Below are 922746 nucleotides of genomic sequence, written 5' to 3' on the forward strand. Positions count from 1 at the left end.
GCGGCTGGTGTTGGCCCGCACATCCGTGCCCCCCTGCTTTTCGGTCATCGCCATCCCTATGGTGACCCCCTGCTTCTGCTCTATGGGGGCATTGGCCGGGTCGTAACGGCCATGAAGCAGTTTTTGCAGCCACTGACCGGCTTGGGGGCTGAGTTTTTGCAATGGAGGGACCGCGGCAAAGGTCATGGTTAATGGACAGCCGGAGCCCGCCTCCACCTGACTGTAGAGGTAACTCAGAGCCATACGCACCACGTGGGCGCCGGGTTGAGGATGGGTCCAGGGCAGTGTGGGCAGGCCAGAGTCCACCGCCAGGTCCATCAACTCATGATAGGCGGGATGAAACTCCACCAGATCGATGCGATGCCCGAAGCGATCGTGGCTGTGAAACCTGGGCGTCTGTTCGTTGGCCTGAAACCCCCGGGCAATCCACTCCCTCTGTCCGAGGATGGCACCCAGGTGTCGAACCCGTTCCTCGCCCCAACTGCCCCCTTCCCTGGCCAGCAGTTCCCTAAGCGGGGTATCGGTGTCAAACAGGTTGTGATTCTCCAGCGCCGGCGGCTGGTTAAACACCTCATGGGTGGGGGCGCCCGGCCCAGTAGGATGGTTCATCAACGGCTCTCCCTGCTCAATTGTTGAACATTTAAACTAGCGTTTAGAGCCCGCCGGGTAAAGCAAATCAGATCAGTTGGCACTGCCCCGCCCGATACACCAGCTGGGCGATGTTCCTGGCCTCCAGGAGCTCTTTGAGCACGCTGACGTGGTAATCCACCCCCCGCAGTGTCAGCCTGAGCTGGGCGGAGACCTGCTCTCTGTCCTGCCCCTGCGCCAACAGGCCGAGGATGTAGGCGGACAATGGATTGACGATGTTGTAATCCACCAGAGGATTGATGGATTTCCCAAACTCCAGGGCAATTCGAACCTGCAGCTCCTGCAACTGCCGCTGCACCATCTCTGCGGTGGCGATGAGCTGAGCCACAGACTGGCTGTCCGGCAACAGCAGGGTGAATCGCCCGCGGAACTCAGGGGAAAGCGGGCAAGGGACAGTAAAGGTCACCAGCGCCTCGACCCCAGCCTTGGACAAACGGCGACTCATCACCAACGGCAACTCGCGCATGGGCCAGAAGTAACGCTGCTGATTCCAGATCCCTTCCAGGATATGACCCAACCCCTGGTAGTGACTCATCTGCTGCTGCCACAGCTCCGCCGCGGCGCCGCTGCTGGCAAACAGGCGGCGGCGACGAACGAAGCTGCGTATCATCTTATCGCTGCTTTTGACCCTCTTACGCCACTTACCCGGGTGGTCGATGTCGTAGCAGTACCATATCCCCGCCAGGCCCAGCTGCTCATTGAGGGCGGCGAGCATCTGTTGCAGCCTGCGATGATCGCAGCCCGCCTCCTGTAGCGGTTTAGCCACTGCGCTCATGGCCGGCCTCCCCATTGGCTCTGAAGCAGAACACCCTGGAATCCCGGTCCTTGAGCCTCTGCTCAACTTCAGTCACCAGGGCCGCTGGCAACTCTCCCTCCAGCCTGACCAGCAGCCCCAACGCCTGATTGAACATTCCCAGCTGCCTCGACACCTCGACCGCCGTCATCACCTCGGTGGTACAGGAGAGATCCAGCAAACTCAGAATCTTTTCCAGGTTATGGCGCTCACGGTCACTCCAGATCACCTGTGACTCACCGCGGCGATGACGGTGGTTGGCCAGTTGCCAGAGCCTCAGCCTCACATGAAGTTGATGCTCGGAAGGCGCCTCCCCAAAGGCCTCTGCCAGGGTCCACAGCTCCTCCTCGGTCAGGGCGCGATAATCCACCCCATCGCAGCATGGAGCATCAGCCAGCTCAGGCAGCCATACCGCTCCCTGACAGTGACCACAGGCCACCACCAGAGGCTGCTCGGGCACCGAGGGACTGTCCACATAGCCGTCGCTCCACAACTGGGCCAACCGGGCGTCCACCTGCAGAAGTGCACGAAACCTCAGGGCACCGCTACAGTGGTGACAGGCAAGCCAACGCTCCGGTCCGTATCTCATTGCGCTCGCTCCGCCGTCCAGCCAAGCTGCTGTGCAAAACGGCTCAGCACACCATCGTTAACAATGGAGTCGGCCGCCCCCACGAAGAACAGCACCACCAGCGCCAAAGTGACCGCGCTGAGCAGTTGGGTGATGGGGTGAGCGTCACCCCGGGATTTCGCTCTGGACATGATTACTCCTTGGTTTGAACGACGATGGCTTGGCCGGAGCGCCGACGCTGGCTCAACCGGTTGACCCACTTGCGCCGCAGTTTCACCGACTCATTGATGGTCAGGCCCACGGGGCAGAAGTAGCGACACCAGAAATCCGGTACGAAACAGGCACCGAACAGGGAAAGCGGCAGGATGTACCACTGCAAGCCAACCCCCTCCAGGGCAAACATCATCGAGAAAGGCTCATAAGCCCCCATGGAGGGATGACGGGACAGGAAGATCAGCATCAAAGAGGCCCAGATCATCCCCAGAACCAGACTGCGACCATGCTTGTTCAGCCACCTGGGTGCCTTCATATTGATGCCGGTGATCTTATGCAGCAGCGATTGCACCGCGGCATAGGGACACAGCTTGTTGCAGTAGAGGTTTCGACCCATCAACACCACACCCAGCACTATGGTGCCCATCAAGATCCACCAGATAGGGTGCTGCTTGATGCTGGGCAGGTAGCCAAGCAGTATGCTGCCCAGGCTGCCGATGCTGATGGAAGCGTTGGTGTAGAACCCCACAAACAGCAGGGAAACCAGGGGAAGCGCCGTTTTCAGCCAGCTCATCGGCTTGCTTCGCCCACCGGCGCTGACCGCCACGGCCCCCAGAGCCAGCAGCAGCATGCCCGCTTCCTCCCATCCGAACACCCAAGGGTCCGGAGTCCAGCTGGGTTCCAGCCCCAGATGTTTTACCGCGCCCAGATGCAGAGATCCTCGCAGCGCCTGACTGACGCCCCGGGCTGTGACTGTGGCGCCGGAAAAGGAATCGATGTCCGTGTCGAGCAGAAAGTCATCGGTGACACTGGCACCGGCGAACTGACGGAAGAACTGCTTCTTGACCAGCCGTTCGACATAGGGAGGGGTCTCCCTATGATCGATCAGGTGGACGCCGTGAACCCGCGCGCCCTCCTCGGTGCGGCTGGCGGTCACCGCCACCTGCAGTGGGCCGCCGTAGCCCTGCCCCTCTCCGAGGATCACCACCTGAGGTTGATCCTGTTGGCGATTGACCCACTCGAGGACCACCGGACCGCCTTTGTTATCCGCCTGCTCCACCAACTGGGCGCCGGGAAAGCTCTTGGCCAGCAGCGCCGGATAGTCGGGTTGATTACCCAGTTGGCCCACCACGAACGCCAGGGCCAGACTCAACCAGGCTGTCAGGCGTATCAGGGAGGTGGGGATCTGTTGTCTCTTACTCATAATTCGCTCTGAGAGAAAGGGCCGTGCCCGAGGATGATGGGCACGGCCAATAACTGAGGCTTACAGGCGTGCACCCTTGGGGGCGTATTTGCGCCAGATGAAGGCCATCAGCAGCAGCCCGGGCATGCAGAACGCCGCCAGACCCAGGGCACCGGATTGAGGGACATTCTCGATAAAGGAGCTGCCCGCCCAGCCGATGCCGAACAGAAACATCAGGCCTCCGGTGATCATCCCTACCCAGGCAACAACCGGCAGCTGCGCCTTAACCGACAGGTAGGCCATCCCCTGCACCCCCAGGGTGAACAGGATCCCCATGATGAAAAACTCGATTAATTCCATGTTGTCCTCCTTATGAGCGGCCGACGGCGCCAAATACGTTGCGGTTGGTGGGGTTCACTCGCATCCCTTCACCTGTGTTCCAGAACTTGGCCACCTTGGTGGGGTCCTGAGTGGCGCCATAGCCGAAGGCGGGGTGCATCTCCGACATCACCCCGTGGAGGGTGGAGGGCACGAAGGGGTTGGCGGCCACGATCATCCAGTGGTGCCAGAAGTCCGGCTCGTTGAAGGTACAAGCCGCATTGCAGGCCGCGCAGTCGCCGTCGCTCTCCATCCAGTAATCGAAACAGCGCTTGGAATCGACGTGGAACTTCTTGATCCCTTCATGGTTGTTCCAGTTGTAGCCCGGCTGCTCCGAGTGCTCTCCGACGAAGGTGAAGGTGGTGTCCTCGTCCATGGGCAGAGCCTTGGAGGGACAGGCCTCAGCGCACTTTTTGCAGGTTTTGCAGAAGTCTTCGATACCCCAGGTACGCGGCTGATCGTGCTCGACAAACTCAAAGTCGGTGTACACCTTGCAAAGGCGAATGCGAGGGCCATAGCCGGGGACAATCAGCTGGCCGTTACGGGCGCCCTCACCCATGCCTGCGGCGATGCCGTAAGCGACAGAGTTGCCCAGGTCATTGCCGGAGGCCACGGCGTGATAACCCAGACCCCGGATAAACTTGGCCATCTGCGACGCCAGGGTCGCCATCTTGGTGTAGCCGTCGCCAACCGTACCACCGGACGTAAAGGTCGGTGCCGTGGCCAGGTTGTCGTAATCCATGGGCACCGCCATGACGATCACCGTCTTGGGCTCAAACGGAAAGTCCTTCTCCCAGGAGAGCTGCTTCTCGACCGGCTTGAACTCTTCCAGGGCGGCCATCATCGCCTTACCCATCTCCTGAGGGTCGGTGATCTTGCTGACGCCGCGACGATCCATCTCGGCGAACATCTCCACCGTGGGGCCGGCATGGTAGATAGGATCGTAATCCCAGCGCTTGTCCCGCTTGGCGATGCCGCAACGGGCCGCACCGAACAGCCGTGCGGCACTGCGGATGGCGTTGGCGGCCTGTTGCTTGGAGGCGAACTCATACTGCTCGTGCTCGACATCAGACTGATCCCAGGAGAACCAGGTGGTGTCCGGCACGCCCATGGCCCCCAGACGCAGATCCCACTTGTGAGGTGGGCACCATGCCGCATGGGACAGGGAACGGTCGAGCTGGGTAAAGCCCGGCCGGGAGTTGTCGTGTCCCTTCTGCTCAAAGCGCGGCACCTGCAACTGGAAGTTGTAGTTTGGATTGTCCTTGACCAGCCGGCCGAACTGTTCGTTACGCTCCGGGTGGCGCATCATCAGGAAGGGGCTGCCGGCATAGGACCACATGTGGCTTTCGCCGGGAAAGGGTTTGAAATCATCGGCCAGAATGGGCCACTGATCGTTTATCTTACCTTCAATGGACGCCCGTCCGGCACCGTAGGCACCCAGGCCCGCGGCGAGTACGGCGCCTCCACCAATGGCGGCACGTTTAAATAACTTACGTCGCTCAGGGTTTTCCAACAAACCCTCATGATCCTTAGAGGACCGGGAATTTTCCTGGTTTCTGTTTTCAGTCATGGTTTTTCTCATATTCCAGGCCGAAATAAATCCGTTAAAAAAGATGCGTGAATTATTTCGGACGTGTCAGCTTCAAACCAATAATAGTGAAGACAACCCGACTCAAATAGACCATGCCGAACAACTCAGTATTTCACTATTGATAATTACATAAGAGTAAATCCCGTAAAAACCCTTTCGTAAAAAGGGGTTAGCCGCTCCAGCCCGACTCCCTTGCCAGGCCAATGAGTTGTCAATTCTGGGATACGGCTAACACTTTGCCGTAAAATCCAATATCAACAATAGTTTGCACACTAGAGCAAAGACAAAACTCATTCCATCACCGCCCTCATTATCAAAATGCTTTTGCTGGCGGAACGCCTCTACGCCCCAAGGGCTGTTATCAAAAGTGGAATAGAGTTTTTTGTTGATGAAAATAGTGAGATCAACAAATTGAAATTAATTTGTTCACTCTCACGAAATTGCCGAAAACTCATACCATTAATAAAACCGGCAGAGATATAGTCCGCTGCAAATAATTACACCAACAAAAAACAATCCTTAAATATATAAGGGGGATATATGAATTATCGGCTCAGCACTATTGCGGTAATGATAATGGCAACCACTTCACTGTCTGCGCAAGCCAGTGGCATCCTGCGTGACGACACCGCATCCGCCTATCTGGGCAGCGCAGGTGCCGGACGAGCCACCGACACCAGCGCCGGTGCCGCCTTCAACAACCCGGCAGGCCTGGCCTATCTGCAGCAGCGTGAGGTTCAGGGCACACTGCTGCTGATTGAGGACAGCTTCACCTTCCATGACCAGGGCTCAACCGGCACCAACCCGGACTATGAACACAGACGCAAGAGCACCGACTATGGCGTGGGACTCAGCGGCGGCGGCTCCCTGTTTTATGGTCAGCCTTTAGGTGAGGACTGGGGCTTCGGACTGGCCCTGGCTTCCCCGGCCGGGGGCGCCACCGACTTTGGTGACAACTGGGTGGGATCCAACTTCATCGAATCGGTGGAGGTAATGATCGGCGTCGCTCAGGCCTCTTTGGGCTACCGCATCAATGATCAATGGTCAGTGGGAGCCAGTCTGGGCGTCAGTTACATGAGTTGGGAGCTGACCCTGGATCCCTTCCCCGACGCCGAAGAAACCCTGAAGCTGGACGACACCGAGCTGGCCTGGGCCCTGGGCCTGCTTTACCGCCCCTGGCAACACACCAGCCTGGGGCTGCGTTACGTGGCCGGCGTCGAGCACCAGCTTCGGGGCGACACCGCCATGTCCACCCCTATGGGACCGGTGCACGATAAAGCCACCCAGCAATTTAATCTGGCGGACCTGGTGACCTTGAGCGTGGAGCACAAGCTCACACCGGCTCTCAGCCTGCTGGCAGACATCGAGTGGGCCCAGTGGTCTGATATGGACCGAAGCCTGATTGAACACGACAATGGTCCCACCATCCTGGTGCCCCGCAACTGGCAGGACGCCTGGAGCGGCGCCCTGGGTGTCCATTATCAGGTCTCCCCTACGCTGACGCTAAAAACCGGCATCGCCTACGACGAGTCCGCCATGTCCAAGGCCAACCATAAGCTGGACCCACCGGTGGACCGGCAAATCGCTTACGCCGCTGGCCTGAGCTGGGCCCTGACCCCCAGCACTCAGCTGGACCTCAGCTACCAGTACCTGGATCTGGGCGACATCGAAGTGAATCAGGCCATCGAAGGATTTGACCCAGTCGCCGGTCAACCCTTCAGCCAGACGGTATCCGGGCACTCAGAAGCCCATGTGCATATCCTGAGCCTGGGGCTGGCACACAGGTTCTAAAGGCAAGACACAGTTCCCCCCGGCACCGAACCGATGCTGGGGGAAACTGCAATAATGGCCCGAGAAATCTGCTCCAACCCTTGGGCAGCGTTTCATCCACTGATACCCTTTGTGTCATTAACCAACTACTTCTGAGTTGTCCCTCTATGCATCAAGTGACTCTCGATGACATTCGCCTGGTAAACCAGATTGCCCGCCTGGGCAGCTTTGCCCGAGCCGCCGACTCCCTCTCCCTGCCCAGACCCAGCGTTACCCGCAGGGTCAAACAGCTGGAAGCCCACCTGGGCGTCACCCTGTTTCAGCGCTCCACCCGTCAGTTGTCCCTGACCCAAGAGGGAGAAGCCTTCCTGGAACACAGCCTCAACATCGAGCAGCACTGGCAAACCGCCACCGAGCAGATGAAGAGCGCCAGCGGCGAGCCTGTAGGCCGACTCAGGGTCAGTGCCCTGGGCCTGTTCAACCGGGTCATTGCCGGCCCGGTACTGTCCCGCTTCGTCAAAACCTACCCGGGCATCGATCTGGAGCTCAAGTCCACCTGGTCACCGCCAGATGCCACCAAGTTCGATGTGGATCTGATGTTCAACACCAAGCCCCTGGAGGACAAGAGCTTCATCAATGAGCCCCTCTCCCTGACCCAGAGGGACTTCTACGCCAGTCGCGACTACCTGGAGCGAAAGGGGGTCCCTGACAGCATCACCGAGTTGGCCGACCACGATCTGGTGGTACTCAACTACACCGATTTCAAGGATGGAGACTGGCTTTGGCAAGATGGAGAGCAGCAGAAGACCCTGCAGGTCAAAAGCAACCTGATGCTGGATGAGGCGGAAGCCGCCCTGCAGATGACCCTGTTGGGTCACGGCATCTGCTGGTTACCGGATTTCTGCTGCGAGAAGTACCTGGAAAGCGGCGAGATGGTGCGCCTGTTTGAGGGCCGCCATGCCACTCCTGGCCCCCTGTGGGCCATCTACCCCAGAACCCCCTTTGAAAACCAGCGACTGAGGTTGTTTATCGAGATGGCCAGGGACAGTCAACTGCTGGGCAAGCCTGCCCCGGCCCAGATGTGATCACAGGAAGCTAGAGATCTCCTCAAGGGACTTCTTGTGGGTCGCATGAAGGGGGATGGTGGCCCCCTCAGCCGGGTAGCCCGCCACAATCAGCATATAGGGGCGCTCATTGTCACCACGACCACACACCTTGGAGAGGAAGCTCATCGGCTTAGGGGTGTGGGTCAGGGTCGCCAGGCCGCTGGTGTGCAGCGCATTGAGCAGAAATCCGGTGGCGATGCCCACCGACTCATGCACATAGTAGTTGGTGGTCTCCCCATCATCGTGCATCCCGCCCCGCTTCTTGCTGAATACCGCAATCAGCCAGGGAGCGATCTCCAGATAGGGTTTGTTGGCATCGGTGCCCAGAGGTTTTAAGGCTTTAAGCCACTCCTCCCCTGCTCGCTTCTCGTCATAGAACCCCCGCTCCTGAAGCTCTGCATGCTCTCGAATCTGCTTTTTCACCTCGTCAGAGCTGATGGCCACAAAGTGCCAGGGCTGGTGGTTGGCACCGCTGGGGGCGCTGCCAGCGGCCAGCAGGCAATTCTCAATCACCTCCTGGGGAACAGCACGATTCGAGAAACTGCGAATGGAGTGGCGCCTGCGCAGGTGTGCCAGATGCTCGGAGGAACGCTGAACCATCTCATCAGCGTCATATTCGACAAAGTCATCGAGGGGAATACGGTCGTGGGGCTGCATGCACTCACTCCTTGTGAAAGCTCAATAGACTAATGCTAACACCTGGATCGGAATGAACAAGTTTCGTGCACAAGGTTTATGTATCAGAAAAACAAAAGCCCCGGCACTGGGCCGGGGCTTTAGGAAAGAACTCAAGAATTACTTGGCGTTCTTAGCCTTGGTCTCTGCAATTACCTCTTCGGCAACGTTAGCAGGACAAGGTGCGTAGTGGCTGAACTCCATGGAGAACTGGCCACGACCGGAAGTCATGGTACGCAGGTGACCGATGTAACCGAACATCTCGGACAGAGGTACGTCTGCCTTGATGCGTACGCCGGTAGCACCAGCTTCCTGGTCCTTGATCATGCCGCGACGACGGTTCAGGTCACCGATAACATCACCAACGTGATCTTCAGGAGTGAACACGTCCACCTTCATGATGGGTTCCAGCAGCTGAGGACCGGACTTAGGCATGGACTGACGGAATGCGCCTTTAGCGGCGATTTCGAAGGCCACTGCAGAGGAGTCAACCGCGTGGAAGCCACCGTCGAACAGCTCAACTTCAACGTCCAGAACAGGGAAGCCAGCCAGAGGACCGGTATCCATCATGTCACGGAAGCCTTTCTCAATGGCAGGCCAGAATTCCTTAGGCACGTTACCGCCCACAACAGTGGAGGCAAAGGTGAAGCCGGAACCCTGCTCGCCAGGCTTGATGCGGTAGTCGATCTTACCGAACTGACCGGAACCACCAGACTGCTTCTTGTGAGTGTAGCTGTCTTCGATGGCGGAGGTGATGGTCTCACGGTAAGCAACCTGAGGCTGACCAACTTCCAGCTCAACGCCGTAGGTACGCTTCAGGATGTCTACTTTAATATCCAGGTGCAGTTCACCCATACCCTTCAGGATGGTCTGACCGGACTCTTCGTCGGTCTCAACCTGGAAGGAAGGATCTTCAGCAACCATCTTACCGATGGCGATACCCATCTTCTCAACGGAACCCTTGTCCTTCGGCTCAACAGCGATGGAGATTACAGGCTCAGGGAAGATCATGGGCTCCAGGGTGCACTCGTGCTTAGGATCACACAGGGTGTGACCGGTCTGCACGTTCTTCATGCCAACTACGGCGATGATGTCACCAGCTTGAGCGCGGGTCAGTTCAGTACGCTCGTCGGCGTGCATCTCTACCATACGACCGATACGCTCGGTCTTGCCGGTGGCGGAGTTCAGGATGGTCATACCCTTTTCCAGAACACCGGAGTAGATGCGGATGAAGGTCAGGGCGCCGAAACGGTCGTCCATGATCTTAAACGCCAGAGCACGCAGAGGCTCGTCAGCGGATACGGTGGCTACTTCACCGGTAGGCTCACCAGTCTCTGGGTCGGTCAGAGGCTGAGCGTCTACTTCGGTAGGAGCAGGCAGGTAGTCAACTACCGCGTCCAGTACCAGCTGGATACCTTTGTTCTTAAAGGCGGAACCACAGTAGGTGGGGAAGAACACCAGGTCACGGGTACCTTTACGGATGCAGGCTTTGATCTGCTCCATGGAAGGCTCGGTGCCTTCTTCCAGGTACTCCATCAGCAGGTCTTCGTCCATCTCCAGAGCGGTTTCCATCAGCTCTTCGCGGTACTCGGCAGCCTTCTCCTGCAGCTCGGCAGGGATTTCAACTACTTCGTAGTTCTCAGGCAGACCGGAGTCGTCCCAGATGTAAGCCTTCTGGCTCAGTACATCTACAACGCCCTTGAAGTCATCTTCGATACCGATAGGCAGAGTCATAACCAGGGGACGCGCACCCAGTACGTTCTTCACCTGGCCTACAACGCGGTAGAAGTCTGCACCCATACGGTCCAGCTTGTTCACGAAGATCAGACGGGCTACTTCGGATTCGTTAGCGTAACGCCAGTTGGTTTCAGACTGGGGCTCAACACCACCGGAACCACAGAATACACCAACACCACCATCGAGAACCTTCAGGGAACGGTAAACTTCAACGGTGAAGTCAACGTGTCCGGGGGTGTCGATGATGTTCAGGCGGTGATCGTTCCAGAAACAGGTAGTAGCAGCAGACTGAATGGTAATACCACGCTCAGCTTCCTGCTCCATGAAGTCAGTGGTGGCGGCGCCGTCATGCACTTCACCGGTCTTGTGGATCTTACCGGTCAGCTTCAGGATACGCTCGGTACTGGTGGTCTTACCGGCATCAACGTGCGCGAAGATACCGATATTTCTGTATTTTGATAAATCAGTCATTGCTTTACTCTGAAAAAACAATCGTTGTCACTTTTCGGCGGGGGAGTATACCACTTTTGCAACCAAAAGATACGCACTTAGCGAAATGATTTCGCCAGTTATCGCCTATCACAAGCTGTTGGTAGGAATACTCACGTCCGACGTCGTTTGGGAAGCCTGACTTAGCCGACCGAATTATAGCCCACTTCATCAATGCCAACGGGGATTCGGGACCGGAATCTTTAGCCTCTTCACCAGGGTGAGCAACGCCAAGTTGCCTCTCCCCGGCATCACAGGGAGCCGAGCTCCGCTTTTGCTGCCGTTGACTGAGTCTCGCACACCCTTGTGACAATCCTAAATCGTCAGTTCGCTGCTGCGACTTCAGACCTTGACTCTCTCGCAGAGTGCGAGTTGTACGAAAAAACCCGCCTCAGAGGCGGGTTGAACGAAATATGGCGGAGAGATAGGGATTTGAACCCTAGAAGGGCTATTAACCCTTGCCGGTTTTCAAGACCGGTGCTTTCAACCACTCAGCCATCTCTCCAGTGGCGGCAATAATAGTGAAAGGATCGGCCGGTGTAAACCCCTGAATCCAGCGGGATTGACAAAAGATCTGCCCTTCAGATGGTTTGACTTCCTAGAGGCGCTTTTCCATACGCCAATTCTGCAGTTTTTCACCCCGGCGAAGGGTTTGATTCTCCCGAACAACCACAAACCCTTTGGTCTCAAAAAAGGGGCGGGCAAAACGGGATGCATCCACGGTCAATCGACTCAATCCCAGTTGATGTGCTTGCTGTTCCAGGTGCCTGTACAACCTGGAGGCAATCCCCTGACGCTGATAGTTTCGGTGTGTATAGGTCCACTCAATATGGCCTGTGGGAGTGAGGGTAATAAAGCCCACCACCTGACCATCGAGCTCGGCAACCATAGGGGGCCACTGAGCCAACCTTTGCTGCCAGCGTTGGTACTCTTTTGGCAATGGCGCCCAGGCGTTTACCTGAGCCCGGGTATAGTGCTCAATCCCAACATGGTGAATGGTGTCGTAGAAGATGTCCGTAAGCGCCTGGGCATCCTCCGCGCGATATGGGCGAACAATCTGGTCACTCATAGGAGCAAATGCCTCAGAACGGCTGACAAGGCGTCCCCTGATGATGAATCATCTGCCAGCGATGATCCTCAAGGGTCCACAGAGAACTTCTCCGGGAGTGGCTGACCACGGTCCCCCGGGTCAGCTTGGCGTTGTAGAGCACCTGACACAGATTCGGAGCAAGTTGCCTGACCCTGAACTCCTGAGCTTCGACACCAAAGGAGTCCTCTTGCGGCAAGCGCACAAGCACTTCATCCAGGCCAAATTCGCGCCCGGACGCTCCCACCTCAATAAAATCCTTATGAATCAGAAAGGCGAGCAGTTCGCGACTGCGCCGCGTAGCGGGAACAAACAGCCTTTTTTCCAGGGCAATCAGGTGGGGCTCAAGCTCCAGGGCGATGCTTAGAGTATCCATAGTGAGTGAGTTAATCCTTAACCTGTAAAATACCCAGCCCAATGATGGTCAGCCCAATGGCAACTGACCAATCGACTCGGTATGAAACCGTACAAATCAGGTGAAATGGCACCCGGCGGTCTCTGACGGACCTGTTTGCCTAGCGGCCGCCTTCGACTCAGGAAGGCTAACCCGCCTAAGGTAGAAGTTTTGTCATAAATCGTCAACGAGCCCGAAAGGGTCGGGTAAGCCATAATTGTGTAACGGTTTTTCCGAAACCAACGTCTAACCACTGGCCACAGCAGTGGTTTTGTTACTAAATTGGTTGAAAAACCGTTGCCCCATTCCCATATCAGCTTGTAGAGTTAAACTTTTCAGGAATCGGTGGCTCTAACCTGTCAGAAACGGGCCACAAAGAAGGAGTCCACATGCAGACCCAACGTTTTGAAACCGTCGCCAGCTCCACCGGCGTCGAGGTCAACAAAGTTCTACGCAACACCTATATGCTGCTGGCCATGACCCTGGCTTTCTCAGCTGCGGTCGCCGGTGTCACTATGGCACTCGAGCTGCCACGACCAAACATCTTTATTGTTCTGGCGGGTTTCTACGGTCTGCTGTTCCTGGTTAGCCGCACCGCCAACAGTGCCATGGGCCTGGTATCCGTGTTCGCCCTGACCGGCTTTATGGGCTACACCATCGGCCCAATCCTAAACATGTACCTGGGTGCAGGCATGGGCGACGTCGTGCTGATGGCCTTGGGCGGTACCGCCCTCACCTTCTTCGGCCTCTCTGCCTACGTGCTGGTTACCGGTAAGGACATGTCCTTCCTGGGCGGCATGATGATGGCGGGCTTCTGGGTGATCATCGCCGCCTTTATTGCCAACATCTTCCTGGCGATCCCGGCCCTGAGCATGGCCCTGAGCTGCCTGTTCATCCTGTTCTCCTCCGGTGCCATCCTGATGCAGACCAGCGCCATCATCCACGGCGGCGAGCGCAACTACATCAACGCCACCGTGACCCTGTTCGTCTCGCTGTACAACATCTTTGTCAGCCTGCTGAGCCTGCTGGGCATGAGCGACGACTAAGCGCACTGTTTGAGATACACTAAGGCCCCAAGTCGGGGCCTTTTTCTTTGGTTACGAATCCGAAATGAGTTCTTTTCTAGTCGTCGTTAATGGCGAACCCTACGGCAGTCAGTCAGCCTGGTCTGCCCTGAAATTCTGTGAAACCCTGCTGGCACAGGGACACCGCCTTGAGCAGGTGTTCTTCTATCAGCACGGTGTGCTCAATGCCAGCCGCATGCTGATGCCCGCCAGCGACGAGCTGGACCTGTCACAGCGTTGGCTGGACCTTCATCGAGAGCATCAGGTGCCCCTGGTCAGTTGCGTCTCAGCCGGGCTGCGCCGGGGCATCATCGATGCAGAAGCCGCCGAGGATGGCGGCCTGGACAGTGCCAACCTGGCTTCCCCCTTTATCCTGGGTGGCCTGGGCGAGCTGGTCACTACCATGCAGCAGGTGGACAGAACGGTGCAATTCTGATGAAACAGTTAGGAATCCTATTTACCCGGGCCCCCCATGGCACCCCCCGAGGCCGTGAGGCGCTGGACCTGGCACTGCTCGGAGCCAGCTACGACATCCCAACCCGGCTGTTCTTCTGCGGCGACGGAGTCTATCAGCTGCTCAAGGACCAGCAGCCTGGCGCCATCGAGGGGCGCGATTACATCGCCACCTTCAAGGCCCTGCCCCTCTATGATGTGGAAGAGATCTGGGTCTGCGCCACCTCCCTGGCAGAGCGGGGGTTGAACGGCGAGGACCTGTTGATAGAGGTAGAAGTGGCCGACAAAGACGACTTTGCCCTGGCGTTGAACCAAACAGAACAGGTACTGACATTTTGAACGTACTCCATACCCAATCCCGCTCCCCGTCCGACTCCGACGGGCTGACCCTGATGCTACGCACCCTGACCCCGGGTGATGGCATCTTGTTGATGCAGGATGCCGTCATCGCTGCCACACTGCCACAGTGGCAACAGCAGCTATCTGATCACCCCTGCTATGCACTCAAGGAAGATCTTGAGGCCCGAGGCTTGAACTCCCGGGTGAATGCCCCCATTGAGGTGGTCGACTACGATAGATTTGTCCAGCTGACGCTGGAGTTTGAGAAAGTACAGGCGTGGTAATGATGTTGAATTTTAATGGCCAGGAGATCGCCACCGACAAACAGGGCTATCTGCTCGATTCCAGCCAGTGGCAGCCTGAGATGGCGCCAATTCTGGCCGAGCAGGAGGGGATTGAACTCTCCGACGCCCATTGGGAAGTGGTCAACTTTGTCCGCGACTTCTACGTGGAGTTTAACACCAGCCCCGCCATCCGGGTGCTGGTCAAGGCGATTGGGCAGAAGCTGGGAGAGGACAAAGGCAACTCCAAGTACCTCTACAAGCTGTTTCCCAAGGGCCCGGCCAAACAGGCCACCAAGATCGCCGGCTTACCCAAGCCTGCGCGTTGCATCTGACCCTGTTTACACCAGGCTTGTCAGGCACAAAAAAACCGGCGCATGCGCCGGTTTTTTTCATCTGATTATCCCTTAGGCAGGAATAACGTGCGTGGTCAGGTTCAGCATCTTCTTCATGACGCGAATCACCTGACGGCTGTAGCCGAACTCGTTGTCGTACCAAACGTACAGTACTGCGCGGTCACCGTCCACGATGGTGGCCTGAGAGTCCACCACACCAGCGTAGCGAGAGCCCACCAGGTCGGTAGACACAATCTCAGTGGACTCGGTGAAATCCACCTGGCTCTGCAGGTTGGAGTGCAGGGCCACTTCACGCAGGTACTCGTTCAAGGTATCGCGGTCGGTTTCCTTGGCCAGGTTCAGGTTCATGATGGCCATGGAAACGTTAGGAGTAGGAACGCGGATGGCGTTGCCGGTCAGCTTACCCTTCAGTTCAGGCAGAGCCTTGGCCACCGCCTTGGCAGCACCTGTGGTGGTCAGCACCATGTTCAGCGGTGCACTACGGCCACGACGGTCACCCTTGTGGTAGTTGTCGATCAGGTTCTGATCGTTGGTGTAGGAGTGAACGGTTTCAACGTGACCATTGCGAATGCCGTACTCGTCGTTGATGGCCTTCAGCACAGGGGTGATGGCGTTGGTGGTACAGGAAGCGGCGGACACAATCAGGTCCTCGTCCAGGATGTCTGCCTGGTTTACACCGTATACCACGTTCTTGATGTCGCCCTTGGCAGGGGCAGTCAGCAGCACCTTGGCAGTCCCCTTGGACTTCAGATGCAGGCCCAGGCCCTCTTCATCCTTCCAGATACCTGTGTTGTCCACCACCAGGGCGTTGTCGATGCCGTACTCGGTGTAATCCACCTGATCTGGGCTGTTGGCGTAGATCACCTGGATGTAGGTGCCGTTGGCGATGATGGCGTTGTTTTCGGCATCCACTTCGATGGAACCGTTGAAAGGACCATGAATGGAATCACGACGCAACAGGCTGGCGCGCTTCTCCAGGTCACCATCACGACCGCCACGCACCACGATGGCGCGCAGACGCATGTTGTTGGCCACACCGGTACGCTCGATCATCAGGCGGGCCAGCAGACGGCCGATACGGCCAAAGCCGTACAGAACCACGTCACGCTGCTCAACTTCCTGATTGGAGGCAGGCGCCATCTCTTTGGCAACATAGGCTTCAATCTCGCTGCCATCGCTGTGGTTGCGCCAGTAGTTGATGGCCAGTTTGCCCAGGTCGACACGAGCATACTTAACGTCCAGCTTGCTCAGGGCTTCCAGGAAGGGGAAGCTCTCACGCAGGCGCAGCTTGTCGCCCTCGTGCTTGCGAACCAGGCGGTGCATCTTGATGATGTCGATGGTGGAGGCGTTGAGCAGGCTCTTGCCATACACCAGCACTTCGATGCCCTGGTTGCGGTACAGCTTGCCAATAAGGGGCTGCATCGCTTCCGCCATTTCAAAACGTTCTTGCCAGCTTTTCAGATGCTTGTCAGCGGTCATTTGGGACAAATCCTTTCTAGGCATGATCTACAGCTTAGGACCTATAATGTCGACTAAGTCAAAAGACCATGAAATGGGTACAGATTACGTGGCTACGTTGGCCAGCTGGCGGTATTCTACAGAAGATCATCAGGTTGATTCCAGCCAGCTAAACCCGTAATTTAATTAGACAAAATGGCGGTTTACCGCTGTAATTGAGAAAATTTTTGGTAAGTTTACACAATGCGAGTAATTGCTTTAGCGGCACTGCTGCTACCCCTCACCGCCTGTGACACACGGCTCACCCTGCAGGAGGTGTGCGAGAGCAACCCCCAAATGTGCGCCGACGTCGCCCTGACCGGGTGGTGTGTCAAAGAGCGTTCACAGGTGATTTGGACCCGCTACGAGCATAAGGAATCAGACAGACACACCCTGTATAACGAGCTCATTGCACTGGAGAATTACGTTAAGTGCATGGAGAAGGCCACCATGATCGAGAATCGCATCGTGGCCAAAGAGAGGGAAACGGCTCGCATCGAAAGTTATATCTCTTCGCAAAAGTCGCTGAAGAAATTGCAAAACAGCACCAGCGGAGACAACTCGCCCTACATCACCTTCTATCGCTGGACCCGAATGAACGACACCCAGGCTCTGGGCCAGTTCCTGCAGTCCGAGCGCAATGGCGAGCTCGATACCGTGGAGCTCAAGCAGTTCGCTGCCTCCTACTACTCAAGGGCTAACCCTCAGAAAGCCGTAGATTATCTTCTGGATACACTGAATGACCTGCCCTACCCCTCCATCGATACCTACCTGGAGTTGTCCCAGGAGTACATGAATCTGGACCAGCCCGCCCAGGCCTACCTGTTTGCCAAGCTGATATCCCGTCACCAGCCTGAGTTGGTGAACGAGCAGAGGCTGAGGCTACTGGCCAACTCAGCAGGAGTAAAAAGAAGCAAACTGGACCAGAGAGCGGAGCAGATCGACGAACTGCTGGAAGAGGGGAAATTTAAGCCAGAGAGCCTAAATCTGTAATTAAATTTCTTTTGCCCTTTCAGGCCAAATGATGATTTCTTGCTCACAGAGCCATGAGGGTTAACGTGATCTTCACCACGGTTTAGCCCTTTGTGTACTAGGCTTTAAGCTGTCAAAACTTGATGTGTCGTAACATTTACCCAAATACAGCAAATTATTGCGTCGTCACCCTTGACCACCGGCTTCATTGTTGTAAATTAACCACAGTTATTAAAGTTATGAGACAGGTATCGCTATGATCAAAGTTGCCATCAATGGATATGGCCGTATCGGCCGCAATGTCGTCCGTGCACTGTATGAAAGCGAAAAAGACTACCCCATCCAAATCGTTGCCATTAACGACCTGGGTGACGCATCCATCAACGCTCACCTGACCAAGTACGACTCCGTACACGGTCGCTTCAACGCTAAAGTTGAGCACAGCGAAGATGCCATCACCATCAACGGTGACAAGATTCTGACTTTCTCCGAGCGCGATCCCTCCAAGCTGCCTTGGGCAGACCTGGGTGTGGATGTCGTGTTCGAGTGCACCGGTATTTTCACCACCAAAGCGACCGCCTCCAAGCACATCGAAGCTGGCGCCAAGAAGGTGATCATCTCCGCTCCAGGTAAAGAAGTAGACGCCACTGTTGTTTACGGTGTTAACCACGACGTTATCACCCCAGACATGACCGTTATCTCCAACGCTTCTTGTACCACCAACTGCCTGGCACCTTTTGCCAAGCCGCTGAACGACGAGCTGGGCATCGAATCTGGTCTGATGACCACTGTTCACGCCTACACCAACGATCAGCGTCTGTCTGATGTTTACCACTCCGACCTGCGTCGTGCCCGTGCTGCTGCGATCAACATGATCCCAACCAAGACTGGCGCTGCTGCTGCTGTGGGCCTGGTTGTGCCTGAGCTGGCTGGTAAGTTTGACGGCGGTGCGGTTCGTGTACCTACCGTGAACGTTTCTCTGGTTGACCTGTCCTTCGTGGCCAGCCGAGACACCACCATCGAAGAAGTGAACGCCATCATCGAGAAGGCGTGCGCCTCTGGTGCCATGAGCGAAGTTCTGGCTGTAAACCACGAGCCTCTGGTGTCCATCGACTTCAACCACAGCCCTTACTCCTCCACCTTCGACGCCACTCAAACCCGAGTGAACGGTCGCCTGGTGAAAGTAATGGCCTGGTACGACAACGAGTGGGGCTTCTCCAACCGTATGTTGGACAACGCCGTGGTTATGTGCACAGTTACCCCCTAATGGTACAATGGCGGTGATCGGAGGACAACAGGAGTTCTAAGTGAGCCGCCAAAAAGCCATCAGCTACCAGAGATTTAGTAAGCAAGAACAGATACACGGCGACAGTCTTCGTCGCCAATCTACAGCAGCACAGAGCTATGCCGCAGAGCATGACTTAGAGCTGATAGACGTTTACCTAGATAAAGGTAGAAGTGGCTACCATGGTCACCACGTTGAATACGGTGAGCTTGGTGCACTAGTTAAAATGGTCGAGGCAGGTGAGATTGAGCAAGGCACAGTCCTTCTCGTTGAGTCCCTCGACCGTTTATCCCGCCAGAAAGTCACAACCGCCCTCCAGCAGTTCCTCAGCCTCCTCAATGCAGGAATCGAGATTGCCACCCTCATGGACGGCAAGCGATACACCGCTGACTCAGTTAACGACCTTCCTGACCTCATGATGTCGCTGCTAGTAATGGCTCGTGCCCACGAAGAGTCAGCAGCCAAGTCTGTGCGTTCAAAAGCCAACTGGGAACGCCAGCGCCAAGAAGCAAAAGAGAGCGGCAAGCCAGTTAAGTGGACACCGCCAGCATGGCTTAAGCGAACCGAAGACAGCTATGAAGTTATTGAAGACCGGGCATCAGTAGTTAAAGAGATCTTCAAGCTCTGCATCGAAGGCCATGGGTACTATTCTATTGCCACTGACCTGAACCAACGGGGCATCAAACCCTTTGGGCGAGCACAGGGCTGGGCTGTTGCCTCTGTAAGGAAGATCATCACCAGCCGTGCCCCCATTGGTGAGCTACAGCCACGCCGAGTGATTGGTGGCAAGGGAGCTGCCAAGCCCGACGGTGACCCAATCCCTAATCTATTCCCTCGCATCGTTTCTGATGCTGACTGGCATGAGGCCCAAAAGGCCGTAGGGAAGCGCAAGCTTGGCGGCGGTGGTAAGTCAGGCAACAACTTCGCCAACCTATTTCAAGGCGTATTCCACTGCTCTTGTGGTGCCACCATGCAGGTGAACAAGAAGCCCTCAGGTAGACCCTACTGCGTCTGCTACAACGCTAAGACAGGCCAAGGCTGCAAGCATCTGACCCACCCCTATCACCTCATTGAGCAAGCAGTGGTCATTGCACTCACTAAGGCACAGCCTGTTCAAACCAAAGGTAACGATGACCGGGTGTCAGTTATCAAAGAAGCAGTGCGCCAGCTCGAAGCAGAACAGGTAGAGAACCAATCCAAGATTGAGAACGCCCTTAACTTCATCCTCTCTGGAAACAGCAGTCCCGCAGTACAGAAGAAGATGGAGGAACTGGAAGCCCGTAGCCTAGAGATAGAAGTAGAGCTGAAGCAATCCCGTAATGATCTCTCAGATGCCATGCGGGAGCCTGAGAGCCAAAAGGGTGTGCTGGAACAATTGGCTGATGCCACTCAGAGTGTACTGGCGGGAGACGATGTAAACATCAGGCGTAAGTACAACGCTTGGCTAAGAGCCTTAGACCTTAACATGGTCATAGATACTGAGGCAGGAGTGGTTGATGTTGCCCCCTTTGGTCTGCGCTTAGAGCTATCATCTACGGGGAAAGCGAAGGGCAAGAAGTACGCTGCTGATGTGTTCCTGGGAGAGGAGAAGCAGTTCACTTCTCGCTACCCCTTCAACACCAAGGCTTCACTTCAGCAAGCAGATGATGACCCAGATAGTAGCTGGGACAACCTACCCTCGCACACAGCGCCTTAAAACCCAGTATTCCTCTCAAGTACCCGTGCAGCTACGTGAAATCTAGGTAGTTGCATGGGCACTTACCACCGTCGGTGATCACACAGTCGCTTAAAAGTCCTCACTCGAATCTATTTTGAACCTCTCAAGGTAACGCGAAAACATCCAGCCTTCTTCCGACTCCCCATCCTCATACATAACCTTCACATTGGCCCAGTTCCTCCGTTTCTCAAGAAGCACAACTACAACTCCAGTCTTTAACTCGCGGACTTGTTCAGAGCGGCTAGACATTTCATCAAACAGCGGGACATCATCTGCAGTAACAAACCGTAGCTCTGAAGCTAGCAGCATCGAAACCTGAAGGTGTCGCCGCTTGATGCTCCTTACCTTCTCCCTACTGGATTTCGTAGAGTCTTCCCTAATGGCAAGGCAGAGTTCGAGAGCTGGAGAGACGTAATCCCACAGGTTCCCAAAACTGACCAAACTCATCACGTAAGCCCAAAGCAACGACAGTACAACTTTCACACTGGCCGGGATTCGATTATAGAAATCTGTGAGTCGCTCAACAGGCTGCACCTCCGCCAACCTGTCAATGAAACTATTTACCTCCTCCTCGTCAAGGTCAGTTATCCCCCCCAACTCCTCCTCTATAACTTCTGACTGAGGCCAGACCAAACCCCGCTGATGAAGGATACCTATGTTCGACAAAGCATGTGCCAAGGTAACATCAGGAATCGGTGCAATGACTGCAGCGACAGCTTCAGCGTGTTTGTAGAGTGCTTCGTTTTGCTTGAACCACTCCATAGACACCCCTCTACCAAACATGCTGGAGGCAAACTCTGTGCTCCGAGCAGCTCTATGGACTTCTGCTAGTAGAGTCGGTGAAATTAGCTGATTGATAGGCTGCATAGCCTTTGTAAGGGCAACACTTTCCGCTGTCATTGCTGCAAGAGCAAATGCCCTACTTTTCAATAAGCCATTTACAGGTGCAGTCATTGACTCCACATGCCTAATCATTCGCCCAATGTCACTATTGGTGCCCACGGTTTTATCAACGGTCTTCAACCACTGATCAATTCCTTGGAATCGCCCTGTCATAATGAACCTCTCCTAAACCAATTGAACAATTAGGCAGCACAAAACCATTAGTGTCAATCACTTAGCATGGCTTCAAGGCTAACGGCCCATAGTTGACCGGATGATTTTCCCAAAAATTTTGTCAGCCCACCCTCGAATGGCAACGAAAGGCTTTCACCCCCCGTGGGGGGCCTCTGGTCCACGCCCGGCCATTTCCTAGCAGCACGTTAACTCCTCACCTTAAGCAGACCCGAGGCGCTCATAGTTCGTCTGAAAATACACAGGGGATGCCCACCAAGAGAACCAAAGGCCCTGCTCTACTGGCAGACGGTCGAGAGCTGCTAGCTGTTCTGTCCTCTCCTCCACTTCAGAACCTTGCTGCTCACAAAACAATCTCCACTTGTCCGGACCTTAGCTCAGGTTCCCTTCCTTATACGTAGTCATAAACCACCCTTTTTGATGATCAGTATTTGATCGGTCAGTTCGGTATTCACAAATTAGGGGTTGACGACTTATGGCACCACATGAATTATGAATACACGTTTTTGAACACAACCATGAATACCTTAGGAACACACCATGCTGAACCAAACACAACAGACCGCAGCCAACGTGCAGACCATTGAGCAGACCATCGAAGACCAACAGCAGCAAGAGCGGGAGACAGTGTTTAACAGTGAGCATCAGTTCTACGCCTGTCCTTACTCTTGGAACCTTCAGGGCTTTTACTTCCACGGTCAGGAAGATTACGGCAGCAAGCTCAAGCGAGCACAGGCAGTTGACCCAAGCGGAGACTTTGAGCATGAGGTCGAGTTCATTGATGGGGATGCAGACCTTTGGTCACTCTCAGGTCAGAGCCTCTCTGTCTACTTCGAGCAACTTGAGGACTGGGAAGCCCTCAGCGACGAGGAGAAAGCCATTGTTAAACACCTAGCCCAGAACCAAGGGTTGTCCCTTCCAGAAGCACTAGAGCGCCTTGAGTACGTTCAGTGGCAGCACGGGAGTACCAAGGACGCAGCCTACGACTGGGCCAAGTTCTGTTTCTCTCTAGACGGTGTTGCCCTGCAGTACTTCGATTGCGAAGCCTTTGCCCGTGACTGTGTCCTCAATGGTGAATGGACAGAGCTGTACCTAGGCCAAGGCGAGTACCTAACCATCATCAACGAACACAATCACTAACAGGAGAACCAAACGATGAGACTCATCAGCAAACAGCAAAAGCCCAACGGCTACACAGAGGTACGCCTTCAAGACCTCTGGAATCCTGAGAAGGTCTGGGTGATTACCCGCAGCCCTGACCACAAGTACTACTGGAACCAGTTGATTGGAGGCCACCTGTTCTACTCCAAGAGCGCCAAGGGCACAGCCCAGCACATCAGGCTAGCCATGAGCTTACAGGCTTGGGAGTGGCGCAGGCTTTGGTCAGATGACAAGGCAGTGAGAGCCACTCAGGGCCGCTGTGAGGGCACGAACAGCAACCTAGAGGCCTTGGCCATGGTTGGAACTGAAAGGCCTCAGGAGCCTACTAGAGGATCTCTGAGAGCAGGTTGAAGAGTGGGCTGAGGTTAGCTGCAACTAGCCCCAGCCCTACCGTAACTCATTGGAGAATCGAGCATGATTATCAAACAAGTAAACGGCCTCGCAATTGTAACGGTACGGGGTGTCTCAGTACAATGTCAGACCTTTAAGCAAGCCTTGCGGGTCGGCTGGTATCTCGCCACAGGGGAACAACAAAGATGAACAACGTCAATGATGGACGCACCTACTCCTATCTCCGTGTGTCTACCATGGAGCAGACAGTAGAGAACCAACGCCTCGCCCTAGAGAGCAGAGGGTTCAAGCTGCCTGACCATAGGGTCATCAGTGAGACTGTGAGCGGCGGTGTCTGTGCCCTTGAGCGTCCCCAGTTTCGTCAACTGGTAGAGCATAAGCTGGAGCCAGGTGACACGCTCGTAGTCCTCAAGTTAGACCGACTGGGCAGAGATACTATAGATGTCCTGAACACAGTCACAATGCTGAAGGACAAAGGGGTGCGGGTGGTGTCTCTGGACTTGGGAGAGATAGACCTCACCTCTGCAGCAGGGAAGCTTCAGCTAACAGTAATGGCCGCAGTCGCTGAGATGGAGCGCCAACGCATCAAGGAGCGCACACAAGAGGGCTTGGCTAGGGCTAAGGCTGAAGGCAAAGCCCTCGGTCGCCCCAAGTCTGTGGCCTATGAGCAGGTGCAGGAGCTGAAGGCTAAGGGGTATACGCAGAAAGCCGTTTGGGAAGAGCTAGACATCAGCAAAAGCACAGTCCAGCGGAACTGGAAGTGAGCTGTTCGTTTAAAGCCTTCCCTTAGAGAGAACAGGGAGCCTTACCTTAGGTCACCCTCTCTTATGCCTTGGGTAGCTCTTGGGTTTTTATCGAAGAAAGAAACTAGGGAGTGATGACGGTTACTGATGGTGACCTGAGTTGCTCCCTATTTTTTGAACAATAGCTCAAGCATTGATCACTAGTAAACCCTGGGCTTCTCTGTCTGTCCCACCCTGTTTGTTCACCTCCAGCACTCCCACTGCCTCCCAAGGTTAAGCAGCCCACTTTACGAGTACGAAAGGCCCTTTCAGAAAGGCAACAGGGCACGGTCCAAGGTGATCAAAACGCCATCAAATAGTTCGCTAAATGAACCGTCAAGATAAACCCTTCCCATGGAATGAAATGGAATGAAAGGGAAACTAAAGGTAACACCTATAGGTAAACCTTCAGCCCACCATGGAGCCATTTACCATGACAATGATGAAGGGAATGGTATAGGCCTACCTTCAGCCCTCCTCTGACTTCCCCTATGCCGAGGGTCTCCATCAGTAACCTATGGTCAACTCACAGTCACCGAAGGCAAGGCTAGAGACTGAGTGTGTACCTTTGGTCTCACTTAAGGCGAGGGCCTCTAGGCTCAACTCAGAGTCCATCATCAGGGAACTGCTAGAAAGCAGTTGGGTGACCACCACGACCATCTGCCCCATCCAGACATACGATAGAGCTGCAGAGGTCTTCATAGACGAGGACAGGCAGCTCGACCAAGAGGGTTATGCCCTCAACAACATCTATCTCAAACATTAAAGGTGCGCTAACTCAGTTGGCAGAGTGACAGGCCGTTAACCTGTGAGTCCTTGGTTCGAACCCAAGGCGCACCGCCAAGTCCATTGTAAGAAAGGCGACATTGTCGCTAACCTTACACCACCTCCAGTCCACTAAGGGCCATGCTCTGGCAGTAGCGATAACTGCCACCTCTTTCTTTCTCTCTGTAGGACAGTCAGGTAGTCCACATGCTTTGGGAGCATGGAGTCGTAGGTTCGAATCCTACCAGAGAGACCAAACAATGCAGACGTAGTGCCCTAGAGGACTCAGGGGTCGGTGTAAGTCCGTCCGTCTGCTCCATCCAATAGACCTCCCACCTGATAGAGTAGGGTGGCTGTAGGGGAGACTATCAACCTCCAGTAACTTACAGTCCACCTGATGACCTCATACAGACCCACTGGTGGGAGGTCTCCCTCTTGGCGAGGGTCGCTAGCAGTAGCTTAGTTAACCCGTTCCTTTTCTACAGTCGACTCAATGATGCCCTTAGCCTTCTCGAAGAAAGCTTCGGCTTCCTCAGGTGTTTCTGATTGCTTGATTCTCTGTTGGTACTCAGACTCAATGTCGCATAAAAAGTAACTGGTGCTCATCTGCAAAGTTAACCCTTTAGTCGACTTCCAGCGAAACGCACTCAACCCTTTGCAGTGACGCACTTGAGCTGACCTTAACTTCCATAGGTCGGGAACTCTAGGCTTAAGAGACAACACCTCGAATTTAGAGTGCAGTCCATTAACTTGCTTCTCTTTCTTCGTCAGGACAGGAGTGAAGGTTCTACCGTTGCTCTTAGCTAACCTGTAGAACAATTGATCGACTAAATGAATCATCCCCATACGCAAAACAGCAGAGACAGTCGCCGTATCATGGCCTTCACGAGCATCCCACTCAGGCAACCCACATAATAATGACTGGATGACAGGCTCACGAATACGTTTGGTCTCGTAGGCAATAAAGTCCTTACCTTCATCAATGTATCCGCGAGAGTGCTGCTGGTACTTCCTGTCGGCATCTTCTTCTAGGACATACCTTAAAGTCGCATACGCATCAGCCACGGTTAACCCTTGGCCCTCATCGTAAGACTCAATGTCCTCAAGCTTTTCTCTCTTCTCTGCTGTGTTGAACGGAGCAAAAACCAGCGTGAGATTATCTTCGTCATCGCAATCATCATCACCATCATCGAAACTGTATAGGGGCACCGCAGCATTTACGCCATTGTGCCGCACCAGCTTAATAAAGCCCCTAGCCTCTTGCTTACGCAGTTCTCTGTTCAAGTTACTGGTAGTTTGACCTACCTCTTGCGCCAACTTGTTTACCGCAACCGGTTCTCCGAAATCGCTATACATGTAGTGCAACTGATACAGGTAGCTAGCCTGTTTAAAAGTCAGGCGGTGTTCTTCTAGTCCAATAAATTTGAGGTCGTTGTCCACTAAGGTCTCTCTTCTGAAATTGTCGTTAACCAAATAATGATTCCGTGACCACGCAGAGAATCATCGCATACTAAGGGCAGGTTTTATAGAAGAGAACAAAACGATCCCCTAAGGATCACTACGCATGGACGAAAAGTAACCAGAAGAACTAGAGCTGCCCGTCACACAATTAATTCCCCTTGCCTGTAAGCGAGCAAACGTCCCTCCCCTGCTCGTGATGCCCTGCTTTCAGCAGGACTATCAGCCTTCACCTGGAACAAACCCGATGCTTACCTTTTATGTTGATGACCGAGGCAAGGTCTACTTCACCTACGATGATCCTGCAGACGCTGAGAGCAACTCTCAGCCCAAGGAGAACAAGGCACCAGCCGAGTAACCACAGTCCTCTAATCGATACCCCTCCCCTAAGACAGAACCAAGTCTGTCACTCCCTCACCGAGCAACCCAGCTCACTCCCTCCAACACTGACTACTCATTCACAAGCTCATCCATTGCCGTCAACCGCTGGTCTTTTAAAGGTTAGTGGGCGGTTGATGGATGGGTCTTTGGGTGAGCTTCTGAATAGGAAAGACCTAATGATTAACGTAACTCTCACCTTCAATGAAATCACCGCAACCATCAGCTCCAACGAGCACGGCATGTTTGACCTCAACGAGGTGCATTCCCACTGGCTCTCTGGCATTGAGGCCAAGCGGCCTAACCGCTGGGTTCGTACAGCCGTAGCGCGTGACCTGATGTGCACAAAAAACGCCCAGACGCCAAAACTGGCGTCTGAACAAAAATTACTCTCTTTAGATAACGGCGGCAGTAGAAGCACCAAGACCTATGTTGCCGACCAAGATGCTCTTATCTCGTATGCCATGTGGGCAGACAAGCAGTTCCACCGCAAGGTACTAAAAGCCTTCCGGCAGTTAGCTAACAACGATGCCGCTGGAGCCATGAAGACAGCCCAATCAGCTATGACTGTAGAAGCGCGTGAGAAGCTCCGTGTAGACAGCAAGAGCTTTAGCGATGCCATCAGCAAGGCTCAAGATAATGAGCAACTGAGCGCCTCCCATGGCTTTGTGCATGTGCGCAACCTAGCGGCCAAAGCGGTTACCGGGTTTGGTACTGTTGCCGCCTTCAGGCAACGCCATGGAGGTCTCACTCCTCGCGAGTACTACGCAGCTAACGATGACTGGGCCAAGCTCATGGAGCTAGGTAATGCCGAGGCCAAGATTGAGGCACTGCTTCAAGCTGGCATGGACTATCAGGGAATCAAAGGTCTGCTGGCTGCATAAGTTGAGCAGCGTCCAGCTTGTGAACAAACTGCGTAAATGCAGGTTGCTGAATTTATAGGCGCACCTTTAATAACAAGACCGCCGCCATCGTTGCCAATGAGGGCGGCATGTTTGACCTGAACGATGTGCATCGGGCCTTCGGTCTCCCTAAGACCAAGCTCCCGCACCAGTGGCGACACCGTGTTCGCACCGATTTTGCCGAGAGCGCAGAATTGCGCGCTGGGACAACCACCAACGGGGCGCTACAGGTTCACCACACTTGGGCCTCCGAGGATGCCCTGTACGCCTACGCCATGTGGTGCGACACCAAGTTCTACCGAGCGGTGGTCAAGGCATTCCTTTAGCCCCCACCTTCAACTCAAACCAAACCTATTTCTTCATCCAATCGCCCAACTCAGGGCACAAGTAGCTATCCAAAAGGAAACCCCATGAAAACCGTAACTTTGACTTTCAACAACGTAACTTCCGAGATCTCCTCTAACGCACAAGGCATGTTTGACTTGACACAAATTTGGCTGACTTGGATGGGTGGAGACTCCGCCAAAAGCCCTAGTGAATTCAGTACTGATTGCCCTAAGGGAGTTTCGCTGATTCAGGAATCTCAAATCATGCCCAGCCCAGTAGAGCCAAGTCAATTAACTGGAACTCTTGGTGCCCTTTACGCCTACGCCATGTGGTGTGATGCGGAGTTCTACGCCATCGTTGCCCAAGCCTTCCGAGACCTTGCAGACCGTGAATTGGATAACGCAGACAGAGCAGCTTCCTCTGTCGTTCACAAGCACACTCAACGTGTTGTTGAGCTCTACCGCATGAACAACGGTAACGACATGGAGTATCTGAAAGTTTTGGTCAAAGCCATGGCTAAAGACAGCAAGGCAATTCGACATTTTCTTCTTAGCATCGACAAGCAACTTGCAGCGGAAGAGTCGCCCCCTCGTTGGAACTTTTGGTCTGATGCCAACGACCTTATGGAAGCAACGGAATTTGCCTATCGGAGGTCTTGCTCCAGCGAAACTTTCGATCTATCCAAGTATTACGGATACGAGCAAAACATTGTGATGTGCAAAGACATGCTGGGTAAGCTGGAAGAGTAGCCAGCCCTTAGAACTCCCCAATCCAACAGCCACAATGGAGGTCTATCACAGGCTGCCCCCTCAGGGCTGCTAGTCTCGCCCTCCGTCTTCCGCTGGTAACCCACCGCTTCACCTTGGGCACTGCGTCCCAATTGAGTAGCTCATGGCGCTCAATCTCAGGTAACACGAAGTCTTCTACTAGCACTGTTTGATCCACTGCAAATCCTCTCTGCCGATTGATTGGTCGCGCACCTTAGCGCAACGGCCAGAGGATTTGTGATGCTCCTAACTGTAGGAATTTTGATCTGTTGGCTAGGTCACCCTTTCGGGCCTGATAGCCCTCCAACCGTCTACCGAATGAACACCCATGAAGAACCGAATTTCTCAAACCTCTAGACGCCGCTGGTTCGCTAAGAGCAAGTGGCGCAAGAGGCTCTACTAACCCCACCAATCCAACCACTAACCACAGGAAACACACCATGAAAGACCAAATGAACCAAGAACTGAAAGACTGGCAAGCAGGCATTGAGGCTGCGCTTGTAGAGCTGATGGCCTCCCGCTTTGATAGTCCAAACCTCAGCCATGAACAGCGCAGAGACTTTGCCCGGCGCAACATAACTAAAATCTTCAAGACCAACACCGCCGAGTACCTAGAAGCTCAGGCAGAGAAGGAGCGACAGGCAGAGCTTAAGCGCCTCTGGAAGACCTTCTGCGATGAACTACAGCAGCGCATCAATGGCGAGGCAATCAAGTTGCTGAACCACTCAGACCGCCAATGGCAGAAGTGGTTGAAAGAGGCGTGGGAGCAGATTACTGGCGATGACCTGAAAGAGGTCGCGGCTTGTCCTAAGTACCCCCAGCCCCAGATGCCCCGCATCATGGTATTCAAAGAGTTGGCCCAACGTGAAGAACTGTTGGCCCGTATGGAGGCCCCAGACCTTTCTGAGATTGAACGCTTAGAGGAGCAGATGGCCGATGCCATCAAGCGTGTCTCTATGGACTCTGATAAGCGCATCGCTAAGACGCAGCAGGAGACCTTGAATCGTCACCGTGAGCAAGCAGTAGAGCAGCTCAAAGCTGACAAGCAGCAGCGCATCCGTGAGCAGCGTGAGAGCTATCAGAGCCGCATCTCAAACCTGAGGTCTGAGGCCATGCGCTACGAGGCCATCAAGGCAGAGCATGAGAGCCTCAAGCAGTACCTTCAGACCCTGCTGAAGGATAGCTAAACCACCTTTCTATACTCCCCCCTCCCATCCTGAGGAACCTCCTCGCTGGCCGCAGGTAAGCACCGCACACAGAACGCTTACCCGTGGCTCCACGATGACAGAGAGCAATTCCCTGTCCTTCCCCCTAAATCCCCAACAGACCTACTCAGAGCGTGGCTGAGTGCGTCTGTGTGTGCGCCTTCCATGGAGCATCCCACCTAATGACATTCCCCCTAGACCAGACGGTTACCCGGCTGGGCCAAAACCAAAACGTTGGCAGTCCTCGTGCCCTCTTCCTCAAGAAGTTTGCTGGCGAGGTGCTGACCCAATTCAGACCCAACTGCTTGGGCCTTCAGTTAACCCGTGTACGGAACATCACTGAAGGCAGAGCTGCCACCTTCCCTCTGATTGGCCGCACGGGAGCCAAGTACCACAAGCCAGGTCAATTGGTGCAGGGAGACAAGATCCCCCAAACCGAAATCACCGTGACCATCGATGATTTTGCCATCTCCCCTGTATTCATCTCTGAGATTGATGAGGCAATGAATCACTATGAGGTGCGCTCTCAGTACACCAAGGAGTGCTCTGATGCACTGGCAGAGCTGGTAGACCGCAACATCTTCCGCATGGTCGCGAAGGTTGGCCTAGTTGGTAACCGAGCTGAGGCTGATACCGCTGGTGCCGTAACGCTCCCTGATGACACCTTTGTTGCTCCCTTCACTCTGGGGGCTGGCAAGGAGCTGGATGGTAACTCTCTGGTTGATGCCCTTTACAAGGTGCGTACCCGCTTTCGCAGAGCCAACATGACCCATGAGATTGTGGCCGTATTCGCCCCTGAGCAATTTGAGGCTCTAGTGAATGTCTCTGGGAAAGCCGGAAACATGGCGTGGATAAACAGAGACTTTACTGACAGCACCCAAAGTACTGAAGCCGGTTCTATGAAGATCGCAGGTATCACCATCTATGAGTCCAACAACCTACCCAAGAGCAACGAGTCTGCTGGTATCAACGACCCTGAACCATTGGCCTCTGAGTCTGGCCGTACTGCTGCCTATCGGGGCGATTACAGCCGAATTGTGGGCCTTGTGTTCGCTAAGGACTGTGTAGCCACAGTGAAGCTGAAAGACATCGCTATCGTCCACGAGGATGAACCCTTGCGACTGGGCCACACCATCATGGCCAAGATGGCCGTAGGTCATAACATCCTGCGCCACCAGTGCGCCTGTGCCATCCTCCGGGCGGCATAAAACCACCAGTAAGCAGCAGGGCTACAGGGAGCAATCCCTTGGCCCTGTTGGCTTTTCCAATTAGACATAGAAACGAATAGGAGACCGAGCTAATGCTCAGATACGAAATGAATGCCTCAGGTGAGCTACTGGTGAGCCGAGGATCTCAGATACACGTAGACGGCCACTGTATCAACGCTGAGGAAGTCGAGGCGTACATGAAGGCCAGTGGCCTAGCCAACCCGACACAGGCCGTACAGGCGGTGCTGGGAGTGTCTGCTGTGGCCATCAGTTACAGCGGGGAGCCGCAGGTTTCACAGGAGCGGTATCACTCAGAGCAGGAGGTTGTTCTGGGTGGGCTTTAGGTGAGACTGAAAGGGAGCTAGGGGTAGCTCCCTGTTAGCTTCTTCAAACAGTTCAGTTGGTTATGTTGGCTTTGGTATCATGTGCCTCTCGATAGTGAACAGGCAGAGGAAGCATGAACGACCAAATAGCACTGAGGCTCACCCAGATTGGTGAGCAGATTCTCAAGCAGCAGCAGGTATTAGCTCAGGCTACCGAGTGGGGGCCAAGGGATGTTGTTCAAGCAATTACTGCGGCCGCTGCGCTCGTAGTACCGCTGGCGCTTCTATGGTTTCAAGAGAGGAAAGACAAACGCAGGGCTTTAGCTAATGCACAGAGAGCTGCGGTGCGCTCTATGCTGCAAGCGGATCAACTCCTCAATGAAGCATCATGGCACCTCGGGAGGGTTGGCGGGGCATACTACAACGGCAATACAGATGCGCTCCATCAACGAGTGGATGAACTCGATGGGATGGTTACTGAGAGGCTTCAGGCTATAGCCGACCTACTTACCGAAAATCACATTGCAGACGACAACGTCATGCAAGCCTACGTCGACTACAGGCGTTCGATGAAAGCGCTTATTCCATCTCTAGCGGAAGACTTCGGACAAAAGAAGGCTCTGGATGTTAAGGCTCAGGCGTTACAGTTAACGAAGACCACTAGGCAGTTTGTTGATGTCTTAAAGGCTAACGCCAAGAGACACCGCCCAGTGTCTTCGTTTTGAGTTTCCCCTAGCTCAGTAGGAGATTGCGACAGAACACTTGCGGGCAACAGCAGCAACTTAAACCTTAGGCATAGAGCACCTAGAGTCGAACAAGTGCCTGTGTTCGATGATAAACAGCTCGTTGTCATCAAAATCTGAGTTACTTGCCAACCCAACGGCAGTGTTGATTAACTCCGTCTTATGGGTTTCAAAATTTGTCAACCCTTGCTCTTCGCTGTCGCGAGTACGAAAGTAATCATTCAATGTATGTAGCTTGACTTGAAATCGAGCATAGCGTCCATCACTTGCTCGAAGCCTAAACCTAAGACTGTCAGTATCTTTATCCAACCACCGATCGATAAATCTCCAAAACATAACACATCACTCCTTGTAGTTATGTGATAAACCAATCTACTGCCCAAGTGGGCATCCCGAAGAGCAAAGACCAAGCACCTATCAAGGCCGCAAAGGGAGCTGTAATAGGAAAAAGGGCAACGAAAAACATGAAGAAGCCACCAGCCTTAATTGCGACCCAAAGCCAGAAAAGCCAACCTGCCGGGAACAGTACGTATAGAGCAACCAACATCGCACTGTATAAAAATGAAAATAGATTACCCAAAGCACTGTCCTTTTAATCAAACGCCATGTCTTATTCCCTATGAGCCTAACTATAGTTCATTTCTTGGGCTCTCAGCGATTGAGGCAATAGGTTCCCTTGAGCCTGTACTTGATGTACGGCTCAGGCAGGAGCGTAGCGACTTCATCTGTAGCTCACCTTGTCGAGACCTTATCAGTGACCTATGTACCCATGGGGAACGCTGGCAAAACGCATGTAGAGCTGGCGTGTGGTTCGCCAGTACCATCAAGTAACCACTGTTTATTCCCCATCGGGGAAGTCCGGCTCAGAGACCGCTCTCAACAAAGCATGCTCGATTGTTCGGTAGCCTTTGGTATTATAGAGGTTCAATGTTAGTCACTGCCTGTAACCTCTTGGAAATTGGGCTTTTGTCCACCAACCAATTGCATGGGTGGTAACTGTAGGATAACCATGTGTGACATGGTTGTCCTGATGAACGCCAAGTAAGACGTTTATCCGCTATAAGTTGTGTGTGCAGTAAAAGGTCCGCTTCGGCGGGCCTTTTCTTTTGCCTGAAGCTCGAAGCATCCATCGACGTCAACCACAGCCGCCAGACCCACAACCACCTCCACCTTCGACGCCACTCAAACCCGAGTGAACGGTCGCCTGGTGAAAGTAATGGCTTGGTACGACAACGAGTGGGGCTTCTCCAACCGTATGTTGGACAACGCTGTTGTCCCCGGGAGCCCGTCGCGATGCCCGCCTCCGCTTTAAGTTGTGTGTGCAGTAAAAGGTCCGCTCCGGCGGGCCTTTTCTTTTGCCATAAGCTCAGCAGGTCCATCGACGTCAACCACAGCCGCCAGACCCACAACCACCTCCACCTTCGACGCCACTCAAACCCGAGTGAACGGTCGCCTGGTGAAAGTAATGGCCTGGTACGACAACGAGTGGGCGCCAACCCTATGCGGACAACGCCGTTGTCCCCGGGAGCCCGTCGCGATGCCCGCCAAGTAAGACGTTTATCCGCTTTAAGTTGTGTGTGCAGTAAAAGGTCCGCTCCGGCGGGCCTTTTCTTTTGCCTGAAGTTCAAGGCATCCATCGACGTCAACCACAGCCATCACAACCCTTCAGGCCCGTTGCATTAGCCCACCTATGAGTCAGCTGATTGATCTTTATTCATTTGTTGATTAGGTTGAATCAGTCTTAGCCCGCTACGGGTCCAACTGAATTTTCATGGTGCAGGGATGAACGTTGAAAACGCTCAGAAAGGAATGAGAGACGCCTATTTGAATGGCTGGCCCGGGGTAACCGTCTCCGGGGTCGTGTGGCTGAGTGCCGCTGCGGCCTGCCTGCAACTGGGCACAGTGGCCGGCATCTTCACCCTCTTTTTTGGAGGCATGGCCATCTTCCCTCTGAGCCTGGTGGTCTGTAAGGCACTGGGCCGCTCCGGAGCTCACCATAAAGATAACCCCTTAGGCCCCTTGGCACTGGAGACCACCGTCCTACTCTTCGGCGGTCTGGTCATCGCCTTTGGTGTCAGCCAACTCAACCCGCACCTGTTCTTTCCTGTCATGCTTATCACCATCGGTTGTCGCTACCTGATGTTCCAGACTCTGTATGGACTGAAGCAATACTGGCTGCTAGGCGCTCTGCTGGCACTGTCCGGAGCCGCCCTGGTCTTCCTGCCCACCGAACCGGTCAGGGCAGCACTGACAGGTGGCATCATCGAGGTTGTCCTTGGCATCTGGTTCCTGCGTGCCTCTTGGCTACAGTCCGAGGCGGATCCGGCTTCGGATGTTTCCTGAAACTGACAGCCTGCCAAAAGGCTTATCGCTGAAGGGAACACCTGGGCAGTTTTCGTCCTCTTTTAAGCTACGGGCCTCTACCAATAGGCAGGGTAAGGGAGTTTTCGCACACCGGCATTAAACGCCAAACCGGCGAACACCACCATCAGCGCCCCAACCAGAGTTGGCGTAACAAGAAAGTCCCAGCCGGGCTGACTCAGAAAGATGATCACCGGATTGGAACCTGCCGGGGGATGAACCGACCGGGTCAGCATCATCAATGAGATGGCCACCCCGACCGCAATCGCGACCGACCACCAGACTGGCCCCCACAGCCATAAGGCAAGCAGCCCCACCGAGGTGGCCAGCATGTGCCCTATCACCACATTTCTGGGCTGAGAGAACGGCGCAGAGGGAAAGCCAAAGACCAGCACACAGGATGCACCGAAGGAACCCATAACCAACAGGAGGTCAATCTGCTCGGACAATCCCGCAATCAAAGCTATGGTCATGGCGCCCCCCAGGCCTGCCAATAACACCTCCTCTGCCTTGTAGGGTGTCGGAAGCTGTGCTCCTTGCCCCTTAAGAACCCTCCAACTGTTGATCTGACGAAATGCTGGGATCATCTTTACCTCCATCACAAGAGTAGACAGAATTGTCTACCAAACAAAAGTAGACCACTCTGTCTCCACTTGGTCAAGCCATTGAGGCTCCCGCACAGTGGAAATCACCACCATCACAAAATGTGATAACTAAAGCATTTAATAACTATTTTATTTGATGGCAACTTTCATCGGACAATCCCCTCTGGCCTGACTGGCCTCCGACAACACAAAGATGGGAAATTAAACGGAGATCCGATTCGATGCTCAAACGCAAAGAGCTCACCCCATTATGGTTAGGCATCTGTTCAACCTTTGCCGGCATAGGTCTGAGTCGCCTGGCGTTCTCATCCATTCAGCCAGAACTCATCGAGCAGCTCTGGTTTTCTGCGGACAGCGCCACTTTGTTGGGCGCAATCAATCTGGCGGGGTATCTGGCCGGGGCAGTGTTGTGCTCGTGGATTTTTAGAACCTTAGCGCCCCGTCACGCTCTGCCCGTCAGCTATCTGCTGATCACCTTAAGCTTCCTTCTGTGCGCCCTGCCGGGTCCCTTCTACTGGTTTGCTTTGTGGCGGTTCATCTCGGGCGCATCGGGGGCCGTTCTGATGATATTGGGCCCGGCGATGGCCCTAGCTGTTACGAGCAAGGCATCCCGCCCGAAGTTAGGCACTCTGATGTTCTCCGGAATTGGTTTAGGGGCCGCCCTGTCCGGCATCATCCTGCCGAGTTTCCTCTCCTTTGGGCTGACCAGCATCTGGCTGATGCTGGCAGTATTGACTCTGGTCACAGGCTCTCTGGCGTCATACTGCCTGTCGGCGCTCAGGGGTAAAGAGTCTCCACACAACTGTGCACATTCGCCCGTCGCCCATGACCCTAAACGCGTGAGCTTAATCATCCTCGCCTACAGTCTCGCCGCCGCAGGGTTTGTGCCCCACACCCTGTTCTGGGTGGACTACCTCAGCAGAGAGAAGGAACTGGGTATTTTTATCGCTTCGGGACAATGGTTTTTGTTCGGCGTCGGTGCCATGTTGGGCAGCTTACTGGCCTACCTGGGTTCCCAACGATTCGGCTGCGGCAACAGCCTGAGCCTCGCCTTTGTAGTTAAGTCGCTGGCGGTGCTCCTTGCCTTGTTGGCCGAAGCCCCTGTGGCCCGGGGCCTCTCCTCCACTCTGGTGGGTGCGATGATTCCCTGCATTACCGGATTGACCGCTGCTCGGCTCTCTGAGGTGGTAGACGCCTCTCAGTATCCAAAATTCTGGCGCAGGGCCACACTCAGTTTTGCCCTTACACAGGCGACCGCAGGTTACCTCTTGTCGCAACTCTACCAGGTTCAAGGCAGCTACACCTCTCTGTTTCTGATTGGTGCAGGTCTGCTCTGCGTAAGCGCCGCGGCGGCAATATCCAGCCAGCAAAATTCCCCCATCCGCATCCGCTATGTCTCCAAATAACAAAGGGATCCTGACTATGAAGTTGTTCCTCAATACCACCTCGCCCTACGCACGCCTGGTGCGCATCATCGCCATTGAAAAGGGGATAGAAAGCCACATTCAATTGGTATGGAGTGACCCCTGGGAAAACGAACCTAAGCTGCTCAGCTTCAATCCCATTGGCAAGGTGCCGACCCTGATCACCCAAGAGGGAACACCCATATTTGAAACCCTGCTGATCGTCCATTACCTGAATGACTGTGTACCAAACAATGAATTGATCCCCAGCAAGGCGCAGGCATACCACTTGATTGGGCATGGACTGGGCCTGATTGATACCGCGTTTGCCCTGGTGTCTTCCCGGCGGTTCGATCATCCAAACGCCAAAGACACCTTCCTGGATAAGAGGCGGATTACCGCCCTGCAAAGGACCCTGCACCAATTGGAGATCAATGCAGAACAACTGCTTCAGCCAGGAAGGGCAAAAATGGGAGAGCTCGCCATCGCCGTCGCCATCGACTACATCCGCTTTCGCCTGAACGAGATCGATCTTGATACCCTCTACCCCAGGCTGTGTCTCTGGCAGAAAACCCTGCTCTCACGCCCCAGCTTCCAGACAACCCGGGGCGGATACTGACTGAGACCCGAATCGACACAATGAGAGAGTACTGCCTGTTTGCATGCAATCACGGCCCTGCTCTCTCCCACTATGAGTAGGATCAACGGTGCTGTTTCTTCCATGGAGTGTTGGCAACTTAACTGCTCTGCCAGATAGGTTATCCGAACCGTTAGGTTTGGCTGCACACAGTTCCCAGGGGCAAAGATACGACTCAGCCTAACTGGCGACTGAAGGTAGACTGATTTGTCTCCACATGACAATATTGTCTGGTTGAATCTGCAGGAACGGACTCATGTCTGCCAAAAAAGAGCACTTGATCAAAACGGCCTTTGAGCTTTTCTACCAAAAAGGGGTTCATGCCGTGGGCATCAATGAAATCCTATCGGCCTCTGGAGTCGCCAAGAAGACGCTGTACAACCATTTCCCAAGCAAAGAAGCACTGATACTGGCCGCGGTTCAGTATCGGGACAAACACTTCAGAGACTGGCTTAAACACCGGCTGAATGGGGCGGAAGATGGGCGGGCAAAAGTGGAGGCCCTGTTTGCCGCCATCGATGACTGGTTTAACAACCGAACAGGAAAGCTCCTGCCCTTCCAGGGCTGTTTCTTCATCAATGTGGGGGGAGAGTATGGGCAACCGGACGACCCCATCCACCAGCAATGCGCCCTGCACAAACGCAAGATTGAGCAGATGATTGCCGACATCGTCCAACCCTTGCAACTGGACAGCGCGCAGGCACAGCAACTGACGAACGCCTTGTGTTTACTGAAAGAGGGAGCAATCAGCCAGGCTCATATTGCCGGAGACAAGCAGGCAGCCCTTAAGGCTGGCCAAACAGCCAGGCAATTGATGGTCGCTTACCGTTGCTAGACAACTCAAACCGGCACAGACGGCTGGCCTATGATGAGCTCTCTCAGTTCTGTCAGCGCCTTGCTGTAGCGCTCCTCTTTGCGGCGAACCAGCCAGGTGGTCATATTGGCAAACTCAGCAGGAAGACGAATGACCGAAAAACGCTCCTGATGACCCGCCTGCTCAATAAGGGATACAGGAAGGAAGGTGATGCCCATGCCCGCCCCCACACACCCCAAAATTCCTTCCAAGGAGCCAAATTCCAACACCCGATAAGGGTTTCTCCCGGTTTGCCGAAGCCAATTCTCAAGCTGAGCACGGTATGAACAGCCGTTCTTAAACACCAGGACGGTGATCTCATCCAGCTGGTCGATATCAGAGACGGATCTTGGAGCAACAATGGCCAGTTCCTCCTGATAGGCGCTGTCTACCGTCCAGCGCTTACCATCCACCACTCCGGAGACCAGAGCCATGTCCACCTCAAACTCCGCCAGACGCTCCATGGTCTTGTCAGAAGGACCAGTTTTCAGCACCAATTCAACGGCAGGGAATCTGGCATGGTACTCAGACAGTACTTGTGGAAGCCGCACCGCCGCAGTGGACTCCATGGAGCCCACCACGAGCCTGCCGGCAGGCTCATGCATCTCAGCCATGGCGATGCTGGCCTCGCGCTGCAAATTGACCAATTGCTCGGCGTATTTAAGAAACAGCTCTCCGGAAGAGGTCAACTCAACCTTTCCTGCGCCCCGATGAACCAACACACAATCGTGTGACTCCTCCAGACTTTTAATCCTGGCCGTCACATTGGGTTGGACACAGTTCATCTCTTCCGCCGCCTTGGAAAAGCTCTTGTGTTTGGCGACCGAAATAAAGATCTCCAGGTCTTTGAATCTCATCTCTCACCCCAGCCCATCTTCGCCAGGCCAATATCCTGTGATCATTCATATCACAACTGAAACCGTAAAGCCGTTTTCTGTGGGCGCGCCTGAGTCATTCACTTAAGGTCTCTCTGGCTTGACTCCATTCGGTGTCACTTTCACCACCTCTTCTGGCAACTAACGCCCTGCACTCCCCTTGCGGTTCTGCAGCAACAAAAAGGCCGCTCCCCGAAGGGAGCGGCCTTTGTTGATCGTTAACGCCTCTGGGGCCGTCAGTTAGCCGTTGATGTGGGCCAAAGCCTGACAGGAGAGGTCGCTGATGCGTTGCCAGTCACCGTCACGGACGGCGTCCATGGGGGCGACCCAGGAACCACCTACACAGGCTACGTTATCCAGAGACAGGTAGTCTTTGCAGTTGGCCAGGCCGATGCCACCGGTTGGGCAGAACACCAGTCCTGAGAGAGGGCTGCCCATGGACTTGATCGCCTTAGCGCCACCACTGGACTCCGCCGGGAAAAACTTCAGATAGGTATAGCCGAAGTCCATCGCCTTCATGGCATCAGACACAGACGCCACGCCGGGGATCAGCGGAATGGTGCTGTGAGCACCCGCTTCCAACAGCGCGGTGGTCACACCCGGGCTGATGGCGAACTGCGCCCCTGCGTCTGCAACGGCCTGAAGCTGTTCGGGGTTTAGGACGGTGCCCGCCCCAACCAGAGCCTCAGGCACCTCTTCACGGATCAGCTTGATCGCTTCCAGGGCACACTCGGTACGCAGGGTCACTTCAAGGATACGAATGCCACCGGCCACCAGGGCCCTGGCCAGTGGAACCGCCTGGTCCAGGTGTTCAATCACCATCACAGGCACCACTGGGCTGATCTCAAACACCTGTTCAGGCTGGATGCTCCAATTTTCCATCATTTCCTCGCTTAATCTAACAGCGCCGAAGCCCCAGTTTCCGGACTGGAGAGCAGCTTACGCATATTGCGGAACAGTTCACGGCCAAAGCCTTCATCGTTGTCCCGCAGGTCGACGGGAGTAACTTCACGGGCATCCAGCTCAGTTTCGTCAACCAACAATTCAACTACGCCACGCTTGGCATCCAATCGCACCAGATCGCCGTCCCGGACCTTGGCCAACAGGCCTCCGTCCAGGGCTTCCGGGCTGATGTGGATCGCCGCGGGCACCTTACCAGAAGCACCGGACATGCGACCGTCGGTCACCAGTGCCACCTTAAATCCTTTGTCCTGCAACACCCCCAGAGGAGGCAGCAGTTTGTGCAGCTCAGGCATACCATTGGCCTGAGGTCCCTGATAGCGGACCACCGCGATCAGGTCTTTGTTCATCTTGCCGCTCTTGAACGCCTCGGTGAGCGCCGCCTGAGACTCAAACACCATGGCAGGGGCTTCCACCACCTGGTGTTCGTCCGCAACCGCCGAGGTTTTGATCACCGCACGGCCCAGGTTGCCCTTCACCAGGTTCATGCCACCGTTGGGCAGGAAGGGGTTGTCGATGGGTCGCAGCACCTCATCATCGCCACTGGCTTCGGGGATGTCGTTCCACACCACCTTGCCATCCACCAGCTCAGGCTTCTGGGTGTAACGCTCCAGGCCCTGACCTGCGGCGGTGGTGACATCTTCATGAAGCAAGCCACCTCGGCGCAGTTCCCGAATCAAGAAGGCCATACCGCCCGCCTGATGGAAGTGGTTGATGTCTGCCTGACCGTTGGGGTATACCCGAGCCAGCAGAGGCGTTACTGCGGACAGCTCGGCAAAGTCCTGCCAGTCGACGATGATGCCGGCGGCCCGGGCTGCAGCAACGATGTGCATGGTCAGGTTGGTGGAGCCACCGGTAGCCAGCAGACCGACGATGCCGTTCACCACACTCTTCTCATCCACCATCTTATACAGAGGGGTAAAGCCGTCACCCTTCTGAGACATGCGGCACACCTGCTGGCTGGCCAGCTTGGTCAGCTCATGGCGCAGCGGGCTGGTGGGGTTGACGAAAGAGGAACCCGGCAGTTGCAGGCCCATGGCCTCAAGCACCAGCTGGTTGGAGTTGGCAGTACCGTAGAAGGTACAGGTGCCCGGGCTGTGGTAGGAGGCGGATTCCGCTTTCAGCAGATCCTCATCGCTCACCTTACCCTCGGCGTACTCCTGACGAACCTTGGCCTTCTCCTTATTGGGCAGACCGGAAGGCATAGGGCCAGCCGGCACGAACAGGGTCGGCAGATGGCCAAAGCTCATGGCGCCCATCAGCAGTCCGGGAACAATCTTATCGCAGATCCCCAGCATCAGCGCACCATCAAACATGGCGTGAGTCAGGCCGACTGAGGTGGCCATGGCAATCACGTCACGAGACATCAGGCTCAGCTCCATGCCGGGCTGCCCCTGAGTCACCCCGTCACACATGGCGGGCACACCGCCGGCCACCTGGGCCACGGAGCCCACTTCGCGGCAGGCCTCCTTGATGATGTCCGGGTAGACACCATAGGGCTGGTGCGCCGACAACATGTCGTTGTAGGCGGTGACGATGCCGATGTTGGCCTTGTTGAAGTGGCGCAGGTCATCTTTATCCTGCTTGCCACAACTGGCGAAACCGTGGGCCAGGTTAGAACAGGAAAGTGCCTCTCGGTTCACCCCCTGCTCCTCAAGTTTGGCCATCCGTGCCAGGTAAGCCTGACGACGGGCCCGGCTGCGCTGAATGATGCGTTCGGTTACCGCCACTAGGGTTTCATGTGTCATTAGGCTTGACTCCAATATACGTCCACCGGGGTCTGTCGCTGATTGAGCACCGCCCGGATCGGCATCTCATTCGCATCTATGGACTTGAGAACCTGCTGCAGCACCTCGCGCTTGGGCTCACCATGCAGATGCAGGTAGATCTGTCTGCTGTCCAGCAGCGCCTTCAGGGAGAGCGACAGGCGCCCATGGGGAGCAGTGGTCGGATGAACCGCCAGGCAGGTGCGCTCTGTGGTCAGTCCCTGTTCCAGCTGCTCGGAGCAAGGGAACAGTGAAGCGGTATGGCCGTCGTTGCCCATTCCCAGCACCACTACGTCAAAGGGACGCGGCAGGTTGGAGAGCACCTCTTCGGTCATCCCTACCCCCTCGTCCACCACGGAGTAGATGTTTTTCAGGCTGCGGAACTTGGCCTTGGCAGCCCGTCGCACCAGCAGGTGCTCGCGCACCAACCGCTCGTTGGAGTCCGCATGCTCCGGCGCCACCCAGCGCTCGTCGGCCAGGGTAATGAACACATCCTGCCAATCGATCAGCTGTCGGGACAGCTGGGCAAACAGCTTCAAAGGCGTGCTGCCTCCGGAAACCACCAGCGAGGCACTGCCTCTGGCGTCGATGGCATCCTGAAGCCGGGAAGCAATTTTCACCGCAAGGATCTCGGCCAGACCCTGTGCGGTATCAAACTCTTTGTATACGGGCAAAGTAATCATCTGATCTTTCCTACTCATCCCAGGAGCGGCCGTCGCGGGTAATCAGGGCCACCGAGGCCACAGGGCCCCAGGTGCCCGCAGGGTACGCCTTGGGTGGCTCGTGGGAGTCCGCCCAGGCAGCCAGGATGGAATCACACCACTTCCAGGCCTGCTCGACTTCATCACGACGCACAAACAGCGACTGGTTACCCAGCATGCACTCCAGCAACAGACGCTCGTAGGCGTCGGCCACCCGCTCATTCTTGAAGGTGTCAGAGAAAGAGAGGTCCAGCTTGGTGGTCTGCAGACGCTGGGTCTCATCCAGGCCCGGCACCTTGTTCATCATCTGGATCTCGACCCCTTCGTGGGGCTGCAGACGGATGGTCAGCTTGTTGGGTGGCAACTGGCGGTAGCTGTCCCGGTACAGGTTGTGTGGCGGATTCTTGAAGTTCACCACAATCTCGGAGCACTTGTAGGGCATCCGCTTGCCGGTACGCAGGTAAAACGGCACGCCGGACCAGCGCCAGTTGTCGATGTCGACACGCAGGGCGGCGAAGGTTTCTGTGTCGGAGTCCAGGTTGGCCCCCTCCTCCTCCAGATACCCTGGAACCGGGCTGCCTTTGAGGAAACCGGCGGAGTACTGACCCCGAACCGTCTTCTCGAATACGTTATTGCTGTCGATGGGACGCAGGGATTTGAGTACCTTGACCTTCTCGTCACGAATGGAGTCCGCATCCAGGTTCACCGGCGGATCCATGGCCACCAGCGACAGTACCTGCAGCAGGTGGTTCTGGATCATGTCGCGCATCTGGCCCGCTTTGTCGAAGTAGTCCCAGCGGCCTTCGATGCCCACCTCTTCGGCCACGGTGATCTGCACATGGTCGATGGTGCGGTTGTCCCACTTGGAGGCAAACAGGGAGTTGGCGAAGCGCAGGGCCACCAAGTTCTGTACCGTCTCCTTACCCAGGTAATGGTCGATACGGTAGATCTGGTTCTCCTGGAAGAACTCGGCCACCTGGTTGTTGATCACCATGGAAGATTCCAGATCGTGACCAATGGGCTTCTCCAGCACCACTCGGGTGGCCGGCTCAATCAGACCGGCGGAGTTCAGACAGCGACAGATGGCGCCGTAGATAGAAGGTGGGGTGGCGAAGTAGTTCACCATCACATTGTCCGGCTGAGTCTTCAGCAGGGCGTGAAACTGCTCATAGCCATCGGGCTGAGTGAAATCCATGGCGACGTAGGTACAGCGGGCCAGCAGCCGCTCCAGCGTATCGGTTTCCACCTCCTCTTTCAGGAACTCGCTGAGGGAGGTGCGAATCACCTGCTGATAATCGTCCTGGGTCATCTCGCGACGGGCCACACCAAAGATCCGGGTGCCGCTGTGCAGCAGGCCAGCCTTGTCCAGCTGGTACAGGGAAGGGATCAGTTTGCGGCGCGCCAAATCGCCAACGGTGCCGAAGAGCACGAAATCGCAGGGCTTGGCTACCGAGCCGGTAAAGTGAGTCACTATCCAACTCCTATATAGAAGGATGTTGCCACGTCCGTGGCGTCACATTTTCGTAAATTAACTACATTAAAGAGAATTTTTTTCGCTGACGCAACCTTAGCGGTCACTCAAAAGCTAGATAAATTACAACACTGTTTGTAAACTTATCCTAACTGCATCTCATAACCTGAGAGCAACGCCTCAGTATACAGTGCTTTATTGGCAATTATAGGCGTGTTCAGGCAAAGAGCCGCAGTTGTACTCTCGGTTAACTGGGCGATTATTCTTATGAATACACTAGAAAAAATACAGACGAATCTCAGTAACTTCAGTAAGTCCGAGCGAAAGGTAGCGGAAGTCATCTTAACCTCACCCCAAACCGCTATACACGCCAGCATAGCCACTTTGGCTAAGATGGCAGACGTAAGTGAACCTACGGTGAACCGTTTCTGCCGCCGACTCGACACCAAGGGATTCCCGGACTTCAAGTTACATTTGGCACAGAGCCTGGCCAACGGCACCCCATACGTTTCCCGTCATGTGGACGAGGATGACGGCCCAGACTCTTACACCAACAAGATCTTTGAATCTTCCATGGCGGCCCTGGATGTTGCCCGCCAATCCATTGATCCCATGGCGATCAACCGGGCGGTGGACATCCTTACTCAGGCTCAGCACATCTCCTTCTTCGGCCTGGGGGCCTCCTCCTCCGTGGCCCATGACGCCCAGAACAAGTTCTTCCGGTTCAATGTGCCGGTGAGCTGCTTCGACGACGTGCTGATGATGCGCATGAGCTGCATCAACGCCAGTGCCGGCTCCGTGCTGGTGCTGTTCTCCCATACCGGCCGCACCAAGGCCCTGGTGGAGGTGGCGCGCCTGGCCCGCGAGAGCAACGCCCAGGTGATCTCCATTACCGCCAAGGACAGCCCCCTGGCCCGTGAGAGCACCCTGGCCGTCAGCGTAGAGGTGCCTGAGGATACCGACATGTTTATCCCCATGGCCTCCCGCCTGGCTCACCTGACGGTGATTGATGTTTTAGCCACCGGTTTCACCCTACGCCGTGGCCCCCGCTTCCGCGAGAATTTGAAGCGCGTCAAAGAAGCGATACGCGAATCCCGTTTCGAAAAACCGTCGAATTTGTAATCCCCTCTCCCCCAAATGCCGCTGTGAATCCCACTCAGCGGCATTTTCTTTGTCACAACGACTACACTTGACCTCAACAATTTGCTTCCTTAGGCTTGTCGACCTTGCGCCAGGTCACATTTTTGTCATGCGGCAACATTTATAATTTACGTAATTTTCTTTCATGTTGAACTTTCAGCCATAAGGTCGGGAGTTTCATCTACTTAAACTTTAGAGCCAGTATTCTGATGGAGTTACCTATGCTCAGAAGAACTAAGATCGTAACCACGTTGGGTCCAGCGACTGATCGCGACGGCAACCTGGAGAAGATCATCCTAGCCGGCGCCAACGTCGTACGGATGAACTTTTCCCACGGCAGCCCCGAGGATCACATCGCCCGCGCTAACGAGGTACGCGAACTTGCTGCCAAGCACAACCGCCATGTGGCCATCCTGGGTGACCTGCAAGGTCCCAAGATCCGGGTATCCACCTTTAAAGACGGCAAGGTACACCTGCCCCTGGGCCACACCTTCGTGCTGGACAGCGATCTCGCCAAAGGCGAAGGTGACGAGCATCAGGTAGGCCTGGACTACAAGACCCTGCCTCAGGACGTAGACACCGGCGACATCCTGCTGCTGGACGACGGCCGTGTTCAGCTGCGTGTTGAGAAGGTAGAAGGCAACCGCGTGATCACCACCGTGACCGTAGCCGGCCCTCTGTCCAACAACAAAGGCATCAACAAGCAGGGTGGCGGCCTCTCCGCAGCGGCCCTGACCGACAAAGACAAGGCAGACATCAAGACCGCCGCCAAGATTGGCGTGGACTACCTGGCCGTGTCCTTCCCACGCACCGGTGAGGATCTGCACTACGCTCGCGAACTGGCTCGCGAAGCTGGCTGCAATGCCCACATCGTGTCCAAGGTCGAGCGCGCCGAAGCGGTTGCCACCGATGAGGCCATGGACGACGTTATCCTGGCTTCTGACGCCGTGATGGTTGCCCGTGGTGACCTGGGTGTTGAGATTGGTGATGCCGAGCTGATGGGTGTTCAGAAGAAGCTGATCGCCCGCTGCCGTCAGCTGAACCGTGTGGTGATCACCGCGACCCAGATGATGGAGTCCATGATCACCGCGCCAATGCCAACCCGTGCCGAAGTGATGGACGTGGCGAACGCCGTACTCGACGGTACCGACGCGGTAATGCTGTCTGCGGAAACCGCCGCCGGTGACTTCCCTGAAGAGACCGTGAAGGCGATGGCCAGCGTCTGTATCGGCGCCGAAAAGAACCCTCGTGTTCAGGTTTCCGGTCACCGTCTGGATGAGCGCTTCAAGACCGTTGAAGAGACCATCGCTCTGGCCACCATGTACGCCGCCAACCACCTGGAAGGCGTTAAGGCCATCGTTGCCCTGACCGAGTCAGGCAACACTCCGATGATCATGAGCCGCATCACCTCCGGCCTGCCCATCATCGCCCTGTCTCGTCACGATGCAACCCTGGCCCGCATGGCCCTGTACCGTGGCGTGTACCCTGTACGCTTCGATTCCACCGAGCACACTCCTGGTCTCATGGTGGCGGCAGCCATCGCCGAGATCAAAGACGCTGGTCTGCTGGACAGCGGCGACATGGTTCTGGTGACCAAGGGTGACATGATGGAGACCATCGGCGGCACCAACACCACCAAGGTTGTTGTGGTCGAGTAATCTCCACTCAACAAACAACTAAGGGTTGGCCTTTGGGCCAACCCTTTTTTGTTTCAGCAAGACAGCGACTTCAGTTACTGAAAAAGCGCCGGCCCACTTCCGTCGCCCTGTGCTGAAGCAGCTGTATCCAACTCTGTTCCTGAGACAGCAGCTGCTTTTGCGGGTCCTGCCCCTGCAGGCAATCCTCGAAAATCCCCCTGGCCGCCTCGTAACTCTGCGACTCCAGGTCGCCAGGGCATACCCACTCCAGCTCAATGTCATATTGATTGAGCACCGCCTCATCCAGCGTCAACTCATGGGCCTGATGGGTATCGATAAAGGCCTGGACCACGGACTGCACCACCTTGGCCCGCTCCTCCCGAGACTTAAGATCCCCCTCCCAGGTCGCCTTAAGGTATTGCCCCTGATAATGCAGGTAGATGGGTATAAAGTGCCGATAAAGCACACCAACTCTTGCTGGCTTGTGGGCCAGCGCCTTATCCAGATTCAACCAAGACCATCGTTGTAGCATCCTTCTCTCCCAAACGTCGGTTCGATTCGGGTAAAGATTGCACCGTTAGCGACAGGAATTTCGTGACCAGGATCAAGGGCAAGTCGTTATTTTGGCATTCTTTTCAAGTCCCCGGACTTTTTAACAGTATCCTGGAATCTCTGGGTCTCCAGCAATCGCAGCTGCTGGCTGTCAGCCCGGGCTTGGCATAAAAAAAGGCTGTGTCTGCGTTAATTGTTGAGGTTCTATAATTAGGGTAACTCTTTGATAGAGAGGGCCCGTTATGGATAGTTCAGCTTTTGCCCGTATCCTGCGTTCCCTGCCTGAGCTTACGCCCAGTCAACGAGAACAGCTCCTTACTCATGTGCGCTTCGATGCTCCTGCCGTCGTGGCGCTACTCATTGAAAACCATCCTAAAGACTGTCCACATTGCCACGAGGAAGCTCTACGCCCTTGGGGCTCAAGCCATGGTCTGCCTCGATTTCGGTGCCGTGCCTGTGGCAAAACCTCTAACCCATTGACTGGCACACCATTGGCACGATTGCGCATGCGCGAACGCTGGTTGGAGTACGCACTTTGCTTAAACGATGGCTTGACCGTTCGCCGAGCTGCAGCCCAATGCCAAGTTAATAAAAACACTGCGTTTTTGTGGCGACATCGATTTCTGAAATTGATAGCTGACATGCGCCCTGAAAAGGAGCACGGCATTGTTGAAGCCGATGAAACCTTCTTTTTGAAATCGTACAAAGGGCAACGCAACCTCCCCTGGCCAGCGCGTCAGCGTGGTGGTGTCAGCAAGACCAAAGGCGGTGGTAGTGAAGACCAGGTATCGGTCCTAATAGTGCGCGATAGGTCGGGTAAGACGGCGGACTACATGCTGAAAAAACTGGATGCAGCACATGTCACGACGGCTTTGGACTCGATTCTGGACAAGGATGCCTGTCTGTGTACTGACCGTGCTGGCGTTTATCTGTCTTACGCAAAATCAAAGAGAATCAGACACGAGCCTATCAAGGCATCAGGCCCGCGCAGGCGAGGTCCCTTCCACATCCAGAACGTAAACGCCTACGACAGCCGGTTGAAAGGGTGGATATCAAGGTTTAGAGGGGTGGCGACCAAGTATTTAGGAAACTACTTGGGCTGGCACAGAATGCTGGACCGGCATAAGTACCGACCCAGCTCTGAGCAGTGCCTGTTCGAAGCTGTTGGGTGGGGTTCAACAGTTACTTAGGACACAGCCTAAAAAAAGGCCGGCTCAATGCCGGCCCTTGTTCATCGCTGCCCCTAGAGGGTAGCGAACTCATCCACATGGATGGCCGCGGTGCGCAGCGTCCAGGCGGTCATCAGCTCGTTGGCTTCAGAGTCGGTGATCACCTCCTCCTCCTTGGCCTGCTCAATCACCTGCGGGGTAATAGCCTGCTTGGCCAGGGTACCCTGACGCATCGCCTGTTTGATCTTCTTCATCTGAGGCTGCTGTTTGTGCAGAGCCAGGAAGGCAGATTCCACCTCACTGATGCCATCATGCAAGCCCTCAGGGACAGGGCACAGGTGGGTCAGTCGCTCACGCAACACGCCCGGCTGGGCCACGGTGTCACACACCTGCTGAGCCAGCTCATCGGACGGCATGTGGAAATGGTTGCCGATGGGAAAGATCATCACCTTGGCCAGCCAGCGTGCCGGCAGGCTCGGGAAGTTGCGAATCACCTCCTCCATCGCCTTGGCGGCCAGGTGGGTGCAACGCGCCACCGAGTAGTGTACCAGAGGCAGGTCTCCCTGCTGACGCCCTTCCGCTTCGTAATGACGCAGCACCGAAGAGGCCAGGTACAACTGGCTGAGCACATCACCCAGACGAGCGGAGATCATCTCCTTCTGCTTCAGACTGCCGCCAAGGGTGGCCATGGCCAGATCCGACATCAGCGCCAGGTTGGCACTGAGGCGGCCCAGGTTGCGGTAGTGCTGAGCCGTATCACCGGCCACAGGAGCACTGTTGAAACGGGAGCCGGTCAGGGCGCTGCCCAGAGACACCAGGGCGTTGCGACCACCGTGAATCATGTGGGAGAGCAGCAGACCGTCAAACACCTTCAGCGCCTGGTCCTTGTCCTCCATCGCCACCGCCTCCATCTCAGACAGCACATAGGGGTGACAACGGGTGGCTCCCTGGCCGAAGATCATCAGGTTGCGGGTGAGGATGTTGGCTCCCTCGACGGTGATGGACACCGGCTGAGCCATGTACTGGTAACCCAGGTAGTTCTTGGGACCCAGCTGAATCCCCTTGCCACCGTGAATGTCCATGGCGTCGTTGATGATGGAGCGGCCAAGTTCGGTCATGTGGTACTTGGCAATGGCGGTCACCACCGAAGGCTTCTGCTTCATGTCGATGGCACCGACGGTCATCTTGCGAGCCGCCTCCAGCAGATAGGTGTTGCCGACGATGCGGGCCAGTGCCTCCTGAACCCCCTCGAACTGGCCGATGTTCACCCCAAACTGCTGACGCACGCCGCAATAGGCCGAGGTGGTGCGGGTGGCCATGTGGGCGGCCGAGGTGGCCAGGGCGGGCAGCGAAATACCGCGACCGGCGGAGAGGCACTCCACCAGCATGCGCCAGCCTCGACCGGCGTAATCCGGGCCACCGATGATCCACTCCATCGGGATAAACACATCCTTGCCCCGGGTGGTGCCGTTCATAAAGGCCATGTTCAGCGGGTTGTGACGATTGCCCAGTTCCACGCCGGGATGATCGGCTGGGATCAGCGCACAAGTGATGCCAATCTCCTTGTTGTCCCCCAGCAGGCCGTCCGGGTCACGCATCTTGAACGCCAGACCCAATACCGTGGCCACGGGCGCCAGGGTGATGTAGCGCTTGTCCCAGTTCAGCCTGAGGCCCAACACCTCCTTGCCTTCATACTCACCCATGCACACCACGCCACTGTCGGGAATGGCACCGGCATCGGAGCCGGCTTCCGGACCGGTCAGGGCAAAACAGGGGACCTCTGAGCCTTCGGCCAGGCCAGGCAGCCAACGCTGTTTCTGCTCCTCGGTGCCATAATGAGCCAGCAGCTCACCCGGCCCCAGGGAGTTGGGCACCATCACTGTGATGGCGGCGGTCAGGCTGCGGGAGGCGATTTGCGCCACTATGGTGGACGCCGCCAGCGCGGAGAAATCCAGACCACCGTAGGCCCGGGGAATGATCATCGAGAAGAAACGCTCCTGCTTCAGATAGTCCCACACCTCTTTTGGCAGGTCCTTATCGTCCTGAACCGTCTGGTGATCGTCCAGCATCTTCAGCAGGGTGTTCACCTGGTTGTCCAGGAAGGCGCGCTCCTCACCGGTCAGTTCGGAAGCGGGCATGCTGTGCAGCTGCTGCCAGTCCGGACGGCCGGAGAACAGCTCCCCGTCCCACCACACGGTGCCTGCTTCCATCGCTTCCCGCTCGGTCTGTGACAGCGGCGGTAAAACCTTTCTAAAGAAGGAAAACACCGGCTTGGTGATGAACTGTCGGCGAATGTCCGTCACGCCAAACAGCACCAGCAGGGCGATGATTACCAGAATAAACAGCGTCATGATACTTCCTTAATCTGTGTCCTTGACAGATGGGGAGCCGGAGCGACCACGCCTGCGGCCACGTAGGGGATCAATCTCTTGATCACCGACTCCACGTTGTTTTGCTGATCAAAATCGGCCTGGGCGATGTCATTCAGGGCATCCAGGGAGGCCATGGTGAACACCATGGTGCCCAGGGTAAAGTGCAGACGCCAGAACAGCTCTGCATCGTCGATATCCTTATCCACCTGGTGAATCAGTTTGACGATCAGTTCCAGGGGTTTGCCGTAATGGGTGGTGACGAACCAGCGCAGGTGGCCCTGGCTCTCGATGTAGCCACGCCCCAGCAGCTGAAGGAATATGGTGGAACCGCGGTGACGCAACTGATCCAGGGACAGCAGTGGCTGAACCAGGCTTTCGAAGATGGCGGACACGCTCAGCTCTGACTGGCCATCGAGCTCGGCCAGGGCCTCCTCACAGGCGGGCATAAACTGGTCCAGGTAACGAGCCAGTACGGCCTGAATCAGCTCCTTCTTGGAGCCAAAATGGTAATTGACCGAGGCGAGATTCACCTCCGCTTTGCTGGTGATCAGTCGCAGGGAGGTATCCGCAAACCCCCGCTCTGCAAACAATCGTTCCGCAGCGTCCAAGATACGAGATTTTGTACCTTGCTTATTAGACATGTGTGCGTCTTCCTGATTAAAACACTTGTTTTAACTTACTCTGCGGCCTGGGTAATGTCAAAGCGGCCAAAGGCAAAGTGTTTGAACTTAGGAATAATCCCGCCTTTTCCAGGCGTTAGCAGTCATTCCCTTGCGAACCGGGGTCACAGAGCATTGTCGCTTTTCACACCTGGGCTGGCATACTAGAATGCCGCACAGATCAACAACAACCACAAGCAAAGGAAAGCTCTATGGCTCTTATGCGATCTCCCACGGCCCTGTCCGCCGTGGCACTTGCGCTGCTCACCGCCTGCGCACCGGCCGAAAAACCCAACGACAAGGCCGACGCGACACAGGCAGCCCAACCCAGCACCAGCGAATTCATTGCCAGCGCCGAAACGGATCTCTCCAACCTGATTGAGGAGTCCGGCCGCGCTGCCTGGATCTACAGCAACTTCATCACCGAAGACACCGCCGCCCTGGCCTCCGACGCCGAGCGCCGCTTCAACGACAAGGCGGTGGAATACGCCAGCCAGGCCGCAAAAGCAGACACCCAGGGGCTGACCCAGGAGGAGCTGCGTAAACTGGAAGTACTCAAACGCACCATAGTGCTGCCCTCTCCCGACAGCCCGGCCAAAAGCGAAGAGCTGGCCAAGCTCAACGCCGAACTCGGCGGCCTCTATGGCAAGGGGCGCTACTGCATGGCCAACGGCGACTGTCTGGGTCAGCCACAGATCTCCTCGCTGATGGCCACATCCAGAGATCCGGAGCAGCTGCTGGAGGTGTGGCAGGGCTGGCGTGAGATCTCCAAGCCGATGCGCCCCCTGTTTACCCGCCAGGTAGAGCTGGCCAACGAGGGCGCCAAGCAGCTGGGTTATCAGGATGTCGGCGAGCTGTGGCGCTCCAAGTACGACATGCCCGCCGCCCAGTTCCCCAAGGAGCTGGATACCCTCTGGGGAGAGGTGAAACCTCTGTATGACGCCCTGCACTGCTACGTGCGTGGTGAACTGGGTGAAGAGTACGGCACCGACGTGGTGCCTCAGGACGGCATGATCCCGGCTCACCTGCTGGGCAACCTCTGGTCCCAGCAGTGGGGCAACATCTACGACCTGGTGGCCCCGGAAAAGGCGGATCCCGGCTTTGACCTGACCGCCCTGCTGGCCAAGCACGACTACGACGAGATCAAGATGGTGGAACAGGCGGAGCAGTTCTTCACCTCCCTGGGCTTCGAACCCCTGCCTCAGACTTTCTGGGAGCGCTCCCTGTTTGTGGAGCCTCAGGACCGCGACGTGGTGTGCCACGCCAGTGCCTGGGATCTGGATAACGAAGACGACATCCGCATCAAGATGTGCATCCAGAAGAACGCCGAAGACTTCGTGGTGATTCACCATGAGTTGGGGCACAACATCTACCAGCGCGCCTACAAGAACCAGCCCTTCCTGTTTAAGGACAGCGCCAACGACGGCTTCCACGAAGCCATTGGTGACACCATCGCCCTGTCCATCACTCCGAGTTACCTGAAACAGATTGGCCTGTTGGAAGAGGTGCCCAGCGCCGATGCCGACATCGGCCTGTTGCTGCGTCAGGCCCTGGACAAGGTGGCTTTCCTGCCCTTCGGCCTGATGATCGATCAGTGGCGCTGGAAAGTGTTCTCCGGTGAGATCACCCCTGAGAACTACAACCAGGCCTGGTGGGAGCTGCGCGCCAAGTACCAGGGCGTGGCCAGTCCGGTAGAACGCACCGAGGCGGACTTCGACCCGGGCGCCAAATATCACGTGCCCGGCAACGTGCCCTACACCCGTTACTTCCTGGCGCACATCCTCCAGTTCCAGTTCCACCAGTCCCTGTGTGACATCGCGGGCTATGAGGGCGACATCCACCGCTGCTCCATCTATGGCAACAAGGAGGCGGGGGCCAAGCTGAACACCATGCTCGAGTCCGGCCTGTCCCAGCCCTGGCCTCAGGCCCTGGCCATGGTCACCGGCTCAGAGAAGATGAGTGGCGATGCCATCCTCAACTACTTCAAGCCGCTGCACACCTGGCTGGATCAGCAGAACCAGGCCGCCGGCCGTCAGTGCGGTTGGTAAGCTAAGGCGCTAAAACCAGGAACCCGGCCAGTTGGCCGGGTTCTTTTTTACTTAAGCTTTGCCAGATAACGGTCCAGGGCGTTGGCGAAGGACTGGCGCTCCTGCTGGCTCAACGGTGGTGGCCCACCGGTCTGCACGCCGCTGGCGCGCATGGTGTCCATAAAATCGCGCATGTTGAGGCGACCGCGGATGTTGCCGGCGTTGAACTCCTCCCCTCTGGGACTGAGCGCTTCGGCGCCCTTCTCGATCACCTCCGCCGCCAGCGGGATATCACTGGTGATCACCATCTCACCCGGCTGCACCTGCTTGACGATCTCGTTGTCCGCCACGTCAAAGCCTGCCGGCACCACCTGGACCCGTATCCAGGCAGAGGGAGGGGTACGCATGCCGCGGTTGGCCACCAGCACCAGTGGCGTTTGGGTACGGTCCGCGGCGCGGAACAGAATCTCTTTGATAACGACAGGACAGGCGTCGGCATCGACCCAGATGGTCATATCAGTTTCTCACTTTACTCAGATGCCCGCAGAGTAGCCCCTGAACTGGCGGGATACAAGCACAAAAAAGGGGAGCCTGAGCTCCCCTGGAGTTAGAATCGGCGCTTACTGCTGGGTGCGGTACTTCTTCAGAATTTCACCCAGTTGCAGAGAACTCTCCGCCAGCTCATTCACGCTCACCGCCGACTGTTCGGCGCTGCTGCGGATGGCGTTGGACTGACCGCGGATGTCATACAGCTCGGAGGCAATGTCATTGGCCGCCGCCGTCTGCTGCTCCACCGCCGCCACGATCTGAGCGCTCATCTCCATCACGCTGCGGGCGGAATCGGCAATGGCATTCACATCTTGGCCAATCTCACTGATCAGCTCACGGCTGTGATGGGCCTGCTTCAGGGTGTGGGAGGTGATGTCGGCAATGCCGCGGGTTTCGGTCTGCAAGTTGTCGATCATCGCCTGAATCTCGACAGTTGCCTGCTGGGTGCGGCTGGCCAAGGTGCGAACCTCGTCGGCCACCACCGCAAAGCCGCGGCCCTGCTCACCGGCGCGAGCCGCTTCGATGGCCGCGTTCAGCGCCAGCAAGTTGGTCTGTTCACTGATGGCGTTGATGGTGGTGATCACCTCATTGATCTCGGTGGCCTTGGCGGTGAGGTTATTCACCGTGACCGAAGCCGCATCGGTCTTATCCGCCAGTTCGGTGGTTTCAACGATGGCGTTTTGCACCTTCTCGTTGCTCTGGGCCACCTTATGGCCATCCTGCTCCAGCTGAGAGGAGGTCTGCTGAGCCAGGTTGGAAATGTCCTTGGCGGTGGCACTCATCTCCTCCATGGCGGTAGCCACAGAGTCCAGAGAGCTGTACTGGGAAGCGATCTGCTCCTGACTGTTGCGGCTGTCATCACTGAACACAGAGGCGCTCTGATTGAGGGTGGCAGAGCTGTTTTGCACCGTGCTCACCAGCTCACTCAGGGTATCCATGGTGCGGTCCAGCTGGTGACCGATAATGCCGAACTCCTCCCGGCCCACATGAAAACCAAGACGAGAGGTCAGGTCCCCATCGGCGATGCGCTGAATCGCCTGGTGTTTCACCCACAGGGCGCCACCAAGGAAGGTGGCCAGCCAGTAGCTGAACAGGGCAATGGGAATCAGCAGCAGAGAAGAGAGCCCCACCCGGGTCAGTGCCTCGGACTTCAGTTGTGCCTCTTCGGCGGGCACTGCCACAGACAGCTCAGCGTGACCGCCACTGGCCAAAGGCGCACTGACAATGATGCGCTCACCCTGGCGCCGTGGTTCGGCACTGAGGCCGTTGAGCTTCAGGCCCAAGGCACTGGCGGCCTGCTCTCTGGCCTCGCCTTTAAGGGAATTCACCACCTTCACCGCAGAGGTCAGTTGCCCCTGGGCCTGTGCCAGGCTCTTCTGCTCAGCGAGACGGCTGACATCCAGGTAGCCCTTGGTCGCCACCCCCATCACCGCCAGGGTGGCCATCAGGAACAACACCCAAAATTTCTCGTTCAGTGTCAGTTTGATAAACAACCTGTCTATGGTTCTGAACTCTACTTCTCTCATGTGACCCCTCATTCCGCCTATACATTGGCGTTAACATTTGGCGCTCAATTGTGCTTTTTTGCGCTGCCATTGGGCAATATTAAAGTTTATGGGATTTACGTTTCAGTAATTTTGATCACATAAACCACGGTGCAATATGGGAGCGTTATCAATTTGAAGGGGAGTTTTGCGAAGTCATTTTGTAAAAATAGTACAGTTACCTACATGAAATTAGCCAAACTTCATGGGCACAACAGACACCCCCCTCCCACGATCCTGTTATCGACCTGTGACGGGCGGGACTTTAGTGGCGATTCGAGAAATATGATTCAATCGATGAAAGATTCACCACAGAGCCCGGAGTTCAACCAGACCAGCTCAGGCAGCGCCGTCAGATCCAGGCAGTCAAAGCGCTGAGCCACCACCAGATGGCGGCTGTACTGGCCCAGGTGCTCGGCAAAACTCTGCTGCGCCTCAGGTTCACCATGAACCAGGATCACTGGGGGGGCATCGGCAAAATGGCGGTACCACTCCGTCATCTCATCCCGATCCGCATGGGCCGACAGGCCGCCCACGGTATGCACCCTGGCCCGCACCTCAACCGGCTTACCGCCAATATTCAGGCTCTGTGCCCCATCCACCAGGGCACGACCCGGTGTCCCTCTGGCCTGATACCCGCAGATGATCACATCCGCCTCATCACGCCACAGATTGTGTTCCATATGACAACGAATGCGTCCGCCATTACACATGCCGCTGCCGGCAATGACGATCATCCCCCTGTCCACCTCATTCAGTTCCATTGACGCTTCGGTGGTCTGAACGAACTCGATGTTGGACAGCAGAGGATGGCGGCCGGGATGCTGACGGGTGAAGGCCTTGAACTCATCGTCACACAGGCGGAAGTGCCGGACATAGACCCGGGTGGCCTCGGTGGCCATGGGGCTGTCCAGGTACACCCGCCAGCGGCCGAGATCCCACTCCTTAGCGTGCAGGTGCAACAGATAGAGAAGCTCCTGGGCCCTGCCCACCGAGAATGCGGGAATGAGGATGTTGCCTCTGGCGGTTTCTATGGCGCGGGCGAAGATCCCCTTAAGCTCCTCCAGGGTGTCCGGCAGGCTCCGGTGCAACCTGTCCCCGTAGGTACTCTCCATCACCACCAGATCCGCCCTGTCGATATAAGCCGGGTCCTGAATCACCGGCATCCCCTTGCGCCCCAGGTCGCCACTGTACACCAGCTTGCGCTGACCTTCCGCCTCGCCCAGCCACAGCTGCACTATGGCGGAGCCCAGAATGTGGCCGGCATCCGCCAGCTCGAACCGGACGCCAGGCAGCGCCTCCCTGCCCTGGCCATATTCCAGGGGCACCATCAGGGCCATCAGCGCATCCACATCTGCCTCTGTGAACAGGGGATCTACCAGGGGTTCGCCACGCGCCTCCAACTTCTTGTTGAGGCGCTCGGCGTCCCGGCGCTGCAGCATGGCCGCATCCCTGAGCATGATGTCGCACAGCTCGGCGGTGGCATTGTGGGTAAACACCGGCCCCTGAAACCCCTGCTTCACCAGCAGGGGCAACCGGCCGGAATGATCGATGTGAGCGTGACTGAGGATCACCGCATCGATGGTCCCTGGGTCAAATGGAAAGGGTTCGCGGTTGCGGGCTTCCGCCTGACGGCTTCCCTGGATCAGGCCGCAATCGAGGAGGATTTGGTGTTCACCCACAGTCAGCAGATGGCAGGAACCGGTCACTTCACCGGCTGCCCCCAGAAAGGTCAGGGTCATTGTCATAAAGCGCCCTCCCGGCGTCCGTTATCTCCCTGAAAAGGTGGAGCAACGACAACTTTGCCCTACCCTCGCCTACCTCCAATAGTGCGCCCCGACGACCGATTAGGCAAATGCTGCTAACTGTCGTCTCGCCGGCTGAGAAACAATCGGCTCTGCGGTGACCTCAAGCAGGCTGGCAAAAAGCGCCTGTCGATGCAGGCGCTTTAACGGACAACCGGGTCAATTCTGGACCATGGTCAGGATCAATGCACTGTAGAGGGGGATCCCCACCAGCACATTGAATGGGAAGGTCACCCCCAGGGAGGCGGTAATGGCCGGCCCCAGATCTGCCTTGGGCATGGCCACCGAAAAAGCCGCGGGAACCGCAATGTAAGAGGCACTGGCGCCCAACACCGCCAGCAATATGGTGCCACCGGCGCTCAATCCAAGTGGCAGCGCAAAGGCGGTTCCCAACAGGGCCCCCACCAGAGGCATGGCAATACCGAAAGAAGCCAGGAAAGACGCGTCGCTTCCCAGCTCGCGCCAACGCTGAGCCGCTTTCTGTCCCATGGCCAGAAGAAACAGAGCCAGCACACCATGGAACAACCCGCCAAACAACGGCATTATTTTCTCGGTACGCTCTCCGGCCCACCAGCCGATGAACAGGCCCCCCATCAGCAACACCATGCCCTGGTTCAACAACACTTCACGCACCAATTTGGCTCTGTCGCTACTGCCGGCAGCGGTGCCTCGCTGTGCCAGCCACAACCCCACGGCGATGGCGGGGACCTCGAGCAAGGCCACAAACAACGGAAAGTAGGGCTCATAGGGAATGGAGCGGCTCTCCAGAAAAGCCACCCCCACGGCATAGGTGGCCACACTCACAGACCCATAGTGTGCGGCGATGGTGGCGGCGGTCACTTTGGTCAAGCCACCGAGCTTCGACAAGATGGGCACCGCCAACAGAGGCAACAACACCCCCATCACCATGATGGCCGCTCCCTGAATCAGCAAAGTCATGTTGAGGTGTTCAGAAAGGGCGATGCCGCCCTTAAGGCCAATGGCCAACAGCAACAGGATCACCAGACTCTGATAAAAACCATCTGGGATGGTCAGCTCGGCCCGAAGCAACTGAGCCATCGCACCCAGTATGAAAAAGGCAACAACGATATCCAGCCCCATGATTAGCGAGCCCTTACCCGCTGCGGTAACGCTTGGCCATGAACAATCAGTGACGCCGACAACAGCAGAGTACCGGTCAATGCCAATCCCCAGCCGGTCACCCCATTCAGAGCGGCGGTCACGCCGCCTATCAACACCGCCAGGGCAACAACAAACTCAAACACAACTTTTGGCAAATTCATGACTTACTCCTTAACTCGAACAACGGCGTTAGTCTGCCCTGAAGCCAAAATAGAGTTAAATCGAATTTTGATTTATATTGTATAGATAAAAGCCTATACATTAGAGCTGTCATGAGAATTCGTGCCACACTTCGCCAGTTGGAAATTTTCCTGGCCCTTCAGGAGGCTGGGTCTGTCAGTGCCGCCGCCGAGCAGCTGCACCTCACTCAGCCTACGGTCTCCATGCAATTAAAAAAGCTCGCCGATCTGGTGGGTCTCCCCCTGTATCACCAGATTGGCAGACGACTGCAGCTTACCGACGCCGGCCTGCGTACCCTGCAAACCGCCAGAGAGGTGGTGGGCAGCCTCGACAGCCTGCAGATGGATCTGGACGACCTGCAGGGACTGAAGCGGGGCACTCTGCGCCTTGGTGTGGTTACCACGGCCAAATACTTCATTCCTCACCTGTTGGGGGACTTTCTGGAACGATACCCGGACGTGGAGATCGATTTTAAGGTGGGCAACCGCCAGCAGATGATAGACCGGCTTTCCGAGGGCTATGAAGATCTCTATGTATTCAGTCACCCACCGGAAAACGCGCCGCTCACCCTGCACCCTTTCCTCACTAATCCCTTGGTGGCCATAGCCGCCAATACCCATCCTTGGGCCGACAGAGACCGCCTGAGCCTGGAGGAGTTTGCCCAAGCACCGTTTCTGATTCGAGAACAGGGCTCCGGTACGCGCTACGCGCTGGAGCAGTTTCTGAAACAGCGCGGGGTCAAGCTCAATGTCAAGATGACGGTTGAGAGCAACGAAGCCATTCGCCACTCGGTGATGTCCGGCCTGGGTGTCTCCATACTGTCCCAGCACACCCTGGCTTTCGGTGCGGATACTGGCCTGAGGATTCTTCCGGTAGAGGGTCTGCCTATCCCCTCTCAATGGTCCCTGGCCCATCACAAGAGCAACCCCCTCTCCCCCGTGGCACGAACCTTCCTGCAATGGGCGGAACAGCGCTCCCCTGCTCTAACAAACTGAATCTTCTGATGGCAGCAGCAAATGCTCGAGTCTGGGCCCCGACGGGCCACCGGCTTCCGGTGGCTGTTGCTCACTTTTTCGCCCTGCACATTTGCCTGGAGTCAGGTATAATCCGCGCTCTTAATTCCAGTAGCGAACAGATAAGGACTCTATGACCGTCGAAACCTTCGTTCCCGGCGACGATCAGCCCAAGGCTGAGCAGCCTAACACCACCCACGCCACCAAGGTGGCTCCGGCCATGGGTCAGGGCAGCGGCAGCCGTATCGGCTTCATCTCCCTGGGCTGCCCTAGCGTCGAATAGTACATACATTTTCGCACTGCCCTACCCCGCTATTTTTGTCCTCACCCTTTCTGCTTTGGCTTTGATACCGCGCTCAGTTGCACATCAAGCTCACCAGCTTCAACGGCGTTAACCACCACATCTATTACTTCAACCAACTTTGACTGTTCACCAACGGTCACGGCGTGCTTACCTTTGCTTAGCTCAAGTGGCTTGGTGCCATAGCGCACTTCCAGAAAGTAGTTGCCCTTTACTTCGTAGAACCAGGGGATAACTCGCTTAGGTACACGCACTTTACGCTTGTGTCCCTGTTCATCGGTTTCAAGCTTTTCCTTATATGCTTCAAACGGCTTACCTTCCATCAAGCATTCAGCCATGCGTTTTTGCTCGCTCAAACGGGTGACCAACTTAGCTCGACGCAGCTCGATGGGATTGGCAGGTACTTTTTGCTGACTAGCGGAAAGTGTCAGTTGGCTAAGGTGTGTATTAGGCATTTCGATGTCCTCTCAGATCATTTAAGCAACTTCAATGTTACTTTCTAAAAACCTATTGGACGACCGAAAGCTGATCTCAGAACTTTTGCGAAAAGTGCATACTTTTTTGCGCTGTAGTTGTAACTGAAGCGAACATCCCAACAATAATGAATCAACTGCCATCTTAGCTAGACACCAGTGCCAACTTGCTGATACAGACAAGAATCAAGCACAAAATACTTTTATATAGCATCTTTGATCTTCGTTCGTTGTGGCTATTTTTTCATCATGCTAAGCTGCTATTTACTTTTTTAATAAGTAAAGGACTACTGCGTTCACGGTAATAGCTGCCAGCAGTATGCAGATTAACTTCTGTTTGTAAGGACAATGTATGAAAAAAACAATCATTCTCAGCACAATATGTATTGTCGCATCATTGAGTTTAACCACAAACGCAAATAACTGGGGCCGATATTTCTTTGTCCCGGATAAAACTACTGTTAAGATGTTCACTAAGGAATGTACAGGAAAACCTAGCAATCAATGTTTCAAAGTCATTAAGCGCACTTTCCCACCTCAAGATGGAAAGCTGTCAGCATGGTTTACTACCGTTTATACACAACATATGACGGCCAAACTTTACCCGGAAGAACTTAAAAAGCTGTATAGCAATTATCCTGTTAACTTTCAGAAATCATGTGCCGAACGAGAAAACACTACCAAATTAGTTTGCCAAACCATTGGACTTGTGGGCTTGCCAACTAATTGAAGAAAAATAAGGATTAAAACTTCTTTAAGGAGATAGTAATGAGCCGGATGATGTTATTGCTTGCAGCCACTTTACTTTCAGGTTGTGTCTCAACCGATAAAAATGAACCTCCTAGCGATATTGAGCTTCCATACACGCTAGATAGATCTGCATTTTTATGGCAATTCAAAGAATGCGTGTTCGATATCAGGGACCCTAAGAACATCAAAACTTACATTGGAAAACATGGGTGCGAACGTACAGATTACATAAAAGATGACATTTATGTCGAAAAATTACTAATACTTTTATCTACGTCGAGCAATCATGACTATATAAAGTTCCTTGACGGGGTTGTCACTTCTTATGAACGCCCGAAGCCAAACTTACCGATGAAGTATAAAATATTTCCAAATGACAACAGCCCTTATGGAAATAAAAAGTGCCTTTTTAAGATAAGCGATGAAAAGATAACAAATTTGCAGTCTTCAACAACCGACTATTCTTGCGAAGGGATTAGCTCTTTCTATGATTATCTAGACCCATATAGGATCAAGAAACTTATCGATGAAGATGATGGATTATATAGTACATTGTGGTCCATTGCATATTCAAAAAAATATAATGCTGTAACGGTATCTGATGGTTTGATAAATTCATTTAATATACCGTCCATTGATGAACAAAACTACAAGCAAGAATTAACTCTTGATCTTATAAAAGACAAAGAAAACCTTAGTAAACTACACAACGGTAAATACAAAATTAAAATAGATGATAAAGGAAACTCTTTTACTCCTGGAGAAATAATTTCTAGAAAAATTTCACTCGATAAACACCTGATAAAAGTGGGTGATTCTTATACCGCAACAAACGCTTTTAACGTTTCCAGAATAGTGACCGTAAAACATTACCAACAAACCATTTTGAAAATTATTGAACCAAATCCAATAGAAGACCGTTCAGTAAAGCCGGTTGAGGCAGGTTCTGTTTGCATTGGTTATGATTATATAACAATGTCTGGAAAAGGTAAATCTCTTCATGATGCGAAGAAGCTGGGTAAGATAACACTATATGGCGAGATAGCCAAAGATAAAAGTAGTTACATTGAAAAAAACTTTCCGACATTAGACTTTCCTGTAGAAGAGCATATACACACGGAAACAATAAATTTTAAACTACACGGAATAAAACAAGGAAATCGATTTTTAGATATATATAAGTGTGGTCTATAAAATTTATTTAGTTGCCTAGCTAAATTATCAATAAACATTGTGTTTATCTGTAACAACTTAGACAGCCAAAAAGTGCACACTTTTTGGCTGTGTCTTTTTGCATTGTTCTGTAATCATCAGCTTCACATGCTCCTGCAAGCCCCGCAAAAGCTGCATCCGATTGTAAGATGCAAAGCCAGACTCCAAGCTAAGCCGTCTAGCCAGCACGCTAAGCGCATAATCCAGCCGGCATAGTGCAGTGGCACTAGGTTGCCGCTGCTTTACTTGTAAGACGCTGTAGTAGCCCTTACTCATGCCCAGAAAGCGTTCGCTAAACTGATACTTTGATTTACACAGGCCCATTCTTTTTAGCTGCAAGTAAATCTCATCCAATGTCATGATAACTCCATTCTAGTACTGGGTGACCATACCCTTTCTTGTTATTTATCCCATTATCACTACTTAGTTAACTGAATTGCTCATTTTCAGGACGTTCAAGCCACCTCTGTTTAGCCTCCTTCCCAAAGCCTATAAACCATATCGTTACCTAAACAACTCCGTATATTCGCTAACTAAAAAGCGATTTAGATAAATACAAACATGATTTAGGAGCAAATACTATGCACTACAAACAACTATCACGAGTCGCAACCCAGCAAGAAATAATATCTAAAGTCAACAATGCCAAGTTCAATCCAGACCTCGCATTAACACTGACTTTATGTGAAGTACCTTTATACGAACAAACCAACCTAGCAAACAGTTCAGTCACACAACAGCAATTCCATATACTAGAAAATAACTTCAAACGATTTATGTGTTACCTAAACGAAGTTTGTTATGGCCGGAACTGGTATAGGCTTAAAAAGAACAACCCAGAAAAGAGCATTCAAATCCTTGCTGCTATCGAAATCAAAAATCATCAGTATCACTTTCATTGCTCAGTACAAACACCGACCCACATGATACAAGATGACTTTAAGGAGTTCATATTGAAACTATGGCCTAAGACAAAATATGGCAGCAAACATGAAAATGACATAAGGCCAATTTACGACTTGAACGGATGGATTAGTTATATGACTAAAGACCTACACAAACATAACGGCTTAGGATACGTTTCTTACTCAAATTTTTGCTAAACTCGTTGCCGAAGCATACTTCCCTCGAACGCAGCAAATTTCACAACATGAAATATTTTTTACTAAACGGGGCAACTCGTTTAGTAGCGAAGCGTATCTGTCATTTCAACAGTAACAAGCACATCAAAACAAACAACGAACACTGACACCAAAGATAGGTCTGCGTAGTTTACGAAGCAGCAAGCCTATCTTGCAGTGGCACTTGACTAGCAGAGCTAGACAAGCAGACATTATTCCATACGTCTTAATAAAGACCTTAGTTTATTTGCACTTTGCTTCACTTGATCTTCATTTATTGCTTCTTCGTTGCTATCTACTACAGGGTTATTGATCTCATCAAACTTTCTTTGCAATGCACTAATTCGAATATCTTTTATTGTTCGCTTTTCTTCTCTGTTAGCATGCTCAGAACGAGAATCGCAATATCGAGGCACACCTTCTGCACTTGGATAAGGCTCATAACCAGGACTAAAATCAACCGTACGATCTAAGCATTCAGCTAAGTTACCATTATCACTCAATAGCTCTTCCAAACGCTCAACAGCTTTTTCATATAAGGATTGTGCTTTATTAAAAAGTACAGTTTTATCTTTAGTTAAAGCGCTAGGGTTAGCGGATAGCTTCAGATACCTGTTGTTTACCTTATCGGCTTTGTCCAACATGTCAGCATAATCACCCAACTGTCCCCACAAGTCTCGCTTGTGTTCACGCATGCTTTTCTCTTCTTCCCATTCATCATTCATTTGGCTGATTTCATCATCTGTGAGCACAGCTTTTAAGTCGCGCTGAGTAACTTTGTCACCACTAGACAACTTTCTTATATGGGATTCGATCTTTGATTTTTGTAACTCTAAAGACTTGTGAGTCATAGTAGCACTACCGGAAACTACAGATACAAAAAATGTACACTTTTTGTCACTGTAAAGCAATGTCATTTTGTCAAGCGAAAGATATGTGCAATGCAATAAGCAAGTCTATTTTTTATTAGCTTTGACTCTTGAATTCCCTTCTAAATGCTTCCTATAGCCATCCACCATCAAATCAACAATTTCGTCAATGTCAAATAGATTAAGATAAGGAATAACTAGATCACTCTTAGTTTCGGATAGTAAACCACATAAGGTTTGCTCTTCCTCATCCAATCCTTTCAAATACACCTCAATAAAAAAGCCTTCAAACATAAAGCATACAGAAATATTTTCCACTTTCTCGTTTTCATAAATCCGACAAAATGGTGAAACAATAAATTGCTTTATAGCTTGATCAGTAAATCCTTTGCTTTTACTAAGGTCAAGAACTCGACTTAATTTTATAGAGAATTTATTTGAGGGGATAGACAAATCATTTAATATAGCATTCCTTAAATATTCATTGTCTTTATCAAGGATCACTACATTGCGATAGGATGCATGTGATGAATTCGCAGCCCGCCAATAGATCGACAAGAAATACATAATTAACTTATGTTGATCTAAATTGGAAAAATGTAACCCATCAGTTTTCTTTTCAAATGTACAACCACTCCCTCTTAATACACCCAGTGAATATCTCTCATAATTGTGATTTAATAATTTCTCGCAATCAGCACATAACTGATTCTCCGCCCAGCTATCACTGCTATAACCTATGGGAGCATTTCCCGAAGTAATAGCTATTGCTTTTCCAGAGTTTGTTCTAAATATCTTTTTGAAAACAGAATCTCCGACAGCATGAGATATTTGCAAATCACTTTGGATATTACATAACTTACACTTTTTCACTTCACCTCCTTAAAAAGTCCATTGTACGACTTTAAAATTGCTTCTAGTAACTAGCAGTTGAGCATTTACAATGTGAGCTTTTTATATGAAATAATTAACCCAATAAACACCCCTAAAGTTGGCCAAAACCATTTCCAATTTTTCAAATAAAATCTAAGTGTCATGTGTGCAAACTCTGATGTCCAGTGTCGTTTGTAACGAACACCAGGATAAACACCTTCGATTGTATATTTTTTTCCTTGCCACCAACTTTTGATTTGTTCGACCATGGAGACTCCATTTAATAAATATTTAATGTTTTTTATACTCTAAACACTCTACTTAGAAACTGTCAATCACACCAGCTCTACAGCAGCTTTCAACATTGCATCATTCACATCAATGTAACGCTGAGTTGTGCTCATGTGCTGATGACCTGCCAAAGTCATTAGTACCTTTGCAGATACACCTTTGTGAGCAAGGTTCGTGATGAAGGTTCTGCGCCCGCTATGACTGCTAGCACCGTCAATAGCTGCTTGTGCATACAGCTTAGAAAAAACCTGGCATAACGAGTTACCAGAAAACGCCGCACCTTTTTGGGAGCGAAGCAAAGGACGGTACGCTTGGCCAAGTAGTTTGTTCTGCGCCTTGGAGTAATCAGCCAGCACAATAGCCAGTTTCTTGCTGACTATCACTACCCTGCCCTTACTGCCTTTGGTTTGGCTAGCTGACAGAGTAACGATCTCTTTTACGTTACCGCTGGTGTCATACACATCACCAACAGTCAGTGAAGCTATCTCCTTGACCCGCAGCCCTGCGTAGTAGGACAAGCACAACGCCAGTGCATTCCGTTCGGCATGTCTCCCCGCTTTAGCGACTGCCAGTACCCTTTTGAACTCTTTTACAGTCAGTGTCTTCGCTTGCTTCATGTGTTCCTCCTATAACATAACCTTCTGTTTTGTTTATTGTATTTCCTTATGTTTCGGTTGAGCGACCTGAAAAGTGAACACTTTTATACGCTGTAAATCAGCACGTTAGCGCAGAACATAATCATCTATGTGTTTGATTATGTTTTTGGGGAGATAAATACAAAGAAAGGAGACATCATGCGATACCACGAATTTGCCCCCAAACGGGAACTAGACGACGCTCCACAGCCCACATACGCAGATTACAACGATGCCCGCAGGCCAAGGCTGACGCTGCGACATTTACACAAAGCAAGACTGAAGATGGACAAAGACAGACAAGAGCAAGAGGAACAGCGGAGGATCGTTGCTACGGTCTACAGAGACAGACCCAATGACAAACAGACACAGCAGCAACAGGAAAAAGACAGCCAGTAAAAAAGCAGTGCTCCCAGGAGCACTGCTTTCTATTCGTATATTACTTTTTCACCCGTTTCATAGTGCCACCACACTTAGTACAGCGCTTGGTGGCTGCTGGTGCAAATTTTGTGAACTCCATGTGGCCACAGGTGGTTTTCATGCATTGGTAGTAGTACGTTGCCATTAGCTGCTCCTTGTGAAATTGGCTTCGGGCATTCGTACTGTACGAGGTAGCAGCTTTATGGACGACCTCAGTCCTTCAACTACAGCCTAATCGTTTACTTATATATCAGGTCGTGTTGCTGAGGTCGGATAGATGCATTAGCTAAACGATCGATTAACTCCTTTAGTCCAGCAGCACTGTTAGAATCCAAGTAGAAGCCGTATCCCGTGGACATTCCTAATGCAACAGGTTCAACATACAATAAATGCTGCTGTTTGTTGCCACTCCAAATTGTGAACCTAAAGCTCGAACCCATTTCATCGTCAATAGTAGCTATTTCTTTGTTCAGAAGGTCTTTTCTCTGAAGTGCAATCTGTTCCCACTCCAAGTACTTTCTTATAGCGACCAGGTACTCATCAGCATTGGACTTTGACACATACAGATAGCCGTTACCTCCGCCATAGCGCTCAACATATATGCTAAGCATGTTTACAGTGTCATTGTCGCCATACGCTGTAACTGTCGTAGGCATTTCAGTGAATTTTTGTAAAACGGAGTTATGTTGCAGACCATGTATGCCTGTATCAGACATTCTGGTAGTTTTGCTGATCCCTGTTGATACACATGCGGACAACAGTAGAAAACAGCATATAGCCAAGATCCTTTTCATCATACGACCCTTAATCAATTAGTATTTTTTTTCGATAAATTCGTACGCCGTCAACGTAGTACGCCGCTGGCTCTGGCTTTGTCACCACTCGGCTTTTATAGCGGTGCTTAAAGACCTGGTACTGGTCCTCGATGACGTTAGGCGTCCCCTTTACGGACATTGCCCACGTCAGCAAGTGCTCCAATCGCACCCTATCTGCAGCCAGCTCTTCAGAGTCACCAATAAACTCCGCGTTTAAGCTGCCAATGCCGGGGTACTCGTAGCTTTCGCTAACACCAACCAGTTCATCGGGAAGTTTAAAGTCGGCTGAGCTTAACCCACCAGGCAATTCAAATTCCTCTACGTCCTCCTCAACCTCAAGAGCATCAAGTTCAGCCAGTACCTTATGTTCAGAGTCTGTCAGAAGCACCCGTTTGCCATAGTGGTCGCCAAGCGCTCGCCATGCATCACTGTCAAACAGCAGTGTCTGAGCGGTCCTGTGAGCCACAACCTGCTTACCGTTTATGAACTCAAGCAGAAATGCCACATGCCCCTGCTTTATCTGATAGCAGCTAACTTGTTTTAACACCCGTGCCAGCTTGGTACGCACCTGCGCCCGCAAGTCATGTTCAGTGTTATCAAGCACCCGCTCATCAACCGCATCCCACTCAACCGTCTCCAGCAACTGAGCCTGCTTCTGCATCACAGCTTGTTCTATCTTCTTCTTTGTCTCTTCAACCTCCTGTTCAAGCTGCTTAATTTTTACCGTCAGTGCAGCCGGGCCAGTCCCATCAGCAATGGCCTCCACCAGACGGTCAATGCGCTCGTTTTTGGCCTTTAGCTCCCCCCTAAGCGCAAGCTCAATCAAGTGCATATCTTCTTCAACGCCAAAGGGGCGAAACACATGATTAGCAGCAAGCCTAAGTACCGTGTCCTCAACCCACATGCCGTTAAATGACCATGGACGACACCCCTGATTCTGCTGACCAGTACCACATATGTAACGGGGCTTATCGCGCTGCGTAAAGGCATACATGCTGCCTCCACACTCGCCGCATCTAAGCACCTTAATCCCAGACAACAACGGCTGATGTGTTGTCGCAGTGGTTTTTGAAGTCTTGGATTTTTTGATTGCTTGCAGCAGGTGAAATTCGTCTTCGCTTACTAGCGCCGGGTAGTACCCCTCTAGCACGTACTCAACGCCATTCAAGGTAATGCACTTCTCGCCCAGCAATGCTCGGCTGAGGTGAAACTTTGAAATGAGATTAGCTGACCAGCTGTTGTGTTTGTTTTTAGTTGGGGGGGGATACTTGGCATTGAGCAGTTCAATAATTCGATAGTTACCTAGTCCCTGCTTGATGTAGCCAACGATCTCCTTGGCCACCTCGTAGTACACCGCGTGTGGCCTTACAAATTCATCGCTGCAGTCACTCCACCAGATGTTGGTGCCCACAGACTTAATCGCATAAGCGTAGCCTTCGGGGGAGCGCTTACCGTTGTTGTGAGCGGTTACTATCGCCTGAGCATGACCATAGGTCCGCTTTGATTTGGTTTTCGACTCCTCGTGTGCTCGGCTAAACAACAAAATGGAGTGCATCAAGTCCATTGGATTTTCGATAACACTCTGGCCTGAGTACACCTTGCGGTCCATGCCGGTAACAATGGTGATCCCTAATTCAAGAAGCTGCATGAACATCGGTAGTGAACTCATGATGTCCTCGCGACTCAGGCGGTCCAGATTTTCCACAACCAACCAGGAATCAGCGGGAACATGCTTGTTCCTAACAGCTTCAATAAAGGCTCCCAAGGCACCATCCTTGCGATGCTTGCCCTTAAAGGCACTCAGTCCCTCATCAACTAGCTCTACCAGCTCCAAGCCATTCTCATCAGCAATCTCATTGGCAATCTTCTTCTGTCGCGCCAAGGTCGTTCCATGCGCTTGCTTCTCGCTGGACCAGCGAATGTAGGAGTAACATCGAGTCTTGCTATCAGGCATAAACCACTTGCTAAACAATCAGGTAATACCCTCCATGTTCACACAATCCAGCCAACAAGGACAAGAATTGAACTGGCCGCTCACAATTACACCTTTCACCCCCATTAACAGCGCCGAAAACTGCACACTTTTTCGCCCTGCATATTTGCCGGGACTCAGGTATAATTCGCGCAATTTTTACGGCAGAGCCGGGCAATCTGAGTTTTTGTATGACCGTTGAGCAGTTCAATCCCAAGCAAACCACCACCCTCGAAACACCTAAGAAGGTGCTCGATAAGATGACCGAAGGTGGATCCGTACAGTCACAGACGAAACCATCTAGCGCTGCACGTATAGGGTTCATTAGTCTTGGCTGCCCCAAGAATCTGGTGGACAGTGAGCGCATCCTGACTCAGCTGCGTACCGAAGGCTACGACGTGGTCAATACCTACGAGGGTGCCGATCTGGTGATCGTCAACACCTGTGGCTTTATCGACAGCGCCGTTCAGGAGTCCCTGGACACCATCGGCGAAGCCCTGAGTGAAAACGGCAAGGTGCTGGTCACCGGCTGCCTGGGCGCCAAGGAAAACGAGATCCGCGAGGTCCACCCCAAGGTACTGGGCATCACTGGCCCCCATGCCTATGAGATGGTGCTGGAACAGGTTCATCAGCACCTGCCCAAGCCCCAACATGACCCCCTGACCTCGCTGATCCCGGATCACGGCGTCAAGCTGACGCCCCGTCACTACGCCTATCTGAAGATCTCTGAGGGCTGCAACAACCGCTGCACCTTCTGCATCATCCCTGCCCTGCGCGGCGACCTGGTCAGCCGCCCCATTGGCGAAGTGCTGGATGAAGCTAAGCGACTGAAGGACGCTGGCGTCAAGGAGCTGCTGGTGATCAGTCAGGACACCAGTGCCTACGGCATAGACGTGAAGCACAAGACCGGCTTCTGGAATGGCATGCCGGTTAAGACCCGCATGACCGAGCTGTGTCAGAAGCTGGCAGAGATGGGAATTTGGGTGCGTCTGCACTACGTCTACCCCTACCCCCATGTGGATGAGGTGATCCCTCTGATGGCCGAGGGCAAGATCCTGCCCTACCTGGATATCCCCTTCCAGCACGCATCGCCCCGCGTCCTCAAAGCGATGAAGCGCCCGGGCAAGGCGGAACGTACCCTGGAACAGATCAAGAAGTGGCGTGAGATCTGCCCCGAACTGGTGATCCGCTCTACCTTCATTGTCGGCTTCCCTGGCGAAACCGAAGAGGATTTCCAGATCCTGCTGGATTGGCTGGAAGACGCTCAGTTGGACCGGGTCGGCTGTTTCAAATACAGCCCGGTGGACGGCGCCGTGGCCAACGACCTGGCGGAACTGGTGCCTGAAGAGGTGATGGAGGATCGTTTCCAGCGCTTTATGGCGGTGGCGGCACGCATCAGTGCCGAGCGTCTGCAGGCCCGAGTGGGCACCGAGATGCGGGTGATAGTCGATGAGCTCAACGACGAGGGCGCGGTAGCCCGAGCCTACACCGATGCCCCGGAGATCGATGGTAAGGTGATTCTGGGCGGCGAGTTCGACGTGGATGTGGGCCAGATGGTGTGGGCCTCCATCGAGTTTGCCAACGAGTATGACCTTTACGCCACCATCGTCCGCGACGAAGATGGCGAGATTGAAGATCTGGGCTAATTCCTGCCCCTCAGACTCGTTACCAGGCCGGCTTTATGCCGGCCTCTCTTTTTTTCACCTGCTCCGGGGTGAGGCCGAACCAACGCTGGCAGGCCCGGTAGAAGCTGGCGGGATCGTCAAACCCCAACAACAGGCTGATCTCCGTATGGCACAGATGGCACTGCTGCAGATAATGACATGCCAGCTCTTTTCTGGCCTGAGCCAACAGCTCCTTGAACGGCTGCCTGGCAGCCGTCAGACGGCGCTTCAGGGTACTTGGGCTGATCCCCAGCCTCTGCGCCACCCTCTCCTTGTCCGCCATCCCCGACGGCAGACACTCCAATAAAATCGCCTTAACCTCACTGGCAAAGCCCCCATCGGAATGCAGGCTGCGGATCTGAGCCAGCAGAGCAGGCTCGAAGTGTTGCCACATGGCATCGTTGAGGGTCATAAAGGGACGCTGACACTCCCCTTTGGGCAGAACCAGGGCATTGCCGTCGCCGACCTGCAGCTCCAGGCCCAGGCGCCTGGCCAATTGACGCCCTTCAGGGCAATCGTCGGGCAGGGTCAGGGAAGTGACTATGGGATCCACCTTGGTGGCCATCTGTGCCAGATTCAGTATCAGGTACCACTCAAGCACGATCAGAGAGTTGGGCAGTTGATGGCTGTCCGGCTCGCAGAACTGGACTATGACGATCTTATCGTCCCGCTCTTCCACCCGAAGACGCTGGGGGCCCAGCAGGGTCTTAAAGCGCACCACCCGTTGGATGGCATCGAGCAGCGTCGGGCAACATAGCGCGGCCATCATGGGTGCCGCAAAGGTGCTGGAACAAAACTGCGCCACACTTTGGCTCAACTGGCCTGGCTCAACGCTTTGCTCCAGAGAGTGCCAAAGATCCAGATACTGCTGGGTGTTGAGGCGACTGTCCGGGTTTTCCAGCACCTCCAGAGAGAGGCCGGCACGCTCCAGCACGGCGCACGAATCCAAGCCCAATCGCTCGAAGGCGTATCGCCACCTGGCATCCAGTGGATACCGTTTCTCCCCCATGTCACCTCTTCCTCATTTTCAGGACTGACAACATATGATCAAAGTTTGCACCGAAAAGCAACCACGACACCGGACCTGTGGCGAGCACTTCGCCAATTTTGACAAGGCAGCCCCCAATCAAACCCAGAATCGTGATCCGGCAAACAATGGCGATTCGTTATTTCCTTACAGATCATTCAGGCCTGGATGAGCTTAAGCAGAGCCCCCAGAAACAACGTTGCGACTCTCTCACCGACGCCCGCAATGATGTCGGTAAGGATACAGGCTAGATGCGGCAGGAACCTACCAAGGCTCCTGGGGCCAACCCACAACCGAAAAAACTGCAACCAAAAACATAAACGATTCGCGCGGCCCAAGCGACCCCAAAATGAGACAAAAAAAGGCACCCACTTGGGGTGCCAGCTGTGAATCCGGGCGGAATCAGCGTGAATACAGAAGAGCAATTAAGGTCAGAATAACGCTCTTGTGTGACAGCTTGATGTCAGGCTGCCTGCTCCTCCTCACGAAGGGCACGGCGGAGAATCTTGCCCACGTTGGTCTTGGGCAGGTCGTCCCTGAACTCGATGATCTTGGGGATCTTGTATCCGGTCAGGTGCTTCTTGCAGTGACGAATGATCGACTCTTCGCTGGTGCCGGGCTTGGCCACCACGAACACCTTGACCACCTCACCGGAGGCTGGGTTGGGTACCCCGATGGCGGCCGCTTCCACCACGGCGTCGTGCATCACCACCACGTCCTCAATCTCATTGGGGAAGACGTTGAAACCGGACACCAGGATCATGTCCTTCTTACGATCGACAATCTTGAAGTAGCCCCGCTCATCCATGGTGGCGATGTCACCGGTGGAGAGCCAGCCATCCTGGGAAATGGTTTCTGCCGTGGCCTCGGGCCGCTGCCAGTACCCCTTCATTACGTTGGGGCCCTGAATCTGCAGCTCACCTCGCTCGCCGACGTTCACCACCTGACCCTGCTCATCCACCAGTCGAATGGCGCAGGAGGGCAAAGGCAAGCCGATGGTGCCGTCGTAGCCCTTGGCATTGTATGGTGCCACCGAGGCCACTGGCGAGCTTTCGGTGAGCCCGAAGCCTTCCAGCAAACGGGAACCGGTGACCTGCTGCCACTTCTCCGCCACCGCAGCCTGAACCGCCATGCCGCCCCCGAGGGCGACCTTGAGCTTACTGAAATCCAGCTCGTCGAATCCAGGTGTGTTGAGCAGGCCATTGAACAGGGTGTTGACCCCGGTGATGGCGGTGAAGGGATACTGTTTGATGGTCTTGATAAACAGTGGCATATCCCTGGGGTTGGTGATCATCAGGTTGGTGCCGCCGAGCTTCATAAAGGTCAGGCAGTTACAGGTGAGGGCAAAGATGTGGTACAGCGGCAGTGCGGTAACCACCATCTCCTCACCCTCGTTGAGGGTCGGCCCGATCCAGGAGCTTACCTGCTCCAGGTTGGCCACCAGGTTTCTGTGGGTCAGCATGGCGCCTTTGGCCACCCCGGTGGTCCCCCCGGTGTACTGGAGAAACGCCAGGTCGTCATTGGAGACCTTGGGCTTGGTGAAGGGACGTTGGCTGCCTTTGTACAGGGCGCTGCGCATGGAGTGAGCATCAGGAAGATGGTATTTAGGCACCATCTTCTTGATGTATTTCACCGCGAAGTTGACCAGGGTGCGCTTGAAGGGGGAGAGCTGATCCCCCAGCTTGGTGAGAATCACATGCTCCACCGGGGTATCGTCCACCACCTGCTCCAGGGTGGAGGCGAAATTGGACACCACCACTATCGCCTTGGCGCCGGCATCATTGAGCTGATGCTTGAGCTCACGGGCGGTGTAGAGCGGATTCACATTGACCACCACCATACCGGCACGAAGCACACCGAACAGGGCCACCGGATACTGCAGCAGGTTGGGCATCATGATCGCCACCCTGTCCCCCTGCTCCAGCTTGAGATCCTGCTGCAGGTAGGCGGCAAAATCCCGGCTCAGTTTGTCCAGTTCGTTATAGGTGATGGTTTTTCCCATGTTGATAAAGGCAGGTTTATCCCCATAGCGGGCCACCGACTGCTCGAACAAGTCGACCAGCGAAGTGAACCGGTCGGGATCAATCTCCGTCGGAACACCTTCGGGGTAACTCGCTAACCAGACCTTTTCCATGTGTCACTCCTTGTCTATGCGGCTTCTCCACGCCACTTATCTTTTTAAGCGCCCGTATTAAACAGGCGTATAAACGTGAGCATCATCACACATATTTAGTCGATTGTCAGCCTTGATATACATGAATTTAACATCTTTATTCGTTTTTGATATCAAGCCTTAGTCGGCCTGAGTCAGACACAAAAAAGGGGACCCAATAGGGTCCCCCTGTTTCAAGCAATTACTCCTAAAGGCTCAATGCCTCCAGGCTGCTTCGGGTCAGTTCACCGCGCCAGCCGCGCAGCACCACGGGCTCTTTGCCCAGCTGGCCGCCCATGCGCCACTTCAGATACTGATGCACCAGTTTCTTGGAGGCCATCAACTCGGCAGCCACCTCATGCTGCTCACACACCTGGGTCAGGGTTTTACGCACCAGCTTGGCCGCGTCTCTGAACTCGGGCTCGGCAGAAAGGGGATCCACCGGCTCCGGCGGATTATCGATATCCGCCCCGGCTACCGCCTTCAAAATGGCCTTACCGTGACGCTGAACGTCGCGCTCAGTCAGGCAATCCAGTTGGTTCAGGTAGTTGATGCTCCTTGGTGCCCGCTTGGACAGGGTCAGCAGCGCCGCATCCTTGATGACGAAGTTCAGTGCCAGGTCGCGCTTTTGCGCCACGCTCAGACGCCAGGCCGCCAGGGACTTGAGGATCGCCAGTTGCTCAGGGCGAAGCTGGTAGGCATTTTTCACCTTGAGGTAGGCAGTGTCCGGATCCACCGGCTCCAACCGGCCCTCGGTCAGACGCTCCCCCTCCTCCATCAGCCAGTCGTGACGACCGGCGTCGGCGATCTCCTCCTTCATGGTGTGGTAGATCTTCAGCAGGTAAAGCACGTCAGCCGCGGCATACTCCAGTTGGGTATCACGCAGAGGCCGGGCCAGCCAGTTGGTGCGCGCCTCTCCCTTGTCCAAGGCCAGGCCCAGGTAGGCTTCCACCATCTTGCCGTAGCCCATGGGCGCACCCTTGTTAAGCAGCACGCCCGCCACCTGGGTGTCAAACAACGGCCTCGGCTGCACGCCGCCCTGCTGCGCAAAGATCTCCAGGTCTTCGCTGCAGGAGTGCAGCACCTTGACCACGGCTTCGTTTTCCAACAGGCGCCAGAACGGCCCCAGATCGTCGATGGTCAGCGGGTCCACCAGTGCCAGGGTGGTGCCGTCATAGATCTGAATCAGTCCCAATTGGGCGTAGAGGGTGCGGGTCCGGACAAACTCGGTGTCCAGGGCCACCGCTTGCGCCCGGCTGGCCTGCTCACACAGCTGCGCCAAACCTTCATCAGTGTCGATCCACTGCCAGTTCAGTTCACTCATGCGTTGCTGGCCTCTTTCATCTGCTCTTCCCGCAGTTCACGGCGCAGGATCTTGCCCACATTGGTCTTGGGCAGATCATCGCGGAACTCCACCAGCTTGGGCACCTTGTACCCGGTGAGGGACTTGCGGCAGTGAGCGATCAGTTCCTTATCGGTCAGGGAGGGATCCTTGGCCACCACGAAGATTTTCACCAACTCGCCGGACACCTCGTGAGGCACGCCCACCGCGGCCACTTCCAGCACCTTGGGATGACTGGCCACTACATCTTCCACCTCGTTGGGGAACACATTAAAGCCGGACACCAGGATCATGTCTTTCTTGCGATCGACAATGTAGAACTGGCCCTTGTCATCCATGTAGCCGATGTCGCCGGTAAACAACCAGCCATCGTCAGTCAGCACCTTGTCGGTCTCTTCCGGACGTTGCCAATACCCCTTCATCACCTGAGGGCCTCGTACCTGCAACTCGCCGGTCTCTCCGGGAGCAACAGGGTTGCCGTCATCATCGACGGCGCGCATCTCGGTGGAGGGAATGGGCAGACCAATGGCGCCGGTGTACTCTTTCTGATCATAGGTGCCGGCAGCGGCCACCGGGGAGCACTCGGTGAGACCGTAACCCTCAATCAGGGGTTGCCCGGTTACCTCCTGCCAGCGCTCGGCCACGGCGCGCTGCACCGCCATGCCACCGCCGATGGTGATCTTGAACTGGCTGAAATCCAGGCCACAGAACGCGTCCTGATTGAGCATGGCATTGAACAGGGTGTTGACCCCGGTCAGCACGGTGAAGGGGTACTTCTTCAGCTCGCCCAGGAAGGCGGGCATATCTCTGGGGTTGGTGATCAGCAGGTTCTGGCCACCCAGCTTGAAGAACAGCAGCAGGTTTACCGTGTTGGCGAACACATGGTAGAGCGGCAGCGGCGTCACCACCATCTCCGACCCCTCCTCCAGCACCGGGCCAAAGTAGGCCTCCGCCTGCAGCATGTTGGAGATAAGAGACTTGTGGGTCAGCATCGCCCCTTTGGCCACGCCTGTGGTGCCACCGGTGTACTGCAGTACCGCAATGTCATCCAGGTCCACCTTGGGCTTGATGTATTGCAGGCGACGGCCCACTGTCAGCGCCTTGCGCATGGACACCGCATAGGGCAGATGGTACTTGGGCACCATCTTCTTCACGTACTTCACCACGAAGTTGACCAGGGTGCGCTTGGGCGCAGACAGGTGGTCACCAATCTTGGTCAGAATGACGTGCTCCACCGGGGTGTCGTCGACAATTTGCTGCAGGCTCTGACCAAAGTTGGTCACCAGCACAATCGCCTTGGCCTCGGCATCACACAACTGATGCTTCAACTCTCTGGGGGTGTAGAGAGGGTTGACGTTCACCGCCACCATGCCGGCACGCAGCACACCCAGCAGGGCCACCGGGTACTGCAGCAGGTTGGGCATCATGATGGCGACACGATCCCCCTTCTGCAGCTTCAATTCATTCTGCAGGTAGGCGGCAAAGGCGCGGCTCTGCTCTTCGACGCGACGATAGGTAAGTACCGCGCCCATATTGATGAACGCCACCTGGTCGGCGTAGGTGTGACAGCTCTGCTCAAACAAGTCGAGCAGGTTACGGTACTGTTCGGGATGAATCTCCGCCGGAACACCGGCGGGATAGCTGTTAAGCCATGCCTTGTCCACACTGTTCTCCTTTACTGGAACAGGACTTCTAATGGCCCAATGATACCGCCATATGCGGCGAAACCTAACCTAAGTTGGTGTGTTCGCTGCTTTTTACGCCAATAAAACCGTCAATCAGCTCCGCCAGGGCCTCCGGGGACTCCATATGGCAATGATGGCCGCCAGCAATGGACTCGAGCTGAGGCTGATTCAGCCATTGATGACGCGCTGCCGAGATCTCCCTGAGCCCCTCAAACCCGTCTTCACCCAGCACCACCAGGGTGTCGGCCTGAAGATCCGACATCAGTTGCTCTCCCTGTGCGTCAGTCATCATCCAGGGGGAACGGGTGCGCAGCCTGGGGTCCGAGCGCCAGTGCCACAAGCCGTCGCGCTGCTGCAGGTTTCGCTCCAGCAGCAGCCGGGCCAGAGCGTCATCCAGCCCCCCCGCCGCGGCCCGGGCACTCACCAGGGGCGCCAGGTCCGGATACCCTCTGGGCTTAAACCCTTTATCCCGGCTGGCAAAGCCTGCACGCATCCGCTCCAGGCTCTCATCCGGCTTGGCGGTCAATGGCCCCATCGCCTCGAGGATCGCCAGTTTGGACACCCGCTCCGGGTAGAGCGAGGCAAACAGCCCCCCGAGAATGCCGCCCATGGAGTGGCCCAGCAGCAGCGCCGGCGGCTCCGGCAGCTGTGGCCACAACTGGTGCAGATCATAGAGGTAGTCGAGAAAATGGTAGTAGTTGCCCTGGGGCCTATGGTCCGAATGGCCGTGACCGGGAAGCTCCAGCGCCAGTAGCCGGTAGCCCCGCTCGGTCAAAACGGGGGCCAGGGGGGCGAAGCTGTGGGCATTGTCCATCCAGCCGTGCAGCGCCAGAATCAGCGGGCCCTGCGGTGGGCCCCACTCCAGTGCCGCCAGTGACAGGGTGTCGAGGTGGAAGCGTCGCTCCCGGCCAGGCTCTTGGGTCACATTAGATCTCCGGCTTGTAGAACTTCAGGGTCATGCGATCGGACTCGCCGATGGCCAGGTATTTCTCCTTGTCCTTCTCCTTAAGGCGCAACGAAGGCGGCAGGGTCCACACCCCACGCTCATAGTCCTTGGTGTCCTTGGGGTTGGCATTGACCTCACTCTTGGCCGCCAGCTTAAAGCCCACCTTTTCGGCCAGGGCAATCATTTGGGCCTCATCCATATAACCCGATTCCGCCGGCATGCCCGGGTTGGCCCGGTGCTCCACCACTCCAAACACCCCACCCGGGGTCAGTACCTCAAACGCGGCCTGAAACACCGGCTCCAGAGAGTCGGCCATGGCCCAGTTGTGCAGGTTTCTGAAGGTCAGCACCATATCCACGCTGGCCTCTACCCCCAAACTGGTCTTGGCCGGCGGGTCGAAGGTCACCACCTCCACCTTGCTGTAAAGCTCAGGCTCAGCGGCCAACTTGGTCTCATAGCGCTTACCGGCGTTGGCCCGATAACGGGTACGGGGGGTGTCTTCGGCAGGGTTGGTGTCGAAGCTGGCGGCGATAAACTTGCCCTTGTCTTTCAGGTAGGGCGCCGGGATTTCACTGTACCAGCCACCACCGGGCCACAGCTCAATCACCCGCATGTGAGGATGCAAACCGAAGAAATCCAGGGTCTCGGCGGGATGCCGGTACTGATTGCGCTCGATATTGGCCTGGCTACGGTGTTCGCCATTGGCCCATTGATTCAGGGTGCTCTGGTTGTCGCTGCTTCCCGCCAGGGCAGGCAGGCTCATCAGGGTCAGGGCAGACGCCAGCAACATGGTTCTCATGGTTCCCTCCTAAGACTCGGATTTTAGGTAAAGTCTATAACCTATCGCGGCAGTCGGAGATTGCAATGGTGTTGCGGCCAGGAAGATGTCACAAAAGATGGCAGCGGGGCTAAAGCTGTGGGGATTAAACGTAGAGATCGACGCCCATCATCGACTGCAACTCCTGGCGCAGCCCCTGATTGGCGGTTTCCATGTAGGCAGAGATGGCCCGGGAGTCAGGGTGATCCTGGGTCAGGCGGGTTCGGCCGGCAGCAAACGCCTGCCAGCCCTGGGGATCGCTGGGCACCACCAGCTCGGCGGTCTTGACCGCCGGCTCAGCCTCTTTGGCTTTCTCCGGGCTGCCCTTGCTCTGCGGTTTCGCCGGCAATGGGGCCTGGGTGGATAATCCAACTTGATGGATCATGGTGGTGTCGCTCTCCCTTGTACCAATAGTATTAGCTAGGTGGCCTATCTAATAATTTTGGTATCACTTACCCGGCATCTTTTTCCAGGCAACATTGTCTCTCAAATACACTGGCTCTACCTGCTCCAGAGGCTGGGCGCCGCCGTTGCGATAGAGTTCCAGTGCCAGAGGCACCATCATCTTAGCACTGGGCAGACGATGATCGCCACTGACACTCAGGCGGCCATTAACCAGCAGCTCTGGGTAGGTCTCAAATCCTGTCCCCACGGCCACCAGTCCCTCACCCTGCATCAGCTCCAGGGCCAGCAGTTCATCGGGGGCGATCACCAGCTCCTGCCCCACCAGGGTGGCCAGGCCATCGCGGCTCTCGTAGCGTCCCACATACACCTCGCCCATGCGGGCGTCGATGGCGGCTATTACTGTGCTGGCACCGGCATCGATGGCGCCTTGAGCCATGGCCGCCAGGTTGGAGATGGGCAGTACCGGCAGCTCCGCCCCCAGGGCCAGCCCCTGCATCATGGCGGTGCCGATGCGGATACCGGTGAAGCTACCTGGACCGCGGCCAAAGCCGATGGCGTCCAGCTGGGCCAGGGTCACGCCCCCCTCTGCCAGCAGTTGCTCCACAAAAGGCAGGATCTTCTGGCTGTGCTCCCGGGGAGCCTCTTCACACAGGTCAATCACCCGATCACCGAGTACCAGGGCCGCCGAGCAGTTCTCGGTGGCGGTATCGATGATTAAAATCTTTTCAGACATCAAACTTCTCTTAATCGTGCTAGAGCCTTGTCCAGCCCGCGGGTCCGCGTCATCGGAGGCAGGCTGCGTATAAACTGTTCGCCATAGGGGCGCTGAACCAGTCTGGGGTCGCAGATCACCAGCACCCCCTGGTCCTGTTCGCTGCGAATCAATCGGCCGACACCCTGCTTCAGGGCGAGGATCGCCTGAGGCAATTGCACCATGGCAAAGGGATCCTGACCACTGCGTTCACAGGCGGTCAGCCTGGCCTGGGTCAGGGGGTCGTCCGGAGAGACGAAAGGCAGCTTGTCGATCATAACACAACAGAGCGCACGGCCTCTAACGTCCACCCCCTCCCAGAACGCCGCGGTACCCAGCAGCACCGCGTTGCCGTAGGCATGATAGCGGCTCAGCAGCTGCCGCTTGGAGTCCATCCCCTGCACCAGCAATGGCCGGCTCTGGCGGTGACTGAGCAGCTCCCCGACCCGGTACATCATCTGGTAACTGGTGAACAGCAGGAAGGTGCGCCCGTCCGCCGCCTCAATCAGCTTGGAGGCGATCTCGGCCAGATGCTCCGCCACATTGGCCTCATGGGGCAGAGGAAGGTGCCTAGGGACACACATCAGCGCCTGGCTGGCGTAATCGAAGGGGCTGTCCAGTATCAGTGAGTCGGCCTTCTCCAGGGCCATCTGCCGGCTGAAGTAACCGAAGTCCCCTCCCACCTGCAAAGTGGCCGAAGTAAAGGCCCAGGCGCAGTGGTAACTGTTATAGAGCGCCTTGAGCTCATCCCGCACCGACATGGGACTGGAGACCAGGCCAAAGCCTCGCTCCCGCCGCTCCAGCCGGTAGATGCGCTTGGCATCCGGGCTGCCAAAGTGCTCCAGCAACCCCATCAGCCGGGCACTGCGCTCGAAGCATTGGTCACCCAGCTCATCCCGTCCCAGGTGGTAGCCCAGTTCGGTTTTCAGTAAGCCCAGGGAGCGGGTCAACCCCTGCCAAGCGCCAGACACCGCCTCAAACCCCAGCTGTGCCTGCCAGGCCGGTTCGCCGTTGGCCTGAATCGCCTCGGTCAGCTCATCGGCCCACTGGCTGAGCTCGTCGGCCCGGGTCTCCAGGGATTTGCAGTCCTTCAGGGTCTTATACACCCGGCGCACGTCCCTGCCCAAGTAGTGAAAGCTGGAGGCGGAGAGGCGCTCACCGTAGCGGGTCAGGGCGATGTCCGGCAGTTGATGGGCCTCATCAAAGATGATCCAGTTCAGCTCAGGCAGGAGCTCACCAAAGCCTTGCTCTCTCAGCGCCGAATCGGCGAAGAACAGGTGATGGTTGATCACCACCAGATCCGCCCCCATCGCCTTGGCCCTGGCCTTTTTCAGGAAGCAGCGGTCGAAATCCGGGCAGGCCTTACCCAGACAGTTGTCCTGGGTCGAGGTCACCTTGCGCAGTATGGGGGCGTCCTCCGCCAGGGAGTCCATCTCCGCCATATCCCCGGTGCCGGTGCCATTGGCCCAGCTGCGGATGCGAATCAGCTGATCCATCTCCACCGGGGTCTGGGCCTCCGGGTCCGCCAGCTGCTGAGTCAGGTGATAGAGGCACAGATAGTTGCCCCGCCCCTTAAGCAAAGCCACCTTGATGCCTGAGTCGATCAGCGGCAAAAGTCGGGGAAGATCTTTGAAAAAGAGCTGATCTTGCAGGTTCTTGGTGCCGGTACTGATGGCCACTTTCTTGCCGCTCAGCAGGGCTGGCAGCAGATAGGCAAAGGTCTTGCCGATGCCGGTGCCCGCCTCCGCCACCAGCACCTTGCCCGGAGTGCTGTGCTCCGCCAGCGCATGGGCCAGTTGCTGCTGTTGCGGACGGTAACGAAACTCCTCCAGAGTCTCTGCCAGCAGGCCATCGGCGGCGAACGCCTTTTTGATTTTGCTGGAGAAACGGGACATGGAGCGGCACACAAACATCTAAGGGGCGGCCATTATGACACAGCCTGCCGCCCCTGACAGCGGGGTTATGGATTCATCAGAAAAAAAGCGTAAATTGGTTGTTGCAATTATTTATTCACTGAATTAGCTTAAAAGCACGCCACGTTGAACGTGCACAGAATTTTGTACTGAATCATTAGGAATTCGCACCCATGCTGAAGTTTACCGCCCTACATCACCATCATCATTTCAAGCGGTAGCCTTTGGCATTGTCGCTGGAGGCTGCTGTTTAAACGGCGCCCTCCAGCGGATTCAGAACCTGAACACACAAGAACCCTGGAGCAAGCGCCCAGGGTTTTTTGTTTTATTATCAGGACTGAATCATGACTCAACAACGACTGAGAATCGCCATCCAAAAATCCGGCCGCCTGGCCGATGAATGCCAAACCCTGCTCAAGGGTGCCGGCCTCAAACTCAACCTGCGGGACCAGCGCCTGCTGTCCCACTGCCAGAACCTGCCCATCGACATCCTGCGTGTCCGCGACGATGACATCCCCGGTTTGGTGATGGACGGCGTGGTGGACCTGGGCATCGTCGGCGAGAACGTGCTGGAGGAGGAGCGCCTGGAGCGCGAGGCGATGAGTCGCCCCTGTGAATTCACCACCCTGCGCCGCCTGGACTTCGGCGGCTGCCGCCTCTCCCTGGCGGTGGACAAGGACTTGGCCTGGGACGGCCCCACCACCCTGGCGGGCAAACGCATCGCCACCTCCTACCCCTACCTGCTGGCCAGCTACATGAAGAAGACCGGCGTCCCCTTCAGCGATTGCATGCTCAAGGGCTCGGTAGAGGTGGCGCCCCGCGCCGGCCTGGCCGACGCCATCTGCGATCTGGTGAGCACCGGCGCCACCCTGGAAGCCAACGGCCTGAAGGAGACCGAGGTGATCTTCCGCTCCAAGGCCACCCTGATTCAGACCGCCTCCCCCTTGAGCGCCGCCAACCAGGAGCTGGTGGACAAACTGCTGACCCGCATCAACGGCGTCATCCAGGCCCGGGAGAGCAAATACATCATGCTGCACGCCCCCAAGGCAACCCTGGATGAAGTGGTGGCCCTGCTGCCCGGCGCCGAGAACCCCACCATCCTGCCCCTGGCCCAGGACAGCGAGCGGGTGGCCCTGCACGCGGTCAGCTCCGAAACCCTGTTCTGGGAAACCATGGAACAGCTTAAGGCCCTGGGTGCCAGCTCCATCCTGGTGCTGCCCATTGAGAAGATGCTGGGTTAAGAGGTTAGAGATGAAAGTACTCAACTGGAACCAGCTGTGCGACACCGAACAGACTCTGGCCCTGGCCCGGGCGGATCAGGTGCAAAGCGCCGACCTCACCCAGGCGGTGGCGGGCATTCTCGACCAGGTCCGCCGCGGTGGCGACAACGCCCTGCTTGAGCTGAGCGAGAAGTTCGACGGAGGCCGCCCCGACGCCCTGGCCTACGACAACGAGGAACTGGGCCGCCGTGGCCAACGCATCGATGCCAGCCTCAAGGTCGCCATCGACGCCGCCATCGACAACCTGACTGCCTTCCACGACGCTCAGCAGTTCCAGCCGGTACGAGTGGAAACCCAGCCCGGCGTCGTCTGCGAACTGCGCAGCGAAGCCATTGAGCGGGTGGGCCTCTATGTTCCCGGCGGCAGTGCCCCCCTGGTCTCCTCGGTGTTGATGCAGGCCCTGCCCGCCAAGCTGGCTGGCTGCGACGTGCGGGTGATGACCACTCCGCCTCCGGTGAGCGACGCCATCTGCTACGCCGCCTGGCGCTGCGGGGTGCAGCAGTTGATCCCCATCGGCGGCGCCCAGGCCATCGCCGCCCTCGCCTTTGGCACCGAGACCGTGCCCAAGGTGGACAAGATCTTCGGCCCGGGCAACCGCTTCGTCACCGAAGCCAAGACCCAGGCCAGCCAGAGTGGCACCGCCATCGACATGCCCGCCGGCCCCTCCGAGGTGCTGGTGATCGCCGATGACGACGCCAACCCCGAATTCGTGGCCGCCGACCTGCTCTCCCAGGCAGAGCACGGCGAGGACAGTCAGGCGATGCTGGTGTGTCTCAGCGACAGCTTTGCCGACAAGGTCAACGCCGCCCTGGTCAGTCAGCTCACCACATTGAGCCGTAAGGAGATCGCCGCCGCCGCCCTGTCACAGAGCCGCGCCCTGGTGGTACAGAGCCTGGCACAGGCCTGTGAGGTCTCCAACGCCTATGGCCCTGAGCACCTTATTGTGCAGACCAAAGCCCCCAGAGAATTGCTGGGCACACTGCGCGCCGCTGGCTCCATCTTCCTCGGGCCCTGGTCTCCGGAGTCTGTGGGCGACTACGCCAGTGGCACCAACCACGTGTTGCCCACCTATGGCGCCTCCCGCAGTGCGTCGAGTCTGTCTCTGGCGGACTTCTGCCGTCGCTATACGGTGCAGGAGCTAAGCCGCGACGGCCTCAAGGGACTGGCCCCCACGGTGATAGCCCTGGCCGACGCCGAAGGCCTGGATGCCCACGCCAAGGCAGTGTCCCTACGCATGGCGCAACTGGATTAAGAATAAGGAGAGCAATAATGAACCTGGCCGAACGCCTCTGTCGCCCCGAACTGAGGGAACTCGTTCCCTACGCCTCCGCCCGCCGCAGCATGAGTGGTGGCGATGTCTGGCTCAATGCCAACGAGAGCCCCTGGCGTAACGCCAATGTGGCGGACGTCAACCGCTATCCGGACTGTCAGCCACCTGAGCTGCGCGCCGCCTACGCTGGCTATGCCGGCGTGCGTCCAGAGCAGCTGTTGATCACCCGCGGCGCCGACGAAGGGATTGAACTGCTGATCCGCACCTTCTGTGTGCCCGGTCAGGACAAGGTGGTCAGCCTGGCCCCCAGCTACGGCATGTACGGCATCAGCGCCCTCACCTGCGGCGTCGAGTATCAGGCGGTGCCCTGGGAGGAGGGCTATCAGTTGCCATTGGCGCTGACCGAGGCGGGCCGGGGTGCCAAGCTGGTGTTCGTCTGCAACCCCAACAACCCCACCGGCAGCCTGGTGCCGCGCGAGGATCTGCTGGCCCTGGCGGACGCCCTGCCAGATACCCTGGTGGTGGTGGATGAAGCCTACATTGAGTTCTGCGCCGACCAGAGCCTGGCAGACGCCATTGGCGGTTGCCCCAACCTGGTGGTGCTGCGCACCCTCTCCAAGGCGTTTGCCCTGGCCGGCGCCCGCTGCGGCTTCCTGCTGGCAGGCAAAGAGATCATCACCATGCTGGAGAAGGTGATCGCCCCCTACCCGGTACCCAAGCCCGTGGCCGACCTGGCCCTGGAGACTCTGAGCGACTTTGGCATCCGCCGCATGCAGAGCCAGGTGGCTCAGCTCAATGCCCGCCGCAGCGCCCTGGTGACCGCCCTCAGCACACTGACGTATGTCGATCAGGTGCTGGAGTCCGCCGCTAACTTTGTTCTGTTTAAGGCCGATGGCGCCGACGACCTCTTTAAAACCCTACAAACTCAGGGGATACTGATTCGAGCCTACGGCGCCCTGCCCGGCTGGCTCAGAATCAGCATCGGCAGCGATTCCGAAATGGAGCTGCTCACCAACGCCCTGACCGCTTTTCAACAGGATGCATAACCATGAAACAACCCATCCTCTTTATCGACCGTGACGGCACCCTGGTAGAGGAGCCGCCCATCGACAAACAGCTCGACTCCCTGGAGAAGCTGGTGTTTGAGCCCGCGGTGGTGCCGGCCCTGCTGGCCCTGCAGCAGGCGGGCTACCGTCTGGTGATGGTCTCCAACCAGGACGGCCTGGGCACCGACAGCTTCCCCCAGGTGGACTTCGATGCCCCCCACGACGCCATGATGGCCCTGTTCACCAGCCAGGGAGTGCGCTTCGACGAGGTGCTGATCTGCCCCCACTTCGACAGCGACAACTGCAGCTGCCGCAAACCCAAGCTGGGGCTGGTACGCGACTACCTGACCCAGGGCAAGGTGGACTTCACCCGCTCCGCCGTCATTGGCGACCGGGAGACCGACATGGAACTGGCCTGCGCCATGGGCGTGGCCGGCATCCGCTACGACAGAGACAACTTCGGCTGGGAGCAGATTCTGGCTCAGCTCACCCAGGGTGAACGGCGTGCCACCGCCCGGCGCACCACCCGTGAGACCGACATCCAGATTGAGGTGGATCTCGACAGCCCGGGCCCGGTGAGCATCAACACCGGCGTGGGTTTCTTCGACCACATGCTGGAGCAGATCGCCACCCACGGCGGCATCGGCCTGACCCTCTCCATGAGCGGCGACCTGCACATCGACGAACACCACAGCGTCGAGGACGTGGCCCTGACCCTGGGCCAGGCACTGAAGCAGGCCCTCGGCGACAAGCGAGGCATTGGCCGCTTCGGCTTCGCCCTGCCCATGGACGAGACCGGTGCCCAGTGCCTGCTGGACCTGTCCGGTCGCCCCTACCTGCGCTTCGAAGCCGAATTCACTCGCGACAAGGTCGGCGATCTCAGCACCGAGATGGTCTCCCACTTCTTCCGCTCCCTGGCCGACAGCCTGGGCGCCACCCTGCATCTGTCTGTAGACGGCGACAACGAGCACCACAAGGTGGAGGCGCTGTTCAAGGTGTTTGGCCGAACCCTCCGCCAGGCGGTGCGCATCCAAGGCAGTGAGCTGCCCTCCTCCAAGGGGGTGCTCTGATGAGCCAGGACGCCCCAAAAGTCACCATCATCGACACCGGCTGCGCCAACCTGGCGTCGGTGCGCTTCGCCCTGGCCCGCCTGGGCGCCCAGGTCACCGTCAGCCGGGATCCGGAGGTGATCCTCGCCAGCCCGAGGCTGATCCTGCCCGGTGTCGGCAGTGCAAGCGCCGGTATGGCCGCCCTCAGAGAGAGCGGCGTGCTAGACACCCTCACCCAGGTGAGCCAGCCCCTGCTGGGGATCTGCCTGGGGATGCAGCTGCTGGGCCAGGCCAGCGAGGAGAGCGCCGCCGCCGGCGAACAGACGCCGATGACCGGTCTGCTGCCCTTCACAGTGGCCCAGCTGGAAACCGGTGGTCAGCCTTTGCCCCATATGGGTTGGAACACTTTGGCGCCCAGCGACCATCCGCTGTTCAAGGGCATCGATGAGGGCAGTTACGTCTACTTCGTCCACAGCTACGCGGCCCCGGTGGGCGAGCTCACCCTGGCCAGCAGCGACTACGGCCAGTCCTTCTCCGCCGCCGTAGGCCGGGATAACCTGATGGGGGTGCAGTTTCACCCCGAACGCAGTGGCGCCGTGGGCGCTAAGATACTCAGCAATTTCTTGGAGATGACAGCGTGATCATACCCGCCATCGATCTAATCAACGGCCAGGTGGTGCGCCTGAAAAAGGGCGACTTCAACCAGGTGACCCAGTTTGACACCGATCCCCTGGCCCAGCTCAGCCACTACCGCGACGCCGGCAGCGCCCTGCTGCACATCGTCGATCTCGACGGCGCCAAGGATCCCGCCAACCGCCAGCTGACCACCCTGACCCGGCTGGTGGAGAACCTTAACTGCCCCATCCAGGTGGGCGGTGGCATCCGCGACAAAGCCGAAGTGGAAGCCCTGCTGAAGCTAGGGGTGGACAAGGTGGTCATCGGCTCCCTGGCCGCCCGCGATCCACAGCTGGTCGCCAGCTGGATTCAGGAGTATGGCGCCGAGCGCATCACCGTCGCCCTGGACCTGCTGCTGGATGACCAGGGCAACGCCCAGGTAGCCACCCACGGCTGGCAAAAAGGCTCGGGCAAACTGGTGGAAGAGGTGATCGCCCCGCTGCGCCTGGCTGGTCTCAAGCACGTGCTGTGCACCGACATCGACCGCGACGGCATGCTCACCGGCCCCAACGTGACCCTCTACCAGACCCTGATAGGCCAATACCCGGAGATAAGCTGGCAGGCTTCCGGCGGCATCGCCGAGCTGGAGGATCTCAAGCAGCTGAAAGCCATCGGCATCGGCGGCATCATCATCGGCAAGGCCCTGCTCACCGGCCGTTTTACCATCGAGGAGGCTCTGGCATGCTGGCAAAACGGATAATCCCCTGCCTGGACGTCAAGGCGGGCCAGGTGGTTAAGGGCGTGCAGTTTCGTAACCATGAGGTGGTGGGCGACATCCTCAACCTGGCTCAGCGCTACGCCGACGAGGGTGCCGATGAACTGGTGTTCTACGACATCACCGCCAGCAGCGACGGCCGCACCGTGGACAAGAGTTGGGTCAGCGCCGTGGCCGAGCGCCTGGACATCCCCTTCTGCGTCGCCGGCGGCATTCGCACCATTGAAGACGCCCGCCAGATTCTGGCGGATGGCGCAGATAAGATCTCGGTGAACTCCCCCGCCCTGGCGGACCCCAGCCTGATCACCCGCCTCAACGACACCTTCGGCCGCCAGTGCGTGGTGGTGGGCATCGACTCCTGGTTCGATAAGGAGAGCGGCAGCTACAAGGTGTATCAGTTCACCGGCGACGAGTCTGCCACCCGTCAGACCCAGTGGTACACCCAGGACTGGGCCCAGGAGGTGGAGAAGCGCGGCGCCGGCGAGATTGTCCTCAACGTAATGAATCAGGACGGCGTGCGTAAGGGCTACGACATCGATCAGCTCAGTGCCATTCGTCAGGTCAGTGGACTGCCGCTGATCGCCTCCGGCGGCGCCGGCGCCATGGAGCACTTCGCCGACGTGTTCAAGCAGGCCCGGGTGGACGGCGCCCTGGCCGCATCGGTGTTCCACAAACAGATCATCGATATCATGGAGCTCAAGGGCTATCTGAAACAGCAAGGCATCGAGGTACGGCTATGACCACTCTCTCAATCGATTGGAACAAGATGAACAACCTGGTCCCCGCCGTGGTTCAGGATCACTACAGTGGTCAGGTGCTGATGCTGGGCTACATGAACCCGGAGGCCCTGGCGGTCACCCTGGAGAGCGGCAAGGTCACCTTCTACAGCCGCTCCAAGGACAGGCTGTGGACCAAGGGGGAGAGCTCCGGCAATGTGCTCTCCCTGGTGAGCATCGGCACCGACTGCGACAACGACGCCATCCTAGTGCAGGCCACCCCTGCCGGCCCCACCTGCCACCTGGGCAACACCAGCTGCTTTAACGACTTGGACAATCAGCCCTTCCTGGGCAAACTGGCCCAGGTGGTGGCCGCCCGCCGAGACGCCGACCCAGACAGCAGCTACACCGCCAAGCTGTTGGCGGGCAACCCCAGACGGGTGGCCCAGAAGGTGGGTGAAGAGGGTGTGGAAGTGGCCCTGGCCGCGGCCACCAACGACAGGGAAAACCTGCTGGATGAGACCGCCGACCTGCTCTACCACCTCACCGTACTGCTGGAACAGCAGCAGGTGCCCTTGCCCGAGGTAATCGCCAGACTGGCACAGCGGCATAAGTAGCGGCTGAAGAGAACTGCATAGAACAAAGGGCAGCCATTGGGCTGCCCTTTCAACTTACTCCATCTAAGCGGTAAAAGGAGGGCGTTGCTGAATCTGAATAGCAAACAACTTTCTCTCGGCCTCTTCGCTGGAAGCTTCATCTAAAAGCTTCTTCAAATTCTTCTGCAACATCAATTCCTGCTGTTCCACCGTCAAACCATACTCACTCATGGTTTGCTGTGGGCCTGCATGTGCTGCTCTGCCAGCATGAGATCGCTGTCCAGCGCATTAATGTACATCAACATCTCGATCATCGTTTACTCCTTTAAAAATGGGCCTTGCCCGTTACATCAAACAGTTTCAACTTCCGGCACCACCGGGCCATTCTGCTGAACCTGAGGGGCTCGAATCACTAAGTGTGCATCTTCTATTCCCATCGCCTTGGCGATCTCAGAGAGGTTACCCTCAAGCAGCACTTGGCGTTGATCCACGGTCAATCCGTACTCACTCATGGCATTCTGCGGATCTTGTTGATGCCTTTGCGCCAAGGTCGGATCCACATCCAGGGCATTCAGGTACAGCAGCAGCTCAATCATCATCTTCTCCGTTTGATCTATTTTTCTCATCCCACACTGATTCTGCCAGGGTCTGCAACTTATCCAGCATGGCATTATCCGCAGCCATCTCCCGACAAGGTGGCACCACCAAAGTGGTGATCTGATTCAGAGTGGCCTGGGGCAGTTCGGCCAGAGGCAGGCGCTCGATGCGGGTGGGCTCCAGCGGCGAGGTGGCCGCCTCATACAGGATTACCTCATGGTCCAGCGGGTAATCCTGGGACAGCTTCTCCACCAACAATTTGATGTAGGCCTGATGAGTCTCGAACCGCTTCATGGAGAGATCTCCGGCAACGCCAGGCTGCCACAGGATCAGCAGCGCACTGGGGTCAATGCGCCGCTCATAAATCATAAACTGGGTGCACTCCATCGCCTGTTCGCCGGCACTGGCCGGGTCGACCTCCAGATCCGCATACAAGCAGTCCGCCGCCGATATCCCAGGTTCAATATGCGCCGGAAACTCCTCAGCCCGGGCGAGATCTATCGCCTTCTTGGAGATGCAAGAGAACACCGAGGGGTGACCATAGAACACCGCGCACACTCTGCGCCCCTTGCGCACCTCCTCCATAATGCGCTCGGCCATCTCATCATAGGTCTGGCCCCGAGGCTTACCTTCGCCGCCGCCCTCGCCATAGAGATCCAGCAAACAGCGATACTCCTTGCTCATCTCCTTAATCCATTGGCGGCTCAGATGATTGGCCATGGCCGCCAACACCACATCAGCCTGCTCAATACAGCTTTTGGCCCTGGGAGTAAGCTGACCAGCCAGTCGCATCCCGGAGCCCACACAAACCAAACTGCCCTGTTTGCTCATCACTCAATCTCTTCCTACAACAAAAAAGCATACCCGGTAGCGGCGATAAGCCACCGCCGGGTATGCCCTTTCTACTTCAGTGGTACCTGACCATGCTCGGCCTGCAAAGTACATAGGCCCAACGACGGCTTGTAGGCATCGGTGCTTTCATCATCCAGTACCGTCGCCACCCGGTTGCGCCCCAGATGCTTGGCCTGGTACAGGCACTTATCAGCGGTCACCAGAAGCTTATCCAGACTGTCCACGGCCTCATCCAGCTTGGCCACCCCAAAACTGGCACTGATATCCAGTTTGTTGTTGGCCACCGGCGCAATGATCCGCTCCAAGCCCTCACGACAGCGTTCCGACAACTGCCTGGCCTGTTCGATATCCGTATTGGGCAAACAGATAACGAACTCCTCACCACCCAGGCGACCCAGAATATCCTTGTCACGGATGCTGTTGCGAACCACACGAGACACCGTCTTCAACACCCAGTCACCCACCGCATGACCAAAGGTATCGTTAATCTTCTTGAAGTGGTCCAAGTCAAACACCACCAGAGACAGCGGCTGCTCCCGCCGCTTCGCCTCAGCCACCGCCTTGGTACAAGACTCCATCAAACTCACCCTGGACAGCACCTTGGTTAACGCGTCCGTTTCCAATGAAACCTTAATTTTAGCCTTCTGCTTCTGAACAAACACGACAACCACAGCCAGCAATATACACGCCAAAGAGGACCAAATAAGCAATACACGAATCTGATTAAAACGTGTCTCGGCTAATTGATTTTCCAAATGAAGCTTGCGATTTCGCTCCTCAGCCAAGTTCAATTGATGAACATAATCTGATGCTTTTATCGAAGCTAGGCTGAAAACCATAGACTTTTTCAAAATCTCTTCTTCAAAACTCTTATGTAACTCTACGGCCTTTAAGAGATACGCGTTTGCGTCTTGAAATTCGCCTTTCTGGATAGAGGCTTCAGACATATACTCATAAACATCAATCAAGTGATCTGAATACTCTTGAATCTCAAGGGTTTCCTGAGCCTTTTTGAGATATGAATAAGCAATATCTGGACTGCCCAATCTTATATATGAAAACCCTATATACTTCTCAAGTATAGAAACAAACTCGAACCCTTTTGATTTATCTGAATTTTTGTATTCTTCTTCACCGACACGAATTGCTTCTGCATACCTTTCCGTTTCGGCAAGCTTACGAGTTTCAAAGGCAACTAGCAACGATACGACCATCATATCGTTCGAATTTATACAAGTCGATTTTGCATCGCTATAAACTTCATCAAAACTAGAATATTCTTCCGTATTTAAATACAGATCCAATTTGTTCGCCATACCATAGCACTGTATTCTAAGGTTGGAAGACTCTAATCCCAACTCCACCATCTTATCAGCAAAACTCAAAGACTCTTCGTACATAAATAAGTGTTTATATGTAGTAACAACAGAATGTAGAACCATTGACCGACTCAGGGGAGTACCTATCTCTGATAGCAAGTCTACAGATTTTGTCACATAACCGAGAGCATCATTATAACGACCAAGCACCACAAGAACTTCAGAATACTGTTGAAATGCCTTCGCACGACTATCAATTGAGGCCGACTTCCAATCGAATGAATCTAGTGCTGCTAATCTCTCCTCACTCTTATGCCTAATCCCAAGGTGATAAGCCAAATACAGATGATATCTTTCCTTTTGAATTTCATTAAGGTTTTCAATATTCTTTTCCAAGTACAAGAAATACGATTCAGCTTTATCAGGATCTTCAAAAGAAAGCTGAGTAACTTTGTTGATTATGTCTTCATAGCTTTCCTGTCCTTTTACCGGACAGACTAGAATAAAAAGCGAAAACACAAAAACAAAAAGAGTACGATGATAATTTTTATAGTCAGCGTACCCTTTCATAATAGAAAAGCTTTATTTCTGTTGAACTTGAACGACGTTAACCAAATCCTGATCAGAGTTGGCACCCGACAACGCACGTATTTTATCTGAATCACCAGACATCACTGCAGCAATCTCTTCATCACTTAATCCATAAGTTTTCATTGTGCTTTCAGGGTCTTTCTTATGAGCATCCAGCAGATCAGCGTTGCTATCCAGTTCATTAATGTAATCGAGCAGTTTAGACATCTTATATTCCCTAATTATGACAGTCCCTGAGTGGTTTCCGAACCACTACAACGACAGAAACCGATGAAAAATCATACCAATGCGCGCCACACCTCGTAAAGCACTTCTTTAACCTTTCCACAACACCCCACCCCCTCATACCCAGACACCCAACCTTTCACTCTCCCCCACACCTCCATTGCCAATTCCCCACTTCCACGCTCAGTTGCCACCGGCAGCGCCCCACTTCTGTCAGCTCAGCCCCATTAAAAGGCTGCTGCAACGGATCCAGTCAACTGCAACAGGCCTATTAGCCAAACAAGACGCCCTCCATATTAAGACACCCAACTTTTCACTCTCCCCCACACCTCCATTCCCAATTCCCCTCTTCCACACTCAGTTGCCACCGGCAGCGCCCCACTTTTGTCAGCTCAGCCCCTTAAAACACAGCTGCGCAGCCTCCAATCAACTGCAACAGGCCTATTAACCAAACTAGAGGCATACTTGTTCCTTCACTCCACTCAATGGGTGAATTCAAAGCCGTAAAGAAAATTGGAGGTTAGCCGAGCAATCGCTTCGCCGCTGTTGTGCCCCGAACTCGCTGCATCAGATTCGCATCGCCACAGCGCCTGAGGCTGTCTACCCGGCCAGCATAATGACTGAACTGATACTCAAACCCCTGAGTCAGCTCCAGCCAAGAATCCGCCTCCACGTTCAGACGTTGCAGCAAGGAAGGAGTACAGTCATCCATATACCCTTTTCCCTCCACCATCACCCTGGCGGTCATCTCCACCAGATCCAGGTAATCATTAAGGTGACAGGGCAAAGCGTCTTCTTTCCCACCGGGTGAGGTAAAGCTCTTTAGGAATGCAGGCTGCTTCCCCACCTTTGCAGATTGAATTCGCCGTCGAATGCTGGTGTGTTTCGAATCCTCAGGCTTCTTTGCCATGCCTGAACGTACCGGGTTGAGATCGACATATGCCATGCACGCTAGAAGCGCTTGCTCATCCAGTAAGGCCTGGGAACGAAACCGTCCTTCCCAAAACCTGCCAGTGCACTCGTCTTCTTTATTGGCTTTACGGGCGATGTATTCATTAAGAGTCCGCATAAACCAGCTGATGTCCATCAGGCGTGTTCGATAGAGGTCAGCCTGCATTTTGACGAGGTCCAGTTCCCAAGGCTCCAAGGAGTCTCTCTGCTCTTCATCAACAAAACGTTTAGTGAGAGCGTTTCCAGAGAAGAGCTGATGCCATCGAGAAACGACTTCGACATCATCCCAGTCCTTCGCGAGCTCCACATTCACATAGAGCACAAGGTGCGTGTGGTTGCTCATCACCGCATAGGCTGCGACCTCAATGGCAAACACCTTGGCAAGGGACAACAACCTGTCCTCTACCCACTGACGACGGTGTTCGTAGCTTTTACCACTGTACTGGTCCCTACCACACAGAAATGAGCGCCGGACACATCGGCTGATGCAATGGTAGTGGCGCGTGTCATCCAAGCTGACTTGTTGCTTCCTGGCCTTTGGCATGGTTCCCTCCTTTCCAAAAGCAAGAGCTAAGTGTAGTGCACCTCCGCAACAAGAAGGTCGCAGCAGACAGGCCTAACTATGGGAGTCCTCATAAGAAAGAGCCGAACTAAGGATGGGTGTCTTGACAGGAAGAGGTGTAACTGTGGGTGTCTTGGTATGGGAGGGGGAAGAAAAACGGCCCCGCGTGTGCGGGGCCGAGAGGACTGATCTGTTTCACCCTCTTATGGGGCATCATCTCAGTACGGCTTTATCAATTGATTGTATTGCCGTTATTTTTATTAAACGTCCTGTAAATACAGCAACGCCAACGAGTGGCGTGACATATCCCCCTAAGTCCCACTTGGAGTGGTTAGTTGAATAACTCAAACTCGCCGGATTCGATCTCGGCCTTAAGATCCAGGTAGTCGCTCAACCGCAGGCCGGTCAGTTCGAAACCCAGAAATTGCTTGTTCTGCTGTTCGTTCACGTCATCCAGACGCTGGCACATCTGTGCCTCGGCCTGCTCCAGCGCACCCTCGGCGCTGTCAGCCTGCACGGCAAATTGCTCAAAATGGAAACCAATGAAGTTCTCTTCGGCATCGGTCTCATTGGCTCGCCCAAAAACCACGTAGTCCATTTTTGTTATCCTTCAAGTTCGATTCGATGATTAAGTTATACTGGTCGGACATAAATTAAAAGACCTTGAAAATATATTTTTTATTAACTTTGTTTTACAGAGACTTATAAAAGTTGGTTTTCTACAGGAACGTTAACTGGATCACATTGGCGCAAAACTCAAAATCAAAAACATTTTCATCCTCGGCGACCTAAACGTGACGCAATAACACCAACACCCAACAACAAAGCATTGCGCATCAATAGCTTAAGAAGAAAAAAGACAGATAGCCAACATTGTCAAAGTGATGATTCATGTAATTTGGCTAGTGAAATTAGCGGGATAGATTATTCGTTTACAAATAGTTACATGCATTGCCCAAATGATTGAAAATATAAAACTGATTTATAAAGCTAAATAGCATCAAAGATTTAGAATTCGATTTTCACCTGATTATTCTATTCGCCGATTCAACTCACTGAATTACTGCACAAAATCAAAAAAATCAGACTTACAGGGCTCACTGTCGCGAAGAAGTTTCACAAAAATCAGTATCATCCTCCCTTGACACCCAAATGATAACGGTTATCATTTGCATAAACGATATGAGAGGAGACCTACCATGCTGTTTACCATTGATGCCCGTTTGGACCAGCGCCCCAGCAGCCTGACCGTGTACCATTCACTGAGCGGACGTCCGGTGATGCGCCTTCAGGAGGGGGAGCTGAATGAGATGCTGGAAGCCGGCGACATCTGCCTGCAGGAGCTGACCAGCAACGACAGCCAGACCCTTCACAACCTGGCCTGGGAGCTGCTGTTATTTCAAAGCGCTGAGCACACCAGACACAGCTCGCTGAGCAGCTTCGAGGCCTGAGATCATGACGCTAGCCATACCTCCGGATAAACCCTGCAGACAGCACAAAGACACAGAAAAGATAACGCCCGGCAAGTGCCGGGCGTTTTTGTCTTTATCGGTAGAGAAGCCTGGCCCCCTCGGGCCGGGTATGCAGCACCTTAAGAAACCACATGTACTGCTCAGGATGGGCACCTATCAGCCGCTCCAGCTGATGGTTGAGCAATGACGCCTCCGCCTCCTTGGACAGCTTGTTGTCCATCTCCAGGGCCTCAAACACCTCCATGGTCATGTTCCCCTTCTCCTTGTCGATGCCTATGGTCAGCGGCAGCACTGTGGCGCCACCGCAGTTGGCCAGGCGGCCAATCACCGGCAGGGTCGCCTTCTGGGTAGCAAAGAAGTCAGCAAAGATGCTTTTCTCGGGACCATGGTCCTGATCCGGCAGATAGAAGAAACTCTCTCCCCGGCGCAGCCCCTGTACCAAGGTACGCAGGCCCGCATCTCTGTGGTACACGGTACCGCCGAAACGGCAGCGCTGGCGCACACTCAGCCAGTTGAACACCGGGTTCTTATGATGTTTGACCATACCCATCATCGGCAGTCCCCAGGAGGAGAGCCTGGCACCGGCGTATTCGATGCCCCACAGGTGCGGCACCAGAAAGACGATGGGTTTACCCTGGGCACGGGCTTGCTCGATGTGCTCCAGCCCCTTGATGGCGATGTGCTTCTCCAGGTGCTTACGGGACTTAACCGCCAGCACCCCCATGCTCAGGCCCACCAGGGAAAAGTTGAACATCATGTTCTTCAGGATCGCTTCGGTTTCCGCCTCACTCATGTCGGGGAAGCAGGCGCCCAGGTTGGCCCTGGCGATGCGGAACGGTTTCTTGCAGAAGGGGCGGATGATGCGCGCCAGTCCTCTGGCCATCCAGAAGCGCACCCTGTGAGGCAGGAACGCCAACAGCAACATCATGCCCACGGCCAGCCAGGAGGGCCAGTACTTGGGCGATAGCATGCTAGAGCAGAATTCCACCCGGTAGGGCTGACTCGGAGAGATGGGCAGGGACATAATATTGTTCTAATGGTTGTGCTTCTGAATACGGATCACACCTTACCTGAACCCCGACTGACTCACAACGATCGCCCGTTAAACTCGCGGGTCAGATTGGTTTCGAAATGATAACTGAACAGGATTTCATCAACGGCTGTAGGGATCTGGCTGGCCCGGCGGCTGACTCTTAAAGAACTTCAAAATCCACATGTACTGGGCCGGCTCTGGCCCAATCAGGGCTTCAATTTCCTGGTTCAGGCGACGAGCATCCTGCTCAGCCCCCTCCAATACCTCGGTGACGGCCGGGCGAATGACACCTCGGAACACCCCTCGCTCACGGTCGTAGAGGGCAGCCATAGGGAAGATCACCCCATCTGTGGCCTGTAGCATCTTGCTCATACAGGGCAGTGTCGCCTTGTGGGTGGCAAACAGCGGCACATAGGCACTGCGTGACAGGCCATGGTCCTGGTCCGGCAGGTAATAGGCGCTATAGCCCTCCTTGATAGCCCCGAGCAAAGAGGAAATGCCGGCACCGCGACCGAAGATCTTGCCGCCAAATCGACTGCGAGCTTTCTGCATCAGATAGTCGGTCGCTTCATTTTTCTGAGGATTGACCATGGTGGTCATGGGATAGCCCCTGGAAGCCAGCAGCAATCCAGGGAAATCCACAAACCAGGTGTGAGGCACAATAAAAATAAGCGGCTTGTCGCTCCCCAGATAGGGGGCCAGATGCTCCTCCCCCTCCAGTTGGATATGACGCTCCAGCCAGCGGCGGCTGCGCACCAGCAAGGTGGTGCCGGACAGCAGTGAGATGGCCGCAAGTTCAAACATCTCATCCAACACCTGCTGGCGCCGTTCGGCGTTCCAGTCCGGGAAACACAGCTTCAGATTGATCTCCGCCCGACGACGGCTGCGCTGGGCCCGCCGGCCGACCTTACGGCCCAGCCAGGCACCCAACCCGTCCCGCCAGCGATAAGGCAGGAAGGCAATAAGAATAAACAGCGGCATCAGCAGCCACACCCCGAGATACTTGGGGTGCAACAGGCCGAGTCGGAAACCGGGGCGATGCTCCGGGACAGCAATCTCTTTGGCAGTCACGTTCACTTTCTTAACTACGTCATTGAACACGCAGGATCGACAAGGGGCCGACTCTCGCCCGCTCGCAGGCGAAAATGTCCGGCCCCCTGGGGACACTGAACAGTGCCGAGATTATAACAGCAGAGAGTAGATAAACTGTAGACCCCTAAAAAGCTCTGCTTAAATCACGTTCAGCCAATGTCGTGAGTGGCCACAGTGGCCCTGAGGATGTTGTCGTGAATTGGGCAGCGGTGACAGGTCTTGTCCAGAAACGCCTTCTTCTCTTCGTCAGTCAGATCCGCATCGATGTCGGCAACGATTTCGAAGGACTTGAAGCCAATAGGATCGTCGGTCTCCTTGCCCACCAGGCCGGCGGGATTCAGCACCGCTTTCACGTCCACCTCGATGCCGCGCAGATCAATCTTGTCTTCTCGGGCCACCATCTTACCTATGGTCGAGATGCAGGCCGCCAGAGAGAACAGGAAGGTTTCCAATGGGTTGGCACCCTCATCGCCGCCACTGGGCTGGTCAACAATCAGGGTGTGTTTGCGCACCTGAGCGGTAACTTTCCAGCCCTCTGTCATGGAGGAACGAACGTGATAGATCTTATCGGCCATAGTAAAAAGTCTCTTACATTAGAATTTGCTAAAGCATGCTAAAAAATTGAAGTCCAAGGTGCAAGCATCTCTTTGACATTAACACGGCTCTGGGTAATCCTTTGTGGCCCGGATCACCCGAATTCAGATTATGACTCACCCAAAGGTCGGAATTGGCATCATTATTCGCCGAGACGACGGCAAGATTCTCATCGGTAAACGCAAAGGCAGCCACGCCCCCTACTTCTCTATTCCCGGCGGTCATCTGGAACTGGGGGAGAGCTTCGAGCAAACCGCCATCCGTGAAGTCAGGGAGGAGACCGGCCTGGTCATCGACAACCCTCAGGTGCTGGCGATCACCAATAACCTGCGAACCTATCGCGAAGAGGGCAAGCACTACGTTTCAGTGGTGTTGCTGGCGGAGCATCAGGGGGAGGAGCCCATCAACTGCGAGCCGGACAAATGTGAAGGTTGGCTCTGGGTGGATCCCAGGGAACTGCCCCAGCCCCATTTCGACGCCAGTGAACAAAGCATCGCTTGCTACCTGGCGGGCACCCACTACCTGCAACCCACTGACGCCTGATACCACCAAACAGATTTCCTAGAGCGCCTTCATCATCCAGCAGTCGCAAGCACTGTGGCCGCTGTCGCCCCAGGGCGCATGCAGCCGCTCGAACCCTTTGGATTCGTAAAGCTTTCTGGCCTGAACCATGGGTTCAAAGGTTTCCAGATAACAGTGATGGTAGCCCTGTCCTTCGGCGTAGCTCAATGCCGTATCCAGCAGAGCCTGGCCTATGCCCTTGCCGCGGCACTGTGGGCTAAGATACATCTTCTGCAGTTCGCAGGTCGCCGGCCAATGGCATTGGAATGGCGCGATGCCGGCGCCCCCCACGATGCGCCCATCCAACTCCGCCACCCAGTAGCGATACCCCTCGTTCTGGTAAGCCAGGCTGAGCGCATCCAATTCAGGATCCTGCCAGGCAAAACCGGGACGGTCTGCCCCAAACTCTGCCAATACTTCCCTAATGATTTCAGCTAACTGCGAATTGTCTTTCGCACAGATCTCACGAATCTTCATCATCATGCCCCTGAGTCTCTCAACCTCACAAAACCGCGGCCCGACGGCCATTCTTTACTTACCATCCATTCTAATCTGATGGCAAATTTGTAAGAATGACCCTGAGATCTGCAGCAGGTGATTTACATTCACCCGTCATAGGATCACAGTTTTAACATTGGATTGGTCGGACTCACGGATGAAACAGCTCTCCTTCACGCTTGAAGACCACAACGATCTCTCTCAGTTCCTGAGCGATCCCGAACTGGCTCGCCTGGCCATAAGCGCCAGTGCCATGCTGGTTCAGCTCTACAGTGCCTACCAGGATCCACAGCGGCTGGAGCAGATCGCCTCAGAAACGCTCAAACGCTTTCCCCAGGCCCAGGTGGTCGGAGCCACCACAGTCGGTGAGATCCATCAGGGCCACACCCTGACCGGCAACACGGTGATTGGGGTAACTCTGTTTGAGTCGAGCGGAGTGGAATCTCTGTTCCTCCCCTGCATCCGTGGGGAAGAGAATCAAACCGGCCGGGAGCTGCGCCAGTTGCTGGAGCAGCGCCTGGAAGTGGCCGGACTGCTGCTGCTCACCACCTCCACCGCCTTCAATACCAATACCCTGATCGCCGAGCTGGGCAGCCAGCCCCTGCCCTTCCCTGTGTTCGGCGGCGGAGCGGCGGATTATGGCAAGGTAAAACGCTCCCTGGTGGTGCACCAGGGCAGATGCCATGAAAGTGGTGTGGTGGCGGTGATCTTCAAGGGCGCCGATCTTCAGATCGACTGCCACAGCTACCTGGGATGGCGCGCCCTGAGTAAACCCATGGTCGCCACCGAGGTGAAGGATCTCAGCCTGAAGCTGCTGGACAACCGTCCCGCCTTCGAGGTGCTCTCCCGCTACCTCAACATCACCAATGACGACAGCTTTCATCTGAGTGCCCTGGAGTTTCCCCTGATGGTTACCCGGGGAGAGCACACCCTGGCGCGCACCCCCATCTCTGTGGGACGGGGACGCAGCATCGAATTCTTTGCCGACATCAAACAGGGTGAGCAGGTGCGACTGGGCTATGGCGACCCACGGATGATCATCCGCGATGCCCGGCAGGTCCATGACAAGATGGCTGAATTTGCGCCACAAGCGGTGTTCCTCTACAGCTGTGGTTGTCGCCGATTCCTGATGCAGGAGCAGGTCGAACTGGAAACCCACCCCTTCCAGCAGCTGGCACCCACCATGGGCTTCTACACCTATGGCGAGTTTTACGGCAACGGCGAAGAGTTGTTACTGCTCAATTCCACCATGGTGGCCGTGGGGATGCGTGAAGGGGAAGCCGGCAGCGAGCCCAGGCTGGCTCAGCAGTCTCTGGATGACACCGCTCAGGATCGCCTCGACGACCCCTACGCCAATCAGCATATCCGCATCATGGAGCGGCTGATGCATTTCATCGACGCGGTCACCGACGAGCTGCAGCAAGCCAGCCACGAGCTTGAAGAGAAGGCCACGGTCGACAAGCTGACCCAGTTACCCAACCGGGTTCAACTGGAAGAGCTGCTGACCCAGGAGATTCTCCATGAGGAGCGATACGGCCGCCCCTTCTCATTGATCTTACTGGATATCGACAACCTGTCGGAGATCAACGACCGTCACGGCCGGCTGATTGGCGATGAGGTACTGTCCGAAACCGCCCAGTTGCTGAACGCCCACACCAGGCGCACCGACTTGGTGGGACGCTGGGAGGGGGGCACCTTTATGGTGATCCTGCCAGACACCCAATTGGCTGAAGCCAAGGTCGCCGCCATCAAGCTGTACGCCATGTTTGGACAGACCCACTTCACCCATGGCGAGCACTGCACCGCCAGCCTGGGCGTGGCCCAATACCCGCCTGGCTATGCGCTGGAGCAGATGGTCAGCCGGGTGCGCCAGTCCCTGAGCCGGGCCAAGCAGGCCGGGGGAGATCAGGTACACACCCTGAGCTGATCAGCGCACCAGACGCTTCAGCTCGCCCTGCTCCAGGGCAAAGCGCCACCGGTTGAGCCGGGTCGGCGGGGCCGCCATAGGCTCGCTCACATCCCGATCGCGGAAGGTCACCGACAACCGCAGACCGGTCACCTCCATGGCATCCAGGGCGATACGATCCCCGAGGAAAACAGCAGGCAGAGGTTTGAAGCCGCAGCTCTGCCCCTGATTCACCGACAGATAGTAGAAACTGCCGCTGCCGCCGGGCTGGTGAACCACCACGTCCACCACTTCGTCGATGCCGTCCCCATCCAGATCCCCTTTCGCAGCCAGCATCTGGGTCAGCCTCGGGTGACTGACCGACATCAGCACACCTTCAACCAGATGGCTCTCAGGGGCTTTCTGAGTGCATACTTCAGGCTCAGTGGGCGCAGGGGCCGATTGGCAGCCCGCCAGCAGCCACAGGGCCAGTACACCGAACGTCAGCCTCATACTTTGGGCTCCTTATCACTCCAGATGGCCAGTTCATTACCCCCGGGCTCGACGAAGTGAAAACGACGGCCTCCAGGGAAGGAGAATATCGGGCGACAGATCTGCGCCCCAAGGGCAGAGACCTTCTCCAGGCTGGCCTCCAGGTTGTCGCTGTAGAGCACCACCAGGGCGCCCCCCTGCTCTACCCGGCTGCCTCACTCACTGCGATACAGCCCACCCTGGAGTCCTGCCCCGTCAAAGGCGGTGTAGTCAGCGCCATAGTCGGTAAAACGCCAGCCAAACGCCGACTCGAAGAAACTGCGACTGGCCGCGAGATGATTGCTGCCAAACTCGATGTAGTTGATGGTTTCGCTCATGTCATGCTCCCTGATGTCGATTCTGCCCAGCGGCGCTCTATGCAGCCCGCCACCTCCTGGGCCCATAGCCGGTAGATCTCCGGCCCGGGATGAAAGCCGTCTGAGGCCATCAGCGCCGGATCATCCAGGGGGCCAAACTCCACCCGGTCACAGTCGGGTTGCTGCGCCATCCACTGACGCACCCGGCTGTCCAGGACAGATGCATGCCGCCCCAGAGTCCAGCGCAGAGGTTGTGGCAACACGGGAAACTGGCCGATTGGGGGAATGGCGGCGGCCACGATGTGGCGACAGCCGTACTTCTCCCGAAGCAGGGCCACCAGCTGTTGTTGCTGACCCAACCATTTCCTGGCCCCTACGCCCCGGGTCACGTCATTGACCCCCAGAGAGATTACCACCACATCAAAGGTCTCTGCCTTGCGTTTGCTCAGGTATCTCAGCATCTTGGCTGTGGTCAAACCGCTGCGGGCCACCAACCGCCAATGCAGATTGAAACTGGACTGCAGTGCAGTGGCCAGCTGGCCGGACAGCGCCTGATGCTGGTGGTCCACCCCGACCCCGGCGGCGGCGGAGTCCCCCAGCACCAGTACCCGCAGATTGGGGCCCTGCCCCACCTGGCCATGGCGCCGGCCCGACGCCTGAGGCAAGCGCACCGCGGTGCGGCGCACTCTGACTCCTTGATAGAGCAGCAGCGGCCACAGCACCGCACTGGTCATCAGATAATCCATTTATCCTCTCCATGGGGCTGCAGCGCCCCGGAACTTGCCGGTACCCATTGATGACTGACTACTCCATCCGCCAGCCGTGGTGACTTGCTCTTCAGTCAGGCTGGCATTAAACAGCTTACACAAAAAAACCCAGCCACTAAGGGCTGGGTTTTCGAAAGACTCAAAGCCGAATCAGGCTTCTTCCCTGTCCAGTTCCAGATCCTCTACTCTGGCTTTTAACTTTTGACCGGGACGGAATGTCACCACACGACGGGCGGAGATTGGAATATCTTCACCAGTCTTGGGGTTGCGCCCGGGGCGCTGATTCTTATCCCGAAGTTCAAAATTACCAAAACCCGACAGCTTCACTTGTTCGCCCAACTCCAGGGCCAGACGAATCTCTTCGAAATACGCCTCTACCAGATCCTTGGCATCTTTCTTGTGAATGCCGAGAGTTTCGGTCAGGTGCTCTGCCATATCGGCTTTGGTTAAGGCCATGATATCAGTCCCTCAACTGTGCGTTGAACTCTTGAGCAAGAGTGGCAACGATGGTATCGACAGCGTCGGCGATGTCTTGATCTTCTAACGTACGCTCGACATCCTGCAAGGTCAGGGCAATCGCCAGGCTCTTGTGGCCGGGTTCAATTCCCTTTCCTTGGTATACATCGAATAAGTTTACGCCAACCAGCTGTTTTAAGCCAATTTTCTTGATCAATCCGATAACATCACCTGCTCCGACCTCTTCCTTAACCACAACAGCAATGTCACGACGGCTGGCGGTGTACTTGGAAACAGGCTGTGCATCGGGTACCTGACGGTCTGCAACGGCAGCCATCTCAAGCTCGAATACCAGGGTGCGACCGTTCAGGCCCAGCTTCTTCTCATGCTGAGGGTGAACGGCGCCCATCAGGCCAACAACCTTTCCATCCTTGAGGATCTCGGCGCTCTGACCTGGGTGCAGGGCTGGGTGGCTGGCTGGACGGAAGCTGAAGGCATCGGCGTCATTGGTCAGGGCCAGCATCGCTTCCACATCGCCTTTCAGGTCGAAGAAGTCAACGGCGCGGCTGTCCATCTGCCAGTGCTCATCGGCCACAGGACCGGCGATGACACCGGCAATCATCGGCTCCTGACGAATGCCGTTTTCGGCGTTCTCGTCAGGAATAAACCGCAAACCTGTCTCGAACAGGCGCACGCGGGACTGCTGACGGGCCTGGTTGTAGGCCACGGAGCCCAGCAGGCCGGTCCACAGAGACAGGCGCATGGCGGACATCTCGGAGGAGATGGGGTTAGGCAGCACCAGAGGCTCAACGCCGGGGTGCAGCAGGGCCTGCAGCTTGGGATCCACGAAGCTGTAGGTGATCGCTTCCTGGAAGCCACGGTCTACGAACAGGGAGCGCAGGCGCTTGCCGTGCAGATCCGCTTCGCGGTGCTCCACCATCTCCAGCTTGGCCACAGGTGCCAGGTTGGGGATGTTGTTGTAACCGTAGATGCGAGCCACCTCTTCAATCAGGTCCTGCTCGATGGCCATGTCGAAGCGCCAGCTGGGGGCCTTGGCCTGCCAGCCGCCGTCGATGGTGGCGACGTCGCAACCCAGACGGGTGAGGATCTCTTCCACCTGCTCATCGGCAATGTGGTGGCCCAGCAGGCTGTCCAGCTTCTCGCGACGCAGGGTGATGGTGGCGGCCTTGGGCAGGTGCGCCTCGGAGGCGGCTTCCACAACCGGACCGGCGTCACCGCCGCAAATCTCAATCAGCAGCGCGGTGGCACGCTCCATGGCGCGGGCTTGCAGCTGGGGATCCACACCACGCTCGAAGCGGTGGGAGGCATCGGTGTGCAGACCGTAGGCACGGGCACGGCCCAGGATCGCCAGCGGGGCGAAGAAGGCACACTCCAGCAGCACGTCGGTGGTATCACCGTTGACGCCACTGTGTTCGCCGCCGAAGATGCCGGCCAAGGCCAGTGGGCCCTTGTCATCGGCAATCAACAGGGTGTCGGCGTTGGGCTTGCACTCGGTGCCATCCAACAGGGTCAGCTCATCGCCCTCTTTGGCCATGCGCACCTGGATGTCGCCATTGATGCGAGCCAGATCGAAGGCGTGCATGGGCTGGCCCAGCTCCAGCATCACAAAGGCGGTGATGTCGACGATGGCGTCGATGGAACGGATGCCGGAGCGGCGCAGCTTCTCCTGCATCCACAGGGGAGAGGCAGCCTTAACGTTAACATTCTTAACCACGCGGCCCAGGTAGCGGGGGCACTGCTCTGGGGCGTCCACCTTGATGCCAACCACATCGTCAATAACCGGGGCAACGGCGTCGATGGCGGGTTGGGTCACAGGCAGGCTGTTGAGTACGCCCACTTCACGGGCCAGTCCGGCCAGGCCGAGACAATCGGCACGGTTGGCGGTCAGGTCCACCTCGATGATGGAATCATCCAGGCCCAGGAACTCGCGGAAATCGGTGCCGATGGGGGCATCGGCAGGCAGCTCCATGAGGCCATCGCTCTCGACGTCGATACCCAGCTCGGAGAAGGAGCAGAGCATGCCGTGAGAAGGCTGGCCACGCAGCTTGGCTTTCTTAATCTTGAAGTTGCCGGGCAGCACCGCGCCTACGGTGGCCACGGCCACTTTCAGGCCCAGGCGGCAGTTTGGCGCACCACAGACGATGTCCAGCAGCTCTTCGCCGCCCACATTCACCTTGGTGACACGCAGTTTGTCGGCGTCAGGGTGCTGGCCACACTCGACCACTTCACCCACAACTACACCGGAGAATTCACCGGCAACAGGATCGACACCGTCCACTTCCAGGCCGGCCATGGAGATCTGTTCGGACAACTCGTCAGTGGAGATAGCAGGGCTCACCCACTCACGCAGCCAGGATTCGCTGAATTTCATTGACGGCCTCTTACTGGAACTGTTTCAGGAAACGCAGGTCGTTCTCGAAGAACGCACGCAGGTCGTTAACGCCGTAGCGCAGCATGGTCAGGCGCTCAACGCCCATACCGAAGGCAAACCCGGAGTACTTCTCAGGGTCGATGTTGACCGCCTTGAGTACGTTGGGGTGAACCATGCCGCAGCCCAGTACCTCGAGCCACTTGCCGTTTTTGCCCATCACATCCACCTCGGCGGAGGGTTCGGTGAAGGGGAAGTAGGAGGGACGGAAGCGCACCTGCAGATCTTCTTCGAAGAAGTTACGCAGGAACTGGTGCAGCACACCCTTGAGTTCGGTGAAGCTCACCTTCTCAGCCACAACCAGGCCTTCTACCTGGTGGAACATGGGGGTGTGAGTCATGTCGTAGTCGTTACGATACACACGGCCAGGGCAGATGATGCGGATTGGCGGCTGCTGCTTCTCCATGGTGCGGATCTGCACGCCACTGGTGTGGGTACGCAGCATCAGCTCAGGGTTGAAGAAGAAGGTATCGTGGTCGGCACGAGCCGGGTGATGCGCTGGAATGTTCAGGGCATCAAAGTTGTGGAAGTTGTCTTCCACCTCAGGACCGGTGCTCACGGAGAAACCGATCTCAGCAAAAAACTGTTCGATACGCTCGATGGTGCGGGTCACCGGGTGCAGGCCACCGGCGGCCAGCTTGCGGCCAGGGGCGGTCACGTCGATGGCCTCGGCGGCCAGCTTGGCGTTCAGGGCCTCGGTCTGCAGGGCCTGGATGCGCTCGTTCAGAGCACGCTGAACCTGTTGCTTGCCTTCGTTGATGGCCTGGCCCGCTTTAGGCTTCTCCTCAGGAGAGAGGGAACCCAGGGATTTCATCAGGGCGGTGATTTCACCCTTCTTACCCAGGTACTGAACCCGGATATCGTCAAGCGCCTTCAGATCGGCGGCGGCGTCTACCGCAGCCAGACCTTTAGCGACAATTTCTGCTAATTGCTGCATGATCGTTATTTTCTCTGTACCAACCGCAAATTATGGGGGAAGAGTTTCCGTGAAAACGACAAATTGTACTCCATTGTGGACCCAAGCAAAACCGCAATTTGGCCCGGTTCAGCTGGATTCAAGGGATAATATCAATTTTCCTTGGTTTTCATTGGCAGCCATACGCTTATGAGCCTGCGCCACCTGTTGCCAGGGGTAACTGCTGTCCACCACGGGTTTGAGTTGTCCAGATACAAAACTCTCAGAAAAGCGTCGTAAAAAGCCTTGAACCAATCGAGCTTTGTAGTGGCTGCTGCGATTTCTCAGAGTGGAGCCGGTCAAGGTCGCCCTTTTTGCCAGTAAGCGGGCGTAATCCAGCGTGCCGTGGCGCCCTCCCTGCATCGCCAATGTAATGATGCGACCATCGAGGGCCAGGCTGCGTAAGTTGGGTTCCAGGTAGTGGCCCCCCACCATGTCCAGAATCAGGTCCTGCTCCGAAACTCCCTCCCACCAGTCCCCCTGGCGGTAATTGATGGCCCGCCCCGCCCCAAAGGCGCGGCAAAACGCCACTTTGTCGTCACTGCCACAGGTCACCGTCACCTCGGCCCCAAGGGCGTTGCCCAGCTGGATGGCGGCACTGCCCACCCCGGAGGCCCCGGCGTGGATCAGCAGCCGCTCTCCCGGACCCAGGTCGCCAATCATCACCAGCGCCTGATAGGCGGTGAGAAAGGCCTCGGGAATGGCTGCTCCCTCAATGAAACTCAGGCTGTCCGGCAGAGGCAGCAACTGCCCTTTGGGCACCCACACCCGCTCTGCATAGCCACCACCATCGAGCAGAGCCATCACTCGCTGGCCCTGCTTCCACGGGCCCTGATCACGCACCACCACACCTGCGACCTCCAGGCCGAGCAGTTCGCTGGCCCCAGGTGGCGGCGGGTAGTGCCCCGCCATCTGCAGCAGATCGGCCCGATTGATGCCGGCGGCCTTAACCTCCAACTCAACCCAATCCGCGGGGGCGGCCATCTCACCTACCTGACCCAGAACCAGTTTTCCCTCTGCGTTCACTATCAATGCCTGCATGATGATTCCTTTTTCGCCACTCAAATGGGCAAACGAGCCCCGTTTGTGACGCCTGTCACCTTTGATGTCAAATCCGTTAAAGGCTATGCCTCATGGTTCGATATCTTGTCTAAATGGTCGTAGTTTTTCCAAAAAAGAGAACATATGTCTGACACCTACAAACCCAGCTGGCTGGAGCGCCTGCTTATCTCATTGTCACTTAGGGAAAAGTTTGCTCTGTTGGCCATCTTTCCACTGCTGGGATTTCTCATCGTGGCCGGTGCCGTATTCACCAAGGTACAAGATGAGCTGGTCCATGCCCACCAGATGGAGCAACAGACCCAGGTCAGCCAGTTAAAACAGATTCTGACGCCCCTGCCCGCCGAGCAGCGCCAGCAACTGGTCAAGGACCTTAATGACGTTTCCCTGATTGCCGTTTCCAGCGATCGTCAGCTGGCCCAGGCGGCGCGCCAGGGCGAGTCTCTGGTTCAGGGTGACGAAGTGCGCACCGCCACTCAGCTGGGTGACCAGTTGCTGGTGGTCAGTGAGCACTATGTGGTCAACGATGAGCTGATGCGCATCTTCCAGACCCCCATGTACCTCATCATCTTCGTGGCCCTGTTCTGCACCTTCTGGGCAGTTGCGGTTCGCCGCTTCGTCATGGGTTCCATGGACTATATGCGCGAGGTGATGGCCAAGGCCTGTGCCAACGATCTGACCGTGCGCCTGAACTTCGTGCCCGGCCGCGACGACTTCCGTCCCCTGGCCAACGCCATCGATGCCCTGATCGACACCCGGCGCAACGTGGTCCTGAGCCTGAGAGTGATCTCCGATTCCATCAACCAATCCGCCCATCAGGTGCTGAGCCAGATGGAAACCTCCAGCGAAATGGCCGTCGGCCAGCGCGAACATCTGGACACCCTGGCGTCCGCCATGGAGGAGATGAGCGCCACGGTGAAAGAGGTGGCCAGTCACGCCGAAAGCACCGCCGATGAAACCCGTCAGGCCAACGAACAGTCTCAGCATGGCCATCACAGCCTGCAGCAGACCATCACCGCCATCGAGTCTCTGGTGTCCGACGTTCACAACGCCTCGGCGGCGGTGAATCAGGTACACAGCAACGCTGCCAAGATTGACGAGGTGATCACCACCATCAACGCCATCAGCGAACAGACCAACCTGCTGGCACTGAACGCCGCCATCGAAGCAGCCCGGGCCGGAGAACAGGGCCGGGGCTTTGCAGTCGTGGCCGATGAGGTGCGCAACCTGGCTGGCCGAACCCAGGAAGCCACCGTCGAGATCCAGACCATGATTGAGGAGCTGCAGACCGGTACCCAGGCTCTGGAGCAGGTGATGACCAACACCGTAGAACGCGCCGAAGAGGGGCGCGAGCTGGTGAGTCAGGCGGGCGACGACCTGGGCAAGATCACCCAGCATTCAGAGCGCATCAACAGCATGAGTGCCCAGATTGCCACCGCTGCTGAGCAGCAGACCGCAGTAGCCAATGAGATTGCTGCCAGCCTGACCCAGGTGCGCAACCAGTCCCATGAAGTGGAGGTGGCCGCCAACGAATCCCGTCAGGGTTGTGACTCCCTCACCCAGACCGCCGATGACCTGAAGGGCAAGCTGGCGAACCTGCGCACCTGATCCCCAAACTCAGCGGCTGAATTCAGCCCGCGTCATATCACGCGCCTCGCACTTTTGCGAGGCGCGTTCATATTTCCTTACAGCACTCCCTTCTGTCTGAAATCTGCCCTATTCTTATCCGGAACAAAACTGGTAAACTGTTCGCAAATTCGACAAAGGTCTGACCCTTTGACGAGACCAGCCCCTCCTCCGCCAGCAGATGTAGGAATGCCAACCCTATGGTGACAGACGAGATACTGACTGCCGACGATGCCAGCCGCTACTACAAGCGGGTGCTCACCCACAAGGACGTCGAAGTTGCTATCCGTGCCATCCGTCCAGAGGACAAGTACGAGATTCTGGACATCTTCCCCACTCTGTCCCAACGCACCCTGTATATGCGGTTCTTCCGGGTGATAGAGGCCCCCAGCCTGGAATCCCTGACCCGCTACACCACGGTCGACTTTGCCACTACCCTGGCCTTTGTGGTCACCAAGGGGCCCAACCAGAACATCGTGGCGGCCGGCAGGCTGATACGGGCCACCGAGCACTCCAAGGTGGCAGAGCTCTCCTGCCTGGTGGTGGATCACTACCAGCACCAGGGCATAGGCAACACCCTGGTGGCCGACCTGTTCCAAGCCGGCAAAGCCTGGGGCGTGGAGCAGGTGATCGCCCTGGTCCACAGCGAAAACCACCCCATGCTGAGACTGCTGAAAAACCAGGGTTACCCCTGTGAGATGCTGTTTGATGAAGGGGAATTTACCGTCACCCTGGACATCAGCCACCCTCCCAGCGACGAAAACCGCGCCAGCTACCGCACCACCATGGCGGCCATGCACCAGGCGGTGTAAGCCCATTCATTCGAGCAGGTGGCGCGGCCTTTCAAGCCGTTTCACCGCCGGCTCTGCGATGCTGATTAATCACATTCTCTATGGTCATGATGCCGAACAGGATCTTTCTCAGGAAAGACTCTGAGTTGGGCACAAAGTGATAATTGGGGTGTTTGGACCAGACTGCCTGCAATCTTTTGTCCAGCTCGGCGGCCTGGGCCGTGGACTCATTGCGGGTGGGGTTGTTGCTGCTGATGTCCTGACCTGTGGTGGCCGCGGACTCGAAGAAGATCACCGCATCGTACTGACCAAACTCCTGCTCCAATGAGGAGTCCACGGCCTGGAAAAACTCGCTCTCCTGCTCTGGCCAGTAGGCCAACCCATCGAGGCTGCCCCGATCGCACACCAATAACCTGTCAGGATGGGCATGCTGCTGGATCGCCTCCAGGTTCTTCTGCAGGGCAAAGATGGTTTTCTGGATCTCTTTCAGCACCTGGGGTTCGTTGCTGCGGCTGACGCCACTGGAGAACAACAGGGTGGCCGCTTCCGGCACTATGGCGATTTGATGGCTGAGTTCGCGGCGAAACAGATCCAGCGCCGTGGTTTTACCTCCACCCGGCCCGCCGGTGACCACCACCTTAAGTTGCCTGGTCATACTGCCCCTCCTTGTCTGGCTCATCCCTAATTAGAGAATACGCCAGCGAATGGGATAAACCCATTGAGATAAGGCAATAAATACGACGTTAGCAGGAGAGAAGCAGAGAAGCCTGTTTGGGCAGGGCGCCCAAACAGGCTGGGCCATTACCCTTCAATACCCATCATGGTGCGGTATTCATGGGATTTGGCGTAGAAGGCCTGGCGATCTTTCTTTGGCACCGATGACGCCATGGGGATGTCGGCCTTCAGGGCATTCACCGGGCGGCCATTGATGTGGAACTCATAGTGCAGGTGCGCCCCGGTCACCCTTCCGGTGGCACCGGACAGACCGATACGCTGACCGCGGCTGACCCGCTGACCTTTACGCACCTTGATCTTCGACATATGCAGGTAGCGAGTGCGATAACGACCGCCATGGTCGATCACCACATAACGGCCTGCATAGGGGTGATTCTCCACCCGGGTCACCACCCCATCGCCGGCCGCCAGCAGCGGCGTACCGCTGGGCAGAGCCCAGTCGGTGCCATTGTGGGGCTTCACCCGGCCAGTGACCGGGTGTTTGCGTCTGGGATTAAAGTGATCGCTGATGCGGTACCTGCCGTTGAACGGCTTGGCCAGGAAGGCCCGCTGCAGGCTGTTGCCATCCTGATCGTAGAACTGGCCGTCACTGTGGCGGAAAGCGCTCACTTCACGGCCTCGCATCACGAAACTCACCGCCAGCACTTCGTGGGCGCCGGTGGCCTGACCATCGACAAATTGGGAGCTGCGCACCACACCGAAGCGGTCACCGGCACGGAGATCGCGACGGAAGTTAACCTTGTCCTCGAACAGGTTTTCGATATTGGCCACATCGTTGGCACTCAGGCCTGCCTGAGTGGCCACCCGGGCAAAGCTGCCGTGCACCTCGCCTTCGAAGGCCTTGGACTCCCACTGGCCATCGAGCAGGATGTCTTCCACCTCAAAACTGCCGGGGGCCGCCAGGGTAAAGCGCACCTTGTGGGCCGGACTCAACACCAACTCCAGCTTTTGCAGGCTGTTGTCCGCCTCATCCAGCCAGAAATTCAGCCGGTGGCCGGGACGCAGGGTATCCAGCGCCAGTACCGAGTAGTCCGCTTCCAGCACCTGCACCATCTGCTGCTGGCTGACGCCAATCAGGGAAAAGATGCCACTCAAGTTGTCACCACTGGCCACCACGTAGCTCAGGGTCTCCGGAATCTCGAACTCGGCAGGGCTGGTTAACTCTGGCGCCGGGCTCGACACCAGCTCAGGAAAATGCATCCGATAGGGCTGAGAACTGGGGAGCATGGCGTATACAGCGATGCTCAGGGCGCCTGCCATCAACCACTTGGGCTGCAGGGCCTTCAGGTCCAGTGCCTGTAGTCTCTCTTTCACCACCCACTCCGATGAGAACTGTTCACATTTAGCCGTACAAATTGCACTTTCAACGCCTTTTTGTCAAAAAAGATGAAAGAAGTTCCGATCCAGCCCTCACCCGGGTCGCCTCAAAATCAGGTGGGTATAGCGCCCCATATCCCGGTACACAGGCAGCGCAGCGTATTCCAGCTCCAGGGCCAGCAATTGCTCATACTTGCCCTCCTGCATCGATTTATCCCTCAGGTAGTCATGAATAACCCGAACCCCCACCTGACGTTCGAGCACCAGGCCCGCCTGCTCCAGCCAGCCAATCACCTGCTGGTTGTCGAAACCATGTTTGGGCGCCAGCTTCACCTTCTTCTTACCATGGACCATGGTGTGACCCAGGTTGTCGAAGTTTCCAGAGACCAGGTTGTGAATCTCCATGCCCCGGTAATTGAAGAACATCAGAGACAGACAACCACCTGGGGCCAGGTGCTCCACCAGTCCCAGTAAGGTCTCCTTGGGCTCGGCCAGCCACTCCATCACCGCATGACACAGAATAATGGGTACCGGCGAAGTCAGGTGCTCGCCCAGGTTCTGAATGGGCGCATGGATAACCTCAAGTTGCTCCGCCAGCCCCTGAGATTGCGCACTCTCCCGGGCCAGATCCAGCATCTCAGTAGACAGGTCACACAAGGTAACAGGGTGACCCAAAGCCGCCAGCTTCAGGGCAACCTGCCCTTGGCCACCGCCCGCATCCAGAACCGGAGTTCCTGGGGCAAAACGGGGCAGCATAAAATCGGTCAGCTCGCGCATCACCACCGCTTCTCGGATGCGTCCTTTGCTGCTGTTGTAGATGTTCCGGGCAAATTTGGATGCCCGGGTGTCAAAATTGATGTCGGTCACTCAGTTGTCGTTCCCTGCCTTCAGAGGCCCTTATTGTCCCCAAGCGGCGACCGCTGTAAAGCCATGAACATGCTTACTCACCCATTCCCACAAAATTTACAGGGTCAATAACATGATTGAGCGCATATTTTTTCCGTCAGATAACTTCTAAAATCTCGAAACCACAATAATACTGATTCTCACTACTATGCACAGTCACTCTCTGGAACGTTGGCAACACCAGCACAGCTTCGCCCTGGAGCAGAAAAAGAACGAACGCCGCACCCTGTACGCCGTACTCATTACTGCCGCCATGATGGTGGTAGAGATTGTCACCGGCTACGTTACCGGCTCCATGGCCCTGCTGGCCGACGGCTGGCACATGGCCACCCACGTCGCCGCCTTCGGTCTGACTCTGTTTGCCTACAGCTTTGCCCGCAAGGCCGCCAAAGATCCGCTCTACAGCTTCGGCTCCGGCAAGGTGAACATCCTGGCCGGCTTCACCAGTGCCGTGGCCCTGGTGCTGGTGGCGATGCTGATGGCCATCGAATCCATCTGGCGCCTGATTGAGCCTGTGGCCATCGACTACAACAACGCCCTGGTGGTCGCCGTCGTCGGCCTGGTGATCAACGTAGTGTGCGCTTACCTGCTGCACCAGGGAGACGACCACCACCACCACGGACACAGCCACGGACACAGCCACGGTCACGGTCACGGTCACGGTCACGGTCACCATCATGGCCATGACCATGGTCATCACGGGCACTCCCACGGCCACAGCCATGATCACAACCTCTATGCCGCTTACCTGCATGTGATTGCCGATGCCCTGACCTCGCTGACCGCCATCTTCGCCCTGCTGGCCGCCCGCTACTTCGACATGCCCGGCCTGGACCCCATCATGGGCGTGGTCGGCGCGGTGATCATCACCCGCTGGGGCTGGGGTCTGATTAAAGACACCTACCCCACCCTGCTGGACCGCTGCCCGGATGACCACCTGGCCAAAGAGGTGAAAAGCCGAATCGAAGCAGACAGCGACAACCGGGTTGCCGACCTGCACCTGTGGCGCCTCTCTGGCCACCACAGTGCCGCCATCGTCAGCCTGGTCACTCACCATCCCAAGGATCCCACCTACTACAAGGATCTTCTGACCGATGTGCCTCAACTGGCCCATGTGACCGTCGAGGTGCACCACTGCACCGATACCCCCTGCCTGGGCTAATATCGCCCCCGCACTCTCAGGTTACGCCTGAGAGAAACAGGACTTAGCCATCAAGGCCGAAGGTTTCCCAACCTTCGGCCTTGCCGTAACGGCCCCAAGCTCCTACAATCCGCGCCAATTGCGAATAGTTGGACAAAGTGATGCAAAACAGCGTTGTTCTGGTAAAAGGCCGGGAAAAATCCCTGCTACGCCGCCACCCCTGGGTGTTCTCCAAGGGGATTAAGAGAGTCGACGGACAGCCCGGCCTGGGTGACACCGTAGAGATCTTCGCCCACGACGGCCGCTGGCTGGGTCGCGGCGCCTACTCCCCCCAGTCTCAGATCCGGGTACGGGTATGGACCTTCAACCAGGATGAAGCCGTTGACGCCGATCTGCTGCGTCGCCGCATTCAGCGTGCCCAGGCTGGCCGCGATGCCCTGCCCAATGCCGGCTCCTACACAGGCTACCGTCTGGTGGCCGCCGAATCCGATGGCCTGCCCGGCATCACCATCGACCGATTCAACGACGTTCTGGTGTGTCAGCTGCTCTCCGCCGGCGCCGATGTCTGGCGTGACACCCTGGTCGAGGTACTGTCCGAGCTCTACCCCCAGTGCGCCATCTACGAACGCTCCGATGTGGACGTGCGTAAGAAGGAGGGCCTCAAGCCCACCTCAGGCCTGCTCAAGGGCGACCTGCCCGAGCAGCCCATGGCCATTGAAGAGAACGGCCTGAAGCTGCTGGTGAACGTGGTCACCGGCCACAAGACCGGTTACTACCTGGATCAGCGCGACAACCGCCTGGCCTCCAGCCGCTACGCCAAGGACCAGGAAGTACTGAACTGCTTCAGCTACACCGGTGGCTTTGGCACCTACGCCCTGAAAGCGGGTGCCGCCAAGGTGGTGAACGCCGACGTCTCCGCTCCGGCTCTGGCTCTGGCCAAGCAGAACGCCGAGATCAACGACCTGGATCTCAGCCGCGCCGAGTTCGTCGAAGCGGACGTGTTCAAACTGCTGCGGGAATACCGCGAGCAGGGGCGCAGCTTCGATGTGATCATCCTGGATCCGCCCAAGTTTGCCGACAACAAGGCACAGCTGCCTGGCGCCTGCCGCGGCTACAAAGACATCAACATGGTGGCGATGCAGATCCTCAAGCCCGGCGGCACCCTGCTGACCTACTCCTGCTCCGGCCTGATGGACGCCAGCCTATTCCAGAAGATCGTGGCCGATGCCGCCGTGGATGCCGGCCGTGACGCCCAGATCCTGGAGCGCCTCAGCCAGTCTCCCGATCACCCCATCGGCAGCGGCTTCCCCGAAGGCTTCTACCTCAAGGGCCTGGCCCTGCGAGTCTGGTAAGCAGACTTAGTCGTGAAATGACAAAGGGGCCAGATGGCCCCTTTTTGCTGCTCTGAACTTCTCTCTTGGATCTTGGTTCGATGAACCGATAAAGCTGGGTGTCTTGTTAAAGCTTCTACCAACCCATGTGGTAGTAAGCCCAGATACGCTCGATGTTCATAGGCAACCACTCATTGTAGGAGCGCCAGTGCTCATACTTCGGCAGCTTAACAACCGTCTTGAGCTCATCGGGGTTATGAATACCTGAATCCATCGCCTGTTTGACCGCTGCCATCAAATCCTCCAGATAGAGTCGCTGCTCAACCACCACAGTGGCAGGGTCTATGGCTGGCTGGTTAGCCGGACCATGAGCCGTGATGACGCAGTCCACGTCCAGCTTTTCTATCTCCTTGAGTGAGCGGACCCACTCATCGGGCCAAAAATCAGGCATGTTTCTAAAGGCCACCCGACGAGGGGTAACAATGTCGACCACGAACAGGATCTTCTCTTTGGGTAATCGCATCACCACCAGGCTATTGCCATGATTCGGGCCTAAATGTATCAGCTCTAAAGTCCTGCCACCCAATTGCACCAGGTAGTTGTCTTCGAAGGTAATGTCAGGCAGTGGAGTCTGGGCACTGGGATGATCCCCCAACTCTTTCGCCACATTCGCATGGCCGATAAAGGTCGCCCCCTCGTCCTTGAACAGACTGCCTCCGGAAATGTGGTCATGGTGGTTGTGGCTGTAGATGACAAACTTAATCGGCTTGTCGGTGATTTTACGGATCTCCTGACGCAGTAATGCAGCCGCCTTCGGGTTCATGGGGTCGGTTACTATTACGCCCTCTTCAGTCACAATAAATAGATTGCGATAGACCCACCATCTGAACACGTAGAGGCCATCTCCGACCTTTTTGACGCTGTGACCAAACGCCTCTCCCCCCATAGCTTCCTTTACCGGAAAGTTCGCCGACATGGCTGTGGCCGATAGAGCCATGCTGGCCAGAATTAACCACTGAAGCAATAACCGTTTCATATTCCTCTCCTTAGACCTGATTGGACTCCACACTGCCGCTTAGGCGCCAACGGTCATCTGTTTAAGGACATTGTCCTTCTTAATAAAGTGGTGGTGCAGAGCCGCACCTATGTGCCCGAGGCTCGCCAGGACCAGCAAAATCCAAACAGTGCCGTGCATGCCACGGAAAAGCTCCGTCACCTCTGGGCTCTGCGCCATAAAAACGGGGAATTCGAACAAACCGAAGAAACTCACTGGCACGCCGCTGGCCTGAGACATCAGGATTCCTGAAAGTGGCTGACCAAACATCAACAGATACAACAGAAGGTGCATGCCCTTGGCAAGCATTGCCTGCCTGGTGGTGGTGCCTTCCGGCAGCCGGGGCTGAGGATTAACCAGCCGCCACAGCAAACGCAGAAAGATCAGCACCAACAGCACGGCTCCAAACGACTTGTGCATGCCCGCCGCCTGCATCTTTTCAGCACCTTTGGGCATCTCGGCAAGCAGGTTCCCCATGACAACGGAAGAGAGCAGCATCAAGAAGAGCAACCAATGAAAGAGCTTGGCAACAATGCCGTAGGTATGGGGGGTATTTTTCAACATGGTGTTTCTCCCAACGGATGACCAGTACTGAGTTCACCTAATTCCCTGTTGCCAGGTTACAGGGCATAGGCTTTAGAACAGCGTATATGGTTGCCCGGGACGCATAAACATGCTAAACAGAAAATGATTGTTTCTTAAATTTGATTAATATGTCGATTCTTCCCTATCTGGAAACCTTCTCAGCAGTGATCGAACATGGCAGCTTTACCGCAGCCGCGCAGGCACTGGGCATTTCCAAACCCGTTGTCAGTAAACAGGTGTCGGCGTTAGAACAACACCTGGGAGTGCAGCTGCTTCAGCGGACTACGCGACGATTGCACCTGACTCAGGCGGGTGAGATGTTTGCCAGCTATTCAAAAAGAATCATGACTGAAGCTTACGAAGCGGAACAATCCGTACTGCCTTTGCAGAGCGAACCTCAAGGCAGGTTGCGAATATCGGCCCCAGAAAGCATGGCGATCTCTTTGCTGAGTGATGTGCTACCCATGTTCCAGCGCAAGTACCCGAAACTTGAGCTGGACATCAGCATTACCGGACGCTTCGTTGACTTGGTGGAAGAGGGGATCGATTTAGCGATTCGAGTGGGTACTCTGGAGGACTCAAGCCTCATTGCCCGTAAACTGATGCCTTGCCGATTTCACCTTTGCGCATCAACGGCCTATTTGGACGTGCATGGTCGCCCCATCCATCCTGGCGACCTCGTGAAGCACAACTGCCTCATCTATTCCCAGGGACAACACCCAAACAATTGGTTGTTTCTCGACTCAGAGGGCAAGGAGTTCCACGTCAAAGTGAGTGGCAACCTGTTCTCTGACACCGGGCACCTGCTGATGAATGCCGCCCTCAATAACCTCGGCGTGTTTATGGCACCGACTTACATGGTTAAACAGGCTCTGGCAGAGGGCCAGCTGGAGAGTATTCTCGATGAGTTTACCCCTTCCGGTGTCGGGTTGTATGCCGTCTATCCGCACACCAAGCTGGTATCAAAAAAAGTGAGGGCTTTCGTAGACTTCCTGGCTGATACCTTGCACCAATAAAATTAGCTTTCTGCACAAACACTATCGAGACACCCACCTTTGCACTATCGAGACACCCACCTTTTGAAAGGCGATAAGTGAAGGTCAGGAGTCTAGGCCAATTGGAACTCAAAGTCATAAAAGTGCTGCCCCTCCTCGATGCGGATGGCCATCTTTCCTGACAGTCCCGCCAGTTCGCCGGTGGCGGAGTTGGGCACCACCTCCAGAATCAAACGATCGGAGCCGTCGGCCATCACCCCAAAGTGCTGCAACACAAAGCTGCCATGCTTGCCGGAGAGCGAGCCCACCACCTGTTCAATCGCCACGTAGCCTGCTGAGCCCTTCACCGGAGTCATCACGCTGAGCATCTCTCCGCGGCTGACCGCCGACAGCTCGCCATGAAACACCTTGTCGATGGACATGCGTCCGAGTACAGCACCCGCCGTCCCTTCGGCATAGCTGTCCATGGGGTCGAGTGTCACATCAAACTGTCCAGAAACTTTCATAGGTTCTCCACGGTTACTAGCGGCACATTAGGCTCAGGCATTCCTGCCTACTCATCTCATTAGGTATACAGGCAAACATGGCCAACAAACAAGCAAGCCGAGCTAAGCGATTGTTTTAATACACCTTAAAAGGTGGGTGTCTTGTTTAGGAAGGGCTCGTTAAAGATGGGAGTCTTGTTTAGGAAGGTGTCGGTAATCCGGTGACAGCACCTAGAAGCCCACCCTTGATGGCGATAAAGAGTGGGCCTTCCAGTCAAGTTGAGTTACACCTCGAGCACCTCGCCATCTTCCGGGATAAGCACCTTGTGGCTGAGCCCCTGAGACTCCAGGGCGCGCCTAAGCATGGGGCGGTCGACGGGGCAGTGGTTCAGGGCCTCCATGTGGTTGGCCACCACCCGGCCTGGTGACAGCCTGATGAACTCCATCACCTCGTCGGTGGGCATCAGCAGCGGCTGGCCCATGTCCACCTGTGCCTGACCGGCGGCGACCACGGTAATCTCCGGCTTAAGCTCTTTAAGAGCACGTTTCACCTCATCGGTCAGCACGGTATCGCCACTGATGTAGATAGACGGCTCGCCGGGCAACTCCAGGACGAAACCACAGCCATTGGCCATCATGGTATGGATCCAGCCATGACCATGCTGAGCCGGGACTGCCGTCAGCTTACCCCCGGCAAAGTCTACGGTTTGCCAGTCGCCAACTCCCTGTTCAACATTGATGCCGTATTTTTCCAAATAGGCTTTGTCTTTGGCAGGTGTGGCCACCGGAATATTGCCCTGGGTGAGAAACGCCTCTCCAGGCGCATCCAGATGGTCGCTGTGCTGCAGGGGCTTAAACCCGAAGGTCTGGCTGTGGGTGATCAGCGCATGAGTCACTTTCGCCAGGATGGCCTGTGCATTGGATGGCAGATCCACAGTAGGGTTCTTTTGTGCCCTGAACCGCATCACCGAAAATGGCGGCAATGCCCCTTTGGCGCTGAGCATGGGGTCAATCAATATGAAACGCTCACCAGACTCAATCACAAAGGTGGCACTGCGCAGGTGGTGAATTCTCATGGGTTCCTCTCGGGCTGGGTTATCTCTGACAGGAACCAGTATGCAGTCAGGACCATTTGTGCAACACTTGCCTTAAGGACACCTATCGCTCAAATCGGGCCAACATGACTACCACCACCCCACTCAAGGTCGCCCTGGTGGCCTTTGACGGCATCAGCGCCTTTCATCTGTCCGTCCCCTGCCTGGTGTTTCAAGATGGCTTTCTGGGCCAACCCTGCCCGTTCGATCTGACCATCTGTAGCCCGGAAGGCCCGAACCTGGAGACCAGTTCGGGATTCGCTGTCAGGATAAACCGGTCAATAGACGCCATAGACTGCGCGGACATCATAGTGATCCCCAGCTGGCCCAATGCTCTTCCGCCCCCACCAACACCCCTGATTGACAAGCTCAAGAGCGCCCATCAGCGAGGCGCCCTGCTGGTGGGCCTCTGCCTGGGCGCTTTTGTGATCGCCGAGACCGGACTGTTGGATGGCCAAACCGCCACCACCCACTGGGCCTTTGTGGAGCAATTCAGTCAGCGCTTTCCCAAAGTCACGTTCGACAGCCAACCCCTGTTCATCGAGCACCCACAGCTGATCACCTCTGCCGGCACCGCCGCTTCCCTGGACTGTTGCCTGCATGTGGTGCGACGCTTCTGTGGCAGTGATGTCACCAGTCAACTGGCCCGGGTTCTGGTCACTGCGCCATTTCGCTCCGGCGGACAGCAGCAGTACATCCCCTCCCCCATCGCCCCCAGACCGGAGCAGGCCACCAGTGTCAGCAAGGTGGTTGAGCAGGTGGAACAGGAGCTGAACCAGTCCCACAGTATCGAGACCATGGCGAAACGCTGCGCCATGAGCCGGCGCACCTTCACCCGTCAGTTCAAGGCAAGTTACGGCTGCACCTTTGGAGAGTGGTTGCTGACCCAACGACTGAAGCTGAGCCAGCAGTATCTGGAGAAGGGTGAGCGCTCCATCGCTCAGGTGGCGGAGCTGGCCGGTTTCGGCTCCGAGAGTGTCTATCGAAAGCACTTCAAGGCCGCCTTTGACGTCTCCCCCTCACAGTGGCGCGCCACCTTTGGGGGAGACAAGGAGAGATAGGCAGCCAACAGCCGCCACTCAATGACCGGGGTTAAAGGTGACTGCCCAAGAGTCCCCACCAGATGGTGCCTCCCACCACTGCCAGGGACACCGCCAGTCGCATCAAAGTGGGACCAACCCCATGGGCCAGCTGGAAACGGTTCCACAGGTCCAACTTGCGCTGCAACACATGCTCGTCGCCTGGCAGCAGAATGGGGTAACTCTCAGGGCAGGCGCCTGACAAGGGAGCCTTGGGCAGCGGGGTACCATTAACGTAGTGCTGTTTCACCAGCGCTTCTGCCTCCAGCAAGCCATCGATGGAAGCGGAATAGATCAGCGCCATCGCCTGCTGACAGGCCTCAATCGCCTCCGAGGCCGCCTGGCACCAGTCCGGCCAGTTGTGCTTGTCCACGTCACTCAGGGTAAAGGCGGGGAACTCGGAGTCCCAGTCGGTAACGCCTAACCGTTCCGCGACGACCGCTGGCAGCTCTATCGCCAGGGCAGCCTGTGAGATGTCTCGCATCTTGTCCTGGATGATCTGACACACCTTCAGAATGCGCCGCTTCTCGAAGTAGCCAATCTGACCGTCGGCGGTGATCACCTGCCAGGTATTGGTCAGCAGCGCCAACTCGTTGTGGGCCGCCGCTCTCAGGTGATCGCTGCAATGCAGCAGGTGACAGAGGCTCTTCAGGTACTGGTGCCAGCCGGCGTCAAGCTGCTGCGCCGCCAACAGGTGGACCTGGCGGCAATTGGCGTCGTGACGTTTGAGGGAAGCCTGCACCTCACTATGTTCTTTGGCAATCTGTGCCATCGCCTTGGGAATAGCGTCTCTGCTGATCTCTTTGCCCCGATGACGAATGATCCCACCAGAGGGCTCCAGGTTGCCCGAAGCCAAGGCCTGCAGGGTCTGGCGCTCAACCTCCAGCTTTCGGGCACGCTCGAGCTGCTGGGCAACGGCGTCGGTGTAGAGCTGACCAAACACCTGGTTGTCCAACTGGGCCACAGAACTGCTCTGGAGCAGTGCATCCAGGTTGGAGAAGCTTCTAAAGGGGCTGCGCGCCAGGTAGGTACCGCGATATTCCGGTGAAAATGAGGGGCGGTCATAGCGCTGAGCCAACACCTGCTCGGCGACCACCTCCTCCATCTCACCAACCTTGTCCGCCACATAGAGGCCATCACTGATGCGCTCCCGCAAGGCGTCGGCGTCCGCAAACACGGTCCAGGCAGAGCGATCGTCGATCTGGGCCGCGATGTATTGAGACTTGGCGTTGTCTTCACGATCCCGGTTGCCCGGGTGGGTGGACCACATCTGCGGCGGCATCGCCACCTCTTGGGAAAACACCCGGTGCTGACTGGCATCCTGTTGCTGAGGCAATGGCACACTGCCGTATGAGTCGTTATTCAGCACCCGGCCAATGGCCTCAACCGCCTGGCTCTGCAGTTGGAACAGATCATCGATGCGTTTGCCACTGCGCGCCTGACTGGACACCAGATCCACCGTTTCCTGCCAGGCCTCGTCGGCCGCCTGCAGCTTGTACAGGGCGTTGACCAGGGCATCACTGCCGGTGACCGACACCGCCACCAGATCCGCATTGAACTCCATCTCCCGACTCAGGGCACGCTCGGCGATCACCACCACCCGAAACAGAGTGTCCATCAAAGAGCGAATGGACCAGATCACCAGAGAGAGAATCCAGCCTATCCAGGCCACACGAAGATCCACCCTGGAGATAAACCTCACCACCTTATCCAGCCAGTCCCGCACCGCCACCATGTGGGAGATCACCTGCTGGGCCACATAGACCCAGCGACCCACCGCCATTGAACCCTGAGCAAAGTGACCAAACTCGTGGGCCAATACTGCCTTTAACTCGCCCAGGTTCAGCACATTCACCAGGCCCAGGCCAATCACCAGGTTCTTCTTGGTGGGGAAAATCAGGTTTATCAAAGAGAGATCGTAGAATACCGCGGCATTCACCTCCGAGGTGATGAACACCCTGTGGGGCCGCGGGGCACCAATCTCATCCGCCAGGGTATGCAGAAACTCGAACAGCACCGGCTCATCTTCCGCGGTCACCTCCTCGCCCCCTACGCTGCCAGAACGCCGGACAGTGAACAAAGACTTGGCCATGAACAGGGTGATCAGTCCCGCCATAGCGGAGATCAAGGCAGCGAAGGGACCGCCTCCGGACAGGAACGAGACGGCATTACCATAGGCGATAAAGCCGAAACAGAATGCCATGGCGAAATAAACCAGGATGAAAGCCAGTAAGCCGGTCATCGCCAGCCAGGCCTGCATTCTGTATTTGGCACTGGCCTCGGTCAGCCCATCTGGGACATTGCCCGGGCTTTGCGGATAGTGAAAACTCTGCGGCATGAAGTGCGCTCCCTTAGATAAGAGCAGTTACTCTATGCAAAAATTGCCGGAAAGTAATCCGAGGCCATCAGGTTTTTATCGATGATAAATCAATTGATTACATAACGAACTGAGTGGGCGGCCACCGGATTATGTCCCCGTGGTTCTGGCCTCCACCCTTGGCTTCACCCAGGCTTCATTAAACCAAAGGGAGAACAGTATCACTGCGCCGCCAGCCAGCAATCTTGGCCAGTCCGGGTTCTGCTCCCAGATGAGCAGATTGACCAGCAAGCCTGCGGGCACCAGCAAATTGTTCATGGCCGCCAGGGCGCCGGCATCCACCCTGGTCGCCCCCTTGTTCCACAGGAAGTATCCGGCTCCGGAAGCCACCGCTCCCAGCCAGATGAGCACGCCCCACTGGACTTGGGTTTCAGGCAGTTTTTCGGCATTGCCGAAGAGCAGCAGTGCTGGGGTAGCCACCATAAAGGCCCCCAGATAGAACAGGGCAAACACCTGATGCTGTGGCAGGTCCTGAGGCTCTCTCTCCATCAGCCACTTGTAGCTGGCCTGGCCGATGGCGAAGCAGAGGTTGGCCCCCTGCACAATCAGAAAGCCCGTCAGGAAGTCGCCCTCGACACCGGTGTACTTGATCACCACGGCTCCGGCCACCGCCAGCACCGCCGTCAACAGATACCAAGGCGAGAAACGGCCACAAAGCCAGTCGTACCATAGGGTGACGTACACAGGAGTCAGCACGGTAAACAGCAGCACCTCAGCCACTGAGAGGAACTCGAAGGCGTGATAGTAAAACCCGTACATGGCCCCCAACTGACAGGCGCCGATGGCCAACAGCTTAGCGGTTAATGCTGGGTTAAGATGGCGCAGATTCAACCAGGGCAACATCACCAGCAGCGCCAGCAATACTCGAAACCACACGGAAAACCAGGGGTCCACCTGGCCCGCCAGAAACTGGCCGATAAGGCTAAAGGAAAACGCCCACAGCAGGGTGACAAAAATCAGGTAAGACAAGGGTTACTCCGGAGAGGTGGGCCGATCGACATCCACCAGGTAGTGACCACTGAGCCAGTTCCGGCCCAGCAACAAACGATAGCTCATATGGCCCCGATCCTTGAGGTTAACCTTGATGGTTCTCTGGCTGCCACGAAAGCTCACCGGTAACAACACCACATACCGCCTTTCGCTGCCCTGGGCGGAGCGTACCTTCATGGTGTCTACCACCTGCAGCGTCAGGGTCAACTGCTCGCCACGTCGGTTTTCCGTCACGAAGCGCACCTGTTGCCGGTCTCCACTCTGCAGCAGGTGAATGTTAGTGGCGTGAAGCGAGGAGATGGCGGCACCGGTATCCACCCTGGCCAGAAAGTCGGTGGCCCCAGGGCCCAGGTGCACCCGCTCAACGGCGGCCACCAGCTCTTTTGCCATGACGTGACTCCCCCACAGGCTCAGCAACAGCAGACAGACAGCGAAACGCATCGGCATCCTTCCATCTAAGAAAAATCCGTGACTTACACTATAACCTGTCAGGAGCGGGGGATCTGCTCCAGGGCTTCGGCCAGGGCATCGATATCGGTAAAACCGCTCTGCTCCTCGATGCTCAGGTTGTTAAGGCCGATGAGCAGCACCTGCCCCTCTTCAGGCAACAGCGCCCGGGTCATCACCCCCTGCTCATCCAGGCACAATGGCGTGTTGTGTCTGCGTAGCTTGGGGAGCATAAACCAGCTCATCACCCAGCCGGGAACATCCCTGGTGTCCACCACCAGTTGCATGGGGGCATCCCCGTCGGGCCAAAGGCGCGCTATGGCCTCCATGGCCAGGTGGGAGCCCGCCTTATCGTGGGAAAACAGCAACAGGCGGGTGTCACTGCTCAGTGCGCAGGGCTGACCGAACTGATCCTCGCCGGCCAACGGCGGCAGAGTGGCAGCCCTCAGTGCCAGCGGAAAAAAAAGGATAACAATCAAAAATCTGCGTAACATCAGCGCACCGCACAAGCCAGGGGATCACAGCGTAGCGCCGCCACTGAAATATGGCCAGTGGCGCGCCTTCAATGAGTGATCCAGGCATCAATGCAACTGGGAGCCGCCTCGACGTTGCCGACTGGCGCTGACCGCCAGCCTGGGGGCCAGCTCATCGCAGTCCAGAGACAATGCCAGCTTGTCGTTGTAGAACGCCAGGACCTCTCCCATTACAGAGGCCACCGGCTGACACTCGCGCTCGGCCACCCGAACCGCCAACTCCAGATCAAAGGCCAGGGCCATGTTGCACTCCCCCAGGGCGTTGACCTCATGCTGCTCCAAGTTGGTCAGCAGACAGAGCCACATATCGGCCACGGCACCACTGGTCACCTCCTGGTCCACCTGAGCACGCCCCTCCAGTGGTCCTGCATCCAACGGATGCTTCTCGGTACTGCTCATAGGCTCCCTCCTCGACCATCTATTTTTAGGGTTGTTCTTTGACGTTACCCTAGCTTATGGGGAATGAAAACGCAGAAAATCCGCAGTTTTGAGCGAAATTGTTCGAAGAGTTCACAGGCTGAAACCCTTAAGCGGCTCTTGGCTGGTCATGTGAACAGGGGGCAGTTACACTCGATGAACCCTACCAAGAATGAAGTCTCACTGATGCTGTTTATCTCTGACATTCACGGTTGCCTGCCGGCCCTGGAGAAGGCCCTAGAATGGGCGGACAAACTGAATTGCCAACACCTGGTGCTGCTGGGTGACATCCTTAACCATGGCCCAAGAAACCCGGTGCCGGAGGGGTACAATCCTCCCCAGGTCGCTGAGCTGCTGAATCAGCATGCAGAGCGGATCCTGGCCGTTCGGGGCAACTGCGACAGCGAAGTGGACCAGATGCTGTGCAGCTTCCCGCTGTTGGCGGACTACTCCAATATGCTGCTGGGCAACAAACGCGCCTTCATTACCCACGGCCACCTGTGGAACGACAGCAAACTGCCGCCTCTGGCACAGGGGGACATCATCTGCTTCGGTCACACCCATATCCCCATGGCCCGCTGGCAGGAGGGAAGGCTGATGTTCAATCCCGGCTCCGTCACCCTGCCCAAGGGGGGCTTTGCCCCAAGCCTGGGTCATTTTGATGGTACACTTCTCACAGTCATGGACTTGGACGGCAACACCATAGAGCAGGCGGCCATCGATGAATATTGAACAACTGCTAGCCAAACTCCCGGAGTTTGGCCACAACATCACCATGTTCGCCAACCGCCTCGGGCTGGTAAAGGCGGCTCTGACGGTGGACCATATCGCCCTGAGGGTGACCGAGAAGGCGGATGCCGATCATCTGCTGAACCATCTGCGCAAGCGCGGCAAGGTGATCTCCGATAAGGTGATCAACGGCCGCCCCATCTACCTGATTGAACTGAATGAACCACTTAAGGTGGGGGAATGGGACGTGGAAGTGATCGAACTACCCTTCCCCGATGGACGCAAGCGCCCCGATGGCTGGGAGCACATCGAGTTTGTGCTGCCCTGCGGCGCCAAAACCGCCGAACAGATGCTGACCGAAGTGCGTAAGCTGCCGGTGGTTACCGCAAAATGGCCGGTGATTGCCGACGGCACCCTGGACATCGAAGTGAAAACCAGCGGTTCCAAAGCCGATGACGAGCCTCTGGCCAACCCCACGGTGTCATTCAAGCAGGGGCCGCTGACCATCAAGCTGCACCCCTATGACATCCGTGAAGTGATAGGCCACCGCGCCCCTCAGGGGTGAGCCTGATACTCTGACAGGGCCCTGACCATACGGTCCAGGGCCTCATTCAGCGTCTTTTCCGGACAGGCAAAATTCAGCCTGACAAAGCCCGGCGCACCAAACTCACTGCCACAGGACAATCCTACCCCGTACTGGGTGAACACCTTGGAGGGCTCCTCCTCCCACCCGAGACCCCGGCAATCTATCCAGGCCAGGTAGGTGGCATCGGGCTGCATCAAAGTGACCCCCTCAATGCCACCGAGACGAGATTCGATGCGCGCCCAGTTCTCTCCCAGATAGGTGGTCAGTTCCTCCAACCAGGGGGCACAGCGGTCAAACGCCGCTTCCATGGCCACCGCCGCCAACACGTTGTGGGTGGCGCAGCGGCCCGCCAGGGTGCCCTTGAGACGACGACGCAGTTCTCCCTGTTTGACCAGGGCGAAGGCGATGGGCAGTCCCGCCAGGTTAAAGCTCTTGCCGGCGGAGACGAGGGTGATCACCGCGTCCTCCTCAGAGGCCAATTCCGACAGGGAGTGGTGGCGGTGGCCGGGCAGAATCAGGTCACCGTGGATCTCATCACTCACCAGCAGCAACCGATAACGTCGGGCCAGCTCCAGCAGCGCTTTAAGTTCAGACTGACGCCAGATGGTGCCTCCCGGATTATGAGGATTACACAGGAGCAGAGCCTGCATCCCCTCTTTGGCCGCTCGCTCTATCTGTTCCAGAGGCATCTGATAACGCCCCGATTCCACCACCATCTCGAAGGCCCGCCCCTTAATTCCCAGGTTCTGGGCAACCTGACGGATGGGAGGATAGATGGGAGAGAAGAAGCCGATGTCGGTGCATTCCATCGCTTCGATGGCAAAGTTGAGGCCAGGCACCACCGCAGGCAGGGTCACCAACTGTGACGGGGTCGCCTGCACCTGCCAGCGCTGCTCCAGCCAGCGGCACAGGGTCTGCTTGGTGCTTTGGGACAGCACCCCATAGCCGAAGATGTCGTGCTCCAGCCTCTGCTTCATTGCCTGGGTCACCTCGGCTGGAATGGCGAAGTCCATGTCCGCCACCCAAAGGGGCAACACGTCTGCGTCCTGATACTTTTGCCACTTGAGGCTGTCGCTTCGACGCCTGTCGATCAATCTTTCGAAACTCATGGGCCTGTTTGAACTCCCGATACACGACTTTTCCACATACTCGACCTATAATGCCGTCAAACTCAAACAGATACAGCGTAGTTAATGAGATTGGACTTCAAAACCTTCCTGAAAGGGATGGCCATGGGCGCCGCCGATGTGGTGCCTGGCGTCTCCGGCGGCACCATCGCCTTTATCACCGGCATCTATGATCTGCTGCTGGAGAGCATTCGCCGCATCAACCCCAGACTGATCGGCATGATCCGCCGTGACGGCTTCAAGGCGGCCTGGACCCACGTCAATGCCACCTTCCTGGTTACCCTGATTGCGGGTATTGGCCTCTCCATCGTCAGTCTGGCCAAGGTGATCTCCTATCTGCTCACCGACCACCCCATCGCCATCTGGAGTTTCTTCTTTGGACTGATTCTGGTGTCCATTCTTCATATCGGCAAGCAGATTGGCCGCTGGGGGCCCACACAGCTGATCTCCCTGGCGGTGGGCATAGGCCTGGCCTGGTTTATCTCTGTGGCCAGCCCCCTGGCCCTGGATCCCACGCCTCTGAACATCCTGCTGGGCGGCATGATTGCCATCTGCGCCATGATCCTGCCCGGCATCTCCGGCAGTTTCATCCTGCTGCTACTGGGGCTCTACGGCCCGGTACTGGGCGCGGTGAATGAGCGCGACCTGGTGATCATCGCCATCTTCCTGAGTGGCACCGTGCTGGGGATCCTGAGCTTCTCCCACGTGCTCTCCTTCCTGCTGCGCAGGTTCCATACCCAGACACTGGCATTCCTGACTGGCCTGCTGATCGGGACCCTGGGCAAAATCTGGCCCTGGAAGCAGACCCTCACCTGGCGCACCAACTCCAAGGGTGACCAGGTGCCCCTGCTGCAGGAGAATCTGCTGCCCAGCCAGTTTGAGCAGATCACCGGTGAATCCAACCAGCTGATGCTGGCCCTGGCCTGCGCTGCGGTAGGGTTTGTCCTGGTACTGGTGCTGGAGAAGGTGGGCGAGCACAAAGGCTGACACAACTGGAATCAGACAAAAAAGCCCGGGTCACTCCCGGGCTTTTTTCACTCTAAGCTGTTGCGAAGATCAGCCTTGCAACTGCTCGGCGTCGAGAAACTCCTCATCCACTTCGAGTCCTTTGCAGGGACGAAGCACGGCGGTGGTCCAGGGGTTCAGATGAGCTTCAGCCAGATCCTTAAGCTCTATCCACTCCTGACGGCCCTTGTGTAGGGCAGTGATGCCCGCCTCATACAGGCACACCGGATGATCCGACGGATACCAGCGCCTAAGCTTGTCCACCAGCCTCTGACGCTCCTCTTTCTGGCTGCGCTGAATGGTGGTGAAGGTGGTGTCACCGGCAATGGAGACCTGCCACAGCACCAGATGGCACTGCAACATAGGCTCGAGTTTGTAGAACAGAAACTGGCTGGCTTCCACATGGCAGATCCCCGGCTCGGCCGGGTCCAGATTCAGGTCGGCATAGATGCAGGCATCGGCGCCAATGCCCGGATGCATGGTGACCGGCAGGGCCAGCTCCTGCAGTTGCTCTATGCAGAACTTGGGGACCACGGCAAAGACCCTGGGGTGGCCATAGAGGGCCATCACCACCCTCTCACCGGCAGCCACGGCGCTGACCACCTCATCGGCCATGGCATGATACGCCCTTGGCCTGTCCTCCTGCTCGGTGTAATGGCGGTGCAGTGAGTGGTTGTTGGGGTTGAGCTGATCCATGTACTCCTGTGCCACCGGGTGAGTGACATGATGGAATACCCTGTCGGCATTACGGATCAGACTCTCTGTGAACATGGTGGTATGACGGGGAATGTTGATGCCCAACCCCACAATGTCTAAACGTCCCTGTTTCATCTTTTAGCTTCCCTCAAATACAAACACTTGGTTGCCGCCTCCTTGGCGACCCTCATCCAAGGCCTTGTCGGCCTTGAGAACCAGCTCGTTCAAATCGCGCTGGCGACTGTAGCCGCACACCCCCAAGGTGGCGGTAATGCCCCGTTTAAGATCCATCTCGTCGGTCGGCAATGATTCAATGAGTGAGCGAATCTGCTCTGCCAGCGCCGCCGCCGCAGGACGCGACAAATCGGGCAGCAGCAGGGCAATCTGATTGCCTCCGGTCCGCCCCAGTATGGCGGACTCAGGCTTTATCGCCTTGAGCTCGGCAGACACCCGCTGCAACACGCCATCCCCTACGCTGTAGCCATGCTCCAGGTTAAGGGCTCTGAGCTCATCGATTCTCAGCAGGATAACCGACGCCGGGGTGGCCGGGTCGAGGCTGGCACAACGACGCTCGGCGCTTTGCAGCCAGAACCAGCGGCTGAACAGACCGGTAAGGCCATCGAAATGGGCAAGGTCCTTGTATAACTTACGGCTGCGGCCCATACGGCGATTCACCAGGGCCATGCCGACGATGCCAAAGGCGACCGCGGCGCTGACCGCGATATAGCTCTTACTGCGAGCCTTCTCCTTGGCAAGCTCGGCTTCATGGGCCTTCTGCAGCGCCTGAGCCTCTTTCACCTGGGCCTGATGCTGCAATGAGTCCATCTGAATCTTCTGAACCGCCAGGGTAATGTTGTTGTTTTTCTCGGCCGCTTCCTGCTGTGCCTTCAACGCCTTACGATAATGCTTGGCCGCCTGCTCATAACGCCCCAGAGCCAGGTCCACCTCCGCCTGCAGAGACTCGAAATTCTCCTCCATTGCCGGAGTCTGAGTACCACTGAAACGTCCAAAGAACTCCTCAATCACCTGTTGCGCCTCCTGGTAGCGCTCCAGGGTGACCAGCACCTTGGCCTTGTTGTAAAACAGGGCGCCCAGGTTGAGCTCGATGTTGCCCTTGAGCTGCATCTCCCATGCACGGTTCAACAGTGTCAAGGCCCGTTCATTGTTGCCGATCTCCAGGTCCGCCTGCGCCTGTTGAATCAGCGCGGCAATCACCATGTAGATGTTATCGAGATTCAGGCAAACCTCGTCGGCCAAACCGTGGGCCCGCTCAATCTCTTCACGGTTGCCCTGAATTTGATGAATGTTGAGCACCACCATGGTGTTCAGGCAATCGAATGAGGGATCCCCCTGATAGGTGGCCTTGGCCCGCTCCGCGTAGAACAGGGCCTGCTCCGGATCGCCAATGCTGATGTAGACATTGGCCACGGACATAAGGATGTCGGCTTTGCGCTGGTCATTATCAACCTTATCAAGGTATTTCAGCGCTTTTAGGTAAAGCCCAAAGGCCTCGACCTCCTCCATCAGGTGATGGGAGGCGATGGCTTGCAACTTAAGGTTGTACACCAGCTCGCCATAGAGCCCCAGTTCCTCGGCACACTCCGCCGCACGCTTGGCCCGGCGCAGCCCGTTATGGTTCTCCCCTAGCCCAAGATGGCTTAAAGCAGCCAGCTGCAGGGTTTTACATAACTGCTGTGGTTTCAGATAGTTGAAGCGTTCGAGCAGCTTCTCCGCCTGTTTGAGCGCCAGGGTGGGCTGCTGGCGGGACATCTGTTCCAGCTCGACAATTTTCGCCTCGGTAGAGCCGGGGGCGGGGGTTGCTACTGTCTCTTCAGCAATGGCCAGGGTCGACAGGAGAAGGGTCAGAAGAAGAGAAATAAGCTGCAATGGCATGGTCCACTCACTGGAACAGAGTATTGGGGGAGCAGCTCCCCCAATAAAAACGCTCAGGTCAGCCCTGTTTACCGGCACCCATGGAGGGCAGAGTAATCCAGGTTACCCAGGTGGTGGAGAAAGGAATGGTCTTGTCGTCATCCCCGTCTTCACTCAGCTGAAGAATCTGATCGCGGCTCTCCTGGTCGAGCTTCAGCTCATCGCACACCAGCTCGGGAGAAACCGAAAAACGCTCTGCCAGATCAGCATCCAGGCCCAGCTTAATCAGTAGTTTCTGTGCTTCATTAGTCATCACACTCTCCTTGTGTAATCAGGATAAGGATAGGTTTATCGGAGCCACTTCATCGAATTTGTTGAAATAAATCAATCCGATTTACCATTGAACCCAGAGAGATTCACTGGCTACCCCGAATCTTGGATGCTAGCAGGAGAGGACAGATGCCACAACCGCTAAGTTGTAACATCTGTCGAAAAAATCAGTGTTTTTCAGCCATTTCTGGAACCAGTAACTGAGGGTCCAGCCGCTGACCAAACCAGTTGATGCGCCAGTCCAGATGGGGGCCTGTGACCCGGCCCGTGGCGCCCACCTCGGCGACCTCCTGCCCCTGGCGTACCTCATCGCCGGGTTTCACCAACAGGCGGGACAGGTGCAAAAAGGAGGAGGAGACCCCATAGCCATGGTCGATGATCAGGGTGCCACCAGAGTAGAACATGTCGGGCACCGCCAGGGTGATCACTCCGTCCGCCGGGGCCACCACCCGGGTGCCGGTGGGCGCCGCCACGTCCACGCCAAAGTGAGGACGTTTGGGCACTCCGTTATACACCCGCTGACTGCCGTAGACGCCGGTGATGGGGCCGGTCAGAGGCCAGATAAAGGCCTGTTGCCAGTCAATTCGGTCCGAGTCCACCGCCCTGGCCCTCTTCACCTGGGCACTGTCCTGGCGAGCCCGGGCGATGTCTTCCGGTTTGGGCTCCATGATGCGCTTGGCTATCCCCTCGATACGCTGCACCCGATAGGTGCGCTTGGTCAGGGTCAGGGGAAACTCGGTGGCCTCGCCATTGGCAGAAGTCACCACCACCTTATGCTCAAGCTCGGCATCCCGGCCAAAACCAAACACCAGGTTCCCCTCGGCATCGGCTCGAACCGGCTGGCCGTTCAAGGTGACCTGGCTGCCTGGCTCCACCTTGGCCCGCACCAGAGATCCCTGAGTCAGGGGGTCTTTCAGTTCCAGGGCCAACGCATTAGAAATAGTAAAAAGAGAAAAGAAAACAAGGCTCAGACTGCGGAACATGTCACATCCTTATAGGCGAAGGTAGATCCAATCCGCTATTATAGGCGGCGTCTGTACCCAAACAAGAGCATAAGAGCGGCCCATGAGTATCACACTGATTAAACGCGCCACCCTGCTGAACGAAGGGATCCGTCAACAGGGCGATCTGCTGATCGCCGACGGTCGCATCCAAAAGATTGCCCCGGAGATCGACGCCCCGGAAAACGCGCAGATCATCGACGCGGAAGGCAAACTGCTTATCCCAGGCATGATTGACGACCAGGTTCACTTCCGCGAGCCCGGCCTGACCCACAAGGGCAACATCCTCTCTGAGTCCCGGGCGGCGGTGGCCGGCGGCATCACCAGCTTCATGGAGATGCCCAACGTCAACCCCCAGACCACCAACGCCGACGCCCTGGAAGCCAAATACGCCCGCGCCGCCGAGGTGTCCGTGGCCAACTACGCCTTCTATCTGGGCGCCACCAACGACAACCTGGAAGACATTCGCAACCTGGATCCCCAGGCGGCATGCGGCATCAAGATCTTCATGGGAGCCTCCACCGGCAACATGCTGGTGGACAACCGCGATACCCTGGAGGCGATCTTCGCCAGTGCCAAGGTACCCGTGGTGACTCACTGCGAAGACACCCCGATGATCGATGCCAATGAGGAAGCCGCCAGGGCCAAGTATGGGGAAGCCGTGCCCATGAAGCTTCACGGTGAGATCCGCTCCCGGGAAGCCTGCATCAAATCCACCAAGATGGCCATAGAGCTGGCCAAGGCCCACGGCACTCGCCTGCACGTACTGCACATCACCACCGCAGACGAATTGGCCCTGTTCGAAGCCAACAAGAGCCTGGACAGCTTGGCCACGGCCAACATCACCGCCGAGGCCTGTGTCCATCACCTGTTCTTCAGCGACAAGGACTACGACACCCTGGGGGCCCAGATTAAGTGCAACCCCTCGGTGAAAACCGAGCGCGACCGTCAGGCGCTGCTGGACGCGGTCAAGCGCGACGTCATCGATGTCATCGCCACCGACCACGCCCCTCACACCTGGGAAGAGAAGCAGAACACCTACTTCAAGGCGCCATCCGGCGTGCCTCTGGTGCAACATGCCCTGCTCTCTCTGCTGGAGCATGTCCACGATGGTGTGCTGAGCCTGGAGTCTGTGGTTCAAAAGACCAGTCATGCGGTCGCCGAGCGCTTCAACCTGAAGGAGCGCGGCTATCTGCGCGAGGGCTACCACGCAGATCTGGTGCTGATTGATCTGGAGAAACCCTATCCGGTCAGTAAGGACAACCTGCTCTACAAGTGCCAGTGGAGCCCGTTCGAAGGCTACACCTTCCGCTCCACCATTGCCGCCACCTGGGTCGGCGGTGTGATGGCCTATGACGGCCAGGCGGTGATCTCCGAGCCGGTAGGTCAGAGGCTGAGTTTCAACAGATAAGGCCAATTGCGGTTGGTATAAGTACAAAAACGCCGGGCAATGCCCGGCGTTTCTTTTGGTTCGATGAGCTCAGAGCTTGAGGCCGGCTTCCATTCCCTTCTTCTCGGCCACGGCCTTTGGCGCATCTTCGTGATGCCACATACCGTTCTCCGGATAGGGCTTGAGCTCGGCACGACCTGCGGTGCGCCTCAGTTGCTGTTGCAACTCGGTCCACACCTGTTGGGAGTGCGGAGTCAGTCGGAAATGGTACTCATACTCCGGATGACGGAACATCAAAATGCCTTTCAGGGCGGGCAGGTAGCTCTTTGAAGCGTACTCCATAGACAGCACCACCTGTTGCTCCTCACCCAGCTCATCGGTATAGGTCACGGTAGAGACCACAGGGCCCGCCAGATGTTGGCCTACAGGCACCTTGAAGCAGAGCTCGAACTCATCGGCACTCACCCCTTCCACAACCCGGTGGGCATCCAGCGTCTGTGGAGTGTAAGGCGCCGACGCACAACCGGTCAGGGCCAGCACAAAGGCTAAAACAAAAATTCTCATGGCTCCCCTCCCTTAATCGACCAAATAGTATTCAACTGTGGACACCACTCTAACTTTTTTACGGTGTGGTGTTGTTGAATCCCGGTCACGAATTGAGAAAATGCCCTGCTGAGCGCGACGAATTTTACCCAATTTGCTTTGCGAGTCCTCTGCAAAACGCTGAGCAACCTCGCGGGCGTTGCGGGTGGCCTGCTCAATCATGACGGGTTTGAGCTCGTTAAGACCGGTGAACAGGAACTCGGTGCGGGCGTTGTAGTCCTCTGAGGACAGGTTCACCCCCTGTTTGGCCAGGGTAAACAGCTGCTGGCGAGCGCCCAGAACCAGGTCCACCTTGTCGGTGTAGATGGTCAGGGTCATGCTGCCACTGTATCTCAGTGGCGAGCTCTCAGGGCCATAGCTCTGTGCCAGTTTGTCGGTGACGCTTGGGGTACTCAGGGTGATCTCGCCATCGCTGAACCCCTGCAACAGCAGAAAGGCTCTGACCTGTTCGGCCTGACGCTCCAGTGCGTCGTAGACCTCAGTCAGGTCATTATCGGCAGATGAGAATTTCACTGGCCAGATGGCGATGTTGGCCGGCACCTCCTGCTCCGCCAGCCCCTTCACCACCACGGTGCGATCCAATAACTTAAACTGTTGTATCCCTTGACTTAAAATGACCGCTGCTAGGGCCATAGCTACCGCAAGAGAGATGCCTAGGATCAATGAGGACCGATTGGACATCCCTACCCTCCAAAGTAAGTAGTATTAATAATTGTAATAAGTTTTGGTTTAATACGCTGGCTTTCGCCTGACAGCGGACGAAAAAGGTCAGCTAAACCGGCACGCATTATTTTGTGGTTTGTGTCATTCAACCTGCGCGTCCGTTACACACCTTACCAAAGCGACCCTGAGGTGCAAAAACAAAAAAAGCCGGTGTTTCCACCGGCTTTTTCAAAATGACTCTGTCTTAAAACACCAGATGGGCCATGCCTGCAATCACCGGCAGAGAGACCAGGGTGCGCAGCAGGAAGACCACAAACAGCTCGAATACATTGATTGGAATGCGGCTGCCCAGCAGCAGAGCGCCGACCTCAGACATGTAGATAAGCTGAGTCACCGACATCGCTGCAATCACGAAGCGGGTCATCTCGTTGTCGATGCCGGCTGCGATGATGGAGGGGATAAACATATCCGCGAAGCCGACCACCATGGTCTCAGACGCCTCCTGAGCGAAGGGGATCTGCAGCATCTCCAGCAGAGGGACAAAGGGCGCTCCCATCCAGGCAAACAGGGGGGTGTACTCCGCGATCACCAGGCCCAGAGTGCCGACAGCCATCACCACCGGCAGGATACCAAACACCATATCCACGGCGTTCTTGATCCCCTCTTTCACCACGTCCAGAGGGTTTTCGATGCGATCGGCGGTCTTCAGGGCATTCAGGTAGCCATAGGAGAGAACGTTGTGACCCTGAGGAATCATCTCGGCGTCGGCGGCACGAACGCTGCCGTCAATCAGCAGATCTTTCTTGCGGCTCAGAGGCGGCAGACGAGGCACAATGATGGCCACGACGACACCCGCCAAACAGATGGTGGCGTAGAAAGGCACGAACAGGTGCTCCAGCTTCACCTGGGCAATCACCACCAGAGAGAAGCTGATGGACACCGCGGAGAAGGTGGTACCAATCACCGCCGCTTCACGCTGGGTGTAGAACTTGTCTTCATACTGCTTGCTGGACATCAGGATGCCTACTGAGCCGTCCCCGAGCCAGGAGGCCAGACAGTCGATGGCAGAGCGGCCAGGCAGGTTGAATACCGGGCGCATGATCTTGGTCAACAGGGTACCGATAAGTTCCAACAGACCAAAGTGAGTCAGCAGGGGCAGCAGCAGGCCGGCGAAAATGAATACTGCAAACAAGGTAGGCAGCAGGTCGCCAAAGACAAAGGTGCCGGTATCGCCGCTGATGATCATCTCAGGGCCGGTCTTGGTTACCACCATGGCCACGAAGATGGCACCGGCCAGGCGAGTGACAAACCAAAGAGGGCTGACGTTCAGCAGGCTGTTGAGGAAGCCACTGCCGGTAACGAATTTGGGTTTGAACAGCTTCACCACGGTGGTGGCGATGCCCATGAGGATCACCACGGCTGCGACCACATTGGGCAGAGCATCACCAATCACTGCTTTCAGGCCGTTGGCCAGAATGGCGATGGGAATGGTCAGCCCCTCTTCGTAGATCACCGGGGTCATAAAGAGCAGTACCCCCAACAGGGAGGGCAGCAAGAACAGCATCAGGTTTCTGCTGGTTTTCACCTGATTGTCGTCGGTTGCGTGCTTATGCATGTGTGTTGCCTTGTAATTTTTATCTGATGAACACCGGCTGTGCTTACCAACCGGCTCACCTGGAATTTAGGTTCGCCTATGCGATTGGTGCGCAGGTTAGCCGATGCCACCCACATTGTAAAATATAAATTCTGGCTTTATGCATAAATATGAGCACAAAAAGCCAATTAAGGGACGAATTGAATATAAATTCGCTTTTTGGGCAAACGGTTACCGATCTGGTTTTTTACATCCCAGAAACAAAAAGGGCCCCGTCTTAACGACGAGGCCCTTTTTATGCGATCAGGCTCACGCTTTCAAGCGTCTTTGCAACTGATCCAGCAAATTTGGCGGAACACCTTTGATGGTGATGGTGTCATTGACCTGGTCCCAGACCACCCTTTCACCCAGGTGATGGGCATCGAAGGAGACGGAGACACCGCCACCGGTTCCGGAGAACTTCTTCAACTGACGCAGGGTGCTCTGATCCCCAGGGAAGGTCTCCTCCAGATCATACTCACCGGCCGAGGTAAACTGATAGAACTCCTCGGCCCCGCGATCGGAAAACTCATCAGCGATGTCCTTGAGCTGCACTTCACCGCCGGAGCTTATCTGGGTCTTACAGTAATCGAACACCGCATCACGACACTGCTGGCGCTCATCGGCGTCCAGATCGGTGGTGGCCACGTAGTCTTCCAGTGCCTGCACCAGCTCCTTGTTCTGGTTCTTGGCATTCACCCCTTCAACGCATCCCATAAAGTCGAGGAAGAAGTCGGCAACCTTGCGCCCTGCCCGTCCCTTGATAAAGGAGATGTACTTCTTGGAGGAGGGGTCGGCCCGCCACTCGCTGAGATCGATGCGCGCCGCCAGTTGCAGGTTGGACAGGTCCAGGTGCTCACTGCCGTGAACCTCCATCTCCTGAGACACAGACACACTTGGCTTGGGGGACATCAGCGCCACGAACAGGTAGTCACAGGCGATGTGATTGTAGGATGCCAGCAGCAGGTAGCCGCCCTGAGCAAAATCGTATTTCCCCAGCTCCGCCTCCAGCAGCTTGCCTGCCTGGCCACTGAACTCCACAAAGCCCAGGTTGCCGGTATGCCACTGGGTCAGGGCGTCAGAAAACGCTTCATTGGCCTCGCCATCTCCCTCTGGCACACCAAAGTAGCCATATCCTTTGCCCGCCTTGGCGGTATAGAGACGGTGCAACTCGCCGAGCAGCTCGTCCAGGGCGTCGGACTGCTCCAGAGGCTGTGGACGCAACTTACAACGCAGCTGGCCTTCGCCGTCCCTCTGCACCGCATGCAGAATCGCCTGATCAATCTTAATCATCTTGTTCCTGGTGTTAGTGGTTCACGCACAGATCGGCTATTATACTGCGCCTTTGAATCAACATAACAGGAAAAGCCATGGCTATTCTGTCCAAATACAGCAACGACCAGGTGGAAAAGTTGCTGAACGAGCTGCTTGTCGTTCTGGAGAAAAACCAGACCCCTACCGATCTGGCCCTGATGGTGCTGGGCAACTGCGCCACCGACATCATCAACCGTGATGTGGCTCCCGGCGCCCGCAAGCGTCTGGCCGAACAGTTTGGTCAGGCCCTGCTCGCCTCCGTCGACAGCCGTCACGACGCCTGATGCCCGAGAGGTGACCCTATCCTGGGTCACCTCCCTCCCTTTAGGTGTCTATCCTCCAAAACAGGCAGGATTTACACCAGTTTACTGGTATAGCGTCTTGTTTCCGCTTAGGATATGAGCTCCTAATAAGGAATACTGCCACATCCATGCACGCAACCGATCTGCAAAGGGACAAAGTCTCCCGCCTGGTAACCTGGGGTCACTGGTTTGCCTTTATTAATGGCCTGCTGGCCGCCATCATCGCAGTTCGCTATGTGAAGCTGCTGGGCTGGCCGGATACCCTGCTTGCCCAATTCTATTCAGTGATCACCCTGGTGGGTCACTTCTCGTTTATCAGCTTTCTGCTCTATCTGCTGCTGCTGTTCCCCATCAGCCTGATTCTGCCCTACTCCAAGATATTGCGGGGCTACGCGGCGATCATGGCCACCCTGGCCCATATGGTGCTGGTGTATGACATTCTGGTGTTCGACCACTATCGGCTGCACCTCAACCCCTTTGTGTTCGATATCTCCTTCGCCGATCTGCCCAAGCTAATCAGCAACCCCTGGCTGCTGGTGGCGCCGGCAGCCATGCTGGCGCTGCAGCTGCTACTGGCCAACGGCTTATGGAAACGAATCGAGCGACTGGCACGGCGCTCCTGGGGCGGCAAGATTGCCACTGTGATGATCAGCCTGTTCCTGGGCAGCCACCTGCTGCACATCTGGGCCGATGCCAATGTCTATCAGCCAATTGTTCAGCAGGATGAGATGTTACCGCTTCACTACCCCGCCACCGCTCGCAGCTTTATGGCCAGCCGCGGCATTGTGGATGAGGAGACTCTGGCGGAGCGGGAAACCTCGGCCCAGCCCACCAAGCAGCTGACCTACCCCACTCAGCCGATGCAATGTGTCGCTGCTCCAACTCAGTCAGTGCTGCTGGTGACTGTCGACGCCCTTCGCCGGGATATGATCACGCCCGAGACCATGCCCTTCCTCAGCGAGTGGGCACAGGGCACCCACGACTTTAGGAACCACTATAGTGGCTCCAATGAAGCTGGCCAGGGGCTCAGGAGTCTGCTCTATGGGTTGCTGCCCGCCTATGAGGCCTCGCTGCTGGCCGACCAAAAGTCTCCTGTCCTGACCACGGAGCTGGCCGCCCAAGGCTACAACCTGGTGGCCGTGGGTGTGGCTGGTTCCCAGCTGGAACCCTCTACCCAATTGGCACTTCAGAACTTTACCCTGAAGCAGGAGCAACCGTTTGACTCGGCGGCACAGCGCGATATTCAGACGACGGATCAGGCCCTGGAGCTGCTGAAGTCCGGCAACAACAAGCTGGCGATGCTGGTTCAGTACCATGCACCATCGGTGTACAGCACCCCTGTGGGCTTCGTGGGCCTGCCCACGGTGAAGCCGGAACTGGATATCAACGAGGCTCAGGCGGTGCTGTTCAATCAATACCGCAGCTCGCTGAAATTCCTCGACAGCCAGTTGGCACGACTGCTGACCAAGGTGGACAGCAGCACCCTGGTGATGGTAACCGGCAATAATGGCCAGGAGTTTTCCAGCCTGCACAACACCCTGAGCCGCAACTTCTCCGACGCCACCACAAAGGTTCCACTGATGATCCGCGGGTCCGGGGATGTGGGTAAGCAGATCAACTACCCCACCAGCCACTATGCGCTGGCGCCGACTCTGCTGACCAATCTGCTGGGCTGCGGAAATAATCCTGCGGAGTACAGCCTGGGGGACTCTCTGTACGCCCCCTCCACTCTTGACTTCCTGGTGGCAGGCAACCGCCGCTATGTGGCTATCAAGACCAAGGATTCCACCACAGTGATTGACAAGCATGGCGACTACCGGGTGTATGACAATGGCCACCACCGCATCCGAGATGCCAAGTTGGATGCCCCCATACTGCTGAGGGTGATGGAGGAGAATCGCCGGCTGTTTGCCAACTGATTCCCTGTCGACAGAAAGCCCCGCAAAGCGGGGCTTTTTTATGTCCGGTCGCAGGAAACCCGCCGAGTCTAAACCAAAGAATAACCGAATGCTCACCAGTGAAATGCTCGGCTATTATAGCGGTGCGATTTGACGCAGATACTAAGGCTTGTGGAACAGGAATGAGCGCGCCATTGCGTGTTCCATGCCCCCTACTCCCCGATTGGGGTTTGTTGTTGTTCCGGGAGTCATTATGTCCAAGAGAGATAACCAGTCCTTTGTAGACTGGGCCGCCGTGGCCTTTGCCGCCATCGCCCCTGCCGCCGTGTTAAGCCTGCTGGCCGCGGTAAACTGAATATCCCCCGGCCATGGAAGGCCAACAGCGAAGCGGTCCACAGACCGCTTCGCTGTTTCTTTTACACCACCAGGGCGTCACTGCTCTCCAGCAGATTGAGAAAATCATCGGTGTCCTTCACCGACAGCTCAATGTTGAAGGCCTGTGCCAACGCCTCCACCGACGGGTTCACATCCTCATCGGCATCAATCTGCCCCCTCATCTGCTCACTGATGGCCATGAAGGCCAGCTTGTCCTGAGCCAGCTTGGTCACTGCGGTGGCCTCAAAGGCGTCGGTGTTGAGCTTGATTTGCGCCACCCTGTGCTCAAAGATCTCCGCCACCCGCTTGGAGCGCAGCTCAACCTTGGTGGAGAAGATGTCGGCCTGGTCCAGCAGATACACCACCACCACAGATGCCACTCCACTTAAGGTGCTCAGGGCAATGTCCTTAATAAAGCCCTTGGGCAGCGCCGACAGGATGCTGGCCTCAAAATAGTAAACGACAAAACCCGCCGCCGTGGCTGCAAACAGCTTGACGATGGCATCGGCCTTCTGGGCCCGGCTCATGGCCGAGTCGGGCTGCATCAGGATCTTGCCGGCTCCCACCAGAGCGGAGAAGCCCTCGGAGATCACCTTCATCACCGTCTTGAACATGCCGGTGACCAGGCCCAACACCCCTTCAATCAGGATCTTGAACAGGTTGCTGAGAAAATCTTTCGCCCCCTGCACCAGGGTGGGCAATACTTCCCGCTTCAGATAGCGCATCAGCCTGGCCATACGCGCCTTCAGCCCCTCCAGGGCGGTGGCAGCCCCTACCCCTTCGGCAAAGCCGTGTCGCACCGCATCCATAAGTTCATGGAGCAGCGGCTTGATCATGGCGATGATGCCGTGACCTATGACCTGGTAAGCGCTTTGCTCCCCCGCCTGCTTGGCGGCTTTTTGGGACACGGCCCACTTGTTGTCTTTCAGGTTCTCCATCGCCTTGTGCTGGGCCTTTTTATGGATCGCCTTCTCCGCCTGGCGCTGCTTTTTGACCGACGCGTCATAGGTCTCATCGCTGTTAAGGGACAGCTTTTCCAGTCGGTCTCTCTCGTCTGAGGTCAAACGCTTGCCCGACGCCTGTTTGGCTTCCAGGGCGCGCTTCTGAGATTGCAGCTCCGAAAAACTGCGCGCACCTTTGGCACGATTGAAGCGGTTGGAGATCTCCACCAGGTTAAAGTCACCATCAGTGATGGCCACCAGGTCCTTCTCGGTCAAAAAGGCGTTGTTGGCGTAGCGGTCATTGATCTGCTTCACCGGCACCACATGATCGGTATCCACCGCCCGCCAGTAGCTGCCCTTCTCCTTGGCAGTATCCTGTTTGCGATAGACCCGCACCTTGCTGCCATCGTCATTCACTTCCAGGTCGCTGTAACCCTGAGCAGCCCCACCAAAATGATTTTCCTTGTGCTGTTCCCGGTTTTTCTCCTTGGTCATGGAGGCGCGCACCTTCTCGTCATAGTGTCGCGCCTGACGCATGGCATCCAGCTGTTGACGGGACTGCTGGGCGTCGTTGCTCAGGGTCGCCCCCTCGCCATAATCAAACTGCTGCACCTCATTCCATACCCGGGTGGCGGAGAGGCCGGTACGATTGAGCTTGAGATCTTTGTGGCTGATGATGCCGTCGAGCACACTCAGCGCCATGGGTTTGATCAGCTCATCCATCACTGAGGATCTGGATTCAAACTCCTGATACACAGACTCAAGGACCTCAAGAGAATCCCGCTGCTCATAGAGCTCAAGATCGATGAGAACGCTGCTCGCCTGCAGGGGCGACACGCCGTTAAGCTGAGCCAACACCGCCTCACTGGTCAGTGTTGGCTGGGCATGCTGTTCCATTGTTGAGGCTCCCATCAGGCGACTTTGAGCACGGCGGCACGCTCAAACAGGGAAGCGGCTTCTGTGGCTTCCCCATCGATGACCGCCCCTTCCCGGCTCAGGTAACTCATCTGGGCCATGCGCTTGAGCACCACAGAGAGATTAAACAGGGCCTGAAACTCCTGGATGTGGGCCACAGGCAACAGGCGAAAATCCAGCTTGGCGGCAAACATCTCCGGGTTCATCCCGACCTGCAAAATACGCTGGGAGTTGATGCCATACTCGAACCTGTCCAGCAGGGCGCCATAGTTGGCGATCAACTGGTCGAAGTAAAGTTCCACCTGACCGATGGACTGCTCCACCACCTCTATCTTGGTGAGTTGAGCCTCCATCTTGGCGATCTCCTCCTCCACACGAACCGCCTCATCCTTGACCTGCTGCAGCGACTCCTTGGCCTTCTTGCGGGAGTAGATCCCCAGGGTCAGCACCGACAACGCCACCTCTCGAAAGCCCAGGTTGTCGAAATCGATCTCAAACAGCTCAGCCTTGGAGCGAACCCCGGAGGCGGAAGCGACTTCCATCAGCTTGTTGTCGAAGAACTCTTCGAAATGACTGCCGGCCACCCGCACGTTATGAAGCCGGTTGGCCAGGGAGATGAACCGGGGAAACTGGCTGTCGAATATCTGCTGTTTAAAGCCGTTGATCGCCTTCAGCCGCCCCTCAATGGCCTGGCTCCGAGCCTCAACCTGCTCCTGGTACAGCTTCTGCTGTCGCATATAGCGTTCCATCAATTCTTCGTGCAGCTTCTTCGCTTCCAGAAACTTGTCTTTGCCGGTCACCGCATTCCAGGCCTTAGAGCAGGCGCTCTTGACCTTACTGACCGCTCTGGACGCACAGCTGCGAACCGAGCTCCATACCCGCCCCAGCATGCTCAGGCCTCCACCATCTGATAGCCTTCGGCCACCAGATCGTTCATGGCCGCAACCCAGCGCTCAATGCGGCGCACCTCGAAGTCCTCCAACTCAAAAGCTTCGGACAGCCTGTGAATAAAGGCCCGCTCATGGTCACAGATGGCACTGTCAGCCAGCATGATGCCGCACAGTTCAATCATCACCGCCTTGCGGTGACCTGGGCTGCCGGAGGCAAGGGCCTCGATAGATTCAGCCACCTGCTTGTTGCCGGATTTTGCCTGATAGCCGTGCAGGTCACACTCATGCACAAAGGAGTTGTAGATCTCCAACTCTTCGGATTTGAATTCACCGTTAAGCCCCATGGCGTATCGAGCCAGATTGAGGAAGTGCTGACGCTCTTTTTTAGGAAGAAGGTTTAAAAACATCGGATAAGCCCTTTAAATTTTGTGGATGCTGATTACTGCACTGTGGCCGTATGGTCCTGACGACTGCTGACTTCGCCAGCGAGGTCGTAACGGTATTCAAAGGCCACCTCACCATCGGAGCTGTACTCCTCTCCCTTGACTGCCCTGCCCTGTTCATCGAACTGAATCTGGTATTTGAGCTGCCCATCCTCGAAGGTGCGACTGGCGACCTTGCGCCCCTCTTCGTAGAGAATCTCGGTCACCTGACCACTGAGTTTGTCCTCCATGGCGGTGACTTTGCATTCGCCCAGGTGCTTTACAAACTCTTCGGTCTCCACCTTCAGGTCGCGCCCCTCCATCAGGGCGTTGGTGAGATCCACCGCATTGCTGATCTTCAGGCTTTGCACCCGCTCGCTGAGTTGCTCCACCAAGGCCAATCTCTCCTGATGAGCCGCCAGTCGCTGCTGCCTGGCCACCTGCTCCAGCTTGCTGGTCAAGGCTTGTCCTTGGCTCAAAAGCTTGTCCAGGCCAGTGTCTACTTTGGCCCCCAGGTTCTGCAGGCTCTCCTGCTGCAGGTCGCTGACCTTGAGCAGGCCCGCTTCTATCGACTCCCGCTCAGCCTGCATCAGAGGCTGGAGATCAGATGGCAGCGCCGCCACTTGGTCACTCAGCTTCTCCATCTCCGTTTTGGTATTTATCCGCGCTTGCTGTACCGCGCTCAACAAATGCTCCAGCAAAGATTCGTTGTGTCCCCGGTGCTCACCTGCCACCGAAATCAATGTCTGCGTCAGCTTGCTATGGTTCTCCTCTGCCGCTTTGGCATGATTGTTCAAACTGGTCCGCAACTCCTCCCAGGCGGTAAAGTTACGCTCCTGAACCTGAGTGGCGCACTTGGTGATCAGAGACGCGACCTCCGTGGCAGACTCACCGATTCGAGTTTCCGTCTCCTGGGTAAGCTGTTGTTGCATCACCTTCATGGCGGACTGGCGAACCAGCAGATAGAGGATCAAGGCACTGTTGAAGGCCGTGAGGGCAAACAGGGCCAGGCCCAGATCATTGAGGGAGAGTTCCATAGCGTTCTCTTTTTAACCAACTAGAGTATTGCGAAGTTCAGTGGACTATAGTGATGGCAATATATTTCTAAAACAGTGATTTAAGTTAGAAACATAATCAACTGAACGAATATGCGGCAACCACCATATGGGGGCGCTGCTCGGAACCCATATTAATGTAGCTTGAAACTACATGTCATTACTGGCTACATTAACATGTCGCCTTTTCAAGCAGATGGAAACTCTATGCGTGTTGACCAGAGATTGAGGTATCGCCTCATCGAGATCATTGCCCTGTGGGAGGGGCGCCTGACCACCAATCATCTGTGTCAGGCCTTCGATATCGGTCGTCAGCAAGCCTCCAAGGACATCAACACCTACATAAGGGATTGCTCCGGTGCCAGCCTGGAGTATGACCGCAGCCTGAAAGGCTACAAGCCAGCAAACGGGTTCTTGCCCAGGTTCTGCAAAGGCCATGTTGATGAGTACCTGCAGCTGCTGGACCGCCATGATGACCTGGGGGACATGTTGTCACTGACCAGCCTGCAACCGGATGCCACCCATTATATGGACGCCCCCTCCAGGTATGTCTCCCCCCAGGTGGTGCGAACCCTGATCCAGGCTGCCCGTCAGGGGCTGACTGTTGAGGGACACTATGAGTCCCTGTCCGCCGCGCCTCCGCAAGATGACCCTGGCCGACTGCTGGCTCCGCATACCCTGGTATACAACGGCTTTCGCTGGCACGTGCGCGCCTGGTGTGAGAAGAATCGCCAGTTCCGGGACTTTGTGATCAGTCGTTTTCGGGGTGAACTGAGCCTCGAACAGAGACTGGCAGGATGTAGAAAGGAGGAGGATGCGGTCTGGAACCGACAGCTTGAAGTCAAACTGATCCCCAACCCAAGGCTGGAGGAGAGACAAAGGCGCATCATCGCCCGAGACTATGGCATGGATCCCGACACCCTCTGTCGCAGTGAGCGCGTCAGAGAGGCCCTGTTGCCCTACTACCTGAAGCGCTGGGATGTCTCCGAGCCCTACAACGACGCCATGCCCGCGGAACACCAACACCTGGTATTGAGCAGCCTCTCGGAATCCCCTTAACTCCTTGAAGAGACCCGCAGCAGCAATAATTTGAACCGCAGAAACGAAAAAAGCTCCATCCTTTCGGTAAGAGCTTTTTTCTTTAAAGTGGTCGGCCAGAAAGGATTTAATCCGGCCGGCGTCCCGGTCCGACCCAAAGCGCGCAGCGCTTTTCAGGGGCGGAGAAACGAAAAAAGCTCCAACCTTTCGGTTAGAGCTTTTTTCTTTAAAGTGGTCGGCCAGAGAGGATTTGACCCGGCCGGCGTCCCGGTCCGACCCAAAGTGCGAAGCACTTTCTGGGGAGGAGGCACAAAAAAACCGACTCACTTTCGTGAATCGGTTCATTTGAAAAGTGGTCGGCCAGAGAGGATTTGACTGCGCCCGGCTAGGGTCCGACCTAAAGTGCGCAGCACTTTCCGGGGAGGAAGCAAGAAAAAAGGCTCTAACTTGACGTTAGAGCCTTCTCTCAAATAGTGGTCGGCCAGAGAGGATTTGAACCTCCGACCCCCGACACCCCATGACGGTGCGCTACCAGGCTGCGCTACTGGCCGACAACGAGGAGGGATAATACCCTCTCCCCGGCGAATTGCAACCTTTGCCACGCCGAGTGCTCTTTCTTTATGCAATTCCCAACCTGTATGCCCGGTATTAAGACAATTTGAGTCTTTCCCGGCAGTTGCACAGCGATCAACACAATGTCCAACCCGTTTGTCAGTCCCTATGGACATACAGCACAAAGGCCCCCTGATGGGGACCCAAACTCCTTGCCAGCACAGACACTGGATACCGGCGTTCGCGATGTATGGACTCCTCCCTCCCCTAAGGGGCTAGAGTTAAGTCACCACAACCGCTCTAACAGCGAAAGGAGCCCATACATGCTTAACCTTAATATCATCGGCATCGACCTGGCAAAATCTTCTTTCCAAGTGGCAACGCTCAGTCCGGAACATCAAGTGTTGAATAACCGCAGTATGTCACGCGCACGACTTGAGCAATGGCTGGCCAAGCAGAAACCCTCCATTGTTGCCGTGGAGGCCTGTGGCTCCGCCCACTACTGGGGCCGCTTCGCTGAATCTTTTGGCCACTCCGTCATGATCATCGCCCCCAAAACAGTCACCCCATATCGGCAGGGCCATAAAACCGATAGCAACGATGCACTGGCCATCGCGATAGCAGCCCGTCAGCCAAGCACTCGCTCTGCAGCAGTCAAATCGGTTGAACAACAAGCTTTGCAAAGCATTGAGCGGATGCGTCAGCACTGGCTGGATCATAACCGCTCAACCAGCAACATGATGCGTAGCTTGCTCTATGAGTTTGGTATCACCATCGCCAAAGGGAATACAGCACTTATACGGATCATGCCAGAGCTTCTAGACGGCTCGTCTGAGCTTCTTCCTCAGGCCTTCAAAGCTCAGCTTTCAAAGGTGTACCAGCAATGGCAACGGGGGAGAGATGAGCTCAAACAAATAGAGAATCAGCTATCAGAATTGATAAAGCAGCAGTCGCCCTGCAAGAGGCTCATGAAGCTTGAAGGCGTTGGCGAGGTTAATGCCTTGGCCTTGTATCTCATCTTAGGTGAGCGTGGTGAAGGGTTTAAGAATGGCCGGGAAGCCGCGGCCTGCATTGGAGTGACGCCTAAACAATTCAGTACCGGGGGCGTCACTTCTTTAGGTGGTATTGGCAAGCGGATTGGCCATAAGCGGCTGCGCGCCAACCTGATTCAGGGGGCATTAGCTGTGGCCATGCAATTAGGCCGTAGGCCACCTAAGACACTCAAAGAAAAATGGCTGTTGGCAATTATCGAGCGACGCGGGCTTCGACGTGCGGCAGTGGCGCTAGTTAACAAAACCATTCGCACTGCCTGGGCCATGTTGCACCGAGATCAGGATTATCAACAACCTCAAGCTATCTAACCATCGATTCAAGAGTTAAGAGTGACAACCAAGAGCGCATAACAAACAGGTGAGACCGACCACCAAGAGCCTGATCTTGCCGGCGAGAATTCAATTCCGCGTTCGCGTAGAGGCATGGTGGTGCGAAAACATCAGTGGCCAGGGATCGCAACCCATCAAGAGCCCGAATATACGCCTGCATCTTACTTTGTCTGTCTGCGCTGGAGGTTGAAACTCGGGAGGAGTCCATATACCGGCATGACCGTGCCAGGGGAATACGCAGTGGATTGAATAGACTCGGTACGAACCAGCAGGCTTCCTAAGCCACTGCCATTAAGTGGCCGCAGAAACGAAAAAAGCTCCTACCTAACGGTAAGAGCTTTTCTCAGAATTGTGGTCAGCCAGAGGGATTTATCCTGGGCGGCATCCCGACGCCCGGCCAGGGTTCGACCCAAAGCGCGCAGTGCCTTCCAGGGGGGAGGCACAAAAAAACCGACTCACTTTCGTGAATCGGTTCATTTGAAAAGTGGTCGGCCAGAGAGGATTTGAACCTCCGACCCCCGACACCCCATGACGGTGCGCTACCAGGCTGCGCTACTGGCCGACAAAACAGATTTTAACCAAGGAGCTCGCAGTTGCTTCCAAGATTTTCACTACCGGAATCGCATTCCCATAGTTTAGAAAAAGTGGTCGCCAGAGGGATTTAACCCGGCCGGCGTCCCGGTCCGACCCGAAGTGCGAAGCACTTTCCTGGGTCGACAGTCACAGAAGGGATAATCCATTCTATAACTTTAAGAAAAAGTGGTCGACAGAGGGATTTAACCCGGCCGGCGCCCCGGTCCGACCCAAAGTGCGAAGCACTTTCCAGGGTCGACAGCTACAGAAAGAAAAATCCGTTCTATAACTTTAAGAAAAAGTGGTCGGCCAGAGAGGATTTGAACCTCCGACCCCCGACACCCCATGACGGTGCGCTACCAGGCTGCGCTACTGGCCGACAACGAGGACGCATGATACTCCCTCCCGGCAGATTTGCAAGGGCCTCAGAAGCAAATGGTCTATCTTTGCCCAGCCCTGTGCATCTCCGCTGCATTTCGCGCCAAATCCTGTTCACTATGTGACTAAATGTCTAAAAATTAACGATTTGAAAACTATCCCAGCGCAAACTTCTACAGTAAGAAGGTGTTGCTCAGCACCTTAAACAACTCAGTCCCCTGACGAACACTGGCCGACGCAAAGTGAAGCACAGGTATCACGGTTTCAGGCAGCGTCAGATCTCTGCTCTCCCGCTTTCCCGTCATCAATGCATCGAAGTGCCAAATACGGGCCAACGGCTGCCCCGGATCAACCGGTTGCCCCAGGCTGGCCAGATATTCAATCTGACCACCACAGGGACTGTACACCGCCCGATAATCCGCCAATTGGCAGGCATGCTGAGTTATCTTGGGCAGAGACAGTTCGAACTTAGGCAATACCCGCCGATGCTGCAGATAACGGGCTATCCCCAGGGCATCCCAGTATGCATCTTCGACATTAAGGTACTCCTGAGACCCCAGTTCCAGGGTAAAAGCATCCACCAGGACCGGCAGCTCCCTGCCCCTTTGAGCCATCGCCTCGGACAACTGCCACCAGGGACTGAAGCTGGCCTCATCCATGGCCCCGGCGAAGTCACTGGGAATCAGAATATTGAGTGGAATATTAAACAGATGCGCCCGCTCCCGAGCGTACTCGGGCACATATAGGTGGCGTGCTGAGATAGGACCAGTATGCAGATCCAGAACGATATCTGCCTCCAGAGCCATTTTTTGCAGCCTCAATGCCAGGTGCTGGCCACTTTTCACCCCGAAAGGCGACGCCAGCTTGGTGTCAAGCTGAGCCTGAATCCCCTCTCGCATCGCCTGAGCAAGCTCCAGCTCACTGGCCTGGGTCATGGTCTGCGCCAGATGCTGCACCAGGCTGGGGTCAAAGTGATACTGACGGTTCCAGTTCTCTCCGCTTACCGGGTCAAAGCGGCCAAGGGTAAACTCGCCACTCTTCTGATTGATTCCCAGAGGATTGGCCATGGGCACCAGCACCACATCCCCCAGGGGGGGATGCTTTTTGAAGACCTGAACGAGGTGGTGAATGACTGCATTTCCCTGAACCTCTGCTCCATGGACATTGGCCTGTATATAGGTACTGGGACCTGTCCCCTGCCCTGAAAACCGAATCACTGGCACCGTGATGTCTGTACCTGTCGCCTGTTGGCCAACAACCAGTGAGTGGGTGGTGACTGTCATCGCCTGCTACCGTCTATGGGAAAAACCACCACACTAGGGCAGAGGCTGGTGAAAATCCAGAGCCAAAGGGGCCATTTGGGTTTGGCTGCCAAGCTGATACACTTGGTCACTGCGGTATTTATTGATTAAGGACGGAGCGACCATGTCGTTAGCGGACCAACTTTTAAAAGCAGGCCTGGCCGATAAGAAGTCGGTGCAGAAGGCCAAAAAAGAGAAGCATAAACAGCGTAAAGCCAAGCAAGTTGTGACCGACGAGTCCAAGCAACTGGCAGAGCAACGCAAGCGTGAGCAGCAGGAACGCGACCGCGAGCTGAACCGTCAGAAACAGGAAGAGGCGCAGGCCAAAGCGATTCTGGCGCAGATCAAACAGCTGATCGACACCAGTAAGCAGGATCGCAGCAAGGGCGACATCGCTTACAACTTCAGCCACGATGGCAAGATCACCAAGGTTTACGTGACCAAGGCTCAGCAGCAACAGTTGATTGCCGGCCAACTGGGCATTGTCATCCAGGAGGAGAGCTATGAGCTGGTGCCCTCCAAGGTGGTCGAGAAGATTGAGCAGCGTGACCCCGCCATGGTGATTCCTCTGGCCAAGAGCGAAGAGAGCGCTCCTGCCGAGGACGATCCTTACGCCGATTACCAGATCCCGGACGATCTGATGTGGTAATCAGCACCACAGTGCATCACCGAAAGGCCGACCCAGACGTCGGCCTTTTCTTTGCCTGAATCAAGGGCACCTTTCATTTCCCTAAAAGACTTTCTAACTCATATTCAATGTGTTAGGTAAGAGCAACTCGCGACCAAACCCCGCATTTTCTTTGACATAGATCACACAACATATCTTTGACGGTGCAACGGAAAATTGACGGTGATAGATTGCGCCAAATAATATTCGCCAATGGATTTGGGTGGGTGAACAGGAAGCGGGGCCAGAGTCTTGTAGCTCTTATCGTCCTTATACTCCTGCCGTTTTTGGTTCAGGCCAGATCGGTGGAGATGCAAGTCTTCTATTTCGAGGACAGCGGCAGCGACCTCGCGGTTTACGACATCGCCCGAATGAACCCCGCTCAATGGCAGCTCCTGCCGGATGACACCGCTCGCTTCGGCATCTCCAACTCCACCTACTGGTTGAAGGTGGTGGTCACCAATCAATCGGAACACACCCGTGGCAGGCTGCTTGAGTTCAGTTCCACCACTCAGGACTACATCGAAGTCTACTCCGAGCTCGCAGGCCACCACAGGATGGGGGATCGAATCCCTTTCGATGAGCGCCCGCTGCAGAGCATCACGCCGACTATTGAGCTGACCCTGCCGCCACTGTCACGCACCGATGTCTGGGTCAAGCTGAGCACAGAAGGCGGCTTCTTCGAACTGCTTCCGGTCAAGCTGCACACCAAAGAGGAATGGGCCCAACACCAGCTGGAACGTAACTTCCTGTTTGGGATGTTCTTCGGCTCACTGGCAATCATGCTGGTGTATGGACTGACCCTGTCCCTGGTGCTGAAAAACACCAACTTCATCGCCTATAGCGCCTATCTGTTTACGGCGTTGCTGTGCACCTTCTTCTATTACGGCTTCGGTTTCCGCTGGTTGTGGCCGGAGTGGCCCACACTCAACTTCTGGGCCCTGCAGATAAGCTATGCAGCGCTGATTCTGGCTTCGTCGCTGTTTGCCGAGCGCTTCCTCAATATTCGCCAGCATTTCCCGGTACTGAGACGGGTTTTGCAGCTGCTGATCGGCCTGATGCTGGTCTCTCTGGCTCTGACGCTGGCTGGCGTGCACCTGGCCACCATGGCGATGCTGATTCCGCTGTCGATGATGATTCTGGCCCTACTGAGCGGCTGCGCCGTGGTCACCGCCTGGCGACTGCCGGGTTGGACCAACCTGCTGTTCCTGTTGGCCTGGCCCTGCCTGCTGATCTGCATCGGCCTGAGCTTTGCTAACGCTCTTGGCTGGGTACCCATCTCCCTGGACACCAAATACCTGCTCAGCGGCCTGTTTACCGTAGAGATGCAACTTTTGGGGATTCTGATCTCAAAACAGTTCTACCAGCTCAGAAATGATCTGGTCAGCGCCCGCAGCGACTCCTCCAGACAGATGAATCTGGAGGTGATGGCCAGAAACAAAGAGCTGGAAGTGCTGAATCAGAAGCTCAAGGAGCAGGCCTACTGCGACGCCATGACCGGGCTGAAGAACCGCCGCAGCTTCCGCTATGCCCTGGATAAACTTGAGATTGAGGTCAGCGGCCAGACGCGCGCCCTGGTGCTGATCGATCTGGACCACTTTAAATCGATCAACGACAGATTTGGTCATCAGGTGGGTGACCGTGCCCTGAAACACGCCGCCAAGATCATCGACCAATCGGTGTCCCTGGTCCACGGCCAGTGCTTCCGGGTGGGCGGAGAGGAGTTTGCTGCCATGCTGACGGCGCCGGACCAGCCAGGTCTGGTGGCCCAGTGCGAGATGATTCGCCACAAGCTGGCCCAGACGCCGATGCCGCTGGAATCAGGCAGCCTGCACATCACCGCCTCCATCGGCATCAAGACTGTCGACCCGGGACAATTTGAGTCCTCCAGGCAGATCTACCAACAGGCTGATGCCGCCCTTTACCAGGCCAAGAGACAGGGCAGAAACCGGGTCTGCGAAGCTGGCCTGAGCAACAACTTCGCCGAGTCCCCGGTTCCCGCCTAAACCCAGAACCAAACAGGGCCCCTTTCGGGACCCTGACAATTCTACTCCGGCACTATCCAGCGCAAACGGAAGTTGGCCATCTCATCCTGAGCCAGTTTATCCCTGAGCCAGGGCAGCGCCTTTTGCATCTGCTGTTCCAGGGTCCAGGGCGGGTTGATGACGATCATCCCGGAGCCGGTCATTCCATGCTCGCGGGTGTCTTCGGTGACATTCAGCTCAATCTGCAAGATCTTACGAATGCCGGTGGACTCCAGGGCACGCTCCAGGCGATTGATCTCCTGTCGGCTCACCACGGGGTACCAGATGGCATAGGTGCCGGTGGCCCAGCGCTGAACCCCCTCTTTGACTCCCTTAACCAGATCCTTGTACTCCCCTCTAAGCTCATATGGGGGATCGATCAACACCACACCACGGCGCTCTTTCGGGGGCAAAGAGGCTTTCAGGCGAGCGTAGCCATCCTCCTGGTACACCTTCACCTGACGGTCGCGGGCAAACTCCTGCTTCAGGCGAGGGAAGTCTGTCGGATGCAACTCGGTCAGAACCATACGGTCCTGTTCACGAATCAATGCCCGAGTCAGCAGCGGGCTGCCAGGATAGTAGCGCAGGTTGCCACTGGGGTTGAGTGCCTTTACTGCCTTCAGATAGGGGTGGAGCTCTTCCGGGCAGTCCTCTCCCCAGAGCCGGGCGACGCCATCCACGTACTCGCCGGTTTTCTCGGCGTGTTCAGAGGTCAGATCGTAACGCCCGGCACCGGAATGGGTATCGTGGGCAACAAAGGGCTTATCCTTGCGTTTCAGCGACTCAAGAATCAGCGCCTGAACCGCGTGTTTCAGCACGTCAGCATGATTGCCGGCGTGAAAGCTATGGCGATAGCTCAGCATGGTGTAAAAGGCTCATATAATTTGCAATCGGCGCAGTATATCAACTTGCCCGGCACTCAGGGACACAAATGTGCACCAACTTAGACCAGATTGTCGCAGGCTGATTATACTTTACTCCACGGCTTTTCATTGCCCGTCTGAAAAGACGCCTGCGCAACCGGGAGAGGATCATGACCAGACATCTGTACCTCGCCAACAGCCTGTGGGAACTGGGTCAGATAGAGACCCAACTTGAACGACAGGGCCTGAGCCCCGCCCAGATCCATGTGGTCAGCGACAAGGGCTCTCTGGCAACACGCTTTCATCTGCAAAATGGCAGTTCACTGCTGTTCCTGGAACTGGCCCACTCCACCCTGCAAGGCGCCAAAATCGGTGCCCAACTTGCCCTGATCTGCCTAGCACTGGCCAGCCTGTTCGACGTGGGCAACAGTGCCTATGGCTGGAGCCCCTTTCTGCTTTTTGCCGGGATCCTGCTGGGATTCTGTATCTGGGAGGGCGGCCTGATTGGCATCAGTACCCCCCATGAGATAAGGCAGCGATACCACAGCTCCATCGAACGAGGTCAACACCTGATGCTGGTGGACGTTGATACCACCCAGGAAGCCGATCTCTCTCAGGTCCTGTCCAAACACCCGATGGTGCTGGATGTGGGGCACGAGCAGGGAGTCGAGTCCGGTGCGGTGCGAATTCAGCATTGGTGGCTGAAACACCCACTCTGGTAAACGTAATCTGTTGACGCACGAGGATTCCGCCAGGCTCTCCTGGCACTTAGATAGGGGCAGGAGTAGACTCCCGGAACCCTGCCCCTGTTTTCGAGATCACCATGAACAACTATTTCGACTCGCCCTTTTCTGGCTCGCCCATTAGTGACCAGATCACCAATCCCAATATTATCGCCGGCAAGCACAGCTACTACTCCGGTTACTACCACAATCACAGCTTCGATGACTGCGCCCGCTACCTGGCGCCGGATCGCACCGATGTGGATAAACTGATCATCGGCAGCTACTGCTCCATCGGCTCAGGGGCGGTCTTTATGATGGCGGGCAATCAGGGACACCGCAGTGACTGGGCAGCGACCTTCCCTTTTTTCTACCAGGATAATCCCGCCTTTGGAGGCGCCGCCGACGGTTTCGCTACCTCCGGCGATACGGTGCTTGGCCACGATGTCTGGGTGGGGAGCGAGGCGATGATCATGCCCGGGGTCCAGATAGGCAACGGTGCTATCATTGCCAGCCGTGCCCTGGTGACCAAGGATGTGGCGCCCTATGCGGTCGTCGGCGGCAATCCGGCCAGGGTGCTGAAGATGCGCTTCGATGAGCAGCAGATCGCCTGGCTGCAGCAGATGTGCTGGTGGCAGTGGGATGAGGCCGTATTGGCCGAAGCGATGCCGCTGCTATGCAGCAGCAACATCGAAGGCCTCTATCGGTTCTGGCAGGCGAGGATTCGCTAACTCTTGAGTTTGGCTATTCCCCGGTGACAAAGTGGGTCAGGCGCAGAAGCTGGGTATAGTCTGACTCCATGACCATTAGCGCCACCAACACCAGCAGAGCCAGGGGCGGTAACAAAATGGCGTAGATCAGTGCCAACCGCTCCCAGATCATGTGCATGAACACCGCCACAATCAGCCCCGCCTTGAGCAACATGAACAGGATGATCAGCGTCCAGCGCACCATCCCTTCCAGCCCGGCGTAGTCCACCATGTAGCTCAGGGCACTCAGTACAAACAACAACCCCCAGATCTTGAAGTAGAGCCCTATGGGGTGCTGTTGTCCTCCGTCACTCGTGTGCATACTCCCTCCTACCACAGATAGAAGAAGGCGAAGATGAAGACCCAAACCAGGTCCACGAAGTGCCAATAGAGACCCGTGGTCTCCACAATGCCGTAATCACCGCTGGCCTCGTAATCGCCTCTGCGCACCTTGTTGGCCACCACCAACAGCAGGATGACGCCAATGGAGACGTGCAGACCATGAAAGCCGGTGATCATGAAAAACGCCGCCCCAAACTGAGAGGCCCCCATGGGGTTGCCCCAGGGACGGACACCGTCCTCAATCAACTTGCTCCACTCAAATGCCTGCATCCCCACGAAGCTGGCTCCCAGCACCGCCGTCGCCAGCATCAGGGCCGCCGCCACCTTGCGGTTTTTGCGATAACCAAAGTTCACCGCCATGGCCATGGTGCCGCTGGAGGTGATCAGGATGAAGGTCATGATGGCGATGAGCAGCAGGGGCACGGTCACGCCGCCTACGGTCAGGGCAAACACCTCGGAAGGGATGGGCCAGGGCACAGTGGTGGACATCCGCGCCACCATGTAGCCCACCAGGAATGACCCGAAGACGAAGGTGTCGCTGAGCAGGAAGATCCACATCATCGCCTTGCCCCAGGAGATCTGGAAGGTGCGCCGGTCTCCGGACCAGTCACTGACAAACTGTTGCAGAGCGTTCATCTTAGCCTCCAGTATCAATGCCGCATAATGCTGCCAACAACTTGTAGGTTGCCGGCGGCCGGCTGATGAGGGCAAACAGCACACACCAGAGCAGGAACAGATAGTGCCAGTAGCGGGTCAGCAGCCGCAGGCGCGCCAAGCCAGTGTCCCGCCACAGCTCAGGTAGGATAAAACTCACCACCAGCAGTGCAGCCACCAGGTGCACGGCGTGAAGGCCGGTCAACAGGAAATAGAACCCCGCCGCCGGACCGCTCTGCAGACCAAAGCCACGCTCGGCGAAGGCCTGCCATACCGACCACTGCCCCACCAGAAACACCAGGGCCAGGGAGAGGGCTGCGGCCATGGCCAGCATGCCGCCGCCTTCGCGCCGCTGCAGGCAGGCCAGTTGCATCACCAGGGAGGAACACAGCAGCACCAGGGTGTTTATCCATAAAGGCGTCAGGTCGAACAGGGGCTGCCAGGGCTGCTCGGTCAGAGGCTGCCAGTCTGGAGACTGGGAGCGCATGATGGCGGAGAGCATAAAGAGCACAAACAGCGAGGTGATCACCGCCAGGCCCACCCACAGGCCGACGGAACCGGCATCCCTGCCCGTGCCAGCTTCAGGCAGGTAACCGGAGTCCTGCCAGGGCTTTTGCATTAGGGTATCGAGCAGTTTCATCGGCTCACCTCCGGCTGGACTTCTCCATGCAGGGCGTCGCCACCCCGCCAGGGATCGGTCTGCACCACCATGTCATCAGGATGGCCGGGCACACTGTAGTCATAGGCCCAGCGATAGACCACGGGCAGTTCGGGCCCCCAGTTACCATGACCCGGCGGCAGAGTTGGGGTTTGCCACTCCAATGACGCCGATTGCCACGGATTGGCCTTGGCTTTGGGGCCTCTGACGTAACTCCAGGCCAGGTTGAACAGGAACAGCAGTTGGGCCACACCAACGATAAGGGCCGCCACGGTGATAAAGGCGTTGATGCTGTGGGCTTCCGGAGGAATAAAAGCATAGTCGTCATAGGCGTAGTAGCGCCTCGGCAGGCCCAAAACCCCGAGGTAGTGCATGGGGAAGTAGATGGCCCAGGTGCCGAGGAAGGTGATCCAGAAGTGCAGCTTGCCCAGGCCGTCATGGAGCATGCGGCCAGTAACACTGGGGTACCAGTGGTAGATGCCGCCGAAGATCACCAGAATTGGCGCCACCCCCATCACCATATGGAAGTGCGCCACCACGAAGTAGGTGTCGGACAGGGGCAGGTCCACCACCACATTGCCCAGGAACAGCCCGGTCATGCCGCCGAAAACGAAAGTCAGCACAAAGGCCACCGAGTAGAGCATGGGCACCGTCATCCGCACATTGCCCCGCCACATGGTCAGTACCCAGTTATACACCTTGATGGCGGTGGGTACGGCGATGATCAGGGTGGAAACTGCGAAGAAGAACCCAAAGTAGGGGTTCATGCCCGAGACATACATGTGGTGCGCCCAGACCACGAAACTGAGCACCCCGATAATGACGATGGCCCACACCATCATGCGGTAGCCGAAGATGGTCTTGCGGGCATTGACGCTGATGAGATCGGAGACGATGCCAAAAGCGGGCAGCGCCACGATGTACACCTCGGGATGACCGAAAAACCAGAACAGGTGCTGGAACAGTATGGGACTGCCGCCGCCATAGTCTGTGGCCTGTCCCAGGGAGATAAGCTCGGGCATAAAGAAGCTGGTGCCCAGCAGCTTGTCGAACAACATCATCACCGCACTGACAAACAGCGCCGGAAAGGCCAGCAACGCCATGATGGTGGCCATAAAGATCCCCCAGACCGTCAGGGGCATGCGCATCAGGGTCATTCCCCGGGTGCGCGCCTGCAGCACTGTGGTGACGTAGTTAAGGCCGCCCATGGTGGCCGCCACGATGAACACAGCCAGGGAGACCAACATCAACACGATGCCGCCGTCGACTCCGGGTGTTCCCTGAAGGATTGCCTGGGGCGGATACAGGGTCCAGCCCGCCCCGGTGGGGCCTCCGGTGACAAAAAAACTGGCCATCAAGATCAGCACTGCCACCAGATAGGCCCAGTAACTGAGCATATTCAGGAAGGGGAACACCATGTCCCGGGCACCGACCATCAAGGGGATCAGGTAGTTTCCAAACCCTCCCAGGAACAGGGCGGTTAACAGGTAGACCACCATGATCATCCCGTGCATGGTGATCATCTGGTAATAGGAAGCAGGATCGATGAAATCAAACTGGTCCGGGAATCCCAGTTGCAGGCGCATAAACAGAGACAGCACCAAAGCCACCAGCCCGACGGCCACGGCGGTCAGGGTGTACTGAATGGCAATCACCTTATGGTCCTGGCTGAATACGTATTTTTGCCAGAACCCAGTGGGCGCCGGATGATCAAACTCCTGGCTCATATTCGCCTCCTGTCAGGGGCTGTCCGCCAGCTCCTGGATATACAGAATCAGTGCCTGGGTCTCTTCCTCGGTCAACGGCATCGGGGGCATCAGGGGCTGATACCCTTCCACCAGCTCTGCCGCTGGTTCTATGATGGCCCGGCGCAGGTATGGTTCATCGGCCACCAGGGTACGTCCGTCAGTCAGTGTCCGCTCACTGCCCGCCAGCCCCAGCCAACTGGGCCCCACGCCCGGTTTGCCGTCAATACTGTGGCAGGCGATGCACCCCTTGCTGCGCGCCAGCTGTTCTCCGGATAGGGGCTCGGCGGCACCCTCTGCAGGCAGGGTCACCGGCACAGGCGGCTCGGCTGCGCCTGCCTCTTCAGGCGACACGTCACCAACCACCCCTCCCCGCTCACGGATATAAGCGATGATGGCCTCAAGCTGCAGATCCGTGAGCGCCGGATAGGGAGGCATCACGTTGGTGTACCCCTCGACCAGGCTAACTCCCGGTTCGCGGATCGCTTCAATCAGATAGGCGTCATCCACCAGAACGGTGCTGCCGTCAGACAAGGTTTCCTGTTTGCCATAGAGTCCCAACCAGCTGGGTGCCAGCGGGCTGGACTCAAAGCCATGGCAAGCCAGACACCCCTGGGACGTGGCCAAGGTCTCTCCCTCCCGGGCCTGAGGGCTCAAGCCGCTGGACACAGAAGCGGTCATGCTGGAGGCGAAGGTCGGCAACCCTGCCACCCAGGCCTGAAAAGAGTCTGGCGACTCCACCAGCAAACTGCCTCTCATGTTGAAGTGCCCCACCCCACACAGCTCGGCACAAAGGATCTCAAACTCCCCTTCACGGGTGGGAGTGAACCACATGGAGGAAACGATGCCAGGCACAGCATCTATCTTGTTACGCATCTGAGGGACATAAAAATCGTGGAGCACATCTTTGGAGCGCAGCAGTATTTGAACCGGCTTGTCCAAGGGCAGATGAAGCCGATTGGTGGTCACCAGACGGTCATCCTGGCCGGCGGAGTCGGCCGGGTCTATGCCAAAGGGGTTGTCCGGCGCAATGCGCTTGATGTCGGTGCGGCCCAATAGGCCATCCTCACCAGGCAGGCGGAACTTCCAGCTCCACTGTTCGGCCAGCACCTCAACCTGGTGAGCATCGTCAGGCACACTGACCACATCGGAGTAGACATAGAGACCGGGCACCAACATGGCGGTGATCCCCACCGCCGTCAGCCCGGTCAACCACCACTCCAACCGGGAATTTTCCGGCTGATACTCCGCCTGCTGGTCCTTACGATAACGGTAGCGGTACACCGCCCAAGCCATAAACACCACCACAGCGATGAACACCAAACCGGTGATCACCAAGGTGATGGCAATGGTCAGGTCAATGTCACCCCAGTTGGAGGCCAGTTCGGGCAATTGCCATCCTCCAGCAAAATGAAACCAGAGAGAGGCAAGCAACAGGGCGATCAGGACGATGGCTATGGTCATAGGCGACATCCCACTTACCGCATTGAGAACGGCGCCGGGCAGAAGCCTGAGCTATAAAAGGTTTCCACCTCAGCGATAACCACTAAGACTAGAAGCGAATCTGGCACAACGCCAAGGAATCCTGTGCAAGCAGGTCACAGGAGAAAACCATTGGTTCATTTTTCAGAACAAAGTGTTCGGTCTAAATTGGTGATTTTTCAAGCGTCCGCCGTGGAGCAGCCAATATTATCTGGTATGATTCCCGCCACTGAATGCGACGGCTAACGCCAAGCCAACAGAGATAAAAACAGCAGGCACGCATCAGAATTTGCCAGTTACATAAGTGACTTGGAGTGCAAGCCCCAGAAAAATGAACCCTATCTCTACCGCAGAAATAGGGGAAGGCTCAGCCTAAAACAGCAAAAACAACAGGCTGCTCGCCCTTATCATTGTGCGGAATGTAGAACACTGAGTTTTCACCCATTAACTACAACAGGAAAACTCATAAATTTTCCGGGTCCTTACCCCGGATTCGCACCCTGAACACGGCGCTCCCACTGCCTCTGGCACAACCCTACAACCTCATAGAAACAGGACAGTTGTCATGAGTCTCGCCGATAAAGTTTTGGCCGTTAACAACGATCTTCCTATCCGTACCGATCAGCCGGTTCACAGTGGCAAAGTACGCAGCGTCTACTGGCTCACTGCCGAAGACAGCGCTCGTCTGATCAAGGAAAAAGGCTATGACGTCGCCGCCGATGCCCCGCTGGCCATCATGGTGATCAGTGACCGCATCAGTGCCTTTGACTGCATCTGGCATGGCGAGAATGGCCTGTCCGGCGTGCCTGGAAAAGGCGCTGCCCTGAACGCCATCTCCAACCACTGGTTCAAGCTGTTCCGCGAACAGGGCCTGGCGGACAGCCACATCCTGGACATTCCCCACCCCTTCGTCTGGATCGTCCAAAAAGCACGCCCGGTCATGATTGAAGCCATCTGTCGCCAATACATCACCGGCTCCATGTGGCGCAGCTACACCAAGGGTGAGCGCGAGTTCTGCGGCATCCAGATCCCCGAAGGACTGGAGAAAGACCAGAAACTGCCAGAGCTGCTGATCACTCCGTCCACCAAGGGGATCCTCAAGGGTATCCCTGGGGTGCCTGAAGCGGACGATGTGAACATCACCCGCCAGAACATCGTCGATAACTACCCGGCCTTCAATTTCCGCACCCAGGATGACATCGGCTTGTATGAAAAGCTGCTTAAAGAGGGCTTCGACGTCATCAGCGACGCCCTGGGCAAACTGGACCAGGTGTTTGTCGACACCAAGTTCGAGTTTGGTTACGTCACCGACAGTCAGGGTCAGGAAAAACTGATCTACATGGACGAGGTGGGGACCCCCGACTCTTCCCGCATCTGGGACGGCCCCAGCTACCGGGACGGCATAGTGGTGGAAAACTCCAAAGAGGGCTTCCGTCAAATGCTGCTGAGCCACTTCCCCGACCCGGATATCCTGCTCAACAAGGACCGCATGGATGAGCGTCAGGCCCTGGCCCGAGACAACGATCTGCCTGAAGCGGTTCTGATGGAGGTCTCCCGCACCTATGTGGATATTGCCGAGAAGATCACCGGCCAGAAGCTGGTGCTGTCCGACAATCCCAAGGCGGAGATCATCCAGATCTTGAAGGAAGAGTACGGTCTGGTTGACTAAGGCCTGTGTTCGGCAAGCCGCAACGGCGGCTTGCCCTCTTGCCCTTCAGAAACCAACTTCGTGATCGATACATAAATTTATACTTATTTAGAAATATCTAATATACAAAATTGACCCCCGCCCCTATCCTTGCCTCACATCCACCCGGCGCAAGGAAACACCATGCCCTTCTTTAAAAAACTTCTTATCATCGGACTGTCCCTTTTGGCCTGCCTTAATCTGGCGCCGGCTCAAGCGATAGAGCGCCCCCTCGATGCCCAAGCACTACAAGGGGTAACCCAGGGCAAAGCGCTGTTTGATATAAATCTGTCCGAACTCGACAAGCTCCCTCTTTATCTTCAGGTCATTGAGATGACCCATGATGGACTGGCAGCGCAAGGGGTTGCGCCTGACTTCGTCATCGCGTTTCGGGGTGCATCGGTGCAATTTATTGCCGGTCCGATTAACCAGAATCCCGCCAGCCAGAAGATAGCCGAACAGGTTAAGAGACTTCACGCCAAAGGGGTTCGCATTGAGGCCTGCTCCATTGCGACTGAGCTTTTTGGGGTAGACAACAGCCAGCTTCTGCCTGGCATAGAACTGGTGGGTAACACCTTTATCTCCCTTGTCGGATACCAGGCTCAGGGCTACAGCAGCGTCGTTATCATGTAAAAAGGGGCCCGAACGGGCCCCTCGTGCTGTCTGTATCCGGATCACTATACCTTGAACTGAGTGACGATCTCGCGTTGCTCCACCGACAGCTGCTGCAGCTCTTCACTCAACCCTGCAGAGGCCTCCGCCTCGGTGGCGATGGAGCGACTGGCTTCACGAATGTTGCTGACGTTCAGGCTGATCTCATTGGAGACACTGCTCTGCTCCGAGGCCAAATTGGCTATCATGGCGCCGTTGTCGGTGATATGGCGAATGTGCTCCACGATCACCTTAAGAGCGTCATCCATCGCCTGCACCTGGCTGACTGCGGCCAGGGCCTTGTCGTTGCCGCTGCTAATAGCCTGAACCACGTTGCGCGTGCCGCCCTGCAACAGCTCTATCAACCGGCGGATCTCCCCCACCGATTGCTGGGTACGCTCCGCCAGGGCGCGAACCTCGGATGCCACCACCGCAAAGCCACGCCCCTGCTCCCCTGCCCTGGCCGCTTCGATGGCGGCATTGAGTGCCAGCAGGTTAGTCTGCTCGGCGATCTCCTGAATCACCTTGAGGATGGACTCGATGTTTTGACTCTCCTGCTCCAGCTGACGGGCCATGGGCATCGCCTCGGACACATCCTGCACCAGTGACTGCACCGCCACACTGGTGTCGCCGGCCACCTGCTGGCCTTCAGAGGCTGCCTCGCCAGCGTCCCCCGCCGCATCCGCCGCCTGAGCCGCGTTTTCAGAAACGCTGTTAGCGGTCGCAGTCATCTGCTCCAGGGCTGTGGCCACCTGCTCCATCTCCAGCAGTTGCTGCTGACTACTGTCACTGGTGCGCGCAGCAATCTCAGACGCTCGCTGTGAGGTGGCCTGCCCCTGATTAACCGACTCATCAATCAGTTGCACCGTGGTTTGCAGCTTTTCCAGAAACTGATTAAACCAATGCACCAAGGTGCCCACTTCGTCCCGATGCTCGATGGTCAGACGCTGAGTCAGGTCCCATTCGCCTGAGGCGATGGTTTGCAGCCTGTGGGTCATGTTCCAGATGGGACGCACCAGGTACAGGGAGCTTATCCAGATGACCCCCAGTGATGCCAAGGTAATCACCACGGCCACCAACAGGGCCTGCCAGGTGGCGGTGTCATTGTGGTCTGCAATGGCTTTATCCAGGGCAATCGCGCTGGCCAGCACCTGCTCGGCAGGGGCACTGAAGGCCAGGGTCCAGCTGTTGCCGGTACCACTGAACACGATACTTTCCACAGCATACAGGGTGGCCAGGTCGTCGCTCCATTCACAGCTTCCCGGCTGCTGTTCCAGTGCAGCCTGAATCGCAGCAGGCAGGGTGCTTTTCGACTCACCAAGCAGGGTGACGTCGGTGTCATTGGCCACCACAAAGCCATCCTGGCTGACCAGTGCCACCTGCCCCTCCCCGGACACTAATTGACTGTCCACCTGCTCAATCAGCGGCTGCATGGCCGCAACGGACAAATCGATGCCCACCACCCCGATAATCCGGCCTTGGGAAATAAGAGGCACAGTCACCGAGGTGATCAGCTCCTGATCGCTGCCCACCTCATCGACATAGGGGTTCAGCACACAGGCTCGGCCGCGCTCCAGTGGACAACTGAACCACTGGTTCTGAGGCATACCTTGCTTGGTTGGGTTGCTGTTGCTGACATCATGCTCGCTGACCACCTGCAACACCGGCTTACCACTGGCATCGCGATACCAATAGGGCGCAAACCGTCCTTGCTCATTGGAGGCCAGGGTGAAGTTGTCGTGGAACAGGTAATCCTGGTCGTCCAAAGCGTCAGGGCGCATCACCAGAAAGATGCCTTTGATGTCGCCGTGGGCTTCCACCAGGTGGTGAACATACTCTTTCAGATGCCGACGCAAATTGGCCATGTCGCCGTTTTGCTCGAGTGCATCGGCGCGCATGCTCAATACAGACTCGGCAATCACCTCGACACGGAACAGGTGGCGCTCGATGACACTGCGAACCTGTGATGCCTGATCGGAGGCCAGGGCACCCACATAGTCTCGTGCCGACTGGCGGAGATTGTCCGAGGTTTGCTGGCGAATCAGCACCTGGGACTGGCTGGAGTCGTACAGGAAAAAACTGACCATGGTCCCAAGGGCCAGGATCAGACAGATGGCAGCCAGAATGGCTATCTTGTTACGAATAGAGATGTTATGCATTTATCGGATCCGATTCATTCCCCCTCTGTTGCCCGACGCAATCATTGCTCTCTCACCTGCAATAAGGGGCCCACTCTACCCCAGAGATATCCATAGATAAATCGCTAATTATCAGATAGATGACCAAAACATCTGTGACCGCACAAAACCGAACACCGCCCCCAATATCTCTTAGGTTCTACAACGCTTTGGTCGCACAGCGCCGCCTGCGGCCACAACCAGGTTACCAAAAGTATACTGATTGACTATGGTTACCATCCGGTACCAGAATAGCCATAAATCATTGTCTACCCGGAGCCAGAAGGCATGAACCTACTCATCATCAACACTCATCAGCCCTACCCTTTTTCCGAGGGTAAGCTGAGCTCGGCCATGGTTGGTCTCGCGCAAGAGGTCGCCCAGGGAAAAGGGCACAACGTTCAGACCACCACCATGACCGAGCCCTATGACGTACAAGAAGAGATCGACAAACACCTATGGGCCGATCTGGTCATCGTCCAGATCCCGGTCAATTGGATGGGGGTCCCCTGGAGCTTTAAGAAATACATGGATGAGGTCTACACCACCGGAATGATGGGGGCCCTGTGTGATGGCGATGGCCGAAGCCGGGACGACAGCAGTCGCCAATATGGCAGCGGTGGCAAACTCAGCAGCCGTTACCTGCTGTCCCTGACATTCAACGCGCCAGCCGACGCGTTTGACGACCCCAATCAACAGTTGTTTCAGGGCAAGAGTGTGGACGACCTGATGTTCCCCATGCACATGAACTTCAAGTTTTTCGGTATGGTTCCGCTGCCCACGTTCGCCGCATTTGATGTGATGAAAAACCCCCAAACCGAGCAGGATCTCGTACGCTTTCAGCAGCACCTAAATCAAGTCCTTTAAGGAGAGAGAACATGAGCACCGCCCACAGCCCCAAATTGGCCGCAGGCCAGCCCTTCCCTGAGCTCTCGGTAACCACCTCCGACGGCCAACAGGTGCGCCTGGGACAGCCGCGCCCAGAGACAGGCGCCAACTGGCAGATGGTGCTGGTCTACCGGGGGCGCCACTGCCCGCTTTGCACCAAGTATCTGAACCAGTTGGAAGGGTTTCGCGAAGAGCTTAAGGAGGTTGGCGTGGACATTCTGGCGGTATCCGCTGATTCCGAAGCCCAGCTCAGAGAGCATCGCTCCCGGCTGAATGTGGAGTTCCCAATCGCCTATGGCCTGACCCAGGCGCAGATGGATCAGCTCGGCGTCTACGTCTCCCTGCCGCGATCGGAGCAGGAAACCGACCATAATTTTGCCGAGCCCGGCCTGTTTGTGGTGAACGAAGAGGGCAACCTGCATGTGGTGGACATCTCCAACAACCCCTTCGTCCGCCCGGAACTGCAAGCACTGGTCAACGGATTGCGCTGGATTCGGGACCCGGACAACCACTATCCGATCCGCGGTACTCGCCAGGGCCCTGAGTCAGAGCTGATCTACAGATAAAAAAACGTACTAGCGACAAGTGAGAGGATGGCCTGTGCCATCCTCTGTTATTTCAAGCCATAGCGATGGCGAAACTTAGCCAGCCCCCGGTCGCTAAACCGAAGGATGCGTGAGTCCAGATCCCGAGAGGCCCAGCCTCGCTCCAGCAAGTCATCAAGGACCCATTGTCCCAGGCGGCCAGCCAGGTGGTTACGACGCTCGCTCCAGTCAAGACAGGAACGACACAGGGGACGGCGACTTGGTCCCGGCTCCAGACTGACGCCCAGCCCATCAAAAAACTCGGCACCCGATGCGGTCAACACCGTCTCCTCGCCCCTGTCTTCGATATACCCCTTATTGACCAGGGCATCATAGAAGGCAACCCCCAACTCCCCCGCCAGATGGTCATAACAGACTCGGGCACGGCACAGATCCGGATTGGTTGGGCCCGTATTTACCGGCAACGAGCGCCCGGCAGACAGATGCATCATCCGCTCCATCAACTGAGCCACCTCCTGGCCTCTCAGCTGAAAATACTTATGCCGCCCCTGTTTACGCACCCTTATCAACTGGCCTTGTTCCAGCTTTGTCAGGTGACTGCTGGCTGTTGGCGGCGTCACATCCGCCAGGGCAGCCAGTTCAGTGGCGGTCAACGCCTTACCCGCCATCAGGGCGGTCAGCATCTTGGCTCGGGTTGGGTCGCCAAACAGCCCGGCCAATTGAGCCACCCCCAAGTGAAGATCATCGGATTCCATAGTTAGACCAGCAACGAAGTGTGCGCCTTTGAATTGAACTAGCCTGAATTACATCACAGACACCTAAGGCCATACAGCCAAAGCGACTAAGGAAGAAACATGTACGCCGTAATTTTTGAAGTGACGCCGCTGGCGGCGGGTCGAGGCCAATATTTGGATATCGCCGCTGGACTTAAGGAAAAGCTCAGTGGGCTTGAGGGTTTCATCTCCATCGAACGATTTCAGAGCCTGACCCAGGACAACAAATTGCTCAGCCTCTCCTTCTGGGAGAGCGAAGAGGCCATCACCCAATGGCGCAATCAGATGGACCATATGCTGGCGCAACAACTCGGGAGGAACGAGCTGTTCGACTCCTACCGCATCCGCGTAGCCAATGTGGTCAGAGACTACTCTCAGGCGGAACGGGCACAAGCCCCCGCCTAGGAGTCACTGATAACCGGATAATAAGGATCCCCCCAATGGGACTGCGCCGCGTCCATCATTATGCTGATGATGCTGGGCACCAGCTCCTGCATCAGGTGTGTGCAGTCCCTGACCTGATTGCGATTGACGGCGCTGTTCCAGGTCGCGCCCCCATGAACCAACTGATTTCGTAGCGTATAGACCCGTGCCAATACGATGGAGAGCAGCTTGGGCGTGTCATTGTTGCTCAGCGCCTTCGAGGCCGCCCCTTTAGCACGGACAAAGCTGGCCTTCCACGCCTCTTCGCTGAGCTTACCATTCAAATGGTCCCAGTAGGGCTGAAACACAAACTGATTATCCAGCAAAACTCGGATGGGCCCGGTAAAGCTCTGCCACACCAACTGTGACAGACGCTCCTGTTTATCGTGAGCGTTAAGGCGGCTGATGAAGTCGCCGAAGACGTGCTGCTCACCGGGCCGGTACTCTATGGGGATGTCGCACGCATAGGCCGCGTTAAAGGCGATCCACAAAAAAATCAGCCTGCTGTCGTCGTCCTCACAGCTCTCCGCACGCTTTAGCCAACTGAGCGCCCGATGGACTCTCAGATTCAACCCTTCCGGGTAGTTCTCACGCTCACTGCGGTGCCTTCGTTTTAACTCGTCGAAAGATAGGGAAGTCATTAAGTCCTGCGATCTCCTGAGCCGCCGGATTTTGCCAGTTCCCCTAAGGTGCCACAGCCCCCAAATGGCTTTATTGATCTAAATTACCCATTTACTTCAGGTATTTATTTTTTGGTGTATCCGAACCTGCAAGAGCACACCGATGATAAATTCAGGCAGTAGCCATAACCGGCCCCCCTGCAATCTCTTCCTAGCTGAGGTGCAAACCAAGCCACCGGAACTGTGGCCTCGATAAGCGCACCGCTAGCACATTGTTTCATTAGAAAGTCATTCAAAAGAAAAGTGCAGACAGAAACTGCCTGTCCCCTCTCTATTTCTGTCAGTGACTATGCAGTAAGCCCTACGATGCTGTTTTTCTGTTCTAAAATACTAAGTCTCACAAATCAGAACTGCATGACAACGCAGACAAAGCTAATCCATTAGTTACTAGCAGGTGCAGCCATGACTAACAGCTTTACCTACAGATTGCGGGACGCGGTAGCCTATCGAAAACAGACGAACCTTCCCAACGTCAATCTTCTTATTGCCTTTGTCACTGTCTCGACACTCGCCTATATCGTCCTGGCAATATTTGCCATCCCTTCGGGGGAGCTTGCTGACTATCACTTTGTGAATGAAGATGGCGCCATTACCGCACTGTCGGCCATCTATCTGGCCATGGCTAGCGCCTTCTCCATGGGCTCGCTTGCAGTCACCGTTCGCGCGAAGGATCCCAATGTCTGGCCCTGGGTGATCATGACTCTGGGATTTGGCATTCTCGCGCTAGATGAGTTACTTCAGTTTCATGAACGCTTCGGGACAGTGCTGGCTCAATACGTAGACTCGGGCATATTCAGAAACTGGAACGATGTCATTGTCATTCTCTATGGCGTTGTGGCCCTACTTATCATGGCCTCAATTCTTCCGAGCATAGTCCGGTGTAAAATGCTGCTTGAGCTTTTTATTATAGGTTTCGCCTTCTATGTGGCTCATACCTTTATTGACGCAACCCATGAACCCAGGACCGTTGTTTCTGCCATTTTTGAAGAGTCCGCCAAACTCTTTTGTGTGCTGTTTTTAGCCTTGGGTTCCTTTATCGGGTTTCTCGGCGCTTTATGGAATTTCAAGCCGTCCAACAATTGATCAGCAGATATTCCATAGCGCGGTACCTCTTTTAACTCATAAAAAAGCCGGTGCAGGTGCACCGGCAAACCACTACAGTCAAAGGTTACTAGGGAAACTATGAAGGCGAGGGTCGGCGATCCTCGATGACAATGCCGTCTCTGGGCAGGCTGCCAGGCTCCACCCAGTTCACCTCGGCGCCCAGCTTGAGCAGGGCCCGGGCCAGGGTGGCCACTTCTGACTCTGGCAAGGGCGGCTCCGCCTGGGGCTCACACAGCAGAGTGAGCTGATCATTGTGGGCCTGACGCTCCACCAGGGCGCGGATGCGGCTCATACCCGCCACCCGGCTGCGCAGGCGCTCCAGCTGCACCGGATGGACAAACATCCCCTTTACTTTGGTGGTCTGATCCGCCCGGCCCATCCAACCCTTGATGCGACCATTGCTGCGCCCACAGGCACTGGGGCCATCCATCATGGCGGAAAGGTCTCCGGTGGCAAACCGAATCAACGGATAGTCACGGTTGAAGCTGGTCACCACCACCTCACCCACCTCGCCGTCGGCGACGGGTTCGCCGCTGCCGGGGCGGACGATTTCCACCACTATGTCTTCCGCCAGCACCAGCCCTTGGTCCGGCTCACTCTCGTAGGCAATCAGACCGATGTCTGCGGTGGCATAGGCCTGGCGCACTTCGATGCCGGCGTCCTGGAACACTTGGCGCAACGCTCCGGGCAGGGCCTCGCCGGTTACCAGAGCATGGGTAAAGGAGAGGGTCTGGCCCTTCTCCGCCGCCCTGTCCAATAGAATCTTCAAAAACGACGGCGTACCGCAGTAGCCCTGAGGCTTCAGACTGGCGTTGATCTCCAGCTGCAACTCGGTCTGACCCGGGCCGGCGGGAATCACGGTACAGCCGCAGGCACGGGCGCCGGAATCCAGGATGAAGCCGCCGGGGCTCAGGTGGTAGGAGAGGCAGTTTTGCACCAGCTGACCGGGACGAAAACCGGCGGCATAGAATGCCCGGCCCATGCGCCACCAGTCGTTGCCGGTGTTTTCCGGTTCGTTGATGGGGCCGGGAGACTGGAACAACCGTTCCACCCTGCCCCCTTCCGGGTTGAGGCCACCGAAAGGCCCACGCTCCTCCTGCAGCTCAATCAGCTGGGATTTACGGGTCACCGGCAGGCTGGCCAGCGCCTCCCGGCTGGCCACCGGGCCACTCAGCTCAGCCAGCAGCGCCCCGAAATAGGGGCTGCTGCCCCGGGCAAAGTCGATAAAACCATCCAGTTGCGCCAACAGGCCCGCTTCCCGCTCCTGCGGGTCCAGGCACTCCTTGTCGTCGAAAAACTCGCACATACCAGCCTCCTTAGAGCCAGCGTTTCCGCCGCTTGTAGGACTTGAGGTTCTTAAAGCTCTTACGCTCTTCGTTGCCCCCGCCCAGGTAGAACTCCTTCACATCCTCGTTGTTCAGCAGTTGCTCCCTGGTACCGTCGAGCACGATCTTGCCCGACTCCATGATGTAGCCGTAATGGGCCGCCTTGAGGGCGTAGTTGGCATTCTGTTCCACCAGCAGCATGGTGATCCCCTGCTCCCGGTTGATCTTCTCGATGATGCCGAACACCTCTTTCACCAGCAGGGGTGACAGCCCCATGGAGGGCTCATCCAGCAAAATCATTTTGGGGCGGGCCATCAGGGCCCGGCCGATGGCCAGCATCTGCTGTTCGCCACCGGAGAGGTAACCGGCCAGACCGGTGCGCTCCTTGAGGCGGGGGAAGTACTCGAACACCATCTCGATGTCGGCGGCCACCTCGTTGTCGCTGCGGGTATAGGCCCCCAGCTTGAGATTCTCAATCACCGTCATGTCTTCGACGATGCGGCGCCCCTCCATCACCTGGAAGATGCCGGCGCGGACAATCTCCTCCGCATGGGCAGTATCGATACGCTTGCCCATAAAGTGGATGTCCCCCCGGGTCACCTCGCCATCCTCGGTCTTCAGCAGGCCGGAGATCGCCTTAAGGGTGGTGGACTTACCGGCCCCGTTGGGGCCCAGCAGGGTGACAATCTTGCCCTTGGGCACCTCGATGCTGACGCCGCGAAGCACCTGAATCACTTCGTCGTACACCACCTCGATGTTGTTCACCGCCAGCACCGGCTCCTCGGTTTGAATCTGAACTGCAGCTTCTGTCATGGGGACTCCTTTATTCCTTGACCGGGGGCACCGGGGTGCCCCCCTTTCCTCTATTGCTTGACTCGGATCAGAAACCCAGCCAGTCGTCACGGCGCTCCAGGGTCATCTGGCTGACACGCTCAATCTGAACGTTGCCGTCGTTGTAGTTGCCCTTGTAGATGTTCACCTGGTTGATGCCGCGGTGATCCTCAGCGCTCCAGTTGGCGGCCAGGCACACCCCTTCCAGGCCAGCCGGTACCCAATTTTCACGGGCGTACATCCCCTTCTTGATGTTCTCGCCGGTGATGCCGCCGTTGTCCTTGGCCCACTCCATCGCTTCCTTCATGTAGTAGGCGGAGCACACCCCACGGATGTAGTGGTGCAGGCGCTCCTCCTTGCCTGAAGGGTCAGACACCTTGGAGATCTCACGCACCAGTTTCATTCCGGGTACATCGTCGGTCCAGAAGGGGGTCATGGTGGGGAAGATGTAATCCCGAATACCCTCACCGGCGGCCTCAAACACCTTCTTGTCGCCGCCCCAGATGTTGGACATAAACTGGATGTCGGTGCCAACGGTGTTGCAGGATTTCACCAAAGACAGAACCGACCCGCCCAGGTTGCCGATGTAACCATAGTTGGTGCCGGAGCTCTTCAGGCTCAGGCACTGGGCCTTGAAGTCACCAGGCTTCATGGAGATCACCACGGGAGGCATCACCTCAAAACCCAACTCCTTGGCGTAGATGGCGCAGGCTTCTTTAGGTGCGTTGGGGTAAGGGTGGTTGGCGCCGATGTGGGTGAACTTAGGCTTGCCGCTGTTACCCTTGGCCTTCCAATCCTCGGCGGCCCACTGCACCAGACCACGGCAGGCGTCTGAGTAGGACGCGCCGTAGAAGAAGTTATAGGGGGCCGGCTTGGAGGTCTTGGGGTTTTTGCCCATGGGGTCGGTCAGATGACCGGAATAGGACGCGGAGTACACCGGAATCTCGTCCTTGGCCACGAAGGAGATCAGCGCTTCGGTGTCGGCGGTGCCCCACCCCTGCATTGCTACCATGCCTTTGCGGGACTTCCACTTCTTGTAGGAAGCGATCGCCTGGGGCACCTTGTAGGCGTAGTCGATGGTCTCAAACTCCAGCTTAGTGCCGCTGATGCCGCCGTTGGCATTGATGTAGGTCATGGCATCACGCACACCGTCGGCGTACACCTTGCCCACGAAGGCAGTGGGTCCGGACATGTCCGCCAGGTGGCCAACGAATACCGAATCCTCAGCCTGAGCAGGCGCGCCCATCATCATGGCCGCAGTGGCGGCGAAGATCGCAGATTTCTTGTACATAGTTTTCATCCCTTGTTTGCGGGCGCCACAGGCCCGTTTTCCGTTGTTGGGGAGGCCCGACCGCCCGGCATCCCCGCGCTCCCCCCGGCATACCGGGGGGAAGGATTGCACTCCCCTTAATAGGCGAAGGGGTAGAATTTCCAGTAGTTCTTCACCTGCTGCCAGCGGTGGGCCAGTCCCTGAGGTTCAAAAATCAGGAACAGGATGATCACCAGGCCGATGGCCATCTCCTTGATGTAGGCCAAGCCGTCCACCACCATGGGGATGTTGCCCCAGTCGGTCATCTTCAGCAGGCCAACGCCCCCTTCCAGGGCTTCGGGCAACAGCACCATGAAGATGCAGCCCAGCAGAGTGCCCTTTACCGAACCCAGGCCGCCGATGATCACCATGGCCAGGAACTGCACCGACATGAAAATGGTGAAACCCTCTGCGGACACATAGCCCAGGTAGTGGGCGTACAGGGCACCGCCAATGCCGGCGTAAAAGGAGGAGATGCCGAAGGAGAGCAGGCGGTACTTGTTCAGCTTGACCCCCATGATCTCCGCAGACAGGTAGTGATCCCGCACCGCCACGAAGGCGCGACCATCACGGCTACGCATCAGGTTGCAGCCCCACAGGTACATGAACACCAGGGCGAACAAGGCGATGTAGAAGAAGGTCTCATCGGTGTCGAACACGAAACCAAACAGGTTCACCGGCTCTGCCATGGATCCGGCGCTGCCGCCGGAGAACCACTCGGCGCGGCCGAAGAAATCCTCGATGATGAACTGGGCCGCCAGGGTGGCGATGGCCAGATACAGTCCCTTGATTCGCGCCGCCGGCATGCCGAACAACATGCCCACGCCCATGGTCAGGTAACCCGCCAGGGGAATGCAGAGGAACACCGGAATGCCAAAGCTGGTGTTGAGCCAGGCGGAGGCGAAGGCGCCGAAGCCGAAGAAGGCACCGTGGCCCAGGGAGATCTGCCCGGTGTAGCCCACCAGGATGTTCAGCCCCAGAGCCGCGATCCCCAGATAGGAGATCTGAATGAACAGGGTCAGGTAGTAGGCGTCCAGCACAAAGGGCGCCAGACAAGCCAGGGCGATCCCCGCCACCATCAACCAGTGGATGGTGCGGGTCTCGAAGATGGTGTTGTCCTGCTTATAGCTGGTGCGAAAATCGCCGCATGGACGCATGGCCGGGCTAGACATGGCGCACTCCTTTCACAATAAAACTCATGGTTACTTCCTTTTAAATCCGCTCAATGTCTTTGGTGCCGAACAGGCCGTAGGGCTTGAACCACAGAATCACCAAGAGCACATAGAAGGGCGCAATGTCGTACATGTTGCCGATGTGCAGGTACTGGCTGTCGACAAACTCCGCCAAGTTCTCCAGCACACCGATGGTGATGCCGCCGACGATGGCACCGACGATGGAATCCAGGCCGCCGAGGATCACCGCCGGGAACACCTTGATCCCCATCACCGACAGGGAGTCGGAGACGCCGTTCACCATACCGATCACCACACCGGCGGTAGCCGATACCGTGGCAGCGATGCCCCAGCTCATGGCGAACACCTGCTTGACCGAGATCCCCAGTGACTGGGCCACCTGCTGGTCGAAGGCGGTGGCGCGCATCGCCAGGCCATGCTTGGAATGGGTAAAGAACAGGTAGAAACCCACCATGATGAGGATGGCGATGCCGGTGCTCATCAGGTACGCCAGCTCGATGTTCAGGCCAAACAGGTTGATGCTCTGGGTGTCGAACACCTTGGGATAGCTCTCAGGGGCCACACCGAAGATCCACTTGGTCAGGGACTGGAAGAAGATGGACAGGCCGATGGTCACCATGATCACCGAGATGATGGGTTCGCCAATCATGGGCCTCAACACAATCATCTGCAGCGCCACCCCGAACACCGCCATAAAGGCCAGGCTCAGCAGGAAACCGACGAAAAACGGCAGCTGCAGATAGACCAGCAGGGCCCAGCAGGTCCAGGCGCCCACCAGCAGGAATTCACCCTGGGCGAAGTTCACAATCTGGGTCGACTTGTACACCAGTACGAAGCACATCCCCACCACCCCGTACAACAGGCCAACGATCAGTCCGTTGACCACCAGTTGCAGTAACAGCTCGAAATTCATGATGCTCTCCTTTGCTCATCGCCCGGTTCATGACCCTTGGGTTGCTCAATGAGGGTGGCCACTTCCAGCTGGGTCTGAACCCGGGTCTTGGAGCCGTCCTGGAAGGTGATCACCGTGTCGATGTCCACCTGAGGCTCGTCGTTGTAAATCGCTTCGATGATGTCGCCATACTTCTCGGCAACCACGCCCCGGCGCACCTTACGGGTTCGGGTCAGTTCACCGTCATCGGCGTCCAGCTCCTTGTAGAGCAGCACAAACTTGGCGATCTTCTGCGCCGGAGGCAGGGTGGCGTTGACCTTCTCCACCTCTTGAGCCAGCTTGGCGTAAACCTCAGGCAGGCTGGCCAGGTTGATGTAGTTGGTGAATGCCAGGCCCTGCTGCTCAGCCCACTTGGCCACGATGGAGAAGCGGATACAGAGGATGGAGGACAGGTAGGGGCGGTTCTTACCCAGGATCACCGCCTCACCGATGAAGCTGGAGAACTTCAGCTTGTTCTCGATGTACTGGGGGGAGTACTGGATGCCGGTGCTGGTGTGGGCCAGGTCCTTGATGCGGTCGATCACCACCAGATGACCGGACTTCTTGAAGTAGCCGGCGTCACCTGTGTGCATCCAGCCATCGCGGACGTCCTCATCATAGGCCGCTTGGTTGCCCAGGTAACCGCAGAACATCCCCTCGGTCTTGGCCACCACTTCGCCCAACCCTTCGGCGTCGGCGTTGATCACCTTCACCTCGGCGTTGTCGAAGGCCACTCCCACACTGTCGTAGTCCACGTCATCGGCGTGGTGGATGGTGTAGGCACCGCACATCTCGGTCTGACCGTAGAGCTGACGCAGAGGCACACCGATGGACTGGAAGAAACGGAAGGTGTCCGGCCCCATGGCGGCGCCACCGGTGGCGGCGGACTTGAGGAAGGAGAAACCCAGACGGTCACGCAGCGCCTTCATCAGCAACCAGTCCGCCAGGGTGGATTTCTTGCCCTGCTCCAGGGCCTTCTCTGCCCGGGTCATGGCAAAGTCATACAGCTTCTGTTTGAGCGGTGTCGAGTCCATCATCCGCGCCTGAACGTCCGCCAGGATCTGCTCCCACACCCGTGGGGCCAGCAGTACAAAGCTGGGGCCAATCTCCCGCAGGTCGGCCATCATGGTCTCCTGCTCTTCGACGAAGTTGACAATCTGGCGGGCGATGAGCGCCTGGCCCACGGCGTACACCTGCTCCATGATCCAGGGCAAAGGCAGTACCGACACATAGTTATCACCGGCGCTGCGCGGGTCGGCGCGCAGATAGGCGCTGCAGTGCTTGATGAAGTTGCCCCCTTTCAGCAGGGCAATCTTGGGCTTGGAGGTGGTGCCCGAGGTGGTGCAGTAGATGGCCACCTCATCCGGGTCGGTGGCGTCCACCATCTGGTCAAAGCGCTTGGAGTCAGTATTCTCCTGCTCACGGCCGATGCGGTAGAGATCCTCCACATCCACCAGGCGCTCGTCGTCATATTTGCGCATCCCCCTGGGATCGCAGTAGACGATGTATTTCACGCCGGGGATCTGGTCCTCCAGCTCCAGCAGCTTGTCGCACTGCTCCTCATCCTCGGCGATCACCACTGAGGTGCCGGAGAGGTTGATGAGATAGGCCACCTCTTCGTGCAGGGAGTCCTGGTAGATCCCCACCGAGTAACAGCCCAGGGTGTGCGCCGCCAACTCGCCCCACACCCACTCGGGGCGGTTGTCCCCCAGCAGAGCAATAGTGTCCTTGGATTGGATTCCCAGCTTGTCCAAAGCCAGCGCCATCCACTTTACCCGGTCCAGATAGTCGGCCCAGGTGAATTCGTTCCAGATGCCGAACTCCTTCTCCCGCATGGCCACATCATTGGGCCAGTACTGGCCGTTGTGGCGCAAAATCTTGGGGAAGGTATTGAGTTCGCCCATCTCAAAGCCGTGATCGGCCGCGTTAAATGCCTGACTCATCAGCCTGCCTCCTGCATCTCGTCACCGTCTTCCAGGCCCAGGTAGGCGCGTTTGACGTGCTCATCCGCCATCACCTGCTCAGGAAGGCCGCTGATCAGCTTCTTACCGAAGTCCAGCACCATCACTTCGTGGGAGATGTCCATCACCACACCCATGTCGTGCTCGATCATCACCACGGTGATGCCAAACTCCTCGTTAAGGTCGAGGATGTAGCGGGCCATATCCTCCTTTTCTTCCAGGTTCATCCCCGCCATGGGTTCATCCAGAAGAATCAGTTTGGGTTTGAGGGCCATGGCCCGGGCCAGCTCCACCCGCTTGCGCAAACCGTAGGAGAGGGTGCCCGCCACCGATTTACGCACATGGGTGATGTCGAGAAAGTCGATGATCTGTTCCACTTCGCGGCGGTGGGCCAGCTCCTCCTTCTCTGCCGGAGAGAACCAGTAGAGAGGGCCGGTCACCCAGTTGTTCTTCATCAGGTGGTGACGACCCACCATGATGTTCTCCAGCACCGTCATATGACCAAACAGGGCCAGATTCTGGAAGGTACGGCCTATGCCCAGATCGGCACGATCGTTGGGTCGCAAGTTGGTTACCTCACGACCGTCAAAATGGATGGCGCCCTTCTGGGGACGGTAACGACCGGAGATGCAGTTCAGCATGGAGGTCTTGCCCGCACCGTTGGGGCCGATGATGGAAAACACCGATCCCCGGGGCACTTCAAAACTGACGTCGGTCAGCGCCTTGACTCCGCCGAAGGCGAGAGAGACGTGCTCGACTTTGAGGATGGAATCTGTCATTCCCAAACTCCTGATTCTTGGGTAGGGGCATCCACTGCCCGATTGGGGTAATGCAGTAGTGCGGCGGCGGGAGACCCCGCCGCCGGAGGGCGTTACAGGGCGTAACGCATGGAGAACTGGCCATAGAAGGAGTCTTTGTCGACCTCCTCCATCTTGAACTGGCCCACCTCGAAACCGATGGCCAGCTCCTTGGTGAGGTTCTGGAACAGGTTGACGCCCCACTGGCTGCGCTCAACCTCGGTAATGTCTGTCTCTACCCAACCATAAAGCGCGGTAGAGCGCAGGGTGTCGGTCCAGTAGTGGCGATAGGCCGCCAGCCAGGCGGTGGTGTCTTCCACCTCTTCACCCACCACGTCCATGGCGGCGCCGCCGGAGATGTAGCGGCCCAGCTCACCCTGGTGATACTGGAAGCGGAAGTCGTCTTTACCGAAGGTGTTGATCTTACCGGCGATAGACGCACCAAAAGCGGTTTCGCTGCTGCCACCTATGGTATTCAGTTCGCGGCCCAATACGGAGACATTGACGTTACCCCAGTCACCCTTGAAGGTGTACTTACCGATCACGTCCGGCATGGAGTCGTTGGAGGTGTCGCCACCGAAGGTCTCGGGGTTTTCCACCGCCACCTGCAAGCCGCCCATGGAGTAACGAATCATCCCCTGACGCACAAAGGAGAGACCCACCAGGGCACCGGCGAAGTCTGCAGACTCAGGAATGGCGCTGGTGTTCATGAAGGTGGTCCAGGTCTGACCGGCCAGGATACCTTTGTAGCTCACGAAAGCGTGACGGATACGGGGGCTGGTGGAGTTGGAGATAACCTGGTTGCCGCCGGTACCGAAGAAATCCATCTCGATGAAACCGGTGACGTCCCCGTGGATGTACTTGGTGTTGAAGCGGGTTTCATTGGCGAAGATACGGAACTGAGACGCGCTCTCCTCCAGAGGAGTACCACTGCCGGTCCAGAAATCCTTATAGGCCACATCCCCGTCGACATAACGGGCATCCACCTTGATATAACCGCCGAAAATCAGCTTGTCGTTCTCTGACAATTCAATCTCGTAGCCGGACAGAGCACTGCCGGAAAAGGCCAGCAGAGAGCTTGCTACCGCGAGTTTGACTGAGTGTTTCATCATCTTCATCCCTTGTTGTAGTGGTGCCTTAAACATCGTGAAAGGCAGCCATTCTCACAATTGGGAATAGGTATTAGGCCAGAGGTCTTAATACGAAAGTATTAGACTTTGAGCCATTGGGTAGCGTTACACTGATGGTAATCACAGCCCAAGGGAGTAGCGGGCTGACACAAAAATAATAGGGATAGTACATGTTTCCAAACTGGCTCCTGGTGCTGGTCAGCCTGGGTTATATTGGCCTGCTGTTTGCCATCGCCTTCCTCGGCGACCGCTACCGCCACAAACTGGCCGCCCATCAGCACAGCCTGATCTACGCCCTGTCACTCGGGGTCTACTGCACCTCCTGGGGATTTCTGGGCACCGCCGGTCAGGCCTCTCGGGGCGACTTTTCCTATCTGCCGGTGTACATCGCCCCTATCCTGCTGTTCGTCATCGGCTGGCCCTTCATCCAGCGCATCATCCGGGTCTGCCTGAGACTGAACATCACCTCCATCGCCGACCTGCTGGCGGCCCGCTTCGGCAAGTCTCAGAAACTGGCGGTGCTGGTGACCCTGGTTGCCCTGTTCGGCACCCTGCCCTACATCGCCCTGCAGCTCAAAGCGATCGTCAACTCCTACGAAATCCTGCGGGAGACCATGACACTGACCTCCTGGCAGTTGGGGCTGTTGGTCACCCTGGTACTGGCAGGCTTTACCATCATCTTCGGCGTCCGGGCCATCGACGTCACAGAGCGCCATCCCGGGGTGATGGTGGCCATCGCTTTCGAATCGCTGATCAAACTCATCGCCTTTTTGGTGGTGGGCCTGTTTGTCTCCTTTGTGGCCTTCGACTCCCCGGCGGAGATCTGGCAGCGGGCCACCGAGGCGGCGGCCGAGCCCGCGTTTACCGGCAACAGCCTGGTGTCCATGCTGGGACTGACGGTGATCGTAGTGTGTGCCTTCCTCTGCCTGCCCCGGCAGTTTCAGGTCACCATGGTGGAACTGAAAGACCCTGAACAGGCCAAACTCAGCCGCTGGCTGTTTCCCCTCTACGTACTGGTGTTCGCCTTTTTCGCTGCCCCCCTGGGTCAGGCCGGCGCCCTGCTCTACGGCGATTCCATGGCACCGGACGCCTACGTGCTGTTCCTGCCCGCCTACCATGGCCACTACTGGCTGAGCCTGCTCAGTTTCCTCGGCGCCATCTCCGCCGCCAGCGCCATGGTGATCATCTCCACCATGGCCCTGAGCATCATGCTCAGCAACGAAGTGGTGTTCCCCGCCCTGTTCCGCCGCAGTGCCCTGGAAGAGACCGATTTCCTCAGATTCAGGGCCAGGCTGCTGATGGTGCGCAAAGGCCTGGTGCTGGTGGTGATCTCCCTGGCATTCGCCATGTTCCTGGTGGCCCCGCCCCACACCCTCTCCTCTTTGGGAGAGGTCGCCTTTGGTGCCATCGCCCAGATTGGCCCGGCGCTGTTCGCCGCCTTCTGGTGGCGCAAGGTAAGCCTGGCCGGCGTGGTCTCCGGCATTGGCGCCGGGTTTGGCATCTGGCTGCTGTTCAACCTGGCTCCTCAGTTGGGGCTCTATGCTCACCCCATGGAGGGTTCGCCTTTTGGGGCCACCACCATGGCCACCCTGTTGGGGCTGCTGGTGAATATGGGGATGATCTGGCTGATCTCCGCCCTGAGCCGGCAGACGGTCAAGGAGCAGATGCAGATGGAGCTGTTCTTCGCCCGCCCCGACATCCATGAACGTCTGCCCATCAAGGCGGGGCGCATCGACCCCAAGGAGCTGGAGCTGCTGGCGGCCCGCTTCGTCGGCCACGACAAGGCCACTCAAGGCTTCGATCTCTACTATCGCAACCACCCCAGGTTCAGGGAGGGGCGTCAGAATGCGGATCAGGAGCTGGTGCTCTACACGGAGAACCTGCTGGCGACGGTGATGGGCTCGGCTTCGGCCAGGCTGGTGATCTCCTGTGCCCTGCAGGGGCGGGACATCGCCCTGGATGAGGTGGCCCAGCTGATGGACGAAGCCACCAGCCAGCGCACCGCCCTGAGCCGGGAGCTGCTGCAAAGCGCCATCGAAAACGCCTCCGAGGGGATTTCCGTCACCGACAACAATCACAAGCTGGTGGCCTGGAACCGCCGCTACCTCAACCTGTTCAACTACCCGGAAGGCCTGGTCTATCCCGGCTGTCCGGTGGAAGATCTCATCCACTACAACCTAAGCCAGCTGATCGATGACGATGAGGAGGTGGAGCGTCAGGTGGCCCGGCGTCTTCGCTACCTGCGCCAGGGCAGTCGCCACAGTTCGGAGCGTCAGCTGCCCGATGGCACGGTGATTCGTATCGAGGGCAACCCCATGCCCGGCGGCGGCTTTGTGATGCTGTTCTCCGACATCACCGTCTACCGGGAAGCGGAAGCGCTGCTGACTGAGAAAAACCTGGATCTGGAGTCCCTGGTGTCCGAACGCACCAACAAGCTGGCCATGGCCAATGAGCAGTTGGCCCGCTCCAACGCCAAGCTGGACGCTGCCCGAGAGCAGGCGGAATCCGCTCACCGCCAGAAGAGTCAGTATCTCAAAGCCTGCAGCCACGACCTGCTGCAGCCGCTGTCGGCCGCCAGATTGTTCTCCTCAACCCTGATGGAGGAGGGAGACCTCTCCCCCAATCAGAGGGCAGGCCTGGAGCAGATCGACCGCTCCTTGCAGGTGGCCAATGAGCTGCTGCTGGATCTCAACGCCATCACCAAGATCGAAAGTGGCACCATAGTGCCCAAGCTGGAATCCTTCCCCTTACAATCCCTGCTGGACTCTCTGGTGGGAGAGTTCGGCGCCCTGGCCCCCCGTTACCAGGTCACCCTGAGGGCAGTGCCCTGCAGCGCCTGGGTGCACAGCGACAAGCAACTTCTACGGAGAATCCTGCAAAACCTGCTCTCCAATGCGCTCCGGTACGCCAGTGGCGGCAAGGTGGTGCTGGGCTGCCGCCGCGGCGAACAGCTGGAGATCCAGGTATTGGACAACGGCCCCGGCATCCCCGCAGAGAAGCAGCAACTGGTGTTCGAGCAATTTACCCGACTGCAGAGCGGCGGCCCCAATGGCCTGGGGCTGGGCCTGAATATCGCCCAGGGATTGAGCCAGTTGCTGGGCCACACTCTGTCCCTGGACTCCGAGGCCGGCAGAGGCTGCTGCTTCTCCCTGGCCCTGCCTCCCGCCCGGCCTCAGGTTCAGGCCATGCCCACCCAGACCAGCGCCTTTACCCTGCAAGGGGTGCGGGTCCTGTGCATCGACAACGATCCCGCCGTACTCGCCGGCATGGAGCAGTTGCTCGGTAGCTGGCAATGCAGCGTCTTTGTCGCCGACAGCCTGGCCAGCGCCGAGGCGCTGCTTAACAGTCGCCATGGTGAGATGGACATCATGCTGGTGGATTACCAGCTGAACAACGATGAGGACGGCATCTCGGTAATGCAGCGGATGCAGCAGCTCAGTGCCCGGCCCCTGCCGGGCATCCTCATCAGCGCCACCACAGACGAAGGGGTGGTCAACCAGGCCAAAGAGGCGGGCTTCGGGTTCCTGCGCAAGCTGGTGAAGCCCGTTGCCCTGAGGGCACTGATGAGTGCCACCCTGGTGCGTGAACTGCAACAGAACTATGGTCAGGAGCTGGATACTCAAAATGGTTAAGCCCGCGACAAGACGGGGTTCAGCTCGGTTATGTTAGGGTGCTTGGCCATACCGCAGCCTCAGGAGAGAGAATGCCCCTTGAATTGACTCTGGTTATCGTATCCAGCCTGATCCTGTTGGGGATCCTGCTGCACAAACCCTCTGCAACCTTGGGTATCCCCTCGCTGCTGATCTTCATCGGAGTTGGCCTGGCCTTTGGCAACGGTGAGTTCAATTTTGTCTATGACAACCTGACCCTGACCTCGGTCATCGGCACCATGGCATTAAACGTCATCGTGTTTGTGGGGGGGCTGAATACTCCCCTGGGCAACATCCGCATCGCCTGGAGAGAGGGGGGAATGCTCTCCACCCTGGGTGTGGTGTTGACCACGCTGATTCTGGCGGCTCTGCTGCACCTGACCACCGAGTTTTCCCCTCTGATCTGCGTGCTGTTCGCCGCCGTGGTCTCCTCCACCGACGCCGCGGCGGTGTTTTCCATACTGGAGTCCAAAAAACTCAAGCTGAAACAGCACGCCGACACGGTTCTGGAGTTTGAGTCTGCCACCAATGATCCGGTGGCTCTGCTGCTGGTGGTGACCCTCACCAGCCTGGTGATGGCCGGCGGCCCGGCACCAGCGCCTACGGAGATCGCCCTCTCTCTGGGATTGCAGCTCGGCATAGGCCTGTTGATGGGCTTGGGTGCGGCCTGGCTGGCGGTGACTCTGCTCAATGCCATCCACCTGGAGGAGTATGGCCTGATCCCGGTCTACATCCTCGCCTGCTTCCTGATGATCACCTACGGAAGCGACCTGCTTGGAGGGAACATTCTGGTGGCCTCCTACGCTGCAGGCGTGCTGTTTGGCAACTTGGTAAAGCGGGGCAGGCACACCATCAAGCACTTCTTCAACAGCCTCTCCTGGCTGGCTCAGTCACTGATGTTCGTTATCCTTGGGCTGCAGTTTTTCCCCAACTCCCTGATACAAGACGCCAGCAGCGCCATAGTGCCGGCGCTGACACTGATTCTGGTTGCCCGGCCACTGGCGGTGTTTCTCAGTTATCTGCCCTTCAGGGGCGTCTCGGTAAACAAGAAATTATTTATCTCGGCCATCGGTCTGAAAGGTGCCACTCCCATCGTCTTTGCGCTGATCCCCGCCGCCGCCGGGGTCGAGGGTGCCCAGCAGATGGTACACATGGTGTTCTTTATTGTGGTGATCTCTGTGGTGGTGCAGAGCCTGGCCTTGGAACCTCTGGCCAAAGTGCTCAAGCTTAAACAGTAGGGATCAGCCGACGGCGCCCGGTTGCAACTGCTTCATGGCGATCACCGCCTGGGTGCGGGTGCGTACCCCCAGTTTGAGAAAGATGGCACTGGCGTGAGCCTTGATGGTGGCTTCGGAGAGACCCAACTCCTGGGCAATCTGCTTGTTCAGCAAGCCATCGGCAAACATCATCAGAATCTTGTGCTGACGGGGGGATAGGCTGGCGATCTTCTCCTCGACACCATCGCTGGCGCCATCGCTCAAGTCCGTTCCCTCAGGCAACCACTGCTGGCCGGACATGACCGCCTTCACCGCCTCTATCATTCTGGGCACCGGCTGTGATTTTGGGACAAAGGCGGCGGCGCCACAACGCACGCTCTGGGCGATGGTACGATTGTCCTCCTGACCCGAGATGATGATCACGCCAAGTTCAGGGTGTTCGGAACGGATCTGCACCAGGGTATTAAAACCATGGGCATCAGGGATATTGAGGTCCAGCAACAACAGATCCGCATCGCTGTGGGTCTCAAGCAGGGCATTGAGTTGGCAGACCGACTCCCCTTCAAGCACGCTGGCATCGGGAAACTGCTTCTCCAGCACTGACGTCAGTGCCTGTCGAAACAGGGGGTGATCGTCGGCGATGATGATCTTTTCGGGCTGAAACATTTTGGCGTCCTTGTGGGTGCACTGATGCGCCTGCCGACAGGCAGGGGTCGTGCAATGGATACACCAGGCGCCGATGCACCTATCCATGGCTGTCATCAATTATTCAAAGTGTATCGGTTTCACCGACTTAAGCCATTAGACCTTTAGTCAATCTGAGCTTTCGACACAACGGTCACTAACCTACCCGGTTCACAAATTGGGTTCAACCAGAGAACAGAAACAGGCCTTCTCTCCCCCTTCTCAAGTCGATGAGGTCGGTGCCGATATAAACAGTGACGATGTCCTGAGGGCACACTCCTGACATGGCGATTTTTCCATCGATTTGAAAACTTGCTTATGTATATAATAACAATGGCTTATACGTATAACTGGAGGCATTCCAGATGAAACGTCCCATTTTGGCTGTTCTTCTGTCAGCCCTGATCAGCCCGCTTGCCCTGGCACACCCGGTGTTTGCCGACGCCATGAAAAACCAGTTGAGGCTGTATAAAGTGGAGTGCACCGCATGCCACGGAAAAGATGAGCAATACCACCTGAGAAACGGATTGGGCCTGAGGTTTGAAGCCGAGTTGCCTAAAAGCCTGACCTGGCAGTACCACTCGGTGCTGGCCATGGGCGATCCTGACGCCATTCGCTCCCAGGAAAAAGCCATGGCCAAGAGTTTCTCCCTGATTCTGCTCAAGGTGGGCCAGCAACCCCTGGGTGACACCACCTTGATGGACCAGATTAAGGCCGGGGATCTGGAGGGGATCCACCCCAGCAGATGATCAGCTGCGGCTGCCCTGCACCCGCACTTTCTGGCCCTCACGCAGACGCTCGGCGCCGCGCACGGCCACCTGGTCTCCCGGGGCCAGCTCCCCCTCAACCGCGACCCAGTCGCCGTCGCCATGCCCCACCTCCACCAGACGGCGATGGGCGACATTGTCCTGGTCAATCATCATCACGTAGGACCCCTGACGACGCAAAATCAGGGCATCGCGATGCACCGCCAGGGTCTGGCGAGCCTGCTGCACCGGAATCGCCACCTTCACCAGTTCACCGGCCGTCAGGAAGTGGGCGCTGTCCGCCGGCAGGGTCATTCTCAGCTCAATGGTCTGGGAGCGCGGATCCGCCGCCGGGATGATGGCGCGGATGGTCCCCTGAGTCAGCCTGTTGTCACTCAGCACCTGCAGCGGGCGCCCCTTGTCGATGTTGCTCATGTACTTCACCGGCACATGAAGGTGCACCTCCAGATTGCTGGTGTCCATCATCCGCAGCAGCAGATCGGCCCGGTTCACATCGGTGCCCTCCCGCTGAAGCCGCTCGGTGATCACTCCGTCAAAGGGGGCCCGAACATTGGCCCTGGCCAGTTGATCATTAAGCTGTTTCAGCTTGAGCTGAGCGATCTCCAGGTCCGCGTTGGCCAGCTCATAGCGACTGCGATTCTCATCCAGCTGATACTCGGCGGCGTTGTTCTGCGCCTGCAGGGTCACCAGCCGCTCAAGCTCCCGCTTCAGATAGCGCAGGTTGATCTGGGCGCGGCGGATATGAGCCTCCTGCTCCAGCTTGGCCAGCTCCAGAGGCAGGGTGTCCATCTTCACCAACAGCTCACCCTGACTGACCAGGGTGCCGGGCTCCACCACCCAGGTCAGCTGACCGCTGACCCCGGCGGTAATGGCGATGTTGTAACGGCTGTGGACGGTTCCCAGCAATTTGGCGGTGGGAGACAAATCGGTGTGGCGCACCTCGGCCACCTCCACCGGCGTTGCCGGCACCTCATTGGCCACAGCCCCAAAGCTGAGCAAAGCCAGCAACAATAGTTTCAGGTGTTTCATCCTCTCGCCTCCAGAGGCACCGCCACAGGCTGGCCCTCGTCACTTTCTTGTTTAGAGTGTCCCTCCCCCATTCTCAACAGGGCGGGCAACAAAATCAGGGTAAACAGGGCACTGATGGCCATGCCGCCGACGATCACCGTGGCCAGTCCGCGGTAGATCTCCGACCCCACCCCAGGCATCAACATCAGCGGCAGCATGCCAAACAGGCTGGTCAGAGTACTCATGTAGACAGGCCGGGCCCGGATGCGCACCGCCTGGGCCACCGCTTCACGCCGGGCAAGTCCTTCCGCCTCCCCCCGGCGGGTCTGGTCCACCAGCAAAATGGCGTTGTTGACCACCAGCCCCAGCAGGATGATAAAGCCGATCATGGTCAGCAGATCCAGGGACTGGAAGGTCACCAGATTAAGCAGGGCCAGGGCGATCACCCCACCGCCGGTGGCCAGAGGCATCACCAGCAGCACCAACAGACTGTCCTTGGCAGATTTGAACAGTGCGGTCATCAGCAAGAACAGAATCACCAGCGCCAGAGCGAAATTCATCAGCATCTCATTGATCGCTTCCGCCATCTTGTTGGCGTTGCCACTGAGCTTGATGGTGGCGTTGTCCGGCAGCACCTGGCGCATTTCGGGCAGTACGCTGTCGTTGAGCTTGGCCAGGGCCTCCTCCATGGACATATCCTCCGGGGGGGAGATCTCCAGGCTGATGGTCCGCTTGCCATCCACCCTTCTGAGCTGGGTGGGTCCCACGGTACGCCGCACGTCAGCCAGTTCGCCCAGAGTCTGCAAGCCAGCTAAGGGGGTGTGCACCGGCATCGCCGCCAGCTCCTCCGGAGTGCGCCATTCGCTGCCCCGCAGGATGACGTTCATCCTGTCATTGCCGTCGAAATACTCACTGATAAACAGGCCATCGGTGTAGGCGCGTACCGTATTAGCCACATCGGCCCGGCTCAGGCCCGCCTGGGTGATGCGCCTGTCGTTGGGGATAAGCTGCAGCTCTGGCTCAGCGATGGCCAGTCCGGGCACCGGCCGGGCGCTGACCCCGGGCATATGGGCCTGAATCGCTGCCAGACCTGCCTGGGCCGTATCAATCAGCTGCTCCAGCTCAGGTCCCTGAATGTTGACGCTGATGGAGCGGCCGTTACCGCCACCACTGACGTTGATCATCGAGCCGCGGAACAGGAACACCTGGGTATCGGGCAGGCCAGCCAGGATCTCCTCCTGCACCACCGCCATCAGTTCCTCCACATGGGTGGGGTCCGCCGCATAGATGAAGCCGCCGCTGAATCCGGCCCCGAATGAGTAGAAGTTGTAACTCTTGATGGCAGGCTGGCGCTCACCGCTGAGGTGGGGCTGAATCCGCTCCCGCACCAGCTGGGCCATCTCCCGGTCTACATACTCCAGGTTGCCTCCCGGTGGCAGACTGATGTTGAAGAAGAAACCGTCGATGGGTGCTCTGGGCATAAAATCGGTCCTGGGCATCAGCAACAGGGTCACTGCCGCCGAGCCGCCCAGCAGACCGGCAATCCACAGGGTGCGGCGCAGCGGCGTGCGGGTCAGAGTCATCACCAGAGCGGTCAGCCTGTGCCAATAACCCTGGAAAGGGTCGTTGTCACGGATGCCTGCCAGCCAGTACTTGCTGGCGATGGGCAAAACGGTGATGGCGGTGATCAGCGAGGCCAACACCGCTATGGAAAGGGTCAAAGCCAGGTCAGAGAACAGCTGGCCCTCAATCCCCTCCATAAAGAGGATGGGCAGGAAGATGGCCACACTGGTGGCGGTGGAGGCAAACAGGGCACCGGTCACCTGCACCGCCCCTTTGAGCACCGCCTTATGGCTGGCCATCCCCTCGTTGCGCAGGCGGACGATGTTCTCCTGGACGATGATCGCCGCATCCAACACCAATCCCACGGAAAATGCCAGGCCGGCCAGGGAGATCACATTGAGGCTGCGGTCAAACAGCCTCAGGCCCAGGAAGGCCACCATGATGGAGATGGGGATGGTGGTGGCGATGATCAGTGTGGTCCTGATGCCCCTTAAGAACAGCCACAGGATCCCCAGGGCCAGCAACACCCCCAGACCCAGGTTGCTCTTGACCAGGGTCAGGGCGTTACGAATGTGCACCGAGGAGTCGAAACTAAGATCGATGGCCAGTCCTGCCTCGGCCAGGGGGCCGGCATTGAGTTCATCGATGGCCCGGTTCACCTCATCGAGCAGGGTAACGGTATTGGCGTCGTTGGCACGGCTCAGGGTGATGTAGTAGGCGGGCGAGCCGTTTCTCAGGGTAAAGCCAAAGCGGTCCACCAAAGTATCTTCGACGGTGGCGATGTCCTGCAGGTAGATGGGCCTGTCGTTCTGATAGCCGACAATCATCTCGCTGAGGTTCTGAACGTCATACTGGCCGGCAAAACGCACCGTGTACTGGCGGCGTCCCACATCGGCAAAGCCGCCGGATACGTCGGATGCCCGGGCGATGGTCTGGCTGATCTGACCCACCTGAATCCCCATGGCGGCGGCCGCAAAGGGGTCGAAACTGATCCTCAGCTCCCTGGGGCGCTGGGAGTTGAGGTTGACCTGGCTGATCCCCTGGATGCGGGCCAGCCTGGGCTCAACTACGTCTTCTATCAGCTTCTGATAATGGTCAATCTCCTGGACCGGACTATCCGGCAGGATCTTCACCAGCAGGGACGCGGCATTGGGGCCATCGCGACCACCGCCCACCGCTACCCTGGGCTCGAAGGCATCCAGCGGCAGGGGCGGTGCCTGGTTAAGGTTGTTGATCACATCCAGCATCGCCTGCTGCATGTCGGTGCCCACGTCGAAGGTGAGGGTGATGTTGCCGAACCCACTGTTGATGGTGGTGGTCACATCCACCACCCCGCGGGTGTTCTTAACCACATTCTCCTGAGGCTCGATGATCACCGATTCCAACTCCTCCGGGGCGGCACTGCGCCAGCCAGTGGAGATGGTGATCTGCGGCTGCTCAATATCCGGAGTCAGCTGAATCGGCAGTTTCAACATCGCCAGGATGCCAAACAGGAAGATCAGCGCCACGATAACCAGCACGGCAGCAGGATTTTTCAGTGAGGAGCGGGAGAGGTTCATCGCCATGGTCCGAAAATTTTTCGCTCAAGTATACTGGCACTGCCCCAGAGAGTTGTTATAAAAGTGTTTCAGAATTTAAGGTGGCGTGTCTCACCCGGCCTCGGGTCGTTCATCGAACCCATGCAAAAGACGGAATTAATAGCATCTATATTTTTCTTGAAGAAAAATTTTATTGAATCCAGTCACGTTATTTATATCCAAATTTAGTTTTTCCTATTATGAATAATATCAACCAAGCTATATATTGAATTTCAGAGGTTAAATTTTCTTCCCCATGAAAGTTAACCCACCTTAAATCGCACCCTCAAACTGGTGAACTTTCCGCCATCGCAATCTCTAAGCCGTATAAACCCCGGGCTGGCGAGGCAACCTTTCTTTAACACCAGACAGAAACAGATTACATTGCACTATCCGCAAGACACGATTTTCACTATTGGAAAGATGGGAGCGCCTCTGCAATACAATGCTTAAAATATAGCTAATGCTCCCCTCTTAATTCCGTTTCAACTATTTTATTCCCTGCCCAGTTTCTCTTTATTCCGCCTTGCCAAGTTGGCCGGGCATATTAAAGGACCTCTTATGTTAGACAGACGTTCATTACTCAAGATGGCGGCAGGGAGCGCGGCTCTGACCCTGATCCCCAGCACCAGTCTGCTGGCCCAGACCCAGGGTAAGCGCATGGCCATGGTGTTCGACGTTCGCCGTTGTACCGGTTGCCTCTCCTGCAGCGTATCCTGCTCCATCGAAAACCAGGTGCCCGAAGGCCGTGCCCGTACCCGGGTGACCCAATCCTCCGTGGAGACTGCCGATGGCGTAGCCACCCTGGCGGTGCCCAACCAGTGTAACCACTGTGAGAACCCCTCCTGTGTCGAGGTGTGCCCTAAGAACGCCACCTACAAGCGCCCGGAAGATGGCATCGTGGTCATCGACTACGACAAGTGCATCCACTGTCAGCGCTGTGTCAAAGCCTGTCCCTACGGCGCCCGTCGCAAAGATCCCAAGTACAAGACCGCGCCTGAGAAATGTAACTTCTGTGTGCACCGTCTGGAGCAGGGCCTGCTGCCCGCCTGTGTGGAGACCTGTATCGGCGAAGCCCGGGTATTTGGCGATCTGAACGATCCCAACAGCGAAGTGGCCAAGCTGGTTCGCGACAACAAGGTTTACGGCATGCTGCCCGAGTCCGGCAACCTGCCCAGCATCCTCTACATCGGCCTGCCACAGCCCAGCGATGACAAGAAGATTCTGAAACTCAACCACCTGGAATGGCAACGATAGGAGATGACGATGGACAGAAGAAGCTTTATCACCCGCGCCGGCATCGTCACCGCTGCGGCCGCCACCGGCACCGCCTGCAGCTCCACCCCCAAGGGGGGCGAGCCCGCGCCATTGAACGTGGCCAAGAGCAACACCCGTTTTGGTAACCCCCTGCCGACGGAAGCCCAGCTGGGCGCCGACGGCAAGCTGCACAAAACCCCAGGCATCCGCACCATGTACACCCGTTGCTTCACCTGCAACAACATGTGTGGCCTGCGGGTGCGCATCGACGAAGCCAGCGACAAGGTGCTCAAGGTAGGCGGTAACCCCTACTGCGAGATGAACTCCGGCTCTCCCCTGCCCCTGAGCATGCCGGTCCGTGACAGCTATGCCGCCCTGGCCGGCAACACCGGCCTGGAAAACCGCGCCACCACCTGTGGTAAAGGCGCCAGTGGCGTTGGCTGTGTGGACGATCCACGCCGTGTCACCCAGGTGCTCAAGCGTGTGGGCAAGCGTGGCGAAGGCAAGTGGAAGAGCATCAGCTATGAGCAGGCCCTGACCGAGATCCTCGAAGGGGGCGACCTGTTCGGTGAAGGCCACGTGGATGGCATCAAGGCGATTCGTCAGCTGGATAAGCCCGCAGTGCCCGGCTATCCCGAGTTCGGCTCCGCCGCCAACCGCCTGCTGGCCACCTTCGGTGAAGAGGATACCCTGCGCGGCAGCCTCTACGCCCGCTTCATGCGTCAGGCCTACGGCACCGTGAACCTGGTGACCAAGCACGCCTACTGTGGTGCGCCCACCGGCATCGGCTATGGCATTGGCCTGGCTCCCGGCCTGGAGCCCGGACTGGGTGACATCGACTGGGATAACGTCGAATACGCCATGTTCCTGGGTACCGCCCCAAGCGCCTCCGGCGCCAGCCTCAACCTGTTGGGTCGCAACCTGGCAGACGCCCGTGTCGAGCGTAACCTCAAGTACACCAGCGTCGACCCCCTGCTGCGCACCGAGGTGGCCAACGACACCCGTGCCCAGTGGCTGCCCATCCGCCCCGGCCGCGACGCCGCCTTTATGATGGCGCTGATGCAGGTGATGTTCGCCGAGAACTGGTTTAACGCCGAGTTCCTGGCGATTCCCAACGCCGACGCCGCCAAGGCTGCCGGTGAAGTGAACCACAGCAACGCCAGCCACCTGGTGGTCACCGACGCCAAACACAAGGATCATACCCTGTTCGCCAAGGCCTCCGACTTCGGTGTGGGCGGCGACGAAGCCATGGTGGTTGAAAACGGCAAGCTGGTTTCCGCCAACCAGGCGAAGAAGGCCGATCTGTTCGTCGACGACCTGTTCACCGACGTCAACGGCAATCAGGTTCAGCTGACCTCCTCCCTGACCCTGCTCAAGGCCCAGGCCAACCAGGCGCCCCTGGCCTCACTGTCTTCCGACTGCGGTATCCAGCAGTCCCAGATCAAGCAGGCCGCCAAGGACCTGACTCATCATGGTCGCAAGGCCACCGTGGTCACCAACTCCGGTGCCAACAGTGGCGATGCCATCATGGTCGGCTGGCTGGTGTCCACCATGAACACCCTGATCGGCTCCCACGACGCCAAGGGTGGTACCCTGTATGCCAACGGCGCCTACTGGGGCTTCGAAGGCAACTACAACCTGGGTGGTTTCGACGGTGAACTGGACGTCAGCGCAGACATCAACATCTGCCGCTCCGGTGCCTATGAGGACTCCACCGAGTACAAGCAGAAGGTGGCCAAGGGCGAGAACCCCTACCCCGCCAGCGACATGTGGCACAACCTGGTGGCCGGCTACGCCTCCTTCAACGCCGCCGAGGCACTGACCGCCCACACCAACGCCAACCCCTACACCGCCAAGGCCCTGTTCAACTGGCGCAGCAATGCCCTGTACAGCGCCGCCTCCATCAGCAACGATGTGGAGAAGGCGCTGGTGGACACCGACAAACTGCCGCTGTTTGTCGCCATCGACTGCTACATGAACGAAACCAACCGCTACGCCGACTACTTCATTCCGGATCGCGTGATGTACGAAGAGTACGCCGCCGACCGCATGTGGGGCGCGTTCAAACTGGGTGTGGTCGCCGGTGCACCTCTGGTGACCCCGCGTACTCCCAAGAACGCCAAGGGCCAGCATATCTGCATGGAGCAGTTCATGATCGATATGGCCATGGCCATGGACTTGCCCGGCTTCGGTAAGGGTGCCATCCCCGCCGCCGACGGCCGCAAGGTGGACCTGCTGACCTTCGAGGACTGGCACTCCCGCTACCTGGCCAACATCGCCGGCCAGTGCAGCAAGCTGCCTGAGGTATCCGATGAGGACCGCGAGTGGGCGGCCCTGGAGTACTCCATGGCGCCTCTGCGTCCCCGCCTGACCGGCGAGGAAGCGGCCAAGGTGGAAGCCCTGCTCTCCCGCGGTGGCTACTATGAGGAAGCCGAGCGATACGACGGCGACTTCATCAACGGCGGAGGCGGCAAGTTCCTGCAGATCTACAACGCCGACATGGCTCAGCTGCGCCACTGCCACTCCGGCGAGCGTTACCCTGGCGTGCCCTCCTACGAAGCCAAACGCTTCTGGAACGGCGACACCTGGGAGCAGCACTGGCCTGAGAAGGAGTTCCCGCTGCTGTTCTCCAACTACAAGCCGACCCTGCGCTCCAACTACTCCGCCGCCTTTGATCGTTGCGCCGAGGTAACACCGCAGAACTTCGTCTACATGAACATCGATACCGCCGCCGAGATGGGGCTGACCGATGGTGACAAGGTTCGGGTGGTCTCCGGTAACGGCACCCCAGCCGAAGGCGTGTTGCAAGCGGACTCCGGCGTGGCCAAAGGCTCCGTGTGTGTGTCCCACTGCTTCGGCCACAAGAAGGCCTATGGTGCAGACACCCGGGTCATCGACGGCAAGGTCATCGAAGGCATCGCCCGCCGTGGCGGCGGCACTGCGGTGAACCAGATGATCCCCGCCGATCCGACCCGTCCCGGCAAGGTCTCCATGCTCAATGATTACTACGCCGGCACCAACTGCCGTCAAGGCATTCCGGTAAGAGTGGAAAAGGCGTAAGCCTGCCCCGTTTTTGCTAGCGCACGAGCCCTGCTTTTCAGCAGGGCTCTTTTTTTGCCGGCAAAAAAAGCCCCGCACAATGCGGGGCCTGTTTCTCTTGGGAGTTACACCAGAAGTTCGGTCATCTCAAACAACCCCTGACGCCGATAGGGCTCTGCCAGGGCAATGCGGCTGTGGCTGACCAGGCCGGTGTGCAGATAGAGCGCCTTGTCCATGGCCCGCTGTACCTCCCGCCCCTTGGCCTGGTCCGACGCCAGCTGATCAAAGCCGGGATAGAGTGCCTGTCGCTCGGCGGGACTCAGACGCTCGCCAAAGTGACGGCCGGAGAAGGTCATCTGGGCCGCCAGACAATCCATGGCCTTCTCCTTCTGTGGCCACACCTCGGCCAGAGACAGGCTGCAGTTGGGCCTGGAGGGAGACATGTAATAGAGCGTCGCCACCGGATGCGGCGCCAGTTCCGGCATCGCCTCCAGGCCAAAGTCGCGCCCGGCCAGGGCGATCGCCTCCAGGATCAGCAGCATCGCCGGTCGCCGGTCCGGGTCCAGGTCCTCGAAGCTGTGCTCCGGATCTTGAGTAATGATGATGTCCGGCCTGGTTTCCCGGATCACCCGGCACAGGGCCAGCTTGTAGTCGCGACGCAGATCCACCCCACCGCGCTCGAAGCCGTTGAAATAGACCTGCTCCACCCCCAACTCCGCGGCGGCCTGACGCACCTCGCTCTGCATGGTGTCGCTGGCCAGCATGATGGAGGCAAAGGAGAAGCCGCCCTGACGGGCGTTGATGGCCAGGGCACCACCGCACTCCACCATCTCCATGCCGTAGACGCCCAACAACAGAATTCGTTTGCTCATAGTCTCATCCTCAGAAGCGATATTGGTAGCTCAGTTGCAGGTTACGCGGCACCCCAAGGGTCTGCTTGGGGCCGCGCTCAGACTCCGGCACCGACGAACCGGGATTAAACACGCTGGCGGCGTATTCTTCGTCCAGGGCGTTCTCCAGCCGAAGCTGCAGCTTATGGTGCTCACCCCACTGGTAGCTGCCCCCCAGATCCAGCAGCCAGTAATCCCCCGCCTCGGCGCCATAGTCGGTGAACTCGCCGGTGTAGGAGAGGTGCAGGTAGAGGCCGATGTGATCCCAGGGGGTGTGCTCGATGCGAGTGCTGCCCAGCCAGCGTGGCACCTCCTCAATCTGCTCGGAGCTGCCCTTCTCACTGCTGTCGGCGTAGGTGACGTTGGCCTGCCACTGCCACAGGGCACTGGGGGTCCAGCGCATCAGCAATTCGGCCCCCTGGGTCTCCACCTCCTGATCCAGGTTCTGATAGCGATTGCCCTTGACCCCAATCAGATCCTCCACCCGACGCCAGAACAGGGTGGGCTCCACCAGCCATTGGGGGTCACTCCAGGTCAGGCCCAGGTTGAGGTTGAGGCTCTGCTCAGGATCCAGTTCCGGATTGCCAATCAGTCCGCCCTCCCGCTCGACCGAATAGAGCTCGTCCGCATTGGGCAGGCGAAAACCGGTGCCGGCGGACGCACGTACCCGCCACTGGTCGGCCAGCTGATGCTCGCCTCCGGCGCTCCAGTTGAGGCTGTCACCGGCGGAGTCGATGTCGCTGTACCTGATTCCCAGAGCCAGGGAGGTGTCCGGCAGAGCCGCCAGCCTGGGGCGGTACTGGGCAAACAGGGACTGGACGGTTTCGGTGTCACTGACAAAATCCATCACCTCGTCTTCGCCCCGGTAGGATTGCAGCTCGCCGCCCACCAGCCAGCTGCTGCCGCCCTCCATCAGCAGCTTGGCGGAGAGTTTCAGGCCAAAGTCCTCGAACCCCCAATAGCTGTCGTCATCGAGCACGATGCGCTCCCCCGCCTCGTTCTGATCGATGCGGGTGTAGTAGCTGTCCCAGCCGTGGTAGTAACCCTTGGCCAGAAGCTGCAGTCTGTCCGACGGGGTGTATTGATACTCCAGGGTGTAGATCTGCTCCTTGCGCACATTGGCGCTGTCCACGGTGGCGTAGGTGCGCAGCCGCTCCAGATCCCCGTAGTTGTACTGGGCCAGCAGAGTCAGCTGACTGGCGTCCCCCATCAACCAGCGCAGTTTGGTGCCCGCGTTGGCCACCTGGTAGCCGCGTTTCTTGTCGCCGGCGGCGGTCCAGTGATAGTCCTCATCCTTCCACAGCTGAAACCCCTCACTGGCGGTCACCGAGCCGAACAGGGACAGCTCGAGATCCTCGATGGCGGTGGTGTAGAACACCGAGCCGCTGCCGCTGCCGCTGGGCAGGGTATCCCCGCCGACGGTCACCGAGCCTTCGGTCTCCCCCTGGTAGTTTCGGGTGACGATGTTGACCACCCCGGCCACCGCTTCGGTACCGAAGATCACCCCCTGGCCGCCCTTGAGCACCTCGATGCGCTCGATAACATTGGGGTTGAGGCTGTCCAGGTAGATGCCGCCATAAAGACGGTTGTTGATGCGGTTGCCATCGATGAGCCACAAAATGTCCTGCTTACGCGACCCCTGCAGCGAGTGGTAACCGCCGTCGTAGCGGCCCCGGGCCGAGGTGGCGAACAGACCAGGCACAAACTGGCTGAGCAGGGTGTTGATGTCCCCCTCAACAATGCTCTCGAACTGGGCACGTTCCACCACCACCAGCTCGGCTCCCAACCCCGCCTGATCCCAGGCCAGGTTCTCCTCGAGGGAGCGGTGCTCCACAGTGAGTATTTCATCCACCTCAATGGCGGCGCCCATGGGGGCCGCCAACAACAGTGCGGTCAGCATCTTCTCTCCTAGTTTTGTTATCGGGCCGGGCCCAAAATCTGCACCCGGCGCTGGCCGTCGGTGCCAATGTGAATGTCGGTGTTCACCCGAAACGCCTGACGCAGCTTGTCCGGGGTCAGAACCTGCTCGGCACTGCCGTAGCCCAGTACCCGGCCCTCCCCCAGCAGCAGCAGGGCGTCGCACCACTGGGCCGCCAGGTTCATGTCGTGGAAGCTGGCCACCACTGTGGTGCCCCGGGCACGGATGCGTTCCAGGATGTTGTACAGGTGATAGATATCCAGATGGTTGGCGGGCTCATCGAGCAGCAGCAGCGGCGCTTGCTGCAACAGAGACTGGGCGATCATGGTGCGCTGCAACTGGCCTCCGGAGAGCTGCTCAAGGGGGCGGCGACGCAAGTCGTCAAGCTCGCACTCCAGCAATACCTGCTCAAGAGCATCGGGACAGGCCCCCCTCAACGGGCTGGCACCCAGGGCCACGGCCTGCTCCACGGTCAAACCGCCGGTGGGGCCATTGTGCTGGACCAGGATGGCCACCCGCTCGGCGCGGGCCAGGGGACGCATGCTGGTCAGGCAGGCGCCGGCGTAGCTCACCTGCCCCTCTGTCAGAGGCCAGAGCCCGGCGATGGATTTCAGCAGGGTGGTCTTGCCGCAGCCATTGGCCCCGAGCAGCCCCAGCCACTGGCCGGGCTCCAGGGTGGCCGACAGCGCCTTGACCAGGGTGTCGCCATCACGGGCGACCTTCAGTTGGTTAAGCTCAAGCATGGGCCTGCCTGCGGATCAGCAACAGAATCAAAGGCACCGTCATCACCGCCATGGGCACGGACAAAGGCAGTTCTTCCGGTGCCAGCAGCACCCGGCACAGGCCATCCACCAACAGGGTAATCAGGGCACCCAGCAGCGCCGCAATGGGCAACAGAATGCGGTGGGGAGCCCCAACCCACATCCGCGCCAGATGAGGCACCAACAGCCCCACAAAGCTCACTGCGCCAGCCGCTGCCACCGCCAGTGCGGTCAGCAGCAGAATGGCCAACGCCATCCCACGGCGCTCAGTTTGCAGGTTCACCCCGAGGGAGCGGGCCTTGTCCTGCCCCAGCAGCATCAAGTCCAGCACCCCGGCGCGGCGACACAGCCACCACAGCAAAGGCGGCAACACCAGCGCTAGGGGCAGCAGCCTTTGCCAATCCGCCCCGGCCAGGGAACCCATCAACCAACGCAGGATCTGGCCCAGGGCGCGCTCGTCCCCAAGCAGCATCATCAGGGTGGTCAGCGATGAACCCAGGGCACTGATGGCCACGCCGCAGAGAATCAGGGGATAGGGCGACAGCGACAGCCTGGGGTGGCTGGCCACCACCATCACCAAGGCAAAGGCCAGGGCGCCGCCAATGACCGCCAGCAAGGGCACCGGCAGCCACCAGCCCAGGGTCAGTCCGGTCACCGCCGCCAGGGCGGCGCCATTGGCCACCCCCAGCAGGTAGGGATCCGCCAGGGGATTACGAACCAGGGTCTGGGTCAGTACTCCGGCCACCGACAGGGCCGCCCCCACCAGAGCCGCCAGCAGGGCCCTGGGCAGGCGCATCTCCAGCAGTACGATGCGGACCAAAGCCGAGTCGGGGTCGCCGGAAAGGGCCTGCCAGATCTGCTCCAGACTCAGAGGCACCGCCCCGCGGCTCAGGCACCACATCAGCGCCAGGGGCAGCGCCAGCATCAACAGCGGGCCTGGTGCAGCCTTGAATCGAATCACTGTCGCCCTCATCCCTGCCACTCCACTATGGTGTGGTGCAGCCGCTCGATGCCATCGAGCAGGCGAACGCCGCCGACCACCTCCGAAAATGCCAAGGTGGCCAGTTGCTGCTGACGCACCGCCGTCAATCGGGATAACAGGGGGTGAGTGGCCAGGACCTGCCACTTTTTCTCATAGGGAGACCAGTTGGAGTCCACCATCAGAATCAGGTCCGGCTGGGCCGCCGCCACCGCTTCCCAGGAGAGGTGCCCCCAGGGGCGACCTATCTCTGCGGCCACATTGATGCCACCGGCCGCTTCGATGATCAGATTGCCCACACCGCAGCAACCGGCCACATAAGGCAGTTGGTATTCGCGCAGCCACAGCAGCACCCGGGGGCGGCGCCCCTGGCTCTCGGCCAGTGCCGCCAGCCTGGCCTGCTGGCCTTCTATCCAGGCTTTGGCCTCGCTCTCCCGGCCGGTGAGACGCCCAAGATTGAGCATATCCAGGTAGAGCGCCTCGATGCTGACCCCCTCGGGGCGACAGGCGGACTCAAACAGGTAGGTAGGGATCCCCCGCCCATGCCAAATCTCCCGCGAGCCTATGCCCATGGCACGAAAGGCGCTGGCGAAGCCGCCAACCACCAGATCGGTACCGGAGAGCAGCACCTGCTCCGGGCTGGGATACTCACGACTCAGCCGAGGGAGGGCGTCATAGTCGGCTTTGAGGTCGGGGCGTATCTCATCATCCTGATAGGCAGTGCCTATCATCTGGGGCGCCAGCCCCAGGGTCAGCAGGGCCTCGCTGGCGTGCTGATTCATGGCGATGATCCGCTGAGCCGGCATAGCCAGTTCCAAAGTTTCACCGCAGTTTCGCAACCGAACCTCTGCCTGCGCCGTCATAAAGAAGACAGCAAAACCCACTGATATCGCGTGGCAAAACCTCATACAATCCAACCCACCCCAGAAAAGTGTGAAGTATTTTATGATCGTAATACTGGCTCCCCATGATCGAAATCAAAAGTTATGACGATATTTAAAATCGTGTGATTATTTGCTCGCAATCCCAAAAGGCCTGGAATCATTCTGGTGAGATCACTGAAAACACTGGTTACTTTATCGACTGGCGCCGGTGAGGGAGGTTTGCGTAGGATAGAGGGATATTGCCGATATGGAGTTCATGCCTTGCTCAGACTGCTGTTGCCCATTGCCGTCGCCCTGTTGCTGCTGGCCTGCATTCAGACGCCTCGGGGTCAGAGTTACCAAGCCTCTTCCTCCCTGCCCGGTTTCGAGCAAGCCAGCTTCGAGGCCTATCGGGAGGAGACCCGGCAGTGGCTGATGGACAACCGCGCCTTTGTCTCCAGGGACACCCTGGCTGAGATAGAGGCCAACACGCCGTTCGAAATGCTCCCTCAGGGGGACACCAGACGAGGAATATTGCTGGTGCACGGCCTGAGCGACTCGCCCGCTTACTTCGAGGACATCGCTCAGAGTCTGGCGAACCGGGGCTTTTTGGTGCGCACCCTGTTGCTGCCGGGCCACGGAAGTCGTCCGGCGGATCTGCAGCTGGCCAGCCTGGAGAGCTGGAACAAAGCCGTAGCACACCACACCAAACTGCTGAGCGACCAAGTGGATGAGTTGTGGTTGGGGGGCTTCTCCACCGGCGCCAACCTGGTGACCACTGAAGCCATAGACAATCCCAGGGTCGAGGGCCTGCTGCTGTTCTCCCCGGGGTTTGAACCCAGGTTTAAAACCACCGCCCTCTCCCCCTATCTGGACTGGCTGGTGACCTGGGCCAACCTGGATCCGGAAACCAACTACTACCGCTACGAGTCACTGACCATGCACGGCGCCGCCCTCTACTACCAAAGTTCGGTGCAGGTGCGTGACGCCCTGGCCGGTAAGGGGTTCGACCGTCCTGCACTGGTCACCATCAGCGCCGCCGACAGCGTGATTGACGCCCAGGGGGTGCTGTCACTGTTTCAGAACCACTTCGACCACCCCGGCAGCCAGTTGGTGTGGTATGGCGAGCTGGAGGCACCGATGCCCAGAATCACCGCCTTGCCTGGGCGCCTGCCCAAGCAGCGGATCGCCAGCATCGCCCACATGAGTGTTCTGTTTCGGCCCGACAACCACTACTATGGCCGGCAGGGGCAATATCGCATCTGTGACAATGGTCAAAGCGAACAGCTGGAAGCGGCCTGCCCCCAAAACCCGCAGCCTTGGTACGGCGCCTGGGGCACCAAGGAGCCGGGACAGATGGTGGCCAGGCTCAGCTGGAACCCCTACTACCCGGAGCTGGAGACGCAACTGGACTCGGTGATCGCCACAACCAACAGCCAAAACAGAACCGCCAGGCTGAAATAACAAAGGGGAGCCCAATGGCTCCCCTTCTAATTCAGTTCCCTGCTTAGAGACGGTAAGTCAGACTCAGGCTGAAGTTGCGCTCTTCGCCGGGCATACCGCCGAGGAACATCGCCTTCTCGTAGTAGGTTTCGTCAAACAGGTTGTCCAGGTTCGCCTGCAGCTTCCAGTCGCCGGCATCATAGGCGATGGCCGCATCCACCTTGGTGTAGGCGGGCACATGGCCGTCGGGGATACCGAATGCGCTGGAGTGGGTGCTGCGCTCATCCACATAGGCGGCACCCAGGCTCATGCTCAGAGGCTGATTCAGGTTGAACCACAAAGCGTCGTAGGTCACCCAGGCACTGGCGGTCACCTTTGGCACCCCTTTCTGAGCCACATCATAGTTACGAGCAGGATCCTTCTTATCGCGGGCATCCTGATACATGGCGTTGATGTTCAGTTTCCACTGCTCATTCAGGTGGGCGTTCATGTCCAGTTCCACCCCCTTGGTCTCCTCCTCGCCATCATACAGGTACTCGGGAACATCGGCAGTGGGATCCTCACGAAGGATGGGGTTGCCGTATCTCAAATTGGTTCGAGAGCTTTCGAACACCACCAGGGACGCCAGCAGTTGATCGTCGAACCCTTTATAGCGGATGCCGAAGTCGTTGCTGATGGACTCTGAATCCTTATGATCTTTACCATCACCAGCAATGCTGCCCAGGATACTGTAAGCGGTGCGTCCCTTGGAGTGGTTGATGAACAGCGACAGGTTGTCGCTCGGCATATAGGTCACACCCAGGTTGTAGGTGACACCGTTGTCCTTGGTGTCCTGCGCAGGAGTAGCTGCCGCACGGCTGGCACTGTAACGCGGGTCCACACCGAAATGCTCATAGCTCTGCTCAATCTCGTTGAAGGCCACGCCGATGCGGGTAGTCAGGCCCCAGTCCAGGTAAGCCACATGCTGAATGCCCACGCCCCAGGCACTGACGGTCTTGTTGTAGTTATTGGTCATCAGGGGGTCGTAGTCTTCGAAACTGCCATCGCCCCAGTTGGGGTTACGCAAATCGTAGATGTAGGGCAGCTTGCCCTGATAGGTGACCTCCCCATCGGAGTTTTTGATCACCTTGTCGGCGTCGTAGATGGAGTACTGCTTGAAGCGAATATCCCGGTCTTCGTAGTTGGCGTTGACCAGCAGCTCGTTGTCGATGCCGCCCAGGCTGAAGTCATAACGCAGATCGGCGAAATACTGCCAGGAGGACTCATCCGCCTCCACCTTGCGATACTCCTGACGGCGGGCCGCATAGGGGTAGAGCACACCGTCTTCCACCAGAGGCGCGCGGGGCTCGGCATTTATCTTGCCACTTCGATTCCAGTAGACGTAGTTGTAGGCACCGGTCTGGCGGGCAAAGCCACTGTCGTAGTTGCGATACTGCAGCTGCTGGTTAAGGAACAACTCAGGGGTGAAGTGGATGTTGTGGGTCAGCTTAAATCTGAGCTCCTCACCCTCATTGTCCCTGGCCATGGGGGAGATGAGATTGGAATCCCCCAGATCGACAGGTTCCAGGCCATCACCTGAAGCCAGGGAATCCGCCAGTTGCTGACGCTGTTCGTCGGTCAGTTGCAACCCTGCGCCGTTGGGATCGTTGATGAGATCTTCCCAGGTCACCTCGTCCGCCAGCTTGCCGCCGGTGGACTCGGCGTTGTAGATGCGGATCGGGTGGCCGATGGAATCCACCGCGATGGCATCCTTGATGTAGGCCACGGAGAACAGCAGGTCCTGATCGTCGCTCAGCAAGCCTTTGAGTGAGGCATACACTTCATCGCGATCGGTGCCCACACCACGGTAGCCGTCGCTGCGTGCGCTCTTAGCCACCAGGCGATAGGCGGTGTTGTCGCTCAAGGCGGCAGTGCTGTCCAGGGCCAGGGAATAGGTGTCCCACTGGCCGACTTCGCCGGTGAATTCGTGGCTGGATTCGAACTGAGGCTTTTTCTCAATCAGGTTGATCACACCGCCGGCGCTGCCCATACCATAGAGGCCAGTGGCAGGCCCCTTGAGCACCTCGATGGATTCCACGTTGGTCATGGAACGGGTGGGATTGAAGGTATTGCCCAGACCGGCACCGCCGTACATACCATCGTAGGTGTAGTTGGCCCCCAGACCACGGATCACCAGATTGTCACCGATGCCGTAGTTATTGCCCGCCTGGGTCAGGCCGCTGATGTTGCGCACCAGGTCCTGCAGGTTGTCGGCTCCCTGTGCCTGAATCAGATCCTTATCGATCACCACCACCGCCGCCGGGGTTTCCATCAGGGACATATCGGACTTGGTGGCCAGGCCGGAGTTCATCACCACCTGGTTCTGTCGACCGTAGACGGTAATTCGCTCTGGCAGGGCATCCGCATTCTCTTCGGCGGACAAGGCCACCTGGGGCATCATGGCCGCGGTGCACGCCAGGGCCAACAGGGAGTAACGAAACTGCATCTTTGTAAACCTCTGCAAATAATTCGAGGCGAATGATAATCAGTTTCATTTTCACTTCAAGGAAATATTCTGAAAAATGAGGTCATTAAAACAACATTCAATGGTGACAGTGAGATATCCGGCACTTTTTCACCAATTTCTGTTGCTGAGCCCCAACCGTTGTTAATCAGGCGTTAACCGAACGCGGCCCCTGGCCACCGCCTCCACCACCAACTTAAGCCTGGCTACCAACGCACTTAAGATTCACTTTTGTCGGACAGTAGATTCAACTTACTTTTTTTGTGGGTGGCTGTCGGAGTCCGCCATTTCCCTGAGTACATCTAGCCCCGCGAGCAGTGCCTTTCGCTGACGATGCCGCTAACCCCATCCGACCTGACCCATGACACCGCCTTGGCAATCTACCTCAGCAGAATGTGCGAGATCGCCCAGAATAGCAGTGAAAGTCACTAATGAAATGACATTCTCAGTTGATCACACTCATCCCACCTGTTAAAAAATGAACAAGGTTTAACTCTCAAGGACTGAGAAAATGAAATATGGACAATGGATTGTTCTTATCCTGACCCTCTGTTTTGGCCTGCCCAGCACAGCCCAGGAGGACACAGGCACCCGCTACCCCATCATGATGGTTCACGGCATTTTCGGCTTCGATTCCCTGTTGGGTGTCGATTACTTCTACGGCGTGCCTGAAGCCCTCTCCCGGGAGGGCAGCACGGTATTCCTGACGGCGGTGTCCGCCGCCAATGCCACAGAGATACGAGGCGAACAGCTGCTGATGGAGGTCGAGCAGATCCTGGCACTGACCGGCGCCAAGAAGGTCAACCTGATAGGCCACAGCCACGGCGGCCCGACGGTGCGTTATGTGGCCTCGGTTGCCCCCCACCTGGTGGCCTCGGTCACCACAGTAGGCGGGGTCAATTGGGGGTCTCCTGTGGCTGACGCCGTTCTGGGCACCTTGCCCGACGGCAGTGTCTCGCGGGAGGTCGCCATCACCGCCGCCAATGCCCTGGCCAACCTGATTGAGCTGCTGTCCGGCAGCAGTAATAGGCCAACCGACTCACTGGCGGCGGCGGAATCTCTCAGTACCCAAGGCACCCTTGAGTTCAACGCTCTCTACCCCGAAGGGGTTCCAGACCAGTATTGTGGTGAAGGCAAAATGCTTGAGGACAACGGCGTCTACTACTTCTCATGGAGCGGCAGTCGTGCCTATACCAACCCTTTTGACATCACAGATCCCTTCCTGGCCATCACCTCATTAATCATTCCGGAAGCCAATGATGGCCTGGTTTCCTCTTGCAGCTCTCGTCTGGGCCGGGTAATCAATGACAGCTACCGCATGAATCATCTGGATGAGATCAATCACAGCTTTGGCCTGAGCCACTTCTGGGAAACCGATCCCAAACAGATCTATCTGGAGCACGCACGGCGGCTGAAGCAACTGGGCCTGTAGTGATGAGATGGTTCCTGTTGCCGGCGGCAGCCCTCATGGTGCTGCTGCTGATTCCAACCACTGGAGAGGCCCCCCTTTCTCCCGTCGCTTCAGCCTCACTGAGCCAACTTGAAAACCAACTGCATCAGGAGCAGCAGGGTGCGTCACAGAGCACCTCAGCGCTGATGGACAAGTTTCGTCAATACAAACGGGCACTGGCTGAAATAAAGAATTCAACGGATCCCCTCACCTTCGATCCTGAAACCCTGGCCAGCAGGCTTGATGAACAGGAGCGGCTGCAACACAGCATTTTCAGCGAAGAGGAAGTTTTCTCACTGTTCAGTCAACGCAACGAAGCTGACAAAGCCGCGATGGAGCGACTGCGAATCCGTCTGGACACCCAACTCAGTCCACAAGATCGCGCCCGGCTGATTCAGGAGAATCTGACCTCTCTGCCCCCTGACATTGCCCTGGCCTATCAGCCCACCCTGGCTCTGCGAGCAGCCCGGCAGTTAATGGGGTCAAGCAGCGACCAGCAAAGGGCGGAACTGGTTGGCCAATTTGGTGAGGAGGCGGGCTCACGACTTCACACCACCCTACAGCGACAACAACAATGGCAGCAGCAGGCGAGTTCACTGGCCAGCCAATGGCAACAATTGCAAAATGACCCCAGCCTGGGCCCACAGGAGCGTAGGCGACAACAGCAGCAACTTCTGGTTAACCTTTCACCAACCGAGCGAAAACGAATTAGGACCTATCTGTTAAACTCGTCGGCTCCAGCCCCATCTTGGCACCCAAAAGGGAAACATTGAAAAACACATAATTAACATTGGCAACAAGCACTTACCTTCTGCTTCGATGTCTCATTTTTTCATTAGTAATTACGGCTAAGATCCCCTTTTCAGCGAATTGAATCTAAAGATCACACAACCGCACACGGGAGCACCTGAATCGTTGTTTCACGCCTGTAGCAGGCATAGGATGGAACTATATCCTCACAGGCAGTAACGAGGCGCTTATGGACAGGCTTACTACAACTATTAACGGGAGACGCCCATGATCGAGCGATTCTCCCCCTCAAGAGACGGATTCTTACGCGGCCATGGTCTGGTCGTTACCCTGGTCTTCATTTTCGCCACCCTGGTCTCACTCAGCCTCACTGGCCATATGGCAGGCGGTCTCTTTGTCGCAGGTGTCATCAGTATCTTCTTTCAGGTCCGCGACAAGGGCAATCATGTGGTCGAAGTAAACCCGCAGAACCTGTCAGGCATGATGGGTGAGCTGGGTGACAGCCCGGAGCGTGGACGCATCAGTCTCTCTGTGGAGGAGATCGACCTCACCCGCTCCAGGCACCGCACCCTGCTGGATAAGATCTGCTTCAGTTATCGGGTCCACACCCACACAGGACGCAGTGTCGTGGTCAGTGGCACTCTGTTTGGCCTGCTGGAAGCCCCAAAAGTTCATGACAGGGTCCTCTCTTTGGTGGACAAGATGCAATCCTCCGGCGGCAACCGGCCCTCTTTTATGGCTTGATTCCACCTGGAAGATCACACAATTTAGATTGGCTTCTCTTATTCGCGTGCCTTTGATCTGAAAACTGGATTTTCCTCTCAATTCATTGAATTAAGTTCTCATATAGATTTGAAGGCCCAATCACAAAAGAGTAATATCCCGACCAGTTATTTTCGCTGGTCGGAGTAATGGGGAGTTCGGGCACAAAAGGAGTTTGGCCTGCAAATCACCGCTTCGCGAAGCGCTGCTCAATCAAAGGCTCTGCCCTGATATCATAGAAGGATGCTATGACAGCTCTATATCCGCACCACGTCATCTTCAAAGGCCGACATTCTCGGCTCATCTGCTTTTCTGTGTTACCCGGCTCAAACCCTCCCTTTGAGCAGATAACCCTTTATACCACCTGTTGTAAGCCCTAACCTGAAGTACGACTCCAGAAAGAAGAGTCGTAGGAGATAAGAACATGAGACGGATTTTGACATCTGCGTTTCTACTCACCACCCTACCCGTGTTGGCCCAACCCCTTTCCAGCTCCCCTGTGGGGACCTGGTGCCAGTCCACCGATGAAGGTCAGAGCTGTTTTCAGTACATGACCTTCCAGGCCGATGGCACCTTGCTCACCCAAGGACAGTACACCAAGATGGGGATGGGATTCGAAGGTGATGCCACCTGGGTTCAAAAGGGTGATCAGACCTGCATCAGTGAAACCCGCATCGATACCTACAAGCTCGACAGTGGGGTCTGGTTGGGAGAAGCGTACATTCCAGCCCGCTGTGACACCGTGCTGGCCATTGACGCCAATCATTACAACTACCGAAAGCCTAATGGGGAAACGGAGACGCTGATCCGAGTCGACGACTCTCTGGCTCGACATCAGGAGTTTACCGCAGGTCGAAATTAGTGACGTACCTCCAAGGGACGACTTTCAGGATCGCCCCTCCCCGATTCATCTCTGATCGAAATCAAGTTATTATGAACAATAAAAAATTAGTATGTTCCTGTTAAGTGGGGAGATGAGCTATGGGAACTGAACGTATTACCGTATCACTGGACAGCGAGTTGCTGGGCGAGCTGGATCAGCTGGCCGAGGACGGAGGCTATCGCAATCGCAGTGAGCTGTTCCGGGATATGATCAGAGAGAAGCGTAAAGACAAACTGCTGGACACCGATCCCTTCACTCCCTGCATCGCCACCCTGAGCTATGTGTTTGACACCCGCAAACGTACACTGGCCACCCGCCTGATGGAAAACCTGCATCAATACAGTCATATCGTCCGCTCCACCATGTTGGTCTGCCTGGATGAACACTTCCGCATGGAGTCCATCGCCCTGGAGGGCAACGCTCAAAGCCTGCAGGAGTTTGCCAATATTCAGCTCAGTGAAAGCGGCGTGCTCAATGGCTGTTTACATCTGGTTCCCCTGGTCGCCGACGAAACCATCTGATCTCTCAAAAAGGGGGATTACCCCACCCCCTTCACAAACTGCTACCACACTATTGACTGCGAATTGTTATCATTTAAACTCTGTGACTCACCATTGAGGAGTTTCAGATGGACAAGCACACCAAAAAGCAGCTCAAGCGCCAAACCAAGGCCCTCAAGAAATCCCTTAAACGCTCTCTGAAAGAGGCAAAAAAAGCCGCGAAGAAGCAGCGGGGAGAACTGGTGACACTCGACAAGAAACAGCTGAAGGCGATGACGGATCAGTGGGTGGCCGATGCCCTGAAGCTGACTCCGCCCCAGGCTCAGGTGATCAGCCTGAGGCCCATCAAGCAGGAACCCATGGCCTTTGCCCGTCGTCCCTACAAGAAGTCCCCCTGCAAGCGTTGCCCCGCCTTAAGTGGTGGTCTCTGTGCCTGTGCCATCAAGAAGCAGAAGCGAGCCGCCTGACCACCTGCACCGTCCAGTAGGATGTTCAGACCAACTGATACTCGCCTCCCTTTGGGGTCCAAAGTCTAATGGGCCCGACAATGGCACCATCACTACCCAGCCTGACCCTGGCCATGGCTGCGGTCGGAAACTTATGGATACAGCCCCCCAGCCAATCCCGGACCATCAGTTCCAAGGTCGGATTGTGGCCCACCCACACCTGAACTTCTCCCTCACACCAATAGCGCTCTAGCAAGACCTTAAACGCGCCACTGTCCGCCCCATAGAGTTCCGGCAGAGTCTCGAGTCGGGCCTGAGGAAAGGCCTGGGCCACCGCCTCTGCGGTCAGTTGCGCCCGGCAGGCATCACTGGTCAGGATCCGGTCCACCCCAGGCAACCAAGCCTGCAATTGAGCCACAACCTTTGGCAGGGTTTTCACCCCCCTTGGGTTCAAGCCCCGATGCCAGTCACTCTGATAGGGCTCCTCCCAGCTGGATTTGGCATGACGCAGCAGTATCAGTTCCATTTGCAGTCCGGGCCTCCGACAAACAAGGGTGATCCAATCCTGTTTGGTCACCTATCTGTCATCATGGGTGATTTTCACGACAATTTATTAAAACTTATTGCGATTTCAGGAAATTTTTTTATTGTAACCGGATGCAATCGCACAAATTTGTGCCAAACTAGTCTCGGCACATTCGATTCGGTGCCGTGTTGATGAAGGAAAGGAGAGGATATGAAGTCCAAATTTTTGATGGCGGCCGCAGCCGCTTCTGCACTGATGCTGACTGGTTGTGCCAACAACGCCGAACTGGAAGCTCAAGTTAGCGCTCTGTCTAACAAGGTAGAAAGCATGACCAGCGATCAGGCTCGTCAGGATCGTGAAATCAATGCTACCAAGCAGGCCGCAGCCAATGCTCAGCGTGCAGCCGACGACGCCGCCGCCGAAGCGATGCGCGCCAACCAGCGCATTGACAACATCGCCGAGTCATACCGTAAGTAAGACTGGCGGTGGGCTGGCTAAGGCCAGCCCACCACTTTCGGCACCCCACTCTGCTCAGCCAATGCCTGAGTCACCCACTCCGCACTGACGTGATTTTGCTCCACTGCCCTCAACTGCTCCAGCGAGAATTTTAACGGCTGCTTCTGGCCATCTTTCGAGGTCAGGGGCGAATGAACTTCCAGCATCACCTCTCCCTGAGGCCCAGTGGCCACCTTGATGGGCTGATTGATCACCCTCACCTGCTCTCCCCACTTTACCTGGGCAAACAGCTCCTCGATATCCGACGGCCATAAGCGGATGCAGCCGGCGCTCACGCGCAGGCCGATACCAAAATCCTTGTTGGTACCGTGTATCAGATACTGGCCCTTATCGAAGCCGAGGCGCAGGGCAAACTTGCCAAGAGGGTTGTTGGGGCCCGCCGGCACCACCTGAGGCAGTTCGATCCCCCGAGCCAGATACTCTGCACGGGTAGAAGCCGTGGGTGTCCAGGTAGGATCGGGCGTCTTCTGTGTCACCTTGGTGGCCCCCAGAGGAGTATCGTGACCGATGCGACCTATGCCGATGGGGTAGACGTGAACCTGTTCACCCTGAAAGTGATACAGTCTCAGCTCAGCCAGGTTGATCACCACCCCCTTGCGGGGGACATCAGGCAACAGCATGTAGGTGGGCAATTTGAGCTTGGTCCCCGGGGTCGGAAGGAAGGGGTCTACACCAGGGTTGAGCTCCATCAGAGCGATAAGCCCAACCCCATACTTCTCCGCTATGGGGGCCAGGTGCTCGCCTGGGGCGACCGTATGCCCCTGTGGAAAGCCCACCAGGCGCTCCCCTTCTGCGGGCAACGGGTAGCTCACAGTATGGGCCTGAAAAGCCACCAAAGACGCCGACATGATAAAACTCTGAATCCAGCCCTTCACCCCATCTCCTTACTCTGTACCAGATGCAATACTGCCCTTAATCTTACAAAAAAGCCCGCACTCTGCGGGCTTTTATACATCAACCAGGTCGCTTAGGCGACCACTTCTGCCGCTTCCCGCTTCTCCAGGCGTACTGCACACACCTTGAACTCAGGGATCTTAGCATGGGGATCCAGGGCTGGGTTGGTCAGCCTGTTGGCCGGCGCCTCCTCGAAGTGGAAGGCGGTAAATACCACCCCTGGCTGAATCCGCTTGGTGACAAAGGCATTGAGCTCAATCTCACCACGGCGGGTGGTCAGTCGGATGGGATCACCATTGCCGATGCCCAGGCGCTCAGCATCCGGCACCGAGATCATCGCCGTAGGACCGGCCAGATCATTCAAACCCTGGGTCTTACGGGTCATGGTCCCGGTATGGAACTGCTCCAGCAATCGGCCTGTGGTCAGCACCAGAGGGTATTCCTCATCCGGCAGCTCGGCGGCGTACTTGAAGGGGATGGGTTCCATAAAGGCGCGCTCACCGATGGCAAAGGTGTCCACGTGCATCACCGGCATGCCGTCACACCTGTCATCCACACAAGGCCACTGCATGCCAGCTATGCCGACCCGATCCCAGCGGATGCCGGCGTACTGAGGCACCGCCAGATTGATCTCATTGCAGATGGCACGCTCATCCTTGTAGCGCCAGTTGGCGCCCAGGGCCTGAGCCAGCAGCTGCAGGATCTGCCAGTCATTACGCGCCTCTCCCGGTGCCTTCACCGCTGGGTTCAGGCGCTGGACGCGACGCTCGGTGTTGGTGAAGTGGCCGGTCTTCTCCGCAAAGGCGAAGGCGGGCAGGACCACGTCGGCCATGCGGGCGGTCTCGGTCATAAAGATGTCCTGCACCACCAGCAGATCCAGCGCCTCGAGGGCCTTGATCACATGCTTCTGGTCCGGATCAGACAGGACCGGGTTTTCCCCCATCACGTAGAGGCCGTCCACACGATCATCCAGGATGGCGTCCATCACCTCGGTGACGGTCAGGCCACTGGTGCCGGACAGGTCGGTGTGCCACAGCGCTTCGAACTTCTCGCGAATCAGCGGATCTTCCGGGTTCTGGTAACCCGGCAGATAGTTGGGCAGAGCCCCCATGTCACAGGCGCCCTGTACATTGGACTGGCCACGCAGCGGGTTGATGCCCGCCCCTTCCACACCGATGTTGCCGCACAGCAGCTGCAGGTTGGCGATGGCACGAACGTTGTCATGGCCTGTGGTGTGCTGGGTAATGCCCATGGCGTAGTAGACCGCGGTCTTCTCGGCGGTGCCGATAAGGCGAGCCATCTCCCGAACCTGATCGGCAGGCACCCCGGTGACCGCGGCGACGCGCTCCGGTTCGTAGTCCGGCTTCATCACTTCGGCCTTAAAGGCCTCAAAGCCTTCGGTACGACGGGCAACATAGCCGTCATCCTGCCAGCCGTTGACCAGAATCTCTCGGGCGATGCCGTTGAGCAGCATCACGTCGGTGCCTGGGCGATGACAGGCATACAGTTGAGCACTGTCCGCCAGCCCGATGCGTTTGGGATCCGCCACCATGAGTCTGGCACCGTGGTGACGCACCGCCTGCTTGATGTGGGAGGCGATCACCGGGTGGGCCGCAGTGGTGTCGGAACCGATGACAAAGATCAGATCAGACTTCTTGATCGAGGGGATGTCATTGGTCATGGCACCACTGCCCACCGCCGCTCGCAAGCCACTCACCGTGGTGGAGTGACACAGGCGGGCACAGTGGTCGATGTTGTTGGTACCAATAACACTGCGGAACAGCTTCTGGAACAGGAAGTTATCTTCATTGGTGGCCTTGGCAGACGCAAAACCGGCCATGGCATCACCACCCTTGGCCTTGATGATGTTCTCAATCTTGGCCGCAATAAAGCCGATGGCGTTGCTCCAGGTGGTAGGCACCAGCTCACCGTCTTTGCGGATCAGTGGCTGAGTCAGTCGCTCCTGAGAGCCGATGAAGTCGAAGCCGAAGCGGCCCTTCACACAGAGCATCCCCTCGTTCACCGGAGAGCCTTCCACGCCGGTGACCTTAACGATCTTATTCTCCTGCTCGTCCACGTGCAGACGCACGCCACAACCCACACCACAGTAGGTGCAGATGGTGTCGACGGCCTTCAGCTCTTTGGTACGGCCCTGGCTGCGATCTCTGGCGTCAGTCAGCGCGCCTACGGGACAGGCCTGAACACAGGCACCACATTGACTGCAGTTGGAGTTGGCCATCAACTCACCGTTGTCGAAGCAGACACGCTGATGAGGTGCTTCCCTGTCGAAGCCCAGCACACCGTGGACACCGCGCTCGTTACAGGCCACCACACACTGACCACAACTGATGCAGCGGTTGGGGTCGAAATTGATGAAGGGCGCACTGGAGTCGATGCGCTTCTGCTGAGCCTTGGAATAATCCAGATCATCGTCACTGATGCGATATTCGGTGGCGTAATCGCGCAGACCACAGTTGGTGTTGACCTGACAACCACACTCCAGGCAACGGGCGGCCTCGGCAATCGCCTTGTCCACGTCGAAGCCGAGCTCCACCTCGTCGAAGCTGTCACGACGCTCCATGGGCGGAATTTCTGGCATGGCCAGACGGCCCTCTTTCGGCCAGTGGTCCAGGAAGCGGGCTTCCACCTCTTTCAGGCTCTTGGCCTTGCGGGCGTTGAACTGGGCCTTAGGCGGAACCACAAGCCCCTGCTGCAGGAAGGCATCGATGGCCACCGCGGCCTTCTTACCGTCGCCAATCGCTTCGACCGCGGTCGCCGGACCGAGACGGAAATCGCCGATGGCAAACAGGTTGGCCATGCCGGTGTGCATAGTGGTGGGATCCGCATCGGCGGTGGTCCAGCGGGTCAGCGGCAGCGCCTCCCCTTTAAGCTGACTGGCTTCGGACGCCAGCAACTCGGCATCCGGCTTCTGGGACACCGCCGCAATCACGGTGTCAAACTCCATCCAGCGGAACTCACCGGTGGACTCGGGGCGACGACGACCAGAGGCATCCGGCTCACCCAGTTTCAGGGTTTCCACCTTCACCTTGCAGACGCGGCCATTTTCATCGGCCAGGTTCTCTACCGGCAGGGAGAGGAACTCAAAGTTGATCCCTTCCACCTCGGCTTCGTGAATTTCGTAATCTTCCGCAGGCATGTCCGCCTTGGTGCGACGGTAGATGATGCTGACCTCGGCCCCTTGACGCAGGGCGGTACGGGCACAGTCGATGGCAGTGTTACCGCCGCCGATCACCGCGACCTTCTTGCCCACAGACACCTCTTTGCCCAGGGTGAACTCCTTCAGGTAGTCCACACCCAGCATGCAGCCCTTCTGATCGGAGCCGGTGTAATCCATGGCAACCGCTTTCTGGGCGCCGATGGCCAGACAGACCGCATCATACTCCTGGCTCAGCTGATCCAGGGTAAAGTCGCGGCCCATGGCCTGGTTGAGGCGAATCTCCATGCCTGCACGGCACATCAATTCAATCTCTTTATCCAGGGTCGCCTTGGGCAGGCGATATTCAGGAATGCCGTAGCGCAGCCAGCCGCCCGCTTTGGGCATGGCTTCGAAGACCACGGCGTCATAGCCGTTGTGACTGAGGAAGTAACCTGCGGACAGACCTGCCGGGCCACCACCGATGATGGCCACCTTCTTGCCCTTCTTGGGGGCGATGGGCGCCAGATGCTGCTGGTCATTCAGGTCCAGATCGGCGGCATGACGCTTGAGCTGACGGATCGCCAGAGGCTCATCCACCAAGGTGCGACGACAGGCAGTTTCACAAAATGCAGGACAGACCCGGCCGATGGAGAGCGGCATCGGCAGGGTGTCTTTAATGGTGTTGACCGCCTTGGTGTGATCACCCTGGGCGATGTCGTAGAGATAGCCCTGGATGTCCACATCGGCGGGACAGGCCACCTTACAGGGTGCCTCACAGTCGGCGGTATGGTCAGACAGAATCCTTTTGAGGGCAGCCCGGCGGGTCTCGGTAAGCGCCTCGCTCTGGGTCTGAACCTGGATCTCCTTGGTGACCGGATAGCGGCAGCTCAGGGTCACTTCGCCGTCGATTTCGACTGCGCAGAGACCACACGCCTCCTGGCCCTCACCGTTGGGGCCACCGCACAGGGAGGGCACCTCAAAGCCAGCGGCCCGACAGGCCTCCAGCAAATTGGCGGACTCCTCAACTTCAACTTCTTGATTGTTTATGGAGATCTTTATCATTTTTTGCTCTTCTCTGGCCGGCGTCAGCCGCACCGGCCTACTACTTCAGAGGTAATTGTCCGGAAAGGGTCAGCTGAACCCCATTCCTGATCGATCAGGCTATCAACCCCCCAGCCCGGTTTGAAGAAAACCTGAGTACATCCGTGATCTCAGTCATAAAGACTGCAAGAGGTAAGACCAATCTGACCTTCATGACTTGGATTCAGGAATCCCGGGGGCTCAGAGAACAAAGATTTTCGCTAAACCCCCAAAGATTTTAGGGTAATCACCTCTTTGACCGACGAAAAGATGACCATCACAGCTAAGCAGGCAACACAAGGGGTAAAAGTGTTGCCCATCACCAATCCAGACCCGTGAGTAGACAAAGGCTATCCGTCAAACTCACTTTGAAACAGTGGCTTTTGCCTAACTCAGTTTTTGTCAAAAACAGACAATCAGCCGACTCCTCCTAAGTTTAGTCAAGCCAGTCAAGCGAAACAGAAGAGCAACTATTCCGCCCTTAAGCGAGTCAGAGAGGCAGGGTGTGGTAACAGAGCAGCAACGACAGAGTCAGGGTGACCATGGCAGGAACCCCCTCTTTCCAGGTATCAAACCTCAAATGGCAGGCGATAGCTCCCAGGGAGATTGAGGCCAGCAGCAGTGCGCCCAGCCCCGGGGTCAGCCACAAAAGTGCTGCCCCCAGCATCTCCGCCAGGCCCACCAGCGCCATAAACCGACGGCCAAGCCCATAGCTTCGAAAATAATCCAGTTGCACCGAAAACACCGGCCTGAGCCAACCGGTCAGTTTTATGGAACCGGCCAACAGAAAAAACAGAGTAAGAAGACTCTTTACCCACACCATATACGGACTCCCGCAGAAAAGTAGAAGCGGACAGAGTAGTAGGCCATAATCATGAACAAAATAGGACGACAACAATAGTCATCATGCAGGATATTAATAGTATCGATCTCAACCTGCTCAAAGCCCTGAAGGTCCTGCTGCAGGAACGCAGCGTCAGTCGCGCAGCCCAGAGAATGCAACTGAGTCAGTCGGCAATGAGTCACACTCTAGCCAGACTGCGCCAAAGCCTCGACGACCCACTCTTTGTCCGCTCCGGTGCCGGCCTGGAACCCACCCCAAGGGCCCTGGCACTGCAACAGCCGTTGGAGTTGTTGCTGGAGCAGCTCAACACCCTGCTCTCTCCGCCGGAGGGCGACCCGCGAAAACTGATACACCGATATCGTATCGCCACCCACGATTTTATGGTGGAGGGCCCCCTTGCGCAGGGCATCAGAGCGCTCAGGGCTCAACACCCGGCCATCACGTTGGAGCTCTCTCTGCTGGACAGCCACAGCAATCAAGCCCTGGACAACGGAGAGCTGGACCTGATCATTGGTGCCGGCCTTGGCGCCAAGCCCAGGTTCGTGCAGAAGCGACTGCAGAGCGACGCCGTGGTCTGTGTGCTGGACTCAGCACACCCCGCCCTGACCCGCTGGCCCCCTGACGTACTGCTTCAGCATCCCCTGGTGCTCCACCAACAACTGAATCTCAGCCAGCCGGCCGTAACCGAACTACTGCAAGAGTGCCGGGTGGCGGCGACCACAGGCTCGTTGCAGATGCAGCTTCCCCTGCTCCCGGGCAGCGACCTCATTGCCCTGTTACCAGAATCCCTGGCACAAAGAGCATCGGAGGCCCTGGGTCTGGCCACCCGCCCTTGCCCCCTGAAGATGGATGCCATCACCATCACCGCCCACTGGCACCAGCGGGCAAAAGTGGATGCCGGCCACCGCTGGGTTCGGGAGATCCTGTTTGCCCCTTTCCTGCAAGGGCCCAATCGCCAAAGATAAAGAGATTTTGCCCTTCTCTGGTTGCATTTTCCGATTCCACCCCCATCTTCAGTGGATAGAGTATTTCTGGCTGGAAAGGGTTTATGCAGCACGAAGAGATTGATCTCATTAACGAAGAAGAACACAGCACCACAGAGCTGATCGTCCCGGACGAGCAGCGTCCCAAGCAGCTGTTGATTATGCCCATCCAGAATCGCCCCTTCTTTCCGGCCCAGGTAATGCCGGTACTGATCAAGCAGGGCGACTGGAGCGAGACCCTCAAGCAGGTGAGCCAGACCGACCACCAGATGCTGGCGCTGTTCTACAGCGAAGAGTTTGACCGTGACCAGGCCTTCAACCCGGAAGTGTTGCCCAAGACTGGCTGCATGGTGCGCGTGCATCAGGTCAAAGAGAGCGACGACGGCGACATCCAGTTTATTGCCGAAGGGATAGAGCGGGTGCAGATAGAAAGCTGGGTCCGCAAGGAGCACCCCTACCTGGCCAACGTCAGTTACCCGGGTGAGCCCGTGGGTGAAACCAAGGAGATCAAGGCCTATGCCATGGCGCTGATCAGCGCCATCAAAGAGATGCTCCCCATCAACCCCCTGCTCTCCGAGGAGCTCAAAGACTATCTCAACCGTTTCGGCCCCAATGAGCCTTCGCCCCTCACCGACTTCGGTGCCGCCATCACCACTGCGCCGGCCCCCCTGTTGCAGGAGGTGCTCGACAACGTTGAGCTTCTGCCGCGAATGCAGAAGACCCTGGCGCTGCTGAAAAAGGAACTGGACGCCTCCCGCCTGCATTCGGAGATCGCCGAAGAGGTCAACCGCAAGATAAGCAAACATGAGCGCGAATTCTTCCTGAGAGAGCAGCTCAAGATCATTCAGCGTGAACTCGGGGTCGCCAAGGACGACAAGACCGCGGATCTGGAGGAGTTCCAGTCACGCCTCAAGGGCAAAACCCTGCCAGAGGCGGTAGAGAAAAAGCTCAAGGAGGAGATGCAGAAGTTCTCCGTGCTGGAGGCTGGCTCCCCTGAATATGGTGTCACCCGCAACTACCTGGACTGGATCACCCAGATGCCCTGGGGCATCACAGGAACAGACAAACTGGATCTGGCCCAGGCCAGAAAGGTGCTCAACAAGCACCATGACGGACTGGATGACGTCAAGGATCGCATTCTGGAGTTCCTGGCCCTGGGCGCCTTCAAAGGAGAGATCAGCGGCTCCATCATCCTGCTGGTGGGCCCACCAGGCGTAGGCAAAACCTCCATCGGTCGCTCCATTGCCGAATGCCTGAGCCGTCCTTTCTACCGCTTCAGTGTTGGCGGCATGCGCGACGAAGCGGAGATTAAGGGGCACAGACGCACCTACATCGGTGCCATGCCCGGCAAGCTGGTTCAAGCACTGAAGGAAGCGGAGGTGATGAACCCGGTGATCATGCTGGATGAAATTGACAAGATGGGCGCCAGCTACCAGGGCGACCCCGCCTCGGCCCTGCTGGAAACCCTGGATCCGGAGCAGAACGTCAACTTCCTGGATCACTACCTGGATCTGCGCCTGGATCTGTCCAAGGTGCTGTTTATCTGCACCGCCAACACCCTGGACTCCATTCCCTCCCCATTGCTGGACCGGATGGACGTGATTCACCTCTCCGGTTATCTGGCGGAAGAAAAGCTGGCCATCGCCAAGCACCACCTGTGGCCTCGTCAGTTGGAGCGAGCGGGGATCAAGCGCAGCCAATTGAAGATCACCGAACCCGCCCTGAAGAAGGTGATCAACGATTACTGCCGGGAAGCGGGAGTGCGCAGCCTGGATAAATCTCTGGCCAAGCTGGTGCGAAAATCTGTGGTGGAGCTGCTGGACGATCCCACCAAGAACATCTCTCTGGGGCTGAAAGCAATTCCCACCCTGCTGGGCCCGGCCAGATTCCGTGAGGAGCAAACCCTGACAGGGGTGGGCATAGTCACCGGTCTGGCCTGGACCTCCATGGGCGGCGCCACCCTGCCAGTGGAAGCCAACAGCATCCATGAACAGAGTCGCGGCCTTAAGGTAACCGGTCATCTGGGGGATGTGATGAAGGAATCCGCCGAGATCGCCTTCAGCTTCATCAGCAGCCATCTGGGCAACTATGGTGGCGAGGAGAGCTATTTCGACAAGCGCTTCGTGCATCTGCATGTGCCGGAGGGGGCCACCCCCAAAGATGGTCCCAGTGCCGGCATCACCATCTCCACCGCCCTGCTTTCATTGGCCCTGGGTAAAGCACCTAAACCCAAACTGGCCATGACCGGAGAGATCACCTTGAACGGCTACGTGCTGCCGGTTGGCGGCATCCGCGAGAAGCTGATCGCCGCCAAGCGCCAAGGGATCACCGAGGCAATTCTGCCTGAAGAGTGCCGGGGCGACTTCGATGAGTTGCCTGAGCATGTGCGCGACGGACTCACCGTCCACTTCGTCCGCCACTTCGATGAAGTGGCCAAGCTGGCCTTCGACTGACGCCAGGGATCGTAAAGAAAGGGAGCCAATTGGCTCCCTTTTTTACAACACCCCTTGCTGATACGCCTTACTCACCAGGTTGGTGCGGTTGCGCGCCGCCAGAATCTGCCTGGCCCTGTCCAGATGGTAGTTGACGCCCCGCTCGGTCATAAACAGTTGCTGGCCGATCTCCTCGCTGGAAAAACCTTCCGCAACCTGGGCCAGGATCTGGATGCAGGTGGGGGACAATACCCCAAAGTTGGCCAGAGGATTGATGCTGCGAAACGTCAGGGCATTGAAGGTCTCAGAGTAGGCCTGAATCAGCTCCGCCAGCTCCTGTCGACTCGAGGCCAACATCGTCTCCAACTCGTCGGCAGGCTTATCAGAGAACAGCATACACAGTCCGACGATGTCCTCTCGCCCCGGCATCACATGGTAGAACACCAACCGGGTTTCAAAGCCGTGGCGCTGCTTGAGCTTACGAAAACCAGCCAGGCGTCTTGATGGAATGCCATCGTCATGCCAGACACAGGGCAACAGCTCCCATTGAGGCTTAAAACCGCCTTGGCGAAAATTGCCGTCGGTATGGGCGAAGCGTTGCAGATACTCCTCCCGATAGCGGAGGATGTCCTCATCGGAAGCAACGGCGTACCTCATCCGCTTCAAATTAAAAAACCGCTTCCAGTCCAGGGAGCGGTCACAGTCCATCAGAGTTTTCTCTTTCTGAAACAGGTTGGGTAGCAGGGTGTAGTAGAATCTGCCCAGTCCAAACTCCGCCAGGCGACTGGAAAAATCATCTATTAGCTGCTGGTTTACCAATCCGGTTAAGGGTGCGGCCATCATCTTCTCCCCATGCTGGGGGAGCCTGAACTCCCCCATCTGTTGTCATGCCTGATTAGATCACTTCTGCGCATCCACGTGGCAGGTCAGACAGCTCTCCGGCTCCTTAAACTTAGAGTCCTTGCTGTAGTAGTCGGTCTTGTTGGCATACACGTTACCGTGTTTGGCGAGAGTTTGGGAGTGGCAGAAGCCACAGGTATAACGCTCGCCGTGGTTATTGGGCGCCCCATTGTTACCGTGACACTCGGCACACTCATAAGGGGCCATCGCCTCAACCACATGACTGTTGGAGGGATTGTGGCAGGTGGTGCAATCCGGCAGTTTCCAGCCAAAGTGACTCTCATCCAGCGGCGCCCGGGCCTGGGCGATGTCCTTGAGGTTGGCGATGTCGATCTCGGGAGAATCCACGTCACAGCCAGAGGGCACACCATTGTTGGTGTTCAGGGCTCCGAAGGCCACCCCCAGGTAGTTGATGTACTCCGGACCATAGATGATCATGTTGTCACCAGTCAGGTGAGGGTCGTTAGCGCCAAAGGGCAGACCAAAGCTCATGTAGCCGGTGGGACCATCATTCTCATACAGCTCCCCTGCTCCATAGTTGCGGGGACGGAACCCCTTGATGCCCGGCACCGAACTGACGCACGCATCCCGGTTCCAGTCTGATGGCATATCCATACGGCCTTTGCACATCACGAACTCATACAGACCATGTTGACGGCCACCATCAGCGTAGTTTTCCCACTCACCTGTATGGTGCACAAAACCACACTCGCCGTTGTTCTTATAGGTCTGGTTGATGATGTTGCCGAGATCATCCTTACCGTTGAAGCTGATGGAGGTGGCCACATAGCCCTGTACATTGGCGTTGGTGCTCAAGCGCGGCCAGTAACTCCAGTTGATCTTAAGGTCCGGGCGCTGCTCCACCAGGGAGAGCCAGGCATCCAGCTCGGTGATGGTTCCGGGCTGATAGAGATCCAGGCGCAGGTTATGGGGCTTCACTTCAATGTCCTTGAACACTGCCCGCTGACCCGGCTGCACCAATTCGCCGTTCATGTCGTAGTATGGGGGTTTAAAGTCGATGACAATCTCAGGCACGATCACCTTGCCACCGTTGGCCGCCAGCCGGTCCAACTCCTTCTGGTACTTGCGCTTGCGCACCTCCATCTCACCCGGCTGAGCCGGCATCAGTACGATGCTCATCTGGTTCTTCAGGGCCATGTGATCGATGCGGAAGTACATCTCCTCCTCTTTGTAATAGAGGTGATCCCCATTAAAGTCGCCATCGCCCACCTTGGCTTCCCAGGTGCTGGGCCCTACCAAGTACTTCCAGCCCTGGCCTTCGGTGGCACCGAGACGGGATTGATCAACACGCTCTGGCGCACCTTCAATGCCGCCAATGGAGGTGACGAAGTAGGTCTTGAGTGCCTCATCTTTCTCTATCTGAACGTCGATGCCGTACTTGTCACTGACCCACATCAGCAGGTCGAGCACCGAGCCACGCCCCTCAGGGAACAGATCAGGACGCAGGGTATCAATCTTGATTCCGGACATGTTGATGGCGGTCGGCGGTAACAGATACTCAATCTTCATCCCCATGTCCGCCGCTTGTTGAGCCATCTTAGTCTCAACCAAACCATCGACAGGGATCACCTTGGTTGCTTGTGGGCCGGAATCCGCCGCTTTAGCATGAGCAGTCTCCCCCTTAGCATCGCCCTCTACAGGCACCAGAGACTTCACGATGGCAATCTGGATGGTGCCATCAAGCTGCTCGGTCGGACCACCAAAGACATAGTCGGGCTTAATCACCTCGGGCGCGGTGGGCGGCGTTGGGGGTTCGGGCTGGGTTACATCATCGCTGTCGCTGCCGCAGCCAGCCAAAACCAGGCTGAGCGCTATCGCAGACATCATTAAAATTTGTTTTTTCATCATCATCTTATCCTTGCATCGAATATGCAGGGCAAGGATAAAAATCCGAAGTGGGGTCGTTCACTGGGAAAAATCACAGGAGGAAAACAAGCTGTGATTCACGCCCGCAGGCAGGTCAAAAAAGTGGGAAAGTAACAGCCCCCGCACCACGGCGGGGGCCGGAGAGTTTACTCGAAGCGGCGGGGCCGCTTGGTCTTGATGGTGCGGATGTAGCCATGCCAGGTGGCATAACCCAGGACCGGCATGATCACCAGCATGCCGATGCCGGCAGTGGCAAAGCCGACGACAACACAGGCTGAGATGATCAATGCCCACACCGTCATGACGCCGGCGTTGTGATACACGGCACTGATGCTGGTGCTGATCGCCGTCATGATGTCCACTCGGCGCTCCATCATCACAGGTATGGAGAAGGCAGAAATGGCGAACACACTCACGGTAAACAACATGCCGAACAGGGTTCCCAGGCTCAAAAAGGGCAGAAACTGCTCGAAGTGGGCATTCTGGTTGATGGGATAGAGCGCATGGATCATCGCGGCCACCCTCATCCAGAAGATCATCATCACCGCCAGCAAGATGGCAAAGCCCCACTCTGATACGCCGTTGCGCCGTATGGCCCGGGCCGAGTGAAACAGATTGGGCTTTTTCCCCCGCTCCAGCTGCCAACTGACGTCATAGAGGCCGGTCGCCAGGAAGGGACCAATCAGCATAAAGACCACCAGAGCTGGCAGAATCACCAGATGGGTGCCGTGAATGAAGACCGCAGCCCAAATAGCCATGGAGGCGATGGTAAAACAGAAGCCATAAAACAGGCTGACCATAGGGGCGGCAATGAAATCCCTCACTCCCAAATGCATCCAGTGGAAGGGGTCGCGATAGTTGAGGGTGGCATGGGGAATCACCCGAGCAAAGGCTGGGGTGCGGGTGGGGGATTTCTGTCCCTGCTTAGGGACGGGTACTGTCTGAGGCATAACGTCTCCTGTGGGCCTTGAGGCCCGGTCGACCTAACGTAAGTACACCGGTTTCGGTTGTGCTCCAATACAGAGCAGGGCCGTGCGTGGTGTACTCCCTACTGTCAGCATAGTCGCTACAGAAAAGGTTATACGCAGATCTCAGGATTGAGAGAGGTCAGATACTACCGGGTGGCAACGCCCACCCTCAGACATAAAGGGCTGCTGCTAGCCCTCCCGGTGCAGATCGGGACGATCAGAGCGGTACTCCGGCAACTCAGTTTTCAGGGTGAGAAAAACCAGAAACACTATGGCCAGAGGCGGGATAAAAGCGCTGAAAAACCCCAGGACGGAGCATGCCGCCGGTGATGACACCTTCTTTCGTGCCAGCAAGTAGGTCAGCACCAGCATCACCAGTGCAAAACCGAACAGGTCGTTGGCAGTGAGAGTGGAGACCAGACTCATCTTCTTTTTCCTATCAAAAACATGGATGCCCCACGCCCTTTACAACGAGATAACATCATGATTATAAAGAAAAGTTTATAACTTCAATCATGTTGGCATTGTACCAGATGAGGGAATTCATTGGGTCTGGCCACGGCAAAAAAGCAGCAACCTCTGTTTGTGAAGCCGCTCACAGCTCATCCTGTTGGCTTGAGCCCCATCACCCGAGCGCTATGAGCCCGGGCGATACTGCGCAGCGCTGATAAATTGGTCGAAAGACTCGCACCAGACAATGGCGGTGGTGTACTGGTCGAGTTCGACTCCCTCGGGCAGGGTTAACATGAAGTTGCGAAACACGGAGATCCCCCCCACGTCCACCATGGTGTGACGGTTCTTAAGAAAGGCCTCTTCGGTCTCGATAAAGCTGGGGGAGAGATAGAGTCGGTAGGCCGGTCCGGGCGCCAGTTCCCCCTCCAGGGTAATACCCTTGTCGGACAGATACAGGGTACCCTCTCCCCAATGAAGCAGATCGCTGTCCTCCAGGTCCCGGCGAAACTCTCCCTGATACTCCGCCTGAGTACGAAGCCCGGCCAGGGCACTCTCGGGTGCCGGCGCGGGCTGACTCAAAATCGGCAGCAGATAGATGCCCAAGGCAATACCTATCAACAGGGCCATCAGGTGGCTGAAGGTCAGGGTAATGGCGCGTACTGGCATGGTGGCGTCCTTGTCATAACTGAAGGTGTGCTAAGAAAGACCGGAAGAATCAACCCCCACTTTCATCCTGCTCTTTCCTGATTTCCCGTGCAGGAATGCCAGTTGTCCATTGGCCTTCCTTCTGGACCATGATAGCGTGTTCCTATCAAGAAGTTTGCGATAGTTCCCAATAGCTTATGCACTATCCTCAGTTTCACTGGTGGGACATGAGACGCGCCTCGGCCATTCAGCGTCTGTTGGTGTTCCGCACCTTTGCCCTCGCGGCCCTGGCCATACTCCTGCCTGCCGCAGAGTTCTTCATCGATCCCGAGATAGGCTACCCCGCCCTGATCCCCATCATCACCCTGATGATCGTGTTTCACATCTTCAGCCTGATTCGCTATCGCGATAAAACGATGATCAGTACACCGGCCATGTTGGGCCAGGTGATAAGCGACCTGCTGTTTTTGACCCTGATACTCAATAGCACGGGAGGCGCCACCAATGCCTTTGTCTCACTGCTGCTGTTGCCCATCGTCTTTGCCGGGGTCAGCCTGAGCATTCAGCTGCTTGGGGTGGTCACCCTGCTGGCCATGGTGGCATACAGCTACCTGCTGCTCACCATGCCCGAGCACGCCATGCACATGATGGACATGAAGCAGCACTTCATCTTTATGGGCGCCAACTTCTTTATCTCCGCCCTGGTGATCGCCCTGGTGGTGGGCGCCATGGCCAAGATGATCGCCGACAGGGAAAGATTGATGGCTCAGCAGCGCGAAGAGCAGCTGAGGCAGGAACAACTTCTGGCCCTGGGCAGCGCCTCCGCCCAGGTGACCCATCAGTTGGCCACCCCTTTGAGTCACCTGCAACTGCTGTTCGATGAACTCAGGGAGAGCTACCCCAATGAGCCCGTCATCGAGGAGATGGCTCAGCCTCTTGCGCAATCGTCCAAACACCTGGAGTACTTTCGAAGCCTGGCCCAGGCGATTCGGGAGGGACGTTCAGAGAGGATGACGGTCAATGAGCTGCTGTCGGAGCTGACCGATGCGGTACTGCTTCATTTCCCAGAGCAGACCCTGGATTACCGTCATACCGAACACCCAGGCGCCATCGTCTGTGATGCCATGCTGCTTCCGGCGCTGCTCAATCTGGTCCAGAACGCGGTGCAGGCAAACGAACTTCAAGGGGCAAACCGCCTCGAACTGAGCTGCCTGGTGATGGGCAATACCCTGAGCCTGACACTCAGGGACTTCGGCCCCGGAATCGAGGAACACAACCTGGCGCACCTGGGGGATGGGCTGCAAAAGAGCGAGTCCGGCCTGGGCATGGCTCTGATGCTCTCCAATGCCACCTTCGAACGGCTCGGTGGCCACCTGACCCTGTCCAATCACCCTGAAGGTGGTGCCCTGGCCAGGGTGACTCTGAATCTGGAACAAGAGAATGAAACGATTACTGATAGTGGAAGATGATCAGGCTTTTGCGGCCATACTCTCCAGACGAATGACCAAGCAGGGGTTTGACACTCAGGTCTGCCACAACGCCACCGATGCCCTACTCTGCGCCAGGCAATGGCACCCCAGCCATCTGCTGCTGGACATGAAGCTGGCCTCAGAGAGCGGCCTGGAACTTCTCAAACCCCTTAGGCAGACATTGCCTGATGCCAGAATCGTGCTGCTCACCGGCTTTGCCAGTATCGCAACTGCGGTCGAAGCCATGAAGCTGGGGGCCGATCACTACCTGGCTAAGCCCGCCGATACCCACACCCTGCTCAAAGCCCTCAGCGAAGAGTGCCCTTTGGACACCGAACTGGAGGAAGAAGAGGTGATGTCACCGGAGCGGCTGGAGTGGGAGCATATCCAACAGGCACTCAATGCGCACGATGGCAACGTCTCAGCCACCGCACGAGCCCTTGGGATGCACCGCCGAACCCTGCAACGTAAGCTACAAAAAAAGCCGGCCCATCGCTGATGGCCGGCCAACACAGAGAATATCCTTGTTGCAGGAGGGTGATGCTTTACCTGACGTATCACCACCTTGGGTCATTGTTATCCCCTGCCCCCCGCCCCTTCAAGCCAAGAATCACCAAGTGCGACAATCTGCCGCACCTGCTGCGACCGGCAAGAGGGCTAAAGCACATTATTTAAATAAAACAGTTCATTACATTAACAGACCCAAAGGGGTTTGACTTAGCCAACCCGGCTCATTATTTTAACTTTTCCCCAACATCCACCCGTGACTGGACTGCAGACTCTCAAGGAACCTTCAATGATCTTCTCCCTAGCCCGATGCCGAGCACTGTTGCTGGCAGCGGTCCCGCTCGTTGCCGGATTGGGGCAAGCCCAAGCCGACAGCCTGGCCCCCTGCTACCTGGACGGGCTAAATGAACAGGTAGAGTGTGGCAGCCTGACCCTGCCGGAGGATTACAGCCAGCCGAAAGGCCGCACGATTGAGGTGCATTTTGCCCGTATCCCCGCCATCAAGCAGATCCCCGGCATGGCCCCGCTGCTGGCGATCACCGGAGGCCCGGGGCAGTCAGCCCTCAATGACGCCGCACTGTTTGAGAAGGTGTTCAGCCGAATCCGTCAGAAACGCGACCTGATTTTGATAGATCAACGGGGAACCGGACGCTCCAACCTGCTCAACTGCGACGCCCACCTGTTCGGCAGTCCCCTGTCCGCCAATGACGAAACCCTGGACTATGAGCGGCTGCTCAGCCAGTGCCTGAGCACCATGGACGCCGACGTACGCCATTATGACAGCCTCACCGCCCTCGAAGACTTTGAACAGGTACGAGCGCACCTGGGAATAAGTCAGTGGCACCTTTATGGCATCTCCTACGGCACCCGTATGGCTCAGCTCTATATGCGTCATCACCCCCAAGCGGTTGAGACCGTCACCCTGGATGGCGTGGTGCCTATGGACCAGCCTGTGGTCACCATCAGCGATGCGGTGGCCAGAGCCAGCGCTCAGCTGTTCGAAGAGTGCCGCCAGGACCCACACTGCCATCGACAGTTTGGTGACCTCGGGCAAAAACTGGAGACCACCCTGGGCAGACTGGCGGACACTCCGGCTGAACTGCAGGTGATCGATCCCCTCAGCGCTGCGCCCACCACCTTTCTGGTGACCCCGGCCAAGCTGCAGAGTGCCGTTCGCATGGCTCTGTACTCCCCCTCCAGCCGGGCCCTGATTCCCTTTACCATCGATCAGGCGTGGAGAGGCAACTTCCAACCCCTGCTGGGAATGCAGATGACCTCGGAAGAGGATGGGTTTGGCATCGCCCTGGGCATGCATCTGTCGGTGATTTGCGCCGAAGATCACCCCAGGCTCACGCCGGATGAGGCCCAGCGCCTGTCCGACGCCTCCCTGACCGGGAAGAATATGGTCAAGCTGTTCGCCACCGCCTGCTCGCTGTGGCAGATGCCTGCGGCAGCCACAGAGTTCGGTGAGCCCCTGACCAGTGAGATCCCCACCCTGCTGCTCTCAGGTGAAAAAGACCCCGCCACTCCCCCCTCCTGGGGCATCAAGGCACAAGCGGGTCTGAGCAACAGCCTCCACCTCATTGCGCCTTACGCCACCCATGGCGTGGCCTTCCAGAGCTGCGCACCCAGGATCATCCAGGCCTTCATCGACTCTGGCTCGATAGAAAACCTGGAAACAGACTGCCTGAAGATGGACACCCGCAGAGCCTTTTATCTCAATGCCAACGGCGTCGAGCCGGTGACGAGGTTGAAATGATTGAAGTACAAGAATTGAAAAAGCGCATCGGCGATGTTCAGGCGCTGAATGGACTCAGTTTCAAAGCTGAAGATGGCCAGATCACCGGCCTGCTGGGCCCCAATGGCGCAGGTAAAACCACGGCACTGCGCACCCTGTTTGGCCTGCTTAAGGCGGACGAAGGCCGGGCACTGGTCAATGGAATGGATGTGCAAAGTCAGATGCTGGAGACCAAGCGTCAATTGGGGCTGTTTCCCGATCCTTTCGGCCTCTATGAGCGTCTGACTCCCCGGGAATACATCCACTACTTCGCCACCATGAACGGCATGTCCAAACAGGAAGCCATCCAGGCCACCGACGAGGTGCTGGTCAAGATGCACATGCAGGAGATCGCCGACCGTCGCTGCAAAGGCTTCTCCCAGGGACAAAGGATGAAAACCGCCCTGGCCCAGGCCATAGTCCATAGGCCTAACAACATCATCCTGGACGAGCCCTCCCGCGGCCTGGACGTAATGAGTACCCGCATCCTGCGCCAGACTCTCAGCGATCTGCGCGACCAGGGCCACTGCGTGCTCTTCTCCAGCCATGTGATGCAGGAGGTCGCCGCCCTGTGCGACCAGGTGATTGTCATCGCCAAGGGCAAACTGGTGGCTCAGGGCAGTCCAGAGGAGTTGTGTCGGCTTACAGGCCAAAGCTCACTGGAGGAGGCCTTTATCCAGCTGATAGGCACAGATGAGGGGATAGCGGCATGATCTCTCGTATTCTCACCATCCTTATCAAGGAGCTCAAAGACGGCATTCGCGACCGCCGCTCAGTAATGGCGGCCATGTCCTATGCCCTGACCACTCCGCTGGTGTTTGCCGGGATCTTCATGATCACCATCAGTGACATCTCAGAAAAAGAGGAGATCGCCATCAGCATAGAGGGCACCGAGTCCGCCCCTGACCTGGTGAGGTTTCTTGGCGCTGTCGGAATTGTCGGCGACAGTCAGGACCCCCTGGCCATCACCCTGACTATTTCCCCTGACTATGGGTTACAGATGAGTCGGGGCGAGCCGGCCGAAGTGATCCTGACTGCCGATGCCTCTCGGAAGGAGCTGAGCCAGCCCCTGAGTCAAATCAAGCGGGTCATCCACGCCTACTCCGATGAGATGGCGGCCCTCAGATTGGTGGCAAGAGGCATCAATCCCAGGGTGATCGAACCTGTAGATCTGGTGTTTCACGATAGGGCCACCAATGAGTCCAAAGCCAGCCTGATCATGGGGGCGGTGCTGCTCTCTATTATGCTGTCGCTGTTTATCTCCGGCATGAACCTGGCCATCGACACCAGCGCCGGGGAACGAGAGCGTAACTCTCTGGCATTGCTGTTGTGTCAGCCTGTCTCCACTCTGGAGATTGTGCTGGCTAAAGGGCTGGCCGTTACCGGCTTTGCCTTGTTCGGATTGCTGCTGACCATGGTGGTGTCGGTGCTGGTGTTTGCCCAGGTTCCCTGGCACGAGCTGGGCTTCAGCCTGAAATTCACCCCGGCCATCGCTGGCTTGATCATCATCATCTGCCTGCCCATCGCCCTGTTTGCCGCGACAACCCAGCTGTTCTTCTCCTTTTTTGCCAAGTCCTTTAAGGAGGCTCAGTCCTACCTGACGCTGATGCTGTTCATACCCATGGCATTGATCATGTTGCCTACCTTCGAGATCTTTGGGGATGTGCTGAAGTGGCTGCCCATCTCCGGGCAACAGCTGGCGATCACCGAGATGCTCAAGGGTCAAACCCTGCCAGCGACCGAGCTTGCCGTCAGCACCTTGACCACCCTGGCCTTAACCCTGTTGCTGATCTGGGCAAATGCCAGAGCACTGAAGAGTGAGAAAGTGGTGTTCGCGCTCTAAGGAAAGGACAAACTAAAAGAGGGACGCCGTGGCGTCCCTCTTGGGTTTTTACCGGTTTGTTTACCCCTGTTGCGCCATCAACGCCAGAGTCTCCTCTCTGGAGGGAATGGAGCTTTGAGCGCCCAAGCGGGTGACCGACAGGGCCGCTGCCGCCTGACCAAACTGAAGCGCCTCATCCACAGACTGCCCCTCAAGCAGCGCAGTCACAAAGCCGCCGTTGAAGGTATCCCCCGCCGCCGTGGTATCCACAGCATCCACCTTGTATCCGGGCACCAGCTGTTGGCGCCCCTGATGGCTGAGCCACACCCCCCGTTTACCCAGGGTGATGATCACCATCTCGATGCCAAACTTGTCGTGGAGGCAATGGGCCGCCTCGGCCGCAGACTCGTCGCTGACCACCGCAATACCGGTGAGCTGCTCCGCCTCGGTCTCATTGGGTGTGATGATGTCTACATTGGTCAGCAGCGCGTCCGGCAGCGGTTTGGCTGGGGCCGGGTTGAGCACCACCTTGGTCCCTGCGGCCTTGGCAAGACGAGCCGCTTCGACCAGGCTGTCTATAGGAGTCTCCAGTTGAATCAGCAGCAGGTCGGCGCCCTCCACGGCCTTTTGATGAGACCGAACCCGTTCCACGGACAGGGCTCCATTGGCCCCCGGCCAGATGCCGATGTTGTTCTCGCCCTGAGCATTCACATAGATCATCGCCATGCCGGTGGCTTCACCAGACACCCTGTCTATCGATGAGGTGTCCATACCATCTTGAGCAAACCCCAGCTTCATCTGTTCACCGATGGCGTCCTCTCCGATGCACCCCACCATACTCACCTGGGCACCCAGTCGAGCAGCGGCAACCGCCTGGTTGGCCCCCTTACCCCCTGGCACAGTCTGATAGTTGTCTGCCTCTAAGGTCTGACCAGGCCGGGGGAACTCGGTCACCTGCAACAGGTGATCCACATTGATGCTACCCAGAACGGTGAGCTTCGCCATCTAATGCTCCTGAATTAAGGTTGTCCGACAATACGCATGCCGGTTATTGATGCGACCAATAGTAGATCAGCTTAGAGCAACCATAAAGCGGCAAAATATTCTTCTTCATAACCACCAAGTCTCCACCCGACCCGACAGTACAAAAGTCGCACCAATTAAAAAAAACGAAACATTCATCTGTGAATGGGCACCTTTTTGCCACCTTTGTCAGCTCAAAAATCATACAAACACAATATTAGATACGAGAGATATTCGTATCTGAAATTCCGGTACTGTAATTCACTTTTTAAATCTGGGCTAACATCGTTAGCCCCTAATAAATATGGGCATTTTATATCCGTAATTCGACAGATTTTCGGTCAAAATGAAGCTAATTTTTTTCGCTAAAGCATGATTATTTGTGCATAATTCCGCATTATTTGAGATGGAATGTGAATAGATATTTCACCAATGTGATCAAGATCACTTTTGGCGTAATTTAGCAACAAAAACCACACAGGAATACGTTAAAGTTGAGGCGCAATTTAAAATAAAAAATGGGTCTAACTGATGAATTACATTCCAAAGATGAAAGCGATTTCGCTGTCTAATTCTCCCCCCCCTACTTGAACATCATGTAACTCAAGCTCTACTGAAAAACATATTTAACCCTGAGTTCAGCCCTTAAAAAGGGTTGATGAATTACTGATCGGAAGTAAACGCAATGTTAAAGAAATCAACCGTTGCAATCGCCTTGGCCACCCTTCTCGGTGCAGGTTCAGTTCACGCTGTAACCTTGGATCAAAATGGCGATGGGGACTACCTGCGCTTCTACGGCGAGGTAGGCGTTGGGGGTCACATTGACACCAATCCAGACTACAACCACGACGAATTTTACGACACCAAAGGCTACGTCGATGACAGCTTCGCCACCATGGGCGTAACAGGTCAGCGTAAGCAATTCACCTACCGCCTCGAGCTCGACTACCAGCGCCGCAACTGGCTGGGTGGCGACGGTGAATTCGAACTGGCCATCGACAAGATGTACATCGGCTACGCCTTCACCGACCAGCAATGGATCGAAGTGGGTCTGACCGATACCGCGTTCGACGACTACGACCACTTCGGTGACTTCACCTTCAACAAGTCCGTTGAAACCGGTGAAGCGGGCGACCAGGAAAACACCGTTAAGTACCAGGCTGAGTTTGATCACCTGATCTTCGGCGCTTCCTACACCTACGAAGGCGAGCACAAGAGCGGCGCCCTTCAGGGTGACATCGTTAACGGCTACTTCGGCTGGATGTCCGACTTCCTCTCCGTAGTAGTAGGCCTGGAAGCCCGCGGTGGCTCCGATGGCATCTCCAAGTACGGTGAGCAGCAGCAGGTTGGCCTGGGCGTACGCCTGCAGGTCATGCCCAAGCTGGCTCTGGGCTTCAACGGCTTCCTGGAAGACGAAGACCTGGCGACCCGCAAGAGCGGCGACGTATACCTGGGTTATGAGACCTTCCGCAACTACGGCCTGACCCTGACCTCCAAGTACGACCTCGCCGACAGATGGGAAATCATCGCCTCTGCCAACCACGAGGAGTACGAAGGCTGGGATCTGATTGGCCCGAACTTCGACTACAGCGAGCAACCACCCGAGTACGGCAAAGACCGTCGCTGGGGCAGCATCGGCTTCAACTACCGCCCAGCCAAAGACATCGTTCTGTCTCTGGAAGGTCGTTTCGGTGAAGCGCCTGAAGCTGGCTACGCCTACGCGCGCATGTACTTCTAGTCCTAGTTCGAATCCAATATTTTTATAGAGTTTGCTATGAAGAAAAGTATCCTCTCGCTGGCCATTGCCAGCACCATCAGCATGGGCGCACACGCCGCCGTTGAAGATCTGCTGATCACCGAAATGACCCAAAGTGCCGATGGCAGTGTGGGCGCTGTTGAGATCACCAACACCCACGCCACCGACTCTTTTACCTTTACCGATGATGTCGCTGCCTACCAGCGCTCCAGCGGCAAGTATGACAACGAACTGCTGAACGCTGAGGCCAAGCCTCTGCTGACTGGCCAGACTCTGGCCGCTGGTGCCTCTCTGGTAATCGTCAACAGCCGTTCCACCGACGAGTTCCAGAACGCTATTGCTGCCAAAGGCGCCACCGTGGTGGTTTCCACCTACGACAGCAGCAACAAGTACAACAACTTGTACCTGAACAGCGATGATGGCTTCTTCCTGAAAAACGGTGATGACGTTATCGATCGTGTTGGCCTGAAGGACGACAACAGCAAGTGGGCACCTAACACCACTCTGCGCCGTAAGCTGGCCGCCGATGGCAGCGCTCCTGCCCAAGCAGCCACCTATGATGCCTCCCTGTGGCAGAACATCATGCCCATGCGGCTCGACACTCTGGGCCAGCCAAACCTGCCTGCCGCTGATGCCGAAGACATCATGGACATCTTCACCTGTCCGTCTGACAAGAGTGAGCTGACCTCCATCGGCGCCATTCAGGGCACAGGTTTCGTTTCTCCCTATGCTGGCGAAAAGGTTGCTGTAGAGGGTGTTATCACCGCTAAGGTCTCTGTACCTGAAACCGGCTTCTACCTGCGCGACCTCTCCTCCAACAACGATAACGATCCCATGACCTCGGACGGTATCTTCGTTAAGAGCGGCGCAGCGAAAGATCTGCAAGTTGGCCAGACCATCTGTATGGGCAGTGAAGTCACCGAGTTTGATGGCCAGACTCAACTGACTGCCGATACCGCGTTCAGCTGGAACGTAACTGATACCAACATCACCCCAACCAGCGTTACAGACATTGTGGTTCTGCCAGAGGACAACGGTTCCTTCGATAAGACCCTGGAACGCTACGAAGGTATGCTGGTTAAGCTGACCGAAGACCTGGATCCCAACACCGATGGGTACCAGGACATGCGTATTTCGCGCAGCTTCAGCTACAACTACCTGCCCTCTCCTCACGGGCGTAACAACATGGTTGCGGCCTACACCCGTCCTAACGTACAGCCCAATCACCTGTATGTTGCCGGCAGCCCAGAGTCCAAAGCTGCAGCAGCGGAAAACGATGACTTCCGTCTGGTTATCGAAAGTGCCGAGGTGGCCCGCAACAACGAGCTGTCCTACTACGCTGGCTTCAACAGTGACCCTCACGCCAACTACATCCGCATCGATGACAGTGTCATCGGCATGGAGGGTGTGATCAGCCAGTACAAGACCGCTCTGGACAACGCCACCGGCGAGTATGAGCAGGACTACAGCCTGACCGTAACCAACCAGCTGACCAGCGACAACTTCATCCACAATCTGCCCCGTACCAAGAGCCCTGCTCTGGGTCAAGAGGTAGAGAAGGATCACTTCGCTATCCGCGTAGCCAGTCAGAACCTGTTTAACTTCTTCAACTCCCCATTCGGCGGCGACAACAACAACTTCGGTCAGAGCCGCGGTGCCGAGACCTACGATGAGTTTATCCATCAACGTACCAAGCTGGTTGAAGCTATCCGCTCTCTGGATGCCGATGTACTGGCCCTGATGGAGATGGAAAACAACGGCTTTGGCGAAAACAGCGCCATTGCCGAGATGGTCAATCAGGTGAACATCAAGTATGTGGATGAGCGTGCCCGCGACTACAACGGTCCGACCTCCACTGAAAACCGCTACGTGTTCGTAGGCTTTGACCACAACGGCAACCAGATTCTGGACGAACTGGACGCCATCGGTGCCGACGCCATCGCCACCGGTATCATGTACCGCCCCAGCAAGATGAGCATTGAGCGTACCCGCGTACTGCCCATGCCTCAGCAGAAAGCGCCCACCATCGTTAACGACAACGGCGAAGTGATTAAGGACCAGTACGATGAGATTCTGGAAAATGGCCAGAACTACCACCGTGATGCCCTGATCGTCACCTTTGTGGTTAACCAGACCGGTAAGCGCCTGACCCTGGCGGTTAACCACCTCAAGTCCAAGGGCTCTACCTGCTTTGAAGACTGGCAAGGTGTTGAGTTCGGTGACGCCACCGAGTGGAACAACCGTGAAGCACCCGACCTGGATCGTCAGGGCTCCTGCTCCGAATTCCGTGTAGCCGGTGCGGTACACCTGGGTGAAGAGATGGAAGAGGTTCCCGGTGACAAGATCATCCTGGGTGACCTGAACGCCTACGGTAAGGAAGATCCACTGCTGGTTCTGACTGAAAACCCACGCAACAAGACTCTGGTAACTGCCAGCCACACCTTCGTCGGCACCAAGCCTCAGTTCAATGAGAGCGGCGCCCCTGCGACCATCACCAAAACCTATGGTTATGTTGATATTGTTGGCAAGTACTTCGAGAAGAAGGACAAGACTCCCTGGAGCTTCTCCTTTAACGATGAAGTGGGTTCCCTCGACCACATCCTGATCTCCCCCTCTCTGGAAGATCGCGTGATCGATGCGACCGACTGGCACATCAATGCCGCCGAATCCAACCTGTACGACTACAAAAACCAGTACAAGGGAACCATCGACGGTAACGGTGCGCACAAGTTCTACAAAGACGACATCTATCGCTCTTCTGACCACGATCCTGCGCTGATCACTCTGAGCTACATGCCCGGTGAAGCCGACCCAGGTCACGCCCTGGTTCTGCCCAAGCTGAGAAAGCTGGCCAAGGTGCCTTACCAGGTTCCTGTTGCCGCTGACGCTCTGAAAGGCGACGTAGCCACCATCAAGCTGAGCCCTGCCGACGACGAAGCCAACCTGGACCTGCGCCAGCTGGTAGAGCCGAACGTGGTGCTGACTGAAGATGGTCAAGCTCTGGTGACCTTCGAAGTCTTCGGTGCCCCATCCGCTCGCTACAACGCCACCGTAGCTCTGGAGCGCGACGGCAAGGTAGTAGCCGGTTCCAGCAAGACTCTGAAGATCGACATCACCAGCCGTGACTCCCTGGTTGCGGACATCGTTGAAGAGGAAGGCGACGGTTCCGGCGGCAGCACTGGCTTCATCAGCATGCTGTCCCTGTTCGGTCTGGCCGCTCTGCGCCGCCGTCTTCGCAAATAAGAGTTGATCTCCACTTCGAAGCGCCTGTCCCAAGGCAGGCGCTTCAGGTCATGGAATTTAGAGAGATAAGACTATGACGATTAAATTGAACGCAGTTGCTGCGGCCACTGCTTTGGTTCTGGGCACCCTGTCCACAGCCGCAAACGCGAATCTGCTGATCACCGAGTACATCGAAGGCAGCAGCAACAACAAAGCACTGGAAATCTCCAACGTAGGCAGCAGCGCCATCAATCTGAATGACGCGGACTACAAGGTACGTCGCTATAACAATGGCGGTACCGACGCTGGCGCCACTGAAACTCTGACCGGAGTTCTGGCTGCGGGTGAGAGCATTGTTTTCCATAACGGCAGCGCCACTGATGACTTTAAGAAGGGCACCGAGTCCACCATTACCTACTTTAACGGTGATGACACTCTGGTACTGACCAAAGATGACGTGGTAATTGACCGCTTTGGCAAACTGGGGGAAGATCCTGGCTCTGCCTGGACCGACCCTAACAATGCCGAGTTTTCCTCTGCCAACAAGACCCTGCGCCGTAAGGCCAGTGTGACTGTCGGCGACACTGACGCTACTGCCACCTTCCCTAGCCCAGGTGACCAGTGGGCAGTATTTGACACCGACACCTCTGATGGCCTTGGCTGTCCAGGTGAAGGTGCATGTAGCTCTGAAGCCACCCCTGGTGTATTGCTGATCACCGAGTACGTTGAAGGCAGCAGCAGCAACAAAGCCGTTGAGATCTCTAACGTGGGTGGCACCGCCCTCGACCTGGATGCCAACGTCTACAAGCTGACTCTGTTTGGCAACGGCAGCACCGATCCCGGCAACACCGAAACTCTGACCGGCATCCTGGAGCCAGGCAAGAGCATTGTATTCCACAATGCCAGCGCAGCCGATGAGTTCAAAGTAGGTACTGAATCAACTGTAACCTACTTCAACGGTGACGACGCCCTGGTCCTGACCAAAGACGACGTGGTAATCGATCGCTTCGGGAAACGTGGTGAAGACCCAGGTTCCGCCTGGACTGATGCAAATGACTCCAACTTCTCCACCGCTAACAAAACTCTGCGCCGTAAGGCCAGCGTAACTGCGGGCGATACTGTCGCCGAAGCTGATTTCCCCGGCACCGACAACCAGTGGCTGGTCTTCGATCAGGATACTTCCGATGGCCTGGGCTGTGCCGGCGAAACCGCTTGTGGCTCCGAGCCCGTAGATCCAGAGCCAACAGATCCATGCACTGGCTGTGAAACTCTGACTCCGGTTGCCGATCCTAAGACTTTCAACGCCGACGAGTACTACTCCAACGCGCTGAATGGCGAGTTTAAGACTCCTGAAGAGCTTAAAAACGCCCTGTCCACCATCATTGCAACCGGCCATAAGCAGCTGAGCTACAAGCAGGTTTGGACTGCACTGACCTACGCGGATCAGGATCCCAGCAACGACAAGAACGTTATTGAGATCTATACCGGCGCCTCCATCTCCAAGCACGACAACCAGACCAGTGGCAGTGGCACTGGCAAGTGGAATCGCGAACACGTTTGGGCCAAGAGCCACGGCTTCCCCAGCGAGTCTCAGTGGGGTTACACCGATGCTCACCACCTGCGCCCTGCGGATCCTGGCATCAACACCAAGCGCAGCAACAACGACTTCGGTGAGTGCAGCGATTCCGGCACAGAAGTCGACTTCAATGGTCAAGGTACAGGCAACTACCTGGATACCACCATCGACTGCTGGGAACCTCGCGACGAGGTGAAAGGTGATGTGGCCCGAATGATCATGTATATGGATACCCGTTACCAAGGGACCGATACTGCCACTACCGGCATGCCTGACCTTGTGGCTGTAGATCGTCTGACCACATCAGACGAGGACGATCAGCCGCTGATCGGTACACTTTGCACTCTGTACGCATGGAACACTGCCGATCCAGTTGATGCCTACGAGCAGAACCGCAACGACGAGGTCTACAAGTATCAAGGCAACCGTAACCCCTTCATCGACCGTCCTGAGTTGGTGAAAGAGGTATACGGCGCGGCCTGTGGCGACGGCACTCCTGCTCTGGTGGTAGAGGGTGAAATCACCTCTCCTGAGAGCGTGACTGAAGGTTCTGCCTACACCCTGGATGCCTCTGCCATCACTGCAGGTGAAGGCAAGACCCTGACCTTCAAGTGGGAGCAGGTTACCGGCGAAGAGAAGACCGTGGTTGGTAACGAGGCGGTACTGTCTCTGACCGCACCTGAGGTTAAGGCTGACACCACTCTGAAGTTCGTTCTGACCATCAGCGACGGGACTCTGGAAACGTCCGAAGAAGTTAACCTGCCAGTGACCAACGTACCTCTGACTCTGGACATCACCTTCGACGGCAACACCAAGCTGACCGAAGGTGACAGCACCAGCATCACTGCCACTGTAGCCGACGCTCCTGAGGGCCTGACCTACAGCTGGAAGCAGGTGTCCGGTGCCACTGCCGAGTTCACTGCCAACGGCCTGAAGCTTGACGTTACCTCTCCTCAGGTAGACATCAACCAGGCTCTGGTGTTCGAGCTGACTGCCAGCAACGACGATGAAAGCTACAAGACCACTGTTAGCATCGACGTTCAGAACACCGAAGAATCTGGCTGGAGAGAGCCCGATGGCGCCGGTAGCTTCGGCGGTCTGATGACCCTGCTGCTGCCCCTGATGTGGCTGCGTCGTCGCAAGTCCTAATCAGTTGAGCTGATGAAAAGCAGCACCGAGAGCACTCTGGGTGCTGCTTTTTTTAATTGAACAAGCGTTGCTTTCCCTCTCAATCCGGACACCCGACTCCCCTCCTGATGGGAGCTCTGGCCCCAGAGTCAAAGCGACGCTGTACATCAAAGCGAAGGATTATCATGAATCGTTCACTCCGTCCTTCTACCCTGCTTCTCACCGGCTCAGCCATCGCTCTTGCGTTAGCGCTTAGCGGCTGTGGTAAGAAGAAGGTGGAAGAGGCTCCTAAGGTGACCGCATCAGCCGCCTGCATAGCCGCCGGTGATGACTGTAAGCGCTTCACCCTGCTCCATACCAATGACCACCACGGCCGTTTCTGGCACAGCAAACGAGGTGAATACGGTATGGCGGCTCGGAAAACCGTCATCGACGAGATCCGTAAAGAGGTCGCCGATTACGGCGGGCAGGTACTGCTGCTCTCCGGTGGCGACATCAACACTGGTGTACCTGAGTCCGATCTCCAGGATGCTGAGCCCGACTTTATCGGCATGAACCATCTCGGTTATGACGCCATGGCCGTGGGTAACCATGAGTTCGACAACCCGACGACCGTTGTAGACAAACAGCGAGACTGGTCCAAGTTCCCCTGGTTGTCGGCCAACATCTATCGCCAGGTTGACGGTGAGTGGCAGCTCTACTTCGAGCCCTACAAGCTGTTTGAGGTCCAGGGCCTGAAACTGGCAGTTGTGGGCCTGACCACAGAGCAGACCGCCGAAATTGGCAACCCTGAGTATGTACAGGACCTGAAATTCACCTCTCCCCAGGCAGAGATGAAGAAAGTCCTGGCACAGCTCGAAGAGCAGCACCATCCAGATCTGGTGTTCGGCCTCACTCACATGGGTCACTATGAAAATGGCGACCACGGCAGTAACGCGCCGGGTGATGTTGCTCTGGCTCAAAGCCTTGAACCCGGCCAGGTTCAAGCGATCATTGGTGGTCACTCCCAACTGCCTGTGTGCATGGAGGGGGAGACCGGTGAGTACGTTGAAGACTATGGTCGCGATGAAGCGTGCAAACCCGATCGCAAAAATGGCACCTGGATCATGCAGGCCTATGAGTGGGGTAAATACGTAGGCCGAGCCGATTTCGAATACTATGGTGGTGAACTTCACCTGGCAAACTACCAGTTGGTTCCGGTCAACACCGAAACCAAGTTCGGCTCCATGTATCCGTTTCAGATGCTGACCCCCAGAGACCCCGAAACTCTCGAGCTGCTGCGCCCTTATCAAAATAAAGGCCAGTTGAAGCTGAAGGAGAAGATCGGTGTCGCCGAGGAGGACTTCATTGGCAAGCGCAGAGTCGTGCGTTATCAGGCAACCCCTCTGGGGATCATGATAGCCCACGCCCAGACTCAGCTTCCGGTGCCGGCCGACTTTGGCATCATGAACTCTGGCGGCATTCGTACCACCATCGAAAAAGGCCCCATCCGCTATCGCGATGTGCTGAAGGTACAGCCGTTTGCCAACAGCGTGACTGTGACCGAGATGAACGGTACTGAGCTAAAGAAGTATCTGTCCAAGGTAGCTACCAAGACACGAGGCTCCGGCGGCTTCCCCCACTTCAGCGGCATTAAGATGACCGTTGACTGTGTCGCCAAAGAGGTGGATATCAAGTCTATTGGTGGCCGGCCTTTCAACCTGGCTGACACCTACAGGTTTACCCTCCCCAGCTACAACGCGTCGGGCGGTAACAAGTATCCCAAGCTCAAACAAGCCCGCAACACCGGCTTTGTCGATGCTGACATGCTTTATCAGTTCATCAAGGAGCAGGGCAACCTGAACCCGATGGACTACAACAGGGCGAAAGATGTTAAGTACACCAACTCCAGAAGCCCATACGGCTGCGGTGGTTAATCCTTATCATCAGTTAGGATTAGTCCGCAAACGCAGCTGACATGTTAGACCCAAAAAGCAAAGCCCAACCTAGGTTGGGCTTTTTTATTCCTGAAGGAGAGTATTACTCTTTCTCTCCTCTCTCCTGCTGCAGCTCTTTCACCACAATCTGGATGGCCTCGGCCATAGACAGCCCTTCGGCCGTCAGTGCCTGAATTCGCTCCACTGCCTGCTGCTGCTCTTCATGGGTCAACCCCAACAGTTCGGACATACTCACCTCCCGTAAAATAAGAAGCGCATTCTACCCTGCTACAGCACCTTCACAAAGCCCTGAAGCCCTTAAGGCGACTCATCATGGTCATCTGCGTCTAGATGCTCTCTCAATGGCCCTGACAGCCTTATACCCTGGCTAGCTGAACTCTTCTGGGGCTCAACATCATCTCGAGCTTATGCGCCCTCCCCTAACACCGTCATGCCAGCAAAGCCGTTATTCGGTGACTTTGGTTTTGAAGAGACGCAAGAAAGCCACTGGACCCTGGCGTGCACCAGGGAGACGATTGTGCGTATGGTGAGGGGAGTGCTTCGTATCTTCCCTTAAATGCAGCTGCAGATTCGCAGGGAGTCTGATTCCAACCTAATGCGGTTCCCCCTAACACTGTCATGCCGGCGAACGCCGGTATCCAGAGTCTTTGGTTTTAATGGACGAAAGAAAGCCACTGGACCCTGGCATGCGCCAGGGAGACGATTGTGCGTAGGGGGCGGGGAGTGCTTCGTAGCTGCCTTTATTAGCAGCCGCAGGTTCACAGGGAGTCTAACTCCAACCTAATGCGGCTCCCCCCAGCACAGTCATGCCGGCACATGCAGGTATACAGAGTCTTTGGTTTTTAAGGGGCTAAGGAAAGCCACTGGCCCCTGGCGTGCGCCAGGGAGACGATTGTGCGTGTGGCACGGGGAGTGCTTCGTTGCTGTGGCCGGAAAGGTTGGCTAGTAATGTGCTGCCTTGCCTTGGCACCTAGGCCCCTTAGCCATCCCGCTTGAACCGTCAGTACGCTCGGTGCCCTTTCATTACGACACCGCCTCCCCCAGCACGGTCGTGCCGGCGCACGCCGGTATCCAGAGTCTTTGATTTAAGGGACGAAAGAAAGCCGCTGGACCCTGGCGTGCGCCAGGGAGACGATTGTGCGTATGAGGCGGGGAGCGCTCCGTTGCCCTGATCGAGCAGCCTGGAAGTTCTAAACAGCACAAACGAAAAAAGCCTGAGCGTTAGCTCAGGCTTCTTCGAAAATGTTGGCGGGCGAGTGAGGACCGATGCACAGCATCGCAGCCGAGGGAGGTGGAGCCATGGATGGCGACAGGGCAAGGCTTCAGGGATGAATTTTCCGCACTGATTATCAATTTAGGCGCGACAGGGACGCCGAGCCGGGGGATTCACCAGGGACGGGTTCCACCATCAAAGGAACGATTAACTCCCAGCGCCCTAAAAAGCGACTCGGGTAGTCCACTCCGGTCTCGTCACTTTTTCAAACCTCAGAAACGACAAAACCCAGCGCAAGGCTGGGTTTTATCCAAATAGTTGGCGGAGTGATGGGACTCAACGCGTATGGCCAGTGGGGGGCGCCTAGCTCCGCGACCAATCTGCGCAGCAGATTCTGGGAGCGGATAAACGAAAAAAGCCTGAGCGTTAGCTCAGGCTTCTTCGAAAATGTTGGCGGAGTGGACGGGACTCGAACCCGCGACCCCCGGCGTGACAGGCCGGTATTCTAACCAACTGAACTACCACTCCGCCGAATTTTATGCCTGACGCAAGAGACTGATTAGCGCTCTCACATCAAGGAATTGGTGCCTGACGATGACCTACTCTCACATGGGAACTCCCACACTACCATCGGCGCTACTGTGTTTCACTGCTGAGTTCGGCATGGGATCAGGTGGGACCACAGCGCTATGGTCGTCAGACAAAATTTTGTAGGAACAAAGTTTACGCACTTCAGTGCGCCCGAAGGGTCAAGTACATGGACGTACTTGATACAATTCGTTCCTTAATCTGGGCAAGCTGTTTCTCGTTTGCATTCTCGCAAGCGCTTTTCTATCTGGGATTTCAAAACCCATTGGGTGTTGTATGGTTAAGCCTCACGGGTCATTAGTACAGGTTAGCTCAACGCCTCACAACGCTTACACACCCTGCCTATCAACGTCCTAGTCTTGGACGGCCCTTTAGAGACCTTAAAGGTCTAGTGAGAACTCATCTTGAGGCTCGCTTCCCGCTTAGATGCTTTCAGCGGTTATCGATTCCGAACTTAGCTACCCGGCAATGCCACTGGCGTGACAACCGGAACACCAGAGGTTCGTCCACTCCGGTCCTCTCGTACTAGGAGCAGCCCCTCTCAATTCTCAAACGCCCACGGCAGATAGGGACCGAACTGTCTCACGACGTTCTGAACCCAGCTCGCGTACCACTTTAAATGGCGAACAGCCATACCCTTGGGACCGACTTCAGCCCCAGGATGTGATGAGCCGACATCGAGGTGCCAAACACCGCCGTCGATATGAACTCTTGGGCGGTATCAGCCTGTTATCCCCGGAGTACCTTTTATCCGTTGAGCGATGGCCCTTCCATGCAGAACCACCGGATCACTATGACCTACTTTCGTACCTGCTCGACGTGTCTGTCTCGCAGTTAAGCTGGCTTATGCCATTGCACTAACCGTATGATGTCCGACCATACTTAGCCAACCTTCGTGCTCCTCCGTTACTCTTTGGGAGGAGACCGCCCCAGTCAAACTACCCACCAGGCACTGTCCCTAACCCCGATTCAGGGGCCCAGGTTAGAACATCAACACTACAAGGGTGGTATTTCAAGGACGGCTCCACATCATCTAGCGACAATGCTTCAAAGCCTCCCACCTATCCTACACATGTAGGGTCAATGTTCAGTGCCAAGCTGTAGTAAAGGTTCACGGGGTCTTTCCGTCTAGCCGCGGGTATACGGCATCTTCACCGCAAATTCAATTTCACTGAGTCTCGGGTGGAGACAGCGTGGCCATCATTACGCCATTCGTGCAGGTCGGAACTTACCCGACAAGGAATTTCGCTACCTTAGGACCGTTATAGTTACGGCCGCCGTTTACCGGGGCTTCGATCAAGAGCTTCTTCCGAAGAATAACCCCATCAATTAACCTTCCGGCACCGGGCAGGCGTCACACCGTATACGTCCACTTACGTGTTTGCACAGTGCTGTGTTTTTGATAAACAGTTGCAGCCACCTGGTATCTGCGACTGCCGACAGCTTAAGGAGCAAGTCCCATCACCGTCAGCAGCGTACCTTCTCCCGAAGTTACGGTACCATTTTGCCTAGTTCCTTCACCCGAGTTCTCTCAAGCGCCTTGGTATTCTCTACCTGACCACCAGTGTTGGTTTGGGGTACGATTCCTTCTTACCTGAAGCTTAGAAGTTTTTCCTGGAAGCATGGCATCAACCACTTCAGTGCCGTAGCACCTCGTCATCAGCTCTCAGCGTAATGTGTACCCGGATTTGCCTAAGTACACCGCCTACAACCTTAAACGCACATCCGATAGTGCGCTGGCCTAGCCTTCTCCGTCACTCCATCGCAGTAAGAAGAAGTACGGGAATATTAACCCGTTTCCCATCGACTACGCCTTTCGGCCTCGCCTTAGGGGTCGACTCACCCTGCCCCGATTAACGTTGGACAGGAACCCTTGGTCTTCCGGCGAGCGGGTTTTTCACCCGCTTTAACGTTACTCATGTCAGCATTCGCACTTCTGATACGTCCAGCATGCCTCTCGACACACCTTCAACCGCTTACAGAACGCTCCTCTACCATGCACAACAAGTGTGCATCCGCAGCTTCGGTGTCTAGTTTAGCCCCGTTACATCTTCCGCGCAGACCGACTCGACCAGTGAGCTATTACGCTTTCTTTAAATGATGGCTGCTTCTAAGCCAACATCCTGGCTGTCTGAGCCTTTCCACATCGTTTCCCACTTAACTAGAACTTTGGGACCTTAGCTGGCGGTCTGGGTTGTTTCCCTCTCCACGACGGACGTTAGCACCCGCCGTGTGTCTCCCGTAATTGCACTCATTGGTATTCGGAGTTTGCAAAGGGTTGGTAAGTCGGGATGACCCCCTAGCCTTAACAGTGCTCTACCCCCAATGGTGAGATACGAGGCGCTACCTAAATAGCTTTCGAGGAGAACCAGCTATCTCCCGGTTTGATTGGCCTTTCACCCCTACCCACAAGTCATCCGCTAATTTTGCAACATTAGTCGGTTCGGTCCTCCAGTTGGTGTTACCCAACCTTCAACCTGCCCATGGGTAGATCACCGGGTTTCGGGTCTACACCTTGCAACTCATTCGCCCAGTTAAGACTCGGTTTCCCTACGGCTCCCCTATTCGGTTAACCTTGCTACAAAATGTAAGTCGCTGACCCATTATACAAAAGGTACGCAGTCACCCCGAAGGGCTCCCACTGCTTGTACGTACACGGTTTCAGGTTCTATTTCACTCCCCTCACAGGGGTTCTTTTCGCCTTTCCCTCACGGTACTGGTTCACTATCGGTCAGTCAGGAGTATTTAGCCTTGGAGGATGGTCCCCCCATGTTCAGACAAGATATCACGTGTCCCGTCCTACTCGATTTCACACAAAGTTAGTTTTCGTGTACGGGGCTATCACCCTGTATCGCGCTACTTTCCAGAAGCTTCCACTAACACCCTCTGTGCTTAAGGGCTAATCCCCGTTCGCTCGCCGCTACTTAGGGAATCTCAATTGATTTCTTTTCCTCAGGGTACTTAGATGTTTCAGTTCCCCTGGTTCGCTCTGTACACCTATGTATTCAGTGCACAGTGACCGCTTATGCGGCCGGGTTTCCCCATTCGGAAATCGGTGACTCAAATGGCTCTTACTGCCTCATCACCGCTTATCGCAAGTTAGTACGTCCTTCATCGCCTCTGACTGCCTAGGCATCCACCGTGTACGCTTAGTTACTTAACCATACAACCCCAATAGGTCTTTTCTGCTGGGTCTTTGTCGCTTATGCGTCGTTGAAATCCTCACTCACTCGGTTATGTGGATGAACCACACGCCCTCGCTCGTTCGGCTTTCGCCTCACCTAAGCACCAAATTCCTGCGCAGAAACTACTGAAGCTGCTTAATACGATTAAACAACCAATACGTTAATCTATCGCCAGATATTCAAGGCACTTGCAAAAATTGCAAATATCTCGAGAAATTATCAGCTTGTCCAAATTGTTAAAGAGCATGCTTATTCAGGCCGAGGCCCAAAAAAGCCAAAGGTAAATACTGGTATTTAGCTTTGGCTTCTTGCCAGATATTGAGTTTCAAAGGAGAAGTGGTGGAGCTAAGCAGGATCGAACTGCTGACCTCCTGCGTGCAAAGCAGGCGCTCTCCCAGCTGAGCTATAGCCCCATCATGGTTCTCGATGCCCAATCTAAAGGGAAAGATTGGTGGGTCTGAGTAGACTTGAACTACCGACCTCACGCTTATCAGGCGTGCGCTCTAACCAGCTGAGCTACAGACCCATCGAAACTCTTAATCTTTCGTCAGACAATCTGTGTGAACACTCAACGCAAAACCGTATCTATTTCGTAAGGAGGTGATCCAGCCCCAGGTTCCCCTAGGGCTACCTTGTTACGACTTCACCCCAGTCATGAACCACACCGTGGTCATCGCCCTCCCGAAGGTTAAGCTAATGACTTCTGGTGCAGCCCACTCCCATGGTGTGACGGGCGGTGTGTACAAGGCCCGGGAACGTATTCACCGTGACATTCTGATTCACGATTACTAGCGATTCCGACTTCATGGAGTCGAGTTGCAGACTCCAATCCGGACTACGACCGGCTTTATGGGATTGGCTGACTCTCGCGAGCTCGCAACCCTTTGTACCGACCATTGTAGCACGTGTGTAGCCCATCCCGTAAGGGCCATGATGACTTGACGTCGTCCCCACCTTCCTCCGGTTTATCACCGGCAGTCTCCCTAGAGTTCCCACCATTACGTGCTGGCAACTAAGGACAAGGGTTGCGCTCGTTGCGGGACTTAACCCAACATTTCACAACACGAGCTGACGACAGCCATGCAGCACCTGTCTCACGGTTCCCGAAGGCACACTTCGATCTCTCAAAGCTTCCGTGGATGTCAAGGGATGGTAAGGTTCTTCGCGTTGCATCGAATTAAACCACATGCTCCACCGCTTGTGCGGGCCCCCGTCAATTCATTTGAGTTTTAACCTTGCGGCCGTACTCCCCAGGCGGTCTATTTAATGCGTTAGCTTTGGAACCCACGCCTCAAGGGCACAGACTCCTAATAGACATCGTTTACAGCGTGGACTACCAGGGTATCTAATCCTGTTTGCTCCCCACGCTTTCGCATCTGAGCGTCAGTCTTTGTCCAGGAGGCCGCCTTCGCCACTGGTATTCCTTCAGATCTCTACGCATTTCACCGCTACACCTGAAATTCTACCTCCCTCTACAAGACTCTAGTCTGCCAGTTCGAAATGCAGTTCCCAGGTTAAGCCCGGGGCTTTCACATCTCGCTTAACAGACCGCCTGCATGCGCTTTACGCCCAGTAATTCCGATTAACGCTCGCACCCTCCGTATTACCGCGGCTGCTGGCACGGAGTTAGCCGGTGCTTCTTCTGCGAGTAACGTCACAGCTAACGGGTATTAACCGTTAACCTTTCCTCCTCGCTGAAAGTACTTTACAACCCGAAGGCCTTCTTCATACACGCGGCATGGCTGCATCAGGCTTGCGCCCATTGTGCAATATTCCCCACTGCTGCCTCCCGTAGGAGTCTGGACCGTGTCTCAGTTCCAGTGTGGCTGATCATCCTCTCAAACCAGCTAGAGATCGTCGCCATGGTGAGCCATTACCTCACCATCTAGCTAATCTCACTTAGGCTTATCCAATCGCGAAAGGTGCCGAAGCATCCCCCTCTTTCCCCCGTAGGGCGTATGCGGTATTAGCAGTCGTTTCCAACTGTTGTCCCCCTCGACTGGGCAAATTCCTAAGCATTACTCACCCGTCCGCCGCTCGACGCCCAACAAATCATCCGAAGAATCTTTGTTGTCGTTTCCGCTCGACTTGCATGTGTTAGGCCTGCCGCCAGCGTTCAATCTGAGCCATGATCAAACTCTTCAATTAAAAAGTTTTTTTGGAATCCGAAAATTCCGACTCAATGAATTACTGAATTAACTTGTTATAGTCACTCAGTGCAACATTGATATATGAGATATCAATCCTGCGCGAGTGCCCACACAGATTGTCTGACTAATTGTTAAAGAGCGTGTCTCTCATCGAGACAGGAGGCGCATTCTACGCGACTCTCCGTGGCGGTCAAGGGCTAATTCGCTGCCTTGGCGCCGAGTGTCGAAGTTTTGCTCAGCGTCCGTTTTCCTTCCGCTTTGCCCCGTCGACAGGAAGCGCATTATAGGGAGGGAATTTCTGTTGGCAACAGGAAAATCCCCCCCTTGAATCGTTTGGTTATTTTTTGCCCAACAGCCACTGTGCAGCACCGGCCAGGTCATCGGCAATCCAGTCGGCACCACTGGCGCCATCCACCGGTTTGCCACTGCGCACCTGGATACAGGTGGCCACGCCGGCATTTCGGCCCGCTTCGACATCTCCTGGCTTATCACCCACCATCACAGAAGAAGCGACATCCAGGTCATGCTCCTGCGCCGCCTGCAGCAGCATGCCGGGGTTGGGCTTGCGGCACTGGCACTCTCCTATGTATTGAGGCAGCCCCTTCTCGGGATGATGAGGACAGAAGTACACGCCCAGCAGGGGCGCCCCCGCCTCGGCAAAACGCTCGCTCATCCACTGACTCAGAGTATGGAACTGCTCCTCTGTGTAATAGCCTCGGGCGATGCCCGATTGATTGGTTACCACCACCAGCTGATAACCTGCCTTATACAGGCGGGCGCAGGCCTCCAGTGAGCCAGGAACAAACTCAAACTCATCGATCTTATGGACATAGCCGTGATCCAGGTTGATCACGCCGTCCCTATCCAAAAACACTGCTTTACGCACAGGCATACCTGTCTGCTCAAAACTCAATGGGGGTATTATCGATAAAGCCCTTGTGAACTCAAGGGATAGGGGCAGGAATTGAGGTTAAAAAAAAGCCCGCTTAGCGCGGGCTCAATCACAATTGGGGAGAGTTCTTTCCAAGATACCATCGCTGCCGTAAGGCTCCGCTCCCATCAGACCACCAGACACAAAGCAGTCATTTTGTTGATGGGGGAGCCACTACGTAGGGAAAGGGGCCTCTGTGTGCAAATCCCAACGTGCTCTCATACAGGCATCAACTGTACGGAGCCTTGGCAAATGAGTAAAATGAATTGACACCATGAAGTAGATTCCATTTTGGCATGAACACAACCATACGCTCCCTCAACTGTTTCCTGGCTTTGGTGAAATGTGGCAACTACACCAAAGCAGCCGACCAGTTGTTCATGACACAGCCGACGCTAAGCAAGATGATTCAAAGACTTGAAGAGAGTCTTGGGACACCCTTGCTGGTTCGAAGCAATCAAGGTATCCGACTGACCCCGGCCGGAGAGCATCTGAAGCAGACTTCAGAGAGCATCGTCGGTCAGTGGCATAGGCTGCAACAAGAGTTAGGAAGTTTGACCGACCTCACGTCAGGCACCTTGCGCCTGGGCATCTGCCCCATGCTCAGCAGCCTGATGATCGAACTGTTGTCCCAGTTTCGCCAACGCTACCCTGGGGTGGTATTGAAGATGTCGGAGTATGGCGGCTATGGCTGTGAGCAGGCGCTGATCGCCGACAAGTTGGATATCGCCTTTACCGCCCTGCCGGTCACCCACTCAGAGCAGCTGGACTACAAACAACTGGCCCAGTATCCCCTATGGGTGTGTCTGCCTCACTCTCACCCCCTGACCGAGAAAACCTCGATTCAGTGGCAGGACTTCCACAACGAGTCCTTCGTTCTGTACAACGAAGATTTCTCTCTGGCCCAATTGATCAGCCGGCTCAGCCAGCAAAATGGGGTCAAACTTAAGGTGGCATTCCGCAGCGGTCAGTGGGACTTCCTGGCAACCATGGTTGAAAACGGCATGGGTCTGGCTCTTCTGCCCGCCCCCATCTGCCAGAAACTCAACAGCGCCAAGCTCACCTTCCGTCCCATGGAGCCTGCTCTGCACTGGGATCTGGCCCTTATCTGGCGCAAGTCTCTGCCCCTGACGCCAGCCGCCGACGCCCTGCTGACCCTCAGCCGAAACTTCGCTCCCGGGGACCTGGCACTCGAGGAGTACAATATATAGAGGCCTCTTCCACCAGTTAATCAGAGTCAATACGCCCGGTTTGGCTCCATGGATGCCAGCAGCATGGTGGACACCAACTGAACCTGACTGCTGGTGCCTGTTTTCTTCAGGCAGCTCTTGATCTGTTGCCTGACGGTTTTCACCGACACGCCACGGGCCACGGCAATCTGCTCACTGGTCATGCCGCTGCACAGCGAGCGGCAGATCCCCGCCTCCGCCTGAGTCAGAGAAAACAGCTCGGCAATCCACTCAATTTGAGGCACCCGTCCGCCACTGCAGGGTTCGAAGGTCACTAAGAGTGCACAGCCACTCTGCTCCCCCCAGATGCCATCGGTGCTCCAGTTCCAGGGGCGTACATGCAACCATACCCTGCCTCCCGGCCAGGTCAGCAGCTCACGACCTGGGCTTTCACTCCCCTGACCGTCAATAAACTGCATCGACTCATGACGCAACCGGTTGAACGTTAGCTGGTGATCTGTCTCCGCGAAGCGAAACTCGCTCTCTCGCCCCGCCAGCACGCCCGCTCCCTGGGCAAATTGCTCGGCCTGATGGTTACGGTAGAGAAGCTTCCCTCCCTGAGTACAGATAAAAGTGGGAATGCTGCTGCTGTCAAACAAACCAATAAGCTGCGCCCGCTGGGTTTCCAGAAACTCCCTGCGGCGCGCCATGGTAATGGCCTGCTCAATATGGGGAACAAACAGGTTCGAGGTCTTGACCTGTTCATCGGTGTAGTGGCTTTGATCCTGACTGCGCATAAAGCCCAGCTCGGTGATCAGCCCATCACTGTGGGTAATAAGGCAACCTATGGAGTGGCGAATCTTGGACGGACGGGCAAAGTCGTTATAGATCTCGGAGTTTAGAAACAGGTTGTCTTCATAGACCCAATGACTGGCATGGAACTGGCCTGGTGCGTGGGGCAGCAACGCCTGGCTCCACACATCCACCTGGTAGAAGTACTGGTTATACCGCTCGAAATAGTGCTCATCGAATCCGTAATCGTAAAACCCCAAGGGTTGGGAATGCAGTCCCTCCCTGGCCAACAGGAAACAGTGGTTGGACTCACTGAAACCGGCGACCCCTTTGAGTACCTCAGTCCACAGATGGGGTTCTTCAACAGCCTGATAGATCATCCTGATCAGTTCCGATTTCATCCTTGCCCACCTTGGCTCAGTCCATTGTCTATTTTTTATACCAGATGGTAGATGACAGCAACATCAATCGAAACTAGATTCAATATCAATCTGATGGATTTGTTAGCGCCAAATCTTGTACGGCCCTTTTGGGAGCCTTTCGGCTCCCATTTTCTTTTCCCCTTGCGACACCTCAGATCTTTCTTAGTGACAACGGCAATTGATTACTCTACCCTCAACAAAAAGGATATTGTATACAATTGACATGGACATCATTGACGCCGAAACCGTTCGCCGGGCCCTGCCCTACCCCAAATTGATAGACGCCCTGTCTCAGGCTTTCTGCAGCGCTCTGACCGCGCCCATGCGCCACCACCATGACATGGCCAATCCCGGCCACAGGGAAACCACCCTGCTGCTGATGCCGGCCTGGGAAAGTGGCGGCAAGGCTGGGGTCAAGATAGTCACTGTAGCACCAGAGCATGCTCCCAGCATCAAGGGGATCTATTTGCTGATGGACTTGGCCACCGGCACCCCGGAGCTGATGATGGACGCACCGGCGTTAACCGCCAGGCGTACCGCCGCCGCATCGGCCCTGGCCGCCAGCCATCTGGCGCCCAAGGACAGCTCCACCCTGCTGATGGTCGGTACCGGCACCTTGTCTTTGGAGCTGATTCAGGCCCACTGCGCCGTTCGGCCTATCAGTGAAGTAATGGTGTGGGGACGCAATCTCGATAAGGCCAGGGCGGTGGCAGAGCAAGCCCGGCAACTGGGTTTGGAGGCCACGGCGGTGGCTCACCTGGATGATGCCTTCCAAAAGGCCCAGATCATCTCCGTCGCCACCTTGTCTCAGCATCCACTCATCAAGGGAGAGTGGTTGCAACATGGCCAACACCTGGATCTGGTGGGCGCCTACCGGCCCGACATGAGGGAAGCCGATGACGAGGTGATCCGCCGATGCCAGCTATTTGTGGACACTCGTCAAGGTGCGCTGAAAGAAACCGGGGATCTGGTGCTCCCCTTGAACCAGGGGCTGATAACACCAGACGATATCCACGCCGACCTGTTTGACCTCTGCCAGGGTCAGCATCCTGGCAGAACCAATTCCGCTCAGCTCACACTCTTTAAGTCTGTGGGCCACGCTTTAGAAGATCTGGCCGCCGCCAAGCTGGTCGCCAACACAGTACAATCGAGTAACCGCCATGAGTAACGAACAACATCATTATCGGCAGCGCCGGCAGCGGCTGATGGACGCACTGGGCAACGATGCCGCAGTGATCCTGGCCGCCTATCCCGAACGCACCCGCTCCAAGAACATCCATTACCGCTTTGTCCAGGACAAAGACTTCTACTACCTGACCGGCTTCGAAGAGCCAGACGCCATTGCCCTGCTTCGCCCCGGCCATGCCCAATCATTCATACTGTTCAGCCGCCCCAAGGATCCTGACCAGGAGACCAGCTTCGGCACACGAGCCGGCGTAGAGGGTGCCATCAACGACTTCGGTGCCGATGCGGCTTTCTCCCTTGATGAACTGGATGTCAGGTTACCGGAGCTGTTGGAAGATCGCACCGACATCCTCCTGGGTGATGAACAAGACAGGCTGGGGCAAAAGGTGTGGCAATGGTGTAACCACCAGAGGCGCAACACCAGGTTCGACCAACCCAAGGTATACCGGCGCCTGCGCCCCCTGGCGGAACTGCTGCACCCGATGCGAGTGATCAAAGATGAGATGGAGATTGGCCGCATTCGCCACGCAGTCTCCGCCAGTTGCCAGGCCCACCGCCGGGTGATTACCCACCTGAAGCCCGGAGTGAACGAGGCGGAGCTCTCTGGCCAGTTCAACCTGGAACTGGCCCGTCACGGTTGTATCAGCGATCCCTACCCCAACATCGTCGCCGGTGGCGAGCGCGCCATGTGCCTGCACTATGACCACAATAACCAGCCACTGGATGCCGGATCCTTGCTGCTCATCGACGCCGGCGGAGAGTATCGGCACTACGCCGCGGACATCACCCGCACCTACCCGGTCAGTGGCCAATTCAATAAAGAGCAAGCGATCATCTACGACCTGGTGCTCGATGCCCTCAATGCCGCCATCGAGCAGGCGAAGCCTGGCACTCCATGGAACCATTTGTACGATACCGCCATGGAGGTGCTCACCCACGGCCTTATCGAACTGGGCATACTCGAGGGCACCTTGGATCAGGTACTGGAGACGCAGTCTCACAAGCCCTTCAGCGTGCATAAAACCGGCCACTGGCTGGGACTGGATGTTCACGATGTGGGCCCCTATCAGGACACCCAAGGGCAGTGGCGCACACTGGAAGCCGGTATGGTGCTCACCATCGAGCCTGGACTCTACTTCGGTGCCGAGGATCTGCGGGTTCCTGCCCGCTGGCGCGGCATCGCCATCCGCATTGAGGACGACATCCTGATCACTGCCGATGGCAATGAAGTCCTCTCCAAAGACGCCCCCAAAACCCGGACAGAGATTGAATCTCTGATGAGCTGACCACCAAACGAACTCTGCCCCCTTGGCAGAGTTCGTCTTTTCCACTGTTCTCCCTCGACTTTTTCAGTAGTCATCACCTTTTCGCACTTTACAAATGTAAATGCGAATAAATATCAGTATCGTTTTTGAGATCTTGATCACAAGCGTGCATCCACTAGCGACCACAGAGTTTAAATAACAGTGATTCTCATTTAAATTTCGCAGCGTTCCGTATTCAACCTACTGTTCCGTTGTCAGGAGATCTCAATGTCTCACCCTGTTCGCCCCCTGGCGGTTGCCATCCTTGCCGCCCTGGGTTCCGCACCCACTTTCGCCCAATCCGAAGACACCGCTTCCATCGAGCGGGTCGATGAGCGCATGGTGGTCACCGCCATCTCCTTCGACAACTACAAGTCAGATTCCGCCAAAGGTGCCATGCGCTCCGACATTCCACTGCTGGACACACCACAGTCCATCACAGTGATTCCCGAACTGATCGCCGACGAACAGTTGGCCACCACCCTGAGTGAAGTGCTGATCAACGATGCCAGCGTCACCTCTGGTTCTCAGAAGTGGAACCGGGAGGTGTTCAGTCTGCGCGGCTTCGAACTCTCCTCCGGCAGCGGTTACCTAAGAAATGGTCAGCAGGCCTGGTCTCACTACGTGCACCCCATCGAAACGCTGGAGCGCATCGAGGTGCTCAAGGGCCCCTCCTCCATGCTCTATGGTCAGTCCGCTCCGGGTGGCCTGATCAACATGGTGACCAAAAAGCCCACTTACGACACCATGTTTGAGTTTGCCTTCGATGTGGATGAGCACGGCTCTACCCGCTTTCAGGCGGACGCAGGCGGCGCTCTGAATCAGGCCGAAACCCTGCGCTATCGCGCCACTCTGGTAAAACAGGACGCGGAATACTGGCGCGAGTACCAGGATGGCAGCAGTCAGGAGCGAGACCGCTTCCTGGGCGCCCTGGCCCTGGAGTACGACCTGGGCAACTGGGGCAAACTCTCCGCCCACTACGACATGACCCAGGACAAAACCGGCATCGATCGCGGTGCCTGGCTGGACAGCGACGGTAACATCATCGGTGACAAGGACACCATCTGGGACATGCCCTGGGCCTTCACCGACAACGAGGTGGAGAACTACGGCCTGGATATGGACCTCTACCTGAGCACCGACTGGACCCTGACCCTGGGCCTCAACCACCAGATGTTCTCCCGCCAGCGCCTGGACTCCAGCCCCAGTTACGACTCTTACGTGGCCTACCAGGAAGCGGGTTACACCGACGGTCGCTACGACTACACCGCCTTTGACCGCTATGACGACTGGCAATACAAGACCTACTACGCCGACTTCAATGGCTATCTGGACCTCGCCGGCATGGAACACCAAATCCTCATCGGCGCCAACATGCTCGACTACTACTATGGTCAGCTGCGCGACAAGGACCAGACCCAAACCTATGTGCCCGGTGAACCCCTGCCGCCTCGCCCGGACCTGGACTATAACCGCGACACCAGCCTGTATGAGTCCGAGTACAAGTACTACGGCTTCTATCTGCAGGATCTGATCACCCTGAACGAACAGTGGCAGTTGTTGCTCGGCGGCCGCTTCGACATCCAGCGCAAGGATGGCCCGGGCAACAACAATGAGTCCTTCGTGCCCAAGGTGGGCGCCATCTACCACCCCCAAGAGAACGGCAGCATCTACCTGAGCTACTCCGAGAGCTTCGAGCCTCAGGGGGTGGTGGCCAAAGAGGATGACGTCAATGACGGCATGGACCTGGATCCTGAAACCGGCAAATCCTGGGAACTGGGCACCAAGTGGGAACTGGCCGATGGTCGCCTGATGGTGGACGGCGCCCTGTTTGAGATCACCAAGACCGACATCGCGGTGACGGAAGATCTGGGTAACGGCCAGACCAAGACCACCCAGGGCGGCGAGCAACAGCATCGCGGCTTCGAATTTTCTGCCCAAGGCCAGGCCTCTGAGCGCTGGTTCGTCATGACCTCCCTGATGTATCTGGATGCGGAGTACACCCACCACGACACCTACCAGGGCAAACGTCCCATAGACGCGCCAGAGTGGTCCGCTTCCGCCTGGACCCGTTACAAAATGAGTGACCAGTGGGCATTCAACCTGGGCGCCTTCTACGAGGGCGATCGCTACGCCGATCTGAACAACACCATCACCAAAGACGGCTATGTCCGCTTCGATGCCGGCGCCTCCTTCAAGATGATGATCAAACAGGTGGAGATGAACTTAAGGCTCAATGTCGAGAACCTGTTCGATAAAGACTACATGGCCGGTGGCTCCTACTCCGATCTGAGCATCGGCGCCGAGCGCAGCTTCCGTCTGTCCGCCCAGTTCAATTACTGATTTTTACCCCGATAGAGGCAGGCCCAAGGTGGCCTGCCTGTTTGCGTTAAAGGAACCAACCCATGCTGGCCAAACTCCACCGCTACCTGGCTGCCCTGGTCGCCCTGCCCCTGCTGCTGGTGATCTTCTCGGGCCTGCTGCTGGCCCTCACTCCCCTGCTCACTCCAGATGCTGAGACCAAGCCAACGCCGGCCCAATTTCAACAGACCCTGGACACCCTGGAACAACAGCAGGGTCCCATCCGCTTCGCCTTCGCCCTGCCCGAACACCAACTGGTAATGGTGGCCTTCGAGAACAAGAAGGGGCGCCAGTTTCTGGACCTCTACAGCGGCGAGCCCGCCGAACTGCCCTGGCAATTCCAGCTCAGTCGCTTCGCCAAGGGCCTGCACGTCAACCTGCTGGTGGATGCCAACTGGCTGGTGGAGTTGAGCACCTGGGTGATGCTGTTCCTCAGCCTTTCCGGGCTGTTCCTGGCCCGGCCCAAATCCCCCAAGGGGGCCATGGGCTGGCACACAGCCCTGGGCTGGTACGGTGCCCCGCTGATGCTGGTGGTCACTGTCACCGGCCTGCTGATGCTCCACCCTATGGGCGGTGACAGGCCTAAACAGGAACCTCACCCCTCCCCAATGAGCCTGGACCAGGCCTTTGAAAGATTAGATGAGGTTGACGTGGCGGCCATGCGCATGGTGCGCCGCACACCTCAGGGGATCACCCTCTACTGGGAGAACGATCAGGGCACCCGCTGGCAGTGGCAACCGGATCAGCAGGAGCATGCGGTTACCCAGCCCACCCGCTGGACCCGCATACTTCATGACGGCAGCTTTGGCGGCCGCCCTGCGGCCTTTATCTATGCCCTGCTGTGCATCAGCGCCCTGGTGCTCTGGGGCACCGGCTTCTACAACTGGGTACGCCGTGCCCGGTTGAGCAGACCGACCAAGGCCCCGGAAGGCGCCTGTCACCTGGTGGCCTACGCCAGTCAGACCGGCGGCGCCGCCGAACTGGCCAAAGACACAGGCTCTTTGTTGGAATCCCGCGGTGACAAAGTGCATCTGTGCTCTCTGGCCCAGCTCAAGGCACAAGATCTCACCCAGTACCTGTCGGTGCGACTGCTGGTCTCCACCTGTGGTGACGGCGAGATGCCGGTTCAGGGACAGGGCTTCCTCGAGAGCCTGAAGCGAGTCAGTCTCAAAGGGGTGAGCTACCAACTGCTGGGTCTGGGTGACAGCCGCTATACCAAATTCTGCCAGGCTGCCCATGACCTGGACGGTGCCTTGAAACACAGTGGTGCCTCACTGGTGGGCGGACTGGCTCTGGCGGACGGCGACCCCACCCAGGTATGGCAAAGCTGGATCGGTGCCACCGACAGTGAACAACCTCAGTCCATGGCAAACACTGCCTCTCTACGGCTCGAAGACAAAACCCGACTGGATGACGGCAAAGGACAAACCCGAGAGACCTGGCGTCTGCGCTTCAGCAGCGCTGAGCCCCTCAACTATCGCTGCGGCGATCTGCTGAAGCTGCGCCCTATCCAAGGCGGAACCGAGCGCGCCTACTCCATCGCTTCGACGCCCGACAGCAACGGACTGGAGATCTGCGTGACTCTGCACCAGTGGCAGCACGAGGGTGAAACCCGCACCGGCCTGATGTCCGGGCAGCTGTGCCATGAATCGCAGGTGGGCGATACGCTCGAAGGCCGCATCGCCGCCCATCCCGGCTTCAGGCTCCCGCCGGATTCCGCCCCCATCATCATGGTGGCCGCCGGTTGCGGCATCGCCCCCTTCATGGGCTTTATTCGTCAGCGTCCACAGCTGCGCAACTGGTTGCTGTTCGGCAATCGCCATCAACAGGGTGACTTCCTCTATGGTGACGAACTGCTTCAGCACCAGCAAAGCAACGCCCTGGATCATCTGGACCTGGCCTTCTCTCGGGACCAGCAGCAGAAAGTCTACGCTCAGGACCGGCTGGAGCAGAATCCGCAGCGGGTCTGCGCCTGGCTGGAGCTGGGCGCTCACGTCTATGTGTGCGGCCACCCCGCCCTGGGGGAAGGGGTACGCCAGGCCTTGCTGTCTGCCTTTATCTCTCAGGGAGCCGGACCGGATCAGGCCCAACATCAACTCAACCAGCTGATGGAGCAGGGCCGCTACCATGAAGACCTGTTCTGACCCAAGCTAACCTGACCAAGCGCGCCTGTTACGGCGCGCTTTTTTGTGGCGGACAATTGACCAAGCAAACTGAGGTGGGATCACGTAAAATGGCGCCTTTGACCCATTAACAAGAGCATGACCCATGGCGATTAACTGGTTCCCGGGCCATATGCATAAGGCGAGAAAAGAGATCGCCGAGCTGATGCCGCAGATTGACCTCATCATCGAGGTTCTGGATGCACGCATCCCATTCAGCAGCGAAAACCCTCTGGTGCCCAAACTCAGAGGCGATACTCCCTGCATCAAGATTCTCAACAAGAGCGATCTGGCCGACCCGGAGATGACCGAGCGCTGGCAGGCCTATCTGGAACAGGAAAATGGCGTGAAAACCATCGCCCTGACCCAGAAGAACAAGGCTCAGGTGAAAAGCCTGCTGACCCTGGCCAAAGAGATGGTGCCCAAGACCCCGCTACGTGCCCTGATCCTGGGGATCCCCAACGTGGGCAAATCCACCCTGATCAACACCCTGGCCGGCCGCACCATTGCCAAGACCGGTAATGAGCCCGCGGTCACCAAGGCCCAGCAGCGCATCCGTCTCGAAGACCACATCGTGTTGCACGACACCCCTGGCTTCCTCTGGCCCAAGCTGAGCCCTGAGGAGTGTGGCTATCGTCTGGCCACCACGGGCGCCATTAAAGACACCGTCGTGGAGTATGAGGAGGTGGCCATGTTCGCCGCCGAATACCTGCGAACCACCTATCCCGACGCCCTGTGTCAGCGCTACAACCTGGAAGAGCTGCCGGACGACGACATCGGTGTCCTGGACGCCATCGCCGCCAAGCGCGGCTTCCTGCGCCGGGGCGGCATTGCCGACCTGCACAAGGTCTCCGAGATCCTGTTGCACGAACTGCGCGCCGGCTCCCTGGGCGCCCTGACCTTGGAAACACCGGAACTGGTGGAGAAAGAGAAGGCCGAAGAGGAGATTCGCGCCGCCAAGGCCGCCGAAGAGAAAAAGATCAAGGAAGAGCTTCGCACCGCCAAAAAGCGCAAGCGTCGTAAATAAGCAAAACCCGCCAACTGGCGGGTTTTCTTTTATAAATCGCAGGGCTGCTCCATTTCGTACACCACCTCGGTGGCCAACTCCATTCTGCCCAATATGGCCACCCTGGCATCCTCCAGCCCCTTGTTGTAACACAGGGTCCCCAGACGCTGCAGCATAAAATCCAGCAGGAAACCGGCCTCGAACTGCCCCAGTTCCTGTTCCATCTCCTGTTCGCTGTACTCCTGCAACGCCTCAATCAGCGCCTCGCGCTGCTCCTTGGTCAGTTCAACCGGGTTCACATTGGCTCCATCACTTAAGTGTACTGAGCGAGCCAGTGTATCTTCTAACCCTGGGAGCTGCCAGATGGCACTATCCCATCACATAACTGATGGCGGCAATCACCGCCCCCTGAGGGTCCTTGATCCAGCAGAAGCGCCCCACTTCAGGGATATCCTGGGGCCCATAGAGCAGCTCGCCGCCCAACTCCGTCGCCTTGGCGGCCACCTCATCCACATCGGTTACCGTGACATAGCCGGTCCAGGCCGTGGGCATGCCAGGTTCTGGCGACTGCATGATGCCACCTACCCCGGCGCCGCCGTTCTCAATCACATGATAGGTGCCCATCTCCATCTGCTGCTCCTTGAAGGTCCAGCCAAACAGGGCCCCATAGAACATCTTGGCCCCTTCAGGGTCAGAGGTCGACAACTCCTGCCAACTGTGGGCACCGTGGGTCTCGAAAGGTGAGCTCATGTTTCTCTCCTTATTAGGGGATGACCTGAGGCTAAAGTGTAGACAGCCACACAAGCTGGGTGGGCAGAAATAGAGCATTCACCTCATTCACAGCCGGGTTTTGTTCACAGCTTAGGCGGTTGAACCTCCTACCCCTTTACAGCACCCCGCCGGTTCACTAACATGCATCCCCGTTGGAGAGATGGCTGAGTGGTTGAAAGCACCGGTCTTGAAAACCGGCAAGGGTTAATAGCCCTTCTAGGGTTCAAATCCCTATCTCTCCGCCATATACAAAGAAGCCCGCCTAGTGCGGGCTTTTTGCATTTCTACGTTTAAAGAAAGTAAGAGATAGGGTGCAGAAGCCTAGTCAGGGTTCGCAACGAGCGCAGCGAGTAACGCCGCAGGCGGCCGAACGAAGTGAGGGTATCAATCCCTATCTCTCCGCCATATACAAAGAAGCCCGCCTAGTGCGGGCTTTTTGCATTTCTGACCTCACACAAAAATGGCGTACGCCTCGGCCACCTCAGCGAATTGTGACATGACACTCAGGCCCCTGTTGGCAATCATTGATCGCGTAAGGACTGCATATCGATGACGAATCGATATTTAACATCGGATCTCATCACTCGATCATAGGCAGCATTGATATCTTGCATATCAATCATTTCAACATCAGAGACAATATTGTGCTGAGCACAGAAATCGAGCATCTCCTGCGTCTCTTTGATTCCACCAATGAGAGAGCCTGCAACAATCCTGCGGCCAAAAGCCAGCGGCATAGTGTTGAGCTCAGTCAAAGAGGCACCCACCACCGCCATGGCCTTACCAAGCTTAAGCAGGGGGATATAGGGCGTAATATCGTGTTTCACAGGAATTGTGTTAAGCAAAAAATCGAAGCTGCCATGGTGCGCGAGCATTTGCTCCTCATCCGTTGAAACCAAAACATCGCTTGCCCCCAGACGCTTGGCATCTTCACCTTTTTCCTGAGATCGGGTAATCATGACAACTTCCGCCCCCATGGCAACCGCCAGTTTCACGCCCATGTGGCCCAAACCACCAAGGCCTATCACACCGACTTTGTCGCCAGCCTTCACATTCCATTGACGCAATGGGGAGTAGGTTGTAATACCTGCGCACAGAAGTGGAGCAACCGCTTTGGTATCCAGATCTTCAGACACTTTTAAGACAAATTCATGGTCAACCACAATCTGGGTAGAATACCCGCCTTGGGTAATCGTATCTTTGCCAAACGGATCTGGGCTGCCATAGGTCATAATCATGCCCTTTTCACAATGCTGCTCAAGATCTTGTTCGCAAGCTGAACATTCTCGACATGAATCAATCATGCAACCCACGCCAACCAGTTCACCTATAGAGAAATTCTGAACATCCTGGCCTACGTTTGTCACGCGGCCAATTATTTCATGCCCAGGCACAAGTGGATAAACAGACATCCCCCAATCATTATGCGCCATATGAATATCACTATGGCATACACCACAAAATAAAATATCTATCTGCACATCTTTTGGCCCTACCTTTCGACGATTAAAGTCGTAAGGCTTTAGCTTACTGGATGAATCATAAGCAGCATAAGACTTCGTGCTAGCCATCTTCATTCTCCATCTGGTTATTCGATGCCATTGCTCACCGCGAGCAATGGCATCTCTTTAATGAAGTCACACCCCTTAACTAGATATAAAAACTAATAGGAATGTTACGTCGTACCAAGGTGTATCAGAGTACTTAATCAACGAAGTTTGGCTGACCATTTGAGGCGGATATTCCACCATCCACTGGTAAATTGACCCCATTAATAAAGCTCGCTTCTTCGCTCAAAAGAAACACAATGGCTGACGCAATCTCCTCCGGCCTGGCCGCTCTACCCAACGGCATGCGATTTCGAAATTTCACCATCATCTCTTCATTCCCTGTCAGGAATGCGGCCATATCCGTATCAGTCAGACTTGGGGCCACAGCATTAACACGTACGCCTTGCCTGCCCAGATCAAGCGCCAAAGACCGTGTGAAGTTACTCACTGCACCCTTGGATGCACAGTACGGACTGAAACCCCAATCACCTCCAATGCCGGACACAGAGGAGACATTGACGATAGAACCGCCGACTTTTTTCAAGTATTCAACTGACATATTGATGGTATTAAAAACGCCTTCAACATTGATCGACATGACCTGTTTCCAATCATCGATAGTCACATCATCAATGGCACCACCAATGGCTACAGCAGCATTGTTCACAAGTCCATCAAGGCGGCCAAACTGGGCAATGTGGGCAAGAATCAACCTTTCTACATCTTCACGATTGCTAACGTCACCTTGCACTGCAAGTATTTGGCTATCCTGCGCAATTTCTGCCTTAACAGATTCCAGTTTGGATTGAGTACGACCAAAGATGGTGACTGACCAACCGTTTTGAACAAGTTTCTTCGCAGTGGCTGCGCCCATGCCTGAACCACCGCCAGTGATTATTGCTGACCTTGAAAAATCTGACATTATTTCTCTCCATATTTTCTAGAGTATTTAGCCGAGTTTCTTGAGCTAAATGCTATAACATTCCATCCTTTTATAATTTCAAGAAAATCTTCCCGCCAATCATCCTTGATTAGGCTATATAGATAATCTAGTGCCAGTAAAAATTGCACCACAACATTAAATATAGATCGTTATGGTGTTCGCCCTTAAGCCATTCTTAAGAGGCTCTACAGAGCAAAAACATGAATAATGATGTAAGAATTACAAAAATTGGGACAACAGACATAAAGAGGTTTCGGCTCAGTCAGCAACTTGAATAATCCACTAACACTGAGCCTTTCTTTCAGATCTCCGGACTAAATAACTGTTCCGAAATGTAGATCACTGGGATGTAGAGTAGGAAGGGAACTCGGTTGCGTTTTGGCGATCTGATCAATCGCCAAACCAAACAGCCACCAAAACGAACCGAGTCCCGCAATGCTAACACTTCCAGACCGCGCAGAGCGACGCCGTATCATCCAAAAAATGCATAAAACCAACGACAGAGATCACTGTCGCAGGCTCAATGCCATCCTGCTCCTGGCTAACGGCTACAACGTCACCGAAGTCTCGCGGATGATGGCGGCTGGTCGTTCCTCTATCAACCGTTGGATTCAGTGGTATACCCAGTGTGGTCTTGAGGGCCTTGAGTCGATGAACCGGGGCCGGGTTGCCACACAGCCATACCAGCAAATCAAGGTTGTTTTAGAGGCGTTGATTCAAATCTCTCCCCAAGATATCGGTTACCAGCGGTCACGTTGGAGCACAGAGCTGATGGCTATTGAGATTAACCGGATTATGGGCTTAAACGTGCATGCGTCTACCATTCGTCGTTGGTTGCCCAGGATGGGCATTGTCTGGCGCAGAGTAGCGCCAACACTGCATATCAGAGACCCCGATAGGGACGCCAAGTTGGCCCGTATAAAGCAGGCGCTGGAAAGATGCTGTACAGATCATCCGGTGTTCTACGAGGACGAAGTGGACATCCATTTGAACCCCAAGTTGGGGTCAGACTGGATGCCACGAGGTAAGCAGAAGAAGGTGGCAACGCCAGGGCAAAATGCTAAACACTATCTGGCTGGCGCACTGCATGCGAAAACAGGTCGAGTGTCCTATGTCGCCAGCACCAGCAAAGACTCAAACCTGTTCCTATCGATGCTGCAACGGCTAAAACGCCAATATCGAAGGGCCAAAACCATCACGCTTATCGTGGACAATTACATCATCCACAAGAGCAAGAAAACACTGCGCTGGTTGGCCAGAAACCCGAAGTTCATTTTGCTGTTTCAGCCGGTTTACTCACCATGGGTCAACAAGATCGAAAAGCTCTGGCATGCGCTCCATGAGACAGTCACCCGCAATCATCAGTGCAAAGCCATGTGGCAGTTGCTGAAACGAGTCCGGTACTTCATGGACAATGCATCACCTTATCCCGGTGGAGACCATGGACTGTTGAAAGTGGAGCACAATTAGGATCAGCTATTTAGAACCAATGCTTGTTCATAAGTCGTAGAAAGTCTTTCGTTATCGGGTAGCCTGATGCAGAACCAATCACTGAGTCTATCGAGCATTCAGGACAAATTGCTGTTTGCCCAACTCTGTCGGACTCCTTATCTGTGAGAGTAAAATCTGTCCATTCCACAATTTCGGATGGGTTAAAAATTTCTAGACAGTAAAAACAACCACATAGCTCCGAATCTAATATCTCCTGTCGATGAAGGATAGAGCTTTTATGCGCTGCGATATGCTTTTCTTCCACTTGTCCTCCTTGCACATTTAACGCCACGCCTAAGCGGCGCAAAACAAAGCTTGGCTACAGTCCGTGAGGTACGAGCACAAGCCAAGCGTTTTTTGTCCGTGTCTTAAGGCACTTGTTATATGTAGCTAACCAAACTGGTCCATCAACGTCATCACTTGAGAAGCTATCAACGCGAAGCCTATGACTATTGACGTTGTGGGTGAAGAAAAATTTCTACTTACCGGACTATCTTTCTTGAGGTTTAGCCCACGTACAATGAAACCTATTCCGACACCTATCATCACCATACTGATGATCAAACCGGCTAATGAACTGGAAGACAACTCTCTTTCCTCTTACATATAGACATCATGATTCCCTGTGCAAAGGTCGACCTCCTGCGTTTTATCGTGGGTTAGTAAAACCAGAGCCACACTGTTTGTTGTATCACGCAATCAAACACAACAGGAGGTCGACATGATTAAAGCTAACACACTTTTCGTCGGACTGGATGTGCACAAGGAAACCACGGATGTCGCTTTGATTTCCGATTCGATGGGCGACACCGTTCGCTACTACGGCACCGTTCCCACCAACATGAAAGCCTTCGACAAGCTGCTAAAGCAGCAGGCGACCAAGGCCAATAAACTCTGTGTTGTCTATGAAGCCGGCCCTTGCGGCTTCTGGCTCTACCGCCATCTCAATAAGCGCGATATCGACTGCTGGGTCATTGCACCTGCTCTCATCCCAAAAGCTCCTGGCGATAAAGTGAAGACCGACAAACGCGACGCTTGCACCTTGGCACGCCTAGCTCGCTCGGGGGACATTGCCCCCATATACATACCTGACGCCAGAGACGAGGCCATTCGCGATCTTATTCGCTGTCGCGAGGACGCCATGCTGGACCTGCGGCAAGCTCGTCAGCGGCTCAAGTCGTTTCTACTGCGCAATGGCCACCCCTGTAGCGGTCGACAAAACTGGACCGACGCCTATAAACGCCACCTGGCTGACATCCACTTCTCCGAGCCAGCACAGAAGATCACCTTTCAGGACTATATTCACACTGTCACCGAGCGTTACGAACGCCTGCAACGCCTCGAACTCGAAATGGAGACCCTGGCCGAATCCTGGCGCTGGTATCCCTTGGTACAGCAACTCACGGCGCTGCGAGGCATCCGCTTCCTGTCGGCCATCACCCTGATGGCGGAACTTGGCGACCTGCGGCGTTTCACCAACCCCAGGCAACTCATGAACTTCGTGGGGCTAACCCCCAGTGAACGTTCAAGTGGTACTAGGGAAAGGCGCGGGAACATCACCAAATGTGGCAATACCCACGCTCGGCGCATCCTCATTGAAGCCGCCTGGGCCTATCGCTTTAGCCCCAAAGTCTCCCGAGAAATGCAGATACGTCAGCAGCACCACTCACACAAGCTGCAACAACGCTCCTGGGAGGTACAACTGCGCCTGTGTGCCCGCTTCCGGCGGTTGCAAGCACGAGGCAAAGAGTACAACAAAGTGGTCACCGCCGTGGCCAGAGAGCTCACGGGCTACCTGTGGGACATCGCTCAGCGTTTTGAACCAGAGCGCCGTGTCCACATAGGCTGACAATCTGGAAAACCATCCTGGTGATGCAGATCGGCGGCAGCGGTGAGAGCAACCCTCGAGGGCGTTAGGCGTTTATATGCGCGCACATAGAATGAGGCAAGGCTCCAGCGGCGCAAACAAGTAATGCGGATAACCAAACCCGCGAATATCAGCAAGGTCAACCGCCGAACATTGACTTGCCAAAGGTCTCTCACCAGGGTGTCCAAGCCGGCCTTTTAGGGCCCGGCATGGACAAGTCTGTGCCTATTGACAGGGGGAATCATATCAACGCCCTAATCAGCCGCGCTGTTTTTTGGCGTCGGCTGGATTTTCTTGTTAGAGGGACATAAATGTGTAATTACTGGTAATTCATAAGCTAAGACAGACACGCACTCGTTTAAACCTACGATCAAAAACTCCACCGGTTCATACAGCTTACCTGAGACGAAATGGTCTCTCGATTTCTCGAGGTCGTTCCAACCTCCGCATAGAACTTTAAAGCACCAGCCCTTGAGCAGGTTGCACTCAGTCCAGAACTCGCAAAGATCGCCTTCGTCCAGTACACGAAATCCATAAATTGTGTCAAAATGGACTCTTGCTCTCCAACTGTTTGACTCAACAATAACCTCCAAACCGTCAGAAGATAGCTTCACCTCTTCAACGGTTGTTGTTCGATCAGAAACAAAGTCTGTTTCAACAACTGATACCTTCGGCTCGAAAATCATCCGTGTCCTTCTAACGCCTGCTTAACAGGCAAATGCTGGTTGGCTAAAATCCGAAGCGCAGCGTAGGAGCCAACCAGTATTTGTTGATCCTGACCCGATAAAGTGGACACGGGTTTGTTATGCCGCGAGTCTCTCGAACTGGTGTGGACTTTGGTAGCCCAAGCTCGAGTGTAATCGTCGACGGTTATAGAACTGGTCAATGTAGTTAGCCAGTTCGTCTCTCAGCTTCCAATGATCTCGGAACCGTGCTCCCTGGAACATTTCGCCTTTCAATGTATGGAAAAATGACTCCACCTCGGCGTTGTCAGTACAGCAACCAGCTCGGTTCAAGCTGTGTCTGATTCCATGGCGCTTGTAGTAACCTTGTAGGTTTTCATTCAGATACTCAATACCTCGGTCAGAATGGAACAGCAGGCCCCCTTTCGGGCGCCGCGTGCGTAGCGCTTTCACCAAGGCACCTTCAGTCAATTTTGACGTCCGGTTATCGCTGAATGACCAACCGACAACCTTTCTGGAGTACAGGTCGATAATCACCGCCAGGTAATACCATTTCCGCCCTAGCTTTAAGTAGGTAACGTCGCCGGACCATTGCTGATTGACAGCAGTTGGGGCATCACTAGTCAGCCTCAGGTTTTCTGTTGCCTTCAAAGTTTGCCGGCGCTTGTTCATTTGACGGTAAACCCTCACAGAACGCGCCCTAAGGCCAAGTTCACGCATTAGCCTGGACACTCGCTTTCGAGCCACGCTAATGCCTTTCTGCTTCAGCTGGGCATGAATTCGAGGGCTGCCGTAGCGCTCTTTGGACAAACGGAAAAGCCGCTGAATCTCTCTGCTCAGGACGCTATCAGTTTGAGCGCGTTGACTGGGCTGACGCTTCTTCCAGGCATAGAAACCTGACCGTGAAACGCCGACAAACTGGCATAATCTCGATAGTCGGATTTTACCCTGATATCGCGCTACGAATCGGAACGATTCCTCTGTTCCTCGGCTTGAAACCGTTGCCACTTTTTTAGCAGATCATTCTCCAGCTCTAACTCAGCAAGACGCCGCTTGAGTTGGCTGATTTCATCACTTTTGGAAAGCTGCTCTGGCTGCTTTTTAGTCTTTTTTGTCATGCCCCATTTGCCGTCTCGGTACTCTTTGCGCCAACGAGACAACATGAACGGATGAATGTCCAGAGCTTGGGCTACTTCCTTTACTGAACGATGAGGAAGGTGTGACCAAGTCACCGCTTTTACCTTGAACTCTACACTGTACTGCTGGGTTCGTTTTCCTGTCTTGTAGGCAGGCATTGTGACACCTTAATCTAACGATTTTGGTGTCCACTAAAACGGGTCAACTTCATGTCCTAGTTTAAGCGCTTGTTAGTTGCATTTTATATTATGTATATAGTAACCCGCGATACCCTCTATATAATATATGTCGCAATATTTTTTCTCGTTTGGGCAAATATGTCCAAAACCCGCAACTTTCCACTCTTCGCCGTTATTCAAATGAAATAACGACCAACTTCCTCTTGTTTTATCTCTTCCAGTTCTAAGGCATGTGGCATTGTTAACTTGGTATAACCCACTAAGCATTTTTGTTGGATATGCTGGCAGTGTAGCAATCAGCATATAAACATAAAACCCTGCAATCAAGCTAATTAGAGGTAATGCAAAAAGACTAAGAATGAATTGTCTGTACTTTCCTTCTTTGTAAGAAAGTGCTAAATAACGGAACCCTGCCGGTTTTTTATCTGTTCCTCTAAAAACGGAAAAAGAAATTATTAACGTAAACAATATGAAAATGGAAGTGTAGGGAATAACAATAGATTCTAATAATTCAAATGGAACATAAGGGGTTTTAGCTCCAAGAATTATCCCCAATACTGACAATCCAAAAACACTCAGTATTATTGTTACTTTCTTTTCCATCTTAATCCATACTCGAAAACTAGACCGTGGCCGAAATTACGCACTGGCAACTAACGCCCCGCCTAAGCGGCGCAAAACAGTGCTTGGCTACAATCTGCGAGGTACGAGCGCAAGCCAAGCGTTTTGCGTCCGTGAGTTCAGGCGCTTGTTATAGTTTCTAATCGCCTAATCCTGATAGCTGTTCGGAATCTCTTTCTTGAAAGCCATGATGCACTTCTCGACAACCTCTAAAGGGAGTGACTCCCGATAGATAGACATAGTTGTGTCACGTCGCCGGTCATCCCTGAAAATCTCAAGTACAAGCTCCTTGCCGCTATAGAGTTCAAGCCCTATACCGTCTCTTTCTTCACTCACATCAGATGCAATGATAAGCGAGTAACCCTGGATGGCCGTCACGACTCACGCCTCCGAAAAACTATAACGCTCCACTTAGCGGGAGCAATCTGGCTGGCTATAATCCGTGAGGTACGAACGCAGCCAGCCTGGTTGCTATCCGACTACAGTGTCTTGTTATATTTCTGCTTCAAAAATGCTTGGAAGTATGGCTCAATGGCTTTGTCTACCTTGCTTAGTTGTGCTCTAGGTAGGTGGTTCGCATAAACCCTCTGAGCTACTCCACCAATTAGGGCTAACTCTCGAAGCACCTCCCTCACCGCCCGCTCTCTGCTTAACCCTCTAGACAAAATCTTTAACCGAGCACTAATTGAGCTGTAAATGACTGGTCTATCAAACCTAGAGTTAGCAAACAGTTCTGCTCCAAGTACTACTTGGTCAATCTGCATCTTCCAGTCTTCCGGAACTAACGATAGAACACGCTTGATGTCCTTAGCTGTAAGAGAGTGAGATGGTTCTTTGCTCAATTTTGCTACCACTATCTTCACTGGACTCTCCCGGAAATATAACGCTCCACTTAGCGGGAGCAGACTGCCCGGCTATACTCCGCGAGGCACGAGCGCAGCCGGGCTGGCTGAAATCCGCCTACAGTGCCTTGTTATGTGTTTACTTCCAACTGAACATGTCCACCAACCACTTCGACATTCCCAAAGCTACCGGACAAAAGAAAGCCAGATGGGACCTTTAAGAACGTATCGATGTTGCAGTAATCAGTGGTTCCATCAGGGTCGACCGTGCCCTCGATAATGGCAATGTCGATTAGCCCTCTAACTTCAGTGAATCCGATAAAAACCACAGTGATACGGCGGTAGCATGTGTACTCATTACTTTTAGGTGCTAGGTAGAGCTCAGAATCAGGCCAGATGCTAGCCTCAAGCTCAATCAGCAGTTCACTGGCGCTTAAGTTCCACGACATAACGAAGGAATCATTCAGGTCGATGCCGCTAAACATTTTCATTTCCCGCCAGTCCATGCCACCTCACACATAGACATCATGGTTCCCTGTGCAAGGGTCGACCTCCTGCGTTTTATCGTGGGTTAGTAAAACCAGAGCCACACTGTTTGTTGTATCACGCAATCAAACACAACAGGAGGTCGACATGATTAAAGCTAACACACTTTTCGTCGGACTGGATGTGCACAAGGAAACCACTGATGTCGCTTTGATTTCCGATTCGATGGGTGACACCGTTCGCTACTACGGCACCGTTCCCACCAACATTAGGGCCTTCGACAAACTGCTGAAGCAGCAGGCGACCAAGGCCAATAAGCTCTGTGTTGTCTATGAAGCCGGCCCTTGCGGATTCTGGCTCTACCGCCATCTCAATAAGCGCGATATCGACTGCTGGGTCATTGCACCTGCTCTCATCCCAAGAGCTCCTGGCGATAAAGTGAAGACCGACAAACGCGACGCGTGCACCTTGGCACGTCTGGCTCGCTCGGGGGACATTGCCCCCATATACATACCTGACGCCAGAGACGAGGCCATTCGCGATCTTATTCGCTGTCGCGAGGACGCCATGCTGGACCTGCGCCAAGCTCGTCAGCGGCTCAAGTCGTTTCTACTGCGCAATGGCCACCCCTGTAGCGGTCGCCAAAATTGGACCGACGCCTATAAACGCCACCTGGCTGACATCCACTTCTCCGAGCCAGCACAGAAGATAACCTTTCAGGACTATATTCACACTGTCACCGAGCGTTACGAGCGCCTGCAACGCCTCGAACTCGAAATGGAGACCCTGGCCGAATCCTGGCGCTGGTATCCCTTGGTACAGCAACTCACGGCGCTGCGAGGAATCCGCTTCCTGTCGGCCATCACCCTGATGGCGGAACTTGGCGACCTGCGGCGTTTCACCAACCCCAGGCAACTCATGAACTTCGTGGGGCTAACCCCCAGTGAACGTTCAAGTGGTACTAGGGAAAGGCGCGGGAACATCACCAAATGTGGCAATACCCACGCTCGGCGCATCCTCATTGAAGCCGCCTGGGCCTATCGCTTTAGCCCCAAAGTCTCCCGAGAAATGCAGATACGTCAGCAGCACCACTCACACAAGCTGCAACAACGCTCCTGGGAGGTACAACTGCGCCTGTGTGCCCGCTTCCGGCGGTTGCAAGCACGAGGCAAGGAGTACAACAAAGTGGTCACAGCCGTGGCCAGAGAGCTCACGGGCTACCTGTGGGACATCGCCCAACGTTTTGAACCGGAGCGACGTGTCCACATAGGCTGACAATCTGGAAAACCATCCTGGTGATGCAGACCGGCGGCAGCGGTGAGAGCAACCCTCGACGGCGTTAGGCGTTTACATGCGCGCACATAGAATGAGGCAAGGCTCCAGCGGCGCAAACAAGTAATGCGGATAACCAAACCCGCGAATATCAGCAAGGTCAACCGCCGAACATTGACTTGCCAGAGGTCTCTCACCAGGGTGTCCAAGCCGGCCTTTTAGGGCCCGGCATGGACAAGTCTGTGCCTATTGACAGGGGGAATCATATCAACGCCTCACTTAGCGGGAGCACAGACTGCCCGGCTATACTCCGCGAGGCACGAGCGCAGCCGGGCTGGCTGAAATCCGCCTACAGTGCCTTGTTATGCGCGCCCTAATTTGGACTTCCATTCTTGTAACCACATCTCTTCGCCAAAAGACTCAATTGAGTCCTCCTTTGCAAGAGACTCAACAATTTCAATGCACTTATTTTCAATATTTTTAGGTAGCTGGTGACATTCTATAAGTTGGTGAGCAAGCCACCTCTTTGCTGAAGAGTGGTTAAGCAGCTCATAGAGAGTCTCCAACTCATCGTTTGTTGCAGCCCGCACAATAGCGTACATTTCATCTACCGCGGCATTTGTAGATTGAACTGACTTCCTCTCGCCATACTCTGTCTTCTCAGTGACTTTTACTAACTCTATATACCTGCTCAACGTCGACTCCACTTGGCGCATAACGCCCCGCCTAAGCGGCGCAAAACTGTGCTTGGCTACAATCTGCGAGGTACGAGCGCAAGCCAAGCGTTTTGCGTCCGTGAGTTCAGGCGCTTGTTATGGGTAATTCTATCACCCCCACTTATCGAGAATCTCTTGAAGTGCCTTAAGCACTTTAACCCTCCTGGCGTCCTTATTAATTCCCTTAGGCAACTTGCAATACCAAGGGTGCCAGTAGTGTTCGAAAAGTGGGTGATTTCCTCTAGTGGAGGGATGTATCTTCTTTTCAAAGTAAGCTTTACAGTCTTTGACCTGCTCAATGCTTTGAAACTGGAAGGTAAAGTTGCATACATTCGCAAAGTAGACCCACTTCTCCAAGAGGTTGTCTCTAGCAGCTGTAATCGGGACACCACCTTCAGTAAACGAGCTCATGAAGTCTGAGTGCTTCTTCGGATCTGCAACTTCTCTCCACACTTTGCTCATACACCTATACCCATAACGCCCCGCTCAGTGGCGGCAACAAGCCGGTTAAAATCTGCGAGGAACGAGCAACACCGGCGACTGTTGACGTCCAGACTGAAGCGGCTTGTTATATGCTGACTATGTCCAAATCTGCATCATCCGGTCTAAATAGCTCCAACCAAAGAGTAGAGCCATCATCACCCGAGCACTCGAGATCAATGGAATCATCATAAACATCTACCACCGTCGCAACATCTCCTGCTCGAGGCGCACGCGTTCCAACGCTCAAGTCACTGTGCTCAAATTGCTTCTTGAGCCTCATTATTCTAACAACTGAGTATTGCTTCATTGCGAATCCAATAGGCATAGTCGTGGTAGAGCGGCCAGTTACCCGTGCCGCCCCCACACAGATCCGGACGTGCGGAACTACCGCATCCGGCTCCTCAGTTATACATATGCTCGTGTAATACACGCGCCCAGATACCAGTCCACTTTAACGTTACTACGTCTACGAACTCGCATCCCCCTAATTCCAAAACACATTAGCATCTGCTTCAGGCCTGCCCAGTTGTAACTGCGCCGCTGACTTCGCCTATTTAGCCATTTGTACAAACTATCGATGACATGCTTGTACAGGCCTGTGAGGCTACGGCTGTTATCCGGCAGACCAAAATAATTGCCAAAGCCAGTCAGTTTGCGTTTGAGACTGGGCAGCCACTCTCTTAACCGTTTAAATCGACTGAATTTTATCCAGCGATAGAACTCTGTTAACGTGGCTTTCTGCTTCTTTGGCGCAGTGCGCCGTCTCAAGCAGGCTTTACCTTTCGCATTCAATTCCCAAAGAAACTCGAACCCAAGGAACTGAAATTTCTTATCTCGCCCTGGGCTGTAACGGTTGAATCGAATGATTTTGGTCTTTTCTCCGGCTACCTCAAGATCGAATTTCTTTAGCCGTTTTGGCAGCACCCGATAGAATGCTTCTGCATCCTGTTGGTGCTGAAAAGCACACACAAAATCATCCGCATAACGAATGAGCATCGCATCGCCTCTTAATCGAGGCTTCACCACCTTCTCGAACCAAATGTCCACAGCATAATGCAGGTAGATATTTGCCAGTATCGGGCTGATAACGCCACCTTGCGGGGTACCACTGCGCGATTTCGTGCAACAGCCCTCCGGTGACTTTATCTTCGCCTTCAACCACTGCTTGATAGTGCTCAGCAATGCCTTATCGTCCACTCGCTGCAGCAACATTTTGTGCAACCAATCGTGACTCATATTATCGAAGAAACCCTTAATGTCAGCTTCCACGATATAACCAAATCGACCCCGAAACAGATTCTGATTCAGACTCTCTACGGCTTGGTGAGCACTTTTGTTCGGCCGATATCCATAGCTGAAGGGCAGGAAATCGCTCTCCCAGATGCTTTGCAGTATCTGACTGACACTTTGCTGCACCAGTTTATCGTCTATGGTCGGCAGCCCTAGTGGCCGTTGTTTTCCATTACTCTTAGGGATGAATACTCGCTTTATCGGCTTCGCCCTGTAACGCTTGGTTTTAAGCTCAGCGGATAAACGAGTGATGTTCTGCACCAGATTTTGTTGATATTCTGGAAAACGAGCACCATCTACGCCTGGCGCGGCGTGTTTGTTTAGTTGACCCCAGCTGGTATACAACAATTCAGGCTCTAGCAGTCCATATAGATCCTGAAATCTGTGCTTAGGGTGGGTTCGTGCCTTAAATGCAATGGCTTGCAGGTCGGTTGTCATAGTGATTCCAGCTCTACTCTGTCCGGCCTATGTGTCTGCTGCATGCCGATATAACTGTCAGCCCCTTCGCCCTGTGACTGGCTTTCCCAATCTCTGACTACTATGAGCTGATCCGACTGCCAAAGGGTCTTCGTTCACCTGCGCTTAGGCTGAGTTTTCCTACCACCGTCCTTGTGGAACACCTTTGGCTCTCTCAAGTTCCTGATGCATCTCTTCTTACATGCCACGGCTTGATAACTCCGCTGACTCGCATCAACCTCACCAATGGCGGTTGAATTGCATGGACTTCGACTCTGTTACCAGCCTCGTCAGTCAGGAGTTTCATAATTAACGGAGCGATACCAGCGCTTCAGGATCACGATAATCCCTATGGCCTATAAGATTCTCTGTGTACGCTTCACCCAGATTGTTCGATTGGTTGTGGCAATACCACTGAAAAGCATCGGCTAATCCCAAACTCCGCCTTGGGCGCAACACTCGATACGGGTGACTGGTTAGGCCTTGCCCGACAGGGACTTTCACCCCGCAAGATGCATCAAGCTTCGCTTGACGCACTAACAGCTTATTATGCGGCGACTTGCCGCCTATCACACATTAAAATCTCGCCGCCTATCTGCAGAGAGCGACATTCTCGAATCACACTAAAATTACCGTGGCTTCATTGGCTTACCGGCCAAGTTGCCCCGAATCGTTAAAGGCAGTTTTGAGCGTAAGGCGGATCCCGCTTGCGGAAAGGCGGATTTGACCTATAACTGTATATTCATACAGTTATAGAGGGCCATCAATGACATCTCCATTCCTTCAGCATCTGGCCGAGAGGATGCGCGCCATGCGATACCGTGAAAACACGGTACGCACCTACTCACTCTGGATAAGGCGGTACATCAACTTCTGTGGTCAGAAACACCCCACTGAATTGGGCCACTGCGAAGCTGAGCGGTTCCTGTCCTACCTGGCTACTCAGTGCAATCTATCGCCCAGTACCCAGGCCATCGCTCTTAATGCGTTGGTGTTTCTCTATAAGGAGGTCGTGAATCAGCCACTGGCACTGACATTGGAGTTCCAGCGTTCCCAGCGCCAGCCCAAACTACCGGTGGTTCTCACCCAGACAGAGGTGTCCACCCTCCTTGCCTGCGCGGCGCCTCGCTACAGATTGGCCATGCAACTGATGTATGGCAGTGGACTTCGCAAGAGTGAAGCCTACCGCTTGAGAGTCAAAGACCTCGACTTTGATTATTCCGGTATCCAGGTCTGGGACAGCAAGGGCGGTAAGCATCGACGGGTAACGTTAGCCAGGGAGTTGTTCGACGCCCTAAGGGGCCAGATTTCCCACGTTCAACAGCTGCTGCAACATGATCGTCAGCATCCGGAGTATTGTGGCGTTAACATGCCTTTCGCTCTGGCCAGAAAGTTTCCAAGAGGCCCCTTTGAACTGGGGTGGCAGTTTCTCTTTCCTTCGGACACTCTGTCCCACGACCCTGACGGTGGAGCGTTAAGACGTCATCATATCCACCCATCCAGCCTTCGAAAGGCGGTGAAGATGGCAGCAATAAAGGCCAACATCACCAAGCAGGTGACCTGCCACACTCTGCGTCACTCCTTCGCGACTCATCTTCTCCAGAGGGGCACCGACATTCGTACCATACAGGCACAGCTGGGCCATCAGGATTTAAGGACCACGCAAATCTACACCCATGTATTGCAGATGGGGGCAGATGGTGTTCAGAGTCCGCTAAGTCACTTAGGTCTAAGCATTAACAATGTTAGTGAACACCAACCTATATACCATTGAAAACATTGAATTAACACTTGCGCAACCCTCGGGGTTCAAGCACAGCTCCGCCATTCCGGCAACCTGTTCGAAGGTGCTGAAAACTAAGGGATTAGTCGGGTTGTGAGAGGTTACTCTACCCCAGCCAAGGGAGTTAAACAATTTTCTGGATCAAACTCTTGAATCAAGGGAACCGGTGCTCATCAGCGCTGTGTATTGCCTAAACCCAGGGTTGCGGCAAAACTTAGCACTCCTGGGTCAATGGCTAGAGAATAAGAATGGTCTTGGTTTGTTTTGCTTGTTGGCTGTCAAAGGCTGTTGCCTGATTTATTGAGTAACTCTTACTGAGAGTAAATTCGCACTATGTTGCTGGCTCAGCAGCAAAATAAGAATGAACAACAAAAAAGGCACCCCTTCCGTCAGAAGACGAAAATACAGAAGGGATGCCATGGCCTTAAGAACGGCGAGCCTGTATTTCAAATCTAGCGAGAAATACAGTGACGGCAGCATTGGGATGAGATGAATTCCGGAGCCGAAACTCCGGCCTACTCTGCCGTCGCGCTTACCTTACTTCTTAAGCTCGTGTGGCCACTCTTTCTCTACACGCTCAGAGATAAACTTGGCCTTATCAGTTTTCATCTTCTCCAGGTCAAGACCCGCCCGAGGTTGTGCCTCTGCTTTGGTGTCAACAGTAGTGATGTCGAAGACATAATCCGGGTCGTACTTGGTCAGCAGGGCATCCGCCTCAACCAGGGCTGCATCGATAATGCCGTTGGATTTCTCCAGCAGACGAACCGCTTCAGCCTTGTTGTGGGCATGGATACCGTGAGACGCGGTAGCGCTGTCCCAGAACCACTGAGCATTACGAATCTTGGTCAGCAGGCTGTTCATCTCACCAGCCAGTTCATTACCGGCCTTCAGCGCGCCTTCATAGGCCGCTTTCGCCTCACCGATGGTCTTACCCTCCTTCAGTCCCTCTACACCATTGGCAGACCAGATGGCCTGGGCCTTGAAGTGCAGTTCGGTCAAACGAGCATCGGTACCGTTAGCGCCAAAGCGCAGGGCCTTAATCTCGTCCTTACGACCTTTCAGGATGGTCTCAAAGGCAGCGGGGCTGTGACAGCCCTGACAGCTGCTGGGCAGCCTGGAGGCATCGAAGCGAACGTTGTGGTTGGAGAACTCCACCCCTTCGTCGTTGGTGGACTTAGGCATGTGACAGGTGACACAGCTGAAGTCCAGGTGACCAGACATCACGTGGCTGGTGCGGTCGGCCAGGTTTTCATACTCGGGGTGCTGAGTCTTCAGGCTTGGCGCACCAGAGATGGCATTGGTCCAGTCCTTGAAGCCAATGGAATCGAAGTAAGCCAGCTGTGCTTCGGCGGCAAAACCGTCATACAGGCCGTCGGAGCCGGCGTAACCCGCTTCTGTGGCGTAGTCAGTCTTCACACCGGGTACCCAGAAGTCCCAGGGGTATTTCACCTTCTTGTGGTCGGTGCCGTCAAAATAGTATTCGACGTGGCACTGAGCGCAGACCTGGCTGCCCTGCTCTGCGCCGTCCTGAGCACCAAAGGTACGACCCACAGTGGTCATGGCTCTGTCGGTGTAGGGGCGGGACAGACGCAGTTGGTCTTCACCCAGTTCATGACAGTCGGCGCAACCAATGGTGTTGGCCATCTCGTGACCCCAGGTAGACCAGGAGTTGTCGGTGAAGTTGGCCTCGCCAATCTCATCGTACATTCGGGCAAGATCCGGAGACTTACAGGACCAGCAGCTGGCCGCCATGGCTTCGCCTTGAACGGCACCGTCGACGATCATCGGACTGCCGGTACGCAGAGAGGAGATCACATCCGTCAAAGCAAAGTGGTGGCCACGGGCGCGATTGTAGTCTTTGGCAAAGCCATAGCCGGCCCAGGTCACCACCAAATTGGGGTTCTCTTCCAGAAGATCGGTCACGCCCTCTTCCGGCGTATTTTCTTCGGTTTTCGCCCAGGAGGCATGCTGGTCGGGGAAGCTCTCGGCCCAGTTATCACTGTTGTAAAAATCAGCGGCACCCGTTGGGGGGATCATTTCACAGGTGTTGGTGTCGGTATTCAGTACGGTGCCTTCGCCGCACTCCACCGCCGGGGGCGGTTCCACAGGAACCACTTCGCACACATTGGTAGCGGTGTTGAGGACGGAGCCCTCGCCGCATTCAACGTTAATAACCGTAGTGTCATCATCATCACAACCGACGAGCGCAGCCGATACGGCAACTGCAACAAGCAACTTATTTATTTTCATCATTTCCCTCTGAAAACATTTTTTAGAGTGAGTTGCAACGGGCCCTTTGCAATAAAGATTTAATCACCGCGATTAATAAAACAGCAATCCCAGATCTTTGCGTTTATTTAAAAATGTGAACAAGATATTACCAAATACCCCTTTGTGGGTATCACTAAAGAGGTATATGGCCATTGATCAAATAAACAAACACCATTCGACAATATTTTGAACCATCAATGAATAAAATCGCGCAAGAATGAATGCATTCAAAAAACAAATTTACCTTAACCAAACCAATTCAATATGCGGATTACTATTAATTATTCAACGTTCTAAACATAGACAAAATAATAATAGATATCCCGACGAACATGATTTAAATCATTTCCATGATGTATGCAATTTGAAAGTAATAATGAGAAGACGAGCATTCTGAACAATGACCGTTTCTGATATTGGGTCAGCCCATCATGGACGAGCAGGAAAAAGAAAAGACAACAGCTGAAGACGAGCAGGCAGACGACCCCATGGCTCTACCGGCCCGGCGTCAGTCATATCGGTGTTTGCAGACGCTCAGGGGTTAAAGATGAACCTCCACAGCGGTGCGATCCCGCTTGGGCAGTGAACGCACCACCAGGGAATAGGAGTTATCGATCATCCGTTCTATCTCACCCTGGGGAATGGAGCCGTCCAGAATCACCGTGTTCCAGTGCTTCTTATTCATGTGGTAGCCGGGCACCACTGCCTCGAAAATGTCCCTCAGCGCCAAGGCTTCGTCCGGGTCACACTTTAAATTCATCCAGTAATGGCGCTTGTCCTGGCCGAGGGCCAGGGTGGCAAACATCTTGCCCTTCACCTTGAATACCGCCACCTCTGGCCCGAACGGGGTGTCCAGCAAGCAGCATGGGCGTGCCAGCAGGTAGGATTTGGCCTGTAATTGGTCCATGGTCACCTCCGCTGTGATTAGGAAAGGTTTTGCTGATGACGGCGTATCGCCTCCACCACTTCATCGGGGTTATCGGTGCCCAGGCGGATGATCTTGCCGCAATGCAGCCTGAGCTCGACCGCATAATGGCCTGACACCTGGTACACCCAGCCACTGCGCCCCAGATGAACCGGCCAGCGGCCATCTTCACTGCGCGCAATCACCGACACCTGGTCAATTTCTGTTAGAGAGAGTTGCCGGCGCCACACCCGGGGGCCAAAGTACCAGCGAACAAAAGCGGGATGCACTTCGATGGTCAGGGAACTGAGCATGGTCCCAACCAGAAGCACCAAGGTGGAAAGCAGCAGCACAGGCAGGCTGTCACAGCCTGCCCACCAGAGGGTGATCAACAGGGCGGTGAGCCCCGACACCATCATGCCGCTGAATTGAGTCCGTCTATAGAGTGCGCCCACACACTGCTCTCCCTGAGTCTGACGCCAACCTCCATGCTAGAGAAAGGGCCGAACCTCAATCTTGATCCTGAGCAGAATCTGGGGCGCTTTATCGAATATTTATCGATTTTAGCCCTGCTAAAGTGTGCGAAGAGCAAGCGTTACCGCTCCCGACACCAAAAGAACGGACACAAGCACACAAAGCCGAAGAGACTCGTCAGTCGCTGAGCCCCACCTCCATCGCCCTGACCACCTGACGAAGCTGCTGCGGCGCCATGATGTAGGGGGGCATGATGTACACCAGGCGGCCGAAGGGTCGAATCCAGACGCCCTGCTCCACAAACACGCTCTGAATTTCAGCCACATTCACCGGCTCGTGGGTCTCCACCACCCCGATGGCACCGAGCCAGCGCACCGATTTCACCTTCTCCAGCTGCGCCAGCGGCGGCAGTAGCTCCGCCAGCTGCGTTTCAATCTGCGCTACCTGTTTCTGCCAGTGTCCTTCGCCAATCAGCGCCAGGCTGGCGTTGGCTACCGCACAGGCCAAAGGGTTGCCCATGAAGGTGGGGCCATGCATGAAGCACCCCGCCGCACCGGAGCAGACGGTGTCGGCCACATGCTTGGTGGTCAGGGTGGCCGCCAGGGTCATGTAGCCTCCGGTCAGCGCCTTGCCCAGACAGAGGATGTCCGGGCTGATCCCCGCATGCTCGCAGGCAAACAGCTTGCCGGTGCGGCCAAAGCCGGTGGCAATCTCATCGCAAATCAACAGCACCCCATGCTGGTCGCACAGCTTACGCACCTGGCGCAGGAATTCGGGGTGATAGAAGCGCATGCCGCCGGCCCCCTGGACTATGGGCTCAAGAATGACCGCCGCCAGCTGTTGCTGATTGGCCATGAACTTGCTGTGGAAGTCGCTGAAGTCATCCGGGTTCCAGGGGTCGAAGAAGCCGCCCTCGGGAAAGTCGGCAAAGATGTGCTCCGGCAGAAACCCCTTATACAGGCTGTGCATGGAGTTGTCCGGATCGGTCACCGACATGGCGGCAAAGGTGTCGCCATGGTATCCGTGGCGCAGAGTCAGGAACTTGGCCCGGCGCTCCCCCTTGGCGGCCCAGTACTGCAGGGCCATCTTCAGTGCCACTTCCACCGACACCGAACCCGAATCGGCCAGGAACACCTTCTCCAGAGGCGCAGGCGTCATCGCCACCAACTTGCGACACAGCTCCACCGCCGGCTTGTGGGTGATGCCACCGAACATCACGTGGGACATCTGCTCCAGCTGGGCGGCGGCGGCCTGGTTCAGCTTAGGGTGGTTGTAGCCGTGGATGGCCGACCACCAGGAGGACATGCCATCGATCAGCCGTCGCCCATCCTCCAGAGTCAGCTCCACTCCGTCGGCGCGGGTCACCGGGTAACAGGGCAAGGGGTCCAGGGTGGAGGTGTAAGGGTGCCAGACATGGTCTTGGTCAAACTGAATGTCGATGGTCATTTTTTAATCAATAGTCAATGGTTAAACCTGTTGTTGGTTGACAGTCTATCGGCTTGGATTAGACTAGCCAAGCATTTACCTATAACCACACACAGATTGGGGAGCCGCCGTGGAGCTGCGACATAACTGGACCCGGGAAGAGGTCGACACCCTGTTTAACCTGCCTTTTATGGAACTGATGTTCCAGGCACAACAGGTGCACCGCCAATATCACGATCCCAACAAGGTGCAGGTCAGCACCCTGCTCTCCATCAAGACCGGCGCCTGCCCTGAGGACTGCAAATACTGTCCCCAGAGTGCCCACTACCGCACCGACATCGACAAGGAGCGGCTGATGGAGGTGGAGCAGGTGCTGGAGTCTGCCCGCAAAGCCAAGGCCGCCGGCTCGCAGCGCTTCTGCATGGGCGCCGCCTGGAAGAACCCCAAAGAGCGCGACATGCCCTATTTGGTGGAGATGATCCGTGGTGTCAAAGACATGGGCATGGAAACCTGTATGACCCTGGGAATGCTGGACGCCCATCAGGCCAAAGAGCTGGCCGACGCCGGTCTGGATTACTACAACCACAACCTGGACACCTCCAGGGAGTACTACGGCAACATCATCACCACCCGCACCTACCAGGACCGACTGGACACCCTGAGCCACGTCCGTGACGCCGGCATGAAAGTGTGTTCCGGCGGCATCATCGGCATGGGCGAAAGCGCCGACGACCGTTTTGGCCTGTTGGTGGAACTGGCCAACCTGCCTACCCACCCGGAGAGTGTGCCCATCAACATGCTGGTGAAGGTGAAGGGCACCCCCATGGAGGAAGCCGAAGACGTGGAAGCCTTCGACTTCGTTCGCCTGATCGCCATCGCCCGCATCATGATGCCCCAGTCCGCAGTGCGCCTCTCCGCCGGCCGGGAAAACATGAACGAGCAGATGCAGGCCCTGTGCTTTATGGCCGGTGCCAATTCGGTGTTCTACGGCTGCAAGCTGCTGACCACCCCCAACCCGTCCGAAGACAAGGATCTGCTGCTGTTCAACAAACTGGGCATTAACTCGGAGCAGAAGTCCCAGCGCCCGGATGTGGCCGAAGCAGACGCCCTGATGGCCAGGGTCAGCCACAACATCGCCTCCCGCCCCAGCGATGAGGATCTGTTCTACGATGCCAGCCGCTGATCCGCTCAAGGCGCGCATCAACCAGGCCCTGGCCGAACGGCACTCTCAGGGCCTGCTTCGCCACCGCCAGCCGATTCAGCGTCTGGAGGGGGCGACAATTCAGGTGGAGGGTCAGCTCTACCACCACTTCTGCGGCAACGACTACCTGGGTCTGGCCGAGTGCGACCGCATTCGCCAGGCCTGGCAGGACGGTCTGCAGCGCTTTGGTGCCGGCAGCGGCGCCTCTCCCCTGGTCACCGGCCATCACCAGGCCCATCACCAACTGGAACAGCAGCTGTGTGACTGGCTGGGGTTTGAGGCCGCCCTGCTGTTCTCCAGTGGCTTTGCCGCCAACCAGGCGGTGATCCACGCCCTGATGCAAAAGGGCGATACCCTACTGCAGGACAGACTCAATCACGCTTCCCTTCAGGAGGCGGGCCATCTCTGCCCGGCCACCATGAAGCGCTTCGCCCATAACGACAGTGGCGATCTGGCTCGCCGCCTCAAAGCCGCCCCCGGCGACCGCCCCAAACTGGTGATCACCGAAGGGGTGTTCAGCATGGACGGGGATCAGGCCCCCCTGGCCGAGATGCGCCAGCTGTGCGATGACCAGGGCGCCTGGCTGATGGTGGACGATGCCCATGGCTGCGGCGTGTTGGGGCCAGAGGGACGCGGCAGCTGCGCCGCCGCCCAGATTCAGCCGGATATCCTGGTGGTCACCTTCGGCAAGGCGTTCGGCTGTGCCGGTGCCGCGGTGCTGTGCCGCAGCGACGTGGCCCAGTACCTGACCCAGTTTGCCCGCCACCTGGTTTACTCCACCGCCCTGCCCCCGGCTCAGGCCTGTGCCCTGGCCGAAGCGGTGCGCCAGATTCAAAGCCAGCCTTGGCGACGTGAGCGCTTGCACACCCTGTCAGAGCTGCTGGCCGCCAACCTGGACGCCAGAGTGCCCCTGGTGAGTACCGCCACCCCCATCAAACCGCTGATGGTGGGCGAGAGCCAGCGCGCTCTGGAGCTGTCCGCTCAGCTGAAAGAGAAAGGTTTTTGGATCAGCGCCATCCGCCCACCCACGGTACCCGCCGGCCAAGCCAGATTGCGCCTGACCCTGAGCGCCGGGCACAGTGAACAGCAGATATTGGCACTGGCAGAGGCCCTGAATGAGGTGTGGCATGCAGCCGAAACAGAATAAGGCCCAGACTCGGCACGATAAGGTCGCCATCGGTCGCACCTTTGGCCGAGCCGCCACCAGCTACGACAGCCATGCCGAACTGCAGCGGCTTGTGGGCGAGCGCCTGCTCACCCTGGCAGGACCGGTGCCACTGGGCCGGGTGCTGGATCTCGGTTGTGGCAGCGGCCATTTCACCGAAAAACTGACCCATCAGGGACACCAACTGATCGCCCTGGATCTGGCCTCCCCGATGCTTAAGTTCACCCGCCTGCGTTGTCCCGAGGCCCTGTGCCTGCAGGGCGACGCCGATGCCTTGCCCCTGGGCGGCGACTGTGTGGATATGGTGTTTTCCAGCCTGGCCCTGCAGTGGAGTCAGGATCTGACTCATGCCCTGATCCAGCTCAAACGCTCGGTCCGCCCCGGTGGCCGCATCCTGATCAGCACCCTGGCGGAGGGCTCTCTCGGTGAGCTGGCCCAGGCCTGGCATCAGGTAGACAGTCAACCCAGGGTCAACCGTTTCCTGAGCGAAGAATCACTACGCATCGCCGTCGCCTCTGCCGGACTCAATCCGGCGCAGCTGAGCTTTGAGACGGTGACCCTGCATTACGATTCTTCCCTGGCGGTGATGCGCGCCCTCAAGGGCGTCGGCGCCACCCATCTGCATCAGGGTGATGGTCACAGGACCTTAAACCGCCACACCCTGGCGGCACTGGAGCGGGCCTACCAAACCCTGGCATCCAGCCCCAAACAACTGCCCCTGAGTTACCGTGTCTGCTACGGAGTGTTTACCCTTGACTGATACCTTCTTCGTTGCCGGCACAGATACCGACATCGGCAAAACCCTGGCGGCCAAAGCCCTGCTGCAGGCGCTCAATGCGCTGGACAAGCGTACCGCAGGCTACAAGCCGGTGGCTGCCGGCTGCCACAGCACGGCTGAGGGGCTCAGAAACGACGACGCCCTGACTCTGCAACAGGCATCCTCGCTCCGTCTCGAGTACCGGGACGTCAACCCTTATGCCCTCACCCAGCCTCTGTCGCCCCACCTGGCCGCGCCCATGGACCGGGTAGAGATAGATTCAGAGGTATTGACCCAGGGTTTAGCCCAGCTGCAGGCGCAGGCAGACGCAATAGTGGTGGAAGGGGCCGGCGGCTGGCTGGTGCCCCTGTCCGACACCGAGAACCTCAATCAGTGGGTGATGGCGCAGCAACTGCCGGTGATCCTGGTGGTGGGAATTCGCCTGGGCTGTCTGAATCATGCCCTGCTGAGCAAGCGGGTCATCGAAGCGGACGGGTTAAAACTGGTGGGCTGGATCGCCAATCACGTGGATCCCAGCGCCGCCTGCCAGCAAGAGAACCTGGACTATCTGAGTCGGCACCTTGGCGCGCCGCTGCTGGGCCGCATCCCCTATCTTGAGGACACAAGTGGCGATATCGGCCACTATCTGGACCTGTCACCTTTGACTCTGTAGCGCCGACTGCCCCGGCGCCATAGGGCTAACCCGCCGCCAGGCGACGGGACTGAGGATGCAGCTCACTCTGCAATACATCCCGCCACAGACGGAACTTCTGCCTGGGGTGGAAGAAGCCCCAGTGGCCGACGCGGCCGCCGCACTCCTTGCGGGTCAGGTGCACCAGAGTCACTGGGGCACGCCGATAATCCAGGTGCAGCCTCTCCACATTCTTGGGTGATATCAGCTCGTCATCCTCAAAACTGATGGCCGTGATGGGACAACGCACCGCGGCAAAACCCGCCCGAATGGGTTCCCCCTCCACACCCACCGCATAGTTGGGGTGCAGACACCACCGGCGCCACTGACGCATCACGCCGGCAGGCAGGTCCCCCACCATGTTGAGCCTCTTTCCGGGGAAGTACCCCACCACATTGGTGGCCAGGGGCGCCGCCAGGTACCAAAGCATCCACACCCGGCGCTTCAGCCTGGGAGGGGCTTCCCGCCAATAGCCACTGCCTGCGGCGACTGTGATGATTCTGTCCAGAAGATGAGAGTTGGGCGTCATCCCCGGCAGCTGACCGCCCAGGTTGTGTCCAAGCCAGATAAGAGGATGAGACTGATCGTGGCGATAAGCGGCGTTGATCACCGCTGCGCAGTCATAGCGGCCCCAATCGAGAATGTTGACGTGACACTGCTGCAATGGACCCTGTCTGGATGCGCCCAGGCCGTGGTAATCGAAGGTGATGACTCTGAGCCCCTGTTCGACCAGCCAATGCACCAGGGGCTTGTAGTACTCCTGAGCAACCCCCATGGCAGGGGCAAGGATCAGGGTTGCAACGGCATCGCCGTCGGGGCAGTACCAGCAGGTGGCTACCTCATAGCCGCCCCCTGTTGTCAGTGGCCGCAACTCCATCTGCATGCGCTGCTCCTTAGAATGTTTTCTTTTAAGTCTCCGGATGCCGTGGGGTCCGCCACTGGCTCCAGCGCGGGCCAATATACTCTTGGGATTAAAAAATTTATATGGCTAATCTCTGAAGAACAGCCCATCTAAATCTCAATCTTCGACTCCTGCAAGGCATCAGACACCAGCCCTGCTGACCCCTGCTAACCTTTGCTGTTGCGGCTCAGGCTGCGGTCTTCGGGGAGTGTCCCCGCCTAAGTGTTTTTGACGAGGAGTTCACCATGGCATATGTCAGTATCAACGGCGTGCAGTATGAAAAAACCCTGCTGGATATGGCCCAGTCCCATACCCAGGGAGTGGGCGAGCACCGCATCTCTAAAGATGAGGCGATGGCACTGATCAACAGCGCCCGAGATGGCCACTCAGTTACCCCTACAGAGATGAGGACACTCAACTACATCCGCGATCATTTTGACTTTACCGACGCCGCAGCCACCGTATGGGAGGATGAGATCGGTAAGCTTTAGCCCCCTGGGGCGGGTATTTATCCCGCCCTTATCACATCATGAAAAACAGATACGCAAATCTTTCTTCTGGGTAATATCAATTTTACTGATGCGAAACCACTTGCCACCTTTTGGAGTACCCAGCCACAGAGTCAGGCTAAGGATCATATGGCGTACAAGGGTCACAGAGCGATCACTCGACGCGGCGCCAACCAATCATCACTCAGATCACTGATAATCCGGATTTATATCAATGGATCCTATGATTATGATCCCTGCAGATCGGTTCGGGTGACCCAGCCTGTCTCATCCGCTTGCGTGAAAAGCAAAACCTCATTCGAGAAACATCCCAAACACAGCCTTTTGGTGACCCAGCTCACCCTCACCCCCCACAGAGGGTGACAGCAATCACGCAATTCCAGCTCGAGTCGCCACCAAGTTTCAAGATCTTAGGTCACCCCGCAAATCAGTTTTTCTTATAAACATCGAAAATAAGATCAATTTTTCTTTTAGTGGCCGCCGCCGTAACGTGAAGGTGAACCACTGCAACACCAACCAGATGTGAGCCAAGGAGCGCCATCATGTTTTTTGTGACGCCACACCCACTTAGCCTTCGGAGAGGTAAACCATGTTGACCCCAGTTTCCCCTCTTCCGAAATCCGATCCGCTGATCAGCGCCGCCGAGCGCTTTGGTCAGGGCAAGCTGGCCAATGGCCGGGGGAAAACCTTTGCCCTGGCAATCATGGCCGGCCTGTACATCGGCATCGCCTTCACCTTCTACATCACCGTGGTCACCGGTGCCGTGGACCAATCCTGGGGCCTGACCCGCCTGGCCGGTGGCCTGGTGTTCAGTCTGGGTTTGATCCTGGTGGTGCTGTGCGGTGCCGAGCTGTTCACCAGCACCGTGCTGACCGTGGTCCCCTGGGCCAATGGTCGGGTATCCACCGGCCAGATGCTTCGCCACTGGTCGCTGGTGTTTCTTGGCAATCTGACCGGCGCCCTGACCCTGGTAGGACTGCTGATGCTGGCCAACCAGGGCGATCTCTACGGCGGCCAGTGGGGTCTGTCGGTGATGAACCTGGCCCAGCACAAGCTGGAGCACAGCTTTATGCAGGCGGTTGCCCTGGGGATCCTGTGTAACCTGCTGGTGTGTCTTGGGGTCTGGATGAGCTTCAGCACCAAGGATCCCCTGGGCAAGGCCCTGCTGTTGATGCTGCCTGTGGCCATGTTCGTCAGCACCGGCTTTGAACACAGCATTGCCAACCTGTTCCTGGTGCCCCTGGGCATCGCCATCCGCCACAGCCAGGAGGCGGTCGACTGGCTGCGCCTGGGCCTGGACCCCAGCCACTTTGCCCATTTGACCCTGGCGAACTTTCTCAAGAACAACCTGCTGCCCGTCACCCTGGGCAACATCATCGGCGGCGCCGCCATGGTGGGCCTGGCCCACTGGTGGATTCACGGCCGCACCCAGACTCAATCCGATTCCGTCCCTGCTCAAGGAGAGAAGATCATGACCAACACCAAACTGACCGCCGGCACCCTGTGTCACACCCTGCCCCTGACCATCAGCCCCGACACCCCGGTCACCCAGGCGGCCCAACAGCTGCTGCGCCGAGGCTGCGGCGCGGCCCTGGTCGTCGAGAACGACAAGCCACTGGGCTTTGTGGACGACCAGGACCTGCTGCGCGCCTACTACCTGACCGAGTTTGAGGACACCGAACTGATGCCGGTGAGCAAGGTGATGCAACCCATCCGCTTCAGCTGCGATGTTGGCGAGCCCCTGACCCGACTGGCTTGCAGCCTGGCGGTGGATGAAAAGACGCTGTATCCGGTCAGCGACGCGGGCTATCTCACCAGCTTCAACCTGGACAACCTGGAGCAGCGGGCCATGAATGCCATTCCCCAGGGCAGCCAACTGGTTGTGGTCACCCGGGACGGGCGTCTGGCGGGTGTAATCGAGCGCCGAGGCGTACTGGCGGCACTCACCGATGAGCCCTGGCAGCAAGCGCCCCAGGAAACCGCCGAAGTCGCCTAAGCCTTCAGCCATGGGCCGGGAGCCCTTGCTCCTGGCCCTTGGGTCATTACCGATAGCGCCAACGGAAGCAAAGGCCCCAAATATTCACCGCCCTCACCTTGACCCCAAGCCCCTTCTCGGTTTGGCAGCCCTCAGCTGACACCACCCCTAACTTAGGGCTGGCCACCAATTTCCTCCCCCTCAGGCCGAAAATCTGAACTATCTTTTTAGCCTGACCTACGCCTATCCACGGCCGGGCAAGGATGCCTCTCAAAACCAGGATGGTCGTCCCCTACAGGAAACCAGAACCGATGCCCGACAGTTCGTTGAAAGTGATCCACGTAGTACGGCAGTTTCATCCCGGCGTCGGCGGACTGGAAAAGTTCGTCCAGGCCCTGGTGGAGGCGCAGCGGGAAGCGGGCATCGATGCGTCCGTGGTGACCCTCAACCGCCTGTTTCACCAACCCCGGGCCCAGATTCTGCCGGCCACAGACACCGTCGAAGGGATCCCCATCCGCCGCCTCAACTACGTGGGCAGCTACAAATACCCCGTAGCCCCAGGCGTACTGCGCGCCATCGCGCCTGCAGATCTGGTGCATGTTCATGGCATCGACTTCTTTTTTGATTTCCTGGCACTGAGCCGCTCTGTGCACCGCAAGCCCTTGGTGGCCAGCACCCATGGTGGCTTCTTCCACACCCAGTTTGCCGCACGACTGAAACGCGCCTATTTTCGCTCCATCACCCAACTCAGCTGCAAGGCGTACCGCCACATTCTGGCCATCAGTCAGGGAGACCATGACACCTTCTCCCAGATCTGCCAGCCGCCAAAACTGAAACTGGTGGAGAACGGCGCCGACATCGACAAATTTCGCGGCGGAGGCAGCCGCGTCCCCACCCGGGGGCTGATCTTCATCGGACGTTTCTCCGACAACAAACGCCTGGACAAGCTGCTGACCGCCTTTGCCTGCCTGGCCAAGCTGGACGAGGCTTACCATCTGGACATCGCCGGACGCGACTGGGACAACAACCTGGTGAGACTCAGGCGCCAGATAGACAGCCTGGGGCTGCAGCAGCGGGTCAAGCTGCACCTGGGGCTGTCCGATGATCAGCTCACCAGCCTGACCGGCCACAACTCCTTTGTGGTCAGTGCTTCCGAGTACGAAGGCTTTGGCCAGACCCTGCTGGAGGGCATGGCAGCCGGCCTGTTCCCCCTGGCCTCCCCCATCCCCAGCTTCCAGCGGGTGGTGGACGCCACCGGGGTGGGGCAGTGCCTGAGTTTTGATGACCCCGAGCTTTGGGCCCTGAAGACCCATGAGCAGGTCAATCAGGTTCTGCAGGAGTACGCCGCCCACCGGCGCCAGGCGGTGCGTGCCTGTGGGGCCTTCTCCTTCGAACAGTGCAGCCACACCATGATTCAGATCTACAAAGAGATGCTGGGCGGCAAGGAGCCGCCTCTGGATACACAAGCGATGGAGCGACCCAGATAACTCGCCCCAGGGGCACATCAAGAGGAAGTCGCCATGCCACAACAGGTGCTGGTCACCGGCGGAGCCGGTTACATTGGAGCCATACTGGTCCCCAAGCTGCTGGAGCGGGGAGACAACGTCACCATCATCGACAAGCTGCTGTGGGGCATTGGCCCTCTGCTCTCCATCATGGGCCACCCCAACCTGCGGGTGTTTCATGCCGATGCCAGGGATCCGGCGCAGCTGATGCCTCTGGTGGATGAAGCGGACGTCATCGTCAACCTGGCGGCCATCGTCGGCTACCCCGCCTGTCAGCACCACCCCACCACGGCGAAGGAGACCAATGTGGGGATCATTGAAGCCATCGCCGGCCGCATGCGCCCGTCGCAGAAACTGATTCAGGCCTCCACCGGTTCCACCTACGGTGCCGTGGCCGGGGTGTGCACCGAAGAGACCCCCATCAATCCCTTGACCTTGTACGGCGAAACCAAGGCGGAAGCGGAGCAGCACGCGCTGAAGGTGGGCGGGGTTCCCCTGAGGTTTGCCACCGTCTTCGGGGTCTCTCCCCGGATGCGCCTGGATCTTCTGGTCAATGACATCGTCCACCAGGTGGTGCACAACCGCACCTTCGTCATGTATGAAGGTCACGCCCGGCGCACCTTCATCCACGCGGTGGACGCCGCCGCCAGCATCCTGTTTGCCATGGACCACTATGACCAGATGGGCGGGCAACCCTTCAATGTGGGCGATGAGGCGCTGAACTACACCAAGCTGGAGGTGGCTCAACGCATCCAGGCCCAATACGACTACTACCTGCACTGCGCCGAGTTTGGCGAGGACCTGGACAAGCGCGACTACGCGGTCAGCTACCAGCGAATCAAGACCCTGGGGTTTGGCGCCAGCGTCACTCTGGATCAGGGCATTGCCGAGTTGCTCAAGGTCTGCCCTCTGATGAAACCCTTCTCCATCTACCGGAACTTTTAAACGATGATCAACCAACCTTCAGGAGAGTGCCGATGAACCCACCCATCCCCTGGTCCCGCCCGGAAGTGGGCGACGAGGACCTAAAGGCGATCATAGGGGCCTTCGATGATGACTGGCTGACCATGGGCCCGAGGGCGGGCCAGTTTGAGAAGGCGATGGCCAAGCGCCTGGCCCGCCGCCACGCCATCGCCGTCAGCAGCGGCTCTGTCGCCCTGGACATCGCCCTGCGCACCCTGGGGGTGACGCCTGGAGATGAAGTGATCGTCCCTGCCATCACCTACTTCGCCACCGCCGCAGCGGTTTCCCGGGTTGGGGCCACCCCGGTGTTTGTGGACGTCTGCCCGGACAATCTGAACCTGGATCCTCATGCCCTTGGCGCGGCGCTCTCCCCCAGGACCCGGGGGATTGTCTACATCGACTACGGTGGGCTGCCCGCCAACTTCCAGGCCCTCAACGAGTTGGCCCGGCAACACGAGCTGTTTCTGCTTCACGACGCCGCCCACTCCCTGGGTGGGCTTTATCGTGGCGAGCCCCTGGGCAGTCAGGCCAGCATCGCCACCATGAGTTTCCATATGGCCAAGGTGATGACCTGCGTCGAAGGCGGGATGATCTTTACCGACGACGACGAGCTGGCCCACACCTTGAGGCTGTACCGCAATCAGGGGGAGTCAGACAAGTACATCCACAGCAAGCTGGGTTACAACGCCCGCATGACCGACATCTCTGCGGCCATCGGCCTGAATCAGCTGACACAGCTGGACAGGTACCTGGCCGGACGCAGGCGGGTCTGTCAGTCCTACGATCACCATTTCCAGCAGCTGGGCATCGAGATCCTCAGCAATCCTGAGCCCGACACCCTGGCCGCCCCCTTCCTCTATGCCATCCAACTGGATGAACGGGATCAGGTGGCCGCCGGCCTCAAGGAGCAGGGAATCGATACCCGCATCTGTTACCCCATGCCCCTCTACCGGCAACCTGTGTATCTGGACGGGGAAGCGCCCAGCCGCCACCTGCCCTGTCCGGTATCTGAGCGGGTCAGCAAACGCATCCTCAACCTGCCGCTGTTTCCCAGCATGAGTGACGAGGAGATAGAGCGGGTGGTCCAGAACGTGGATATGCTCAACCAGGGGCCTCTTGTCAGCGGATTGTGACCCGCTATGCTGTTCCTCTAACGCAGAGGGAGAGTGACCATGGATAGGATAGACACCCTGGTGGTGGGCGCCGGGGTGATAGGATTAGCCTGCGCCCGGGCCCTGGCCTCTCGGGGCACCGAGGTGTTGCTGCTGGAGCAGGAGCCCGCCATCGGCACCGGCATCAGCAGCCGCAATAGCGAGGTAATTCATGCCGGCCTCTACTACCCCAGTCAGTGGCACAAGACCCGCCTCTGCGTACGGGGCCGCGCCCTGCTCTACCCCTTTCTGGAACAGGCTGGCGTGCCCTACCGCCGCTGCGGCAAGCTGGTGGTGGCCACCAGCGATGCCCAGCTGTCACAGCTGCAGCAACTGGCCAATCAGGCCGAGGCCAACGGCGTCGGCGGAATCAGCCTGCTCAGTGAAGCCGAGGCCCGGCTCCTGGAACCCCAGCTCAGCTGTCGCGGCGCCCTGCTGAGCCGCGAGTCCGGCATCCTGGACAGCCATCAACTGATGCTGGCCCTGCAGGGGGACGCCCAACACCAGGGCGCCCTGCTGGCACTCCATTGTCGGGTGCATGCCATCCATCCCGGACAGGCCGGGCTAACCGTTACCACCAGCCAGGGCGATATCCTGTGCCGGAAGCTGGTGTTGGCGGCCGGGCTGGCCACCCCGGCCCTGATTGGCTGCATCAAGGGTTTCAATCAGGCCCTGCCCCGCCAATATCTGGCCAAGGGCAACTACTACAAGCTCAGTGGCGACGCGCCATTCAGTCATCTCATCTACCCCCTGCCCGAACCCGGCGGCCTGGGCATTCACCTGACCCTGGATCTGGCCGGTAACGCCCGATTTGGCCCGGATGTGCAGTGGTGCGACGCTGTGAATTATGAGGTGACCCCGGGACTGGAAGAGACGTTCAAGCGGGCGGTTGGCCGTTATTGGCCACAGGTGGAAGGGCGCACCCTGACGGCGGATTACGCCGGTGTGCGACCCAAGCTGTCCGGCCCGGGAGAGCCGGGTGTCGATTTTGCCCTGCTCGGGCCTCGGGAGCTGGGGCTAAGAGGCGTCGTCGCCCTGGCAGGCATAGAGTCACCCGGGCTGACCGCCTCTTTGGCCCTGGCCGAATGGGTGGCCGATCAGTTGCAGGACTAGACCAGAGAGCAGAGCAGGCGGAACTGATAATACTGGTCGAAGCGGCCCAGGTAGGCGACCTTGGCCCGCTCCCCGTCAATCTCGAAGATGCGCTCATCCCCCACCTTAAAGTGGATGCGCCGGCCCGCCAGCCGGGTCTCGATGCGATCCTCGAGCTCACCCAGCACCGAGAAGGTGATGCCGTCGCCACAGAGGGAGGCGCCCTTGTTCAGGGGCAGCACAAAATCGGGAAGCGTATTGATGTGGGACAGGCGCTCGCGCTCGGCCAGCCACAGGAAATTGCTTTCGATGGCGTCGGAGTAGTAGCTGATCTGCCCCAGATCTGAGATCAGACTCTTGCTGATGACGTCGATGTGTTCCACCACAGGCGAGAGCTGCTGCTGATCGGCGGTCAGGGATTTTAGCCGGTCCAGTTCGTCCTGCAATGCGGTGGCACTGCTGATGACGTCGTCTGACACCTGCTGGACATCGGCGTTGATCAACGCCAGGGGATGGTCTTTCTGGGATTGGGCCAGCTGCATTACGCTGACACCCAGGATGGCGCCGATTAACGCCACCCCCAAGTTTCGGGCAATAAAGCTTGCACTGTCCATTATAACGCTCCCTGTTTCAATTACTTGTGACACTTCCGTGGTCACAGCCACCTGATTTTGACACAGGAGAGATTTTGGGCAAGCCGCCAAGAGCTCCTATGGGTGATGTATTACACAAATTTCGTCTTTGCCCCATCTCAGGAGGCGATGAGGGCGGTCAGAACGTGATCTCGCCACTGACCGTCTATCTTCAGATAGGCCTTGGCATAGCCCTCGCGAACAAACCCCAGTCCCTGCAGCAGCTGCTCACTGCGACGGTTATCCGGTTGATAGTTGGCCATCACCCGGTGCAGTCCCAGTTCACCGAAGGCGAAGGCCAGCACAGGCTCGAGCACCTCTCGCATCAGCCCCTTGCCCTGATGACGATGAGACACCGAATACCCCAGGTTGGCGGCCTGAAAGGGACCGAACACCAGGTTGGTCAGGTTGACCACCGCCAGTATCTCCTGTTCGTCGTGATCCAGAGCCACCAGCCTCAGGGAGCGGCGGTCCTCCCACTCCAGTTGAGCGACGCGAATCAGTTCCAGCTGGTGGTTGAGGTGGAAGAAGCTCTCGCTGCGGTGAGGCTCCCAGGCGCGCAGGTGATCGCGGTTGTCCTTGTAATAGTCCTGAATCAGAAACCCATCCTCCGCCGATAACATGCGGATTTTGGTGCGTGCTGTGGTGAGGGGGTGAAACACCGTCTAACTCCTAGTGAGTGCTTTGCCCAATGAGAGCGACGGCAGCCCGGCGCTACTTAAATACATCGGGGCAACCACCAAAGTCGTTGAAGGCCGGGTCCCAGCGCCGCACGTCGTTGGCCCGGCGCCAGCGGCTGTGGAAGAACTCCATCATACAGGGGCCACTGGGCAGCTCAATGATCAGGGTGTCGTACTCCTTCACCTTGTCATATTCGGGGTAATCGCTTCCCCTGCCCCAGCTCAGCCCGCCGTTCTTCGCCGCCTGAGCCAGCCAGAACGCCTCCAGCGAGGTCCAGCTGCCGAGATCATCATCCCACACCCGCCAGGGGGACCCGGATCTGTCCACCTCGCCGTGGCGGCGCTCCTCCTGAGCCGGCGAACCACTGCTCCAGACACACAGCGCCACCAACAACACGGCCAAAAATCTGTTCATCGTCTTCTCCTTTGTTTGGGCGATGAGGATCAAAATGCCATTCCGGCCTTGGGGTTGGCACCGTAGTCGTTGTTTCCCGGCTCGCCATCCAGAGCCATAAACACCAACAAGACGATCACCCCCAGCACGGGGATCAGGCTGATGAGCACCCACCAACCTGTTCGCCCGGTATCGTGCAGCCGCCTGACGGTCAGCGCCAGAGTCGGCAGGATAACGATAAAGGAGTAGAAGGTGCTGAAGGTGCCCGTCTTGGTCTGCTCATCCACCGTGCCCAACATCAGATCGACCAGGGCGATGGCGATGGCCACCAGAATGTTGAGCAATAGGAACATCCAGTACTCGGTGCGGCGCGACCGGCCACTGAATTGCAGGCAGCGTTGCCATGCCATCAGGTACCATTTCATCCAGTCCCCCTGGAGCTCTCCTCGAATATCTGAGACTTAGTTTAGCCAAAATCGATCGCCGGGCACCCAGCATATCACCCCCTGCTCCCTGAGCAGGCCTTGGCATCCCTTGAACAGCGGCAGGGCACGCCAGTCTCGCACGCCCTTGGGGGTGTCGGCATCAAACCAGAGTCCGGCGAAATAGATGAAGGCGTGGGGCATCAGCCGGCGTACATAGAAGATTTGGGCGCTGGGGCAGCGCTGAGCGGCCAGGGACGCCCACTCGTAGCAGTGGCCCTGATTGATGTGCTCTGTGGAGATTCGGTGCCTGCGGCACAGCCTGTTTGTTACCCACTCAAAGGCCATCCTGGCCTCCTCTATCAGGAGCCGGACCCGGCCGAGTCGAGCCGGGGCGGCCTCAACAACAGAATCTAGATTCAACAGCAGATTCCACTCTGATACAGAAAAGCCCAATGGTCAATCCTTGACCACTCAGAGGGTTAGGGCGAAGCCCTGTCAATCATGCCTTGTGGTGGACACAGGGGCGCTAAAGATCGCCTAAACTAAAAGGCCTCAAGGGACTGAGGCAGAGCAATATGGCCAGGCGATCACAGGGGGTGTCGCATTCAGGCCGCAAAATCACAATAGCGGACGTGCCCATGAGAAGGATAACCATTGCCGCCGACTGCATGAAACGGGCGGCGGATTGCCAGGCCCGAGGAGACCACTGCAACGCCGTGTGCTGGATGCAGCTCTCCATCGCTCTGCGCAAGGGGCGGGTGGAAAGCCTGCAGGAGCTGGAAAAACTGGGACATGCGGTGGAAGTTCTGGCCCCACAAGAGTCCCGGCCACAGGTGGAGAACGACGAGGTGATCGCGGCCCGCTTCGCCCGGAAATACCTGCAGCAGATGGCCCTGAACCTGGCCAAACAGCAGCCTTTTTAGACTCATACATAAAAAAGGGCGCAGACCTTGGTCTGCGCCCTGTTCGTTGGCGCTCTTTTTCCCTGATACGGACTAGCTGGCTTCCTGAATCGCCATCATGATCCGCTTATCGCTGATGGGGTACTTGGTGCCCAGGGTCTGGGCGAAACTGGAGATGCGATACTCCTCAATCATCCAGCGCACCTCCGCCAGCTCAGCAGACGGCGCCACCCCTTTGGGCAGTTTGTTCAGCGCTCCCTGATAGGCTTCCTGCACCTTCTGAATCTTGAGCAGATGCAGCCTGTCCCGGTTGGGGTCCACCGGCAGCTTCTCCAGTCGGCGCTCAATACCCTGCAGGTAGCGGGCCAGATCATCCAGCCGCTGCCAACCGGTGTCACGGACAAATCCCTTGTAGACCAGACCGTCCAGCTGACTCTGAATGTCCGACATGGCGAAGGCAGTCTGCAGATCCATCTTACCCTTGAGGCGCTTCTTCACCTGATGACTGAGGGTCATCACCCGCTCCACCTTGATGGCGATGGCCACGACGGTGTCACCCAGCTCACCGCGCACCTGCTCCTTGAGCTTCTCAAATGCATCCGGGTCTCTGACCGAGTCAGGGTGGCCGTCGATCAGCTGATCCAGGCCACAGTGGATACAGTCGTCAATCAGCAAATCCACCTTGCCAAACGGGTTGAAATACATCGCCAGCTTGGCCTTGTTAGGCAAGGACTTCTGCAGGTACTTCACCGGGTTGGGCACATTGATCAGCAGCAGCTTGCGCAGTCCGGCGCGGTTGGCCGTCGCTGCCCGGGACTCGTCATCGAACAGCTTGATGGCCACGCTGTCGCCGCTGTCCACCAGGGCCGGGTAGGCCTTAACCTTGTAGTTGCCCTGCTTGCGCTCATAGCTTTGGGGCAAGCTGCCGAAATCCCACTGAGTTAACCCCTCGGCCTCGATGCCCTTGTCCGCCACCTTGGCGATGGCGGTCTGCACCTGGCCCTTGAGCTGATGCTTAAGCTCATGAAGATCCCGGCCCTGGGCCAGCACCTTGCCGCGGTGGTCCTCCACCTTGAAGTTGACCACCAGGTGGGTATCCAGGGCGGACAGGTCGAAGGCGTCCGGCTCAACCCGGACACCGGTCATCCTCAGCAGGTGCCTGCACAGGGCATCGAGCAGCGGCATCTGGTGAGGCTCCATCACCTGCAGCACCGCATCGGCGTAGTTGGGCGCCGGCACGAAGTTGCGTCGCATCGCCTTGGGCAGGCTCTTGATCAGTCCCACCAGTTTCTCATGCAGCAGACCGGGCACCAGATAATCGAACCCCTGCTCCTGCACCTGGTTAAGCAGGGCCAGGGGGATGTGCACCGATACGCCGTCGTCCACTTCACCGGGCTCAAAGGCGTAGGTCACCGGCAGCACCAGCCCCTCCTGGTACCAGTGATCCGGGAAGTCCAGCTCGCCGACGTGGCCCGCATCCCGCTTCATCAGCAGCGCCTTGGAGAAATTCAGCAGCTCCTTGTCCTTGGCACCGGCCTTGCTCCACCAGCCTCTGAACAGCTGGCGAGTGTAGATCCCCTCGGGAATGCGCTCTTCGTAGAACTCCTGCAAGGTGGCATCGTCCGCCAGGATGTCCCTGCGGCGGGACTTGTGTTCCAGCTCCTCCACTTCGGTGATCAGGGCCAGATTCTCCTTAAGGAAGGCCTCATTGGCGCCCAACTGGCCGCCCACCAACGCCTGCTGAATGAAGATGTTGCGCGACTCCAGCGGGTCGATGGGGCCGTACTGCACCTTACGTTTGGGCACCACGATCACCCCGAACAGGGAGACCTGCTCGAAGGCCATCACCGAGCCAGGCTTCTGCTCCCAGTGAGGCTCGGCGTAGCTGCGCTTGACCAGATGTTCCGCCAGGGGCTCTACCCACAGGGGATCGATCTTGGCCACCATCCGGGCAAACAGGCGGCTGGTTTCCACCAGTTCGGCGGCCATCACCCACTTGGGAGACTTCTTCGCCAGGGCCGAACCGGGGAAGATATGGAACTGACTGTTACGCGCGCCCTTGAAGTGGCCTTCCGGCTCCTTGGAGCCGATGTGGGACAGCAGGCCCGCCAGCAAGGCACGGTGAATTTGCTCGTAACCGGCTTTCTCCCCGATGGTGATGCTCATATCCAGTTCAGACAGGGAGTGACGCAGTTGACTGTAGAGGTCCTGCCACTCACGTATCCTCAGGTAGTTGAGGAAATCGGTGCGGCACATGCGACGGAACTGGTTGGTGGACAGCTCATTGCGCTGCTCCTTGAGGTAGTCCCACAAGTTGAGCAGGGCGACGAAGTCCGACTCCTTGTCCGCGAAACGCCGGTGCTTCTCATCCGCCTGCTGCTGCTTGTCCATGGGCCGCTCACGGGGGTCCTGAATGGAGAGCGCACTGGCGATCACCATCACCTCATGCACACAGCCATAGGGCTTGGCCGCCAGGATCATCCTGGCCAGACGCGGGTCGATGGGCAGGCGGGCCAGCTGTCGGCCCAGCTTGGTCATCCGGGGCTGGTGTTTGTGCACCTCGATGGCGGACAGCTCCTCCAGCAGGCGCATGCCGTCGTTGATGTGGCGGTTGTCCGGCGGCTGTACGAAGGGGAAGGCGGCGATGTCGCCCAGCCCCAGGGCCAGCATCTGCAGGATCACCGAGCCCAGGTTGGTGCGCAGGATCTCCGGGTCGGTAAACTCGGGACGGCCGCTGAAGTCCTCCTCACTGTAGAGGCGAATACAGATGCCTTCGGAGACCCGGCCGCAACGACCGGCGCGCTGGTTGGCACTGGCCTGGGACACCGGCTCGATGGGCAGCCGCTGCACCTTGGTGCGGTAGCTGTAGCGGCTGATGCGTGCCGTTCCCGGATCGATGACGTACTTGATGCCGGGCACCGTCAGCGAGGTTTCCGCCACGTTGGTGGCCAGCACGATGCGCCGCCCGGTGTGGGAGGCAAAGATCTTCGCCTGCTCGGCGTGGGAGAGCCGGGCAAACAGGGGCAGAATCTCTGTGTCACGTAGATTACGGCGGCGCAGGGCATCGGCGGTGTCGCGAATCTCCCGCTCTCCGTTCATGAAGATCAGGATGTCCCCCAACCCTTCGGCGCACAGCTCATCCACCGCCAGGAAGATCCCCTCCATCTGGTCGAGATCCCGCTCTTCGTCGCGCACCAGGGGCCGGTAGCGCATCTCCACCGGATAGGTGCGGCCGGACACCTCGATCACCGGGGCATCGTTGAAGTGGCGCGAGAAACGGTCGACGTCGATGGTGGCCGAGGTGATGATCACCTTGAGATCCGGTCGCTGGGGCAGCAGCTGCTTGAGGTAGCCCAGGATGAAGTCGATATTGAGGCTGCGCTCGTGGGCTTCATCGATGATCAGGGTGTCGTACTGGTCCAGGCGGCGATCATGCTGAATCTCCGCCAGCAAGATGCCGTCGGTCATCAGCTTGACGTAGCTGTCGCCACTGGTCTGATCCGCAAAGCGCACCTTGAAGCCCACGTGGTTGCCCAGGGGACTCTTGAGCTCATCGGCGATGCGGCTGGCCACCGCCCGGGCCGCCAGGCGACGCGGCTGGGTATGGCCAATCAGGCCTCGGGTGCCCCTGCCCAGCTCCAGACAGATCTTGGGCAGCTGAGTAGTCTTACCGGACCCGGTTTCACCGGCCACAATCACCACCTGGTTGTCCCGTATCGCCTCGGCTATCTCGTCACGGCGGTCACTGACCGGCAGATCCGGATACTCGATGGCCGGCAGACCAGACTGACGGGCAATCACCCGCTGTTGACTGGTCTCAAGCAGGCCCTGCAGCTGCTCCTGGATGGCCTGGCGCTTGCCGGCATCTTTGAGCTTCTTCATGCCGCTCAAGCGGCGACGAATGGTGGCAGCGTCCTGCTGCATGCACAGGGCGAGTTGCTGGGGCGAAAAGGGGTTACTCAAGTTGGACATCCCAATGGCTGATGTGAATCGACGGATCTTAGCAGTTTCAGGGCCTGCGCCCAATGGTCTGATGAAACCGTCGGCAACCAAGGGTCTAAAAAGCCACCAGTTCTTGAGTTGCCTGGCCCCCGGAGTTAGGGTTGCCGGGTCCAGAGTTTCAAATTCATGGAGAAAAAGATGCCCCTGGGACTGACCCTGACCCTCGCCGCCCTGCCTCTGCTGATACTCTGGCCTGCCCTGCTCACCCATCACTGGCCCCTGCTCTGGTGGGCCGCCGCCAGCCTGGTGGCTTTGTGTCTCTATGGTGTGGACAAGCACAGGGCCCGTCACGGTCAGTGGCGGATTCCCGAGATGGTGCTGCATCTGGTGGCCCTGCTGGGTGGCTGGTCCGGGGCGCTTCTGGGGCAACAGCTCTGGCGTCATAAAACCCGCAAGCGGCCCTTCCAGGTCGCCTTCTGGACCATTGGCCTGGTGCAGGCCTGCTTACTGGTGGAGTGGCTTTGGCTGAGTGGCCGCAACCTGATGCCCCTATGGCGCGGTTTGTTTCCCCCCTGAGAGATCGCCACTGCCAGCACCCAAAATGCGGTCAAAACGTGATCAGACAACCCCTTTGCTTTTCACCGGTGTTGAAATAGACCACGCCTTTGCATAGGGTACGGACAGTTCATTTTAGAGTGAGAACCGGGTATGACTCCCATTGAAGAGCTGCTGCAGGATCCCGAGCAGCGCACCGCGGCCACCAAAACCTCCCGCCGTGTCATGTTTACCTTTATCGCCATCTTCCTGGTGCTGATCTACGGCTCTGGCGTGCCCTCCGGCATCCTCGGCGGGCTGCTGTTCCTGGCGCTGGGGCTGGTGATGCTGCCCCTGACCGTGGCCGTGCCCTCCTTTATCCTGCAAAAGAGGCACCCCGCCCTGAAGTGGGCCATCATAGTGCTGGACACCATGGCCAACATCGCCATCACCCGAGCTCTCTACCTGGGGCTGTTCGGATAGGGGGAAATTTGGGCGGATGATTGATCTCCGCCCTTGATTTCCGAGGCGAACTGTTCCAGCTTAAAGAGGTTAAGGATAACCTCGGAGGGCTTGATGAAAGCCTTGATACTACTCACTTCCGCTTGTTTCCTCGTGGGCTGCGCCGCCCCGGAACAGCGCCCGGTAAACATCATAAAACACTCACCTCCGCCTACGGTCATTGACGGCCACAATGCACACAACGCTCTGGACTGGAGCGGCACCTATCGAGGCACCCTGCCCTGCCCGGATTGCGACGGCATCGTCACCGAACTGACCCTGTTCGCCGATGGCCGTTACCACCTGAAACAGATCTATCTGGGACGCCGCAACAACGGCAGTGATCTGAAAGGGCAATTCCAATGGCACAACTCGGGCAACAGCATCATGATTCCCAGGGACAGAGCCGCCCCGGCCCACTACCGGGTCACGGAAAACCGGCTGCAACGTCTGGATAATCAGGCCCGGGTCATCGAAGGGCTCAATGCCAACCGTTACTGGCTGGAGAAAATTCGATAAAAAAAGCCCGGCCAATGCCGCAATGCTGATCAGATAAGGATCGGTTGACCGATCCTCTGAACATAGGACAATCCGGTTCCAGTGAATGGAACCGGATTTTTTTATGTCTATTGCAGCCGCCCTCAACGACGTCATGGACAGCCATGATGCTTCTCCTTCAGCCTTTGCCGAGCACCTACCTGTAGAGTGGATTGAAGCGGCAACAGGATTGTCGGCCCAAGCCACAATCCGGCGTCGCCGGTTGCCTTCAGACATGGTGCTCTGGTTAACCATTGGCATGGCTTTCTTTCGGGACGAACCCATCTCCGAAGTCGCTAGGAAACTCAACATCTGCGCCAACGGGCTGGCCAATGATGAACTGCTGGCGCCCAGTGCCTTATCGCAAGCCCGCCAACGCTTGGGAGATGAGCCATCAGAGTGGTTATTCAAAAAGTCTGCTGGCCATTGGGGGGCGGAGCGTTATCCCGATGATGATTGGCACGGCCTGCAGTTGTTTGCGGTGGATGGTGCTCTATTCAGAACACCGGAGACTCCAGAGCTTAGGGCGCATTTTGGTTCAGGAAATACATCATCAGAAAGGCAAACTCCGTTTCCCATGCTGCGGCTGGTGGCATTGATGAACGTGCGTTCGCACATCATCATGAACGCCGCCATCAGCCCCTATCGTCGGGGCGAAGTACCGCTGGCAGCGACGTTTACCGATGCGCTGCCCGATAATTCGGTCACTTTGCTGGATAAGGGGTTTTTCAGCGCCAACCTGCTGCTGAACATCAGCACGGAGGGCCATAACCGTCATTGGTTGCTGCCTGAGCGCAGCAGGCTCTCGTATACGGTTGTGGAAAGTTACGCTGAGGGTGATCGTCTGTTGGAAATGAAGGTCTCTGCGCAGGCCCGCAAGGCTAACCCAGAGTTGCCAGCTTACTGGCGAGCCAGGGCCGTGACTTACCAAGTCGGCGAACAGGAAAAGACAGTGCTAACTTCGCTGCCGGCCAAGCAGTACAGCGCCCACCAAGTGGCAACCCTGTATCACCAACGTTGGGAGATTGAGCTTGGATTTCGAGACATCAAAAGCTCGATGCAAGGCAATGCAATTACCTTAAGAAGTAAAAAAGTCGGCCTGATTTACCAGGAGCTATGGGGGCTACTGCTGGGTTATAACCTGATCCGGCGTGAGGCGAGCCAGGCTGCGGTCGAAAATGGACATTCCCCGCAAGAGATAAGCTTCAAGTTCGCTTATCAATTTATCGCGACTCAGCTGATCTCAATGGCAGGTGCAGTGTCGCCGGGGAATACGGGCAAGAGGCTTGCAGCACTTAGGGGTTCGGTCGCGACCCTGTTCATAGAAAAACGCCCCAGGCCATCACGGCCCAGGGCGGTAAAGATATCCAAAACCCGTTATCCGGTGAATCGCAATGCCGCTCCGCTTAAGTGAACGGCATTGCGGCCAATGCCGGGCTTCTTTTTGAATGGTGTTAGCGGACGATGGGGTCCAGGGTGAGCTCCACCCGGCGATTTTGCGCCCGACCCGCCTTGTTGATGTTGTCGGCAATGGGACGGCTCTCCCCGTAACCCACAGCCGCCACCCGCTGATAGGGGATCTGCTGATTGACCAGATAGCTGGCCACGCTGGCCGCACGGCGCTCGGACAGCTTCTGATTGTAATCCGCCTCACCCCGGCTGTCGGTGTGTCCGGCAACGGTGATCAGGGTGTTCTCAAACTCCTTCAGCACCAGGCCGACTGAGTTGAGGGTGGGATAAAACTGCGCCTTGAGCTGATCTTGGTTGGTGTCAAAGGTAACGTTGCCCGGCATGTTGAGGATGATCTGATCGCCCACCCGGGTCACGCTGACGCCTGTGCCCTCCAGTTGTTGGCGCAGCTTCATCTCCTGCTGGTCCATGTAGTAACCCACAGAGCCGCCGGCCAGACCACCGATGCCAGCGCCGATCAGGGCACCTTTGGCCCGGTCGCTCTTGCTGGACACCGCCGCGCCGATGATGGCGCCGGTGATGGCGCCAATGCCGGCACCTACGGTGGCGTTGGCGGTTTTCTCTTCCCGAGTATAGGGATCCAGGGTGGTACAACCGCTGATGGCCACCAGAGCGCTGAGGCCCAGGGCTGCGGTACGAATACGTAGAGTCATAGAACTTCCCCAAAAACTGCTTGGATTCTCTTTAATGCTCGGCAGTATATCCGCCAAAACATGAAAACCCAGTAAATTTTACTCTGTTTTAATAGCCCGCCGCCTGGCCATCCTTGCGACTCTCCGAGGCGCCGACGTAGGTTTGATTCGTCTCGTCCCAGAGGATCGCCTGGTAGCCGCCGAAGCTGCCCAGATTTTCCTGAAGCACATGGCCCTTCTCAATGAGACTGCGGCGGGTGGCGGCGGAGAACCCAGTTTCCAGGGAAACCACACCGCCATCGTTCATAGTCTCACCCGTAGGCTGACTGGAACCTGTATGGAGTATCCTCGGGGCATCCCCCGCCTCCTGAAGGTTCATCCCAAAGTCCAACAGGTTGATCAGAATCTGAGCATGCGCCTGGGGCTGAGTCGCCCCGCCCATCACCCCGAAGCTGAGCCAGGGTTTCCCCTCTTTGGTGACAAAGGCGGGAATGATGGTGTGGAAGGGACGCTTGCCCGGGGCATAACTGTTGGCCTCACCGGGTGTCAGGTTGAACAGCTGGCCCCTGTCCTGGAGTACAAAGCCCAGCCCGGTTGGGGTCATCCCCGATCCCATGCCGCGATAGTTGCTTTGGATCAGCGACACCATGTTGCCCTGGCTGTCAGCGGTGGTCAGGTAGATGGTGTCACCATGGCCCAGAGCCGGATTGCCCGGGTCGACACTGCGCGCCGCCCGCTTGGGGTCGATCTGCTTGCGCCTCTGAGCGGCGTACTCCTCCGACAGCAGTCCCTCGACCGGCACCTGGGCGAACGCCATATCCGCGTAGAACTTGGCCCTGTCCGCAAAGGCCAGCTTCTTGGCCTCCACAAAGGTGTGCACATACTCGGCGCTGTCCAGCCCCATCTTCTGGATGTCGTACCCTTCCAGGATTTTAAGGATCTGCTGAGCCGCAACCCCCTGACCATTGGGGGGCAGTTCCCACAACTCATGGCCCCGGTAACTGACCTTCACCGGCTCCACCCACTCACTGCGATGAGACGCCAGGTCCTGGTAACTGAGGAAACCGTCGTTCTCCTTCATGTAAGCATCGATGCGTCTGGCGATCTCCCCTTTGTAGAAGGCGTCCCGCCCTTCATCTGCCAACAGCCGGTAGCTGTAGGCCAGATCCGGGTTGCGGAAGATCTCCCCCTTCTGCGGCATCTTGCCATCGGGCATAAAGGTCTCTTTGAAGCCGGGATAGGGGCTCAGCCGAGGCGCACTGCGGTTCATGTAATAGGCAATAAGCTCAGAAACCGGAAAACCTTTCTCCGAATAATCGATGGCCGGAGCCAGAATCGATTTCATCGGCAGCTTGCCGAAGCGCCCGTGGAGCTCAAACCAGCCATCCACGGTACCGGGCACCGACACCGGCAAGGGGCCATAAGGGGGAATGCTGGTCATGCCCAGCTGTTGAAAGTGTTCCAGGGTCAGACTCTTGGGGCTACGGCCCGAGCCGTTGAGGCCATAGAGTTTCTGACTCTTGGCATCCCAGACGATGGCAAAGAGATCGCCACCGATGCCGCAACCTGTGGGCTCGACCAGCCCCAGCATGGCGTTGGCGGCAATGGCGGCATCCACGGCACTGCCGCCCTGTTTGAGAATGTCCAGTGCCACCTGGGTGGCCAAAGGCTGACTGGTGGCGGCCATGCCGTTTTGCGCCAGCACCTCGGAACGGGAGGCGAAATGATGGCCGGTCACCCGATCAAAGGCGTGGGCCGGCGCCAGGCAACTCAATGTCAGCGCCAGGGTACAGAGGGTCTTCTTCATTGTTTTTCGCTCTGTTAACAGTAGGAGTCTGCTCAGACTACCAGCTGTTGATCCCGCCGTCAGAGCGGGCGATAAAAAAACAAACGACTAACTGTTACAAAGCGTTATGCCCTATTCGGGGGTGAGTAAAAACAAGAAGGGGCGCCGCGGCGCCCCTTGGTATGTGGACACAGGGCCACTACACCGCGTTGCGGAAGCAGCTTTTCAGGTGAGTACTGATGGCACTGAGCACCCGGCTGCGATCGATGATGCCGACCACCTTGTCCTCATCCAGCACCGGGTAGATTTTGGGTTTTTGTCCCAACATCGATTCGGCCAGACTCAGCACCGAATCCTCGGGCGTCACCGTCAATACATCCTTGCGCATGCAGTCGGCGACGGTGGCGGTGATATCACAGTGATAACTGCTCGCCAGCAATACCGACAGGCAATCCTGCTCAGAGACGAAACCCACCAGATGATGGTCGGCGTCCACGACCGGCGCTCCGGGCTGTTTAGCTTCCAGCAGGGTATCGACGGCCACAGAGAGCGGCGTTTCCGGGGAGAGCCACACGGGATGACGCTCCATATAGTCTTGTACTTTTACCGATTCCATTGTTTCCCCTTGAACTATGGTGACTCACTGTAACCATAGTGCCTGACAACGGTTTTTGCCTCGGGGAGAAAAAAGATTCACGCAATCTGCTTGTACGATTAGCTTGCCGGTTTCTCAAAGAGTTTCTCTGCAACAGCTTCAGTCACCGCCCGCACCAGAGCTGGGGGCTGTTGGTAGCTGTGCACCGCGAACACGCCCACAGGCTCGGTGGTGTAGCCCGGCAGCAGGGGAGTCAGGCTGGCTTCCCGCTCCAGCAGGAAGGTGGGCACCCTGGCCACCCCCAAACCTGTCCTCACCAGAGCCAGGACACTGGGCAGATCGTTCGCCCGCACCTTGGGAACAAAGCTCAGCTGGCGCTGCTTCCCTTCTGGGCCAGTCAGGTGACTCACCACCTGGCTGGCCTCCCAGCTATTGGCCACATAATGCTCCTGACGCGAGCAGTTTTGGGCCATGACCAGGGTTTCGCGAAACTGACCGATGCGTCTCTGTTTCAGGCTGCTGCTGGGCACCTTGCCTACCCGAATAGCCAAATCGACCCCTTCCGCCACCAGATCCACCTGGGTGTCCTGGGTCACCAGTTCAGGCTCAATCTCTGGGTGGGCCGACACCAACGACGCCAAGGCCGCAGACACCGGCTCCATCAGCGCGTGTGGCAGACTGATGCGTATGGAGCCCCCCAGGGTACCGCTGCTCTCCCTGGCCCGATCCCAGGCCAGGGACACTCTGTCACCGATGTCGCAACATTGGCGGTAAAACTCCCGGCCTGTGGGGGTGAGTACCTGAGAGCGGGTGGTACGCTGAAGCAATTGGGTGCCCAGGGCCCCCTCCAGAGATTTCAGGTGCTGGCTGAGTACCGATTTGGACAGTCCCAATGCCTCCGAGGCCGAAGTAAAGGAGCCTTTGTCCACCAGGGTGCGGAACAGCATCATTTGTCGCAAGTGATCCATTGCAATCGCCATTGTTTAATTCAGTTAAACAATATGTTCTTTTTATCCCTGTTTTTCAAATGCAATCACCGGCCTATTCTGATCCCAGTTGAAACCAAAGAGGATGCCCCGATGAGCCATGACGTGATTGATGCCGTAAAACAAGCCAGTGAGCGATGGAAAGCCGCCTTTAACCGCGGAGACGCGGCCGGCTGTGCCGCCCAGTATGAGCAGGATGCGGTGATGCACGCCCGCCCTTTCGGCACCTTCGAAGGGCGTGAAGCCATCGAAGGGTTCTGGCGCCAGTTGATTGCCGATGGCTTTGCCGAGGTAGAGTACATCGAGCCTCAGTTAACCCAGGTGGATGAGCACAGCGCCCTGCTCACCTCAGGTTGGAAGATGAACAAGGCCCAGGGGGTGATTCACCGCGAGCTGTGGGTGATGGGTGCCGACGGCAAGGCACTGCTGCGCGAAGACGACTTCGAGGCCCAGGGCTAAGACTTATGAGGGCCGGCATCTTGCCGGCCCTCTTGGTTAATTCTCCCAGATCTTCACCGACACCTGGCCAGCCTTGTCGATGCTGGCCCGGTACATGCCGCCGGTATTGTACGGCATGACAATCTCCCCCTTCGGGCTCACCACAATCACCCCTCCTGTGCCGCCAACCGGCTTGAGCACCCGATGGATCACCTCGGATGCGGCCTTATTTATGCTGACCCCTTGGTACTTCACCCTGGCGCAGATGTCTGCTGCCACGTTATAGCGAATAAAGTACTCACCATGGCCGGTGGCGGAGACGGCGCAGCTGCCGTTATCCGCATAGGTGCCGGCACCGATGACCGGTGAATCCCCGATGCGGCCCCAGCGCTTGGCGGTCATGCCGCCGGTGGAGGTGGCCGCCGCCAGGTTGCCGTCACTGTCCAGGGCCACGGCCCCCACGGTGCCATATTTGTAGCCCGGATCCAGGCTGTCCACCGCGGCCTTGTAATCCTTGGTGTGCTGCTGGTTCTCCATGATCTTCTTCTTGGCACGTAACAGGCTCTGATAACGGCTGTCGGTATCGAAGTAGTGATTGGGCACCAGCTCCAACCCCTGATCCAGGGCGAATTCCACCGCCCCCTGGCCCGAAAGCATCACATGGGGAGAATCGGTCATCACCCGCCTGGCCAGCTCGATGGGACTTTTCACCTGACGCACCCCGGCCACCGCTCCGGCTTCCAGGGTACGGCCATCCATGATGGAGGCATCCAGCTCGTGGGCTCCCTCGTAGGTATAGACCGCCCCGACACCGGCATTGAACAGGGGGCTGGATTCCAGCACCTGTACCGCCTGCTGCACCGCGTCCAGACTGCTTCCCCCCTCCTGCAGCACCGCATAACCGGTGCGCACCGCTTCTTTCAGCTTGGCTCGTACCTGAGCCTCGGTCTCCGGGCTCATCTTATTGGGGTCTATGGTGCCGGCGCCGCCGTGAATGGCGATGGCCAAAGGCGCGGACAGGACGGGGGCGGCGCACAAACACAGGGCAGCCGCCAACAGGGAGATTCTCATGGGTATGCTCTTCCGTGATGATTCAGTTAGGTTTCACACCATACCATCATCGCAAGTTTCAGGCGCCATTGGATACGCAGGCGGCAACTGACTCGGATATCAGCCTTTTCTTCTGGCCTGATGCGCCTGGACACGGGTATCATGAGAGCTGTGTCACACAGAGTTAATTTTCTGATTTTTTTCCAATTGTTATCGGCCAAGGCTATCTTTTAACTACCGGTTACCATGAGCGTGTCCCCGTCCGGAATGTACCCTCGACGCCCACTCCCGTTGCTGCGGAGAGTTCCATGAGAGCTGCAACCCTGCTGTTGTGGCTGCTGCTGTGCGCCTCGTTGCCGGTGCAGGCCAGCAATCTGCTGAACTTTCCCCTGTTGGGCCAGGACAATGACTCCGCGTCCGCTGATCAGGAGGGAGACAGTGAGCGCAAACGCAAATTCCGCTTGCTCAAGGAGCGGGAGAAGAGCGATGAACCTCTGGTGAACCTGAGCGTTCGCGGGGCACCAGATCCGATAAAGCGCAATATCGAGCTCTATTTGACCCCACTGCCACTCTCCAGCGCCGAGCGAAACGCCTTCGTCTTCACCCTGGAGGAGCGCGCCCAGGAGGCACTGGCGGCCCTGGGTTACTACAACGGTCAGATCAAGGTAACCATCGACCGAGAACAGGCGATCTGGCCGGTTACCCTGACGGTGGATCCGGGGGAGCCGGTTCGCTATCGCTATGTCATGCTGTGGCTGGAGGGGGATGCCAAGGCCGACCCGGCGATGACCGCCCTGGTGGAAAATGCCAGACTCAGACCCGGGCAGATCCTGCACCACGGCCGCTACCAACAGCTGAAGAACCGCATCCTCTCCGAAGGCCTGATGCGCGGCTACTTCGACGGGAAGTTCTCGGTTTCCAAGCTCGAGGTCAACCGGAACACCAATGTCGCCGACCTCTACCTGGTGTATGACAGCGGCACCCGCTACCGGCTCGGTGAAGTGAACTTCTCCCCCTTCGAACTGGAGCCCGAACTGCTGGACGCCATGGTGCCCTTCGAAACCGGTGCCCCCTATGCCGCCACCACCCTGGCCCGATTCAACTCCAACCTGTTGTCCGCCGGTTATTTCGGCGATGTGCGGGTACTGCCCCAGACCGATAAGGCGGTGGACTACCAAGTGCCCCTTGAAGTGCAACTGACTCCAGCCGCCCGACATACGGTGGACCTGGGTCTGGGTTTCACCACGGACACCGGCGCCAGGGCCACCGCGACCTGGCGAACCCCCAGAATCAACGAGGCGGGCCACAGCCAGGAGCTGACCTTTGAGCTCTCCCAAAATCCGCAGATGAACTTCAACTACCGCATCCCTTTGGATCACCCCCTGAACGACGTCATGGTGATCAACGCCCTGGTGGAGCGGGACCAGTACGGCAACATCGACAGCGATCAGTACAGCCTGAGGGTGGGCCGACAGACCCGGCTGGATGATGGCTGGCTGCGCAACTACTACCTGCGCTGGCTCGAGGAACGCTGGGGTACCGGAGGGCGGGACTTCGAGTCCAGCCTGATTCTCCCGGGGATCAGCTGGTCCAAGACCAAGCGATGGGGTTCTCCCCTGGATCCCAGGCGTGGCTTTCGTCAGATCTACAGCCTGGAGGTGTCCTCCGACAGCGCTGGCTCCGACGTGACCCTGGCCCAGATAAAGGGGCAGTTCAAATGGGTGGACACCCCCTGGGACAATCACAGATTTGTGCTTCGTCTGGATGGCGGCCTGACCAAGGTGGACAACGCCGACCTGCCGCTGGTGCCTCCCTCCATGCGCTTCTTTGCCGGTGGCGATACCAGCATCCGCGGCTTCTCCTATCAGTCTCTGGGACCCAAGGTGGAGATCATCGATGACGAAGGCAACACCAGAGAGGCGGTGGTCGGCGGGCGCTACCTGGCGGTGGCCAGCCTGGAGTACCAGTATTACCTCAATGACTCCTGGCGTCTGGCGACCTTTGTTGACGGCGGTAACGCCTTTAATACCAATGACTTTACCCCGGTTTATTCCGTAGGACTTGGGGTCCATTGGATCTCTCCGGTCGGTCCCATCAAGCTGGATGTGGGCTATGGCATCAGTGAAGACGATCCGCCATGGCGCATCCACATCACCATAGGAGCGGATCTATGACCTGGCGGCGTCTGCTCAGCTTCCTCCTCGGGGTGCCCCTGGCCATCCTGGTGCTGGTGGCTCTGCTGGTGGGCACCAGAGGCGGCACCGCCTTGGTGGTGTCCGCCGCCGATACCCTGGTGCCCGGCCTCTCCATCGAGAAAGCCAGCGGTCGCCTGAACCGGGATCTGCACCTGAGCCAGGTCGCTTACCGGGGTCTCGACGGGCTGTCGGTGACCGTGGACAAGCTGACCCTGGACTGGCGCCCCAGTTGCCTGCTGCATAAAACCCTGTGCAGCAACCGCCTGATGGCCAACGGCGTGGCAGTGGACATCGACACCGAGCTCTTGGGAGGAGACGCCACACCAGACACCCAACCAGAGGCTGAGACCGAGGCCGATCCCCACTTCAGCCTGCCCTTTACCATTGAGGCCAAGCTGCTGGAGCTGAGCCGGGTGCGAGTCCGGGTCAACGACATGCACTTCGCCATGGGCCAGCTCTCCGGCTCTGCCCTGTTCGACCCCAGCAAACTCAAGGTCAACAGGCTCAATGCCACCCAGATTGCTGTCTACATCCCTCTGGCATCCCAGCCAGCAGAGTCAGCACCGCTGGAGGCCGAGGCCGACGCCGACTCCTGGGCCCTGGCCTCCCTGCCCAGGGTGGCCCTGCCCTTCCCCATCGACGCCAACAACGTCAAGCTGAGCCGAGGCCTGGTCACCATAGGCGACCTGGTCCAAAGGCTGCAACGGGGGCAATTCGACGCCAACTGGCATGGCACCCAGCTTCAGGTGAATGAGTTGGAGGCCGACCATGAGTGGGCCAGTGTCCGCCTCTACGGCAGCCTCGACTTCCAGGGGCCCTGGCCGCTGGACGCCAAGGCAGAGGGCACCATTGCCAAGCTGCCCTGGACGCCGGGCCTCGAAGGCCAGGCGCTGCAACTGACCGTCGATGGCAGCCTGGGAAAACTGGGTTTCGATGTCGCCGCCACCGGGCAACAACAGGCCCAGGCCTCTGGAGAGATCACCCTGGCCTCGCCGACTCTGGATTATCAGCTGCAACTCGGCGCAGAGCGGCTGAGCTGGCCTTTCGGCGACACACCAGACTACCGCGTCAGTGAGGTCAGACTCAGCAGTGCTGGGGATCTGAGCCATCAGCGCCTCACCATCGAGGGCGCCAGCAAGTTGTGGGACTACCCCGCCTTCAGACTCAATGGCGAGTTCGAGCATCAACCCGGGCTGCTGACGGTGCACCAGGCCAGCCTGGAAAGCGAACGGGGGGGCGGCGATCTCAAGGGGCAACTTCAATATGGCGAGCTGCTCTCCTGGCAGGCACAGCTGAATACCCGGGCCTTGGAGCTGGCGACCTTGAGCCCCAAGCTGCCCCTGGTGGTCAGCGGTCAAGGCCTGACCCGGGGCGCCTGGGACGGCAAGCTCTGGTCCGTCAGCCTCAGCCAGGCCAATCTCGAAGGACGTTTCGACGACGATCCCTTTACCCTCAAGGGCACCCTGGCCGCCAGCAGCGACGGCAAAGCCAGGGCCAAGGCGCTGGAAGTGCTCTACCGCGGCAGCCAATTGAGGGCCGACGGCGGCAGCGAGCCCGAGTGGCAGATGCAGGGTAACCTGGCCCTGGCGGACCTGGAGCGCTGGGACCCCAGACTCCGCGGGGAAGCGCAGGTGGCTTTCTCGGTCAGCGGTGCCACCGACCAGCCGAAGATTCAGTTGGAGCTTGAAGGCCAACAACTGGCGTTCGATGCCCAGCGCCTAAACCGGCTGATGGCCAAGGGGTGGTACCAGCCCAGGCAAAACCACGGATTTATGCTGAACCTCTCCGCCACAGATCTCGATCTGGCCGGAGAGAAGTTCAACCTGCTCACCCTGGACGGCGATGGCGATCTCACCGAGCAAAGCGCCATCCTCGGGCTGGAGGGCAGCGACACCACCCCCTGGGGCGGAGAGCTGGCCATGGCAGGCAAACTGGACCCCAGGTTTACCTGGTGGCAGGGGGTACTCTCTGGCGCCAAACTGACCACCCCTCTTGGCTTATGGCAGCAGCAGGAGGCGGCGCCGGTGACCTTCTCCTTCGCCAGTCAGGCCTTTGTGATCAGCGAACACTGCTGGCAAGGCCCGGCCGCCACCCTGTGTCTGCCCATTCCCGCCAACGTCGGCAGCGGTGGCGCGGTGAAGATGGCCCTGACCGCGGATCTGCCCAGGACGGCACAACCCCTGCTGCCGCCACAACTCTCCGTAGACACTCAGCTGACCGCCGAACTGGACACCACCTGGCTGCCGGGACAGCTGCCCCAGCTCAGGGCCCAGGTGCACAGTGATCAGGGGACGGTCCTGGTCAAAGCCGACCCGCGCCGGGCCCAGGTGCAACTGCCCTGGCAGAGACTGGACCTGGACGCCACCCTGTCCGATGCCGGCCTGGATCTGACCCTGGAGCTGGACGACGATGCCCCGCTGATCCGCAGCCGCCTGCATCTGGACCCACAGGCGCCCTATGCCATGAACGGCGAGTTGACCCTCAACAGCTTCGACCTGACGCCCCTGACCAAAGCCCTGCCCCGCATCGCCGCCCTGGAGGGGCTGGTGACCGCCAATCTCGACCTGGGTGGGGACTTGACCACCCCCCTGCTCAACGGCGATCTGGATCTGAAACAGGGCCGTCTGGCCTCTCTGGCCAACCCTACCGAGCTCAGTGAGATTGAGATAGAGCTGGATCTCACCGGCCAGAGAGCGGACATCGGCGCCGAGCTGATGGTGGGCGATGGGCCGGTTCAAGCCAGTGGCTGGCTGGACTGGAGCCAGGACGCGCTGCATGCGGACGTCGAACTGCTTGGGGACAGACTGGATATCCTGCAGCCCCCGCTGCTCATTGCCGAGGCGTCACCCACCCTGAGGTTCCGCAAGGACGATACCGCCATGGAGGTCACCGGCCGCATCGACATTCCCAAGGCCGCCCTGACCCTGTCACAACTGCCCGAAGGAGGGGTGGCCCTCTCCGATGACGTCCAGTTTGTCGACAACCGCCCCGATACCGAAGCGGAGCCCCCGGCCCCCTTCGCCATGGACATTCAGCTGAATGTGGGTGACGAGGTGACGGTGGAAGGCCTGGGGATCGGCGGCAGGCTCGGCGGCCAGCTCACCATGAGACAGAAGGCATATCAGACGCCGCAACTGTTTGGTGACATCAGCCTGCACCAGGGCAAGTTCCGCGCCTTTGGCCAGCAACTGACCATACGCCGGGGCAAGGTGCTGTTTAACGGGCCCCCCAGCCTGCCCACCCTGGATGTGGAGGCGATCAGGGAGATCAAGTCGGAAAACGTCATCGCCGGGGTGCGCCTCTCCGGGGTGGTCACCGAACCCACCATGACCCTGTTCTCCAACCCCAGCATGGAGCAGCAGGAGATCCTCTCCTACATCACCCAGGGGCGGGGATTGGGCGGCACAGACAACGGCAACGCCCTATGGGCTTCGGCCGCGGTGAATCTGGGCCTGGCCCAGACCGGAGGCATGCTCTCCACCCTGGGGGAAGAGCTGGGCTTCAGTGAGGTCCGGGTCGGAACCGAAGGGGATGGCGACGACACCCAGGTGGCCATCAGCGGCTACCTGGGGGAGAAGATCTTCCTCAAATACGGGGTCAACATCTTTGAGCCCATCACCGAGGTCACGGTGCGCTACTACCTGCAAAACCGCTTGTGGATCGAGGGGATCAACAACACCCTCAAAGACTCTCTGGATATCTACTACAGCTTCGACATCGAGTAACCGACTGAATATCAGCGGAAAGTAAATATTACTTTAGAGGTAGTTAATAAACCCGTTACTATGAGACAGGTCGCAGATTAACTGACTGAATACGTAGGACAATAGAGGCCGAATTCCATTTGTTGTACCGGAGGCCCCAATGTGGTGGCGAATTTTGCTGATCATCCTTGCCTACCTGGTGCTGGGCGCCCACTTCCTGCGCTACGGCAACGCCCTGGTCGCGGTGCCCGTGGCCCTGCTTCCGGCCCTGTTGCTCACCCGCCGTCCCTGGTCCGTACTGGTGGTCCAAGTGGGTCTGGTGCTCTCCACCCTGCTGGTGTGGCTGCCCACCACCCACAGGCTGATCTCCATGCGCATCGCCTTCGAGCAACCCTGGATGCGAATGGCGGTAATTCTGGGTGCGGTGATGCTGTGTAACCTGTTGATCGCCTGGGGCGCCAACGGCATCAGAGCAAAATTCCAGCGATAACTGGCGACAAAATACCCCCTAGGGGGTAATCAGGCCTTTAGACCAAAGTGGTAAAATAGCGACACTCGCCAGCAAATGGGCAGAGTATCATCATTATTTTCCTGCAAGGTTTTGCGAACCGGCTCCCTCGAGCCGGTTTTTTTATGCTCAGGCGGCTTTATCCGCAGCCTTGGGGGCGGGTTTCTTTGCGGCGGGCTTGGCGGGGGCTTTCTTCTTACCTTTAAGAATGGTGGCGACCTCCTCCTTATGCTCTGCCAGGTAGAGCGCCAGGGATTCGACCAACTCCTCCTGCTCAACCAGGCCGCTGCCCTGGATCATCGCTTCCAGATCGTCAGCAATGTCCAGCATCTTGTCATAAGCATCGGCTTCCGCTTTACTGGCAAAGGTCATTTTCTCCACTCCATCCCGCTCAACCACGTATTTAACGATGACTGCCATTTCGGCTCCCCCAATCGACTAGTTTTGCGCCAGTCTACCCCAACACTGTATATAAATACAGACCTCTGATCCTTTCCCTTGATGCTGGTCAATTATGGCCCGGTGACATGATGTCTAAGCATCAGATACTCTGTTAGTTTTTCTTTGCTATGTTATGGTTCAGGAAAGATTCAGAGCAAAGGCACTATCCTTAGTGGCACCGGGCAACTGCCCTCCCTTTTCCGCCAACTACCCGAGGTGACAATGAAGATACTGGTGATTGAAGACGATGCCCTGTTGCGCCACCACCTGAAGGTCCGCCTGACCGAGATGGGCAACCAGGTAATGGCCTCGGAGTCTGCCGGAGAGGGGCGTTATCTGGCGGAAAACTACCCGGTAGACATCGCCGTGGTGGACCTTGGCCTGCCGGATCAGGACGGCATCGATCTGATTCAGCACCTGAGAGACAACGGCTTTCGTCAGCCGATTCTGATCCTCACCGCCCGGGATCACTGGAAGGACAAGGTGGCCGGACTCAACGCCGGCGCCGATGACTATCTGGTGAAACCCTTCCAGGTCGAAGAGCTGATCGCCCGCCTCAACGCCCTGGTGCGCCGCAGTGCCGGTTTCGTCAAGCCGGTGATCCAGTGTGAACACCTGACCCTGGACATGGCCGCCAAACAGGCGACCCTGGGTGAAGCCGAGCTGGAGCTGACCGCCTTCGAATACCAGATTCTGGAGTACCTGATGCGCCATCATCAGCAGGTGATCTCCAAGCAGCGCCTGCTGGATATCCTCTATCAGGACAAGGAGGGGGACCCCAACACCATCGAGGTGATGATCTCCCGGGTACGTAAGAAGCTGAGCCAGGGCGGCCTGGAGAACCCCATAGTGACCATTCGTGGTCAGGGCTACAGGTTCAATCTGGTATGCGGCTGATCCCCACCCTGTTCAGTAAACGGCCGCGGCTGCAGCGGCGGCTGATGCTCACCTCTCTGGCGATCATCACCGTCGCCTCCCTGGCGTTGGCCGAGGTGATCAACCAGCAGAAGGTCCAGGACTTCTACGTCAACCAGACCAACGACATCATCGCCCGTCTGCCCTCCATCGCCACCGAGCTGCGCCTGGAAGGGATGCTGCCCAAGAGCAATGAAGCACTGGAGTCTGAGCCCTCAGACCACGCCCGTCGCGCCAGCGATTATCTGCTGATCACCTGCGTCAACGGCATGCGCGACCACTACACCTCTTCGGTGGAGGCACGCCGCCGTGGCCTGCAGGACAGCTGTGATCGGGTCCGTCAGGTGGCCCGGGATGCCTCCCCGCCCTATATGGTGACCCTGGCCGACAGCCAGCTCTATGCCGTGGTGCCCATGCCGGTGAGCATCAATAACAAAGAGTATGACCTGCTGGTGTTGCGCAACGCCGAACAGGTGCAGAAACGCCTCGACCGTGCCCGCCGGGCCACCTACTTCCGGGTGGGGCTGTTCATCCCCCTCTCCGGTCTGTTGCTGGTGAGCGCCGGTTACTGGGGCCTGCGCCCCTTGAGACGCCTCTCTGATGAGGTGAAGGGGATCCTCAGCGGCGAGCGGGAACAACTGAGCCAGGGCTACCCCACGGAGCTGGAGGAGGTCACCAAGGCGCTGAACGAGCTTATCTCCCAGGAGAAACACCAACGCCAGACCTATCAGCACGCCATGAAGGACCTGGCCCACAGCCTCAAGACCCGGCTGGCAGCCACCAATGCCATCATGGAGGACGCCAACCTCAATGAGAGTCAGCGTCAGCAGGAAATGCTCTCCCAGTTGGGCCAGATGGACCAGATTATCCAGTATCAGCTGCGCCGGGCCGTCTCCGGCCGTCAGGGCCTGACCCGTGAGCAGGTCAGCATAGCGCCCACCCTGGAGCAGTTGACTGCCATGCTGGACAAGGTCTACCGGGAGAAACAGGTTCAGGTGGTCCTGCAGCTGCAGGAGGAAGCTCGCTTCCCCGGCAATCAGGATGACCTGATGGAGATGATGGGCAACCTGCTGGAGAACGCCTACCGCTTTGCCATCAGCCAGGTGCGGGTTCGTGCTTCGGTAGAGGAAGGCACCCTCACCATCGCCGTTGAGGACGATGGCCCGGGCATCGAACCCAAGATGCGCGAAGCGGTGCTGGAACGTGGCGTACGTGCCGACCGCCGTAACCCCGGCCAGGGGATCGGTCTGGCGGTGGTTCATGACATCGTCCTGGGCTACGGCGGCACCATGACCATAGAGGAATCTCCCCTGCAGGGCGCGGCCATACTGCTGCGGTTTGAGGCACCGAAAAAGGTGTAGACCCACCTTTGCGCAATATTTATGCAACTTTTTTGAAACAGACCGGCCCTTGGGCCGGTCTTTTTTTGGGCAAGGAGAAAACAGTTACGAGGAGAGAAAGATGAGAGCCATTATTCTGCTTAGCGCCACAGCCCTGTCCCTGTCGGTATCCGCCGCCACCCTGAATCTGGGTGAAAACGTCAGGGTGGTATCCATCAACGGTAAGAGTGTTCCCGCTTACGCCAGCCAGATCGATCTGAACCAGGGGGTGAATAACGTCACCGTCCGCTACGACAGCCTGTTTGAACAGGACTCCGAGAGCCACTGGTTCATCCGCTCTGAGCTGCATCAGCTCACCTTCAATGCCATGGGTGACGAGGAATACTTCCTGGACGCCCCCGCCGCCTACTCAGATCAGCAGGGGCAAATGCTGGCTAATGATCCGATTTTCACCCTGATGGATGACGCTGATAATCGGGTAGAACATGGCCTGAGATCCCATACCGAACTGCTCAATCAGACCGGTCTGGCAGGCAATCAGTTCTAGACAGTGGAAACACAAAGCGAATAAAATGCCGGTAGCGTAAGAAGTTACCGGCATTTATGAGCAAAACCCTCCAAAAAGTCGCGGTGGACCAGCTGCAGGTGGGAAACTACATTCGTCTCCCCATCTCCTGGCGTGAACACCCCTTCATGTTCAACAGTTTTAAGATTCGCAGCAGGGATCAGATCCAGCTGCTGAAGAAACTGCGCCTGACCCACGTCGTCGTGGATCTCAAGCGCAGCGATACTGGCGTGCTCAGCGCCCCCGCCATCCCCAACCTGGCAGACAGTGCGCCGGATCTGGACAAGATGAAGGAGCAGATGCTGCAGCAGAAGCAGCAGGGGATCAGCGAACTCAAAGAGTTTCGTCGCGAGTACAAGAAACACGAACGGGAGTACGCCGACTCTCTGGCCCAGCTGCGAGCAATCAACAACCGCCTGCCCATGAAGCCCATGGAAGGCCTGATGCTCAGCTCCAAGCTGATCAAACAGATGGCCGCCAGCCTCAGTGCCGGCAGTCAGGTGACCCTGCACCTGATGAACGACGACATCCGCCCGGATGACCCCTGCTACCACGCCCTGAACGTCACCGTGCTGGCAATGATGCTGGCCAAACGGGTGGGCATGAGCGAAGAGGAGATCGCCGTGGTGGGCCAGGGCGGCCTGCTTCACGACTGTGGCAAGCTGCTGCTGTCCAAGTCCCTGCTGTCCAAGAAGCAACCCTCCAAGGCAGACCTGCGCGAGATGCAGCGTCACCCCGTTTTGGGTCAGGAGCTGCTCCGCAATCAGAGTCATCTGCCCCGCTCCATCACCGCCATGATCAGCCAGCATCATGAGTTCCTCGACGGCAGCGGTTACCCCAAGGGACTCAAGGGCAATGACATCGAGCCTCTGGCTCAGCTGATTGCCGTGGTCAACACCTATGACGATCTGTGCCACCCCAGGGACAAAACCCGTACCCGCCCGCCAGGCACGGTACTGGGGATGCTGTACAAGATCTTCAAGGACAAGCTCAACAACCACTATGTTCAGCAGTTCATCAAGATGATGGGGGTCTACCCTCCAGGCAGTGTGGTGCAGCTCTCCAGCGGTCAGTTCGGCCTGGTGACCTCGGTGGACTCCGAGAAGCTGCTCTACCCTACGGTACTGGTGTACGATCCCGCCGTCCCCCGTCAGGAGGCGGCCGCCATCGCCATCGACACCCAGGGGCTGACCATCGAACGCGCCATCGTTGCCTCGGCACTCACCCCGGAAGCCTTCCAGTACCTGAGTCCCAAGGAGCGCATCTCCTACTTCTACGACAGCAGAAACGGATAACCAGGCTCAGCCGTCGACAGAAGAGAAACGCGCCCCAGTGGCGCGTTTTCTTAGACTTTGTGCCCTAAGCTGCTCATCTTCCTTCCCTTCCCATTTGACCAAAGTGTGATCCAGGTCAATATTTACTCTGTCGGCCGGAGGCGCAAATCACCGCCCCGACCCAAGTCTTGCCATGGAGTGGTGGTACGCCAGACAGAGGATGTTTGCCTTTTTGACCGGAGGGAAACATGACTGAGCTGCCCACGTTCGACGAGATGATGCACCTGGCCAAAACCGACCCGGATAAGCTGGAACGGATTCGCCAGGCCGCCATCAGCCAGACCATCGACCAGGCCAAGGCGTCCAATCGTGGCGCACTCAAGGCCCTGCAACACCGCATCGATCTGACCCGGGAACGGGCCAGCAATCCCTATCAGAGCATGGTTGAGATTTCGCGCATGATGCATGATAAGCTCGATCTGCTGAACACCGCACTCAACCGCCCCGAAGAACTCAATCGAAGCCGGGTGGTGTCCCTGGGGCAAGCCCAGGCTCGGAAGGCGGTGAACACCTGACACTGACGCAGATTCCATGGAGGGAGAGATGAGAGCACTGACTGGACTGTTTCTGCTGCTGCTTGCCGGCTGTGCCGCCAAGAGCGATGTGGACTATGACCCCGGCTTCGACTTCACCACAGTCAGCCAGGTGCAGCTGCTGCCCAGTCGCCATCGGGATGAACCCCTGGCGGCCGAGCGCTCGGAGAAGGCGCTCAAAGAGGCCCTGACAGCCACCGGATGGCAACTGGTGGACCAATCCAGCCACAAGCTTCAAATCAGCCTGTGGCGCGAAACAGAGGCCAATGACTCCGGCTTCTCCATAGGGATCGGCGGTGGTCGCAGCAGTGGCAACACCGCCATAGGCGGCAGCGTCTCCATTCCGGTTACCCCCACAGAGGCGGACTACAGGAAGATTCGCCTGGATCTGTTCGACGGCGAGCGCCAGGTGTGGCGTGCCGCCGACGGCTTCAAGCTCAAGGGCAAGGCGGACGCCCAGTGGCGAGAAGAGCAGACCCGCAAGGTGATGGACAAGCTCCTGAGCCAGCTGCCCGGGGCTACTCCAGCTCAGTAAGCTGCACGGATCTGAACCAGGCGCTGCCCGTGGTCTGGCCTGAATACATGCCCAGCCTCAGGGCAATGGTGACCCAGGTGCGCTCACCAGTGTCGAACTCCACCTGACGATAACGCCAGCCCAGCGAGCCCAGCATGGGTTCACTGTAGGTAAAGGAACCCAGCTCCGGCAGAGACTCCAGCACAGACAAGTTGCCGCCCACATCCAGCGAATCTATGGTGGGGGTGGTCTTCTGCACCCGAATCCAGCCGGAGAGGCGATAACGGGTATTGGGTTTGACCACCACCACTTGCTGCCATCGGGCATCGTTGGGAATCTGCGGATCGATGTGGATGGAAACGGTCTTCTGAGCCTGGGACCAAGCGTACTCAACCCCCTCCTGCTTGAAGGAGCTTGTGGACCAACCCGTCGGCACTCCTATTTCAAACTTCGGATTTTCAACAAGATTTTCTTGCGCACTCGCGGCTGGCGCGATCAGTGACCCCGCCACTATCGCGATGGCTATTCCTCTGAAGATCATGGTGTCTACTCCCAGTCTGAAAAGTCGAAATCAAAGCCTGTCGACAGGACGAACGAGAAACCAGATTCAGTGTAGGACAGACACGACAAATCCACACAAAGAGTGCGGCAATCAGAGGCAAAGACAAGAGAAAAGGAGAGAGAAGAAAGTGGTGGGTCGTGAAGGATTCGAACCTTCGACCAATTGGTTAAAAGCCAACTGCTCTACCAGCTGAGCTAACGACCCACTTTTTGGTTTTCATCCCCAGACGGGGAAGAAAGTGGTGGGTCGTGAAGGATTCGAACCTTCGACCAATTGGTTAAAAGCCAACTGCTCTACCAGCTGAGCTAACGACCCACTTTTTGGTTTTCATCCCCAGGCGGAGAAGAAAGTGGTGGGTCGTGAAGGATTCGAACCTTCGACCAATTGGTTAAAAGCCAACTGCTCTACCAGCTGAGCTAACGACCCACTTTTTGGTTTTCATCCCCAGACGGGGAAGAAAGTGGTGGGTCGTGAAGGATTCGAACCTTCGACCAATTGGTTAAAAGCCAACTGCTCTACCAGCTGAGCTAACGACCCACTTTTTGGTTTTCATCCCCAGACGGGGAAGAAAGTGGTGGGTCGTGAAGGATTCGAACCTTCGACCAATTGGTTAAAAGCCAACTGCTCTACCAGCTGAGCTAACGACCCACTTTTTGGTTTTCATCCCCAGGCGGAGAAGAAAGTGGTGGGTCGTGAAGGATTCGAACCTTCGACCAATTGGTTAAAAGCCAACTGCTCTACCAGCTGAGCTAACGACCCACTTTTTGGTTTTCATCCCCAGACGGGGAAGAAAGTGGTGGGTCGTGAAGGATTCGAACCTTCGACCAATTGGTTAAAAGCCAACTGCTCTACCAGCTGAGCTAACGACCCACTTTTTGGTTTTCATCCCCAGACGGGGAAGAAAGTGGTGGGTCGTGAAGGATTCGAACCTTCGACCAATTGGTTAAAAGCCAACTGCTCTACCAGCTGAGCTAACGACCCACTTTTTGGTTTTCATCCCCAGACGGAGAAGAAAGTGGTGGGTCGTGAAGGATTCGAACCTTCGACCAATTGGTTAAAAGCCAACTGCTCTACCAGCTGAGCTAACGACCCACTTTTGTCTTCCGAGGACTCCCTCATCCGACGGGCGGCTATAATACCAATTTCGCCTTGGTGTGCAACTGGAAATCTGTCTTTTTTGGCCTTTTGCGCACAAAAGCAACTAAGCGGACAAAAAAGCGATTCCAGTGCCGGGCGAAACGGCTAACTTAGCCTTTTGACAACTCTTTTTTCGCCAACTGAGCGGCGTTAGAGTTGCCATATTCTTTCACTACCCGGTTGAAATAACCTTGGGCACCCGCCTTGTCTCCGGCGTCGGCGGCGATCATCCCCAGCTTCAGCAGGGAGTCGGCTCGCTTGGCGGAGTCGGGGTAGCTGTTCACCACGGTTTCAAACGCGGTTTTGGCCTGGGCCATCTCACCCTTGTTATACAGCAGTTGACCCAACCAGTAGTGGGAGTTGGCAGTATAGGTGGACTGAGGGTAGTTTTCGATGAACTGACGGAAGGCGGGAATCGCCTCATCGTACTTGCGCTGCTTCAGCACCAGGTCCACCGCCTGCTGATAGGCATCGGCCTCAGACAGGGAGAGGTTGGGCACAGTGGCAGGCACCGGGCTGCCAGCCTGGGGCGTGGTCGCCTGAGGCTGCGCTGGGGCACCACTCTTAAACTGCTCTTCGATGCGGCTCAGTTCCTGGTACATCTGACGCTGGCGTTCCACCATCTGCTGTACTTGGTACTGCTGGCTCTCCACCTGACCACGCAGCTGGGACACTTCCATCTGCAGTTGATCAAACATCTGCTGCATGTGCAGCTGAGCCTGGTTACGCGCCTTCATCAACCGCTCCAGGCGGGTGACGCGGGAGTTGATATCGTCCCCAGAGAGGGACTGAGGGGCATTTTCAGCTGCTTCTATAACGGGAGCGGGCGCAGCCTGAAGCTGCGCCCCCATGAATAGAAGAGCTGTTGCAATAACAGCTTTCTTCATAGATTAACCGTTTCGCTTAGTAAACCAGTACGGCACGACGGTTCTTGGCGTGAGCCGCGTCGGTGGCGGAACCGTCCAGAGGCTTCTCTTCACCGTAGGACACTACGGAGATTTGAGAGGACAGAACACCCAGACCCTGCAGGTAACGGGATACGGCCTTGGCACGACGCTCGCCCAGGGCGATGTTGTACTCAGGGGTACCGCGCTCATCGGCGTGACCTTCGATCAGCACCTTAACACCTGGGTTTTCAATCAGGTAGTTGGCGTGGGCTTCCAGCAGTTCGCCGTACTTGCCCTGGATGTCGCTGCGGTCAAATTCGAAGTACAGAATGTGCTCTTTGCGCAGTTCCTGGTACTTCAGACGCTGCTGCTCAGCAGGAGTCAGCACGGGCTCTACGGCACCGGTCTGAACGCCGCTTTGCGCTTGTTCGTTGGTGGTGTTGCCGGTCTGGGACTGGCTGTCGCTGTCGGAGGTACTGGAACAGGCTGTCAGCGCCAGAGCGGGTACAGCAATCAGCATACCTTTGAGGAGGCTATTGAGCTTCATCTATCTTTTCCTTTTAATTCGTTACTTTTCCAATCAAAGATAAGGCGACCAAGAAGGCGCTTTCACACTGCCCACCTGAGTCGGAATTCTGGCCTTAAAGCGGCCATCCACCGAAACGGCTGCCAACACCTGGCGGCCATTGTGGCTTGTCCCATAAATGATCATTGTGCCATTCGGGGCGACACTTGGTGATTCATCCAGGTAAGTTTCCGTCAATACGTCCATAAAGCCGGTCTCCAGCTCCATGCGCGCAATGTGGAACCTGTTGTTGGTCCTGTTGACCATCACCAAGTAACGACCATCCGGAGTCACGGAACCACCGAGGTTCCACTCCCCCTGGAAGGTCAGACGCTGGATCCTTCCGGTGTCCAAATATACTCGATAAATCTGCGGTCTACCACCCCGCTCCGAGGTGAATACCAGGGATTTGCCATCGGGATGCCAGCTGGGCTCGGTATCGATGGCGTAGTGATTGGTGATGCGCTTCATCTGCTTGGTGGCGATGTCCATCACGTAGATCTCAGGGTTGCCGTCCTTCGACAGGCTCATGGCCATCTTGGTGCCGTCGGGAGACCAGTTGGGTGAACCGTTGATCCCTTCGAAGCTGGTGAGCCTGTCCCGCTTCTGGGTATAGAGGTCCTGAATGTAGATCTCGGAGCGACCGTTCTCGAAGGACACGTAAGAGAGCTTACGGCCATCGGGAGACCAGGAGGGCGACATCAGCGGCTCTTTGGAGCGCAGCAACACCTTCTCGTTGTACCCATCATAGTCGGCCACGCGCAGCTGGAACTTGAACGGGTCGTTGTCTGCCACGGTCACATAGGCGATGCGGGTCAGGAAGGCGCCCTTGATGCCGGTCAGGGCCTCATACACCAGATCGGAGATGCGGTGGCCATATTGACGGAACTGGCTGCCGCGAATCACGGTGTCCCGACCGTCCAGGATGTGGTCCTGGGTCTGCACAAGCTCACCATTTTGCAGGCCGCGGCTCTCGCCCCCGGTCATCTGGGCACGCACCAAGTCCACCAGCTCGAAGCTGACCTGATACTGGTCCGGGCCAAACTCGCTGACCTTGCCCACCACCACGGCCTCGGCGCCGGTGGCAATCCAGGCCTTGAGATCCAGCTCGGAAGCCTTGGACACCTGACCGGGCATCATGCCCCGGGCGATGGGGTTGAAGGTGCCGGAACGGCGCAGATCGGAAGAGACCACGTCGGCGATCTGGGCGGGCATCTCGCCCTGCCCTTCCCAAACAAAGGGCACCACGGCGATGGGCCGGGCGGCGTCGATCCCCTCGGTAATGACGATCTCAAGAGTGGCTTTCGCCGGCATGCTCACCATGGCCATCAGGGCCAACCATGCCATTGTCAGTGTTTTTATCAGTCTCATCAGCCTGTCGCTATTGCTCTGGTTGTACTGTTAGGTTGATATCTTTCAATTTCGCGTAGACATCCGGTTCCTGGGACACGGGCAGCTTACCCGCGGCGTTGATGGCCGCCTGGGTTACCCGGCACAGGTTGGCGTCCCCACCCAGTGTCTTACTGGAGATGACAAAGCCGTCTGGCGCCAGTCGGATGTTCACCCGGCACTCCTTGCCGCGCATGCTGGTGTCGGTGCGCAAGTTACGTTGAATCGTCTGACGAATCAACACGGTGTACCGGTCCACCTCGGACAGCACCTTCTTGCTGCGCGCCGCCTCGATCTGAGCCTGCTCCGCCGCCAACTGCTCCGCCAGCTCCGCCTCACGGGCTTTGCGGGCGGCCTCCTCGGCAGCCTTGCGTTTGCGCTCCTCCTCCTTGCGCTTGCGCTCCGCTTCCGCCTTACGCTTACGCTCGTCCTCCTTGCGCTTACGCTCGGCGGCTTCCGCCTTGGCCTTATCCTCGGCGGCTTTGCGTTCCCGCTCCGCCTTGGCCTTGGCCTGCTCCTCTTTCTTGCGTTGCTCAGCCAGCTTGCGAGCCTGGTCCTGCTCCTTCTTCTGCTTGAGCTTGGCCTGCTTGGCCGCCTCTTCCGCCTTCTTGATCTCGGCCTCTTTGCGCTTGCGCTCCAGTTCCAGCTTCTTCAGCTTCTCCTGGGCAGCCCTGGCTTTCCTGTCCTCTTCGGCGCGGCGCTTTCGCTCCGCTTCCGCTTCGGCGGCTTTGGCCTGCTTGATCCGTTCCACCTGCTCCTGCACCTTGGCCTGATCCACCACCACCGCCTGCACCACAGGGGCGGAGGGCTGGGGGGCAACAGGTTTGGGCTTGCTGGAGAAGTCCACCCCAAGGGCCAGCACAGCGACCAGGCCAACGTGCGCCAGCAGAGAGACCACAAAGGGGAGTGTCATTTTCTGCTGCATCGGTTACTGCTCCGGCGTCTCGGTCATCAGGCCCACAGAGGGCACACCGGCCCGCTGCAGACTCACCATAAGTTGAATCACTTCGTCATAGGAGACGCTTCTGTCCCCTTTGACCACCACGGGACGCTGAGGATCCAGCTGCAGCTCGGCGGCCACCAGGGCGGCCAGCTCATCGAGCATCAGAGGACGGTCATCCTGAACGCTGCCGTTATCGAGGAAGTACTGGCCTTCGCTGGTTACCGACGCCACCAGGGGTGGCCGCGAGTCCTTCTTCAGCGGCTCCGCCTCGCCCTGGGGCAGGTCCACCTTCACCCCCTGGGAGATGATGGGAGCGGTGGCCATAAAGATGATCAGCAGCACCAGCATCACGTCGATGTAGGGCACCACGTTGATCTCCGCCACCTTACGGCGTCGTTTACGCTGGTACCCCTGCATCAGCGCGCTTCCTTATCGTGGAACGCCTGACGGTGCAGGATGCTGGAGAACTCCTCGATGAAGTTGATGTAGGTGTTCTCCAGTTTTTCCACCTTGGTGGAGTAGCGGTTGAAGAACAGCACCGCGGGGATGGCGGCAAACAGGCCCATGGCGGTGGCGATCAGGGCCTCGGCGATGCCCGGAGCCACCATGTTGAGGGTGGCATTCTGCACCTGACCCAGGGCGATAAAGGCGTTCATGATCCCCCACACTGTACCGAACAGGCCGATGTAGGGACTGGTGGAACCGATGGAGGCCAGCAGAGACAGGTTGGACTCCAGTTTGTCCACCTCCCGGGAGAGGGCGACGCGCATCGCCCTGTGGGTACCGTCCATGATGGCGCCGCCGCTGCTGGCGGTCTGGGACAGACGCATGTACTCCTTGAAACCGGCACTGAACAGCAGCTCCATGCCGGAGTTGCGGTCGCCGCGGCCGCTCAGCTCCTGATAGAGGCGGGTCAGATCCACCCCGGACCAGAACCTGTCTTCGAACTTACGCGCGTGGGTGGAGGCCTGCTTGATGACGTTGTGACGCTGCAGGATCACCGCCCAACCGGTCACGGAGAGCATCAGCAACAGCAGCATCACCAGCTTTACCAACAAACTGGCTTCAAGGAAAAGGTTGATAAAGGACATCTCAGCTGACACGCGCTAACTCCTGCTTAATGTGTGACGGGATCGGCCTGGGTTTGAAGGCCTCACTGTCGATGCAAACCACGGTGACCTGGGCCCGGCAATAGCAACAGCCATCGCTGTCTTCGAGGGACTGACTGAACACCATGGAGGCGCCGGCCAGCTTGGTTACCTCGGTCACCACGGTCAGAGCCTGGTTGAATCGGGCGGGACGGACAAAGTCGATATTCATGTTGCGCACCACGAACAGTACGCCGGACTGTGCCAGCTCATCCTGCTCGAAGCCTTTTTCCCGCAACATCTCAGACCGGGCATGTTCGAAGAAGTTCAGGTAATTGGCGTGGTAGACCACCCCGCCAGCGTCAGTATCGGAATAGTAAACCCGGACGGGCCAGTGAAACGCCATCTCCCTGCCTGTGCCTTGCATCTGGTAATTGGAATGACTGGCTACTATACCCCATGGCCCCTGGGGATGGGAGGGTGAAGGGGGGAAGATTGGGTTTCAAAATGCGTCTTGGCGCAAAAAAGGGGAGCCAGGCTCCCCTTTTAACTAGATATCAGCCAGAGTTACTGGATCTTCTCGGGCAGTTCCAGGCCGAAGTTATGCCACAGGAAGGCATAGATGTCGCGGAACTCGGCGATGCGCATGGCGGTCGGCTTACCGGCACCGTGGCCCGCCTTGGTTTCGATGCGGGCGATTACCGGAGCGTCACCGGTCTGCTGATGCTGCACCTCGGCGGCAAACTTGAAGCTGTGGGAGGGCACCACACGATCATCGTGATCGGCGGTCATCACCATGGTGGCCGGATAGTCGCGCTTGGCCACGTTGTGCAGCGGCGAGTAGGCCAGCAGGTAGGGGAAGTCCTCGGCGTTATCGGCACTGCCGTACTCTGAGGTCCAGGCCCAGCCGATGGTGAACTTCTGGAAGCGCAGCATGTCCAGCACGCCAACCGCAGGCAGGATGGCCGCGAACAGATCGGGGCGCTGGGTCAGGGCGGCGCCCATCAGCAGGCCACCGTTACTGCGGCCATAGGCCCCCATCTTGCTGGCATTGGTGTAGTTCTGGGCAATCAGATACTCACCGGCGGCGTAGTAGTCGTCAAACACATTCTGCTTGCGCTCCTTCATGCCACCCTGGTGCCAGGCTTCACCATACTCGGCGCCGCCGCGCAGGTTGGGTACGGCGTAGATGCCACCCATGTCCATCCAGGCGATGTTGGCGGGAGAGAAGCGCGGGGTCAGGGAGATGTTGAAGCCACCATAGGCGTACAGCAGGGTCGGGTTGTTGCCATCCTTTTTCAGCCCCTTCTTGTAGGAGATGATCATCGGCACCCGGGTGCCATCCTTGCTGGTGTAGAACACCTGCTCAGACACGTAGTCCTCTGGGTTGAACGCCACCTTGGGCACCTGATGGGCACTCACCTTGCTGCCATCGAAGTCATAGCGATAGACGCCGGTGGGGTGGATGTAGGAGTTGAACAGGAAGTAGAACTGTTTGTCCTTGCGGCCACCGCTGATGCCGGTGACTCGACCGGCACCGGGCAGATCCAGGGTCGCCTGCTCCTTGCCATCCAGGCCATAGACCTTCACCTCGGCCAGCACATCCTTGAGGTAGCTCACTACGAAGGTGTTGTTGACGATGGAGGCGCTGTAGATGGTGTTGTCGGTTTCCGCCACCAGCTCCTTCCAGTTGGCCTTGGCGGGTTTGTTCAGGTCAACCGCAATGATGCGGCCCTTGGGCGCCTGATAGTCGGTCTTGAAGTAGAAGGTGTCGCCGTCGTTACCCAGGAACAGGTACTCCGCCTCCAGATCTGGCATCAGCTCCACGGTCTTGCCGGTGGCCATCTCCTGATAGAAGAAGCGGTTGCGCGGGTCGGTACCCTGGGACACGGTGATCGCCAGGTAGTTGCCCTCATCGGACAGCTCGGCGGAGAAGCCCCAGTCCTTCTGATCAGGACGGTGGTACACCAGCTTGTCTTCGGACTGGTCGGTGCCCAGCTTATGGTAGTAGACCTTCTGGAAGTAGTTGGCCTGCTCCATCTTATCGGCGCCGGCCTGTGGGGCGTCATAACGGGAGTACCAGACCCCCTGCCCCTCTTTGTCCCAGGCGGCGGAGGAGAATTTGATCCACTCCAGCTTATCGGTCAACGCCTTGCCGGTGTCGATGTCCACGAACTGCCATTGCTGCCAGTCAGAACCGGACTGGGAGGTGCCGTAGGCCAGCATCTTGCCATCTTTGCTGATGCTGACGCCGGACAGGGCGACGGTGCCGTCACTGGAGAAGCCGTTGGGATCCAGCAGCACTTGAGGGTTTTTGCCCTGCTTGTCCGCCCGATAGAGCACGGACTGGCTCTGCAGACCGTCATTGCGATAGAAGAACTGGCTGTCGCCCTTGATGGAGGGGGCGGACAGCTTCTCATAGTTCCACAGTTCGGTGATGCGCGCTTCCACGGACTGACGGTTGGGGATGGCGGCCAGGTAGTCGTCGCCATAGGCCTTCTGGGTCATCACCCAGTCGTGGGTCTCCTGGCTGTCCAGGTCTTCCAGCCAGCGGTAGGGGTCGGCCACCTGGGTACCGTGGATCTCCTCAACCAGATCCATACGGCGGGTGTCCGGGGCCTCAGCCTGAGCCTGCTCCTTGCCATCAAAGGACTGGCAGCCGCCCACGAGTGACAAGGCAACCAGTGAAAATGCCAAATTACGCATTGTTATTCCTTTTTCATGTTTTTGTATCCGGACACACTATATCTGCCGAAGGATGGAAGACCAAGGGATGGGGCGGGTAAGATTAATTTTGCTTACAGTTTCGCAACGACGTGACCGAACGCACAATTTTGGTGCACACATCGGCTAAACCCGTTTCTGCGTAAGGATTTTCCCGAAGTGAGCGTATAAAAAGCGACGCATATACGGGGATTGTTAAATTAGATTTTTTTATGCGAAAAAGCAATTTTTCTTGGTTGTGGTAAGTTTTGGTGCACCATAGAATAGCAACCATTGAGGAGATAGAGACTCTCCGAGTCAAGATTTCCGGCCGTTGTGGCCCTAAGCAAGCCAGAACGGTTTAAAGGTTCTTTTGCTTAACTTCCTTCTTTTTTGTTGATTGCTATTCTGCCCGCTGAATCTCAGCGGGCTTTTTTTTTTGTCCCGCCGTGAAAAAACCCCGGGAGAGTGCCCCCGGGGTGTTCAGTTTGAGGGACTGAACTTAGAACCAATAGGCCACACCCACCATGTAGTGGTCCTTGTCATACTCCTGATAGCTGGCCTCGAGCAGCAGGCTGAGGCTCTCCAGCACCGGGTAGTCGTAACGCAGGGCCACGTCATAGAAGCTGTCGTCCGGGTTGTTCTCATCTCCGTAACCGTAGTTTTCGGCATCGAAGAACATGCCCACGTGCAGTTCCAGGGTGGAATCGTGGAACAGCCCCAGGCCATAGTTGAACTCGCCATACCAGGCTTTGACGTCTTCGTCGTAGTTCACCGTCATCCCCAGGCTCTGGTAATCCACCGACAGGGTGTACTCGACAGTGTCGCCGCCGTCGCCATAGGTGTACTTCATCGCCATCAACCCTATGCCCAGATCATCGGTGAGCATCTGGTAGTAGCCGCCGTAATAATCGATTTCGTAATCCTTCACCTCTTCACCGGCGTCCCCTTCGTAACGGTAGGTCTCATAGGACACTCCCCCATAGAAGCCGCTGTCGTGCTCCACCATCAGGTCCGACTGCAGAGAAGGGTTATCCAGGCTGATGGTCTGGCCACGCCATAGGTAGTTGCTCAGTCCCATGGTGTATCCGGAAAAGGAAACCGGGACCTCGTTGGCCAGGGTCTGGGCGCTGATCAGGGCCAGGGCAAGTGCTGTCATCTTTTTCATGTTGTTGTACTCCAGGGTTTTAATGCTTGGGCAGACGAGACTGAGGGACGATCCACTGCTTTTCAGATACAGGGTCGGTTACGCCAAGCTGCACGTCGCTCTCTTTGAGGAAGATGTCGTTGTCTGTGTTGTGGCAGTTCTCGCACATCCGTTTGCTGGTGCGCGCTTCCGGGGTCGCCAGGGGGTTCTTGGCAACGAAGTGGGCGGCAAAGGGCACCCAGTAGGATTTGGTATCAGGATTATTCAGGTCCACCACTGCCTTGCTGTCGGAACTGACGCCGCCGGAGTGACTCAGGGGAACCAGCTTGCTGTGGGGATCGCCGGCAACGCTCAGGCCCAGCTTGATGTTCTCATCGTCCCCAATCTGACCCAGGGCGCCTTTGGCCACCCGCTTCAGTTGCTCCCAGGTGCCCACCGATTCAGGGGCGTCCTCATGGCAGCCAAAACAGTTGGTGTAGGGCTGGGTGTGACAGGCGGTGCATTTGAGACTGTCGTTGTGGTTCACCAACGCCTTTTTGCCACTGAGAAGCTCGGTGTGGTCCGCCACCTTATCCTGATGGCAATCTTCACATTTCACCTGAACAACCTCTTGTTTCTGAGTTTGTTCAAATGGACCTATTTTGGATACCTTGGGTCCGTCGCCAAAATAACGCCCCTGAGGAATGTCATTAATATCCCTCCCATGGAACTCCACCATATCCGTATGACAATCCAGACAGCTCATGCCATATTTTGTTACGTGGACATCGACCTCTTTATGGGTTTCGGCGTTTTCGTAATGACAGGTCTCACAGGTTTTTTCAGGCTGTGGCTCTTTTTGGAACTGGTGATTATTCAACAGACCGCCACCGGCATAATTGGGCTGGCTCACATGACACTGCCCACAGGTGGCATGGCAGGCGGCACACCCCTCTCCGGTGTCGGTGTGCATCTCTTCAAACAGCGCCTGGGCGTTGGGGGTCTGAGCCAGGCGCTCGGTCAGTCCCTTGGCGATGCCGTTCACCGTATAGTGAAGGGAGTGGCGGAAGTTGGTGACCATCTCCTCACCGTGGCAGTCTGCGCAGGCGCTGCCGCCATCGGCGGTGGGGTCCAGCTGCACCGCAGGATGCCAGCCGGTGTGCCCGTCTGCCAGAGGCGCATGGCAATCACCGCACTCCAACTCCCCATGACTGCCCATGGTGTTCAGCTTGACCTGAAGCTGGCTGACCCGCTCAGAGACAGAGCGCTCACCCAGGTCCACCTGCTTGGTCACCAGCATGCGTTCCAGCACCCTGGGTTTGGTGTGGCAACCGACGCAGCCCCCCTGGGCCTGTACCAGGCCAGGCAGAAGCGCCCCTGCCATCAGGGCGATGCTCACCCCCCGGCATAGATTGGTTAGTTTCATCATCTTTTCCCTAATTATTCTGGTTTCAAGAGCTACTCATCATTTCTTAAAACCAAATATTCAGTCCTCGGAAGTGACTTTTGAGAAAAGCGAGGCGCAGTTCCTTCTGCCTATCCTTTATTCCCCGCAAATAAACACTCAGAAGATAAAGTAATAAAATGCACCATTACTTATCTGGGTTTATTTTTGCTTCAGGCACGCGGGGGCAACAGTGACAGTGGTCACAGGTGAGAAAGGGGAAACTTACAAACTGTTAGCTGAAGCTGAATATGAACAAAGCGCAAAAAGCGTTTTTCATCTTTCAAGAATGAGGAAGAAAGGCCGGATGAGCCAAAAAAAATGGCCCGGCACCCAAGGGGTATGGTGCCGGGCCAGTCTCAGTAAAGGAAGAAAAACCCAATAAGAAGCATCACGATCAGCAGGGTACTGATCACCACAGGATAGAGAAGATAGCCATCCCCGGCGCGCCGGGCCCGCATCAGGGAGAGTTTAAGCAGCAGAAACTGCAGCATCACCACCCCGCTGCCCGCCAGCACTCCCGCCAGAAAACTGAGTTCCTCCAGCTTCAGCAACAGCAAGCCCGCCACCAGCCAGTTCACCAGAATCAGGTAAAGAAACACCTTCTGCAGCCGATCGGGTCCATGGCGGACGAACCCCGCCGGTTGGGAGTCGAGAGGATCAGTCATTGTATCTCAGCCTGGGTTGATTCTGCTCGGCCCGGAACCTGGCCTGCTGCAGTTTGGCCTCGCTCAGACCGTGCTGTTGTTCCAGCTCCTCGGTGCCCTGGTCACTTAGGATAAACAGCTCGATACGGCGGTTGGAGGCGGACATGGGATCCTCAGGGATCAGGGGCATCTGATCGGCGTAACCGGCCACCTGCAACACCCTATCCGAAGCCACACCGCCTATGGTCAGGGCACGACGCGCCTCCAGGGCCCGCAGGGCCGACAGCTCCCAGTTGGTGGTGCGATTGCCGGCAAAGGGGGCCGCATCGGTATGACCACTGATGATAAACCGGTTCTTCACCGGTGCCAGCAGCTCAGCCATGGCCAGCATCAGGTCCTCGAAGTAGGGTTCCATCTGGGTGCGCCCACGCTTGAACATGAAACGATCCGAGGCATCCCGAATCAGGATGCGCAATCCGTCCGGGGTCATCTCCACGTCCACGTGACGGGAGAGGTCCCCCTGCTTGAGCAGCTGCTGAACCTGCAACGCCAGGGTCTCTAGGGGCACCTGGGCATTGGTCTCCCCTGGGATCATGGCGTTGAGCTCCTTGCCCTGGCCCGCCTCGGCGTCCTCCTGCCCTTCCGGGATGTTATTGAACATCGCCACCCCAGCCTGTTCCGGTCCGGTACCGGTGGCGGGAATGCCCGCCTGATCGATGCTGGGTCGTCCTTCGAAGTCGATGATGGAGCTGTTGATGCTGGTGGCCAGGGGGTTGGCCCCCTGCTCTATAGGGGGCCCATTGAGCTGCTGGACGATGGCCCGGCGCTCATTGACGTCCGCCACCTGCATCAGCCACATCACCATGAAGAAACACATCATCGCCAGGGTGAAGTCGGCAAAGGCCACCTTCCACGCCCCGCCGTGACTGCCTCCATGTTTGTGTTTCTTGCCCTTCTTTATGATCACCGGCGATTTCCCATGCTGACTCACAGCTGTTGGGCCTCCAGCCAACGCTCCACTTCGATGAAGCTGGGGCGGTTCTCCTGCTGAATCTTACGACGGCCTGCGTCGATGGCCAGCAGCGGCGGTTTGCCCTTGGCGTGCATCACCAGGATCGCCGCCATGCAGCGCAGCCTGGCGGTCTGCCGGTCCACCTGGTGCTCCAGGGCGGTGGCCAGGGGATCGAACATGCAGTAGCAGGCGAAGATGCCGATAAAGGTGCCCACCAGTGCCGCGGCCACCTTGACCCCAATCATGGTCAGCGGACCGTCGATGCTGCCCATGGTGATGATGATGCCCATCACCGCCGCCAGGATGCCGAAGCCTGGCATCGCCTCCGCCACCTTGGAGAGCGCCTCGGAAGGGCGAAGATGATCTTCATGAAGCCGCTCAATCTCCTCCTCCAGCAAGGCCTCCAGATCGTGGGGGGCCACCTTGGCCATGGACTGCATCCTCAGGTTGTCCACGGTAAACTGCAGCAGCTCTGGCTGCTTGAGCACCGCTGGGTACATCAGGAACATGGAACTTTCGTGGGGCGCCTCGATGTGCTCATCCAGCACCTTCATTCCCTGGGACTGCAGCTGGCTGAGCAGCACGTGCATCAGGCCGAACAACTGAGGGTAGAGCTCAGGGTCCTCCTTCTCCTGATTCCACATCTCCTTGAGCTGGTGAATCATGTCGCGAATCACGTCGGTGGGGTTGGCGATGAACAGGGCACCGAATCCGGCACCGAAAATAATCACCATCTCGGCGGGTTGCCACAGGTTGCCCAGATTACCGCCGTGGGAGGCGTAACCGCCAAACACAGCCAGGAGCAGGCCGACAAAACCGATCAACTTCTTCATGGGCGCTGTCTCTCCATCTGAGTCTGCCAGGTCTCTAAAACTTCCCGGAGCTGTTTGACCGCGGCCTTATGCAACTGGCACACCCGGGATTCGGTCAGGTTAAGGGTCAGGGCGATCTCCTTGAGATTGAGTTCATGCTGGTAATAGAGACCCAGCACCAGCTGTTCCCTCTTATTCAGTTTGCCCAGGGCTTTCACCAGGGTGCGTTTGTCGATGAAGCGTTTCTGCCCGTCCGGGCTGCCGTCCGGCTCCACCCCGTTCTGAAACAGCTCATCCAGACTCTGCATCGATTCAGCCTGACTGGCGTAGAGCCGCTCTCTGAGCTGGGCCGGGGTCAGTGCCATCGCTTCGGCCACTTCGCTGTCCTTGGGGGGACGCCCCAGTTCCCGGGAGAGCCGGCGAACCACATCGTTGAACTCATGGGCCTGCTGGCGTACCGGCCGTGGACGCCAGTCCAGGCGCCGCAGTTCATCCAAGATGGCGCCTCGAATCCGCTTAGACGCAAAATTGATGAAACCGCCATCCAGTTCTCCCGGATAGCGGCGCAGGGAGTCCAGCAGTGCCATCATCCCGATCTGCTCCATGTCCTGGGGCTCCAGCTGGCTGCCGCAATGGCTGCGCAGCTGGTTGACCGCCCGCTTGACCAGGGGCAGGAACTGGCTGAGCTGAGCCGATTCGCTGCCCTCCCGGGCGTCGGTCTGGTAACTGTACGCTTGTGCCAACATATCGCCTCCTACTGAACCACCAGACGGGTAAAGAGCACCGCATCCAGTTGTATGTCGAAGCCATGGTTGGTCAGCACCTCCTGCAGCGCCACCTTGGCCTCACCCTGCAGCTTCTCCATGTTGGAGGTGCTGTTGAGTTCATCCAGGCTCTTGTTGCCCATCAGCTTGATCATGGTGTTTTTCAGCAGCGGGTCGCTGGCAATCAGCTTGCTCTCAATCTCCTGGGTGGGGCTTTGCAGCGCCATCTCCAGTAGCAGGTATCTGGGGTAGCGCTCCCCAGGCAGGGAGATCACCAACTTATCCAGGGGATAGAATTTATCCGGCTCCGGCGCCGCCACACCCAGGCCAAAGGGCAGCTCAAGGTCGTCGGTTTTACCGATCCCCACTACCCCGACTATGACCATGGCTCCGGACCACACCAGCAGCACGCACACCTGAAGTAACCGTTTCACTCCGGTCGACATCGCCATTACGTTACCCCTACCTTTAAGCCAACATATCGATGAGATCCCGCTCGGTCGCGGGTTGATCCACCGCCGGGTCCTGGGCCGCCATCATGGGCGCACTCCTTCCCGGATACTCTGGTTGTTGTTGTTTCTCTTGCGGGGCGCCCTGCCCCACATCCACCTGGACCTCGCCACCCAGGCCCTGGGTCATCTCACTGCGCAGCCGCTCTGCACCCAGGGCCAGGGCTTCCCGCACGGCCGGGTTGGCGGCGGTCAGCTGAACCGTCACCCTGTCTCCCTCATGACGCACACTGAGATCGATACGGCCCAGCTCCGGCGGGTCCAGCCTGACCTCGGCCTTGGTGATGCCGTGATCCACACTGAAGCGCACCTGCTCCTTCAGAGGTGCCAGCATCTGTCTGGCCAGAGTCACAGTGCCCGAGGACGCATCCAGGGGCAGCGGCCCCCATTGGCTGCCTCTGCCGGCAGCCAGTTGGGCGGTGATGGCGGCCGGCGCGTCAGCGGTTGGCCTCTCCCTGTCGGTGACAGGCTGAGACAACTCTCCGGCCATCACCTGGGTAACGGCGCTGCCGGTCAGCGGCCGCCAGGCGCCCAGGCTGTCACCGGAGTGGGTGCCCAGGGACATGGTGGCCAGCTGGCCCGAAGCCTGGGAAACACTGGTCTGCTTAACCTGGGTGACGGCCATCTCCGACGAGACGGCTCCCCCCACAGGCGCAAGCTGTGCCTCAGGCTGAGTCGTCTGATTGAGCTGAGCGGACTGAGCTGCCGTGGACTCAGTGTTGGTCACCTGGGCGGAAACCGGCTGCGTACCATCGAGCGGCAGGGACCTGGCTGAAGTGGCTGGGGAAGGCCAGCTCTGATCAGCCCCTCTCCCCTGAGGCGCTGGCCCCTGCTGGCTGGCCTCTGCCATCACAGGCACCAGGTCGAGGGCCGTGGCCTCGCCACTGTCCGGGCTGTCCGGTTGACGCTGCTGTTGAGGGGAAGGCCGCGTCGCTTCCTGAACCTGGCCATAGGAGGCAACCGTCTCCCCCATCAGGGCAGCGGCGGACTCTCCAGGCTGAGTTTGCAGCTCCCCATAGGCGGGCAGCACGGTGGCAAAGCTCGGATAGTCGCCCACGCCACCGCCCTGGGGCTGAACCCCCGGGATTTGAGCGAAGCCAGGCAGGCTAGTGATTATCGGGTTCAACACTTAACTCCGTTCTGCGGTAGGCATTGATGCCCTCCCGCTGCTGTTGAAATCTGTCCATCTCCTCGGCCAGGTGGTCCCTGGCGGAGATCAGCTGACCCAGTACCTGATGATGAACCTGAGCCAGCGCCTTACGAGCCTGAAGCTCCTCCTCGCTGGAGGGCTTACCTTCGGCCCTGAGCCGTTGCTGCATCTTGCTGTCTATCTGCGCCACACGGGCCCAATCCTGCTCTGCGGCAAACTTCTGCAAAGCCAGGCCGATGCGGTGCCACTGCTCAATTGAGGTTTTCCCAGCCTTCACGTATCTCTCCAACCACCTTCACCACGGGCGCCAGCAACTCGGCATCGTTGCGGATGCTGGTGGTCAGCAATTGCCTGCTGCAAAAGTCATAAAGCTGATGCAGATTCATCGCCACCTCACCGCCACTCTCCAGATCCAGCATGGAATCCAGTCCCTGAACGATGTTGATGCATCGCTGCACCGAGTGGCCCTTCTTCTCTATCTGGCGGGCGTGGATGTGGCCTTCGGCCCGGGAGAGCTCCTCCAGCAGGCCATCGAGCAGCATCCGCACCATCTCGTGCTGGTTGGCGGCGGCCGCCCGGGCATCCAGGGAGGTCTGCTTATAGGCGTTGAATGGGTCCTGTTCCTGTAACATGTGATCTTCCGTCAGTAGAACAATCCGGCGCTGGCGTTCATGGAGTTGATGTACTGCTCCATGGCGGTGAACTGCGCCAGATAACGTTGATAGGCTTGCTGCATCTGGTAATCGTGCCGCGTCATGTCGTCTTCGAGTCGCTCCATCCGCGAGTCGAGGTTGTCCTGTTTGGTGTCGATGAAGCCGTTGCGCTCGGTGAAGGGGTCGATGATGCCGTCCAGGCGGTTGACGTACCCATTGGTGGAGGTGAACATCTCCTGCACCTTGGCGGAATCGCTCTTGAGCGCCTTTTCCAGCTTCTCTTCGTCCAGCTTCATCTTGCCGTTGCGATCCAGTTCGATGCCGATGTCGGAGAGGCGCATGCCATTGTCCGAGGCGGGGAACAGCGCATTGTTGAGGCGGTTTTTCAGCATGCGGATGCTGGAATCTCCCTTGAGCACCCCAAGCTGGTCCTCCTCAATCTTCTTGGCTTCCTCCTTGTCCTCGTCATCCTCCTTGCCGATGTCGGACTCCACCTCGACACTGCTGCCCAGGCTCTGGGTCAGGCCGGTGATCTCACTCATCAGCTTGTTGTAGGAGGAGACGAAATCCTTCACCGAATCCAGGGTCTTGTCGGTGTCATACCCGACACTGATGGTGCTGGACTCCCCGGCCTTGTGGGCCTCGGTCAGTTCCAGATCAACGCCATCAATCACCTTCTCCACGTAGTTGGTGGCACTGGTGATCGCCACGCCGTTGAGCTCAAACTGGGCGTCCTGAGCGGCAACCAGGTCGGTGAAGCCAAAACCACCATCGTCCTGGTTAATCTGAATCTGGTTGGCGGTACCCGCTTCCTTGGCGGTGAGCAGCAACTCGACACTGCCATCCCCTTTGCGCATCAGAGAGGCCTGCACCCCAAGATCTGCGGCATTGTCATTGATGTAATCTCTCAGGCCGGAGACTGTGCCGGTGCCTGAGGGGTTGATCACCGAGAAGTCGATGGTCAGCACCTCACCGTTCACCTCCAGCTCGAAGATCCCGCTGGTGGGGATCAGCGCATCTTCGGAGGCAAAGCTGGCTGATTTCTGATTGGCCTGAGCCAGCTGGTTTACCTTGAGGTTGTAGTTGCCCGCCGGAGCATCGGCCGCCACGGTCACCTTGGCGATGCTCTCATCGCTGATGGTGCCGCTCTTGGCGTTGAAGGCATCGTCGCCCAGGGCATCCAGATCCGCCGTCATCTGCTTCAGGGACGACTCCAGCAGCTTGTAAGCATCAAGCTCGGCCTGGTAATCGCTCTTCCTGGTGCTGTAGAGCTGATCCTTGCCACTGCGCTCTACAGCCACCAACTGCTCGGCCCACTGTGCCGCCGACATTCCGGAAATCATGCGCGTCTCCTCAAGATAGAACCCAACGGAATGCTAATTTCATGCCAGCTAAGATTCTCTTTACAATTCTTATGCTTACGTTAGTGGTGGCGGAAGTTCTCCCCCCACCTCTCATCGGGACGGCAGCGGAAGGGAAGCGACTCTTCCGCCCTGTCCCCCGCTGGGTCCACCTGATTCAAAGGGCGACCCCGACACGGGCAAACTTAAACAGCCAAAGGGGAAAAAAGTCGGGGCGATCCTGGATCCGCCCGGGGATCAGAAAGGATCCTCAAGATCAAGCTTAGGCAATGAATTTAAAGAGGTTTTTGATTGATTTGTGGCCGTGCGACGTGAGAGAATGTGCAAAGTTTCGACGCCGTAATACCGCCAAAGAGAGTGACACCCATGACCACCATAGTGATACTGCTGCTGGCTGCCCTAGGGGGCGGACTGCTCTACCGTCATCTCAAGCTGGGCAAAGGTCTGGCCCCGCTGACCGACGAGCACCTGAGCAGGCTGGAAAGCCATCTCGAGCAACTCAAGAGCAGTGGTATGGTCAACCAGCAGGAGTGCGACGAGTTCCGCCGTCAGTTTCAGTAAAGCAGCGCCTGGGTCTGGTTGCGGCTGGTGTTGGCCTGGGCCATCAGGTTCTGCATCCGGCGGCCAAACCCCTGAGGCTGCAGCAGTTGAGCCAGAGACTCCAGTTGCTGAGGCAGCTCCTGAAGCTGCAATCCCCCTTTTTCCCCCAATAGCCGCTCCGACGCCAATTCCAGAGCATGGCGCATCTGCTTGAGCATGCGGGCCAGCTTGGCCACCACTCCCTGAACCCTGGGCAGAGACTCTTTGATTCCCTGCAGTTCATTGAAAATCCAACCCCTGGGGTCCTGCCAGTGATGCAGCTCTATCAGCTTGATGCCCCGCAGCTCCCCAGCCGGCAGCCTCTGTCCCTGGCCTCGCATCCACCAGTGACCATCGAGACGCTGCCACAGCACCTCAGGCAGGGCAAACTGCAGCTGCCCCTCCACCAGACTGGCTTCGATGCCGCACTGGGACAGGGCCCGCTGCACCACCGCCAGTTGCCCCTGGGGCGTGCCCTGGGCGGGCAGAGGCAGTTGTAACCACAGATCGCCGATGCGCAGATCGATGGTCTCTGCCCTGGGCCTGGCGCTGAGCAGGTCCACAGACTTGAGCAGGCACAGCCTGGGAGAGGAGGCCCCGCGCTCGGCCACAGGCTCCAGCCTGTGGTCCAGCAATGGATGACCAGCGAAGCTGCCACGGCGAGCCAGCATCTGCCGCCTGAGGCGCTCCATCTCGTCCGTCTGTTCCAGGACGCCCTGAGACAGGGCCCGGGACATCAGCTGATGCAGCTTACGGGCTCGGCGCCACTGCTGCATCAAGGTCTCCTCCGCCGCCTGGGCGTAGAGCACCTGATGATGACCACGACTGATCCGTTCCCAGCGGTCATAGCACAGCAGCCTGTGCCTGGAGAGCGGCGTCGCCGGAACAGGACGCTGCTCCGTGGCGCCATTGACCGTCGGCGCACTGCCCAGGCCATTGAGCCTGGGCTGGTGAGACAGGGGGGAGATCTGAGTGTCGCGGATGGCTGAGAGCATGGGTTACATCTCGTTGAACAGGGAGAGCTGGCTGATCTTGACGAAGCTCTCCTGGGTCACCTGCAGGGCCACCAGGGAGCTCTGGTAACGGCTCTGTGCCTCGGCGTAATCCAGCCCCTCCACCTCACCCACCAGTTGCTTGTTGAACAGCATCATGTCCTGGTGAGAGGTTTCAATCAGGCTGAGGCTGTTCTGACGGCCGCCTATGGTGGTCACCGCGGCGCTGATGCTGGTCAAGGCATCATCCAGTGAGGCCATCATGCTCTTCTGCTCCACATCAAACCCGGGGTTGCCCGGGGAGAGTGTGGGGTCTCTGAGCACCTCGACGTAATCATCCAGGGCGTTGAAGATGTCCTTGCCGCCACCGGAGAAGAACAGGTCCTCCCCATGGCTGTTGGCGGTGATCCAGGTGGAGTCCGATACCTGCACCTCCCGGGTCTTGTTGTCGCCCTTGTAGACGTAGTTTCCGGCGCCATCGAGCTGAATCGGCGCCGTGGTGGTGCTGTTGCCGGCGAACAGGTAGTTGCCCTTGTCATCCTTGGCGTTGGCCAGATCCACCATGGCGTCTTTCAGGGTCTCCAGCTCATCGGCGTAGGCCTCCCTGTCCTCGGGAGACAGAGTGCCATTGCCGGCGGAGGTGACAATCTCCCGCATGCGGTTTTGCAGGTCGATCATCGACGTCAGATAGCTCTCGTTGCGATCCAGGCTGTCGGACAGGGCGCCGATGTTATCGACAAACTGACTGGTGGCGGCCTGGTCCCTCTGTACCGTCAGCACCTGCACGGCACCGATGGGATCGTCCGAGGGACGCTGAATGTTCTTGCCGTTGGACATCTTCTGCAGAAGGTTACCCAGCTCGGCGGCCCCGTTCTGCATGCTGTGCAGATTGTTGTTGTACAACAGTTGAGTGGAGATGCGCATCAGGGCTCCTTAGAAGGCTTGCAGCACAGTCTGAAACAGTTGATCGGCGGTGGAGATCACCTTGGCGTTGGCCTGGTAGGCCTGCTGGTAGAGGATCAGGTTCGCCCCCTCCTCATCCAGATTGACCCCGCTGACTCCGGCCCACTCCCCCTGAGCGCGGCGCTGGGCCTGCAGGGAGGAGTCGGCGTCCAGCTTGGCCTGCTGACTGCGGGAGCCCAGCTCCCCCAGCTTGGAGGCAAAGGCATCCCCCAGGGTGGCGTCCAGCCCCAGGGAGCCGAAGGTCAGCGTCTTGTCCGCCAGGGCCACCAGATCCTTGAGGTTGCTGTTGTCCCCCGGGGTGCCATCCTGGCCGAACGCCAGCTTGTCGGCGGTAAATCCGGCGGTCACCCTCAGGGTGCCGGCAGGATTCAGGGGATCATAGCTGAACAGATCCTGGGTCGGCGCGGCGCCGCCAAGGTCCGTGCCCGCGGACAGCACAGTGTTCATCTCATCGGCCACATGGGCAGCCAGCTCATCGATGAAGGCCTTGGAGTCCACCAGGCTGTTATCCCGGTAATCCAATAAGCCGCCAATGCTGCCGCCAACGGATTCGTCGATGGCAAACTCCGCCCCCTCCAGGGCCACACTCAGACGGCCAAACTCCGGCTTGGCCGGATCCGGCGCCATGGAGAGCTTGGCGGCATGGCTGCCCACCACCAGCGGTTGGCCCTGGGTCAGGGCCAGATTCAGGGTGCCGTCGTGATTCTCCGACACCGTCAGGTCCAGCTGTTTGGCCAGCTCGGCAATCACCGCGTCGCGCTCATCCAGCAGCTCCGGCGGCGCCTCGGCGATGCCGCCATGGCTTTTCACCTCGGCATTGAGCCGCGCCACCTCATGGAGCTGAACATTGGACTGCTCCACGGAGGCACGCAGTTGGCTCTCCACCTGATCGAACTGGCTCTGCAGGCCGTCATTGATGGCATTGAACCTGAGGGAGAGGCCTTTGGCTTCATTGACCACAGACTGGCGGGTCGCCAGATCGTTGGGCGACAGCAGGTTGGCATTCAATGCGGCAAACAGCTGATCCAGGCCGGTGGAGATGTTGGACCCCTCTGAGCCAAACACCTGCTCGACCTGACTGAAGTAGCTGGACTGGGTCTGCTGGAAGCTGGCGCTGGTGGTGGTGTTCCACACCTGGTCCACCAGGTACTGGTCGGCAATGCGACGCACCCCTTCCACCGCCACACCGCGGCCATAGACGCCGCCCTCGACGGTGCCCAGCATCACCTCCTGACGGGAGTAGCCGGCCACCGTGGCGTTGGCGATGTTGTTGGAGGTCACGGACAGGGCCGCCTGGCTGGCAATCAGCCCGGAAAGGCCGGTGTTTAGCATGGTTGTCATCGGGCTTCCTTAGCAACAAAAGGCAGGATCACCGCCTGCTGCATGGCGGCGGTGACCGGAGGTTGCCTATCCACAGCGACCGGGGTCGCCTCGGACTTAAACTCCCCGCCCAGTTGGCGGGTCAGGGCCTGGACCAGGCCGGTGCCGGCTTTGCCGCTCAGTGTCAGCGACAGCTCGGCATCGTGAAGGTCACGGTAGATCTCGTTGTTCTTGGAGGAGAGCGGGCTCTCCTCATCCGCCAGGGCGTCCGCCGCCGCCCGCATGTGCTTGAGCACCGTCTGCAGGAACTGGGCTTCAAACTGCTGGCTGACCGCCTGGATGGCGCCGTTGTGGCCGTGCTGAGAGACCAGTTGGCCCGCATCCAGCCGGTTCAGGTAGCCGCCATTGGAGCTTATCTGCATCAGATCACCACCAGTTCTGCGTCCAGGGCCCCGGCTTCATCCAGAGCCTGGAGGATGGCCATCAGGTCTGCCGGCGCGGCGCCCAGGGAGTTGACCGCCTTGACGATGGTCTCCAGGGAGGTGCCCTCGGGCCAGACAAACATGGAGGCGTCCCCCTGATCGATGTTGATGCTGCTGTTGTTGGTCACTGCGGTGTTGCCCCCGGAGAAGGCGCCGGGCTGGCTCACCGAGGTCTGTTCGGTGATCGCCACCGTCAGGTTGCCGTGACTCACCGCCGCCTTCTGCACCCGGACGTCTGCGCCCATCACCACGGTGCCGGTGCGGCTGTTGAACACCACCCGGGCGGGGCGGCGCCCGGGCTGCACCTGCAGCTCCTCCAGCATCGACATGAAGGTCACCCGCTGACGGGGATCGCTGGGGGCGTGCACCCGCACCTTGGCGTTGCTCTGGGCCCGGGCCACGTCCGGGCCAAAGGTGTCGTTGATGACCCGCTCGATGTTGCGGGCGGTCTTGAAGCTCTGGTGCTTGAGGTTGAGGACAATGTCGTCGCCACTCTGGAAACTGCTGGGGATGGAGGCTTCCAGCAGGGCGCCATTGGGGATGGTCCCCACTGTGGGCACATTGATGGTCACCGAGGTGCCATCGCGCCCCTCGGCGGTAACCCCGCCCACCACCAGGTTGCCCTGGGCCACGGCGTACACCTCGCCATCGACCCCGCGCAGCGGGGTCATCAGCAGGGAGCCGCCCCGCAGGCTCTTGGCATCACCGATGGAGGAGACGGTCACGTCCAGGGTCTGCCCCGGGCTGGCCAGGGGCGGCACCGAGGCGTGGATGGCCACGGCGGCCACATTCTTCAGCTTGGGGTCCGAGGTGCCGTCAATCTGCACCCCGAACTGCTTGAGCATGTTGACCACGGACTGGGCGGTGAACTTCACCTGGCTCTTGTCACCGGTGCCGGTCAGGCCCACCACCAGGCCATAGCCCACCAGCTGGTTGTCACGAATCCCCTGCACATCCACCAGATCCATCATCTGACGGGTCTGAGGCGCGGCCACCAGAGGCAGGGGCAGCGACAGGATCAGCAGCAGAACAAACAGAATTCTCATAGCGCTTCCTACATGGGGAACCAGGGGCTGTTGAAGTAGCGCGACGCCCACCCCATGCTGTTGCTGTCGGCGATGGCGCCCTTGCCGCCATAGATGATGCGGGCGTCGGCGATACGCTGAGAAGAGAGGGTGTTGCCATTGTCGATGTCGTCGGTACGCACCAGTCCCACCAGGCGCAGATACTCATCCCCCTGGTTCAGGCGAAGCCACTTCTCGCCACGGATCAGCAACACCCCGTTGGGCAATACCTTGGCCACGGTCACCGTGATGGAGCCGGTCAGCTGGTTCTGCTGGCTGCTGGAGCCATTGCCGCTGTATTGATGCCCGGTGCCCAGGGAGCCGCTGGTGGCGTAGCTCTTGCCGTTGGACAGCGCCAGATCCCCCTGGCCGCTGAGATTGGTGCTCTTGCGGGTGGAGGTGTCCGCCTTCTTGCTGGCCTGGGTGCGCTCATCCAGGTTCACCGTCAGGATGTCTCCCTCACGAAAGGCGCGCTTGTCCTTGAACAGGGTCAGCATGTAGCCGGGGCGGTAGAGGCTGCCATTCTCGGCGGCAGGCAGGCTGTAATCCACCGCGGGTGGCGCCCAGGTCGGGGTATCCGGCACCGGGGCGGTCTCGGGAAAGTGGGAGGCACAGCCCCCGAGAAACAGGAAAAACAGGGCGATCCAGGCTTTCATCTCTCTCTCCTTACACCGTCTGGTTGAGGAACTGCATCATTTCGTCGGACGCAGTCAGCACCTTGGCGTTCATCTCATAGGCGCGCTGCGTGGAGATCATCTCCACCATCTCCTCCACCACATTGACGTTGGCCGACTCCAGGGCGCCCTGACGCAGGGTCCCCATCCCCTGCTCGCCGGCGGTGCCCTCGACAGGTACGCCGGAGGCCGCGGTTTCCGCGTAGAGGTTGTCACCCCGGGATTCCAGGCCGGTGGGATTGATGAAGTTCACCAGGGTGATCTGACCCAGCTCCTCGGCGTCCGCCTGGCCCGCCATCTGGGCGGTCACCCGGCCGTCTGAGCCTATGGTGATGGTCAGCGCCTCCTCGGGGATGGTGATGCCGGGCACCAGGGGCAGGCCGCCGGCGGTGACCATTTCGCCATCGGCGTTGCGGTAAAACTGGCCGTCCCTGGTGTAACCCAGGTCGCCGTTGGGCTGCTGCACCTGGAAGAACCCCTGGCCTTCGATGCCCAGATCCAGCTGCTGGCTGGTGGTCACCAGATTGCCCGTGGTGAACACCTTCTGGGTGCCCGCCACCCGCACCCCGGTACCCAGCTGCAGGCCGGAAGGCAGGTCGTTGACCTCGTCCATCTGGCCGCCCGGCTGGCGCTGCACCTGATAGAAGAGGTCGTTGAAGGCCACCCGGTCCCGCTTGAAGCCGGTGGTGTTGACGTTGGCCAGGTTGTTGGCGATGGCCGTCATCTTGGTGTCTTGGGCCGTCAGGCCGGTCTTAGAGATCCACAGTGCTGAACTCATGGCTTATCCCCTGTTATACGTCGTTAAGCAGGCGGTTGCCGGACTTGGCCAGGCTCTCCGCACTCTTCATCAATTTGATCTGAACTTCGAACTGGCGGCTGAGATCCATGGAGGCCACCAATTCCTGAACCGCGTCTACGTTGCTCCCCTCAAGGAATCCGCTGACCACCTTCACCTGGTCATCGGCGGCCAGGGGCACACCATCGGCGGGACGCAGCAGCCCATCCAGGCTCTTGCGCATCTGGGCCATGTCCGGATTCACCAGTTTCAGGCGCCCCACCTCCTCAATCACCCCGCCCTCGGCCGGGGTGACGCTGATGGTGCCGTCGTCCCCGACGAAGATCTCCTTGTACTCGGGCAGCACGATGGGACCATCCAGCCCCGCCACCGGCAGGCCGCCCTGAGTCAGCTGTCCCAGAGCGTCGAGCTCCAGGTGACCGGCCCGGCTGTAAGCTTCGCCGTTGGGGGTCAGCAGGGTGAACATCCCCCTGTCTTCGATGGCCAGATCCAGGGTGCGGCCCGTGGGGGCCAGCTCCCCTGCCTTCTGGCTGACACCGGCGCTGCCCAGCTGGGACAGCACCCGGGTCTCGGAGACCGCCAGCGCCTGAACCCGTTCCAGATCGGCGCGAAAGCCATTGGTGTCGACGTTGGCCAGGTTATTGGCCTTGAGGGCCTGGGCCGCCATCACCCGGTTGGCGCCGCTGACGGCGGTGTAGAGCAACTTATCCATGGGTCACCTAGATGGCGTTAAGCAGGGACTGGTTCATGGTGTCCGCGGCGGTCAACACCTTGGCGTTGGACTGATAGTTGCGCTGGGCGGTCATCAGGTTGACCATCTCCGCGGTCAGGTCCACGTTGGATCCCTCGATGTAGCCGGCGGAAAGCCCGGCCAGGGTGCCGCTGCCCGGGGCGCCAACCGCCGGATCACCGGCTTCCTGGTTGGCAATCCAGGCAGTGTTGTTCACCGCTTCCAGGCCATTGGGGTTGGTGAAGTTGGCCAGCACCACCTGGCCCTGCAGTCGCTCCTCGCCGTTGGTGTAGGTGGAGTACACCTTGCCGTCTTCGGCGACCCGCACCCCTTTCATCTCACCGGAGGTGTTGCCGTTCTGGTCAATCTTGGAGGTGATGTAATCGGCGCCGTACTGGGTGGTGTTGTTCCACTCCAGATCCAGGGTCAGATCCGCGGAGCCGGTGCCCAGGGTGGCCGCACTGATGGTCAGAGCGTCGGTGCCGCCGGCAGTAAGGTTGCCGGAGGTGTCAAAGCTCATGGTGTTGGTGTCCGCCAGGGTGGTGCCGTCCACGGCGTAGTGCACCGTCCAGCTGTTGTCGGCGGTCTTGACGTAGTACTGGGTCAGGGCGTGCTTATTGCCCTGGGAGTCATAGACAGAGACGGTGTTGGAGCTGTGGTAGGTGCTCACGTCGGTGGCGTCGAAGGGGGCGGTGATGTTGCTGACTCTGGCGTCCAGGTTGGCAGTCATGTTCACCTCTGTGGTGGCCCGGGCCGGAATCGACCCCGCCTGCACCTGCAGGTCGCCCACAGAGCCGGTCAAAATGGTGCCGCCACTGCTCACCGGGTAGCCCTGGAGACGGTTGCCATAGGGGTCCACCACATAGCCGTCGGCGTTCTGGTTGAACATGCCGGCGCGGCTGTAGAGGGTGCTGCCGTCGTCGGCGCCCAGGACGAAAAAGCCGTTGCCCTGAATCCCCAGATCCAGGGAGCGGCCGGTGTAGTTCATGGTGCCGTTCAGGGAGAAGTTCTGGCTGGCACCGGTCATGGACACGCCCCCGGCCTGACCACCGTTGTAGATGGCGGCAAACTCGCTGCGGGCCCCGCGGAAGCCGGCGGTAGAGACGTTGGCGATGTTGTTGCTGATGGTGTTCAGCTCCTGGCTGGTGGAGCGCAGGCCACTCATGGCGATGTTGTAAGACATAGTATCCTCAGTATCCTTATTGCACTGCGCTGTCAGTGGCGCTGACTTCGCTGATGTTGAGCACCGAAATGGTGCCCAGACCATTGCCCATCTCCGCCATCATCATTCCTGAGGCGCTGGCAAAATGAATCTTCTCAATGGGGGCCCGAACAAAGGTGTTCACCGGCAGTTCGCTCTCTCCTGCGGTGGCGGTCACCTTGAGGCTGTACTCCCCATCCGCCAGGCCCAGTTTCTGCGGGTCCACGGCAAAGGGCACATCCCCTTTACCCTGACTGCCCAGATCCAGGGTGGCGGCCACCTCACCCTTGTCGTCAATGAGCTGCACCTGGACCGACTCGGCGCTGTTCTCCAGATAGAGCTTGCCGTTCACCGCCTCACCACTGAGGGTGAAACTGTCCGCCGGCACCATCGCCTGCTTGCCCAGCAGGGAAGCGGACTGAACGATGGCGGCGTTCTCCATCATGGTCATCTGGGCTGACTGGTTCTGGCGGATGTACTCCAGGCTCTCCACCTGGGAGAACTGGGCCAGCTGAGCCACATACTCGTTGGCGTCCAGGGGATCCGTGGGATCCTGATTCTCGATCTGGGCGATCATCAGGGTCATGAATTCGTTCTTCAGATCCGCCGCCGAGTTGGGCTGAATCTGGTTGCTGTCGCCGCCGCCCTGGGCGGCGTTGTTGATGGCATTGACCGTCATGGTTACTTGGTTCCCAGTTGCAGCAGGCCCTGTTGCATGGAGCGGGCCCGGTTCATGATGTTGACGCTGGCCTCGAAGCTCTGGGTGGCAGACATCATGTCCGCCATCTCCGCCACGGTGTCCACGTTGGAGTAGGCCACAAAGCCCTCTTCATTGGCGTAGGGGTGGTTGGGCTCGAAGCGCATCTCCACCGGCGCATCGGTCTGCACCACCGCCGCCACCTCCACCTTGGCGGAAGGCACGCCGTTGAACTGGTCGTAGATGGCACGAAACACAGGTTTCACCGCCCGGTAGGCCTGATCGGCGTCCGGAGCGGCGGCGTCGGCATTGGCCAGGTTACTGGCCACGGTATTCAACCGCTGGGTTTGCGCCGCCAGTGAGCTGCCTGCGATGTCGTAGATTCGGTTGAACGACATGGTTATTGACCCTCGATGGCGGTGCGAATGCCGCTTATCTTCATGTTGAGGAAGGTGAGGCTGGTCTGAAAATCCATGGAGTTGGCGGCAAAGCGCGCCTGCTCCTGCTCCAGCTCCACGGTGTTGCCGTCGGCGGCGATCTGATGAGGCACCCGGTAATCCAGCTGATAGTCGCGCTGCAACTGACCACTGGTCTGATACCCCTGCATCACCTTGGAGAAATCGATGTCTCTGGCCAGGTAGCCTGGGGTCTCCGCATTGGCCAGATTGGCGGCCAGAATCTTGGTGCGCTCCACCCTCAGATCCAGCCCCTGGGCATGCAGCCCCAGTGCCGATTCCAGGTTGATAGCCATGGCAACTCCTAGTAACGTGTTAATACAGTCCTGGCCACTGGAATCCAAAATCCGTGCCAGGTTTTTATTTTTATATATAACAAAGAGATACGCCTTGAGAGCCTGGTTTAACGGAAGCGGAAGTTCCCTGTTCCCCCTGCTATTGCTGCTGGGGTTTCCGCTGTCCGCGACCGCCGAGGACGCCCCGCAGCAGATCCGCGCCGCCCTTGATGACGCCCTCAGCCAGGAGGTGGTCCAATGGCAACAGCAGCACCCCGGCCACTGGCTTAAGAGCAAGATTCGCATCCAGCTTCCTTCGGGCGCCGCCACCCTGCCCCCCTGCACACAACCACTGCAGCTGGAGGGGGAGCGGGGTCGCTTTCCCGTGGGCCGCCAACACCGGCGGGTCAGTTGCCCCAGCCCCAAGTGGTCTCTGCGAGTTCGGAGCACCGTCTCTCTCGAGGCCAGGGTCCCGGTCACCCGGGCAAAGCTGATGGCCGGCCATCTGATTCAGCCCAGCCAACTGCATTGGCAGCAGCGCGCACTGACTCCGTCTGACGGCGACCTGCTGATGTCCATAGCGTCCATTGCCGGCCAACGTGCCCGGCGGGGCATTCGTGCCGGCTCCCCCATCAAGGCTCAGCAGTTGATGCCACCACTGATGGTAGAGCGGGGTCAGCAGGTGGTGATGGTGGCCCGGGGTGACAGCTTCGCCGCCACCACCTCGGGCATTGCCCTCAAAGGAGGCAGCGAAGGTGAGGTGATCAAGGTGAAGAACAGCCGATCCGGCAAAATTGTTTCCGCCCGGATCGTCGCCACAGGAAAAGTGGAAACAATTTTTTAAGTTCCTGCCGAAACCTGCCGCCCTCCATAGACAAAGGCAACATCGATTGAGAGAACACCATGGAAATTACTCCGGTATCCCAGCAGCTGGTCTCCCTGCAGAACCAGGAGGCCAACACCAGCAATGCCCCGGTGAGTAAGCACCAGAGCGAGAACCAGTCCCAGTCTGTCAGCCAGGAGTGGCAGCAGCTGAACCAGGCCAGCAAGGAGCTGGATGAGATGGACAGCGTCGACAGAAACAAGGTTGCCGCCCTGCAGGCGGAACTGTCCACAGAGGGTTACCCCATCGATCTGGAGCTGATCGCGGAAGCGATGCTGGAAGAGCACGGGTCCAAACTGTGACCCGAGCGGAACAGGTTCGTCAGCTGGTCAAGGGGATTCAGCTGGACGTTAAGCAGTATCAACAGCTCAAGAGCCTGATTCGTCACCAGCACGGCCTGCTGGAGCGTCGTGACACCGAGGCCCTGTCCAGGCACAACAACCGCCAGGACGAGCTGTGTCAGGTGCTGCAGCAGCGTGCCCAGCACCGCTGTGAGCAGCTGGCGGCCCTGGGCCTGCCCGGCGACGACAAGGGGATGAAACGACTGCTGTCCGCCATCCCCGGAGACAGCGGCAAGAAAATCGGCCTGTTGTGGCAACAGCTGCAACAGCTGGTGCATCAGTGTAAGACCCAGAACGACATCAATGGCCGCCTGCTCAATACCCAGCAGCGCTCACTCAATCGACTGGTGGATCCCCAGAAGGCCCAGGCCCTGGAAAACGACTATGGCCAGTTGCAGCCCTGAGCCCCTATGGCCAGAGACACAAAAAAAGGACCCCAGGGGTCCTTTTTTTATGCCGTGATAGCGGGCGGCTAACGCCTGAATCCCCGGGCCGATGCGGCCATCCGAGCACCCGCTTCATCCTGCTGACGCTGCTCGGTGCGGTTGTGGCGTTCAACCCCCTGCTGACGGCGCTGCTCCTCGAGCCAGGCCAATCCCTGACGGCGGGCCAGGGCGTGCTGCCAAAGGCGGCTGATGCGCCCCTGTTCCTGCTCCGCCAGTCCCTGTTCCATAGCCAGTTTCTGGGTTGCCGGGATCAGCTGCCCCCGGTAGTGGCTGCGATTTTGCCAACTGAGGGCACAGCCTGTGGCCGGGGCCTCACCGCTGGCCTCCAGGGCCTGCTCCAGCCCCAGGCGACGGCGCTCGAGCTGTGCCAGCCTGAGCTGGCTGCGCTGCTTCTGCTGCCCCAGCTGAGCCATCTGCTTCTCCTGCTTCTCCCGCAGCAGCTGTATCTTACGCACCATGTTGGGCTATCTCCTCCAGCATTGTCTCCAGGGTCTGAGCGCTCTGCGCCAAATCAACCCGTTCATCTTTGTCCTGCTGCAAAAAGCCCGCCAATGTGGGGTAACTGCGCACCGCCAGGTCCAGCTCTGCATCCTGACCGGGTTGATAGCCCCCCAGGGGCAGCAGCTCGCGCACCTCCTGGTAGCGCCCCAGCAGACGACGAACCCGGGCGGACGCCTGCAACTGCGCCTTGCTGTGCAGCTGATCCGCCACCCGGCTGGCCGAGGCGTTGATGTCGATGGCGGGGAAATGCCCCTGCTGTGCCAGGGCACGGCTGAGGACGATGTGACCATCGAGAATCGCCCGGGCGGCGTCGGCCACCGGGTCCTGCTGATCATCCCCTTCTGCCAACACGGTGTACAGAGCACTCAGGCTGCCGTTGGGGTGCTCGCCATTGCCCGCCATCTCCACCAGCGAAGGCAGGGTCGAAAACGCCGAAGGCGGGTAGCCCCGGGTCGCCGGCGGCTCCCCCAGGCTCAGACCGATCTCGCGCTGGGCCTGGGCATAGCGGGTCAACGAGTCCATCAGCAGCAACACATCCTGGCCCTGATCCCGGAATCCGGTGGCTACCTGGTGACACAGGCGGGCGGCGCGAAGGCGCATCAGCGGCGTGGTGTCGGCCGGGGCGGCGATCACCACCGCACGGCGACGCCCCTGTTCTCCCAGGGCATGGTCGAGAAATTCCCGGACCTCACGCCCCCGCTCACCGATGAGTCCCACCACCACCACATCCGCCTGGGTATAGCGGGTCATCATCCCCAGGAGCACCGACTTGCCTACGCCGGAGCCGGCGAACAGCCCCAGGCGCTGGCCCTTGCCAATAGGCAGCAGGGTATTGAGGGCGCGCACCCCCACGTCCAGTTGTCCGGCGATGGGACGTCTGAGCAGAGGGTTAGGGACCTTGAGATGAGTCGGCTGGGCGCTGCAGTGACGCAGCGGGCCCTTGCCGTCGATGGGGTTACCGCTGCCATCGAGTACCCGGCCCAGCAGGCCGGGTCCGATGGGCACGGTGGAGGGGCCAGAGAGTGGCCGCACCCTGGCACCGGGCATCAATCCAGAGGTGGGATGCAAGGGCATCAGCAGCAGGGTGGCGCCTTCGAAGCCCACCACCTCGGCTTCCACCTCACTGCCATCGCGGCAGCCCAGCATGCAGCGGTCACCGGTGCCCAGCTGGCAGCCTACCGCCTCCAGCATCAGTCCGTTGACCCGAATCAACCTACCGTAGATGGTGGCAACCGGTACCTTGGGGTGACAGGCTAGGTTAAGCACCCTGGCCATGGTCATCCACCAGATGCTTGGCCACCTGCTCCATGCAGGCATCCAGCCGGGTGGCGGTGGAGGCGTCCGCCTCACACTCTTCGGTCACCACCCGCACATCGCCAATGCCCAGAGTCGGGTCGGCCTTAAGCTCCCACTGGGCCACCTGATCTGCCGCCACCTCGCTGAGGGTGGTGAGCACACCGGGCTCCAGGTGGATCACCGGATTGGTGCGCCCGTCCGGCAGAGCCGCCAGAGTCTCCTCGATGAGGCTCATGATCTGCTGTGGGTGCAGAGTCAGTTCACAGCGCACCACCTGCTCGGCCACCCGCTTTACCAGCTCAAGGATCAGCTCCTGCTGCCCCTTGAGCTGCTGTTCGTGGCCCTCTCGCAGCAGCTGCTGCAGTGCGGTCAGCGGAGCGATCATCGGCGCCAGACGCTGTTCCATCTCCTGATGGGCCTGGGCCTGGCCCTGGGCGCGGCCTTCTGCCACCCCCTGAGAGACCCCCTCTTGGCGGCCCGTCTCCAGGCCCTCCTGGTAGCCGGCCTCGCGGCCCTGCTCCATCCCCTCCTGATAACCCTGTTCCACCGCACGCTGATAATCGGCGCCGGTAGACGCCGGCGCACTCTCCCCTCCCTGAGTTCCCAGGGGCGGGAAGTGGTAGAGACGCACCCGGCTCGCTTGGTTGTTCCAGTGTTGCTGACTCATTATTCCACCACCGGCTCTTCAAAGAGTTGCAGTTCCAGCTCCTTGGCTTCCATCATGCTCTTGGCCTTATCCATCACCTCGGCCCGGGCCAGGTCCGCCCTGGAAAGGGCCACGGCACCGATCGCCTCCATCCGGGTCTCAATGGAGGAGGACATCCGCTTGGGCAAGGCGCCCAGCACCGCCTTCTTGAGGTTGGAGTCCACCCCTTTGAGGGAGATGGCCAGGGTCTCCGGATCCACCTCTGCCAGCAGTTTCTGCAGGGTGTCGTCCTTCTGACGGCCCAGGATGATGAAGTCGAACATGTTGTCCTCCACCTGGGTGGCCAGGGTCTGATCGTGCAATCGGAGCACCGACATCAGCTGTTCCCTGTCCCCCTCATAGCGGTTGAGGATGTCCGCCACCTGTTTCACCCCGGCGACCTGGGTATGACTCTTCTCCATGGCGATGGCCACGCAGCGCTCCACCAGCTGGCGCAGCTCCTCCACCACATCCCGGTCCAACTCGCCCAGGGCGGCGATGCGCAGCAGCACCTCATCGTGGCAGTGGCCCGGCAGGTGTTGCAGTACCAGGGAGGCGTTTTCCGCGGGCAGCAGCCCCAGCAGCACCGCCTGAAGCTGGCTGTGCTCGTGGGTGATCTCATGGGCCAGCAGTTTGGGGTCCACCCACTCCAGGCGACGCACCAGGGTCTGAATCTCATCCCCATAGATGTTGTCGATGAGTCCCTTGGCCACCCGATCGCCCAGGGCGATGTCCAGAGTACGCTGCAGGTACCCCCGGGAGGCCCGGGCGATGCCGGACTGATCCCGATAGGCATCGAAGAAGCGGCTCAGCACTCCGCCGGCCTCTTCATGGGAGATGTGGCTCAACCGGGCCATCTTGTGGCTCAGACGCTGCACGTCGCTGCGATCCAGGTGGGCCAACACCTTGGCGGCCCCCTCCTCGCCCATGCTCAGCAGCAGCATGGCTGCCTGTTCCATGTTGTCCATCTGGGACGATTTCAGGGCATTAGTCACGTTTCTCTGCTCCAATCCACTGGGAGATCACCTCGGCCACCCGGGCCGGTTCCTCCTTGGCCAGCATGCCAAGGTGCTCCAACTGTACGGTCAGCGGCGAGCCGGGCTCCGGCAGTCCCAGGGCCACGATGGCACTGCTCAGCCCCTTCTGCTCAGGCTCGACTTCCGGCGGCGGTGCCAGCTCAGGCGGGTTGTCGGCGACAGGCAGCGGCGGCGCCTCTTTCGGCATCCGCTCCACCTTGATCAGGTGGCTGACCATGGGGCGCAGCACGAAGAAGATCAGGCACAGCCCCACCAGGCCACCCACCAGGTAGCGAAAGTACTGGGCGTATTCCGGCATCTGCCACCAGGGCATGGGCTCCACCGGGGTCTCGGTGACCACAGCAAAGGGGAACACCGACAGGGAGAACTGGTCACCCCGGCTGGCGTCGAAACCGATGGCATCACGCACCATCTGGGCCATCTGATCCTGCTGGGCCTGGGTCCAGGGTTGCTCCATGTCAGCACGCTGATTCACCAGCACCGAGACAGACAGCTGTTTCAGCTGGGCCTGCTGGTACTTGGTGTGGCGCACCGAGCGTCCCGCCTCGAAACTGCGGCTGGACTCCTCGCTCAGGGTGCTGGACTGGTTCGAGGGCTGCTCCCCCTCCTGGGCCGGTGGCTGGTTGGATAGGGCGCCCGGGATCCCCAGGGCCAGGGAGCCGTTGTTCTGATTGCTGCGCACCTTCTCCTGCAGCAGTACCACGCTGGGGTCGACGCTCTCCTGGGTCTCCTCCACCTGGTCGAAGTTGATGTCGGCGGACACCTGAACCCGGTATTGCTGAGGACCGAGAATCGGCAGCAGCATGCTTTCCGCCCGCTGGATCAGCTGTTGTTCCAGGGTTCTGCTGTACTCCACCTGCTGGGCGCTCAGGCCACTGGCGTTGTGCCCCATGGCCTCATCACCGGCCAGCAGTTCGCCGCGCTGATTCACCAGCTGCACCTGCTTAGGGCTGAGTCCGGGCACGCTGCCCGCCACCAGGTTGACCACGGCGGCCACCTGGCCCGGGCTCAGGGTTTTGCCCGGCTGCAGATCCACCATCACCGAAGCCGAGGTCTGGGCATCCTGCTTGCGCACAAACAGGGTGCGCTTGGGGATGGCCAGGTGCACCCGGGCGGCTTTCACCGGATCCAGAGCCATGATGGTGCGAGCCATCTCCCCCTCCAGGCCGTGGCGATATCTGGCCTGCTCCATAAACTGACTGGTGGTCACGTCACTGTCGAGGTTGTCCAGGCCGCTGGGCAACTGAGCCTTGATGCCGCGGGCCGCCAGCACCATGCGCACGGCGCCCACCTGGTCGTGATTCACCAGCAACTGACCTGTGCCCCGATCAATCTGATAGTCGATCCCTTCGGCTTCGAGCACCTCGATGATCTGGGCACTGTCGTACCCCTCCTGATTGCCATACAGGGGGCGCAGATTGCCCCCGGACTTCCACAGCACCAGGACGATGACGGTGGCGGCGATCACCGCCAGCACCGACACCAACAACACCTGGCCCTGGCCCCCTTCAGAGCGGACAAAGCGCTGCCAGACGCTGCGAACGCCTTCGAATGAACCGAAAGGTTGAGCGGATTGGGATAATACGGTCGACATAGAGCTCCCCTAGATCGGCATCTTCATGATCTCGTCCAGCGCGGCCACCAGACGGTTACGAATCTGCACCATGGCGCTGAATGAGAGGCTGGCTTTCTGAGACGCCACCATGGCGCCCACCAGATCGTCGCTTTCCCCGGTCTCCACCGCCGCGGTGCGGGCGGAGGCCAGGTTCTGGTCGGTGTTGACGGACACCACCTTCTGCTTCATCAGATCGGAGAAACTGCCCGCTTCGGCCTGATCTTCGGCGGGACGAATGATGCCCGCCGCCTGGTCCTTCTGCAGGGCCATGGTCGCCAGCATCGACTGCTCGGTAATAATGCTCATGATTGCTCAGCTTCCTCTAGGCGGCGCATTCGGCGCTTTTGATGATGGCATCCACGTCGATGCCCGCTTCCCGCATCTGCGCCATCTTGTAACGCAACGCCCTGGTGGTCATCCCCAGGGTTTCGGCGCTGCGGCTGCGATGGCCGCCGAACCGTTTGAGGGTGTCGATGATGTACTGGAACTCCGCCTGCTGCTTAGAGGCTTTCAGCCCCTGGCCGGTGGCGGCACTGGCCGGAATCACCTGCTGCTGGGGCAGCCCCAGCTCCAGGGCCTGAAGGGCGGTGCCCCGGCGCATCACCAGGGCCCGTTGTACGCAGTTGTCCAGCTCGCGGACATTGCCCGGCCAGTCATGGGCCAGCAGGGCGGCACGGGCGGCCTCACTGAAGTAGCAGCTGTCGTCACCCGCCAGATGGTTGTGACGCTCCAGCAGGTGATCCGCCAGGGGCAGAATGTCTTCACGGCGCTCGCGCAAGGGCGGCAGGTGCAGCGGCAACACATCCAGGCGGTAGAAGAGATCCTCGCGGAAGTTGCCCTCGCTCACCTCCTTGCGAAGGTCTTTGTTGCTGGCGGCGATGATGCGGATATCCAGGTTGATGGGCTTATGGCAGCCCAGGCGCTCCACCTCGCGCTCCTGCAACACCCGAAGCAGCTTGGCTTGCAGCATCAGCGGCATCTCACCAATCTCATCCAGCAGCAGGGTGCCGCCATTGGCCAGCTCAAACTTACCCGCCTTATCCGCGTGGGCGCCGGTGAAGGCGCCTTTGGCGTGACCGAAGAGCACCGACTCCAGCATCGACTCGGGGATGGCGGCGCAGTTGACCGCCACAAAGGGCTTGTCGGCCCGGGCGGAATGACGGTGAATGTAGCGGGCAAGCTGCTCCTTGCCGGTGCCACTCTCCCCAGAGAGCAGCACACTGGCTTCGGTGGAGGCGGCTCGATGGGCCAGCATCAGCAGCTGGCGGCTGGCCGGGGCTTCCGCCACCAGATCCGCCCGGCTGCTCTCGATGGTGATGAGCCGGCGAATCAGCCGGTGCAACTGCTCCAGATCCAGAGGCGCCAACAGGTAATCCTGGGCACCGCAACTCAGGGCGGCGCTGGCCACCTCGCCGGCGTCAGGGTCCACCAGCACCACCTTCATGCTGCCGGCGACTTCGGCCATCTTCTGGCTCACCTGTTCCGGGCAACACCCCTGCAGGCCAACCAGGGTCAGCCAGGCGGGTTTTCGGCTGTCGGTATCCAGCAGGTTAAACCCCTGAAGGTCCAACTGGGCCCGGTCACACCCGCTGAGTTCAAACCCGGCAATTCGAATGGAGTAGTCGCTCATTCTCCGCTCTCCTGAGCACTGAGTTTTTTTGGCAGGGTGCTGTTCATGTCCGGGGCTTCCTCCTGTGAGGCGACCTGGTCCTCTCCGGCCATCACCAGGCGAATGGTGACCCTGCGGTTCTTGGCGCGCCCGTTGGCGCTGCCATTGCTGACCAGAGGGAAACGCTCCCCATGGCCACGAATCTCAATCTTTGCGGCAGGCACGCCGGCCGCCACCAAGCGGGCGGCGATCTCATCGGCCCGGGTGCGGCTGAGCACCAGGTTGGCCAGGCTGTCGCCGTCGCTGTCGGTGTGGCCGTCCACCAGCACCTTGCGGATTCGGTGGTCTGCCTGTACATAGGCAGCAGCGGCATTGATGCTGGCCGTCGCCCGGTTGGCCGGCTCCACACCACCACTGGGGTAGGGGATCTCCAGTCGTCTCACCTGTTCATAGGACATGGGCAACAACTGCTTCAGACACTGGCGCATCTCCAGGGCAGCCGGCTGCCCCTGGACATTGGCACTGGAGACCTGCCACTGCTGCCCCAGTTGGTCATTAAGATCCACCTGCCAGTTCCAGCCCAGCTCCAGGGCCTGGAGGAAGGGCTCGCCCGCCCCTACCAATCTGGCTTTGCTCTGTTGCCACTGGGCAGGATAGTGATGGGCTGCGTCCGGAGAAGCAGGTTGCCATCCCGGTGTCTGTAAGCTGAAGTTCGCGTCGATGCCCTGCTCCGGCAACCAGTCCGTATCCAGGCTCAGGGTAAGAGGGTGACCGGCGTGGCGGCTTAATACGAATCGGCCGAAATTCTCGACTTCATGTATGAGGCGACACTGAAATTTGTCACCGTCAAATTTCCATCCAGCTCTTTCCAGCGGCGTGTCAAATTTAACCACCGCAGCATTTGCTAACGTCGGAAAAACGACAACCGTCAAAAATACCTTATTTATCAAACTAGACATTATAGTCACTGGGCGAATTTTTAAGAGTTGGCAGACTATTATTTTTCCACCCAATAAATCAAGTTTGATTTTATATTTTTCCACCCAACAATCAGTGAGATCTATTTTTCATTAAATACCATTGAACACCCCACAAACCCCTGATATGTTAGCCATCGCCGTGAATAAATGGCTTGATTTTGGCAACGTATTTTTGACTTTGTCAGATAATTGACTGAAGTTCTAAATACCAACCAAGAGTAAAGGATTAAATTTAAACAGTGCTGACACGATAGATTCATATATTAGTCAACAATAATGTCAGACAGTGCTTTACACCCAGGCCAGGTCTAGTGGCTGCAGGGTTTTACGAATTTAAGCTCAATTAAAGAACAGTTCATAATGAAGACAACAGCAAAAGCAAAACTATTAGCTGGTGGCACTGATGCAACGGTAAGACCCGTCGTTTTAGTCCAGGAAAAACTGGCTCGCAGCCGCCTGCTTCGCCAGCTTGAGCTGGGATACAGCCAGATGCTGGACGCCGTGTTGCAGATCTTCAAACCCCTGATGCGCCTCGGTCAGGCCACCCCGATTCGGGTACGGCTGGAGGAACAGCCCCTGCCAGCGGATCAGGGCAATGCCTGTTTTGTCCTCAGTCATGGTCGCACCGCCCTTGCCTGGCTTGCCATCGACCGCTGCACCCTGGATCAACTGGCCAGCAGCTATTACGGCGGTGCCAGCCAGCGGCTGGTCAGCCCATTGCGTCCCATCAGCCACTCAGAGCTGCGTCTGGCCCATCGCATCGTCGAAACCAGCCTGGAGACCCTGCCCAAGACCCGACTCTCCATGGAGGAGCTGGATCTGGAGGTGGTGCCGAGCTTAGACGGCATTCAGTCGCCCGCCTGCTGGCGCTTCGAATGGCCGCGAAGCCACCCTTTTGAACCCATCCGTTTCTATGTCAGCGAAGCCCTGCTCGGTTCCCTGTCCGAGCAGCGCACCGAACACAAAGCGGATCCCGAGTTGATGGCTAAGGTCAAGCAGCGGATGACCCAGATCCCGGTGCAGGCCAGGGTCGAACTGGCGCGCAAAGCGGTGCCGGTCCAAACACTCAACGAACTGAAACAGGGCGACATTCTGCCCATACATCTGCACGCCCGCTGCCCGGTCACCATAGGTGGCCGCACCCAGTTCTACGCCAGCGTGCATGCCCAAGACGGCAAACTGGTGGCCAAGCTCAACCAGGATGCCCATAAAGCTGAGGAGTACTAACGTGGTTGATGACAACCTGCTGGATGATGACCTGCTGCTGGATGATCTGCTGGAAGAGGATGTGCCGACGGCCACCGTTGCCGCGTCCCCTCAATCCCGCCCCAAGAAAGACATGGGCTTCTTTCAGCAGTTGCCCGTCCAGGTCTCCCTGGAGCTGGCCAGCGCCGAGATGACCCTGGGCGAACTGACTACCCTGGGAGAGGGCAATGTGATCACCCTGGACCGCATGGTGGGCGAGCCCCTGGACCTGCGCGTCAACGGCGCCCTGCTGGGACGCGGCGAAGTGGTTGAAGTGAACGGCCGCTACGGTGTGCGTCTGCTGGAGGTGGAAAACACCAAGGTATCCGGCGGCTACGATGGCTAAGCTGGCCCGCTTCTGGCCTTTGCTGCTGTTGGTCCTGCCCTTTGCCGCCGGTGCCGAGGGCCTGACCCTGCTGACTCTGGATGACGGAGATCAGTCTCAGGCGATCAACATCAAGCTGGAAATCCTGGCGCTGATGACCGCCATCAGCCTACTGCCGGCGCTGCTGCTGATGGCCACCAGTTTCACCCGAATCATCGTGGTGCTGGCGGTACTGCGCCAGGCCCTGGGCCTGCAACAGAGCCCCCCCAACAAGGTGCTGCTGGGGATCGCCCTGATCCTGACCCTGTTTATCATGCGCCCCGTGGGCGAACAGATCTACGCCGACGCGGTTCAGCCCTATGACGGCGGCGAGATCAACCTGGTGGAAGCCGCCCGCCGCGCCGAGGTGCCCCTGCGCGCCTTTATGCTCACGCAGACCCGGGAGTCGGACCTGGAACAGATGATGCGCATCGCCGGCGACTCCCTGGACCTGACCCCCGATGAGGTGCCCTTCCTGACCCTGATGCCCGCCTTCGTGCTCAGTGAGCTCAAGACCGCCTTCCAGATCGGTTTTCTGCTGTTTCTTCCCTTCCTGGTCATCGATCTGGTGGTCGCCAGTGTGCTGATGTCCATGGGGATGATGATGCTGTCACCGCTGATCATCTCCCTGCCCTTCAAACTCATGGTGTTTGTATTGGTGGATGGCTGGAGCATGACGGTAGGCACCCTGGCCGCCAGTTTCGGATAGCCCCATGGACACTCAAGTACTCAGTACCCTGTTTGCCGACGCCGTATTGCTGGTGGTCAATATGGTGGCGATACTGATTCTCCCCGGCCTGGCATTGGGGATCGTCATTGCGGTGTTTCAGGCCGCCACCCAGGTCAACGAGCAGACCCTGAGCTTCCTGCCCAAGCTGATCATGACCCTGCTGATGGTGCTCTTCGCCGGCCACTGGTTGCTGCAGCAGGTAATGGACCTGTTTCAGCGTCTGTTCAATGACATTCCCTACCTCATCGGGTAGCCCATGCTGACCCTGACCAGCGCCGAACTGGGCAGCCTGCTGGGTCACATCTGGTGGCCATTCTGCCGGCTGATGGGCGCCTTCAGCTTGATGCCCATGTTCTCCAGCGCCCACATCAGTATTCGCGTCAAGATATTGCTGGCCCTGGTGCTGTCTGTGGTGATGGCCCCCATGGTGCCCACGCCCCCTCAGGTGGATGCCGCCTCACTCACCGCCATACTGCTGGCCGCCGAACAGATCCTCACCGGCATGCTGCTGGCGTTTCCCCTGCTGCTGCTTATTCATGTACTCACCGTGCTGGGCTCTGTGGTCTCCATGCAGATGGGCCTGTCCATGGCGATCATGAACGACCCGGTCAACGGCATGAGCCAGGCCATCGTCAGCCAGTTGCTGATGCTCTACGGCATCCTGATGTTTCTCGCCCTGGAGGGCCACCTGGTGGCCCTGGGCATCCTGGTGGATAGCTTTACCCTGTGGCCTGTGGGCAGCGGCATCTTCAATCTGCCCCTGGAGATGCTGGCCCTGAGATTTGGCTGGATCTTTGCCTCGGCCCTGACCCTGGCGGTCCCGGCGGTCACCGCCATGTTGCTGGTCAACCTCACCTTCGGCGTCCTCAGCCGGGCCGCCCCCAGCCTCAACGTCTTCGCCCTGGGCTTTCCCATGTCGATGATGATGGGGTTGGTGTGCCTGCTGCTGGTGTTCACCGGCCTCCCCGACCTGTACACCGAACTGACCAGTGACGCCCTGCGAGCGATGCTGCAGGCTATCGGGGGGACGCCATGAGCAATGAGCAGTCCGGCGACAAGACCGAACAACCCACGGCCAACCGGCTGCGCAAAGCCCGCGAGCAGGGCCAGGTGGCCCGCTCCAAGGATTTTGCCAGCGCGGTGCTGCTGCTCGGGGCCGCCACCCTGCTGGACAGCGGCAGCGGTTATCTGGCCAGTTTCGTTCAAGGAGTGGGGGCCAACAACTTTTCCGTCAGCCGCGAAGCCCTGGCGGTGCCCGGCATGATGCAGCAGCATCTGGGGCTGGCCCTGCTGATGTTGCTGCAGACCCTGGTGCCCCTGTTGGCCGGCCTCTATCTGCTGACCGCCGCGGCCGCCGCCCTGCCCGAGGGCCCTCTGCTCAACCTGGGCAATGCGGGCTTCAAGCTCAGCCGCATCAGCCTGATCTCCGGCTTCGGCCGGCTGTTCTCATTAAACTCTTTGGCAGAGCTGGGCAAATCCATCCTCAAGGTGGTGCTGATTGCCGGCACCATGCTGCTCTACCTGCGCCAGGTGTGGATCACCCTGCCCAAGCTGGCCCAACAGCCCCTGCCACTGGCCCTGGAGCGGGCGTCAGACGTGCTCACCAGCGGCCTCTACTGGCTGGCCGGCGCCGTCGCCGTTGTAGGGGTTATAGATCTGCCGTATCAGGCCTGGAGCCATAAGCGCAAACTGAAGATGAGCAAGCAGGAGATCAAGGATGAGCACAAGCAGCAGGAGGGCAAGCCCGAGGTCAAATCCCGCATCCGCCAGCTGCAGCAAAAGATGGCCAGAAGCCGCGCCGAGGTGGCCCTGCCCCAGGCGGACGTGCTGCTGATCAACCCCAGCCACTACGCGGTGGCACTCAAGTATGAGCCAGAGAAGGCCGACGCCCCCTATGTGCTGGCCAAGGGGGTGGACGAGGTGGCCCTCTACATGCGTTCACTGGCACCCAAATACGATCTGGAGGTGGTCAGCGCGCCCCCTCTGACCCGGGCCATCTACCACTCCACCCAGGTGGAGCAGCAGATTCCGGCCCAGCTCTACCACGCCATCGCCCATGTGCTCAGCTATGTGCTGCAGCTCAAGGCCCACCGGCGCGGCAAGCAGGGGCGCCCCGAGCCCCTGCCCCAGTTCCACATTCCCCAACACCTGCGTCACGATTGAGGACACCCGATGACACGGCTGCTACAGTCCCTGACTAACAACAAAGGCTTTATGGGCATCCCGGTGATGCTGCTGGCGATCCTCGCCATGGTGATTCTGCCGCTGCCCCCCTGGCTGCTGGACATCCTGTTCACCTTCAACATCATCCTGGCGATTCTGGTGCTGCTGGTGTCGGTCTCCATCCGTCGCCCGCTGGAGTTCTCCGTCTTCCCGACCCTGCTGCTGCTGGCGACCCTGATGAGGCTGACCCTGAACGTCGCCTCCACCCGGGTGGTACTGATTGAGGGCCACCAGGGCGGCGACGCCGCCGGTAAGGTGATCCAGGCCTTCGGTGAGGTGGTGATTGGCGGCAACTACGTCGTCGGTGCCGTGGTGTTCCTGATCCTGATGATCATCAACTTCGTGGTGATCACCAAGGGCGGCGAGCGCATCTCCGAGGTGTCCGCCCGCTTCACCCTGGACGCCCTCCCCGGCAAACAGATGGCCATCGACGCCGACCTCAATGCCGGTACCCTGACTCAGGAGCAGGCCAGGACCCGACGCCAGGAGGTGGCCCGGGAAGCGGACTTCTACGGGGCTATGGACGGCGCCTCCAAGTTTGTCCGCGGGGATGCCATCGCCGGCATACTGATCCTGGCCATCAACATCATCGGCGGTATCTGTATCGGCATCTTCATGTACGATCTTGGCGCCGCCGACGCCTTCAAGACCTACGCCCTGCTCACCATAGGTGACGGCCTGGTGGCCCAGATCCCGTCACTGCTGCTGGCCACCGCCGCCGCCATCATTGTCACCCGGGTGTCCGACGCGGAGGAGATGCCCAAGCAGCTCTCCCGCCAGCTGCTGGCCAACCCCAAGGTGCTGGGCACCGCCGCCGGCGTCATGGCGATCCTGGGACTGGTCCCCGGCATGCCCGCCCTGGTGTTCCTCTCCTTTGCCGCCGTCCTGGGGTTCGTAGCTTTCCGTCAGTCTCAGCTGGCCCCGGAGGCGCCCCTGGAAGAGGTGCAGGAGAAAGCACAGGAGCTGGTCAGCGAACCCACCCAGCCGAGCTGGGATGCCCTGCCCCACACCGACATCATCGAGCTGGGAGTGGGGTACCGCCTGGTGCACCTGGTGGACCGCAGTCAGGGGGCGGAGCTGATCAAACGGCTCACCGGCATCCGCCGCACCCTGTCCGAGCAGGCGGGCTTCCTGCTGCCCGAGGTGCGGGTCAGAGACAACCTCTCCCTGCCCCCCAATGGCTACCAGATCTCCATCCTCGGCACCCCGCTGGCTAAGGCGGAGCTGCAGCCGGAGCGGCTGCTGGCTATTCAGAGTGGTCAGGTGTACGGCAACATCGAGGGGATCATCACCAAGGACCCGGCCTACCAGATGGACGCCATCTGGATCGACAGCAACGACAAGGCCAAGGCCCTGAACCTGGGCTACTCTGTGGTGGACCACGCCACCATCATCGCCACCCACGTCAGTAAACTGCTGCGGGAAGCCCTGCCGGAGATGCTGCAACACGATGACATCAACGCCATCGGCGAAAGGCTGGCCATGGTGGCCCCCAAGCTGTCGGAATCGCTCTCCACCGCCCTGACCCCGGTGCAGCAGTTGAAGACCTTCAGGCTGCTGCTGCGGGAGCAGGTCTCCCTCAAAGACATTCGCACCGTGGCCACCACCCTGCTGGAGTCCAGTGACGCCACCAAGGACCCTGTGCTGCTGGCCGCCGATGTGCGCTGTGCCCTGAAACACAATCTGGTGCATCAGATTGCCGGCGAGAGCGGCAAGCTCAGCGTCATCACCCTGGCACCGGAGCTGGAGCAGCAGTTGCTGACCTCTCTCAACCAGGCCCAGCAGGGCGGTCAGGTGGCCCTGGACTCCTTCCCGGTAGACCCCCAGTTGCTGGCCAGGCTGCAGCAGGCGATGCCGGAGCAGCTGGCCGCCGCCCGCCAACAGGGTCACCCCGCCATGCTGCTAGTGGCCCCTCAGCTCAGGCCGCTGCTGGGCCGCTATGCCCTGGCCTTCGCCAGGGGCCTGAACGTGCTCTCCTACAATGAGGTACCGGAAACCCGCGAGCTGGAGATCGCCGCCCAGCTCACCGCTTAACCCTCCCCAACCAAGCCGCCCGCAGCGTTTCCGCTGCGGGCACTTTCCTCCTCAGTTGCCTTTGCGTACAATGGCGCGCTTTGATTGCCGGAGAGCCAGATGCAGCCCCTGAACAGCACCACCCATCCAGACGCCATCCCCCAGGGCAGCGAAACCCTGCGCAAGGCGGTGCGGGCCGCCATCCTCGACGGCGATCAGATCCTGCTGCTCTACACCGAGCGTTACGAGGATTACAGCCTTCCCGGTGGCGGCGTCGATAAGGGGGAAAGCCTGGAGCAGGCGCTGCTGCGTGAAGTGGCCGAGGAGACCGGTGCCGCCAACCTGGCCATTATCGAAGAGCTGGGCCTCTATGAGGAGCTGCGCCCCTGGTACAAAGATGACGCCGACAACCAGAGGATGCTCTCCTACTGCTACCTGTGCAGCGCCCATCGTCAGCTGGGCGAAACCCAGCTGGAGCACTACGAGCAGCAGAACGGCATGCGTCCGCTGTGGGTTAACATCCACGACGCCATCGCCCACAACCATAAAACCATGGCCGCCAGCCCCAAGGCGGGCATGTCCATCCAGCGGGAAACCTGGCTGCTGGAGTACCTGGCGGCGCGCCTGGATGAACGCCAGGAGCGGGTGGCTTAACACACACAAAAAAGGCGCCGATGGCGCCTTTTTTCATGAGCTTGATTTAGGCCACTGCCCCACTGGCTTTCAATTCGGCAATCTCCGCCTCCCCATAGCCCAGCTCTTTGAGCACCGTTTCGCTGTGCTGCCCCAGAGCCGCACCGGGCCTGATAGGCCCCTGTCGATTCAAGGGGCAGGCCAGCTGAGTTATAGACTGGCCCTGATGGGTCAGCTGACGCACCATGCCCCGCGCCACGAACTGTGGGTGGGCCATCGCCTCATCCAAATTCAGCACCGGCTCGACGCAGCAATCCAGTGCAGCAAACTTCTGGCGCCAGACACCCAAGGACTGCTCGGCGATCACTGCGGCGATCTCCCCCTTGAGCTCAGACTGCTGCCCCGGGGGCGCCAGGGCATGCGCCGCCCAGTTGGGCCGGTCGATGGCCTGGAAAAACACCAGGGCAAACTGGGGCTCCAGGGCGCCTACCGCCAGGTAACGGCCATCGGCAGTGGCATAGTAGTCATAGAAACTGCCGCCGTTGAGCACCTCGGTGCCCGGCCGGGGCGCCGGGGCTCCACAACCCACCGCCGCCGAAGCCATGGCGTTCAGCGCCAGCGCCCCCTCGGCCATGGCGACATCCAGATGCTGACCCAGACCGCTGCTTTGGCGCTCAAACAGCGCCGCCAGAATGGCGATCACCGCCTGCTGGGAACCCCCGGCCAGATCCGCCACCTGGGTGCCACTGAGCACAGGCTCAGTGTGGCCGCTGTAGCTGGCCAGCCCGGACAGGGCCAGGTAGTTGATGTCGTGCCCCGCCCTGTGGGCCAGGGGACCGTTCTGGCCATAGCCGGTCAGGGAGCAGTAGATAAGCCCCGGGTTGGACTCCCTCAGGCTGGGGTAGTCCAGCCCCAGCCGGGCCATCACTCCGGGGCGAAACTGCTCTAACAGGATGTCGTGCTCCGCCACCAGGCGGCGAACCAGCTCGCTCGCCTGTGGCGCCTTGAGATCCAACGCCAGACTGCGCTTATTGCGGTTGATGGTCAGGTGCGCCGCCGACTCCCCGCCCACCCTGGTGCTCAGCTGCCTGAGCAGATCCGGCCTGGAGGGGGACTCGATGCGGGTCACCTGAGCCCCCATGTCCGCCAGCAGCTGACTGGCGAAGGGCCCCGGCAACAGGGTGGAGAAATCCAGCACCTTGAGGCCGGTCAGGGGGCCACTGGCTTCGGTGCTCATTGCTGCTCCAGCATCTTACGGGCGATGATCAGCTTCATCACCTCACTGGTGCCGGCGTAGATGCGTTGTACCCTGGCATCGGCCCAGGCCCGGGCCACCGGGTACTCCCACATGTAGCCATAGCCACCGTGCAGCTGCAGACACTCATCGAGCACCTCCCCCTGAAGCTCAGTGGTGAGCAGCTTCACCTCGGCAGCCATGGCCGCGTCCAGTTTGCCCTCCAGGTGCAGTTCGATGCAGCGATCGGTAAACACCCGGGCCGCATCCACCTTGGTGCGGCACTCCGCCAGCTTGAACTGGGTGTTCTGCAGGGCGGCGATGGGCTTGCCGAAGGCGCGGCGCTCCGCCACATAGGCCAGGGTCTGCTCCAGTATGGACTCCGCATTGGCCACCGCGTTGCTGGCCACAGACAACCGCTCCTGGGGCAACTCCCGCATCAGGTAGGCGAAACCGGCCCCCTCCTCCCCCAGCAGGGCATCGGCGGGCAGTCGCACATTGTCGAAGAACAGCTCTGAGGTGTCCTGGGCCTTCATGCCAATCTTCTCCAGATTGGTGCCGCGGCTGAATCCGGCCATCCCCTCCTCCACCAGGAACAGGCTGAAGCCACGGGAGCCCGCCTGCGGGTCGGTTCGGGCCACCACGATCACCAGATTGGCGTGCTGACCATTGGTGATGAAGGTCTTGGCGCCGCTGAGCAGCCAGCCGTCACCGTCGCGCTGGGCCTTGGTCTTGATCCCCTGCAGATCCGAGCCGGTGCCGGGTTCGGTCATGGCGATGGCGGTGACCAGCTCACCGCTGATGCAGCCCGGCAGCAACCGCTGCTTCTGGGCCTCGCTGCCGTAATGGAGGATGTAGGGCACGGCGATGTCCGAATGCAGGCCCCAGCCCAGGCCGGACGCCCCGACCTTGGCGATCTCCTCGTTGATGATGACGTTGTAGCGGAAGTCCACCTCCACTCCACCATAGGCCTCCGGCAGAGTCGGGCAGAGGAAGCCCTGCTCCCCCGCTTTTAACCAAAGGCCCCGGTCGACGCAGCCCTCCTTCTCCCACTGGGCGTGGAAGGGCACCACCTCCGCCTCCAGGAAACGACGGACGCTGTCGCGAAACAGTTGGTGATCGCTGTCAAACAGAGTTCTTGGAAACATGTTCTCCTCCTTGAAATCGATTGGAATCAATAGCCCTGACCTTTAGCAGCCCGCGCTCTGAGGCCGTCGGGCACCCGGAAACGCTCGCCGTAGTTCTCGGCCAGTTGGTCCGCCCGGGCCACAAAGGCCTTGGGGCCCAGGTGGTCGATAAACTGAATGGCGCCGCCACTCCAGGCGGGGAAGCCGATGCCGAAGATGGAGCCCACATCCGCATCCCGCCGATGGTTGAGCACCCCCTCCTCCATGCAGCGCGCCGTCTCCACCGCCATGATGAACAGCAGCCGCTCTTTAAGCTCCTGCACCTCCGGCTGAACCTCGGCCTGAGGGAAGTACCCGGCCAGGCCGCTCCACAACCGCTTCTTCTCCCCTTTTGGGTAGTCGTAGAAGCCCCGGCCGGCAGCCTTACCGGCCCGCTCCAGCTCCAACATACGGTCAATCACCGGATCCGCCTCCTTGGGAGGGGCAGTTACCCCCTCCTCGGCCAGGTCCGCCACCGTCTGGTTGCGGATCTTCTCCATCAGGGTCAGGCTGACCTCATCGGAGACCGCCAGGGGTCCCACGGGGAACCCCGCCAACCAGGCGGCATTCTCGATGGCGGCGGGCGCCACCCCCTGTGCCAGCATGGCGATCCCTTCGTTGGTAAAGGTGCCGAACACCCGGGAGGTGAAGAAACCACGGCTGTCGTTGACCACTATTGGGGTCTTGCCCAGTTGCAGCACGAAGTCATAGGCCCGGGCCAGGGACTCAGACGAGGTCTGTTGGCCGCTGATGATCTCCACCAGGGGCATCTTGTCCACCGGTGAGAAGAAGTGCAGGCCAATGAAGTGCTGCGGTTGCCTGGAGGCCTGGGCCAGGCCGGTAATGGGCAGGGTCGAGGTGTTGGACGCCATCAGGGCAGTGTCCGCCAGCACCGCTTCCGCCTCCCGGGTCACCTTAGCCTTGAGGTCGCGGTTCTCGAACACCGCCTCTATCACCAGCTCGCACCCGGCCAGATCCGCCGCCGATTCCGTCGGCACTATGCGTTCGAGCAGTTGCTGAGCCTGAACCTCGCTGCTGCGCCCCCGCTGGACCCGCTTCGCCATCAGGGCCTCGCTGTAGGCCTTGCCCTTCTGTGCCTGAGCCAGGTTGACATCCTTGAGCACCACCTCGATGCCCCTGGACGCGGCAGCGTAGGCGATGCCCGCCCCCATCATCCCGGCGCCCAGCACCCCGACCCGGGTCACTCTGGAGGAGGAGACATCCTCAGGACGCCCGGCACCGCCCTTAATGGCGTTGAGTTCAAACCAGAAGGTGTTGATCAGGTTCTTCGCCTGTTGGCTGCACACCAGCTCGACGAAGTAGCGCGACTCGATGCGACAGGCGGTATCAAAGTCCACCTGGGCCCCCTCCACCATGGCGCAGAGAATCGCCTCCGGCGCCGGCATCACCCCCTTGGTCTTCTTGCGCAGCATGGCCGGGGCCACCGCCAGCATCTGCGCCACCTTGGGAGAGCTGGGGCTGCCACCGGGCAGGCGATAGCCCTTCTCATCCCAGGGCTGAGCCACCTGGGGGTGAGCCTGGATATACTCTCTGGCCGCCTGCAACATGCCCTGCTCCGAGTCTGCCAATTGGTGCACCAGGCCCGCCTCCAACGCCTCGGCCGGGGAGAACTGCCGCCCCTCGGTCAACAGGGGCAACGCCTGCTGTAAGCCGAACATGCGCACGGTGCGGGCCACGCCTCCCCCGCCAGGCAACAGCCCCAAGGTGACCTCGGGCAGCCCGATTCCCACCCCCTTACTGTCCAGGGCGATGCGGTGATGACAGGCCAAGGCCAACTCCCAGCCACCGCCGAGGGCGGCACCGCCGATGCAGGCCACCACAGGTTTGCCACCGGTCTCCAGGGCCCGCAGACTGGCCTTGATTGACTCCACCATGGTGTAGAAAGGTTCGGCGCTCTCCCGGGTCACTTGGGCAATCTGACCCAGATCGCCTCCGGCAAAGAAGGTGCTCTTGGCAGAGCGCAAGATAATGCCTTTGTAGTCCATCTCCTGGATGGCTGACACGGTCTCAGCCAGGTCCTCGGCAAAGGCCCGGTCCATCAGGTTGGCGGAGGCGCCGGGTTTATCCAGCACCAGATGGAGGGTGCCATCGCTCTCCAGTTCGATTCGTATGCTGCTCATCATCTGCTCCCTCAGACTCGCTCAATGATGGTGGCGATGCCCATGCCACCGCCCACGCACAGGGTCGCCATGCCCCGCTTCAGATCCCTGGCCTCCAACTCATCGAGCAGGGTCCCCAAAATCATGGCGCCGGTGGCCCCCAGAGGGTGGCCCATGGCGATGGCGCCGCCATTGACGTTCACCTTATCCAGGGGCACATCCATCTCCTTGATAAAGCGCAGCACCACCGAGGCAAAGGCTTCATTGACCTCATAAAGATCGATGTCGTCTGCGCTCAGCCCGGCCAGGGCCAGCGCCTTGCGGGCGGCCGGAGCCGGCCCGGTGAGCATGATGGTGGCGTCGGTGCCCACCACGGCGGTGGCCATCACCCTGGCCCGGGGCGTCATATTGAACTGCTGACCGGCGGCTTCGCTGCCCACCAGCACCAGGGCGGCGCCATCGACGATGCCCGAGGCATTGCCCGGGGTGTGCAGGTGCTCGATGCGCTCCACTTGGGGATACTTGGCACGGGCCACCTCATCGAAGCCCATCTCCCCCAGCGCCTGGAAGGAGGGCTTGAGCTTGCCCAGGGTCTCCAGGGTGCAGTCCGGCCGCACCAGCTCATCCTGGTCCAACAGGGTCAATCCGTTTTGGTCGGTCACCGGCAGCACGCTGTTGGCAAAGGCCCCCCGCGACCAGGCGGCCGCCGCATTGTGGTGAGAACGCTGGGCGAAGCTGTCCAGCTCCTGCCTGGAGTAACCATCCAGGGTGGCAATCAGATCTGCACCGATGCCCTGGGGCATGAATCCGGTGGCCAGGTTGGTGGCAGGGTCATTGGCCCAGGCGCCGCCGTCGGAGCCCATGGGCACCCGGGACATGGACTCCACCCCGCCGGCCACCACCAATTGCTCCCAGCCGGAGCGCACCTTCATCGCCGCCATGTTCACCGCCTCCAGCCCGGAGGCACAGAAGCGGTTGAGGGTCACTCCGGCCACATCGTCGTCCCAGCCCGCAGCCAGGGTGGCGGTCTTGGCGATGTCCGCCCCCTGATCCCCCACGGCGGACACGCAGCCGAGGACCACGTCGTCCACCGCGCGGGTATCGAAGCCGTTACGCTGCTGCAGACTGGCAAGCAGTGAGGTGAGCAGAGAGATGGGTTTGGCCTCGTGGAGGGCCCCGGTTGCCTTGCCCCGCCCCCTGGGGGTGCGGATGGCATCAAAGAGGTAGGCGTGCTGAGTCATCAATCGTCCTTGCTGAAGTGAGCCTGTTATCACTCTAGGCAAGGTGGCGGGGTTTGATAATGACCTTTCTTGTCAAAGGCAGTGACCTTACTGCTCACTCTGAAGTATTCAGGCACAAAAAAACGCCCCGGGGAAAACCCTGGGGCGCCTTTCTCACTGAAGTATTGGCCTTAGTTGATGGCCAGCAGCTCCACTTCGAAGATCAGCAGGGAACCGGGAGGGATCTTGCCCACACCGCGGTTGCCATAAGCCAGGCGGGCGGGGATAAACAGGCGGGTCTTCTCACCCTCAACCATGCGCTGCACGCCCTCAGTCCAGCCTGGGATCACCTGGTTCAGTTTGAACTCGATGGGTTCACCGCGATCCACTGAGCTGTCAAACACGGTGCCATCGAGCAGAGAGCCGTGATAGTGAACCTTCACCTTGTCCTTGGCCGTTGGGTGCACGGCACCGGCGCCAGGTTGCAGCACCAGCATCTGCAGGCCACTGTCTGTGGTGATCACCCCATCGCGCTTGCCGTTCTCTTCAAGAAACTCGTCGCCGATAAGGGCATTCTCCTGAGCCACCTTGCCATTGGCGGAACTCTTATAGAAGAAGTAGCCGATCAGCAGCACGACCATGGCGATAATAATGTACTTGGACACTGTTTATCCTCTCGATATCTAAACAGATTTCATGGTAGCAGGGGCAGTGACCCGGGCTCAAGGAAAGGGTGGCTGACGAAGGGCAAGAATGGACTTGGGCAGACCCAGGATACGCTCATAGCGAAGCTCACCATCGGGAAACAGCTCCGCCATCATCGGGGTAGTCAGCAGCCGGGCACTGTCAACTGTGACGATGGCGTCATCCAGATTTCTCGCCTGCTTCCAGTTTCCCAGGGCAAAACGCCTCACCAGGGCCAGTTGCCAGGGGCGGGGCAACCAGTGAAAGCAGGGGGTCAGGCAGTGAGGCTCCATGGGAAACCAGTAGTGAGGGGTCTGCACAAAATAACCCTGGCCGACCCGGGCTATCTCGGCGGCGAAGCGCTTCATCCGCTGCCAGTCGCCCACATGCTCGATCACCGAGTTGGAGTGCACCAGATGAAAGCTTCGGTCCTCGCACAGGCTCAGGTCACAACCATCGGCTTTAAGCTGGCGAAAGTGACCACAACCCGTGTCTCGCTTGTGAGGCGCAAGGTTGGCAATGGTGATCTCCACCCTGTGCTTTGACAAAAAGGACTCAGGCACGATGCGCCAGTACTGCTCGGTGCCGCCAATGTCCAGCAGTGTCACCGTCTGACCCCGAACCGACAGGCGCCGAATCATCTCCAGTAAGGGCTCCAGCCTGGCCCGCCTCAACCTGGCCCCCAGGCAGCGATTGTCTTGGTAGTTGACCAGACGCCTGGCCAGGGTTCGGGTGAGGGCCACAGCGACTCCTTAGGGGCGCAACTTCAGGCAATAACCATCAAGGATAGTCGCAATTGGGGAGCAGCGGCGCTCATAGGCGGAGAACGGATTGGAAAAACAGCTCTTCGAACCACCACCGTGGGGCCGAACTAGGGAGAGATGATCGCCTCTAGCAATAAGGGTCAAAGCCCGACATAGAAGAAAGTTGGGAAAACAGCTCTTCGAACTGCCATTGCGGCGCCGAATTAGAGAGAGATGATCGCCGGAAGCGGCACGAATCAAAACCTTGAATAGAGGAAGGATTAGAGAAACAGTTCTTCGAACTACCACCGTGGGGCCGAACTAGGGAGAGATGATCGCCGGAAGCGGCACGAATCAACGACGCTGTCTTAGCGAAGAATCCACAGGCAGCTCTTCAAACCACCACCGTGGGGCCGAACTAGGGAGAGATGATCGCCTTCGGCGTTACTCCGCTCATGCTTCGCTCCGTTGCGAACTGGAGAACTCAAACCAAGTTCTCCCGTAACGCGCATAAAGAAAAAGCCCCTGCACCGAGCGTCGAAGGGACAAAGTGCGACAGAATTAGGGAGAGATGATCGCCTTCGGCGTTACTCCGCTCATGCTTCGCTCCGTTGCGAACTGGAGAGCTCAAACCAAGTTCTCCCGTAACGCGCATAAAGAAAAAGCCCCTGCACTTCGTGCAGGGGCTTTTTCTTTATATGGCGGTTAGGGAGAGATTCGAACTCTCGATACGTTGCCGTATACACACTTTCCAGGCGTGCTCCTTCAGCCACTCGGACACCTAACCAATTTGTTGCGAACAGCGATGCTTCATCGTTGCTGCGGATGCGTATATTAGGGAGGCGGGGCGGGGATTGCAAACCCTTTTTTCGGTTTTTCTGTTGAATGCTCTAATTTTGTTCAGAGTGCCAGTTCTGTTGGTTGAGCTCGGCCACTTGCCTGGCTTGTCGTTCGCGGGTTTCCCGAAGCAGGCTCTCCATCAGCGGCCTCGTGTCGGCACCCACTTCATCCAATCTGGACTCGAGAAACCCTATCTGGCTGCAGCTGTCATTAAACTCCCCCAGTGCATCCTGCAGCGCCTTCTCCCGCGTCCAGGGCTTGTGAGGCAAACACACCTCTTTGAGGTAACGCTGCGCCTTGATTCTCAGCCTCAGCCGGTGCCAATCTTCGGTGGCACCGCTCTCTCTGGCCTTGTGCAGGTCCTTCTGTGCCTTGCGGGTCAGCTTGTGCTCCACCTTATCGGTTATTGCATCAAAAGCCCCCTTGCCCTTGCCCCAGGGCAGGGAGAGACAAGTCTGACACAGCGCCCTCTCCCGCTTGAGCTGACCCAGAGCAAGGTAAAGCTCGGTGAAACTCTGCTGCCGCCATCGCTGCACCTGAGCAGCCAATGGGTGCTCGGGCCCAAGAGATTCGGCAAACACATCCAGATCCCGCATCCGGTTGCTGATGCGCGCCTGCTGACCTGTGCTAACCAGCAGCGACTGCACCGGCTGTTCCGGCAAATAGGGGCGGTAGAGCTTGAGCAGACAGCGCAACTTGCGCAGGGCCACTCGGTACTTGTGCAGCGGCTCACTATCCCCATGACAATCCATCGCCCTCCCCTGCTCAAGCGCATGTTGATACAGGGCTGCCAGTCGCGGCTGCAACTCGGGGATCAACCGGCGCGTCATAGGTTATCTCCTCAATTCAACAGTGTTCAGTCTAGACCGCGAACCTGAGTCAGGCTTTGCGAACATTGACCTTTACCCAGGGACATCAGTTTTCTATCCTCGAACACACCAACAAGAGTCGGGAGTCACTCCTTTGCCATCACGAGGATTTACCCTCATAGAGATCCTGGTTGTCATCATACTGCTGGCCCTGCTTGCGGCCGTTGCCCTGCCGCGCCTTGTTTCCCTGAATGACGATGCCCACCAGGCTCAGGCCAGAACCATCTTTGGCGCCTTCAGCTCTGCGGTGGGCCAGTTTCACGGCCTGTGCATGGCCAGGGGGGGCGATATCGTCGGTCAGGGCGCCCTGGGGATCGGCGGCGGCCTCGATTTTCCGGAGCTGGGGGTGCGCTCCAGCACCCTGGGCAGCTGCTACCCGGAGGCCGGACTGGGAGATGGCCGAATCAGTGACTTTGCCGACTGCCTGCAGACGGTGGAGGGACTGCTCGAACCGATTCCCGAGCACAACATCAGCGCCCTGGCCCAAACCGAGGCCAGCTACCAGGACGCGGCCAACTACCACACCCTGGTGATCCATTACGCCGGCATTCACCAGTGTGATCTCTACTATGTCGCCTCCGGGGAGGGCCTGGCCAGCCCCAGGCTCACCTATAACGGTCTCACCGGCGAGATCACCACCCGCTACTGATGGGTTGAAGGCATAAAAAAACGGGGCCATAAGCCCCGTTTCCTGTTATCGCCTTGGTGTCAGGCGTTGCCCTTCACCTGCATACGCAGCTCGGCGGCAAAATCCAGCATCCGGTTCAACGGAATCATCGCCTTTTCAGCCAGAGACTCGTCAACGAACACCTCATGATCCGTCAGGTCGTCGGTGTTCAGGCAACGCTCAATGGCCTGCAGGCCGTTCATCGCCATCCAGGGGCAGTGGGCACAGCTGCGACAGGTCGCGCCGTCACCGCCGGTGGGGGCCTCGAGGAAGGTCTTCTCAGGAGAAAGCTGCTGCATCTTGTAGAAGATGCCGCGATCGGTGGCCACGATGAAGGTCTTATTGGGCAGCTCCTGGCTGGCCTTGATCAGCTGGCTGGTGGAACCCACCGCGTCGGCAATCTCGACGATGAAATCCGGCGACTCAGGGTGCACCAGCACGGCGGCTTCCGGGTGTTGCTTCTTCAGATCCACCAAAGCGCGGTACTTGAACTCATCGTGCACCACACAGTGGCCCTGCCACATGATCATCTCGGCACCGGTCTGCTTGGCAATGTAGCCACCCAGGTGACGGTCAGGCCCCCAGATGATCTTCTTGTCTTCGCTGTCCAGGTGCTCGACGATCTCCAGGGCGATGGAGGAGGTCACTACCCAGTCGGCACGGGCCTTCACCGCCGCCGAGGTGTTGGCGTACACCACCACGGTATGGTCAGGGTGCTGGTCACAGAACTCGCCAAACTTATCCGCAGGGCAGCCGATGTCCAGGGAACAGGTGGCCTCAAGGGTCGGCATCAGCACCCGTTTCTCCGGAGTGAGAATCTTGGCGGTCTCCCCCATGAAGCGCACGCCCGCCACCACCAGGGTCTTAGCCGGGTGCTCGTTGCCGAAGCGGGCCATCTCCAGGGAGTCGGCCACACAGCCACCGGTCTCCTCGGCCAGTGCCTGGATTTCGGGATCGGTGTAGTAGTGGGCCACCAGAACGGCGTCTTTCTGCTTTAGCAGGGTCTTGATGCGCTCACGATACTGCTTCTTCTCCTCGTCGCTCAGCTTGGCTGGCTTGGGCGGGAACGGATAGTGCATATCGTCCAGTTGAGGGACTTCCATCATGATTCTTTACAACAGCCTCTAATTTGGGTCTGAGGCCATTATACCTAATTAGAACCGCCGTGCTAAGTCACAAAATCGATTAAGAAGGACAAAACTGTCTTAACTTTGGCGCATCAATAGGGTGGGAAATGAATGGGCAGGCGTAAAGCTGATGTTGGCGGGCCCGGACGGGCCCGCCATCGGGAGCATCAGCTGAGATGCAGCATCATCTCCGCCGGGTTCTCCAGCAGCGACTTCCACAGGTTGCAGAATCGGGCGATGGTGCCGCCGTCTATCACCCTGTGATCGCCGGACCAGCTCACCTGCATGATGGTGCGCGCTTCCACCTCGCCCTTGTCGTTGAATCTGGGCAGCGTCTGCAGCTTGCCCAGGGCGACAATGGCCACCTCAGGCTTGTTGATGATGGGGGTGGCCACGGTGCCGCCCAGGGCGCCGATGTTGGACACCGACAGGCTGCCGTCACGCAGGTCTTCCGGGGAAACCCGGCCATCACGGGCCGCGGTGGTGAGTCGGGTCACCTCATGGGCCACCTCGATAATAGACTTCTCCTGCACCTTCTTGACGTTGGGCACGATGAGTCCCATCTTGCCGTCCACCGCCATGCCGATGTTGTGGTCACCCTTGTAGGTGATCTCACTGCAGTCGTCTTTCACCTGGGCGTTCAGCACAGGGTACTCCTTGGCCGCCACAGACATCGCCTTGATGATAAAGGGCATCAGGGTCAGCTTAATGCCCTTGTCGGCATAACGCTGCTTGAGGGAGGCGCGCAGGGCCACCAGTTCGGTCAGATCCAGCTCCTCACAATAGGTGAAGTGGGGAATGGTCTGCACCGAGGCGGTCATCTGCTTGGCCATGGCCGCCTTGATGCCGCGGATGGCTTCCACCCGGTCTTCAGAGGCGGGAGTTACCGCCTGTACCACGGGCTGCGAAGCTGCCACTGGCTGGCTCGGACCATCCACAAAGGCCTGAATGTCCTCCTTATAGACCCGGCCGTTCTTGCCACTGCCGGGCACCTCGGCGATATCCACATTCAGGGTCCGGGCCATGCGCCGCACCGCCGGGCTGGCCAGGGCCTTGCCCTGGGCCACGGCGCCGCTGTCGGCAGCGGTCTGGCGGCTCACCGGTTCGGTCGCCTGTGATGGCGCCTCTGGCGCTGGGGCGGGCTGCGCTTTGGCAGGCTCGGCCACAGCCGCACCACTCACCATGAGGGAGAACAGCGGCTCATGCACCTTGGCAATCTCCCCCTTCTGATAGTGAAGCTTGTGGATGGTGCCACTCTTCACCGCCGGGATCTGCACCAGGGCCTTATCGGTCATCACGTCGCAGATGGGCTGGTCCTCGACCACCTCATCCCCTTCGCTCACCAGCCATTCGGCCACTTCACACTCGACGATCCCCTCGCCGATGTCCGGCAGGATAAACTCTTCCACCTGCTCGCCCTGTGGGGCCACTGCAGGCTGGGCCTTGGGAGCCTCTGGTTCTGGCGCCTTGGTGGGGGCAGCCGGTGCAGCCACCTCTGCGCTGGCACCGTTAAGCTCCACCGAGAACAGCGGCTCATGCACCTTGGCCACCTGGCCCTTCTTGTAGTGCAATTTGACCACCTTGCCATCATAGGGGGCCGGGATCTCCACCAGGGCCTTGTCGGTCATCACCTCGGCGACCACCTGATCCTCTTTGATCTCGTCACCTTCGGCCACCAGCCAGTCCATCACCTCACACTCGACGACACCTTCGCCGATGTCCGGCAGGATAAATTCCTTAATCATGCTGCGCTCCCTTAAAACTCTACGCTGGCCTTGATGGCTTCAAAGATCTTCAGATGATCCGCCATATGCGCCTGCTCCAGCGCCAGGGGGTATGGAGTGTCCATGCCACACACCCGGGCGATGGGGGACTCCAGATGCAGGAAGCACTCCTGCTGAATGGTGGCGGCGATCTCGCCAGCAAAACCACCTGTGATGGGCGCCTCATGGCTCACCAGCAAACGGCCGGTTTTGCATACCGACTTGGCCACGGTGTCCACGTCCCAGGGCAGCAGGGTACGCAGGTCGATGATCTCGCAGCTGATGCCGATGTCGGCAGCCATCTTGGCGGCCTTCTCGATCAGCTCCATCTGGGCACCCCAGCCCAGCAGGGTGATGTCGCTGCCGCTCTGCACCACCTCTGCCTTGGAGAGGCTGATGGTGTATTCGCCCTCGGGCACCTCGCCAACAGAGGCGCGGTAGAGGCGCTTGGGCTCGAAGAACACCACAGGGTTGTCGTCGCGGATGGAGGCCAGCAGCAAACCCTTGGCTTCATAGGGGTTGCGCGGCACCACAATTTTCAGCCCTGGGGTGTGGGTAAAGTAGGCCTCGGGGGACTGGGAGTGGTAATGACCACCGGCGATGCCACCGCCATAGGGGGTGCGCACGGTCAGGCGGCCGACGTCAAACTCGTTGCCGGAGCGGTAACGGAACTTGGCGGACTCGTTCACCAGCTGGTCAAAGGCCGGGAAGATGTAGTCGGCAAACTGGATCTCGGCGATGGCGGTGCTGCCCTGGGCAGCCAGACCGTTGGCAAAGCCGATGATTCCCTGCTCGGTGAGCGGGGTGTTGAAGCAGCGCTCCTTGCCGTACTTCTCCTGCAGCTTGGAGGTGGCGCGGAACACACCACCGAAGTGGCCGACGTCCTCACCAAACACCACGGCGGAGTCATCGGTGGCCATGGCGATGTCCATGGCGCTGTTGATCGCTTGTAACAGGTTCATCTGGGCCATGGGTTACGCCTCCTTGCCACTGTCTGCGGGGTAGTGGTCGGGGTAACGAGCCATGTGATCCCGGGTCTCTTGCAGTTGTTTCTCCAGGTGCTCGGGTACGGTGTCGTACACGTCGGTCACCAGGGTGTCATAGGCGGGTTTAGGCAGGGTTTCAGCCACCTTCACCGCCGCCAGCACCTCCTTGCGGTACTGGTCATACAGGGCCTCATCCTGCTCCTCACTCCACCAGCCCTGAGCCAGCAACCACAGCTTGAAGCGCAGCACCGGGTCGTGCTCGCGCCACTTGGCCTCCTCCTCGCGGGAGCGGTAGCCGGAAGGATCGTCGGAGCTGGAGTGCGCTCCCAGGCGGTAGCTCATCGCCTCAATCAGCACCGGCTTGTTCTCCGCCACGGCGATGGCACGGGCCTGCTGAGTGGCGGCCAGTACCGCCAGCATGTCGTTGCCGTCCACCCGGATGGTGTTGATGCCGTAGCCCACACCACGGGGGGCGATGCCGTCACCGGCAAACTGCTCTGAGGTGGGGGTGGAAATGGCGTAGCCGTTGTTGCGGCAGAAGAAGATGGCCGGACAGTTGAGCACCGCCGCCATGTTCAGGCCGGCGTGGAAGTCGCCCTCGGACGCGGCGCCTTCACCGAAGTAACACAGGGTCACCGCCTCTTTGCCCGCCCGCTTCTGGCCATAGGCGTAGCCGGCGGCCTGAGGGATCTGGGTGCCCAGGGGCGAGGAGACCGTCATGTAGTTGAGCTCGTTGCTGCCGTAGTGGATCGGCATCTGACGGCCCTTACCCAGATCCTTCACGTTGGAGAACATCTGGTTCATGAACTGCTCGGTGGTGAAACCGCGGTAACGCAGGGCGGCCTGCTCGCGGTACTGGGCCATGATCATGTCATCCTGACTCAGGGCCGCGGCGCTGCCCACCACGGCCGCTTCCTCGCCGATGCAGGTCATGTAGAAACTGATGCGACCCTGACGCTGGGCGGCCAACATCCGCTCATCCAGTACCCGGGTAAACACCGCTGTGTCATAGATTTTGAGCGCCAGTTCCTGATCGATGTCAGGCAGGGTGGCGCCGGGGTAAGGGGTTCCGTCGGACTGCAAGATCTTCAGTTCAGGGATCTTCAAAGCGTGACCCGAGGTCATGACCGCCTTGTGCACCTGATGTTGAGGTTCGAGGCTCATTATTTCGCTTCCGTCTTGTGTCTGAGGCCAGCATCCCTGGCCGTTTATTATCACCAAACCTGGGTTTGGCCTTGTTATGTTTGGGCTAAGGTTACTGCCTGCCCATAGGGTGCTCAAGGTGGGAGCCATCCATGATCGCGATCACACTTTGTCAGCTGTATCGCAATATTTACAGTGACTTCTCACCAGGCACTCTAAATCTACTCAAATCGTTCGTCTATTTCTGTGGGCACCACGGTCAGCAGCGCCCGCTGACCGATGGCCACGTTGGCGTTGGGGAAGATGATCGACTCCGCCACCTCCCCGACCCTCACCTCCAGCTCGCCATCGTTGGCCAGCAGATGCCCCGGGGCAAACTCGGTGAAGTTGGCCTGATCATCGGCGAAGGTGAACTGAAAATCCTCATGGTGCTTGTTCAGCACCTGGCAGACATCAAACACCACACTCTTCGACAGGGGCGGATAATCTAGTGCCTCGGCGGCAATCAACCTGGCCAGCTGCGCCTTGCAGGAGGCGAAGCGGCTCATGTCGTTCTTGCCGAAGGGGTACACCTTGCCCAGCTCCACGGTGAAGGCATCGGCGCCAAACTCGTTGGAGGAGAAGTAGCTGTAGGTGGTGGTGGGGTTGTGAGACAGCAGAATGGTCTGCACGCCGCACCCGGCCAGGAAGCGAATCTGCTCGATGCTCCAGGGGCGCCCCGGGCGGTAGGGATAAACCGCAAACTTCTCCCGCTGGGAATCGCGGATGGCGGTATGCAGATCGTAGTGGAACCGCTTGCGTCCCGGCTCTTTGAAGAACTCTCTGACTGTCTGCTCCAACAGGGCCGCCCGGCGCTTTTCGTCGTTGGGCTCCCCCTTGGCGTGGGCGCCGCTGAACAGCCGGTTCATGTTCTCTGCCACGCCCCGGGTGCCATTGACCATCGCCTGGGTATTGCCCAGTTGCACCAGCAGCCGCTGGCGACAGGTGAGGCTGCCATCGATGATGGCGTTCACCAGCTCATTCACCAGCTCGATGGGGGCGGTCTCATTGCCATGAACGCCACAGGAGAGCACGATGTCGCTGTCGCCGGGCTCAGCCGGTTCGATGGCCAGGATGCCGGTGTCGATGAGGGTCAGTAGAGTACCGTCGGCCAGGGTGCGGCTTTCCGGTTGCTTGCGGGGGTGGGGATGGGCCAAGGTCAGCGCCAAAAGATCCTGGTGTTCAAATAACACGTCGCACTCCAATTGCTTTTTTCTTGTGCCGGCCATTGTAGCCTCAGAAGCCGCAAAGCGGCACCCCGGACGATTAAGATTCGGGGTTGCAATCTGTCATGGAGCTGATACAGTTTACGGACATTCGGACGTTTAGCCGTCTAGAAATCCAGATTGAGGAGTCAGGTTATGGCCATTGCCACCTTCGGTGCAGGATGTTTTTGGGGTGTAGAGCAGTTCTTCAAGGAGCTTGATGGCGTGACCTCGGCGGTGTGTGGCTACATGGGCGGCGATCAGGACAACCCCAGCTATGAGCAGGTGAAGACCGGGGAAACCGGTCACGCCGAGGTGGTGCAGGTAGAGTTCGATGAAGCCCGCATCAGCTATCAACAACTGCTGGATACCTTCTGGCAGTTCCACAACCCCACCACGGTGAATCAGCAGGGAGAGGATCACGGCAGCCAGTACCGCAGTGTGGTGTTTTTCCACGATGATACTCAGCGTGACACCGCCGAAGCTTCCAAGGCGCACCAGCAGGCAGAGGGATACTGGAAGGATAAAACCATTGTCACCGCCATCGAGCCGGTGACCAACTTCTTCCGCGCCGAGGAGTACCATCAGGGCTACTTCGACAAGCACGACCTGCCCAGCTGCCACATCGCCCTGTACTGAGCCTCTGTTTCCGGCCTAAGGGCTGAGAACTAGACGCTCAGGGGCAGCGCCTCGATGGCGGGGCGCTCGAAGGTGAGATCCCACAGCTGTCGTTGCTCGTTGAAGTGACGCCGGGTGCACCTGAAGCCAAATTTCTCCAGAATCCGGGCGGACGCGGCGTTCTGCTCGAAGGCTTCCGCCACCAGAGGCGCATCGGGGTGATGGTCTGCCACCCAATTCATCAGCGCCGCCATCGTGGCACTACCCAATCCCTGTCCCCAGTAACGCCGGGCCAGCTTATAGCCCACCTCGTAATGGGCACTCTCCCCCCGGTAGAAGGCGGCGGTACCTATGCTGCCGAGAATGGGGTGTTCCACCACCCACAGCTTCAATCCCTCGGGATCGTCGTAACCGGCCAGCAAATCGGGCATCTGCACCTGAATTTGCGCCAGTGTCTGCGGGCCGCGGTCGGTAAAGCGCATCACCTCTGGGTCGCGCTCCAGCTCATAGAGCCACTGCTCATCCTCTGCCGTCAGCGGTCTGAGACTCAATTTGCTCAAGACTGTCTCCTTAATTCTGCTCCGGGGTTTCGATGCGATCGGTCACCACCCTGCCCTGCTCTACCTCCAGCACCCTGGCCCGTTCGTAGATCAGCTTAAAGTCCAGTTCCGGCTTGCAATCCAGCAGCTCGCCCTGTGGCAGGAGCAGCTCCCCGCTGAACCAATGGGCAAACACCGGGCCGTCAGTGAGCCGGTACTTACCCCTGAGCTCCTTCAGATACAGCCGCCCGTCGTCAACGGACCAGGTGCCCAGGTATTCGCGCCAGCAACAGGAGGACAGCAGGGCTCTGTCCACCGCCTCCCACTCGTCTTCGGTACGCGCAGCGACACCCTGGCCGAGTTTCGGCAGGGATGGCCAGTCATCGAGGGGATGGAACTCACCATCAAGATAGATAAAATCCGGAGTCTGTGCGGTCATCGGCCCTTCTCCTTTACATCATCAAAACTGCGTATTGGGACAGATGCACCCCCATCGCCACCTCAAGGGTACCCGCTTTTCGTTAACCGTCAGCCCTTGACTGTGGTCAGCATGCAGGTGGCCGTGGCCATCGCCAATAACCGTCCCTTCTCATCGATGAGCTTACCCTCGGAGACCCCCAGGGAGCGGGTCATGCTCACCACCTGCCCCTCGGCCCTGAGTCTGGCCGCCTTGGGCACCGGCCTGAGCATCTTCACATTCAGCTCTATGGTGCCATAGCCCTGCCCCGCTTCCAGCATGGTGTGCACCGCACACCCGGTCACCGAGTCCAGTACTGTGGCGGCAAAGCCGCCATGGACGCCGCCCAGGGGGTTGGTGTGCCGCTCATCGGCCTGGGCTTCAAACACCACCCCGCCCTTTTTCACCGACACCGCCTTCATGGTGATGGTCTCGGCCATATTGGGGTGGGGGATCTTGCCTGTGGCGATGGCACTCATCACCTCCAGGCCGCTCATGGAATCCACTGACATTACCGCTCCTTGTCTGTTCTGCCCATTCCTCAGGCTACAACTCACTCATTAACCATGCCTTTATCACCACACCTCTGGCAAGCCGTCTGGCCACCTGACGTGGCATCACGCCAAAAAAAAACGGCAGCCCAGGGCTGCCGTTTTCTGCGAAGCTGTGCCTTACTTGGCGGCGAACACACTGTCCACCAGAGCCTTGGCATCCTCAATCAATTCAGCCAGATGGGCTTCACTCTTCAGGCTCTCGGCGTAGATCTTATAGATCGCCTCGGTGCCGGAAGGACGGGCGGCAAACCAGCCGTTGTCCGTGGTCACCTTGAGGCCACCGATGGCCGCACCGTTGCCGGGGGCCTGAGTCAGCTTGGCGGTGATCGCCTCACCGGCCAGGGTGTCGGACTTGACCATTTCGGGGTCCATCGCCTTCAGCAGCGCCTTCTGTTCATCGTTGGCCGGGGCATCGATGCGGCTGTAGAACGCCTGACCAAACTTCTGCTCCAGACGACGGTAGTGCTCGGCAGGCGATGCTTCGGTCACCGCCAGGATCTCCGCCGCCAGCAGGCCCAGGATGAAGCCGTCCTTGTCGGTGGAAAAGGCGTGTCCGGCCCTGTCCAGGAAGCTGGCTCCGGCGCTCTCCTCGCCGCCAAAGGCCAGGTCGCCGCCATGGAGGCCGCTGACGAACCACTTAAAGCCCACAGGCACTTCGTTCAGCACCCGGCCATGATCCGCCACCACCTTATCGATGATGGCACTGGACACCAGAGTCTTACCCACGGGCAAGTCGCTGCGCCAGTTGGGACGATGCCCCAGCAGGTAATCGATGGCCACCGCCAGGTAGTGGTTGGGGTTCATCAGGCCGCCGTCGCGACAGACGATGCCGTGACGGTCGAAGTCGGGATCATTGCCAATGCTGATGTCGAACTGATCTTTAATCTTCAGCAGATTGGCCATGGCATAAGGGGAGGAGCAATCCATGCGGATCTTGCCGTCCTTATCCAGGGGCATGAAGGCAAACGCCGGGTCCACCACCGGGTTGGCCACCTCGATGTTCAGGCCATAGCGCTCGGCGATACGAGGCCAGGTGTGGATGCCGGAGCCGCCCATGGGGTCGACACCGATCTTCAGGCCCGCCTTGCGGATCGCCTCGAAATCGATCACCCCGGCCAGGTGCTCCACATAGGTGCCAATCATGTCCACCTGCTCCACCAGGCCGGTGGCCATGGCCACGTCCAGGGTCACCTGACGCACACCCTGCAGGCCGTCACTCAGGTAGGCATTGGCACGGTCGGCGATGTAGCCGGTGGCGTCGGTATCCGCCGGCCCGCCGTGGGGCGGGTTGTACTTGATGCCCCCGTCCTGTGGCGGGTTATGGGAAGGCGTCAGAATCAGGCCATCGGCCAGTTCGCCGCCCTGGCGGTTGTGATCCAGGATGGCGTGAGACACCACAGGAGTGGCCACAAAGCCACGCTCCTGCTGCACCCGAACCGTTACTCCGTTGGCGGCCAGCACCTGCAGCACAGAGGCAAAGGCGGACTGACTCAGGCCATGGGTGTCAAACCCCAGGTAGAGAGGGCCGGTAAACCCCTGCTCGCTTCGGTAATCCACCACCGCCTGGGCAATGGCCAGGATGTGCTGCTCGTTAAAGGAGCGGCTCAGGGCACAACCACGGTGGCCCGAGGTCCCAAAGCTGACCTGTTCGGCGCCCTGGCTGGGGTTGGGTTTTAGGGTGTAATAGCTGCTGATGAGATGGCTGACGTCGATAACATCAGCCGGGCCGGCAACGGTGCCGGCCCGGGAATGGATTGCCATAAATTGTCCTACTAAGTGGCTTCCGTGCGTCGGAGTAGTAAAGGTAGCGGCCTCAGATGCGGGCCGCAATGTCCTTGGCTACGTCCACGGGGCACCCCAGAGACTCGGCAGCAGAGCTCAGCAGGGAGCGCTTCTTGCCGGTGTTGTTGTTGGTGGTCACCCAGTACTGGCTGTCGCCAATCTGCTTGGGGTTGGCACTCTTACTGGCGGAGAGCAGCTCATCTTTGCTGGTGGCAAAGTAGAGGCGGTCACGACCGCGGATCTCCAGTACGGAGGCAAAGGCTTCAGGCTGCTGACGATAGAGGGCGTCCAGCAGGTAGAGGAAGCGACCAACGGCGCCCTTCTGCTTCTCCAGCAGGGCATCGTCCAACAGCTCATTGAACTGGCCGGCCTCGGCCACTCGGGAACGAACTTCCACCTGCGCCTTGGGCGCTTCAACGACGGCTTCACCGGACTCCAGTCCGGGCTGGCTTACATGCTTGGGCTTAGGGGCCTCTGCCGCGGTACCGGGCAGGTCCAAAAGACGGCGCAAGATGTCAGAAGCACTCTCGCCGATACGCTGAGTGTTGCTGGCAATATGACTGTAAAGTTCGTCGTCGATTTCGATGTATTTCATGGGCTTTCCAATCGCCGGGGTTCAAGTCGTCACGCATTATAAACACACCTGGGGAGATCAGACCAAGCCACCGATTGCTTTTTGCCGTTGCCATCCGCACAATTTGCGCCATCAAACTTTAGGGCATGTAGATCTTTACTGAATACTTTTGCGCCAGCACCTGGCCTCTGTGACATCAATAAGATCGAAGTTTGCCCTGAACTGGGTTGCCTCCAAGCGGATAGGAGCGCCCTTCGGGGCTGGCCTGACGACAACCACTCTGCGTTGTTCGATATTGACGTAGAGCAGTACCAACACAATTTGATATCTGCGAGCTCAGTTGAAATAAAACGGGCTTCAGGCAAGGCAGCCAATCAAAGCTCTAGTGGTTCTAAAGCGAGATTGGCAAACGCAGCATGAAGTCCGTTTTAATCAACCCGCAGGGAAGTTGCCCTGAGCGTTGACTCTGTGTTGTGACTCTTTAGAAGGGCAATACCATTCCTTCAGAGTCACGCCTTGATTCATCACTCATGGCAACTTCTGAGCGACACAGCTACCACATTGGGCTGGTACCTTGCCTGCAATCGAACGCCTTGATTGGTTGCCGTCATTCTCAGCCAAAAGTTCACCATCAAAGATCAACACACCCTAGGAATCAGGATGTCATGTTGAATTTTATTGACCAGGGCAGCGGGCCGGCGGTGGTATTGGTCCACGGTTTGTTTGGCAGCGCAGACAACCTGGGACGCCTGGGCCAGGCCCTGATTGAGCGCCATTGGCGGGTGATCCGGGTGGATCTGCCCAACCACGGCGACTCCCCCAAGGGCCAGTCCATGGTGCTGACCGATATGGCGGAGGAACTGGAGTCCCTTCGCCAGCAGCTGGGGCTGGAGCAGTGGGCCCTGGTGGGCCACTCCTTAGGCGGCAAAGTCGCCATGACTTATGCCCAGAGCCACCCACAGCGAGTATTGGCCCTGGCGGTGGCGGACATCGCCCCCAACGGCTACCGCACCAACCGCCACCAGAGCATTCTGGCCACCCTGACCCAGCTGGAGAATCAGCCCGGCCTGACCCGGAAGATGGCGCAGCAAGCCTTTATGGAGGCGGGCATCGAAACCGGCACCACCGCGTTTCTGATGAAAAGCCTCAAACCGGAAAAGCAGGGCAGCTACGACTGGCAGTTGGACATCAGTGCCATCGTCCACTACTACCCGGAGATCATCGGCCCTGTGCCTGAGCTGCCTGCGTTCTCCGGCCCGGTGCTGTTTTTGAAGGGTGAGTTGTCGGAATACCTGTTGCCGGAGCACCGCGAGGAGATCGTTCGCCGCTTCCCCGCCTCCAAGGCAAGGGTGATCACCGGCACCGGCCACTGGCTGCATGCGGAAAAGCCGGAGCAGTTTAACCGCCATGTGGCGGATTTTCTTGCTCCACACATGAACTAAAGGGCATCGGCTGCTGTGCTAATCCACACAGGAAAGGCGTTCTAACGCCCATGTGGTTGTGCTATAGTAGCCCGCCGGTTTCGCCAGGATGGTAAATAGATGTTAGTCAGTGATGTAGCACAGCTCGAAGCAGTAGGATTAAACCTCTTTTTTGCAGCGGTGTTTTTCCTGATAGGAATGTCGATCCGGGACGTATTAAATCGAGGCGATGTCCCTGCGTTTGGTCGCTACATCGTCTGGTTGGTTCTCTTTCTCGGCTGTGCCGGCTTCATCGCCAAGGGCATCATTCAGCTGGTATGGGAAGGGAGCGGAGTAGGTTGAGCAGCGACTTTGCATGGCAGTAGAAAAGACCGATAGAACCACCATGGATCTGTTCGCCACCGAAAGGCGGCGCGGCAGACCCAAGACCAACCCCTTGCCTCGTAAAGAGCAACTGCGCGTCAACAAGCGAAATCAGATTCAGCGAGACCGTTCTCAGGGGTTGAAACGTATTGAACTTAAAGTGTCGGATGCACTCTATAATGCGTTGAATGAGCAGGCGATGACCGACAACGTCAGCCGCAGTCAACTGATTGAGTCCATCCTACTCGAACAGTTTCAACAAGTTGGTAAGGCCCAGGATTGACTCCTGGCCTAAGTCAGTGAAAAAGATAGGTAGATAAATGGCAAGTGTAGGTCTGTTTTTTGGCAGTGACACCGGCAACACCGAAGCCGTGGCCAAGATGATCCAGAAGAAACTGGGCGGAATGTGCGACGTTAAAGACATCGCCAAGAGCACCAAGGAAGAGATTGACGAATTCAGCCTGCTGCTGTTCGGCATCCCCACCTGGTACTACGGTGAAGCCCAGTGCGATTGGGATGATTTCTTCCCCGAGCTGGAGCAGATCGACTTCAACGACAAGCTGGTAGCCATCTTCGGCTGCGGCGATCAGGAAGACTACGCCGAGTACTTCCTGGATGCCATGGGCATGGTGGGCGACATCGTTCGCGACCGTGGCGGCATCATCGTTGGTCACACCTCTACTGAAGGCTACGAGTTCGAAGCCTCCAAGGCCCTGGTGGACGACAACACCTTTATCGGCCTGGGCATCGACGAAGACCGTCAGCCCGAGCTGACCGAAGCCCGTGTTGACGCCTGGGTGAAGCAGATCTTCGAAGAGATGTGCCTGGCCGAGCTGGCTTAAGCCCTAAAAGCTTTGCAAAAAAACGGACCCAACTGGGTCCGTTTTTTTATTGCTCCAACAAGAGCCACAGGCCTAAAGCCGCTCTATGGTCAGGGTCAGTCCGTCCAGCTTGCTGAGCTGCGCATTGGGTACCCCTTCAATCAGCAGCTCATTGGCGCGCCTGTCGCCATACTGCTTGCCGCTCTGCTTATCGGAAAACAGGATACGATAACGATCCTTCCCGCCAACACGACAATTCACATGGCAGTCCAGGCCGGTGGTCAGGTAGAGCCGCCCCTCCTGCTTGCCAATTCTGGCGCGTACGCCAATGGGGTTGTCCAACAGAAACTGATAAGCCCGTTCAGACAGCGGGTGCTTCTGGTTGTTCAGCTTGTTGGCATACTGGACCACCTCGATGCCCGGCAACTTGGGACCGAACCTGCCGTTTATCTCAATGGCGCCGGAACTCAGCGGACGGCGCCGATAATCATGAAAGTGACGGTTCAGCTCTGCCACAATCCTGTTTTCAGGCAGTTGCCAATGCAGAGGGATATAGAGGTTGGAGTGGCCGGCGTCGGCAGGCTCAACCCGAAGCTCACCCACCTGGAGCCCGGCCTGCTGCAAGACGGCGTCAATGACGTTCTGCTGCAACTGCTGCTGCATCTGCTGCCACTGCTGTGTGGCGTCTCGGGCCATCCCGGCAAACTGGCTGTCAGGCAACAGAGTACTGAGATCGCGGCGCGCCACCTCCCTCTCGCCCTCCACAAGGACCAGGGCCAGTGACAGCGCCGCCCCCTTGTCAAAACTCCTGGCAGTGAGCCCGGTAATCCTCAGAGGATTCTGCTCACGGTACAACATCAGAGGCTCGCCCTTGCCCCGGTGAGCCGTCAGCAGCTGAAACTGATCATCACCCCGGCCTCGACAGCCCACATGGCAGTCTCGCCCTGACGCCAGTACCAAAGAGGCGCTCTGACCCGCAAAACGGGCTTCCAGCCTCAACTGGTGGGTCACCAGCCAGCGGAACAGCACCTCGCTGTGCGCTTGGTGTTGGTGCTCCCCCTGGTTCCAGAGCCTCTCAATCACTATGCCGTCACTGAGCTTATCGCGGCCTTTGTCCAACGCCACCCTGCCCCCGGTAATGGCGCGCCCTTTGTAATCGCGAAAGTGCTCATTGATCACCTTGAGCAACGGGGGCTGCTCCACCTGCCAACTCAGGGGCAACAGCAGGGACACCTTGCCCCCGTCATCGGCGGCGGCGCTGATCTCGCCGACGGTCACCGTCAGGTTGTTCATCATCCCCAGCAGCAACTGCTCGCTGAGCTGCGCCTTGCCCTGGCTCAGGCCATCCTGAGCCTGCTGAACCTTGCTGGCCAGTCCCGCCGTGGCCACCTTGATGGTGGTGCCGCCGGTGGACTCGGCGGCAGAAGTGGAGGCCGAGTCCAAGTTGCTCTTGGGCTTCACCGTCGCAACCGGCTTCGATGACGCCGGTAAGCTCTGCTCTTGAGGCTGTTTTGGCTCCGATGCCGCCTGAGTCACCTCGGCCGCAGGGCGCTGACGACGCTCCGCTCTCTCCCTTTGTGCTTCAGAGTGAAGCTTACCCTCATACAGGCTGACCCCCATTTTCAGCAGCAACAGGCACAGCCCCAGGCCGAGGACCCAATTCAACGCTTTGGGCAGAGACGCCTGTCCCGGCTCTTGCCAGGCGGCATTGGTGTCAGCCGCAGGGGCTTTATGGGCTTGGGGCTCGACAGCCTTGGCAGCGGCTTGCTCCTGCAGCGCCTTCAACTGGGCCATCACGTGATCCGCCCGGCGAACAAACTCATCGGGATCGTTCAGGCTGAAGTCCGGCTCGTGTACCGCCTTGTTTCTCAAGGTGGCTATCCAGCGAATCTGCCTGATAAGCAGCTTGGGCAACTGATGCTCGACGCTGCTGACCTTTTCATGCAGGCCCCGCCCCTCGGCGCCGAACTGCTCGGTGAGTGCCGCTTCAATCCGTTTGGATTGAGTGACGGCAATTTCAATGCTTCCCACGAATGGTCCTTGGTTGTTACTTGTATAAGGTGTTGTCTGACAAGGCCGGGTTACCAGTCATCAAAACTGGAACCGATGCCGCTATCAAAGCTGTCGCTGATGCCACTGTCGAAGCTGCAGCCGATGTCAGAGCCGAAACTGTCTCCGATACCGCCATCTACGCTGCCGATGGGGTCCATCCCAATGCTGCTGTCGCAACCAAAGGGGTTGCCGGCCACATCCAGACTGCCGCACATGGGCAGTCCGGTGGCGGGATTGATCGCAGAAGAGCCCAGGCTGTCATGCTCCATCATCGACACATCACAGGTGGTGTTGGCGAAGAGGTCATCATCACTGAACAGGGTCTCTTCCTGCGATGCCTGCCATTGAAACGGGTCACCGGCTTGCTCGCCGGAGGAGTAGAGCCTGTCCTGAAGAAACGGGTCATCAACAGTGGACGACTGGGTGGCCTCAGAGGACGAGCCGGGCGTTGGCGCCTTGGAGGCAAACCATCTGGTTAGAAAGGAAAACAGCTTAAAACCCAATAAGATGGAAGTGAGGACGCCTAGACTAACGCAAGGCTGTCTGAGTGATCAAATGAGGACATTCGGGAAGTGATCTGAAAGGCCCTCCGGCTGATACCGGAAGGCCCGAACGCCGCCAGCATCAGGCGGCGCGCTCCTGCTTGTTGGCGTACACCTTGCGCACATAGAGGGTGCGGTGCAGACGGCACACCACCTCACCCCGGGCGTCAATCACCTCCACCACAAACTCCGGGTGATGCTTGGAACCACACTCGGTGGCCTCACGAATCATCGCCAACTGCTCCTCACTGACACGAAACTCTGCGGTCAGCTTGCCCTTACCCGGCTTGATGAAATCGATGGACGCGGCCTTGTCCCACACCCGGTAGCCCCGACCCAGCTTCCCCATCAGCAACAGGGCATAGATGGGGTCGGTCATGGAAAACAGGCTGCCACCAAAGTGGCTGCGATTGATATTGCGGTTCCAGGGGCGCTCTTTCAGCACCACCCGGCAGTAGCTGTAGTCCGGCTCCAGATGCTCCAGCTTGATGCTGCTGAACAGGAAGGGGGGCCAGAGGTTGATCAGGCGGCGAAAAGCGGCCGCAGAAAAAGGGATAGCCATGAGTCTCCATACTGGTATGACCTGTTGTTAAGCAGGTGTTATAGCCCAGGACGAACAAAAAGTCATCTGTAGCATCAATAATTGAAATCAGCAGATAAATGAGGCTTGAAAGCCGCTCACCTCACTCTCCTGCCTCACCCCAACCTCAAAGCCAGTGTTTTTCTCTGCGCATTTCATTCACCAGACCGAATGACGCCGGCAAACCAATAAATCCAAGGCTTTTCACTACCAGCATATTTCGCTATGGTGAGCCTCCAGATACTGTTTTTACCCCCCACCAGAGGTTCCGTGGTATGCATCCCATCCTAAAATCCGACAAGCTCAGTACCGTCTGCTACGACATTCGAGGTCCGGTAGCACGGGAAGCGAAGCGCTTGGAGGAGGAGGGTCACCGGGTCCTCAAACTCAATATCGGCAACCCCGCTCCCTTTGGCTTCGAAGCCCCGGAGGAGATCGTTCGTGACGTCATCCACAACCTGCCGGAGAGCCAGGGCTACTGTGATGCAAAGGGGCTGTTTTCCGCCCGTAAGGCGGTGGTGCACTACTTCCAGCAGATGGGCATTCACGATGTGGATGTGGACGACGTCTACATCGGCAACGGTGTGTCCGAGCTCATCGTGATGGCGATGCAGGGCCTGTTGAATAACGGCGACGAAGTGCTGGTCCCCGCCCCCGACTATCCCCTGTGGACCGCGGCGGTGCACCTGGCCGGAGGCAATGCCCGCCACTACCGCTGCGACGAGGAAGCAGACTGGTTCCCGGATCTCGATGATGTGCGCGCCAAGATCACCCCCCGTACCCGGGCCATGGTGCTGATCAACCCCAACAACCCCACAGGGGCCGTCTACAGCAAGGAGATCCTGCTGGGGATGCTGGAGATCGCCCGTGAACACAACCTGGTGGTGTTCTCCGACGAGATCTACGACAAGATTCTTTACGACGGTGCCGAGCACATCCCCACCTGCACCCTGGCCGACGACCTGTTCATCATCACCATGAACGGTCTGTCCAAGGTGTACCGGGCTGCCGGCTTCCGCGCCGGCTGGATGGTCCTCTCCGGGGACAGGGGCCGCGCCAAGAGTTACATCGAGGGGCTGGAGATGCTGGCCTCCATGCGATTGTGTGCCAACGTTCCGGTGCAGCACGCCATCCAGACCGCCCTGGGGGGGTATCAGAGTGTCAATGAACTGATCATTCCCGGAGGCCGCCTCTATGAGCAGCGCCAGCTGACCGTGGACAGGCTCAACGCCATCGATGGCGTCACCTGCAAGATGCCCAAGGGGGCCATGTACGCCTTCCCCAGGCTGGATGTGAAGAAGTTCAATCTGATGGACGATGAGAAGCTGGTGCTGGATCTGCTGATGCAGGAGAAGATCCTGCTGGTGCAGGGCACCGCCTTCAACTGGCCTGAGCCGGACCACCTGAGGTTTGTGTTCCTGCCCCACATCGAAGACCTGGAAAAGGCCCTGGACAAGTTTGAGCAGTTCCTGAGCCGCTACCGCCAGTAACGCAACGAAATTGAACCTAAGCGCCTCACCATGGAGGCGCTTTTTGTTGCACTCCCCAAATTGAACGCGCGTTTGCAGCCCCTCTCCCCTTTGTTATGCTCAGTCGATGAATCTCCACAGGAAGTGCCCATGAGTTATAAGTTTTTGAACCTGGCCCTGCGCCAACGCCTGCTTAAGCGCTGGAGCCTGATGTACTCCATGCAACCGGAATCTGTACTGGAACACTCCGCCATCGTCGGCATCCTCAGTTTCCTGGTAGGCAAAATCGCCCAGCAAAATGGCCGCGACCTGGATCTGTCCAAGATGCTGTCCCACGCCCTGCTCCACGACATCTCTGAGACCATCACCGGCGACGTGGTCACCCCGGTAAAGCGCTCTTCAGACACCCTCTACAACGAGTTCAAAGCGCTGGAGCGCACCGCAGAGCAGAAGATCCTCAACACCACCCCCCCCGAACTCCACGAAGCCATCGAGGAAGCGTTTAGCCCGGGTGGCATAGAGCAGGAGCTGGTCAAAGCCTGTGACATCTACTCCGCCTACCTCAAGTGCCGGCTGGAGGTGGCCTTCGGCAACTCAGTGGAGTTTGGCGATGCCCTGGCGCGAATGGAGGAAGCGGTGGAAGAGGTGTGCGGGAAATACCCGGAATTAACCACCCTGCATCAGTGGTTTGGGGAGGACAGCGACTGCTCGGTGGATCACCTGATCACCTCCAGCAAACTCTAGGCAACACCCCGGATAGACGAAAACTTGGCGGCGTCACCTTTTTGACGCCTTTTCCTTTAATAATCAACCGTTAAGCATATAGCCAAACGTTCTAGAATCCCCCCGGCCAAACCGCATATCTCACTTATACTTTCTCTACCCATGCGGTCATTGTTCTGATTCGTTGGGGGGAGCACCCTCTCTGACTGCGCGAAATGGGTGCCTGTACGGGGAAGATTCCCCCTGAGCCGGCACCCAAAGCTTCACCCACGGGTCAGCACCGCCGCATTCATTGGCAATCAAGGAGGAGAGCCTATCGAAACCACACCCAAAACAACGGTCAGCTACCGGCCTCTGCCCCGGTCACGACCGGTTTCCGGCGGATCAGCGGAAACACCCACCTTATGCGCACCTGTGCCTGATCCAGTTTGACCCAGCCTTAATTTGACCCCGCTCCCGCGGGGTCTTTTTTCTCTGAGCGGCGCACCTGCTCTATGGCCTCACACAGCTGAGCCATCCCCTTGAGGATGCGTGGGCCGGTGCGGTGCAGCCAGTCGCTGTTGACCGAATAGAGCTGACCATTGGCCACCGCCGGGATCTCCGGCCAGCTCTGCCAACGCTCGGTGCTGTTGTCACCCAGCCCGTGATTGGTGGGTACGATGATCCCCTCTGGCGCGGCGGCCACCACCTGCTCGACACTGACCTGGGGGTACTCCGCCAGGCTGTCGGCAAACAGGTTCACCCCACCGCAATCGCTGATCAGACCATCCATCCAGCTGCTGGACGCGGTCATCAGGGGTTCGGACCACAGCTGATAGAACACAGGCACCGGATTACGCCCCTGGTAGGCGGACTTCAGCCTGGCGTATTCATCGGAGAAACGAGTGGCCGCCTCGGCCCCCTGCTGCTTATGGCCGGTAAGCTCCCCCAAGCGGGCCAGCAGTGGCGCAATTTCCGCCACTTGAGAGACACTGGTATCAACCACATTGAACCCCAGCTCCCTTAAGCGGGTCACAAAATGCATGGAGGTATCACCAACCCCGAGCACCACCAGGTCCGGCTGCAGGGCCATCAGGGCTTCGAAGTCCATCTGGTTGTGACGGCCCACCCGGCGGATGGAGCGGGCGGCCTCGGGATAATCGGCGTACTCCACCGTGGCCACGATCTGTTCACCGGCCCCCACCTCGAACAGCAGCTCCACCGAATGGGGCGTCAGAGCCGCGATGGTGGGCAGCTTTGCCAGGGCTGGCTGGGTCAAAAACACCAGTGAGAGGGCAAAAAAGCGACGCAGCATGGTTCCGTCCAACAATAAGCTTGATACACTGGCGGCTACTCTAGCAGAGGCCCTGAGCCTTGGCTAACGAGCCAAATGATAATAATTCTCATTGACATCATTTGTCCCGCCGCTAGACTTGTATCACAACTGAAACATATCGGGTTGAATCACAGGAGTTCTCAATGTGTGAGCAACACGCCACCCCAGTCGGGTCCACCGTCATCACCACCTTCAAGGGCAAGCGCAAGCTGTGGGAGCTCAACTCCAAGCTGCTGTGCCCGGTGATCGGCACCTGCCTGACCACCGTCGAGATCCGCAAGCTGGTGGAGAAAGTGGCCGACAAGCAAGCCGCTCGCAACAGCGACTACTGGCTGCACACCTGGGTAGTCTCCAACTGTGATGACAAGAATCGCCTCTCCATGGCGGTGCAAAAGCACCTGGACCGTAAGTTCTCCGCCGCCACCAAGCGCTTTGGCCAGATCAAAGAGCGGGAGGAGCTCAAGCAGGCCTGGAAGGAGCACATCGACCGCGGTGCCGCCGCCGAAGCCCTGTGGGCCCTGCTGACCCACCCCTTGTGCGACATCCCCACTCAGGACATGGCCTACGAGACCATCCATATGCTGTCCCACCAGGTGGGCGCCGGCGAACGGGCGGATCTCAAGCGGCTGCACGCCCTGGAGAAGGAGGTCGCCGATCTCAAGCGCAATCTGGAGCGCAGCCAGCAGAAGGCGGCCCAGAGCCTGGCCAACAAAGAGAAGCAGATGATCAACCAGCAACGGGAGATCACCCTGCTCAAGGCGGAAAACCAGAAACTTCAGCAGCAGCTGCAGCAGGCCACCACCAAGCCGGGCGACAACCTGGAGCAGGTGATTCAGCTCAAGAGTGAACTGACCAGTGCCCAGGCATCCGCCCAGGCCCTGGCCCGTCAGAAGGAGGCCTGGCAGCAGAAACTGGAGCAGACCGAAGCCCAGGTGATCACCCTCACCCAGCAGCTGACCCTCAAGCAGGAGGAGACCATCGCCCTCGAGGGAATGGTCAGCCAGAGCCTCTCACCCTGCGGAGGCTGTGGCCCCGAGAAGGGGGGCTGCACCGACTGCACCAAGGTGCCCGACCTCAAGGGCCAGAAGATCCTAGTGGTGGGCGGCCTGCACCGGATGGTGGACCAATACAAGGCCCTGGTGGAGCGCTGTCAGGGCGAATTCAGCCATCATGACGGCGGGGTCGAGGACAGCCGCAAACGTCTGGACGCCCTGCTGTGGAGCGCCGACGCGGTGATCTGTGCCACCGACTGCATCAGCCATGATGCCTATTACCGACTGAAAAAATTCTGTAAACAGCAGGGCAAACGTCACCTGTTTGTGCCCTCCTCCAGCCTGTCTACCATCGCTAAGGCCCTCTCCGACGTGGCCAACGACAGCGGCTGCATCGCCTTCGGTGCCCAGGACGCGTCATAACAAGCCATTGAATAGTTTACAGAGTTAGTCAAAACTAGGAGGAGACAACCCAGAGGGAGCCCGATATGCAGTATTCCGACTCGATGGCGCGCCGATTCGAAGAGTCCAAGCAGCGCCAGGACGATCAACGCTCCCCATTGCAGCGGGACAAAGCCCGCATCATGCACTCCGCCGCCTTTCGCCGGCTGCAGGCCAAGACCCAGGTGCTGGGTGTGGGGATGAACGACTTCTACCGCACCCGGCTGACCCACTCCCTGGAAGCGGCCCAAATCGGCACCGGCATCGCCGCCCAGTTGCGCCGCGCCCACCCGCAACACGCCGAGCTCATCGGCAGTGACCACCTGATTGAGTCCCTGTGCCTGGCCCACGACCTGGGTCACCCGCCCTATGGCCACGGCGGCGAGGTGGCGCTCAACTACATGATGCGTGACCACGGCGGCTTCGAGGGTAACGGCCAGACCTTCCGCATCCTGGCCCGGCTGGAGCCCTACACCGAATCCTTCGGCATGAACCTGACCCGGCGCACCCTGCTGGGCGTGCTGAAATACCCGGTGCTGCTCTCCAGCCTGGGAGGGCATCCTGAAGAGGCCCACAGCGGCAACTTCCGCCAGCTCAAGGCCGACGAGTGGGCCCCGGGCAAGGGGATCTTCGACGACGACGCCGAAATTCTCGACTGGGTGCTGGCGCCTCTGAGCGAGCGGGACAAAACCCTGCTCACCCAGACCAGGCCCGGCCCCAGAGGCCGGCCCCACTCCCTCTACCGCTCCCTGGACGCCTCCATCATGGAGATGGCCGACGACATCGCCTACTCGGTGCACGATCTGGAAGACGCCATCGTCATGGGGATCGTCTCCTATGGCAGCTGGCGTCAGAAGGTGGCCGAGCCCATCCGGGCCATCGGCGACAACTACCTGGCCCAGCGCATCGATGCCATCGGCGAGAAACTGTTCTCCGACGAGCACCACCAGCGCAAGGACGCCATCGGCACCCTGGTCAACGCCTTCGTCACCCACATCCGCATCGACAAACAGGGGGAGTTTGACTCACCACTGCTGGCCTACCATGCGGTGATGGAGCCGGGCTTCGACACCTGCCTCAACCAGCTCAAGCGCTTCGTCTTCGAGTGCGTCATCCGCAAGCCCGAAGTGCAGATCCTCGAATACAAGGGGCAGCAGGTGGTGATGGAGCTGTTCGAAGCCTTCGCCTCAGATCCGCTGCGGCTGCTGCCCAAATCCACCCAGAAGCGCTGGCAGGCAGCCCGGGAAGCGGGCCACAGTGGCCACCGGGTGATCGCCGACTACATCTCCGGCATGACCGACGAGTTTGCCGCCCGCCTGCACCAGAACCTGTTCACCCCCAAGATGGGTAACCTGGCGGAGCTGCACTCGCCGTTTTAGACAATTGGGGCCCGCTGGCTGCCAGCCTAAAAACTGGTATACTGCGGGCCTAGTCATCCATACAGAAACAGGAGAATTTGATGATTGTGCCAACCACCCACCCGGTAAAGGCCACCAAGTAGAGACCCAACAGACTCCGTCTCCGCTTCCCCCTCCTTTGCCCGGTGCTCTGTAACCGGGAACCGGTCGACCACGACCACACAGGTTTCCAACAATTCTCTGTTTTGTGCACACAGAGCCGACTCTGTATGCCTAGGGAAACCCAATGAATACAAAGCTTTCTCTTTCACAACTGGGGTGGCAACCCAGCTTCCAACAACAACTGAGCCTGGACGAGTTCGAATCGACTCTTCCCGCCCGCGTCGTCGCCCATCATCGCAGCGAGTACCAGCTGCTGAGTGAGCGCGGCAAGCACCCCCTGGCACTCACACCGTCACTGCCGCAGATGACCCCGGGGGACTGGCTGCTGCTCGATGACCAGGGCCAGTTTGTGCGCCTGTTGGAGCGCAAATCCCTGTTCAGCCGTAAGGCCCCCGGCAGCAAGCTGGGACAGCAACTGATCGCCGCCAACATCGACACCCTGTTTGTGGTCTGCTCCCTCAATCAGGACTTCAACCTGAGCCGGATTGAACGCTACCTGGCCCTGGCCCACGAAACCGGTGTCGATCCCGTGGTGGTGCTGACCAAGGCGGACCTGTGTGACGACGCCGAGGAAAAACGGCGTCAGGTGCAGCAACTGGACCCGCTGTTGATGGTGGAATCGGTCAACGCCCTGGAGAGCAACAGCTGCCAGTCTCTGCTGAGCTGGTGTCGACCCGGCCAGACCCTGTCGGTGCTGGGCTCCTCAGGCGTGGGCAAGTCCACCCTGATCAACACCCTGCTGGGCAGTGAGGCACAGCAGACCGGCAGCATCCGCGAAGACGACAGCAAGGGCAGACACACCACCACCGCCCGCTCCATGCACCTGCTCCCAAGCGGTGCGGTGATCATCGACACCCCGGGGATGCGTGAGCTGCAGTTGGCCGAGTGTGATCAGGGAGTGCGGCGCACCTTCGCCGACATCGACGCCCTGGCCCAACAGTGCCGCTTCGGCGACTGCCAGCACGGCAGTGAGCCGGGCTGCGCCGTGCAGCAGGCCATAGAGCAGGGTCAGCTGGAGCCCAGACGGCTGACCAACTACCTCAAGCTGCAGTCGGAACAGGCCAGGAATGCCGCCTCCCTGCAGCAGCTTCGCGCGAAGGACAGGGAGTTCGGCAAGATGGTGAAATCCGTCGGCACCGCCTCCAGGCGAATGAAGAAGGGGTACTGAGCCTTCGCTCCTAACAGCCAAATAAAAGCCAGGCATTGCGCCTGGCTTTTGTTTTCCAAGATCTGTGTTAGCCCTGACCCCCATCAGGCCTACGCCCCCTTTAAATAACTGGCCCTTCAATCCTTTGAAAAATATCTGTAAATTGCTCTAGCAACCCAATCGACCATCAGGACTCCCAAGGTGAGTGACAACAAAATCTACAAGTTTCACAAGACCCTCCATGCCCAGAGCAAGCTGATGGGCATCGACCGCCTCTACGCCAGGGTCGACGACGCCTTCCAGCAAAATCGCGGTCACAGCATCAAGAAGAGCACCTTCCACAACAAGATCAATCCGGACCGGGAGGCCCACAAGCTCAATGTGGATGAGTTCATCCTGGTGCTGATGGCGCTTAAAGAGGAGAACCAGCACGCACCGGTGCTCGATGACCTGCTCTCCCTCTATGGCATGCGCCTGGAATACCTGCAGAGTGATGGCGAGCAGGAGCACGACTACAAGTCGTTCATGGCGGACTGGATGGGGCTCAACAAGGAGCACGGCGATGTGCAGGTGGCCCTCACTTCGGCCCTCAGCGACTACAAGATCTCCGAAAACGAACTCAACGGCATCAAGGTGGAGCTGTCCGAGCACATTCAGGCGCTGACCCAGCTGCGCCAGGCCCTGGACAGCGTCTGCGGCAAGCGCCTCGACTAGCCCCACAACTCCCTGGAGGCCCCTTCTTCTGGGGTCACCGCCCTCCCCCATAGTGCCACCACATACAGGATCACCGAGAAAAGCGCCCGCTTTTCTCGTAGATGGTCTGCGGCCACTTCCTTAGATTCAACCCCAACGAAACAATAACTTAGGGCCCTGCCCCCGTTGAATCGACACAAGGAAGCCATATGCACTCTATTGCCCAATTCACGCCGCGACGCCACCTGCTCGCATTGAGCCTGGTGGGGCTGCTCTCCGCCTGTGGCGGCTCAGACTCCGACAGCACCCCCGCCCCCCAGCCAGAAGTCAACCTGGTGCCGGTGGCCCAACTGGACGGCCCCGCATCCGTGCCGGAGCGCACCAGCGTACTGCTGAGCGCCGAAGCCTCCAGCGACGCCGACGGCGGCATCGTCAGCTACCAGTGGCAACTGAATCTGAACGGTTACGACGGTGGCCAGATCTCCCTGCTCCCCAACGGTGAAACCGCCAGCCTCAAGGTGGGGGAACTGGCCGAGGACGCGGACATTGAAGTGGTGATTACCGTAGTGGATGACCAGGGCGCCGACGATACCCACGCCCTCACCCTCACCCTGGAGGAGCAAGACAAGGCGAAACTGCCACAGATGCCCGCCAATCCCGATGAGGAGATCGCCGGCGTCGACGCAGACAGCGACGGCGTTCGCGACGATGTGGAGATCAAGATCCTCGAGCTCTACCCCCTGTCCCAGCCAGAGCGGGAACTGGCCCGCATGGGCGCGGCCAAGTACGCCGAGGTGATCGCCTCAGGCACCGAAGAGGACGACGTCAAACAGACCCTGGCCGCCAACGAACTGGCCAAGATGAGCGCCTGTTTCGTGGGCGAATACGGCATGGACGCCAGCCAAAAGGCCGCCATCATCCGGGCGCTGATGCTCAACACCCGTGAGCGCCAGCAGGCCTACGACGCGTTCGACCGCTCCCGCAGCGGCACCGTGGGCAACAGCTATGACCCCACCGACCTCGACTGCCAGCTGCCTCAGGAGTAAGGAGACATGAAGATGAAGCACAGCACCATTGCACTGGGGATCGTCAGCGCCCTCACCCTGGCCCCTGCCGCCGAGGCCAGCCTCAGCGGCTGCACCTTCCAGGGCCAGGGCACCCTGCAGACCCAGGTCTACTTTGCCAACGGCATCAACACCAAGTACGCCGACGCCCTGATCGCCAGCGATACCCTGCGCAGTATCTACAAGGGGCCACTGGAAGGGGTGGAGGAGAACAGCACCTATCAGTTTTTCCCGGCCTACAACCTCAGCCAGGGGTTTACCACAGACGTGATTCAGGTGTTTCAGCAGAAAATGCAGGAGGACCCGGATGGCAGCATCGCCTACATGGTGTACGACATGCTGCAGGCGGGCCTGACCAATGATGCCATCCGCCAGACCGTGGCCATCGCCGTAACCGACGGCTACCTGCTGGCCGCCGCCCTCACCGATGAACTGCTCGATGATCTGGCCGACACCATGGCACAGCTCTCCGCCGATGCCATGAAGGATCTGAACCAGGTCAATGATCTGCACAGCGGCCTTTACGCCGATGCCCTGCTCAACGGCAAGCGGGTGCTGGTGGTAGCCCACAGCCAGGGCAACCTGTTCACCAACTCCTCGCTGGCCAGGGTGATTGAGATGCTGCCGGAGCACAAAGAGAGCATCGGCTACTTCGGGGTGGCCTCGCCAGCGGCAGAAACCGTCAACGGAGCCGACTATGTGACCGCCGAGGACGACAGGGTCATTCAGTTGCTGCGGGTCAGCGAAACCGTGTTGCCGGCCAACATCGACAATGACCCAGGCCTGCTCCATGACCCCAGGGACTTCCTCAATCATGGTTTCCTGGAAAGCTACCTGGACGGCCGGCTGAGCTCCCGTGAACGCATCGATTCAGGCATCATCCAACTGGCCAACACACTCAAGTATCCCGAACTCATCGCCGGAGAGGGCGCCATTCGTGCCACCCTCACCTGGGGAGACCAGCCCGACGTGGACCTGCATGTGTTCGAGCCCGGCGGCGCCCATGTGTACTATCGCAATCCCCAAGGCAGCGACGGCACCCTGGATGTGGATGACACCAACGGCTTTGGGCCGGAGAACTACTATGTGGCCTGCAACGACGTCAGCGCAGGCACCTATAAAGTCGGGGTGAACTACTTCAATGGCAACGGGCCGGAGACCGCCAGCGTCACCCTCTATCTGGGCAACGGCACCACCTTTGGTCCGCGCCAGATTACCCTGACCGAAGACAAAGGCAGCGCGGGCAACAACTCCCCCCGAAGCGCCTTCTCGCTGACGGTCAGCGACGACGGACAGGGCAACGCCCTCTACTCGGTGGAGTAGCCGCTGAGTCGCAACACCCTAAAGTCCCCCCACCATGCTCCCCACCCCGGGGAGCATTTTTCAGCATTATTCGCCGCCGCCATTGATTGCGCACCATTAAATTGCGCATAATACACATTACCGATTCGACGTATTCCTCCTGGAGATGAACAATGGACAAACTGAGGGCCTTTGCCCTGGCGCTGACCGCCCTGATGAGCGCAGGCTACGCTCAAGCAGAAACCGACCTGGCCATCGATGCCAGCAGCTTTAAATGCGTCACCGACATGAGCCCGGTGCGCGGCTTTTACGTGGACAACCTGATCCCAGGAAAACTGGAAGACACCCTGGCGGTGGCCAATGCAGAAAACGGCGACTACCCGCCGGGCTCGGTGGTCAGCCTGATCCCCACCGAGGTGATGATCAAACACCCCAAGGGCTACAACGCCGCCACCCGTGACTGGGAGTTCTTCGAACTGGATGTGTCTGAGCAGGGCACCAGCATCCGCAACCGCGGCTTTGTAGACGTGAACAACCGCTTTGGCGGCAACTGTTTTGCCTGCCATGCTCAGGCCAAGCCCCAGTACGACATGATCTGCGAGCAAAGCCACGGCTGCGCCCCCATCTCCATCACCTCGGAGATGACCCGGCTGCTGCAAAAGACCGACCCACGTTGTGGCACCGAGTTCACCCCTACCGAGCACGAAGCCAAGATCCTCGAAAAGCTGCAGGCCTTGTTCGATAAGCATCCCTGATGCTGACCCTGAATCATGTGAGAGGCTGCGGCCTCTCTTCTTTTTTCGTCGACACCGTCATCAACGAACCGATTCAAGCCCGGGTAAACGGCAATTCCCGGCAGTCAGCACTATAGTTATTACCAAATTGCTCCGGATAGCTTGACCACCACAGACAACCGCCCCAATCTGAAAACAATAACCAGCCGTGGCCAAACCTGAGAGATGATCAGAACAACGGACGCCGACCAACGTTATCAGGCCATATTTCACCAGGCAGCGGTGGGCATCGCTCGCATCGCTCCAGAAGGTAGGTGGCTGGAAGTCAATGAAAAGATGTGCCAGATCCTCGGCTACTCCGAGCAGGAGCTGCTGCATCTGAGTTTCAGTGATGTCACCCACCCCGGCGATCTCGACGTCAATCTCAGGCTGCTGAAACAGGCTCTCGACGGCCACACCCAGTCCTACACCATGGACAAGCGCTACATCCATAAGTCCGGCAGCATCGTCTGGGTGTCCCTGAACGCCTCCCTGGTCAGGGGGGCCGATGGCAAGCCCAAGTATTTTGCCGTTGTGATTCAGGACATCACCGAACTGCGTCGCATCCGCGAGGACCTGCAGCGAAAAGAAGCCCACTATCGCCAAACCCTGAAGGTCACCAAGACCGGCTCCTGGGAATGCAACCTGCTTACCGAGCAGGTGTTCTGGTCTGAGAACATGGAACAGATTTGGGGCATGCCCAAAGGCAGTTTCGACGGCAAGCTGGAAACCGTATCCGCGTCCATCCACCCGGAGGACCTGCCGGCCTGGGAGGAGGATGTCAGGGCCTGCATTGAGGACGGCAAGGAGCACAATCTGGAGTATCGGCTGAAATTGCCCGACGGCAGCATCCGCTGGGTACTGGCCATCGGCGATGCCGAAAGAGACAAACAAGGGGAGGCGGTGCTGCTGCGTGGTTTGGCCATGGACATCACCGAGCGCAAGAACACCCAACAAGCAGTCAAAGACAGCGAAGCCCGGTTGCAGATCGCCGGCCAGGTGGCCTATGACCTCATCTACGAGTGGGACGTGGCCACGGACGAGCTGCAGTGGTTTGGCAACATCGATAACTTCCTCGGTTTCGAGCACGGAGAGATCTCCGAGAACATCGAAGCCTGGCTCGACCTGATTCACCCGGATGACCGTCAGGCGCTGAGCACCGCCGTCGAGCTGCATCGCACCTCCACTCAGGAGCTCAACTACGAGTACCGCATCCAGCAAAAAGATGGCCAGTATCAGTATTGGAGTGACAGGGCCCTGCCCATCATCGATGAGACCGGCAAGCCCTGCCGCTGGATTGGAGTGTGTCGCAACATCACCAAGTTCAAGGAGCAACAGCTGGAGCTGGAGCGCATCGCCCACTACGACAACCTCACCAAGTTGCCCAACCGGGCACTGCTGCTCGACCGGCTGCAGCAGGCCCTGGCCTACGCTCAGCGTCACTCCACCCAGTTTGCCGTGGTGTTTATGGATCTGGACGGTTTTAAGCAGATCAACGATGAGCACGGCCACGACATTGGCGATCGGGTGTTGGTGCAGGTCGCCTCCAACCTGCTGACCGCCATCCGGGAGGAGGACACCATAGCGCGCCTGGGCGGCGACGAGTTCGTCGCCATCCTCAATGATTTCCCGCCCCAGGATGAAGGCAAGGCGCTGCTCGACCGTCTGCTGATCGCCGCGGCGACGCCGCTGAAGGTGAACTCTCACTCCCTGAGCGTTTCCACCAGCATTGGGGTCACCCTCTACCCTCAGGGCGCGGAAACCACGGTGGAGCAGCTGCTACGCCAGGCCGACCAGGCGATGTACCTGAGCAAACTGGCGGGGAAAAACCGCTACAGCTTCTACGACCACGAACACGCCGACAACCTGGGCAAACACCACAAGGCGGTGCAGCGCATCGCCCAGGCCCTGCAAAACGACGAGTTCATTCTCCATTACCAGCCCAAGGTCAACATGGCCCGGGGCACCCTGATTGGGGTCGAGGCCCTGTTGCGCTGGCAGCACCCGGAGCGGGGCCTGCTGGAACCCAACCACTTCCTGCCCCTGGTGCACGAGCACGCGGTCTATGCCCAGATTGGCGAGTGGGTGATCAACAAGGCGATGAAGCAACTGGAGATCTGGCAACTGCAGGGGTTTTCCACCCCCATCAGCATCAACATCGGCGCCAGGCAGCTGCAGTCTCCGGACTTCATCCAGCTGATCCAGTCCATCAAGGCCCGCCACCAGTCGGTAACCACAGACTCCATCGAATTTGAGATTCTCGAGACCAACGCCATCCGCAAGATTGATGAGGTCTCCAAGGTGATGCAATCCTGTCAGCAGATGGGGATCCGCTTCGCCCTGGATGACTTTGGCACCGGCTACTCCACCCTTTCCTACCTCAAACAGCTGCCCGCCACCCAGCTCAAGGTGGATCGCAGCTTCATCCGCGACATCATGCAGGACCCGGTAGACCTGGCCATTGTCCAGAGCATACTGGCCATGTCCCTGGCGTTTCGCCAACAGGTGATTGCCGAAGGGGTAACCTCAGAGGAGCATGGGAAAATGCTGCTATGGCTGGGCTGCGAGCACGCCCAGGGGTTCTTCATCGCTCAGCCCATGACCGGCGAGGATATCCCCCGGTGGCAGGCCAACTGGGCGCCACCCGCCAGCTGGCTCAGTACCCGCTCGCTGTCCCCCACCAAGCTGGCCATCGTCATCTCCATGGTGGAGATCCGCTCCTGGCACAACGAGCTGCAATGGTACCTGGAGGGTCGGCGGCCCCATCCTCCGGCCCTGGGTGGTCACGACTGCCGCTTCGGCCAATGGCTGCTCGGTGACGCCAAACAGCTCTATGCCGGACACGCCGACTACCAGACCCTGGAACACCTCTATGCCGAGCTGCAGCGCTATGCCGGCCAGGTGCACGACGCCCGCAAGAAAGGGCATCATGGCCGGCTCGACAGTGCCCTGCAGAACCTGGCCAACACCAAGGAGATCCTGCTGAGCCACCTGAGCAGCATGGTGAGATGAGCCCATAAAAAAATGCCAGTCAGGGGCGCTGACTGGCATTAGGAATTGGGCGGGTATCGCGGCGGTTAGGCGGCCTGAGTCTGCTCCGCTGGCACCGGGGTGCGAATCAGGTAATCGAACGCCCCCAGGCTGGCCTTGGCTCCCTCGCCCATGGCGATGATGATCTGCTTATAAGGCACAGTGGTCACATCACCGGCGGCAAACACCCCGGCCAGGCTGGTGGCGCCGTGGGCATCCACCTCAATCTCACCGCGCTCGGACAGGGCCACCTTGCTCTGCTTGAGCCACTCGCTGTTGGGCACCAGACCAATCTGAACGAAGATCCCCGCCAGCTCCAGCTGATGCAGCTCACCGCTGCTGCGGTCCTTATACTCCAGGCCAGTGACCCGGTTGCCGTCACCCAGTACCCGGGTGGTCTGAGCCAGAGTGATGATGTCGATGTTGGCGGTGGCATTGGCCTTGTCGATCAGCACCTGATCAGCCCTCAGGGTGTCGGCAAACTCCAGCACGGTGACGTGCTCGACGATGCCGGCCAGGTCGATGGCCGCTTCGATGCCGGAGTTACCACCACCGATCACCGCAGTGCGCTTGCCCTTGAACAGCGGGCCATCGCAGTGTGGGCAGTAGGCCACGCCCTTGTTGCGATACTCCTGCTCACCGGGCACCTTCATCTCGCGCCAGCGGGCCCCTGTGCTGGTGATGACGCTGCGGGCTCTGAGCACCGCGCCGCTCTCCAGCTCCACATGGATGTAGCCGTCACCGCTCTCCTGGGCACCGACGATGTTGGCCGCCCGCTGCTCGGTGATGATCTCTACCCCGTAGTCCTTGACGTGCTCCTCCAGGCTGGCCACCAGCTTGGGGCCGGTGGTGGCCTTGACCGAGATGAAGTTCTCGATGGCCATGGTGTCCTGCACCTGACCGCCGAAGCGCTCAGCCACCACCCCGGTGCGGATGCCTTTACGGGCGGCGTAGATGGCCGCGGAGGATCCCGCCGGACCGCCGCCCACCACCAGCACATCAAAAGGCGCCTGCTGATTGAGCTTAGCCGCCTGCTTCTCGGCGGCGCCGCTGTCCACCTTGCCGAGGATCTCCGCCAGGGACATACGCCCCTGACCGAAGAGCTCACCGTTCACAAACACACTGGGCACTGCCAGAATGTCCCGCGACTTCACCTCATCCTGGAAGGCGGCGCCGTCGGTCATGGTGACCGACACCAGCGGATTGATGGCCGCCATCATGTTGAACGCCTGTACCACCTCGGGGCAGTTCTGGCAGGAGAGGGAAATAAAGATCTCCACCTTGAGCGGTGTGTCCAGGGCAGAAATCTGCTCTATGGTCTCCGCTTCCAGCTTGATGGGGTGGCCGCCGCTGTGCAGCAGTGCCAGCACCAGGGAGGTAAACTCATGGCCCATGGGCAGGCCGGCAAAGCCGATGGCGGTGCCCTTCTCCAGGTTCTCCACCAGCATCAGCGGCTTGCGCTCGCTGTGGCTGTCATCCCGCACCACGCTGATGCGGCCGCTCAAAGAGGCGATGTCCGCCGCCAGGGCCGCCAGCTTGCTGCCGGTGTCGCTGTCATCCAGGCTCAGGCGCAGCTGCACATCGGACTTCAGGTTGGACAAGTAAGATTGTAATTGCTGCTTCATCGCTTGGTCTAACATGGTGAAACCTCAGAAATTTGGTGGTGGTAAGGTTAATGGCCAGTGACCACCCCGCCGCACCAGGGCGACGGGGGGCACTGGGAAGAGAACCCGTTAGAATTTAGATTTTGCCGACCAGGTCCAGGGAGGGAGCCAGAGTCTCTTCACCCTCTTTCCACTTGGCGGGGCACACTTCACCTGGGTTGTTGGCCACGTACTGCGCCGCTTTCACCTTACGCATCAGGTCTTCCGCGTCGCGGCCGATGCCTTCGGCGGTGATCTCCATCGCCTGGATGACGCCCTCAGGGTCAATCAGGAAGGTGGCGCGGTCTGCCAGGCCCTGGCCTTCACGCATCACATTGAAGTTGTTGGTGATGGTGCCGGTCTGGTCGCCCACCATGAAGTAGTTGATCTTGCCGATGGTGTCGGAGCTGTCGTGCCACGCCTTGTGAGTGAAGTGGGTGTCGGTGGACACGGAGTACACCTCGACACCGCGGCGCTGCAGCTCTTCGTAGTGGTCCGCCAGGTCGCCCAGCTCGGTGGGGCATACGAAGGTGAAGTCCGCTGGGTAGAAGAAGAACACGGCCCACTTGCCCTTCACGTCCTGCTCGGTGATCTCTACAAACTCGCCCTGTTTGAAGGCGGTGGCTTTAAAAGGCTTAATCTGAGTGTTGATCATGTCGTATCTCTCTTATTCGCAAGGTTTAAATGGTGACGCCCGCTGCGTCGATGGAGCTATAGTGCCCCAGACGACGAAATCACAAAAGCAATTACAAGCTATCGTCGCAACCGCATTTTTCGATTAAGGGGATAAAGGTGAGCAGAAAAAGGGAAACCAACGGGAATCAGCAGGATGGATTTAGGCTGGCCAGATGGGCGCCGCCGAGCACTTCCACACGCTTGGGAGCGGAAGCACTCAGCCGATGGACGGTCTAGGAGGAGTGCTCGGCAGAGGTGGAAACCGTCAGGTGCTTCTGGGTCAGCCACAGCACGGTTACCACAATGTACATCGCCAGGGGCAGCAACCTGACGGTGATGGAGGTCGCTTCGGGGCTGGCCGCCAAACCCAGCATGGGGGTCTCGCCCAGGTCCCAGGCCCCGGACGTGCCGTGCAGGTAGAAGGACTGCGCCGCCCAAAACAGACTCACCAGCACAAAGGGAAAGCGCCGACGCGACAGCATCTGATAACCGCCATAGGCGCCAGCCAGAGACAACAGACAGACGGCAACGAAGCCGGTTAACTCGGCGCCGTTGGTCCAGTCGGAGAACATCAGGGTGTTGAACAACCGATAGATGGCGTAGAACACGGTGATCGCCATGCAGGCCACCAGGGCCTTAGCTTCCTTACTGTGGGTCAATGTTCAGCTCCTTGTGGCAACGCGCCTCTGGCAAACACACGGCAGACTCGGTGTTTACTCAAAAAAATGGACTCAACCACCAGAGTATCAGAACACCCTGTCCAATCACCGGGGAAAAATACAGCCCTTTTGTAACAACTCTGGTCGAACCCTGCCGCCATCCCCTATCAATCTGGTTCAAAAAGTGTTGATCATTAGTAACATTCACGGCCATACTAAACTAGAGCAAATGCTCTAATTTATGGTTTACAATGAGGATGACACGACCGCAGCCCGACGAGTGCGCCCCGGCGACCTCAAGGCTGGCAGTTGTTGGGGAACAGCTGAAATCGGACTACACAGAGACGCCTCCCTACCGAGGATAGGTTTTTCCATTCACGAAAAAAATGGCAGGAAAGGAAGCAACATGAAGAAAGTCGTGGTGACCGCTGTTATCGCAGTACTGGTTTTACTCTCTCCCGTTCTATACATGCTCTACTCATTCTCCGCCAACGGCCCCATGCCCGATGAGGAGTTCCAGGCCAAGCTACCGGAGATTGTCAGCAATCTGGAATACCAGGTTGAAGGGAACGGCCCGCAGACCCTGGTGCTGATCCACGGCTACCCGGACAGCCTGGAGATGTGGGACCAGCAGGTGGACTACCTCAAGGATTACTACACCTGTGTGCGCTTCACCCTGCCGGGCTTCCAGCTCAATGACGATGGTCAGCGCCCCGAATACAACATCCAGCAGACCCGGGCGATCATCGACGGCTTTATCGAAACACTGGGCAAAGACAAGGTAACGGTACTGGCCCACGACTGGGGCGCGGTGTTCGCCTTCAAGTACCTGGAGAAGAATGACCTGGTGGACCGGGTGGTGCTGTACGACATCGGCAGCTTCGGCGACGAGGAGCGCCCCTTCATCAACGTCAAGTACACCTTCGCCCTGGCAGTGGCCTGGGCCCTGCCTGAGTCCTGGGGCGAGAGCCTCACCCGCTACACCGCCGAGGAGATTCTGCACATCGAGGATGTGGACCCACACAAGACCATCGATGACCTGCGCTCGGACCCACGCCTGACCTACCCCTACTGGCATCTGTGGAAATCCATCCTCGCCAAGCAGTTGCCGCCCTCTCTGGAGGTGGAAGACTACGGCACCCCCTTCCTGTTCCTCTACGGCAAGGACAAGAAGGTCTGGTTCCATGCGGACAGCTGGGCCGAAAAGGTCGAAACCCTGGGCAAGGGCCAGGTGGAATCGGTCCCCGGCGGCCACTGGTTTATGCACTCCTCCGCCGAGCTGGCCAATGAGAAGGTACATGACTGGCTGCAAAGCCACTGATCACCAGAACAGGCTCAGCCACCTGCGGCTGAGCCTTAACCCCGCAGTTGAACACCTCTCACTCGACACATGCGTATATCACAAACTACTGATTTAGCGAGACTAACTACGCACTTAAGCCATTGAATGCCATTCCTCTGCTGGTGTAGAATTCGGCAGTTTTCTACCAGGATGTGATGATGGGAAATCATCTTGTGTTTTAACGCTTTGGCGTAGGAGGGACGCTACCAGAAGTGATCAGGCGAGAGCCAATGCCGCGATGTTTGAACAGATGACCACCACCAGCTCGGCTGAGTCAAACATACTCTCCTACCTGAACAGCGGCACTGACCTGCAACAACGGGTCAGCATGATTCGCAGCGACCTGGTACGAAGCTGCCCCTCTATTCACCGCATCGCCATCGCCCTCTACGACCCCGAGCGGGACGTACTCAAGACTCATGCCTGTGACGAAGACAGGGCGTCCGGCCTGAAAAACTACGAAGCCAGCCTGTCAGAGTGCAGATCGCTGAGCGTCCTGGCCCGCAGAGCCAACAAGCGGGTGCTCAACGACATCACCCAGCTGCCGCCAAACCACCATCAGCATACGGATCTGGTGCGCAATGCCGGCTATCAGTCCAGCGTCACCATTCCGCTGCTGGCCGAGGACAAGCTGCTGGGGTTCTTCTTCGCCAACTCCAGAAACAAAAACGCCTTCCCGGAAGCGGTGACCCGAAACCTGCAGATGCTGGCGATGTTCCTCACCCTGCTGGTGGAGCAGGACCTCAACAAAATTGGCGTGCTCAAGTCCACCATAGAGTCGATGAAGCTGGTCAATGAGCACCGGGATCCGGAAACAGGGTCCCACCTCAACCGCATGGCCCGCTACTCCCTGCTCATCGCCCGCGAGGTGGCAGACAAATTTGCCCTCTCGGATTTGATGATCGGTTACATCTATCTGTACGCCCCACTCCATGATGTGGGCAAATTCATGGTGCCGGACAGCGTGATGTTCAAAGAGGGGCCACTGACCCTGGAAGAGTTCGTATGCATGCAGAAGCACTGCGAAGATGGCGAGCGGCTGATCAGGCAGGTGCTGGAGGTGTACAAGCTGTCCGATGTGCCCTTCCTCAGCACCCTGACCGCCATAGTGCGCTCCCACCACGAGAAGCTCGATGGCAGCGGCTACCCCGATGGCCTGGTGGGAGAAGAGATTCCGGTCGAGGCGCGCATCGTCGCCGTGGCTGACATCTTCGACGCCCTTACCAGCGAGCGTCCCTACAAGCGCGCCTGGTCACTGGAAGAAGCCTTCGATGAGATACAGAGGCTGTCCGGCACCAAGCTGGACCGCGACTGTGTGAATGCCCTGCTGAGCAACAAAGACAAGGTCATCGACATCATGACCTCGTTTGCTGATGGTGAGGGTTAAACAAGCCTGACAACAACCATGTTGAAGAGCTTTAATGACCTGTGAGCCGCCCCGCCCTACTAAAAGCCTCTCAATCCAAGCCGCTCAAAGAATCACCACAAACATCAAAGTCACTGTTTTAAAAACAAAAGCGTGACGACAGCCCACAATTGAATTCATCAAGGATTGTATATTCTGTCTCGGCTTGAGCGCTGTCTGTGCCTCAGGTCAAGCATAACGAGGAGAGCCATTTGAAGCTCTCCTGTCTAAATAATGAACTCGATTGACTCATGGAGTGATGATGGATTCTGTTGTTAATTCAGAAAACCTCAATGAAGAGGGGTCCCAACCTGAGGTTGGATTCTTCGAGATTTCAAAAAACAAACTGCTCATTATGAGCATTGGCACTTTTGGGCTCTACAGCCTCTACTGGTTTTATCAAAACTGGTGCCGATACAACCAGAGGGAGAATGCTGATACCTGGCCCATAGCCAGAACCATATTCAGCATCTTTTTCATGCATTCTCTTTGCGCGAGGATTGAAGCTTACTTCGAGCTGAAAAAGGGCCATGCTCCCTACGACCTTAATCAATACGCCACTCTGTACGTGCTGGTATGCCTAACTTCATTCCTTCCTGAACCCCAGAACCCTTCAGTCGCCATTCTAGTTGGATTGATAATCGCCATTGTTGGCGTAGCAGGATTCACATTTGTTTTGGTCAAAATACAAAACATCATCAATGTGGCTAATGGGGAAGGTTCGACGAGCATCAACGATAAACTGACAGGCATCAATTACGTTTGGTTGACTCTCGGCGGCCTGTTCTGGCTGAGTTGTTTGGCAAGTGCCGTATTCGCTTTGTCTATGCTTTAATTCGCCTGGAACATGGAGTTGCCGCGCTATGCGGCAACTCTGTTTGTCGACTCAGTTCTGCTAATCCTGCCTTACATTTCCTGAGTCAGTGTTAATGATTAGTTTGTATCCAGCACCAGTGCAGTAATGGGCTTAAAGCTCAAGTCGTCAAAGGTGTAGGTATAAGTGATTTTCATACCTTTGATCTCGGTGAAGACCTCAAACCGGTCTTTTGCATTATTTGCGATCTGACCCAAGACCTGTTCCAAGTTAGAAAACCCCTCATCCGTCTTCAGGAATGCCACATTCTCTTCTCTGGTCAGTTCGTTTTCCGCCACCATCTCCTTCAAAAGCTGATCAGTATCAATGATGTACATGTAATTCAACATGCAGCTTTTACTCACGTAAAGAGCTTGAACGCCAGACAGCGTGGTCATGTAATCGACCTTAAGCGGGATCTGCTCTTGTAACTCGGCAGCAACTCCCTTAAGCACCTTACACGCCTCTTTCGCAGTCTTTGCGTAAGAACCAAAAGACAATACCGTCAGCAACAAAATCAAAGAAAACTTTTTCATCTCACTTCCATGAATAGACTTGTCAAAGAAACCTCAATCAGGCCTAGCTTACACTAATCGGATTTCCGTCCTCCATCCAGAAGGGTGGCTAACCTCTATGAGAAAATGCGCTGCATCAAACAGATGGCTGAATCCGATACAGCAAAAGCCCATTTATGACCTTTGCGCATCAACTAAATGTATAAAATTCATCATGTTTTTGAGATCTGGGCTTCGGCAGTCCAACGGGTTTTCATGTAAGAATTCGGCCAATTTTTTTGCGTGTTGTTGAGGCGAGAATTGAAGAGCTTATTTGAGCAGTCCCATATCGGAAGCATGAGACTGAAGAACCGTTTTGTCAGAAGCGCGACCTGGGAAAATATGACCACCGAAGATGGTCATATGACCGATAAGCTTTATGCAATCTACGATGAACTGGCCAAGGGCGAAGTGGGGCTGATCATCACCGGCTACGCCAACATCGTCCAGGAAGAACAGCCAAACCCGGGCATGATGGGGATCTACGATGACTCATTTATCAACGAGTACATCAGGCTGACCGACCTGGTCCACGACAGTGACGCAAAGATTGTGATGCAGCTTGCCTATGGCGGCACCAAGACCACTCACAATGTGGGCGAGCGAGTTATCTTCGCCCCCAGTGATGTGCCAGAAAGAGGCACCAAGACACAGGGCAAGGCGATGACCAAGGAGGAGATCGACTACATCGTCGATGCCTTCGCCAAGGCCGCCTGGAGAGCCAAAGAGGCTGGCTTTGATGGTGTGGAGATCCATGGCGCGCACACCTATCTGATCAATCAGTTCTTAAGCCCCTACTACAACCGCCGCGAAGACGAATACGGTGGCAGCCTGAAAAACCGCATGAGATTCCTGCTGGAGATCTACGCCAAGATGCGCCAGATGGTCGGGGATGATTTCCCCATCATGGTGAAACTGACCGCGTCGGAGTTTTTCGAAGGTGGACTCACCTTCGACGAGACAAGAGTCATCTGCAAAAACCTTGAAGCCATAGGCGTCGATGCCATCGAGATCTCCGGCAACATTCACGGCAAGGCAGACACCCTGGTGGGAAAGGAGTTTGACGAGCATAAGATTCAGGAAGAGGGCTACTTCCTGGATTTTGGCAAGGTGGTCAGCGAAGAGATCAATGTGCCGGTCATCACCGTCGGCGGCCTGTCTGACATCGAGACTCTGGAACAGATCGCCAGCAGCACCAAGATCGAGTACTTCGCCATTGCGCGGCCTCTGCTGGCCGAACCTCACCTGGTTAAGCGTTGGAAAGAGGGCGACCGCAGCCCAGTCATCTGTGAAAGATGCTCCAAGTGCCGCACCCGCAGAGGCAACTTCTGCGTGGTGCACAATAAGCGTAGAGTGCAGTAAGGCTCCCAATCGGACAAGGGCACCAAGCTATCTTCCCCTCTTTATTCCAATTGTCGTTGGGATCGCGTAATTAAGAAACTTGGTGTCTGTGATTCGCAACTACAAAGTTAGCAAAAAGTCTACATCAGACCATCTAGAAATTCAGCCGCACTCAGATTCCCAATCTTCCGCGACATCTCCATCTTTTCGAACCCCAACTCTATATCACTTTGTGAACCTATCAAAAATAGAGCTTGATGATAAGGTACCACTCCCAGTGGATCTATTGGTGCAGTCATGATGCTCTCTTTCACAAACTCGAAATCTAAATTTGAAAGTTTTCCCTGCAAGAATAAAGTAGTGATAAGCAGCTTGCTATTAATGTCACCAACCTTCGCCAACTCTAATAACTTAACTTCACTCTCTTTAGAAAGAAGGCCACTTACAGATTGCTCATGATGGATCTTTTGATAGGTGGCGGCAATATGCCCCTTAGTATGTGCTTTATCCAAAAGAGAATTAAAAATTGAAACACTCATATCAACTTCTTCCTGCTTTCGGAGCTCTAAACCTAAGAGGTATTCGGCGTCCGCAATTCCTTTTGACACTAACACCTCAAGATGTTCTTTATAGTTTTCATCTCTATCTAGAAAGCCTACATAAGCGTATTCTAGTAAAATAGCATCTCCCAAATGAAGATTATCTTTCAATAATTTCTTTATCCATACTCTAGAGGTTGGTGCATACGCTACCAAAACATGGAGGTAAGCAAGGTTTCGTGATTGAATATCAGTTAGCCGAAAATCATAATTAGTCAGTTCACAGCACAACCTGACATCTATAACATTTAACACAAATTCTGACAAACCTTCTTCATCTAGTGGTTTAGACAAGAAGTCTATAAATGTAACTTTTCCTTCCTTAAGTCTGTTTAGCTCAAGAAGCCTTTCATCACCAATGAAATAATCACTAAATTCATAAGGCAACGCAATGGCTTTCACAAAAGCCAATTGAAACACAACTAAAAACAATCCAATTTTAAGTTTTAATTTCTTCATACTACATGACCAAAGAAAAGGATTCCGCACTCGCCATGAATCATCACATGACACAGCGCCCCATAGGTGGACACCCATCCTAACAACTGATGCCACACCAGCGTCTATCCTTAGTTTTCATTCTCATGGAGCGAGAACGATGCCTAAGGCCAGGAAACAACAAATCAGCTTGGACGATACCCGCTACTATCACTGCGTCAGCCGCTGTGTTCGGCGTGCCTTCCTCTGTGGCCATGACCCCTACACCGGAAAAAGCTATGAACACCGTAGAGACTGGGTGCAGGAAAGACTGCTGTCGCTGACAAAGGTTTATGCCATCGAAGTCATCGCCTTTGCCGTCATGAGCAATCACACTCACACGGTGTTTTACGTCAATATTGAAAAGGCCAACAGCTGGAGTGATTTAGAGGTCATCGAGCGCTGGCACCTGCTATTCACTGGCAACGCCATGACTCGTCGCTATTTGATAGAGGAAGAACGTGATGAGATGGAGAGTTGGGAGCAGCACCAGGTGGAGCAACTGGTGACGCTATACCGCCAGCGATTGACTGACATCAGCTGGTTTATGCGGACTCTGAACGAATTCATCGCCCGTAAAGCCAACAAGGAAGACAACTGCAGCGGTCGATTCTGGGAGGGCAGATTCAAGTCACAAGCGCTGTTGGATGAGCAGGCCCTGCTCTCCTGTATGACTTATGTCGACCTCAATCCCATCAGAGCCAATATGGCTGACACCCCAGAGCAGTCAGACCATACCTCTATCCAACTGCGCATACGGGCAGCATTAGCCGGCAAACAGCCATATAGACTCAAAGCGTTTGATGTTGAAGATATCGAGAACTGTACCCTGCCCTGCCACCTCAATGATTATCTTGAGTTGGTGGAGTTCACAGGCAGAGCCATTCGACAAGACAAAGCAGGACATATGGCCAAAGGCACTGCCGACTTGCTCACCAGGTTGAACATAGAACTCGACAACTGGATGGAGCTCACCCAAGGGTTCGAATACCAGTTCCACCACCTAGCAGGTCGAGAACACAGCATGCGCAACTGCCGCCAAGCTGATCAACTAAAGCGAATACGGGGCTCAACCAACGCCAAACGATTACTCGCCTAAACGTTAGCTATAAGCCCACATTCATGTCGACCACTGAGCGCTCGACGGCCTTACAATGCCTGTCGCACAGAAAACATAGCAAAGCCACATTTCCAGACGACTTCACTACCAGACACCTCGCAAACCAAACCTAAAAACCTCGAACTTCAATCGGTCAATTCAAAGTGATTTTCCACTTTGCTTAACATGGGTGTCTTTGTATCCCTGCCTCCCGGATTGTAGACGGACCGCCCGCGCCCCTACTCAAAAAAAGGCCATACACACTGAATCAAAAATGCTCCTTGCTCATTGAAGCAGGAGCATTTTGGGCTTCATATAGCAGGCCCCCTCTTAGCATGGGTGTCCATGTAAGCATCATTAGCATGGGTGTCCATGTAAGTACTTGTATCCCTGCCTCCCGGATTGTAGACGGACCGCCCGCGCCCCTACTCAAAAAAAGGCCATACACACTGAATCAAAAATGCTCCTTGCTCATTGAAGCAGGAGCATTTTGGGCTTCAGATAGCAGGCCCCCTCTTAGCATGGGTGTCCATGTAAGCATCATTAGCATGGGTGTCCATGTAAGTAAGTACTTACCGAAGCAAAATGAACGCCCCAATAGCATGGGTGTCTTTGTCTTTCCTCAGTATCTATTGCCAGGCCCTTTCGCTATCAGGAATGCAGCAAACCGCACCTGTTAACCACTAAATAGCTGATCCTAATTGTGCTCCACTTTCAACAGTCCATGGTCTCCACCGGGATAAGGTGATGCATTGTCCATGAAGTACCGGACTCGTTTCAGCAACTGCCACATGGCTTTGCACTGATGATTGCGGGTGACTGTCTCATGGAGCGCATGCCAGAGCTTTTCGATCTTGTTGACCCATGGTGAGTAAACCGGCTGAAACAGCAAAATGAACTTCGGGTTTCTGGCCAACCAGCGCAGTGTTTTCTTGCTCTTGTGGATGATGTAATTGTCCACGATAAGCGTGATGGTTTTGGCCCTTCGATATTGGCGTTTTAGCCGTTGCAGCATCGATAGGAACAGGTTTGAGTCTTTGCTGGTGCTGGCGACATAGGACACTCGACCTGTTTTCGCATGCAGTGCGCCAGCCAGATAGTGTTTAGCATTTTGCCCTGGCGTTGCCACCTTCTTCTGCTTACCTCGTGGCATCCAGTCTGACCCCAACTTGGGGTTCAAATGGATGTCCACTTCGTCCTCGTAGAACACCGGATGATCTGTACAGCATCTTTCCAGCGCCTGCTTTATACGGGCCAACTTGGCGTCCCTATCGGGGTCTCTGATATGCAGTGTTGGCGCTACTCTGCGCCAGACAATGCCCATCCTGGGCAACCAACGACGAATGGTAGACGCATGCACGTTTAAGCCCATAATCCGGTTAATCTCAATAGCCATCAGCTCTGTGCTCCAACGTGACCGCTGGTAACCGATATCTTGGGGAGAGATTTGAATCAACGCCTCTAAAACAACCTTGATTTGCTGGTATGGCTGTGTGGCAACCCGGCCCCGGTTCATCGACTCAAGGCCCTCAAGACCACACTGGGTATACCACTGAATCCAACGGTTGATAGAGGAACGACCAGCCGCCATCATCCGCGAGACTTCGGTGACGTTGTAGCCGTTAGCCAGGAGCAGGATGGCATTGAGCCTGCGACAGTGATCTCTGTCGTTGGTTTTATGCATTTTTTGGATGATACGGCGTCGCTCTGCGCGGTCTGGAAGTGTTAGCATTGCGGGACTCGGTTCGTTTTGGTGGCTGTTTGGTTTGGCGATTGATCAGATCGCCAAAACGCAACCGAGTTCCCTTCCTACTCTACATCCCAGTGATCTACATTTCGGAACAGTTATTTAGATTCAGCTAGGCCAACCGAAGCAAAATGAACGCCCCGGTAGCATGGGTGTCTTGTATCTATTGTTGTATCTACCTTTTGTATCTACCTGTCTATGTAACTTCCGACCTTTCGTTTATCTTTTTTTTCATATGTTTTATCTGATTGAATGCATCTCCAGTCATATAAATGGTGATATTATTCTCTTCTATCTCTGTTAGGGGACGCCAGAACCTTCTGTCATTGGATACCAACTCTAAAACGATTTCATTGTCTACAGTAAAAGCAACTCGTTCAACTATTTTCGCAGGTTCTTCTTCACATTCATTCTCTCCATACCAACGAATAGACGTCATAATGCTATGATAGACATTGTATATGAAAGACTTGCACATCATTAATATAAGTACAAAAAAGGCCTGCAATAAAGAAAGAGTAAGGCATAGATAAAGCTTGTAAGCAGATTCTCCGAAGATAACAATTGTTGATGTCTTTTCAGGTATCTCCGTTTTAAGAAACAATGAATACAAGTAAGTAATCATAACAATCGATATTATATCAACAACAACCTTGATGAAAACACAATGACTGCTCTTTAAATGGCTAATTTCATAATTTTCATCTTGAAACTTTGACATTGAATATTGAAATTCTTTATCTGACAAAGTGGAGTATATAGAATAACCTGCGAGAATGAAGCCCACAATGGAAACAGACCATCCAATTATATTGCCTGAAACTTCTTGGATTTCACTGGATATATACGAAACGCTGCCATTTGAATTTAGGTTAAACCATACCATCAACATGAAAGAACAAGCAAATGCGACTTTTGTATCCGTGCTCGTCTTTATCACCCTTAAAAGTTTATAAAGCTTCCAAAAGTTACTCTCAGATGTCAATTCATACAGTTCATCATTTTGACTGTTCATGACTATCCCTAATTTATCATTTCTCTTATATAATTAAGTTTATCTCTGACACTTTTTAAATTTGCAATCCTTGGCGCCCTAACAACGCCTCCTTTAATTAATTCCAAGAAAGACTCGTAAGTTTGCTTTACAAGCACTCTTGGAGAGTCATTTATTTCACTAATTGCTCTTGTCAGTTTAAATTCCTCATGCGTACCGGTCAGCTTGTCATTATTTATATCTCTCCCTGACATTCTGATCAATATATTACCATCATTAACGGCCTCTTTAGAAAGGTCTGCAACTTCATCATGAGGTAAAGTCTTCTTGCTTTTTGAAAACTCAACTTTAGATTTTGGGTGCCCAAATTTTTTATTTTCTTTTCTCCATGACTTAAAGAAATCATTACAGTCATATTCACTGTTTGGCATCACCAACTTCAAAGTTAATTTGTCTATAGATTTCATCCCCTTGATGAATTCATCAATATCAGCATCAGACGACAATGGAATAACCTCTATATCTGGCCTTGGATAAGACGCCTCTAAATCGCGTTTTTTAGTCACCTTATAATTACCACCCCTTTCTAGTCTCAGGCTCCTCTGGCGATGAAATTCATCATCTATATAACTCTTTATTTCATCATTTATGAACCTTTCAATAGTCGCTTTAAAGTTATCCATTGTGGGTGCATCTTTTTGTTCCTTTATGAAAAATATGCGATGCTCTTTCAAGGACAACATAAATATTGATGACGGCGAATTCTGGATGCTAAGACTATCATCAATCAACTCACTACCTTTAAGAACCTGCTCTCTTTCTAAGATTGTGTCTTTGACTATTCTGCCATATATAAATGGTAACTTTTCACCATTTATATCAACCTCAATCAGCTGAACTCCATTAAATAACCACCTAGAATCACCATGATTTCTAACATGATTATTCATGAACGCCGGGTGAACAAACTGTAAATATCTATCTAGCAACTTTAGCTCGCCAAAGTGACAAACAAAGTTCCAGAACTCAACGTTATAATTTTTTTTCATTTTACTATCTGCAACAAGTTAGTTATTTAGAAACAAATCCCATCAAGAGCTTCACCTTGTAAAGGATAAAAGCACTTCTTCATGGCAATACAAACACGATAAAAAACCTTAATTAAACTAATAGGGTGGGATATGGATAGTTCACCTTAACATTCTATACAATCAACTGGATTAACTATGTCATCTGACGCATCATCCAAATTGGCATATTTCAAATAAAAGTAAAATGTAGAATCAATTACTTTCAGCATTCTAGTGTTAGAGTCATATGCCAAAACAGGAGGGTTAATTCCCTTTGAACTCTGGAGCTCACCTAATTTTTTCAAAGCAGAAGTTAACTGAGCTCCCTTTAAATCGCCTGATCGATGATGTATCACCCGAATTTTTTGCATCAAAGTATCTTTGCTGACCCCGCCATTAATACCTTCAAAACCTAAACCAAGTAATGCAATGACAATATAATAAGGCATAAAAAATGGTAAAGGTGTTTCGCTTTGTATCTTTGAACCTGTTCCCGCGGCAATAGCCTCCAAGTTTCTTAGATGACGACCAGAATAATACTCCGTTTTATCAGATATAGCTAACTCAACACAATGTAAATCATCAATTACGGTTAATCCATGCTGCTTTTCAGTTACTCCTGAAAAACGAACAGTTCCTTTTAATAGCTCTTGGTAAACACCCACACTATTAAATGATGAATCAATACATTTTTGGACGACACGTTCGGAAATAGAAACGTTAAGCTCCGGCTCACCTTTTTTTGCAATTGCAACAAAATCATCTTTCGACCATGGCTCTACAGGAACTTCAACTATTCTGTCCTGTAAATCTCCATTAAATTGTGACATACGATTGGCTTCTTTCCAAACACCTAGTATGACAATTTTTACTTTTAGATCTTGAAACGCCCTCAAATCATAAGCGAATTGTCGTTGCATATTCTCATTCAAATAATGAAAATTTTCTAGAATAACTACCTTTTTACAGCCAGCCCTGTGAATTAAAGAGGCGACATCGTTAGGCAAAGCAAGATTGAACTCAATTTCTTCATATTCATCGGTCCTACTTCTCTGCGATTTTTCAGAAATATCCGATGAAACCCCGGCCTTACCAAACATCGCAATGGTTGCTTGAATCTGTGCTTTTATACCAGTCCTTGTTTCTCTTCCCGTCCCCTCTGTAAATGAAGTTCTTACAGATACTCCAGCCTCTCTAAGCATTGACTTATATATGTCTTCCATCGTAAACTTTGGAGATAAGCTCACAACTATATTTTCTTCATACTTTACATATTTAGAAACTAAAGCTGTCTTTCCTTGTTTAGATGCACCATAGACTACAACTTGCTTATCGGTTCTAAGTGCATCAAGCAACTTAGCATCTACATGCTCTCTTTCAATATAAGATTTTATGTGTTTACCACTAACACCAAAAACATCTTCCAAATGGGTCAACTCCAACTCCCTTTATTAATCTTTTACGCCTAAAAATTCAAATTTATAAGAGGGCTCCACTTGAGAAGAAAAATATATTGCCCTCTTTCAGTAACCTAACTCTCTAGAGTGATATAGCACCCACTAACCCACAACTCATTGATTCAAAACCGTAACCATATTCACCCTCTCAAAGCGCCGACACAGCTCCGCCCATGCCTTCCCGGGTAACCAGCCTCGAACCCACATTGAATCGATTTGTAGATGTCCCAAACTACCTCTCTAAGCATCAGAAAAGTATGGCCAATCTCTCACAATCACTAGAGAGTTTTGCCATAGATGACTGTTCTACTGTGAAAAATCCGAAATGAGGTCGCAATGGACCCAAGAAGGGCTGTGACTCTGAGGGGACAAGAGGCGCCGAAGCGCCCCTGTTATCGCGCTTTGTTGGTCAGCCACACCACCTGATAGGGCGCCAGCTCTATCTCGCCGTGCAGATCGGTGTATTCCTCATCGCTGAGCAGATCCCACCAGGTGTCGGTGCCGATGAGGTTGAGGCTGGAGAGGCGCAGAGGCTGGGGCTGGTTGGTGACATTGGCCACGGCGAACACACTCTGATCTCTGAGCTTGCTCTGACGCCAGAGGCCGAAGAGTTCGTCGCGCAGGTGCAGCACAAACTGGGTGGCACTGGGGTGGAAAGCCGCCTGCTGCTGGCGCATGCGCACCAATTGAGTCAGGCGAACAAACACCTGATGGTGGTGACTGTTCGCGTCCTCCAGCAGAGGCTCCAGTTCGTCCACGTCCCAGCAGTGGCGATTGATGCTGCGGTTGTTGCCGGTGTTGCGCACCTTGGCGTGGTCATTTTTGGTGGCCAGCAGGCTGTGGATGTAGATGGCGGGCAGCCCTTCCAGGGCCAGCATGATGGCGTGGATGCACAGGAATCGCTCCTGCTGATACTCATCGCTGCCCTCTAGGGTGCCCTTCATGGCATCGAACAGGGAGATGTTGATCTCATAGGGGCGCAGGCCCTGATTGCCGAGGCTGCGCCAGGAGATGCGCGCCCCGAACGACTCCATGGTGGTGGCGATGTCGGCAATCTGCTTGTCATCCAGCAGGCCCTCCACCGGCCTGAGGCCAATCCCGTCGTGGGAGGCGATGAAGTTGAGGTAGGTGGTGCCCAACTGGGCCGGCGGCATGCTCATCTGCCACAGCTTAAGGGCATTGCAGTCGCCGGTGAGCATGGTGTGCAGCAGCAGCGGCGGCAGGGAGAAGTTGTAGATGGCATGGGCTTCGTTGCCGTTGCCGAAGTAGGCCAGGTTCTCCCGGTTGGGGATGTTGGTCTCGGTGACCAGCAAGATCTTGGGGTCGTAGAAGTTCACCAGGGTGCGCAGCAGACGGATAATCTCATGGGTCTGAGGCAGGTTAAGGCAGTTGGTGCCCAGCTCCTTCCACAGGAAGGCCACCGCATCCAGGCGGAAGATGGTCACCCCCTGACTGAGGTAGAGGGCGATGATCTTCACCATCTCCACCAGCACTTGGGGGTTGGCGAAGTTGAGATCCACCTGATCGTGGCTGAAGGTGCACCACACATGGCGCTCGCCCTCGGCGGTGGTCACCGGCCTCAGCAGATCGCTGGTGCGGGGGCGCACCACCTGGTGGTAGTCGCCATTGGGGTCGGCGCTGATGAAGTAGTCCTTGCCCGGCGCCTCTCCCGCCTTGAACTGCTCGAACCAGCGGCTGCGACTGGAGCAGTGGTTGATCACCAGATCCGCCATCAACCGGCTGTCTGCGGCAATCTCCTGAATGTCCTGCCACTCACCCAGGTTGGGGTTGACCCTGGCGTAGTCGATGACGGAGAAGCCATCGTCGGAGCTGTAAGGGAAAAACGGCAGTATGTGCACCCCGGTGGCCAGCTTGGCCAAGTAGCGGTCCAGGAAGCGCTTGAGGGTGTGCAGCGGCACCTCCCCCTCGCGCTTAAGGCTGTCGCCATAGGTGATGACGATAAGGTCGGTCTCATCCCAGGGCTCTGCCCTGGCTTCCACCCCATCCACCCTGCCCTCGACGCCCAGGGCCTGCATCAGCTGCAACGCCAGGGCGCCGTGGTCGGTGTCCGGGTAGATGAGTTGCAGATGGTCCACCAACTGCTGATGCAAACTATCCAGGCTGCTGTGGGCCAGCAAATCGTCGCTCGACATATCAGGACCTCATAAACTCCCGGTGATCCTCCTCCACCGCTTCCACCAACTGCTCGAAGATGTCGGGGATGGCGCTGCGCACCCGGCTCCAGCTGGGAATAAAGGGTTTTTCCATGGGGTTGTCCAAGAAGTGTAGCCCGGCCTTGAGCACGTTCTCGGCAAACAGCTCCACCGACTCCTCCTCGCTGTGCACATCGAACTTGAGGCCGTTGATGGCGGCGTCGTTGCGGTAGGTCTCGATAAAATCCAGGGCGATGCGGTAATAGGTGGCCTTGATAGAGCGGAAAGTCTCGGTGGAAAATACCACCCCGTTGGTGGCCAGCTTGCGGAATATCGCCTTGCTGATGTCGATGGACATCTTGGACAGGCCGCCGCTGTCGTCGTGTTTGGATAGGTCCTGATGCTTGTGATCGTAGCAGTCGGCGATGTCCACCTGACACAGGCGGTTGGTGGCGTAGTTGCGCTTCATCTCCGACAACACGCCAATCTCCAGCCCCCAGTCGCTGGGGATGCGGATGTCGTTGATCACGTCGATGCGGAAGGAGAACTCCCCGGCCAGGGGGTATCGGAAAGAGTCGAGAAACTCCAGGTAATCCAGGTGCCCCAGAATCTTCTTGAGGGAGCGCAGCAGCGGAGTGACCAGCAAGCGGGTCACCCGACCGTTCATCTTGCCCTCAGCCACCCGGGCGTAGAACCCCTTGCAGAACTCGTAGTTGAAGGTGGGGTTGGCCACCGGATAGATCAGCCTGGCCAGCATGCTGCGGTCGTAGGTGAGGATGTCGCAGTCGTGCAGGGCCACGGATTCGGTTTTGCCCCGGGCCAGCACATAGCCCAGGCAGTACCAGACGTTGCGCCCCTTGCCCATCTCGGTAGGCGCCAGCCCTTCGGCCTTGAGCTTCTCATCGATGGCCCGCAATCTGGGGCCGTCGTTCCACAGCACCCTGTGGCTCTGGGGCAGGCGGTTAAAGAACTCCAGGGCGTGCTGATACTGGTCGCGGTCGGCCCGGTCCAGGCCAATGACGATCTCCTCCAGATAGGGCACCTGGGTCAGCTCCTGGACGATGTTATCCAGGGCCGGCCCCTGTAGCTCGCTGGGGCGGGATTTGCTGAACTGGGTCAGTTCGGTCTCCAGGTCATTGATGTCGCGGTCGGTCAGATTGTGCAGGGTGGTGATGATGCCGTTCTGATAAAAATCGCCCATGGTTCTCTCCCTTAGCCTTTCCCAATCAATGCTCTGGTCCGCTGGACACATTGCCTCTATCCCTCACTTAGCAAGTGTGATGCCAGCGCCTTTCGGGGCCGAGGCTCAGGGGAGCCGGTACTGGTCCAGCAGCAGGTTAATGGTGTCGTTCCACCCCTCTGGGCCACAGCGTTCGGTCACCTGGGTAACCGCCCGGGTGGCGTCGCTGAGGCTAGGGGGCGGATTGACCGGCGAGCGCACCAGCACCGGGAGATCCGCCAGCTCCAGCATGGCCACATCGTTGTCGCCATCCCCCAGGGCGATCACCTTGGGCAATTCGCCCCCTTCCATGGCCCAGTGGTGGGCGTAGGCTTGTCGCAGCGGTGCCAGACAACAGCCCTTGTCGCTGTGCCCAACTACGTGAAGGAAACGCCCACCCATCAGCAGTTTGAGCCCATAGCCCTCCACCGCCCGCCTGAGGGTCTTCAGATCGGCATTACTGCCCTGCCACAACAGGGGTTCGGAAAACTGCCTGTCCAGGGCCTGTGCGGCGCTGTCGCCATCCAGGCCGGTGAGGTCCATCAGGGTGGGGACATCCCAGTCGGCGAAGCCTTCCAGTTTGAGCCCGGTATCCCGGCGAATTTGCGCCAGGGCGGAGAGAATTTGCGCCCGATTTGCACCAAAAGCTTGCATGCGATAACCGGGCGCTGCACCAGAGTGGTGCTCGTCCATGGCCTGATGCAGGTCCACGTCCGGGGGCCAGAACAATGCGGCGCCGTTCTCCACCACATAAGGAGCGTGATTGTTCAATTGCGCCCGCAATGGCGCCAGCTCGGCGGCAGTCTTGCTGGTGTTGAGGATGACGGGAATGCCCAGGCTCTCCAGCCGCTCCAGGGCGGGCGCGGCAGCCTGAAAGCTGTAGTTGTGGTGATCCAGCAGGGTCCCGTCGAGATCGGTGATCACCAGCAGTTTGGGTGATTGGGCCATCCGTGTGCTCCTTAGCTCAGCAGAGGATGAGTATAGCTAAGCAAGGATTGGCCCAACGTGGGATTGTGGAAAAAGTGATCGTGGGGTTGGGAACGAGGAGCGGGCTTAAAGACTCTGGATAGCGGCGTGCGCCACAGTGACGCTCAGGTAAAACCAAAGTCACTGGATACCGGCGTGCGCCGGCATGACTGTGCTAAGGGAAGCCATAGGGGATTGAACCGGCTCCTTAGGAGTCGGCAAGGACAGGTAAAGACGAGGACGGTCAAGGTCAAAAGCGAAGACGCTGGATACCGGCGCCCTCCGGCATGACTGTACTAAGGGAGGCCATAGGGAATTGAGCCGGCTGCTTGCGAGCCTGCAGCTGCGAGTAAAGGCTAGGACGGTCAAGACCGAAGCCGAAGACAGTGGGTACCGGCGTTCGCCGGCATGGCTGTGCTAAGGGAAGCCATAGCGTATTGAGCCGGTTGCTTGCGAGTCTGCAGCGGCGTATAAGGCCGACAGCTAAAACGCTGGGTTGCTCCCTTCGCCCCAATGACAGAAAGGGCGGCTGGAGTTAGCTCAGGTCCACCAACTCCAGGGGGACTTGGTGACCCAACAGATGTTCCTGGGTGCGTGTCTGTTTGTGCCAGTCCATTACCATCAATGCGCTCAATAATGGCCCTGGCAGCCCAGATGTAAACAGGCGACGAGCTTGGGCCTCCTGAGCAAACCAGCGTAGCTCGGGTCCCTCAATGCCCTGCCAGTCAGGGGACAGAAGGGTCTGCCACTGCTCTGGGGCTGGCAGCAACAATTGCTCGGCACCACTGGACAGGCCGATGTCCAACCCGGCTGGATCGAAATCACCGAAATAGACTAAAGGCAACCTGCCCTTAAAGGCCCGAAAGCACTGATAGGCGGCGTTGGTCTGCTTGTCGGCGGACGCGTCTCCCCGATAGAGAAACAGCGCATTGTGCAAACATTCAGGCAGCTTCAGGCGAGTCAGCTCCGTCATCAGCGCCAGGTTCTCTACCAGCACCAGATGGGTGTGACCCAAACGGTCGCCCATCTGGAGAAGTGAGCGCCAATTGACCTGCTGACCGGCCTGTTCAAAGGGCGGCAGCGGCGTGGCCGCGCCATCGATATGCCAATGGGACAGAGGGCGACACAACACCAACTCCTCGCCCACGGCCCTGGCACCACTCTTCTCGTCATTGCGGCTCAATGCAAAATTATTGCGACTGTCCGCCTCGGTGATGAAGTCGCCCTGGCAGGGATCACCAAAGCCATCTCGCATCAGCTCGTCGCGCAAGGCACTCAAATGGTCCCGGCTGATATAGAGTTTCGCCCGGGCGCGGCCATCGCCCTGCAGCTCACCAAAACCGTAGTCTCGATGCAATCGACTCGCCAAGACGCCAAAGGCCACTCTTCTCTCCTGCCACGGACGCAGGAACCATTTAGATAGAGTGATTCTCTCCTTAACGCTGAAAGTCACGTCAAGCCACCTTGATGGTCACGTCGCTGTAGGTGAAGTTGTTGTTGGTGCCGGGCACCAGCTGCTCCTCCATCTCCAGGGCGATGATGCTCTGCTGCTGGGGCGCCAGCTTGCAGTAGTAGCCGAACACCAGCTCAATCCACAGCTGAGGATCAATTTCATGGCTGTCCTTGAGCCAGGCGGGCTGCTGGGTCTGCCAGTGCTCCAGGGCGGAGAGGCCGTGGTCGGCGAGCACCGCCTGCTCGAAGAAGTGCTCCACCTCGTCCAGTACCCAGTCGCTGAGGTAGGCGAGAATCTCCAGCTCTTCGCTCTCGACGCTGACGCCGTCCCTGTCGCCCACCATGGGGGTGGAGGGGGCCTGGCGGCGCAGGTGCTGGACAATCTCCACCAGGTCCTGCTCGATGGCGCTGCTGCGCACATCCACCAAGCCGCCGGTGATCATGGCCGGCGCCAGTTTCAGCTCCTGGGGCAGTTCGGGGGCGAAGGGCAAGTCGTCGCGCACCTCGTATTCCGGGTGCTTGCGCAGGAAGCGGGCCATGCCACGCAGCTGGTTGGCCTGTTTCACCTGCCGGCGCAGGCGGAACAGGCTCTGGCGCATCTTCTCGATGACGTGGGCCAGGCGGCCCAGCACATTGCGGAACCAGTGAACGAAGCCGGTGATCTTGCGGGCAAACTCGGTGGGGGCACCGTCGAAGATCCACTGATAGCAGGTCTCCGGGTCAATCTGCTGCAGCTCGTTCAGCAGCTTCTGGGCATAGTCCAGCGCCTTCTGGTTCTCCCGCACCTTGGCGGTGAGGGTGGCCACAAAACCAAACTGACTGGAGATGGCGTAGTGCATGTTGTCCAGGCTGGTGTTGAGGCTGTCCTTGGCGTCGAACAGCAGGTCATCCAGCTGGTCCAGGTAGTGGTCGGCGTCGTCCATCTGACCACTGATGAGGGAGTCGCGATAGTCGATGATCACATCGTCCATGGCGTCGATCACCTTGCCCATGTCGGTAAGCTGGCGATAGCCGCTCTGCTGGCGCATCAGCTTGTTGAGCAATCGCTTCACGTCGGCGGTGAGGCGGTAGCTGCCGGGCTCGTCGTCGGGGCGCAGCAGCTTGGCCTTCTGCAGGTTCTTCAGCTGGCCCTCGTTGTCGCCGTCGCCACTGACGGCGCCGTAGACATAGGCCTCCGCCAGCAGCTCGTCCGCCTGCCCCATCTGTCGCAGCAGCGCCGCGACCTGATTGCTGTCGTAGAGGCTCATTACAGCAGCAGCTCCTCTTGGGGATCCTGCTCCTGCACCTCAGGCAGCTCCAACTTCTCGCTGTCGTTGAGGAACTCAATCAGCAGGTAGATGAGGTCGAAGCGGGCGGTGGCGTACCAGGTGTTGCTGCCCGGGGCGTGACGCACCAGATAGCCCATCTCCTCCAGCTTGGACAGCACGGTGCCCAGCTGATCACGGATCTCCACCCTGTTGGTCTTAAACGGAGGCATGGTGGTGAGGCGGCGCAGCTGCTCAGCCAGGGTCTGATCGTGTTCGAACGCCTCCAGCAGGGAGGTGAACTTGAGGCTGTCCTTGGCGTGCAGCGGCGCGTCGTTGCCGGTGGCCCGCAGCAGCATGTCCAGCCACTCCACCATGGGGCGGAAGTAGCTGCGCATGGAGCTGAACAGCTGGGTGATGCCCTTGCGGTTGCTGTCGTCCACCTTGTCGTAGCTGCAGTAGAAGGCGGCGGCGGTCTCAAAATGGGTCAGGCTGCGGTCCAGCTGGCTCAGGAACTCGTGCACCCGCTCGGCGTTGGCCGGGGCCTGCAGGTATTCAAACTCATCCGGGTAGGCGGTCTGACAGATCACCGCACCGGCCAGCAGCTTCTCGACGGTCTGTTTGAAGATCATTGGGCGGCCTCCTCGGTAGCGGCTTGGGTGCGTCCGGCCCGGGTGGCCAGCAGTTGTTCCAGCTTGGACAGCGGCACGTGGGCGCTGTAGATCTTGCTGTCCTTGAGCTTGTAGTGGGTCTTGTACAGGGCCAATACCTGACGGTCGGTGGAGGGCGACGCCGACAGCATCTGGATGTGGTTGTCGTCGAACATCCCCAGCAGCAGCTCGATGTTCTCCGCCGCCAGTTCACCCAGCTCATCCACCGGCAGGATCACCCGGCTGGGCACCTCGCCGTCGCCCCGCAGCATCCCCAGCAAGCCGGCGAACAGAGAGAGCATCGCCAGGTAGGAGAGACCGGTGGAGCTGACCTTCTTCAGCTGACGGGCGTTGCGGGCCCGCTTTACCTGGCCCTTCTCGGTGATGACAAACTCCAGGTCGAACAGGTCGTTGTGCTCCAGCTCCAGCCCTTCGGCAGGCAGCACCCGGGCCAGCTCACGCATGGCGCGGATCAGCTCTTCGGGGATCTCGGAGGAGCCTTCACGCAGCTGATCGCGGGACTGCTCGAAGCAGTCGGAGAAGCTGCGCAGGGGCTGCCAGTACTCCAGCTGCTCCAGCTTGGTGACGGTGCCGACGCTGATGTCTGCCAGCGCCTCAAACTTGGCCAGGGCGGTGACCCGCTCGGACAGCTGACGGCCCACGGACTTGATGCGGCGGTCGAAGTTCTCCAGGTGGCGGTAGAACTCATTGATCATGTTGGCATTAACAATCACCAACTGACCGGTGGACTTGGCCAGCTGGGCGGCACTCTGCAGCAAGTCGCCGATGGGGGTGCGGTACTTAAGGACGGTCTCGCAACCCTCGAATCTGTCGTTGTCCGCCACCAGTTGGGTCCAGGTGTCGAACAGGCTGCTCTTGCCGTGCTTGGTGCGCAGTACGTTGGAGAAGTGACTGATCTCCTTGGTGAGCTTGCGCTCCAGATGGCTGAAGCCCTCGTGGTTCTGCTCGATGAAACCGGGCAGCATCTCCGCCTGGTAGTTCTGCAGCTGGTCGTTGCGCACCGGCTCCAGCCCCAGGGGCTCGCAGACGGCGTTGACCCGCACCAGCCGGGCCAGCAGATCGTCGCTGCGCTCCTGCTGCTCCTTGTTGCGCTTGAGCACCGCCTTGTGTTCACTCAGCTGCTGGTCATGCTGATTGCGAGCATGCTCCAGCCTGGCCTTGGACTCGGACAGACGCTGCTGCAGCTCCAGCAGCTCGGCGGCCAAAGGCTCGCGCTGATTGTACTGGCTGGCGAGGAAGTGCTGGTACTCGCGGGCCTTCTGCTCGAACTCGGCGCAGCGGTCCAGGGCGGCCAGCAGCTCTTTGCGCTCCGCCATCCGCTTGTCCACCTCGCCATCCGGGTCGATCTTGTCCAGGGCCTGTTTCTGCTGCTTCTTGTAGTCGCGGCGACGCTCGCGCACGCTCTCCTGCAGCGACTCCAGCTGCTCGGTGAGGGTCTCCAGTTGGCTGTCGCGGTCGGTCTCCAGGATCAGGCGGCGCTCCAGGGCGGCATTGTGCAGCTCGTGCAGCTCCTCTTCCCCCTGCTCCTCCAGATGCTCCAGCTTGTGGTCTAGCTGCTCCAGCTGTTTGGAGAGTTGCTTATGCTCCTCATCCAGTCGGGTGGTGAGCTGCTTCACCGCCTCCTGGGCGTGCTGCTGCTGACGCTCCTGCTGCTGCTTGAGCTGGTCAATTTCGGCGGCGGCGCGGCGCTCCTGCTGCTGCAGCTGACCCAGTTGGGCCTGATGCTGCTCCAGCTGACGACCCAGCTGCTTCAGCAGTTCGTTGATCTGGTCAATCTGGCCCTGCTGTTCACGGCACTGCTGCTCCAGGGTCTCCAGACGCTGTTGCTGCTCCGCTTCGCTGCGGGCCAGGGGGTTGTTGTGTTGCAGCGGCGCCAGATCCAGGCCAACACCGTAGAGGTTGTCACTGCCCTCCCCTTTCCACTGGGGCGCCAGATCGGTACGGGCCAGCAGCTCGGGCGCGAGCAGGCAGCCGATGTTCTGTTTCCAGTCGCTGGCTTCACCGCGCTCCTCCAGAAAGGCCTGAAGTGAGCCTTCGGCCGGGTGCAGCTGCTGCTCCAGGGCCTGATACTGGGCCTTGAGCTCATCCAGGCGGCGCTGCTCATTGGTGAGGCGGTGCAGGTGCTGATCCCGCTGACGCTCCAATTGGGCGCCGTGCTGACGCTCGTCGGAGATAAGGCGCAGCAGCTCGTTGTGGCGCCCCTGGGCTTCTCCCAGAGACTGGGCGGTGGCCTGCAGTCCCTGGCTGAGCTCGGCTGGCAGCTGAGGGTTGGCGCGGTTTTCGGTGTTGATGCGCAGGTTGTGGCGCAGCTGCAGCTGCTGGTCCTTGATCTCCAGGCCCTGCTGATTGAGACGCTGCTCCATCTGGCGGCGGTTGGCCTGGTACTGCTGCTCCACCTCCGCCAGTTTGTCGGCGGCCTGCTGACGGATGGTGGCCATCTGCTGCTGCTTGTCGCCCTCGCCGCGGGCCAGCTCCAGATCCAACTTTCCGAGCAGCTCTTCGAACTTACGGGCCACCTTGGCGGTGTCCCCTTCGAAGCTCTCGATGATGCCGTTGACCTCTTTCAGGCGCTGACTGAAGGTGGCCTTCTCGTCGGCGCGCAGCTGATAGGAGGCGGCGTCATCGTCGTCGTATCTCTGTTTGTCGTCGTCCAGGCGCTCTATGGTCACCTGACGGGCGTGCACCAGATCGCTGTCGGCGGTGATGCTCTGCTTGAGCTCACCCTCCAGGGCGTCGAACGCCTTCTCCAGCTCCTTGATGTCGGCGCGGTGGCTGGCCTTCTCCGAGGAGAGTGCCGCCAGTTTGTCTTCCAGCTCGGTGCGCTGCTCGTCGCACAGGGCCAGCAGGTGGCGCAGCTGACCGAGGAACTCCTCCAGCTCGTTGAACTGACCCTGCCAGCGCTGAATCTTCTCGGCCACACCGTGCACTTCGCGGCTGGCCTGGATGTCACTGAGCCAACGGCCAATCTCATCCTTGTTCAGCTGCATCTGCTCCCGGGTCTCGCCGACCCGGCTGCGGGCCAGATAGTCGGCGGCGATGGCCACCAGCATCTTCTTTACCGCCTCGAAGTCCAGGTTCTTCTCGATGGTGCCGTTGACCACCTTGTCGATGTGGGGCATGGGCACCAGGCCGAAGCTGAACCGGCTCTGCAGCTGACGCACTTCGCTGGAGGCGCGGCCGCCGCGCAGGTTCTGAATCACCTGGCGGTACTTGTCCACCCCCAGGTAGTTGGAGCAGAAGGTGCCGTGGGCACGCTTGTAGTTGCGCTCCACCTCACCCACCTTGAACGGCTTATGGTCACTTCCGATGAAGTATTCCTGGCGGTAGGGGGCGTCGATCAGCTTGTAGTGGACGCTACGACCGTCGGAGGAGGCGATCATGCAGCACAGCTGGGGCTCGGCCAGGCCTGGGCGCTGGTACTCGTACACCAGCTTGCTGGACTCCCGGGGCAGGTAGTAGTTGGCGAAGTTCTTCGCCTGATCCACCTTGGAGACGATGTCGCCGGGGCGCATGCCGTAGAACAGCGGCAGCAGCCTCATCAATGAGGTTTTGCCGGCGCCGTTGGTTCCCTCGAGCTGGGTGTGGCCGTCGAAATCGATCTCATTGACCTTTCCCTTCCAGAAACTGTCGATGATGATGATGCGACGCAGTCGAAACGCCTCTTGACTCATAGGGATACCTTATCTCCGGGAGCGTGAAATTATTCGAAAAGGAAACGGCTTAGAGTACCTCAGCCATGGGCCAGCGACAATACACAACCCCCGCCAGCACTGGGTTTGAAGGCGCAACTGACTCTGTTTTGATCAGTTTGCGCTGAAGTCGGGCTTTTAGCGGCTTTGGAATCCACTGAGCCAGAGCCAAAAGCTGTGCCAATCCACAGTGGTCCACCACTGGCCGTCGACCTGGCTCAAGGCCGAATGGGCGCTGTCAGCCGCCGGTTTCCGCCAAGCCCAGATCCCAAACGGGCGGCGAGCCATAGTAACCGTCGATGAAGTCGATGAAGCTGCGCACCTTGCTGGCCAGTAGCTGACGGTGGGCGTACACCGCGTAGAGCCCCATGGGGGCGGGAGTATGTTCCGGCATCAGGGTCACCAGTCTGCCGTCGGCGATGGCCGGCCCGGCGATGAACGTGGGCTGCAGGGCGATGCCCGCCCCCTGAATCGCCGCTTCCACCAGCACATCACCATTGTTGCAGCTGATGCCGTGCTGCTGCACCAGGGACCCGGCCCCTCTGCCCAACAGCTGGCTGTCATCGCTGTAGCTGTACTTGAGATACTGATGGTCCGCCAGCGCCTCGGGGCTGTCTGGGGTGCCGTGAGCCGCCAGATAGCCGGGAGAGGCCACCCAGGCCAGATTGATGGGCGCAATCTTCCTGGCGATCAGCGAGGAGTCCTGCAGCTGGCCGATGCGCAGGGCGATGTCGAACCCCTCCTCGACAATATCTACCCGGCGGTCATTGAGGTGCAGGTCGATCTGCACCTGGGGATAGGCTTTGCGAAAGTCACCCAGCAGCCCGGCCATATGGCGGCTGGCAAAGGAGACCGGGGCACTGATGCGCAGCTGGCCCCTGGGACTGTGCTGCAGATCGCCGAGCTGGCTCTCCATCTCATCAATCTCCGCCAGCACCTGCTGTGCCCGCTGGTAATAGACCCGGCCCGCCTCGGTCAGGCTGACCCGGCGGGTGGTGCGGTTGAGCAGCCGGCTGCCCAGCCGCTGCTCCAGCTGGGACACGTATTTGCTCACCAGTTGCGGCGAGTGCCCCAGCCGCTCCGCCGCCCGGGTAAAGGCCCCCTCGTTCACCACCGATACGAAGGTGCGCATCGCCTCCAGTCTGTCCATCTGCCACCCCTTGCTTGATTCGGCCCACCAATTATCACCGTCATATTGATAATAATGCAACAACAACGCCATATATCATCACAATGGCGAGAGTTAAAGTGTTCCCAACGGTCGGGGCACACAGTCAGCCCCGTCACCCAGACCCAAACTGAGGAACAGATTATGAACAGCCACTTTGTGAAATCCCTTTTCGACTCCACCGCCGGCAACGCCGCCCTGATCCTGCGTGTTCCCACTGGCCTCATCCTGGCCGCCCACGGCGCTCAGAAGCTGTTTGGCTGGTTTGGCGGCTATGGCCTGGAGGGCACCGGCCAGTGGATGGCCAGCATCGGCCTGGCTCCAGGATACCTGATGGCGCTGATGGCCGGCAGTGCCGAGTTCTTCGGCGGCCTGGCCCTGGCGCTGGGGCTGCTGACCCGTCCCGCTGCCCTGGTGTCCGCCTTCACCATGCTAGTGGCCATGTTCAGCGTCCACATCGGCAACGGCCTGTTTATGAGCAACAACGGTTACGAGTATGCCCTGACACTGGCGGTGGTCAGCCTGGCACTGACCCTTCAAGGCGGCGGCCGGTTCGCCCTGGACAACCTGATTGCCCAGAAACTCAATCGCTGAAACCGATGACGACGGCGGGCCCGGCCCGCCTCACCCCCTTAAGGAGAGCACCATGTTGATTGACGGACGTTGGACAGAAGATTGGCAGCCGGTACAGAGCAAGGACGATGAGGGGCGTTTTATTCGCCAGACCTCCTCCTTCCGCCACTGGATAACCCCGGATGGCGCCCCCGGCCCCACAGGCAACGGAGGCTTCAAGGCCGAAGCCGGCCGTTATCACCTGTATGTGGCCTACATCTGCCCCTGGGCTTCCCGGGTGCTGATGACCCTGAAGCTGAAGGGGCTGGATAAGCTGATCAGCGTCAGCGTGGTCGACCCCAGGCTGAGCAACCAAGGCTGGCAGTTTGGCGGCTACCCAGGTGCCACCGAGGACGCTCTCCATGGCGCCCGCTACCTGCATCAGCTCTACACCCGGGCCGATAGCCAATTCACCGGCCGGGCCACGGTGCCGGTGTTGTGGGACAAGCGCACAGACACCCTGGTAAACAACGAGTCGGCAGACATCATCCGCATGCTCGGCAGTGCCTTCGATCACCTGACCGGCAACACCTTGAATCTCTACCCCCAGGCCCTGGCCGACGAGATAGACAGCCTGAGCAACCAGCTCTACACCGAGCTCAACAACGGCGTCTACCAGGCGGGATTTGCCTCCAGCCAACCGGCCTATGAGGAGGCATACCACAAGGTGTTTGCCATGTTCGACCAACTGGAAGCACGACTGGAGGATGGCCGGCCCTACCTGTTTGGCGACCGGCTCACCGAGTCTGACCTGCGCCTGTTTGTCACCCTGGTGCGCTTCGATGCCGCCTATTACGGCCTGTTCAAGTGCAACCGCAACCCCCTGAGTGCCATGCCCAGACTGCGAGACTACATGCTGCGAATCCTGGCACTGGAGGGGGTGGCCGACACCGTCAATCTGGACCACATCAAATCCGGTTACTACTCGGTCAAAGCCCTGAACCCCAACGGCATCGTGCCCCTGGGCCCACACTCATTGTAACCATGGAGCATCTCATGACCCGGCACTACAGCAGTTTCTATCTCTCCCACGGCGGCGGACCCATGCCGCTGCTGGGAGACCCCGGCCACCAGCAGATGGTGGACAGGCTGAAGGCGGTGGCGCAGACCATGGCCACGCCCTCGGCCATAGTTCTGGTCAGTGCCCACTGGGAGGCGGACAGGCCCAGCATCACCTCGGCGGCCTCACCCAGCCTCATCTACGACTACTACGGCTTCGAGGAGCGGGCCTACCAGATTCAGTATCCGGCCCCCGGGGCGCCCGAACTGGCCCTGGAGATCCACCAAAAGCTGCACCAGGCCGGGCTGTCACCACAACTGGATGAGCAGCGGGGTTTCGACCATGGCATGTTTGTGCCGCTGAGCATCCTGTTTCCCGAGGCCCCCCTCCCGGTGGTGCAGCTGTCCCTCAACAGTAATCTGGATGTAGCCCAGCACATCGAGATGGGCCGCGCCCTGAAGGGGTTGGGGGATGGCAAGGTGCTGGTGATCGGCTCCGGCTTCTCCTTTCACAACATGCGCGCCTTCTTCGCCCCGGATCAGGGCCAGGCCAACCAGGCCAATGCCGCCTTCGAGCGCTGGCTGATTGAGACCTGCACCAGTCCAAGGCTCAGTGAAGCCCAGCGACGAGAGCGGCTGATCCGCTGGGAGCAAGCCCCCGGGGCTCGCTTTTGCCACCCCAGGGAGGAGCACCTGCTGCCGCTGATGTTGTGTTACGGCGTCAATGAGTCTGCGGCCAGCGAGCACCATGAGCTGAAGATCCTCGGCAAGCGCGCCAGTTTCTACCTGTGGTAAGCGTCACCGTTGAGGCCGGTCAGAGAGGCTCGGGCACCGGGAAGCCCATCCCTTCGCAGATCCGCTCCAGGTTGGCTCTGGAGGTGAGCACCTCCGCCAGACGCAGGGCAACGGCCACCGCACTGGCCGGGTTTTGTGAGGTGATCAGCCGACTGTCTTCCACCAGGGGCTGATCGCACAACTGCGCCCCCATCTGCTTAAGCTGAGTCCGGCGCTTGTCACTGAACTGGTAGGTGGTGGCCCGGCGCCCCTCAAGCACTCCGGCCTTGGCCATGGGCAGGGCACCGACACAGACCGACGCCACCCAACGGTCGCTGTGGTGGAAGCGCCGAATCAACTGCAGCAGCCGCTCATCATAGGCATCCTCGTAGAACCCCGAACGGCTCATGCCGCCGGGAATGGCCAGGGCATCGAAGCTGTCCGGGTCTATCTCATCCAGCAGATACTGAGGCTCTATGGTGAAGTTCCAGGCACAGCGCACCTTAGGTCTCAGCCCCACGGTCACCAGCTCAACCGGTTCCAGCCCATAGGTGGTAGTCCAGCCGAACACATCGGTAAAGGCCGCCGCCTCCAGTTCCTCCAGCCCCTGACAGAGGAACAGCATCACTCTTTTCATCTTTGTTTCTCAGATTCAGTTCATTGCGTCAGTCTACTCATAGGTAAAAAGAAAAAACGGGAGTGAATGCACAAAAGAGACGGCGAATAAAATAGATGCCCAGCCTTCACACTGCATCTGACACTTATTGAGCACACATATAAAAACACCAAAGTAAGATTGGGGCTTAAATAGTATTCCCGCAAATCAAAAATTGCTTTTCCCATATCACTGCAATCTCTCCCCCGCCACAGGCGGATCGGATTTAAGTGCAATATAATCAATCACTTAATAAAAGCAATGGTCTTTGCCGGGTTTTAGAAAAAGCATTTCCCGCCCGGGTAAATTCAGCCTGAAATTCACAATTATAAAAATTCAAAATCTTGACGTGATGAGGCTCACACCATATTTAATTTCACCGGACATATACTAAATTCAACGAATGAATTAGACCCATTCATTCTACGTCCCTTAGAGAATTTTCTAAGAAACCAAACTATTTGTGCCTCTATATTAAATCGGCGCAACTGATCTCACATGCGAGTATTTCTCCTTAAGAAATACCATCAGGAGCGAACCATGTTAGATAGAAGATCGATACTGAAACTGATGGCAGGGGGAGCCCTGAGCGTCGGCTCCCTCTCCTTTATCTCCGCCGCCGACGCGGTGGCCGCCATCCGCGCCAAAGGTGGCAAGCATCTGGCCATGGTCGTCGACCTGCGTCGCTGCAATGGCTGTAAGGCCTGTGTGGTCTCCTGCGGTAACGAAAACGGCAGCCTGCCCAAGGAAAACCGAACCTCGGTCTACCAGGCCAGCTCAGAGGTTCAGGGCAAACCCTACGCCTTCAACCTGCCGCTGCTGTGCAACAACTGCGACAAGCCCAGCTGCGTCGAGATCTGCCCCACCGGTGCCACCTTCAAACGAAAGGAGGACGGCATCGTGGTGGTGGATTCCACCGAATGCATCGGCTGCGAGATGTGCATCGAGGCCTGTCCCTACGAGGGGGTCCGCTTCGTCAACTCCAACACTGGCACGGTGGATAAGTGCAACTTCTGTGTGCAGCGCACCTCCCGGGGCCTGCTGCCCGCCTGTGTCACCACCTGCACCGGTGGCGCCCGCATCTTCGGTGACATCAACGACAAGAGCAGCGAGATCGCCAAGATGCTGGAGCAGGAGAAGCCGCTGGTGCTCCAGGCGGCCAACAACACCCACCCCAATGTGTTCTACATCGGCCTGACCGAAGCGGAGAGCAACGCCCAATTCAGCCTGAAATTCCCCCAAGAGTGGCAGAGGTAACCCATTATGGATCGTAGACAATTCCTCAAGGCCGGCTCAGTCGCGGCCCTCTCCGCCTCCGGCGCCGCCAAGGCAGCCCAGGCCGAGACTCCCACCAGCGACAAGGCGCTGGAAAAATTTGCCCCCACCTCCCTGAAACCTGAGTTCCAGGTGGACGGCAACAACATCAAGCCCGCTCCGGGCCAGCGCTTCGCCTTCTCCAAGTGCTATGGCTGTTTCAACGTCTGTGGCGCCCGGGTCAGCATCGACGAAGCCACGGATCAGGTGGTGCGCGCCTGGGGCAACCCCTACATGCTCACCAGCAACACCGAGCCCTTCAGCATGTCGGTGCCGCCTAAGGAGGCGATGTTCCGCCTGGCGGCCGCCAGCCAGTACAACCAGGACAACGCCGCCACCCTCTGTGGCCGGGGCAACGCGGTGCTGGACGCCTTCAGCAACAAACACAGAATCACCCAGTGCCTGAAGCGGGTGGGCAAGCGTGGCGAGAACAAGTGGCAGACCATCTCCTATGAGCAGATGATCAAAGAGGTCACCGAAGGGGGCAACCTGTTTGGCGAAGGCCATGTGGACGGCCTCAAGGCGATCCACGCCAACCCCAACTTCGCCAACCCCCTCTACCCGGACTTTGGCCCGGTGAAGAACCAACTGCTGGTCTCCACCTCCACCGAACAGGCGAACCGCTGGGACTTCATGCACCGCTTCTCCCACAGCGCCTGGGGCACCCCCAACGTGGGCAACAAGGACTCCTACTGCGGCCACCAGCAGGTAGCGGGCTGGGCCCTGGGCTGCTTCGACGCCGTGGATGAAATTGCCCTGCCCACCACGGACTTCGAACACTGCAAATTCGCCATCTTCATCGGCACCAACCCCGGCCTGTCCGGCAACAGCCTCAACTCCGGCTCCCGCCGACTGGCCAAGGCCCGCGCCGAACGGGGCAACTTCAAGTACGTGGTGGTCGACCCCCTGCTGCGCTCTTTGACCTCAGAGACCGACGCTGACAACAGTGAGTGGGTGCCAATCCGCTCCGGCGGCGACACCGCCCTGCTGTTCGGCATGCTGCAGTACATCATCAACCACAAGCGCTACCGCAAACACTACCTGGCGGCCCCCAGCCAGGCGGCGGCAGACAAACAGGGTGAGGTGAACTACACCAACGCCACCTATCTGGTGGTGAAGCAGCCGGGCCACCCGCTGCACAACCGCTTCCTCACCGCCGAGGCGATGGGCCTGGGCAGCGACGAGGTGAAGATGGTGCGCCGGGAGGGCGATGGCCAACTGGTGACCAGCGACAGCGACCAGCAGGCCAGCCTCTACTATCAGGGCGAGGCCAAGCTGGCCGACGGCAGCAAGGTCAACGTGGAAACCGCCTTTGCCCTGCTGAAGAAACGGGTCAATGAGCACAGCCTGGAGGAGTACGCCAAGCACAGTGGTGTGCCCGTGGCCAAAATTCAGGAGCTGGCCAAGGAGTTCACCTCCCACGGCCGCCAGGTGGCCATCGAGACCAACACCGGCTGTAACGCCACCGACGGCGGACAGTGCACCTTCGCCCAGGCGATGCTGGCCACCATGGTGGGTGCCCACAACGCCAAGGGCGGCCTGAACCACATGACCGGCGTCGGCTTCGGCATGATGTACGAGATCTTCGACGGCCCGCTGTACAAGCTCAACGACTTCCACCACGTGGAGCCCGAGGGCTTCAACGCCGAGCGCTCCGGTGACTACGAGCAGAGTGAAGAGTACAAGGCCAAGCTGGCCCGGGGGGAAAACCCCTACCCGGCCAACCAGCCCTGGAACAACACCTTCGTTCAGGACAACAGCGGCGAGATGCTGGTGGCCCACGCCAACGCCAACCCCTTCCAGTTCAAGGCATGGTTCATCTGGTCCACCAACCCCATCTACAACTGCTCCGGCCTGGAGGACCAGGTGGTGGACTCCATCAAAGACCCCAAGCAGTTGGGACTGATCGTTGGCATCGACCCCTACATCAACGAAACCAACGTCTACGCCGACTACCTGGTGCCGGACCTGCTGCAGTATGAGCAGTGGATGTACTCCCGCATGTGGGGCAGTGAGTACGTCGGTGACGTGGCCGCCGTGCCTGTGATTGAGCCCAAGACCGTCAAGGACGCCAAGGGCAATCCGGTGTGCATGGAGCAGTTCATCATCGACGTCAGCAAGACCCTGGAGCTGCCCGGGTTCGGCGACAACGCCTTCTCCGACGCCAAGGGTCGCCGCTACGGCCTGCATGTGCCCCAGGACATGTACGTACCCCTGTTTGCCAACGCCGCCCACTCCGGCGAGGTACTGCCCGCCCCCACCCAGGAGGATATCCAGTTCACCAGCGTCGACCGTATTCAGGGTGAGTTCGCCAAGCGCCTCAAGCCCGAAGAGCTGGGCCCTACCCTGTATATGCTGACCCGGGGCGGTCGTTACGAGCAGCTGGACCAGCGCTACGATGGCGAGTTCCTCAACCCGGCCATCCGCATGGATGTGCAGTTCCAGATCTACAACGAGGCCCTGGCCCAGATAAAGGACTCCTACTCCGGCGAATACCTGGATGGCCAGCCCACCTTCGATGTGGACCGCTTCTGGGACGGCTCCGCGGTACGGGATCACTGGAGCGAGGAGCAATACCCCTTCAGCTTCTCCACCTTCAAGCCGCAGCTGCGTAACGCCTACTCGGCTCAGCTGCCCAGGCTGACCGCCCTGGGTGAGGCCAACTTCATCCAGATGAACGCCAAGGATGCCGACAAGTACGGCCTGAAATCCGGTGATCGGGCACAGGTTCTCTCGCCCAAGGGCACCACCTTAGAGGGTGTGGTCCAGGCGGACGACACCGTGGCCAGGGGCACCATCTCCGTGGGCATCGGCTTCGGCCACAGCCAGTTCGGCGCCCAGAGCATCAGCATCGATGGCACGGAGATCGCCGGTGAGCCGGAGCGTGGCGGCGGCATCAACCCCAACCCCTTCAACGTGGTGGACCCCACTCGTAAGGGCGCCAGCCTCTACCGGGATCGCACCTTCGGCTCCACCTGCCGTCATGGTGTCCCTGTGGGCATTCGCAAAGTGTAAAGCAAGGTCTAAAGAGAACGGGCTTGAACAGGGAGGTTCAATTCTCTTAACGCAAAATCCGGAGCCTGGCTCCGGATTTTTTTGTCTGGGGTACGGCCTCTAGTGGGGCCGGCGAAACTGCCCCGGCGTCATGCCGGTCACCCGTTTGAACACCCGGGCGAAATACTGAGGGTACTCAAACCCCAGACGGTGGGAGATGGTGGCGATGTTGCTGTCGTCGCCGAGCAGCATCCCCTTGGCCCGCTCCACAATGCCCTGGTGGATAAGCTCCTGGGCACTGGCGCCGGTTTCCTTCCTGAGCTGGTCACTCAGGTAGCCCGGGGACATGGAGAGCCTGTCCGCCAAGGCCGCCACACTGGGCAGACCGCTTTGCTGCGCTTCGCCGGAGTCCAGATAATGGTCCAGCGCCTGCTGAAATCTGACTGCCGTTCCCTGGGTGTGAGGGCGGCGGGTCAGGTACTGACGATGAAAGAAGCGACTGGTGTACTTGAGCAGCAGATCCACACTGGCCACCAGAATCTCATGGCTGTGGTCATCCACATTGCGCCTGAGCTCGAGGTCAATCTCCCCCACCAGGGATGCCAGGGAAGCGCGCTCACGCTCATCCAGATGCAGCGCCTCGTGGGTCTCATAGCCGAAGTAGCCATACCTGCGTATCTGCTCCGCCAGGGGAGAACCGGACAGCAGTTGGGGATGGAAGAAAAGGGCCCACCCCTTCAGGTCACCACGCTGGTACTCCTGATCCCCCGCCAGCACCTGCCCAGGCTCATAGGCCACCAGCACACCATTGGAGAAATCATAGGTGCGACGGCCGTAGCGGATCCCTTCGCAGCTGTTCTCCTTCACCACCAGGGCATAGAGTCCCAGTTGCACCGACTGCATCATGTCGCTGGCCTCCACCCTGACCTGAGACAGGTCAATGACACTGATCAGAGGGTGACTGACCGGCGGCAGGGCAAACAGCTGATGCAGCTGCTCGACAGACTCCAGTGTGTACATCGCTTCTCCCTACCCGTGGTTTTTCCGTTAGCTCATCATCCGTGGTTCAGAAAGGCAATGCCGGTCTGCAACTCGGTGAGGGTCCACAGCTTGCTGCGCTGCTGCTGATCCGCCGCCGGCTTGGGCAGACGGTTGGGCTTGGGGTAGCCCCGGAAATTGGCAAAATTGGCCGGGCCAAAGTAATCGCCCCCTTTAACCCCCAGGTCGGTGGCCGATCGCAGTGTGGGCAGGATCCCCATGTCGATGCGCTGAGCAAACAAGGTGTTGGAGACGATCCCCAGCAGGCCCATGTGACGCTGCAGATCCGTGGCGGTGTAACCAGGGTGGGCACCGACGGAGATCACCTTGCTGCCGGCGGCACGCAGGCGCTCGTTCAGCTCGGAGAAGAAGATGGCGTTGGCCAGTTTGCTCTGGGCATAGGCGGCGACATAGTCGTACTTCTGCTCGAAATGAATGTCGTCGTAGTAGATGTCGGCCGGTCCCATCTTGGCGGCCAAACTGCTGACGGTGACGATTCGGCCTGCGGGTGCCGCTTCCAGCAGAGGCAACAACTCATGGGTCAGGGCAAAGTGCCCCAGATGATTGGTGGCCCAGTGCATCTCATGTCCCTGAGCCGACTCCTGCCGTTTGGGCAGGAACATCACTCCGGCGTTGTTGATCAGCAGATCCAAAGGTTGCTGTCGCTGGCGCAGCTCCTTGCCCAGGGCGGCCACCGACTCCAGATCCGCCAAGTCCAGGGGCAATATGCTGACCTTTGCCTGAGGCACCTGTTTGAGAATCAGCTGGCGGGCCTGCTCGCCCTTGGAAGTACTGCGCACCGCCATCAGAATTTCGGCCCCCTTTTTGGCCAACTCCGTCGCGGTACCCAGACCCAATCCGGCGTTGGCTCCGGTGATCAGCGCCACCTTGCCACTCTGGTCAGGGATCTGTCGTGTGGTCCATCTGGTCATCGTGCTTCTCCTTCCGATTACTCAACTGGATTCCAGCTTAGGGGCCGGCAAAGGGATACCGGTAATACAAACCCCGGTAACTTGTATACGAAACCCGTCGGCAAATGAGGTGGGCCACTGACTGTGGATCCGCCGGTGAAGATACCGCAATTGATGAGCGCCCTATCGAGGCTGACCGTCAGGGGCCCAACACCCTGTTGAGCTGCGCCTCTTTACCCAGAGCGCCCGCCAGCCCATGGAGCATCTTCAGCCCCAGCCACACCATGGCGCCAATGAGTACCCCCTGGACAATAAAGAGAATGGGGCTGAGCAAGACGATCATCAGGGCGATGGGCAGGCTGAAGCCCACGGTCACAAAGGGAAACAGGGGGATCAGCGCCAGGGAGATTAGGTAACAGGAGGCCAGCCAGCCCAGGGTTATCTGTTTGATGGTGATGTAGTTTGGCGTCATCGTGCTTCCCTCAGAATCAGACCTGACACCAGAGTAGCACCCTCACCAGGGGCAAAAAAGGGCACCTGTCGGTGCCCTCCACCCCCAGATCAGTCCCAGGGTTCCAGCCGGCCCAGGCTGTCGGTGAGGGGATAGCCCAGTTTAGGAGAGAGCTGCTGGGCCTTTTCCCGCAGCTGGGCCAGAGATTGAGTCAATGGCGTGCGTCCCGCCAGAATCACCAGGTTGCCGTCGGCGGTGGGGCAGCTGTGACAGACCGGGAAGTGGCGGGCCAGGGCGCGGTTGAGGCCCTCGTGGTGACGGTGCTCCTCCCAGCAGTTGAGCACCAGCATGCCATCCTCCTTCAGCAGGACGGCGGCATCATCGATAAAGCGCTCATTGAGCTGAACGTCGTCGACGGCGTCGGCGCCATAGAGATCGGTAAACAGCAGATCCACCCGCTTGTGGTTGCCCTCGGCCAGGAAGGCGGCGCCCTCCTGATGCACCAGCTCAATGCGCTTGCTGCGAGGCAGGCGGAAGTGGCTCAGGGCAATCTCGGTAACCAGGGGACGCAACTCCACCCCGGTGATCTTGATTCCCTTGACCGCAGTGGCCAGGGCAGAGATAAGGCAGCCACCGCCCACCCCGAGCACCAGGGCACGCTTGGGCTGACAGAACAGCAGGGAGAGCATCATTGCCCGGGTGTAGTCGTGCTGCAGCACCCAGGGCTGTTTGGTGAGGATACGGCTCTGCTCATCGGCCGGGCCGAAACTGAGGATGCGATGTGGCCCCTGTTCAATGACCCGAACCTGGCCCCACTCATCCCTACCATCAAACAGAACTGTTTCGCCGCTCATACCGCCCCCATAGATTGAAGGCAGGCATTATGGGGGAGGCGGGGCGGCGACTCAAGGAGGAGATTACAGCTCGCCGGTGACCGCCAGCTTGGCCTGGATAAATTCACTGTGACGCAGATAGAGCAGGTCACTGACCTTACGGATCATCGCCTCTTCATGGGGGTCGAGTTCGTCATCCTCGTAGGCCACCCGCCACAACCCCTCAATCAGCTTGATCTTCTGCTTGAGGTGCAGGTTCTTCTTCACCACGTTAGTGAAGTTGTGGATGGAGTTGGCCTGCTCGGTCTGGATCAGCGCCTCCTCGATAAGATCCCGGGCTTCCCGGTCGGACAGCTGATGCAGCCCCTTGACCAGGTGCCACACCGCCTCCTTCTCCTCGTGACTGATCTGGGAGTCGGCCCTGGCCACCTCCAGCAGCAAAGCGGTGCTGGCCAGCTCAACGTTCAGCTCCTCAGCCGCGGAGCCCTGGTCAGAAAACAGAGATTTAAGACGACTTATCATGGGCAGATACTCCTGTGTTAATGCAGTTTTGGACCCCGGCACATTGAAACTGGTTCCTCTGGCCGGCCTGAACGCTCACTCCGTCACCGGCCAGTGCACCGCCAGCCACAGCGTCGGCTGCTGGGGATCGGTCCAGCTGACCCGGTGTTTGCAGCCCGAAGGCAGCCAGGCATGATCCCCCGCCTCCAGGGATTGCTCACGGCCGTCGGCGTACATCAGTCGGGCCCGACCCTTGAGCAGCACCACCCACTCATTTTGGGCTTGATCGTACCACTCTCCCTCTGGGGTCACCTGTCCCAGGGAGGTAATTCTTTCAATTTTCACCCCTTTATTCTCGATGATGGTCTGAAACACCTCATCTGTTAATTTTTCTGGAATGTCAGCCAGCAGGTTATTCACAATTCACCATCCCTTTACCCTGAGTTTACATTTCGCTGTCTTACCCCTATCCCCCTTACAGATAAGGGGTTTTGGCCAAGAGATCGGACCAAAGCATAAGTTTGAAGCATTAAATCATAAGAATGAGTTGTTTAAGTTAATTCATATGAAAATAGTGTCGATTAAGATCAATCAAATATCGATTCCGGGTGGACATGTCGCAAGGAAAATTGCCAAAATTCCCCGTTCTGGCGGCCTGTCCGCCCAATATAAAAATAATGCGTTAGGCAAATCATGAGTAATCAGCAATCTCTAATTAAGAAAATCGCAAGCGGCAGCCTGGTCCTGCAGATCCTGGTGGGCATCCTCGCCGGTGTCGGTCTGGCCGTGGTCGCGCCAGACAGCGCCAAGTCCGTAAGCTTCCTCGGTGGCCTGTTTGTGTCCGCCCTGAAAGCCGTCGCTCCTATTCTGGTGTTCATCCTGGTCGCCTCCTCCATCGCCAATCAGAAGCGTGGAGAGCACACCAATATGAAACCCATCATCATGCTCTACCTGTTTGGCACCTTCGCCGCCTCTCTGACGGCGGTGGTGCTGAGCTTCATGTTCCCCACCACCCTGGCCCTGGTGACCAACAACGCCACCGTTGCCCCGCCGGAAGGGATCACTGAAGTTCTGAACACCCTGCTGTTCAAAGTGGTCGACAACCCGGTGAACGCCCTGATGACAGGCAACTTCATCGGCATCCTGGCCTGGGGTATCGCCCTGGGTCTGGCATTGCATAAAGCCACCGACGCCACCAAGCAGGTGTTCCACGATGTGTCCGAGGGGATCACCAGCATCGTAAAAGTGGTGATTCGCTTTGCCCCCATCGGCATCTTCGGCCTGGTGGCCAACACCATCGCCACCACAGGTTTCGACGCCCTGGCCGGCTACTCCCATCTGCTGGCGGTGCTGCTCGGTGCCATGGCCTTTATCGCCCTGGTGGTCAACCCCTCCATCGTCTACGTGAAGACCCGACAGAACCCCTTCCCGCTGGTGTTCCAGTGTCTGCGTGAAAGTGGCGTCACCGCCTTCTTTACCCGCAGCTCTGCCGCCAACGTGCCGGTGAACATGGACCTGTGTAAGCGCCTGGACTTGCATGAGGACACTTACTCTGTGTCCATCCCTCTGGGAGCCACCATCAACATGGCCGGTGCCGCCATCACCATCACGGTGCTGACCCTGGCCGCGGTGCACACCATGGGCGTGCAGGTGGACCTGCCCACCGCCCTGCTGCTCTCCATCGTCGCCGCGGTGTCCGCCTGTGGCGCCTCCGGCGTGGCCGGCGGCTCCCTGCTGCTGATCCCTCTGGCCTGCAGCCTGTTCGGCATCTCCAATGATGTGGCGATGCAGGTGGTGGCCGTTGGCTTCATCATCGGCGTGATTCAGGACTCCGCAGAGACCGCCCTGAACAGCTCCACCGACGTGATCTTCACCGCCGCCGCCTGCCGCGAAGCAGAGCGTAAGGCCGGTTAATCTGTCCGGTTGATGATAAGGGGACTCAGGTGAGTCCCCTTTTTAATGTCCCGAGCCTGGGCTGACAGCCCGGGTTAGGGAGTGCTAACTTTGGTGTACACCTGCCGTGTCACCACCTCCACCAGGGGGTATGACCCGCAACTGTCACCTGATGGAGTAGCTATGGCCAGGGACTGTGGCCCCTTCACCCTCAAATGGCTCGATGCCATCGACAAGATCGATGCCCACAGCTGGGATGCCCTGTTTCCCGACGACCAGCCCTTCCTGCGTCATGGCTTTCTGGCGGCGCTGGAGGTCAGCGGCTGTGTGGGCAAAAGCAGCGGCTGGAAACCCCTGCATCTGCTGGTCGAAGAGGAAGGCCACCTGGTGGCCGCCCTGCCCGGCTACATCAAACTGCACTCCTTCGGTGAGTATGTGTTTGACTGGAGCTGGGCCCGGGCCTATGAAGCCCATGGGCTGGATTACTACCCCAAGTGGATAAACGCCGTGCCCTTCACTCCGGTGACCGGCCCCAGGCTGGGCGTGGCGGATGATGTGGACCAGGAGTGGCTGCTGATGACGCTGTCAGACAGCCTCAAGGAGCAGGGGCAGGCGCTGGGGCTCTCCGGCATGCAGTGGCTGTTTCCCGAAAAGGCGCTGTCCGACAAGCTGGTACGCCAGGGCTGGCGGCAGCGCAAAGACATCCAGTTCCGCTGGCACAATCGGGACTATGGCAGCTTCGACGCGTTTGTTTCCGGGCTGACGGCGCGCAAACGCAAGAACATCCTCAAGGAGCGAAAGCGTTGCGAGGATCTGGTGATAGAGCGCTTCGAGGGGGACGAGATCACCGACGACCATTGGCGGCAGTTTCTCGAATGCTACCAACACACCTATGCCAAACGCTCAGGCCACTTCGGTTACCTCAACCTGACCTTCTTTCGGCAGTTGCACCGGCGCCTGCCGAACTGTTCGGTGCTGGTGATGGCCAGGGAGGCTGAGCAGAGTCGGTGGTTCGCCGCTGCGCTGTTTCTCAAGGGGGAGGATGCCCTCTATGGCCGCTACTGGGGCAGCCTCAAGGAGCACAGGGGGCTGCACTTCGAGCTGTGCTACTACCAGGGGATCGACTACTGCATCGATAACGGCCTGGCCCAGCTCGACGCCGGCGCCCAGGGTGAGCACAAACTGACCCGGGGCTTTGAGCCCAACTGGACCTACTCCAACCACCTGCTCTACCACCCGCTGTTCGATCAGGCGGTGGCCGATGCGGTGCTTCAGGAGCACCAGCAACTGCGAAGGTTGATGAAGCTGTATCGCAGCGCCCTGCCCTACAAGGCCTTATGAAACTCCAGCAGCAGGTTGTTGGCAGGCATGGTATGGATGGTCGCCAGTGACAGTCCCTGACTCTCTCCCTGAGCCTGCATCGCTTCCAGATCGCGGATACCACTCATGGGATCCCTCTGTATCAGCCATTGATCGAACTGGGCATTGCTGTCACTGGTGTAGCGGCCATTGCGATTAAAGGGACCATAGACACAGAAACGGCCTCCCGGCTGCAACACCTGCCCCACCCCATGCCACATCTGCACCACCTGATCCCAGGCCATGATGTGACAGGTATTGGCGGTAAACACCCCGTCGAAGCTCTGCGCCGGCCACTGACCGGTGACATCCAGCTCCAGAGGCTGCCCCAGATTCGGCCTGGGGTAGTGGGCCAGGCGCATCTTCAGCGCAGTGAGGTACTCTCCCTGGTCCGAGGGCTGCCACTGCAAATGGTCAAGGTGCTCGCTAAAAAACACCGCGTGCTGACCGGTGCCGCTGCCTATCTCCAGCACATGACTGGCCGGGGCCAGAGCCTGTTTCAGCACCGCCAGAATCGGGGCCTTGTTGTTTTCACAGGATTGGGAAAAGGGCAGCTCCATGAACACTCCATTTGCCGACATCGCAGTTCTGCTGAATTTGCGATCTTGGTCACACTCAATTAAGGTCTTCAGCATACCACCCTAAGGAAAAAAATGATGAAGTCCTCTCTCGTTATTGCCGGATTGATCCTGGCGGGCCTGATCGGCGCCGGTGCGGTCATGGTCAATCAAACCCAGGCCAACGCGCCCGCGCTGTCGGCCAATGAGCAGCAGCAGTGGGATGGCCTGGTGCAGTGCGCCGCCTACTACCAGATCGCCTCCAATGCCATTGCCGGCATGAACGCGCCACAGATGCAGGCGGTGGGGCAGAGACTGCAACAATCGGCCCTGACAGCCGAGCAGCGGGCCGCCGCCCTGGGAGGAGAACAGCCCGCCAAGGCCGCCATCGCCCAGGCCAAAGAGGCCCAACTGGCCAGCCTGCCGGACCCCAGCGCCCTCGGCCCCCTGATGGGCAAGTACAAGACCCGCTGCCAAAGCCTGATGCAGGGGTGAAATAATCGGTGAGCTTCCCCGGTCTAGTGGGGCGCGACGCTTAAAAGTCGAACGCCCCTGCCAAGACCACAGATAAGAAGGAACTCACCATGAAACTTTGGGGACTCTTAGCCGCCCTGTTGCTCAGCTTGCCACTGCACGCCGCCATCGCCCCGGCGCCCACTCAGGTCACACCTCTGCTCAATGGCATGACCATTCCTGACGCCTCCCTGGCTGGCCTGGATGGCCGCACCCAATCTCTGAACACCTGGCTGGAAGGCAAGCCTTCCCTGCTGGTGTTCTATCGAGGCGGTTGGTGCCCCTACTGCAACGCCCAACTCTCCGGCCTGAAGAAGGTGGAAGCCCAACTGTCGAAGATGGGGGTGCAGATTGTGGCGATCTCCCCGGATCCTGCCGAGCAGTTGCAGGACGGACCGGGTGACACCGGCTACCTGCTGCTGTCAGACCGCAACCTTGAGGCCAGTGAGTCCTTCGGACTGGCCTACACCCTGACCCCTGAGCTCTCCGCGGCCTACCAGGGCAAGATGGGCCGCCGTCTGGTCACCGAGCAGGGTTCGGACCTGGTGGTGCTGCCGATTCCGGCGGTCTATCTGGTGGACGGTGACGGACTGGTGCACTTCTCCTACCTCAACCCCAACTACAAAGTCAGGGTGGCTCCGGAGCTGATCCTGACCGCCGCCGAACTGATGCTCAACTGACGTCTGCAGGCCCCGGTTTGGTGCCGGGGCCGTTTCACCTGCGAGAGTTTCCCGTCTGCGGGGCTTCCCCAACCTGGTCGGATCTGATAGCTTGAATTCCCGAGAGTCTTACGGAGCATGAAGCCGTTGATCCCTTCTCTTTTTAAAGTGGTTACCCAGGCCCAGTGGCAACAAGCCCAGGAAAGCGGCCTGATTCCCCTCTGTGGCGCCGACCAGGCCCATGGTCATATCCACCTGAATTACTATCAGTCGCTGGAGCAGGTCACCAGCCACTACTTCGGTGCCAACGATGAGCCCCTGGCACTGCGACTGGACGGCGATCGCCTCGCCGAGTACGTCAAAGAGTTTGACGCCACCGACGACAAGCCCTGGCCCCAGCCCTGTGCCAAGCTGCCCCAACTGAGCCTGGAGATGGTCACCGAGCTGCTGCACTTCGACTATCAGCAGGAAACCGGTAACTTTACCCTGCAGGAGTAGCCAGACGCGTTCCTAAGCCGTGAGGGGCCGGTTTGCCCCTCTCATCCAGACAAACAAATACCATGGCGTCTATGGTGACGATTGCGGCTTTAGTGAGCTTATTGCGCACCTCACACCGAATGGTGATGGAGGTTCTGCCGTGACCTGCGAGCTCCAGGCCAAACTCAATCACGTCTCCCTGAAGCGCCGGACGGCGAAAATCGATGGCAGAGATGCACTTGGTCACCAATCTGGTGCTCTCCATCTGACAGGCGGCGAAGATCGCCGCTTCCTCATCAATCCAGCTGAGCAGGCGACCACCGAACAGCATCTCGGCCGGATTCAGATCTTCGGGTTTAACGACGCGTCGCGAATAGAACTTCATGGGGCACTCCTCCCTCTTCACCCAAACCTGATCTCGAAGCCAGTTCCGTGCCAGGGTCAGAGCTGCTAATAATCAGCATCTTAGCCAAGGTGTCCCTGAGAGGTTGCGCCCTGGTGGTGCACCCTGCCCTTGTAGGAAGCACTCCCCTGGGGTATAGATCCCCCCATGACCGACAACCACTCTCCAGGTGCCCTGCACCGCCAGCACTTCCGTCGCGGCCCGGATTACCGCTGTGGCGACGACGTTTCCTTCGCCGAGATCCGTGATCAGTTCGGTCTGGCCGGAGTCCGGGTGGGACGCTGGGTCAACCGGGGTGAACAGCAACTGGCGGCCAACCTGGTGTTCGACGCCATGGCCGACCTGGCCTACATCCTCAATGTGCCGCCCGAGGTAATAGGGCTCAGGGGCAAGCTGCACCTGGCCTTTGGCACCGGAGGCAGCCCCCACAGCCAGGCCCACTACGAACCGGCAGCCCGCACCCTGGCCCTGGCGAAAAACGCCGGAGCCGGCGCCCTGGCGCACGAGTACTGGCACGCCTTCGATCATCACATCGCCGCCAAGGCCTTTACCACACCCGCCAGGGCCACCGCCTTTGCCAGCAACCTGTGGCTGTTACAGCAGCCTATGCAGCCCCACCCACTGAACCAGAGGCTGTCAGAGCTGTTTAATGCGGTATTTGCCCCGGATAAGCAGGCCCATGGCGAGTTTGTGGAGAACGCCCTGGCCCTGGACGAGCAACTGGGACGGCGCTACTTCTCCCTCCCTACAGAACTGATGGCCAGGGCGTTTGAGGCCTGCATCCAGGATCACCAGATTAAGAATCACTATCTGGTCAGCGGCACCAAACAGGGCAAGCTGGCTCAGGCCGGCGCCTACCCCACAGCCGACCATTTACACTTGATTAACACCATGGTGCACCGCTACTTCCAGCCCCTGGGCCAGGCCCTCTCCAGCCAGTGATCCGGATCACGCCCCAACTTATTTCGATGTGCCACCGATCCCAGTTCGGGTCGGTTCTTGATCCTGCGAGCAATTGTGAAAAATTGTTAATCTATACTGCGAATGGGTCGATTGACCCCCACAAGCTTACCCAGTAGTGTGGAGTTTCGAACCTGATTTGGTGATAAAACAATGAACCATCTGCGTATCGACATCGTCTCGGACGTCACTTGCCCCTGGTGCATCATCGGCTACAAGGCGCTGGAAAAGGCGCTGACCGAACTCCATGGAGAACTGGACGCCGAGATCCATTGGCAGCCCTTCGAGATCAACCCCCATCTGGGCCCGGAAGGCCAGCCAAGGACCGAGAATCTCAAGAACAAGTATGGCTACACCGACGCCCAGGTCGGACAGAACCAACTGGTGCTGGACAAGCGAGCCAACCGCCTGGGTTTTGAGATGCGTCTGGACCGTCAACCCACCACCTACAACACCTTCGACGCCCACCGTCTGCTGCACTGGGCCGAGCTCAAGGGCAAGCAATCCGCCCTGCAGCAGCACCTGTTTCATCTCTACTTCACCAATGGGGGCAACCCCAGCGACCACCATGCCCTGGTTCAGTGCGCCGAGGCCGCAGGCCTGGATGCCGCTGGCGCCAAAGAAGTGCTGGAGAGCGACCAGTACGGTGACGAGGTGCGTAAGGACCAGATGAAGTATGTACGCCTGGGAATCACCTCGGTGCCCGCCTTTATCATCAATGATGAGTACATCATCAGTGGCGGCCAGCCGGTGGAGACCTTCGTCAACGACCTGCGGGAGATTGCCGGACACCTGAGCGCCGCCTGAAGGCGATAAAGTGCAGACAAAAACAAGGGGGAATCCAATGGATTCCCCCTTAGTCTATCTGGCCCGACTGACTGGGTTCCGGGCCAAATTCTCTGCCCTAGTGCGCGGCCAGGGTCTCTGAGATGGCGTCGTTGCCTTCGTAGTTTTCAGGCAACTTGTGGGCGATGCCCTTGTGGCAGTCGATGCAGGTCTTGCCCTGCTCGCTGGCGGAGGCGTGCATGCGACCCGCCACTCCCTTCTGCTCGGTAAAGTCCATAAACTCGAAGTTATGGCAGTTGCGGCACTCCTGAGAGTCGGTTTTGCGCATCCGCGCCCACTCCCGCTCCGCCATAACCAAACGGTGATCACTGAACTTCTTCGGCGTGTCTACGATGCCGATTGCCTTACCCCACAACTCCTTGGACGCCTGGATCTTGCGCACCATTTTGTGGGTCCAGTCCTTGGGCACGTGACAGTCGGGACAGGTGGCGCGTACGCCGCTGCGGTTGTTGTAATGGATGGTGGTGACGTACTCCTCGTAGACGTTCGCCTCCATCTCATGACAGCCGATGCAGAACTCTTCGCGGTTGGTCATCTCCATGCCGGTGTTGAACGCACCCCAGAACATGATGCCGCCCACAAAGCCCACCAGCAGCAGGCTGCCCAGCGCCTTACCACTGGGGCGGCAGAGCCAACCCCAGATGCGTCCGATAAAGCCAGGTAGTTTCATGGCTTACTCCTTATCTTTGGCAAACTGGCCCAGGCCTTCGAAGGTGTTGGCCACCGGAGGCTTGGCATCCGCCTGGGTCACATGGCACTGCAGACACAGGTAGCGACGAGGTGCCACGTGAGGCAGTACGATGCCGTCACGATCGGTAAAGTGGGTTGGGCTGACCCGGGGCGCGCCTGTGGTCAGGTAGTTGTCCACGTCGTGGCACTGCAGGCAGCGGTTGGTGGACTGGGTGATCTGATATCCCTGAACCTTGTGAGGCACCAGGGGGGGCTGGTTCACGTAGTTCAGCGCCTGGCGATCGATCTCCTTAAGGACCTTCTTCAGTCCAGGCGCCTTGTTGGTCTCCTCCAGAGGCACGTCTGAGCGCATGCCAAACTGGTGTTCTTCGGCGGCGAAGGCCGCCAGGGGAAGCAGAAGTGCGCCACACAGGGCAATTCGAAGTTTCATGGTGTTCTCCAATTCTTTTGGCAAGGGGCCCCGCAGGGCCCATCTCTCAATCAGGCCTTACGCACCTTGACGGCGCACTTCTTGTAGTCGGTCTCCTTCGACAGCGGGTCGGTGGCATCCAGGGTCAGCTTGTTGACCAGGGTGCTGGCGTCGAAGAAGGGCATGAAGACCAGACCACGAGGCGGCTTGTTGCGGCCACGGGTTTCCACCATGGTCTCCACTTCGCCGCGGCGAGAGCTCACCATCACCTTGTCACCACGGCGCAGGCCGCGCTCCTTGGCGTCCAGCGGGTGCATGAAGACCACGGCATCGGGGAACGCCTTGTACAGCTCTGGCACCCGCTGGGTCATGGTGCCGGTGTGCCAGTGCTCCAGTACCCGACCGGTGGAGAGCCACAGGTCGAATTCGCCGTCCGGAGACTCCGCCGCCGGCTCGAAGGGCAGTGCGAAGATCACCGCCTTGCCATCAGGCTTGCCATAGAATTGGAAGTCGCTGCCCGCCTTCACATAGGGATCGGCTCCCTCTTTGAAGCGCCACTTGGTCTCCTGACCGTTGACCACGGGCCAGCGCAGGCCGCGCACCTGGTGATAGGTATCGAAGTCCGCCAGGTCGTGGGCCTTGCCGCGACCGAAGGTGGCGTACTCCTCGAACAGCCCCTTCTGGATGTAGAAGCCGGCGGCGCGGGCATCGTCATTCAGACGCTCGGCGGGCACCTCATCCAGGCCGTACTGATTCACCTGGCCGTTGGCATAGAGAACATCGAACAGGGTCTTGCCACGGTATTCGGGTTTCTGGGCCAGCAGCTCTTCGGGCCACACCTCTTCCACCTTGAAGCGCTTGGAGAACTCCACCAGTTGCCACAGATCAGACTTGGCCTGGCCTGGCGCCTTCACCTGCTGGTACCAGAACTGGGTGCGGCGCTCGGCGTTGCCGTAGGCGCCCTCCTTCTCGACCCACATGGCGGTGGGCAGGATCAGGTCGGCGGCCATGGCGGTCACCGTTGGGTAGGGGTCGGACACCACCACGAAGTTGGCGGGGTCACGGTAGCCGGGCAGGCGTTCCTCGTTGATGTTGGGGCCGGCCTGCATGTTGTTGTTGCACATCACCCAGTAGGCGTTGAGCTTGCGGTCCTTGAGCATGCGATCCTGCAGCACGGCGTGATAACCGGGCTTGGGCGGGATGGTGCCCTCAGGCAGCTTCCAGATCTTCTCTGAGTAGGCGCGGTGTTTGGGGTTCTTCACCACCATGTCTGCGGGCAGACGGTGGGCGAAGGTGCCCACTTCCCGGGCGGTGCCACAGGCGGAGGGCTGACCGGTCAGGGAGAAGGGACCGTTGCCGGGCTGGGAGATCTTACCGGTGAGCAGGTGGATGTTGTACACCAGGTTGTTGGCCCACACGCCGCGGGTGTGCTGGTTGAAGCCCATGGTCCAGTAGGACACCACCTTGCGGTTGGGGTCGGCGTACAGCTCTGCCAGGGCGATCAGCTTGTCCGCTTCCACACCGGAGAGCTTGGCAACAGTCTCGACGTCGTAGTCGGCAACAAACTTCTTGAACTGCTCGAAATCGATGGCTTCGGAGCCGCCCTTGCCGGGGTTCTTCGCCGCCTGCTCCAGGGGATGCTCGGGACGCAGGCCGTAGCCGATGTCGGTGATCCCCTTACGGAAATTGGTGTGCTTGTTGACGAAGTCGTGGTTCACCTTGTCGTTCTGAATGATGTAGTTGGCGATGAAATTGAGGATCGCCAGGTCAGTCTGAGGGGTGAACACCATGGGGTTGTCCGCCAGCTCGAAGCTGCGGTGCTCATAAGTAGAAAGTACCGCCACCTTCACGTGCTCGGCGGAGAGCTTGCGGGCACTCAAGCGAGACCAGAGGATGGGGTGCATCTCGGCCATGTTGGAGCCCCAGAGGACGAAGGCATCAGCCTGCTCCAGGTCGTCGTAACAGCCCATGGGCTCATCGATGCCGAAGGTACGCATGAAGCCACCCACGGCGGAAGCCATACAGTGACGGGCATTAGGATCGATGTTGTTGGAACGGAAACCGGCTTTATACAGCTTGGCGGCGGCGTAGCCTTCCCATACGGTCCACTGACCGGAGCCGAACATGCCCACAGAGGTGGGCCCCTTCTCTTTCAGGGCCGCTTTGAACTTGTCGGCCATCACGTCGAAGGCCTCATCCCAGGAGACCGGAGTAAACTCACCATTTTTGTCGTACTTGCCGTTGCTCTTACGCAGCATGGGCTGAGTCAGACGGTCCTTTCCGTACATGATCTTGGGCAGGAAGTAGCCCTTGATGCAGGTCAGGCCACGGTTAACCGGCGCCTGAGGGTCACCCTGAACCGCCACCACCTTACCCTGGTTGGTGCCGACCAGAACGGAGCAGCCGGTGCCACAGAAACGGCAAGGCGCTTTATCCCAAACAATGGTGTCGTCGTTGCGGGTGGCGATGATCCCCTTGGCAGCAGCGGGGACGGCCAGGTTAGCCGCAGCAGCGCCGGCCGCGATGGCTTGCGCTTTTACAAAGTCTCGACGTGATAGTTTCATCATCTATTCCTTGAACCTTTTACGGTCAGTCGTTAGAAATTTTTTGGTGATAGATCAGGGAGGTTGCGCCTACACCCTGCAACCCTTTGATCTGGTCAATGCACTCCACCTGGGAGTTTTGATGTGTGTGTGTCAGCAGGACCACCATCTTGCCGGAGGGGTCGTTGACCTCGACGCTGACTCCGGGCAGCTCATTGAGGCTGGTTTCCACCGCGAACCGTTTCTCCGGTTGGGTGTTCACCACCAATGAACAGATGTGTTCAGTCATGGGCAGACTCCTTGGGTATCTGCAAAGAGAGGGATTGACTGGGACAACGAGGTAGACAGGCGCCACAACCATTACAAGCCGTTGAGAGAACCGGATGAGAGATACCAATTGTCGGCTTGAAGCTGATGGCGGCCATATCGCAGGCGTCGGCACAACTGCGACACTCTATGCCCTGCAAGGTTAGGCAGGTGTCGTCCAGTGCCACGCGGTAGGGCCAGGGGGAGTGCTCCGAATCCCGAAAAAGGGCTTCCCCACATGCCTTGGCGCACTGTCCACAAAAACTGCACTCCGCCTTGTTAAAGTCCAGCTCGGGGAAGCCCCCTGCACCGATGACGATAACGCCGGTTTCACAGGAGGAGAGGCATTGGTGACAGCGCGTGCAACCATCAACAAACTCTTCCTCTGAAACCAGGTGTGGCATCCGCAGTACCTGGGCCTTGCGGCCGGTGGCGCTGCGCCACAGCGGAGAACGTGCCATCTTGTTGTCCCAGTCAAATAAATCAGGCTTCTGCCTGAGAAATCTTCAAACTCGGACGCAATGTAACCGCCGGGTTCAAGTGGGGGATATACCCAATAGGAAATAGATGGAGTTTCGATTGATCCTCATCAATAAATTCGTTTGTTTTGGTTGCTTTTCAACCTCACAAAATGGTCACATTTGAAGACTTCCGCACACATCTCTTTGTGTCACGCCAACTTATTTCACATTTTTCCGCCATTTCCGCAGCCCAAACAACGAAGAGCGTTCCCGTTCCAGCCACCACCGAGGTGGTCGTTTGCCAGTGAAAATTCAATGACCAACACCTACAATGCCGGTAGTAGTCGACAGACAGAGAACAGGAGAGAAGGATGCCCCATATCAGAATCAGTGGAATGGAGCGTCAGCAGGTGATGCACATGAGTGAGACCCTGGTGGACCAGTTGGCCGAAGCGGTGGGTTGTCCACGGGATCATTTCACCATTGAGCTGTTGCCTGCTGAGTTCATCTTTGACGACAAGATGGATGCAAATCGCTACCCATTCGTCGACGTTCAGTGGTTTGAGCGGGGTCAGCAGATCCAGGACAAAGTGGCTGGAATCATCACCGCTGCGGTACGAAACCAGTTAAGAGAGGAGGAGAAGGAGCTGGATATCTGTATCCGCTTTTTCCCGCTCGATCCCTTCAAATACTACGAAAATGGCCGCCATTTCGGCTGATTTAGCCAAGCCTGAAATTTGGGCTTCACATTCCCAGACGACCGGTCATATAATATCCCCATGGCAAGACCAAGACGAAGCGATCACAATCGGCAACCCCTGCTGGAAGCGGGCATCAGCCTGCTCAGTGAACAGGGCTACCACGGCACCGGCCTGAAGCAGATCCTGGATCGGGTGAAGATCCCCAAGGGCTCCTTCTACCACTATTTCGACAGCAAAGAGCAGTTTGCCGCCGAGGTGATCAGCCACTACATCGACCAGTACCTGCAGCAACTCAAGCAGGCAACGGATCTGCCGGAGCGGGCTCCGATGGATCGCCTGTTGGCGGCCATAGACCTGAGTCTGGCCCGACTGGAGCAGGAGGGGCTGACCAAGGGCTGCATGCTCGGCAATCTGACCGCAGAGATAGGCGGCCAGAGCGAGCTGTGCACCCAGGTGATGCTCCAGGGCTGGACCCTGTGGCAGGGCTGGCTGACTCAGCAGTTCGAAGAAGCCCAGCAACGCAAAGAGGTTCGACAGGACTTGACCGCCGAACAGATGGCCAGGCTGTTCTGGGATCGATGGCAGGGGGGCCTGCTGCACGTCAAGCTCAAAGGCAGTACTGAAGAACTGCGCAATGATATGGAGTTGATGCTCAAGGTCATCTTGCGCTAACCCCAACAAATACCCGGCGCAGCACAGGCTGCGCTTTTTTAGAGATCATTTGTAGACGACCGGTCTAATAGGAGAAATGGATGACTGATATTTCCACCCCGCTGCAACTGACCCCACAGCTGCAGGTCAGCAACCGCCTGTTCAAATCCGCCATGAGCGAACAGTTGGGCGATCGCAACCACAACCCCACCTCCGCCCTGCCCCGGTTGTACCGCACCTGGGCCGACGGCGGCATCGGCCTCTCCATGACCGGTAATGTGATGGTGGACAGAACCGCCCTGGGTGAACCCGCCAACGTGGTGCTGGATGCGCAGAGTGATCTGGACGCCTTTCGCGCCTGGGCCGAGGCCGGCAGGAGCAACGGCAGTCAGATCTGGATGCAACTGAACCATCCCGGCAAACAGATCCCCGCCATGCTCAGCAAGGAACCTCTCGCCCCCTCCGCCATCCCCCTGGGCGGCGGCCTGGAGAAATCCTTCAATACCCCAAGGGCGATGACCGGCGACGAGATAGCCCGGACCATTGGTGCCTTCGCCACCGCCGCCCGCCTGGCCAAAGAGAGCGGATTCGACGGCGTGCAGATCCACGGCGCCCACGGCTACCTGGTGAGTCAGTTCCTGTCGCCTCGCCACAACCAGCGAGAGGATGAGTGGGGAGGGGATGCCCGGAAACGGATGCGTTTCGTGCTGGAGGTCTACCGGGCCATTCGCGCCGAGGTGGGCGATGAATACCCCGTGGGCATCAAGCTGAACTCGGCAGATTTCCAGAAGGACGGCTTCAGCGAAGAGGAGTCCATGGCGGTGGTGGCAGCCCTGGAAGCGGAGGGGATCAACCTGATTGAGATCTCCGGCGGCACCTACGAGGCGCCGGCGATGATGTCCGGCAACCGCAAAGCCTCCACCAAGGCAAGGGAGGCCTACTTCCTGGAGTACGCCGAACAGGTACGCAGCCGGGTGTCCGTGCCCCTGGTGGTCACCGGCGGTTTCCGCAGCAGCCGAGGCATGAACCAGGCCCTGGCCAGCGGCGCCGTCGATATGGTGGGCCTGGCACGGCCGCTGTCGGTGATGCCGGACATGCCCAACCGCGCCATGGCCGATAAGGAGTTTGAGATACGCTTCAAGGAGCCCACCACCGGCTTTAAAGGGGTGGACGCCATGGCAATGCTGGGGATCACCTGGTATGAGTTCCAGTTGGAGCGCATGGGCCGCGGCAAGGCCCCCAAACCCAACCTGTCGGCCTGGCTGGCGGTGGCCGGCACCTTCAAGCGTCTGGGCGCCCACGCCTTCCGCCAGCGCCGCGCCTAAAAGGGCGCAGCACAAACAGAAACGGGGTCCCACAGGACCCCGTTTTTTTCAGCCGGTCTGGCCTTACTTCACCACAATCTTGCCGGCGAAGATGATGGGAGAGAAGGTGCGCTTCAGGCTCTTGCTTTCGAAGCTTGGCAGGTTCATCTGCTCGTCAAACTCCACCTTGTCACCCTTTTGCACCTTGGTCTCTGGCGCGGCGGCCCACACCAGCTTGCCCTCTTCCTTGATCTGCACATAGGTGTAACCGCCGGCGTTCATGGTCTCCACCACTTCGCCAGTGTGCAGTTGGCCCGCGTGCGCTGCCGCAGCCATACCCAGAGCCAGAATCGCAGTGCTGGCTGCCTTAACCAAAGTCTTAAACATGTTCATCCCTTGTATGGATTTCAGTGAGCTATTGGTGCAATTAAAGCAGTGATGAGCGCTTGGGACCAGCTTTTGCGGCAACTCTGCTAGATAGCGCGCAAACCCCAAAAAAAGTTGCAGAGAAAAGGAACTTTTTACTCTGCCGGACCAAACCGTTCCAGCAGTGGATTCTCTTTACATTCGACTGAATTTATTTAATATTTTCCAGCTAATCCTAAAACAAGGACGTCACCATGAACCGTTCCCTACTCATCGGAGCCCTGGCACTGAGCCTGAGCCTGCCCCTGCAAGCCGCGTCCGAGACCTCGGCATTTGACCAGGCTTACCACGCTTACCAGCAGGCGATTGCCGCCAAGGACACACAGGCCGCCCTGGTCCATGCCCGGGAAGCCTATCGGCTGGGTGCCGACCTCTATGATGTCGACTCGGTCGACTACGCCAACCTGGGTATCAACCTGGCCAAGCAACTGCCCCCCGACGAGCAAGACGAAGCGGCCTCCCTGCTTAAACAGGCTTTAAAGAGCTACAAAAAAGCCTATGGCAGTCAGAGTGAAAAGCTGCTGGAGATCTATGCTCGGCTGGTCGAAAAGGATTTCGACCATCGTAAGAGCCACCTCAGCGCTCTGCTCGCCCTCGGTGAAGAGATCTATACGGAAGATTCCCTGGCCTACGCCAATCTGATGCTGGAAGCATCACGCATCTGCATGCGCGACAGCCAACTGGCCAGAAAGGGCCGCAACCTGGCCAGTGACGCCCTGGAGATCATCCAAGAGAAGGCCCCCAAGGAAACCCTGGAGCGGGTCGAGGCGGAGTACCTCAACGGCCTGTGGGCCGACGGGTTCCGCAAAAAAGAGGCGGCCATTGAGCATTTCAGCACCGTCATCGAACTGCTGGATGTGCTGGAGTACAGCCACCCCTATGCCCTGGCCGCCCACTCCCGCCTGGTCCCCCTGCTGGAGCAGAGCGGTCGCAGCGACGATGCCACCGCTCACTGTCTGGCCATCGCCCAGATGAAACCCTGGGACAACAACCAGGAGCAGAAACCACTTTTTCGTCAGGAGCCAAGATGGACACCGGCCGCCCTCAAGCGCGGTAAGAAGGGCTCTGTCGTGCTGGACATCACCATAGACAAACAGGGCTTTGTGACCGACATGGAGGTGCTCGACAGCCAGGGCCACAAGGACTTTATCAAAGAGACCAAGAAAGCGGTGAAGAAGTGGCGCTACGCCCCCAAGTTCCAGGATGGCCAGCCGGTAGCGGCCACCACCAAGGTGAGAATGGATTTCTTTGTGCGCTAAGGTTTCCCCTATTTCCCGTAACAAAGCTTGCCCAGGCAAGCTTTTTTTCTGCCATCTCCCTAAAGGGTCTGGCGACCGGTTTGCTCCTGCCCCTCCGCCAGCCCGCGCCATTGACAGCTTAGGCACAACAAAATAGGGTAAAGCCCGAACACGGCATTAGCCAATTGGCGCAACAAGGAGACGTTATGCCAGGAAAATGGATTTTGGGCCTCGCTCTGCTGTTCAGCAGCCATGTCCACTCGCAAAAGCTCAACGAAATGAGCGTGACTGAGGCGTTAGAGCACTGCACCAGTCAGTGGCAAAAGCGCCAGCGCCTCGAGGGGTGCGACTCTCACGGCTACAAAGATGTGTTTCGTGTCCATGACGTCGAGGGCAACGACCATGCCCGCTTCCAGTTCTACACCCGCACTCTTGAGCTCAATGGCAAGCCGGTGATTCGCCAGGGCATCAAGCTGGTGGTGAATTGCAATCAGTGCCAGCGCACATCCCCTGAGCAGATCGCCGCCCTCATAGGCACGCTGCCGGAAGCTGTGCTGACCGCCCACCTGAATACTCGGGTTCACACTCAACTCTGGTCTGTCGACGGGCGGGTCGCCGACCCACAAGCAACCCAGTCCAATCTGTCCGGTGTAGTAAAAGAGACCTATGGGCTGACCCGGCCCAAAGACGCGGCATTGGCACTGGTGTCCCAGCGGATCCAGGAGGAGTACAAAGTCTTGGAGATGCACGATGCCCAGGGAAGGCTGCAGGCCCTGTACCGGCTGAGCCCACTGGATGGCCACTCTTTGATTCTGGATCTCACCGATAAGCGCATCTCTGCGCCCACCGGCTTGCAGTTTGCTGCTGATGCAACCGAGATGGACAAACTGGCCGGCCTGTTTGTCTCCCCTTCCTACTACGCCACGCCGGTCAGCCAGGCCCAGGGACGGGAGTGTTCCATGAACTTTCGCCGCTGCCCCAAGACCGCGACCTGGCAGAGCCTGGTCGCCTGTGCCGATGAGGCATCACTGGAGCAAGCGCAGGCGCACCTAAAGGCGTTTAGCGCCGGTCCGGGCACCTGTCAGTAGCCCGGTCCCCAGGACGGCGTATCCGGCCCTGAGCCGGCCGCTACGCCGCCCTGCCCGCCTCTGTCGCCTCAGGCACCTCTAGTAGCTCACCGCTGGCACAGTCGTAGATGTAGCCATAGATAGGGATGGTGGCCGGCACCATGGGGCTTTGCCGGATTCGGCTGACATCCTCCACCACACTGGTGGCGTTGTCTTTGAAGGTCAGCCAGTTGATGTACTTACCCTCTACTGTACCGCCCCCGGCCTTGCTGTCCTGCCAGCCGCCTTTGGTGAATGAGGCGGTGTTCAGGCTGCCGGACAGCAGTTCTCCCATCACCTCGCTGGTGAAGGTCTCCATGCCGCAGTCGGTATGGTGGATGACAAACCACTCCCGAGTGCCCAGCAGCTTGTAGGAGATCACCAGAGAGCGGATGGCGTCGTCGCTGGCGCGGCCGCCGGCATTACGGATGACGTGGGCGTCCCCCTCCGCCAGTCCGGCAAACTTGGCCGGGTCCAGCCGGGCATCCATGCAGGTCAAGATGGCAAACTGTCTCGCTGGAGGCATAGCTAAGTCACTTTTTTCTCCAAATTCCGATACATAGTCGGCGTTGGCCGACAATACCTGTTCCACAGTCTTGCTCATGCTACCCCCTCGCCCCTAAGGCGCTGTAGAAGAGGTCTCACCCTTAAGTTTAGGCCCGACCTGGCTAGCCCTTTGAAATCCCTTGGAATGAGTTATAAGCGGATCTGCGGCTGCGGAGCGCGCACAAAAAAACGGGCCCCTTTCGGGGCCCGCCTCTGTACCGGTCAGTGAGTGAGCACCGACACGATTCAGATGATACCAATTTCACTAAATATCTGTTCACTACTGCTGGCTTAAATTGTCCCACTCTGCGTTGTAAGACTGGCTGTTAGGGCCACTAGCAGCGGCGTCTTACGCCTTGATTGGAACAATTTCTTCGTCGCATTAGATTGAACATCTACCTAATGAAACTGGCATTACCAACCGGTGATTTCGCGCAGGGCGGAACCGATCTCGGCCAGGGAGCGCACGGTCTTCACACCGGCGTCTTCCAGGGCGGCAAACTTCTCGTCGGCGGTACCCTTACCACCGGCAATGATGGCGCCGGCGTGGCCCATACGCTTGCCCGGAGGTGCGGTCACACCGGCGATGTAGGAGACCACTGGCTTGGTGACGTTGGCCTTGATGAAGGCGGCCGCCTCCTCTTCCGCGGTACCACCAATCTCACCGATCATCACGATGGCTTCGGTGGCCGGATCCTTCTCGAACATCTCCAGCACGTCGATGAAGTTGGAGCCTGGGATTGGGTCACCGCCGATGCCCACACAGGTGGACTGGCCGAAGCCTTCGTCGGTGGTCTGCTTAACCGCTTCATAGGTCAGGGTGCCGGAGCGGGAGACGATGCCCACCTTGCCAGGCTTGTGGATGTGACCGGGCATGATGCCGATCTTGCACTCGCCGGGGGTGATGACGCCGGGGCAGTTGGGGCCAATCATGCGCACGCCTGCCTGGTCCAGCTTCACCTTCACTTCCAGCATGTCCAGAGTCGGGATGCCTTCGGTGATGGTGACGATCAGCTCGATACCGGCATCGATGGCTTCCAGGATGGCATCCTTACAGAAGGGCGCTGGCACATAGATGACGGTGGCGGTGGCGCCTGTGGCCTCTACCGCTTCGCGTACGGTGTTGAACACGGGCAGACCCAGGTGGGTGGTGCCACCCTTGCCTGGAGACACGCCGCCCACCATCTGAGTACCGTAGGCAATGGCCTGCTCGGAGTGGAAGGTCCCCTGACCGCCGGTAAAGCCCTGGCAGATCACCTTGGTGTCTTTATTGATAAGAACGCTCATTACTGACCCTCCGCGGCTTTCACTACTTGCTGCGCGGCGTCGGTCAGACTGGTGGCAGCGATGATATTCAGACCAGACTCGGCCAGGCGCTGTTGGCCCAGCTCGGCGTTGTTGCCCTCCAGGCGAACAACCACAGGCACCTCTACGCCCACCTCTTCCACGGCACCGATGATGCCGTCGGCAATCAGGTCACAACGTACGATACCGCCGAAGATGTTCACCAGTACCGCCTTCACGTTGGCGTCGGACAGGATGATCTTGAACGCTTCGGTAACGCGCTCCTTGGTGGCGCCGCCACCCACGTCCAGGAAGTTGGCAGGCTGGCCGCCGTGCAGGTTGACGATGTCCATGGTGCCCATGGCCAGACCGGCGCCGTTCACCATGCAGCCGATGCTGCCGTCCAGGGCCACGTAGTTCAGCTCCCACTGAGCCGCGTGAGCTTCACGGGCGTCTTCCTGGGAAGGATCGTGCAGCTCGCGGATGGAGGATTGACGGTACAGAGCATTGGAGTCAATGTTGATCTTGCCATCCAGGCAGTGCAGGTCGCCCTGGTCGGTGATCACCAGAGGGTTGATCTCCAGCAGAGCGAAATCCAGGTCCAGGAACATTTGGCCCAGGCCCATGAAGATCTTGGTGAACTGCTTGATCTGGTCACCCTTCAGGCCCAGTTTGAACGCCAGCTCACGGCCCTGGTAAGGCTGAGGGCCCACCAGGGGATCGATGGCGGCCTTGTGGATCAGCTCGGGGGTCTCTTCCGCCACCTTCTCAATCTCTACGCCACCCTCGGTGGAGGCCATAAAGACGATGCGCTGGGTGCCACGGTCAACCACGGCGCCCAGGTACAGTTCATTGGCGATGTCGGTGCAGGATTCCACCAGGATCTTGGCCACGGGCTGGCCGTTGGCGTCGGTCTGGTAGGTCACCAGATTCTTGCCCAGCCAGTTCTGAGCGAACTCGCGGATCTCATCCTTGCTGGACGCCAGCTTCACACCACCGGCCTTACCACGGCCACCGGCGTGCACCTGGCACTTAACGACCCACTTGTCACCGCCAATCTTATCGGCGGCTTCGGCAGCTTCCTGAGGGGTGTCACAGGCGTAGCCCTCAGACACGGGCAGGCCATACTCAGCGAACAGCTGCTTAGCTTGATACTCATGCAGATTCATATGTTCTATCCATATAACGTCTTGTTATTCCAGTCGTATTCCGACCAGGCATGGGGTGACCGCACCAGTAATCCGGTGCGGTCGCATTTTGGTATTAGATGTCCAACAGCAGGCGCGTCGGATCTTCCAGCAGCTCCTTGATGGTCACCAGGAAGCCCACGGACTCTTTGCCGTCGATGACGCGGTGGTCATAGGAGAGCGCCAGGTACATCATCGGCAGGATCTCAACCTGACCATTGACCGCCATGGGGCGATCCTTGATGGCGTGCATCCCCAGGATGGCGCTCTGAGGCGGGTTGATGATGGGGGTGGACATCAGCGAGCCGAACACACCACCGTTGGTGATGGTGAAGTTGCCACCGGAGAGCTCCTCGACGGTCAGCTTGCCGTCACGGCCCTTGATGGCCAGCTCCTTGATGCCCTTCTCGATCTCGGCCACGGACAGCTTGTCGGCGTCACGCAGAACCGGGGTCACCAGGCCGCGTGGGGTGGACACGGCGATGCTGATATCGAAGTAGTTGTGGTAGACCATGTCGTCGCCGTCCAGGGAGGCGTTCACCTGGGGGTAGCGCTTCAGGGCTTCCACCACCGCCTTCACATAGAAGGACATGAAGCCCAGGCGGATGCCATGGCGCTTCTCGAAGATGTCCTGGTACTGCTTGCGCAACTCCATAATGGGCTTCATGTTGACCTCGTTGAAGGTGGTCAGCATGGCGGTGGAGTTCTTGGCATCCAGCAGACGCTCGGCGATGCGCTTACGCAGCCGGGTCATGGGCACGCGCTTGTCGGTGCGGCCATTGAGCTCAACCGCAGGCGCAGACTCGGCAGCAGCCGGCGCGGCGGCGGGCTTGGATTTGAGGAAGGCTTCCACATCCTCTTTGGAGATGCGGCCGCCAACGCCGGTGCCCTTGATCTGGGCGGCGTCCAGGTTGTGCTCGGCAATCAGGCGACGCACTGAGGGGCTGAGCGCATCATTGGCGTCGGCCTCTTCGGCTGCAGGGGCTTCCGCCTTGGCCTGGGCTTCCTCTTTGGTCACTTCGGCACCGGGGGCGGCGCCGGCCTTGAACATGGCGATCACCTGCTCCGCCAGGACGGTGTCACCCTCGGCGTGAATGATCTCGCTGATGGTGCCGTCTTCCGGCGCCACCACTTCCAGTACCACTTTGTCGGTTTCGATGTCCACCAGGTTCTGGTCGCGGCTGACGCTTTCACCGGGCTGGACGTGCCATGTGGCAATGGAGGCATCGGCGACTGACTCTGGCAGTACGGGGACTTTAATTTCGATGCTCATCTGAACCTTTCCTTGTGCAATTATTCTTCAATATTCAGGGCGGCATTCACCAGCGCCTGTTGTTGTTTGTTATGGACAGAGGGGTACCCCACCGCCGGTGCCGCGGAGGCCTGGCGGCCCGCGTAAGTCAGGTTTGCCCCGGAGGGGATCGCCTGCCAGAAATGGTGCTGACTGGAGTACCAGGCCCCCTGGTTCTGGGGTTCCTCCTGGCACCAGACGAAATCGGTCACGTGCTGATAAGCCTCGAGCACCCTGGCCATCTCTTCATGGGGGAAGGGATAGAGCTGCTCGACCCGAACCAGGGCCACGTCGGTAATCTCATTGCGACGGCGCTTCTCCAGCAGGTCGAAGTAGACCTTACCGGAGCAGAACACCACCCGGTTCACCGCCTTGGGATCCAGATCATCCAGTTCGCCGATGACGTTCTGGAAGGTGCCGTTGGCCAGCTCCTCCAGGTCGCTCACCGCCAGAGGATGGCGCAGCAGAGACTTGGGCGACATCACCACCAGGGGGCGGCGCATGGGGCGCACGCTCTGACGGCGCAGCATGTGGTACACCTGGGCCGGCGTCGAGGGCACGCACACCTGCATGTTGTGGTCGGCACACATCTGCAGGAAACGCTCCAGTCGGGCGGAGGAGTGCTCCGGTCCCTGGCCCTCATAGCCGTGTGGCAGCAGCATGGTCAGGCCACACAGGCGGCCCCACTTCTGCTCACCTGAGCTTAAGAACTGGTCAATCACCACCTGGGCACCGTTGGCGAAGTCGCCAAACTGGGCTTCCCACATGGTCAGGGTGGCCGGCTCGGCAGTGGCGTAGCCATATTCGAATGCCAGCACCGCCTCCTCGGAGAGCACCGAGTCGTAGATCTCAATGGTGCCCTGGTCATCGCGCAGGTGGCGCAGCGGCATGTAGGTGGTGGCATCCTCCTGGTTGTGCAGCACCGCATGGCGGTGGAAGAAGGTGCCCCGGCCTGAATCCTGACCGGTCAGGCGGATTCGGGTGCCTTTGTCCAACAGGGTGGCGTAGGCCAGGGTCTCGGCCATACCCCAATCCAGGGGCTTCTCACCGGCCGCCATCAGCTGGCGATCCTTGTAGGTTTTGGCCACCCGGGATTGCAGCTTGTGGGACTCGGGCACATCACAAATGGCCTTGGCCAGTTCGGTCAGTTCCGGCATGGGCACCTGGGACTGGTACTCAGAGTCCCAGTCGTGGCCCAGGAAGGGACTCCAGTCGACGGAGTGGGCTTCCATGGTGCGCCACTCGGGCACCACGCACTCACCCTGGTCCAGCAGTTCACGGTAGGCGTTGATCTGCTCGGTGACCTCTTCCGGGCTCATCACCTGGCTGTCGATGAGGCGATCGGCGTACACCTTGCGTGGCGTCGGGTGCTTCTTGATCTTCTGGTACATCAGAGGCTGGGTGGCATTGGGCTCATCCGCCTCGTTGTGACCGTGTCGACGGTAGCAGATGAGATCAATCACCACGTCGCGGCCAAACTCATAGCGGTAGTCCACCGCCAGTTGCGCCACGAAGGCCACCGCTTCAGGGTCGTCCGCATTCACGTGGAAGATGGGGGCCTGCACCATCTTGGCGATGTCGGTGCAGTACTCGGTGGAGCGGGTGTCTTCCGGGTTGGAGGTGGTAAAGCCCACCTGGTTGTTGACCACTACCCGCACACTGCCGCCTACGCTGAAGCCGCGGGTCTTGGACATGTTGAAGGTTTCCTGCACCACACCCTGACCGGCGATGGCGGAGTCGCCATGGATGGTCACCGGCATCACCTTCTGGCCGTTCTCACAGCCGAGGCGGTCCATACGGGCGCGCACCGAGCCCATCACCACCGGATTCACGATCTCCAGGTGAGAGGGGTTGAAGGCCAGAGCCAGGTGAACGTTGCCGTTGGGAGTGGCGAAGTCGGAGGAGAAGCCCTGGTGGTACTTCACGTCACCACTGCCCAGGGTCTCGTCGTGCTTGCCGGCGAACTCGTCGAACAGATCCTGGGGCTTCTTGCCCAGTACGTTCACCAGCACGTTGAGGCGGCCGCGGTGCGCCATGCCCACCACCACCTCTTTGGTGTCGTGGTGACCGGCGCGGTAGATGAGCTCGCGCATCATGGGGATCAGGGCATCACCGCCCTCCAGGGAGAAGCGTTTGGCGCCGGGGAACTTGGCCCCCAGGTATTTCTCCAGGCCTTCGGCGGCGTTGAGGCCAGCCAGGATCCGTTTCTTGTGTTCGCTGTCGAAGCTGGCTTTGCCGGAGGTGGGCTCCAGGCGCTGCTGAATCCATCGCTTCTCCTCGGTGGAGGTGATGTGCATGTACTCGGCACCGATGGACCCACAATAGGTGGCCTTCAGTGCGTCCAGCAACTTGGACAGCTTCATGGTGTCACCGCTGGCCGAGGCGTAGGAGCCGATGTTGAATTCGCGCTCCATGTCGGTGTCGGTGAGACCGTGGAATTCTGGGGTCAGTTCGGGGACAGGGTCACGCTTCCACAGACCCAGGGGATCCAGGTCGGCGGCCTGATGGCCACGGAAGCGGTATGCGTTGATGATCTGCAGGACCTTAACCTGCTTTGCGGTCAGTTCAGGGTCGACGGCGGTCTTCACCGAACTGGTCTGCTCCATGGCTACCTGACGGAAGTAGTCCTGGATGCGACGGTGATTCGCCTCCTGGCCCGCTCCGTTGGTGGGCAACCGGTCGAAGATGTCACGCCACTGTTGCGATACCTCTTCTGGTTCGTCCAGGTAGAGTTCGTACAGCTCTTCGATGTAACTTGCGTTGGCACCGGCTAGATGGGAGCTGTCCAGCCAGTCCTGCAGTGAGCCTTGTTGCATCTGTATTCCTTTATCAACCAAGCCTGGTTATACCTGTTGCCTTTCTAAGGCATTGTTATTGTTTTTACCACTGCCCTTTAGTCGTAATTTATCGATTCGGGGCGTTAGAGCACTATACAAAAAGGTCACGCTCTTCGCAGCCGAAGAGGTGACCTTGATATTAAATACAACGATAAACAACGCGTTGCATCATTACACCGCCCGTTGCAGCAACATTGACTTGATGTGACCGATCGCCTTGGTGGGGTTCAGACCCTTGGGGCAAACGTTCACGCAGTTCATGATGCCGTGGCAACGGAACACGCTGAAGGCGTCGTCCAGCTCTGCCAGGCGTTCGTCGGTGGCGGTGTCGCGGCTGTCCACCAGGAAGCGGTAGGCGTGCAACAGGCCACTGGGGCCGACAAACTTGTCCGGGTTCCACCAGAAGGAGGGGCAGGCGGTGGAGCAGCAGGCGCACAGGATGCACTCATACAGTCCATCGAGCTTTTCACGCTCTTCCGGGGATTGCAGGTGCTCGCGGCCCGGGTTCTTATCGTCATTGATAAGGTAGGGCTTCACCTTCTCGTACTGCTTGTAGAACAGGCTGAGATCCACCACCAGGTCGCGGATCACCGGCATGCCGGGCAGCGGACGAATCACCAGCTTCTTGCCGTTGAAGGCAGAGATGGGGGTGATACAGGCCAGGCCGTTCTTACCGTTCATGTTGAGGCCGTCGGAGCCACACACGCCTTCACGGCAGGAGCGGCGGAAGGTCAGGCCGGGATCCTGCTCCTTGAGCATCATCAGCACGTCCAGCACCATCATGTCCTTGCCTTCCGGCAGGTCCAGGGTGTAATCCTGCATGCTGGGCTTGGCGTCAGTCTCCGGGTTATAGCGGTAGACAGAAACTTGCAAACTCATTCCCTGTCCCTCCTTAGTAGGTACGCTTCTTGGGCGGGAAGGCTTCCCGCAGCTTGGGCGTCATGTTCACATCGCGCTTGGACATCTCACCTGTGATGGGGTCATACAGGGAGTGGCACAGCCAGTTGCCGTCATCCCGCTCGGTGAAATCTTCACGGGAGTGGGCGCCGCGGCTCTCGGTGCGGAAGTTGGCCGCCTCGGCAGTGGCCAGCGCGGTTTCCATCAGGTTGTCCAGTTCCAGGCACTCGATGCGGTTGGTGTTGAACGCCTTGGAGCGATCGTTGAGCTTGGCGTTCTCCAGACGGGCCTTGATGGTCTTGAGCTCCTTGAGGCCTTCCGCCATGGCGTCGCCCTGACGGAATACGGAGAAGTTGAGCTGCATGCAGTTCTGCAGGTCCTTGCGGATCTGGTTGGGATCCTCGCCGCTCTGGTTGCTCTCCCAACGGTTGAGGCGCGCCAGGGAGGCATCGATGTCGGACTCGGACGCATCGCGTGCTTCGGTCTGAGCCGCCAGGGTTTCACCCAGGTGCTTACCGGCCGCGCGACCAAAGACCACCAGATCCAGCAGGGAGTTGCCGCCCAGGCGGTTGGCACCATGTACCGATACGCAGGCGATCTCACCCACGGCAAACAGACCCTGAACCGGCTTGTCGCCCAGGCCGATCACCTGGCCGTTCACGTTGGTGGGTACCCCGCCCATCATGTAGTGACAGGTCGGAATCACCGGAATCGGCTCCTTCACAGGATCAACGTGAGCGAAGGTACGGGACAGTTCACAGATGCCCGGCAGACGGGACTCCAGTACCTCTTCACCCAGGTGGTCCAGCTTCAGCTTGGCGTGTGGACCCCAGGGGCCGTCACAGCCTCGGCCTTCACGGATCTCGGTCATGATGGAACGGGCCACCACGTCACGTCCGGCCAGGTCCTTGGCGTTGGGGGCGTAACGCTCCATGAAGCGCTCACCATCTTTATTCAGCAGATAGCCGCCTTCACCACGACACCCTTCGGTCACCAGTACCCCGGCGCCGGCGATGCCGGTGGGGTGGAACTGCCACATCTCCATGTCCTGAACCGGAACACCGGCACGCAGGGCCATGCCGACACCGTCACCGGTGTTGATGTGGGCGTTGGTGGTGGAAGCGTAGATGCGACCGGCGCCGCCGGTGGCCAGCACGGTGGCCTTGGCCTTGAAGAACACAATCTCACCGGTTTCGATGTCGATGGCGGTGGCACCGACCACGGCACCGTCTTGGTTCTTCACCAGATCCAGGGCGTACCACTCGGAGTAGACTTCGGTCTTGTTCTTGACGTTCTGCTGGTACAGACAGTGCAGCAGGGCGTGGCCGGTACGGTCCGCTGCGGCTGCGGTGCGGGCCGCCTGCTCACCACCGAAGTTCTTGGATTGGCCGCCGAAGGGGCGCTGGTACACCTTGCCATTGTCGAAACGGCTGAAAGGCAGGCCCATGTTCTCCATCTCGATGATGGCTTCAGGACCGGTCTTACACATGTACTCGATGGCGTCCTGGTCTCCGATGTAGTCGGAACCCTTGACGGTGTCGTACATGTGCCATTCCCAGTTGTCTTCGTGGGCATTGCCCAGCGCCACCGTGATGCCACCCTGGGCGGACACGGTGTGGGAACGGGTCGGAAATACTTTGGACAGCAGGGCACAGGATTTGCCCTCCTGAGAAATCTGCAGTGCTGCGCGCATGCCTGCGCCGCCGGCACCAATGACGATAGCGTCAAATTCGCGTACTGGAATACTCACTTACACACCCCACAGAATAACAACACCGGTGGCCAGGTAGGCCAGCAGGACAACGTTGATCGCAAACAGGATAAAAGCACGAAGCTTGGCGGGCTTGATGTAGTCGGTGGCCACCTGCCACATACCAATCCACCCGTGAATCAATACGCTGAACAGCGCCAAAAGGGTGAAAACTTTCATGCCCACAGAAGCGAACAGCCCCTGCCAGGTGTCAAACGTCAGTGAGGGGGAGGTCACCAGGTAACCCACCAGAAACAGAACGTAGGCCAACATCACCAGGGCGCTGGCTCGAATCAGAACGAAATCCTGGACGCCGCTGCGTCCAAATGTCGCGGCATTCTTTACCATAACCAGACTCCTGCCAGAACGGATACCACCAGAGTAATGGCAAAGCTGACCTTGGCGGACGCGTTACCGGACTCCATCTCTTCAAAGTGTCCCAGGTCCTGGAACAGGTGACGAATGCCGCCGATGGCATGATACGCCAGTGCGGTGAGGATTCCCCATACGATGAATTTGACGAAAAACGTCTGGAAGTAGGATTGAACCTGGGCAAATCCTTGAGCACTGCTCAGGGACGTGGCCAGTAGCCATAGCAGGATGGCGAGGGCGACGAAGGTGATGACACCACTGACGCGATGCAAAATCGACGCAATCGCCGTGGCGGGAAACTGGATCTGACTCAAATCCAGGTACACAGGTCTTTGCTTATTCACAGCTGCTCACTCAGCTCCATTGAGCACTTTTTGTTATTTCCACCGAAATTGGGACGTCCGTCCCTACTCCTAGGTAGGCGTTTTAAACAGAAAATAGGCAATATTTTAGCCGAGTGATTGCTGGAAAATTCCGCATGACCTCACCGCTCTACTGCCTCTTTTCAGCGGCCCGGGCCCAGTATACATAGCGCTGTTTTTGATTACAAACATCACATTTTGCCAATTTCTGAGATTTGCCACACAGATCCATCCGAACCGGCAGTGAGCTGTGAATAGCGTCCAAAAGTGCATGAAAGTGAAGCAATTTCGATTAAACATCCGACCAGGCAATTGATTTTTGTGATTGCTGTCTCTTAAAATGGGACGGACGTTACGGATAGATAACAAGAATGTAGTAAGGAGAACACGGTATGGCTGAATCTAAAGCCACACTCCAGGTTCCAGGCCAGGAAGCGGTGGAACTGCCTATCAAACAGGGCACCGCAGGCCATGATGTAATCGACATCAGCTCGCTGGGCAAGCATGGGTACTTCACTTTCGACCCGGGCTTTATGGCAACCGCTTCCTGTGAGTCTGCGATCACGTACATCGATGGCGCCAAGGGCGTGCTGCTGCACCGCGGCTACCCCATAGACCAACTGGCCACCCGCTCCAGTTATATAGAAGTCTGCTATCTATTGCTGTTCGGTGAGCTGCCCAGCAAGGCGCAGCTGGAGAAGTTCGAAAAAACAGTGACCTACCACACCATGGTCCACGAGCAGATCTCCACCTTCTTTAAAGGTTTCCGTCGCGATGCCCATCCCATGGCGATCCTCTGTGGTGTGGTTGGCGCTCTGTCCGCCTTCTACCACGACTCCCTGGATGTGAACGACCCCAAACACCGTGAGATCTGCGCCTACCGCCTGATCTCCAAGATGCCGACCCTGGCGGCCATGGCCTACAAGTTCAACCTTGGCCAGCCATTCGTGTATCCACGCAACGACCTCTCCTTCGCCGGTAACTTCCTGCACATGATGTTCTCTGTGCCCTGTGAAGATTACCAGGTGAACCCTGTGGTGGAACGCGCCATGGACCGCATCTTCATTCTGCATGCGGACCACGAGCAGAACGCCTCCACCTCCACGGTGCGACTGGCCGGCTCCTCCGGTGCCAACCCCTTCGCCTGTGTGTCGGCCGGTGTGGCCTCCCTGTGGGGACCCGCCCACGGCGGCGCCAACGAAGCCTGCCTGGAGATGCTGGCGGAGATCGGTACCGTTGACCGTATCCCTGAGTTCATCGCCCGTGCCAAGGACAAGGAGGACCCGTTCCGCCTGATGGGCTTCGGCCACCGGGTGTACAAGAACTTCGACCCCCGCGCTACCGTGATGCGCGAAACCTGTCACGAAGTGCTGAAAGAGCTGGACATCAATGATCCGCTGCTGGACGTGGCCATGGAGCTGGAGCGCATTGCGCTGGAAGACCCCTACTTCGTCGAGAAGAAGCTCTACCCCAACGTCGACTTCTACTCCGGCATCATCATGAAGGCCATCGGTATTCCGACCTCCATGTTCACCGTGATCTTCGCCCTGTCCCGTACCGTGGGCTGGATTGCCCACTGGCAGGAGATGCTGAGCCAGCCAGGCCACAAGATTGGTCGTCCTCGCCAGCTCTACACAGGTGCCGAAAAGCGCGATTACGCCGAGCTGTCTGACAGAGACTAACCGCTAAAAACAGAAAAACCCGGAACCTGGTTCCGGGTTTTTTTATGCCTGATGGGCAGTCAGCGACCTGTTTTTTGTCGGGTAACTCGATTGCCTCAATCGAAAAATACCCACAATATCTTTGCGCCAACTCCCCTTTTGGCAGCATCAGAGCAGTTCAAGCAGCTCCATGGGGTGATGGATGATCCCCTTAGGCGAGGCGGAACGAAGAACATCAACAGAGCCCGCACCGTAAGAAACCCCCACGCCGATGGCACCGGCGCGGTTGGCCATCTCCAGATCGAACAGGGCATCCCCAACCATCACCGCCCTGCCCGGCTGGCAATTGAGCTCGCCGCACAACTGCAGGATCATGTCAGGGTGAGGCTTGGAGGCCGCCTCGCTGGGGGTACGGCTGGCGTCGAACAGAGGTCGCAGTCCAGACACATCCAGCACCCGCTCCAGGCCCTGGCGCCCCTTACCTGTGGCCACCGCCAACTGATAGCCCTGCCCCTTGAGTTCATGCAGCAGCGCCTCGGCACCGTCAAACAGGGGCGTAGGCACATCGGAGCGCTCCAGGTACCAGCTGCGATAAGCCTGGATAAAGGGCTCCACCCGCTCAGGCGCCATATCCGGCACCAGGGTGTCGATGGCGGACTCGATGGAGAGGCCGATGATGGAGCGGACCGACTCGGCACAGTTCACCGCCATGGACAGCTCACTGCAGGCGCGCTGCCAGCTGTCGACGATGCGGTCCACCGAATCCATCAGGGTGCCGTCCCAATCGAAGATCACCAGATCGCACTGGCTCATGCGCCCCCCTCAGACTTCATCTGCTTGATCAGCTTCTGCAGCTTGGGCTCCAGAGGCGCTTCCAGCTCCATGGTGACCTCCTCCCCCGGATGGAGGAAGCGCAGCTTATGGGCATGGAGGAACAAACGGTTCAGCCCCTTGCCCTTCATGGTGCGGTCGAAGCCGTCGTCACCGTAGCGGTCGTCACAGGCGATGGGGTGGCCCTTGCACTGGGTGTGCACCCGAATCTGGTGGGTACGGCCGGTGATGGGGCTGGCCTCCACCAAGGTGGCGTCTGAGCCAAAGCGCTCCAGCACCCGGAAACGGGTCTCAGACGGCTTGCCTTCGCCGCTGACCCGCACCATGCGCTCACCGGAGTTGAGGGTGTTCTTCAGCAGCGGCTCATTGACCACCCGGTCTCTGTCCTGCCATTTGCCCTTCACCAGCGCCAGGTACTGCTTCTTCATGGTCTTGCTGCGCAGCTGGTCCTGCATATGCTTGAGGGCGCTGCGGCGCTTGGCCAGCATCAGCAGGCCTGAGGTGGCCCGGTCCAGCCGATGCACCAGCTCCAGGTTCTTCTCCTTGGGCCGCAATGCCCGCAGGGCTTCGATGACGCCGAAGTTCACACCGCTGCCACCGTGCACCGCAATGCCGGAGGGTTTGTTGATCACCAGGATCAACTTGTCCTCATAGACGATGCACTCCTCCAGCTGAGCCACCTTGGTGAGCTTGGCCGAGGGCAGATTGTCCTGCTGAGACTTTTCAGATACTCGAATGGGGGCGATCCGCAGCTGGTCACCGGCCTGCAACTTGTACTCGGGCTTGATCCGTTTCTTGTTGACCCGGACCTCACCTTTGCGAAGCAGTCGATAAATAAGACTTTTAGGAACCCCTTTGAGGAAAGTGCGCAAAAAGTTATCAATCCGCTGGCCCTCGTAGTCGGGCTCCACGGTCACCCATTGCACCTTGGGTGAATTACTCTGTGATGAATCAGTCATGGGCGCCATTGTACACCTATTCGCACTCAGGCGGACAATATGGAGAATGTTGATTGCCGCAAGAGGCGTAAGTTGCTATATTCTTGCCGTTGCAGCTTGACTAAAAGTTGAATTTTTAGCGCGTCTGCACAGATTTGGTCCTGCTATCGGTTTTTATAGATAAGACCTTCGATGCCAGGTCCGGGACAGTGAGGAACTCTCTCCTGCCATAGGACCGGCACGAACCTCCAACCGAGCAGTTGACCCCCCTAAACAGGAATGCAAAATCGGAAACCGTTTCAGGTCCTCCGTCCGGTGACGTACCGGGATAGAATTTCGGCCGCAACGCCCTATGGCGCTGCGGCAGCAGTTGTAAGCTGCACAGCAAAGTGAACCGGGGTTGAGACAGAGCATCTGCGGCGTGCCCGCAGCCAACCCCCCAAGTAACCTGATGTGTTGATGGGCAAAGCCCCGGTCAACCAGTCGTGAGACTGCCTAAAAATTGATTCTGGGGCGCCGGTGCAGCCGACGCTCGACCTGAAAGCGGTGACCAATGGAAAATTGGACCACCCAAAATGAAAAGAATGTTGATCAACGCAACTCAATCCGAAGAGTTGCGTGTTGCCCTGGTTGATGGGCAACGTTTGTACGACCTGGATATTGAAGCACCAGGCCATGAGCAGAAAAAAGCCAACATCTACAAGGGTAAAATCACCCGAGTAGAGCCCTCTCTGGAAGCCGCCTTCGTGGACTACGGCTCAGAGCGTCACGGCTTCCTTCCCCTGAAAGAGATCGCCCGCGAGTACTTCCCCGAAGGTTACTCCTTCCAAGGTCGCCCCAACATCAAAGAGGTGATCAAAGAGGGCCAGGAAGTGATCGTTCAGGTGGACAAAGAGGAGCGTGGCAGCAAGGGCGCGGCCCTGACCACCTTCATCAGCCTGGCTGGCAGCTACCTGGTTCTGATGCCCAACAACCCTCGTGCCGGTGGCATCTCCCGCCGCATCGAAGGTGATGAGCGCACCGAGCTCAAGGATGCCCTGAGCCAGCTGACCGTGCCTCAGGGCATGGGCCTGATTGTTCGCACCGCCGGCGTCGGCAAAGCCGCCGAAGAGCTGGAGTGGGATCTCAAGGTTCTGCTGAACCACTGGGATAAGATCCAGGAGGTCTCCCAGTCCCGTGCCGCTCCTTTCCTGATTCACCAGGAAAGCAACGTGATTGTGCGCGCCATCCGTGACTACCTGCGCCGTGACATCGGCGAAATCCTGGTGGATCACCCCCGCATCTACGACGAAGCGGTTCAGCACATCAACCTGGTGCGCCCCGACTACGTCAGCCGCGTTAAGCAGTACAAGGCCGAAGTGCCGCTGTTTACCCACTACCAGATCGAAAGTCAGATTGAGTCCGCTTTCCAGCGTGAAGTGCGTCTGCCCTCCGGTGGTTCCATCGTTATCGATCCCACCGAGGCCCTGACCGCCATCGACATCAACTCCGCCCGGGCAACCAAGGGTGGCGATATCGAAGAGACCGCGCTGCAGACCAACCTGGAAGCCGCCGATGAGATCGCCCGTCAGCTGCGCCTGCGCGACCTGGGTGGCCTGGTGGTCATCGACTTTATCGACATGGGCCCAGTGCGCCATCAGCGTGAGGTGGAAAACCGCCTGCGTGACGCCGTTCGCCAGGACCGCGCCCGTGTTCAGATTGGCCGCATCTCCCGTTTCGGCCTGATGGAGATGTCCCGTCAGCGCCTGCGCCCCTCCCTGGGTGAGTCCTCCGCACACATCTGCCCCCGCTGTAGCGGCCAGGGCGTAGTGCGTGGTACCGAGTCCCTGGCCCTGTCCATCCTCCGCCTGATGGAGGAGGAAGCGATCAAGGACAACACCGCCCAGATTGAAGCCCAGGTGCCCACCGACGTGGCCGCCTTCCTGCTGAACGAAAAGCGTAAGGCGATTCGCATCATCGAGGAGCGTCACAAGGTTGAGGTGTACGTAATTCCTCATCCGCACATGGAGACCCCACACTACACCGTGGTGCGTCACCGTAAGGATGACACCATCACCGAGGCCAGCTACAAGATTGCCGAAGCGCCAGAGCCGGTGCTGTACGAGCCGCGCAAGCTGGAGAAGCAGGTTGCCGACCGTCCCGCCATCCGTGCCATGGAAGCGCCCAAGCCTGAAGAGCTGAAGCTGCAGTCCAAGGCCAAGCAGGAAAAGGCCAAGCCTCAGCCGAAGAAGGATAAGCAGCCTAAGGCCGAGGAGGAGAAGCCCTCCCTGCTGACCAAGCTGGCCGGTGCCCTTAAGTCCCTGTTCGGCGGCGAAGAGGAGCAGCCGAAGCAGGAAGAGAAGAAAGAATCCCGTGACGGTAAACGTAGCGACCGTCGTCGTAACGACCGCCGTCGTGGCGAGCGCGGTGACCGCAAAGAGCGTGGCGACCGTAAAGAGCGCGGCGAGCGCAAAGAGCGCGGCGACCGCAAAGAGCGTGGCGAACGCAAAGAGCGTGGCGAGCGCCAGGAACGCGGCGAACGCCAGGAGCGCGGTGACCGTCAGGAGCGAGGCGAACGTAAAGACCGACGTCGCCGTGACGACCGTCGTGACGACCAGAAGTCTCAGGAAAGACAGGAGCGTCGTCAGTCCGAGCAGCAGGCCCGCACCGACGAGAAACAGGAGCAACCCAGCCGCCAGCGTCGTCGTCGCAAGGATCTGGAGCCCGCCGCCGCCGAAGCTGAAGTAGCCGCTGCTGCTCAGGAAGCGCCTAAGCAGGAGAAGCGTGAGCGCGAAGTGGTGAAAGAGCGCCGCCAGCGCCGCAAGATGGACAAGTCCGTACGTCTGAGCGCCGAAGGCCGCGACAGCGCCCCAGTTGCCAAGGTGGAAGAGACCGCCCCGGTTGCCGAGGAAGCGCCAAAGGCCGTTGAGACTCAGGTTGCTGAAGTGACTGCCACCCAAGCCCCAGTGGACACCCAAGCCGACGCCAAGCCTAAGGCTCAGGAGAGCATGGAGGCCAAGGCCGAGGAAGCTCAGGCTGCTGAGGGTGACAACGGCGAGAATGGCGAAGAGGGCGAGCGTGAAAACAACCGCCGCAGCCGCCGCAGCCCACGTCACCTGCGTGCCGCAGGCCAGCGTCGCCGTCGCAAGCGCGACGATGACAATGGTGATGCTGACGCAGATTCCGCCGAACTGGAAGCGGAAGCTCAGAAAGATCCTGTGACCGCCCGCTACCCTGAAGCCACCGAGATGGCGGAAGAGACTCAGCTGGAGATGTTCGACGGTCAGGCAGATGCTCCTCAGGATGCGTCTGAAGAGAAGGCCGAAGCACCTAAGCCTCGTCGCAGCCGTCAGCCTCGCAGCCGCAAGCCCAAGTCCGACAAGGGTGAAGCCAAGAGCAGTGACGCCGCCGAGCCTAAAGCGGCAGAAGCCAAGGCCGACGCCCCTGTGGAAGCCAAAGCCGACGCGCCTAAGGCCGCCGAGCCCAAAGCCGAAGCGCCTGCGGTAGAAGCCAAGGCCGCTGAGCCCAAAGCCGAAGCGCCTGCGGTAGAAGCCAAGGCCGCTGAGCCCAAGGCCGACGCGCCTGCGGTAGAGGCCAAGGCCGCTGAGCCCAAGACCGAAGCGCCTGCGGCAGAAGCCAAGGCCGTGGAAGCCAAGGCCGCCGAGCCAAAAGCCGTGGAAGCCAAGGCCGCCGAGCCAAAAGCCGTTGAAGCCAAAGCCGCCGAGCCCAAGGCCGTAGAAGCCAAGGCCGCCGAGCCCAAGGCTGCTGGCAGCCGCTTTGCCAAGGCCGCATTCTCCCAAGCCGCCACCCCAGAGGTAGAGGTACCGGAGTTTGAGCCTGTGGTTGTCCCTAAGAGCGAAGAGGCTAAGGTGGAAGCCAAGCCAAACGACTTCGCTCAGAGCCGCTACCGCTTCTCCTCCAACGCCGGCATGACCAAGCCGACCGACGCGGAGTAAGCGCAGCGACCCGAAAAAACCGGCAGCCCAGTCTGCCGGTTTTTTTATGCCCGTCCCCCATCTGTTCACCGGCTGCGAATCTGTGCGCCTTTGCAGTTTTTTATCGGGAATGAGGGCCAAAGTGTGCCGTGGATAACATCCTGATAAAAATCCTTTACGTGCACTGAACTTGGACCATTAGAGTGAATACTAAGATGGTAGTTAATCGGTTTTAGGAGTGATTCTTGATGAATCCCATCAGAGGCCTGTTGTTGGGTCTGCTACTTATTTTCCTCTCCCCTTTGAGTCAGGCTGCCGATGCGGACTGGTTCACCCATGACAGCGCCGGGGAACCCAGAGTCACCCTCTACTTCTTCTGGTCAGAAACCTGTCCTCACTGTGCCGAAGCCCACCCCTTCATCGAGGACAAGCTGCTGGCCCAGTACCCCTGGATCGATCTCAAGGACTACAAGGTGCAGGATGCCGGCACCCGAGCCCACTGGCAGAAGGTGGCCAAGCTGACCGGCACCGAGCCCACTTCCGTGCCCTTTATGGCGGTGTGCGGCACCCCTATCGTGGGCTACACCAGCGAACAGACCACGGGTCAGTTCCTGGAGAACCAGCTGCGCGCCTGTTATCAGCGCCTGGGGGGCAACCTCAGCGGCGTCGCCCCGGTGGCCAGCAACAGCATCGACATGGATGCACCCCTGGATCTCGGCGCCCAGTGTGGCGACGGGGACGACGGCACCTGTGGCATCACCAACATGAATGCCCCTGCGGTTCAGCCTGTGGAGCTGCCCTTTATCGGCGTGGTCAATCCGGAGAAACTTTCCCTGCCCGCCCTGACCGTGGTGCTGGCCGGCGTGGACGCGTTCAACCCCTGTGCCTTCTTTGTGTTGCTGTTCCTGCTGAGCGTGATGGTGAATGCCAAGAGCCGGGGCCGCATGCTGATTGTTGGCGGCATCTTCGTGTTCTTCTCAGGCCTGATCTACTTCCTGTTCATGACCGCCTGGCTCAACCTGTTCCAACTGCTGGGCGATGGCTCCGACGGAGGCTGGATCATCCTGGCGGCGGGGATGCTGGCCATTGTGGCCGGTGTCATCAACGTCAAGGAGTTCTTCCTGCAGCGGGGCGAGATCTCCCTCTCCATGTCGGCAGAGAACCGCACCGGGCTGATCAAGCGCATGGGCAAGCTCTCCAGCGCCTCCAGCCTGGCGGCGATGATCGTCGGCTCCACCGTACTGGCGATCCTGGCCAATGCCTACGAGCTGCTGTGCACTGCCGGTTTCCCGATGATCTACACCAGCGTGCTTTCCATGCATGACATGCCTGAAAGCACCCGCTACATGTACCTGGTGATGTACAACGTGGTGTATGTGATCCCTCTGGCGGCCATCGTTACCGTATTCGCCCTGACCATGGGCAAGCGCAAACTGACCGAGAAAGAGGGCCAGACCCTGAAGCTGATGTCCGGTGTGATGATGCTTGGCCTGGGCGGCACCCTGGCGGTCAACCCCAATGCGCTTCAGAGCCCCGTGGTGGCCATCGGCATGATTCTGGCTGCCATACTGGTCACCGCCATCATCGTGCCTATCAAGCGCCGCTGGGAGCGAAAACAAGCCTAGGCATGCTGCCCAGCGCCTAAACACAAAAAAGCCGGCTGAACAGCCGGCTTTTTCATTCTCTGTCTGATGCCTAACGTGCCAAACGCTCTATCCAGCGGTCCGCCGCCTGCTCCAGCAGGTCGAGCACCAACTCAAAGCCGTTACTGCTGCCATAATAGGGATCCGGCACCTCACCGGCCTCGATGATCATCGCCAGCTTATAGGCCAGATGATCCGGGCAACGTGCCTTGAGATCCCGCATGTTGCTGCCGTCGGCAGCCAGGATCAGGTCAAACTGCTCAAAGTCTTCATCGGTGACCCGCCGGGCTCGCATGCCGGAAAAGTCGTAACCCCGCTGACGCCCGGCGGCGGCGGAGCGCCTGTCCGGCTGCTCACCGGCGTGATAGGCATCGGTCCCGGCGGAGTCCAGGGTCAGGGCCAGGCCGGCGGACTCGAAGCGGTGACGAAACACCGCCTCCGCCGTTGGGGAGCGGCATATATTGCCGAGACAGACAAAAAGTACTGAGGAAACCGTCTTGTAGTTCATAGGGCTAATCAAAATTGAATCTGCAGAATCGTGCCCAGCCTAGCAGAAGCCGTATGGGACGGCGAGCCCCCAAACCCGGCCAGGTTACGCTCCCCTCAATGAAAATGCAGATCCGCGTCAATCTCCTCATCGGTGATCTGCTCAGGCACATCGAAGCGCCAGCGGACCAGCCACAGCCACCCCAGGGCCACAGCCAGAGTAAACAACAGCGTCAGGATGAAATGGATGATTGCGGTAACTAACGTTGAAGATACAGACATGACCACCTCTCCAGTAACGATGACCCTGCCATCAACAGGCCAGGCTCCACCCACCCCCTTGGGAGCTGTCGGTGGAAACCCGCTGAGCAGGTTCATTCCCTTGTACTTAGAGGCTAATCTGAAATTTTAGGCATTTCCGCCTAATTTTTGCTCAACGAGGATTTTCCCGCGCCTGAATGGCAACCAGGCGCCATCTGGGTCAGGGTTCCGGCCCGGTTCAGGTGCGGGTCGCGGTCCAGTAGACGAAGGCAACGATGGGGACAATCAGCAGCAGTTGCCCCAGGACATCCTGGGTGAACAAGACATGAGTGATGTAATACCAGTCCATGGATACCTCCTTGTTCAGAGAAGGGGGCAAGAGGTCGGGAGACGTTAAGACCTCATGGGTTATGGGCTTGCTTTATAAGTATAGTCCCTCTTGCCTGGACTTGTTGGTGCCTTGCCCCTAGTTGACTGATAAAGAAAGGGAAAAAGGGGGCATCCAACCGAGGTCAGACACCCCCAGGCTCCAGGGTCAGGGTTGCAGTTTGAATCTGTCCACCAGGCCACTCAGCTGCCGGTTGGCCGACGCCAGGTTACGGGCACTGCTGGCCACCATTTCGCCATTGTCGCTGAGCTCCATGGCCATGGACTGAAGGGCGTGCACGCTCTGGCTGATGTCGTCACTGACGGCACTCTGCTGACGCGCCGCCTGATCGATGCGACCACTGAGCTGGTCGATGTCGCCGATGGCCGTGCCCATCTGCTCCAGGCTGTCGGTCACCCGCTCGGTATTCTCCGCCACCAGGGTGCAACTGCTGCGGGTGTTGTGGACCATGGCAACCGCATCGCCGGCACTCTGGGTCAGTTGGCCGATGATCTGGTTGATCTCTGCGGTGCTCCCCTGGGTTCGGGAAGCCAGGTTACGCACCTCGTCGGCCACGACGGCAAAACCTCGTCCCTGCTCACCGGCTCTGGCCGCTTCGATGGCGGCGTTGAGGGCAAGCAGGTTGGTTTGCTCGGCGATCTCCCCTATCACCCCCAATACGGACGCAATCTTCTGGGTATCCCGGTTCATGGAGTCGATGCCGCCTGCGGCCTGCTCCATCTCTCCGATCAACGCCCTGACGCTGTCCGCAGCCTGCTTGACCGTGGCTCGGGACTCCTGGGCCTGGCCGGTGGCGGAGTGGGTCATGGCGGAGGTATCCGCGGCTCCCTCGGCGACGGTATCGGCGCTGGCACTGACCTGGGTGATGGCGGTGGCCGCCAGCGAGGTCTCCCTGGCATGACGCTCCAGGGCCTGACTGTTGCGCTGGGTCTGATTGTCCAGCTCTGCCAGGGACAGGGTGATGTGATCGCTGGTCTGTTTCACCTCCAGCATCATCCCCTGCAGGTTCCCCACGAACTGATTGAACGCCTTGCGAATCGCCCCGAGCTCATCTTCAGTCTTCACCTCCAACCGGGCGGTCAGATCCGCATCTCCGGTACACAGGTTCTCGATTCGGGCCTGCAGATCGCGCATCTCGGCGATGATCTTATTCAGCAGAAACACCGACAGGCCCATGGTCAGCACCAGCAACACCAGGGAGTAGCTGACGCTTTTCAGAACCTCGGCGCTGAACAGCTCGGCCATGGCCCCGCTCAGCCCCTGTTCGATGTCTGTCACCTCACGCTCGAAGGCACCGGTGACGATGATCCAGTCCCAGCGGGGAAACACCGCCCTGGCATAGGTGATGCGAGGCTCGGACTCACCGGTGTCGGCGTTGGGCTCCAGGGTCTTGAGCACCGCCTCGCCACTGCTGGCCAGCGCCTCGTTCACCGCCCGGGTCGCCGGGGTCACTGCCCCCACCATGGCCGGGTCCGGATGGGAGAGAATTTTCCCCTGGCGGTCCTGTATCCAGAAGTAGCCGGACGCCCCAAACCTGGACTCCGCCACGGCCATGAGTACCGAGCTCCTGGCGGAGGTTTTCAGGGTGCTCAGATACTCGCCGGTGCCGATCACCAGGTTCAGGGGCTGAAAATAGAAGGAGGCAGACAGCTTCTCCTCCACCAGGCCGGTGGCAGGGTTGGTGAAGAAGTAACTGGAGAAACCGATGTCGCTGCTGCGGGCAGAGGCCACGATGTCACGGGCATAGTAGTTGCCCTTCTCATCCTGGGCGTCTCTGGAACTGCCCACCGCCACCTCACCGTTTCCCGAGGCTTCATTGGCCAGGGTATCGGCGTCATAGGCGAAGAGATAGCGCCCCTCGCCCCAGCGATACTCATTGATGAAGGTGTAGAGCAGCATCGCCTCATCGTCGGTCAGGTTGTTTTCATACATCCGTTCCACCGAGTCCCGGACCGACTTCAGCTCGCGGGCCAGGGCCTGGCGAACCTGCGCCTCCTCGGTGGCCCGGTAAGCCCCCCCCACACCCTTCACCAGGGTTTCCACCTGCCCCGCCAGATTCTGCCGTATCAGCCCCTCGACCCGGGCGGAAAGCTGCTGTTGCTGCTGGTCCAGTACCTTGGATTCGATCCAGTACAGGTTGGCACCAAAGAAGCTGCTGACGGCCAGCAGCACTCCAGCGATGAGAATGGCCAATTTCCAGCGAATGGTGAGGGTCATCAGAGGCTCCAGCCAACCTTTATTTAAGCTATATCTAATAAAGCTGGAGGCAATATTTCAATATCTGAAAAGGAGATTTTCACCAGTTGTGGAGGCACTCCTGTTTTAGGGGAGTGCCGAATAAATTTTAGCCGCCGATAAGTCGGGTTCTGCTAGGAAGATCACACTGAAAACTATACGAGTTTAACTCGTCAAAGCAGGGCGCTCTGCAACTGCTGCATTAAGCCCTCTCCCCCTTGCTGATTGACGTAATCGAGGAGAATCTGGCTGAAACTGGCCACCATATCAGGGGAGAGCCCAAGAGACGCGAAGGCATCGTTCAGCCCCATCAGGGCGCCGCCACTCTGTCCCAGCACTGTACCCAGCAACCCAGAGGTTCCGTTGCCCTCCCCGGCCTTGGCAAGCAGGTCGCCGCCCAGTTTCGTCAGCCCCTCCATTCCCGGCAGCACCTGAGACAGTTGCCCCAGAGTGTCCGAAGAGAGATTAGGTTCGGCGGTGGCCAAGAGGGCGCCGATCCCGCCACTGGCCTGCTCCTGGGACACCCCCAGCTGGGAGGTCACCAGACCCAGAAGGTCGTCCACCGCTTGAGCCGGGGTGGAAAAACAGACAAGAGAGAGGAACAAGGGGGCAAAAAGCTTCAGCATGGGAGACTCCTGATGGCCAATACTCAACAAGCATAGACCAGAGATCCCCCATCCACTGCCTATTTAGAGGTAGTTGAACCCGGTGCCGCCCCAGGGCCGTTCACAGCCACTGGTTCAGGGCATTCACCAGGGCTTCCCTGTGGATGGGTTTGTGCAGAACCGCATCCATCCCCGCATCCAGGCACATGCGGTGTGCCTCGGCGGTGGTGGTGGCCGTCAGAGCCAGAATCGGCATCCGACAGCCTCTGCGGCGCAGGGCCTCGGTGGCGGAATAACCGTCCATCTCAGGCATGCTGCAATCCATCAGGATCAGGTCAAAGGGGTGGTTGCTGGCCTGCGCCAACGCCTCCTTACCGTTCTCCACTATGGTCACCCGACACCCCTGGCGCTCCAGCATCATCCGCACCACCAGTTGATTGGCCTTGGTGTCCTCGGCCACCAGGATATTGCCACTCTTATGGCTCGCCAGTTGCTCACGCTCGGCGCTCTGCTGCTGACAGGCTTCCAGCTCCAAGGTGAAGAAGAAGCGGCTTCCCTCCCCCGGGTGGCTCTCCACCTGCAACTCGCCACCGAGGCGCCTCACCAGCTTCTGGCTGATGGACAACCCCAGGCCGGTGCCGCCGCCCTCCCCTTTCTGCTGAGAGAAGGGCTCAAACAACCGCCCCATAAACTCGGCATTGATGCCGGGACCGCTGTCGATCACCGAGGTGGTCACCTCACTGCCCTTGTCGGTCAGGGCCCCCTTGAGACGGAGCACCACACCGCCGGATTCGGTGTGATTGATGGCGTTGCCCAACAGGTTCAGCAACACCTGGCGATAGCGGCTGGGATCCAGTTTCACCGACTCAGGCAGCTTACCCTCGAGGCGATAACTCAGGTCCAGTCCTTTGTCCGCCGCCATGGGCCGGACGATCTCCAGGGTATCCCGGCACAGCTGGTGCAAATCGGTGGCCTTGTCGTGCAGACAAAACTGGTCGGAGTCTATTTTGTTGTAATCCAGCACGTCGTTGATGAGGGCCAGCAGGCTCTGGCCGGATTGGGTCAGCACCCTGAGCAGTTCCCGCTGCTCGCTCTCCAGGTCGGTGGAGGCCAGCAGATCGGCACAACCCAGCACGCCGTTCATCGGCGTACGCAGCTCATGGGTCACCATGGCCAGGAAGCGGGACCTTAGGTTGGACATCCTGTGGGTCTCCTGCTCCGCCAGCTTCAGTTGGGTAAAGGCCAGCCAGTTATCGTGGAAGGCATTGAGCAATGAACACAGGTCCCTCAGCAGGGACTGTTGGATCTCCTGCCACACCATCTCCTGCTCAAACAGCACCACCAGACGCACGCCGGTGTCCACCGACTGATGACCACAGACGTAGGGCGAGTCACACAACATCGCCTCGCCCCTGACCAGGGGGCCGCTTTGCCGCTTCGGCCAGGGGCCGTTATACAGGCTGGGCCACCCAAGGGTCCGGCCGCGCCCCCACTCCAGCCCCACCCACTGGGCATCGAGGAGGAGTCCGAGGCGATTGAGGCACTCTCGGATGGCGTCGAAAGGGGCCACGACGTTACAGGCCAGCAACTCGCGGCTGACGCCAAGCAGATAGGTATCGTATCGTTGACGCAGGCGAATCTCCCCGGCCTGCTGCTGATTCACCGCCTCCAGCCGCTGATTGGCCTGATAGAGCTCCAGACTCTTGCTTTCCAGCAGCGCCTCCGCCTCCTCTCTGGCCTGGCGCTCTCGCTGATAGCGTTTTTGCCAGATGTCCGACATCAGCTCACCTGCTTGGTTAACCTGAAGGACACTCGTGTCTTGCGCTCACCGCTCAGGTCTTCCATGGCGATCTCCACCCGCTCCTTGAAGTGGTCGCAGCAGTGGGCGATCAGGCCATGGGCCACGTCGGCAAGGCCCCGCTCGGAGTTGTAGATCACCTCCATGTAGCCGTCTTCGGTGTGGGGAAATTCAAAGGTGGGCACCTGGGCGTTGGCGTGGATCTTCTTCACCTGGGTGTGGATCTCGTTCTCCACCACCTGAAGAAACTCAAAACTCTCATGACACTGAGCCAGCCGCTGCGGGTAGAGGGTCAACAACCGGGGGAAGAGGTGATAGCCATAGGTATAGAGCAGGTCCGGGACCGGCTTGGCCACCAGGTCACTGAGGGTGACCACCAGCTGCACCATCTCCTGATGATCGTAGTTACCGACCCGGGTATAGGCCCCCCCGCTGGCAGGGGAAACCCGCTCCAGCATCGCCTCGGTCACCTCCGGACCGAAGGCGTTGTCGACCAGATCCAAAAACTCCGTAAAAATAATTCCCTGCATCTTGCCTCCCTGGCATGGAGATGGACTCTGAGGATAAGCTTAGACCATTACTCTTCCTTAAGCCTATCTGCAAAGCGCTGATAAATAGAAGCAACTTTGGGGGAAATCACCACCTGGCAGTAGGGCTGGCCACCATGACGCTCGTAATACTCCTGGTGCCCCTCCTCGGCGACATAGAAAGGCGCATCATCGGCGATTTCGGTGACTATGGGTGAGGAGTAGTGGCCTGACGCCTCCAGCCGGCCGACGAAGGCCTCGACGTTCCGCCTCTGTTCCGGACTGTAGCACAGCACTATGGAGCGATACTGGGTGCCCACGTCCGCCCCCTGACGATTCAATGTGGTGGGATCATGGGCGGCGAAAAACAGCTCCAGCAGAGAGTCCAGATCCACCTGGCCCGGATCGAAGTCGATGCGCACCACCTCGGCGTGGCCGGTGCTGCCGCTGCACACCGCCTGATAACTGGGGTTGTCCACCTGGCCCCCGGCGTATCCGCTTTGGACCGCGGTGACACCTCTGACTCGCCGGAACACCGCCTCGATGCACCAGAAGCAGCCGCCCCCCAGAGTCAGGGTCTCGCTGCCTGACTGCTGCTCAGGCTCAAAGGCCAGACTCAGGGAATTGACACAATGACGCTCGTTGGCCGGAGTCAGCCGCTCTCCACGAAACACATGGCCCAGGTGACCACCACAGGCGCTGCAGAGGATCTCGGTGCGACGGCCATCCGCATCCACCTGCTCGGTGACCGCCCCGGCCACCGGAGTTTCAAACGCCGGCCAGCCGCAGCCGGCGTCAAACTTGCCATCACTGTGATACAGACGAGCGCCACAGTCCCGGCACAGGTAGTGGCCGTCACTGTCGTGATTGAGGAAGCGGCCGCTGTACGGGGCTTCGGTCCCCTTTTGGTGCAGCACCCGCTGTTCATCCTGGGTTAACGGACGTTTTGCCATAGGCTCTCCTTAGTGGGACTCCAGTCGCCAGCCTGCGGACTGCATGCACATGGCAAAGCGGTCATTGAAGTTGGCCTGACTGTCGTCGGTACGGCTGTTGCACCTGTCCCGATCAGCCATAAAGGCCTGGCTGTCCTTGGTGTCGTGCACCCAGGTGGCTTCGGGTTCACCGCAACCACTGAGCAACAACACACCGCATAATCCCAAAAATCCAAGTCGCATAGCTGTTTTCCTTTTCCATTGTTGGTCGTCACTGACCCTCACCCATAGTACGTCAAAGTTGACCATCTGGGCACCATCGCCAGGCCCATGCTGACTACGGTTGCATCACTGCCACCACCGTGCCAAACTTCCGCCCGCAATTTTAGGAGTCCAACATGTCAACAGAGATCTACAAAGAGTTCTACTTTGAAGCGGCCCATAGGCTGCCCCATGTGCCTGAGGGCCATAAATGCGGCAGGCTGCACGGCCATTCTTTCCTGGCCAGGATCTACATCCAGGGAGAAGTGGACGCCCACACCGGCTGGATCATGGACTTCGGCGATCTGAAGGCGGCCTTTAAGCCCATCTACGATCGCCTGGATCACCACTACCTCAACGATATCCCCGGACTTGAGAACCCCACCAGCGAAGTTTTGGCCCGCTGGATCTGGGAGGAGCTCAAGCCCACTCTTCCGGAGCTCTCCATGGTGGAGATCAAGGAGACCTGCACCGCAGGTTGCCGCTACCGGGGAGAATAACCCACAAAAAAAGCAGCCTGTTGGCTGCTTTTTCTTTGCTCTGCCGACAGATTTGACATCGACTTGCCCGAGCTGTTCTCCGGTAAATGCTCGGAATTACCTCATGGGTAGCTCGACATTGGCGAACATCTCATCCACCTGCTGCTGGTCCCTGAGCAACTGAGCCTTCTCCACCCGTTCGCGGGTCAGGTGGGGAGCAAAACGCTCCATAAACTCATACATATAGCTGCGCAGGAAGCTGCCCTTCCTGAAGCCTATCTTGGTGGTATTGGGCTCGAACAGGTCGCTGGCATCCACCACCACCAGATCGCTGTCCTCCATCTCATCCAGAGCCATGGTGGCCATGACCCCCACCCCCAGGCCCAGACGCACATAGGTCTTGAGCACATCGGCGCTGGTGGCAGAAAACACCACCCGGGGCTCCAGCCCCTGGGAATTGAAGGCCTTCTCCAGGGCACTGCTGCGGTTGAAGCCAAACACATAGGTCACCAGGGGATACTGAGCCACGTCCGCCAGAGTCACCCGGCTGGCGGAGGCCAGGGGGTGGTCACGGCGAAAGACGATGGAGCGGTTCCAGTGATAACAGGGCAGCATCAGCAGATCGTGGTACATGTGCATCCCTTCGGTGGCGATGGCGAAGTCCGCATCCCCCCGTACCGCCATCTCGCAGATCTGATCCGGCGTGCCCTGATGCATGTGCAGGTTGACCTGGGGATAGCGCTCAATAAAGCCCTTGATCACCTCAGGCAGAGCGTAACGAGCCTGGGTGTGGGTGGTGGCGATCACCAGATCGCCGCGATCCGGCTGAGTGTACTCCCGGGCCACCTTCTTGATGCTCTCCACCTTGCCCAGCACCTCGGAGGCGATGTCGATCACCTGCTGACCGGCTGGAGTCACGTGGGTCAGGTGCTTGCCGCTGCGCCCGAAAATCTGGATCCCCAGCTCATCCTCCAGCATCCGCACCTGTTTGCTGATCCCCGGTTGAGAGGTATACAGACTTTCCGCGGTGGCGGAGACATTGAGGTTGTTGTTGAGGACTTCTACGATATAGCGCAACTGTTGCAGCTTCATGGGCTTCCCGACTATCTGAGCCTGTTAATTCCTATTAGTTATAGCCAAAAGGCTTTTTGACATCAATCGGAATATGGTGTGACCTCCCACGACGGGATGCACATCAACCGACAATAGTGTAGGATTGACAAAAATTCTAACTCTCTGCTAAAGCATGTCATTTTTCGCCGTCGTCGTTATGGTTGTGGTCGCTCTGCTGGTGATCATCGCCATCAATCTGGTTTATCAACATCATGAAGCCAAAGAAGCCCAGCGACGCAAGGAGCTGGCGCGACAGCGCGCGGTCATCGAAGAGACCGAGGAGATCCTCTCCCAGGCCGCGCTCATCCCCATGAGCAACGCCCTGCTGCAGACCCTGAACACCCGCATCCTCGATGCCCTGAACCAGTCCAAACAACTGGCCGGTGGCAGCAGTGAGTTTGATGCCCGCATCAGCCACACCCTGAGCCAGCTCTCCGCTCTGGAAGCGGGCCAACTGGGGCAGGAGAGCATCGATCTGTTCCAGCTGCCCAGCAACGAGAAGCAGACCCTGGTACTGATCCAGACCCTGAAGAAGCTTAAGCCAGTATTGCGCAATGAACACAACAAGGGGCGCATGGGCGCCGAGGTGTTCACCGATGAAGAGCTCAAGGTCGATAAGCTGCAGCTGCGCATCCACATCGAAGTACTGATGAACCGGGCACGCAACCTGGTCAACGCCCGCCAGCACGGCTCCGCCAAGATGCTGCTCTCCAAGATCACCCTGGCCCTGAACAACCAGGTGCTGGCCGGCCCCGACTACCGGGCACGCATGCAAGCCAAGACCAATGAGCTGCTGCAGGCCATTGAAGGGTCCAAAGAGGATCTGAGCAAACAGAACAAGCCCAAGAATGACCTTGACGAGCTGTTCCAGCCAAAGAAGAAATGGTAATCAGGGCCCTGCGGGGCCCTTTTGTTTCCCCCTCCTCCGGTTCCAGATTGGGATCCCCATTCCAAATTCGCCCCCCCTCCTTGCCGCTGACCTGCCCCGGGGAGTAGCATGGCCCTGCCTTCGGGCAACTATTCTCAGGGCGGGGTGAAATTCCCCACCGGCGGTATGTCCCTTCCAGGGATGAGCCCGCGAGCGCCCGCCAGTATGGCGGGGTCAGCAGATCTGGTGAGACGCCAGAGCCGACGGTCACAGTCCGGATGAAAGAGGATAGGCGTAACAGCCTCTTTGAGAGGACCAGTACGTCCGCACGGTGGAGCATCACTCCGCCTGCCGGGGGACAGCCTTGCGCTGTGCCCTAATCCTGATGCCCTGATTCTGGTAACTAACGTATTTTTAAGGACCTACCATGAATCAGTCTCTACTTATCGGAACCCCCCACTCCCGTGTGGAAGCGGCCATCGACGCCCTGAAACAGGGCCAGGGCATCATCCTGGTGGATGATGAGGACCGAGAAAACGAAGGCGACGTCATCTTCGCCGCCGAATCGATCACCAAGGAGCAGATGGCCCTGCTTATCCGTCACGGCTCCGGCATCGTCTGTCTGTGCCTGACCCCTGAACGGGTTGAGCAACTGGCCCTGCCCGCCATGGTGGCGGACAACAACAGCCGCAACCAGACCGCCTTCACCGTCTCCATCGAAGCCAAGGTCGGCGTCAGCACCGGCGTGTCCGCCTCCGACCGGGCGGTCACCGTCCGCACCGCCGTGGCCGAGGGCGCCCGCCCTGAAGATCTGGCCCGTCCCGGCCATGTGTTCCCCCTGCGCGCCCAGCCCGGCGGGGTACTCTCCCGCCGCGGCCACACCGAGGGCTCGGTGGATCTGGCCCGTCTGGCCGGCCTTGCCCCGGCGGCGGTGATCTGCGAACTGAACCACGACGACGGTGAGATGATGCGGCTGCCGGCCCTGGCAGAGTTCGCCAAAGCTCGTCAGATGCCTCTGCTGACCATTGAGGACCTGGTGGCATACCGAGTTCAACAGGAGCGCCAAAGCGCCTGAGAATGCCGCTGAGGCGTTTTGAGACACAAAAAAGCCCGCTGACTGCAGCGGGCTTTTTGGTTTCTTAGCTGAGACAGGCCGATCAGGCCTTCTTCTTGGCCGGGGCACGCTTCTTGGTTTGCTCCTCGACCCACTTGCCGTCGATGTACTTGGCGGTCCAGCCTGTGGCCTTGCCATTGACCTCGGTGGCCACGTACTGCTCCTTGGTCTTACGGCTGAACTTCACCACCGCCAGGTTACCGTCACCGTCTTTGGCCGGGGCCTCGGTCAGGTAGTGGAACTTGGGTGAGATGCGATCCTTGAAGCGAACCAGCTCCTCCACCTTGGGCGCACGGGTCTCCCGGCTCTTGGGGAAGGTGCTGGCGGCCAGGAACAGGCCAGCGGCGCCGTCACGCAGCACGAAGTGGGCATCGGACTTCTCGCACGGCAGCTCCGGCAACTGAACCGGATCCTCTTTCGGTGGCGCCACCTCTCCGCTCTTAAGCAGCTTGCGGGTGTTCTTGCAGTTGTCGGTATTGGTGCAGGCGAAGTACTTGCCGAAGCGGCCGTTCTTCAGCTCCATGTCGGCACCGCAGCGATCACACTCGATGATGGGACCGTCATAGCCCTTGATCTTGAAGCTGCCCTTCTCCACCTCGTAGCCGCTGCAACTCGGGTTGTTACCGCACACGTGCAGCTTACGCTGCTCGTCGATCAGGTAGCTGTCCATGGCGGTGCCACATTTGGGGCAACGACGCTTGTGACGCAGAGCTTCGGTTTCCAGATCCTCGCCTTCGAGCACCGCCACCGCTTCCTCACCCGGGGTGAGGTTGATGGTGGTCTTGCAGCGCTCCTTGGGCGGCAGGCTGTAGCCACTGCACCCCAGGAATACACCCGTGGTGGCGGTACGAATGCCCATGGGGCGCTCACAGGTGGGACAGGGGATGTCGGTCAGTACCATCTCGTTGCCCACCATGCCGCCCTCCTCGGCGGGCAGGCCGGCTTGATCCAGACGCTGGGTGAAGCCGCCATAGAACTCGTTGAGCACCTGTTTCCAGTCGCGCTGGTCATCGGCGATCTTATCCAGGGTCTGCTCCATATCCGCGGTAAAGTCGTAGTTGAGCAGGTCGGTGAAGTTCTGCACCAGACGGTCGGTGACAATCTCACCCATCTTCTCGGCGAAGAAACGGCGGTTCTCCACCTTCACATAGCCCCGGTCCACGATGGTGGAGATGATGGAAGCGTAGGTGGAAGGACGGCCGATGCCGCGCTTTTCCAGCTCCTTCACCAGGGAGGCTTCGTTGAAGCGTGCCGGTGGCTTGGTAAAGTGCTGACGGGGATCCAGCTCCTTCAGGCTCAGGCTGTCCCCTACCTTGACCGGAGGCAGAATCAGGTCCTCTTCACCCTTGCGTCGCAGCGGCGGCTGAACCGCGGTCCAACCGTCGAAACGCATGATGCGGCCCTTGGCCTTGAGCTCGTAGTCACCGGCGGTCACGGTCAGGGTGGTGGCATCGTAACGGGCCTCGGTCATCTGACAGGCGACAAACTGGCGCCAGATCAGGTCGTACAGACGCTCGGCGTCTCGCTCCATACCGGAGAGGCCGTCGGCCTTGACGGTAACGTCGGAAGGACGAATCGCCTCGTGCGCTTCCTGGGCGCCCTCCTTGCTGCCGTACACCTTGGGAGCGTCCGGCAGGTAGGCATCGCCGTGCCACTGCTGAATGTAATCACGACAGTTGGCCACCGCCTCTTTGGAGAGGTTGGTGGAGTCGGTACGCATGTAGGTGATGTAACCGGCTTCATACAGGCGCTGAGCCAGGGTCATGGTCTTCTTCACCCCGAAGCCCAGACGGGTGCTGGCCGCCTGCTGCAGGGTGGAGGTGATAAAGGGGGCCTGAGGGCGGCTCTTGCTGGGCTTGTCCTCGCGGCCGGCCACGGTGTAACCCGCCGCCTTCAGGGCCGCAACGGCGGTCATCGCCTCGGCTTCGTTGCCCAGTTCCAGCTTGTTGCCCTGGAAGCGGGCCACCTGCATCCGCAGGGCATCGCCGGAGGCGGAGCTCAGATCGGCGTGCAGGTCCCAGAACTCTTCGGGCACGAAGGCACGGATCTCACGCTCGCGCTCCACCAGCAGGCGCACTGCCACGGACTGAACCCGGCCGGCGGACAGGCCGCGGCCAATCTTCTTCCACAGCAGGGGCGACACCATGAAGCCCACCACCCGGTCGAGGAATCGACGGGCCTGCTGGGCGTTCACCCTGGCCTGATTCAGCTCCAGAGGGTGAGCAAAGGCCTCCTTGATGGCGCCCTTGGTGATCTCGTTGAATACCACCCGGCGGTAGCGGCTGTCATCACCGCCAATCACCTGCTGCAGGTGCCAGGCGATCGCTTCCCCTTCGCGGTCCAAATCCGTTGCGAGGTAGACGTGGTCCGCCTTGGCTGCCAGGGTCTGAAGCTCCTTGACCACCTTCTCTTTGCCAGGCAGCACCTGGTAGTTGGCCTTCCAGTCGTGTTCCGGGTCGATGCCCATGCGGGCAATCAGTCCCTGATACTCGCGCTCGCGCTTGTACGCGGCTTTGGCCTCGGGGGCCATCTTGCGCACTTCCGCGGCACTCTTGGCCGGGGCCGCTGACTCAGATTGACTGGCAGAGGTAGGCAAGTCACGGATGTGCCCCACCGAGGATTTCACGATGAAGTCTTTGCCGAGATATTTGTTAATGGTCTTCGCCTTGGCGGGCGACTCCACGATTACCAGTGATTTAGCCATGGCGGGGGTCAGGACACCTGTCTGCAAGCGGTTTATATAAAGTGGCTCCATATATAGAGGGAAGACCTGTGAGTTTCAAGCCTTGAGCCCCAAGGAAGCCGTCAGTTAGTCGAAATTTGTCCAATACAGAATTTTTTTGGGACTAGATTCGCATATAAAAAAATTACTAATGCAATGAGAGAGGCAACGCAAGTAATAGTTATGCAGATGTTACATCCGAGCGGCAGTTCCCCCCTTGTCCATCACAGTTTGCGCCTTATACTGTTGACTTTCTTCACCTGCTCGGTCAGCCCCTCCCAGGCACCGGGCAGAGAGGTTTAACTATAAATAAGCAAAGGAATTTTCATGCGAGCTTTTGAAGCCAACTTCGATGGCCTGGTAGGCCCTACCCACAACTACGCCGGTCTCTCCTTTGGCAACGTTGCCTCCCAGTCCAACGCTCAGGCGGTTTCAAATCCCAGGGCCGCGGCCCTGCAGGGCCTGGACAAGATGCTCTCGGTCCAGCAGCTGGGCATGGTGCAGGGGGTGTTGGCCCCCCAGCAGCGCCCGGACATCCACACCCTGAAGCAACTGGGCTTCTCCGGCAGCGATGGTGACATCCTGCAGAAAGCCTTCGATACCGCTCCGCACCTGCTGATGGCCTGTTACTCCGCCTCCAGCATGTGGACCGCCAATGCCGCCACCGTATCGCCCAGTGCCGACAGTGCCGACGGTAAGGTCCATTTCACCCCGGCCAACCTGGTGAACAAATTCCACCGGGCCATCGAGCATGGGGTGACCGGTCGCATCCTCAAGGCCACCTTCGCCGATGAGCAACGCTTTGCCCATCACGACGCCCTGCCAGCCCATGAGATGTTCGGCGATGAGGGAGCCGCCAACCATACCCGCCTGTGCCGGGATTATGGCCAGCAGGGGGTTCAGCTGTTCGTCTACGGCCAGCACGGCTCGGATCCCACCGCGCCCAAACCCAGCCTCTATCCGGCTCGTCAGACCCTGGAAGCCAGCCAGGCTGTGGCCAGGCTGCACCAGCTGAATGACCACAACACCGTGTTCATCCAGCAGAACCCGGATGTCATCGACCAGGGGGTATTCCACAACGACGTGATCGCCGTGGGCAACCACAACGTGTTGTTCTACCATGAGCAAGCCTTCCTGGACACCCAATCCAAACTGGAGGAGGTTCGCCGCAAGTTCGGCGACGGGGAGCTGCACTTCATCAAGGTGCCCACCGAGGCAGTCAGCATCGACAACGCGGTGAGAAGCTACCTGTTCAATACTCAGATCCTCACCCTGCCCAGCGGTGAGATGGTGATCATCGCCCCCACCGAGTGTCAGGAGAATGCCCAGGTGGCCGCCTACCTGGAGACCCTGGTGGCCCAGGACAACCCCATCGCCAAGGTGCACTTCTTCAACGTCAAACAGAGCATGCAAAACGGTGGCGGCCCCGCCTGTCTGCGCCTGAGGGTGGCGATGAACGAACGGGAGCTGGCCGGGGTGAATCAGGCCACGCTGATCAACCAGGCCAGCCACGCCAGCCTGAGCGCCTGGGTGAGCAAGCATTATCGCGACCAGCTGACCCTGAATGACCTGCGTGACCCGTCCCTGCTCAACGAGTCCCTCACCGCCCTGGATGAGCTGACTCAGCTGCTGAAACTGGGCAGCGTCTACCCCTTCCAGCGGGGATGACCCTTGAGGGCCCCTGTGGGGGCCCTGTGCCCTTTGCCGGCCCCAAAGCCCTTACCCGGCCGCTCCCCAGGCGGGAGTCCGGGCCTCAGACAAAAAAAACGGCCCCGATGGGGCCGCTTTTTCTCTCTCTCAATTCCCTAAGGCATTACAGCAGGGCTGGAATACCGGGCAGCTGACCCACCAGGGCCAGGGCGCCAACACAGATGATGAAGGCGATCAGAGGGATAACCAGACGGTCTGCGGTGGACAGCTTAGCGGAACGCTCCTTGTCACCAATCAGGCCCAGGTTATCCAGCAGCATGGTCAGAGCCCAACCAAATACTGGGTTTACGAAAGCACAGGAGAACATGCACACACCGGCACTCTGAGCGCTCTGGTTGTCACGTACCATCTGCATGCCCGCTTCCAGCAGAGGCAGAAATACACCCACCAGCAGGGCCACACGCAGTACAGGCTCCCACATGGCCAGATCCATGGGGTAACCCAAGACCGCAGCCAGCACACACATCACACCGGTCAGCAGGGCGCCGCCTGGGATAGGACGCTTGGCGATGGCCGCCGGAATCATGTAGGTACCCCAGGAGGAGGCGAGGTTACCGCCGCCCAGCACAGAACCTACGATCTGACGGATGGAGCACACGGTCATGGTGTCGTCCACGTTCATCAGAACGCCTTTGGCCTTCTTGGGATAGTTCAGCTCCTGGAATACGCGGTGGCCCAGGAAGTCCGGGGACCACATGGCCACCGCCAGGATGGCAAAAGGAATGACCGCGACGAAGTGGCTCAGCTCAGGCCAGCCCATCTGCCAACCGGTGTTCTCACCCCACCAGAAGAAGGGGCTCAGAGGCGGCAGACCGGGTTCGGTTACGAACTCGAAAGGCGTGCCCATGGCCCAGGCCACGGCACCGGCCAGGAAGGAACACAGAGGAATCGCCAGCCAGCGCATCTTCACCCGCGCCAGATAGGCGTAGATCACCACGGTGGCAAAAATTACGCCGAAGGAGACATAGCCCATGCCAATGCCGGAGGACCAGGCTTCCAGCTTGGTGATCTGGCCAACCAGACCAATGGCGCCCAGGTAGATGAGCAGGCCGCCCTTCACCCCTTCGCCGGTCATGGTCACCAGACGGGAGCCGCCTTTACTCCAACTGAGCAACAGGCCGAAGACGCCCACCATGATCCCCAGTGCGAGAGGGTGACCACCCGCAGCGGCAATCAGAGGAATCAGCGGAATCATCGGGCCGTGAGTACCGGCCAGGTTGGTATTGGGGTTCAGGATTGCTGAGAAGATGACTGCGAACAGGACACCCGCAATCAGCAGCTCGTAGCGAACGTTTTCGGCAATGAACTCGGGAGACAGACCGAACTGGGCAGCGAAGGCCGCCGCCATGGCAGTCACCATTACCACCTTACCGATGGTAGCGGCGAGAGCCGGAATCAGATCTTCGAACTCAATGCCGAAATCGCGAAACGGCAGGTGCACACGCCAGCGCCGGAAGTTCATGATGGTCAGTTCGTTTTCGAGATAGCTCTGACGATTCTCGAAGGAACTGGCCGGCTTGTGGCGGTCCTTATAGGAAGCAGTTTGTGTTGACATCGATAACCTCTGGGGATTAATCCAACAGTTAGCTGGAGAAATGGCTGACCACTATTTCCGCAACAGTCGGCTTACATTTCATTTTCGTTGTCGTCGAATTCTAGTTAGACGCATTCTGCAAATCAAACAGTGGAATTCAGGCTCTAATCTCACCAAAACTTTATCGACGCTCATTCATCCAAAGGGCCAAATACCTAAATCTGACATTTTAATTTCATATATATCAGTCACATAAATTCATTTAACGACCAATATAACCAAAAGTTAGTTTGTGATAGATTGTGCCTATAATCGAATGTATATCAATGAATTAGCGCAAAACCATGTAGCCCAATTGTAACGAAGGCTCTTTTTTAACTTGAAATGGATCACGAAAATTAGCAGTGGATGATCTGGTTCGAAAAAGGGGGTGGGATTGAGGAAAACGCGCAGCTCAAAAGGGAGTCAACCAGAAGTTAAATGTGATCTTCAGCGGGCAAACTTGAATTATCTTGCCAAAGGTCACAATTATGACATCTCGCATAATCCTTTTATTACTCCTAAGGGATGTCTGCTTACCTTTCAGGCGATTCGGCGTTTACAGGCTGATTTTGTCTCCCCCGGGCAACAGGAATGAACCAGCTTTGTTACAAATCAAACCATTAGCCAACATGCGCTGAGAATGCCCTTTTGCCTCCACTCAAAACACTAAGGCAAAAAAAATGGCTGTGTCTGCGTTAATTGTTGAGGTTCTATAATTAGGGTAACTCTTTGATAGAGAGGGCCCGTTATGGATAGTTCAGCTTTTGCCCGTATCCTGCGTTCCCTGCCTGAGCTTACGCCCAGTCAACGAGAACAGCTCCTTACTCATGTGCGCTTCGATGCTCCTGCCGTCGTGGCGCTACTCATTGAAAACCATCCTAAAGACTGTCCACATTGCCACGAGGAAGCTCTACGCCCTTGGGGCTCAAGCCATGGTCTGCCTCGATTTCGGTGCCGTGCCTGTGGCAAAACCTCTAACCCATTGACTGGCACACCATTGGCACGATTGCGCATGCGCGAACGCTGGTTGGAGTACGCACTTTGCTTAAACGATGGCTTGACCGTTCGCCGAGCTGCAGCCCAATGCCAAGTTAATAAAAACACTGCGTTTTTGTGGCGACATCGATTTCTGAAATTGATAGCTGACATGCGCCCTGAAAAGGAGCACGGCATTGTTGAAGCCGATGAAACCTTCTTTTTGAAATCGTACAAAGGGCAACGCAACCTCCCCTGGCCAGCGCGTCAGCGTGGTGGTGTCAGCAAGACCAAAGGCGGTGGTAGTGAAGACCAGGTATCGGTCCTAATAGTGCGCGATAGGTCGGGTAAGACGGCGGACTACATGCTGAAAAAACTGGATGCAGCACATGTCACGACGGCTTTGGACTCGATTCTGGACAAGGATGCCTGTCTGTGTACTGACCGTGCTGGCGTTTATCTGTCTTACGCAAAATCAAAGAGAATCAGACACGAGCCTATCAAGGCATCAGGCCCGCGCAGGCGAGGTCCCTTCCACATCCAGAACGTAAACGCCTACGACAGCCGGTTGAAAGGGTGGATATCAAGGTTTAGAGGGGTGGCGACCAAGTATTTAGGAAACTACTTGGGCTGGCACAGAATGCTGGACCGGCATAAGTACCGACCCAGCTCTGAGCAGTGCCTGTTCGAAGCTGTTGGGTGGGGTTCAACAGTTACTTAGGACACAGCCAAAAAAATCCCCGCCGAAGCGGGGATTGCTATTAACTGCTGGTTTACAACGATCTTACGTTACGCTGCATATACTCGGAGAACTGCTCATACAGAGAGCTCACCAGTTCGCCCTCCAGGGCAACGCCATCGGCGTCCTGAAGCAGGATCTGAGTGCCCTGCTCCACCTCGGTCAGCTTGACCCGGTATGCCCCTGAGGTCAGCGCCAGGATGTCGTTATTGCCCCACAGGTTGGCCCAGAAGCCCTCATTGGGATCATAGTCCACGTAATAGGTGCCCTGGCTCTTGTCCAGATCCTTCACGGTAAACCCAAGCACCGGCAGAACCCGGTCCAGTCGGCTCCACACCCGCTCGAAGCCGGCTTCGGTCTCAAAGGCAGTGTTGCCGTCGGCATCGGTGACCAGACTCAGGGCCATCCCTTCCGCGCGCTCCAGGTCCCGCAGCTTGTTCTGCTGGGTCTGCTTGAAGTTCATGTAGGAGATGGCGTTGTTCAGCATGTCGATGGTGTAGCGGCGCTTATCGGAGTCGGTCAGGGCTATGTCCTGATCCTGCTGATCGACAAACTCCTCATGCTCGAGCAGTTCAATGGTCAGAGAGCCGGTATGGCCGTTGTCGCGCACCTGCACTTCAAATCCATAGCGCTGGCGCATCTTGTACTGCTCTTTGCTCCACCAGGAGCCGCCCAGTTCCTCGACCACCTCGATCCAGTCGGTGTCCACCTTACCCTGGAGGTCGTCCTGGCTGGCAATGCCGATCTTCTTGTGCTCAAGAAACTCGGTCAGGTTGGCCATGATCTGTTGTTTCAGATTGACGTCGTCCCGCTGATTTTCCACCAGCACGGTGACGCTGTCGGCGCTTTCCTGCAGCCGCACCCCTTCTCCCAGGGGCAACACCTGCAGAGGAGAACGCACATCAACCCTGGCGCCGAGAATCCGGTCGCCGGTCGCAGGAGCAGGAATCACGAATTCGCTGCTCACCTTGGGGGGATTCAGCCCTTCGGGCACCACCAGCGGCACCGGCTCAGGCTGCTCAAGGTAGTTGTAGTTGCCCTCGGCCTGACGCCGCTCAAGAGGGGTGGAACATCCGGCCAATGCCGATACCACCAGCACCCCCAATAAAACTCGCTTCATTCTTTTTTCCTTATTATCAGACACCGGCCTGAGCCAGTGCTTCACGCACCGTGTCGTGGTGCGCTTCGGACAATGTTGTCAGCGGCAGACGCAGATCTGCCAGGGGCATCTTGCCCATCTCAGCCAGGGCCCACTTCACAGGGATGGGGTTGGCTTCGGTAAACAGGGCGCTGTACAGGCCGGTCATCTTGTCGTTGTGCTCCGCGGCGGCGGTGCGGTCACCTTCGGCGGCGGCGGCGCACATCGCCTTGAACACACCAGGGACCACGTTGTTGGTCACGGAGATCACCCCATGGCCACCGAGGAGAATGAACTCCATCGCCGTGGCGTCATCGCCACTGAGCAGCAGGAAGTCGTCCCGGCACAGCTCCTTGAGCTTGGCCACCCGAGAGAGGTCTCCGGTAGCCTCTTTGATTCCAATAATCCCAGGAAGTTTCGACAACTCTGCCGCCGTTTCCGGCAACAGGTCGCAACAGGTTCGGCCAGGGACGTTGTAGAGGATGATCGGCTTGGCCGCCACCTCGGCGATGGCAGTGTAGTGGGCCACCAGACCCGCCTGAGTCGGCTTGTTGTAATAGGGGGTTACAGACAGGGTGCCGTCCACGCCCACCGCCTCACAGGCCAGGGTGAGGTCAATGGCTTCCTGGGTGGCGTTGGCACCGGCACCGCCGATCACCTTGACCCGGCCATCCACGGCTTTGACCACCGCTTCCACCACCTCTATATGCTCTTTCGGGTTCAGAGTCGCGGACTCACCTGTGGTTCCCACCGCCACGATGGCGTCGGTTCCCTGCTCGATATGAAACTCAACCAACGCGTTTAAGGCGTTGAAATCGACGGCGCCATCCTCATTAAATGGGGTGACCAAGGCAACAATACTTCCGCTAAACATCTTCCGAATTCCCTAGACCATTGAGCAAGCTATGGTACTTGTGGCCAGGGGCATTGACAAGGTCAGGGACCGCCTGGGCAGGCTCAGGGCCCGGGGGCTTGGGCCAGTACGGTTAACTCATAACCTTTATTGATAAGTTTTTCTCATGATTGGAGGGAAGCAACTGTGCTAGGATGATTGACCGATATAAAAGCAATAACAAGTTATTACCTGCCAAGTAAGGACCACCATGACCCAGTATCTTGCGGTAACGGCTATGGGGACCGACCGTCCTGGCATAGTGAATCAGTTGGCCAAGCTCACCGCCAGTTGTGACTGCGACATCATCGACAGCCGCATGGCGACCTACGGCAATGAGTTCAACCTGATTATGCTGGTAGCGGGCAGTCACACTGCCATTACTCTGATGGAAAACCAGTTACCCGCCAAGGCGGCGGAACTGGATCTGCTCACCATCACCAAACGGACCAGTGAACACGTTCCACAGAACCACATCGCCCGGCTGGCGGTGGAGTACTCCGGGGAAAACCGCCGCGGCACCATGAAGCAGATCACCCAGTGTCTGGAAGACCTGGGCCAGGATCTGGCCGGTATGCGGACACATGCGGACGCCGACGAAAATGGCGCGGCCCTGCAGCAACTGGAACTGTTCATCAATATCCCGGAAGGCACAGACACCGACCATCTGGAGGTGCAGCTGAGGGAACTGGGTGATCAGATCGGCCTGGACTGCCGTATACGGCGAATGGATCTCAACGAAAATACCAACTAGGGACGTTATGCAACCACTTCAACCCGGTGCCCAAGCACCCGATTTCACTCTGCACAACCAGAACGATGAAGCGATCACCCTGGCGGATCTGCGCGGCAAGCGGGTTCTGGTCTACTTCTACCCCAAGGCGATGACCCCCGGCTGTACCGTTCAGGCCTGCAGCCTGCGTGACACCAAGGCGGAGCTGGATGCCCTCAACACCGTGGTGTTGGGGATCAGCCCGGACCCGGTCAAGCGCCTGGCCAAGTTCATCGACCGAGACAACCTCAACTTCGATCTGCTCTCCGACGAAGACCATGCGGTGGCCGACCTGTTTGGCGTCTGGGGTCCCAAGAAGTTTATGGGGCGCGAATACGATGGCATCCACCGCCTCAGCTTCCTCATCGACGAGCAGGGCAAGGTGGCTCACAGGTTCGATAAGTTCAAAACCAAAGACCACCACGAAGTGGTGCTGAACTACCTCAAAGAACTCTGAATTCAGAGATAAAAAAACCCGCCAACAGGCGGGTTTTTTCTGACTGGCGCCACTGAATTAACCAGCGGTGCGGCCGTCATCATGACAGGCATCACAAGCGGGACGGCTGCCCACTTCGTCTTCGTGCATCATGTGACAGTCGGTGCACTCCAGCATGCCATCGTGGGCAGGGTGTGGAGCTTCCATATCCGCCAGGCCACCGTGACAGTCGGCACAGGCAGCAGCTTCGTGGGCACCATCTTCAGAAGGCGCACCGTCGGCATGACAGGTTTCGCAGCCGGACATCTCGGCATGCATATCGGCCAGTACGTCGGCAGCGGCGGCACTGAAGGCCAGCCCCATGCCAAACATGGCGCACAGCAGTTGCTTAAACATTATTCTCATCCTCACACGCATTAAAGGCGGTCAGACCGCCAGTTTTTTTTGTCTCCAAATAACCTAGTTGATCAACATCAACCCTGCAATCGGAGGCGGGCTAACTTTATCAGCTAAGCACCGCGGAAAATGCCGCTCAGATCAAAAAAAGAGGGGGAAATTTGTTGCAGGTGTCTAAATTTACAAACTAATTCTATTTAGCTCATAGAAACAAAACAGGCGGCCTTTTGGCCGCCTGTAGTGTCGGATTATCACCCGATTTTACGCAGAAGCCTGCAGTTGGGCGATGCGCTTCTCCAGCGGAGGGTGACTCATCAGCAGTTCGCTCATGCTCTTCTTACCGCTGATGCCAAAGGCCGCCATGGTGGCCGGCATCTGACTTTCCTGACCGCCACGCAGCCTCTCCAGGGCGGCGATCATCTTATGACGGCCGGCCAGGGCTGCGCCTCCGGCGTCGGCCCGATACTCACGCTGACGTGAGTAGTACATCACGATGAAGGAGGCCAGAATGCCAAACACCATCTCCAGCACCATGGAGACCAGGAAGTAGGTCATGTAACTGGCTTCCTCGCCACCGCCCTCTTCGTCGCCGCCAATCACATTGCTGACGGTACCGGCGATCATCCGGGCGATGAAGATTACGAAGGTGTTCACCACCCCCTGGATCAGCGCCATGGTCACCATGTCACCGTTGGCGACGTGACTGACTTCGTGAGCCAGGACCGCTTCCACCTCATCCCGGTTCATGCCGTACAGCAAGCCTGTGGACACCGCCACCAGAGAGTTGTTGCGGCTTGGGCCTGTAGCAAAGGCGTTCATGTCGGGGGAGGAGTAGACCGCCACCTCGGGCATCTTGATGCCGCTGCGACGGGCCTGGTCAGCCACGGTATCCAGCAACCAGGCTTCGGTCTCGTCCCTGGCCTGTTCAATCACCTGCAGGCCCATGGAGCGCTTGGCAATCCACTTGGACATCTGCAGAGACAGAAGGGAACCACCAAAGCCGAACACCAGAGCCAGCATCAGGATGCCGCCCATGCTGTGGAACTCAATCCCCAGTGCCGACGTCAGCACGGACAGAACAATACCCAACACCAGCACCACAGCCAGGTTAGTCGCCAGGAACAACAGTATGCGTTTCATTGATTCTCCTAAAAACACAAGGTTCAAAGGTGGCCACTCCGGCCACCTCTGTATAGACAGTATTTGGGGGTGAAGAGTCCCCTCTTCAAGGCCGGGTAGCTACGGAAAAGTCATATCAATAGCTCGACTAAATCGAGCAATTGGCAACTTATCCTTGAAAAGCACAGTGTATAAGGCCAAGGCTGAACCCTGGCTGTCGCGTCCATCCAGCCAGAGAAGAAAAAGCCACCGTTGGGGGCGGTGGCTTTTGACAGTGGTTTGGGAAACCAAATCGTATCGAAATACAGTATATGCCACAGAACTCATTGTTCAACCACAAGATGCGCCACAATCTAACTTTTGGTCTATATTTATATAACAATTAATTCTCATGTCGCTGGCAGCTTGGCATCCTGCCCTATCCTTTTGATCCCTAAACGTTTTTAATCTTTCTGGAATTGTTGCAGACATCTTGTGGTTTTGGCTTTATTATCAGGTGGATAGCGCCAATTAAGGAATCAGCTTCATGAGTCAGTCCATCCTGCTGCTGAGCAGCTCCCGAGCCGGGGATACCCCCTACCTGAGCCACGCCCTGCCCATGCTGGAAAAGATAATGAGCCCCGGCAGTCGCTGGTTGTTTATCCCCTATGCTGGCGTCAGCATCAGCTACGATGATTACCACCAGAAGGTGGTGGAAGCCTTAGGCGGCCTTGGCTGCCAACTGGTCAGTGCCCACGAAACCCCGGACCCGGTGGTCGCCCTGGAAGAGGTTGACGGTGTCATTGTGGGTGGCGGCAATACCTTCCACCTGCTCCATGAACTCTACCGCCATGGCCTGGTGGAGGCGATTCGGGACAAGGTGAACAATGGCATGCCCTACATTGGCTGGAGCGCAGGCTCCAATGTGGCAGGCAAGTCCATTCGCACCACCAACGACATGCCCATTATTGAGCCCCCCAGCTTCGAGGCGCTGAACCTGGTGCCCTTCCAGGTGAACCCCCATTACACCGACTACCAGCCTCCGGGTCACAACGGTGAGACCCGGGCCGATCGTCTGCGGGAGTTTACCTGTGTCGACCCCCTCTCCCCGGTGGTGGGCATCTGCGAAGGCAGTGCCATCCGCCGTCAGGGCGACGCCCTGGTGCTTCAGGGAGAGCTGGAGGCCTACCTGTTTGAAGGCACCACTCAGAAGCAGCCCATCGAACCAGGCAGTGACATCAGCTTCCTGCTGTAGGGATCGCCAGACTCCAACAACAAGAGGGCTCATCGCGAGCCCTCTTTGTTTATTGGTCCCTTGTTGAGTCGAGGCCGTCTCAGCGGCCCTGCAGCTGCTCGAGAGACTGGCCTGAGGCGATGGCCGACACCAGCCTGGGCACCATCTCACCGGCTCTGCCCTGAAGGTGATACTGAAACTGGCTGTGCACCTCAGAGGGCTCCAGATTCACCTCAATGGTGTGGGCATGAGCCTGGCTGGCCATCTCCACGAAGCCGGCAGCGGGATACACGGTGCCAGAGGTGCCGATGGAGATAAAGAGATCGCAGTCGGACAGGGACTGGTAGATGCGGTTCAGTTGCAGAGGCATCTCGCCAAACCACACCACATGAGGTCGCAGGGGCTCCCCGGGGATGCAGCAGGTACAACAGTTGTCTTCGGCAAAGGGCTGGGCCATGGGAAACACCTGCTGACTGCGGGGACAGCGGGCCTTGGCCAGTTCGCCATGCATGTGGATCACCCGCCGGCTGCCGGCGCGTTCATGGAGGTTGTCGATGTTCTGGGTGATCAGGGTCAGTTCCACTCCCTCGATGGCCTCCAGCTCGGACAACGCCAGGTGAGCCGGATTGGGCTCAACCTTGCCATTTCTCAGCTGGTCCCAGCGAGCGTTGTAGAAAGCACGCACCAGTTCCGGGTTGCGCTCATACCCCTCCGGGGTGGCCACATCCTCGATATTGTGCTGCTCCCACAGACCATCTTCGGCGCGGAAGGTCTTGAGGCCGGACTCGGCGGAGATGCCCGCACCGGTAAGTACCACTATCTTTTTATACATCCAGTCTTCCCTGAGGTGACACAGTGGAGCTGACATCAGGCAGTGAGTCAGCTCTCACTCCCCTTTTTACCTTGTCGGTGCGCCAGATTCCAGCCTGATTAAAATTTCACCCCTTTTCGGAGTGTTATTTGCCTTTTCCAGCAGCAGTTTTTGCCATAAGCTCCGGATATTCGCAAATACCTGCATTATCGAAGGTTTAATGTTGAAGGCAAGCTACCTATAATGGTCTAATTAGTAAATGTCAGCCCACTGACTTCAAGCAAGAGAATGCTATGACGGACGAAAACCAAGCACTAAAGAAAGCTGGACTGAAGGTCACCCTGCCCAGAGTGAAGATTCTGGAGTTGTTGCAGCACCCAGGCAATCAACACATCAGCGCAGAAGACCTTTACAAGCTTCTGCTGGACCAGGGAGAGGAGATCGGCTTGGCAACGGTCTACCGGGTTCTCAACCAGTTTGACGATGCCGGTATCGTGACCCGCCACCATTTCGAAAGCGGTAAAGCGGTGTTTGAACTGGCCACTCAACATCATCATGACCACCTGGTTTGCCTCGATTGCGGCAAAGTGGTGGAGTTCAGTGATGAGGTGATTGAGCAGCGCCAGCACGAGATCGCGCAAAAGCACAACATTAAGCTGACCAACCACAGTCTCTATCTGTACGGCGTCAGCACCGACGGTAAGTGTAACCACTGATACCGTCACAACAGGCATAAAAAAAGCGGAGCCGTGGCTCCGCTTTTTTTATGGATGGGCGGTTAGCCGCCCATCTTGGCCCAGGTGTCCCGCAGGCCGACGGTGCGGTTGAACACCAGCGCATCCGCCTTGCTGTCGACGCTGTCGGCACAGAAGTAACCGGTACGTTCAAACTGGAACGCCTTCTCCGCTTCGGCAGAGGTCAGGCTGGGCTCAGCGTAGCCGTGACGCACCACCAGGGACTCTGGGTTGATCACCGCTTCGAAATCCTCGGCCGCGCCGGGGTTCTCTACGGTGAACAGGCGGTCGTAGAGGCGGAACTCGGCAGGCACGCCGGCTTCGGCAGACACCCAGTGAATCACCCCTTTTGGCTTGACGCCGTCGGCAGGGTCCACACCCAGGGAGTCCAGATCCACAGAGCAGTAGATGGCGGTCACCTTGCCCTCGTCGTCCTTCTCAACCCGCTCGGCGGTCACCACATAGGCGCCACGCAGACGCACCTTCTTGCCCAGAACCAGACGCTTGAACTTCTTGTTGGCCTCTTCACGGAAATCTTCCGCTTCGATCCAGATCTCCCGGGAGAAGGGCACGTCGCGGCTGCCCATGGACTCATCGGAGGGATGGTTGGCTACCGTCAGGGTTTCCACCTGGCCTTCAGGGTAGTTTTCCAGTACCACCTTCACCGGATCCAGTACCGCCATGGCACGGGGCGCGTTCACGTTCAGGTCATCACGGATGCAGGACTCCAGGGACCCCATCTCGATGGTGTTCTCCTGCTTGGTCACGCCGATGCGCTTGCAGAACTCACGGATGGACGCCGGGGTATAGCCTCGACGACGCAGGCCTGAAATGGTGGGCATACGGGGATCGTTCCAGCCATCCACCAGGTTTTCGGTCACCAGGGCGTTCAGCTTGCGCTTGGACATCACGGTGTATTCCAGGTTCAGACGGCTGAACTCGTACTGACGTGGCTGACACTCGATGCTGATGTTTTCCAGAACCCAGTCATACAGGCGACGGTTGTCCTGGAACTCCAGGGTGCACAGGGAGTGGGTAATGTTCTCCAGGGCATCGGAGATGCAGTGAGTGAAGTCGTACATGGGGTAGATGCACCACTTATCACCGGTCTGGTGGTGGTGGGCAAACTTCACCCGGTAGAGGACGGGATCCCGCATCACCATGAAGGAGGAGGCCATGTCGATCTTGGCGCGCAGACACACCTTGCCCTCGGGGAACTCACCGTTGCGCATCTTCTCGAACAGCGCCAGGTTCTCCTCGACACCGCGGTCGCGGAAGGGGCTTGGCTTGCCGGGTTCGGTCAGGGTGCCGCGGTATTCGCGGATCTGCTCTGGGGTCAGCTCATCCACGTACGCCAGTCCCTTCTCGATCAGCTCGATGGCGTAGCCATACAGCAGATCAAAGTAGTCCGACGAATAGTGGATGTCACCGTCCCACTGGAACCCAAGCCAGCGAACGTCTTCCTTGATGGACTCTACGTACTCGACATCCTCCTTCTCAGGATTGGTGTCGTCGAAACGCAGGTTGCACTTGCCCTGGTAATCCTGGGCAATGCCGAAATTCAGGCAGATGGACTTGGCATGACCGATATGGAGATAACCGTTGGGCTCAGGGGGGAATCGGGTTTGCACTGCACTGTGCTTTCCTGAGGCCAAATCGGCATCGATGATGTTGCGAATAAAGTTGCTTGGACGAACCTCGTTGTCCGGCTGGGTCATGATTGCCCTCGACTCACTTCAACTAAAAACAGTAAACGGCTAATGATCCACTATCCCCGGGGCGGGAGCAAGACCCAATCACCGATAGCAACAGGAGTTTTCCGGATTTTTTGTCAGAATCTGCCCTCACCCGCTTCCCTGAGGTTTAGCCCAATAGCTCTCAAGGGTCAAAACAGAAAAAGGCAGCCCGGAGGCTGCCTTCAATCGCTTAGGGAGAATTAAAGCGAATCTTACTCTTTGATGGCCACCGGAATGTCGCCCACCCCCATCTGGCTGCGCTTGCCGACCCGTCTCAGGTAAGCGATGCCCGCCACCAGAATCACCACAATGATGCCAATGTGCATCAGGGCGTGAGCCGGTTCCACCGTCAGGCGGGAAGCCTGGTAGAACAGGGTGGCGGTGGCGTAGGCCACCACGAAGGTGTACACGGCACTGAAGGTGGTCCAGCGACCGCCAAACTCGCCGGCCATGGCACCCAGCACCGCCGCACACGGCGTGTACATCAAGATAAACAGCAGGTAGGCGAAGGCCGCGGCCCCGGTTTCAAACTGAGCCTTGAGGTTCTTCAGGGTGGCCGCTTCGAAGCCGTACTCTTCGCCCATTGTGTCCACGTCCTGAGCATCACCGATGTTCAGTCCCAGGGGGTCATCCCAGGCGATGCCAAACATGTTTTCGGGAATGGTGGCCAGACCCTCGTTGACGGCACCCAGCAGGCTGAACTCCGCCGCTTCCTCTTCACCGGACTGGCTGTAGAGGCTGTTCAGGGTACCGACCACGGCTTCCTTAGCGAAGATACCGGTGATCACCCCAACGGTGGCGGGCCAGTTCTCCTCTTTAACCCCCATGGGGTCAAACACCGGGGTCACAATCTGAGCCGCTGCGGAGAGCACGGAATTTTCGGAGTCCTGGTTGCCAAAGCTGCCGTCGGTACCCATGGAGTTGAAGAAACTCAGGATGGTCACCACGATCACGATGGTCTTACCGGCGCCCAGGACAAACTGCTTGGTGCGCTGCCAGGTGCGACGACCGATGGCACTCAGGGTGGGCATCTCGTAGTCAGGCAGCTCCATGAAGCCCTGACTGGCATCGCCGGGCAGCAGGGTGTGGCGCAACAGCAGGCCGGTGAGAATCGCCGCCGCAATGCCGATGATGTACAGGGCAAACACCAGGTTCTGACCGTTTTCCGGGAAGAACGCCGCCACAAACAGGGCGTATACCGGCAGTCGGGCACCACAGGACATGAAGGGCGCCATCATGGCAGTGACGATACGCTCACGCTTGGTGTCCAGGGTCCGGGTGGCGGTCACCGCAGGTACGTTACAGCCAAAGCCGACAATCAGGGGAACGAAGGCTTTACCGGGCAGACCAATCTTCTGCATCACCCCTTCGATGACGAAACCGGCGCGGGCCAGGTAACCGGACACCTCGAGGATACTCAGGGCGATATAAAGGAAGGCCACCACAGGGATGAAGGTCGCCACCGTCTGGATACCGGCACCCACGCCGTCGGAGAGGATGGCGCCAACCCAGTCAGGCATGCCCGCGGCGTTCAGCAGCAGGGCCGAGCCGTCAACAAAGAGCGCACCGGCCACAATATCGAAGAAATCGATGAAGGAGGCGCCCACATTGATGGCAAACATAAAGGTCAGATACATCATGCCCAGGAAGATGGGCACCCCGGTCATGGGGCTCAATGCGTAATGATCCAGCTTTTCGGTCATGGAATCGATGACGGAAGGTTTGGAGACGATGGCTTTGACCAGGTCGCCGATGAACTGGTAGCGACAGTCGGCGATGTGTTCGGCGGGAGAGATCTCCTGAGCCAGCAGTTTGTTGCCAGCCTGAATTGCCTCATCATCGCTTTGCGACAGCAGGCGGGTGATGGCGCTGGCGCGGCTGCCGCCCATCTCCTGCAGCGACTGCTCTACCTCTGCACCCAGATGGATATCCAGGGGCTGGCTCTGAGTGCCGGCCTTGGCCATCTCGGTAATGGCATCCTTCACCGCCTGAGGACCATTTTCCGTCTTGGCGCTGATCTGAATGACGCGACAGCCCAGGCGCTGGCTCAGGGCTTCGGTGTTGACCTGAACGCCGCGGCGCTCGGTGACATCGCCCTTGTTCAGCACCAGCAGCATGGGAACATTGAGTTCACGCAGTTGGGTGGTGAGATAGAGGTTGCGCTCCAGCTGGGATACGTCCACCACATTGATCAGCAGATCAATCTCCTGACCCAGCAGGTAATCGCGGCTGATCTTTTCATCGATGAAGCCTTCGCCGTCGGCGGCTTCCAGGTCGTACAGGCCAGGCAGATCGGTGATCTCCACGGCGCGGCCGTCGAGCTCGATCTTGCCGACCTTCTTATCGACGGTGACGCCGGCCCAGTTGCCGACAGAGACGTTGTTACCGGTGAGAGCGTTAAACAGGGTGGATTTGCCGGAGTTAGGATTACCTACGGCAACACAGCGCACTACTTGTTGAGACATCAATTAAACCTCTACGTGGATCTGTGCAGCCAGGCGATTGTTCAAACAGAGGCTGGCGCCTCGGACCTTAAGCTGGACAGCACCACCCAGAGGAGCAGAGCGAACCATTCTGACTTCACTGCCTTTGGTGAAGCCAAGCGCCATCAGACGACGCTTAAGAGAGAGTGACATGGATTGATCGCCAAGACGAACAACACTGCAACTTTGTCCCAGACCCAACTCTGATAAAACCATTGTGCTACCTGTTTCTAAATGGGAATTGCTATCATTTGCAGTTAAGTATACACAACCTTATGGAAAAATCCTTGACCTAGTTCGCCGTTTTTTACCTCAAATGGAAATAATTCCTGTTTTCCAGCCAACCATGAACCCAGGTCACCCAGACCACGGGCCAGAAGCCCATGGTGGCGGGATTTCCGGCAATTTTTTGCGGAGCTGGGTCACACCTAAGTAAATAACACTCAAATCGGGTTCAAAGTTTTTCTAATCCCCTGAATTTACTGGCCTGAATGTGATTCCGTTCACATTAGCGCCACAGCAACCCGATCAATAATCCTCGCGTTTTCAACCGTTTACTCTACATCTTATTAACAAAAATTAGGTGAATTTATGAACCGCGCTCACGCAAATCCCGCGCCACTGGGTCTGATGGGATTCGGCATGACCACCATACTGCTGAACATCCATAACGCCGGGTTCTTCCCCATCGATGGCATGATTCTGGGTATGGGTATCTTCTTTGGCGGCATCGCTCAGATCATCGCCGGCATTATGGAGTACCGCAACGGCAACACCTTCGGTACCACAGCTTTCACCGCTTATGGCTCCTTCTGGCTGACTCTGGTTGCCCTGATCATGCTGCCCAATATGGATGTGGGCGTCGCAGCCAGCCCTCACCACTTCATGGGTTGGTATCTGAGCCTGTGGGGCCTGTTCACCGGCTTCATGTTCATCGGCACCCTGGCCAACTACCCCAGGGTCAAGCAGTTTATCTTCGGTTCTCTGACCGTCCTGTTTTTCCTGTTGGCCGCCCGCGACTTCACCGGCAGCGCCCTGATTGGCACCATCGCCGGTTACGAGGGCATCGTCTGTGGTGGCGCCGCCTTCTACCTGGCCATGGCCACCATCATTAACGCCGAGTTTGGCCGCACCGTGCTGCCCATCGGTGATTGGAAAAGCCGTGCTTCCGTAGGGCGTGCCGCCCTGGCCTGATGCAGGTTCAGCCATTAAAAAAGCCGCCCAACGGGCGGCTTTTTCAGTTTATGGCTGCTGACTGAGCAGGGTCTCCATGGCGTCCGGGTCGGGAATCAGGAATTCGCGGCGACTGCGACGCTCCAGCATCCCCTCCTTGATGAGGTTGTTCAGCAGTGACGAAGCGGTCTGCCGGGTGGTGCCGATCAACAGGGAGATCTCCTCCATATTGAGATCGCACTCGAAGGCCACTCCCTCACCTTTGGCTTGTCCACGCTCCTTGGCCAGGGCCAGCAGGAACTCCACTAGGCGGTACTGCACATCGTGGAAGATGATCCCCTCTATCACATCCAGGGTCCCGGCCAGAACCTGCCCCAGGATGCCGGTCATCACCAGGGAGACTTCGGGAAAGCGCACCACCTCCTGACGAAAGCGGGAGACACTGATGGCCAGAATGGTGCTCTCCCGGGCCGCCTGGATCAGCATCCGGCTGTGGGTGCTGAAGATGTCGCCCGGCTCCAGGAAGGAGAGGGTAAACTCCCTGCCCTCATAGGAGAGGTAGAGCCGAAGCCGCCCGGACACCAGGACAAACACCTCGCTCTCCTCGTGACAGGCCTGGTCCAGCAAGCGCCCCCGCGCCAGTTGACGGCAGTGAAAACCGGAAAGAAACCCCTCGTACTTGGGCTTTTTCAGCAACTCGATCATGTTGAACCGGGACAGTTTCATCTTGGAGTACATCCGGTCCTCCCTCCCTTCAGGTTTCAGATCCCCACACTATCTTTCCGTGCAGGAGATGCAGGGGTCGATGCTGTTGACCATCAGCGGGACATCCCCCACCTTCTCACCAGTCATCATGGTCTTCAGGGCATCCCAGTTCGGGTAGCTGGGCACGCGCCACTTCAGGCGCTCCGGCCGGTCTGAACCATCGGTCTTCAGATAGTAGATCAGCTCCCCCCGGGGGGCTTCGCTCTTGGCAATCGCCTCCCCCGCCGGGATCACCGGCAAACCGCTGATGGCGGTGGGCCCGGCAGGCATCCGCTCCAGGCACTGGCGAATCAGATCCAGGGCCACCAGCACCTCGTCCAGACGCACCATGGCCCGGGACCAGACGTCGCCGCCGCTGCGGGTCTGAATCTGCATATCCAGCTGATCATAAACCGCATAGGGCGCCTGAACACGAACATCGTACGCCAGTCCAGAGCCCCTGGCCACAGGTCCCACCAGACCATGATGCTGCACATCCTCCAGGGACAGCACCCCGACGCCCTGAGTCCGGGACAACACGAAGTGATTGGAGCCGTAGAGGTCGCGGATCTCCTCCACCGCCGGCACTAACGTGTCGATCTGGGCCAGCAGCCATCGGGTCTGTTCGCCATCCACATCGTACTTGACGCCGCCGATGCAGTTGGCCCCCAGGTCCATGCGGTTGCCGTAGATGGTCTCCTTGACGTCCTGCATCACCTCCCGGGTCTCCAGCACATGCATAAACAGGGAATCAAACCCGATGATGTGGGCCATGATCCCCACATTGAACAGGTTGGACGCCACCCGCTTCACCTCGTCGGCGATCACCCTCAGGTACTGGCCCCGCAGCGGCACTTCGATGCCCGCCAGCGATTCCAGCGCCATGCAGTAGGTGGTGGGGTGGCTGTTGGAGCACAGGGAGCAGAGCCGCTCGGTCAGGGTGATGTTCTGGTAGAAGTTACGTTTCACCGCCAGGTACTCCAGGCCACGGTGAACGTGGCCGGCGGTGATCTCCAGATCGCGGATGGTCTCCCCCTCCACCTCCACCTTGAAGTACATGGGCTCCTCCAGGGCCACATGCAGCGGCCCTACCGGGACTTTGTATCCACTCATCAGTTCTCTCCTCGGCTGGTCATGATCTTCTCCCACAACGACTTAGTGCTGGCGGCATTCACCAGATCCGAGTAGGGGATGAAGCGCTGCAATACGGCGGGGTCGATGCTCTCATCGATAAACAGCCGCCGCGGATTGGGGTGCCCGGTCACCTCAATGTCGTACAGCTCCATAAACTCCCGCTCGTTCCAGTCGGCGTTGAGGAACACCGGCGTCATTGAGGGGATCACCGCCCCCTGCTCCGGCAGCACCACGGTGGCGGTCACCGTGGAGCCGTCCAGGTCGAAGTGGTAGGCGATCTCCAGGTTGGGCGACACCTGGTAGGCGGTGATGGTGCTCAGCCGGCCCCCCAGCACCTTGACCAGCCGGGCAAACGGCAGCAACTGCTCCGCCTGCTCCAGCCTGGCCCAGGCGACACTGACCCCCTTGGCGTCCGTGGTCTGGGTCCAGGACGCCGGCTGTGCCAGGGTATTGCCCAGGCTGGCGGCGAAGCGTTGAAACATGGGGTTCATAGCATCTCTCCTTTGGTGAGCTGTTGGGCGGAGCGGGCACGGCGGCAGTCCGGGCAGAGCGTGGCCAGGGTGCGGATATCCCCATTGCTGCCCGCGTAGGCCCGCCCCAGCAAACTGGTGGTGGTCTGGGTGATCTTCCTGCCGCATTCGCCACATGGCAGACGGGGGATCAGATCGTGCTCCACCATGGTGTATTTCTGCGACTGATGGTGCGCCAGGTGCCAGTCCTCGGTCAGCCGAATCGCCCCGGGAATGCAGTAGTGCTGGCACAGGCCGCAGAAGGTGCAGCTGTTGTGCCAGACGGTGAAGGTGGTGCCCTCTTGCGTTTCCTCGAATCGAATGGCTCCACCGGCACAGACGTGCTCGCACATGCGACAGGCACTGCAGCGGCTGGCGTCGAAGCGGATGCGTCCACGCAGTCCTTTCGGCGTAAAGGTGTCGCCGAAGGGGAAGGGATCGGTAGAGGGTCCCTTCTTGAGGTTCTGCCAAAGCAGTTTCAGTATCTTCATGACGCCTCCTGCAGCCGTTGCTTCCAGATCTCGATGGCCTGGGCCACCCCCTCGAGGATCGCCTGGGGCCGGGGTGGACAGCCGGGGATGTTCACGTCCACATCGAAGTAACGGTCGATGGGACCCTCGATGGCGTAGCTGTCACGAAACACCCCGCCACTGATGGGACAGATCCCCACCGCCACCGTCACCTTGGGATCGGGGATCTCCTGATACACCCTGAGCACCTTCTCTTTGACCCGGGCGGTGAGGGGACCGGTGATCAGCACGATGTCCGCGTGCTTGGGGCTGCCGCAGTACTGGCAGCCGAGGCGCTCCACATCGAATCTGGGGATGCAGGCGGTGGTGGCCAGCTCCACATCACAGCCGTTGCAGGAGCCGGCATTGATCCGGTACAGCCAGGGCGAGCGCGCCGCCACGTTGGAAAACAGAGCCATGATTACCCCCTTAGAGAGCCGAGCAGCACCAGCGCCAGGCTCAGCACACCGAGCAGCTCGGGCCACTTGAAATAGAACAGGAATGCCTGGTCGATGCGCATCCGACCCACCGACGCCCGAAGCAGGGTTTTGGCCAGCAGAAACAGCACCAAGCACTTGAGCAGATGGGCGGCCAGGGCGGCGATGCCGGTCAGGGCTCCTGGCCAGAACAGCACCACAGCCAGGCTGAACACCACCACGGTTTTGAGGGTGGACATCAGCTTGAACATCGCCAGGGCCGGCCCGGAGTACTCCAGCAGCGGCCCCTCGAGCAGTTCAGACTCCGCCTCAGGCACGTCGAAAGGCGGCACGCCGAGGTTGGCGGGAATGACACTGAGAAACGCCAGCAGCGCCGGCCACAGCCAGGGGTTGGTCACCAGGCTGCCGTTGGCCTGCTGCCAGGCGATGATCTCGGTCAGGCTGAGGCAGATGACCCCACCCTGGGCAACGCCAACGTGGATGGCCACACTGAGCAGCACCAGCAGCAGCGGCCCCTCATAGGCCAGCATCATGCTCATCTCCCGTGAGAAGCCGATGGCACCGAAGGTGGAGCCGGAGACCGAGCCGCTGAGCATGATCACCACCGCCGGCACCGCCAGCAGGTAGAGCAGCACCAGCATGTCCCCCAACTGGGCCGGCGGCTGATACCAGCCGGGCACAGGCACCAGGGCCAGGGCCACCGCCATGGCGCAGACGCCGGCGGCAGGCAGATAGAGAAACAGCGCCGCAAAACTGCCCTGGGGCACCATGGAGTGCTTTCGCATCAGCTTGGCCACGTCATAGAAGGGCTGCAGCAGCGGCGGTCCTACGCGCCGCTGCAGGCGGGCCAGCAGGATGCGATCCACCCCCTTGGCCAGCAGCCCGATAACCAGGCCGGCGGTCGCCACCACCATCACCCAGATGGGGAGCAGCAGGGACTCAAATTGATTCATGATTCTCTCCGTTTAAAGGGTCCGGCCAGAGCGCGCAGCAGCGCTTTGGGGGATTCGTAGAGGGCGGCGGCGCCCATGTGGCTGTCCGCATCGCTCAGGTCCTCGACGCCACAGGCGTGATGGTGAATCGCCACTCGCTGGGGGGCGCTGAGGCGATAAAATCCCCAGCAGGCCAGGGCCGGCAGCAGCAGAGACAGGGTCAGCAGCCAGGAGGACCAGCCTCCGGGCAGCGGCCCCCACAGGCTCACCTGAGGTGCGGTCATCCCCAGTGAGGTGACGATGGCGGCAATGGGCACCAGCGCCAGACCGGGGAAGAGTCCCAGACCCAGGCAGGCAGCGGCGGTCAGCACCATGGGCCAGGCCATGGAGGTCGGGGCCTCTTTCAGGTGTGCCAGCCCAGGTGAAGGCCGTCCCAGGAAGGCCACATGGGCAAACTTGAGCACCGCCGCCAGGGTGAACAGGCTGGACATCAGGGTGGCCAGGGCAAACAGGTAGTGGCCGGATTGCAGGCTGGCCTGATAGATAAGCCACTTGGAAGCAAAGCCATTGAGCGGCGGTATCCCCGCCAGCGACAGCCCGGCGAACAGGAACAGGCCGAAGGTCAGTGGCATCTGCCGTCCCAGTCCGCCCAGGTCATCCAGGCTGTGCAGGTGCGCCTGGGCCAGAATCACCCCGGCGCCCATAAACAGCAGGTTCTTCAGCAGCATGTGGTTCACAAAATGCAGCAAGCCGGCGCTGATGCCCAGGGGGGTCAGCAGGGCCAGGCCCAGCAACACATAGGCCAGCTGGCTGACGGTGCTGTAGATAAGCAGCCGCTTGATGCCGGTCTGGATCATCGCCATCGCCCCGGCCCCCAGCAGGGTCACCGCCGCCACCAGGGCCACCAGGAAGGCGGGCCAGGGCAGGCCTTGCACCTCGCCGAAGCGGGCCGCCAGGGTGGTGATGCCGATGGCTCCGAAGAACTTGAGCATGCCGAAGGGGCCACTCTTGAGCAGCACCGCCGAGATGTAACCACTGACCGGCGTCGGCGCCGTCGGCGGGTGCATCTGCACATCGATGCGCAGCGGCAGCTGGGCGGCCTTCATCAGCAGCCCCGCCAACACCAGCACCAGGGCGGAGGCGCTCCAGGCTAGTGGCATCGCCTCCAGCCTCTGCCCCAGCCCTTCGAACGCCAACTCACCTGAGGGGGCCGCCAGCATCACTGTCCCCAGGAACAGGCAGCTGGCCCCGGCCAGATTGAACATCAGGTATTTGAATCCCTCATCCAGGGCATCGTCGCTCTCCTCGTGGATGATGGCGAAATAGAGGGCCCAGCTGCTCATTACCTCCCAGAACAGGAAGAAGTTGAACAGATCGCGGCTGGCACAGATCCCCAGCAGGCCGCCAATCATCAACAGGAAGAACATCAGGAACCTGGGCAGGCTGTGACCGTGGGCCATGTAGCCCTTGGAGTAGGCCAGGCTCAGCAGTCCTACGGCGGCGATCAGCAGGGCGAACCACCAGGAAAGCGGGTCAAACTGCTGGGAGTGCTGCAGCACCATCACCAAAGACAGCGCCATCACCGCCAGGGCAACAGGCACCGCCAGGGCGGGCACCCGCTTACCCAGCAGATACACCGCCGGGGCGCCGATGCAGGCCACCAGCGCCGCCCAGGACCACTCCAGCGACAGGGAGAGAAGCTCGCCCCCCGCAGGGGAGAGCTGCGCCACCACCGGCTGAACCAGACCCAGCACCGCATCGGGGAACAGCCCCGCCGCCAGCACCAGAGCCGCCAGCAGCAGTTGCGGCAACAGCATCCCGACGGGGGCTTCGGTTGCCTCCGTCTGAGCCGGGGTGAAGAACAGCACCCGGAAGATGCGCAGGTAGTAGACGGCGCCAATCAGGCTGCCCAGCAGGATCACCACCGGCAGCACCAGGTTGCCCTGGTCAACGGCGGCGTAAATCATCAGATACTTGGAGAAGAAACCGCTGAATGGCGGAAGCCCCATGATCGCCAGCAAACCGACGGCCAGACAGGCCCCGGTGATGGGCATCCGCCGGCCGGCGCCGGCCAGATCGGCCAGGGTTTTGCTGCCATAGCGGTAGATGATGGAGCCGGCACAGAGAAACAGCAGACTCTTGAAGATGGCGTGATTGAGCAGATGAGCCAGGCCTGCGGTCAGGGCCAGGTAGCTGGCCAGCCCCAGCACCGCGGTGATCTCACCCACCTGGGCCAGGGTGGAGAACGCCAGCATCCGCTTGAGATCCGGTTCGCGCAGGGCCGCCAGTTCACCGTAGATCAGGGTCACCGCACCCAGCAGGGTGATCACCAGTGGAATGGAGAGGGCCCCCTCCCCCGCCAGCCGCGACAGGGCGGCGGACCCGAACACCAGAAACAGCAGCTTCAGGATGCCGTACAGGCCCACCTTGGTGAGGATGGCTGACATGGGTGCGGAGATGGAGGAGGGTGCCACAGGATGGGCATCAGGCAGCCAGCCATGGGCGGGCCACAGCCCCGCCTTGACCCCCAGGCCCACCAGGAAGCAGGCGAGGATCACCAGGGCCTCCCCAGGGGGCAGCTGCCCGGCCGCCGCAGCCAGCTGGGCAAATTCGAAACTGCCCAGGTTGGCGTGCAACAGCAGGATGCCGAAATGCATGATGTAGGCGCCGCCGGCGCACATCAGAAAGTACTTACGTCCCGCCTGCAGCGCCTTGGGAGTGCGGGGGTGGATCACCAGCAGATAGGAGGTCCAGGTCATCAGCTCCCAAAACAGGTAGAAGTTACCCAGATCCGTTGCGGTGACCACCCCCAGCAGGGAACCGAGCATCAGCAGCAGGAAGAAGTAATAGAGGTTGGCCCTGGGGTCTTTGCGCATATAGGGGCCGGAGTAGACGCAGACCACCAGCATCACCAGCATCACCAGGGCGATGATCACGGCGAACAGCCAGGAAAGGCCATCGGCCATGGGCAGCTGCCAGGCCATCACCAGGGTGACGGCGGCCACCGCCTGCACCATCAGATCCCGCAATCTGGGGCTGAAGTGCCCCAGCAGGAACACCCCGAAACCACTCAGGTAGGGCAGCAGCACCAGGGCCTGCCAGGGGGACTCGAACCTGGGCATGCCATGGCCCTCAGTCAGGCCGTTGAGGGCACCGACCCAGTGCAGCAGCGGCTCGGGATCCAGGCTCAGCAGCACAGTAGTCAGGGCCGCGATCAGCATCAGCAGCAGACTGGCCGCCCCCTGCCCCGCCTCGCTCAGCACCGGACGGCTGGCCGGGGCACCGAAACAGACTTTGTGGATCACCGTCACCGTGTAGATGGCCGCCACTATCCCCGCCAGGGTGGCGGTGACCGCCAAGGCCCAGTGGCCCTGGTCCACGGCGGCGTACAGGATGATGAACTTGCTGAAAGCCCCCTTGAAGGGGGAGAGCCCCATCACCGAGAACAGGCCAAAGCCGAACATCAGCCGGCTCAATGGCATCTGGGGCGCCACCTCGGCCACCCGGTCCAGGCGGTCGCTGCCGGCGGCCCGAATCAGCCGCCAGGCCGCCAGGATCACCAGCAGCCGCATCACCGCCTGCAGGGCCAGATGGAACCAGGCGCCAGTCTGAGCCAGGGGCTCGCCCAGCCCCAGGCCCATGATCAGGTAGCCCAGCTCGGCGGCGGTGGCGTAGAGCAGCAGCCTGCCAAGACTGGCTCGGTTGCGCAGGGCCCACAGCTCCCCGAGCAACAGCAGCCCGGCACCCAGCCAGGCCAGAATGGAAAACTCTCCCATGGTCATCCTCATCTTGTTGTCGTTGTCAGGCCCACTCTAGGCCTGAGCGGTCACCCCATCTGTCAGCGGGCTGACAGGGGGCAACCCGAATTCAGAAAACGTTGCGCCCATCACCCTTTGGGTGAAAAAAAGGGGCGCCTCTGCGCCCCGGTTCAGGGTGTCAGCCGCTGCTGCAGCCAGCTCAGCCAGGCGGCCATCCCCTCGCCGCTTTTGGCGGAGATGGGCAGGGTCTGCTCCTCCAACCCCAGGGTCTTGAGGTAGTGCTCGGCCCCCGGAAGGCTGAAATCATCGAAATGGGCCAGCAGATCCAGCTTGGTGATCAGCACCAGGTCTGCCGCGCGGAACATCACCGGATACTTGGCCGGTTTGTCCTCCCCTTCGGTGACCGACAGCAGCACCAGGTTGAGGTGCTGCCCCAGATCAAACCCGGCCGGGCACACCAGGTTGCCGACGTTTTCGATGAACAGCAGATCCAGCTCATCCAGGGGCAGGCTGTGCAGGGCGTCGTACACCATGTGGGCGTCAAGGTGACAGGCCATCCCTGTGGTGATCTGCACCACGGGCACCCCCTTGGCGGCGATGCGCTGGGCGTCGTTCTCCGTTTCCAGATCCCCCTCAATCACCCCGGCGCGAATCCCCAGCGCCTTGAGCTGCTCCAGGGTCTCCTCCAGCAACCGGGTCTTGCCGCTGCCCGGAGAGGACATCAGGTTGATGGCCAGAATGTTGTGACGCTCCAGGTGCTCCCGGTTGTGCGCCGCCTGGTGGTCGTTTTCGTCCAACAGGCCGGTAAGAAGCTGCACCGCATCGCCGGGCCGGTGCAGGTGGCCTCCGGGTTCCACCAGGTGTTGATTTCCCGGTGTCAGGTTACAGCCGCAGTTGTTGCACATGGCCGCCTCCTCACTCTTGTTCGGTCTGTTGAGGCACCCGCGACAGGGTGCGGTTCAGGGCTTCGCCGGTGCAGCGCATCTGCTCCACCACCTCCAGCAGGGAGTCCGCCAGTTCCGCCAGCTCAAAGCGAATCAGCTGCTCGCGCCAACGCTCCATCTCGCTGATGTGGGCCTGGTTGTGCTCCTCCCAATGGGGCAGCAGGGTGTGGATACGCTGGATCAGTTGCTGCTGCGGGTTCATGGGGCCTCCACCGGCTCTAAGTGGATCTGACCCTGCATCATGTCCAGCAGGGTGATGCGGTAGCCCGCCAGTGTCCTGGGGGCGTCAAACAGGGTCTCCAGGCTGAGGCCGGGGGGGATCACCTCCACCCGGCTGACCTGGGAGACCTCCTCCCAGCCATGGGCGTGTTTGATTCGGGCGGTGAAGTTACACATGGGTCAGCTCCTGTTGCAGTTGAGATTGGATGGCGGCGGCCTGAGCCACAAAGGGGCCCTGACAATCGAAGGGGGCCAATCCCTGGCGGTCGGCGGCGCGCAGGGCTTCGCTCCAGCTGAGGTGCCCCAGCAGCCTGCGCCCGGGCCCCAGCCGCTCACGAATGAAGGCCAGATCCTCCTCGCCCTGAACCTTGCCCGCCACGAAGGCTACCCGGGCGATGCCCAGCTCCCTGGCCAGGGCTTCCGCCTGTTCGGCGGTCTGCAGGCTGCGCTGGCCCGGCTCCACCACCACCAGCAGCATGTCCACCGCCTCGGCGGTGCCCCGCCCCAGGTGTTCGATGCCGGCCTCCATGTCCATCACCACCCACTCGTTCCCCTTAACCAGCAACTGGCGCATCAGGGCGCGCAACAGGGTGTGTTCTGGGCAGACGCAGCCGCCACCGGCTTGCTCGACACTGCCCATCTTCAGCAGCTTCACTCCCTGATGCTCCAGGGCGAAACGCTCCGGCAGATCCGCCACCGACGGATTGAGCTTGAACAAGCCGCTGCCGTTGGCGCCGGTGCGCTCCTTGGCCAGGGATTTCATCTGGGAAAAGGGGACCAGCCCGGCCGCCCGCTGTGCGTCGATGCCGACGGCTCCCGCCAGGTTGGCATCCGGGTCGGCGTCCACCGCCAGCACCTTGAAACCCTGCTTGGCCAGGCCTCTGGCCAGCAGGCCCGCCAGGGTGGTCTTCCCCACCCCGCCTTTGCCCGTTATGGCAATCTTCATCGCTTCTCTCCTTAGGGGGAGGCACGCCTCCCCCAGTCTCGGATTACAGGCCCAGTGCGGCGCGCTTACGGCGAATCACCTCCACCAGCTTGTCGCCGGCGGCATCCGGGTCGGTCTCCACCAGGAAGTAACCGCCAAACAGCTGCTCGGCCCCCTGGGTCATCAGATCGGTCACCACCTGGGAACCGGTCACCTGAGGCATGGTGCCCAAATGTGTCGGCAGCCCCAGGGCCACGGACCAGGAGGCGATGGCTACCGCCTTCTCCGACATCGCTTCCGGTGCCGAAGCCACCAGAGGCAGATCGCTCAAGTCCAGATCCAGACGTTTCGCCAGGGCGGTCGCCAGGGAGACGGCGCGGCTGTTGTCCACACAGGAGCCCATGTGCAGCACCAGGGGCAGAGGTCCGCCCAGGCCGGCGGCTTCACCGATGGCGGTCAGCACCGCCTTGAGCCCGTCACCGGCGTAAGCCTCGGTGGCCTCCTGATTCATCAGGCCATTTTTGGCAAAGGCCCCTGCGCCGCAGCCGGTGGCCAGCAGCAGTACGTTGTTGGCGGCCAGCTTCTCGGCAATTTTCTGGTAGCTGTTGTCCTGAACGCTCTGGGTGTTGTTGCAGCCGGCGAACAGGGCAATACCCTGGATGTTGCCGTTGGTGAGGTTATCCAGCAGTGGCTTGAGCGGATCCTCGGCGTCCACCTTGGACAGGGCCTCCACCACCGCTTCGGCGGAGAAGCCCACCACGGCGGTGCGCTTGATGTCGGGGATGTTGATCTTCTTGGGATCCCGGCGGCGGAAAGCGTCGATGGCCAGGCGAATCACCTGGGAGGCGTTCTCCCGGGCGTCCTCCTCGCGGAAGGGCACATGACGGGCCCCCTGCATCTTGTTGTCCCCCATGGTGGTGATCACCTCGGTGTGGAAGCAGTCCCCCACCTGGGGCAGTGACGGCATGATGCACTGCACGTCCACCACCATGGCGTCCAGGGCGCCGGTGAGGATCGCCATCTCCTGGCTGAGGTAGTTGGTGGCCAGGGGCACGCCATGGCGCATCATCACCTCGTTGCCGGTACAGCAGATGCCGACGATGTTGATCCCCTGGGGGGCACCGGCGGCGATCGCTTCCTGATTCAGCTCGTCGGCCATCTCACAGATCACTTCACTGAGCAGGGGGTTGTGGCCATTGACGGCGATGTTGACCGCGGCGGCGTTGATCACCCCGATGTTGGCCTCGGTCACCACAGGGGACGGGGTACCGAACATGGCATCGGAGAGTTCGGTGGCCAGGGTCATGCCATTGAAGTCCGCCAGGGCCCCCTTGACCCCACCCAGGAACAGGTTGGTGGGGTCGGCGTCGCAGCCGATGTGAGTGCGGGCCATGATCTGGGCCACGGTGGCGTCGATGTTATGGGGCAGAGCGTGCAGAGACTCCAGCTTCTCCAGCCGCTTGGGCGGCAGGCTGGCCTGGATCCAGCGACATGGCGTGTCATGGTCCTGGTTCTGATAATCCTCCAGGGTCAGGGTGGCCACCTCGTGAGCCAGGGAGAGGGTATCCCGGCCGGCGGTGTCGATGCCCAGTCGCTGGGCCAGAGCCTCCAGTTTCTTGGGATCGCGAATGGAGTACGCAGGCAGCTCGCCTTTGCCTACCCGCTGCATCGCCAGGGCGATGTGACGGCCGTGCTCGGAGTGGGCGGCGGCGCCGGCGGCCATCATCCGCACCACGTTGCGGGCGGCGATGGTGTCGCGGTTGGCGCCGCAGATCCCCTCACTGGGGCCATCGCCAAAGGGGTCGATGCGACAGGGCCCCTTCCAACACACCCGGCAACACAGACCCAGGGAGCCAAAGCCGCACTGGGGCTGCTGCGCCTGATGACGGTCGAATACGGTGGCAATCCCCTCACGCTCTGCCACGGGACAGAGGGCGGCAACTGCCTGATCTACAGATTTCACTTTAATTTCCATCAGGGTTTCCTCAGTGTCAGGGTCATGTGTTTCTGGGATTGGGCCAGCTCTTTGGCCCGGGCCTGGATCAGTGCCGTACGGTAGGCTTTCATCTCCACCAGACGGATCGCCTTGGTAGGACAGGCTTCGACACAGGCTGGGTCACTCTTACCGGTCTGTGCCCGCCAGTCACGGCAGAGATCGCACTTGAGCGCCACCCCCTGGTTGTTGCTGCCGTCAGCCTGGCGATGACCGTCGCGACGCACCGTGATGGCACCGAAAGGACACACCATGACGCACAGCTTGCAGCCGACACAGCTCTCCTCGGTGATCTGCACCTGGCCATCCTGCTGACGACAGGCGCCGGTGGGGCACACCATGGTGCAGGGGGCGTTTTCACATTGACGACACTGCATGGGCATCATCACCTGATCGCTGACCACCACCTTGGTGCGGGAGTGCAGGGGCTTGCGCTCGCGCACCGCCTCCACCAGACTCCCGCCACCGTGGGCCACCGCGCAGGCAAGCTCACAACTATGACAACCCAGGCAGCGCTCTGCGTCGGCATAGATGATGACGTTTTCCGTTTCTCTCATAGCTTTCGCCTTCTTCAGATCTCAAAGCTCTCAATGAACAGCTCCTCGCCCTGAGTCAGTTGCAGCGACGTACTGTCACAGCCGGGACAACGGAAACAGAACCGCCGCACCTGAAACGACTCAGAACACTCGAGGCAGGTGGCCCGGGCCTCCACGGTGTCGATCACCAGTTCCGCCCCCTCCAGTACCGTGTCCCTGACAAACATCTCGAAGCAGAAACGCAAAGAGTGGGGTTCCACCGCCTTTAATCGACCCACCTTGAGGGTGACCCGGCTGACCGAGTCCACCCCAAGCTCTGAAGTACGGCTCAGCAGTATCTTCACCAGCCCTTGGGTTAAAGCCGCTTCATGCATCACCGTGTCTCCTGAACAACGTTGGGTTCACAGGCATGAAACCCCAGGGGGAATGGGATTACTGTCGGCTGGATGACAGCTGGGCTGAGGGAGGAAAAAAGTGGGATCCTGCGCAGACGACAGGCAAAAAAAACGCCGGCGGATGCCGGCGTGGAGAGGGGGTCAGCCTGAAATCAAGGCTTCTTGTGAGCCACCTTGTACTTGTGGCAGTCGATGCAGGTCTTGCCCATCTTGTCCATCTTCTGGTGCATCTTGGCGGCCACCTTCTTCTGCTTGTCGAAGTTCATCCGCTCCACATCGTGACAGGTGCGGCACTCACGGGAATCGTTGGCCTTCATCTCGGCGATGATGCGGGCAGCGCCATCTTTCTTGTAGGCGAGGAACTCGTCCTTGGTGGTGATCTCGCCCTTGAGCTCCAGGTAGACCTCCTTCATGGCGGAGATCTTGCGGATCATCTTAGGCACGAACTCCTTGGAGACGTGGCAGTCGGCACAGTTGACCACCATGCCGGAGGCGCTGGTGCCGTGCTTGCTCAGGGCCACCTCTTCGGCGGCAAAGGAGGGCACATGGCAATTGACGCAGAAGGCGTCACTGCTGGTGGCGTGCAGCACGGTGTTGAAACCCACGGTACCCACGGCACCCACGGCCACCGCCAGGAAGGCGCCCAGGGGAATACCCAGTAACCACTTGGACTTAGGCTGCTTCCACAGTTTGGACCAACCGGATTCTTGTTGGTTGTTGTTCATCTCTCATCCTCAAAAAAACAGCGCCGCCTCAAAGGGAGGCGGCAAGATAAAATCGGTGTGAGCAAATTTTAATGAGGGTAAAAATGCAACATAATGATAGAGTTCACAGAACATCCAACTGCAAAGTCACAGGCATCACAAGCTGAGATCCTGATCATCTTTTGGGCCGGACGCCAACCCCTCGGTTTCACCGAAACCCGACCCAAGCTTTATCTTTTTCAAATCAGTACCTAATGTTGAATGAGCCGGGTTCAATGTCAGTATTTTTTAACATTGCTGACAGCAAACTGAACTCCACTCACTGTTTTTGCAATATCAAGTTTAAACTTTTGCAATTGTTGACGTTGATCACGACGGTTAACCAGAGGTCTGGGGTATCTTCGTGGTGTTCATTATGCATACCTAAATTTAGGTATATGCATGAACAACCTAAACATTGCAGGGAAAAAGTAATGATGATGATGATGAAACCCAACGCCCTATGGCGCGCCATGGCCTTTGCCGGCCTGGGTGCCCTAGCCCTCAGTGGTTGCGGCAGCGACGGCTCCGATGGATCCGACGGTGAAGATGGCCAGCCAGGTCCGGTCGGCAAGCCCGTGACCTCGGCCTCCGCTGTTGTAAGCACTATCACAGGTGCCAGCTTTGATGACGCTGGCATCCTGACTGTGAACTTCTCCTTGGCAGACGCCAATGGTGTTGCCCTCTATGGCTTGAAAGATATCGACATTGCCGGTGTCTCTCTGGGCCGTATCGGTGACGAAGATGAGATCGGCTCCACCGACATTCCGGGTGAGCCCCGCGACGTCTGGCTGAGCTACTACACCAAGACCAAGGGTGAGTTTGAAGGGGAAACCCTCTATGCCGGTTCCGGATACTTCTCCGGCATCTCCTATCGTGGTGATGTGAACTGTACCGACTGTCTGACCGACAACAACGACGGTACCTACACCCTGGTGACCAAGGGCACCAAGCCCGACGGCTCCGCCTACGAGGTGGCCATCGACACCAACGATCTCTACAGCGTTAAGAATGACGTCACCCATGGTGTCTACATGGCCATCAAGGTGCGCAACGACGACGCCAGCGAGATCCACCTGGCCAATGGCGACTACCTCAACACCGCTGGCTTCTACTACTGGCTGCCCAGCGCCAACACCGTTGCAGAACGTCCCAAGCACGTGATTGCCAATGAGACCTGTGAGAGCTGTCACCGTCCCGGTCACGACGGCAACCTGGGTAACATGCACCACCCCGGCAAGCACACTGTGATGGACTCCTGTACCTTCTGCCACGTGGAGTTCAACGAGTACCAGACCAAAGATGATGACGGCAACGTCATCGGCAAGCACGACGGCTCCATCAAGGGCATCGCCCACGAGTTCCACAGCCACTCCTTCTTCGCCGACGATGGCATCTATCCTCAGAACGCCGCCAACTGTCAGACCTGTCACCAGGCTGATGAAGCTGTGGCCAATGCGGATGCCTGGACCGCCGACAAGGACACCGCCACCTGTCTGAACTGTCACGACAGTCAGTACGGCGTGCCGAGCTGGCACTGGGATGCGGACAACAACCAGATCGCTGAGAACTATCAGAACTGTGTGTCCTGTCACGGCCAGGGTGCCCGTGGTGCCGAGGCGGCCCACTACACCGCCAACAACACCGCCCGCTCCACCGAGCTGAAGGTGATCTTCGACTCCATGACCGCTGCGGCTGACGGCTCCTCCATCACCACCATCTTCAAGATCATGGATGGTGAGGATATGGTGCCTCTGAGCCAGATCGATCCTCGCCCCTACAAGTACGGCGGCTTTAACAGCGCCATCGTGCTGAACGGCGTGCTGAGCGACGACTTCCTGGTGAACTACCAGAAAGTGGGCTGGGATACCTTCACTCAGCTGCCAGACGGTCGTCTGCAGTCTGTCATCAGCGACGCCGACTTCGCGGTGAAAGAGCTGATTGATGCCGGTGCCACCATCGCCCTGAGCAGCCAGATTCACGTCTGCTTCGGTGGCCGCGGCACTCGCGAAGACTGTGTGGTCGATGCAGAAGGCAACCTGGACGGACAGGAAGCGCCCTACCTAGTGAGCGACACCTTCTACTTCAACCAGGACGGCACTGCCGTGGCTGACACCCCGCGCATCCAGCATGCCGAGATGACCGCCTGTCAGGATTGCCACACCGCCGCCATCCAGCACCGTTACACCAACGACATGGACGGCTGTGCAACCTGCCACAACGGTACCCGTACCAACAGCTCGGCCACCAGCTCCAACCTGGCCCGCGTGGTTCACAGCAAGCACTACATCGGTGGCTTCTTCAAGAAGACCGACTGTGCCACCTGTCACGGTGATTCCGGCTTCTCCCTGAGCCTGATCCCGGCCAATGCTGCACCTGTAGCCTTCGGTACCACCGACGGTGGTCGCTTCGACCCAGCCACCAACGAGCAGTTGCTGGTGTCTCCGCAGACCGCGGCCTGCGTCAGCTGCCACCTGCCTCCATACGGCCTGAGCGACTCCACCGTGGCTCACATGAAGGCGATGGGCGGTGTGATTGAGCTGAACGACGGCGCCATCGGCGTACCTTCCAGCAGCTACCCAGCCCAGGTTGAAGAGACCTGTGCCACCTGTCACAGCGACAGCCAGGTGCTGGAAGCCCACTCCAACTGGAGCTCCAGCCACTAAGGCATAACGCCTGACCATGAAGCGGCCCACCGGGCCGCTTTTTTTGTGCCGACGCCGGCCCGATGAAATTGTTTCAAAATGTCTGTAAAGATCGCCAAATGTGGAAAGATTGACCAACACCCACACAAAAAGTCGGTCTTTTAACTCGGTTTTTCAGATTTAAAAGCAGCCCTGTCCGGGCTTTTCGCTGAACCCTGGCTGAACCGGCAAGAAACGCCGTTCACATTTCCCTTTTTTGCAACTAAGTTATTGCCTAAGTGAAATTTTTCACTTACTCCTTTCTGGGTAGAGCAATGTAAATCGCTGATGCAAGTCACAGTATTTATGAGAGGAAGTTGATATAAATTGCATTGAATAGGCGCACAACTGAATCTTAATCAAGGCAGTAAGCGTCACTTGGTAAGATGGTTAACAAAAAACCATCTCCAAAAGCAGGGAAATGATAATGATGATGATGAAAACCCCCAACTGGCGCCTGATGGCTACCGCAGCGGTAGTCAGTGCGGCGCTGTCCGCCTGTGGCGGCTCCGACGGCAATGATGGCAATGATGGCAACCCCGGTCGTCCCGGCGGTGAGCCAGCCACCGAAGTCAACCAACTGAACCTGTCCGTTACCGAAGTCAGCTTCGACAACGGCCTTCCTGTCTTCAAGGTGCTGGCCACCAACGAAGAGGATGAGTCTGTTGTTGGTCTGCAGGGCATGAAGATCAACGTAGCTCAGTTGCTGCCCGCCGGTCACAAGACCGTTGGCGACAGCACCCGCTGGTTGTTCTCCGGTGATGACAGCCGCAATGGCGAAGCCGAGATCGTGGATGAGAAGAATGGCTACTACGCCGTGACCTTCTCCAGCCTGGACTCCGCCGACCTGGCCGACGACTTTACCCGCCGCCTGAACGTGATCGTTCCTGCGGGCACCCTGGCCGACGGCACCACCACGGTACCGAATGCCGAAGTCGCCTTTGATTACAATGCAGCCGGCGCCTCCGCCGACTACACCCGCAACATCGTAGCCATCGACTCCTGTGCCGCCTGTCACGGCGAAGGGGAGAAGATCAAACACAGCTACACCAACCCACAGACCTGTGCCACCTGTCACGATGGACTTCGCACCAACCGCGACTTCACCCTGATCGTGCACGATGTCCACCAGGTTGCCGCAGAAGCCGGTGAGTACCCCACCGATCGCGCCGCCTGTAACGTCTGTCACCTGACCTCCGAGCCCGAAGCCGATCTGGCCCTGGCCGAGTGGGGCAACTGGTCCATGGTTCCCACCAAGGAAGCCTGCTCCAGCTGTCACACCAACAGCGCTCACATCACCGAGCAGCCTGACAGCTCCACCTGTGCCACCTGCCACACCGCAGAAGGCACCGGCGTAGTGGCTGGCACCATCGACGCTCACCTGGGTGAGTGGAACGACGCCGCCAAGGTGATTGCCCAGTGGGGCAGCACCACCGAGCTGAACTACGACGCCGACAACAACAGCACCAGCATCACCGTAACCATCACCGACGCTCAGGGCACCGCTCTGGACGCCACCGAGGTGCTGCCCAAGCTGAAGCGCATCGAAGTGCTGACTAACGTTGGTCCGAACTACCCCGTACTGAGCTACGGCACCGGCAGCCACCAGGATGCGGTAGTCAACGGTGAGCTGGCTTCCGGCACCACCATCGTCGATGGCAGCTTCGTCATGCCCATCACCGACCACGACGGCAACCCTCTGCCCTATGGTGCCGCCGGTGCTGATGACGATACCGCCTTCTCCTTCATCGGCGTTGCTGCCTGCAGCAAAGATGGTGCCATCGTTGACTGTGCCGACGTGGCCGACCCCGATGACGTGGCCAACTACACCGGTATGAAAGCCAACATGGCCTTCGTAACAAAGTCTGGTGACGCCCCCTCTATGCGCCACACCGACTCCCTGGACTTCGCCAAGTGTGAAGGCTGCCACAACGAAAACTGGCAGATTCACAAGGGCTACCACTCCGGTTTCGTGATGACCGAACAGGTTGCCCACGACGCCGAAGGTAAGGTTGTTGGCCTGGATGGCTGTGTGACCTGTCACACCCCAGAGGGTACCTACTCCTACGCCAACCAGGGCGCCTTCGAGCAGAAGCTGCACGTGACCCACAAGGACAAAGCCATCATCGGCGACTGTGCCCAGTGCCACACCAGCTTCAACCTGGACTCCTTCGCCAAGAAGGATGTGATCAACACCGGCATCGTTGATGGCGGCAGCGGCTTCAACCCCGCCGACGCCCGTTACGGCACCCCCATCACCGCTACCTGCGCCAGCTGCCACGACTATGAGTCTGCGGTCACTCACATGACCGGCGGCACCTTCGGCAACGGCGTATACAACGGTGAGAAGGCTGACGCCCAGCTGGCCGTGTCCGCAGAGAACTGTCTGGTCTGCCACGCTCCCGAAGTGGTGAACCACGGCAACGTCAAGTTCTAAGGCGTTGGGGAGGGCTCCGCCCTCCCCTTGTTCGGATCACAGTTAGGAATACCTTATGAAACAGATGAAATGGTTAACCCCCCTGGTGGCCGGCCTCGCCCTGCTTACCGGCCTGGGCGCAACCGCCGCGCCCTGGGACAAACTGCCCGACGCGGAAGTGGAGCAGATCCTGGACACCAAGTTTGCCGAGGGTAAATACTCCAGCAAGGGCGCCGACGGCTGTCTGATGTGCCACCGCAAGAGCGACCAGGTGATGGCGATCTTCAAGGGCGTGCACGGCAGCACCAACAGCAGCAAGAGCCCCATGGCTGGCCTGCAGTGCGAAGCCTGTCACGGCCCTCAGGGCAAACACAACCGTGGTGGTAAGGAGCCGATGATTCAGTTCGGTGCCGACGCTCCCATCCCTGCCGCCAAACAGAACAGCGTCTGCCTCTCCTGTCACCAGGATGGCGAGCGCATGGCCTGGCACTCCTCCACTCACAATCTGGAAGAAGTCGCCTGTGCCTCCTGTCACAAGGTCCACACCGACAAGGATCCTATCCTGGATCGTCATACCGAAGTGGATACCTGCACTGCCTGTCACAGCCGTCAGAAGGCGGACATGAACAAGCGCTCCTCTCACCCGCTGAAGTGGGCAGACATGAGCTGCACCGACTGTCACAACCCGCACGGCTCCATGTCGGAAGCGGCCCTGAACCAGGTCTCGGTCAACGACAACTGCTACCAGTGTCACGCCGAGAAACGCGGCCCTTTCCTGTGGGAGCACGCTCCTGTGACCGAGGATTGCTCCCTGTGTCACAACCCTCACGGCAGCGTTAATGAGGGCATGCTGACCAATCGTGCTCCTCAGCTCTGTCAGCAGTGTCACACCAACCCTCACAGTGGCAACAGCATCAATGGTAAGCCCAGCGTGTTTACCTCAGGTCAAAGCTGTTTGAACTGCCACAGCCAGATTCACGGGTCTAACCACCCTGCCGGCAAAGCGCTGCAGCGCTAAGGAGAGGGAAGCATGAGATTCAGATATAACCTGATCACCCTGGCCCTGGCCGGCGTTTCCGGCATGGCAATGGCGGGTGGTTACAGCATCCAGGAAGCCAACCTGGACAAGGTCAACACCGACAAGTGGTCCTGTAAGCGTTGCGTCGTCGAGTACGGTGCCCAGGGCAGCGTTGGTGTGGCCGCCGGTGCGGTGGACAGCGACAACGAACGCTCCGCCAACTACTTCGGCGCAGAAGACGGCGCCTTCGGTGCCTTCAACTCCGATCTGAAATACACCTCAGAGTCCGGCTACGGCGCCTCCCTGGAAGCCCGCAACCTGGGTATGGACAACGGCGAAGCCCGCCTGGCAGCCGGTCACGGCGACACCTGGAACGTGGCCGTGGAGTACGGCAAGCTGGTCACGGTGAAGAATGACCACGCCCAGTCCAACTACTCCGTAGTCGGCAACACCTGGGTCGCCGGCGACCTCAAAGAGCAAACCCTGGAGACCGAGCGCGAGCGCTACGGCGCCGAGCTGAGCTTCGGTGGCGAGATGTGGCAGACCTACGCCAACTTCCGCCGTGAAGATAAGAGCGGCCTGAAGAAAGCCTCCATCTGGGGCGGTACCCCCACCAATGTAGCCAAGCCGGTGGACAGCAGCACCGACACCTGGGAAGCCGGGGTCAAGCTGCAGGGTGAGCAGTGGTTTACCCAGCTGGCTTACCTGGCCTCCAGCTACGACAACAAGGTGGATGTGCTGAACTTTGGCGCGGTTCAGGGCGCCTATCAGGACGCCCCTGACAACGATGCCTACCAGGTGATGGCCAACGGCTTCTACAGCTTCGGTCGCACCCAGGTATCCGGTCGCGTCTCCTCCGGCGAAATGACTCAGGACCAGGATCTGCTGGTGGTCAACAACGGCATCGCCGGGTTCGACGGCAAGATCGAAACCCTGGATGCCAACCTCAAGCTGACCTCCATGGCCACCAACGCCCTGCGCCTGACCGCGTCTGTGGACTACAGCGAGCGTGACAACTCCTCTGACATCCTGGTCACCGAGCTGGCCCTGGACCCCAACTCCGGCGACGCCGCCGAGTACCAGGCCTACGACGTGGACCGCACCACCTACAAGCTGGGCGCAAGCTACCGCATCGCACGCGGCTACCGGGTGGATCTGGGTTATGACCGCAAGGAAGTGACCCGCAGCGCTCAGGACCGCGAAGACACCACAGACGACGCCGTCTGGGGTCGTGTGCGTGTGACTGCCTTCGACGCCTGGGACATCGCCCTCAAGGGTGGCTTCTCCAGCCGTGATGGCTCCACCTACAGGGTAACAGGCAACAACAACGACCTGATGCGCCGCTACAACGTGGCGGACCGGGATCGCAGCGAGGTGGAACTGCGCGTCAGCCACACCCCGTTGGATCGTCTGACCGTGGACTTCAGCGGCTACTACGCCCTGGATGACTACGACAAGTCCGAGGTGGGCCTGACCGAGGCCGAGGATTATGGCTTCGACGCCACCCTGGCGTTCCAGCACACCGAGCGCTTCAACACTCACCTGTTCTTCGGCAAGCAGTGGATCTTCTCCGAGCAGTCCGGCTCCGTGTCCGGTCCTGCCAGCTGGGATGCCGAGGTGGAAGATGAGTTTGAGCACTTCGGCCTGGGCTTCACCTACACAGGTCTGATGGCTGAGAAGCTGGTGCTGGGCGGCGATTATGTCTACGCCGACTCCAACAGTGACACCACCTCTGGCTTCAGCGAGTACGACGGCTACTTCGCCACCAGCTACAACCTCAACCTCTACGGCACCTACGCGGTGAACCCAGCCCTCTCCCTGAGACTGGACTACCGTTTCGAGCGCTACGAGGATGCGGACTACGCCGCGGTGGAGCAGGATGTGGTGCCTAACCTGATCACCCTGGGTGACCTGAACAGCGACTACAACGCCCACATGGTGATGCTGTCGGTGAACTACAAGCTGTAAAGCAGCGATGATGATGGATAAGGCCGGTCTTGTGACCGGCCTTTTTTTATCCCTCTGAACCCACTCTGAATCATCATTTGATAATTCTGCTTATTTCTTGAGCTGTCCCGCCCCGGTCGCTATTCTGCACTGGCTGGCGCACCCGCGCCCTATTTCAGGCCAAGGAGTGGACCTTCTCACCCCTTTAGAGGAGATACACCATGACCGAGTTAACTGTACTGGGCAACCCCGCCTCCATGGAGTTTGTGAAGCTGGCGTTTCTGGCGGGACTGCCGCTGCTGGCGTACCTGATCTACGACATCGTCAGCCTCGACCGCCAACCCAGGCTGTGGCAGACGCAGACGCAAAAAAACCGGCCCTGAGGCCGGTTTTTCCGTTTTCGTCACTGGCTCTGAAGCCGGCTGTCCGCCACATAGGGATTGAGGCGGCGCTCCCGGGCGATGGTGGAGTTGGGGCCATGACCGGGAACCAACTCCGTCTGTTCCCCCAAAGGCCAGAGCAGCTGGGTGATGGAGTGAATCAGATCCCCCTGGTTGCCCCCCTCGAAGTCGGTGCGTCCCACGGAGCCGGCGAAGATCAAATCGCCCACAAAGGCGATGTCCGCCTCAGGGTTATGGAACACCAGGTGGCCCGGGGTATGGCCCGGCGTATGCAGCACCTCCAGGGTCAGGCGGCCCACCTGAATGCGGTCCCCCTGCTCGAGGTAACGCTCGGGCATAAAGGCTTCCACCATGGGAAAACCATAGGTGCGCGCCTCCTCGGGCAGCATATCCAGCAAAAACTGGTCATCCCGATGGGGCCCCTCCACCGGCACCCCCAGCCGCTGTGCCAACACCCGCGCCACCCCGACATGATCGATATGACCATGGGTCAGCAATACCCGCTCCAGGGTGAGCCCCTTCTCTTCGATGGCGTCAAGCAGCAGCTCGGCATCGCCGCCGGGATCGATAAGGGCCGCCCTGTGGGTCTGGGTACACCACAGCAGGGAACAATTGGTTCGGTAGGAGCTTACCTGTAGCACCTGATACTTCATCGTTACACCTCAAGTCTTGCAGTGGCGCAAGCCTACCATGGCCCCATGGCTCAGGACGGACCGACCTTGGCGGGGATTGCAGATCTTTGACCCCGACCCCGAATCCGCTTTCTCCGGGCACAAAAAAGCCGACACCAAGGCCGGCTTTTCATGTCAGGCGTTCTCAGCCACCGAGGACCGCGTCAGCCACGAAGGGGTTGGAGCTGCGCTCCTGACCGAAGGTGGAGTTGGGACCATGGCCCGGCACGAACTCGGTGTCGGCACCCAGTGGCCACAGCTTGCCGGTAATGGAGGCGATGAGATCACCATGGTTGGACATGGGGAAGTCGGTGCGGCCGATGGAGCCGGCAAACAGTACGTCACCCACGAACGCCAGGCCGGAGTCGGCATTGTGGAACACCACGTGACCTGGGGTATGGCCCGGGGTGTGCAGCACGTCCAGGGTGACCTTGCCCACCGCCACCTGCTCGCCATCTTCCAGGTAACGATCCGGGGTGAACGCCTGAGACAGGGCCAGGCCGAACATCTGCGCCTGCTGGGGCAGTTGATCCAACCAGAACTGATCCGCCTTATGAGGGCCCACCAGGGGCACATTCAGCTTGTCCGCCAACATGCGGGAGGCGCCGGCATGGTCGATGTGGGCGTGGGTCAGCAGCACCTGCTCCACCTCGATTCCCAGCTTATCGATGGCCGCCTGAATCCGCTCCAGGTCACCACCTGGATCGATGACCGCCGCCTTATTGGTTTCACTGCACCACAACAGGGAGCAGTTCTGCTGGAAGGGGGTGACAGGCACAATCTGGTATTTCATAACTCACACACTCACCAAAAACTGAGGGCTTAGGGTACCACAGGGTTTCCCCAGGCCAAACGTCCCTAGTCTAAACAGGGTCTTTCCAATTCAAAAGGCAGAAAAAACGCCCCTCTCGAGGGGCGCCTTCACCGTTATATCTTAGCTGGGCTTACTCATCGATGCCGGTGATGTTGCCCTCGTCATCGATGTCGATGCTCAGATAGGCGGGGCGCTCCGGCAGGCCGGGCATGGTCATCACGTTGCCGGTCAGGGCATAGACGAAACCGGCACCGGCGCACAGCCGCAAGCCGCGCACCGGAATGGTAAAGCCGCTGGGCACCCCTTTGAGGGCGGGGTCATGGCTGATGGAGAGCGGCGTCTTGGCCATGCACAGGGGCAGGTTGCCATAGCCCAGCTCGGTCAGGCGGTCGATGTCACTGCGCGCCTGCTCGGAGAGCTCGATGCCATCGCCGCCATAGGCCACCTCAGCCAGGGTCAGCAACTTGGCCTCCAGGGGCTGTTCCAGCTCATACAGAGGACGGAAATCCGCGGGCTGTTGCAGGGCGTCCATCACCGCCTCAGCCAGGGCTCGGGCCCCCTCTCCGCCCTTGGCAAAGGCTTCAGACAGGGCAACGCTGGCACCAGCTTCCCTGACCCGGGCTTCCAGCCAGGCCAGCTCCATGTCGCTGTCATCGGGGAAACGGTTCAGCGCCACCACCACAGGCACGCCATAGCGGCGGGCGTTGTCGATGTGCCACTTCAGGTTGGCGAAGCCGTCGGCCAGGGCATCGAGATCTTCCTGGAACAGGGAGTCCGGCAGAGGCTGGCCGGGACGCAGGTCGTAGCGCCCGGAGTTGGCCTTCAGGCCGCGTAGGGTGGCCACCACCACGGCGGCGTCCGGGCCACGTCCGGCGGCGCGCGCCTTGATGTTGCAGGCTTTCTCAAAGCCCATGTCGGAGCCGAAGCCCCCTTCGGTCACCACCACGTCCGCCAGCCCCAGGGCGATGCGATCGGCGATCACCGAGGAGTTGCCATGGGCGATGTTGGCGAAAGGTCCCGCGTGCACCAGGGTGGGCACCCCTTCCAGACTCTGCATCAGGGTGGGCTGGGCGGCGTCTTTCAGGATGGCGGCCATGGCACCGGCGACACCGATTTGCTCGGCGGTCACCGGCTGGTTGTGTTCGTTGTAGGCCAGGACCACCTGCCCCAGTCGCTGACGCAGATCCTTGAGGTCCTTGGCCAAGGCCAGAATGGCCATCAATTCGGAGGCGGCGGAGATGTCGAAGCCGCTCTCGCGCTCCAGGCCGTTGACGGTTTTGCCAGGTTCATTGAGGCCGATGCGAATCTTACGCAGGGCGCGGTCGTTCATGTCGACCACGCGATTCCAGACGATCCCCTCGGCGGTGACGCCCAGGCGAGGCAGGCCGGAGCGGGCCTCGAACTGATCGCCCTGACGCTGCTCATGGTAGGCGCGGGCATCGATGGCGGCGGCGGCCAGGTTGTGGGCCGCGGTCACGGCGTGAATGTCGCCGGTCAGGTGGAGGTTCATCTCCTCCATGGGGGCCACCTGGGAGTAACCGCCACCGGCGGCGCCGCCCTTAACCCCAAACACCGGCCCCATGCTGGGCTGACGGATGCAGGCCATCACCTTCTGGCCGATGGCCTTGAGCCCCTGGGAGAGGCCGATGGTGGTCACGGTTTTGCCTTCACCCAGAGGCGTTGGGGTGATGGCGGTCACCAGCACCAGCTTACCCTGGGGCGCGGCACTGGCGCGCTTGAGCAGCTGGTGGCTGAGCTTGGCTTTGTACTGCCCCTGGGGGACCAGCTCTTGCGGCTGGATGCCTGCGGCGGCAGCGATGTCAGTGATGGGGGCCAAGTCAGCAGATTGAGAGATTGCGATGTCTGATTTCATTATTATTTTCCGGGTACGACCTTGAAGCCGCGCACATTGTACTGGAAAAGGGGCCTAATTCAGACACCTTTTTATCAAATTTGGACCAAGGCCGTAGCTGGCCCCAAAATCGTGCAAACTGGGAAATTTACTTATTAATTCATAACCTTAAGCAAAACCGCGACGTACACTCTGGTTTCCATCCTGTTGCTGGGGGTAAACAGCACAATGGAAGCTTTTGATTTGAGAAGGCAAAATGGGCTTTTCTCCATTCAAGGATGATGATGGATAACCGCCCCCTGCCCTGGCTGCTGGCCCTGGTCGCTGCCATTGCCTACACCGCCGTTGAGGCGTTTCGCCCCTTTCCCTTCAGTTGGCTGCTCAAGGCCCTGCCGGCACTGGCTCTGTTGCAGTGGAGCCTGGGACGCACGGTTCTTGGCCCCCGCCCCCTGCTCTACCTGGCCCTGGCGGCGGCCGCCTGCGGGGACATCGCCCTGGACTTTGGCCACAACTCCCATCTGGTGCCGGGCCTGGGTGCCTTCAGCCTCACCCAGCTGTGTCTGTGTCTGCTGCTGTGGCGACACCCTGCTGGCCGCCCAAGCTGGCAGTGGGTCACCCTGCCCGCAGGTACCCTGGTATTCCTGTGGCTGATCTGGCCCTATCTGGATGGGCGGGCACCGCTACTGGCCCTCTACAGTCTGCTGCTGACCGCCATGGTGATGGGCGCGATACGGGCTAACCTCAACTGGCAGAGCCAGCTCGGGGCGGCGCTGTTCCTGATCTCCGATTCGATGATCGCCATCGACACCTTCGTCTACCACTCGCAGCTGGGGATGACCACCATCTTTGTCACCTACTTCGCCGCACTGATGCTGCTGGTCACAGGCCTGACGGCACCCCGGAGTGAAAGCGGAACAGGGGATCCGGCTCCACCATCAGCCGCCACTCCGCCTCACCAATCTCCCTGACCCGCTCATCGATGGGCTCAGGGCTGGCCAGCTGCGCCAGTGCCAGGTAATCCTGGTAGTGGCGGGCCTCCGAGCGCAGCAGGGACACGTAGAATCGCTCCAGCTCCTCGTCCATATAAGGCGCCAGGGCGGCAAAGCGTTCGCAGGAGCGCGCCTCGATGTAGGCGCCAATGATGAGACGGTCCACCAGCACCCAGGGGTCGTCCTTTCTCACCAGCTGCATCAGCGAGGCGGCGTAGCGGGACGCACGAATGGGCTCGATGGCGACACCCCGGGCCAGCATCAGCTCCCGAACCTGCTCGAAATGGTGCAGCTCCTCCTTGATGAGGCGCACCATCTTCTCCACCAGGGGACCCGCCAGGGGCGCATCCGGGCGGCAACTGAGCCCGGCGGGGGTCACCTCACTGGCCCTGGCCTGCTGCCCCTGGGCCAGCTGAGGGCGATACACCCTGTCCTCGAAGGGGCGAACCCAGCCCTGCAGGCGTTCACTGGCTCCCTTGTCCAGGGCGTATCGCCTGAGCAACCACACCGCGGTCTGGGCCGCCTTAAGCTCGCACAGCAAATGGTCCTGCAGCACCACCGCCAGACGCTCGGGACGCCTGGCCTCCTCTATCCATGAGCCTGGGGTCTCTCCGTGCAAAAAGGCCTTGACCGGCGCCAGTAATCTCTCCACTGCCAACTCCTTATGGCTGATACCTTCATGGGGCGAATGGTATCGCTCGGACCAGGGCGAAACAAGGGGACGGTTTGCCCGGGGTTCAAGCTGAGGTGGTACACTGAACTGCATGTCCACTCAAGATCTAACGCCATGAAAACCGAGGATCTCTCCCTGTTTCTGCTGGTGGCCGATTGCGGTTCCATCACCCAGGCGGCCGATGCCGCCGATCTGCCGGTGGCCAACGTCAGCCGCCGCTTGCGCCAGCTGGAGGGGGAGTTGGGCTTCCCCCTGTTTGCCCGCACCACCCGGCAGCTGAGAATCACCGAAGAGGGGCAGGAGTTCTACCAGCAGGTACAACCCATGCTCACCGAACTCAGTGCCACCATAGAGCAGCTCAGGGACAAACGCAGCACCCTGTCAGGCAAGCTGCGATTGCAGCTGTTCGCCGACTCCAATCTGGTGCTGCCCTTCCTGCAGAAGTTCCAGCAGGCCCACCCGGAGGTCACCTTCGACGTCGAAATTCCCGGCAAGGAGCTGGATCTGCTGGAACATGGGTTTGACCTGGGGATGCGCATCGGCCCCCAGAAGGACTCATCGGAAGTGGCGCGCCTGGCCGGAAAGCTGAGGCGGATGGTGGTGGCGTCCCCGGACTACCTGTCCAGGCACGGTCGCCCGGACAGCCCCCAGGCGCTGAGCCAGCACAACTGCATTCTGTTTCGCATGCCCAATGGCCGGCTGGACAATCAGTGGCAGATCCAGGGAAGCGAACCTGTGGAGGTCGCCGGGGACTTCATCGTCAACCAGCAATCCTTGCTCGATGACCTGGTGTGCAGCGGCCATGGTATCGGCTTCCTGCCCAGCATTGTCGCCATTCCCCTTATTCAGCAGGGGAGGCTGGTGGAGCTGTTCGATGGGGACGATGATCAGGCGGAGGAGATCTGGCTGATCTACCCCTCCCGGCGCCACCCCAGTCAGCTGTCGCGGGCCTTCATCGACTTCGCCCTGGAGGAGGTACGACGCAATCCTGCCTTCCAGTTATTGAGATAAAATGAGGTTCCAAGGGTTTAACTGAGGCAAAAGCCCGTTCATTTTTTCATTTTTCGATAAAGTCATTCTGACTGATGCCGGTTCATCCCCGAAGGGGCTGCCCATAGACTTGCGGCACACTCCCCCAATTCGAGGCTTTGATGAATCGCTTTTCCTCCCCAGCCACCCTATTGGCCCTGAGCCTGTTGCTGCAGGGGTGCACCCCGCCAGCCCAGGTCACCGCCGATAAAACCCCACGCCCGGTCAGGGCGATGGTGCTGTCCCAGCCCCAGTCCATGGAGCTGGTCTCCTTGCCCGCCACCCTGGAGCCCGTTGAACACGCCGAACTGGCGTTTCGGGTCGCCGGGCCGGTACAGAGTGTCCTAGTACATCAGGGCCAGCGCGTTCGCAAAGGTGAGGTGCTGATGCAACTGGATCCCCACGATTTCGAGGTTCAAATTGCCGAGTATCAGGCCAGACTGGTGGAAGCCAGAGCCCAGGCCCACCAAGCGAAGCAGGAGCGCGCCAGGGTCGCCGCGGCGGACAGAGACGATGCCATAGCCCGGGTGGAGCTGGACAGGGCCAATACCGCGGTGGAGCGCACTGCCGCGGCGGTGACCGTCGTGGAGCAGCGGCTGCAGATGGCCCGGGACGCCCTTGGCTACTCGGTGTTGACCGCCCCCTTCGACGCCGTGGTGTCCAGGGTGGCCATCGAGGCCCATGAGCAGGCGGTCCCGGCAATGGGTGTGTTGACTCTGCATGGGGAAGCCGGTTTTCAAGTCAGGCTGGACCTGCCTGAGCAGCTGGCCCACCGCGTCCACATCGGCATGAAGGCGGCACTGCAGCTTAAGGACCATTCGGGGGAGTTCGAGTCGGAGATCGCCGAAATCAGCCATTCCGCCAGCATGATGAGCCGCACCTTCCAGGTGATCGCCACACTGGACCACCAGCCTCAAGGCGGCTGGCCGGAGCAGACCGGCCTGATGACCCTGGCCCTGCCCTCCAGCCAGCATCCCGGTTTCCTGCTGCCCAGCAGTGCGGTGCAATCTCGGGGAGAGGCGGCCTACGTCTGCGTCATCGACAATGGCCGGGTGGTGAAAACCCAGGTTGAGGTGGTCGGCTACCAGCGTGACCGAATTCGGGTACAGGGCCAGCTTCATCAGGGCGATGTGGTGATGATCTCCGGCGCCCCCTACTTCGACCATGGGGCGCAAGTGGGTGACGTCCTGCTGGGTGACCGTCAGGTTGAGCTGTGAGGGTACCGGAGATGAATTTCGCTTCTATCGCCATCAACCGGCGCTTTTTTACCAGCTTTATCACTACCCTGCTCTGCCTGATGGGCCTCTATGGCTACTTTGCCCTGGGCAAGCTGGAGGACCCCGCCTTCACCGTAAAGACCGCCGCCGTGGTGACCCTCTACCCCGGCGCCAGCGCCGAGGAGGTGGAGATCAGGGTCACCGATGTCATGGAGCGCAAGCTGCAGGAGATGGGACGTCTGTGGAAGCTGCGCTCCGTGAGCCGCCCCGGCCAATCCATGGTGTTTGTTGACCTCTATGACACCACCACGGGGAAACAGCTTCCTCAGGAGTGGGACCTGCTCAGACGCAAGGTGAATGACGTTAAGCTGGAGCTGCCCATGGAGGCGCAGATCTCCGTGGTCGTGGATGAGTTCTCCGAGGTGTTCGGCATGATGTTCGCCGTCACCGGAGACGGCATCGCCCCAAGGGAGCTCAACCACTATGCCCGGCTGTTCCAGCGTCAGCTAAAGGCGGTGGACGGGGTCAACAAGGTGGCGGTTCAGGGTTTGTATGAGCGGGCGATCTTCATCGAGATCGATGAAGCCCGTCTGGCCAGCTATCGCATGACACCCGCCCAGTTGCTGGACCAGCTCTACAGTCAGAGCCTCATCAGCCAGCCCGGGCAACTGACCCTGGGGTATGAACGGATTCGCCTCAGTCACAGCGACACCCTGGACTCGGTGGCTTCGGTGCAAGCCCTGATCCTCAGGAGCGGCGCCGGCCCTCTGGGAGACCAGAGATTCAAGCTGGGGGACGTGGCCGAGATCTTTGAAGCCGACAGCGACACTCCTCTGGTGATGAACCGGTTCAACGGTCAGCGAGCCATCACCCTGGCGGTTAACCCTCAGGATGGCCTCAATGTGGTCGCCATAGGTGACAGTCTCAAGGCGGCGATGGCCAGGTTTGAGTCCAGCATGCCTGCTGGGGTTGAAGTGCACACCATCGTCTTCCAGCCCGATGAGGTGCAGAAGTCGGTCAACAACTTCACCGGCAACCTGCTCAGTGCCGTTGCCATCGTGGTGGTGGTCCTGTGGATCTTCATGGGCTGGCGAAGCGCCACCATAGTGGGGGCCAGCCTGGGCATCACCCTGCTGCTGACCCTGGTCTACATGCTGATTGCCGGCATCGACCTGCACCGGGTTTCCGTTGGCGCCTTCATCCTGGCACTGGGGATGCTGGTGGATAACGCCATTGTGATTACCGATCTCTACATCGCCAAGGTGCGCACCGGCATCGAGCGGCGCGTTGCCGCGGCAGAATCGGTCAAGGAGACTCAGATTCCACTGCTGGCCGCCACCCTGATCGCCGTCGCGGCCACCTCGCCGGTGCTATTCAGCCAAACCGCCTCCGCCGAGTTTGCCATCGATCTCTTCTACGTCATGGCCTCCTCCCTGCTGCTGAGCTGGGTGGTGGCGGTCACGGTAACCCCCCTGATGTGCTGGGCTTTCTACAAGCCCGCCGAAGGGGCTGAAGCCGTGCCTGCCTGGCAGAACAGAGCCCGGACGGTGATCACCTGGATCCTCAACAACCGTAAAACGGCACTCAGCGTGATCGGTGGCGCCCTGGTGGTCACTGCGGTGCTGAGCACCAAGGTGGTACTGAACTTTATGCCCGGCTCGGACAGGGCGATCACCTTCGTGGATTACTGGCTGCCCCAGGGGGGCGACATCAAGCAGACGGCGGCGGACATGGCCAAGATTGAAGCCTGGCTCCTGGCGCAACCGGAGGTCAAAAGCACCGCCAGCTTCATTGGCGGCGGTGCCCCCAGGTTCACCGTGACCTATGAGCCCGAACCCAACGACCCCGCCTATGGTCAGATCCTGGTGAATCTGGGCAGCTATGAACAGATCCCTCAGCTGCGCCGGCGCGGTGACGCCTACCTTAAGGCCCATTTTCCCCATGCCGAGCCCAGGTTTCGCCCCCTTAAATTGGCCACCGTGGACAAGTTCAACATCGAAGCCCGCTTCAGCGGCCCGGATCCCAAGGTGCTGCGTGAACTGGCCAGTCAGGCCAAGGCCATCATGAATGCTCACCCCAATCTCAAATACGTCAGGGACGATTGGCGCCAGCCTTCCAAGGTACTGATTCCCCAATTCAATCAGGACAGGGCCAGGCTCAGCGGCGTCACCCGTAACGACGTCAACGTCGCCCTGGCCAGGGCCACCGATGGGTTCAGGGTGACCAGCCTCTATGATGGCCGCGACCGGCTGCCGGTGTTGCTGCGTAACCCGGAGGTCCAGCGCAATGACTTCAGCTCGCTGCTGACTCTGCCGGTCACCCCTTTGCTCGGCAACCACGTGGTGCCCCTGGGTCAGGTGGTCGATGGCTTTCAGCTGCAATTTGAAGAGGGGCAGATCTGGCGACGTAACCGGCTGAGAACCATGACGGTTCAGGCCGACGTAGAGGGAGTCTACGCCTCCCAGGCCAGGCGGGAGATCGCCCGGGAGATCCAGGCCATTGCCCTGCCCGACGGCTACAGCATGGAGTGGGGCGGCGAGTTCTATGACGAGGACAGGTCGGTTCGGGACATCTTCGCCCAGTTGCCCAAGGCCGGGGTGTTCATGCTTATCCTGATGGTGGCCATGTTCAACGGTTTGAGGCAGCCTGCGGTGATCCTGCTGACCATTCCCCTGGCCTCCATCGGCGTCGTGCCCATCATGATGCTGTCCGCCAAGCCCTTTGGTTTTATGTCCATCGTAGGCACCATCTCACTGACCGGGATGATCATCAAAAACGGCATAGTGCTGATGGATCAGATCAACCTGGAACTGGCCAGAGGCCGCGCCCCCTTCGATGCCCTGGTGGAGTCTGCGGTAAACCGGACTCTGGCCATCAGCATGGCCGCCCTGACCACGGTGCTGGGGATGATCCCTCTGTGGTGGGACGCCCTGTTTGGCCCCATGGCCGCCACCATCATCGGCGGCCTGACCCTGGCCACCTTCCTGACCCTGCTGATCATGCCGGTCATCTATGCGGTGCTCTACAAGGTGCCGGCTCAAGAGGAACAGAACCATGCGTAAGTACTTACTCCCCCTGCTGCCCCTCATCCTCAGCGGCTGCGCTGTGGGCCCGAAGTACCAGGCTCCGGATCAACCGAGCTGGCAACCTGCCCACTGGCAAGCCTCGGGCTCCACGTCCGCGGTGCAGGCGGATCTGAATTGGTGGACTCAGTTTGAGGACCCCACCCTGGAAAACCTGGTCACCCAGGCGCTCTCCGACAACCTGACGGTGCTGGCCGCCCAGGAGAGGGTAAAGCTGGCCCGCAGTTACCGGGAAGCGGTGTCTGCCACCCGCCTGCCGCAGGTGGGATTGGGGGCGGGCTATGTGGCCGGGCAACTCAGTGAACAGGGGCCCATAGGCGGCCCCCTGCGCAACCCCAGTGTGGGAGGCCAGCCCCTCGGCTTCCCTCTGGCCTCCCGTCATCTGGATGCCGCCTACCTGGGCCTGGGTGTGGCCTGGGAACCGGATCTCTTTGGCAAGACCGCCAGCCTGATTGAAGCCAGCGACGCCAGGGCGGAACAGGTGGAGATCATCGCCGATGGCACCCGGTTGATGGTGGTCAGCGCCGTGGTCAGCAACTACCTGCAGCTGCGCAGTGCCCAGGAGCAACAGTCGCTGCTCAGGGCTCAGCTGGCCGATCTGGAGCAGATCCAGCCCAGAGTCGACAGTCTGAGCCGTCACGGGCTCACCTCCAGCGCAGAAGCCGCCCAGGTGGCGGCCCAACGGGAGGCGGTGGCGGCGATGCTGCCTCAGCTTGAAACCGTTATAGAGGTTCATGGCCGCCGATTGGCGATCCTGTTGAGTCAGCCCTCGGGCAGCCTGCTGGCTGAGCTAAAACAACCGACACCTCTGCCTCAGATTCACAGGGTGATCCCCATAGGCCTGCCCTCGGAACTGCTGAAACGACGACCGGACATCCGCCTGGCCGAGCGGCAGATGAAGGTGGCCAACGCCGAGTTGGGGGTGGCCATGGCCAACCGCTATCCCAGTTTCTCGCTCACCGGCACCCCAGGCGTTGCCGCCAGTGACTTCAGCGATCTCTTTGCCAGCGGCAGCAGTGCCTGGAGCTTTGGCGCCGGCGTCAACTGGGCCCTGTTTGACGGCGGCTTACGGGAGGCGATGGAAGCGGTGGCCCAATCCCAGGTCAACATCGCTGCCCTGGATTACCAGCGCACTCTGCTCGGCGCCTTCTCCGAGGTGGAAACCCTGCTCAGCGCCTACGGCTACAGCGAACAGAACCTACAGGCCCTGACCCGCTCCCGGGACCAGGTGGCCAAGGCGGTGTCCCGCACCCAAAGCCTGACAGACTCCGGGCTGGCGAGTACCACAGATCTGCTTAAAGCCAGAGCCTCGCTGCACCAGGCCAACGCCTCACTGGTTCAGGCCAGGGCCCGCCACGCGCAATTGGTGGTGACCCTGTATCAGTCTCTGGGAGGCAGTTGGTCAGAAAGTTGAGGCCGAGGGCATACCGGCCCTGCCGGTATGCCTGATTTCGGGGTACACTTGAGACAGGAATGACTCTTCAGAGACCCTCAAATGGAAAAATGGCAAGCTTGGCTGCTGATCGCCCTGATCCTCGGCGTCATCGTCAGCAACATCATGGTGCTCAAGTACACCGCCAACTATAAGATGCCTCAGTTTGGCAAACCCAACCTGCCCAAAGCCCCCCGCAAGCAAGGCGACGAAGCCGACAGCGCCCCTAACGACGACGGCGACGCATCAGGCAAATCAGGGCAATAGCCAGTCCCCAACCAAATGCGAAGGCGCTGCCGCCCCCCCCACCGCCGCTGTTTGGCGGCACGGTAACCGGAGGCACCAGCGACACCGTTGCCTGGCTGGTCAGTCCGCCGGGCGCGGTCAGCTCCAGAGTCAGGCTGCGGGCGACACCCTGATCGAAGGTCACCAGGTTCACCGTGCGGTTCAGCTGACCGTCGGCAAAACTCACCGGCAGACTCAGCGCGGTGTAATCCCGTCCCGCCTGCGCCGTCCCATCCCGGGTCTCAAGTTGCACCGTCAGTGGACCGCTGCTGCCTCCCTCACGGTTCAGCACTATGGCCAGTACCTGGCCCGAGGTGACCTGATAGCCGGATTGACTGAACACCGCGGTGCCGGTGGCGCCGACACTGCTGTCGATGATCTGCACCGAATGCTGATCCCGCCCCAGGGCCGCCCCGCCAGGCCACAACAGCTGCGCAGTCAGGGTTCGGTTGCTCTGGGCACTGTCCTGGGCCACCTGAAGGCTCACCGTGGTACGTTCAACGCCGGCCGCAAACGTCAGTGGCAGTAAGCGTTCACTTCCGTCCACACTCACCAACAGGGTGGCGGCTGCCCGCCCCTGGGTGTCACTGCGGCTGATCCCAAGCTCAAACGCCTGCCCCTCCTCCACCGAGGCGGGCGAGCTGTCCAGATCCACAGTGCCCCTGATCGCCACTGGTGCGGCCTGGGTGCCGATAAACTCGGCGGACTCATTCAGGGTCCGGCCGTTGTCCGCTTCCTGGGCATCACCACACCCCAGGGGCGAACTCAGCAGAGGCGAGGAGTAGCTCGGCAGGGTACTGGGAGAGACGAAGGACCACATCACGGTACGGCCAAAACCGCAATCGAAGGCGTGGCTGTAGGGAAACAGGGCGCTGTCGTTGCCTTCATGGCCGGCACCAAAGTTGTGGCCAATCTCATGGGCCGCCACGGAGTTACGAATGCTGTCGGACAGGCCGTTGTAGGTCACCACCGAGTGCCTGCCGGGAAGGAAGGCGATGCCGGCGGCATCATCCATCTCAGGCACCAGCAACATGCCCAGATCAGCGCCATAGTAGAGGTTCAGGGCATCGTTAACCTCATCCAACTGACTGAAATCGGTCACCAGGGCATCCGCTGCGCCCTGCTGACTCAGGGTACTCAGGGGAATGATCCCTTTCAGCTTGAGATCGACGGCAACCTGAGAGTTCTCCATATAGGTGTTGGTGGCAGTCACCATGGCGTTCACCATGGTCTCAAGCTCCCCATAGCTTGGGTAGGGCTGGGCCCAGTCCGGCAGCCACACCAGCAGATCCACTTCCCGGGCACCGGGCAGTGCCAGGGGAGTCACCATCCGGTTGGCTTTGAAGCGCTCCAGCTCCGCCGCCATCTGCGGATTCCACAGGCCGTCACTGCCCATGGACACAGGCTCGGCGGTCACCGCCGACGTCGCCAACATCAGCCCGGCCAAACCGGCAAATCTCGTGATCATGCCCTTCCCCTTTTTGCTCCTGTTTCCAATAAGGCTAGTCTATGCCCCTGACCTTAGGGACATTTTTATCACTCTGGCCAGGAAGAACCTAAAGGGCTGACCGGAAAAGAAAACGCCACCTGACGGTGGCGTTTTACTGCTACTCTCCGCTGCGTCGCTTGAGCAGATAGAGGTCCTCCTGGGCCAGCTCCTCATCCAGCTGCCTAGCGACAAACTCGGGCGAGGTGGTGTAGCGGGCCAGCAGGTTGTAGATCACCGGAATCACCAGCAGGGTGAACAGGGTGGCCACCAGGATACCGGAAAGCACCACCACACCGATGACAAAGCGGGTCTCAGACCCGGCTCCGGTGGCCAGCACCAGGGGCACCGCCCCGGCCGCGGTGGTGATGCCGGTCATCATGATGGGACGCAGACGCTGCACCGCCGCCTCGATGATCGCCTCCTCAAACTTGATCCCCTGATCACGCAGCTGGTTGGCAAACTCCACAATCAGGATGCCGTTCTTCGCCGCCAGTCCCACCAGCATGATTACCCCAATCTCAGAGTAGATGTTGAGGCTCTGACCGGTGAAATAGAGACCCAGCAAGGCCCCCAGGGTGGCCAGAGGCACCGTCAGCATGATCACCAGGGGGTGAATGTAGCTCTCAAACTGGGCCGCCAGCACCAGGAACACCACCACCAGGGCCAGGGCAAAGACGAAGACCACCGCATCACCGGACTCCTGATAGTCCTGGGAGGCGCCTTTGTAGCTGACCACCGCATCCACCGGCAACAGCTCATCCACCAGGCCGTTGAGGTAGGTCAGCGCTTCACCCAGGGTGTGGCCATCGGCCACATTGGCTTCCAGGGTGATGGCGCGCATACGGTTGTAACGATTCAGCCTGGGCGCATCGGCGTACTCCTCCACCGACACCAGGTTGGCCAGGGGGATCAGCTCACCAGACGAGCTGGAGCGTACATAGAGGTTGGAGAGATCCGAGGCGGTATTCTGATTGTCCCTCTGGCCCTCGATGATGACGTCGTACTCCTTGCCCTGCTGCTCGAAGGTGGTCACCAGACGTGAACCCAGCATCGACTCCAGGGTGCGGCCGATGGCGCTGACCGACACGCCCAAATCACCGGCCCGGTCGCGGTCGATCACCACCCGAAGCTGTGGCTTGGTCTCCTTGTAGTCGTGGTCCAGTCCCACCAGCATGGGGCTGTCCTTGGCGGTCTCCATAATCTGATCCCGCCACTGGGCCAGCTGCTCATAGCTGCCGCCGCCAATGACGAACTGCACCGGCTTGCCCACACCCCGGCCAAAGGCCTGACGCATGATGGGGAAGGCGCGGACCCCGCTGAGATCCGACAGGCGTCCTCGAATGTCGGCCATGATCTCGAAGGCGCTGCGGCGCTGGCCCCAATCCTCCAGGTTGATGATGGCCATGCCGCCGGAGAAGTCGGCAACCCGGCCCCAGCCCCGAGGGGCACGAATCAGCAGCCGCTTGATCTCGCCGGACTCCACCATGGGCATCAGCCGGTGCTCAATCTCATCCATGTAGTCCTTCATGAAGGAGTAGCTGGCCCCCTGGGGACCGTTGATGATGATGAACATCGAGCCCCTGTCCTCTCTCGGGGCAAACTCCGAGGGCACCTTGGTGAACAGGAAAGCGCTGCCGGCCATGGCGGAGACGATGATGGCCACCACCAGCACAGGGTGCGCCACCCAGCGTTTGAGGGAGTCCCGGTACTGGGACTTGGTCCACTCCATCGCCTGGTCCACCTTGCGCACCAGCCAGGGATCTTCCGAGGCAGGCTTGAGCAGCTTGGAGCACATCATCGGGCTCAGAGACAGGGCGATCAGGGACGAGAAGGCCACCGCCGCACTCATGGCGATGGAGAACTCCCGGAACAGTTTACCCAGGTCCCCCTCGAGGAAACCGATGGGCATAAACACCGAGATCAGCACCAGGGTGGTGGCCACCACGGCAAAGGCCACCTGGCGTCCGCCGAGGAAGGCGGCCTTGAGCGGCGACTCCCCCTCCTCCACCCGGCGGTGGATGTTCTCCAGCATCACGATGGCGTCATCCACCACCATGCCGATGGCCAGGATCAGCGCCAGCAGCGTCAGCAGGTTAATAGTGAACCCCAGGGCATAGAGCACCACGAAGGTGGCCAGCAGGGACACGGGCACGGTAACCGCCGGGATCAGCATCGCCCGGACACTGCCCAGGAACAGGTAGATCACCACGATCACCAGCAACATGGCGATACCCAGGGTCTTGTACACCTCATCGATGGAGGCCTGAACAAACACCGAGGCGTCGTAGGAGCGCTTGATCTCCATGCCATCGGGCAGGGTGGGATTGAGTTCATCCACCAGGGCGTTGACCGCCCGGGCCACCTCAAGGGTGTTGGCGGTGGACTGACGGGTCACCCCCAGACCGATCATCGACTCGGTGTTGCCGCGGAAGGTGATGCGCTCCTCTTCGGACGCCAGCTCCACATGGGCCACGTCCGCCAGCCGGATCAGATAACCGTCCATGCCGCGGCCCACCACCAGCTGGGAGAAATCCTCCGGCGCTAGGAAGCTGCGCTGCACCCGCACCGAGAAGTGGCGGTTTTCAGACTCAATGCTGCCGGCGGGCAGCTCCACATTGTCGGCGCGCAGGGCAGATTCGATGTCGGTCACCGTCAGGTCCCGGGCCGCCAGGGCCTGGCGGTCCACCCAGATGCGGATGGCGTACACCTTGCCACCGCCGACCCGGATGTTGGCCACACCGTCAATGACACTGAGTCTGTCCACCAGGTAACGGCGGGCGTAATCGGTGAGCTGCAGGGTGTCCATCCGCGAGGACTGCAGGTTGAGCCACATGATCACTTCTGAGCTGCCGGAGGCCTTTTGCACCTCAGGCGGATCCGCTTCATCGGGCAGGTTGTTCAGCAGGCCGGAGACCCGGTCGCGCACATCGTTGGCGGCGGCGTCGATGTCCCGCTCGATGTTGAACTCCAGGGTCACCGAGGAGCGGCCATCCCGGGAGGAGGAGGAGATGTTCTTGATCCCTTCGATGCCGGCGATGCGGTCCTCGATGATCTGGGTGATGCGGGTCTCCACCACGGCGGCTGACGCCCCCCGGTAGTTGGTGGAGATCTCCACCACTGGCGGATCGATGTTGGGGTACTCCCTCAGCGGGAGCTTGTCGAAGGAGACCAGACCGAAGGCGATCAGCAGCAGACTGATCACCGACGCAAATACCGGTCGTTTGACGGAAAGGTCGGTCAGCAGCATTACTCGGCACCCCGCACAGTGAAGGGCTCACCGCTACGGGTGTTCACCTCCTGTCCCGGGCGCACCTTCATGATGCCGCGAGTCACCACGGTCTCTCCGGCGCTGACTCCGGAGAGGATCTCCGCCCGGCCCCGGGTGCGCAGGCCCACTTCCACCTCACGCTGCTCGATGCGATTGTCCGCGGTCACCACGAACAGGTAGTGACGCTGCTGCAGAGGGATGATGGATTCCTCCGGCACCACCAGAGTATCCCGCTGTTCGGTGATCAACTTCAGGGTCATCAGCATGCCGGGGCGCAGGGCCAGGTCCGGATTGTCGATGTTGGCCCGCACCACCACGGAGCGGGTCACCGGATCCACCCGGCTGTCGACGCTGACCACGGTACCGGTGAACACCCGCTCGGGGAAAGCGGCCGCCGTGGCTTCCACATTGCGACCGGGGTTGAGCTGAGCCAGGAAACGCTCAGGCACCGGGAAGTCCAGCTTCACCACCTGGATGTCATCCAGGGTGGTCACTTCGGTCCCCGGGGTCACCAGGGTGCCCGGGCTGACCTCGCGAAAACCCAGGACACCGGAGAAGGGGGCGCGCAGATAGCGGGCATCCAGCTCCGCCTGATACTGAGCCAAGGTGGCCTTGGCCACATCCACCGAGGTAGCCAGCCGGTCCAGTTCCGAACTGGCGATGGTCTTGGCCAGCACCAGGTCCTTGATGCGGTTGTACTCCCGCTGCTGTTCCAGCAGGTTGGCCCGGGCGGCGCGCAGCTTGGCCTGCTGCTCGCCGTCGCTCAGGGTCAGCAGCAGAGTGCCGGCCTCCACCCGTTGGCCGTCGTCGAAGTGGACCGCCTCCACCTTTTCGGTGACCTTGACCGACATCACCACAGACTCACGGGCCTTGACGGTACCCAGAGCCTCCACTTCGCGGCGCATCGACTCGGCCGCCACCTGGGTCACCACCACAGAGGGGGTGCCCCTGGGCTTGCCCCGGGCGCCGTCGCTCTTGCTGGTCTCTTTGTGATAGATCGCACCTGCCACACCGAGGGCGAAGACGATTCCGGCAACTATGGTTTTTTTCATTATCTCTTGCCTAGTTGATTGCTGATCCCACCTGCGGGACTTTGCCCTATAGGGTACCAAGCCGGGGATGGACCGCCATCCATTGCTGGCTTTAAGTTGTGATTCAATTGGTAACCAACTGTGACAATGGCTTCATAGAAAAGATACGCAAGAGATAGGAAGTCGGATGTGGCCCGGCGAGTGCCGGGCCCGATTGGGGCTGAACTGTCGGATTAAAGGCGGAAGCGGCTCACCAGTTGCTCCAGCTGCTGCGCCTGCTCAGACAGGGCCTGACTGGCCCCGGCCATCTCGGCTGCCGCCTGAGTGGCCCGCTCGGTGCCGTCGTTGATGTTGGTGACATGGTCGGTGATCTGAGTGACCACGCTGGATTGCTCCTCGGTGGCGGTCGCCACCTGAAGGTTGAGATCGGCGATGGCGCGGATCTGCTCGGCAATCTGCGTCAGTGACACGCCGGTACGGGCCGCCGCTTCGGTGCCGGCCCCCGCCTGGGCCCGGCCGCTGTTGACCGCCTCCACCGCCCGGCGTGCTTCGGTCTGCAGTGAGGTGATCATCTGCTGAATCTCCTCGGTGGATTCATTGGTGCGCTGAGCCAGGTTGCGCACCTCGTCGGCCACCACCGCAAACCCCCTGCCCTGTTCCCCTGCCCGAGCGGCCTCGATGGCGGCGTTCAGCGCCAGCAGGTTGGTCTGTTCGGAGACCGAGCGGATCACCTCCAGCACGGCGCCGATCGCCTCGCTCTGATTGGCCAGCTCCTCGATCACCTCACCGGCCCGCTCCATCTCCTCGGCCATGGTGGCGATGGTGCGGCTGGAGTCCTCCACCACCACAATGGCATCACCGGTTTCCCGGTTGGCACGTTCGGCAACGTCCGCCGCCTCCGCCGCGTTGCGAGCGATCTCGCCGATGGTCAGCCCCATCTCCTCGATGGCGGAGGCGGTCACCAGGGTCTCATCCCGCTGACGCTCACTCTCCACCCGGCCGGTTTCGGCACTGGCGGAAACCTCGGTGGCCGCCGTGCGCAGCAGGCTGGAGGTTTCGGCCACATCGGCGATGGCATGGCGAATCTTGCCGATGAAGCCATTAAAGCCGCTGCCCACCCGGGCCAGCTCATCCTGACCCTGATCACGCAAACGATGGCTGAGATCGCTCTCCCCCTGTCCCATCTCCTGGAACACCCCAGCCAGGGCGTTGATGGGACGAGACAGTGAATTGGCCAGCAGCACGCCCAGGCCGCCGAACACCAGCAGCACACCCAGGGCACAGAGGATGATGTAGTTTCGCGATTCATTGAGGCCGGCATAGAGCTCCGCCTTAGGCACCTCGGCCACCACGTACCAGCCCAGGCTGTCCACGTAACTGGCGGCGATGATCACCTTATCATCCTCGACAAAGTCGAAGGCCTGCCTTTTCAACAACTGCGACCAGTTCACATCGCCATGCAGCTCAGCCAGGGAGAGGTGTTGACCCGGCCTCTTCTGCGGGTGAACCATCGCCTGCCCCTGGCCATCCACCAGATAGACGAAACCGGACTGCTCGATGCGGAACTGGCGGAGATAGTCGAGCATGTCGTCGAAGGAGCGTGAGATGCCGGACGCTCCGCGGCCATCCAACAGCTGGTAGTTGACGAACAGATCGCTGTTGCCTTCGGGGTAGGTGTAGATGCTCACCTGAGACGCACTGCCACTGTCGCGAAAAGCGAAGAACCAGCCATCCAGGTTGTCGTTGTTGAGGCGTCTGAGGAAGCCCTCCTGATTCCAGTAATCAGCGGTCTGGCGGTCGGCGAAGCTGACGTTGCTCAGGTTATATTGCCTGGCCACACTGCCCAGGCTGGCCACCAGGTTTCGCTCCTCCTGCGGGCTGAGTCCCCCCTCGAGGGCCTCGAGCACCGACTGGTTGGCCGCGATGGTGTAGGAGATGGCACTCATCATGCTGATCTCCCGGTCGATGGCGTTGCGCACCCGCTGGACCAGGTTGGGCAGTTCGGACTGCTGCATCCGTTCCACCAGCAGTTTGCGCGCTTCCCACTGGCTGATAATGCCAATGACCAGGGTGGATGCCAGTACCGACAACAGCACCATCATCATCAGGCGGCTGCGAATGGTCAGCTGGTTCAATTTCATCGTTCTCCTCCGGGGGCACCTCAACGGATGCCGAACATGGGACGCGTGGCGTCATTGGAACTCAAATTCAGAGGGAGGAGATTATGTACTTTTATTACAAATTTGGAAGCCACAAATGCATGAATTTCGACCGAACTGACCCGAGATTGATCACTTTTCACCAAAAACTCAAACGAATGTAATTTACGCTCACTTTTACCATGGGCGCCAAGGAGACCACCCAGATTCCAGGCGAAAAAAAGGCCCCAACAGGGGCCTTCATCGCATTGCGGATTACAGGGAGTAATCAAAGGTCAGGTAGTAGAAGCGCCCGACGTTGTCGTACCCCGCCATGCCGGTCACGTTCCCCATGGAGTGGCCCGGCAGGTCACGGTCAAACAGGTTGTCCACCCCCAGCCCCAGCCTCATGCCGTTGTCCCAGGTGTAGTGCACCAGCAGATCGTTCACCACATAGGTGCCGTAGCTCATGATGGTTGAGTAGGGCTTGGTGTAATTGTCGTCAAACTGGGGGGTATAGACATCCACCCCGTCCATGTAGCGCAGCTTCCAGGCAAGATCCCAGTCCCTGAGGCTATAGGTGGTGATCAAATTCCCCTGCCACTTGGCGTAATCCGGCGTGCCGGCAAACTCCTCCTTAACCGAAGGGTCATCCTGGAAGGCGTACTCATTGCGCTCTATCAAATAGGTGCCAATGAGCCTGGTGCTCAAGTCCCCCTCACCCAGCGCCGTGTCATAGCCAATCTCGAAGTCCACACCTGACGCCTCCTGTTTGGCCACATTGGTGTAGGTGTCCACCAGGTTGGTCAGCTGGTGGGTCACGGGATCCCTGCTGAGCAGATCGCAATACTGGTTGTCTGTGCCGGTGGGGTTGTCCAGACAGCGATTGATGATGTTCTGCGCCCCTATCTTGGAGATGGCATCGGTGATCTCGATGTCCCAGTAGTCCAGGGTAATGGTCAACGAGTCGACAAAGCCAGGCTGATACACCACCCCGGCGGTGAAGCTGCGGGACTCTTCGGGATCCAGCTTGTCGTTGCCACTCTCCACCCCCTTGAGGTCCACTGTGTCATAGCCAGAGTCAAACTCCGCCGGCACTCCCAGGGCGGCGCAATTGCCGGCGCGAATGGCGCGCTGCGCCTCGGTCAGCTGGGCGAGCTGGCTCGCCTTGCAGCTGTCGGTGATGGAGAAGTAACCGTCTTTCTCGGCGCCGGCAAACTCGCCCAGGCTGGGCGCCCTGAAGGCACTGGAGAGGGTGGTGCGTACCCTGAGCTCCTCCACAGGCACCCAGCTCAGCCCCAGCTTCCAACTGGTGGTGTCGCCTGAGGTGGAGTAGTTGGAATAGCGCGCAGCGACGTCCATCTCCAGGCTTTCCACCCCGGGCAGGTCGGCAACCAGGGGCAGACTCAGCTCCGCATACACTTCGGACACGTCGTAGTGCGCGTCTTCGTTGGCGTAAGCGGGGAAGAAGGTGTCGCCCGAGGCAGCCAGCTCGTCCTCACGGGTCTTCATGCTCTCTTTGCGGTACTCAGCACCGGCGGCAAAACCCGCCTCCCCCGCCGGCAACTCGAACCAGGCGGGATTGGTCAGAGACGCCCCCAGTACGGTCTGCTGCAGCACGGCGTTCATCACCGAGGTGGTGCTGATGTAATCGCGCATCTCTGGGGTGATGGAGCCCTCGCCAAAGAGGTCCACCGCCACGCAGCCTTCCGCTTGGGCGGACTCCGAACGGCACACCGCTTCACCATCCACCAAGATGGAATCCGCCGCCTTGGCGAATCTGGATTTGACCAGGTTGTTGCCGTTTTTACGGCGCAGGTCGGACTGGCCAAAGATGCCGAAGGTGTCCAGCTCCCAGCCTTCAAACAGCTCACCCTTCACGCCCAGTACATAGCGTTGCACCGTACGCTCGTTCTCTTCGCTTCGAGGGCCCAGATCATTGAGGAAGCGACTGAATACTATGCTGCCCAGGCCATTCTCATCCATCAGTTGACCAAGGTCGTCGCCGATAAAGGCGTTGTCGCGCTGAATCTGCAGGTTGCCGAGGAAAAACGCCGGCGGCCCCTCATAGTGGGCTTCGGACCGGGACCACTTGGCCTCCAGATAAGCCTCCATCTCATCGCCGAGATCATAGTGGCCCTTGAAGTTGGCGGTCACACTGTCCAGCTTCGGCTGCAGGGTTTCCCACTGGCGCAGGTTCTCATAGTAGTTACAGGAAGCGCCGCATTTGAGGCCATCTACGTCACTGCCGGTGTCGATGGTCACCAGAGAGCCATCGTCGGCGAAGGTGTAGCTGTTACCCAGGCCATGCCAGGGGCCGAACACCACGCCGGCATTGTTGACGCCGTAATAGCCCCCCTGAACCCAGCGCTCGACGGTGTCGGTGCCGGTCATGGTGGTCCAGGAGTCCTCGGTTGCCTCCCTGTCCAGGGCCCCCAGCTTGGACTGGCCGGCATACTCCAGCGACAGGGCGGCGTTACCCCGGCCGTCGTCAAAGTCCTGACCGTAGGAGAGGGAAAACTTTCTGGTGTTGAAGTCGCTGTCGTCCGCCTTGCCGGCGCTGGCTCTCAGGCTCAATCCATGAAGATCCCGCTTCAGGCGGAAGTTGACCACACCGGTCACCGCATCGGCGCCGTAGATGGCCGAGGCACCGCCGGTGATGATCTCCACGCTCTCCACCCACTCCAAAGGAATGGTGTTGATGTCCACCCTGGAATCACCAACGCTGCTGCTGACATGGCGCTTGCCATCCACCAGCACCAGGGTACGTTCCGACCCCATCCCCCTCAGATCCAGCACACTGAGCCCGCCACCGCCCACATCCGCGGTGGAGCTGGCCAGAGCGCCGTTGCTGGCTAAAGCCGGCAACTCGTTCAGGGCCTCGGCAATGTTCACCGCCCCGGTATTGATCAGGCTCTCTCCGGTCACTACGGTCACCGGCGTCGGGGTCATGGCGCCCTCCCGGGCAATGCGGGTACCCAGGACGGTAATGCGCTCTATCTCCGCCTCATCGGCCGTGGCAACGCCGGTTGTCAGGGTGGCAGCAATAACAGTTGTGAATAACCCCGAGGCAACGGCTCGGGAAACCACTGAACGCTTCATCAGCAAATTATCTCCGTCCGCCAGGCAATGGCGGATAAAACATCAGTCTGCTCGCAACTCATCCGAAGAGACCGGAAAGAGAGCCTTTTCTGAAAAGATGCGATCTAAAAAATTGGGGACTATTTTCTCATGAAAGGAGTCACCGGCTAGGTGAAACCGTATGAGTGTGAGACCAAAATCAAAATAATATTCGAACAAAGTCAGATGGTTACATTTGGTTTGCATTTGGGTAACGTCGGTTGGGCCGCGCACGTCAGCCGAAAAGCCTCGATGCATCTTGATCTGAGTGCCGGAACTATCTGTCCAGCTCCATGGCAGGCTCGCCTCCACACCGGAAGTCCAATAGGACCCAAGATACAAGTATCTGGAAGGCAAGCGGGATGGTCTTGCCCGCTGAACTTCTGATGAGACAAAAAAGGCCCCAAGAAGGGGCCTTTATCAGATCGTTATAATCACATCGATCAGAACTTGTAGTCGATTGTGGTGTAAACGAAGCGACCAACGTTGTCGTAGGAAGCGGAACCAGAACCAGTACCAGTGCTGCCGTATGGCAGGTCACGATCGAACACGTTGTCCACACCCAGCTTCACGGCAAGGCCGTTTTCGAACTCATAACCAACCGCGATGTCGGTGATGAAATAGCTTGGATAGCTCATCACATTACTTGGGTTAGGGTTACGAGCCAGCTCCTTGTCGGTGTACAGACTCACGTCCTCGATGTAACGGGTGCGCCAGTAACCATTCCAGGCCTCAAGGCGATAGTTCATGGTCAGGTTAGCCTGCCACTCGGCATAGCCAACGGTGCCGGCGAAGTCTTCGTAACTATCGGGCTCATCCTGGAAGGAGTAGTCCTTACGCTCAAGCAGCTTGGTGGCCACAATGTTGGTGCTCAGGTCACCACCAAACAGCTCGAAGTTGTAGCCAATATCGAAGTCGATACCAGAAGCTTCCAGCTTGGCGATGTTCAGGCTGTAGTTCTTGATCAAGGTGATTTCATTGGTGCTGGCATCCCGAGTGATCAGCGCACAGTACTGGTTGTCAATACCACCAGCGCTGTCTACACAGCGGTTAACAATGTCCTGGCTATCCAAGCCGCTGATCGCATCGTCAATCTCGATGCTCCAGTAGTCAACGGTAACAACCAGGCCGTCAACAAAGCTGGGCTGGAATACGGCACCCAGGGTGTAACTGGTGGACTCCTCTGGATCCAGGTCCTTGTTACCACCATTTTGGCCTTTGACAGAGGCAGAGTCATATCCGGAATCAAAATCAGTCGGAATGCCCAGTGCTGCGCAGTTCGCTCGACGAATCGCCGTCTCTGGGGCACTCTGATCCAAATCATCCAATTCAGAGGACTTACACGCGTCATCGATGCTGTAGAAGGTCTCGCTAGGAGCGCCGTAAAGCTCAGAGATGTTTGGTGCTCGAATCGCTTTAGCGATAGTGCTGCGGAAGCGCAGATCATCGTATACGGACCAGCTCAGACCCGCTTTCCAGGTGGTTGCATCACCTGTACTGGAGTAGTTGGCATAACGAACTGCCGCGTCCACATCTAGCTGCTGAATTGCAGGCAGGTCAGCCAACAGAGGAATTGTGATCTCAGCAAAGATCTCCTTCACATTGAAGGATCCCTTGTCCTCACCCAGAGAGTTGAAGAAGGTGCCTTCGGCATTATCAGGCTCGTGGGTTTCACTCTCTTCCTTACGATACTCAACACCGGTAGACAGACCAACAGAGCCCGCTGGCAGGTCAAACAGGTAAGAGTTAGTAAAGGTTGCGCCAAACACGGTCTGCTGAATCTTGGCAGTGCCAGTAGAAACTGTGTTGATGTAATCACGAGCTTCCTGAGATACGTTACCCTCACCAAAAACATTGACCGGAACACAACCGTTGGCACGTGCCTCAGCATCACGACATACCGCGTTTCCGTTTTCGTCCTTGATGGAGTCAAGGGCATTCGCAAAATTTGCTCGGATCATGTTATTTTTGTTAACACGCTCCAAGTCGGTACGGCCATAGACGGCGTATACGTCGTAATCCCAATCTTCGGCAATAATGCCATTAAGGCCCAGAACATAACGATAAGTCTCACGAGTATCGTCTTCGATACGTTGACCCAGTCCATCAAGCATGGCGTTCATTCTCAGCGAACTAACACCTTTTTCATCCATCAGAGCTCCCAGGGAATCACTGACAAATGCATTATCGCGACTGATAGTAAGAGGAGTAGTCGCTGCAGAACTGTATAAGTTCTTAAAGAAGAACGCTGGTTGACCATAGTCGGTGGACTGGCTGTTAACGTACTTGGCATCAAAGTACAGCGTTGCATCTTCACTCAACTCAAAGTTCGTTTTGAAGTTGACGTTATACCGCTCGAACTCTGGTTGAAGATCCGTATATTTGCCTAGGTTATAGAAGTCACACCCTTCACCAGCACATCGGAAGCCATCATCGACCTCGCCGGTTCCCTTAGTGAATACGGAGCCGTCATTGTTGAATCCGTACCATTGGCCATCCAATAAGAATGTACCTGTATTATCAATGGCATAGTATCCGGCGTTAGGGTACAGAATCTCATCTGGATAAGCGGTACTGTCTTCCATTCCTTCCGGCGCCGTCTCTGGATTCTTAATACTGCTGTAAGAAACTGCAGTCTGATCCCGGTCCAGTGCACGCAGACGATTCTGAGCGCTGTACTCTACGGCAAATGCAGCGTTACCGCGGCCGCCAGCATAGTCGGTACCGTAGGAGAGAGAGAAGCGGTCCTTGTTGAAACCACTGTCATCGGCCCAACCTTTTGTGGCAGACGCCTCAAACCCTTCGATGTCCTTCTTCAGGATGAAGTTCACTACACCGGTAACAGCGTCGGCACCGTAAATAGCGGAAGCGCCACCAGTAATCACTTCAACCTTCTCAACCCACACGCTTGGAATGGTGTTCACGTCAACCGCGGCAGAGCCTGCAGAAGCGGCAACGTGACGCTTGCCATCCACCAGCACCAGAGTACGGCCAGTACCCATCTTGCGTAGATCAAGCAGGTTCAAACCCGCTGTGCCGATGAATCGGCCAGAGTTGGCCAGAGAGTAGGTGTTACCCAGAGCCGGGAGTTGGTTCAATGCTTCACCGATGTTGGTTACACCAGTGGACATCAGTTCTTCACCAGTGATCACGGTAACTGGCGTGGGAGCAATTGCGCCCTCACGGACAATACGAGAACCGGTAACTTCAATGCGCTCTACGTCGGCGCCTTCTTCTGCATAAGCCACGTTGCTGATCAGGGTCGCGGAAGCCAGAGTACCCAGCATTGCTCCCTTCACGGCACGTGACACCATTGATTGCATCATCACGTAATAATCTCCACTCGACTATTTATAGCCATTTAATATGGTTATTTATTATTCACTGAAAGAAATCAGTGCCGAATGATGCTGCATTTTGAGAAGTTTTGTGTCAATGAGAAAACATTCGAGGAATTGTTACGCCAGCGTTTCCATGTTTATGATGTGTTTACAAAATGAAAACGCGAAAATTAGTGATCTTTGCTCTAGCCCCAAAGGGTCAGTAATTGAAAGCGACTGTAAAGTTTACATTTAACTTGTTTTGCAATGAGGAGCAATTCTGACAGAGATCACACTTTCAAGTTAAATGCCGATATATTAACCAATTAATATTTTTGAAGTTTAATTGCCCAAGCCAACATTTGACCATCTTTTGTTCGCATCTCCCTCAATGTAAACTCGCTTTCGCATGTTAACAAACCATTAATCCCTGAATTTAGGGTTTTCTCATCCTTTGCCGATGCTATCTGATGCTTCAGGCGCTCTCCATAGCTCTTAAGCTCTCCGACGCCAGCCTGCCAGCGACTGAGCTTGAGCTTAACCTCGTCTCCCATCATCTCATTAAGCACCAACATTATTCCCTGAAGCTGAAAGTCAAAGAAGTCGGCACTGACTTGTCCTTTCAAGCATCTCAACAGGCTATCAAGCTGTTGCTTCAGCTTACGAGCATTTAGATTATTCTCGAGAGCAACAAACTTGGCGTCCGTATCAACTTTACCCATCGCCTTGAGCATATTTTCAACACAGTTGACGACTCCAGATGAAAGAAAACTATCGATATCAGCCAAGTCCCTTTTCGCTTCTTTAGTGATCACCGAGAGCTCATGATGAACAATAAGAATCAGGGAGCCATTCCGGCGAAGAACCCGCCAGGCTTCATTCAAACTTGAAGGCCAAGGCCCATATTCCAGGCCAAACATGGAACAAACCAATGAAAACTGCCCATCAGAAAATGGCTGGCTTTGCAGAGGAACTTGTCTGAGCGTCACTGCCCCTTCAATTGCATCTATGTCCGCAAGGTCTGTTGCAACCCATTGCTGATTCCTGTGTGACAGGTAACGAATAAGCTGCCCATTTCCCGATGCCAAATCCAGGGCCATTCCGCCCTGAGGAACCTCATCGGTCAGCTCAATCAAGCACTCCGCAAGCGCATCTCCCCACTGAGAATCGGTTACTGCACTCGCCTGAGTGGATTTCCAATAACTGCTCCAATGATCCATAGCCCCTCCAGCATCTAATAAAAAGGGGAGCGTTATGCTCCCCTTACAAACTGATCCGATGTTACAACCCGGCTTTAGAAACGCTGGGTGTAGGTCAGCAGGTAAGTACGGCCGTACAGGCTGTACAGGCTGGAGTCGTACTCCAGGTTGCTGTCCAGAGATGGATCTTCATCGGTGATGTTACGAACAGCTGCGGTGACGGTTCCGTTCCAGGAAGTCGCGTAGCTGTAGGTGAAATCGAACGTGGTCTGAGAGTCGATCTTACCGGACTGTTCGAAAGTAGTCGGGTCAGTATCTTCAGACTGGCTGTCGATGTACTGAGTCAGGAAAGACGCAGTGTGATCGCCATACTGCCAGTCGATAACCCAGGTGAAGCGGTACTCAGGCAGACCGTTACGACCTACTTTGTCATTGACTGGGCCATCGAAGTACTCTTCATCGTCGTAGCTCAGAACCCAGGTCAGGTCGAAGGTAGTGCCGAACTCACCAACGGCGGTCTCAAAACCGGTGTAGGTGATGTTGAAGTCAATACCGTCAGTATCGAAACCGTTACCGTTCACCAGAGGAGTGGTCGCCTCCAGAATCTTACCGTTTGGATCATCACCGGCACGAACGATCTGGCCACCGTTGGAGATGTTGCCGTAACCGTTGTTCTTCTCCTCAACCAGCATGGAATCCAGAGAGATGAAGGTAATAACATCGTCGATGCTCAGGTTGTAATACTCAACCTTGGTGCTCAGGTTATCAGTAATATCCCAGATAACACCGATGTTGTAGAAGTCAGAGGTCTCAGCCTCCAGGTCTTCATTGGCGGTACGGGTTACATCGTACTGCTTCGCCTTACACTCGTTAGTCGGAGTACCGGAGATTTCACAGTAGTGGTAATCAGTAGCGGTATCAGCACTGAAGGAGTCCGCTGCATACAGGTCAGACAGAGCAGGTGCACGGAAGCCTTGGCCCCAAGAAGCACGAACTACAACATCATCCAGAGCCTGGTAACGCAGAGCAACTTTAGGCGCTACGTTGTCACCGAAATCGGAGTAATCGTCGTAACGCAGAGCCAGGTTCAGCTCCAGATCGTCAGTAACAGGAACTACGGATTCAGCAAACAGAGCCCATACGTCACGGTCACCACCGGATCCATTACCGGAAGAACCGATTACTTCGCCAGCTGCAGATTCAGCATCGACCTTGGACTGGTACTTGTACTCCATCCACTCGGTACCAACGTACCAGCTGATCTCGCCAGCAGGCAGCTCACCGAAGGTGAAGTCAACACCAAAGTTAACACTTTGGAAGTCCATCAGATCTTGGGCCAGAGTATCGTGGCGGATAGCAGCAACTACGTCTGCACTGTTGCCTTCTGGACCAAAGTTGAATTCACCCTCTTCCACCAGGCGCTCTACGGTCGGGCGGTGTACATAGCCAGTACCATAGTTGGAGTTTTCTGCGCGGTTGAAGTGATAGGTGAAATCCCAGTTGAAGTCATCGTGCTCACCGACCAGACCGATCTGAATATCGGTGTTGTAGTCGATGGTGGTGGAATCACGAGTACCTACATCGGTGAAACGATAGTAAACGCGACCGGCGTTTTCGTTCTTGGTGGTACCAGTCTGCTGACCGTTTTCCCACTGCTGGATATCAACTTGGCCAGCACCTACGTTAAACCAGCCCGCAGCAGGAGCGTAACGACCAAAGGTCTCGTTGCGGGAGAACAGCGCCTGAGCGTTGAACATGATCTCGTCAGTCAGCTGAAGCTCACCGTTGATAGAGCCAGCAGTGTACTCACGAGAGGCGTGGTCAGCGGCTTCGGAGGTGTAGTCATAACCACAAACGTAATCACCGTCACCGGCGTCGTATACGTGACCGCCACCAACCATCTTTTCGTTGTTACAGGCTTCCATGGGGCTGAACTGGAAGGTAGTCATGTCCAGGAAGTTGCGTGCATAGATGGAGACACCAGTGGTGTCATCATACAGAGGCGCCAGAGTGTTGGTAGACTGGGAGAACCAACGATCACGCTGATAGATGATCTCGCGGTTCAGGTGCTCTAGGGTGAAGGTTACGCTGCCGTTATCGCCAGCAACACCGCCCACTACGTGAGCTTTCCATTCGTCACCACCAGGCTGAGATGGGTTACTGCCAGTTGCAGAGATCTCCAGGCCCTCGTAGCCCTTCTTCAGAATGATGTTTACTACACCAGCAACGGCGTCAGAACCGTAAACTGCAGAAGCACCATCGGTCAGAATCTCAATTCGCTCAACAGCGGCGGTAGGGATGGTGTTCAGGTTAACTGCGGTACCGCCCATGGTGGGGGAACCGGGCATACGCTTACCGTTCAGCAGTACCAGAGTACGGTCTGCACCGGCACCACGCAGGTTAATGTTGGACTGACTCTGCCAGGTGCTGCCTGAAGATTCAGAGAAGGAACCAAAAGTGTTCAGGTTGCTCTGGCGAAGAACGTCAGCAACAGACATTTCACCAGTCTTGCCAAACTCTTCCGCACCAATAATGGTTACTGGGGAAGAGCCTTCCATATCGGTCCGCTTAATACGGGAACCAGTCACTTCAATGCGTTCTACGTCGCCATTTTCTTCGGCGGCATAAGCGCCAAATCCGGTAAATGCAGTGGCACTGGCAGCCAAAAGCATCACGCGGCGAACAGACTTCGCTACGGTGGTATGGGTTGTCATTATAATTCTCCCTAAAATGACACAAGTGACAGCACTTAGCGCCAAATTATTCATTTTTGTTGATAACGAGTTTTTTACTCGACGCCAATGCTGCACTTGAATACAACATTGTGTCAACCTGACGCGAGTTGCGCCCACGTTAATCGTGTGAATAACTTGTTAGACCAAGTAGATTGAAAAACAATCAAAGCATATCGATGTATCAAAATTTAGCGAAAACACTGAAACCCTGAACGTTAATGAAGTTATTTACTGCAACATTTCGTACACAATCCTCGTTATAAAAATTTAATATCAACAACTAATGCATTTCGAATACTTATTCACTCGTGGCTAGAATGTCGCAAACAACACCCGAGAGCAATGTCACGAATTTGACCCATTTTGAGAGCAAGGCTTTTCCCGGGGCCGCTGACTTCTGTATGCCATCTCTCTCTTTGCGAAACTTGAAGTCTGCCCCTTTAGTTGGATTATTCCAAATACCGAACAACATAAGAAAAAGCGGCGGCTCTTGGCCGCCGCTTCAGTTTCTCTAACCTTTAGAACTTGACGTTCAGGTTAGCGAAGAAGTAACGACCCAGTACGTCATAGGTGTAGGGGTCAGTGTTGGAGTCGTTGTTACCGCTGTAGTATGGAGGCTGCTTGTCAAACAGGTTGTTTACACCTGCGCGCAGGGAGACGCTGTCGGTAAACATGTAGGAACCGGACAGGTCATGGTATACAACACTACCCACGGTAGGAGCGTAACAATCGCTTGGGTCAGACAGACAGGCTGAGCTGTCCATACCATCGATGTAACGCGCCTGATAACTCACGTCCCAATCTTCACTGGCAACAGTAACATCCAGGTTGGACTTCCACTTGGCGTAGCCGCCGATGCCACCGGTGATCAGACCAGCATAATCGGTGGTCTCACCCGCAACAGTCACTTTGTACTCTTCCAGGTAGGTGGTATCCAGACTGGTGCTCCAATCCAGACCCAGAGCCTCAAACCTGTACGCCAGGTTCAGGTCATAGCCAGAGGTCTCTTCAGCACCGATGTTCTGCAGGCCATTCTCGAAAACGATCCGCTTGGAGTTGTCCATGTAGATGCCGGAAGACTGACACACAGGATTGCTGGTGTTGATCGGAGTACCGCTGCCATCGGGGGCCAGGCACAGATCCACAATGTACTGCTCGTTTACTGAGGCAATGGCGTTGTCGATCTGGATGTTGTAGTAATCGAAGGTCAGGGAGAAACCTTCGAACCAGCTTGGCTCGTACACCAGGCCGGCGGTTACGGTGTCGGCTTCCTCAGGGGTCAGCAGGTCGTTACCGCCAACGGTCACTTCGGCCTGGTCCTGGGCACCTGGGTACACCACCTGCTCGAAGCTTGGAGACTTGCCACCATACAGCTCGTCAACGGTAGGAGCACGGAAAGCAGTAGAGGCCACACCACGCAGCATCAACTGATCGTTCATGCGCCAGGTCAAACCCAACTTCCAGGTGGAGTCATCGCCGAAAGTGCTGTAGTCGAAGTAACGTGCAGCCGCTGTCAGCTCAACGCTTTCAGCCAGGAAGGCGTCGGAAACCAGGGGAACGACGAATTCGGCGTACAGCTCGTCTACGGTGAAATCACCTCCGGTAGGCTCAACCGGTGGATCATTCGCCAGGCCCTGTGCGGTCAGAGAATCTGGGATGTACCAGGCCTCCTCGGTACGGTGCTCATAACCGGCAGCCATGGCCACATAGCCAGCTGGCAGTTCAAACAGATCACCGGCAACGGATGCAGAGAAGATGCCCATTTCGCTTCCACCGGAGTTCTGCTCGGTGTAGACATACTGGCTCAGATCACTCCAGGAATCCTGATTCAGAGGATTAAAGTTCTGGGCCTCGATATCATCCTGGATAGACCCCATGTTAACCAAGTTGGCCAAACGGTCCACGGAATCGTTGCGACCGAAGTTATAGGACACATCCCAACTCCAGCCATTATCCAACTCGCCCTGAACTCCAACAACCACACGTACAGTATCTACGTTCTGGGAGAAGTTACGGGTACCTACGTCGGTCAGACGACGACCGTAGGAGATATCCTCACCCACAACGAAGGGGTTATCTGTACCGGCATCTGCACCCATCCAGTCGGCATACTGGAAGTCAAACCATACGGGCTGTGGGGCCATCTGCTGCTGGGACCAACGCTTGGAGTAGGTCGCCTCGGTAAACAGCGTCATGGAGTCGTTCAACTCATAGCGGCCAAGACCGGTCAGGTTGAGGCGCTCCATTGGAGTGAACAGGTAGCTGGCCTGAGAATAGTTGTAAAAGTCGCCGTCATTAAACGCGCGCCAAGTGTTGTCCGGGTCACCCTTATACTTGGCATCTTCTGTCCAGATAGTGCCGCCTGGGGCGTAGCTGGAACCACCACAGTAAAGTTCCAGGTTACCGTCGTCACCGGTGCGCTCAGAGATGGGGCAGTCGGAAAAATCACGGTCCGCCTGACTGGCATCACCACGATCCATATACTGAATGCCCAGAACCACGTTGCCGCGATCAAAGCTGGCACCCAGGGTCAGGTCAACACTGGTTTCGTTGGCATCACCTTCACCGGAAATACCGGACTGAACATTCAGCTCCGCGCCTTCAAAGTCCTGCTTAAGAATGATGTTTACTACACCGGAGACAGCGTCACTGCCGTATACGGCGGAAGCACCGTCTTTCAGCACTTCGATACGCTCAACCATGGAAACGGGGATGGTGTTCAGGTCAACGGTAGACGCAGCGCCGGTGCCTGAGGCAATCATCCGGCGACCGTTCAGCAGCACCAAGGTACGCTGGGCGCCCAAGCCACGCAGGTCAATACGGGAGTTACCACCTGAGCCGTTGTTGATACCTGGGTTGGTCATGGCACCACCGGTGGCGGTCATCTTTTGCAGGACGCTATCGATGGTCGTCGCACCGGAAGCCTTAATGCTGTCAGCACTGATCACTGTTACCGGGCTGGCAGTTTCCATGTCCGCACGCTTAATGCGGGAGCCTGTCACTTCAATGCGTTCAACATCGCCACTTTCTTCGGCGGCATAAGCACCAAAACCAGCAAAAGCGGTCGCGCCAGCGGCCAGCAGCATTACGCGGCGAACTGACTTCGCAACGTTGGTATGGGTTGTCATTATAATTCTCCCTAAAATGACGCGAAGGGCACTTTTCTTAACGCCCTTGCGCCAATTTATTCATTTTTTGTTGATATTGAGATTGCTACTCGCCGTTAATGCTGCACTCAATTGCAACATTGTGTCAACCAATCAAAAGTAAGCACCGAGTTATCACTGTAATCATTTTGTTAACCAAAATAATTTCGAAATGAGGGTCAATCGACTTACCTCCCAAATATTAGCGCCATGACTGAATTAACACTCGTTAACAATGCCAATTTTTATAACAACTCAGACACAATATAATATCAATAAATTTCATTTATCAGCCCCTCACAAAACGCATAGTTATTCAACTCACTAATAACTTAAACATTCGTGGGGCCGCGCCAACCTCTCACTTTTTGGAATAAATCAGACAAAAACCCACCAGCAATAGGCGGAAGTTGATAGCCGTATCAAAAACTTTCATCCATGGCGGTTGGCACCCTAAGCCTCGACTCCAAGAACAACATTTCCCGCCAGTGCATCCGGTACGGACGAGATCAACCTCTTCTCAGTATTGGAATTGCTTAGCTGAAACAAAAAAAGGCAGCCCGAGGGCTGCCTTGCGATCACTTTAGGGAGAGTGATTAAAAGCGGATGGAGACACCACCAAAGTAGGTGCGGCCAATGGTCTCGTACACCTCCGGCACGGTTCCGGCGTCGTTGCCGTAGGGCACCATGGGCGGCTCTTCGTCAGTCAGGTTGCGAACACCCAGGGTGGCACTGACCATCTCATTGATGTAGTAAGTGCCGGACAGGTTGTGGTAGGTGATGGAGTCGATCTTCTCGCCGGTGTTGATCTCATCCATGGAACCGATGTAACGGGCAGAGTAGAGCAGCGCAAAGTCATCATGACGCGCGGTCACGGTGAAGTTGTTCTTCACCTCGGCATAACCACCGAACATGCCACCTATGGTGCCGGTGTAATCGATGCCATCCTGGTCGAACTCCAGCAAGTAGGTCAGATCGTTGTTGATCAGCCACTCCAGGCCTACGGCTTCGAAACGATAGTGGGCGTTGAAGTCGATGCCACTGGTGTCCTGATAGCCCACGTTGGTCAGGGGGCTGGTCAGGTTCTCCAGATTACCGTCCGGGGTGATGCTGAAGGTTTCACAGGCACTGGCGTCACCGCCGTAACAGGCGTCCAGTCCCGCCTGCACATCCATGCGGGCGATGGCGTTATCAATCTTGAAGGACCAGTAATCCACGGTAAAGGAGAGGCCGTCCGCGAAGGCGGGGGAGTAGACCAGACCGAAGGTGAAGGAGTCCGACTCCTCCGCCTGCAGATCCTCATCTGAGGTGTAGTTCACCAGTATCTGCGCGTCCTGGGCATTGCCCCAGGGATCGATCAGGTAGTCGTAGGAGCCGGTGTTGCCGCCATAAAGCTCCGTCACGTTGGGGGCACGGAAGCCGGTGGCCACCACCGAGCGGAACATCAGCTCATCAGTAGGCTCCCAGGTCAGGCCCACCTTCCAGGTGGTGGCACCACCAAAGGTGTTGTACTCGTCGTAACGCAGGGCAAATTCGGCGCTCAGGGTGTCGGTGAAGGGCACCGCAACCTCCTGATAGATGGAGAAGACGTTGTAGTCACCGTCGGTGGGGTCCTGCTGGGCTGCGGTGCCCTCCCCCGCCACAATCACAGGGTCCGGGTTGTAGAATCCGCTCTCATAACGGTACTCGGCGCCCAGGGCAAAGGAGACCATACCTGCGTCCACCTCGAACAGATCGCCGCTGATGACACCGGCCAGGATGTGCTGGTCGTTACCGCCATCATTGGTCTCCAAGTAGGAGATGTCATTGATGAAGGGGTCGATGTCCTCGGAGTTGCCGGAGAACCAGGCATCCTGATTAGCGTAGATGGACTCCTCCATCTTCACCGCATTGATGGAGTTGTGTACCCAGGTATCCGCCCGGTTGCGGCCATAGGTATAGGACAGGTCCCAGTCCATTCCCTGGTTGATGTCGGCGTAGCCGCTGAACCCGGCAGAGAGTCGCAGGGTATCGGTCTCCTGCTCATAGATGCGAGGCCCGGCTTCCACCATACGGCGACGGTAGTTGATGCGACCGGTCTCATCGGCGGAGATGCCCGCAGCCAGCATGTCATCGGTCAGGGTGATGCACCGGCTCGGGTCCACGCCAGGCTCGCCACAGACGTCCAGCATCACGTCGGCAGGCTGAGGCGCCATCTGCTGCTTGGACTCACGGCGGGTGTAGAGCACATCTGCGGTGAAATTCAGATCGTCGTTGAGCATCTGAGTGGTGTTGGCAAACAGGCTGTACTTGGTGCTGGGGGTTTGCAGATAGCTGTCGTCGGTATAGTCGTAGCCGAAGTCGCGCTCCTTCCAGCCGTCTTCGGTGGGCACATAGCCGCCCAGTGAGCCGCCAGGTACAAAGGAGGAAGCGCCGGCAGGCACCCAGTCGCGATCCGCCTGCATCACTTCACCCCGGTCGGTGTAGGAGAAGCCGACGGTGTAGTTGGCATCGTCGGTGGACACCCCATAGAGGGCAGAGATCTCGATGTTTTCACCGTCCCCCTCTTCGGTCATGTCACCGTTGATGTCCAGCTGGAACCCTTCGAAATCGGTCTTGGTGATGATGTTCACCACACCGGCGATGGCGTCGGAGCCATAGACTGCCGAGGCACCGTCTTTCAACACTTCAATGCGCTGAATCATCGCCACCGGGATGGTGTTGAGATCCACGGCGCTGTCGGCGCCCGAACCTGAGTTCACCATACGGCGACCGTTGAGCAGCACCAGGGTACGATTGGCGCCCATGCCTCTCAGGTCCACCTGAGCCACGCCGTCGGCACCATTGTTGGTGGTCGAGCCGACCGCAGCACCGGCCATGGAGGGCTGGGACTGCAGAACCTGGTCAACTGAGGTGTAACCTTCGGCCTTGATGGTGGCAGAGTCAATGACGGTGACCGGAGAGGCGGTCTCCATGTCCTGGCGCTGAATTCGGGAACCGGTGACCTGAATGCGCTCCACGTCCTCCAACTGCTCCTGGGCCACGGCGGTACCAGCAACCGGCACCATGGCACCGGCAATTACCCCAAAATGTACGGCTCTGGCCAAATAGGTTGGCTTATTCATCCCTTTCTCCCTTCTTATGATTGTCGTTGTTATGGGCCCCTCTTGTGGGGTTTCCCTGCCAGGATAGTGATGAATCACCAAATTAAGGTCAACGAAAGGAATGTCATGCTGCAGTAACCCCTTTGTTAAGGGGAAATCTCATATTGTGAGGGGAGTCACGAGCGACTGAATATTTAGCTGCATTTATCTTTTAAAATAAGTGAATATCACTTTGCTGAAGTGCCAAAGCCAGTGGCTAAAACATCAGTAAGGGGTTTACAGAGTTAACCGGCCAGATCACTCAAATGTGATCCAGATCACGCAGGCACAAAAAAAGGGGGACACACTGTCCCCCTTTAACACACTGAAATCGGATTAACTTCTCGCAGAGTCCACCCAGCGGTGAATCTTCTGCTCCAACACGGCCATGGGCAGCGAGCCGGAAGTAATCACCTGATTATGAAACGCCTTGAGATCAAACTTGTCACCCAGTTCTTTCTCGGCATAGGCGCGCAGTTCCAGAATCTTCAGCTGACCCACCTTATAGGAGAGAGCCTGGCCGGGAATCGCCATGTAGCGCTCTACCTCGGCAATGACGTCGGTCTTGGCCAGAGGGCTGTTATCCAGCATGTACTGAATCGCCTGCTCCCGACTCCAACCCTTGGCATGAAGACCGGTGTCCACCACCAGCCTCATGGCACGCAACATCTCATCGGAGAGCTTGCCGAAATACTGGTAGGGATCGCTGAACAGCCCCATCTCGATACCCAGGTACTCGGCGTACAGGGCCCAGCCCTCCTCGAAGGCGGTGTAGCCGCCAAAGCGCTGGAACTCCGGTACCCCTTCCAGCTCCTGCTTGATGGCTATCTGGAAGTGATGGCCTGGTGCCGCCTCATGAAGAGACAGGGTGGTCATACCCCACTTCGGCTGAGCCTTGAGGTTAAAGGTGTTGATGTAGAACACCCCGGGACGGCTACCATCCGGGGATGGTGCTTCGTAGGAAGCGCCGGCGGCAGAGCGCTCACGGAAGGGCTCGACCGGCTTGACGATGTAATCCGCTTTGGGTGACACATCGAAGTATCCGGGAAGCACTGCATCGATGCGACTCTTAAGCCCCATGTAGCCATCCACCAGATCCTGCTTGGTGGTAAAGAAGAACTTGGGATCGCTGCCAAGGTGTTCAAAGAACGCCGCCAGATCTCCCTCAAAGCCCACCTGCTGGCGAACCCTATCCATCTCACTGAGGATGCGTGCCACCTCCTGCAGGCCCAGCTCATGGATCTGATCCACAGGCATCTGGGTGGTGGTGTTCTCATTGGCGAGGAACTGGTACCAATCCTTACCATTAGGCAGACCCCACCAACCGTGCGAGCCACGGGACGCAGGCAGATAGGTCTGGGTCAGATAGCCATCGAGTTTGGTCAGCGCCGGCATCAGCACTGTCATGATGGCCTCTTGGTAGCGAGCCTTGAGTTTGGCCTTCTGCTCATCACTCAGGTCGGCAGGTAACTCGGCCAAGGGCTGGGCAAAGATGCTGTCGGCGGGGTTGTCCACCAACTGCGCCTGAATCTGGGGAATCATCCGCTCCACCAGGACCCGGGGCAGCACCACCTTGGACTCAATCCCCTGATCCATGCGTAGGATGGCGCTGTCCACCCACTGGGCAAAGCCCTGCATCCGACCAATGAAGTTGTCGAAATCCTGCTCGGTCTCAAACGGCTGAGCCGATTCTCCGCTACCCAGTTGCACCAGGGTAAACACCTTGGAGTAGAACTGGTTCAGCGGCAGCCAGCGAGAGGGATAGGTCTCGGCCTTCAGTGCGGTCTGAACGTTATAGCGAATCACTTCGAAGCCGATCTGGTTCTGCTCCGACAGCTGGGCAACATCAATCTTGTTGAGGTCGTCCAGCATCTTGCTGTTCATGTCATGGCGAGCCTTGAGGTACTCCTCAGTCAGCTCATTGCCAAACTGGTGGTTGTACTGGCTCCGGCCGGCAAAGGTGGCACTGATGGGATTGAGGGCCAGCTGGTCCTCGAAATACCGGTCAACCAGCTCCAGGTATTGCTGCTCCATGCTCTGCTGGGTCTGTACCTGGGCGGCGTCAGCATTCTGTTCCTTGGGGGACTGGGCCGGTCCACAGGCTGCGGTGCCCACGGCCAATGCCAGGGCCACAGCGAGTTTTGCCACTCTCATTCAGTGCTCCTTTCTATTCCGTTTTTTTGAGAGACAGTATGAAAAAAGCCCCGCGAGCGGGGCTTTTCGATTAGATGCGGACTTTCTTCCGCGCCGCGGTGTCCTTGATGTAAGAGAGCCAGCTCTTGGCAGCTTTGGCCGTCTTCTTATCTTTGGTTGCCGCTTCACAGGCCGCATAGGCCTGCTTGTATTTGCCGTCGTAGAAGTAGGCCTGAGCCAGAACCATCTGCAGCTGCCCCTTGTTCGTCAGGCCATCGGCCTTCAGAGCATTGTTGCCAGCAGCCTGGGCCGCCTTGTACTCCTGGGCTTCCAGCAGCAGCGCTGCCTGCTTGGAGTAGTGCTTAGCCTTGTTGCTCAGCTTGGCCGCTTCGCCGTAATACTGGGCCGCCTTCTTCACCTCTTTAGCCTGGTGATAGGTGTTGGCCAGCATGGACAGGGAAGTTTCGTCCTTCTCTACGATGCCTTTACTCAGGTACATCTCCTGAATCTTGGCAGACTGGTACGGTACCTCATTCTGAGCGTACAGCTGCGCCAGCATCTTGTAGTGAGAGGGCTTCTCCAGCAGGTCCTGACGGTAAGCTACGTCCATGGTGTAGAGGGCTTTCTTGTAGTCTTCGCTGAGCAGATACATCTGCGCCAGCTGGACCCACAACTTGCTCTCTTCAGGGAACAGCTCAACCATGGTCTCAACAACCTTGGCCGCCTTGGGGTACTGCTTGGACTCGTAGTAGGAACCCATCTTCAGTACGTAGGCGTTTTTGTTGGGCTTGCTCTCCAGGGCGATGGCCTTGTCAGCCAGAGGGATCACCTTGTTGTACTGCTTCAGCTCATACTGAGCCTGGCCCATACGCAGGTAGACGTTTTTGTCTTCCTTACAGGTGAACGCCATCCACTTCTCGTAATCTGCCAGTGCACCCTTGTACTGCTTCTCCTGCATGCGCAGGTCAGCCAGCAGTCGCATCGCCTGGGCATGGTCGGTGCCACCCAGTACGTCCGCGTCTACAGCCAGTTGCAGATACTTCAGGGCTTCAGAGGTTTTACCCTCGATGCCGGCGTAGATGTTACCAATGAAGCGGTTCACGTAAGCCTTGTCGAACGCCTGCTTGGGATTGATCTCAAGCATGACTCGCAAGGCTTCATCCATCTGATCGGTCGAGTAGAACTCAAACGCTCGCTGAACCTTCTTACCCACCCGCTCGGACATCACCTTGGTCTGGCGCTTGTCAATTGGGCACTTCTCTTCCGCGGCCTGGGCCTGGGGCAGGGCTGCTACGCCCAGCGCCGCCACAACCAGAGCAGGCAGCAATTTGCTTTTCATGCGCATGATACCTCCTCCTTAGCCTTGGTCTTTGTTGAGTTTGAAGTCCAGGCGAACGGTGATGCCAGGCTGTTTAACCGGCTTGCCGTCAACGATCTTGGGCTTGTACTTCCACTTACGCAGTGCGCGCTTCGCTTCTTTGTCGAACAGGCGCTTAGGCTCCGCTTCGATGACAATGATGTCTTCCGGCTGTCCCAGTTCGTTAATGGTGAACTTCATCACCACGTACCCTTCTTTGCCCTCACGGAGAGCCTTCATGGGCCACTTGGGTTCCATCCGAACGATGGGGGTCGCGTCACCGTCGCGCATCATTGCGCCACCGACATCACCCATACCGGAGTTCACACCACCGATATCCACACTGGGCACATTGATGGACACAGCATCGGAAACCTCGTTGGTTTCTGGCTGCAGATCAATGGGCTCTGGCGGCTTCTCTGGCGGCTTCGGCGGCTTGGGCTTAGGACGGTCACGATTTTGTGCCTTCGCGTCCTGGCGATCCATCACGATCTCAATCGGCGGAAGATCGACACTGTTGGCGGCGCGCTTGGCGCCACCGTCGATCAAAAACGCCATGAAAGAGAACAGAGCGAAGGTCACCGCTGCGCCAAGTACTAGGGCTAACAGTGATCTCAGCATAATTACTCTTCCTTCGCTGCTACGGAGATGGTGTTGATACCGGCAGCTTTCACCTGGTCCATCACCTTAACTACGATGCCATGCTTGGCTTCTTTGTCCGCCTGGATCATCACAGAGGCTTCAGGGGATTCAGCCAGCATACGTTCAACGTTAGCACGTACACGCTGGATATCCACTTCACGCTTCTCCATGTATACGATGCCGGCCTCGTTGATGGCGATAAAGATGTTAGCCGAAGGCTTCTTGCTCGCCTGTTGTGCCTTAGGACGGTTCACATCAATACCGGACTCCTTCACGAACGAGGTCGTTACGATGAAGAAGATCAGCATGATGAAAACGATGTCCAGCATCGGAGTCATATCGACTTCCGCACCCTCTGCTGGGGTTGCATGCTTTTTGCGTGCCATAATTCTCTCTCTAGTGGTGCGACAGACTATCCTGGAGCTTCTCAGCAGACACCTTCAAGGACGCATTCAGACGGGTGCTGAAAAATACGCCGGAGAGGGCTGCCACCATGCCGGACATGGTCGGGATAGTTGCCATTGAGATACCACCTGCCATCAGACGGGGGTTACCAGTACCCTGTACTGCCATCACTTCGAATACTGCAATCATACCGGTTACGGTACCCAGCAGGCCCAACATGGGGCAGATGGCGACCAGAGCGTTGATAACACCCATACGGGCAGTCAACTGTTCCTTGGCCTGGGAAAGCCATGCTTCACGGATGCGGTGGGCATGCCAGGAGGTTTTATCCTCGCGGGCCAGCCAGTTCTCTACTACCTTCTTGCGCACCTTGGGGAACACAAAGCTCAGGTAGAAGTAACGCTCCAGCATCATGGCCCACATCAGGAACAGGGCACCTGCTACAAGCCAGAGAACGTCACCGCCGGTTGCCATGAAGTCCCTGACAGACTCCCAGAGCTCTATCAGGTAAAGCATAATCACTTGCTCCTTGTTTCAGCGTGAGCAGCCACGATTCCAGCACTTTGCTCTTCGAGCACGTCCACTACGGCGCGGGCACGGCCAGCAACCAGAGCGTGAACCAGAATCAGGGGCAGAGCAGCGATCAGACCCAATACAGTTGTTACCAGAGCCATGGAGATACCACCGGCCATGATCTTCGGATCACCAGTACCGAACAGGGTGATGTTCTCGAAGGTCTTAATCATACCGGTTACGGTACCCAGCAGACCCAGCATAGGTGCGATAGCGGCCAGTACCTTAATCAGAGGTACGCCACGCTCGATGCTTGGGGTTTCTTTCAGAATCGCTTCGTCGATCTTCAGTTCCAGAGTCTCAACGTCAACGTCTTTGTTCTCCTGGTAAACCTTCAGGATGCGGCCCAGAGGGTTGTTGCCAGGGTTGTCGACATTCTTGATCTGGGAGCGGATCTTGGCAGACGCCGCGGTCAGAGTCATAACCTTCCACAGGGCAATCAACAGACCGAAGCCCAGCAGGCCGGCGATGATGTAGCCTACGGTGCCACCCTGATGGAACTTCTCTTCCAGAGAAGCTTTCTGGGTGTATACCTGCAGCAGCGCGCCCTTGGAGGGGTCAACGAAGGTAGCGGTGGTTTCACCGGCGCCGGCACCCAGGAACTTCTTAACGGAAGCCACTTTGTAACCCTCGGGCTGCTTGGGCAGCTCCAGGATGGTGCCAGTTTCGGAGTTGTAGCTCAGGTACTCGCCGTTGGCCAGCAGAGTAAAGGGACCAACACGGGTTACTTCTTGGTCGGCTACGTTACCGTTGGAGTCGGTTACGGGAGCGGTGAATTTCACGACCTTGCCAGACTCGGTCATTTCGGTCTGCAGGGAGATCCACAGCTCTTCCAGTTCCTTGATGGTCGGCAGCTCTTTGGCCTGAGCCAGCTTGAACATCAGGTCTTCACGGCCAGGGTACTGGGCGCTGATCAGAGACGCATCGATCAGGCCTGCGGTGTCGTTGGACACCTGACGTACCACACCGAACATCTCACCCAGGTCACCTTTGGCGGTTTCCAGGTCTTTGTTCAGCTGGTTGATGGTCTGGTCGTTGTCGGAGAAGCGACGAACCAGGTCTTCACCGCGCTGCTTTTCAGCAGCCAGGGTGGCCTTGGCCTTCTTCAGCAGGGCAGCCTTGTCGGAACGCTCTGCATTGAACTCGGCTTCACGCTTCTTGTTCAGCTTGGCTTCGGATTGACGCTCGGTCTTCACCTGGTTCAGCAGCTGATCCAGAGAAACGGCTTTAGGCGCCTCGGAGGCCAGGGCTGCACCGCTGAAAGACAGGGCAGCGGCTACCATGGCGGTAGAGATCAACTTTTTCATTACTCAGCTCCCTCCGCGGTCTGAACAGGCAGTTTCAACAGGTCTGGGGCGGCCTGCTTACGGGCCATCTTGATGGCGTTAGCCACGCTGCGCATGTTGTCGTCAGGCAGAGCCTTCCAGGTGCGAGCGTTGTTGTCCCATACCCAACCACTCTTCTGATCCAGAGACTGCGCCAGGAATACCACGCGGCCCAGGTGGAAGAAGTCTACGGTCAGTTCTTTGCCGTCGATGTTCAGCTTACCTTCGTAGGCAGCCATCTTGTTGCCGTACTCGTTCTCGATCTGGTAGGCATCCAGAACCAGACGGTACTTCTCTGCGGTGGATACGTTGGAGTCACCCATCACCTCTTTCAGACGGGCAACACGGTTGCGACGCTCGTCGATAGAGAAAGGCACGTCCAGTTCAATGAACTGCTCCATGGTATCGATCATCTTGAAGGTCAGAGGGATGATGCCCTGCTTGGTCTTCTCGATGCCACCGATCTGGGTCTGCAGGGAAGCGATGTTGGCTTCCTGATCTGCTACCAGGCCGGCGTAGTAGTCGTTGTAGGACTTCAGGGTCTCATACTCGTCAACCACCAGACGGTAGTCGTACAGCATGTCTTGAGCCTGGTCATACAGCTTATTGATCTTCTTTTGAGACTTAGCGGCGTCGTTCTGAATCTGTTCGTCGGCTTTCTGAATGCCGGCCAGATCAGCGGCGGACGCAACGCCGGTGCCTGCCAGTGCCACAGCAAAGGCAGTTGCTAGTGCGGTTCTTTTACTAATCACGGACATAGTTCCCAACCAGTCTTGTTGTGAGTTTGCGGCTCCGGCGACATTATTATGGTGTGTACACCTATGCATTTTGTCGGAGCCAGTCCTACATTATTGGTCTATTTGTTATATATCCCTTGCTCTCTTTTCCTTTGCGAAGGTGAGCGCCCCCGCATCTTTCCACAGTTTGCCAAGGTGTGTCAACCGTGTTACCAAATGCTTCAGAGAGCAAAGAATGGATAAATCCGGACAACGGGATAAATTTTATTCAAACAGTGCTTTTTCCTGCATTTTCTTCATCTTTATTCACAGTGCTGACCAGTATCTAACTCCACCACAACAACACCAACAGGGTTAAGATTGCCATATCTTATAACTCAATAGTCAAATTCACTAGAAACAACCCTGCAACACAGCATCAGTCACCCACAGATCGACTTACGAAAAAACCACAAGCTTTGCAGCCAGAATTGGAAACCTGAGCTTCCACTCTCTGTTCAACGAGATTCACCCCTTGGGGAATAACAAGGCGGGTAGAAGCGACTGATTATGCAAGTCGGATCGCGCTGACACAGATCCAGAATCCGAAGATCCTTCACTCAGATTTCGATTGCGTGTGATGCCGGTTGGCAAAGGGGTATGGCGGGAGGGATCGGCTTAACAATAGGCATAAAAAATGCCGGCAGCGACGCTGCCGGCATTGTTAAGGTGCAAACTGGCTTAGAAGCTCATGCTGGCACGGGCATAGTAGTAACGACCAATCACGTCATAGGTAGACACGTCGGTGTTGGCGCCAAAGGCAGAGAACACAAACGGAGGCTGCTTGTCGAACATGTTGTCCACACCCAGGGTGAAGGTCAGGTTCTCGGTAGCGGCCCAGTTGGTCTGCAGGTCCCACACGGTGTTGGACGGTACGTCGCGGTCAAAGGCGTCGGTCCACCAGCCAGACTCGGTCTCGGTTACACCGGAGATGTAGCGACCGGTCAACGCAGTGTCGAAGTCAGAGATGCTCCACAACATGGTCAGGTTGGTCTTCCACTCGGCGAACATGCCGTCGTGACCCTCTTCGAAGCGGCCAGTGTGATCAATGATCTCACCACCGGCAATCTCCTTCTCGTAGCTCAGCAGGTAGGTACCGTCCAGAGCAACGCGGAAGTCACCCCATTCGCCGGTCTCGAAACCGTAGCTGAACTCGAAGTCGATACCGTCAGTGTCGATACCACCAACGTTCACCTGATAGTCGTACACGAACAGGATGTTACCTGGTACGGCAGAATCCAGACCGAAGCGCTCGATGGTGCCACAGTACTCACCACGCTCGTAACAGCCATCCAGGCGAGCCTGGGTGCCTACGGTAGAGATGGCGTCGGTCAGTTCGATGTTCCAGTAGTCGATGGTGGCAGAGAAGCCATCCAGCCACTCGGGGTTGTACACCAGACCGATGGTCATGATCTCAGCCTCTTCAGGCTTCAGCTCAGTACCGTCTGTCCAGTTGTCAGCACCACCCACCTTGGTGGGGATCTGCTCAACACCGCCAGAATCGTAACCGCCTTCAGGTACACCGGTCGCGATACAGTTGGCGTTAACCGGGCCGGCCTCACAGGGGTCGGTCGCTTCAGGGAAGCTGGTGCTGGCACCGCCGAACAGTTCGGTGGTGTTAGGAGCACGGAAAGCCTCGGCGTAGCTGGCTCGCAGCAGCAGGTCGGAGGTTGGGCGCCACTCCAGGCCCGCACTTCCGGAGGTGTTGTCACCGAAGGTGGAGTAGTCGGAGTAACGTACCGCCAGGGTCAGGTCCAGGCTCTCAACCAGAGGCGCGTCCTTAACCAGAGGCAGATAGAATTCGGCGAAGAACTCATCCACGCTGTAGGAACCTTCGGTACCTACGGCAGAACCCGCGGTGGTGATGCCCTGCAGAATCAGAGAATCCGGGGTGTAGGAGCCGCTCTCTTTGCGGTATTCATAACCGGCAGCGAAGCCCACGTAACCGGCAGGCAGTTCGAACGCATCACCGGTGATGATGGCCTGAATGCCTTCCTGACGGTTCTGACCCAGCTCAGTGGTGTTGTAGTTACCACTGATGTACTGCAGCATCTCGGCAGTGATGGCGGAATCGGTGCCTGGCTGACCGAAGATGTTCAGAGGTACACAGCCATCAATGATGCCGCCCTCTTCGTTCAGACATACCAGAGACTGGCCGTTGGGAGCGTCGACAATGGGGTTGCCGCTGCCATCGACGATCAGTGCACCGTTCTCATCCAACCAACCGGTAGGACCTACGGCTTCGGCTACGCGATCCAGGTTGAAGTAACCCTCACCACGCTCAACGGAGTCGTTCTTACCGTAGTTGTAGGATACTTCCCAAGCCCAGCCGTTCTCCAGCTCGCCTTCGAAGCCCACAACGGTGCGGAAGGTCTTGTAGTCACGGGTGTTGGCACGACCACCGGTCTCAACCATACGGCGACGCCAGTCGTTGATCACGAAGGAGTTGCCATCGGGATCCTTAGGACCCTGGGTGCGGTTGTAGTAGTTGTTTGGAGAGTAAGGTGCCGGAGAGCCGAAGAACACCAGAGGAGCCAGAGGCTCGGGGGCCAGCAGACGCTCACCGTTGGTTTCTACGTAGGACACTTCACTGAAGGCACGTACATCACCCAGGAAGCCCACCTGACCCAGCTCATAGCTGCCGAATACGTTGGCGTAACGGCGGGTACTTGGAGTCTGCAGGTAGTTAACTGGGTTGTAGTTATAGGAGTCGGTGGCACCGTTGTAGGCACGCCAGTCACCAAACTCCGGGCCACGGGTAACGTTGTCACCGTCGTAGCCGTCCATGTTGCCCCATGGTGGCGCGGAGGAACCACCCGGCTGGGTAGTGCCGTCTGGGTAAGCACGCAGCTCGAACTCGGAGAAGCCACGATCGCCCATCAGAACCTGACCCTGATCGGCCCAGCCCAGAGCAACCACAACGTTACCCTTGTCGCTGGCCGCGCCGAAGGTTACGTCGATGGACTTCTTCTCACCGTCACCTTCACCGGACTCACCATACTCCAGCTTCACATCGAAGCCTTCAAAGTCGGTCTTGGTGATGATGTTTACTACGCCGGCGATGGCGTCGGAGCCGTAAACGGCGGACGCACCATCTTTCAGCACTTCAACGCGCTTGATGATGGCGGTGGGGATGGTATTCAGGTCAACGGAGCCGTTGGCGCCGCCACCACCGGCCACAACGCGGCGGCCGTTGATCAGGACCAGAGTACGCTCAGAACCGATACCCCGCAGGGAGAAACGAACGGAGGAATCACCGCCGTTGTTGGTCTGAGTGTTCACTGCTGCACCCGCTGAGGAACTCAGGTTTTGCAACAAGTCACCTACGTTGGTGACGCTCATTTTTTCAATGGAAGCTTGATCAATCACGGTGACCGGATTGGCGCCTTCCATGTCGGTACGCTTAATACGAGAACCGGTGACCTCGATACGTTCAACACCTTCCTCTTCCGCCCATACTGGGGCTGCGGTCATCGCGGCGGCAGAAGCACCGGCGATTAAGGACAGTCGAACAGCTTTTGAGACTGTGCTGCTTTGCATGTTTATCTCCCTAGACACATCAATGTGTTTATTGTTTTGTCCGTAGCGACTTGAATCCCAAATTAAGAACGCTTCGGTAGGGCAAGCCCTTTAGCAACACCGATATTAATCACAGGGGCAACAGCTATGCAACCTTTCTTTTACATGAGTTTTGTCAGCAAGAGATGGTGCGGCGCTCAAGGAATAACCAAAACAAAGTTCAACCCACTTCAAATAGTGAGCAGCATCCGCATAACCCACTCCAAAAAACGAATTTCAGTTTAATACTCCGTTGACAAAGGGTGTGACACAATTTTTACAACCAAAATTTCACCCTGATCGAAGATCTAATTTCATTAACAAACCGGATACACACAATCATTAACTGGGCAATATTGTCAATTTCCGACCTATTTGACCGACAAAAAAAAGGCCGCCCTCTAAAGGGCGGCCCATTCTACAAATTTATGTGTGCATTACAGATAAATACGCAGACCGATAGCGAAAGCGTTGTCATCCAGGTCATCGCCGGTACCGAAGCGGTACTCACCGTAGGTTTCAACGTTGCTGCTCAGCATTTTCGCCGCACCCACCAGGATGTCGGACTCGTTGTATTTGCGGCCCAGGGCGTCAACGGCATCTTTGGACTTGATGAAGCGGTGCATGGTGTACACCGTGGTGTCGTTGTCGAAACCGTAGCTCAGTACAGACTCCAGACCTTCGGACTCACCGGTGAAGCGGTAGTCTTCCTGGTTGTCACCCTGCATGTAGGCAACGGCGGCATACAGGCCTTTGCTCCAGGTACCGTAGCTGGCAGATACGATGGTGCCATCTACGCTCTCGCCATCTTCCAGAACCACACCGTTAGGGGTGGTGAAGGAACCGTCTACGTCGCCGCCGTAGTAACCGGCGCCCAGGCTGATCTGGCCAACCTTGTATACCAGGCTGCCGCCCATGCGGTCATCCAGACCGTTTTCGGCACCCTGCCACTGCAGGCCCAGGGTCAGCTCACCGGCACCGCCCAGAGAGAAGGTGTTGTGGTACTGCAGAGCCTGATCCGCACGGCCCATACCGGTTTCACCGCCATCGACGCCGTAGGAGTATACGCCCAGGTGATCGGCCCAGAAGGCGTATGCGTAATCGGTGACCACTGCCACGTCATAGTATACAGACCACTGTTTACCAACGGAGATGCGACCGTAATCGTCGTGAGAGATGCCGATGTAACCCAGACGGGTTTTGAAGGATTCGCCGCCGTTCACCATGTTGAACTGGCTTTCCATGCGGGAGTCGACCTTAAAGCCGTTACCCATGTCGCGATCAAAGCTGAAGTTGATGCGCGGCATGTTGTCATTGATCTTGGTGTCGCCGGATTTGTCATCCAGCTGAACGGTTAGGTGGCCACCCATAGTTACGGAATTAACACCGTCGTTATACAACTCAACTGCCTGTGCTTGGGCAGCCAACAACGCCGGAACGGCAACTGCAATAAGTGACTTTTTCATCTAACCTAACCTTGTGTGTATCTGATTCTTAGTGTGTCTCCCAATCCATCGCGAGCAACATTCATCCGCTGAAGGGGACCGAGACTAGCAAGAAATCTTCAAATCACACGACGATCAACTTCACACTTTTGTCAGGCTAAATGCATTAAATTGCATCAGAAACGCATAAATTACTTTTTAATAACCACCTTCGACTCCTTTTCGTTACAGTCACTTAACAAGGCCTCATTAAAATAAACCCATCTGACCTGTCATCAGTTTTTCCAGAGTCGTGGGTGACTCCTGATGAGCCAGCACCGGCTCCACCACCGGCTCGATCTGTTTCTCCAGATAATGCTCATAGTCCGGCGTCACCTCCCCCTCCTCCAGAGGAGTGGGGCCGCTGCGCCCCATGACATAGGCTATCTGACTGCCGCGGCGATAGCGCTGCCTGCCAAGCAACTGATTGGCCCGCTCCGCCGCCACCACATGAGGCCCCTTTGAGCGATACTCTCCCAGCTCCTGTCTGAGTCGCTTGCGGTACACCAGCAGATCATCACACTCGCCACGCATCAGCGCCTCGGTTCTCTCCAGCACCAGAGGAATCACCGGTTTTCCTTCAAACCAGTGCCGATACAACTGTTGCTGCAACTCGCGAGCCAAAGGGGTCCAGTCACTGCGTACCGTCTCCATCCCCTTAAACACCAGCTCCAGTTGGCCACCCTTACGGGTCGCCCCCACATAGCGCTTCTTGGATCCGGTTTCCGCGCCGCGAATGGTGGGCATAAAAAAGTGCTCGAAGTGGGTTTCAAACTCCAGCTCCAGCACACTGTCCAGCGCCAGCTCATCCTGCAACTTCTGCTGCCAGCGTCGATTAACCAGTTGAACCAGCTCCCGGCCAATCTCGCAGGCCCGCTCGGCGGTGAGGTGATCGCCGACATGGACGAAGGTGGAATCCGTGTCCCCGTATATCACCTCATAGCCCTCAGCCTCAATCCAGGATCTGGTGGTCTTCATGATCTCGTGACCGCGCAGGGTAATGGAGGAGGCCAGCCTGGGATCGTGGAACCGGCACCCGGCCGCTCCCAGCACCCCGTAAAAGGAGTTCATCAGAATCTTGATCGCCTGTGACAGCGGTGCGTCCTTACCGGCCTTGGCCAGTTCCCTCTGTTGCCACAACCCTTCGATGATCGCCGGAAGACGGTGTCGCCGCCGGTGGAAGCGGGCCCCCCGGAAACCGTCAACGGCGTCGGCCTCATCGGCCCGGTCGGCCGCCACCATTCCCATGGGGTCGATGAGGAAGGTGCGAATGATGGAGGGGTAGAGAGACTTGAAATCCAGCACCAACACATTGCGATAGCGCCCCGGCCTGGAGTCCATCACATAGCCACCGGGGCTGGGGGCGATGTCACTCTCGGTGAGATCCGGCGCCACAAAGCCGGCGCGATGGAGTTCGGGCAGGTAGAGGTTGGTAAAGGCCGCCACCGAGCCGCCCAGCCTGTCCATCTGCAGTCCGGTCAGCTGCGCCCGCCGGCAGGCGAAAGGCAGCAGGTGCAACTTGTCGAAGATGCGCCTCACCAACTCGCAATCCATCAGGTTGTAGTGTGCCAGAGCCTGTTTATCATGATGGAAGTTGTGTTCAATCTCCTCCATGCGGTTGCCGCTGTCCTGGCACGCCTTGCCCTCCCCCAACAGCTCCTTGGCGACGTTATCCAGGGCAAAGCTGTCAAACTGATAGAAGGCCGCCTTGAGCCAGTCGATGCCATCGAGGACAACCCGCCCCGCCAGGCCATAACCTCTGCCCGGCCCAGCCTGCTGTTGCCACAGTGGCAATGTCTCCCCCCGGCCCAGGGTAAAGGGGATGCCATGCAGCTCGGCGCGCTTTTGCAGCAGCTTCAGGTCGAAGCCCACCACGTTCCAGCCAATGATGACGTCCGGGTCAAAGCGCCCGAACCAGGCGAGCAGGGCCCTAATCAATTCGGCCTCATCCACACACCACCTTATATAAGGAGGGGCATCCGCTTCAGGCTCTCCCCTCATCAGCACGCAGGCGTCCATGTCGCTGTGCAACCCTATGGAGTAGAGTTCCCCCTGGCGGCTGCACTCGATGTCCAGGGAGACCAGTGTCAGCGCCGGAAGCCTATCCGAAGCACGTACCTGCAGCCCCTCGGGCCCTTGGCGCCAGGAGAGTGCCGAGGTGATGCGGCGCTCCATAAGAAAGCGGTCGCAGGCGCGCACATCGCTCTCCAGCAGGGGGATGTCACGACTCTGGCAGAAGGATTGCAGCTCATACCAGAGCTTATCGGAGCGGAGGTAGACCCCGAGTTGCGGCCGGTGACCAAAGTCTGTGGCCTGAATCGAGGCCAGTTGCCACTGGCTGCGCGGCCAGGGACTGAGCCACTGCCTCAGCGCCTGTTCCTGCTCTGCGGGGACAAACCCCTGGTGGGCCTGGCCGGGAATGGTCAGCCTGACCGGCCCCTGATCAGTGGCCAGCCAGTACTCCAGGGTGATGCCCTGCTCGTCGCCATACTGGTTACGGCTCAGCAACCAGCCGGTTTGATGTGTGGGTTCGGTCATTGAGGCATTCTCACCTAAATACTGGTATTCTGTACAGCTACTTTCCCCAACCCACGCACAGCATGCTCAGCGATAAAACCAAGAAACTGACCCGCCAGGCCTACAACGGCATCGCCGAAGCGATCCCCAACTTCGTTCGGCGCAAGGAGCAAAACTACCTGATTGCCGAAATCGCCAAGACCCTGGCCGGTGAGTACTGCAAGGAGCGGCGCATTATGGTAGTCCAGGCGGGCACCGGCACGGGTAAATCCCTGGCCTACTGCCTCGGCGCCATTCCTCAGGCCCTGGCCAGCGGCCGCAAGGTATGCATCGCCACCGCCACCGTCGCCCTGCAGGAGCAGCTGGTGAACAAGGACCTGCCCCTGGTACAGAAGCACAGTGGCATGAACTTCCGCTTTGGCCTGGCCAAGGGACGGCAACGCTATGCCTGCCTCTCCAAGCTGGAGCTGCTGGCCGGCGAAGCCGGTGAAGGGGAAACCGGTCAGCAGGCCCTGTGGGAGAGCAAACCCGCCAGTGCCGATGTCGCCCTGCTGAAACGCCTGCACCAGGCCTATCATGAGGGCAAGTGGAATGGCGAGGTGGACAGCGTCCCCGAGCCGGTACCCGATTACCTGTGGCAGCAGATTGGCTCTGACAAGCACAGCTGCAACAAGCAGCTGGCCGCGCACCGCGACTGCCCCTTCCACCGCAGCCGGGACGAGATGGACAGCTGGGACGTACTGATCGTCAACCACTCGCTGCTGTTGGCGGATCTGGAGCTGGGTGGCGGCAAGATCCTCCCCGATCCGGACTCCATGTATTACATCGTCGACGAAGCCCATCACCTGCCTCAGGTGACCCGGGATTTCTCCGCCGCCAGCGCCAACATGAAAAGCACGGTGGAATGGCTAGGTAAACTGGAAAAATCCGCCCACAAACTGGCCCGGGAACTGCGCTCCGACAAGGCCACCAACCTCGCCATGGAACTGACCGAAGATCTTGAGGCCCTGGGCGACGGCCTGGGTCAGGTGGTCAGCTTCTGCGAAGCCAACCAAAGTCTGTTCGACAACCCTGAGCTGCGCCACCGTTTCGAAAACGGCGCCCTGCCCGAGGTGCTGGTCACCCTGGCCACCAACCTCAAGACCGCCTGCGGCCAGGGACTGAAGAAGCTCACCAAGCTGCAGACCATGCTGATGGAATCGGTCAAGGAGGGGGAGATCAAAGGCTGGCAGGCCGAGCCCATGGTGGCCGAAGTGGGCATGCACCTGCAGCGGCTGGAGGGGCTGACCCAACTGTGGCAGATGATGTCCAGAGAGATCCCGGAAAACAGCGCACCGCTGGCCCGCTGGATAGAAAAGGTGGAGTTTCAGCAACGCCACGACTTTCATGTGAGCACCTCCCCCATAGAGATCGGCTTTATGCTGGAGGAGATGCTGTGGAGCAAGGCCGCCGGCGTCGCCCTGCTCTCCGCCACCCTGATGGCCCTGGGCAGCTTCGATCACTACCGTCATCAGGTGGGGCTGCGCAACGACGACGGCACCCGATACACCGCCCTGCCCTCACCGTTCGATTACCAGCAGAACGCCACCCTGTTCCTGCCCAAGGTCGCGGTGGAGCCCCAGGATGACCGCTTCGGCGACATGCTGGTGAAGACCATCCCGGATCTGCTGGAGGAGGAGACCGCCAGCCTGGTGCTCTTCACCTCCTACCGCCAGATGGAGGCGGTGGCGGACACCCTAAGGATGCACAAGAAGCTGCCGATTCTGGTGCAGGGCGAGGGCGCCCGCTCCGAGCTAATCGCCGAACACAAGGCCCGCATCGACCGGGGCGAGGTGTCCATCCTGTTTGGCACCAGCAGCTTCTCCGAAGGACTGGACCTGCCGGGAGACTACCTGACCAACCTGATCATCACCCGACTGCCCTTTGCCGTACCCACGTCACCGGTGGAACAGGCGCACGCCGAATACATCAAGTCCAAAGGGGGCAACCCCTTTTTGCAGTTGGCGGTTCCCGATGCAGCCAAAAAACTGGTACAGTCCTGCGGTCGCTTGCTTCGCAACGAAACCGACTATGGCAGAATCACAGTGCTGGACCGACGCCTGGTGACCAAGCGTTACGGCGGCGCCCTGTTGGACTCTCTGCCCCCCTACCGCCGCCATATTGAATATTGAGATGATGGAACTGGGTCTCGACCTAAACCTGATACTGCTGCTCTCCACCGTTGCCTTTGCCGCCGGCTTTATCGATGCCGTGGCCGGCGGCGGTGGACTGCTGACCATTCCCGCTTTGCTGACTGCCGGGCTGCCACCGCACCTGGCTCTGGGCACCAACAAACTGGCCGCCAGCTTTGGCTCCTTTACCGCCAGTTGGACCTTCTATCGCAAGCAGCTGTTCGACCCCCAGTTCTGGCGCGGCTCGGTGTTGGCCACCTTTATCGGCGCCGGGGCTGGCACCCTGGCGGTGGATCTGTTCTCCGCCGATCTGCTCAACCGCATCCTGCCCCTGGTGATCGTCGTCATCGCCCTCTACACCCTGCTGGCCCCTTCCCCCTGTGACGAACAACGGGGCCTGCCGGTAAAAGACAAGGTGCTGCGCACCAAGCAGTGGAGCCAGGGGTTGTCATTGGGGTTCTACGACGGTTTCGCCGGCCCGGGAACCGGCGCCTTCTGGACCGTGTCCTCCATGGTGCTCTATCGGATGAACATCCTGCTCTCCTCAGGGCTGGCCCGCAGCATGAATTTCGTCAGCAACGCCACCTCCCTGGGGTTCTTCATCGGCCTGGGCCATGTCCATTTCGGCATCGGCCTGGCGATGGGCGTGTGCCTGATGGCCGGCGCCTGGATCGGCGCCCACTCCGCCATCCGCTATGGCAGTCGCTTCATCCGGCCGGTGTTCATCTCAGTGGTACTGATCATTGCCGGCAAGCTGGCGGTGGAGGCCTGGTTATGAGTTATCGTGCCCGCACCGAACTGCTGCAACTGCTCAGCCAGCGGCTGGAGCAGCTTAAAACCCAGGTCCAGCAGCATGACCGCTCCCTGGCCAACAACACCACCCAGGCCCTGGATCATCAGCAGAGGTTTCACTCCGCCCTGTTCGACCATACCGGCGCCTCCCTGACTCAGTGCCTGCAGCGCCTGGAGCAGGATCTGCAGACCCTGAGCAGGCTGAGTCAATCTCCGGAATCAGGTGACACTTTCGAACTGGTGTGTCAGCAGTTTTCCGACCGCTACCAGGCGGTGATGCAGGCGATGAGCGCCACCGGCATACAGGCGGCAGGGGCACGCTTCTCCAGTCGTCGCAAAGGGCTGCCGAGGCAGGACAGTCAATATCAATGGATCGCCCGTTCGGTGATGCAAAACAGTCACAGCGCCTATGAGGAGCTGAGAAAACATCAAAATTGGGCCAATCGTCTTCAACAAAAGATTCATGAATTGGAACAAAAACTTGATTTGCATCAGGGGACGGAAAAAATCACACTACAGAATGAGATTCTGGCAACGCAAAAGCGGCTTGGCCGTTGTCGTCAGGCTATGACTTATATTGAAGAACGTATCGCCCGCCTGGAGAAGGGTGGGCAGAAACACTAAGGAGCACAGGATGAACAAAGCCTCACTGATGGCTGCACTAATCGCCGGAGGCATGAGCCTGAACAGTCTGGCAGCTGAACTGAACATTCCATTGTCCATGGAGTTCATCGCAGTTAATGGCCAGGAGGTGAAGTCCAATTTCTTCAGCCACAAAGATGAACTGGAGCTGGAGAAGGGCAAACACACTGTGGCCCTGGTCTACAAGGATCTCATCGAAGAGCCCTATGGTGACGGTCACCAGCGGGTCAACTCCGACCCCTTCCTGCTGCACATCACCATCGACGCCGATGGCGAATACAAGCTGCGTCCCGAAACCCCCATCCGCGATCTGAAGCAAGCCAAGGCCTTCGCCAAAGATCCCAAGGTGTCCGTGACCCACTCCGGTGGCCAGCAGGTCCAGTACAGCATCGAGATGACCAGCATCCGCGAGGAGAGCATCATCGATACCCTGACCAAGGAGCTGACTCCCGAGCAGAAGCATAAGCAGGAAGTGATTGCGGCCACCGCCCCAGCGGGCAGCGCCACCAACGCAGCCGTGGCCACTACTGCCACCGTGGCGACCAGCGCCGTTGCCGCTACCGCCCCCAGCCAGAGCAAGCCAGCCAACCAGGCTCAACTCCAGGGTGACGTTAAGCTGAACCCAGAAGCGATGCTGAAATACTGGTGGCAGCAGGCCGATGAAAAAACTCGCAAAGAGTTTATGACCTGGGCCATCTCCAACATGTAAGGCCCCGGAGGCTGCTTCCAGGTAAGGGCTCGGTGTCGGTCAGACACCGAGTCTGCTCCCAGGAGTCAGCAGCCCCCAACGCGGGAACCTCTCCCGCCGCCGTCGCCCATGCTGCACTGCGTCTATCACCCCATCTATTCCCAACTGGTGCTGCCGCCCACTCACGGCTTCCCCATCACCAAATATCGCCATCTGCGGGACCATCTGCTGGCCACCCTTCCCAGGCAACAACTTCAATGGCACCAGCCCAGCCCTCTGCCGCCAGAGGCGATCCAGCGCTGCCACAGCCGGGAATACAGCCAGGCCTTTATGGAGAATCGACTGGATCCCAAAGCGATTCGTCGCATGGGCTTTCCCTGGAGCCAGACCCTGGTGGAGCGCACCCTGACGTCGGTGTCCGGTACCTGCCTGACTGCCCATCTCGCACTGGAACATGGCCTGGCCCTGCACCTGTCCGGAGGCTACCACCATGCTCATTTCGACTTTGGCAGCGGCTACTGTGTCTTCAATGATCTGGTGTTGGCTGCCGAGCAAGCCCTGACCCAGCCTGGGGTCGAGCGGGTGCTTATCTTCGACCTGGATGTCCACCATGGTGATGGCACCGCAGCGCTCTGTGCCTCCAGACCAGAGATCATCACCTGCTCTGTGCACTGCGAGTCCAACTTCCCCAGCCGCAAGCCCCCCTCAGACCTGGACTTCCCACTGGAGAAAGGAGTAGGCGATCACGCCTATCTGCAGACGGTGGATCAGGCCCTGACTCTGGCCCTGAGGCTGCACAGCCCGGATCTGGTGATCTTCGATGCGGGGGTCGATGTGCACAAGGATGATCGCCTCGGCTACCTGGAGGTGAGCGATGAGGGATTACGCCAGAGGGAACAGCTGGTACTATCTAGATGTAAGGACAGCGCCATCCCCCTGGCCTGCGTTATCGGCGGCGGCTACGACCGCGATCCCGACAGCCTCACCAGGCGCCATGCGCAGCTGTTCCACGCCGCCTTCACTCTGGGATAGAGGACCCTGACACATGGACGCTGAAATCAGAAACTACTATGAGATCCTGCTGGATCAGACCGTCACTGAGCGCAAACTGAGAGAGAAGTTCGATGAGGATCAGCTGGCCGACCTCTTCTGCCTGACTCTCAACCAGCTTCCCTGTCGCTACTTCCGACACCGGGTGGATCTGAGCGCCTACGCCTCCATGGATGAGCTCATCGCCATGCAGAAAAACGTAGACCAGGCCCTGGAGCGGGCTCAGGAGTACATTGAAAATCACCCCCGTAAAGATTGAGCTCTGCCTGCTGCTGGTCGCCGGCCTGCCAGCAGTGGCCAAGCCCGTGCCCACCGCCCCTTTTACCGCTCACTACCAGGCCAGCAGCCAGGGGGTGTCCTGTGGTCAGGGCACCCAAAGCCTGAGACTGGACGGGCAGCAGGCCCTGCTCGAAGGCAGTGGTGACTTCTGCCTGTTCGGCGACGCCAGCAACCTCAGCAGAATGAGCTGGTTCGGCAAACGCTGGCACACCGACAGCTTCTCCTCGCAAGTGCACGGCTGGTTCCCTGTGGCCTACCAGGGCACTGTGGACGCTCAGGGCACCATGGCGGTAACGGAAGACGGTGAGCCCATTCAGTATCCGGACACCATGCTGCCTGCCGTCCAGGGCGCCGCCACCATGTTGCAGAACCTGCCGCTGCTGGCCGCACCCGGCCAGGATGTGGTCACCAGCTACACCTGGGGCGATGAAACTCGCCACTATCGCTTCGAAAACCTCGGCATGACCACGCTGTCGCTGATGGACAGAGAGGTCACCGCCCTGCACCTTCGTCAGACTCACCCAAGAAAGTCCAGGGTGGCCGATTTCTGGTTTGCACCGGAGTTGGGCAACCAGCTGGCGCGCCTGGAGGTCCGTCGTCTGGGGATTCTGGTGCTTGAGGTTGAGATGACCCAGTTCCACTCCCTGGCCATGCCAACTCCCCATAATCAACAGCAATAACCCAATCCTCTCAGGCTTTTTTGCGCTTTTCCCTACCCAGGTCTAGTTTTAGTGGCGTCAGTGCGTCGATTCATATTCAACCAAGTGAGACGGAACTGACACACCGCTGACACATAGTGCGGCGATGTTAGGACTCGGCGGGCATCACACAGTTTCAGGGACGACAAGGCGTGGATCTGGAGAAACTCCTCTACTTGCAAGGCGTGGGCGACGCTTACCGGGACATGAACGGTGAAGCGCAGCAAACCCCATTGGCGCAACGTCTGGCCCTGCTCGGCGCCCTCCACCCCCCATTGGCCACCCCAAACGAACAGCGGGTCAGCAGCCGCATCGAAGAGCTCGATGCCCTGCCCTGGCACCAAACCATCCCCCCGTTTCAACTGGTGCAGCTCAGCGATCCCCAACTGCTCCTGCAAGGAGAGCGACTCCCTCGCGAACTGATCCTTCATCGCAGTGATGCCGCCGACCTGGTCCTCACTGGCGACAGCGCCGTGGAGTGCGGCGAATACTGGCACAAGGGGCGGCGCCTGCGGCGCTTTCAGTTGCCCCTGCCCGCCTCCTGGCTGGGAGAGGCGCCCGGATACCTGGAGGCGAGCGTCACGGTCGACGGTCAGGCCCATCCAGTGACCCTGGCGCTGACGCCAAATCAAGCCTATCGGACAACCGGTCACCACTGGGGCGTCCTGCTGCAGCTCTATCGCCTGAGAAGCGAGAGCCAGTGGGGCATCGGGGATTTTGGCGACTTGACCAGGTTATTGCCTCTGCTGGCCAGCAAAGGGGCCGGCTTTATCCAGCTCAATCCACTGGCTGCCCCGGACTATGAGCTGGAGGGCAATGTCAGCCCCTACGCCCCGGGGGATCGCCACAGCCTCAATCCCCTCTACCTGGAGCTGGACGCCATTCCCGAAGCCAATGCCCTGGCCCATGAGCTGCAACGACCCTGCTGGCAGGGTCCCAGACAACGGCTGGCCCAGAGTCCCTGGCTGGATTACCAGGAGATCGCCCGCCTCAAATTCAGCCTGTACGACATGCTGCACCGGCGCTTCATGGCCCTGGTGCAAGACAGCGACAGCCCCAGGGCCCGTGCCTTTCGAGAGTTTCGCGAACAATGGGAAAGCAGACTGGCCCCCTATTGCCGCAGCGAGCATCACTGGCTGTGGCGCAAACTGAACCTTGAAGTCCACCCTGAACTGCCCCTCTACCTGCAGTTTGAAGCCCGCCGCCAGCTGCTGCGGCTGCAGCAGCAATCTCTGTCGCTGGGAATGGCCATTGGCCTGGTGGGTGATCTGCCCGTGGGTGTGCCCCACGGCAGTCCGGAGACCCGGGCCTGGCCAGATCTCTTTGTCCGCGATGCCGCCATTGGCGCCCCGCCGGACCCCTTTGCCCCCCAGGGGCAGGACTGGGGACTGGCCCCCACGAATCCCATCACCCAGAAGCAGAGCCAGTACCGCCATTGGCGCAGCTTGCTGGCGGCGCAGATGAGCGGCTTCGGTGGCTTGAGGCTGGATCACATCATGGGACTGCACAGGCTATGGTGGTGCCTGGCCGATGGCCAGGGTTATGTCTACTACCCGGATAACGCCCTGTTCAGTCTGCTGGCCATAGAGAGTCACCTGCATAGATGCGAACCCACAGGCGAAGATCTGGGCCTGGTGCCGGACCCCATCCGCACGCTGATGGGACAACACGGAATTCAGGGCAACCAGTTACTGCTTTTTGCCCGTCAGGGTGAAACCTTCACCCCGCCTCAGGCGCACCGCCAGGCCTGCCTGTTCATGAGCTCCAACCACGATGTCCCCAGCCTGGCGCAGTGGTGGAGCGCAGACGACCTGCGTCTGCGCGACGCCCTGAACCTCGACGAGGACACCGACCTTCACCGGCAGCTCGACGCAAGACAACAGGAAAAAAAAGCTCTGCTGGACTGGATAGATCAGCATGGGCCCGAGCCCCTGGCCAAAGCGCATACCGTGGACGCTCCCTGGACACCGGCACTGGCACGGCTGTGCCTGCTGACCTGCGCCCGCACCCACTCCCGCCGATTTGCCATTCAACTGGACGACCTGCTGCTGGAAGCGGAGCCGGTCAACATTCCTGGCACCTGGAAGGAGTACCCCAACTGGCAGCGTCGCCATGGGCCCAGGTTGGAGAGTCTGCTCAATGACCCGGCCCTGGCCTCACTGCTGGATGACCTGCACCGGATTCACACCAAGGAGAGAGCTGAATCATGACCCAAGTTGCCGCCCCCCTTGCCCCATTGGCCCCCCATCAACTGGGCATGCAGATGACCGGCGACACCCTGATGGTGGGATGCCGGTTTCCCGGGGCCATCGCCGTCACCCTGTTGAGTCTCTCCCCAAAACGCAAAGTGGCGTCCCTGCCCCAGTGGGGAAGTCAGGGCGACTTCTATGGGCCCATTCCAAGACGACGTCGCCCCTTCCGCTACCTGCTCAAGGTGGAGTATGAGCAGCACAGCGTCGAGGTGATCGACCCTTATCAGTTTCCCTCCCTGCTGGAACCGCGGCAAAGGTACCTGTTTGCCGAGGGCAGTGAAGAGCGCGCCTGGCACTTTCTCGGTGCCAACCCCAGGGAGATAGAGGGGATTGCCGGTGTCCACTTCTGCCTCTGGGCCCCCAATGCCCGCCAGGTCTGCCTGATGGGAGACTTCAACCATTGGGACCGGCACAGTCATCCCATGCGGCATCAGGGAGACAGTGGCCTCTGGGAGCTGTTTATCCCCGCCCTGGCAGCGGGAGAACACTACAAATTTCACATCCAGGGCAGCGACGGCCATTGGCGTAGCAAAGCCGATCCCTTCGCCCGGGAGATGGAGCTTCCTCCCCACAACGCCTCGCGGATTCCAAGCCACGACGAGTATCAGTGGCAGGACCAGGAGTGGATGGCCCAGCGCCGTCGCCGGAACAGCTACCAGGCCCCGCTCTCCATCTATGAGCTGCACGCCGGCTCCTGGCGTCGTGCGCCCGGCAACCGGCCCCTGACCTACAGAGAGCTGGCCCGAGACCTGGTGCCCTACGTCAAGGAGATGGGGTTTACCCACATTCAGCTGATGCCCCTGGCCAGCCACCCCTTCGAGGGCTCCTGGGGCTATCAGCCCATCGGCCTGTTTGCCCCTGACGCCCGCCTGGGTTCCCCCGAGGATCTCAAGGCCCTGGTGGACGCCTGTCACCAGGCGGGCATTGGGGTACTGCTGGACTGGGTGGCCGCCCACTTCCCCTCGGATCCCCATGGCCTCAACCGCCTCGACGGTACCGCCCTGTATGAGCACGAGGACCCCCGCCTTGGCCTGCATCCCGACTGGGACACCCAGTTGTTTAACTACGGGCGTCACGAGGTGGTGAGCTACCTGCTGAGCAACGCCTTCTACTGGCTGGAGCAGTTCCATTTCGACGGCCTGCGGCTGGATGCGGTCTCCTCCATGCTCTATTTGGATTACAGCCGCGAGGAGGGCCAGTGGCTGCCCAACGCCGAAGGGGGCCGGGAAAACCTGGAGGCGGCCGCCTTCCTGCGCACCCTGAATCAGCGCCTGCACTTCAACTTCCCCGGGGTGCAGGTGATAGCGGAGGAGTCCACCACCTGGCCGGGGATCACCCGTCCCGTGGATGCCGGGGGGCTGGGGTTTGGCTACAAGTGGAACATGGGCTGGATGAACGACACCCTGCGCTACCTGCAACAAGACCCCATCCATCGCCGCCATCACCATGGCCTGATGAACTTCGCCATGCTCTACGCCTACAGTGAACACTTCATCCTGTCTCTGAGTCACGACGAAGTGGTCCATGGCAAGGGCTCGCTGCTGAACAAGATCCCCGGTGATCTGTGGCAGAAGTTTGCCACCCTCAAGGCCTACCTGGGCTTTATGTGGACCCATCCGGGTAAGAAGCTGCTGTTCATGGGGGGGGAGTTCGGCCAGTGGAACGAGTGGAATCATCAGCAGAGCCTGGACTGGCATCTGCTGGAGTACCCCAGCCATCAGGGGGTACAGTCCTGGGTTCAGGCCCTGAACCGGCTCTACCGGGACAATCCCGCCCTGCATCAGCTGGACCACCAGCCACAAGGCTTCAGTTGGCTTGAGTGCAACGATGCGGACAACAGCGTCTTCAGTTATCTGCGCCAGGATGAGCAGGGCCGGCACCTGCTGGTGGTGGTCAACATGACCCCGGTTCCCCGCCAGCACTTTCAGCTGGGGGTCCCCTCTGAGGGGCGCTACCTTGAGCTGCTCAACAGCGATGCCGAAGAGTTTGACGGCAGTGGCGTGGTGAATGGCCAGCCCCTGGTCACCCGGCCAGAGCCTCTTCATGGGCAACCCTGCCGGGTCAGCCTCACCCTGGCGCCACTGGCCACCCTGGTTCTGGCACAGGAGGAGTGTCAGTGAGTCAGGGGCAGCCCCTGCCACTGGGCGCCACCCCACACAGGGGAGGCGTCAATTTCTCCCTTTTCACCGCCAATGCCACTTCGGTGGAACTGTGCCTGTTCAGCACCGATGGCCAACGAGAGCTCAAGCGGGTGCCCCTGTCACGAACCCCGGGAGGGATCTGGTGCGCATGGGTGGCTGGAGTGACCGCAGGCCAACTCTATGGCTATCGGGTTCATGGCCCATGGCAGCCCCATCAGGGACACAGGTTCAACCCCAATAAACTGGCTCTGGACCCCTATGCCAGAGCCATCACCCCACCGCCTGCCTTTGACCCGGCACTCAAAGGTCATTTTGAAAAGGACGATCGGGTGATGAATCACAGAGACAGTGCCCCCTACGCCCCCAAAGCCAAGGTGGTGGATCTTCCCCAGCGTGACCACCACCACCCCCGCATCCCCATGGCACAGACCATCCTCTACGAGGCCCACATTCGTGGACTGACCCTGGAGTTCCCCGATCTGCCACAGCGGCTGCGAGGCAAGCTGGCCGCTCTTGGGCACCCCCAGGTCATCCAGTACCTCAAGGGGCTGGGCGTCACCACGGTGTCGCTGCTGCCGATTCACCCCTTCGTCAGCGAGCCCTTCCTGCTGCAAAAGGGCCTGACCAACTACTGGGGGTACAACAACCTGCAGTACTTCGCCCTGCACCCGGATTACCTGTGTGACAACGACCCCACGGAGCTGGCCGACACCGTACGCCGACTCCATGATGCCGGCCTGGAGCTGCTGATGGACGTGGTATTCAATCACAGCGCCGAAGGCAACGAGCAGGGACCCAGTTACGGGTTCCGGTTGCTGGATAACGCCAGTTATTACCGCCTGGCCAGCGACCCCAGGTTCTATGAAAATCACAGCGGCTGTGGCAACAGCCTCAATCTGGCCCACCCCAGGGTGCTGGCCATGGTGACCGACGCCCTGCGTTACTGGGTGGAGCAGATGGGGGTGGACGGCTTTCGCTTCGACCTGGCCACCAGTCTGGGGCGGGAACAGCCCCACTTTGACGCCGGCGCCGGCCTGTTGGACGCCATAGGCCAGGACCCGGTTCTGAGCCGCTGCAAGCTGATTGCCGAGCCCTGGGACCTGGGCCCGGATGGCTACCGCCTGGGGCAGTTCCCACACCCCTGGAGCGAATGGAACGACCGCTTTCGAGACACCTTTCGCCGATTTTGGCACGGCGAACCCGGTCAGTTGCCTGCGGTGGCCGAAGTGATCCACGGCAGTGCCCGCCTGTTTGAGGCCACGGATCGTGCGCCTCAGGCGAGCATCAACCTGATCACCAGTCATGATGGTTACACCCTGGCGGATCTGGTGAGCTACAACCGCAGGCACAACCATGCCAACGGTGAACACAACAACGACGGCCACAGCCACAACTTCAGCTGCAATCACGGCCATGAGGGCCCCAGCGGGGATGGTCAGATACGACTCCTTCGCCGCCGGCAGCAACGCAACCTGCTGGCCAGCCTGATGCTGGCCCAGGGCGTGCCCATGCTGCTGGCAGGAGACGAAGCGGGCAACAGCCAGCAAGGCAACAACAACGCCTACTGCCAGGACAACCCCATTGGCTGGGTTAACTGGCGGGAGGCGGACAGCGAACTCCAGCGTTTTGTCGCCCACCTGATCGCCTTAAGGCACCGACACCCTCTGCTGAGGTTGCCCCACTACCAGCACAACTTTCCCGGCTCCACGGAGAGGGTGCAGTGGCTCACCCCAAGCGCAGAGCCCATGACCGAGCCCCAGTGGCAGGATCCCCACAACCGGTCCATGGGGCTGTTGCTCCACGATGAGGAGGAAGCCCTGCTGCTGCTGCTTAACGCCGCGCACTATCCCTGTGACTTCTCAGCGCCCGGCCTGAGCGGTGCCGACCATTGGCACTGCCTGCTGCACACCTGGGAGGGAGACGCCCCCACCGCCCTACCCTGCACGCTCACCGACCGAAGCCTGGCCCTGTTCCGGGCCCCGTTAAAGGAGTAACCCATGGCCAAGAAACCCACCCAAGAAACCGCCTCAGCTGAGACCAAGGAAGGTCTCAAAGGATGCTTCGATCATTTCGTCCGCTACAGCCTCAACAGGGACAAGCCCACCCAGGAGGATCTGTTCCGAGCCCTGGCCCTGAGCGTCCGTGACCAGCTGGTGGGGGACTGGCGCGCCACCCGGGAGCGCAACAACAACCTGCAGGTGCGCAAAGTCGCCTACCTCTCCCTGGAGTTCCTCATGGGGCGGGCCCTGGGCAACGCGGTACTCAACCTGGACCTGAATCAGAGCGTGACCGACAGCCTGCTGGCCTACGGCGCCTCTCTGGAGGAGTTGGCAGAGCAGGAGCATGACGCCGGCCTGGGCAACGGAGGCCTGGGGCGACTGGCCGCCTGCTTCCTGGACAGCTGCGCCACCCTGGATATGGCGGTCATCGGTTATGGCATCCGTTATGAATACGGCATGTTTACCCAGCAGTTCGTCGATGGCTATCAGGTGGAACAGCCGGACCGCTGGCTGCGGGACGGCAACCCCTGGGAGGTGAAGGTGCCCCACCACAATGTGCTGGTAAAGTTCGGTGGTCACACCGGCCACTACCGGGACAGCCAGGGGCGGATTCACCATCAGTGGCTGGACACCCAGGATGTGTTGGCGGTGGCCTATGACCTGCCCATTCCGGGTTATCGCAATGGCCGAATCAACACCCTGAGACTGTGGAAGGCGGAAGCCACCGACGAGTTCGACCTCAATGAATTCAACCAGGGGGACTACACCGAGGCGGTGGCGGCCAAGAACCAGGCCGAACAGATCACCATGGTGCTCTACCCCAATGACGCCAGCGAAAATGGCAAGGAGCTCAGACTCAGGCAACAGTATTTCCTCAGCTCCGCCAGCCTGCAGGACCTGCTCAACAGCCACCTGAGAAACGGCGGCACCATAGAGAACTTCCAACAATTCAATGTAATGCAGCTCAACGATACCCACCCCAGTGTTTCGGTGGCCGAGCTGATGCGGTTGTTGATGGATGACCATGGCCTGGGCTGGGACCAGGCCTGGGCGATCACCAGCCAGTCCATGGCCTACACCAATCACACCCTGTTGCCGGAAGCCCTGGAATCCTGGCCCGTCAGCCTGTTTGAGCGGCTGCTGCCCCGGGTGCTGGAGATCATCTACGAGATCAACGCCCGCTTCCTGGAGCAGGTGGCCAGCCGCTGGCCCGGAGATCTGACTAAGCTGCGCAGCCTGTCTCTCATCAGTGATGACCCCAGCCCCCAGGTGCGCATGGCCCACCTGGCGGTGGTGGGCAGCTTCTCCGTCAATGGCGTGGCCAGGTTGCATACCCAGTTGCTGACCCAGGGAATGTTCGCCGATTTTCACCAGCTGTGGCCGGAGAAGTTCAACAACAAGACCAACGGCGTCACCCCGAGGCGCTGGCTGGCCCATGCCAACCCCAGGCTCTGCGCCCTGTTGAATGAGCGCCTGGGAGCCAGATGGATAGAGGATCTGTCCAGCCTGCACAGCCTCAACGGCCTGACCGGGGATGCCGGTTTCCTGACCAGCTGGCGGGAGATCAAGCAGCAGAACAAGGCGGACCTCGCCCAGATGGTGCAGGCACGCTGCGGGGTGAACTTCGACCCCAGCATGCTGTTCGACATTCAGGTCAAGCGCATCCATGAGTACAAGCGGCAGCTGCTCAACCTGCTGCACCTGATTCATCTCTACCGGCGCATCGCCGACGGTGATACCCAGGGGATGGTACCGCGTTGTGTCCTGATTGGCGGCAAGGCCGCCCCGGGCTACGTCATGGCCAAACTGCTGCTGAAGCTGGCCAACAACATTGCCCATATGATCAACCAGGACCCCAGAATGGCCCCCTGGCTGAGAGTGGCGGTGTTGCCGGACTACAACGTCAGCGCCATGGAACGCATCTGTCCCGCCGCCGACCTGTCAGAACAGATCAGCACCGCGGGTAAGGAGGCCTCGGGCACAGGCAACATGAAATTCATGATGAACGGGGCCCTCACCATAGGCACCCTGGACGGCGCCAACATCGAAATCCTTGAAGCCGTGGGCCAGGAGAACTTCTTCCTGTTTGGCCTCAGTGCCGATGAGGTCACCCAGCTCAAACCCCATTATCAGCCCCAGGAGTACATCGACCGTTCGCCGGCCCTGGCCGCCGTACTGGCGCTCATACAGGGGGGCCACTTCAGCCTGCTCGAACCCCAACTGTTCCAGCCCATAGTCCAGGCGGTCACCGCCCCAGGGGACCCCTGGATGGTGGCCGCCGATTTCGACGCCTATATCCAGGCTCAGGAGAGGGTGGCGGACGCCTACGCCAATCCGGAGCACTGGGCCCGAATGAGCGTACGCAACACCGCCGCCAGTGGCCGCTTCTCCAGCGATGTCACCATAGCCAACTACCGGGACGAAATTTGGAAACCGGCACTGCCCAGCCAACTTCAGGTTCAAGGAGAGACCCAAGATGCCAAGTAACAACCCCAGATACATCAGTAACCTGACCCGGGATACCTACGCCATCATCCTGGCAGGGGGACGCGGGTCCCGCCTCCACGAGCTGACCGACTGGCGCGCCAAGCCGGCGGTCTATTTCGGCGGTCAATTCCGCATCATCGATTTCGCCCTGTCCAACTGCATCAACTCCGGCGTGCGCCGGGTCGGGGTGGTCACCCAGTACAAATCCCACAGCCTGATCCGTCACCTGAGCCGGGGCTGGGGCCACTTTAAGCGTGAGCTGGGGGAGTCGGTCGAGATTTTGCCCGCCTCCCAGCGCTACTCCGACAGCTGGTACCAGGGCACCGCCGACGCCGTGTTTCAGAACCTGGACATCATCCGCCACGAGATGCCCAAATATGTGATGATCCTCTCCGGGGACCACATCTATCGCATGGACTACGCCGGCCTGATCGCCGCCCACGTCGAACGGGGCGCCGAGATGACCGTCTCCTGCATCGAGGTGCCGGTGCCCGAAGCCGCGGGCAGCTTCGGCGTCATGGCGGTCGATGAGGAGCAGCGCGTCATCGGCTTCGAAGAGAAGCCGAACGCCCCCCAATGCCTGCCGGAGGACCCTGAGCACTGCTTGGCCTCCATGGGCAACTATGTGTTTGACGCCGAGTTTCTGTTTGACCAGCTCAAGCAGGATGCCGCCCGGGCCGACTCGGACCGGGATTTCGGCAAGAACATCATCCCCTCCATCATCCAGAACCATAAGGTGTACGCCTACCGCCACCGCAGTGCCCTGGACAATGAGCCTCCCTACTGGCGAGATGTGGGCTCCCTGGACTCCTTCTACCAGGCCAACATGGAGCTGCTGCAACCCACCCCTCCGCTCAACCTGTATGACCAGCGCTGGCCCATCTGGAGCTACCTGGAACAGCTGCCGCCGGCCAAGTTCGTCTTCGATGACGACGATCGCCGCGGCAGTGCCGTGGACTCCATCGTCTCCTCCGGCTGCATCATCTCCGGGGCAACGGTGCGTCGCTGCGTGCTGTTCAACCGGGTCCGGGTTCAGGACTACGCCCTGGTGGAGGACTCGGTGATCCTGCCCAATGTGGAGATCGGCCGCGGCGCCCAGATACGCAATGCCATCCTGGAGCGGGGCTGCGAGGTCCCCGCCAATATGGTGATCGGCTACGACAGACTCCAGGATAAAGCCCGGGGATTTCGGGTGACGGATCAAGGGCGGGTGCTGGTGACCCGGGAGATGCTTGGACTCAAGGTGGGCTATGAAGACTGAGATACGTGTATTGATGGCGGCGGCGGAGAACGGCGCCCTGACCGGTGGCAAAGTGGGCGGCATGGGGGATGTGATTCGCGATCTGCCCTCTGCCCTGGCTTCACAGGGAGTTCGGGCCGACCTGATCATGCCCGGCTACGGCCGCTTTGCCACTCAACAACAGGCCGAGGAGCTGGCCCGTATCCAGGTGGCCTACGGCACCCAAAAGGAGACCCTGGTGCTCTACCGCTGTGCCAATCCGGTCTCCGCCGAAAGCAGCCTCTACCTGTTGGAGCATCCCCTGTTTGCCGCCGCGGGCGCCGGGGCCATCTACGACAGCAGCCACCAGGGCGAACCCTACGCCCTGGACGCCGCCAAGTTTGCCCTGTTCTGCCTCGGGGTTGCCGAAGCCCTTCACCAGAATCTGCTGGAAACCTACCACTGCCTGCATCTGCACGACTGGCATACCGCCCTGCTGGCACTGCTGAGGACTCACCACCCCAGATACGCATCTCTTAAGCAGGTGCGCTGCGTCTACAGCATCCACAACCTGGCCCACCAGGGCATTCGTCCCCTGGGGGGCAGCAGTTCGAGCCTGGCCCACTGGTTCCCGGGCCTCTCTCTGGAGCTGGGCAGCCGGGTGCTGGGGCCGCTGGTGGACCCCCGCTACCCAGGCTGCATCAACCCCATGCGCTGCGCCATCAACCTGGCGGACAAGATCCACCTGGTCTCCCCCGGATACGCCAAAGAGGTGCTGCGCCCCAATCAGCCACAATTGGGGTTTCGTGGCGGAGAGGGGCTGGAAGCCGACCTTCGACGGCGCCACGAGCAGGGGGATCTGGTGGGGATCATCAACGGCATCGAATACCCGCAGCCAGCCTCAGCGCTCGGAGAGTTTCACCGCCTGATGCAGTTAGCCTCAGACAGCCTGATTCGCTGGCAGGCGAAAAAACAGTGGGTCGCCGCCCAGGATTACATCGCCAGTCAGAGGATGCGGATGTGGCCGGCTCAACAGGAGCCAGAGCTGCTGCTCACCTCGGTCTGTCGCCTCACCGACCAGAAGGTCGCCCTGCTGCTGCACACCAGTGACAACGGGTGCACTGTGCTGGAAACCCTGCTCGAGGAGCTGGCCACTCACTGCCCCACAGGGCTCTATCTGATGCTGGGCAACGGCAATGGCGACATCGAGGCGCAACTGCAACAGATCGCCGCCAGGCACCCCAACTTCTGGTTCCTCAACGGCTACCACGAGCCTCTCTCCAATGCCCTGTACCGTCGTGGCGATCTGTTCCTGATGCCCAGCTCCTTCGAGCCCTGTGGCCTGAGTCAGTTACTGGCGATGAGGGAGGGGCAGCCGGTGCTGGCTCACGCCGTCGGCGGCCTGTCGGACACCATAGAGGACAACCGCACCGGCTTGCTGTTCCGCGGTGACGGCCCCGATGCCCAGGGGGAAGCGCTGCTGAACCGCTTCCGGGAGTTTCTGGCATTGACCCGGGCCGAACGCCGGGCACTCTCCGACGCAGCCCGGGCTGCACGGTTCGACTGGCAAGCCCCAGCCGCACTCTACCGCCAGCACCTCTACTGCTGAGTCTGTGCATCGCCCCGCATTACCGCGGGGCGATACCAGGGCGTCAAGGCGCCAGAGTGGCCAACGCCTGAATCTCATCGGCGCTCAGGGCCCGGTTATACAGGCGCACCTCATCCAGGGTGCCCCTCATAAACTCAGCAACGCCACCCGCTCCACCAAACAGCAGATCTCCGGTTCCATCGGCGGACTGCGCGGCGCCGGTGCCCACCAGGGTGCCATTGAGGTAGAAGCTGCGACTGCCGGCGGCACCATCCTGGATCAGGGTCAGCTGCTGCCAACCCGTTTGAGCCACCGGCCCTTTGATGTTGGCGGGGCCGCCGAAGATCCAGCGGTCATAGGAGGCCACCCACAGACCATACCAGGGTGAATCATCCCTGGACTTGGTCACCATACCGGCCCAGCCGCCCTGATCCCCATCCAGGTTCACCCAGACAGACAGGGAGAAACTGGCGGCGGCACCAAAGGCCAGTTGAGAGTCATGGGCCACCCTCACCAGGTCATCCACCCCATCGAAGTAGAGGCCGTTGCCGGCCCAGCCGGGCACCCGGGTGGTGCCGCTGATGTCACCGACCCGTCCTGAGCCCGACGCATCCAGCAGCTGGCTGCCGCTGGTCTCATCCATGGGCCAGTACCCCACCAATCCGGCACTGGGCAGGCCGTCTCCCGGCAGGTCCAGGTTGAACTGGGCCGAGCTGACGCTGCTGCTTTCCCCGTTCACTATGGCCACCGCCTGAAGAGTCAGGCTCTGACCCACCAGAATCGGCACCTGATAGAGATCGGAGCCAGCATCCGGGGTCGACCCATCCAGGGTGTAATGGATAGCCGCACCGGAGTCCGCACTCAGGGTCACGGTCACCTCCGAGGTGAAGTCGCCGCCATTGGGGTCGATCACCGGCGGGGTCACCACCGAAGGTTCGCTCCAGGTCACGTTGACCTCGTCCGAGGCTTCCGGGTTGGTGAGCGCCTGATGATTGGCATCCACCAACCACACCCGCATCACATGACTGCCTGCCGTGCCCGGGCCGAAGTCGTAACTGGTCACCCCGGTGTCGTGCAGAGGCACATAGGGGTTGTCATCCAGCTGCACATGGATGTGGTCGAAACCGCTCTGATCGCCGGAGGTCTGCCACTGCACCACCAGGTTTCCGGTCAGCTGAGCCCCCTCTTGCGGTGAAGTGATGGTCACCGTCGGCGGCACGTAGGGCACTATGGTCAGCTGCACCTGGGCGGTGTTACTCAGATTACCCTGAAGATCCGCCACCCGGTAACTGAAGCTGTCGGAGGTGGTGGCACTGCCATCATGCTGATAGCTGGCCACGCCGGTAACCCCATCAATCTGCAGTTCGCCATAGGCGGGCGCGCTCATCAGCTCCACGGAACCGGCATCCAGCCCCAGTGTGGCGCTGTCGTTGGCCAGCAGATCGATACTGGTGCCCTCGCCCTGTCCCAGGGAGGCTGTGTCATCCAATGCCACCACACTGGCCGCGCCCGGCACCAGGTTATACAGGCTGGTCACCTCCCCCAGATCCAGGGCGCGACTGTAGAGGCGAACCTCATCCAGGACACCACTGAAGTGTTCACTGACCCCCAGGGTGCCGCCAAAGATAAGATCGCCGCCGCCATCGGCCTGCTGGGCACTGCCCTCGGCATTGAGCGCCCCATCCAGATAGAGGTAACGACTACCGCCGCTCTGAACCAGCACCAGATGGTGCCAGCCAGCACTGATCTTGCTGCCACTGATGTTCTGTGGCCCACCTGAGGTCCAGCGGCGGTTGCTCGCCACCCAGATGCCGTACCAAGGCTCCTGATCTCTGGACTTGGTCACCACCCCGGACCAGCCGGACTGGCTGCCAATGCCCTGGGCCCAAAACGCCAGAGTAAAATCATCGCCACTGCTGAAGGCAAAGGCGCTGCTGTGAGGCACCTGAACCAGGTCATCCACACCATCGAAACTCAGTCCCTGGCCAAAGCGGCCAGTAACCACCTGGGCGCCCAGGATCACCCCGTTGTTCTGGTTGCCGGAGCTGTCGATGGCAGTCTGGGCCGAGCCCGAGTCCATGGCCCAGTAGCCCACCAGGGTCGGATCGCCACCACTGTTATCCACCACGGTCACCGTTACCGAATCGCTGGCCTCGGGATTAGCCAGAGGCTGATGATCCGGGGTCACCAGCCAGACATCGATGCTGTGCTCGCCCGGGCCGACCTGGCCAAAGTCGTAGCTGGTGAGGCCGGTGTCGTGCAGGGTGACATGGGGATTGTCGTCCAGACGCACATGGATATGGTCGTAGAGGGTGTCGTCCCCGGTCAGCTGCCACTGCACCAGCAGATTGCCGCTCACCTGGGCACCATCCTGGGGCGAGGTGATGGTTACCGTCGGCGGCAGATAGGCCTCGACGGCGATGGACACCGCCGTGGCCGCCGACCAGGCGCCGGTGGTGTCCTGCACCCGATAACTGAAGCCGTCATCCAGGGAGCCGCCGTTGTGGCTGTAACTGATCACCCCGGTGCTGCTGTTGATGGCGGTAATGTTGCCCTGATCCGGAGAGGTCAGCACCTCGACCGTGGAGGGATCCAGCCCGGCGATGGCCGAATCGTTGGCCAGAACATCGATCTCCACGCTGGCGCCGCTGGAGATCTGCACCCAGTCTGGCGAGGTAACGGGTCCGGCTGCTGGCGGCGCGGTGGTCGCCAGTGCCTCAACCTCCTGAAGGGTGAGCGCCCGATCATAGATGCGAATCTCATCCAGCACCCCATCGAAGAACTCGGTCACGCCGGCAGCACCGCCAAACCAGAGTTCACCGCTGCCCTCCCCAAACTGGGCATCCAGAGTGCCGGCCAGTACGCCGTCCACATAGAGCCAGCGGCTGTCGACCAGGGCATCCTGCACCAGGGCCAGATGATGCCAGCCGCCGCTGATGGGGCCATCGAAGATGGCGTTGGGACCGCCGGCGGCCCAGGCATCCCAGGAGGTGATCCACAAGCCATACCAGGGGGCACTCTCTCTGGACTTGGTGACCAGACCCGCCCAGCCTCCCTGGCCGCCATCGGGCTGGACCCAGGCCGTCAGAGAGAAACTCTGGAACAGGGTGAACGCCAGCTGGCTGCTGTGGGGAACCACGACGCGGTCATCCACACCATCGAAGCGCAGGCCACCGCCGTCCCAGCCAGAGACCCAGGAGGCCCCGCTGAGCTGACCATCATGACCGTTGCCAGAGGCGTCTCCGATGAAGGTGCCCCCCGCCTCGTTCAGCGGCCAATACCCCACCAGGCCATTGATGGGGAAACCATTATCGGGCGGCGTCAACTGATAGGTTTCCGACGCCACCTGTGATGGCACATAACCATCCCGGTAGCCCCACACCTTGAGGGTGGCACTCTCCTCCAGGGTCAGGTTGCCACCACTGGTCGGTGAACTCAGATCCGGGTCACTGCCGTCTAAGGTGTAATAGAAGCTGACTCCGGAGGTCGAGGAGCTGAGGGTCACCGCCAGTGGCGCGGTATAGTCCCCCCCTGAGGGCGAGATCACCGGCGTCGCCACAACCGGGGTGCCCCCCGCCAGGGTAATGGTGATCGCCACGGTGGCGGGGTCGGACACGAAGCCGTCAACATCGGCCACCCGGTACTGGAAGCTGACGCTGCCCGAGGTGGTAATCGACGGCTGGTACTGCACCCGTCCGGTGCCCGGCAGCAGGGTCACCAAGCCAGTGGCCGGCTGACTGATCAGGGTCAGAGAGTTCACATTGATGCCGGTGTCATCGGTGTCATTGGCCAGAAGGTCTATCTCTACGGTGCCCCCCACCGCCACCGTGGCGCTGTCATCATTGGCATCGGGTGGCGATGCGCTGTCGCAATCCGGATAGAGGGTGGATACCGCCGTAGTCGACAGGCCGTGAGCGTCGGTAACCGTCAGGCTGATGCGGTAGAAATAGGTCTCGCCGTCACACCCCGCCGGGGCGATCTGCACCTGACTGGCACAGTTGTTGTCCACCGGGTCTTCATGGGTGTGGTTGTTGTGATGCAGCACCGTCTGCCAGGCGCAGCTCAGCTCACCGCTGCCATGTTCGTTGTCACTGATCTGGGCAGTGAGGTCATAGAGGGTGTCACTGCCCAGGGGATACAAGGTGCCATCGACGGGAGAGGTGATGCTCACCTGAGGCGGTGTGTTGTTCAGGCTGACCAGCACGGTATCGGAATCGCTCTGAGCCGGTGAGCCATCATCCGTGGCCGTCAGGGTGGCAATGAAACTGATGGGGTTGTCATTTGGGGCGCTGTACTGGTGGCTGGGAGAAGCGCCGCTGCCGTTGTCCCCATCGCCAAACTGCCAGGCAAAGCTCAGGTTGTCGTTATCAGGATCAGAGGAGCCTGCGGATGAGAACTGCACCGTTAGAGGACTGGGACCATAATTTGGGGTGGCTGAGGCTACCGCAGTGGGCACCCGGTTGCCTCCAGGGGCATAGCTGACCCGGTAGATGAAGGTGGCCCAGCTGATGTAATAGAGCCGACCATCGTCGGGGTGAGTGGCGATAAACACCACGCCACCGGCGTCCGAGGCAAAGGGGCGCACCTGGGTGACCCGGTTGTTGTCGTCCATCACGAAGTTACGCACCCACTGGCCACCGAAGTCTCCGTGAAAATAGGTGTTGTGGTAGGTCTCAGGGAACTCACCACTGAGATACCACGCCCCTCCGGTGGAGGCGTTGCCGGCAAAAGGCGTCCCCTGGGTCAGTACCTCCGTGGTTCCGGGCACAGGTTCACCGACACCGACGGCCACCGGTGCGCCGCTGCCGTCAAACGCGGGGTAACGGGTCTGGGGTTCGTCATGGAACCAGTCCAGACTGGGGCGTCGATGCTCGAACACCGGCACCGAGGTGATCTGCCCGCTACCACACGGGTTGGGGAAACTGGGTGTGCTCAGGGTCTCCTGAACAATCAGATCGGTGAATTTTACATCGCACCCCAGGGCCTCAGAGGCCTGGGCGCTGTTGGGGGAGGCAAAGTAGTAGCCGCTCTGGATGGTCATCCCTTCGTAGGCGGGCCAGCCGAAGTTGATGTTGGGCCCCTCCACCACCAGAAACTCCTCCCAGCGGCTCAATCCCACATCGCCCACATAGAGCACTCCCGGATTACCATCGTCTGGGTTGTGACTGCCGGTTCCGGGCTTCAATGACATGCGGTAGGGGTTGCGCAGCCCCAGGGCCCACATTCTGGAGGCGGGAGAGCGAGGCGCCGCACCATCGTAGTAGGGATTGCTGGCCACCCCGTCACCGCTGGCGGGATCGATGCGCAAGATCTTACCGTTGTGGGAGTTCACCATCTGGGCCCGGTAGGCCCCGACGTTCTCGTCAGGCCGCAATATCCCTTCGGCCAGAGCGTCCAGATAGGCACTCTCTTCGGCGCTGCCGACGTCGGTAGAGGAGAAGCTGGCCCCATCTCCGAAGGCCACCAGCAGGGTACCGTCGGTGCCAAACACCAGTTGGCCGATGCCATGGGTCTGGTGGGTCATCGGCATCCCCGTGGTGGGAGACTCACCAATCAGCACCTTGCGGCTGGCGTAATCCACACTGATGGCACCGGAAAAATCGCTGGCGCCCTGAGGTTTGATGGCGGTATAGCGCACCACCCGACCTATGGTGGCCTGGGTGACCTGGATGGTCAGGTTGGGGTCATAATCGGAATCACAGATGGGCTCCCCAACCCCGGAGGCGGGCTCAACACAATGCAACAGGTGGTGTCTGTCGACAATGTAGCCGATGTAGACGTAACCGTTTTCTTCATACTGAGGATCCAGTGCAAACCCCAGCAGGCCATGGTCCCGCCAGGCCAGCACCTCATCGGCGATGTCCAGAAACGGGCTGGAGACCGGGTTGGATTCATCGATGATCCACACCCTTCCATCACGCTCCCAGGCGTAGATGCGATCGCCGGCTTCCGAAAAAGTCAGCCCCACTACCCCTGACCACCCCTGGCCATCCGGCCTGGAGAGTGTCTCTTCGGTGAAATCTTGATCGTCCAACAGCGCCGGCCAGACCGTCACTGGCCAGCCCACAACCATCAGAAGCAACAGAACAGACACTAACCAGTTGCGCATAGCCTTCACCCGTTGTCATCCCGGGGTCAAAACCCCGGCTTATCCACAAGGAATTTATGGTCTTATCGAACTGAATTGAACTGAGTGTAGTCGAGGCCAACCGGGCAATAGCTGAAAAAGTGTCATGGCTTTGAGGGGGTTCCAACAAAGCCAAATGGTGAATTCTGGATAACTGTTTGAAGAATTGGGACAAGTGTGGACAACCCATTGTTGACGGGGCCAGGAAAAAATCTCACACGAAAAACAACGGCCCGGGCCTAAGCAGAAAACGCCCCAAGAACCGGCTTATGGAGATCGAATGCGAGGGCCGAACGACGACTTTCAGCCTGACTTGATGTTTCCCAGGGCCACTTCTAATCTGAGCAGTTGTCCTTACCTCGACCCGCTCTGTCAGGCCGAGTTATTCGAACCCTATACGCATGGAGGGGCTCATGTCTTCCACACTGTACGAACTTCTCGGCGGAGAAACCGGCATCACCCAGATTGTGGAGGATGCGGTCAACGCCCACTTGAACAACCCGGTTATTCAGTCCCGCTTCCAGCACGGTGCCAATATCGAACGTGCCAAAAAGATGTCAGTGGAGTTTTTCTGTGCCGGTTCAGGGGGGCCCCAATCCTACTCGGGTCGGGATATGGTCAGCGCGCACCAGGGGATGAACATCTCCGAACAGGAGTTCATGGCGGTCGTGGATGACGTACTGCACGCACTGGATAAGAACGCCATAGGAGCGGAGGCACGCCAGCAGGTGCTGAGCATTCTCTATGGCTTGAAGGGTCAGATAATCCGTATCTGATTGAATGGTCCGGCTCTCCCTGCCGGGCCATTGTGCCTCAGGGCGACCTGAGGTTTAAGCGCCGATCATCCCCACTGAGGCGATGGCAACAAACAGCACTACAAGTACAGACAACTCTTTAATTACTGATTTCATCCATCTCCTCCTTACGCCCGGTCAGGGCTCTCTTCGGCTCACTAAACTTAAACCCATTATGGACTAAAAAAAATTTTAATCAAATCATGGTGGTGTATACCATTATAATTGCATTTGCCTTACCCAGGCTGAACGCACACCAAAATAGGTCATAAACCAACATTTTTAAGGGCGACAGCCCGCAAAGAACTGATGCCGACACCAACTTTCGGCTTAGTTTGGTAATCATACAACAACCCACACCCCGCACCAGAACTGGGCACAAAGACCAGAGCGACCTCAAACCAGAGAAAAAACACCGACATTTCGTAGTTAGAAAACCTCCAAAACCACAAGCCCACAAAAGCACAAAAATACGCAAATTCCCCGACTCAAATTCAACGAGAAGCCGTCGCTTTTGTTCCAGGTCAAAAACCAAACAATTCATTTGATAATCAATGGATTACATAATGAACAAGGCGACGCATTTGCTCAGGAAATTGACCCTGTTTCAGGCGACCAGATTCAGTCGCACTGATGCCCACAAGCAGGAGGAATAAATCAGGGCATGGCCCCTTACTCACCAAGGTGCCCACAAAGGCCTCTCTGCCTCATCAGAGTGCAGACAACGCCAAACCCAGCCGTCTTCCAATGAAAGTGGCTAACTGCCGTTCTCACCCTCGTCTTGCCCATCACTGAGACCCGCCCAAAACAGCAAGCACCGACCTGGATTCTGGCCATTCAAGCAGAGCATTAAGAGATAGCTGCGAGCATTGCCCCAAAAAACGAAGAGAGAAGTTAAAGGAGGAGGCTGGGTTCACTATGGATGGTCAAAAGCTGGAACCCTATGAGGTATAGGGAACCATTACCACTTAGAGACAAACACCTAGCTGTTTACCTCGAAGCTAAATAAACGTGAAATACAGTGACACCTGAATCGGAGAAACTGACAAACAAAAGAAGGGCCTGAAAGCCCTTCTCAAAACTCAATAGCCATAGCGCTTATTCGTAGAAGTCCACCGTCTTCAGCAGGTCTTCACTAAAACTGAATATGTCATCGACCGAGCTTATGGGCTTACGCTCCTCAGATTTGTCCACCTTAATGATACTCAAGTACTTCTGCTTTGCGTTGAACCTGAGGCGACATAAAGGTTTTCGATTGTTGTCATCCAGGAGGACACCAAAATAGCTTTGAGTATCGCGATAGGCTATGCGGCCAACATCAACCCGCTGGCGGAGAATGGCTTTAACAACGTTGTAGCCCTCTAGCTCTTCCTCAGTCGTAACAATCTTGGGCTTTTCGGTATCCAGCTCTTCACTATCGGCCTGAACAGCCTCCTCTGGCTCGACCATCTCGGCGACCTTTGATGGCGCATCACTGCCCATAGCTGACTTGAGTCGCTCATTAATGCTGTCATTTAAAAACTGCTTCAGAGCCTTAGTGGTGATCTCAAGAAACTGCGCCTTTACCTTGGCTGTCAGTACTCCTGAGTAAACACGGCTTGCAAAGAAGCGAACGAAATCCTCTTCTGGATCCTTGAATTGCTCGGACAGCAGCTTTTTGATCTGATTCAGGTACTTCAGTTCCCCTGCGGCACCCACAACAGATTCCACATCAAAGGAGGACTTTGTCAGTTTCTTAACCTCTGGCACCGCGTGTTCATCAATGTCTTCAAGGTCTAGAGTCAGGAATGGCTTTTCGTCCATTTTGTTCGGAGCATCAAGATCAGTATAAAACTCATATTGAGCACCATTTGTCAGAATGGCTAATCGTGCCCTCGTTACAGAGAAATACCTGAATAGCTGACTCGCATGCTTTGAAGTTAGCTGTTCACCATATTTCTTACATTCGATCAGGATCTGAACCTCTCCATCCTTCATCAGGGCATAGTCAACCTTCTCCCCCTTCTTCGTTCCTGTATCCGCAGTAAACTCCGGGATAACCTCTGTGGGGTCGAAGACATCATACCCAAGCACCGAGTGAAGGAATGGCATCACCAAGGCGTTCTTGGTGGCTTCCTCAGTTGCCAACGTTTCTTTCACTTGCTCCAGCTTCTTCGCCAGGGCCTGCAAACGATCTATGAAATCCATAGCCATGCTTTACTCCATGTGATGTTCGTCAGTACTTCCGTGTACGTTAATACATGAGAAGTGAGCAAAACTTGCCCACCATCAAAGAATTACAACCTATCTAACATGGCAATCTCACCGATCACTGACAAGCTTTTGTTGGATTTTTACTCAGCCCCAGCATTGTCTGGGCCATAATCGATAACTCAAGTTCTCTGTAGGCAAACTCGTTGTGTGCTACCTCGTGAGGCTTCCAAGCATTGACTTTCAGCTTCTCAGCGGTGAATAGCTTGATGACCTCTGAGAGCTTGGGAGAGTCGTCTTTAGGTTGCTTGATAGGTTCAAACTGTGGAGGCGCAACAGGAGCTTGTGCCCTGCTCTGTGGCGCTATTAAGAGCTGCTGGTCAACCGTTGGCTCCTTACCTCTGGCCTTAGCTGCGAGGGTATCGAGGACTTGCCAAGAGCGTTGGATGGCCTCTCGTCTGCAACGAGTACGAAGGGATTGCTTGAGGTCTCTCTGGCCTACCTGAGAACGAAGGTATTTAGGAACAACCACACGGGCGTACCAGATGCCATGCCTGGACTGAAACAGATAGGGTGCTGAGTGCGATTTAGAAGTGTTTGAAAAGCCCAAAGTGTCTCACCGAGTGTCTCACTACGGTCATCGACAAAGAGATTTCTTTAAAATCAGGCAGATAGCCTTAGAAATGGTGACGCCCCCAGCCACATCCCGGCACATGCGTCACCCGCCTTGGCTGCTCCCTTCCGGGCCTGACCAGGTAAACGAATTAGCATTGCGAGAGGACCGGGGGCGTCATAGACATGAGCCCTTAAAGGCAGGCGCATTATTACTGATGCGCCGGAGTGTTGCAAGAAGAAAGGGGCGAACTTGAGCCGTCGCGCGTCTGTTTGCGCAAGCATTGCACAGTCCGCCCCCCGCGGGATTACCAGAGAATCAGTGACAGGCCGTAGATGACCGCGATGGCGATAACGTTGATCATCACACCGGCTCGAATCATCTCGGTCTGGCGAATGTAACCGGCTCCAAACACAATGGCGTTGGGCGGCGTTGCCACCGGCAGCATGAAGGCACAGGAGGCGGAGAAGGCAATCACCATCGACAACATCACCGACGAGATCCCCAGTGCCTCGGCGATAGAGGCAAACACCGGCACCAACAGGGCCGCACTGGCGGTATTACTGGCAAACTCGGTCAGCAGCACCACAAACACCGTGGTCGCCAGAATGAACAGGGCCAGGTGGGAGGAACCGAACAGGTTGGTGACCTGCTCCGCCATAAAGACACTGGTTCCCGTGGTTTTCAGCACACCACTCAGAGTCAGGCCGCCACCAAACAGCAACAGCACACCCCAGTCGGTGGTATTCTCAATCTGCTTCCATTTCACCAGTCGCAGAATGCCCAGGGCCCCTACCGCGCTGAGTGCCACAAAGGTATCGAACTTGGCAATGCCTCCCAGCGCCTGACTCAGGGGCTTAGAGAAGATCCAGGCCGCTACGGTCAGGGCAAACACCGCCAGGGTGCATTTGGCATGGCCAGTCAGTCGCCCTTCGCTGGCACGGAAGTTAAAGCTCTGGTTGAGGTTGGGCTTAACGAAGAAGTAAAGCGCACCGATGGCCAGGGGCCACAGCAGCAGAACCACAGGAATGCCATACTCCAGCCACTCGAAGAAGCTCAGCCCCACCTCGGCGGCAGCGATGGCGTTTGGCGGGCTGCCCACCAGGGTGCCAATGCCACCGATGTTGGCACTGTAGGCCACACCCAGCAGCACAAACACATAGGTTCTGTGGTTCTCCTCTCTGTCCAACTGAGACAGCATCCCCAGGGCCAGAGGCAGCATCATCGCCGCGGTGGCCGTGTTGCTGATCCACATGGACAGCAGCGCGGTTACGGAGAACAGCATCAGGGTCGCCACAGCCAGCTTACCCTTGGCCATGTTGATCACCTTGCTGGCGATCAGTTTATCGATACCCTGGGCATTCAAGGCAGCGGCCATAACAAAGCCGCCGAAGAACAGGAAGATGATCGGGTTGGAGAAGTTGGCCATCGCCTTAGGCATGGTGAATATCCCCAGTGCCACCGCCAGCACCGGCACCAGCAAAGCGGTAATGCTGATGTGAATCGCCTCTGTCAGCCACAGGATCGCAATGCACACCAGCATCGCCAATCCTTTGTTGATCTCAGGGTCAAATGGCAACCAGGCGATGAGGGCTGCGAACAGCGCCACATCGCACAACAGGATAATCATCTTCTTGTCCATCAGCGAGCTCAGGTACCCCTGCTCAGTCGCTCCCTGGGACTGTGTGATTTCGGACATAAATTTCCCTTTAACCAAGTGTGTTTTTTCTTAGGTTACGGGGGAAAAATGAGAAGGCACAAGCTCTCAATTTCAGTAATTTGATACCGAACGCCGCTCAACATGCCGCCCAAAACTACCAAACTGAAACTCACCCGCGGTCCAACTCTTTGCTAAAACAGCCGCCCCTACGGGCAGGCTTAGACCAAAGGCGAATGAAGCAAAGTTTCATCCCGAGCCTCATGGTCGATTTTTGTTTTTTACCCCAAAAACAACATTCGTGACCGCGACCTCACACCGCAAAAGACGCTTCGTGATCACGATCACAACCATTGATGCCTGTGATGGAAAAGATGACCTGCGACAATCACAAGAAATCACATTGACGCCAACCACCCTAAACTAACGTCATAGGTGTGCCCCAACCGGGGCAAAACTGGTGAAACCAAGGAGAGAACACCATGATAAAACACCTGATTCTATGCTCAGCACTGATGTCTGCCCCCTTGTTCGTCCACGCCGGGGAAGCCCCTCAGGCCGCCGCTGAGCAGATGCAGATCAACATCAACACCGCCAACGCCGAGCAGATAGCGGCTCAAATGAAGGGAGTGGGACTGAGCAAGGCTAAGGCGATCGTCGCCTACCGCGAACAACACGGCCCCTTTAAGGATCTGGCTCAATTGGCCGAGGTGAAGGGAATAGGAAAGAAAACACTGGAGCAAAACAGCGGACGGCTTCAGCTCTGAGTGCGACAGGGCTGACCCAATCCCATGGCCAGCCCTCTCCATCCAGAGTTCTGCCCTCAAATGGGGCTCGGTGCCAGTTTATTCAGGCCCGGGCATCTCAAGCCCTTATTGGCATATAACCGGGCACTGACGCGCAACTTGCCCTAATATGCGGCCCAAAGGACCGAAAAAACAGGGGCCAGTCTTATGCATAACCAGAGCGTCAAAAAAGCCGTCATCCCCGTTGCCGGGCTGGGCACAAGAATGTTGCCGGCCACCAAGGCCATTCCCAAAGAGATGTTACCCGTGGTGGATAAGCCCCTGATCCAATATGTGGTCAACGAAGCGATCGACGCCGGCATCACCGAGATCGTGCTGGTGACCCATGCCAGTAAAAACTCCATTGAGAATCATTTTGATACCAGCTTCGAACTCGAAGCGACGCTGGAGAAGCGGGTGAAACGCCAACTGCTGGATGAAGTCCAGGCGATCTGCCCCAAAGGGGTTACCATCATGCACGTTCGTCAGGGGGAGGCTAAGGGCCTGGGTCATGCCATTCTCTGTGCCCGCCCCCTGGTCGGCGACACCCCCTTCGCCGTCATCCTGCCCGACGTGTTGATCGACGACAGTGCCGCCGATCCGAAACGCGATAACCTGGCGCAGATGGTAAGCCACTTCGAACAGACCCACGCCAGCCAGATCATGGTGGAGTCGGTGCCAGATTCTGAGGTCTCCAGCTACGGCATTGTGGATCTTGGGGGCACCGAGCTGCTGCACGGCGATACTGCGCCCATTAAGAAGATGGTGGAGAAGCCTGAGCCGGAGGAGTCCCCCTCCAACCTGGCCGTCGTCGGCCGTTACGTCCTGTCCGCCAGCATTTGGCCTCTGCTGGGCAAAACACCGCCGGGCGCCGGCGATGAAATTCAGCTGACCGACGCCATCGACATGCTGCTGGACCAGGAGCCTGTCTGTGCTTATGCCATGAAGGGAAGAAGCCATGACTGCGGCAGCAAGCTCGGCTACCTCAAGGCCAACGTCGAATACGGCATGCGCCATCCGCAGCTTAAAGAGGAGTTCCTAGCTTACCTAAAACACCTCGGCAAGAGTCTCTGAATAGTTGAAAAAAACGGCGCAACACTGCGCTGTTTTTTTCTCCAACCCTGACTATTCTTACTGTGTCGTTGAATTCAACTCGTGCGGTCATCAAACCGAACTCACGAGGCGAACAAGGGGTTATGAATGGATGTACTCACATACTCACCCAGGAGCCGGCACTATGGCCAACCCCTTTTCCTGGGGGCCTTGATCAGTCTGCTGACTGCGCTGGGCTTCGTCATCAACTTCGGCAACCTCTACCCTCTCACCATCGGCTGGGTGCTGGTCTCGGCGGTGGCTCTGGCCGTGGCCATGGGACATATCCGCCAGGCGCGACACAGCCTGATTGCCGATGACCGAGGTGTTCTGCTCCTGATCGATCAAACCGTGGTGCCTGTTCGCTGGGATCAAATTCAGCGCATTGACTTCGTCAGCGAACGTCAGCTCCTGGGCATTCGGCTGAAATCCGATGCCAGAATCTGGCAACAGCTCAGCCCCCGCCAGTTGCGTCGCTGGTGTCGTCTCAGCCAGCATCAACTGAAACAGTTTGGCGTGCCTGCGGTCACCGATGGCTTGCTGGCTCAACCGGATCTGTTGCACCAGCAGCAGTTCTTAAGTGACCAGCTGGCGCAGAAAAGCGGCTTCCACATCCTGCTGCCGGAGAGCGAGTTTGCCTCTCCCGTGGACAGGATCAGTGCGGACCTGAGGCTGGCGCACCAGAAAGCCATGGTACGCCGCGCCAACCGGGAGGCTACAGTGACGCCAATCGACGCCAGGTCAGGCCAAGATACTCATGAAGTGCCCGCTCTGAGGTCCGGAGATTCGAGGCGCTGAACTGCCACCAGGCGGCATCCCGGCCGATAAAGTCCGTGGGCGCCGCCTGAGCCTTCACCCCCTGACTGAGAAACAGCGCCATCACCCTGGGCATATGGGTGGCGGAGCTGACCAAAATCACCTCCCTCTCGCCAAACCTTTCTCTGAATAGCCTCGCCTCCATGGCAGTGTCCAGGGCCGTAGGAAAAGTCACTATCTGCTCTTCAGGCACCCCCATGCCCAGGGCCGCGGCTTGGGCCACAAAGGCATGAGGCTGTGCGTCTGTCCCTGTCCACCCACTGAGCACCAGGGTGCTGTCCGGGTTCAGTCGCTGCAACCTGACCCCCTCGGTCAGGCGGGCCAACGCGGTATCCGACAGCTGCTGATGGGCCAGGGGGCTGATGGAGGAGTCGTGGCCTGAACCCAGCACCATGATCACCTCGGCCCCTTTACCCTGCCACACCGGGTACTGCTGCTCTAAGGGCCGAGCCAGCCACTGACTGCCAAAGCTGGAGCTGAGAAACAGCAGCAGCGCCGGTCCCGCCAGCACAAAGGCCCTTCCCAGGTGAGAGTGACGCCTGGACAGCCACAGCCCAAACAGAACCAACAGGACAGCCAATGGGATGGGAAGCAGCAGTGCCGAGACCCCTTTCTTTATCCAGAACCCCAGCATCAGCGCCCCCACAGCCAGGCGGCACCGCGCACCCCGGACGAGTCCCCGTGACGATTCGCCACCACCTGAGTGACACACTCCCGGCCCAGGACATCGGTGCCAAGACGGCGATTGAGCTGTGGATAGAGCTCATCGATGTTGGACATGCCTCCGCCCAGCACAATGACCTCAGGGTCGAGCAGATTAACCACATGGGCCAGGGCTCGGCTCAACTGGTCGCAGTATCGCTCAAACACCTGGCATGCCGCGGGCTCCCCCTGGCGCATGCGATGGATGATCTGGTCCCCGGGAAGGGTGTGTGAGGTCAGTTGGCGGTACTGACGGCTGAAGCCCGTACCGGACACGAAGGTCTCGATGCAGCCTTGGCGACCGCAGAAACAGGAGGGGCCGGGAAACTCCTGCGCCGTCATCCAGGGTAATGGGTTATGCCCCCACTCCCCGGATAAACCATTGGCCCCCACCAGAGGCCGTTCATTAAGGGCGATACCAGCGCCGCATCCGGTGCCCAGAATCACACCAAACACCAGGCTCCTGCCCTGCCCGGCACCGTCCACCGCTTCAGAGACGGCAAAACAGTTGGCGTCGTTGGCAAGACGCACTTCGCGATGAAGCAGTTGGGAGAGGTCCTGATCCAGGGCCTGGCCATTGAGGCATTGGGTGTTGGCGTTCTTTACCTTGCCGCTGTGGGGAGAGAGCACACCGGGGATACCGACGCCGACGCTGCCGGTCAGGGTCAGGTTGGCTTCGGCCCGTTGCACCAGGCCGGCAATTCCCTGGAGAATCCCCTGATAGTCTCCCTGGGGCGTGGCAATTCTCTCGCGCCACAACTCCTGCCCCTGTTCGTTAAGGGCGATCCCTTCGATTTTGGTTCCGCCAAGATCAATTCCGATTCGCATAACCTGTAATGGCCAGTCTTTTGTTCCAGTTTAGGTATCGGAATCATAACAGAGATTCAGTGGTGCCCCACCTCAGAACAGCTTGGTGAGTACCCCAAGAATTGCCAGCGCAAACAGCAGCACAACCACGATGGGAAAGAACAGCCTGTCCGGTGGCGCAAAACGGTTTCGGCGCCACAAGGCCAGATCAGACCATTTGCCTTTATGAACCTTATCGGAGTGGAGATTGGGCATGTCGGCCTCCTTAGAGGTGGGTTGCCGGATGGGGTCGAGCAGATGTCATTCCCTAGTCCAAGTATATCAGCACTCTGTTGACACTATGATGACACCTTGGGCCGAGTCTCCGTGAAACGGACAAAAAAAAGCCACCCCAGTTTGGCGTGGCTGTACTAAGAATTCTGTAGCAAAGGAGATGATGATGAAAACAGGTGTAGCTAAATGCGCTTACTGTTGATTAAGAGTCGCTGGATCGCAAAAAGTTCAGGAATTTTTGAAAAAAGTTGCAGAGTCTCCCTTGCCTCTGAGACCACCCCTCCTTTAGAGTCGGAGTGGGACCCCCAACCGCATTAGGTATCTTTCTAATTAAAAACATATTTCTGGAGTCGCATTATGTACTACCAAACCGATGATGTTCGCATCGACAAGATCAAAGAACTGCTGCCCCCCATTGCGATTCTGGAACGATTTCCCCTGGACGACCGCGCCGCCGAAACCGTGTATCAGGCCCGTCAGTCCATTCACAACATCCTGAACCGTCAGGATGACCGCATGCTGGTGATCATCGGCCCCTGCTCCATTCACGATCCTGAGGCAGCCCTGGAATATGGCCAGAAGCTGGCCAAGCTGCGCGAAGAGCTGAAGGAGGATCTGGAGATCGTTATGCGGGTCTACTTCGAAAAGCCCCGCACAACCGTGGGCTGGAAAGGTCTCATCAACGACCCCATGATGGACAACAGCTTCCGTCTCAACGACGGCCTGCGCACCGCACGCAAGCTGCTGCTGGACCTCAACCAGATGGGATTGCCGACCGCAGGTGAGTTCCTGGATATGATCACCCCCCAATACGTCGCAGACCTGATGTGCTGGGGAGCCATCGGCGCCCGCACTACTGAATCTCAGGTACACAGGGAGCTGGCGTCCGGTCTCTCCTGTCCGGTGGGCTTCAAGAACGGCACCGACGGCACCATCAAGATCGCCATCGACGCCATCAACTCCGCCAGTGCCCCGCACCACTTCCTGTCGGTCACCAAGTATGGCCACTCCGCCATCGTCGCCACCACAGGCAATCAGGATTGCCACATCATCCTGCGCGGCGGTAAAGCGCCGAACTACAGCGCCGACGATGTGGCCGCCATCACCGAGCAGCTGCACAAGGCCGCCCTGCCCGCCAACATCATGGTGGATTTCAGCCATGCCAACAGCCGCAAGGAGTTCAAGAGGCAGCTGGAGGTGTGTGACGATGTCTGTGCCCAGGTGGCGGGGGGCGACCTCAACCTGTTTGGTGCCATGGTAGAGAGCCATCTGGTGGAGGGCCGCCAGGATCTCAGCCTGACTGAGCCCCTGACCTATGGGCAAAGCATCACCGATGCCTGCATCGGTTGGGATGACAGTGCCAAGGTACTGAAAAACTTAGCCAAAGCGGTTAGAAAACGTCGCGGTTCAAACTAAGTCCGTTCCTGGGGCCTTCTTAGGCCCCAAAAAAAACGCCACCTCAAAGAGGTGGCGAAAAGAATTTAGGGAGATGATGAAACCAAATTCGTTACAGAGATATAGAGTCCCCGGATGCCAGTTTGTTCCCTCATCTCCAATTTTTTTTCAATCTTTCTTCCATCCCCTGGCAACACCACCCCAAAAAAAACGCCACCTCAAGGAGGCGGCGCAAAATAATTCAGGGAGATGATGATGAAACTCAATTCGTTACAGAGATATAGAGTCCCCGCCCTGCGGATAGTTCCCGCACTTGCCGACTTTTTCCGTTTGCCGCTGCCTTGGGTGTCGTGCCCCGTCAGGCTCACACCAAAAAAAACGCCATCTCAAAGAGATGGCGCAAAATAATCTAGGGAGATGAAGATGAAACTCAATTCGTTACAGAGATATAGAGTCCTCCATAACCACTAAGTTCCATCCTGCCTTCCATTTTTTCATCTCAGCGCACAGAGGCGCGCGCAAAAAAAAACGCCACCTCAAGGAGGCGGCGCACAAGAATTTAGGGAGATGATGAAACCAAATTCGTTACACCTTTATAGAGTCACCCCAAACCATAAAGTTCACCCTGTACCAAAAAAAGTTTTTCCCTGGTCATCGACTACTTCGGCGGCTGAATCACGACGAAGCCTCCCTGCGCCAAAGACGCAAACCAGATCCCTTGATGCATCCAGTACAGGTGACCATCAACCCGAACCTGACGGTTGGGCTCTGGCAGTCGCGACAGCGTCTGACCCGGTTTGTATCCAGGCTGGTGCTTTTCCCTGGCACCCAGCACCCGGTAGCTGCCCGCCCTCGGCGGAGACTCCAGTCGATAGGCCTCCCCCTGACGGCGGTAATACTGCCCGTCAATCAGCTCATAGGTGATGCCATCGACGATGATGATCCTGGCAGCCCTGGGCTTCTTTGGCCGGTCATCGTAGTAGTGTCGCCGGTAATGACGGCCATAGTAGTAGGAGCGAGGATAGAAAGGAGAATAACGATGGTGGTGGCGCCGGTAATCGTAGTAGTGACGGGGGTAACCCGTGCCATAGCCGACGACGATGGAGACGCCGCCAGCAACCTCGGCGCCATGCCCCTTGGCCTCGACCGTACCGGTCAAAGCAAACGCCAGAGTGAGAACAGCCCACAGAACAGCCCAAACCCTCACAATCAACCTCCTGCAGTGGCAGACGTGATTCCTTAAGTATACAAACGGCGCAAGCGGCCTGAGGTAAAGATAGGTAAACCCCGGAGTCCGGTGCCAACGGCCGCTGAGCGACAAACAACACCTGGGTGAAAACCTGTTTAAAACAGCAACTTCAAAAAAAGGAGCAAAAAAAATCAATTTTTCCGCCCCTTTTTTTGAACTTTCTCAGAAATGATGACTCTGACCCTATGTAACAAATTGAACTCAGATTTGTTTCATCATCATCTCCATATTTTCCTGCCACCTCTATTTGGGGTGGTTTTTTTTGCCCTCAATCCGCCCCTCTGGCCAGGAAGTGAGGATTGAGCAGCGACGACTTGGCGTTATAACGCAGCTCCCCGCCATCCATCAGAGACAAGGCTCCGCCGGCGCCAAGCAGCACCGCATGGGCTGCGGCGATGTCCCACTCGCTGGTGGGCCCCAGCCTGGGGTAAAGGTCGGCCTCCCCCAGAGCCAGCAGACACAACTTCAGGGAGCTGCCCACCGACACTGTCTCCACCTCACCCAAAGCATCGAGCCAGCTGGCCAGCTCGGCAGAGGGGTGAGAGCGGCTGCACACCACCCTGGGAACCCTCTTTCGAGGCACCACAGCGATGACCTCTTTCTCCCCATCCTGAGTCAACCAGGCGCCCAAGCCCGGGCCGCCACTGAAGCTTTGTGCCAATGCCGGAGCCACCACCACCCCCAATATCGGACGACCTTGGTCGATCAGGGCGATGTTGACCGTGAACTCGCCGTTTTCGGCAATAAACTCCTTGGTGCCGTCGATGGGGTCCACCAGCCAGTACCGGCGCCAGTGACGCCTTTGCTCCCAGTCGGGCACACCGGACTCCTCCGAAAGAATGGGCAGGCCGGGCGTCAGGGCAGAAAGCCCCTTGACCAATACCTGGTGGCTGGCCAGATCCGCTTCGGTCAACGGCGTGCTGTCCCCTTTGTAGCGGGTCTGTGGGTTGCCGTAATGAACCATGGCCGCCTCGCCAGCTTCCAGGGCGATGGCCTCCATCGCCTCAAGCAGGGAAAGACGCTGGGTGTGGGTTAAGGTTTCCGGGTTCAAGGGGTGAGCACTCCGTGACGTTTCAGGTAATCCACTATCTTGTCCACCGCCTGCTCGGTGTCAAGCTGGTCGGTCTGGATGTGGATCTCCGGACACTGGGGGGGCTGGTAATCTGAATCGATGCCGGTGAAGTTGCGGATCTCGCCCGCCCTGGCCCGGCGATACAAGCCTTTGGGATCCCGCTGCTCACACACGGCCAGGGGCGCATCCACAAACACCTCGATAAACTGCCCCGGCGCCAGGGCATCACGTACCCTTTGCCTGTCCTCCCTGAAGGGGGAGATAAAGGCGCTCAGGCACAGGGTCCCGGACGCCACAAACAGCTTGCCCACCTCACCGATGCGGCGAATGTTCTCCACCCGGTCGTGATCGCTGAAACCCAGGTCGCCATTGAGGCCCAGGCGCACATTGTCACCGTCGAGCAGATAACTGTGCACCCTCAAGGTCATCAGCCGCTGCTCCAGGGCATTGGCCAGGGTGGATTTGCCGGAGCCGCTGAGCCCGGTGAACCACAGCAGTGCACTGCCATGGCCCTTGAGCCGCCGACGCTGCTCCGGGCTGACCGTATGGCTGTGCCAGGTTAGATTCTCAGTCATTGTTACCTCAAAACGGAAAGAAACGGGGGATCAGGTAGAGCACCACCAGGCTGTAAAGCAGCGACAGGGGCAGCCCCAGCTTCAGGTAGTCCTTAAAACGGTACTGGCCCAGGCTCATCACCATCAGGTTGGTCTGATAGCTGAAGGGGCTGATGAAGCTGGCGCTGGCACCGTAGGCCACCGCCATCACGAAGGGCATGGCACTGGTACCAAAGGCGTCCGCCAGCCCCAGAGCCAGGGGCAGGCTCAGGGCCGCCGCGGCGTTGTTGGTCATCACCTCGGTCAGCAGCAGGGCCACCAGGTAGACACCGATAAAGGCCACCAGCACACCCTGGCCATTGAACAGCAGATGAAGCTGCTGCGAGGCCATCAGCGCCAGCCCGGACTGGGCGACACTGTCCGCCATCGCCAGGGCACCGGTGATGATCAGCCAGATCTCGAAGGGGAAGCGGGTGCGCACCTCCTGGGCAGACAGGATGCCACCGGAGAGCATCACCAACAGCAGCAGGGCCATTGCCGCCACCAGTTCCACCAGACCCAGGGCGCTCAGCGTCAGTGCGGTGACAAAGCCGCCAATGGCCAGCCACTCCTGAGCCAGGCTCAGGGGCGTCTGCAGCTGAGTATCCCCCACCACAAAGAAATGGCGGGGCGAGGGCACAAAGTCATCGCCGGTAGAGAGCACCAGCACATCCCCCGCTTCGATGGGAAGCTGCCCCAGCTTACCGGAGAGGCGGGCGCCCCGGCGGCGCATCGCCACCACGGCCGCATCGAAGCGGCCGCGAAACTCCACCGTCTTCAGCGTCTGACCTATGATGCTGGAGGTCGGGCTGACGATCACCTCGGTCAGTTGCCTGTCCAGGGGGGCCTGCCCCTCGGCAAACAGGGTCAGCCCGCGAAACTGGGAAAGCAGGGTCACCCGGCTTACATCCCCGCAGAACACCAGCTTATCCCCCTCCTCCAGCCTGGTGTCCGGCGACACCGGCGAGATCACCTGATGACGACGCACCACCTCGGCCAGATAGAGCCTTTCCAGGGCCCGCAGGCCATTCTCCTGAACGGAGCGCCCCGCCAGGGGGCTGCCCGGCTGCAGCTTGGCCTCAATGAAGTAGGGGTCCTCCTCCTGGGCATGATCGGCGTTGTGGGGCAGCAGCGGCGACAGCAGCAGAATCAGCCCCAATCCGGCGACCGCCGCCCCCAGCCCCACCGGCAGGAAGTCGAACATCGCCAGCCCGGGCCTGCCAGTTTCAAGCAGGAAACTGTTGACGATCAGGTTGGTGGAGGTGCCCACCAGGGTCAGGGTGCCCCCAAGGATGGCGGCATAGGAGAGGGGCAGCAGCAGCCTCGAGGGCAGATGATCGGCGTTGGCCTTCACCCGCCCCATCAGCGCCGCCACCACCGCGGTGTTGTTCAGAAACGCCGACGCGGCCATGGTGCCACTGCCCATCCTCAGCAGGGTGCTGCGGTAGGAGCCGCGAAACAGCCAGCCACTGAGCCAACTCAGCAGCCGGGTTTTCTCCACGCCGGCCGAGGCCAGGATCAGCAGCAGCAGGCTGATCACCCCCGGGTTGGCGGCCAGGTTCAGCAGCCTGTCCATCTGCAGCTGGCCCAGCATCACCAGGGCAATGGCGCCGCCGGAGAACAGCAGCACCGGTCTTAGGCGGGTGAACACCAGCCCGAGAAACAGGGAGGCTGCCAGGGCCAGGAGTTGACCGTGAACCGCGGTCATCAGTTGGACCCGCCTCCGGTAAGCTTGCTGAGATCCCTGGCATCCCAATGGGGAAAGTGCTTGCGGATCAGCGCATTGAGCTCGAGCTCAAACTGGGAGTAATCCTGCCTTGACGCAGCAGCGGTCTCGGCGGCTTCCCGGACCATGCCCGCCGCGACGGTGCCATTGGTCACCGGGTCGATCAGGATAAAGGCACCGGTGTCCCTCAGCTGAGCGTATCTGTCCACCGGCAATGGCCTGTCGGTCTGCAGAACCACCTGGCCAATGTCATTGAGCCCCAGGGTCTCGCTGTCCAGGGCTTCCCAGCTGCGAATGTCTGTACGGTGTTCCACCTGGCTGACCCGGGCCCGGGCCGAGCTGGTGGCCAGCTTGATGCGGTACTCCCTGCCCGGCTCAAGCGGCGCATCGGCCATCCACACCAGTTGGGCGCGCAATCCCTGACTCAGGGTGACCGTTTCCTCCTCTGCCACCAGCCAGTCGCCGCGGCTGACATCAATCTCTCTGTCCAGGGTCACGGTGACCGCTTGTCCGGCCACGGCAGAGCTCAGCTCTTTACCAAACTGATGGATGCCCGCCACCTTGGCCGGAGTGCCTGAGGGCAGCACTTTCACCCCCTGCCCCACACTCAGGGTGCCTGAAGCCAGGGTGCCGGCAAAGCCGCGAAAATCCAGGTTGGGCCGAACCACCAGCTGCACCGGCAGGCGCAAAGGCTGATCGGCAGCCCGATCGGCCCCCGGAGCCTGCTCCAGCAGTTCCAGCAGGCTGGGACCCTGATACCAGGGCATCTTCGGCGACAGCTGGGCGACGTTGTCCCCCTCCAGGGCGGAGATGGGCAGGTAGTGAATGGTCTCCAGGTTCAGCTCCTCGGCCATCTGAGCGTACTGAGCCTGAATCGATTCAAACACCGCCTGGTCATACTCCTTGAGATCCATCTTGTTGATGGCCACCACCACCTGGCGAATCCCCAGCAGGGACACCAGGAAGCTGTGGCGCCGGGTCTGCTCCAGCACCCCATAGCGGGCGTCGACCAGGATGATGGCCAGATCGGCAGTGGAGGCGCCGGTGGCCATATTGCGGGTGTACTGCTCGTGTCCCGGGGTGTCGGCAATGATGAACTTGCGCTTGTCGGTCGAGAAGTAGCGGTAGGCCACGTCGATGGTGATCCCCTGCTCCCGCTCCGCCTGCAGGCCGTCCACCAACAGGGCCAGGTCCGGTCGTTCACCCGTGGTGCCCTGGGTGCGGCTCTGCTCATTGACCGCTTCCAGCTGGTCGTCATACAGCGCCTTGGTATCGTGCAGCAGACGACCGATGAGGGTACTCTTGCCGTCGTCCACGCTGCCGCAGGTGATGAAACGCAGCAGCGCCTTGCTCTCGTGCTGCTTGAGGTACTGCTCCACTCGGAGCGCCACCGGGGTTGGGTTGTTGGTCATGGTGCTCTCCTTTGGACCTAGAAATAACCTTCGATCTTCTTCTTCTCCATCGACCCGGCGGAATCCCGGTCGATCACCCTGCCCTGGCGCTCCGAGGTGGTGGCCAGCAGCATCTCTTCAATGATCCCCGGCAGGGTATTGGCCTCGGATTCGATGGCCCCGGTCAGGGGGTAGCAACCCAGGGTGCGGAATCGGACACTGCGCATCTGCGGCGTTTCACCCGGCTCCAAGGGCATGCGTTCGTCGTCCACCATGATCAGGCTGCCGTCGCGCTCCACCACGGGGCGGGGCTGGGCCAGATAGAGGGGGACAATCTCTATCTGCTCCCGGTAGATGTACTGCCAGATATCCAGCTCGGTCCAGTTGGAAAGGGGGAACACCCGAATGCTCTCCCCGGGGTGCACCCGGGCGTTATAGAGGTTCCACAGCTCGGGGCGCTGATTCTTGGGATCCCAGCGGTGGTTGCTGTCGCGGAAGGAGTAGACCCGCTCCTTGGCCCTTGAGGCCTCCTCATCGCGGCGGGCGCCGCCAAAGGCCGCATCGAAGCCATAGTGGTCCAGGGCCTGACGCAGCCCCTGGGTCTTCATGATGTCGGTGTGCAGGGCACTGCCGTGAACGAAGGGGCTGATCCCCATGGCCAGCCCTTCTGGATTCTTATGCACCAGCAACTCAAAGTCGTGCTCCCTGGCCATGCGGTCGCGAAACTCGATCATCTCCCTGAACTTCCAGGTGGTGTCCACGTGCAGCAGGGGAAAGGGGATCTTGCCCGGATAGAACGCCTTTCGCGCCAGGTGCAGCAGTACCGAGGAATCCTTGCCGACGGAGTAGAGCATTACCGGCTTCTCAAACTCCGCCGCCACCTCGCGGAAGATGTGGATGCTCTCAGCCTCGAGGCGATCCAGATGGGTCAGGGTAGGGGACATCCTGTGATCCTAAGTCAGTCTAAGTCAGCGTCTAAGTGAACGTCAGATCGGCATTAACAACAATTCAACTTGGCACTTTCATATAACCCAAAGGAATCAATTTTTAATTTTGGATGCCATTTAGAAATATGCAAAGGCGGCAGGAAACCCCAGATCTGCTAAATTGATTGAGGTGTGACCCGCCAGGGATCGGCGGGCTCAGCCAGAGTTGAAAGCCACCGAAGAGAGGCAAGGATGCTGACTCAAAAGCGCTATCTGATCATCGACGACTCCACCACCTTCGTTGCCCTGGCCCGGTCCATATTGCTGGATGCCGGGGTGGGCAACGACAACATTCACAGTACCCTGGACAGCCTGAAGGCGTTTCGGCTGCTGGTGCAGCACCAGTTTGATGTGGTGCTGTGCGACTACAACATGGGCAGCAACATCGACGGAGGCCTGATACTGGATGAGATTCGTCAGAGACGGCTGCTCTCCCCTCAGGGGGTGTTCTTCTGCATCACCGGAGACAGCAGCAAAGAGGTGGTGACTCACTTCATCGAGATGGAGCCCGACGACTACCTCACCAAGCCCTTCCGCTATCAGGATCTCATCGAACGGCTCAAGGTCGCCATCAAGCGCAAGGAAGCCCTCTACCCTCTGCTGCAGGCCCTGGAAAACCGGGCCTGGCAAACCGTGGTGGACCTGACCGATCACTATCTGGACCGCCACCCGGAGTTTGCCCAGTACCTGCACCGGGTGCACGGCGACTGCCTGCTCAGGATGCGGCGCCATCAGGACGCGTTGGAGTTCTACCGGGAACAGGCACAGCTCACCGAGCAGTGCTGGCCCATCATCGGCATGGGACAGGCCCTGCAAGGGTTGGGGGAGCTGGAAGCGGCGGAGCAGATGTTCGCCCGGGCACTGGCCAACGATCCCGCCAACCCGGTGGCACAACGGACACTGGCCGCCTGCATCCTGGCAAAAGACGACTATCCCAGGGCGCTGAAACAGTTCCAGGAGCTGCATCAGCTGAGTCCGGCCAACCCGTTGCGGATGTTGGTGATCGCCAACCTGTTTGCCATTCTGGGGCAGCAGGACAACGCCGCCATCCACTACGAAAAATACATCGACAAGGTGAAGGATACCAACAGATACACCCTGGGGCTGCACATCCACACCTACCTGTGCCTGCTGTTTGCCACCTACCGCTGCGACAACCCCAAGCGACGACAACTGCTGCTCAATGAGGCCAGACACCGCCTGACCGGGCTGGCACAACGTTCCGAGGAGCAGGAGGAGGATCACTCCCCCCACCCAGGGTTTCAACTGGCTGCCGGGCTGTTTGCCATGCTCGAGGGCAAGGTGGAGCTGGGGTTCCACAGCGCCGCCAAGCTTACCGACCGGCTTGATGAGCTGGAGTTTCACCTGCTGCTGGATGCGGCTCGGCTGTTTGGCCTCTGCGGCCTGCCCCGGGAGTACCGCCGCTGCCTGGAGCAGGCCCGCCAATGCTGTGAGTCAGTGGATGACGACACCGTGATGCTGTCCCAGGTGAAGCTGTTGATGGCAGTGAAGACCGAGACCGAGGAGCGGCTGCAGGAGGGCAGTCGCCTGGCAGAGTCCGCACAACTGCTGCGCCAGCGCCCTCAGGCGGCCCTGGAGCAGGCGGTGTCCGCCTTCGCATCTGTCCCCTTCCTGCCGGCCCTCAGCCTGCTGCTGCTGGAGCTGTTGGGGAGCGAGTCCCCAAGCTGGATGGAGCCCGCCCAACGCCAGACCATGCTCGATGGCTGCCTCTGGCTCTACCAGCACGACAGCCGCACCACCGCGGAGCAAAAATCCCAGGCCACCCGGCTCTATCAAAAGGCGCTCGACCCCAAGAAACCGGGAGTAAACCAGACTGAAACTGAACAAACCGCCTGATCCCTGAGCGGTTATTCCGATTCCGCTGAAAACTGGGATTGAAGGCTATTAACCCTCTGTGGGGTCGATGGTAAGATGGTCGATTCACTCTGTGACCCGGCTTGATTATTGATGCTTTTATTTCGTCTTGCGGATGTAGAGAACAACTTCGACGAAGCCACCTTCGCCAGGGGCAAGCGCTATTTCGAAGAGGAGATGGTGCTCCAGGCGGAGCTGGGCCCCGGCGGAGGGACTGTGCATGGCACCACCCTGGGCCGACGCGACAACCAGTACGACACCAGCATCGAGGTGCGTAAGAACGGCAGTAAGGCCTCCCTGGAGAGCTTCTGCAACTGCCCGGTCGGGCAACAGTGCAAACACGCCGTCGCCCTGCTGCTGACCCTGCTTGACCAGCACCATGGTCACCAGGACAGGTATCAGGCCTGGCTGGAAAAATTCAGCCAGATTCACCCCCCGAAAGCGGCTGAGCCTCCCGCCGACTCCGCCCTGGAAGGCTTGTTTCGCATCGCCCCCACGGTCGCCCGGGACGCCAGCGCCGGTGAATCCCTCACCGTCGAGGTGGGCAACTGCCGCCGCCTGAAGCGGGGCGGCTTCAGCAAGTTCACCGTCAAGCAGCTGTTTAACGTGGCCACTCATCAGGGCGATGGCTGGGCCAGCGACGAGGTGGTCACCTACAGCCGGCTGCTGCTGGCCACCCGGGGCAACCTCTGGTACCGATACGCCCACCTGGAGAGCGAGCTGGATCGCTACGCCTTCGAAAAGCTGCTGGAGCAGGGGCTGGCGTTCTGGGAGGAGCCCGGCAACACCCTCACCCTGGGACCAAGCCGCCAGTTGCGGTTCCACTGGGAACAGGACAATCAGTTCCATCTGCACTCCAGCCTGGACAGCGGCGAACCCTGGATTCTGGTGCCCTTTACCTCGCCCTGGTACATCAACCTCAAAGATTTCAGCGCCGGTCCCCTGGAGAGCGAACTCTCCACCGAGGTGCTGCATCAGCTCAAGCGCCTGCCCGCCCTCCCCAGGGAGCAGGCGGTGCACTTTGGCGACCAGATAGCCCAGCAGTTTGATCAGGCCACCCTGCCCCACCCCATCCAGACCGACTACCGGACCATCGAGGCCCCCTTTACCCCGGTACTCAAGCTGCTCCCCAGCGATGAGGGGATCGTCAGTTTCTTCTGGTTCGAGTATGGCGATCTGATCCTCAGCCCCAGCGTGCTGGAGCGGCCTCAGCAGACCCGCTTCTCCGATGACCGCGGCCACTGGCAGGTGAGCCGTGAAGGTGACCGGGAACACCAAGCCCTGGAGCTGTATCGGCAAATGCAGCTGTCTGAGTTTGAACACCCTGGCCTGGATGCCCCCAAACACTCCCTGGCCGCCTACCTCAAACTGGCCACCGCCTCCACCGACCTGGCGTTCTGGCAACGACTGCTGAGTCAGCATCAGGCCGCCATCGACGGTCAGGGCTGGCGGCTGGAGATTGATCCCAGCCTGCCCCTGCTGCCTCACGAGATCCCCGCCTTCGATCTCAGCATCGAGGAGGGAGACAACTGGTTCAGCCTGGGGATGTCGGTGGAGATCGATCAGAAACAGGTGGAACTGCTGCCGCTGCTGCTCACCTGGCTGGAGCAGAACTCCGACTGGCGCGGCAACGAGGACCCCATTCTGCTGCACCGCGAAGGGGCCATGCCCCTGCGCATTGCCAACCGGGCCATCCGGCCGGTGCTGGCGGTCCTGGAGGAGCTCTCCACCGCCGATGGCGACAAGGTGCGCCTGCCCACCCACCAGGCCGCCGTGCTGGAACACCTGCCGGGCAAGGCCCGCTGGGTCGGCGGCGAACGGATTCGGGCCCTGGCCCACAAACTGAACCACTTTGCCGGCATCGAAGAGATTGAACCCCCTGCCGGGCTTCAGGCTCAGCTTCGCCCCTATCAGCAGCAGGGGCTCAACTGGCTGGCCTTCCTGCACCAATTCGGTTTCGGCGGCATCCTGGCGGACGACATGGGCCTGGGTAAAACCCTGCAGACCCTGGCGCACCTGCTGACTCTGAAGCAGCGCGGTCAACTGACCGCCCCGGCCCTGCTGGTGTGCCCCACCAGCCTGATCAGCAACTGGCGCAGTGAATCTGCCCGGTTCTGCCCCCAGCTCAAGGTGCAGGTGCTTCATGGCCAGGACAGACACTCGCTGTTCGACACCCTGGGCGACTACGATCTGGTGATCACCACCTACGGCCTGGTAGGACGGGACATCGAGCAGTTCCGCGCCCTGAGCTTCTCCCTGGCCATTCTCGATGAGGCCCAGGCGATCAAGAGCACCGGCGCCAAGATCACCCGGGCGGTGAAGCAACTGGCCGCCGGCCAGCGCCTGTGCCTGACCGGCACCCCCATGGAGAACCACCTGGGGGAGCTGTGGTCCCTGTTCGACTTCGTGATGCCCGGATTCCTCGGCCGAGAAAGCCAGTTTGCCCAGCAGTACCGCAAGCCCATCGAAAAGGAGGGCAACGGCGAGCTCAAGGGCGAACTGATGGCCCGGCTGGCCCCCTTCCTGCTGCGCCGTACCAAGAGCCAGGTGGCTCAGGAGCTGCCCGCTAAGACCGAGATGGTGCAGACCATCCCCCTCCCCGGTCCCCAGCGCATGCTCTATGAAGGGGTTCGCGCGGCCATGGAGTCCAGGGTACGGGAGCTGCTGCAGAGCAAGGGGATGGCCAAGAGTCAGATCGAGTTCCTCGATGCCCTGCTGAAACTGAGGCAGATCTGCTGCGATCCGCAGCTGGTCAAGCTGGAGCAGGCCCAGGGCGTGCAGGAGTCCGCCAAGCTGGACTTCCTGATGGAGATGCTCCCCTCCATGCTGGAGGATGGCCGCCGTATCCTGATCTTCTCCCAGTTCACCCAGATGCTGGCCCTGATTGAGCAGCGCATGGTGGAGGCCGGCATCCCCTACAGCAAACTCACCGGCCAGACCCGCAAGCGGGAAGAGGCGATCAACCGCTTCCAGGGCGGTGAGGTGCCGGTGTTCCTCATCTCCCTGAAAGCCGGTGGCGTGGGCCTGAACCTGACCCAGGCGGACACGGTGATCCACTACGACCCCTGGTGGAACCCGGCCGCAGAGAATCAGGCCACCGACCGGGCCTACCGCATCGGCCAGGACAAGCCGGTGTTCGTCTACAAGCTGATCTGCGAGCAGACCATCGAAGAGCGGGTGATGGAGCTGCAGCAGCAGAAGCAGGCCCTGGCGGACGCCATCTACGACAAGGAGAACCAGAGCCTGGCCACCGGCCTCACCGGCGACCAGCTGCTGAGCCTGTTCGACGCTCCCGACGAGGAGTAATCCAAACAGAAAAGGCGCCCCATGGGCGCCTTTTTTATTCTCAGGACCCGCTTAGAAGCGGCTCTTCTGATTCAGTTCACTCACCTTGGACAGGACACTCTCCAGGGCTTCTGACACGCCCCGGCCGAAACGGTTGGCCAGATTCTTCTTAATCACAAAGGCCAGCTTCAGCACCTCTTTGTCCTTGGCTTTCTGCATCAGCCAGTGATCCGAGGTCGCCAACTCATCAATCAGTCCCAGCTCCAGGGCCTGGGTGGCAAACCAGTGCTCACCGGTGGCCACCTTCTCCAGTTCCAGCTCTGGACGGTACTTGGCGATGAAGGACTTGAACAGACCGTGGGTCTCCTCCAGCTCCTCTTTGAACTTCTCCCGCGCCTCGTCGGTGTTCTCACCGAAGACGGTCAGGGTGCGCTTGAACTGGCCGGCGGTGTGCTGCTCATAGTCGATGTGACTGCGCTTGAGCAGACGATTGAAGTTAGGCAACTGGGCTATCACGCCAATGGAGCCAATGATGGAGAAGGGCGCCGCCACGATGCGGTCTGCCACACAGGCCATCATGTAACCGCCACTGGCGGCCACCTTATCCACGGCGATGGTCAGGGGAATGCCGGCATCACGGACCCGGGCCAGCTGGCTGGAGGCCAGGCCATAGCCATGGACCACGCCACCGCCACTCTCCAGGCGCACCAGCACCTCATCCTGCTTGTCTGCCACGGTCAGCAGGGCGGTGATCTCCTCCCTCAGGCTGGCCACTTCGTTGGCCTCGATGCCCCCCTTGAAGTCCAGGACAAACACCCGGCCCTCTCTGGGCTCATCCACCTTGGACTTGGCCTCCTTGGCCTTGGCCTTCTCCTCCTTCTTATGAGCCTTCTCTTTGGCCTTGAGCTGCTCCTTGCTCAGCAGCATCTCCTCCAGGTGATGCTCATAGTCCTCCAGCTGATGGCTGATGTTGGTCAGCTGCAGCTCCCCTTTTTGGGGTCGCTGCTGTCGCCCCATTACCGCGGCAACCACAATCAGCGCGGCGATGGCGCCCACCAGGGTCACCGCCTTGGCCAGGAACAGGCCGTACTCGTATAAAAACTCCAAAATCAAACTCCTAGAGAGGTTTGCGCCCATTCTATACCGAAAAGCAAAAAAAGACCCAGCCTGGGGCTGGGTCTTGGGGTGTCAGCAGCCGTGGCTTAGGAGCAGGGCTGAACCAGATCGGCGTTGGTCACCGGCAGGGCCATGCCGTTGGAGGCGGCAAAACCCGCCACCTGAGTCTGCATCTCTGCGGTGGCAGCGGCGGCGCTGCCGTCGGTCACACCGGGGATCTCATTGGGGGACAGCAGAGAGCTGTGATGCCCCTTGAGGAAGCGCACCGCGCCGGAAACGCTCTCACCCTGAGTGGTGGTGTCGATACAGCCCAGGCCCATGGCGGCGATCAGTGGCTCACCACCGGACAGGGGCGCGCCTTCGACAACAGGAGGCAGGGTCTGATCGGGCAGGTTGCCAGCACCGTCACCGATGATCTCAATCACGTGCACCTTGCTGCCGGTGGCCGCCAGGGCGGCGCCGTGGTTGATGGGGTCCATCGACTCAATCTGAGTCTGAATGGAGAACATCAGGGGTGGAATCAGCTCCTCTTCGGCCTGCTTGGCCAGGGCCTCATACTCTGGAGTGCCAGGTTCTGGCTTGGGAATGCCCGCGGCTTCCGCCAGGGTCCCCACCAGGGCGTCAATCAGGGCTGGCCTGAAGGCCGGGCTGCCGGCAAACACGCCCGCCAGACCGCCGGCGGGGGCCGTCAGCGAACTGGCTTGCAGGGTATAGGGGTTCATCTCCGCCGGAACACCGGCGATGGGGGTGTTGGCATAGGTGGTCACATCGGTGCCGGTAATGGCACCCAGGCTCAAGCCTTGAAGAGTGACCTTGGTCAGGTCAAACAGCGGCGGCTGACCTGCACCCACCTGCCCCATCACCAGACCGGTCACCGCGGCACGCAGGGCCAGGTTGTCGATCACTGCCTGACGGAAGTTATCTCTGGTGGTGAGGCCACTGGAGATGTTGACGAACACCAGGCCGCTGCCGTTAACAAAGGGCGCGCCCAGGCTGGGGTCGGTGGCGCTGATCTCATAGACGCCATCACCGTTGAAGTCGAAGCCTCGGGCACCGTGCAGCGGCATGTCGATGGCGATGGTGGCCAGGCCAGCAGCCGTCAACGGACCCACATTGGCCAGGGTGGTCTCCTTGGTCCCGGACAGGCCGTGCAGCGCCATGCTCAGGGGCCAGCCAGTGTCAGGCATGGACACATCGATGCCCAGGGCCGCCAGTTTGGCCGGGTTGGGCATGGTGATCTGCACTGCCACCGCCTGACGGCTCTTAGGCGCAGGCACCGGGTTGAAGCGGGTCAGGTGACGGGCAGGATCCGACGGCGAGCCGTCATCCAGGTTGATGGTACATCCGACGATCTCACTGGGGTCCTCAACCGCGGCCACGGGATCTCGGCCACAGGCCACCATCTGCTCGGAGAACTTCTCCAGAGTCAGGGTGCCGGCCTGCAGGGCTTGCAGCACCGCAATCGGGCTGTCACCCAGGGCGTTCCAGGTGCTGGAGATGGTGGGGTTGGCCGGGGTCGGCGCGGTCAGGTAGTAGGGCAGCTCAATCTCTGCCGCAAACACGTCGGTGGCGTCCGCCAGCAGATAGGGCAGGCCCAGGGCAGGATCCAACCCAAGAATCTGCGCCGCGGTCAGGCCGGTCGGCGTGGGCAGTTGGGTCCAGGTGGGCTCAAAGGGGTCGTGAGCCGGATCCGGAGAGACCACCAGTTGCTTGGTGGTCTCCAGCACGTTGAACACCGACTGAGTAGAGAAGACTCCGGTGTAGTTGACCGTATCCGGGTCGATACCATGGCCACTGGCCAGGGCACCCAGGTAGTTGTTGGTCAGCGCCTGAAGGTCGCGGCTGCTGCCTTCGGGTAGAGGCTTGGTGCTGATGTCCAGCTTCAGCTGTTTGTAGGTCTCGGACGCCTCAATGGCGCGGCCATCGGAGTCCAGCAGCTGATTGGAAACCATATAGAGGTATGCACTGGTGGCCGGCAGAGGCTTCAGTGGCTGGGCAATCACAGTGCTGCCACTGACGGTGGTGATGTAATCCACGCCCCAGGTCAGCTCATCGCCCATCTTACAGATGGACAGCGAAGGTGCTGCACTGCACTCCGCATCCGGGGAGAGCGCGCCACCCAGGGTCACGGCAAACAGGCGCACCGCGCCGGCCTGAGAGGCGCTGGCCGCGTCGATGGTGACGCCATCGAGCAGCTCGATATTCAGTTGAATGGGCTGAGTCGTACCCCAACCATCCAGGGCCCCGAGGGCCGCTTCAGGATCGGTATAAGGCGCACCCGCCACTTCGGCTGGGATCTGCAGGGTACCATCCGGAGTACCGAGAAAGAGCAGATCATTGGGCAGGGGGACCACACCATTGGCGGGATCAAAGCTAACCCGGGCATAACGTTTGACAGGGTCGGCCTTGTTGCTGTCCTCCTGGTAGCTGTCTCCGCTACAACCGGACAATGCCAGGGCCGACAGGACGGCGGTACTTAACAGCAGTCGTCTCATTTTCTCTCCCCAATCCTTGTTGTTTGCTCGCGACCGCCCCCAAGGGATTAAGGGCTTCAGACGGGAAAAAGGCCGCCAGCATTAGTTTTGTTTTCCGTAGTGAAATTCGTCACAATAGGCGCGTTTCTGGTGGAAATGCCGCTGTATATGCCCATTGCGACTTCACTCAAAGTAACGCAAAAACCATATGTTAGCTACATTTTTGCAACCAATACCCCATTTCGCGGTACCCAGAATGCAATCGCATGTTTAAAACAGCTGTTTCTGAGTACCGCAAACTCCCGAAAAAAGCGCACTGCAACATAAGGAAGGCGTGAAAGGATGTTGGAATACAGCCCCAAAAAAGATCTTCTCAAGGACAAGGTCATTCTGGTTACCGGCGCCGGGGCCGGCATAGGTCGACAGGCCGCGATAAGCTTTGCCAGCCACGGCGCAACCGTGATTCTGCTCGGCCGCAGTGTGAAAAAGCTTGAGGCCGTTTACGACGAGATTGAAGCCCTGGGCGCGCCTCAGCCCGCCATTATCCCCCTGGATATGCAAGGCGCCACCGAAGAGCACTACCGGGACATGACCGACACCATCGAGGGCCAGTTTGGCCGCCTGGATGGTGTGCTGCACAACGCCGGTCAACTGGGCAGCCTGACCCCCATGGATCAGGTGCCCCTGGATATGTTCGAAGAGGTGATGAAGGTCAATGTCACCGCCCAGTTCATGATGACCAAGGCGCTGCTGGCCCTGCTGAAGAAACAGCAGAAGGCCTCGGTGGTGTTCACCTCCTCCGGCGTCGGCCGCAAAGGCCGGGCGTTCTGGGGCCCCTACGCAATCTCCAAGTTTGCCACAGAAGGGATGATGCAGGTGCTGGCGGACGAGCTGGACGGCAGCGGCATCCGGGTAAACTGCATCAACCCCGGCGCCACCCGCACCCGCATGCGTGCCCTGGCCTACCCGGCTGAGAACCCTCAGAGCCTGAAGACCCCGGAAGAGATCATGCCCCTCTATCTCTACCTGATGGGCGATGACAGCCTCGAGGTTCACGGCCAGAGCCTGGACGCCCAACCGAAAAAGTAGAACTCTTCAAGGAAAAAGTGCGGTTTGCCCTTAGGGTGAACCGCACTTTTCTAGGAAGATCACAGAACCGCCCCCCTTAACCTGCCTCAGAAAAACTCTCGGGTGCATTTATTGTAATGCAATGATAATTTTGTACTTTCTTAACTAAAGTTGAGATAAAACCCAGACGCGTTTTGTACAAAAGCCCAAACAGAGATCAGTCAAACCCATGAAATGGACCTTGTCGGTTGACCGACCTGCCTCGCCGGAGAACACGGCTTCAGGGCGTACCATGAAGATCAGGCGCTACAGCATGCTGATGGCGGCCCTGGTGTTCCTCTTTACCCTCGGCCTGACCCTGAGTGCCACCCAGACCATAGACAACTACGAGGCGGAGAAGCGCCGTGCCAAGGTGTACGACTTTCTCAGCAGCGCCGAAGAGCGGATGGTTTCCGAAGTGGCCAAGATCCACTCCGCCATCTACCTGGCGGCCTCCTCCATCCAGCGCAATCACCATGACCAGCCCGAGGTACTCAAACAGCGGTTTCACCGCCTGGCCTACCTGATCCTGCAGAACAACCCCTCGGTGATAGGGGTGGATCTAGCCCCGGACAGCCGCATCTGGGCGGTCTACCCGGATCAGCCCCACCCCGGACTGGGAGAGGACATCAGTGGCCAGCACTCCACCCGGGAAGCCGCCCGGCTAAGAAGGGCGGTCATGGGCGGCCCCTACCCGCTCTACGCCGGCGGCACTGGCCTGGTCCTGAGCCAGCCCATCTTCGTCAACGACGAAAACCAGCAGAGCACCACGCCATCGGACGGCACCCGTTTCTGGGGGTTCATCAATGCGGTCATGCGCTTTGGCAACAGTAAGCTGCTCGACGGCCTCAACCTGCTGGCCGGCGACAGCATCAACTACAGCCTCTACTGCGGCAACCTGATCTCCGAGCATGTCTACAACAACACCGGCAAGCCGGTGGAGGTAGGCCAGAGCCGCAGTTTTCTGGTCAACGGCCTGCAGTGCCAGTTGAAGGCGGAAAGCCTGGAGGAGATCAGCCACCCCATCTCCTTCGTGTTCATCCTTATCTGTGGCCTGGTGACCTCTTCGCTGATCAGCCTGTGGATCCTGCAGCAGGGCAACAGCAAGTACCGGCTGGAGCAGCAGGTCGCCCAGAAGACCCAGGCCCTGCTGGAGTCTGAGCTGCAGTTCCGGGAGCTCTCCGAGCGCTCCCTCACCGGCATCTTCATCATCACCCATGGCCGCTTCACCTATGTGAATCCCAGGGCCGCGGACATGATTGGCTACACTCCCGGCGAACTGCTGGCCCTCAAAGATCTCTCTGAGCTTATCCACTATCAGGACTTCCTGCTGATCAAGGACTGGTTGGATGCTCCCAAGGAGACCTCCGAAGAGGCGGGGCTGGGCCCTCACCTGCATCGCCGCATCCGCTGCTTTGCCAAGACCGGCCAGACCAAGCACCTGGAGTTCTACTGCGTCACCACAGAGTACAAAGGCGAGACCGCCATCTTCGGCTCCATGCTGGATGTAACCACCCAGGTGGCCGCGGAAAAGAAGATCACCTATCAGGCCTACTATGACCAGCTCACCGGCCTGCCCAACCGCGCCTCCTTCCAGCAGCGGCTGCGCCAGAGCATCAGTGGCGGCCAGAACGGTCGCATGGCGCTGATGTTCATCGACCTCGACAAGTTCAAGACCATCAATGACAGCCTGGGTCATGACTCAGGTGACCAACTGCTGAAGCTGGCGGCCAGCCGGCTGCGCCGCACGTTGAGAAGCCGCGACTTCGTCGCCCGGGTGGGAGGCGATGAGTTTGCCATCCTGCTGGATCAGTATGAGGACAAGGACCAGATAGAGCACATTGCCCAGCGCGCCATCGAGTCCTTCAAAGAGCCCTTCACTCTCAAGGACAAGAAGTTCTACATCGGACTGAGCATCGGCATCTGCCTCTACCCCACTGACGGGGCCGACGCCGAAACCCTGCTGAAAAACGCCGACATCTCCATGTACCTGGCCAAGGGCAATGGCGGCAGCGCCTACAAGTTTTTCGATGAGAGCGAGTCCCACCTGTTCTACAGCAAACTGGACCTGGAGAATGAATTGCGCAAGGCGCTGAATCAGGGTGGGCTGCACCTGGAGTTCCAACCACAGAACTCCCTGGTCAACGGCGACATCGTCGGCACCGAAGCCCTGGTGCGCTGGTATCACCCCATCAAGGGACGCATCCCTCCGGTGGAGTTTATTCCCGTGGCCGAGGAGAGCAGCCTGATCCTGGAACTGGATCGCTATGTTCTGGAGCGCGGCTGCCGCCAGCTGGCCCGCTGGCACAAGGAGGGGCTGGACGTCAGGCTGGCCATCAACATCTCCTCTGCTCAGTTGGAAAAGGGCGATCTTCTGGGTCTGGTGCGCCGCTGTCTGGCGCAGCATGAGATCATCCCCAACCGCCTGGAGCTGGAGATCACCGAAAACTCGCTGATCCGCAATCCCGAAGAAGCCGCCGCCACCCTCAAGGGGCTGCAGGAGCTCGGAGTCAGCATCGCCATCGACGACTTCGGCACCGGCTACTCCTCCTTCGCCCTGCTCAAAGACCTGCCCATCAACAAGATCAAGCTGGACAAGACCTTTATCGACTCCATCGAGACCGACGACAAGGACAGGAAGATCATCAACACCATCGGCGAGCTGGCCCGCTCCCTGCAGTTGCAGTTGATCGCCGAAGGGGTGGAAACCGAAACCCAGGTGATGAGGCTGCTCGAATGCGGCTGTTACCAGGGCCAGGGCTTCCTGTTCAGCCGCCCCCTGAGTGCGGCAGATTACCAGCAGCTGCTCAGGGAAAGCCGGCTGATTGTCTAGGCCAGCCGGACACAAAAAAACCAGCCTGATGGCTGGTTTTTTTATTGCTGCTTCGCAACCTTAAACGGTGCTTGGCTTAGCGCTTGGGACCGCGACCGCGGCTGTGTTTGTTCACCGCCCGGCGGATCTTGCCAGTCTTGATCTTGGCCTTACGGCGGGCAGCTTGCTTGTCCTTGTCCATCAGGGAGCGGCTTTCCGGCTGCAGCTCCACCAGGGTACGCAGGTAGTTCACCTGCTCCAGGGGCAGCTCTGTCCAGCCGCCACGTGGCAGACCCTTGGGCAGGGTAATGTCACCGTAGCGGATGCGCATCAGACGGGAGACCTGCAGGCCCTGGCTCTCCCACAGGCGACGCACCTCGCGGTTACGCCCTTCGCTGAGCACCGCGTGATACCAGTGGTTCAATCCCTCACCGCCAGCGGCGATCAGGCGCTTGAAGCTGGCTGGACCATCATCCAGCTCAACGCCGCTGCGCAGGGCGCGCAGGTTGTCCTCGGACACCTCGCCAAACACCCGCACCGCATACTCACGCTCCACTTCCCGGGAGGGGTGCATCAGGCGGTTGGCCAGTTCACCGTCTGTGGTAAACAGCAGCAAGCCTGAGGTGTTGATGTCCAGTCGGCCCACCGCCACCCAGCGGCTGCCCTTCACCTGAGGCAGACGGTCAAACACCGTGGGACGACCCTGAGGGTCGGTGCGGGTGCACAGCTCCCCTTCCGGCTTGTAGTAGGCCAGAACCCGGCAGATGACGTCGTCTTCGGTCTGAACGGACACCAGGTGACCGTCGATGCGCACCTGCAGGTCAACGCCGGATTCAATCCGGTCACCCAGCTTGGCCACACTGCCGTTCACACTGACTCGTCCAGCCTCGATAACGGCTTCCATCTCACGACGGGAACCGTGGCCGGCACGAGCTAACACCTTCTGTAGCTTTTCGCTCATGAAATCTCTTCTTTAATGTACGGGGTCCTGGACCACGCCACCGCTGAGAAGGGCCTCGATGGCACCCTCGTCGCTCAATGGCGGCAGATCACTCAGACTCCCCAGGCAAAAATAATGCAGAAACGCATCCGTGGTGGCATAGAGGGCGGGCCGTCCCGGCACCTCCTTATGACCTACCACTTTTACCCAATCTCTCTCCATCAGGGTGCGGATGATATTGGAACTCACCGCGACCCCACGTATCTTCTCAATCTGTCCCCGGGTCACCGGCTGGCGATAGGCGATCAGCGCCAGGGTCTCCAGCAGTGCCCGGGAGTATCTGGGTGCCCTCTCCTGCCACAAGGCGGAGAGATGGTCACTCAGATCCGTGTTGCTCTGGAAACGGTAGCCACCGGCCACCTGAACCAGGTTGATGCCCCGTCCGGCGTAATCGGACTCCAACTCATCCAGCACCTCATTGATGCGTCCCAGGGTCACCTGAAACGCCGCCAGCACCCCCTGGCGCAGCCCCTTGGCACTAAGGGGACCATCGGCCACAAACAGGGCGGCTTCAATCAGCTGCTTAAGCTGGGCATCGTTAATTCTGCTCACGCCCTTGCCCTCACGTGGATCTGGCTCATGGGTTCCACCTGCTGAATCTCCACCAGGCTCTCCTTGGAGAGCTCCAGTATCGCCAGGAAGGTCACCACCACGCCGGCGCGGCCCTCCTGGGGTTCGAACAGGCTGATAAAGGGCGTAAACCTGTCGGCACTGAGCAGGCTCATCACCTGGCTCATTCGTTCTCGGGTGGAGAGGGCTTCCCGCTCCACCTGATGCTGTTCAAACAGTTCCGCCTTGGACAGGACTCCGCGCAGGGCATCCAGCAGCTCGTCCAGGCTCACCTCTGGCGGCACCACTCTAGGCACCAGGTTGGCGGCCCGGCCGGCGTGCGCCACCCAGGTGTCCCGCTCCACCCTGGGCAGGGTGTCCATCTGCTCCGCGGCGGTCTTGATCACCTCATAGGCCTGCAACTGGCGGATCAGCACCATGCGCGGATCCTCCTCTTCGCCCTCATCCGTCTCCGGTTTGGGCAGCAGCATCCGCGATTTGATCTCCGCCAGGGTCGCCGCCATCACCAGGTATTCCCCCGCCAGCTCCATTTGAAGATGGTCCATCAAGGCGATGTAATCCATATATTGGCGGGTGATGTCGAACACCGGCAGATCCACAATATCCAGCTTGTGGCGCCGGATAAGGTAGAGCAGCAGATCTAGGGGCCCCTCAAACGCCTCCAGGATCACCTCCAGGGCGTCCGGCGGGATATAGAGGTCCGCCGGCAGCTCCTCCAGGGGCTTGCCTCGAACTACCGCCAAAGGCAGGGGCGGCTGGACTGTCAGTGGAGCTTGGCTCATATCAGGCGGCGCTATTATAGGCGTTCAAGGGTAAAAAGCTAACCATACTATAAAAAGGGTGTGGGGTCGCCCGCGCCTTCCCGAACCACTTGCACATCATCGTCGCTGCAATCCACCACTGTGGTGGGGCTCTCGCTTAGATAGCCACCGTGGATGATGAGGTCCACCTGATGCTCCAGGCGATCGCGCACCTCCTCGGGATCCGACTCGGCAAACTCCTTGCCGGGCAGAATCAGGGTGCTGGACATCATCGGCTCCCCCAGGGCTTCCAGCAGCGCCAGGGCGATGGCGTTATCGGGGATGCGGATGCCGATGGTCTTACGCTTCTCATTCAGCAGGCGACGGGGTACCTCTTTGGTGCCCTTGAAGATAAAGGTGTAGGGACCCGGTGTGTTGTTACGCAGCAACCGGAACGCCAGGTTGTCGACCTTGGCGTACAGGGACAGCTCGGACAGGTCCCGGCACATCAGGGTGAAGTTGTGGTCACTGTCGATCTGACGAATACGGCAGATCTGGTCCAGCGCCTTCTTATTCCCCAGGGCACAGCCAATGGCGTAGCCGGAGTCGGTGGGGTAGATCACCACCCCGCCGCCACGGACGATGGCGACCGCCTGGTTGATCAGGCGCGTCTGCGGCGTCTCAGGGTGTACGTAGAAAAACTGGCTCATTGCTCCTCCAGATACTTATTGTTCTTGGTATAGCTTCTGCCAGACGCCGGGGAGATCCGGCAACTGCAGATGCCGGCCCAACTCGACCCAACGGCCCGGCTGATGAAAGTCACTGCCGACCGAAGCCAGCAATTGGTGCTCCTGACACAGCTGAGCCAGGAAACTGCGTTCATTACGAGGTTGCTGACACAGCACCACCTCCATGGCATCCCCACCCACCTCACTGAACAGGGCCAGCAACTTGCGCAGCCACTTGTTGGAGAGCTGGTAGCGACCCGGATGAGCCAGCACCGCCAGCCCACCGGCTCCGTGAATGGCCGACACCGCCGTGGCGATGTCACACCAGTCATTGGGCACATAGCCGGGCTTGCCCCGCCCCAGGTATTTGTCGAATGCCTGTTGCTGAGTGGTCACCAGGCCCCGCTCCAGCAATACCCGGGAGAAGTGACCCCGGCCCACGGTGGCCCCCTTGGCCTTACGCACCGCTTCCTCCCATACGCCGGCGATCCCCTTCTTGGCCAGACGGTTGCCCATCTCCTTGGCCCGCAGGTCCCGGCGGCGACGCTGTTCGGTCAGCAGTTGCTGCAGCTCGGCGTTCTCCTCATCGAACCCCAGCCCCACTATATGGATGTCAAAGCTGTGCCATTTTGTTGAGATCTCCACACCGCTTATCAGGGTCAGCGCGCTGCCCTGGGCGGCATCCCGAGCTTCCGCCAGTCCGGCGGTGGTGTCGTGGTCGGTGATGGCCAGCACATCCACCTGCTGGTTGAGGGCCCGCCCCACCAACTCAGACGGAGTCAGGGTGCCATCGGATGCGGTGGTGTGGGAGTGAAAATCAAACTTCATGGGCAGTTGGGTGTTCTCTTGGGTGACTACTGCAGGAATTGCATAAAACAGTCTGTGCAGACAATACGATAGCTATATTGTACTTCACTTTTACACTGAGTTGGGGGCCAATCTGGCTTCAGGCCTCCCAGCTCGCCCCCTCCAGGGGGAATCGGTGGGCAAATCCAGGGTTGACACCATAAGCCACCTCGGGTTACTGTCCGTGTAAACCTTTCGCGTAAACTTGAAATTACGGAATCTCTAACGTGACTCAGGCAACTCTGTTTAACATTCAGTGGTGGTGGCACATCCCAAGCAAGCGGGAAGTGCGCTGGACTGTGCCTGAGTAACAGAGAACACAAACCAGACAACGAAAACCCGCTTTGTAACCAAAGCGGGTTTTTTTATATCTATTTGACGGAACAACTAGCCATGATCATCATCCTCAAGCCACATGCCAGTAAAGAAGATGCCCAGCAGCTGCTGAGCCAGATTGAAGCCAAAGGGCTCAAGCCCCTTTACATGCCAGGTGTGGAGCGCACCGTTCTCGGCGCCCTGGGTGACGAGCGTGTACTGCAATCTTTACACCTGGAAAGCCACCCCCTGGTGGACGAGGTCAAACCCATCCTCTCCTCCTACAAGCTGGTGAGCCGCGAACTCTACCCCATCGATACCCGGGTCAAGATTGGCCGCCATGCCGTGGGCGGGGAAGGCTTCACCGTGATTGCCGGCCCCTGCGCCGTAGAGAGCCAGGAGCAGATGGATGGCATTGCCGATTACCTGACTCATCACCCTGTTGCCGCCATCCGCGGCGGCGCCTACAAGCCGCGCACCAGCCCCTACAGCTTCCAGGGCCTGGGCGAGGAGGGGCTGAAGATCCTCAAGGCCACCAGCGAGCGCAGCGGCCTGCCTACCGTCTCCGAGGTGGTGGACGCCGCAGACGCCGAACTGATGGCCCAGTACGTGGACTGCCTGCAGATTGGCGCCCGCAACATGCAGAACTTCCGCCTGCTGGAAGCGGTGGGCAAGCTGGACACCCCGGTGCTACTCAAGCGTGGCATGAGCGCCACCATCGAAGAGCTGCTGCTGGCCGCCGAATACATCGTCAACGCCGGCAACCCCAATGTGATCCTGTGTGAACGGGGCATCCGCACCTATGAGACCGCCACCCGCAACACCCTGGACCTGAACGCCGTTGCCTACCTCAAGCGCAAGACCCACCTGCCGGTGCTGGTGGACCCCAGCCACGGCACCGGCATCCGTGAACTGGTGATCCCCCTGGCCCGCGCCGCCGCGGCGGTGGGCGCCGACGGCATCATAGTCGAGACACACACCAACCCGGCCCAGGCCCTTTCCGATGGACATCAAAACCTGGATCCTCAACAATTTGATGACCTAATGTCCTCTTTGAAGCCCTTTGTGGAAGCCGCGGGAAGGAGCCTGAAGTGATCGCATCCCTAAAGCCGGGTCAGAGCCACACCCTGACCCTGAGTTGCAAATACCAACACCAGCCGGCGGACCTGTTCCAGGCCCTCGCCAGCGATCTGCCCAACACCATGCTGCTGGAGTCTGCGGAGGTGGACACCAAGGCGGACACCCAGAGCCTGCTGATGCTGGCCGCCGCCCTGCGCATCGAGTGCAACGGCCACAGCATCAGCTGCCGGGCCCTCTCCGCCAACGGCGAGAGTCTGCTGCCCCACCTTCAGGCCAGCCTGACGGAGTTCGCGCCCCGACTTGAGGGCAACACCCTGGCCTTGACCGTGCCCCAGCAGCCCCAGGCCCTGGATGAGGACAGCCGCCTCAAGGCGCCCTCCCCCCTGTCGGTACTGCGGGGCATCCTGGCCGCGGTGGATCATGACGATGCCTGTGCCCAGTCGCTGATGCTGGCCGGCTGCTTCGCCTTCGACCTGGTGGCCACGGTAGAGCCACTGCCGGAGGTTAAAGAGAGTCCCAACAACTGCCCGGATTACCTCTTCTACCTGGCGGAGCAGACCCTGGTGCTGGATCACCGCCGCCGCTCCGCCCGCCTCATCGGTACCCTGTTTGGCGGTGACCACGCCGAGATGAGCCAGCACCACCTGAGCCAGTCCCTGGCGGAACTGGCCCGGCGCATCGATGGCTTCAGCGGTGGCCAGGCGGTCTCGGTGGCACAGCCCACCACAGTCCAGCTGAGCCAGGACGACGCCCAGTTCCGCAAGAAGGTGGAGAATCTGAAAGAACACATCCGTGCCGGTGACATCTTCCAGGTGGTGCCGGGCCGGCGCTTCTCCCTGCCCTGCCCCAACCCCATCGAGGCCTATCGCCGGCTGCGCCGGGATAACCCCAGCCCCTACATGTTCGTGATGCAGGATGAAACCTTCACCCTGTTTGGTGCCTCGCCGGAAAGCGCCCTCAAATATGGCGCCGACACCAACCAGGTGGAGATCTACCCCATCGCCGGTACCCGCCGCCGGGGCCGCCGCGCCGACGGCAGCCTGGACTATGATCTGGATGCCCGTATCGAGCTGGGCCTGCGTCAGGATAAGAAGGAGACCGCCGAGCACATGATGCTGGTGGATCTGGCCCGTAACGACATCGCCCGCATCAGCCAGCCCGGCAGCCGCCGCATCCCTGAGCTGCTCAAGGTGGACAGATACAGCCATGTGATGCATCTGGTCAGCCGGGTCACCGGCCAGCTCCGCGAGGATCTGGACGCCCTGCACGCCTACCAGGCCTGCATGAACATGGGCACCCTCACCGGTGCCCCCAAGGTGCGCGCCGCCCAACTGCTCCGAGAAGCGGAAGGGGAGCGACGGGGCAGCTACGGCGGCGCCGTCGGCTACCTCAACGGCCGCGGTGACATGGACACCTGCATCGTCATCCGCTCCGCCCTGGTCAACGGTGGCACCGCCTATGTGCAGGCCGGCGCCGGCGTGGTGTATGACTCCGACCCACAGTCGGAAGCCGATGAAACCCGCAACAAGGCGATGGCGGTGATCCGCGCCATGGGAGGTGAGCTGTGAACCCCATCATCCTGCTGGACAACTTCGACTCCTTTACCTGGAACCTGGTGGACCAGTTCCGCAGCCTGGGCCACCCGGTGACCGTCTACCGTAACGACATCGACGCCGAGCAACTGGCCGATAAGCTGCTTAAGGAACATAAAGACGCGGTACTGGTGCTCAGCCCCGGCCCGGGCGCCCCCGCCGAGGCTGGCTGCATGATGCGGCTCATCGACCTGGTGGCCGGCAAGCTGCCGATCCTGGGGATCTGCCTGGGTCACCAGGCCCTGGTGGAGCACTACGGTGGCAAGGTCGGCTTCGCCGGCGAGGTGGTGCACGGTAAAGCCAGCCCCATGACCCACGATGATGGTCCGCTGTTCAGTGGCATGGCCAACCCCCTGCCGGTGGCACGCTACCACAGCCTGGTGGCCCATACTGTGCCTGACTGCCTGAAGGTGCCCGCCAAGGTGGAGAAGATGGCGATGGCCATCGTCCACCCAGAGCACAGGGCCGTAGGCTTTCAGTTCCACCCCGAATCCATTTTGACCCTGGAGGGCAGCGGTTTGCTGACCCGCACCCTGACCCTGCTGACCGAGGACACGCCCCTATGCTGACCCCAGTACAAAAGATGATGACCCAGCTGTTTGACGGCAACGCCCTCTCCAGGGAGCAGGCCAAGACCCTGTTCAGCTACGTGGTCCACGGCGAAGTGAGTGAGGTGGAACTGGCCTGTGTGCTCACCGCCCTCAAGCTGCGTGGCGAGAAGATTGACGAGATCACCGGCGCCGCCGAAGCCCTGCGCGAAGCAGCCCGTCCCTTCCCCCGGCCACAGGGCGATCTTATCGACATCGTCGGCACCGGCGGCGATGGTGCCAACACCATCAACATCTCCACCACCGCCACCTTTGTCGCCGCCGCCGCCGGCGCCCGGGTGGCCAAGCACGGCAGCCGCAGCGTCTCCTCCCGTTCCGGTGCCTCCGATCTGCTTAACCAGTTCGGCGTCAACCTGACCATGTGTCCGGACCACTCTGCCAAATGCCTGGACCAGCTGGGGGTCACCTTCCTGTTCGCCCCCCACTACCACGCCGGCATGCGCCACGCCGCACCGGTACGCCAGGTAATGAAGACCCGCACCCTGTTCAACGTGCTGGGACCGCTGATCAACCCGGCCCGCCCCAATCAGATGCTGCTGGGGGTCTACGCCCCAGAGCTGATTCGTCCCATCGCCGAAGTGATCCGCTCCCTGGGCGTGGAGCGTGCCATGGTAGTCCACGGCAGCGGCCTGGATGAACTGGCCATCCACGGCGACAGCCAGGCGCTGGAGATTGTCGGCGGTGAACTGATAGAGCGCCACTTCTCTCCCGCCGACCTGGGGGTCAAGCAGTACGACCTGGCCGCCATCCGCGGCGGCGAGCCGGAAGAGAACCGCGTCATCTCCGAGCAGCTGCTGGGCGGTGGCGGCACCGATGCCCAGCGGGCCGCGGTGGCGGTCAACGCCGGCGCCGCCCTGTATCTGTCCGGTCAGGCGGACAGCATGAAGGCGGGCACCGAACTGGCCCTGGCCACCATGGACGCCGCCAAGCCCCTGCAGCTGATCCGTGACTTCGCCCAGCTCAGCCAACAGGAGGCGGTGTAAGTGAGTACCATCCTAGGCAAGATTGTCGACACCAAGGCCGGACACATCGACCAGCTGGAGCAGCGCTACGGCGAGCTGCTGCACAGCCGCGCCGCCCCCAGCGACCGCTCCCTGTATGACGCCCTTAAGGGCGGCAACGCCGGTTTCATCCTCGAGTGCAAGAAAGCCAGCCCCTCCAAGGGGCTGATTCGCCCCGATTTCGACCCTGTGGCCATCGCCACCATCTATGGCAAATACGCCGCCGGCATCTCAGTGCTCACCGACGAGCAGTTCTTCCAGGGGGATTTCGAGTACCTGAAAGCGGTGCGGGCCGCGGTCAGCGTGCCCGTACTGTGCAAAGACTTTGTGGTGGATCCCCGCCAACTGCGCCTGGCCCGCCACATGGGCGCCGACGCCGCCCTGCTGATGCTGTCGGTACTGGATGATGAGCAGTACCAGGCACTGGCCGAAGAGGCCGATGCCCTGGGGCTGGACATCCTCACCGAGGTCAGCAACGACGAGGAGCTGGAGCGCGCCATCGCCCTGGGCGCCCGCATCATCGGCATCAACAACCGGGATCTGCGCGATCTCTCCGTCGACCTGGCCACCACAGAGCGCCTGGCCCCCAAGATTCCTGAGGATCGCGTGGTGATCAGCGAGTCCGGCATCGCCACCCATCGGGACGTGCGCCGCCTGGCGCCCCTGGCAGATGGTTTCTTGGTGGGCAGCCAACTGACCGCCCAGGCCAACATCGACCAGGCCTGCCGCCAGCTGATCTTCGGCGAGAACAAGGTGTGCGGCCTCACCCGCGAAGCCGACGTCAAGGCGGTGGCCGAGGCCGGCGCCCTCTATGGCGGGCTGATTTTCGCTGCCAAGTCGCCCCGCTGCGTCACTGCGGAGCAGGCTGCCAGCCTGCGCCAGGCCGCCGATCTGCGCTTTGTCGGCGTGTTCGTCAACGAATCCCCGGACACCGTGGCCAAACTGGCCAACGAGTTGTCCCTGCATGCGGTGCAGCTGCACGGCGGCGAGGATGAGGCCTACATCGATGCCCTGCGCCCCCAGCTGCAAAGCACCCAGATCTGGAAGGCGGTCAAGCCCGATGGCAGCAACAGAGTCGGCAACGCCGACCGCCTGCTGTTCGACAGCGCCAAGGCGGGTCAGTTTGGCGGCACAGGCACCACCTTCGACTGGTCCCTAGTGGGCGATGACCGCCCCAGCGCCATGCTAGCCGGTGGCCTGTCCCCCGACAATGTCCAGGAGGCCGCCACCGCCGGCTTCCTGGGACTGGATCTCAACTCAGGCCTGGAGTCCGCCCCCGGCCTGAAACAGCAAGATAAAATAGCCCAGGCCTTCGCCGGCCTGCGCCAATACTGAGGAAGCCCCATGACCATCCTAAACCCCTACTTCGGTGAATATGGCGGCATGTACGTGCCCCAGATCCTGATGCCGGCCCTCAAGCAGCTGGAAAAGGCGTTCGTCGACGCCCAGCAGGACCCCGAGTTTCAAAAGGAGTTTACCGAGCTGCTGAAAGAGTACGCCGGTCGCCCCACCGCCCTGACCCTGACCCGCAACTTCAGCCCCAACCCCAAGGTGAAGATCTACCTCAAGCGGGAAGATCTGCTCCACGGCGGCGCCCACAAGACCAACCAGGTCCTGGGTCAGGCGCTGCTGGCCAAGCGCATGGGCAAGAAAGAGATCATCGCCGAGACCGGCGCCGGCCAGCACGGCGTGGCCACCGCCCTGGCCTGTGCCCTGCTGGGTCTTAAGTGCCGGGTTTACATGGGGGCCAAGGACGTGGAACGTCAGAGCCCCAACGTGTTCCGCATGCGCCTGATGGGCGCCGAGGTGATTCCGGTGCACGCCGGTTCCGCCACCCTCAAAGACGCCTGTAACGAGGCGATGCGCGACTGGTCCGCCAACTACGACCAGGCCCACTACCTGCTGGGTACCGCCGCCGGGCCTCACCCCTTCCCCACCATAGTGCGTGAGTTCCAGCGGATGATCGGTGAGGAAGCCAAGGCGCAGATCCTGGCTAAAGAGGGGCGCCTGCCCGACGCGGTCATCGCCTGTGTCGGTGGTGGCTCCAACGCCATCGGCCTGTTCGCCGACTTCATCGAAGAGACCGACGTGGCACTCATCGGCGTGGAGCCTGCCGGTCACGGCATCGACTCCGGCGAGCACGGCGCCCCCCTGGCTCATGGCAGCACCGGCATCTTCTTCGGCATGAAATCCCCGATGATGCAGGATGATCACGGCCAGATTCAGGAGTCCTACTCGGTCTCCGCCGGCCTGGACTTCCCCTCAGTGGGTCCTCAGCATGCCCACCTGGCCGCCACCGGCCGGGCCCAGTACCCCTCCATCACCGACGACGAGGCCCTGACCGCCTTCCAGCGCCTGTGCGCCTGTGAGGGGATCATCCCCGCCCTGGAGTCCTCCCACGCCCTGGCTCACGCCTACAAGATGGCAGAGCAGGCGACAGAGGAGACCCTGCTGTTGGTCAACCTCTCCGGCCGTGGAGACAAAGACATCTTTACCGTACACAACATCCTGGAGCAGGAGGGCAAACTGTGAGCCGTTACCAGAACCTGTTTGACGCCCTGAGCGAAAAGGGCGAAGGCGCCTTTGTCCCCTTTGTCACCCTGGGTGACCCCCATCCGGAGCAGACCCTGGCGGTGATCGACGCCCTGGTGGCCGGCGGTGCCGACGCCCTGGAGTTGGGGATCCCCTTCTCCGATCCCCTGGCGGACGGCCCCACCATCCAGAACGCCACGGTGCGTGCCCTGAATGCGGGCACCACTCCAACCCGCTGCTTCGAACTGCTGGCCCAGGTGCGTGAGCGCTACCCCCAGCTGCCCATCGGTCTGCTGGTGTACGCCAACCTGGTGTTCTCCCCCGGGGTCGACGCCTTCTATCAGCGCTGCCGCGACACCGGCATCGACTCGGTACTGGTGGCCGATGTCCCCGTGGAGGAGAGCAAGGAGTTTGCCGAAGCCGCACGGCGTCACGGAGTGGCCCCCATCTTCATCGCCCCCCCCAATGGCGACGAGCAAACCCTGAAGGCGGTCTCCGAACAGGGAGAGGGCTACACCTACCTGCTTTCCCGGGCCGGTGTTACCGGCACCGAGACCAAGGCGGGGATGCCGGTTGGTCCGCTGCTGGAGAGCCTCAATGCCTTCAACGCACCACCGGCCATTCTCGGATTCGGCATCTCCGAACCCCAGCAGGTGCGTGATGCGGTCGAAGCGGGTGCCGCCGGCGCCATCTCCGGCAGTGCCACGGTGAAGATCATCGAGAAATATCATGGCGACATTGAGCGTATGACCGAGGAGTTAACCCGGTTTACCCGAGCCATGAAGGACGCCACCCGCAAAGTTGGTTAAAAGCCGCTCCAAAAGGCGGAGCCCTATGCGCTCCGCCTTTCCAGCACTTGTGCTATTGGTTAGACTGTCCGCCTGCCCCTGGATGACAGAGACACAATGAAACAGATCCTCGACTTCCTGCCCCTGCTGGTATTTTTCGCCGTCTACAAGTTTTACGACATCTTTCTCGCCAGCGGTGCCCTGGTGGCCGCCTCAGCGGTGCAGATCGCCCTTATCTATCTGCTCTACAAGAGAGTGGAGAAGCAGCACCTGATCACCTTCGCCCTGGTGGCGGTATTTGGCACCCTGACCATGGTGCTCAGGGACGACACCTTCATCAAATGGAAGGTCACCATAGTCCAGTTCCTGTTTGCCGGCGCCCTGCTGATCGCCGAGCTGATGAACAAGTCCCTGCTCAAGGCGATGCTGGGCAAAGAGATGCCTCTGCCCGACACCATCTGGCGCCGGGCAGCCCTGGCCTGGGTGGTGTTCTTCATCGCCAGCGGTGTACTCAACCTCTATATCGCCTTCAACCTGTCTCAGGAGGCCTGGGTAAACTTCAAGGTATTTGGCCTGATGGGGATGACCCTGGTGTACACCCTGCTGACCATCCTTTACCTCTACCGCCACCTGCCCAAGGACTTCAAACCGGAAGACAAGGCGGACTAGTTCTTTTTCAGCTCAGTTTGGCCCTGGCGGACTAGTTCCTGCCGCCAGGCTTCTGAACCGGCCCCCTGGCTCTGACAATACTTCCCCAAAGCCCGCTCTCATGCGGGCTTTGTCATTCCATTCCCTTGCGGCCTCGGGCATCTAACTCCCACTAATAGTGTGATTTCTTTGCGCTAACGTCAGAGATGTACTAGCTCTTATTACTGAGCCGTGCCGACAGAAACATGGCCACTGACAACGATGACAATGGGGTAAACTATGTTAACAATGGATGTGCCGAGGGTGGTGCTGACCCACTTCTCAGAACAACCCTTAGGGCGTGTGCGCCATCAACTGGCGGACGCACTTAAGGTGGAGATGCAGCCTTTCAGCGAACTCAAACGAGAAGGCTGCCCCTGTCTGGTGGAGTTCGACACCCAGAGTTCGGCGGAGCTCAGCCGAGCCAGGGAACTGAGGGAGCAGCAGCCTGACCGAAAAATTATCTGGCTGGTACCCAGGCTCAACATTCCCGTCTTGAAGCTGGCCCTGTCTCTGCAGATCACCCAGGTGTTTGCCCTGCCCCTCTCCCCCGCCGACGCGGTGGAGGTCAAACTGCTGCTCAACGATGGCTTTCAGGCCCCGGGCCACAGCCTGCGCCCCACCCACGAGAAACTGCGCAACGTTCTGGAGAACATCGAGCAGAGGTTCGAGCAACCGCTCTCCCTGCAAAAGCTCGCCCAGGAAGCGGGCATCAGCGACAGCCGGCTGTGTCACCTGTTTCGTCAGCACCTGGGGCTCAAATTCAGCCTATACTTGGTCTGCCGCCGACTTGAAGCCGCCCCCGAAGCCCTGCAGGATGAAGGTCTGAACATCGCCTCCGTGGCCTACAAGTTGGGGTTTTCCACTCCTTCCCACTTCTGCCGGGCTTTCAAGGCGCACTACGGCATCACCCCCACGGAGTTTAAACAGGGACGAAGCCAGGGCAGGCACAGCCACGCGTTTCATCGCTACCTTCAGTGCCGCAGTCCGGACTACCTGGCCTCGGAGAGCTGATGCGCAGCCTGATACTGCTCCTGCTCACCCTGTCTCTGCCCCTTCAGGGGCAACCTCTCTGGCCTGCACCTGGTCAGGCTCCCTGGGCGGACCACTGGTACCAGTTGCTGGTGGATCTTCAGTTCAGCGCAGAACGTCCTGCAGACGCGGCCCAGGCCAACCTGGCCAGTGAGCGCCTGGTGCGTTTCCAGGCTTCATTACAGGGAAGGTCGCCGGACCCGACTCTACAGAAGCTGACCCAGATTGGCTCCGCCGACGAACTCCAGGCCTGGGTCAACGGCATCGCCCCCAGTTATCAGGCTTTCGAACGACTCAGAGCCGCGCTTCACGAAGAGCTGAAACTGGCCAGTCTGCCTCGACCGGATTTTACCGAGATCAGCGCCTACTCCCTGGGCCAGGCTCATAAAGAGCTCGTTCCCCTGCGTCGGCTGCTGGCCGCCAGGCTCGGAGAAACCCTTCCGCCTCACCTGGTAAATAGGGATGTCTGGGACCCGCCCCTCATCGATGCTCTGCGCCGCTTTCAGCGGGAGAGCCAACTTCCCGAGTCGGGCCGGCTGACACCGGAGACCATCGCGGCACTCTCCATGGACAATCAGGCGAGGCTGGCCGCCATCAGGTTCAGTCTGCGTCAATGGCTGCAACTGCCACCAAAACTCAGCGGCGACGCCATCCTGGTCAACCTGCCCCACTATCAGTTGATGGCCCTGGAGGGCAAAAAAGTCCACATGGTGTTGCCGGTCATCATCGGGGCGCCGGAGACCCCAACCCCAAGATTCAACAGCCGCTTCAGTACCGTGACCCTAAACCCCAGCTGGACGCCGCCCTGGAGCATCATCAGGGGGGAACTGTTGCCTGCCTACCGGCGGGACAGCAACAGCCTCAAGCGCCAGGGGTTTGAGCTTATCGATCCCAAGACCCCGGGATCTCTCCCTCTGCCCTGGCAGAGTGTTGCCCCAGGCCAGTTACCCGACCTGCTATCTCAGTATCAGCTCAAGCAGAAACCGGGCAGCAACAACGCCCTGGGGACAGCGAGACTGAACCTGGTCAACAGCAACGCCATATTTCTTCATGACACCCCGAATAGAAAACTGTTTCGACGCTCTCAGAGAGCGCTCAGCCATGGTTGTATACGAATACAGGATATAGATCGCCTGCTCTCCTACTTGGAAAGGAATATTCCTTTACCTGAACGTCAAAAATTGCAATATGCAAAAAAGAGCAGGGACAGTTTTACCCAAAGACTGGGCACAACGGCCAAAGTGTATATTGTCTATATGCCCGCCTGGCCAAAAGGTGACAACGGAGCTTCCATCGCCGCCGACATATACAACCTAATTTAACTGACGGATATACTTGATTTTTTGATCAAGAAACAAATGAAGGCAGGAGTGAGAATATCTACTCAGCTTCATTTAAATGAAAGTTTTCGCAACTTCAGGCTAGGCAGAACTTAATTTTCTAGACTAACGTTAAAACAGTGTCGAGCACCTCTTACCCTATCGCTCGTACACATTCCTGGAACATTAAACAGGTAATACTAACTGCGCGGAGATAATTGCTATGTTCAAGAAAGCACTCGTTGAGTTTTGGAATGATGAGAGCGGTTTGTCCGCGGTAGAGTATGCCATTGCCGGTAGCCTGGTAGTAGGCGGTATGGTTATCGCGTTTGGTGAGCTAGGGACAGAGGCCACGCAGGAAATCTCTGCGCTGTGTTCTGCTGTAGACGCAGCCGGTGACTGTGACGGCCAGTAAACATGGACGTTGACATACTTTGTCGCGAAGAAGAGCACTGCCTTTTGGCAGTGCTCTGTTTTTTCAGGGGGGAAACATCATGACACTGCTCCAATGCCAATACGTACTGACCTCCATCGTGTTTCTGATAGCCGTGTTCACCGATCTTCGAACGGAGCGCATCCCCAACTGGCTGGTTCTCTCTGCCCTGTTTGGCGGCCTGGGACTGCATCTGGTGTTCGATGGCTGGAGTGGCCTGCTCACCTCCCTGGCAGGCGCCATAGCGGCGGCAGTGCTGCTGATCTTTTTCTACACCAAGAAGATGCTGGGCGCAGGTGACGTCAAACTGATGATTGGCATTGGAGCCATTCTGGGGCCCTACATGGTGTTCTGGAACCTCTGCTTCGGCATCATCGCCGGAGGCTTCACCACCATGGGCTTTGCCCTGTTCCGGGTTGGCTGGTACGGCGTCGTGGCCAGCCTCAAACGCTACTATCAGTGCCTGATCACCCGCACCTACTTCAAACCCAGCCCCTATGAGGCCGCAGGGCTGCGTGTGCCCTATGCTCCCGCCCTGGCCATAGGCTGGCTGATCATCATGTTGGTTCCCACCAATCTACCCGGGCTGTAAATATTCGATCGCAGTCTGGTGTCAGCCTACGCAACTGGGAGAAAGGCCAATTTCATTGCCGTTGTCTAGGCTTGAGATAGTGCGCAATTCGATGCAACCAATTTGACAGAGGCTAGGGGAATGCAACAGTCAAGTATAAAAGCTTTCTGGAAAGATGAAAGCGGACTTTCCACTGTGGAATATGCCATAGCGGGAAGTCTGGTCGCCGCAGGAATGGTCGTTGCCTTTAATGAACTCGGCACCGAGACAGCTGGCAGAATATCTGAAATGTGCAGCAATGTCGATGCCGCCGGAGATTGCGACGGCCAATAGCCTTAGAACTCTCCCGAATAAAAAAGATCTATTCAGCTTAATTGGCGGAGAAATCCTTGCGCTCAGATAAACAATATTACTACTTATCTCCCCCTCTATTTTTATTAGTTGATAACGAAAGCATCAATAATTTCTTCTAAGGCAATTCCGTGAAGTTACAGGGTTAATACAAAGGACAACTGAAATGAACCAGGCATTAGATTCATCCGCATTGCCCTCCTTCGAAGCCGGAGTCAGCAAGCCAGTGTCACTGGCGGATGTGGGCATTTCGCTTCCCATGCTTCAGAGTCTGGTCATCAAGCACCTGAGCGACGGCGACGTCCTGACCCTCAATGATCTGGCCGACCGGCTGGCCCTGCCCGGTAACCTGGTGCAGCAGTTGCTGGACAAGTGCAAGCAGGAGAGTCTGGTCGAGAACAAGCAGACCTCCAGCGATGGCCAGATGCGTTATGCCCTGAGCCACACCGGTCGAGCCCATGCAGAAACCGCTTACCTGAAAAGCGGTTATCTTGGACCGGTTCCGGTGCCTCTGGACCAGTACTGGCAGGTATGCCGGGCCCAGTCCAGCCGCAACATCGCCATCACCCGAAATCTCATCGAAGCAGCCATGGCCAACCTGGTGTTGCCTGACCGCCTGATGGAGGAGATTGGCCCGGCCCTGAACTCCAAGCGTCCTGTACTCATCTACGGCCCTCCAGGTACGGGTAAAAGTTACTTGTGCAGGCATTTTAATCTGGTGCTCGGCGACGACGTCTTTATTCCCCACGCCATCTGCATCGGCCAGGCCATTATTCAGGTGTTCGATCCTCAGATTCACGAATTGCATGAAACCGATGATCAGGATGAGTCCAGTCCTCTGTTGCTCAGTGAAGGCCATGATGCGCGCTGGCACAGGTGTCGACGCCCATTGCTGGTTGTGGGCGGGGAACTCACCCAGGATATGTTGAATGTCCATTACGACAGCAACAGCAAAACCTATCACTCGCCCATCGGCCTGAAAGCCAATAACGGCATTCTGCTTATCGATGATTTGGGACGGCAGCAAATTACTCCCAAAGAGATATTCAATCGCTGGATTGTGCCAATGGAGGAGCGTCGCGACTTCCTTTCTCTGCCCAGCGGAGAACACTTTGATGTGCCCTTCGAGCAGATACTGCTTTTCTCGACTAACCTTGATCCAAACGAGCTTGTGGATGACGCCTTCTTAAGACGTCTGGGTTACAAAATAGAATTTTCCGCCATCAATAAAGATCAATACATGGATATCTGGTGGCAAAATTGCGAAGAGCTGAATTTAAATTTCGATCCGGAAGTTTGTGAGTGGCTAATAAATACACTCTACGGCAGGTCAGGGAAACCTCTATTACCCTGCCACCCAAGAGATCTGCTCTCCATTGTGGCGGACCAGATCAGTTACAACCAGCTACCCGCAGCAGTGACTCAGCAGCTTATTGAGCGGGCATGGTCGATCTACTTTGTCAGCTCAGCGCGCTAGGCGCCTGAAAGCGGCTAAGGTCAGGAGGAGAGATGAATACCAGGTCAATGTTTTTCGTTCTGTTGTCTCTGCTGTTTGGTGTCGGAGCGGTTTTGCTAGCCCAGAGCTGGCTCAAACAAAGGCAACCGGCAGACGGCAACCCCAACCAGTCCATCGTGGTCACCATGGCGGTGAATGTGCCCGCCGGAACCGTGTTGGAAACCCGCCACTTGAGCATGCAGCCCATCCCCAATGAGCTGGTGCCAGATGACGCCGTCACCGCTACCGCCGATGTCGTGGACAAGGTGGCCAAGTTCCCCATGATCCGGGGCGACATTCTTCACCCGGACAAGCTGGCCGAGCGAGGTGAAGGCAGTGTGCTGGCCAGCCTCATCGAGCCCCACAAGCGGGCGGTGACCATTCGAGTCAATGACGTAGTCGGCGTAGCTGGCTTCCTGCTGCCGGGAAATCGGGTGGATGTTCTGGTCACCTACAAAATTGGCAACGTCCGCAGCGAAGCCGCCGAATCGGTAACCGATGTGGTGCTGAGCAACCTCAAGGTACTGGCGGTGGACCAGAAGGTGGATCAAGAGACCAACCAACCTTTGGTGGTGCGCGCCGTGACCCTGGAGGTGTCTCTTGAGGAAGCCGAGTCCCTGATGAGTGCCAAGGCCAGAGGCAAGATCCAGCTGGCCCTGCGTAACCCCACAGACGACAGCGAAGCAGAGCTTGCGAGCAACACTGCAGAGCCTGCTGAAGCGGAACCTGAGCCCAAACCGGTTCAGCCCGTACCTGTGGTCACCAAGCCGGTTCAGACCCACAAGCGCAAGATTGAAGTGATTCGCGGTACTTCACAGCAAACCGTCAGCGTCGAGAGTTGATGGGTTCACAGCGAAGAAGGAAGGAAACGCCATGGCAAGATCCCACACATCGCTTCTCCGTCACCTGTTCAGTCTGGTTGTACTGCTGGGCCTGATGACGGTAGCACCGGTACAGGCGGGGGGGCCCACCTCCCTGCAGCAGCAGAGCTTCCCTGTGCCCATCTACAAATCTCGGACCCTGCCCATCAAGCAGGAGGCAGCCCGGGTGTCCGTCGGTAACCCGGAGATCGCCGACATCCTGATCATGCAGCCCACAGAGCTCTACATCCTCGGCAAGCAGTTGGGCAGCACCAATATCCTGGTGTGGGATGAAGAGGATCGCCTGGTCGACATCATCGATATCGAGATCACCCATGACCTCAATGGCCTCAAGGAGAAGCTCTACCGCTTCCTGCCAGAGGAACTGATTGAGGTACACAGCTCTCAGGGTCAACTGGTGATCGGTGGTCAGGTGTCCAACACCGAGCGAATGACCATGGCCATGAACCTGGCCGAAGGTTATGCGGTGGCCGCAGACACCAAGGGCAACCCAAGCACAGTGCTGAACATCATGTCTGTGGGCGGCGGCCATCAGGTGATGCTGGAGGTCACTGTGACCGAGGTGCAACGCGAACTGGCGCGCCAACTGGACTCCGACTTCCAGATCATCTCTGAGGGCAGCGACTTCATCGGCGGCATCATCGGCGGTGACGGCATCATCAACGACAAGGGCTTTTTCGGCAGCTACGTCAGCGGCGACTTCCTGTTTAACTTCGCCCTGGACGCGGCGAAACAACAGGGCCTGGCCCGGGTATTGGCAGAGCCCAATCTGACCGCCCTCAGCGGCCAGATGGCCGAGTTCCTCTCCGGTGGTGAGTTCCCGGTTCCGGTGCCCAGCCGAGAAGGTACTACCATCGAGTACAAGAGCTTCGGTGTCGGCGTCAAGTTCGTACCAACCGTACTGGACTCCGGACGAATCAACCTAAACCTGAATGTGCTGGTCAGTGAGCTGAGTAACGCCAACTCCGTCGGCGTTATTCCTCAGGGCTCTACCACGGCTCTGGTCACTCCATCCATCATCAAGCGCAGCGCCGCCTCCACCGTAGAGCTTGGGGATGGCCAGACCATCGCCATTGCCGGCCTGCTGAGCAACACCGTGCGTGAAAGCATCGATGAGCTACCCGGCCTGGGTGAGATCCCCGTACTGGGACAGCTGTTCAGCAGCCAGGAGTACCGCAACGGTGAAACCGAGCTGGTGATTCTGGTCACCCCACGCCTGGTGCGCCCCATCATTCGTGATGATCTGGTACTGCCCACCGACGGGTTCGTCTCCCCTTCCGATGTCGGCTTCTACCTGCTGGGCGAACTGTCCCAGCGTGAGGAAACCGTCCAACCTGAGACCAATCCCAATCCGGCGGCCGAAGTGCAGGAGCCCATGCCCACCACGGACACAGGCGGCACCCAGAACAAATATGGCCACTCACTCTAAGGAGCGCGTTATGAAAACCATGGTTATCGCAGTTTCCTCAGCGCTGCTTCTGAGTGGCTGCGCAACAGACGTCATCTCCCAGTTCGAGATGGGAGAGGCAACCAGGACAATCAAACAGCAGGAGATCCTGGATCCCGATGCGGTGGCAAGGAATGCCGGCCGAGTGAGCAGCCTGGATGGCCAGTATGGTGTGGCGGTAATGGAAAACTACCGCACCTCCACCTACCGACCAGAGACCGCCCGCAGCGAATTTAAAGAGGCGAATCTGGGAGGTGAAAGCAACTAAGCCGTTTATCGGCGCCACCTAGGAGGCCACAATGTTGAGAGCATCTTTCCAGCCCGCGAGCCAATCGCAGCGTAAGCAGCGGGGCTCTATTCTGGTGCTGGTCACCGTTGCACTGCTGACCATATTGATCATGGCGGCCATGGCCCTTGAGAGCGGACACCTGCTATTGAGCAAGACCCGCTTGCAGAACGCCGTCGATTCCGCCGCTCTCAGCGCGGCCATCTCAGTGGTCAAGGAGGGCAACGACCACACCACAGCCAGACAGGATGGCATTGCCACCCTGCTCGCTGTGTTGGGTAATGCCGACTTCAGCCAGCTTCAGGAGGACATCGACACCGCCAGTCTGACCTACAGCCAGAACCAGGTGGCGCCTCAGGTGGCGGTGGAGTTCTCCCTCCAGCCGGACCCCTTCATCGTTACCACAGACACCAGTGCCGAGTATGTCCGGATAAGAGTGGAAAACGTCCAGCTGGCCACCTACCTGGGTCAGGCGATCAACATGGACAAGTTCACCAGTGCCTCGGCGGTGGCGGGCCCCAGTCTGCCCCTGGTGAACTGCTCCGAGAACGTACTGCCGATGATGGTGTGCGAGGGGGACACCCCGGGAGAGCCCTTTGGCTACCCTCGCGGCAACATCATGTCGATGAAGATCTCCAGTAAGCAGGACTCGGACATTGGCCCCGGCAACTTCCAGCTGATTCGACTGGGTGATAACTCCGGTGCCGCCGACATCCGAGATGCCATGGCGGGCGAAAACTCAGACACCAACTACTGTTTCGGTGCCACCGAAGGAGTCTCCACCGAGCCCGGCAACAACGTCGGCCCGGTGGCAACAGGCATGAACACCCGCCTGGGGATCTACCACGGCGGCACTGTGAACTCCACGGATCACCCCAGGGACAAGGACATCTGCGTCGGCGAAGAGCTGGACATCGACGACGATGACAACATTGTCTTCTCCTCTGACGGCACCATAGTGGATGGCACCGGTTCGACCCCGTCCCTGTACCGCTACTCCGACTACGCCGACAACTACGTCGACAACACCGTGGATGGTGGCTCCCGCTTCCAGGACAGCTGCGCCGCCACCGGTGACAGCTGGGACAACAGCGGCGGCGCCAAGCGCCGGGAGTTTGCCATCGTGGTGGGCGCCTGTGACGGCCTGGCCAATGGCCAGAACAACGACATCGAATTCAAGGGTTTTGCCTGCTTCTATTTCATGCAGGAGGTGATCCAGAAGGGCAACCTGGCCTACGTCATCGGCGAATTTGTGGATGACTGCACCGGCACGGGCAACCCCACCCAGGACACCTCGGCCAGCGATGGCCCCTTCACCATAGTCCTGTACCGGGACCCGGACAATAAGGATTCATGATGATGGCACTGACTCGAGTAACGCGCAGCAAGCAGCGGGGGGTGGCGGCCATAGAAGCTATGGTCACCCTCCCCTTGCTGTTTCTGCTTTTCTTCGGGGTTGGGGAGTTGGGCCGGCTGATGTATCAATACAACCAGCTTAACTCCGTGGTGCGCGACGCCTGCCGCTACCTGGCTTCCCAGGCCTACACCGACTCCAACGGCGCCAGCGACCTGACGCTGCAAGCCAGCACCCAGAATACCGCCAAGGCGCTGGCTCTCTATGGCAAGAGCAGTGGCACCACCCCGTTGCTCGCCGGACTGACAGCCGATGACATCAGCATCGCCATCACCGGCGGCGATCTCATCACCGTCACCGCCACCTACAACTGGACACCAATCTTCAGTGGCAACCTGGCGGGCAACTACGGTGAAACCGTGGATTACGACTTTCCCCTGACCGCCACCATCTCCATGAGGGCCATCCCATGAAGATGATGCAGCGTCGACTCAAGCAACAGAAAGGGGTGTATGCGGTGGAGTTTGCCATCGTCGCCACCATTGTATTCATAGCCATCTTCGCCTGTCTGGAGGTGTCCCGGCTGATGTTCTCCTACAACGTGCTGACCGAGGCCTCCAGGCGAGCCGCCAGGCTGGCGACCGTGTGCTCGCCGGACCTGGGCGCATCCCCTGCTGCTCCGGCGGCCCTGGAGACCCTGGCTCTGTTTGATGGCACCGACTTTGGCCCCAATATCTCCACCGCCAACCTGACCATTGAGTACCTGAAACTGGATGGCACTGCGGCCGCCAACTTCAATGACATCGATCTGGTCAGGGCCTCTATCACCAATTACCAACATACCTTCGTGGTTCCGGGTCTGACCTTCCAGATCAACTCACCGGACTTCGTCACCACCCTGCCCAGGGAAAGCCTCGGCAGGACTCGCTTCGGCGTCACGGTGTGCACATGACAGAAGGCAAGGAGTATACAAAGATGGATAAATCAAATACCCCCCTTCGCCAGGACCAATGGGACCAAGCGGAGGGCAAAGAGGCTCAGCAAGAGCCCAGGGCCAGAGGCCCCAAGGCACTGCCTGTCCCGGTGAGCGCACTGCTGGTAGCGGCCAACCTGACCGACCAGATGTCCCTGGTCGAGGTGCTGCGATCCACCCCCAACCTGAATCTGGACTCCTTCCCCATCAACCAGATCAATAGGGAGGTGCTGGACAGCACCCAACTGCTGATCCTGCTGGTGCCCAACAACGAACGTCAGGCGGTGACCCTGATCCAGAACTTCGCCAGTCGCTGCGATAACATGCTGATTCTGGGTAATGAGGCCTCCCCCGAAGTGCTGCGCACCGCCATGCAGTCCGGGGCCAACGACTTCATCCCCCTGGAGTCCGATCCGGCAGAGCTGACCAACGCCATCTACAAAGTTGCCGCCCGCATGGCGGAAAATATGGAGCTGGCCCCCACCATCGCCGTGGTCAACGCCAAAGGCGGGGCCGGTGCCAGCTTCCTCGCCTCCTCCATTGCCGATGAGCTTTCCCAGCGTGAGTCCAAGAAAAACGTTGCCCTGCTTGATGGTGACCATCTTCATGGCAGCCAGATGCTGTTGCTGGACAGCAAACCTCAGTACTACTTCCACGACGCCCTGTCCCAGGTGGAAGAGCTGGATGACACCGCCATTACCGGCCTGATGAGTCAGCTGGGCAATATCCACCTGCTGCCCTCCATGCCCTTCAGCCAGTTGGACAGCAACTGTTTCCAGTTCCAGAATCTGCCCACCCTGCTGTTCAAGATTCGCGCCCACTACAGCTCGGTGACCGTTGATCTGTCCCGGGGACCGGACACCTGGTCCCTGCCAATTCTCACCGATGCCCAGCACATCCTGCTGGTGATTCAGGACAGCATCGCCTGCCTGCGGGACGCCGCGTCGTCCATCCGCTTCTTTACCGTTCAGTTGGGGATTCCTAAGGAGCGCATTCACATCGTATTCAACCGCTACACCCCCTCAAAGAGCCAGCTCACCCTCTCCGACGTGAAAGAGACCGTGGGCATCAACTCCGTGTACACGGTACGCAACGATTTCAAACGCGTCAGTGTCTGCGTAGATGAGGGCAAACGCCTCTCTGAGTTTGCCGCGAAAGAGGCGATCACTAAGGACATCAAGGCGATTTGCGACGACCTTCTGCCCTCCATGGATGACGACACCAAGGGCAGCCTGTGGGATAAAATTTGGAGACGATAAGCTATGGATGCCACTCAAAACGATAATGACATCAGTAAGAAGCTGCTGACAGAGCAGGAAAACATCATTAAGAGGGAGTTGCACGATCGCCTGATGCAGCTGCTGGACGTCTCCCGGCTGGAGGCGGTGTCCGAGGTGGAAGCCAGGCAGCAGATCGCCAAGATCTGCAACGAGATCCTCTATGAGAACCCACGCCCGATCAATCTCAGCTCCAGAGAGAAGATCATCAAGCAGATCAATGATGAAGTCATGGGACTGGGACCACTGGAGACCCTGTTGGAAGACCCCACCATCTCCGACATCCTGATCAACAACTTCAACCACATCTTCGTGGAGCGCTTCGGTAAGCTGGAGCAGGTGCCCATGCAGTTCAACGATGACCAGCACCTGCTCAACACCATCGACAAGATCGTCTCCGGCGTCGGCCGCCGGGTGGATGAGTCCAGCCCCATGGTGGATGCCCGTCTCAAAGACGGCAGCCGGGTCAACGCCATCATCCCCCCCCTGGCCCTGGACGGTCCCAGCATGTCCATCCGCCGCTTCACCGTGGACAAACTGACCGCGGAGCAGCTGGTGCATTTTGGCTCCATGACCCAGGCGATGTCCGACGTGCTCAATGCCGTGGTCATGGGCAAGCTCAATGTTCTGGTCTCCGGGGGAACCGGCAGTGGTAAAACCACCCTGCTCAACATCCTCTCCGGCTACATCCCCTCCGATGAGCGGATCATCACCATCGAGGACTCCGCAGAACTGCAGTTGCAGCAGCCCCACATTGTCCGGCTGGAAACCCGCCCCTCCAACCTGGAAGGGCGAGGCGAAGTCACCCAGAGGGATCTGGTGAAAAACTCCCTGCGGATGCGGCCGGACCGCATCGTTGTGGGTGAGGTTCGTGGCGCCGAAGCCATGGACATGCTCACCGCCATGAACACCGGCCACGAAGGCTCATTGACCACACTTCACGCCAACTCGGCCAGGGACGCCCTCAGCCGTCTGGAAAACATGGTGTGCATGGCCGGCTTTGATGTACCGGTGAAGAACATCCGTACTCAGATCGCCTCCGCCATCGACATGGTGGTTCAGTTGGAGCGCCAGGAGGATGGCAAGCGGCGGGTGGTGTCCATCACCGAGATCAACGGCATGGAGGGTGAGGTGATCACCATGTCTGAGATCTTCGGCTTCCAGCGCCAGGGCAGAAACGAGGATGGGCAGATCCTGGGCCAGTACCGCGCCAGTGGCGTCATTCCCAACTTCCACGACCAACTGGCCAAGAAAGGGATTATCCTGCCCTTCGAACTCTTTGGCGTCGACAACAACATGGACATTCTCTAGGAGGCGGCCATGAGCATTGAACTGATCTTCCTCGGCTGCGTGTTCGCCGCCGTACTGCTGCTCTCCCAAGCCTTGTTCCTGCCTGTGTACCGCCCCCAGCGGGGCGACACCAAGGTGATCAAGGAGCGGCTAAAGCAGTTGGCCAAGGAGAAAGGAGACGACGAGGAGAATCTGTCTCTGCTCAGGCGCAACCGACTGCAGAAGACCTCAGCCCTGGGCCGGCAGCTGGAAAGCTACGCCTTCATCCAGAACCTGTCATTCAAACTGGAACAATCCGGGTCCGCCTATCTGGGCCACCAGTATCTGATGATGGCCCTGTTTTCCGCCCTGGTGCTCACCACCCTCTGCTGGATGTTCACCAATGACATGCTGTTTTGCATCATCACGGCAGTACTGACCATCACCCTGTTCCACATGAAGCTCAACCGGGATTTCGATAAACGTATGGAGGCGATTGAGACTCAGTTTCCCGAAGCCCTGGACATCCTGCGCCGGGGTCTGCAGGCCGGCTACGCCTTCTCCGACTCCATCAAACTGGTGTACGAGGAGATGGAGGGCCCCCTGGCCTTCGAGTTCAAGCTGATGTTTGCCGACATCAACTACGGCAAGGACACTAAGCGGGCGCTGCTGCGCTTCATCGAGCGAGTCCCCTCTGTCTCCGCCATGGCCTTCTCCTCTGCGGTGCAGGTGCAGAAGGAGACCGGCGGTAACCTGGCAGAGAACATGAAAAACCTCTCTCGCATCATCCGTCAGCGCTTCACCTTCAAGCGCAAGGTGAAATCCATGTCGGCTGAGGGACGCATGTCCGCCTGGGTACTGGTGCTGATGCCCCTGGGCCTGTTTGCCTTCCTGTTTCTGACCTCACCTAGCTACGCCAGAGAGCTGACCGACAGCCCCGATGGCCACCGACTGATGATATATGGCGCCCTGGGCATGCTCATCGGCACCTACTGGATTGGCCGACTGATTCGCATTGAGGTGTAACCATGGACTATCTGTTAAGCCTGATCACCGAACAACTCAACGATCCCACTCAGGCGCTGTATGTGGTCTACGCCATCGCCGCCGCCGCCGGGGTCACCCTGGCCTTAGGCATCGGCCAGATCCTCAGCGGCCTCTATTCTCCGACCCGCAAGCGCCTGGCTCAGTTGAAGATGCAAGAGGGCCCTCAGGTCACTATGGAGCAGGACTTTGACCAGTCCCTGGAGCATGGCCTCTCCGGCAAGAAGCACCAGGAGCTGATTGGCCGCTTCGCCTTCGGCAACGAAGACACACGTAAGCGACTGATCCATTCGGGCTTTCACTCCAATAGTGCCCTGGCCATCTACAACGGCTGTCGTATTCTGCTGTTTGTGGGCGCCGCCATCGGCTCCCTCTATCTGCTCAAGGCCTTCCCCGACACCTCCAGGACCATCCTCTTCTATGGCATCGCCGTGATGATGGGGGCGGCATTCATCCTGCCCTCCATGGTGCTGGACCATTTGGCCAATCGACGGATGCGCAAGCTCAAGGTGGGCTTCCCTGATGCCCTGGATCTGTTGGTGGTCTGCTGCGAAGCCGGGCTGGGATTGCTGGCGGCACTGAACCGGGTCGCCACCGAGATTCGCCTCAGCCACTTCCAGCTCTCCGAAGAGCTACACCTGGTCTGCCAGAAGTCGCGTGCCGGTTTGCCATTGAACGTCGCCCTGCAGGAGTTCGCCGAGCGCACCGGCCTGGAGGACATCCAGGGGCTGAACGGGTCCATTACCCAGAGCATGCGCCTGGGTACTGGTATTGCTGAAACATTAAGGGTTTACTCTGAAGAGTATCGTGAAAAACGGATTCAGGCGGCGGAAGAGATGGCCGGAAAGCTGGGAGTGAAGATGATGTTCCCCATGATCTTCTGTATCTGGCCCTCCTTCTTTATCGTGGCCATCGGCCCGGCGATGCTCAAACTGGCTGAAGTTTGGGATGTGGCTTTCTAGACAAGGACGCACTATGAAAAGAATAACTTTGATACCCGCAATCGCCCTGGCGCTCACCCTGGCCGGATGCGCCACGGCCCCTAATAAAGAGACGGCCCCCCAGGCCAATCCGGCGGAGTTGGTGGCCAAAGCTGAGAAAGCGGTCAAGCGGGGCCAACTGGACAATGCCCTGTCCCACTATCTTCAGGCACTGGAACAAAAACCCGGCGATCCGGCCATCCTGATGGAGATTGGCGCAATCCAGACCCAGCTGGGTCACACCGAATACGCCTTAAAAGCCTTCACCGATGTGCTGGAGCAGCAACCGGACAACGTCGAGGCCCTCACCTCGCTGGGGCTGCACAAACTCAATGTGGGGGAGAATGAGCAGGCGCTCATCTACCTCAACAAGGCCGCCGATCTGGACCAACTGAGGTTGCTGACCCAAAGCGCTCAGGTGGTCGTCGGTGAAGACGCTCCCCTGCAACCCCTGGATGAAAGCTCACCGCTTCGCTGCTACAACGCCCTGGGCATCCTGAAAGATCTCAGCGGCGAATACGGCCAGGCACGGGATTACTACCGCCTGGTGCTCGCCAGGGCTCCCTCTGCCGCCAACGTACTCACCAACATCGGTTACTCCTACTACCTGGATGGCAACCTGCGCCAGGCAGAGATCCACCTGAGGCAGGCGGTGCAGAAACAGCCTGACTTCAAACGGGCCTGGAACAACCTGGGACTGGTGTACGCCAGGATGAAGCACTACAAACGTGCGCTGGTGGCCCTGAAGCAGGTGATGCCTGAGGCCGATGCCCTTAACGATCTCGGCTACTTTGCCATGCTCGAAGGCCGCTATGGAGACGCTCAGGAGCTGTTCTGGAAGGCGATAGACGCCTCCCCCATCTACTTCGCCAAGGCTCAGGACAACCTGGAAAAACTCAGGGAGCTCCAGGGCAAAGCCACCGCCGGTGCCAACCATTACCGGCCGGTCAGCCTGTTGCTGGAAGCCAAATACAAGGCGGAGATCAGCGCCGAACCCATCGATTCCACCTCCAATAAATAGCCTGATGCCCCCGGTTCGCTGACCGGGGGCTGACCCACATTCACTTTTCTTCAACAGGGAGAGATCTACCCCTTTACTCAGCCATAAGTAGCACTGATAATCAGGATGATTTTCACAATAAGGAAGGATATGGCTATGTGGTACATGATCTACTCCGAGGACGTTGAGAACAGCCTCCCACTGCGCAAAGAAGCTCGCCCGGCGCACCTGGCCCGACTGCAGCAACTGAAAGAGGAAGGCCGCCTGTTCGCCGCCGGTCCCCTGCCCGCCGTTGATGCGGAAGATCCAGGCGAAGCGGGTTTCACCGGCTCCCTGGTTATCGCTGACTTTGACTCCCTGGAGGCCGCTCAGGCCTGGGCCGATGCCGATCCCTACATCGATGCCGGTGTCTACGCCAAGTCCACCATCAAGCCTTACAAACTGGTACTGCCCTAAACACTCAACAAACGGAATCACCAATGAAGTTCGTGTCATTTAATATCAATGGCATTCGGGCTCGGCTGCATCAACTGCAGGCGCTGATCGATACCCATCAACCGGATGTGATCGGTCTGCAGGAGATCAAGGTGGACGACCCTCAATTCCCCCTGGAACAGGTTCAGGAGATGGGGTACCACGTCGTCCACCACGGTCAGAAGGGTCACTATGGAGTGGCCCTTCTTACTCGTACTCCTCCTCGTGAGGTGCAGAAAGGCTGGACCACGGATGACGACGCCGCACAGAAACGGATGATCATGGCCACCGTTGATGGCCCCGACGGAGAACCGATACGGGTGCTCAACGGCTACTTCCCTCAGGGGGAGAACCGCAGCCATGAAACCAAATTCCCCGCCAAGCAAAAGTTCTACTCCGACCTGATGGAACACCTTGGCCAACATCACTCGCCAGATGATAACCTAGTGGTGATGGGAGACATCAACATCAGCCCCACCGACCGGGATATCGGCATCGGCGAAGCCAACGCCAAGCGTTGGTTAAAGACCGGAAAGTGTTCCTTTCTTCCAGAAGAAAGAGAATGGTTAAGCAAATTAGTGGGTTGGGGCTTAACGGACAGCTTCAGATATCTACATCCTGAAATTGACGACCGTTTCAGTTGGTTTGACTACCGTTCAAAGGGCTTCGATGATAACAGAGGGTTACGCATTGATGTGATCCTTACCAGCGAATCTTTGACGAAAAGGTTAATCCAGTCGGATGTGGATTATGATCTCAGGGGAATTGAAAAGCCCTCCGATCACGCTCCCATCTGGACCACCATTAAATGATAAACTGACCTTCGGGTGAGATTTTCGAGGAAATATGCGGAATTTAGATTACATAATAACCGCACCTTATGAGCTCATGAGGCCTCGAAGCTGACAATAAAGGCGCGTTTACGCGCCTTTACTTAGTTAGCGACATGTTAACAAAAGTATTGAATCAAGTTTTAATAATGCTTGAACTTCAGTGAACATGTATGTCAGATCAAATTTTCATTTTTTAAAACTGGCTATCGAACATATCTGCTGATATCAATACGCATGAAACACCCAATTAAACGCGTATTTATTATAAGAACAACGCCGGTTGTCAAAAGAGCATTGAGCAGAGGAAACACATAACAATGGCACAAGCTCAACTTACGAAACTGATGGACGCTGTAGAGATCTTTAGAGACGTGTACTCCGAGATTCCGCCCCAGACCTGTTTGATGTTCATGCAGGTTTGCCAGGAAGAAGGGTGCTCTATCAAGGATCTGCAAGAACGTTTCGAAATGTCCCAGGCCAGCGCCAGTCGCAATGCGCGACTGCTGTCTGAGCGGGTACATTCCGGACGCCAGGGATTGGGGCTCGTAGAACTCCGTATCGATGAGCAGGACTACCGCATCAAGCGGGCCTTCCTCACCGAAAAAGGAAGGGAGGTGAGAGATCGCTTGTCGGCGGTCGTCTAATTCCACCTCATTTATAGCAATCAACTTGCCGGGCAACCTAGGTCGCCTGGCTCTTCAATGCCACCCCCTGGGGTGGCATTTTAGTTTCTGCGGCCTGTACAGCCTCCTGAAGCAATCCTGAGCCGAATCCGCCCCAACCCTCAAGTAGCGCTTAACAGGCCAATACGCACGCTCTTAGCTGGAAACTGCTAAAGTAATAATCAGGTAGGGAAAACCCAACCTGCGCCGGGCCAGATCAAGGGCTCAGCTCCAAGGTGTGTCCTGGCGACTCATGCCCCAAGAGACAAGGAGCGACGGATGAAAACCAGAACCATAGCAACCGTAACCGGTGCCGACCGCAGCGGGCTGCTCAATCTGCTTGCCAAACTTACTCGCCAAATGGACGGCGTCTGGACCGCCAGCAAGGTGATCCACATGGGTGGCCAGGTGGCCATCATGCTGGACATCACCCTGCCCGACTCCAACATCAAAGAGCTGAAGGAGCGTTTTGAAGCGGTCCATCGGCTCCACTGCGTCTTCAACGATCCTCCGCAAGAGACCCCTCACGAGCATCTGCTGGCCCTGCACGTGGATGCCGACGACAGGGTCGGCCTGATTCGGGACATCACCGCCGCCGTCCACGAGATGGACATCGACATCACCAGCTTCAACAGCGTACGCCTTGCCGCCGGCGGCATGGGCAACACCGTCTTCACCGCCTCCCTGGAGCTGGCCGCTCCCAGCCAGATAGACGCCAAGGTGCTGGTCGACAAGATTGAAAGCCTGGAAGGCAACATCCGCGCCGAGGCCGAAGCCGCCTGACAACATCGAATAGGCAAAAGACAGGCATAAAAAAACGCAGCCAAAAGGCTGCGTTTTTTCGTGTGTCGTGCCGTTACAGCAGGGCAGGTACGCCAGGCAGCATACCAACAGCCAGCATGGCGGCAACACAGATGATGAAGGCGCCGGCAGGGATAACCAGGCGGTCCATGAAGGACAGCTTCTTGGCGCGCTCTTTGTCACCGATCAGACCGTTGTTGTCCAGCAGCATGGTCAGGGCCCAGGCGAATACAGGGTTAACCACGATGGAGGCAAAGATACAGATACCAGCGGACTGAGAGTCCTTGGTGTCTTTAACCATCTGCATGCCCGCTTCCAGCAGAGGCAGGAATACACCTACCAGCAGAGCGATGGACATAACAGGACGCCATACGGTGATGTCCATTGGGTAGCCGATGATGGCAACCACAATACACAGGGTACCCAGCAGAATCGCACCAGCGGGGATAGGACGCTTGGCGATGGCCGCAGGGATCATGTAGGTACCCCAGGAGGAGGTGATGTTACCGCCACCGAAGCCGGTGCCCACCATCTGACGGATGGAGCAGCAGGTCATGGTGTCATCAACGTCCATCAGTACCTTGTCGGTGCCCTTAGGATAGTTCAGCTCCTGGAAGATACGGTGACCCAGGAAGTCAGGAGACCACATGGCTACCGCCAGGATGGCGAAAGGCAGAGAGGCGATGAAGTGCTGCATGTTAGGCAGACCCAGTTGCCAACCGGTCTCGGTGGAGCCCCACCAGTACCATGGGTTCAGGTTAGGCAGACCAGGAGAGGTTACGAACTCCAGGTCCAGGCCAGCGCCAAACAGGAAGGCGATCAGAACCGCAGCGATGGAGCACAGAGGAATCGCCAGCCAGCGCTTGCCCATGCGGGCCAGCACGGAGTAAACAACGATGTTTACCGCCAGGATCATCAGGGCAACGTGGCTCAGGCTGTAGTCCAGGGCGTGCTTGGCCTGCAGACCTTCAGCCCAGGTGAACAGGGAACCGATCTGGCCCATGGAGCCCATGGCCCCCAGGTACACCAGCAGACCGCCGGCAACCCCTTCTCCGGTGAGGTTAACGAGTTTCGACCCCCCCTTGAAGTAACTAAGCAGCAGACCGAAAACACCCAGCAGGATAGCCAGGGCCAGAGGGTGAGCACCCGCCAGAGCGATGGCACCAATCAGAGGGATCATGGGGCCGTGGTTACCGGCCAGGTTCGCTCTGGGGTTCAGGAAACCGGAACCCAGAATACAGAACAGCAGTGCGGGGATCAGCATCTCCACGCGGACCACTTCAATGGCCCACTCGGCGCCCAGGTTCACGTGGTCCCACTTTTCAGTCAGGCCCGAACCCCAGGCGGCCATTACCGCAGAGTACATTACGGTAATACCGATGGTACCGGCGATGGCTGGTACCAGATCTTCCCACTCAAAACGGAAGTCACGACCCGGAAGGTTCAGACCCCAGCGACGTGGCTTCATGATTTGCAGCTCGTGGTCCAGATAGTCTGAACGGCTGTCAAATTCACTGCTAGGCTTGTGCAACTCGCTATAAGTCGAGTTTTCTACGTCCCGCATGCTTATCAACCTCGATTAAAAATCACCTTGGAGCTGTGGTGTAGGCCCGTCGGCCGCCCCCACATTGTTTTCGCCTTACCCCGATGCCAAGGAGCAAATTGGTAAGACCATTTTACTAAAAAGAAATCGGCTGAATTAAACTTCAGCCCCGAATCGATGTCAAACGACGAAACGTTAGCCCGATCACAAGAATAGTGACGCTGCTTCAGTTCGTTTTTTAACAAATCAGATAAGTGCTGGTTATAAAAGATAAAATTGGCTTATTGACACGTTTTAGCAGCCGTACCCAATTAATTGATCTTGAACAATATTGGGCGAGATTTCCCAATTCGGCGAAATTGGAATAATCCTTAACAATCTGTTGACCAGTAATAACCATAGACCAATGTTCGGTAACCACCTGAACCGGGTTACTGCAGATGTGAACTGAGCACAGAAAAGCCGGCACGATGCCGGCTTTCATTATTTGACGGAGAGTTGAGCGGCCTGGAGCCTAGCTTCTCGACGACAGCTTCAACCGCCCCGCCACTCCCTGAACCAGCACAAAGGCCAGCAGAGAGATCACCAGGGCCGGCACTATGGCGTGCAGGGTCAGCAGCTTGATCTTCAAAAAGGTCAGCGGCAGATAGGTCGCCAGTCCGGCCACCATGGCCGCCAGCGCCGCCTCGCCCCTGGCCTGCTTCCAGAACAGCCCAAGCACCAGAGGCCAGAGGAACACCACCTGCAGGGCACCGAAGGCCGCCATATTCAGCCAGATGATCATCTGTGGCGGGTCCAGGGCCATCAGGGTACAGGCCAGGGCCACCCCGAAGGTGGTCAGCCGGGTCAGCCACTTCATCTGCGTCTGAGTCAGGCTGCGCCCCTGCATCGCCAGGTCGCGGACCAGGGTGGAGGTGGTCTGCAGCAACATGGAGTCCACCGAGGACATCACCGCCGCCACCGGCGCCGCCAGCATCAGCCCCGCCATCCAGGCTGGGAACAGCTGCACCATCAGGGTGGGGATGATCTCATCCGGGCTGCTGATCTCAGGCACCAGAGGGCGGCCCAGGGCACCGGCCAGGTGCGGCATCAGGGTCACCAGGGCGGTCACCAGGGTTCCCAGCACCATGGCGCGGGCAATGGCTTGGCCGTCGCGGGCGGCCATCACCCGAATCACCGTATGCGGCAGGCCTATGGTGCCAAAGCACACCAGCACCCAGAAGGAGAACAGGAAGGGCCATGAGATAAAGCCATCTGGGCCATGGGGGGCAATCAGCCCCGGATCGATCTGGGCCATCTGTTCAGTCAGGTTGGTCATGCCGCCCCCCTGCCCCAGTACGCCGATGAGCAAAGCAAACATCCCCATCAACATCACCAGCCCCTGAATGGCGTCGGTGTAACTGACCGCCCTGAACCCGCCCCACAGGGTGTAGATCACCACGGTGGAGACGAACAACAGTAAAGAGGTGGTATAGGGGATCTCGGCCACCACACTGAGCAAGCGGGCACCGCTGGTGAACTGCACCACAATCATTCCCAGGAAGCCCGCCACCAGGCTGGCGCCGGACAACCAGAGTAACCAACGGTTCTGATACCGGTTTCTGAGTATGTCCAAAATGGTGACCGCACCGGTTTCACGGGCCAGATGCCATAATCTGGGACCCAGGACACCTAAGGTCAACAGGGCCACTGGGACCTGGATCACGGCCAGAAGCACCCAGCCGAGGCCAAACTTGTAGGCGGCACCTGGCCCTCCTATATAGGAGCTGGCACTGGTGTAGGTGGCCACCAGGGAGAGGGCCAGGATCCCTCCCCCCATAAATTGTCCCCCCAGGAAATGGTTGCGGGAGAACTCCTGGCCAGCACTGGCGCGGCGCGCAGCCAGGCGGGACACCAGCAGAGTCGCGGCCAGGTAGACCAGAATGGAGATCAGTATGGGATTCACGTCAGCGGCGCCTCAACAACATCATATAGGCCGCCAGCACCAGCCCGAAGGGGGCCATCAGGCAGGAAAACCAGAACCACAGGGGCAGGCCCCAGAACTGGCCCGCCCCATCCAACAGAAGGGGCCCGGCCAGCCAAAGCAGCACATAGGCCAGGGTCAAACCCAACGCCTTGGCGGTCAACCTGTCGGGTAATTGTTTATATTTCAATGATCTGTCCTTGGGAGGCCTATCCCTATACCCAGTTATACAGGGGATAATGCCTCATCAACAGGGGGGATTTCCATTTACAGTGAAACTCGGGAAAACCTCGAAAAAGAAGGGGGTCACTCTACCCCTTTATACCGCAACAGTGCAAAACCCCAAAGTGTTAACCAATGACAAACAGAAGCGCCAAAACTGCGATTATTTGTCGAACATCGAGAGATCTGGATCACAAAAATCCAGCGAATAATCCCGATCAGGTTCGCGCGATGTTTCCAGATTATGAGCGCCTTCACAAAGCTGTTCACGATTAAGCCGAAAAGTTGGCAAGGGAGCTAGGCTTTGGAACAATGGTAAAACCAATTGGCTGAATCGCTTTCAAACCTCTGGGAAACCGGTGGATTGAACTTCGTTACCAGGAGTGTGACGAACAGAGCAATCTGGCGATCGAGTGGCGGCAGCACTGGCTTCCACTACCTATAATTAGGGACGAGCTATATTGGGTGCCACCCATACCTTTGTACCCAAAGAGGGTGGTCAGTAAGCCAGAAGAGATTTGCATTTTTGCAACCGGTCCTGCCCCTGGATGATCAAGAGCAGAACCGTAAAATCGCTTCGTCATAGAAGGGACATCCCGACGTGCCGTCGATGACGAAACGTATCATCTTTACTATGTTAAAGGTTAAACACTATGACAGAGAAAACGACTCAGTTTGCAAAGGCTTGGGAAGGCTTTGCGGCAGGTGACTGGAAATCCGAAGTTAACGTACGTGACTTCATCCAGAAGAACTACACCCCCTATGAAGGCGACGAGTCCTTTCTAGCCGGTGCTACCAAGGCCACCGACGACCTGTGGGCCAAGGTAATGGAAGGCATCCGCATCGAGAACTCTACTCATGCGCCTGTTGACTTCGACACCTCCAAGATCTCCACCATCACCTCTCACGACGCCGGTTACATCAACAAGGATCTGGAAAAGATCGTTGGTCTGCAAACCGAAGCTCCTCTGAAGCGTGCCATTATCCCTAACGGCGGTATCCGCATGGTTGAGGGTTCCTGCAAGGCCTACGGCCGTGAGCTGGATCCTATGACCAAGGAGATCTACACCGACTACCGTAAGACCCACAACGCTGGCGTTTTCGATGTTTACACCCCAGACATCCTGCGTTGCCGTAAGTCCGGTGTGATCACCGGTCTGCCAGATGCCTACGGCCGTGGCCGTATCATCGGTGACTACCGTCGTGTTGCCCTGTACGGCATCGACTTCCTGATGCAGGACAAGCTGAACCAGTTCCACAGCCTGCAGGACGACCTGGAGAACGGCAACGGTCTGGAAGACGTACTGCGTCTGCGCGAAGAGATCGCCGAGCAGCACCGTGCCCTGGGCCAGATGAAAGAGATGGCTGCCAAGTACGGCTTCGACATCTCCAAGCCTGCTGAAACTGCTCAAGAAGCGATTCAGTGGACTTACTTCGCCTACCTGGCTGCCATTAAGTCTCAGAACGGCGCTGCCATGTCTCTGGGCCGTACCTCCACCTTCCTCGACATCTACGTTGAGCGTGACCTGAAGAACGGTGTTATCACCGAAGAGCAGGCCCAGGAGATGCTGGACCACTTCGTAATGAAGCTGCGTATGGTTCGCTTCCTGCGTACCCCTGAGTACGATCAGCTGTTCTCCGGCGACCCAATCTGGGCCACCGAGTCCATGGCGGGCATGAGCATGGACGGCCGCACTCTGGTTACCAAGAGCTGCTTCCGTTTCCTGAACACCCTGTACACCATGGGTCCAAGCCCAGAGCCGAACATCACCGTTCTGTGGTCTGACAGCCTGCCAGAAGGCTTCAAGAAGTACTGTGCGAAAGTATCCATCGATACTTCCTCCATCCAGTACGAGAACGATGACCTGATGCGTAAGGACTTCGAGTCTGACGACTACGCCATCGCCTGCTGTGTATCCCCACAGGTTCTGGGTAAGCACATGCAGTTCTTCGGCGCTCGTGCCAACCTGGCCAAGACCATGCTGTACGCCATCAACGGTGGTATGGATGAGCTGACCAAGACTCAGATGGGTCCAAAGATGGAGCCTATCACTGACGAAGTCCTGGACTACGACACTGTATACGCCAAGCTGGACACCTTCATGGACTGGCTGGCCAAGCAGTACGTCACCGCTCTGAACTGCATCCACTACATGCACGACAAGTACTCCTACGAGGCTTCTCTGCTGGCTCTGATGGATCGCGACGTTGAGCGCACCATGGCTTGTGGTATCGCTGGTCTGTCCATCACCGCTGACTCCCTGTCTGCTATTAAGTACGCCAAGGTGAAAGCAGTACGTGACGAAGACGGTATTGCTACCGACTTCGAGATCGAGGGTGACTATCCTAAGTTCGGTAACAACGACCCACGCGTAGACGAAATCGCCTGCGAGCTGGTTGAGAGCTTCATGCAGAAGATTCGCTCTCTGACCACTTACCGTAACTCCACTCCTACTCAGTCCATCCTGACCATTACCTCTAACGTGGTATACGGTAAGAAGACTGGTAACACCCCTGACGGTCGTCGTACTGGTCAGCCTTTCGCGCCTGGTGCCAACCCAATGCACGGCCGTGATGAGTCTGGTGCTGTTGCGTCCCTGACCTCCGTTGCCAAACTGCCCTTCGCCCACGCGAAAGATGGTATCTCCTATACCTTCTCCATCGTACCTGGCGCCCTGGGTAAGGACGAAGACGGTCGTCGTGCTAACCTGGCTGCCCTGATGGACGGCTACTTCAAGAACACTCAAGTTCGCGAAGGCGGTCAGCACCTGAACGTTAACGTGATGAACCGCGAGATGCTGCTGGATGCCGTTGAGAATCCAGAGAAGTACCCTCAGCTGACCATCCGTGTATCTGGTTACGCCGTACGCTTCAACGCTCTGACCAAAGAGCAGCAGCAGGACGTAATCACCCGTACCTTCACCGAAACCATGTAAGGTGAACTAACCACGGGTTAAGATAGAGGCTCTGTCACTGACAGGGCCTCTTTTACTTTTTTTCAGCCAAAACCTGGCTGCACTTCGGAGAGACAATGAGCGTAGAAGGTCGTATTCATTCCTGGGAATCCTGTGGCACCGTAGACGGTCCGGGGATTCGCTTTATCGTGTTTATGCAGGGATGCCTGATGCGCTGCAAGTATTGCCACAACCGGGACACATGGGATCTGGATGACGGTAAGGTTGTTACCGTTGACGAGGTCATGGACCAGGTTGACTCCTACCGCTACTTCTTTGAAGCCAGCGGAGGCGGCGTAACCGCCAGTGGCGGTGAAGCCATACTGCAGCCCGAGTTCGTCGCCGAACTCTTCCGTCGCTGCAAAGAGCACGAAATCGACACCTGTCTGGACACCAATGGCATGGTGCGTCACTACACGCCCGCCATCGATGCCCTGCTGGACAACACGGATCTGGTGATGCTGGATCTGAAACAGATTAAGGATGATGTGCACCGCAACCTGGTGGGCGTCTCCAACAAGCGCCCCCTGCAGTTTGCCGAGTACCTCGCCAAACGCAATCAGCGTACCTGGATCCGCTACGTGGTGGTTCCCGGCTACACCGACGACGACGAGTCCGCCCAGGAGCTGGCGGAATACGTGGCGGCCAAGCTGCCCAACGTCGAGCTGATCGAACTGCTGCCCTACCACGAACTGGGCAAGCACAAATGGACCGCCCTCGGCGAAGAGTATGAGCTGGACGGCGTCAAGCCCCCCAGCGGCGAGACCATGGAGCGCATGAAAGGGATCTTCGAATCCCAGGGCCTCAAAGTGAAATACTGAGTCCAACACGCAAACAGAAAGGGAGCCCATCGGCTCCCTTCTCTTTTTTCAGACTCCCAGATTACGACTGACATTTAGGTGCCTGCTTGGCCGCCCACACCTTGGTGCTGATCATCAGCACCGCACAGCAGGCGATGGAAGCGATCAGCCACTGGAAGCTATTGACGCTGGCCACCGAGGCCACCTGCCCCTTGAGCGCGCCGCTGAGCAGTGCCGAGGTGATCTGCCCATTGCCTCCAAGTCCCTGAGACAGGCTGTGGGAGTAGTGCTGGAAGGTGTCACTGGCCGGGTTGAAGTAACTGCCCAGCACCGAGGTGGCGTTGGCCGCCTCCAGGGTCTTTAGCCGGGAGAACTCGGCGATGGAGAGCATCGACCCCAGGGTACGAAACAGATAGAACCAGGCCACCCCCTGCAACAGATGCGCCTTGGGGAGGCTGCGCAGAATGTGGATCACCACGGTGACATTGAGAATGCCCACCGCCAGCCCCTTCAGCAGCATGGCGGGCCACAGGTCACTCAGACCGCTGTCGCCGCTGCTCGAGGTCATCAGCACACAGGCGATCACCATCATCAGCACCCCCAGGGGCACCACCTTGTCCGGCTGACCGCCAGGGAAGTAGGTCACCCTGACCGCCACCAGCGCCCCCAAAAGCATGCCGCCAAAGCTCACCAGTTCCAGTTGGCCCAATTGGGCATGACTGTAGCCCAAGGTGCCGGTGACAAAGCCAGAGGTGAGCATGGTGGCGCCCATCACCGCAAAGCCGGCCACCGCCGCATTGACCATCCCCACCCGGGCCGAGGGTAGCGCCAACACCTGAGGCCCCAACAAGGTGCCCTTGCCCCAGTCTCGCCGTATCGCCAGCACAGCCAGCACCCCGAGAGTCAGGGTCAGCGCCGCCAGGGCGGTAATCCTCGGCTCGTCAAACCAGTTGTACCTTTCGCCCTTGAGCAGCAGCAGGGTCACCGCAGTCAGAGCACCGGCTAACAACCCGGCCTGAACCCAGTTGAAGCTGTGGCGCTCGGTCTGCTCCGGCCAGGGCCAGGGGCCAAACCGCACCCAGTAGAGCAGCGCCAGATAGGGGATCAGCTGCAGGGCAAAGGCCCAGTGCCACAGACCCGCCTCGGCCAGTTGCCCCATCAGCAAGGGATAGAGCCCCAGAGGGATGAGCACCACCACCAGGGACATCACCGCCTGCACCACAGAGATGGCGCTGAAACTCAGGTTACCCAGCACCACTCTGTGGGCCAGCAGCAGCATGGCGCTGGCACAGACCCCATGGAGGAACCAGGCAGGCCAATGCCACTGGGTTGGCGCCAATAGGGTCGCCAGGGTGGCCAGTATGCCCACCAGGGCCGCAGCGCGCAGCAGCGTGCGACTGCCCCATTGGCGGGCCAGCCAGGCACTCAGAGGCAGCGACAAAATCTGTCCCAGCATATAAAGCAGATTCAACCAGCTGGCTTCGTCTGCCGACAGACCCAGGGCCGCGGCAATCTCGCCACTGCCGGCGGAGTAGATGCCTGCGCTTAGCCCCTGGGGCAACAGCAGCAGTACCGCCAGCAGCAGGGCAAGCAGCGGACGCATGGTCATCAGCCCTGCCCCCGGGTGTCCACCTCAACCACCGCCGACAGCCCAGGAACGATTCGACCTTTCAGTTCCTGAGGTAGGTCCAGCACGATCTTCACCGGCACCCGCTGCACCACCTTGACGAAGTTGCCTGTGGCATTGTCCGGCGGCAGCAGACTGAACTGGGCGCCGGTGGCCGGAGATACGCTCTCGACCCGGCCATTGAGGGGCTGCTCAGGAAAACTGTCCAGCACCACGGTCACCGGCTGGTCCGGCAGCATCTGAGTCAGCTGCCCCTCCTTGAAGTTGGCGTCGACCCAGAGGTTGTCCGTGGGCACGATGGAGAGCAGCGGCGCACCTGGGGCCACCAGCTGACCGACGCGCACCCCGCGGTTGCCCACCACACCGGAAACCGCGGCGCGAATATGGGTGTCTTCCAGCGCCAGCTCCGCCAGAGTCAGGGCCGCCTGAGCCTGCGCCGCCTTGGCCTCCAGCTGCTTCAGACCGCTGCGGGCCGAGGCCAGCCCCTGACGGGCCCCCTCCAGCTTGAGTTCGGCGCTCTGCTCACTGAGCCGGGCCAGCTCCATTCGGGTCTTCTGGGCATCATGCACCGAGGCCGAGGTCAGGTTGCGCCCCAGCAGTTCGGATTGGCGCTGCCACTCCAGCTTCTGCAACTGGGCATCGGTGTGGGCCGATTCGATGCCGGTGGCCGCCTGATCTACTGCGTTTTGCTGGATCTGCACCTGCTGTCGGGCACTCTCCACCGCCGCCAGGGCTTCGGTCAGGGCCCCTTTGGCCTGATCCCGACGGGCCAGGTAGTCGCGGTTGTCCAGCTCGGCCAGCAAGGCGCCCTGCTCCACCCACTGGTTGTCGTCCACATTCAGCCGGGTAACCACACCGCCCACCTCGGCGCTGATCTGGGTGATCTCCCCCTGCACATAGGCGTTGTTCGTCTTCTCCACGCCAGATTGAGGTGCCAGATAGAAATAGAACCCGGACAGTGCTGCCACCATGACTCCCGCCACAATCGCTGGTTTTAACTTGCCGCTCATAGAAACACCCTTGCTGTTTGCCGGTTCGGGAGGTCGATACTCTCCACCACCAAGGCCGTTTTCAGCCCGGTGACAGAGTGATCTTCCTCAACACAAAAGATACTGTACTGTACAGTATCATAATGAGTCAGTATGATGGTTGGCAAGCGATCACCGCATAAAACTGTACTAAGGAGTACACATGCGCCCCTCAAGTCTTAAGAAACGTCAGAAGTATCTGGAGGTTGCTACCGAGCTTTTTTTGGAGCACGGCTTCGAGGGAACCGGCCTGGATCAGCTGATTGCCCAATGTGGCGGCTCCAAGCTCACCCTGTACAACTACTTTGGTGATAAGCGCGGCCTGTTGAAAGAGGTGGTCACCGGCGTTACCGAGGCGCTGCATCAGCATCTGGTGTTCGACGCCGACGACACCGCCTCCACCGAGATGCAGCTGAGAGAATTTGCCAAGCGCTACGCCAACTTCATCTATCACCCGCGATTCATGAACCTGTTCCGCCTGGTGATGGAGCGCAGCGATCAGGACCCGGAACTGGCGGCCCACTTCCTGGAGCGGGGCCCCAAGTATGCTTTGCAGGTGCTGGAGCAGTTCCTGGCAGCCCGGGTCGACCGGGGCGACATGAAGCTGGACGATCCCCACATGGCCAGTGAACACCTGCTGGGTGCCCTGCGCAGCTCCCGCTACTTCGAAGCCCTGCTGACCCGCACGCCCCTGACCGAGGAGGAGCTCAATCAGTACGCCGATCGCGCCGTCACCACCTTCCTAAAAGGAGCGGGCTGAACCGGCCACGGAGGAAAGCGTTAGCTCAATGGGTTACCCTTAATTAAGGAACAAGGAGACGCGCCATTGATGACTGAACTGCCCACCCCCACCGAAGGACTGGCCTGGATAATCTGGATCTGGCTGATGATCCACTGCATCCGGCAGGGAGGATTGTGGCAGTCGATGCGTCAGCACAGCTACCTGCTGCACCTGACCCTGGGCACCATAGTGGGGCTGGCCGCCCTGTGGCGATTGCGCGCCGGCATCTACGAGGGGCTGGAGCTGCACTTTGTCGCCCTGACCGTCACCACCCTCATCTTTGGCTGGCGCAACGCCCTGCTGGTGGGCAGCGCCGCCATGCTGATACTGATGCTGTTCGGGGTCGAGCCCTGGCAACAGGCCGGTGTCATCGCCCTGCTCGGCATCGCCGCCCCGGTGCTGCTGAGCTTCGCCATCCTCACCCTGAGCCACAACACCCTGCCCCGCAACCTGTGGATCTACATCTTCATCGACGGCTTCCTCAATGGCATCCTCTGCTTCGTGGCCCGCACCCTGCTGCTGGCCCTGTGGTACAGCGGCGAGTATGACTGGGCCATCATCCGGGACAACTACCTGATCCTGATGCCGCTGTTCTTCTTCCCCGAGGCGATGCTCAATGGCTTCAGCACCACCCTGCTGGTGGTGCACAAACCCCACTGGCTGGCCACCTGGCGGGAAGAGCAGTACCTGAAATAACCTCCCCGGCCTCTGTTTCGGACACAAAAAAGCCGCCCATTACAGGCGGCTTCTTGATGCGGCAGACGAACTAGGCGGCGAGGAACTCGGCCACCTTCAGGGTTTCGCCGGTCATGCTGCCGTTGAGCGCCGCCAGATACACCTCGGCGGTCTGGTCGGCGGTAAAGGCGCCCTCATTGCTCATGCCCATCATCGCCAGGGTCTCCTCCACGAAACTGGGGCAGACCACATTCACCCGCAACTGGGGCAGCTCCAGGGCTACCGCCCGGGCGAAGCTCTCCAGGGCGCCATTGGCCATGGCCACGCAAGCGCTGCCGGGCACCGGGTCCTGGGAAACAAAGCCGGAGGTCAGCGTCACCGAGCCACCGGATTTCAGATAGCGGCGACCGAGACGCACCAGGTTCACCTGGCCCATCAGTTTATTGTCCAGGGTTTGCTGGTAATCCGCCTGGGTCAGGTGCTCGAAGGGGCCGAAGCTGGAGAGGCCGGCGGCGCAGATGATCGCATCCAGATCGCCGGTATGTTCAAACAGGCTGTGCAGCGAGTCGAGGTCACTGAGATCACACTGGAGGTCGCCATGACTGAAGCCGGCTGTGATCAGAGTGTGGTTGTCCTTCAGGCGTTCTGCCACGGCGCTGCCGATGGTGCCGCTCGCCCCCACAATGAGAATTTTCATCGGAAATCCTGCTGTTTTTGCTGTTATTTTTGGTCGCCACTCGTCCTAATGACGCCCTGTGGCCTAGCAAAAGCATCCGTGATGCGAAGCATTCTCTCTGATCTCTTTCCCTAACACAATAGGGCCACACTTGTCATACCTCTAAGGATATAGCTGTTACTTACTGATAACTAAATCAAAAAAGCGGCCATAAGGCCGCTTTTTTTACTGAACATGATTTACAGAAAATCAGGCACATCCAGGGTCTCACCGGACATATCGCCCTCTAGGGCTGCGATGTAGGCCTTGGCAGTATCCAGGGCAGAGACGCCCTGAGTGCTGTCCATGCCCATCATCTCCATGGTCTCCTTAACGAACACCGGGGCCACCACATTCAGGCGCAGCTGTGGCAGTTCCAGGGCCGCCGCCTTGGCGTAGCTCTCCAGGGCGCCATTCACCAGGGAGATGGAGGCGGTACCGGGGAAAGGCTGACGGGAGAGCACACCGGAGGTCAGGGTAATGGAGCCGCCCTCGTTGATGTAGTCGCGGCCAAAACGCACCAGATTCACCTGGCCCATCATTTTGTTCTCTACCGCCGTGGCGTAGTCGGCGTCAGTCTGCTCGGCCAGGGGACCAAACACCGCCACACCGGCGGCGCTGATGATGGCGTCCACCTTGCCCACCTCGGCCAGCATAGCTTTGATGGACTCAGGGTTGGCCAGATCTACCTTGACGTCACCGCTGTTGAAGTTGGCGGCAATCACCTCGTGCTTGCCTTCCAGATGGGCCGCAATGCCTTTGCCGATGATGCCGCTGGCGCCTACCAATAAAATTTTCATAGCTCTGATTCCTTCACTCTGTGTCTGTGTTGGATTCAGAATAGGCTCTCGCTTAAAATAGAAAAATAACCTCGAAATGAAATCAATTTTCTCATGGAAAGAAAAATAGACCTGATCAAAGCGATGCGCACCTTCCTGGTGGTGGTGGACCAAATGAGCTTCTCCGGCGCCGCCCGGCAGCTCAACATCGTGGTCTCCGCAGTCAGCCGCCAGGTCTCCGACCTTGAGAAACACTTCGACTGCACCCTGCTCTATCGCACCACCCGCGCCATGCAGCTGACCCCTGAGGGCCGCTTCTACCAGGAAAAGTTCAAAGGGGTACTGGACCGGCTCGATGCCCTGGAGTCCACCACCCAGACCCGCCGCCAGGTGATAGGCGGCCACCTGCGCATCACCAGCGCCTACAACATCGATCAGTTGGGGATTCAGAACCACATCGCCGACTTCCTCAAGCAGCACCCGGACGTGCGCCTCTCCTGGGTGATGGTCAACCGCTACGTCAACCTGATTGAGGAGGGGTTCGACCTGGCCCTGAGGGTGGGCCAGTTGTCGGACTCCAGCTTTATCGCCCGGGACTACCACACCATAGGGGTGCGCTTCGTCGCCAGCCCAGGCTATTTGGCGGAACACGGCACCCCCTGCCACCCCAAGGAGTTGACGAACCATAAGATGCTCATCGACGGCTCCAACCGCCAACCGGGACGGGTACGCTACTTCGAAAACGGCAAGGAGCACCACTTGAGCGTGCAGGGGCAGATCGAGGTCAATCAGGGACCGGTGCTGGGACAACTGGCCGCTGCCGGCCTGGGCATCGCCCAGTTGCCAGACTTCATGGTGGAGGACGCCCTAGAGCAGGGCGAGCTGGTGTCCATCATGGAGGACTATTGTCTGCCGAGAATTCAGGTCTCCCTGGTCTATCCGGCCAGCAAGCTCACCGACCCCACCCTGCGCGCCTTCATCGACCACCTGCTGGCCGCACAACGGCAGCAAAGCAGCGGCTGAACAGCCAACCAACAGGGGATGACCAAAAAATCCTCAAACAAATCAAAAGGGTTTTCAACCGCCGCTAAACCCGGCTAGAATGCAGAGCGTACTCCCTATAGCTCAACAGGATAGAGCAGCCGCCTCCTAAGCGGCCGATCGAGGTTCGAGTCCTCGTGGGGAGGCCACCCACATAAGCTTATGAAAATAAAGCCTTTTCACTCAAATTCCACTTGCTAAAAACACCTCCTAGAAATTGCCAAAAGTGACCTCGGGTCTCGCTTTGCGGGTTTGAATTCCCAAACCCTCATCAACTTCAGCTATCTACTTCAAGTTAAAGCGGCCGATCCATCTCAGTTTTACCGATTCAGTAAACGATTTCCTGAGCTGGGAAAGGTTTTACCGTTTTAGGAAAGCTGGCAAGATGGTTACTATTTCGCCAGGCAGACTTTTGCGGAACAAGCTATACGAAACCCCACATAACAAAATGCCGAAATTGTCAGTTGCGATCTGCAGTGTTCGGGGTTTTAGACTAAGGTCTTCAATTGCCAGTGGAAGGAGAGGCCCATGCGTAACCTAGCTATTGCGTTCTTGATTGCTGTAACAGCAATCACTACCTACTTGTATATCAATAACCGCCCTTCATCATGTCTTCGCGATCTAGAGCATCACTCTATAGAACTAGCCATATGTAATTCCCTAAAAGTGACCTCTCAAGACTGTAAGGCTGAAGAAAGCAGATCAGTTATTTCAGGCCTAGAATGCCGAAAAAATGGCATTAGTGAGGATCAGATTTTTGCGGCTATAGACCTAGGAAGTCGTAAAGCAGGTGACCTTCCTACCAGCCCATATGAGAAAATAAAGGAAAGCCTAGAATCCTCTCCTTATCACCTGAAGCCTACAGAAGCCAACTTCACAAGCTTTTCGAGCAGGTGCTTAGCGTATGGCGGCCAACTCCACCGTATTTTTGGGTACCATGTGAAGAATGGCCACGCAGAGTTCATCGCCATAGAGCTCGATAGCCCCTGCCTCGGACTTGAACTAATCGATAAGAAATTTCCAGTGATAACCAGTGACCAACTAGAAGAGCTAAGCTTGAAGTCTCAAAAACAAGGATGGTATCCAGCGAAATATAAGAAAGTTACTATCCACCAAGTCCGCACCTTAGATGAAGCAACATCGATATATAAAGAAATGGAGGCCAGGGCAACCAGTATGAAGTAGGGAGAGACTACGGGCTAGCCAGGAGCTGAGCAATTGATAATGAACATCATGCTCACCCCCAAAAAAGATCCTTATTTCTCACGCATAAAAATCTGACCAGGGGGGCGGTACTTAGTCTAAAGGCCCTAGAGATTTGACCCGCCCCAGGGTGCGAGATCTGTCGCCACCACGCATCAAACCACCACCTGACACGCGGCGGGCCTAGGCCAATCCCATGCCCCCTAATAACTTTGCTAAGCGCTGAGAGCCCGTTGAATGCTCCTGGCCAGAGCTGACCGCCCAGCAGTAAACTGTGTAATCCAGTACCCAAATAGCCAGTTTTTTGGCTTTTCTTTGGCGTGTTTTTTCCAAGTATGCGCTAGGTACCCCCCTCTAAACCCCTAAAGTCCCTTTTTCGACCTTTAGAGGGTTTAGACGGGATCTTACCCCTGCGTAATTGATTTATTACATCTGGTACAAATCACCAGGGCCAAATCAGTTAAGTGGTATGAACTCATACCTCAAAAATTGCGACCCCTTATACGTAGGTTGTTCAAACCCCTAGTCCCAGTAAACACCAAGATCATGATTACCAGTTGTGGATTACTAGCGACCCAATAATTTCCTAAGCTGCGCCCCCCACGATAAGGGAGAAGGATTGGAAGAGCCTGTAACATCCACAGGCAATGCTCTGCATCAGCGCCCGCCAACTATTCCTTAAGGCTAAGTAGAAAGTCAGTATCTTTTACACTAGTCAGTTCACCCTTAACAAAAGAGTGCAACTTTAAGAACTCAATAACATTACCATTCCATGCATATATGGACATCTGGAGTGCTTGGATCATCCTATCAAACAGGAGATCTCTTTCTCTAGATATCTTTTCGTTTTGCCCAGTTTTCTCCGAAGCAATATTCTCTAGATACTGAGAGAAGAAGGACTTTCTTTTGCCAAGTTCTTGATCCAATCCCTCAACAACGTCAATAATCTCTGACAAAGACAAGCTTTCACTTTTACAGACCTCAAGTAACATTTCAAACTCATCAATACTTAAGTAATAGACTCTGCTAATGGGCACCTCTACACTTCCAACTTCATCAATTACCTTTTGCTCTATTTCGCTATCAATTACCTCGTTGAGGGCTCTCGCTGAAGGAATCTGATAGTTCTTGTGCGTTACGATAATTGAAGACAATTTCTTATTGCCCTCAATATATCCTATTTCCTTTAATTTCTTTGCACACTCCTGAGATTGAACAAGTCCTTTTATAAAACTACCCTCCAGCCTTTTCTCAATCTTCCCTTTGTCGGTACTTGTTTTGACTACCATATCCGGCTCTATTGCCTTTGAGTCAACTAATATGTAACCATCATGCTCCTGAATTAGAAAGTCAATAACCTTACCACTAATCGAGTTGTTTCTATAGAGCTCCTTAACCTGGCTCTCTTGTATATATGTCAATTGAGCATCATTTAAAATGCTTTCAACATAATTCTCCATCACAGGACCAAAAATTGACTTGAACTCCTCTTTAAAATGGAGCTTTAATAAACATGGCACTAAATCAGTTGTTCCATTGGAAAATACACTTTTGCTTATAAATGCAAACTTTTCAGCTTCCACTAAGATAGGTTTAAGCATCAATGGTGAATCTTCAAAATATTCCCACTCCGGTGATGCTCCTTGCTCAAACCTGTTCATGAATTCTGGAAGAAGTCGAACGGGAATTCCCACCAATTTTATGTAACCAATTATCGTTTCAATAGAATGCCTAGGATGGAGTTTCGTAATTATATCACCCAAGTTTATTGCTTCAGCCTCTTGGACTTTCTTTGAAGACAGCCAGACTTGGAGCATCGCAGATATCTCATAGTAGTCTATTAAATCAATATCCGTGAGCTTGTTAAAAGCTAACTTTATAGGATCGTTCTCCGAGAACCACATTAGCTGCCTACATATACTCTCAAGCTGAGACTTTTCGGAGACTTGAAAAGTAGATTGTATTCTAAGAAGTGGCTTAAGTGACATCATTACTTCTTCAAAACTTTCATTCCCAGATATAACTTCGTTTTGCAGATTCCATATCATATTTAGAATCTTTAATAGTTCAGCCTCGCTTATATCTACAGCATAATCATACGCTCGATAATTCAGCTTCCACTTCAAAGCAAGCATACAACACCATGGAGCTTTTCTTAAGCTCACAGTCAAGTTGCCACTAGGTTTTGCTAAATAGTTAAATAGTTGATAAGCAAAGGAGCTATCGGTGAACCTCTTTAGTCTCTTTTTAATTTCTAATGTTCTCTTCTCATATTGACTCATAATAATTTTCGCTCCATATGAAAACAACCAACCCTAATAAGCAGCCCATCTTTACTTCTATTAATTCCAGCACTGGCAACCAACTCGTCTTGTTTCTGCGCCTTCATCAAAACCCCACCAAACAAGCCTGTCATTAACGAAAACCTTAAGCCTTAGCCCACCCCAATTCAACCAGCACAAACCACAAACAACTTAAGGCCAAGTTGGCATCATCATCAGTTAATGGTCGAGTTTGGTGCCTCTCCTGCTCATTCGGTTTTCCTCGATAATGTAAACGCCTAACAGTGTCAGCACATCGGCTTACCAGGTTTTCTCCATTCCCCTTCGGGTTGCGCGCTTTGTTTGACTCAACATACTTCCCAACACCTTTGCCCAAATCCAAGTGAAGATCTCCGGCCAACGCGCCAAACACAACTGAAAGAGCATCTCGACACCTATCGATGGTATCTACTGGCCCCAGCCGATTAGCACTAGCTTCTACCTTGTCCAGAGTTTGCTGTATTGACCGTAAAGCAGTAGTCGGTTGGATATGGTGGGCCAGTAGTTCAGGTATCACACCAAAACTATGCAATGCCTTAAGGGTGATCAAAGGTTGTCCATCGACTTGACTCTCAATTGACAAGACCTTCCAAAACGAATGATAGGGCTCATCACCCAACACTACTTTGGGAAGAGCACTACAAGATCGGAGAGACGTAAGTGAATCGATTTGATAACTAATGGCTTCAAGTAGCTGGGCAAGACCGCCTCCCCATGGACGAGTATTCAGATCTTTGCGTATGGGGTCTTGAACATGCCAAGTTGCTGGCTGAGAGGAGTACTGTCGATAAACGCGCCCTCGGCGAATCTTTGTAATGGGGTCGAAGCTGTCCTCACGGAAGATCAGGCCTGAGTAACCCCAAAGTTCTCTATCAGGAACTTGCATATCCACACCAACAAACTCGATGGGCAACATCGGAGTGGGATTTTCAACAGGAGTACCGAAGCTAGAACGACCCTGGTACAACCTCCCTGATAACTTACAAAAAGCTATCTCTCGCATACAGCGCCTCTCCTTCAACAACTGATCAATTAGGCTATTTCTAATATGGCTTCGCGCCCCAAAAAGTGGGCTTCTTAAATTTCATATTTCGCGGCAGTACAAATCTGACTGAGGAGGCGGTACTGGGGTTAAGCCCCCCTTAGAGATTTAACCTCCCTACTTACCAAAAAACAACGAACACTCTAGATGATGGCTAGAGCAGTGCTTTGAAGATTGGAAGGATCTCTCCAAAGAAGGGTTCACCAAATATCAGTGCGGCAGGGAGTGTCAAAACAGCTAGGGGCACTACCCCTACAACCACAGCAGCTATAGGGAATAGAATGATAACCAAAAACCAAAAAGCGCAGAGGCTCTTTCAACTCCAACTTTAAAGACCTGCCGTTTTGAGGTCCTACTACACCACTGTTTACACTTTGACTGTGCAGCCAGTGGCCCCGGCCTTATGCGCTTCAACTCCGATCTGAAGCCCAAGACCAAATGAACGCACCATTCCTTCATAGATGTTGTTGATCTGTTCCTCTGTCACGCTTGAAGAGCTAATGGCAAACACACATGTCCCGTCGAAGTCTATAGAGTACTGCCCGTTCTCAAAATTGAGAGTTAGTTGAAGATCAGTGCTGGCCATCAATTGCCTCCATGAGCATTCGGCTTGATTCAGAGTCCCTTTCTCAATAGCACCACACAAACATCCAGTGAATCAACAAATAAACCCCTCAGCTTGGGGTGAGGTGGCCTCAAGTTGAGGTGAAGTCATCACTCCTCAAACACAGTGGTGATCAGTGTTTTGCCATCGAGCCGGATCCCCCTTTTTTCTCACAGACTCTAATCCAGCGGTCAAAACTCTTGACGCTAAGCCCTTGTGGCTTCATATCGTCTCGGACAATGTCCCATTCAGTAGAGTACCTCTGAGCTTGACGATACCTAATGGCTTGGTAAGCCGTCTGATAATGTTTGGTGAGCAGCCTAGCGGTTTCAAGCATCTGCTCTTCTTCGGGTGGTTCGACTCCTCTTGGGGAGGCCACTTCAGTAGAGAAGGAATGGCACTGGATGACGGCCTTCGCAACAAAGGGCCTCCAGGGATAATAGGAGTGTTGCTTGAGCCCCACTACCGACCTGATGGTCAATGACGGAAGCTAATTCGGGAAGCTTTCAGACCGGAAAAGACTACAGCTCCGTCTCCCCCATCATTGCCTCCTCTTCCAGCTCATCATCCATGGAAGTGTCCATAGCAAAGTGGCGCGTCTGCCAGCGCTCGAGAATCCAGGCTTCCAGCGCTTGGCGGCGATGATTAAGGGTTTCCGCATTCCAGTCATCGTAAGTGGCCAGCTTGCGCTCCTGCTTGATGCAGGAGTCACTGTAACTGGGGCTGACGCCAGGGGCACCCTTCTTTCGCTGAAAATCGAAGTTGGAGTAGCTGGCGTTGTCCTTGGTCAGCACCAGGTTGCCCAGGTCGTGCAGGTGGGTGGCGCGCTCCTCGTCACTCCACACCTTAAGCCAATGGGAGTCTTCCGCCGGAGTTTGGGGCAGGATGTGTTCGATGGTGGAGTCCTTGGCCAGCTCCTGCCAGGTGATTTTCGGCTTGCTGCCCTTGCCCTCTTTGTCCATCAGGTGGTGCTCGTATTCAAACAGGGTGTATTTGAGCAGCCTGCGCCAGTGGTACCACTTACCCGGCTCCTTCAATTGAACCGCAAAGGCACTGTCACTGGCGTAATAACGAATCAAGTCATGAATCTTGGCGACTATGGCCTCCAAATTCAGCTGACTTTGATTAAACAGCTCGTGGCCCCAGCGATACAGAGTGGAGCTGCCTGAGTTACTGCGCTTGCCCTCGAACAGAAACACCCGATAGGCGTAGCACTCCAGCGCCTGCAGCAATTCGATGTACTGGGCTTCTGTTACCTCGCCGGCTTGCCAACGGCTTCGAGCGGCCACCAACAAAGGCAAGAAGTTGGCGATGTTGCCGGTGTTGTTGATCCGCTCCAGCCAGGCCAGTTCGGCGGCGGAATCGGTGTTATCCGCCGTAGGGCTGATGACGACCTGGTAGTGGCGGGCTACCTCAGGTAATCCCTTTACGAACTTCAGCATAAAGGCGCGGGTTTCCGCCTTGGTTTTAGTGGCCTTTCCAGGCTGTCCATCGACAGCAAAATCTCTCAGCGGGATGTACTGAGGTTGCTTGAAGCCGTCATAACCCTTCCAGTTTTTCGGCAGATGATGGCAATAAAGAGTCCACGCCAGGCGCAGACATTGAGACTCGCTGCCACCAGCGTCGCCCACAAAGCCATAGGTGTCACGCCAGGCCAGGTTCACCCGGCTGGTCAGTTCCTCACGCTCCTCGGGTGCACCATTGCGGGCAATCCAGTGCATCAGGTAGTTTTTCAGCAGCTCCAGCACCGACAGCTCTTTGCCCCGGGAATTCATCAGCTCGAAGGTCATGCCAATCTCACACTCCTCCTCGATGGTGTAGGAGGTAAACACTAACTTACCGGTGATCGCCTCAAACAGCTGGATCAGGTAATCCACGCCCTTGGCATCGTCAGTCAAAAGCTCAGCGACGTGGGCCTGAAAGTAGGCGGTGGCTTCGCACAGACGGCGCTGATGTGGGGTGGTGGGTAGCTTGAGCGGCCGTCCCTCTGACAGCAGCCGATGGAACAGCTCGGCGGTGTCATTATTCAGGGTGAGCTTGCAGCGCAAACCGTCGTAGAGAAAGTCGGCGATGTCCCGCTCATACTCGGTCCGCCCCTTGGCTATCAGGGCATTAATGATCACCGACAGATACAAGCAGGTCGTTGTCAGGCGCTGTTGGCCATCCACCACATCGACCACCTTAGCCGGTCGGCGCCCATAGGTGGCGGTAGGGTGACTGGCCTGATAGGTCACCACGGTGCCGGTGTAGTGGTAGTGAACATTGTCGTCGGTAACCAAGGCATCCAGATCCTCAACGAAATCCCGCCACTGCTTCTTCTCCCAGGCGTAACCCCGCTGATAGTCGGGAATGTGGAACAGGGTGCTGGAGAAAAGGTCGGTAAGCGATTGCTTGTTCATTGAGTGGTTCCTGACTCATCAAGGGTGTGCCAAAGACCGCCTCTGACATCACAACAAAGCCTTATACCATGGTGACTTATGCTTTGAGTAGTGGACGGGTCACGGCAGGGGAATGGAGCTGGACGACAGGGCTGACAGAAAAACCCCGCCACCAGCCCGAAGACCGATGACGGGGAGGTCGATTACTGGTTGGGCATCAGTGGGGCGATAACCCGAGGCAGGACGCCCTGAAGCTTGGAAATGGCTACGCCGTAGTTGGTGATGGGCACGCCGCGGCGCTGACACTCGCGCACCCGGCGCAGCATCTCGGTGCGGTTGAACATGCAGGCGCCGCAGTGGATCACCAGGGCGTACTCCTCCAGGTTGTCCGGGAAATCGTGGCCACTGACCACATCGAACTGCAGGCTCTTGCCGGTGTATTTACCAATCCAGTTGGGCAGTTTCACCCGGCCGATGTCATCCTCCTGCACATTGTGGCTGCAGGCCTCAGCGATCAGCACCTTGTCGCCCTCTTCCAGGCTGTCGAAGCGCTCGGCCCCCGCCACCATGGGCGGCAGGTCGCCCTTGAAGCGGGCAAACAAGCTGGAGAAGGTGGTCAGGGGAATGGAGTTGGGCACCACCTGGTCGACGAACTTGATCACCTGGGCGTCGGTGATCACCAGCTTGGGCGGTGTGGTGAAGCGCTTCAGTGCGTCGGCCAGTTCGGTCTCCTTGACCACCATGGCCATGGCGCTTCGGTCCAGGGCTTCGCGCAATACCTGCACCTGGGGCAGGATGAGACGCCCCTTGGGGGCGGCGGTGTCGATGGGCGCCACACACAGCACCACGTCACCACTGCGGTAGAGATCCCCGGCCAGCACTGGTTCTGCCTTGAGCTCCTCCGGTGCCAATTCAAACAGCCGCTGCTTCAGGGCCGAGATATTGCTGCCGGTGGTGGCGGAGACGCAGATGTGGGCCAGGCTGCGCTCCAGGCAGAAAGCCAGATCATCCCGGGAGGGCTGATGGCTGTCGCCCTTGTTGAACACCACCAGAAACGGCAGCTCGAGAGACTGCATCTGCTCAATCAGCGCCAGTTCGTAGTCACCCAGCCCCTGATCGTCGGCGATGAGCATCGCCATGTCGGCGCGGCACAACACCTTGTGGGTGGCGCCCACTCGCAGGGCGCCGAGGTCGCCCTCATCGTCGATGCCGGCGGTATCGAAGATGGTCACCGGCCCCAGTGGCAGCAGCTCATAGGGCTTGGCCACCGCGTCTGTGGTGGTGCCCTTGGTCTCTGAGACGATAGAGATCTGCTGGCCGGTCATGGCGTTGAGCAGGGAGGATTTTCCCACGTTGCGGCGGCCCACCAGGGCTATCTGGTAGCGCATGCCCCGGGGCGTGGCCTGGGCCGCAGCGTCGGCGGCGTTTTGCATTCCGGTACACATATCAATGACTCCTGGAATCACCACGGGCACTAGAGGGCTCCAGGCCGTGCTGTTTTATCTGGTTGCGTATGACCTCCAGCCGCTCGCGCAGGAACGCCTTGGCGGCGTTCTTGCCGGGGTAGATGTCATACTTGGAAAACACATGCTGTGGGGTGAACGACGGCATCACCACGTTGCAGCCCCGCAGCAGAGCCAGGGCGCGAGCGCCGGGCTCCAGAGCCTCCAGCGAGCTGGTGGCGGGGATGTTGGCCCCGGGGTTCATCAGCCGCAGGATGGCGCTGACCCTGTGGCTTTTGAGCACACAGCCGTTGCCGGAGAGGGCCATGGGGGTCTGAGGGTGGGCCACGAAGGGCCCGCAGGCGATCATATCCAGCTTAAGCCGGGTCAGTTCGATAATGTCCTGAGCCAGAATCTCGTCGGTCATCCCCGGCAGATCGGTGATGATGCCGCAGCCAGTCTGGTAGCCCAGGGCCTGAATCCCCTTAAGCCTGTCCAGACGCTCATCGAAGTTGGCCTTGGGGCGGGACTCGGCAAACAGCCTGCGGTTGAAGGTTTCCATCTTCAGCAGGTAGCGGTCGGCCCCCGCCTCTCGCCAGGCTTTAAGCTCCTCCAGGCTGCGATCCCCTAGGGACAGGGTGATCGCCAGCTTGTGTTTGGCATTGATTTGATGAATCAGCTGGGTGATGTCATCACAGCGGAACTTGGTGTCGTCACCGGATTGCAGCACCAGGGTGCCCATGCCGAAGCTGGCCACCTGATCGGCCGCCTCAAGAATCTGATTGTGGCTGAGGCGATAACGCACCACCTCCCGGTTGGCGCTGCGCAGGCCGCAGTAGTGACAGTCGTTACGGCAGTGGTTGGAGAACTCGACGATGCCGCGCATAAACACCTGATCGCCAAAGGCGAGCTCTGTGGCCAGCCGGGCGCGGCTGAACAGCCAGTCGTCGTCGCTGCCGCCGAGCAGTTCCAGCACCTGTTGCCGGCTGAGCGGCATCTGGTCAGCCAGGGGCGGACTCATGACCGGCACTCCCCGGCTCTAGGGCTCACCTTTGCGGCGGCGATGCACTCCTGCACATAGCGGCCCAGGGCGATGGCCCAGGGCTCACTCTGCGTGGGTACCTGCCCCAGGTTAAACCACTGAATCAACGCCCCCGGCGCCAGGCCCAGGACGCAGGCATCCAGTTGCAACCACAGGCCCAGGGCTGCGGGCTCCGGGCTGTGGGCATAGTGGCCGACAAACAGGGTGTCGCCCACCAACAGCTGAGGCTGCAGCGGCAGGGCGCTGGTGAGCACTAACTTCACCTGGTTGGGAAACGCCTCAGACAAATCGTTGCACCACTGGCGTGAAGCGGCGTACACCCGGGAAACTTGTCCCGGAGTCATCCCCTGGCGCAGCACCTGGGAGAACTCCTGACGCCAGCATTTGGGCGGCAACACCGACAGTATGGTCAGGCGCTTGAGGCTGCCGTCAGCCAGGCGGCGACGCAGCATTGCCTCCACCGGCGAGCCGGCGAAGTTGTCGTAGATGGCGGCGTGCAGCACCACCTCGCTGGCCTCCTCCAGGGCCGCCAGCAGGGCGCCTCTGTCCAGGCCGGGGCTGGGGCGCACGCCCCTTTGTGAAACGCTCATCACAGGTAGATGTCCCTTTCACCGCCGTCGGTCTTGGCCAGGCAGGTGCGCACGTTGCGCTCCCGGGCCGGGCTCATGCTGGCCAGCTCCGACTCAATCAGGGCGTTGCCCGCCTCGCGGGTGCGCTCGCTGGCGTAGTCGTTGAGGTACTCGCGGAAGGTGATCAGGGCATTGGGCTGGCAGAACTTGCCGATGAACTGCTGCTTGGCCAGACCGATAAAGTGGTCGCCGGTGCGCCCCTTGCGGTAGCAGCCGGTGCAGAAAGAGGGCACAGACTTAGAGTCGGTCACCAGCTCGTAGATGATCTCGTCCATGGGGCGATGGTCCCCCAGGGAGAACTGCTCGGCGTCATGCTGCTGCTCCAGGGCTTTCTGGTAGCCGCCGGGGGCGGTGCTGGAGCCGGCGCTGATCTGGGAAACCCCCAGCTCCAGCAGCTCCTTGCGCATTTCGGCGCTCTCCCGGGTGCTCATGATAAGACCGGTGTAGGGCACCGCCAGGCGGGTAATGGCGACAATGCGCTTGAAGCAGTCGTCATTCACTTCATAGGGCGGGCGCTCGCTGAGCTCGGAGCCGTGGGCAGGCTCGATGCGCGGGAAGGAGATGGTGTGGGGGCCGACGCCGCAGTTTTGCTCCAGCTCCTGCACATGAGCCAGCATCGCCAGTAGCTCGAACCTGTGGTCGTAGAGGCCAAACAGCACGCCGATGCCCACGTCATCGATGCCCGCTTCCATGGCGCGGTGCATGGCGTAGAGCCGGTAGTTGAACCCCTTCTTCTTGCCCTTGAGGTGAACCTTCTCGTAGGTGGCCTTGTGGTAGGTCTCCTGGAAGCACTGGTAGGTGCCGATGGCCGCACTCTTAAGCACCCGAAAATCTTCCACGCTCATGGGGGCGCAGTTGACGTTGATGCGGCGAATCTCGCCGCCGTCGCCATGTTTAACGTCGTACATGGTCTTGATGCTGTCGACAATGGCCTTGACGCTGTTGCGCGGGTGCTCGCCGTAAACCGCCAGAATTCGCTTGTGGCCCATATCCTGGAGGATCTCCACCTCCCGGCGCAGCTCGTCGGTGCTCAGGGTCTTGCGCTTAAGCTGATGGTTGTCGGCATTGAAGCCACAGTAGCTGCAGCTGTTGGCGCAGTGGTTGGATACGTACAGCGGGGCAAACAGCACGATGCGGTTGCCGTAGATGGTGTCCTTGATCTCCCTGGCCACCGCAAACAGTTCCTCATCCAGTTCCGGGTGGGTGTTCTGCAGCAGAACCGCGGTCTCCTCCAGGGTCAGCCCTTGGCATTGACGGGCCTTCTCCAGCACCGCCCTCACCTGCTCGATGCTGGGGTTGGCGCACTGGTCGATGATGGCCCACAGGCCGTCGTCGTAGATAAAACTGGTTTGAGGATCGTAGACAGGCTGCTTCAGTGGATGGTGATGTGTGCTCATGTCGGGTCCAAGTCGGGTGGTTTCAGACGTTAAAAGCAGCCCCCTTGCGAGGGCTGCTTGTGTTTGAGTTAAGGGGTAAGCAAGGGCTTACTTGCGGGCCAGTTCGTCACCGCTGGTGGCCACCGGGGCGATCTCCTGCTCCACCCACAATGGGGTGTACTCCGCCGCGTCGTGATAGGGCACGTTGCCGTGGATCATCATCGCCTTGAAGTCGTCGAAGCGGTACACCGCCAGGAACAGGTGAACCGGCAGGAAGGCGGTCAGCAGCAGGCCGCTGGCCAGGTGAGCCATGCCCAGCAGCCACACCAGGTCACGAGGGGCGGCGTGGGGGATCAGCCACAGCACCAGGCCGGAGAGGATCAGCGCGGTACCGCCAACCAGCACACAGGCACCGAACAGCTTCTGGCCGGAGTTGTACTTGTTCATCGGTGGCACAGGCACCTTCTTGCCAAACAGGAACTTCTGCGGGTAACCGCCCAGAACCATAAACCACTTCACGTCGCGCTCAGACAGGCTGAACACCCGGGCCACGAACAGCACCACCCGATCGAACGCCATCACGGTGAAGGCCACGGCATCCAGGGTCATCACCACACCGGCGATGATGTGGATGTTGTAGGTCAGCTCCATGCCCTGGTCGGTCAGCGGCTTGAAGAACAGCAGCAGGCCGGTGGCCGCCAGAGGCAGGAAGCTCATCAGCAGGATGTAGTGGAACACCCGCACGTTCAGAGGGTGCTTGAGGATGGGCCTCATGTCATGTTGGTCATGATGCATTGTCGTCTCTCCCTTAGCTCAGCTTGGTGCGGTCAACGAAGTGGGTGTGCAGCAGCTCGTGGGAGATGTGCCCCAGAGGCTCGCCGCCGAAGTCGCTGTAGTACTTCTCGATGGCCGGGTTGCGGTGGCTGACGCGCACCTTGGCGATGGCGTCGTCCTGGTACAGACCGGCGCTGCGGGCCTTGATGTAGTCGTTGCGACGAGCCAGCTTGTTGGCAAACCAGCCCACGGGGATGGCCATGGCGGCAACGAAGGCGGCGCCCACGGCCATGAACTTACGACGAGACAGGAAGAAGCTGTCTTCGGCGAACAGATGGGTCTTCTTGGTCATGAGAGTGTCCTTATCCGATGTTGCCAATCCAGGATGAACCTGTGCCCTGTACGGGCTGCCCGCCGCCGTTCACACAGCCGCCGGCGCAGTTCATCACCTCGATGAAGTGGTAGGGAGAGGTGCCCGCTGCCACGTCACGCAGAATGGGTTCGATGTTGTTGCCCATGTCATGCACCACCGCCACCTTCACGGTGACCTCCTGGCCCAACTGTTTGTCGAACAGGGTGACATCGGCTTCCTTAACGCCTTCGAGGCCTCGCACTGGCTCCAGGTCCAGCTTGGCCATCTCGGTGTCGGTCAGCACCTTGTGGGCGGTACGCAGGGCCGCTTCCATGACGCCACCTGTGGTGCCGAAGATGGTGCCGGCGCCTGTGTACTGGGCAAACAGGCTGTCGCCGTCGTAGGCCGGGGTGGTGGCCAGATCGATCTTCAGCAACTTGAGCAGCTGAGCCATCTCGCGGGTGGTCAGCACCGCGTCCACATCCGGGTACTCGGCGGCGTGAGCGCCATGCTCATGGTTGTAGTGCCAGGCGGAGTTGAACTCAGGGCGGGAGGCCTCCACCTTCTTGGCGGTGCAGGGCATCACGGCGATGGTGAAGATCTTCTCCGGCTCCATGTCGTACACCTTGGCGCCGTAGGTCTTGGCCACGGTACCGGCCATCTGCTGAGGCGACTTGGCGGTGGACAGGTGAGGCAGCAGCGATGGGAAGTTGCCTTCCAGGTAGCGCACCCAGGCGGGACAGCAGGAGGTGAACTGAGGCAGGGCGCCGGCGTGCTCCTCGCCCTTAACGGTGGCGTGCAGGCGGTGGATGAACTCACTGCCCTCCTCCATGATGGTGAGGTCGGCGGCGAAGTTACAGTCGAAGATCTTAAAGCCCGCCTTGTTCATGGCGCCGTACAGCTTGCCGGTCACCAGCTCGCCGGTGCCCAGACCAAACTCTTCGCCGATGGCAACGCGCACCGCAGGCGCGATAATGCCCACCACAGTGGTGTCTTTGTCCGCCAGCTTGCGGATCACCCTGTCCAGCGCGCTGTGGGTCTCTTTGATGGCACCGAAGGGGCAGTTGATCATGCACTGGCCGCAGCTCAGGCAACGATCCTTAACGATGGAGTGGGCAGCGCCGGAGGCACCAACAATGGCCTGAGTGGGACAGAACTTCTTGCAGGCGTCACAGCCTTTGCACTTGGAAGCGTCGATCTCAATCAGCCCCTGGATTTCACCGGCTTGATAGGTGGTAGCAGTCATAGGGAGTTGCGTTCCTTGTTAACGGCCATCGACAACAGAGTTAATCGCTCTGGTTTTGCTGTTGTCGATTGCCGTGAGACGTAGTTCTTTAAAAGCGGCGGGGAATATAGAGAAAAGAACGCACAGCAAATTTGCTTTAAATCAAGTTCAGAAATAAAGACGACACAGATCTCACAACTTTTATTGAAAGTTATGATCTAAAACGTCTATTGCAGAGAGTGAAATTTCAAATGTCACGATCAGCTAATTGCAACCAGTGCAATGAACTGGCATCGATTATGACTCGACCAATTTCATTTGATCAAAAATATTTAAATGAACGACAGCAAATTAACAAAAAGAACTCCGTACCGGTTTAAACGGCGGGAAATATAAGATGCCTTTATTCTGCAGCATTAATTTATTAACCACCACTATTACTGAACCGTTATCGGTCTATTCCAGTGCCTTATCACTCCATCGCGGCAACCCGGAGGCGGGCGCAAAGCCCTGTCACAGCTGCGCCCACCGAGATCGGCGCTCACCAGAATCAGGTTGCCCCCCCCTTATCGGCGCACTTTGATTCCCTTCGGAAACACAAGAAATAAGCTGAGCAATTCAACGCTGACAATGCCGCTTTTCCAGGCCATTCACAATCAGAGAGAATAATTTATGAACAGGCCGTTTTTTCATTGCTGACGCCAGCAACAGTTCAAGCGAAATTTAATTAATACACTCCAAAAATAACAAATCAATAGTTTATGTTTATTAACTGTGTAAAAAACAGGCCACGATCACTATTTGGTCTAACCAATTATCCAATTAGAGCAATGTCTTTCAATAAAAATAATAAGGGGCAAACCAGTTGCCCCTTATAGTCTATTTAATCACCTACAGAGTTTATTTAAACTCAAACTTACCCTGCATGATGGCCCAGTGACCGGGGAAGCTGCACAAGAAGGTGTAATCACCCCCTGCGGTCAGCTTTTCAGTGCTGAAGGTCAGAGTGACAGACTCACCGCCGCCAATCACCTTGGAGGCCGCATACACCCGCTCATCCCCAGGCTTCACGTAGTTGTTGTCGAAACCGGCGGCCATGCCGTCGGTGCCCACTGCCGCTACATTGGCGGTGTCGGTGATCACCAGGTTGTGGCCCATGGCCTGGGCAGGAAGGGTGCCGGTGTGGGTCAGGGTGATGCTCACCTCCTTACAACTGGCGGGCGCACTCAGCACCTTGGTGTTGAACTGCATCATGTCGTTGGCCTCCAGACTGAGTTCGCACTCAGAGGCGTTGGCGCCAAAGCTCAGGCCCAGCATCAATGCGGCAGCCGCCAGGATTCGATTTGTCATAGTGATTCTCCGTGTCATTAAAGGTGTTTTGTTGTTTTGCTATTAGAAAGAGATACGTATCCGGCGCTCTCTTGGATGAGTCCCGCCCGCAGGCGGGACTCGATTCACAGGCCGCCGCGAGTGAGCTTGGCGGGATCGAGCAGCTGGGTCAGCTCCTCGACGGACAGATCGGTGTGCTCGGCGGCCACCTCGATGATGGGACGCCCCTCCTTGTAGGCCAGCTTGGCAATCTCCGCGGCCTTGAGGTAACCGATGATGGGGTTCAGGGCAGTCACCAGGATGGGGTTTCTGGCCAGGGCCTCCTGAAGCTTGGCTTCATTGACCTTGAAGCTGGCGATGGCTTTGTCTGCCAGCAGCCCGCTGACACTGGCCAGCAAACCGATGCTCTCCAGCAGGTTGTGGGCGATCATCGGCAACATCACATTGAGCTCGAAGTTGCCAGACTGCCCGCCGACTGTGATGGCGGTGTCATTGCCCATCACCTGGGCCGCCGCCATGGCCGCCGCCTCCGGCACCACGGGGTTGACCTTACCCGGCATGATGGAGGAGCCGGGCTGAAGCGCCTCCAGCTCAATTTCCCCCAGCCCCGCCAAGGGGCCTGAGTTCATCCAGCGCAGATCGTTTGCAATCTTCATGATGGATACCGCGGTGGCCTTCAACTGACCGGAGAGCGCCACCGCCCCGTCCTGGGAGCCGATGTAACTGAAGAAGTTGTCCGCCGGACGAAACGCCATGCCGGTGTCATCATTGAGCGCCTGACAGAAACGGGCAGCAAACTCGGGATGGGCGTTGATGCCGGTGCCCACGGCGGTGCCCCCCTGAGCCAGGGTTTGCATGGCCGGCAAGGCCTGCTCCAGCCGCTCGATATTCTGCTCCAGTTGACTGGCCCAACTGAGCAGGCTTTGTCCCAGGCTCACCGGCATGGCGTCCATCAGATGGGTGCGCCCGGTCTTGATAAAGCCCTCGACCTTGACCGCCTTGGTGCGAATCTCTGCGACCAGGTGTCGCAAGGCCGGCAACAGGGTGTCGCTCACCTCGATGCTGGCACTGATGTGAATGGTGGAGGGGATGATGTCGTTGCTGCTCTGGGCACAGTTGATGTGGTCATTGGGGCTGACCGCCTCCCCTAGGATGCGACTGGCCAGGGTGGCCAGCACCTCGTTGGCGTTCATGTTGGAGCTGGTGCCAGAACCGGTCTGGAAGATGTCCACCGGAAAGTGGGCCATCAACTCCTTATCACCCTGAAGCTCGTTGCTGGCCTGAACGATGGCGTCGGCCACCGGCTCCGGAAGCTGCCCCAGCTGGCCATTGGCCCGCGCGGCCGCCGCTTTGGCCTTGAGCAGCGCCCGGATGAAGGACTCAGGCATAGTCCGGCCACTGACAGGGAAGTTGTTCACCGCTCGTTGGGTCTGAGCTCCATAGAGCGCCTCTTTCGGCACCTGGAGTTCTCCCATGCTGTCTTTTTCGATGCGCGTAGACCCCATGCTGCTCTCCTTATGTGGTGTCACACTAGTTCTGATAAACGTAGAAGGTTGGCTGGAAAAAGCGGGTGGTAATGGTCAATTCCCGCTGCAAAGCCTGAACGTGCAGCCGCTCCTTCTCGCTGCTGGCCAGCCGCTTTAGCTGAAACAGAGGCCGGTAGATTTGGTTGAGGCAGGCCTCCCGCCAGTGGCTGGGCAGCAGCTCATCCAGGGCGGTATCCAGAAGCAATCGAAACTGGCCTTCATAGTGGCGTCTCTGGCGCTGCATCGGGCAGCAGTCACAGCGCCCGCAAGCCTGTTTCAGGTGGCGGCAGGGCTCCTGCCCCAGCCAGCACTCAATGAGATCATGATTATCCGGCTCACTGGCCCGGCGTATCTGCCTAGCTAATGCATCCATAGACGCTTCCCTCAGTTTCGATACAGCAAACCGATTAATGAATTGAACCAATGCAAATGATAACGATTCTCAATATTGTATTGCAACTCTTGTGGTGAGTTCCTTGGCAAAGAGTTATCCACCCGACAGGTCACTCAATTGCAACCATACTTAGGACAAGAAACTCCACTTTTATAGAAGGAGGCCAGAATGTTGGAGCAATCGAGATGCGGATTACTGGTGGTGGATATTCAGGGATCACTGGCCCGCCAGGTGGTGGACAGCGATAAGATCATCGCCAACGCCAAACTGATGATTCAGGCGGCGGAGATTCTGGAGATGCCGGTTATCACCCTGGAGCAGTACCCCAGGGGGTTGGGCCCCACGGTGGACGAGTTGCAACAGCAGCTGTTTGAAGAGCCCAAGCGCAAGACCAGCTTCAATGGCGTTCAACATGAAGCCATTGAGAAAACCCTGCTGGATACCGATCGCCGCCAATGGCTGGTGTGCGGCATTGAGTCTCACATCTGTGTCTATCAGACCACCATGGGGCTGCTGGATGCGGGATTCGAAGCGGAAGTGATCATCGACGCCATCTCCTCCCGGCATCCTCTGGATACTCAGGTGGCCATCGACAAATGCCGGAACCTGGGTGCGGGCATCACCACAGTGGAGATGTGCCTCTATGAACTGATGGCCACCTCGCTGAATGAGCACTTCAAGGAGATCCTGCCGCTGATCAAGGCGCATACCGACTGACCTCTCCCTCGGGGTGCCGTCTGTCTGTTAAGGTAGAGGCAGTATGGAAACGGAGGCTGCGCAATGAAGCAATTGGTGCTCTATCTGGGGCTGGGATATCTGATGCTCTGTCTGGGGTTGTTCCTGCTGCAGCGAAAGATGCAGTATTTCCCGACTCCGCCTCTGCCAATCAAAGGGGCCCAGGCGGTCAGTTTTGACCACCAGGGGATCACCCTGCGCGGCTGGCAGGCCAATCCAGATCAGGAGAGCGCCCTACTCTACTTTGGCGGTAACGGTGAGCAGATTGAGCAGAATTTGGACCAGTTCCGCCAGTGGTTTCCGCACCACAGCATCTACCTGATCCCCTACCGTGGCTATGGCAACAGCGACGGCTCCCCAACTGAACAAGGCATTGTCGCTGATGCTCTTTATCTGTTTGACGAATTGAGCCAGGCCCACCCCAGAATCACTGTTGTCGGTCGCAGCCTGGGATCCGGCGTGGCCGTGCAGGTGGCGGCACACAGGCCGGTGGACAGAGTCGTCCTGGTCACCCCCTTTGACAGTGCCCTGGCGGTTGCCCGGGATCTCTACTGGATGTTTCCCCTGTCTGTGCTGATGAAAGACCCCTATCGCTCGGACCTGCTGGCCCCACGGATTGACGCCCCCAGCTACGTGGTGATCGCCGGGGATGATGAAGTGATTCCACTGAAACGAACCCAGGCTCTGGTGGATGCCCTGGGGCCCAACCTGCAGTGGAGCCGCAAGATCGAGGGTGCCGGTCACAACACCCTGTCACTCTATCCAGAGTATGGCCACGCCCTGAAACAAGCGGTCAACGGCGACGATTAGGCCCTAATCGTCGTCCCGCAGAGACAGCGCGGGCTGGCTTCGTCTGTCGACCTCCAGATGAAACAGGTCTGGACGATGGTAATGGCCGCTGACATCCAGTGCCTTGCGAGAGTCGGCGGCGGCCTGGATATCAATCTCGGCGTACAGCCCCCCCTTTTCCCGATGCAGTGGCCCGGCATGCACTCCGCCAAAAGGCTTGACGATGACCGCATCGCCACTGTTGATCCACTCGTCATCCTTGAACAGCCGGCTGCGCTCGGGAAACTCTTGCGGAACATCCCTGCCCTCAATGGCAGTGGCGGTGCTCATCACCCAGCACCCCCCTTCTCTGGCGATGTGATTCATCGAAGCGTGCCAGGTTTCGCCGCAATCCCAGGTGGGTGCCAGGTAGATATCCACGCCCTGGGCATAGAGGGCAAAGCGGGCCAGGGGCATGTAACTTTCCCAGCAGATAAGACAGCCGATGCGTCCAACCGCAGTCTGCACCACCTTAAGGCCACTGGCATCACCGCAGCCCCACACCATCCGCTCTGGATTGGTGGGCATCAGCTTTCTGTGGCGGTTCACCAGGGAGCCGTCGGCATCGATAATGACGACGGTGTTGAACAGGGTTGAGCCACTGAACTCGGCATCCAACTCGTTCATCCCCATGACCACCACCATGTTGTGCTTGGCAGCCGCCTTACAGATGGGTTCCAGGTCTCCTGCGGCGATGTTGACCGAGTTTTGCCGAAGTTGACTGTGGATGCGGTTACCCAAAGCCATATCTCCGCCGGGGCGCAGGCGCCATATCCAGGTGGGATAACCGGGCAGGTAAGCTTCGGGAAACAACAGCAGGCGAGTTCCGGATGTGGCCGCCTCCTCTATGGTTTCCAGGGCGCGGTCAATGGAGGTTTGCAGGTCCAGTAACGCAGGAGGCCTTTGTGAAATTCCGACGCGAATACTCATGGCAACCTCGGTCGAGAGACAAAGAAGCCTTAACCCTAGTTCAAAGTGGAAAGAGTACAACTCGGTTCAGACTCGGGTGTCATAGGTGGACGCCCCGCCCTGCATCAGGGATGCGTGGTGAAGGAAATAATCCATTGGTATCGAGCCATCAATGAAGTCACATAGCCAGCAATGAACGGTGTACAAACTCTGGACAGCGACAGTAGGATGGTGGGGATGTTAACTCACGGACAGTAATGATGATCTATCATCTGGCGGCGGACGCCGTACTGCTGATTCACCTGACCTTTATCCTGTTCGCCCTGTTTGGCGCCCTGCTGGGGCTGAGGCAACGTTGGATACTCTGGCTGCACCTGCCGGCCGCCATCTGGGCCATTGTCGTCGGGTTTATGGGGTGGATCTGCCCCTTGACGCCCCTGGAGAACTTCCTGCGCACCGCCGCCGGTGAACAGGGTTACAGTGGCGGCTTCATTGAGCACTATGTGCTACCAATTATCTACCCTCAAGGCCTGACTCTGGATTTGCAAATGCTGTTTGGCCTGACCGCACTGACCATCAACCTGGTGATCTATTACTTTGTAATAAGAAAGCTCTATTTTTCCGGCAAAACTGATTTGACTGAATAAAGTTAAATAACAAAAAAAGTTATAGATTCAATAAGCCCATGAAAGAAAAGATGCTTTAACGAATATAACCACTCAAATAAAATTCGTTATTTCAGTTTCAGCAAATCGCTCAAAATCAATGACATGCACAACAGGCAAACTCCCAAGCCAAGATAACAAATATTGAATGTAAGTATCCATTTTCAAATTATTGACCCTCGTCAACGACTCCGCCAATGGGTGTTATAGAGTTGTAACTCGGCCCTGTGATTTCATGCATATTTGGTGCAAAGGAGTTGCCATGGAAAAACCCGTAAAGTGCATCTGTTTTTATCGACCGGATAAATTGCAGTCGCCCCTGCCTGCTTTGTGCCAGGGGCTGGAATGTCAGGTAGTGGAGCTCACCAGGGAGCAAGAACTTGCCGTCTACGGCCAGTGCAGCGATCCCATTCTGTTTCTGGTGGCCGCCCAGTTACTGCCCAAAATCAATGGCAGCCTGCCAGGGTGGCTGGAGAACCTGCTGGACCATCACCTGGTCGCCATCTATGACGCCAGCGAGCTTCACTACAACCCCATCAACCTGATCCACCATGGCTTGCGCGGCGTGCTCTACCATGGCAGCAAGCTGGATCAATCCCTTACCGGTATCCAAACCATGCTGCAAGGCAACCTGTGGTTTAAACGGATTCATATGGAACAAGCGCTGAGTGAGCTGATAAAGGAGCACCAGCAGCACCAAACCCCATCCGACGGTCGCAACCTGGACAAGCTGACCGAAAGAGAGATTGGCATCGTTCGCCTGGTGGCACTGGGCTCCAGCAACAAGGAGATCGCCCGCCAGTTGTTCATCAGCGAATACACGGTAAAGGCACATCTCGCCTCCGTCTTCCGCAAGACCGAAACCCATACCCGCGCAGAGCTGGTTGGAAAACTGGCCTCGACTCAGCAATAAAAAGCCCCCGCCCGAGAGCGGGGGCAAACTTCAGGGAACAAGGCAATCAGAATTGACTGATGGAGATGACATTGCCTGTGCCCTGTTGCGCGAAGTCAGCGACGTTTCCGTAAGAGGTCTGACGGAAGGTGATGACGTTGCCTTCACCCTTCTGAGTGGAAGTCAGCTTGTTACCACCGGACTTCTGGTCACCAGACAGCTTATTGCCAGTGCCGCTCTGAGATATATCCAGCTCATTGCCGACCACACCGGAGTTGGTTTCGATGTCGATCCAGTTACTTTGACCTTTCTGGTCAAACTCAGCCAGCAGGTCAGCTGAAGTGGACAGCAAGTTAATGGCGTTCAGACTGCCTCGTTGGGCCAAGTCCACATCGGCTCCCTTATCTCTGCCATTGAGATTCAGCAAGGCGCTGTTCTGTTCACCCTTCTGGAAAGTCTTAATCTTGGCGTTGTCGACATCGGTAACTTTGGCGTCCAGTTGGTTCATATAGCCACGCTGCTCTGAATTAAATTTCAGGCTTTCACCCTGGCCATACACGTACAGATTGGTGTAGTTCTGCTCGCCCTTCTGCTTGGCATTGAGCTTACTGTCCTGAATGCCGTTAACAGTGGTAATAATTAGGTTGCTCTGCCCCTTCTGCTCAAACGCCATGCTAGAGCTAATGGCATTGGTTGCGGCAGCGCTCAGTATATTACTCTCGCCCTTCTGGTCGACTTCCACCTTGGCATCTTCAAAGTTGATGCCCACCAGCCCCAGGTAGGCCTGGTTATACTGGCCATGCTGCTCAGTCTTGATCTTGCTCTCTTTCACCCAAAAAACATTGGAGGCAGTGTAGTTGCCTTCACCATGTTGCTTGGCGACCACCTTGCTGGACTCAGCGACATTCACCCAAGCGTTGATGCCATTGCTCTTACCGTGCTGCTCGGTCTTGAGGGTGCTGTCATACACACCACCAACTTGGCCGTTCATCCAGTTACCATTACCTTCCTGCTTGGCATTAACCTTGGCTGTATCTGTACCCACGACATTAGCAGCTATGCGGTTTTCCTTTCCATGCTGCTCGGTGACCATTTCGCTCTCTGATACCAAGATCATGGTGCTATCCAGGCGGTTGCCATTACCCTCTTGAGTGGCCTTCATCTTGGCGGTATCGGACCAGGTTACACGAGACTCGATGAAGTTCTCCTTACCATGCTGCTCGGTATTAACATTGCTGTTGTCGACCCAGCGAACCTGGCTGTCCAGTTGGTTGGCATTGCCTTCTTGGGCTGCCCGAACGGTGGAGGTTTTGGCTCGCTCAACTTTGGACTTCATCAGGTTGTCCTTGCCGTGCTGGGCCAGGTTGACGTTGGCGTTCATCGCCTCGCCATTGCCCTTCATGGTCAGATCCATAACGTTGCGCTGGCCATCCTGGTCCATCTTCACCTTGCTGTCCCTAACGGAGTAGAGTGCGGCGTCCGCCTGGTTTTCACGACCATGCTGATCCACCATCAGGGTGTTTTCATTGGCCTGCATACCGTAATAGCCAATACGGTTTTCGGCGCCGTACTGCTTCATGTTGTAGGTGTTATGGCTGCTTTGGATGGTATCCAGCTCAATCTCATGGCCTACTGGATTGTCGCCATCCCCTGAGGTTTGGCTGATGTCGGCCCGCTCGTAGTCACCGTCCAATTCCATCTTCAACAGATGACCTGCACCGGGAGCACTGTCCTGACTCAGGCGCATGTTGTAGCCAGTGCCATCTACCTTACCCCGATCCAGGTTAAAGTCGATGGCGTTGTCATGGCCCTTCTGCTCCATCTTGAGATCATGTTCTCCGCCACCTTCAAAATTAGCTTGAGTGATGGTGTTATTCTGACCATTTTGCTTGTAATTCATCGTGTTCATGGCTGAGCGTACGTCTGCACCAAGGATGACGTTGCCTTCACCTTTTTGACGGAACAGGGCATCGTTGTCGCCCCAGCTACGATACTCGACGTTGTTTTCCACGCCATTTTGCTCGACTTTCACTTCATCTGCCGCGTTGGCGCAAAAGCCGACGCCCAACAGGGCCAGGGTAATGACTGATAAGTTGAATCCACGTTTCATCATCTACTCCTTCACCACTTCAATAGTGGTTGATTGTTACCGTGCGAAAATTGCCGGTTTGATTAATTTGCCGTGAGAGCGAGTCACCGCCTCGGGAGTAGTCATTCACTACCGCCCGGTTGTAGTGCCCCACCTGGTTAATGCCGATGGCACTGTTGTCTGTCGCCTGATGGGTGATCGCCAGGTTTCCCTGCCCCTGCTGGGCAATGCTGGCCTGGTTGTGGCTGCCTTCCTGAGCCATCAGGGCGGTATTGCCTGTGCCCTGTTGACTGACGCTGGCTTTCTGCATCCACCCCTGCTGGGTGAGCACCACCAGATTGGCTTGACCACCGCCCTGCATCAGCTGCGCTTCATTGGCGATCCCCTGTTGGCGGACAACGACGGCATTTCCTATGGTCTGCTCCATCAGTTGGGCCACGGTGGGCTGCTCAATCAGCCTCTGCAGCGGCAGAGACAATTCCAGCGCCTGGGCCGGTAGCCATACCATCAAGAGCAAGGTGAGTAAGTGCTTCATGCCGTTCCCCTGTTATCACAGGCAAGTTCATCTTATGGGGCAGAGCCTGGGTGGCGGAATCACCCATACAGGCATAAATAGAAAAGCCTTAACCATTGATTATTAAGGATTTAAATTGACTTAACTCAGGCTAGAACATTGGGGCTAATCAGGGCGATGGGACTAGTCCCCCCATCGATAAAGAGAGGCAATACGCGAGGCGAGGGCCAGGCATAAAAAAACGGCCACCGAAGTGGCCGTCGTGCGGTTTGGGGACACTATCCCGCACTCCAATAACCTTTTGTTATGCCCTTCTCTATGATGGCGATCACCGCCGCCTCCATTGCCTGGCGCACACACAACTGCACCGGCTCATTGGTGCTGTATCCGCCTTCCGCTTCCGCCAGTCGGTTCAGGCTGACATAACGGAAGAAACCCGCCCGCAGCTCCTGGGAGAAGATCTGCTTGGTGGAGGAGACGGAGATCAGCACCTTACCTGTCATCACGTCTACGGCGCGAAGATAAAGGGTAACCTGGTCTTTTCGGTAAAGCTCAGAGGCGCCAATGCCGTAGTACTCCATACCGATGCCGCCGGTCTCGATGTCGGTATCGTAGGCGGTGATGCCCCCTTCAAACAGCAGTCTGGCGTCGGCCAGGGTGCCCATGGCATCGGCCTGCTCTCCCAGGCGCTGACGAATGATCTTGCGCTCAGTCAGCAAGTTCTGCAGCCCCTCCCGCTCCACGGGGTCAAACCAGGCGCTGTCGAGCAGAGTCTGAACCAACATGGAGGTGGCACCCTGGGTGACCGCCGTGGAGAAGGAACTGACGTTGGCCTGAGGCTTGTACTGGCCGGTCTGGTCCCGGAACGCGTACACCGCCACCGGAATCGGGTACTCCGGCGCAGGATCCTGCTGAAGCTGGAGCATCGCTTCGCTCACCGGATCGATGCGGGCAGGTTCGACGAAAAGCTCAGGCTTACCGATGGCCGCACAGCCGCTGAGCATCAGCATGCCGGCCAGAATCAGGATACGTTTCATCAGTAGCTCAACTTAGGCAGCACGATCTCAGTGATCTCGCCGGTAGCCAGGTCGGTAATCAGCACATGGATGTTGTTGGGGTCATCATCCCGGACGTCGATGACATACTCGCCAGTGTTGTAGGTGCCAGCGGTAAAGTCACCTTGGGTAATGTCACTGGTGAGGCTATAGAGCAGGTTGCGCTCCAAGGCATCCTGAAACTGCTCAACGAAGCTCGCCTCTTCATAGGACTTGGTGTGGTCGTTTTGTGATTGAGCCTTGCCGAGCAGGAAGGAGCCGTTGAGCGGATTGCCGCCGAAGCTGGGGTTGATGGGTTGATAGGTCAACTGGGTCGCCGTGGCCGGCAGACTGACCGCCAGCAGCAAGATAACTTTTCTCATGGAGCCTCCCCAGAACAAGCCCTACCAGGGCTCATCCTTCTGTCCCAAAATGATGTTGGCCTTGACCCGCGCCACATGATCTATGGTGGTGCGCATGGCGTCGTCGGCCCGCTCTTTGATGTTGTTGTAGCGACGACCGAAGTAGGTGATGTACACCTGCTCCTGGTTGACGGTGATCCACAGCTTGGTGCCCGCCTGAGGGTAGACCGTTTCATGGACGGTCACGGTGAACCCCTGGGTGCCGGGCAGATCACGCCAATAACCAGCGTAGTAGTAGAGAAAGTCCCGGCCAAAGCGGGTGACGGTACGGTCTATCAACAGTCCGTCCAGCTCAATCTCAGCAGTCAACGCCGGTGCGGGCAGCAACCACAACAACAGGCCGAGAATCAGAGTTCTTCTGCGCATCTCTTCCTCCAACTCAGCCCAATCTGACCCGAGGATAACGTCCCCCTTGATAACAACGGCATCCCCCGTTTGGGCGTAATCCGGCCTGGTTTCGGCAAAAGGACTAGCCCATGACACCGACCGCGTCTTTGGGTACTCTTTGGAGCTATCTCTCGAAGAAATCAGGATGTTTTCATGAAGCCGGCGCTTATCGCGTCCCTGATGCTCAGTGCATCTGTGGCCGCCAACCCAGTCAGTCAGATCCCCGGCCTGGGCGGGGCCTATCACGCCACCAAGGTGCTGAAAGAGGAGATCCTGAGCGCCGGCACCCTGGCGGTGACCGCCTCCCGGGACGCCGCCCTGTTTACCATCGGCGGCACTACATTGGATGCCTACATCCTGACCCTGCCACTGGACGGGGCCACCAAAAGCCGGGTAATCAAGCGACTAGCCAATCCCATGTACGCCATCCAGTTGGGCCACTTCCTCTACATGTTTAAGGAGCGCTACGGCGACTACGACGGCGAGGACCAGTTCAAACAGCACCTGCTGAAGCACTATTCACACCACCAGCTGACTGGCTACCAGCACTCCCTGTTCACTCTGGAGGCCCCTGCTTCTGATGGCCATGAAGCCGACTCCAAATCTCTTATCGACGATCAGTTCATCGCCACCCTGGTGTCTCTGTACGATGCCCTGTTCAACAACGATGAGTGGGTACTGGGGCGTCACCTGCCGGACCACTACCGCTACCTGGGCGAAACAGAGAAAGACAAGGCCCTGATTGCCCGCATTCAGCCTCTGGTGATTGGCCTGTTGGAACCTGTGGAAGCGGGCATGGAGCCCGGGGAGTTCAAGAACGCCGTCAGGGAGATCATCGCCGATAATGCGCCGGAGCAGGCGGGTAAGGTGAATAACAAGGCGGAAGCGATCACCATCACCCTGATCGACTTCGTTCGCTACAACGTGCTGAAGAGCTATCGCCAGTTTGTCTGGGAGGAGAGCCGGGCCGAGGCGCAGGCCAACTGGATGATCCGCCAGCTGGATGAGGACCCCAAGGCCCTGGTGGATTACCTCAGTAGCCGGGACCAGCGCCGCTTTGCGGTACAGGTGACCGTGGATGGCTTACAGCAGGGACTGATGGCCGCCCTGGTCGCCCCGAAGGGCAGCCCCTTCCTAAGCCAGGCCCTGGCAATGCACAACAACAAGGACAATCTGAATCCCAAAGGGGAAAAAAGCGCCCAACCTGAGCATCAGCAGCAGATCACCTACCTGACCCAGCTGGTGGAAACGCCACAGCAGGATGAACACTACCTGCCCTTTTTCAAGACCCTCTACGCCCAGCCTCAGGGGATAGTCCAGCACGGGGTGTCCACCACGCCCACCATCAGTGTGCGCAACCTGCCCATTATCAAAACCGGCGCCGATGTCGCCGGCAGTGGCGGTACCGGCATCCCCAATTTTCACTTTGTGGACAGGGGCCAGGACCGCGCCTACTACTTTTACGGCAACGACGCCCTGCAGCTGGAGCGCCTGTTCGAACAGCGCGGCGCCAAGACCATGTTTGACCGTCTTGATCATCTGAAAACCATGAGCTGCAACGCTCAGTACGACTGGAACAGCCAGGTGGGTTATGACGCCCTGGTCAATCTGGGCCTGGGTGAAGTGGTGCGGGACTTTGGCGAGCGCCGCTGTGCCGGAGAGCTGGCCCGACGGGCCAAGGTGCATCCCAGGTTGCAGTCGGCCCGAACCGAGCTGCTGAGTCTGATTGCCGACTATCAGGCCACCAGTTGGCTGCTGCCCCTGAGCAAGGCCTCGCAGAAGCGTCACCTGGAGCAGAAGATTGAGCAGTTGGCGCAGCTATCCGAACAGGGGATGCCGGACTACCTGCTGATCTACAACCCCTGGCCGGATCATTTCGCCCACTTCAAGGGGCCCTTCAGTGACGAGATCATCGCCCCCACCGGCGAGCTGAACCGCCTGGACTACTGGCTGAGCGAGTACGACGGTTACTACCAACAGGCCGGCATCAATCAACGCACCCTGTGGGGCATGGCGGGGGATCACGGCCTGACGCCCATCTATTGGGCGGTCAATCCCCAGGAACAGGCCCTTGAACCGCTGCAGCAAGAGCTGGGCTACCCCCTGACCATCCGAAAAATCTCCTCGGATGAGGGGGAGGGCCCCAAGATCACCAATGCCCATCATTTCCCCAGCAATCATGGCCTGGATCTGGTGATCGCCTCCACCGCCGGCGGCAACTTTATGCTGGACCTGTTCAACTCCCACAGCGGCTGGCAGACCCAGCCCCTGTATCGGGAGCTGACTCAGTGGCAACCCAATCAGGCGCCGGATGGCAGCAAGGTGGACCTTATTGAGGAGCTGACCACCCGGCTGGCTTCCAGCCTGGACTACCTGGCGGTGAGGGAGACCCCCTGCACCACCGAGATGTGCACCCTGAGGCTGGTGGCCCACAGAGACGGACAGCGCCGGGACGAGCTGATTCAACGTCATGGCGACAGGCTGCATTATCGCAGTGCCGACGCCACAACCACGCCGGTACTGCTGCAATTGACGGAGTCCAATCCCTGGGAAGCCCCGCTGGATCGGGCGCACCAACAGGAGAAAGCGCGGCTGTTGACCGCCTGTCTGGATGCCCCAGTGGCCGACCCCAAACAGTGGTGTACCAGCGGTCAGTGGCGGCAGCTGACCCGGCTGACCCCAAGACCAGATTCGGTCAATCAGCTGGCCCACCTCTACGATGAGGACAGGGCCGGCACCATCAACCTGTTCCCCGCCGAAGGGGTGGGCTACAACACCCTGGTGCCCGGGCGCCATGCGGGCGAGCACTACCTGGAGAAGGACGCCTTCCTCGGGTTCTGGGGCACGCCGGTGAAGGCGAACACCCAGGTGCCCACTGCCATCAACGGTTCGCTGGCGCCGACCCTGTATGAGTACCTGACCGGAGAGGGAGTTACGCCGGGAGAGGATGGCTGGGGCTTCCCCTCACTGTGGCCTGAACTCAAGGAGCGCTGAGCTCAACCCAGCGCCTGAACTCAGGGGTGACATTCATATCCACCACCAGAGACAGGCGCCGTTCTGTGCCTTGATGGCTCACCTGATGGGGGGCATCGGCGTTGATGTACCAGATCTCCCCCTGTTGCATGGGCAGAGTCTCGCCGGCCACATCAAAACTCAGGCCCCGGGGAAGCGCCACGCACAGCTGAAGCCTGGCCTGCCCCTGCTCGATGCATACGCCGGCATCCCGGTGGGGCAGAATATGGGCACCGGGCTCCAGCGCCATCAACCTGGCCGAGCGCCGCTCTCCAGGCAGGGAGGCCAGAAGCGCCCGGGTGGCAGGCAACCGGTCTAACACCGCCAGCTCAACCCAGACGTCACTCTCCTCGATGGAGAACAGCTGCAGCAACGGGTGGCTGTGGCTGTGTTCCTGCGGGGCGGTCAGAGCCAGGGCCTGCCAGCTTCCCACATAGGCCGAACGGTTCACGTGAGCCCACCACAGGGAGGAGCCTGTCAGGCCCTCCAGCTCAGATTGGATCGGCCCGGCGTCAAACTCGCCCAGTTTCAGCGCGTTCACCACCTGAGTCATCAGAAACGATACTCCAGGCGCACAAAACCGTTGCCTATCCGGTCGCTGTCCAGTTCGAAATGTTGCCAGCCGCCGCTGAGTTGCCACTGCTGCTGAAGCCGATAGCTGACCCCGACCTCGCCGAACCAGTCTGTGCCGTCGGCATCGACACGGTACCGCTTACGCTGGCTCTGACTGACCGACTCACCCTCCCAATACCAGCCGCCGCCTCCCAGGGCCAGCCCCCAATGGGTTCCAAGGGGCCAGTGATAGTGAACCCCCAGGGCCACTCCCTGAGCGGATTTAGGGCCACTGCCCGCTGCCGCCTTTAGTGCCTCGTCAGGATCCAGGGCGGTGCCGACGTAGTTGAGTTCGTAGTCGCCCAGATCCTGATAATCCATGCGCACCTGCCAACGAGGCGTCAGATCATAGCCCAACCCGACACCCCAACTGACGGCGGTGTCATCCACCGACAACTGACTCAGGGTCACCCCCGCCTGCTCCAGGCTCTGACGTATGGCGCCACTGTCCGAGTCTCCCTGGCTGTAACCGCCTTGCAGGTGAACCCGCCACTGGGCCTGAGCGGCCAAGGGCAGCAGCATGGCGACCCAGATTCCGCGCCTGAACATCAGCGCAAGAAGCGCCATCAAGGCTCCCCACCCCAGAGCACCACCACTGCTTTCGGACACCTTGAGCTCCTCATTGGCGTTCAGGGTGAGCACCAGTTGGCTCTGGGCGGTCGCCCCCAGGGGATCTCTTACCTGATAGGTCACTCTGTCTTCTCCCTCATAGCCTGGCTTGGGCCGATAACGCAGGCGGTTGTCATCCGTAATGCTGGCCTGCCCCACCTGGGCCTCCACCCACTCGAGCAACAACAGATCTCCATCCGGGTCACTGTCATTGGCCAGCACATCCACCACGATTTCGGTGAGATCGTCACTCTCCAGGTAATCCGCCAAAGCCACCGGCGCACCGTTGGCCACCAGGGTCAGCTCGATGCTGCCTTGGGTCGACCCCCCGCGGCCGTCGCTGATGAGGAAGCGGATACGGTCATCCCCCAGATATCCAACTGGTGGCCGATACACCAGGGCTCCATCGGACTCGACACTCACCTGACCAAGGTCGGCCAGGGCCCACACCATCTCCAGGGCATCCCCATCCGGGTCTTGCGCCTTCGACAGGGGGTCAAACCGGGTCAGTGAGTCCCTCTGCAGGGTCGCCAGTTGAGTCACCACCGAGGGCGAGCTGTTGCCATTGACCGACACAGCCACTCCGCCAGGATCATGGATGTTGCCATCCACCCGGCCATCGGCGTCATTGGGACCACCGTCACTGATGGTCAGCTGCACACACCAGGCGCCTTCACGCAGGCCAGTTTGCCACTGGGGCGCCCCGGGAGGCGGACAGTAACCGGGCTCGCCGGGAGCACTGTGAATGGCGTCCCCCTGCTGTTCCACAAACTGATACCAGCCGAGCTGTGGCGAGTATTTGCGATAGATGGCACCCGCAGGGATGGGCGCTCGCTGAGGCAACACCAGGCGATAGCTCTGCCCGGCTTCGGGAAGGCCTTCGGCAATGAAGTCGAAGGTGCCCCCCTCGGCCAGATAGCCTTCATCCTCCGGCAGGGGATCCTGTTTATCCACCCAGACGCTGCGGCGCTGACCTTCGCTGGCCAGGATGCCTGTCCGCAGGCACACCCCCTCCTCTCCTTCAAACAGGTACTGCTGCTGAACCTGAAGCTCTTCGGGCTGCAGATGACACTGTTCCAGTGCGTCCAGGTAATCTGGGATGCCGTCGTTGTCGCTGTCGCCATACCCCTCGTGGCTGTCGGGCAGCAGGTCGCCGTCGCTGTCCTCCTCACCCAATGGAGCCAGTGAAGACACCAGTTGCAGGGTCAGCCCCTCCCGGGTGCTGAGTTCACCGTCAGAGACGGTCACCTCGAGGCGATAGTCACCCGGGGCCATCGACTGAGGGTCCAGGGTAAAGCTGGCAGGGTCACTGTCCTGATCCACCAACTCTCCGCTCTCCCAGGTCAGGGTCAGAGAGTCCTGAGGGTTGGGGTCCTCAGCCGATGCCTGTATCACCACAGGACCGGCATCCTGGGCAATCAGGGTACGGTTCTCTGAGGACTGAGTGGCGCTCAACGCCAGCTGTGGCGCTAGGTTGCCGTCGCTGATGGTCAAGATGAAGCGCCCCTTGTGCCCCAGGTTCAGTGCCGAATCCAGAGTCAGCTCGACCGTCTCATCCTGCTCCGACTGCTCATCGGCGAGGATGGTCAGAGTCACCTCGGCGTAACGCCCTGAGGTCACCACGAAGCGGTCGGTCTCCAGCTGATAATCCACTCCCTGCTCGGCGGTGCCGGACAGGGTAAAAGGCAGTTCCAGCGGATAGGTCACCGCATCGCCATTGAGACTCAGGGCAATGGTCACCTCACGGCCCTCCGCAGCACTCTGGTCCTTGTGCAGATTGACCATGGGGTGCACCTTCACCAGTTGACTGGCGGTGGCGCTGTTGCCCTGCCCATCCTGGGTCTGCCAATAGACCTGATGCCCCCCTGGGCGCAGCAAGGGTTCCCCCTGAACCAGACTGACCGGCAGGGGTTCGCCGGAGGCATCCACCGCCTTGGCCACCCCCAGGTCGACCCGGGTAAACAGGGCGTCGGCATTGACCTCCACCGGCTCCGGCGGCGTCAGTTCGGGCAGGCCCTCCAGTTCGCCGTCGCCGACGCTCAGAGCCACGGTGGCATTGGCAGTCTCGCCCTCCTCATCGGCCACCAGGTAGCTCAGCACCACTTCGCCACCGAATCCCGGCTCCAGATCCAGAGTCAGCAGCTGGGTTTCAATGGTCACTTGCCCCAAGCTGGACTGGGCACTGACCAGAGTCAGGGGATCCCCATCCACGTCGCTGTCGTTCTCCAGCACCAGCAGGGGATAGCGACCCTGCTCATTGGCAGCCACGGCGAAGGTGTCGTCCACCGCCACCGGTGTATCATTCACCGGAGTAACCTCAATGGTAACCGTGAAGGCGTCGGACTCCAGTTCGCCGTCGGAAGCGACCAACTGCAGGCTGTCCTGGCCATTGAAGTCCTGATTCGGGGTGTAGTGCCACGACCCACCGTTTTCACTCAGCCGCCCCTCACTGGGCTCTGCGTCCAGGCGGTAGCTCAGGCTGTCCCCCTCCTGGTCCACCTGGGGCAGGTTCAGGGTCAGTGCCGTGTCCTCTTCGGTAGTCAGGGTCAAACCCGCCACCATGGGGGCATCGTTGCTGTTGACCACGGTAATGGTGAAGGGACCGATGCTGGCGCTGGCACCGGCGGCATCGGCCACTGTGATGGTGATGCCGCCATGACTGCCCACGTGCTCATTGGTGGGCGTCCCCCACAGCCGACCGCTGGCCACATCGAAGCTGGCCCACGCTGGCAGGCCACTGATGCTGAAGCTGTGGCTGTCGAAGCTGTCGTCATCGCTGAGCCCAGGGCTGAAGCTGTAGGCGCTGTCCTCCTCCACGCTCACCGCCGGAGTGCCGGAGAGCTGAGGCGCCAGGTTGTACTGTTTCAGTACCTCGTCCGTGGCTCCCTCCCCCTGGTTGCCGGCCTCATCGGTCAGGATGAAGGTGAGGGTCAGCGTGCCTTGTGACAAGGCGGACACATCGATGTCGGCAAAGACCTGATCCGTTTGCGCCAGCGCGCCACTGGCGGAGACAGTGCCGCCCTGCCCGTCTTCAATGCTATAGGCGTACTGCTCGCCGGCGCTTCCGCCCTCCAGCAGGAAGCTCATCGCCCCCTGGTTGTACGCATGGATTCGCTGCTGCTCAATGGTGACCCCATACTGCTCAGGCGCCTGGGTGTCGACCACCAGTTGCGCATCCAGGCTCTCCACCTTGGTGTTGCCCGCTTTGTCCTCCAGGGTCAGCTCAACGTTGTAGCTGCCGTCCTCCAGGTTGTCGGCAGTGGCGGCCAGGCTCCAGGCGCTGTCACTCAGGGTATTTGGGGTAAAAGGACCATAAACACCGCCATCGGAATGCAGCAGGCGGATGCTCATGCTTTCCATGCCCCCCGCTTCCACCAGGGTGCCAGTCAGAGAGGGGGTGTTGTCATTGGTCAGCTGCGCCTCCATCTGCGCTACCGGGGCGATGGAGTCGTGCACCAGAGTCGGCAGCGCCACGGGAGCCGAGCGGTTACCGGCGTCATCCTCGGCCACCGCCACCAGATGGGTGGCACTGTTGTCCGCCAGTGTCAGGGCAAACTGCCAGCTGCCACCGCTGACCGTGGCCGTCTCCAGAGCCGTCTCGTTGTCGGCCACCCCATTGTTGTCGGCATCGGCCAACAACAGTACCCGGACGCCATCCTCACTGTGAGAGCCGCTCAGAGTCAGCGCCGTAGTGATCTGATAGGTGTCTTCAACGGGTGACACCAACACAGGCGACACGGGGACGGTGGAGTCCTCCAGGAAACTGCCGATGGCGGCGTCGCTGTAATTGCCCACCTCATCCTGGGCCCGCAACACGAAATGGTTTTCCCCATCCTGACTCAGGGTGGCCTCCAGGGACCAGTCACCGGCCACCACGGTGGCCGTGGCCAGCGCCGCATCGCTATCGGCAATGCCGTCACCGTTGGCATCGGTCAGCAGCAGAATCTGCACCCCATTCTCTGAATAGCCCTGCTGAGACAGGGTCAGGGTGTCGGCGTTCAGGGTCTGGGCGCTTTGCGCCGCAGAAGGCGCTGCCGGGGCCAGGGTGTCCACCATCAAACCGGTTTCGGTCACCGCTGAGAAACTCAGCTGCGCCGGGTTGCCGTTGCCGTCCTCGGCGGTATCCCCCTGGGTATCTATGGCGGTGACCGTCACCCCGTCGTCGTCATTGTCGCCACTTTGAACCTGATAGCTGAACACCAGTTCGTTGCTGTTGTGGCCGGACACCAGTTCGGCCGTTCGGCTAACGCTGCCCAGAGTCAGGCGGGCAACACTGTTGGTGCCGGAAAGCAAGATGACGTCATCCAGCGCAGCCCGCACCTCGATGCTGTCGCCCGCCTTCAAGGTGCCGCTACTCAGAGACACAGAGGTCACCTGAGGGCCCAACGCATCTTTGTTGGCGGTATCCGTGACGGGACCAACAAGATTACCGGCGGCATCGGTCAACTCTACAGACAGTGTCAAAGTACCATCCGCCAAACTGCTGACATCGATGCTGCCAAACTGAGCATTGGCCGCGGCCACATTCAAGCCCGAAGCCATCAACGGAGTGCCACCTCCACTGGAGCTGATCTGGTAACTCAGGGTTCCAGACTCGGCGCCAGATAGAGTAAAGGCAAAGCCTCCCTGATTACTGGCGTTGATGTCTGCATCAATGGAGACGGATGCAAGACTTGCCACTGTGTCTTTGTCTGCGGTATCGGATACTGCGGAAGCTGTGTTGCCTGCCTGATCCGACACCACGACAGCAAGAGTCAAGGTCCCATCTGGCAGGCCGCTGACATCAATGAGCTCCACACGGTCACTACTGGTGGAAAGAGAGCCGTTGCCAGTGATATCCGTGCCGCCGGCATCACTACTGATGCTGTAATTGAAATCGGCTCCCGATTCAGCGCCAGCGAACTGAAAACCTATCTGTAGCTGATTGCTCCCATTAACCGGATCCTGAAGAAAGGCCACGCTGTGCCCCGTCGGAGCGGTAGTGTCAACCGTGAACTCACTTAAGGTCAGCGCACTACTCGCATTACCCGCCGAATCCGTGAGAGTCACAGAGCAATCGGCGTAACTGCCGTCACTCAAAGGGGTCGCATTATCCGGCTGACTGAGAGTAATGGTGATGTTACCGCTGGTGACTGCCCCTTCCTCACCACTGCCGCAACTGCCGCCAACGGTCAGGGTACCTGCTTCAGAACCGCTGACTACGGCCGTAGGGGTTGAGTCAGGCGTAGGTGTGGTCACCGCTGTCACTTCATTGAGCGTTGGCACTACGCCATCCACCAACACTGCCGATAAACTGCCGACGCTATTCAGGGTTATGTTCAAATCATTCCCTGCCGCATCTTTGAGGCTGCCGCCATTGACATCCAAACTGGTGCCAAGGGCGATGCCGTCCCCATCAAGATCTCCGGCTTGAACCACATAGCGGAAGGTGATTATTGAGCTGGCATCGCCACTGAGGTAATCGGCGTATCGAGTTTCGGTACCAAGGGTAAGCACCAACCTCGGCGAGCCAATGACATTCAGCGTGCTATCGACATTGACCACAAAGTCCAGGTTTGTCCCTATTCCGTAGGTAGCATTGCCAGGTACTGATACCGAACTGACAACGGGAGCAATGTCGTCAACAAGCAGAGTCCCGCTGCCATTGGTAACCGGTGTGGTCGAGGCCATTTGAGAACCGCTTTCCCCCACCGTCAGGTCAGCATCCCCATCCACAGAGAGGATGACAGAGGCGTTGTGATTAATGCTGATGCTGGTAAGAAACCCATCGATCACATAGGTCTCGCTGGCCCCATCGGCCACACTGATGCTCAGTCCTGAAAAACTGATGGTATCTGTCGCCGGGTTGTAACTGCCGCTCTGCTCACTGACATCCGGACCACTCAAACGCCAGGTCACAGCGGCGCGCTCGGCGTCGGTACTGGTACCACTTACATTGATATTCAGTTGAGAAACCAGCAATGGCAAACCATCGGCGCTGCCACCATCACTGATAGTAAAATCAAATAAATCAATCGCTTCACCACTGGTGTCAACAGAGAAGTTCAGGGGTTGTGGCTCACTAACGCCAGCCGCCGCAGTGAGGGTGCCGTCCGTATCGGCCACCAAACCGGTAAGCTGACTGCTGGTCACCGTAGCTAAGCCACCGGAACTGGCTTGCAGATTGAATGTTTCGGTCGCGCCACTGGCACTGTAATTCAGGGTCATCCCTGTGAAGGTTGCGACTCCAGAAGCAGGGGCAATCGATACTGTGGCCGCATCGCCGTCGCTGTCACCGGTTGCCGACAGTTGAGCCGTTCCAGCCCCGTTGACCTCAGAAAGTGTAATCGCCGTGCTGTATCCGGTATCCACCAGGTTATTGGCATCTCTCGCCGACACCACAGGCACCGTGGTCAAGGACACAGCCTCACCGCTGTTTACCAATAATGGCGCGGGCTGCACATCAAACACCAACTGAGTCGCAACCACATCGGCAGTCACGCTGTTGGCATCGGCGCTGGGCAGATTACTGCCAACGTCATCCTGATCATTGGCGCTCAACACAACGGTTTGCTGATCGGCCGTTGCTGTGTAACTCAATGCAGTAAATGTCGCCGTGCCACTGACCGCGGCCACACTGTTGTTGCTCAGGCTCCCAGGGGCCGAGGTGCTCAGGCTGACAATTTCACTGAAGTCATTATCAAGGTTTCCTGCGTCATCTTGAGCACGTACAACAGGTTGAGTGGTCATGGCGCTACCTGAGGTGACCCCTGCAGGTTGAGTCACCCATACTAGCTGGGTTGCGGAGATCTCAACCTCGGTGCCTGCCCCATTGGCTACCGCAGAAGTGCTGCCCATCTGAGTGCCTCCGGAACCGACGCTCAGGTGGGTATCTCCATCAACACTCAGCACCAAAGTTTGACCTTCGGTCAGGCCGCTGCTGTCACTAAAGTAGCCGCTAAGTGTATAGACCTCGCTTCCTCCATCGGCCACCGAGATATTAAGACCACTGAAGGTCAGGGTATTGGCCCCTGCACTGTAAACCCCAGACGCGTTGCTGACATCGTTACCGTTTAAACGCCACACCACCTTGGAGAAGTCCGCCGAGCCGCTGGTTTGCAACACGATTTGAGTAATTTCCAAGGCCAAGCCATCACCGCCGCCGCCATCACTCAGAGTAAAGTCAAACAGGTCGACGGCTTCTCCTGCTGAGTCTGCACTGCTGCTCAGGGCCACCGGCTCACTGACTGACGCCGATGCGGTTAGGTTGCCATCGCTGTTAGCCGCTGGACTGTCGTCGCAATCAGCATCGGTTTCGCAATATTGACCCACCTTAGGGCCGCTGTCGCAAAAGTTAAAATCGCACACGGCCACGGTATGCAAGGCGTAATCTGTCGCATCTGATGAAGGCTGGAGGACAGCTGGCGAGGCTGGCATTGGCGGTAACTTGAATGGCGACCGCGCCTCAGCCTCGACAACTTGACTGCAAAACAGGGTAAAGAGCCCAATGCTGGTTAGGGCAGTACGTTGAAACATCATAGTTACTCATCCATGAGTCAAAAATCGTCAGTTTATTGCCTGGTGGCGTGCACCTGGCGTCCAGAAGAGCACTCTGGACTGCTGTCCAGCCAAGCCAGAATATTGACGGCATCAAGCAACACCTGCTGCCTGGCGCGACAACGTTCATAGCGATGCAGCCCGGCTTTCAATTGCCTAACCGTTAACTGTGGTCTGGCACGCCGAATAAGAGTGATCACTCCGGCGGCGATGGCAGTGGAAGCCGAGGTTTTAGAAAACGTCTTAAGGTCATTGCCCTGATAATTGATGATGGGCAGATAGCTGGGAGCCGACAGACTGACGGCCTTATCCCAACTGACGTTGGCAAGCTTCCCAGAATGATCGGTGGCGCTAATGACGATCACGTCCGGATGCGCCGCCAGACCGATATTGGCAATGGGATCGGGATGAGCCGCCGCCACAAGGGCAATGCCCTTGTCGTGATTGGCACGCTGGGCCAAATAGTGGAGGTAGTCACTCAGCACGGGGGACACCTCCGCCAGCAACCAGGAAAGATTTATCACATCCGCTCCCTGCTGCTCAGCCAGAAACAGGGCATGCAACAGATTGGAGGTCCAAGGCTGATGAACACTCAGCGCCACTAACTCGGCACGAGGTGCGACCCCTTGCATCGGCGGTTGATTGCCCGGCGCTTTGGCCCAGATGAGGCTGACCACGTCATCGCCGTGACGCCTGACCGGAGCCGGGCCTGGAGATTCGAAACCGATGTGCTGCCTAAATTTGATGGACACATCAGACAGGGCGGGATGACTGAGATCGAAGCGGTTGTCGATCACCGCTGTAACCGCACCCTCGCCTTGGCCACGAAACTCTGGATGGGCTAAACCCAGGCGCTGGGCAGATTGCCAGCGCCCCGGGGTAATCACCAAGGGCTCAACGTCGGCAGCATTGCGGTTCCTATTCGGATGAGCACCATCAACGGCCCAGGTTGCATGTCGACGGTCTCGGGCAGGTACCCTATCCCACTCCATAGCCAGCAACGAATCGGCGTGTCGCAATGTACGTTCAATGGCCTCTCGTTCACGGGCATCCTCAGGACTCAACAGAATCACACTGCGCTGATCGTAACGCGCCAAGACACGAGGTTTAAACGCCCTCCAGCGCTCAAGCCAGCTCTGTTCCGATTGCGACTCTACTGTGCACAGTAGCCGCTGCACCGATACCAATGCTGCCGCCTGGCCAGGTCTGAAGGTGTCGTGCTCGCTGGCAATCGCTGTAACAGTGAACAACAGGGTCAGAAGCACCACCAAAGCAGTAAAACCGCGCATAACGTCAATTTCGGCTGGGAAACGTGCCGTCTAGGCAGAGACAGAAATTCATTGCTAAGAAAGGCTGCCGATTCTCATGGGGAGCACTTCTGCCCGCCAAAGCCAGGCTATCTGAATCCAGAGGCTGAGTGGGTGTGTCCTCCTTACTGTAGGCAAAGATGGCCGTTGGGTCTGGCGTGGAGGTGATACTCAGCAGCGACTGCTCTTGTGCCACCTGAGTTGAGCTTTCTCCGGGAGAAAAGAAGCTATGCAGTTCATGCCTATGTTGTGGAATCTCCTCTTCCGTTAAGGCGATACTTGCAACCCCAGGCTGTTGCCCCAGCCGATAAGGTGACAATCCGGGGCCTGACACCCACCCAGTGCCCCCCACATGCATAGGGGAGCGCCCCCTTAGATCGGGTGCCCCGAAGGTGGTTCTGCCATCTCCACCAAAAGAGGTGCCTAAGATGGCAAAGGTCGATGAAAACTGGTTGATGGACATCAATTGCCCCAGACACTGTGTCCAGAGTCTGGGGGCATAATTGAATCCAAAAGCGCGAACTTCACCAAGAAATGGATCAGCCATGATCAGCTCCTTAATTACGAGAGGGATAGATGCCTTGCAGGCAGATAATGAAGTTCACCCCCAGAGAGGGCATGCGATTTTCATGGGCCTGACCACCTCCTTCACTGCTTACACTCTCTTCGTTCATGGTGGCGTACTGGCCACCTCCGGAGCTTGAAGGCGTTTGGAAAAAATGCCCGTTGGCCAGCATAGAACCGGGACCCGCGATGGTTTGGCTGGGGTTGGACTCCGAAACCACCAATGGATGATTGTGGCTCGGTATCTCGGCCGTCGTCAGGGTGACATCCTCCCACCCCCCTATCTGGCCGAGAAGGTAGTTGCCAAGACCAGGCCCTTGTCCTGCCCCGACCGGCAGTCGGCCCCGCATCTCGGGCAGGCCGAAACTGGTGCGGCCATCTCCCCCAAAATTAGTGCCAAGTAAGGAAAACAGCGCCTGATTGGTGGAAATTGACAGCAAGGTACCGCTGCAAAATGCGAAATGAACGGGCGCAAAGGTGCCGGCAAAAATACGAATCTGACCAGTAAATGAGTCCATAATTCATCCCTTATCAATTACGTGGCGGGTAGATGCCATCCAGTGCAATGGCAAATTGGATAGCCAGGTAAGGCTGAACATTGACGTGTGACAGCCCTCCCCCCACAGAACTGGAGCTCTGGGGTGCGAGCACCAGATGAGTTCCGCTGTAAGGTGCGAAGGCATCTGCGGCGATAAACCCCTGGGCCGGCAAAACCGGTGTTTGGGCGAGGGCAGAGTTGTCCCTCGGCACATGGGTATCGCCGTCAACCGCTGCGCATTTAAGGGCGTGAGTATGCTGACCAAGCTGACTTTGGCTTAAATTGACCTTCTCAACGCCGCCACGCTCTCCCCATCGATAGTCGTGAACGAAACCTTCGTAGCCCTGGTATGTCCCCATACCTACGGGCACCCTGCTCCGTAGATCCGGTAACGCAAAGTTCGTTCGACCATTGCCACCGAAGGTGTCACCGAGCAAAGAGAAGAGCGCTTGATTATCCGACACGGTCAAAAATTGACCCTGGCAGAACGCATAGTCCTTTGGGGCAAAGGTGTAAGGCATCTGGGTAATTTCACCCATGAATGGATCAGACATAGGTAGCACCTCTAAGCTGAGAGGAAGGAAGAGATTCACGAAGGGAGAGGGGTAACCAACGCATCAGGATGTGCGCTCCCCGTTGCTCCATGGAGGCAAAGCCCAACCGGCGATACCACTGAATCAGCTGACTGTCTTGAGAGAACACAGATAGGGTCAGTGGCACGTTCAATCTGGCCGCGATCTGCTGGATAGATTGCAAAACCACCTGGCCATGCCCTTTGCCGCAATAGGCCGGAATAAAGGCAATGTCGACCAGGTGAATGCGTTCCCCGCTGAAATCTATGGTGACTTTGCCGACGGAGGTGTGCAGATGCTCAACAATGAAGTACCAAGCATCTGGGCATTGATCGCCATAACCTTGGGTTTGGGCACGATACTGCAGGTCGAGAATCTGCCGATGCAACTCAGGAGTGTGTTTTAAGGCATCCAAATCGCTTCGTACAGCATCGTGCAGCGACTGCAAAAACGGTCCATCACTGGGGCGGCTGGGACGAAGCGTCAACCCGTTATCAAGGCTCTGTTTGATCACGTTTCGCTTGCCTCTCGAGTGCGACTGACCAGCCACTGCAGTTGCTGCTTGCCGATTTGCACCATAAAAAAAGGTGCAGAGCCTAGCTCATGGTGGCTGATATGAAGCTCACCTTGCCCGTCACTGAGTTGAAACGGTTGCGGGCAATCGAAAACGGCGGAAAATCCCTCGAAAAGCTCGGGAGCACAACGATTGGGAGACAACTCAGAAAGCGACACTTCCATCTTTGTGCCGGCAGGATCCGTCAGGCAAAAAATATCGCCTATGTGAGGCTTTAGGGCCTCGTAGGTAATGGCATGCAATGCAACTCTCCTTGTTTACATTGTCCATGAAATTGAGAGGGCACTAACGACCCGACTCTGCTAACTCAACATGATTCACCGAACTCCTATGGCAGTATTGGGTAAATCCACGGGAGTAAATTCAAACCTGGGCTCAGGCCCCCACGCATAGCGAAAGTCAAAAGCACTCGATGGCAAAGCTTCATTCAGAGGTATGCACTCAATTCTGTTGAGGCTGCACTGTCGCCCAGACAGTTCGATGTCATCGTAAATCTGAATCCTGGTGTGCAGCTCCAGCCGCTCAGCTACGCCATTCACCGGGAACCTCAATTGCCCCTGAATCTGTTGACACTCTCTCAGAAGCTCTGCTGTCTCCCTGTTGAGTACAAAAAAAGGCCCCAAGTCTGTAACGGCCAGGTGTCTGCCTTGGCGCTGATAAAAATAGGCTCTTAGCTCTATTGCCCGTGGAATCAGGCTGCCATCAGGGCTGAGAAACTGCTCAAGGTTGGCAAAGATCCGCACCTGAGGCTCCTGTTCCAACATGGCCTTCATGGTTTCGGACACAATCAGATCGAAGCGAGATTCAGTCTGCCAATGGATCGCATCTGCCAATATGAGGTCGTCAATAAAATCCCAAAGATTCAGCAGGTCTAGAATCTGTTTCAGGCTATCGAGTGACTCCTGATGAATATCCAGCAACGTGACCCTGACTTGGCCCGGTTTCAGCAGCAACAAAAGCGGTAGAACTAAGGAGCCAAGAGGCCCGGTACCTGCGTATAGAACTCGCACCGGCTGCGAACGCTCATTAATGGCCTTGAGGATCCCAAGCTGAAACTGATGTACCCGCATGTACTCCTTGGCACACATTGCCGCAACCAGAGGCGACACCGCCTTACCTGCATCTGTAAAGCTGTACCCGGAATCAACAAATTGGGTTGGATTAAGGTCCATACCAAGTTGCTCACACAGGGTATCCAGATATTTGTCTTGTAACACTTTGACCTGGCCAGGCTGATCTTGCGGAACCTGTTGCAGCAGCTTCATGACCTGGCGAAGAGTTTGTCGCAGTAGCTCGTTGTTGGCTGTTCTCATCAGAGTCCCTTGCTGATGGGAAAAGGAGTACAAGACCCCTTTGAGCACGTCATCTTCCAATAAAGTCTATGCAAAGAGGTGGCAGATCAATACGGTGCCAATCCACTGACATCTCTTTTTGGAAAAGCGCGCTGACATACACCGATTCACTAAACGGCAGGCAGAACCAAGGAGTCCTACCCCGGTATTTCACCTTCTGATCCTTGCCATTGTGCTTACCATGGGTGATCTCAGTCTTTTCAAATCAGAGACTCAGCGGCGGGATTGAGGGGGCAATCATCAAGACGAAACCAGATCCTTTTCATCCATTTCCTACGACAAAGTAGGCGATCTTCCCTAGCTCAACGGATGAATTCTCTTGCGAGTGCAAACCAAAAGGCAGATAACGAATCACACACCCGCTCATTATCAGTTGCGGCCGAACCGACCTCATGGGTTGGATCAAAGGGAATTTACACCTCACCAGCCCCAGGACACCAGTGAATCAAATCAGCTTATTGTCATATTAAGGTCATATTGACTGGGTTTGAGTTCCAACTCGCGTACCAGCTCCCAATTCTTGAGCTGCGGACCCGGATATTATTGTCTTTTGCCAGACCCGTTGGTACTCTGTCGGCCCCTCTCGGCAGGGCCGGACAGGGATTCACGGCGGCATTTGGCCGTGATTTTAGATTTGAGAGTTGGAGAGTCACAGATGATTAAGGTTAGGCAAACGGTTCCACTGAAAGTGGGCAGGTCACAGGTGGAAGCGGAGCTCAGCTCATTTCACGGCCTGGAATCAGGCAAGGAGCATGTGGCCATGCGCTTCGCCGGAACCGGTCCCGCCAGCGGCGCCCCCCTGGTACGGATGCACTCCGAGTGCCTGACTGGAGATGTTTTCCACTCCTCCCGCTGCGACTGTGGTGAACAGCTCAATGAGGCCATCGAGCGACTGCACGTTGCTGGCGGCGTGCTGCTGTACCTGCGCCAGGAGGGCCGCGGCATCGGCCTGTACAACAAACTGGATGCCTATGCCCTGCAGGACACCGGTCTGAACACCTACGAAGCCAACGTTAAGCTGGGTTTTGGCGAAGACCAGCGCGACTTTGCCGAGGCCGCCGGCATGCTCAAGGCGATGGGCATCGACCGCATCCGCCTGATCACCAACAACCCCCGCAAGGTGAAACAGCTGACCGACTATGGCATCGAAGTGGAATCCATGGTCAACACCTCGGTGCACATGAAGCCGGGTAACGAGTCCTACCTGAAAGCGAAGAAGTGCCACGGCAACCACCACCTGGCCATCGACTGACAGGGCTTTGCGCCGGCCTCAGATGAGGACCGGCGCACATCATCCCCACCGGCAACTGCGCGCCGAGGCCTATTCCTGGCCGTCATTTGACCCCTTTCTCAGCCCCTCTGTTGTTCTGCATCATCTTTTTTCCAAATGGGGCAAAATTTCCCTGTTCCCGTCACAAGGTTTTGGATAGAATCGCCGCCCAATAAATTTTCATAAGTGCTTTCAGCGACGCTCTTCGCTGTCTTATCGAGGTTATTGGATCATGAGTAACAAGTTCATCATTACCTGGGACAACATGCAGATGTACTCCCGCCAGCTGGCCGAACGCCTGCTGCCCGCTGACCAGTGGAAGGGGATCATCGCCGTCAGCCGAGGTGGACTTGTACCCTCCGCCATTCTCGCCCGTGAACTGGGCATCCGCCACGTCGATACCGTGTGCATCTCCAGCTACGATCACAACCACCAGCGCGATCTGACCATACTGAAGAAAGCCCCAGGCGACGGCGAAGGCTTCATCGTCATCGATGATCTGGTGGACACCGGCGGCACCGCCGAAGTGATTCGCGAGCTCTACCCCAAGGCCAAATTCGTTACCGTCTGTGCCAAGCCCGCGGGCAAGCACCTGGTGGACGACTATGTGGTGGACATTCCTCAGGACACCTGGATTGAACAGCCCTGGGATATGGCGGTCACCTTCGTCGAGCCTCTGTCCAAGTAACAAGGCCTGCGATGCTAAGGCGGGGGACAGACTCCCGCCTTAACCCTCTCATCTTCTTTCTCTTTTTCTCTCCGCCAACCTCATCACCAGTCAGATCATCCAGATCTACGATATATCCAATCTATTTATTCCATCATTCTTCGTTGGTGTAACGGTTTTCCCTTAACTACCTTTTCCTGATATGGCCGCGCCCTTTGCGCGCGTCCGGCGTCCCTATCTCAACCGTGAGGACATGCTGATGTCACTGAAAGGATCGAAAACCGAACAGAATCTGAAAGACGCCTTCGCCGGTGAATCCCAAGCTAACCGTCGCTACCTCTACTTCGCCGCCAAGGCCGACGTGGAAGGCTACAACGACGTGGCCGCCGTGTTCCGCTCTACTGCCGAGGGGGAAACCGGCCACGCCCATGGCCACCTGGAGTATCTGGAGGAGGTGGGTGATCCCGCTACCGGCCTGCCCATCGGCGGTACCTCAGACAACCTCAAGGCCGCCATCGCCGGCGAAACCCACGAATACACCGACATGTACCCAGGCATGGCGAAGACCGCCCGGGATGAAGGTTTTGACGAGGTCGCCGACTGGTTCGAAACTCTGGCAAAGGCGGAGCGCAGCCACGCCAACCGTTTCCAGAAAGCCCTGGATAACCTGGACGACTGACGGGGAGCGGCACCATGGCCCATAGGGAAGGCAGTCTGGAGGCGCCCACGCGTCATCCACTGGAATGGCGCAAGCCAGAGTTTTACGACAGAGACGCCCTCAACCAGGAATTGGAGAGGGTGTTCGATGTCTGTCATGGCTGCAGGCGCTGCGTCAGCCTGTGCCACTCCTTCCCTACCCTGTTTGATCTGGTGGACGAGTCGGACACCATGGAGGTGGATGGGGTCGACAAGGCCGATTACGCTCAGGTGGTGGATCACTGCTACCTGTGCGATCTCTGCTACCTGACCAAGTGCCCCTATGTGCCCCCCCATGAGTGGAACATCGACTTTCCCCACCTGATGCTCAGAGCCAAGGCGGTAAAGTTCCATGAGAGCGGCGCCCGCTTCAGGGACAAGCTGCTCACCAGTACCACCACCGTCGGCCGGCTCGCGTCTTTGCCTGGGGTGAATTCCGTCGTTAATGCCCTCAACGATACCGCAAGCTTTCGCAACCAGCTGGAATCCACCCTAGGCGTTCACCATCAGGCCCCGTTGCCCAAGTACCACAGCAAGACCATACGTCACCGCACCCGTCCGTTGCAGGAGGTGCTCGAACCTGTGCCCGCCGGGGAAACCACGGGCAAGGTCGCCCTGTTCTCCACCTGCTATGGCAACTTCAATGCCCCTCATCTCGGGGAGGACCTCTACAAGGTGTTTCAGCACAACGGCATCCACATCGAACTGGTGCCGGGCAATCTCTGCTGTGGTATGCCCAAGCTGGAGCTTGGAGATTTGGAATCGGTTCAGACCCTGATGGAGAAGAGCCTGCCAGTGCTGACTGAGATGGTGGATGAAGGGTTCGATATTATTGCCCCGGTGCCCTCCTGTGTGCTGATGTTCAAACAGGAACTTCCCTTGATGTTCCCGGAAGATCACGCCCTGGCAAGGGTACAACGCGCCTTTTTCGATCCCTTTGAGTATCTGGCCCTGCGTCATAAAGCCGGGTTGCTCAACACCGACTTCCCTGCACCTTTGGGGAAGGTCTCCTACCAGGTGGCCTGCCACCAACGAGTGCAGCGCATCGGCATGAAAACCAAAGAGATACTCAGCCTAATCCCCGGCAGCGACGTGACCGCCATCGAGCGCTGCTCCGGTCACGACGGCACCTATGCGGTCAAGGAGGAGACCCACGCCAACGCGGTAAAGATCGCCCGCCCTGTGGTACGAAAGCTGGACCAGTTACAGGGGGATCACCTGGTGAGCGACTGCCCCATGGCCGCCACCCACCTGGCCAATCTGGCCGAAGGCGAGGCGCTCCCTACCCACCCCATCACCCTGCTGAGGCAGGCCTACGGACTATAGGAGTTCCCATGAGCAAGCTGACCCGACACCAGCTCTGGTCCCTGGAGGAGTACGCCGAGCAGCGCCCGGCCTTTCGCCACCAGGTGATGGAACATAAAAGATTTCGGCAACTGATGCTGGGAGACCACCTTAGGCTGACCTTTGAAGACGAGATGACCGTCCGCTACCAGGTGCAGGAGATGCTGCGCATCGAACGCATCTTCGAGGGACCGGCCATTCAGGAGGAACTGGACGCCTACAACCCGCTGATCCCCGACGGCACCAACCTCAAAGCCACCATGATGCTGGAGTACCCCAATGCCACCGAGCGGCGACAGCGCCTGGCTCAGTTGGCCGGTATTGAGCACAAGATATGGCTGCAGGTTGGTGAGAACTGGTGCTGCTATGCCATCGCCGATGAAGACCTGGACCGCAGCGACGAACATAAGACCTCCAGTGTCCACTTCCTGCGCTTCGAACTGTCACCGGAGGCGATACTGGAGCTCAAACAGGGCGCCGCTCTGGTGATCGGGGTTGACCACCCTCAGATGGACACCGGCCCCATCCCGGTTCCAGACTCGGTTCGGGATGCCCTGGCAGAGGATCTGTCCATTACCTACGCCAGCTGATCCCGGCTGACCAGCCACTGCCTGACCATCAGCGTCGCCAGGTGGAGAGGCTCCAGCGCCAGGGCCCGGTGGGGATGACGCACCGAAGTGAGAGCCAGACGCAGTGACGGGGTAACCTCCTCCCAGGACAAATCCCGTTCTGTTGGCCAGATGGCCCACAGTTTCTGAGGCCGCTGAGTCAGCGTCAGCTCCCGCTCTTCACCGCGGCTGAGAGCCAACAGGGTCTGCCAAATAGCCTCCACGGGATAGGCGCTGGCCACCAGAGTCAGCCCCGGATTCAGCTGCCAGGGCACAGGACCACCATGCTCCAGCCAAAGGGCGCACTCCTCGGCGGTGACCGGCTTCTGCCGGTGAGCGTAGTAAGCCTTGTGAATCCCCCACTCCCAGCGCATCAAGGCGCTTAAGAAGGGAAAATCTCGCCACAAGCCGCTGGCTCTGGACTGAGCCTGCAACCAGGGAAGCAGAGAGGCTCCGGCCCAGTCCAGAGACTCTTCGGGCTGCCACTGGAGGGCGAACTCACGGATCATCGCCAGAAACAGCGACTCCCCCAGCAGCTGCTCCGTGGCCGGAAAACTCTTGCGCACGGCAGAGATGGCGGCGCCGTCACGGTTCTGCCGGTACACCGCCAGGGCGTCCTCCAGAGGTGACAGGGTCACCTTGAAGCCGCCGCTGCCGTGGTGTTGGTAGAAATTGAGCGGATCCCTTACCCCTTTCATCAGGCTACCCTCCCTTGCATCATGGTGGCCGCCTTGGCCGCCTCCTCCAGCAAAACCGGCAGCTCAGGAATGGCGTTGTCCCACTCGATCACCAGCGGTCTGGGTCCCATGCGCACCAACACCTGTTCCAGAAGCTGCCACACCTGAGGGGACACCCGGCTGCCATGGGTATCCACCAACAGGCGATTTCGCTGCTCGTAGCCGGCCAGGTGGCAGTAGTGCACCGCTTGCAGTGGGAAGGACTCCAGCAAAGCGAGAGGGTCCTGATCCAGATTCTGAGCGGTCACATAGAGGTTGTTGACGTCCAGCAGCACACCGGCGCCGGTGCGGCGGTGCATCTCACTGAGCATCTCGCCCTCATCCAGGCTGTCATCTCGATAGGCGAGATAGCGGGAGATGTTCTCCACCGCCATGGGCAGCCCTGTGACGTCCTGAACCCGCTCCACCTGCTGGCACAGTCGCTCCAGGGTGTCCGGGGAGTAGCTGACCGGAAGCAGGTCATGAATATGACCATCGGGCAGGCGACACACCGCCAGGTGGTCGGAGACAGCTATGGCCTCCAGCTCATCGGCCATGATCTTCAGCCGCTGCAGATACGCCTCGTCGGGGCCAGAGGAGGCCAGGGACAGGCCGACACAGTGGAGAATCACCGGATAGCGCTCGGCAACCTGACGAAGCAGATGGTAGTGGGGGCCACGCAGGGCCATGAAGTTGTCTGCCAGGATCTCAACGAAAGGCAGCGGCTCGCGCCGCTGCAGCAGTTGTGCCATATGCCCTTCGCGCAAGCTGATGCCGGCGTCGGTGGGGGCCAGGCCAGGGATCATGACTTCTTCATTCCCTTGGCAGGCTTCACCTTGGCGACCTTGCCGCCCAGTTTTTTACAGGTTCCCTGGGGCACATAGACCCACTCATTGGGGCTGTTGTCGGACTTTGCCTGACCGGCACAACCATGACTGCCGTCCAAGGCACCACAGTCATTCATCCCTTTCTTGGCGACCCCGGCACACTTTTCCCAGGCTTCGGGCTGATCAGGGACGGCGTTGGCCTGGCCAGACGCCAACAGGAATCCAGCAGACACCATGCCGGCCAGGGTTGCTTTCAGAGTGTTGTGCTTTTCCATTGCCTATCTCCAGTTGCTCACGAAGTGTTCAACTAGAAGATAGGTGTTTGAGCGAATGTATTTCCCCGCACTTCATATCATTAAAGTGCAGGGATATACCAAAAAGGAATATGGTTCAGGCTGCTTCACGCATCTGATGCAGCCACTGGCCCAGCTCATCCCGGCTGGGAATGCGCTTGTCGGAGTGGCCCATCAGTTGGGTCAGGGCATAGCAATACTGATGGTAGACGCCCAGGTCGCAACACTCAGCATCACCGTCATCGATGTTGATCAGGCTGCCGCGCACAAAGCTGCGCACCAGGGTGCCTCTGTCGTAGCCTTCGACAGGGCCGATGGCGTCCATCACCTTCTGATTCCAGTCGTTGTAGTCGGCAAAGGCCTTGTTGAAGGCGGCGCGGTAGAACTCTCCGGCCTGCTCCAGTACTTCCGTGTTGGGCATCACCCGGGAGATCACGAAACGGTCGTTGCACAGCACTTCGCGCATGCGCCAGCAATGGTGGTATAAAAAAAGCTGAAGAGGATTCGCGTGCACCTTCTGATCCTCCTGGGCCTGAGCCAGGAAGTCGCGGAATTCTGCGGTAGCCACGGCCACCACCAGGTCCGCCTCAGAGGGGAAATGGTTGTAGACGGTCCCCTTGGAGATCTGGCTGGCCTTGACCAGATGAGAGCGGCAGAGACCGAAGGTCTTATGACCTTTCAGACAGCGTTGTGCCACGGATACCAGGTAGTTTGCCCTTTGTTCCCAGCTGCTCATCTCAATCCCCCAAATCTCTGTTGTATGAATTCACACTCTCAAGGTATCAGCCTTTGGTTCAAGCGGATATTGAGTAATACTTGGGGCACCATTAGCGGAGTGAATACCCCATGCTCAAAGTCGAACTTTTGGAGAGTTTCATCGCCGTTGCCGAGTGCGGCAACATGTCCAAGGCGGCCGAAAAGGTATGCCGGACCCAATCGGCGCTGAGCTTGCAGATTAAGAAGCTCGAAGAGAGTGTCGGCCAGGTGCTGCTGGACAGAGACAACCGTGGCGTCACCCTCACCGAAGCCGGTGAGAAGCTGCTGAACTACGCCTATAAGATGGTGCAGCTCAATATGCAGGCACTGGATGATCTCAAAGAGGAAACCAAGCAGATCATCCGCCTCGGTGTGCCCACTGATTACGTAAAGTGGTATCTGGAGTCCGGCCTGATTGAGTTCATTCGGGAGTTCACCAACCTGCAGCTGGTGATCGACACCGACGTGTCAGGCAACCTGTTCAAGCGGCTGGGCAATGGCGAATTCGATGCCATCATCGCCACCCACTGGCACCCCCAGGCACACGGCGAACTGCTGTTTGAGCGCCGCTTCGTCTGGGCCGCCGCCAAAAACGGCAACTCTCACCAGCGCAGCACCATCCCCATGGCACTGTATCCGGAGAACTGCCCCATCCGCGCCCAGGTGTTTGCCAACCACAACATCTCCATGCGCCCCATCAACGTGCTGCTGTCGACCCCGTCGCCCCAGGCGCTGTGCATGGCGGTGGAGGATGATCTCTGCGTCGCGCCCATCGCCGAGTTCCGGGTCAGCGATAAGATGCAGGTGCTGGACGCCGAAGAGCACAAGTTGCCCAAGCTGCCGATGTTCAACGAGTCTTTCTACGTGAACCCATCCGCAGAGTCCAAGGCACTGGAACAGTTACGTGGCCTGCTGAAGGCCAACCTCAGCAAGATGGTGATTCAGCACTGACACTGAACAACAGAAAAGGGCCGGTGGAGACACCGGCCCTTTTTTATTGAATCCGAAAAGCTGTCGGCTACAGCCCCACAGCCAGAGTGCTCTCATAGGGATCGGCGGCGGAAAACTCACTGATGAGCCACTGGGCCAGTTCCTCCCTCGAAGGACGCGACTCGGATTCCAGCTCCAGCAGGCTGGACACAGACTCCACCAGGGAAACGTAGCCCTGGAGCGCATCCAGGCTTCGGTTTTTCTCCTGTAACGAGAAATCTCCGGCCATCCACTTATAGAGCTCCAGCACCCCGGCCAGTTTTGGCGACACCAGCATCTTCATCAGATTGGTCAGATAATCGTTGTAGTTGGCCAGGGAGCGCAGGTAACGCCTGGAGGTCTCCGCGGAGGCGGAGAAGATCAGCGCTTCACCGGGCACCAGTTTGTGCAGAGGAAAACGTCCCATCACCTGAGCTTCATAGGCTATCCAACAGGCATGATAGAGCAGCGCCTTAGCTGGCTGGCGATGCAGCCGGTAGCTGTACTCCAGGTGCTTAAAGTGGGAATAAAGCTCACTGTCGGCGATGGAGAGGCGCAGGTCGTGGTCACAGAGGAAGACCCGCTCCACCCGATGCTCGGAAACACCAGGCTGGGCAGACAGCGTCTTGCGACTGAGGTCATACTCCCCCTGCCCCTGAATCAGCTCACGGGCGACGGCGCACAGCGCCCTTCTCTCTCGCAGTCCAGATAACATACCCACCTCTTGGCAAAGGAAAATGGCGCTCCATGCAGAACCTGGGGCCGCTCCAGGGCCCTGATGACAATACCGCTCAGCTTATCCGAGGAATTGTTTCCAAAAAAAAGTCACAGCCACGTTTTGGCAGGTTAACTCCCTGGAAACACCAGATAAAAAAAGCCCCCACATCTGTGGGGGCCACCTAAGCAATTGGACACGATGCCTCATAGTCAATAAGCAGGGAGACGATGATGAAACCATGGCCTCGCGTCCGTTTCCGAAATGCGCAGGAGCACCCCAAAAACACTCAGAAAACTTTATTCAAACGACAATCATGCACACCATACCGAAGGAATGAGTTCCAAAAAAAAGTCGGGACCACGTTTTGACAAACTGGCTACCAATAAACAACAAACAAAAAAAAGGCCCCCACAATGTGAGGGCCACCTAAGCAATTAAACACGAAGCCTCAGAGTCGATAAGCAGAGAGACGATGATGAAACCATGGCATCGTGTCTGATTCCTGGGCGGCACAAGGCCGCCCAGGAAGTCCCTTAGAAGTAGTATCCAAAGTTGATGTTGATGCGGTTGTCCCAGCCGCTGTCGGTCTGAGCCAGACCCACGTGATCGTTCACCCCGGCGGCGTACATGTTTTCGCCGGCAATAAAGTCGATGTAGGTGTAGGTGGCACCGGCGGAGATCGCCATACCGGTAACGTTCATCAGGCTGTCGTCGTAGCTGGCATCATCGGTGTCCGGTGTCAGCATGCCGAAGTCGTTGTAGACGGTGATGCTGCCCCAGGAGGTGGGGAAGCTCTTTGCCAGGTTGACGGAGTAGATCTGAGCCTTTGAGGCCACTTCGTACTGCCAGGCGTAGGCAGATACGGCAATCTTGTTGGCATCGGCCGGGCTGTCGGCGTCGTACTCATACTGCATCGCCTGCAGCTGAAGCTTCCAGTCACCGAACTTGGCGTCCATGTGCACGGCAACGGCATAGCGATCGCCGTTGTCACCGGTCTTGCTGTTGTAGATCTGACCCCACTCCAGAGAGCCACCCAGGGTTGCGCTGCCGCCGTCATAATCCATGACGTACACCTGACGCAGGTTGATCTGATTGGTCTCTTCGTTGTTGTACTCGGTGCCGTTTACCGTGCCCTTGTACAGATCGGTGGAGTAACGCTCGTTTCGGGAAGCACTGTACTCGGCGTTCTTGAACAGGCCGATGTCGGTCTTCCACTGGCCGCCGTTGTAGTGGAAGGTGGCGCCCATGTCGTAGTCATCTTCAAAGCCCAGGTAGTAAGGCAGGCCGAACCAGAAGCTGTTGGAGATGTAGCCAGGGTTGCCGAAAGGCACGTTGGTCAGGCCGAAGCGGCCCTGCCACTGATCATTGAAATCGTAGTAGGCGTAGGCATAGCGCAGGCTCTCCCAGCCATCGAAGAAACGGTACTCAGACGCCAGGCCAATGCCGTTGATCTCACCATTGAATTTCAGGGCCAGCATGTCGAACTTGAAGTCGCCCATCTTGTCTTCAGAGGCGTCGCTGTAGCTCTTGTACTGGTAGTTGGCGCGAACGGTGCCGCCCACATCGATGCCGTCTTCCGCCAGTGCCGCAGCGGAGCTGCCCGCCATCATGGCCGCAATGGCCATAGTCAACGCAGTATTATATTTCATCGTTTCCTGTCCTATTTAATTTCAGCAGGACACAGGAACCCCTGCCCTCTGCGGAGCATGTAAGTCACCTGGTCCATTTAATTAGCCGCCAAGGCAGCCTTAGAATCTGGGCCGGTCTGGCGCCGGCCCATTTTTATCAGCTGGTTATCAGTACTTGGTCTTGGTCAAGTCGCAGCGGAACTTCTCACCACGCATGGCTGGCGTGTTGGGACGGTCGGCGGACTCACACAGACGGGTCGTACCGTAGTCATTACGCTTATCGTGGGCATTGGAACGCGCCCAGACGGTAACGATCGCCTTCTCTTCGGGTTTGGCGTGACAGTTGGCACCGTTATAGTTAAAGGCATGGATGGTGTTCTGGTGGAAGTAGGCCAGATCATCATGCTGGGGAGAGGTATTGGCCCAGAACCAGGGTTCGTTAGGCATGCCGGCATCAAACTCCACCTCACGAATGGTGTCGTTTTCGCTGACGGTCTTCACCAGGGGGCTGTCCTCGCGCACGGCGAAGTTCTGGAACTCGTCGGCACAGGCAGGTTCACGCATGGTGTAGTAGATCTCGGAGATCGCGTGGTTGTGGTAGGGGTAGAAGGAGTCGATGCGCTGGGCCACCATGCCCACTTCGGCACCCACCTTCTCATTGTTGATCTCATCGATGCGCAGCAGGCCCCAGTGGCCAAACACTTCGGCGTAAGCGTAGTTGCCCCGGGTCTTGGTGAAGTTACGCTTGTTACGCTCGCTGTCTTCGGCGTACATGGGGAACCAGCCCACAGAGGCCCACAGGTTTGGCAGGGCGTTGGCGCTGATGTCGAACGGGAAGGCATCCGGCAATTTGATGTCGTCACCGGTCACCATCTTGGAGAAGTTCTTGGTGAACTCACCACCGTACTCCTTCACCTCTTTGTTGGTGACCTTCTTGTCGAAAAACTCCTGGAAGGTGGTGCGCTTCAGCCATTTGGCCACAGGAGAGTTCTTCTCCAGCTCGCCGCCCGGGCTGTAGATCCAGTTGACGTCTTCTCGGGCACCGAAACAGGCCTTGGCTTTGTCCGGATTGTTGATTACCGCATAGATGTGCTTAACCATCAGCTTCATGTCGCGACGGTCCATAATGCACATGTACTGTGGACCCGCCAGATCATGGGTGTTGGTCTGGAACATGCTGCGGTCGGAGTTACGGCAGTTGCCGTCGCTGGTGCTCAGCGCCACGGCGTAACCTTCCAGATATTTCAGGGTCTCATTCCACAGAATGTCGACGTACTTCTGGTCTTTTTTGGAATAAGTGGCAGTTTCGCCGAGACATTTGAACTCAGCGTTCAGAATTTCATCTTTATCCAGGAAATCGGGAATGGTCGCGGCCATGGCTGAATTGGCAGCCAGCAGCCCCGCTATCAAAGCAGAGTATTTCATCATTAGTTGTCCAGAGATCTTAATTTTATAAAAAAAGCGGGTCTGGCCGTTAAGTGTTTTTTAACCTTATTTAGCCGGAACCCGCTTTATAGATATTATTATTTTTAATTAAGCCAGCAGTTTATTACTGCTTGTGCTTGGTGAACTTGAAGGTGTGGCAGTCATTACACAGAGGCTGCTTGGCTTCGTGCTCACCGTGACAAACGGTACAAGGTACCTCTTTGCCGTAGTGCAGGTTGTTGTGAGGGTTCTGCCACAGCTCGTCACCCTTGCGAGCGGTCTTCTTCGCCAGCTTGTCCGCTTTGTGACACTTCAGGCAGGCGTCGTCCGCAGGGCGGTGAGAAGGCGCGTTGGTGCCGTGACAAACCTTACAGTTGTCCTTTTTGTAGAACTTCTGGTGGTAGCTGCGACCGTCCATCATGCCTTGGTCGGTCAAAGAAGCATCCGCCTTGATCTCGGCAGCAACGTTAGTGCTTGCCAGTACTGCAGCAACAGCAGCCAGGGTCATTAACTTTTTCATCATCTAATCCTCATTAATTCCGTTACTGACTCAGGCGCCCATGATGCTGCGAGCAGCGGTCATGCCCATTACCATACAATCTGGAATGGAGCAGCTACCCAGACGGCTCACGCCGTGCATACCACCGGCCACTTCGCCCGCGGCGTACAGGCCTTCGATGCGCTTACCGGTAAAGGAATCCTTAACCTCGGCCTTGGTGTTGATCTGAACACCGCCCTGGCAGTAGTGAACCTTGGGCCACAGACGAACCACGGTGAAGGGGGCTTTCAGGTACTTACCTTTGGCTTTACCCATGTTCTTACCGAACTGCTCATCGTTACCGGTCTTCACGTAGCCGTTGTACTCTTCGATCTGCTCCTGCAGAGGCTTCAGAGGCACGTCGAAGTGCTTGGCCAGCTCTTCCAGAGAGTCGAACTTCCAGCCCACACCGTACTTCAGTACTTTCTTGCAGTTGGGGTGCTGCTTGGCATGCTCGTAGCTGGTGATCATGATGGGAGGCAGAGGCTTGCCCTGGGCATCACGACAAGCCAGTTCGGCGTCGGCACGGGTCTTACGGTCAGCGATTTCGTTCATGAAACGCTTACCGGTCATGCGGTTAACCGCAATGGAGTGAGGGAAGTTGAAGATGGAGTAGTTGGACACATAGCCGAAACCACCTTCATCTGGGGACGCCCAAGGACCGGACTGGATGTGCGCCATGTGCACAGGGATGGCACCCAGACGGAACATCTCGAACATACCTTCACCGGTCGCACCCTTGGCGTTGGTACAGCCTACTTCGGCGGTCAGGGTAGGATCCTGAGCCATACGCAGGTCAACGTTCTGAGCGAAACCACCGGTGGCCATGATCACGCCGCGGGTAGCGCGTACGTTGATCTCTTCTTCCAGCTCTGGGTTTTCGTCTTCGAAGTAGTAGCCTTTGTTCAGACGCACACCGACAACCTTGCCAGCGTCATCCAGGATGAAGCCGTTGAACTTGGTGCGAGGGACCATGTTCACGCCCATCTTGCGGCACTCACGCAGCAGAGGCTGGGTGATACCGGCGCCACAGCTAACGGTGGTCTGGTAGGTACGAGGTACGGAGTGACCACCCAGCTGTTGCAGGTAGGGGTGGAATTCGGCACCGGCGTCCATGGTCATCTGCAGAGCTTCCATGGCGTGAGAGGCCACGTGACGCAGCAGAGCTTCGTCGGCAATACCACGACCGGCTTTCAGCTGGTCGTTCACCATGCGCTCGACAGAGTCTTCAACACCCTTCTCTTTCTGCATGGGAGTCTGAGGCGCTGCAAACAGACCGCCGTTAATGGCGGAGTTACCACCGAAAACAGGCATCTTTTCGAAGATGGTGACTGACTTACAGCCTTTGCGGGCCGCTTCGATGCCAGCGGCCAGGCCGGCGAAGCCGGAGCCGATAATGGCGATTTCTACAGTCTCGTCCCACTTCACACCTTTGGCACTGACAGAGGTCGCCATAGCAGCAGGAGCCGCCATAACTGCACCGGCTGCACCCAGCCCTTTAATGAAGTTACGGCGTCCTAGCAGATTAACTTTACTCATCTGGTTCTCACCCTTGTTTGGTTATCTCAGGGCCAGTGTAAAAGTGGAACCAGTTCCAAAACGGGAGATTCTGTTATTTCTTACTAAAAGAGTTTGAACCTTTTGGAAAATAGAGAGACCAATCAAATTTATAGAGGGAATATATATATTCCACCCCCTTTTGGAATTCATTCCAAACTTAATTTCAGCTCATGTTTTTTCCCCCGGAAAGAATCATTACTTTCTGTCCCCTGTTATTGTGTCGTTAACACGAGTCAAGATAACGGAAGACAATGGAACTAGAAGAGTTGTATCGGCGCGACCTCAGTCTGCTTGTCGCCCTTCAGGTATTGATTGAGGAGGGCAGCGTTACCCGAGCGTCCAAACGGCTGCATCTGAGTCAGTCCGCCACCAGTCGGGTACTGTCCAGGTTAAGAGAGATGCTCGGAGACCCGCTGTTCACCCGAGTCGGCACCCGGCTTCAGCCCACACAATTCGCCCTGGATTGCCAACAGAAGCTGCAGGCCCCCATCGCCGAGCTGAGTCATCTGCTCTCCCCGAGGATATTTGATCCGGCCCAGTGCACTCAAACCTTTACCATTGCGGTGACCGACTTCGCCCTGCAGGCTTTGATGCCCGCCATCCTGGAACGACTCTACTCCCAGGCTCCCGGGGTCAACCTGGAGGTGCTGCCGGTTCAGCACAGGGATCTGAAAACCCAGTTGGGCAGCGAAGGGGTGGACCTGGCCATCTGCCGGGCACCGGGAAAAAGCGCCCCCCTGATGAGCCGCAACCTGGGGCTGGTCGGCTTACGGGCGGTGATGGCCAAGGAACACCCCCTGGCCGAGACCAACCTCGAACCGGACCACTTCAAAGAGTACCCCTCAGCCGTGGTCGCCGTCAGTGATGGTGTGAAAGCCTTGATGGACGACGCCATGGCAGGGCTGGGTGGACACCGAATGCTGCTGCGTACTCCCAGTCTGGGCAACGCCCTGGTGCTGCTGAAACATCAGCCACTGCTGCTGACCCTGCCCTCGGGCCTGGCCGAACAGGCAGGCGAGCAGCACAACCTGGTGGTCAAGCCCCTGCCCTTCCCCCTGCCGCCCATCGACTATCACCTGTTCTGGCACTCCCGTACCGGCGAGGACCCGGCCCAGCGCTGGCTCAGAGAGCTGATCACCGATGCCACCTCTCCCCTGCTCGATGGGCAGCTGAGCTAATCATCCATGCGCTCCTCCCGTTAGCGGGAGGGGCCTTGGCCCTGCTGGGTCATCATCATCAGAAAACCACAAAATGCGGCATTGTTGGATTGCAGCGATGGGGAGACCTTCTCTTTCATCGCCAGAATCTGATTCCGATAGTTGATGTAAAACTGATAACTCGGTGCTGGCTTATATTCCAGCCCTTCAAGGTCAAAATAACGGATGATCCCTTTGGCGGTGGTGGGTTTTACAAACACTTCATCGTGGGGAGCGTAATAACAGGGCAGTATGGTCATCAACGACCATTTGGCCAGTTTCGCCGGCCTGAGCAGATCCAGCATGATGTTAAAGCCATACTCCATGTCGCCATGGAGCATGTCCCGCAGCGCCAGAGCATAACTTTCCCGCTCCTGATGGGTCATCCCCTTCACCCAGTCACGCAGGCGAGGTTTTTCGAACACCGACACCATGGAAGAACGGCCGATGGTCTTGACCATATTCTCTGCCACCAGCTGAGGCTGAGCGAAACACTCCGGGGCGAAGAACTCCTGGGATTGTCTGACCCTGAGCTCCACCTGATGTTTTTTCCCCAGCTTCACCAACTCGGGATCCGCAAACCCATCCGGGTAGACGGAGAGAAACTCGCTCTCCACTGCCTTTAATCTCTGCCTGTTCACCGATACCGTCTCCCTCTTCATAGAGTTTTACTCTATACCATTCAGGAGATTAAACACCGGCGAAGGCCCGGGAGCCAGACATAAAAAATCCGCCCCGAGGGGCGGATCACGATCTCTGGACGGAGATCAAAATCAGAGGGTGATGATCACCCTACCGGTCACCTGGCCACGCACAATCTTATGGGCGTAATCGGCAACCTGTCCCAGGCCAATGCTGTGGCAGGCCTGCTCATAGAAAGACTCGGGCAGAATCTCCAGGGCCTTGTTCCAGGCGGTCAGGCGCTGCTCATAAGGGCAAGCCACGGAATCCACACCCTGAAGGCGAACATTGCGCAGGATGAAGGGCATCACTGTGGTTGGCAGCAGGTGGCCACCGGCCAGGCCACAGATGGCGGCGGTACCGCCGTAGTTCACCTGGGACAGGGCATGAGCCAGCACCTGGCTGCCCACGGTGTCCACCACACCGGCCCAGCGCTGACGCTCCAGGGGACGGGACTGAACTTCCAGCTCACTGCGCTCGATGATCTCTTCGGCACCCAGCTGACGCAGCAGCTTGGCGTTCTCTTCAACACGGCCGGTGGACGCGGCCACCTTGTAACCCAGCTGAGCCAGCAGGGTCACCGCCACAGAGCCTACGCCGCCGCTGGCACCGGTCACCAGTACTTCGCCATCTTCGGGCTTGACGCCGCCATCGAGCAGAGCCTGGACACAGAGCATGGCGGTGAGGCCTGCGGTCCCGATCATCATCGCCTTGTGAGCATCGCAATTGGCGGGCATGGGTACCAGCCAGTCGGCCTTGACCCGGGCACGCTCGGCCATACCACCCCAGTGGCGCTCACCCACACCCCAGCCGGTCAGAATCACCTGGTCACCGGCCTTGTAGCGCTCATCGCTGGACTCAATCACCCGGCCGGCAAAGTCGATACCCGGCACCATGGGGAAATCACGAATGATTTTGCCCGTACCCGTAACGGCCAGACCATCTTTGTAGTTAAGAGAAGAGGCTTCCACTTCAACCAGCACATCACCTTCAGGCAGATCACTCTCCTGCAGCTGCTGAATCTGGGCTTTGGTGGTTTTCTCCTCCTGAGTCAGGACAAGCGCATTAAACATAATGGGATTCCTTTGAGAAATAAGATCGCTTTCGACGATGTTTGGATAAGCTTAAGACAGATATAGGCTCAAAAAAACTGAATTCACTGCATATCTCCCATGCATCTAACGCCAATCTTTCAGGTCGTGATCCCGATGGCAATGGGACTTTAGCCGCAGAGACCTTGCTCACACCTTGAACCGGATTCCACCCTGCCGACCCGCTCACAAATCAAAATCATCGAGGTTGAATTTCATTCCGTTCAGACAACCTTTCTCTGTGCCGCCATCTCTTGGTTTCCTTCAACCCACCGCAGTGATGCCGGATGCAGCAAAGATGATCAGATATTAAGCAATACAAATGAATGACATAGTTGGAGACTTGCCAAACCAAGTGTAATATTAGGTTGAAACTTTTAGTGGTTGGTCACATTTTTCATCCACCTGAGCAGGTTAGACTTCACTCAAGCCGAACAAAGTCTGAACGACGGCTCGGCCAAGAACCCATCTCATATCAGGTTGTTTCGAACGCCGGGGCCGACTCCCTGCAGCTCCGGCGCTTTTTTTCAGGACCAATGCCATGCCCGCCATCATCTCTCCCCGCGCATTTTTCACCTTTTCCGTTCTCAGTCTGGGCGCCTGCCTGTCCGCCACCCTGTCGGCGGACAACCACAAGTATGGCGGCTATGCGGAATTTGCCGATGGCTTCGGTGAGCTGTCCACCCTGGCCGGACGCGGCCAGATCCGCGCCAAGTATCGAAATGGCTGGGAAACCCGCTTCGAAGGGATGCCTGCCAGCCAGGCGGAGCTCTCCCGCCCGCATCACGCCATGGACGACGGCAGGGGCAACATCCTGGTAATCGACAAAGACGCCCATGCCTTAAGGCGGATCAACACAGACGGCAGCATTCAGACCATCGCCGGCACCAACCGTTGTGGCGATGGCGAAGATAAGCTTGGTCAGGCAACGGAGATCAGCCTGTGTTACCCCAATGGCCTGTGGGTGTCTGGCAATGGCACCAGTTACATCCTGGATACCGGCAACGGTAAGGTGCGCCGCCTTACCCGGGACGGGCAGATCACCACCCTGTTTAAGGACCCTGACGGAATAGAGACTGGCCGCGGCCTTTGGGTGAGCGACGATGAGACCCTGGTGTACTACAGCAGTGGTCAGAGGCTGATGAAGTGGCAGCCCGATAAGGGCTCCGAGGTGATGGCCGACGGGTTCAGGGAGCTGGCCAACCTGGCGGTAAGCCCGACTGGCGAGCTCTTTGTCACCGACCGCAAAGCCAGTCGGGTCTACGCCATCAGCGCCAACGGAGAGAAGAGGACGGTCGCAGGCAATGGCAAGGCCACCGGTGGCGGTGATGGCTATCCTGCGACAGAGACCGGCCTGTATGAGGTGCGCGGCATCTGGTTTCACCCCAATGGCGGCTATTTTCTGGCCACCCACAAGGGAGGGCAGATCTGGTTTGTTTCCCCTTCAGGCATCATCCACCGCTTTGTGGATGGCGGGCGTGACCATCAGCACAGCGGAGACGGCCTGCCCTTCTACCTGCCCGGAGAGAAGATCAGTGAGCCCCGCTCCGTTGCCCTGGACTCCCAGGGCAACCTGATCATCACCGAAAGCGACTTCGGCTTCATACGCCGGGTGGCGCACAAAGGGGCTAATTAGCCGCCAGGGCTCGCTCCCGGGCAATGTAGTCATTCACCAGACGATCGAGAATGTCCAGCGGCAGGGCGCCATTTCGCAGCACCACGTCGTGGAACGCTGCCAGGTTGAACTGCTCGCCCAGGGCCTGCTGGGCACGCTCGCGCAGCTCCAGAATCTTCATCATCCCCACCTTGTAGGCGGTCGCCTGCCCGGGCATCACGATGTAACGCTCCACCTCGGCAATGACATCAGACTCAGCCATGCCGGTGTTGGCCAGCATGTAGTCGATGGCTTGCTCCCGGGTCCAGCGTTTGGCATGCAGCCCGGTGTCCACCACCAGACGTACGGCGCGAAACAGCTCTGCCTGCAGCCTGCCCAGGTTATCCAGGGGCTGCTGCTGGAACCCCATCTCCCAGGCCAGGTGCTCCGCATACAGGGCCCAGCCCTCCACATAGGCGGTAAAGGGAGAAACGCGGCGGAAGAAGGGCAAGCCTTCCAGCTCCATGGCGATGGCAATCTGGAAGTGATGGCCGGGAATGCCCTCATGGTAAGCCAGGGTGCGCATGGAGTAGGTGGGGGTGGCCTTGATGTCATAGAGATTGGCATAGAAACGGCCTGGACGGCTACCATCCAGCGCCGGTTGCTCATAATAGGCACCGGGAGAGGTCTTCTCCTTAAACGCCGGAATCCGCTTCACCTCCATACCCACGCCGGGACGCAGGTTGAACGCCTGGGCGATGCCCTCATCGATCTCATCCAGGATTCGCTGATAATCCTCCAGGATCTGCTGACGCCCTTGGTCGGTGTCAGGATAATAGAAGCGGGGATCGGAGGAGAGCGCCTCCATGGCCGGAGCAAAACCGGCAGTTGTCTCGATCCCCTCTGCCGCCAATATCTCCAGCATCTGCGACTGAATGCGATCCACTTCGGACAAACCCAGGTTGTGAATCTCCTCGGCGCTGTAGTCTGTGGTGGTAAACAGCCTCAGTGCCGCGTCATAAGCCTGCTCTCCTTGAGGCAGGCGCCACAGCCCGGCGTCCTCTCCCGCCTTGGCATGAAGCTGTTCGAAGTAGGCGATAAAGCCGTGGTAGGCGGGGTACACCCGACTTTCGATGCGCTGCTCGGCCCCCGCCAGCAGGTCCTGTTTCTCCTCTTCTGCCAGCCCCTCCACCTCACTGAGCTTCTGGGCCAGGGAGGTGTAGAGGATGTTCTGGGTCGTCGGGGTATCCACGAATCCCCGCATCTCCGTCAGCACCCGGTCGATGACAAAACGAGGAGGGACGATCCCTTTCTCTTCCCGCAGCTTCAGCCCCTCCAGATATTGGAGAAACTTACGCTCCACCTGGTCCAACCGGGCCAGATAATGCTCAGCGTCCTCGACGCTGGTCACCTGGTGCTTTGACTGCATGAAGCTTGGGAAAGCACTCTGCACCCCAAACATCTGGTTGACCGGGTAGTTGTGATGACGAAACGCCTTGGCTTCATCCATGAAGTTCAGCAGATAGAGGGCCACCTCCTTGGAGAGGCGATCCTCCTCGCTGAGATCCGCATCTTCGTAGGTCATCAACACCCGCCTGGCGTCCAGCAGGGTATTCAGTTGCTCATCGCTGCGGGCGGGACTGGCGTCATCCAGCCTGGCGTTGTGACCCTTGATTCCTGCGGACTCAAGGAAGCCCAGGGAGGTGAGAGTTTCGGGACTCTCAAAGGCCATCTTGACCAGGGTGCGGTCGACGAAGTTACGGAAGAAAAAGGGCTTCTCTGCATACCACTCGTGGGCGGCAAAGGCCCCGCCCAACACGGTGATCGACAGCAGGCCTATTCCGGCCCGCTTCAACATTTTTTTCATATTGTCATCCCTGAACTGAACCAAGTTTTTTCTCATCCAGCAAGCTATCAGGCCAGGAAGTCCGCTACAATTTGTTTACGTTTCAAAATGCTACAGCGTGCCATCAATCAAATCAGTCACAGAATCGGGCGCCGGTCAGTGAGAAAGACCCGAATCACCGACAAACGCGCGCCAGGGCCTTAGCCGAAACTTTAGGCGGAATCTAGGAATATCCGTTGAAATAATAAGTGCTTAAGCTCTAGTATGAGGGTTACATTCTCGCCAACGATTTTGGCTGGCGACACTCCAAAAAAAAGACATTTGCAGGATGCAATGATGGCTACTCGCTCCCCCCTTTCGCTGACGCTGCTCTCTCTCGCCGCTCTTGCCCTGTTCGGCTGCCAGAAACCCCAGATCACCATCGAGCCCAAACTGGTGGTGGTGGAGGCGGTGCAGACCGCCACTGTGCCTCTGTACGGCAACTATGTTGGGGTCACCCGGGCCTCGCTGGATGTGGAAGTACGAGCTCGAATCAACGGCTTCGTGGAGGAGCGCATCTTCGTCGAGGGCAGCGCGGTCAAGGCGGGCGACCCGCTGTACCAGATTGATGACAAGCCCTATCTGGCGGTGGTCAACCGCCTCAAGGCCAAATTGGCGTCCCAGCGCAGCATCCTGGAAAAGGCCCAGCGTGACGCCGACCGGCTGCGCCCCCTCTATGAGCAGGACGCCGCCAGCCAACTGGACTACGACAACGCCCTCTCCGCCCTGTCCCAGGCCAAATCCAACCTGGCCGCTTCCAAGGCGGAGCTGGAAGAGGCCGAACTGGAGCTGAGCTACACCAAAATTCAGGCCCCCATCGATGGTCTGGTGAGCCGCTCCGAGGTGGACATCGGTGCCCTGGTGGGCAGCCAGGGACAGTCACTGCTGACCCGGGTGCGTCAGGTGGACCCCATTTACGTCAACTTCAACATGTCGGCCCTGGACTACCTCAACGCCCGGCGGCGCATCGTCAGTGAGCGGGCCAAGCGGGAAGCGGAAACCGAAGGCAAGACCGTCGAAGGCTTCGTGCGCATCACCCTGCCGGACAACAGCGAATACCGCTACTGGGGAGACGTCAGCTTCACCGACCCCTCGGTGAATCCGGACACCGGCACCTTCGAGGTTCGGGCGGTACTGCCCAACCCGGACCGGGAACTGCTGCCCGGCCAGTACACCAACGCCCGCATCAAGCTCTCCGAGCTGGAGAACGCCATCGTCATTCCCCAGAAAGCCACCCGGGTGGACCAGGGGGGCGTCTACGTGATGGTGGTGCTGCCGGACAACAAGGTGGAACGCCGCTTTATCGTCATCGAACATCAGGGTGAGGAGGGCGTGGTGGTCAAGAGCGGCCTGCGCGCCGGTGAGTTGGTGATCATCGAGGGGATGCATAGGGTGCAGCACGGCCAGCTGGCCGAGCCTCTGACCGCCGAGGAGTACCAGTCCAGGGAGGATGCCAAGGAGAAGGCCCAGGCCCTGGAGCAGCAACAGATTGAGCAGCAACAGGCACAGGAGCAGGAGTGATGGCCCAGTTCTTCGTCAATCGGCCGGTCTTTGCCAGCGTCATCTCCATCGTCATCGTCCTGCTGGGACTGGTGGCCATGTTCCAGCTGCCCATCGACCAGTACCCCTACATCACCCCGCCCCAGGTGAAGATCTCCGCATCCTACCCAGGGGCCACCTCGGTGACCGCCGCCGAGTCGGTGGCCACCCCGCTGGAGCAGGAGGTCAACGGGGTGCCCAACATGATCTACATGAGCTCCAAGAGCACCAACTCAGGCAGCACCAACGTCACCATCACCTTCGATGTGGGCACCAGCCCGGACCTGGCGGCGGTGGATGTGCAGAACGCCACCCAGCAGGCGTTCGGCAGTCTGCCCATCGACGTGCAGACCGAAGGGGTGTCTGTGTCCAAGGAAGCCTCGGTGGAGCTGCTGAAGCTGGCGTTGACCTCAGACGATGAACGCTTCGATGAGATCTACCTGAGTAACTACGCCACCATCAACATCACCTCGGCCCTGAAACGGATCCCCGGAGTGGGCCGCACCCGTAACACCGGCTCGCGCAGCTACTCCATGCGCATCTGGCTCAAGCCGGACATGATGGCCGGCTACGGCCTGACCACCTCGGACGTGATAGGCGCCATCAAGGCGCAGAACAAGGAGAGCCCGGCGGGCACCATAGGCACTCAGCCCAACAGCGACCAGTTGTCACTGACCCTGCCCATTACCGCCGCCGGCCGCCTCTCCAGTGTGCAGCAGTTCAATGAGATCATCGTCCGCGCCGACGCCGATGGCTCGCTGATCCGCCTGAGGGACATCGCCCGCATCGAACTGGGCTCCTCCGCCTACACCCTGCAATCCCAGCTCAACGGCGCCAACGCCACCATCGTCCAGGTCTACCTGCTGCCCGGCGCCAACGCCCTGGAGGTCACCCGCAAGGTGAAGGAGACCATGGCGGATCTGGCCACCAAATTCCCCGCCGGCGTGGAGTGGCAGGTGTTCTATGACGCCTCGGAGTTTATCGAGGACTCCATCTCCGAGGTGGTCAAAACCCTGATCGAGGCGCTGATCCTGGTGGTGGCCGTGGTCTACCTGTTCCTGCAGAACTGGCGCGCCACCCTGATCCCCGCCGTCGCCGTGCCCGTCTCCCTGGTGGGCACCCTGGCGGCGATGCTGGCCTTCGGATTTACCATCAACACCGTCAGCCTGCTGGCCCTGGTGCTGGCCATCGGCATCGTGGTGGACGACGCCATTGTGGTGGTGGAGAACGTCGAGCGACTGATGAAGGAGAAGGGCCTAAGCGCGGCGGCAGCCACCCGGGCCGCCATGAAGGAGCTCTCCGGTGCCCTGGTGGCCACCAGCCTGGTACTGGCGGCGGTGTTTGTTCCCGTCTCCTTCCTGGCGGGGATCACCGGCATCATGTACCGGGAGTTCGCCGTGGCCATTACCGTGTCGGTGCTGATCTCCACTGTGGTGGCCCTGACCCTGAGCCCGGCCCTGTGCGCCATTTTGCTCACCGCCGAGGAGAGCAAGCCCAATGCCCTGTTCCGCTGGATCAACCGGGTCCTGGACTCCGCCACCAACCGCTATGTTTCCCTGGTGGGGCTGACCCAGTCTCACGCCAAACGCAGCTATCTGGCCTTCGCCATCATGGTGGGCGGGGTCTACCTGATCATGAACCAACTGCCCGCCAGCTTTATGCCGGACGAGGATCAGGGGCGCTTCTTCATCGACATGACTCTGCCCGACGGCTCCACGGTCAACCGCACCCAGGAGGTGCTGAAGAAAGCCGAGCAGTATGTGATGGCCCACCCGGCAGTGGCCTACTCCTTTACCCTGGCGGGGGAGAACCGCCGCTCCGGCTCCAACCAGGCCAACGGCCAGTTTGAGGTGATTCTCACCCCCTGGGAGCAGCGCAAAGGCGAGGGGCACACGGTCAAGAGGGTGATGCACCAGTTGCAGAAGGATCTGAACCAGGTGCTGGAGGCGGAGTTCAGCCTCTACCTGCCTTCTGCAGTACCTGGCCTGGGCAACGGCTCCGGGGTGGAGATGGAACTGCAGGACACCTCAGGCACCAACTTCGAGGGTCTGATTGAGAACGCCAAGGAGCTGGTGGAGCAGCTCAAGCGCCAGCCGGAAGTTGCCCGGGCCGGACTCTCCCTGCAGTCGGCCATTCCGCAGCTGAGGCTGTCGGTGGATGAAGCCAAGGCGATGGCCATCGGCGTCACCGTGTCCGACATCTACAGCACCATCAAGACCTTCACCGACTCCTCCACGGTCAACGACTTCAACCTGTTTGGCCGGGTGTACCGGGTGAAGATCCAGGCTGAGCAGGAGTACCGCCAGTTCCCGGATCAGATCAAGGACTTCTATGTGCGCTCCAGCAGTGGTGCCATGGTGCCCATCGGCGTGCTGGCCGAGTATGACTACAGCGTCGGGCCGGCGTCGGTCACCCACTACAACATGTTCTCCAGCGCCTCCATCAACGTCACCCCGGCACCGGGCTACGCCACCGGCGACGTGATCAAGGCGATCGAACGGGTGGCCAAGCCACTGCTGCCCAACACCTTCCGCTACGAGTGGAGCGGCCTGACCTATCAGGAGGTGCAATCCGCCAACCAGACCGCCGTCGCCGTTACCCTGGCCCTGGTGTTCGTGTTCCTGTTCCTGGCAGCCCTGTATGAGAGCTGGACCATCCCGGTGGCGGTGCTGTTGATCGCCCCGGTGGCCATGCTGGGGGCGGCATCCGCCACCATGGTCAGCGGCATGGAGAGCAACCTGTTCTTCCAGATTGCCTTTATTGCCCTCATCGGCATGGCCGCCAAAAACTCCATCCTGATTGTTGAGTTTGCCAACCAGCTGCATAAGCAGGGCCGCTCCCGGGTGGAGGCTGCTCTGGAGGCGGCGGCGTTGCGTTTCCGTCCCATCCTGATGACCTCCATGGCCTTCATTCTCGGGGTGCTGCCACTGGTGCTGTCCACCGGACCTGGCGCGGTCAGTCGTCAGTCCATCGCCATCCCTATTCTCGGCGGCATGATTCTGGCCACCAGCATCGGCATCGTGCTGGTGCCCCTGTTCTTTATCACCTGCGCTGGCTGGCTGAGATCCCGCAACAAACCGCCACTGCCAGAGCAGACCCAAACCGAGGAGGCACGCCCATGAGACTGCTGCCCCTGACCCTGGCCCTGATGCTCAGCGGCTGTGCCGTCGGCCCCGACTACCAGCGCCCGGAGCTGCCCCTGCCGGAACACTTTGACGCCACCCCTGGGGTCAGTGCCCATCTGGGCACCCTGCCCTGGCGCCAGTTCTTCCTCGACCCTCAGCTGCAGCTGTTGATTGACCGGGCCCTGGCGGACAACCTCAGCCTGGAGGTCACCCGTTCCCGGCTTCAGGCGGCAAGGGAGCAGACCACGGTCACCGACGCCGCCCTCTATCCGGAGCTCAGCCTGGGCCTGTCCGCCGAGCGGGAGAGCGACAGCGGCCTGACCAACAGCGACCCGGAGATCGCCGACACCTTCAACCTGGACGGCATGGTGAGCTGGGAGGTGGATCTCTGGGGCGCCAACCGCCGCCGCAGTGACGCCAGTTACGCCCAGTTGCTCAGCAGCAAACAGCAACTGAACCTGGCCACCCTAAGCCTGGTCAGCGACGTGGCCAGCCGCTACTACGAATGGCTGGACATCGAGCAGCGCTACCGCATCTCCAAAGACACCGCCCGCGTGAGACTGGAAGAGTTGAAGCTGGCGCGACTGCGCAAGGAAAATGGGGTGATCTCCGGACTGGAAGTGCGTCAGGCGGAGGTGGAGTACCAGTCCGCCCGCACCACTTTGCCAGCCTTGGACTTTGACCGTCATCAGAAGCAGAATCAGCTGAAGCTGCTGCTGGGCAGCTATGAACTGGAGACCCAGTATCAGGCCCCTCAGGGTCTTTCCGCCCTGGGGATCACCGACGTATTGGCCATCGGGGTGCCGTCTGACATGCTCAGTCAGCGGCCCGATGTTGCGGTGGCCGAACAACAACTGATCGCTGCTAATGCCTCTCTCGGAGTGGCGGAAGCCGCCCTGCTGCCCAGCTTCACCATCAGCGGCAGCTACGGCATAGAGAGCGAAAAATTGGGAGACATTCTCGACAGCGAAGGGGTGACCTGGAGCCTGCTGGGAGGTCTGACCCAGCCGCTGTTCAATTCGGGCAAGCTCAATGCCCAGAAACGCATCGCGACCGAAGAGCTGAAACAGGCGGAGCTGGCCTATCGGGAGGCGGTGCTGACCGCCTACACCGAGGTCAGTGATGCCCTGGCCAGTGTCCGCCGCGCCCAGAGCGCCATGGAAGCCCAGCAGGAGCTGGTCAACGCCTCACAGGAGTATGTGCGCCTGGCCAGACTCAGGTACCTGAACGGCGTAGCCACCTCCCTGGATCTGCTGGACGCCCAGCGGCAACTGTTCAGCGCCCAGCTGGCCCTGAGCCAGCTGCAAAGGGACCAGTTGCTGGCCCACATCAACCTCTACCGCGCCCTGGGTGGCGGCCTGACCGCCGATCCGCCAGACAGTCAGGCGGGCTGAGGCTGCAGCCTGACCACTGGCCGGGCGTCGATGGGCAGGTGCAGCAGCGCGGCGGCAAAGGCCAACACTATGGTGCTCCACCAGATGGGCTCATAGGTGCCGTAGTGGTCGTAGATGCGGCCACCGGCCCAGGCCCCCAGGAAGCTGCCCACCTGATGGGTAAAGAACACCAGCCCATAGAGGGTGGAAAGGTAGCGGGCGCCGAAGATCTGCCTCACCAGACCTGAGGTCAGAGGCACGGTGCCCAGCCAGCAGAAACCGATGGCGGCGCCAAACAGGGACGCGGTAGCGTCGGTCACCGGCAGGGTCACGAAGCCAGTAATCACCACGGTGCGCACCAGATAGAGGGTGGTCATCACATAGCGCTTATCGAAGTGGTCTCCCATCAGGCCCCAGAAGTAGGAGCCGAAGATATTGAAAATCCCCACATAGGCCAGCGCCAGGGCAGCCACCTGAGCCGTCAGCCCCTTGTCCGCCAGGTAACTGGGGAGATGGGTGGCGATAAACATCACGTGGAAGCCGCAGACGAAGAACCCCGCATGAATAAACCAGTAGCCGCGATGGCGAAACGCCTCGCTCAGGGCCTGCTTCAGGGTCTGGTTGTCCTGAACGTCCCTGGTCGCAGAACTCTTCGCTGACGCCGGCTTAATGAAGGAGGCAAAGGCCACCATCAGGGTACAGGCCACGGCAAACAGCTCCATGGTGACCCGCCAGTCGAAGTGAGTCAGCATCGCCTGGGCACCGGGGATCACCGCAAACATGCCGAAAGACCCCGCCGCCGTCGTCAGGCCAAAGGCCTTGGCCGCGTGCTCCGCAGGCACCGCTCTGGCCACCGCTCCCAGAATGATCACATAGCTGGTGGCACTGAGTCCCAGGCCCACCAGGCCACCCAAAGAGATGTAAAGCCAATCCGGCTGAGTGGTCAACGCGGTCAGCAACAGGCCGGAGCCATAAGCGATGGAGCCGGCAACGATGATGCGGCTGGGCCCGAACCGGTCTGCCGCCATGCCGACGAAAGGCTGAAACACCCCAAACAGCAAGTTCTGCAGGGCGATGGCGAAGGAGAAGAACTCTCGGCCGGTGCCAAAGTCCATCACCATGGGAGAGAGGAAGATGCCGAATGACTGGCGAATGCCCAGACTGATGATCAGCACACCGATGCCCAGCCACACCAAGGGGGGGAAACGGAAAATACTCATGTTGATTCTACTCCGGGATTGCTCAGTGACTGTGGTGGTGGGCGTGATGGTCGCTGCCACCTGTGGAGTGACACCCAGAGCCCATTGCCTGGCTGGCGAACGCCTCCAGCAGCGGATCGCAGCGGTTGACCGCAAACAGTACGATGACCAGCACCAGTACCATTCGCAGCAACTGCATCAACAGGGATTGAGAGCCCACAACACCACCTAGTCCAAAAAAAGTTGGCAAATTCTACGCCTCAGGTCCGAGGCGGGCCATAGGGGAAAGGAGTGAAAATTATGCAACTTAGGTATGCATCACGCGCATGGTTGCACAGGTGTTAATGCGCCACTGACAACTGTTTCACCTATCCATCTGATTTTGTTAAACCATTCCAGACAGGTTCACATTTACGCTGCTCAATTAAGGCACAGATCCAGCCACACCAGCCGATGATCTGAAGAGGCACCCCGGCCATTGACCAGATAAGCGAGTTCGCTGGCCGGCTCGGGCCAGAACACGCCGCTGTCGACCACCTCAATGCCCGCGGCAGACGGCAGCAGGTAATCCACCCTGGCCCGCCAGTCGGCGGTGTGGCTGTCGCCATGAGGGTTGCCAGGCGAATGCTGAGCGCCGCCCAAACTGGTGGCTGGCTGCCCAGATTCGATCAATGGATGAGCCAGCAGCTGTTCGATGGCCCCAGTCAGGGAGCGCCCCTCAACCGGCGAGGCGTTGTAGTCGCCGGCGATGACAAAAGCCTCACCCTCTGCCAGCCCGCCGGTAACGCCCCGATCATCCTGCAGATAACCACTGCGTTCAGAGTCCACATAATCCGCCCACAGCCGAATCTCATCGAAGTTACGGGCGGCATTGCGCCGTTCCGGCCCGTCAAACACTGGTGGTGTCGGGTGAGCCGCCAGCAGGTGCACTCGCTTACCCCGGATCCGAATGGGCAGGTCCCAATGGCTCTTGGAGGAAAGTCTCAGCCGGCGCCAGGTCTGTTCGTCATAGAAGGGAGACCCATCCGGATACATCGGCTCCAGGGCTCCGGGCATCCTGTGCCAGGGGAACAGCCGGAAACTGCGCACCGATTCGGTGTCGATGGGGAAACGGGACAGCACCAACATGCCGTACTGCCCCGGATAGTAACCAAAACCCCAGGCATCGCCGCCGGTGCCGGAGGCAGTGCCATCCCCGTCGATATCCAGGGGGCTGGGCTCGCCGCTGTTCACCGGCGCCGTATGGAAGTGACGGAAGTGGATGGGCCTCTGGCCATTTTGCGACACCGACAGGTAACGGCGCTGAAACGCCAGCGCCCCGCGGCGGGGATCCTTGATGTAATCGAACTCATTGAGCAGCAGGATGTCGGGCCGCACCCGCTGGATGATCTCGGCAATGTTGCGAATCTGGCGATTGCGACCCGTGCGCAGCCGCTTCTCCAACGCCTGGGGATCCAAGGCCTCTTCCCGGCGACGGTAGTTGTCCGCCTCCATGCTGACATTGAAGGTCGCCACCCTCAGGGTGGGGGTCTTAGCGCTCATAAGGTGTTGCTGGCCTGCCGGGAGAAAACCCAATGGTAACAAAGTGCTGGTAAAACGATACAGCCAGAGAGGTGCAGAAAACTTGCACAATCCCCATGGGACGGGTAACCTGCGGCGTTTTTTTAATTTTTCACTGGGAAAGCAGCGCCTTGATCATCGCCTCCAACATCACCATGCAGTTCGGGGACAAACCCCTTTTCGAAGACATCAGCGCCAAGTTTGGCGGCGGCAACCGCTTTGGCCTCATCGGCGCCAACGGTGCCGGAAAGTCCACCTTTATGAAGATCCTCTCCGGCGAGCTGGAGCCGTCCGCCGGCAACGTCAGCCTGGAAGCCAACACCCGCATGGCCAAGCTGGGCCAGGATCAGTGGGCCTTCGAAGAGTACACGGTGATCGACACGGTGATCATGGGCCACCAGGAGATGTGGAAGGTGAAAGCCGAGCGCGATCGCATCTACAGTCTGCCTGAGATGAGCGAAGAGGAGGGGATGCTGGTTGCCGACCTTGAGGTGCAATTTGCCGAGATGGACGGTTACAGCGCCGAAGCCCGTGCCGGTGAACTGCTGCTGGGCCTGGGCATTCCCGAGGACCAGCATTTCGGCCTGATGAGCGCCGTGGCCCCCGGTCTGAAGGTGCGGGTGCTGCTGGCCCAAGTGCTGTTCGCCGATCCCGACATCATGCTGCTGGACGAGCCCACCAACAACCTGGACATCCACACCATCCACTGGCTGGAAGAGGTGCTCAACGGGCGCAACTGCACCATGATCATCATCTCCCACGACCGTCACTTCCTGAACTCGGTGTGCACCCACATGGCGGACATCGACTACGGTGAGCTGCGCATGTACCACGGCAACTACGACGAGTACATGACCGCCGCCGAGCAGGCCCGTGAGCGGATGCTGGCAGACAACGCCAAGAAGAAGGCGCAGATCGCCGAACTGCAGAGCTTCGTCAGCCGCTTCTCTGCCAACGCCTCCAAGGCGCGCCAGGCCACCTCCCGAGCCAAGCAGATCGACAAGATTCAACTGCAAGAGGTGAAAGCCTCCAGCCGTCAATCTCCCTTCATCCGTTTCGAGCAGGAGAAGAAGCTGTTCCGTAACGCCCTAGAGGTGGAGAAGCTGTCCCAGGGCTTCGATGACGGCCTGCTGTTCGACAACCTGGAGCTGCGGGTAGAAGTGGGCGAGCGCATCGCCATCATCGGTGAAAACGGCATCGGCAAGTCCACCCTGCTCAACACCCTGGTGGGCCGCATGGCGCCCAAATCCGGCACCGTGAAGTGGTCTGAAAACCACAACATCGGCTACTACGCCCAGGAGCACGCCGCCGACTTCGACACCGACCTGAACCTGTTCGACTGGATGGGACAATGGGCCACCGAAGGCGCCGATGAGCAGACCATCCGCTCCTTCCTCGGCCGGATGCTGTTCTCTCAGAACGAGATCAAGAAATCCACCCGCGTCATCTCAGGGGGTGAACAGGGGCGGATGCTGTTCGGCAAGCTGATGATGCAAAAGCCCAACATCCTGGTGATGGATGAACCCACCAACCACATGGATATGGAATCCATCGAGGCGCTCAACCTGGCCCTGGAGAACTACGCAGGCACCCTGCTGTTCGTCTCCCATGACCGTCAGTTTGTGTCTTCCGTGGCCACCCGCATCATCGAGCTGAAGGCGGACGGCATCACCGACTTCCACGGCACCTACGATGAGTACCTGCGCAGCCAGGGCGTCGAAGGCTAAAATCCCTTGCCCGGGGCCAGCCCCGGGCATCCTCCTCCGCTCGGGTCGAGCACCGACCTCAGATCCGACGAATGGCGTACCCGCACTATTTTATGGTGTAACTCCGCCCCTCCATGCAAGCTTTGAATGCCCGCACATATTGGGCCATCTGCCCCTCTTTCTCTGCCTGTTTATCGGCCTGAGCCTGCTGATTGGCGGCTTCAGTCCTGCGTTTCTTGGCACCGCCTCGCATCACGCCCACCGCAGCGCCGATGGCCGCACCTTCTCCGGTATCACCCGCAATAGCACCAACAGCGGCTCCAGCAGCAGCCCCGCCCAAAGCCCCCCGGGCCCTTTCACCACCCGTTTCCGCCTTGGCCGGAGCCGGCTCACTCGCCAGTTTAACCGGGTTCACGCCGGTGTTGTCGGTCGCCCAAGCCTGGCACTCCATGGTGTCTTGCTTCTGTTGTTCACCACTCTGGCCAGCCGCCGGATAGATAATGTAATCCTCAGCAAGACCACTGACAGAGGGAAGGGTCAATATCAGAACCATGACGATGCGTTTCATGATCAGCTCCAAAAATAACCAACGCAATGAACAATGATAGCAAGCCACTAAATCTGTCCTGAACCTCTGTCACATGGGGGTACTAAGGCATATCGGCCCTCGGTCGACACCCTTTCCGCAAGAGGAAAACGCACCAAGTCACAAACTATAGAATTGATTTATTGTGATTTTACACCATGACACACGTCATCTTTCTTACCCCAAAAGCCGATATCCATATCTGTCAATTGGCAGCGACACTTCCTGGCTGGCGGGCAGGGCAATCCCTCCCCTAGTCGACCAATAGTCTTTTAAGGGCCTGCTTCAGCCAGTTCAGGGCTGGGCCGCTTTCCGCTCCCGGGCGAGTCACCAGGTCCACGGGCATCTGCCAGGTTTGAGTATCAAATTCAGGCTCAACCACCGACAGTCTGTGGCCTAGCACCGGATCCTGCGTCAGGTGCTGGGGAATGTAACCCCAACCAAAGCCTCGACTGGCCAACTCTGCCACCATATAGAAGCTGTTGGTGCCCCAGCTGTTGGACGTAATGGCCGGAAAGCCCCCCGCCTGTTCGCCCCCAGTCCCCCTGACCAGGATTTGGCGATGGGCACTTAGCCTGTCCAGAGTCAAAGGGCTCTCGCCAGTCAAAGGGTGAGAGGGGGCCACAACAGCGACAAAGGGCAGACTGCCAACATAGCTGGCATCCAGCTCCGTTGGGTAGGGTATTTGAGAGAACATCAGCCCCAAATGCGCCCTGCCGCTACCAACCATATCAGCCACGTCCGGGCTGGCCACCGTAAGAAATTCCAGTAAAGTTGAGGGGAAGTGCTCAGAGAAACTAGAGAGCACCGATTCCAAGCCTGGCACCATCAACACCTCGTCCAGGGCAATCACCAGTTGGCTCTCCTCGCCCAGACTCAAACTCTGGGCACTGCTTTGAAACCTCTGATGATGCAACATCATCACCTGTGCCTGCTCGAACAGTGTCAGTCCCTGGTCCGTCAGCACCGGCGAGCGGCCGCTGCGATCGAACAGGGTAAGGTTCAGGTCGATCTCCAGGTTGGCGATTCCCTGGCTGACCACAGATTGCGCCTTCCCCAACTTACGCGCGGCAGCAGAGAAAGAGCCCTGCTCCACCGCGGCCACAAACATGCGTAACTGCTCCAAGGTATACATATCTAAAAAACCGATAACTTCTAACTTTCAACTATCATAATAAAAAATAGAATGGGCGCCATCACCCAATTTCAGGAGCCCAATATGTCTACCAAAGAGCGCATCCTCCATACCCTGCTGTTCGAAGCCTTTGCCCTGGCGATCATTGTCGGTCTGGTGCCGCTGTTCATGCAGGTGGAAACCCACACCATTGCCGGCATCTCCATCGCCCTGTCGCTGATCGCCATGGGATGGAACTACGCCTACAACCTGATGTTCGACAAGATGTTCGGTGAGGACCGAAACAGCCGCTCCGCTCTGGTTCGCCTGGGTCATGGGTTCGGATTTGAGCTCGGCCTGCTGCCCCTGACCCTGCCGGTACTGATGTGGGCACTGTCCAAGAGCCTGTGGGAAGTGCTGCTGCTGGACATCGGCTTTATCCTGTTCTTCCTGGTCTACGCCATCGTCTTCAACTGGGGATACGATAAGGCACGAGCCGCCTTGATGACCGGAAACATCAGCTGTGAAACCGCTAAAGAGGCAAGTTAAGCGAAATTGACCCATCCAACCCCGCAATTCTGTCGCTCCGCGTGAGCGACATCACCCCAACCCCGCGAATGCAAGAACGCGCCTCACAAGAACAGAAACTGACCAATTTTGGCCATTTTGTTTTGTTACTATCCTGTTGTCGTTGTCTGTTTCCAACGATTATGGGCGTCTGTTTTGGACCAGGAATTTCATGCCTGAGCCCATCGAATGACTCTCCCAGGGGCGATGGAAGTCAGTGAGCCTGATGCCCCGGCACTTTGCCGACCACCATCCTATGTCGTAGGCCAACTTATCATCCACCGGCCGACTGCATACACCGGCAATCCCTTGTTGCTTAGCGGCACAGGGGATTTTCTTTTTCTAATCGCCGGGTTCTGTGCGCCAAAACTCAAAAAATACATCCAGGGCCTCTCAAGCTCTCTTAATGTTGTCGCATCTATGCAACAATTCCCTTTCAATCCGAAGCGACTCTGTTGGATGGCTATGAGGCTACTGACTACACTGTTTCTGCTGTTTCACCTGACTCAACCGGCTCAGGCCATTGACGCCAAAGATCAATTGGCTCAGTGGATGTCAGGCAGTTACAGCAGCGAGACCCAGTCAAAGGAGCTTCGCAACTACTTCAACCTCAATCTGCATATCGTCCCCATCTGGACGGAGCGCAGCGACGGCCCCTGGTTCTACTCGGAACACGCCTCCTCAAAACGACCTGAACGCCCCTTCCGTCAACGGGTGCTGCGCCTGGAGACCGCCCCCTCAGGCGTTCTGCTCCACCTGTACGAGTTACCCACGCCCCGGCACTTTGCCGGCGCCTGGCATTCGAGAGCCCCCCTGAAATCGCTATCCCCAGAGCAGCTACTACCCAAACCCGGCTGCAATGTTGAGCTGAGCTATGACCCCAAGACTCTGGGATACAAGGGGCGCACCAATTCCGGCACCTGCACCAACCGGATGTATGGCGCCAGCTATGCCCAAACCGACCTGGAGATCTACTCGGACCGCATCATCCGCTGGACCAAGGGGTACGATGACAAGGGACAACAGCTGTGGGGCGCCGCCCTGGGGGGCTACCGATTCGAAAAGAAGAGTTTCTAGGGCGGGTTTATCTTTTCTGTACAGGTCGGAACTAACGCTTAGACATTAAAAAACCTCATGCCAGATACGAAAACACCGCCCAATGGCGGTGTTTTCTTTCGTCAAAGTCAGGGTCAAGAAACTCAGTCTAAGGCAGGCTCCTTCCCGGATTTCCGGGTCATTATCATGTAGAACAGGGGCGTAAACAGCAGGCCGAACAGGGTCACCCCGATCATGCCGTAGAACACCGCCACCCCCATGGCCTGGCGCATCTCGGCGCCTGCACCTGTGGCCAGGGCCAGGGGGATCACCCCGGCGGTGAAGGCGATGGAGGTCATCAGGATGGGGCGGAACCTCAGTCGGCACGCTTCCAGAATCGCGTCCAGCCGCCCTACCCCGGCCATCTGCCTCTCACGGGCAAACTCCACCATCAGGATGGCGTTCTTCGATGCCAGGGCGACCAGAACGATCAGGGCGATGCGGGTGAAGATGTTGTTGTCCCCTCCCACCAGCCAGACGCCGCCCAGGGCGGAGAGCAGGGTCATGGGCACAATCAGGATGATCGCCATGGGCAAAGACCAGCTCTCATAGGTGGCCGCCAACACCAGGAACACCAGGATCACCACCAGAGGGAACACATAGAGCATGGTGTTGCCAGCCAGGATCTGCTGGTAGGTCACCTCGGTCCACTCGAAGGTCATCCCGGAAGGCAGGGTTTCTCCCAGTACCCGCTCGATGGCATCCCGGGCCTGATCCGAGCTGTAGCCCGGCGCAGGGCTGCCGTTAAGCTCGGCGGTGGGGTAGCCGTTGTAGTGCATCACCCGATCGGGACCCATGGTGGGCACCACCCGAATCATCGCCCCAAGAGGCACCATCTCGCCCAGGTTGTTGCGCACCTTGAGATTCAGGATCTGCTCAGGGTCCAGGCGGAACTCCGCCGCCGCCTGGGCATTCACCTGGTAGGTGCGGCCAAAAGCGTTGAAGTCGTTGATGTAGCGGGAGCCCAGATAGGTCTGCAGGGCACCGAACACCTGCTGCAGGGGCACGCCCTGAAGCAGCGCCTGCTCGCGGTCGATCTCGATGTTCATCTGCGGCACCTGGATACGGAAACTGGAGAACAGTCCCATCAGTTCAGGCTGCTGCTGTGCCTTGGCCAGGGTTGCCTGCAGTGTATTGAACAGGGCGTCGAAGCCCAGGCTGCGCCTGTCTTCAATCTGCAATTTAAAACCGCCGGTGGTGCCCAGCCCCATGATGGGCGGTGGCGGGAAGATCCCCACAAAGGCTTCGTCGATGCCGCTGTAGCGACGGTTGAGCTCGGCGGTGATCGCCGGTCCAGACAGACGCGGGTCATTACGGTCGGCAAAGTCATCCAAAGTGGCAAACACGATGCCGGCATTGGTGGCATTGGTAAAGCCGTTCACCGACAGGCCGGGGAAGGAGATGGTGTGCGCCACGCCAGGCGTCGCCAGGGCGATCTCCTCCATCTCGCGGATCACCTCTTCGGTGCGATCCAGACTGGCCGCATCGGGCAACTGGGCCACGGCCACCAGGTACTGCTTATCCTGGATGGGCACGAAACCGCCGGGCACCATGGTAAACACCTTGCCGGTCATCCCCACCAGTAGCAGGTAGAGGGCTCCGCTGATCAGCGACATGCGAATCACCCGTTTCACCACGCCCTGATAGCCGCTGGCCACCTTATCGAACATGCGATTGAAAGGGCCAAACACCGGCTTGGCCAGCAGGCGGTTCATCACCCGGGTCAGCATGTCTGGCTTGGCGTCGTGAGACTTGAGCAGCAGCGCAGACATGGCCGGTGACAGAGTCAAAGAGCAGAAGGCCGAGATCAGGGTGGAGATGGTGATGGTCAGGGCAAACTGCTTGTAGAACTGGCCGGACAGACCGGTAATGAAGGCAGTGGGAATAAACACCGCACACAGCACCAGGGTGATGGCGATGATGGGGCCGGTCACCTCGGACATCGCCTTGACGGTGGCGTCCACGGGCGACAGGCCGTTGCCGATGTTGCGCTCCACGTTCTCCACCACCACGATGGCGTCATCCACCACGATGCCGATGGCCAGCACCAGGCCGAACAGCGACAGGGTATTGATGGACAGTCCCAGTAGGTACATGGCGCCAAAGGTCCCCACCAGGGACACCGGCAGGGCCACCAGAGGAATGATGGAAGCCCGCCAGGTCTGCAGGAACAGGATCACTACGATCACCACCAGAGCCACCGCTTCCAGCAGGGTGTGGATCACCGCATCGATGGAGCTGCGCACAAACTGGGTCGGGTCGTAGAAGATGCCGTAGGTCATCCCCTGGGGAAAGTCCTGGGATAACTCCGCCATCAGGCTGCGCACCTGATCAGACAGTTCCAAGGCATTGGCACCGGGGCGCTGGTTGATTGGCATGGCCACGGCGGTCTTGCCATCGAGCATGGCGCGCAGGGCGTAGCTTTTCTCACCCAGTTCCACCTTGGCCACGTCCTTCAGATAGGTCACCGCACCCTGATCGCCCACTTTGACCACGATGTTCTCAAACTCCTCGACGCTGGAGAGGCGTCCCTTGACGTTGAGCAGCACCTGGAACTGGCTCTCCAGCAGGGTTGGCTGAGCACCCAGTGAGCCCGCAGCCACCTGCCGGTTCTGACTCTGTACTGCTGCCACCACCTCATCCGGAGTCAGGCCGCGGGCGGCCATCTCGTCCGGGTTGAGCCACAGACGCATGGAGTACTTATCGCCACCATAGAGTTGCACCTGACCCACACCGGGCAGGCGGGCGATCTGGTCCTTGATGTTCATGTCGGCGTAGTTGGCCAGGTAGCTGATCTCCCGGCTGTTGTCCGGCGAGTAGATGTGCACCACCATGGTCAGGTCCGGAGACGCCTTCTGGGCGACCACTCCGAGACGCTGCACCTCTTCCGGCAATCGCGGCAGGGCGGCATTCACCCTGTTTTGCACCTGAACCTGGGCCCGGTCTACGTCAGTGCCCAAGGCAAAGGTGACGGTGAGGGTCAGGCGACCGTCGGCGGTGGCCTGGGAGGACATGTAGAGCATGTTCTCCACCCCGTTGATCTCCTGCTCCAGCGGGGTCGCCACGGTTTCACCAATGGTCTCGGGGTTGGCGCCCGGGTAGCTGGCCCCCACCACCACAGTAGGAGGCACCACCTCTGGATACTCACTGATGGGCAGCTGGAACAGGGAGATGCTCCCCACCAGCAGAATGATCAATGACAGAACCGTGGCAAAGATGGGTCTGTGAATGAAAAACTTGCTGATGTTCATCAGGAGTCGCCCTCACCCTGACGGGCAGCCTCGGTTGCCGCAGTCTGTTCGCTGCCGGCGACAGGCCGTAGCACCACGGTGTTGGGGGTGACCGTCATGCCGGGGCCAACGCGCGCCGGGCCATTGACTGCGATGCGGTCGCCAGGCAGTAGTCCGTCGGTGATCACCCTCAGGGCACCCATGCGGTCGCCCAGAGAGACGGCGCGGTACTGAAGGACATTGCTGTCATCCACCACCAGGACGAATCGGCTCTTGAGATCCGTGCCCACGGCGCGATCCGGCACCATCAGTCGCTCCTGGGGCGCTGCCGCAGACAATCTCACCCGGGCAAAGGCACCGGGACGCAGCTCGGCGCTGTCGGCGTCAAACACCGCCCGCACCCGCAGAGTGCCGGTGGTGGGGTTCACCGTATTGTCGACAAAATCCAATAGACCTGCGTGGACAAAGCCATCCTCACCGGTCAGTTGGGCCTGGACGGCCACCCCTTTGCGATGCTCCAGGGCGGCAAACTGGCGATTCCAGCTGCGCTCATCCACGTCGAAGTAGGCGTACACCCTATCGGTGGACATCAGGCTGGTGACCACCGACTGACCTGCGGCTACCGTGTTGCCTGCAGTGATATAGGCTCGGGAGAGACGGCCATCAATGGGGGCACGTACTTCGGTAAAGGTCAGATTCAGGCGGGCCGCTTCCAGGGCGGCGTTGATGGCGCCAGCCTCGGCCTGGCGCTGCTGCGCCAGGAACTCCCGCGCTTCTGCCTGCTCCGTGGAGATCGCCTTGTTGGCCACCAGTTGTTTGGCGCGGCGCGCCTCGGAGCGCGCCTGTTTCAGCGCGGCGCGGGCGCGGCTGAGCTCCGCCTCGAGGCGATCGACTTCAGCCTGGAAAGGACGGGCATCCAGGCGAACCAGCAGATCGCCCGCCTTCACCTGACCGCCTTCGGCAAATTCAATACTCTCGATGACACCGCTGACTCTGGGACGCACCTCCACCTGCTCGGGGGCTTCCAGTCGGGTCGTGAATTGACGCCAGTCGGAAATCTGAGCGCGCACAACGGTAGCCACGTCCACCGGCTGAGGCGCCGGGGCAGTATTGGCCTGCTGTTCCGGCTCGCTCTGGCAACCGGCCAGGGCAGCCACCAGCACCATGGCGGCAAGAGGGGTATATCGCATCGACATTCTCCAGTTGATTATTTGAGTCCCCGAACGGAATCCGGGTTGGTGGAGCGATGATAGAGATGCGGCAGGAAAAGCAGTAGAAGCGACACGCCTAACTCATTAGTAAGAAATCCTTATCAATAGGCCAAATCCGTTCAGGAAAGAACCAAAGAAAAAACAACTAACAAGCCAAATTAGAAACGCTTAACACTGTAGGTAAAAAGGACCCTCCACCCGGGCGAGTAGAGGGACAAAGGTTAAATGACGTTGAATGACAAATCACTTCGGCGACGCTTCACCTCAAGTGTGGCACGAAGTTTACCTTTCGATACTTCACGAAGTGAATTCGCTCCTTTTAACCATATTGATAAGCAAAAGCTAACAATGCATCATAGGCACTCAATATACAGGAGTGCCACCATGAGCCGTTCCATCTTTGGTCAGCTGGAAGTTTTTTTTGCCATCGCCGATGAAGGCAGCCTGCGCGGTGCCGCCCGCCGCCTGCATGTCTCCCCCCCATCCGTCAGCCAGGCATTAAAAGGGTTGGAGGAACGGGTAGGCCTGCCCCTGTTCAACCGCACCACCCGCTCCATCGAGCTGACTGAAGCGGGGCGCAAGCTGTACTCAGAAGCCAATCCTGCCCTGTCGGCCCTGGGCCAGGCGGTGGAGGGGGTCAAGGATCTGGGTAAGGTGCCCGCAGGCCGGGTACGACTGACTCTGCCCAAGGCCGCCTACGATCTGTTCTTTCGAAAGGTCTACGGGCCCTTTCGCTGCGCCTATCCGGAGATCGATCTAGAGATCTCCATCAACGACGCCACCGTCAACATCATTACCGACGGCTTCGATGCCGGCATTCGCCTCGGGGACTCGGTGGACGAAGGGATGGTGGCACGCCGCCTGACTCCGCCGGTCAGGGTGGCCCTGTTCGCCACCCAGGCCTACATCGACCGCTGTGGCATACCCAAGACGCCGGCAGAGCTGGCCGCCCACCGGCTGATACAGTACCGATTCATCAGTTCAAATCAGGTGATGCCCATGGTGCTGCAGGAGCAGGGGCGGGAGTCTCAGGTCGAGGTCGGTCAGGCGGCGGTGGTGAACAACACCGATGTGATGCTGGACATTGCCCGCAAAGGGTGTGGCATGGGACGTCTGCTCGAACCCCACATCTTCCGGGAGCTGGACAGTGGCGAGTTCATCCCCATTCTGGAGGAGCACTGGGTAGAGCGCTCAGGACTGCACCTCTACTTTCCTCAGAACAGTCAGAAAGCCAGACGCATCCGGGCGCTCATCGACTTTCTGGATGAGCACCGCATCGACGACTGGGACGACGTCAGGCGCAGCGACTACGCCATCTGATCCAGAGAGTCCAGCAGGGAAGAGTACTTCAGCAGACCGGCCATATTGCTGGCCTGGAGCTTCTTCATCACGTTGGAGCGATGCACTTCGATGGTGCGCACCGACACAAACAGGGTGTCCGCCATCTGCTTGTTGGTGTAACCGTTGATCACCAGGCGGAACACCTGCTGTTCCCGCTCGGTAAGATCCTGGAGCAGGGCCAGTTGAGTCAGATCGTGGTGAAGCTTGTCGCTGTGGGTCAGCCCTCGCTGTACCGCCTCAAACAGCTCTTTGCCCTGGACCGGCTTCTGGAAGAAATCGAAGGCCCCGTTTTTCAGCGCTTCCACCGCCATGGGCACATCCCCATGGCCGGTGAGGAAGATCACCGCCAAGGGACTGTTGGCGTCATTGAGCTTCTGATGCAGCTCCTGGCCGGTCAGCTCAGGCATGCGGCTGTCGAGGATGACGCACCCGGGCTGACTGAGGTCCACCGCCTCAAGAAAGGCGCCACCACCACTGAAGGCATTGACCTTCAGGCCATAGCCCTCCATCAGGAAGGTCAACGAATCGAGGATCGCCTCGTCGTCGTCCACCAGGTAGACCATCTCTCCCTGACTCTGGGTCATACTCTTTCCTCGAATTAGCCTTTTCTCATAGAGTGATATCTCAGATCCGACCAATAAGCGATAGCAAAGTCCCTAACTTTGAATCGCTTCACATTGAATCCGGCGCCGACTGGCTTATGTTAAAACCAACATGAAATTGATTTTGGATCAAGCCGTGCGCATTGCCACCTTATGGATTGGGCTACTGAGTCTGCTACTGCTGTTGCCCGGCTCCCTTCGGGCGGCCGAGGAGACCGAACAACACCTGAAGGTCGGTGTCCTGGCCAACTGGGGCTACCTGCAGGCAGAAAAGCGCTGGCAGCCGATGATGGACTACCTCACCGACAAGGTGGACGGTGCACGCTTCAGCGTGCGCCCCGGCTCCTTCGAGGAGCTCAACGCCGCCCTCGAAGCCGGCGAGATTGAGTTTATCGTCACCAACCCCGGCCAATACCTCTACCTCTCCAACCAGTTTCCCCTCTCCTGGCTGGCGACCATGCGCTCACGCAAACACAATGGCGCCACCTACGCCATCGGCTCCACCATCATAGTCAGAGCCGACAGCGACTACCGGACCCTGTATGACCTCAAGGGCAAGGTGGTCGCCGCCAGTGGCCGTCACGCCCTGGGTGGCTACCAGGCCACCGTCGGCCTGATGCAGAAACTGGGCATGACGCCCGAGGAGTTCTTCAAAGAGGTCCATTTCCTTGGCTTCCCCCTGGGGCCACTGATCTTCCAGGTTCGGGACCGCAACATCGACGCCGCCATCACCCCCTTCTGCACTTTGGAGGAGATGGTGGAAAAAGGGGTGATCCGCGCCGAAGACTTTAGGGTGATCAACCCCAGCCGCCCCGCTGGCTACGACTGTCAGGTGAGCACCCAGCTCTACCCCAACTGGTCTTTCGCCGCCAGTGAAGAGGTGAGCTACAACCTCACCAAACAGATCACCCGCGCCCTGTTTGAACTGACCCCGGAGCACCCCGCGGCCATTGAGGCGGGAACTCAGGGCTGGACCGCCCCCATCAGCCAGCTCAAGGTGATTCAGCTGTTCTCCAACCTGCATTACCAGAAACAGGAGATGAGCAAATGGGATCTGCTGCTGGAGTGGATGGAAGCCAACCGCAAATGGGGCGTGGTCATCGCCATGCTGTTTGTCATCGCCACCCTGTACCACTTCTGGATTGAGTTTAAGTTCCGCCAGAAGAGCGACACCCTGGTGGAGACCGAGCGGGAGCTTAAGCGCAAAGCGGTGCAGCTGGAGCGGCTGCACAGTGCCGCGGTGATAGGGGAGATCGGCGCAGGCCTGGCCCATGAGATCAATCAGCCCATCGCCGCCATCAACAACTACAGCGAAGGCGGGCTGGTGCGTCTGCGCAGCCAGACCCAGCCGGATACCGAAATGCTGGCGCTGCTGGATAAAATCAATCAGCAATCCCAGCGAGCCGCGTCTGTAGTGCAGCGGATTCGTGGCCTGCTCAAGCGCCGCGAGACGGTGCTCGAGCGGGTCAATCTGCTGACCCTGGTGGATGAAGGGCTGTCACTGATGAAGCTGGAGTTGGAGCGCCACAGGGTACAGATTCGCACCCAGGTCAAAGGCGAGCCCTACTTCGCCATGGCGGACAGGGTCGGCATGCAGCAGGTGCTGATCAACCTGCTGAAAAACAGCGTCGATGCCATGTCCGAGCTCAGTGGCCACCAGGCAGAGATCCTTATCGAGCTGTGGTTCGATGAACAACGGGTTCATTTAAAGGTCATAGACAACGGGCCAGGCTTTGCCGACGACCCCCAGACCATGATGGCCACCTTCACCACCACCAAGAGCGAAGGCCTTGGCCTGGGTCTGGCCATCTGCAGTGACCTGGTTAAAGCCCAGGATGGAAGCTTCTCCATTCGCAACAATGAGGATGGTGGCGGTTGCACTGCCGAAATCACTCTGACCAGAGCCAATGAAGCCTGATCACAACTTTAATCCTGTCCCCGGCACACCGGGGACAAAGCTGCTAGCTTGGTAGCTTCAACACCACAGAGAAGAGAGTCCCATGTCCGATTCCAACAAGGCGTTTTTCGACCGCGCCAACGCCCATATCCACCTGGCGAATGACCACAACAAGGATCCCCAGGTACAGGCTGGCGAAGTAAGCGCCTCCTTCATGTGGGCCCTGGCCCGTTACAACGCCTGGTTCGGCGCTTCCGGCTTCAACAGCGCCGAGGAGATGATCGTTCGCAAAGAGGAGATGATGGAGTACTACATCGACGAGTATCGCAAGATGCTGGAAGCCAACATGAAGGACTACATCGAAAACTTCGACGGCTACATGAAGAACCAGGGCTAAGACCCCTCTCTCGAAAAGCGCCCAGTCGGGCGCTTTTTTGTATCAAGAATCATTCTCTTATCTGCCCCGCCAATATTTTGTGGTTTACCACAATAGACAAACCTCAAAACCCCAATCGCTCAAAAATCGAACTGCGAAAGGGATCACAAAGTGTTAACCCATCAGAGTGATATGTGGTTTACCACAATACCGACCCTTGCCTCCCCGTCCGACACTGACCCTGACAACTGAGTATCCCTCCCGCTGACCGCCGCACCCGGTGAGCGGGAAGACCCATCAAAATCCAAAAGGGGAATCATGATGAAACTCGATCGGCGAACCTTTATGAAAGGGGCCGGGGCAAGCACCGCAGGTTGTGCTCTGGCCAGTCTGCTGCCGGGCACCCTGGGCGCCCTTGAGCAGACCGAGCTCAAGGGATCAGCAATTGAGGTGAAGAGCATCTGTGAGATGTGCTCCACCCGCTGCCCTATCTCCGCCCGCATCGTCAATGGCAAGAACGTCTCCATCCTGGGCAACGCCAACGCCAAATCCTTTGGCGGCGCCGTCTGTGCCCGTGGTGGCGCCGGCCACAGCCTGCTGTATGACAAACAGCGCCTGGTGAAGCCTCTGAAGCGCGTCGGTGAACGCGGTGAAGGGAAATGGAAAGAGATCGAGTGGGATGAGGCCTACGCCCTGATTGGCGAGAAACTTGGCGCCCTCAAGGAGAAGTACGGTCCGGAATGTGTTTCCTTCTCCTCCAAGTCAGGCTCCAACCATAAGCACCTGTTCCACCTGGCCAAGGCGTTTGGCAGCCCCAACACCTTCAACCATGGCACCACCTGTCCCACCGCCTACAAGATTGCCGCCTTTGCCATCTTCGGCACCAAGCTGAAGCGGGATCTGGGCAACTCCAAGTACATCATCAACTTTGGCCACAACATCTACGAAGGGATCAACATGTCCGAGACCCGCGGCATGATGAAGGCCCAGGCGGACCGTGGCGCCAAGCTGGTGGTGTTCGAACCTCGCTTCTCCGTGGTTGCCGACAAGGGCGACGAGTGGCACGCCATCAAGCCTGGCACCGACGTCACCGTGGCTCTGGCCCTGTGTCATGTGCTGATCAAGGACAACCTCTACGACAAGGCCTTCATCGAGCGCCACGTGGTGGGCTTCGAAGAGTTTGCCAAAGAGATGGCTGCCTACACCCCTGAGTGGGCCGAGTCCATCAGTGATGTGCCCGCCGAAGATATCCGCCGCATCGCCCACGAATACGCCGCCGCCGCGCCTCATGCGGTTGTGGACTTCGGCCACCGCGCCACCTTCACCACCGAAGAGTTCGAGCTGCGCCGGGCCATCTTCGCCGCCAACGTGCTCATCGGCAACATCGAGCGTAAAGGCGGCATCTACGCCGGTAAGAAGGCCAAAACCTACAACAAATTCGCCGGCGCCGATGTCACTCCCGGCCTGGCCAAGCCCAAAGTGGACGTGCCCAAGCCTACCGCCAAGCGCATCGACATGGTGGACAAGCAGTTCGCCATGCTGTGGTCCAACGGCGGCATCTACCAGAGCATCCTCGACTCCGCCCTGGACGGTGTGCCCTACAAGACCCGTGGCTGGGTGATGAGCCGCACCAACCCCATGCAGACCATGACCGACCGTGCCCGGGTGGTCAAAGCGATGAACGCCATGGACTTCATCGTCTGCTGTGACGTCTACGTCAGCGAAACCGCGGCCTACGCCGACGTGATCCTGCCTGAGTCCACCTACCTGGAACGCTCCGAGGAGATCTTCGACAAGTCCGGTAAGAACCCGGCCTACTACGTGCGCCAGCCCGTGGTTGAGACCATTGGCGATACCCGCCCCTCCTGGCTGATCTGGAAACAGGTCGCCGACGCCCTGGGCCTGGGCCAGTACTTCCCTTGGGACAACATCGAAACCCTGCAACTGCTGCAGGTGAAGAAGGACGCCAAGCTGCTCAATCGCATCAAACAGGAGGGCTACGTCAGTTTCGGCAAGCCTCTGATGTTGCGCGAGCCGGAGATGGTGGCCAACTTCGCCGCCCAGTACGACACCGCCCGTCCCCTGGACGCCGATGGCACCTACGCCAGCGCCATGAAGTTCAAGACCCCCAGCGGCAAGATTGAGCTGACCTCCGCCAAGGTGGAAGAGATGGCCCCGGGTCGTGGTGTCATCAAGTACCGCGAAGTGAACCTGAAGAAGGCCGACGAGCTGTTCTTCATCCAGGGCAAGACCGCCATCCACACCAATGGTGCCACCCATAACGTGCCCTATCTGGCCAACCTGATGTCCGACAACGCCGTGTGGATTCACCCGCTGACCGCCGGCCTGCTGGGGATCAAGAGTGGCGACGCCATCCGCCTGCACAACGACATCGGCAGCGAAGAGGGCACCGCCCTGGTCACCCCGGGCATTCGCCCCGACACCGTGTTTGCCTACATGGGCTTTGGCTCCAAGAACAAAGAGCTGGCACGAGCCTATGGCAAGGGCGTCCACTGCGGCAACTTGCTGCCTCACGTAACCTCTCCGGTTGTGGGTATGAACCTGCACACCACCGGGGTCAAAGTGGAAAAGATCTAATCGGAGATGGTCATGAAAAAACGTTATGTAATGGTGCACGATGAAAACAAGTGCATCGGCTGCCAGGCCTGCAACGTGGCCTGCCGCAGTGAGAACAGCATCCCAGACTCGGTGACCCGGCTGCAGGTGCGCATCGAAGGCCCGGTGGGCAACTTCCCCAACCTGGCATTCAAATACCACCGCGTCTCCTGCCAGCAGTGTGAAGACGCCCCCTGCGTCAAGGTGTGCCCCACCGGCGCCGCCTACGTAGGCGACGATGGCATCATCACCATCAACGACAAGAAGTGCGTTGGCTGTCAGTACTGCATCGCCGCCTGCCCCTACAAGGTGCGCTTCATCAACCCGGAAACCCGGGTGCCGGACAAGTGCAACTTCTGTAAGGACACCCGCCTGTCACGGGGCGAGCAGCCTGCCTGTGTCACCGTCTGTCCCACCGATGCTCTGGTATTCGGCGACGCCGCCGATCCAAGCAGTGAAGTGAGCCGTCTGCTGGACACCCAGCCTAACTATCAAGACAAGGTCCACCTGGGTACCAAGCCCCGTGTGTACCGCATTCCCGGCAAGAAGGGAGGGATCAACGCATGAATGTACTCTGGGGATCCATGGAACAATACGATCCGGTAGTGTGGAACTGGATCATCGCGGTCTACCTGTTTATGGCCGGCCTCTCCGCTGGCTCCATGCTGGTAGCCATCGGCCTGCGCTGGTACAAGCAGAGCCGCGGCCTGCCGGTAGAGGGTTTGCCGGTGATCAAGGCCTCTGCGGTCATCGGTCCGCTGGCCATCGTGGCGGGTATGGGACTGCTGGTGCTTGATCTGACCAAGCCCTGGGAGTTCTACATCATCCTGCTGAACTACAACCTCACTTCGGTGATGGCCTGGGGTGTGCTGCTGCTGCTGGCTTACATCCCTCTGGTGTTCATCTACTCTGCCCTGGTGTTTGAGAAGTCCCTGGTGTCGGCCATGCCATCGCTGAAGGGGATCATGGGTGTATTTCGAGCCATCGAAGGTGGCCTGAACAAGCTGATCTTCGCTTTGGCCATCGGCGTCGGTGTCTACACCGGATTCCTGCTGTCGGCCCTGATCAGCTACCCCATCCTGAACACCGCGGTGCTGCCCGGTCTGTTCCTCGCCTCCTCTCTGAGCGTAGGCTCTGCGGGTAACATTCTGGTGGCCACCCTGTTCTTCAGCAAGAAGTCCTCCGACTGCATCGAGCAGGTACACCGCATCGAGTACCCGGTGGCCTTCAACGAGGCGATGCTGCTGGTGCTGCTGTTCGTCGGCCTGAACTTCTCCGGCCCCGCCGCTCAGGCTGCCCTGGCCGCCATCAGCGACGGCACCTGGGCCCAGGTGTTCTGGGTGGGAGTGGTCGGCGTCGGTCTGGGTGTTCCAGTGCTCTCCAGCGTGTTTGCGCCCAAGTCCTGGAAGCACAGCAAGCCCTTCCTGGTGACCGTCGCCAGCTGCACCATCATCGGTGTGCTCGCCCTGCGTCACTTCGTGGTGTACGCCGGCCAGATGTACACCAGTTAATCTTCATCCTTGCATAAGCAAAGGGGAGGCTCATGCCTCCCCTTTTTTGGGCTGTGTCTGCGTTAATTGTTGAGGTTCTATAATTAGGGTAACTCTTTGATAGAGAGGGCCCGTTATGGATAGTTCAGCTTTTGCCCGTATCCTGCGTTCCCTGCCTGAGCTTACGCCCAGTCAACGAGAACAGCTCCTTACTCATGTGCGCTTCGATGCTCCTGCCGTCGTGGCGCTACTCATTGAAAACCATCCTAAAGACTGTCCACATTGCCACGAGGAAGCTCTACGCCCTTGGGGCTCAAGCCATGGTCTGCCTCGATTTCGGTGCCGTGCCTGTGGCAAAACCTCTAACCCATTGACTGGCACACCATTGGCACGATTGCGCATGCGCGAACGCTGGTTGGAGTACGCACTTTGCTTAAACGATGGCTTGACCGTTCGCCGAGCTGCAGCCCAATGCCAAGTTAATAAAAACACTGCGTTTTTGTGGCGACATCGATTTCTGAAATTGATAGCTGACATGCGCCCTGAAAAGGAGCACGGCATTGTTGAAGCCGATGAAACCTTCTTTTTGAAATCGTACAAAGGGCAACGCAACCTCCCTGGCCAGCGCGTCAGCGTGGTGGTGTCAGCAAGACCAAAGGCGGTGGTAGTGAAGACCAGGTATCGGTCCTAATAGTGCGCGATAGGTCGGGTAAGACGGCGGACTACATGCTGAAAAAACTGGATGCAGCACATGTCACGACGGCTTTGGACTCGATTCTGGACAAGGATGCCTGTCTGTGTACTGACCGTGCTGGCGTTTATCTGTCTTACGCAAAATCAAAGAGAATCAGACACGAGCCTATCAAGGCATCAGGCCCGCGCAGGCGAGGTCCCTTCCACATCCAGAACGTAAACGCCTACGACAGCCGGTTGAAAGGGTGGATATCAAGGTTTAGAGGGGTGGCGACCAAGTATTTAGGAAACTACTTGGGCTGGCACAGAATGCTGGACCGGCATAAGTACCGACCCAGCTCTGAGCAGTGCCTGTTCGAAGCTGTTGGGTGGGGTTCAACAGTTACTTAGGACACAGCCCTTTTTTGTATCCGTGCCGCGAACCTCGCCTGAGGATAGAGAGGCCGTGGACAGGCCAAATCTCAACCACGGCCCCCAGGCTTCAGTAAAGGCCCCTCTGGTAATGCACAGAAAAAAATCAGGCTCCCGGACACCATAAAGGTCAAGGCACCCAGCATAAACAGCGCTCAGAAGCCCATCCTGGAGAGAACAGCGGCCGCCACTAGAACGAGCAGAGACGACCGTCAGTACAGAGCAATATTGGTAAACGACTAAGGCGTCAAAAACTCTCTGAGCCAGGCATCCACCACGGGCCGAACATCCTCGGACACCACCACCCCCATGTGACTGAGGCCAGGCAACACCTCAATGTCCGCGTCGACCAGGGGCTCAAGTGTGGGCTGAAACTGCTCGGCCACGAAGGCTTCATCTTCACTGCCTGCCAGCAGCAGCGTCGGCTGACTGATGGCGGCCAGATCCTTGCGATAATCTCTTGGGGCAAAGCCGGTCATCAGCCGGTAGGAGTAGGTCAGGGTTTCAGTGCCATCACGGTAGGGCTCTGGCAAATCAAACGCGATGGCCGGCAGATGAGAAAACCTGTCTAGTCCAATTTTCTCCAGCATGCTCAGGCCGACAATTCTCAGGGTATAGGGTTGGGCCCAGCCCCCGGAGTTGGGCCGAACCGTCGGTGCGTCGTACCTTAAAAAGGGCGCCAATAGCAGATAGCCGTCCACCTGATTGCCATACTGGCTTCCGGCGAAGCGAATCGCCAGGCCGCCGCCCGAGGAGTGTCCTCCGAGCACGATTCTGGCCTCTGGCTGACGTGTGCGGATCTCCGCCAGCAGATCCGCCAGATCATCCTCCAGCTGATCCACATAATCGATGTCTCCACGGCGCTTGGGGCGCTCTCCATGGCCGCGAAGGTCCGGCGTCACCACCTGGGCGGTGCCGCTGTCACTCAGATGACGGGCCATGGGATAGAGGTAGCGACTGTGCCAGCCTGAGCCGTGCAACAGCACCAGTACCAGGTCGGAGTCTGCTGGGTAGTGACGGTAGCTCAAACTGCTTCCGTCTCTGGCGTTATAGTGCTGCAGTTGAGGCAAGCCCCCATAATCCAGCCTGAGCTCATCGAAATGCAGGGTCTCTGCTTCGGAGTCAGTTACCGAGGAGGTGCCAAAGGCCACCAGCAACCCAGCGACTATCAGATAGCCACCGATGAAGGTCGCCACAATTCTCACCGTCATACCCGACATCTCGCTGCCCCCTAGGCGTATGCTTTACGCTAAAGTAACAAGATAACCCCAAGCGAGAAAGACAATGAAGAAACTGGAGTTTTACGTTCCCAAGCCCCACCTTGAATCGGTGCTGGAGGCACTGTTTCATGCTGGAGCCGGACGCATAGGCAACTACGACAGCTGCTGCTGGTACACCAGTGGCATGGGCCAGTTCCGGCCCCTGGAGGGGGCCGACCCTTATGTACACAGCGGCGAGCAGGTTCACCGGGAGGTGGAGTACAAGGTGGAACTGGTGTTTCAGGCGTCGCTGCAGACCGAGGTGATCTCGGCACTGAAGCGGGCCCATCCCTATGAAACCCCGGCGTATCAGGTACTCAGCATAGAGACCTGACCGTAGTTAATGAGCCACACTGCGATAGAGGTGGCGCAACGCTCCCACCAGATCCCGGCGGCTCACCATGCCCACCAGATGGCCGTTATCCACCACGGGAAAATGACGCGGATGCCAGGAACGGCCCTCCCGGGCCCGCTCCTTCATAGGCATATTGCTCAGGGTCACGGCGCTGCCGTTGCCATCGATGGGGTAGAGGGTGTTGGGATCCACGCAGATGCGTTCTGCCAGGGCCAGCAGATCATCTTTGGGGGTCAGCACGGTCACCTTGCGCTGCATCAGCTCGCACACCTGAGCACACTGCTCAGGCTGGTAATCGTGGAGCCAGAGGTCCAGCAAGAGATCATGCTCGCTGAGCACCCCCACCAGACGGCCATGGGCATCGATGACGGGCGCCGCGCCGAGGCGGGCCTCCATCAGTTTATCCAGGGCCTCGCCGGCATCGGTATCGGGGTGAAGCACGACTTCAGGTTCGTGCATGACGTTGGCGACAGTCAGAGATTGGGGCATAGGGCACCTCCTGTTGCAGGCGGCGCCGCAACTTTCAGCTAGGACGCCGCATCCTTTACGACAAATCTCTTTCTATTAACTCTTGTTTTCCCACATATTGGCTCTCATGTGGAGGAATTTATTGATGTGCCCTCCAGTTTTATTCAGTGAAATTTATAAAGCCAGTTAACTGTGGTTCAATGCTTGCAGAACTGGATTAACTTCGAACCGGAGCCATCAAGGTGCGTTTCTCTCTCAAGCAGCTGGCGGTATTCAATGCCGTTGCCGATTTCGGCAGTGTCAGTAAGGCCGCTCAGACCCTCTCTTTGACTCAGTCGGCCACCAGCATGTCCCTGTCTCAGCTTGAGAAGTCCTTGGGAAGGCCGCTGTTTGAGCGCCAGGGCAAACGCATGGTCCTCAGCCACTGGGGCAACTGGTTGCGCCCGCGGGCCAAGCAGCTGCTGCACGATGCCCGCCAGATTGAGCTGGGCCTCTATGACCAGCATCTGATCAGCGGCGAGATCCAGCTCGGCGCCAGTCAGACCGCCGCGGAACACCTGGTCCCAGAGCTCATCAGCCGCATCGACGGCGACTTCCCCGAGATCCGCATCGAACTGACGGTACACAACACCCAGAAGGTGATCGAAGGCGTCCTCAGTTACCAGTACGACATTGGCATCATCGAGGGGCGCTGCGACGACAGCCGCATCTGTCACGAGGTGTGGTGCGACGATCACCTGGTGATCATTGCCGCCAAGCACCACCCCTTCGCCCGCCAGAAGCAGATCAGCGCCGCCCAGCTGGAGCAGGCCAAGTGGGTCCTGCGGGAACAGGGGGCCGGCACCCGGCGCATCTTCGACAGCGCCATCCATGGCCTGGTCTCAGAGCTGGATGTGTGGCGAGAGTATGAGCATGTACCCGTTCTTCGCACCATGGTCACCAAGGGCTACTACCTCAGCTGCCTGCCCTATCTGGATGTGGCGGCCCAGCTGGAGAGCGGCGAACTGGTGGCGCTGGAGGTCCCCGGACTGGACATGACCCGAACGCTCTCCTTCGTCTGGCGTGCCGACTCCGCAGACAATCCGGTCCGTGAGTGCATCCGTCATGAGGCCAAACAGCTGCTCTCGCGCCTGCCCAGCGCCCGATAACCCAGTAAAACCCTTGATAAGGCGCATCAATTTTCCTGATGTGCCACCACCCACTTTTGTGACCAGCATCACATTGCACCACCTCAAAAATGCGCAACAACGCCCAAGAATCCGCCTTTGAACGGCGGGTAACAGAGCCGCGTTCAACTTCCTGGTTAAATCCCCCACTTACTGCAGCACCGACCTTTCACCCCCAGGGTGGCAATGTTAAATTATCTAGCTACTACCAGCCTGCCAACGGAGCACACAGTGAAAGGACAGATCCTACGAGAGATGAAAGTACTTGCGGCCATCGAACCTGAGTTTGAGGTTCAGCGCCGAGTCGCCTTTATCCAGGGGAAACTCAGGGAATCAGGATGTAAGAACATCGTTCTCGGGATCAGCGGCGGCGTGGACTCCAGCGTCACCGGTCGCCTGTGTCAGCTGGCTGTCGATGGCCTCAACGAGGGTAAGGAAACGCCAGAGTATCGCTTCATCGCCGTACGTCTGCCCTACGACGTGCAGAAAGATGAAGATGAGGCGCAGATGGCCTGCCGCTTTATCCAGCCCAGCAAACAGGTAGAGGTGAACATCAAGGCCGGTGCCGACGGCATTCACGCCGAGACCCTGGCCGCCGTGACCGCTGCCGGCATCGATCTGCCCAGTGAAGACAAGGTGGACTTCGCCAAGGGCAACGTCAAAGCCCGGATGCGCATGGTGGCCCAGTACGAAATTGCCGGCCTGGTAGGCGGCCTGGTGGCCGGCACCGATCACAGCGCCGAGAACGTCACCGGCTTCTACACCAAGCACGGCGATGGCGCCTGCGATCTGGTGCCGATCTTTGGCCTGAACAAACGCCAGGTGAGGCAGATGGCCACCTATCTGGGAGCCCCGGAACGTCTGGTGGTCAAGGCACCCACCGCGGATCTGGAGTGCGACCGCCCCGGCCTGGAAGATGAAGTGGCCCTGGGACTGACCTATGACCAGATTGACGACTTCCTCGAGGGCAAACAGGTGTCCCCAGAGGTGGAAGCCCGCATCATCGGCATCTACAAGTCCACCCAGCACAAGCGCCAGCCGATTCCCACCATCTACGACTGATACAGAAAAGCCCGCGGACAGCGGGCTTTTTTCTTCGGCTGTTCAGACCCAGATGGCTACGCGGCCCGGCATAGGGCCCTCTCCTCTCTGCTGTCCAGATAACCGCTAAATCGGGTCAGTGCCAAGGCAATCATGACAATGGCCGCACCCACCCAAGGGGTGTCCATCAGGCTGCCATTGTCCACAATCAGCCCCCCTGCCCAGGCACCGAAGGCGATGCCCAGGTTAAAGGCGGCGATATTCAGGCCAGATGCCACATCCACCGCATCAGGGCGGAATCGCTGAGCCAGTTGCACCACGTACACCTGCAGGCCAGGCACGTTACCGAAGGCGAAGGCACCCCACACCAAGATGGTGATGGCTATGGCCACCGGATGATAGGCGGTCTGACTGAAGATAAGCAGCACGGTGGCCAGGCCGATGAACATCACGGTCAGGGCAGGGATCGGGCCTTTCTTGTCCGCCAGCTTACCGCCCCAGATGTTACCGAAGGCCACAGACACGCCGTAGAGCAGCATCATCGGGGCCACCCAGGCGCTGGGCACCTGAGTCACCTCCTCCAGGATGGGGGTGAGGAAGGTGAACAGCACGAAGTTACCGCCGTAACCGATGGCAGTGATCAGATACACCAGAATCAGGCGCGGCTCGGTCAATACTTTAAGCTGAGCCGAAATAGGCGCCGCCTTACTCTGCTTCAGGCTATTGGGCACCAGAGCCGCACTGCCAATCAAAGCAACTACACCCAAAGCGGCCACCACCAGGAAAGTGGCGCGCCAGCCCCACTCCTGGCCGATGTAGGTACCCAGGGGCACACCAGTCACTAGAGCCACGGTCAGACCGGTGAACATGATGGCGATGGCACTGGCTTCCTTCTCCTTGGGCACCAGGCTGGTGGCAATGGTGGACCCTATGGAGAAGAACACCCCGTGGGCCAGGCCGGTGAGCGCTCGGGCCACAATCAGGGTTTCATAACCCGGAGACTGCCAGGCAACCAGGTTGCCCACAGTAAACAGAGCCATCAGGCTGAGCAGCAAGCTCTTACGGTTCCACTTCTGGGTCAGCGCGGTGAGCACCGGAGCCCCAACCGCCACCCCCAGGGCATAGAGGCTGACCAGCAGGCCAGCGGAAGGCAAGGACACGCCCAGATCCTGGGCAACGGTGGGCACCAGTCCGACAATCACAAACTCGGTAGTGCCGATGGCAAAGGCACTGAGGGTCAGTGCAAACAGCGCAATGGGCATAATCAACTCCACACAACATTCGATTCAGTGAGGACAGTATCCGCCCGAAGACTTTTGTGATAAATATGACAATCAACAAATCATATTTGTGGAATCAACAATGAAAACCCGTTCCGACGATCTGGCGATCTTCCTGGCGGTAGTGGATCAAGGCAGCTTCAGCGGCGCCGCCACCCTACTGAACGAACAGGTGGCCAAGGTGTCCCGCTCTGTCAGCAAACTGGAGAAGCAACTGGGGATCACCCTGCTCAACCGCACCACCCGGCGAGTGGAGCTGACCGACGAGGGCCGCACCTTTGAGACCCGGGTTCGTAAGGGGCTGTGCATCCTTGAGGAGGCGGAAGAGCAGCTGCTGGTGAGTAAGGACAACCCCAGTGGCACCCTGAGAGTGGACGCCGCCAGCCCGCTGCTGATCCATCAGATCGCCAAGCATATGGGAGAATTCCGCGAGCTCTACCCCAACATCAAGGTGGAACTGACCAGCAACGAAGGCTATGTGGATCTGCTGGAGAAGCGCACCGACCTAGCGTTTCGCATCGGCCCTTTGAGCGATTCCACCCTCCATGCCCGCCTGCTGGGCACCAGTGCATTGCACATGCTGGCCTCCCCCGGTTATCTGGATCGTTACGGCGTGCCCGCCACCCCGGAGGAGCTGAGCAAGCACAGGCTGATTGGCTTTACCGATATCCCCTCCCTCAATCGCTGGCCCATCAAGGGACTGAAAGAGGTGGAACTGCATCTCTCCAGCACCAATGGTGAGGTCATTAGGCAGATGGCCCTCAACGATGGCGGCATCACCTGCCTGTCCAACTTCATGGTGAAAGAGGACATCGCCCAGGGACGGCTGATCCCGATACTGACCGGCCTGATCGACCCCATGTCAGACCGCAGACTGGTAAACGCCGTCTACTATCGAAGCTCCTCCATCTCCAGCCGCATCAGCGTATTCCTCGACTTTATCCAGCAACGATTGAAGCTATAGCGAAAAATCAAAAAGCCCGCAGTTACGGGATTTTTACTTCGACGATTCCTCTTAAGCGGCAGGGTAGTCGGTATAGCATTCGGGGCCGTCGAGCAGAACCAAGGACATACTCAGTCGGAGTTAAAGAAAGCGCAGGTCGGTGTGGAAGGGCCGGATTGGCGCCAAAAGCGGTCATTCGTGGCCAATGTCTTACAGCTTTCTGTGACTATCTCCCTATAAAATATCCACTAAAAGATGTACTTTGATCTCTGTATAAGAATCAGTGATTTACACCATATGTCTGGCAGAGATGATGAGCGCTCTCGTTCGTCAATGGCGAAGCTTGCCTTAAACCTAAGTCGCCAAATTATAAATGCATTTAATATCAATAGCATAATGGTTGGCATTCACTAACTGAACATCACTCATTTAGCTCGATTTGTATACAGTCATGAGGCCGTGCCGCCTTTCCAAGAGCTAGATCCGCCTTGCATGCAAAAGAGCTTTGAAGAAAAGCGGTAAAGCGGCCACTAACACGTTGACAATTTAGTGATTCTGGTGAGCCCCGGAACTTCGCCTAATGTGAATAAACGGCAAGATTATAATGAGTGATGGGGGGCGAGTTGACGTAAAATAGGCTGTTATGTGTATAGAGAAAGTAACGGACGACACTGGTTCCGAAGTAAAGTGCAGTATACACGGTAAAACTCAGGCCACTTTTGTATGTAGTCACTTGGCGCGAAATGAGAGTAAGCAGTGGTATTCACTGGATCCGATTGAAGAAGAGCCATTCCCAGATGCTTGGTGCGACAAGTGCCCTGGTCACTTCGAGAAGGAGGGAGAGTGGAATGAGACTTCTGAGGAGGTTGCAGGAGGGTCAGGCTCGATCCTTATCATGTCTACTGGATGTTACTAAACTAAGAAATCTACGTGTACAGTGCACATTATCTAATAAACACATAAAAAGTGCCTTAAGACTCGGATGCAAAGACACTTAGCTTGTGCTCGTACTTCTCTGATTGTAGCCAAGCTACTACTTTGCGCCGATTAGCCGCGGCGTTAAGTGCAGGTGTTTATATCAAAGTTTCAAATAAAGTTAAATTATTTAAGGAAAAGTTAATTATGGATTGGAAGAGCACTTTGAAAGTTGCAGGACCATCAGCGATTGCTGCATGGGTTTTTGTCGAGCTGATTAAAAACTATTTGTCGACTTCTGAAGTTTTTAAAACAAACACGTATTTGAATTTAGTGCTCCTTATCATAATATTCTCTTTTTGTGTAATAATGGGGTGGTTATGGATACGTAGTAGTAATAAAAAAACAAAAGTAGAACCAAAAGAGAAAAAAGTTCAAAACAATGAAATATGTGACAATGAAGTAGCTAATGACTTGTCAGTTGGCAATAAACACACGAGTGTTGTCGACAATAAGATTTCCAAAAACAAAGTGAAGGGTTCTTTAAATATTGGTGGACAATAATGAGTGTGCCAGGTCAAAATGTAGAGTTAACGCCAATTCATTCGAGAGGGATATCTGTTTCTGGCAATGATATTAAACACAATGATATTTCAGGGGACTTAAATATTGGAAGCACGGTGGTTAAGTTACCATCATATGACATTTCAGTAGGAGCAGAATCTCTTAAGGTGTTAATAAAAGAGCATGAAAAGTTAAAGGAAGAAAGTCCCATATACCTTTATGTTCTTGAAGAGCTTCAAAGTAAAATCACAGATAATGAATCTAGAAAAGTGATTGGGTTGGAAAATAAATTAATAAAGGCAAATAAATTAACTTTTTTTGATGAAGCTCTTATATCCAGTCAGAAAGCGTCAAAAATGATATTAAGGTTTCAAAATGTAAAATCATATCAAATTATATTCAATCATGTTTTAAGCCTGATTATAACGAGATTTCGCTCGCATGTGGCTCCTTTAATTAAAGATGGCGTGGATGACTTGACGGTTAAAACAATGATTAACACAGTCATTGTTGAGCCTTTAAATCAAGAAGTGAGCTTAGCTGGAGGCTACATCACTAGTGAGCTAATTGAAGGAATGTTGTATTTCCTTACAGAGAAGTGCCATGTGGAGTGGATATAATGATAATTTATCATCCAGCTCATGATGTAAACCATTGTTCCTATAGGATATTAAATGTCTTATATGCGGTAAAAAGTAATGAATTACATTGTGATATGTTAAAAATTATTAACTTTTACTATGTGTACCCTCATTTATTAAAGGATATGGAAAGCTATCCAAGGCCATTAAACTACCAAGCAAAAAAGATTAGAAATATAAGAGATTCATTTGAGTTAACACCAAATCCTAGTAGTCTTTTTTTTGAAATGAATCCAACGCACGAAACAGCAATTTCTTCTTTACACCAAAGATCTTTAATTAGTATTGAACGAAATATAGTAAGCCTTGAAAGGCAAAAACTACCACATAGCCTAATTCAAGAATTTAAAAATGACAAACTAACAAAAAGTGACCTTTTCAAAATACTTGTTGAGTGTTTACCTAAAGTTAAGCTGGATGGAGATAATGGCCTTAAAGCAAAGAGCGGATTAATGGAATATAAATATGATTAGGTCAATTTTTTTCGTAGAACGTCTAGTAATCATAAAGTCAGGAAAAAGTGTTTATGATGAAGAATTTCACCAAGGAATTAATGTAATTAGAGGTGATCATTCAGTCGGGAAGACAACAATATTAGAGTTGTTGTTTTATGTTCTAGGTGGAGAGATAAAAGAAAACCAATGGTTGTACCCTGCGGATCGTTGTGATGAAATATATTGTCAAGTTAATGTAAACGGGACTTCATTTACAATAAAAAGAGAAATTGAAAAAGGTAAGATACCCCCAACACGCATCAAAGATGGCTCATATAGTGATACAAGTTCAGATAATTTAGGTTGGAAAAAATTTGGGCCAAGAAGAAGTGAATCTGGTGAGCGAGTTTCTTTTTCTCAACAGTTTTTCGATTTATTGGGCTGGGATAACCATAAGTCAGATGATTATGCCAATTTGACGATGCATCAAATCCTTAGGTTCTTATATGTAGATCAAGAAACGGGATCAACTAAAATCTTTCGCGCAGAAGATAACCCTCGAGGGGATAGTGAAGGTATACGAACTGCAATTGCTGAATTTCTATTAGGCTTAGATAATCTTGATACGCACAAATTGAGACAGCAACTTATTCTAGCAGAAAGAGAGTTTGATAAGGTATCAGCGGACTTAAATGCTATGTATAAGGTATTAGGAAATGATTCAGATCTAACTCTTGAAGTTTTAAATTCACAAGTTACTAGTATTTCTGATGAGATTGTGTCTCTACAAGATACAGATGTTGATTTAAAAATCACAACGGAAATTGAAGTTGATTCTGCATCTAATTACAAAGAATTAGAAAATAAAGTCGACCTATTTAGCCGACAACTTCAAGCTTTAAACGTTGAAATACAAGCAACAACTGGAGAAATAGTTGATTGTGAATTATTTAGCGACTCACTTAATTTTAGAAGAAAATCATTGCTAGAATCAAAATCTGCTTATGATTCTATAGGTGCAATCAAATATACACGCTGCCCTTGTTGCTTAGAAGAGATTAATTCTTCGAACGAAGATACCTGCCATTTATGTAATGCTCCAAATAAAGAGTCCCATCATTCGAACAATTATATGCAAATCTTGACGGAGCTTGATTTTCAAATTAAAAGCAACGCGAAAGTGTTAGATGATTACAAAACGCATTTAGAAGGCCTTAAATCTGCACATGTAATTGCAGAGTCTCAGCTAAAAAACGCACAAAGTGAGTTGCTGTCGAGTGCAAAAGTTGTAGACATAGAAACTCAGGGGTTAATTGAGAGATCTAAAAAAATAGGGTATTTAGAATCTGAAATTAAAAACATTGAAAAGCAAATCAAAATAATATCTGACTTAGATAAATATAAATCTAGAAAATCCGATCTAAATAAAAAAATCACAGACCTTCGAGAAAAAATCACATCCGCTGCTGCATCTAGCAAAAACAGAAGGGATAAAGTTAATCGAGGAATCTGTGAAAATATGTTACCAATTCTCCACTCCGATCTGCGAGATAACGGAAAGCCTTATGAGGAAGTTTTTGGGGAAGCGAAGAGTAATGATATTGAAATCGACTTTTCAAAAGATAGAACACTAATAGATGGAAGGGTGAAGTTTTCAGGTAGCTCTAACTACATAAAAAAGAATGCTTTCTATCTTGCAGCTTTACTTGAGTCTTTGTCAGATCCTCTATACCGACTACCAAGATTTTTAATGTTAGATGCTATTGAGAATGGTGGTATGAAAGCTTTTAGAAGCCACAATTTCCAACGTTCAATAGTAGAAATGTTTAAAGATAAAAAAGATTTTCAAATAATACTATGTACTTCAATGGCTTTAGATGAATTAAATAATGATGAATATGGTGTTGGCCCTTACTATGTTGGTAATGTAATTGATATTTAATACTGGCAGATAACAAAGTTGTTAAAGCAGACATAAAACAGTAGGCTATGTTCGCCTCGCTCTGATTTCAGCCTGCTATTTTGTGCCGTTTACAACGGCGTTGATATGATTCCCCCTGTCAATAGGCACAGACTTGTCCATGCCGGGCCCTAAAAGGCCGGCTTGGACACCCTGGTGAGAGACCTCTGGCAAGTCAATGTTCGGCGGTTGACCTTGCTGATATTCGCGGGTTTGGTTATCCGCATTACTTGTTTGCGCCGCTGGAGCCTTGCCTCATTCTATGTGCGCGCATGTAAACGCCTAACGCCGTCGAGGGTTGCTCTCACCGCTGCCGCCGGTCTGCATCACCAGGATGGTTTTCCAGATTGTCAGCCTATGTGGACACGTCGCTCCGGTTCAAAACGTTGGGCGATGTCCCACAGGTAGCCCGTGAGCTCTCTGGCCACGGCTGTGACCACTTTGTTGTACTCCTTGCCTCGTGCTTGCAACCGCCGGAAGCGGGCACACAGGCGCAGTTGTACCTCCCAGGAGCGTTGTTGCAGCTTGTGTGAGTGGTGCTGCTGACGTATCTGCATTTCTCGGGAGACTTTGGGGCTAAAGCGATAGGCCCAGGCGGCTTCAATGAGGATGCGCCGAGCGTGGGTATTGCCACATTTGGTGATGTTCCCGCGCCTTTCCCTAGTACCACTTGAACGTTCACTGGGGGTTAGCCCCACGAAGTTCATGAGTTGCCTGGGGTTGGTGAAACGCCGCAGGTCGCCAAGTTCCGCCATCAGGGTGATGGCCGACAGGAAGCGGATTCCTCGCAGCGCCGTGAGTTGCTGTACCAAGGGATACCAGCGCCAGGATTCGGCCAGGGTCTCCATTTCGAGTTCGAGGCGTTGCAGGCGCTCGTAACGCTCGGTGACAGTGTGAATATAGTCCTGAAAGGTTATCTTCTGTGCTGGCTCGGAGAAGTGGATGTCAGCCAGGTGGCGTTTATAGGCGTCGGTCCAATTTTGGCGACCGCTACAGGGGTGGCCATTGCGCAGTAGAAACGACTTGAGCCGCTGACGAGCTTGGCGCAGGTCCAGCATGGCGTCCTCGCGACAGCGAATAAGATCGCGAATGGCCTCGTCTCTGGCGTCAGGTATGTATATGGGGGCAATGTCCCCCGAGCGAGCCAGACGTGCCAAGGTGCACGCGTCGCGTTTGTCGGTCTTCACTTTATCGCCAGGAGCTCTTGGGATGAGAGCAGGTGCAATGACCCAGCAGTCGATATCGCGCTTATTGAGATGGCGGTAGAGCCAGAATCCGCAAGGGCCGGCTTCATAGACAACACAGAGCTTATTGGCCTTGGTCGCCTGCTGCTTCAGCAGTTTGTCGAAGGCCCTAATGTTGGTGGGAACGGTGCCGTAGTAGCGAACGGTGTCACCCATCGAATCGGAAATCAAAGCGACATCAGTGGTTTCCTTGTGCACATCCAGTCCGACGAAAAGTGTGTTAGCTTTAATCATGTCGACCTCCTGTTGTGTTTGATTGCGTGATACAACAAACAGTGTGGCTCTGGTTTTACTAACCCACGATAAAACGCAGGAGGTCGACCCTTGCACAGGGAACCATGATGTCTATCGTTGACCGCTTTGTGGCTCCTGTCTTTTTTAATACCACCACAAATAGCTCAGGATGAAGCGCTGTAACTCTGCCTCAGCATTCACTGAGGCAGATACACTCAGGCCGTGGGGTAGTCGGTATAGCCTTCGGCGCCGCCACCGTAGAAGGTGGCGTGGGCAGCGTAATCCACCGGCGTCAGAGGCAACTGCTCCCGGCAGCGGCGGACAAAGTCCGGGTTGGTGATAAAAGGCTGACCAAAGGCAATCAGATCCGCATACCCGCTGGCCAGCATCGCCTGGCCACTCTCCAGGGTGTACTTGCCCGCCACCATGATGGGGTGGGGGTAACACTTGCGCACCTGGGCACGGAAACTCTCCGGCACTTCGGCGCAGTTGGAGATGTTCTCCGAGAAGTGCAGATAGGCCAGTCCCAGAGGCGCCAGCTGCTCCACCACCTTCAGGGTCAGCGCCACCACTTCAGGGTCCACCCGGCTCTCACCCTCGGTGACAAAGGGCGACAGACGAATGGCGGTGCGATCGCCACCGATCGCCTCGGCCACCGCTTGGGTCACTTCCAACAGGAAGCGTGCCCGGTTCTCCTGGCTGCCGCCGTATTGGTCGTCACGCTGGTTGCTGGTTTGACGCAGGAACTGATCGATCAGGTAACCATGGGCACCATGGAGCTCCACTCCGTCAAAGCCCGCCTCCACGGCATTTTTGGCCGCCTGAACAAAATCGGCGATGGTGGCCTGAATGTCCTCCAGGGTCATCGCCCTGGGCACCGAGGTCTCAATCATGCCAAACCCACCCTCAGGCAGGGGGCCATAGACCTGATCCGGCACCTTGATGGCAGAGGCGGACACCGGCTGCTCTCCGGCAATGCTCTCGTGGGAGCGGCGGCCCACATGCCACAGCTGGATGAAGATCTTACCGCCCTGCCTGTGCACTTCATCGGTCACCAGCTTCCAGCCGTCGATCTGCTCCTGAGTGTAGATCCCCGGGGTCAGGGAGTATCCGCGGCCTACGGCAGAGATGGGGGCGCCTTCGGTGATGATCAGGCCCGCAGTCGCACGCTGACCATAGTACTCGGCCATCAAGGCGTTGGGACGATCGCCAGGCTGGTCGGTTCGGGAGCGGGTCATGGGCGCCATGGCAAAGCGGTTGGCCAGCTCTGCCGAGCCCAGGGTAAAGGGAGTGAAAATCATCTCTGTGTTCCTTACTGCTGCTCTGCAACGGGATAATCGGTGAGGCCGCGGGCACCACCACCAAACAGGGTGTCGGGGTCATGCTGGGCCAAGGGCAACTCCTCCGCCAGCCGCTTGGGCAGGTCCGGATTGGCCACAAAGGGACGACCGAAACCGATCATGTCTGCCCAGCCCTGGGCCAGGGCGGCGTCCGCCTTGGCCTTGTCGTACTTGCCGGCGTAGATCAATACGCCCTCGAAGTTGCGACGTATCGCCTGCTTAAAGGCCAGAGGCATGTCCGGGGCATCGTCCCAGTCCGCCTCGGCGATGTGCAGATAGGCGATGCCGATGCGGTTGAGCAGCTCGGCGGCGGCCACGTAGGTGGTCTGCGGATCCGCGTCCACGGTGCCATTGAGGGTGGTCAGCGGTGCCAGGCGCACGCCGACCCGCTCCGGACCAATGGCCTCGGCCATGGCGGTGACCACCTCACCCAGAAAGCGCAGGCGGTTCTCCAGCGTGCCGCCGTACTCATCGGTGCGGGCATTGGACTCAGAATCGATAAACTGGTTGATCAGATAGCCATTGGCCCCGTGAAGTTCGATGCCGTCGAAACCGGCCGCCACGGCATTGCGCGCCGCCTGGGCGAACTGCTCCACAATCTCTCCAATCTCTTTGACGGAGAGGGCTCTGGGCTCGACCACATCCACGAAGCCGGGCTGAGTGCTGCCGTTGTCCACAAACACCCTGACGTTCAGTGCTTTGATGGCGGAAGCGGACACCGGTTGTTCGCCGCCAATGTTGTCCGGATGGGTCACCCGGCCCACATGCCAGAGCTGGGCAAAGATGGTGCCGCCGGCCTGGTGTACCGCGTCGGTCACCAGACGCCAGCCATCGATCTGCGCCTGGGTATAGATTCCCGGGGTCCAGGCATAGCCCTTGGCCAAGGGGCCAATCTGGGTGCCTTCACTGATGATTAGGCCGGCGCTGGCGCGCTGGGCGTAGTACTGGGCCATCAGTTCGTTGGCCACATCCCCCGGCTGAGTCGCACGGGAGCGGGTCATGGGAGGCATAACGATGCGGTTGGTCAGGGTCTTGCCCGCCAACTCTATGGGTTGAAACAGTGCCATTATTAACTCCTACCAGGGAATGGTTGAACCGTCGAAAACTTGGAAGCTGCCCGAGGTCTCGGGGGTAAGCCGTTCTATCTGAGCCATCATGCCGGCAACGCTCTCAGACGGGGTGAACTTGGCCTGCTCGCCGCCCATGTCGGTCTGCACCCAGCCCGGATGCAGAGCCAGGGTTTTCACCCCCTGCTCTTTCAGGTTGTGAGCCGCCGACACCAGGATCTGATTCAGTGCCGCTTTGGAGGCGCGGTAGCTGTACATGCCGCCAGAACCGTTATCCTCCAGGCTGGCCACCCGGGTCGAGATGCCCACTATGCTTTTGTGTTCGCTGGCGGCCACGTGGTCTTTCAGGGCCTGAATCAACAGGGCCGGCGCCACGGTGTTAATGGTAAGCACCTTAATCCACTCGGATTGGGTCATCTGCCCCAGTTCGGCGCATTGCTCGCCCAGCACGCCGGCGTTCAGGATCAGGTGGTCGATGGTCCGGCCTTCAAGCTCCAGAGCCAGCTCCCAGATCGCCCCTTCATCGGTGACATCCAGGGAAAAAAGCTCAATCTCCGGATTGGCTTCCGTCAACCGGTTCAGGGCCTCGGCCCCTCTGGGATCCCGGCAACAGGCCAGCACCTGCCAGCCCTTGCGGGCATATTGGCGGACAAACTCCAGGCCCAGGCCGCGGTTGGCGCCGGTGATTAGGACAGTATTCATGCACAACTCCTCTCGTTCATGGAGTCGACACTAGCACCCGGGCTCTTTTGCAAATAGAGGAGAAGTGACAAAAGACCTTTGTAAAAACGGAAAAAATCATCTCCGGCGCTCCCTAAAAAAGCCCGCAATCGCGGGCTTTTGGCTTAGGCCTAGTCTGGCAGGGTATGCTCCCCCTGCCACAGCAGCTGCAGGGGTTCCCGCTCCCGAATCAGGTGCAGTTGATCGCTGTCCACCATCACCTCGGCCACCCTGGGGCGGCTGTTGTAGTTAGACGCCATGGTAAAGCCATAGGCTCCGGCGCCACGCACCGCCAGCAGATCCCCTTCAGCCAGGGCCAAACGGCGCCCCTTGCCCAGGAAGTCGCCGGTTTCGCACACCGGGCCGACGATGTCGTACAGTCGCTCCTCGTCCGGACGGGGAATCACAGGCACAATCTGCTGGCTGGCACCATAGAGGCTGGGCCTGAGCAGATCGTTCATGGCGGCATCGACGATGGCAAAATCGCGCTCTTCGCCCTGCTTCAGGTACTCCACCTTGGTCACCAGAATCCCTGCGTTGGCCATGATCGCCCGCCCCGGCTCCAGGATCAGCTTAAGCTGACGCTCGCCCAGGCTGGGCAGCAACGCTTTTACGTACTCGGCGGGACTGGGCGGGGTCTCGTCGGTGTAGGGCACCCCAAGGCCACCGCCGAGGTCCAGATGTTCCAGCTCAATGCCCTGCTCTGCCAACTGGTCCATCAGCCCCAGCAGCCGTTCCAGGGCTTCCACGAAGGGGCGGGCCTCGGTCAATTGGGAGCCGATGTGGCAATCCATGCCGGTCACCTTGAGGTTGGGTAGCTCATCGGCCCGGCGATAGACCGCCACCGCCCGCTCCCAGGGGATACCAAACTTGTTCTGCTTGAGCCCAGTGGAGATGTAGGGGTGACTGTTGGCATCGATGTCAGGGTTGATCCTCAGAGAGACCGGGGCCTGAAGCCCCATCTCGCCAGCCACCCTATCCAGGCGCTCCAGCTCAGCCTCAGACTCCACGTTGAAGCAGAGAATCCCCGCTTCCAGCGCCTGGCGCATCTCTGCCTCGGTTTTCCCCACTCCGGAGAACACCACCTTGGCCGGATCGCCTCCGGCCTGAAGCACCCGGGCCAGCTCACCGCCGGAAACGATGTCGAAGCCAGAGCCCATACGGGCCATCAGGTTGAGGATGGCCAGGTTGGAGTTGGCCTTCACCGCGTAACAGATGAGGTGGTCCCGCCCGCCCATGGCGTCGCTGAAGGCGTGCCAATGGCGCTCGATGGTAGCCCGGGAGTAGAGATAACATGGCGTGCCAAAACGGTCGGCGGCCTCGGCCACCGGCACCGACTCAGCCATCAGCTGTCCGTCACTGTAGTTGAAGTAGTCCATATCAAGCCCTTTCAGTTTGGTAGTGGTGCTCTCCACCCTCCCGGCGGCGCAACAGCCCCACCAGAACCATCAGGCCCAGACAGCTGATCAGCAATCCGGCGGCCACAGAGCCAGTAAAGCCCAGTACCAGATAACCTGCCAGGGCAAGACCTGCCGCCATCACCGCATAGGGCAGCTGAGTAGCCACGTGATCCATATGATGGCAGGCGGAACCGGTAGAGGAGAGGATGGTGGTATCGGAGATGGGTGAGCAGTGGTCGCCGAACACTCCGCCAGCCAGAACCGCAGACAGGGCGGGCACCAGCAGAGCAGGCTCCAGGGCCAGCGCCATGTTGGCGGCAATGGGCAGCATGATGGCAAAGGTGCCGTAGCTGGTGCCGGTGGAAAACGCGGCGGCGGCGGAGATCAGGAACACCAGGGCCGGCAGCAGGGACTGAGGCAGACTCTCTGACGCCAGACCCGCCAGATACTTACCGGTTTCCAGATCGGCAATCACCCCGGCGATGCTCCAGGCCATCAGCAGAATGTAGACCGCAGGCAGCATGGAGTGCATCCCCTTAATGATGGCGCGGCCAATCAGCGCTGGAGATACCCCTTGGGCGATCATTCCCAGGGCGGTGATCACTATGGTGATGCTGCCTGCGGTTACCATGGACCAGGCACCGTCGGCGTTCTCCAAGGCGGCAATCAGGGCGAAAGGTTCACCGGCGGCCTGCAGCGCCATGTCGCCGGAGAACAGCATCAGACCCACCACCAGGCTCACCAGCAGTACCAATGGACCTGCCAGGTTCAGCACTGTGCCACTGCGGGCCTGTTCCAGCCCCAGGTCTTCACCGGCAGGGGTGCCCTTTTGTGCATCCCAGAGTTGGCCAGCCTGGGCCCGGCGCTCCGCCGCCGCCATGGGGCCAATATCCAGGCGGAAGTAGACCACGCAGATCAGCAAGGCCAGGGCGGTCAGGGCATAGAAGTTGAAGGGGATCATCTGGGCAAACAGCGACAGGGCGGTCATCTCGGTCAGCCCATGGCTGGCCAGCAGCGCCGCCAGCAGAGACATGATGTAGGCCCCCCAGGTGGAGATGGGGGAGACCACACACACAGGGGCCGAGGTGGAGTCGATGCAGTAGGCCAGCTTTTCCCGGGAGATGCCGTATTGATCGGTCACCGGCCGGGCGACGTTGCCCACCAGCAGGGCATTGAAATAGTCATCGATGAAAATCACCGCCCCAAGGAACAGGGTCATCAGCTGGGCGTCGCGACGATCACGGATGCGGCGACGGGCCCAACGGGCAAAGGCGCGGGTGCCGCCGGACACGGAGATCAGCGCCATCAGGGTCCCCATGGTCATCAAAAAGCCCAGGGTATACAGATTCCAGCTGGCGAAGCCATCACCGTCCCACACCAGGCCAGTGGATCGGGAGGTCAGTTCAGACAGGATCACCGAGGGAGCGAAATCCGCCAGCATGATGATCCCCAACAGAATTCCCAGACCCAGGGAGAGCAACACTCTGCGCGTCACAATTGCCAGGCCAATGGCGGCCACGGGAGGCAGAATAGAAAGTGCCGAATCGGCGTAACTGATTAAAACCATCGTTTCTCTTTGTCTTATAAGTACGATGGAGGCTGCTGACAGTGGCGATATGCCACGGACGCCACCCACGGGAGAGAAATAGGGGTGACGACGTCCTTCAGTAGCGCTCCACAGTAAATTCAATCCCCAATGTCCGTTTGGGATTTACCATGGCAGTGCTGCACCTGTTAGATACAGCCCCAGCGACCGGGGATGACGCCCCTGCCACTTCGGCATCGACTCCTTTCTCTCGACCTCATCGGGTGTCACCCTGATTCGAGATACTGATAGGCGATGCGCCTCTACTGTTACCCAGTGCGGGTAACGATCTGTGTGTTACAGCCTATAACAGAATCTGTTTCGAACGCCAGTAAAAAGTTAAGAAACCGGCATTTAGACCAGTTTCCCGCCCAAACCCCACAAAACAGTAACTTTTGGCCAGAAGGGATTACATCCTGCTGTTCCAGGCAGGTTGAGCATCCATCAGGGCAAAAAGCGTGATCGGGATCTCGTCACCGTTTGACCATCCCCTTATACTGAGCGCCTTTCACTGACGAGAGCCCATTGATGTCACGCCCCAGCCCAACACTGTTCTCCCGGCCCCAGCATGCCTTGTTCTGGCTCACGGCCCTGGCCTGCCTGCTGCCGGTGATCAGCTCCCCCATGGCGCTGGTGCTGGGCATAGTGGCCGCCAGCCTGGGCGCCATCCCCAAGGGGGTGAACACCGGCGCCCTGGCCAAGAAGCTGCTGGCGTTCTCCATCGTCGGTCTGGGCTTCGGCATTCAGCTGGACCAGGCCATCGATGCCACCCGGGCGGGCCTGGGGATCATCGTCGTCACCATTTTCGGCACCCTGGCCCTGGGCACCCTGATGGCCCGGGCCCTGAAGCTGGACAGCAAGACCGGTCACCTGATCGCCTCGGGCACCGCCATCTGTGGCGGCAGCGCTATTGCGGCGGTGGCCCCGGCCATCGACGCCGACAGCAAACAGGTCTCCCTGGCCCTGGCGACCGTGTTCGTGCTCAACTCCGTCGCCCTGTTCCTGTTTCCCGTGATTGGTCATCTGGTGGGACTGAGCCAGGAGCAGTTCGGCATCTGGAGTGCCATCGCCATCCACGATACCTCCTCAGTGGTCGGCGCCGCCGGAGCCTACGGGGATCAGGCGCTGATCACCGCCACCACCCTGAAGCTGGCACGGGCCCTGTGGATCATTCCTGTGGCCTTTATCAGTGCCCTGGCCTTTCGCAGTCAAAGCCGCAAGCTCAGCGTGCCGATGTTCATTCTCTACTACTGTGTGGCCATAGGTGTGGCCCATCTGCTGCCGCAGATGGCGCCGGTATGGGAGGGGGTCTTCTGGGCCAGCAAGCGTTTGCTGGTGGTCTGTCTGTTCCTGATTGGTTGCGGCATCACTGCCCGCCGACTGAGAGAGGCGGGACCAAAACCGCTGATGTTGGGAGTGGGCCTGTGGCTGGCCATCAGTTCGGTGTCACTCCTTTACCTTCTCGCCTGAGGCGCTCAGCACCACAGCGAGCACGGCAACGAAGCCCAGCAGCTCCAGTGTCGCCCTGATCATTCCATCTGTGGTCAGGGCCACCACCGCCATCAGCGGCAACAGTAACCACAATGCCCCCTGTCTCATCACCCAATCCTCTGCGCATTTTCAGAGGTTCATCATGGTCCCCGGGCCAGCAGCCATCAAACGCCATTTCGACTGTGATATTCCCAAAAGCTATATAAAAGCCAATATTAATAACTTTGTTTTAAATTGACTCTACCCGTTAAGAGCAGCCATCCCGCCTACATGCATAGGCCTGTAAAAAGGGAAACCTACATAGCCAAGCTCATCACAATCTGGAACGGGGCCAGCCTTCACGCATCTTTACCGGGCCCAAATTCAGGGAGTCCTAGCTTAAATCCGCCGCCGGGCTTTACACACCTGGCGGGGATTTTTATAGTAGCCGCCTCTCTGTCCGGAACTGGCCCGCTGTGGGGCCGAAGTAGTTAAAAGGATCCCCAAATGATCAACGTATTTGGCCATAAGAGCCCTGACAGCGATTGCGTCAGCTCTGCCGTGATTGCCGCCCACTGGCTGACCGCCCGTGGCAAAGACGCCACCCCTTTCCGCCTGGGTGAAGTCAGCCGTGAGACTCAGTTCATCTTCGATTTCGCCGGTGCTGAACTGCCTCCGCTGCTGGAGAAGCCTCTGAAAGGCGAGCAGGTATACCTGGTGGACTTCAGCGAAGCCGAGCAGGCTCCCGACGACATCAACGACGCCGACCTGGTGGGCATAGTCGATCACCACCGCCTGGGCACCCTGACCAGCGCCGCACCTCTGGAAGCCTGGCTGATGCCTCTGGGCTCCTCCGCCTCCGTGCTGTTCGAGCTGTTCGCCATCCACCAGGTTGAGATCACCCAGCCCATCGCCCGTCTGATGCTGGGCGCCCTGCTGAGCGACACCGTAGGCCTGAAGTCCCCCACCACCACAGATCGCGATGCCGAGATCGTCGAGCAACTGGCGCCTCTGGCCGGTGTAGACGTGGAGTCCTTCCTGGCCGATCTGCTGGCTGCCAAGACCAACGTCGAAGGCCTGTCCACGGAAGCGCTGCTGGATAAAGACGTGAAGAACTACGAGATCGCCGGCAAGTCCACCACCCTGGGTCAGCTGGAGCTGGCCGACTATGGTCAGGTGGAGCACGCTCTCGAAGAGATGCAGGCGGTGATGAACCAGCGCGTGGCCGACAAGGGCCTGGACCTGGCGGCATTGATGCTGACCAACATCCGTTCTGAAGAGACCCGTCTGCTGGTTGCCGGTCCTCTGGCCGACACCCTCAAGACCGCCAATGGCGACAGCCTGACCTTCGCCGGCTTCCTGAGCCGCAAGAAGCAGATGCTGCCCTGGGTGACCCAGGTACTGGCCGGCTAAGCCGACCAAAAAACAGAAAACCGGCCATCTGGCCGGTTTTTTTGTGCCAAAGCCTCAGGCGATGGAGGGCTAACCTCCTTGGATGGTGAAGGTCTTATAGCTGTAGTTGCCGTTGGGCAGCTTGGTGGCCAGGCCATACTCGCCATTGGTCAGCAGGGTATAGACTGCCGGGTCGCCCAGCTTAACCTTCTCGGGCGTATTGAGCTTCCATTCGTGGGCTATCTCTTCCAGGCGTCCCTCATACGCCTGACCACCCAGCAAAGAGGTGAGCGCCCAGTAGGTGTACTCGGTCACCATGCAGCTGTAGTCACAGGTGCTGTCGTCATAAGTGTACCAGGCCCCTTCCGGGTATTTAGCCGGAATAGAGGTAAAGCGCCCGCCCCTGGCCTGGTCCATAGCATCGGCGATCTGGCTCTCCGGTTTTTCCCCGAAGATCTTGGGGTACACCTGGGCATAGCCCACGTGGGTGATCAGGTGCAGCACCTCCTCCAATGACGCATCGAAACCGGCGGCACTGGAACCGCCAGGGTAGACCTCGCTGCCATAGAGATCCTGAATATTGTCCTGTTTGCCGTCACCCAGCTTATCGCCCAGCGCCTCCATGTCGGATTCCTTGGGCAGCATCACCAGGGTGGCCTTGCTGGCCACCAGCTTCTCCACCACCGCTTCGTTATCCACCAGGCCATTTTCGTCGTTGTCCAGGTACTGAGCCATCACCTGGGCAGCATGCAACATCTTGGTGCGATCGATGTTGGCTGTGGCGCGAATGGTTACCCCGAACACATCGATGGAGAGGGGAAGGGCTTTCTCCAGTGCCGATTCACCCGTGGTCGGCGGCGTGGTGCCACCACTGCCGGTGTTGTTATTGCTGTTGCCACTGCTGCCGTTACAGCCTGCCAGGACCAGGGCGGTCGCCAGGGCCAGAAGGGTCGGTTGCTTCACTGGGGCTCCTTAGGGTCTTAGGTGGGGTCAGTGACTGAGACTAACTTGCCGCCAACTGCCCGGGGGTAAGGGGGTGCAACCAGGGGTAAGCAACTGTAAGAGTGGGAGATTGGCTCTGTTTCACCATAAGCAGATTAAATAGTTATTTAACCAAAGCGACTATTTATCTGCACCAAGTTGGTGATAAAGTAATCTGTTCATCCCGAAAAAATAGGAAGTAGAAGTATGAAGCTGGAGTCCCTTGCACTGCACCACGGCTACGAGTCGGAAGCCACCACTAAGGCGGCAGCGGTCCCCATCTACCAGACCACCTCCTACACCTTCGACGACACCCAGCATGGTGCCGACCTGTTTGATCTCAAGGTGGCGGGCAACATCTACACCCGAATCATGAACCCCACCACAGACGTGCTGGAAAAGCGGGTGGCCGCCATGGAGGGGGGCATCGGTGCCCTGGCCCTGGCCTCGGGCATGGCCGCCATCACCTACGCCATCCAAACCCTGTGTGAAGTGGGCTCCAACATCGTCAGCACCAGTCAACTCTACGGCGGCACCTACAACCTATTCGCCCACACCCTGCCCAAGCAGGGCATCGAAGTGCGCATGGTCGATGCCAATGACTTCGATGGCTTCGACGCCGCCATCGACGCCAACACCAAGGCGATCTTCTGTGAGTCCATCGGCAATCCGGCGGGCAACGTAGTGAATCTGCGCGCCCTGGCGGACATCGCCGACAAGCATGGGGTACCACTGATTGTGGACAACACCGTGGCCACCCCCTTCCTGTGCCGCCCCTTCGAGCATGGCGCCCACATCGTCATCCACTCCCTCACCAAGTACATCGGCGGCCACGGCACCGCGGTGGGGGGCATCGTGGTGGACTCAGGCAAATTTGACTGGGTGGCCAACAAGGAGCGATTCCCCATTCTCAATGAACCCGATCCCTCCTACCACGGGGTGGTCTACACACAAGCTCTGGGCGACGCCGCCTTTATCGGCCGCTGCCGGGTGGTACCCCTGCGCAACACCGGCGCCGCCATCTCCCCCCACAACGCCTTCCTGATTCTGCAGGGGCTGGAGACTCTGGGGCTGCGGATGGAGCGTCACTGCTACAACGCCAAGAAGCTGGCCGCTTACCTGTCCGATCACTTCAAGGTGAAGTGGGTCAACTACGCCGCCCTGCCCGCCAGCCCCCATTTCGACAACTGCCAACGCTTCTGCGGTGGTCAGGCGTCAGGCATCCTCAGCTTCGGCATCCGCGGTGGCCGCGAGGCGGGCGCCCAGTTTATCGATGCCCTGCAGATGGTGCTGAGGCTGGTGAACATCGGAGATGCCAAGTCTCTGGCCTGCCACCCAGCCACCACCACCCACAGGCAGCTCAACGAAGAGGAGCTGGCCAAGGCGGGTGTGAGTGAAGATCTGGTCAGGTTGTCGGTGGGGATCGAGAACATCGACGACATCATCGCCGATATCTCCCAGGCACTGGAGAAGGTGGAGTAACAACGCCTTTCGCAAACAACAAAGGGGCCGCAAGGCCCCTTTCAGCTTCTGCGCCTCACCCTGGGGTGACGCTCGGTAGCCAGTTCATGAAAGATGTCATCCAGATAACCGCACAACTCCGACTCATCCATGCCCGGTGGAAACACCACCTCGTGCACCCGGCTGAGCAGGCCAGTGTCAGATTCACGAAACAGCTGCCACTCCTCCCCGATGCGCGTCGCCACCATGGGGGTACCAAACAGATCAATCTTAACCATTCTTCCCTCCTAAGAAGTAGAATGGCCGAACGCCATTCAAAAGAAAAGGGGCCAGTCGGCCCCTTTCTGTTTATCGCGCCCTGTTATTACAGGTGATATTTCACGATAAAGGAGTAGGTGCTCTGATCGATGCCCTTCACGCCGTACTTGTTCTGCCAGTAATCATACTCGATACCGATGAACAGGCTGTTGGCCTTGGACTCGCCAAACAGTGAGCGACCCAGGTCATACTTGATCTGGGGATTGAAGTGCAGGTTCTCTTCGTAGGCGGCGTTGTCGGAGGAGAATACCCAGTCGATGTAGCCATCAACCACCAGGGCGGCGTTGCCCACGGGGATGTCGACACGGTAAACCGGAGTCAGCTGCCAACCTTCGCTCAGGTTGTTGCCACTCTGAGGGTCACGCTTGTAGGTGTTCAGCTGCAGGTAGGTGAAGCCAGGCACCTTCAGGTCCACACCCACACCATAGAGCAGGGCTTCTACGGGACCGCGACCAAACTCCTGGGTCAGTGCCAGGGAGAGATCGGTCACAGGGCCAGCCGCCAGCTCTTTGCTAAAGATCTTGCCGAAGCTGAAACGGGGAGAGATCTCGCCATAGGTGGCAGACTCGTCGGTACCGTTAAAGTCGATCATGTCGTAGAAGGCGAACCAGTCGCCGTAGCTGAAGCCACCGGCGGTTTCCAGGGTCACTGTGGTCTGACGGTGGGAAGGGGCCAGATCGTAGTCTTCGCCGTGAAGCAGAGTGGCACTGGCGTCCCACCATTGGATTGGGTTTTGGGCAAGGGCGGGCATGGACGCAAGCAGGGCCAGCGCCAGGGTAGTCTTTCTCATTGTAGGGTTACCTTAATACAGCAGGCAGGGTGGGCCCCGCCATTTTCTTTATAGTTAGGGGTTTCCCCATGGGAAGGGAGGCCTTTCCATGGAAAAACCCGGGCAATATAGAGAACAACACTCAACAATTCAAAAACTTTGGTAACCAGCGCTTAATATATAAACACCGGCTCAAGAAAGGGGCGATTTTGTGGCCTGGATCTCATCAGGCCAACGGAGGGATCAGGCGGTGGTATCCAGCAGGTTGCCGAGCATCTCATCACTGCGGCGCAGCACGCTGGCACCGGCGGCGCTGTAGAGCGGTGCCTGGGTGGCGGACAACAGAGCACTCTCCACCGAGGGCTTGGCAGAGACCGGCTTGAGGTTCTCTTGCTGGGCGCTACCGCTGTCCACCTGGGCAGTGGCGATGGTGTGCGCGTCCCGATCCAGTTGGGCCTGGCTCTGTTGAATCAGCTGGCTGCCGTTGTGAATGGCTGACATGGACATGGGAGACTCCTGCTGTTTGGATTCTCAGACTACCTTTATGGTCGCCAAAGAACAAGAATCAACTCAAAGCTTCCCAAGAGTGACAAATTAAATGAAATGGCATAGTCACATATTGACAACTTATTTTGGTTGTGAACAAAGGCCCGGTCTTAACCTAAGCTGAACCAAATTTGGATTTCTGCATAAGCGGAGATCTTTCTTGCGGATTTCATCCCGGAAAAATAGGCTTTGCCATAGAGATAAACAGCAACAAAAACCCCTGCCCCGCCCCTGGCACCCGCAGCCAAGGTCAAATAATATCAAAGAGTTGCACGATAATCTCATTCGACCCGCCATCATTCAGACCGTACATTTGACTGTCACTTCCCCCAGTACAACCAGCAACTTTACACTGGGCGTTTCTCTTACAATTTGTCGCACATTGTTGTCTTGTTATACAGGTGGAAAGTATGAGATAAATACCATCTTATTCTTTTCTCTTTGCTTATTTAGTCCGTCCCCGGGCTAGCACAGTCTATTCTAAAATTAGGAGTCCAGATGCGGCATTCGCTGAAGCTGGCCACGGCGGTGGCCGTAGCCCTGTCTCTGTCTGCCTGTGGCACAGAAGAGCCCGCAGCCAAAAACCCTGGCGGTCAACAAGCCGCTCAGGTCAATGTGGTGACCGTCACCCCCCACGCCCAAGCCATCAGTGTCGAACTGCCCGGCCGCAGCCGCGCCTATCTGAACGCCGAAGTGCGCCCTCAGGTCAGCGGCGTGATCACCGCACGCAGCTTTGTCGAAGGCGGCATGGTGGAAGCGGGCCAATCCCTGTATCAAATTGATGCGGCGCCCTATGAAGCGGCACTGATCAGCGCCAAAGCTGAGCTGGAGCGGGCCAAGGCCAGTGAACTGTCCACCCGCGCCACCTACAACCGCTACAAGGAACTGATCCACACCAGCTCCATCTCCAAGCAGGATCTGGATCTGGCTCAGGCTGCCTGGATGGAAGCCAAGGCCAGTGTAGAGATGGCCAAAGCCGCCATCAATCAGGCCGAGATCAACCTGGATTACACCAAGGTTGAAGCGCCCATCTCCGGACACATCAGCCGCTCTGCGGTGACCCCCGGCGCCCTGGTGACAGCTAACCAGGGGCAGGCACTGGCACAGATCTCCCAGCTGGATCCCATCAATGTGGACATCGTTCAGTCCAGCACCGAGATGCTCAAACTCAAGTCTCAGCTGGCCTCAGGCAAGCTGATGCAGTCCGACACCACCGAAGTGACCCTGATTCTGGAAGATGGCAGCGAGTACGCCCACCAGGGCACCCTGAAGTTCGCCGAAGTGACGGTGGATGAGGGCACCGGCTCCGTCAGCCTGCGCGCCGAGTTTCCCAACCCGGATGGCCTGCTGCTACCGGGCATGTTCGTCCGCACCCGCATGGTAGTGGGGACCGATCCTCAGGCACTGATGGTGCCCCAGAAGGCGGTGACTCGTAACCCCAAAGGGGAAGGCATGGCCATGGTGGTCAATGCGGACAACCAGGTGGAGGCTCGGATGATCACCACGGCCCAGGCCATTGATCATCAGTGGCGCGTTACCGCCGGCCTCAAGCCCGGCGATAAGGTGATCACCGAAGGGCTGCAGAAGATCCGTCCCGGCGCCACCGTCGTGGCCCAGGAGATCACCCAGATGGCATCCAAATAACCGGGAGAGTTCATGGCTCGTTTCTTTATCGATCGCCCCATCTTTGCCTGGGTGATCGCCATTATCGTGATGCTGGCCGGCACCCTGGCCATCACCACCTTGCCGGTGTCCCAGTACCCCAACATCGCGCCGCCCACCATCGAGATCAGCGCCAACTACCCCGGCGCCTCGGCCAAGACGGTGGAAGACACGGTCACCCAGGTGATCGAACAGCGGATGACCGGTCTGGATCACCTGCGTTACATCGCGTCTCAGAGCGACAGCTTTGGTAACGCCACCATTACCCTGACCTTCAACGCCGAGGCGGATGCGGATATCGCCCAGGTGCAGGTACAGAACAAGTTACAGCTGGCGATGCCACTGCTGCCTCAGGAGGTGCAAGCCCAGGGGATCAGTGTCAACAAGTCCTCCAGCGGCTTCTTGATGGTACTGGGCTTCGTGTCCCAGGATGGCTCCATGGACAAGGCGGACATCGCCGATTACGTGGCCGCCAACATCCAGGACCCCATGAGCCGGGTGCCCGGCGTGGGTGACATCACCCTGTTCGGCTCCCAGTACGCCATGCGCATCTGGCTGGATCCCCTGAAGCTGAACCAGTTCAACCTGACCACCAGCGACGTGGTGGCGGCCATCCGTGAGCAGAACGCCCAGGTGTCCGCCGGCCAGCTCGGCGGCGCCCCCTCGGTGGCCGCTCAGGAGCTGAACGCCACCATTTCGGCCCAGTCCAGGCTGCAGACTCCCGAGGAGTTCCGCAACATCGTGCTCAAGTCCGACATGGACGGTGCCAAGGTGTTCCTCGGTGACGTGGGCCGGGTAGAGATCGGCGCCGAGAGCTACTCGGTGACCTCCTTCTACAATGGTCAACCCGCCTCCGGTCTGGCGATTCAGCTGGCCACCGGCGCCAACGCCCTGGCCACCGCAGAGGCGGTGATGGCCAAGATGGATGAGATGCGTCCCTACTTCCCCGAAGGCTTGGATGTGGTGCTGCCGTTTGACACCACCCCCTTCGTCGGCAAGTCCATCGAAGGTGTGGTGCACACCCTGCTGGAAGCCATCGTACTGGTGTTCCTGATCATGTACCTGTTCCTGCAGAACTTCCGCGCCACCCTGATCCCCATGATTGCGGTGCCCGTGGTACTGCTGGGGACCTTCGGCATCCTGGCCGCCACCGGCTTCTCCATCAACACCCTGACCATGTTCGCCATGGTACTGGCCATCGGCCTGTTGGTGGATGACGCCATCGTGGTGGTGGAAAACGTGGAACGGGTGATGTCCGAAGAGGGCTGTTCGCCCCTGGAAGCCACCCGCAAGTCCATGGATCAGATCACCGGCGCCCTGGTGGGTATCGGCCTGACCCTGTCTGCGGTGTTCGTGCCCATGGCCTTTATGTCTGGCTCAACCGGGGTGATCTACCGTCAGTTCTCCATCACCATTGTGTCCGCCATGGCGCTGTCGGTGCTGGTGGCGGTGATCCTGACCCCGGCCCTGTGCGCCACCATGCTCAAGCCAGTGAAAAAGGGACACGCCTACACCGACAAAGGCTTCTTCGGCTGGTTCAACCGCAGCTTCAATCGCTGGACTGACCGTTATGAGGGCAGCGTTGGCGGCATCCTCAAACGCACCGGCCGGGTATTCGGCATCTACCTGATGCTGGTGGTGGCCACGGGCTGGATCTTCCTGCGCATGCCCACCGCCTTCCTCCCCGACGAGGATCAGGGGGTGATGTTTGTCCAGGCGATTCTGCCCGCCAACGCCACCCAGGAAAGCACCCAGAATGTGCTGGATCAGGTGAACGACTACCTGCTGGAGCAAGAGGGCGAGTCTGTGGAGTCGGTGTTTACCGTATCCGGCTTCAGCTTCGCCGGCATGGGCCAGAACATGGGCCTGGCCTTCGTCAACATGAAGCCCTGGGATGAGCGCACCGCGCCGGGGACCGATGTGCAGTCCGTCGCCGGCCGAGCCATGGGCGCCTTCTCCCAGATCAAGGAAGCCCTGGTGTTTGCTTTTGTGCCGCCTGCGGTATTGGAGCTGGGCACCGCCAACGGTTTCGATCTCTATCTGCAGGATAAGGGCGGCAAGGGTCACGACGCCCTGATTCAGGCCCGCAACCAACTGTTGGGAATGGCCGCTCAGGAGCCCAGCCTGGTGGGGGTTCGCCCCAATGGCCAGGAGGACGCCCCTCAATACCAGTTAGACATCGACCACGGCAAACTGCGCGCCCTGGGACTGAACATCACCGAGGTGAACAGTGCCCTGGCTACCGCCTGGGGTGGCGCCTACGTCAATGACTTCATCGACCGCGGCCGGGTGAAGAAGGTGTTCGTCCAGGGTGAGGCGGAATACCGCATGCAGCCTGGGGACCTGGATACCTGGTATGTGCGCAACAACCAGGGTGAGATGGTGCCCTTCTCCGCCTTTGCCACCGGCCACTGGGAGTATGGCTCCCCCCGCCTTGAGCGTTTCGGCGGTCTGCCGGCGGTGAACATCCAGGGGGCCACCGCGCCCGGTATCAGTACCGGTGACGCCATGGAGACCATGGAGCGTCTGGCCGGTCAGTTGCCTCCGGGCTTTGGCATCGAGTGGAACGGCCTCTCCTATGAGGAGCGCCTCTCCGGCAACCAGGCTCCGGCCCTGTACGCCCTCTCCATCCTGGTGGTGTTCCTGGTGCTGGCGGCGCTGTATGAAAGCTGGTCTGTGCCCTTCGCGGTGATTCTGGTGGTGCCCCTGGGGATCATTGGCGCCCTGCTGGCCACCTATGGCCGCGGGCTGTCCAACGACGTGTTCTTCCAGGTGGGTCTGCTCACCACAGTGGGTCTGGCCACCAAGAACGCCATCCTCATCGTGGAGTTCGCCAAGGAGTACTACGAGAAGGGCGCCGGTCTCATCGAGGCCACCCTGCACGCGGTGCGAGTGCGTCTGCGTCCGATTCTGATGACCTCCCTGGCCTTCGGCCTGGGCGTGGTGCCCCTGGCCATCAGTACCGGCGTGGGCTCCGGTGCCCAGAACGCCATCGGTACCGGCGTACTGGGGGGCATGATGAGCTCCACCTTCCTGGGGATCTTCTTCGTGCCGCTGTTCTTCGTGATAGTGGAGCGTATCTTCAGTCCCAAGGAGCGCAAACAGCCTGAGGCGACACCTCAGCCGGCAGAAGCCGAATCCTAGAACGACAAAAGCCCCGCAGAGCGGGGCTTTTTCTTTGGCGAATGCATCAGACCAGTTGCGCTTCCAGCTGGGCCACCAGTTCTGGCTGCAGCTGCAGCTGATTGGCCAGCTCCTTAAGATAGGCCTGCTCCATGAAGTTCTGTTCATCCACCATGATCACCGACGCCAGATAGACCTCGGCGGCCTCCTCCGGGCTGGACACCGCAGCGGCCACTTCGGTGGGATCCAGGGGCTTATCCAGCTCCTGTTGGACAAAGTGGCTCACCTCGGCAGAGGCGCCCATGGCGTGCACCGCCTTGAAGATGCGCCCCTTCTCCTCGTCATCCACATGACCGTCTGACTTGGCGGCGGCGATCATCGCCTTGAGTACCACCATGGAGTGCTGTTCTGTGGGGGCGGGCAGCGCCTGAGGCTGGGGCACCGCCTGGGGCTGAGCAGTTGGCTGAGCGCTCTGCGGGCTTTCCGCCTGGCCCCCCTGATTGGCCTGCCAGTCATTGAACACCTTATACGCCAGGGCCCCCAGGGCGGCGGCCCCCCCGAGTTTGGCGGCCTTCTTGCCCATCTTGCGCCCCTTCTTGGAGCCCACCAGCATGGTCAGCAAGCTGCCACCGACGGCGCCGCCAATGGCTCCCTTGGTCATGTCGGACATGCCTCCCTGACCACTGCCCTGACTCAGCCCGCTCTTAGCCTGCTTGGCCATGTCACCGCCACTGGCCATCACTTGATTAAGTAACCCTTTGAAATCCATCCATTCCCTCCAGATCTCTTTGCCTCCCCTCGCGGGGAGCGGCATTCGCTATGCCCATACCGTTGTTTTTCTGAACGTTTCCAGCATAGACGAGGCCAGAGTCTCTGTTAAGCCTGCCTTTGTAACCAGACATTGGCACTGCGCAGGGGTGACCCTGTAGCCATTCCTTTGCCGAGTTGAGAACAGAAAGTAGCAAACTTAATACCGCTTTTGTGAAGCCGCGCATCCTTTGCCCTTTTCCTTGGCCATGAAAATGATTCACCATTGGCAACCAATATGCGGCCCAGGGCCGTGCCGGAAGGACTGGAGTGGGGAGGTATCGTCTTTCATGCGGGTATTACTGCTGGTCACGGCCTTTAATGGCCTGTCTCAACGTATCTATGGTGAACTCAAAGCCCAGGGGCATACCCTGAGCGTGGTGCTCGGTGGCAATGAATCCGAAGTGCGTGACGCCGTGGAGCAGTTCGAGCCCGAGTTGATCCTCTGCCCCTTCCTGAAGCACCGCATCCCCGACGACATCTGGCAGCAGCGGCTGTGCATCATTATCCATCCTGGCATTCAGGGTGACCGCGGCCCCTCCTCCCTGGACTGGGCCATCATCGATCGGCAAACCGAATGGGGGGTAACCGCCCTGCAGGCGGATGCCGAGATGGACGCCGGTGATATCTGGTCCACGGGCAACTTCCCCATGCGGGAGGCCTCCAAGGCCAGCCTCTACCGCCGCGACGTCACCGCCATGGCCTCCAGACTGGTTCAGGAGCTGATGGCCAGGGTGGCGGACAAAGGGTTTTCTCCCGAGCCTCTGGATTACAGCGACCCAAAGGTCAAGGGCGAGCTCAAGCCGCTGATGAAGCAGCCGATGCGCAGCATCGACTGGCTGGCCGATGACAGCGACACCATCCTCCGCAAGATTCGCGCCGCCGACAGCTTCCCCGGCGTGCTCACCGAACTCTATGGAGAACTGGTCTACCTCTATGGTGCCCATCCCGAGTCGACACTGGGGGGCGCCCTGCCCAAGACGCCCCTGGCCACCCGTGACGGCGCCCTGTGCATCGCCACCACAGACGGCGCCATCTGGGTCAGCCATATGAAGCTCAAGAGCGATACCCCGCAGTTCAAGCTGCCGTCGGCCTGGGTATTGAAGGCCCACCTGGATGGGGTGCCCGAACTGGCACCACCGCTGCTACCGGAGATGACCGCTCCTGGGTTTCAGGAGATCCGCTACCGGGAAGCGGATGGGGTCGGCTATCTGCATTTTGACTTTCACAACGGCGCCATGGGCACCAGTCAGTGCCGCCGCCTACTGCATGCCTATCAGGCGGCCTGCCGGCGTGACACCCGGGTGCTGGTACTTATGGGGGGAGAGGATTTCTGGAGCAATGGCATCCACCTCAATCACATCGAAGCGGCCGACAACCCTGCCGACGAGTCCTGGCGCAACATCAACGCCATCAACGATCTGGTCAAAGCGATCCTGCTGACCGACGACAAGCTCACCGTGGCTGCTCTGGGCGCCAACGCCGGGGCCGGCGGCGCCATGATGGCGCTGGCCTGCGATCAGGTGGTGGCCAGAGAGGGGATTGTTCTCAACCCCCACTACCAGAGCATGGGGCTCTACGGCTCCGAGTACTGGACCTACTCCCTGCCCAAGCGGGTTGGCGAAGCCAGGGCTCGCCAGCTCACCCAGGCCTGTCTGCCGGTGGGGACCACCCAGGCCCTCAAAATGGGACTGGTGGACAAGGTCCTCGAAGAGGCGGCCTCTTGCTATGAACGCCAGCTCAGCGACTACTGCCTGACCCTGGCCAGCGATCAGGAGTTTCACAGCAGGTTGAAGGCCAAGGCGAGGACCCGAGCCCGCGATGAAGCCCGCCACCCCCTGGCGGAATACCGCCGTCATGAACTGACCAAGATGCACCACTGCTTCTACGAGCCGGACAGCCACTACCACAGACTGCGCAAGGAGTTTGTCTACAAGGTGTGCCCCTGCTCGACCCCACAGAGACTGATTTACACCGATCCTAGGGTGAAACGCACCGGCTAGCCCCGCCATCCGGCCCTCGCGGCACAGGGCCGGTACCACTCTGATAAATCCCGGGCGACTCAGGATAAATTATTGATATAAAATAGGGATAATTAAGGACCTGATGGACATTTTCGAGGATCCCATGACTCAAGGACGTACCCTCACTCCCGAGGATCTCAAGGCCCGGGCAATCCGCTTCTACGAACGTTATGGCAAGGATATGGAGCAGATCAGCGATCTGCTCAACATTCGGTTAAGCCAACTGGCCCAGGCCTACACCCTGGAGAACGCCCTGCCTCAGGAGGCCATCACCATCACCACCCGGGTTAAAAGCCTGGGCAGCTTCCTGAAAAAGCTGGAGAAACGTGGCTGGCCCCAGTTCTACTACCCCACCGAAGTGATTCAGGACTTGATTGGCGCCCGGGTGGTGTGCTGGTTTGTGGATGACTGTCGCGGCATGGAAAAATTCATCGCCGGCTCCAAGCACCTCACCATCCATGAAGAGATTGAAGACTACATCGACGAGCCCAAGCCATCGGGTTACCGCTCCATCCATCTGCTGGCAGACGTCGGCTATGACAGAGTGCACCGCAGCGGACGAGAGGTGGAGATTCAGGATGGGTCCATGGTGTGTGAGATTCAGATTCGCACCATGCTTCAGGATGCCTGGGGCCAGATTACCCACGAGTTCCACTACAAGGCTCAAAGCGCCGGGGTAAACAACCGTTTCTATGAGCGGATCCTGGCGGAGATCGCCAGTCGCCTGAGTAACGAGGACAACTCCCTGCTGACCCTGAGAGATGCCTACCAGGATCTGGCCAAGGAGCAGATCAAACCCTCCTCCCATGAAGGGATCAAGGGCGCAGATTAAGCCGGGCCGCTACCAGCGGATATCGATGGGCGTCCCCACGGGCACCAAAGCCATAAACTCGTCCATCTCGTCATTGGTCAGGGCGATGCAACCATCGGTCCAGTTGAACCATTGGGTCAGCGGCGCCAGCCACCCCAGGCCATTGCGCTGGCCATGCACCATGATCAGGCCTCCCGGGGAGACGCCGCGCTCTGCGGCACTCTGCCGGTCCTGCTCATTGGGATAGCTGATGTGCATCGCCCGATAGAAGCTGGAGTCCTCTTTGGCATAGTCGAGTATGTAGCGCCCCTCCGGGGTCTTCTCATCGCCCTCCTGCTGCTTATGCCCCTGAGGATTGGCGCCAAAGGCCACGGCGTAACTGCGCACCACCTCGCCCTGGCCCACCAGCTCCATACGCCCCTCTGACTTATCTACCCTGACCAGGTCCACCTGGGCCAGGGTGGGAGGGCTCACCAGCGCCATCAACAGCACAATGTTTTTAAAATTCACACCCTTTCCTTCCGTTCCAATGTCGAAGTCAGCATGCCGGGGCCGGAACTGAAACGCAATAAACAAAGGGCCACCCTCAGGTGGCCCTATCTGCGAAGAGACCTTTACCAGATCATCTCCACAAATTCAGGATGGTCGACGAAGGGGTTACGGTTGCCCTGATGCTCAAACGCCGCCTGGTTGCGATCCCGCTCCTTCTGACTCACAGGATCATCCAGATGCCACTGCTTCAGCAGGGCCAGCAGCCAGGGTTCGAACACCCGGTCCGCGCTGCCGTCCAGCACCAGATCGGAGTTGCTGCTGTTGCTTTCCCAGCCGGCAACCTTGTCCTGGTAACGGGTGGCCATATAGAAGTAGGCACGGGCCAGATCGCCCTTGAACTCATCGATGGGTTCAAACAGGGTGCGACCACTGGCATCGGTGCCCAATTTGGAGCCATTGCCTGAGGTATAGCTGGCGCTGACCACCTCGCCATAGGGGTAGTTGCTGCGCTTGGCATTCACATAACCATCGGTGGCAAAGATGTGGTGCACATCGGAGTTCATCGGCTCCACCTTGCCGCCAAACCAGCTCTTGGGGAAGGAGTGCTCGCGGTTGTAGCAGTCGCCCTCGCGGCTGTAGCTGCCACATTGGTCCTGACCGGCGCTGAAGTGGACGCTGTCACCGGACGTAGGCTTCTCCGAGTAGATGTCCAGGATGGAGCCATCGTTCTCGTAATAGTTGTCCAGCTCATTGGCCTGGTAGAATTGCCACAGGGCGCTGTACCCTTGGGAGGAGTGTCCCTTGATGATGTTGTGCAGTTCATTCTTGAGGGAGTAACCGGTCATGCCTTCGGCACTCAGGTAGTAGGCTTCCAGGTTGGTGGCACCGCCGTTGTCACCACCACCGTTGTCACCTCCGCCGGCGCCCACGGTAAAGCTGCTGCTCTGGCTGTAGGTGAACTGGCTCCCCTGCACCACCACCTGTCCACCGATCTCGATGCTGTAACCGGCACTGCCCAGGAGTCCGTCACCATAGCTGTCGTTGATGGTAAAGCGGTAATCCCCGTCGGCCAGGCAGAAAGTCTCTGTCACCTGTTCATTGTTGCCATAACCGTTGCCACTGTAGAGCTCAGTGCCCTGGGCATCGGCCAGATTCCAGGAGGTTTCGCTGCCATAACCATCTGTGGTCAGGGACAGAGTTGCCTCGGTATCCTCGCAGCCGGGCACGGGAGTCGAATCATTGCGTGGACGGAAATTATCCACATAAACGGTCTCGTTGCCGTCGAAGCCGCTTTCATCATAGAAGCGCAACCCGACCTCTATGTTGCCTGTGCTGCTGGGGGTATAGCTGTGGCTCAGCGTCTGCCACTGACCGGTCAGTGCAGGATTGGAGTAACCCTGGTAGGCGCCCACATAGAGTCGTGCCTTGACGTTACCTTCGGTGTGGTAGAGATCCACCGACACCTCAATGGGCACCCCGGCGGTCACGGGAATGGACTGCCTGAAATCGGTATTACTCTGAGTTCCGGTCAACACCTCCACCTGAGCGGAGCTGTTGCCGGTGGTGGCATAAGCAGTCGACTGACTGAGACGAATGCCACTGTCTATGGTGGTCCATCCCTGCGGCGTTCCACCGCTCCAAGTTTCAAAATCGCCATTGTCTATCTGTGCCTGAGCGGCACCGGACAGCAGTAGTAGAGCCCCGGAAAGGCCGATTAGCTGTTTCATCCTGTTTCCTCGCGTCATGACGCCACCTGAAGGTGGCTTGTTGTTGTTTCCCTGCCGGTGCAACACACCGGCTGACAGCTGCACTCGTAAACGTGTGCAGCTCGGATACTGACCAAATGATGTAATATTTCAATCATTAATCGAGAAAAGACTGTTCAAAATCAACTTTTTTGATTAACAAACGAAACATAAGCACAACAGATGCACACCTGGCACGCCCATCCTTCCAGTGGGAGCGCACCACAATGCAACACAGTAAAGTGACAGGATTTTTATCGACTGATTACGGGGCCTGAAAGGGGATCAGGCCAGGGAGGCAAGCACCCGGGAAACTTGGGCCTTGGGGGTCTTGGACAGCTTCTTCAACTGAGCAAAGCGAGGGGCACTCACTCCCCAGTCTCCTTGCAGATCCGCCAGCATCGCCATCCACAGATCCGCAGTCATCTGGGCATCGGCCAGGGCGCGGTGGAACACGCCATCATGGGGAATGGATTTGAAGGTCACCAGGGAGCCCAACTTGTGGTTGGGCGCTTCGGGATAGAGGCGGCGGGCCAGCAGCATGGAGCAGACAAAGTCTCCGGCATAGTCCCGGCCAACGGCCGCCAGCTCGGCGTCCAGGAAGCGTTGGTCGAACGACGCGTTGTGTGCCACCATGTTGCAACCGTCGATGAAGTCGGCAAAGCCATCCATCACCTCATCGCACCCCGGCGCACCCGCCAACATGGCGTTGGTGATGCCGGTATAGCCTTCGATGAAGCCACTGACCCGAAACCCTGGGTTCATCAGCTGCTGGAACCGGTCGACCACCTGCCCCTGGTGCAGCTTGACCGCCCCGATCTCTATGGCTCTGTCCCCCTGATTGGGAGAGAGGCCGGTGGTTTCAAAATCGAGCACCACCAGGGTATCGGCAGGCGTTTGGGTCAAGGCAGACATAGGTGTTCCAGTAGCAGTTTGGGGGCCAAGCTTACCCTAAGGCCTGCTGGGTTTACAGCTCAGAGGCGCACCAAGGGCAGCAATGTGACGCCCGCTTCAGACAGCTGGCCATACAAGGCCTCCACACGCTCTGAGGTGGTTTCGGCCAGACTCTGGCCCCGTTCGCCGACGCCGTGGTGCTGATAGCGATTGAGACGGAGCGCCGGGGGACTGGGCAGCGAGTGGTAGAGCTCGATGAGTGCCGTCAGTTCGTCGTCACCGTCGTTGACGCCCTCCACCACCAGCCAGCGAAGCTCCGCCAGCTTGTTCGCCTGGGCCAGCAATTTAGCGCTGGCCAGCACCTGCTGGTTATCCCGGCCGGTCAGGCGCTTGTGGATGGCCGAATCCATCCCCTTGATGTCCAGCATCATCCCATCCACCCGCTCCAGCAAGGCCGGCCAGTGGCCCGCCGCCAGCAGGCCGTTGGAGTCGATCAACCGCCCCAGGTGGGCAGTGCGGCGATCCTGGTCCAGGGCATCACACAGCCTGACCAGAAACTGACGCTGCAAGGTGGCTTCGCCGCCGGAGAAGGTGACGCCATCGAGCAGAGGAGCATGACGGGCAATGCGCTCCACCAGAGAGGCCACATCGAAGCTCACCGCATTGGGGTTGCCACTTCTGGGGCAGTGAGGCAGGCAGAGATCGCAGCTTTGACACTGGCTTTCGTCACACAATTTGCGCTTACGCTGGCCAGAGCCCCGCTCAAGGGACAGGGCACCGTTGGGGCAGTGTTCGATGCAGTCGCCGCAATGGTTGCACTGGCCTATGGTCTGGGGGTTGTGACAGCCGGGGCAGTCCATGTTGCACCCCTGGAAGAACACCACCAGGCGGCTGCCCGGACCATCCACACAGCTGAAGGGCAGGATGCGGCTCACCATCCCGGGCCGGGGAGCCACTGGGGTCAGGGCTCTTATTTCCACAGGGAAACCGGGTGCTGCTCCTGACTGACCACCCTGGCCTGACGCTCAAGAATTTTCACCACGTCCACCGCCTCTGCACCCAGACAGGTGGAGTTATGCCGCTCCGCCTGATGGCGGAACTTGTCGATGTCGGAGCGCTTCACCATGTAACCGGTGACCCGGACCAAGTCGTTGTCCGACAGGTTGGCGGTGAACATCTTCAGGCCCATGCCAAAGCCGCCGCTGACCAGCCGCTCCAGGGCGCCGGGGTTGTGACGTATGGTCGGGTCCAGGCCAAAGATGTCGCTGATGCCGCCATCGAAGTATTGATGCATCGGGGCACAGGCGAGGATATGACTCAGGGGATCCGGCTCACTGCCCACGGGGATGCGGGTGCCGGCGGTCTCCTCCTTGTCGCAGGAGATGCCGGACTGGGAGTGCAGCCTCATCAGGCCGCCTTCACAGTGGATCATCTCCAGATGGTCCACCTGGCGACGATAGGCGGCGACAATGCGCTCACCCAGTGCGGTGGCTTCCCGGTCCAGGCCAAAACGACCTGGCAAGCCCTTAGCATCCATCAACAGATTCACCAGTTCCGCCAGCCCATAGATGCCAAACATGGCGGTAAAGCGGTCCAAGGAAACCAACCCCTCCTTACACAGGAAGTGATGGTCAAAGAAACCGGACTCCACCACCAGGAAACGGATGCGATGGGTCATGGCACTGGCCATCAGCTCTGAGCAGCGGGGCACCACGTTGTCGATGTAATCCTGCTCACTGCCGTCACACAGCTCATAGGAGCGCAGCAGATTCAGCCGCAGCAGGGTGTGAGAACCGCCCCCAAGGGGCAGGGCGTTGTAACAACTGACCACCCCGTAGCCCTTATCAAACTCGGCGTCGATCGCCTCATGGTTGGCCACATGGGGCTTGTTGCAGGCGATGATGTTGTCGGTGACCCGGCGCAGCAGGTCATCCGGGGTCACCCCCTGCTGGTAACGGAAGGTCAGGTTGGGCACCGACTGGGCCAGCTTGGCATCCACCTTGAGAATCATCCGTCCGACCCGGCTGTCCTCGGGCCCCAGGTTGGCGTGCACAAAAGAGTCCGGCAGGGTGCGATCCAACCGTTGCCAGAACAGGGTCAGGGCTTTCTCCAGGTCGGCATCGTTCACCCCTTCCACATAGGGCTCCAGCAGCTGGTCCAGGTGACCGAGGAACACCGGATAACCGGTCACCGACGGCACATTGAGGTAGAGGATGGAGAGGAAGTTCAGCGCCTCATCCAGATCCTGCGGCGGTGCCATCTCGAGAAACTCACTGCCCTGGGTCATCGCCCTGGCGTAATCCGGCAAGACGTACCTGGGCTTGAATGGGCTCTGACTCTCAAACATGTCATGGAGAATGCCACGCTCGAACGCCTGTTCCACCTCTTCGCCATAGGGATTTCTGGGCAGCAGAGACTCCGCCAGCTGGGCCAGGGCCAGCTGTTTCTGCGGCAGGGTGAGATTGGGATTGGTGATGTGGCCGAGCACGGCCTGCTGTAACTCTTCTATCTGGGACATGGGCGATCAACCACCGGGCCGCGTCGGGCCAAAACTTCAACTGCCCCCATTCTCTCCCCTGAAAGCTGAAATTGGGCGGACCCAGATCACAAATCCGCGTCGGACCAGACCTGCCTGGGTAGCTTAGGCCGGGGATTTGCCCTTGGTTTTTCTGCCCTTAACGCTTCGGTTGCCTCTGCCTGAACTGCGGGCCCCCTTTCTGCCGCGCCGACTGGGGGCCGACACCCCTCGCAGGGACTCCGGCAGGTGCTGCCGGGCACCGGACACCAGCGCCTGAAGCTGTTCGGTCAAAGGACCCATAAACCCCTGATAACTGAGCTGACGCTCCCGTATCGACTCCAGTGCCGACTCCCAGCGGGCGGTCATATCCGGGGTGGTGGCACTCTCGGGCAAACTGGCGATCAGCGCCCTGCCCGCCTCCGTGGCCCGAATCTGCTTACCCTGGCGGGTAAGGAACCCACGTTTGAACAGCAACTCGATGATGCCGGCCCGGGTGGCCTCGGTGCCCAGTCCATCGGTCTCCTTGAGGATGCTCTTGAGCGCCTTGTCGGTCACATGGGCGGCGATGTTGGTCATGGCCGCCAGCAAAGTGGCGTCGGTAAAGTGCTTAGGAGGCTGAGTCTGCTTCTCCACCACCTCGCCACGCTGGCAATGAAGAGACTGACCCTCACTCAGTTGAGGCAGATTGGCACTCTCCTCGTCATCACTCTTCTCCTTCTGGGGGAACAACGCCTTCCAGCCCATCTCCACCGGCACCTTGGCGGCGGCCCGGAACAGGCCGGTGCCTATGGTGACTTCCACCTTGGTTTCATCGAAACGGTAATCGGGGTAGAACTGCAGCAGATACTGGCGGGCAATCAGCTCATAGAGCTTTCTCTCGTCCGCAGAGAGGCCTCCGGCGCCGCGCTTGTCTGTGGGGATCACCGCATGGTGGGCATCCACCTTGGCGTCGTTCCACGCCTTGCCCCGTCGGCTGGTGTCCGCCCCCTCAACTGCCTGGGACAGGGCGTCGCTGTTGGCGGCGATGGCGGCGGTGACCCGGGGAGCGTCCCCATGCTGCTGACTGGGCAGGTGACGGCTGTCGGACCTGGGGTAGGTGATAAGCTGGTGCCGCTCATACAAGGCCTGAGCCAGGTCCAGCACCCGTTGGGCACTGAAGCCAAAGCGTTTGGCCGCATCGATCTGCAGGGCGGACAGGTTGTAGGGCAACGGTGCCCCCTGACTCTTGCGCTTTTTCGACAACGAGGAAACGCTGCCGGGCTGGTCGGTGATGCGCCCGGCCACATTCTCCGCCAGTCCCCGTGCCAGCACCCTGCCCTCCTCATCCATGTAGGGTTTGCACGCCTCACTGGGTACCCATTTGGCGGTGAACGCCTCGCCCGCCTCGGTAGTGAGATGAGCCAGCACTTCATAAAAGGGCTTGGAAACGAAAGACTCGATGGCCAGATCCCGGCGCACCACCAGCCCCAGCAGGGGCGTCTGCACCCGCCCTACGGAGAGCACACCTGAGTAGTTCACCTTGCGCCCCTGCAGGGTGTAGGCCCGGGTCAGGTTGATGCCATAGAGCCAGTCGGCCCGGGAGCGGGCCAGGGCGGAGACCGACAGGGAAACAAAGTCGCGATTGCTGCGCAGTTGCCCCAGGGCCCGGGTGACCGCCGCCGGGGTCAGGTCGCTGACCAGCAGTCGTTTCATCCCCTGGCGCTTGGTTTGAGCCACTTTGCAGTGGTGCACCACCTCATCCACCAGCAGCTGCCCCTCCCGATCCGGATCGCCGGCGTGCACCAGCTCATCTGCTTGTTTCATCAGCTTGCGCAACACCGTCAGCTGCTTATGACACCCTTTTCGGGTCTTGAGCTGCCAGTCGGCGGGAACGATGGGCAGGTGTTGTTCCTGCCAGGAGCGCCAGCTTTCGTCATAATCACCGGGCTCTGCCTGCTCCAGCAGGTGACCGACACACCAACTGACACAATCGCCATTGCCCAGCTCAATGTAGCCCTCATGCTTCTTATGGGGCTTGGGCAGCACGGCGGCGATGGCCCGCCCCAGGCTGGGTTTTTCGGCGATGTAGAGTCTCATGGCGCTCACTCACTGTATAGATAAACAGTAGTGTAGCGAAAGCGGGCCCCGGTGTGAACCGGGGAGAGGGATCAGCTCAGGCGACGAATCTGCAGGTTGGCGTCCAGACACTTCTTGCAGGAGAGTTTGCTCTTGATGCCCCGGGCGATGTACTCGGAGACCATGCTGTCCAGAGTTTCGTACTGCTCCCGGGTAGCGGGCTGTGTCCAGTTGAAGGCGTTGACTATGGTCAGTATCCCCTCCATCTGAGCCTGACTCCGCTGGGCTTCGACCAGCTTCTCAATCAGCTTGCTCTCGTAGGCGGTGGACTGACCGTAGAGCTGGAAGTAGATCATCTGTGCCAGCAGGAGCAGGCGTTCATCGCTCTCCTCCAGTACCCCGGAATCCCTGGCCTCGACGGCGAGCATGTGGATCAGATCGAAGAACCGATTGCACCTGAGCTTGAACCTGTCCACCTTTTCGCAACTGGCCAGCGGCCACACCTTGGAGTTCACCGACACCGCCCGAAGAGACATAAAACTGCTGCTCTTCATCACCGTCTGGTAGGTGGTGACTATGGGCACCAGGAAACGCTCCTGAGGGGTAAGCTCAGGGTGAGTATCGAGAATATCCGGAATGTTGTTGGAGGTGGCACTGCGCAAAAACAGACACAGCAACACATCCTCCTTACTTTCGAAGAACTTGTAGACCGAACCCGTTGAGGTATTGGCCACCTTGGCAATATCGGAGAACTTGAAAGAAATAATTCCCTGTTCTTCAATTAGTTGCTCAGCTGCATCCAACAATATCTGGCATTTGTTTTCCGCCTGGGGGGTGTTGGGGCATTGCATATTTTATTTCTTCTACAGACCCATTTTCGCAAACGTTACCTTTTCAACAGAATTTTTGTTGTGACTGTCTTCAACAATCAAGCTAACCCAGGTCAGTTTTTGAATTTAGCTCATTAATATTTGCCTATCTCGGTCACAGAGAAAATTTGTTCAGGATCTGGATCATGAAACAAATTTTCAGCCCAAAACCGATGTGAGTCAGCTCTCAATTTCCCGCCTTCTCCCTCTTCATAGTGAACCTCAATCGCAAGCAGGCTCCAGTATCCTCGCTGACTTCCATTTTTAAGAGGCAAGGAAAATTCGGTGCCCCCTTGCTGGCGCGATTCAACCCGTTCGCCATTCCAACAGGTGAGAAAACTATGACAACCGACATCAATAAACGCAGCACGCTGAAAATGCTGGGTGCCATGACCCTGACCGGCGCCGCTGCCCCATTCGCTGCACAGGCCGGCTCCTGTGACCACTCCAAGGTCCAGTGGGACGACACCTATGAGGTGATCTGCGTAGGGTCCGGCTTTACCGGGCTGGCCGCCGCCATCGAAGCCAAACGCAAGGGCGCCCGCTCGGTACTGGTGATTGAGAAGATGCCCTATTGCGGCGGCAATGGCGTCATCAACGCAGGTCAGGCCTGCTTCGCCGACACTCCGCTGCAGAAAAAGCTGGGCATCAAGGACTCCGCAGAGCTGATGGTCAATGACCAGCTCAAGGCAGGGCGCGGCATCGCCAGCCGCGAGCTGCTGGAGCACAACGCCAAGCTGGGGCCTTACGCCTTCCAGATGACCAAGGAGTGCGGTGCCGTTTACCTAGATTTCTGCCAACAGCCCGGCGGTCACTCAGCCCCTCGCAGCCACCAGGTGGTGGAACGCTCAGGAGCTGGCATCATCCGTCCCATGCTGGCTGAATGTGAGCGTCAGGGCATCACGGTGCTGACCCGCACCAAGTTTGACGATCTGCTGTTCGATGACGCAGGCCATGTCATCGGTGTCCAGGTCACCAAGGGGCACTACCATGACCGCCCTGCCCTGGGTAAGCCTGCCAAGCTGCGTGCCGCTAAGGGCGTGGTGATGGCTACCGGCGGCTTTACTCAGAACATCCGTCTGCGCATGGCTCAGGACCCCACCCTGACCGAAGAGGTGGTCTCCACCAATGCCCCCGGCGCCACCGGCGATGGCCTGGTCGCCATGATGAAGGCGGGGGCCAACCCGGTTCACCTGGCCCACATTCAGTCCGGTCCCTGGGCCTCCCCGGATGAAGGCGGTTTTGGCTACGCGCCCAATTACGCCATCTTCAACTTCCCCCACTCCATCGCCATCGACCTGATGACCGGCCGCCGCTTTATGAGCGAACTGGCAGACCGAAAAACCCGGGCCGATGCCGAGCTGCAGCGCCGTGATGCCAAAGGCAACCCTCTGCCAGCGATTCTGCTGACCTCCAAGAAGCACTCCAGCCAAAACCAGCACAGCCTGGATAACGTGCTGGAAGCCAAGGTGGGGTGGGAATTTGACTCGCTGGAAGCCGTTGCCAAGCACTTCGACATCCCTCTGGAGCCTCTTAAGGCCCAGGTGAAGGAGTGGAACGGCTATGTGTCTGCAGGCAAGGACACCCAGTTCGGCAAGCCGATGAACCTGACCAAGGGTAAGGAGATGTCAGCCCCCTACACCGTTATTCGTCTCTGGCCCAAGGTGCATTACTGCATGGGCGGCGTTCAGATCAACACCAAAGCCGAGGTGATCGCCGCGGCCTCCGGCGAGCCCATTCCCGGTCTGTACGCCGGCGGCGAAGTTGCCGGTGGCGTGCACGGCGTCAGCCGCCTGGGTGGCTGCTCCATTCCCGACTGCCTGGCCATGGGTATCACCGCGGCCCGCTCCATCATGACTGCGTGAGGTACTCCATGAAACTGAAAACGACTCTGGCCATCGCCTTGGCCTTCTCCATGCTGGGCGGTGCCCAGGCGGCGACCCTGACCAAGATGGGCGCCAAACAGGGCCGCAGCTTCCATGAATTCAACTACGAGGACGGCTGCAAGAGCTGCCACGATCAGGGGATGCGCAAGCCTCCCTCAGATCAGAGCTGTCAGCAGTGCCATGACTTACCAGAACTGATTGAGGCCACTGCCAACAAGGAGAAGCAGTGGAAAAACCCTCACAACAACATGCACTACGGTGACAAGGTCCCTTGTATCGAGTGCCACGGCGAGCACAAATCCAAAAAGCCCTTGTGCAGTAACTGCCATAACTTTGATTTCAAAAACTTTAATGAAAACTAAGTTATAACTTCTAAAAAGGCTCCGCAACGGAGCCTTTTTTGTTTTCACCTTTCCTAATAAATGCGCTCACACCAGTTTGATTGACCAAAATTGAATCAGCATCAAGAAATAAACTAAGCATCATTAAACCCCCAGTTTCTGCTCAAAGCCCACCCCGCACAAAAGCGCAATAAAACACCACGAAGATCACGAACTTTCAGACTGCCCGGCGAACTTATTCACCCGCAAATCTCACTTTTGAGTCCTTTACGAGGCGGATCATGAAACTTTGTTTCTACCAAAAACCAACGTGATCCACTGCGCATTTTATTTACCCCTGCGGCTGAATAATGTCCCTGTCCAAAACAAACACCAAGGAAAAGATGATGAAAAAAACTATTGCAGTTGCCGTTTCCTCTATATTTTTGGCTACTCCATTTATTGCCAATGCCAAGGACCATTCTCCTATTCCAACTCCTCTGGTCAGCTCCACACACGCCCCTGTTTGGGAAATTCCAGAGGAGTGTCGCGATCCTCTGGCTGAGAAATACATCGCCGGTCTGGAGTCCGGTAAATACACCCTGGCCAACATCCCTGCCGATGACACCATCGCCAAAGACAAGCGCCACTGGCTGACCTTCGATGAGAGCGGCAAGAACGTGGTTGAGTGTAAAGATGGCGACATCAAGAACTCTCCCTCCAACTACTGCTGGAAAGAGCTGTCTGACGCCCCCTCCGTCATGGGTATTGTGTCCATGGGCAAAACCGACCACGCCCCTCACTACCACCCTCAGGGCGAGTGCTACTACATCGCCAGCGGTAAGACCGAGACCCTGGCTCAGAACCAGATGCAGTCCATCGAGAAGGGGCAGTACTTCTGGATCAACGACTACGCCATCCACAACATCCCCAACCTGAACAGCGAAAAGCTGACCATCTTCTACTGGTACCCAGGTGACGCCAACTGGGGCAGCTTCAAGTACCGCTGGATCGATGACGTGAAGAACCACCAGCCTGCGGAAGCCGCGTTCCACAAGGTGGATGAAATTCGTAAAGCGGCCTGGGGCTACGGCCCATACGGCACCAACGAAGAGAAGTAAAACAGGGGTTTCATGACAATGTTTAAACGTACTCAAACAGCACTGGTGATCACCGCTCTGTTGGCCGGTGCCTCCAGCATGGCCGTTCAGGCCGAAGATGGCATCGACTTCGGTGGCGCAGTGCGCGTTAACTACGGCCTGAAGATGTACAGCGACGCCTCCAAGGATAAGGGCGGCGACCTGAACTTCGACATTCTGGCGCTGAAGTTTAACGGCAAGAAGGGCGACTGGGGTCTGGCGGCAGAGTACCGCTTCAACTCCTCCACCAACTTCATCAAGTACGGCTATGCCTACTATGATATGGCGCCGGAGTGGCAGCTGCAGTTTGGTGTGACCAAGGTACCCTTCGGCAACCCAGGCTTTATCTCCAACAGCTGGTGGTTTGGCCTGCCTTACTACCTGGGCTTTGAAGATGACTACGACGTAGGCGCCAAGGCCGTCTACAACAGTGGCGCCTGGCAGACCGACATCGCCTTCTTCAAAAACGGCGAGTACAGCTCCAGCAACAACAAGGCTTACACCCCTGACCTGTTCAGCGGCATGGTCAACGGCACCCAGTACAACAACGAAGAGATCAACCAAATTAACCTTCGCCAGGTCTACACCTACAATGAGGGTGACCTGACGGTTAAGGCGGGTGGCTCCGCTGAGTTTGGCCAGATCTACAACAGCAAGACCACAGACACCGGTGACCGCTACGGTGTGGCTGTCCACCTGGACGCCACCTACCAGGGATGGAATCTGCAGCTGCAAGCGATGCAGTACGAGTTCGATGCAGAGAACCCTGCCGGCATGGATGGCAACAAGATCGGTGTCGCCGGTGCCGGATGGCAGTGGGAAGTGGCCTCCAAGGGGCAGATCTACTCCCTGAACATTGCCAAGACCATCCCCACCAGCTTCGGCAGCATCAAGGTCTACAACGACTTTGGCATGCTGACACCGGACGTGGATGACGCCAGCTTTGATGACAGCTTCCAGAACGTGACCGGTATGGCCATCGCCGCGGGTCCCATCTACATCATGGCGGACTTCATCCAGGGCAAGAACATGACCTTCTCCACCGAGTTGGACGATCATGTTGGCCTGCCCCAGGCTGGCGACAGCTGGGATCAACGCATCAACATCAACCTGGGTTACTACTTCTAACCCCTTGGGCACCGGGGTGACTGACACCACCCCGGTCCTATTTATCTATGTGTTTTCATTCCTGACCTTGCCGGCTGACATCAGCCGGCTTTTTTATGGGCACAAAAAACCCCGCCGAGGCGGGGATTTGGCCAACTCAGTTAACTTTGGAATTGGCGATCAGCACCTTCACCACCTCCTCATGCTGAGGAGAGATATCGTGACGAACATAGAAGTTGATGGGGCCTTCCACATCGCCCTTGGTGGGTCCCTGACAGACCTCCAGCTCAGGGTTGCTCTCAATCATCTTCTGCGGGAGCAAGCCAATGCCGATCCCTTTCTGGATCAATTCTTGTGAAAAGTCCGGCGTATCTATGGTCATCACCCGATAAAAGTCATCGGTCTGATTCAGTGCCAAAGTCAAATCATGCCAGTGATCCCAGACTCTGGAGTGCGTGATGGTGGGAACCGGTGACGAAAATGTCACCCGCTTAGATTTTGCCCAGTTAAAATAGAGCACATCCAAAATTTGCCGCTTTCGATACTTAGGCTGATTATCAAACAGTCCTTCGGTGATCACTATGTCCGCCTCGCCCTTCTCCATCAAGTGCTTCACCAAGGAAAGCTCCCCGGTCTTAATGTGCAGAAATGAGGAATTAAGCATCTCAGGGTCAATGATTGGCGCCACGTATTTCAAATAGAGTCTGGGCTGGGTGACAATGGTCAATGGAGACTTATCGACAAGCTGCTGAGATAAGTTTAGAAAGTTTTTATAGTTATCAATCACATCGATAGCGACCGGATACAAGATCCGACCATTCTCTGACAGGGTCACCTTGCCTTGTCGTCGCTGAAACAGCTCAACCCCAAGATCGGACTCCAGTTTTTTAACAAGATTACTGATATTTGGCTGAGATGTATCCAGTAACTCCGCAGCCTTAGAAAAGCTGTCAAATTCAGCCGAATAATAAAATGCCAATATTGTTTTTATATTCATCGCTCTCACTATCTCCCCGGCAATAGTTTTCTAAAGCAGTGTAAACCCTTCTCTCCTATGAATGATCTTGAATTTCCGATTCTGTGATAACGATTTAATCTGATGGCGATTAAGGAACTGCGGTTTCAGCCCTGTTATTGACGCGCCAACCCTCCCTAAGCGTTTCCTGATAAATTTGCCAGACGCTTTTATCACAAAACATCTGATAAAATACATTTTCTGTTTGGCCCAATTTTTGTGACCTGAGTCGGCGTGGGTATAGCAATTTATTATGTCGAGCTATCCCGGAGCTTGTTCACGTTCGGTTTCAGCATTTTTTTCTATGATTTTCTTACCCCCTATTTAACTCCAATACCTGCTACAGCTCAGGTATTTGGGTCCACCTAAGGAACTGTAATGAAACGTAGAGATCTACTGAAAGCCGCAGCATTAATACCGGCTGCCGCTGCAGTAACCGCTGCTCCGACACAGGCATCTCCTATGACCAGAAAGTTTGATGAAGAATACGACCTTGTGATCGTAGGCAGTGGTTTTGCGGGATTGGCTGCGGCTTACTCTGCAAATAAAAATGGATTAAACAAGATCCTTGTTATAGAAAAGATGGGTGCCTTCGGAGGCAACTCGGCAATCTGTGGTGGCATTGCCTGTATGCCTGATACCCCGCTGCAGAAAAAACACGGCATCGAAGACTCACCGGAGCTTCTGGTGAAAGATATGCTCAAGGTCGGCCGTGGATTCAACCACCCCGAACTCTGTGAAGCGATGGCGAAAGGCGCCAGCACCGCCTATGAGATGTTGATGGAGTGTGGTGTTGAGTTCAAAGACAAGCTGATTCGTCTGGGTGGACACAGCGCTCCCCGAGGCCACATCCCAACCAATGCCTCCGGAGGCGGCATTGTCGTCCCCATGCACAAATACCTGCTGAACAAAGGGGTTAAATTCCAGAATCGCACCAATGTCTCCGCCATCATTCGCGACGATGCAAACAACGTTTGCGGTGTAGAGGTTCAAACAGATTTCGACCCCAATACAGGGAGCGCCAAAGGAGAGATGACCTACGGATCCCGCCACGGCATTGTGATCGCGACAGGTGGCTGGGGCAACGACAAGAAATTCGTTAAGACCACCATGCCTGCCTACGCAAACTTGAAGGCGAGCGCCCAGCCAGGGGCCACGGCAGAGATGATTAAGTCACTGCTGTCATTAGGGTCACTGCCCATCATGCTGGACATGTACCAGTTGGGTCCTTGGGGTTCCCCGGATGAGCGTCCGGCAGGCCCCGGCTCCTTCTTCGCAGATTACGCCTTCAGTGAGGGGATTGCCGTGGATCCCATGACGGGTAAGCGCTTTGTCAACGAGCTGTCATCTCGTCGCACCCGCTCCGAAGCTGAGCTGGAGGTAATGAAGAAAGGCACCAAAGCAAAACCAAACTACCCCTTTACCTTCTGTGGTGAGGAGACCACAAAGCGCTCGGAAGGCTTCCGCGCTGCCTACCGAGACGGAGCAGTGCGAAAGTCAGACTCGGTCGCAGAGCTGGCTAAGCTGCATGGTGTCGATGAGACACAGTTGGCCCAAACCATCGCAGAGTGGAACGAGATCGTAGAGGGCAAGCCGGATCCCTTTAATAAACCCCTGGACGTAAGAACACAACTCAAGCCGCCCTTCTACTCATTCAGGTTGTCACCTGTACTGCACTACTGCATGGGCGGAGTCGCCATTACGGCAGACGCCCAGGTCGTGGATGTGACCACCTGTGAACCGATCAATGGGTTGTTTGCCGCGGGTGAGATTACCGGAGGCGTTCACGGAATGGATCGCTTGGGAGGTTGCTCCTCCGTAGACGGTCTGGTCTTTGGTCAAATTGCCGGCAGGGCCGCTGCAAAATATAAGGCGAATGTGTAATGAAAAGCTCCATAGTCGTTGCCGCTATCACTGTACTGCTGTCATGGGGAGCCTTAGCCGCGCCCAAGACGATGAAACCCCACCACGCCGACGCCATGGGCGGCAATATGACTTGTCGCACTTGTCACACCGCCAAAGGTAAATTCCAGCGTCCCAGCGCAGAAACCTGCATCGAGTGCCATGGCGGCATGAGCGAGATCCCTATTCAAGCCAACCGCTGGGATAAAGATCCACACGGCTCTCACCACTATGAGGATCTGCTGGAGTGCACCCTGTGCCACTCAGAGCATCAATCATCGAGAGCAATCTGCTCAGACTGCCATGTGGTCGAATTCTCTAATCTAAAATAGAGCTGTTTGTAATAAATCAGAATCGAAATTAATAGTGGCTGGAAAGTTGCCTTAGGGTTATTAAATTAACATGGCAACCACCAGCCATTTTCATTTCCAGCCATCTTTTCATTTAGCCACCCCATACCGAACCCTGCCTCAGCAAGCACTAATTAGACTGACTTAATCGACTGTCAAGCCCTTTCTAAACTGATCACTGCGACTCTCTAAAAAAATAAAACCTGACATCACAAAAAGGCCATTCAAAAAAACATATTTTTCACCAAGCCTTGTTTTGTGACGTAAATCCAGCTCGGCATAGCAAATTCTTATACCCAGCTATCCCGGAGCTTCTTCACGTTCATTCTTAATATTTTTCCCTATGATTTATCCACACCTAAACGATACAAAGAACCAATGGAGTTCCTGATGAAACACGTATTATCAACGAGCATTTGTGCTCTTTCTCTGGCGGTATCCTTCGGCATCCAAGCCGAAACCTTTCAACTGACTGGCCAGGATCTGACTGTCGACCAACTCTGGGAAGCCGCGGCCAAAGGCAATGACGTTACCCTGAGCCGTGCCGCCTGGAAACGAGTGGAAGACTCCTATCAAACCACCATCGACGCCGCGAAGAAGGGCATCGAAATCTACGGCCTGACCACCAACTTTGGCGACCTCAAAGATCAGGAAGTAGTCAAAGGCGACATCGAAGCCGAGCCTAACCGCACTAAGTCCATTGAGTTCAACAAGCGTCAGTTGCGTATTCAGGCCGCCGCAATGGAACCCTACTTCGAAGATCGCATCGTTAAGATGGGTATGATCATCCGTCTGAACCAGATGGCAGCCGGCCTGACCGGTATGACCACCGAAACCGCCAAGTACTATCAGACCTTCATCAACAACGATGTCATCCCCATGGTACCTGGTCGCGGTTCCCCTGGCGTGAACGACCTGAACTGGGCCACTCACATAGGCCTGGCGATGATCGGTGAGTGGGATGTTCACTACAAGGGCAAGAAAGTGCCTGCCACCAAGGCGATGGCCGACCTGGGCATCAAGCCTCTGGAACCCTTCGGCCTGGATGGCATCTCCATCCTGTCCAACAGCAACATCTCCATGGCCATCACCGTGGAAGCGATCCAGCAATCCCAGCACCTGCTGGATATCTCTCCCTACATCGTGGCTACCTCGCTGGAGTGTCTGAACGGTAACGTCTCTCCCTTCCTGTGGCACTCCATCGAAGGCAAAGGGATGCCCCAGGGGCACGTGGCTGCAGAGCCGATCCTTAAAGCTCTAGAGGGCTCCTTCCTGTGGCAGCCCAATGAAGAGCGCTACCTGCAGGATCCGCTGACCTTCCGCTCCTCCCACTGGACGCTGGCCGCCGCTCACGAAGAGCTGGACCAGCTGAGAGATCTGGTTGAGAAACAGCTTAACCACACCTCTGATAACCCCATGGTGACTATCGAAGGCCGCACCGACATGTGGTACTCCGACACCCCAGTGGTGAAGTCCCTGATGGTCGATCCCAAGAAGGGCAGCTACGTTAACTCCAACTCCGCCTTCGATAACACTCAAATCGCGATTCAGGTTGAGTCTCTGGCCACAGCCATGGCTCACGTGATTCACAACTCCGGTTGGCGCAGCCTGCAGGTGGGCATGGACCATCGTACTCACCTGCCCAAGTACCTGGTGGCCAAGTCCAACAAGGGGGGTGACGGTTTCGCCAACATCATCCAGGCGATCTCCGGCTACTACGCCGAAGCCGCAGGCTTGACCAACAACGTCACCCTGTACGGTCTGCCGACCTCCAACATCATTGAGGAGACCTACAACAACGTGAACGTCACCGCCGAGCGTCTGAAGCAGATGAACGACATCGCCTATGAGGTGTTCTCCTACGAGATTCTGCACATGACCCAAGGTGCCCAGATGCGTCGCGACGAGCAGGGTTACAAGCTGGGTAAAGGCACCAGTGCTCTGCTGAAGGAATACCGCAAAGTCGTGCCCTTTGTAGACAAGGATCGCCCATTCACCAAAGACGTAAACAACGGCGTCAAGTTCCTCAAGCAGCTTGATGTAACTACCCTGCTGTAACACCCATCAACGGCGAGCAGATGACCTCTCTCTCTGCTCGCCGTTTTCCTGTATTAATCGACACTAAGAAAAATGATCAGGAGTTTATTCGGGCCAGATAAATTCAAACCCTGAACGACTCCACGCGTCGGAAGCAGACGAAAATTTAAACCTGCGAAAATATCAGAACATGTACTAACCATTGATTCCTTATTCGGCCTCATTGTTTAAGGCATCTAAAAAACACAGTGGTTAATAGAGCATTATTAGTCACCCGCATTTAAGCAACGCCCCAATTGCCAGAAGCGTTTAATAACTCAGCACGCAATATCACCAAACATTGCCTCTGCGATTTTTTAAAGCTTCTCCATACAAACAAGAGTTAAATCATCTAGCATAATATAGGTGTTTTCATGACAACGTTGAATAAAATCACAGCTGCGCTCTTTGCACTTTCTACTCTGACTTGCGCTGGCTCTTATGCCAATGACGCCGAAGATGGCATTGCCATCGGCGGCACCGTCAGAGCCAACTACCAATACAAAGAGTACAGCGACCAATCCAAAGACAAAGCTGGCGACCTTAAATTCGATGTCTTAGCCATTAAATTCAATGGCTCCCTCAATGGTATCGGCCTGGCTTCCGAGTATCGCTTCTACGAAGGCTATCATATGCTGCTGAATGCCTATGCATATGGTGAAATCGGCGAACAGATACAGGCCACCATTGGACTCACCAAGGTCCCCTTTGGCAATCCCGGCTACATCTCCAATAGCTTCTGGTTTGGTCTGCCCTACTATCTGGGCTTTGAAGACGACCACGATATGGGGGCCACCCTTCAATTCAGCCATGGCAACTGGACCACCGATCTGGGCGCCTTTAAGAACGCCGAATACAGCCCTTCAAACAGCCAGCGTTACTCCACCGACATCTACGAGGGCACCATCAACGGCACTCAATACAATAACGAGGAGACCAACCAGCTCAACCTGCGTGAAACTTACCTGATAGAGCATGCCTCAGGTCAATCCATTGTGGGGGCATCGGTAGAGTGGGGACAGATCTACAACACAGAGACCGGTGACAATGGCGACCGCTATGCCCTGGCTCTGCACCTGGACAGTTCCATCAATGACTGGAATCTGCAGCTTCAGGCCATTCAGTATGAGTACGATGCCGCCGATGCCAGTAACCCCAACAAGATCGCCCTGTCAGCCTTTGACTGGCAGTATGAAGTGGCCTCCAAGGGCCAGATCTACTCCCTGAATATTGCCAAGACCATCCCAACCAGTTTTGGCAGCATCAAGGTCTACAACGACTTTGGCATGATGACCCCCGATGTGGATGACAGCAGTTACGACGACAGCCTGATGAATGTCCTTGGTATGGGCATCTCTGCGGGCCCGACCTACACCTATGTCGACCTGATTTCCGGCAAAAACATGTACGCCGCAGGCATCAATGACCATATTGGCCTGCCTCAGGCCGATGATGGCTGGGATCACCGCATCAACATCAACCTGGGGTACTACTTTTAATCAGCTTTAAGCTTAGGCAGTTGTAAAAGACGAGTTCATTTCATTATCGACCGCGACCTTGCCGGCTGACATCAGCCGGCTTTTTTTGTGTCCATTAAAAAACCCCGCCGAGGCGGGGTTTTGTTGTCAGCTCAGTCGGTATCGACCAATCAGGTCCTGCAGTTCGTCGGCCTGAGAGGCGATCTGCTGGCCGACCTGCTGAGCCTCGGAAGCGTTGCGCTCCACCGATTCGCCCACCTCCTTGACCCGCAGCACATTCTGGCTAATCTCTTCACTGACACGGCTCTGCTCTTCGGCGGCCGCAGCAATCTCCATATTCATCTGGCTCAGTTGTCCCACCTCTTCGGTCACCAGGCTGAGCATCTCGTCCACTTCGGTGGCCTGACTGGCACACACGTCGGCAAACTGCTGGCCGTGCTCAATGGAGGTAACCGCTTCCTGGCTCTCCTTCTGCAGACGCTCGATCATGGTCTGAATCTGCTGAGTCGACTCCTGGGTGCGGGATGCCAGAGAGCGCACCTCATCCGCCACCACGGCAAAGCCGCGTCCCTGCTCTCCTGCCCTGGCCGCCTCTATGGCCGCGTTCAGTGCCAGCAGGTTGGTCTGTTCGGCGATGGTACGAATTACATCCAGAATGGCTCCGATCTCCTGGCTCTCATGCTCGAGGCGCTGCATCACCTGCCCCGAGTGGCTGACCGCCCCCTGAAGCTCGATGATGTTCTGCTTGGTCTCGTTGAGATTGCGTTTGCTCTCTCCAAGGCGGCCGTTGGTCTCAGCCACATTGCTGGCGGCGACCTGGGCACTGGAACTGACCTGAGAGATGGACGCCACCATCTCGGTCATGGCACTGGCCATCTGGTCAGTTTGTGAATTCTGATCATGGATGTCGCTGGCGGTTTCCCCCATCTCCCGCTGCAGGGTGTGGGACTGGCTGGTCAGCAGAGCAGACACCTGGTGCAACTGATTGAGTATCGACACCTGTTGTTGCTGAAGCTCCTTGGCATCACCGGCCAGTTGGCCAAGCTCATCCCGCTGCTCCAGACTGAGCCGAGCGGCGAAGTTACCCGATGCCAGCTCACGCAGAAATCCACCGACGCTGCGCATGGGGCGAATGATGAAGCTGTTGCTCACCATGGCACCCACCACCAGAGCCAGGGCAAAGGCCAGGGCAAGGGCCACCATGGCCAGCATCAGTTGCTGATCCGCATGCAACTGGTGCTCCTCTACCGCCCGCTCCTGGGCCTGCTCCATCGCCTCCACCAGGGCCTCGAGACTCTGTGCCGGTGCTCTGTCTATGCCTCTGACCAGGGTGTCCGTGCCAGCGGCATCATAGTCGTTGGCCAGCTGATAGGCCCGACCTTCACGGTATTTTTCACCCAACACCCTGTGCGCCTGGATAAAGGCGTCCAGCTTGCTGGCCAACCCGGCATCCAGCTCCCTGAGCATTGTCAGAGTCGCCTCGGCATGATGTTGCACCTTGGCTTCCGCTTTAAGGTACTTACCCCAGTACTTCTCCCTGTCCTTCTCCTGATAGGTGCGAACCAGGACGTTCTTCCACTCCTGCACCTGAGCTTTGAATTCCACTTCCAGGGTGAGCACCTGCTCCCTGGCCACCACGTCCTGCTGCAATACCTGCTGGTAATAGCCCACCACAGTAACCTGGCTATAGAGGGCAAAACCTGCCCCAAGGAGCAAAAGCAGCATGCCTACCAGATTGGCAAACATCAGTTTCTTGCTAATGCTGAGATGACGGAGAAGCTTCATATATCGGCCCTTAAATGTTGCTGAGACTCTTGTAATCCGTACGCGGGAACCCCGCTTTACTGGGGTTAGCGGCAGGGTATCATCAAGCTGTAATGGTATTTTCGGGCCACCTATTCACAGCGTCACACATCCGCCAACATCGGGTTATGACCCTGTAAAAACAGAGCAAATACACTATTTCTTCATGTTCTTGTACCCATCTGATTTATCTGGCCAATTTCTTACAGGTTTCAGCGACCGGTTAAATTTGAACCAGATCACACTCCGCAACACTCGCCCACAGCTAAAGATCTCAAATTAATTGCAGTTAATGGCAAAAAAACCTCCCCTGATTAGATCCAGCGCATTGACCCGGGCCAGTCCCCTCCATACCTTAGGAGGACAGACCAGCGCCGATGGAGAGGCGTTGGCCGGTAGTAGCCGATGACCACATGGAGTACACCCGCATGGCCCGCTTGTCCCTGATTGACGCATCCTTTGTCCTATTTGAAACACGCGCTACCCCCATGCACGTCGGTGGGCTGATTGAGGTGGAGCCGGACAGCCCGGATTACGCCGACCGATTGTTTGACCACCTGATGGCCGCCGAGCAGGTCCATGCCCCCTTCAATCGGGTACTCCACTTTGGGCCTGGCCTGTGGCCAAGCTGGCGACGCCGCTCCCGGCTGAACCTGAGCCAGCACCTGTTCCGCCATCACCTCGATGACCATGGGGGCGAGCATCAGCTGCAACGCCTGCTGGAATCCATTCACAGTCAACAGATGGACAGGCGAAAGCCGCTGTGGGAATGTCATCTGATTGAGGGACTGCCCAAGGGAATGGTCGCCGTCTATGTGAAGATTCATCACGCCTGTGCCGACGGCATGAAGCTCAGTGCCCTGATGCAGCAGATGCTCAGCGCCGATCCCAAGTCCGCGGTCAGCCCCGCGTTCTGGCAGTTCTCCAAGCAGCGTCACCGCAGCCCAAACCCAACATTGAAGTTGGCTTATGACTTTGCCCACACCCTCTATCACCAGGTTCAGGAGCTGCCCAACCTGGCCAAGCTCACCGGCAAACTGTTCTCCAGAGCCTTCTACCCCAGCATCAGCCGGCTGCCTATCCCCTTTACCGCGGAACGGACCCTGTTTAATCAGGGGCCTGACAGTGAACGGGTCATCGCCTGGGGAGGACTGCCCCTGAGCTCAATCCGCCGCATCAGCCAGTTTACCGGCGCCTCCATCAACGAGGTGGTACTTGCGGTCTGTGACGCCGCCCTGCACCAGTACCTGATCGAACACCAGCACCCCAGTGACAAGCCCCTGGTCGCCATCATGCCGGTGAACATGAAAGGAGAGGGCGACACCCGCGACAACCACTTCTCCCCCGCCCTGATAGAGCTGGGCAGGAGGCAGAACCAGCCCACGGAGCGCCTCAAGGAGATCATGATCTCCAGCCGGCAGATCAAACACGAAGCCAAGAGCTTCTCCCCCACCGCCTTCATGAACCTGTCGGTGGTCACCAATGCCCTGATGCTGTTGATTGGCCGCCTGGGCCTGGACACCAAGCTGCCCGCCATCAGCAACCTGATCATCTCCAATGTGCCCGGGCCCAAAGAACAGCGTTATCTGTATGGGGCGGCCATACGCGCCATTACTCCTTTCTCACTGCTGCTGCCGGGGCAAAGCCTGAACATCACCATGTTCAGCTATGACGGCCAGCTCAATATCGGCATCGCCGCCTGTCACAGTGCCCTGGCGGATGCCGATAAGCTGATCCCCTACATCAACAAGGCCCTGACGGCCCTGGAACTGGATCTGCTGAACGTGACCCTGGAGCTGGCCAACAGGGAGAAAGACTTGAGACTTCAGTAATCTGGCTTTGCAAGCCGGAGGCCAAGCGAGATAGATTAGACAGAGTTGATCCGCAAGGGCATCCTTTCGAGCCCCTGCCCCTCTTATACACAGGAAGTGTCCCATGAGATCCGCTCTGTTTGCCGCCCTGCTGTGGCTGCTGCTCACCCAGCCAGGATTGGCCGCCCCCGAACGCCACTGGCAAACTCTGGAAACCGACTTATACCGCATCCACTTTACCCCGGAACATGAGCACTGGGCCCGCCAGCTCGCCGCCGATGCCGACAGATTGCAACAGGCGGTTGGGGAGTCCATCGGCCACCAACTGCCCGGCAAGGTCGACCTGGTCATCCGCGATCCCCTCAACCTGGCCAATGGCTTTGCCCTGCCGGTGATCGGCCAGAGTCGCACCGTGTTCTACACCACGCCACCGCTCTCCAACTCGGTGCTGTCCCACATGCCCCAATGGTCAACCCTGTTGCTGGTGCACGAGCAGGCGCACCTGAATCATCTGTCCAGGGAATCCCGCTCCCCCATGACCCAGCTGTGGCAGTCTCTCTATGTGGACTTTCTGCAGGTGCCCCGCTGGGTGTCGGAGGGGTACGCCACGGTGATCGAGCATCAGTACGACGGCAAGGGGCGCCCCGCCAACGCCCTGGTGCAGAGCATCCTGATGCAGTGGGCCCGCGAGGGCTATCTCCCCAGCTATCAGCAACTGTCCGGGGATGAGGAGAGCTACCTGGGCATGAGCATGGCCTACCTGATGGGCTCCAGCTACCTGTTGTGGTTGCAGCATGAGCACGGGGAGGAGAGCCTGAAGCAGGTATGGACCCGGATGGTGGCCAGGGAGCCACGCAGCTTCGAGCAGGCCTTCAAAGGCGTATTCGGTCAGGGACCGGAGCGGTTGTATCGCCGCTTCGTCGCCGAAACCTCCTACAAGGCGATGACCCAGGAGTTCGCAGCCCAGGAAGAAACCGCCAATCTTTGGCTGAAACACCACTGGCAGCTGTCTGCCCCCAGCCTGTCGCCCTCCGGTGACAAACTGGCCCTGGTTGAGGGGGACCGCAAGGGCTACAACCAGACGCTGGTGATCTACAGCAACCAGACCAACGACGCCGCCCGGGCCAAGTGGCTGGAACGGCGACAGGCGCGCCTCGACGCCGATCCTCAGGATATCCCCGACAGGGAACCCGAGCAGTTCAATCCCGAGGTGCTCCACTCCCTGCCCCGCAGCGACGGCATGATGACCGACCCTGTCTGGCTGGGTGACGAGGAGATACTCTTCAGCCAACTGACCCCGGGGGCGCAGGGGGAGTGGCACTTTGATCTCTATCGGTGGAACCTGGACACTCAGGAGGTCACCCGGCTGACCCAACAGCAGAACCTGGTGCGACCCTTCCCCCACCCGCAAGGAGGCAAACTGCTGGCCCTGCAGCTCAAGGGAGGGCGAAGCAGCGTGGTGGAACTGGATCTGGCTTCTGGCAACCTCACCACCCGGGTCGTCGCGGCGGACAACGAGATCCTCGACTTTCCCGGTTATCGCCCAGGGAGCGGACAGCTGAGCTACCTGAAACACAGCCGGGGTCAGTGGGACCTGTACCTGTCCGATGACCAACAGCAGGCCCCTTTAGGCCTGGCCCAGGCCAACGGCGGCAACTTCCTCAGCTACCCGAGCTGGCTGAGCCAGGACACCCTGCTGCTTAGCCTGGGCGATAACAAGGGCGTTGCCAACTACCGCTTTGCGGTCAGCAACCGCTCACTGACCCGGCTCACCAGCTATCGCCAGGTGGCGACCGCGCCCCGCAGCGACGGCGAGTCTCTCTACTTCATTGCCACCACCAGTCAGGGCCAGAGCCTCTATCGCCAGCCACTGAGCATCGACGCCCTGGCCCAAACCACCCTGGCGCCCGTCGAGGCTATGCCGGCGCAGCCAGCGCCCATCCAGGATCCGCGCCCGGCCACAGACTATGGCATTGGCCCACAGTATGCCTCTCTGGCACTGGGCACCCAGCTGACCCCCTGGCAACAGGCGCTGGAATTCGGCATTAAGGGGGGCGATCCGGTCAACAGGCTGCGTTGGCAGTTTCTGGCCCAGGGCGACCTCTCCGGCGTCCAGCAGGGCATCCTGGGTTCGCTGAGGTGGCAGGGCTGGCCCATCAGCCTCAATGCCGACCTGCTGGCTCTGGAGCAGGATTTCGATGAGTTGTCAGAGAGTCAGACCCCGCAACTGGATGAGCGGCGACTGGTGGCCCACCTGGGTGGACAGTGGCAAAGACGTTTCGACACGGCACTGAGTCTGCAGCTGGGGGGCGGGGCAACCCTGGGACAGGTGGAAGCACGCAGCAGTGGTGTGGACACCGACCTCAGCACCGCCTATCTGGGCGCCAGTCTGGCCGGTCATTGGCGCAGGGGGCCCCTGTCCCTCGGCAGTCAGCTTCAGGGCAGGCACACCTGGGGGCAAAGCCTGGATCACTGGCAGCGCAGCGACAGTCAGCTCACCCTGTCCCTTGGGTGGCAGGATTGGACCCTGTCCGGTCAGGGCGCGCTGTGGGATCTGGGCGGAACGCCCTCCCCCTTCGACCAGCTGAGACTGGGGGGCATACCCAGCAGCCTCACCCCTCACTGGCTCCCCTGGGGACAGGTGATGGAGCCGACCCTGCCCCTTTCCGCCCTGACCGGTGAGCGGCTGGAGCGCCTGGGTATCAGCCTGGGCAATGCCCCACTGCAACTCTTCTATCGAAGCTATCAGATGGACGCAGGAGAGCGACTGCCGGTGGCCGGGGTCAATCTGGAACTGGAGGGACTCTCTCCCTACATCTTCGACGCCCTGCCCGAGTTCGATGGCCTGCAACTGCAGATGGGCGCCGGCTGGGCAGGAGACAACGGCGTGGAAGACCCCATAGGCTGGAGCGCCTGGTTGAGCCTCTACTACCAGCTTTAACTGAGTTGGCAGCAGGCCCCCACTTGGGTATGGTGGGGGCCTGATTCCCCATCCACAGCTTCCCCATGAGCCCTGAACAACTGCTAGAGCAACTCTTCATCCTGCCCACCCGGGAACTGAACGCCCTTGGGGTGTCCACCGTGGTGCTCAGCCTGCTGCATCATGAAGGGGAGCAGGCGCAACTGATGGAAGGAACCCTGGATGGCAGCCCCCATCACTGGGTCATCTGGCAGGACCGCCTGGTGGACTTTCGTTACCCTGGCATCCAAACCCCGGAAGCCGGCATCCGTCCCGTCAGTGAGTGCTCACACTACCGCGGGAACCGGGCAGGTGTCGCCCCCATTCCCAAAGTGATGCTGCCCGCGTTCTGTGGTGGCGACCACGCCCACTTCGATCATCTGGCCGGTAAGAGTGAGGCATAAAAAAACCGCCGTGGAGGCGGTTTTTTCGTTCGGCATCTGAGCTTAGATGTCGATAACGTCAAACTCAACCAGAGGGTTGACGTCGGCATCGTAGTCAATGCCCTCGACACCAAAGCCGAACAGCTTGAGGAACTCTTCCTTGTACTCGACGTAGTCGGTCAGCTCTTTGAGGTTGTCGTCGGTCAGCTGGGCCCACAGATCGCGGCAGTGCTTCTGAATGTCGTCACGCAGCTCCCAGTCGTCCAGGCGCAGGCGGTTCTCTTCATCCACCTCGGCAGCAGAGCCGTCCGCCTTGTAGAGGCGCTCACTGAACATGCGGTAGATCTGCTCCATGCAGCCCTCATGCACACCCTCTTCCCGCATCTTCTTGAACACCATGGCGATGTACAGAGGCATAACCGGAATGGCGGAGGAGGCCTGGGTCACCACGGACTTGAGCACCGCCACATTGGCGCTGCCGCCATTGGCCTTGAGCTTGGCATCCAGGGCGTGGGCCGCACGGTCCAGATCCTTCTTGGCGTCGCCCAGGGCACCGTGCCAGTAGATGGGCCAGGTGATCTCGGTGCCGATGTAGCTGTAGGCCACGGTCTTACAACCATCGGCCAGCACACCGGCGTCGTTCAGGGCGTTGATCCACAGCTCCCAGTCCTCACCACCCATTACGGTCTTGGTGGCGGCGATCTCCTCCTCGGTGGCAGGCTCGATGGAGGCTTCGAACAGGGCGTCCTTGTTGGTGTCTACGGCGGTGGCGGTGTAGGTTTCGCCCTTGGGCTTGAGTACGGAGCGCACCACTTCACCGGTATCGGGCATCTTGCGAACCGGAGAGGCCAGAGAGTAGACCACCATATCCACCTGACCCAGGTCGGCTTTGATGAGGTCGATGGTTTTCTGCTTGGCCTCGTGGCTGAAGGCGTCACCGTTGAGGCTCTTGGCGTACAGGCCGGCTTCGTGGGCCAGCTTGTCGAAAGCCGCGGCGTTGTGCCAGCCGGCGGTACCAGGCTTCTTCTCGGTAGCGGGCTTCTCAAAGAACACACCGATGGTGGCCGCACCACAGCCAAAGGCGGAGGCGATGCGGGAGGAGAGGCCATAGCCACTGGAGGAACCGATCACCAGTACCCGCTTAGGGCCTTCGGCGATGGCGCCCTTGGCCTGGGTGTAGGCGATCTGCTCACGTACATTCTGCTCACAGCCAACCGGGTGAGTGGTGGTACAGATGAAACCGCGAATCTTTGGCTTGATGATCATCAATAATTCCCTTGTCTGGTGCCTGCATTTTGGCAGGAGTTCGGCCCCAAGTTTAGGCCCGTTCTAAAAATTTTCCGGAAAGCTTATCCAAAAGCGTCGACTACGGAAAGGAAAAAACCGCAGATCCGACCATCGGCACAGATAGCAAAAAGGCGCGGACAAGCCGCGCCTTTCACACAATCAGCCGAGGCTTATTGAGCAGCGTAATAGCTGATCTCCGCACTGGCGCGCAGGGCAGCAATCAGAGACTGATAGTTCTCCTGCCCCATGACACCGGCCAGACGCAGCTTCAGCGCATCGGCGGCGGCGCGCTCGGCGTCACCGTCGCTGACCTTGTCCAGGGCCACGATGGCGTAGTCACCACTGCTCAGCTTGATGCTGCCCAGGGTCGGCTTGCCGGCGGGGCGAGCCAGGGTAAACACCTGAGACACCAGCTGAGGGTCAACGCCAGGCTTGCCCATGCGGCCCAGGCCAGTCTCGGTCACCATCCCTTCCAGGGCGGCACCGGACTCCAGCTCCGCCAGCTTGGCGGCGGCGGCAGCCTCGGCCAGCTTGGAGGCCTCTTCTGCCTTCAGCTGAGCCAGGATCTGGTCGCGCACCTCATCCAGGGGCTGAGTGCCGGCGGCGTGATAATCCTTGGCACGCACCACGATGACGTGGCCACTGCCCAGCTCAATCACGTCGCTGTTCATCTGGTCCAGAACCACGGCGTCAGAGAAGGCCGCATTCAGGACTTTCGGGTTGCTGAAGGGCTCTTGGGCATTAAAGCGGTTAAACAGTTCGGTGCTCTGAACCGCCTTGCCCACTTCGGCAGAAGCATCGCTCAGGCTCTCAGGGAACTGGAAGGCCGCATCCACCAGACGCTGCTGCATGTCGTAGAAAGCTTCCTGCGCCTTCTCCAGCTTCACGGTCTCGGCAATCTCAGCCTTCACGTCCTCAAAAGGTGCGGCGACATCGGTCTCAATGTCTTTGGCCTGGATGATCTGGAAGCCGAAATCGGATTCCACAATCTCAGACACCGCGCCCTTTTCCAGGGCAAACAGGGCATCATCGAACGCCTGGTCCATCATGCCGCGCTGGAACCAGTCCAGCTCACCGCCGTTCTCGGCGGAGAAGTCTTCCGACACCTCTTTGGCCACATCGGCAAAGGCTTCGCCGGCCTGGATGCGGGCCAGAGCCTGTTCCGCCTTGGCACGGTCTTCCACCAGAATCATCGCCGCCAGACGACGCTCAGGCTTCTGGTACAGGTTCAGATGGCTGTCGTAGTAGGCCAGCAGCTCGTCGTCGCTGACGTCCACGTCTTTGGCCAGATCTGCAGCGCTCAGTTCGATGTACTCCAGGCTTACCTGCTCTGGGGTGGCAAAGCGATCCAGGTTGGTGTCATAGAAGATCTGCACCTGCTCGTCGCTCACGCTCACCTGCTCCAGGTAGCCGGACTTGGCGATGGTCAGGTAACGGATATCCCGCAGCTGTTGCTGCAGAGCCAGCAGATCCTGAGCCTGCTCAGAAGTGACAATCTCGCTGCCGAACAGGGTGCTCAGCAGTTGCTGACGCACCAGATCCTGGCCGATGGTGGCCGCCAGACGATCCGGGGTCATGTTGATCTGGCGAAGTACCGCCTGGTAACGGTCATTGTCGAAGGCACCGTCTACCTGAAACTCTGGGGTCTCTACAATGGCTTGCTTGATCTGCTCATCGGATACGCGCAGACCCAGCGCACGGGCCTTCTGGTCGATGAGGCGCTCGGAGACCATACGCTCCAGCACGGAGCGCTCTACATTGGCCATCCAGGCAGGGTCGGCAGCCAGGGTGTCAAACATCTCGCCCATCTGGTTACGCAAGCGGTTCTGCTCATTCTGCAGCGCAACGCTCAGGTCGTAGCGGGTGATGTCTTCACCATTGACGTTGGCGGCGTTGGCCTGGCCGTTGGAGCCCAGGTAGCTGTAGATTCCGGACAGTGCAAATGAAAGAATCACGGCACCCAGGATGATCTTGGCGGCGCCTCCCTGCGATCCTTCACGAATTTTTTCTAACATCAGACGTCTCTTTTCGAACGAGCTGGAAGGGGTTGTATCCCAGTATAAGGGTACAAAACAAAAAAAAGCGCATCGGGGATGCGCCTTTGTATAGCTGGCGGAGTGGACGGGACTCGAACCCGCGACCCCCGGCGTGACAGGCCGGTATTCTAACCAACTGAACTACCACTCCGAAACTAAAAAACGCTCAGAAAGTTCGGAGCGTCTTCAGGTAACTTAGTTTACCGCGTCTTTCAGCGCTTTACCGGCCTTGAATGCAGGGATCTTCGCAGCTGCGATCTTGATCTCTTGGCCAGTTTGAGGGTTGCGACCGGTGCGCTCGGCACGCTCGCGAACTTCGAAAGTACCGAAACCGACCAGGGAGATCTTGTCGCCCTCTTTCAGAGTGTCGGTGATTGCTTCAATGAAGGAATCCAGAGCGCGGCTAGCCGCTGCTTTGGAAATATCAGCACCAGAAGCGATTTGATCGATCAGTTGAGATTTGTTCATTTCATCCCCTTCAATTCTAATTTTGCGCCGCTGCCATTCCATACGCTAGCGCGGTCTGCGGAGAGTTTTATATCAAGCCTAATTTCAAAGTTCAAGCGTTCAAAGTGCCGCATGACATGGAAACCAGGATACCGCTCAAAGCCAGTCATGCCGCGCCCTATAGCGCACTGAGCCTTGGTTCAAACCATACACTACACAGCGAAAACGAGATTGCAAAGCCCTTTTTGCGGTTTTTGCCCCAAAATCAAAAATGCGCCTTAAAAAAGGCGCATTTTGGGGGGTGTTTAGCCACTTTTAGGCCACAGATTCAAACCCTTCCGGTGGATTTTCCAGGGCCAAGCTCAAAACTTCATCAATCCATTGGACCGGATGGATGGCCAAATCCTTCTTCACGTTATCCGGAATCTCCTCCAGATCCCGTGCATTCTCTTTTGGAATAAGCACAGTTTTGATGCCACCACGGTGTGCGGCCAGCAGTTTTTCCTTCAGGCCACCGATGGGCAGAACTTCACCCCTCAGGGTGATCTCACCTGTCATGGCCACGTCGGCGCGCACCGGATTGCCGGTCAAACTGGAGACCAGAGAGGTGCACATGGCGATACCCGCAGAGGGACCGTCTTTCGGGGTTGCCCCCTCAGGCACGTGCACATGGATGTCCCGCTTCTCATAGAAGTCCGGATTGATGCGCAGCTTCTCGGCACGGGAGCGCACCACGGTCATCGCCGCCTGGATAGACTCCTGCATCACATCCCCAAGGGAGCCGGTGTAGGTGAGCTTGCCCTTACCGGCCACTGAGGTGGCTTCGATGGTCAGCAGATCGCCGCCCACCTCGGTCCAGGCCAGGCCAACCACCTGTCCCACCTGATTGTTCTCTTCCGCCTTGCCATAATCAAAGCGCTGAACACCCAGGAAGTCTTTGAGGTTGTCGCCATTGACGGTTACCGACTTCTGCGACTTGTCCAACAGCAGCTGCTTCACCGCCTTGCGACAGATCTTGGAGATCTCCCGCTCCAGGCTACGCACGCCGGCCTCCCGGGTGTAGTAGCGGATGATGCCGATGATGGCGTCATCTTCTACGGTCACCTCACCAGGCTTGAGGCCATTGCGCTTGATCTGCTTGGAAAGCAGGTGCTGCTTGGCAATGTTGAGCTTCTCATCCTCGGTGTAACCGGACAGACGAATCACCTCCATCCTGTCCAGCAGAGGACCGGGGATGTTCATGGAGTTGGAGGTGGCCACAAACATCACGTCGGACAGGTCGTAATCCACTTCCAGGTAGTGATCGTTGAAGGCGTTGTTCTGCTCAGGATCCAGCACCTCCAGCAGCGCCGACGCCGGGTCACCGCGCATGTCGGAGCTCATCTTGTCGATCTCGTCCAGCAGGAACAGCGGGTTGCGCACTTCGACCTTGGCCATCTTCTGGATCAGCTTGCCGGGCAGCGAGCCGATGTAGGTACGACGGTGACCGCGGATCTCCGCTTCATCACGCACCCCACCCAGGGCCATACGCACGTACTTACGGCCGGTGGCCCGGGCGATGGATTGACCCAGAGAGGTCTTACCCACCCCTGGAGGCCCCACCAGGCAAAGGATAGGCCCTTTCAGCTGTCTGACCCTGGATTGCACCGCCAGGTACTCCAGGATCCGCTCTTTCACCTTCTCCAGACCATAGTGGTCCGCATCCAGCACGTCCTGGGCCCGGGCGATGTCCTTCTTCACCTTGCTGCGCTTGGTCCAGGGCACGCTCACCATCCAGTCGATGTAGCTGCGCACCACGGTGGCCTCGGCAGACATGGGGGACATCATCTTCAGCTTGTTCAGTTCGGCTTCCGCCTTCTCCTGAGCTTCCTGAGGCATACCCGCCTCGGCAATCTTCTTGGAGAGGGCTTCGAACTCATCGGGCACGTCATCCAGCTCACCGAGTTCTTTCTGAATCGCCTTCATCTGCTCATTCAGATAGTACTCGCGCTGGCTCTTCTCCATCTGTTTCTTGACGCGGGAGCGGATCTTCTTCTCCACCTGGAGAATGTCGATCTCCGACTCCATCATCGCCATCAGGTACTCGAGGCGCTCGGCGACGTTGTCCATCTCCAGGACCGCCTGCTTCTCCTCCAGCTTCAGCGGCATGTGGGCAGCCATGGTGTCTGCCAGACGCGCCGCTTCATCGATGCCGTTGAGGGAGGTGAGCACCTCGGGGGGAATCTTCTTGTTGAGTTTGATGTAGCCTTCAAACTGACCGATGGCGGTGCGCACCAGCACCTCCTCCTCGCGCTCCTCCATCCGCTCTGTTTCCACAAAGCGAGCGTCGGCCACCAGGAAGGGTTCCTCATCGGTAAACTGCTCGATTCGAGCACGTTGACTGCCCTCGACCAGCACCTTGACGGTACCGTCGGGCAGTTTCAGCAGCTGCAGAATCGACGCCACAGTACCAAGCTGGTAGACATCATCAACTGAGGGGTCGTCCTGCTCAGCCTCCTTCTGGGCGACCAGCAGGACCTGCTTGTCCTGCTCCATGGCCGCTTCGAGGCAGTTGATCGACTTCTGCCGGCCAACAAACAGGGGGATCACCATATGGGGGTAGACCACCACATCCCGTAATGGCAAAACCGGGATCTGGACGAGGTCGGAGCGCTCTATTGTCATGGCTCTATTCCATTTCAGCTACCGGCCTGCTCCAAACGCAGGCCATCCGTAATTCAGTATATGGGGGCATTTCTGACAGTTTCAATTGTTTATTTGAATTCGAACCAATAAAAAAGGAGCCAAATAGGCTCCTTTTTTCAACACACTAGCGAAATCACTCTGATGAAGCCGCCTGGGCATCCGAGCCATCGTAGATAAGGATGGGATCGGACTCCCCCTTAATCACAGACTCGTCGATCACCACCTTGCTGACGTTCTCCGCAGAGGGGAGATCGTACATGGTATCCAGCAGCACCCCTTCCACGATGGAGCGCAGACCGCGAGCACCGGTCTTGCGGGCCATCGCTTTCTTGGCAATGGCACGCAGGGCGTCGTCACGGAACTCCAGACCCACGTCTTCCAGGGCAAACAGGGCGCCATACTGCTTGGTCAGCGAGTTCTTCGGCTCCTGAAGAATCTCAATCAGAGCGGCCTCGTCCAGTTCACCGAGAGTCGCCACCACGGGCAGACGACCGATGAACTCAGGGATCAGGCCGTATTTCACCAGATCCTCAGGCTCCACCTGCTGGAAGGTTTCGGTCAGAGACTGGTTGTCGTTCTTTCCGCGAACCTCGGCACCAAAACCGATGCCGGTGCCGGTCAGAGCACGCTGCTCAATCACCTTGTCCAGGCCGGCGAAGGCGCCGCCACAGATAAACAGGATCTTGGAGGTGTCCACCTGCAGGAACTCCTGCTGGGGATGCTTGCGGCCACCCTGAGGCGGCACCGCGGCAACGGTGCCTTCAATCAGCTTCAGCAGCGCCTGCTGCACACCCTCACCGGACACATCTCGGGTGATGGAGGGGTTGTCAGACTTACGGGAGATCTTGTCAATCTCATCGATGTAGACAATGCCGCGCTGCGCCTTCTCTACATCATAATCGCACTTCTGCAGCAGCTTCTGGATGATGTTCTCCACATCCTCACCCACATAACCGGCTTCGGTCAGGGTGGTGGCGTCTGCCATGGTGAAGGGCACGTCCAGGAAGCGGGCCAGGGTTTCGGCCAGCAAGGTCTTACCTGAGCCGGTAGGACCGATCAGCAGGATGTTGCTCTTGCCCAGTTCCACTTCGGCGTTATCGCCGCCGTGGCGCAGGCGCTTGTAGTGGTTGTATACCGCCACCGCCAGCACCTTCTTCGCCTGGCCCTGACCAATCACATAGTCGTCCAGGTGAGAGCGGATCTCGTGAGGAGTGGGCAGGCGATCACTGTCCCGCTTGGGCACCAGCTCCTTGACCTCTTCACGAATGATGTCGTTACAGAGATCCACACACTCATCACAGATATAAACAGAAGGACCGGCAATCAGCTTGCGTACTTCGTGCTGGCTCTTTCCGCAGAAGGAGCAGTACAGCAGCTTGCTGTTTTCGCCATCGCCCTTGGAGATATCACTCATTCAGCTACCTCATCGCTGTGCCCGCCGAAGGGAAAGTCCACCTTAGTGTACGTCACCTCCGGCTGCTTTGCTTTACTCTGCGCCGCGCTTGGTCAGTACGGAATCGACCAGTCCGTACTCGACGGCTTCGTTGGCACTCATGAAGTTATCCCGGTCGGTATCACGCTCGATGACCTCAAGAGGCTGACCGGTGTGCTCAGCCAACAGGCTGTTCAGTTTTTGTTTGATGCCGATGATCTCCTGGGCATGGATGGCTATGTCGGACGCTTGGCCCTGGAAGCCGCCCAGAGGCTGGTGGATCATCACCCGGGAGTTGGGCAGTACATGTCGCTTGCCCTTGGCCCCGCCGGCCAGCAGGAAGGCACCCATGGACGCGGCCTGCCCCATGCACACTGTGCTGACGTCAGGCTTGATGAACTGCATGGTGTCATAGATGGACATACCTGCAGTCACCGACCCACCGGGAGAGTTGATGTACAGATAGATGTCCTTGTCCGGGTTTTCGGACTCCAGGAACAGCAGTTGCGCCACCACCAGGTTGGCCATGTGATCTTCTACCGGACCGGTAAGAAAGATCACACGCTCCTTCAGCAGGCGCGAATAGATGTCGTATGAACGTTCACCCTTGGCGGTCTGCTCAACCACCATAGGGACCAAAGCGTTGAGAGGAGATTCGAGCAAATGCTGCATATTCAATCCGTTTCCTAACAAAATGGCTCGCATGAGAACAACCCCATACGAGCCATAATATGATCGGCCACAGGGGCCAAGTCAAATCAACTTAGGCAGCAGGCTGCTGTTGATTCATGAACTCTTGGAAGTTCACTTCCTTCTCAGAAACTTTAGCATCAGCCATCAGAGCTTCTACAGCCTGCTCTTCCAGGGCAACGTTGCGCATGTTCTGCATCATTTCCTGGTTGTTGTTGTAGTACTCAACAACTTCCTTAGGATCTTCGTAAGCGGAGGCCATGGACTCGATCAGAGCGGTCACGCGCTCCTCTTCCACTTTCAGCTCTTTCTGCTTGATCACTTCACCCAGCAGCAGACCGATGCGAACGCGGCGCTCGGCTTGCTCGGTGAACAGCTCAGCAGGCAGCTCAGGCATGTTGTTGCCCTGCATGCCGCCGAAGCGCTGCATGGCTTGCTGACGCAGAACGTTGATCTCACCTTCAACCAGAGGCTTAGGCACGTCGATCTCGTTGGCCTTCAGCAGACCGTCCAGAGCTTGCTCCTTCACCTTGGCTTTCAGGGCCTGGCTCAGCTCGCGCTCCATGTTCTTGCGGATCTCTGCTTTCAGAGCGTCCATACCACCTTCGGTGATGCCGAACTTGGTTACGAACTCATCGTTCAGCTCAGGCAGAACCTGGGCTTCAACGGAGTGCAGCTTGATGGCGAACTGAGCGGCTTTGCCCTTCAGGTTCTCGGCGTGGTACTCCTCAGGGAAGGTCACGTCGATGGTGAACTCGTCACCGGCTTTCTTGCCCATCAGGCCGTCTTCGAAGCCAGGGATCATGCGGCCGGAGCCCAGAACCAGCTCGAAACCTTCGGACTTGCCGCCGTCGAAGGCTTCGCCGTCGATGGAACCTTCAAAGTCCAGCTTGACCTTGTCGTCGTTGGCCGCTTCGCGCTCAACGGCGTCGAAAGTAGCGTGCTGCTTACGCAGGGTCTCGATCATGTTGTCTACGTCGGCATCAGTCACGTCGCAAACAGGCTTCTCGATTTCGATGTCGTTCAGGCCAGCCAGCTCAACCTCTGGGTAGACTTCGAACAGGGCGTTGAACTGCAGGTCTTCACCTTCGTTGTCAGCAACAACCTCGAAACGAGGGGCGCCGGCAGGGTTCAGCTTCTGCTCAACGATGGCTTCGAAGAACTTCTGCTGCATCAGCTCACCCAGGGTCTCCTGACGGATGGCAGCGCCGTAGCGCTTCTTGAATACAGACACAGGCACTTTACCGGGACGGAAACCGTCCAGACGTACGCGCTTGGCTTCGGCCTTCATCTTCTCAGTTACTTTAGGCTCGAATTCGGCGCTCTCAACGGTAATGGTCAGGCGGCGCTCCAGGCCTTCCAGGGTTTCAAAAGAAACTTGCATTAGGTTACCTCAAGTACTCGTGTTCTTTGTGGCCGGTCGTTTATCCCGACCGGCGAAAAATCGTGGCGCGGCCCTATTTCCAAACCGCGCAATTCAGGTGTGAATCAACGACTTTAGACCTCGAAGCCCGATGCGTGTCATGGCTCCAAAATCGGCCGAGGTTTCCCGTCGGCGCCTGTCACATCCTGCCTAAGCCAATAGTAGGACGCGCCATTATAGCCATAGGTCTATGCGGAGTCGAGACAGCATTGTCAATGGCTGGAGAAGATTTTCGTCAGCTCACTGTTTAACGCGCTTTTCCGGGCAAATTCTGAGGCAGATCAATAGCAGGGCCGGGCTCGGTGGCACTCCCAGGCCCCAGCAACCACACTTAGGGTAAGACACTGTCCATGCCGGGGGAGGAGGTCCATGCGAGCCCAATACTGCCACATCGGCAATCAGATGATTGAAGTCGCGGTCATCGACGACGTAATGACCATAAAAGGCCACGGCAGTCTGTCCGACGTCACGGTGGACATTCCCTATGCCGAAGCGCTCGAGGCAGCCAAAGCCTATGTGGAGCAACATGGAGGTGACCTGCCCCAACTGTATCGGGCCGGCTGGATGGCGGAGGAAAACCGCTACGAAGAGAAAGGGATCTACTCCAGCAACCCTGACCTTCAGGTCTGGCAGGACCGCAAAGCCACAGAGCAAACGAAATAGCCCGCAGGAACAAGCACCGTTCTTAAACGAAAAAAGCCCCTGAAAATCAGGGGCTTTTTTCTGAATGATGGGGTGGCTGATGGGATTTGAACCCACGACAACCGGAATCACAATCCGGGACTCTACCAACTGAGCTACAGCCACCACTGTTATGGCGCACCCGGCAGGATTCGAACCTGCGACCAGCTGCTTAGAAGGCAGCTGCTCTATCCAACTGAGCTACGGGCGCAAGAAAATGACCTATCCGGTGCATTTTTTGAGAAATCGGCAAACCAGCCAACAACTCCAAAAAGTGGTCGGTGATAGAGGATTCGAACCTCTGACCCTCTGGTCCCAAACCAGATGCGCTACCAGGCTGCGCTAATCACCGACTGTTTGTTGTGTCGGGTTACCCCTCGACAACGGGGGCGAATATTAGCGGCGGTGGCTTCCAAGGTCAAACACTTTTTTATGCATCCATTTCCAATTGGACAATCCCTGTACTCCAACCACACTAATTTCATGACACAGCGCACTTTAGCTGGCAAAATGCGCAGCGGCGTCAACCTATTCAGCTACATAGGAAGTCTGTAGAGATGACAGCAACACTAATAGACGGCAAAGCCATTGCCGCGTCCGTTCGTCAGAACATCGCCTCACAAGTTCAATCCCGTACCCAACAGGGCCTGCGCGCCCCCGGACTGGCCGTTATCCTGGTCGGCAGCGACCCCGCTTCCCAGGTCTATGTCGGCAACAAGCGCAAAGCCTGCGAGCAGGTGGGCTTCGTCTCCCGAAGCTTCGACCTGCCCGCCGATACCACGCAAGCCGACCTGCTGGCTCAAATTGACCTCCTCAATAACGACCCCAGCATCGACGGCATTCTGGTGCAGCTTCCCCTGCCCGAACACATCGACAGTGCCACCGTCATCGAGCGCATTCGCCCCGATAAGGATGTGGACGGCTTTCACCCCTATAACGTTGGCCGCCTGGCCCAGCGCATCCCGGTGCTGCGCCCCTGTACCCCTCTGGGGATCACCCACCTCATCGAGTCCACCGGCGTGAAAACCCACGGCCTGCATGCGGTGATCGTTGGCGCCTCCAACATCGTCGGCCGCCCCATGACCCTGGAACTGCTGCTCGGTGGTTGCACCACCACCACCTGTCACAGATTCACCAAGGACCTGCGCCACCATGTGGAGCAGGCGGATCTGCTGGTGGTGGCCGTGGGCAAGCCCAACTTCATTCCCGGCGAGTGGATCAAGCCCGGTGCCATCGTCATCGATGTCGGCATCAACCGCCTGGAGGATGGTCGTCTGGTCGGAGACGTGGAGTTCGATGCGGCCAAAGAGCGCGCCGGACACATCACCCCGGTGCCTGGTGGCGTGGGCCCCATGACCATCGCCTGCCTGCTGCAAAACACCCTGTTTGCCTGCGAGCAGTACCACAGCTAGGCCGCTCTGGTTTAGACCACCCAACAAAAAAGCCCGCAAATGCGGGCTTTTCTTTTCCAGGCAGGCGTTACTTGCGGCGCCAGGTGGTGCCGCCGGCACCATCTTCCAGCACAATGCCCATGGCGGTCAGGGCATCCCGGGCTTCGTCGGCCTTACCCCAGTCCTTAGCGGCACGGGCATCGTTGCGCTGCTTGATCAGAGCTTCGATGGTCGCCACCTCATCCTCATCACCGCCCCCTTGCAGGAACTGCTCCGGTTGCTGCTGCAAAATGCCCAGCACCTCGCCAATCCCCTTCAGGGTCGCCGCCAGATCTGCGGCCAGCTCAGGGTTGTTCTCTTTGGCGATGTTGAGCTCACGGGCCAAGTCAAACAGCACGGATACCGCTTCAGGCGTATTGAGGTCGTCGTTCATCGCCTCGCGGAAGGTGGTCAGATAGCTCTCCAACACCTGCCCGTCCTCCGGGGCGCCACGCAGGGCTGTATAGAGTCGCTCCATGGCGGCGTGCGCCTGGTCCAGATTCTCTTCGGAATAGTTCAGCTGGCTGCGGTAGTGACTGGAGAGCAGGAAGTAGCGCACCGACTCACCCTGATACACCTTCAGCACATCCCGGATGGTGAAGAAGTTACCCAGAGATTTGGACATCTTCTCCTTGTTCACCTGAACCATGCCGGAGTGCATCCAGTAGTTCACATAGTTGTTGTCGTTGGCGCAGCAGCTCTGAGCCACCTCATTCTCATGGTGAGGGAACATCAGGTCCGAACCACCGCCATGGATGTCAAACACCTTGCCCAGGTGCTTCTCGTTCATGGCAGAACACTCAATGTGCCAGCCAGGGCGGCCTTTGCCCCATGGGGAATCCCAGGAGGGCTCACCGGGTTTGGCGCTCTTCCACAGGGCAAAGTCCATGGGGTTGCGCTTGGCCTCCTCCACGTCCACCCGGGCACCAGCCTGCAGCTGCTCCAGATCCTGCTTGGAGAGTTTGCCGTACTCGCCGAAGGTGTTCACCTCAAACCAGACATCACCATTGTCAGAGACATAGGCATGCTCCTTGTCCACCAGTCGCTGAATGATGTCGATGATCTCAGCCATGTGGCCGGTCACCGTTGGGGTGATGTCCGGACGCAGCAGGCCCAGGGCATCGAAGTCTTGGTACATCGCCTGGGTGAAACGCTCCACCAGGGCGTCGCAGCTCTCACCGTTTTCTGCGGCACGACGGATGATCTTGTCGTCGACGTCGGTGATGTTGCGGACGTAGTTTACCTCCATGCCCAGGGAGCGCAGGTAACGAACGGCGATATCGAACGCGACGTAGGTGCGACCGTGACCGATGTGACAGTAGTCATAGATGGTGACCCCACACACATACATGCCCACCTTGTTGGGGACGATAGGGGTAAAGGTCTCTTTCTGTCTGGTCAGCGTATTAAAAATCTTTAGCATTGCACCGCTCGTTATACTGTTTGACGTTAAGCGAAAATCAAAGGCGATAGTTTATCACGACTTCACCTGCTGAAAACGGGCTTTTTGAGCCTGGGGGAACTACCCCTTTTCTCACACCTTTTGCTTAAGGTAAAATTTGTAAACCATTCATAATGAGGTCCCTATTATGGTGACACTGACCACCAACTTCGGCGATATCAAGCTGGAACTTTTTACCGACAAGGCCCCTAAAACCGTTGAGAACTTCCTGAACTACGTGAAGCAGGGTTTCTACGACAACACCATCTTCCACCGCGTCATCGACGGCTTCATGGTTCAAGGTGGTGGTTTCACCGCAGACATGCAGCAAAAACCAACCGGTGCCGGCGTTGAGAATGAAGCCAACAACGGCATCTCCAACAAGGTGGGCACCATCGCCATGGCCCGCACCCCAGATCCACACTCCGCCACTGCCCAGTTCTTCATCAACGTGAACGACAACACCTTCCTGGACTTCAAAAACGAGTCCATGCAGGGTTGGGGCTACTGCGTATTCGGCCAGGTGGTTGAAGGCATGGATGTGGTTGAGAAGATCAAGGCGGTAAAAACCGGCAACCACGGCATGCACCAGGACGTTCCCCTGGAATCTGTGGTTATCGAGAGCGCCAAGCTTGAAGACTGATAACCTTCAGAGGGTCGCCGTCGGCGGCCCTCGCACCCTGTTTATCGGCGACCTGCACCTGAGTGCCGAGCGTCCCGACATCACCCGGGCCTTCGCCCGCTTCCTCGACACCGAACTGCCCGGCGCCGACGCCCTCTATATCCTGGGTGATCTGTTCGAGGCCTGGATCGGGGATGACGACCTGACCCCCTTCAATCGCGACATCGCCGCCCTACTCCACCAGGCCAGCGCCCACGCGCCCATCTTCTACCTCCACGGCAATCGCGACTTCCTGGTGGGACCGGACTTTGCCAAGCGCGCCGGCATCACCCTGCTGCCTGAGGTGGAAACCCTAACCCTCTACGGCACCCCCACGGTGATCCTCCATGGTGACAGCCTGTGTACCGCCGATCTGGAGTATCAGAAATTTCGCCGCCTCAGAAACCGCCCCTGGTTCCGGCTGCTGATGCTTTCCCTGCCCCTGCGCATGCGCCGTGCCCTGGCCCGTCGAGCCCGAGCACGCAGCAAGGCGGCCAATGCAGACAAGGACATGACCATCATGGACGTCACGCCTTCTGCCGTCGGCCACCTGCTCGATGCGACCCAGGCCCAGCGGATGATCCACGGTCACACCCACAGGCCCGCCATCCATCCCCTGTCCGGCAACCGCCAGCGAGTGGTGGTAGGAGACTGGTATCAGCAAGACAGCGTGCTGCTGGTGACTCCCGAGGAGTGCAAACTCTCCAGCCAGGCCCTGCCTAAATCTTAACCACCTGTAATCGCGAAGATTATTCTCAAGCTTTCCCCGTCCGGCTCGGCCTTGAGCCGGATAAAAGCGTGATCTTATTCAAACTTCTCCTTGACTCGCGCCCGGCAATCCCTAATAACTAGTCAGGAAGTAGTTGTATCGTCTGATGTTTCGACGACCATCATTGTTTGAGGTTCAAGCAGGGGATAATAACTATGATACTCAATCATTTATGGGGACTTTATGCCCATCCACGCCAGGAATGGCAGAGCATCGAGCAAACCCACGAGGGGATGGGCGCCAGCCTGACCCACATCTTTGTCATCGCACTGATCCCAGCCATTTGCGGCTTTTTTGCCAGCAGTTACATCGGCTGGAGCATCGGCGCCGGTGATCCCATCAAGCTGACCCAGGCCAGCGCCGCCAAGATGGCCGTCGCCATGTACGGTGCACTGATCGCCGGCGTGTTCCTGCTGGCCTACCTGGCTCACTGGATGGCCAAAACCTTCGGCGCCAAACCCAGCTTCACCCAGGCGGTCGAGCTCTCGGCCTACACCGCCACACCGCTGTTTATGGTCGGCTTTGCCACCCTCTATCCCGAGCTGTGGTTTGTGATGGTTGTGGGCCTGGCGGGCATCGCCTACTCGGTCTATCTGCTCTATTCCGGGGTCCCCATCATCATGAACATTCCCGAAGAGCGCGGATTCATCTACGCCAGCTCTCTGGTGACCTGCGGCCTGGTGCTGCTGGTGGCCATCCTCGCCTCCTCGGTGATCCTGTGGAATGTGGGGTTCGGCCCCTCCTACATCAGTTAACCGGTCAGTCGCAGAGAATAAAAAAACGCGCCATCAGGCGCGTTTTTTATCTCACAACTCTCCGCCCTAGGGGTGGCAGACGTTGTGGATCTCCAGGTTGCTGCTCTGCTCGGAGTCGCGCTTAGCCTTGGCGTCATCGCTGCGATCCTGATTGAGCTGATCCAGATAGGCCTGGTCCACATCCTGAGTCACGTACTGACCATTGAATACTGAAGTATCGAAGCGGCTCACCGTTGGATTCTCTTCACTCACGGCCGCCACCAGATCCGGCAGGTCCTGATAGATCAGGCCATCGGCACCAATGATCTTGCACACCTCCTCCACATCCCGGCCATGGGCGATCAGCTCCTGGGAGCTGGGCATGTCGATGCCGTACACGTTGGGGAAACGGATCTCAGGGGCCGCCGACGCAAAGTACACCTTGCGGGCGCCGGACTCGCGAGCCATCTCGATGATCTGCTCGGAGGTGGTTCCCCTGACTACGGAGTCATCCACCAGCAGGACATTCTTGCCTTTGAACTCCTGAGCGATGGCGTTGAGTTTGCGGCGCACCGACTTCTTGCGCTCCTCCTGGCCCGGCATGATAAAGGTCCGGCCCACGTAACGGTTCTTCACGAAACCCTGACGATAGGGAAGGTCCAGCTCGTTGGCAATCTGCAAGGCGATGTCGCAGGAGGTCTCCGGAATGGGGATCACCACGTCGATGTCATGATCTTCCCACTCCCGGGCGATCTTGGCCCCCAGCTTGCGGCCCATGTTCACCCGGCTGGCGTAGACAGAGATGCCGTCGATGGTGGAGTCGGGGCGAGCGAAGTAGACAAACTCGAAGATACAGGGGTTCAGCTGCGGGGCTTCGGCGCACTGCTTGGTAAACAGCTGACCTTGGCAATCCACATACACCGCCTCTCCGGGAGCCACATCACGGATGTACTCAAAGCCCACCGCATCCAGAGCCACACTCTCCGAAGCCACCATATACTCATGGCCCTTGCCGGAGCTGCGCTTACCCAGCACCAGGGGGCGAATACCATTGGGATCCCGGAACGCCACCAGCCCCTGGCCAACAATCAGGGCCACACAGGCGTAGGCGCCGCGAACCGTGGCGTGCAGCTTGGTCACCGCCTCAAACACCTGCTCAGGGGTCAGCTCATAACCAGGTTGTTGCTGAATCTCATGGGCCAGCACGTTCAGCAACAACTCGGAGTCTGAGTTGGTGTTGATGTGGCGGCGCATCTGAGCCATCTGTTCGCTGAGTTGGTGGGCGTTGGTGAGGTTGCCGTTGTGGGCGAGGGTGATTCCGAAGGGGGAGTTGACGTAGAAGGGTTGGGCTTCCGAGGAGCTGGAAGAGCCGGCGGTGGGATAGCGTACGTGGCCTATTCCCACATTCCCTTGTAACCGCAACATGTGCTTGCTCTGGAACACATCCTTCACCAAGCCATTTGCTTTGCGCAGGCGGAAGGCTTCGCCATCCACTGTCACGATACCGGCGGCGTCCTGCCCCCGGTGCTGCAACACAGTCAACGCATCATAAATGGTTTGGTTAACGGAGGAATGAGCAACGATTCCGACGATACCACACATTATGTTTGGTCCTTAGTTGGTAAGAAGTTCATAGTTTGTAGGGTCATTCTGTTTTTATATTTTTGGTAAAAAACTGGAGCTTTGCTCCAAATATTGGAAGAACCATTGGATGACGACCTTGAACTCGGGGATCAGCAGGGAGTCCCGCCACCAGTCCGAGGAGGCCGCCGGAGTAAAACTGTCAAGGAAAAACAGGGCCGCAGCCACCACCAGGGCACCACGGGCGGCACCGAATACCACCCCAAGCAGGCGATCGGTGCCTGTAAGGCCGGTGCGATCCACCATCTGGCCCACCAGGTAGTTCAACAGTCCGCCGAGAATCAGGGTGGCCACAAAGAGCACGGCAATGGAGGCGCCATTGCGCAGCATGGGATCATCTATCTGGGTCAGGTAGACCGCCAGATCTTCATAGAAGCGGCTTGAAATCAGGAAAGCAAGCAACCACACCACCAGTGACATCGCCTCTCTGGCGAAACCACGAACCAGACTAATCAGGACCGACAGGCCCACTACGCCCAAAATGGCGTAGTCTATCCATACCATCACAGCGAGCATCGCCTCCTAGTGTTTCTTGCGCGGCAATTCTAACAGAGGGGCCAGGGTTTCTCACCTAAAATCGCCCTTGTGGGGAATCCACTAAAAAGCCCGCATGATGCGGGCTTTTACTTCGATTATGACTATATATCTGTGGCCTTATAGGGCACCAGAGCCCCCTTGAGATCCGTGGCCTTGGCCAGACGAAGCTGCTCCTTCTCCAGCTTGGACTTGGAGACATCCGGACCCACAAACACCCGATTTATCTTGCCTTCAACCGGCCGCGACGGAACGCTGTAGGCCCGAAACCCCTTCTCCCGGAGTTCGTTCACCAACTTGGTGACATTCTTGGCATTTCGAAAACTGCCCACCTGCAAGGTCCAGCCGGTTTTCACCCCGCTGCTCTTGGCCGCAGGCTTGGGCTCGCTTTTCACCGAGGCAGTCTGAACCGGCTCAGCTTTCTTGGTGGTGTCGGCCGGGGAGGCGGACGCCACAGGCTCAGCAACCGACTCAGCCTGGCCACCTTCTGGCTCCAGGGTGATCTCTTCGAACGCCCGCTCGGGTACCCCTTGAGGCAACGCCACCGGTCCCAGAGGGATGGTGGCGAAGTTTTCCTCCAGGCGGCGCTTTTCACCATCCAGCAGATTAGGCAGGAAAATCACCGCCAGCGCGGTCAATACCAGGGTGCCTACAATGCGGTTTTTCAGCTGATCCGACAACAGTTACTCTCCCTCAAACAGACTCTGGGCCTGGGCCACAGTGTAAAAGGAGCCAAACACAATGACCAGATCCAAATCCGAGGCCTGTTCACAGGCGCGCTTCAGCGCCTGCTCGACCGAGGCGTCCACCCCGCCGATACCCACGACCTTGGCGATGCGACCACCATCGGCGCCCCTGGGCACCTCCAGAGGCGCGGCAAACCAGCGGTCGACCACAGGCAGCAGCGGCGCAAGAGACGCCTCAATCTCCTTGTCGTCCAACATGGCACACACCGCCAGCACCCTGCCCTCCCCCTTGAGCTGGAGCAAACGCTGGGCCAGGTGGCGGGCGGCATGGGGGTTGTGCGCCACATCGGCGTAGACTCTCGGAGCCTGACTGAGCAGCTGCAGTCGACCAGGCAGAGACGCCTTGGCCAGCCCATCCCGCAGATTGGCATCGGAAAGTTCGGGTTTAAGCTGCTCCAGAGCCGCCAATGCGGTCACCGCGTTGATGGCAGGGAGAGAGGGAATGGGCAGGTTGTCCACCTGACGCACCGCCCCTTTGAACTGCCAGCGGTCACCTTTGAAGTCACCGTAAAAATCGGTGTCGGTGCACAGCAGTGGGGTGCCCAGCTCATCGGCCACCTCGGTGACGGAGCGCGGCAGATCCGGCTCGCCGATGATGGCCGGGACTCCAGGGCGGAAGATGCCAGCTTTCTCCCGGCCCACCGATTCCCGGGTATCCCCCAGGTACTCCTGGTGGTCCAGGTCGATGGAGGTGATCACCGCCAGATCCGCATCGATGAGGTTGGTGGCATCCAGGCGCCCCCCCAGGCCGACTTCCAGCAGCACCACGTCCGGACGATACCGGTCAAACAGATAGAGGGCCCCCAGGGCAGAGAACTCGAAGAAGGTCAGCTGAACATCGCCCCGAGCCAGCTCTATGGCGGCAAAGGCGTCCAGATGAGCCTGATCGTCCAGCTCCTGGCCATTGATGCGGACACGCTCGTTGTATCTGTGCAGATGAGGCGAGCTGAACACCCCGGTGGTGGCCCCACCCTCAAGCAGGATCGATTCCATCATGGCGCAGGTGGAGCCCTTGCCATTGGTGCCGGCAACGGTGACGACGGTGGAGTGTGGCAGAGCGTCCAACCCCATCAGGGCGGCGACCTTAGCCAGGCGGCTGAGGCCCATGTCGATGTCGGCGGGATGCACCAACAAGATATGATTAAGCCAGTCCACAAGGGACTGGCTTTCAAATCGGGTAGCGCCGGGCATTACTCAGTCTCTTGGGGGGGAGCCTGGGTAAACTTCCCAATCACTCGGGCCAGGGTGTCACGCATCTCGCGACGATCGACGATCATGTCGATGGCCCCCTTCTCAAGCAAAAACTCACTGCGCTGGAACCCTTCAGGCAGCTGCTCGCGAACGGTCTGCTCGATCACCCGCGGACCGGCAAAACCGATCAGAGCCTTGGGTTCGCCGACATTGATGTCACCCAACATCGCCAGGGAAGCGGATACGCCTCCCATGGTGGGATCGGTCAGAACCGAGATGTAGGGCAGGCCGCGCTCACTCATCTTGGCCAGGGCCGCAGAGGTCTTGGCCATCTGCATCAGGGAGAACAGCGCCTCCTGCATACGGGCACCGCCACTGGCGGAGAAGCACACCAGGGGCAGGTTCTTGTCCAGGCACACCTCAACGGCACGCACGAAGCGAGCCCCGACCACGGAGGCCATGGAGCCGCCCATAAAGGAAAACTCGAAGGAGCAGGCAACAACATGCATCCCCTTCAGCTTGCCCTCAGCCGCCACCAGGGCATCTTTCTCGCCACTGGCGCGCTCGCCCTGGGCGATACGGTCTTTGTACTTCTTGGAGTCGCGGAACTTGAGGATGTCCTGCGGCTCAAGATCGGCACCGATCTCTCTCAGGGTGCCCTCGTCGAAAAACTTTTCCAGCCGAGCACGGGCTCCGATACGCATGTGGTGATCGCACTTGGGACACACCTCCAGGTTGCGCTCCAGTTCGGCGCGGTAGAGGATCTGGTCACACTGCTCACATTTGCTCCATACCCCTTCTGGTACGGAGTGGCGACGGGCCGCGACTGTTTTACTTTTAGGCAGGATTTTCTCTAACCAACTCATCGTCGCTAGTCCTGTTTTCTGAATGGCCTGATTAGGCTGTTATCTGCTTCAATCAGGCTATTAAGTCGATAATAATAGCCTGTTTTCGAATTCTGTTTCTGGCACTTGGGTGCAAACTGGCTAAATTAAACCACAAAGGTCACACTGGCGATACCGAAAACTGGTCTAACCCGATAATTCTCGGGGAAATTGCGGCAATCTTCAGGGTTTTTTAGCCGATCTCCCTACAACGGGTCGGGAAGGAACAGAGGGCCGGGTTCAGTCTTTGGCAGACCAAACTCTTGCGGGTAGTCCACCTCGACCAGATACAGGCCTTCCGCCTTGGCGGTGGCCGCGGCCAGATTACGATCCTTGCCCGCCAGCAGCTCGGCGATCCACTCCACCGGCTGCTCCCCTTTGCCCACTTCCATCAGCGAACCGATGATGTTGCGCACCATATGGTGAACAAAGGCATTGGCTTTGATATCCATGATGACGAATTGGTTCCGTCGGCTGACGCTCAGGTGGTGAACATTGCGCCAGGGCGACTTGGACTGACACTGTACCGCCCTGAAGGCACTGAAGTCGTTCTCCCCCAGCAGCAACTGACCCGCCTGGTGCATCAGCACCTCATCCAGGTCGTGATAATAGTGGCTCACTCCCCGCCCCAGGATCGCCGGACGATACCTGTGGTTATAGATGATGTAGCGGTAGCGGCGGGCGGTGGCGGAGAACCGCGCATGAAACTCGTCACTCACCGGTTTGGCCCAGCGCACGGCAATGTCGCCTGGCAGGTTGGCGTTCAGCCCCAGGGTCCAGGCCCGCTCGGGACGAACCGCATCGGTATCAAAGTGCACCACCTGACCGGTACCATGAACACCTGCGTCGGTACGACCGGCACAGCTGACCTCCACAGGGTGATTGGCAACAACGGAGATCGCTTCTTCCAGCCGCTGCTGAACGCCAACCACTTCTCGCTGGCGCTGCCAGCCATAGTAGTGACTGCCGTCATACTCAATACCCAGTGCCACTCTCATAAACGGTTCAACCTGCTTTACTCAAAAGGGGGCGCATTATACCAGACTCCGGCCCGTTTGGATCCCGCTGTTGGACCCGGCCAGGGCGGGACATTGTACGTGATTCACAGCGACGCAACAGCCGCAATTCTAAAATCTGACGATGCCACAACCGGCGACTCTGTAGAGCAAATGCTCACACCTCGCTCCAAGCGGTTTTTGTGACACAAAGCCATTGAGCAAGCACAAAAAACGGCGGCTCAAGGCCGCCGTTTTAACCGGGTGCAGGCTTACATCTTATCCAGCAGACTCTGGGCTTCCAGCTTCTGCGACTCTGCGCCCTTCTCCACCACCTCTTTCAGCAGGGCTTTGGCGCTGTCCTTGTCGTCGATCTCGATATAGGCCCTGGCCAGATCCAGCTTGGCGCTGAAACCGCCGTCCTCATCATCCACATCCACGCCACCGGCGTCGCCCACCAGATCGGACAGGTCGGAATCCCCGATGTCCAGATCCAGGCCATTATAGGGTTCAAAGTTAGGCTCACTGCTGCCGGACTCATCCAGCAGCTTGTCGATGTCAATGAACCCCTCCTCCTGGGCGGGTTCACTGGAGACAGGCTCAGGCTGGGAGTCGACCATGGAGAGAGACGGCTCATCCGCGGTCAGATCCAGGCCGCCGAGAGACGCCTCCGGTTCCGGCATCAGGGGCTCAGGCTCAGGCTCAGAGGGGGGAAGTTCGGGCTGAGCTTCAGGCTGAACCTTGGCAGCAGGCTCCTCCGATGCCCCTTTGAGCAGGGCGTCGATCTCATCCTCGCCCAGGCTGGCTTCCACCTCCGGGGCCTCGTGACTGAGTTCCACCATGTCATTGGTGTCATCCAGGGCAACCCCAAGCTCCTCCATCACGGTATCGATGTCCGGCTCCAGCTCACTCATCGCCATGTTGGCCAGCAGTTCATCATCACCCTGGGCCTCGGATGCCTTGGGTTCAGCTTCGGTCAGGCTGGCTGCCGGCTCTTCCAGGCTCTGGTGTTCCTGGAGCAGCTCCTCGAGGGACTGGACAGGCTCATCCTCATCCTGAACCTGAGGATCCAGCTGAATGGCACTCTCCAGGTCCATCCCTTCGTTACCGTCGGCCACGTGGGGCTCCGCCGCGGTAGCGACCGGTTCGGGAACAGGAGCCAGGTTTGGATCGGAGATCTGAGCAATGCTGGCGTCAGGTTCAGGGGAGCGTCGACGCAGGAACAGCCAGATCAGCGCCAGCACAAAGATGGTCGGGACCACACCGGCAATACCCACCAACCAGGGCTTGCTCCACAGCTGCTGCCAGATGCCGCTCTCCTCCATCTCCTCCACCGGCTCGAACACTTCGCCTGTGGGCTCGGGAATTATCGGGCTGCGCAGTTGCTGTTCCAACTCACGGTTCACCGCCTGCTGATCGTCCAGTGCGTCCTGCAGCACCTGAATCTGGCCATTGACCTCTTCCAGGCGAGCCTTGAGCAACTCATTCTGTTCCAGCATGGCGCCCATCTCATCGATGGACATACCCAGGTCTCGGCGCAGCTGCGCTATCTGTTCGGCGGATCGACGCCTCTGCTCATCCAGCTGGCCACTGAGTTCAGCCAGCTTGGCGCTGACCTCATCCTGCCCCTTACTGACCGCTGGAGCAGGCTGGCTGGTCGTCGGAGCGGCAGCTTGAGGCTCGGGCTGAGTGCGAGGCTTGGGTTCGGCCTTGGGGGCTGGCTTGGCGGGCTTGCCACTCCACTGACGGTCATCCTGGGTGGCTTTGCGCTTGGCCTCCACCGGGTCGATGGCCAGGATGGTCTGGCTGTCGGGCAGCGTCAGCATCATCCCCTTTTCGAGGGAGTTGAGGTTGTTGGCATTGAACGCCTGAGGGTTGGCCTCATAGAGCGCCACCATGGTCTGGTAGACCGTGGCACCCTCAGGCTTGTGGGCATTCGCCAAACGCCACAGGGTGTCCCTGGGGCTGGTTGGACCGATGGTGACCTGCTTCACCTCGCCCTTGGGGCCGGCGAGCGATATCCCTTCGGCAACAGCACCCAGTGAAAGGGAGCAGCTCAGAGCGCCCCCCAGAAGAGCAGCCAATACCCTTTGCTTTCCAGTCATTTTGCAGGCCCGCATATCTCGAATTTTATCTGAATCTAATTACAGCGATTTCAACACTATATCTTATCTGATTCCAGGACGACAGTTGTTGTGAAGCCGCGCCGGGCGCGGGCTTCACACTTTGCTCATCAGAGGTAGTCGCGGACCAGAACTTCGGCAATCTGCACCGCATTCAGGGCAGCCCCTTTGCGGATGTTGTCCGCCACCACCCACAGGTTCAGGCCACAGGGGTGGCTCAGATCCTGACGCACCCGGCCGACAAACACCTCATCCTGGCCGGTGGCATTGCCCACCTGGGTGGGGTAGTCGATATCCTCTTCCATCAGAGTCACACCCGGAGCCTGATTCAGCAGCGCTTTCACCTCCTCCACCGAGGTGGGCTGACGGGTCTCCAGGTGAATCGCTTCACCATGACCGTGGAAGACCGGGACCCGAACGGCGGTGGCATTAACCATCACCGAGGCATCGCCGAGGATCTTCTGGGTTTCCCACAGCATCTTCATCTCCTCCTTGGTGTAGCCATTGTCCATGAAGGCGTCGATCTTGGGCAGGCAGTTAAAGGCGATCTGGTTGTCAAACACCTCACTGTTCGCCGGCAGACCGTTAAGCAGTTGGGCACACTGCTTGGCCAGCTCCTCAATGGCACGGCGCCCGGCACCGGACACCGACTGGTAGGTGGTCACATTGATGCGCTCAATGCCGTACTGCTGATGGATGGGGTTCAGCGCCACCAGCATCTGGATGGTGGAACAGTTGGGGTTGGCAATGATATTGCGGTTACGGAACTCCTCCAGGGCATGAGGGTTGATCTCCGGCACCACCAGAGGCACGTCCGGGTCGTTGCGGAAGTGGGAGGTGTTATCGATCACCACACAGCCCTCATCGGCCGCCACGTCAGCCCAGCGCGCGGACACTTCGCCGCCGGCGGAGAAAAACGCCAGCTCAACCTGGCTCCAGTCAAACTTCTCCACGTCCTCGACGGTCAGCTCTTCGCCCTTGAAACTGACGCTCTTGCCGGCACTGTTGGTGCTGGCCAGAGGAAACAGCTGTCCTACAGGAAAGTTCCGCTCCTCCAGGATCTGAATCAGGGTTTCACCAACGGCGCCGGTGGCGCCCAGAATCGCAACATTAAAGGCCTGTGCCATGAGGGTTCTCTCTTGTGTTAAATCCGAGTTGTGACCAGAGGCCGGCCTGCTGTGCAGGTCCCTCTATGGTCAGTGACATAAATTCACGGCGCTCAAGGTGCGCCTTACGCTGGCGGTCAAAACCACCCGGCTGACTGAACCAGTCCCGAAACCGCCTGTCTTGGGCATCGATGTCGTACACCAGCCGAGCCAGCCTGGCCATGTCGCCCTGGCTGCCCAGTTCAGCCAAACCTACCGAGCTGATGCTGGATGGCGGCACATAAGTGCTTAGCGGCGGAACCTGGTGGATTCCCAGGGTCTGCGCCAGCGTGTTCAGCAGTATCCAGTTCCCCCGAAGTTTTGCCTCGACACTGTATCCGGCGATGTGGGGGGTGGCGATGTCCGCCAACGCCACCAGCTCTGCCATGGGGTTGGGCTCGCCCTCCCACACATCCAGAATCAGCCGGCAATCGGGACAGGCACGCTTGTGGTCGACCAATGCCTTATTGTCCACCACCTCGCCACGGCAGGCGTTCACCAGCCAGGCATCTGGCTTGAGCATCGCCAGCCGGCCCTCATCAATCAGATGATAGGTGCAATCGTCTCCGTCCCGGTTCAGCGGCACATGGCAGCAGACGACGTCCGACCGGGTCAGCAGGGTGTCCAGGTCAACGAAGCTTCGGGCATCCCCCTGGCGCTGCAGAGGGGGATCATTAAGCAGCACCGTCATCCCCAGTGCCTGGGCCCGCTCTGCGGTGGCGCTGCCGGTATTGCCGGCGCCAATGACCCCCAGGGTGCGACCGGCCAGGCTGACGCCCAACCGTTCGGCCAGGGTGAGCAGCGCAGTGAGTACATACTCACCGACCGCCTGAGCGTTACAGCCCGGCGCATTACTCCAGGGGATCCCCCGTGCCTCCAGGGCCTGGGTATCGATATGGTCATAGCCTATGGTGGCGGTACCAACAAATTGTAACCTCGGCGCGGCAGAGATAAGGCTCTCATCCACCTGGGTCACACTTCGCACCAGCAGGATATCGGCATCGCGCACCTGCTCAGTACCAATATCACGCCCGGGGTACACACGGATCTCGGCATGGCCGCCAAACATGGCATCCAGTGCCGGCATATTCTCATCTGCAACGATAATCATCGGTCAGGGAGGGGAGTGGGGAATACAGGAGGGGGAGTGTATCAAAAGCGAAGCCGGGATTCAGTATCCCGGCTTCGTTGAGGCTTTTGGCAGCTAACGGGGATTAACCCTTGTACTTGCGCACAATCAGGGTGGCGTTGGTACCACCGAAGCCGAAGCTGTTGCTCATGAAGGTGTTCACAGGTTGCTCGCGGGTCTCGGCCACGATGTCCAGACCCTCGGCTTCGGGATCCAGGTTATCGATGTTGATGGAAGGCGCAATGAAGTCATTGTCCATCATCAGCAGGCTGTAGATCGCCTCGTGAACCCCTGCGGCGCCCAGGGCGTGACCGGTCATCGCCTTGGTGGCACTGATGGCCGGGCTGTTACTGCCAAACACTTCCTGGATGGCGCCCAGCTCCTTGGTGTCACCCACTGGCGTGGAAGTACCATGGGTGTTGATGTAATCGATGGACACATCGTCACCGGCCTGCTCCAGCGCCATCTTCATGCAGCGCACGGCGCCTTCGCCACTGGGGGCAACCATGTCGTAGCCGTCAGAGTTGGCACCATAGCCGACGATTTCGCCGTAGATCTTGGCACCACGGGCCAGAGCGTGCTCCAGCTCCTCAACCACAACCATGCCGCCACCGCCGGAGATAACAAAACCATCACGGTCAGCGTCGTAGGTACGGGACGCCTTGGTGGGGTCTTCATTGTACTTGGTGGACAGGGCGCCCATGCCGTCGAAGCCCATGGCCAGGGTCCAGTGCAGCTCTTCGGAGCCACCGGCAAACACGATGTCCTGCTTGCCCAGCTGAATCTGCTCAACCGCGTTACCGATGCAGTGCGCACTGGTGGCACAGGCGGAGCTGATGGAGTAGTTCACACCCTTAATCTTGAAGGGAGTGGCCAGGCAGGCGGAAGCGGTGGAAGACATGATGCGCGGCACCAGATAAGGACCCACACGGCGAACGCCCTTGCTGCGCAGCGTATCGGCAGCCTGCACCTGGTTCAGGGAGGAGGCACCGCCACAGCCGGCGATGATGCCGGTGCGCAGGTTGCTCACCTGATCCTCTTCGAGGCCAGCGTCGTCGATGGCTTCCTTCATGGCGATGTAGGCGTAGGCAGCAGCGTCACCCATAAAGCGCAGGGTCTTGCGGTCAACGTGCTCGGAGGTGTCGATCTTCAGATCGCCCCAAACGCGGCTACGCAGGCCCAGTTCCTCAAATTGTTCTGAGTAGCTCAGGCCACTCTTACCAGCCTTAAGGGAAGCTTTCACTTCCTCGGCGTTGTTGCCAATACTGGAAACGATGCCCAGTCCGGTAATTACAACTCGCTTCATCGTTGTATCCTGTGTATGAAGATCTTTAAACCGCCGTCATCTTAGCCTGTTTTACAAGCTGAACTGGTCGGCTTTCCCCCCTGGGGGTTAGAATGGCGTCTCAAACTGCAACAGTGAGTACCCCAGTGAATTCCATCAGCCACGCCAAACTGGATTGGCGCGACTCCGACACCCCGGTCTCCATCGAATTTGATGATGTTTACTTCTCCACCGTCGACGGCATCGACGAGACCCGATATGTATTTATGCAACATAACGGGTTTCCGGAGCGATTTACAGAGCACCCCCATGACACCTTGGTCGTGGCTGAAACCGGTTTCGGCACCGGCCTGAATCTGATGGTGCTGTGGCACAGCTTTCGTCAGTTTCGCCAGAACCACCCGGACGCCCCCTGCAAGCGGCTGCACTTTGTCACCATGGAGAAGTACCCGGTCACCGGGGCGGATCTGGCCAAAGCGCACCGTTACTGGCCGGAGTTTGCCGAGCAGAGCCGCCAGCTGAAAGCCGCCTACCCCATGCCGCTGCCGGGTTGCCACCGCATGGAGTTTGACCAGGGCCAGGTGGTGGTGGATCTGTGGCTGGGCGACGTCAACGAGTGCCTGGAGCAGATGCACGCACCGGCCGAGGGCGTAATGGACGTCTGGTTCCTCGATGGTTTTACCCCCAGCCGCAACCCCAAAATGTGGCAGGAACAGCTCTACCAGCAGATGGCCAGGCTCAGCCGCAAGGGGGCGAGCTACGCCACCTTTACCGCCGCCGGCCACGTGCGCAGGGGCCTGGAGAAGCATGGCTTCAGCGTAGTCAAGGATCAGGGGTATGGCATCAAACGTGAGATGATCTTTGGCCACTTCAATATAGAGAAACCGGAGGCAAGCACGCCACAGGAGGTGGCGGTTATCGGCGCCGGTGTGGCCGCTGCCCAAACCGCACTCAGCCTGGTGCAGCGGGGCATCAAGGTGACCCTCTACAGCCAGGGAGCCCAACCCGCCGATGGCGCCTCAGGCAACCGCCAGGGCGCCCTCTATCCCCTGATGAACCTGGCCGAGGATGGCCTCAGCGCCATCTACCAACAAGGGTTCCTGCTCGCCCGCCAGCGCCTGAACCGACTGGTGGAGGCTGGCCACAGCATCGACCATGACTGGTGCGGCGTGCTGCAGCTGAGCCAGAATGACAAGGATGCCGACAAGCTCAACCGCATCGGCAAAGCCACCTTCCCCTCCGAGCTGGTGCACCTGGTGGACCAACAGCAGGCCAGCCACATCGCCGATCTGCCCCTGGACCGGGGTGGGCTGTACTTCCCCTATGGTGGGTGGCTGGCGCCGGAGCAGCTGATCCCCGCCCTGTTTGAGCAGGCCCGGGAAACCGGGCTGCTGACCTGCCACTGGGATCGCCAGTTGCTCAGCCTAAACCGTGAAGCCGGGGAGTGGCAGCTTGATTTTGGCGAACCCCTCGCCCGCCACCCGCACCTGGTGATCTGCATGGGCCACGCCAGTGCCGATCTGCCCCAAACGGCCCCTTTACCCCTGCAGCCGGTCCGCGGCCAGATCAGTGCCCCTGTGGCCACTGATACCCTGTCCAAGCTGAAGACGGTGCTCTGTGCCGATGGCTATCTGGTGCCCGCCCTGGACGGCCGACTGACCAGCGGGGCCAGCTTCGTCAAGAACAGCCGGGATACTCAGTGGCACCATGACGACGTCGAGGAGATTGCCGCTCGCATGAGCAACAGCTTCGGCGGCAGCGACTGGCTGTCTCAGCTGCAGCTGGATGACAGCGGTCGCGCCGCCATTCGTGGCTCAGTACGGGACCACTTCCCCCTGATGGGGCCCCTGCCCGACTGGGACCGAGTCGCGTCAGAACCCCAGGCTTGGCGTCACCGGCCTCTGCCTGAACAGCCCGGCGTGCACCTGGTGTCCGGACTGGGATCCCGGGGATTGTGCAGCGGTGCCCTGATGGCCGAATCCGTGGTGTCACTGATCTGCGGAGAACCCCTGCCTCTGTCCAAGCAGCAGTTGCAGCGTCTGCGGCCGGGCCGCTTCTGGCAAAGGCGCATCAATAAGGGGCACCCGCCAGTCGCACAATAGCCCACAGCCAATCGGCTTTCAGACAGAAACAGAAGAGGCTCCCTGGGGAGCCTCTTCTGTTTCGGCGCACGACAGTGCCTAGTTCTCGGCCAGTCGCTCCAGCAATTGCAGCCAGGCGTTGCGCACCAGAGCCAAGTCTTCCGGGGCCAGTTCGCTGCTGGCGTCATCAAGGCGACTGCCCATATCCTGAGCCAGAGCCTCAAGCAGCCCCTGCTGACTCTCTTCCAGAGTGCTCAGGCTCAGAGCCAGGTGTCCCTGAAGGTAGCCACTGGCAAACACCTGATCGTCACTGCCCTGCTCCACCATCTCGGTCATCCACTGGTTCGCCAGCAGTTCAATTTGGTCTAACATCCACCCTTCCTACGCTAATGGGTACAACACTTCATCGTGATAACCGGTGATAACGGGGTACCAACCGGCCAGCTGGGCATCCAGCTCCGGGTCGCCAGTATCGGCGATCATCGGCCTTCCCTCAAGCGCTTCGAGCTTGGCTTTGGTGGCCAGCACCAGGATATTCTCCCGGCCTACGGCGCGAATCAGCTGAGGGCTCAGCTGCTGGTTACCCCGGCCAAACAGATGACCCTGGCCGCCGATCAGGGTCACCACCAGCTTGGTCGGCCGCCCTTGAACCTGTCGAAGAAGCTGATCTGCAGTCATATCCTGCCCCAACACCTGATCTTCATTAATCAGGTCGACCCCAAGCAGGGTGTTCTTCAGCCCCAGCTGTTCCATCACCGCGGCCACGGTAGAGCCTGAGCCCATGATGTACTGCCACTGATCATCCAGCCGCTCCTGAAACTCGGCACTGATGTCATCCAGCACCAGGGCTTCCACCTCGACGCCCCCCATCTTAACCGCCTGCACATAGTGCAGCGCCTGGGGAATGCGCATCTCGCCATAGTGGCGGGCCCGGACCTTGCCCAGGCGGAACGCCGCCTCGTCGATGTCCCTCACCTCCGCAAGCACCGTGGAGAGCAGCTCGCCGCGGATCATCTTGGCCACCACCTCACCACTGGCCTTGGGGGTAATGCCATAGACTCCGGAGTGGATTTTCACTCCTGCCGGTACGCCCAGCACAGGCTGACGGTCGTGCACCTGAGCACAGATGTCCCTGGCGGTGCCATCGCCTCCGGCAAACAGGATCAGGTCGACCCCTCTGTCCATCAGCGCCTGAGCCGTGAGTTTGGTGTCGGCATCCTTCGATGTCTCGCTGCATCTGTGCACCACGTCAGGGTGATAGCCCAGGCTCTCCAGCAGCGCCTGCCCCATGGCTCCTGAGGCGGTCAGGATCTCCACCTTGTCCCTGAGTGACTCAATCTGCTCCAGGGCGGTGGCCATTCTCAGGTGCGCCTTGGGCTCGGCGCCCAGGGCCAGTGCCTGTTCCGCCATTCCGTCGCTGCCCTTGAGGGCAACACTGCCCCCCAGACCCGCCAGCGGGTTGATGATCACCCCCAGTCTGAATTTTCTGTTCATCCTTGCCTTTAGGTTTGTTGATCTTTTCCGATGTTTTTTGGCCAACACTGGTTCTGGGTTCTCAGTGCCTGATGTTGACGCAAGATAGCTATGAACTCTGATGACTCGCCGCGCCCTGTGTGGCCCTCCCGGCCAGCACGACTCTGCGATTGTTCGATTTTGACGCAGAACCATTGGACCTGCAATCCAACGCCTCGATTGCTGGCGTTCATGCTCAACCAATGTTGAACCGGCAGCCTTAGAGGCTGAACTGCTCCGCCGCCAGGGGGGCGGTGCCGTACTCTCTGCCAAGGTCATAAATCAGAGCCTGGGCCCGCGGGGGAAAGCTCTGCTGCAGGTAGACAAGGGCTTGCTCTCTCACTCTGGCCTGAAATCCACAACGGTCCACTTCCGCGCCCCCGAGATTGTCCACGCTGACATTGAAGCGGCGGCCCGCAGCCAGATGAAATGCCCATTCGATGGCCTGAGGTTTGATTTCCACCGTCTCAAACGCCAGCTGCTGCGCTTCGCTGCGTCCATCCGGGTGATACCAGTAGCCGTAATCCAGCAGCTGGCGGCGAGCCTCTCCGGCCAGAGTCCAGTGCGCCAATTCATGAAGGGCACTGGCATAAAAACCGTGGGCAAAATAGATGCGGTGACAAGGGCAGTGTTGATCCGCAGGCAGATAGAGAGGCTCATTGCCCTGATCGATAATCCGGGTGTTATACCTTTTGCCCAGTCCCTGATTAAACAACTGAATCAGACGGTTGTTCTCTTTCCCTGTCACCTCAATGCATCATCCTGTTGTTGTAGTGCAGCGCCTTGGAGATCAAGGCAGCCAGCAACGCGGTCAACGCCAGTCCCATGGCCAGCCACCAGATCTGCTCAGGGTGACTCTGCCACAGATGGCCACTGATGTAGATGCCCAATGCCCCGCCGCCGCTGAAGGACAAACTGCGGTACAGCGCCTGAACCCGGCCCTGAACGCCCGCGCTGAACTCATGATGGATAAACTGCATGGCGCAGACATGGGCCAGGGAGAAACTGGCAGCATGCAGCAGGTTGGCTGGCAGTTGTCCCCAGGGGGAGTCCATCTCTGCGGTAAGCAGCCAACGCAGCAGCGCCAGCATACCACAGGCGATCATCAGCCAGTCGAGCGGCACCCGACGCAGCAACCTGGGAGTCAGGGCAAACAACCCGACCTCAGCCACCACTCCAGAGGCCACCAATACCCCGGCCAGGGTTTCATTGATTCCCAAGGATTGCAGGTAGAGCACATAGAAGCCGTAGAAGGGACCGTGACTGGCATTAAGGCAGAAAGCAAACAGCATGAACAGGGCGACTCTGGGCCAGTGGACTGCACCCCAGCTTCCTGGCACAGAGGACTGATGGGGGTCGTCTGGGCTTTTCAGTGGCAAGGCGACAAGCAGCATCAGCATCAACACGCCACACCCCATCCAGGGCATCAGGGCGACACTCCAATGCTCAAACAACCAGCCTGCCAGGGCAACCATCACCAAAAAGCCAAGGCTGCCCCAGGTACGAATCCTACTGTATAGCTCGACTCTGGGGTTGAGCGCCGTCAGCGTCAGCACCTCAAGCTGAGACAAGATGCTGCTCCAGCTGAAGCCAAACAGCAGCAGGGCGGCCGCGGTCCACCAGAACCCTTGGGCCAGCAACAAACCGGCAAACCCCAGCATCGACAACACCACACCCAGCTTGGTCATCAATGCCCGCTGACCGGGGCGATCCGCCAGTGTCGCCCAAAGATAGGGGGAAACCATGGCCATGGCCATCTGCGCCGCCATCAGGGTACCAATCTCTGGGGCGGAGAATCCCCGCAGCTGCAGAAACACCGCCATAAAAGGCACGGTCAGTGCCTGCATGGCAAAATAGAACAGGTAGTTTGCCGCCAGCAACTGCCGTTGTGGCTGCCAGAAACGGCTTTGATTCATGCTGACCCTAACTGGCTGCAGATTCGGTATCGGCGCTCTCCAGGGGCGCGGACTCAGCAACCCTTAGGTTATACCTGTACACCCGAGACAGGCCGGCCGCCAACAAAGAGACCAGGGCCAGAGCCATGGCCAGTTGCCAGACTCGCTCCGGTTGCTGCGCCCAAAGGTGGCCACTGAGGTAGATGCCCAGGGCACCACCACCGCTGAAGGCCAGGCTGCCATAGAGCGCCTGAACCCGCCCCTGAATCCCCGGGTGAAACTCATGATGGATAAACTGCATGGCGCAGGCGTGAGCCAGGGCAAAACTGGCAGCATGAAGAAGCTGGGCCGGCAACTGCCCCAGAGGCGTTGTCATCTGAGAGGTCATGAACCACCTCAGCAGGGCCAGCAGGGCGCAGGCAATCATCAATCTGTCCAGGGAGACCCGTCTGAGCAACCGGGGCATCAGGGCAAACAGGGCTACTTCGGCCAGAACGCCAGAGGCAACCAACAGACCGGCCACAGACTCGCCGATTCCCAGGGTCTGCAGATACAGCACGTAAAAACCATAATAGGCGCCATGGCTGGCGTTGAGGCTGAACGCGAACAGCAAGTAAAGCAGGACCTTGGGCCAGTGAACCCCATGCCAGTTACCTTTGGATACCTCTGCGGTTTCAGGGGTGCCATTGTTCAGTGCCAAAGTGAACCAGAACATGGTGGCCAGAACGGCCAACCCAATCCAGGGCAACAGCCCGGCATCCCACTGGTCAAATGCCCAGCCGGCGGCGATCACCATTGCCAGGTAGCCCACACTGCCCCAGCTGCGCACCTTGCTGTACAGCTCGGTGCGGGGTTTCAAGGAGGAGAGGGTCAGTACCTCCAGCTGAGCCAGTATGCCGCTCCAGCTGAAGCTGAAGGCCACCAGGGCCGCAGCGGTGGACCAGAAATCCTGGGCCAGAAACAGCCCGGAAAACCCCATCAGGGCCAGCGCCAGGCCGCACTTGGCAACCAAAGCCCGGCGACCGGTGGCGTCCGCCAGGGAGGCCCACAGATAAGGAGAGATCATGGCGGTGGCCATCTGCACCGCCATCAGGGTGCCAATCTCAGGAGCGTGGAATCCGCGAAGGTCGAGGTAGATCCCCATAAAGGGGACAGTCAGTCCCTGAATGGCGAAATAAAACAGGTAGTTGGCAGCCAACAGCTGACGCTGTGGCTGCCAGAATCCAGTGGTCATTTGGTTGTCATGGTCAGGGTGGGGGTGGAAACGGACACATCGGCATTCTGGGCACGATGACGCAGCAGATGATCCATCAGGGTGATCGCCATCATCGCTTCGGCGATGGGCACGGCACGAATCCCCACGCAAGGGTCATGACGGCCACGGGTCACCATCTCAGTGGGGTTGCCGTCGAGATCGATGCTCTTGCCCGGCACCATGATGGATGAGGTGGGTTTCAGCGCAAGGTGAGCCACCACTGGCTGACCGCTGCTGATGCCGCCCAATACACCACCGGCGTGGTTAGAGGTAAAGCCTTGTGGAGTCAGCTCATCCCTGTGCTCGCTGCCCCGCTGCTCAACCACATCGAAGCCGTCACCCATGGCCACCGCCTTCACCGCATTGATGCTCATCAGGCTGTGGGCCAGATCCGCATCCAGGCGATCGAAGATGGGCTCACCCAGTCCAACGGGCACACCGTTGGCCACAACAGTCACCTTGGCGCCGATGGAATCACCGCTCTTCTTCAGATCCCGCATAAACTGATCCAGGGCATCCAGCTTGGACTCATCGGGGAAGAAGAAGGGGTTTTGCTCCACCTGGGACAGGTCCACCCGCTCCGCCTTGACCGGGCCCAGTTGGGACAGGTAACCACGAATCTCAATGCCGTGGACCTGAGCCAGATATTTCTTGGCAATGGCACCGGCCGCCACCCGCATGGCGGTCTCCCGGGCGGAGCTGCGGCCTCCGCCGCGGTAATCGCGAATGCCATACTTGTGGTGATAGGTGTAATCCGCATGGCCGGGGCGGAATGTCTTGGCTATATCCGAGTAGTCTTTGGAGCGCTGATCCGTGTTCTGAATCAGCAATCCGATGGGGGTGCCCGTGGTCTTGCCCTCAAACACTCCGGACTGGATGGAGACCTCATCGGCCTCCCGTCGCGCCGTGGTGTATCGGGAACTTCCGGGTCGACGGCGGTCCAGATCATGTTGCAGATCCGCCTCGCTCAACTCAATGCCGGGGGGACAGCCATCCACAATGGCGCCCAGAGAAAGACCGTGACTCTCACCCCAGGTGGTCACAGTGAAAAGTTTACCTATCGTATTACCAGCCATTCCCCAGCGGCACTCCCTTATCTATTGATGACTACTTGAAGCTGTCTTGATGCTCCACCAACTGCTCTCGAGTGAGCACAAACACCCCGTCGCCGCCGTTTTCAAACTCAAGCCAGGTAAAGGGCACCTCTGACAGCTGCTCTGCCAGGGCGACCCAGGAGTTACCCACTTCCACCACCAGGACACCGTTGTCGTTCAGGTGATCCGCGGCTTCCCGCAGGATACGGCGAGTCAGATCCAGTCCATCGTTGCCCGATGCCAGACCCAGCTCGGGTTCGTGATGAAACTCCTCAGGCAAGTCAGCCATATCATCGGCGTCGACATAAGGGGGATTGGACACAATAAGATCATACTTCTGACCTGGCAAGGCATCGAAGCAATCCGACTGGATTGGGAATACGCTGTGCAGCATCCCATGACGCTCAATGTTGATTTGAGCCACGTCCAATGCGTCGGTGCTGATGTCTACCGCATCCACCTCGGCCTCAGGGAAGGCGTAGGCACATGCAATGGCAATGCAGCCGGAACCGGTGCACATATCCAGGACACGGTGCACAGGCTTGTTGTACATCCAGGGAGTGAAACCCTTGTCAATCAGCTCGGCGATGGGCGAACGTGGTACCAGCACCCGTTCGTCACAGAAGAACTCCAGGCCGGCAAACCAGGCGCTGTTGGTCAGGTAGGGCACCGGGGTGCGGTCCCGGACGCGACGGATCACCATCTCGGCGATCTTGTGCTTTTCACTGCTTGTGAGCCGGGCACGGCGCACCTCATTGCCCAGCTCCAGGGGCAGATGCAGGCAGTGCAGCACCAGGGCCACCGCCTCATCCCAGGGGTTGTCGGTGCCATGGCCATAATAGATGCCAGCGTCGTTGAAGCGGCTGACGGACCAGCGCAGCATATCTTCAATGGTCTGCAGTTCAGTCACTGCTTCGTCGATAAAAATCTTATCCACCAGGAAAACCCTAAACTTGAGGAAACCGGCACATTGTAACCCGCCCCATGACGGATTACGATTGCATCCTTTGTTCCTAGGGCGTGTTGAGCGGAGACATTATGAGCCAGGAGAAAGACGACCAGCTGTTTTCCGAATTGATGCAGGGAATCAAACCCCTCAGCCAGGATAAGCATCACCACAGGAAAACCGCCAAGTCCAGGGTGGTGGTTGAGGAGAAACAGCAGCGTCAGATGGCAGACACCTTCTTCTCTGACGAGTACCAACCTGCCATGCCGGACAGCGGACCAACCCGGTTCGTCCGCCAGGGGGCCGATCCCTTCGAATTAAAAAAGCTGCGCCGAGGCGATTACCCGCCGGAATTGATGCTGGACCTCCACGGGTATCGCGCCCAGGAGGCCAGATTTGAGCTCATCGCCCTTATCGAGGAGTGTAAGAAGCAGCACATCGACTGCGCCTGCATCATGCATGGCATAGGTGGTGGGGTGCTCAAACAGCAGGTGCCCGCCTGGCTGGCGCAGCATCCGGACGTCATCGCCTATCACCAGGCCCCTCTGGAATGGGGCGGAGACGGTTCGCTTTTAGTGCTGGTGGATATCGGCCAGTCAGAGGAGCACTGGCATCGACGGTGATTTGAGCCACTCCAGTTCGGCATCGGGCGCGCTTCGCACCGACGCCACCGCGGCGGTGGCAAACAAGGGGGGTTCAATGCCCGGAACAAACTCCCGGACCAGGTAGGCCAGAAGCGGCATATGCGCCACCGCCAGCACCCTCTCAGCGCCATGGGCCTCGGCATAGGCCGCAATCACATCGTGACTGAGAGCGGGATCGGCATTGGGCACCAGTTCGTCTAGGGTTTGCACCTGCACACCATCGGGCAAGACCGACTGCAGACAAATCCAGCTCTGCTGGGCTCGTACATAAGGGCTCACCAGCACCAGATCGCACAGGGCCAGTTCTTGGGCCAGCTTGGCTCCCATATGCATGACCTCCCTCTGACCGAGGTCTGTCAGGGTTCTCTGACTGTCTACCGAGGCATCAAACCCCGCTTCGCCGTGACGCATCAGATATAGCTGCATACTCACCCCAAAAATCACTCATCTTCCATGCGGAATCGTGGCTCCTGCCTACTGTGACCGGCGTTCTCAGTCCCGATTCTCATGACAGGTCAAGAGGGGCATTCTATAGAAAGCCCGCACCATTGTTAACTCTAACTCTCACCCTGGGCAAAAAGCGCCCACTCATCCAAAAAACCTACCCATAACAAAGTGATTCATTTTGGTTTTCCCTCAATAAAGGGTATAAGCTAACAAAAATGCCACGTTCGCAGTCAGCTTTAACTAGGCTTATCACTAATAGAACCAGCATGCGCATTGCCCTTGTTGTCTCCGGCGCAATACTTAAAGCACTGCGGTAGGCCCATAGGACTCAACATCAATGCCAGAACTGATCGTCAGCCCTAACGATAACAAGAAATACGCTCAGCTTACCCTAGACAATGGCCTAAGAGTCCTCCTTATTCAGGACCCGGCTGCCAATAAGTCTGCCGCAGCCATGGCAGTCAACGTCGGCCACTTCGATGATCCGGACGATCGGGAGGGAATGGCGCATTTCCTCGAACATATGTTGTTCCTGGGCACAGAAAAGTACCCCACTCCGGGGGATTACCAACGCTTCATCAGCAGGCATGGCGGCAGCCACAACGCCTGGACTGGCCCGGAGTTCACCTGCTACTTCTTCGACATCAACCACGACAGCTATGAAGAGGGGCTGGACAGATTCAGCCAGTTTTTCACCGCACCCCTGTTTGACGCCCATCTGGCGGACAAAGAGCGTCAATCTGTGGACTCCGAATTCAAGATGAAGCTCAGGGATGATGTCAGGCGCCTCTATCAGGTTCACAAGCAGACCGTCAATCCTGCCCACCCTTTCGCCAAGTTCTCCGTAGGCAATCTGCAGACCCTGGAGGACAGAGATGGCCGACCGGTCCGGGAAGAGTTACTGGAGTTCTATCGGCACCATTATTCCGCCAATCTCATGACCCTGGTGATGGTCAGCCTGGCCCCGCTGGAACTGCAGGAAGCCTGGGCCCGTGAGCGTTTTTCCCTGGTGGAAAACCGCAACATCACCAAGCAATATCCGAACATTGAACTCTATACCGATGAACAGCTGAATATCGAGGTCAGGGCCACCCCCCTCAAGGCCCAAAGGCGCCTCACCGCCACCTTCCCTCTGCCCGGTGTAGACCAGTGGTATCACCTCAAGCCCCTCACCTTCCTGGCCCATATGCTGGGCTATGAGGGGCGCGGAAGCCTGCTCTCCCTGCTGAAGCGCCGAGGACTGGCCACCAACCTGTCCGCCGGGGGAGGCATAAATGGCTATAACTTCAAAGATTTCAATATCAGCTTCCAGTTAACCGAAAAGGGAAGCAACGAACAGGACACCATACTGGGACTGATGTTTCAGTACATCGAGATGGTCAAGGAGCAGTGCCTTGAATCTTGGCGTTACGACGAACGCAAGACCCTGCTGGATCTGGCCTTTCGCTATCAGGAAGCCAGCAAGCCCATAGATCTGGCCAGTCACCTCGCCATCAATATGCATCACTACCCAGAGCATGACATCATCTATGGCGATTACCGCATGGACAGGCTGGACACCCAGCTGGCCAGGGATCTTTTGGGAGTGATGCATCCTGGCAGGCTGAGACTGCAACTGGTGCTCCCTGAGCTTGAAACCGATCGACTTGCCAAGTGGTACAGCACCCCTTACTCAGTCCACCCCATCACCAGTGAGCGGCGCGCCAGCTGGGCCGCAGTGCCTAAGTCCGAAGAACTCAGCCTTCCCGGGCCAAACCCCTACATCGTCAAAGAGATTCAGGCTCGACATGAAGAGCCCGACTCCTCCGTTCCTCAAGTTGTGTTTGAGAAAAAGGGGTTCCGGCTATGGCACTTCAAGGACAGCGAGTTCAACGTCCCCAAGGGGCACCTGTTCATCGCTCTGGACAGTGAGGAGGCCCACCGAACCACACGGGCTGCGGCGTTGACGCGCCTCTACATCGCCATGCTGCTCGATGACCTCAGCGAACGTACCTATGCCGCAGAGATTGCCGGACTCAGTTACAACATCTATCCCCATCAAGGGGGGCTGACTCTGCACCTCACAGGGTTCACCGGCAAACAGCAGGAGCTGCTCGGCCTGCTGCTGACCCAGATCAGAAAACCCAATTTCCTGCCGAGGCGATTTAACGACACCAAGGCACGGTTGATGCGCAACTGGCACGCGGTGAGGAACGCCCGCCCCATCTCCAAGTTGTTTAACAGCCTGACCGCCACCCTTCAGCACCGCAGTTTCGAGCCCCTGCGCCTGGCGGCCGGGCTGGAAACTGCCACTCTGGAGGAGCTCCATGAGCACATCAGCAATATCTATAGCCAGATCAGCATTGAGGCCTTTGTCTATGGGGACTGGCTGCGCGCCGAAGCGGACTCTCTGGCTGAAGATCTGCACAATCAGCTGATTAAATTCAGTTCACCCGGTCCCGACGTGGTGCGCGAGTTGGTGAGCATCGAGTCGCGGGGCACCATCTTGCGGGAGTTACCCGCTGAGCATCAGGACAGTGCCATCCTGGTTTACTACCAGTCCCGACAGCACACCCCCGAAAAAGCGGCCATGTTCAGCCTGCTGAACCATGCCATGAGTTCCAACTTCTTTCACGAGCTCAGAACCAAGCAGCAGTTGGGTTATATGGTGGGTACCAGCTATGTGCCACTCAATCACTATCCAGGACTGATGTTCTACATCCAGAGTCCTGTGGCCAGCCCGTTGCAACTCATCGAAGCCATCGATCAGTTTATCGCCGACTTCAGCTACGCCCTGATGCAAATTACCCATGACCAATGGCAGGCAACCAAGCAAGGTTTGATACGTCAGATTTTGGAGCCAGACGCCAATATCAACGCCAGGGCACAGAGGCTGTGGACCAGCATCGGCAACCACGACAACGACTTTGGATTGCGTCAGAGGATAGCTGAAGAAATAGATACCCTGGAGCGAGCCGACATGATCCGCTTCATCGTCAACCGTATGAAGGCCAAAGTGCCCGACCGGCTGATCCTTTTCAGTTGCGGAAACCAGCATCAGGGCCAGTCGGTGATAGAGGGATCCAGCAATATTGAAGATCTGAATCGATTTAAATCGGAAACCGGTCGCTTTTCTATTTAACAACAGATGCGCACGGAGGTCATGGCCATGGAGAAGGCCTTAAAACCCTTGCTTACAGATGCCCCCTGTTCATTCAGATTGGGTCATGCTAGGTTCGATACACTGCTCTTAGATAAGATAAATACATAATAAATACAGACATGACTTTAAAATCAGTTATTGCTCTGGGCCTCTCTTTGTTACTTTTGTCGCTCCCAACGAGAGCCGACTCACTGCAGCCCGAAACTAATTTCCAGCACCTCTCTACTGCGCAGGGCTTGAGCCAGTCAATTATTACCTCTATGGCTCAGGATAAAGCCGGCATGCTGTGGGTGGGAACCTTAGAAGGCCTCAATCGATTCGATGGTCATGAGTTCAAGACGATCCGTCACCAACCTGAGAACAGCAACAGCCTGAGTTCGAACACCATCCTGGACCTGATCTATCTGGAAAGCTCGGATAGCCTGGTTATTTCAACTCAGTCAGCTCTGGACCTTTACCATATTCCGAGTCAAAAATTTCAAACTATGCAGACTCCTGAAGGCGTGAAAATAAATAGCCTTTATCAAGAGGGAGAGGCCGTTTGGATCGCGACCAACGTGGGAATATTCAAGTTAAATATTGCCAACATGACGTTGGATAAAATTGTAGATGGAATAAATGCCGTTAAATTTATCCCCTACCAGGAAGGTGGCATTGCCTTATTGTACAACGGCTCGCTAATCAATGCGGAAACATCATTAACCCTTCCTTCTCAAGGGTCATATTCAGACATTGACAAATCCAACGAGAACTTATTTCTTCTTGGTAAAGACAGTATACAGGTACTCAGCCAGAACAACTCAATAGAAGTTCCAGTACCGGAAAACCAACCGTTTCAAAAACTGAAATACAATAGGCATGACAATAGTGTATATGCAGCCTCTCAAAGTGGCATCTTCTCCTTCGACCTGAATAAAACAGACTCAAAAGGCAGGTACTACTCCAATAGTAGCAACACAAAACCAATCACTTCAATTTATTTTGACAGTGACAATAACTTGCTCTTTGGAACCAATGGCAATGGAATATTCAGAAAAAGCAGCAAAGAAAAAGTTGTTGAAAAACTCTCCAGTTTAGATCTAACCGATATTTGGGGCGCTCAACAATTTGGCAACTTCTTAGTGCTTGTGGAAGATGACCCCATTCTCAATCTATATGACCATTCTTTTTCTTTAGCAAAGAGTATAGATACAGGATTATCCGGTCCGAAAGGAATCAGCACATATGGCGATAAGTTACTGATCAGTGGTAAAAACAAAGTATTGGTCATCAGCGAAGATCTTAGCCAAACAGCTCTGCATCATCCAGCCACCTTCAGTGCTATTATCCCTGACCCATACTCAGGAACAGTATACTTGGGGACCGTAGAACACGGACTAATGGTTTTAAAAGATATCAATGGTGAACCTCAGATTAATAAGGCCCCTGTTGACAGAAGAATCAATATGCCCATACTAAATGGCCTGGCGACAAAGCAAGCGCTATTTATTGGCACCCAAAGCGGTGCAATACAACTGACAAAACTTGATGAGACTCTTATAAGAAATGGTGAGTTCCTTAAAGGAAAAATTGTATCTGGCGTAAAACACTCGGAAGGCAAGATTCTCGCACAAGCTCTAGATAGTGGCATTTTTCAGATATTTAGTAACGGAGACATCAAACAGATCAGCAATCTCAACAACCACATTGCTTATTCATTTGAAGTTACTGAAGACAGGATTATCAGTGCAACCTCTGGCGGCTTGGTTGTGCTAGAAAAGAACAGTGGCGAAATTCTAAAAGTTTTTGGGACCAAACAGGGATCCCTAAATGACTTCAATGGAATGGCGTCAGGAAAATATGAAGACAACATAATTTTTGGCGGAAGCGAAGGCATCAACCTTGTTTCTGACTTCAATAAATACCGAGAGTCAAGAATTTCTCCAGTATTGACATCTTTTAGGATTTTTAATAAAGACGTCCATATTGGACCTAATTTAGAGCAGGCAATTCCTTACGCAACTTCTGTAAATCTAAAATACAGTGACTACCCCTTCTCCTTTGCGTTCTCGTCTCCCAGAGAAGCGTTGGACCACGACCTCCAGTACTTCTATCGGCTTCAGGGGTTGGATGATCACTGGCTGGAAGCCAACGGCAACGCCAGGGTGGCCACCTACACCAATGTGCCCTATGGCAAGTATACCTTTGAGGTAAAGAGCTCAGATGAGCTGGGTCATGAGAGCCCGGTGCGCAGCCTGGAGGTAGTAATTCTGCCACCATGGTGGCTGTCCAACGTTGCCAAGGGTCTGTACGCCCTACTCATTCTGGCCATGATCTATCTGGCATTGCGCTCCATCCAGCAGCGACGCATGGTGCAGCTGCGCATTGCTCAGAGTGAAGAGCGCCTCAAGCTCTCTTTGTGGGGCAGCGGTGACGAGATGTGGGACTGGGACATCCGCTCTGGACGAATCTATCGCTCCAACATCTGGGGTACCCTGGATTTCCCGCAGGATGGCCAACGCAGCACCCCAACAGACAATGGCAACATCCACCCCAATGACAGAGACAGGGTCAAGAAGGCTCTGGATGCGCACTTTAACGGCAAGCTTGATCACTTCGAAGCCACCTACAGGGTCAGAGACAAGCAGCACAACTGGGTGTGGATCCTTGACCGGGCCAAAATCGTTGAGCGGGACGGAGAGGATAAACCCACCCGTATGACGGGAACCATTAAAGACATCAGCAAGCTCAAGGAAGCCGAGGAGAGGCTGACCATCTTTGCCCGGGCACTGACCAACATCTCAGAGGGGATGTTCATCCTCGATGCCAACTTCCGCTATCTGGAGCTAAACGACAGCGCCTGCAAGATTCTGGGTCACGAGCGCCGTGACCTGACAGGCAGTCCTCTGGAACTGGGAGAGCTGGATGCGAGCTACTTCCAGGAGATCTCCAACATCGTGAAAATTCAGGGCAACTGGGCCTCAGAGCTGGAACACCTTAGGCCCGACGGTCGCCACATCCACCTCGATGTGGTCATTGACCTGATCAAAGCAGAAGACAATCAGCCCAGTTACTTTGTTGGCATTCTGACGGACATCACTCACAGGAAGCAAAACGAAACAGAGCTCAGGCGCCTGACCAACAACGATGTTCTGACCGGCCTGCCCAATCGCACCTACTTGCAGATTAGCCTGGATGCCAGGATCAAGCGGGAAAATGCCCACTGCCTCTTTGTGTTTGATCTGGATAACTTTAAACGTATCAATGAGACTCTTGGGCACGATGTTGGTGACAGCCTTCTTTGCCACGTAGCCAATCGACTCAACTCTCAGCTGACCAACGAGTGCGAGCTCTATCGGTTGGGCGGGGATGAGTTCGCGGTCATCGCTGACAATGACTCCTCCATTAAAAATGCCACTAAGATTGCGACCCGCATCCTGGAAACCTTCGAACAACCCTTCCTGATTGAGGAGGAGGAGATCGTCGTCAAGGCCAGTATCGGCATTGTCAGCTACCCGGAAGATGACTCAGATCCCCACGCTTTGCTGAGAAAAGCCGACCTGGCCATGTACCATGCCAAAAGCCAGGGGGGACAGTGCTTCCAGTTCTTCAACGACTTTATGAATCAGGATGCAGTGCGGCGCTTTGAAGTTGAAGCAATGATTCGCCAGGCACTGAAGGAGAACTGGTTTGAGTTGCACTACCAACCCAAGATGGCCCTGGCCAATGAGTCCATCTTTGGTATGGAAGCGCTGGTTCGGCTTAACCACCCTACCCAGGGACTGCTCTATCCCGATAAGTTCATCTCCCTGGCGGAAGAGACCGGCCTGATTGCCGAAATTGACACCTGGGTTCTGAAAAAGGCCTGTGAAACCGCACAGCAATGGCGCCAACAGGGACTGCTTAAGGGCCGCATGGCGGTCAATATCTCCAGCCAGCAGTTCGCCTCCAAAGAACTGTGCCAGCGCCTGGAAAACATCCTGGAAGAGACGGGACTGCCACCAGAATGCCTGGAGCTGGAGATCACCGAGGGAACCGTCATTGAGAGACCGGACGAAGCGATCTCTATTATGCGCGAGCTGAACCAGATGCGTATTCACCTGGCCCTGGATGATTTCGGAACCGGATATTCTTCATTATCTTATCTGAAGAAGTTCCCCATCCACACGCTCAAGATAGATAAGTCCTTCATCGATGATATTGCCGTCTCAGATAAGGATATGAAGATGGTGGACTCCATTGTCACCATCGCTCACAACATGAATCTGCAAGTGGTCGCCGAAGGGATAGAAAATCTATCGCAACTTACTGTTTTGAAAGCTCTTAAATGCGAATTGATTCAAGGCTATCATTTCAGCAAGCCCCTCAAAAAAATGGATATAGAACAAAGACTTAAAAATGAGAAAGAAAAGTTAATGGCGTGATCTAGAAAAGTTACCACCATTTCAACTTTGGCACGCCCATTGCTGAGTCCTTGCCGACTAATTTTTATTTTCGGCAAGGACAAACGCCATGAAAACAGCAATGAAAACTCTGGTAATCGCCATCGCTTCCGCCACCGCTTTCTCTTCTTCTGCCTTCGTAAGCCATGCCGAAAATGGTGCCCAGGCCAGTCCTCAAATTGCTGGCTCTATTCCATGGATTAAGCTTGCTGAAAAACAAACCGCTGGCTCCATCCCATGGATCAAACTGTCCGAGCAGCAGACCGCCGGCTCCATCCCTTGGATCAAACTGTCCGAGCAGCAAACTGCCGGCTCTATCCCTTGGATCAAGCTCTCCGAGCAGCAGACCGCCGGCTCCATCCCTTGGATCAAACTGTCCGAGCAGCAAACTGCCGGCTCTATCCCATGGATTAAGCTCTCCGAGCAGCAGACCGCCGGCTCCATCCCTTGGATCAAACTCTCCGAACAGCAGACCGCCGGTTCTATCCCATGGATTAAGCTTTTCGAGCAGCAGACCGCCGGTTCTATCCCATGGATCAAGCGCTCCGAGCAGCAGACCGCCGGCTCCATCCCATGGATTAAGCTCTCCGAGCAGCAGACCGCCGGCTCCATCCCATGGATTAAGCTCTCCGAGCAGCAGACCGCCGGTTCTATTCCTTGGATCAAACTGTCCGAGCAGCAGGTAGCAGGCTCCATCCCATGGATCAAGCTGTCCGAACAGCAGACCGCCGGTTCCATCCCATGGATTAAGCTCTCCGAGCAGCAGGTGGCTGGCTCCATCCCATGGATCAAGCTCTCCGAACAGCAGACCGCCGGTTCTATTCCATGGATCAAGCTGTCCGAGCAGCAGGTAGCAGGCTCCATCCCATGGATCAAACTGTCCGAGCAGCAGACCGCCGGTTCTATTCCATGGATCAAACTGTCCGAGCAGCAGGTAGCAGGCTCCATCCCATGGATCAAACTGTCCGAGCAGCAAGTAGCAGGTTCCATCCCATGGATCAAACTGTCCGAGCAGCAGGTAGCCGGCTCCATCCCATGGATCAAGCTCTCCGAGCAGCAGACCGCCGGTTCTATCCCATGGATCAAACTGTCTGAGCAGCAGGTGGCAGGCTCCATCCCATGGATCAAACTGTCCGAGCAGCAGGTGGCCGGTTCTATCCCATGGATCAAGCTGTCCGAGCAGCAGGTGGCAGGCTCCATCCCATGGATCAAACTGTCCGAGCAGCAAACCGCCGGTTCTATCCCATGGATCAAACTGTCCGAGCAGCAGACCGCCTAACTCAACCAATCAGAATATTCACCCTGACAGAGGAGCAGTATGATGATCAAAATGGTAATCACACTTCTGAGGGACTCACTGGTTCGCAAACCTCGTAAGCGAATCAAAGCTGAATTGGATATCAGAGAAGTACCGGCAGGAAGCTGGTGGTCCTAAAGACCGACGCACAGAATAAGTAAAGGAGCCAATGGCTCCTTTACTTTATGTTCCACAGCACATCACCCTGCTGAAGCGAACGGCGAAATGCCAGGTTGGCGTGAACCCTAAACAGGGGCCACAACATGGGACCGACGAAGAAGCCGGCAATTCCCCACCTTTTAGGGGACAGGCCACTTTTCAAGGCTTCCGCATAGAAGAAGGCCGAGCTGGCACACATCAGCAGTAACCACAACATACTACGCACCACGAAATTACAGGGCTGGCCATTATATAGTCAGCCAGATGAGCAGCCAATAAAAAAGGCAGCCAGGGCTGCCTTTTTCAATCTATACCCTTTATCAGGAATAGAAGCGCTCATCAGCAGCGGCCATGGACAGCAGGCGCTCACAGGGCGCAAAGCGGTCACCGAAGCGCGCCTCATAGCCTTTAAGAAGGTCCACCAAGCGTGCAGGCCCAAGGCTGTCGATGTAACGGAACGGGCCTCCCAGGAAGGGGGGGAAGCCAATGCCAAAGATGGCACCAATGTCGCCGTCTCGGGCACTGGCGATGATCCCTTCATCCAGGCAGCGGACCGCTTCATTCAGCATCTGTACGACGCAACGTTCCGCCAGCTCTGAGTCCGACAATCTTCCGTCAGGGGTAACACCAAGAACCTTGTAAACGCTTTCATCGACTGGTTTTTTGCCCTTTTTCTTGGCATCAAACTTATAAAAACCCTTAGCGTTCTTCCGGCCTTTGCGGCCATCCGCCAAAAGTTTGGCGAAAGCTGGGGGGGAAGCGAACCGCGATCCCAGTTCCGCCTCCAGAATCGGCGAAATTTTGGCGCCCACATCAATGCCGACTTCATCCAAAAGTGTAACTGGACCCACAGGAAAACCGAATTTAACCAGTGCTTTATCAAGTTTATCTATGGGTTCACCTTCTAAAACAAGGTTTGCGGCCTCATTCATATAGGGGGCTAAAATGCGATTTACATAGAACCCAGCGCAATCTTGAACCACAATGGGTGTTTTCCCCTGTTTCTTCGCAAAGGCCACCGTAGTGGCAATGGTTTCAGAGGAGGTGCCTTTGTGAGCAATCACCTCCACCAGAGGCATCTTCTCAACCGGTGAGAAGTAGTGCAGACCGATCACCTTATCGGGTCGGCTGGCAGCTTCGGCGATCTGGCCGATGGGCAAGGAGGAGGTGTTTGACGCAAAGATGGTCTCGTCACCGCAGTGCTGTTCAACATCCTTAACCATCTGATGTTTAAGATTAAGGTCTTCAAACACCGCTTCGACAACCATGTCCACATCCTTCACGCCGGAGTAATCAACGGTCCCGGTCATCATGTTCATGGTCTTGTCACGATCTGCGGCAGTGAGATGACGTCGCTTCACCTTTTTGTCCAGCTGTTTCCAGGTGGAAGCCAGGGCAGCGCTGATCCCCTGGTGACCAATATCCTTGATGCGCACAGGAACCTTGGCCTTGACCGCGGTTACATTGGCGATACCACCGCCCATCAAGCCGCCACCAAGGACCATGGCTTTGTGAACCTTGGACGGTTTGACCTCACCTGCGCCGGTCTCCTTCTTCATCTCTGTGGTGGCAAAGAAGATGGAGCGCAGTGCGGCAGACTCCGGAGACATCACCAGATCGGCAAAGTGACTCGCCTCCATCTTGAGCCCCTCTTCCAGGTTGCCGGTGGAGGCTTTAACACACTCGATGATCTTGGCCGGGGCCGGGTAATTGCCCTGGGTCTTCTTCATTACCGTCTTCAGGGCCTGGTCGTAGATGACGTTACGCCCCATCGGGGTCATCTCCAGGACCTTCTCGATGCCTTTGAGTCTGGGCTTGGTGGACTTACGCTTGCCCTTACTCACCCACTTCTTGGCCGCTTCCAGCAGTACTGTATTGGGCACCATCTCATCTGCGACACCGAGTTTGACCGCCTGCTTAGGGCGCAGCTGCTTTCCGGTGAGCATCATATCCAGAGACTTGGCGATGCCCACCAGCTTGGGCAGGCGCTGAGTCCCGCCACCGCCTGGCAGGATGCCCAGCTGTACTTCCGGTAGACCCAATACCGTTTTTGGACTGTTGCTGATCACCCGATAATCGCAGGCCAGGGCCAGCTCCAGGCCTCCGCCCAGGCAGGGCCCATTGATGGCCGCCACCACAGGCACGCTCAGTGCCGCCAACTCATTAAGGAGCTTGTGACCATCACGCGAAAGCTTATAGACATCTTCCCTGGTTTCACAGGCGGCCAGCATATTGATGTCAGCACCGGCGATAAAGGAGTCGGGTTTGCCTGAAGTGAAGACCACACCGGACAAGTCGCTTTGACTGCCCAGGAAATCCAGAATATGACGAACCTCTTCACCAAACTCGCTGCGCAGCGTGTTCATGGTTTCACCAGGAACATCCATGGTGATCACGGCGATCTTGTCGTCGCCCACCACTACCTGAAAGCTGTTAGTCTTCATTATTCCACCTCCAGAATCATGGCAGCACCCAGGCCACCGGCGGCGCAGGCCGTAGTCAGTCCAATGCCGCCTCCGCGGCGCTTAAGCTCGTTACACATCTGAGTGATCAACCGGCCTCCGGTGGCGGCAAAGGGGTGGCCATAGGCCAGCGAGCCTCCCATCACATTGAACTTGGCCATATCGATTTCACCTATGGCATCGCTGCGACCCAGCTTCTCCGCGGCAAATTTCTTGGACTCGAACATCTTCATATTGGCCAGAGCCTGGGCAGCAAAGGCCTCATGCATCTCAATCAGGTCCAGATCCGCCAGGGTCATGCCCGCTCTGTCCAGGGCAAGGGGGGTGGCATAGGAGGGCCCCATCAGCATGTCATCCCAGACATCGATAGCCGCAAAGCCCCAGCTGCGGATGTATCCGATGGGGTTGTAGCCCAGGGCCTTGGCTTTGGACTCGGGCATCAGGATCAGCGCGGAGGCGCCGTCGGTCAGAGGCGTGGAATTCGCAGCTGTTACCGAACCATGCTTCTTGTCGAACACAGGCTTCAGTTTGGCCAGTTTTTCAGCCTGAATATCGGCGCGAATGTTGTTGTCCTCACTGATGAAGCTCTTGTAGGGCGGTACGTGACAGGTCATCACCTCATTGGCCAGGTTGCCCGCTTTCCAATTCTCAGACGCCAACTGGTGAGAGCGCACAGCCATGGCATCCTGATCGGCGCGGCTGATGCTGTGGGTCTTCGCCATCTGCTCTGCGGTCTGCCCCATGGAAATGCCTGTAGAATACTCAGCAACGGCAGGCGGCACAGGAGCCAGGTCTTTGATACTCAGACGCTTGAAAATCTTCAGGCGATCGCCCAGGCTGCGAGCCTTAGTCAGATCCACCAGGGCCCGAGCCAGTTTGGTGGACACGGTAATGGGCAGCACTGAGCTGGAGTCTGAACCTCCTGCAATGCCCACCTCCGCGGTGCCGGCCAGAATCGACTCAGCCACGTTCACTGTGGACTGGAATGATGTCGCGCAGGCCCGGGTGACACTGTAGGCATCGGTATGGACGTTCATGCCCGTGCCCAACACGATTTCGCGGGCAATATTGGGTGCCTTGGGCATCTGAATTACCTGCCCATACACCACCTGATCCACCAGCTTGGGATCCAGGTCATTGCGGGAAAGCAGTTCAGCCACCACCATCTTGCCCATATCCAGGGCTGAAACCCCGTGAAAAGCCGTGGCTTGACGAGCAAAGGGCGTCCTCAATCCCGCCACAATCGCAATCCGGTCACCGTTACGGGTTTTGACCTCTTGTCTTGTTGTCATCCTTTATCCTCTCGATCTACCCAAAGTGCTCCGCCCATCAGCCTCTCCGAGGCAAGGTCGGACCAGTAAAGTGTGATCTGATTCTAACTTTTCGTGGCGAAGTTTCAAACAAACATATTGAATAAAAGCTCTAACCAGATGAATGCACTGATAAAAAGGTACTTATGTCCACCATTGGAGAGGCTATGTGGACAAAGATCAATGAAATTGTGTTTGATTTTCAGTTGCTCAGAAAACACTGTCGTCTCTTTATCAACCGAAGGCCGCTGTCCTTCGTATAGATAGAACCCTTAATGTTGCGAAAATAGGCACACGGTTCAGAAAATTCGAAATAGTACTTGAGCTCTTCGCTCAGTTCGCTATAGTGCATGGCCTCGGACGCGGGGTGGAGCAGCCTGGTAGCTCGTCGGGCTCATAACCCGAAGGTCGTCGGTTCAAATCCGGCCCCCGCAACCAACTCCTCTTAGAGGAGTAACCTCAGAGGTGAGGCAAAACACCTAACAATGCGATTCCCCCTTAGTTCAGTCGGCTTGAAACCATGTGGACTGTTCCTAACAGGGATGACAACCTCAGCGGTGAGGCGAAACACCGAAAAACTCGATTCCCCCTTAGTTCAGTCGGTAGAACGGTGGACTGTTAATCCATATGTCGCTGGTTCAAGTCCAGCAGGGGGAGCCACTTTATAGCCTTAACGAAACGACGAGTCGTTAACGCTGACAATTCGGACGCGGGGTGGAGCAGCCTGGTAGCTCGTCGGGCTCATAACCCGAAGGTCGTCGGTTCAAATCCGGCCCCCGCAACCAATTTCTCTGGAGAGAGGGTAAACACTCAACAATACGATTCCCCCTTAGTTCAGTCGGCTTGTAACCATGTGGACTGTTCTAACAGGGATGACAACCTCAGCGGTGAGGCAAAACACCTAACAATGCGATTCCCCCTTAGTTCAGTCGGTAGAACGGTGGACTGTTAATCCATATGTCGCTGGTTCAAGTCCAGCAGGGGGAGCCACACACAGAAGCCCTGCTCATTTGAGCGGGGCTTTTTTGTTTTCGCAACCGCTGCAACTGGATATTCTTCCCCTTCCGATGTCAGGCACTTCGCCTATGGCCGGCCTAAAAGAAACTTTTTCCTTTCTGTACACTCATAATCCCCAACGATAATACGGAGATTAGTTCAGAGCGAGCCGACCAACCTCTCTCTCCTTCCTACCTTCTGCGCAATGCTCTCTGGAATGGACATACTGATTTTTATACGATAGTTAACCTACATTTTTGTCGATGGACCCTTCAATGCTGCTGGAAAGATTTGAACAGGCGAAGATCTACCTGAACCAGATGGTGATCGGACAACAGGAACTGGTGGATGGACTGCTTATCGCACTGATTGCAGATGGCCACCTGTTGGTGGAGGGGCCTCCGGGATTGGCGAAGACCCGGGCGGTCAAAGCCCTGGCGGACAGCATTGAGGGTGACTTCCACCGGGTGCAGTTCACCCCGGATTTGCTGCCGGCGGATCTCACCGGCACCGACATCTTCAGACAAGAGACAGGCCAGTTCGAGTTTCAGGCCGGCCCTCTGTTCCACAACCTGCTGCTGGCCGATGAGATCAACCGCGCTCCAGCCAAGGTGCAATCGGCTCTGCTGGAGGCCATGGCCGAAAATCAGATCACCGTAGGGAAAACCAGCTACCCCCTGCCAAAACTGTTTCTGGTACTGGCCACCCAGAACCCCATTGAGAACGAGGGCACCTACCCATTGCCTGAGGCCCAACTGGACCGATTCCTGCTGCACCTCTCCCTGGATTACCCCGGCCCCGAAGTGGAGCGTCAGATTCTGGCGCTGAGTCGCCAGGAGGCGCTCTCCGAGCCGCCTAAGCCGCCCCAGCCCCTGACCCAGCAGGAGATTTTCAATGCACGCACTCAGGCGTTGGAACTCTATCTGGCACCCCAGCTAGAGGGCTATATGGTTCAGCTCATCGACGCCACCCGTTCGCCACAGAAATACGACGATGAACTGGCCCGCTACCTAGAGTGGGGCGTCAGCCCCCGAGCCACCATCGCCCTGGAGCGCTGCTCACGGGCCCGAGCCTGGCTCTCCGGCAGGGATTACGTCTCACCGGAAGATATCCAGGCTGTACTGCCCAATGTGCTGCGCCACAGGCTGCTTCTCAGCTATCAGGCAGAAGCGGAAGGGATCACGCCGGACGCCATCATCTCCCGCATCATTAAACAGGTGGCACTGGCCTGATGCACGCTTTGCCAACCCACGCCAATGGCGTCGACCTGACCCTGGAAGAGCTGCTGGTGTACCGAGGTCCGGCCTCTCGCCACAACCCCTTCCTGGGTCTGCCCAGGACGGGGCAGCGTGCCGGACAGAACCTCAGTGCCATCAAGGGCCGGGGGATGGAGTTTGATGAGGTGCGCCGTTATCAGAGCGGCGATGATGTGCGAACCATCGACTGGCGGGTAACCGCCCGCACCGGTCACGCCCATACCAAGCTGTTTCGTGAGGAGCGAGAGCGTCCTGTCATGCTGTTTGTCGACCTGGGCCAGCGGCTGCATCTTGGCTCAGCCCTGTTGCTGCAATCTGTCCAGGCCGCACACCTCGCCGCCCTGGTTGGCTGGCAAAGCATCGCCGCCGGAGAGCGACTGGGAGGCATCATCTGTTGTGAGACCGCCCATCGCGAGCATAAACCCAGGGCAAGGCGCCAGGGGATAGCCCCTCTGCTCGACTCACTGGTCTCCATCCATAAGGAATCCGGCGCCGGCGACGACGGCTATCTGGATCAGGGAATACAGCGTCTGCGCCACCTGGCTCACCCCGGCGGCGTCATTCTGGTGATCTCCGACGGCCTCGGACTGACCTCGGCACACCTGGATATACTTGCGGACCTGGGTCGACACAGTGACATCAGGCTGTTTCAGGTCACGGACCCACTGGCCAATCGGCTTTGCGAACTGCCCAAGCAGCTCTCCGTCCCGGTTTGGCACCAGGGACGGCTGGCTCGCATGGACCATCAAGAGCGCCAGCGTTGGCAACAGCAGATGGAACAACAACAGACCCATTTTATCCAGGGATGTCGACGTCGTGGCCTGACGCTCTCTCGGGTCGACTCCGCAAAACCCCTGACAGAACAACTGGACAGCATATGGAAGCCAATCCATTAGCCAAACTCAATGACATCATCGCCACCCCTCTGTCGGGCCACTGGCCGCTGTCCGCAGCGGCGACCCTGATGATCGCAGCACTCATAGTGAGTCTCTGTGCGCTTCTGTTTATCTGCATCAGACGCTGGCAACGCCAGGCCCCGGTGCGTGCCGCCCAGGCGGAGCTGAAGGCTCTGCCGGGTCAGGTTGAGATCAGCCAGTTGAACACCCTGATCAAACGCTGTGCACTGGCCTACTACCCCAGAAGCGATGTCGCCTCCCTCTCGGGCAAAGAGTGGGATCTTTGGCTGGCCCCCTACCAAAACCGCGAGCAGCAACTGGCCTGGCAGGCGCTCTCTGCTCGTCAGTTCACTCCAAGCAGCACAGTAAACAAAGAGGAGCACCTCTCCCTGATTCACCACACCCTCTCCAGTCTCGGCAAGGGGAAGACACCATGCTGACCCTGGCCTGGCCGATGATGCTGATCGCACTGCTGTTGCCCCTGCTTATGCCAGCCATGGGCAAAAAGGCCCAGCCCACCACGGCTCTGCGCCTACCTGGTACCCTTGCCATCGGCGGTTCAACCTCAACACAATCCCCCCGCACCATCGGAAAGTGGCTGACTCTTCTGGCCTGGGTGCTGCTGGTGATTGCCTGTGCCCGCCCTCAGTGGTTAGGCGATCCTGTGCCGCTTCAGAAGGAGGGGCGGGATCTGATGATCGCCGCAGATCTGTCCGGCAGCATGCAGATTGAAGATATGGAGTACCAAGGCAAACTGGTGGACAGATTTACCATGATGCAGCACCTGCTGGGTGACTTCATTCGTCGCCGGGACGGAGACCGCCTGGGACTGATCCTCTTTGCCGACGGCGCCTACCTGCAGGCTCCATTGACCTTCGACCGGTACACGGTAAAACGCTACCTGGATGAGTCCGTCCTAGGTCTGGTGGGACAACAGACCGCCATTGGCGACGCCATCGCTCTGTCAGTCAAACGCTTTGCCGGACTGGAACAGAGTAACCGGGTTCTGCTGCTGCTCACCGATGGCAGCAACAACGCGGGGCAGTTCGATGTGGCTCAGGCCAGAGAACTCGCTCGCCAGGCCGGTGTGCGTATCTACACCATAGGCATAGGCGCCGAGTCCATGACCCGATCTGGCTGGCTGGGTGTGCAGAGCCGCCAGGTCAACCCCAGCCGGGATCTCAACGAAGAGGTGCTGCGCGATTTAGCCCAAGCCACCGGCGGCCGTTACTTCCGCGCCCGCAGTGGGGACGAGATGGCGCAAATCTACCAAAGCCTGGACCAGCTGGAACCGGTCAGCCGGGGAGAAGCCCTCTGGCGCCCAAGGACCGAGCTCTATCACTGGCCATTGGCCACGGCTCTGGGATTGCTGACACTGAGCCTGCTGATAAACAGGAGGCAGCGTCATGTCTGAACTGCACTTCCTTCGCCCCCTATGGCTACTGGCGCTGCTGGCCCTTCCCGGACTGTGGCTGCTTCTAAAACAACTTCGTCAGCAGAGGGAAAACTGGCATCAGCTGATGCCCGCCCATCTGCATAAGGCGATGCTGATCTCCCCACAGGCCCAAAGCTACACCGCCCCCAAGTGGCCATGGGTGGCTGCCGTGCTGGCGCTGATCACCCTGGCTGGTCCAAGCTGGCAGAAGCAGGAGGTGCCGGTGTTTCAGCTCAACCACGGCCGGGTGCTGGTGATGGACATGAGCTACTCCATGTACGCCACCGACCTGCCCCCCAACAGGCTGACTCAGTCCAGATACAAGGCCATCGACCTGATGCGCCGCTTTGATGAAGGCGAAACCGCTTTGATCGCTTACGCCGGGGACGCCTTTGCCCTGGCCCCCCTTACCGACGACAAGGAAACCCTGCTCAACCTGGTGCCCAACCTGTCACCGGAGATCATGCCCGTCCCCGGTTCGGACCTGCCAAGTGCCCTGGAGCTGGCCAACCAGCTGCTCAGAGATGCCGGCTACCACCAAGGGGAGATCATTCTGTTCATCGACGGCATCAACCCGGAGCATGCCGATGAATCACTGAAACTGGCCGCATCCTACCCCTGGACTCTCAAGGTCTATGCCCTTGGCAGCGAAGCTGGCGCCCCCATGCGGGCACCCAGTGGCGAGTTGGTTAAGAGCCGCAGCGGTGAAGTGGTGATCGCCCAAACAAATCTGCCATTGCTGGGTAAGTTGGCCGACACCGGCAGCGGCGAACTCATCTCCTACAGAGGCGACGACCAAGATGTCGAGCAACTGGCCAGAACCCGCAGCAATGACGAAAAGGGAAGTGAAGAGGCCCAGAGGCAAACCAGCCAATGGCAGGACATGGGCGTCTACCTGCTGCCCCTGCTTCTGCTGCCCGCAGCCATCTCATTGAGGCGCCAATGGGCCATGGCGCTGTTGCCGCTGCTACTGCTGTCCCCCACTCACAGTGATGCCGCCTGGTGGCAATCCAACAACGCGCAGGTGCAGCAACTGCTGAACGACCAGCAATATGCCGAAGCCGCCGAACGCCTGCCAGCAGGCGCGCCGAAAGCCGATGCCCTCTACCGGGCCGGCGACTACCAAGGGGCACTGGAGGCCTATCAGCAACTGCCCGAATCCGCAGAAACACTCTATAACCAGGGCAATGCACTGGCGCAGATGCAGCAGTTTGAACAGGCCAAAGAGGCCTACAGCCAAGCCCTGGAAAGAAAGCCAGAACTGACTCAAGCACAAGAGAACCTGGAGCTGATTGAGCAGTTACAGCAGCAGCAGCCGCAGCAGCCGCAGCAGCCGCAGCAGCCGCAGCAGGGCGAGAATGAGCAGAAGAACGACGATCAGCAACAGGGCAACCAGCCAGGTTCGAATCAGGATTCCGCATCGGAACAGGAGAATGCAGAGCAGGAGCAGCAGGGCGACGATAGCCAACAGTCAGGCTCCGACCAGCAGGACTCGCCACAGCAATCCGAAGCGCCATCGCCAGATCCACAACAGGCGCCCCAACCCTCCGACTCAAACCCGCAGCCCGAGAGCGAACAGGGTGAGCAGACCCATTCCGACACCCCGGCTGACGCCGCCCAAAGGGAAGAAACGAAAGACAACGACGAGGCTCAGCCACTGGCGGCAGCAGCCGAATCCTCCACCTCGACCCATGACGAGGCGCAGCAGGTGGATCCCCAGGTCCTGGAGCGAATACCTGATGACCCGAGTATCCTTTTAAGAAACAAGATGAAATTAGAATACGAACGGCGCCGTCGAGCCGGCAAGATTAACGAGGAGCGCACCCAGTGGTAATCCGATTCACCCTGTTGCTGGCCCTGCTGATGTCCCCCATGACCTGGGCTTACACCAGCCTGACGGCCAGCGTCGACAACAACACAGTACGCCTGGGACACTCCTTTGTTCTGAATGTGGTCGCCGATGACGAGCTGTCCTCTAACGCCCTGGACACCTCTCCCCTGCTTGAGGCGTTCAATGTGGTCCGTAATAACGTCAGCCGCTCCACCCAGATCATCAATTTCAACGCCCGTAAAGAGACCCGTTGGCAGTTGCTGCTGATCCCCAAGCATACCGGCACCCTGCTGATCCCATCATTGGAAGCCGAAGGTCTCGCGACCCAGGCCATCACCCTGACCGTGGTAGAGGAGAGCGCAGAGGTTGCCCCAAACTCACCGGTATTCCTTCGCGCCAGCCTCGCCGAGGAGGAGGTATGGCTGGGCCAGCCGGTCGACTATCGGGTCAAGCTCTACCTGGCGGCTGAGCTGCAGCGCGGCAGCCTCACCGAGCCGAAACTGGACGGAGCCTCCGTTGTCCAGTTAGGCCAGGACAGCAACACCACTGAGATGGTCGACGGGCGCCGATACCGGGTGATCGAACGCCACTACCTGATCACCCCTCAGCAGAGTGGCGAGTTTATGATTCGTGGCTCAGACTTCAGCGGCGACATTCTTCGTGCCGGGCGCAGCAACGACCTGTTCAGCCGGTCCCTGTCCACACCGGTTCAACTGGTCGGTCAGTCGCAACCCATCAAGGTTAAGGCGCCACCCGCCTCCTTCAACGGGCCCTGGCTGGTGGCCAATGCCGTCGCCCTCACCGAGCAGTGGAGCCCACAGCAATCTCAGGTGAGGGTGGGGGAACCCCTGACCCGCATCATCACCCTTACCGCCGTGGGCGCGACCGAAGCGGCCCTGCCGGCCCTCAAGCCTGACTACCCTCAGGGCCTGAAAAGCTACCCCGACAAGGATGACCGCAGCGATCAGGTGCGCAATAAGGAGGTGGTGGCAAAACTGGAACAGAGTACCGCCCTGGTGGCTTCTCGCCCCGGCACCTATACCCTGCCGGAGCTGAAAATTGCCTGGTGGAACGCCAAGTTAAACCGCCAGCAATGGGCCACACTCCCAGCCCGAACCCTTACCGTCCTGCCCGCAGAGAATCAGGCTCCCTTGCCTCCTGCCGCACAGGGTGACGCAGTTTCCTCCCAACCTGAGACGCAAAGCAATCCTTGGTTCTACAGCACCTGGGCGCTGCTGATGGCGCTTTTTGCCTCACTGTACTGGGGGTATCGCCGCACTGGCGTGACTACCGAGCCGCAACCGCTACAGAGCGAAGCCAAACGGCCCCGCCAACCCGCTTGCGCCTTTGAACTTGCCATCAAGGCCGGGGACCTCAACGCTGCCCTGCAGACCTTACCCGACAGGCTGAACGGCCTCAGAGGCCCCACCGCGGATTTGGCCCAGGTACGTCAGAGATTCCCCGAACTGGTCCCCGAACTGGACAAACTGATGTGCCAGGGTTTCGGACCTGAAGCCTCGGTTTCAGACTTGGGAGAACTCGCCAGGCAAGTGGCACTAATAAAACAAAAAAAGGAGAAAAACCAAGGAGAACTCCCAGATCTTAATCCCATGTGACTGAAAAACCGATACACTCAGTAGGTGCCTCAAGTATCACATGGCGATACCGCCCGGGACTGGCAACAAAAAAATGTTGAAACTATTACGAAAGAAAAAGCAGCCTTCACCGGTCTTAGATGACATGGTGAGTAAACAACGACGTTACGAAAGCCTGGTTAGGGCTTTGAACACAGAGATATACCGCTACGCCTACTGGCTTTGTGGCAACCCCACTGTGGCGGAAGATCTGGTTCAGGAGACCTTTCTCAGGGCCTGGAAAGCCTTAGATTCCCTAAAGGATGACAAGGCGGCGAAGGCGTGGCTGATTACCATCCTGAGGCGCGAAAATGCCCGTCGGTTTGAACGCAAGCAGTTTGACCTGACAGACATCGATGACCATCAGGTGGCGGATAACCACTCCCTCTCCAATGAGCAGGCGGTTGACAACGCGCTGCTGCGCAAGCACATCGCGTCTCTGGCCGAGGAGTATCGTGAACCGCTGGTGCTGCAGGTATTGCATGGATTCAATGGCGACGAGATTGCCGAAATCATGGGATTGAACAGAAACACAGTGATGACCCGTTTATTCAGAGCCCGTAATCAGCTTCGTGACAGACTCGAAGATAAGCCTCAATCTCGGGAGTTGAACAATGGATGAACTAGAGTTCCGCCGACGAGCCTATGCTGACCCTCAGGATCAGGACAAGGCCTTCCTTGATGCCCTGAATGAAGAGGAGGGGCGTCAGAGCTTCGTTGATGAGCTTCAGGGCCTCGACGAGCGGCTCAACAGTGCCATGAAGATCGCTCCTCCGGAGGACTTGGCCAATCGCATTCTGCTGCAACAGAATCTGAATCAGTTCCAGCAACAGCGCAAACGCCAAAGATTCCATCTGGCGGCTGCCGCTTCCGTTGCCTTTGTCATCGGCCTGTCTCTGACCCTGATCCGTCAGCCGGCGACTCTTGGGGATCATGCCCTGGCACACGTTGCCCATGAGGCGGGCTTTGCCGACCGTGTAGACGAAAAGGTCAGCCTGGCGGCCTTGAACACCAAGCTGGCCAGCTTTGGCGGCAAAATGGATGATCCCCAGGGGCACATCTACTACGCCAACTACTGTGATTTCGACGGGGTACGCAGCCTGCACATGGTCATGGACACTCCCCAGGGCAAGATGACCGTATTCTTCGTTCCCAAGGAGCAGAATAAGGAGATGTCTCCCGCCTTCAGCAACGACAAGTATGAAGGTGCCGCCTTTGACATGGGTCCCTTCCAGGTCGCGGTCGTTGGAGGAAAAAATCAGCAACTGGCTCCGGCGGTGAAACTGCTGAAGAATAAGGTACACAGTATCTGATTCAGGCATAAACAGGCCGCCATTTTGGCGGCCTGAGTCTTTCCCGGAGTGCATAAACAGTCACAACACCCCCTCAACAGCAGTAACATCCACCAGACAAACGCAACCGCCCGACAGCTTTCGCCAAATTTTTAACCCTATCGCCACACTTCATTCTGTATACAAAGCACCATTCGTGACACTGGTCACACTACCCACTCTTTGTTAGCATGAAAATAGCTCTGGATATTTCATTCAGATCAGCCGCTTAATTATTGATCCTCCCATGGCGCTCAGCAAAGCCTGGGAACTCCCCTCCCCGCAACGGCCGGACCACGCCTGGCGGGACCCGTTAGACCCTTAACCCGAATGAACTAAAACGATGATCTCGACCCCTGCATTAATTACATTCTTCGGTTACCTGATCCTGCTTCTGGTGATCGGAACCCTGGCCTATCGAGCCACCAGCACCTCCAGCGACTACATCCTTGGGGGGCGAAAAATGGGACCGGCAGTCACGGCTCTGAGTGTTGGCGCATCCGACATGTCCGGCTGGCTGCTGCTGGGGCTGCCTGGCTCGGTCTACCTGTCCGGCCTCGGAGAGATGTGGATAGGTATCGGCCTGGTGGTGGGCGCCTGGCTCAACTGGCTGATTGTCGCCAAGCGGCTGCGCATCTACACCTTCTTTACCGACGATGCCCTGACCATGCCGGACTTTCTGGAGAAACGCTTCCACGATACCGGAGTACTGAGGCTGGTGGCCGCCAGCATCACCCTGCTCTTCTTCGTCTTCTACACCTCTTCCGGCATGGTGGGCGGCGCCATCCTGTTCGAAAAGGTGTTTGGTCTGGATTACACCACCGCACTGATGATCGGCAGTGCCATCATCGTCTCCTACACCTTCGTCGGCGGCTTCTTCGCCGTCAGCTGGACCGATTTCCTCCAGGGACTGCTGATGCTGTTTGCCCTGCTGCTGGTGCCCGCCATGGTGTTCGGCGCCCACGAGGTTTCGCTGGACTCACTGCCCCCCGCCATGACCCAGGCCGTATCCGACAACACCACGGCCATAGGTATGATCTCCCTGCTTGCCTGGGGCCTGGGCTACTTTGGCCAACCCCATATCCTCAGCCGGTTCATGGCCATCGGTGACGTGAAACACCTGCCGCTCTCCCGCCGCATTGCCATGGGCTGGATGCTGCTTTCACTGGTGGGCGCCCTGGCAACAGGCCTGGCCGGTGCGGCCTTTTTCCATGACAAGCCCCTTCCCAACGCGGAAACGGTGTTTATTGAGCTGAGCCGGGTGCTGTTCAACCCCTGGATGGCCGGCATACTGATCGCTGCCATTCTCTCCGCCATCATGAGCACCATCGACTCCCAGTTGCTGGTGTGCTCCTCGGTGGTCACCGAAGATTTCTATAAGAAATGGCTCAGACCGGAGGCCAGCGAGCGGGAAAAGGTGATGGTGGGCCGCCTCACCGTACTCAGTGTCGCCGTCATCGCCACCCTGATCGCTCTCAACCCGGAGAGCACCGTACTCGAGCTGGTCAGCTATGCCTGGGCCGGCTTTGGCGCCTCCTTTGGCCCAGTCATCCTTCTGGCCTTGTACTGGAAGGGATACAGCCGCTTCGGTGCCATAGCCACCATTCTGGTTGGCGCGGCAACCGTGGTGCTGTGGAAGCAGGCAGAAGGCGGGATTTTCGAACTGTACGAAATACTCCCCGGGTTCCTGTTCGCCACCATCGCCGGTGTACTGGTCAGCCTGCTGTTACCTGCTGATAACAAAACCCTGGCTTTGCACCACACCTTTGAGCAAAAGCTCTAGCCTTTCCCGTTGCGGGGAGCAAGCTCCCCGCACATTTCTCCAATTCCCCGCCAAAAATTAGAGCTTTTACCCTGACCCACACCACTTTAGGGTCTTTGCTCTAAATAAAATTCCAGAGAAACAACCCCTTAACAGAATGTCATTTCGCTTCACATTCGCTGATTTTCATGGCAAATTTGCCTCAATTACCGTGGTGGTCGGAGCTCCAATGAGGAAGGTTACCCTCTACAATGGCCCCGGACGACACAACCGGCATTTGAGGCGAACATGCTTCTATCGTCGGGAATAATGATGAAAAAATGGCCAATAAGGCCGATAACAAGACCCCATATCCAGAGAGAGTTATGAAAACCTTCAATAAGACCCTTATCGCCACGGCTCTGATGGCCGTCAGTGCCGGCTCCTCCGCTGCCGGATTCCTGCTGAATGAAACCTCCGTTTCCGGACTCGGTCGTGCCTTTGCCGGTGAAGGCGCTGCAGCTGATGATGCGGCCGTGCTCGCCCGCAACCCTGCCGCCATGGCTCTGTTTGACCAGACCGCCCTCTCTCTGGCTGGCACCTACATCGATCCCGGCGTGGACATGCGCGGTGTATCCAGCCCACTGGGATCCGATCCCAGCGCCCTGAACATTGATGGCGCCGCCCCTCAAGCCTTTGTTCCAGCGGCCTACCTGATCATGCCCCTGAACGACAAAGTGGCCATCGGTTTTGCCGGTTACTCCAACTTTGGCCTGGGTACCGACTTCGGTGAGAACTACCCTGCAGGCACCATCGCCGGCAGCACCGACCTGCTCACCATGAACCTGAACACCAGCGTTTCCTACCGCGTCAACGACCACCTGAGCCTGGGCCTGGGTCTGAACGCGGTCTACGGCGATGCCGAACTGATTCGCCACTTCGGTGAAACCGCTCCCCTGATCAACGGCATGGTCGATGCCAACCTGGGTCCTGCCGCCGGCCTGGCTCCGGATCTGGAGCCCAGCAGCATCTCCGGCAAGATGGCCGGTGACGGTTGGGGCTTTGGCTTCAACGTGGGCGTCCTCTATGAGGTGAACGACGATCACCGCATCGCCCTGACCTACAAGTCCAAGACCACCATCGAACTGGAAGGCCACTACACCAATGACCTGGCCGCCGGTATTGCCACCGACTCCCTGGTGGGTGTGGGCGGCAGCCAGGTTGACGGCACCCTGGATCTGGATCTGCCAGACATCCTGGAGTTCTCCGGCTACCACAAGGTCTCCGACAAGGTGATCCTGCACACCACGGTGATGTGGACCGGCTGGAGCGTGTTTGAAGAGCTGCGTGGCGTCGCTGACGGTGACACCACCCTGGAAGGCCCCCTGTGCGCCAACGGCAATCCTGCCTGTCAGATCTCCGATGGCCAGACCCTGCTGCTGAAGGAAGAGAACTTTGAAGATGCCTGGCGCTTTGGCCTGGGTATGACCTACCTGATGAGCGACGCGGTTACCCTGCGTGCCGGTATCGCCTACGATGAGACTCCCATCCCAGAGACTCACCGTACCGTTTCCATCCCGGATTCTGACCGCATGTGGTACAGCTTCGGCGCCAACTACCAGCTGTCCGACAACTCCGACGTCGACCTGGCCTTTACCTTCATCGATGGCAAAGAGGTTCGCGTTGAAGAGGATGGCTATGTGCTGAACTCCGAAGGTAACGCCTTCCTGGTGGGTGCCCAGTACAACTACCGCTTCTGATAGTTGCCCCCGCCTGAAAAAGCCGCGACAAAGTGTCGCGGCTTTTTTGTTTCCACTTTCTTTCCACACCGTCGCCATTAATGTAAAGAGTGTGCTCGGAAGTTGAATATTAGAAAATTCTAATTTATAGTGTGCACACTGAATTAGGGAGTTCTAATATGAAAGAGAGGCTGATCCAGTTCGCCACCGGCTACCCCAGGCGGGTCTATGCCCTGGTACTGGCGCTGACCCTGGCCGCCGCGGCCATGATACCGATGATCCAGATCGATACCGATCCTGAGAATATGCTTCCCGAAGAGGATGTGGCCCGGGTGTTCCACAACGCCACCAAGGCTGAGTTTGCCCTCTACGACAGCATAGTGATTGGCGCGGTCACGGATCAGCCAAAGGGCATCTTTACTCCCTCGTCACTGGCTCAGATGAAGCGGATCACCGACAACATCCTGGCCATCGATGGGGTGGTCAAGGCCGACCTGATGGCACTCTCCACCGTGGACAACATCACCCAGGAGGGGCCGGGCACCATACGCTTTGAGTATATGATGCAGGCCGCGCCCGACCATCAGGCCGGTGCCGATGCCATTGCCGAAGCGGTCGCCCGGCTTCCATTGCTGAACAACACCCTGGTGTCCCAAGACAGGCAGGCTGTCGCCATCTACGTTCCCCTGAAGGACAAGCGACAAAGCTTCGACATCGCCGAGCAGATCCGGACCATCGTCCGGCAGGAGAAGCCCGACGCTCAGTACCACATCACCGGCCTGCCCGTGGCCGAGAACCAGTTCGGCCACGAAATGTTCGTGCAGATGGGGGTCTCCGCTCCCCTGGCCGGCGTGATGATCTTCCTGATGATGCTCTACTTCTTCCGCTCCCTGCCTCTGGTGGTCGCCCCTATGCTGGTGGCCATGGCCACGGTGATCATCATTGTCGGCAGCCTCATCGGCATGGGATTCACGGTGCACATCATGTCCTCGATGATCGCCATCTTCCTGATGCCCATTGCAGTAGTGGACTCCATCCACATCATGAGCGAGTTTGCCGACCACTATCAGCCGGGAAAGCAGGCGCGCAAAGTGATCGAACAGGTGGTGCGAGACCTGTTTACCCCCATGCTGTTCACCTCGGTGACGTCGGCCGTGGGCTTCTTCTCCCTGATGATCACCCCGATTCCACCGGTGCAGATCTTCGGCGCCTTCGTGGGCAGCGGCATCCTCTTGGCCTTCCTGCTGACCATCACCCTGTTGCCCGCCTACATAGTGCGCATGTCTCCACAGGCGCTGGAAAAGATGCAGCAGAAGCTGCACGCCCCCAAAGGCCCCAGTCTGCTCAGCCGTTTGCTGGCACGCACAGGTCAGCGTAGCGTCACCCTGGCCAAGCCCATCGTCGCACTCAGCCTGACGGTGCTGGCCCTGAGCCTGTGGGGCATCAGCAAAATTCAGATCAACGACAATCCGGTGCGCTGGTTCAAACAGGACCATGAGATCCGGGTGGCCGATCGGGCGTTGAACCACCATTTTGCCGGCACTTACGATGCCTATCTGGTGCTCAGCACTCAGTCCTCCGACGCCATCTCAGACACGCAGCTCCAGCAACTCCTCGACATCCTGGGAGCGCCCCAGCGGGCGTTGATAGCCAAGGCTCAGCAAGGCAGTGCCGAAGCCCTCTCTGAGCTGCTTCTTGTCCTGGAAGACGCCAGCTTCGAGACCGGCGATCCGCGCATTGACCCCCTGCTAACCAGCCTGGAACATCAAGCCGAAGCCCAGCGACGCTTCCTGGATCCTGCCCTGCTCGGCTGGATGGCTCAGCTGCAGGCCCATCTGGACGGCACCGGCCTGGTGGGCAAAAGCAATGGCCTGCCCGACATCGTCAAGACGGTCAACCGGGAGCTGCGCAGTGGTGAGGACAAAGATCTGGCCCTGCCGGACAGCGCCGCCGGCGTAGCTCAGACGCTGCTGCAGTATCAGTCCAGTCACCGCCCCAACGATCTGTGGCATTTCGTCACGCCGGATTACCGCAAAGGGCTGCTGTGGCTGCAATTGACCTCCGGCGACAATCAGCACATGAGTCAGGTCATTGATGCCGTCGACACCTACCTGGTTCAACATCCTGCGCCGCAAGGCATAGAGCTCAACTGGGCGGGCAAAGCCTACATCAACGTGGTATGGCAGGACGCCATGGTCAGCGGCATGCGAGACAGCCTGCTTTCCGCCTTTGTCATTGTGCTGGGGATGATGGTGCTGCTGTTCCGCTCTCCCCTTTACGGACTGCTGGCGATGTTGCCCCTGAGCCTCACCATCAGTTTCATCTATGGCCTTATCGGGTGGCTGGGTAAGGATTACGACATGCCCATCGCCGTGCTCTCTGCCTTGACCCTGGGGCTGTCGGTGGACTTTGCCATCCACTTCCTGGAGCGGTTCCGCGAGCAGCTCAAACTGGAGGGCGACGTGCGCCGGGCCCTGGCCGCCATGTTCCAGGAGCCAGCCAGGGCCATCAGCCGCAACGCCATCGTGATTGCCATCGGCTTCACCCCGCTGCTGCTGGCGCCCCTGGTTCCCTACATCACCGTCGGGGTGCTGCTGGCCAGCATCATGGCGATCTCCGCCCTGACCACACTGCTGTTGCTGCCCGCCAGCTTGTGGTTGCTGGCCCCTCTGCTTAAACGCACCCCGACCTTGGCCACCCAACAATGAGGAGACGCGCCATGAGAACCCTGTTCACCCTGATTGCCACATCCCTCTTCAACCTGCAGGCGATGGCCATCACCGCCGATGAAGTGGTGGAGAGGGCCAACCTGGCCTCCTTCTACGCCGGTGACGACGGCCGCAGTCAGGCCAGGATGATCATCGTGGATGCCCAGGGGCGCAAACAAACCCGGCAGTTTTCCCTGCTGCGCCGTACCCTGGAGAAAGGCGGCGATCAACAGATGTTGGTGTTCTTCTCCCGCCCCTCAGATGTCCGTGGCACCGTATTCAGGGTCGACAAGAAGGTCGACCGGGACGACGATCGCTGGCTCTATCTTCCGGGGCTGGACCTGCTCAAACGGATCAGCGCCGGGGACAAACGCACCTCCTTTGTGGGCAGCCACTTCTTCTACGAAGATGTCTCCGGGCGCAACCTCAAAGAGGACAGCTTCACCCTGATTGAGGAGAGTGACCGCCACTACCTGATTGAAGCCAAACCCAAGGCGCCCGATGCCGTGGAGTTCTCCAGCTACAAGGTGTGGGTGGACAAAGACAACTGGCTGCCCGCCAAGGTGGAATACCACGACAAGCAGGGAGCGCTCTATCGCCGGGTCGAAACGGTAAAAACCGACACCATTGGCGGCTACCCCACAGTGCTGCGCTCAAAGATCAGTGATCTTGCCTCAGGGGGCTACACCCTGATGGAGTTTCGCGGCGTTCAGTATGATCTGGGGCTGCCAGAGTCGATCTTCTCCGAGCGCAGCATGCGCCAGCCTCCGGCCAAATACCTGAGGTAGGCCGATGACTCGAATGCTGAGCCTGGCCTTAGGCCTGATCCTGTTCGCCCCTGTCACATTGGCCTCCGACGACGAGTGGGGTGAGGAGTGGGGGGACGATCCCTGGGCTGAGCAGGTCTCCTCTCCCTGGCAGCCAGTGTCCGGGTATCTGGAGCTGGGCTATGGCACCCGCCTGCAATCCGACGCGACCGGTTTGGATGGCCCCACCCTGTCTCAGGCCCTGGGGCGCCTGGAGACCGGCTATCGCAGTGACCGCCTTCAGGGCAGTCTGCGGCTGGACCTCGGCTATGATGAAGCCGTCGAACAGTGGATTGTCGATGTACGTGAACTGGCCCTGGGCACGGACATCGGGGCCGACGCCCACCTGAAAGCGGGTCGGCAGGTGTTGACCTGGGGCACCGGGGATTACCTGTTCCTCAATGACCTGTTCCCCAAGGACTGGCAGGCGTTCTTCTCCGGTCAGGACGATGAGTACCTCAAGGCGCCAGTCAACTCCATCAAGGGCAGTTGGTATGGCCAGAGCCTCAACCTAGATCTGGTGTACATGCCCAGGTTCGAAGCGGACAACTACCTTACCGGGGAGCGCTTCTCCTACTTTGATCCCATCAGTGGCCAGAAAGTCGCCCCAGACAAGCGTGCTGATGAGCCCAGTGACGATGCCGCCTCGGCCCGGCTTTACTGGACCCGGCAGGGGGCCGAATACGCCCTCTACGGTTATTGGGGCTACACCGGCCAGCCCCTGGGCGCAGACGCCCAGGGCAGCCCTCAACACGCCCGCCTCAACGCCTATGGCGCCAGTGTACGCCTGCCTGCCCTGGGTGGGCTGCTCAACGCCGAAGCCGCCTACCACCTGAGCCCGGACGCAGACAATGCCGACCTGTCCGCCCCTAAAGATAAGGTGCTGGCCCTGCTGGGCTATGAAACCGAACTGGTCACCAATCTCACCGGCTCGGTGCAGTACTACCTCGAGCATATCCGTGACTATCAGGATTACCTGGCGCCGCTGCCCAACCCGGAGTACGCCGCCGACCAGAATCGCCAGTTGCTCACCCTGAGGCTCACCTACCGGGCCATGCAGGAGAAGCTGACCCTGAGTCTGTTCAGCTTCTACTCACCCACGGACCGGGATTACTACCTGAAACCCCAGGTGAGCTACCGCCCCAACGATCAATGGCTGCTGAGCGGCGGCCTGAATCTGATGAATGGTCAGGACCAGCACACCTTCTTTGGCCAGCTGGATGACAACAGCAACGCCTGGTTCAGGCTGAGATACCACTACTAATTGAGATATCACCATTAAAAGGAGTTTCCCCATGAGTCGATTTTCTACCGAACGCGCCACCATGACTTTTGCCGGCACCATGGTGCTGCTGTCCGTCGCCCTGACCCACTGGGTTCACCCGCTCTTCTTCTGGTTCACGGTTTTCATCGGTGTTAACCTAATCCAATCCTCCTTCACCGGGCTGTGCCCGGCCACCATGGTGATGAAGAAGCTGGGGATGCCGACAGAAAGAGAGTTAGCCACCAGAGAATAGGACAGATGTTCAGAACCCTGATTGCCGTACTGTTGCTGCTGAGCAGCACCCTGACCGTCGCCAGCGAGCGCGCCCACCAAGCCTGGCAACAGATTCGCCAGAACGAAGCCGTCATCATCGATGTGCGCAGCCCGGGCGAATACGCCGAAGGACGCCTGAAGGGGGCCATCAACATCCCCTATGATGTGATTGGCGAGGAGATCGCCCAGTTGGGTCTGGCTAAAGATCAGCCCATAGTGGTGTACTGCCGCAGCGGCCGACGCTCGGGCATCGCCCAGGAGGTGTTACAGAATCAGGGGTTCAAGAAGGTGCACAATGGCGGCGGCCTTGAGGAGATGCTGGAGAGCGGACGCTGAGTCCAGCCAGAATGAAAAAAGAGGACCTTGCGGTCCTCTTTTTCGTTAGCTCTGCCGGGCAAAGCGATCCACTTCCGCCTCGATAAGGTGACGCACCCTCAGCACCGCCTCCTCGCCCGCGGCAATCGCCTCCCCGGCCCGCTGAAACTCCATGGTGTTGATGTCCCCGACCCTGGGCAGAATCAGCGCCTCCGGCGGATCCCCCATCAGCCGGGCGCGCTTATGCCGCTGCTCCAGGATCTCCATCGACTGATGCATCACCGCCAGCATATTGGGCTGCTGAATGGTGGTGGAGCTGAAACGATCCGCCAGATCATTCACCAGCTCCTTGCCACTGGCCAGCAGGTCCATAAAGCCGCTCTCCTTCTGCGGCTCCTCCTCCTCGGGCACATGGGCCACCTCGGTCATCCGCACCGGCTCCGTTGAGCCGTGGCGCCCATCACCGTGCAGGTCCACGGCGATCACCAGGTCCGCTCCCAGCGAGCGGCAGGCGGATACCGGCACCGGATTGACCACGGCCCCATCCACCAGCCAACGTTCGCCGACGCGTTTGGGCTCCATCAAGCCTGGAATCGAGCAGCTCGCACGAACAATGTCCGACAAGGACCCCTTGTCCAGCCACACCTCCTGACCCGAGTAGAGATCCGTGGCCACGGCAATAAAGGGCTTCTCCAGTTCGGTGATCTCACTGATCCCCATCGCCTCGCTGGCGGCCTGAAACACCTTCTCCCCGGACACCAATCCCCCGCGACGCCAGGTAATGTCGAGCAAGCCCATCACATCCCAGCTGGAGAATCCGCGAACCCACTGCTCCAGCTCATCCAGCTTGCCGGCCGCGTACGCGGCTCCGACGAAGGCGCCGATGGAGCACCCCGCCACATGGGTCGGCAGGATGCCGATGCGGGCCAGGCCGCGCAATACCCCAATGTGAGCCCACCCTTTGGCCGCGCCGCTGCCCAGGGCAACACCAATCTTCAAATCCGACATAAGCTGTTCCAGTTTGGATCTATGACTTTGAAATTAGAATAACGACTTACCCTGCAGAGCACCATACAGGTGCCTGCTGATTCAGCCGAATCCAGCGGGTCATTCAGGGAAGGGTCAGCAGGGGATCGTGCAATCGGGCTATCAATTGCTGCTGACTGCGCACGCCAAACTTCCGCAGCAGCGCCTGGATGTGGGTGCGTACCGTGGTCTCGGCCACAAAGCATTCATGGGCGATGGAGCGGGCGTCCAGGCCCCTGGCCACCAGTTGGGCGATCTCCACCTCTCGCCCGGACAGGCCCAGCTGGCGCTGCAGCAGGCTGAGATTCAGGTGTCGAAATCGATCAGGATTTCGCAACAGCACCAGGGCCTTAAGGCTGGCGTCTTCAAAGCTGTGGGATGCCGCACACCAGGGCCTGACCAGCAGTTCCACCCCCTGCTGCGCGTCACCGATGCGAATCGGGGCCACCTGGGGAATGCTGCGACTGTCCAGAATGCCACAGGCCTGCTTCAGCGCCGCCAGCAGCTGCTTCTGTCCCTGCTCACCCCTGAGCAGCAACTGTCCGGAGCAGACACGGGCCAACCCGCTCTCCAGCAGCAGGGTTTCCGCCTCACCATTGAGGTAGTGCACCCGCCCCTGACTGTCGCACACCAGAGCCCCTACGCCGATCTCATCCAGATGTCGAAACGGCGAGCGGGAGGGCAGCCTGTGGTAACGGCTCAGTTCGTCCATCTGCAGGCTTTGGGTCAGGTGAGGCATCAGCAGATCCAACCGCCTCACGTGTTCGGGGGTAAACAGCGCCTGATCCCTGTCCCGGAAGAAGGAGAGCCTGAATACCTTGTCACTGCCCGGCAAAGACGCGTAGCCCCCACAGATGTGGGCAATACCATAGTGGCGGTTAAAGTCGTTGTAGATCTCAGATCCCAGGTAGGCCCCATAGTCCACCGCCTCCTGAGAGCAGTAGAAATGGCCCTCCTTGAGCAACTCAGACTCCATCAGGGCCTCGGCCAGGATATCCTTCTCGTGGAAATAGGCGTTGTAATCCGGGATCCCCTCGAATCCCACATCGGCCAGACTGTCCGCCTGCAGCGTCTGGCGGTCGACCAGGGTCACCCACCCGGCGTTGGAGCCGCTGCCCTCCAGCAACTGCTCCAGCCAATAATCCCAATGGCCGCCATGAATCACCCCCTGATAGAGGGTGACGATCAGATCATTGAGGTTCTGATCACTGAGCCTGGGCATCCAACATCTCCCTTCGCCGGTGCAACCCGCTCCACTCCAGGCCATTGAGACCGACGTGCATCCTCACCATCAACTGATTCAGATTGCGGCTGCCGCTTTTCTGAAGAATCTTGCGAATGTGCGTTCTGACCGTGCTCTCTCCCAGGTACAGCCTCTGGGCAATCTGCTGGGGCAGGTGCCCCTGCGCCAGTTCAACCGCCACCAGCGCCTCCTTAGGTGACAGGTCATACAGCGACATAAAATACTCTGCTGAAAAGATTCGCCCCTGTTCCGGTTGACGCACCAGCACCAGCACCTCCTGCTCTTGAGGAGGGTGCACCAGAATCTGAAACTCGCCACCATTACCCGCTCTGGTCACCCAATGGCTCTGGCCCCCCGCCACCACCTCCTTGAGCTGCGGCATCCAGGATTCAGGCAGGCACTCCTCATCGCCGATAAGCCGTTCAGCATCGGGATTACAGAAGCGGATCAGTCCATCCGGTGAACAGACGATGGCGGCAGTGTGCGTGGGCATCAGCAGATATTGGCGCTCGCGTCCATGGCCATAGAGCACCTTGCTCCATTGACACAGGTGGGGCCAAAGCAGCTCCAACTCTGGGCTGCCCCAGAGTCCTTCATCCAGCCACAGCCACAGGCCGTAAGGGGTCGAGGTGTCATAGAACCATCCCCCCTGGCCATGACGGCGGGCACACCCTTCCCCCTCATCCACCCGCTGGATAAAGGCACTGAGATTGGCGCGTGCTTCCCCGGGCAAAGAGCCGTGACTGCACAGCAACAGCGGAAACTCCACGTCCTTTTCCACCACCGCCACCCCCATGGATGAGCAGGGCAGCAGTTCGGCGAAGCCCTTCAGCCAATGTTGCCACAAGACCTCACTGAGCCCGGTGAGGTAGAACTTCCGTATCAGGGGATTCAGCTTGGTGATCACCTAGTCATTCCTCCGTGAACTTCCCCTAAAATGTGCGCAATCAACTTAAAAATCAACCACCAACGTCAAATTACCGACCACCGCCAAAATCCGGTCACACCAAAACAAGTGGCAGACGCATCGCATTACCCCCTCTAATCCAAGGATTAACTCCGGGTTCTCCGACCCATATGCCGTAGAAGATTTATTTCCAGACACAAGGAATGCGCCGCCAGAGCGGGCCAAAAGGTTAAAAAAAGTGATATCCAGGCGTATTGACCGCGTTACTCGACAAAAGCAACAAAAATGCAATTTTCTTTGACTATCCTTCCCCGAGCTGTCAGACTTCGCGGCTTTTTACTGTGCAATAGATCACTTGGGGGTAGTACCAATCGATGTTTGAGCTTAGAAGCAACCCGGATGCCTCGGCCAAGGCAGACATTCTTTCTGGCCTGACCGTGGCCCTGGCCCTGGTTCCCGAAGCCGTCGCCTTCGCCTTTGTCGCCGGTGTTGAGCCCATGGTTGGCCTCTACGCCGCCTTTATGGTGGGCCTGATCACCTCCATCATCGGTGGCCGCCCTGGCATGATCTCCGGTGCTACCGGTGCACTGGCGGTGGTAATGGTCAGCCTGGTGGCCCAACATGGTGTGCAGTACCTGTTTGCCACCGTGGTGCTGATGGGACTGATTCAGATCGGTGCCGGCGCCCTGAAGCTGGGTAAGTTCATTCGTCTGGTTCCTCATCCGGTGATGTTGGGCTTCGTTAACGGCCTGGCCATCGTCATCTTCCTAGCCCAGCTGGGTCAGTTTAAGGTGGCCGACGCCGCCGGTAACATGGTGTGGATGCGCGGCGAACAGCTTTACACCATGCTCGGCCTGATTGTGCTGACCATGGCGATCATCCGCTTCCTGCCCAAACTGACCACCGCCGTGCCCTCCTCTTTGGTGGCCATTGTGACCGTCACCGGCCTGGTTCACCTGACCGGCATCGAAACCGGCACCGTGGTGGACTTCGTGCGCAACATGACTGGCGACCCCCAGGCCAGTCTGTCCGGCAGCCTGCCTGAGTTTGGCATTCCCATGGTGCCCTTCAACCTGGACACCCTGATCATCATCCTGCCCTACGCCCTGATTCTGGCGGCCATCGGCCTGATTGAATCCCTGCTGACCCTGACCCTGGTGGATGAACTGACCCAGACTCGCGGCCAGGGCAACCGGGAGTGTGTCGGCCAGGGTGTGGCCAACGTAGTCACCGGCTTCTTCGGTGGCATGGGCGGCTGTGCCATGATTGGCCAGAGCATGATTAACATCAACTCCGGCGGCCGTACCCGCCTCTCCGGCTTTACCGCCGCCGTGGCCCTGCTGGCCTTTATCCTGTTCGCCAGCGACCTGATTGAGATGATCCCCCTGGCCGCCCTGGTGGGTGTGATGTTCATTGTGGTCCTGGGTACCTTCGAGTGGTCCAGCTTCCGCATCATGCGCAAGGTGCCGCGCTCCGACGCCTTTGTGATCGTGCTGGTGTCAGCGGTCACCGTGGCCACGGACCTGGCCATCGCCGTTCTGGTGGGTGTGATTGTCGCCGCCCTGCGGTTTGCCTGGGATCACGCCACCCACATGGTCATCAACAGCAAAGAGGACAACTTCGGTCGCAAGATCTACCTGGTGAACGGCCCGCTGTTCTTCGCCTCCACCACCAGCTTCCTCGAGCAGTTTGATGCCAACAACGATCCCGATGAAGTGATCGTCGACTTCGGTGGCTCCCGGGTGTGTGACCACTCCGCACTGGAGGCGATCGACACCCTGGCCGAACGCTACATGAAGCTGGGCAAACATCTGCACCTGCGCCACCTCTCCAACGAGTGCCGCACTCTGCTGCAGAAAGCCGGTAATCTGGTTGAAGTGAACGTCATTGAAGATCCTACCTACAAGGTGGCAGTGGACGATTTGGGCGGTTAATCTCGCCCCTTCTCTCAAAACATACAGCAGACAGAAAGGCTCCCAAGGGAGCCTTTTTTATGGGTTCTCCCCGGCCTCTCACAGCACCCGACCGGTGACACCCAACAGCATTTTAAGTGTGGGCGCAGGAGACGCCCTTTTGCCAGTCAATAAAGACAGCCCAAAGCCCAGGCACTGTCGCCACCATTAAGTCCCCGCTCCTAAACCCGCGGCATAAAAAAGGCTCCTTGCGGAGCCTTTTCGGTTAGGGAAGCTTAATATCCACATCGACCAGCCACCAGGCCCGGGCCTGAAGGTCACCGGCCTCCACCACCTCTCCCGGGGTGTAGGGACGGGCGTAGTGCACCAGCATCAGCGGCTCGCGAGAGCGAAACTGCCCAGTGGGGATAGAGGGGATGATCTGGTCGCCCTCATCGAAGCTGAGGGACACCAGTGAGGCGCAATCCGGCGTCTGCAGCGAGCCCAGGGCGTTAGCCAGTTGACTGCCATCTTTGCAGCTGCCAGTCAGTTGCAGCCTCAGCATGATGGGAAAACACCCCTTCTCCCCGCAGACAGTGACCTTCTGCAGAGAAAAACTACCGTCCTTGTCCTCCTCCCCCACAGTCTGGGCATGCTCCGAGGTGGTGAACGCCTTGAAGAAGCTCACCTCACGGGTGGGAATCGTGACCGGAGAGTCGATCTGCAGCTCCGAGCCGTCGAAAGTCAGCCGCGCCTGCTCGCCAGCATCTTCGGCGAAACCGCTGAAGTACCGGGATGAGGAGTTCTGGCCCGCCTGGTAGTTATTGCCACCGTCATCGGTCACATGCAGGACGATGGGCGGCTTGCTGGGGAAGGCGTGCACGGTCAGGATGCCATCGTCGGACAGTCCGTACTGGTCGGCAGGGTAGGCCCCGTACAAACTGTAGCTGACCTTGCCCAGGGGGTTGATCACTTCAGGTGGGTCTATGGTCATCCCCGGGTAAAAGGCCACAGAGTTGACCACCTCAAGTGCGGGAACCCCCGGATAGGGCGAGGGCGTCACCCGCACCTCAAACTCCAACACCCGATCCTCGTAGTTGCGACTGCTCTCGGTCACCGTCATCAGCGCCGTGCCTGCGTTTTGAATCAGCATGCTGCCATTACTGTCGTCGAGGCTCACCACCTGCTGACCGTATACCTTTGCGGCGTACTTCAGGGTGCTGTCCTCAAGCTTGCCAGAGACCTTGGGCGCATACAGCGGCGCGTCTTTGACATACTTATCCTCGATCAGGCTCCGATCCAGGGCAAGATTGGGGTTTGCCTCCGCTTTACGCACGGTGACGCGCACCATCACGCTCTTGGCACCATGGCCTGCATCGCCGGAGTCGGTCACCGAATAGTAGGTGGAACCGGCGTTAAGCAAAGTCACCATGCCGGTGTCGGCGTCGAAACGGACCACATCCTCCGGCTGACCATTGTCGGGGCGGAAGCTCAGGGAGCCGAACTGGCCGCTAATGGCCAGGGCCACCTGCTTGCCCTCGGCAAACTGAACGTCGATATCGTCCACTTCCAGGGTGCCTTCGGCGTAACTGACATCCACGTAGAAGTAGGTCTCAGCAGGCAGGTAATAGTCGTTGCCCGCATCAGTCACCGTCACCCAGCCACGGCCGGCGCCCTTGTACTGGATGCCGCCGTCGCTGCCCTGAGCCAGGACCTTGACGCTCTCCTCCTGGTCACGCACCTGGAAGCTGAGCATACCCTTGGCACCGCGCACCTGAGGCACCAGGGTTCCCTGTTCGGAGAACACCGCCTTGAGGTTGTCCGCCACCAGATCCGGATTGGTCATCTTGCCGACGGTGACGCGGACAACACCGCTTTGAGGCTCATAGAAATCACCACCATCATCCTCGACGCGGATCTCCGTCTGCCCCGGCTTGAGCAGCTCGATATTGCCATCCTCGGCCAACTGAACCACCCCGGTGGCGGCGTCATCGGCCAATTTAAAGCTCAAGGTTCCCTGCTGCCCGACCACCGGCAACAGGGTCTGCAATCCCGCCGAATAGGTGAGTTCCAGATCTCGGGTGATCAGGGAGTTGGCGGCGATGCGCCTCACCTTGACGGTGGTAATGGTCTCGGTGGCCTTGTGGTCACGGTCACCGGCATCCGTTACCCGCACTCGGGCTTCGCCAATGCCGACAAATTCGAAACGGCCTGAGTCGCCATCTACGGGAACAACCACAGCTTCAGACTCTTCATCAGCCAAAGCGAACTCCAGCGCACCTATGCTGCCCTCGACAGGCAGGGAGAACTGGGTGTCAAAGCCATACTCCAGCTCCTGGGCTTCCGCTCGCAGCGCAGTGTTGGCCACCGGCTCCACGGTTACCTGGAAACGTTGAACCGACAACACCTCACCCAGCTCCGAAGACTGTGTCACCTGAACCCGGGTCTGGCCGGCATGCAGGATCTGCATCTCACCGCTGTCGGCATCGACCCACACTACCTGAGTATCCTCGTCCTGGGCGATGGTAAACTGGCGCTGTGGCGCCAGGGAGCCACTGTAGACCGGTTGCAGCCGGGCGCCCTCGACAAAGGGCTTGGGGGTCAAAGATTCAAATTCGGCCACCTGCACCCGGGCGGCAGTCACCACTACCCGGACGGAGGCAGTGCTGGCAAGATGATCACGGCCACCGTCATCCTCTACGCTCAGGGTGACCTCGCCAGTGCTCAAAGTGGATATCACACCCTGTTTGCTGACGCTGATCACCCCCGGCTCGCTCAGGCGATAGCTAAGCTGACCCAGAGCATTAGTGGGTGCCAATTGCCAATCCTCGCCCCCCAACTCCAGGCTGATGTCATCGAGCAACAGAGGTGCGCGGGGAGCCGGGGCGATGTGTACCGGCACCCGAACCGAAGTGCCCAGGTAATGGCTGTTACCACTGTCCTCAATCAACAACTCGGTATCACCGGCGTGCAACACCTGCAGGTCATTGGAGACTGTGGTGGTTAGCGCCACCACATCGATGGGGGCACCCGGGGCGAATGAGATGGACTGAGTGCCCACCACCCCATCCACCTGCAACGGCAGACGCAGGTTGTCACCATAGATGGCGGATACCGCCGATACCGTCAGGCCCGGGTGATCTACGGGTTTGGCTTCATTTGGGCTGGATTCCCCTCCGCCACCGCCGCCACAGGCGCACAGCAACAGAGAGCAAATCATCAGGAAGATGGCTCTCATATCAGTATCCGGAAAAGTAAATTGTCGAAGATGTCGGCAATGCTAAAGATTTATTTTTATTAGAGCAATAGTTTTATTTTATTAATTCCGCCCTAATTAAACATAAGAAACAACTGTCTCCCGCCCAGATTAAATCCAATAAAAACAATGCCAACCCAAGGGGGCACATCTGTAGTTCCAAATATTATTTATCAACATTTCCTTATATGAATTCAATTTCACATTATTAGTAAAATCATTCAGTTGTAAACTCCTGCCAAATTGAGAAAGTGGCATTTATTGCCCTCGACAGCATTATCAAAACATTAACACTATTAGCAGCAATGGAGTAACAGCTATGCCAAAAGGCGGTTGATTTACTGAAAGATGAATATGAAAGGGCTACCTGAGTCAAATCGCCGAAGCATTATTGGTGTTACCTTATATCAACCTGGAGAGCCCCGCTCTCAATCCTTGCTTCCACCACCTGACGGAGATCTTATGCGCCGCCCCTTTATTCTCGACTGCGATCCCGGTCATGACGACGCCATCGCCCTGATCCTGGCCCTGGCCTGCGCCGAATTGGAACCCCTGGCGGTGACCACCAGTGCGGGCAATCAAACCCCGGATAAAACCCTCAATAACGCCCTGCGCCTGCTGACTCTGCTGGACCGCAAAGAGATCCCCGTCGCCGGTGGTGCTCAGAAGCCCCTTTCACGGGAACTGATCATCGCCGACAACGTTCATGGGGAGTCCGGCCTGGACGGTCCCAAGCTGCCAGACCCTGGCTTCGAACCTCTGGCCATCAACGCCGTCGAGCTGATGGCGGAAAAGATTGCCGCCAGCGACACGCCGGTGACCCTGGTGCCCACCGGTCCCCTGACCAACATCGCCCTGCTATTGGCCGGTCACCCTGAGCTGCACGCCAAAATTGACCGCATCGTGCTGATGGGTGGCGCCGCCACCCTGGGCAACTGGACTCCGGCGGCGGAGTTCAACATCTATGTGGATCCGGAAGCCGCCGACATGGTGTTCAAGTCCGGCATCCCCATCACCATGTGTGGCCTCGAAGTCACTCACCAGGCCCAGATCATGGATGAGGACATCGAGCGCATCCGCGCCATCGACAACCCCATTGCCCAGGTGGTGGCCGAACTGCTGGACTTCTTTATGATCTACCACAGGGATCCCAAGTGGGGCTTTACCGGGGCGCCGCTGCATGACCCCTGCACCATTGCCTGGCTGGTGGCCCCAGAGCTGTTTGAAACCCGGGAGTGCTGGGTCGGCGTGGAAACCCGGGGGGAATACACCCAGGGCATGACCGTGGTGGACTACTATCAGCTCAGCGGCAAACCCGCCAACGCGACCGTGGTCACCGGGCTCAACCGCGAAGGCTTTGTGGATCTGCTGGCCGAGAAACTCAAGCACTACGGCTAGACCGCAGTGAGACAGAGGGCAAAGGGGCCGGTTGGCCCCTTTCTATTTGCTGCCTAAGCGGTAGTGAATTTGCCGGTCATCTCCGTCAGCCCATGGGCCAGGGCGGTCAGCTCCTCACAGGCTCCGGCGGTCTGACGGCTGCCGGCCAGCACCTCATCACCTGTGGTGTGAATCTCGGTGATGGTGCGGCTGAGCTCAGAGGTCACCGTAGACTGCTCCTCGGTGGCACTGGCGATGTGAGTGGCCATGTCGGCAATCTGTTCCATGCCTGCCAGGATACTGGCCATCGCCTCCCCAGACTTTTGCGCCTGAGTCACGGTGGCGCCCATCGCCTCTTGGCTGAGATCCATCACCTTCTGTGCCTGAGCCGCCCGCTTCTGTGTGCTGTCGATGATCTCATGGATCTGAGTGGTGGACTCCTGAGTCCGTTTTGCCAGGGTACGCACCTCATCCGCCACCACGGCGAAGCCCCGCCCCTGCTCACCGGCCCGGGCGGCTTCGATGGCGGCATTGAGCGCCAGCAAATTGGTCTGCTCGGCAATCTCGCCAATCACCGACAACACCAGGGCGATGCGGGAGCTGTCATCCACCAGCAGGCGGATCACCTCACCGGCGTCCTCCACCTGACTGGAAGCGCTGTTTAACGCCTGTTGCCCCTGCTGAGTGACCGCCTGGCCCTCCTGTGCCGATTCTCGAGCACCGGTGGCCGCCGTGGCCGACAGAGCCGCATTGCCCGACACCTCGTCGATGGCCGCCCGCATCTGTTCGATGGCGGTCACCACGGTATCAATATTGTTGCGCTGCTGGGCCATGCCATCGGCCGCCTCACGGGAGACGGCACTCACCTGCTCCACCGCGGTGGCCAGCTGCTGGGAGGCGCCGCTGAGCTCTTTGACCAGCAGATTCAGCTGATCCCGCATCTGCTGGCCGTCCCCGGAGAGCTCGGAGAACTCGCGAGCGTAAAACAGGCGAGCATCCACGGTCGCGGTGAGATCCCCTTTGCTGATGGCTCTGAGGAAGCCTCCCATGGCCGTCAGCGGGCGCAGTATGCTGCGCATCAGCAGCAGCGCCGAGAAGGCCAACAACATCAGGAAGGCTGCGGACACCACCAGGCTGTAACTGGACAGTTGGTCCTGGGCCTGGCGGGTCTGGGCGCCAGCCAGGCTCACTCTGTCGGCAGCCTGAGTGCTGAGGCTGTCCAGGGTTTCGCGCACGGCCATATACACCTCCCAGCTTTCCCGGGAGGAGAGATAAGAGGCCGCCTGGCGCACCTCACCCCGGGCATCGAGCTCGAGGAAGTGGCTGTGCACCTTGTCGTAGGCGATCAGTTTCTGCTTCAGTTCATTAAGCAGCGCCGCCTGAGCTCCGGCTTCGCCAAGAGCGGTGTCCACTACCTGAAACTGCTGCTGACGCAGGGTTTCCAGGTATTCCAGGGCACTGGGCGGCATCACCACACCGATCTCCCGGCGCAGTATGTAGCCCAGTTGCTCGCGACGCAGACCGTCAAAAGCGGTAGCCAGCTGACCCATCTGCGCCTGACTGACAAAGCCCTGATTCAGTTGTCCCACCGCCCGCTCGACCTTATCGGAACTCAGGCTGATGGTCACCATCACTATCAGGAACAATCCCAGCAGTCCGGAGATAACCCCGGCCAACAGGGCACGAATGGAGGGTGGTTGCAGTAATCGAGTTAGTAACATGGATGCTGATCTCTCAAGTTAGATTGGAAGATGCATCCTGACCCTTGGCTTCCGTGGAAGCCTAGTTGTAGTAATTTGTGGTTGTTATACACCTCAATGGCGGCAGAAGTAAGACAGAAATGAATGCTGCCTGCTGCCACAAGGCCGGATGTTGGAGATCAATCACAGATTCCTCCCCAAAATAACCGGGGCCAGCGATGCTGGCCCCGGTATCGAAAAAAGCGGACTACGCCTCTTTGTTCCTGCCCAGCAGCTTTTTGCCCAAGGCCCCGAGGCCGGCCAGGATGAAGATCCAGCCCTTTTTCAAAAACAGCATCAGCACCGCCAAAAAGCCGGTTTTCGCCAGCACCTTGCCGGTGATCAGGGCGCCGACGCCATAGGCCGCGACCTCATCGATGTCCGGATTGAACTCATCATAGGTGTTACCCGGGTTAAACTTGGTCATCGCCATTACCGTATCCAGGTTGGCATCGATCTCTGGCTTCTGGCCCATTTCGGCGATGTAGTTGAGCACCAGTACGCCCTGACGGCCCAGCACGCGGATGTTGTAGTTCAGGGTGTGCTGCTCCGCCTCGCCAAATCGAATCTCCTTGGCCCAGTGCAGCTTATGGGTCTGCTGGTCGTAATAGGGCTCGGAGGCCCAGCCCACCAGCTCAATGGGGTCATAGCCCTCCTTGACCCGGTACTCGCTCTCCTCCTTGGTGTCGCGCTTCATCTGGGTCAGCAGCTCACTGTAGTCAATCTTGGCGGCATCCTCATCGGACACATACCCATCCTCTTCATACTCGATGGTCACCGCCCAGGACTCGGCATCAAACGGGGTCACCCCGGCAGGGAGCAGCATACCCAAAGGCTTTTGCCCAGGGGGGTTGCCCCACACATCCACCAGCACCGTCTGCGCATCATCTGGGCCCAGGAAGTAAAATTCGTCGCCCACTTGCAGGGTCGCGGGTGCCCCATCGAGAGAGATCTCCCCGGTGCGTTTGTCCAGAGACTCCCAGGTCTCTTTGGCCCAGGCCCAGTACTGCTCCTCCTCAGACAGCACCTGCTGCTGAGGCTGCTCGTCGGCTTCGCTCTGCGGTTGTGGGTCTGCGGCCATGGCCGGCAGGGTCAGTGGCAACGCCAGGCCCAACAGGCCGGCGGCAAAAAGCTGTTTCATGATGCTTCCTTGTAAAGGGGGAAATTGTCCGATCTCTAAGCAAAGCCCTGAAACTTACGCAGCCGGAGCCTGCACAGGCAAAGTCGCATGTGCATCTATGTTTGAGATGGCAATATACACAAAATCAATACCCTGGGCTGGCGCCAGGGTCACAGATCTGGTCTCAAAAAAACAAGACAGGCTTAAGGTTGGGCCTGAACGCAAGTCAGTGGCTCGGCCCCATAGCCCCATACCAGACTTGCCTCACCATGGTGTTCCCAGTAGCTCTCGTTCTGCCCCTGATAACGACTGCCACTGGCAGCCGGTTGCTGGAACATCAGGCTGCTCTGCTGGCGAAAGCGCACCTGGGCCGTAGGAATCAGGCTGGGATAGAAAGACACGGACAGGGGCTCATTTCCCCCACCACAGAGAAAGTCTGCACGGGCTGAAGCTGGCAGCAATTGATACTGGGCTTGCAGCTCACTGATTCGGGTCCGGTAACTCTCCCTGACACAGCCTTGGGGATCGCCGCTTTTCCAGCAGTCATTGCGCCCCTTTATCCAGCCCCGTTGATACGCAGGCAAGATGTCAGCCTCCTTTGACTCAGCCACTGCAGCGGCATACACCCGGTCCAGCTGAGTATCCAGCTGTGCCAGCTCCGGGGTCTGACAAATCAGTGTCTCAATGCCGGAGAGCCCGGCGGCGTCACAGGGAAAACTGGGTGAGGAGGGAGCTGCACTGCAGGCGCACAAGGCCACACAAAAAGAGGAGGTCAGCAGGTGTCTCATAGAACCCGGGATGCAAAATGAAGGAGTGCTCTAAGCCTACCACACAGAGGCACTCCTCCCAGACGTCAGAAGCGGTAGCTAAGGTTATAACCGAAGCTGACCAGTTCGGTGTCACTGCCAAGCTTTCTGTAACTGGCGCTGACCCCGAGGCCCAGCCCCATGTCAAACTGGTAGCGCCAACCCAGGGTCATGCCCCCACCCAGGCCGCTGTCGTCCCACAGCCTGCGTCCTTCGGAGGTCTCTACATCGTAATCATACTGAATCGCCCTGAGGGTGGCGTAGAGGGAGTTGCGCTGACTCACCCAGGCGGTGCCCCGCGCCGTCAGTTCCCAGGCGGAATAGTTAAAGCTGCCATCGTCGATGCCCACCAGCAATTCGACGTCCATGCCATCTCCGGCAAGATAGTCGATGCCCAGGGCAAAGTTCTCATTCAACAGGTATTCGTAGCCAATGTACCCTTGAAAAGCCAGCTCCTCGTCTGGAGACTCTCCGCGAAGCTCCTGAATTCTGGCAAACTCCCCTTGCACTTCAAATTGATGACTCGGCTCAGCTGCCTGGGCCCAGAGTGGGCAACTCAACAACAATGCAGCGACAACGTGCTTCATTCCTACTTCCTTTTCTTGTTGATGTCAGTCTCTGCTGTCCGAAATTCCTGCTGCTCGAACAACAAACACTCATGAATACACTTGCAACCGACTCATCTCAATGAGTTTTTTAACAATCGAGCAAAAAGGACCAACAAGATCACGAATTTGACTCAACCGGATATCTGAACCAGATTGATAAACTGACGTTTTTTAGTCAGAGAGTTTGATTTAGAGTAGAAAATGCCCCTGATGGAACAGGAGAGTTACCGTGAACAGGCTATCCACTTTCATTCTGCTGATGCTGACATCGGCCAGCGCACATGCCGAGCACTTTGTCGCCCCTTTTGCCGGCTACAGCTTTGGCACCAGCGACATTGAACTCAGCCGCAGCGACAATGGCGACGAATTCAATCTGGGCATCGATGAAGCCGGCCATGGCGGCATCATGCTGGGCACTCAGGTTGATGACACCGGCACCCTGTTTCTGCTCTACAGCCATCAATCCACCCGCTTCAGCCAATTGGTTCCCGGCCAGGGAACCGACGACCAGCTTGACGTGGACTATCTGCACCTGGGGGGCAGTCGCTACTATCCCCAGAACGGCTTCAGCCCCTATGTCACCGGCAGCCTGGGCCTCACCCAGTTTCGCCCCAAGTCCGGCTCCAACGACACCCGCTTCTCACTGGGCGTCGGTGCCGGCCTGGATTATCGGCTGACGCCAACCCTGTCGCTCTTTGCCGAACTCCGAGGGATGGCGACCTTCACCGACTCCAGCGGCAGCCTCATCTGTCAGGATGAAGGCTGCGTCTGGCGGGTGAAAACCGATCTCTGGTGGCAGGGCCAGGCCAACATCGGCCTCAGCCTGTCATTCTGATGACCCCTGCAGGCCCGCCTGCATCTTCAGCCAGAACCGCTGCTGACAGACATTGGAGAAGCTCTTCTGGCTGGGGGTGATGGCGAAGCCGTTGTTGTTGAGCACTTGATAACTTATCCAGCACTCGGCACAGAGTTGGTCGTCAGATTGCTGCTGCTCCTGTTCGCGGCGATGCAGGAGCTCAACCCCATTACTGAACCGATACAGGCTCTGCGTGACCCTGACTTCGGCCAACTCATCACTGTGATCCCGCAAGTGGTGAACCCTGTCCACCAGGCTCACAGGGCTGGGAGCCCCTTCGATGGCACTAATGTAGGAGAAAAGACGCTCCATAAACCCCTCATCACAGCAGAGAAACAGGAGCAGTCTAGAAACCTCAGGCCGAATTACAACCCATAAACTCTGGGGTTATCTTCCTGATAGATAATAAAAAGCGCCAAAGCTCTCGCTTTGGCGCTTGGGTTTCAGGCAGCAATGATCAGAGACGAATACCGCCGTCCACCTCGATGCAGCGACCGGAGAAGTAATCGTTGGCCACGATAAACTCCACCGCCTGAGCCACCTCCTCTGCCAGACCCAGGCGACCCACAGGCACCATGTCCACCAGGCGCTGCAGCGCTTCCGGCTTCATGGCGTCGGTCA

Annotated in this window: 796 protein-coding genes, 29 tRNA genes, 3 rRNA genes, 1 other RNA gene, 1 pseudogene and 2 riboswitches (2 of these 832 only partly in view); of the genes and pseudogenes, 346 read left to right on the forward strand and 484 right to left on the reverse strand. The window is 58.0% G+C overall.

Annotation, left to right across the window (positions count from 1 at the left end; genetic code table 11):
- The 7 genes from QUE41_RS12525 to QUE41_RS12555 all read right to left on the reverse strand — a co-directional run.
- Window positions 1-609, reverse strand: partial view of an isovaleryl-CoA dehydrogenase gene (locus QUE41_RS12525; RefSeq protein ID WP_286339366.1) — the beginning only. Its footprint begins 1044 nt before the window's first position; the window shows 609 of its 1653 coding nt (coding positions 1-609); the start codon lies at window positions 607-609; its stop codon lies off the left edge, out of view.
- Window positions 610-676: 67 nt separating this feature from the next.
- Window positions 677-1423 carry a LuxR C-terminal-related transcriptional regulator gene (locus QUE41_RS12530; RefSeq protein WP_286339367.1) on the reverse strand — a complete coding sequence of 249 codons (747 nt, stop codon included), beginning with the start codon at window positions 1421-1423 and terminating at the stop codon, window positions 677-679.
- Window positions 1407-2030, reverse strand: coding sequence for a hypothetical protein (locus QUE41_RS12535; RefSeq protein WP_286339368.1), 624 nt, complete (start codon window positions 2028-2030; stop codon window positions 1407-1409). The genes QUE41_RS12530 and QUE41_RS12535 overlap by 17 nt, the downstream gene beginning before the upstream one ends.
- Complete coding sequence (locus tag QUE41_RS12540) at window positions 2027-2200, reverse strand: hypothetical protein (protein WP_286339369.1); 174 nt, start codon at window positions 2198-2200, stop codon at window positions 2027-2029. Before QUE41_RS12540 ends, QUE41_RS12535 begins: the two co-directional genes overlap by 4 nt.
- 2 nt (window positions 2201-2202) lie before the next feature.
- Window positions 2203-3426 carry an FMN-binding protein gene (locus tag QUE41_RS12545; protein WP_286339370.1) on the reverse strand — a complete coding sequence of 408 codons (1224 nt, stop codon included), beginning with the start codon at window positions 3424-3426 and terminating at the stop codon, window positions 2203-2205.
- A gap of 60 nt (window positions 3427-3486) precedes the next feature.
- The gene (locus tag QUE41_RS12550; RefSeq protein WP_286339371.1) at window positions 3487-3765 is read right to left on the reverse strand and encodes a VcrB family reductive dehalogenase putative membrane anchor; all 279 of its coding nucleotides are present in this window, start codon (window positions 3763-3765) and stop codon (window positions 3487-3489) included.
- Between the two features lie 10 nt (window positions 3766-3775).
- On the reverse strand, window positions 3776-5299 hold the full coding sequence (locus QUE41_RS12555; protein ID WP_286339372.1) for a reductive dehalogenase: 1524 nt from the start codon (window positions 5297-5299) through the stop codon (window positions 3776-3778).
- A gap of 651 nt (window positions 5300-5950) precedes the next feature.
- Here QUE41_RS12555 and QUE41_RS12560 point away from each other — a divergent pair.
- Together QUE41_RS12560 and QUE41_RS12565 are read left to right on the forward strand one after the other, a co-directional pair.
- On the forward strand, window positions 5951-7165 hold the full coding sequence (locus QUE41_RS12560) for an OmpP1/FadL family transporter (protein ID WP_286339373.1): 1215 nt from the start codon (window positions 5951-5953) through the stop codon (window positions 7163-7165).
- A gap of 146 nt (window positions 7166-7311) precedes the next feature.
- Complete coding sequence (locus tag QUE41_RS12565; protein WP_286339374.1) at window positions 7312-8229, forward strand: LysR family transcriptional regulator; 918 nt, start codon at window positions 7312-7314, stop codon at window positions 8227-8229.
- Here the strand turns inward: QUE41_RS12565 and QUE41_RS12570 are convergent, their stop codons facing one another.
- From QUE41_RS12570 to QUE41_RS12590, 5 genes are all read right to left on the reverse strand, one after another.
- On the reverse strand, window positions 8230-8907 hold the full coding sequence (locus QUE41_RS12570) for a nitroreductase family protein (RefSeq protein WP_286339375.1): 678 nt from the start codon (window positions 8905-8907) through the stop codon (window positions 8230-8232).
- 138 nt (window positions 8908-9045) lie between these two features.
- On the reverse strand, window positions 9046-11133 hold the full coding sequence (gene fusA / locus QUE41_RS12575; RefSeq protein WP_286339376.1) for an elongation factor G: 2088 nt from the start codon (window positions 11131-11133) through the stop codon (window positions 9046-9048).
- A 432-nt stretch (window positions 11134-11565) separates the two neighbouring features.
- Window positions 11566-11656 (reverse strand) — tRNA-Ser (locus tag QUE41_RS12580).
- A 93-nt stretch (window positions 11657-11749) separates the two neighbouring features.
- Window positions 11750-12220 (reverse strand): GNAT family N-acetyltransferase, encoded by a 471-nt coding sequence (locus QUE41_RS12585; RefSeq protein ID WP_286339377.1) that lies wholly within the window; start codon window positions 12218-12220, stop codon window positions 11750-11752.
- 13 nt (window positions 12221-12233) lie between these two features.
- Window positions 12234-12614 (reverse strand): nuclear transport factor 2 family protein, encoded by a 381-nt coding sequence (locus QUE41_RS12590; protein ID WP_286339378.1) that lies wholly within the window; start codon window positions 12612-12614, stop codon window positions 12234-12236.
- 407 nt (window positions 12615-13021) lie between these two features.
- Between QUE41_RS12590 and QUE41_RS12595 the strand changes: the two genes are divergently transcribed.
- The 5 genes from QUE41_RS12595 (at window position 13022) to QUE41_RS12615 (ending at window position 15104) form a co-directional block, all read left to right on the forward strand.
- The gene (locus tag QUE41_RS12595; protein ID WP_286339379.1) at window positions 13022-13678 is read left to right on the forward strand and encodes a Bax inhibitor-1/YccA family protein; all 657 of its coding nucleotides are present in this window, start codon (window positions 13022-13024) and stop codon (window positions 13676-13678) included.
- Between the two features lie 64 nt (window positions 13679-13742).
- Complete coding sequence (gene tusD, locus QUE41_RS12600; protein ID WP_286339380.1) at window positions 13743-14132, forward strand: sulfurtransferase complex subunit TusD; 390 nt, start codon at window positions 13743-13745, stop codon at window positions 14130-14132.
- Window positions 14132-14488 carry a sulfurtransferase complex subunit TusC gene (gene tusC, locus QUE41_RS12605; protein WP_286339381.1) on the forward strand — a complete coding sequence of 119 codons (357 nt, stop codon included), beginning with the start codon at window positions 14132-14134 and terminating at the stop codon, window positions 14486-14488. Before tusD ends, tusC begins: the two co-directional genes overlap by 1 nt.
- Window positions 14485-14772 carry a sulfurtransferase complex subunit TusB gene (gene tusB, locus QUE41_RS12610; protein ID WP_286339382.1) on the forward strand — a complete coding sequence of 96 codons (288 nt, stop codon included), beginning with the start codon at window positions 14485-14487 and terminating at the stop codon, window positions 14770-14772. The genes tusC and tusB overlap by 4 nt, the downstream gene beginning before the upstream one ends.
- Before the next feature lie 2 nt (window positions 14773-14774).
- On the forward strand, window positions 14775-15104 hold the full coding sequence (locus tag QUE41_RS12615; RefSeq protein ID WP_286342942.1) for a TusE/DsrC/DsvC family sulfur relay protein: 330 nt from the start codon (window positions 14775-14777) through the stop codon (window positions 15102-15104).
- A 72-nt stretch (window positions 15105-15176) separates the two neighbouring features.
- Here the strand turns inward: QUE41_RS12615 and QUE41_RS12620 are convergent, their stop codons facing one another.
- Entirely contained in the window at window positions 15177-16604 is a 1428-nt protein-coding gene (locus tag QUE41_RS12620; protein WP_286339383.1) for a glyceraldehyde-3-phosphate dehydrogenase, read from the reverse strand.
- Between the two features lie 222 nt (window positions 16605-16826).
- Here QUE41_RS12620 and QUE41_RS12625 point away from each other — a divergent pair, with 222 nt between their 5' ends.
- The 3 genes from QUE41_RS12625 (at window position 16827) to QUE41_RS12635 (ending at window position 20575) form a co-directional block, all read left to right on the forward strand.
- Window positions 16827-17615, forward strand: coding sequence for a DUF2989 domain-containing protein (locus tag QUE41_RS12625; RefSeq protein ID WP_286339384.1), 789 nt, complete (start codon window positions 16827-16829; stop codon window positions 17613-17615).
- Window positions 17616-17850: 235 nt separating this feature from the next.
- Window positions 17851-18861 carry a type I glyceraldehyde-3-phosphate dehydrogenase gene (gene gap / locus QUE41_RS12630; protein WP_286339385.1) on the forward strand — a complete coding sequence of 337 codons (1011 nt, stop codon included), beginning with the start codon at window positions 17851-17853 and terminating at the stop codon, window positions 18859-18861.
- 40 nt (window positions 18862-18901) lie between these two features.
- Window positions 18902-20575: a recombinase family protein gene (locus tag QUE41_RS12635; protein ID WP_286339386.1), complete on the forward strand. Its 1674-nt coding sequence runs from the start codon at window positions 18902-18904 to the stop codon at window positions 20573-20575.
- A gap of 90 nt (window positions 20576-20665) precedes the next feature.
- Here QUE41_RS12635 and QUE41_RS12640 read toward each other — a convergent pair whose 3' ends face one another.
- A complete protein-coding gene (locus QUE41_RS12640) occupies window positions 20666-21619 on the reverse strand; it encodes an SH3 domain-containing protein (protein ID WP_286339387.1) in 954 nt (317 codons plus the stop codon).
- Between the two features lie 591 nt (window positions 21620-22210).
- On the opposite strand from QUE41_RS12640, the gene QUE41_RS12645 reads away from it, so the two are divergent.
- The 5 genes from QUE41_RS12645 to QUE41_RS12665 all read left to right on the forward strand — a co-directional run bounded on the left by QUE41_RS12645 (window position 22211) and on the right by QUE41_RS12665 (window position 24985).
- Window positions 22211-22810: an antirestriction protein ArdA gene (locus QUE41_RS12645; protein WP_286339388.1), complete on the forward strand. Its 600-nt coding sequence runs from the start codon at window positions 22211-22213 to the stop codon at window positions 22808-22810.
- Window positions 22811-22825: 15 nt separating this feature from the next.
- A complete protein-coding gene (locus QUE41_RS12650; RefSeq protein WP_286339389.1) occupies window positions 22826-23182 on the forward strand; it encodes a hypothetical protein in 357 nt (118 codons plus the stop codon).
- Between the two features lie 185 nt (window positions 23183-23367).
- Window positions 23368-23946 carry a recombinase family protein gene (locus tag QUE41_RS12655; RefSeq protein WP_286339390.1) on the forward strand — a complete coding sequence of 193 codons (579 nt, stop codon included), beginning with the start codon at window positions 23368-23370 and terminating at the stop codon, window positions 23944-23946.
- Window positions 23947-24731: 785 nt separating this feature from the next.
- Window positions 24732-24807, forward strand: a tRNA-Asn gene (locus tag QUE41_RS12660).
- Window positions 24808-24908: 101 nt separating this feature from the next.
- Window positions 24909-24985, forward strand: a tRNA-Pro gene (locus tag QUE41_RS12665).
- Between the two features lie 203 nt (window positions 24986-25188).
- Here the strand turns inward: QUE41_RS12665 and QUE41_RS12670 are convergent.
- The gene (locus QUE41_RS12670) at window positions 25189-26169 is read right to left on the reverse strand and encodes a hypothetical protein (protein WP_286339391.1); all 981 of its coding nucleotides are present in this window, start codon (window positions 26167-26169) and stop codon (window positions 25189-25191) included.
- 575 nt (window positions 26170-26744) lie between these two features.
- Between QUE41_RS12670 and QUE41_RS12675 the strand changes: the two genes are divergently transcribed.
- The 7 genes from QUE41_RS12675 to QUE41_RS12705 all read left to right on the forward strand — a co-directional run bounded on the left by QUE41_RS12675 (window position 26745) and on the right by QUE41_RS12705 (window position 32022).
- Window positions 26745-27449, forward strand: a complete 705-nt coding sequence (locus QUE41_RS12675; protein WP_286339392.1) for a KilA-N domain-containing protein — start codon at window positions 26745-26747, stop codon at window positions 27447-27449.
- A 50-nt stretch (window positions 27450-27499) separates the two neighbouring features.
- Complete coding sequence (locus QUE41_RS12680; RefSeq protein ID WP_286342943.1) at window positions 27500-27793, forward strand: KilA-N domain-containing protein; 294 nt, start codon at window positions 27500-27502, stop codon at window positions 27791-27793.
- A gap of 84 nt (window positions 27794-27877) precedes the next feature.
- A complete protein-coding gene (locus QUE41_RS12685) occupies window positions 27878-28543 on the forward strand; it encodes a hypothetical protein (protein WP_286339393.1) in 666 nt (221 codons plus the stop codon).
- A 458-nt stretch (window positions 28544-29001) separates the two neighbouring features.
- Window positions 29002-29748, forward strand: coding sequence for a hypothetical protein (locus QUE41_RS12690; RefSeq protein ID WP_286339394.1), 747 nt, complete (start codon window positions 29002-29004; stop codon window positions 29746-29748).
- A gap of 200 nt (window positions 29749-29948) precedes the next feature.
- Entirely contained in the window at window positions 29949-30974 is a 1026-nt protein-coding gene (locus tag QUE41_RS12695; RefSeq protein ID WP_286339395.1) for a major capsid protein, read from the forward strand.
- Between the two features lie 92 nt (window positions 30975-31066).
- Window positions 31067-31318, forward strand: coding sequence for a hypothetical protein (locus QUE41_RS12700; protein WP_286339396.1), 252 nt, complete (start codon window positions 31067-31069; stop codon window positions 31316-31318).
- Between the two features lie 113 nt (window positions 31319-31431).
- Window positions 31432-32022 carry a hypothetical protein gene (locus QUE41_RS12705; protein WP_286339397.1) on the forward strand — a complete coding sequence of 197 codons (591 nt, stop codon included), beginning with the start codon at window positions 31432-31434 and terminating at the stop codon, window positions 32020-32022.
- Between the two features lie 373 nt (window positions 32023-32395).
- Here QUE41_RS12705 and QUE41_RS12710 read toward each other — a convergent pair whose 3' ends face one another.
- Window positions 32396-32620, reverse strand: a complete 225-nt coding sequence (locus QUE41_RS12710) for a hypothetical protein (protein ID WP_286339398.1) — start codon at window positions 32618-32620, stop codon at window positions 32396-32398.
- Window positions 32621-33822: 1202 nt separating this feature from the next.
- Between QUE41_RS12710 and QUE41_RS12715 the strand changes: the two genes are divergently transcribed.
- Window positions 33823-34383: a DUF7010 family protein gene (locus QUE41_RS12715; protein ID WP_286339399.1), complete on the forward strand. Its 561-nt coding sequence runs from the start codon at window positions 33823-33825 to the stop codon at window positions 34381-34383.
- Between the two features lie 77 nt (window positions 34384-34460).
- Here the strand turns inward: QUE41_RS12715 and QUE41_RS12720 are convergent, their stop codons facing one another.
- Window positions 34461-34988 carry an HPP family protein gene (locus QUE41_RS12720; protein ID WP_286339400.1) on the reverse strand — a complete coding sequence of 176 codons (528 nt, stop codon included), beginning with the start codon at window positions 34986-34988 and terminating at the stop codon, window positions 34461-34463.
- Between the two features lie 239 nt (window positions 34989-35227).
- On the opposite strand from QUE41_RS12720, the gene QUE41_RS12725 reads away from it, so the two are divergent.
- The 3 genes from QUE41_RS12725 to QUE41_RS12735 all read left to right on the forward strand — a co-directional run bounded on the left by QUE41_RS12725 (window position 35228) and on the right by QUE41_RS12735 (window position 37881).
- Window positions 35228-36412 carry a YbfB/YjiJ family MFS transporter gene (locus QUE41_RS12725; RefSeq protein WP_286339401.1) on the forward strand — a complete coding sequence of 395 codons (1185 nt, stop codon included), beginning with the start codon at window positions 35228-35230 and terminating at the stop codon, window positions 36410-36412.
- A gap of 16 nt (window positions 36413-36428) precedes the next feature.
- Window positions 36429-37028: a glutathione S-transferase gene (locus tag QUE41_RS12730; protein ID WP_286339402.1), complete on the forward strand. Its 600-nt coding sequence runs from the start codon at window positions 36429-36431 to the stop codon at window positions 37026-37028.
- A 274-nt stretch (window positions 37029-37302) separates the two neighbouring features.
- A complete protein-coding gene (locus tag QUE41_RS12735) occupies window positions 37303-37881 on the forward strand; it encodes a TetR/AcrR family transcriptional regulator (protein WP_286339403.1) in 579 nt (192 codons plus the stop codon).
- A gap of 5 nt (window positions 37882-37886) precedes the next feature.
- Here QUE41_RS12735 and QUE41_RS12740 read toward each other — a convergent pair whose 3' ends face one another.
- The 5 genes from QUE41_RS12740 to zwf form a co-directional block, all read right to left on the reverse strand.
- On the reverse strand, window positions 37887-38756 hold the full coding sequence (locus tag QUE41_RS12740; protein WP_286339404.1) for a LysR family transcriptional regulator: 870 nt from the start codon (window positions 38754-38756) through the stop codon (window positions 37887-37889).
- 258 nt (window positions 38757-39014) lie between these two features.
- Complete coding sequence (locus tag QUE41_RS12745) at window positions 39015-39659, reverse strand: bifunctional 4-hydroxy-2-oxoglutarate aldolase/2-dehydro-3-deoxy-phosphogluconate aldolase (protein WP_028110633.1); 645 nt, start codon at window positions 39657-39659, stop codon at window positions 39015-39017.
- Between the two features lie 8 nt (window positions 39660-39667).
- The gene (edd, locus tag QUE41_RS12750) at window positions 39668-41482 is read right to left on the reverse strand and encodes a phosphogluconate dehydratase (protein ID WP_286339405.1); all 1815 of its coding nucleotides are present in this window, start codon (window positions 41480-41482) and stop codon (window positions 39668-39670) included.
- Window positions 41482-42183: a 6-phosphogluconolactonase gene (gene pgl, locus QUE41_RS12755; protein WP_286339406.1), complete on the reverse strand. Its 702-nt coding sequence runs from the start codon at window positions 42181-42183 to the stop codon at window positions 41482-41484. The genes edd and pgl overlap by 1 nt, the downstream gene beginning before the upstream one ends.
- A 10-nt stretch (window positions 42184-42193) precedes the next feature.
- The gene (zwf, locus tag QUE41_RS12760) at window positions 42194-43672 is read right to left on the reverse strand and encodes a glucose-6-phosphate dehydrogenase (protein ID WP_286339407.1); all 1479 of its coding nucleotides are present in this window, start codon (window positions 43670-43672) and stop codon (window positions 42194-42196) included.
- A gap of 267 nt (window positions 43673-43939) precedes the next feature.
- On the opposite strand from zwf, the gene QUE41_RS12765 reads away from it, so the two are divergent.
- Both QUE41_RS12765 and pyk read left to right on the forward strand, forming a co-directional pair.
- Complete coding sequence (locus QUE41_RS12765) at window positions 43940-44794, forward strand: MurR/RpiR family transcriptional regulator (protein WP_028110629.1); 855 nt, start codon at window positions 43940-43942, stop codon at window positions 44792-44794.
- A gap of 239 nt (window positions 44795-45033) precedes the next feature.
- A complete protein-coding gene (pyk, locus tag QUE41_RS12770; RefSeq protein ID WP_286339408.1) occupies window positions 45034-46470 on the forward strand; it encodes a pyruvate kinase in 1437 nt (478 codons plus the stop codon).
- A gap of 70 nt (window positions 46471-46540) precedes the next feature.
- Here pyk and QUE41_RS12775 read toward each other — a convergent pair whose 3' ends face one another.
- A complete protein-coding gene (locus QUE41_RS12775) occupies window positions 46541-46981 on the reverse strand; it encodes a hypothetical protein (protein ID WP_286339409.1) in 441 nt (146 codons plus the stop codon).
- Between the two features lie 262 nt (window positions 46982-47243).
- Between QUE41_RS12775 and QUE41_RS12780 the strand changes: the two genes are divergently transcribed.
- Complete coding sequence (locus QUE41_RS12780) at window positions 47244-48191, forward strand: IS1595 family transposase (RefSeq protein ID WP_286339410.1); 948 nt, start codon at window positions 47244-47246, stop codon at window positions 48189-48191.
- Between the two features lie 53 nt (window positions 48192-48244).
- Here the strand turns inward: QUE41_RS12780 and QUE41_RS12785 are convergent, their stop codons facing one another.
- Window positions 48245-50524 carry an acyl-CoA dehydrogenase gene (locus tag QUE41_RS12785; RefSeq protein WP_286342944.1) on the reverse strand — a complete coding sequence of 760 codons (2280 nt, stop codon included), beginning with the start codon at window positions 50522-50524 and terminating at the stop codon, window positions 48245-48247.
- Window positions 50518-51183 carry a TetR family transcriptional repressor PsrA gene (gene psrA, locus QUE41_RS12790; RefSeq protein WP_286339411.1) on the reverse strand — a complete coding sequence of 222 codons (666 nt, stop codon included), beginning with the start codon at window positions 51181-51183 and terminating at the stop codon, window positions 50518-50520. The genes QUE41_RS12785 and psrA overlap by 7 nt, the downstream gene beginning before the upstream one ends.
- A 230-nt stretch (window positions 51184-51413) precedes the next feature.
- Between psrA and QUE41_RS12795 the strand changes: the two genes are divergently transcribed.
- Window positions 51414-53249, forward strand: coding sequence for a M2 family metallopeptidase (locus QUE41_RS12795; RefSeq protein ID WP_286339412.1), 1836 nt, complete (start codon window positions 51414-51416; stop codon window positions 53247-53249).
- Window positions 53250-53296: 47 nt separating this feature from the next.
- Here the strand turns inward: QUE41_RS12795 and QUE41_RS12800 are convergent, their stop codons facing one another.
- From QUE41_RS12800 to QUE41_RS12820, 5 genes are all read right to left on the reverse strand, one after another.
- Window positions 53297-53743, reverse strand: a complete 447-nt coding sequence (locus tag QUE41_RS12800) for a YaiI/YqxD family protein (protein WP_286339413.1) — start codon at window positions 53741-53743, stop codon at window positions 53297-53299.
- Between the two features lie 105 nt (window positions 53744-53848).
- The gene (locus QUE41_RS12805) at window positions 53849-55303 is read right to left on the reverse strand and encodes a methyl-accepting chemotaxis protein (RefSeq protein ID WP_286339414.1); all 1455 of its coding nucleotides are present in this window, start codon (window positions 55301-55303) and stop codon (window positions 53849-53851) included.
- 308 nt (window positions 55304-55611) lie between these two features.
- Complete coding sequence (locus tag QUE41_RS12810; RefSeq protein ID WP_286339415.1) at window positions 55612-57069, reverse strand: MBL fold metallo-hydrolase RNA specificity domain-containing protein; 1458 nt, start codon at window positions 57067-57069, stop codon at window positions 55612-55614.
- A 216-nt stretch (window positions 57070-57285) separates the two neighbouring features.
- Window positions 57286-58227 carry a sodium-dependent bicarbonate transport family permease gene (locus QUE41_RS12815; RefSeq protein WP_286339416.1) on the reverse strand — a complete coding sequence of 314 codons (942 nt, stop codon included), beginning with the start codon at window positions 58225-58227 and terminating at the stop codon, window positions 57286-57288.
- Between the two features lie 2 nt (window positions 58228-58229).
- Window positions 58230-58409 (reverse strand): hypothetical protein, encoded by a 180-nt coding sequence (locus QUE41_RS12820; protein WP_286339417.1) that lies wholly within the window; start codon window positions 58407-58409, stop codon window positions 58230-58232.
- A gap of 111 nt (window positions 58410-58520) precedes the next feature.
- Here QUE41_RS12820 and QUE41_RS12825 point away from each other — a divergent pair, with 111 nt between their 5' ends.
- Window positions 58521-59423, forward strand: coding sequence for a LysR family transcriptional regulator (locus QUE41_RS12825; RefSeq protein ID WP_286339418.1), 903 nt, complete (start codon window positions 58521-58523; stop codon window positions 59421-59423).
- Window positions 59424-59574: 151 nt separating this feature from the next.
- On the forward strand, window positions 59575-59724 hold the full coding sequence (locus QUE41_RS12830; protein WP_286339419.1) for a hypothetical protein: 150 nt from the start codon (window positions 59575-59577) through the stop codon (window positions 59722-59724).
- Window positions 59725-59765: 41 nt separating this feature from the next.
- Here the strand turns inward: QUE41_RS12830 and QUE41_RS12835 are convergent, their stop codons facing one another.
- A complete protein-coding gene (locus QUE41_RS12835) occupies window positions 59766-60197 on the reverse strand; it encodes a DUF6641 family protein (protein ID WP_286339420.1) in 432 nt (143 codons plus the stop codon).
- Window positions 60198-60567: 370 nt separating this feature from the next.
- On the opposite strand from QUE41_RS12835, the gene QUE41_RS12840 reads away from it, so the two are divergent.
- Together QUE41_RS12840 and QUE41_RS12845 are read left to right on the forward strand one after the other, a co-directional pair.
- On the forward strand, window positions 60568-60945 hold the full coding sequence (locus QUE41_RS12840) for a hypothetical protein (RefSeq protein ID WP_286339421.1): 378 nt from the start codon (window positions 60568-60570) through the stop codon (window positions 60943-60945).
- Between the two features lie 38 nt (window positions 60946-60983).
- Window positions 60984-62159 carry a hypothetical protein gene (locus QUE41_RS12845; protein ID WP_286339422.1) on the forward strand — a complete coding sequence of 392 codons (1176 nt, stop codon included), beginning with the start codon at window positions 60984-60986 and terminating at the stop codon, window positions 62157-62159.
- Window positions 62160-62216: 57 nt separating this feature from the next.
- On the opposite strand, the gene QUE41_RS12850 is transcribed toward QUE41_RS12845, so the two are convergent.
- Window positions 62217-62537, reverse strand: a complete 321-nt coding sequence (locus QUE41_RS12850) for a DUF6626 family protein (RefSeq protein WP_286339423.1) — start codon at window positions 62535-62537, stop codon at window positions 62217-62219.
- 221 nt (window positions 62538-62758) lie between these two features.
- Between QUE41_RS12850 and QUE41_RS12855 the strand changes: the two genes are divergently transcribed.
- A complete protein-coding gene (locus tag QUE41_RS12855; RefSeq protein WP_286339424.1) occupies window positions 62759-63280 on the forward strand; it encodes a hypothetical protein in 522 nt (173 codons plus the stop codon).
- Between the two features lie 230 nt (window positions 63281-63510).
- Here QUE41_RS12855 and QUE41_RS12860 read toward each other — a convergent pair whose 3' ends face one another.
- From QUE41_RS12860 to QUE41_RS12885, 6 genes are all read right to left on the reverse strand, one after another.
- Complete coding sequence (locus tag QUE41_RS12860) at window positions 63511-64149, reverse strand: hypothetical protein (protein ID WP_286339425.1); 639 nt, start codon at window positions 64147-64149, stop codon at window positions 63511-63513.
- 105 nt (window positions 64150-64254) lie between these two features.
- Window positions 64255-65040 (reverse strand): hypothetical protein, encoded by a 786-nt coding sequence (locus QUE41_RS12865; protein ID WP_286339426.1) that lies wholly within the window; start codon window positions 65038-65040, stop codon window positions 64255-64257.
- A 65-nt stretch (window positions 65041-65105) separates the two neighbouring features.
- Window positions 65106-65309 (reverse strand): hypothetical protein, encoded by a 204-nt coding sequence (locus QUE41_RS12870; protein WP_286339427.1) that lies wholly within the window; start codon window positions 65307-65309, stop codon window positions 65106-65108.
- Window positions 65310-65375: 66 nt separating this feature from the next.
- Entirely contained in the window at window positions 65376-65948 is a 573-nt protein-coding gene (locus QUE41_RS12875) for a tyrosine-type recombinase/integrase (protein ID WP_286339428.1), read from the reverse strand.
- Between the two features lie 677 nt (window positions 65949-66625).
- Window positions 66626-67180, reverse strand: a complete 555-nt coding sequence (locus tag QUE41_RS12880; protein WP_286339429.1) for a hypothetical protein — start codon at window positions 67178-67180, stop codon at window positions 66626-66628.
- Between the two features lie 10 nt (window positions 67181-67190).
- On the reverse strand, window positions 67191-69155 hold the full coding sequence (locus QUE41_RS12885; protein WP_286339430.1) for a recombinase family protein: 1965 nt from the start codon (window positions 69153-69155) through the stop codon (window positions 67191-67193).
- 209 nt (window positions 69156-69364) lie between these two features.
- On the opposite strand from QUE41_RS12885, the gene rimO reads away from it, so the two are divergent.
- Window positions 69365-70819, forward strand: coding sequence for a 30S ribosomal protein S12 methylthiotransferase RimO (gene rimO, locus QUE41_RS12890; RefSeq protein WP_286339431.1), 1455 nt, complete (start codon window positions 69365-69367; stop codon window positions 70817-70819).
- 19 nt (window positions 70820-70838) lie between these two features.
- Here rimO and QUE41_RS12895 read toward each other — a convergent pair whose 3' ends face one another.
- From QUE41_RS12895 to yoaA, 9 genes are all read right to left on the reverse strand, one after another.
- Entirely contained in the window at window positions 70839-71846 is a 1008-nt protein-coding gene (locus QUE41_RS12895; RefSeq protein WP_286339432.1) for an AraC family transcriptional regulator, read from the reverse strand.
- A gap of 481 nt (window positions 71847-72327) precedes the next feature.
- A complete protein-coding gene (gene fadD / locus QUE41_RS12900) occupies window positions 72328-73998 on the reverse strand; it encodes a long-chain-fatty-acid--CoA ligase FadD (protein WP_286339433.1) in 1671 nt (556 codons plus the stop codon).
- Window positions 73999-74224: 226 nt separating this feature from the next.
- The gene (rnd, locus tag QUE41_RS12905) at window positions 74225-75340 is read right to left on the reverse strand and encodes a ribonuclease D (RefSeq protein ID WP_286339434.1); all 1116 of its coding nucleotides are present in this window, start codon (window positions 75338-75340) and stop codon (window positions 74225-74227) included.
- On the reverse strand, window positions 75337-77022 hold the full coding sequence (gene fadD, locus QUE41_RS12910; RefSeq protein ID WP_286339435.1) for a long-chain-fatty-acid--CoA ligase FadD: 1686 nt from the start codon (window positions 77020-77022) through the stop codon (window positions 75337-75339). The genes rnd and fadD (QUE41_RS12910) overlap by 4 nt, the downstream gene beginning before the upstream one ends.
- Window positions 77023-77086: 64 nt before the next feature.
- Complete coding sequence (locus QUE41_RS12915) at window positions 77087-77968, reverse strand: alpha/beta fold hydrolase (RefSeq protein WP_286339436.1); 882 nt, start codon at window positions 77966-77968, stop codon at window positions 77087-77089.
- Window position 77969: 1 nt separating this feature from the next.
- The gene (locus tag QUE41_RS12920) at window positions 77970-78788 is read right to left on the reverse strand and encodes a class I SAM-dependent methyltransferase (RefSeq protein ID WP_286339437.1); all 819 of its coding nucleotides are present in this window, start codon (window positions 78786-78788) and stop codon (window positions 77970-77972) included.
- Window positions 78789-78912: 124 nt separating this feature from the next.
- Window positions 78913-79191, reverse strand: a complete 279-nt coding sequence (locus QUE41_RS12925) for a hypothetical protein (protein WP_286339438.1) — start codon at window positions 79189-79191, stop codon at window positions 78913-78915.
- A gap of 63 nt (window positions 79192-79254) precedes the next feature.
- The gene (gene tsaB, locus QUE41_RS12930) at window positions 79255-79944 is read right to left on the reverse strand and encodes a tRNA (adenosine(37)-N6)-threonylcarbamoyltransferase complex dimerization subunit type 1 TsaB (RefSeq protein ID WP_286339439.1); all 690 of its coding nucleotides are present in this window, start codon (window positions 79942-79944) and stop codon (window positions 79255-79257) included.
- Window positions 79944-81857, reverse strand: coding sequence for a DNA repair helicase YoaA (gene yoaA / locus QUE41_RS12935; protein WP_286339440.1), 1914 nt, complete (start codon window positions 81855-81857; stop codon window positions 79944-79946). Before yoaA ends, tsaB begins: the two co-directional genes overlap by 1 nt.
- Before the next feature lie 359 nt (window positions 81858-82216).
- Between yoaA and hisG the strand changes: the two genes are divergently transcribed.
- From hisG to hisIE, 8 genes are read left to right on the forward strand one after another with little or no spacing between them, the layout of a single operon-like run.
- Entirely contained in the window at window positions 82217-83116 is a 900-nt protein-coding gene (hisG, locus tag QUE41_RS12940; protein WP_502876025.1) for an ATP phosphoribosyltransferase, read from the forward strand.
- 10 nt (window positions 83117-83126) lie between these two features.
- Entirely contained in the window at window positions 83127-84407 is a 1281-nt protein-coding gene (hisD, locus tag QUE41_RS12945) for a histidinol dehydrogenase (RefSeq protein WP_286339442.1), read from the forward strand.
- Between the two features lie 17 nt (window positions 84408-84424).
- Entirely contained in the window at window positions 84425-85471 is a 1047-nt protein-coding gene (gene hisC / locus QUE41_RS12950; protein WP_286339443.1) for a histidinol-phosphate transaminase, read from the forward strand.
- 2 nt (window positions 85472-85473) lie between these two features.
- Window positions 85474-86541 (forward strand): bifunctional histidinol-phosphatase/imidazoleglycerol-phosphate dehydratase HisB, encoded by a 1068-nt coding sequence (gene hisB, locus QUE41_RS12955; RefSeq protein ID WP_286339444.1) that lies wholly within the window; start codon window positions 85474-85476, stop codon window positions 86539-86541.
- Window positions 86541-87161, forward strand: a complete 621-nt coding sequence (gene hisH / locus QUE41_RS12960; RefSeq protein WP_286339445.1) for an imidazole glycerol phosphate synthase subunit HisH — start codon at window positions 86541-86543, stop codon at window positions 87159-87161. Before hisB ends, hisH begins: the two co-directional genes overlap by 1 nt.
- Window positions 87158-87895, forward strand: a complete 738-nt coding sequence (gene hisA / locus QUE41_RS12965) for a 1-(5-phosphoribosyl)-5-[(5-phosphoribosylamino)methylideneamino]imidazole-4-carboxamide isomerase (RefSeq protein WP_286339446.1) — start codon at window positions 87158-87160, stop codon at window positions 87893-87895. Before hisH ends, hisA begins: the two co-directional genes overlap by 4 nt.
- On the forward strand, window positions 87877-88650 hold the full coding sequence (gene hisF, locus QUE41_RS12970) for an imidazole glycerol phosphate synthase subunit HisF (RefSeq protein ID WP_286339447.1): 774 nt from the start codon (window positions 87877-87879) through the stop codon (window positions 88648-88650). The genes hisA and hisF overlap by 19 nt, the downstream gene beginning before the upstream one ends.
- Complete coding sequence (gene hisIE / locus QUE41_RS12975; protein WP_286339448.1) at window positions 88647-89243, forward strand: bifunctional phosphoribosyl-AMP cyclohydrolase/phosphoribosyl-ATP diphosphatase HisIE; 597 nt, start codon at window positions 88647-88649, stop codon at window positions 89241-89243. Before hisF ends, hisIE begins: the two co-directional genes overlap by 4 nt.
- A gap of 63 nt (window positions 89244-89306) precedes the next feature.
- On the opposite strand, the gene QUE41_RS12980 is transcribed toward hisIE, so the two are convergent.
- The 7 genes from QUE41_RS12980 to QUE41_RS13010 all read right to left on the reverse strand — a co-directional run bounded on the left by QUE41_RS12980 (window position 89307) and on the right by QUE41_RS13010 (window position 94917).
- The gene (locus tag QUE41_RS12980) at window positions 89307-89453 is read right to left on the reverse strand and encodes a hypothetical protein (RefSeq protein WP_286339449.1); all 147 of its coding nucleotides are present in this window, start codon (window positions 89451-89453) and stop codon (window positions 89307-89309) included.
- A gap of 119 nt (window positions 89454-89572) precedes the next feature.
- Window positions 89573-89818 (reverse strand): hypothetical protein, encoded by a 246-nt coding sequence (locus QUE41_RS12985; protein ID WP_286339450.1) that lies wholly within the window; start codon window positions 89816-89818, stop codon window positions 89573-89575.
- Complete coding sequence (locus QUE41_RS12990) at window positions 89811-90650, reverse strand: SAM-dependent methyltransferase (RefSeq protein WP_286342945.1); 840 nt, start codon at window positions 90648-90650, stop codon at window positions 89811-89813. The genes QUE41_RS12985 and QUE41_RS12990 overlap by 8 nt, the downstream gene beginning before the upstream one ends.
- 71 nt (window positions 90651-90721) lie before the next feature.
- Window positions 90722-92560 carry a tetratricopeptide repeat-containing diguanylate cyclase gene (locus tag QUE41_RS12995; protein ID WP_286339451.1) on the reverse strand — a complete coding sequence of 613 codons (1839 nt, stop codon included), beginning with the start codon at window positions 92558-92560 and terminating at the stop codon, window positions 90722-90724.
- Window positions 92561-92572: 12 nt separating this feature from the next.
- The gene (locus tag QUE41_RS13000) at window positions 92573-92788 is read right to left on the reverse strand and encodes a hypothetical protein (protein ID WP_286339452.1); all 216 of its coding nucleotides are present in this window, start codon (window positions 92786-92788) and stop codon (window positions 92573-92575) included.
- A 538-nt stretch (window positions 92789-93326) separates the two neighbouring features.
- Complete coding sequence (locus tag QUE41_RS13005; protein ID WP_502875886.1) at window positions 93327-94301, reverse strand: transposase; 975 nt, start codon at window positions 94299-94301, stop codon at window positions 93327-93329.
- A 349-nt stretch (window positions 94302-94650) separates the two neighbouring features.
- Window positions 94651-94917 carry a hypothetical protein gene (locus QUE41_RS13010; protein WP_286339454.1) on the reverse strand — a complete coding sequence of 89 codons (267 nt, stop codon included), beginning with the start codon at window positions 94915-94917 and terminating at the stop codon, window positions 94651-94653.
- Window positions 94918-95518: 601 nt separating this feature from the next.
- On the opposite strand from QUE41_RS13010, the gene QUE41_RS13015 reads away from it, so the two are divergent.
- Complete coding sequence (locus QUE41_RS13015; RefSeq protein WP_286339455.1) at window positions 95519-95770, forward strand: hypothetical protein; 252 nt, start codon at window positions 95519-95521, stop codon at window positions 95768-95770.
- Between the two features lie 94 nt (window positions 95771-95864).
- Here the strand turns inward: QUE41_RS13015 and lpxM are convergent, their stop codons facing one another.
- The 3 genes from lpxM to QUE41_RS13030 all read right to left on the reverse strand — a co-directional run bounded on the left by lpxM (window position 95865) and on the right by QUE41_RS13030 (window position 98491).
- Complete coding sequence (lpxM, locus tag QUE41_RS13020; RefSeq protein WP_286339456.1) at window positions 95865-96815, reverse strand: lauroyl-Kdo(2)-lipid IV(A) myristoyltransferase; 951 nt, start codon at window positions 96813-96815, stop codon at window positions 95865-95867.
- A 129-nt stretch (window positions 96816-96944) separates the two neighbouring features.
- A complete protein-coding gene (locus tag QUE41_RS13025; protein WP_286339457.1) occupies window positions 96945-97895 on the reverse strand; it encodes a lipid A biosynthesis (KDO)2-(lauroyl)-lipid IVA acyltransferase in 951 nt (316 codons plus the stop codon).
- A 170-nt stretch (window positions 97896-98065) separates the two neighbouring features.
- Complete coding sequence (locus QUE41_RS13030; protein ID WP_286339458.1) at window positions 98066-98491, reverse strand: OsmC family protein; 426 nt, start codon at window positions 98489-98491, stop codon at window positions 98066-98068.
- A gap of 130 nt (window positions 98492-98621) precedes the next feature.
- Between QUE41_RS13030 and QUE41_RS13035 the strand changes: the two genes are divergently transcribed.
- Window positions 98622-99053 (forward strand): nucleotide triphosphate diphosphatase NUDT15, encoded by a 432-nt coding sequence (locus tag QUE41_RS13035; RefSeq protein ID WP_286339459.1) that lies wholly within the window; start codon window positions 98622-98624, stop codon window positions 99051-99053.
- Between the two features lie 18 nt (window positions 99054-99071).
- Here QUE41_RS13035 and QUE41_RS13040 read toward each other — a convergent pair whose 3' ends face one another.
- Window positions 99072-99485 (reverse strand): GNAT family N-acetyltransferase, encoded by a 414-nt coding sequence (locus tag QUE41_RS13040; protein ID WP_353506849.1) that lies wholly within the window; start codon window positions 99483-99485, stop codon window positions 99072-99074.
- A gap of 241 nt (window positions 99486-99726) precedes the next feature.
- On the opposite strand from QUE41_RS13040, the gene QUE41_RS13045 reads away from it, so the two are divergent.
- On the forward strand, window positions 99727-101496 hold the full coding sequence (locus QUE41_RS13045; RefSeq protein WP_286339461.1) for a sensor domain-containing diguanylate cyclase: 1770 nt from the start codon (window positions 99727-99729) through the stop codon (window positions 101494-101496).
- Here the strand turns inward: QUE41_RS13045 and QUE41_RS13050 are convergent, their stop codons facing one another.
- From QUE41_RS13050 to QUE41_RS13080, 8 genes are all read right to left on the reverse strand, one after another.
- Entirely contained in the window at window positions 101497-101967 is a 471-nt protein-coding gene (locus QUE41_RS13050; RefSeq protein ID WP_286339462.1) for a hypothetical protein, read from the reverse strand.
- Window positions 101964-102131 (reverse strand): VOC family protein, encoded by a 168-nt coding sequence (locus QUE41_RS21600; RefSeq protein ID WP_502875887.1) that lies wholly within the window; start codon window positions 102129-102131, stop codon window positions 101964-101966. The genes QUE41_RS13050 and QUE41_RS21600 overlap by 4 nt, the downstream gene beginning before the upstream one ends.
- A gap of 30 nt (window positions 102132-102161) precedes the next feature.
- Window positions 102162-102323 carry a VOC family protein gene (locus QUE41_RS21605; RefSeq protein WP_502875888.1) on the reverse strand — a complete coding sequence of 54 codons (162 nt, stop codon included), beginning with the start codon at window positions 102321-102323 and terminating at the stop codon, window positions 102162-102164.
- Entirely contained in the window at window positions 102320-103048 is a 729-nt protein-coding gene (locus QUE41_RS13060) for an SGNH/GDSL hydrolase family protein (RefSeq protein ID WP_286339463.1), read from the reverse strand. The genes QUE41_RS21605 and QUE41_RS13060 overlap by 4 nt, the downstream gene beginning before the upstream one ends.
- A gap of 171 nt (window positions 103049-103219) precedes the next feature.
- Window positions 103220-103525, reverse strand: a complete 306-nt coding sequence (ihfA, locus tag QUE41_RS13065) for an integration host factor subunit alpha (protein ID WP_028109550.1) — start codon at window positions 103523-103525, stop codon at window positions 103220-103222.
- Window positions 103526-103529: 4 nt separating this feature from the next.
- Window positions 103530-105917, reverse strand: coding sequence for a phenylalanine--tRNA ligase subunit beta (pheT, locus tag QUE41_RS13070; RefSeq protein WP_286339464.1), 2388 nt, complete (start codon window positions 105915-105917; stop codon window positions 103530-103532).
- A 10-nt stretch (window positions 105918-105927) separates the two neighbouring features.
- Window positions 105928-106911, reverse strand: coding sequence for a phenylalanine--tRNA ligase subunit alpha (pheS, locus tag QUE41_RS13075; protein WP_286339465.1), 984 nt, complete (start codon window positions 106909-106911; stop codon window positions 105928-105930).
- A 108-nt stretch (window positions 106912-107019) separates the two neighbouring features.
- Window positions 107020-107970, reverse strand: coding sequence for an NAD(P)H-quinone oxidoreductase (locus tag QUE41_RS13080; protein WP_286339466.1), 951 nt, complete (start codon window positions 107968-107970; stop codon window positions 107020-107022).
- Between the two features lie 144 nt (window positions 107971-108114).
- Here QUE41_RS13080 and QUE41_RS13085 point away from each other — a divergent pair, with 144 nt between their 5' ends.
- Both QUE41_RS13085 and QUE41_RS13090 read left to right on the forward strand, forming a co-directional pair.
- On the forward strand, window positions 108115-109596 hold the full coding sequence (locus QUE41_RS13085) for a methyl-accepting chemotaxis protein (protein WP_286339467.1): 1482 nt from the start codon (window positions 108115-108117) through the stop codon (window positions 109594-109596).
- A gap of 218 nt (window positions 109597-109814) precedes the next feature.
- Window positions 109815-110426 (forward strand): GNAT family N-acetyltransferase, encoded by a 612-nt coding sequence (locus QUE41_RS13090; RefSeq protein WP_286339468.1) that lies wholly within the window; start codon window positions 109815-109817, stop codon window positions 110424-110426.
- A 31-nt stretch (window positions 110427-110457) separates the two neighbouring features.
- On the opposite strand, the gene QUE41_RS13095 is transcribed toward QUE41_RS13090, so the two are convergent.
- The 3 genes from QUE41_RS13095 to QUE41_RS13105 all read right to left on the reverse strand — a co-directional run bounded on the left by QUE41_RS13095 (window position 110458) and on the right by QUE41_RS13105 (window position 113324).
- Window positions 110458-111060: an AAA family ATPase gene (locus QUE41_RS13095; protein WP_286339469.1), complete on the reverse strand. Its 603-nt coding sequence runs from the start codon at window positions 111058-111060 to the stop codon at window positions 110458-110460.
- 146 nt (window positions 111061-111206) lie between these two features.
- A complete protein-coding gene (locus QUE41_RS13100) occupies window positions 111207-112454 on the reverse strand; it encodes a peptidoglycan DD-metalloendopeptidase family protein (protein ID WP_286339470.1) in 1248 nt (415 codons plus the stop codon).
- A 96-nt stretch (window positions 112455-112550) separates the two neighbouring features.
- Complete coding sequence (locus tag QUE41_RS13105) at window positions 112551-113324, reverse strand: methyltransferase domain-containing protein (protein WP_286339471.1); 774 nt, start codon at window positions 113322-113324, stop codon at window positions 112551-112553.
- A gap of 187 nt (window positions 113325-113511) precedes the next feature.
- Between QUE41_RS13105 and dmeF the strand changes: the two genes are divergently transcribed.
- Both dmeF and QUE41_RS13115 read left to right on the forward strand, forming a co-directional pair.
- Window positions 113512-114525 (forward strand): CDF family Co(II)/Ni(II) efflux transporter DmeF, encoded by a 1014-nt coding sequence (dmeF, locus tag QUE41_RS13110; RefSeq protein WP_286339472.1) that lies wholly within the window; start codon window positions 113512-113514, stop codon window positions 114523-114525.
- Between the two features lie 140 nt (window positions 114526-114665).
- A complete protein-coding gene (locus QUE41_RS13115) occupies window positions 114666-115856 on the forward strand; it encodes a class I SAM-dependent methyltransferase (protein ID WP_286339473.1) in 1191 nt (396 codons plus the stop codon).
- 115 nt (window positions 115857-115971) lie between these two features.
- On the opposite strand, the gene QUE41_RS13120 is transcribed toward QUE41_RS13115, so the two are convergent.
- Together QUE41_RS13120 and QUE41_RS13125 are read right to left on the reverse strand one after the other, a co-directional pair.
- Entirely contained in the window at window positions 115972-116871 is a 900-nt protein-coding gene (locus QUE41_RS13120; protein WP_286339474.1) for an MBL fold metallo-hydrolase, read from the reverse strand.
- Window positions 116872-116910: 39 nt separating this feature from the next.
- Entirely contained in the window at window positions 116911-117453 is a 543-nt protein-coding gene (locus QUE41_RS13125) for a cytochrome b (protein ID WP_286339475.1), read from the reverse strand.
- A 149-nt stretch (window positions 117454-117602) separates the two neighbouring features.
- Here QUE41_RS13125 and QUE41_RS13130 point away from each other — a divergent pair, with 149 nt between their 5' ends.
- Window positions 117603-118490, forward strand: coding sequence for a LysR family transcriptional regulator (locus QUE41_RS13130; protein ID WP_286339476.1), 888 nt, complete (start codon window positions 117603-117605; stop codon window positions 118488-118490).
- 92 nt (window positions 118491-118582) lie between these two features.
- Here the strand turns inward: QUE41_RS13130 and QUE41_RS13135 are convergent, their stop codons facing one another.
- Together QUE41_RS13135 and QUE41_RS13140 are read right to left on the reverse strand one after the other, a co-directional pair.
- Complete coding sequence (locus QUE41_RS13135; protein WP_286339477.1) at window positions 118583-118975, reverse strand: DUF3224 domain-containing protein; 393 nt, start codon at window positions 118973-118975, stop codon at window positions 118583-118585.
- Between the two features lie 263 nt (window positions 118976-119238).
- On the reverse strand, window positions 119239-120030 hold the full coding sequence (locus QUE41_RS13140) for an MBL fold metallo-hydrolase (RefSeq protein ID WP_286339478.1): 792 nt from the start codon (window positions 120028-120030) through the stop codon (window positions 119239-119241).
- Window positions 120031-120134: 104 nt separating this feature from the next.
- Between QUE41_RS13140 and QUE41_RS13145 the strand changes: the two genes are divergently transcribed.
- Entirely contained in the window at window positions 120135-121109 is a 975-nt protein-coding gene (locus tag QUE41_RS13145; RefSeq protein ID WP_286339479.1) for a GlxA family transcriptional regulator, read from the forward strand.
- Window positions 121110-121140: 31 nt separating this feature from the next.
- Here the strand turns inward: QUE41_RS13145 and QUE41_RS13150 are convergent, their stop codons facing one another.
- The 5 genes from QUE41_RS13150 to QUE41_RS13170 form a co-directional block, all read right to left on the reverse strand.
- On the reverse strand, window positions 121141-123465 hold the full coding sequence (locus QUE41_RS13150; protein WP_286339480.1) for a M48 family metallopeptidase: 2325 nt from the start codon (window positions 123463-123465) through the stop codon (window positions 121141-121143).
- 129 nt (window positions 123466-123594) lie between these two features.
- Complete coding sequence (locus tag QUE41_RS13155; RefSeq protein ID WP_286339481.1) at window positions 123595-124473, reverse strand: carboxylate/amino acid/amine transporter; 879 nt, start codon at window positions 124471-124473, stop codon at window positions 123595-123597.
- Between the two features lie 3 nt (window positions 124474-124476).
- Entirely contained in the window at window positions 124477-124935 is a 459-nt protein-coding gene (locus tag QUE41_RS13160; protein WP_286339482.1) for an ATP-dependent zinc protease family protein, read from the reverse strand.
- Window positions 124936-124982: 47 nt separating this feature from the next.
- Window positions 124983-125435 carry a hypothetical protein gene (locus QUE41_RS13165; protein ID WP_286339483.1) on the reverse strand — a complete coding sequence of 151 codons (453 nt, stop codon included), beginning with the start codon at window positions 125433-125435 and terminating at the stop codon, window positions 124983-124985.
- Between the two features lie 87 nt (window positions 125436-125522).
- A complete protein-coding gene (locus tag QUE41_RS13170; RefSeq protein WP_286339484.1) occupies window positions 125523-125873 on the reverse strand; it encodes a hypothetical protein in 351 nt (116 codons plus the stop codon).
- A 174-nt stretch (window positions 125874-126047) separates the two neighbouring features.
- Here QUE41_RS13170 and yfcE point away from each other — a divergent pair, with 174 nt between their 5' ends.
- Window positions 126048-126623, forward strand: a complete 576-nt coding sequence (yfcE, locus tag QUE41_RS13175; protein WP_286339485.1) for a phosphodiesterase — start codon at window positions 126048-126050, stop codon at window positions 126621-126623.
- On the forward strand, window positions 126613-127185 hold the full coding sequence (locus tag QUE41_RS13180) for a VOC family protein (protein ID WP_286339486.1): 573 nt from the start codon (window positions 126613-126615) through the stop codon (window positions 127183-127185). The genes yfcE and QUE41_RS13180 overlap by 11 nt, the downstream gene beginning before the upstream one ends.
- On the opposite strand, the gene QUE41_RS13185 is transcribed toward QUE41_RS13180, so the two are convergent.
- On the reverse strand, window positions 127176-128315 hold the full coding sequence (locus QUE41_RS13185; protein WP_286339487.1) for a MalY/PatB family protein: 1140 nt from the start codon (window positions 128313-128315) through the stop codon (window positions 127176-127178). The genes QUE41_RS13180 and QUE41_RS13185 overlap by 10 nt on opposite strands.
- An 84-nt stretch (window positions 128316-128399) precedes the next feature.
- On the opposite strand from QUE41_RS13185, the gene QUE41_RS13190 reads away from it, so the two are divergent.
- Window positions 128400-129320 (forward strand): polyprenyl-phosphate transporter, encoded by a 921-nt coding sequence (locus QUE41_RS13190; RefSeq protein WP_286339488.1) that lies wholly within the window; start codon window positions 128400-128402, stop codon window positions 129318-129320.
- Window positions 129321-129389: 69 nt separating this feature from the next.
- Here the strand turns inward: QUE41_RS13190 and QUE41_RS13195 are convergent, their stop codons facing one another.
- The 4 genes from QUE41_RS13195 to QUE41_RS13210 form a co-directional block, all read right to left on the reverse strand.
- The gene (locus QUE41_RS13195; protein WP_286339489.1) at window positions 129390-130169 is read right to left on the reverse strand and encodes an SAM-dependent methyltransferase; all 780 of its coding nucleotides are present in this window, start codon (window positions 130167-130169) and stop codon (window positions 129390-129392) included.
- 3 nt (window positions 130170-130172) lie between these two features.
- A complete protein-coding gene (locus tag QUE41_RS13200) occupies window positions 130173-131927 on the reverse strand; it encodes a tetratricopeptide repeat-containing diguanylate cyclase (RefSeq protein WP_286339490.1) in 1755 nt (584 codons plus the stop codon).
- A 58-nt stretch (window positions 131928-131985) separates the two neighbouring features.
- Window positions 131986-132219, reverse strand: a complete 234-nt coding sequence (locus QUE41_RS13205; RefSeq protein WP_286339491.1) for a hypothetical protein — start codon at window positions 132217-132219, stop codon at window positions 131986-131988.
- 184 nt (window positions 132220-132403) lie between these two features.
- A complete protein-coding gene (locus QUE41_RS13210; protein ID WP_353506850.1) occupies window positions 132404-133165 on the reverse strand; it encodes a M23 family metallopeptidase in 762 nt (253 codons plus the stop codon).
- Between the two features lie 136 nt (window positions 133166-133301).
- Here QUE41_RS13210 and QUE41_RS13215 point away from each other — a divergent pair, with 136 nt between their 5' ends.
- A complete protein-coding gene (locus QUE41_RS13215; protein ID WP_286339493.1) occupies window positions 133302-134648 on the forward strand; it encodes a dihydroorotase in 1347 nt (448 codons plus the stop codon).
- 69 nt (window positions 134649-134717) lie between these two features.
- On the opposite strand, the gene QUE41_RS13220 is transcribed toward QUE41_RS13215, so the two are convergent.
- The 4 genes from QUE41_RS13220 to yejK form a co-directional block, all read right to left on the reverse strand.
- Window positions 134718-135191, reverse strand: a complete 474-nt coding sequence (locus QUE41_RS13220; RefSeq protein WP_286339494.1) for a hypothetical protein — start codon at window positions 135189-135191, stop codon at window positions 134718-134720.
- 12 nt (window positions 135192-135203) lie between these two features.
- The gene (locus QUE41_RS13225; protein ID WP_286339495.1) at window positions 135204-135911 is read right to left on the reverse strand and encodes an SIMPL domain-containing protein; all 708 of its coding nucleotides are present in this window, start codon (window positions 135909-135911) and stop codon (window positions 135204-135206) included.
- Window positions 135912-136137: 226 nt separating this feature from the next.
- On the reverse strand, window positions 136138-137508 hold the full coding sequence (locus QUE41_RS13230; RefSeq protein ID WP_286339496.1) for a YjiH family protein: 1371 nt from the start codon (window positions 137506-137508) through the stop codon (window positions 136138-136140).
- A 288-nt stretch (window positions 137509-137796) separates the two neighbouring features.
- Window positions 137797-138819, reverse strand: coding sequence for a nucleoid-associated protein YejK (gene yejK, locus QUE41_RS13235; RefSeq protein WP_286339497.1), 1023 nt, complete (start codon window positions 138817-138819; stop codon window positions 137797-137799).
- A gap of 77 nt (window positions 138820-138896) precedes the next feature.
- Here yejK and QUE41_RS13240 point away from each other — a divergent pair, with 77 nt between their 5' ends.
- Together QUE41_RS13240 and QUE41_RS13245 are read left to right on the forward strand one after the other, a co-directional pair.
- Window positions 138897-139124 (forward strand): DUF1414 domain-containing protein, encoded by a 228-nt coding sequence (locus QUE41_RS13240; RefSeq protein ID WP_286339498.1) that lies wholly within the window; start codon window positions 138897-138899, stop codon window positions 139122-139124.
- A 146-nt stretch (window positions 139125-139270) separates the two neighbouring features.
- Window positions 139271-141061 (forward strand): DUF3413 domain-containing protein, encoded by a 1791-nt coding sequence (locus tag QUE41_RS13245; RefSeq protein ID WP_286339499.1) that lies wholly within the window; start codon window positions 139271-139273, stop codon window positions 141059-141061.
- A 395-nt stretch (window positions 141062-141456) separates the two neighbouring features.
- Here QUE41_RS13245 and QUE41_RS13250 read toward each other — a convergent pair whose 3' ends face one another.
- From QUE41_RS13250 to QUE41_RS13265, 4 genes are read right to left on the reverse strand one after another with little or no spacing between them, the layout of a single operon-like run.
- Window positions 141457-143253: a hypothetical protein gene (locus QUE41_RS13250; RefSeq protein ID WP_286339500.1), complete on the reverse strand. Its 1797-nt coding sequence runs from the start codon at window positions 143251-143253 to the stop codon at window positions 141457-141459.
- Window positions 143254-143267: 14 nt separating this feature from the next.
- Window positions 143268-144161, reverse strand: coding sequence for a DNA repair protein (locus QUE41_RS13255; RefSeq protein WP_286339501.1), 894 nt, complete (start codon window positions 144159-144161; stop codon window positions 143268-143270).
- A gap of 2 nt (window positions 144162-144163) precedes the next feature.
- Window positions 144164-144568: a TerB family tellurite resistance protein gene (locus QUE41_RS13260; RefSeq protein ID WP_286339502.1), complete on the reverse strand. Its 405-nt coding sequence runs from the start codon at window positions 144566-144568 to the stop codon at window positions 144164-144166.
- A gap of 32 nt (window positions 144569-144600) precedes the next feature.
- Window positions 144601-145620 carry a hypothetical protein gene (locus tag QUE41_RS13265; protein ID WP_286339503.1) on the reverse strand — a complete coding sequence of 340 codons (1020 nt, stop codon included), beginning with the start codon at window positions 145618-145620 and terminating at the stop codon, window positions 144601-144603.
- A gap of 225 nt (window positions 145621-145845) precedes the next feature.
- On the opposite strand from QUE41_RS13265, the gene QUE41_RS13270 reads away from it, so the two are divergent.
- The gene (locus QUE41_RS13270) at window positions 145846-146697 is read left to right on the forward strand and encodes a BrxR family helix-turn-helix transcriptional regulator (RefSeq protein WP_286339504.1); all 852 of its coding nucleotides are present in this window, start codon (window positions 145846-145848) and stop codon (window positions 146695-146697) included.
- 453 nt (window positions 146698-147150) lie between these two features.
- Here QUE41_RS13270 and QUE41_RS13275 read toward each other — a convergent pair.
- Window positions 147151-147227 (reverse strand) — tRNA-Pro (locus QUE41_RS13275).
- 324 nt (window positions 147228-147551) lie between these two features.
- Between QUE41_RS13275 and QUE41_RS13280 the strand changes: the two genes are divergently transcribed.
- Entirely contained in the window at window positions 147552-148589 is a 1038-nt protein-coding gene (locus QUE41_RS13280) for an IS110 family RNA-guided transposase (RefSeq protein ID WP_286339505.1), read from the forward strand.
- A gap of 506 nt (window positions 148590-149095) precedes the next feature.
- On the opposite strand, the gene QUE41_RS13285 is transcribed toward QUE41_RS13280, so the two are convergent.
- The 3 genes from QUE41_RS13285 to QUE41_RS13295 form a co-directional block, all read right to left on the reverse strand.
- Window positions 149096-149172: transfer RNA gene (locus tag QUE41_RS13285), tRNA-Pro, on the reverse strand.
- 313 nt (window positions 149173-149485) lie between these two features.
- A tRNA-Pro gene (locus QUE41_RS13290) sits at window positions 149486-149562 on the reverse strand.
- Between the two features lie 172 nt (window positions 149563-149734).
- A complete protein-coding gene (locus QUE41_RS13295) occupies window positions 149735-150844 on the reverse strand; it encodes a M14 family metallopeptidase (protein WP_286339506.1) in 1110 nt (369 codons plus the stop codon).
- A gap of 142 nt (window positions 150845-150986) precedes the next feature.
- Here QUE41_RS13295 and QUE41_RS13300 point away from each other — a divergent pair, with 142 nt between their 5' ends.
- A complete protein-coding gene (locus tag QUE41_RS13300; RefSeq protein ID WP_286339507.1) occupies window positions 150987-151511 on the forward strand; it encodes a DUF2058 domain-containing protein in 525 nt (174 codons plus the stop codon).
- 329 nt (window positions 151512-151840) lie between these two features.
- Window positions 151841-153535: a sensor domain-containing diguanylate cyclase gene (locus QUE41_RS13305; RefSeq protein WP_286339508.1), complete on the forward strand. Its 1695-nt coding sequence runs from the start codon at window positions 151841-151843 to the stop codon at window positions 153533-153535.
- A gap of 41 nt (window positions 153536-153576) precedes the next feature.
- Here QUE41_RS13305 and QUE41_RS13310 read toward each other — a convergent pair whose 3' ends face one another.
- Window positions 153577-154416 (reverse strand): 23S rRNA (adenine(2030)-N(6))-methyltransferase RlmJ, encoded by an 840-nt coding sequence (locus QUE41_RS13310; RefSeq protein WP_286339509.1) that lies wholly within the window; start codon window positions 154414-154416, stop codon window positions 153577-153579.
- A gap of 170 nt (window positions 154417-154586) precedes the next feature.
- On the opposite strand from QUE41_RS13310, the gene QUE41_RS13315 reads away from it, so the two are divergent.
- Both QUE41_RS13315 and catB read left to right on the forward strand, forming a co-directional pair.
- A complete protein-coding gene (locus QUE41_RS13315) occupies window positions 154587-155138 on the forward strand; it encodes a hypothetical protein (protein WP_286339510.1) in 552 nt (183 codons plus the stop codon).
- Window positions 155139-155239: 101 nt separating this feature from the next.
- Window positions 155240-155869, forward strand: a complete 630-nt coding sequence (catB, locus tag QUE41_RS13320; protein WP_286339511.1) for a type B chloramphenicol O-acetyltransferase — start codon at window positions 155240-155242, stop codon at window positions 155867-155869.
- Window positions 155870-155882: 13 nt separating this feature from the next.
- Here the strand turns inward: catB and QUE41_RS13325 are convergent, their stop codons facing one another.
- The 5 genes from QUE41_RS13325 to QUE41_RS13345 are packed head-to-tail and all read right to left on the reverse strand — an operon-like array spanning window position 155883 to window position 160750.
- Complete coding sequence (locus QUE41_RS13325) at window positions 155883-156209, reverse strand: cytochrome C oxidase subunit IV family protein (RefSeq protein ID WP_286339512.1); 327 nt, start codon at window positions 156207-156209, stop codon at window positions 155883-155885.
- 8 nt (window positions 156210-156217) lie between these two features.
- Entirely contained in the window at window positions 156218-156865 is a 648-nt protein-coding gene (locus QUE41_RS13330) for a heme-copper oxidase subunit III family protein (RefSeq protein WP_286339513.1), read from the reverse strand.
- Between the two features lies 1 nt (window position 156866).
- Complete coding sequence (locus QUE41_RS13335; protein WP_286339514.1) at window positions 156867-157523, reverse strand: cytochrome c oxidase subunit 3; 657 nt, start codon at window positions 157521-157523, stop codon at window positions 156867-156869.
- On the reverse strand, window positions 157520-159268 hold the full coding sequence (locus QUE41_RS13340) for a cytochrome c oxidase subunit I (RefSeq protein WP_286339515.1): 1749 nt from the start codon (window positions 159266-159268) through the stop codon (window positions 157520-157522). Before QUE41_RS13340 ends, QUE41_RS13335 begins: the two co-directional genes overlap by 4 nt.
- A 12-nt stretch (window positions 159269-159280) precedes the next feature.
- Window positions 159281-160750: a c-type cytochrome gene (locus QUE41_RS13345; RefSeq protein WP_286339516.1), complete on the reverse strand. Its 1470-nt coding sequence runs from the start codon at window positions 160748-160750 to the stop codon at window positions 159281-159283.
- 583 nt (window positions 160751-161333) lie between these two features.
- Between QUE41_RS13345 and QUE41_RS13350 the strand changes: the two genes are divergently transcribed.
- A complete protein-coding gene (locus tag QUE41_RS13350; protein WP_286339517.1) occupies window positions 161334-162437 on the forward strand; it encodes a phosphoribosylaminoimidazolesuccinocarboxamide synthase in 1104 nt (367 codons plus the stop codon).
- Window positions 162438-162599: 162 nt separating this feature from the next.
- Window positions 162600-163088 carry a DsrE family protein gene (locus tag QUE41_RS13355; RefSeq protein ID WP_286339518.1) on the forward strand — a complete coding sequence of 163 codons (489 nt, stop codon included), beginning with the start codon at window positions 162600-162602 and terminating at the stop codon, window positions 163086-163088.
- 44 nt (window positions 163089-163132) lie between these two features.
- On the opposite strand, the gene QUE41_RS13360 is transcribed toward QUE41_RS13355, so the two are convergent.
- Window positions 163133-165265, reverse strand: coding sequence for a methyl-accepting chemotaxis protein (locus QUE41_RS13360; RefSeq protein WP_286339519.1), 2133 nt, complete (start codon window positions 165263-165265; stop codon window positions 163133-163135).
- A 306-nt stretch (window positions 165266-165571) separates the two neighbouring features.
- On the opposite strand from QUE41_RS13360, the gene QUE41_RS13365 reads away from it, so the two are divergent.
- Window positions 165572-166150, forward strand: coding sequence for an NAD(P)H-dependent oxidoreductase (locus tag QUE41_RS13365; RefSeq protein ID WP_286339520.1), 579 nt, complete (start codon window positions 165572-165574; stop codon window positions 166148-166150).
- Window positions 166151-166161: 11 nt separating this feature from the next.
- Window positions 166162-166737 carry a peroxiredoxin family protein gene (locus QUE41_RS13370; RefSeq protein WP_286339521.1) on the forward strand — a complete coding sequence of 192 codons (576 nt, stop codon included), beginning with the start codon at window positions 166162-166164 and terminating at the stop codon, window positions 166735-166737.
- A gap of 47 nt (window positions 166738-166784) precedes the next feature.
- Here QUE41_RS13370 and QUE41_RS13375 read toward each other — a convergent pair whose 3' ends face one another.
- A complete protein-coding gene (locus tag QUE41_RS13375) occupies window positions 166785-167471 on the reverse strand; it encodes an ArsR/SmtB family transcription factor (RefSeq protein ID WP_286339522.1) in 687 nt (228 codons plus the stop codon).
- A gap of 99 nt (window positions 167472-167570) precedes the next feature.
- Between QUE41_RS13375 and QUE41_RS13380 the strand changes: the two genes are divergently transcribed.
- Window positions 167571-167894, forward strand: coding sequence for an antibiotic biosynthesis monooxygenase family protein (locus tag QUE41_RS13380; protein WP_286339523.1), 324 nt, complete (start codon window positions 167571-167573; stop codon window positions 167892-167894).
- Here QUE41_RS13380 and QUE41_RS13385 read toward each other — a convergent pair.
- The gene (locus QUE41_RS13385) at window positions 167891-168553 is read right to left on the reverse strand and encodes a HEPN domain-containing protein (protein WP_286339524.1); all 663 of its coding nucleotides are present in this window, start codon (window positions 168551-168553) and stop codon (window positions 167891-167893) included. The genes QUE41_RS13380 and QUE41_RS13385 overlap by 4 nt on opposite strands.
- A 441-nt stretch (window positions 168554-168994) precedes the next feature.
- On the opposite strand from QUE41_RS13385, the gene QUE41_RS13390 reads away from it, so the two are divergent.
- Window positions 168995-169675: a DUF8692 domain-containing protein gene (locus tag QUE41_RS13390; protein ID WP_286339525.1), complete on the forward strand. Its 681-nt coding sequence runs from the start codon at window positions 168995-168997 to the stop codon at window positions 169673-169675.
- A gap of 97 nt (window positions 169676-169772) precedes the next feature.
- On the opposite strand, the gene QUE41_RS13395 is transcribed toward QUE41_RS13390, so the two are convergent.
- From QUE41_RS13395 to QUE41_RS13430, 8 genes are all read right to left on the reverse strand, one after another.
- Complete coding sequence (locus tag QUE41_RS13395) at window positions 169773-171002, reverse strand: phenylacetate--CoA ligase family protein (RefSeq protein ID WP_286339526.1); 1230 nt, start codon at window positions 171000-171002, stop codon at window positions 169773-169775.
- Window positions 171003-171012: 10 nt separating this feature from the next.
- The gene (locus QUE41_RS13400) at window positions 171013-171834 is read right to left on the reverse strand and encodes an ABC transporter ATP-binding protein (protein ID WP_286339527.1); all 822 of its coding nucleotides are present in this window, start codon (window positions 171832-171834) and stop codon (window positions 171013-171015) included.
- A 67-nt stretch (window positions 171835-171901) separates the two neighbouring features.
- Complete coding sequence (locus QUE41_RS13405) at window positions 171902-173143, reverse strand: ABC transporter substrate-binding protein (RefSeq protein ID WP_286339528.1); 1242 nt, start codon at window positions 173141-173143, stop codon at window positions 171902-171904.
- A 116-nt stretch (window positions 173144-173259) separates the two neighbouring features.
- Window positions 173260-174333, reverse strand: coding sequence for a branched-chain amino acid ABC transporter permease (locus tag QUE41_RS13410; RefSeq protein ID WP_286339529.1), 1074 nt, complete (start codon window positions 174331-174333; stop codon window positions 173260-173262).
- 40 nt (window positions 174334-174373) lie between these two features.
- Window positions 174374-175267, reverse strand: a complete 894-nt coding sequence (locus tag QUE41_RS13415) for a branched-chain amino acid ABC transporter permease (RefSeq protein WP_286339530.1) — start codon at window positions 175265-175267, stop codon at window positions 174374-174376.
- Window positions 175264-177228: a long-chain fatty acid--CoA ligase gene (locus QUE41_RS13420; RefSeq protein ID WP_286339531.1), complete on the reverse strand. Its 1965-nt coding sequence runs from the start codon at window positions 177226-177228 to the stop codon at window positions 175264-175266. The genes QUE41_RS13415 and QUE41_RS13420 overlap by 4 nt, the downstream gene beginning before the upstream one ends.
- The gene (locus QUE41_RS13425) at window positions 177228-178025 is read right to left on the reverse strand and encodes an ABC transporter ATP-binding protein (protein WP_286339532.1); all 798 of its coding nucleotides are present in this window, start codon (window positions 178023-178025) and stop codon (window positions 177228-177230) included. Before QUE41_RS13425 ends, QUE41_RS13420 begins: the two co-directional genes overlap by 1 nt.
- Before the next feature lie 92 nt (window positions 178026-178117).
- The gene (locus QUE41_RS13430; RefSeq protein ID WP_502876026.1) at window positions 178118-179152 is read right to left on the reverse strand and encodes a DcaP family trimeric outer membrane transporter; all 1035 of its coding nucleotides are present in this window, start codon (window positions 179150-179152) and stop codon (window positions 178118-178120) included.
- 191 nt (window positions 179153-179343) lie between these two features.
- Between QUE41_RS13430 and QUE41_RS13435 the strand changes: the two genes are divergently transcribed.
- Both QUE41_RS13435 and QUE41_RS13440 read left to right on the forward strand, forming a co-directional pair.
- Window positions 179344-182805, forward strand: a complete 3462-nt coding sequence (locus tag QUE41_RS13435) for a hybrid sensor histidine kinase/response regulator (RefSeq protein ID WP_286339534.1) — start codon at window positions 179344-179346, stop codon at window positions 182803-182805.
- 71 nt (window positions 182806-182876) lie between these two features.
- Window positions 182877-184061, forward strand: coding sequence for a potassium/proton antiporter (locus tag QUE41_RS13440; protein ID WP_286339535.1), 1185 nt, complete (start codon window positions 182877-182879; stop codon window positions 184059-184061).
- 3 nt (window positions 184062-184064) lie between these two features.
- Here QUE41_RS13440 and QUE41_RS13445 read toward each other — a convergent pair whose 3' ends face one another.
- Window positions 184065-184706 carry a response regulator transcription factor gene (locus QUE41_RS13445; protein ID WP_286339536.1) on the reverse strand — a complete coding sequence of 214 codons (642 nt, stop codon included), beginning with the start codon at window positions 184704-184706 and terminating at the stop codon, window positions 184065-184067.
- A 383-nt stretch (window positions 184707-185089) separates the two neighbouring features.
- Here QUE41_RS13445 and QUE41_RS13450 point away from each other — a divergent pair, with 383 nt between their 5' ends.
- The gene (locus QUE41_RS13450; protein ID WP_286339537.1) at window positions 185090-185473 is read left to right on the forward strand and encodes a hypothetical protein; all 384 of its coding nucleotides are present in this window, start codon (window positions 185090-185092) and stop codon (window positions 185471-185473) included.
- On the opposite strand, the gene QUE41_RS13455 is transcribed toward QUE41_RS13450, so the two are convergent.
- Window positions 185474-186520 carry an efflux RND transporter periplasmic adaptor subunit gene (locus tag QUE41_RS13455; RefSeq protein WP_286339538.1) on the reverse strand — a complete coding sequence of 349 codons (1047 nt, stop codon included), beginning with the start codon at window positions 186518-186520 and terminating at the stop codon, window positions 185474-185476.
- Entirely contained in the window at window positions 186517-189621 is a 3105-nt protein-coding gene (locus QUE41_RS13460) for an efflux RND transporter permease subunit (RefSeq protein ID WP_286339539.1), read from the reverse strand. The genes QUE41_RS13455 and QUE41_RS13460 overlap by 4 nt, the downstream gene beginning before the upstream one ends.
- Before the next feature lie 579 nt (window positions 189622-190200).
- On the opposite strand from QUE41_RS13460, the gene QUE41_RS13465 reads away from it, so the two are divergent.
- Together QUE41_RS13465 and QUE41_RS13470 are read left to right on the forward strand one after the other, a co-directional pair.
- Window positions 190201-190896 (forward strand): 4Fe-4S dicluster domain-containing protein, encoded by a 696-nt coding sequence (locus QUE41_RS13465; RefSeq protein ID WP_286339540.1) that lies wholly within the window; start codon window positions 190201-190203, stop codon window positions 190894-190896.
- Window positions 190897-190905: 9 nt separating this feature from the next.
- Window positions 190906-193956, forward strand: coding sequence for a molybdopterin-dependent oxidoreductase (locus QUE41_RS13470; protein ID WP_286339541.1), 3051 nt, complete (start codon window positions 190906-190908; stop codon window positions 193954-193956).
- A gap of 104 nt (window positions 193957-194060) precedes the next feature.
- Here the strand turns inward: QUE41_RS13470 and QUE41_RS13475 are convergent, their stop codons facing one another.
- From QUE41_RS13475 to QUE41_RS13495, 5 genes are read right to left on the reverse strand one after another with little or no spacing between them, the layout of a single operon-like run.
- Complete coding sequence (locus QUE41_RS13475; RefSeq protein WP_286339542.1) at window positions 194061-194807, reverse strand: PIG-L deacetylase family protein; 747 nt, start codon at window positions 194805-194807, stop codon at window positions 194061-194063.
- A gap of 10 nt (window positions 194808-194817) precedes the next feature.
- Window positions 194818-196725 (reverse strand): TonB-dependent receptor plug domain-containing protein, encoded by a 1908-nt coding sequence (locus tag QUE41_RS13480; RefSeq protein ID WP_286339543.1) that lies wholly within the window; start codon window positions 196723-196725, stop codon window positions 194818-194820.
- 17 nt (window positions 196726-196742) lie between these two features.
- Window positions 196743-197486, reverse strand: coding sequence for an ABC transporter ATP-binding protein (locus QUE41_RS13485; RefSeq protein WP_286339544.1), 744 nt, complete (start codon window positions 197484-197486; stop codon window positions 196743-196745).
- Window positions 197479-198477 carry a FecCD family ABC transporter permease gene (locus tag QUE41_RS13490; RefSeq protein ID WP_286339545.1) on the reverse strand — a complete coding sequence of 333 codons (999 nt, stop codon included), beginning with the start codon at window positions 198475-198477 and terminating at the stop codon, window positions 197479-197481. Before QUE41_RS13490 ends, QUE41_RS13485 begins: the two co-directional genes overlap by 8 nt.
- On the reverse strand, window positions 198474-199301 hold the full coding sequence (locus QUE41_RS13495) for an ABC transporter substrate-binding protein (RefSeq protein WP_286339546.1): 828 nt from the start codon (window positions 199299-199301) through the stop codon (window positions 198474-198476). The genes QUE41_RS13490 and QUE41_RS13495 overlap by 4 nt, the downstream gene beginning before the upstream one ends.
- 327 nt (window positions 199302-199628) lie before the next feature.
- On the opposite strand from QUE41_RS13495, the gene QUE41_RS13500 reads away from it, so the two are divergent.
- Window positions 199629-200810 carry an alpha/beta hydrolase gene (locus QUE41_RS13500; RefSeq protein ID WP_286339547.1) on the forward strand — a complete coding sequence of 394 codons (1182 nt, stop codon included), beginning with the start codon at window positions 199629-199631 and terminating at the stop codon, window positions 200808-200810.
- A 43-nt stretch (window positions 200811-200853) separates the two neighbouring features.
- Here the strand turns inward: QUE41_RS13500 and QUE41_RS13505 are convergent, their stop codons facing one another.
- Window positions 200854-203274 carry a TonB-dependent receptor gene (locus tag QUE41_RS13505; RefSeq protein ID WP_286339548.1) on the reverse strand — a complete coding sequence of 807 codons (2421 nt, stop codon included), beginning with the start codon at window positions 203272-203274 and terminating at the stop codon, window positions 200854-200856.
- A 529-nt stretch (window positions 203275-203803) separates the two neighbouring features.
- Here QUE41_RS13505 and QUE41_RS13510 point away from each other — a divergent pair.
- The 6 genes from QUE41_RS13510 to QUE41_RS13535 all read left to right on the forward strand — a co-directional run bounded on the left by QUE41_RS13510 (window position 203804) and on the right by QUE41_RS13535 (window position 208104).
- A complete protein-coding gene (locus QUE41_RS13510; RefSeq protein ID WP_286339549.1) occupies window positions 203804-204724 on the forward strand; it encodes a lipase family alpha/beta hydrolase in 921 nt (306 codons plus the stop codon).
- A 2-nt stretch (window positions 204725-204726) separates the two neighbouring features.
- Complete coding sequence (locus QUE41_RS13515; protein WP_286342946.1) at window positions 204727-205515, forward strand: lipase secretion chaperone; 789 nt, start codon at window positions 204727-204729, stop codon at window positions 205513-205515.
- A gap of 244 nt (window positions 205516-205759) precedes the next feature.
- Entirely contained in the window at window positions 205760-206236 is a 477-nt protein-coding gene (locus tag QUE41_RS13520; RefSeq protein ID WP_286339550.1) for a hypothetical protein, read from the forward strand.
- Window positions 206237-206678: 442 nt separating this feature from the next.
- Entirely contained in the window at window positions 206679-207116 is a 438-nt protein-coding gene (locus QUE41_RS13525; protein WP_286339551.1) for a hypothetical protein, read from the forward strand.
- A 119-nt stretch (window positions 207117-207235) separates the two neighbouring features.
- Entirely contained in the window at window positions 207236-207658 is a 423-nt protein-coding gene (gene nikR / locus QUE41_RS13530) for a nickel-responsive transcriptional regulator NikR (protein ID WP_286339552.1), read from the forward strand.
- A gap of 107 nt (window positions 207659-207765) precedes the next feature.
- Window positions 207766-208104, forward strand: a complete 339-nt coding sequence (locus QUE41_RS13535) for a hypothetical protein (protein ID WP_286339553.1) — start codon at window positions 207766-207768, stop codon at window positions 208102-208104.
- 25 nt (window positions 208105-208129) lie between these two features.
- Here QUE41_RS13535 and QUE41_RS13540 read toward each other — a convergent pair whose 3' ends face one another.
- Complete coding sequence (locus QUE41_RS13540; protein ID WP_286339554.1) at window positions 208130-208609, reverse strand: SixA phosphatase family protein; 480 nt, start codon at window positions 208607-208609, stop codon at window positions 208130-208132.
- A 210-nt stretch (window positions 208610-208819) separates the two neighbouring features.
- On the opposite strand from QUE41_RS13540, the gene QUE41_RS13545 reads away from it, so the two are divergent.
- Window positions 208820-209086: an Lpp/OprI family alanine-zipper lipoprotein gene (locus QUE41_RS13545; RefSeq protein ID WP_286339555.1), complete on the forward strand. Its 267-nt coding sequence runs from the start codon at window positions 208820-208822 to the stop codon at window positions 209084-209086.
- Between the two features lie 17 nt (window positions 209087-209103).
- Here QUE41_RS13545 and QUE41_RS13550 read toward each other — a convergent pair whose 3' ends face one another.
- The 3 genes from QUE41_RS13550 to QUE41_RS13560 form a co-directional block, all read right to left on the reverse strand.
- On the reverse strand, window positions 209104-210000 hold the full coding sequence (locus QUE41_RS13550) for a L,D-transpeptidase family protein (RefSeq protein WP_286339556.1): 897 nt from the start codon (window positions 209998-210000) through the stop codon (window positions 209104-209106).
- Window positions 210001-210092: 92 nt separating this feature from the next.
- Complete coding sequence (fdhF, locus tag QUE41_RS13555) at window positions 210093-214238, reverse strand: formate dehydrogenase subunit alpha (RefSeq protein ID WP_286339557.1); 4146 nt, start codon at window positions 214236-214238, stop codon at window positions 210093-210095.
- Window positions 214239-214746: 508 nt separating this feature from the next.
- Window positions 214747-215079 carry a DoxX family protein gene (locus tag QUE41_RS13560; RefSeq protein WP_286339558.1) on the reverse strand — a complete coding sequence of 111 codons (333 nt, stop codon included), beginning with the start codon at window positions 215077-215079 and terminating at the stop codon, window positions 214747-214749.
- An 83-nt stretch (window positions 215080-215162) separates the two neighbouring features.
- Here QUE41_RS13560 and QUE41_RS13565 point away from each other — a divergent pair, with 83 nt between their 5' ends.
- Both QUE41_RS13565 and lon (QUE41_RS13570) read left to right on the forward strand, forming a co-directional pair.
- Window positions 215163-216065 carry a LysR family transcriptional regulator gene (locus tag QUE41_RS13565; RefSeq protein WP_286339559.1) on the forward strand — a complete coding sequence of 301 codons (903 nt, stop codon included), beginning with the start codon at window positions 215163-215165 and terminating at the stop codon, window positions 216063-216065.
- A gap of 83 nt (window positions 216066-216148) precedes the next feature.
- A complete protein-coding gene (gene lon / locus QUE41_RS13570; RefSeq protein WP_286339560.1) occupies window positions 216149-218536 on the forward strand; it encodes an endopeptidase La in 2388 nt (795 codons plus the stop codon).
- 42 nt (window positions 218537-218578) lie between these two features.
- On the opposite strand, the gene QUE41_RS13575 is transcribed toward lon (QUE41_RS13570), so the two are convergent.
- From QUE41_RS13575 to QUE41_RS13595, 5 genes are all read right to left on the reverse strand, one after another.
- Window positions 218579-219355 (reverse strand): helix-turn-helix transcriptional regulator, encoded by a 777-nt coding sequence (locus tag QUE41_RS13575; RefSeq protein ID WP_286339561.1) that lies wholly within the window; start codon window positions 219353-219355, stop codon window positions 218579-218581.
- Between the two features lie 60 nt (window positions 219356-219415).
- Window positions 219416-221284, reverse strand: coding sequence for a hypothetical protein (locus QUE41_RS13580; RefSeq protein ID WP_286339562.1), 1869 nt, complete (start codon window positions 221282-221284; stop codon window positions 219416-219418).
- Window positions 221285-221448: 164 nt separating this feature from the next.
- The gene (locus tag QUE41_RS13585) at window positions 221449-222252 is read right to left on the reverse strand and encodes a DUF2189 domain-containing protein (RefSeq protein WP_286339563.1); all 804 of its coding nucleotides are present in this window, start codon (window positions 222250-222252) and stop codon (window positions 221449-221451) included.
- 207 nt (window positions 222253-222459) lie between these two features.
- The gene (locus QUE41_RS13590; protein WP_286339564.1) at window positions 222460-222696 is read right to left on the reverse strand and encodes a hypothetical protein; all 237 of its coding nucleotides are present in this window, start codon (window positions 222694-222696) and stop codon (window positions 222460-222462) included.
- A gap of 210 nt (window positions 222697-222906) precedes the next feature.
- Window positions 222907-223389, reverse strand: coding sequence for a DM13 domain-containing protein (locus QUE41_RS13595; protein ID WP_286339565.1), 483 nt, complete (start codon window positions 223387-223389; stop codon window positions 222907-222909).
- Window positions 223390-223595: 206 nt separating this feature from the next.
- Here QUE41_RS13595 and QUE41_RS13600 point away from each other — a divergent pair, with 206 nt between their 5' ends.
- From QUE41_RS13600 to QUE41_RS13620, 5 genes are all read left to right on the forward strand, one after another.
- Complete coding sequence (locus tag QUE41_RS13600) at window positions 223596-224837, forward strand: ATP-binding protein (protein WP_286339566.1); 1242 nt, start codon at window positions 223596-223598, stop codon at window positions 224835-224837.
- On the forward strand, window positions 224809-225336 hold the full coding sequence (locus tag QUE41_RS13605; RefSeq protein ID WP_286339567.1) for a response regulator transcription factor: 528 nt from the start codon (window positions 224809-224811) through the stop codon (window positions 225334-225336). The genes QUE41_RS13600 and QUE41_RS13605 overlap by 29 nt, the downstream gene beginning before the upstream one ends.
- A 297-nt stretch (window positions 225337-225633) precedes the next feature.
- A complete protein-coding gene (locus tag QUE41_RS13610) occupies window positions 225634-227103 on the forward strand; it encodes an alpha/beta hydrolase (RefSeq protein ID WP_286339568.1) in 1470 nt (489 codons plus the stop codon).
- The gene (locus tag QUE41_RS13615; protein ID WP_286339569.1) at window positions 227100-227834 is read left to right on the forward strand and encodes an ABC transporter ATP-binding protein; all 735 of its coding nucleotides are present in this window, start codon (window positions 227100-227102) and stop codon (window positions 227832-227834) included. The genes QUE41_RS13610 and QUE41_RS13615 overlap by 4 nt, the downstream gene beginning before the upstream one ends.
- The gene (locus tag QUE41_RS13620) at window positions 227831-228964 is read left to right on the forward strand and encodes an ABC transporter permease (protein ID WP_353506851.1); all 1134 of its coding nucleotides are present in this window, start codon (window positions 227831-227833) and stop codon (window positions 228962-228964) included. Before QUE41_RS13615 ends, QUE41_RS13620 begins: the two co-directional genes overlap by 4 nt.
- Window positions 228965-229024: 60 nt before the next feature.
- Here QUE41_RS13620 and rbsK read toward each other — a convergent pair whose 3' ends face one another.
- A complete protein-coding gene (gene rbsK, locus QUE41_RS13625; protein WP_286339570.1) occupies window positions 229025-229948 on the reverse strand; it encodes a ribokinase in 924 nt (307 codons plus the stop codon).
- 775 nt (window positions 229949-230723) lie between these two features.
- On the opposite strand from rbsK, the gene QUE41_RS13630 reads away from it, so the two are divergent.
- The 4 genes from QUE41_RS13630 (at window position 230724) to ushA (ending at window position 239564) form a co-directional block, all read left to right on the forward strand.
- A complete protein-coding gene (locus QUE41_RS13630; protein ID WP_286339571.1) occupies window positions 230724-231704 on the forward strand; it encodes a porin in 981 nt (326 codons plus the stop codon).
- Window positions 231705-231740: 36 nt separating this feature from the next.
- The gene (locus tag QUE41_RS13635) at window positions 231741-234965 is read left to right on the forward strand and encodes an ExeM/NucH family extracellular endonuclease (RefSeq protein ID WP_286339572.1); all 3225 of its coding nucleotides are present in this window, start codon (window positions 231741-231743) and stop codon (window positions 234963-234965) included.
- Between the two features lie 73 nt (window positions 234966-235038).
- Complete coding sequence (locus QUE41_RS13640) at window positions 235039-237669, forward strand: endonuclease (protein WP_286339573.1); 2631 nt, start codon at window positions 235039-235041, stop codon at window positions 237667-237669.
- A 164-nt stretch (window positions 237670-237833) separates the two neighbouring features.
- Window positions 237834-239564, forward strand: a complete 1731-nt coding sequence (ushA, locus tag QUE41_RS13645; RefSeq protein WP_286339574.1) for a bifunctional UDP-sugar hydrolase/5'-nucleotidase UshA — start codon at window positions 237834-237836, stop codon at window positions 239562-239564.
- Window positions 239565-239667: 103 nt separating this feature from the next.
- Here the strand turns inward: ushA and QUE41_RS13650 are convergent, their stop codons facing one another.
- From QUE41_RS13650 to gmhB, 8 genes are all read right to left on the reverse strand, one after another.
- Window positions 239668-239814, reverse strand: a complete 147-nt coding sequence (locus tag QUE41_RS13650; protein WP_286339575.1) for a YoaH family protein — start codon at window positions 239812-239814, stop codon at window positions 239668-239670.
- 1435 nt (window positions 239815-241249) lie between these two features.
- Window positions 241250-241326, reverse strand: a tRNA-Asp gene (locus tag QUE41_RS13655).
- Window positions 241327-241384: 58 nt separating this feature from the next.
- Window positions 241385-241499: ribosomal RNA gene (gene rrf, locus QUE41_RS13660) — 5S ribosomal RNA — on the reverse strand.
- A 163-nt stretch (window positions 241500-241662) separates the two neighbouring features.
- Window positions 241663-244549: ribosomal RNA gene (locus QUE41_RS13665) — 23S ribosomal RNA — on the reverse strand.
- A 359-nt stretch (window positions 244550-244908) separates the two neighbouring features.
- Window positions 244909-244984, reverse strand: a tRNA-Ala gene (locus QUE41_RS13670).
- A 36-nt stretch (window positions 244985-245020) separates the two neighbouring features.
- Window positions 245021-245097 (reverse strand) — tRNA-Ile (locus QUE41_RS13675).
- 67 nt (window positions 245098-245164) lie between these two features.
- Window positions 245165-246719: ribosomal RNA gene (locus QUE41_RS13680) — 16S ribosomal RNA — on the reverse strand.
- Together the 16S, 23S and 5S rRNA genes with 3 tRNA genes alongside form the textbook arrangement of a ribosomal RNA operon.
- A gap of 339 nt (window positions 246720-247058) precedes the next feature.
- Window positions 247059-247613 (reverse strand): D-glycero-beta-D-manno-heptose 1,7-bisphosphate 7-phosphatase, encoded by a 555-nt coding sequence (gene gmhB / locus QUE41_RS13685; RefSeq protein ID WP_286339576.1) that lies wholly within the window; start codon window positions 247611-247613, stop codon window positions 247059-247061.
- Window positions 247614-247948: 335 nt separating this feature from the next.
- Between gmhB and QUE41_RS13690 the strand changes: the two genes are divergently transcribed.
- Complete coding sequence (locus tag QUE41_RS13690) at window positions 247949-248863, forward strand: LysR family transcriptional regulator (protein WP_286339577.1); 915 nt, start codon at window positions 247949-247951, stop codon at window positions 248861-248863.
- A gap of 26 nt (window positions 248864-248889) precedes the next feature.
- Here QUE41_RS13690 and QUE41_RS13695 read toward each other — a convergent pair whose 3' ends face one another.
- On the reverse strand, window positions 248890-250014 hold the full coding sequence (locus QUE41_RS13695; RefSeq protein WP_286339578.1) for a helix-turn-helix transcriptional regulator: 1125 nt from the start codon (window positions 250012-250014) through the stop codon (window positions 248890-248892).
- A gap of 244 nt (window positions 250015-250258) precedes the next feature.
- Here QUE41_RS13695 and lhpI point away from each other — a divergent pair, with 244 nt between their 5' ends.
- From lhpI to ylqF, 5 genes are all read left to right on the forward strand, one after another.
- Window positions 250259-251203: a bifunctional Delta(1)-pyrroline-2-carboxylate/Delta(1)-piperideine-2-carboxylate reductase gene (gene lhpI, locus QUE41_RS13700; RefSeq protein ID WP_286339579.1), complete on the forward strand. Its 945-nt coding sequence runs from the start codon at window positions 250259-250261 to the stop codon at window positions 251201-251203.
- Window positions 251196-252506, forward strand: coding sequence for an aminopeptidase P N-terminal domain-containing protein (locus QUE41_RS13705; protein ID WP_286339580.1), 1311 nt, complete (start codon window positions 251196-251198; stop codon window positions 252504-252506). The genes lhpI and QUE41_RS13705 overlap by 8 nt, the downstream gene beginning before the upstream one ends.
- A gap of 246 nt (window positions 252507-252752) precedes the next feature.
- Complete coding sequence (locus tag QUE41_RS13710; protein ID WP_286339581.1) at window positions 252753-254867, forward strand: TonB-dependent receptor; 2115 nt, start codon at window positions 252753-252755, stop codon at window positions 254865-254867.
- Between the two features lie 62 nt (window positions 254868-254929).
- The gene (locus tag QUE41_RS13715; protein ID WP_286339582.1) at window positions 254930-257029 is read left to right on the forward strand and encodes a PepSY domain-containing protein; all 2100 of its coding nucleotides are present in this window, start codon (window positions 254930-254932) and stop codon (window positions 257027-257029) included.
- A 124-nt stretch (window positions 257030-257153) separates the two neighbouring features.
- Complete coding sequence (gene ylqF / locus QUE41_RS13720; protein ID WP_286339583.1) at window positions 257154-258074, forward strand: ribosome biogenesis GTPase YlqF; 921 nt, start codon at window positions 257154-257156, stop codon at window positions 258072-258074.
- A gap of 29 nt (window positions 258075-258103) precedes the next feature.
- Here ylqF and QUE41_RS13725 read toward each other — a convergent pair whose 3' ends face one another.
- Together QUE41_RS13725 and QUE41_RS13730 are read right to left on the reverse strand one after the other, a co-directional pair.
- Window positions 258104-258352, reverse strand: coding sequence for a DUF2164 domain-containing protein (locus QUE41_RS13725; protein ID WP_286339584.1), 249 nt, complete (start codon window positions 258350-258352; stop codon window positions 258104-258106).
- 70 nt (window positions 258353-258422) lie between these two features.
- On the reverse strand, window positions 258423-258803 hold the full coding sequence (locus tag QUE41_RS13730; RefSeq protein ID WP_286339585.1) for a VOC family protein: 381 nt from the start codon (window positions 258801-258803) through the stop codon (window positions 258423-258425).
- Window positions 258804-258978: 175 nt separating this feature from the next.
- Between QUE41_RS13730 and QUE41_RS13735 the strand changes: the two genes are divergently transcribed.
- Window positions 258979-259069, forward strand: a tRNA-Ser gene (locus QUE41_RS13735).
- Between the two features lie 276 nt (window positions 259070-259345).
- Here QUE41_RS13735 and QUE41_RS13740 read toward each other — a convergent pair.
- Complete coding sequence (locus QUE41_RS13740) at window positions 259346-260395, reverse strand: NAD(P)-dependent alcohol dehydrogenase (RefSeq protein ID WP_286339586.1); 1050 nt, start codon at window positions 260393-260395, stop codon at window positions 259346-259348.
- Window positions 260396-260528: 133 nt separating this feature from the next.
- Entirely contained in the window at window positions 260529-261296 is a 768-nt protein-coding gene (gene budC / locus QUE41_RS13745) for a meso-2,3-butanediol dehydrogenase (protein ID WP_286339587.1), read from the reverse strand.
- Between the two features lie 456 nt (window positions 261297-261752).
- Between budC and QUE41_RS13750 the strand changes: the two genes are divergently transcribed.
- Window positions 261753-262787 (forward strand): IS630 family transposase, encoded by a 1035-nt coding sequence (locus QUE41_RS13750; protein ID WP_286339588.1) that lies wholly within the window; start codon window positions 261753-261755, stop codon window positions 262785-262787.
- 742 nt (window positions 262788-263529) lie between these two features.
- The gene (locus QUE41_RS13755) at window positions 263530-264657 is read left to right on the forward strand and encodes an IS110 family RNA-guided transposase (protein WP_286339589.1); all 1128 of its coding nucleotides are present in this window, start codon (window positions 263530-263532) and stop codon (window positions 264655-264657) included.
- 272 nt (window positions 264658-264929) lie between these two features.
- Here the strand turns inward: QUE41_RS13755 and QUE41_RS13760 are convergent, their stop codons facing one another.
- The 4 genes from QUE41_RS13760 to QUE41_RS13775 all read right to left on the reverse strand — a co-directional run bounded on the left by QUE41_RS13760 (window position 264930) and on the right by QUE41_RS13775 (window position 268643).
- Entirely contained in the window at window positions 264930-265361 is a 432-nt protein-coding gene (locus tag QUE41_RS13760) for a hypothetical protein (protein WP_286339590.1), read from the reverse strand.
- Window positions 265362-265478: 117 nt separating this feature from the next.
- A protein-coding gene (locus QUE41_RS13765) for an IS3 family transposase (protein WP_286339591.1) occupies window positions 265479-266653 on the reverse strand; the annotation gives its coding sequence in 2 pieces (ribosomal slippage) (window positions 265479-266374 and window positions 266374-266653; 1176 coding nt in all).
- A gap of 72 nt (window positions 266654-266725) precedes the next feature.
- A complete protein-coding gene (locus QUE41_RS13770; RefSeq protein ID WP_286339592.1) occupies window positions 266726-267277 on the reverse strand; it encodes a hypothetical protein in 552 nt (183 codons plus the stop codon).
- 991 nt (window positions 267278-268268) lie between these two features.
- Window positions 268269-268643 (reverse strand): hypothetical protein, encoded by a 375-nt coding sequence (locus tag QUE41_RS13775; protein ID WP_286339593.1) that lies wholly within the window; start codon window positions 268641-268643, stop codon window positions 268269-268271.
- A gap of 127 nt (window positions 268644-268770) precedes the next feature.
- On the opposite strand from QUE41_RS13775, the gene QUE41_RS13780 reads away from it, so the two are divergent.
- Window positions 268771-269898, forward strand: a complete 1128-nt coding sequence (locus tag QUE41_RS13780) for an IS110 family RNA-guided transposase (RefSeq protein WP_286339594.1) — start codon at window positions 268771-268773, stop codon at window positions 269896-269898.
- Between the two features lie 359 nt (window positions 269899-270257).
- Here QUE41_RS13780 and QUE41_RS13785 read toward each other — a convergent pair whose 3' ends face one another.
- The 3 genes from QUE41_RS13785 to ltrA form a co-directional block, all read right to left on the reverse strand.
- Window positions 270258-270590 carry a hypothetical protein gene (locus QUE41_RS13785; RefSeq protein ID WP_286339595.1) on the reverse strand — a complete coding sequence of 111 codons (333 nt, stop codon included), beginning with the start codon at window positions 270588-270590 and terminating at the stop codon, window positions 270258-270260.
- A gap of 132 nt (window positions 270591-270722) precedes the next feature.
- Window positions 270723-271073 (reverse strand): hypothetical protein, encoded by a 351-nt coding sequence (locus tag QUE41_RS13790; protein WP_286339596.1) that lies wholly within the window; start codon window positions 271071-271073, stop codon window positions 270723-270725.
- 426 nt (window positions 271074-271499) lie between these two features.
- Entirely contained in the window at window positions 271500-272822 is a 1323-nt protein-coding gene (gene ltrA / locus QUE41_RS13795) for a group II intron reverse transcriptase/maturase (protein ID WP_286339597.1), read from the reverse strand.
- A gap of 784 nt (window positions 272823-273606) precedes the next feature.
- On the opposite strand from ltrA, the gene QUE41_RS13800 reads away from it, so the two are divergent.
- Window positions 273607-274614 carry an integron integrase gene (locus tag QUE41_RS13800; RefSeq protein ID WP_286339598.1) on the forward strand — a complete coding sequence of 336 codons (1008 nt, stop codon included), beginning with the start codon at window positions 273607-273609 and terminating at the stop codon, window positions 274612-274614.
- Window positions 274615-275160: 546 nt separating this feature from the next.
- Here the strand turns inward: QUE41_RS13800 and QUE41_RS13805 are convergent.
- The 4 genes from QUE41_RS13805 to bioA all read right to left on the reverse strand — a co-directional run bounded on the left by QUE41_RS13805 (window position 275161) and on the right by bioA (window position 279718).
- Window positions 275161-276729, reverse strand: a complete 1569-nt coding sequence (locus tag QUE41_RS13805; protein WP_286339599.1) for an ammonia-forming cytochrome c nitrite reductase subunit c552 — start codon at window positions 276727-276729, stop codon at window positions 275161-275163.
- Window positions 276730-277435: 706 nt separating this feature from the next.
- On the reverse strand, window positions 277436-277801 hold the full coding sequence (locus tag QUE41_RS13810; RefSeq protein WP_286339600.1) for an MmcQ/YjbR family DNA-binding protein: 366 nt from the start codon (window positions 277799-277801) through the stop codon (window positions 277436-277438).
- 17 nt (window positions 277802-277818) lie between these two features.
- Entirely contained in the window at window positions 277819-278253 is a 435-nt protein-coding gene (locus tag QUE41_RS13815; protein WP_286339601.1) for a hypothetical protein, read from the reverse strand.
- Window positions 278254-278449: 196 nt separating this feature from the next.
- Entirely contained in the window at window positions 278450-279718 is a 1269-nt protein-coding gene (bioA, locus tag QUE41_RS13820; RefSeq protein WP_286339602.1) for an adenosylmethionine--8-amino-7-oxononanoate transaminase, read from the reverse strand.
- Window positions 279719-279887: 169 nt separating this feature from the next.
- Between bioA and bioB the strand changes: the two genes are divergently transcribed.
- Genes bioB through bioD form a run of 4 tightly spaced genes read left to right on the forward strand, consistent with a single transcriptional unit; the run spans window position 279888 to window position 283493 of the window.
- Complete coding sequence (gene bioB, locus QUE41_RS13825) at window positions 279888-280880, forward strand: biotin synthase BioB (RefSeq protein ID WP_502876027.1); 993 nt, start codon at window positions 279888-279890, stop codon at window positions 280878-280880.
- Window positions 280867-282045 (forward strand): 8-amino-7-oxononanoate synthase, encoded by a 1179-nt coding sequence (bioF, locus tag QUE41_RS13830; RefSeq protein ID WP_286339604.1) that lies wholly within the window; start codon window positions 280867-280869, stop codon window positions 282043-282045. The genes bioB and bioF overlap by 14 nt, the downstream gene beginning before the upstream one ends.
- Window positions 282026-282823 (forward strand): malonyl-ACP O-methyltransferase BioC, encoded by a 798-nt coding sequence (gene bioC, locus QUE41_RS13835; RefSeq protein ID WP_286339605.1) that lies wholly within the window; start codon window positions 282026-282028, stop codon window positions 282821-282823. Before bioF ends, bioC begins: the two co-directional genes overlap by 20 nt.
- Window positions 282816-283493, forward strand: a complete 678-nt coding sequence (gene bioD, locus QUE41_RS13840) for a dethiobiotin synthase (RefSeq protein WP_286339606.1) — start codon at window positions 282816-282818, stop codon at window positions 283491-283493. The genes bioC and bioD overlap by 8 nt, the downstream gene beginning before the upstream one ends.
- Window positions 283494-283518: 25 nt before the next feature.
- Here the strand turns inward: bioD and QUE41_RS13845 are convergent, their stop codons facing one another.
- Window positions 283519-284394 (reverse strand): alpha/beta hydrolase family protein, encoded by an 876-nt coding sequence (locus tag QUE41_RS13845; RefSeq protein WP_286339607.1) that lies wholly within the window; start codon window positions 284392-284394, stop codon window positions 283519-283521.
- A gap of 263 nt (window positions 284395-284657) precedes the next feature.
- Between QUE41_RS13845 and QUE41_RS13850 the strand changes: the two genes are divergently transcribed.
- The 6 genes from QUE41_RS13850 (at window position 284658) to QUE41_RS13875 (ending at window position 291628) form a co-directional block, all read left to right on the forward strand.
- Complete coding sequence (locus tag QUE41_RS13850; RefSeq protein WP_286339608.1) at window positions 284658-284903, forward strand: hypothetical protein; 246 nt, start codon at window positions 284658-284660, stop codon at window positions 284901-284903.
- 607 nt (window positions 284904-285510) lie between these two features.
- Window positions 285511-286917 (forward strand): formate transporter FocA, encoded by a 1407-nt coding sequence (gene focA, locus QUE41_RS13855; RefSeq protein WP_286339609.1) that lies wholly within the window; start codon window positions 285511-285513, stop codon window positions 286915-286917.
- A gap of 290 nt (window positions 286918-287207) precedes the next feature.
- Complete coding sequence (locus tag QUE41_RS13860; RefSeq protein ID WP_286339610.1) at window positions 287208-288383, forward strand: glycosyltransferase family 4 protein; 1176 nt, start codon at window positions 287208-287210, stop codon at window positions 288381-288383.
- Window positions 288384-288416: 33 nt separating this feature from the next.
- Window positions 288417-289346 (forward strand): NAD-dependent epimerase/dehydratase family protein, encoded by a 930-nt coding sequence (locus QUE41_RS13865; protein ID WP_286339611.1) that lies wholly within the window; start codon window positions 288417-288419, stop codon window positions 289344-289346.
- A 32-nt stretch (window positions 289347-289378) separates the two neighbouring features.
- Window positions 289379-290497 carry a DegT/DnrJ/EryC1/StrS family aminotransferase gene (locus tag QUE41_RS13870; protein WP_286339612.1) on the forward strand — a complete coding sequence of 373 codons (1119 nt, stop codon included), beginning with the start codon at window positions 289379-289381 and terminating at the stop codon, window positions 290495-290497.
- A gap of 39 nt (window positions 290498-290536) precedes the next feature.
- Complete coding sequence (locus tag QUE41_RS13875; protein WP_286339613.1) at window positions 290537-291628, forward strand: NAD(P)/FAD-dependent oxidoreductase; 1092 nt, start codon at window positions 290537-290539, stop codon at window positions 291626-291628.
- Here the strand turns inward: QUE41_RS13875 and QUE41_RS13880 are convergent.
- The 5 genes from QUE41_RS13880 to QUE41_RS13900 all read right to left on the reverse strand — a co-directional run bounded on the left by QUE41_RS13880 (window position 291625) and on the right by QUE41_RS13900 (window position 294083).
- Window positions 291625-292221 (reverse strand): hypothetical protein, encoded by a 597-nt coding sequence (locus tag QUE41_RS13880; RefSeq protein WP_286339614.1) that lies wholly within the window; start codon window positions 292219-292221, stop codon window positions 291625-291627. The two genes, QUE41_RS13875 and QUE41_RS13880, sit on opposite strands and share 4 nt — an antisense overlap.
- Before the next feature lie 137 nt (window positions 292222-292358).
- Window positions 292359-292901 (reverse strand): GNAT family N-acetyltransferase, encoded by a 543-nt coding sequence (locus QUE41_RS13885; protein ID WP_286339615.1) that lies wholly within the window; start codon window positions 292899-292901, stop codon window positions 292359-292361.
- A gap of 52 nt (window positions 292902-292953) precedes the next feature.
- Entirely contained in the window at window positions 292954-293334 is a 381-nt protein-coding gene (locus tag QUE41_RS13890; protein WP_286339616.1) for a hypothetical protein, read from the reverse strand.
- Window positions 293335-293363: 29 nt separating this feature from the next.
- Window positions 293364-293738, reverse strand: coding sequence for a DUF805 domain-containing protein (locus QUE41_RS13895; protein ID WP_286339617.1), 375 nt, complete (start codon window positions 293736-293738; stop codon window positions 293364-293366).
- Between the two features lie 36 nt (window positions 293739-293774).
- Window positions 293775-294083, reverse strand: coding sequence for a hypothetical protein (locus tag QUE41_RS13900; RefSeq protein ID WP_286339618.1), 309 nt, complete (start codon window positions 294081-294083; stop codon window positions 293775-293777).
- 293 nt (window positions 294084-294376) lie between these two features.
- Here QUE41_RS13900 and QUE41_RS13905 point away from each other — a divergent pair, with 293 nt between their 5' ends.
- Window positions 294377-294661, forward strand: a complete 285-nt coding sequence (locus tag QUE41_RS13905; RefSeq protein ID WP_286339619.1) for a hypothetical protein — start codon at window positions 294377-294379, stop codon at window positions 294659-294661.
- Window positions 294662-294733: 72 nt separating this feature from the next.
- On the opposite strand, the gene hrpA is transcribed toward QUE41_RS13905, so the two are convergent.
- Window positions 294734-298612, reverse strand: a complete 3879-nt coding sequence (hrpA, locus tag QUE41_RS13910) for an ATP-dependent RNA helicase HrpA (protein ID WP_286339620.1) — start codon at window positions 298610-298612, stop codon at window positions 294734-294736.
- Between the two features lie 168 nt (window positions 298613-298780).
- Here hrpA and QUE41_RS13915 point away from each other — a divergent pair, with 168 nt between their 5' ends.
- The 4 genes from QUE41_RS13915 (at window position 298781) to QUE41_RS13930 (ending at window position 301568) form a co-directional block, all read left to right on the forward strand.
- Window positions 298781-299158, forward strand: a complete 378-nt coding sequence (locus tag QUE41_RS13915) for a DUF1294 domain-containing protein (RefSeq protein WP_286339621.1) — start codon at window positions 298781-298783, stop codon at window positions 299156-299158.
- Between the two features lie 132 nt (window positions 299159-299290).
- Window positions 299291-299599, forward strand: coding sequence for a hypothetical protein (locus QUE41_RS13920; RefSeq protein WP_286339622.1), 309 nt, complete (start codon window positions 299291-299293; stop codon window positions 299597-299599).
- 93 nt (window positions 299600-299692) lie between these two features.
- Window positions 299693-300136 (forward strand): copper resistance protein NlpE, encoded by a 444-nt coding sequence (locus QUE41_RS13925; protein ID WP_286339623.1) that lies wholly within the window; start codon window positions 299693-299695, stop codon window positions 300134-300136.
- Between the two features lie 103 nt (window positions 300137-300239).
- Window positions 300240-301568, forward strand: coding sequence for an IS4 family transposase (locus QUE41_RS13930; protein ID WP_286339624.1), 1329 nt, complete (start codon window positions 300240-300242; stop codon window positions 301566-301568).
- A gap of 40 nt (window positions 301569-301608) precedes the next feature.
- Here QUE41_RS13930 and QUE41_RS13935 read toward each other — a convergent pair whose 3' ends face one another.
- The 4 genes from QUE41_RS13935 to QUE41_RS13950 all read right to left on the reverse strand — a co-directional run bounded on the left by QUE41_RS13935 (window position 301609) and on the right by QUE41_RS13950 (window position 305605).
- Window positions 301609-302277, reverse strand: coding sequence for a YiaD family glycine zipper/OmpA-like lipoprotein (locus QUE41_RS13935; protein WP_286339625.1), 669 nt, complete (start codon window positions 302275-302277; stop codon window positions 301609-301611).
- A gap of 88 nt (window positions 302278-302365) precedes the next feature.
- Window positions 302366-304063, reverse strand: coding sequence for a gamma-glutamyltransferase (gene ggt, locus QUE41_RS13940; RefSeq protein WP_286339626.1), 1698 nt, complete (start codon window positions 304061-304063; stop codon window positions 302366-302368).
- Window positions 304064-304241: 178 nt separating this feature from the next.
- Window positions 304242-304658 (reverse strand): CBS domain-containing protein, encoded by a 417-nt coding sequence (locus tag QUE41_RS13945; RefSeq protein WP_286339627.1) that lies wholly within the window; start codon window positions 304656-304658, stop codon window positions 304242-304244.
- Between the two features lie 98 nt (window positions 304659-304756).
- Window positions 304757-305605, reverse strand: coding sequence for a LysR family transcriptional regulator (locus tag QUE41_RS13950; protein WP_286339628.1), 849 nt, complete (start codon window positions 305603-305605; stop codon window positions 304757-304759).
- 111 nt (window positions 305606-305716) lie between these two features.
- Here QUE41_RS13950 and QUE41_RS13955 point away from each other — a divergent pair, with 111 nt between their 5' ends.
- The gene (locus QUE41_RS13955) at window positions 305717-306082 is read left to right on the forward strand and encodes a YybH family protein (RefSeq protein ID WP_286339629.1); all 366 of its coding nucleotides are present in this window, start codon (window positions 305717-305719) and stop codon (window positions 306080-306082) included.
- Window positions 306083-306118: 36 nt separating this feature from the next.
- Here the strand turns inward: QUE41_RS13955 and QUE41_RS13960 are convergent, their stop codons facing one another.
- The gene (locus QUE41_RS13960; protein ID WP_286339630.1) at window positions 306119-307132 is read right to left on the reverse strand and encodes an isoaspartyl peptidase/L-asparaginase family protein; all 1014 of its coding nucleotides are present in this window, start codon (window positions 307130-307132) and stop codon (window positions 306119-306121) included.
- A 287-nt stretch (window positions 307133-307419) separates the two neighbouring features.
- Between QUE41_RS13960 and QUE41_RS13965 the strand changes: the two genes are divergently transcribed.
- The 3 genes from QUE41_RS13965 (at window position 307420) to QUE41_RS13975 (ending at window position 313500) form a co-directional block, all read left to right on the forward strand.
- Window positions 307420-309285: an autotransporter assembly complex protein TamA gene (locus QUE41_RS13965; protein WP_286339631.1), complete on the forward strand. Its 1866-nt coding sequence runs from the start codon at window positions 307420-307422 to the stop codon at window positions 309283-309285.
- The gene (gene tamB / locus QUE41_RS13970) at window positions 309282-313031 is read left to right on the forward strand and encodes an autotransporter assembly complex protein TamB (RefSeq protein ID WP_286339632.1); all 3750 of its coding nucleotides are present in this window, start codon (window positions 309282-309284) and stop codon (window positions 313029-313031) included. The genes QUE41_RS13965 and tamB overlap by 4 nt, the downstream gene beginning before the upstream one ends.
- Window positions 313032-313170: 139 nt before the next feature.
- Window positions 313171-313500: a hypothetical protein gene (locus QUE41_RS13975; protein WP_286339633.1), complete on the forward strand. Its 330-nt coding sequence runs from the start codon at window positions 313171-313173 to the stop codon at window positions 313498-313500.
- Window positions 313501-313647: 147 nt separating this feature from the next.
- Here QUE41_RS13975 and QUE41_RS13980 read toward each other — a convergent pair whose 3' ends face one another.
- Window positions 313648-313938 (reverse strand): YebG family protein, encoded by a 291-nt coding sequence (locus QUE41_RS13980; protein WP_286339634.1) that lies wholly within the window; start codon window positions 313936-313938, stop codon window positions 313648-313650.
- A 243-nt stretch (window positions 313939-314181) separates the two neighbouring features.
- Between QUE41_RS13980 and QUE41_RS13985 the strand changes: the two genes are divergently transcribed.
- From QUE41_RS13985 to QUE41_RS14010, 6 genes are all read left to right on the forward strand, one after another.
- Complete coding sequence (locus QUE41_RS13985) at window positions 314182-314856, forward strand: response regulator (protein WP_286339635.1); 675 nt, start codon at window positions 314182-314184, stop codon at window positions 314854-314856.
- Window positions 314847-316235: an ATP-binding protein gene (locus tag QUE41_RS13990; protein WP_286339636.1), complete on the forward strand. Its 1389-nt coding sequence runs from the start codon at window positions 314847-314849 to the stop codon at window positions 316233-316235. The genes QUE41_RS13985 and QUE41_RS13990 overlap by 10 nt, the downstream gene beginning before the upstream one ends.
- 100 nt (window positions 316236-316335) lie before the next feature.
- Window positions 316336-316761: a DUF2057 family protein gene (locus QUE41_RS13995; protein WP_286339637.1), complete on the forward strand. Its 426-nt coding sequence runs from the start codon at window positions 316336-316338 to the stop codon at window positions 316759-316761.
- Between the two features lie 56 nt (window positions 316762-316817).
- Entirely contained in the window at window positions 316818-318074 is a 1257-nt protein-coding gene (locus QUE41_RS14000) for an HD-GYP domain-containing protein (protein WP_286339638.1), read from the forward strand.
- Window positions 318075-318301: 227 nt separating this feature from the next.
- The gene (locus QUE41_RS14005) at window positions 318302-318628 is read left to right on the forward strand and encodes a DUF3135 domain-containing protein (RefSeq protein ID WP_286339639.1); all 327 of its coding nucleotides are present in this window, start codon (window positions 318302-318304) and stop codon (window positions 318626-318628) included.
- A gap of 28 nt (window positions 318629-318656) precedes the next feature.
- Window positions 318657-319181, forward strand: a complete 525-nt coding sequence (locus tag QUE41_RS14010; RefSeq protein WP_286339640.1) for a DUF4136 domain-containing protein — start codon at window positions 318657-318659, stop codon at window positions 319179-319181.
- On the opposite strand, the gene QUE41_RS14015 is transcribed toward QUE41_RS14010, so the two are convergent.
- From QUE41_RS14015 to fliD, 29 genes are all read right to left on the reverse strand, one after another.
- The gene (locus QUE41_RS14015) at window positions 319165-319596 is read right to left on the reverse strand and encodes a hypothetical protein (protein WP_286339641.1); all 432 of its coding nucleotides are present in this window, start codon (window positions 319594-319596) and stop codon (window positions 319165-319167) included. The two genes, QUE41_RS14010 and QUE41_RS14015, sit on opposite strands and share 17 nt — an antisense overlap.
- A 254-nt stretch (window positions 319597-319850) precedes the next feature.
- Window positions 319851-319926: transfer RNA gene (locus QUE41_RS14020), tRNA-Lys, on the reverse strand.
- A 35-nt stretch (window positions 319927-319961) separates the two neighbouring features.
- Window positions 319962-320037: transfer RNA gene (locus tag QUE41_RS14025), tRNA-Lys, on the reverse strand.
- Window positions 320038-320072: 35 nt separating this feature from the next.
- A tRNA-Lys gene (locus QUE41_RS14030) sits at window positions 320073-320148 on the reverse strand.
- Window positions 320149-320183: 35 nt separating this feature from the next.
- Window positions 320184-320259 (reverse strand) — tRNA-Lys (locus QUE41_RS14035).
- 35 nt (window positions 320260-320294) lie between these two features.
- Window positions 320295-320370: transfer RNA gene (locus QUE41_RS14040), tRNA-Lys, on the reverse strand.
- Between the two features lie 35 nt (window positions 320371-320405).
- Window positions 320406-320481 (reverse strand) — tRNA-Lys (locus QUE41_RS14045).
- 35 nt (window positions 320482-320516) lie between these two features.
- A tRNA-Lys gene (locus tag QUE41_RS14050) sits at window positions 320517-320592 on the reverse strand.
- A gap of 35 nt (window positions 320593-320627) precedes the next feature.
- Window positions 320628-320703, reverse strand: a tRNA-Lys gene (locus QUE41_RS14055).
- Window positions 320704-320738: 35 nt separating this feature from the next.
- A tRNA-Lys gene (locus tag QUE41_RS14060) sits at window positions 320739-320814 on the reverse strand.
- A 155-nt stretch (window positions 320815-320969) separates the two neighbouring features.
- Window positions 320970-321746, reverse strand: coding sequence for a tol-pal system protein YbgF (ybgF, locus tag QUE41_RS14065; protein WP_286339642.1), 777 nt, complete (start codon window positions 321744-321746; stop codon window positions 320970-320972).
- Between the two features lie 16 nt (window positions 321747-321762).
- Complete coding sequence (gene pal, locus QUE41_RS14070) at window positions 321763-322293, reverse strand: peptidoglycan-associated lipoprotein Pal (protein WP_028108977.1); 531 nt, start codon at window positions 322291-322293, stop codon at window positions 321763-321765.
- Between the two features lie 33 nt (window positions 322294-322326).
- The gene (tolB, locus tag QUE41_RS14075) at window positions 322327-323658 is read right to left on the reverse strand and encodes a Tol-Pal system beta propeller repeat protein TolB (RefSeq protein ID WP_502875893.1); all 1332 of its coding nucleotides are present in this window, start codon (window positions 323656-323658) and stop codon (window positions 322327-322329) included.
- A gap of 34 nt (window positions 323659-323692) precedes the next feature.
- Window positions 323693-324625, reverse strand: coding sequence for a cell envelope integrity protein TolA (gene tolA, locus QUE41_RS14080; RefSeq protein WP_286339644.1), 933 nt, complete (start codon window positions 324623-324625; stop codon window positions 323693-323695).
- 3 nt (window positions 324626-324628) lie between these two features.
- The gene (gene tolR, locus QUE41_RS14085) at window positions 324629-325063 is read right to left on the reverse strand and encodes a protein TolR (RefSeq protein ID WP_028108974.1); all 435 of its coding nucleotides are present in this window, start codon (window positions 325061-325063) and stop codon (window positions 324629-324631) included.
- Window positions 325060-325746 carry a protein TolQ gene (tolQ, locus tag QUE41_RS14090; protein WP_286339645.1) on the reverse strand — a complete coding sequence of 229 codons (687 nt, stop codon included), beginning with the start codon at window positions 325744-325746 and terminating at the stop codon, window positions 325060-325062. The genes tolR and tolQ overlap by 4 nt, the downstream gene beginning before the upstream one ends.
- Window positions 325736-326137 (reverse strand): tol-pal system-associated acyl-CoA thioesterase, encoded by a 402-nt coding sequence (gene ybgC, locus QUE41_RS14095; protein WP_286339646.1) that lies wholly within the window; start codon window positions 326135-326137, stop codon window positions 325736-325738. Before ybgC ends, tolQ begins: the two co-directional genes overlap by 11 nt.
- A 161-nt stretch (window positions 326138-326298) precedes the next feature.
- Complete coding sequence (locus tag QUE41_RS14100) at window positions 326299-328437, reverse strand: prolyl oligopeptidase family serine peptidase (protein WP_286339647.1); 2139 nt, start codon at window positions 328435-328437, stop codon at window positions 326299-326301.
- Window positions 328438-328936: 499 nt separating this feature from the next.
- Window positions 328937-329602 carry a TorF family putative porin gene (locus QUE41_RS14105; RefSeq protein WP_286339648.1) on the reverse strand — a complete coding sequence of 222 codons (666 nt, stop codon included), beginning with the start codon at window positions 329600-329602 and terminating at the stop codon, window positions 328937-328939.
- 19 nt (window positions 329603-329621) lie between these two features.
- On the reverse strand, window positions 329622-330986 hold the full coding sequence (locus QUE41_RS14110; RefSeq protein ID WP_286339649.1) for a hypothetical protein: 1365 nt from the start codon (window positions 330984-330986) through the stop codon (window positions 329622-329624).
- Between the two features lie 377 nt (window positions 330987-331363).
- Window positions 331364-331672 (reverse strand): hypothetical protein, encoded by a 309-nt coding sequence (locus QUE41_RS14115; protein ID WP_286339650.1) that lies wholly within the window; start codon window positions 331670-331672, stop codon window positions 331364-331366.
- Complete coding sequence (locus tag QUE41_RS14120; RefSeq protein WP_286339651.1) at window positions 331665-332618, reverse strand: flagellar motor protein MotB; 954 nt, start codon at window positions 332616-332618, stop codon at window positions 331665-331667. The genes QUE41_RS14115 and QUE41_RS14120 overlap by 8 nt, the downstream gene beginning before the upstream one ends.
- Window positions 332619-332638: 20 nt before the next feature.
- Window positions 332639-333496 (reverse strand): flagellar motor stator protein MotA, encoded by an 858-nt coding sequence (gene motA, locus QUE41_RS14125; protein ID WP_286339652.1) that lies wholly within the window; start codon window positions 333494-333496, stop codon window positions 332639-332641.
- Window positions 333493-334221, reverse strand: coding sequence for an RNA polymerase sigma factor FliA (locus QUE41_RS14130; protein ID WP_286339653.1), 729 nt, complete (start codon window positions 334219-334221; stop codon window positions 333493-333495). Before QUE41_RS14130 ends, motA begins: the two co-directional genes overlap by 4 nt.
- A gap of 8 nt (window positions 334222-334229) precedes the next feature.
- Window positions 334230-334691: a flagellar basal body-associated FliL family protein gene (locus QUE41_RS14135; protein WP_286339654.1), complete on the reverse strand. Its 462-nt coding sequence runs from the start codon at window positions 334689-334691 to the stop codon at window positions 334230-334232.
- Window positions 334692-334707: 16 nt separating this feature from the next.
- Window positions 334708-335874, reverse strand: a complete 1167-nt coding sequence (locus tag QUE41_RS14140) for a flagellar hook-length control protein FliK (RefSeq protein WP_286339655.1) — start codon at window positions 335872-335874, stop codon at window positions 334708-334710.
- Window positions 335855-336175 (reverse strand): hypothetical protein, encoded by a 321-nt coding sequence (locus QUE41_RS14145; RefSeq protein WP_286339656.1) that lies wholly within the window; start codon window positions 336173-336175, stop codon window positions 335855-335857. The genes QUE41_RS14140 and QUE41_RS14145 overlap by 20 nt, the downstream gene beginning before the upstream one ends.
- Entirely contained in the window at window positions 336150-336530 is a 381-nt protein-coding gene (gene fliS / locus QUE41_RS14150; protein WP_286339657.1) for a flagellar export chaperone FliS, read from the reverse strand. The genes QUE41_RS14145 and fliS overlap by 26 nt, the downstream gene beginning before the upstream one ends.
- A gap of 11 nt (window positions 336531-336541) precedes the next feature.
- Window positions 336542-337894, reverse strand: coding sequence for a flagellar filament capping protein FliD (gene fliD, locus QUE41_RS14155; protein ID WP_286339658.1), 1353 nt, complete (start codon window positions 337892-337894; stop codon window positions 336542-336544).
- 384 nt (window positions 337895-338278) lie between these two features.
- On the opposite strand from fliD, the gene QUE41_RS14160 reads away from it, so the two are divergent.
- Window positions 338279-338473, forward strand: coding sequence for a hypothetical protein (locus tag QUE41_RS14160; protein WP_286339659.1), 195 nt, complete (start codon window positions 338279-338281; stop codon window positions 338471-338473).
- Here QUE41_RS14160 and QUE41_RS14165 read toward each other — a convergent pair.
- From QUE41_RS14165 to QUE41_RS14220, 12 genes are read right to left on the reverse strand one after another with little or no spacing between them, the layout of a single operon-like run.
- On the reverse strand, window positions 338467-339486 hold the full coding sequence (locus tag QUE41_RS14165) for a hypothetical protein (protein ID WP_286339660.1): 1020 nt from the start codon (window positions 339484-339486) through the stop codon (window positions 338467-338469). The two genes, QUE41_RS14160 and QUE41_RS14165, sit on opposite strands and share 7 nt — an antisense overlap.
- Before the next feature lie 3 nt (window positions 339487-339489).
- Entirely contained in the window at window positions 339490-340407 is a 918-nt protein-coding gene (gene flgL, locus QUE41_RS14170) for a flagellar hook-associated protein FlgL (protein WP_286339661.1), read from the reverse strand.
- A 9-nt stretch (window positions 340408-340416) separates the two neighbouring features.
- A complete protein-coding gene (gene flgK / locus QUE41_RS14175; RefSeq protein ID WP_286339662.1) occupies window positions 340417-341787 on the reverse strand; it encodes a flagellar hook-associated protein FlgK in 1371 nt (456 codons plus the stop codon).
- Window positions 341784-342188, reverse strand: a complete 405-nt coding sequence (locus tag QUE41_RS14180) for a rod-binding protein (protein WP_286339663.1) — start codon at window positions 342186-342188, stop codon at window positions 341784-341786. The genes flgK and QUE41_RS14180 overlap by 4 nt, the downstream gene beginning before the upstream one ends.
- Window positions 342188-343294, reverse strand: coding sequence for a flagellar basal body P-ring protein FlgI (locus QUE41_RS14185; RefSeq protein WP_286339664.1), 1107 nt, complete (start codon window positions 343292-343294; stop codon window positions 342188-342190). The genes QUE41_RS14180 and QUE41_RS14185 overlap by 1 nt, the downstream gene beginning before the upstream one ends.
- Before the next feature lie 8 nt (window positions 343295-343302).
- Entirely contained in the window at window positions 343303-343968 is a 666-nt protein-coding gene (gene flgH / locus QUE41_RS14190; protein ID WP_286339665.1) for a flagellar basal body L-ring protein FlgH, read from the reverse strand.
- A gap of 10 nt (window positions 343969-343978) precedes the next feature.
- A complete protein-coding gene (flgG, locus tag QUE41_RS14195; protein WP_286339666.1) occupies window positions 343979-344764 on the reverse strand; it encodes a flagellar basal-body rod protein FlgG in 786 nt (261 codons plus the stop codon).
- 13 nt (window positions 344765-344777) lie between these two features.
- On the reverse strand, window positions 344778-345494 hold the full coding sequence (locus QUE41_RS14200; RefSeq protein ID WP_286339667.1) for a flagellar basal body rod protein FlgF: 717 nt from the start codon (window positions 345492-345494) through the stop codon (window positions 344778-344780).
- Between the two features lie 7 nt (window positions 345495-345501).
- Window positions 345502-346695, reverse strand: coding sequence for a flagellar hook protein FlgE (gene flgE, locus QUE41_RS14205; protein WP_286339668.1), 1194 nt, complete (start codon window positions 346693-346695; stop codon window positions 345502-345504).
- A 16-nt stretch (window positions 346696-346711) separates the two neighbouring features.
- Window positions 346712-347392 carry a flagellar hook assembly protein FlgD gene (locus QUE41_RS14210; RefSeq protein WP_286339669.1) on the reverse strand — a complete coding sequence of 227 codons (681 nt, stop codon included), beginning with the start codon at window positions 347390-347392 and terminating at the stop codon, window positions 346712-346714.
- Window positions 347393-347394: 2 nt separating this feature from the next.
- The gene (gene flgC / locus QUE41_RS14215; protein WP_286339670.1) at window positions 347395-347808 is read right to left on the reverse strand and encodes a flagellar basal body rod protein FlgC; all 414 of its coding nucleotides are present in this window, start codon (window positions 347806-347808) and stop codon (window positions 347395-347397) included.
- A 2-nt stretch (window positions 347809-347810) separates the two neighbouring features.
- Window positions 347811-348161, reverse strand: a complete 351-nt coding sequence (locus QUE41_RS14220; RefSeq protein ID WP_286339671.1) for a flagellar basal body protein — start codon at window positions 348159-348161, stop codon at window positions 347811-347813.
- Between the two features lie 94 nt (window positions 348162-348255).
- On the opposite strand from QUE41_RS14220, the gene flgA reads away from it, so the two are divergent.
- The 3 genes from flgA to QUE41_RS14235 are packed head-to-tail and all read left to right on the forward strand — an operon-like array spanning window position 348256 to window position 349768.
- The gene (gene flgA / locus QUE41_RS14225) at window positions 348256-348984 is read left to right on the forward strand and encodes a flagellar basal body P-ring formation chaperone FlgA (RefSeq protein ID WP_286339672.1); all 729 of its coding nucleotides are present in this window, start codon (window positions 348256-348258) and stop codon (window positions 348982-348984) included.
- A 59-nt stretch (window positions 348985-349043) separates the two neighbouring features.
- On the forward strand, window positions 349044-349325 hold the full coding sequence (flgM, locus tag QUE41_RS14230) for a flagellar biosynthesis anti-sigma factor FlgM (protein WP_286339673.1): 282 nt from the start codon (window positions 349044-349046) through the stop codon (window positions 349323-349325).
- Entirely contained in the window at window positions 349322-349768 is a 447-nt protein-coding gene (locus QUE41_RS14235; protein ID WP_286339674.1) for a flagellar protein FlgN, read from the forward strand. The genes flgM and QUE41_RS14235 overlap by 4 nt, the downstream gene beginning before the upstream one ends.
- Before the next feature lie 68 nt (window positions 349769-349836).
- Here QUE41_RS14235 and QUE41_RS14240 read toward each other — a convergent pair whose 3' ends face one another.
- Genes QUE41_RS14240 through QUE41_RS14275 form a run of 8 tightly spaced genes read right to left on the reverse strand, consistent with a single transcriptional unit; the run spans window position 349837 to window position 357446 of the window.
- Window positions 349837-350268, reverse strand: a complete 432-nt coding sequence (locus tag QUE41_RS14240; RefSeq protein ID WP_286339675.1) for a flagellar FliJ family protein — start codon at window positions 350266-350268, stop codon at window positions 349837-349839.
- Window positions 350258-351586, reverse strand: coding sequence for a FliI/YscN family ATPase (locus QUE41_RS14245; RefSeq protein WP_286342948.1), 1329 nt, complete (start codon window positions 351584-351586; stop codon window positions 350258-350260). The genes QUE41_RS14240 and QUE41_RS14245 overlap by 11 nt, the downstream gene beginning before the upstream one ends.
- Window positions 351570-352274, reverse strand: coding sequence for a flagellar assembly protein FliH (fliH, locus tag QUE41_RS14250; protein ID WP_286339676.1), 705 nt, complete (start codon window positions 352272-352274; stop codon window positions 351570-351572). Before fliH ends, QUE41_RS14245 begins: the two co-directional genes overlap by 17 nt.
- A complete protein-coding gene (locus QUE41_RS14255) occupies window positions 352274-353260 on the reverse strand; it encodes a flagellar motor switch protein FliG (protein WP_286342949.1) in 987 nt (328 codons plus the stop codon). The genes fliH and QUE41_RS14255 overlap by 1 nt, the downstream gene beginning before the upstream one ends.
- Before the next feature lie 19 nt (window positions 353261-353279).
- Entirely contained in the window at window positions 353280-354923 is a 1644-nt protein-coding gene (gene fliF, locus QUE41_RS14260) for a flagellar basal-body MS-ring/collar protein FliF (RefSeq protein WP_286339677.1), read from the reverse strand.
- A 9-nt stretch (window positions 354924-354932) separates the two neighbouring features.
- Window positions 354933-355250 carry a flagellar hook-basal body complex protein FliE gene (gene fliE / locus QUE41_RS14265; RefSeq protein WP_286339678.1) on the reverse strand — a complete coding sequence of 106 codons (318 nt, stop codon included), beginning with the start codon at window positions 355248-355250 and terminating at the stop codon, window positions 354933-354935.
- A gap of 16 nt (window positions 355251-355266) precedes the next feature.
- A complete protein-coding gene (locus QUE41_RS14270) occupies window positions 355267-356574 on the reverse strand; it encodes a sigma-54 interaction domain-containing protein (protein ID WP_286339679.1) in 1308 nt (435 codons plus the stop codon).
- The gene (locus QUE41_RS14275; RefSeq protein ID WP_286339680.1) at window positions 356571-357446 is read right to left on the reverse strand and encodes a MotY family protein; all 876 of its coding nucleotides are present in this window, start codon (window positions 357444-357446) and stop codon (window positions 356571-356573) included. The genes QUE41_RS14270 and QUE41_RS14275 overlap by 4 nt, the downstream gene beginning before the upstream one ends.
- A 447-nt stretch (window positions 357447-357893) precedes the next feature.
- Between QUE41_RS14275 and QUE41_RS14280 the strand changes: the two genes are divergently transcribed.
- The 8 genes from QUE41_RS14280 to QUE41_RS14315 all read left to right on the forward strand — a co-directional run bounded on the left by QUE41_RS14280 (window position 357894) and on the right by QUE41_RS14315 (window position 364762).
- On the forward strand, window positions 357894-358760 hold the full coding sequence (locus QUE41_RS14280; protein WP_286339681.1) for a FliM/FliN family flagellar motor switch protein: 867 nt from the start codon (window positions 357894-357896) through the stop codon (window positions 358758-358760).
- A gap of 1 nt (window position 358761) precedes the next feature.
- Window positions 358762-359124 (forward strand): FliM/FliN family flagellar motor switch protein, encoded by a 363-nt coding sequence (locus QUE41_RS14285; protein WP_286339682.1) that lies wholly within the window; start codon window positions 358762-358764, stop codon window positions 359122-359124.
- A complete protein-coding gene (gene fliP, locus QUE41_RS14290) occupies window positions 359117-359851 on the forward strand; it encodes a flagellar type III secretion system pore protein FliP (RefSeq protein WP_286339683.1) in 735 nt (244 codons plus the stop codon). Before QUE41_RS14285 ends, fliP begins: the two co-directional genes overlap by 8 nt.
- Before the next feature lie 4 nt (window positions 359852-359855).
- Window positions 359856-360125 (forward strand): flagellar biosynthetic protein FliQ, encoded by a 270-nt coding sequence (locus tag QUE41_RS14295; RefSeq protein ID WP_286339684.1) that lies wholly within the window; start codon window positions 359856-359858, stop codon window positions 360123-360125.
- Between the two features lie 3 nt (window positions 360126-360128).
- A complete protein-coding gene (gene fliR, locus QUE41_RS14300) occupies window positions 360129-360908 on the forward strand; it encodes a flagellar biosynthetic protein FliR (protein WP_286339685.1) in 780 nt (259 codons plus the stop codon).
- Window positions 360905-362035 carry a flagellar type III secretion system protein FlhB gene (flhB, locus tag QUE41_RS14305; protein WP_286339686.1) on the forward strand — a complete coding sequence of 377 codons (1131 nt, stop codon included), beginning with the start codon at window positions 360905-360907 and terminating at the stop codon, window positions 362033-362035. Before fliR ends, flhB begins: the two co-directional genes overlap by 4 nt.
- Before the next feature lie 9 nt (window positions 362036-362044).
- Window positions 362045-364129: a flagellar biosynthesis protein FlhA gene (gene flhA, locus QUE41_RS14310; protein WP_286339687.1), complete on the forward strand. Its 2085-nt coding sequence runs from the start codon at window positions 362045-362047 to the stop codon at window positions 364127-364129.
- 99 nt (window positions 364130-364228) lie between these two features.
- Entirely contained in the window at window positions 364229-364762 is a 534-nt protein-coding gene (locus tag QUE41_RS14315; RefSeq protein ID WP_286339688.1) for an NUDIX hydrolase, read from the forward strand.
- A 46-nt stretch (window positions 364763-364808) separates the two neighbouring features.
- On the opposite strand, the gene QUE41_RS14320 is transcribed toward QUE41_RS14315, so the two are convergent.
- From QUE41_RS14320 to QUE41_RS14355, 8 genes are all read right to left on the reverse strand, one after another.
- Window positions 364809-365978: a CaiB/BaiF CoA transferase family protein gene (locus QUE41_RS14320; RefSeq protein WP_286339689.1), complete on the reverse strand. Its 1170-nt coding sequence runs from the start codon at window positions 365976-365978 to the stop codon at window positions 364809-364811.
- The gene (locus tag QUE41_RS14325; protein ID WP_286339690.1) at window positions 365975-367123 is read right to left on the reverse strand and encodes an acyl-CoA dehydrogenase family protein; all 1149 of its coding nucleotides are present in this window, start codon (window positions 367121-367123) and stop codon (window positions 365975-365977) included. Before QUE41_RS14325 ends, QUE41_RS14320 begins: the two co-directional genes overlap by 4 nt.
- A 26-nt stretch (window positions 367124-367149) precedes the next feature.
- Entirely contained in the window at window positions 367150-369282 is a 2133-nt protein-coding gene (locus tag QUE41_RS14330) for a 3-hydroxyacyl-CoA dehydrogenase NAD-binding domain-containing protein (RefSeq protein WP_286339691.1), read from the reverse strand.
- An 11-nt stretch (window positions 369283-369293) separates the two neighbouring features.
- On the reverse strand, window positions 369294-370502 hold the full coding sequence (locus tag QUE41_RS14335) for an acetyl-CoA C-acetyltransferase (protein ID WP_286339692.1): 1209 nt from the start codon (window positions 370500-370502) through the stop codon (window positions 369294-369296).
- Between the two features lie 170 nt (window positions 370503-370672).
- Window positions 370673-371122 (reverse strand): BamJ family beta-barrel-assembly machinery protein, encoded by a 450-nt coding sequence (bamJ, locus tag QUE41_RS14340; RefSeq protein WP_502876028.1) that lies wholly within the window; start codon window positions 371120-371122, stop codon window positions 370673-370675.
- Between the two features lie 81 nt (window positions 371123-371203).
- Window positions 371204-371908, reverse strand: coding sequence for a methyltransferase domain-containing protein (locus QUE41_RS14345; RefSeq protein ID WP_286339694.1), 705 nt, complete (start codon window positions 371906-371908; stop codon window positions 371204-371206).
- A gap of 699 nt (window positions 371909-372607) precedes the next feature.
- A tRNA-Ser gene (locus tag QUE41_RS14350) sits at window positions 372608-372695 on the reverse strand.
- A gap of 103 nt (window positions 372696-372798) precedes the next feature.
- Window positions 372799-373578: a CHAD domain-containing protein gene (locus QUE41_RS14355; RefSeq protein WP_286339695.1), complete on the reverse strand. Its 780-nt coding sequence runs from the start codon at window positions 373576-373578 to the stop codon at window positions 372799-372801.
- A gap of 133 nt (window positions 373579-373711) precedes the next feature.
- Here QUE41_RS14355 and QUE41_RS14360 point away from each other — a divergent pair, with 133 nt between their 5' ends.
- Complete coding sequence (locus tag QUE41_RS14360; protein WP_286339696.1) at window positions 373712-374266, forward strand: prepilin-type N-terminal cleavage/methylation domain-containing protein; 555 nt, start codon at window positions 373712-373714, stop codon at window positions 374264-374266.
- Window positions 374267-374325: 59 nt separating this feature from the next.
- Here QUE41_RS14360 and nadA read toward each other — a convergent pair whose 3' ends face one another.
- The 5 genes from nadA to astE form a co-directional block, all read right to left on the reverse strand.
- Window positions 374326-375390 (reverse strand): quinolinate synthase NadA, encoded by a 1065-nt coding sequence (gene nadA / locus QUE41_RS14365; protein ID WP_286339697.1) that lies wholly within the window; start codon window positions 375388-375390, stop codon window positions 374326-374328.
- 188 nt (window positions 375391-375578) lie between these two features.
- Entirely contained in the window at window positions 375579-377156 is a 1578-nt protein-coding gene (locus tag QUE41_RS14370; RefSeq protein WP_286339698.1) for a dihydrolipoyllysine-residue acetyltransferase, read from the reverse strand.
- A gap of 11 nt (window positions 377157-377167) precedes the next feature.
- Complete coding sequence (locus QUE41_RS14375) at window positions 377168-378145, reverse strand: alpha-ketoacid dehydrogenase subunit beta (RefSeq protein ID WP_286339699.1); 978 nt, start codon at window positions 378143-378145, stop codon at window positions 377168-377170.
- Between the two features lie 3 nt (window positions 378146-378148).
- On the reverse strand, window positions 378149-379324 hold the full coding sequence (locus tag QUE41_RS14380; protein ID WP_286339700.1) for a thiamine pyrophosphate-dependent dehydrogenase E1 component subunit alpha: 1176 nt from the start codon (window positions 379322-379324) through the stop codon (window positions 378149-378151).
- A gap of 200 nt (window positions 379325-379524) precedes the next feature.
- On the reverse strand, window positions 379525-380571 hold the full coding sequence (gene astE / locus QUE41_RS14385) for a succinylglutamate desuccinylase (RefSeq protein WP_286339701.1): 1047 nt from the start codon (window positions 380569-380571) through the stop codon (window positions 379525-379527).
- 132 nt (window positions 380572-380703) lie between these two features.
- Here astE and msrA point away from each other — a divergent pair, with 132 nt between their 5' ends.
- Complete coding sequence (gene msrA, locus QUE41_RS14390) at window positions 380704-381186, forward strand: peptide-methionine (S)-S-oxide reductase MsrA (protein WP_286339702.1); 483 nt, start codon at window positions 380704-380706, stop codon at window positions 381184-381186.
- Between the two features lie 29 nt (window positions 381187-381215).
- On the opposite strand, the gene QUE41_RS14395 is transcribed toward msrA, so the two are convergent.
- The 5 genes from QUE41_RS14395 to seqA form a co-directional block, all read right to left on the reverse strand.
- A complete protein-coding gene (locus QUE41_RS14395) occupies window positions 381216-381725 on the reverse strand; it encodes a GNAT family N-acetyltransferase (protein WP_286339703.1) in 510 nt (169 codons plus the stop codon).
- Between the two features lie 10 nt (window positions 381726-381735).
- The gene (locus QUE41_RS14400) at window positions 381736-382143 is read right to left on the reverse strand and encodes a hypothetical protein (RefSeq protein ID WP_286339704.1); all 408 of its coding nucleotides are present in this window, start codon (window positions 382141-382143) and stop codon (window positions 381736-381738) included.
- An 89-nt stretch (window positions 382144-382232) separates the two neighbouring features.
- Window positions 382233-382673, reverse strand: a complete 441-nt coding sequence (locus tag QUE41_RS14405) for a PaaI family thioesterase (RefSeq protein WP_286339705.1) — start codon at window positions 382671-382673, stop codon at window positions 382233-382235.
- A gap of 159 nt (window positions 382674-382832) precedes the next feature.
- Complete coding sequence (gene pgm, locus QUE41_RS14410; RefSeq protein WP_286339706.1) at window positions 382833-384476, reverse strand: phosphoglucomutase (alpha-D-glucose-1,6-bisphosphate-dependent); 1644 nt, start codon at window positions 384474-384476, stop codon at window positions 382833-382835.
- Window positions 384477-384528: 52 nt separating this feature from the next.
- Window positions 384529-385092, reverse strand: coding sequence for a replication initiation negative regulator SeqA (gene seqA / locus QUE41_RS14415; protein WP_286339707.1), 564 nt, complete (start codon window positions 385090-385092; stop codon window positions 384529-384531).
- Between the two features lie 644 nt (window positions 385093-385736).
- Here seqA and QUE41_RS14420 point away from each other — a divergent pair.
- From QUE41_RS14420 to fldA, 4 genes are all read left to right on the forward strand, one after another.
- On the forward strand, window positions 385737-386513 hold the full coding sequence (locus QUE41_RS14420) for an alpha/beta fold hydrolase (RefSeq protein WP_286339708.1): 777 nt from the start codon (window positions 385737-385739) through the stop codon (window positions 386511-386513).
- A gap of 99 nt (window positions 386514-386612) precedes the next feature.
- The gene (locus QUE41_RS14425; RefSeq protein WP_028108905.1) at window positions 386613-386834 is read left to right on the forward strand and encodes a DUF2788 domain-containing protein; all 222 of its coding nucleotides are present in this window, start codon (window positions 386613-386615) and stop codon (window positions 386832-386834) included.
- Between the two features lie 13 nt (window positions 386835-386847).
- Window positions 386848-387138 (forward strand): LexA regulated protein, encoded by a 291-nt coding sequence (ybfE, locus tag QUE41_RS14430; RefSeq protein ID WP_028108904.1) that lies wholly within the window; start codon window positions 386848-386850, stop codon window positions 387136-387138.
- Between the two features lie 37 nt (window positions 387139-387175).
- Entirely contained in the window at window positions 387176-387697 is a 522-nt protein-coding gene (fldA, locus tag QUE41_RS14435) for a flavodoxin FldA (RefSeq protein WP_286339709.1), read from the forward strand.
- 72 nt (window positions 387698-387769) lie between these two features.
- Here fldA and QUE41_RS14440 read toward each other — a convergent pair whose 3' ends face one another.
- The 3 genes from QUE41_RS14440 to QUE41_RS14450 form a co-directional block, all read right to left on the reverse strand.
- Complete coding sequence (locus QUE41_RS14440; RefSeq protein WP_286339710.1) at window positions 387770-389707, reverse strand: hypothetical protein; 1938 nt, start codon at window positions 389705-389707, stop codon at window positions 387770-387772.
- A gap of 50 nt (window positions 389708-389757) precedes the next feature.
- The gene (locus tag QUE41_RS14445) at window positions 389758-390231 is read right to left on the reverse strand and encodes a hypothetical protein (RefSeq protein ID WP_286339711.1); all 474 of its coding nucleotides are present in this window, start codon (window positions 390229-390231) and stop codon (window positions 389758-389760) included.
- Window positions 390232-390352: 121 nt separating this feature from the next.
- Complete coding sequence (locus tag QUE41_RS14450; protein ID WP_286339712.1) at window positions 390353-390832, reverse strand: DUF4442 domain-containing protein; 480 nt, start codon at window positions 390830-390832, stop codon at window positions 390353-390355.
- A gap of 293 nt (window positions 390833-391125) precedes the next feature.
- On the opposite strand from QUE41_RS14450, the gene QUE41_RS14455 reads away from it, so the two are divergent.
- Both QUE41_RS14455 and yfbR read left to right on the forward strand, forming a co-directional pair.
- On the forward strand, window positions 391126-392340 hold the full coding sequence (locus QUE41_RS14455) for a pyridoxal phosphate-dependent aminotransferase (RefSeq protein ID WP_286339713.1): 1215 nt from the start codon (window positions 391126-391128) through the stop codon (window positions 392338-392340).
- 129 nt (window positions 392341-392469) lie between these two features.
- Window positions 392470-393063 carry a 5'-deoxynucleotidase gene (gene yfbR, locus QUE41_RS14460; RefSeq protein WP_286339714.1) on the forward strand — a complete coding sequence of 198 codons (594 nt, stop codon included), beginning with the start codon at window positions 392470-392472 and terminating at the stop codon, window positions 393061-393063.
- Between the two features lie 418 nt (window positions 393064-393481).
- On the opposite strand, the gene QUE41_RS14465 is transcribed toward yfbR, so the two are convergent.
- Entirely contained in the window at window positions 393482-394336 is an 855-nt protein-coding gene (locus QUE41_RS14465; protein ID WP_286339715.1) for a cobalamin-binding protein, read from the reverse strand.
- Between the two features lie 164 nt (window positions 394337-394500).
- Between QUE41_RS14465 and QUE41_RS14470 the strand changes: the two genes are divergently transcribed.
- The 8 genes from QUE41_RS14470 (at window position 394501) to QUE41_RS14505 (ending at window position 405301) form a co-directional block, all read left to right on the forward strand.
- Entirely contained in the window at window positions 394501-395772 is a 1272-nt protein-coding gene (locus QUE41_RS14470) for a DUF2325 domain-containing protein (RefSeq protein WP_286339716.1), read from the forward strand.
- A gap of 65 nt (window positions 395773-395837) precedes the next feature.
- Window positions 395838-397169, forward strand: a complete 1332-nt coding sequence (locus tag QUE41_RS14475) for an anti-phage deoxyguanosine triphosphatase (protein WP_286339717.1) — start codon at window positions 395838-395840, stop codon at window positions 397167-397169.
- Window positions 397170-397434: 265 nt separating this feature from the next.
- Entirely contained in the window at window positions 397435-398478 is a 1044-nt protein-coding gene (rsgA, locus tag QUE41_RS14480) for a ribosome small subunit-dependent GTPase A (RefSeq protein ID WP_286339718.1), read from the forward strand.
- Between the two features lie 180 nt (window positions 398479-398658).
- Window positions 398659-399171, forward strand: a complete 513-nt coding sequence (locus QUE41_RS14485) for a phage regulatory CII family protein (RefSeq protein ID WP_286339719.1) — start codon at window positions 398659-398661, stop codon at window positions 399169-399171.
- A gap of 188 nt (window positions 399172-399359) precedes the next feature.
- Window positions 399360-400196 (forward strand): PKD domain-containing protein, encoded by an 837-nt coding sequence (locus QUE41_RS14490; protein ID WP_286339720.1) that lies wholly within the window; start codon window positions 399360-399362, stop codon window positions 400194-400196.
- A gap of 12 nt (window positions 400197-400208) precedes the next feature.
- Window positions 400209-401537, forward strand: a complete 1329-nt coding sequence (locus QUE41_RS14495) for a YfaP family protein (protein ID WP_286339721.1) — start codon at window positions 400209-400211, stop codon at window positions 401535-401537.
- A 152-nt stretch (window positions 401538-401689) separates the two neighbouring features.
- Window positions 401690-402271: a hypothetical protein gene (locus QUE41_RS14500; RefSeq protein WP_286339722.1), complete on the forward strand. Its 582-nt coding sequence runs from the start codon at window positions 401690-401692 to the stop codon at window positions 402269-402271.
- Between the two features lie 204 nt (window positions 402272-402475).
- The gene (locus QUE41_RS14505) at window positions 402476-405301 is read left to right on the forward strand and encodes an EAL domain-containing protein (protein ID WP_286339723.1); all 2826 of its coding nucleotides are present in this window, start codon (window positions 402476-402478) and stop codon (window positions 405299-405301) included.
- 65 nt (window positions 405302-405366) lie between these two features.
- On the opposite strand, the gene ahpF is transcribed toward QUE41_RS14505, so the two are convergent.
- From ahpF to QUE41_RS14520, 3 genes are all read right to left on the reverse strand, one after another.
- Window positions 405367-406959: an alkyl hydroperoxide reductase subunit F gene (ahpF, locus tag QUE41_RS14510; RefSeq protein ID WP_286339724.1), complete on the reverse strand. Its 1593-nt coding sequence runs from the start codon at window positions 406957-406959 to the stop codon at window positions 405367-405369.
- A 100-nt stretch (window positions 406960-407059) separates the two neighbouring features.
- Window positions 407060-407617 carry an alkyl hydroperoxide reductase subunit C gene (ahpC, locus tag QUE41_RS14515; RefSeq protein ID WP_286339725.1) on the reverse strand — a complete coding sequence of 186 codons (558 nt, stop codon included), beginning with the start codon at window positions 407615-407617 and terminating at the stop codon, window positions 407060-407062.
- A gap of 253 nt (window positions 407618-407870) precedes the next feature.
- A complete protein-coding gene (locus QUE41_RS14520) occupies window positions 407871-408296 on the reverse strand; it encodes a hypothetical protein (RefSeq protein ID WP_286339726.1) in 426 nt (141 codons plus the stop codon).
- Window positions 408297-408702: 406 nt separating this feature from the next.
- On the opposite strand from QUE41_RS14520, the gene QUE41_RS14525 reads away from it, so the two are divergent.
- From QUE41_RS14525 to QUE41_RS14535, 3 genes are all read left to right on the forward strand, one after another.
- Window positions 408703-409617 carry an alpha/beta fold hydrolase gene (locus QUE41_RS14525; RefSeq protein ID WP_286339727.1) on the forward strand — a complete coding sequence of 305 codons (915 nt, stop codon included), beginning with the start codon at window positions 408703-408705 and terminating at the stop codon, window positions 409615-409617.
- A gap of 259 nt (window positions 409618-409876) precedes the next feature.
- Window positions 409877-411025, forward strand: a complete 1149-nt coding sequence (locus QUE41_RS14530) for an HD domain-containing phosphohydrolase (protein ID WP_286339728.1) — start codon at window positions 409877-409879, stop codon at window positions 411023-411025.
- 280 nt (window positions 411026-411305) lie between these two features.
- Window positions 411306-411878: a hypothetical protein gene (locus QUE41_RS14535; protein ID WP_286339729.1), complete on the forward strand. Its 573-nt coding sequence runs from the start codon at window positions 411306-411308 to the stop codon at window positions 411876-411878.
- Between the two features lie 98 nt (window positions 411879-411976).
- Here QUE41_RS14535 and QUE41_RS14540 read toward each other — a convergent pair whose 3' ends face one another.
- Entirely contained in the window at window positions 411977-412432 is a 456-nt protein-coding gene (locus QUE41_RS14540) for a hypothetical protein (RefSeq protein ID WP_286339730.1), read from the reverse strand.
- A gap of 261 nt (window positions 412433-412693) precedes the next feature.
- Between QUE41_RS14540 and QUE41_RS14545 the strand changes: the two genes are divergently transcribed.
- Window positions 412694-413812 (forward strand): NADH:flavin oxidoreductase, encoded by a 1119-nt coding sequence (locus QUE41_RS14545; protein ID WP_286339731.1) that lies wholly within the window; start codon window positions 412694-412696, stop codon window positions 413810-413812.
- Between the two features lie 119 nt (window positions 413813-413931).
- Here QUE41_RS14545 and QUE41_RS14550 read toward each other — a convergent pair whose 3' ends face one another.
- Window positions 413932-414849, reverse strand: a complete 918-nt coding sequence (locus QUE41_RS14550) for a hypothetical protein (protein ID WP_286339732.1) — start codon at window positions 414847-414849, stop codon at window positions 413932-413934.
- A 139-nt stretch (window positions 414850-414988) separates the two neighbouring features.
- On the opposite strand from QUE41_RS14550, the gene QUE41_RS14555 reads away from it, so the two are divergent.
- Window positions 414989-415966, forward strand: coding sequence for a transposase (locus tag QUE41_RS14555; protein ID WP_286339733.1), 978 nt, complete (start codon window positions 414989-414991; stop codon window positions 415964-415966).
- 697 nt (window positions 415967-416663) lie between these two features.
- Here the strand turns inward: QUE41_RS14555 and QUE41_RS14560 are convergent.
- The 12 genes from QUE41_RS14560 to QUE41_RS14615 form a co-directional block, all read right to left on the reverse strand.
- Complete coding sequence (locus tag QUE41_RS14560) at window positions 416664-417698, reverse strand: IS630 family transposase (RefSeq protein ID WP_286339588.1); 1035 nt, start codon at window positions 417696-417698, stop codon at window positions 416664-416666.
- Between the two features lie 211 nt (window positions 417699-417909).
- Window positions 417910-418728 (reverse strand): hypothetical protein, encoded by an 819-nt coding sequence (locus QUE41_RS14565; protein WP_286339734.1) that lies wholly within the window; start codon window positions 418726-418728, stop codon window positions 417910-417912.
- Between the two features lie 8 nt (window positions 418729-418736).
- On the reverse strand, window positions 418737-419756 hold the full coding sequence (locus QUE41_RS14570) for a hypothetical protein (RefSeq protein ID WP_286339735.1): 1020 nt from the start codon (window positions 419754-419756) through the stop codon (window positions 418737-418739).
- A gap of 146 nt (window positions 419757-419902) precedes the next feature.
- A complete protein-coding gene (locus QUE41_RS14575; RefSeq protein WP_286339736.1) occupies window positions 419903-421213 on the reverse strand; it encodes a hypothetical protein in 1311 nt (436 codons plus the stop codon).
- Window positions 421214-421626: 413 nt separating this feature from the next.
- On the reverse strand, window positions 421627-423387 hold the full coding sequence (locus QUE41_RS14580) for a sugar phosphorylase (protein WP_286339737.1): 1761 nt from the start codon (window positions 423385-423387) through the stop codon (window positions 421627-421629).
- Window position 423388: 1 nt separating this feature from the next.
- Complete coding sequence (locus tag QUE41_RS14585) at window positions 423389-424588, reverse strand: glycosyltransferase family protein (protein WP_286339738.1); 1200 nt, start codon at window positions 424586-424588, stop codon at window positions 423389-423391.
- Window positions 424589-424693: 105 nt separating this feature from the next.
- A complete protein-coding gene (locus QUE41_RS14590; protein ID WP_286339739.1) occupies window positions 424694-425554 on the reverse strand; it encodes an HAD-IIB family hydrolase in 861 nt (286 codons plus the stop codon).
- A gap of 553 nt (window positions 425555-426107) precedes the next feature.
- A complete protein-coding gene (locus QUE41_RS14595) occupies window positions 426108-426956 on the reverse strand; it encodes a DUF7281 domain-containing protein (protein WP_286339740.1) in 849 nt (282 codons plus the stop codon).
- Between the two features lie 70 nt (window positions 426957-427026).
- A complete protein-coding gene (locus QUE41_RS14600) occupies window positions 427027-428271 on the reverse strand; it encodes a hypothetical protein (protein ID WP_286339741.1) in 1245 nt (414 codons plus the stop codon).
- Window positions 428271-428900 (reverse strand): condensin complex protein MksE, encoded by a 630-nt coding sequence (locus tag QUE41_RS14605; RefSeq protein ID WP_286339742.1) that lies wholly within the window; start codon window positions 428898-428900, stop codon window positions 428271-428273. Before QUE41_RS14605 ends, QUE41_RS14600 begins: the two co-directional genes overlap by 1 nt.
- On the reverse strand, window positions 428897-432610 hold the full coding sequence (locus tag QUE41_RS14610) for an ATP-binding protein (protein WP_286339743.1): 3714 nt from the start codon (window positions 432608-432610) through the stop codon (window positions 428897-428899). Before QUE41_RS14610 ends, QUE41_RS14605 begins: the two co-directional genes overlap by 4 nt.
- Before the next feature lie 256 nt (window positions 432611-432866).
- Complete coding sequence (locus QUE41_RS14615; RefSeq protein WP_286339744.1) at window positions 432867-433778, reverse strand: LysR family transcriptional regulator; 912 nt, start codon at window positions 433776-433778, stop codon at window positions 432867-432869.
- 162 nt (window positions 433779-433940) lie between these two features.
- Here QUE41_RS14615 and QUE41_RS14620 point away from each other — a divergent pair, with 162 nt between their 5' ends.
- Genes QUE41_RS14620 through QUE41_RS14630 form a run of 3 tightly spaced genes read left to right on the forward strand, consistent with a single transcriptional unit; the run spans window position 433941 to window position 436202 of the window.
- Window positions 433941-434390 carry a DoxX family protein gene (locus QUE41_RS14620; protein WP_286339745.1) on the forward strand — a complete coding sequence of 150 codons (450 nt, stop codon included), beginning with the start codon at window positions 433941-433943 and terminating at the stop codon, window positions 434388-434390.
- 52 nt (window positions 434391-434442) lie between these two features.
- Complete coding sequence (locus QUE41_RS14625; protein WP_286339746.1) at window positions 434443-435390, forward strand: glutathione S-transferase family protein; 948 nt, start codon at window positions 434443-434445, stop codon at window positions 435388-435390.
- Between the two features lie 14 nt (window positions 435391-435404).
- Complete coding sequence (locus tag QUE41_RS14630; protein ID WP_286339747.1) at window positions 435405-436202, forward strand: DODA-type extradiol aromatic ring-opening family dioxygenase; 798 nt, start codon at window positions 435405-435407, stop codon at window positions 436200-436202.
- Window positions 436203-436221: 19 nt separating this feature from the next.
- Here the strand turns inward: QUE41_RS14630 and QUE41_RS14635 are convergent, their stop codons facing one another.
- Window positions 436222-436818, reverse strand: coding sequence for a DJ-1/PfpI family protein (locus QUE41_RS14635; protein WP_286339748.1), 597 nt, complete (start codon window positions 436816-436818; stop codon window positions 436222-436224).
- 558 nt (window positions 436819-437376) lie between these two features.
- Here QUE41_RS14635 and QUE41_RS14640 point away from each other — a divergent pair.
- A complete protein-coding gene (locus tag QUE41_RS14640) occupies window positions 437377-438093 on the forward strand; it encodes a 4Fe-4S dicluster domain-containing protein (protein WP_286339749.1) in 717 nt (238 codons plus the stop codon).
- A 6-nt stretch (window positions 438094-438099) separates the two neighbouring features.
- Entirely contained in the window at window positions 438100-441165 is a 3066-nt protein-coding gene (locus tag QUE41_RS14645) for a molybdopterin-dependent oxidoreductase (protein ID WP_286339750.1), read from the forward strand.
- 99 nt (window positions 441166-441264) lie between these two features.
- Here the strand turns inward: QUE41_RS14645 and QUE41_RS14650 are convergent, their stop codons facing one another.
- The 6 genes from QUE41_RS14650 to QUE41_RS14675 form a co-directional block, all read right to left on the reverse strand.
- Complete coding sequence (locus QUE41_RS14650) at window positions 441265-442164, reverse strand: helix-turn-helix domain-containing protein (protein WP_286339751.1); 900 nt, start codon at window positions 442162-442164, stop codon at window positions 441265-441267.
- A 35-nt stretch (window positions 442165-442199) separates the two neighbouring features.
- Window positions 442200-443114 carry an oxidoreductase gene (locus tag QUE41_RS14655; protein ID WP_286339752.1) on the reverse strand — a complete coding sequence of 305 codons (915 nt, stop codon included), beginning with the start codon at window positions 443112-443114 and terminating at the stop codon, window positions 442200-442202.
- Window positions 443115-443292: 178 nt separating this feature from the next.
- Window positions 443293-443565, reverse strand: a complete 273-nt coding sequence (locus QUE41_RS14660; RefSeq protein WP_286339753.1) for a hypothetical protein — start codon at window positions 443563-443565, stop codon at window positions 443293-443295.
- An 89-nt stretch (window positions 443566-443654) separates the two neighbouring features.
- Window positions 443655-444398, reverse strand: coding sequence for a class I SAM-dependent methyltransferase (locus QUE41_RS14665; RefSeq protein WP_286339754.1), 744 nt, complete (start codon window positions 444396-444398; stop codon window positions 443655-443657).
- A gap of 63 nt (window positions 444399-444461) precedes the next feature.
- The gene (locus tag QUE41_RS14670; protein ID WP_286339755.1) at window positions 444462-444899 is read right to left on the reverse strand and encodes a tellurite resistance TerB family protein; all 438 of its coding nucleotides are present in this window, start codon (window positions 444897-444899) and stop codon (window positions 444462-444464) included.
- A 75-nt stretch (window positions 444900-444974) separates the two neighbouring features.
- Window positions 444975-445298: a cupin domain-containing protein gene (locus QUE41_RS14675; protein ID WP_286339756.1), complete on the reverse strand. Its 324-nt coding sequence runs from the start codon at window positions 445296-445298 to the stop codon at window positions 444975-444977.
- Window positions 445299-445571: 273 nt separating this feature from the next.
- Here QUE41_RS14675 and sstT point away from each other — a divergent pair, with 273 nt between their 5' ends.
- Window positions 445572-446792 (forward strand): serine/threonine transporter SstT, encoded by a 1221-nt coding sequence (gene sstT, locus QUE41_RS14680; protein ID WP_286339757.1) that lies wholly within the window; start codon window positions 445572-445574, stop codon window positions 446790-446792.
- A 162-nt stretch (window positions 446793-446954) separates the two neighbouring features.
- Window positions 446955-448112, forward strand: coding sequence for a GNAT family N-acetyltransferase (locus QUE41_RS14685; RefSeq protein WP_286339758.1), 1158 nt, complete (start codon window positions 446955-446957; stop codon window positions 448110-448112).
- Here the strand turns inward: QUE41_RS14685 and QUE41_RS14690 are convergent.
- Window positions 448097-448690 (reverse strand): DUF938 domain-containing protein, encoded by a 594-nt coding sequence (locus tag QUE41_RS14690; protein ID WP_286339759.1) that lies wholly within the window; start codon window positions 448688-448690, stop codon window positions 448097-448099. The genes QUE41_RS14685 and QUE41_RS14690 overlap by 16 nt on opposite strands.
- A 96-nt stretch (window positions 448691-448786) precedes the next feature.
- Here QUE41_RS14690 and QUE41_RS14695 point away from each other — a divergent pair, with 96 nt between their 5' ends.
- From QUE41_RS14695 to QUE41_RS14705, 3 genes are all read left to right on the forward strand, one after another.
- Window positions 448787-449182: a hypothetical protein gene (locus QUE41_RS14695; RefSeq protein ID WP_286339760.1), complete on the forward strand. Its 396-nt coding sequence runs from the start codon at window positions 448787-448789 to the stop codon at window positions 449180-449182.
- A gap of 89 nt (window positions 449183-449271) precedes the next feature.
- On the forward strand, window positions 449272-449880 hold the full coding sequence (locus tag QUE41_RS14700; protein WP_286339761.1) for a peroxiredoxin-like family protein: 609 nt from the start codon (window positions 449272-449274) through the stop codon (window positions 449878-449880).
- Window positions 449881-449997: 117 nt separating this feature from the next.
- Complete coding sequence (locus QUE41_RS14705; protein ID WP_286339762.1) at window positions 449998-450357, forward strand: DUF952 domain-containing protein; 360 nt, start codon at window positions 449998-450000, stop codon at window positions 450355-450357.
- Here the strand turns inward: QUE41_RS14705 and QUE41_RS14710 are convergent.
- Window positions 450341-450721, reverse strand: coding sequence for an acyl-CoA thioesterase (locus tag QUE41_RS14710; protein ID WP_286339763.1), 381 nt, complete (start codon window positions 450719-450721; stop codon window positions 450341-450343). The genes QUE41_RS14705 and QUE41_RS14710 overlap by 17 nt on opposite strands.
- Window positions 450722-450886: 165 nt before the next feature.
- Here QUE41_RS14710 and QUE41_RS14715 point away from each other — a divergent pair, with 165 nt between their 5' ends.
- Both QUE41_RS14715 and QUE41_RS14720 read left to right on the forward strand, forming a co-directional pair.
- A complete protein-coding gene (locus QUE41_RS14715) occupies window positions 450887-451681 on the forward strand; it encodes a CLCA_X family protein (RefSeq protein ID WP_286339764.1) in 795 nt (264 codons plus the stop codon).
- A 171-nt stretch (window positions 451682-451852) separates the two neighbouring features.
- Window positions 451853-452506 carry a DsbA family oxidoreductase gene (locus QUE41_RS14720; RefSeq protein WP_286339765.1) on the forward strand — a complete coding sequence of 218 codons (654 nt, stop codon included), beginning with the start codon at window positions 451853-451855 and terminating at the stop codon, window positions 452504-452506.
- Window positions 452507-452603: 97 nt separating this feature from the next.
- Here QUE41_RS14720 and QUE41_RS14725 read toward each other — a convergent pair whose 3' ends face one another.
- From QUE41_RS14725 to napF, 5 genes are read right to left on the reverse strand one after another with little or no spacing between them, the layout of a single operon-like run.
- On the reverse strand, window positions 452604-453215 hold the full coding sequence (locus QUE41_RS14725; RefSeq protein ID WP_286339766.1) for a NapC/NirT family cytochrome c: 612 nt from the start codon (window positions 453213-453215) through the stop codon (window positions 452604-452606).
- 3 nt (window positions 453216-453218) lie between these two features.
- Window positions 453219-453665 (reverse strand): nitrate reductase cytochrome c-type subunit, encoded by a 447-nt coding sequence (locus tag QUE41_RS14730; RefSeq protein WP_286339767.1) that lies wholly within the window; start codon window positions 453663-453665, stop codon window positions 453219-453221.
- 50 nt (window positions 453666-453715) lie between these two features.
- Window positions 453716-456208: a nitrate reductase catalytic subunit NapA gene (napA, locus tag QUE41_RS14735; RefSeq protein WP_286339768.1), complete on the reverse strand. Its 2493-nt coding sequence runs from the start codon at window positions 456206-456208 to the stop codon at window positions 453716-453718.
- Window positions 456209-456233: 25 nt separating this feature from the next.
- A complete protein-coding gene (locus tag QUE41_RS14740; protein ID WP_286339769.1) occupies window positions 456234-456476 on the reverse strand; it encodes a chaperone NapD in 243 nt (80 codons plus the stop codon).
- A complete protein-coding gene (gene napF / locus QUE41_RS14745; protein WP_286339770.1) occupies window positions 456469-456954 on the reverse strand; it encodes a ferredoxin-type protein NapF in 486 nt (161 codons plus the stop codon). Before napF ends, QUE41_RS14740 begins: the two co-directional genes overlap by 8 nt.
- Window positions 456955-457325: 371 nt before the next feature.
- On the opposite strand from napF, the gene QUE41_RS14750 reads away from it, so the two are divergent.
- The 3 genes from QUE41_RS14750 (at window position 457326) to QUE41_RS14760 (ending at window position 459631) form a co-directional block, all read left to right on the forward strand.
- A complete protein-coding gene (locus QUE41_RS14750; RefSeq protein WP_286339771.1) occupies window positions 457326-457673 on the forward strand; it encodes a DUF1904 family protein in 348 nt (115 codons plus the stop codon).
- 60 nt (window positions 457674-457733) lie between these two features.
- Window positions 457734-458327, forward strand: coding sequence for a TetR/AcrR family transcriptional regulator (locus QUE41_RS14755; protein ID WP_286339772.1), 594 nt, complete (start codon window positions 457734-457736; stop codon window positions 458325-458327).
- A gap of 80 nt (window positions 458328-458407) precedes the next feature.
- Entirely contained in the window at window positions 458408-459631 is a 1224-nt protein-coding gene (locus QUE41_RS14760) for an NADH:flavin oxidoreductase/NADH oxidase family protein (protein WP_286339773.1), read from the forward strand.
- Window positions 459632-459694: 63 nt separating this feature from the next.
- Here QUE41_RS14760 and QUE41_RS14765 read toward each other — a convergent pair whose 3' ends face one another.
- On the reverse strand, window positions 459695-459997 hold the full coding sequence (locus QUE41_RS14765) for an NrfJ (protein ID WP_286339774.1): 303 nt from the start codon (window positions 459995-459997) through the stop codon (window positions 459695-459697).
- 233 nt (window positions 459998-460230) lie between these two features.
- Between QUE41_RS14765 and QUE41_RS14770 the strand changes: the two genes are divergently transcribed.
- Both QUE41_RS14770 and QUE41_RS14775 read left to right on the forward strand, forming a co-directional pair.
- On the forward strand, window positions 460231-461295 hold the full coding sequence (locus tag QUE41_RS14770; protein WP_286339775.1) for an energy transducer TonB: 1065 nt from the start codon (window positions 460231-460233) through the stop codon (window positions 461293-461295).
- A gap of 185 nt (window positions 461296-461480) precedes the next feature.
- The gene (locus tag QUE41_RS14775; RefSeq protein WP_286339776.1) at window positions 461481-462362 is read left to right on the forward strand and encodes a hypothetical protein; all 882 of its coding nucleotides are present in this window, start codon (window positions 461481-461483) and stop codon (window positions 462360-462362) included.
- A 40-nt stretch (window positions 462363-462402) separates the two neighbouring features.
- Here QUE41_RS14775 and QUE41_RS14780 read toward each other — a convergent pair whose 3' ends face one another.
- The 9 genes from QUE41_RS14780 to sdhC all read right to left on the reverse strand — a co-directional run bounded on the left by QUE41_RS14780 (window position 462403) and on the right by sdhC (window position 472888).
- Window positions 462403-462984, reverse strand: coding sequence for a beta-class carbonic anhydrase (locus QUE41_RS14780; RefSeq protein WP_286339777.1), 582 nt, complete (start codon window positions 462982-462984; stop codon window positions 462403-462405).
- A 356-nt stretch (window positions 462985-463340) separates the two neighbouring features.
- Window positions 463341-464213 carry a succinate--CoA ligase subunit alpha gene (gene sucD, locus QUE41_RS14785; protein ID WP_286339778.1) on the reverse strand — a complete coding sequence of 291 codons (873 nt, stop codon included), beginning with the start codon at window positions 464211-464213 and terminating at the stop codon, window positions 463341-463343.
- On the reverse strand, window positions 464213-465379 hold the full coding sequence (gene sucC, locus QUE41_RS14790) for an ADP-forming succinate--CoA ligase subunit beta (RefSeq protein WP_286339779.1): 1167 nt from the start codon (window positions 465377-465379) through the stop codon (window positions 464213-464215). The genes sucD and sucC overlap by 1 nt, the downstream gene beginning before the upstream one ends.
- A gap of 94 nt (window positions 465380-465473) precedes the next feature.
- A complete protein-coding gene (gene odhB, locus QUE41_RS14795; RefSeq protein ID WP_286339780.1) occupies window positions 465474-466670 on the reverse strand; it encodes a 2-oxoglutarate dehydrogenase complex dihydrolipoyllysine-residue succinyltransferase in 1197 nt (398 codons plus the stop codon).
- A 20-nt stretch (window positions 466671-466690) separates the two neighbouring features.
- The gene (sucA, locus tag QUE41_RS14800; protein WP_286339781.1) at window positions 466691-469504 is read right to left on the reverse strand and encodes a 2-oxoglutarate dehydrogenase E1 component; all 2814 of its coding nucleotides are present in this window, start codon (window positions 469502-469504) and stop codon (window positions 466691-466693) included.
- A 192-nt stretch (window positions 469505-469696) separates the two neighbouring features.
- On the reverse strand, window positions 469697-470404 hold the full coding sequence (locus QUE41_RS14805) for a succinate dehydrogenase iron-sulfur subunit (protein ID WP_286339782.1): 708 nt from the start codon (window positions 470402-470404) through the stop codon (window positions 469697-469699).
- A gap of 13 nt (window positions 470405-470417) precedes the next feature.
- Window positions 470418-472172: a succinate dehydrogenase flavoprotein subunit gene (sdhA, locus tag QUE41_RS14810; protein WP_286339783.1), complete on the reverse strand. Its 1755-nt coding sequence runs from the start codon at window positions 472170-472172 to the stop codon at window positions 470418-470420.
- Window positions 472173-472520: a succinate dehydrogenase, hydrophobic membrane anchor protein gene (gene sdhD / locus QUE41_RS14815; protein WP_286339784.1), complete on the reverse strand. Its 348-nt coding sequence runs from the start codon at window positions 472518-472520 to the stop codon at window positions 472173-472175.
- Window positions 472514-472888 carry a succinate dehydrogenase cytochrome b556 subunit gene (gene sdhC, locus QUE41_RS14820; protein ID WP_286339785.1) on the reverse strand — a complete coding sequence of 125 codons (375 nt, stop codon included), beginning with the start codon at window positions 472886-472888 and terminating at the stop codon, window positions 472514-472516. Before sdhC ends, sdhD begins: the two co-directional genes overlap by 7 nt.
- A gap of 410 nt (window positions 472889-473298) precedes the next feature.
- Between sdhC and QUE41_RS14825 the strand changes: the two genes are divergently transcribed.
- Window positions 473299-474588 carry a citrate synthase gene (locus QUE41_RS14825; protein WP_286339786.1) on the forward strand — a complete coding sequence of 430 codons (1290 nt, stop codon included), beginning with the start codon at window positions 473299-473301 and terminating at the stop codon, window positions 474586-474588.
- 147 nt (window positions 474589-474735) lie between these two features.
- Here QUE41_RS14825 and QUE41_RS14830 read toward each other — a convergent pair whose 3' ends face one another.
- Both QUE41_RS14830 and rluC read right to left on the reverse strand, forming a co-directional pair.
- A complete protein-coding gene (locus QUE41_RS14830) occupies window positions 474736-475380 on the reverse strand; it encodes an HAD-IA family hydrolase (protein WP_286339787.1) in 645 nt (214 codons plus the stop codon).
- A complete protein-coding gene (gene rluC, locus QUE41_RS14835; RefSeq protein ID WP_286339788.1) occupies window positions 475377-476357 on the reverse strand; it encodes a 23S rRNA pseudouridine(955/2504/2580) synthase RluC in 981 nt (326 codons plus the stop codon). Before rluC ends, QUE41_RS14830 begins: the two co-directional genes overlap by 4 nt.
- A gap of 554 nt (window positions 476358-476911) precedes the next feature.
- Here rluC and rne point away from each other — a divergent pair.
- Together rne and QUE41_RS14845 are read left to right on the forward strand one after the other, a co-directional pair.
- Window positions 476912-480271, forward strand: a complete 3360-nt coding sequence (gene rne, locus QUE41_RS14840) for a ribonuclease E (RefSeq protein ID WP_286339789.1) — start codon at window positions 476912-476914, stop codon at window positions 480269-480271.
- A gap of 227 nt (window positions 480272-480498) precedes the next feature.
- The gene (locus QUE41_RS14845) at window positions 480499-481875 is read left to right on the forward strand and encodes a cytochrome C biosynthesis protein (protein WP_286339790.1); all 1377 of its coding nucleotides are present in this window, start codon (window positions 480499-480501) and stop codon (window positions 481873-481875) included.
- Between the two features lie 70 nt (window positions 481876-481945).
- Here the strand turns inward: QUE41_RS14845 and QUE41_RS14850 are convergent, their stop codons facing one another.
- The 8 genes from QUE41_RS14850 to QUE41_RS14885 all read right to left on the reverse strand — a co-directional run bounded on the left by QUE41_RS14850 (window position 481946) and on the right by QUE41_RS14885 (window position 489368).
- Entirely contained in the window at window positions 481946-482401 is a 456-nt protein-coding gene (locus tag QUE41_RS14850; RefSeq protein ID WP_286339791.1) for a low molecular weight protein-tyrosine-phosphatase, read from the reverse strand.
- 95 nt (window positions 482402-482496) lie between these two features.
- The gene (locus tag QUE41_RS14855; protein WP_286339792.1) at window positions 482497-482661 is read right to left on the reverse strand and encodes a hypothetical protein; all 165 of its coding nucleotides are present in this window, start codon (window positions 482659-482661) and stop codon (window positions 482497-482499) included.
- 514 nt (window positions 482662-483175) lie between these two features.
- Window positions 483176-485245 (reverse strand): methyl-accepting chemotaxis protein, encoded by a 2070-nt coding sequence (locus tag QUE41_RS14860; RefSeq protein WP_286339793.1) that lies wholly within the window; start codon window positions 485243-485245, stop codon window positions 483176-483178.
- 191 nt (window positions 485246-485436) lie between these two features.
- The gene (locus QUE41_RS14865; protein ID WP_286339794.1) at window positions 485437-485889 is read right to left on the reverse strand and encodes a DUF2780 domain-containing protein; all 453 of its coding nucleotides are present in this window, start codon (window positions 485887-485889) and stop codon (window positions 485437-485439) included.
- Window positions 485890-485989: 100 nt separating this feature from the next.
- Window positions 485990-487648: an ATP-binding protein gene (locus QUE41_RS14870; RefSeq protein WP_286339795.1), complete on the reverse strand. Its 1659-nt coding sequence runs from the start codon at window positions 487646-487648 to the stop codon at window positions 485990-485992.
- Window positions 487648-488196, reverse strand: coding sequence for a heme NO-binding domain-containing protein (locus QUE41_RS14875; protein ID WP_286339796.1), 549 nt, complete (start codon window positions 488194-488196; stop codon window positions 487648-487650). The genes QUE41_RS14870 and QUE41_RS14875 overlap by 1 nt, the downstream gene beginning before the upstream one ends.
- A 47-nt stretch (window positions 488197-488243) precedes the next feature.
- The gene (locus QUE41_RS14880) at window positions 488244-489146 is read right to left on the reverse strand and encodes a bifunctional methionine sulfoxide reductase B/A protein (protein WP_286339797.1); all 903 of its coding nucleotides are present in this window, start codon (window positions 489144-489146) and stop codon (window positions 488244-488246) included.
- A 9-nt stretch (window positions 489147-489155) separates the two neighbouring features.
- Window positions 489156-489368, reverse strand: coding sequence for a hypothetical protein (locus QUE41_RS14885; RefSeq protein ID WP_286339798.1), 213 nt, complete (start codon window positions 489366-489368; stop codon window positions 489156-489158).
- Window positions 489369-489523: 155 nt separating this feature from the next.
- On the opposite strand from QUE41_RS14885, the gene queD reads away from it, so the two are divergent.
- Window positions 489524-489886, forward strand: a complete 363-nt coding sequence (gene queD / locus QUE41_RS14890; RefSeq protein ID WP_286339799.1) for a 6-carboxytetrahydropterin synthase QueD — start codon at window positions 489524-489526, stop codon at window positions 489884-489886.
- A 96-nt stretch (window positions 489887-489982) separates the two neighbouring features.
- Here queD and cysB read toward each other — a convergent pair whose 3' ends face one another.
- Entirely contained in the window at window positions 489983-490957 is a 975-nt protein-coding gene (gene cysB / locus QUE41_RS14895; protein ID WP_286339800.1) for an HTH-type transcriptional regulator CysB, read from the reverse strand.
- A 178-nt stretch (window positions 490958-491135) separates the two neighbouring features.
- Here cysB and QUE41_RS14900 point away from each other — a divergent pair, with 178 nt between their 5' ends.
- On the forward strand, window positions 491136-491867 hold the full coding sequence (locus QUE41_RS14900) for a hypothetical protein (protein ID WP_286339801.1): 732 nt from the start codon (window positions 491136-491138) through the stop codon (window positions 491865-491867).
- A 126-nt stretch (window positions 491868-491993) separates the two neighbouring features.
- Window positions 491994-492140, forward strand: a riboswitch (FMN riboswitch).
- A gap of 133 nt (window positions 492141-492273) precedes the next feature.
- Window positions 492274-492921 carry a 3,4-dihydroxy-2-butanone-4-phosphate synthase gene (ribB, locus tag QUE41_RS14905; protein ID WP_286339802.1) on the forward strand — a complete coding sequence of 216 codons (648 nt, stop codon included), beginning with the start codon at window positions 492274-492276 and terminating at the stop codon, window positions 492919-492921.
- Window positions 492922-493003: 82 nt separating this feature from the next.
- Here ribB and topA read toward each other — a convergent pair whose 3' ends face one another.
- Window positions 493004-495664: a type I DNA topoisomerase gene (topA, locus tag QUE41_RS14910; RefSeq protein ID WP_286339803.1), complete on the reverse strand. Its 2661-nt coding sequence runs from the start codon at window positions 495662-495664 to the stop codon at window positions 493004-493006.
- A 345-nt stretch (window positions 495665-496009) separates the two neighbouring features.
- Between topA and astB the strand changes: the two genes are divergently transcribed.
- Window positions 496010-497350: an N-succinylarginine dihydrolase gene (astB, locus tag QUE41_RS14915; protein WP_286339804.1), complete on the forward strand. Its 1341-nt coding sequence runs from the start codon at window positions 496010-496012 to the stop codon at window positions 497348-497350.
- 145 nt (window positions 497351-497495) lie between these two features.
- On the opposite strand, the gene QUE41_RS14920 is transcribed toward astB, so the two are convergent.
- Window positions 497496-498947 carry a DUF3360 family protein gene (locus QUE41_RS14920; protein WP_286339805.1) on the reverse strand — a complete coding sequence of 484 codons (1452 nt, stop codon included), beginning with the start codon at window positions 498945-498947 and terminating at the stop codon, window positions 497496-497498.
- Window positions 498948-499716: 769 nt separating this feature from the next.
- On the opposite strand from QUE41_RS14920, the gene QUE41_RS14925 reads away from it, so the two are divergent.
- The gene (locus QUE41_RS14925) at window positions 499717-500664 is read left to right on the forward strand and encodes an IS1595 family transposase (RefSeq protein ID WP_286339410.1); all 948 of its coding nucleotides are present in this window, start codon (window positions 499717-499719) and stop codon (window positions 500662-500664) included.
- Window positions 500665-500716: 52 nt separating this feature from the next.
- On the opposite strand, the gene bamC is transcribed toward QUE41_RS14925, so the two are convergent.
- Both bamC and dapA read right to left on the reverse strand, forming a co-directional pair.
- On the reverse strand, window positions 500717-501802 hold the full coding sequence (gene bamC, locus QUE41_RS14930) for an NlpB/DapX family lipoprotein (protein WP_286339806.1): 1086 nt from the start codon (window positions 501800-501802) through the stop codon (window positions 500717-500719).
- Between the two features lie 16 nt (window positions 501803-501818).
- On the reverse strand, window positions 501819-502694 hold the full coding sequence (dapA, locus tag QUE41_RS14935) for a 4-hydroxy-tetrahydrodipicolinate synthase (RefSeq protein WP_286339807.1): 876 nt from the start codon (window positions 502692-502694) through the stop codon (window positions 501819-501821).
- Between the two features lie 229 nt (window positions 502695-502923).
- On the opposite strand from dapA, the gene QUE41_RS14940 reads away from it, so the two are divergent.
- A complete protein-coding gene (locus QUE41_RS14940) occupies window positions 502924-503466 on the forward strand; it encodes a glycine cleavage system transcriptional repressor (RefSeq protein WP_286339808.1) in 543 nt (180 codons plus the stop codon).
- 7 nt (window positions 503467-503473) lie between these two features.
- Complete coding sequence (gene bcp / locus QUE41_RS14945; protein WP_286339809.1) at window positions 503474-503941, forward strand: thioredoxin-dependent thiol peroxidase; 468 nt, start codon at window positions 503474-503476, stop codon at window positions 503939-503941.
- Window positions 503942-503998: 57 nt separating this feature from the next.
- Here bcp and QUE41_RS14950 read toward each other — a convergent pair whose 3' ends face one another.
- Window positions 503999-504316: a cytochrome c3 family protein gene (locus QUE41_RS14950; protein WP_028108817.1), complete on the reverse strand. Its 318-nt coding sequence runs from the start codon at window positions 504314-504316 to the stop codon at window positions 503999-504001.
- Window positions 504317-504577: 261 nt separating this feature from the next.
- Window positions 504578-505456, reverse strand: coding sequence for a protease HtpX (htpX, locus tag QUE41_RS14955; protein ID WP_286339810.1), 879 nt, complete (start codon window positions 505454-505456; stop codon window positions 504578-504580).
- Window positions 505457-505961: 505 nt separating this feature from the next.
- Between htpX and pepE the strand changes: the two genes are divergently transcribed.
- Window positions 505962-506669: a dipeptidase PepE gene (gene pepE, locus QUE41_RS14960; protein WP_286339811.1), complete on the forward strand. Its 708-nt coding sequence runs from the start codon at window positions 505962-505964 to the stop codon at window positions 506667-506669.
- A 79-nt stretch (window positions 506670-506748) separates the two neighbouring features.
- On the opposite strand, the gene cobB is transcribed toward pepE, so the two are convergent.
- Entirely contained in the window at window positions 506749-507480 is a 732-nt protein-coding gene (gene cobB / locus QUE41_RS14965; protein ID WP_286339812.1) for a Sir2 family NAD+-dependent deacetylase, read from the reverse strand.
- A 272-nt stretch (window positions 507481-507752) separates the two neighbouring features.
- Here cobB and fur point away from each other — a divergent pair, with 272 nt between their 5' ends.
- Complete coding sequence (fur, locus tag QUE41_RS14970; RefSeq protein ID WP_028108813.1) at window positions 507753-508175, forward strand: ferric iron uptake transcriptional regulator; 423 nt, start codon at window positions 507753-507755, stop codon at window positions 508173-508175.
- Between the two features lie 62 nt (window positions 508176-508237).
- Here the strand turns inward: fur and glnS are convergent, their stop codons facing one another.
- The 3 genes from glnS to QUE41_RS21580 form a co-directional block, all read right to left on the reverse strand.
- Window positions 508238-509911 (reverse strand): glutamine--tRNA ligase, encoded by a 1674-nt coding sequence (gene glnS, locus QUE41_RS14975; protein ID WP_286339813.1) that lies wholly within the window; start codon window positions 509909-509911, stop codon window positions 508238-508240.
- A 230-nt stretch (window positions 509912-510141) separates the two neighbouring features.
- The gene (feoB, locus tag QUE41_RS14980; protein WP_286339814.1) at window positions 510142-512394 is read right to left on the reverse strand and encodes a ferrous iron transport protein B; all 2253 of its coding nucleotides are present in this window, start codon (window positions 512392-512394) and stop codon (window positions 510142-510144) included.
- A 3-nt stretch (window positions 512395-512397) separates the two neighbouring features.
- Window positions 512398-512628: a FeoA family protein gene (locus tag QUE41_RS21580; protein ID WP_353506852.1), complete on the reverse strand. Its 231-nt coding sequence runs from the start codon at window positions 512626-512628 to the stop codon at window positions 512398-512400.
- 375 nt (window positions 512629-513003) lie between these two features.
- Between QUE41_RS21580 and QUE41_RS14985 the strand changes: the two genes are divergently transcribed.
- The gene (locus QUE41_RS14985) at window positions 513004-513606 is read left to right on the forward strand and encodes an acetate uptake transporter (RefSeq protein ID WP_028108810.1); all 603 of its coding nucleotides are present in this window, start codon (window positions 513004-513006) and stop codon (window positions 513604-513606) included.
- A 48-nt stretch (window positions 513607-513654) separates the two neighbouring features.
- Here the strand turns inward: QUE41_RS14985 and QUE41_RS14990 are convergent, their stop codons facing one another.
- The 15 genes from QUE41_RS14990 to QUE41_RS15060 form a co-directional block, all read right to left on the reverse strand.
- Entirely contained in the window at window positions 513655-514323 is a 669-nt protein-coding gene (locus QUE41_RS14990) for a Crp/Fnr family transcriptional regulator (RefSeq protein ID WP_286339815.1), read from the reverse strand.
- A 36-nt stretch (window positions 514324-514359) separates the two neighbouring features.
- Window positions 514360-515442 (reverse strand): hydrogenase large subunit, encoded by a 1083-nt coding sequence (locus tag QUE41_RS14995; RefSeq protein WP_286339816.1) that lies wholly within the window; start codon window positions 515440-515442, stop codon window positions 514360-514362.
- Window positions 515442-515954, reverse strand: a complete 513-nt coding sequence (locus QUE41_RS15000; RefSeq protein WP_286339817.1) for an NADH-quinone oxidoreductase subunit C — start codon at window positions 515952-515954, stop codon at window positions 515442-515444. The genes QUE41_RS14995 and QUE41_RS15000 overlap by 1 nt, the downstream gene beginning before the upstream one ends.
- Window positions 515951-516463 (reverse strand): 4Fe-4S dicluster domain-containing protein, encoded by a 513-nt coding sequence (locus QUE41_RS15005; RefSeq protein ID WP_286339818.1) that lies wholly within the window; start codon window positions 516461-516463, stop codon window positions 515951-515953. The genes QUE41_RS15000 and QUE41_RS15005 overlap by 4 nt, the downstream gene beginning before the upstream one ends.
- Window positions 516460-516900: an NADH-quinone oxidoreductase subunit B family protein gene (locus QUE41_RS15010; protein WP_028108805.1), complete on the reverse strand. Its 441-nt coding sequence runs from the start codon at window positions 516898-516900 to the stop codon at window positions 516460-516462. The genes QUE41_RS15005 and QUE41_RS15010 overlap by 4 nt, the downstream gene beginning before the upstream one ends.
- A 2-nt stretch (window positions 516901-516902) precedes the next feature.
- Window positions 516903-517871 carry a respiratory chain complex I subunit 1 family protein gene (locus tag QUE41_RS15015; protein ID WP_286339819.1) on the reverse strand — a complete coding sequence of 323 codons (969 nt, stop codon included), beginning with the start codon at window positions 517869-517871 and terminating at the stop codon, window positions 516903-516905.
- A complete protein-coding gene (locus QUE41_RS15020) occupies window positions 517868-521626 on the reverse strand; it encodes a proton-conducting transporter transmembrane domain-containing protein (RefSeq protein ID WP_286339820.1) in 3759 nt (1252 codons plus the stop codon). The genes QUE41_RS15015 and QUE41_RS15020 overlap by 4 nt, the downstream gene beginning before the upstream one ends.
- A gap of 152 nt (window positions 521627-521778) precedes the next feature.
- Entirely contained in the window at window positions 521779-522513 is a 735-nt protein-coding gene (gene hypB / locus QUE41_RS15025; protein WP_286339821.1) for a hydrogenase nickel incorporation protein HypB, read from the reverse strand.
- Between the two features lie 10 nt (window positions 522514-522523).
- Window positions 522524-522754, reverse strand: coding sequence for a DUF8180 domain-containing protein (locus QUE41_RS15030; RefSeq protein ID WP_286339822.1), 231 nt, complete (start codon window positions 522752-522754; stop codon window positions 522524-522526).
- Complete coding sequence (locus QUE41_RS15035; protein WP_028108801.1) at window positions 522751-522948, reverse strand: CooT family nickel-binding protein; 198 nt, start codon at window positions 522946-522948, stop codon at window positions 522751-522753. Before QUE41_RS15035 ends, QUE41_RS15030 begins: the two co-directional genes overlap by 4 nt.
- A complete protein-coding gene (locus QUE41_RS15040; RefSeq protein ID WP_286339823.1) occupies window positions 522941-523717 on the reverse strand; it encodes an ATP-binding protein in 777 nt (258 codons plus the stop codon). The genes QUE41_RS15035 and QUE41_RS15040 overlap by 8 nt, the downstream gene beginning before the upstream one ends.
- A 43-nt stretch (window positions 523718-523760) precedes the next feature.
- Entirely contained in the window at window positions 523761-525671 is a 1911-nt protein-coding gene (cooS, locus tag QUE41_RS15045; RefSeq protein ID WP_286339824.1) for an anaerobic carbon-monoxide dehydrogenase catalytic subunit, read from the reverse strand.
- Window positions 525671-526246 carry a 4Fe-4S dicluster domain-containing protein gene (locus QUE41_RS15050; protein ID WP_286339825.1) on the reverse strand — a complete coding sequence of 192 codons (576 nt, stop codon included), beginning with the start codon at window positions 526244-526246 and terminating at the stop codon, window positions 525671-525673. Before QUE41_RS15050 ends, cooS begins: the two co-directional genes overlap by 1 nt.
- Window positions 526247-526260: 14 nt before the next feature.
- Window positions 526261-526599: a hydrogenase maturation nickel metallochaperone HypA gene (gene hypA / locus QUE41_RS15055; protein ID WP_286339826.1), complete on the reverse strand. Its 339-nt coding sequence runs from the start codon at window positions 526597-526599 to the stop codon at window positions 526261-526263.
- Between the two features lie 173 nt (window positions 526600-526772).
- On the reverse strand, window positions 526773-527345 hold the full coding sequence (locus QUE41_RS15060) for a NapC/NirT family cytochrome c (RefSeq protein ID WP_286339827.1): 573 nt from the start codon (window positions 527343-527345) through the stop codon (window positions 526773-526775).
- Window positions 527346-527797: 452 nt separating this feature from the next.
- Between QUE41_RS15060 and QUE41_RS15065 the strand changes: the two genes are divergently transcribed.
- The 5 genes from QUE41_RS15065 (at window position 527798) to QUE41_RS15085 (ending at window position 535811) form a co-directional block, all read left to right on the forward strand.
- Window positions 527798-530029: a multiheme c-type cytochrome gene (locus QUE41_RS15065; protein WP_286339828.1), complete on the forward strand. Its 2232-nt coding sequence runs from the start codon at window positions 527798-527800 to the stop codon at window positions 530027-530029.
- 445 nt (window positions 530030-530474) lie between these two features.
- On the forward strand, window positions 530475-532484 hold the full coding sequence (locus QUE41_RS15070) for an OmcA/MtrC family decaheme c-type cytochrome (protein ID WP_286339829.1): 2010 nt from the start codon (window positions 530475-530477) through the stop codon (window positions 532482-532484).
- Window positions 532485-532548: 64 nt separating this feature from the next.
- Window positions 532549-533481, forward strand: coding sequence for a DmsE family decaheme c-type cytochrome (locus QUE41_RS15075; protein WP_286342950.1), 933 nt, complete (start codon window positions 532549-532551; stop codon window positions 533479-533481).
- Window positions 533482-533493: 12 nt separating this feature from the next.
- Window positions 533494-535449, forward strand: a complete 1956-nt coding sequence (locus QUE41_RS15080; RefSeq protein ID WP_286339830.1) for an MtrB/PioB family decaheme-associated outer membrane protein — start codon at window positions 533494-533496, stop codon at window positions 535447-535449.
- Window positions 535450-535649: 200 nt separating this feature from the next.
- On the forward strand, window positions 535650-535811 hold the full coding sequence (locus tag QUE41_RS15085; protein ID WP_286339831.1) for a hypothetical protein: 162 nt from the start codon (window positions 535650-535652) through the stop codon (window positions 535809-535811).
- 20 nt (window positions 535812-535831) lie between these two features.
- Here QUE41_RS15085 and QUE41_RS15090 read toward each other — a convergent pair whose 3' ends face one another.
- From QUE41_RS15090 to QUE41_RS15100, 3 genes are all read right to left on the reverse strand, one after another.
- Entirely contained in the window at window positions 535832-536482 is a 651-nt protein-coding gene (locus QUE41_RS15090; protein ID WP_286339832.1) for an MBL fold metallo-hydrolase, read from the reverse strand.
- A gap of 163 nt (window positions 536483-536645) precedes the next feature.
- A complete protein-coding gene (locus tag QUE41_RS15095) occupies window positions 536646-537293 on the reverse strand; it encodes an MBL fold metallo-hydrolase (RefSeq protein WP_286339833.1) in 648 nt (215 codons plus the stop codon).
- 151 nt (window positions 537294-537444) lie between these two features.
- Entirely contained in the window at window positions 537445-539187 is a 1743-nt protein-coding gene (locus QUE41_RS15100) for a formate--tetrahydrofolate ligase (protein ID WP_286339834.1), read from the reverse strand.
- A 263-nt stretch (window positions 539188-539450) separates the two neighbouring features.
- Between QUE41_RS15100 and QUE41_RS15105 the strand changes: the two genes are divergently transcribed.
- Window positions 539451-540134, forward strand: coding sequence for a lysoplasmalogenase family protein (locus QUE41_RS15105; RefSeq protein WP_286339835.1), 684 nt, complete (start codon window positions 539451-539453; stop codon window positions 540132-540134).
- Here QUE41_RS15105 and miaE read toward each other — a convergent pair.
- The gene (gene miaE / locus QUE41_RS15110; RefSeq protein ID WP_286339836.1) at window positions 540046-540807 is read right to left on the reverse strand and encodes a tRNA isopentenyl-2-thiomethyl-A-37 hydroxylase MiaE; all 762 of its coding nucleotides are present in this window, start codon (window positions 540805-540807) and stop codon (window positions 540046-540048) included. The two genes, QUE41_RS15105 and miaE, sit on opposite strands and share 89 nt — an antisense overlap.
- Window positions 540808-540942: 135 nt before the next feature.
- On the opposite strand from miaE, the gene QUE41_RS15115 reads away from it, so the two are divergent.
- The 5 genes from QUE41_RS15115 to QUE41_RS15135 all read left to right on the forward strand — a co-directional run bounded on the left by QUE41_RS15115 (window position 540943) and on the right by QUE41_RS15135 (window position 547856).
- Window positions 540943-541839, forward strand: a complete 897-nt coding sequence (locus QUE41_RS15115) for a LysR family transcriptional regulator (protein WP_286339837.1) — start codon at window positions 540943-540945, stop codon at window positions 541837-541839.
- A gap of 140 nt (window positions 541840-541979) precedes the next feature.
- Window positions 541980-543074, forward strand: coding sequence for an efflux RND transporter periplasmic adaptor subunit (locus QUE41_RS15120; protein ID WP_286339838.1), 1095 nt, complete (start codon window positions 541980-541982; stop codon window positions 543072-543074).
- A gap of 11 nt (window positions 543075-543085) precedes the next feature.
- A complete protein-coding gene (locus QUE41_RS15125; protein WP_286339839.1) occupies window positions 543086-546136 on the forward strand; it encodes an efflux RND transporter permease subunit in 3051 nt (1016 codons plus the stop codon).
- A complete protein-coding gene (locus tag QUE41_RS15130; protein ID WP_286339840.1) occupies window positions 546129-547571 on the forward strand; it encodes an efflux transporter outer membrane subunit in 1443 nt (480 codons plus the stop codon). Before QUE41_RS15125 ends, QUE41_RS15130 begins: the two co-directional genes overlap by 8 nt.
- An 81-nt stretch (window positions 547572-547652) precedes the next feature.
- Window positions 547653-547856 carry a DUF2897 family protein gene (locus QUE41_RS15135; protein ID WP_286339841.1) on the forward strand — a complete coding sequence of 68 codons (204 nt, stop codon included), beginning with the start codon at window positions 547653-547655 and terminating at the stop codon, window positions 547854-547856.
- Here the strand turns inward: QUE41_RS15135 and QUE41_RS15140 are convergent.
- The 20 genes from QUE41_RS15140 to QUE41_RS15235 form a co-directional block, all read right to left on the reverse strand.
- Entirely contained in the window at window positions 547816-549342 is a 1527-nt protein-coding gene (locus tag QUE41_RS15140; protein WP_286339842.1) for a zinc-dependent metalloprotease family protein, read from the reverse strand. The two genes, QUE41_RS15135 and QUE41_RS15140, sit on opposite strands and share 41 nt — an antisense overlap.
- Before the next feature lie 139 nt (window positions 549343-549481).
- Complete coding sequence (locus QUE41_RS15145; protein ID WP_286339843.1) at window positions 549482-552610, reverse strand: efflux RND transporter permease subunit; 3129 nt, start codon at window positions 552608-552610, stop codon at window positions 549482-549484.
- Window positions 552610-553683, reverse strand: coding sequence for an efflux RND transporter periplasmic adaptor subunit (locus QUE41_RS15150; RefSeq protein WP_286339844.1), 1074 nt, complete (start codon window positions 553681-553683; stop codon window positions 552610-552612). The genes QUE41_RS15145 and QUE41_RS15150 overlap by 1 nt, the downstream gene beginning before the upstream one ends.
- Window positions 553684-553895: 212 nt before the next feature.
- Window positions 553896-555803 carry a methyl-accepting chemotaxis protein gene (locus QUE41_RS15155; protein WP_286339845.1) on the reverse strand — a complete coding sequence of 636 codons (1908 nt, stop codon included), beginning with the start codon at window positions 555801-555803 and terminating at the stop codon, window positions 553896-553898.
- Between the two features lie 273 nt (window positions 555804-556076).
- Complete coding sequence (locus QUE41_RS15160) at window positions 556077-558902, reverse strand: TonB-dependent receptor plug domain-containing protein (protein ID WP_286339846.1); 2826 nt, start codon at window positions 558900-558902, stop codon at window positions 556077-556079.
- A gap of 461 nt (window positions 558903-559363) precedes the next feature.
- Entirely contained in the window at window positions 559364-562249 is a 2886-nt protein-coding gene (locus QUE41_RS15165) for a TonB-dependent receptor (RefSeq protein ID WP_286339847.1), read from the reverse strand.
- Window positions 562250-562566: 317 nt separating this feature from the next.
- Window positions 562567-563460, reverse strand: a complete 894-nt coding sequence (locus QUE41_RS15170) for a class I SAM-dependent methyltransferase (RefSeq protein WP_286339848.1) — start codon at window positions 563458-563460, stop codon at window positions 562567-562569.
- A 74-nt stretch (window positions 563461-563534) separates the two neighbouring features.
- The gene (locus QUE41_RS15175; RefSeq protein ID WP_286339849.1) at window positions 563535-566153 is read right to left on the reverse strand and encodes a TonB-dependent receptor plug domain-containing protein; all 2619 of its coding nucleotides are present in this window, start codon (window positions 566151-566153) and stop codon (window positions 563535-563537) included.
- 539 nt (window positions 566154-566692) lie between these two features.
- Complete coding sequence (locus QUE41_RS15180) at window positions 566693-569302, reverse strand: TonB-dependent receptor (RefSeq protein WP_286339850.1); 2610 nt, start codon at window positions 569300-569302, stop codon at window positions 566693-566695.
- 614 nt (window positions 569303-569916) lie between these two features.
- Entirely contained in the window at window positions 569917-572424 is a 2508-nt protein-coding gene (locus QUE41_RS15185; RefSeq protein WP_286339851.1) for a TonB-dependent receptor plug domain-containing protein, read from the reverse strand.
- 354 nt (window positions 572425-572778) lie between these two features.
- Complete coding sequence (locus tag QUE41_RS15190; RefSeq protein WP_286339852.1) at window positions 572779-574596, reverse strand: DUF885 domain-containing protein; 1818 nt, start codon at window positions 574594-574596, stop codon at window positions 572779-572781.
- A gap of 70 nt (window positions 574597-574666) precedes the next feature.
- Window positions 574667-575920, reverse strand: a complete 1254-nt coding sequence (locus QUE41_RS15195; protein WP_286339853.1) for a tetratricopeptide repeat protein — start codon at window positions 575918-575920, stop codon at window positions 574667-574669.
- Window positions 575921-575932: 12 nt separating this feature from the next.
- On the reverse strand, window positions 575933-576553 hold the full coding sequence (locus tag QUE41_RS15200) for an energy transducer TonB (RefSeq protein WP_286339854.1): 621 nt from the start codon (window positions 576551-576553) through the stop codon (window positions 575933-575935).
- A gap of 2 nt (window positions 576554-576555) precedes the next feature.
- Complete coding sequence (locus QUE41_RS15205; RefSeq protein ID WP_028110303.1) at window positions 576556-576960, reverse strand: ExbD/TolR family protein; 405 nt, start codon at window positions 576958-576960, stop codon at window positions 576556-576558.
- Between the two features lie 10 nt (window positions 576961-576970).
- Window positions 576971-577495, reverse strand: a complete 525-nt coding sequence (locus QUE41_RS15210) for a MotA/TolQ/ExbB proton channel family protein (protein ID WP_028110302.1) — start codon at window positions 577493-577495, stop codon at window positions 576971-576973.
- A 2-nt stretch (window positions 577496-577497) separates the two neighbouring features.
- A complete protein-coding gene (locus QUE41_RS15215) occupies window positions 577498-578859 on the reverse strand; it encodes a MotA/TolQ/ExbB proton channel family protein (protein WP_286339855.1) in 1362 nt (453 codons plus the stop codon).
- Window positions 578859-579635, reverse strand: coding sequence for a DUF3450 domain-containing protein (locus QUE41_RS15220; protein WP_286339856.1), 777 nt, complete (start codon window positions 579633-579635; stop codon window positions 578859-578861). The genes QUE41_RS15215 and QUE41_RS15220 overlap by 1 nt, the downstream gene beginning before the upstream one ends.
- A 699-nt stretch (window positions 579636-580334) precedes the next feature.
- Window positions 580335-583193 carry a TonB-dependent receptor domain-containing protein gene (locus QUE41_RS15225; RefSeq protein WP_286339857.1) on the reverse strand — a complete coding sequence of 953 codons (2859 nt, stop codon included), beginning with the start codon at window positions 583191-583193 and terminating at the stop codon, window positions 580335-580337.
- Between the two features lie 455 nt (window positions 583194-583648).
- Window positions 583649-584677 (reverse strand): porin, encoded by a 1029-nt coding sequence (locus tag QUE41_RS15230; RefSeq protein ID WP_286339858.1) that lies wholly within the window; start codon window positions 584675-584677, stop codon window positions 583649-583651.
- 228 nt (window positions 584678-584905) lie between these two features.
- On the reverse strand, window positions 584906-587233 hold the full coding sequence (locus QUE41_RS15235; RefSeq protein WP_286339859.1) for a DNA polymerase II: 2328 nt from the start codon (window positions 587231-587233) through the stop codon (window positions 584906-584908).
- A gap of 62 nt (window positions 587234-587295) precedes the next feature.
- Between QUE41_RS15235 and dinG the strand changes: the two genes are divergently transcribed.
- The 13 genes from dinG to QUE41_RS15300 all read left to right on the forward strand — a co-directional run bounded on the left by dinG (window position 587296) and on the right by QUE41_RS15300 (window position 605240).
- The gene (dinG, locus tag QUE41_RS15240) at window positions 587296-589383 is read left to right on the forward strand and encodes an ATP-dependent DNA helicase DinG (protein WP_286339860.1); all 2088 of its coding nucleotides are present in this window, start codon (window positions 587296-587298) and stop codon (window positions 589381-589383) included.
- A 1-nt stretch (window position 589384) separates the two neighbouring features.
- Window positions 589385-590161 (forward strand): TSUP family transporter, encoded by a 777-nt coding sequence (locus tag QUE41_RS15245; protein WP_502875902.1) that lies wholly within the window; start codon window positions 589385-589387, stop codon window positions 590159-590161.
- On the forward strand, window positions 590158-590799 hold the full coding sequence (locus QUE41_RS15250) for a primosomal replication protein (RefSeq protein ID WP_286339861.1): 642 nt from the start codon (window positions 590158-590160) through the stop codon (window positions 590797-590799). The genes QUE41_RS15245 and QUE41_RS15250 overlap by 4 nt, the downstream gene beginning before the upstream one ends.
- 10 nt (window positions 590800-590809) lie before the next feature.
- Complete coding sequence (locus QUE41_RS15255; RefSeq protein ID WP_286339862.1) at window positions 590810-591526, forward strand: YccT family protein; 717 nt, start codon at window positions 590810-590812, stop codon at window positions 591524-591526.
- A 108-nt stretch (window positions 591527-591634) separates the two neighbouring features.
- Entirely contained in the window at window positions 591635-592537 is a 903-nt protein-coding gene (locus QUE41_RS15260; RefSeq protein WP_286339863.1) for a histone deacetylase family protein, read from the forward strand.
- A 13-nt stretch (window positions 592538-592550) separates the two neighbouring features.
- Entirely contained in the window at window positions 592551-592814 is a 264-nt protein-coding gene (locus QUE41_RS15265) for a late competence development ComFB family protein (protein WP_286339864.1), read from the forward strand.
- On the forward strand, window positions 592789-593514 hold the full coding sequence (locus QUE41_RS15270; protein WP_286339865.1) for a hypothetical protein: 726 nt from the start codon (window positions 592789-592791) through the stop codon (window positions 593512-593514). Before QUE41_RS15265 ends, QUE41_RS15270 begins: the two co-directional genes overlap by 26 nt.
- 170 nt (window positions 593515-593684) lie before the next feature.
- Window positions 593685-595742 carry a 4-alpha-glucanotransferase gene (gene malQ / locus QUE41_RS15275; RefSeq protein WP_286339866.1) on the forward strand — a complete coding sequence of 686 codons (2058 nt, stop codon included), beginning with the start codon at window positions 593685-593687 and terminating at the stop codon, window positions 595740-595742.
- Entirely contained in the window at window positions 595739-597904 is a 2166-nt protein-coding gene (glgB, locus tag QUE41_RS15280) for a 1,4-alpha-glucan branching protein GlgB (protein WP_286339867.1), read from the forward strand. The genes malQ and glgB overlap by 4 nt, the downstream gene beginning before the upstream one ends.
- Window positions 597901-599919, forward strand: coding sequence for a glycogen debranching protein GlgX (gene glgX / locus QUE41_RS15285; protein WP_286339868.1), 2019 nt, complete (start codon window positions 597901-597903; stop codon window positions 599917-599919). The genes glgB and glgX overlap by 4 nt, the downstream gene beginning before the upstream one ends.
- 3 nt (window positions 599920-599922) lie before the next feature.
- Complete coding sequence (locus tag QUE41_RS15290; RefSeq protein WP_286339869.1) at window positions 599923-602412, forward strand: glycogen/starch/alpha-glucan phosphorylase; 2490 nt, start codon at window positions 599923-599925, stop codon at window positions 602410-602412.
- On the forward strand, window positions 602402-603673 hold the full coding sequence (glgC, locus tag QUE41_RS15295; protein ID WP_286339870.1) for a glucose-1-phosphate adenylyltransferase: 1272 nt from the start codon (window positions 602402-602404) through the stop codon (window positions 603671-603673). The genes QUE41_RS15290 and glgC overlap by 11 nt, the downstream gene beginning before the upstream one ends.
- Window positions 603663-605240, forward strand: a complete 1578-nt coding sequence (locus tag QUE41_RS15300; protein ID WP_286339871.1) for a glycogen synthase — start codon at window positions 603663-603665, stop codon at window positions 605238-605240. The genes glgC and QUE41_RS15300 overlap by 11 nt, the downstream gene beginning before the upstream one ends.
- Window positions 605241-605283: 43 nt before the next feature.
- Here QUE41_RS15300 and QUE41_RS15305 read toward each other — a convergent pair whose 3' ends face one another.
- Window positions 605284-611328 carry a LamG-like jellyroll fold domain-containing protein gene (locus QUE41_RS15305; RefSeq protein ID WP_286339872.1) on the reverse strand — a complete coding sequence of 2015 codons (6045 nt, stop codon included), beginning with the start codon at window positions 611326-611328 and terminating at the stop codon, window positions 605284-605286.
- 431 nt (window positions 611329-611759) lie between these two features.
- On the opposite strand from QUE41_RS15305, the gene QUE41_RS15310 reads away from it, so the two are divergent.
- Complete coding sequence (locus tag QUE41_RS15310; RefSeq protein WP_286339873.1) at window positions 611760-612122, forward strand: group I truncated hemoglobin; 363 nt, start codon at window positions 611760-611762, stop codon at window positions 612120-612122.
- Between the two features lie 1116 nt (window positions 612123-613238).
- Here the strand turns inward: QUE41_RS15310 and QUE41_RS15315 are convergent.
- From QUE41_RS15315 to QUE41_RS15325, 4 genes are all read right to left on the reverse strand, one after another.
- Window positions 613239-614327, reverse strand: coding sequence for a type I restriction endonuclease (locus QUE41_RS15315; RefSeq protein WP_502876029.1), 1089 nt, complete (start codon window positions 614325-614327; stop codon window positions 613239-613241).
- Window positions 614328-614448: 121 nt separating this feature from the next.
- Window positions 614449-614940 carry a DUF6538 domain-containing protein gene (locus tag QUE41_RS21585; protein ID WP_353506853.1) on the reverse strand — a complete coding sequence of 164 codons (492 nt, stop codon included), beginning with the start codon at window positions 614938-614940 and terminating at the stop codon, window positions 614449-614451.
- Window positions 614941-615020: 80 nt separating this feature from the next.
- Window positions 615021-615117, reverse strand: an RNA gene (gene ffs, locus QUE41_RS15320) — signal recognition particle sRNA small type.
- Between the two features lie 133 nt (window positions 615118-615250).
- A complete protein-coding gene (locus QUE41_RS15325; RefSeq protein ID WP_286342952.1) occupies window positions 615251-616585 on the reverse strand; it encodes an SLC13 family permease in 1335 nt (444 codons plus the stop codon).
- Window positions 616586-617082: 497 nt separating this feature from the next.
- On the opposite strand from QUE41_RS15325, the gene QUE41_RS15330 reads away from it, so the two are divergent.
- From QUE41_RS15330 to QUE41_RS15340, 3 genes are all read left to right on the forward strand, one after another.
- Window positions 617083-617367, forward strand: a complete 285-nt coding sequence (locus tag QUE41_RS15330) for a ComEA family DNA-binding protein (protein ID WP_286339875.1) — start codon at window positions 617083-617085, stop codon at window positions 617365-617367.
- A gap of 186 nt (window positions 617368-617553) precedes the next feature.
- The gene (gene galU / locus QUE41_RS15335; protein WP_286339876.1) at window positions 617554-618459 is read left to right on the forward strand and encodes a UTP--glucose-1-phosphate uridylyltransferase GalU; all 906 of its coding nucleotides are present in this window, start codon (window positions 617554-617556) and stop codon (window positions 618457-618459) included.
- Between the two features lie 126 nt (window positions 618460-618585).
- Window positions 618586-619275 (forward strand): hypothetical protein, encoded by a 690-nt coding sequence (locus QUE41_RS15340; RefSeq protein WP_286339877.1) that lies wholly within the window; start codon window positions 618586-618588, stop codon window positions 619273-619275.
- On the opposite strand, the gene QUE41_RS15345 is transcribed toward QUE41_RS15340, so the two are convergent.
- From QUE41_RS15345 to QUE41_RS15355, 3 genes are all read right to left on the reverse strand, one after another.
- On the reverse strand, window positions 619193-619927 hold the full coding sequence (locus QUE41_RS15345; RefSeq protein ID WP_286339878.1) for a YdcF family protein: 735 nt from the start codon (window positions 619925-619927) through the stop codon (window positions 619193-619195). The two genes, QUE41_RS15340 and QUE41_RS15345, sit on opposite strands and share 83 nt — an antisense overlap.
- Entirely contained in the window at window positions 619927-620823 is an 897-nt protein-coding gene (gene mak / locus QUE41_RS15350; RefSeq protein WP_286339879.1) for a fructokinase, read from the reverse strand. Before mak ends, QUE41_RS15345 begins: the two co-directional genes overlap by 1 nt.
- A 72-nt stretch (window positions 620824-620895) precedes the next feature.
- On the reverse strand, window positions 620896-621057 hold the full coding sequence (locus tag QUE41_RS15355; protein ID WP_286339880.1) for a hypothetical protein: 162 nt from the start codon (window positions 621055-621057) through the stop codon (window positions 620896-620898).
- Window positions 621058-621432: 375 nt separating this feature from the next.
- Here QUE41_RS15355 and aroG point away from each other — a divergent pair, with 375 nt between their 5' ends.
- On the forward strand, window positions 621433-622491 hold the full coding sequence (gene aroG, locus QUE41_RS15360; RefSeq protein ID WP_286339881.1) for a 3-deoxy-7-phosphoheptulonate synthase AroG: 1059 nt from the start codon (window positions 621433-621435) through the stop codon (window positions 622489-622491).
- A 637-nt stretch (window positions 622492-623128) separates the two neighbouring features.
- Here aroG and QUE41_RS15365 read toward each other — a convergent pair.
- From QUE41_RS15365 to cysD, 6 genes are all read right to left on the reverse strand, one after another.
- Window positions 623129-623629 (reverse strand): hypothetical protein, encoded by a 501-nt coding sequence (locus QUE41_RS15365; protein WP_286339882.1) that lies wholly within the window; start codon window positions 623627-623629, stop codon window positions 623129-623131.
- A 358-nt stretch (window positions 623630-623987) separates the two neighbouring features.
- Window positions 623988-624719 carry a 3'(2'),5'-bisphosphate nucleotidase CysQ gene (gene cysQ, locus QUE41_RS15370; RefSeq protein WP_286342953.1) on the reverse strand — a complete coding sequence of 244 codons (732 nt, stop codon included), beginning with the start codon at window positions 624717-624719 and terminating at the stop codon, window positions 623988-623990.
- A 47-nt stretch (window positions 624720-624766) separates the two neighbouring features.
- Entirely contained in the window at window positions 624767-625366 is a 600-nt protein-coding gene (cysC, locus tag QUE41_RS15375) for an adenylyl-sulfate kinase (RefSeq protein WP_286339883.1), read from the reverse strand.
- A gap of 7 nt (window positions 625367-625373) precedes the next feature.
- A complete protein-coding gene (locus QUE41_RS15380) occupies window positions 625374-627092 on the reverse strand; it encodes an SLC13 family permease (protein ID WP_286339884.1) in 1719 nt (572 codons plus the stop codon).
- Complete coding sequence (cysN, locus tag QUE41_RS15385; protein ID WP_286339885.1) at window positions 627092-628522, reverse strand: sulfate adenylyltransferase subunit CysN; 1431 nt, start codon at window positions 628520-628522, stop codon at window positions 627092-627094. Before cysN ends, QUE41_RS15380 begins: the two co-directional genes overlap by 1 nt.
- A gap of 17 nt (window positions 628523-628539) precedes the next feature.
- Window positions 628540-629445, reverse strand: coding sequence for a sulfate adenylyltransferase subunit CysD (gene cysD / locus QUE41_RS15390; protein ID WP_286339886.1), 906 nt, complete (start codon window positions 629443-629445; stop codon window positions 628540-628542).
- A 234-nt stretch (window positions 629446-629679) separates the two neighbouring features.
- Here cysD and QUE41_RS15395 point away from each other — a divergent pair, with 234 nt between their 5' ends.
- The gene (locus QUE41_RS15395; protein WP_286339887.1) at window positions 629680-631344 is read left to right on the forward strand and encodes a response regulator; all 1665 of its coding nucleotides are present in this window, start codon (window positions 629680-629682) and stop codon (window positions 631342-631344) included.
- Between the two features lie 111 nt (window positions 631345-631455).
- Window positions 631456-634668: a DEAD/DEAH box helicase gene (locus QUE41_RS15400; protein ID WP_286339888.1), complete on the forward strand. Its 3213-nt coding sequence runs from the start codon at window positions 631456-631458 to the stop codon at window positions 634666-634668.
- Window positions 634669-634719: 51 nt separating this feature from the next.
- Here the strand turns inward: QUE41_RS15400 and sohB are convergent, their stop codons facing one another.
- Window positions 634720-635754, reverse strand: a complete 1035-nt coding sequence (gene sohB, locus QUE41_RS15405) for a protease SohB (RefSeq protein ID WP_286339889.1) — start codon at window positions 635752-635754, stop codon at window positions 634720-634722.
- 95 nt (window positions 635755-635849) lie between these two features.
- Window positions 635850-638258 carry a VolA/Pla-1 family phospholipase gene (locus QUE41_RS15410; RefSeq protein ID WP_286339890.1) on the reverse strand — a complete coding sequence of 803 codons (2409 nt, stop codon included), beginning with the start codon at window positions 638256-638258 and terminating at the stop codon, window positions 635850-635852.
- Between the two features lie 321 nt (window positions 638259-638579).
- Here QUE41_RS15410 and QUE41_RS15415 point away from each other — a divergent pair, with 321 nt between their 5' ends.
- Together QUE41_RS15415 and QUE41_RS15420 are read left to right on the forward strand one after the other, a co-directional pair.
- Complete coding sequence (locus QUE41_RS15415; protein ID WP_286339891.1) at window positions 638580-639326, forward strand: YciK family oxidoreductase; 747 nt, start codon at window positions 638580-638582, stop codon at window positions 639324-639326.
- A 271-nt stretch (window positions 639327-639597) separates the two neighbouring features.
- Entirely contained in the window at window positions 639598-642177 is a 2580-nt protein-coding gene (locus QUE41_RS15420; protein ID WP_286339892.1) for a bifunctional diguanylate cyclase/phosphodiesterase, read from the forward strand.
- Between the two features lie 76 nt (window positions 642178-642253).
- On the opposite strand, the gene rluB is transcribed toward QUE41_RS15420, so the two are convergent.
- From rluB to rnm, 5 genes are read right to left on the reverse strand one after another with little or no spacing between them, the layout of a single operon-like run.
- Window positions 642254-643117 carry a 23S rRNA pseudouridine(2605) synthase RluB gene (gene rluB / locus QUE41_RS15425; protein WP_286339893.1) on the reverse strand — a complete coding sequence of 288 codons (864 nt, stop codon included), beginning with the start codon at window positions 643115-643117 and terminating at the stop codon, window positions 642254-642256.
- A 12-nt stretch (window positions 643118-643129) separates the two neighbouring features.
- Window positions 643130-643708 (reverse strand): SMC-Scp complex subunit ScpB, encoded by a 579-nt coding sequence (gene scpB, locus QUE41_RS15430; protein WP_286339894.1) that lies wholly within the window; start codon window positions 643706-643708, stop codon window positions 643130-643132.
- Window positions 643705-644508 carry a segregation and condensation protein A gene (locus QUE41_RS15435; RefSeq protein WP_286339895.1) on the reverse strand — a complete coding sequence of 268 codons (804 nt, stop codon included), beginning with the start codon at window positions 644506-644508 and terminating at the stop codon, window positions 643705-643707. The genes scpB and QUE41_RS15435 overlap by 4 nt, the downstream gene beginning before the upstream one ends.
- Window positions 644509-644555: 47 nt before the next feature.
- Window positions 644556-645176 carry an L-threonylcarbamoyladenylate synthase gene (locus QUE41_RS15440; protein WP_286339896.1) on the reverse strand — a complete coding sequence of 207 codons (621 nt, stop codon included), beginning with the start codon at window positions 645174-645176 and terminating at the stop codon, window positions 644556-644558.
- Between the two features lie 15 nt (window positions 645177-645191).
- Entirely contained in the window at window positions 645192-646022 is an 831-nt protein-coding gene (gene rnm, locus QUE41_RS15445) for an RNase RNM (RefSeq protein ID WP_286339897.1), read from the reverse strand.
- Window positions 646023-646433: 411 nt separating this feature from the next.
- Between rnm and QUE41_RS15450 the strand changes: the two genes are divergently transcribed.
- The 28 genes from QUE41_RS15450 to QUE41_RS15590 all read left to right on the forward strand — a co-directional run bounded on the left by QUE41_RS15450 (window position 646434) and on the right by QUE41_RS15590 (window position 673107).
- Complete coding sequence (locus QUE41_RS15450; protein ID WP_286339898.1) at window positions 646434-647450, forward strand: bifunctional 3-deoxy-7-phosphoheptulonate synthase/chorismate mutase; 1017 nt, start codon at window positions 646434-646436, stop codon at window positions 647448-647450.
- On the forward strand, window positions 647447-649003 hold the full coding sequence (locus tag QUE41_RS15455) for an anthranilate synthase component 1 (RefSeq protein ID WP_353506854.1): 1557 nt from the start codon (window positions 647447-647449) through the stop codon (window positions 649001-649003). The genes QUE41_RS15450 and QUE41_RS15455 overlap by 4 nt, the downstream gene beginning before the upstream one ends.
- Window positions 649000-649596: an aminodeoxychorismate/anthranilate synthase component II gene (locus tag QUE41_RS15460; RefSeq protein ID WP_286339899.1), complete on the forward strand. Its 597-nt coding sequence runs from the start codon at window positions 649000-649002 to the stop codon at window positions 649594-649596. Before QUE41_RS15455 ends, QUE41_RS15460 begins: the two co-directional genes overlap by 4 nt.
- Window positions 649590-650618, forward strand: a complete 1029-nt coding sequence (trpD, locus tag QUE41_RS15465) for an anthranilate phosphoribosyltransferase (protein ID WP_286339900.1) — start codon at window positions 649590-649592, stop codon at window positions 650616-650618. Before QUE41_RS15460 ends, trpD begins: the two co-directional genes overlap by 7 nt.
- A complete protein-coding gene (trpCF, locus tag QUE41_RS15470) occupies window positions 650619-651971 on the forward strand; it encodes a bifunctional indole-3-glycerol-phosphate synthase TrpC/phosphoribosylanthranilate isomerase TrpF (RefSeq protein WP_286339901.1) in 1353 nt (450 codons plus the stop codon).
- 9 nt (window positions 651972-651980) lie between these two features.
- Window positions 651981-653168 carry a tryptophan synthase subunit beta gene (gene trpB, locus QUE41_RS15475; RefSeq protein ID WP_286339902.1) on the forward strand — a complete coding sequence of 396 codons (1188 nt, stop codon included), beginning with the start codon at window positions 651981-651983 and terminating at the stop codon, window positions 653166-653168.
- A complete protein-coding gene (gene trpA / locus QUE41_RS15480) occupies window positions 653165-653977 on the forward strand; it encodes a tryptophan synthase subunit alpha (RefSeq protein WP_286339903.1) in 813 nt (270 codons plus the stop codon). The genes trpB and trpA overlap by 4 nt, the downstream gene beginning before the upstream one ends.
- A 96-nt stretch (window positions 653978-654073) precedes the next feature.
- Entirely contained in the window at window positions 654074-654625 is a 552-nt protein-coding gene (locus tag QUE41_RS15485) for a septation protein A (protein ID WP_286339904.1), read from the forward strand.
- 258 nt (window positions 654626-654883) lie between these two features.
- Window positions 654884-655657, forward strand: a complete 774-nt coding sequence (locus QUE41_RS15490; RefSeq protein ID WP_286339905.1) for a helix-turn-helix transcriptional regulator — start codon at window positions 654884-654886, stop codon at window positions 655655-655657.
- A complete protein-coding gene (locus tag QUE41_RS15495) occupies window positions 655657-656997 on the forward strand; it encodes a L,D-transpeptidase family protein (RefSeq protein WP_286339906.1) in 1341 nt (446 codons plus the stop codon). The genes QUE41_RS15490 and QUE41_RS15495 overlap by 1 nt, the downstream gene beginning before the upstream one ends.
- A 491-nt stretch (window positions 656998-657488) precedes the next feature.
- A complete protein-coding gene (locus tag QUE41_RS15505) occupies window positions 657489-658019 on the forward strand; it encodes an A24 family peptidase (RefSeq protein ID WP_286339908.1) in 531 nt (176 codons plus the stop codon).
- Window positions 658020-658139: 120 nt separating this feature from the next.
- Complete coding sequence (locus tag QUE41_RS15510) at window positions 658140-658331, forward strand: Flp family type IVb pilin (protein WP_286339909.1); 192 nt, start codon at window positions 658140-658142, stop codon at window positions 658329-658331.
- A 184-nt stretch (window positions 658332-658515) separates the two neighbouring features.
- Entirely contained in the window at window positions 658516-659826 is a 1311-nt protein-coding gene (locus QUE41_RS15515) for a DUF8689 domain-containing protein (protein WP_286339910.1), read from the forward strand.
- A 32-nt stretch (window positions 659827-659858) separates the two neighbouring features.
- Window positions 659859-660686, forward strand: coding sequence for a Flp pilus assembly protein CpaB (cpaB, locus tag QUE41_RS15520; RefSeq protein ID WP_286339911.1), 828 nt, complete (start codon window positions 659859-659861; stop codon window positions 660684-660686).
- A 31-nt stretch (window positions 660687-660717) separates the two neighbouring features.
- Window positions 660718-662154, forward strand: coding sequence for a type II and III secretion system protein family protein (locus QUE41_RS15525; protein WP_286339912.1), 1437 nt, complete (start codon window positions 660718-660720; stop codon window positions 662152-662154).
- A 10-nt stretch (window positions 662155-662164) separates the two neighbouring features.
- Complete coding sequence (locus QUE41_RS15530; protein WP_286339913.1) at window positions 662165-662440, forward strand: hypothetical protein; 276 nt, start codon at window positions 662165-662167, stop codon at window positions 662438-662440.
- A 31-nt stretch (window positions 662441-662471) separates the two neighbouring features.
- Complete coding sequence (locus tag QUE41_RS15535; protein ID WP_286339914.1) at window positions 662472-663815, forward strand: Tad domain-containing protein; 1344 nt, start codon at window positions 662472-662474, stop codon at window positions 663813-663815.
- A 2-nt stretch (window positions 663816-663817) separates the two neighbouring features.
- Complete coding sequence (locus QUE41_RS15540) at window positions 663818-664285, forward strand: TadE/TadG family type IV pilus assembly protein (RefSeq protein WP_286339915.1); 468 nt, start codon at window positions 663818-663820, stop codon at window positions 664283-664285.
- Window positions 664282-664764 (forward strand): TadE/TadG family type IV pilus assembly protein, encoded by a 483-nt coding sequence (locus QUE41_RS15545; protein ID WP_286339916.1) that lies wholly within the window; start codon window positions 664282-664284, stop codon window positions 664762-664764. The genes QUE41_RS15540 and QUE41_RS15545 overlap by 4 nt, the downstream gene beginning before the upstream one ends.
- 23 nt (window positions 664765-664787) lie before the next feature.
- The gene (locus tag QUE41_RS15550) at window positions 664788-666044 is read left to right on the forward strand and encodes a CpaE/TadZ family protein (protein ID WP_286339917.1); all 1257 of its coding nucleotides are present in this window, start codon (window positions 664788-664790) and stop codon (window positions 666042-666044) included.
- A gap of 3 nt (window positions 666045-666047) precedes the next feature.
- Window positions 666048-667373 (forward strand): TadA family conjugal transfer-associated ATPase, encoded by a 1326-nt coding sequence (locus tag QUE41_RS15555; protein ID WP_286339918.1) that lies wholly within the window; start codon window positions 666048-666050, stop codon window positions 667371-667373.
- Between the two features lie 9 nt (window positions 667374-667382).
- Window positions 667383-668357 (forward strand): type II secretion system F family protein, encoded by a 975-nt coding sequence (locus tag QUE41_RS15560; RefSeq protein ID WP_286339919.1) that lies wholly within the window; start codon window positions 667383-667385, stop codon window positions 668355-668357.
- A gap of 2 nt (window positions 668358-668359) precedes the next feature.
- A complete protein-coding gene (locus QUE41_RS15565; protein ID WP_286339920.1) occupies window positions 668360-669337 on the forward strand; it encodes a type II secretion system F family protein in 978 nt (325 codons plus the stop codon).
- 13 nt (window positions 669338-669350) lie between these two features.
- Window positions 669351-670376, forward strand: coding sequence for a tetratricopeptide repeat protein (locus QUE41_RS15570; protein ID WP_286339921.1), 1026 nt, complete (start codon window positions 669351-669353; stop codon window positions 670374-670376).
- A 135-nt stretch (window positions 670377-670511) separates the two neighbouring features.
- Entirely contained in the window at window positions 670512-670811 is a 300-nt protein-coding gene (locus QUE41_RS15575; RefSeq protein WP_286339922.1) for a YciI family protein, read from the forward strand.
- Between the two features lie 23 nt (window positions 670812-670834).
- Complete coding sequence (gene xthA / locus QUE41_RS15580) at window positions 670835-671641, forward strand: exodeoxyribonuclease III (protein WP_286339923.1); 807 nt, start codon at window positions 670835-670837, stop codon at window positions 671639-671641.
- Between the two features lie 338 nt (window positions 671642-671979).
- Window positions 671980-672306 (forward strand): winged helix DNA-binding protein, encoded by a 327-nt coding sequence (locus QUE41_RS15585; RefSeq protein WP_035385461.1) that lies wholly within the window; start codon window positions 671980-671982, stop codon window positions 672304-672306.
- A gap of 297 nt (window positions 672307-672603) precedes the next feature.
- Window positions 672604-673107, forward strand: coding sequence for a glycine cleavage system transcriptional repressor (locus tag QUE41_RS15590; protein WP_286339924.1), 504 nt, complete (start codon window positions 672604-672606; stop codon window positions 673105-673107).
- Between the two features lie 73 nt (window positions 673108-673180).
- On the opposite strand, the gene QUE41_RS15595 is transcribed toward QUE41_RS15590, so the two are convergent.
- The 3 genes from QUE41_RS15595 to QUE41_RS15605 all read right to left on the reverse strand — a co-directional run bounded on the left by QUE41_RS15595 (window position 673181) and on the right by QUE41_RS15605 (window position 676821).
- Window positions 673181-674689 (reverse strand): DUF3360 family protein, encoded by a 1509-nt coding sequence (locus QUE41_RS15595; protein WP_286339925.1) that lies wholly within the window; start codon window positions 674687-674689, stop codon window positions 673181-673183.
- A 493-nt stretch (window positions 674690-675182) separates the two neighbouring features.
- Window positions 675183-676613: a sodium/pantothenate symporter gene (panF, locus tag QUE41_RS15600; protein ID WP_286339926.1), complete on the reverse strand. Its 1431-nt coding sequence runs from the start codon at window positions 676611-676613 to the stop codon at window positions 675183-675185.
- Between the two features lies 1 nt (window position 676614).
- Window positions 676615-676821 carry a DUF997 family protein gene (locus tag QUE41_RS15605; protein WP_286339927.1) on the reverse strand — a complete coding sequence of 69 codons (207 nt, stop codon included), beginning with the start codon at window positions 676819-676821 and terminating at the stop codon, window positions 676615-676617.
- A 685-nt stretch (window positions 676822-677506) separates the two neighbouring features.
- Here QUE41_RS15605 and pflB point away from each other — a divergent pair.
- Both pflB and pflA read left to right on the forward strand, forming a co-directional pair.
- Complete coding sequence (gene pflB / locus QUE41_RS15610; RefSeq protein ID WP_286339928.1) at window positions 677507-679789, forward strand: formate C-acetyltransferase; 2283 nt, start codon at window positions 677507-677509, stop codon at window positions 679787-679789.
- Window positions 679790-679884: 95 nt separating this feature from the next.
- Window positions 679885-680628 carry a pyruvate formate lyase 1-activating protein gene (gene pflA / locus QUE41_RS15615; protein ID WP_286339929.1) on the forward strand — a complete coding sequence of 248 codons (744 nt, stop codon included), beginning with the start codon at window positions 679885-679887 and terminating at the stop codon, window positions 680626-680628.
- A 61-nt stretch (window positions 680629-680689) separates the two neighbouring features.
- Here pflA and QUE41_RS15620 read toward each other — a convergent pair whose 3' ends face one another.
- The gene (locus tag QUE41_RS15620) at window positions 680690-682216 is read right to left on the reverse strand and encodes an MFS transporter (protein WP_286339930.1); all 1527 of its coding nucleotides are present in this window, start codon (window positions 682214-682216) and stop codon (window positions 680690-680692) included.
- Window positions 682216-683205, reverse strand: a complete 990-nt coding sequence (locus QUE41_RS15625; RefSeq protein ID WP_286342955.1) for an HlyD family secretion protein — start codon at window positions 683203-683205, stop codon at window positions 682216-682218. Before QUE41_RS15625 ends, QUE41_RS15620 begins: the two co-directional genes overlap by 1 nt.
- A gap of 220 nt (window positions 683206-683425) precedes the next feature.
- Here QUE41_RS15625 and QUE41_RS15630 point away from each other — a divergent pair, with 220 nt between their 5' ends.
- Together QUE41_RS15630 and QUE41_RS15635 are read left to right on the forward strand one after the other, a co-directional pair.
- On the forward strand, window positions 683426-684022 hold the full coding sequence (locus QUE41_RS15630; protein ID WP_286339931.1) for a TetR/AcrR family transcriptional regulator: 597 nt from the start codon (window positions 683426-683428) through the stop codon (window positions 684020-684022).
- Between the two features lie 69 nt (window positions 684023-684091).
- The gene (locus QUE41_RS15635) at window positions 684092-684739 is read left to right on the forward strand and encodes a hypothetical protein (protein WP_286339932.1); all 648 of its coding nucleotides are present in this window, start codon (window positions 684092-684094) and stop codon (window positions 684737-684739) included.
- Between the two features lie 70 nt (window positions 684740-684809).
- Here QUE41_RS15635 and QUE41_RS15640 read toward each other — a convergent pair whose 3' ends face one another.
- The gene (locus QUE41_RS15640; RefSeq protein WP_286339933.1) at window positions 684810-685415 is read right to left on the reverse strand and encodes a short chain dehydrogenase; all 606 of its coding nucleotides are present in this window, start codon (window positions 685413-685415) and stop codon (window positions 684810-684812) included.
- 218 nt (window positions 685416-685633) lie between these two features.
- A complete protein-coding gene (locus QUE41_RS15645; protein ID WP_286339934.1) occupies window positions 685634-686233 on the reverse strand; it encodes a short chain dehydrogenase in 600 nt (199 codons plus the stop codon).
- A 93-nt stretch (window positions 686234-686326) separates the two neighbouring features.
- Between QUE41_RS15645 and QUE41_RS15650 the strand changes: the two genes are divergently transcribed.
- From QUE41_RS15650 to QUE41_RS15660, 3 genes are all read left to right on the forward strand, one after another.
- On the forward strand, window positions 686327-687235 hold the full coding sequence (locus tag QUE41_RS15650; RefSeq protein ID WP_286339935.1) for a LysR family transcriptional regulator: 909 nt from the start codon (window positions 686327-686329) through the stop codon (window positions 687233-687235).
- A gap of 91 nt (window positions 687236-687326) precedes the next feature.
- A tRNA-Arg gene (locus QUE41_RS15655) sits at window positions 687327-687402 on the forward strand.
- Window positions 687403-687781: 379 nt separating this feature from the next.
- Window positions 687782-688438: a hypothetical protein gene (locus QUE41_RS15660; protein WP_286339936.1), complete on the forward strand. Its 657-nt coding sequence runs from the start codon at window positions 687782-687784 to the stop codon at window positions 688436-688438.
- Window positions 688439-689127: 689 nt separating this feature from the next.
- Here QUE41_RS15660 and gapS1 read toward each other — a convergent pair.
- The 14 genes from gapS1 to QUE41_RS15730 form a co-directional block, all read right to left on the reverse strand.
- The gene (gapS1, locus tag QUE41_RS15665; protein WP_286339937.1) at window positions 689128-690738 is read right to left on the reverse strand and encodes a GapS1 family protein; all 1611 of its coding nucleotides are present in this window, start codon (window positions 690736-690738) and stop codon (window positions 689128-689130) included.
- Window positions 690739-690883: 145 nt separating this feature from the next.
- Complete coding sequence (locus tag QUE41_RS15670) at window positions 690884-691780, reverse strand: hypothetical protein (RefSeq protein ID WP_286339938.1); 897 nt, start codon at window positions 691778-691780, stop codon at window positions 690884-690886.
- Window positions 691781-692186: 406 nt separating this feature from the next.
- Window positions 692187-692405: a hypothetical protein gene (locus tag QUE41_RS15675; RefSeq protein WP_286339939.1), complete on the reverse strand. Its 219-nt coding sequence runs from the start codon at window positions 692403-692405 to the stop codon at window positions 692187-692189.
- A gap of 539 nt (window positions 692406-692944) precedes the next feature.
- Complete coding sequence (locus tag QUE41_RS15680) at window positions 692945-694822, reverse strand: DUF262 domain-containing protein (protein WP_286339940.1); 1878 nt, start codon at window positions 694820-694822, stop codon at window positions 692945-692947.
- Between the two features lie 182 nt (window positions 694823-695004).
- Complete coding sequence (gene hydF, locus QUE41_RS15685; protein ID WP_286339941.1) at window positions 695005-696246, reverse strand: [FeFe] hydrogenase H-cluster maturation GTPase HydF; 1242 nt, start codon at window positions 696244-696246, stop codon at window positions 695005-695007.
- A gap of 1 nt (window position 696247) precedes the next feature.
- Complete coding sequence (gene hydE / locus QUE41_RS15690) at window positions 696248-697264, reverse strand: [FeFe] hydrogenase H-cluster radical SAM maturase HydE (RefSeq protein ID WP_286339942.1); 1017 nt, start codon at window positions 697262-697264, stop codon at window positions 696248-696250.
- Window positions 697261-697875 (reverse strand): hypothetical protein, encoded by a 615-nt coding sequence (locus QUE41_RS15695; RefSeq protein WP_286339943.1) that lies wholly within the window; start codon window positions 697873-697875, stop codon window positions 697261-697263. Before QUE41_RS15695 ends, hydE begins: the two co-directional genes overlap by 4 nt.
- Window positions 697875-699311, reverse strand: a complete 1437-nt coding sequence (hydG, locus tag QUE41_RS15700; protein ID WP_286339944.1) for a [FeFe] hydrogenase H-cluster radical SAM maturase HydG — start codon at window positions 699309-699311, stop codon at window positions 697875-697877. Before hydG ends, QUE41_RS15695 begins: the two co-directional genes overlap by 1 nt.
- A gap of 87 nt (window positions 699312-699398) precedes the next feature.
- The gene (locus QUE41_RS15705) at window positions 699399-700085 is read right to left on the reverse strand and encodes a cytochrome b/b6 domain-containing protein (protein WP_286339945.1); all 687 of its coding nucleotides are present in this window, start codon (window positions 700083-700085) and stop codon (window positions 699399-699401) included.
- A gap of 13 nt (window positions 700086-700098) precedes the next feature.
- Window positions 700099-700416 (reverse strand): iron hydrogenase small subunit HydB, encoded by a 318-nt coding sequence (gene hydB, locus QUE41_RS15710; RefSeq protein ID WP_028109439.1) that lies wholly within the window; start codon window positions 700414-700416, stop codon window positions 700099-700101.
- Between the two features lie 10 nt (window positions 700417-700426).
- Window positions 700427-701662 (reverse strand): iron hydrogenase large subunit HydA, encoded by a 1236-nt coding sequence (hydA, locus tag QUE41_RS15715; RefSeq protein ID WP_286339946.1) that lies wholly within the window; start codon window positions 701660-701662, stop codon window positions 700427-700429.
- An 879-nt stretch (window positions 701663-702541) separates the two neighbouring features.
- Window positions 702542-702991 (reverse strand): azurin, encoded by a 450-nt coding sequence (gene azu, locus QUE41_RS15720; RefSeq protein WP_286339947.1) that lies wholly within the window; start codon window positions 702989-702991, stop codon window positions 702542-702544.
- A gap of 104 nt (window positions 702992-703095) precedes the next feature.
- Entirely contained in the window at window positions 703096-704475 is a 1380-nt protein-coding gene (locus tag QUE41_RS15725) for a class II fumarate hydratase (protein WP_286339948.1), read from the reverse strand.
- A 25-nt stretch (window positions 704476-704500) separates the two neighbouring features.
- The gene (locus QUE41_RS15730; protein ID WP_286339949.1) at window positions 704501-704869 is read right to left on the reverse strand and encodes a hypothetical protein; all 369 of its coding nucleotides are present in this window, start codon (window positions 704867-704869) and stop codon (window positions 704501-704503) included.
- 189 nt (window positions 704870-705058) lie between these two features.
- Here QUE41_RS15730 and QUE41_RS15735 point away from each other — a divergent pair, with 189 nt between their 5' ends.
- Both QUE41_RS15735 and QUE41_RS15740 read left to right on the forward strand, forming a co-directional pair.
- Window positions 705059-705607, forward strand: a complete 549-nt coding sequence (locus tag QUE41_RS15735) for an isochorismatase family protein (protein ID WP_286339950.1) — start codon at window positions 705059-705061, stop codon at window positions 705605-705607.
- A gap of 63 nt (window positions 705608-705670) precedes the next feature.
- On the forward strand, window positions 705671-706435 hold the full coding sequence (locus tag QUE41_RS15740; protein ID WP_286339951.1) for an alpha/beta hydrolase: 765 nt from the start codon (window positions 705671-705673) through the stop codon (window positions 706433-706435).
- A gap of 3 nt (window positions 706436-706438) precedes the next feature.
- Here the strand turns inward: QUE41_RS15740 and QUE41_RS15745 are convergent, their stop codons facing one another.
- The gene (locus tag QUE41_RS15745; RefSeq protein WP_286339952.1) at window positions 706439-707383 is read right to left on the reverse strand and encodes a carbon-nitrogen hydrolase family protein; all 945 of its coding nucleotides are present in this window, start codon (window positions 707381-707383) and stop codon (window positions 706439-706441) included.
- Window positions 707384-707619: 236 nt separating this feature from the next.
- Between QUE41_RS15745 and QUE41_RS15750 the strand changes: the two genes are divergently transcribed.
- Window positions 707620-708009, forward strand: coding sequence for a DUF2784 domain-containing protein (locus QUE41_RS15750; protein WP_286339953.1), 390 nt, complete (start codon window positions 707620-707622; stop codon window positions 708007-708009).
- A gap of 280 nt (window positions 708010-708289) precedes the next feature.
- Window positions 708290-708940: a helix-turn-helix domain-containing protein gene (locus tag QUE41_RS15755; RefSeq protein WP_286339954.1), complete on the forward strand. Its 651-nt coding sequence runs from the start codon at window positions 708290-708292 to the stop codon at window positions 708938-708940.
- A 46-nt stretch (window positions 708941-708986) separates the two neighbouring features.
- Here the strand turns inward: QUE41_RS15755 and QUE41_RS15760 are convergent, their stop codons facing one another.
- The 5 genes from QUE41_RS15760 to QUE41_RS15780 form a co-directional block, all read right to left on the reverse strand.
- The gene (locus tag QUE41_RS15760) at window positions 708987-711029 is read right to left on the reverse strand and encodes a hypothetical protein (RefSeq protein WP_286339955.1); all 2043 of its coding nucleotides are present in this window, start codon (window positions 711027-711029) and stop codon (window positions 708987-708989) included.
- A 19-nt stretch (window positions 711030-711048) separates the two neighbouring features.
- Entirely contained in the window at window positions 711049-711543 is a 495-nt protein-coding gene (locus QUE41_RS15765) for a hypothetical protein (RefSeq protein WP_286339956.1), read from the reverse strand.
- Between the two features lie 257 nt (window positions 711544-711800).
- A complete protein-coding gene (locus tag QUE41_RS15770; RefSeq protein WP_286339957.1) occupies window positions 711801-712559 on the reverse strand; it encodes a CsgG/HfaB family protein in 759 nt (252 codons plus the stop codon).
- Window positions 712559-712939, reverse strand: coding sequence for a curli assembly protein CsgF (locus QUE41_RS15775; RefSeq protein ID WP_286339958.1), 381 nt, complete (start codon window positions 712937-712939; stop codon window positions 712559-712561). Before QUE41_RS15775 ends, QUE41_RS15770 begins: the two co-directional genes overlap by 1 nt.
- 21 nt (window positions 712940-712960) lie before the next feature.
- Entirely contained in the window at window positions 712961-713344 is a 384-nt protein-coding gene (locus QUE41_RS15780; protein ID WP_286339959.1) for a curli production assembly/transport protein CsgE, read from the reverse strand.
- Between the two features lie 174 nt (window positions 713345-713518).
- On the opposite strand from QUE41_RS15780, the gene QUE41_RS15785 reads away from it, so the two are divergent.
- A complete protein-coding gene (locus tag QUE41_RS15785; protein WP_286339960.1) occupies window positions 713519-716359 on the forward strand; it encodes an alkaline phosphatase family protein in 2841 nt (946 codons plus the stop codon).
- On the opposite strand, the gene QUE41_RS15790 is transcribed toward QUE41_RS15785, so the two are convergent.
- The 9 genes from QUE41_RS15790 to QUE41_RS15830 all read right to left on the reverse strand — a co-directional run bounded on the left by QUE41_RS15790 (window position 716346) and on the right by QUE41_RS15830 (window position 730002).
- On the reverse strand, window positions 716346-716930 hold the full coding sequence (locus tag QUE41_RS15790) for an aspartyl/asparaginyl beta-hydroxylase domain-containing protein (RefSeq protein ID WP_286339961.1): 585 nt from the start codon (window positions 716928-716930) through the stop codon (window positions 716346-716348). The genes QUE41_RS15785 and QUE41_RS15790 overlap by 14 nt on opposite strands.
- A complete protein-coding gene (locus QUE41_RS15795; protein ID WP_286342956.1) occupies window positions 716930-724951 on the reverse strand; it encodes an Ig-like domain-containing protein in 8022 nt (2673 codons plus the stop codon). The genes QUE41_RS15790 and QUE41_RS15795 overlap by 1 nt, the downstream gene beginning before the upstream one ends.
- 197 nt (window positions 724952-725148) lie before the next feature.
- A complete protein-coding gene (locus QUE41_RS15800; protein WP_286339962.1) occupies window positions 725149-726423 on the reverse strand; it encodes a S8 family peptidase in 1275 nt (424 codons plus the stop codon).
- 4 nt (window positions 726424-726427) lie between these two features.
- Complete coding sequence (locus QUE41_RS15805) at window positions 726428-726988, reverse strand: phage tail protein (RefSeq protein ID WP_286339963.1); 561 nt, start codon at window positions 726986-726988, stop codon at window positions 726428-726430.
- A gap of 10 nt (window positions 726989-726998) precedes the next feature.
- Window positions 726999-727523, reverse strand: coding sequence for a phage tail protein (locus QUE41_RS15810; RefSeq protein ID WP_286339964.1), 525 nt, complete (start codon window positions 727521-727523; stop codon window positions 726999-727001).
- Between the two features lie 13 nt (window positions 727524-727536).
- Entirely contained in the window at window positions 727537-728097 is a 561-nt protein-coding gene (locus QUE41_RS15815; RefSeq protein ID WP_286339965.1) for a phage tail protein, read from the reverse strand.
- Window positions 728090-728629, reverse strand: a complete 540-nt coding sequence (locus tag QUE41_RS15820; protein WP_286339966.1) for a GNAT family N-acetyltransferase — start codon at window positions 728627-728629, stop codon at window positions 728090-728092. Before QUE41_RS15820 ends, QUE41_RS15815 begins: the two co-directional genes overlap by 8 nt.
- Entirely contained in the window at window positions 728626-728931 is a 306-nt protein-coding gene (locus tag QUE41_RS15825; RefSeq protein ID WP_286339967.1) for a DUF6916 family protein, read from the reverse strand. The genes QUE41_RS15820 and QUE41_RS15825 overlap by 4 nt, the downstream gene beginning before the upstream one ends.
- Before the next feature lie 75 nt (window positions 728932-729006).
- Window positions 729007-730002, reverse strand: a complete 996-nt coding sequence (locus QUE41_RS15830; RefSeq protein WP_286339968.1) for an SAM-dependent methyltransferase — start codon at window positions 730000-730002, stop codon at window positions 729007-729009.
- A gap of 694 nt (window positions 730003-730696) precedes the next feature.
- On the opposite strand from QUE41_RS15830, the gene QUE41_RS15835 reads away from it, so the two are divergent.
- The 5 genes from QUE41_RS15835 to QUE41_RS15855 all read left to right on the forward strand — a co-directional run bounded on the left by QUE41_RS15835 (window position 730697) and on the right by QUE41_RS15855 (window position 734608).
- On the forward strand, window positions 730697-731293 hold the full coding sequence (locus tag QUE41_RS15835) for a GTP cyclohydrolase II (RefSeq protein ID WP_286339969.1): 597 nt from the start codon (window positions 730697-730699) through the stop codon (window positions 731291-731293).
- A gap of 250 nt (window positions 731294-731543) precedes the next feature.
- Window positions 731544-731999: a xanthine phosphoribosyltransferase gene (gene gpt, locus QUE41_RS15840; RefSeq protein ID WP_286339970.1), complete on the forward strand. Its 456-nt coding sequence runs from the start codon at window positions 731544-731546 to the stop codon at window positions 731997-731999.
- A 238-nt stretch (window positions 732000-732237) separates the two neighbouring features.
- Complete coding sequence (locus QUE41_RS15845; RefSeq protein WP_028109453.1) at window positions 732238-732657, forward strand: rubrerythrin family protein; 420 nt, start codon at window positions 732238-732240, stop codon at window positions 732655-732657.
- A gap of 14 nt (window positions 732658-732671) precedes the next feature.
- Window positions 732672-734000, forward strand: coding sequence for a heterodisulfide reductase-related iron-sulfur binding cluster (locus QUE41_RS15850; RefSeq protein ID WP_286339971.1), 1329 nt, complete (start codon window positions 732672-732674; stop codon window positions 733998-734000).
- Window positions 734001-734008: 8 nt separating this feature from the next.
- Window positions 734009-734608 (forward strand): DUF3501 family protein, encoded by a 600-nt coding sequence (locus QUE41_RS15855; RefSeq protein ID WP_286339972.1) that lies wholly within the window; start codon window positions 734009-734011, stop codon window positions 734606-734608.
- Here the strand turns inward: QUE41_RS15855 and QUE41_RS15860 are convergent.
- From QUE41_RS15860 to QUE41_RS15875, 4 genes are all read right to left on the reverse strand, one after another.
- Complete coding sequence (locus QUE41_RS15860; protein ID WP_286339973.1) at window positions 734596-735324, reverse strand: HvfC/BufC family peptide modification chaperone; 729 nt, start codon at window positions 735322-735324, stop codon at window positions 734596-734598. The genes QUE41_RS15855 and QUE41_RS15860 overlap by 13 nt on opposite strands.
- Window positions 735324-736148: an MbnB/TglH/ChrH family RiPP precursor modification enzyme gene (locus QUE41_RS15865; RefSeq protein ID WP_286339974.1), complete on the reverse strand. Its 825-nt coding sequence runs from the start codon at window positions 736146-736148 to the stop codon at window positions 735324-735326. The genes QUE41_RS15860 and QUE41_RS15865 overlap by 1 nt, the downstream gene beginning before the upstream one ends.
- Complete coding sequence (locus QUE41_RS15870) at window positions 736145-736444, reverse strand: BufA1 family periplasmic bufferin-type metallophore (protein WP_028109457.1); 300 nt, start codon at window positions 736442-736444, stop codon at window positions 736145-736147. The genes QUE41_RS15865 and QUE41_RS15870 overlap by 4 nt, the downstream gene beginning before the upstream one ends.
- A 115-nt stretch (window positions 736445-736559) precedes the next feature.
- On the reverse strand, window positions 736560-737198 hold the full coding sequence (locus QUE41_RS15875) for a TetR/AcrR family transcriptional regulator (RefSeq protein ID WP_286339975.1): 639 nt from the start codon (window positions 737196-737198) through the stop codon (window positions 736560-736562).
- A gap of 110 nt (window positions 737199-737308) precedes the next feature.
- On the opposite strand from QUE41_RS15875, the gene QUE41_RS15880 reads away from it, so the two are divergent.
- Entirely contained in the window at window positions 737309-738169 is an 861-nt protein-coding gene (locus tag QUE41_RS15880; protein WP_286339976.1) for a LysR family transcriptional regulator, read from the forward strand.
- 67 nt (window positions 738170-738236) lie between these two features.
- Here the strand turns inward: QUE41_RS15880 and QUE41_RS15885 are convergent, their stop codons facing one another.
- The 5 genes from QUE41_RS15885 to ardA form a co-directional block, all read right to left on the reverse strand.
- Window positions 738237-738902, reverse strand: a complete 666-nt coding sequence (locus tag QUE41_RS15885; RefSeq protein WP_286339977.1) for a hypothetical protein — start codon at window positions 738900-738902, stop codon at window positions 738237-738239.
- 536 nt (window positions 738903-739438) lie between these two features.
- Complete coding sequence (locus QUE41_RS15890) at window positions 739439-740554, reverse strand: hypothetical protein (protein ID WP_286339978.1); 1116 nt, start codon at window positions 740552-740554, stop codon at window positions 739439-739441.
- Window positions 740555-740701: 147 nt separating this feature from the next.
- On the reverse strand, window positions 740702-741958 hold the full coding sequence (gene dddY, locus QUE41_RS15895; RefSeq protein WP_286342957.1) for a dimethylsulfoniopropionate lyase DddY: 1257 nt from the start codon (window positions 741956-741958) through the stop codon (window positions 740702-740704).
- Between the two features lie 124 nt (window positions 741959-742082).
- Window positions 742083-742481: a cytochrome c3 family protein gene (locus QUE41_RS15900; protein ID WP_286339148.1), complete on the reverse strand. Its 399-nt coding sequence runs from the start codon at window positions 742479-742481 to the stop codon at window positions 742083-742085.
- Between the two features lie 27 nt (window positions 742482-742508).
- Entirely contained in the window at window positions 742509-744035 is a 1527-nt protein-coding gene (gene ardA, locus QUE41_RS15905) for an acrylate reductase flavoprotein subunit ArdA (protein ID WP_286339979.1), read from the reverse strand.
- 272 nt (window positions 744036-744307) lie between these two features.
- On the opposite strand from ardA, the gene QUE41_RS15910 reads away from it, so the two are divergent.
- Window positions 744308-745234 (forward strand): LysR family transcriptional regulator, encoded by a 927-nt coding sequence (locus tag QUE41_RS15910; RefSeq protein WP_286339980.1) that lies wholly within the window; start codon window positions 744308-744310, stop codon window positions 745232-745234.
- 20 nt (window positions 745235-745254) lie between these two features.
- Here the strand turns inward: QUE41_RS15910 and QUE41_RS15915 are convergent, their stop codons facing one another.
- Both QUE41_RS15915 and acuI read right to left on the reverse strand, forming a co-directional pair.
- Complete coding sequence (locus QUE41_RS15915) at window positions 745255-745914, reverse strand: hypothetical protein (protein ID WP_286339981.1); 660 nt, start codon at window positions 745912-745914, stop codon at window positions 745255-745257.
- A 111-nt stretch (window positions 745915-746025) separates the two neighbouring features.
- Complete coding sequence (gene acuI / locus QUE41_RS15920) at window positions 746026-747006, reverse strand: acrylyl-CoA reductase (NADPH) (RefSeq protein ID WP_286339982.1); 981 nt, start codon at window positions 747004-747006, stop codon at window positions 746026-746028.
- 559 nt (window positions 747007-747565) lie between these two features.
- Here acuI and QUE41_RS15925 point away from each other — a divergent pair.
- Window positions 747566-748660 carry an NHL repeat-containing protein gene (locus QUE41_RS15925; protein ID WP_286339983.1) on the forward strand — a complete coding sequence of 365 codons (1095 nt, stop codon included), beginning with the start codon at window positions 747566-747568 and terminating at the stop codon, window positions 748658-748660.
- On the opposite strand, the gene QUE41_RS15930 is transcribed toward QUE41_RS15925, so the two are convergent.
- Window positions 748653-750485: a DUF885 domain-containing protein gene (locus QUE41_RS15930; RefSeq protein WP_286339984.1), complete on the reverse strand. Its 1833-nt coding sequence runs from the start codon at window positions 750483-750485 to the stop codon at window positions 748653-748655. The genes QUE41_RS15925 and QUE41_RS15930 overlap by 8 nt on opposite strands.
- A gap of 315 nt (window positions 750486-750800) precedes the next feature.
- Here QUE41_RS15930 and QUE41_RS15935 point away from each other — a divergent pair, with 315 nt between their 5' ends.
- From QUE41_RS15935 to QUE41_RS15945, 3 genes are read left to right on the forward strand one after another with little or no spacing between them, the layout of a single operon-like run.
- Complete coding sequence (locus tag QUE41_RS15935) at window positions 750801-752024, forward strand: efflux RND transporter periplasmic adaptor subunit (protein ID WP_286339985.1); 1224 nt, start codon at window positions 750801-750803, stop codon at window positions 752022-752024.
- Complete coding sequence (locus tag QUE41_RS15940; protein ID WP_286339986.1) at window positions 752024-755164, forward strand: efflux RND transporter permease subunit; 3141 nt, start codon at window positions 752024-752026, stop codon at window positions 755162-755164. Before QUE41_RS15935 ends, QUE41_RS15940 begins: the two co-directional genes overlap by 1 nt.
- Window positions 755161-756561 carry an efflux transporter outer membrane subunit gene (locus QUE41_RS15945; protein ID WP_286339987.1) on the forward strand — a complete coding sequence of 467 codons (1401 nt, stop codon included), beginning with the start codon at window positions 755161-755163 and terminating at the stop codon, window positions 756559-756561. Before QUE41_RS15940 ends, QUE41_RS15945 begins: the two co-directional genes overlap by 4 nt.
- Here QUE41_RS15945 and QUE41_RS15950 read toward each other — a convergent pair.
- The 3 genes from QUE41_RS15950 to QUE41_RS15960 all read right to left on the reverse strand — a co-directional run bounded on the left by QUE41_RS15950 (window position 756549) and on the right by QUE41_RS15960 (window position 759281).
- Window positions 756549-757760, reverse strand: coding sequence for an MFS transporter (locus QUE41_RS15950; RefSeq protein ID WP_286339988.1), 1212 nt, complete (start codon window positions 757758-757760; stop codon window positions 756549-756551). The genes QUE41_RS15945 and QUE41_RS15950 overlap by 13 nt on opposite strands.
- A 22-nt stretch (window positions 757761-757782) precedes the next feature.
- Window positions 757783-757959, reverse strand: coding sequence for a hypothetical protein (locus QUE41_RS15955; RefSeq protein ID WP_286339989.1), 177 nt, complete (start codon window positions 757957-757959; stop codon window positions 757783-757785).
- Between the two features lie 200 nt (window positions 757960-758159).
- Window positions 758160-759281, reverse strand: a complete 1122-nt coding sequence (locus QUE41_RS15960; protein ID WP_286339990.1) for an endonuclease/exonuclease/phosphatase family protein — start codon at window positions 759279-759281, stop codon at window positions 758160-758162.
- A gap of 149 nt (window positions 759282-759430) precedes the next feature.
- Here QUE41_RS15960 and QUE41_RS15965 point away from each other — a divergent pair, with 149 nt between their 5' ends.
- Window positions 759431-761026, forward strand: coding sequence for an ABC-F family ATPase (locus QUE41_RS15965; RefSeq protein ID WP_286339991.1), 1596 nt, complete (start codon window positions 759431-759433; stop codon window positions 761024-761026).
- Between the two features lie 85 nt (window positions 761027-761111).
- Here QUE41_RS15965 and QUE41_RS15970 read toward each other — a convergent pair whose 3' ends face one another.
- Window positions 761112-761573: a glycine zipper family protein gene (locus QUE41_RS15970; protein WP_286339992.1), complete on the reverse strand. Its 462-nt coding sequence runs from the start codon at window positions 761571-761573 to the stop codon at window positions 761112-761114.
- Window positions 761574-761844: 271 nt separating this feature from the next.
- The gene (locus QUE41_RS15975; protein WP_286339993.1) at window positions 761845-762726 is read right to left on the reverse strand and encodes a LysR family transcriptional regulator; all 882 of its coding nucleotides are present in this window, start codon (window positions 762724-762726) and stop codon (window positions 761845-761847) included.
- An 84-nt stretch (window positions 762727-762810) separates the two neighbouring features.
- Between QUE41_RS15975 and QUE41_RS15980 the strand changes: the two genes are divergently transcribed.
- On the forward strand, window positions 762811-763254 hold the full coding sequence (locus QUE41_RS15980; protein ID WP_286339994.1) for a PACE efflux transporter: 444 nt from the start codon (window positions 762811-762813) through the stop codon (window positions 763252-763254).
- A 483-nt stretch (window positions 763255-763737) separates the two neighbouring features.
- Window positions 763738-764349 (forward strand): chromophore lyase CpcT/CpeT, encoded by a 612-nt coding sequence (locus QUE41_RS15985; RefSeq protein WP_286339995.1) that lies wholly within the window; start codon window positions 763738-763740, stop codon window positions 764347-764349.
- A 122-nt stretch (window positions 764350-764471) separates the two neighbouring features.
- Here QUE41_RS15985 and QUE41_RS15990 read toward each other — a convergent pair whose 3' ends face one another.
- Window positions 764472-767618 (reverse strand): efflux RND transporter permease subunit, encoded by a 3147-nt coding sequence (locus QUE41_RS15990; protein ID WP_286339996.1) that lies wholly within the window; start codon window positions 767616-767618, stop codon window positions 764472-764474.
- Window positions 767618-768787: an efflux RND transporter periplasmic adaptor subunit gene (locus QUE41_RS15995; protein ID WP_286339997.1), complete on the reverse strand. Its 1170-nt coding sequence runs from the start codon at window positions 768785-768787 to the stop codon at window positions 767618-767620. Before QUE41_RS15995 ends, QUE41_RS15990 begins: the two co-directional genes overlap by 1 nt.
- 405 nt (window positions 768788-769192) lie before the next feature.
- Between QUE41_RS15995 and QUE41_RS16000 the strand changes: the two genes are divergently transcribed.
- Complete coding sequence (locus tag QUE41_RS16000) at window positions 769193-770128, forward strand: LysR family transcriptional regulator (protein ID WP_286339998.1); 936 nt, start codon at window positions 769193-769195, stop codon at window positions 770126-770128.
- Here the strand turns inward: QUE41_RS16000 and QUE41_RS16005 are convergent.
- The gene (locus tag QUE41_RS16005; protein ID WP_286339999.1) at window positions 770116-770733 is read right to left on the reverse strand and encodes a response regulator transcription factor; all 618 of its coding nucleotides are present in this window, start codon (window positions 770731-770733) and stop codon (window positions 770116-770118) included. The genes QUE41_RS16000 and QUE41_RS16005 overlap by 13 nt on opposite strands.
- Window positions 770734-770863: 130 nt before the next feature.
- Here QUE41_RS16005 and QUE41_RS16010 point away from each other — a divergent pair, with 130 nt between their 5' ends.
- The 6 genes and pseudogenes from QUE41_RS16010 (at window position 770864) to QUE41_RS16035 (ending at window position 778213) form a co-directional block, all read left to right on the forward strand.
- Window positions 770864-772669, forward strand: coding sequence for a sensor histidine kinase (locus QUE41_RS16010; protein WP_502875905.1), 1806 nt, complete (start codon window positions 770864-770866; stop codon window positions 772667-772669).
- 82 nt (window positions 772670-772751) lie between these two features.
- The gene (locus QUE41_RS16015) at window positions 772752-773045 is read left to right on the forward strand and encodes a DUF3144 domain-containing protein (RefSeq protein WP_286340001.1); all 294 of its coding nucleotides are present in this window, start codon (window positions 772752-772754) and stop codon (window positions 773043-773045) included.
- 297 nt (window positions 773046-773342) lie between these two features.
- Entirely contained in the window at window positions 773343-775622 is a 2280-nt protein-coding gene (phsA, locus tag QUE41_RS16020; RefSeq protein WP_286340002.1) for a thiosulfate reductase PhsA, read from the forward strand.
- A 12-nt stretch (window positions 775623-775634) separates the two neighbouring features.
- Entirely contained in the window at window positions 775635-776207 is a 573-nt protein-coding gene (locus tag QUE41_RS16025; RefSeq protein WP_286340003.1) for a 4Fe-4S dicluster domain-containing protein, read from the forward strand.
- Window positions 776204-777151, forward strand: coding sequence for an NrfD/PsrC family molybdoenzyme membrane anchor subunit (gene nrfD, locus QUE41_RS16030; RefSeq protein ID WP_286340004.1), 948 nt, complete (start codon window positions 776204-776206; stop codon window positions 777149-777151). The genes QUE41_RS16025 and nrfD overlap by 4 nt, the downstream gene beginning before the upstream one ends.
- Window positions 777152-777266: 115 nt before the next feature.
- Window positions 777267-778213: pseudogene (locus QUE41_RS16035) on the forward strand (IS1595 family transposase).
- A 260-nt stretch (window positions 778214-778473) separates the two neighbouring features.
- On the opposite strand, the gene QUE41_RS16040 reads toward QUE41_RS16035, so the two are convergent.
- Window positions 778474-779445 carry an alpha/beta hydrolase gene (locus tag QUE41_RS16040; RefSeq protein ID WP_286340005.1) on the reverse strand — a complete coding sequence of 324 codons (972 nt, stop codon included), beginning with the start codon at window positions 779443-779445 and terminating at the stop codon, window positions 778474-778476.
- Between the two features lie 73 nt (window positions 779446-779518).
- Between QUE41_RS16040 and QUE41_RS16045 the strand changes: the two genes are divergently transcribed.
- On the forward strand, window positions 779519-779827 hold the full coding sequence (locus tag QUE41_RS16045; RefSeq protein WP_286340006.1) for a YqfO family protein: 309 nt from the start codon (window positions 779519-779521) through the stop codon (window positions 779825-779827).
- A 6-nt stretch (window positions 779828-779833) separates the two neighbouring features.
- On the opposite strand, the gene QUE41_RS16050 is transcribed toward QUE41_RS16045, so the two are convergent.
- Window positions 779834-780337 (reverse strand): CBS domain-containing protein, encoded by a 504-nt coding sequence (locus QUE41_RS16050; RefSeq protein ID WP_286340007.1) that lies wholly within the window; start codon window positions 780335-780337, stop codon window positions 779834-779836.
- Between the two features lie 221 nt (window positions 780338-780558).
- Here QUE41_RS16050 and QUE41_RS16055 point away from each other — a divergent pair, with 221 nt between their 5' ends.
- The gene (locus tag QUE41_RS16055; RefSeq protein ID WP_028109482.1) at window positions 780559-781464 is read left to right on the forward strand and encodes a LysR substrate-binding domain-containing protein; all 906 of its coding nucleotides are present in this window, start codon (window positions 780559-780561) and stop codon (window positions 781462-781464) included.
- 249 nt (window positions 781465-781713) lie between these two features.
- Window positions 781714-782544 carry an NAD(+) synthase gene (gene nadE, locus QUE41_RS16060; RefSeq protein WP_286340008.1) on the forward strand — a complete coding sequence of 277 codons (831 nt, stop codon included), beginning with the start codon at window positions 781714-781716 and terminating at the stop codon, window positions 782542-782544.
- Window positions 782545-782600: 56 nt separating this feature from the next.
- Here the strand turns inward: nadE and QUE41_RS16065 are convergent, their stop codons facing one another.
- The gene (locus QUE41_RS16065; protein WP_286340009.1) at window positions 782601-783785 is read right to left on the reverse strand and encodes an MFS transporter; all 1185 of its coding nucleotides are present in this window, start codon (window positions 783783-783785) and stop codon (window positions 782601-782603) included.
- A gap of 100 nt (window positions 783786-783885) precedes the next feature.
- On the opposite strand from QUE41_RS16065, the gene QUE41_RS16070 reads away from it, so the two are divergent.
- From QUE41_RS16070 to QUE41_RS16090, 5 genes are all read left to right on the forward strand, one after another.
- Entirely contained in the window at window positions 783886-784767 is an 882-nt protein-coding gene (locus QUE41_RS16070; RefSeq protein ID WP_286340010.1) for a LysR family transcriptional regulator, read from the forward strand.
- 1101 nt (window positions 784768-785868) lie between these two features.
- Window positions 785869-786225 (forward strand): hypothetical protein, encoded by a 357-nt coding sequence (locus QUE41_RS16075; RefSeq protein ID WP_286340011.1) that lies wholly within the window; start codon window positions 785869-785871, stop codon window positions 786223-786225.
- Entirely contained in the window at window positions 786225-786845 is a 621-nt protein-coding gene (locus tag QUE41_RS16080; protein WP_286340012.1) for an ABC-three component system protein, read from the forward strand. Before QUE41_RS16075 ends, QUE41_RS16080 begins: the two co-directional genes overlap by 1 nt.
- Window positions 786845-787339: an ABC-three component system middle component 5 gene (locus QUE41_RS16085; RefSeq protein WP_286340013.1), complete on the forward strand. Its 495-nt coding sequence runs from the start codon at window positions 786845-786847 to the stop codon at window positions 787337-787339. Before QUE41_RS16080 ends, QUE41_RS16085 begins: the two co-directional genes overlap by 1 nt.
- Complete coding sequence (locus QUE41_RS16090) at window positions 787332-789242, forward strand: SMC family protein (protein WP_286340014.1); 1911 nt, start codon at window positions 787332-787334, stop codon at window positions 789240-789242. Before QUE41_RS16085 ends, QUE41_RS16090 begins: the two co-directional genes overlap by 8 nt.
- A gap of 368 nt (window positions 789243-789610) precedes the next feature.
- On the opposite strand, the gene QUE41_RS16095 is transcribed toward QUE41_RS16090, so the two are convergent.
- From QUE41_RS16095 to QUE41_RS16120, 6 genes are all read right to left on the reverse strand, one after another.
- Entirely contained in the window at window positions 789611-790738 is a 1128-nt protein-coding gene (locus QUE41_RS16095) for an IS110 family RNA-guided transposase (protein ID WP_286339594.1), read from the reverse strand.
- A 215-nt stretch (window positions 790739-790953) separates the two neighbouring features.
- On the reverse strand, window positions 790954-792039 hold the full coding sequence (locus tag QUE41_RS16100) for an alkene reductase (RefSeq protein ID WP_286340015.1): 1086 nt from the start codon (window positions 792037-792039) through the stop codon (window positions 790954-790956).
- Window positions 792040-792050: 11 nt separating this feature from the next.
- Entirely contained in the window at window positions 792051-793145 is a 1095-nt protein-coding gene (locus QUE41_RS16105) for an alkene reductase (RefSeq protein WP_286340016.1), read from the reverse strand.
- A gap of 9 nt (window positions 793146-793154) precedes the next feature.
- Window positions 793155-793847: an SDR family oxidoreductase gene (locus QUE41_RS16110; RefSeq protein ID WP_286340017.1), complete on the reverse strand. Its 693-nt coding sequence runs from the start codon at window positions 793845-793847 to the stop codon at window positions 793155-793157.
- Between the two features lie 149 nt (window positions 793848-793996).
- Window positions 793997-795244 carry a diaminopimelate decarboxylase gene (lysA, locus tag QUE41_RS16115; RefSeq protein ID WP_286340018.1) on the reverse strand — a complete coding sequence of 416 codons (1248 nt, stop codon included), beginning with the start codon at window positions 795242-795244 and terminating at the stop codon, window positions 793997-793999.
- Between the two features lies 1 nt (window position 795245).
- Window positions 795246-796832, reverse strand: a complete 1587-nt coding sequence (locus tag QUE41_RS16120) for a Na+/H+ antiporter NhaC family protein (protein WP_286340019.1) — start codon at window positions 796830-796832, stop codon at window positions 795246-795248.
- Between the two features lie 93 nt (window positions 796833-796925).
- A riboswitch (Lysine riboswitch) is annotated at window positions 796926-797124 on the reverse strand.
- Window positions 797125-797378: 254 nt separating this feature from the next.
- Between QUE41_RS16120 and QUE41_RS16125 the strand changes: the two genes are divergently transcribed.
- Window positions 797379-798320, forward strand: coding sequence for a YeiH family protein (locus QUE41_RS16125; protein ID WP_286340020.1), 942 nt, complete (start codon window positions 797379-797381; stop codon window positions 798318-798320).
- On the opposite strand, the gene QUE41_RS16130 is transcribed toward QUE41_RS16125, so the two are convergent.
- Window positions 798297-798449, reverse strand: a complete 153-nt coding sequence (locus QUE41_RS16130; RefSeq protein ID WP_286340021.1) for a hypothetical protein — start codon at window positions 798447-798449, stop codon at window positions 798297-798299. The genes QUE41_RS16125 and QUE41_RS16130 overlap by 24 nt on opposite strands.
- Window positions 798450-798827: 378 nt before the next feature.
- Between QUE41_RS16130 and QUE41_RS16135 the strand changes: the two genes are divergently transcribed.
- Complete coding sequence (locus QUE41_RS16135; protein WP_286340022.1) at window positions 798828-799733, forward strand: manganese-dependent inorganic pyrophosphatase; 906 nt, start codon at window positions 798828-798830, stop codon at window positions 799731-799733.
- Window positions 799734-799802: 69 nt separating this feature from the next.
- Here QUE41_RS16135 and QUE41_RS16140 read toward each other — a convergent pair whose 3' ends face one another.
- On the reverse strand, window positions 799803-800675 hold the full coding sequence (locus QUE41_RS16140; RefSeq protein WP_286340023.1) for a hypothetical protein: 873 nt from the start codon (window positions 800673-800675) through the stop codon (window positions 799803-799805).
- A gap of 225 nt (window positions 800676-800900) precedes the next feature.
- Here QUE41_RS16140 and QUE41_RS16145 point away from each other — a divergent pair, with 225 nt between their 5' ends.
- Window positions 800901-802175 (forward strand): O-acetylhomoserine aminocarboxypropyltransferase/cysteine synthase family protein, encoded by a 1275-nt coding sequence (locus QUE41_RS16145; RefSeq protein WP_286340024.1) that lies wholly within the window; start codon window positions 800901-800903, stop codon window positions 802173-802175.
- A 41-nt stretch (window positions 802176-802216) separates the two neighbouring features.
- Here the strand turns inward: QUE41_RS16145 and QUE41_RS16150 are convergent, their stop codons facing one another.
- From QUE41_RS16150 to QUE41_RS16160, 3 genes are all read right to left on the reverse strand, one after another.
- Entirely contained in the window at window positions 802217-802432 is a 216-nt protein-coding gene (locus tag QUE41_RS16150) for a DUF7661 family protein (protein ID WP_286340025.1), read from the reverse strand.
- Window positions 802433-802518: 86 nt separating this feature from the next.
- Window positions 802519-803262, reverse strand: a complete 744-nt coding sequence (locus QUE41_RS16155; protein WP_286340026.1) for an outer membrane protein OmpK — start codon at window positions 803260-803262, stop codon at window positions 802519-802521.
- A gap of 222 nt (window positions 803263-803484) precedes the next feature.
- On the reverse strand, window positions 803485-803748 hold the full coding sequence (locus tag QUE41_RS16160; RefSeq protein WP_286340027.1) for a hypothetical protein: 264 nt from the start codon (window positions 803746-803748) through the stop codon (window positions 803485-803487).
- A gap of 537 nt (window positions 803749-804285) precedes the next feature.
- Here QUE41_RS16160 and QUE41_RS16165 point away from each other — a divergent pair.
- Both QUE41_RS16165 and QUE41_RS16170 read left to right on the forward strand, forming a co-directional pair.
- The gene (locus QUE41_RS16165) at window positions 804286-805431 is read left to right on the forward strand and encodes an efflux RND transporter periplasmic adaptor subunit (RefSeq protein WP_286340028.1); all 1146 of its coding nucleotides are present in this window, start codon (window positions 804286-804288) and stop codon (window positions 805429-805431) included.
- Between the two features lie 12 nt (window positions 805432-805443).
- Window positions 805444-808593, forward strand: coding sequence for an efflux RND transporter permease subunit (locus tag QUE41_RS16170; RefSeq protein WP_286340029.1), 3150 nt, complete (start codon window positions 805444-805446; stop codon window positions 808591-808593).
- A 46-nt stretch (window positions 808594-808639) separates the two neighbouring features.
- Here the strand turns inward: QUE41_RS16170 and QUE41_RS16175 are convergent, their stop codons facing one another.
- Window positions 808640-809341, reverse strand: coding sequence for a tellurite resistance TerB family protein (locus QUE41_RS16175; protein WP_286340030.1), 702 nt, complete (start codon window positions 809339-809341; stop codon window positions 808640-808642).
- A gap of 328 nt (window positions 809342-809669) precedes the next feature.
- On the opposite strand from QUE41_RS16175, the gene QUE41_RS16180 reads away from it, so the two are divergent.
- Complete coding sequence (locus tag QUE41_RS16180; RefSeq protein ID WP_286340031.1) at window positions 809670-811382, forward strand: hydrogenase maturation protein; 1713 nt, start codon at window positions 809670-809672, stop codon at window positions 811380-811382.
- Between the two features lie 103 nt (window positions 811383-811485).
- The gene (locus tag QUE41_RS16185; RefSeq protein ID WP_286340032.1) at window positions 811486-812235 is read left to right on the forward strand and encodes a GTP pyrophosphokinase; all 750 of its coding nucleotides are present in this window, start codon (window positions 811486-811488) and stop codon (window positions 812233-812235) included.
- A gap of 9 nt (window positions 812236-812244) precedes the next feature.
- Here the strand turns inward: QUE41_RS16185 and QUE41_RS16190 are convergent, their stop codons facing one another.
- The 7 genes from QUE41_RS16190 to QUE41_RS16220 form a co-directional block, all read right to left on the reverse strand.
- Complete coding sequence (locus QUE41_RS16190) at window positions 812245-812724, reverse strand: L,D-transpeptidase family protein (RefSeq protein ID WP_286340033.1); 480 nt, start codon at window positions 812722-812724, stop codon at window positions 812245-812247.
- Between the two features lie 104 nt (window positions 812725-812828).
- Window positions 812829-814433: an endonuclease gene (locus QUE41_RS16195; RefSeq protein WP_286340034.1), complete on the reverse strand. Its 1605-nt coding sequence runs from the start codon at window positions 814431-814433 to the stop codon at window positions 812829-812831.
- A 303-nt stretch (window positions 814434-814736) separates the two neighbouring features.
- Window positions 814737-815357 carry a 3'-5' exonuclease gene (locus QUE41_RS16200; RefSeq protein WP_286342958.1) on the reverse strand — a complete coding sequence of 207 codons (621 nt, stop codon included), beginning with the start codon at window positions 815355-815357 and terminating at the stop codon, window positions 814737-814739.
- 68 nt (window positions 815358-815425) lie between these two features.
- A complete protein-coding gene (locus tag QUE41_RS16205; protein ID WP_286340035.1) occupies window positions 815426-816325 on the reverse strand; it encodes a YjjW family glycine radical enzyme activase in 900 nt (299 codons plus the stop codon).
- Window positions 816316-817863 carry a YjjI family glycine radical enzyme gene (locus QUE41_RS16210; protein WP_286340036.1) on the reverse strand — a complete coding sequence of 516 codons (1548 nt, stop codon included), beginning with the start codon at window positions 817861-817863 and terminating at the stop codon, window positions 816316-816318. The genes QUE41_RS16205 and QUE41_RS16210 overlap by 10 nt, the downstream gene beginning before the upstream one ends.
- A 123-nt stretch (window positions 817864-817986) precedes the next feature.
- Window positions 817987-819939: a DNA topoisomerase III gene (locus QUE41_RS16215; RefSeq protein ID WP_286340037.1), complete on the reverse strand. Its 1953-nt coding sequence runs from the start codon at window positions 819937-819939 to the stop codon at window positions 817987-817989.
- 71 nt (window positions 819940-820010) lie between these two features.
- Window positions 820011-820769: a TetR/AcrR family transcriptional regulator gene (locus QUE41_RS16220; protein ID WP_286340038.1), complete on the reverse strand. Its 759-nt coding sequence runs from the start codon at window positions 820767-820769 to the stop codon at window positions 820011-820013.
- Window positions 820770-821128: 359 nt separating this feature from the next.
- On the opposite strand from QUE41_RS16220, the gene QUE41_RS16225 reads away from it, so the two are divergent.
- The 4 genes from QUE41_RS16225 (at window position 821129) to QUE41_RS16240 (ending at window position 825260) form a co-directional block, all read left to right on the forward strand.
- The gene (locus QUE41_RS16225) at window positions 821129-822652 is read left to right on the forward strand and encodes a flavocytochrome c (protein WP_286340039.1); all 1524 of its coding nucleotides are present in this window, start codon (window positions 821129-821131) and stop codon (window positions 822650-822652) included.
- Window positions 822653-822660: 8 nt separating this feature from the next.
- Window positions 822661-823035 (forward strand): cytochrome c3 family protein, encoded by a 375-nt coding sequence (locus QUE41_RS16230; protein ID WP_286340040.1) that lies wholly within the window; start codon window positions 822661-822663, stop codon window positions 823033-823035.
- A 365-nt stretch (window positions 823036-823400) separates the two neighbouring features.
- On the forward strand, window positions 823401-824114 hold the full coding sequence (locus QUE41_RS16235) for a cupin domain-containing protein (protein WP_286340041.1): 714 nt from the start codon (window positions 823401-823403) through the stop codon (window positions 824112-824114).
- A gap of 18 nt (window positions 824115-824132) precedes the next feature.
- Window positions 824133-825260, forward strand: a complete 1128-nt coding sequence (locus QUE41_RS16240; protein ID WP_286340042.1) for a porin family protein — start codon at window positions 824133-824135, stop codon at window positions 825258-825260.
- 136 nt (window positions 825261-825396) lie between these two features.
- Here the strand turns inward: QUE41_RS16240 and QUE41_RS16245 are convergent, their stop codons facing one another.
- Window positions 825397-826236, reverse strand: coding sequence for a LysR family transcriptional regulator (locus QUE41_RS16245; RefSeq protein WP_286340043.1), 840 nt, complete (start codon window positions 826234-826236; stop codon window positions 825397-825399).
- A gap of 396 nt (window positions 826237-826632) precedes the next feature.
- Here QUE41_RS16245 and QUE41_RS16250 point away from each other — a divergent pair, with 396 nt between their 5' ends.
- From QUE41_RS16250 to QUE41_RS16265, 4 genes are all read left to right on the forward strand, one after another.
- A complete protein-coding gene (locus QUE41_RS16250; RefSeq protein WP_286340044.1) occupies window positions 826633-828138 on the forward strand; it encodes a flavocytochrome c in 1506 nt (501 codons plus the stop codon).
- A complete protein-coding gene (locus tag QUE41_RS16255; RefSeq protein WP_286340045.1) occupies window positions 828138-828488 on the forward strand; it encodes a cytochrome c3 family protein in 351 nt (116 codons plus the stop codon). The genes QUE41_RS16250 and QUE41_RS16255 overlap by 1 nt, the downstream gene beginning before the upstream one ends.
- A 408-nt stretch (window positions 828489-828896) precedes the next feature.
- Complete coding sequence (locus QUE41_RS16260) at window positions 828897-830564, forward strand: aromatic amino acid ammonia-lyase (RefSeq protein ID WP_286340046.1); 1668 nt, start codon at window positions 828897-828899, stop codon at window positions 830562-830564.
- A 392-nt stretch (window positions 830565-830956) separates the two neighbouring features.
- Complete coding sequence (locus tag QUE41_RS16265; protein ID WP_286340047.1) at window positions 830957-832081, forward strand: hypothetical protein; 1125 nt, start codon at window positions 830957-830959, stop codon at window positions 832079-832081.
- A gap of 126 nt (window positions 832082-832207) precedes the next feature.
- Here QUE41_RS16265 and QUE41_RS16270 read toward each other — a convergent pair whose 3' ends face one another.
- Window positions 832208-833845, reverse strand: coding sequence for a methyl-accepting chemotaxis protein (locus QUE41_RS16270; RefSeq protein WP_286340048.1), 1638 nt, complete (start codon window positions 833843-833845; stop codon window positions 832208-832210).
- A 395-nt stretch (window positions 833846-834240) separates the two neighbouring features.
- On the opposite strand from QUE41_RS16270, the gene QUE41_RS16275 reads away from it, so the two are divergent.
- The 3 genes from QUE41_RS16275 (at window position 834241) to QUE41_RS16285 (ending at window position 839037) form a co-directional block, all read left to right on the forward strand.
- Window positions 834241-835695, forward strand: a complete 1455-nt coding sequence (locus QUE41_RS16275; RefSeq protein ID WP_286340049.1) for a wax ester/triacylglycerol synthase family O-acyltransferase — start codon at window positions 834241-834243, stop codon at window positions 835693-835695.
- A 103-nt stretch (window positions 835696-835798) separates the two neighbouring features.
- A complete protein-coding gene (locus QUE41_RS16280; protein WP_286340050.1) occupies window positions 835799-838615 on the forward strand; it encodes a TolB-like translocation protein in 2817 nt (938 codons plus the stop codon).
- 65 nt (window positions 838616-838680) lie between these two features.
- Window positions 838681-839037: a hypothetical protein gene (locus tag QUE41_RS16285; protein ID WP_286340051.1), complete on the forward strand. Its 357-nt coding sequence runs from the start codon at window positions 838681-838683 to the stop codon at window positions 839035-839037.
- Window positions 839038-839079: 42 nt separating this feature from the next.
- Here QUE41_RS16285 and fabV read toward each other — a convergent pair whose 3' ends face one another.
- The 8 genes from fabV to tig all read right to left on the reverse strand — a co-directional run bounded on the left by fabV (window position 839080) and on the right by tig (window position 848977).
- On the reverse strand, window positions 839080-840282 hold the full coding sequence (gene fabV / locus QUE41_RS16290; protein ID WP_286340052.1) for an enoyl-ACP reductase FabV: 1203 nt from the start codon (window positions 840280-840282) through the stop codon (window positions 839080-839082).
- Window positions 840283-840473: 191 nt separating this feature from the next.
- Window positions 840474-842318 carry a SurA N-terminal domain-containing protein gene (locus tag QUE41_RS16295; protein WP_286340053.1) on the reverse strand — a complete coding sequence of 615 codons (1845 nt, stop codon included), beginning with the start codon at window positions 842316-842318 and terminating at the stop codon, window positions 840474-840476.
- A gap of 95 nt (window positions 842319-842413) precedes the next feature.
- A tRNA-Asp gene (locus QUE41_RS16300) sits at window positions 842414-842490 on the reverse strand.
- A gap of 44 nt (window positions 842491-842534) precedes the next feature.
- Window positions 842535-842807 carry a nucleoid-associated protein HU-beta gene (hupB, locus tag QUE41_RS16305; protein ID WP_028109509.1) on the reverse strand — a complete coding sequence of 91 codons (273 nt, stop codon included), beginning with the start codon at window positions 842805-842807 and terminating at the stop codon, window positions 842535-842537.
- A 294-nt stretch (window positions 842808-843101) separates the two neighbouring features.
- Entirely contained in the window at window positions 843102-845450 is a 2349-nt protein-coding gene (gene lon / locus QUE41_RS16310; protein WP_286340054.1) for an endopeptidase La, read from the reverse strand.
- A 154-nt stretch (window positions 845451-845604) separates the two neighbouring features.
- Window positions 845605-846885 (reverse strand): ATP-dependent protease ATP-binding subunit ClpX, encoded by a 1281-nt coding sequence (clpX, locus tag QUE41_RS16315; RefSeq protein ID WP_286340055.1) that lies wholly within the window; start codon window positions 846883-846885, stop codon window positions 845605-845607.
- Between the two features lie 72 nt (window positions 846886-846957).
- The gene (gene clpP, locus QUE41_RS16320; protein ID WP_286340056.1) at window positions 846958-847575 is read right to left on the reverse strand and encodes an ATP-dependent Clp endopeptidase proteolytic subunit ClpP; all 618 of its coding nucleotides are present in this window, start codon (window positions 847573-847575) and stop codon (window positions 846958-846960) included.
- A 91-nt stretch (window positions 847576-847666) separates the two neighbouring features.
- Window positions 847667-848977 carry a trigger factor gene (tig, locus tag QUE41_RS16325; RefSeq protein WP_286340057.1) on the reverse strand — a complete coding sequence of 437 codons (1311 nt, stop codon included), beginning with the start codon at window positions 848975-848977 and terminating at the stop codon, window positions 847667-847669.
- A 408-nt stretch (window positions 848978-849385) separates the two neighbouring features.
- On the opposite strand from tig, the gene QUE41_RS16330 reads away from it, so the two are divergent.
- On the forward strand, window positions 849386-849679 hold the full coding sequence (locus tag QUE41_RS16330; protein WP_286340058.1) for a hypothetical protein: 294 nt from the start codon (window positions 849386-849388) through the stop codon (window positions 849677-849679).
- Between the two features lie 68 nt (window positions 849680-849747).
- On the opposite strand, the gene QUE41_RS16335 is transcribed toward QUE41_RS16330, so the two are convergent.
- The 3 genes from QUE41_RS16335 to QUE41_RS16345 form a co-directional block, all read right to left on the reverse strand.
- Window positions 849748-849823, reverse strand: a tRNA-His gene (locus QUE41_RS16335).
- Between the two features lie 8 nt (window positions 849824-849831).
- Window positions 849832-849908, reverse strand: a tRNA-Arg gene (locus QUE41_RS16340).
- Between the two features lie 64 nt (window positions 849909-849972).
- Window positions 849973-850049, reverse strand: a tRNA-Pro gene (locus QUE41_RS16345).
- A 205-nt stretch (window positions 850050-850254) separates the two neighbouring features.
- On the opposite strand from QUE41_RS16345, the gene folD reads away from it, so the two are divergent.
- On the forward strand, window positions 850255-851109 hold the full coding sequence (folD, locus tag QUE41_RS16350; protein ID WP_286340059.1) for a bifunctional methylenetetrahydrofolate dehydrogenase/methenyltetrahydrofolate cyclohydrolase FolD: 855 nt from the start codon (window positions 850255-850257) through the stop codon (window positions 851107-851109).
- Between the two features lie 67 nt (window positions 851110-851176).
- Here folD and cysS read toward each other — a convergent pair whose 3' ends face one another.
- Window positions 851177-852550 carry a cysteine--tRNA ligase gene (cysS, locus tag QUE41_RS16355; RefSeq protein ID WP_286340060.1) on the reverse strand — a complete coding sequence of 458 codons (1374 nt, stop codon included), beginning with the start codon at window positions 852548-852550 and terminating at the stop codon, window positions 851177-851179.
- A 166-nt stretch (window positions 852551-852716) separates the two neighbouring features.
- Here cysS and QUE41_RS16360 point away from each other — a divergent pair, with 166 nt between their 5' ends.
- The 3 genes from QUE41_RS16360 to QUE41_RS16370 all read left to right on the forward strand — a co-directional run bounded on the left by QUE41_RS16360 (window position 852717) and on the right by QUE41_RS16370 (window position 854753).
- Complete coding sequence (locus QUE41_RS16360; protein WP_286340061.1) at window positions 852717-853211, forward strand: peptidylprolyl isomerase; 495 nt, start codon at window positions 852717-852719, stop codon at window positions 853209-853211.
- The gene (locus QUE41_RS16365; RefSeq protein ID WP_286340062.1) at window positions 853201-853959 is read left to right on the forward strand and encodes a UDP-2,3-diacylglucosamine diphosphatase; all 759 of its coding nucleotides are present in this window, start codon (window positions 853201-853203) and stop codon (window positions 853957-853959) included. Before QUE41_RS16360 ends, QUE41_RS16365 begins: the two co-directional genes overlap by 11 nt.
- 194 nt (window positions 853960-854153) lie before the next feature.
- Window positions 854154-854753: a Yip1 family protein gene (locus QUE41_RS16370; protein WP_286340063.1), complete on the forward strand. Its 600-nt coding sequence runs from the start codon at window positions 854154-854156 to the stop codon at window positions 854751-854753.
- Between the two features lie 66 nt (window positions 854754-854819).
- Here the strand turns inward: QUE41_RS16370 and purF are convergent, their stop codons facing one another.
- The 10 genes from purF to fabB form a co-directional block, all read right to left on the reverse strand.
- Complete coding sequence (gene purF / locus QUE41_RS16375) at window positions 854820-856334, reverse strand: amidophosphoribosyltransferase (protein WP_286340064.1); 1515 nt, start codon at window positions 856332-856334, stop codon at window positions 854820-854822.
- Between the two features lie 54 nt (window positions 856335-856388).
- The gene (locus tag QUE41_RS16380; protein ID WP_286342959.1) at window positions 856389-856877 is read right to left on the reverse strand and encodes a CvpA family protein; all 489 of its coding nucleotides are present in this window, start codon (window positions 856875-856877) and stop codon (window positions 856389-856391) included.
- Between the two features lie 134 nt (window positions 856878-857011).
- Window positions 857012-857587: an SPOR domain-containing protein gene (locus tag QUE41_RS16385; RefSeq protein WP_286340065.1), complete on the reverse strand. Its 576-nt coding sequence runs from the start codon at window positions 857585-857587 to the stop codon at window positions 857012-857014.
- 3 nt (window positions 857588-857590) lie between these two features.
- Window positions 857591-858844, reverse strand: a complete 1254-nt coding sequence (gene folC, locus QUE41_RS16390) for a bifunctional tetrahydrofolate synthase/dihydrofolate synthase (RefSeq protein WP_286340066.1) — start codon at window positions 858842-858844, stop codon at window positions 857591-857593.
- Window positions 858844-859710, reverse strand: coding sequence for an acetyl-CoA carboxylase, carboxyltransferase subunit beta (accD, locus tag QUE41_RS16395; RefSeq protein WP_286340067.1), 867 nt, complete (start codon window positions 859708-859710; stop codon window positions 858844-858846). The genes folC and accD overlap by 1 nt, the downstream gene beginning before the upstream one ends.
- Before the next feature lie 224 nt (window positions 859711-859934).
- Window positions 859935-860726 carry a tRNA pseudouridine(38-40) synthase TruA gene (gene truA / locus QUE41_RS16400; protein WP_286340068.1) on the reverse strand — a complete coding sequence of 264 codons (792 nt, stop codon included), beginning with the start codon at window positions 860724-860726 and terminating at the stop codon, window positions 859935-859937.
- A 269-nt stretch (window positions 860727-860995) separates the two neighbouring features.
- Window positions 860996-862807 carry a FimV/HubP family polar landmark protein gene (locus QUE41_RS16405; protein WP_286340069.1) on the reverse strand — a complete coding sequence of 604 codons (1812 nt, stop codon included), beginning with the start codon at window positions 862805-862807 and terminating at the stop codon, window positions 860996-860998.
- Between the two features lie 149 nt (window positions 862808-862956).
- Window positions 862957-863973: an aspartate-semialdehyde dehydrogenase gene (locus QUE41_RS16410; protein WP_286340070.1), complete on the reverse strand. Its 1017-nt coding sequence runs from the start codon at window positions 863971-863973 to the stop codon at window positions 862957-862959.
- Entirely contained in the window at window positions 863957-865102 is a 1146-nt protein-coding gene (locus QUE41_RS16415) for a 4-phosphoerythronate dehydrogenase (protein ID WP_502875906.1), read from the reverse strand. The genes QUE41_RS16410 and QUE41_RS16415 overlap by 17 nt, the downstream gene beginning before the upstream one ends.
- Before the next feature lie 103 nt (window positions 865103-865205).
- Window positions 865206-866426 carry a beta-ketoacyl-ACP synthase I gene (gene fabB, locus QUE41_RS16420; protein ID WP_286340072.1) on the reverse strand — a complete coding sequence of 407 codons (1221 nt, stop codon included), beginning with the start codon at window positions 866424-866426 and terminating at the stop codon, window positions 865206-865208.
- Window positions 866427-866551: 125 nt separating this feature from the next.
- Here fabB and mnmC point away from each other — a divergent pair, with 125 nt between their 5' ends.
- Window positions 866552-868507: a bifunctional tRNA (5-methylaminomethyl-2-thiouridine)(34)-methyltransferase MnmC2/FAD-dependent 5-carboxymethylaminomethyl-2-thiouridine(34) oxidoreductase MnmC1 gene (mnmC, locus tag QUE41_RS16425; RefSeq protein ID WP_286340073.1), complete on the forward strand. Its 1956-nt coding sequence runs from the start codon at window positions 866552-866554 to the stop codon at window positions 868505-868507.
- Window positions 868508-868585: 78 nt separating this feature from the next.
- Here mnmC and QUE41_RS16430 read toward each other — a convergent pair whose 3' ends face one another.
- The 7 genes from QUE41_RS16430 to prmB form a co-directional block, all read right to left on the reverse strand.
- Window positions 868586-868858 carry a YfcL family protein gene (locus QUE41_RS16430; protein ID WP_286340074.1) on the reverse strand — a complete coding sequence of 91 codons (273 nt, stop codon included), beginning with the start codon at window positions 868856-868858 and terminating at the stop codon, window positions 868586-868588.
- Window positions 868859-868867: 9 nt separating this feature from the next.
- On the reverse strand, window positions 868868-869980 hold the full coding sequence (locus QUE41_RS16435) for an ATP-NAD kinase family protein (protein WP_286340075.1): 1113 nt from the start codon (window positions 869978-869980) through the stop codon (window positions 868868-868870).
- A 238-nt stretch (window positions 869981-870218) separates the two neighbouring features.
- Window positions 870219-870746, reverse strand: coding sequence for an elongation factor P hydroxylase (locus QUE41_RS16440; RefSeq protein ID WP_353506855.1), 528 nt, complete (start codon window positions 870744-870746; stop codon window positions 870219-870221).
- 1 nt (window position 870747) lies between these two features.
- Entirely contained in the window at window positions 870748-871914 is a 1167-nt protein-coding gene (locus QUE41_RS16445; RefSeq protein WP_286340076.1) for an MFS transporter, read from the reverse strand.
- A gap of 7 nt (window positions 871915-871921) precedes the next feature.
- Window positions 871922-873127, reverse strand: coding sequence for an MFS transporter (locus QUE41_RS16450; RefSeq protein ID WP_286340077.1), 1206 nt, complete (start codon window positions 873125-873127; stop codon window positions 871922-871924).
- On the reverse strand, window positions 873124-874224 hold the full coding sequence (gene aroC, locus QUE41_RS16455; RefSeq protein ID WP_286340078.1) for a chorismate synthase: 1101 nt from the start codon (window positions 874222-874224) through the stop codon (window positions 873124-873126). Before aroC ends, QUE41_RS16450 begins: the two co-directional genes overlap by 4 nt.
- A 31-nt stretch (window positions 874225-874255) precedes the next feature.
- On the reverse strand, window positions 874256-875179 hold the full coding sequence (prmB, locus tag QUE41_RS16460) for a 50S ribosomal protein L3 N(5)-glutamine methyltransferase (RefSeq protein WP_286340079.1): 924 nt from the start codon (window positions 875177-875179) through the stop codon (window positions 874256-874258).
- Between the two features lie 101 nt (window positions 875180-875280).
- Between prmB and smrB the strand changes: the two genes are divergently transcribed.
- On the forward strand, window positions 875281-875811 hold the full coding sequence (gene smrB / locus QUE41_RS16465; RefSeq protein ID WP_286340080.1) for an endonuclease SmrB: 531 nt from the start codon (window positions 875281-875283) through the stop codon (window positions 875809-875811).
- Here the strand turns inward: smrB and sixA are convergent.
- Complete coding sequence (sixA, locus tag QUE41_RS16470; RefSeq protein ID WP_286340081.1) at window positions 875785-876258, reverse strand: phosphohistidine phosphatase SixA; 474 nt, start codon at window positions 876256-876258, stop codon at window positions 875785-875787. The genes smrB and sixA overlap by 27 nt on opposite strands.
- 358 nt (window positions 876259-876616) lie before the next feature.
- Here sixA and QUE41_RS16475 point away from each other — a divergent pair, with 358 nt between their 5' ends.
- From QUE41_RS16475 to QUE41_RS16485, 3 genes are all read left to right on the forward strand, one after another.
- The gene (locus QUE41_RS16475) at window positions 876617-879400 is read left to right on the forward strand and encodes an insulinase family protein (RefSeq protein WP_286340082.1); all 2784 of its coding nucleotides are present in this window, start codon (window positions 876617-876619) and stop codon (window positions 879398-879400) included.
- Between the two features lie 140 nt (window positions 879401-879540).
- Window positions 879541-883824 (forward strand): EAL domain-containing protein, encoded by a 4284-nt coding sequence (locus QUE41_RS16480; protein WP_286340083.1) that lies wholly within the window; start codon window positions 879541-879543, stop codon window positions 883822-883824.
- Window positions 883825-883924: 100 nt separating this feature from the next.
- Window positions 883925-885121 (forward strand): hypothetical protein, encoded by a 1197-nt coding sequence (locus tag QUE41_RS16485; protein WP_286340084.1) that lies wholly within the window; start codon window positions 883925-883927, stop codon window positions 885119-885121.
- Window positions 885122-885317: 196 nt separating this feature from the next.
- On the opposite strand, the gene QUE41_RS16490 is transcribed toward QUE41_RS16485, so the two are convergent.
- From QUE41_RS16490 to fadI, 3 genes are all read right to left on the reverse strand, one after another.
- Window positions 885318-885515 carry a hypothetical protein gene (locus QUE41_RS16490; protein ID WP_286340085.1) on the reverse strand — a complete coding sequence of 66 codons (198 nt, stop codon included), beginning with the start codon at window positions 885513-885515 and terminating at the stop codon, window positions 885318-885320.
- 103 nt (window positions 885516-885618) lie between these two features.
- On the reverse strand, window positions 885619-887742 hold the full coding sequence (gene fadJ, locus QUE41_RS16495) for a fatty acid oxidation complex subunit alpha FadJ (protein WP_286340086.1): 2124 nt from the start codon (window positions 887740-887742) through the stop codon (window positions 885619-885621).
- A complete protein-coding gene (gene fadI / locus QUE41_RS16500; RefSeq protein WP_286340087.1) occupies window positions 887742-889052 on the reverse strand; it encodes an acetyl-CoA C-acyltransferase FadI in 1311 nt (436 codons plus the stop codon). The genes fadJ and fadI overlap by 1 nt, the downstream gene beginning before the upstream one ends.
- A 379-nt stretch (window positions 889053-889431) precedes the next feature.
- Here fadI and QUE41_RS16505 point away from each other — a divergent pair.
- From QUE41_RS16505 to QUE41_RS16595, 19 genes are all read left to right on the forward strand, one after another.
- Window positions 889432-889508: transfer RNA gene (locus tag QUE41_RS16505), tRNA-Met, on the forward strand.
- A 146-nt stretch (window positions 889509-889654) separates the two neighbouring features.
- Window positions 889655-889730 (forward strand) — tRNA-Asn (locus QUE41_RS16510).
- Between the two features lie 48 nt (window positions 889731-889778).
- Window positions 889779-889855: transfer RNA gene (locus QUE41_RS16515), tRNA-Met, on the forward strand.
- A gap of 129 nt (window positions 889856-889984) precedes the next feature.
- Window positions 889985-890060: transfer RNA gene (locus tag QUE41_RS16520), tRNA-Asn, on the forward strand.
- 281 nt (window positions 890061-890341) lie between these two features.
- Window positions 890342-891298 (forward strand): AAA family ATPase, encoded by a 957-nt coding sequence (locus tag QUE41_RS16525; protein WP_286340088.1) that lies wholly within the window; start codon window positions 890342-890344, stop codon window positions 891296-891298.
- The gene (locus QUE41_RS16530; protein ID WP_286340089.1) at window positions 891298-892218 is read left to right on the forward strand and encodes a DUF58 domain-containing protein; all 921 of its coding nucleotides are present in this window, start codon (window positions 891298-891300) and stop codon (window positions 892216-892218) included. Before QUE41_RS16525 ends, QUE41_RS16530 begins: the two co-directional genes overlap by 1 nt.
- Entirely contained in the window at window positions 892200-892658 is a 459-nt protein-coding gene (locus QUE41_RS16535) for a DUF4381 domain-containing protein (protein WP_286340090.1), read from the forward strand. Before QUE41_RS16530 ends, QUE41_RS16535 begins: the two co-directional genes overlap by 19 nt.
- The gene (locus QUE41_RS16540) at window positions 892652-893632 is read left to right on the forward strand and encodes a vWA domain-containing protein (RefSeq protein WP_286340091.1); all 981 of its coding nucleotides are present in this window, start codon (window positions 892652-892654) and stop codon (window positions 893630-893632) included. Before QUE41_RS16535 ends, QUE41_RS16540 begins: the two co-directional genes overlap by 7 nt.
- Complete coding sequence (locus QUE41_RS16545) at window positions 893625-895487, forward strand: vWA domain-containing protein (protein ID WP_286340092.1); 1863 nt, start codon at window positions 893625-893627, stop codon at window positions 895485-895487. Before QUE41_RS16540 ends, QUE41_RS16545 begins: the two co-directional genes overlap by 8 nt.
- The gene (locus QUE41_RS16550; protein WP_286340093.1) at window positions 895481-897100 is read left to right on the forward strand and encodes a BatD family protein; all 1620 of its coding nucleotides are present in this window, start codon (window positions 895481-895483) and stop codon (window positions 897098-897100) included. Before QUE41_RS16545 ends, QUE41_RS16550 begins: the two co-directional genes overlap by 7 nt.
- Before the next feature lie 73 nt (window positions 897101-897173).
- Window positions 897174-897740, forward strand: coding sequence for a sigma-70 family RNA polymerase sigma factor (locus QUE41_RS16555; RefSeq protein ID WP_286342961.1), 567 nt, complete (start codon window positions 897174-897176; stop codon window positions 897738-897740).
- Window positions 897733-898431: a DUF3379 family protein gene (locus QUE41_RS16560; RefSeq protein ID WP_286340094.1), complete on the forward strand. Its 699-nt coding sequence runs from the start codon at window positions 897733-897735 to the stop codon at window positions 898429-898431. Before QUE41_RS16555 ends, QUE41_RS16560 begins: the two co-directional genes overlap by 8 nt.
- Window positions 898432-898792: 361 nt before the next feature.
- The gene (putP, locus tag QUE41_RS16565; RefSeq protein WP_286340095.1) at window positions 898793-900232 is read left to right on the forward strand and encodes a sodium/proline symporter PutP; all 1440 of its coding nucleotides are present in this window, start codon (window positions 898793-898795) and stop codon (window positions 900230-900232) included.
- A gap of 344 nt (window positions 900233-900576) precedes the next feature.
- Complete coding sequence (locus QUE41_RS16570) at window positions 900577-901950, forward strand: outer membrane protein transport protein (protein WP_286340096.1); 1374 nt, start codon at window positions 900577-900579, stop codon at window positions 901948-901950.
- A 158-nt stretch (window positions 901951-902108) separates the two neighbouring features.
- Window positions 902109-904637, forward strand: a complete 2529-nt coding sequence (locus QUE41_RS16575) for an efflux RND transporter permease subunit (RefSeq protein ID WP_286340097.1) — start codon at window positions 902109-902111, stop codon at window positions 904635-904637.
- A gap of 11 nt (window positions 904638-904648) precedes the next feature.
- Window positions 904649-905425 (forward strand): outer membrane lipoprotein-sorting protein, encoded by a 777-nt coding sequence (locus tag QUE41_RS16580; protein ID WP_286340098.1) that lies wholly within the window; start codon window positions 904649-904651, stop codon window positions 905423-905425.
- A gap of 4 nt (window positions 905426-905429) precedes the next feature.
- Entirely contained in the window at window positions 905430-906707 is a 1278-nt protein-coding gene (locus QUE41_RS16585) for a hypothetical protein (RefSeq protein ID WP_286340099.1), read from the forward strand.
- A gap of 31 nt (window positions 906708-906738) precedes the next feature.
- Window positions 906739-906960 carry a YgaP family membrane protein gene (locus tag QUE41_RS16590; RefSeq protein WP_286340100.1) on the forward strand — a complete coding sequence of 74 codons (222 nt, stop codon included), beginning with the start codon at window positions 906739-906741 and terminating at the stop codon, window positions 906958-906960.
- A 5-nt stretch (window positions 906961-906965) separates the two neighbouring features.
- Window positions 906966-907316, forward strand: a complete 351-nt coding sequence (locus QUE41_RS16595) for a rhodanese-like domain-containing protein (protein ID WP_286340101.1) — start codon at window positions 906966-906968, stop codon at window positions 907314-907316.
- Window positions 907317-907361: 45 nt separating this feature from the next.
- Here QUE41_RS16595 and rssA read toward each other — a convergent pair whose 3' ends face one another.
- The 3 genes from rssA to QUE41_RS16610 form a co-directional block, all read right to left on the reverse strand.
- Complete coding sequence (rssA, locus tag QUE41_RS16600; protein ID WP_286340102.1) at window positions 907362-908303, reverse strand: patatin-like phospholipase RssA; 942 nt, start codon at window positions 908301-908303, stop codon at window positions 907362-907364.
- Window positions 908304-908406: 103 nt separating this feature from the next.
- Complete coding sequence (locus QUE41_RS16605; protein ID WP_286340103.1) at window positions 908407-909543, reverse strand: helix-turn-helix transcriptional regulator; 1137 nt, start codon at window positions 909541-909543, stop codon at window positions 908407-908409.
- Window positions 909527-910471, reverse strand: a complete 945-nt coding sequence (locus tag QUE41_RS16610) for a LuxR C-terminal-related transcriptional regulator (protein WP_286340104.1) — start codon at window positions 910469-910471, stop codon at window positions 909527-909529. Before QUE41_RS16610 ends, QUE41_RS16605 begins: the two co-directional genes overlap by 17 nt.
- 374 nt (window positions 910472-910845) lie before the next feature.
- Here QUE41_RS16610 and QUE41_RS16615 point away from each other — a divergent pair, with 374 nt between their 5' ends.
- Window positions 910846-912405: a SulP family inorganic anion transporter gene (locus QUE41_RS16615; protein ID WP_286340105.1), complete on the forward strand. Its 1560-nt coding sequence runs from the start codon at window positions 910846-910848 to the stop codon at window positions 912403-912405.
- A gap of 244 nt (window positions 912406-912649) precedes the next feature.
- Here QUE41_RS16615 and QUE41_RS16620 read toward each other — a convergent pair whose 3' ends face one another.
- Window positions 912650-915601, reverse strand: a complete 2952-nt coding sequence (locus QUE41_RS16620) for a hypothetical protein (RefSeq protein WP_286340106.1) — start codon at window positions 915599-915601, stop codon at window positions 912650-912652.
- 480 nt (window positions 915602-916081) lie between these two features.
- Between QUE41_RS16620 and rihA the strand changes: the two genes are divergently transcribed.
- Window positions 916082-917017, forward strand: a complete 936-nt coding sequence (rihA, locus tag QUE41_RS16625) for a pyrimidine-specific ribonucleoside hydrolase RihA (RefSeq protein ID WP_286340107.1) — start codon at window positions 916082-916084, stop codon at window positions 917015-917017.
- Between the two features lie 53 nt (window positions 917018-917070).
- Here rihA and QUE41_RS16630 read toward each other — a convergent pair whose 3' ends face one another.
- The 4 genes from QUE41_RS16630 to QUE41_RS16645 all read right to left on the reverse strand — a co-directional run bounded on the left by QUE41_RS16630 (window position 917071) and on the right by QUE41_RS16645 (window position 921248).
- Window positions 917071-918717 carry a methyl-accepting chemotaxis protein gene (locus QUE41_RS16630; RefSeq protein WP_286340108.1) on the reverse strand — a complete coding sequence of 549 codons (1647 nt, stop codon included), beginning with the start codon at window positions 918715-918717 and terminating at the stop codon, window positions 917071-917073.
- Window positions 918718-918943: 226 nt separating this feature from the next.
- Window positions 918944-919876, reverse strand: coding sequence for a DUF2167 domain-containing protein (locus QUE41_RS16635; protein ID WP_286340109.1), 933 nt, complete (start codon window positions 919874-919876; stop codon window positions 918944-918946).
- A gap of 182 nt (window positions 919877-920058) precedes the next feature.
- On the reverse strand, window positions 920059-920643 hold the full coding sequence (locus QUE41_RS16640; RefSeq protein WP_286340110.1) for an MliC family protein: 585 nt from the start codon (window positions 920641-920643) through the stop codon (window positions 920059-920061).
- A 65-nt stretch (window positions 920644-920708) separates the two neighbouring features.
- Window positions 920709-921248 (reverse strand): outer membrane beta-barrel protein, encoded by a 540-nt coding sequence (locus tag QUE41_RS16645; RefSeq protein WP_286340111.1) that lies wholly within the window; start codon window positions 921246-921248, stop codon window positions 920709-920711.
- Between the two features lie 250 nt (window positions 921249-921498).
- Here QUE41_RS16645 and QUE41_RS16650 point away from each other — a divergent pair, with 250 nt between their 5' ends.
- A complete protein-coding gene (locus QUE41_RS16650) occupies window positions 921499-922104 on the forward strand; it encodes an outer membrane beta-barrel protein (protein WP_286340112.1) in 606 nt (201 codons plus the stop codon).
- On the opposite strand, the gene QUE41_RS16655 is transcribed toward QUE41_RS16650, so the two are convergent.
- Window positions 922096-922437, reverse strand: a complete 342-nt coding sequence (locus QUE41_RS16655; RefSeq protein WP_286340113.1) for a hypothetical protein — start codon at window positions 922435-922437, stop codon at window positions 922096-922098. The genes QUE41_RS16650 and QUE41_RS16655 overlap by 9 nt on opposite strands.
- A 145-nt stretch (window positions 922438-922582) precedes the next feature.
- Window positions 922583-922746, reverse strand: partial view of an SDR family oxidoreductase gene (locus tag QUE41_RS16660; protein ID WP_286340114.1) — the 3' portion only. 598 nt of this gene lie beyond the right edge of the window; 164 of the gene's 762 nt are visible here — the last part of the coding sequence; its start codon lies beyond the right edge, outside the window; its stop codon occupies window positions 922583-922585.

The organism is Ferrimonas sp. YFM, assembly GCF_030296015.1.
In the GTDB taxonomy this organism is placed as follows: Bacteria; Pseudomonadota; Gammaproteobacteria; order Enterobacterales; family Shewanellaceae; genus Ferrimonas.

Coding starts and splice junctions, on each gene's coding strand:
- QUE41_RS12530 (WP_286339367.1), bottom strand. CDS start 1,423: ATGAGCGCAGTGGCTAAACCGCTACAGGAGGCGGGCTGCGATCATCGC.
- QUE41_RS12535 (WP_286339368.1), bottom strand. CDS start 2,030: ATGAGATACGGACCGGAGCGTTGGCTTGCCTGTCACCACTGTAGCGGT.
- QUE41_RS12540 (WP_286339369.1), bottom strand. CDS start 2,200: ATGTCCAGAGCGAAATCCCGGGGTGACGCTCACCCCATCACCCAACTG.
- QUE41_RS12545 (WP_286339370.1), bottom strand. CDS start 3,426: ATGAGTAAGAGACAACAGATCCCCACCTCCCTGATACGCCTGACAGCC.
- QUE41_RS12550 (WP_286339371.1), bottom strand. CDS start 3,765: ATGGAATTAATCGAGTTTTTCATCATGGGGATCCTGTTCACCCTGGGG.
- QUE41_RS12560 (WP_286339373.1), top strand. CDS start 5,951: ATGGCAACCACTTCACTGTCTGCGCAAGCCAGTGGCATCCTGCGTGAC.
- QUE41_RS12565 (WP_286339374.1), top strand. CDS start 7,312: ATGCATCAAGTGACTCTCGATGACATTCGCCTGGTAAACCAGATTGCC.
- QUE41_RS12570 (WP_286339375.1), bottom strand. CDS start 8,907: ATGCAGCCCCACGACCGTATTCCCCTCGATGACTTTGTCGAATATGAC.
- fusA (WP_286339376.1), bottom strand. CDS start 11,133: ATGACTGATTTATCAAAATACAGAAATATCGGTATCTTCGCGCACGTT.
- QUE41_RS12585 (WP_286339377.1), bottom strand. CDS start 12,220: ATGAGTGACCAGATTGTTCGCCCATATCGCGCGGAGGATGCCCAGGCG.
- QUE41_RS12590 (WP_286339378.1), bottom strand. CDS start 12,614: ATGGATACTCTAAGCATCGCCCTGGAGCTTGAGCCCCACCTGATTGCC.
- QUE41_RS12595 (WP_286339379.1), top strand. CDS start 13,022: ATGCAGACCCAACGTTTTGAAACCGTCGCCAGCTCCACCGGCGTCGAG.
- tusD (WP_286339380.1), top strand. CDS start 13,743: ATGAGTTCTTTTCTAGTCGTCGTTAATGGCGAACCCTACGGCAGTCAG.
- tusC (WP_286339381.1), top strand. CDS start 14,132: ATGAAACAGTTAGGAATCCTATTTACCCGGGCCCCCCATGGCACCCCC.
- QUE41_RS12615 (WP_286342942.1), top strand. CDS start 14,775: ATGTTGAATTTTAATGGCCAGGAGATCGCCACCGACAAACAGGGCTAT.
- QUE41_RS12620 (WP_286339383.1), bottom strand. CDS start 16,604: ATGACCGCTGACAAGCATCTGAAAAGCTGGCAAGAACGTTTTGAAATG.
- QUE41_RS12625 (WP_286339384.1), top strand. CDS start 16,827: ATGCGAGTAATTGCTTTAGCGGCACTGCTGCTACCCCTCACCGCCTGT.
- gap (WP_286339385.1), top strand. CDS start 17,851: ATGATCAAAGTTGCCATCAATGGATATGGCCGTATCGGCCGCAATGTC.
- QUE41_RS12645 (WP_286339388.1), top strand. CDS start 22,211: ATGCTGAACCAAACACAACAGACCGCAGCCAACGTGCAGACCATTGAG.
- QUE41_RS12650 (WP_286339389.1), top strand. CDS start 22,826: ATGAGACTCATCAGCAAACAGCAAAAGCCCAACGGCTACACAGAGGTA.
- QUE41_RS12655 (WP_286339390.1), top strand. CDS start 23,368: ATGAACAACGTCAATGATGGACGCACCTACTCCTATCTCCGTGTGTCT.
- QUE41_RS12675 (WP_286339392.1), top strand. CDS start 26,745: ATGATTAACGTAACTCTCACCTTCAATGAAATCACCGCAACCATCAGC.
- QUE41_RS12685 (WP_286339393.1), top strand. CDS start 27,878: ATGAAAACCGTAACTTTGACTTTCAACAACGTAACTTCCGAGATCTCC.
- QUE41_RS12690 (WP_286339394.1), top strand. CDS start 29,002: ATGAAAGACCAAATGAACCAAGAACTGAAAGACTGGCAAGCAGGCATT.
- QUE41_RS12695 (WP_286339395.1), top strand. CDS start 29,949: ATGACATTCCCCCTAGACCAGACGGTTACCCGGCTGGGCCAAAACCAA.
- QUE41_RS12700 (WP_286339396.1), top strand. CDS start 31,067: ATGCTCAGATACGAAATGAATGCCTCAGGTGAGCTACTGGTGAGCCGA.
- QUE41_RS12705 (WP_286339397.1), top strand. CDS start 31,432: ATGAACGACCAAATAGCACTGAGGCTCACCCAGATTGGTGAGCAGATT.
- QUE41_RS12715 (WP_286339399.1), top strand. CDS start 33,823: ATGAACGTTGAAAACGCTCAGAAAGGAATGAGAGACGCCTATTTGAAT.
- QUE41_RS12720 (WP_286339400.1), bottom strand. CDS start 34,988: ATGATCCCAGCATTTCGTCAGATCAACAGTTGGAGGGTTCTTAAGGGG.
- QUE41_RS12725 (WP_286339401.1), top strand. CDS start 35,228: ATGCTCAAACGCAAAGAGCTCACCCCATTATGGTTAGGCATCTGTTCA.
- QUE41_RS12730 (WP_286339402.1), top strand. CDS start 36,429: ATGAAGTTGTTCCTCAATACCACCTCGCCCTACGCACGCCTGGTGCGC.
- QUE41_RS12735 (WP_286339403.1), top strand. CDS start 37,303: ATGTCTGCCAAAAAAGAGCACTTGATCAAAACGGCCTTTGAGCTTTTC.
- QUE41_RS12740 (WP_286339404.1), bottom strand. CDS start 38,756: ATGAGATTCAAAGACCTGGAGATCTTTATTTCGGTCGCCAAACACAAG.
- QUE41_RS12745 (WP_028110633.1), bottom strand. CDS start 39,659: ATGATGGAAAATTGGAGCATCCAGCCTGAACAGGTGTTTGAGATCAGC.
- edd (WP_286339405.1), bottom strand. CDS start 41,482: ATGACACATGAAACCCTAGTGGCGGTAACCGAACGCATCATTCAGCGC.
- pgl (WP_286339406.1), bottom strand. CDS start 42,183: ATGATTACTTTGCCCGTATACAAAGAGTTTGATACCGCACAGGGTCTG.
- QUE41_RS12765 (WP_028110629.1), top strand. CDS start 43,940: ATGAATACACTAGAAAAAATACAGACGAATCTCAGTAACTTCAGTAAG.
- pyk (WP_286339408.1), top strand. CDS start 45,034: ATGCTCAGAAGAACTAAGATCGTAACCACGTTGGGTCCAGCGACTGAT.
- QUE41_RS12775 (WP_286339409.1), bottom strand. CDS start 46,981: ATGCTACAACGATGGTCTTGGTTGAATCTGGATAAGGCGCTGGCCCAC.
- QUE41_RS12780 (WP_286339410.1), top strand. CDS start 47,244: ATGGATAGTTCAGCTTTTGCCCGTATCCTGCGTTCCCTGCCTGAGCTT.
- psrA (WP_286339411.1), bottom strand. CDS start 51,183: ATGTCTAATAAGCAAGGTACAAAATCTCGTATCTTGGACGCTGCGGAA.
- QUE41_RS12795 (WP_286339412.1), top strand. CDS start 51,414: ATGGCTCTTATGCGATCTCCCACGGCCCTGTCCGCCGTGGCACTTGCG.
- QUE41_RS12800 (WP_286339413.1), bottom strand. CDS start 53,743: ATGACCATCTGGGTCGATGCCGACGCCTGTCCTGTCGTTATCAAAGAG.
- QUE41_RS12805 (WP_286339414.1), bottom strand. CDS start 55,303: ATGAGAGAAGTAGAGTTCAGAACCATAGACAGGTTGTTTATCAAACTG.
- QUE41_RS12810 (WP_286339415.1), bottom strand. CDS start 57,069: ATGACAATGACCCTGACCTTTCTGGGGGCAGCCGGTGAAGTGACCGGT.
- QUE41_RS12815 (WP_286339416.1), bottom strand. CDS start 58,227: ATGGGGCTGGATATCGTTGTTGCCTTTTTCATACTGGGTGCGATGGCT.
- QUE41_RS12820 (WP_286339417.1), bottom strand. CDS start 58,409: ATGAATTTGCCAAAAGTTGTGTTTGAGTTTGTTGTTGCCCTGGCGGTG.
- QUE41_RS12825 (WP_286339418.1), top strand. CDS start 58,521: ATGAGAATTCGTGCCACACTTCGCCAGTTGGAAATTTTCCTGGCCCTT.
- QUE41_RS12830 (WP_286339419.1), top strand. CDS start 59,575: ATGACCGTCGAAACCTTCGTTCCCGGCGACGATCAGCCCAAGGCTGAG.
- QUE41_RS12835 (WP_286339420.1), bottom strand. CDS start 60,197: ATGCCTAATACACACCTTAGCCAACTGACACTTTCCGCTAGTCAGCAA.
- QUE41_RS12840 (WP_286339421.1), top strand. CDS start 60,568: ATGAAAAAAACAATCATTCTCAGCACAATATGTATTGTCGCATCATTG.
- QUE41_RS12845 (WP_286339422.1), top strand. CDS start 60,984: ATGAGCCGGATGATGTTATTGCTTGCAGCCACTTTACTTTCAGGTTGT.
- QUE41_RS12850 (WP_286339423.1), bottom strand. CDS start 62,537: ATGACATTGGATGAGATTTACTTGCAGCTAAAAAGAATGGGCCTGTGT.
- QUE41_RS12855 (WP_286339424.1), top strand. CDS start 62,759: ATGCACTACAAACAACTATCACGAGTCGCAACCCAGCAAGAAATAATA.
- QUE41_RS12860 (WP_286339425.1), bottom strand. CDS start 64,149: ATGACTCACAAGTCTTTAGAGTTACAAAAATCAAAGATCGAATCCCAT.
- QUE41_RS12870 (WP_286339427.1), bottom strand. CDS start 65,309: ATGGTCGAACAAATCAAAAGTTGGTGGCAAGGAAAAAAATATACAATC.
- QUE41_RS12875 (WP_286339428.1), bottom strand. CDS start 65,948: ATGAAGCAAGCGAAGACACTGACTGTAAAAGAGTTCAAAAGGGTACTG.
- QUE41_RS12880 (WP_286339429.1), bottom strand. CDS start 67,180: ATGAAAAGGATCTTGGCTATATGCTGTTTTCTACTGTTGTCCGCATGT.
- QUE41_RS12885 (WP_286339430.1), bottom strand. CDS start 69,155: ATGCCTGATAGCAAGACTCGATGTTACTCCTACATTCGCTGGTCCAGC.
- rimO (WP_286339431.1), top strand. CDS start 69,365: ATGACCGTTGAGCAGTTCAATCCCAAGCAAACCACCACCCTCGAAACA.
- QUE41_RS12895 (WP_286339432.1), bottom strand. CDS start 71,846: ATGGGGGAGAAACGGTATCCACTGGATGCCAGGTGGCGATACGCCTTC.
- fadD (WP_286339433.1), bottom strand. CDS start 73,998: ATGGAAAAGGTCTGGTTAGCGAGTTACCCCGAAGGTGTTCCGACGGAG.
- rnd (WP_286339434.1), bottom strand. CDS start 75,340: ATGAGTGAACTGAACTGGCAGTGGATCGACACTGATGAAGGTTTGGCG.
- QUE41_RS12920 (WP_286339437.1), bottom strand. CDS start 78,788: ATGAGAACCATGTTGCTGGCGTCTGCCCTGACCCTGATGAGCCTGCCT.
- QUE41_RS12925 (WP_286339438.1), bottom strand. CDS start 79,191: ATGATCCATCAAGTTGGATTATCCACCCAGGCCCCATTGCCGGCGAAA.
- tsaB (WP_286339439.1), bottom strand. CDS start 79,944: ATGTCTGAAAAGATTTTAATCATCGATACCGCCACCGAGAACTGCTCG.
- yoaA (WP_286339440.1), bottom strand. CDS start 81,857: ATGTCCCGTTTCTCCAGCAAAATCAAAAAGGCGTTCGCCGCCGATGGC.
- hisD (WP_286339442.1), top strand. CDS start 83,127: ATGAAAGTACTCAACTGGAACCAGCTGTGCGACACCGAACAGACTCTG.
- hisC (WP_286339443.1), top strand. CDS start 84,425: ATGAACCTGGCCGAACGCCTCTGTCGCCCCGAACTGAGGGAACTCGTT.
- hisB (WP_286339444.1), top strand. CDS start 85,474: ATGAAACAACCCATCCTCTTTATCGACCGTGACGGCACCCTGGTAGAG.
- hisH (WP_286339445.1), top strand. CDS start 86,541: ATGAGCCAGGACGCCCCAAAAGTCACCATCATCGACACCGGCTGCGCC.
- hisF (WP_286339447.1), top strand. CDS start 87,877: ATGCTGGCAAAACGGATAATCCCCTGCCTGGACGTCAAGGCGGGCCAG.
- hisIE (WP_286339448.1), top strand. CDS start 88,647: ATGACCACTCTCTCAATCGATTGGAACAAGATGAACAACCTGGTCCCC.
- QUE41_RS12980 (WP_286339449.1), bottom strand. CDS start 89,453: ATGAGTGAGTATGGTTTGACGGTGGAACAGCAGGAATTGATGTTGCAG.
- QUE41_RS12985 (WP_286339450.1), bottom strand. CDS start 89,818: ATGATTGAGCTGCTGCTGTACCTGAATGCCCTGGATGTGGATCCGACC.
- QUE41_RS12990 (WP_286342945.1), bottom strand. CDS start 90,650: ATGAGCAAACAGGGCAGTTTGGTTTGTGTGGGCTCCGGGATGCGACTG.
- QUE41_RS12995 (WP_286339451.1), bottom strand. CDS start 92,560: ATGAAAGGGTACGCTGACTATAAAAATTATCATCGTACTCTTTTTGTT.
- QUE41_RS13000 (WP_286339452.1), bottom strand. CDS start 92,788: ATGTCTAAACTGCTCGATTACATTAATGAACTGGATAGCAACGCTGAT.
- QUE41_RS13005 (WP_502875886.1), bottom strand. CDS start 94,301: ATGCCAAAGGCCAGGAAGCAACAAGTCAGCTTGGATGACACGCGCCAC.
- QUE41_RS13010 (WP_286339454.1), bottom strand. CDS start 94,917: ATGGACTACGTGGTTTTTGGGCGAGCCAATGAGACCGATGCCGAAGAG.
- QUE41_RS13015 (WP_286339455.1), top strand. CDS start 95,519: ATGCTGTTTACCATTGATGCCCGTTTGGACCAGCGCCCCAGCAGCCTG.
- lpxM (WP_286339456.1), bottom strand. CDS start 96,815: ATGTCCCTGCCCATCTCTCCGAGTCAGCCCTACCGGGTGGAATTCTGC.
- QUE41_RS13030 (WP_286339458.1), bottom strand. CDS start 98,491: ATGGCCGATAAGATCTATCACGTTCGTTCCTCCATGACAGAGGGCTGG.
- QUE41_RS13035 (WP_286339459.1), top strand. CDS start 98,622: ATGACTCACCCAAAGGTCGGAATTGGCATCATTATTCGCCGAGACGAC.
- QUE41_RS13045 (WP_286339461.1), top strand. CDS start 99,727: ATGAAACAGCTCTCCTTCACGCTTGAAGACCACAACGATCTCTCTCAG.
- QUE41_RS13050 (WP_286339462.1), bottom strand. CDS start 101,967: ATGAGGCTGACGTTCGGTGTACTGGCCCTGTGGCTGCTGGCGGGCTGC.
- QUE41_RS21605 (WP_502875888.1), bottom strand. CDS start 102,323: ATGAGCGAAACCATCAACTACATCGAGTTTGGCAGCAATCATCTCGCG.
- QUE41_RS13060 (WP_286339463.1), bottom strand. CDS start 103,048: ATGGATTATCTGATGACCAGTGCGGTGCTGTGGCCGCTGCTGCTCTAT.
- ihfA (WP_028109550.1), bottom strand. CDS start 103,525: ATGGCCTTAACCAAAGCCGATATGGCAGAGCACCTGACCGAAACTCTC.
- pheT (WP_286339464.1), bottom strand. CDS start 105,917: ATGAAATTCAGCGAATCCTGGCTGCGTGAGTGGGTGAGCCCTGCTATC.
- pheS (WP_286339465.1), bottom strand. CDS start 106,911: ATGCAGCAATTAGCAGAAATTGTCGCTAAAGGTCTGGCTGCGGTAGAC.
- QUE41_RS13080 (WP_286339466.1), bottom strand. CDS start 107,970: ATGCAGGCATTGATAGTGAACGCAGAGGGAAAACTGGTTCTGGGTCAG.
- QUE41_RS13085 (WP_286339467.1), top strand. CDS start 108,115: ATGTCTGACACCTACAAACCCAGCTGGCTGGAGCGCCTGCTTATCTCA.
- QUE41_RS13090 (WP_286339468.1), top strand. CDS start 109,815: ATGGTGACAGACGAGATACTGACTGCCGACGATGCCAGCCGCTACTAC.
- QUE41_RS13095 (WP_286339469.1), bottom strand. CDS start 111,060: ATGACCAGGCAACTTAAGGTGGTGGTCACCGGCGGGCCGGGTGGAGGT.
- dmeF (WP_286339472.1), top strand. CDS start 113,512: ATGCACAGTCACTCTCTGGAACGTTGGCAACACCAGCACAGCTTCGCC.
- QUE41_RS13115 (WP_286339473.1), top strand. CDS start 114,666: ATGCAAAACAGCGTTGTTCTGGTAAAAGGCCGGGAAAAATCCCTGCTA.
- QUE41_RS13120 (WP_286339474.1), bottom strand. CDS start 116,871: ATGAAACGGTTATTGCTTCAGTGGTTAATTCTGGCCAGCATGGCTCTA.
- QUE41_RS13125 (WP_286339475.1), bottom strand. CDS start 117,453: ATGTTGAAAAATACCCCCCATACCTACGGCATTGTTGCCAAGCTCTTT.
- QUE41_RS13130 (WP_286339476.1), top strand. CDS start 117,603: ATGTCGATTCTTCCCTATCTGGAAACCTTCTCAGCAGTGATCGAACAT.
- QUE41_RS13135 (WP_286339477.1), bottom strand. CDS start 118,975: ATGAAAGTTTCTGGACAGTTTGATGTGACACTCGACCCCATGGACAGC.
- QUE41_RS13140 (WP_286339478.1), bottom strand. CDS start 120,030: ATGAGAATTCACCACCTGCGCAGTGCCACCTTTGTGATTGAGTCTGGT.
- QUE41_RS13145 (WP_286339479.1), top strand. CDS start 120,135: ATGACTACCACCACCCCACTCAAGGTCGCCCTGGTGGCCTTTGACGGC.
- QUE41_RS13150 (WP_286339480.1), bottom strand. CDS start 123,465: ATGCCGCAGAGTTTTCACTATCCGCAAAGCCCGGGCAATGTCCCAGAT.
- QUE41_RS13160 (WP_286339482.1), bottom strand. CDS start 124,935: ATGCGTTTCGCTGTCTGTCTGCTGTTGCTGAGCCTGTGGGGGAGTCAC.
- QUE41_RS13165 (WP_286339483.1), bottom strand. CDS start 125,435: ATGTTACGCAGATTTTTGATTGTTATCCTTTTTTTTCCGCTGGCACTG.
- QUE41_RS13170 (WP_286339484.1), bottom strand. CDS start 125,873: ATGAGCAGTACCGAGAAGCATCCGTTGGATGCAGGACCACTGGAGGGG.
- yfcE (WP_286339485.1), top strand. CDS start 126,048: ATGAACCCTACCAAGAATGAAGTCTCACTGATGCTGTTTATCTCTGAC.
- QUE41_RS13180 (WP_286339486.1), top strand. CDS start 126,613: ATGAATATTGAACAACTGCTAGCCAAACTCCCGGAGTTTGGCCACAAC.
- QUE41_RS13185 (WP_286339487.1), bottom strand. CDS start 128,315: ATGAGTTTCGAAAGATTGATCGACAGGCGTCGAAGCGACAGCCTCAAG.
- QUE41_RS13190 (WP_286339488.1), top strand. CDS start 128,400: ATGAGATTGGACTTCAAAACCTTCCTGAAAGGGATGGCCATGGGCGCC.
- QUE41_RS13195 (WP_286339489.1), bottom strand. CDS start 130,169: ATGAAACAGGGACGTTTAGACATTGTGGGGTTGGGCATCAACATTCCC.
- QUE41_RS13200 (WP_286339490.1), bottom strand. CDS start 131,927: ATGCCATTGCAGCTTATTTCTCTTCTTCTGACCCTTCTCCTGTCGACC.
- QUE41_RS13205 (WP_286339491.1), bottom strand. CDS start 132,219: ATGACTAATGAAGCACAGAAACTACTGATTAAGCTGGGCCTGGATGCT.
- QUE41_RS13215 (WP_286339493.1), top strand. CDS start 133,302: ATGAGTATCACACTGATTAAACGCGCCACCCTGCTGAACGAAGGGATC.
- QUE41_RS13220 (WP_286339494.1), bottom strand. CDS start 135,191: ATGAGAATTTTTGTTTTAGCCTTTGTGCTGGCCCTGACCGGTTGTGCG.
- QUE41_RS13225 (WP_286339495.1), bottom strand. CDS start 135,911: ATGTCCAATCGGTCCTCATTGATCCTAGGCATCTCTCTTGCGGTAGCT.
- QUE41_RS13230 (WP_286339496.1), bottom strand. CDS start 137,508: ATGCATAAGCACGCAACCGACGACAATCAGGTGAAAACCAGCAGAAAC.
- yejK (WP_286339497.1), bottom strand. CDS start 138,819: ATGATTAAGATTGATCAGGCGATTCTGCATGCGGTGCAGAGGGACGGC.
- QUE41_RS13240 (WP_286339498.1), top strand. CDS start 138,897: ATGGCTATTCTGTCCAAATACAGCAACGACCAGGTGGAAAAGTTGCTG.
- QUE41_RS13245 (WP_286339499.1), top strand. CDS start 139,271: ATGCACGCAACCGATCTGCAAAGGGACAAAGTCTCCCGCCTGGTAACC.
- QUE41_RS13250 (WP_286339500.1), bottom strand. CDS start 143,253: ATGGAACAGCATGCCCAGCCAACACTGACCAGTGAGGCGGTGTTGGCT.
- QUE41_RS13255 (WP_286339501.1), bottom strand. CDS start 144,161: ATGCTGGGGCGGGTATGGAGCTCGGTTCGCAGCTGTGCGTCCAGAGCG.
- QUE41_RS13260 (WP_286339502.1), bottom strand. CDS start 144,568: ATGTTTTTAAACCTTCTTCCTAAAAAAGAGCGTCAGCACTTCCTCAAT.
- QUE41_RS13265 (WP_286339503.1), bottom strand. CDS start 145,620: ATGGAACTCTCCCTCAATGATCTGGGCCTGGCCCTGTTTGCCCTCACG.
- QUE41_RS13270 (WP_286339504.1), top strand. CDS start 145,846: ATGCGTGTTGACCAGAGATTGAGGTATCGCCTCATCGAGATCATTGCC.
- QUE41_RS13280 (WP_286339505.1), top strand. CDS start 147,552: ATGCTTAACCTTAATATCATCGGCATCGACCTGGCAAAATCTTCTTTC.
- QUE41_RS13295 (WP_286339506.1), bottom strand. CDS start 150,844: ATGACAGTCACCACCCACTCACTGGTTGTTGGCCAACAGGCGACAGGT.
- QUE41_RS13300 (WP_286339507.1), top strand. CDS start 150,987: ATGTCGTTAGCGGACCAACTTTTAAAAGCAGGCCTGGCCGATAAGAAG.
- QUE41_RS13305 (WP_286339508.1), top strand. CDS start 151,841: ATGCAAGTCTTCTATTTCGAGGACAGCGGCAGCGACCTCGCGGTTTAC.
- QUE41_RS13310 (WP_286339509.1), bottom strand. CDS start 154,416: ATGCTGAGCTATCGCCATAGCTTTCACGCCGGCAATCATGCTGACGTG.
- QUE41_RS13315 (WP_286339510.1), top strand. CDS start 154,587: ATGACCAGACATCTGTACCTCGCCAACAGCCTGTGGGAACTGGGTCAG.
- catB (WP_286339511.1), top strand. CDS start 155,240: ATGAACAACTATTTCGACTCGCCCTTTTCTGGCTCGCCCATTAGTGAC.
- QUE41_RS13325 (WP_286339512.1), bottom strand. CDS start 156,209: ATGCACACGAGTGACGGAGGACAACAGCACCCCATAGGGCTCTACTTC.
- QUE41_RS13330 (WP_286339513.1), bottom strand. CDS start 156,865: ATGAACGCTCTGCAACAGTTTGTCAGTGACTGGTCCGGAGACCGGCGC.
- QUE41_RS13335 (WP_286339514.1), bottom strand. CDS start 157,523: ATGAAACTGCTCGATACCCTAATGCAAAAGCCCTGGCAGGACTCCGGT.
- QUE41_RS13340 (WP_286339515.1), bottom strand. CDS start 159,268: ATGAGCCAGGAGTTTGATCATCCGGCGCCCACTGGGTTCTGGCAAAAA.
- QUE41_RS13345 (WP_286339516.1), bottom strand. CDS start 160,750: ATGACCATAGCCATCGTCCTGATCGCCCTGTTGCTTGCCTCTCTCTGG.
- QUE41_RS13350 (WP_286339517.1), top strand. CDS start 161,334: ATGAGTCTCGCCGATAAAGTTTTGGCCGTTAACAACGATCTTCCTATC.
- QUE41_RS13355 (WP_286339518.1), top strand. CDS start 162,600: ATGCCCTTCTTTAAAAAACTTCTTATCATCGGACTGTCCCTTTTGGCC.
- QUE41_RS13360 (WP_286339519.1), bottom strand. CDS start 165,265: ATGCATAACATCTCTATTCGTAACAAGATAGCCATTCTGGCTGCCATC.
- QUE41_RS13365 (WP_286339520.1), top strand. CDS start 165,572: ATGAACCTACTCATCATCAACACTCATCAGCCCTACCCTTTTTCCGAG.
- QUE41_RS13370 (WP_286339521.1), top strand. CDS start 166,162: ATGAGCACCGCCCACAGCCCCAAATTGGCCGCAGGCCAGCCCTTCCCT.
- QUE41_RS13375 (WP_286339522.1), bottom strand. CDS start 167,471: ATGGAATCCGATGATCTTCACTTGGGGGTGGCTCAATTGGCCGGGCTG.
- QUE41_RS13380 (WP_286339523.1), top strand. CDS start 167,571: ATGTACGCCGTAATTTTTGAAGTGACGCCGCTGGCGGCGGGTCGAGGC.
- QUE41_RS13385 (WP_286339524.1), bottom strand. CDS start 168,553: ATGACTTCCCTATCTTTCGACGAGTTAAAACGAAGGCACCGCAGTGAG.
- QUE41_RS13390 (WP_286339525.1), top strand. CDS start 168,995: ATGACTAACAGCTTTACCTACAGATTGCGGGACGCGGTAGCCTATCGA.
- QUE41_RS13395 (WP_286339526.1), bottom strand. CDS start 171,002: ATGTGCGAGTTTTTCGACGACAAGGAGTGCCTGGACCCGCAGGAGCGG.
- QUE41_RS13400 (WP_286339527.1), bottom strand. CDS start 171,834: ATGACAGAAGCTGCAGTTCAGATTCAAACCGAGGAGCCGGTGCTGGCG.
- QUE41_RS13405 (WP_286339528.1), bottom strand. CDS start 173,143: ATGTACAAGAAATCTGCGATCTTCGCCGCCACTGCGGCCATGATGATG.
- QUE41_RS13410 (WP_286339529.1), bottom strand. CDS start 174,333: ATGTCTAGCCCGGCCATGCGTCCATGCGGCGATTTTCGCACCAGCTAT.
- QUE41_RS13415 (WP_286339530.1), bottom strand. CDS start 175,267: ATGAATTTCGAGCTGTTACTGCAACTGGTGGTCAACGGACTGATCGTT.
- QUE41_RS13420 (WP_286339531.1), bottom strand. CDS start 177,228: ATGAGTCAGGCATTTAACGCGGCCGATCACGGCTTTGAGATGGGCGAA.
- QUE41_RS13425 (WP_286339532.1), bottom strand. CDS start 178,025: ATGACAGATTCCATCCTCAAAGTCGAGCACGTCTCTCTCGCCTTCGGC.
- QUE41_RS13430 (WP_502876026.1), bottom strand. CDS start 179,152: ATGAAACACTCAGTCAAACTCGCGGTAGCAAGCTCTCTGCTGGCCTTT.
- QUE41_RS13435 (WP_286339534.1), top strand. CDS start 179,344: ATGTTTCCAAACTGGCTCCTGGTGCTGGTCAGCCTGGGTTATATTGGC.
- QUE41_RS13440 (WP_286339535.1), top strand. CDS start 182,877: ATGCCCCTTGAATTGACTCTGGTTATCGTATCCAGCCTGATCCTGTTG.
- QUE41_RS13445 (WP_286339536.1), bottom strand. CDS start 184,706: ATGTTTCAGCCCGAAAAGATCATCATCGCCGACGATCACCCCCTGTTT.
- QUE41_RS13450 (WP_286339537.1), top strand. CDS start 185,090: ATGAAACGTCCCATTTTGGCTGTTCTTCTGTCAGCCCTGATCAGCCCG.
- QUE41_RS13455 (WP_286339538.1), bottom strand. CDS start 186,520: ATGAAACACCTGAAACTATTGTTGCTGGCTTTGCTCAGCTTTGGGGCT.
- QUE41_RS13460 (WP_286339539.1), bottom strand. CDS start 189,621: ATGAACCTCTCCCGCTCCTCACTGAAAAATCCTGCTGCCGTGCTGGTT.
- QUE41_RS13465 (WP_286339540.1), top strand. CDS start 190,201: ATGTTAGACAGACGTTCATTACTCAAGATGGCGGCAGGGAGCGCGGCT.
- QUE41_RS13470 (WP_286339541.1), top strand. CDS start 190,906: ATGGACAGAAGAAGCTTTATCACCCGCGCCGGCATCGTCACCGCTGCG.
- QUE41_RS13475 (WP_286339542.1), bottom strand. CDS start 194,807: ATGAGCAAACGAATTCTGTTGTTGGGCGTCTACGGCATGGAGATGGTG.
- QUE41_RS13480 (WP_286339543.1), bottom strand. CDS start 196,725: ATGCTGACCGCACTGTTGTTGGCGGCCCCCATGGGCGCCGCCATTGAG.
- QUE41_RS13485 (WP_286339544.1), bottom strand. CDS start 197,486: ATGCTTGAGCTTAACCAACTGAAGGTCGCCCGTGATGGCGACACCCTG.
- QUE41_RS13490 (WP_286339545.1), bottom strand. CDS start 198,477: ATGAGGGCGACAGTGATTCGATTCAAGGCTGCACCAGGCCCGCTGTTG.
- QUE41_RS13505 (WP_286339548.1), bottom strand. CDS start 203,274: ATGCAGTTTCGTTACTCCCTGTTGGCCCTGGCGTGCACCGCGGCCATG.
- QUE41_RS13510 (WP_286339549.1), top strand. CDS start 203,804: ATGAAATATGGACAATGGATTGTTCTTATCCTGACCCTCTGTTTTGGC.
- QUE41_RS13515 (WP_286342946.1), top strand. CDS start 204,727: ATGAGATGGTTCCTGTTGCCGGCGGCAGCCCTCATGGTGCTGCTGCTG.
- QUE41_RS13520 (WP_286339550.1), top strand. CDS start 205,760: ATGATCGAGCGATTCTCCCCCTCAAGAGACGGATTCTTACGCGGCCAT.
- QUE41_RS13525 (WP_286339551.1), top strand. CDS start 206,679: ATGAGACGGATTTTGACATCTGCGTTTCTACTCACCACCCTACCCGTG.
- nikR (WP_286339552.1), top strand. CDS start 207,236: ATGGGAACTGAACGTATTACCGTATCACTGGACAGCGAGTTGCTGGGC.
- QUE41_RS13535 (WP_286339553.1), top strand. CDS start 207,766: ATGGACAAGCACACCAAAAAGCAGCTCAAGCGCCAAACCAAGGCCCTC.
- QUE41_RS13540 (WP_286339554.1), bottom strand. CDS start 208,609: ATGGAACTGATACTGCTGCGTCATGCCAAATCCAGCTGGGAGGAGCCC.
- QUE41_RS13545 (WP_286339555.1), top strand. CDS start 208,820: ATGAAGTCCAAATTTTTGATGGCGGCCGCAGCCGCTTCTGCACTGATG.
- fdhF (WP_286339557.1), bottom strand. CDS start 214,238: ATGATAAAGATCTCCATAAACAATCAAGAAGTTGAAGTTGAGGAGTCC.
- QUE41_RS13560 (WP_286339558.1), bottom strand. CDS start 215,079: ATGGTGTGGGTAAAGAGTCTTCTTACTCTGTTTTTTCTGTTGGCCGGT.
- QUE41_RS13565 (WP_286339559.1), top strand. CDS start 215,163: ATGCAGGATATTAATAGTATCGATCTCAACCTGCTCAAAGCCCTGAAG.
- lon (WP_286339560.1), top strand. CDS start 216,149: ATGCAGCACGAAGAGATTGATCTCATTAACGAAGAAGAACACAGCACC.
- QUE41_RS13575 (WP_286339561.1), bottom strand. CDS start 219,355: ATGGCCGCACCCTTAACCGGATTGGTAAACCAGCAGCTAATAGATGAT.
- QUE41_RS13580 (WP_286339562.1), bottom strand. CDS start 221,284: ATGATGAAAAAACAAATTTTAATGATGTCTGCGATAGCGCTCAGCCTG.
- QUE41_RS13585 (WP_286339563.1), bottom strand. CDS start 222,252: ATGCCTCAGACAGTACCCGTCCCTAAGCAGGGACAGAAATCCCCCACC.
- QUE41_RS13590 (WP_286339564.1), bottom strand. CDS start 222,696: ATGAGTCTGGTCTCCACTCTCACTGCCAACGACCTGTTCGGTTTTGCA.
- QUE41_RS13595 (WP_286339565.1), bottom strand. CDS start 223,389: ATGCCAGTACGCGCCATTACCCTGACCTTCAGCCACCTGATGGCCCTG.
- QUE41_RS13600 (WP_286339566.1), top strand. CDS start 223,596: ATGAGACGCGCCTCGGCCATTCAGCGTCTGTTGGTGTTCCGCACCTTT.
- QUE41_RS13605 (WP_286339567.1), top strand. CDS start 224,809: ATGAAACGATTACTGATAGTGGAAGATGATCAGGCTTTTGCGGCCATA.
- QUE41_RS13610 (WP_286339568.1), top strand. CDS start 225,634: ATGATCTTCTCCCTAGCCCGATGCCGAGCACTGTTGCTGGCAGCGGTC.
- QUE41_RS13615 (WP_286339569.1), top strand. CDS start 227,100: ATGATTGAAGTACAAGAATTGAAAAAGCGCATCGGCGATGTTCAGGCG.
- QUE41_RS13620 (WP_353506851.1), top strand. CDS start 227,831: ATGATCTCTCGTATTCTCACCATCCTTATCAAGGAGCTCAAAGACGGC.
- rbsK (WP_286339570.1), bottom strand. CDS start 229,948: ATGGCGAAGCTCACCGTTCTGGGTAGCATCAATGTGGATCACCTGTTG.
- QUE41_RS13635 (WP_286339572.1), top strand. CDS start 231,741: ATGAAGAAAAGTATCCTCTCGCTGGCCATTGCCAGCACCATCAGCATG.
- QUE41_RS13640 (WP_286339573.1), top strand. CDS start 235,039: ATGACGATTAAATTGAACGCAGTTGCTGCGGCCACTGCTTTGGTTCTG.
- ushA (WP_286339574.1), top strand. CDS start 237,834: ATGAATCGTTCACTCCGTCCTTCTACCCTGCTTCTCACCGGCTCAGCC.
- QUE41_RS13650 (WP_286339575.1), bottom strand. CDS start 239,814: ATGTCCGAACTGTTGGGGTTGACCCATGAAGAGCAGCAGCAGGCAGTG.
- gmhB (WP_286339576.1), bottom strand. CDS start 247,613: ATGCCTGTGCGTAAAGCAGTGTTTTTGGATAGGGACGGCGTGATCAAC.
- QUE41_RS13690 (WP_286339577.1), top strand. CDS start 247,949: ATGAACACAACCATACGCTCCCTCAACTGTTTCCTGGCTTTGGTGAAA.
- QUE41_RS13695 (WP_286339578.1), bottom strand. CDS start 250,014: ATGAAATCGGAACTGATCAGGATGATCTATCAGGCTGTTGAAGAACCC.
- lhpI (WP_286339579.1), top strand. CDS start 250,259: ATGGACATCATTGACGCCGAAACCGTTCGCCGGGCCCTGCCCTACCCC.
- QUE41_RS13705 (WP_286339580.1), top strand. CDS start 251,196: ATGAGTAACGAACAACATCATTATCGGCAGCGCCGGCAGCGGCTGATG.
- QUE41_RS13710 (WP_286339581.1), top strand. CDS start 252,753: ATGTCTCACCCTGTTCGCCCCCTGGCGGTTGCCATCCTTGCCGCCCTG.
- QUE41_RS13715 (WP_286339582.1), top strand. CDS start 254,930: ATGCTGGCCAAACTCCACCGCTACCTGGCTGCCCTGGTCGCCCTGCCC.
- ylqF (WP_286339583.1), top strand. CDS start 257,154: ATGGCGATTAACTGGTTCCCGGGCCATATGCATAAGGCGAGAAAAGAG.
- QUE41_RS13730 (WP_286339585.1), bottom strand. CDS start 258,803: ATGAGCTCACCTTTCGAGACCCACGGTGCCCACAGTTGGCAGGAGTTG.
- QUE41_RS13740 (WP_286339586.1), bottom strand. CDS start 260,395: ATGGCTAGCACGAAGTCTTATGCTGCTTATGATTCATCCAGTAAGCTA.
- budC (WP_286339587.1), bottom strand. CDS start 261,296: ATGTCAGATTTTTCAAGGTCAGCAATAATCACTGGCGGTGGTTCAGGC.
- QUE41_RS13750 (WP_286339588.1), top strand. CDS start 261,753: ATGCTAACACTTCCAGACCGCGCAGAGCGACGCCGTATCATCCAAAAA.
- QUE41_RS13755 (WP_286339589.1), top strand. CDS start 263,530: ATGATTAAAGCTAACACACTTTTCGTCGGACTGGATGTGCACAAGGAA.
- QUE41_RS13760 (WP_286339590.1), bottom strand. CDS start 265,361: ATGATTTTCGAGCCGAAGGTATCAGTTGTTGAAACAGACTTTGTTTCT.
- QUE41_RS13770 (WP_286339592.1), bottom strand. CDS start 267,277: ATGGAAAAGAAAGTAACAATAATACTGAGTGTTTTTGGATTGTCAGTA.
- QUE41_RS13775 (WP_286339593.1), bottom strand. CDS start 268,643: ATGGACTGGCGGGAAATGAAAATGTTTAGCGGCATCGACCTGAATGAT.
- QUE41_RS13780 (WP_286339594.1), top strand. CDS start 268,771: ATGATTAAAGCTAACACACTTTTCGTCGGACTGGATGTGCACAAGGAA.
- QUE41_RS13790 (WP_286339596.1), bottom strand. CDS start 271,073: ATGAGCAAAGTGTGGAGAGAAGTTGCAGATCCGAAGAAGCACTCAGAC.
- ltrA (WP_286339597.1), bottom strand. CDS start 272,822: ATGACAACCGACCTGCAAGCCATTGCATTTAAGGCACGAACCCACCCT.
- QUE41_RS13800 (WP_286339598.1), top strand. CDS start 273,607: ATGACATCTCCATTCCTTCAGCATCTGGCCGAGAGGATGCGCGCCATG.
- QUE41_RS13810 (WP_286339600.1), bottom strand. CDS start 277,801: ATGGACCAATTACAGGCCAAATCCTACCTGCTGGCACGCCCATGCTGC.
- bioA (WP_286339602.1), bottom strand. CDS start 279,718: ATGACCATCGACATTCAGTTTGACCAAGACCATGTCTGGCACCCTTAC.
- bioB (WP_502876027.1), top strand. CDS start 279,888: ATGGAACTGATGTTCCAGGCACAACAGGTGCACCGCCAATATCACGAT.
- bioF (WP_286339604.1), top strand. CDS start 280,867: ATGCCAGCCGCTGATCCGCTCAAGGCGCGCATCAACCAGGCCCTGGCC.
- bioC (WP_286339605.1), top strand. CDS start 282,026: ATGCAGCCGAAACAGAATAAGGCCCAGACTCGGCACGATAAGGTCGCC.
- QUE41_RS13845 (WP_286339607.1), bottom strand. CDS start 284,394: ATGCAGATGGAGTTGCGGCCACTGACAACAGGGGGCGGCTATGAGGTA.
- QUE41_RS13850 (WP_286339608.1), top strand. CDS start 284,658: ATGGCATATGTCAGTATCAACGGCGTGCAGTATGAAAAAACCCTGCTG.
- focA (WP_286339609.1), top strand. CDS start 285,511: ATGTTGACCCCAGTTTCCCCTCTTCCGAAATCCGATCCGCTGATCAGC.
- QUE41_RS13860 (WP_286339610.1), top strand. CDS start 287,208: ATGCCCGACAGTTCGTTGAAAGTGATCCACGTAGTACGGCAGTTTCAT.
- QUE41_RS13865 (WP_286339611.1), top strand. CDS start 288,417: ATGCCACAACAGGTGCTGGTCACCGGCGGAGCCGGTTACATTGGAGCC.
- QUE41_RS13870 (WP_286339612.1), top strand. CDS start 289,379: ATGAACCCACCCATCCCCTGGTCCCGCCCGGAAGTGGGCGACGAGGAC.
- QUE41_RS13875 (WP_286339613.1), top strand. CDS start 290,537: ATGGATAGGATAGACACCCTGGTGGTGGGCGCCGGGGTGATAGGATTA.
- QUE41_RS13880 (WP_286339614.1), bottom strand. CDS start 292,221: ATGGACAGTGCAAGCTTTATTGCCCGAAACTTGGGGGTGGCGTTAATC.
- QUE41_RS13890 (WP_286339616.1), bottom strand. CDS start 293,334: ATGAACAGATTTTTGGCCGTGTTGTTGGTGGCGCTGTGTGTCTGGAGC.
- QUE41_RS13895 (WP_286339617.1), bottom strand. CDS start 293,738: ATGAAATGGTACCTGATGGCATGGCAACGCTGCCTGCAATTCAGTGGC.
- QUE41_RS13900 (WP_286339618.1), bottom strand. CDS start 294,083: ATGGCCTTTGAGTGGGTAACAAACAGGCTGTGCCGCAGGCACCGAATC.
- QUE41_RS13905 (WP_286339619.1), top strand. CDS start 294,377: ATGAGAAGGATAACCATTGCCGCCGACTGCATGAAACGGGCGGCGGAT.
- hrpA (WP_286339620.1), bottom strand. CDS start 298,612: ATGTCCAACTTGAGTAACCCCTTTTCGCCCCAGCAACTCGCCCTGTGC.
- QUE41_RS13915 (WP_286339621.1), top strand. CDS start 298,781: ATGCCCCTGGGACTGACCCTGACCCTCGCCGCCCTGCCTCTGCTGATA.
- QUE41_RS13920 (WP_286339622.1), top strand. CDS start 299,291: ATGACTCCCATTGAAGAGCTGCTGCAGGATCCCGAGCAGCGCACCGCG.
- QUE41_RS13925 (WP_286339623.1), top strand. CDS start 299,693: ATGAAAGCCTTGATACTACTCACTTCCGCTTGTTTCCTCGTGGGCTGC.
- QUE41_RS13930 (WP_286339624.1), top strand. CDS start 300,240: ATGTCTATTGCAGCCGCCCTCAACGACGTCATGGACAGCCATGATGCT.
- QUE41_RS13935 (WP_286339625.1), bottom strand. CDS start 302,277: ATGACTCTACGTATTCGTACCGCAGCCCTGGGCCTCAGCGCTCTGGTG.
- ggt (WP_286339626.1), bottom strand. CDS start 304,063: ATGAAGAAGACCCTCTGTACCCTGGCGCTGACATTGAGTTGCCTGGCG.
- QUE41_RS13945 (WP_286339627.1), bottom strand. CDS start 304,658: ATGGAATCGGTAAAAGTACAAGACTATATGGAGCGTCATCCCGTGTGG.
- QUE41_RS13950 (WP_286339628.1), bottom strand. CDS start 305,605: ATGGATCACTTGCGACAAATGATGCTGTTCCGCACCCTGGTGGACAAA.
- QUE41_RS13955 (WP_286339629.1), top strand. CDS start 305,717: ATGAGCCATGACGTGATTGATGCCGTAAAACAAGCCAGTGAGCGATGG.
- QUE41_RS13960 (WP_286339630.1), bottom strand. CDS start 307,132: ATGAGAATCTCCCTGTTGGCGGCTGCCCTGTGTTTGTGCGCCGCCCCC.
- QUE41_RS13965 (WP_286339631.1), top strand. CDS start 307,420: ATGAGAGCTGCAACCCTGCTGTTGTGGCTGCTGCTGTGCGCCTCGTTG.
- tamB (WP_286339632.1), top strand. CDS start 309,282: ATGACCTGGCGGCGTCTGCTCAGCTTCCTCCTCGGGGTGCCCCTGGCC.
- QUE41_RS13975 (WP_286339633.1), top strand. CDS start 313,171: ATGTGGTGGCGAATTTTGCTGATCATCCTTGCCTACCTGGTGCTGGGC.
- QUE41_RS13980 (WP_286339634.1), bottom strand. CDS start 313,938: ATGGCAGTCATCGTTAAATACGTGGTTGAGCGGGATGGAGTGGAGAAA.
- QUE41_RS13985 (WP_286339635.1), top strand. CDS start 314,182: ATGAAGATACTGGTGATTGAAGACGATGCCCTGTTGCGCCACCACCTG.
- QUE41_RS13990 (WP_286339636.1), top strand. CDS start 314,847: ATGCGGCTGATCCCCACCCTGTTCAGTAAACGGCCGCGGCTGCAGCGG.
- QUE41_RS13995 (WP_286339637.1), top strand. CDS start 316,336: ATGAGAGCCATTATTCTGCTTAGCGCCACAGCCCTGTCCCTGTCGGTA.
- QUE41_RS14000 (WP_286339638.1), top strand. CDS start 316,818: ATGAGCAAAACCCTCCAAAAAGTCGCGGTGGACCAGCTGCAGGTGGGA.
- QUE41_RS14005 (WP_286339639.1), top strand. CDS start 318,302: ATGACTGAGCTGCCCACGTTCGACGAGATGATGCACCTGGCCAAAACC.
- QUE41_RS14010 (WP_286339640.1), top strand. CDS start 318,657: ATGAGAGCACTGACTGGACTGTTTCTGCTGCTGCTTGCCGGCTGTGCC.
- ybgF (WP_286339642.1), bottom strand. CDS start 321,746: ATGAAGAAAGCTGTTATTGCAACAGCTCTTCTATTCATGGGGGCGCAG.
- pal (WP_028108977.1), bottom strand. CDS start 322,293: ATGAAGCTCAATAGCCTCCTCAAAGGTATGCTGATTGCTGTACCCGCT.
- tolB (WP_502875893.1), bottom strand. CDS start 323,658: ATGGCATGGTTGGCCCTGATGGCCATGGTGAGCATGCCGGCGAAAGCC.
- tolA (WP_286339644.1), bottom strand. CDS start 324,625: ATGCAGCAGAAAATGACACTCCCCTTTGTGGTCTCTCTGCTGGCGCAC.
- ybgC (WP_286339646.1), bottom strand. CDS start 326,137: ATGGCGTTTCACTGGCCCGTCCGGGTTTACTATTCCGATACTGACGCT.
- QUE41_RS14100 (WP_286339647.1), bottom strand. CDS start 328,437: ATGCGTAATTTGGCATTTTCACTGGTTGCCTTGTCACTCGTGGGCGGC.
- QUE41_RS14105 (WP_286339648.1), bottom strand. CDS start 329,602: ATGAAAAAGATGACAGCACTTGCCCTGGCCCTGATCAGCGCCCAGACC.
- QUE41_RS14110 (WP_286339649.1), bottom strand. CDS start 330,986: ATGAAACTAACCAATCTATGCCGGGGGGTGAGCATCGCCCTGATGGCA.
- QUE41_RS14115 (WP_286339650.1), bottom strand. CDS start 331,672: ATGACTGATCCTCTCGACTCCCAACCGGCGGGGTTCGTCCGCCATGGA.
- motA (WP_286339652.1), bottom strand. CDS start 333,496: ATGAAGAAGTTGATCGGTTTTGTCGGCCTGCTCCTGGCTGTGTTTGGC.
- QUE41_RS14130 (WP_286339653.1), bottom strand. CDS start 334,221: ATGTTGGCACAAGCGTACAGTTACCAGACCGACGCCCGGGAGGGCAGC.
- QUE41_RS14135 (WP_286339654.1), bottom strand. CDS start 334,691: ATGGCGATGTCGACCGGAGTGAAACGGTTACTTCAGGTGTGCGTGCTG.
- fliS (WP_286339657.1), bottom strand. CDS start 336,530: ATGTTACAGGAACAGGACCCATTCAACGCCTATAAGCAGACCTCCCTG.
- fliD (WP_286339658.1), bottom strand. CDS start 337,894: ATGATTTCCGGAATGTCGGCGGCACAGTGGGCCGAGCAGTTGGTGGCT.
- QUE41_RS14160 (WP_286339659.1), top strand. CDS start 338,279: ATGACCACCATAGTGATACTGCTGCTGGCTGCCCTAGGGGGCGGACTG.
- QUE41_RS14165 (WP_286339660.1), bottom strand. CDS start 339,486: ATGCTCTCAGCCATCCGCGACACTCAGATCTCCCCCCTGTCTCACCAG.
- flgL (WP_286339661.1), bottom strand. CDS start 340,407: ATGCGCATCTCCACTCAACTGTTGTACAACAACAATCTGCACAGCATG.
- flgK (WP_286339662.1), bottom strand. CDS start 341,787: ATGACAACCATGCTAAACACCGGCCTTTCCGGGCTGATTGCCAGCCAG.
- QUE41_RS14180 (WP_286339663.1), bottom strand. CDS start 342,188: ATGCAGATAAGCTCCAATGGCGGCTACCTGAACCGGCTGGATGCGGGC.
- QUE41_RS14185 (WP_286339664.1), bottom strand. CDS start 343,294: ATGAGAATTCTGTTTGTTCTGCTGCTGATCCTGTCGCTGCCCCTGCCT.
- flgH (WP_286339665.1), bottom strand. CDS start 343,968: ATGAAAGCCTGGATCGCCCTGTTTTTCCTGTTTCTCGGGGGCTGTGCC.
- flgG (WP_286339666.1), bottom strand. CDS start 344,764: ATGAGTTCAGCACTGTGGATCTCTAAGACCGGCCTGACGGCCCAAGAC.
- QUE41_RS14200 (WP_286339667.1), bottom strand. CDS start 345,494: ATGGATAAGTTGCTCTACACCGCCGTCAGCGGCGCCAACCGGGTGATG.
- flgE (WP_286339668.1), bottom strand. CDS start 346,695: ATGTCTTACAACATCGCCATGAGTGGCCTGCGCTCCACCAGCCAGGAG.
- QUE41_RS14210 (WP_286339669.1), bottom strand. CDS start 347,392: ATGACGGTCAATGCCATCAACAACGCCGCCCAGGGCGGCGGCGACAGC.
- flgC (WP_286339670.1), bottom strand. CDS start 347,808: ATGTCGTTCAACCGAATCTACGACATCGCAGGCAGCTCACTGGCGGCG.
- QUE41_RS14220 (WP_286339671.1), bottom strand. CDS start 348,161: ATGGCTATCAACCTGGAATCGGCACTGGGGCTGCATGCCCAGGGGCTG.
- flgM (WP_286339673.1), top strand. CDS start 349,044: ATGGAAATTACTCCGGTATCCCAGCAGCTGGTCTCCCTGCAGAACCAG.
- QUE41_RS14240 (WP_286339675.1), bottom strand. CDS start 350,268: ATGGTGCGTAAGATACAGCTGCTGCGGGAGAAGCAGGAGAAGCAGATG.
- QUE41_RS14245 (WP_286342948.1), bottom strand. CDS start 351,586: ATGGCCAGGGTGCTTAACCTAGCCTGTCACCCCAAGGTACCGGTTGCC.
- fliH (WP_286339676.1), bottom strand. CDS start 352,274: ATGAGTCAGCAACACTGGAACAACCAAGCGAGCCGGGTGCGTCTCTAC.
- QUE41_RS14255 (WP_286342949.1), bottom strand. CDS start 353,260: ATGGACAACATGGAACAGGCAGCCATGCTGCTGCTGAGCATGGGCGAG.
- fliF (WP_286339677.1), bottom strand. CDS start 354,923: ATGTCGACCGTATTATCCCAATCCGCTCAACCTTTCGGTTCATTCGAA.
- fliE (WP_286339678.1), bottom strand. CDS start 355,250: ATGAGCATTATTACCGAGCAGTCGATGCTGGCGACCATGGCCCTGCAG.
- QUE41_RS14270 (WP_286339679.1), bottom strand. CDS start 356,574: ATGAGCGACTACTCCATTCGAATTGCCGGGTTTGAACTCAGCGGGTGT.
- QUE41_RS14280 (WP_286339681.1), top strand. CDS start 357,894: ATGAAGACAACAGCAAAAGCAAAACTATTAGCTGGTGGCACTGATGCA.
- fliP (WP_286339683.1), top strand. CDS start 359,117: ATGGCTAAGCTGGCCCGCTTCTGGCCTTTGCTGCTGTTGGTCCTGCCC.
- QUE41_RS14295 (WP_286339684.1), top strand. CDS start 359,856: ATGGACACTCAAGTACTCAGTACCCTGTTTGCCGACGCCGTATTGCTG.
- fliR (WP_286339685.1), top strand. CDS start 360,129: ATGCTGACCCTGACCAGCGCCGAACTGGGCAGCCTGCTGGGTCACATC.
- flhB (WP_286339686.1), top strand. CDS start 360,905: ATGAGCAATGAGCAGTCCGGCGACAAGACCGAACAACCCACGGCCAAC.
- flhA (WP_286339687.1), top strand. CDS start 362,045: ATGACACGGCTGCTACAGTCCCTGACTAACAACAAAGGCTTTATGGGC.
- QUE41_RS14315 (WP_286339688.1), top strand. CDS start 364,229: ATGCAGCCCCTGAACAGCACCACCCATCCAGACGCCATCCCCCAGGGC.
- QUE41_RS14320 (WP_286339689.1), bottom strand. CDS start 365,978: ATGAGCACCGAAGCCAGTGGCCCCCTGACCGGCCTCAAGGTGCTGGAT.
- QUE41_RS14325 (WP_286339690.1), bottom strand. CDS start 367,123: ATGTTTCCAAGAACTCTGTTTGACAGCGATCACCAACTGTTTCGCGAC.
- QUE41_RS14330 (WP_286339691.1), bottom strand. CDS start 369,282: ATGAGCAGCATACGAATCGAACTGGAGAGCGATGGCACCCTCCATCTG.
- QUE41_RS14335 (WP_286339692.1), bottom strand. CDS start 370,502: ATGACTCAGCACGCCTACCTCTTTGATGCCATCCGCACCCCCAGGGGG.
- bamJ (WP_502876028.1), bottom strand. CDS start 371,122: ATGGTCGTGCTGCTGATCGGCTACTTCTTCTATAAGAGTTCCGCCAAT.
- QUE41_RS14355 (WP_286339695.1), bottom strand. CDS start 373,578: ATGACGCGCCGGTTGATCCCCGAGTTGCAGCCGCGACTGGCAGCCCTG.
- nadA (WP_286339697.1), bottom strand. CDS start 375,390: ATGATGGAAGTCCCTCAACTGGACGATATGCACTATCCGTTCCCGCCC.
- QUE41_RS14370 (WP_286339698.1), bottom strand. CDS start 377,156: ATGATTAAGGAATTTATCCTGCCGGACATCGGCGAAGGTGTCGTCGAG.
- QUE41_RS14375 (WP_286339699.1), bottom strand. CDS start 378,145: ATGGCCCAGATGAACCTGTTACAAGCGATCAACAGCGCCATGGACATC.
- QUE41_RS14380 (WP_286339700.1), bottom strand. CDS start 379,324: ATGAGCCTCGAACCTCAACATCAGGTGCACAAGGCGGTCATGACCTCG.
- astE (WP_286339701.1), bottom strand. CDS start 380,571: ATGGCCGGCACAAGAAAAAAGCAATTGGAGTGCGACGTGTTATTTGAA.
- msrA (WP_286339702.1), top strand. CDS start 380,704: ATGGCCATTGCCACCTTCGGTGCAGGATGTTTTTGGGGTGTAGAGCAG.
- QUE41_RS14400 (WP_286339704.1), bottom strand. CDS start 382,143: ATGACCGCACAGACTCCGGATTTTATCTATCTTGATGGTGAGTTCCAT.
- QUE41_RS14405 (WP_286339705.1), bottom strand. CDS start 382,673: ATGTCAGTGGATTCCATGAGCGGCCTGGAGGTGATGAGTGCCATCGCC.
- pgm (WP_286339706.1), bottom strand. CDS start 384,476: ATGGCAATCCATTCCCGGGCCGGCACCGTTGCCGGCCCGGCTGATGTT.
- seqA (WP_286339707.1), bottom strand. CDS start 385,092: ATGAAATACATCGAAATCGACGACGAACTTTACAGTCATATTGCCAGC.
- QUE41_RS14420 (WP_286339708.1), top strand. CDS start 385,737: ATGTTGAATTTTATTGACCAGGGCAGCGGGCCGGCGGTGGTATTGGTC.
- QUE41_RS14425 (WP_028108905.1), top strand. CDS start 386,613: ATGTTAGTCAGTGATGTAGCACAGCTCGAAGCAGTAGGATTAAACCTC.
- ybfE (WP_028108904.1), top strand. CDS start 386,848: ATGGCAGTAGAAAAGACCGATAGAACCACCATGGATCTGTTCGCCACC.
- fldA (WP_286339709.1), top strand. CDS start 387,176: ATGGCAAGTGTAGGTCTGTTTTTTGGCAGTGACACCGGCAACACCGAA.
- QUE41_RS14450 (WP_286339712.1), bottom strand. CDS start 390,832: ATGGCTATCCCTTTTTCTGCGGCCGCTTTTCGCCGCCTGATCAACCTC.
- QUE41_RS14455 (WP_286339713.1), top strand. CDS start 391,126: ATGCATCCCATCCTAAAATCCGACAAGCTCAGTACCGTCTGCTACGAC.
- yfbR (WP_286339714.1), top strand. CDS start 392,470: ATGAGTTATAAGTTTTTGAACCTGGCCCTGCGCCAACGCCTGCTTAAG.
- QUE41_RS14465 (WP_286339715.1), bottom strand. CDS start 394,336: ATGCTGCGTCGCTTTTTTGCCCTCTCACTGGTGTTTTTGACCCAGCCA.
- QUE41_RS14470 (WP_286339716.1), top strand. CDS start 394,501: ATGTGTGAGCAACACGCCACCCCAGTCGGGTCCACCGTCATCACCACC.
- QUE41_RS14475 (WP_286339717.1), top strand. CDS start 395,838: ATGCAGTATTCCGACTCGATGGCGCGCCGATTCGAAGAGTCCAAGCAG.
- rsgA (WP_286339718.1), top strand. CDS start 397,435: ATGAATACAAAGCTTTCTCTTTCACAACTGGGGTGGCAACCCAGCTTC.
- QUE41_RS14490 (WP_286339720.1), top strand. CDS start 399,360: ATGCACTCTATTGCCCAATTCACGCCGCGACGCCACCTGCTCGCATTG.
- QUE41_RS14495 (WP_286339721.1), top strand. CDS start 400,209: ATGAAGCACAGCACCATTGCACTGGGGATCGTCAGCGCCCTCACCCTG.
- QUE41_RS14500 (WP_286339722.1), top strand. CDS start 401,690: ATGGACAAACTGAGGGCCTTTGCCCTGGCGCTGACCGCCCTGATGAGC.
- QUE41_RS14505 (WP_286339723.1), top strand. CDS start 402,476: ATGATCAGAACAACGGACGCCGACCAACGTTATCAGGCCATATTTCAC.
- ahpF (WP_286339724.1), bottom strand. CDS start 406,959: ATGTTAGACCAAGCGATGAAGCAGCAATTACAATCTTACTTGTCCAAC.
- ahpC (WP_286339725.1), bottom strand. CDS start 407,617: ATGATCAACACTCAGATTAAGCCTTTTAAAGCCACCGCCTTCAAACAG.
- QUE41_RS14525 (WP_286339727.1), top strand. CDS start 408,703: ATGAAGAAAGTCGTGGTGACCGCTGTTATCGCAGTACTGGTTTTACTC.
- QUE41_RS14530 (WP_286339728.1), top strand. CDS start 409,877: ATGTTTGAACAGATGACCACCACCAGCTCGGCTGAGTCAAACATACTC.
- QUE41_RS14535 (WP_286339729.1), top strand. CDS start 411,306: ATGGATTCTGTTGTTAATTCAGAAAACCTCAATGAAGAGGGGTCCCAA.
- QUE41_RS14540 (WP_286339730.1), bottom strand. CDS start 412,432: ATGAAAAAGTTTTCTTTGATTTTGTTGCTGACGGTATTGTCTTTTGGT.
- QUE41_RS14550 (WP_286339732.1), bottom strand. CDS start 414,849: ATGAAGAAATTAAAACTTAAAATTGGATTGTTTTTAGTTGTGTTTCAA.
- QUE41_RS14555 (WP_286339733.1), top strand. CDS start 414,989: ATGCCTAAGGCCAGGAAACAACAAATCAGCTTGGACGATACCCGCTAC.
- QUE41_RS14560 (WP_286339588.1), bottom strand. CDS start 417,698: ATGCTAACACTTCCAGACCGCGCAGAGCGACGCCGTATCATCCAAAAA.
- QUE41_RS14565 (WP_286339734.1), bottom strand. CDS start 418,728: ATGAACAGTCAAAATGATGAACTGTATGAATTGACATCTGAGAGTAAC.
- QUE41_RS14570 (WP_286339735.1), bottom strand. CDS start 419,756: ATGAAAAAAAATTATAACGTTGAGTTCTGGAACTTTGTTTGTCACTTT.
- QUE41_RS14580 (WP_286339737.1), bottom strand. CDS start 423,387: ATGTCGAGCGACGATTTGCTGGCCCACAGCAGCCTGGATAGTTTGCAT.
- QUE41_RS14585 (WP_286339738.1), bottom strand. CDS start 424,588: ATGGGCGATTTTTATCAGAACGGCATCATCACCACCCTGCACAATCTG.
- QUE41_RS14590 (WP_286339739.1), bottom strand. CDS start 425,554: ATGGCCCAATCACCCAAACTGCTGGTGATCACCGATCTCGACGGGACC.
- QUE41_RS14600 (WP_286339741.1), bottom strand. CDS start 428,271: ATGAGCCTCTACGACAGCAATCAGGTCGCGGCGCTGCTGCGACAGATG.
- QUE41_RS14605 (WP_286339742.1), bottom strand. CDS start 428,900: ATGATCTTCAAACAGACCGTCGAGAAGCTGCTGGCCGGTGCGGTGATC.
- QUE41_RS14610 (WP_286339743.1), bottom strand. CDS start 432,610: ATGAGTCAAGAGGCGTTTCGACTGCGTCGCATCATCATCATCGACAGT.
- QUE41_RS14615 (WP_286339744.1), bottom strand. CDS start 433,778: ATGGACAGACTGGAGGCGATGCGCACCTTCGTATCGGTGGTGAACGAG.
- QUE41_RS14620 (WP_286339745.1), top strand. CDS start 433,941: ATGAACAGCCACTTTGTGAAATCCCTTTTCGACTCCACCGCCGGCAAC.
- QUE41_RS14625 (WP_286339746.1), top strand. CDS start 434,443: ATGTTGATTGACGGACGTTGGACAGAAGATTGGCAGCCGGTACAGAGC.
- QUE41_RS14630 (WP_286339747.1), top strand. CDS start 435,405: ATGACCCGGCACTACAGCAGTTTCTATCTCTCCCACGGCGGCGGACCC.
- QUE41_RS14635 (WP_286339748.1), bottom strand. CDS start 436,818: ATGAAAAGAGTGATGCTGTTCCTCTGTCAGGGGCTGGAGGAACTGGAG.
- QUE41_RS14640 (WP_286339749.1), top strand. CDS start 437,377: ATGTTAGATAGAAGATCGATACTGAAACTGATGGCAGGGGGAGCCCTG.
- QUE41_RS14645 (WP_286339750.1), top strand. CDS start 438,100: ATGGATCGTAGACAATTCCTCAAGGCCGGCTCAGTCGCGGCCCTCTCC.
- QUE41_RS14650 (WP_286339751.1), bottom strand. CDS start 442,164: ATGTACACACTGGAGTCTGTCGAGCAGCTGCATCAGCTGTTTGCCCTG.
- QUE41_RS14655 (WP_286339752.1), bottom strand. CDS start 443,114: ATGACCAGATGGACCACACGACAGATCCCTGACCAGAGTGGCAAGGTG.
- QUE41_RS14660 (WP_286339753.1), bottom strand. CDS start 443,565: ATGACGCCAAACTACATCACCATCAAACAGATAACCCTGGGCTGGCTG.
- QUE41_RS14665 (WP_286339754.1), bottom strand. CDS start 444,398: ATGAGCGGCGAAACAGTTCTGTTTGATGGTAGGGATGAGTGGGGCCAG.
- QUE41_RS14670 (WP_286339755.1), bottom strand. CDS start 444,899: ATGATAAGTCGTCTTAAATCTCTGTTTTCTGACCAGGGCTCCGCGGCT.
- sstT (WP_286339757.1), top strand. CDS start 445,572: ATGAGTAATCAGCAATCTCTAATTAAGAAAATCGCAAGCGGCAGCCTG.
- QUE41_RS14685 (WP_286339758.1), top strand. CDS start 446,955: ATGGCCAGGGACTGTGGCCCCTTCACCCTCAAATGGCTCGATGCCATC.
- QUE41_RS14690 (WP_286339759.1), bottom strand. CDS start 448,690: ATGGAGCTGCCCTTTTCCCAATCCTGTGAAAACAACAAGGCCCCGATT.
- QUE41_RS14695 (WP_286339760.1), top strand. CDS start 448,787: ATGAAGTCCTCTCTCGTTATTGCCGGATTGATCCTGGCGGGCCTGATC.
- QUE41_RS14700 (WP_286339761.1), top strand. CDS start 449,272: ATGAAACTTTGGGGACTCTTAGCCGCCCTGTTGCTCAGCTTGCCACTG.
- QUE41_RS14705 (WP_286339762.1), top strand. CDS start 449,998: ATGAAGCCGTTGATCCCTTCTCTTTTTAAAGTGGTTACCCAGGCCCAG.
- QUE41_RS14710 (WP_286339763.1), bottom strand. CDS start 450,721: ATGAAGTTCTATTCGCGACGCGTCGTTAAACCCGAAGATCTGAATCCG.
- QUE41_RS14715 (WP_286339764.1), top strand. CDS start 450,887: ATGACCGACAACCACTCTCCAGGTGCCCTGCACCGCCAGCACTTCCGT.
- QUE41_RS14720 (WP_286339765.1), top strand. CDS start 451,853: ATGAACCATCTGCGTATCGACATCGTCTCGGACGTCACTTGCCCCTGG.
- QUE41_RS14725 (WP_286339766.1), bottom strand. CDS start 453,215: ATGAAACTACCTGGCTTTATCGGACGCATCTGGGGTTGGCTCTGCCGC.
- QUE41_RS14730 (WP_286339767.1), bottom strand. CDS start 453,665: ATGAAACTTCGAATTGCCCTGTGTGGCGCACTTCTGCTTCCCCTGGCG.
- napA (WP_286339768.1), bottom strand. CDS start 456,208: ATGAAACTATCACGTCGAGACTTTGTAAAAGCGCAAGCCATCGCGGCC.
- QUE41_RS14740 (WP_286339769.1), bottom strand. CDS start 456,476: ATGACTGAACACATCTGTTCATTGGTGGTGAACACCCAACCGGAGAAA.
- napF (WP_286339770.1), bottom strand. CDS start 456,954: ATGGCACGTTCTCCGCTGTGGCGCAGCGCCACCGGCCGCAAGGCCCAG.
- QUE41_RS14750 (WP_286339771.1), top strand. CDS start 457,326: ATGCCCCATATCAGAATCAGTGGAATGGAGCGTCAGCAGGTGATGCAC.
- QUE41_RS14755 (WP_286339772.1), top strand. CDS start 457,734: ATGGCAAGACCAAGACGAAGCGATCACAATCGGCAACCCCTGCTGGAA.
- QUE41_RS14760 (WP_286339773.1), top strand. CDS start 458,408: ATGACTGATATTTCCACCCCGCTGCAACTGACCCCACAGCTGCAGGTC.
- QUE41_RS14765 (WP_286339774.1), bottom strand. CDS start 459,997: ATGTTTAAGACTTTGGTTAAGGCAGCCAGCACTGCGATTCTGGCTCTG.
- QUE41_RS14770 (WP_286339775.1), top strand. CDS start 460,231: ATGAACCGTTCCCTACTCATCGGAGCCCTGGCACTGAGCCTGAGCCTG.
- QUE41_RS14775 (WP_286339776.1), top strand. CDS start 461,481: ATGCCAGGAAAATGGATTTTGGGCCTCGCTCTGCTGTTCAGCAGCCAT.
- QUE41_RS14780 (WP_286339777.1), bottom strand. CDS start 462,984: ATGAGCAAGACTGTGGAACAGGTATTGTCGGCCAACGCCGACTATGTA.
- sucD (WP_286339778.1), bottom strand. CDS start 464,213: ATGAGCGTTCTTATCAATAAAGACACCAAGGTGATCTGCCAGGGCTTT.
- sucC (WP_286339779.1), bottom strand. CDS start 465,379: ATGAATCTGCATGAGTATCAAGCTAAGCAGCTGTTCGCTGAGTATGGC.
- odhB (WP_286339780.1), bottom strand. CDS start 466,670: ATGAGCATCGAAATTAAAGTCCCCGTACTGCCAGAGTCAGTCGCCGAT.
- sucA (WP_286339781.1), bottom strand. CDS start 469,504: ATGCAACAAGGCTCACTGCAGGACTGGCTGGACAGCTCCCATCTAGCC.
- QUE41_RS14805 (WP_286339782.1), bottom strand. CDS start 470,404: ATGAGTTTGCAAGTTTCTGTCTACCGCTATAACCCGGAGACTGACGCC.
- sdhD (WP_286339784.1), bottom strand. CDS start 472,520: ATGGTAAAGAATGCCGCGACATTTGGACGCAGCGGCGTCCAGGATTTC.
- QUE41_RS14825 (WP_286339786.1), top strand. CDS start 473,299: ATGGCTGAATCTAAAGCCACACTCCAGGTTCCAGGCCAGGAAGCGGTG.
- QUE41_RS14830 (WP_286339787.1), bottom strand. CDS start 475,380: ATGAGCCAGTGCGATCTGGTGATCTTCGATTGGGACGGCACCCTGATG.
- rluC (WP_286339788.1), bottom strand. CDS start 476,357: ATGACTGATTCATCACAGAGTAATTCACCCAAGGTGCAATGGGTGACC.
- rne (WP_286339789.1), top strand. CDS start 476,912: ATGAAAAGAATGTTGATCAACGCAACTCAATCCGAAGAGTTGCGTGTT.
- QUE41_RS14845 (WP_286339790.1), top strand. CDS start 480,499: ATGAATCCCATCAGAGGCCTGTTGTTGGGTCTGCTACTTATTTTCCTC.
- QUE41_RS14850 (WP_286339791.1), bottom strand. CDS start 482,401: ATGAACTACAAGACGGTTTCCTCAGTACTTTTTGTCTGTCTCGGCAAT.
- QUE41_RS14855 (WP_286339792.1), bottom strand. CDS start 482,661: ATGTCTGTATCTTCAACGTTAGTTACCGCAATCATCCATTTCATCCTG.
- QUE41_RS14860 (WP_286339793.1), bottom strand. CDS start 485,245: ATGACCCTCACCATTCGCTGGAAATTGGCCATTCTCATCGCTGGAGTG.
- QUE41_RS14865 (WP_286339794.1), bottom strand. CDS start 485,889: ATGCTGAAGCTTTTTGCCCCCTTGTTCCTCTCTCTTGTCTGTTTTTCC.
- QUE41_RS14870 (WP_286339795.1), bottom strand. CDS start 487,648: ATGTCGGACATCTGGCAAAAACGCTATCAGCGAGAGCGCCAGGCCAGA.
- QUE41_RS14875 (WP_286339796.1), bottom strand. CDS start 488,196: ATGCAGGGAATTATTTTTACGGAGTTTTTGGATCTGGTCGACAACGCC.
- QUE41_RS14880 (WP_286339797.1), bottom strand. CDS start 489,146: ATGGCAAAACGTCCGTTAACCCAGGATGAACAGCGGGTGCTGCACCAA.
- QUE41_RS14885 (WP_286339798.1), bottom strand. CDS start 489,368: ATGCGACTTGGATTTTTGGGATTATGCGGTGTGTTGTTGCTCAGTGGT.
- queD (WP_286339799.1), top strand. CDS start 489,524: ATGTCAACAGAGATCTACAAAGAGTTCTACTTTGAAGCGGCCCATAGG.
- cysB (WP_286339800.1), bottom strand. CDS start 490,957: ATGAAGCTGCAACAGTTGCGCTATATCGTAGAAGTCCTCAACAACAAC.
- QUE41_RS14900 (WP_286339801.1), top strand. CDS start 491,136: ATGGTTGTGGTCGCTCTGCTGGTGATCATCGCCATCAATCTGGTTTAT.
- ribB (WP_286339802.1), top strand. CDS start 492,274: ATGAATCAGTCTCTACTTATCGGAACCCCCCACTCCCGTGTGGAAGCG.
- topA (WP_286339803.1), bottom strand. CDS start 495,664: ATGGCTAAATCACTGGTAATCGTGGAGTCGCCCGCCAAGGCGAAGACC.
- astB (WP_286339804.1), top strand. CDS start 496,010: ATGCGAGCTTTTGAAGCCAACTTCGATGGCCTGGTAGGCCCTACCCAC.
- QUE41_RS14920 (WP_286339805.1), bottom strand. CDS start 498,947: ATGTCAACACAAACTGCTTCCTATAAGGACCGCCACAAGCCGGCCAGT.
- QUE41_RS14925 (WP_286339410.1), top strand. CDS start 499,717: ATGGATAGTTCAGCTTTTGCCCGTATCCTGCGTTCCCTGCCTGAGCTT.
- bamC (WP_286339806.1), bottom strand. CDS start 501,802: ATGAAGCGAGTTTTATTGGGGGTGCTGGTGGTATCGGCATTGGCCGGA.
- dapA (WP_286339807.1), bottom strand. CDS start 502,694: ATGTTTAGCGGAAGTATTGTTGCCTTGGTCACCCCATTTAATGAGGAT.
- QUE41_RS14940 (WP_286339808.1), top strand. CDS start 502,924: ATGACCCAGTATCTTGCGGTAACGGCTATGGGGACCGACCGTCCTGGC.
- bcp (WP_286339809.1), top strand. CDS start 503,474: ATGCAACCACTTCAACCCGGTGCCCAAGCACCCGATTTCACTCTGCAC.
- QUE41_RS14950 (WP_028108817.1), bottom strand. CDS start 504,316: ATGTTTAAGCAACTGCTGTGCGCCATGTTTGGCATGGGGCTGGCCTTC.
- htpX (WP_286339810.1), bottom strand. CDS start 505,456: ATGAAACGCATACTGTTGTTCCTGGCGACTAACCTGGCTGTGGTGCTG.
- pepE (WP_286339811.1), top strand. CDS start 505,962: ATGAGTCAGTCCATCCTGCTGCTGAGCAGCTCCCGAGCCGGGGATACC.
- cobB (WP_286339812.1), bottom strand. CDS start 507,480: ATGTATAAAAAGATAGTGGTACTTACCGGTGCGGGCATCTCCGCCGAG.
- fur (WP_028108813.1), top strand. CDS start 507,753: ATGACGGACGAAAACCAAGCACTAAAGAAAGCTGGACTGAAGGTCACC.
- glnS (WP_286339813.1), bottom strand. CDS start 509,911: ATGACCCAGCCGGACAACGAGGTTCGTCCAAGCAACTTTATTCGCAAC.
- feoB (WP_286339814.1), bottom strand. CDS start 512,394: ATGTCTCAACAAGTAGTGCGCTGTGTTGCCGTAGGTAATCCTAACTCC.
- QUE41_RS21580 (WP_353506852.1), bottom strand. CDS start 512,628: ATGGTTTTATCAGAGTTGGGTCTGGGACAAAGTTGCAGTGTTGTTCGT.
- QUE41_RS14985 (WP_028108810.1), top strand. CDS start 513,004: ATGAACCGCGCTCACGCAAATCCCGCGCCACTGGGTCTGATGGGATTC.
- QUE41_RS14990 (WP_286339815.1), bottom strand. CDS start 514,323: ATGTACTCCAAGATGAAACTGTCCCGGTTCAACATGATCGAGTTGCTG.
- QUE41_RS14995 (WP_286339816.1), bottom strand. CDS start 515,442: ATGAGTGGATACAAAGTCCCGGTAGGGCCGCTGCATGTGGCCCTGGAG.
- QUE41_RS15000 (WP_286339817.1), bottom strand. CDS start 515,954: ATGAACCCCATGTTTCAACGCTTCGCCGCCAGCCTGGGCAATACCCTG.
- QUE41_RS15005 (WP_286339818.1), bottom strand. CDS start 516,463: ATGAAGATACTGAAACTGCTTTGGCAGAACCTCAAGAAGGGACCCTCT.
- QUE41_RS15010 (WP_028108805.1), bottom strand. CDS start 516,900: ATGGCTCTGTTTTCCAACGTGGCGGCGCGCTCGCCCTGGCTGTACCGG.
- QUE41_RS15015 (WP_286339819.1), bottom strand. CDS start 517,871: ATGAATCAATTTGAGTCCCTGCTGCTCCCCATCTGGGTGATGGTGGTG.
- QUE41_RS15020 (WP_286339820.1), bottom strand. CDS start 521,626: ATGGGAGAGTTTTCCATTCTGGCCTGGCTGGGTGCCGGGCTGCTGTTG.
- hypB (WP_286339821.1), bottom strand. CDS start 522,513: ATGTGCAACAACTGCGGCTGTAACCTGACACCGGGAAATCAACACCTG.
- QUE41_RS15030 (WP_286339822.1), bottom strand. CDS start 522,754: ATGAACCCGCAGCAGCAACTGATCCAGCGTATCCACACCCTGCTGCCC.
- QUE41_RS15035 (WP_028108801.1), bottom strand. CDS start 522,948: ATGTGTAACTTCACCGCCCGAATCAAACACGCCCATGGCTGGGAGGAG.
- QUE41_RS15040 (WP_286339823.1), bottom strand. CDS start 523,717: ATGAAGATTGCCATAACGGGCAAAGGCGGGGTGGGGAAGACCACCCTG.
- cooS (WP_286339824.1), bottom strand. CDS start 525,671: ATGGAAATTAAAGTGAAATCTGTAGATCAGGCAGTTGCCGCCCTCTGT.
- QUE41_RS15050 (WP_286339825.1), bottom strand. CDS start 526,246: ATGAGAGAAACGGAAAACGTCATCATCTATGCCGACGCAGAGCGCTGC.
- hypA (WP_286339826.1), bottom strand. CDS start 526,599: ATGCATGAAGCGGCTTTAACCCAAGGGCTGGTGAAGATACTGCTGAGC.
- QUE41_RS15060 (WP_286339827.1), bottom strand. CDS start 527,345: ATGAACAACAACCAACAAGAATCCGGTTGGTCCAAACTGTGGAAGCAG.
- QUE41_RS15065 (WP_286339828.1), top strand. CDS start 527,798: ATGATGATGATGATGAAACCCAACGCCCTATGGCGCGCCATGGCCTTT.
- QUE41_RS15070 (WP_286339829.1), top strand. CDS start 530,475: ATGATGATGATGAAAACCCCCAACTGGCGCCTGATGGCTACCGCAGCG.
- QUE41_RS15075 (WP_286342950.1), top strand. CDS start 532,549: ATGAAATGGTTAACCCCCCTGGTGGCCGGCCTCGCCCTGCTTACCGGC.
- QUE41_RS15080 (WP_286339830.1), top strand. CDS start 533,494: ATGAGATTCAGATATAACCTGATCACCCTGGCCCTGGCCGGCGTTTCC.
- QUE41_RS15085 (WP_286339831.1), top strand. CDS start 535,650: ATGACCGAGTTAACTGTACTGGGCAACCCCGCCTCCATGGAGTTTGTG.
- QUE41_RS15090 (WP_286339832.1), bottom strand. CDS start 536,482: ATGAAGTATCAGGTGCTACAGGTAAGCTCCTACCGAACCAATTGTTCC.
- QUE41_RS15095 (WP_286339833.1), bottom strand. CDS start 537,293: ATGAAATACCAGATTGTGCCTGTCACCCCCTTCCAGCAGAACTGCTCC.
- QUE41_RS15100 (WP_286339834.1), bottom strand. CDS start 539,187: ATGAAATCAGACATCGCAATCTCTCAATCTGCTGACTTGGCCCCCATC.
- QUE41_RS15105 (WP_286339835.1), top strand. CDS start 539,451: ATGGATAACCGCCCCCTGCCCTGGCTGCTGGCCCTGGTCGCTGCCATT.
- QUE41_RS15115 (WP_286339837.1), top strand. CDS start 540,943: ATGAAAACCGAGGATCTCTCCCTGTTTCTGCTGGTGGCCGATTGCGGT.
- QUE41_RS15120 (WP_286339838.1), top strand. CDS start 541,980: ATGAATCGCTTTTCCTCCCCAGCCACCCTATTGGCCCTGAGCCTGTTG.
- QUE41_RS15125 (WP_286339839.1), top strand. CDS start 543,086: ATGAATTTCGCTTCTATCGCCATCAACCGGCGCTTTTTTACCAGCTTT.
- QUE41_RS15130 (WP_286339840.1), top strand. CDS start 546,129: ATGCGTAAGTACTTACTCCCCCTGCTGCCCCTCATCCTCAGCGGCTGC.
- QUE41_RS15135 (WP_286339841.1), top strand. CDS start 547,653: ATGGAAAAATGGCAAGCTTGGCTGCTGATCGCCCTGATCCTCGGCGTC.
- QUE41_RS15140 (WP_286339842.1), bottom strand. CDS start 549,342: ATGATCACGAGATTTGCCGGTTTGGCCGGGCTGATGTTGGCGACGTCG.
- QUE41_RS15145 (WP_286339843.1), bottom strand. CDS start 552,610: ATGCTGCTGACCGACCTTTCCGTCAAACGACCGGTATTTGCGTCGGTG.
- QUE41_RS15150 (WP_286339844.1), bottom strand. CDS start 553,683: ATGAAAAAAACCATAGTTGCCGGAATCGTCTTCGCCCTCGGTGTGGCA.
- QUE41_RS15155 (WP_286339845.1), bottom strand. CDS start 555,803: ATGAAATTGAACCAGCTGACCATTCGCAGCCGCCTGATGATGATGGTG.
- QUE41_RS15160 (WP_286339846.1), bottom strand. CDS start 558,902: ATGAAGCGTTCAGTGGTTTCCCGAGCCGTTGCCTCGGGGTTATTCACA.
- QUE41_RS15170 (WP_286339848.1), bottom strand. CDS start 563,460: ATGGATCATTGGAGCAGTTATTGGAAATCCACTCAGGCGAGTGCAGTA.
- QUE41_RS15175 (WP_286339849.1), bottom strand. CDS start 566,153: ATGACAACCCATACCACCGTAGCGAAGTCTGTTCGCCGCGTGATGCTT.
- QUE41_RS15180 (WP_286339850.1), bottom strand. CDS start 569,302: ATGACAACCCATACCAACGTTGCGAAGTCAGTTCGCCGCGTAATGCTG.
- QUE41_RS15185 (WP_286339851.1), bottom strand. CDS start 572,424: ATGAATAAGCCAACCTATTTGGCCAGAGCCGTACATTTTGGGGTAATT.
- QUE41_RS15190 (WP_286339852.1), bottom strand. CDS start 574,596: ATGAGAGTGGCAAAACTCGCTGTGGCCCTGGCATTGGCCGTGGGCACC.
- QUE41_RS15195 (WP_286339853.1), bottom strand. CDS start 575,920: ATGCGCATGAAAAGCAAATTGCTGCCTGCTCTGGTTGTGGCGGCGCTG.
- QUE41_RS15200 (WP_286339854.1), bottom strand. CDS start 576,553: ATGCTGAGATCACTGTTAGCCCTAGTACTTGGCGCAGCGGTGACCTTC.
- QUE41_RS15205 (WP_028110303.1), bottom strand. CDS start 576,960: ATGGCACGCAAAAAGCATGCAACCCCAGCAGAGGGTGCGGAAGTCGAT.
- QUE41_RS15210 (WP_028110302.1), bottom strand. CDS start 577,495: ATGCTTTACCTGATAGAGCTCTGGGAGTCTGTCAGGGACTTCATGGCA.
- QUE41_RS15215 (WP_286339855.1), bottom strand. CDS start 578,859: ATGAAAAAGTTGATCTCTACCGCCATGGTAGCCGCTGCCCTGTCTTTC.
- QUE41_RS15220 (WP_286339856.1), bottom strand. CDS start 579,635: ATGTCCGTGATTAGTAAAAGAACCGCACTAGCAACTGCCTTTGCTGTG.
- QUE41_RS15225 (WP_286339857.1), bottom strand. CDS start 583,193: ATGCAAAGCAGCACAGTCTCAAAAGCTGTTCGACTGTCCTTAATCGCC.
- QUE41_RS15230 (WP_286339858.1), bottom strand. CDS start 584,677: ATGAAAAAGTCACTTATTGCAGTTGCCGTTCCGGCGTTGTTGGCTGCC.
- QUE41_RS15235 (WP_286339859.1), bottom strand. CDS start 587,233: ATGACCGAACCCACACATCAAACCGGCTGGTTGCTGAGCCGTAACCAG.
- dinG (WP_286339860.1), top strand. CDS start 587,296: ATGCTCAGCGATAAAACCAAGAAACTGACCCGCCAGGCCTACAACGGC.
- QUE41_RS15245 (WP_502875902.1), top strand. CDS start 589,385: ATGATGGAACTGGGTCTCGACCTAAACCTGATACTGCTGCTCTCCACC.
- QUE41_RS15250 (WP_286339861.1), top strand. CDS start 590,158: ATGAGTTATCGTGCCCGCACCGAACTGCTGCAACTGCTCAGCCAGCGG.
- QUE41_RS15255 (WP_286339862.1), top strand. CDS start 590,810: ATGAACAAAGCCTCACTGATGGCTGCACTAATCGCCGGAGGCATGAGC.
- QUE41_RS15260 (WP_286339863.1), top strand. CDS start 591,635: ATGCTGCACTGCGTCTATCACCCCATCTATTCCCAACTGGTGCTGCCG.
- QUE41_RS15265 (WP_286339864.1), top strand. CDS start 592,551: ATGGACGCTGAAATCAGAAACTACTATGAGATCCTGCTGGATCAGACC.
- glgB (WP_286339867.1), top strand. CDS start 595,739: ATGACCCAAGTTGCCGCCCCCCTTGCCCCATTGGCCCCCCATCAACTG.
- QUE41_RS15290 (WP_286339869.1), top strand. CDS start 599,923: ATGGCCAAGAAACCCACCCAAGAAACCGCCTCAGCTGAGACCAAGGAA.
- glgC (WP_286339870.1), top strand. CDS start 602,402: ATGCCAAGTAACAACCCCAGATACATCAGTAACCTGACCCGGGATACC.
- QUE41_RS15300 (WP_286339871.1), top strand. CDS start 603,663: ATGAAGACTGAGATACGTGTATTGATGGCGGCGGCGGAGAACGGCGCC.
- QUE41_RS15305 (WP_286339872.1), bottom strand. CDS start 611,328: ATGCGCAACTGGTTAGTGTCTGTTCTGTTGCTTCTGATGGTTGTGGGC.
- QUE41_RS15310 (WP_286339873.1), top strand. CDS start 611,760: ATGTCTTCCACACTGTACGAACTTCTCGGCGGAGAAACCGGCATCACC.
- QUE41_RS15315 (WP_502876029.1), bottom strand. CDS start 614,327: ATGGATTTCATAGATCGTTTGCAGGCCCTGGCGAAGAAGCTGGAGCAA.
- QUE41_RS15325 (WP_286342952.1), bottom strand. CDS start 616,585: ATGGACAAGAAGATGATTATCCTGTTGTGCGATGTGGCGCTGTTCGCA.
- QUE41_RS15330 (WP_286339875.1), top strand. CDS start 617,083: ATGATAAAACACCTGATTCTATGCTCAGCACTGATGTCTGCCCCCTTG.
- galU (WP_286339876.1), top strand. CDS start 617,554: ATGCATAACCAGAGCGTCAAAAAAGCCGTCATCCCCGTTGCCGGGCTG.
- QUE41_RS15340 (WP_286339877.1), top strand. CDS start 618,586: ATGGATGTACTCACATACTCACCCAGGAGCCGGCACTATGGCCAACCC.
- QUE41_RS15345 (WP_286339878.1), bottom strand. CDS start 619,927: ATGCTGGGGTTCTGGATAAAGAAAGGGGTCTCGGCACTGCTGCTTCCC.
- mak (WP_286339879.1), bottom strand. CDS start 620,823: ATGCGAATCGGAATTGATCTTGGCGGAACCAAAATCGAAGGGATCGCC.
- QUE41_RS15355 (WP_286339880.1), bottom strand. CDS start 621,057: ATGCCCAATCTCCACTCCGATAAGGTTCATAAAGGCAAATGGTCTGAT.
- aroG (WP_286339881.1), top strand. CDS start 621,433: ATGTACTACCAAACCGATGATGTTCGCATCGACAAGATCAAAGAACTG.
- cysQ (WP_286342953.1), bottom strand. CDS start 624,719: ATGGAGGCCATCGCCCTGGAAGCTGGCGAGGCGGCCATGGTTCATTAC.
- cysC (WP_286339883.1), bottom strand. CDS start 625,366: ATGACTGAGAATCTAACCTGGCACAGCCATACGGTCAGCCCGGAGCAG.
- QUE41_RS15380 (WP_286339884.1), bottom strand. CDS start 627,092: ATGACCGCGGTTCACGGTCAACTCCTGGCCCTGGCAGCCTCCCTGTTT.
- cysN (WP_286339885.1), bottom strand. CDS start 628,522: ATGACCAACAACCCAACCCCGGTGGCGCTCCGAGTGGAGCAGTACCTC.
- cysD (WP_286339886.1), bottom strand. CDS start 629,445: ATGTCCCCTACCCTGACCCATCTGGATCGCCTCGAGGCTGAGAGCATC.
- QUE41_RS15395 (WP_286339887.1), top strand. CDS start 629,680: ATGCTGACTCAAAAGCGCTATCTGATCATCGACGACTCCACCACCTTC.
- QUE41_RS15400 (WP_286339888.1), top strand. CDS start 631,456: ATGCTTTTATTTCGTCTTGCGGATGTAGAGAACAACTTCGACGAAGCC.
- QUE41_RS15410 (WP_286339890.1), bottom strand. CDS start 638,258: ATGAGACGACTGCTGTTAAGTACCGCCGTCCTGTCGGCCCTGGCATTG.
- QUE41_RS15415 (WP_286339891.1), top strand. CDS start 638,580: ATGTTGGAATACAGCCCCAAAAAAGATCTTCTCAAGGACAAGGTCATT.
- QUE41_RS15420 (WP_286339892.1), top strand. CDS start 639,598: ATGAAGATCAGGCGCTACAGCATGCTGATGGCGGCCCTGGTGTTCCTC.
- rluB (WP_286339893.1), bottom strand. CDS start 643,117: ATGAGCGAAAAGCTACAGAAGGTGTTAGCTCGTGCCGGCCACGGTTCC.
- QUE41_RS15435 (WP_286339895.1), bottom strand. CDS start 644,508: ATGAGCCAAGCTCCACTGACAGTCCAGCCGCCCCTGCCTTTGGCGGTA.
- QUE41_RS15440 (WP_286339896.1), bottom strand. CDS start 645,176: ATGAGCCAGTTTTTCTACGTACACCCTGAGACGCCGCAGACGCGCCTG.
- rnm (WP_286339897.1), bottom strand. CDS start 646,022: ATGAAGTTTGATTTTCACTCCCACACCACCGCATCCGATGGCACCCTG.
- QUE41_RS15450 (WP_286339898.1), top strand. CDS start 646,434: ATGATCATCATCCTCAAGCCACATGCCAGTAAAGAAGATGCCCAGCAG.
- trpD (WP_286339900.1), top strand. CDS start 649,590: ATGCTGACCCCAGTACAAAAGATGATGACCCAGCTGTTTGACGGCAAC.
- trpB (WP_286339902.1), top strand. CDS start 651,981: ATGACCATCCTAAACCCCTACTTCGGTGAATATGGCGGCATGTACGTG.
- QUE41_RS15485 (WP_286339904.1), top strand. CDS start 654,074: ATGAAACAGATCCTCGACTTCCTGCCCCTGCTGGTATTTTTCGCCGTC.
- QUE41_RS15490 (WP_286339905.1), top strand. CDS start 654,884: ATGTTAACAATGGATGTGCCGAGGGTGGTGCTGACCCACTTCTCAGAA.
- QUE41_RS15495 (WP_286339906.1), top strand. CDS start 655,657: ATGCGCAGCCTGATACTGCTCCTGCTCACCCTGTCTCTGCCCCTTCAG.
- QUE41_RS15505 (WP_286339908.1), top strand. CDS start 657,489: ATGACACTGCTCCAATGCCAATACGTACTGACCTCCATCGTGTTTCTG.
- QUE41_RS15510 (WP_286339909.1), top strand. CDS start 658,140: ATGCAACAGTCAAGTATAAAAGCTTTCTGGAAAGATGAAAGCGGACTT.
- QUE41_RS15515 (WP_286339910.1), top strand. CDS start 658,516: ATGAACCAGGCATTAGATTCATCCGCATTGCCCTCCTTCGAAGCCGGA.
- cpaB (WP_286339911.1), top strand. CDS start 659,859: ATGAATACCAGGTCAATGTTTTTCGTTCTGTTGTCTCTGCTGTTTGGT.
- QUE41_RS15525 (WP_286339912.1), top strand. CDS start 660,718: ATGGCAAGATCCCACACATCGCTTCTCCGTCACCTGTTCAGTCTGGTT.
- QUE41_RS15530 (WP_286339913.1), top strand. CDS start 662,165: ATGAAAACCATGGTTATCGCAGTTTCCTCAGCGCTGCTTCTGAGTGGC.
- QUE41_RS15535 (WP_286339914.1), top strand. CDS start 662,472: ATGTTGAGAGCATCTTTCCAGCCCGCGAGCCAATCGCAGCGTAAGCAG.
- QUE41_RS15540 (WP_286339915.1), top strand. CDS start 663,818: ATGGCACTGACTCGAGTAACGCGCAGCAAGCAGCGGGGGGTGGCGGCC.
- QUE41_RS15545 (WP_286339916.1), top strand. CDS start 664,282: ATGAAGATGATGCAGCGTCGACTCAAGCAACAGAAAGGGGTGTATGCG.
- QUE41_RS15550 (WP_286339917.1), top strand. CDS start 664,788: ATGGATAAATCAAATACCCCCCTTCGCCAGGACCAATGGGACCAAGCG.
- QUE41_RS15555 (WP_286339918.1), top strand. CDS start 666,048: ATGGATGCCACTCAAAACGATAATGACATCAGTAAGAAGCTGCTGACA.
- QUE41_RS15560 (WP_286339919.1), top strand. CDS start 667,383: ATGAGCATTGAACTGATCTTCCTCGGCTGCGTGTTCGCCGCCGTACTG.
- QUE41_RS15565 (WP_286339920.1), top strand. CDS start 668,360: ATGGACTATCTGTTAAGCCTGATCACCGAACAACTCAACGATCCCACT.
- QUE41_RS15570 (WP_286339921.1), top strand. CDS start 669,351: ATGAAAAGAATAACTTTGATACCCGCAATCGCCCTGGCGCTCACCCTG.
- QUE41_RS15575 (WP_286339922.1), top strand. CDS start 670,512: ATGTGGTACATGATCTACTCCGAGGACGTTGAGAACAGCCTCCCACTG.
- xthA (WP_286339923.1), top strand. CDS start 670,835: ATGAAGTTCGTGTCATTTAATATCAATGGCATTCGGGCTCGGCTGCAT.
- QUE41_RS15585 (WP_035385461.1), top strand. CDS start 671,980: ATGGCACAAGCTCAACTTACGAAACTGATGGACGCTGTAGAGATCTTT.
- QUE41_RS15590 (WP_286339924.1), top strand. CDS start 672,604: ATGAAAACCAGAACCATAGCAACCGTAACCGGTGCCGACCGCAGCGGG.
- QUE41_RS15595 (WP_286339925.1), bottom strand. CDS start 674,689: ATGCGGGACGTAGAAAACTCGACTTATAGCGAGTTGCACAAGCCTAGC.
- pflB (WP_286339928.1), top strand. CDS start 677,507: ATGACAGAGAAAACGACTCAGTTTGCAAAGGCTTGGGAAGGCTTTGCG.
- pflA (WP_286339929.1), top strand. CDS start 679,885: ATGAGCGTAGAAGGTCGTATTCATTCCTGGGAATCCTGTGGCACCGTA.
- QUE41_RS15620 (WP_286339930.1), bottom strand. CDS start 682,216: ATGACCATGCGTCCGCTGCTTGCCCTGCTGCTGGCGGTACTGCTGCTG.
- QUE41_RS15625 (WP_286342955.1), bottom strand. CDS start 683,205: ATGGTGGCAGCACTGTCCGGGTTCTATTTCTATCTGGCACCTCAATCT.
- QUE41_RS15630 (WP_286339931.1), top strand. CDS start 683,426: ATGCGCCCCTCAAGTCTTAAGAAACGTCAGAAGTATCTGGAGGTTGCT.
- QUE41_RS15635 (WP_286339932.1), top strand. CDS start 684,092: ATGACTGAACTGCCCACCCCCACCGAAGGACTGGCCTGGATAATCTGG.
- QUE41_RS15640 (WP_286339933.1), bottom strand. CDS start 685,415: ATGAAAATTCTCATTGTGGGGGCGAGCGGCACCATCGGCAGCGCCGTG.
- QUE41_RS15645 (WP_286339934.1), bottom strand. CDS start 686,233: ATGAAAATTTTATTGGTAGGCGCCAGCGGCATCATCGGCAAAGGCATT.
- QUE41_RS15650 (WP_286339935.1), top strand. CDS start 686,327: ATGGAAAGAAAAATAGACCTGATCAAAGCGATGCGCACCTTCCTGGTG.
- QUE41_RS15660 (WP_286339936.1), top strand. CDS start 687,782: ATGCGTAACCTAGCTATTGCGTTCTTGATTGCTGTAACAGCAATCACT.
- gapS1 (WP_286339937.1), bottom strand. CDS start 690,738: ATGAGTCAATATGAGAAGAGAACATTAGAAATTAAAAAGAGACTAAAG.
- QUE41_RS15670 (WP_286339938.1), bottom strand. CDS start 691,780: ATGCGAGAGATAGCTTTTTGTAAGTTATCAGGGAGGTTGTACCAGGGT.
- QUE41_RS15675 (WP_286339939.1), bottom strand. CDS start 692,405: ATGGCCAGCACTGATCTTCAACTAACTCTCAATTTTGAGAACGGGCAG.
- QUE41_RS15680 (WP_286339940.1), bottom strand. CDS start 694,822: ATGAACAAGCAATCGCTTACCGACCTTTTCTCCAGCACCCTGTTCCAC.
- hydF (WP_286339941.1), bottom strand. CDS start 696,246: ATGTGTACCGGAATGCAAAACGCCGCCGACGCTGCGGCCCAGGCCACG.
- hydE (WP_286339942.1), bottom strand. CDS start 697,264: ATGAGTCCGCCCCTGGCTGACCAGATGCCGCTCAGCCGGCAACAGGTG.
- QUE41_RS15695 (WP_286339943.1), bottom strand. CDS start 697,875: ATGAGCGTTTCACAAAGGGGCGTGCGCCCCAGCCCCGGCCTGGACAGA.
- hydG (WP_286339944.1), bottom strand. CDS start 699,311: ATGAGCACACATCACCATCCACTGAAGCAGCCTGTCTACGATCCTCAA.
- QUE41_RS15705 (WP_286339945.1), bottom strand. CDS start 700,085: ATGCATCATGACCAACATGACATGAGGCCCATCCTCAAGCACCCTCTG.
- hydB (WP_028109439.1), bottom strand. CDS start 700,416: ATGACCAAGAAGACCCATCTGTTCGCCGAAGACAGCTTCTTCCTGTCT.
- hydA (WP_286339946.1), bottom strand. CDS start 701,662: ATGACTGCTACCACCTATCAAGCCGGTGAAATCCAGGGGCTGATTGAG.
- azu (WP_286339947.1), bottom strand. CDS start 702,991: ATGACAAATCGAATCCTGGCGGCTGCCGCATTGATGCTGGGCCTGAGC.
- QUE41_RS15725 (WP_286339948.1), bottom strand. CDS start 704,475: ATGGGGTCTACGCGCATCGAAAAAGACAGCATGGGAGAACTCCAGGTG.
- QUE41_RS15730 (WP_286339949.1), bottom strand. CDS start 704,869: ATGGATGCATTAGCTAGGCAGATACGCCGGGCCAGTGAGCCGGATAAT.
- QUE41_RS15735 (WP_286339950.1), top strand. CDS start 705,059: ATGTTGGAGCAATCGAGATGCGGATTACTGGTGGTGGATATTCAGGGA.
- QUE41_RS15740 (WP_286339951.1), top strand. CDS start 705,671: ATGAAGCAATTGGTGCTCTATCTGGGGCTGGGATATCTGATGCTCTGT.
- QUE41_RS15745 (WP_286339952.1), bottom strand. CDS start 707,383: ATGAGTATTCGCGTCGGAATTTCACAAAGGCCTCCTGCGTTACTGGAC.
- QUE41_RS15750 (WP_286339953.1), top strand. CDS start 707,620: ATGATGATCTATCATCTGGCGGCGGACGCCGTACTGCTGATTCACCTG.
- QUE41_RS15755 (WP_286339954.1), top strand. CDS start 708,290: ATGGAAAAACCCGTAAAGTGCATCTGTTTTTATCGACCGGATAAATTG.
- QUE41_RS15760 (WP_286339955.1), bottom strand. CDS start 711,029: ATGAAACGTGGATTCAACTTATCAGTCATTACCCTGGCCCTGTTGGGC.
- QUE41_RS15765 (WP_286339956.1), bottom strand. CDS start 711,543: ATGAAGCACTTACTCACCTTGCTCTTGATGGTATGGCTACCGGCCCAG.
- QUE41_RS15770 (WP_286339957.1), bottom strand. CDS start 712,559: ATGAAACGTATCCTGATTCTGGCCGGCATGCTGATGCTCAGCGGCTGT.
- QUE41_RS15775 (WP_286339958.1), bottom strand. CDS start 712,939: ATGAGAAAAGTTATCTTGCTGCTGGCGGTCAGTCTGCCGGCCACGGCG.
- QUE41_RS15780 (WP_286339959.1), bottom strand. CDS start 713,344: ATGCGCAGAAGAACTCTGATTCTCGGCCTGTTGTTGTGGTTGCTGCCC.
- QUE41_RS15785 (WP_286339960.1), top strand. CDS start 713,519: ATGAAGCCGGCGCTTATCGCGTCCCTGATGCTCAGTGCATCTGTGGCC.
- QUE41_RS15790 (WP_286339961.1), bottom strand. CDS start 716,930: ATGACTCAGGTGGTGAACGCGCTGAAACTGGGCGAGTTTGACGCCGGG.
- QUE41_RS15800 (WP_286339962.1), bottom strand. CDS start 726,423: ATGCGCGGTTTTACTGCTTTGGTGGTGCTTCTGACCCTGTTGTTCACT.
- QUE41_RS15805 (WP_286339963.1), bottom strand. CDS start 726,988: ATGGCTGATCCATTTCTTGGTGAAGTTCGCGCTTTTGGATTCAATTAT.
- QUE41_RS15810 (WP_286339964.1), bottom strand. CDS start 727,523: ATGGACTCATTTACTGGTCAGATTCGTATTTTTGCCGGCACCTTTGCG.
- QUE41_RS15815 (WP_286339965.1), bottom strand. CDS start 728,097: ATGTCTGATCCATTCATGGGTGAAATTACCCAGATGCCTTACACCTTT.
- QUE41_RS15830 (WP_286339968.1), bottom strand. CDS start 730,002: ATGAGAACAGCCAACAACGAGCTACTGCGACAAACTCTTCGCCAGGTC.
- QUE41_RS15835 (WP_286339969.1), top strand. CDS start 730,697: ATGATTAAGGTTAGGCAAACGGTTCCACTGAAAGTGGGCAGGTCACAG.
- gpt (WP_286339970.1), top strand. CDS start 731,544: ATGAGTAACAAGTTCATCATTACCTGGGACAACATGCAGATGTACTCC.
- QUE41_RS15845 (WP_028109453.1), top strand. CDS start 732,238: ATGTCACTGAAAGGATCGAAAACCGAACAGAATCTGAAAGACGCCTTC.
- QUE41_RS15850 (WP_286339971.1), top strand. CDS start 732,672: ATGGCCCATAGGGAAGGCAGTCTGGAGGCGCCCACGCGTCATCCACTG.
- QUE41_RS15855 (WP_286339972.1), top strand. CDS start 734,009: ATGAGCAAGCTGACCCGACACCAGCTCTGGTCCCTGGAGGAGTACGCC.
- QUE41_RS15860 (WP_286339973.1), bottom strand. CDS start 735,324: ATGAAAGGGGTAAGGGATCCGCTCAATTTCTACCAACACCACGGCAGC.
- QUE41_RS15865 (WP_286339974.1), bottom strand. CDS start 736,148: ATGATCCCTGGCCTGGCCCCCACCGACGCCGGCATCAGCTTGCGCGAA.
- QUE41_RS15870 (WP_028109457.1), bottom strand. CDS start 736,444: ATGGAAAAGCACAACACTCTGAAAGCAACCCTGGCCGGCATGGTGTCT.
- QUE41_RS15875 (WP_286339975.1), bottom strand. CDS start 737,198: ATGAGCAGCTGGGAACAAAGGGCAAACTACCTGGTATCCGTGGCACAA.
- QUE41_RS15880 (WP_286339976.1), top strand. CDS start 737,309: ATGCTCAAAGTCGAACTTTTGGAGAGTTTCATCGCCGTTGCCGAGTGC.
- QUE41_RS15885 (WP_286339977.1), bottom strand. CDS start 738,902: ATGTTATCTGGACTGCGAGAGAGAAGGGCGCTGTGCGCCGTCGCCCGT.
- QUE41_RS15890 (WP_286339978.1), bottom strand. CDS start 740,554: ATGAAATATAATACTGCGTTGACTATGGCCATTGCGGCCATGATGGCG.
- dddY (WP_286342957.1), bottom strand. CDS start 741,958: ATGAAATACTCTGCTTTGATAGCGGGGCTGCTGGCTGCCAATTCAGCC.
- QUE41_RS15900 (WP_286339148.1), bottom strand. CDS start 742,481: ATGATGAAAAAGTTAATGACCCTGGCTGCTGTTGCTGCAGTACTGGCA.
- ardA (WP_286339979.1), bottom strand. CDS start 744,035: ATGAGTAAAGTTAATCTGCTAGGACGCCGTAACTTCATTAAAGGGCTG.
- QUE41_RS15910 (WP_286339980.1), top strand. CDS start 744,308: ATGGAACTAGAAGAGTTGTATCGGCGCGACCTCAGTCTGCTTGTCGCC.
- QUE41_RS15915 (WP_286339981.1), bottom strand. CDS start 745,914: ATGAAGAGGGAGACGGTATCGGTGAACAGGCAGAGATTAAAGGCAGTG.
- acuI (WP_286339982.1), bottom strand. CDS start 747,006: ATGTTTAATGCGCTTGTCCTGACTCAGGAGGAGAAAACCACCAAAGCC.
- QUE41_RS15925 (WP_286339983.1), top strand. CDS start 747,566: ATGCCCGCCATCATCTCTCCCCGCGCATTTTTCACCTTTTCCGTTCTC.
- QUE41_RS15930 (WP_286339984.1), bottom strand. CDS start 750,485: ATGAAAAAAATGTTGAAGCGGGCCGGAATAGGCCTGCTGTCGATCACC.
- QUE41_RS15935 (WP_286339985.1), top strand. CDS start 750,801: ATGGCTACTCGCTCCCCCCTTTCGCTGACGCTGCTCTCTCTCGCCGCT.
- QUE41_RS15940 (WP_286339986.1), top strand. CDS start 752,024: ATGGCCCAGTTCTTCGTCAATCGGCCGGTCTTTGCCAGCGTCATCTCC.
- QUE41_RS15945 (WP_286339987.1), top strand. CDS start 755,161: ATGAGACTGCTGCCCCTGACCCTGGCCCTGATGCTCAGCGGCTGTGCC.
- QUE41_RS15950 (WP_286339988.1), bottom strand. CDS start 757,760: ATGAGTATTTTCCGTTTCCCCCCCTTGGTGTGGCTGGGCATCGGTGTG.
- QUE41_RS15960 (WP_286339990.1), bottom strand. CDS start 759,281: ATGAGCGCTAAGACCCCCACCCTGAGGGTGGCGACCTTCAATGTCAGC.
- QUE41_RS15970 (WP_286339992.1), bottom strand. CDS start 761,573: ATGAAACGCATCGTCATGGTTCTGATATTGACCCTTCCCTCTGTCAGT.
- QUE41_RS15975 (WP_286339993.1), bottom strand. CDS start 762,726: ATGTATACCTTGGAGCAGTTACGCATGTTTGTGGCCGCGGTGGAGCAG.
- QUE41_RS15980 (WP_286339994.1), top strand. CDS start 762,811: ATGTCTACCAAAGAGCGCATCCTCCATACCCTGCTGTTCGAAGCCTTT.
- QUE41_RS15985 (WP_286339995.1), top strand. CDS start 763,738: ATGAGGCTACTGACTACACTGTTTCTGCTGTTTCACCTGACTCAACCG.
- QUE41_RS15990 (WP_286339996.1), bottom strand. CDS start 767,618: ATGAACATCAGCAAGTTTTTCATTCACAGACCCATCTTTGCCACGGTT.
- QUE41_RS15995 (WP_286339997.1), bottom strand. CDS start 768,787: ATGCGATATACCCCTCTTGCCGCCATGGTGCTGGTGGCTGCCCTGGCC.
- QUE41_RS16000 (WP_286339998.1), top strand. CDS start 769,193: ATGAGCCGTTCCATCTTTGGTCAGCTGGAAGTTTTTTTTGCCATCGCC.
- QUE41_RS16005 (WP_286339999.1), bottom strand. CDS start 770,733: ATGACCCAGAGTCAGGGAGAGATGGTCTACCTGGTGGACGACGACGAG.
- QUE41_RS16010 (WP_502875905.1), top strand. CDS start 770,864: ATGAAATTGATTTTGGATCAAGCCGTGCGCATTGCCACCTTATGGATT.
- QUE41_RS16015 (WP_286340001.1), top strand. CDS start 772,752: ATGTCCGATTCCAACAAGGCGTTTTTCGACCGCGCCAACGCCCATATC.
- phsA (WP_286340002.1), top strand. CDS start 773,343: ATGATGAAACTCGATCGGCGAACCTTTATGAAAGGGGCCGGGGCAAGC.
- QUE41_RS16025 (WP_286340003.1), top strand. CDS start 775,635: ATGAAAAAACGTTATGTAATGGTGCACGATGAAAACAAGTGCATCGGC.
- nrfD (WP_286340004.1), top strand. CDS start 776,204: ATGAATGTACTCTGGGGATCCATGGAACAATACGATCCGGTAGTGTGG.
- QUE41_RS16040 (WP_286340005.1), bottom strand. CDS start 779,445: ATGACGGTGAGAATTGTGGCGACCTTCATCGGTGGCTATCTGATAGTC.
- QUE41_RS16045 (WP_286340006.1), top strand. CDS start 779,519: ATGAAGAAACTGGAGTTTTACGTTCCCAAGCCCCACCTTGAATCGGTG.
- QUE41_RS16050 (WP_286340007.1), bottom strand. CDS start 780,337: ATGCCCCAATCTCTGACTGTCGCCAACGTCATGCACGAACCTGAAGTC.
- QUE41_RS16065 (WP_286340009.1), bottom strand. CDS start 783,785: ATGCCCATTGCGCTGTTTGCACTGACCCTCAGTGCCTTTGCCATCGGC.
- QUE41_RS16070 (WP_286340010.1), top strand. CDS start 783,886: ATGAAAACCCGTTCCGACGATCTGGCGATCTTCCTGGCGGTAGTGGAT.
- QUE41_RS16075 (WP_286340011.1), top strand. CDS start 785,869: ATGGATTGGAAGAGCACTTTGAAAGTTGCAGGACCATCAGCGATTGCT.
- QUE41_RS16080 (WP_286340012.1), top strand. CDS start 786,225: ATGAGTGTGCCAGGTCAAAATGTAGAGTTAACGCCAATTCATTCGAGA.
- QUE41_RS16085 (WP_286340013.1), top strand. CDS start 786,845: ATGATAATTTATCATCCAGCTCATGATGTAAACCATTGTTCCTATAGG.
- QUE41_RS16090 (WP_286340014.1), top strand. CDS start 787,332: ATGATTAGGTCAATTTTTTTCGTAGAACGTCTAGTAATCATAAAGTCA.
- QUE41_RS16095 (WP_286339594.1), bottom strand. CDS start 790,738: ATGATTAAAGCTAACACACTTTTCGTCGGACTGGATGTGCACAAGGAA.
- QUE41_RS16100 (WP_286340015.1), bottom strand. CDS start 792,039: ATGATTTTCACTCCCTTTACCCTGGGCTCGGCAGAGCTGGCCAACCGC.
- QUE41_RS16105 (WP_286340016.1), bottom strand. CDS start 793,145: ATGGCACTGTTTCAACCCATAGAGTTGGCGGGCAAGACCCTGACCAAC.
- QUE41_RS16110 (WP_286340017.1), bottom strand. CDS start 793,847: ATGAATACTGTCCTAATCACCGGCGCCAACCGCGGCCTGGGCCTGGAG.
- lysA (WP_286340018.1), bottom strand. CDS start 795,244: ATGGACTACTTCAACTACAGTGACGGACAGCTGATGGCTGAGTCGGTG.
- QUE41_RS16120 (WP_286340019.1), bottom strand. CDS start 796,832: ATGGTTTTAATCAGTTACGCCGATTCGGCACTTTCTATTCTGCCTCCC.
- QUE41_RS16125 (WP_286340020.1), top strand. CDS start 797,379: ATGTCACGCCCCAGCCCAACACTGTTCTCCCGGCCCCAGCATGCCTTG.
- QUE41_RS16130 (WP_286340021.1), bottom strand. CDS start 798,449: ATGAGACAGGGGGCATTGTGGTTACTGTTGCCGCTGATGGCGGTGGTG.
- QUE41_RS16135 (WP_286340022.1), top strand. CDS start 798,828: ATGATCAACGTATTTGGCCATAAGAGCCCTGACAGCGATTGCGTCAGC.
- QUE41_RS16145 (WP_286340024.1), top strand. CDS start 800,901: ATGAAGCTGGAGTCCCTTGCACTGCACCACGGCTACGAGTCGGAAGCC.
- QUE41_RS16150 (WP_286340025.1), bottom strand. CDS start 802,432: ATGGTTAAGATTGATCTGTTTGGTACCCCCATGGTGGCGACGCGCATC.
- QUE41_RS16155 (WP_286340026.1), bottom strand. CDS start 803,262: ATGAGAAAGACTACCCTGGCGCTGGCCCTGCTTGCGTCCATGCCCGCC.
- QUE41_RS16160 (WP_286340027.1), bottom strand. CDS start 803,748: ATGTCCATGTCAGCCATTCACAACGGCAGCCAGCTGATTCAACAGAGC.
- QUE41_RS16165 (WP_286340028.1), top strand. CDS start 804,286: ATGCGGCATTCGCTGAAGCTGGCCACGGCGGTGGCCGTAGCCCTGTCT.
- QUE41_RS16170 (WP_286340029.1), top strand. CDS start 805,444: ATGGCTCGTTTCTTTATCGATCGCCCCATCTTTGCCTGGGTGATCGCC.
- QUE41_RS16175 (WP_286340030.1), bottom strand. CDS start 809,341: ATGGATTTCAAAGGGTTACTTAATCAAGTGATGGCCAGTGGCGGTGAC.
- QUE41_RS16180 (WP_286340031.1), top strand. CDS start 809,670: ATGCGGGTATTACTGCTGGTCACGGCCTTTAATGGCCTGTCTCAACGT.
- QUE41_RS16185 (WP_286340032.1), top strand. CDS start 811,486: ATGGACATTTTCGAGGATCCCATGACTCAAGGACGTACCCTCACTCCC.
- QUE41_RS16195 (WP_286340034.1), bottom strand. CDS start 814,433: ATGAAACAGCTAATCGGCCTTTCCGGGGCTCTACTACTGCTGTCCGGT.
- QUE41_RS16210 (WP_286340036.1), bottom strand. CDS start 817,863: ATGTCCCAGATAGAAGAGTTACAGCAGGCCGTGCTCGGCCACATCACC.
- QUE41_RS16215 (WP_286340037.1), bottom strand. CDS start 819,939: ATGAGACTCTACATCGCCGAAAAACCCAGCCTGGGGCGGGCCATCGCC.
- QUE41_RS16220 (WP_286340038.1), bottom strand. CDS start 820,769: ATGCAATGCCCCAACACCCCCCAGGCGGAAAACAAATGCCAGATATTG.
- QUE41_RS16225 (WP_286340039.1), top strand. CDS start 821,129: ATGACAACCGACATCAATAAACGCAGCACGCTGAAAATGCTGGGTGCC.
- QUE41_RS16230 (WP_286340040.1), top strand. CDS start 822,661: ATGAAACTGAAAACGACTCTGGCCATCGCCTTGGCCTTCTCCATGCTG.
- QUE41_RS16235 (WP_286340041.1), top strand. CDS start 823,401: ATGAAAAAAACTATTGCAGTTGCCGTTTCCTCTATATTTTTGGCTACT.
- QUE41_RS16240 (WP_286340042.1), top strand. CDS start 824,133: ATGTTTAAACGTACTCAAACAGCACTGGTGATCACCGCTCTGTTGGCC.
- QUE41_RS16245 (WP_286340043.1), bottom strand. CDS start 826,236: ATGAATATAAAAACAATATTGGCATTTTATTATTCGGCTGAATTTGAC.
- QUE41_RS16250 (WP_286340044.1), top strand. CDS start 826,633: ATGAAACGTAGAGATCTACTGAAAGCCGCAGCATTAATACCGGCTGCC.
- QUE41_RS16255 (WP_286340045.1), top strand. CDS start 828,138: ATGAAAAGCTCCATAGTCGTTGCCGCTATCACTGTACTGCTGTCATGG.
- QUE41_RS16260 (WP_286340046.1), top strand. CDS start 828,897: ATGAAACACGTATTATCAACGAGCATTTGTGCTCTTTCTCTGGCGGTA.
- QUE41_RS16265 (WP_286340047.1), top strand. CDS start 830,957: ATGACAACGTTGAATAAAATCACAGCTGCGCTCTTTGCACTTTCTACT.
- QUE41_RS16270 (WP_286340048.1), bottom strand. CDS start 833,845: ATGAAGCTTCTCCGTCATCTCAGCATTAGCAAGAAACTGATGTTTGCC.
- QUE41_RS16275 (WP_286340049.1), top strand. CDS start 834,241: ATGGAGAGGCGTTGGCCGGTAGTAGCCGATGACCACATGGAGTACACC.
- QUE41_RS16280 (WP_286340050.1), top strand. CDS start 835,799: ATGAGATCCGCTCTGTTTGCCGCCCTGCTGTGGCTGCTGCTCACCCAG.
- QUE41_RS16285 (WP_286340051.1), top strand. CDS start 838,681: ATGAGCCCTGAACAACTGCTAGAGCAACTCTTCATCCTGCCCACCCGG.
- fabV (WP_286340052.1), bottom strand. CDS start 840,282: ATGATCATCAAGCCAAAGATTCGCGGTTTCATCTGTACCACCACTCAC.
- QUE41_RS16295 (WP_286340053.1), bottom strand. CDS start 842,318: ATGTTAGAAAAAATTCGTGAAGGATCGCAGGGAGGCGCCGCCAAGATC.
- hupB (WP_028109509.1), bottom strand. CDS start 842,807: ATGAACAAATCTCAACTGATCGATCAAATCGCTTCTGGTGCTGATATT.
- lon (WP_286340054.1), bottom strand. CDS start 845,450: ATGACAATAGAGCGCTCCGACCTCGTCCAGATCCCGGTTTTGCCATTA.
- clpX (WP_286340055.1), bottom strand. CDS start 846,885: ATGAGTGATATCTCCAAGGGCGATGGCGAAAACAGCAAGCTGCTGTAC.
- clpP (WP_286340056.1), bottom strand. CDS start 847,575: ATGCAGCATTTGCTCGAATCTCCTCTCAACGCTTTGGTCCCTATGGTG.
- tig (WP_286340057.1), bottom strand. CDS start 848,977: ATGCAAGTTTCTTTTGAAACCCTGGAAGGCCTGGAGCGCCGCCTGACC.
- QUE41_RS16330 (WP_286340058.1), top strand. CDS start 849,386: ATGCGAGCCCAATACTGCCACATCGGCAATCAGATGATTGAAGTCGCG.
- folD (WP_286340059.1), top strand. CDS start 850,255: ATGACAGCAACACTAATAGACGGCAAAGCCATTGCCGCGTCCGTTCGT.
- cysS (WP_286340060.1), bottom strand. CDS start 852,550: ATGCTAAAGATTTTTAATACGCTGACCAGACAGAAAGAGACCTTTACC.
- QUE41_RS16360 (WP_286340061.1), top strand. CDS start 852,717: ATGGTGACACTGACCACCAACTTCGGCGATATCAAGCTGGAACTTTTT.
- QUE41_RS16370 (WP_286340063.1), top strand. CDS start 854,154: ATGATACTCAATCATTTATGGGGACTTTATGCCCATCCACGCCAGGAA.
- purF (WP_286340064.1), bottom strand. CDS start 856,334: ATGTGTGGTATCGTCGGAATCGTTGCTCATTCCTCCGTTAACCAAACC.
- QUE41_RS16380 (WP_286342959.1), bottom strand. CDS start 856,877: ATGGTATGGATAGACTACGCCATTTTGGGCGTAGTGGGCCTGTCGGTC.
- folC (WP_286340066.1), bottom strand. CDS start 858,844: ATGCCCGGCGCTACCCGATTTGAAAGCCAGTCCCTTGTGGACTGGCTT.
- accD (WP_286340067.1), bottom strand. CDS start 859,710: ATGAGTTGGTTAGAGAAAATCCTGCCTAAAAGTAAAACAGTCGCGGCC.
- truA (WP_286340068.1), bottom strand. CDS start 860,726: ATGAGAGTGGCACTGGGTATTGAGTATGACGGCAGTCACTACTATGGC.
- QUE41_RS16410 (WP_286340070.1), bottom strand. CDS start 863,973: ATGGCACAGGCCTTTAATGTTGCGATTCTGGGCGCCACCGGCGCCGTT.
- QUE41_RS16415 (WP_502875906.1), bottom strand. CDS start 865,102: ATGATTATCGTTGCAGATGAGAATATGCCGGCACTGGATGCCATGTTT.
- fabB (WP_286340072.1), bottom strand. CDS start 866,426: ATGAAGCGAGTTGTAATTACCGGACTGGGCATCGTTTCCAGTATTGGC.
- QUE41_RS16430 (WP_286340074.1), bottom strand. CDS start 868,858: ATGTTAGACCAAATTGAACTGCTGGCGAACCAGTGGATGACCGAGATG.
- QUE41_RS16435 (WP_286340075.1), bottom strand. CDS start 869,980: ATGAACAGAAAATTCAGACTGGGGGTGATCATCAACCCGCTGGCGGGT.
- QUE41_RS16445 (WP_286340076.1), bottom strand. CDS start 871,914: ATGAATCAAAGCCGTTTCTGGCAGCCACAACGGCAGTTGCTGGCGGCA.
- QUE41_RS16450 (WP_286340077.1), bottom strand. CDS start 873,127: ATGACCACTGGATTCTGGCAGCCACAGCGTCAGCTGTTGGCTGCCAAC.
- aroC (WP_286340078.1), bottom strand. CDS start 874,224: ATGGCTGGTAATACGATAGGTAAACTTTTCACTGTGACCACCTGGGGT.
- smrB (WP_286340080.1), top strand. CDS start 875,281: ATGAGCCAGGAGAAAGACGACCAGCTGTTTTCCGAATTGATGCAGGGA.
- sixA (WP_286340081.1), bottom strand. CDS start 876,258: ATGCAGCTATATCTGATGCGTCACGGCGAAGCGGGGTTTGATGCCTCG.
- QUE41_RS16475 (WP_286340082.1), top strand. CDS start 876,617: ATGCCAGAACTGATCGTCAGCCCTAACGATAACAAGAAATACGCTCAG.
- QUE41_RS16480 (WP_286340083.1), top strand. CDS start 879,541: ATGACTTTAAAATCAGTTATTGCTCTGGGCCTCTCTTTGTTACTTTTG.
- QUE41_RS16485 (WP_286340084.1), top strand. CDS start 883,925: ATGAAAACTCTGGTAATCGCCATCGCTTCCGCCACCGCTTTCTCTTCT.
- QUE41_RS16490 (WP_286340085.1), bottom strand. CDS start 885,515: ATGTTGTGGTTACTGCTGATGTGTGCCAGCTCGGCCTTCTTCTATGCG.
- fadJ (WP_286340086.1), bottom strand. CDS start 887,742: ATGAAGACTAACAGCTTTCAGGTAGTGGTGGGCGACGACAAGATCGCC.
- fadI (WP_286340087.1), bottom strand. CDS start 889,052: ATGACAACAAGACAAGAGGTCAAAACCCGTAACGGTGACCGGATTGCG.
- QUE41_RS16525 (WP_286340088.1), top strand. CDS start 890,342: ATGCTGCTGGAAAGATTTGAACAGGCGAAGATCTACCTGAACCAGATG.
- QUE41_RS16530 (WP_286340089.1), top strand. CDS start 891,298: ATGCACGCTTTGCCAACCCACGCCAATGGCGTCGACCTGACCCTGGAA.
- QUE41_RS16535 (WP_286340090.1), top strand. CDS start 892,200: ATGGAAGCCAATCCATTAGCCAAACTCAATGACATCATCGCCACCCCT.
- QUE41_RS16540 (WP_286340091.1), top strand. CDS start 892,652: ATGCTGACCCTGGCCTGGCCGATGATGCTGATCGCACTGCTGTTGCCC.
- QUE41_RS16545 (WP_286340092.1), top strand. CDS start 893,625: ATGTCTGAACTGCACTTCCTTCGCCCCCTATGGCTACTGGCGCTGCTG.
- QUE41_RS16555 (WP_286342961.1), top strand. CDS start 897,174: ATGTTGAAACTATTACGAAAGAAAAAGCAGCCTTCACCGGTCTTAGAT.
- QUE41_RS16560 (WP_286340094.1), top strand. CDS start 897,733: ATGGATGAACTAGAGTTCCGCCGACGAGCCTATGCTGACCCTCAGGAT.
- putP (WP_286340095.1), top strand. CDS start 898,793: ATGATCTCGACCCCTGCATTAATTACATTCTTCGGTTACCTGATCCTG.
- QUE41_RS16570 (WP_286340096.1), top strand. CDS start 900,577: ATGAAAACCTTCAATAAGACCCTTATCGCCACGGCTCTGATGGCCGTC.
- QUE41_RS16575 (WP_286340097.1), top strand. CDS start 902,109: ATGAAAGAGAGGCTGATCCAGTTCGCCACCGGCTACCCCAGGCGGGTC.
- QUE41_RS16580 (WP_286340098.1), top strand. CDS start 904,649: ATGAGAACCCTGTTCACCCTGATTGCCACATCCCTCTTCAACCTGCAG.
- QUE41_RS16585 (WP_286340099.1), top strand. CDS start 905,430: ATGACTCGAATGCTGAGCCTGGCCTTAGGCCTGATCCTGTTCGCCCCT.
- QUE41_RS16590 (WP_286340100.1), top strand. CDS start 906,739: ATGAGTCGATTTTCTACCGAACGCGCCACCATGACTTTTGCCGGCACC.
- QUE41_RS16595 (WP_286340101.1), top strand. CDS start 906,966: ATGTTCAGAACCCTGATTGCCGTACTGTTGCTGCTGAGCAGCACCCTG.
- rssA (WP_286340102.1), bottom strand. CDS start 908,303: ATGTCGGATTTGAAGATTGGTGTTGCCCTGGGCAGCGGCGCGGCCAAA.
- QUE41_RS16605 (WP_286340103.1), bottom strand. CDS start 909,543: ATGCCCAGGCTCAGTGATCAGAACCTCAATGATCTGATCGTCACCCTC.
- QUE41_RS16615 (WP_286340105.1), top strand. CDS start 910,846: ATGTTTGAGCTTAGAAGCAACCCGGATGCCTCGGCCAAGGCAGACATT.
- QUE41_RS16620 (WP_286340106.1), bottom strand. CDS start 915,601: ATGAGAGCCATCTTCCTGATGATTTGCTCTCTGTTGCTGTGCGCCTGT.
- rihA (WP_286340107.1), top strand. CDS start 916,082: ATGCGCCGCCCCTTTATTCTCGACTGCGATCCCGGTCATGACGACGCC.
- QUE41_RS16630 (WP_286340108.1), bottom strand. CDS start 918,717: ATGTTACTAACTCGATTACTGCAACCACCCTCCATTCGTGCCCTGTTG.
- QUE41_RS16635 (WP_286340109.1), bottom strand. CDS start 919,876: ATGAAACAGCTTTTTGCCGCCGGCCTGTTGGGCCTGGCGTTGCCACTG.
- QUE41_RS16640 (WP_286340110.1), bottom strand. CDS start 920,643: ATGAGACACCTGCTGACCTCCTCTTTTTGTGTGGCCTTGTGCGCCTGC.
- QUE41_RS16645 (WP_286340111.1), bottom strand. CDS start 921,248: ATGAAGCACGTTGTCGCTGCATTGTTGTTGAGTTGCCCACTCTGGGCC.
- QUE41_RS16655 (WP_286340113.1), bottom strand. CDS start 922,437: ATGGAGCGTCTTTTCTCCTACATTAGTGCCATCGAAGGGGCTCCCAGC.